The organism is Salinibacterium sp. UTAS2018 (assembly GCF_004118935.1).
In the GTDB taxonomy this organism is placed as follows: Bacteria; Actinomycetota; Actinomycetes; order Actinomycetales; family Microbacteriaceae; genus Rhodoglobus.
In genome coordinates, this window is record NZ_CP035375.1 from 570,114 (window position 1) to 1,492,859 (window position 922,746).

The 922,746-nt window shown below is 61.0% G+C and carries 863 protein-coding genes, 20 tRNA genes, 1 other RNA gene, 4 pseudogenes and 1 riboswitch (2 of these 889 running past the window's edge); of the genes and pseudogenes, 307 read left to right on the forward strand and 581 right to left on the reverse strand.

All coding sequences use genetic code 11. The features are described from left to right. A protein-coding gene (uvrC, locus tag ESZ53_RS02745; RefSeq protein ID WP_129071434.1) for an excinuclease ABC subunit UvrC crosses the window boundary here: on the reverse strand, positions 1–598 show its beginning. 1,379 nt of this gene lie to the left of the window's left edge; only the first 598 of its 1,977 coding nucleotides appear in the window; the start codon lies at positions 596–598; the stop codon falls past the left edge of the window. A gap of 17 nt (positions 599–615) precedes the next feature. Then, positions 616–3,489, reverse strand: a complete 2,874-nt coding sequence (gene uvrA / locus ESZ53_RS02750) for an excinuclease ABC subunit UvrA (RefSeq protein ID WP_129071435.1) — start codon at positions 3,487–3,489, stop codon at positions 616–618. A gap of 79 nt (positions 3,490–3,568) precedes the next feature. On the opposite strand from uvrA, the gene ESZ53_RS02755 reads away from it, so the two are divergent. Beyond that, positions 3,569–4,699, forward strand: a complete 1,131-nt coding sequence (locus ESZ53_RS02755) for a glycosyltransferase (RefSeq protein WP_129071436.1) — start codon at positions 3,569–3,571, stop codon at positions 4,697–4,699. Positions 4,700–4,724: 25 nt separating this feature from the next. On the opposite strand, the gene uvrB is transcribed toward ESZ53_RS02755, so the two are convergent. Together uvrB and coaE are read right to left on the reverse strand one after the other, a co-directional pair. Next, entirely contained in the window at positions 4,725–6,797 is a 2,073-nt protein-coding gene (gene uvrB, locus ESZ53_RS02760; RefSeq protein ID WP_129071437.1) for an excinuclease ABC subunit UvrB, read from the reverse strand. 60 nt (positions 6,798–6,857) lie between these two features. Then, positions 6,858–7,475: a dephospho-CoA kinase gene (gene coaE, locus ESZ53_RS02765; RefSeq protein WP_129071438.1), complete on the reverse strand. Its 618-nt coding sequence runs from the start codon at positions 7,473–7,475 to the stop codon at positions 6,858–6,860. 39 nt (positions 7,476–7,514) lie between these two features. On the opposite strand from coaE, the gene ESZ53_RS02770 reads away from it, so the two are divergent. Next, positions 7,515–8,105 (forward strand): DUF4126 domain-containing protein, encoded by a 591-nt coding sequence (locus tag ESZ53_RS02770; protein ID WP_129071439.1) that lies wholly within the window; start codon positions 7,515–7,517, stop codon positions 8,103–8,105. Between the two features lie 98 nt (positions 8,106–8,203). Here the strand turns inward: ESZ53_RS02770 and rpsA are convergent, their stop codons facing one another. The 4 genes from rpsA to polA all read right to left on the reverse strand — a co-directional run bounded on the left by rpsA (position 8,204) and on the right by polA (position 14,627). Further along, complete coding sequence (rpsA, locus tag ESZ53_RS02775; RefSeq protein WP_100389304.1) at positions 8,204–9,670, reverse strand: 30S ribosomal protein S1; 1,467 nt, start codon at positions 9,668–9,670, stop codon at positions 8,204–8,206. Positions 9,671–9,903: 233 nt separating this feature from the next. Next, positions 9,904–11,616, reverse strand: a complete 1,713-nt coding sequence (locus tag ESZ53_RS02780; protein ID WP_129071440.1) for a DUF885 domain-containing protein — start codon at positions 11,614–11,616, stop codon at positions 9,904–9,906. A 15-nt stretch (positions 11,617–11,631) separates the two neighbouring features. After that, the gene (locus ESZ53_RS02785) at positions 11,632–11,919 is read right to left on the reverse strand and encodes an HPr family phosphocarrier protein (protein ID WP_129071441.1); all 288 of its coding nucleotides are present in this window, start codon (positions 11,917–11,919) and stop codon (positions 11,632–11,634) included. Between the two features lie 59 nt (positions 11,920–11,978). Next, positions 11,979–14,627, reverse strand: a complete 2,649-nt coding sequence (gene polA, locus ESZ53_RS02790; RefSeq protein ID WP_246837362.1) for a DNA polymerase I — start codon at positions 14,625–14,627, stop codon at positions 11,979–11,981. 87 nt (positions 14,628–14,714) lie between these two features. On the opposite strand from polA, the gene ESZ53_RS02795 reads away from it, so the two are divergent. Next, positions 14,715–15,146: a hotdog fold thioesterase gene (locus ESZ53_RS02795; RefSeq protein WP_246837363.1), complete on the forward strand. Its 432-nt coding sequence runs from the start codon at positions 14,715–14,717 to the stop codon at positions 15,144–15,146. Positions 15,147–15,229: 83 nt separating this feature from the next. Here the strand turns inward: ESZ53_RS02795 and ESZ53_RS02800 are convergent, their stop codons facing one another. Continuing rightward, positions 15,230–15,835 (reverse strand): ANTAR domain-containing response regulator, encoded by a 606-nt coding sequence (locus tag ESZ53_RS02800; RefSeq protein ID WP_129071443.1) that lies wholly within the window; start codon positions 15,833–15,835, stop codon positions 15,230–15,232. 39 nt (positions 15,836–15,874) lie between these two features. Here ESZ53_RS02800 and ESZ53_RS02805 point away from each other — a divergent pair. After that, positions 15,875–15,957: transfer RNA gene (locus tag ESZ53_RS02805), tRNA-Leu, on the forward strand. A gap of 114 nt (positions 15,958–16,071) precedes the next feature. On the opposite strand, the gene pyk is transcribed toward ESZ53_RS02805, so the two are convergent. The 47 genes from pyk to ESZ53_RS03040 form a co-directional block, all read right to left on the reverse strand. Then, positions 16,072–17,517: a pyruvate kinase gene (pyk, locus tag ESZ53_RS02810; RefSeq protein WP_129071444.1), complete on the reverse strand. Its 1,446-nt coding sequence runs from the start codon at positions 17,515–17,517 to the stop codon at positions 16,072–16,074. Between the two features lie 48 nt (positions 17,518–17,565). Then, entirely contained in the window at positions 17,566–19,023 is a 1,458-nt protein-coding gene (locus ESZ53_RS02815; protein WP_129071445.1) for a glutamate synthase subunit beta, read from the reverse strand. Continuing rightward, a complete protein-coding gene (gene gltB, locus ESZ53_RS02820) occupies positions 19,016–23,590 on the reverse strand; it encodes a glutamate synthase large subunit (RefSeq protein WP_129071446.1) in 4,575 nt (1,524 codons plus the stop codon). Before gltB ends, ESZ53_RS02815 begins: the two co-directional genes overlap by 8 nt. Before the next feature lie 107 nt (positions 23,591–23,697). After that, positions 23,698–24,747, reverse strand: coding sequence for a prolipoprotein diacylglyceryl transferase (lgt, locus tag ESZ53_RS02825; protein WP_210403859.1), 1,050 nt, complete (start codon positions 24,745–24,747; stop codon positions 23,698–23,700). A gap of 33 nt (positions 24,748–24,780) precedes the next feature. Beyond that, positions 24,781–25,566: a tryptophan synthase subunit alpha gene (gene trpA / locus ESZ53_RS02830; RefSeq protein WP_210403860.1), complete on the reverse strand. Its 786-nt coding sequence runs from the start codon at positions 25,564–25,566 to the stop codon at positions 24,781–24,783. Further along, positions 25,566–26,783: a tryptophan synthase subunit beta gene (trpB, locus tag ESZ53_RS02835; RefSeq protein ID WP_129071448.1), complete on the reverse strand. Its 1,218-nt coding sequence runs from the start codon at positions 26,781–26,783 to the stop codon at positions 25,566–25,568. The genes trpA and trpB overlap by 1 nt, the downstream gene beginning before the upstream one ends. Continuing rightward, the gene (gene trpC / locus ESZ53_RS02840) at positions 26,783–27,553 is read right to left on the reverse strand and encodes an indole-3-glycerol phosphate synthase TrpC (protein ID WP_129071449.1); all 771 of its coding nucleotides are present in this window, start codon (positions 27,551–27,553) and stop codon (positions 26,783–26,785) included. Before trpC ends, trpB begins: the two co-directional genes overlap by 1 nt. Before the next feature lies 1 nt (position 27,554). Continuing rightward, positions 27,555–27,785, reverse strand: a complete 231-nt coding sequence (locus tag ESZ53_RS02845) for a DUF6704 family protein (protein ID WP_129071450.1) — start codon at positions 27,783–27,785, stop codon at positions 27,555–27,557. A 60-nt stretch (positions 27,786–27,845) separates the two neighbouring features. Beyond that, a complete protein-coding gene (locus tag ESZ53_RS02850) occupies positions 27,846–28,415 on the reverse strand; it encodes a Trp biosynthesis-associated membrane protein (RefSeq protein ID WP_129071451.1) in 570 nt (189 codons plus the stop codon). After that, positions 28,412–29,938, reverse strand: a complete 1,527-nt coding sequence (locus tag ESZ53_RS02855; RefSeq protein ID WP_129071452.1) for an anthranilate synthase component I — start codon at positions 29,936–29,938, stop codon at positions 28,412–28,414. The genes ESZ53_RS02850 and ESZ53_RS02855 overlap by 4 nt, the downstream gene beginning before the upstream one ends. Then, positions 29,931–30,308, reverse strand: coding sequence for a phosphoribosyl-AMP cyclohydrolase (gene hisI, locus ESZ53_RS02860; RefSeq protein WP_197132137.1), 378 nt, complete (start codon positions 30,306–30,308; stop codon positions 29,931–29,933). The genes ESZ53_RS02855 and hisI overlap by 8 nt, the downstream gene beginning before the upstream one ends. After that, positions 30,305–31,057, reverse strand: coding sequence for an imidazole glycerol phosphate synthase subunit HisF (hisF, locus tag ESZ53_RS02865; protein WP_129071453.1), 753 nt, complete (start codon positions 31,055–31,057; stop codon positions 30,305–30,307). Before hisF ends, hisI begins: the two co-directional genes overlap by 4 nt. A gap of 1 nt (position 31,058) precedes the next feature. After that, positions 31,059–31,898, reverse strand: a complete 840-nt coding sequence (gene hisG / locus ESZ53_RS02870) for an ATP phosphoribosyltransferase (protein WP_129071454.1) — start codon at positions 31,896–31,898, stop codon at positions 31,059–31,061. A 43-nt stretch (positions 31,899–31,941) separates the two neighbouring features. Then, on the reverse strand, positions 31,942–32,205 hold the full coding sequence (locus ESZ53_RS02875) for a phosphoribosyl-ATP diphosphatase (RefSeq protein WP_100388946.1): 264 nt from the start codon (positions 32,203–32,205) through the stop codon (positions 31,942–31,944). Positions 32,206–32,264: 59 nt separating this feature from the next. Next, positions 32,265–32,639, reverse strand: coding sequence for an FKBP-type peptidyl-prolyl cis-trans isomerase (locus tag ESZ53_RS02880; RefSeq protein WP_129071455.1), 375 nt, complete (start codon positions 32,637–32,639; stop codon positions 32,265–32,267). A gap of 163 nt (positions 32,640–32,802) precedes the next feature. Then, the gene (gene rpe / locus ESZ53_RS02885) at positions 32,803–33,471 is read right to left on the reverse strand and encodes a ribulose-phosphate 3-epimerase (RefSeq protein WP_129071456.1); all 669 of its coding nucleotides are present in this window, start codon (positions 33,469–33,471) and stop codon (positions 32,803–32,805) included. A 13-nt stretch (positions 33,472–33,484) separates the two neighbouring features. Continuing rightward, positions 33,485–34,849, reverse strand: a complete 1,365-nt coding sequence (locus ESZ53_RS02890; protein ID WP_129071457.1) for an RsmB/NOP family class I SAM-dependent RNA methyltransferase — start codon at positions 34,847–34,849, stop codon at positions 33,485–33,487. Then, positions 34,846–35,766: a methionyl-tRNA formyltransferase gene (gene fmt, locus ESZ53_RS02895; RefSeq protein ID WP_129073472.1), complete on the reverse strand. Its 921-nt coding sequence runs from the start codon at positions 35,764–35,766 to the stop codon at positions 34,846–34,848. Before fmt ends, ESZ53_RS02890 begins: the two co-directional genes overlap by 4 nt. A 54-nt stretch (positions 35,767–35,820) precedes the next feature. Continuing rightward, complete coding sequence (locus tag ESZ53_RS02900; RefSeq protein ID WP_129071458.1) at positions 35,821–37,797, reverse strand: primosomal protein N'; 1,977 nt, start codon at positions 37,795–37,797, stop codon at positions 35,821–35,823. 2 nt (positions 37,798–37,799) lie between these two features. Then, positions 37,800–38,996, reverse strand: a complete 1,197-nt coding sequence (gene metK / locus ESZ53_RS02905) for a methionine adenosyltransferase (RefSeq protein ID WP_129071459.1) — start codon at positions 38,994–38,996, stop codon at positions 37,800–37,802. Between the two features lie 29 nt (positions 38,997–39,025). Further along, positions 39,026–40,225, reverse strand: coding sequence for a bifunctional phosphopantothenoylcysteine decarboxylase/phosphopantothenate--cysteine ligase CoaBC (gene coaBC, locus ESZ53_RS02910; protein WP_129071460.1), 1,200 nt, complete (start codon positions 40,223–40,225; stop codon positions 39,026–39,028). An 11-nt stretch (positions 40,226–40,236) separates the two neighbouring features. Next, a complete protein-coding gene (gene rpoZ / locus ESZ53_RS02915) occupies positions 40,237–40,497 on the reverse strand; it encodes a DNA-directed RNA polymerase subunit omega (RefSeq protein ID WP_009772249.1) in 261 nt (86 codons plus the stop codon). Continuing rightward, on the reverse strand, positions 40,490–41,419 hold the full coding sequence (gene gmk / locus ESZ53_RS02920) for a guanylate kinase (protein ID WP_129071461.1): 930 nt from the start codon (positions 41,417–41,419) through the stop codon (positions 40,490–40,492). The genes rpoZ and gmk overlap by 8 nt, the downstream gene beginning before the upstream one ends. After that, positions 41,419–42,261 carry an orotidine-5'-phosphate decarboxylase gene (gene pyrF, locus ESZ53_RS02925; protein WP_129071462.1) on the reverse strand — a complete coding sequence of 281 codons (843 nt, stop codon included), beginning with the start codon at positions 42,259–42,261 and terminating at the stop codon, positions 41,419–41,421. Before pyrF ends, gmk begins: the two co-directional genes overlap by 1 nt. Beyond that, on the reverse strand, positions 42,254–45,568 hold the full coding sequence (gene carB, locus ESZ53_RS02930; protein ID WP_129071463.1) for a carbamoyl-phosphate synthase large subunit: 3,315 nt from the start codon (positions 45,566–45,568) through the stop codon (positions 42,254–42,256). Before carB ends, pyrF begins: the two co-directional genes overlap by 8 nt. Continuing rightward, positions 45,568–46,707, reverse strand: a complete 1,140-nt coding sequence (gene carA / locus ESZ53_RS02935) for a glutamine-hydrolyzing carbamoyl-phosphate synthase small subunit (RefSeq protein ID WP_129071464.1) — start codon at positions 46,705–46,707, stop codon at positions 45,568–45,570. The genes carB and carA overlap by 1 nt, the downstream gene beginning before the upstream one ends. Continuing rightward, on the reverse strand, positions 46,704–47,198 hold the full coding sequence (locus tag ESZ53_RS02940) for a hypothetical protein (RefSeq protein ID WP_129071465.1): 495 nt from the start codon (positions 47,196–47,198) through the stop codon (positions 46,704–46,706). Before ESZ53_RS02940 ends, carA begins: the two co-directional genes overlap by 4 nt. Then, complete coding sequence (locus ESZ53_RS02945; protein ID WP_129071466.1) at positions 47,191–48,516, reverse strand: dihydroorotase; 1,326 nt, start codon at positions 48,514–48,516, stop codon at positions 47,191–47,193. The genes ESZ53_RS02940 and ESZ53_RS02945 overlap by 8 nt, the downstream gene beginning before the upstream one ends. Positions 48,517–48,574: 58 nt before the next feature. Then, on the reverse strand, positions 48,575–49,522 hold the full coding sequence (locus ESZ53_RS02950) for an aspartate carbamoyltransferase catalytic subunit (protein WP_129071467.1): 948 nt from the start codon (positions 49,520–49,522) through the stop codon (positions 48,575–48,577). Next, a complete protein-coding gene (gene pyrR / locus ESZ53_RS02955) occupies positions 49,519–50,046 on the reverse strand; it encodes a bifunctional pyr operon transcriptional regulator/uracil phosphoribosyltransferase PyrR (RefSeq protein ID WP_129071468.1) in 528 nt (175 codons plus the stop codon). Before pyrR ends, ESZ53_RS02950 begins: the two co-directional genes overlap by 4 nt. A 100-nt stretch (positions 50,047–50,146) precedes the next feature. Beyond that, positions 50,147–50,992 (reverse strand): ABC transporter permease, encoded by an 846-nt coding sequence (locus ESZ53_RS02960; protein WP_371683555.1) that lies wholly within the window; start codon positions 50,990–50,992, stop codon positions 50,147–50,149. Further along, complete coding sequence (locus ESZ53_RS02965; protein ID WP_129071470.1) at positions 50,985–52,025, reverse strand: aliphatic sulfonate ABC transporter substrate-binding protein; 1,041 nt, start codon at positions 52,023–52,025, stop codon at positions 50,985–50,987. The genes ESZ53_RS02960 and ESZ53_RS02965 overlap by 8 nt, the downstream gene beginning before the upstream one ends. A gap of 48 nt (positions 52,026–52,073) precedes the next feature. Then, positions 52,074–52,895 (reverse strand): ABC transporter ATP-binding protein, encoded by an 822-nt coding sequence (locus ESZ53_RS02970; protein WP_129071471.1) that lies wholly within the window; start codon positions 52,893–52,895, stop codon positions 52,074–52,076. A gap of 91 nt (positions 52,896–52,986) precedes the next feature. Then, a complete protein-coding gene (gene nusB, locus ESZ53_RS02975; protein ID WP_129071472.1) occupies positions 52,987–53,400 on the reverse strand; it encodes a transcription antitermination factor NusB in 414 nt (137 codons plus the stop codon). Further along, positions 53,401–53,964: an elongation factor P gene (efp, locus tag ESZ53_RS02980; protein WP_129071473.1), complete on the reverse strand. Its 564-nt coding sequence runs from the start codon at positions 53,962–53,964 to the stop codon at positions 53,401–53,403. 71 nt (positions 53,965–54,035) lie between these two features. Beyond that, positions 54,036–54,491 carry a type II 3-dehydroquinate dehydratase gene (locus ESZ53_RS02985; RefSeq protein ID WP_129071474.1) on the reverse strand — a complete coding sequence of 152 codons (456 nt, stop codon included), beginning with the start codon at positions 54,489–54,491 and terminating at the stop codon, positions 54,036–54,038. A 26-nt stretch (positions 54,492–54,517) separates the two neighbouring features. Beyond that, positions 54,518–55,594, reverse strand: coding sequence for a 3-dehydroquinate synthase (gene aroB, locus ESZ53_RS02990; RefSeq protein WP_129071475.1), 1,077 nt, complete (start codon positions 55,592–55,594; stop codon positions 54,518–54,520). Then, positions 55,591–56,100 carry a shikimate kinase gene (locus ESZ53_RS02995; RefSeq protein WP_129071476.1) on the reverse strand — a complete coding sequence of 170 codons (510 nt, stop codon included), beginning with the start codon at positions 56,098–56,100 and terminating at the stop codon, positions 55,591–55,593. The genes aroB and ESZ53_RS02995 overlap by 4 nt, the downstream gene beginning before the upstream one ends. After that, on the reverse strand, positions 56,090–57,295 hold the full coding sequence (gene aroC, locus ESZ53_RS03000; RefSeq protein WP_129071477.1) for a chorismate synthase: 1,206 nt from the start codon (positions 57,293–57,295) through the stop codon (positions 56,090–56,092). Before aroC ends, ESZ53_RS02995 begins: the two co-directional genes overlap by 11 nt. A 43-nt stretch (positions 57,296–57,338) precedes the next feature. After that, positions 57,339–58,199, reverse strand: a complete 861-nt coding sequence (locus tag ESZ53_RS03005; RefSeq protein WP_246837364.1) for a shikimate dehydrogenase — start codon at positions 58,197–58,199, stop codon at positions 57,339–57,341. Positions 58,200–58,216: 17 nt separating this feature from the next. Next, positions 58,217–59,728, reverse strand: coding sequence for an endolytic transglycosylase MltG (mltG, locus tag ESZ53_RS03010; RefSeq protein WP_129071479.1), 1,512 nt, complete (start codon positions 59,726–59,728; stop codon positions 58,217–58,219). A gap of 3 nt (positions 59,729–59,731) precedes the next feature. Further along, entirely contained in the window at positions 59,732–60,193 is a 462-nt protein-coding gene (ruvX, locus tag ESZ53_RS03015) for a Holliday junction resolvase RuvX (protein WP_129071480.1), read from the reverse strand. Positions 60,194–60,196: 3 nt separating this feature from the next. After that, complete coding sequence (alaS, locus tag ESZ53_RS03020) at positions 60,197–62,851, reverse strand: alanine--tRNA ligase (RefSeq protein ID WP_129071481.1); 2,655 nt, start codon at positions 62,849–62,851, stop codon at positions 60,197–60,199. Between the two features lie 50 nt (positions 62,852–62,901). Continuing rightward, positions 62,902–63,126, reverse strand: a complete 225-nt coding sequence (locus ESZ53_RS03025) for a hypothetical protein (RefSeq protein WP_129071482.1) — start codon at positions 63,124–63,126, stop codon at positions 62,902–62,904. A 57-nt stretch (positions 63,127–63,183) separates the two neighbouring features. After that, positions 63,184–63,546 (reverse strand): DUF948 domain-containing protein, encoded by a 363-nt coding sequence (locus tag ESZ53_RS03030; protein WP_129071483.1) that lies wholly within the window; start codon positions 63,544–63,546, stop codon positions 63,184–63,186. A gap of 117 nt (positions 63,547–63,663) precedes the next feature. After that, positions 63,664–64,293 carry a 30S ribosomal protein S4 gene (gene rpsD / locus ESZ53_RS03035; RefSeq protein WP_010202678.1) on the reverse strand — a complete coding sequence of 210 codons (630 nt, stop codon included), beginning with the start codon at positions 64,291–64,293 and terminating at the stop codon, positions 63,664–63,666. 253 nt (positions 64,294–64,546) lie between these two features. Next, positions 64,547–65,878 carry a replication-associated recombination protein A gene (locus tag ESZ53_RS03040; RefSeq protein ID WP_129071484.1) on the reverse strand — a complete coding sequence of 444 codons (1,332 nt, stop codon included), beginning with the start codon at positions 65,876–65,878 and terminating at the stop codon, positions 64,547–64,549. 152 nt (positions 65,879–66,030) lie between these two features. Between ESZ53_RS03040 and ESZ53_RS03045 the strand changes: the two genes are divergently transcribed. The 3 genes from ESZ53_RS03045 (at position 66,031) to ESZ53_RS03055 (ending at position 68,784) form a co-directional block, all read left to right on the forward strand. After that, on the forward strand, positions 66,031–66,825 hold the full coding sequence (locus tag ESZ53_RS03045; protein WP_129071485.1) for a peptidylprolyl isomerase: 795 nt from the start codon (positions 66,031–66,033) through the stop codon (positions 66,823–66,825). A gap of 83 nt (positions 66,826–66,908) precedes the next feature. Then, entirely contained in the window at positions 66,909–68,138 is a 1,230-nt protein-coding gene (locus ESZ53_RS03050; RefSeq protein WP_129071486.1) for a DUF349 domain-containing protein, read from the forward strand. 82 nt (positions 68,139–68,220) lie between these two features. Next, positions 68,221–68,784 (forward strand): hypothetical protein, encoded by a 564-nt coding sequence (locus tag ESZ53_RS03055; protein ID WP_129071487.1) that lies wholly within the window; start codon positions 68,221–68,223, stop codon positions 68,782–68,784. A gap of 7 nt (positions 68,785–68,791) precedes the next feature. Here the strand turns inward: ESZ53_RS03055 and ESZ53_RS03060 are convergent, their stop codons facing one another. The 18 genes from ESZ53_RS03060 to ESZ53_RS03145 all read right to left on the reverse strand — a co-directional run bounded on the left by ESZ53_RS03060 (position 68,792) and on the right by ESZ53_RS03145 (position 85,763). Continuing rightward, entirely contained in the window at positions 68,792–71,038 is a 2,247-nt protein-coding gene (locus ESZ53_RS03060) for a bifunctional (p)ppGpp synthetase/guanosine-3',5'-bis(diphosphate) 3'-pyrophosphohydrolase (RefSeq protein ID WP_129071488.1), read from the reverse strand. Positions 71,039–71,150: 112 nt separating this feature from the next. Then, the gene (gene secF, locus ESZ53_RS03065; protein WP_129071489.1) at positions 71,151–72,167 is read right to left on the reverse strand and encodes a protein translocase subunit SecF; all 1,017 of its coding nucleotides are present in this window, start codon (positions 72,165–72,167) and stop codon (positions 71,151–71,153) included. Then, positions 72,167–73,903, reverse strand: coding sequence for a protein translocase subunit SecD (gene secD / locus ESZ53_RS03070; RefSeq protein ID WP_129071490.1), 1,737 nt, complete (start codon positions 73,901–73,903; stop codon positions 72,167–72,169). Before secD ends, secF begins: the two co-directional genes overlap by 1 nt. Positions 73,904–74,011: 108 nt before the next feature. Further along, positions 74,012–74,431, reverse strand: a complete 420-nt coding sequence (yajC, locus tag ESZ53_RS03075) for a preprotein translocase subunit YajC (RefSeq protein WP_129071491.1) — start codon at positions 74,429–74,431, stop codon at positions 74,012–74,014. 64 nt (positions 74,432–74,495) lie between these two features. Further along, entirely contained in the window at positions 74,496–75,530 is a 1,035-nt protein-coding gene (gene ruvB, locus ESZ53_RS03080; RefSeq protein WP_129071492.1) for a Holliday junction branch migration DNA helicase RuvB, read from the reverse strand. Continuing rightward, on the reverse strand, positions 75,530–76,147 hold the full coding sequence (gene ruvA, locus ESZ53_RS03085; protein ID WP_129071493.1) for a Holliday junction branch migration protein RuvA: 618 nt from the start codon (positions 76,145–76,147) through the stop codon (positions 75,530–75,532). Before ruvA ends, ruvB begins: the two co-directional genes overlap by 1 nt. Continuing rightward, positions 76,144–76,773 (reverse strand): crossover junction endodeoxyribonuclease RuvC, encoded by a 630-nt coding sequence (gene ruvC / locus ESZ53_RS03090; RefSeq protein WP_210403861.1) that lies wholly within the window; start codon positions 76,771–76,773, stop codon positions 76,144–76,146. Before ruvC ends, ruvA begins: the two co-directional genes overlap by 4 nt. Before the next feature lie 9 nt (positions 76,774–76,782). After that, positions 76,783–77,541 carry a YebC/PmpR family DNA-binding transcriptional regulator gene (locus tag ESZ53_RS03095; protein WP_129071495.1) on the reverse strand — a complete coding sequence of 253 codons (759 nt, stop codon included), beginning with the start codon at positions 77,539–77,541 and terminating at the stop codon, positions 76,783–76,785. A gap of 51 nt (positions 77,542–77,592) precedes the next feature. Beyond that, a complete protein-coding gene (locus ESZ53_RS03100; RefSeq protein WP_129071496.1) occupies positions 77,593–78,207 on the reverse strand; it encodes a hypothetical protein in 615 nt (204 codons plus the stop codon). Positions 78,208–78,225: 18 nt separating this feature from the next. After that, the gene (gene pdxT / locus ESZ53_RS03105; protein ID WP_246837365.1) at positions 78,226–78,837 is read right to left on the reverse strand and encodes a pyridoxal 5'-phosphate synthase glutaminase subunit PdxT; all 612 of its coding nucleotides are present in this window, start codon (positions 78,835–78,837) and stop codon (positions 78,226–78,228) included. Next, a complete protein-coding gene (gene pdxS, locus ESZ53_RS03110) occupies positions 78,827–79,729 on the reverse strand; it encodes a pyridoxal 5'-phosphate synthase lyase subunit PdxS (RefSeq protein ID WP_129071497.1) in 903 nt (300 codons plus the stop codon). Before pdxS ends, pdxT begins: the two co-directional genes overlap by 11 nt. 50 nt (positions 79,730–79,779) lie before the next feature. Beyond that, entirely contained in the window at positions 79,780–80,343 is a 564-nt protein-coding gene (locus tag ESZ53_RS03115) for an HIT domain-containing protein (protein WP_129071498.1), read from the reverse strand. Positions 80,344–80,346: 3 nt separating this feature from the next. Further along, entirely contained in the window at positions 80,347–82,260 is a 1,914-nt protein-coding gene (gene thrS, locus ESZ53_RS03120; protein WP_246837419.1) for a threonine--tRNA ligase, read from the reverse strand. Positions 82,261–82,355: 95 nt separating this feature from the next. Next, positions 82,356–83,510 (reverse strand): hypothetical protein, encoded by a 1,155-nt coding sequence (locus ESZ53_RS03125; RefSeq protein WP_129071500.1) that lies wholly within the window; start codon positions 83,508–83,510, stop codon positions 82,356–82,358. Then, entirely contained in the window at positions 83,503–85,362 is a 1,860-nt protein-coding gene (locus ESZ53_RS03130) for a glycosyltransferase (RefSeq protein WP_246837366.1), read from the reverse strand. Before ESZ53_RS03130 ends, ESZ53_RS03125 begins: the two co-directional genes overlap by 8 nt. A 105-nt stretch (positions 85,363–85,467) precedes the next feature. Next, positions 85,468–85,539 (reverse strand) — tRNA-Val (locus ESZ53_RS03135). Positions 85,540–85,580: 41 nt separating this feature from the next. After that, positions 85,581–85,651 (reverse strand) — tRNA-Cys (locus ESZ53_RS03140). 40 nt (positions 85,652–85,691) lie between these two features. Next, positions 85,692–85,763 (reverse strand) — tRNA-Gly (locus ESZ53_RS03145). Between the two features lie 117 nt (positions 85,764–85,880). Between ESZ53_RS03145 and ESZ53_RS03150 the strand changes: the two genes are divergently transcribed. Both ESZ53_RS03150 and ESZ53_RS03155 read left to right on the forward strand, forming a co-directional pair. Then, positions 85,881–85,953, forward strand: a tRNA-Val gene (locus tag ESZ53_RS03150). Positions 85,954–86,033: 80 nt separating this feature from the next. Beyond that, positions 86,034–86,867 carry an EI24 domain-containing protein gene (locus ESZ53_RS03155; RefSeq protein ID WP_129071501.1) on the forward strand — a complete coding sequence of 278 codons (834 nt, stop codon included), beginning with the start codon at positions 86,034–86,036 and terminating at the stop codon, positions 86,865–86,867. Here the strand turns inward: ESZ53_RS03155 and ESZ53_RS03160 are convergent. Further along, complete coding sequence (locus ESZ53_RS03160; protein WP_129071502.1) at positions 86,787–87,866, reverse strand: ammonium transporter; 1,080 nt, start codon at positions 87,864–87,866, stop codon at positions 86,787–86,789. The genes ESZ53_RS03155 and ESZ53_RS03160 overlap by 81 nt on opposite strands. Before the next feature lie 88 nt (positions 87,867–87,954). Then, positions 87,955–88,965: a cell division protein ZapE gene (gene zapE, locus ESZ53_RS03165; RefSeq protein WP_129071503.1), complete on the reverse strand. Its 1,011-nt coding sequence runs from the start codon at positions 88,963–88,965 to the stop codon at positions 87,955–87,957. 138 nt (positions 88,966–89,103) lie between these two features. Between zapE and ESZ53_RS03170 the strand changes: the two genes are divergently transcribed. Both ESZ53_RS03170 and ESZ53_RS03175 read left to right on the forward strand, forming a co-directional pair. Beyond that, complete coding sequence (locus ESZ53_RS03170; protein ID WP_129071504.1) at positions 89,104–90,003, forward strand: sulfurtransferase; 900 nt, start codon at positions 89,104–89,106, stop codon at positions 90,001–90,003. A gap of 9 nt (positions 90,004–90,012) precedes the next feature. Further along, positions 90,013–90,450: a SufE family protein gene (locus ESZ53_RS03175; RefSeq protein WP_129071505.1), complete on the forward strand. Its 438-nt coding sequence runs from the start codon at positions 90,013–90,015 to the stop codon at positions 90,448–90,450. Positions 90,451–90,490: 40 nt separating this feature from the next. Here ESZ53_RS03175 and ESZ53_RS03180 read toward each other — a convergent pair whose 3' ends face one another. Further along, the gene (locus ESZ53_RS03180; RefSeq protein ID WP_129071506.1) at positions 90,491–91,687 is read right to left on the reverse strand and encodes a S9 family peptidase; all 1,197 of its coding nucleotides are present in this window, start codon (positions 91,685–91,687) and stop codon (positions 90,491–90,493) included. A 78-nt stretch (positions 91,688–91,765) separates the two neighbouring features. Between ESZ53_RS03180 and ESZ53_RS03185 the strand changes: the two genes are divergently transcribed. The 4 genes from ESZ53_RS03185 to ESZ53_RS03200 all read left to right on the forward strand — a co-directional run bounded on the left by ESZ53_RS03185 (position 91,766) and on the right by ESZ53_RS03200 (position 97,014). Next, a complete protein-coding gene (locus ESZ53_RS03185) occupies positions 91,766–92,362 on the forward strand; it encodes a DUF3000 domain-containing protein (protein ID WP_129071507.1) in 597 nt (198 codons plus the stop codon). Continuing rightward, the gene (locus ESZ53_RS03190; protein WP_129071508.1) at positions 92,355–93,614 is read left to right on the forward strand and encodes an HRDC domain-containing protein; all 1,260 of its coding nucleotides are present in this window, start codon (positions 92,355–92,357) and stop codon (positions 93,612–93,614) included. The genes ESZ53_RS03185 and ESZ53_RS03190 overlap by 8 nt, the downstream gene beginning before the upstream one ends. A 77-nt stretch (positions 93,615–93,691) precedes the next feature. Next, entirely contained in the window at positions 93,692–94,888 is a 1,197-nt protein-coding gene (locus ESZ53_RS03195) for a thiolase family protein (RefSeq protein ID WP_129071509.1), read from the forward strand. Positions 94,889–94,890: 2 nt separating this feature from the next. Next, positions 94,891–97,014 (forward strand): 3-hydroxyacyl-CoA dehydrogenase NAD-binding domain-containing protein, encoded by a 2,124-nt coding sequence (locus tag ESZ53_RS03200; RefSeq protein ID WP_129071510.1) that lies wholly within the window; start codon positions 94,891–94,893, stop codon positions 97,012–97,014. Between the two features lie 104 nt (positions 97,015–97,118). Here the strand turns inward: ESZ53_RS03200 and dxs are convergent, their stop codons facing one another. From dxs to dut, 5 genes are all read right to left on the reverse strand, one after another. Further along, positions 97,119–99,065, reverse strand: a complete 1,947-nt coding sequence (gene dxs, locus ESZ53_RS03205) for a 1-deoxy-D-xylulose-5-phosphate synthase (RefSeq protein ID WP_129071511.1) — start codon at positions 99,063–99,065, stop codon at positions 97,119–97,121. Between the two features lie 142 nt (positions 99,066–99,207). Further along, positions 99,208–102,024, reverse strand: a complete 2,817-nt coding sequence (acnA, locus tag ESZ53_RS03210) for an aconitate hydratase AcnA (protein WP_129071512.1) — start codon at positions 102,022–102,024, stop codon at positions 99,208–99,210. 181 nt (positions 102,025–102,205) lie between these two features. After that, entirely contained in the window at positions 102,206–102,937 is a 732-nt protein-coding gene (locus tag ESZ53_RS03215; protein ID WP_129071513.1) for a DUF3159 domain-containing protein, read from the reverse strand. Next, positions 102,934–103,542, reverse strand: a complete 609-nt coding sequence (locus ESZ53_RS03220) for a DUF3710 domain-containing protein (protein WP_129071514.1) — start codon at positions 103,540–103,542, stop codon at positions 102,934–102,936. Before ESZ53_RS03220 ends, ESZ53_RS03215 begins: the two co-directional genes overlap by 4 nt. After that, the gene (dut, locus tag ESZ53_RS03225) at positions 103,539–104,003 is read right to left on the reverse strand and encodes a dUTP diphosphatase (protein WP_129071515.1); all 465 of its coding nucleotides are present in this window, start codon (positions 104,001–104,003) and stop codon (positions 103,539–103,541) included. Before dut ends, ESZ53_RS03220 begins: the two co-directional genes overlap by 4 nt. A 69-nt stretch (positions 104,004–104,072) precedes the next feature. On the opposite strand from dut, the gene ESZ53_RS03230 reads away from it, so the two are divergent. Next, complete coding sequence (locus tag ESZ53_RS03230) at positions 104,073–104,528, forward strand: DUF3093 domain-containing protein (RefSeq protein ID WP_129071516.1); 456 nt, start codon at positions 104,073–104,075, stop codon at positions 104,526–104,528. Here ESZ53_RS03230 and ESZ53_RS03235 read toward each other — a convergent pair. Then, positions 104,503–104,796 carry a DUF4193 domain-containing protein gene (locus tag ESZ53_RS03235; RefSeq protein ID WP_100389298.1) on the reverse strand — a complete coding sequence of 98 codons (294 nt, stop codon included), beginning with the start codon at positions 104,794–104,796 and terminating at the stop codon, positions 104,503–104,505. The two genes, ESZ53_RS03230 and ESZ53_RS03235, sit on opposite strands and share 26 nt — an antisense overlap. A 200-nt stretch (positions 104,797–104,996) precedes the next feature. Here ESZ53_RS03235 and sepH point away from each other — a divergent pair, with 200 nt between their 5' ends. After that, positions 104,997–106,004, forward strand: a complete 1,008-nt coding sequence (sepH, locus tag ESZ53_RS03240; protein ID WP_129071517.1) for a septation protein SepH — start codon at positions 104,997–104,999, stop codon at positions 106,002–106,004. Between the two features lie 63 nt (positions 106,005–106,067). Here the strand turns inward: sepH and ESZ53_RS03245 are convergent, their stop codons facing one another. Then, on the reverse strand, positions 106,068–107,120 hold the full coding sequence (locus tag ESZ53_RS03245) for an alkaline phosphatase family protein (RefSeq protein ID WP_246837367.1): 1,053 nt from the start codon (positions 107,118–107,120) through the stop codon (positions 106,068–106,070). Positions 107,121–107,219: 99 nt separating this feature from the next. Here ESZ53_RS03245 and ESZ53_RS03250 point away from each other — a divergent pair, with 99 nt between their 5' ends. Next, entirely contained in the window at positions 107,220–109,679 is a 2,460-nt protein-coding gene (locus tag ESZ53_RS03250; RefSeq protein ID WP_129071519.1) for a DNA topoisomerase (ATP-hydrolyzing) subunit A, read from the forward strand. Between the two features lie 138 nt (positions 109,680–109,817). Here the strand turns inward: ESZ53_RS03250 and ESZ53_RS03255 are convergent, their stop codons facing one another. Beyond that, a complete protein-coding gene (locus ESZ53_RS03255) occupies positions 109,818–111,896 on the reverse strand; it encodes a type IIA DNA topoisomerase subunit B (RefSeq protein WP_129071520.1) in 2,079 nt (692 codons plus the stop codon). A 218-nt stretch (positions 111,897–112,114) separates the two neighbouring features. Between ESZ53_RS03255 and ESZ53_RS03260 the strand changes: the two genes are divergently transcribed. Further along, complete coding sequence (locus ESZ53_RS03260) at positions 112,115–112,333, forward strand: hypothetical protein (protein ID WP_129071521.1); 219 nt, start codon at positions 112,115–112,117, stop codon at positions 112,331–112,333. A gap of 72 nt (positions 112,334–112,405) precedes the next feature. Continuing rightward, positions 112,406–113,407: a sugar-transfer associated ATP-grasp domain-containing protein gene (locus ESZ53_RS03265; protein WP_129071522.1), complete on the forward strand. Its 1,002-nt coding sequence runs from the start codon at positions 112,406–112,408 to the stop codon at positions 113,405–113,407. 31 nt (positions 113,408–113,438) lie between these two features. Here ESZ53_RS03265 and ESZ53_RS03270 read toward each other — a convergent pair whose 3' ends face one another. From ESZ53_RS03270 to ESZ53_RS03280, 3 genes are all read right to left on the reverse strand, one after another. Continuing rightward, positions 113,439–114,137, reverse strand: coding sequence for a coenzyme F420-0:L-glutamate ligase (locus ESZ53_RS03270; RefSeq protein WP_129071523.1), 699 nt, complete (start codon positions 114,135–114,137; stop codon positions 113,439–113,441). 7 nt (positions 114,138–114,144) lie between these two features. Continuing rightward, positions 114,145–115,473: an RNA polymerase sigma factor gene (locus ESZ53_RS03275; protein ID WP_129071524.1), complete on the reverse strand. Its 1,329-nt coding sequence runs from the start codon at positions 115,471–115,473 to the stop codon at positions 114,145–114,147. Between the two features lie 226 nt (positions 115,474–115,699). Next, positions 115,700–116,635 (reverse strand): proteasome assembly chaperone family protein, encoded by a 936-nt coding sequence (locus ESZ53_RS03280; RefSeq protein WP_129071525.1) that lies wholly within the window; start codon positions 116,633–116,635, stop codon positions 115,700–115,702. Positions 116,636–116,736: 101 nt separating this feature from the next. Between ESZ53_RS03280 and ESZ53_RS03285 the strand changes: the two genes are divergently transcribed. The 3 genes from ESZ53_RS03285 (at position 116,737) to ESZ53_RS03295 (ending at position 121,335) form a co-directional block, all read left to right on the forward strand. Next, entirely contained in the window at positions 116,737–118,224 is a 1,488-nt protein-coding gene (locus tag ESZ53_RS03285) for a leucyl aminopeptidase (protein ID WP_246837368.1), read from the forward strand. A 99-nt stretch (positions 118,225–118,323) separates the two neighbouring features. Next, positions 118,324–119,697 (forward strand): dihydrolipoyl dehydrogenase, encoded by a 1,374-nt coding sequence (gene lpdA, locus ESZ53_RS03290; protein WP_129071526.1) that lies wholly within the window; start codon positions 118,324–118,326, stop codon positions 119,695–119,697. A gap of 60 nt (positions 119,698–119,757) precedes the next feature. Next, entirely contained in the window at positions 119,758–121,335 is a 1,578-nt protein-coding gene (locus tag ESZ53_RS03295) for a 2-oxo acid dehydrogenase subunit E2 (RefSeq protein WP_129071527.1), read from the forward strand. An 11-nt stretch (positions 121,336–121,346) separates the two neighbouring features. Here ESZ53_RS03295 and ESZ53_RS03300 read toward each other — a convergent pair whose 3' ends face one another. Continuing rightward, positions 121,347–122,849 (reverse strand): hypothetical protein, encoded by a 1,503-nt coding sequence (locus ESZ53_RS03300; protein ID WP_129071528.1) that lies wholly within the window; start codon positions 122,847–122,849, stop codon positions 121,347–121,349. 177 nt (positions 122,850–123,026) lie between these two features. Here ESZ53_RS03300 and ESZ53_RS03305 point away from each other — a divergent pair, with 177 nt between their 5' ends. Then, complete coding sequence (locus ESZ53_RS03305; protein WP_129071529.1) at positions 123,027–123,743, forward strand: DUF4191 domain-containing protein; 717 nt, start codon at positions 123,027–123,029, stop codon at positions 123,741–123,743. 155 nt (positions 123,744–123,898) lie between these two features. On the opposite strand, the gene ESZ53_RS03310 is transcribed toward ESZ53_RS03305, so the two are convergent. Then, positions 123,899–124,303: an RDD family protein gene (locus ESZ53_RS03310; RefSeq protein ID WP_129071530.1), complete on the reverse strand. Its 405-nt coding sequence runs from the start codon at positions 124,301–124,303 to the stop codon at positions 123,899–123,901. A gap of 137 nt (positions 124,304–124,440) precedes the next feature. Between ESZ53_RS03310 and glnA the strand changes: the two genes are divergently transcribed. Then, a complete protein-coding gene (glnA, locus tag ESZ53_RS03315; protein ID WP_129071531.1) occupies positions 124,441–125,877 on the forward strand; it encodes a type I glutamate--ammonia ligase in 1,437 nt (478 codons plus the stop codon). A 146-nt stretch (positions 125,878–126,023) separates the two neighbouring features. Here the strand turns inward: glnA and ESZ53_RS03320 are convergent, their stop codons facing one another. Further along, the gene (locus ESZ53_RS03320; protein WP_129071532.1) at positions 126,024–128,957 is read right to left on the reverse strand and encodes a bifunctional [glutamine synthetase] adenylyltransferase/[glutamine synthetase]-adenylyl-L-tyrosine phosphorylase; all 2,934 of its coding nucleotides are present in this window, start codon (positions 128,955–128,957) and stop codon (positions 126,024–126,026) included. A 16-nt stretch (positions 128,958–128,973) separates the two neighbouring features. Beyond that, positions 128,974–130,311, reverse strand: coding sequence for a glutamine synthetase family protein (locus ESZ53_RS03325; protein WP_129073476.1), 1,338 nt, complete (start codon positions 130,309–130,311; stop codon positions 128,974–128,976). Positions 130,312–130,462: 151 nt separating this feature from the next. On the opposite strand from ESZ53_RS03325, the gene panB reads away from it, so the two are divergent. Further along, positions 130,463–131,293 carry a 3-methyl-2-oxobutanoate hydroxymethyltransferase gene (panB, locus tag ESZ53_RS03330; RefSeq protein WP_129071533.1) on the forward strand — a complete coding sequence of 277 codons (831 nt, stop codon included), beginning with the start codon at positions 130,463–130,465 and terminating at the stop codon, positions 131,291–131,293. Positions 131,294–131,338: 45 nt separating this feature from the next. Further along, positions 131,339–132,688, forward strand: a complete 1,350-nt coding sequence (gdhA, locus tag ESZ53_RS03335) for an NADP-specific glutamate dehydrogenase (protein WP_129071534.1) — start codon at positions 131,339–131,341, stop codon at positions 132,686–132,688. Positions 132,689–132,780: 92 nt separating this feature from the next. Here the strand turns inward: gdhA and ESZ53_RS03340 are convergent, their stop codons facing one another. Then, entirely contained in the window at positions 132,781–132,948 is a 168-nt protein-coding gene (locus tag ESZ53_RS03340; protein ID WP_129071535.1) for a methionine aminopeptidase, read from the reverse strand. Between the two features lie 49 nt (positions 132,949–132,997). Between ESZ53_RS03340 and map (ESZ53_RS03345) the strand changes: the two genes are divergently transcribed. The 3 genes from map (ESZ53_RS03345) to ESZ53_RS03355 are packed head-to-tail and all read left to right on the forward strand — an operon-like array spanning position 132,998 to position 135,378. Further along, positions 132,998–133,864: a type I methionyl aminopeptidase gene (map, locus tag ESZ53_RS03345; protein ID WP_129071536.1), complete on the forward strand. Its 867-nt coding sequence runs from the start codon at positions 132,998–133,000 to the stop codon at positions 133,862–133,864. Between the two features lie 54 nt (positions 133,865–133,918). Next, entirely contained in the window at positions 133,919–134,665 is a 747-nt protein-coding gene (ppgK, locus tag ESZ53_RS03350) for a polyphosphate--glucose phosphotransferase (RefSeq protein ID WP_129071537.1), read from the forward strand. Between the two features lie 2 nt (positions 134,666–134,667). Beyond that, positions 134,668–135,378, forward strand: coding sequence for a VIT family protein (locus tag ESZ53_RS03355; RefSeq protein WP_129071538.1), 711 nt, complete (start codon positions 134,668–134,670; stop codon positions 135,376–135,378). Positions 135,379–135,450: 72 nt separating this feature from the next. Here the strand turns inward: ESZ53_RS03355 and rnpB are convergent. The 6 genes from rnpB to ESZ53_RS03385 all read right to left on the reverse strand — a co-directional run bounded on the left by rnpB (position 135,451) and on the right by ESZ53_RS03385 (position 144,827). After that, positions 135,451–135,821, reverse strand: an RNA gene (gene rnpB, locus ESZ53_RS03360) — RNase P RNA component class A. A 32-nt stretch (positions 135,822–135,853) separates the two neighbouring features. Then, positions 135,854–136,594 (reverse strand): zinc ribbon domain-containing protein, encoded by a 741-nt coding sequence (locus ESZ53_RS03365; RefSeq protein ID WP_129071539.1) that lies wholly within the window; start codon positions 136,592–136,594, stop codon positions 135,854–135,856. A 30-nt stretch (positions 136,595–136,624) separates the two neighbouring features. Beyond that, on the reverse strand, positions 136,625–137,443 hold the full coding sequence (locus ESZ53_RS03370) for a Nif3-like dinuclear metal center hexameric protein (RefSeq protein ID WP_129071540.1): 819 nt from the start codon (positions 137,441–137,443) through the stop codon (positions 136,625–136,627). A gap of 9 nt (positions 137,444–137,452) precedes the next feature. Continuing rightward, positions 137,453–144,010 carry a cytosine permease gene (locus ESZ53_RS03375; protein ID WP_129071541.1) on the reverse strand — a complete coding sequence of 2,186 codons (6,558 nt, stop codon included), beginning with the start codon at positions 144,008–144,010 and terminating at the stop codon, positions 137,453–137,455. Positions 144,011–144,202: 192 nt separating this feature from the next. Continuing rightward, positions 144,203–144,275: transfer RNA gene (locus ESZ53_RS03380), tRNA-Val, on the reverse strand. Between the two features lie 78 nt (positions 144,276–144,353). Next, positions 144,354–144,827 carry a redoxin domain-containing protein gene (locus tag ESZ53_RS03385; RefSeq protein ID WP_129071542.1) on the reverse strand — a complete coding sequence of 158 codons (474 nt, stop codon included), beginning with the start codon at positions 144,825–144,827 and terminating at the stop codon, positions 144,354–144,356. A gap of 177 nt (positions 144,828–145,004) precedes the next feature. Here ESZ53_RS03385 and aceE point away from each other — a divergent pair, with 177 nt between their 5' ends. From aceE to ESZ53_RS03415, 6 genes are all read left to right on the forward strand, one after another. Continuing rightward, a complete protein-coding gene (gene aceE / locus ESZ53_RS03390; RefSeq protein WP_129071543.1) occupies positions 145,005–147,731 on the forward strand; it encodes a pyruvate dehydrogenase (acetyl-transferring), homodimeric type in 2,727 nt (908 codons plus the stop codon). A 51-nt stretch (positions 147,732–147,782) separates the two neighbouring features. Continuing rightward, the gene (locus tag ESZ53_RS03395) at positions 147,783–148,931 is read left to right on the forward strand and encodes a CdaR family transcriptional regulator (RefSeq protein ID WP_231595171.1); all 1,149 of its coding nucleotides are present in this window, start codon (positions 147,783–147,785) and stop codon (positions 148,929–148,931) included. 93 nt (positions 148,932–149,024) lie between these two features. Continuing rightward, on the forward strand, positions 149,025–149,945 hold the full coding sequence (locus ESZ53_RS03400) for an ACP S-malonyltransferase (protein ID WP_129071545.1): 921 nt from the start codon (positions 149,025–149,027) through the stop codon (positions 149,943–149,945). Further along, positions 149,942–150,946, forward strand: a complete 1,005-nt coding sequence (locus ESZ53_RS03405; protein WP_129071546.1) for a beta-ketoacyl-ACP synthase III — start codon at positions 149,942–149,944, stop codon at positions 150,944–150,946. The genes ESZ53_RS03400 and ESZ53_RS03405 overlap by 4 nt, the downstream gene beginning before the upstream one ends. A 69-nt stretch (positions 150,947–151,015) precedes the next feature. Next, positions 151,016–151,264 carry an acyl carrier protein gene (locus ESZ53_RS03410; protein WP_129071547.1) on the forward strand — a complete coding sequence of 83 codons (249 nt, stop codon included), beginning with the start codon at positions 151,016–151,018 and terminating at the stop codon, positions 151,262–151,264. A gap of 113 nt (positions 151,265–151,377) precedes the next feature. Further along, a complete protein-coding gene (locus ESZ53_RS03415; protein ID WP_129071548.1) occupies positions 151,378–152,613 on the forward strand; it encodes a beta-ketoacyl synthase in 1,236 nt (411 codons plus the stop codon). Between the two features lie 139 nt (positions 152,614–152,752). Here ESZ53_RS03415 and ESZ53_RS03420 read toward each other — a convergent pair whose 3' ends face one another. The 8 genes from ESZ53_RS03420 to ESZ53_RS03450 all read right to left on the reverse strand — a co-directional run bounded on the left by ESZ53_RS03420 (position 152,753) and on the right by ESZ53_RS03450 (position 159,738). After that, on the reverse strand, positions 152,753–153,490 hold the full coding sequence (locus ESZ53_RS03420; RefSeq protein ID WP_129071549.1) for an SDR family oxidoreductase: 738 nt from the start codon (positions 153,488–153,490) through the stop codon (positions 152,753–152,755). A gap of 236 nt (positions 153,491–153,726) precedes the next feature. Next, the gene (locus ESZ53_RS14280; RefSeq protein ID WP_168187177.1) at positions 153,727–153,882 is read right to left on the reverse strand and encodes a hypothetical protein; all 156 of its coding nucleotides are present in this window, start codon (positions 153,880–153,882) and stop codon (positions 153,727–153,729) included. A gap of 2 nt (positions 153,883–153,884) precedes the next feature. Continuing rightward, entirely contained in the window at positions 153,885–154,388 is a 504-nt protein-coding gene (locus tag ESZ53_RS03425) for a DUF3145 domain-containing protein (protein ID WP_129071550.1), read from the reverse strand. A 155-nt stretch (positions 154,389–154,543) separates the two neighbouring features. Next, entirely contained in the window at positions 154,544–155,386 is an 843-nt protein-coding gene (locus ESZ53_RS03430) for an ABC transporter ATP-binding protein (RefSeq protein ID WP_129071551.1), read from the reverse strand. Continuing rightward, positions 155,383–156,252 (reverse strand): ABC transporter ATP-binding protein, encoded by an 870-nt coding sequence (locus ESZ53_RS03435; protein WP_129071552.1) that lies wholly within the window; start codon positions 156,250–156,252, stop codon positions 155,383–155,385. The genes ESZ53_RS03430 and ESZ53_RS03435 overlap by 4 nt, the downstream gene beginning before the upstream one ends. Beyond that, entirely contained in the window at positions 156,249–157,103 is an 855-nt protein-coding gene (locus tag ESZ53_RS03440) for an ABC transporter permease (RefSeq protein WP_129071553.1), read from the reverse strand. The genes ESZ53_RS03435 and ESZ53_RS03440 overlap by 4 nt, the downstream gene beginning before the upstream one ends. Continuing rightward, positions 157,100–158,161 carry an ABC transporter permease gene (locus tag ESZ53_RS03445; protein ID WP_129071554.1) on the reverse strand — a complete coding sequence of 354 codons (1,062 nt, stop codon included), beginning with the start codon at positions 158,159–158,161 and terminating at the stop codon, positions 157,100–157,102. The genes ESZ53_RS03440 and ESZ53_RS03445 overlap by 4 nt, the downstream gene beginning before the upstream one ends. Positions 158,162–158,175: 14 nt before the next feature. Continuing rightward, the gene (locus tag ESZ53_RS03450) at positions 158,176–159,738 is read right to left on the reverse strand and encodes an ABC transporter substrate-binding protein (protein WP_129071555.1); all 1,563 of its coding nucleotides are present in this window, start codon (positions 159,736–159,738) and stop codon (positions 158,176–158,178) included. 245 nt (positions 159,739–159,983) lie between these two features. Between ESZ53_RS03450 and ESZ53_RS03455 the strand changes: the two genes are divergently transcribed. After that, a complete protein-coding gene (locus ESZ53_RS03455) occupies positions 159,984–160,460 on the forward strand; it encodes an Lrp/AsnC family transcriptional regulator (RefSeq protein WP_231595170.1) in 477 nt (158 codons plus the stop codon). A 21-nt stretch (positions 160,461–160,481) separates the two neighbouring features. On the opposite strand, the gene ESZ53_RS03460 is transcribed toward ESZ53_RS03455, so the two are convergent. Beyond that, complete coding sequence (locus ESZ53_RS03460) at positions 160,482–161,231, reverse strand: hypothetical protein (RefSeq protein WP_246837369.1); 750 nt, start codon at positions 161,229–161,231, stop codon at positions 160,482–160,484. Positions 161,232–161,440: 209 nt separating this feature from the next. Between ESZ53_RS03460 and ESZ53_RS03465 the strand changes: the two genes are divergently transcribed. After that, complete coding sequence (locus tag ESZ53_RS03465) at positions 161,441–162,136, forward strand: PadR family transcriptional regulator (protein ID WP_231595169.1); 696 nt, start codon at positions 161,441–161,443, stop codon at positions 162,134–162,136. A 47-nt stretch (positions 162,137–162,183) separates the two neighbouring features. Here ESZ53_RS03465 and ESZ53_RS03470 read toward each other — a convergent pair whose 3' ends face one another. The 3 genes from ESZ53_RS03470 to aceA form a co-directional block, all read right to left on the reverse strand. After that, the gene (locus ESZ53_RS03470; protein ID WP_129071558.1) at positions 162,184–163,866 is read right to left on the reverse strand and encodes a bifunctional 3'-5' exonuclease/DNA polymerase; all 1,683 of its coding nucleotides are present in this window, start codon (positions 163,864–163,866) and stop codon (positions 162,184–162,186) included. A 126-nt stretch (positions 163,867–163,992) separates the two neighbouring features. After that, entirely contained in the window at positions 163,993–165,612 is a 1,620-nt protein-coding gene (gene aceB, locus ESZ53_RS03475; RefSeq protein WP_246837370.1) for a malate synthase A, read from the reverse strand. 81 nt (positions 165,613–165,693) lie between these two features. After that, on the reverse strand, positions 165,694–166,995 hold the full coding sequence (gene aceA, locus ESZ53_RS03480; protein ID WP_129071559.1) for an isocitrate lyase: 1,302 nt from the start codon (positions 166,993–166,995) through the stop codon (positions 165,694–165,696). Positions 166,996–167,137: 142 nt separating this feature from the next. On the opposite strand from aceA, the gene ESZ53_RS03485 reads away from it, so the two are divergent. Next, on the forward strand, positions 167,138–168,607 hold the full coding sequence (locus ESZ53_RS03485; protein WP_129071560.1) for an XRE family transcriptional regulator: 1,470 nt from the start codon (positions 167,138–167,140) through the stop codon (positions 168,605–168,607). Here the strand turns inward: ESZ53_RS03485 and ESZ53_RS03490 are convergent. Together ESZ53_RS03490 and ESZ53_RS03495 are read right to left on the reverse strand one after the other, a co-directional pair. After that, positions 168,604–169,431 (reverse strand): DUF1684 domain-containing protein, encoded by an 828-nt coding sequence (locus tag ESZ53_RS03490; RefSeq protein WP_129071561.1) that lies wholly within the window; start codon positions 169,429–169,431, stop codon positions 168,604–168,606. The genes ESZ53_RS03485 and ESZ53_RS03490 overlap by 4 nt on opposite strands. A gap of 98 nt (positions 169,432–169,529) precedes the next feature. Beyond that, on the reverse strand, positions 169,530–170,888 hold the full coding sequence (locus tag ESZ53_RS03495) for a CoA transferase (RefSeq protein ID WP_129071562.1): 1,359 nt from the start codon (positions 170,886–170,888) through the stop codon (positions 169,530–169,532). A 34-nt stretch (positions 170,889–170,922) separates the two neighbouring features. Here ESZ53_RS03495 and ESZ53_RS03500 point away from each other — a divergent pair, with 34 nt between their 5' ends. Beyond that, a complete protein-coding gene (locus ESZ53_RS03500; RefSeq protein ID WP_129071563.1) occupies positions 170,923–171,111 on the forward strand; it encodes a PLDc N-terminal domain-containing protein in 189 nt (62 codons plus the stop codon). A 155-nt stretch (positions 171,112–171,266) separates the two neighbouring features. On the opposite strand, the gene ESZ53_RS03505 is transcribed toward ESZ53_RS03500, so the two are convergent. After that, complete coding sequence (locus ESZ53_RS03505; protein ID WP_129071564.1) at positions 171,267–171,623, reverse strand: hypothetical protein; 357 nt, start codon at positions 171,621–171,623, stop codon at positions 171,267–171,269. 20 nt (positions 171,624–171,643) lie between these two features. Here ESZ53_RS03505 and ESZ53_RS03510 point away from each other — a divergent pair, with 20 nt between their 5' ends. Further along, the gene (locus ESZ53_RS03510; protein WP_129071565.1) at positions 171,644–172,321 is read left to right on the forward strand and encodes an HAD family hydrolase; all 678 of its coding nucleotides are present in this window, start codon (positions 171,644–171,646) and stop codon (positions 172,319–172,321) included. Positions 172,322–172,604: 283 nt separating this feature from the next. Continuing rightward, positions 172,605–175,085, forward strand: a complete 2,481-nt coding sequence (locus ESZ53_RS03515) for an OmpL47-type beta-barrel domain-containing protein (protein ID WP_129071566.1) — start codon at positions 172,605–172,607, stop codon at positions 175,083–175,085. A gap of 214 nt (positions 175,086–175,299) precedes the next feature. On the opposite strand, the gene ESZ53_RS03520 is transcribed toward ESZ53_RS03515, so the two are convergent. Next, positions 175,300–175,373: transfer RNA gene (locus tag ESZ53_RS03520), tRNA-Ile, on the reverse strand. 130 nt (positions 175,374–175,503) lie between these two features. Here ESZ53_RS03520 and ESZ53_RS03525 point away from each other — a divergent pair. Then, positions 175,504–176,046 carry a Dps family protein gene (locus tag ESZ53_RS03525; RefSeq protein WP_129071567.1) on the forward strand — a complete coding sequence of 181 codons (543 nt, stop codon included), beginning with the start codon at positions 175,504–175,506 and terminating at the stop codon, positions 176,044–176,046. A 56-nt stretch (positions 176,047–176,102) separates the two neighbouring features. Here the strand turns inward: ESZ53_RS03525 and ESZ53_RS03530 are convergent, their stop codons facing one another. Continuing rightward, positions 176,103–177,347 (reverse strand): glycosyltransferase, encoded by a 1,245-nt coding sequence (locus ESZ53_RS03530; RefSeq protein ID WP_129071568.1) that lies wholly within the window; start codon positions 177,345–177,347, stop codon positions 176,103–176,105. A gap of 129 nt (positions 177,348–177,476) precedes the next feature. Further along, the gene (locus ESZ53_RS03535; protein ID WP_129071569.1) at positions 177,477–178,418 is read right to left on the reverse strand and encodes a DMT family transporter; all 942 of its coding nucleotides are present in this window, start codon (positions 178,416–178,418) and stop codon (positions 177,477–177,479) included. Positions 178,419–178,458: 40 nt separating this feature from the next. On the opposite strand from ESZ53_RS03535, the gene def reads away from it, so the two are divergent. Next, positions 178,459–179,022 (forward strand): peptide deformylase, encoded by a 564-nt coding sequence (gene def / locus ESZ53_RS03540; RefSeq protein ID WP_129071570.1) that lies wholly within the window; start codon positions 178,459–178,461, stop codon positions 179,020–179,022. Here the strand turns inward: def and ESZ53_RS03545 are convergent. The 14 genes from ESZ53_RS03545 to dusB all read right to left on the reverse strand — a co-directional run bounded on the left by ESZ53_RS03545 (position 179,019) and on the right by dusB (position 194,287). Next, a complete protein-coding gene (locus ESZ53_RS03545; protein ID WP_129071571.1) occupies positions 179,019–179,324 on the reverse strand; it encodes an AzlD domain-containing protein in 306 nt (101 codons plus the stop codon). The two genes, def and ESZ53_RS03545, sit on opposite strands and share 4 nt — an antisense overlap. After that, positions 179,321–180,082, reverse strand: coding sequence for an AzlC family ABC transporter permease (locus ESZ53_RS03550; RefSeq protein WP_371683545.1), 762 nt, complete (start codon positions 180,080–180,082; stop codon positions 179,321–179,323). Before ESZ53_RS03550 ends, ESZ53_RS03545 begins: the two co-directional genes overlap by 4 nt. Beyond that, entirely contained in the window at positions 180,079–180,744 is a 666-nt protein-coding gene (locus tag ESZ53_RS03555) for a response regulator transcription factor (RefSeq protein ID WP_129071572.1), read from the reverse strand. The genes ESZ53_RS03550 and ESZ53_RS03555 overlap by 4 nt, the downstream gene beginning before the upstream one ends. Next, the gene (locus tag ESZ53_RS03560; RefSeq protein ID WP_129071573.1) at positions 180,741–182,045 is read right to left on the reverse strand and encodes a sensor histidine kinase; all 1,305 of its coding nucleotides are present in this window, start codon (positions 182,043–182,045) and stop codon (positions 180,741–180,743) included. Before ESZ53_RS03560 ends, ESZ53_RS03555 begins: the two co-directional genes overlap by 4 nt. Positions 182,046–182,259: 214 nt before the next feature. Continuing rightward, a tRNA-Asn gene (locus ESZ53_RS03565) sits at positions 182,260–182,332 on the reverse strand. 51 nt (positions 182,333–182,383) lie between these two features. Beyond that, the gene (locus tag ESZ53_RS03570) at positions 182,384–183,406 is read right to left on the reverse strand and encodes a beta-propeller fold lactonase family protein (RefSeq protein WP_246837371.1); all 1,023 of its coding nucleotides are present in this window, start codon (positions 183,404–183,406) and stop codon (positions 182,384–182,386) included. Beyond that, positions 183,393–184,214 (reverse strand): ABC transporter ATP-binding protein, encoded by an 822-nt coding sequence (locus tag ESZ53_RS03575; RefSeq protein WP_246837372.1) that lies wholly within the window; start codon positions 184,212–184,214, stop codon positions 183,393–183,395. The genes ESZ53_RS03570 and ESZ53_RS03575 overlap by 14 nt, the downstream gene beginning before the upstream one ends. Before the next feature lie 4 nt (positions 184,215–184,218). After that, positions 184,219–185,895 (reverse strand): ABC transporter ATP-binding protein, encoded by a 1,677-nt coding sequence (locus ESZ53_RS03580; RefSeq protein WP_129071574.1) that lies wholly within the window; start codon positions 185,893–185,895, stop codon positions 184,219–184,221. Beyond that, positions 185,892–186,920, reverse strand: coding sequence for an ABC transporter permease (locus ESZ53_RS03585; RefSeq protein ID WP_129071575.1), 1,029 nt, complete (start codon positions 186,918–186,920; stop codon positions 185,892–185,894). Before ESZ53_RS03585 ends, ESZ53_RS03580 begins: the two co-directional genes overlap by 4 nt. A 2-nt stretch (positions 186,921–186,922) precedes the next feature. Beyond that, on the reverse strand, positions 186,923–188,017 hold the full coding sequence (locus ESZ53_RS03590; protein WP_129071576.1) for an ABC transporter permease: 1,095 nt from the start codon (positions 188,015–188,017) through the stop codon (positions 186,923–186,925). Between the two features lie 107 nt (positions 188,018–188,124). Then, positions 188,125–189,747 (reverse strand): ABC transporter substrate-binding protein, encoded by a 1,623-nt coding sequence (locus tag ESZ53_RS03595; protein ID WP_129071577.1) that lies wholly within the window; start codon positions 189,745–189,747, stop codon positions 188,125–188,127. 160 nt (positions 189,748–189,907) lie between these two features. Beyond that, positions 189,908–191,815 carry a DNA primase gene (gene dnaG, locus ESZ53_RS03600; protein ID WP_129071578.1) on the reverse strand — a complete coding sequence of 636 codons (1,908 nt, stop codon included), beginning with the start codon at positions 191,813–191,815 and terminating at the stop codon, positions 189,908–189,910. A gap of 32 nt (positions 191,816–191,847) precedes the next feature. Then, positions 191,848–193,092 carry a deoxyguanosinetriphosphate triphosphohydrolase gene (locus ESZ53_RS03605; protein WP_129071579.1) on the reverse strand — a complete coding sequence of 415 codons (1,245 nt, stop codon included), beginning with the start codon at positions 193,090–193,092 and terminating at the stop codon, positions 191,848–191,850. Beyond that, positions 193,082–194,287, reverse strand: coding sequence for a tRNA dihydrouridine synthase DusB (dusB, locus tag ESZ53_RS03610; protein WP_371683546.1), 1,206 nt, complete (start codon positions 194,285–194,287; stop codon positions 193,082–193,084). The genes ESZ53_RS03605 and dusB overlap by 11 nt, the downstream gene beginning before the upstream one ends. Positions 194,288–194,304: 17 nt before the next feature. On the opposite strand from dusB, the gene ESZ53_RS03615 reads away from it, so the two are divergent. Together ESZ53_RS03615 and ESZ53_RS03620 are read left to right on the forward strand one after the other, a co-directional pair. Next, the gene (locus tag ESZ53_RS03615; RefSeq protein WP_129071581.1) at positions 194,305–194,784 is read left to right on the forward strand and encodes an aminoacyl-tRNA deacylase; all 480 of its coding nucleotides are present in this window, start codon (positions 194,305–194,307) and stop codon (positions 194,782–194,784) included. Continuing rightward, on the forward strand, positions 194,784–195,224 hold the full coding sequence (locus ESZ53_RS03620; RefSeq protein ID WP_129071582.1) for a hypothetical protein: 441 nt from the start codon (positions 194,784–194,786) through the stop codon (positions 195,222–195,224). The genes ESZ53_RS03615 and ESZ53_RS03620 overlap by 1 nt, the downstream gene beginning before the upstream one ends. Here the strand turns inward: ESZ53_RS03620 and ESZ53_RS14285 are convergent. The 6 genes from ESZ53_RS14285 to ESZ53_RS03645 form a co-directional block, all read right to left on the reverse strand. Beyond that, a complete protein-coding gene (locus ESZ53_RS14285) occupies positions 195,221–195,388 on the reverse strand; it encodes a hypothetical protein (RefSeq protein WP_168187178.1) in 168 nt (55 codons plus the stop codon). The genes ESZ53_RS03620 and ESZ53_RS14285 overlap by 4 nt on opposite strands. Continuing rightward, complete coding sequence (locus ESZ53_RS03625; RefSeq protein WP_129071583.1) at positions 195,381–196,046, reverse strand: DsbA family protein; 666 nt, start codon at positions 196,044–196,046, stop codon at positions 195,381–195,383. Before ESZ53_RS03625 ends, ESZ53_RS14285 begins: the two co-directional genes overlap by 8 nt. A 119-nt stretch (positions 196,047–196,165) precedes the next feature. Further along, on the reverse strand, positions 196,166–197,095 hold the full coding sequence (locus ESZ53_RS03630; protein WP_210403830.1) for a hypothetical protein: 930 nt from the start codon (positions 197,093–197,095) through the stop codon (positions 196,166–196,168). Between the two features lie 165 nt (positions 197,096–197,260). Continuing rightward, entirely contained in the window at positions 197,261–197,563 is a 303-nt protein-coding gene (locus ESZ53_RS14290) for a hypothetical protein (RefSeq protein ID WP_168187179.1), read from the reverse strand. 93 nt (positions 197,564–197,656) lie between these two features. Further along, the gene (locus tag ESZ53_RS03640; RefSeq protein WP_129071585.1) at positions 197,657–199,042 is read right to left on the reverse strand and encodes a glycine--tRNA ligase; all 1,386 of its coding nucleotides are present in this window, start codon (positions 199,040–199,042) and stop codon (positions 197,657–197,659) included. 56 nt (positions 199,043–199,098) lie between these two features. Continuing rightward, on the reverse strand, positions 199,099–200,145 hold the full coding sequence (locus tag ESZ53_RS03645) for an aminotransferase class V-fold PLP-dependent enzyme (protein WP_129071586.1): 1,047 nt from the start codon (positions 200,143–200,145) through the stop codon (positions 199,099–199,101). Between the two features lie 82 nt (positions 200,146–200,227). Between ESZ53_RS03645 and ESZ53_RS03650 the strand changes: the two genes are divergently transcribed. Beyond that, positions 200,228–201,178, forward strand: coding sequence for a LysR family transcriptional regulator (locus ESZ53_RS03650; protein ID WP_129071587.1), 951 nt, complete (start codon positions 200,228–200,230; stop codon positions 201,176–201,178). Positions 201,179–201,264: 86 nt separating this feature from the next. Here ESZ53_RS03650 and ESZ53_RS03655 read toward each other — a convergent pair whose 3' ends face one another. The 7 genes from ESZ53_RS03655 to recO form a co-directional block, all read right to left on the reverse strand. After that, on the reverse strand, positions 201,265–202,503 hold the full coding sequence (locus ESZ53_RS03655) for a cysteine desulfurase family protein (RefSeq protein ID WP_129071588.1): 1,239 nt from the start codon (positions 202,501–202,503) through the stop codon (positions 201,265–201,267). Continuing rightward, complete coding sequence (gene nadC / locus ESZ53_RS03660) at positions 202,500–203,360, reverse strand: carboxylating nicotinate-nucleotide diphosphorylase (RefSeq protein ID WP_129071589.1); 861 nt, start codon at positions 203,358–203,360, stop codon at positions 202,500–202,502. Before nadC ends, ESZ53_RS03655 begins: the two co-directional genes overlap by 4 nt. Continuing rightward, positions 203,357–204,940: an L-aspartate oxidase gene (gene nadB, locus ESZ53_RS03665; RefSeq protein WP_129071590.1), complete on the reverse strand. Its 1,584-nt coding sequence runs from the start codon at positions 204,938–204,940 to the stop codon at positions 203,357–203,359. The genes nadC and nadB overlap by 4 nt, the downstream gene beginning before the upstream one ends. A gap of 2 nt (positions 204,941–204,942) precedes the next feature. Beyond that, positions 204,943–206,232, reverse strand: a complete 1,290-nt coding sequence (gene nadA, locus ESZ53_RS03670) for a quinolinate synthase NadA (protein WP_129071591.1) — start codon at positions 206,230–206,232, stop codon at positions 204,943–204,945. After that, complete coding sequence (locus ESZ53_RS03675) at positions 206,219–206,935, reverse strand: NUDIX domain-containing protein (RefSeq protein ID WP_129071592.1); 717 nt, start codon at positions 206,933–206,935, stop codon at positions 206,219–206,221. Before ESZ53_RS03675 ends, nadA begins: the two co-directional genes overlap by 14 nt. Before the next feature lie 124 nt (positions 206,936–207,059). After that, the gene (locus ESZ53_RS03680; RefSeq protein ID WP_129071593.1) at positions 207,060–207,872 is read right to left on the reverse strand and encodes an isoprenyl transferase; all 813 of its coding nucleotides are present in this window, start codon (positions 207,870–207,872) and stop codon (positions 207,060–207,062) included. Continuing rightward, entirely contained in the window at positions 207,869–208,597 is a 729-nt protein-coding gene (gene recO / locus ESZ53_RS03685; protein WP_129071594.1) for a DNA repair protein RecO, read from the reverse strand. The genes ESZ53_RS03680 and recO overlap by 4 nt, the downstream gene beginning before the upstream one ends. 680 nt (positions 208,598–209,277) lie before the next feature. Here recO and ESZ53_RS03690 point away from each other — a divergent pair. After that, complete coding sequence (locus ESZ53_RS03690) at positions 209,278–209,934, forward strand: trimeric intracellular cation channel family protein (RefSeq protein ID WP_129071595.1); 657 nt, start codon at positions 209,278–209,280, stop codon at positions 209,932–209,934. Between the two features lie 129 nt (positions 209,935–210,063). On the opposite strand, the gene leuA is transcribed toward ESZ53_RS03690, so the two are convergent. The 9 genes from leuA to hrcA form a co-directional block, all read right to left on the reverse strand. Then, on the reverse strand, positions 210,064–211,842 hold the full coding sequence (leuA, locus tag ESZ53_RS03695) for a 2-isopropylmalate synthase (protein ID WP_129071596.1): 1,779 nt from the start codon (positions 211,840–211,842) through the stop codon (positions 210,064–210,066). A gap of 219 nt (positions 211,843–212,061) precedes the next feature. After that, a complete protein-coding gene (era, locus tag ESZ53_RS03700; RefSeq protein ID WP_129071597.1) occupies positions 212,062–212,961 on the reverse strand; it encodes a GTPase Era in 900 nt (299 codons plus the stop codon). Beyond that, positions 212,958–214,268, reverse strand: coding sequence for a hemolysin family protein (locus ESZ53_RS03705; protein WP_129071598.1), 1,311 nt, complete (start codon positions 214,266–214,268; stop codon positions 212,958–212,960). The genes era and ESZ53_RS03705 overlap by 4 nt, the downstream gene beginning before the upstream one ends. Positions 214,269–214,277: 9 nt before the next feature. Beyond that, the gene (gene ybeY, locus ESZ53_RS03710; RefSeq protein ID WP_129071599.1) at positions 214,278–214,736 is read right to left on the reverse strand and encodes an rRNA maturation RNase YbeY; all 459 of its coding nucleotides are present in this window, start codon (positions 214,734–214,736) and stop codon (positions 214,278–214,280) included. 1 nt (position 214,737) lies between these two features. Continuing rightward, positions 214,738–215,787, reverse strand: a complete 1,050-nt coding sequence (locus ESZ53_RS03715; protein ID WP_129071600.1) for a PhoH family protein — start codon at positions 215,785–215,787, stop codon at positions 214,738–214,740. Then, positions 215,777–216,127 carry a histidine triad nucleotide-binding protein gene (locus tag ESZ53_RS03720; RefSeq protein ID WP_129071601.1) on the reverse strand — a complete coding sequence of 117 codons (351 nt, stop codon included), beginning with the start codon at positions 216,125–216,127 and terminating at the stop codon, positions 215,777–215,779. The genes ESZ53_RS03715 and ESZ53_RS03720 overlap by 11 nt, the downstream gene beginning before the upstream one ends. Before the next feature lie 17 nt (positions 216,128–216,144). Beyond that, positions 216,145–216,876, reverse strand: a complete 732-nt coding sequence (locus ESZ53_RS03725; protein WP_129071602.1) for a 16S rRNA (uracil(1498)-N(3))-methyltransferase — start codon at positions 216,874–216,876, stop codon at positions 216,145–216,147. A gap of 6 nt (positions 216,877–216,882) precedes the next feature. Next, positions 216,883–217,983, reverse strand: a complete 1,101-nt coding sequence (gene dnaJ / locus ESZ53_RS03730; protein ID WP_129071603.1) for a molecular chaperone DnaJ — start codon at positions 217,981–217,983, stop codon at positions 216,883–216,885. Between the two features lie 23 nt (positions 217,984–218,006). Then, positions 218,007–219,029: a heat-inducible transcriptional repressor HrcA gene (gene hrcA, locus ESZ53_RS03735; protein WP_129071604.1), complete on the reverse strand. Its 1,023-nt coding sequence runs from the start codon at positions 219,027–219,029 to the stop codon at positions 218,007–218,009. 211 nt (positions 219,030–219,240) lie between these two features. Between hrcA and ESZ53_RS03740 the strand changes: the two genes are divergently transcribed. Both ESZ53_RS03740 and ESZ53_RS03745 read left to right on the forward strand, forming a co-directional pair. After that, complete coding sequence (locus tag ESZ53_RS03740; RefSeq protein ID WP_129071605.1) at positions 219,241–219,609, forward strand: DUF4870 domain-containing protein; 369 nt, start codon at positions 219,241–219,243, stop codon at positions 219,607–219,609. A gap of 92 nt (positions 219,610–219,701) precedes the next feature. After that, positions 219,702–220,076, forward strand: coding sequence for a DUF4870 domain-containing protein (locus tag ESZ53_RS03745; protein ID WP_246837373.1), 375 nt, complete (start codon positions 219,702–219,704; stop codon positions 220,074–220,076). Positions 220,077–220,090: 14 nt separating this feature from the next. Here the strand turns inward: ESZ53_RS03745 and hemW are convergent, their stop codons facing one another. After that, positions 220,091–221,341 (reverse strand): radical SAM family heme chaperone HemW, encoded by a 1,251-nt coding sequence (gene hemW, locus ESZ53_RS03750; protein ID WP_129071606.1) that lies wholly within the window; start codon positions 221,339–221,341, stop codon positions 220,091–220,093. 103 nt (positions 221,342–221,444) lie between these two features. Between hemW and ESZ53_RS03755 the strand changes: the two genes are divergently transcribed. Next, on the forward strand, positions 221,445–222,116 hold the full coding sequence (locus tag ESZ53_RS03755) for an HAD family hydrolase (protein WP_231595425.1): 672 nt from the start codon (positions 221,445–221,447) through the stop codon (positions 222,114–222,116). Positions 222,117–222,215: 99 nt separating this feature from the next. On the opposite strand, the gene ESZ53_RS03760 is transcribed toward ESZ53_RS03755, so the two are convergent. The 3 genes from ESZ53_RS03760 to ESZ53_RS03770 all read right to left on the reverse strand — a co-directional run bounded on the left by ESZ53_RS03760 (position 222,216) and on the right by ESZ53_RS03770 (position 225,171). Beyond that, positions 222,216–222,812 (reverse strand): DUF1990 family protein, encoded by a 597-nt coding sequence (locus ESZ53_RS03760; protein ID WP_129071608.1) that lies wholly within the window; start codon positions 222,810–222,812, stop codon positions 222,216–222,218. Between the two features lie 4 nt (positions 222,813–222,816). Then, positions 222,817–224,685: a translation elongation factor 4 gene (gene lepA / locus ESZ53_RS03765; RefSeq protein WP_129071609.1), complete on the reverse strand. Its 1,869-nt coding sequence runs from the start codon at positions 224,683–224,685 to the stop codon at positions 222,817–222,819. 111 nt (positions 224,686–224,796) lie between these two features. Then, positions 224,797–225,171: a DUF4190 domain-containing protein gene (locus ESZ53_RS03770; protein WP_129071610.1), complete on the reverse strand. Its 375-nt coding sequence runs from the start codon at positions 225,169–225,171 to the stop codon at positions 224,797–224,799. A gap of 478 nt (positions 225,172–225,649) precedes the next feature. On the opposite strand from ESZ53_RS03770, the gene rpsT reads away from it, so the two are divergent. After that, positions 225,650–225,910, forward strand: a complete 261-nt coding sequence (gene rpsT / locus ESZ53_RS03775) for a 30S ribosomal protein S20 (protein WP_129071611.1) — start codon at positions 225,650–225,652, stop codon at positions 225,908–225,910. Positions 225,911–225,996: 86 nt separating this feature from the next. On the opposite strand, the gene holA is transcribed toward rpsT, so the two are convergent. The 5 genes from holA to ESZ53_RS03800 form a co-directional block, all read right to left on the reverse strand. Beyond that, positions 225,997–227,025 (reverse strand): DNA polymerase III subunit delta, encoded by a 1,029-nt coding sequence (gene holA, locus ESZ53_RS03780; RefSeq protein WP_129071612.1) that lies wholly within the window; start codon positions 227,023–227,025, stop codon positions 225,997–225,999. Positions 227,026–227,056: 31 nt separating this feature from the next. Next, positions 227,057–229,432: a ComEC/Rec2 family competence protein gene (locus ESZ53_RS03785; protein ID WP_129071613.1), complete on the reverse strand. Its 2,376-nt coding sequence runs from the start codon at positions 229,430–229,432 to the stop codon at positions 227,057–227,059. Then, positions 229,429–230,019 (reverse strand): ComEA family DNA-binding protein, encoded by a 591-nt coding sequence (locus ESZ53_RS03790; protein ID WP_129071614.1) that lies wholly within the window; start codon positions 230,017–230,019, stop codon positions 229,429–229,431. The genes ESZ53_RS03785 and ESZ53_RS03790 overlap by 4 nt, the downstream gene beginning before the upstream one ends. Before the next feature lie 62 nt (positions 230,020–230,081). After that, positions 230,082–232,688 (reverse strand): leucine--tRNA ligase, encoded by a 2,607-nt coding sequence (gene leuS, locus ESZ53_RS03795; RefSeq protein WP_129071615.1) that lies wholly within the window; start codon positions 232,686–232,688, stop codon positions 230,082–230,084. A 176-nt stretch (positions 232,689–232,864) separates the two neighbouring features. Continuing rightward, entirely contained in the window at positions 232,865–234,253 is a 1,389-nt protein-coding gene (locus ESZ53_RS03800) for an anthranilate synthase component I family protein (RefSeq protein ID WP_129071616.1), read from the reverse strand. Between the two features lie 11 nt (positions 234,254–234,264). Between ESZ53_RS03800 and ESZ53_RS03805 the strand changes: the two genes are divergently transcribed. Both ESZ53_RS03805 and ESZ53_RS03810 read left to right on the forward strand, forming a co-directional pair. After that, on the forward strand, positions 234,265–235,029 hold the full coding sequence (locus ESZ53_RS03805; RefSeq protein WP_129071617.1) for an aminotransferase class IV: 765 nt from the start codon (positions 234,265–234,267) through the stop codon (positions 235,027–235,029). A 73-nt stretch (positions 235,030–235,102) separates the two neighbouring features. Then, the gene (locus tag ESZ53_RS03810) at positions 235,103–235,783 is read left to right on the forward strand and encodes a DedA family protein (RefSeq protein ID WP_246837420.1); all 681 of its coding nucleotides are present in this window, start codon (positions 235,103–235,105) and stop codon (positions 235,781–235,783) included. Between the two features lie 83 nt (positions 235,784–235,866). On the opposite strand, the gene ESZ53_RS03815 is transcribed toward ESZ53_RS03810, so the two are convergent. The 5 genes from ESZ53_RS03815 to ESZ53_RS03835 form a co-directional block, all read right to left on the reverse strand. Continuing rightward, on the reverse strand, positions 235,867–236,778 hold the full coding sequence (locus ESZ53_RS03815; RefSeq protein ID WP_129071619.1) for an ABC transporter substrate-binding protein: 912 nt from the start codon (positions 236,776–236,778) through the stop codon (positions 235,867–235,869). 2 nt (positions 236,779–236,780) lie between these two features. After that, positions 236,781–237,533, reverse strand: coding sequence for an ABC transporter permease (locus tag ESZ53_RS03820; RefSeq protein ID WP_129071620.1), 753 nt, complete (start codon positions 237,531–237,533; stop codon positions 236,781–236,783). Further along, a complete protein-coding gene (locus tag ESZ53_RS03825; protein WP_129071621.1) occupies positions 237,530–238,207 on the reverse strand; it encodes an ABC transporter permease in 678 nt (225 codons plus the stop codon). Before ESZ53_RS03825 ends, ESZ53_RS03820 begins: the two co-directional genes overlap by 4 nt. Then, the gene (locus ESZ53_RS03830) at positions 238,204–239,031 is read right to left on the reverse strand and encodes an ABC transporter ATP-binding protein (protein ID WP_129071622.1); all 828 of its coding nucleotides are present in this window, start codon (positions 239,029–239,031) and stop codon (positions 238,204–238,206) included. The genes ESZ53_RS03825 and ESZ53_RS03830 overlap by 4 nt, the downstream gene beginning before the upstream one ends. Positions 239,032–239,160: 129 nt before the next feature. After that, positions 239,161–239,811: a TetR/AcrR family transcriptional regulator gene (locus ESZ53_RS03835; RefSeq protein ID WP_129071623.1), complete on the reverse strand. Its 651-nt coding sequence runs from the start codon at positions 239,809–239,811 to the stop codon at positions 239,161–239,163. Positions 239,812–239,914: 103 nt separating this feature from the next. Here ESZ53_RS03835 and ESZ53_RS03840 point away from each other — a divergent pair, with 103 nt between their 5' ends. The 4 genes from ESZ53_RS03840 (at position 239,915) to ESZ53_RS03855 (ending at position 244,692) form a co-directional block, all read left to right on the forward strand. Further along, a complete protein-coding gene (locus ESZ53_RS03840; RefSeq protein WP_129071624.1) occupies positions 239,915–240,598 on the forward strand; it encodes an SOS response-associated peptidase in 684 nt (227 codons plus the stop codon). 59 nt (positions 240,599–240,657) lie between these two features. After that, entirely contained in the window at positions 240,658–241,710 is a 1,053-nt protein-coding gene (locus tag ESZ53_RS03845) for an App1 family protein (protein ID WP_129071625.1), read from the forward strand. Positions 241,711–241,855: 145 nt separating this feature from the next. Beyond that, positions 241,856–243,652, forward strand: a complete 1,797-nt coding sequence (locus tag ESZ53_RS03850) for a glycoside hydrolase family 15 protein (protein WP_129071626.1) — start codon at positions 241,856–241,858, stop codon at positions 243,650–243,652. Beyond that, a complete protein-coding gene (locus tag ESZ53_RS03855; RefSeq protein ID WP_129071627.1) occupies positions 243,649–244,692 on the forward strand; it encodes an aromatic acid exporter family protein in 1,044 nt (347 codons plus the stop codon). The genes ESZ53_RS03850 and ESZ53_RS03855 overlap by 4 nt, the downstream gene beginning before the upstream one ends. On the opposite strand, the gene ESZ53_RS03860 is transcribed toward ESZ53_RS03855, so the two are convergent. Continuing rightward, a complete protein-coding gene (locus tag ESZ53_RS03860; RefSeq protein ID WP_129071628.1) occupies positions 244,693–245,883 on the reverse strand; it encodes a glycoside hydrolase family 3 N-terminal domain-containing protein in 1,191 nt (396 codons plus the stop codon). Between the two features lie 33 nt (positions 245,884–245,916). Next, positions 245,917–246,387 (reverse strand): hypothetical protein, encoded by a 471-nt coding sequence (locus tag ESZ53_RS03865; RefSeq protein ID WP_246837374.1) that lies wholly within the window; start codon positions 246,385–246,387, stop codon positions 245,917–245,919. A 68-nt stretch (positions 246,388–246,455) separates the two neighbouring features. Here ESZ53_RS03865 and ESZ53_RS03870 point away from each other — a divergent pair, with 68 nt between their 5' ends. After that, positions 246,456–247,277 (forward strand): UbiA family prenyltransferase, encoded by an 822-nt coding sequence (locus ESZ53_RS03870; protein WP_129071630.1) that lies wholly within the window; start codon positions 246,456–246,458, stop codon positions 247,275–247,277. Between the two features lie 81 nt (positions 247,278–247,358). Here ESZ53_RS03870 and ESZ53_RS03875 read toward each other — a convergent pair whose 3' ends face one another. The 3 genes from ESZ53_RS03875 to ESZ53_RS03885 form a co-directional block, all read right to left on the reverse strand. After that, positions 247,359–248,744, reverse strand: a complete 1,386-nt coding sequence (locus tag ESZ53_RS03875; RefSeq protein ID WP_129071631.1) for a DHA2 family efflux MFS transporter permease subunit — start codon at positions 248,742–248,744, stop codon at positions 247,359–247,361. A 114-nt stretch (positions 248,745–248,858) separates the two neighbouring features. After that, positions 248,859–251,408: an RNA helicase gene (locus ESZ53_RS03880; RefSeq protein WP_129071632.1), complete on the reverse strand. Its 2,550-nt coding sequence runs from the start codon at positions 251,406–251,408 to the stop codon at positions 248,859–248,861. Between the two features lie 61 nt (positions 251,409–251,469). After that, a complete protein-coding gene (locus tag ESZ53_RS03885) occupies positions 251,470–252,363 on the reverse strand; it encodes an EamA family transporter (RefSeq protein WP_129071633.1) in 894 nt (297 codons plus the stop codon). Between the two features lie 69 nt (positions 252,364–252,432). Here ESZ53_RS03885 and ESZ53_RS03890 point away from each other — a divergent pair, with 69 nt between their 5' ends. From ESZ53_RS03890 to ESZ53_RS03905, 4 genes are all read left to right on the forward strand, one after another. After that, positions 252,433–253,911 carry an SDR family oxidoreductase gene (locus tag ESZ53_RS03890; RefSeq protein WP_129071634.1) on the forward strand — a complete coding sequence of 493 codons (1,479 nt, stop codon included), beginning with the start codon at positions 252,433–252,435 and terminating at the stop codon, positions 253,909–253,911. Positions 253,912–253,916: 5 nt separating this feature from the next. After that, on the forward strand, positions 253,917–254,168 hold the full coding sequence (locus ESZ53_RS03895; RefSeq protein ID WP_129071635.1) for a hypothetical protein: 252 nt from the start codon (positions 253,917–253,919) through the stop codon (positions 254,166–254,168). A gap of 73 nt (positions 254,169–254,241) precedes the next feature. Beyond that, on the forward strand, positions 254,242–254,736 hold the full coding sequence (locus ESZ53_RS03900) for a cation:proton antiporter regulatory subunit (RefSeq protein WP_129071636.1): 495 nt from the start codon (positions 254,242–254,244) through the stop codon (positions 254,734–254,736). A 9-nt stretch (positions 254,737–254,745) separates the two neighbouring features. Beyond that, positions 254,746–255,945, forward strand: a complete 1,200-nt coding sequence (locus ESZ53_RS03905) for a cation:proton antiporter (RefSeq protein WP_129071637.1) — start codon at positions 254,746–254,748, stop codon at positions 255,943–255,945. A 70-nt stretch (positions 255,946–256,015) separates the two neighbouring features. Here ESZ53_RS03905 and ESZ53_RS03910 read toward each other — a convergent pair whose 3' ends face one another. The 23 genes from ESZ53_RS03910 to rplU form a co-directional block, all read right to left on the reverse strand. After that, positions 256,016–256,408, reverse strand: a complete 393-nt coding sequence (locus ESZ53_RS03910; RefSeq protein ID WP_210403832.1) for a DUF2510 domain-containing protein — start codon at positions 256,406–256,408, stop codon at positions 256,016–256,018. Positions 256,409–256,494: 86 nt separating this feature from the next. Further along, positions 256,495–257,892: a DUF2130 domain-containing protein gene (locus ESZ53_RS03920; RefSeq protein WP_129071638.1), complete on the reverse strand. Its 1,398-nt coding sequence runs from the start codon at positions 257,890–257,892 to the stop codon at positions 256,495–256,497. A 257-nt stretch (positions 257,893–258,149) separates the two neighbouring features. Continuing rightward, complete coding sequence (locus tag ESZ53_RS03925) at positions 258,150–259,181, reverse strand: NAD(P)-dependent alcohol dehydrogenase (protein WP_129071639.1); 1,032 nt, start codon at positions 259,179–259,181, stop codon at positions 258,150–258,152. A 41-nt stretch (positions 259,182–259,222) separates the two neighbouring features. Then, entirely contained in the window at positions 259,223–261,316 is a 2,094-nt protein-coding gene (locus ESZ53_RS03930) for a GMC family oxidoreductase N-terminal domain-containing protein (protein WP_129071640.1), read from the reverse strand. Between the two features lie 47 nt (positions 261,317–261,363). Beyond that, positions 261,364–262,317: an aldo/keto reductase gene (locus tag ESZ53_RS03935; RefSeq protein ID WP_197131746.1), complete on the reverse strand. Its 954-nt coding sequence runs from the start codon at positions 262,315–262,317 to the stop codon at positions 261,364–261,366. After that, on the reverse strand, positions 262,317–263,129 hold the full coding sequence (locus tag ESZ53_RS03940) for a carbohydrate ABC transporter permease (RefSeq protein ID WP_129073485.1): 813 nt from the start codon (positions 263,127–263,129) through the stop codon (positions 262,317–262,319). Before ESZ53_RS03940 ends, ESZ53_RS03935 begins: the two co-directional genes overlap by 1 nt. A gap of 65 nt (positions 263,130–263,194) precedes the next feature. Beyond that, positions 263,195–264,139, reverse strand: coding sequence for a carbohydrate ABC transporter permease (locus ESZ53_RS03945; RefSeq protein WP_129071641.1), 945 nt, complete (start codon positions 264,137–264,139; stop codon positions 263,195–263,197). 77 nt (positions 264,140–264,216) lie between these two features. Further along, positions 264,217–265,554: an ABC transporter substrate-binding protein gene (locus ESZ53_RS03950; protein ID WP_129071642.1), complete on the reverse strand. Its 1,338-nt coding sequence runs from the start codon at positions 265,552–265,554 to the stop codon at positions 264,217–264,219. A 41-nt stretch (positions 265,555–265,595) separates the two neighbouring features. Further along, a complete protein-coding gene (locus ESZ53_RS03955; protein ID WP_246837375.1) occupies positions 265,596–267,728 on the reverse strand; it encodes a beta-galactosidase in 2,133 nt (710 codons plus the stop codon). A 188-nt stretch (positions 267,729–267,916) separates the two neighbouring features. Then, positions 267,917–268,966, reverse strand: coding sequence for a LacI family DNA-binding transcriptional regulator (locus ESZ53_RS03960; RefSeq protein WP_168187180.1), 1,050 nt, complete (start codon positions 268,964–268,966; stop codon positions 267,917–267,919). Positions 268,967–269,419: 453 nt separating this feature from the next. Beyond that, positions 269,420–269,496: transfer RNA gene (locus ESZ53_RS03965), tRNA-Ala, on the reverse strand. A gap of 207 nt (positions 269,497–269,703) precedes the next feature. Then, positions 269,704–270,531, reverse strand: a complete 828-nt coding sequence (locus ESZ53_RS03970; protein WP_129071644.1) for a MetQ/NlpA family ABC transporter substrate-binding protein — start codon at positions 270,529–270,531, stop codon at positions 269,704–269,706. 72 nt (positions 270,532–270,603) lie between these two features. Next, on the reverse strand, positions 270,604–271,305 hold the full coding sequence (locus tag ESZ53_RS03975) for a methionine ABC transporter permease (RefSeq protein ID WP_129071645.1): 702 nt from the start codon (positions 271,303–271,305) through the stop codon (positions 270,604–270,606). Next, positions 271,302–272,291 (reverse strand): methionine ABC transporter ATP-binding protein, encoded by a 990-nt coding sequence (locus tag ESZ53_RS03980; RefSeq protein WP_129071646.1) that lies wholly within the window; start codon positions 272,289–272,291, stop codon positions 271,302–271,304. Before ESZ53_RS03980 ends, ESZ53_RS03975 begins: the two co-directional genes overlap by 4 nt. 120 nt (positions 272,292–272,411) lie before the next feature. Next, the gene (gene rsfS, locus ESZ53_RS03985) at positions 272,412–272,807 is read right to left on the reverse strand and encodes a ribosome silencing factor (protein WP_129071647.1); all 396 of its coding nucleotides are present in this window, start codon (positions 272,805–272,807) and stop codon (positions 272,412–272,414) included. A 42-nt stretch (positions 272,808–272,849) separates the two neighbouring features. Beyond that, positions 272,850–274,730, reverse strand: a complete 1,881-nt coding sequence (locus tag ESZ53_RS14295; protein WP_168187181.1) for a hypothetical protein — start codon at positions 274,728–274,730, stop codon at positions 272,850–272,852. Continuing rightward, a complete protein-coding gene (gene nadD / locus ESZ53_RS04000) occupies positions 274,730–275,332 on the reverse strand; it encodes a nicotinate-nucleotide adenylyltransferase (RefSeq protein WP_129071650.1) in 603 nt (200 codons plus the stop codon). The genes ESZ53_RS14295 and nadD overlap by 1 nt, the downstream gene beginning before the upstream one ends. An 8-nt stretch (positions 275,333–275,340) precedes the next feature. Continuing rightward, the gene (locus ESZ53_RS04005) at positions 275,341–275,535 is read right to left on the reverse strand and encodes a hypothetical protein (protein ID WP_129071651.1); all 195 of its coding nucleotides are present in this window, start codon (positions 275,533–275,535) and stop codon (positions 275,341–275,343) included. 30 nt (positions 275,536–275,565) lie between these two features. Beyond that, on the reverse strand, positions 275,566–276,834 hold the full coding sequence (locus ESZ53_RS04010) for a glutamate-5-semialdehyde dehydrogenase (RefSeq protein WP_129071652.1): 1,269 nt from the start codon (positions 276,832–276,834) through the stop codon (positions 275,566–275,568). A gap of 39 nt (positions 276,835–276,873) precedes the next feature. Further along, positions 276,874–277,671 carry a glutamate 5-kinase gene (gene proB / locus ESZ53_RS04015; RefSeq protein WP_246837376.1) on the reverse strand — a complete coding sequence of 266 codons (798 nt, stop codon included), beginning with the start codon at positions 277,669–277,671 and terminating at the stop codon, positions 276,874–276,876. Beyond that, positions 277,664–279,208 (reverse strand): GTPase ObgE, encoded by a 1,545-nt coding sequence (obgE, locus tag ESZ53_RS04020; RefSeq protein ID WP_129071654.1) that lies wholly within the window; start codon positions 279,206–279,208, stop codon positions 277,664–277,666. Before obgE ends, proB begins: the two co-directional genes overlap by 8 nt. 156 nt (positions 279,209–279,364) lie before the next feature. Beyond that, a complete protein-coding gene (rpmA, locus tag ESZ53_RS04025; RefSeq protein WP_100388745.1) occupies positions 279,365–279,616 on the reverse strand; it encodes a 50S ribosomal protein L27 in 252 nt (83 codons plus the stop codon). 31 nt (positions 279,617–279,647) lie between these two features. Further along, complete coding sequence (gene rplU, locus ESZ53_RS04030; RefSeq protein WP_010202995.1) at positions 279,648–279,956, reverse strand: 50S ribosomal protein L21; 309 nt, start codon at positions 279,954–279,956, stop codon at positions 279,648–279,650. 314 nt (positions 279,957–280,270) lie between these two features. Between rplU and ESZ53_RS04035 the strand changes: the two genes are divergently transcribed. Beyond that, positions 280,271–280,543, forward strand: a complete 273-nt coding sequence (locus ESZ53_RS04035; protein WP_129071655.1) for a DUF4031 domain-containing protein — start codon at positions 280,271–280,273, stop codon at positions 280,541–280,543. On the opposite strand, the gene ESZ53_RS04040 is transcribed toward ESZ53_RS04035, so the two are convergent. The 4 genes from ESZ53_RS04040 to ESZ53_RS04055 are packed head-to-tail and all read right to left on the reverse strand — an operon-like array spanning position 280,540 to position 286,656. After that, entirely contained in the window at positions 280,540–281,943 is a 1,404-nt protein-coding gene (locus ESZ53_RS04040; protein WP_246837377.1) for a hypothetical protein, read from the reverse strand. The genes ESZ53_RS04035 and ESZ53_RS04040 overlap by 4 nt on opposite strands. Beyond that, positions 281,924–282,673 (reverse strand): TIGR03943 family protein, encoded by a 750-nt coding sequence (locus ESZ53_RS04045; protein WP_129071656.1) that lies wholly within the window; start codon positions 282,671–282,673, stop codon positions 281,924–281,926. The genes ESZ53_RS04040 and ESZ53_RS04045 overlap by 20 nt, the downstream gene beginning before the upstream one ends. Next, on the reverse strand, positions 282,663–283,709 hold the full coding sequence (locus tag ESZ53_RS04050; protein ID WP_129071657.1) for a permease: 1,047 nt from the start codon (positions 283,707–283,709) through the stop codon (positions 282,663–282,665). Before ESZ53_RS04050 ends, ESZ53_RS04045 begins: the two co-directional genes overlap by 11 nt. A gap of 49 nt (positions 283,710–283,758) precedes the next feature. Beyond that, positions 283,759–286,656, reverse strand: a complete 2,898-nt coding sequence (locus tag ESZ53_RS04055) for an Rne/Rng family ribonuclease (RefSeq protein ID WP_129071658.1) — start codon at positions 286,654–286,656, stop codon at positions 283,759–283,761. A gap of 329 nt (positions 286,657–286,985) precedes the next feature. On the opposite strand from ESZ53_RS04055, the gene ESZ53_RS04060 reads away from it, so the two are divergent. Then, positions 286,986–287,585: a vitamin K epoxide reductase family protein gene (locus ESZ53_RS04060; protein WP_129071659.1), complete on the forward strand. Its 600-nt coding sequence runs from the start codon at positions 286,986–286,988 to the stop codon at positions 287,583–287,585. 115 nt (positions 287,586–287,700) lie between these two features. Here the strand turns inward: ESZ53_RS04060 and ndk are convergent, their stop codons facing one another. The 7 genes from ndk to ESZ53_RS04095 all read right to left on the reverse strand — a co-directional run bounded on the left by ndk (position 287,701) and on the right by ESZ53_RS04095 (position 296,245). After that, complete coding sequence (gene ndk / locus ESZ53_RS04065; protein WP_009772535.1) at positions 287,701–288,117, reverse strand: nucleoside-diphosphate kinase; 417 nt, start codon at positions 288,115–288,117, stop codon at positions 287,701–287,703. After that, on the reverse strand, positions 288,114–288,515 hold the full coding sequence (locus tag ESZ53_RS04070; protein ID WP_129071660.1) for a DUF4233 domain-containing protein: 402 nt from the start codon (positions 288,513–288,515) through the stop codon (positions 288,114–288,116). The genes ndk and ESZ53_RS04070 overlap by 4 nt, the downstream gene beginning before the upstream one ends. After that, positions 288,512–290,044 (reverse strand): folylpolyglutamate synthase/dihydrofolate synthase family protein, encoded by a 1,533-nt coding sequence (locus ESZ53_RS04075; RefSeq protein WP_210403833.1) that lies wholly within the window; start codon positions 290,042–290,044, stop codon positions 288,512–288,514. The genes ESZ53_RS04070 and ESZ53_RS04075 overlap by 4 nt, the downstream gene beginning before the upstream one ends. Beyond that, positions 290,037–293,327 carry an isoleucine--tRNA ligase gene (gene ileS, locus ESZ53_RS04080; protein WP_129071661.1) on the reverse strand — a complete coding sequence of 1,097 codons (3,291 nt, stop codon included), beginning with the start codon at positions 293,325–293,327 and terminating at the stop codon, positions 290,037–290,039. Before ileS ends, ESZ53_RS04075 begins: the two co-directional genes overlap by 8 nt. A gap of 248 nt (positions 293,328–293,575) precedes the next feature. Continuing rightward, positions 293,576–294,580 (reverse strand): DUF1648 domain-containing protein, encoded by a 1,005-nt coding sequence (locus ESZ53_RS04085; RefSeq protein WP_129071662.1) that lies wholly within the window; start codon positions 294,578–294,580, stop codon positions 293,576–293,578. Then, positions 294,577–294,927 carry a GntR family transcriptional regulator gene (locus ESZ53_RS04090; protein WP_129071663.1) on the reverse strand — a complete coding sequence of 117 codons (351 nt, stop codon included), beginning with the start codon at positions 294,925–294,927 and terminating at the stop codon, positions 294,577–294,579. Before ESZ53_RS04090 ends, ESZ53_RS04085 begins: the two co-directional genes overlap by 4 nt. 64 nt (positions 294,928–294,991) lie before the next feature. Beyond that, positions 294,992–296,245 (reverse strand): sodium:proton antiporter, encoded by a 1,254-nt coding sequence (locus ESZ53_RS04095; RefSeq protein WP_129071664.1) that lies wholly within the window; start codon positions 296,243–296,245, stop codon positions 294,992–294,994. Positions 296,246–296,403: 158 nt separating this feature from the next. On the opposite strand from ESZ53_RS04095, the gene ESZ53_RS04100 reads away from it, so the two are divergent. The 13 genes from ESZ53_RS04100 to ESZ53_RS04160 all read left to right on the forward strand — a co-directional run bounded on the left by ESZ53_RS04100 (position 296,404) and on the right by ESZ53_RS04160 (position 310,340). After that, complete coding sequence (locus ESZ53_RS04100; protein WP_129071665.1) at positions 296,404–297,591, forward strand: TDT family transporter; 1,188 nt, start codon at positions 296,404–296,406, stop codon at positions 297,589–297,591. A 152-nt stretch (positions 297,592–297,743) separates the two neighbouring features. Further along, positions 297,744–298,343, forward strand: coding sequence for a biotin transporter BioY (locus ESZ53_RS04105; RefSeq protein WP_129071666.1), 600 nt, complete (start codon positions 297,744–297,746; stop codon positions 298,341–298,343). Positions 298,344–298,533: 190 nt separating this feature from the next. Further along, positions 298,534–300,168 (forward strand): ABC transporter substrate-binding protein, encoded by a 1,635-nt coding sequence (locus tag ESZ53_RS04110; protein WP_129071667.1) that lies wholly within the window; start codon positions 298,534–298,536, stop codon positions 300,166–300,168. Between the two features lie 13 nt (positions 300,169–300,181). Beyond that, the gene (locus ESZ53_RS04115; protein ID WP_129071668.1) at positions 300,182–301,180 is read left to right on the forward strand and encodes an ABC transporter permease; all 999 of its coding nucleotides are present in this window, start codon (positions 300,182–300,184) and stop codon (positions 301,178–301,180) included. Continuing rightward, positions 301,177–302,058: an ABC transporter permease gene (locus tag ESZ53_RS04120; RefSeq protein ID WP_129071669.1), complete on the forward strand. Its 882-nt coding sequence runs from the start codon at positions 301,177–301,179 to the stop codon at positions 302,056–302,058. Before ESZ53_RS04115 ends, ESZ53_RS04120 begins: the two co-directional genes overlap by 4 nt. Beyond that, a complete protein-coding gene (locus ESZ53_RS04125; RefSeq protein WP_129071670.1) occupies positions 302,055–303,794 on the forward strand; it encodes an ABC transporter ATP-binding protein in 1,740 nt (579 codons plus the stop codon). The genes ESZ53_RS04120 and ESZ53_RS04125 overlap by 4 nt, the downstream gene beginning before the upstream one ends. A 7-nt stretch (positions 303,795–303,801) precedes the next feature. Beyond that, positions 303,802–304,392: a TetR/AcrR family transcriptional regulator gene (locus ESZ53_RS04130; RefSeq protein ID WP_129071671.1), complete on the forward strand. Its 591-nt coding sequence runs from the start codon at positions 303,802–303,804 to the stop codon at positions 304,390–304,392. A 150-nt stretch (positions 304,393–304,542) separates the two neighbouring features. Next, positions 304,543–305,265: a hypothetical protein gene (locus ESZ53_RS04135; RefSeq protein ID WP_129071672.1), complete on the forward strand. Its 723-nt coding sequence runs from the start codon at positions 304,543–304,545 to the stop codon at positions 305,263–305,265. Positions 305,266–305,412: 147 nt separating this feature from the next. Then, complete coding sequence (gene valS / locus ESZ53_RS04140) at positions 305,413–308,010, forward strand: valine--tRNA ligase (protein WP_129071673.1); 2,598 nt, start codon at positions 305,413–305,415, stop codon at positions 308,008–308,010. Between the two features lie 63 nt (positions 308,011–308,073). Beyond that, positions 308,074–308,553 (forward strand): GNAT family N-acetyltransferase, encoded by a 480-nt coding sequence (locus tag ESZ53_RS04145; protein WP_129071674.1) that lies wholly within the window; start codon positions 308,074–308,076, stop codon positions 308,551–308,553. Further along, a complete protein-coding gene (locus ESZ53_RS04150; RefSeq protein WP_129071675.1) occupies positions 308,553–308,783 on the forward strand; it encodes a hypothetical protein in 231 nt (76 codons plus the stop codon). Before ESZ53_RS04145 ends, ESZ53_RS04150 begins: the two co-directional genes overlap by 1 nt. A gap of 151 nt (positions 308,784–308,934) precedes the next feature. Next, the gene (locus ESZ53_RS04155) at positions 308,935–309,483 is read left to right on the forward strand and encodes a hypothetical protein (protein ID WP_129071676.1); all 549 of its coding nucleotides are present in this window, start codon (positions 308,935–308,937) and stop codon (positions 309,481–309,483) included. Positions 309,484–309,491: 8 nt separating this feature from the next. Next, positions 309,492–310,340 carry a PKD domain-containing protein gene (locus ESZ53_RS04160; protein WP_246837378.1) on the forward strand — a complete coding sequence of 283 codons (849 nt, stop codon included), beginning with the start codon at positions 309,492–309,494 and terminating at the stop codon, positions 310,338–310,340. 45 nt (positions 310,341–310,385) lie between these two features. Here the strand turns inward: ESZ53_RS04160 and ESZ53_RS04165 are convergent, their stop codons facing one another. Beyond that, positions 310,386–311,177, reverse strand: coding sequence for a class I SAM-dependent methyltransferase (locus ESZ53_RS04165; protein WP_129071677.1), 792 nt, complete (start codon positions 311,175–311,177; stop codon positions 310,386–310,388). A gap of 22 nt (positions 311,178–311,199) precedes the next feature. Between ESZ53_RS04165 and ESZ53_RS04170 the strand changes: the two genes are divergently transcribed. Further along, positions 311,200–313,224: a M3 family metallopeptidase gene (locus ESZ53_RS04170; RefSeq protein WP_129071678.1), complete on the forward strand. Its 2,025-nt coding sequence runs from the start codon at positions 311,200–311,202 to the stop codon at positions 313,222–313,224. 542 nt (positions 313,225–313,766) lie between these two features. On the opposite strand, the gene clpX is transcribed toward ESZ53_RS04170, so the two are convergent. After that, on the reverse strand, positions 313,767–315,044 hold the full coding sequence (clpX, locus tag ESZ53_RS04175; protein WP_129071679.1) for an ATP-dependent Clp protease ATP-binding subunit ClpX: 1,278 nt from the start codon (positions 315,042–315,044) through the stop codon (positions 313,767–313,769). A gap of 189 nt (positions 315,045–315,233) precedes the next feature. On the opposite strand from clpX, the gene ESZ53_RS04180 reads away from it, so the two are divergent. The 3 genes from ESZ53_RS04180 to ESZ53_RS04190 all read left to right on the forward strand — a co-directional run bounded on the left by ESZ53_RS04180 (position 315,234) and on the right by ESZ53_RS04190 (position 317,242). Next, a complete protein-coding gene (locus tag ESZ53_RS04180) occupies positions 315,234–315,812 on the forward strand; it encodes a hypothetical protein (protein WP_129071680.1) in 579 nt (192 codons plus the stop codon). A 63-nt stretch (positions 315,813–315,875) separates the two neighbouring features. Further along, positions 315,876–316,595 carry a YcnI family protein gene (locus ESZ53_RS04185; protein ID WP_129071681.1) on the forward strand — a complete coding sequence of 240 codons (720 nt, stop codon included), beginning with the start codon at positions 315,876–315,878 and terminating at the stop codon, positions 316,593–316,595. Positions 316,596–316,603: 8 nt separating this feature from the next. After that, on the forward strand, positions 316,604–317,242 hold the full coding sequence (locus tag ESZ53_RS04190) for a copper resistance protein CopC (RefSeq protein WP_129071682.1): 639 nt from the start codon (positions 316,604–316,606) through the stop codon (positions 317,240–317,242). Between the two features lie 108 nt (positions 317,243–317,350). Here ESZ53_RS04190 and ESZ53_RS04195 read toward each other — a convergent pair whose 3' ends face one another. Both ESZ53_RS04195 and ESZ53_RS04200 read right to left on the reverse strand, forming a co-directional pair. Continuing rightward, the gene (locus tag ESZ53_RS04195; protein ID WP_129071683.1) at positions 317,351–318,025 is read right to left on the reverse strand and encodes an ATP-dependent Clp protease proteolytic subunit; all 675 of its coding nucleotides are present in this window, start codon (positions 318,023–318,025) and stop codon (positions 317,351–317,353) included. Between the two features lie 2 nt (positions 318,026–318,027). Continuing rightward, positions 318,028–318,648 (reverse strand): ATP-dependent Clp protease proteolytic subunit, encoded by a 621-nt coding sequence (locus ESZ53_RS04200; protein WP_129071684.1) that lies wholly within the window; start codon positions 318,646–318,648, stop codon positions 318,028–318,030. A 119-nt stretch (positions 318,649–318,767) separates the two neighbouring features. On the opposite strand from ESZ53_RS04200, the gene ESZ53_RS04205 reads away from it, so the two are divergent. Both ESZ53_RS04205 and ESZ53_RS04210 read left to right on the forward strand, forming a co-directional pair. After that, positions 318,768–319,256, forward strand: coding sequence for a tetratricopeptide repeat protein (locus ESZ53_RS04205; protein WP_129071685.1), 489 nt, complete (start codon positions 318,768–318,770; stop codon positions 319,254–319,256). A gap of 61 nt (positions 319,257–319,317) precedes the next feature. Next, positions 319,318–320,274, forward strand: a complete 957-nt coding sequence (locus ESZ53_RS04210; protein ID WP_129071686.1) for a nucleoside hydrolase — start codon at positions 319,318–319,320, stop codon at positions 320,272–320,274. Between the two features lie 70 nt (positions 320,275–320,344). Here ESZ53_RS04210 and tig read toward each other — a convergent pair whose 3' ends face one another. Together tig and ESZ53_RS04220 are read right to left on the reverse strand one after the other, a co-directional pair. Further along, a complete protein-coding gene (gene tig, locus ESZ53_RS04215; RefSeq protein ID WP_168187182.1) occupies positions 320,345–321,676 on the reverse strand; it encodes a trigger factor in 1,332 nt (443 codons plus the stop codon). A 35-nt stretch (positions 321,677–321,711) separates the two neighbouring features. After that, positions 321,712–321,785 (reverse strand) — tRNA-Pro (locus ESZ53_RS04220). Positions 321,786–322,041: 256 nt separating this feature from the next. Between ESZ53_RS04220 and ESZ53_RS04225 the strand changes: the two genes are divergently transcribed. Further along, positions 322,042–322,115, forward strand: a tRNA-Gly gene (locus ESZ53_RS04225). A gap of 93 nt (positions 322,116–322,208) precedes the next feature. Here the strand turns inward: ESZ53_RS04225 and ESZ53_RS04230 are convergent. Continuing rightward, a complete protein-coding gene (locus ESZ53_RS04230) occupies positions 322,209–323,060 on the reverse strand; it encodes an alpha/beta hydrolase fold domain-containing protein (RefSeq protein ID WP_246837379.1) in 852 nt (283 codons plus the stop codon). Positions 323,061–323,126: 66 nt separating this feature from the next. Next, complete coding sequence (locus ESZ53_RS14300) at positions 323,127–323,300, reverse strand: hypothetical protein (protein ID WP_168187183.1); 174 nt, start codon at positions 323,298–323,300, stop codon at positions 323,127–323,129. Between the two features lie 188 nt (positions 323,301–323,488). Here ESZ53_RS14300 and ESZ53_RS04235 point away from each other — a divergent pair, with 188 nt between their 5' ends. Further along, the gene (locus tag ESZ53_RS04235) at positions 323,489–323,674 is read left to right on the forward strand and encodes a DUF2510 domain-containing protein (RefSeq protein ID WP_129071688.1); all 186 of its coding nucleotides are present in this window, start codon (positions 323,489–323,491) and stop codon (positions 323,672–323,674) included. Between the two features lie 51 nt (positions 323,675–323,725). Continuing rightward, entirely contained in the window at positions 323,726–329,203 is a 5,478-nt protein-coding gene (locus ESZ53_RS04240) for an SCO7613 C-terminal domain-containing membrane protein (protein WP_129071689.1), read from the forward strand. Between the two features lie 2 nt (positions 329,204–329,205). Here ESZ53_RS04240 and ESZ53_RS04245 read toward each other — a convergent pair whose 3' ends face one another. After that, a complete protein-coding gene (locus ESZ53_RS04245) occupies positions 329,206–329,853 on the reverse strand; it encodes a response regulator transcription factor (RefSeq protein ID WP_129071690.1) in 648 nt (215 codons plus the stop codon). Between the two features lie 10 nt (positions 329,854–329,863). Continuing rightward, positions 329,864–331,234: a sensor histidine kinase gene (locus ESZ53_RS04250; RefSeq protein WP_129071691.1), complete on the reverse strand. Its 1,371-nt coding sequence runs from the start codon at positions 331,232–331,234 to the stop codon at positions 329,864–329,866. A gap of 217 nt (positions 331,235–331,451) precedes the next feature. Here ESZ53_RS04250 and ESZ53_RS04255 point away from each other — a divergent pair, with 217 nt between their 5' ends. Further along, complete coding sequence (locus ESZ53_RS04255) at positions 331,452–331,940, forward strand: Dps family protein (RefSeq protein ID WP_129071692.1); 489 nt, start codon at positions 331,452–331,454, stop codon at positions 331,938–331,940. A 50-nt stretch (positions 331,941–331,990) separates the two neighbouring features. Here the strand turns inward: ESZ53_RS04255 and ESZ53_RS04260 are convergent, their stop codons facing one another. The 3 genes from ESZ53_RS04260 to ESZ53_RS04270 all read right to left on the reverse strand — a co-directional run bounded on the left by ESZ53_RS04260 (position 331,991) and on the right by ESZ53_RS04270 (position 335,063). Further along, positions 331,991–333,451 carry an amidohydrolase gene (locus ESZ53_RS04260; protein WP_129071693.1) on the reverse strand — a complete coding sequence of 487 codons (1,461 nt, stop codon included), beginning with the start codon at positions 333,449–333,451 and terminating at the stop codon, positions 331,991–331,993. A 71-nt stretch (positions 333,452–333,522) separates the two neighbouring features. Continuing rightward, the gene (locus ESZ53_RS04265) at positions 333,523–334,575 is read right to left on the reverse strand and encodes an Fpg/Nei family DNA glycosylase (RefSeq protein WP_129071694.1); all 1,053 of its coding nucleotides are present in this window, start codon (positions 334,573–334,575) and stop codon (positions 333,523–333,525) included. Then, entirely contained in the window at positions 334,575–335,063 is a 489-nt protein-coding gene (locus tag ESZ53_RS04270) for a ribose-5-phosphate isomerase (protein ID WP_129071695.1), read from the reverse strand. The genes ESZ53_RS04265 and ESZ53_RS04270 overlap by 1 nt, the downstream gene beginning before the upstream one ends. Positions 335,064–335,169: 106 nt before the next feature. Here ESZ53_RS04270 and pepN point away from each other — a divergent pair, with 106 nt between their 5' ends. The 7 genes from pepN to ESZ53_RS04305 all read left to right on the forward strand — a co-directional run bounded on the left by pepN (position 335,170) and on the right by ESZ53_RS04305 (position 344,745). Continuing rightward, positions 335,170–337,710, forward strand: a complete 2,541-nt coding sequence (gene pepN, locus ESZ53_RS04275) for an aminopeptidase N (protein ID WP_129071696.1) — start codon at positions 335,170–335,172, stop codon at positions 337,708–337,710. Between the two features lie 77 nt (positions 337,711–337,787). Continuing rightward, the gene (locus ESZ53_RS04280; RefSeq protein WP_129071697.1) at positions 337,788–338,777 is read left to right on the forward strand and encodes a mechanosensitive ion channel family protein; all 990 of its coding nucleotides are present in this window, start codon (positions 337,788–337,790) and stop codon (positions 338,775–338,777) included. A 146-nt stretch (positions 338,778–338,923) separates the two neighbouring features. After that, positions 338,924–339,295 carry a globin gene (locus ESZ53_RS04285; protein WP_129073490.1) on the forward strand — a complete coding sequence of 124 codons (372 nt, stop codon included), beginning with the start codon at positions 338,924–338,926 and terminating at the stop codon, positions 339,293–339,295. A 570-nt stretch (positions 339,296–339,865) separates the two neighbouring features. Next, the gene (locus ESZ53_RS04290) at positions 339,866–342,748 is read left to right on the forward strand and encodes an AfsR/SARP family transcriptional regulator (RefSeq protein ID WP_129071698.1); all 2,883 of its coding nucleotides are present in this window, start codon (positions 339,866–339,868) and stop codon (positions 342,746–342,748) included. A gap of 402 nt (positions 342,749–343,150) precedes the next feature. After that, positions 343,151–343,573: a hypothetical protein gene (locus ESZ53_RS04295; protein ID WP_129071699.1), complete on the forward strand. Its 423-nt coding sequence runs from the start codon at positions 343,151–343,153 to the stop codon at positions 343,571–343,573. Between the two features lie 29 nt (positions 343,574–343,602). Then, positions 343,603–344,070, forward strand: coding sequence for a hypothetical protein (locus tag ESZ53_RS04300; RefSeq protein WP_129071700.1), 468 nt, complete (start codon positions 343,603–343,605; stop codon positions 344,068–344,070). A 174-nt stretch (positions 344,071–344,244) separates the two neighbouring features. After that, entirely contained in the window at positions 344,245–344,745 is a 501-nt protein-coding gene (locus tag ESZ53_RS04305) for a hypothetical protein (RefSeq protein WP_129071701.1), read from the forward strand. Here the strand turns inward: ESZ53_RS04305 and ESZ53_RS14585 are convergent. Both ESZ53_RS14585 and ESZ53_RS14305 read right to left on the reverse strand, forming a co-directional pair. Beyond that, positions 344,711–345,049, reverse strand: a complete 339-nt coding sequence (locus tag ESZ53_RS14585) for a Fic family protein (protein WP_210403868.1) — start codon at positions 345,047–345,049, stop codon at positions 344,711–344,713. The two genes, ESZ53_RS04305 and ESZ53_RS14585, sit on opposite strands and share 35 nt — an antisense overlap. A 128-nt stretch (positions 345,050–345,177) precedes the next feature. Continuing rightward, positions 345,178–345,351, reverse strand: coding sequence for an antitoxin VbhA family protein (locus ESZ53_RS14305; RefSeq protein ID WP_168187184.1), 174 nt, complete (start codon positions 345,349–345,351; stop codon positions 345,178–345,180). Positions 345,352–345,521: 170 nt separating this feature from the next. On the opposite strand from ESZ53_RS14305, the gene ESZ53_RS04315 reads away from it, so the two are divergent. Then, positions 345,522–346,001, forward strand: a complete 480-nt coding sequence (locus ESZ53_RS04315) for a hypothetical protein (protein WP_129071702.1) — start codon at positions 345,522–345,524, stop codon at positions 345,999–346,001. Here the strand turns inward: ESZ53_RS04315 and ESZ53_RS14310 are convergent. Then, on the reverse strand, positions 345,989–346,156 hold the full coding sequence (locus tag ESZ53_RS14310; RefSeq protein ID WP_168187185.1) for a hypothetical protein: 168 nt from the start codon (positions 346,154–346,156) through the stop codon (positions 345,989–345,991). The genes ESZ53_RS04315 and ESZ53_RS14310 overlap by 13 nt on opposite strands. A gap of 35 nt (positions 346,157–346,191) precedes the next feature. Beyond that, positions 346,192–346,596, reverse strand: coding sequence for a heavy metal-responsive transcriptional regulator (locus ESZ53_RS04320; RefSeq protein ID WP_129071703.1), 405 nt, complete (start codon positions 346,594–346,596; stop codon positions 346,192–346,194). A gap of 54 nt (positions 346,597–346,650) precedes the next feature. Between ESZ53_RS04320 and ESZ53_RS04325 the strand changes: the two genes are divergently transcribed. From ESZ53_RS04325 to ESZ53_RS04340, 3 genes are all read left to right on the forward strand, one after another. Then, the gene (locus ESZ53_RS04325; protein ID WP_129071704.1) at positions 346,651–346,950 is read left to right on the forward strand and encodes a thioredoxin family protein; all 300 of its coding nucleotides are present in this window, start codon (positions 346,651–346,653) and stop codon (positions 346,948–346,950) included. 402 nt (positions 346,951–347,352) lie between these two features. Continuing rightward, entirely contained in the window at positions 347,353–349,233 is a 1,881-nt protein-coding gene (locus tag ESZ53_RS04335; protein WP_210403834.1) for a molybdopterin-dependent oxidoreductase, read from the forward strand. Between the two features lie 5 nt (positions 349,234–349,238). Further along, complete coding sequence (locus ESZ53_RS04340; protein ID WP_246837421.1) at positions 349,239–350,291, forward strand: tellurite resistance/C4-dicarboxylate transporter family protein; 1,053 nt, start codon at positions 349,239–349,241, stop codon at positions 350,289–350,291. Here ESZ53_RS04340 and ESZ53_RS04345 read toward each other — a convergent pair. Further along, positions 350,288–350,635 carry a cupin domain-containing protein gene (locus ESZ53_RS04345; protein ID WP_129071706.1) on the reverse strand — a complete coding sequence of 116 codons (348 nt, stop codon included), beginning with the start codon at positions 350,633–350,635 and terminating at the stop codon, positions 350,288–350,290. The genes ESZ53_RS04340 and ESZ53_RS04345 overlap by 4 nt on opposite strands. 295 nt (positions 350,636–350,930) lie before the next feature. On the opposite strand from ESZ53_RS04345, the gene ESZ53_RS04350 reads away from it, so the two are divergent. Beyond that, positions 350,931–352,286, forward strand: a complete 1,356-nt coding sequence (locus ESZ53_RS04350; protein WP_129071707.1) for an NAD(P)/FAD-dependent oxidoreductase — start codon at positions 350,931–350,933, stop codon at positions 352,284–352,286. 11 nt (positions 352,287–352,297) lie between these two features. Further along, positions 352,298–352,387, forward strand: a pseudogene (locus ESZ53_RS14440) (globin); the annotation flags it as partial. Positions 352,388–352,543: 156 nt separating this feature from the next. Here ESZ53_RS14440 and ESZ53_RS04360 read toward each other — a convergent pair. Beyond that, positions 352,544–353,848 (reverse strand): Fic family protein, encoded by a 1,305-nt coding sequence (locus ESZ53_RS04360; protein ID WP_129071708.1) that lies wholly within the window; start codon positions 353,846–353,848, stop codon positions 352,544–352,546. A gap of 160 nt (positions 353,849–354,008) precedes the next feature. On the opposite strand from ESZ53_RS04360, the gene ESZ53_RS04365 reads away from it, so the two are divergent. The 3 genes from ESZ53_RS04365 to ESZ53_RS04375 all read left to right on the forward strand — a co-directional run bounded on the left by ESZ53_RS04365 (position 354,009) and on the right by ESZ53_RS04375 (position 357,176). Then, positions 354,009–354,308, forward strand: coding sequence for a thioredoxin family protein (locus tag ESZ53_RS04365; protein ID WP_129071709.1), 300 nt, complete (start codon positions 354,009–354,011; stop codon positions 354,306–354,308). Positions 354,309–354,480: 172 nt separating this feature from the next. Beyond that, entirely contained in the window at positions 354,481–355,941 is a 1,461-nt protein-coding gene (locus ESZ53_RS14390; protein WP_210403835.1) for an HNH endonuclease, read from the forward strand. 380 nt (positions 355,942–356,321) lie between these two features. After that, on the forward strand, positions 356,322–357,176 hold the full coding sequence (locus ESZ53_RS04375; RefSeq protein WP_129071710.1) for a DUF4062 domain-containing protein: 855 nt from the start codon (positions 356,322–356,324) through the stop codon (positions 357,174–357,176). Positions 357,177–357,351: 175 nt separating this feature from the next. Here ESZ53_RS04375 and ESZ53_RS04380 read toward each other — a convergent pair whose 3' ends face one another. Further along, the gene (locus ESZ53_RS04380; protein WP_246837380.1) at positions 357,352–358,239 is read right to left on the reverse strand and encodes a TIGR02391 family protein; all 888 of its coding nucleotides are present in this window, start codon (positions 358,237–358,239) and stop codon (positions 357,352–357,354) included. A 717-nt stretch (positions 358,240–358,956) separates the two neighbouring features. On the opposite strand from ESZ53_RS04380, the gene ESZ53_RS04385 reads away from it, so the two are divergent. Then, positions 358,957–359,418 carry a hypothetical protein gene (locus ESZ53_RS04385; RefSeq protein ID WP_129071711.1) on the forward strand — a complete coding sequence of 154 codons (462 nt, stop codon included), beginning with the start codon at positions 358,957–358,959 and terminating at the stop codon, positions 359,416–359,418. Positions 359,419–359,864: 446 nt separating this feature from the next. Here the strand turns inward: ESZ53_RS04385 and ESZ53_RS04390 are convergent. Together ESZ53_RS04390 and ESZ53_RS04395 are read right to left on the reverse strand one after the other, a co-directional pair. Then, positions 359,865–360,233 (reverse strand): annotated as a pseudogene (locus ESZ53_RS04390) (aldolase/citrate lyase family protein); the annotation flags it as partial. A gap of 355 nt (positions 360,234–360,588) precedes the next feature. Continuing rightward, positions 360,589–361,668 (reverse strand): hypothetical protein, encoded by a 1,080-nt coding sequence (locus ESZ53_RS04395; RefSeq protein ID WP_129071712.1) that lies wholly within the window; start codon positions 361,666–361,668, stop codon positions 360,589–360,591. Positions 361,669–361,951: 283 nt separating this feature from the next. Here ESZ53_RS04395 and ESZ53_RS04400 point away from each other — a divergent pair, with 283 nt between their 5' ends. Both ESZ53_RS04400 and ESZ53_RS04405 read left to right on the forward strand, forming a co-directional pair. Beyond that, positions 361,952–363,076, forward strand: a complete 1,125-nt coding sequence (locus tag ESZ53_RS04400; protein ID WP_129071713.1) for a sensor histidine kinase — start codon at positions 361,952–361,954, stop codon at positions 363,074–363,076. After that, positions 363,069–363,719, forward strand: a complete 651-nt coding sequence (locus ESZ53_RS04405) for a response regulator transcription factor (RefSeq protein ID WP_129071714.1) — start codon at positions 363,069–363,071, stop codon at positions 363,717–363,719. Before ESZ53_RS04400 ends, ESZ53_RS04405 begins: the two co-directional genes overlap by 8 nt. A 137-nt stretch (positions 363,720–363,856) precedes the next feature. On the opposite strand, the gene ESZ53_RS04410 is transcribed toward ESZ53_RS04405, so the two are convergent. The 5 genes from ESZ53_RS04410 to ESZ53_RS04430 are packed head-to-tail and all read right to left on the reverse strand — an operon-like array spanning position 363,857 to position 369,933. Further along, the gene (locus ESZ53_RS04410) at positions 363,857–364,696 is read right to left on the reverse strand and encodes a CoA ester lyase (protein WP_129071715.1); all 840 of its coding nucleotides are present in this window, start codon (positions 364,694–364,696) and stop codon (positions 363,857–363,859) included. After that, positions 364,693–365,172: a MaoC family dehydratase gene (locus ESZ53_RS04415; RefSeq protein ID WP_100388689.1), complete on the reverse strand. Its 480-nt coding sequence runs from the start codon at positions 365,170–365,172 to the stop codon at positions 364,693–364,695. Before ESZ53_RS04415 ends, ESZ53_RS04410 begins: the two co-directional genes overlap by 4 nt. After that, positions 365,169–366,356, reverse strand: a complete 1,188-nt coding sequence (locus ESZ53_RS04420; RefSeq protein WP_010203098.1) for an acyl-CoA dehydrogenase family protein — start codon at positions 366,354–366,356, stop codon at positions 365,169–365,171. The genes ESZ53_RS04415 and ESZ53_RS04420 overlap by 4 nt, the downstream gene beginning before the upstream one ends. After that, positions 366,353–368,332, reverse strand: coding sequence for a biotin carboxylase N-terminal domain-containing protein (locus ESZ53_RS04425; RefSeq protein ID WP_129071716.1), 1,980 nt, complete (start codon positions 368,330–368,332; stop codon positions 366,353–366,355). The genes ESZ53_RS04420 and ESZ53_RS04425 overlap by 4 nt, the downstream gene beginning before the upstream one ends. Then, positions 368,332–369,933 (reverse strand): carboxyl transferase domain-containing protein, encoded by a 1,602-nt coding sequence (locus ESZ53_RS04430; protein ID WP_129071717.1) that lies wholly within the window; start codon positions 369,931–369,933, stop codon positions 368,332–368,334. Before ESZ53_RS04430 ends, ESZ53_RS04425 begins: the two co-directional genes overlap by 1 nt. Before the next feature lie 99 nt (positions 369,934–370,032). On the opposite strand from ESZ53_RS04430, the gene ESZ53_RS04435 reads away from it, so the two are divergent. The 4 genes from ESZ53_RS04435 to ESZ53_RS04450 all read left to right on the forward strand — a co-directional run bounded on the left by ESZ53_RS04435 (position 370,033) and on the right by ESZ53_RS04450 (position 373,198). Next, positions 370,033–370,608 carry a TetR/AcrR family transcriptional regulator gene (locus ESZ53_RS04435; protein ID WP_129071718.1) on the forward strand — a complete coding sequence of 192 codons (576 nt, stop codon included), beginning with the start codon at positions 370,033–370,035 and terminating at the stop codon, positions 370,606–370,608. 207 nt (positions 370,609–370,815) lie between these two features. After that, on the forward strand, positions 370,816–371,364 hold the full coding sequence (locus tag ESZ53_RS04440; RefSeq protein ID WP_129071719.1) for a hypothetical protein: 549 nt from the start codon (positions 370,816–370,818) through the stop codon (positions 371,362–371,364). A gap of 480 nt (positions 371,365–371,844) precedes the next feature. Continuing rightward, positions 371,845–372,195 (forward strand): YrhK family protein, encoded by a 351-nt coding sequence (locus ESZ53_RS04445; RefSeq protein WP_129071720.1) that lies wholly within the window; start codon positions 371,845–371,847, stop codon positions 372,193–372,195. Between the two features lie 58 nt (positions 372,196–372,253). Next, positions 372,254–373,198 carry a cation diffusion facilitator family transporter gene (locus tag ESZ53_RS04450; RefSeq protein ID WP_129071721.1) on the forward strand — a complete coding sequence of 315 codons (945 nt, stop codon included), beginning with the start codon at positions 372,254–372,256 and terminating at the stop codon, positions 373,196–373,198. On the opposite strand, the gene ESZ53_RS04455 is transcribed toward ESZ53_RS04450, so the two are convergent. From ESZ53_RS04455 to pdhA, 5 genes are read right to left on the reverse strand one after another with little or no spacing between them, the layout of a single operon-like run. Continuing rightward, positions 373,195–373,965, reverse strand: coding sequence for a hypothetical protein (locus ESZ53_RS04455; protein ID WP_129071722.1), 771 nt, complete (start codon positions 373,963–373,965; stop codon positions 373,195–373,197). The two genes, ESZ53_RS04450 and ESZ53_RS04455, sit on opposite strands and share 4 nt — an antisense overlap. Beyond that, a complete protein-coding gene (gene lspA, locus ESZ53_RS04460) occupies positions 373,962–374,558 on the reverse strand; it encodes a signal peptidase II (protein WP_129071723.1) in 597 nt (198 codons plus the stop codon). The genes ESZ53_RS04455 and lspA overlap by 4 nt, the downstream gene beginning before the upstream one ends. 35 nt (positions 374,559–374,593) lie before the next feature. Then, the gene (locus ESZ53_RS04465) at positions 374,594–376,039 is read right to left on the reverse strand and encodes a dihydrolipoamide acetyltransferase family protein (RefSeq protein WP_129071724.1); all 1,446 of its coding nucleotides are present in this window, start codon (positions 376,037–376,039) and stop codon (positions 374,594–374,596) included. Beyond that, positions 376,039–377,040 (reverse strand): alpha-ketoacid dehydrogenase subunit beta, encoded by a 1,002-nt coding sequence (locus ESZ53_RS04470; RefSeq protein WP_129071725.1) that lies wholly within the window; start codon positions 377,038–377,040, stop codon positions 376,039–376,041. The genes ESZ53_RS04465 and ESZ53_RS04470 overlap by 1 nt, the downstream gene beginning before the upstream one ends. After that, positions 377,037–378,155 (reverse strand): pyruvate dehydrogenase (acetyl-transferring) E1 component subunit alpha, encoded by a 1,119-nt coding sequence (gene pdhA, locus ESZ53_RS04475; protein WP_129071726.1) that lies wholly within the window; start codon positions 378,153–378,155, stop codon positions 377,037–377,039. The genes ESZ53_RS04470 and pdhA overlap by 4 nt, the downstream gene beginning before the upstream one ends. Before the next feature lie 261 nt (positions 378,156–378,416). On the opposite strand from pdhA, the gene ESZ53_RS04480 reads away from it, so the two are divergent. After that, positions 378,417–380,072, forward strand: a complete 1,656-nt coding sequence (locus tag ESZ53_RS04480) for an FAD-binding dehydrogenase (RefSeq protein WP_129071727.1) — start codon at positions 378,417–378,419, stop codon at positions 380,070–380,072. Positions 380,073–380,110: 38 nt separating this feature from the next. Next, positions 380,111–380,875, forward strand: a complete 765-nt coding sequence (locus ESZ53_RS04485) for a DUF2510 domain-containing protein (RefSeq protein ID WP_129071728.1) — start codon at positions 380,111–380,113, stop codon at positions 380,873–380,875. Here ESZ53_RS04485 and ESZ53_RS04490 read toward each other — a convergent pair. Next, entirely contained in the window at positions 380,872–381,552 is a 681-nt protein-coding gene (locus ESZ53_RS04490; RefSeq protein WP_129071729.1) for a hypothetical protein, read from the reverse strand. The two genes, ESZ53_RS04485 and ESZ53_RS04490, sit on opposite strands and share 4 nt — an antisense overlap. A gap of 31 nt (positions 381,553–381,583) precedes the next feature. Between ESZ53_RS04490 and ESZ53_RS04495 the strand changes: the two genes are divergently transcribed. The 5 genes from ESZ53_RS04495 to ESZ53_RS04515 all read left to right on the forward strand — a co-directional run bounded on the left by ESZ53_RS04495 (position 381,584) and on the right by ESZ53_RS04515 (position 387,490). Further along, a complete protein-coding gene (locus tag ESZ53_RS04495) occupies positions 381,584–382,438 on the forward strand; it encodes an acyl-CoA thioesterase II (protein WP_129073494.1) in 855 nt (284 codons plus the stop codon). A gap of 424 nt (positions 382,439–382,862) precedes the next feature. Continuing rightward, on the forward strand, positions 382,863–384,194 hold the full coding sequence (locus ESZ53_RS04500; RefSeq protein WP_168187186.1) for a glycine betaine/L-proline ABC transporter ATP-binding protein: 1,332 nt from the start codon (positions 382,863–382,865) through the stop codon (positions 384,192–384,194). Beyond that, a complete protein-coding gene (locus tag ESZ53_RS04505; protein ID WP_129071731.1) occupies positions 384,191–385,150 on the forward strand; it encodes a proline/glycine betaine ABC transporter permease in 960 nt (319 codons plus the stop codon). The genes ESZ53_RS04500 and ESZ53_RS04505 overlap by 4 nt, the downstream gene beginning before the upstream one ends. 103 nt (positions 385,151–385,253) lie before the next feature. Continuing rightward, on the forward strand, positions 385,254–386,147 hold the full coding sequence (locus ESZ53_RS04510) for a glycine betaine ABC transporter substrate-binding protein (protein ID WP_129071732.1): 894 nt from the start codon (positions 385,254–385,256) through the stop codon (positions 386,145–386,147). Between the two features lie 113 nt (positions 386,148–386,260). Next, a complete protein-coding gene (locus ESZ53_RS04515; RefSeq protein WP_129071733.1) occupies positions 386,261–387,490 on the forward strand; it encodes a glycerate kinase in 1,230 nt (409 codons plus the stop codon). 27 nt (positions 387,491–387,517) lie between these two features. On the opposite strand, the gene ESZ53_RS04520 is transcribed toward ESZ53_RS04515, so the two are convergent. The 6 genes from ESZ53_RS04520 to msrA form a co-directional block, all read right to left on the reverse strand. Continuing rightward, positions 387,518–387,985 (reverse strand): thioesterase family protein, encoded by a 468-nt coding sequence (locus ESZ53_RS04520; RefSeq protein WP_129071734.1) that lies wholly within the window; start codon positions 387,983–387,985, stop codon positions 387,518–387,520. Between the two features lie 2 nt (positions 387,986–387,987). Beyond that, complete coding sequence (gene ettA, locus ESZ53_RS04525; protein ID WP_129071735.1) at positions 387,988–389,670, reverse strand: energy-dependent translational throttle protein EttA; 1,683 nt, start codon at positions 389,668–389,670, stop codon at positions 387,988–387,990. 48 nt (positions 389,671–389,718) lie between these two features. Next, positions 389,719–390,204 carry a hypothetical protein gene (locus tag ESZ53_RS04530; protein WP_129071736.1) on the reverse strand — a complete coding sequence of 162 codons (486 nt, stop codon included), beginning with the start codon at positions 390,202–390,204 and terminating at the stop codon, positions 389,719–389,721. 70 nt (positions 390,205–390,274) lie between these two features. Then, positions 390,275–390,763, reverse strand: coding sequence for a single-stranded DNA-binding protein (locus tag ESZ53_RS04535; RefSeq protein WP_129071737.1), 489 nt, complete (start codon positions 390,761–390,763; stop codon positions 390,275–390,277). A gap of 247 nt (positions 390,764–391,010) precedes the next feature. Further along, on the reverse strand, positions 391,011–391,223 hold the full coding sequence (locus ESZ53_RS04540) for a methyltransferase (protein WP_129071738.1): 213 nt from the start codon (positions 391,221–391,223) through the stop codon (positions 391,011–391,013). A 123-nt stretch (positions 391,224–391,346) separates the two neighbouring features. Beyond that, the gene (msrA, locus tag ESZ53_RS04545) at positions 391,347–391,868 is read right to left on the reverse strand and encodes a peptide-methionine (S)-S-oxide reductase MsrA (RefSeq protein WP_129071739.1); all 522 of its coding nucleotides are present in this window, start codon (positions 391,866–391,868) and stop codon (positions 391,347–391,349) included. Positions 391,869–391,958: 90 nt separating this feature from the next. Here msrA and ESZ53_RS04550 point away from each other — a divergent pair, with 90 nt between their 5' ends. The 3 genes from ESZ53_RS04550 (at position 391,959) to ESZ53_RS04560 (ending at position 394,096) form a co-directional block, all read left to right on the forward strand. Beyond that, a complete protein-coding gene (locus tag ESZ53_RS04550; RefSeq protein WP_129071740.1) occupies positions 391,959–392,966 on the forward strand; it encodes an aldo/keto reductase in 1,008 nt (335 codons plus the stop codon). 157 nt (positions 392,967–393,123) lie between these two features. Next, a complete protein-coding gene (locus ESZ53_RS04555) occupies positions 393,124–393,369 on the forward strand; it encodes a hypothetical protein (RefSeq protein WP_129071741.1) in 246 nt (81 codons plus the stop codon). A gap of 55 nt (positions 393,370–393,424) precedes the next feature. Continuing rightward, a complete protein-coding gene (locus ESZ53_RS04560) occupies positions 393,425–394,096 on the forward strand; it encodes a hypothetical protein (protein ID WP_129071742.1) in 672 nt (223 codons plus the stop codon). 60 nt (positions 394,097–394,156) lie between these two features. On the opposite strand, the gene ESZ53_RS04565 is transcribed toward ESZ53_RS04560, so the two are convergent. The 5 genes from ESZ53_RS04565 to ESZ53_RS04585 all read right to left on the reverse strand — a co-directional run bounded on the left by ESZ53_RS04565 (position 394,157) and on the right by ESZ53_RS04585 (position 395,733). Next, complete coding sequence (locus ESZ53_RS04565; protein ID WP_246837382.1) at positions 394,157–394,432, reverse strand: hypothetical protein; 276 nt, start codon at positions 394,430–394,432, stop codon at positions 394,157–394,159. A gap of 171 nt (positions 394,433–394,603) precedes the next feature. Then, positions 394,604–395,098, reverse strand: coding sequence for a DUF1801 domain-containing protein (locus tag ESZ53_RS04570; RefSeq protein WP_129071744.1), 495 nt, complete (start codon positions 395,096–395,098; stop codon positions 394,604–394,606). Then, positions 395,068–395,140 (reverse strand) — tRNA-Arg (locus ESZ53_RS04575). Before ESZ53_RS04575 ends, ESZ53_RS04570 begins: the two co-directional genes overlap by 31 nt. A 34-nt stretch (positions 395,141–395,174) precedes the next feature. Next, positions 395,175–395,477 carry a co-chaperone YbbN gene (locus tag ESZ53_RS04580; protein ID WP_210403836.1) on the reverse strand — a complete coding sequence of 101 codons (303 nt, stop codon included), beginning with the start codon at positions 395,475–395,477 and terminating at the stop codon, positions 395,175–395,177. Continuing rightward, positions 395,455–395,733: an oligoribonuclease gene (locus ESZ53_RS04585; protein ID WP_129071746.1), complete on the reverse strand. Its 279-nt coding sequence runs from the start codon at positions 395,731–395,733 to the stop codon at positions 395,455–395,457. The genes ESZ53_RS04580 and ESZ53_RS04585 overlap by 23 nt, the downstream gene beginning before the upstream one ends. Before the next feature lie 66 nt (positions 395,734–395,799). Between ESZ53_RS04585 and orn the strand changes: the two genes are divergently transcribed. Together orn and ESZ53_RS04595 are read left to right on the forward strand one after the other, a co-directional pair. Further along, positions 395,800–396,420: an oligoribonuclease gene (gene orn, locus ESZ53_RS04590; RefSeq protein WP_129071747.1), complete on the forward strand. Its 621-nt coding sequence runs from the start codon at positions 395,800–395,802 to the stop codon at positions 396,418–396,420. A gap of 46 nt (positions 396,421–396,466) precedes the next feature. Beyond that, positions 396,467–396,542: transfer RNA gene (locus ESZ53_RS04595), tRNA-His, on the forward strand. 116 nt (positions 396,543–396,658) lie between these two features. Here ESZ53_RS04595 and ESZ53_RS04600 read toward each other — a convergent pair. Beyond that, positions 396,659–398,137, reverse strand: coding sequence for a CotH kinase family protein (locus tag ESZ53_RS04600; RefSeq protein WP_129071748.1), 1,479 nt, complete (start codon positions 398,135–398,137; stop codon positions 396,659–396,661). A gap of 108 nt (positions 398,138–398,245) precedes the next feature. Here ESZ53_RS04600 and ESZ53_RS04605 point away from each other — a divergent pair, with 108 nt between their 5' ends. Both ESZ53_RS04605 and ESZ53_RS04610 read left to right on the forward strand, forming a co-directional pair. Then, positions 398,246–398,596: a metallopeptidase family protein gene (locus ESZ53_RS04605; RefSeq protein ID WP_129071749.1), complete on the forward strand. Its 351-nt coding sequence runs from the start codon at positions 398,246–398,248 to the stop codon at positions 398,594–398,596. Positions 398,597–398,642: 46 nt separating this feature from the next. Further along, entirely contained in the window at positions 398,643–399,257 is a 615-nt protein-coding gene (locus ESZ53_RS04610) for a hypothetical protein (RefSeq protein WP_246837383.1), read from the forward strand. On the opposite strand, the gene ESZ53_RS04615 is transcribed toward ESZ53_RS04610, so the two are convergent. Genes ESZ53_RS04615 through ESZ53_RS04630 form a run of 4 tightly spaced genes read right to left on the reverse strand, consistent with a single transcriptional unit; the run spans position 399,254 to position 402,588 of the window. Then, positions 399,254–399,778: an ATP-binding protein gene (locus ESZ53_RS04615; RefSeq protein ID WP_129071750.1), complete on the reverse strand. Its 525-nt coding sequence runs from the start codon at positions 399,776–399,778 to the stop codon at positions 399,254–399,256. The genes ESZ53_RS04610 and ESZ53_RS04615 overlap by 4 nt on opposite strands. Further along, positions 399,768–400,523 carry an energy-coupling factor transporter transmembrane protein EcfT gene (locus ESZ53_RS04620; RefSeq protein ID WP_129071751.1) on the reverse strand — a complete coding sequence of 252 codons (756 nt, stop codon included), beginning with the start codon at positions 400,521–400,523 and terminating at the stop codon, positions 399,768–399,770. The genes ESZ53_RS04615 and ESZ53_RS04620 overlap by 11 nt, the downstream gene beginning before the upstream one ends. Then, positions 400,520–401,947: an ABC transporter ATP-binding protein gene (locus ESZ53_RS04625; protein WP_371683548.1), complete on the reverse strand. Its 1,428-nt coding sequence runs from the start codon at positions 401,945–401,947 to the stop codon at positions 400,520–400,522. The genes ESZ53_RS04620 and ESZ53_RS04625 overlap by 4 nt, the downstream gene beginning before the upstream one ends. Before the next feature lie 8 nt (positions 401,948–401,955). Continuing rightward, positions 401,956–402,588, reverse strand: coding sequence for an ECF transporter S component (locus tag ESZ53_RS04630; protein ID WP_129071752.1), 633 nt, complete (start codon positions 402,586–402,588; stop codon positions 401,956–401,958). Between the two features lie 33 nt (positions 402,589–402,621). Beyond that, positions 402,622–402,730: riboswitch (TPP riboswitch) on the reverse strand. Between the two features lie 26 nt (positions 402,731–402,756). Here ESZ53_RS04630 and ESZ53_RS04635 point away from each other — a divergent pair. After that, positions 402,757–403,683 (forward strand): LLM class F420-dependent oxidoreductase, encoded by a 927-nt coding sequence (locus ESZ53_RS04635; RefSeq protein WP_129071753.1) that lies wholly within the window; start codon positions 402,757–402,759, stop codon positions 403,681–403,683. 47 nt (positions 403,684–403,730) lie between these two features. Here ESZ53_RS04635 and ESZ53_RS04640 read toward each other — a convergent pair whose 3' ends face one another. From ESZ53_RS04640 to ESZ53_RS04660, 5 genes are all read right to left on the reverse strand, one after another. After that, the gene (locus ESZ53_RS04640; protein ID WP_129071754.1) at positions 403,731–404,582 is read right to left on the reverse strand and encodes a DUF3097 domain-containing protein; all 852 of its coding nucleotides are present in this window, start codon (positions 404,580–404,582) and stop codon (positions 403,731–403,733) included. Then, complete coding sequence (locus ESZ53_RS04645; protein ID WP_129071755.1) at positions 404,579–405,022, reverse strand: VanZ family protein; 444 nt, start codon at positions 405,020–405,022, stop codon at positions 404,579–404,581. The genes ESZ53_RS04640 and ESZ53_RS04645 overlap by 4 nt, the downstream gene beginning before the upstream one ends. Positions 405,023–405,123: 101 nt before the next feature. Further along, positions 405,124–405,672 carry an SRPBCC family protein gene (locus tag ESZ53_RS04650; protein WP_246837384.1) on the reverse strand — a complete coding sequence of 183 codons (549 nt, stop codon included), beginning with the start codon at positions 405,670–405,672 and terminating at the stop codon, positions 405,124–405,126. Continuing rightward, positions 405,669–407,033, reverse strand: a complete 1,365-nt coding sequence (locus tag ESZ53_RS04655) for a glucose-6-phosphate dehydrogenase (protein WP_129073498.1) — start codon at positions 407,031–407,033, stop codon at positions 405,669–405,671. The genes ESZ53_RS04650 and ESZ53_RS04655 overlap by 4 nt, the downstream gene beginning before the upstream one ends. Positions 407,034–407,068: 35 nt before the next feature. Then, complete coding sequence (locus ESZ53_RS04660; protein ID WP_129071756.1) at positions 407,069–407,695, reverse strand: hypothetical protein; 627 nt, start codon at positions 407,693–407,695, stop codon at positions 407,069–407,071. Positions 407,696–407,839: 144 nt separating this feature from the next. Between ESZ53_RS04660 and ESZ53_RS04665 the strand changes: the two genes are divergently transcribed. From ESZ53_RS04665 to ESZ53_RS04680, 4 genes are read left to right on the forward strand one after another with little or no spacing between them, the layout of a single operon-like run. Further along, a complete protein-coding gene (locus tag ESZ53_RS04665) occupies positions 407,840–408,280 on the forward strand; it encodes a hypothetical protein (protein ID WP_129071757.1) in 441 nt (146 codons plus the stop codon). Between the two features lie 58 nt (positions 408,281–408,338). Further along, positions 408,339–408,863 carry a thioredoxin family protein gene (locus ESZ53_RS04670; RefSeq protein ID WP_129071758.1) on the forward strand — a complete coding sequence of 175 codons (525 nt, stop codon included), beginning with the start codon at positions 408,339–408,341 and terminating at the stop codon, positions 408,861–408,863. Between the two features lie 6 nt (positions 408,864–408,869). Next, complete coding sequence (locus tag ESZ53_RS04675) at positions 408,870–409,619, forward strand: cytochrome c biogenesis CcdA family protein (RefSeq protein WP_129071759.1); 750 nt, start codon at positions 408,870–408,872, stop codon at positions 409,617–409,619. 48 nt (positions 409,620–409,667) lie between these two features. Further along, positions 409,668–410,087, forward strand: a complete 420-nt coding sequence (locus tag ESZ53_RS04680) for a DUF1761 domain-containing protein (protein WP_129071760.1) — start codon at positions 409,668–409,670, stop codon at positions 410,085–410,087. 60 nt (positions 410,088–410,147) lie between these two features. Here ESZ53_RS04680 and ESZ53_RS04685 read toward each other — a convergent pair whose 3' ends face one another. The 6 genes from ESZ53_RS04685 to ESZ53_RS04710 all read right to left on the reverse strand — a co-directional run bounded on the left by ESZ53_RS04685 (position 410,148) and on the right by ESZ53_RS04710 (position 415,688). Further along, complete coding sequence (locus ESZ53_RS04685; protein ID WP_129071761.1) at positions 410,148–410,444, reverse strand: DUF1905 domain-containing protein; 297 nt, start codon at positions 410,442–410,444, stop codon at positions 410,148–410,150. A 98-nt stretch (positions 410,445–410,542) separates the two neighbouring features. Beyond that, complete coding sequence (locus ESZ53_RS04690) at positions 410,543–411,094, reverse strand: OsmC family protein (RefSeq protein ID WP_129071762.1); 552 nt, start codon at positions 411,092–411,094, stop codon at positions 410,543–410,545. Between the two features lie 85 nt (positions 411,095–411,179). After that, positions 411,180–412,568 carry an MFS transporter gene (locus tag ESZ53_RS04695; protein ID WP_129071763.1) on the reverse strand — a complete coding sequence of 463 codons (1,389 nt, stop codon included), beginning with the start codon at positions 412,566–412,568 and terminating at the stop codon, positions 411,180–411,182. 168 nt (positions 412,569–412,736) lie between these two features. After that, on the reverse strand, positions 412,737–413,069 hold the full coding sequence (locus ESZ53_RS04700; RefSeq protein ID WP_129071764.1) for a glutamyl-tRNA amidotransferase: 333 nt from the start codon (positions 413,067–413,069) through the stop codon (positions 412,737–412,739). 65 nt (positions 413,070–413,134) lie between these two features. Then, complete coding sequence (gene gatB, locus ESZ53_RS04705; protein WP_129071765.1) at positions 413,135–414,652, reverse strand: Asp-tRNA(Asn)/Glu-tRNA(Gln) amidotransferase subunit GatB; 1,518 nt, start codon at positions 414,650–414,652, stop codon at positions 413,135–413,137. After that, positions 414,645–415,688 (reverse strand): DMT family transporter, encoded by a 1,044-nt coding sequence (locus ESZ53_RS04710; RefSeq protein ID WP_129071766.1) that lies wholly within the window; start codon positions 415,686–415,688, stop codon positions 414,645–414,647. Before ESZ53_RS04710 ends, gatB begins: the two co-directional genes overlap by 8 nt. Positions 415,689–415,759: 71 nt before the next feature. Here ESZ53_RS04710 and ESZ53_RS04715 point away from each other — a divergent pair, with 71 nt between their 5' ends. After that, positions 415,760–416,317 carry a CGNR zinc finger domain-containing protein gene (locus ESZ53_RS04715; RefSeq protein WP_129071767.1) on the forward strand — a complete coding sequence of 186 codons (558 nt, stop codon included), beginning with the start codon at positions 415,760–415,762 and terminating at the stop codon, positions 416,315–416,317. Positions 416,318–416,512: 195 nt separating this feature from the next. Here the strand turns inward: ESZ53_RS04715 and gatA are convergent, their stop codons facing one another. The 8 genes from gatA to ESZ53_RS04755 form a co-directional block, all read right to left on the reverse strand. After that, positions 416,513–418,027 (reverse strand): Asp-tRNA(Asn)/Glu-tRNA(Gln) amidotransferase subunit GatA, encoded by a 1,515-nt coding sequence (gene gatA / locus ESZ53_RS04720; protein ID WP_371683549.1) that lies wholly within the window; start codon positions 418,025–418,027, stop codon positions 416,513–416,515. After that, positions 418,027–418,341: an Asp-tRNA(Asn)/Glu-tRNA(Gln) amidotransferase subunit GatC gene (gene gatC / locus ESZ53_RS04725; protein WP_129071768.1), complete on the reverse strand. Its 315-nt coding sequence runs from the start codon at positions 418,339–418,341 to the stop codon at positions 418,027–418,029. The genes gatA and gatC overlap by 1 nt, the downstream gene beginning before the upstream one ends. A gap of 54 nt (positions 418,342–418,395) precedes the next feature. Next, complete coding sequence (locus tag ESZ53_RS04730; RefSeq protein ID WP_129071769.1) at positions 418,396–419,748, reverse strand: alpha/beta hydrolase; 1,353 nt, start codon at positions 419,746–419,748, stop codon at positions 418,396–418,398. A 129-nt stretch (positions 419,749–419,877) separates the two neighbouring features. Further along, positions 419,878–422,184: an NAD-dependent DNA ligase LigA gene (gene ligA / locus ESZ53_RS04735; protein WP_371683556.1), complete on the reverse strand. Its 2,307-nt coding sequence runs from the start codon at positions 422,182–422,184 to the stop codon at positions 419,878–419,880. 94 nt (positions 422,185–422,278) lie between these two features. Next, a complete protein-coding gene (gene mnmA / locus ESZ53_RS04740) occupies positions 422,279–423,442 on the reverse strand; it encodes a tRNA 2-thiouridine(34) synthase MnmA (RefSeq protein WP_129071771.1) in 1,164 nt (387 codons plus the stop codon). A gap of 96 nt (positions 423,443–423,538) precedes the next feature. Continuing rightward, positions 423,539–423,793, reverse strand: coding sequence for a hypothetical protein (locus ESZ53_RS04745; protein WP_129071772.1), 255 nt, complete (start codon positions 423,791–423,793; stop codon positions 423,539–423,541). Between the two features lie 55 nt (positions 423,794–423,848). Further along, entirely contained in the window at positions 423,849–424,196 is a 348-nt protein-coding gene (locus tag ESZ53_RS04750; protein ID WP_129071773.1) for a winged helix-turn-helix domain-containing protein, read from the reverse strand. A 149-nt stretch (positions 424,197–424,345) separates the two neighbouring features. Continuing rightward, positions 424,346–425,527: a cysteine desulfurase family protein gene (locus ESZ53_RS04755; protein WP_129071774.1), complete on the reverse strand. Its 1,182-nt coding sequence runs from the start codon at positions 425,525–425,527 to the stop codon at positions 424,346–424,348. A 116-nt stretch (positions 425,528–425,643) separates the two neighbouring features. Here ESZ53_RS04755 and ybaK point away from each other — a divergent pair, with 116 nt between their 5' ends. Beyond that, positions 425,644–426,120 carry a Cys-tRNA(Pro) deacylase gene (gene ybaK / locus ESZ53_RS04760; protein WP_129071775.1) on the forward strand — a complete coding sequence of 159 codons (477 nt, stop codon included), beginning with the start codon at positions 425,644–425,646 and terminating at the stop codon, positions 426,118–426,120. Here the strand turns inward: ybaK and ESZ53_RS04765 are convergent. Both ESZ53_RS04765 and ESZ53_RS04770 read right to left on the reverse strand, forming a co-directional pair. Then, complete coding sequence (locus ESZ53_RS04765) at positions 426,117–427,073, reverse strand: tetratricopeptide repeat protein (protein WP_129071776.1); 957 nt, start codon at positions 427,071–427,073, stop codon at positions 426,117–426,119. The two genes, ybaK and ESZ53_RS04765, sit on opposite strands and share 4 nt — an antisense overlap. Further along, positions 427,070–428,818, reverse strand: a complete 1,749-nt coding sequence (locus tag ESZ53_RS04770; RefSeq protein ID WP_246837385.1) for a hypothetical protein — start codon at positions 428,816–428,818, stop codon at positions 427,070–427,072. The genes ESZ53_RS04765 and ESZ53_RS04770 overlap by 4 nt, the downstream gene beginning before the upstream one ends. Positions 428,819–429,100: 282 nt before the next feature. On the opposite strand from ESZ53_RS04770, the gene ESZ53_RS04775 reads away from it, so the two are divergent. Then, entirely contained in the window at positions 429,101–431,440 is a 2,340-nt protein-coding gene (locus ESZ53_RS04775; RefSeq protein WP_129071778.1) for a hypothetical protein, read from the forward strand. A gap of 71 nt (positions 431,441–431,511) precedes the next feature. Next, positions 431,512–432,573 carry an AI-2E family transporter gene (locus ESZ53_RS04780; RefSeq protein WP_129071779.1) on the forward strand — a complete coding sequence of 354 codons (1,062 nt, stop codon included), beginning with the start codon at positions 431,512–431,514 and terminating at the stop codon, positions 432,571–432,573. Here the strand turns inward: ESZ53_RS04780 and ESZ53_RS04785 are convergent. The 8 genes from ESZ53_RS04785 to rpsB all read right to left on the reverse strand — a co-directional run bounded on the left by ESZ53_RS04785 (position 432,570) and on the right by rpsB (position 439,142). Then, positions 432,570–433,361, reverse strand: coding sequence for an alpha/beta hydrolase (locus tag ESZ53_RS04785; RefSeq protein WP_129071780.1), 792 nt, complete (start codon positions 433,359–433,361; stop codon positions 432,570–432,572). The two genes, ESZ53_RS04780 and ESZ53_RS04785, sit on opposite strands and share 4 nt — an antisense overlap. Positions 433,362–433,702: 341 nt before the next feature. After that, positions 433,703–434,359: a lytic transglycosylase domain-containing protein gene (locus ESZ53_RS04795; RefSeq protein ID WP_246837386.1), complete on the reverse strand. Its 657-nt coding sequence runs from the start codon at positions 434,357–434,359 to the stop codon at positions 433,703–433,705. Between the two features lie 44 nt (positions 434,360–434,403). After that, entirely contained in the window at positions 434,404–434,955 is a 552-nt protein-coding gene (locus ESZ53_RS04800; RefSeq protein ID WP_129071782.1) for a DivIVA domain-containing protein, read from the reverse strand. A 14-nt stretch (positions 434,956–434,969) separates the two neighbouring features. Beyond that, positions 434,970–435,848, reverse strand: coding sequence for a phosphatidate cytidylyltransferase (locus ESZ53_RS04805; protein ID WP_129071783.1), 879 nt, complete (start codon positions 435,846–435,848; stop codon positions 434,970–434,972). Beyond that, positions 435,848–436,399, reverse strand: a complete 552-nt coding sequence (frr, locus tag ESZ53_RS04810; protein ID WP_129071784.1) for a ribosome recycling factor — start codon at positions 436,397–436,399, stop codon at positions 435,848–435,850. Before frr ends, ESZ53_RS04805 begins: the two co-directional genes overlap by 1 nt. A 107-nt stretch (positions 436,400–436,506) precedes the next feature. Further along, positions 436,507–437,220, reverse strand: coding sequence for a UMP kinase (pyrH, locus tag ESZ53_RS04815; RefSeq protein WP_129071785.1), 714 nt, complete (start codon positions 437,218–437,220; stop codon positions 436,507–436,509). A gap of 164 nt (positions 437,221–437,384) precedes the next feature. Continuing rightward, the gene (tsf, locus tag ESZ53_RS04820; RefSeq protein ID WP_129071786.1) at positions 437,385–438,212 is read right to left on the reverse strand and encodes a translation elongation factor Ts; all 828 of its coding nucleotides are present in this window, start codon (positions 438,210–438,212) and stop codon (positions 437,385–437,387) included. Between the two features lie 12 nt (positions 438,213–438,224). Next, positions 438,225–439,142: a 30S ribosomal protein S2 gene (rpsB, locus tag ESZ53_RS04825; protein WP_129071787.1), complete on the reverse strand. Its 918-nt coding sequence runs from the start codon at positions 439,140–439,142 to the stop codon at positions 438,225–438,227. A gap of 320 nt (positions 439,143–439,462) precedes the next feature. On the opposite strand from rpsB, the gene ESZ53_RS04830 reads away from it, so the two are divergent. Continuing rightward, positions 439,463–439,954 (forward strand): M23 family metallopeptidase, encoded by a 492-nt coding sequence (locus ESZ53_RS04830; protein WP_129071788.1) that lies wholly within the window; start codon positions 439,463–439,465, stop codon positions 439,952–439,954. Positions 439,955–440,018: 64 nt separating this feature from the next. On the opposite strand, the gene ESZ53_RS04835 is transcribed toward ESZ53_RS04830, so the two are convergent. Further along, entirely contained in the window at positions 440,019–442,187 is a 2,169-nt protein-coding gene (locus tag ESZ53_RS04835) for an MMPL family transporter (RefSeq protein ID WP_246837387.1), read from the reverse strand. 77 nt (positions 442,188–442,264) lie between these two features. On the opposite strand from ESZ53_RS04835, the gene ESZ53_RS04840 reads away from it, so the two are divergent. Further along, positions 442,265–442,843, forward strand: a complete 579-nt coding sequence (locus tag ESZ53_RS04840; protein ID WP_129071789.1) for a MarR family winged helix-turn-helix transcriptional regulator — start codon at positions 442,265–442,267, stop codon at positions 442,841–442,843. 108 nt (positions 442,844–442,951) lie between these two features. Here the strand turns inward: ESZ53_RS04840 and ESZ53_RS04845 are convergent, their stop codons facing one another. Continuing rightward, positions 442,952–443,854 carry a tyrosine recombinase XerC gene (locus ESZ53_RS04845; RefSeq protein ID WP_246837388.1) on the reverse strand — a complete coding sequence of 301 codons (903 nt, stop codon included), beginning with the start codon at positions 443,852–443,854 and terminating at the stop codon, positions 442,952–442,954. Positions 443,855–443,916: 62 nt separating this feature from the next. On the opposite strand from ESZ53_RS04845, the gene ESZ53_RS04850 reads away from it, so the two are divergent. Then, positions 443,917–444,726 (forward strand): SDR family oxidoreductase, encoded by an 810-nt coding sequence (locus ESZ53_RS04850; protein WP_129071791.1) that lies wholly within the window; start codon positions 443,917–443,919, stop codon positions 444,724–444,726. 51 nt (positions 444,727–444,777) lie between these two features. Here ESZ53_RS04850 and ESZ53_RS04855 read toward each other — a convergent pair whose 3' ends face one another. The 8 genes from ESZ53_RS04855 to ESZ53_RS04890 form a co-directional block, all read right to left on the reverse strand. Further along, positions 444,778–445,554 (reverse strand): NADPH-dependent oxidoreductase, encoded by a 777-nt coding sequence (locus ESZ53_RS04855; RefSeq protein ID WP_246837389.1) that lies wholly within the window; start codon positions 445,552–445,554, stop codon positions 444,778–444,780. Between the two features lie 204 nt (positions 445,555–445,758). Further along, positions 445,759–446,688 (reverse strand): phosphodiesterase, encoded by a 930-nt coding sequence (locus tag ESZ53_RS04860; protein WP_129071793.1) that lies wholly within the window; start codon positions 446,686–446,688, stop codon positions 445,759–445,761. A gap of 171 nt (positions 446,689–446,859) precedes the next feature. Beyond that, positions 446,860–448,380 (reverse strand): sodium/proline symporter PutP, encoded by a 1,521-nt coding sequence (gene putP, locus ESZ53_RS04865; RefSeq protein ID WP_129071794.1) that lies wholly within the window; start codon positions 448,378–448,380, stop codon positions 446,860–446,862. Positions 448,381–448,726: 346 nt separating this feature from the next. Next, a complete protein-coding gene (dprA, locus tag ESZ53_RS04870; protein ID WP_246837422.1) occupies positions 448,727–449,995 on the reverse strand; it encodes a DNA-processing protein DprA in 1,269 nt (422 codons plus the stop codon). Between the two features lie 2 nt (positions 449,996–449,997). Beyond that, a complete protein-coding gene (locus ESZ53_RS04875) occupies positions 449,998–451,530 on the reverse strand; it encodes a YifB family Mg chelatase-like AAA ATPase (RefSeq protein ID WP_129071796.1) in 1,533 nt (510 codons plus the stop codon). Continuing rightward, entirely contained in the window at positions 451,527–451,883 is a 357-nt protein-coding gene (locus tag ESZ53_RS04880; protein ID WP_129071797.1) for a YraN family protein, read from the reverse strand. Before ESZ53_RS04880 ends, ESZ53_RS04875 begins: the two co-directional genes overlap by 4 nt. Positions 451,884–452,011: 128 nt before the next feature. Then, on the reverse strand, positions 452,012–452,518 hold the full coding sequence (locus ESZ53_RS04885) for a hypothetical protein (protein ID WP_129071798.1): 507 nt from the start codon (positions 452,516–452,518) through the stop codon (positions 452,012–452,014). Positions 452,519–452,617: 99 nt separating this feature from the next. Further along, a complete protein-coding gene (locus ESZ53_RS04890) occupies positions 452,618–453,238 on the reverse strand; it encodes a LysE/ArgO family amino acid transporter (protein WP_129071799.1) in 621 nt (206 codons plus the stop codon). A gap of 28 nt (positions 453,239–453,266) precedes the next feature. Here ESZ53_RS04890 and ESZ53_RS04895 point away from each other — a divergent pair, with 28 nt between their 5' ends. After that, positions 453,267–456,236, forward strand: coding sequence for an FAD-binding and (Fe-S)-binding domain-containing protein (locus ESZ53_RS04895; protein WP_129071800.1), 2,970 nt, complete (start codon positions 453,267–453,269; stop codon positions 456,234–456,236). A gap of 79 nt (positions 456,237–456,315) precedes the next feature. Here ESZ53_RS04895 and ESZ53_RS04900 read toward each other — a convergent pair whose 3' ends face one another. The 5 genes from ESZ53_RS04900 to ESZ53_RS04920 all read right to left on the reverse strand — a co-directional run bounded on the left by ESZ53_RS04900 (position 456,316) and on the right by ESZ53_RS04920 (position 459,085). Continuing rightward, the gene (locus ESZ53_RS04900) at positions 456,316–456,639 is read right to left on the reverse strand and encodes a DUF2469 domain-containing protein (protein WP_009772690.1); all 324 of its coding nucleotides are present in this window, start codon (positions 456,637–456,639) and stop codon (positions 456,316–456,318) included. 22 nt (positions 456,640–456,661) lie between these two features. Next, positions 456,662–457,297 carry a ribonuclease HII gene (locus ESZ53_RS04905; protein WP_129071801.1) on the reverse strand — a complete coding sequence of 212 codons (636 nt, stop codon included), beginning with the start codon at positions 457,295–457,297 and terminating at the stop codon, positions 456,662–456,664. Positions 457,298–457,300: 3 nt separating this feature from the next. Continuing rightward, positions 457,301–458,056 (reverse strand): signal peptidase I, encoded by a 756-nt coding sequence (gene lepB / locus ESZ53_RS04910; RefSeq protein ID WP_129071802.1) that lies wholly within the window; start codon positions 458,054–458,056, stop codon positions 457,301–457,303. 65 nt (positions 458,057–458,121) lie between these two features. Next, complete coding sequence (rplS, locus tag ESZ53_RS04915) at positions 458,122–458,469, reverse strand: 50S ribosomal protein L19 (protein WP_129071803.1); 348 nt, start codon at positions 458,467–458,469, stop codon at positions 458,122–458,124. A 130-nt stretch (positions 458,470–458,599) separates the two neighbouring features. After that, positions 458,600–459,085 carry an MFS transporter gene (locus ESZ53_RS04920; RefSeq protein ID WP_210403837.1) on the reverse strand — a complete coding sequence of 162 codons (486 nt, stop codon included), beginning with the start codon at positions 459,083–459,085 and terminating at the stop codon, positions 458,600–458,602. A gap of 69 nt (positions 459,086–459,154) precedes the next feature. Here ESZ53_RS04920 and ESZ53_RS04925 point away from each other — a divergent pair, with 69 nt between their 5' ends. Both ESZ53_RS04925 and map (ESZ53_RS04930) read left to right on the forward strand, forming a co-directional pair. After that, a complete protein-coding gene (locus ESZ53_RS04925) occupies positions 459,155–459,781 on the forward strand; it encodes a TetR/AcrR family transcriptional regulator (RefSeq protein WP_129071804.1) in 627 nt (208 codons plus the stop codon). Next, positions 459,778–460,545: a type I methionyl aminopeptidase gene (map, locus tag ESZ53_RS04930; RefSeq protein ID WP_129071805.1), complete on the forward strand. Its 768-nt coding sequence runs from the start codon at positions 459,778–459,780 to the stop codon at positions 460,543–460,545. The genes ESZ53_RS04925 and map (ESZ53_RS04930) overlap by 4 nt, the downstream gene beginning before the upstream one ends. 26 nt (positions 460,546–460,571) lie before the next feature. Here the strand turns inward: map (ESZ53_RS04930) and ESZ53_RS04935 are convergent, their stop codons facing one another. From ESZ53_RS04935 to ffh, 7 genes are all read right to left on the reverse strand, one after another. Then, positions 460,572–461,180 (reverse strand): hypothetical protein, encoded by a 609-nt coding sequence (locus tag ESZ53_RS04935; protein WP_129071806.1) that lies wholly within the window; start codon positions 461,178–461,180, stop codon positions 460,572–460,574. Between the two features lie 43 nt (positions 461,181–461,223). Next, entirely contained in the window at positions 461,224–461,910 is a 687-nt protein-coding gene (gene trmD / locus ESZ53_RS04940) for a tRNA (guanosine(37)-N1)-methyltransferase TrmD (protein WP_129071807.1), read from the reverse strand. 16 nt (positions 461,911–461,926) lie between these two features. Further along, positions 461,927–462,571, reverse strand: a complete 645-nt coding sequence (gene rimM / locus ESZ53_RS04945) for a ribosome maturation factor RimM (protein ID WP_246837390.1) — start codon at positions 462,569–462,571, stop codon at positions 461,927–461,929. Positions 462,572–462,574: 3 nt separating this feature from the next. Further along, positions 462,575–462,811: an RNA-binding protein gene (locus tag ESZ53_RS04950; RefSeq protein WP_100388591.1), complete on the reverse strand. Its 237-nt coding sequence runs from the start codon at positions 462,809–462,811 to the stop codon at positions 462,575–462,577. A gap of 3 nt (positions 462,812–462,814) precedes the next feature. Next, the gene (gene rpsP / locus ESZ53_RS04955; protein ID WP_129071808.1) at positions 462,815–463,264 is read right to left on the reverse strand and encodes a 30S ribosomal protein S16; all 450 of its coding nucleotides are present in this window, start codon (positions 463,262–463,264) and stop codon (positions 462,815–462,817) included. Between the two features lie 195 nt (positions 463,265–463,459). Further along, positions 463,460–464,242, reverse strand: a complete 783-nt coding sequence (locus ESZ53_RS04960) for an LLM class F420-dependent oxidoreductase (RefSeq protein ID WP_129071809.1) — start codon at positions 464,240–464,242, stop codon at positions 463,460–463,462. A gap of 88 nt (positions 464,243–464,330) precedes the next feature. Then, positions 464,331–465,893: a signal recognition particle protein gene (ffh, locus tag ESZ53_RS04965; protein ID WP_129071810.1), complete on the reverse strand. Its 1,563-nt coding sequence runs from the start codon at positions 465,891–465,893 to the stop codon at positions 464,331–464,333. A gap of 285 nt (positions 465,894–466,178) precedes the next feature. Here ffh and ESZ53_RS04970 point away from each other — a divergent pair, with 285 nt between their 5' ends. The 3 genes from ESZ53_RS04970 (at position 466,179) to ESZ53_RS04980 (ending at position 468,580) form a co-directional block, all read left to right on the forward strand. Then, a complete protein-coding gene (locus tag ESZ53_RS04970) occupies positions 466,179–466,982 on the forward strand; it encodes a DUF4352 domain-containing protein (protein WP_129071811.1) in 804 nt (267 codons plus the stop codon). Between the two features lie 138 nt (positions 466,983–467,120). Then, positions 467,121–468,002, forward strand: a complete 882-nt coding sequence (locus tag ESZ53_RS04975; RefSeq protein ID WP_129071812.1) for an LLM class flavin-dependent oxidoreductase — start codon at positions 467,121–467,123, stop codon at positions 468,000–468,002. 56 nt (positions 468,003–468,058) lie between these two features. Beyond that, positions 468,059–468,580, forward strand: coding sequence for a gamma carbonic anhydrase family protein (locus ESZ53_RS04980; protein WP_129071813.1), 522 nt, complete (start codon positions 468,059–468,061; stop codon positions 468,578–468,580). Positions 468,581–468,626: 46 nt separating this feature from the next. Here ESZ53_RS04980 and ftsY read toward each other — a convergent pair whose 3' ends face one another. After that, positions 468,627–469,496, reverse strand: a complete 870-nt coding sequence (gene ftsY / locus ESZ53_RS04985; protein ID WP_129071814.1) for a signal recognition particle-docking protein FtsY — start codon at positions 469,494–469,496, stop codon at positions 468,627–468,629. A gap of 55 nt (positions 469,497–469,551) precedes the next feature. Here ftsY and ESZ53_RS04990 point away from each other — a divergent pair, with 55 nt between their 5' ends. Beyond that, entirely contained in the window at positions 469,552–470,115 is a 564-nt protein-coding gene (locus ESZ53_RS04990) for a histidine phosphatase family protein (RefSeq protein ID WP_129071815.1), read from the forward strand. On the opposite strand, the gene smc is transcribed toward ESZ53_RS04990, so the two are convergent. Beyond that, positions 470,112–473,738: a chromosome segregation protein SMC gene (smc, locus tag ESZ53_RS04995; RefSeq protein ID WP_129071816.1), complete on the reverse strand. Its 3,627-nt coding sequence runs from the start codon at positions 473,736–473,738 to the stop codon at positions 470,112–470,114. The two genes, ESZ53_RS04990 and smc, sit on opposite strands and share 4 nt — an antisense overlap. A 207-nt stretch (positions 473,739–473,945) precedes the next feature. Here smc and ESZ53_RS05000 point away from each other — a divergent pair, with 207 nt between their 5' ends. Further along, the gene (locus tag ESZ53_RS05000) at positions 473,946–475,016 is read left to right on the forward strand and encodes a GNAT family N-acetyltransferase (RefSeq protein ID WP_129071817.1); all 1,071 of its coding nucleotides are present in this window, start codon (positions 473,946–473,948) and stop codon (positions 475,014–475,016) included. 3 nt (positions 475,017–475,019) lie between these two features. Here the strand turns inward: ESZ53_RS05000 and ESZ53_RS05005 are convergent, their stop codons facing one another. Genes ESZ53_RS05005 through ESZ53_RS05025 form a run of 5 tightly spaced genes read right to left on the reverse strand, consistent with a single transcriptional unit; the run spans position 475,020 to position 477,769 of the window. Continuing rightward, positions 475,020–475,316: a chorismate mutase gene (locus ESZ53_RS05005; RefSeq protein WP_210403838.1), complete on the reverse strand. Its 297-nt coding sequence runs from the start codon at positions 475,314–475,316 to the stop codon at positions 475,020–475,022. Positions 475,317–475,346: 30 nt separating this feature from the next. Further along, positions 475,347–476,243 carry a bifunctional DNA-formamidopyrimidine glycosylase/DNA-(apurinic or apyrimidinic site) lyase gene (mutM, locus tag ESZ53_RS05010; protein ID WP_129071818.1) on the reverse strand — a complete coding sequence of 299 codons (897 nt, stop codon included), beginning with the start codon at positions 476,241–476,243 and terminating at the stop codon, positions 475,347–475,349. Between the two features lie 5 nt (positions 476,244–476,248). Next, positions 476,249–476,950, reverse strand: a complete 702-nt coding sequence (gene rnc / locus ESZ53_RS05015; protein ID WP_129071819.1) for a ribonuclease III — start codon at positions 476,948–476,950, stop codon at positions 476,249–476,251. A gap of 25 nt (positions 476,951–476,975) precedes the next feature. After that, complete coding sequence (rpmF, locus tag ESZ53_RS05020; protein WP_129071820.1) at positions 476,976–477,179, reverse strand: 50S ribosomal protein L32; 204 nt, start codon at positions 477,177–477,179, stop codon at positions 476,976–476,978. A 2-nt stretch (positions 477,180–477,181) separates the two neighbouring features. Next, positions 477,182–477,769, reverse strand: a complete 588-nt coding sequence (locus ESZ53_RS05025) for a DUF177 domain-containing protein (RefSeq protein WP_246837391.1) — start codon at positions 477,767–477,769, stop codon at positions 477,182–477,184. A 264-nt stretch (positions 477,770–478,033) separates the two neighbouring features. On the opposite strand from ESZ53_RS05025, the gene ESZ53_RS05030 reads away from it, so the two are divergent. The 3 genes from ESZ53_RS05030 to ESZ53_RS05040 are packed head-to-tail and all read left to right on the forward strand — an operon-like array spanning position 478,034 to position 480,898. Continuing rightward, complete coding sequence (locus ESZ53_RS05030) at positions 478,034–479,065, forward strand: putative F420-0 ABC transporter substrate-binding protein (RefSeq protein WP_129071822.1); 1,032 nt, start codon at positions 478,034–478,036, stop codon at positions 479,063–479,065. Beyond that, positions 479,058–480,068 carry a putative F420-0 ABC transporter permease subunit gene (locus ESZ53_RS05035; RefSeq protein ID WP_129071823.1) on the forward strand — a complete coding sequence of 337 codons (1,011 nt, stop codon included), beginning with the start codon at positions 479,058–479,060 and terminating at the stop codon, positions 480,066–480,068. The genes ESZ53_RS05030 and ESZ53_RS05035 overlap by 8 nt, the downstream gene beginning before the upstream one ends. Continuing rightward, positions 480,065–480,898 (forward strand): ABC transporter ATP-binding protein, encoded by an 834-nt coding sequence (locus tag ESZ53_RS05040; RefSeq protein ID WP_129071824.1) that lies wholly within the window; start codon positions 480,065–480,067, stop codon positions 480,896–480,898. The genes ESZ53_RS05035 and ESZ53_RS05040 overlap by 4 nt, the downstream gene beginning before the upstream one ends. Positions 480,899–480,908: 10 nt before the next feature. Here the strand turns inward: ESZ53_RS05040 and ESZ53_RS05045 are convergent, their stop codons facing one another. From ESZ53_RS05045 to ESZ53_RS05065, 5 genes are all read right to left on the reverse strand, one after another. Beyond that, positions 480,909–483,218 carry a DUF3488 and transglutaminase-like domain-containing protein gene (locus tag ESZ53_RS05045; protein WP_129071825.1) on the reverse strand — a complete coding sequence of 770 codons (2,310 nt, stop codon included), beginning with the start codon at positions 483,216–483,218 and terminating at the stop codon, positions 480,909–480,911. Further along, the gene (locus tag ESZ53_RS05050; RefSeq protein ID WP_129071826.1) at positions 483,205–484,575 is read right to left on the reverse strand and encodes a DUF58 domain-containing protein; all 1,371 of its coding nucleotides are present in this window, start codon (positions 484,573–484,575) and stop codon (positions 483,205–483,207) included. Before ESZ53_RS05050 ends, ESZ53_RS05045 begins: the two co-directional genes overlap by 14 nt. A 15-nt stretch (positions 484,576–484,590) precedes the next feature. Then, entirely contained in the window at positions 484,591–485,562 is a 972-nt protein-coding gene (locus ESZ53_RS05055; RefSeq protein ID WP_129073504.1) for a MoxR family ATPase, read from the reverse strand. A gap of 181 nt (positions 485,563–485,743) precedes the next feature. Continuing rightward, entirely contained in the window at positions 485,744–486,532 is a 789-nt protein-coding gene (gene cofE / locus ESZ53_RS05060; protein ID WP_129071827.1) for a coenzyme F420-0:L-glutamate ligase, read from the reverse strand. A 39-nt stretch (positions 486,533–486,571) separates the two neighbouring features. Continuing rightward, positions 486,572–487,585, reverse strand: a complete 1,014-nt coding sequence (locus ESZ53_RS05065) for a TIGR03557 family F420-dependent LLM class oxidoreductase (RefSeq protein WP_129071828.1) — start codon at positions 487,583–487,585, stop codon at positions 486,572–486,574. 215 nt (positions 487,586–487,800) lie between these two features. Here ESZ53_RS05065 and ESZ53_RS05070 point away from each other — a divergent pair, with 215 nt between their 5' ends. The 3 genes from ESZ53_RS05070 to ESZ53_RS05080 all read left to right on the forward strand — a co-directional run bounded on the left by ESZ53_RS05070 (position 487,801) and on the right by ESZ53_RS05080 (position 489,870). Further along, positions 487,801–488,577, forward strand: coding sequence for an alpha/beta fold hydrolase (locus ESZ53_RS05070; RefSeq protein WP_371683550.1), 777 nt, complete (start codon positions 487,801–487,803; stop codon positions 488,575–488,577). Between the two features lie 406 nt (positions 488,578–488,983). Then, entirely contained in the window at positions 488,984–489,277 is a 294-nt protein-coding gene (locus tag ESZ53_RS05075; RefSeq protein WP_129071829.1) for a hypothetical protein, read from the forward strand. Between the two features lie 152 nt (positions 489,278–489,429). Continuing rightward, positions 489,430–489,870, forward strand: coding sequence for an Hsp20/alpha crystallin family protein (locus ESZ53_RS05080; protein ID WP_129071830.1), 441 nt, complete (start codon positions 489,430–489,432; stop codon positions 489,868–489,870). Between the two features lie 108 nt (positions 489,871–489,978). On the opposite strand, the gene fgd is transcribed toward ESZ53_RS05080, so the two are convergent. The 3 genes from fgd to ESZ53_RS05095 all read right to left on the reverse strand — a co-directional run bounded on the left by fgd (position 489,979) and on the right by ESZ53_RS05095 (position 493,772). After that, on the reverse strand, positions 489,979–490,995 hold the full coding sequence (fgd, locus tag ESZ53_RS05085) for a glucose-6-phosphate dehydrogenase (coenzyme-F420) (protein WP_129071831.1): 1,017 nt from the start codon (positions 490,993–490,995) through the stop codon (positions 489,979–489,981). 18 nt (positions 490,996–491,013) lie between these two features. After that, positions 491,014–491,502 carry a pantetheine-phosphate adenylyltransferase gene (coaD, locus tag ESZ53_RS05090; RefSeq protein ID WP_129071832.1) on the reverse strand — a complete coding sequence of 163 codons (489 nt, stop codon included), beginning with the start codon at positions 491,500–491,502 and terminating at the stop codon, positions 491,014–491,016. A 155-nt stretch (positions 491,503–491,657) separates the two neighbouring features. After that, positions 491,658–493,772 carry an ATP-dependent DNA helicase RecG gene (locus tag ESZ53_RS05095; RefSeq protein WP_246837423.1) on the reverse strand — a complete coding sequence of 705 codons (2,115 nt, stop codon included), beginning with the start codon at positions 493,770–493,772 and terminating at the stop codon, positions 491,658–491,660. A 131-nt stretch (positions 493,773–493,903) separates the two neighbouring features. Here ESZ53_RS05095 and rsmD point away from each other — a divergent pair, with 131 nt between their 5' ends. Then, complete coding sequence (gene rsmD, locus ESZ53_RS05100) at positions 493,904–494,476, forward strand: 16S rRNA (guanine(966)-N(2))-methyltransferase RsmD (protein ID WP_129071834.1); 573 nt, start codon at positions 493,904–493,906, stop codon at positions 494,474–494,476. Positions 494,477–494,534: 58 nt separating this feature from the next. Here the strand turns inward: rsmD and thiL are convergent, their stop codons facing one another. Beyond that, positions 494,535–495,527 carry a thiamine-phosphate kinase gene (gene thiL / locus ESZ53_RS05105; protein ID WP_129071835.1) on the reverse strand — a complete coding sequence of 331 codons (993 nt, stop codon included), beginning with the start codon at positions 495,525–495,527 and terminating at the stop codon, positions 494,535–494,537. Positions 495,528–495,550: 23 nt separating this feature from the next. Here thiL and ESZ53_RS05110 point away from each other — a divergent pair, with 23 nt between their 5' ends. After that, positions 495,551–496,087: a DUF3515 family protein gene (locus ESZ53_RS05110; protein ID WP_129071836.1), complete on the forward strand. Its 537-nt coding sequence runs from the start codon at positions 495,551–495,553 to the stop codon at positions 496,085–496,087. Between the two features lie 67 nt (positions 496,088–496,154). Here ESZ53_RS05110 and ESZ53_RS05115 read toward each other — a convergent pair whose 3' ends face one another. From ESZ53_RS05115 to ESZ53_RS05260, 29 genes are all read right to left on the reverse strand, one after another. Next, positions 496,155–497,273: a D-alanine--D-alanine ligase family protein gene (locus tag ESZ53_RS05115; protein ID WP_129071837.1), complete on the reverse strand. Its 1,119-nt coding sequence runs from the start codon at positions 497,271–497,273 to the stop codon at positions 496,155–496,157. Between the two features lie 3 nt (positions 497,274–497,276). After that, complete coding sequence (locus ESZ53_RS05120; RefSeq protein WP_246837392.1) at positions 497,277–498,308, reverse strand: NAD(P)H-dependent glycerol-3-phosphate dehydrogenase; 1,032 nt, start codon at positions 498,306–498,308, stop codon at positions 497,277–497,279. A 1-nt stretch (position 498,309) separates the two neighbouring features. After that, positions 498,310–499,080 carry a 1-acyl-sn-glycerol-3-phosphate acyltransferase gene (locus ESZ53_RS05125; protein ID WP_129071838.1) on the reverse strand — a complete coding sequence of 257 codons (771 nt, stop codon included), beginning with the start codon at positions 499,078–499,080 and terminating at the stop codon, positions 498,310–498,312. A gap of 6 nt (positions 499,081–499,086) precedes the next feature. Further along, positions 499,087–500,454 carry a UDP-N-acetylglucosamine 1-carboxyvinyltransferase gene (murA, locus tag ESZ53_RS05130; protein ID WP_129071839.1) on the reverse strand — a complete coding sequence of 456 codons (1,368 nt, stop codon included), beginning with the start codon at positions 500,452–500,454 and terminating at the stop codon, positions 499,087–499,089. 8 nt (positions 500,455–500,462) lie between these two features. After that, entirely contained in the window at positions 500,463–501,059 is a 597-nt protein-coding gene (gene leuD, locus ESZ53_RS05135; RefSeq protein ID WP_129071840.1) for a 3-isopropylmalate dehydratase small subunit, read from the reverse strand. Next, positions 501,059–502,519: a 3-isopropylmalate dehydratase large subunit gene (gene leuC, locus ESZ53_RS05140; protein ID WP_129071841.1), complete on the reverse strand. Its 1,461-nt coding sequence runs from the start codon at positions 502,517–502,519 to the stop codon at positions 501,059–501,061. Before leuC ends, leuD begins: the two co-directional genes overlap by 1 nt. A 145-nt stretch (positions 502,520–502,664) precedes the next feature. Continuing rightward, positions 502,665–503,438, reverse strand: a complete 774-nt coding sequence (locus ESZ53_RS05145; RefSeq protein WP_129071842.1) for an FHA domain-containing protein — start codon at positions 503,436–503,438, stop codon at positions 502,665–502,667. Between the two features lie 85 nt (positions 503,439–503,523). Continuing rightward, complete coding sequence (locus tag ESZ53_RS05150; protein ID WP_129071843.1) at positions 503,524–504,156, reverse strand: hypothetical protein; 633 nt, start codon at positions 504,154–504,156, stop codon at positions 503,524–503,526. After that, positions 504,149–504,634: a hypothetical protein gene (locus tag ESZ53_RS05155; protein WP_129071844.1), complete on the reverse strand. Its 486-nt coding sequence runs from the start codon at positions 504,632–504,634 to the stop codon at positions 504,149–504,151. The genes ESZ53_RS05150 and ESZ53_RS05155 overlap by 8 nt, the downstream gene beginning before the upstream one ends. 38 nt (positions 504,635–504,672) lie before the next feature. Beyond that, entirely contained in the window at positions 504,673–506,301 is a 1,629-nt protein-coding gene (locus ESZ53_RS05160) for a hypothetical protein (protein WP_129071845.1), read from the reverse strand. After that, positions 506,301–506,687, reverse strand: coding sequence for a hypothetical protein (locus ESZ53_RS05165; protein WP_129071846.1), 387 nt, complete (start codon positions 506,685–506,687; stop codon positions 506,301–506,303). Before ESZ53_RS05165 ends, ESZ53_RS05160 begins: the two co-directional genes overlap by 1 nt. Positions 506,688–506,841: 154 nt before the next feature. Beyond that, positions 506,842–507,138, reverse strand: coding sequence for a WXG100 family type VII secretion target (locus tag ESZ53_RS05170; protein WP_129071847.1), 297 nt, complete (start codon positions 507,136–507,138; stop codon positions 506,842–506,844). 105 nt (positions 507,139–507,243) lie between these two features. Further along, positions 507,244–507,816 carry a hypothetical protein gene (locus tag ESZ53_RS05175; RefSeq protein ID WP_129071848.1) on the reverse strand — a complete coding sequence of 191 codons (573 nt, stop codon included), beginning with the start codon at positions 507,814–507,816 and terminating at the stop codon, positions 507,244–507,246. Continuing rightward, entirely contained in the window at positions 507,813–508,484 is a 672-nt protein-coding gene (locus ESZ53_RS05180; RefSeq protein WP_129071849.1) for a hypothetical protein, read from the reverse strand. Before ESZ53_RS05180 ends, ESZ53_RS05175 begins: the two co-directional genes overlap by 4 nt. A gap of 934 nt (positions 508,485–509,418) precedes the next feature. Next, on the reverse strand, positions 509,419–510,186 hold the full coding sequence (locus ESZ53_RS05185; RefSeq protein WP_129071850.1) for a hypothetical protein: 768 nt from the start codon (positions 510,184–510,186) through the stop codon (positions 509,419–509,421). Between the two features lie 369 nt (positions 510,187–510,555). Continuing rightward, a complete protein-coding gene (locus ESZ53_RS05190; protein WP_129071851.1) occupies positions 510,556–511,218 on the reverse strand; it encodes a hypothetical protein in 663 nt (220 codons plus the stop codon). A gap of 274 nt (positions 511,219–511,492) precedes the next feature. Continuing rightward, a complete protein-coding gene (locus tag ESZ53_RS05195) occupies positions 511,493–512,308 on the reverse strand; it encodes a hypothetical protein (RefSeq protein WP_129071852.1) in 816 nt (271 codons plus the stop codon). A gap of 62 nt (positions 512,309–512,370) precedes the next feature. Next, positions 512,371–513,630 (reverse strand): hypothetical protein, encoded by a 1,260-nt coding sequence (locus tag ESZ53_RS05200; RefSeq protein WP_129071853.1) that lies wholly within the window; start codon positions 513,628–513,630, stop codon positions 512,371–512,373. After that, positions 513,630–513,971: a hypothetical protein gene (locus ESZ53_RS05205; protein ID WP_129071854.1), complete on the reverse strand. Its 342-nt coding sequence runs from the start codon at positions 513,969–513,971 to the stop codon at positions 513,630–513,632. The genes ESZ53_RS05200 and ESZ53_RS05205 overlap by 1 nt, the downstream gene beginning before the upstream one ends. 83 nt (positions 513,972–514,054) lie before the next feature. Further along, positions 514,055–518,539 carry an FtsK/SpoIIIE domain-containing protein gene (locus ESZ53_RS05210; protein WP_129071855.1) on the reverse strand — a complete coding sequence of 1,495 codons (4,485 nt, stop codon included), beginning with the start codon at positions 518,537–518,539 and terminating at the stop codon, positions 514,055–514,057. Beyond that, entirely contained in the window at positions 518,536–520,818 is a 2,283-nt protein-coding gene (locus tag ESZ53_RS05215) for a transglutaminase family protein (RefSeq protein ID WP_129071856.1), read from the reverse strand. The genes ESZ53_RS05210 and ESZ53_RS05215 overlap by 4 nt, the downstream gene beginning before the upstream one ends. Positions 520,819–520,874: 56 nt before the next feature. Next, positions 520,875–522,245, reverse strand: coding sequence for a DUF58 domain-containing protein (locus tag ESZ53_RS05220; protein ID WP_129071857.1), 1,371 nt, complete (start codon positions 522,243–522,245; stop codon positions 520,875–520,877). Between the two features lie 14 nt (positions 522,246–522,259). Beyond that, positions 522,260–523,228, reverse strand: a complete 969-nt coding sequence (locus ESZ53_RS05225) for a MoxR family ATPase (protein WP_129071858.1) — start codon at positions 523,226–523,228, stop codon at positions 522,260–522,262. Positions 523,229–523,271: 43 nt separating this feature from the next. Continuing rightward, positions 523,272–528,857, reverse strand: a complete 5,586-nt coding sequence (locus ESZ53_RS05230) for an Ig-like domain-containing protein (RefSeq protein WP_129071859.1) — start codon at positions 528,855–528,857, stop codon at positions 523,272–523,274. 143 nt (positions 528,858–529,000) lie between these two features. Next, positions 529,001–529,708, reverse strand: coding sequence for a hypothetical protein (locus tag ESZ53_RS05235; protein ID WP_129071860.1), 708 nt, complete (start codon positions 529,706–529,708; stop codon positions 529,001–529,003). Beyond that, on the reverse strand, positions 529,705–531,393 hold the full coding sequence (locus ESZ53_RS05240) for a serine/threonine-protein kinase (protein ID WP_129071861.1): 1,689 nt from the start codon (positions 531,391–531,393) through the stop codon (positions 529,705–529,707). The genes ESZ53_RS05235 and ESZ53_RS05240 overlap by 4 nt, the downstream gene beginning before the upstream one ends. Further along, a complete protein-coding gene (locus ESZ53_RS14320; RefSeq protein ID WP_168187187.1) occupies positions 531,393–532,655 on the reverse strand; it encodes an FHA domain-containing protein in 1,263 nt (420 codons plus the stop codon). Before ESZ53_RS14320 ends, ESZ53_RS05240 begins: the two co-directional genes overlap by 1 nt. A 5-nt stretch (positions 532,656–532,660) precedes the next feature. Next, a complete protein-coding gene (locus ESZ53_RS05255; protein ID WP_129071864.1) occupies positions 532,661–533,515 on the reverse strand; it encodes a PP2C family serine/threonine-protein phosphatase in 855 nt (284 codons plus the stop codon). Between the two features lie 113 nt (positions 533,516–533,628). Next, complete coding sequence (locus ESZ53_RS05260) at positions 533,629–534,036, reverse strand: hypothetical protein (RefSeq protein WP_129071865.1); 408 nt, start codon at positions 534,034–534,036, stop codon at positions 533,629–533,631. Between the two features lie 211 nt (positions 534,037–534,247). Here ESZ53_RS05260 and ESZ53_RS05265 point away from each other — a divergent pair, with 211 nt between their 5' ends. Beyond that, positions 534,248–535,336, forward strand: coding sequence for a Glu/Leu/Phe/Val dehydrogenase family protein (locus ESZ53_RS05265; RefSeq protein WP_129071866.1), 1,089 nt, complete (start codon positions 534,248–534,250; stop codon positions 535,334–535,336). Between the two features lie 120 nt (positions 535,337–535,456). On the opposite strand, the gene ESZ53_RS05270 is transcribed toward ESZ53_RS05265, so the two are convergent. Further along, positions 535,457–536,458, reverse strand: a complete 1,002-nt coding sequence (locus ESZ53_RS05270) for a TerC family protein (protein WP_371683551.1) — start codon at positions 536,456–536,458, stop codon at positions 535,457–535,459. Positions 536,459–536,695: 237 nt separating this feature from the next. Here ESZ53_RS05270 and ESZ53_RS05275 point away from each other — a divergent pair, with 237 nt between their 5' ends. The 3 genes from ESZ53_RS05275 to ESZ53_RS05285 are packed head-to-tail and all read left to right on the forward strand — an operon-like array spanning position 536,696 to position 539,774. Next, complete coding sequence (locus tag ESZ53_RS05275) at positions 536,696–537,067, forward strand: helix-turn-helix transcriptional regulator (protein ID WP_129071867.1); 372 nt, start codon at positions 536,696–536,698, stop codon at positions 537,065–537,067. Then, on the forward strand, positions 537,064–539,106 hold the full coding sequence (locus ESZ53_RS05280; RefSeq protein WP_371683552.1) for a heavy metal translocating P-type ATPase: 2,043 nt from the start codon (positions 537,064–537,066) through the stop codon (positions 539,104–539,106). Before ESZ53_RS05275 ends, ESZ53_RS05280 begins: the two co-directional genes overlap by 4 nt. Next, positions 539,103–539,774 carry a thioredoxin domain-containing protein gene (locus ESZ53_RS05285; RefSeq protein WP_129071868.1) on the forward strand — a complete coding sequence of 224 codons (672 nt, stop codon included), beginning with the start codon at positions 539,103–539,105 and terminating at the stop codon, positions 539,772–539,774. Before ESZ53_RS05280 ends, ESZ53_RS05285 begins: the two co-directional genes overlap by 4 nt. A 30-nt stretch (positions 539,775–539,804) precedes the next feature. Here ESZ53_RS05285 and ESZ53_RS05290 read toward each other — a convergent pair whose 3' ends face one another. The 3 genes from ESZ53_RS05290 to ESZ53_RS05300 form a co-directional block, all read right to left on the reverse strand. Continuing rightward, positions 539,805–541,049 (reverse strand): acyl-CoA dehydrogenase family protein, encoded by a 1,245-nt coding sequence (locus ESZ53_RS05290; RefSeq protein WP_129071869.1) that lies wholly within the window; start codon positions 541,047–541,049, stop codon positions 539,805–539,807. Positions 541,050–541,224: 175 nt separating this feature from the next. Then, positions 541,225–541,297, reverse strand: a tRNA-Glu gene (locus tag ESZ53_RS05295). Positions 541,298–541,445: 148 nt separating this feature from the next. Beyond that, positions 541,446–542,378 (reverse strand): diacylglycerol kinase family protein, encoded by a 933-nt coding sequence (locus ESZ53_RS05300; protein WP_129071870.1) that lies wholly within the window; start codon positions 542,376–542,378, stop codon positions 541,446–541,448. A 125-nt stretch (positions 542,379–542,503) separates the two neighbouring features. Between ESZ53_RS05300 and ESZ53_RS05305 the strand changes: the two genes are divergently transcribed. From ESZ53_RS05305 to ESZ53_RS05335, 8 genes are all read left to right on the forward strand, one after another. Beyond that, entirely contained in the window at positions 542,504–543,130 is a 627-nt protein-coding gene (locus tag ESZ53_RS05305) for a TetR/AcrR family transcriptional regulator (RefSeq protein ID WP_129071871.1), read from the forward strand. Further along, a complete protein-coding gene (locus ESZ53_RS05310) occupies positions 543,127–544,815 on the forward strand; it encodes an MDR family MFS transporter (RefSeq protein WP_129071872.1) in 1,689 nt (562 codons plus the stop codon). Before ESZ53_RS05305 ends, ESZ53_RS05310 begins: the two co-directional genes overlap by 4 nt. Before the next feature lie 164 nt (positions 544,816–544,979). Then, complete coding sequence (locus ESZ53_RS05315) at positions 544,980–545,438, forward strand: hypothetical protein (protein WP_129071873.1); 459 nt, start codon at positions 544,980–544,982, stop codon at positions 545,436–545,438. Beyond that, entirely contained in the window at positions 545,435–547,072 is a 1,638-nt protein-coding gene (locus tag ESZ53_RS05320; RefSeq protein ID WP_129071874.1) for a DUF5671 domain-containing protein, read from the forward strand. Before ESZ53_RS05315 ends, ESZ53_RS05320 begins: the two co-directional genes overlap by 4 nt. A gap of 65 nt (positions 547,073–547,137) precedes the next feature. Then, positions 547,138–547,503: a cation:proton antiporter gene (locus ESZ53_RS14515; RefSeq protein WP_256386352.1), complete on the forward strand. Its 366-nt coding sequence runs from the start codon at positions 547,138–547,140 to the stop codon at positions 547,501–547,503. 23 nt (positions 547,504–547,526) lie between these two features. After that, on the forward strand, positions 547,527–548,849 hold the full coding sequence (locus ESZ53_RS14520; protein WP_256386354.1) for a sodium:proton antiporter: 1,323 nt from the start codon (positions 547,527–547,529) through the stop codon (positions 548,847–548,849). Positions 548,850–548,962: 113 nt separating this feature from the next. Then, on the forward strand, positions 548,963–550,357 hold the full coding sequence (locus ESZ53_RS05330; protein WP_129071875.1) for an excalibur calcium-binding domain-containing protein: 1,395 nt from the start codon (positions 548,963–548,965) through the stop codon (positions 550,355–550,357). Between the two features lie 39 nt (positions 550,358–550,396). Next, complete coding sequence (locus tag ESZ53_RS05335; protein WP_129071876.1) at positions 550,397–550,852, forward strand: SRPBCC family protein; 456 nt, start codon at positions 550,397–550,399, stop codon at positions 550,850–550,852. Positions 550,853–551,322: 470 nt separating this feature from the next. Here the strand turns inward: ESZ53_RS05335 and drt3b are convergent, their stop codons facing one another. The 3 genes from drt3b to ESZ53_RS05350 all read right to left on the reverse strand — a co-directional run bounded on the left by drt3b (position 551,323) and on the right by ESZ53_RS05350 (position 555,052). Continuing rightward, complete coding sequence (drt3b, locus tag ESZ53_RS05340) at positions 551,323–553,353, reverse strand: antiviral reverse transcriptase Drt3b (protein ID WP_305794137.1); 2,031 nt, start codon at positions 553,351–553,353, stop codon at positions 551,323–551,325. A gap of 5 nt (positions 553,354–553,358) precedes the next feature. Continuing rightward, complete coding sequence (gene drt3a / locus ESZ53_RS05345) at positions 553,359–554,771, reverse strand: antiviral reverse transcriptase Drt3a (protein ID WP_129071878.1); 1,413 nt, start codon at positions 554,769–554,771, stop codon at positions 553,359–553,361. A gap of 209 nt (positions 554,772–554,980) precedes the next feature. Then, positions 554,981–555,052: transfer RNA gene (locus ESZ53_RS05350), tRNA-Gln, on the reverse strand. A 102-nt stretch (positions 555,053–555,154) separates the two neighbouring features. On the opposite strand from ESZ53_RS05350, the gene ESZ53_RS05355 reads away from it, so the two are divergent. Further along, the gene (locus ESZ53_RS05355; RefSeq protein WP_129071879.1) at positions 555,155–555,706 is read left to right on the forward strand and encodes a PadR family transcriptional regulator; all 552 of its coding nucleotides are present in this window, start codon (positions 555,155–555,157) and stop codon (positions 555,704–555,706) included. Further along, the gene (locus ESZ53_RS05360) at positions 555,703–556,269 is read left to right on the forward strand and encodes a hypothetical protein (protein ID WP_210403839.1); all 567 of its coding nucleotides are present in this window, start codon (positions 555,703–555,705) and stop codon (positions 556,267–556,269) included. The genes ESZ53_RS05355 and ESZ53_RS05360 overlap by 4 nt, the downstream gene beginning before the upstream one ends. Here the strand turns inward: ESZ53_RS05360 and ESZ53_RS05365 are convergent. The 7 genes from ESZ53_RS05365 to ESZ53_RS05395 all read right to left on the reverse strand — a co-directional run bounded on the left by ESZ53_RS05365 (position 556,215) and on the right by ESZ53_RS05395 (position 563,249). Next, positions 556,215–556,682: a hypothetical protein gene (locus ESZ53_RS05365; RefSeq protein ID WP_129071880.1), complete on the reverse strand. Its 468-nt coding sequence runs from the start codon at positions 556,680–556,682 to the stop codon at positions 556,215–556,217. The two genes, ESZ53_RS05360 and ESZ53_RS05365, sit on opposite strands and share 55 nt — an antisense overlap. Positions 556,683–556,813: 131 nt before the next feature. After that, positions 556,814–557,449 carry a hypothetical protein gene (locus tag ESZ53_RS05370; RefSeq protein ID WP_129071881.1) on the reverse strand — a complete coding sequence of 212 codons (636 nt, stop codon included), beginning with the start codon at positions 557,447–557,449 and terminating at the stop codon, positions 556,814–556,816. Between the two features lie 330 nt (positions 557,450–557,779). After that, complete coding sequence (locus tag ESZ53_RS05375) at positions 557,780–558,748, reverse strand: NAD(P)/FAD-dependent oxidoreductase (RefSeq protein WP_129071882.1); 969 nt, start codon at positions 558,746–558,748, stop codon at positions 557,780–557,782. Next, positions 558,745–560,235: a glutamate--tRNA ligase gene (gene gltX / locus ESZ53_RS05380; protein WP_129071883.1), complete on the reverse strand. Its 1,491-nt coding sequence runs from the start codon at positions 560,233–560,235 to the stop codon at positions 558,745–558,747. Before gltX ends, ESZ53_RS05375 begins: the two co-directional genes overlap by 4 nt. Before the next feature lie 54 nt (positions 560,236–560,289). Further along, positions 560,290–561,060 carry a fumarylacetoacetate hydrolase family protein gene (locus ESZ53_RS05385; protein ID WP_129071884.1) on the reverse strand — a complete coding sequence of 257 codons (771 nt, stop codon included), beginning with the start codon at positions 561,058–561,060 and terminating at the stop codon, positions 560,290–560,292. Next, the gene (locus tag ESZ53_RS05390; RefSeq protein ID WP_129071885.1) at positions 561,057–562,163 is read right to left on the reverse strand and encodes a branched-chain amino acid aminotransferase; all 1,107 of its coding nucleotides are present in this window, start codon (positions 562,161–562,163) and stop codon (positions 561,057–561,059) included. Before ESZ53_RS05390 ends, ESZ53_RS05385 begins: the two co-directional genes overlap by 4 nt. 39 nt (positions 562,164–562,202) lie before the next feature. Then, positions 562,203–563,249 (reverse strand): 3-isopropylmalate dehydrogenase, encoded by a 1,047-nt coding sequence (locus ESZ53_RS05395; RefSeq protein WP_129071886.1) that lies wholly within the window; start codon positions 563,247–563,249, stop codon positions 562,203–562,205. A gap of 145 nt (positions 563,250–563,394) precedes the next feature. Between ESZ53_RS05395 and ESZ53_RS05400 the strand changes: the two genes are divergently transcribed. Continuing rightward, on the forward strand, positions 563,395–563,652 hold the full coding sequence (locus ESZ53_RS05400) for a DUF6458 family protein (protein WP_129071887.1): 258 nt from the start codon (positions 563,395–563,397) through the stop codon (positions 563,650–563,652). A gap of 92 nt (positions 563,653–563,744) precedes the next feature. On the opposite strand, the gene serA is transcribed toward ESZ53_RS05400, so the two are convergent. Then, positions 563,745–565,337 (reverse strand): phosphoglycerate dehydrogenase, encoded by a 1,593-nt coding sequence (serA, locus tag ESZ53_RS05405; protein ID WP_129071888.1) that lies wholly within the window; start codon positions 565,335–565,337, stop codon positions 563,745–563,747. 132 nt (positions 565,338–565,469) lie between these two features. Here serA and ESZ53_RS05410 point away from each other — a divergent pair, with 132 nt between their 5' ends. Together ESZ53_RS05410 and ESZ53_RS05415 are read left to right on the forward strand one after the other, a co-directional pair. After that, positions 565,470–565,862 carry a DoxX family membrane protein gene (locus tag ESZ53_RS05410; RefSeq protein WP_129071889.1) on the forward strand — a complete coding sequence of 131 codons (393 nt, stop codon included), beginning with the start codon at positions 565,470–565,472 and terminating at the stop codon, positions 565,860–565,862. Positions 565,863–565,947: 85 nt separating this feature from the next. Then, positions 565,948–566,463, forward strand: a complete 516-nt coding sequence (locus tag ESZ53_RS05415) for an META domain-containing protein (protein ID WP_210403840.1) — start codon at positions 565,948–565,950, stop codon at positions 566,461–566,463. Here ESZ53_RS05415 and ESZ53_RS05420 read toward each other — a convergent pair. Then, positions 566,426–567,073 (reverse strand): TetR family transcriptional regulator, encoded by a 648-nt coding sequence (locus tag ESZ53_RS05420; RefSeq protein WP_129071890.1) that lies wholly within the window; start codon positions 567,071–567,073, stop codon positions 566,426–566,428. The two genes, ESZ53_RS05415 and ESZ53_RS05420, sit on opposite strands and share 38 nt — an antisense overlap. 101 nt (positions 567,074–567,174) lie before the next feature. Here ESZ53_RS05420 and ESZ53_RS05425 point away from each other — a divergent pair, with 101 nt between their 5' ends. Together ESZ53_RS05425 and ESZ53_RS05430 are read left to right on the forward strand one after the other, a co-directional pair. Then, positions 567,175–568,746 (forward strand): MFS transporter, encoded by a 1,572-nt coding sequence (locus tag ESZ53_RS05425; RefSeq protein ID WP_129071891.1) that lies wholly within the window; start codon positions 567,175–567,177, stop codon positions 568,744–568,746. Positions 568,747–568,855: 109 nt separating this feature from the next. Then, complete coding sequence (locus tag ESZ53_RS05430; protein WP_129071892.1) at positions 568,856–569,644, forward strand: HesA/MoeB/ThiF family protein; 789 nt, start codon at positions 568,856–568,858, stop codon at positions 569,642–569,644. Positions 569,645–569,654: 10 nt separating this feature from the next. Here ESZ53_RS05430 and ESZ53_RS05435 read toward each other — a convergent pair whose 3' ends face one another. Beyond that, positions 569,655–570,377, reverse strand: coding sequence for a Pr6Pr family membrane protein (locus ESZ53_RS05435; protein ID WP_168187188.1), 723 nt, complete (start codon positions 570,375–570,377; stop codon positions 569,655–569,657). A gap of 46 nt (positions 570,378–570,423) precedes the next feature. On the opposite strand from ESZ53_RS05435, the gene ESZ53_RS05440 reads away from it, so the two are divergent. Then, entirely contained in the window at positions 570,424–571,188 is a 765-nt protein-coding gene (locus tag ESZ53_RS05440; RefSeq protein ID WP_129071893.1) for a DUF1353 domain-containing protein, read from the forward strand. A gap of 123 nt (positions 571,189–571,311) precedes the next feature. Here ESZ53_RS05440 and ilvC read toward each other — a convergent pair whose 3' ends face one another. From ilvC to otsA, 6 genes are read right to left on the reverse strand one after another with little or no spacing between them, the layout of a single operon-like run. Continuing rightward, on the reverse strand, positions 571,312–572,337 hold the full coding sequence (ilvC, locus tag ESZ53_RS05445) for a ketol-acid reductoisomerase (RefSeq protein ID WP_129071894.1): 1,026 nt from the start codon (positions 572,335–572,337) through the stop codon (positions 571,312–571,314). A 29-nt stretch (positions 572,338–572,366) separates the two neighbouring features. Next, positions 572,367–572,873, reverse strand: coding sequence for an acetolactate synthase small subunit (gene ilvN / locus ESZ53_RS05450; protein WP_129071895.1), 507 nt, complete (start codon positions 572,871–572,873; stop codon positions 572,367–572,369). Positions 572,874–572,877: 4 nt separating this feature from the next. Further along, positions 572,878–574,662: an acetolactate synthase large subunit gene (locus tag ESZ53_RS05455; protein ID WP_129071896.1), complete on the reverse strand. Its 1,785-nt coding sequence runs from the start codon at positions 574,660–574,662 to the stop codon at positions 572,878–572,880. A 34-nt stretch (positions 574,663–574,696) separates the two neighbouring features. Beyond that, entirely contained in the window at positions 574,697–576,400 is a 1,704-nt protein-coding gene (gene ilvD, locus ESZ53_RS05460) for a dihydroxy-acid dehydratase (protein WP_129071897.1), read from the reverse strand. A 27-nt stretch (positions 576,401–576,427) separates the two neighbouring features. Further along, entirely contained in the window at positions 576,428–577,258 is an 831-nt protein-coding gene (gene otsB, locus ESZ53_RS05465; protein WP_129071898.1) for a trehalose-phosphatase, read from the reverse strand. Next, positions 577,222–578,736 carry an alpha,alpha-trehalose-phosphate synthase (UDP-forming) gene (otsA, locus tag ESZ53_RS05470; protein WP_129071899.1) on the reverse strand — a complete coding sequence of 505 codons (1,515 nt, stop codon included), beginning with the start codon at positions 578,734–578,736 and terminating at the stop codon, positions 577,222–577,224. The genes otsB and otsA overlap by 37 nt, the downstream gene beginning before the upstream one ends. Before the next feature lie 114 nt (positions 578,737–578,850). On the opposite strand from otsA, the gene ESZ53_RS05475 reads away from it, so the two are divergent. Beyond that, positions 578,851–579,174, forward strand: a complete 324-nt coding sequence (locus ESZ53_RS05475) for a hypothetical protein (protein ID WP_129071900.1) — start codon at positions 578,851–578,853, stop codon at positions 579,172–579,174. Positions 579,175–579,203: 29 nt separating this feature from the next. Here ESZ53_RS05475 and ESZ53_RS05480 read toward each other — a convergent pair whose 3' ends face one another. The 3 genes from ESZ53_RS05480 to ESZ53_RS05490 form a co-directional block, all read right to left on the reverse strand. Continuing rightward, a complete protein-coding gene (locus ESZ53_RS05480; RefSeq protein WP_129071901.1) occupies positions 579,204–580,943 on the reverse strand; it encodes a YhgE/Pip family protein in 1,740 nt (579 codons plus the stop codon). Further along, positions 580,940–583,843, reverse strand: coding sequence for an MMPL family transporter (locus ESZ53_RS05485; RefSeq protein ID WP_129071902.1), 2,904 nt, complete (start codon positions 583,841–583,843; stop codon positions 580,940–580,942). The genes ESZ53_RS05480 and ESZ53_RS05485 overlap by 4 nt, the downstream gene beginning before the upstream one ends. A gap of 114 nt (positions 583,844–583,957) precedes the next feature. Beyond that, the gene (locus ESZ53_RS05490) at positions 583,958–584,512 is read right to left on the reverse strand and encodes a TetR/AcrR family transcriptional regulator (RefSeq protein WP_129071903.1); all 555 of its coding nucleotides are present in this window, start codon (positions 584,510–584,512) and stop codon (positions 583,958–583,960) included. Between the two features lie 149 nt (positions 584,513–584,661). On the opposite strand from ESZ53_RS05490, the gene ESZ53_RS05495 reads away from it, so the two are divergent. After that, positions 584,662–584,853, forward strand: coding sequence for a hypothetical protein (locus tag ESZ53_RS05495; RefSeq protein WP_129071904.1), 192 nt, complete (start codon positions 584,662–584,664; stop codon positions 584,851–584,853). 76 nt (positions 584,854–584,929) lie between these two features. Here ESZ53_RS05495 and ESZ53_RS05500 read toward each other — a convergent pair whose 3' ends face one another. Continuing rightward, complete coding sequence (locus tag ESZ53_RS05500) at positions 584,930–585,691, reverse strand: gamma-glutamyl-gamma-aminobutyrate hydrolase family protein (protein WP_129071905.1); 762 nt, start codon at positions 585,689–585,691, stop codon at positions 584,930–584,932. A gap of 279 nt (positions 585,692–585,970) precedes the next feature. Here ESZ53_RS05500 and ESZ53_RS05505 point away from each other — a divergent pair, with 279 nt between their 5' ends. Beyond that, complete coding sequence (locus tag ESZ53_RS05505; RefSeq protein ID WP_246837393.1) at positions 585,971–586,627, forward strand: M23 family metallopeptidase; 657 nt, start codon at positions 585,971–585,973, stop codon at positions 586,625–586,627. A gap of 117 nt (positions 586,628–586,744) precedes the next feature. On the opposite strand, the gene ESZ53_RS05510 is transcribed toward ESZ53_RS05505, so the two are convergent. Next, positions 586,745–588,625 carry a hypothetical protein gene (locus ESZ53_RS05510; RefSeq protein ID WP_129071906.1) on the reverse strand — a complete coding sequence of 627 codons (1,881 nt, stop codon included), beginning with the start codon at positions 588,623–588,625 and terminating at the stop codon, positions 586,745–586,747. 296 nt (positions 588,626–588,921) lie between these two features. On the opposite strand from ESZ53_RS05510, the gene ESZ53_RS05515 reads away from it, so the two are divergent. Beyond that, positions 588,922–589,260 carry a hypothetical protein gene (locus ESZ53_RS05515; RefSeq protein ID WP_129071907.1) on the forward strand — a complete coding sequence of 113 codons (339 nt, stop codon included), beginning with the start codon at positions 588,922–588,924 and terminating at the stop codon, positions 589,258–589,260. Between the two features lie 82 nt (positions 589,261–589,342). Here ESZ53_RS05515 and ESZ53_RS05520 read toward each other — a convergent pair. Continuing rightward, positions 589,343–589,415, reverse strand: a tRNA-Lys gene (locus tag ESZ53_RS05520). 71 nt (positions 589,416–589,486) lie between these two features. Between ESZ53_RS05520 and bcp the strand changes: the two genes are divergently transcribed. Then, positions 589,487–589,966: a thioredoxin-dependent thiol peroxidase gene (bcp, locus tag ESZ53_RS05525; RefSeq protein ID WP_129071908.1), complete on the forward strand. Its 480-nt coding sequence runs from the start codon at positions 589,487–589,489 to the stop codon at positions 589,964–589,966. Here bcp and ESZ53_RS05530 read toward each other — a convergent pair. Further along, positions 589,963–590,382: a hypothetical protein gene (locus ESZ53_RS05530; RefSeq protein WP_129071909.1), complete on the reverse strand. Its 420-nt coding sequence runs from the start codon at positions 590,380–590,382 to the stop codon at positions 589,963–589,965. The genes bcp and ESZ53_RS05530 overlap by 4 nt on opposite strands. A gap of 182 nt (positions 590,383–590,564) precedes the next feature. Between ESZ53_RS05530 and ESZ53_RS05535 the strand changes: the two genes are divergently transcribed. After that, on the forward strand, positions 590,565–590,813 hold the full coding sequence (locus tag ESZ53_RS05535) for a WhiB family transcriptional regulator (protein ID WP_009772809.1): 249 nt from the start codon (positions 590,565–590,567) through the stop codon (positions 590,811–590,813). A gap of 194 nt (positions 590,814–591,007) precedes the next feature. Here the strand turns inward: ESZ53_RS05535 and ESZ53_RS05540 are convergent, their stop codons facing one another. The 3 genes from ESZ53_RS05540 to ESZ53_RS05550 are packed head-to-tail and all read right to left on the reverse strand — an operon-like array spanning position 591,008 to position 594,398. After that, on the reverse strand, positions 591,008–592,507 hold the full coding sequence (locus tag ESZ53_RS05540; protein WP_129071910.1) for a sensor histidine kinase: 1,500 nt from the start codon (positions 592,505–592,507) through the stop codon (positions 591,008–591,010). A 9-nt stretch (positions 592,508–592,516) separates the two neighbouring features. Beyond that, complete coding sequence (locus ESZ53_RS05545; protein WP_129071911.1) at positions 592,517–593,749, reverse strand: tyrosine-protein kinase family protein; 1,233 nt, start codon at positions 593,747–593,749, stop codon at positions 592,517–592,519. A gap of 1 nt (position 593,750) precedes the next feature. Then, positions 593,751–594,398 (reverse strand): hypothetical protein, encoded by a 648-nt coding sequence (locus ESZ53_RS05550; RefSeq protein ID WP_129071912.1) that lies wholly within the window; start codon positions 594,396–594,398, stop codon positions 593,751–593,753. Positions 594,399–594,517: 119 nt separating this feature from the next. Here ESZ53_RS05550 and ESZ53_RS05555 point away from each other — a divergent pair, with 119 nt between their 5' ends. Next, positions 594,518–594,799, forward strand: coding sequence for a helix-turn-helix domain-containing protein (locus ESZ53_RS05555; RefSeq protein WP_129071913.1), 282 nt, complete (start codon positions 594,518–594,520; stop codon positions 594,797–594,799). 48 nt (positions 594,800–594,847) lie between these two features. Here the strand turns inward: ESZ53_RS05555 and ESZ53_RS05560 are convergent, their stop codons facing one another. Beyond that, complete coding sequence (locus ESZ53_RS05560) at positions 594,848–595,447, reverse strand: hypothetical protein (protein ID WP_129071914.1); 600 nt, start codon at positions 595,445–595,447, stop codon at positions 594,848–594,850. Positions 595,448–595,597: 150 nt separating this feature from the next. On the opposite strand from ESZ53_RS05560, the gene ESZ53_RS05565 reads away from it, so the two are divergent. Then, positions 595,598–596,086 carry an Rv3235 family protein gene (locus ESZ53_RS05565; RefSeq protein ID WP_129071915.1) on the forward strand — a complete coding sequence of 163 codons (489 nt, stop codon included), beginning with the start codon at positions 595,598–595,600 and terminating at the stop codon, positions 596,084–596,086. A gap of 101 nt (positions 596,087–596,187) precedes the next feature. On the opposite strand, the gene secA is transcribed toward ESZ53_RS05565, so the two are convergent. The 6 genes from secA to mtrA form a co-directional block, all read right to left on the reverse strand. Next, the gene (secA, locus tag ESZ53_RS05570) at positions 596,188–599,007 is read right to left on the reverse strand and encodes a preprotein translocase subunit SecA (RefSeq protein WP_129071916.1); all 2,820 of its coding nucleotides are present in this window, start codon (positions 599,005–599,007) and stop codon (positions 596,188–596,190) included. A gap of 161 nt (positions 599,008–599,168) precedes the next feature. Then, positions 599,169–599,867, reverse strand: a complete 699-nt coding sequence (gene hpf / locus ESZ53_RS05575; RefSeq protein ID WP_129071917.1) for a ribosome hibernation-promoting factor, HPF/YfiA family — start codon at positions 599,865–599,867, stop codon at positions 599,169–599,171. Positions 599,868–599,912: 45 nt separating this feature from the next. After that, complete coding sequence (locus ESZ53_RS05580; RefSeq protein WP_129071918.1) at positions 599,913–600,671, reverse strand: ComF family protein; 759 nt, start codon at positions 600,669–600,671, stop codon at positions 599,913–599,915. A 62-nt stretch (positions 600,672–600,733) separates the two neighbouring features. Next, entirely contained in the window at positions 600,734–602,413 is a 1,680-nt protein-coding gene (locus ESZ53_RS05585; RefSeq protein WP_129071919.1) for a GerMN domain-containing protein, read from the reverse strand. Next, the gene (gene mtrB / locus ESZ53_RS05590; RefSeq protein ID WP_129071920.1) at positions 602,406–604,019 is read right to left on the reverse strand and encodes an MtrAB system histidine kinase MtrB; all 1,614 of its coding nucleotides are present in this window, start codon (positions 604,017–604,019) and stop codon (positions 602,406–602,408) included. Before mtrB ends, ESZ53_RS05585 begins: the two co-directional genes overlap by 8 nt. Before the next feature lie 5 nt (positions 604,020–604,024). Next, complete coding sequence (gene mtrA / locus ESZ53_RS05595) at positions 604,025–604,705, reverse strand: MtrAB system response regulator MtrA (protein ID WP_129071921.1); 681 nt, start codon at positions 604,703–604,705, stop codon at positions 604,025–604,027. A 121-nt stretch (positions 604,706–604,826) separates the two neighbouring features. Between mtrA and ESZ53_RS05600 the strand changes: the two genes are divergently transcribed. The 5 genes from ESZ53_RS05600 to ESZ53_RS05620 are packed head-to-tail and all read left to right on the forward strand — an operon-like array spanning position 604,827 to position 610,229. Continuing rightward, positions 604,827–606,053, forward strand: a complete 1,227-nt coding sequence (locus tag ESZ53_RS05600; protein ID WP_246837394.1) for a glycerophosphoryl diester phosphodiesterase membrane domain-containing protein — start codon at positions 604,827–604,829, stop codon at positions 606,051–606,053. Next, a complete protein-coding gene (locus ESZ53_RS05605; RefSeq protein WP_129071922.1) occupies positions 606,050–606,748 on the forward strand; it encodes a DUF4129 domain-containing protein in 699 nt (232 codons plus the stop codon). Before ESZ53_RS05600 ends, ESZ53_RS05605 begins: the two co-directional genes overlap by 4 nt. Beyond that, the gene (locus tag ESZ53_RS05610; RefSeq protein WP_129071923.1) at positions 606,745–607,935 is read left to right on the forward strand and encodes a DUF4350 domain-containing protein; all 1,191 of its coding nucleotides are present in this window, start codon (positions 606,745–606,747) and stop codon (positions 607,933–607,935) included. The genes ESZ53_RS05605 and ESZ53_RS05610 overlap by 4 nt, the downstream gene beginning before the upstream one ends. Before the next feature lie 42 nt (positions 607,936–607,977). Beyond that, entirely contained in the window at positions 607,978–608,934 is a 957-nt protein-coding gene (locus ESZ53_RS05615; protein WP_129071924.1) for a MoxR family ATPase, read from the forward strand. A gap of 2 nt (positions 608,935–608,936) precedes the next feature. Continuing rightward, positions 608,937–610,229 carry a DUF58 domain-containing protein gene (locus tag ESZ53_RS05620; protein WP_129071925.1) on the forward strand — a complete coding sequence of 431 codons (1,293 nt, stop codon included), beginning with the start codon at positions 608,937–608,939 and terminating at the stop codon, positions 610,227–610,229. A gap of 7 nt (positions 610,230–610,236) precedes the next feature. On the opposite strand, the gene ESZ53_RS05625 is transcribed toward ESZ53_RS05620, so the two are convergent. Beyond that, complete coding sequence (locus tag ESZ53_RS05625) at positions 610,237–611,232, reverse strand: stage II sporulation protein M (RefSeq protein WP_129073512.1); 996 nt, start codon at positions 611,230–611,232, stop codon at positions 610,237–610,239. Positions 611,233–611,248: 16 nt separating this feature from the next. On the opposite strand from ESZ53_RS05625, the gene ESZ53_RS05630 reads away from it, so the two are divergent. Continuing rightward, positions 611,249–612,109: an RDD family protein gene (locus ESZ53_RS05630; protein ID WP_129071926.1), complete on the forward strand. Its 861-nt coding sequence runs from the start codon at positions 611,249–611,251 to the stop codon at positions 612,107–612,109. A 96-nt stretch (positions 612,110–612,205) separates the two neighbouring features. On the opposite strand, the gene ESZ53_RS05635 is transcribed toward ESZ53_RS05630, so the two are convergent. Together ESZ53_RS05635 and ESZ53_RS05640 are read right to left on the reverse strand one after the other, a co-directional pair. After that, positions 612,206–613,630, reverse strand: coding sequence for a phosphomannomutase/phosphoglucomutase (locus ESZ53_RS05635; protein ID WP_129071927.1), 1,425 nt, complete (start codon positions 613,628–613,630; stop codon positions 612,206–612,208). Next, positions 613,617–613,832: a DUF3499 family protein gene (locus ESZ53_RS05640; protein ID WP_129071928.1), complete on the reverse strand. Its 216-nt coding sequence runs from the start codon at positions 613,830–613,832 to the stop codon at positions 613,617–613,619. Before ESZ53_RS05640 ends, ESZ53_RS05635 begins: the two co-directional genes overlap by 14 nt. A 63-nt stretch (positions 613,833–613,895) precedes the next feature. Here ESZ53_RS05640 and ESZ53_RS05645 point away from each other — a divergent pair, with 63 nt between their 5' ends. Next, positions 613,896–614,339 carry a metallopeptidase family protein gene (locus ESZ53_RS05645; protein WP_129071929.1) on the forward strand — a complete coding sequence of 148 codons (444 nt, stop codon included), beginning with the start codon at positions 613,896–613,898 and terminating at the stop codon, positions 614,337–614,339. 46 nt (positions 614,340–614,385) lie between these two features. Here ESZ53_RS05645 and ESZ53_RS05650 read toward each other — a convergent pair whose 3' ends face one another. The 6 genes from ESZ53_RS05650 to manA all read right to left on the reverse strand — a co-directional run bounded on the left by ESZ53_RS05650 (position 614,386) and on the right by manA (position 622,622). Beyond that, positions 614,386–615,969: a DUF5719 family protein gene (locus tag ESZ53_RS05650; RefSeq protein WP_129071930.1), complete on the reverse strand. Its 1,584-nt coding sequence runs from the start codon at positions 615,967–615,969 to the stop codon at positions 614,386–614,388. Beyond that, on the reverse strand, positions 615,966–618,776 hold the full coding sequence (locus ESZ53_RS05655; protein WP_129071931.1) for a glycosyltransferase family 2 protein: 2,811 nt from the start codon (positions 618,774–618,776) through the stop codon (positions 615,966–615,968). The genes ESZ53_RS05650 and ESZ53_RS05655 overlap by 4 nt, the downstream gene beginning before the upstream one ends. Before the next feature lie 137 nt (positions 618,777–618,913). After that, the gene (locus tag ESZ53_RS05660) at positions 618,914–619,240 is read right to left on the reverse strand and encodes a WhiB family transcriptional regulator (RefSeq protein WP_129071932.1); all 327 of its coding nucleotides are present in this window, start codon (positions 619,238–619,240) and stop codon (positions 618,914–618,916) included. A gap of 140 nt (positions 619,241–619,380) precedes the next feature. Then, a complete protein-coding gene (locus tag ESZ53_RS05665) occupies positions 619,381–620,328 on the reverse strand; it encodes a GDP-mannose 4,6-dehydratase (protein WP_129071933.1) in 948 nt (315 codons plus the stop codon). Further along, the gene (locus ESZ53_RS05670; RefSeq protein WP_129071934.1) at positions 620,325–621,314 is read right to left on the reverse strand and encodes a GDP-mannose 4,6-dehydratase; all 990 of its coding nucleotides are present in this window, start codon (positions 621,312–621,314) and stop codon (positions 620,325–620,327) included. Before ESZ53_RS05670 ends, ESZ53_RS05665 begins: the two co-directional genes overlap by 4 nt. A 123-nt stretch (positions 621,315–621,437) precedes the next feature. Then, the gene (gene manA / locus ESZ53_RS05675; RefSeq protein ID WP_129071935.1) at positions 621,438–622,622 is read right to left on the reverse strand and encodes a mannose-6-phosphate isomerase, class I; all 1,185 of its coding nucleotides are present in this window, start codon (positions 622,620–622,622) and stop codon (positions 621,438–621,440) included. Between the two features lie 108 nt (positions 622,623–622,730). Here manA and ESZ53_RS05680 point away from each other — a divergent pair, with 108 nt between their 5' ends. From ESZ53_RS05680 to ESZ53_RS05690, 3 genes are read left to right on the forward strand one after another with little or no spacing between them, the layout of a single operon-like run. Next, positions 622,731–623,915, forward strand: coding sequence for an acyl-CoA dehydrogenase family protein (locus ESZ53_RS05680; RefSeq protein WP_129071936.1), 1,185 nt, complete (start codon positions 622,731–622,733; stop codon positions 623,913–623,915). A gap of 9 nt (positions 623,916–623,924) precedes the next feature. Beyond that, entirely contained in the window at positions 623,925–625,253 is a 1,329-nt protein-coding gene (locus tag ESZ53_RS05685) for an O-antigen ligase (protein ID WP_129071937.1), read from the forward strand. Next, positions 625,250–626,548, forward strand: coding sequence for an O-antigen ligase (locus ESZ53_RS05690; RefSeq protein WP_246837395.1), 1,299 nt, complete (start codon positions 625,250–625,252; stop codon positions 626,546–626,548). Before ESZ53_RS05685 ends, ESZ53_RS05690 begins: the two co-directional genes overlap by 4 nt. A gap of 3 nt (positions 626,549–626,551) precedes the next feature. Here the strand turns inward: ESZ53_RS05690 and galE are convergent, their stop codons facing one another. From galE to ESZ53_RS05705, 3 genes are all read right to left on the reverse strand, one after another. Further along, the gene (gene galE / locus ESZ53_RS05695) at positions 626,552–627,520 is read right to left on the reverse strand and encodes a UDP-glucose 4-epimerase GalE (RefSeq protein ID WP_129071938.1); all 969 of its coding nucleotides are present in this window, start codon (positions 627,518–627,520) and stop codon (positions 626,552–626,554) included. A 9-nt stretch (positions 627,521–627,529) separates the two neighbouring features. Next, positions 627,530–629,263 (reverse strand): cell wall-binding repeat-containing protein, encoded by a 1,734-nt coding sequence (locus ESZ53_RS05700; protein WP_129071939.1) that lies wholly within the window; start codon positions 629,261–629,263, stop codon positions 627,530–627,532. Between the two features lie 114 nt (positions 629,264–629,377). Beyond that, positions 629,378–630,439 carry a glycosyltransferase gene (locus ESZ53_RS05705; protein ID WP_129071940.1) on the reverse strand — a complete coding sequence of 354 codons (1,062 nt, stop codon included), beginning with the start codon at positions 630,437–630,439 and terminating at the stop codon, positions 629,378–629,380. Positions 630,440–630,668: 229 nt separating this feature from the next. On the opposite strand from ESZ53_RS05705, the gene ESZ53_RS05710 reads away from it, so the two are divergent. The 3 genes from ESZ53_RS05710 to ESZ53_RS05720 are packed head-to-tail and all read left to right on the forward strand — an operon-like array spanning position 630,669 to position 633,339. Then, positions 630,669–631,280, forward strand: a complete 612-nt coding sequence (locus ESZ53_RS05710) for an acyltransferase (protein ID WP_129071941.1) — start codon at positions 630,669–630,671, stop codon at positions 631,278–631,280. Then, a complete protein-coding gene (locus tag ESZ53_RS05715; protein ID WP_129071942.1) occupies positions 631,277–632,353 on the forward strand; it encodes a DegT/DnrJ/EryC1/StrS aminotransferase family protein in 1,077 nt (358 codons plus the stop codon). Before ESZ53_RS05710 ends, ESZ53_RS05715 begins: the two co-directional genes overlap by 4 nt. Beyond that, positions 632,353–633,339, forward strand: coding sequence for a Gfo/Idh/MocA family protein (locus ESZ53_RS05720; protein ID WP_129071943.1), 987 nt, complete (start codon positions 632,353–632,355; stop codon positions 633,337–633,339). The genes ESZ53_RS05715 and ESZ53_RS05720 overlap by 1 nt, the downstream gene beginning before the upstream one ends. Positions 633,340–633,352: 13 nt before the next feature. Here the strand turns inward: ESZ53_RS05720 and ESZ53_RS05725 are convergent, their stop codons facing one another. Further along, positions 633,353–633,703, reverse strand: coding sequence for a DUF2304 domain-containing protein (locus ESZ53_RS05725; RefSeq protein ID WP_129071944.1), 351 nt, complete (start codon positions 633,701–633,703; stop codon positions 633,353–633,355). Positions 633,704–633,709: 6 nt separating this feature from the next. Beyond that, complete coding sequence (locus ESZ53_RS05730; protein WP_197131160.1) at positions 633,710–634,375, reverse strand: glycosyltransferase family 2 protein; 666 nt, start codon at positions 634,373–634,375, stop codon at positions 633,710–633,712. A 150-nt stretch (positions 634,376–634,525) separates the two neighbouring features. On the opposite strand from ESZ53_RS05730, the gene ESZ53_RS05735 reads away from it, so the two are divergent. Next, on the forward strand, positions 634,526–635,629 hold the full coding sequence (locus ESZ53_RS05735) for a glycosyltransferase (RefSeq protein WP_168187189.1): 1,104 nt from the start codon (positions 634,526–634,528) through the stop codon (positions 635,627–635,629). 44 nt (positions 635,630–635,673) lie between these two features. Here ESZ53_RS05735 and ESZ53_RS05740 read toward each other — a convergent pair whose 3' ends face one another. Further along, positions 635,674–636,780 carry a glycosyltransferase family 4 protein gene (locus ESZ53_RS05740; RefSeq protein ID WP_129071946.1) on the reverse strand — a complete coding sequence of 369 codons (1,107 nt, stop codon included), beginning with the start codon at positions 636,778–636,780 and terminating at the stop codon, positions 635,674–635,676. Between the two features lie 96 nt (positions 636,781–636,876). Between ESZ53_RS05740 and wecB the strand changes: the two genes are divergently transcribed. Beyond that, positions 636,877–637,956, forward strand: coding sequence for a non-hydrolyzing UDP-N-acetylglucosamine 2-epimerase (wecB, locus tag ESZ53_RS05745; protein WP_129071947.1), 1,080 nt, complete (start codon positions 636,877–636,879; stop codon positions 637,954–637,956). A 30-nt stretch (positions 637,957–637,986) separates the two neighbouring features. Here wecB and ESZ53_RS05750 read toward each other — a convergent pair whose 3' ends face one another. The 3 genes from ESZ53_RS05750 to ESZ53_RS05760 form a co-directional block, all read right to left on the reverse strand. Further along, positions 637,987–639,081, reverse strand: a complete 1,095-nt coding sequence (locus ESZ53_RS05750) for a glycosyltransferase (protein WP_129071948.1) — start codon at positions 639,079–639,081, stop codon at positions 637,987–637,989. Next, the gene (locus ESZ53_RS05755) at positions 639,078–640,871 is read right to left on the reverse strand and encodes an ABC transporter ATP-binding protein (RefSeq protein ID WP_129071949.1); all 1,794 of its coding nucleotides are present in this window, start codon (positions 640,869–640,871) and stop codon (positions 639,078–639,080) included. The genes ESZ53_RS05750 and ESZ53_RS05755 overlap by 4 nt, the downstream gene beginning before the upstream one ends. A gap of 88 nt (positions 640,872–640,959) precedes the next feature. Beyond that, positions 640,960–642,141, reverse strand: coding sequence for a glycosyltransferase family 4 protein (locus ESZ53_RS05760; RefSeq protein WP_129071950.1), 1,182 nt, complete (start codon positions 642,139–642,141; stop codon positions 640,960–640,962). Between the two features lie 277 nt (positions 642,142–642,418). On the opposite strand from ESZ53_RS05760, the gene ESZ53_RS05765 reads away from it, so the two are divergent. Further along, the gene (locus ESZ53_RS05765; protein WP_129071951.1) at positions 642,419–643,708 is read left to right on the forward strand and encodes a nucleotide sugar dehydrogenase; all 1,290 of its coding nucleotides are present in this window, start codon (positions 642,419–642,421) and stop codon (positions 643,706–643,708) included. A gap of 87 nt (positions 643,709–643,795) precedes the next feature. Here the strand turns inward: ESZ53_RS05765 and ESZ53_RS05770 are convergent, their stop codons facing one another. The 4 genes from ESZ53_RS05770 to ESZ53_RS05785 all read right to left on the reverse strand — a co-directional run bounded on the left by ESZ53_RS05770 (position 643,796) and on the right by ESZ53_RS05785 (position 650,702). Further along, on the reverse strand, positions 643,796–644,551 hold the full coding sequence (locus ESZ53_RS05770; protein WP_129071952.1) for an ABC transporter ATP-binding protein: 756 nt from the start codon (positions 644,549–644,551) through the stop codon (positions 643,796–643,798). After that, positions 644,551–645,474: an ABC transporter permease gene (locus ESZ53_RS05775; protein WP_129071953.1), complete on the reverse strand. Its 924-nt coding sequence runs from the start codon at positions 645,472–645,474 to the stop codon at positions 644,551–644,553. The genes ESZ53_RS05770 and ESZ53_RS05775 overlap by 1 nt, the downstream gene beginning before the upstream one ends. Positions 645,475–645,513: 39 nt before the next feature. Then, entirely contained in the window at positions 645,514–647,376 is a 1,863-nt protein-coding gene (locus ESZ53_RS05780) for a glycosyltransferase (RefSeq protein WP_246837396.1), read from the reverse strand. Positions 647,377–647,498: 122 nt separating this feature from the next. Next, a complete protein-coding gene (locus ESZ53_RS05785; protein WP_129071954.1) occupies positions 647,499–650,702 on the reverse strand; it encodes a CDP-glycerol glycerophosphotransferase family protein in 3,204 nt (1,067 codons plus the stop codon). Between the two features lie 278 nt (positions 650,703–650,980). On the opposite strand from ESZ53_RS05785, the gene ESZ53_RS05790 reads away from it, so the two are divergent. Next, positions 650,981–652,459: a polysaccharide pyruvyl transferase family protein gene (locus tag ESZ53_RS05790; RefSeq protein ID WP_129071955.1), complete on the forward strand. Its 1,479-nt coding sequence runs from the start codon at positions 650,981–650,983 to the stop codon at positions 652,457–652,459. Between the two features lie 86 nt (positions 652,460–652,545). Here the strand turns inward: ESZ53_RS05790 and ESZ53_RS05795 are convergent, their stop codons facing one another. The 4 genes from ESZ53_RS05795 to ESZ53_RS05810 form a co-directional block, all read right to left on the reverse strand. Continuing rightward, a complete protein-coding gene (locus ESZ53_RS05795; protein WP_246837397.1) occupies positions 652,546–653,943 on the reverse strand; it encodes a bifunctional cytidylyltransferase/SDR family oxidoreductase in 1,398 nt (465 codons plus the stop codon). 69 nt (positions 653,944–654,012) lie between these two features. Further along, the gene (locus tag ESZ53_RS05800) at positions 654,013–654,720 is read right to left on the reverse strand and encodes an SDR family oxidoreductase (RefSeq protein WP_129071956.1); all 708 of its coding nucleotides are present in this window, start codon (positions 654,718–654,720) and stop codon (positions 654,013–654,015) included. Then, positions 654,713–655,399 (reverse strand): 2-C-methyl-D-erythritol 4-phosphate cytidylyltransferase, encoded by a 687-nt coding sequence (locus ESZ53_RS05805; protein ID WP_129071957.1) that lies wholly within the window; start codon positions 655,397–655,399, stop codon positions 654,713–654,715. Before ESZ53_RS05805 ends, ESZ53_RS05800 begins: the two co-directional genes overlap by 8 nt. Before the next feature lie 112 nt (positions 655,400–655,511). Further along, the gene (locus ESZ53_RS05810) at positions 655,512–657,218 is read right to left on the reverse strand and encodes a CDP-glycerol glycerophosphotransferase family protein (protein ID WP_129071958.1); all 1,707 of its coding nucleotides are present in this window, start codon (positions 657,216–657,218) and stop codon (positions 655,512–655,514) included. A gap of 239 nt (positions 657,219–657,457) precedes the next feature. Here ESZ53_RS05810 and ESZ53_RS05815 point away from each other — a divergent pair, with 239 nt between their 5' ends. Then, on the forward strand, positions 657,458–659,053 hold the full coding sequence (locus ESZ53_RS05815; RefSeq protein ID WP_168187190.1) for a LicD family protein: 1,596 nt from the start codon (positions 657,458–657,460) through the stop codon (positions 659,051–659,053). Beyond that, positions 659,041–659,268, forward strand: a complete 228-nt coding sequence (locus tag ESZ53_RS05820) for a DUF6752 domain-containing protein (protein ID WP_129071960.1) — start codon at positions 659,041–659,043, stop codon at positions 659,266–659,268. Before ESZ53_RS05815 ends, ESZ53_RS05820 begins: the two co-directional genes overlap by 13 nt. Before the next feature lie 62 nt (positions 659,269–659,330). On the opposite strand, the gene glf is transcribed toward ESZ53_RS05820, so the two are convergent. Genes glf through ESZ53_RS05835 form a run of 3 tightly spaced genes read right to left on the reverse strand, consistent with a single transcriptional unit; the run spans position 659,331 to position 662,291 of the window. Next, positions 659,331–660,488, reverse strand: coding sequence for a UDP-galactopyranose mutase (glf, locus tag ESZ53_RS05825; protein WP_129071961.1), 1,158 nt, complete (start codon positions 660,486–660,488; stop codon positions 659,331–659,333). 10 nt (positions 660,489–660,498) lie between these two features. Further along, positions 660,499–661,338 (reverse strand): glycosyltransferase, encoded by an 840-nt coding sequence (locus ESZ53_RS05830; RefSeq protein WP_129071962.1) that lies wholly within the window; start codon positions 661,336–661,338, stop codon positions 660,499–660,501. Between the two features lie 2 nt (positions 661,339–661,340). Further along, complete coding sequence (locus tag ESZ53_RS05835) at positions 661,341–662,291, reverse strand: glycosyltransferase (RefSeq protein WP_129071963.1); 951 nt, start codon at positions 662,289–662,291, stop codon at positions 661,341–661,343. A gap of 149 nt (positions 662,292–662,440) precedes the next feature. On the opposite strand from ESZ53_RS05835, the gene ESZ53_RS05840 reads away from it, so the two are divergent. Together ESZ53_RS05840 and ESZ53_RS05845 are read left to right on the forward strand one after the other, a co-directional pair. Beyond that, positions 662,441–664,411, forward strand: coding sequence for a DUF6541 family protein (locus tag ESZ53_RS05840; RefSeq protein WP_129071964.1), 1,971 nt, complete (start codon positions 662,441–662,443; stop codon positions 664,409–664,411). 22 nt (positions 664,412–664,433) lie between these two features. Then, the gene (locus ESZ53_RS05845; protein WP_129071965.1) at positions 664,434–665,585 is read left to right on the forward strand and encodes a glycosyltransferase family 1 protein; all 1,152 of its coding nucleotides are present in this window, start codon (positions 664,434–664,436) and stop codon (positions 665,583–665,585) included. Positions 665,586–665,644: 59 nt separating this feature from the next. Here ESZ53_RS05845 and ESZ53_RS05850 read toward each other — a convergent pair whose 3' ends face one another. From ESZ53_RS05850 to ESZ53_RS05860, 3 genes are all read right to left on the reverse strand, one after another. Further along, the gene (locus tag ESZ53_RS05850; protein WP_246837398.1) at positions 665,645–666,991 is read right to left on the reverse strand and encodes an LCP family protein; all 1,347 of its coding nucleotides are present in this window, start codon (positions 666,989–666,991) and stop codon (positions 665,645–665,647) included. Continuing rightward, the gene (gene purE, locus ESZ53_RS05855; protein ID WP_129071966.1) at positions 666,988–667,482 is read right to left on the reverse strand and encodes a 5-(carboxyamino)imidazole ribonucleotide mutase; all 495 of its coding nucleotides are present in this window, start codon (positions 667,480–667,482) and stop codon (positions 666,988–666,990) included. The genes ESZ53_RS05850 and purE overlap by 4 nt, the downstream gene beginning before the upstream one ends. A 69-nt stretch (positions 667,483–667,551) precedes the next feature. Then, the gene (locus ESZ53_RS05860; RefSeq protein ID WP_129071967.1) at positions 667,552–668,664 is read right to left on the reverse strand and encodes a 5-(carboxyamino)imidazole ribonucleotide synthase; all 1,113 of its coding nucleotides are present in this window, start codon (positions 668,662–668,664) and stop codon (positions 667,552–667,554) included. On the opposite strand from ESZ53_RS05860, the gene ESZ53_RS05865 reads away from it, so the two are divergent. Continuing rightward, on the forward strand, positions 668,663–669,343 hold the full coding sequence (locus ESZ53_RS05865) for a GtrA family protein (protein ID WP_129071968.1): 681 nt from the start codon (positions 668,663–668,665) through the stop codon (positions 669,341–669,343). The genes ESZ53_RS05860 and ESZ53_RS05865 overlap by 2 nt on opposite strands. Here the strand turns inward: ESZ53_RS05865 and ESZ53_RS05870 are convergent. The 3 genes from ESZ53_RS05870 to ESZ53_RS05880 form a co-directional block, all read right to left on the reverse strand. Continuing rightward, entirely contained in the window at positions 669,242–670,543 is a 1,302-nt protein-coding gene (locus tag ESZ53_RS05870) for a UDP-glucose/GDP-mannose dehydrogenase family protein (RefSeq protein ID WP_129071969.1), read from the reverse strand. The two genes, ESZ53_RS05865 and ESZ53_RS05870, sit on opposite strands and share 102 nt — an antisense overlap. Positions 670,544–670,627: 84 nt before the next feature. Then, positions 670,628–671,155 (reverse strand): PH domain-containing protein, encoded by a 528-nt coding sequence (locus ESZ53_RS05875; RefSeq protein WP_246837399.1) that lies wholly within the window; start codon positions 671,153–671,155, stop codon positions 670,628–670,630. Positions 671,156–671,170: 15 nt separating this feature from the next. Then, entirely contained in the window at positions 671,171–671,947 is a 777-nt protein-coding gene (locus ESZ53_RS05880) for a biotin--[acetyl-CoA-carboxylase] ligase (RefSeq protein ID WP_129071971.1), read from the reverse strand. 153 nt (positions 671,948–672,100) lie between these two features. On the opposite strand from ESZ53_RS05880, the gene ESZ53_RS05885 reads away from it, so the two are divergent. Next, positions 672,101–673,672: an acyl-CoA carboxylase subunit beta gene (locus tag ESZ53_RS05885; protein ID WP_129073518.1), complete on the forward strand. Its 1,572-nt coding sequence runs from the start codon at positions 672,101–672,103 to the stop codon at positions 673,670–673,672. Continuing rightward, positions 673,669–673,905: an acyl-CoA carboxylase subunit epsilon gene (locus ESZ53_RS05890; RefSeq protein WP_129071972.1), complete on the forward strand. Its 237-nt coding sequence runs from the start codon at positions 673,669–673,671 to the stop codon at positions 673,903–673,905. Before ESZ53_RS05885 ends, ESZ53_RS05890 begins: the two co-directional genes overlap by 4 nt. A 553-nt stretch (positions 673,906–674,458) precedes the next feature. On the opposite strand, the gene ESZ53_RS05895 is transcribed toward ESZ53_RS05890, so the two are convergent. From ESZ53_RS05895 to ESZ53_RS05910, 4 genes are all read right to left on the reverse strand, one after another. Further along, positions 674,459–675,508 (reverse strand): hypothetical protein, encoded by a 1,050-nt coding sequence (locus ESZ53_RS05895; protein ID WP_129071973.1) that lies wholly within the window; start codon positions 675,506–675,508, stop codon positions 674,459–674,461. Beyond that, a complete protein-coding gene (locus ESZ53_RS05900; protein ID WP_210403842.1) occupies positions 675,505–676,830 on the reverse strand; it encodes a sensor histidine kinase in 1,326 nt (441 codons plus the stop codon). Before ESZ53_RS05900 ends, ESZ53_RS05895 begins: the two co-directional genes overlap by 4 nt. After that, positions 676,820–677,530 (reverse strand): response regulator, encoded by a 711-nt coding sequence (locus tag ESZ53_RS05905; RefSeq protein WP_129071974.1) that lies wholly within the window; start codon positions 677,528–677,530, stop codon positions 676,820–676,822. Before ESZ53_RS05905 ends, ESZ53_RS05900 begins: the two co-directional genes overlap by 11 nt. A gap of 83 nt (positions 677,531–677,613) precedes the next feature. Then, positions 677,614–678,846 (reverse strand): class I SAM-dependent RNA methyltransferase, encoded by a 1,233-nt coding sequence (locus tag ESZ53_RS05910; RefSeq protein WP_129071975.1) that lies wholly within the window; start codon positions 678,844–678,846, stop codon positions 677,614–677,616. Between the two features lie 21 nt (positions 678,847–678,867). On the opposite strand from ESZ53_RS05910, the gene ESZ53_RS05915 reads away from it, so the two are divergent. Both ESZ53_RS05915 and ESZ53_RS05920 read left to right on the forward strand, forming a co-directional pair. After that, positions 678,868–679,512 (forward strand): nucleoside triphosphate pyrophosphatase, encoded by a 645-nt coding sequence (locus ESZ53_RS05915; RefSeq protein ID WP_129071976.1) that lies wholly within the window; start codon positions 678,868–678,870, stop codon positions 679,510–679,512. 78 nt (positions 679,513–679,590) lie between these two features. Continuing rightward, positions 679,591–681,354, forward strand: coding sequence for a biotin carboxylase N-terminal domain-containing protein (locus ESZ53_RS05920; RefSeq protein WP_129071977.1), 1,764 nt, complete (start codon positions 679,591–679,593; stop codon positions 681,352–681,354). Between the two features lie 106 nt (positions 681,355–681,460). On the opposite strand, the gene ESZ53_RS05925 is transcribed toward ESZ53_RS05920, so the two are convergent. Both ESZ53_RS05925 and ESZ53_RS05930 read right to left on the reverse strand, forming a co-directional pair. Continuing rightward, positions 681,461–681,533: transfer RNA gene (locus ESZ53_RS05925), tRNA-Ala, on the reverse strand. Positions 681,534–681,612: 79 nt separating this feature from the next. After that, on the reverse strand, positions 681,613–682,470 hold the full coding sequence (locus ESZ53_RS05930) for a LuxR C-terminal-related transcriptional regulator (RefSeq protein ID WP_129071978.1): 858 nt from the start codon (positions 682,468–682,470) through the stop codon (positions 681,613–681,615). Positions 682,471–682,589: 119 nt separating this feature from the next. Here ESZ53_RS05930 and ESZ53_RS05935 point away from each other — a divergent pair, with 119 nt between their 5' ends. From ESZ53_RS05935 to ESZ53_RS05945, 3 genes are all read left to right on the forward strand, one after another. Further along, the gene (locus tag ESZ53_RS05935) at positions 682,590–684,596 is read left to right on the forward strand and encodes an AMP-binding protein (protein WP_129071979.1); all 2,007 of its coding nucleotides are present in this window, start codon (positions 682,590–682,592) and stop codon (positions 684,594–684,596) included. 72 nt (positions 684,597–684,668) lie between these two features. Then, entirely contained in the window at positions 684,669–685,061 is a 393-nt protein-coding gene (locus ESZ53_RS05940; protein ID WP_129071980.1) for a DUF485 domain-containing protein, read from the forward strand. Further along, positions 685,058–686,689 carry a cation acetate symporter gene (locus ESZ53_RS05945; protein WP_129071981.1) on the forward strand — a complete coding sequence of 544 codons (1,632 nt, stop codon included), beginning with the start codon at positions 685,058–685,060 and terminating at the stop codon, positions 686,687–686,689. The genes ESZ53_RS05940 and ESZ53_RS05945 overlap by 4 nt, the downstream gene beginning before the upstream one ends. Positions 686,690–686,779: 90 nt before the next feature. Here ESZ53_RS05945 and ESZ53_RS05950 read toward each other — a convergent pair whose 3' ends face one another. From ESZ53_RS05950 to galU, 3 genes are all read right to left on the reverse strand, one after another. Continuing rightward, a complete protein-coding gene (locus ESZ53_RS05950; RefSeq protein WP_129071982.1) occupies positions 686,780–687,715 on the reverse strand; it encodes a hypothetical protein in 936 nt (311 codons plus the stop codon). A gap of 80 nt (positions 687,716–687,795) precedes the next feature. Next, positions 687,796–688,455, reverse strand: coding sequence for a GNAT family N-acetyltransferase (locus ESZ53_RS05955; RefSeq protein ID WP_129071983.1), 660 nt, complete (start codon positions 688,453–688,455; stop codon positions 687,796–687,798). A 3-nt stretch (positions 688,456–688,458) separates the two neighbouring features. Continuing rightward, positions 688,459–689,349, reverse strand: coding sequence for a UTP--glucose-1-phosphate uridylyltransferase GalU (galU, locus tag ESZ53_RS05960; protein WP_129071984.1), 891 nt, complete (start codon positions 689,347–689,349; stop codon positions 688,459–688,461). Between the two features lie 39 nt (positions 689,350–689,388). Between galU and ESZ53_RS05965 the strand changes: the two genes are divergently transcribed. Both ESZ53_RS05965 and ESZ53_RS14590 read left to right on the forward strand, forming a co-directional pair. After that, positions 689,389–689,979 carry a 5-formyltetrahydrofolate cyclo-ligase gene (locus ESZ53_RS05965; RefSeq protein WP_129071985.1) on the forward strand — a complete coding sequence of 197 codons (591 nt, stop codon included), beginning with the start codon at positions 689,389–689,391 and terminating at the stop codon, positions 689,977–689,979. Further along, positions 689,930–690,127 (forward strand): annotated as a pseudogene (locus ESZ53_RS14590) (FmdB family zinc ribbon protein); the annotation flags it as partial. The gene ESZ53_RS05965 and the pseudogene ESZ53_RS14590, both read left to right, overlap by 50 nt. 14 nt (positions 690,128–690,141) lie before the next feature. Here ESZ53_RS14590 and ESZ53_RS14595 read toward each other — a convergent pair. Continuing rightward, entirely contained in the window at positions 690,142–690,405 is a 264-nt protein-coding gene (locus ESZ53_RS14595) for a hypothetical protein (protein ID WP_307842080.1), read from the reverse strand. On the opposite strand from ESZ53_RS14595, the gene mscL reads away from it, so the two are divergent. Continuing rightward, a complete protein-coding gene (mscL, locus tag ESZ53_RS05975) occupies positions 690,389–690,790 on the forward strand; it encodes a large conductance mechanosensitive channel protein MscL (protein WP_129071987.1) in 402 nt (133 codons plus the stop codon). The two genes, ESZ53_RS14595 and mscL, sit on opposite strands and share 17 nt — an antisense overlap. A 252-nt stretch (positions 690,791–691,042) precedes the next feature. Here mscL and ESZ53_RS05980 read toward each other — a convergent pair whose 3' ends face one another. Continuing rightward, positions 691,043–694,840, reverse strand: coding sequence for an ATP-binding protein (locus ESZ53_RS05980; protein ID WP_129071988.1), 3,798 nt, complete (start codon positions 694,838–694,840; stop codon positions 691,043–691,045). A 115-nt stretch (positions 694,841–694,955) separates the two neighbouring features. Here ESZ53_RS05980 and ESZ53_RS05985 point away from each other — a divergent pair, with 115 nt between their 5' ends. Beyond that, on the forward strand, positions 694,956–696,254 hold the full coding sequence (locus ESZ53_RS05985) for a hypothetical protein (RefSeq protein ID WP_129071989.1): 1,299 nt from the start codon (positions 694,956–694,958) through the stop codon (positions 696,252–696,254). A gap of 51 nt (positions 696,255–696,305) precedes the next feature. Here the strand turns inward: ESZ53_RS05985 and ESZ53_RS05990 are convergent, their stop codons facing one another. Next, positions 696,306–696,587 carry an iron-sulfur cluster assembly accessory protein gene (locus ESZ53_RS05990; protein WP_129071990.1) on the reverse strand — a complete coding sequence of 94 codons (282 nt, stop codon included), beginning with the start codon at positions 696,585–696,587 and terminating at the stop codon, positions 696,306–696,308. A 255-nt stretch (positions 696,588–696,842) separates the two neighbouring features. Between ESZ53_RS05990 and nhaA the strand changes: the two genes are divergently transcribed. Then, on the forward strand, positions 696,843–698,105 hold the full coding sequence (gene nhaA / locus ESZ53_RS05995) for a Na+/H+ antiporter NhaA (protein WP_246837401.1): 1,263 nt from the start codon (positions 696,843–696,845) through the stop codon (positions 698,103–698,105). Between the two features lie 51 nt (positions 698,106–698,156). Then, a complete protein-coding gene (gene pdxH, locus ESZ53_RS06000) occupies positions 698,157–698,798 on the forward strand; it encodes a pyridoxamine 5'-phosphate oxidase (protein ID WP_129071992.1) in 642 nt (213 codons plus the stop codon). A gap of 170 nt (positions 698,799–698,968) precedes the next feature. Here the strand turns inward: pdxH and ESZ53_RS06005 are convergent, their stop codons facing one another. Then, positions 698,969–700,186 (reverse strand): ammonium transporter, encoded by a 1,218-nt coding sequence (locus ESZ53_RS06005; protein ID WP_129071993.1) that lies wholly within the window; start codon positions 700,184–700,186, stop codon positions 698,969–698,971. 327 nt (positions 700,187–700,513) lie between these two features. Between ESZ53_RS06005 and ESZ53_RS06010 the strand changes: the two genes are divergently transcribed. Beyond that, a complete protein-coding gene (locus ESZ53_RS06010) occupies positions 700,514–700,813 on the forward strand; it encodes a hypothetical protein (RefSeq protein ID WP_129071994.1) in 300 nt (99 codons plus the stop codon). A gap of 108 nt (positions 700,814–700,921) precedes the next feature. Here the strand turns inward: ESZ53_RS06010 and ESZ53_RS06015 are convergent, their stop codons facing one another. From ESZ53_RS06015 to ESZ53_RS06025, 3 genes are all read right to left on the reverse strand, one after another. Further along, positions 700,922–702,148, reverse strand: coding sequence for a hypothetical protein (locus ESZ53_RS06015; protein WP_129071995.1), 1,227 nt, complete (start codon positions 702,146–702,148; stop codon positions 700,922–700,924). 392 nt (positions 702,149–702,540) lie between these two features. Then, positions 702,541–702,876: a hypothetical protein gene (locus tag ESZ53_RS06020; RefSeq protein ID WP_129071996.1), complete on the reverse strand. Its 336-nt coding sequence runs from the start codon at positions 702,874–702,876 to the stop codon at positions 702,541–702,543. Positions 702,877–703,340: 464 nt separating this feature from the next. Continuing rightward, entirely contained in the window at positions 703,341–703,769 is a 429-nt protein-coding gene (locus ESZ53_RS06025) for a helix-turn-helix domain-containing protein (protein WP_256386363.1), read from the reverse strand. Between the two features lie 487 nt (positions 703,770–704,256). Here ESZ53_RS06025 and ESZ53_RS06030 point away from each other — a divergent pair, with 487 nt between their 5' ends. The 9 genes from ESZ53_RS06030 (at position 704,257) to ESZ53_RS06070 (ending at position 714,528) form a co-directional block, all read left to right on the forward strand. Beyond that, on the forward strand, positions 704,257–705,039 hold the full coding sequence (locus tag ESZ53_RS06030) for a hypothetical protein (protein ID WP_129071998.1): 783 nt from the start codon (positions 704,257–704,259) through the stop codon (positions 705,037–705,039). Continuing rightward, positions 705,039–705,644 (forward strand): M23 family metallopeptidase, encoded by a 606-nt coding sequence (locus tag ESZ53_RS06035; protein WP_129071999.1) that lies wholly within the window; start codon positions 705,039–705,041, stop codon positions 705,642–705,644. The genes ESZ53_RS06030 and ESZ53_RS06035 overlap by 1 nt, the downstream gene beginning before the upstream one ends. 28 nt (positions 705,645–705,672) lie before the next feature. Next, positions 705,673–705,987: a hypothetical protein gene (locus ESZ53_RS06040; RefSeq protein ID WP_129072000.1), complete on the forward strand. Its 315-nt coding sequence runs from the start codon at positions 705,673–705,675 to the stop codon at positions 705,985–705,987. A gap of 264 nt (positions 705,988–706,251) precedes the next feature. Next, positions 706,252–707,418, forward strand: a complete 1,167-nt coding sequence (locus ESZ53_RS06045; RefSeq protein ID WP_129072001.1) for a hypothetical protein — start codon at positions 706,252–706,254, stop codon at positions 707,416–707,418. After that, positions 707,418–708,914, forward strand: coding sequence for an SCO6880 family protein (locus tag ESZ53_RS06050; RefSeq protein WP_129072002.1), 1,497 nt, complete (start codon positions 707,418–707,420; stop codon positions 708,912–708,914). The genes ESZ53_RS06045 and ESZ53_RS06050 overlap by 1 nt, the downstream gene beginning before the upstream one ends. Continuing rightward, complete coding sequence (locus ESZ53_RS06055; protein ID WP_129072003.1) at positions 708,914–710,542, forward strand: hypothetical protein; 1,629 nt, start codon at positions 708,914–708,916, stop codon at positions 710,540–710,542. The genes ESZ53_RS06050 and ESZ53_RS06055 overlap by 1 nt, the downstream gene beginning before the upstream one ends. Further along, entirely contained in the window at positions 710,539–711,855 is a 1,317-nt protein-coding gene (locus tag ESZ53_RS06060) for an AAA family ATPase (RefSeq protein ID WP_129072004.1), read from the forward strand. The genes ESZ53_RS06055 and ESZ53_RS06060 overlap by 4 nt, the downstream gene beginning before the upstream one ends. Next, positions 711,852–713,687 (forward strand): type IV secretory system conjugative DNA transfer family protein, encoded by a 1,836-nt coding sequence (locus ESZ53_RS06065; RefSeq protein WP_129072005.1) that lies wholly within the window; start codon positions 711,852–711,854, stop codon positions 713,685–713,687. The genes ESZ53_RS06060 and ESZ53_RS06065 overlap by 4 nt, the downstream gene beginning before the upstream one ends. Positions 713,688–714,078: 391 nt before the next feature. Continuing rightward, positions 714,079–714,528, forward strand: a complete 450-nt coding sequence (locus ESZ53_RS06070) for a hypothetical protein (RefSeq protein ID WP_129072006.1) — start codon at positions 714,079–714,081, stop codon at positions 714,526–714,528. A gap of 20 nt (positions 714,529–714,548) precedes the next feature. Here ESZ53_RS06070 and ESZ53_RS06075 read toward each other — a convergent pair whose 3' ends face one another. The 3 genes from ESZ53_RS06075 to ESZ53_RS06085 form a co-directional block, all read right to left on the reverse strand. Continuing rightward, positions 714,549–715,037, reverse strand: a complete 489-nt coding sequence (locus ESZ53_RS06075) for a hypothetical protein (protein ID WP_129072007.1) — start codon at positions 715,035–715,037, stop codon at positions 714,549–714,551. 84 nt (positions 715,038–715,121) lie between these two features. Continuing rightward, complete coding sequence (locus ESZ53_RS06080) at positions 715,122–718,079, reverse strand: AAA family ATPase (protein WP_246837403.1); 2,958 nt, start codon at positions 718,077–718,079, stop codon at positions 715,122–715,124. Between the two features lie 513 nt (positions 718,080–718,592). Continuing rightward, on the reverse strand, positions 718,593–718,832 hold the full coding sequence (locus ESZ53_RS06085) for a hypothetical protein (protein WP_129072009.1): 240 nt from the start codon (positions 718,830–718,832) through the stop codon (positions 718,593–718,595). 1,090 nt (positions 718,833–719,922) lie between these two features. Here ESZ53_RS06085 and ESZ53_RS06090 point away from each other — a divergent pair. The 3 genes from ESZ53_RS06090 (at position 719,923) to ESZ53_RS06100 (ending at position 721,820) form a co-directional block, all read left to right on the forward strand. Continuing rightward, positions 719,923–720,582, forward strand: coding sequence for a CPBP family intramembrane glutamic endopeptidase (locus ESZ53_RS06090; RefSeq protein WP_168187191.1), 660 nt, complete (start codon positions 719,923–719,925; stop codon positions 720,580–720,582). Next, positions 720,566–720,997 carry a hypothetical protein gene (locus ESZ53_RS06095; protein WP_129072011.1) on the forward strand — a complete coding sequence of 144 codons (432 nt, stop codon included), beginning with the start codon at positions 720,566–720,568 and terminating at the stop codon, positions 720,995–720,997. The genes ESZ53_RS06090 and ESZ53_RS06095 overlap by 17 nt, the downstream gene beginning before the upstream one ends. 253 nt (positions 720,998–721,250) lie before the next feature. Then, entirely contained in the window at positions 721,251–721,820 is a 570-nt protein-coding gene (locus ESZ53_RS06100) for a recombinase family protein (RefSeq protein ID WP_129072012.1), read from the forward strand. 106 nt (positions 721,821–721,926) lie between these two features. Here the strand turns inward: ESZ53_RS06100 and ESZ53_RS06105 are convergent, their stop codons facing one another. Further along, positions 721,927–722,337, reverse strand: coding sequence for a hypothetical protein (locus ESZ53_RS06105; RefSeq protein WP_129072013.1), 411 nt, complete (start codon positions 722,335–722,337; stop codon positions 721,927–721,929). Positions 722,338–722,443: 106 nt separating this feature from the next. On the opposite strand from ESZ53_RS06105, the gene ESZ53_RS06110 reads away from it, so the two are divergent. Continuing rightward, the gene (locus ESZ53_RS06110; protein ID WP_129072014.1) at positions 722,444–722,761 is read left to right on the forward strand and encodes a helix-turn-helix transcriptional regulator; all 318 of its coding nucleotides are present in this window, start codon (positions 722,444–722,446) and stop codon (positions 722,759–722,761) included. A 744-nt stretch (positions 722,762–723,505) separates the two neighbouring features. Here the strand turns inward: ESZ53_RS06110 and ESZ53_RS06115 are convergent. Beyond that, positions 723,506–724,522, reverse strand: a complete 1,017-nt coding sequence (locus ESZ53_RS06115; protein WP_129072015.1) for a hypothetical protein — start codon at positions 724,520–724,522, stop codon at positions 723,506–723,508. 516 nt (positions 724,523–725,038) lie between these two features. Next, positions 725,039–725,257, reverse strand: coding sequence for a hypothetical protein (locus tag ESZ53_RS06120; protein ID WP_129072016.1), 219 nt, complete (start codon positions 725,255–725,257; stop codon positions 725,039–725,041). Positions 725,258–725,496: 239 nt separating this feature from the next. On the opposite strand from ESZ53_RS06120, the gene ESZ53_RS06125 reads away from it, so the two are divergent. Then, positions 725,497–726,180 carry an SOS response-associated peptidase gene (locus ESZ53_RS06125; RefSeq protein WP_129072017.1) on the forward strand — a complete coding sequence of 228 codons (684 nt, stop codon included), beginning with the start codon at positions 725,497–725,499 and terminating at the stop codon, positions 726,178–726,180. Positions 726,181–726,359: 179 nt separating this feature from the next. Here ESZ53_RS06125 and ESZ53_RS06130 read toward each other — a convergent pair whose 3' ends face one another. Further along, positions 726,360–726,641, reverse strand: a complete 282-nt coding sequence (locus tag ESZ53_RS06130) for a hypothetical protein (RefSeq protein ID WP_129072018.1) — start codon at positions 726,639–726,641, stop codon at positions 726,360–726,362. A 144-nt stretch (positions 726,642–726,785) separates the two neighbouring features. Here ESZ53_RS06130 and ESZ53_RS06135 point away from each other — a divergent pair, with 144 nt between their 5' ends. Then, positions 726,786–727,094 carry a hypothetical protein gene (locus tag ESZ53_RS06135; protein WP_129072019.1) on the forward strand — a complete coding sequence of 103 codons (309 nt, stop codon included), beginning with the start codon at positions 726,786–726,788 and terminating at the stop codon, positions 727,092–727,094. 1,127 nt (positions 727,095–728,221) lie between these two features. Further along, the gene (locus ESZ53_RS06145; protein ID WP_256386364.1) at positions 728,222–728,848 is read left to right on the forward strand and encodes a DNA-processing protein DprA; all 627 of its coding nucleotides are present in this window, start codon (positions 728,222–728,224) and stop codon (positions 728,846–728,848) included. Positions 728,849–729,531: 683 nt separating this feature from the next. On the opposite strand, the gene ESZ53_RS06150 is transcribed toward ESZ53_RS06145, so the two are convergent. Then, entirely contained in the window at positions 729,532–730,182 is a 651-nt protein-coding gene (locus ESZ53_RS06150) for a ParA family protein (RefSeq protein ID WP_129072021.1), read from the reverse strand. Positions 730,183–731,226: 1,044 nt separating this feature from the next. On the opposite strand from ESZ53_RS06150, the gene ESZ53_RS06160 reads away from it, so the two are divergent. Both ESZ53_RS06160 and ESZ53_RS06165 read left to right on the forward strand, forming a co-directional pair. After that, positions 731,227–731,805: a helix-turn-helix domain-containing protein gene (locus ESZ53_RS06160; protein ID WP_168187192.1), complete on the forward strand. Its 579-nt coding sequence runs from the start codon at positions 731,227–731,229 to the stop codon at positions 731,803–731,805. Continuing rightward, entirely contained in the window at positions 731,744–733,030 is a 1,287-nt protein-coding gene (locus ESZ53_RS06165) for a tyrosine-type recombinase/integrase (RefSeq protein WP_256386356.1), read from the forward strand. The genes ESZ53_RS06160 and ESZ53_RS06165 overlap by 62 nt, the downstream gene beginning before the upstream one ends. Before the next feature lie 386 nt (positions 733,031–733,416). On the opposite strand, the gene ESZ53_RS06170 is transcribed toward ESZ53_RS06165, so the two are convergent. Next, a tRNA-Arg gene (locus ESZ53_RS06170) sits at positions 733,417–733,488 on the reverse strand. An 81-nt stretch (positions 733,489–733,569) separates the two neighbouring features. Between ESZ53_RS06170 and ESZ53_RS06175 the strand changes: the two genes are divergently transcribed. After that, positions 733,570–734,274, forward strand: a complete 705-nt coding sequence (locus ESZ53_RS06175) for an SDR family oxidoreductase (RefSeq protein WP_129072025.1) — start codon at positions 733,570–733,572, stop codon at positions 734,272–734,274. Positions 734,275–734,336: 62 nt separating this feature from the next. On the opposite strand, the gene ESZ53_RS06180 is transcribed toward ESZ53_RS06175, so the two are convergent. The 4 genes from ESZ53_RS06180 to ESZ53_RS06195 all read right to left on the reverse strand — a co-directional run bounded on the left by ESZ53_RS06180 (position 734,337) and on the right by ESZ53_RS06195 (position 737,456). Beyond that, the gene (locus ESZ53_RS06180) at positions 734,337–734,711 is read right to left on the reverse strand and encodes a hypothetical protein (RefSeq protein WP_129072026.1); all 375 of its coding nucleotides are present in this window, start codon (positions 734,709–734,711) and stop codon (positions 734,337–734,339) included. A 67-nt stretch (positions 734,712–734,778) separates the two neighbouring features. Further along, positions 734,779–735,831, reverse strand: a complete 1,053-nt coding sequence (locus tag ESZ53_RS06185) for a CHAP domain-containing protein (protein WP_129072027.1) — start codon at positions 735,829–735,831, stop codon at positions 734,779–734,781. Positions 735,832–735,920: 89 nt separating this feature from the next. Continuing rightward, on the reverse strand, positions 735,921–736,418 hold the full coding sequence (locus ESZ53_RS06190; protein WP_129072028.1) for an HNH endonuclease: 498 nt from the start codon (positions 736,416–736,418) through the stop codon (positions 735,921–735,923). A gap of 336 nt (positions 736,419–736,754) precedes the next feature. After that, entirely contained in the window at positions 736,755–737,456 is a 702-nt protein-coding gene (locus ESZ53_RS06195) for a metal-dependent transcriptional regulator (RefSeq protein ID WP_129072029.1), read from the reverse strand. A 40-nt stretch (positions 737,457–737,496) separates the two neighbouring features. Here ESZ53_RS06195 and serC point away from each other — a divergent pair, with 40 nt between their 5' ends. Both serC and ESZ53_RS06205 read left to right on the forward strand, forming a co-directional pair. Then, positions 737,497–738,609 (forward strand): phosphoserine transaminase, encoded by a 1,113-nt coding sequence (gene serC / locus ESZ53_RS06200; protein WP_129072030.1) that lies wholly within the window; start codon positions 737,497–737,499, stop codon positions 738,607–738,609. A 9-nt stretch (positions 738,610–738,618) separates the two neighbouring features. Then, the gene (locus ESZ53_RS06205; RefSeq protein WP_129072031.1) at positions 738,619–738,864 is read left to right on the forward strand and encodes a DUF2530 domain-containing protein; all 246 of its coding nucleotides are present in this window, start codon (positions 738,619–738,621) and stop codon (positions 738,862–738,864) included. Here the strand turns inward: ESZ53_RS06205 and ESZ53_RS06210 are convergent. Together ESZ53_RS06210 and ESZ53_RS06215 are read right to left on the reverse strand one after the other, a co-directional pair. Further along, entirely contained in the window at positions 738,861–739,499 is a 639-nt protein-coding gene (locus ESZ53_RS06210; RefSeq protein WP_129072032.1) for a DUF3027 domain-containing protein, read from the reverse strand. The two genes, ESZ53_RS06205 and ESZ53_RS06210, sit on opposite strands and share 4 nt — an antisense overlap. Continuing rightward, the gene (locus ESZ53_RS06215; protein ID WP_100388389.1) at positions 739,492–739,875 is read right to left on the reverse strand and encodes a cold-shock protein; all 384 of its coding nucleotides are present in this window, start codon (positions 739,873–739,875) and stop codon (positions 739,492–739,494) included. The genes ESZ53_RS06210 and ESZ53_RS06215 overlap by 8 nt, the downstream gene beginning before the upstream one ends. A gap of 64 nt (positions 739,876–739,939) precedes the next feature. Here ESZ53_RS06215 and ESZ53_RS06220 point away from each other — a divergent pair, with 64 nt between their 5' ends. The 6 genes from ESZ53_RS06220 (at position 739,940) to ESZ53_RS06245 (ending at position 746,618) form a co-directional block, all read left to right on the forward strand. Then, the gene (locus ESZ53_RS06220) at positions 739,940–740,206 is read left to right on the forward strand and encodes a hypothetical protein (protein ID WP_246837405.1); all 267 of its coding nucleotides are present in this window, start codon (positions 739,940–739,942) and stop codon (positions 740,204–740,206) included. Continuing rightward, a complete protein-coding gene (locus ESZ53_RS06225) occupies positions 740,193–742,049 on the forward strand; it encodes a helicase-associated domain-containing protein (protein ID WP_129072034.1) in 1,857 nt (618 codons plus the stop codon). Before ESZ53_RS06220 ends, ESZ53_RS06225 begins: the two co-directional genes overlap by 14 nt. Before the next feature lie 24 nt (positions 742,050–742,073). Beyond that, complete coding sequence (locus tag ESZ53_RS06230; protein ID WP_129072035.1) at positions 742,074–743,723, forward strand: DNA repair helicase XPB; 1,650 nt, start codon at positions 742,074–742,076, stop codon at positions 743,721–743,723. Between the two features lie 59 nt (positions 743,724–743,782). After that, the gene (locus tag ESZ53_RS06235) at positions 743,783–744,475 is read left to right on the forward strand and encodes a response regulator transcription factor (RefSeq protein ID WP_100388384.1); all 693 of its coding nucleotides are present in this window, start codon (positions 743,783–743,785) and stop codon (positions 744,473–744,475) included. Positions 744,476–744,566: 91 nt separating this feature from the next. Next, on the forward strand, positions 744,567–746,288 hold the full coding sequence (locus ESZ53_RS06240; protein ID WP_129072036.1) for a HAMP domain-containing sensor histidine kinase: 1,722 nt from the start codon (positions 744,567–744,569) through the stop codon (positions 746,286–746,288). Between the two features lie 39 nt (positions 746,289–746,327). Continuing rightward, complete coding sequence (locus ESZ53_RS06245; protein WP_129072037.1) at positions 746,328–746,618, forward strand: WXG100 family type VII secretion target; 291 nt, start codon at positions 746,328–746,330, stop codon at positions 746,616–746,618. A 233-nt stretch (positions 746,619–746,851) separates the two neighbouring features. Here the strand turns inward: ESZ53_RS06245 and groL are convergent, their stop codons facing one another. The 3 genes from groL to ESZ53_RS06260 form a co-directional block, all read right to left on the reverse strand. Beyond that, positions 746,852–748,480, reverse strand: a complete 1,629-nt coding sequence (gene groL / locus ESZ53_RS06250; protein WP_129072038.1) for a chaperonin GroEL — start codon at positions 748,478–748,480, stop codon at positions 746,852–746,854. 265 nt (positions 748,481–748,745) lie between these two features. Continuing rightward, on the reverse strand, positions 748,746–749,342 hold the full coding sequence (locus tag ESZ53_RS06255; protein WP_129072039.1) for a LytR C-terminal domain-containing protein: 597 nt from the start codon (positions 749,340–749,342) through the stop codon (positions 748,746–748,748). A 12-nt stretch (positions 749,343–749,354) separates the two neighbouring features. Beyond that, positions 749,355–749,645, reverse strand: coding sequence for a DUF3263 domain-containing protein (locus ESZ53_RS06260; protein WP_129072040.1), 291 nt, complete (start codon positions 749,643–749,645; stop codon positions 749,355–749,357). A gap of 132 nt (positions 749,646–749,777) precedes the next feature. On the opposite strand from ESZ53_RS06260, the gene ESZ53_RS06265 reads away from it, so the two are divergent. Next, the gene (locus ESZ53_RS06265) at positions 749,778–750,884 is read left to right on the forward strand and encodes a hemin ABC transporter substrate-binding protein (RefSeq protein WP_129072041.1); all 1,107 of its coding nucleotides are present in this window, start codon (positions 749,778–749,780) and stop codon (positions 750,882–750,884) included. A gap of 7 nt (positions 750,885–750,891) precedes the next feature. Here ESZ53_RS06265 and ESZ53_RS06270 read toward each other — a convergent pair whose 3' ends face one another. Then, the gene (locus tag ESZ53_RS06270; RefSeq protein WP_129072042.1) at positions 750,892–751,728 is read right to left on the reverse strand and encodes an HtaA domain-containing protein; all 837 of its coding nucleotides are present in this window, start codon (positions 751,726–751,728) and stop codon (positions 750,892–750,894) included. Further along, entirely contained in the window at positions 751,728–752,186 is a 459-nt protein-coding gene (locus ESZ53_RS06275) for a GNAT family N-acetyltransferase (protein ID WP_246837406.1), read from the reverse strand. The genes ESZ53_RS06270 and ESZ53_RS06275 overlap by 1 nt, the downstream gene beginning before the upstream one ends. Positions 752,187–752,239: 53 nt before the next feature. Between ESZ53_RS06275 and msrB the strand changes: the two genes are divergently transcribed. Beyond that, on the forward strand, positions 752,240–752,638 hold the full coding sequence (msrB, locus tag ESZ53_RS06280; RefSeq protein ID WP_129072043.1) for a peptide-methionine (R)-S-oxide reductase MsrB: 399 nt from the start codon (positions 752,240–752,242) through the stop codon (positions 752,636–752,638). On the opposite strand, the gene ESZ53_RS06285 is transcribed toward msrB, so the two are convergent. Continuing rightward, on the reverse strand, positions 752,635–753,606 hold the full coding sequence (locus tag ESZ53_RS06285) for a DMT family transporter (RefSeq protein ID WP_129072044.1): 972 nt from the start codon (positions 753,604–753,606) through the stop codon (positions 752,635–752,637). The two genes, msrB and ESZ53_RS06285, sit on opposite strands and share 4 nt — an antisense overlap. A 36-nt stretch (positions 753,607–753,642) precedes the next feature. On the opposite strand from ESZ53_RS06285, the gene ESZ53_RS06290 reads away from it, so the two are divergent. Then, positions 753,643–753,716, forward strand: a tRNA-Thr gene (locus tag ESZ53_RS06290). Between the two features lie 498 nt (positions 753,717–754,214). Beyond that, entirely contained in the window at positions 754,215–755,315 is a 1,101-nt protein-coding gene (dapC, locus tag ESZ53_RS06295) for a succinyldiaminopimelate transaminase (RefSeq protein ID WP_129072045.1), read from the forward strand. Between the two features lie 18 nt (positions 755,316–755,333). Here dapC and ESZ53_RS06300 read toward each other — a convergent pair whose 3' ends face one another. Further along, complete coding sequence (locus tag ESZ53_RS06300; protein WP_129072046.1) at positions 755,334–756,374, reverse strand: zinc-binding dehydrogenase; 1,041 nt, start codon at positions 756,372–756,374, stop codon at positions 755,334–755,336. Between the two features lie 219 nt (positions 756,375–756,593). Beyond that, positions 756,594–757,634, reverse strand: a complete 1,041-nt coding sequence (locus ESZ53_RS06305; RefSeq protein WP_129072047.1) for an alcohol dehydrogenase catalytic domain-containing protein — start codon at positions 757,632–757,634, stop codon at positions 756,594–756,596. A gap of 141 nt (positions 757,635–757,775) precedes the next feature. On the opposite strand from ESZ53_RS06305, the gene ESZ53_RS06310 reads away from it, so the two are divergent. From ESZ53_RS06310 to ESZ53_RS06320, 3 genes are all read left to right on the forward strand, one after another. Then, complete coding sequence (locus tag ESZ53_RS06310) at positions 757,776–758,342, forward strand: helix-turn-helix domain-containing protein (RefSeq protein ID WP_129072048.1); 567 nt, start codon at positions 757,776–757,778, stop codon at positions 758,340–758,342. 91 nt (positions 758,343–758,433) lie between these two features. Then, the gene (locus ESZ53_RS06315; RefSeq protein ID WP_129072049.1) at positions 758,434–758,652 is read left to right on the forward strand and encodes a hypothetical protein; all 219 of its coding nucleotides are present in this window, start codon (positions 758,434–758,436) and stop codon (positions 758,650–758,652) included. Between the two features lie 55 nt (positions 758,653–758,707). Further along, positions 758,708–759,298: a YdeI family protein gene (locus ESZ53_RS06320; RefSeq protein ID WP_129072050.1), complete on the forward strand. Its 591-nt coding sequence runs from the start codon at positions 758,708–758,710 to the stop codon at positions 759,296–759,298. Between the two features lie 62 nt (positions 759,299–759,360). Here the strand turns inward: ESZ53_RS06320 and ESZ53_RS06325 are convergent, their stop codons facing one another. The 10 genes from ESZ53_RS06325 to ESZ53_RS06370 form a co-directional block, all read right to left on the reverse strand. Then, complete coding sequence (locus tag ESZ53_RS06325; protein ID WP_246837407.1) at positions 759,361–760,572, reverse strand: RNA polymerase sigma factor; 1,212 nt, start codon at positions 760,570–760,572, stop codon at positions 759,361–759,363. A gap of 55 nt (positions 760,573–760,627) precedes the next feature. Then, the gene (locus ESZ53_RS06330; protein WP_129072052.1) at positions 760,628–760,975 is read right to left on the reverse strand and encodes a YciI family protein; all 348 of its coding nucleotides are present in this window, start codon (positions 760,973–760,975) and stop codon (positions 760,628–760,630) included. A gap of 9 nt (positions 760,976–760,984) precedes the next feature. Then, complete coding sequence (locus ESZ53_RS06335) at positions 760,985–761,410, reverse strand: DUF1761 domain-containing protein (RefSeq protein ID WP_129072053.1); 426 nt, start codon at positions 761,408–761,410, stop codon at positions 760,985–760,987. Between the two features lie 95 nt (positions 761,411–761,505). After that, positions 761,506–762,936: a sulfatase gene (locus tag ESZ53_RS06340; RefSeq protein WP_129072054.1), complete on the reverse strand. Its 1,431-nt coding sequence runs from the start codon at positions 762,934–762,936 to the stop codon at positions 761,506–761,508. Positions 762,937–762,966: 30 nt separating this feature from the next. After that, positions 762,967–764,031 carry a Gfo/Idh/MocA family protein gene (locus tag ESZ53_RS06345; RefSeq protein ID WP_129072055.1) on the reverse strand — a complete coding sequence of 355 codons (1,065 nt, stop codon included), beginning with the start codon at positions 764,029–764,031 and terminating at the stop codon, positions 762,967–762,969. Continuing rightward, positions 764,028–765,050, reverse strand: a complete 1,023-nt coding sequence (locus ESZ53_RS06350; RefSeq protein WP_129072056.1) for an ABC transporter substrate-binding protein — start codon at positions 765,048–765,050, stop codon at positions 764,028–764,030. The genes ESZ53_RS06345 and ESZ53_RS06350 overlap by 4 nt, the downstream gene beginning before the upstream one ends. Before the next feature lie 52 nt (positions 765,051–765,102). Beyond that, on the reverse strand, positions 765,103–765,861 hold the full coding sequence (locus tag ESZ53_RS06355; protein WP_129072057.1) for an ABC transporter ATP-binding protein: 759 nt from the start codon (positions 765,859–765,861) through the stop codon (positions 765,103–765,105). Beyond that, positions 765,861–766,685 carry an ABC transporter permease gene (locus ESZ53_RS06360; RefSeq protein WP_246837408.1) on the reverse strand — a complete coding sequence of 275 codons (825 nt, stop codon included), beginning with the start codon at positions 766,683–766,685 and terminating at the stop codon, positions 765,861–765,863. The genes ESZ53_RS06355 and ESZ53_RS06360 overlap by 1 nt, the downstream gene beginning before the upstream one ends. Positions 766,686–766,744: 59 nt before the next feature. After that, positions 766,745–767,914 carry an ROK family transcriptional regulator gene (locus ESZ53_RS06365; protein ID WP_129072058.1) on the reverse strand — a complete coding sequence of 390 codons (1,170 nt, stop codon included), beginning with the start codon at positions 767,912–767,914 and terminating at the stop codon, positions 766,745–766,747. Positions 767,915–768,101: 187 nt separating this feature from the next. Next, complete coding sequence (locus tag ESZ53_RS06370; protein WP_129072059.1) at positions 768,102–768,749, reverse strand: fasciclin domain-containing protein; 648 nt, start codon at positions 768,747–768,749, stop codon at positions 768,102–768,104. Between the two features lie 469 nt (positions 768,750–769,218). Between ESZ53_RS06370 and ESZ53_RS06375 the strand changes: the two genes are divergently transcribed. Then, positions 769,219–771,036 carry a cytochrome c biogenesis protein DipZ gene (locus ESZ53_RS06375; protein ID WP_129072060.1) on the forward strand — a complete coding sequence of 606 codons (1,818 nt, stop codon included), beginning with the start codon at positions 769,219–769,221 and terminating at the stop codon, positions 771,034–771,036. A gap of 79 nt (positions 771,037–771,115) precedes the next feature. Here ESZ53_RS06375 and ESZ53_RS06380 read toward each other — a convergent pair whose 3' ends face one another. Beyond that, positions 771,116–772,093 carry a thioredoxin domain-containing protein gene (locus tag ESZ53_RS06380; RefSeq protein ID WP_246837409.1) on the reverse strand — a complete coding sequence of 326 codons (978 nt, stop codon included), beginning with the start codon at positions 772,091–772,093 and terminating at the stop codon, positions 771,116–771,118. 188 nt (positions 772,094–772,281) lie between these two features. Here ESZ53_RS06380 and ESZ53_RS06385 point away from each other — a divergent pair, with 188 nt between their 5' ends. Together ESZ53_RS06385 and ESZ53_RS06390 are read left to right on the forward strand one after the other, a co-directional pair. After that, positions 772,282–773,382, forward strand: coding sequence for an ABC transporter ATP-binding protein (locus ESZ53_RS06385; protein ID WP_129072061.1), 1,101 nt, complete (start codon positions 772,282–772,284; stop codon positions 773,380–773,382). A gap of 81 nt (positions 773,383–773,463) precedes the next feature. After that, positions 773,464–774,774 (forward strand): DUF4032 domain-containing protein, encoded by a 1,311-nt coding sequence (locus ESZ53_RS06390; RefSeq protein ID WP_129072062.1) that lies wholly within the window; start codon positions 773,464–773,466, stop codon positions 774,772–774,774. A gap of 18 nt (positions 774,775–774,792) precedes the next feature. Here the strand turns inward: ESZ53_RS06390 and ESZ53_RS06395 are convergent, their stop codons facing one another. Beyond that, positions 774,793–775,275 (reverse strand): Lrp/AsnC family transcriptional regulator, encoded by a 483-nt coding sequence (locus ESZ53_RS06395; protein ID WP_129072063.1) that lies wholly within the window; start codon positions 775,273–775,275, stop codon positions 774,793–774,795. A gap of 100 nt (positions 775,276–775,375) precedes the next feature. On the opposite strand from ESZ53_RS06395, the gene ESZ53_RS06400 reads away from it, so the two are divergent. Further along, positions 775,376–776,560 carry a PLP-dependent aspartate aminotransferase family protein gene (locus ESZ53_RS06400; protein WP_129072064.1) on the forward strand — a complete coding sequence of 395 codons (1,185 nt, stop codon included), beginning with the start codon at positions 775,376–775,378 and terminating at the stop codon, positions 776,558–776,560. An 86-nt stretch (positions 776,561–776,646) separates the two neighbouring features. Here ESZ53_RS06400 and rlmB read toward each other — a convergent pair whose 3' ends face one another. From rlmB to ESZ53_RS06430, 6 genes are all read right to left on the reverse strand, one after another. After that, on the reverse strand, positions 776,647–777,684 hold the full coding sequence (gene rlmB / locus ESZ53_RS06405) for a 23S rRNA (guanosine(2251)-2'-O)-methyltransferase RlmB (protein ID WP_129072065.1): 1,038 nt from the start codon (positions 777,682–777,684) through the stop codon (positions 776,647–776,649). Between the two features lie 31 nt (positions 777,685–777,715). Beyond that, on the reverse strand, positions 777,716–779,146 hold the full coding sequence (gene cysS / locus ESZ53_RS06410) for a cysteine--tRNA ligase (protein WP_129072066.1): 1,431 nt from the start codon (positions 779,144–779,146) through the stop codon (positions 777,716–777,718). A 79-nt stretch (positions 779,147–779,225) separates the two neighbouring features. Next, positions 779,226–780,086, reverse strand: coding sequence for a 3-hydroxyacyl-CoA dehydrogenase (locus tag ESZ53_RS06415; protein WP_129072067.1), 861 nt, complete (start codon positions 780,084–780,086; stop codon positions 779,226–779,228). Between the two features lie 146 nt (positions 780,087–780,232). After that, complete coding sequence (locus ESZ53_RS06420) at positions 780,233–780,490, reverse strand: HPr family phosphocarrier protein (protein ID WP_129072068.1); 258 nt, start codon at positions 780,488–780,490, stop codon at positions 780,233–780,235. 196 nt (positions 780,491–780,686) lie between these two features. Next, positions 780,687–781,862 carry a 2-C-methyl-D-erythritol 4-phosphate cytidylyltransferase gene (gene ispD, locus ESZ53_RS06425; RefSeq protein WP_129072069.1) on the reverse strand — a complete coding sequence of 392 codons (1,176 nt, stop codon included), beginning with the start codon at positions 781,860–781,862 and terminating at the stop codon, positions 780,687–780,689. A 24-nt stretch (positions 781,863–781,886) separates the two neighbouring features. Then, positions 781,887–782,369 carry a CarD family transcriptional regulator gene (locus ESZ53_RS06430; RefSeq protein WP_129072070.1) on the reverse strand — a complete coding sequence of 161 codons (483 nt, stop codon included), beginning with the start codon at positions 782,367–782,369 and terminating at the stop codon, positions 781,887–781,889. Between the two features lie 102 nt (positions 782,370–782,471). Here ESZ53_RS06430 and ESZ53_RS06435 point away from each other — a divergent pair, with 102 nt between their 5' ends. After that, a complete protein-coding gene (locus ESZ53_RS06435) occupies positions 782,472–782,978 on the forward strand; it encodes a hypothetical protein (protein ID WP_129072071.1) in 507 nt (168 codons plus the stop codon). Between the two features lie 153 nt (positions 782,979–783,131). Here the strand turns inward: ESZ53_RS06435 and ESZ53_RS06440 are convergent, their stop codons facing one another. Both ESZ53_RS06440 and ESZ53_RS06445 read right to left on the reverse strand, forming a co-directional pair. Continuing rightward, entirely contained in the window at positions 783,132–783,812 is a 681-nt protein-coding gene (locus ESZ53_RS06440) for a response regulator transcription factor (RefSeq protein ID WP_129072072.1), read from the reverse strand. Next, complete coding sequence (locus ESZ53_RS06445; protein WP_129072073.1) at positions 783,809–784,963, reverse strand: cell wall metabolism sensor histidine kinase WalK; 1,155 nt, start codon at positions 784,961–784,963, stop codon at positions 783,809–783,811. The genes ESZ53_RS06440 and ESZ53_RS06445 overlap by 4 nt, the downstream gene beginning before the upstream one ends. 167 nt (positions 784,964–785,130) lie before the next feature. On the opposite strand from ESZ53_RS06445, the gene phoU reads away from it, so the two are divergent. Then, a complete protein-coding gene (gene phoU, locus ESZ53_RS06450) occupies positions 785,131–785,784 on the forward strand; it encodes a phosphate signaling complex protein PhoU (protein ID WP_129072074.1) in 654 nt (217 codons plus the stop codon). An 80-nt stretch (positions 785,785–785,864) separates the two neighbouring features. Here phoU and ESZ53_RS06455 read toward each other — a convergent pair whose 3' ends face one another. From ESZ53_RS06455 to ESZ53_RS06470, 4 genes are all read right to left on the reverse strand, one after another. Then, positions 785,865–786,608 carry a phosphoglyceromutase gene (locus ESZ53_RS06455; RefSeq protein ID WP_129072075.1) on the reverse strand — a complete coding sequence of 248 codons (744 nt, stop codon included), beginning with the start codon at positions 786,606–786,608 and terminating at the stop codon, positions 785,865–785,867. A 35-nt stretch (positions 786,609–786,643) separates the two neighbouring features. After that, complete coding sequence (locus tag ESZ53_RS06460) at positions 786,644–787,717, reverse strand: folate-binding protein YgfZ (protein ID WP_168187193.1); 1,074 nt, start codon at positions 787,715–787,717, stop codon at positions 786,644–786,646. After that, a complete protein-coding gene (locus tag ESZ53_RS06465) occupies positions 787,707–788,306 on the reverse strand; it encodes an FABP family protein (RefSeq protein ID WP_129072076.1) in 600 nt (199 codons plus the stop codon). The genes ESZ53_RS06460 and ESZ53_RS06465 overlap by 11 nt, the downstream gene beginning before the upstream one ends. A gap of 153 nt (positions 788,307–788,459) precedes the next feature. Then, positions 788,460–788,714, reverse strand: a complete 255-nt coding sequence (locus ESZ53_RS06470; RefSeq protein WP_129072077.1) for a hypothetical protein — start codon at positions 788,712–788,714, stop codon at positions 788,460–788,462. A gap of 93 nt (positions 788,715–788,807) precedes the next feature. Here ESZ53_RS06470 and ESZ53_RS06475 point away from each other — a divergent pair, with 93 nt between their 5' ends. The 8 genes from ESZ53_RS06475 to pstB all read left to right on the forward strand — a co-directional run bounded on the left by ESZ53_RS06475 (position 788,808) and on the right by pstB (position 798,163). After that, the gene (locus ESZ53_RS06475) at positions 788,808–789,548 is read left to right on the forward strand and encodes a response regulator transcription factor (protein WP_129072078.1); all 741 of its coding nucleotides are present in this window, start codon (positions 788,808–788,810) and stop codon (positions 789,546–789,548) included. 77 nt (positions 789,549–789,625) lie between these two features. After that, complete coding sequence (locus ESZ53_RS06480; protein WP_129072079.1) at positions 789,626–791,806, forward strand: RNA degradosome polyphosphate kinase; 2,181 nt, start codon at positions 789,626–789,628, stop codon at positions 791,804–791,806. Continuing rightward, a complete protein-coding gene (locus ESZ53_RS06485) occupies positions 791,803–792,741 on the forward strand; it encodes an NUDIX domain-containing protein (RefSeq protein WP_129072080.1) in 939 nt (312 codons plus the stop codon). Before ESZ53_RS06480 ends, ESZ53_RS06485 begins: the two co-directional genes overlap by 4 nt. A 103-nt stretch (positions 792,742–792,844) precedes the next feature. Beyond that, entirely contained in the window at positions 792,845–793,924 is a 1,080-nt protein-coding gene (locus ESZ53_RS06490; RefSeq protein WP_129072081.1) for a phosphate ABC transporter substrate-binding protein PstS, read from the forward strand. Between the two features lie 159 nt (positions 793,925–794,083). After that, positions 794,084–795,181 (forward strand): phosphate ABC transporter substrate-binding protein PstS, encoded by a 1,098-nt coding sequence (locus tag ESZ53_RS06495; RefSeq protein ID WP_129072082.1) that lies wholly within the window; start codon positions 794,084–794,086, stop codon positions 795,179–795,181. 157 nt (positions 795,182–795,338) lie between these two features. Then, complete coding sequence (gene pstC, locus ESZ53_RS06500; RefSeq protein WP_129072083.1) at positions 795,339–796,283, forward strand: phosphate ABC transporter permease subunit PstC; 945 nt, start codon at positions 795,339–795,341, stop codon at positions 796,281–796,283. Beyond that, positions 796,283–797,365: a phosphate ABC transporter permease PstA gene (pstA, locus tag ESZ53_RS06505; protein ID WP_129072084.1), complete on the forward strand. Its 1,083-nt coding sequence runs from the start codon at positions 796,283–796,285 to the stop codon at positions 797,363–797,365. The genes pstC and pstA overlap by 1 nt, the downstream gene beginning before the upstream one ends. A gap of 18 nt (positions 797,366–797,383) precedes the next feature. Then, positions 797,384–798,163 carry a phosphate ABC transporter ATP-binding protein PstB gene (gene pstB / locus ESZ53_RS06510; protein WP_129072085.1) on the forward strand — a complete coding sequence of 260 codons (780 nt, stop codon included), beginning with the start codon at positions 797,384–797,386 and terminating at the stop codon, positions 798,161–798,163. Positions 798,164–798,259: 96 nt separating this feature from the next. Here the strand turns inward: pstB and ESZ53_RS06515 are convergent, their stop codons facing one another. From ESZ53_RS06515 to ESZ53_RS06540, 6 genes are all read right to left on the reverse strand, one after another. Further along, positions 798,260–799,534: a Dyp-type peroxidase gene (locus tag ESZ53_RS06515; protein WP_129072086.1), complete on the reverse strand. Its 1,275-nt coding sequence runs from the start codon at positions 799,532–799,534 to the stop codon at positions 798,260–798,262. Continuing rightward, positions 799,535–800,122 (reverse strand): copper chaperone PCu(A)C, encoded by a 588-nt coding sequence (locus ESZ53_RS06520; RefSeq protein WP_129072087.1) that lies wholly within the window; start codon positions 800,120–800,122, stop codon positions 799,535–799,537. A gap of 7 nt (positions 800,123–800,129) precedes the next feature. Beyond that, the gene (locus tag ESZ53_RS06525) at positions 800,130–800,702 is read right to left on the reverse strand and encodes a copper resistance CopC family protein (protein ID WP_129072088.1); all 573 of its coding nucleotides are present in this window, start codon (positions 800,700–800,702) and stop codon (positions 800,130–800,132) included. Positions 800,703–800,810: 108 nt separating this feature from the next. Beyond that, positions 800,811–801,413, reverse strand: a complete 603-nt coding sequence (locus tag ESZ53_RS06530) for a hypothetical protein (protein WP_129072089.1) — start codon at positions 801,411–801,413, stop codon at positions 800,811–800,813. Positions 801,414–801,461: 48 nt separating this feature from the next. Continuing rightward, positions 801,462–802,364, reverse strand: a complete 903-nt coding sequence (locus tag ESZ53_RS06535) for an anti-sigma factor domain-containing protein (RefSeq protein WP_129072090.1) — start codon at positions 802,362–802,364, stop codon at positions 801,462–801,464. Then, on the reverse strand, positions 802,361–802,957 hold the full coding sequence (locus ESZ53_RS06540; protein WP_210403875.1) for a sigma-70 family RNA polymerase sigma factor: 597 nt from the start codon (positions 802,955–802,957) through the stop codon (positions 802,361–802,363). Before ESZ53_RS06540 ends, ESZ53_RS06535 begins: the two co-directional genes overlap by 4 nt. Before the next feature lie 513 nt (positions 802,958–803,470). On the opposite strand from ESZ53_RS06540, the gene ESZ53_RS06545 reads away from it, so the two are divergent. Continuing rightward, positions 803,471–804,682, forward strand: a complete 1,212-nt coding sequence (locus ESZ53_RS06545) for a PotD/PotF family extracellular solute-binding protein (RefSeq protein ID WP_129072091.1) — start codon at positions 803,471–803,473, stop codon at positions 804,680–804,682. A 74-nt stretch (positions 804,683–804,756) separates the two neighbouring features. On the opposite strand, the gene ESZ53_RS06550 is transcribed toward ESZ53_RS06545, so the two are convergent. Then, entirely contained in the window at positions 804,757–805,386 is a 630-nt protein-coding gene (locus tag ESZ53_RS06550; RefSeq protein WP_129072092.1) for a DNA-directed RNA polymerase subunit beta, read from the reverse strand. Positions 805,387–805,411: 25 nt separating this feature from the next. Here ESZ53_RS06550 and ESZ53_RS06555 point away from each other — a divergent pair. The 3 genes from ESZ53_RS06555 to ESZ53_RS06565 all read left to right on the forward strand — a co-directional run bounded on the left by ESZ53_RS06555 (position 805,412) and on the right by ESZ53_RS06565 (position 806,942). Then, positions 805,412–805,484 (forward strand) — tRNA-Lys (locus ESZ53_RS06555). Between the two features lie 77 nt (positions 805,485–805,561). After that, positions 805,562–806,038, forward strand: a complete 477-nt coding sequence (locus ESZ53_RS06560; RefSeq protein WP_129072093.1) for a hypothetical protein — start codon at positions 805,562–805,564, stop codon at positions 806,036–806,038. 49 nt (positions 806,039–806,087) lie between these two features. Beyond that, positions 806,088–806,942 carry an NAD(P)-dependent oxidoreductase gene (locus ESZ53_RS06565; protein ID WP_129072094.1) on the forward strand — a complete coding sequence of 285 codons (855 nt, stop codon included), beginning with the start codon at positions 806,088–806,090 and terminating at the stop codon, positions 806,940–806,942. A gap of 21 nt (positions 806,943–806,963) precedes the next feature. On the opposite strand, the gene ESZ53_RS06570 is transcribed toward ESZ53_RS06565, so the two are convergent. Further along, a complete protein-coding gene (locus tag ESZ53_RS06570; protein WP_129072095.1) occupies positions 806,964–807,818 on the reverse strand; it encodes a nuclease-related domain-containing protein in 855 nt (284 codons plus the stop codon). 190 nt (positions 807,819–808,008) lie between these two features. Here ESZ53_RS06570 and ESZ53_RS06575 point away from each other — a divergent pair, with 190 nt between their 5' ends. Further along, positions 808,009–808,926, forward strand: a complete 918-nt coding sequence (locus ESZ53_RS06575) for a phosphodiesterase (protein WP_129072096.1) — start codon at positions 808,009–808,011, stop codon at positions 808,924–808,926. Positions 808,927–808,941: 15 nt separating this feature from the next. On the opposite strand, the gene ESZ53_RS06580 is transcribed toward ESZ53_RS06575, so the two are convergent. The 8 genes from ESZ53_RS06580 to ESZ53_RS06615 form a co-directional block, all read right to left on the reverse strand. Next, positions 808,942–810,504 (reverse strand): stealth family protein, encoded by a 1,563-nt coding sequence (locus ESZ53_RS06580; protein WP_129072097.1) that lies wholly within the window; start codon positions 810,502–810,504, stop codon positions 808,942–808,944. 162 nt (positions 810,505–810,666) lie between these two features. Next, positions 810,667–811,245, reverse strand: coding sequence for a cysteine hydrolase family protein (locus ESZ53_RS06585; protein WP_129072098.1), 579 nt, complete (start codon positions 811,243–811,245; stop codon positions 810,667–810,669). A 123-nt stretch (positions 811,246–811,368) separates the two neighbouring features. Continuing rightward, a complete protein-coding gene (locus ESZ53_RS06590) occupies positions 811,369–812,025 on the reverse strand; it encodes a hypothetical protein (protein ID WP_129072099.1) in 657 nt (218 codons plus the stop codon). Positions 812,026–812,074: 49 nt separating this feature from the next. After that, positions 812,075–812,731, reverse strand: coding sequence for a hypothetical protein (locus ESZ53_RS06595; protein WP_129072100.1), 657 nt, complete (start codon positions 812,729–812,731; stop codon positions 812,075–812,077). After that, positions 812,731–814,941, reverse strand: coding sequence for a hypothetical protein (locus ESZ53_RS06600; RefSeq protein ID WP_129072101.1), 2,211 nt, complete (start codon positions 814,939–814,941; stop codon positions 812,731–812,733). Before ESZ53_RS06600 ends, ESZ53_RS06595 begins: the two co-directional genes overlap by 1 nt. 116 nt (positions 814,942–815,057) lie before the next feature. Then, on the reverse strand, positions 815,058–815,333 hold the full coding sequence (locus ESZ53_RS06605; protein WP_129072102.1) for a hypothetical protein: 276 nt from the start codon (positions 815,331–815,333) through the stop codon (positions 815,058–815,060). A gap of 141 nt (positions 815,334–815,474) precedes the next feature. Beyond that, positions 815,475–816,533, reverse strand: a complete 1,059-nt coding sequence (locus ESZ53_RS06610; protein ID WP_129072103.1) for a VIT1/CCC1 family protein — start codon at positions 816,531–816,533, stop codon at positions 815,475–815,477. Positions 816,534–816,543: 10 nt separating this feature from the next. Next, a complete protein-coding gene (locus tag ESZ53_RS06615; protein ID WP_210403843.1) occupies positions 816,544–817,464 on the reverse strand; it encodes an aldose 1-epimerase family protein in 921 nt (306 codons plus the stop codon). A 44-nt stretch (positions 817,465–817,508) separates the two neighbouring features. Between ESZ53_RS06615 and ESZ53_RS06620 the strand changes: the two genes are divergently transcribed. Further along, positions 817,509–818,525 carry a galactokinase family protein gene (locus ESZ53_RS06620; RefSeq protein ID WP_129072104.1) on the forward strand — a complete coding sequence of 339 codons (1,017 nt, stop codon included), beginning with the start codon at positions 817,509–817,511 and terminating at the stop codon, positions 818,523–818,525. A 9-nt stretch (positions 818,526–818,534) separates the two neighbouring features. Here the strand turns inward: ESZ53_RS06620 and ESZ53_RS14325 are convergent, their stop codons facing one another. The 3 genes from ESZ53_RS14325 to glyA all read right to left on the reverse strand — a co-directional run bounded on the left by ESZ53_RS14325 (position 818,535) and on the right by glyA (position 820,995). After that, positions 818,535–818,690, reverse strand: coding sequence for a hypothetical protein (locus tag ESZ53_RS14325; protein ID WP_168187195.1), 156 nt, complete (start codon positions 818,688–818,690; stop codon positions 818,535–818,537). A gap of 2 nt (positions 818,691–818,692) precedes the next feature. Next, positions 818,693–819,568: a bifunctional methylenetetrahydrofolate dehydrogenase/methenyltetrahydrofolate cyclohydrolase gene (locus ESZ53_RS06625; protein ID WP_129072105.1), complete on the reverse strand. Its 876-nt coding sequence runs from the start codon at positions 819,566–819,568 to the stop codon at positions 818,693–818,695. A gap of 143 nt (positions 819,569–819,711) precedes the next feature. Next, a complete protein-coding gene (gene glyA, locus ESZ53_RS06630) occupies positions 819,712–820,995 on the reverse strand; it encodes a serine hydroxymethyltransferase (RefSeq protein ID WP_129072106.1) in 1,284 nt (427 codons plus the stop codon). 223 nt (positions 820,996–821,218) lie between these two features. Between glyA and nagA the strand changes: the two genes are divergently transcribed. Further along, on the forward strand, positions 821,219–822,391 hold the full coding sequence (nagA, locus tag ESZ53_RS06635) for an N-acetylglucosamine-6-phosphate deacetylase (protein ID WP_129072107.1): 1,173 nt from the start codon (positions 821,219–821,221) through the stop codon (positions 822,389–822,391). Here the strand turns inward: nagA and ESZ53_RS06640 are convergent. Continuing rightward, positions 822,327–823,583: an MFS transporter gene (locus ESZ53_RS06640; protein WP_129072108.1), complete on the reverse strand. Its 1,257-nt coding sequence runs from the start codon at positions 823,581–823,583 to the stop codon at positions 822,327–822,329. The two genes, nagA and ESZ53_RS06640, sit on opposite strands and share 65 nt — an antisense overlap. A gap of 40 nt (positions 823,584–823,623) precedes the next feature. Between ESZ53_RS06640 and purU the strand changes: the two genes are divergently transcribed. Beyond that, the gene (gene purU, locus ESZ53_RS06645) at positions 823,624–824,478 is read left to right on the forward strand and encodes a formyltetrahydrofolate deformylase (RefSeq protein ID WP_129072109.1); all 855 of its coding nucleotides are present in this window, start codon (positions 823,624–823,626) and stop codon (positions 824,476–824,478) included. A gap of 37 nt (positions 824,479–824,515) precedes the next feature. Here purU and ESZ53_RS06650 read toward each other — a convergent pair whose 3' ends face one another. Then, positions 824,516–825,289: a glucosamine-6-phosphate deaminase gene (locus tag ESZ53_RS06650; RefSeq protein ID WP_129073526.1), complete on the reverse strand. Its 774-nt coding sequence runs from the start codon at positions 825,287–825,289 to the stop codon at positions 824,516–824,518. A gap of 273 nt (positions 825,290–825,562) precedes the next feature. On the opposite strand from ESZ53_RS06650, the gene ESZ53_RS06655 reads away from it, so the two are divergent. The 9 genes from ESZ53_RS06655 to ESZ53_RS06695 all read left to right on the forward strand — a co-directional run bounded on the left by ESZ53_RS06655 (position 825,563) and on the right by ESZ53_RS06695 (position 834,767). After that, positions 825,563–828,475, forward strand: coding sequence for a Na+/H+ antiporter subunit A (locus tag ESZ53_RS06655; protein WP_129072110.1), 2,913 nt, complete (start codon positions 825,563–825,565; stop codon positions 828,473–828,475). Then, positions 828,472–828,996 (forward strand): Na(+)/H(+) antiporter subunit C, encoded by a 525-nt coding sequence (locus ESZ53_RS06660; RefSeq protein WP_129072111.1) that lies wholly within the window; start codon positions 828,472–828,474, stop codon positions 828,994–828,996. Before ESZ53_RS06655 ends, ESZ53_RS06660 begins: the two co-directional genes overlap by 4 nt. Next, the gene (locus ESZ53_RS06665; RefSeq protein WP_129072112.1) at positions 828,993–830,549 is read left to right on the forward strand and encodes a Na+/H+ antiporter subunit D; all 1,557 of its coding nucleotides are present in this window, start codon (positions 828,993–828,995) and stop codon (positions 830,547–830,549) included. Before ESZ53_RS06660 ends, ESZ53_RS06665 begins: the two co-directional genes overlap by 4 nt. After that, positions 830,546–831,169: a Na+/H+ antiporter subunit E gene (locus tag ESZ53_RS06670; protein WP_129072113.1), complete on the forward strand. Its 624-nt coding sequence runs from the start codon at positions 830,546–830,548 to the stop codon at positions 831,167–831,169. Before ESZ53_RS06665 ends, ESZ53_RS06670 begins: the two co-directional genes overlap by 4 nt. Beyond that, positions 831,166–831,432, forward strand: coding sequence for a monovalent cation/H+ antiporter complex subunit F (locus tag ESZ53_RS06675; RefSeq protein ID WP_129072114.1), 267 nt, complete (start codon positions 831,166–831,168; stop codon positions 831,430–831,432). The genes ESZ53_RS06670 and ESZ53_RS06675 overlap by 4 nt, the downstream gene beginning before the upstream one ends. Then, positions 831,429–831,866 carry a monovalent cation/H(+) antiporter subunit G gene (mnhG, locus tag ESZ53_RS06680; RefSeq protein WP_129072115.1) on the forward strand — a complete coding sequence of 146 codons (438 nt, stop codon included), beginning with the start codon at positions 831,429–831,431 and terminating at the stop codon, positions 831,864–831,866. The genes ESZ53_RS06675 and mnhG overlap by 4 nt, the downstream gene beginning before the upstream one ends. A gap of 99 nt (positions 831,867–831,965) precedes the next feature. After that, complete coding sequence (locus ESZ53_RS06685; RefSeq protein ID WP_129072116.1) at positions 831,966–832,418, forward strand: FMN-binding protein; 453 nt, start codon at positions 831,966–831,968, stop codon at positions 832,416–832,418. Then, complete coding sequence (locus ESZ53_RS06690; RefSeq protein WP_129072117.1) at positions 832,402–833,262, forward strand: FAD:protein FMN transferase; 861 nt, start codon at positions 832,402–832,404, stop codon at positions 833,260–833,262. Before ESZ53_RS06685 ends, ESZ53_RS06690 begins: the two co-directional genes overlap by 17 nt. Beyond that, positions 833,259–834,767: an FAD-dependent oxidoreductase gene (locus tag ESZ53_RS06695; RefSeq protein ID WP_129072118.1), complete on the forward strand. Its 1,509-nt coding sequence runs from the start codon at positions 833,259–833,261 to the stop codon at positions 834,765–834,767. The genes ESZ53_RS06690 and ESZ53_RS06695 overlap by 4 nt, the downstream gene beginning before the upstream one ends. On the opposite strand, the gene ESZ53_RS06700 is transcribed toward ESZ53_RS06695, so the two are convergent. Continuing rightward, positions 834,764–836,659 carry a heavy metal translocating P-type ATPase gene (locus ESZ53_RS06700; RefSeq protein ID WP_129072119.1) on the reverse strand — a complete coding sequence of 632 codons (1,896 nt, stop codon included), beginning with the start codon at positions 836,657–836,659 and terminating at the stop codon, positions 834,764–834,766. The genes ESZ53_RS06695 and ESZ53_RS06700 overlap by 4 nt on opposite strands. 100 nt (positions 836,660–836,759) lie before the next feature. Here ESZ53_RS06700 and ESZ53_RS06705 point away from each other — a divergent pair, with 100 nt between their 5' ends. Together ESZ53_RS06705 and ESZ53_RS06710 are read left to right on the forward strand one after the other, a co-directional pair. Beyond that, the gene (locus tag ESZ53_RS06705) at positions 836,760–837,542 is read left to right on the forward strand and encodes a potassium channel family protein (RefSeq protein WP_129072120.1); all 783 of its coding nucleotides are present in this window, start codon (positions 836,760–836,762) and stop codon (positions 837,540–837,542) included. A 21-nt stretch (positions 837,543–837,563) separates the two neighbouring features. Next, the gene (locus ESZ53_RS06710; RefSeq protein ID WP_129072121.1) at positions 837,564–838,076 is read left to right on the forward strand and encodes a DUF805 domain-containing protein; all 513 of its coding nucleotides are present in this window, start codon (positions 837,564–837,566) and stop codon (positions 838,074–838,076) included. Here the strand turns inward: ESZ53_RS06710 and ESZ53_RS06715 are convergent. The 4 genes from ESZ53_RS06715 to ESZ53_RS06730 form a co-directional block, all read right to left on the reverse strand. Next, complete coding sequence (locus tag ESZ53_RS06715; protein ID WP_129072122.1) at positions 838,073–838,951, reverse strand: Rieske 2Fe-2S domain-containing protein; 879 nt, start codon at positions 838,949–838,951, stop codon at positions 838,073–838,075. The two genes, ESZ53_RS06710 and ESZ53_RS06715, sit on opposite strands and share 4 nt — an antisense overlap. Before the next feature lie 39 nt (positions 838,952–838,990). After that, positions 838,991–839,485, reverse strand: a complete 495-nt coding sequence (locus ESZ53_RS06720; RefSeq protein ID WP_129072123.1) for a pyridoxamine 5'-phosphate oxidase family protein — start codon at positions 839,483–839,485, stop codon at positions 838,991–838,993. Positions 839,486–839,610: 125 nt separating this feature from the next. Beyond that, entirely contained in the window at positions 839,611–840,462 is an 852-nt protein-coding gene (locus tag ESZ53_RS06725) for an NAD-dependent epimerase/dehydratase family protein (RefSeq protein WP_129072124.1), read from the reverse strand. A gap of 211 nt (positions 840,463–840,673) precedes the next feature. Then, a complete protein-coding gene (locus ESZ53_RS06730; RefSeq protein WP_129072125.1) occupies positions 840,674–841,888 on the reverse strand; it encodes an NADP-dependent isocitrate dehydrogenase in 1,215 nt (404 codons plus the stop codon). Positions 841,889–841,993: 105 nt separating this feature from the next. Between ESZ53_RS06730 and ESZ53_RS06735 the strand changes: the two genes are divergently transcribed. Together ESZ53_RS06735 and ESZ53_RS06740 are read left to right on the forward strand one after the other, a co-directional pair. Continuing rightward, a complete protein-coding gene (locus tag ESZ53_RS06735; RefSeq protein WP_129072126.1) occupies positions 841,994–842,446 on the forward strand; it encodes a GNAT family N-acetyltransferase in 453 nt (150 codons plus the stop codon). 58 nt (positions 842,447–842,504) lie between these two features. Beyond that, a complete protein-coding gene (locus ESZ53_RS06740) occupies positions 842,505–842,816 on the forward strand; it encodes an MGMT family protein (RefSeq protein WP_129072127.1) in 312 nt (103 codons plus the stop codon). Here the strand turns inward: ESZ53_RS06740 and ESZ53_RS06745 are convergent. The 10 genes from ESZ53_RS06745 to ESZ53_RS06790 form a co-directional block, all read right to left on the reverse strand. After that, positions 842,813–844,618 carry an ABC transporter ATP-binding protein gene (locus ESZ53_RS06745; protein ID WP_129072128.1) on the reverse strand — a complete coding sequence of 602 codons (1,806 nt, stop codon included), beginning with the start codon at positions 844,616–844,618 and terminating at the stop codon, positions 842,813–842,815. The genes ESZ53_RS06740 and ESZ53_RS06745 overlap by 4 nt on opposite strands. Further along, entirely contained in the window at positions 844,615–846,321 is a 1,707-nt protein-coding gene (locus ESZ53_RS06750; RefSeq protein ID WP_231595141.1) for an ABC transporter ATP-binding protein, read from the reverse strand. Before ESZ53_RS06750 ends, ESZ53_RS06745 begins: the two co-directional genes overlap by 4 nt. A 271-nt stretch (positions 846,322–846,592) precedes the next feature. Continuing rightward, positions 846,593–847,792: a dimethylargininase gene (gene ddaH, locus ESZ53_RS14545; RefSeq protein ID WP_129072130.1), complete on the reverse strand. Its 1,200-nt coding sequence runs from the start codon at positions 847,790–847,792 to the stop codon at positions 846,593–846,595. 100 nt (positions 847,793–847,892) lie between these two features. Further along, positions 847,893–849,497, reverse strand: coding sequence for a bifunctional phosphoribosylaminoimidazolecarboxamide formyltransferase/IMP cyclohydrolase (purH, locus tag ESZ53_RS06760; protein WP_129072131.1), 1,605 nt, complete (start codon positions 849,495–849,497; stop codon positions 847,893–847,895). A gap of 5 nt (positions 849,498–849,502) precedes the next feature. Further along, positions 849,503–850,087, reverse strand: a complete 585-nt coding sequence (gene purN / locus ESZ53_RS06765) for a phosphoribosylglycinamide formyltransferase (protein WP_129072132.1) — start codon at positions 850,085–850,087, stop codon at positions 849,503–849,505. A gap of 9 nt (positions 850,088–850,096) precedes the next feature. Next, positions 850,097–851,311 carry a DUF6350 family protein gene (locus ESZ53_RS06770; RefSeq protein ID WP_129072133.1) on the reverse strand — a complete coding sequence of 405 codons (1,215 nt, stop codon included), beginning with the start codon at positions 851,309–851,311 and terminating at the stop codon, positions 850,097–850,099. A 95-nt stretch (positions 851,312–851,406) separates the two neighbouring features. Further along, positions 851,407–852,210 (reverse strand): dihydroxyacetone kinase phosphoryl donor subunit DhaM, encoded by an 804-nt coding sequence (dhaM, locus tag ESZ53_RS06775; RefSeq protein WP_129072134.1) that lies wholly within the window; start codon positions 852,208–852,210, stop codon positions 851,407–851,409. 2 nt (positions 852,211–852,212) lie between these two features. Continuing rightward, positions 852,213–852,854 carry a dihydroxyacetone kinase subunit DhaL gene (gene dhaL / locus ESZ53_RS06780; RefSeq protein WP_129072135.1) on the reverse strand — a complete coding sequence of 214 codons (642 nt, stop codon included), beginning with the start codon at positions 852,852–852,854 and terminating at the stop codon, positions 852,213–852,215. Between the two features lie 5 nt (positions 852,855–852,859). Then, entirely contained in the window at positions 852,860–853,858 is a 999-nt protein-coding gene (gene dhaK, locus ESZ53_RS06785; RefSeq protein ID WP_129072136.1) for a dihydroxyacetone kinase subunit DhaK, read from the reverse strand. Continuing rightward, positions 853,858–854,616: an MIP/aquaporin family protein gene (locus ESZ53_RS06790; protein WP_129072137.1), complete on the reverse strand. Its 759-nt coding sequence runs from the start codon at positions 854,614–854,616 to the stop codon at positions 853,858–853,860. Before ESZ53_RS06790 ends, dhaK begins: the two co-directional genes overlap by 1 nt. A gap of 182 nt (positions 854,617–854,798) precedes the next feature. On the opposite strand from ESZ53_RS06790, the gene ESZ53_RS06795 reads away from it, so the two are divergent. Beyond that, complete coding sequence (locus ESZ53_RS06795) at positions 854,799–855,572, forward strand: IclR family transcriptional regulator (RefSeq protein ID WP_129072138.1); 774 nt, start codon at positions 854,799–854,801, stop codon at positions 855,570–855,572. Between the two features lie 99 nt (positions 855,573–855,671). Here ESZ53_RS06795 and ESZ53_RS06800 read toward each other — a convergent pair whose 3' ends face one another. Then, complete coding sequence (locus ESZ53_RS06800; RefSeq protein WP_246837411.1) at positions 855,672–859,271, reverse strand: S8 family serine peptidase; 3,600 nt, start codon at positions 859,269–859,271, stop codon at positions 855,672–855,674. Positions 859,272–859,496: 225 nt separating this feature from the next. Between ESZ53_RS06800 and ESZ53_RS06805 the strand changes: the two genes are divergently transcribed. From ESZ53_RS06805 to ESZ53_RS14525, 5 genes are all read left to right on the forward strand, one after another. Continuing rightward, positions 859,497–860,090: an SRPBCC family protein gene (locus tag ESZ53_RS06805; protein WP_129072139.1), complete on the forward strand. Its 594-nt coding sequence runs from the start codon at positions 859,497–859,499 to the stop codon at positions 860,088–860,090. Further along, a complete protein-coding gene (locus ESZ53_RS06810; RefSeq protein WP_129072140.1) occupies positions 860,087–860,761 on the forward strand; it encodes a DUF4166 domain-containing protein in 675 nt (224 codons plus the stop codon). The genes ESZ53_RS06805 and ESZ53_RS06810 overlap by 4 nt, the downstream gene beginning before the upstream one ends. A gap of 96 nt (positions 860,762–860,857) precedes the next feature. After that, positions 860,858–861,436 carry an RNA polymerase sigma factor gene (locus ESZ53_RS06815; protein ID WP_129072141.1) on the forward strand — a complete coding sequence of 193 codons (579 nt, stop codon included), beginning with the start codon at positions 860,858–860,860 and terminating at the stop codon, positions 861,434–861,436. Beyond that, a complete protein-coding gene (locus tag ESZ53_RS06820) occupies positions 861,402–862,553 on the forward strand; it encodes a hypothetical protein (RefSeq protein ID WP_129072142.1) in 1,152 nt (383 codons plus the stop codon). Before ESZ53_RS06815 ends, ESZ53_RS06820 begins: the two co-directional genes overlap by 35 nt. A 37-nt stretch (positions 862,554–862,590) precedes the next feature. Continuing rightward, a complete protein-coding gene (locus ESZ53_RS14525; RefSeq protein WP_256386358.1) occupies positions 862,591–862,722 on the forward strand; it encodes a hypothetical protein in 132 nt (43 codons plus the stop codon). Between the two features lie 79 nt (positions 862,723–862,801). Here the strand turns inward: ESZ53_RS14525 and sucD are convergent, their stop codons facing one another. Beyond that, positions 862,802–863,689, reverse strand: a complete 888-nt coding sequence (gene sucD, locus ESZ53_RS06825) for a succinate--CoA ligase subunit alpha (protein WP_129072143.1) — start codon at positions 863,687–863,689, stop codon at positions 862,802–862,804. 10 nt (positions 863,690–863,699) lie between these two features. Continuing rightward, the gene (gene sucC / locus ESZ53_RS06830; RefSeq protein ID WP_129073528.1) at positions 863,700–864,869 is read right to left on the reverse strand and encodes an ADP-forming succinate--CoA ligase subunit beta; all 1,170 of its coding nucleotides are present in this window, start codon (positions 864,867–864,869) and stop codon (positions 863,700–863,702) included. Positions 864,870–865,058: 189 nt separating this feature from the next. Between sucC and ESZ53_RS06835 the strand changes: the two genes are divergently transcribed. After that, entirely contained in the window at positions 865,059–865,823 is a 765-nt protein-coding gene (locus tag ESZ53_RS06835; RefSeq protein WP_129072144.1) for an oxygenase MpaB family protein, read from the forward strand. Positions 865,824–865,884: 61 nt separating this feature from the next. On the opposite strand, the gene ESZ53_RS06840 is transcribed toward ESZ53_RS06835, so the two are convergent. Beyond that, complete coding sequence (locus tag ESZ53_RS06840) at positions 865,885–866,073, reverse strand: hypothetical protein (RefSeq protein ID WP_129072145.1); 189 nt, start codon at positions 866,071–866,073, stop codon at positions 865,885–865,887. Positions 866,074–866,283: 210 nt separating this feature from the next. Here ESZ53_RS06840 and ESZ53_RS06845 point away from each other — a divergent pair, with 210 nt between their 5' ends. Together ESZ53_RS06845 and ESZ53_RS06850 are read left to right on the forward strand one after the other, a co-directional pair. Further along, positions 866,284–867,147: an AraC family transcriptional regulator gene (locus ESZ53_RS06845; protein WP_129072146.1), complete on the forward strand. Its 864-nt coding sequence runs from the start codon at positions 866,284–866,286 to the stop codon at positions 867,145–867,147. Between the two features lie 209 nt (positions 867,148–867,356). Then, positions 867,357–868,004, forward strand: a complete 648-nt coding sequence (locus ESZ53_RS06850; protein ID WP_210403844.1) for a nuclear transport factor 2 family protein — start codon at positions 867,357–867,359, stop codon at positions 868,002–868,004. A 24-nt stretch (positions 868,005–868,028) separates the two neighbouring features. Here ESZ53_RS06850 and ESZ53_RS06855 read toward each other — a convergent pair whose 3' ends face one another. From ESZ53_RS06855 to ESZ53_RS06865, 3 genes are read right to left on the reverse strand one after another with little or no spacing between them, the layout of a single operon-like run. Beyond that, positions 868,029–869,507 (reverse strand): RNB domain-containing ribonuclease, encoded by a 1,479-nt coding sequence (locus ESZ53_RS06855; protein ID WP_129072147.1) that lies wholly within the window; start codon positions 869,505–869,507, stop codon positions 868,029–868,031. Then, on the reverse strand, positions 869,494–871,899 hold the full coding sequence (locus tag ESZ53_RS06860) for an ATP-dependent helicase (RefSeq protein ID WP_129072148.1): 2,406 nt from the start codon (positions 871,897–871,899) through the stop codon (positions 869,494–869,496). The genes ESZ53_RS06855 and ESZ53_RS06860 overlap by 14 nt, the downstream gene beginning before the upstream one ends. A 12-nt stretch (positions 871,900–871,911) precedes the next feature. Next, complete coding sequence (locus ESZ53_RS06865) at positions 871,912–872,913, reverse strand: glycerophosphodiester phosphodiesterase family protein (RefSeq protein WP_129072149.1); 1,002 nt, start codon at positions 872,911–872,913, stop codon at positions 871,912–871,914. Between the two features lie 45 nt (positions 872,914–872,958). Between ESZ53_RS06865 and ESZ53_RS06870 the strand changes: the two genes are divergently transcribed. The 3 genes from ESZ53_RS06870 (at position 872,959) to ESZ53_RS06880 (ending at position 874,662) form a co-directional block, all read left to right on the forward strand. Continuing rightward, entirely contained in the window at positions 872,959–873,279 is a 321-nt protein-coding gene (locus ESZ53_RS06870) for a DUF4190 domain-containing protein (RefSeq protein ID WP_129072150.1), read from the forward strand. Beyond that, positions 873,269–873,778 (forward strand): hypothetical protein, encoded by a 510-nt coding sequence (locus ESZ53_RS06875; RefSeq protein WP_129072151.1) that lies wholly within the window; start codon positions 873,269–873,271, stop codon positions 873,776–873,778. Before ESZ53_RS06870 ends, ESZ53_RS06875 begins: the two co-directional genes overlap by 11 nt. Positions 873,779–873,858: 80 nt before the next feature. Further along, positions 873,859–874,662, forward strand: coding sequence for a Bax inhibitor-1/YccA family protein (locus tag ESZ53_RS06880; RefSeq protein WP_129072152.1), 804 nt, complete (start codon positions 873,859–873,861; stop codon positions 874,660–874,662). A 74-nt stretch (positions 874,663–874,736) separates the two neighbouring features. On the opposite strand, the gene guaA is transcribed toward ESZ53_RS06880, so the two are convergent. Genes guaA through ESZ53_RS06900 form a run of 4 tightly spaced genes read right to left on the reverse strand, consistent with a single transcriptional unit; the run spans position 874,737 to position 878,790 of the window. After that, positions 874,737–876,332, reverse strand: coding sequence for a glutamine-hydrolyzing GMP synthase (gene guaA, locus ESZ53_RS06885; protein WP_129072153.1), 1,596 nt, complete (start codon positions 876,330–876,332; stop codon positions 874,737–874,739). Beyond that, complete coding sequence (locus tag ESZ53_RS06890; protein WP_129072154.1) at positions 876,329–876,787, reverse strand: DUF3817 domain-containing protein; 459 nt, start codon at positions 876,785–876,787, stop codon at positions 876,329–876,331. The genes guaA and ESZ53_RS06890 overlap by 4 nt, the downstream gene beginning before the upstream one ends. A 4-nt stretch (positions 876,788–876,791) precedes the next feature. Continuing rightward, on the reverse strand, positions 876,792–877,616 hold the full coding sequence (locus ESZ53_RS06895; protein ID WP_246837412.1) for an SURF1 family cytochrome oxidase biogenesis protein: 825 nt from the start codon (positions 877,614–877,616) through the stop codon (positions 876,792–876,794). Between the two features lie 52 nt (positions 877,617–877,668). Continuing rightward, positions 877,669–878,790: a GuaB3 family IMP dehydrogenase-related protein gene (locus ESZ53_RS06900; protein WP_129072155.1), complete on the reverse strand. Its 1,122-nt coding sequence runs from the start codon at positions 878,788–878,790 to the stop codon at positions 877,669–877,671. 138 nt (positions 878,791–878,928) lie between these two features. On the opposite strand from ESZ53_RS06900, the gene ESZ53_RS06905 reads away from it, so the two are divergent. Both ESZ53_RS06905 and ESZ53_RS06910 read left to right on the forward strand, forming a co-directional pair. Then, on the forward strand, positions 878,929–879,843 hold the full coding sequence (locus ESZ53_RS06905) for an ABC transporter ATP-binding protein (RefSeq protein WP_129072156.1): 915 nt from the start codon (positions 878,929–878,931) through the stop codon (positions 879,841–879,843). Then, positions 879,840–880,655, forward strand: a complete 816-nt coding sequence (locus ESZ53_RS06910; protein WP_129072157.1) for an ABC transporter permease subunit — start codon at positions 879,840–879,842, stop codon at positions 880,653–880,655. The genes ESZ53_RS06905 and ESZ53_RS06910 overlap by 4 nt, the downstream gene beginning before the upstream one ends. Before the next feature lie 135 nt (positions 880,656–880,790). Here the strand turns inward: ESZ53_RS06910 and guaB are convergent, their stop codons facing one another. Next, a complete protein-coding gene (guaB, locus tag ESZ53_RS06915; RefSeq protein ID WP_129072158.1) occupies positions 880,791–882,293 on the reverse strand; it encodes an IMP dehydrogenase in 1,503 nt (500 codons plus the stop codon). A 279-nt stretch (positions 882,294–882,572) separates the two neighbouring features. On the opposite strand from guaB, the gene ESZ53_RS06920 reads away from it, so the two are divergent. From ESZ53_RS06920 to ESZ53_RS06935, 4 genes are read left to right on the forward strand one after another with little or no spacing between them, the layout of a single operon-like run. After that, positions 882,573–883,853 carry a branched-chain amino acid ABC transporter permease gene (locus ESZ53_RS06920; protein WP_129072159.1) on the forward strand — a complete coding sequence of 427 codons (1,281 nt, stop codon included), beginning with the start codon at positions 882,573–882,575 and terminating at the stop codon, positions 883,851–883,853. A 9-nt stretch (positions 883,854–883,862) separates the two neighbouring features. Beyond that, positions 883,863–884,843: a branched-chain amino acid ABC transporter permease gene (locus ESZ53_RS06925; RefSeq protein ID WP_129072160.1), complete on the forward strand. Its 981-nt coding sequence runs from the start codon at positions 883,863–883,865 to the stop codon at positions 884,841–884,843. Positions 884,844–884,862: 19 nt separating this feature from the next. Beyond that, positions 884,863–885,807, forward strand: coding sequence for an ABC transporter ATP-binding protein (locus tag ESZ53_RS06930; RefSeq protein WP_371683557.1), 945 nt, complete (start codon positions 884,863–884,865; stop codon positions 885,805–885,807). After that, positions 885,804–886,541: an ABC transporter ATP-binding protein gene (locus ESZ53_RS06935; RefSeq protein WP_129072162.1), complete on the forward strand. Its 738-nt coding sequence runs from the start codon at positions 885,804–885,806 to the stop codon at positions 886,539–886,541. Before ESZ53_RS06930 ends, ESZ53_RS06935 begins: the two co-directional genes overlap by 4 nt. Positions 886,542–886,988: 447 nt before the next feature. On the opposite strand, the gene ESZ53_RS06940 is transcribed toward ESZ53_RS06935, so the two are convergent. The 5 genes from ESZ53_RS06940 to groES form a co-directional block, all read right to left on the reverse strand. Then, positions 886,989–888,260: an ABC transporter substrate-binding protein gene (locus ESZ53_RS06940; protein WP_129072163.1), complete on the reverse strand. Its 1,272-nt coding sequence runs from the start codon at positions 888,258–888,260 to the stop codon at positions 886,989–886,991. A 170-nt stretch (positions 888,261–888,430) separates the two neighbouring features. Next, the gene (locus ESZ53_RS06945) at positions 888,431–889,687 is read right to left on the reverse strand and encodes an ABC transporter substrate-binding protein (RefSeq protein WP_129073530.1); all 1,257 of its coding nucleotides are present in this window, start codon (positions 889,685–889,687) and stop codon (positions 888,431–888,433) included. Positions 889,688–889,817: 130 nt separating this feature from the next. After that, positions 889,818–891,110 carry an ABC transporter substrate-binding protein gene (locus tag ESZ53_RS06950; RefSeq protein ID WP_129072164.1) on the reverse strand — a complete coding sequence of 431 codons (1,293 nt, stop codon included), beginning with the start codon at positions 891,108–891,110 and terminating at the stop codon, positions 889,818–889,820. A gap of 56 nt (positions 891,111–891,166) precedes the next feature. Continuing rightward, positions 891,167–892,111, reverse strand: a complete 945-nt coding sequence (gene rarD / locus ESZ53_RS06955; RefSeq protein WP_129072165.1) for an EamA family transporter RarD — start codon at positions 892,109–892,111, stop codon at positions 891,167–891,169. Positions 892,112–892,267: 156 nt separating this feature from the next. Beyond that, on the reverse strand, positions 892,268–892,564 hold the full coding sequence (gene groES, locus ESZ53_RS06960; protein WP_100388242.1) for a co-chaperone GroES: 297 nt from the start codon (positions 892,562–892,564) through the stop codon (positions 892,268–892,270). Positions 892,565–892,688: 124 nt separating this feature from the next. On the opposite strand from groES, the gene ESZ53_RS06965 reads away from it, so the two are divergent. Then, entirely contained in the window at positions 892,689–893,894 is a 1,206-nt protein-coding gene (locus tag ESZ53_RS06965) for a class I SAM-dependent methyltransferase (protein WP_129072166.1), read from the forward strand. On the opposite strand, the gene ESZ53_RS06970 is transcribed toward ESZ53_RS06965, so the two are convergent. The 9 genes from ESZ53_RS06970 to glmS all read right to left on the reverse strand — a co-directional run bounded on the left by ESZ53_RS06970 (position 893,891) and on the right by glmS (position 901,352). Beyond that, positions 893,891–894,736: a DUF4190 domain-containing protein gene (locus tag ESZ53_RS06970; protein ID WP_129072167.1), complete on the reverse strand. Its 846-nt coding sequence runs from the start codon at positions 894,734–894,736 to the stop codon at positions 893,891–893,893. The two genes, ESZ53_RS06965 and ESZ53_RS06970, sit on opposite strands and share 4 nt — an antisense overlap. A 79-nt stretch (positions 894,737–894,815) precedes the next feature. Continuing rightward, complete coding sequence (locus ESZ53_RS06975) at positions 894,816–895,097, reverse strand: DUF4190 domain-containing protein (RefSeq protein ID WP_129072168.1); 282 nt, start codon at positions 895,095–895,097, stop codon at positions 894,816–894,818. A 103-nt stretch (positions 895,098–895,200) separates the two neighbouring features. Beyond that, positions 895,201–896,232 (reverse strand): tRNA (adenosine(37)-N6)-threonylcarbamoyltransferase complex transferase subunit TsaD, encoded by a 1,032-nt coding sequence (gene tsaD / locus ESZ53_RS06980; RefSeq protein ID WP_210403878.1) that lies wholly within the window; start codon positions 896,230–896,232, stop codon positions 895,201–895,203. A gap of 92 nt (positions 896,233–896,324) precedes the next feature. Continuing rightward, positions 896,325–896,816, reverse strand: a complete 492-nt coding sequence (gene rimI, locus ESZ53_RS06985; protein WP_129072169.1) for a ribosomal protein S18-alanine N-acetyltransferase — start codon at positions 896,814–896,816, stop codon at positions 896,325–896,327. Continuing rightward, positions 896,813–897,433: a tRNA (adenosine(37)-N6)-threonylcarbamoyltransferase complex dimerization subunit type 1 TsaB gene (gene tsaB, locus ESZ53_RS06990; protein WP_129072170.1), complete on the reverse strand. Its 621-nt coding sequence runs from the start codon at positions 897,431–897,433 to the stop codon at positions 896,813–896,815. Before tsaB ends, rimI begins: the two co-directional genes overlap by 4 nt. Further along, a complete protein-coding gene (tsaE, locus tag ESZ53_RS06995) occupies positions 897,417–898,028 on the reverse strand; it encodes a tRNA (adenosine(37)-N6)-threonylcarbamoyltransferase complex ATPase subunit type 1 TsaE (RefSeq protein WP_246837413.1) in 612 nt (203 codons plus the stop codon). The genes tsaB and tsaE overlap by 17 nt, the downstream gene beginning before the upstream one ends. Beyond that, positions 898,025–899,125, reverse strand: a complete 1,101-nt coding sequence (gene alr / locus ESZ53_RS07000; RefSeq protein WP_129072171.1) for an alanine racemase — start codon at positions 899,123–899,125, stop codon at positions 898,025–898,027. Before alr ends, tsaE begins: the two co-directional genes overlap by 4 nt. Next, positions 899,122–899,493 (reverse strand): holo-ACP synthase, encoded by a 372-nt coding sequence (locus ESZ53_RS07005; protein ID WP_129072172.1) that lies wholly within the window; start codon positions 899,491–899,493, stop codon positions 899,122–899,124. The genes alr and ESZ53_RS07005 overlap by 4 nt, the downstream gene beginning before the upstream one ends. An 8-nt stretch (positions 899,494–899,501) precedes the next feature. Continuing rightward, complete coding sequence (glmS, locus tag ESZ53_RS07010) at positions 899,502–901,352, reverse strand: glutamine--fructose-6-phosphate transaminase (isomerizing) (RefSeq protein ID WP_129072173.1); 1,851 nt, start codon at positions 901,350–901,352, stop codon at positions 899,502–899,504. A 55-nt stretch (positions 901,353–901,407) separates the two neighbouring features. On the opposite strand from glmS, the gene coaA reads away from it, so the two are divergent. Beyond that, on the forward strand, positions 901,408–902,355 hold the full coding sequence (gene coaA / locus ESZ53_RS07015) for a type I pantothenate kinase (protein ID WP_129072174.1): 948 nt from the start codon (positions 901,408–901,410) through the stop codon (positions 902,353–902,355). Here the strand turns inward: coaA and glmM are convergent. The 15 genes from glmM to ESZ53_RS07090 form a co-directional block, all read right to left on the reverse strand. Next, positions 902,352–903,713 carry a phosphoglucosamine mutase gene (glmM, locus tag ESZ53_RS07020; protein WP_129072175.1) on the reverse strand — a complete coding sequence of 454 codons (1,362 nt, stop codon included), beginning with the start codon at positions 903,711–903,713 and terminating at the stop codon, positions 902,352–902,354. The two genes, coaA and glmM, sit on opposite strands and share 4 nt — an antisense overlap. A 26-nt stretch (positions 903,714–903,739) precedes the next feature. Then, positions 903,740–904,228, reverse strand: a complete 489-nt coding sequence (gene rpsI / locus ESZ53_RS07025) for a 30S ribosomal protein S9 (RefSeq protein WP_129072176.1) — start codon at positions 904,226–904,228, stop codon at positions 903,740–903,742. A gap of 42 nt (positions 904,229–904,270) precedes the next feature. Further along, positions 904,271–904,717: a 50S ribosomal protein L13 gene (rplM, locus tag ESZ53_RS07030; protein WP_129072177.1), complete on the reverse strand. Its 447-nt coding sequence runs from the start codon at positions 904,715–904,717 to the stop codon at positions 904,271–904,273. 212 nt (positions 904,718–904,929) lie between these two features. Continuing rightward, a complete protein-coding gene (locus tag ESZ53_RS07035) occupies positions 904,930–905,853 on the reverse strand; it encodes a tRNA pseudouridine(38-40) synthase TruA (RefSeq protein WP_129072178.1) in 924 nt (307 codons plus the stop codon). Between the two features lie 73 nt (positions 905,854–905,926). Next, positions 905,927–906,427 carry a 50S ribosomal protein L17 gene (gene rplQ / locus ESZ53_RS07040; protein WP_129072179.1) on the reverse strand — a complete coding sequence of 167 codons (501 nt, stop codon included), beginning with the start codon at positions 906,425–906,427 and terminating at the stop codon, positions 905,927–905,929. Positions 906,428–906,465: 38 nt separating this feature from the next. After that, positions 906,466–907,461 carry a DNA-directed RNA polymerase subunit alpha gene (locus ESZ53_RS07045; RefSeq protein WP_129072180.1) on the reverse strand — a complete coding sequence of 332 codons (996 nt, stop codon included), beginning with the start codon at positions 907,459–907,461 and terminating at the stop codon, positions 906,466–906,468. A 166-nt stretch (positions 907,462–907,627) separates the two neighbouring features. Then, positions 907,628–908,026 (reverse strand): 30S ribosomal protein S11, encoded by a 399-nt coding sequence (gene rpsK, locus ESZ53_RS07050; RefSeq protein ID WP_009773100.1) that lies wholly within the window; start codon positions 908,024–908,026, stop codon positions 907,628–907,630. 51 nt (positions 908,027–908,077) lie between these two features. After that, positions 908,078–908,452, reverse strand: coding sequence for a 30S ribosomal protein S13 (rpsM, locus tag ESZ53_RS07055; protein WP_129072181.1), 375 nt, complete (start codon positions 908,450–908,452; stop codon positions 908,078–908,080). Positions 908,453–908,645: 193 nt separating this feature from the next. Further along, positions 908,646–908,762 (reverse strand): 50S ribosomal protein L36, encoded by a 117-nt coding sequence (rpmJ, locus tag ESZ53_RS07060; RefSeq protein ID WP_129072182.1) that lies wholly within the window; start codon positions 908,760–908,762, stop codon positions 908,646–908,648. Between the two features lie 76 nt (positions 908,763–908,838). Next, on the reverse strand, positions 908,839–909,060 hold the full coding sequence (gene infA / locus ESZ53_RS07065) for a translation initiation factor IF-1 (RefSeq protein WP_010203795.1): 222 nt from the start codon (positions 909,058–909,060) through the stop codon (positions 908,839–908,841). A gap of 144 nt (positions 909,061–909,204) precedes the next feature. After that, positions 909,205–910,338, reverse strand: coding sequence for a mannitol-1-phosphate 5-dehydrogenase (locus ESZ53_RS07070; RefSeq protein ID WP_129072183.1), 1,134 nt, complete (start codon positions 910,336–910,338; stop codon positions 909,205–909,207). Further along, on the reverse strand, positions 910,335–910,772 hold the full coding sequence (locus ESZ53_RS07075; RefSeq protein ID WP_129072184.1) for a PTS sugar transporter subunit IIA: 438 nt from the start codon (positions 910,770–910,772) through the stop codon (positions 910,335–910,337). The genes ESZ53_RS07070 and ESZ53_RS07075 overlap by 4 nt, the downstream gene beginning before the upstream one ends. Before the next feature lie 11 nt (positions 910,773–910,783). Beyond that, positions 910,784–912,322, reverse strand: a complete 1,539-nt coding sequence (locus ESZ53_RS07080) for a PTS mannitol transporter subunit IICB (RefSeq protein WP_129072185.1) — start codon at positions 912,320–912,322, stop codon at positions 910,784–910,786. Positions 912,323–912,379: 57 nt separating this feature from the next. Further along, positions 912,380–912,646, reverse strand: coding sequence for an HPr family phosphocarrier protein (locus tag ESZ53_RS07085; RefSeq protein WP_129072186.1), 267 nt, complete (start codon positions 912,644–912,646; stop codon positions 912,380–912,382). Next, the gene (locus tag ESZ53_RS07090; RefSeq protein WP_129072187.1) at positions 912,639–912,971 is read right to left on the reverse strand and encodes a PTS sugar transporter subunit IIB; all 333 of its coding nucleotides are present in this window, start codon (positions 912,969–912,971) and stop codon (positions 912,639–912,641) included. Before ESZ53_RS07090 ends, ESZ53_RS07085 begins: the two co-directional genes overlap by 8 nt. Positions 912,972–913,099: 128 nt before the next feature. Between ESZ53_RS07090 and ESZ53_RS07095 the strand changes: the two genes are divergently transcribed. Then, positions 913,100–915,019 (forward strand): transcription antiterminator, encoded by a 1,920-nt coding sequence (locus ESZ53_RS07095; protein ID WP_168187196.1) that lies wholly within the window; start codon positions 913,100–913,102, stop codon positions 915,017–915,019. 84 nt (positions 915,020–915,103) lie between these two features. Here ESZ53_RS07095 and ESZ53_RS07100 read toward each other — a convergent pair whose 3' ends face one another. The 15 genes and pseudogenes from ESZ53_RS07100 to rpsC form a co-directional block, all read right to left on the reverse strand. Beyond that, the gene (locus tag ESZ53_RS07100; protein WP_129072189.1) at positions 915,104–915,703 is read right to left on the reverse strand and encodes an adenylate kinase; all 600 of its coding nucleotides are present in this window, start codon (positions 915,701–915,703) and stop codon (positions 915,104–915,106) included. Beyond that, entirely contained in the window at positions 915,700–917,022 is a 1,323-nt protein-coding gene (secY, locus tag ESZ53_RS07105) for a preprotein translocase subunit SecY (RefSeq protein WP_129072190.1), read from the reverse strand. Before secY ends, ESZ53_RS07100 begins: the two co-directional genes overlap by 4 nt. A 124-nt stretch (positions 917,023–917,146) precedes the next feature. Further along, positions 917,147–917,794, reverse strand: a complete 648-nt coding sequence (rplO, locus tag ESZ53_RS07110; RefSeq protein ID WP_129072191.1) for a 50S ribosomal protein L15 — start codon at positions 917,792–917,794, stop codon at positions 917,147–917,149. After that, a complete protein-coding gene (rpmD, locus tag ESZ53_RS07115; RefSeq protein ID WP_129072192.1) occupies positions 917,794–917,979 on the reverse strand; it encodes a 50S ribosomal protein L30 in 186 nt (61 codons plus the stop codon). The genes rplO and rpmD overlap by 1 nt, the downstream gene beginning before the upstream one ends. Then, positions 917,979–918,704, reverse strand: coding sequence for a 30S ribosomal protein S5 (gene rpsE, locus ESZ53_RS07120; RefSeq protein WP_129072193.1), 726 nt, complete (start codon positions 918,702–918,704; stop codon positions 917,979–917,981). Before rpsE ends, rpmD begins: the two co-directional genes overlap by 1 nt. Beyond that, positions 918,701–919,072 (reverse strand): 50S ribosomal protein L18, encoded by a 372-nt coding sequence (rplR, locus tag ESZ53_RS07125; RefSeq protein WP_100388203.1) that lies wholly within the window; start codon positions 919,070–919,072, stop codon positions 918,701–918,703. The genes rpsE and rplR overlap by 4 nt, the downstream gene beginning before the upstream one ends. A 2-nt stretch (positions 919,073–919,074) precedes the next feature. Continuing rightward, positions 919,075–919,611 (reverse strand): 50S ribosomal protein L6, encoded by a 537-nt coding sequence (gene rplF, locus ESZ53_RS07130; RefSeq protein WP_129072194.1) that lies wholly within the window; start codon positions 919,609–919,611, stop codon positions 919,075–919,077. Between the two features lie 6 nt (positions 919,612–919,617). Then, positions 919,618–920,016 carry a 30S ribosomal protein S8 gene (gene rpsH, locus ESZ53_RS07135; RefSeq protein WP_129072195.1) on the reverse strand — a complete coding sequence of 133 codons (399 nt, stop codon included), beginning with the start codon at positions 920,014–920,016 and terminating at the stop codon, positions 919,618–919,620. 73 nt (positions 920,017–920,089) lie between these two features. Then, positions 920,090–920,680, reverse strand: coding sequence for a 50S ribosomal protein L5 (rplE, locus tag ESZ53_RS07140; RefSeq protein ID WP_129072196.1), 591 nt, complete (start codon positions 920,678–920,680; stop codon positions 920,090–920,092). Positions 920,681–920,775: 95 nt separating this feature from the next. Next, positions 920,776–921,111, reverse strand: a pseudogene (gene rplX, locus ESZ53_RS07145) (50S ribosomal protein L24); the annotation flags it as partial. Between the two features lie 2 nt (positions 921,112–921,113). Then, positions 921,114–921,485, reverse strand: a complete 372-nt coding sequence (rplN, locus tag ESZ53_RS07150; protein WP_100388198.1) for a 50S ribosomal protein L14 — start codon at positions 921,483–921,485, stop codon at positions 921,114–921,116. Then, positions 921,485–921,781, reverse strand: coding sequence for a 30S ribosomal protein S17 (gene rpsQ, locus ESZ53_RS07155; protein WP_129072198.1), 297 nt, complete (start codon positions 921,779–921,781; stop codon positions 921,485–921,487). The genes rplN and rpsQ overlap by 1 nt, the downstream gene beginning before the upstream one ends. A gap of 2 nt (positions 921,782–921,783) precedes the next feature. Beyond that, positions 921,784–922,116 (reverse strand): 50S ribosomal protein L29, encoded by a 333-nt coding sequence (rpmC, locus tag ESZ53_RS14550; RefSeq protein ID WP_129072199.1) that lies wholly within the window; start codon positions 922,114–922,116, stop codon positions 921,784–921,786. Beyond that, positions 922,116–922,535 (reverse strand): 50S ribosomal protein L16, encoded by a 420-nt coding sequence (gene rplP / locus ESZ53_RS07165; RefSeq protein WP_009773124.1) that lies wholly within the window; start codon positions 922,533–922,535, stop codon positions 922,116–922,118. The genes rpmC and rplP overlap by 1 nt, the downstream gene beginning before the upstream one ends. 2 nt (positions 922,536–922,537) lie before the next feature. Continuing rightward, a protein-coding gene (rpsC, locus tag ESZ53_RS07170) for a 30S ribosomal protein S3 (protein ID WP_129072200.1) crosses the window boundary here: on the reverse strand, positions 922,538–922,746 show its 3' portion. Its footprint extends 622 nt past the window's final position; only the last 209 of its 831 coding nucleotides appear in the window; the start codon falls outside the window, past its right edge; the stop codon is at positions 922,538–922,540.

Here is a 922,746-nt window from a genome sequence, read left to right on the forward strand (position 1 = left end):
CAAAATCAAGGGCTATTGACTTGTGATCCTCCTGAGATACCCGGCCAACGCACGGTGCGGCGCACTTGCCGATGTCTCCGAGAAGACAGGGCCGCCCGGTCTGCTGTGCGCGTTTGTAGACCGAAGTGGAGCAGCTTCGCATCGGGAATGCTTTGAGCAACACGTCGACCGTGTCTCGGATGGCCCACGCCCGAGAGTACGGGCCAAAATAGCGAGCATTGGGGAGGTTGCGATTGCGAGTGACCAACACCCGAGGAACATCATCACCCATCGTGATCGCCAAATACGGGTAGGACTTATCGTCCTTGTACTGAACGTTGAACGGAGGATCGAACTCCTTGATCCACGTGTACTCGAGTTGGAGCGCTTCAAAGTCATTTCCGACAATCGTCCATTCGACATTGGACGCTGAAAGCACCATTCGCCGCGTTCGCTCATGGAGAGTGGTTAGCGGCGCGAAATAGTTGCTCAATCGCGCTCTCAGGTTCTTGGCCTTACCGACGTAGAGCACGCGCTTGTTATCGTCAATGAACCGATAGACGCCTGGCTGCGGAGGAATATCACCCGCGCGAGGGCGCCATGCGACAGTCTTAGCCACGTCGGCCCCCTTGCTCTCTAGACACGATTACGCTTCAACACCTCAGCCAAGAACTGACCTGTGTGGCTACCGGCGACCTTGGCTACCTTTTCGGGCGTACCCGTTGAGAGCAACTCACCGCCGCCGGAGCCACCTTCAGGACCGAGGTCGATAAGCCAATCTGCAGACTTGATGACGTCTAGATTGTGCTCGATAACGATCACAGTGTTGCCCTTGTCGACGAGCCCATTAAGCACGAGAAGAAGTTTGCGAACGTCTTCGAAGTGAAGGCCGGTCGTCGGCTCGTCAAGAACGTAGATGCTTCGCCCCATCGAACGCTTCTGCAGTTCAGTGGCGAGCTTCACGCGCTGGGCTTCACCACCGGAAAGGGTGGTCGCGCTCTGGCCGAGTCGTACGTAGCCGAGTCCGACATCCTCGAGCGTCTTTAAGAAACGGTGGATGCTTGAAATCGCTTCGAAGAATTCGGCGGCTTCGCTGATCGGCATGTCGAGCACTTCGGCAATGTTCTTCGCCTTGTACTTCACGGCGAGGGTGTCGCGGTTGTATCGCGCTCCGCCGCAGACTTCGCAGGCAACATAAACGTCGGGCAGGAAGTTCATTTCAATCTTGATCGTCCCGTCGCCCGAACAGTTCTCGCAGCGCCCTCCCTTGACGTTGAAACTGAAGCGACCGGGTAGATAGCCTCGCGCTTTCGCATCGGCGGTGTCGGAAAAGAGGGTGCGAATCTTGTCGAACACTCCGGTGTAGGTAGCGGGGTTCGATCGCGGAGTACGGCCGATCGGGTTCTGATCGACGTGAACGACCTTGTCGAGGTTTTCGAGACCGGTGATACGCGTGTGCTTGCCTGGAATCTGGCGCGCGCCGTTCAGTTCATTGGCGAGCACCTTATAGAGGATGTCGTTGACAAGGCTAGATTTTCCTGAGCCGCTTACGCCGGTGACCGCCGTGAAAGTTCCCAGCGGAAACTTGACGGTGAGGTTCTTCAGGTTGTTAGCCTTGGCGCCTTCGACGACGATCTGGCGACTCTTGTCCACGGGCCGACGTTTCTTCGGCGTTTCGATAGCTTTCCGTCCGGACAAATAGTCGGCAGTGATCGAGTCTGTGTTCTTGAGAAGGTCGGTGTAGGAACCGGAGTGAACAACCTCTCCACCGTGCTCCCCCGCTCCCGGACCGATGTCGACGACCCAGTCGGCGGTACGAATCGTATCTTCATCGTGCTCGACGACGATAAGTGTGTTGCCGAGGTTCTTCAGTTTCACCAGTGTCTCAATCAACCGACGATTGTCGCGCTGGTGAAGGCCAATGCTGGGTTCGTCGAGAACATAAAGAACGCCGGTGAGCCCAGAGCCGATCTGGGTCGCCAAGCGGATGCGCTGCGCTTCTCCACCACTCAGGGTTGCCGCAGCACGCGCGAGGTTGAGATAGCTGAGCCCTACCTCGACGAGGAACTCGAGGCGAAGACGGATTTCGCGCAGCACCTGAGCGGCAATTCGGGCATCGCGAGCGGAGAGCTCGAGCTCGTTCATGAATCCGTATGCGTCAATCAGGCTGAGCTCACAGATATCCGAAATGCTGTTGTCAGCAACGGTTACGGCCAAGACCTCAGGCTTGAGCCGCTTTCCGTCGCACACAGGGCACGGAATTTCGCGAAGGTAAGCGGCATAGCGTTGACGCTGCACGTCAGTCTCGGCCTCGAGGTACTTGCGTTCGATATACGGGATAACGCCTTCGAAGCCCGTCGAGTACTTCATCTCACGGCCGTAGCGGTTCTTCCACTTGACCGAAACCTTGAAGTCGTTGCCGCGAAGCACAGCCTGACGCACATCTTCAGGTAACTGGCCCCACGGGGTATCCAGAGAGAAGTCAAGATCACGCGAGAGGCCATCGAGCAGCTTCTCAAAGTAGTTGTACAGCCCCTTACCGGACTGAGCCCAAGGAAGAATTGCGCCTTCGGCGAGGCTGACAGAGTCATCGGCCACGAGCAGTTCAGCATCGATCGACATGCGAGTGCCGAGGCCCGAACATTCTGGGCAGGCGCCAAACGGAGCGTTGAACGAAAACGTGCGCGGTTCGATCTCCGTCAGCTGAATCGGGTGGTTATTCGGGCACGAAAGCTTCTCAGAGAACGAACGCCACGCAGCGTCTCCCTCCTCGTCGACGAAGTTGATGGCAACGGTGCCGTCCGTGAGCCGAAGTGCCGTTTCGAGAGAGTCAGTCAGGCGAGTGAGGATGTCATCGCTGGCAACCAAGCGGTCGACCACGACTGAAATATCGTGTTTCACCTGCTTCTTAAGCTTGGGCGGATCGCTGAGCTGCACAACATCGCCGTCAACAATGGCGCGTGAGTAGCCACCGGACGCGAGCTCCGCGAAGAGATCGACGAACTCGCCTTTTTTCTGCGAGACGACGGGGCTCACCACTTGGTAACGAGTTCCGCTCTCGAGCTTCATCAGCTGGTCGGCGATTTGTTGCACAGACTGGCGTTCGATCTTCTCGCCACACACCGCGCAGTGAGGCACGCCAATGCGCGCCCACAACAGACGCATGTAGTCGTAGATCTCCGTAATCGTGCCGACGGTAGAGCGAGGATTGCGATTAGTCGACTTCTGATCGATCGAAACCGCAGGACTCAGACCCTCGATGAAGTCGACATCGGGTCGATCGACTTGGCCCAGAAACTGACGGGCGTAGGCCGACAGAGATTCGACGTAGCGGCGCTGACCTTCCGCGAAGATCGTGTCGAAAGCGAGGCTCGACTTACCGGAACCCGACAGGCCAGTAAATACGACAAGAGAATCGCGCGGAATCTCTAGGTCAACGTTCTTGAGATTGTGAACCCGAGCGCCACGGACGCTGAGGTGAGAATTGGGGATCGACTGTGCAGTAGTCACTCTATCTATTCTACGGAGACCACTGACATTGGCTGGACGTTCGCCCTATAGAGCCAACGGCACCCGCGATAATGGCACCATGCACATTGCGCACGTCACGAGTTTTTTCGCCGCAGCCCCGGTCGGTCCGTCGAGTGCGGTCCGCTCGCGAGGACTCGCTTACCGAGCGGCAGGCCATGAGTTTTCGGTCATCGTGCCGGGCAAAGAGCCGTCAGTCACCCGGGCAGAGTTCGGCACCGTCATCACGGTTCCAGCCCGCGGTCGTGCCCTAGCTCGGGGTTTTGTGCCGATAGCGAAAGCGGTTCGCCGCGCTCTCGCCTCGCTCGTTCCTGACCAGATCGAGGTCGCCGACAGGCTCAGCGCCCGCGAGATCGGATCGTGGGCGAAGTTGCACAGAGTTCCCGCCATCTATCTCATCGACACGTCGAGCAACGATGCGGCTCATCTCCACAATATCGACGGGTACGATCGCGTAGTTAGCGTCGCACCTCTCGACCACGACCGCGACTCACGAGCCAGTCCCCTAGAACCTAGTGAGCGGTCCGCCAAAGAACCGGCGAACGCCTCCCCTCCAGGCGACGAGTTCTTGCGCGCGCCGGCCGGCGTAAATCTGGAGATTTTTTCTCCGCTTCGCCACAGCAGCAGTCTGCGGGATTCCAGCGGTGCCGATCTCGTGATTCTGTGCGCCACTCCCCTCACCCTCGCCGGACTTCCCGCGCTTGCCATAGATCTCGTAAAACGGCGATCAGCAAAGGGCGAAGACGTTCATTTAGTGATCCTGGGAGATGGGCCGTTGCGTGGCCGTCTGGAACGCAGCGCTGTCGGGCTTCCTGTGCAGTTTCTCGGCGCGCATGACCTCACGCTTACTGAGCGTGCCGAAGTCTTTGCCACCGCGGATATCGCAGTCGTGACGTTAGGGAACCATGAGGGCCACGCGGTTGCTTTGGAGTCCCTCGCAGCGGGAACCCCCGTCGTTACAACCACCGCTTGCAGCCCGTCCCTCACTTTCGCCGACGGTGGTGGGCTCTGCGTGGAACCTGACCTGAACCAGATTGAGGGCGCGATCCGAGCGCTCGAGGAGCAACCTGTGGAGAACCGCAGGAACGCCGCTCGTTCAAGCTCACTCGTTCATGACTGCTCGGCTTCAGAACGCGACCTTCTCGCACTACACGAGTCGCTGCATCTGTCACTACCCCGGGATGCTGATTAGTTTCACATCAAGCGGGTGAGGCGAGCTATTTCAGGTGGCCGGCTTGCTCCATCTGTCGCAATTCCTTCTTCAACTCTTGAACTTCATCACGCAATCGAGCCGCGAGCTCGAACTTTAGTTCAGATGCTGCCTGCAGCATCTGCTCGTTGAGATCCGAAATGATTTGCTCAAGATCGTTGCCGCCTGCCGCCGCGATTCCCTCGCGCTTGAGATGAGGCGTAGGAGCACGCTTTTTGCCATCTCGGCTTCGGGTTGCGAGCAGCTCTGCAGTGTCTGCTCCTTCGCGTAGGAGCGCATCAGTGATGTCTGCGATCTTTTTGCGCAGTGGCTGAGGCTCGATTCCGTGCTCGGTGTTGTACGCAACCTGCTTCTCACGACGACGATCGGTTTCCTCGATCGCGAAAGCCATGGATCGGGTAACGACGTCGGCATACATGTGCACTTCGCCTGAAACGTTACGTGCCGCGCGTCCGATGGTTTGGATGAGCGACGTCGACGAACGCAAGAAGCCTTCTTTGTCGGCATCGAGGATCGCTACCAGCGAGACCTCGGGCAAGTCGAGACCTTCTCGAAGAAGGTTGATGCCGACGAGAACGTCGTAGACCCCTTGACGGAGTTCGGTGAGCAGCTCAACGCGCCGCAGCGTATCGACATCCGAATGCAGATAGCGCACACGTACGCCGTTCTCCGAAAGGAATTCGGTGAGCTCTTCAGCCATCTTCTTGGTGAGCGTCGTCACAAGGACACGTTCGTGCTTTTCAACCCGGTCAGTGATCTGCTCGAGAAGGTCGTCGATCTGCCCCTTGGAGGGCTTCACGACGATCTGCGGATCGATGAGGCCGGTGGGGCGAATGACTTGCTCAACGATGGAGTCGGTGATGCCGAGTTCGTACTTACCCGGCGTTGCCGAAAGATATACCTTCTGACCGACCCTGTCGAGGAACTCCTCCCACTTGAGCGGTCGATTGTCGAGAGCGCTCGGGAGGCGGAAGCCATGCTCAACAAGCGTTCGCTTGCGAGATGCGTCTCCCTCGTACATTGCGCCGATCTGCGGCACCGTGACGTGCGATTCATCGAGCACAACCAGGAAGTCATCGGGGAAATAGTCGAGCAAACAGCTTGGCGGCTCCCCCGGTTGGCGGCCGTCCATGTGTAGCGAGTAGTTCTCGATGCCGTTACAGAAGCCGATCTGCTCCATCATTTCGATGTCAAAGGTAGTGCGCATACGAAGCCGCTGCGCTTCAAGAAGCTTTCCCTGGCGTTCGAGAACAGCGAGGCGCTCGGCTAACTCCTCTTGAATCGACACGATTGCCGTTTTGATTGTCTCTGGGCTAGCCGAATAGTGAGTGCCGGGGAAAACAGACACCGAGTCCATTTTCTTCACGATCTCGCCCGTCAACGGGTGAAGTGAGTACAGCGCTTCAATCTCATCGCCGAACATTTCAATGCGGATCGCGAGCTCTTCGTACACTGGAATAATCTCGATCGTGTCACCGCGCACGCGGAAATTACCTCGCGAGAAGTCATAATCGTTGCGCTGATACTGCATTCCTACGAACTTACGAATCAAGGTCTCACGATCGATCCGCATACCTACTTGAAGCGCGATCATCGCTTCCAAGTAGGACTCCGCGGCGCCCAATCCATAGATGCTCGATACCGTGGAAACGACGACGGTGTCGCGACGGCTCAGTAGCGAGTTTGTGGTGGAGTGACGAAGACGCTCAACCTCAGCATTGACCGAGGAGTCTTTCTCGATGAACGTATCTGTCTGAGGAATGTAAGCCTCAGGCTGGTAGTAGTCGTAATAGGACACGAAGTACTCGACAGCGTTGTTGGGCATCAAATCACGGAACTCGTTAGCGAGCTGAGCCGCGAGCGTCTTGTTGTGCGACATGATGAGCGTCGGACGCTGCACCTGCTCGATCAACCATGCAGTCGTCGCAGACTTACCGGTACCCGTGGCACCCAGCAGAACGATATCGGTCTCACCAGCGTTGATTCGCTGCGCCAGCTCTTTGATTGCTTGCGGCTGATCACCCGACGGCGAGTACTCGCTGATTACCTCAAAAGGACGCACAGATCGAGTTGGTTGCATCCCCCAAGTGTAAACAAGAGCACTGACAACGAGCCTGAAGATCGGGCGTTACGCGAACGCTTAGCGCGAACGCTGCAGCGTGTGGCTCAGCTGACGCCAGACTTCATCCGCACGGGAAACCGTGTCCTCTAATTCATCCCCGGAGTCGATGACGAAGTCAGCCACTGCCCGGCGCTGCTCGCCGGTAGCTTGCGATGCGACACGACGTTCCGCCTCGTCACGACGCATTCCGCGGTGTTCCATGAGCCGCTGCACTCGATGTTCATCATCGGCCTCGACAGTCACGACTGCTGCAAATCGTGAAAGAGACTGACCGGATTCCACTAGGAGAGGAATGTCGTACACAACGAGAACATTTGGGTCGTGGGCCTCGGCATCGTCGAATCGCTGTTGCGCGAGCGCCCCAATTGCAGGATGAGTGATGGCATTCAGGGCTTCACGCGCCGCGGCATCGCTAAAAATTTGTTCGCCCAAAATTTTCCGGTCAAGAGAGCCGTCGTCCTGCAGCACTTTCTGGCCGAAGCGCTGTGCAATGGCATCGAGTGCTGGCGAGCCTGGCTCCACGACTTGCCGAGCCAAGAGATCCGCATCCACGATGACAGCACCGTGCTTGTGCCAACATGCCGCTACCGTCGATTTTCCCGAGGCGATGCCTCCCGTAAGCGCGATCAAATGCATGCCCTAATGCTAACCTCAGCGAGTCGAAAGGATCTGCGGATGCTCGAAGTTCTCACCGGCAGCGGACTCGCTGTAGCGGCTGGCCTCAACGCCTACATCCCCCTGCTCGTGCTCGGAATTGCGGGTCAGACCCTCGACTTCGTGGCGTTGCCCGCAGCGTGGGCGTGGCTCGAGAATCCATGGGTCATCGCAATCCTTATCGTGCTGCTAATCATCGAAGTGGTTGCCGACAAAGTGCCCATGGTCGATTCCATCAATGACTGGATCCAGACCCTAGTTCGACCCGCAGCCGGCGGCATCGCATTCGGCACGGGCGCCGCCTCCGAAACGGCAGTGGTCACCGACCCCGCGTCATTCTTCTCATCGAACGCCTGGGTGCCGGTCGCTATCGGAATCGTTCTCGCACTCGGCACCCATGCCACGAAGATGGCCGCACGGCCGGTCCTCAATGCTGCAACGGCGGGGGTGGCGGCGCCGGTTGTCAGCACGCTGGAAGACGTGAGCAGCGTTGTGCTGAGTCTGCTCGCGCTTATCGTTCCTGTGCTCGGCACGATCGCACTAGTGGCGCTCGTAGCTTTGCTCTTCGTGCGAGTGCGACGCGCACGTCGTGCGCAACATCTTCGCCAGTAGCGGCACGATCGCTGACCTCTCGCTGACGAACGCTGACCTTTAACTGACTGTGGCCAGCCTCCCGAAGGAGACTGGCCACAACGTTCAGCTAGGTGCTACTAGTTGTTGCTCGAGAGCTTCTCGCGAAGAGCGGCGAGAGTCTCGTCGTCTGCGAGCGTTCCCGCGCCTGCACTCGATGCAGCGTCGTCGTTCGAGAACGACGATGCTCCGGCGGGTGCACTGCTGATCGATTCTTCCTGAATCGCTGCGGCGGCAACCTGCTTCTTGTGCTGTTCCCAGCGACCCTGGGCAGCAGCGTAATCCTGCTCCCACTTCTCGCGCTGCGACTCGAAGCCGTCTTTCCACTCGTTGGTCTCGGGGTCGAAGCCATCCGGGTACTTGTAGTTACCCTGGTCGTCGTACTCCGTGAGCATTCCGTAGAGAGCGGGGTCGAACTCGGTACCCTCGGGGTCAACGCCTTCGTTGGCCTGCTTGAGGCTCAACGAGATGCGGCGACGCTCGAGGTCGATGTCGATGACCTTGACGAATACTTCGTCGCCAACCGACACAACCTGCTCGGCGAGTTCAACGTGCTTACCCGAAAGCTCGGAGATGTGCACGAGGCCCTCGATGCCGTCTGCGACGCGAACGAACGCACCGAACGGAACGAGCTTGGTGACCTTACCGGGAGCAACCTGTCCGATTGCGTGGGTACGGGCGAATACCTGCCACGGGTCTTCCTGCGTTGCCTTGAGCGACAGCGACACGCGCTCGCGCTCGAGGTCAACCTCGAGGATTTCAACCGTAACTTCTTGGCCAACTTCAACAACTTCTGAAGCGTGCTCGATGTGCTTCCACGAGAGCTCAGAAACGTGGACGAGTCCGTCTACGCCGCCGAGGTCAACGAATGCACCGAAGTTGACGATCGACGAAACGACACCCTTGCGAACCTGGCCCTTGGCGAGGTTGTTGAGGAACGAAGTGCGGCTAGCCGACTGCGTCTCTTCGAGGAGTGCGCGGCGCGACAGAACAACGTTGTTGCGGTTCTTGTCGAGCTCGAGGATCTTGGCTTCGATCTCTTGGCCGAGGTACGGCGTGAGGTCACGAACACGGCGCAGCTCGATGAGCGATGCCGGGAGGAATCCACGAAGTCCGATGTCAACGATGAGTCCACCCTTGACAACCTCGATGACCGAACCGGTGACAACGCCATCCGATTCCTTGATCTTCTCGACGTCGCCCCAAGCACGCTCGTACTGTGCGCGCTTCTTGGAGAGGATGAGGCGGCCTTCTTTGTCTTCCTTCTGAAGAACGAGGGCCTCAACGGTGTCACCAACGTTGACGACCTCAGTGGGGTCAACGTCGTGCTTGATGGAAAGTTCACGTGAGGGAATGACACCCTCAGTCTTGTAACCGACGTCGAGGAGAACCTCGTCACGGTCGATCTTGACGACGGTACCTTCGATAAGGTCACCATCGTTGAAGAACTTCAGCGTCTTTTCGACCGCGGCGAGGAAATCTTCAGCAGATCCAATGTCATTGATGGCGACCTGCTTGGGTGCCTTGTCGGTCGTTGCGTTTGTCATGTAGTAGTTGCTCCGGTATGGGTCACGCTTCGAGAAGCGCATAATTGGGCCGCCGACGAAATGAATCAAATGGATCGCCGAAGGCAGGCGAATAAGAAGTCGCAATTGCGACACTCCAGCCTAGCGCTTAGCCGCGCACAAAACCAACCGTTGAGCGGCGGTATTTCGGGGATTTCACGTGAACTTCGCTCGCAGCGGGCATAAGTGGCCCGCCGCGAGTCACGCGCGCTGACCTAGGACGCGGAGTATGGCGCCAAAAGGGCGGTGCGGAGGGTGTCGAGACCGACTCCGCCGACGTTGAGAGCGCGACGGTGGAATTCTTTGAGATCGAAGCCGGCGCCCTCGTGTTCCCGACACTCGTCGCGCAATTGTTCCCAAATTCGCTGACCAACTTTGTATGACGGCGCCTGTCCAGGCCATCCGAAGTAACGGTTCACTTCAAAGCGCACGCTCGCTTGGTCCATGGTCACATTGTTGGTCATGAAATCTAGGGCATATTCCCAATCCCAGACGCCAGAACCCGTGAGCTTGGGCTTGCCGAGGTGCACACCGATGTCGAGAACGACCCGAGCTGCCCGCATGCGCTGGCCATCCAGCATGCCAAGACGGTTCGCAGGGTCATCGAGGAACCCTAGATCACTCATGAGTCGCTCGGCGTAGAGCGCCCAGCCCTCAGCGTGTCCAGAAGACCCGGCCAGCTGTCGTCGATAGGTGTTGAGCTGATCGCGGTTGTAGACAGCCTGCGCGATCTGCAGATGATGACCGGGTACGCCCTCGTGGTAGACGGTCGTTGCCTCCCGCCACGTGGTGAACTCGGTCACTGATTCGGGAACGGACCACCACATGCGGCCGGGGCGTGAAAAGTCATCGCTCGGACCCGTGTAGTAGATGATTCCGTCGTGCGTCGGGGCAATCATGCATTCCAGAGCGCGCATCGGCTCGGCGATGTCGAAGTGAGTGCCGGCCAGCGCTTCGATCGCCTCATCGCTGAGCTTCTGCATCCACTGCTGGAGCGCTTCCGTTCCATGAAGTGTTCGGGAGGGATCAGCATCGAGGATCTCAATCGCTTCAGCAATCGAAGCGCCTGGCTTGATCTCGTGAGCGATCTCTTGCTGCTCGGCAGTCATGCGCGCAAGCTCTTCGATGCCCCACTCGTAGGTCTCGTCGAGGTCGATCTTTGCACCGAGGAACGATTGCGACTGCAACGCGTACAAGTCGCGACCGAAAGCATCCTGCGTCGTGGCGTTCGGGGCCAGTTCCTCCACCAAAAAGTGCTCAAGCTTCTGGTAGCTCGAGGCTGCAGCCGCCGCACCAGCCGACAATGCGGAGCCGAGACTACGACCGCCTCCAACCAGCTCAGACTGGGCGATGAAGGAATCGAAGAATCCGCCAGGAGTGGAGATCTGGCGAGCTTGGGCAATCACTTCAGCGACCTGACGCTGCGCGGGAACGACTGAGCCTTCGATGCCGTGACGAAGGGTGGCGATGTAGCCATCGATCGCTTCAGGGATGTTGTGGAGGCGATCGGCGATGACAGACCAGTCCGCTTCAGTCGCGGTAGGCATCAGGTCAAGCACGCCGCGAATGTCTTGAGCGGGGCTAGCGAGGTTGTTGAGGTCGCGTTTCCACAGCTCAGCGGTGTCGGACTCAAGATCGAGTGTGAGAGTCGACACCATTTCCGCTCTGGTCACCACGTCGACGTCATCGACGATCGGTGCGGCTTCGAGTTGCGCCAGAACTTCGCGAGTGGCAGCAACAACCCTCGCGTGCCCCCCGGGCGAGTAGTCGGCGTACCCCGAGTGCTGTCCGGGTGAACCGATATAGGTCCCGATCGCGGGGTTCAACTCCACCAGCTTCTCCACCCATTTCTCGGCAATCGCGTCGATAGGGGTGGACTCGCGAGGCGAGGGCTCTGCAACTGCGGGTGATGCGTTCGTGTCTGACATCGTTGTCGGGCTCCTTCAAAGTGCCGCTGTGGGCTTTTCGTCGTCTAGTTCGCTTGCGAGAAGTTGAGCAAGAGATGCCAGCGCTTGAGGGGCGTTCTCGTCGTCGGAGCTGAGGGTAACGCGATCTCCGTACCCAATCCCCATCGAAAGTACGCTGAGGATGCTGGCAGCGTTTACCGTCTTGCCTTCAGCATCCGTCAGCATGACCGCAACGCCACACTCAGCGACGGCCTGCGCGAAAACTGACGCGGGACGAGCGTGCAGCCCCACTTTCGAACCGATAGTTACTGTCTTGCTGGTCACATGTACTCCTTTGTGGGGCGCTCGCGCATTACTTCTCTGTGGTGAACGCTGAGTGGTACCTAATGCGCAGCAGCGTCCCAGTTGTGTCCGGTGCCGATCTGCACATCGAGCGGGACCGACAGAGACGCCGCCCCTGACATTCGCTCATGAACGAGTGTAGTCATGCGCTCGAGCTCTCCCCCAGCAATTTCAAACACCAGTTCATCGTGGACTTGCAGGAGCATGCGCGACTTGAGGCCTTCTTCGCGAATATCGGCGTCGATCTGCAGCATTGCCCGTTTAAGGATGTCGGCGGCCGAGCCTTGGATCGGTGAGTTCAACGCTTGACGCTCGGCATTATCGCGCAGGACACGGTTCTTTGAGTTGAGATCTCCGAACGGGCGCCGACGACCGAAAATTGTCGTGGTGTACCCGTCGACTCGAGCCTGCTCGACAACATTGCGCAGATAGTCGCGCACGGCACCGAAGCGTGCAAAGTAGTCCGTCATCAGCGCCTTTGCTTCGCTCGTCTCGATGCGAAGCTGCTTGCTGAGCCCGAAAGCGCTCAAGCCGTACGCAAGGCCGTAAGACATCGCCTTGACCTTGGTGCGCATTTCCGCGGTGACGTCGGCCGGCTCCACGCCGAAAATGCGCGAGCCGACGAAACGGTGAAGGTCTTCACCGTCATTGAAGGCTTCGATCAGTCCTTCGTCGCCCGAAAGGTGCGCCATGATGCGCATCTCAATTTGCGAGTAGTCCGCGGTGAGGAGGGTGTCGAACCCTTCGCCTGCCTCAAACGCGGCACGAATCTGACGGCCGGTCGCCGTTTTCACCGGAACGTTCTGAAGGTTTGGATCGTTCGAGGCAATGCGCCCCGTACTCGATCCGGCCTGCTCGTACGTCGTGTGGACACGACCGGAATCATCAATCGCCTTCTCAATGCCAGTGATGATCTGCACGAGCTTCGTGGCGTCGCGATGCTGGAGTAAAAGGTCGAGGAAAGGGTGGGGTGCTTGCTCTTGGAGGTCGGCGAGGCTCGCGGCATCCGTCGAGAAGCCTGTTTTATTAGCACGGGTCTTCGGCATTTCAAGCTGTGTGAATAGCACTTCTTGAAGTTGCTTCGGGCTGCCTAGATTGATCTCCCGGCCGATAACCTCGAATGCATTGCGCGCTACGTCAGCCGCAGTCGTGCTGAGCGATGAACTGAGGTCTGAGAGCAGCTGGCGGTTGACGGCGATGCCTGTGCGTTCCATCTGAGCGAAGACGGGCACCAAAGGCATTTCGATGTCGGTAAGGACCGCAAGTGATCCCTCATCGAGCCGCCCGGCGAGGTACTCCGCGAGTCGCACGACGTACCAGGACTTTGTCGCTGGGCTCAGCTCTTCAGTCTCCGGGACCAGTTGGTTCGGATCGCCCTGCTCAATGGTTTCGCCGAGGTAGCTGTAGACCTGCGCTTCGAGCTCTTCCGGCTTACCGCTTGGCTTGAGAACCCACGCCGCCAGCATCGTGTCAAAGGCGACACCCGCGATTTCGAGACCGGAGTTCGCCGCAATTTTAATCTGAGCCTTGGCCGAGTGCATGACCTTGGGGGCGTCGCTCGCGAGCCAGCTGGTGAGCGCGTCGTAATCGGGGCGATCGGCAGCCCAAGGAACGAAGGCGGTTTCAACGGCTGTCGCGAGGCCAAGCCCGGTGACAACTCCGTCGACGCTCGTGACGGTGAGCCCGAGTGGCGCGGTGTTGTCTTTACTATTCGTGGCAATCCACTTAGCCAACTCTTCGTCAACCATCGTGCGCACGGCGGGAATAGCCGCCGCATTGTCAGCGGCCTCGGATGCAGTGGCCACAGTCGAGTCGTCGCCGCGTTCGGCACCAGAAATCTTCATGACCCGCTGCAACAGGGTCTTGAACTGCAAACGATCGAACACTTCGCGCACGGCAGCCTCATCGATGGGGCGGCGATCAAGGTCATCAACCTTCACCGGCAGTTCGACCGTGGTGAGCAAGTGATTGAGCTTGCGATTACGTACCGCGCGATCCATTTGGTCGCGCAGGTTCTGACCCACTACGCCCTTGATCTGCTCGGCGTTGGCCAACACCTCATCGAGAGATCCGTACAGATTGATCCACTTGACGGCAGTCTTTTCGCCGACCTTGTCGATACCGATGAGATTGTCACTGGTCTCACCGACGAGAGCCGCGACATCCGGATACTGGGCAGGTTCGACGCCGTACCGTTCGAAGACAGCATCGCGGTCGTAGCGCTTGAGCTCAGAAACGCCTCGCGCGTTGGGATACAGAAGCGTGACATTGTCGTTCACCATCTGAATGGCATCGCGATCGCCCGAGACGACGAGTACGCGATAGCCGTTCTCGGAGCCTTCGTTCGCCAGCGTGGCAAGAATGTCATCGGCTTCGAAGTCTTCTTTACTCAGGGTCTGGATGCCCATAGCCTTGAGCGCTTCTTCGAGAAGCGGAATTTGACCGACAAACTCAACGGGCGTCTCGCCACGAGTGCCCTTGTACTCCGGATACTCCCGAGTACGAAAGGAGTACCGCGAGATATCGAATGCGACCGCTAAATGCGTGGGTTTCTCGTTCTGAAGAAGAGAAATCAGCATCGACAAGAAACCGTGAATGGCATTGGTGTGCTGCCCATCGCGATTCTGAAAACTGTCGACAGGGAGCGCATAAAAGGCTCGGAAGGCCAACGAGTGGCCGTCAATGATCATAAGAGTAGGCTTTTGGGAATCCGACACGCAGCCAGCCTAGCCGGGGCTGCCGACAGCGGAAACGACCCAACACGAAGGACACCCTCTGTGAAGTACCCCGAGAACCTAGATCCCGAACTCATCGCTCGCCTCGTCGAGTCTGGCGGCGGATCACTCACCCGCAAAATGGGCATCGAATTTCTCGAACTAGGAGCAGAGCGTTCCGTAGCGACGATGCCCGTCGACGGGAACACGCAAGTCATTGGAATCCTCCATGGCGGAGCCCACGTCGTACTTGGAGAGTCCCTGGGCTCCATTTCCTCGGCGATTCATGCTGGCCCCGGTCGTATCGCGATGGGCATCGAGATCAACGCGACCCACAGCCGCTCAGTGCGCTCCGGGATCGTGACGGCGACCTGCACCGCTCTCGCTCTCGGCCGCACTCTGGCCACTCACGAGATCGTGGTGCGTGACGAGCAGGAGCGTCGGCTCTCGACGATCCGGATTACAAACATCCTGAAAGATCGCCCCACGACGTAGTGGCGGGCGTGTCGCACCCCGTTAAACACGACAACCCGGTTCACCTCGTAGAGACGAGGCGGACCGGGTTTGTGGTGGTGTATCTACTTCTTCGCGCTCAGTTGGTCGATGATCGCCTGCGAGACGTCATGCATCGTCAGGCGACGATCCATTGAGGCCTTTTGAATCCAACGGAAAGCGTCGGGTTCGCTGAGCCCCATCTTCTCGTTGAGAAGTCCCTTTGCGCGGTCGACGAGCTTGCGCGTCTCGAAGCGCTCCACGAGGTCGCTGACCTCGGCCTCCAGCGTAATGATCTGGGCATAACGGCTGAGGGCAATCTCGATCGCCGGCAGCAAGTCGTTCGGCGTGAAGGGCTTGACGACATAGGCCAGGGCCCCGGCCTCAGACGCTCGCTCTACAAGCTCCTTCTGGCTGAATGCAGTGAGAAGCACTACGGGGGCGATGTGGTTGGCGCTCAGGCGCTCAGCAGCGGAGATTCCATCCAACTGAGGCATCTTGACATCCATGATGACCAGATCGGGGCGCAGCTCTGTGGCGAGAGCAACAGCGGTTTCGCCATCACCCGCTTCTCCGACCACCTCGTAGCCGGCATCCCGCAGGATTTCGACAATATCCATACGGATGAGCGACTCATCTTCGGCTACGACAACGCGGCGAGGAGCAGTTTGATTGGTGTTTTGGTCAGTCACACATCCCAGCCTACGGTATTCTATTCAGCGTTGTAGTCAGCCGAATTGGCGGAATGGTAGACGCGGAGCACTCAAAATGCTTTGTTCGAAAGGACGTGTGGGTTCGAGTCCCACATTCGGCACAACGACAGACGGGAAACCGGGAGCGGATCTGCTCCCGGTTTTTTCGTTAACGACTACAGCGGCACGAACTCGAAAGTTCGTGCCGCTGTTTGGCCGTTAGTAGCCTGCTGGCGCTACTTTGTGGCCCAAGCTGGTGCCTTTGCGTTGACGGCGTCGCCGATAACGTGAACGCGCAAGTCGTTGGTGGAGCCTGAGATTCCGGGAGGGGATCCTGAAATCACTACGACCTTGTCGCCTACTTCGGCGAGCTTCTCGCCGAGAAGCATTTCGTCGACCTGGCGATACATTTCATCAGTGTGAGTGACTCGGTCAACGATGAAGGACTCGATACCCCAAATCAGCGACATGCGACGTTGAATCTCTGGGCTAGGCGTGAACGCTTTCATTGGAATGCGGAAGCGCAAACGGGACATGCGACGAGCAGAGTCACCTGTCTCGGTGAAGACACACACAAACTTCGCTTCAACGAACGCAGCGACCTCTGCAGCGGCGAGAGTAATCGCCCCGCCCTGTGTCTTCGGCTTAGTGCCGAGTTCAGCAATGCGGTCGAGTCCGTGCTCTTCGGTCGACTCCACGATCTTCGCCATGGTCTGCACGGTGATGACGGGGTACTCCCCTACGCTGGTCTCTCCGCTGAGCATGACAGCGTCAGCACCATCGAGAATGGCGTTGGCGACGTCAGAGGTCTCGGCGCGGGTCGGCACGGGGCTTGAAATCATGGACTCAAGCATCTGAGTCGCGACGATCACTGGCTTCGCCATGCGACGAGCGAGCTCGACAGTGCGCTTCTGCACGATCGGCACAGCCTCAAGGGGAAGTTCCACGCCGAGGTCACCACGAGCAACCATGATCGCGTCGAACGCATCGATGATCGCTTCGAGGTGATCGACAGCCTGGGGCTTCTCGATCTTCGCGATAACAGGAACGCGACGACCCTCTTCATCCATAATTTCGTGGACGCGAACGATGTCCTCGGCGTTACGAACGAACGAGAGGGCGATCAGATCGGCGCCAAGTTTCAGGCCCCAACGGAGATCGTCTTCATCCTTTTCAGAAAGAGCGGGAACGTTGACGGCGACCCCGGGAAGGTTGATTCCCTTGTTATTCGACACGGCGCCAGCGACCACAACTTCGGTCGTGACGACGGTGTCAGTCGCGGAAACGACCTTGACTTTAACCTTGCCATCATCGATGAGCAAGAAGTCGCCGGCAGCAACGTCTTGCGGCAATCCCTTGAAGGTGGTGCCGCAAATCTCGCGGTTCCCTACGATGTCTTCGATCGTGATTTTGAAGATGTCGCCAACCGCGAGGTCATACGGACCATCTTCGAACTTACCGAGGCGAATCTTGGGACCTTGCAGGTCGACCATCACCGCTACCGGCTTGCCGGCATCCTGAGCGGCGCGACGCACGTTCGCGTACACCTCTTCGTGGACGGCGTAGCTTCCATGGCTGAGGTTCATACGAGCAACATCGACACCTGCATCGATGATTGCCCTGATGTTCTCGTAGCTCGACGTAGCCGGGCCGAGCGTCGCGACGATTTTAGCGCGTCTCATATCTTCCTTTGACGGGTTGTGGTGGTGGTAGTGGTGGTGGTGGAAATATTAAAGCGTCATGCCGCGATCGTCCGGGCGAACGGGGAACGGCAATTGCGTCTCCCCCTCAAGGTAGCGATCAACCGCGGATGCCGCAGCCCTACCTTCTGCGATTGCCCAGACAATGAGCGACTGGCCACGACCGGCGTCTCCGACGACGTACACGCCGGGGGTGCCGCTTTCGTAGTTTTCGTCGCGCGTGAGGTTGCCGCGAGCATCTGCCTCGAGCGGAAGCTGCTTATCGAGGGTGTCCGTTTCTGGACCAGTGAACCCAAGTGCGAGAAGAACGAGATCGGCGGGGATCTCGCGCTCGGAACCTGCCTTGGGAACACGACGACCATCAACAAACTCAGTCTCCGCGACGCGGATAGCCCGCACTTCGCCGACCGAGTTGGTCAGGAACTCGACAGTTGAGGCTAGGTACTGACGCTCGCCGCCCTCTTCGTGAGCGCTGGAGACCTCGAACAGCGTGGGAGTGAGTGGCCAGGGCTGGTGCTCAGGCCGTTCGCTCGGCGGCTGAACGCCGATGGCGAGGTTGGTAACCGACAGTGCGCCCTGACGGTGAGCGGTACCGATGCAGTCAGCACCGGTATCTCCACCACCGAGAACAACGACATGCTTGCCCTCAGCCGTGACCTGCTCGCTGACAGAGTCGCCTGCGACAGCGCGGTTGGATTGCACAAGGTACTCCATGGCGAAGTGAACGCCGAGCGCATCGCGACCGGGAATCGGCAAGTCGCGGGGTGCGGTAGCTCCCGTGGCGACGACGACAGCGTCATAGCGTGACCGAAGGTCATTCCATGAGATATCGACACCGATAGTGACGCCGGCGCGGAAACGTGTGCCCTCAGCCTGCATTTGGGCGAGGCGCGACTCGATGTGGCGCTTTTCCATTTTGAAGTCTGGGATGCCGTAGCGCAGCAGTCCGCCGATGCGGTCTTCACGTTCGAAGACAGCAACCGTGTGGCCGGCGCGAGTGAGCTGTTGAGCGGCAGCGAGGCCCGCGGGACCGGAACCGACCACGGCGACAGTCTTACCGGTCAATCGTCCGGGAGGATGGGGCGTGACGTTGCCATCGGCAAAGGCCTGATCAATGATCGACACTTCAATTTGCTTGATCGTGACCGCCGGCTGGTTGATTCCCAGTACGCAGGAGCTTTCACAGGGCGCCGGGCATAAACGCCCCGTGAACTCCGGAAAGTTGTTAGTCGCGTGGAGGCGCTCGATCGCTTCGGCGCTTTCGCCGCGGCGCATCAAGTCGTTCCACTCCGGGATTAGGTTGCCGAGGGGGCATCCCTGATGACAGAACGGAACTCCACAGTCCATACAGCGGCCAGCTTGCCGAGCCAACTGGCCCGACTCTTGCTGCTCATAAACCTCTTTATAATCCATCAGTCGAAGACTGACGGGGCGCCGCTTCGGAAGCTCGCGCTCTTGGACCTTCAGGAAACCTTTGGGATCAGCCACCGGTAACCTCCCTAATTCGTGCCCAGGTAACGTCCCCGTCGGGGTCGAGTCCCTCAGCTAATGCAGTCTCTCGAGTCTGGATGACGGCCGCGTAATCACGAGGCGTAACCTTCGTGAACTGGGCTGCCGTGGCATCCATATCGGCCAGCATGCCTTCGGCAACTACTGACCCGGTCTCTTCGAGATGACGTTCGAGGAGATCCTTGACGATTTCGATATCCGCGCCACCAAGGCCGCTCAATATCAACTCCCCCGAACTCAGGGAGTCACCATTGACGCGCTCTTCGCGGAGCTGGTGAATGTAGGCGGTTCCGCCCGACATTCCAGCTCCGAGGTTGCGCCCGGTGGCGCCCAGAATCAGGACCAGGCCACCTGTCATGTATTCGAGCGCGTGGTCACCCACTCCTTCAGCTACTGCGGTAGCACCCGAGTTTCGCACCATGAAACGCTCACCGACCTTGCCGCGGATGAAGATGCTTCCGCTGGTCGCGCCGTAGCCGATCACGTTTCCGGCGATCACGTTCTTCTCCGCAGCGAAGACGCTGGTGAGGTCAGGACGCACGACAACCGATCCGCCCGACAGTCCCTTACCGACATAGTCATTGCTGTCGCCGTAGAGCTTGATCGATATCCCCGCGGGAACGAACGCGGCCAACGACTGTCCTGCCGAACCGTGCAGCGTGATTGAGATCGTGTCTGTGGGCAACCCGTGTTCGCCATGACGGCGCGTTACTTCGTGACCAAGCATTGTTCCGACGGCACGGTCAGTGTTACGAACGTGCAGATCGATTTCAACAGACTCTTTATTTTCTAAGGCCGCTTGACTCAATTGAATGAGCTGCTGGTCGAAGTGCTCGGCGAGTTCGTGATCCTGCTCAACCGCATGGGTGCGGGGTTCCGAGTCGCTGAACTCAGGACCGTCGAACACCGGCGACAAATCGAGGCCGTCTGTCTTCCAATGCGAAACCGCACGGTTGACATCGAGAAGCTCGCTTCGCCCGATTGCTTCTTCTAGCGTGCGGAAACCCAGCTCAGCAAGGTACTCGCGAACTTCCTGAGCCAAGAACTCGAAGAAGTTGACCACGAATTCGGGCTTACCGGTGAAGCGTTCCCGCAACTCAGGATTCTGAGTAGCGACACCAACGGGGCACGTGTCGAGGTGACAGACGCGCATCAGAATGCACCCCGAGACGACAAGAGGAGCCGTAGCGAAGCCATACTCTTCAGCGCCAAGCAGGGCGCCGATGATGACATCGCGACCAGTCTTCATCTGACCGTCTACCTGAACCACGACGCGGTCGCGCATGCCGTTGAGCATGAGTGTCTGCTGGGTCTCAGCCAAGCCGATTTCCCACGGGGTGCCCGCATGCTTGAGCGAGTTCAACGGACTCGCACCGGTACCGCCATCGTGGCCGGAGACGAGCACGACGTCCGCCTTGGCCTTCGTGACACCGGCAGCGACCGCGCCAATGCCCTTCTGGCTCACGAGCTTCACGTGAACACGCGCCGAGGGATTCGAGCGCTTGAGGTCGAAGATCAGCTGTTTGAGGTCTTCAATCGAGTAAATGTCGTGGTGGGGTGGCGGCGAAATTAGACCGACGCCGGGAGTGCCATGGCGCGTTCGAGCGATCCAGGGGTAAACCTTGCCTGCGGGCAGCTGCCCGCCTTCGCCCGGCTTTGCGCCCTGAGCCATCTTGATTTGGATGTCGTCAGCGTGCGTCAAATACATGCTCGTGACGCCGAAACGGCCTGAGGCCACCTGCTTGATGGCACTGCGACGTGTCGGGTCGAGAAGGCGGTCGACATCTTCACCGCCCTCACCCGTGTTGGACCGCGCGCCGAGCTGGTTCATCGCAATAGCCAGCGTCTCGTGAGCTTCCTTGCTGATCGAGCCGTAACTCATCGCACCGGTGCTGAAACGCTTGACGATGCTGGACACTGGCTCAACCTCGTCAATCGCGATGGGCGTTCGCTCATCCTTCTTGAACTTAAAGAGGCCGCGCAGAGTCATCAGGTTCTCCGCCTGCTCATCTACCTTCGAGGTGTACTCCCGGAAGATGTCATAGCGGCGGTTACGCGTAGCGTGCTGCAGCTTGAATACAGTCTCAGGGTTGAAGAGATGCGGTGGTCCTTCACGACGCCACTGGTACTCGCCGCCCGTGTTGAGGCGCTCGTGGACCGTCGGCGCACGATCCTCGGGGTACGCAGCAATGTGACGCTCAGCATTTTCGCGAGCAATGACATCGAGCCCGATACCACCGAGGATGCTCTTAGTGCCAGTGAAGTACTGGTCGACGAAGGCCTGCGAAAGACCGACAGCTTCAAAAGCCTGGGCGCCAGCATAGGAGCTCACTACGGAGATGCCCATCTTGGACATGATCTTCAACACGCCCTTACCGAGCGCCGTGATGAGGTTGCGAACGGCCTTTTCAGGCGTGAGTCCCGTAATGGTGCCGTTGCGGACGAGTTCTTCCGCAGACTCCATTGCGAGGTACGGGTTTATCGCGGAAGCGCCGTAGCCGACGAGAAGCGCGACGTGGTGAACCTCACGCACGTCACCAGCCTCGACGATCATTCCGACCTTCATACGCTCCTGCTGGCGGATGAGGTGGTGGTGCACGGTCGCGAGCATGAGCAATGACGGAATCGGAGCGAGGTCCTTGTTCGAGTCACGGTCCGAGAGAACAATGAACTCGGCACCAGCGGCGATCGCAGCGTCCGCTTCGGCGCACATCTCAGCCAGACGGGATTCCATCGCCGACGGGCCAGCATCAACGCGGTACAGCCCCTTGATCGTCGTCGAAAGGCGACTTCCCGGGTGCGGTTCGATGTGTTGAATCTTGGCGAGTTCGTCGTTGTCGATTACGGGGAATGGCAGCGCGACTTGCTTGGCGTGCTCCGGCGTGGCGTTCAGCAGGTTGCGCTGCGGACCAATGCCCAGCGCCATCGATGTAACGACGGCTTCTCGAATCGAGTCGAGCGGCGGATTCGTCACTTGCGCGAACTGCTGCGTGAAGTAGTCGAAGAGCAGCCGCGGCCGCTGTGAGAGCACAGCAATCGGAGTATCCGATCCCATGGCGCCCAACGGCTCGGCGCCCAGTCGCGACATGGGCTCGATGAGGATGCGCACTTCTTCCTCGGTGTAACCGAACGTGCGCTGACGACGAGTGACCGACGCGGGGGTGTGCACGATGTGCTCACGCTCAGGAAGCTCTTCCAAAGCGATTCGACCGCTCTCGAGCCACTCGGCCCACGGCTGCGACGCAGCGAGTTCTGCCTTGATCTCGTCGTCTTCGATCAGACGACCAGCGGCGGTGTCGACAAGGAACATTTTGCCGGGGCGCAAACGGCCCTTACGAACAACCTTCGTCGGCTCGACGTCGAAGACGCCGATCTCGCTCGCGAGAACAACGAGACCATCATCCGTCACCAAGTAGCGACCTGGGCGAAGTCCGTTGCGGTCCAAGGTGGCACCAACAAGAGAACCATCCGTGAAGACGAGGGCCGCCGGGCCATCCCAAGGCTCCATGAGCATCGAGTGATACTCATAGAATGCGCGACGACGCGGGTCGGTGTCGGTCTGGTTCTCGTAGGCCTCAGGAACCATCATCATCATGGTGTGCGGCAACGAACGGCCAGCCAAGCTGAGAAGCTCGACAACCTCATCGAACGAAGCCGAGTCGCTGGCACCCGGAGTGTTGACCGGAAGAATGTCCTTGATGTCACCGAAGACTGCGGACTCGAGCTGAGACTGGCGGGCGCGCATCCAGTTGCGGTTGCCCTGCACGGTGTTGATTTCACCGTTGTGAGCCACCATGCGGAAAGGCTGCGCAAGCGGCCAGGACGGGAAGGTATTTGTGGAGTACCGCGAGTGCACAAGCGCAAGCTTGGACGCAAAACGCTCGTCAGAAAGGTCAGGGTAGAACGGCTCAAGCTGAAGCGTCGTGACCATTCCCTTATAGGTAATCGTGCGGCACGACAACGAGGGGAAGTACACGTGAAGTTCGCGCTCGGCGCGCTTGCGCAGACGATAAGTCTGGCGATCGAGGTGAATGCCACGAAGCGTGCCCTTGAGGTCGACGCGCTTCGACTGGAGGAAAAGCTGCTCGAATGCCGGCATGGCGCCGCGAGCCAGCGAGCCAAGCTCTCCCGGCTGGATCGGAACGTCGCGCCAGCCAAGTACGGTGAGATCTTCTTCTTCAGCGAGCTTCTCGATGCCCTCTTTGACCTCGGCGCGAGCCGCGCTGTCGAGGGGCAAGAATGCAATACCCGCGGCGTAACGGCCCTCAGTGGGCAGCTCGAACTCGACGACGGCGCGAAAGAACGCATCCGGAATCTGAAGCATGATGCCCGCACCGTCACCGGTACCAGCGTCAGAGCCTACGGCTCCACGGTGCTCGAGATTACGCAGCGCCTCGAGGGCGGTGGCGATAATATCGTGCCCGGGAGTGCCGCGAAGCGTCGCCACCATGGCGAGCCCACAGGCATCTTTCTCGTTGGTTGGGTCATACATCCCCTGTGCTGCGGGGATAGAACCAAAGCGTTCAAAGGGTGGGGTAACAGCCATGCCGTACCGTCCTCACGTATTACTGGTGCGGAGAGGGACTTCTATGGCCCAGAGATAATTTTCAGCGCCTGATTCAGGCCTGAGGGGGTGCGACCGCTTGTGGCGGACTATTTCGAAGCAATGACGGGAGCGGACTCCTCGACAGCGTTGACGACAATGTCATGCTCGGAATAACGATCTTCGGAGTTTACAACACCATCGGCAGACCACGTGTGACCATCGACGTAGGCCGTCTTCTCGACACCCACATGACGACGCGACTGGATGATGAAGAGAACGATACCGAGAGCAACCGTCAGCAGTGCGCCCCAAACGTTCACGCGCAACCCAAGAATCACTTCACTGGGGTCAATGCGAATCGACTCGAACCAGACGCGGCCTATGCCGTACCAGATCATGTAGAGGGCCCAGACCTTGCCCCACTGCAAGCGGACCGGACCAGTCGGCGCAAAGACTGGGACCGTAAGACCAAGAACGTGCTTCTTGACGAAGCCGTACTGGCGCTCCATAGTGAGCAAGAATACGATGCCCACGACGTTCCAGATCATTTCGTAGAGGAACGTCGGGTGGAACAGCGTGTCGACCGGAAGGCCGACGGGGATGGCTGAATTGCCGGCATCGATCTGTAGACCCCACGGCAGCGCTGTCGGCTGGCCAAAGAGCTCTTGGTTGAAGTAGTTGCCGAGGCGACCGATGGCCTGTGCCAGAAGCATGGCGGGAGCCAGAGCATCCGCAAAACTCCAGAATCGGATGCCCGTCATGCGAGCACCAATGTACGCGCCGACCGCACCGCCAATGAGCGAACCGAAGATGGCGTTGCCGCCGTTCCAGATACGAATGACTTCCCAAGGGTCTGCACCCTCGTAGAAGTAGTCACCGGGGTGAGTAACTACGTGGTAAAGACGTGCGCCCACGAGACCGAGCGGCACCGCCCAAATGATGATGTCGATGACAATCCCCGGCTCGGCACCGTGACGCGCCAACCGGCGTTCCGTGAGCATCGTCGCGGCGATGATGCCAAGCAGAATGCAGATGGCGTACGTGTGGATCTGGACTGCTTGACCGAAGTCGAGCCCGATAGCACTGAACCACTGATCAAACGGGATCGTAACAAGTGTCGACCACGAGTCAGGTGGGCTCGGGATACTGAGGGGCACTAATGACAAGGAGGTCACCTTTCTGGACTGCGACTAAGCAAGAGTACCGGTCGCAAGTGATGCTGCAGTCTTTGCGACAGCTTCCACCCCACCGGTCGACAACGCACTAACAAACACTGACCCGACGATCGCGCCGTCGGCATACGTCAAGACCTCGCGCACCTGTTCGGCGGTCGAGATGCCCAGGCCGACACAGGCGCTGGTGGAACCGGCGTCGCGCAAACGTGCCACCAAGGTCTTCGCCGCAGCATCCACGTCGGAGCGTGCGCCCGTAATGCCCATCGTCGATACGGCGTACACAAATCCGCTGCTCATTTCGACCGCGCGAGCGAGTCGAGCATCGCTTGACGATGGGGCCGCGAGGAACACACGGTCGAGACCAGTGCGCTCGGATGCAGCGATCCAATCAGCGGCTTCGTCGCTGACGAGGTCGGGCGTGATAATTCCGGCACCGCCGGCGGCCTTGAGCTCATCGGCAAAGCGATCAACTCCGTACTGCATGATCGGGTTCCAGTAGCTCATGAGAACAACCGGTGCCGCCACGCGCGACGTAATTTCGCGAACCGCGTCAAAGCCGTCCTGAAGACGGAAGCCATTCGATAGCGCGGTCTGCGTTGCCTTCTGGATGGCAGGTCCATCCATAACGGGATCTGAGTACGGCAGGCCGAGTTCAATAACGTCGACACCATTCTCAGCCATTGCTACGGCTGCTTCGATGCTCTCAGCTACCGTAGGAAAACCGACAGGCAGGTACCCGATGAGCGCGCCGCCGCGTTCCGCGTTGGCGCGGGCAATGGCCGCTTCTACTGCGCTCACAATTACTCCCCCGCCTGTGCGGCTTCGGACGAGTCGAGCAGCTCGAAATATTCCGCTGCCGTTTCCATGTCCTTATCGCCGCGGCCGCTGAGGTTCACGAGGATGACCGACTCCGGGCCGAGTTCCTTGCCGAGTTTAATTGCTCCCGCCAATGCGTGCGCAGACTCGATGGCGGGAATGATTCCCTCGGTGCGGCTCAACAGACGCAGCGCATCCATCGCTTCAGCATCCGTGATCGGTTCATAGTTGGCACGCCCGATGTCTTTGAGCCACGAGTGTTCGGGGCCGACGCCGGGATAATCTAAGCCAGCCGAGATCGAATGCGATTCAACCGTCTGGCCTTCATCGTCCTGCAACATGTAGCTGCGTGCACCGTGCAAAACGCCGGGGCGACCGCGCGTGAGCGTAGCGGCGTGGCGCTCAGTCAAATGCCCCTCGCCAGCGGCCTCATACCCATAAAGCGCAACATCAGCATCGTCGAGGAACGCATGGAAAATACCCATGGCGTTGCTGCCGCCGCCCACACAGGCAACGACGGCCGTGGGCAGTGAACCAGTGAGCGCGAGAACTTGCTTACGTGCCTCATCGCCAATGACGCGGTGAAAATCGCGAACCATGACCGGGAACGGGTGGGGACCGGCAACGGTGCCCATGAGGTAGTGAGTGTCGTCAACGTTGGCGACCCAATCGCGCAGGCCCTCGTTGATCGCATCTTTCAGCGTGCGAGAGCCGGCGGTGACGGGAACAACTTCGGCCCCCAGAAGGCGCATACGCGCAACGTTCAGGGCCTGACGCTCAGTGTCGACCTCGCCCATGTATACGACACACGACATCCCGAAGAGTGCCGCAGCCGTCGCCGTGGCGACACCGTGCTGACCGGCACCGGTCTCAGCGATCAGGCGCGTCTTGCCCAAACGACGGGCAAGGAGCGCTTGCCCCAATACGTTGTTGATCTTGTGCGATCCCGTGTGGTTGAGGTCTTCGCGCTTGAGAATTATGCGGGCACCGCCGGCGTGCTCCGCAAAGCGCGGTACCTCAGTAATGATCGAAGGACGCCCGGTGTAGCTCGCGTGGAGTTCAGCAAGCTCCGCTGCAAACTCAGGGTCGTTCTTGGCTTCGTTATAGGCGGCATCCAATTCATCGAGTGCAGCGATGAGCGATTCTGGAACGAATCGCCCGCCGAACTCGCCGAAGTAGGGGCCCAGTTCATCTTTCAGCATTAGCAGTCCAAAAAGTCTTGCAAAGTCGCGATCGGGTCGCCAGTGACGAGCGCTTCTCCCACGAGGACAACATCAGCGCCCGCGTTACGATAATGCGCAACATCTGCGGCAGTTTTCACCGCCGACTCTGCGATGCGGATCACTCCGCTGGGAATCTGGTCGGCAAGCTCGCCGAACAGATTTTGGTCAAGTTCGAAGGTGCTCAGGTTGCGAGCATTGACGCCGACAAGGCCGGCTCCTACATCGAGAGCTCGCGAAACTTCTTCGGCTGAGTGTGTTTCAACCAGCGGCGTCATGCCGAGTTGCACGATGAGGTTGTACAGCGTAGCCAACGTCTGCTGGTCGAGAGCCGCGACGATCAGGAGGACCAAGTCGGCTCCTGCCGCCCGAGCCTCGAACACTTGATATGGCTCTGCAATGAAGTCCTTGCGCAATACGGGCAACCGTACGACCGACTTCACCGTAACCAGATCCTCAAGCGAACCGCCAAAGCGACGCTGTTCAGTGAGAACGCTGATCGCGCTCGCTCCCCCGGTTTGATACGAAATGGCGAGCGACGCAGGATCGCTGATCTCGGCGAGAGCCCCGCGTGAGGGACTCGAGCGCTTGATCTCAGCGATGATGTGGACGCGCTCACGAGGAGACAGCGCCTCAAGAGCATCAAGAGCGGGAGCAGCATCAGCTGCGGCGCGCTCTACGACGGCGAGACTGACAGACTCACGACGGACGGCGGCGTCTTCACGAGCGCCGTCAACTAAATCGGAGAGCACTCTAGCTGTGGGTCGTGGGGGTGAGCTTGTCGCCACCCACGCCATAGCCGAGACGCTTGAGCACCTGGCCGACGATCAACCCCACGACTACGAGACCGGCCGACGCGAAGACAAGCCACGCGACGTTGAACCAGAATGCGAGTGTTCCGATGGAGAAGGCGACCAACATGATCACTACAGCGGTCCATGCCGCCGGGGAGTTTCCGTGGCCGGGGTCATTATCAGTACTCATCAGGCTCCATCCTTTGCTGATCTTAAATTGTAGCGGGAGTAAGCCGCCTGGCGTTGCCAATCAGCGCTCTGTCGGGTCGATTCCACGACTTTGCGCATCCCACTGCGACGCGGGGTCATCCGCGACAACGGCGGTTGCTCGTTCGTACTTCTTCGTGGCCGTGGGCCACCGGTGAGCTGAGATCGTTGCAAGCAACCCCACGACGATGATCAGTGCCCCCGCGATGAGAGCGGTGTATGACCACATGCTGCCTTCGACCATGACAATCAGTGCGCGAACAGAATCGATACCGCTGATGCCCGTGGACTGGGTTACCAATTCGGATGAGGAGAGGGCCGGGTCGGCGAGGGTGGACTGACTCACGACCACAATGGCCACACCAACGGCTGCCGCCACGGCACCAAGAATCCGGCGCACAAGCACGGAAGCGATACTGAGGGCTGCAACGAGAGCAAAGACGGAGAGCGCGAGGGCAGCAAGCGCACCGGCCGCGTCGCTGCCGAGCACCTCGACCGCGACGTCATCCGGGAGCGTAATGGTGAACCACCGCTGGGTCCAGGTGAGCATCACGAGAGCCGCGAGAACCACAAGCCCGGCGAGGACTACTGAGCGAGACCGCTTGCCGCTCATGAACTCAACTGAGTCATTGCGTTGGCAACCGCGACAGCGCGCAACGGCGCTGCAGCCTTGTTCTGCGCTTCTTGGTGCTCTGCGGCCGGATCTGAATCCGCGACAAGACCGGCGCCAGCCTGCACACGAGCCACACCGTCGACAATCGTGACCGTACGGATAGCGATCGCGAGGTCGGCGTCGCCAGCGAAGTCGAAGTACCCCACAACTCCGCCATAAACACCGCGTTGGGCCGGTTCGAGCTCATCGATAATTTCAAGCGCGCGGGGCTTAGGTGCGCCCGATAGCGTGCCAGCAGGGAATGTCGCGCGGAAGACATCTACCGCGGTTGCGTCCGCGCGCAGGTCGCCCTCGACAGACGACACAAGGTGCATGATGTGGCTAAAGCGTTCGACCTGCATGAACTCAGTGACGGCGACAGTGCCCGGCGTGCAGACCTTCAGGAGGTCGTTACGGGCGAGGTCGACAAGCATCAGGTGCTCGGCGCGCTCTTTCGTGTCGGCGAGCAGTTCTTCGGCGAGTTCAAGGTCATGCTCGGTGTCGCTGCCGCGGGGACGCGAACCAGCGATGGGGTGCATGTGCACGCGCTTCTGGCTTACTTTGACGAGCGCCTCGGGGCTCGCTCCCACGATCGAGTACGGTCGCCCATCGAGGTCGACGAGCGACAACAGATACATGTATGGCGAGGGGTTCAAGGTGCGCAATACGCGATACACGTCAAGCGGTGACGCCGAAACTTCGTGGTCAAAGCGCTGAGATATGACTACCTGGAATACATCGCCGTCGCGAATGAACTCTTTCGATTTCTCGATGGCGGTCTCGTATTCCGCGGGAGTAGTGCGAGGTGACGGCTGCGGTTCGATTTCGATGTCTACATCGGCAAGGAAGGCTTCCGTCGGCTGAGCGAGACCGGTTTGGAGGGAGTCGAGTCGCGATTGCGTCTCGTGCCACATCTCATCCGGGGTTTGGTGTCCGTCGTTGAGCGCCGTCGAGATGAGTAGGACGGTGCCGAAACGATGATCGAGCACCACGAGGTCGGAGACGAAGCTGAGCGCTTGGCTCGGAACCTCAAAATCAGCGGGTGGGGCATCGGGAAGGTTCTCCAGTTCGCGGACCGCTTCCCAACCGATGAAACCGACGAGGCCGCCGGTGAGCGGAGGGTGGCCCTCAACGCGAGGCGTCTTCCAACGCTCGTTGAGATGAGCGAGCGCATCGAGGGGAGCAGTCGGACAGTCGTCGCCCAGAATCCGCTCGCGCGGCATCCCGTAGTCAATCCACTCGACACCGTGGTCGTGTTGCGTGAGCACGCCGAAGCTTGCAACACCGACGAAGGAGAAGCGAGCCCAAATGCCGCCCTGACCGGCCGACTCGAGCAAAAAGGTGCCCGGATTTGCTTTCGCTAGCTTGCGGTAAACGCCAACCGGAGTCTCACCATCAGCGAAGAGCTGACGGATGACCGGCACGACGCGGTGTCCGGCAGCAACGAGCTGATCGAACTCTTCGCGAGTAGTGGTGCTATTCATCAGAGAATCCTTGGCGGGGAACGAGCGGATCAACTTCGAAACAGGAATGAGCGCCGGTGTGGCATGCGGGGCCCACCTGCTCAACGCCCACGAGCAGCGCATCGCGGTCGCAGTCCAGTGCCGCCGTGCGCACGTACTGGCGGTGCCCGCTGGTGTCGCCCTTGCGCCAGAGTTCTTGGCGGCTGCGGCTGTAGAAGGTGACTCGCCCCTCGGTAAGGGTGCGCGTGAGCGCTTCCGCGTTCATGTAACCCAACATGAGCACCTCTTTGGTGTCCCACTGCTGGATAATCGCCGGCAGCAAGCCATCGGGCGCGAACTGAGCGCGTTCCAGCACATCGTTCACGGTCTCGAGAGTGATTTCATCGCTCATCGTGTCACCAATCCATGACTTTTCAGTGAAGCTTTGACATCGCCAACCGTCAGCTGACGGCTGTGGAAAACGGATGCGGCAAGGACCGCATCCGCACCCGCATCAATTGCCGGAGCGAAGTGTTCGACCTTTCCGGCACCACCGCTGGCGATTACCGGGACTGTGGCGAATTCACTAATCGCGGAGACGAGTTCGAGGTCGAACCCTTCCTTCGTGCCGTCAGCATCGATCGAGTTGACGAGCAGCTCCCCTGCGCCACGCTCCATGGCTTCACGGGCCCATTCGAGAGCGTCGCGGTCAGTCTCGGTGCGGCCGCCGTGGGTGGTGACGATCCAACCGTCTCCGCGCCGCTTGATGTCGAGGCTGAGCACGAGAACCTGAGCGCCGAAGCGGTGCGCAATATCGTCGATGAGCTCCGGGCGCGCAAGGGCAGCGCTGTTGACGCCCACTTTGTCGGCGCCGTGAGCAAGAAGCTTTGAGACGTCGTCGGGCTGGCGAACTCCACCACCAACCGTCAGGGGAATGAAGATTTGCTCGGCGGCCGAACGCACCACCTCGTACATGGTGGCGCGTCCCTCAACCGTTGCCGTTACATCGAGAAAGGTAACCTCGTCGGCACCCTGCTCGTAGTACAGACGCGCTAGGGATACCGGGTCTCCAGCATCACGCAGATCTTTGAAGTTCACGCCCTTGACGACGCGACCGTCGGCGACATCGAGACACGGAATAACCCGCACAGCGACCGTCACGTTAGATCCTCGCTGCGTGAATCGCGCTGACCAGAATGGCCCGTGCGCCGACGGCATGCAGTTCGTCCATCACCTGGTTGGTATCAACCCGGCGCACCATGGAACGCACAGCGACCCAGGCGGGGTCTTGGAGAGGCGAAACTGTGGGGCTTTCGATACCCGGCGTGACCTTCGTGGCCGCCTCGAGCAACGTCACCGGAACGTCGTAATCGATCAGCACGTACTGGCGGGCAACGAGAACTCCCTGCAGGCGACGTTGAAGCGTCGCGCCGCCCTCTACATCTTTGCCCGAACTGATCAGAACGGCGGTCGAATCGAGGATGACGGGACCGAAGATTTCGAGGCCCTGCGCCCGGAGCGTGGAACCGGTCGACACCACGTCGGCCACGGCATCCGCTACTCCGAGACGGATCGCTGATTCCACCGCACCATCGAGGCTGACGAGCTCGGCCGTGACACCGTTGCGCTCAAGGAATGCTCCAACCAGACCGGCATAACTGGTAGCGACGCGCACGCCGTTAAGGTCGGAAAGTTCGCTGAACCGCCCAGGTTCCCCCGCGAAGCGGAACGTAGAGTCGCCAAAATTAAGGCTGGCGATTTCGGTCGCCGGCGATCCCGAATCCAACAGCAGGTCTCGGCCTGTGATACCAACGTCGAGGGCTCCGGAGCCCACGTAGGTGGCAATGTCGCGGGGGCGAAGGTAGAAGAACTCCACGCCGTTGCGGTCATCACGAACGTTCAAGGCGCGCGGATCGCGTCGCCCCGTGTAGCCCGCTTCGTAGAGCATTTCGGAAGCGATCTCACTCAGTGAACCCTTGTTGGGCACTGCAACTCTTAACATGTCAGCTCTCAGTCAGTTGGTGCGAAAAGTGGTCGTTGGCGCATCAAAGATGTCGCCATACGTCCTCAGGGCTGAGCCCTTTCGCAACCATCAGAACCTGAAGATGGTAAATAAGTTGGGAGATTTCGTCTGCGGTTTCTTCGTCCGATTGGTACTCGGCTGCCATCCACACTTCGGCAGCCTCTTCCACAATCTTCTTGCCGATCGAATGCACTCCGGCATCCCACAGGGCAACCGAACCAGAGTCGGCCGGACGTTCTACCGCTTTGCGGCTTAGCTCAGCAAAAAGTGCGTCGAAGTCTTTCACACGTCAAGGGTACCGCCCCGGAGGGCGGTCCCTTGCCGCATGACTCGAACGAGGTGTGACTAGTTCGTGCCGAGCAGGTCGATCACGAAGGTCAAGGTACGCCCCGAGAGCTGGTGACCAGCACCGGCGGGACCGTACGCGAGGTGAGGCGGGCAGATGAGCTGGCGGCGGCCACCAACCTTCATACCGGGAATTCCCTCTTGCCAACCGCTGATGAGCGCCATCAGCGGGAAGTTTATGGATTCGCCGCGGCTCCACGAGGAGTCGAACTCTTCGAGGGTCTCAAAGTCGACGCCCAAGTAGTGCACGTCAACCGTGGAACCAGCAGTTGCCTCCGCGCCGGTTCCCTCTTCAATGTCAATGATGACGAGCTCAGTGGGCGCGGGGCCCTCGTAGAACTCGACCTCTGGCTTAGTTTTTGCTGAATCAGTCATTCGACTAGTCAACCAGATGGCTCCGGATGCGCGCCCCAGCCGCCCTCAGAATCTGGCTGTGTTCGCTGTGGGCAACACGCAGGGTGCGCGGCAGTCGGCGCTGGCATCCGCCTGACATCCCCCCGGAGAAGACTCAGTGTTCAGCAGAACCCTCGTCTGAGGGCTAGTGAGCGTGTCGGTGCGCGCGAGCCTTCTCGCGCAGTTCGTCGACTCGTAACGAAGGGTCGTCGCCGCGGTAGACCGCAGAACCGGCAACGAACGTGTCTGCTCCAGCCGCAGCTGCGATCTCGATCGTGTGCTCATCGACTCCGCCGTCGACCTGAAGCCAGACATCGAGCCCACGCTTATCGACGAGTTGCCGAAGTTGAGTGAGCTTCGGCATCGTCGCCTCCATGAAGCTCTGGCCGCCAAAACCCGGCTCGACGGTCATCACGAGAACCTGGTCGAATTCCTCGAGTAGTTCGAGATACGGCTCGATCGGCGTACCGGGCTTAACCGCGATTCCAGCTCGCGCACCTTTCGCCCGCAACGTGCGCGCAAGGCCCACGGCATCCGCCGCCGCTTCAGCATGAAAAGTAACGCCGTACGCACCCAGGTCTGCGTAGTCGGGAGCCCAACGATCCGGATCGGTGATCATCAAGTGCACATCAAGCGGGACCGTGGACACCTGCTGGATGCGCTCCGTCATCTGAAGACCGAACGTCAAGTTGGGGACGAAGTGGTTGTCCATGATGTCGACGTGAACAAGGTCAGCATTCGAGATCTTTGCGATATCGCGCTCAAGATTCACGAAATCCGCGGCCAGAATGCTGGGGTTGATTCGAACGGACATAAGCGAAACCTCTCTAGGCGTCAGCTTTGACGAGCAGCTGAATGAACATGGCGTCAGTTCCGTGACGGTGTGGCCACAGCTGAACGTGGGTTGCTTCCGGCAGATCGAGCTGTGCTTTCGAAAAGCTCTGCACGACTGCGGGAGTGTCCATCTTGGTTACTCCCTCGACCTTGCGCAACACTGAGCCGACGATCGCCTTGGTTTCCGCGGCGTGCGGTGAGCACGTGACGTATGCCAGCACCCCACCCGGCTTCAACGCTTTCAATGCCGATGTCAATAGGGCAGTTTGGAGCGCTCCAAGCTGGGCCACATCGCCTGGTTGCTTGCGCCACCGCGCCTCCGGCCGACGACGAAGCGCGCCAAGCCCCGTGCACGGCGCATCGAGCAGGATGCGATCAAATTGGGCAGGGTATTCCTCGCCAAGTTCTACGCCATCTTTTTCCCACACCTCGGGTGGTGCTTCGAAGACGGCCAGAGCGTTGCGGACGAGCTTCGCACGAGCGGGTACAAGTTCGTTCGCGGTAAGCGTCGCGCCACCCTGCAGTGCTTCAGCGGCGAGCAGCGCCGCTTTACCGCCGGGGCCTGCACACATGTCGAGCCACGACTCCCCCGCCGCGATGGGACGAACACGGCTGAGCGCCAGTGCTGCGATCTGCGAACCCTCATCTTGCACGCGGGCGCGGCCGGAAGCGATGGCCGTGTTCTTGGCCGGATCACCTTCGCGAAGAGCACCGCCAATCGGCGAGTACTCGGAGGGTGTCACATCGATGTCCTCAGCCTCAGAGAACCCCGGCAGCGCCACGACCGAGACGCGGGCAGGCACATTGTCAGCCGCCAAGAGTCCCTCAAGTTCAGCCTCACGGCCCTCGGCGACAAGCACCTGCCGGAACGCGCGAGTGACCCACAACGGATGCGAGTACGCCAGCGCCAGGGCTTCTTCGCCGGTGCCTGCTGCGGCGATCACGCGCTCGCGCCAGGTCTCGGCATCATGCTTGGTGATGGCACGCAACACTGCATTGACGAACCCAACGGCTGAACGAGAGCCAATGGTCTTCGCCAAGCGCACCGACTCATCGACGGCTGCATGCGAAGGGACACGCATCGACAGCAGCTGGTGAGTCGCGAGCCGCAATACATCGAGCACTGGTGGATCGATCTTCGAGACCGCTCGGCCAGCGGCCTGGGCGATAACGGCGTCGTAGTACCCCTGCATGCGCAGCGTGCCGTAGGTCAGCTCGGTGGCAAGTCCGGCATCTGCGCCCGAGAGTTTGGCGCGTTCGAGATGCACGGGAAGGAGTAGGTTGGCGTAGGCATCGGACTCGCGCACCGCCATGATGACATCGAGCGCGACTCGACGGGCTGACTGTGCGTAGCTCACGAAGCCACCACCTCTGATTCTGAATTCAGGCCGCGCCACCAGGCTGCGGCATCCATTGCTTTGCGTCCCTCGGGATGGACCCGGAGAAGTTCTAGGGGATCGGTCGCTGTGCCGACCAAGACTTTTTTACCGGCAAATTCGAAGTGGCCCGGAGCGAGCGAGGGGGTGTCGCGCGCAATGGCGGCCTCAAGCACCTTGAGGCGGCTGCCCTCAATTGAGGTCGATGCACCGGGCTCGGGCGTGACGCCGCGGATGAGGTTATGGACTGTCTGCGCTGATTCAGCCCAGTCGATACGACCGTCGTCGAGCGCGAGCTTCGGCGCCAAGGTCACTTCACCGACCTGCGGTTCGGCATGAGCTGTTCCGGCAGCAAGCGAGTCGACGACCTGTGACAGCAGCGTGGCGCCGGACAGCGACAATTGCTGAAGTAAGGAGCCCGCGGTCTGCTGAGCGCCAATTGGCTCGGTCATCGTGGCAAAAATGTCGCCCGCGTCGAGCTGCTCGACGAGTTGGAAGACTGTCGCGCCTGCCACAGTATCCCCGGCCATAATCGCGCGTTGCACGGGGGCAGCTCCACGCCACTGCGGTAACAAAGAAAAATGAAGGTTGATCCAGCCGAGGCGAGGAATCGTGAGGACGTTCGCAGGCACCAGACCGCCGTAGGCCACGATCACACCGAGATCAACCTGAAGATCATCAATGGCGGATGCCGCAGCCGCGTCGAGCCGGTTGGCTCGAATAACGCTCACCCCAGCTTCTTGAGCCCGCGCCGCCACCGGCGTTGGCGTCATCACGCGGCGTCGTCCCTGGGGTGAATCGGTGCGCGTGAGTACTCCAGCAACGTCGTGCTCGGAGTTCAGCAAGGCCTCGAGACTGGGGACAGCTACCTCGGGGCTACCGGCAAAAAGGAGTCGCAAGGAAGTCATCCGACAATTGTCTCGCGAATTTGGGCAAATGCGCGCACTCGAAGATTAGAGGTCGACAAAGGGCTCCAAATCGTCGAGGTGAACACGCAAGCCCGGTGGCGGTTGTTGCGCTCGAGGTGTGCCGGGTTTGCGACTACTGCGCGCCACGGTCGTTGCCGTGACCACGAGCGCCTTGAGTTGTTCGGCGACAGCGGCGCCGTCTTTGTAGTCAAATCGAACAATGGTGCGCACCAGACCACCGGGCAGATCAACCGGACCGAGAACATCGAGCGGCGCTACGGGCAGCTGCCTGATCGCATCGTCGATGAGTGCGACCTTGCCGGTGAGGGTCGCCACCCGCACTGCGGGCGGAAAGCGAAGTTCGCGACGGTCCGCGAGTTCGGTCAGGGCGAAATCTTCTTGGCGCCACGTCACGAGCGCGGTGGCGAGCGCGCCACCGACTCCCACGATCACTGTGGGGGCGCCATCTGCTGCCAAGGCGATCGCGTTTGACCACCACCGGAGACAGTCTTCAGCCACGCGAAGGCTCTCGCGTGCCAGCATTCCGGCGCCATCAAGCAGCAGCACCGCCCGGTAGCCGCCTTCGGCCACGGGCTCAGCGCCCCGGGTGGCAATCACGAGCGAGGGCTCGTTGGCGACCGTCAGCACTTGATGATCGCCGTCGGCGACGATGACGCGATAGCCCGGGAATGCCCGACCCAACTCGTCAGCGGTACGGGCGCTTCCCGATCCGACCATCCGTAGTTTCACACCATCGCACTCGCGGCACCGCCATTTCACGGCGAGGGCGCCGCACCAGACACAACTAGGGGTTGCGGATGCAGAACGCTGCGCCAGCGGCCCGGCGCAAGTCGTGCAGCGAGCCGTTTGGGCGCAATCCGCGCACGCGAGACGCGGTGCGTAGCCGGGACGCGCCACCTGCACGAGAACCGGCCCCTCGTCGAGACCAGCCCGCGCGGCCTTCCACGCCGCCGAGGGAATGCGTGCAATCGCCGCCAGACGATCCTGGCTGACCTGGTTTGCGGAGGGAATTACTTTCGGCGGACGAAGCCCTCCAGGGTTGAGAGCAACCAACCAGCCGACTTCGACGAGCCGCTGCACTTCGGTGCTGCGGGAATGGCTAAGAAAGACCAGCGCGCACCGCTGTTGCTCTTGGCGCAGCAACGCGGCATCACGCGTGTGAATATACGGCGAGAGATTTTCGCTGTAGAGCGAATCACCGTCATCCCACACCACGATGAGCCCGAGGTTGGCTGCTGGCGCATACACCGCCGAGCGATTGCCGATGATCACATAGGCCGTGTTGTCGTGAGTACGGAGAAAGTTCCCGTAGCGTTTTTGAACGCTCTGACGAGCATCCAGTCTCAACACTCGGTCAGCAGGCAGCAGAGCCGCCGCGGCCGCTTCAAGCTGCTCTTGATCGCGGAAGTCCGGCGTCGCGAGGATCGTCGTGGTTCCTTGGAAAAGCGCGTGGGCCGCCAGCTCTACCATCGTGACCGCCCAACGACCGACCCACACTCCCGGGGCCACCTCAGTGACGCCGGTGGGTGCGGAGAGCGCCGCACGCTTGCGCTGCGTGACGAGAGTATCGATGGCACCCTCGTCGAAGAACGCCACTGGGCCCGGCTTCACCAGTGACGCGAACGTGGTGGTGGCGGGATCAGGCAGGGTTTTCTCGGCGCGCGCGTGGCGTTTCGGGATGCCCAGCCTTAAGACGTCTGCCGCGTTGCCGGCGGCGCGATCGGCAGCCGTGCGCGCAAGCGTCCAAACTTCGGGCGAGAGCACCGGGAACGGTGAAATGACGGAGTCGAGTTCACTCAGTTTTCCGGCGTAATCCACGGTGTCGGTGAGCTCGACAATCCAGCCCTCAACGAGGCGCCCGAGCGTTCTGAGCGGCGCTTTGACGCGCACGCCCGCCTTAGCCTCGGCACGAAGCTTCTCGGGGATCGCGTAGTCAAAGAGCCTGTCTAACTGGGGCAGAGGCGAATCAATGAGCACCCGAGCGATGGATGCGTCAGTCATCGCTACAGGCCGGCCGCCTGGCGAAGTGCGTCGACGCGGTCGAGGCGCTCCCAGGTGAACTCGGGAAGCTCGCGACCGAAGTGGCCATAGGTGGCCGTCTTAGCGTAGATGGGACGCAACAGGTCGAGATCACGAATGATCGCCCCGGGGCGCAGGTCAAATACTTCGTGAATCGCGCCAAGGAGTACCTCATCGGAGACATGCCCCGTACCGAAGGTTTCCACGTAAAGGCTGACAGGAGCCGCGCGACCGATTGCATACGCAATCTGCACTTCGACGCGGTCGGCAAGGCCTGCCGCCACCGCATTTTTGGCGACCCAGCGCATCGCGTAGGTTGCTGAGCGATCGACTTTAGAGGGGTCTTTTCCGCTGAACGCTCCCCCGCCGTGCCGAGAAGCGCCACCGTAAGTGTCGACGATAACCTTGCGGCCGGTGACACCGGCATCGCCCTGAGGGCCACCGATTTCGAAGCGGCCGCTGGGGTTCACAATCGCCTGCAGGTTCGAGAGATCGAGGCCCGAACTTTCGGCGATGGGGCGAACCACCAACTCTTCAATCTCCTGACGCAGCTGCGCGGTTGAGACAGAGGGTGAATGCTGCGTGGACAGCACCACAGTCTCAATACTGCGGGGCACGGAACCCTCGTAGCCGACGGTCACCTGAGTTTTGCCATCGGGGCGCAGATAGTCGACAAGGCCTTCTTTGCGCACTTCGGCCAGCCGCTCTGCCATGCGGTGCGCAAACCAGATCGGGGCGGGCATCAGCTGCGGGGTCTCGTTAGTGGCGTAACCGAACATGACACCCTGGTCACCGGCCCCCAGCACATCCAGAGCGTCTTGTGAATGCTCTTCACGAGCTTCGAGAGCTCGGTCAACGCCCTGCGCAATATCCGGAGACTGAGCACCGATCGAGATCGAGACGCCACATGAACGACCATCGAAGCCGACGGCCGAGGAGTTGTACCCGATCTCTGAAATGCGATCGCGCACGATAGCGGGAATGTCGGCATAGCCGGTGGTGGTGACCTCGCCGGCAACGTGAACGAGACCGGTTGTCACGAGCGTCTCGACGGCGACGCGCGCGTTCGGGTCTTCTCGAAGCAGCGCATCCAGAATGCCGTCGCTGATCTGGTCACAAATCTTATCGGGGTGACCCTCGGTAACGGACTCCGAGGTGAAGGTGCGCAGGGGCGAAGTCATAAGCCGTCTCCGGTAGTGATGAATGGATGTCAGCGGGCTGCGAACACAAGATCCAGAATGCGGTGAGCCACCGACAACTTGCTTCCGCTTGCCTCGCCCACTCTATCGCCGCCGCCGTTGATGACGATGACAGTGTTACTGTCTGTGGCGAATCCCTCGGTCCAACCGACTCGGTTGATCACGAGGTAGTCGCAGCCCTTGCGGGATACTTTGCTCCGGCCCAATTCGAGCAGCGCAGCGTCGTCTGGTTCGGTCTCCGCGGCGAAGCCCACGATCGTCTGCTCGCGCGGCCGGGCGTTCGAGAGACCCCGGAGGATGTCGGGGTTCTCTTCCAAGCGCAGTTCAAGCGTGCTGGTGTCGCTGCGCTTCTTGATCTTGGATTGCGCTGTCTCGGCCGGGCGGTAGTCAGCAACCGCCGCGGCCATAATCACGAGATCGGCAGATGTTGCCTCAGCCGTCACCGCAGTCTGCAGTTCAAGCGTTGTTCCCACCTGCACACAACGCACTCCCGACGGCAGCGGAACTTCGAGGTTCGCGGCAATCAGCGTGACGTCGGCGCCGCGAGACGCCGCAGCCATCGCCAGAGCAACGCCCTGTTTACCGCTCGAACGATTACCAATGAAGCGCACCGGATCGAGGGGCTCGCGCGTGCCCCCTGCCGTGACGAGCACGGAGCGGCCCGCGAGATCGCGAGTGGCGGCCGCAGCGTCGAGCACAGCGGCGACAATGTCGCTCGGCTCAGACATCCGGCCAGGTCCATTGTCAGAACCGGTGAGTTGCCCGGATTCGGGGCCGATGATGTGGATGCCACGAGAGCGAAGTGTCTCGACGTTGGCTACCGTGGCAGCGTTCTGCCACATCTCCGTGTGCATCGCCGGAGCGACGAGCACGGGAGCAGTGCTGGCAAGGATGGTGTTGCCGAGAAAATCGTTGGCTTGGCCGGTGGCGATCTTCGCGATCGTGTTGGCCGTCGCGGGTGCAACAACAATGACGTCTGCCGCTTGACCGACAGCGACGTGCCGAACCTCGTCCACGCCCTCGTAGAGGTCGGTGTGGACCGGGTTGCGACTGATCGCCTCAAGAGTGGGTAGCCCCACAAACTTGAGGGCGTTGCTTGTGGCCACGACATGAACGTCGTGGCCAGCAAGCACAAGCTCGCGCACAACAGAGACTGCTTTATAAGCAGCTATTCCGCCAGAAATTCCGACGACAACGTTGAGCGCGGTCACCGAGGAACGTTCTATTCGCCGCTGAGTCGCTTGAGTTCGAGCTTGTTTTCGTTGATCTCGTGGAGAGCAACCGAAAGGGGCTTGTCTTCGATCGTGGAGTCTACGAGAGGCCCTACGTTGTCGAAGAGGCTGCCTTCGTGAAGGTCTGCGTAGTAGTCGTTGATCTGACGAGCGCGCTTGGAAGCGAAGATAACGAGCTGGTACTTGGAGTCAACCTTCGACAGAAGTTCGTCGATGGGGGGATCAATGATGCCCGAGTTCTTGTCAACCATAGGGGTGCTCCTTGGAGTCGGAAGTGGTCGCGCCAGCGGGCGCATCCATCAATTCTACGACTTCTTGAGCCGCTTGGCTTACTTCTGTGTTCACAACCTTGACATCGAACTCATCCTGAGCCGCCAATTCGACCTTTGCAGTCTCCAAACGGCGAGACTGTTCGGCGGGTTCTTCGGTGCCGCGGCCGATGAGGCGGCGCACTAATTCTTCCCACGTGGGCGGCAGCAAGAAGACCAACAACGCTTCCGGCATAACGGTGCGCACCGAGCGTGCACCCTGAAGGTCGATCTCGAGCAGAACCCGCTTACCCTCGGCCAGTGCAGCATCGATGGGAGGCCGCGGCGTGCCGTAGCGGTAGGAGTTGTGCACGACTGCCCACTCCAAGAGTTCGCTATTGCCAATCATCGAATCGAACTCGTCATCAGTCACGAAGTAGTAGTGAACGCCATCGATTTCGCCCGGGCGGGGCTTGCGAGTAGTGGCAGAAACGCTGAGTAGAACATCCGGATGATTCTCCCGAATGAAACTCGACACGGTGCCCTTGCCGACGGCAGTCGGGCCCGCAAGCACGACGAGTCGTGTTGGCTCGGGGCCTTGGCGGCTCGACAAGTAGTCGGTTAATCGCTGGCGCTGTTTCGGACCCAACCCGCCCACTCGCTTTCGGTCGGCAATCGCGAGGTCGGCCATGATCGACTCGACACGGGTCGGGCCAAGCGAAGGAACGCTCATCAGCAGCTCTCGAACTAAGAGTCGAGCTTCAGCGCTTTCTGGCTGAGCCCACGCGGTGCGTGCGACGCTGAGCGCGGTTCGTGCGCGTTCGGCGACTTCTCGCTTCACCGCAGCCCGGGCGCGTCGCGCTGCAATCGCGGCGCGTGAGGCCGCTGCGCGGTCCACAGCGGGAGGAATCGGACGTGGGCCCATCAGCGAACCTGCTCACGGAGTTGAGAACGCAACGATCGAAGCTCAGCCGGAATCTGGCTTGCACCCTCCTGCAAAACACTGCGGGATACCGTCACGATTGTGTTCGCTACAGCATCGCCATACAGCTCACGAGCTTGCTCGACCTGGGCACCCTGGGCACCAAAACCGGGAGCCAGAATAGGCAGATCAACAAGCTCACCGTTCTTGATGCCGTAGTCGGCGACCTCGACGGTCGCACCGATCACCACGCCAAACGATCCCAGACCACTTTCGGTATTGAGCGCGGTCACATCACGAACAACACTTGCCGCCACGGTCGCACCCTCGTGCTCCCCCTCAGCGATTCGAGCCGTTTGGATGCTTCGCGCTGTTGCATTCGAAGTCGCCGCGAGAACGAAAATACCTTTGCCCGCCGACCGCGCCAACTCGAAAGGTCCTGAAAGCTCAGAAACGCCCTGATACGCCACCGCCGTCATCGCGTCAGCCTCAAGCGGAGAGCCAGGCGTGAGCCAGGCCTGCCCGTAGGCATCAACGGATGACGACAGGTCGCCACGCTTCACATCGGCGATCACAATCAGCCCGGCGGAGCGCGCCAAGGCGAATGACTCCTCGAGAATCGCGTACCCCGCAGACCCGAAGCGCTCAAAGAACGCCACCTGGGGTTTGATCATTCCTACATTGCCGGCTGCGGCATCCACCGCACGAAGCGCGAACTCGCGAACGCCGTGAGCGTCGTTGGAGAGACCCCACGTCTCGAGCAGGAACGGATGCGGGTCGATCCCTAGACACACTCCCCCGAACTCATCGAAGGTCTGCGCCAGTCGCGAAGCGAAACTAGGCATTGTTGGCTACCTTCTCGAGCTCGGCAGCGCGGTCGAGCGCGTAGTCCTGCAGCGAGCGAACGTCGAAGCCGTCGCGGATCGCCTCGAACGACGCCACTGCGGCTGCGAGTTGCGCGATGGTCGTGAAGATCGGCTTGTCTGCGGCAACCGTTGCGGTGCGAATCTCATAGCCATCGGCGCGAGCACTGCGACCGCTCGGCGTGTTGATGACAACGTCGACCTTGCCATCATTGATGAGTTCGACGATCGACGGCTCAGCCGCATCCAATTCTTGGCCCATGAAGTACTTGCGCACGACCTGAGCCTCGATGCCGTTGCGCGCGAGAATCTCGGCGGTGCCCTCGGTGGCCAGAATGGTGAAGCCGAGCTGACTCAACCGCAAAACCGGCAGGATGACAGCGCGCTTGTCGCGGTCAGCGACAGAGACAAAGACCGATCCTCCATCGGGAAGGCCGCCGTACGCAGCCTCTTGGCTCTTGGCGAACGCCTTCGGGAAGTTGGAATCGATACCCATGACTTCACCGGTGGAGCGCATCTCCGGGCCGAGAACCGAGTCGACGACGTTGCCCTCGACGGTACGGAACCGCTTGAACGGCAGCACTGCTTCCTTGACCGACACAGGCGAAGTCGACGGAACTTGCGAGCCATCGAGCACCGGCAGGAGTCCACTTTCGACGAGAGAACGGATGCTGGAACCGGCCATCACCAGGGCGGCAGCCTTAGCGAGCGGGATGCCGAGCGCCTTGGAGACAAAGGGAACGGTGCGGCTCGCCCGAGGGTTGGCCTCAAGCACGTAGAGAATGCCCTGACCGATCGCGAACTGCACATTGATCAGTCCGCGGACGCCGATTCCTTCGGCGATGGCGAGGGTCGCTTCCCGAACCCGGTTGAGCACGTCGCGACCGAGCGTGACGGAGGGCAGGGTGCAGGCCGAGTCACCGGAGTGAATACCGGCCTCTTCGATATGCTCCATGATTCCGCCGACGTACAGTTCGTTACCGTCGTAGATGGCGTCGATGTCAATCTCGATGGCGTCGTCCAAGAAACGGTCGACGAGTAGCGGCGATTTCTCCGAGATGATGACGAGGTCGCGAACGCGATCGAAGTAGTCGGCGAGAGCTTCGGAGTCGTAGACGATCTCCATCCCGCGGCCGCCGAGCACGTGCGAGGGGCGCACGAGAACCGGGTAGCCAATGTCCTCGGCAATTACGATCGCTTCGGACTGGTTGGTCGCCGTGCCATTCTTGGGCGCGAGCAAGCCTGCGTTGTCGAGAATAGCGGAGAAGAGTCCCCGTTCCTCGGCGAGGTCAATCGCTTCCGGAGTCGTGCCGAGAATAGGGATACCGGCATCCTTGAGGCCCTGGGCAAGCCCGAGCGCCGTCTGGCCGCCGAGCTGCACGATGACGCCCATGAGTTCACCACTGCCGCTCTCGGCGTGAATGATCTCCAGTACATCCTCGAGGGTGAGCGGCTCAAAGTAGAGGCGGTCGCTCGTGTCGTAGTCGGTAGATACCGTCTCGGGGTTGCAGTTGATCATGATGGTCTCGTAGCCGGCATCCGACAGCGCGAACGAAGCATGAACACACGAGTAGTCGAACTCGATGCCCTGACCGATACGGTTCGGGCCTGACCCGAGGATGACGACCTTCTTCTTGTCGCTGGGCACGACCTCAGTTTCGGAGTCGTAGCTCGAGTAGTGGTACGGCGTCAGAGCCGGGAACTCGCCAGCACACGTGTCAACAGTCTTGAAGACCGGGCGCACGTCGAGGTTCCAGCGCACGTCGCGCACCTCAGCCTCGGTCAGCCCGCGCAAGTCAGCGATCTGTACGTCGCTAAAACCGTGGTTCTTGGCGTGGGTGAGCAACGCCGCAGTCAACTCCGGCGCCGCTGCGACATCCGCGGCAACCTCGTTGATGAGGGCGATCTGGTCGATGAACCAGGGGTCGATCTTGGTCGCGTCGAACACTTCTTCTGACGTGGCGCCGGCGCGCATGGCCTGCTGCACCGTGATGATGCGACCGTCGGTAGCGACCGACGATAACGTGAGCAGTTCATCCTTGTTGCCGACTTCCCCATTCCAGTGGAAGCTCGAATCGCGCTTCTCGAGCGAACGAAGTGCCTTCTGCAGGGCGGTCGAGTAGTTACGGCCGATCGCCATTGCTTCACCGACCGACTTCATCGTCGTCGTGAGACGCGTGTCGGCGGCGGGGAACTTCTCGAAGGCGAAGCGAGGAACCTTGACGACGACATAGTCGAGCGTGGGCTCGAAGCTGGCCGGCGTCACCTTGGTGATGTCGTTGGGGATCTCATCGAGGCGGTAGCCGATGGCGAGCTTGGCCGCGATCTTCGCGATCGGGAAGCCCGTTGCCTTCGACGCCAGCGCGCTCGAACGAGATACTCGCGGGTTCATCTCAATGACGATGACGCGACCGTCGGCCGGATCGATCGCAAATTGGATGTTGCAGCCACCAGTGTCGACGCCGACGGCGCGGATGATGTCGATACCAATGTTGCGCAAGTTTTGGTACTCGCGGTCAGTCAGGGTGAGTGCCGGAGCGACCGTGATCGAGTCCCCCGTGTGCACTCCAACCGGGTCGACATTCTCAATCGAACAGACGACGACCGTGTTGTCCGAGGTGTCGCGCATGAGCTCGAGTTCGTACTCTTTCCAGCCGAGGATGCTCTCTTCAAGCAGCACTTCGGTGGTCGGGCTCTGGTGCAGTCCATCGGTAACCATGCGCACGAGCTCTTCGCGCGAGTACGCAAAGCCGGAGCCCAGACCACCCATTGTGAACGAGGGGCGGATAACGAGCGGGTAGCCCAGGTCCTCGGCGAACTCGACCGCTTCAGCAACTGTGTGAGCGATGTGCGACTTGGCGACATCCGCTCCACAGTCGAGAACGAGCTGCTTGAAGATCTGGCGGTCTTCACCCTTGTTGATGGCTTCGAGGTTGGCGCCGATCAGTTCGACGTTGTACTTCTCGAGGATGCCGTGAGCGTCGAGCTCGATGGCCGCGTTGAGAGCAGTCTGGCCGCCGAGAGTCGGAAGCAGTGCATCCGGACGTTCCTTGGCGATGATCGACTCGATGACTTCCCACGTGATGGGCTCGATGTACGTCGCATCAGCGAAGTCTGGATCGGTCATGATCGTGGCGGGGTTCGAGTTCACGAGGATGACACGAATGCCCTCCTCACGCAGTACGCGGCAGGCCTGAGTGCCGGAGTAATCGAATTCAGCGGCCTGACCGATAACGATCGGGCCGGAGCCGATAACGAGTACCGATGAAATGTCGTCTCTCTTGGGCATTACTTGGCGTCCTTTGCGGTCTCGAGAACAAGGTCGCGGAACCTGTCGAAGAGGTAGTTGGCATCGTGCGGGCCGGAGGCCGCTTCGGGGTGGTACTGAACGGAGAACGCGGGAATGTCGAGGGCCCGGAGGCCTTCAACCACGTTGTCGTTGAGGTTGACGTGGCTCACTTCGACGCGACCGAAGCCTGCCGGCGACTGGCTGATCTCACCAATCGGAGCGTCGACTGCGAATCCGTGGTTGTGCGCGGTGATCTCGGTGCGCAAGGTCTGCACATCGATGACCGGCTGGTTGATGCCGCGGTGACCGAACGGCAACTTGTAGGTGCCGTAGCCGAGCGCGCGGCCCAGGAGCTGGTTGCCGAAGCAGATTCCGAAGAACGGGAGGCCCTTCTTGAGGACCTCGGTCAACAGTGCAACGTGACCATCGGATGCCGAGGGGTCGCCCGGGCCGTTCGAGTAGAACACGGCGACGGGCTCGATCGCGAGCATCTCGTCGAAGGTGACGGTCTGCGGAAGCACGTGCACCTCAAATCCGCGCTCGGCGAGGTAGTTGAGCGTGGAGGTCTTCACGCCGAGGTCCAGAACGGCCAACCGACCAATGCTCTCCCCCTTCGCTTCGACAACGTAGGCCTCAGAGGTGGACACTTCAGATGACAGACTCTGACCCGCCATCTCGGCCGCTGCTGTAATCGCCCCGAGCTGCTCTTCGAAGCTGAGGTCGGCAGCCTCGCCGGAGAAGATGCCGCCGCGCATCGAGCCAGCATCGCGCAAGCGACGTGTTATCGCACGGGTGTCTACACCGCTAATACCGATGATGCCCTGCTCAGTGAGTTGAGCATCCAGCGACTCTTCAGCGCGAAAGTTCGAGACGACACGACTCGCGTCCCGCACGACGAAGCCCGACACCCAAATGCGAGAGGACTCGGGGTCTTCGGAGTTCACACCGGTGTTACCGATGTGGGGTGCCGTCATGACGACAATCTGTCCCGCGTAGCTGGGATCGGTGATGGTCTCTTGGTAGCCGGTCATCCCGGTCGCAAAGACGACCTCGCCAATCTTCTGGCCGCGGGCACCATAGGCCTGACCGAGATAGCGCGAGCCATCTTCGAGGACGAGCACTGCGGGTTCAAAGGTCACTGGGACTGCCTTTCGTTGCCGACGACACTATCGAGAGCGCGTTCACACGCCTCCGGGTCATCCATTCGGAAATAACTATCGACTGCAGTGCCATCGAGATTCCACTCGATCACCTGCAGTCCGTTGCTTTCGACCACACGGTCGATGGTCCAGGTTGCGCGCGTAATGCCGCGCACATTCGAGCGAGACACCCACAGATCAGGGGAACCTACGCGAGAAATGACGATGCCCTCGGGATGCACTTCGAGGAGGCAGTTCGCCCGGAAGCCCAAACCATGGACGTTGATGCGGTTGAGCTGATCACCAGCGACGGTTGTCGAAACGTACTTTCCGCTGAAGCGGAGTTCAGTCGGATCAAGGTCGGCAGGGGGTGTCACCGGGGCGCCGATGTGGGCTTGTCGTCGCTTGCGCGAGTACCAGCCGAACACCATCAGCGCCAGCAGTATCAGCGCGAGGCTGACCAGAATGAGCAGCGGAATATCTTTAGCCACGAGCTGCCTCGCTCCCAGCGGCGCGCGCCTGCTGAGCGACCTCAACAGCATCCACGACTTCGCCATCCCGCACTGTTTCGTAGCCGTTATGGATGGTGGTCATCACCCGACCGGGAAGCTCTCGCCCTAAGTACGGCGAGTTCGCGCTCTTGCCGCGCAGTGATTCTTTCGAGAATGTCGAACGAGCGCTCGGGTCTACCAGCACGATGTTGGCGGGGGCTCCGAGAGCGAACGGCGTTGCGTAACCGTCAAGACGACCGATTTCTGCCGGCTTCTGCGAGAGCACTCGCGCAACATCCGCCCAGTCGAGCTGGCCGGTGTCAACGACGGCTTGCTGCACCACGTTGAGGGCGGATTCGAGCCCCACCATTCCGAACGCGGCTTCGGCCCACGAGCATTCTTTTGCCTCGGGAGGGTGCGGCGCGTGGTCGGTGGCGACGATATCGATCGTGCCGTCGGCGAGAGCCGCACGCAAGGCGTGAACATCTTCGTCGCGACGCAGCGGCGGGTTTACTTTGAAGCGAGCGTCGTAGCCCCGCACGAGTTCCTCTGTGAGAAGCAAGTGGTGAGGCGTTACCTCTGCAGTGACGGCGATCCCGCGAGCCTTCGCCCAGCGAATGACATCGACCGAACCGGCGGTGGATAAGTGGCAGATGTGAAGACGAGCGCCCACGTGTTCGGCGAGCAAAACGTCTCGGGCGATAATCGATTCCTCCGCGACAGCGGGCCAGCCGGCGAGCCCGAGCTCGCTAGAGACAGCGCCCTCGTTCATTTGAGCATCCACTGTCAACGTCGGTTCTTGAGCGTGCTGAGCGACGATTCCATCAAAGGTCTTGACGTATTCGAGCGCGCGCCGCATCAGCAACGCGTTATGCACGCACTTTCCATCGTCGGAGAAAACCCGCACGTTGGCGCGTGAGTTGGCCATCGCGCCGATTTCGGAGAGTTTCACACCATTGAGTCCCTCAGTGACTGCGCCGATCGGGCGAACGGTGGCGTACCCGTGGTCGAGCCCAAGCGACTGCACTTGCTCGACTACTCCGGCCGTGTCTTGAACAGGCATGGTGTTGGCCATCGCGAATACGGCGGTGAAACCGCCCATCGCGGCAGCGCGCGTACCCGACAGCACTGTTTCACTCTGTTCGAACCCCGGTTCGCGCAAGTGAGTGTGGAGGTCGACGAGGCCGGGGAGAGCCTGCAGACCGGCTGCATCGATCGTGCGGTCTGCAGCGGTGGCATCCGTGAAGACGCCGCGCTCGATCGTGAAATCTCCGCGCTCACCATTCGGCAGCGTGGCGTTGACGATTCTGATACTCACGAGAGTCCTCTTCTCTGGATTAGTTCACGTTGAGGGGCGGCGGGCAGGATTCCCGCACTCACCGCTCCACAGCTCCGGACAGCAAGTGATACAGCACCGACATACGCACGGAGACGCCATTCGCCACTTGCTCAAGCACTGTTGACTGTGGCGAATCTGCGGCGGCAGCCGAGATTTCAAGGCCGCGGTTCATCGGCCCAGGGTGCATAACCATGCTACTGGCTGGCAGGGCAGACATTCGCTCGTCGTTGAGTCCCCACTGTCGCGAATATTCGCGAGCATTGGGGAAGAATGCTGCGGCCATCCGCTCGGCCTGCACGCGTAGCATCATGATGACGTCGGGCCCCTGCGTGATGGCGTGGTCAAGGTCATACGAGACCTCGACGGGCCAGCCGCTGAGGTTGACGGGAAGCAAGGTGGCCGGCGCCACGAGAGTCACGTGAGCGCCCAGTGTCGTGAGAAGCCACACGTTCGATCGCGCGACTCGCGAGTGCACAATGTCACCGACGATGGTGACGCTGACTCCGTCGAGCCCTTTGCCGCGAGCAGCTGTTCCGTGGAGGCGGCGACGAATCGTGAAAGCGTCAAGAAGCGCCTGGGTCGGATGCTCGTGCGTGCCGTCACCGGCGTTCACAATTCCGGCGTCTATCCAGCCGCTATCCGCGAGAGTCTTTGGCGCTCCCGATGCCCAATGGCGCACGACGACCGCGTCGGCGCCCATCGCGGCCAGAGTTTGTGCAGTGTCCTTGAGATTTTCGCCCTTGGAGACGCTCGATCCTTTGGCGGCGAAGTTGATGACGTCGGCGCTCAGTCGCTTAGCGGCCGCTTCAAAGGAAATGCGGGTGCGCGTGGAATCTTCGAAAAAGAGGTTGATGACGGTCTTGCCGCGAAGCGTGGGCAGCTTCTTGACTTCACGCTCCGAGACACTTGCCATGTCTTCAGCAACGTCGAGAATTGCGATCGCCTCGTCGCGAGACAGCCCCTGGGTGGTGAGGAGGTTTCTCATCCGATGGTCACCTCATCCATTCCGTCGATTTCTTCGAGGCGCACGTTGATCCGTTCATCAGCAGAGCTGGGAAGGTTCTTGCCCACAAAATCGGCACGAATCGGAAATTCACGGTGGCCGCGGTCGACAAGCACAGCGAGGCGCACGGCGCGGGGGCGCCCGAGATCGCCGAGCGCATCCAGGGCAGCACGAATAGTACGGCCCGAATACAACACGTCATCGACGAGAACGACAGTCTTGCCGTCGATACCGCCGCTCGGGATTTCGGTCGGTCGGGTTGCCCGCGTGGGATTTTGCGCGAGATCGTCGCGGTACATCGTGACGTCAAGAGCCCCGGCAGGGATCACCGAGGAATCGACCGAGCGGATGATGGCCGCGATGCGTGTCGCCAGCGTGACGCCACGCGTAGGAATACCCAAAATGACGAGGTCGTCTGAACCGCGATTGGACTCAAGAATCTCGTGGGAAATACGAGTCAACGCTCGGGTGATATCAGCATGCTGTAGCACTGTGCGTACAGGCATTCTGACCTCCTTCCCCGCCTCTCTGGACGGAATTTAAAGGAAATCTGTTTCGATGACTCTAGCGCACCTTGATGAACTGTTCACGCTCCCCGCCCGAGAGTTACGAGCCCCACCGCTTGAGGAGGAAACGTTCGAGCACTCCGACCGCCGCATCGGTCAGCTTTCCCAGAACCCCCAGAAGAATGATCGTGAGGAACAGCCGGTCAATGCGTCCGTTCTGCTGCGAATCGACGAGCAAGAAGCCTAGGCCGAGTGAAGCACCAAGCAACTCCCCCGCCACCAGGAACAGCCAGGCCTGGGCCAGCGCCAAGCGCAGCGACGAGATTACTGCTGGCACGACAGCAGGCAACTGCACGAGGCCGAGCAAGGCGGGCCCGGAGTATCCGTAGCTTCGGCCTAGTTCGACCAGATGGGAATCCACATGACGCAGTGCAGATGCCACTGTCGTGTACACCGGAAAAAACGCACCGATAGCGATAAGAGCGACCTTGGAGTCTTCGTTGTACCCGAGGTAGAGCCCGAGAAGAGGGACCCACGCGAGAGAAGGCACCGCGCGCAGAGCTCCCAACGTGGGAGCGAAAAACTCTGACACTCGAGCGGAGAGCCCAACGACAGAAGCCAACGCAAGGCCGACGATCGAACCGATCACGAACCCCAGGAGAACGCGCTGGGTGGAGATCGCCACGTGTTGGTAGAGCACCCCACGCTCGTAGAGGTCAACACCGGCCGCCACCACACTGAGCGGTGTCGGCAGCCGGTAGCTGGCAACCAGACCCGACGTGGCGATGATTTGCCAAAGGCCAATCAACGCGAGCGGGAGTACAGCGCCCAGTAGAACCGGGCGAACCCAGCGACGGCGGGGCGAAAGACCCGGCTCGACAGGGGCCGGAGTAGCCGCGACCTCGGTGACGGTGGGCCGCTCCAGCAACGCGGACGGGCTATTCAGCGACACGGCTGGGATCCGCACTGTCGACGTAGGTTGTTTCGAAGAGCGAGGCGAGAGCATCATCAATCTGCGACTGCTCAGCCACGGCGCCCGAGTCCACGAAAATGGGCCCGATGACGTTCAGCACGTCTAGTTGCTTCTGCCCGGGAGCCGGGTCGATCGCGAGGTTCGTACGCTCCAGCAGCACTGAGTTCGCGATGGGGAGATCAATGCCGGCGACATCCGCGAAAATCGCGGCGGCGTCATCCGGGTTCTCCGCGGCCCACTGACGCGCCTTCTCATACGCGTCGATCACCACTTGGGCTAGATCAGGCGACTTCTCGAGAAAGGTCTCCGTGGCGTTGAGAAAGCCATAGCTATTGAAGTCAGGGTTGTCGTACACAATGCGCGAACCGGCATTCACGACGGATGCACTCATGAGCGGATCAAGGCCAGCCCAAGCATCCACGGCGCCTGATTCCAATGCCGTCTTACCGTCAGCGTGCTGCAACTGAGTGATCGTGACTTCATCAAGCCCGATGTCGAACTCGGCAAGCGTCTGGAGCAGGAAGAAGTAAGGGTCAGTACCGGCATTCGCACCGATATTCTTGCCGCGCAGATCCTCGGCTGACTGAATGGGAGAGTCGGCGGCAACGACGATCGCGGACCAGTTCGGCTGCGAGTACACATCTACCGTCTTGATCGGCGAACCGTTAGCGCGAGCCAACAATGCCGCCGAGCCGGCAGTGGAACCGACATCCAAGGCACCGGCTCGTAAGGCATCGTTGGCGGCGGCGGAACCGGATGACTGCAGCCAAGTGACCTCAACATCATCGCCGAGAGTTGACTCGAGCCAGCCCTCTTCCTTGATGATCAGGCTGAGCGGGTTGTAGGTCGCGAAGTCGACCGCGAGAGTGTCACTGCTCCACCCACCCTCATCGCCGGCTGCTTCGGGAGCGAGAGCTGAGCCTTCGCCCGCCACGCAACCGGAGAGCCCTAGAGTGAGCGCTACCGCGCCTGCGGTCAGAAGTGATGAGAGTGAACGGCGAGACATGATTTCCTTCAGGGGGTGTGGGGAGAACGGGCAGAACGAATGGCTGGGCTAGCGGCGGTCAGCCATGGTGAGATGGTGGGTGGCGACGCCGAGGCCTTCGAGTAGTTCAGCTCGCAGCTCAGCAAGGTCTGCGCTACCCCGGTCTCGCGGCCGATACCCCGGGACCGTGACGGTAGATCGCACACTAGAGACGACATCGCGGGCATCTCCTGCACCAGCCCCCAAGAGGATGATGCGGTCGGCCAGATACAACGCCTCGTCAACATCGTGCGTGACGATCACAATGGTCGCGGGTTCTGCCGCGTGGAGCTCCAGAAGGAGATCTTGCATCGCTAGCCGTGTCAGAGCGTCCAGTGCGCCAAACGGTTCATCGAGCAGGAGCACGCCGGGATGGCGTGCGAGAGCCCGCGCCAAGGAGACTCGCTGAGCCATGCCGCCCGAGATCTGCCGAGGCCGCAAATGCGCGGAGCCGGAGAGTTTGACCAGCTCGAGAAGGTGCGCGACGCGCTCGCGGTCACTCACGGTACGACGCGTGCGGGGTAGTCCCACCTCAACGTTGCGCGTGAGCGATCGCCACGGAAGCAACCGCGGCTCTTGGAACGCGATCGCTGACCGCGCATCTAAACCCACGACTGGAGCGTCACCAATGCTGACCGAACCTACAGTCGGGGTGTCTAATCCCCCGATGTGCCGCAACAGGGTGGATTTTCCACAACCCGACGGGCCGATGAGCGCGACAATCTCTCCCTGAGCGATCTCAAGCGAGACGTCGTTGAGCACCCGGCGCTCGCCAAAACTGCGTGCGAGGCCACGGACACTGACCGAAAGGGCGTCCGAGGCGATGCTGGCGCGAAGGGAAGAAGAACTCATCCCTGAACGCTAAGACCCGGATCACACGGTGGCTACCGAGGTCGTAACGTAGCGTCACGCAATCGCGTAACGCTACGTCACATAAGCCTGGCTATTCGAGGCTGGCCGCGATGCGACCGAGCAACCCATTGATAAACCCGGCTGAGTCTTCAGTCGAATGGATTTTCGCCGACTCGACAGCTTCAGAAATCGCGACGCCCGCGGGGACCTCAGCGTTGAACATTATCTCCCAGAGACCAATGCGCAGCAGCGCACGGTCAACGGCGGGCATTCGGTTGAGAGGCCACCCCTGCGAATACGTCTCGATGAGTTCATCGATTTCTTCGCCGTGCTCAGTGATACCCACGATGATGTCTTGAGCGTAAGCCCACGCCGTCGCCCGAGCAGGTTCGCTCATCGCGCGCAGCGACTCGGCCGCGAGAGCAGCATTGATGCTCTCGCCGCGAACATCTGCGCCGTACATAACGTCAAGCGCGCGCTTACGCGCCTTGGTGCGAGCTCCCATTTAGTCGTTCACGCGACCGAGGTAGCCGCCATCGCGGGTATCGACCTTGACCTTGGTGCCCTGTTCAACGAACAGCGGTACCTGAATCTGGTAGCCAGTTTCAACCGTTGCCGGCTTGCTGCCACCGGTGGAACGGTCGCCTTGCAGACCAGGCTCGGTGTAAGTGATTTCCAGAACGACGGATGCCGGCAGCTCTACATAGAGCGGCTCCATGTTGTGCAGGGCGATCGTGACGTTCTGGTTCTCAAGCATAAAGTTGGCGGCGTCGCCCACGGCGGCTTCGCTCAATGTGATCTGGTCGTAATCACTCGTGTTCATGAACACGAAGTTTTCGCCATCTTTGTAGAGGTACTGAAAGTCGGAGCGGTCAACGACCTCAGTCTCAATCTTTGCGCCAGCGTTGAACGTGCGGTCGACGATCTTGCCCGTACGCACGTTCTTGACTTTGGTGCGCACAAAGGCGCCACCCTTGCCCGGCTTGACGTGCTGGAACTCGATAACGGACCACAGTCCACCGTCCATGTTGAGAACGACGCCGTTCTTGATGTCAGCGGTAGAGGCCATTCGTAAATCCGTTTCTGTTAACGAGCAAAGGCGCGATTGAAACACCGAAGTGAAAAAACCAACGTTCGAGTCTAACTGAGTCGCCGTGCAACCGCGTCGAGGCCCAGAATATAGGACTCAAAGCCGAAGCCGGCTATAACGCCGGTCGCGACACCCGAGATCACACTCGTGTGACGGAACTCTTCCCTAGTGTGGGGGTTCGTAATGTGCACTTCGATCAACGGAAGCCCGGAACCCGAGACTTGAGCTGCCGCATCCCGAAGCGCATAGGAATAGTGCGTGAAGGCGGCCGGGTTCATGATGACAGGCGCGCCAGCATCCACTGCTTCATGCAGCCACGAAATCAGTTCGGTTTCGCTGTCTGTTTGGCGAAAATCGAGAGTGATGGATGCCGCGTTGGGCAGCGTTTGTGCGTGGGCTTCAAGCTGTGCCTGGAGATCGACGAGCGTTCCGCCCCCGTACACGTCGGGTTCTCTGCTGCCGAGCCGACCGAGGTTGGGCCCGTTGAGCACGAATACTGTAGTCACCGCTCCACTCTAGCGAGACAGGCCCGCTAGACCCCGACTTCCTGGTACGCGGAGTACAACATGGCTTCGTCAGGACCGTTCAGCATCGACGTGCGCCCGACAGCGTCGAGGACGACGAAACGGATCATGCCGGCGCGGGCCTTCTTATCGCGTTGCATGGTTGCGAGGAGGGTGTTCCATCGACCGAGCGGGTAGTCGATGGGAAGACTCAACGACTGCAGGATGCTGCGGTGTCGATCAACGACATCCGAGCTCAGCGATCCAGCGAGGTGCGCAAGTTCGGCGGCAAAGACCATTCCCACTGATACCGCGGCACCGTGACGCCAGCGGTAACGTTCGGCATGCTCGATCGCGTGCCCCAGCGTGTGCCCGTAATTCAAAGTCTCGCGAAGTCCGGTTTCAGTGAAGTCTTCACCGACAACCCGAGCCTTGAGACCGATCGAGAGCTCCACGACCCGCCGGAACGACTCTGAGTGAGGGTCGGTAACGGCATCCACGTCGGCCTCGATAAGGTCGAGGATCTCAGGCTCACCGATGAAACCGCACTTCACGATCTCGGCGAAACCAGCCAGAATCTCGTTGCGTGGGAGATCATCGAGAACATCGAAGTCGGCAACGACGGCGCTCGGCGCATAAAATGCGCCCACGAGATTCTTGCCCTCAGCGGTGTTGATACCAGTTTTGCCGCCCACGGCAGCGTCGACCATTCCGGCGACACTCGTGGGACATTGGATGAGCTTCACGCCACGCAACCAGGTTGCGGCAACGAAACCTGCGAGGTCTGTCGCAGCTCCGCCGCCAAAACCGATCACCGCATCCGTGCGAGTGAAGTCGGTTTGCCCCATGATCTGCCAGCAGAACGCGGCGACTTCGATGCGTTTCGCATCTTCGGCATCCGGGATCTCGGCGAGAAGAACTTCGTACTTCTCGGAGAGCGACTCCCGAAGCGCATTAGCGCGGGCGCCCAGCGTCGGTGCGTGGATGATGAGCACTTTGGCCACACGCGGACCAAGCTGCTCCGAGAGCTGCGGCAACAGGCCCCGCCCTATAAGGACGTCGTAAGGATTCGCGCCGGCGACCGGGATGATCGTGGTTTCAGTCATTGCTGTTGGGTTCCCAACCAGTCGGCGATCTCACGCGCGACTTTTTCCATTGGCTTTAGTGAGGTGTCGATCGTGAGCGACGAAAGTTCGTCGTAAATCGGGCGTCGTGCTTCCACGAGTTTTTCCCACTCGTCCGCGTTCTTAGCGAGGGGACGCTTCGTGCCGGCGATGCGGAGGCGAGCAGCTGCTTTAGACATCGTGAGTTGAACAACGCGATGGGAGGCAAGGTCGGCACGGGTCTCGAGATTGAGTACCGCTCCCCCGCCGAGGGTGACGACCGCGGGTTCAAGCAAGGCATTCGCAACGGCTTCGCGTTCCCGTTCGCGAAAATATTCTTCGCCGAATTCAGCGAAGAGCTCCGGGATGGGACCGTGCGAGGCTACGACGACCTTGTCAGTGTCGATAAGCGGCGCATCCAGAATCTTGGCAAGCTTCTTACCCGCCTTCGTCTTACCCGAGCCGGGCGCGCCAATGATCACCACGAGGGCGCCACTGTCATTCAGCACGAGACGCCGGAGTGGTGCTGAGCGAGTCAGGAATGGCTGCGACGTACGCGTCGAGGTTGCGTTTGGTCTCACCGAGCGAGTCGCCACCGAACTTCTCGAGAACCGAGTTGGCGAGCGTCAGCGCCACCATGGCTTCAGCCACAACACCGGATGCCGGCACCGCGCATACGTCAGAACGCTGGTGGTGAGCAACAGCAGCCTCGCCCGTAGCAACATCGACCGTGCGCAGAGCACGCGGAACCGTAGAAATCGGCTTCATCGCAGCACGAACCCGCAGAACGGTACCGGTGGTCATGCCACCTTCGATTCCACCAGCACGGTCACTCAGACGGGAGATGCCGTGTTCGCCCTGAACAAGCTCGTCGTGCGCTACTGAACCACGGCGGCCAGCGGTCTCAAAGCCGTCTCCGACTTCGACGCCCTTGATCGCTTGAATGCCCATGAGTGCGGCCGAAAGCTGAGCATCGAGACGACGATCCCAGTGGGTGTACGAACCCAATCCGGGAGGAAGGCCATAAGCCAGAACTTCGACGACGCCGCCGAGGGTGTCACCATCTTCATGCGCAAGGTCTACCTCGGCGACCATGCGCTTGGAGGTTTCGGGGTCAAAGCACCGCAGCGGATCAGCGTCCAGCGTCACGACATCGTCGGGAGCCGGCAACGCGCTACCTTCGGGCGAGCGCACGGTACCGATCGAGAGGGTGTGGCTGACCAAGCGGATACCGAGGCCCTCGAGAAAGGCTCGGGCTACGGCGCCAAGGGCAACGCGTGCAGCGGTCTCTCGCGCACTAGCGCGCTCAAGAACGTTGCGAGATTCGGCAAAGTCGTACTTCTGCATGCCGACCAGGTCGGCATGCCCGGGACGTGGGCGCGTCAACGCAGCACCGCGGCCCTTCGGCAGCGTCTCCGGATCGACCGGCACAGGACTCATTACGTCGACCCAGCGCGGCCACTCGGTGTTGCCGATGCGCAGCGCAACGGGGCTGCCCATCGTGAGACCAAAGCGAATACCACCGCTGAGAGTGAGTTCATCCTGCTCGAATTTCATACGGGCACCACGGCCGTAGCCCAGAGTGCGACGCACCAAGTCAGCCTGAATTTGTTCGGGAGAGATGGGGACGCCCGCAGGCATCCCCTCAAGAATTGCAACCAATTCGGGGCCGTGCGATTCCCCGGCCGTTAACCATCGAAGCATTCCACAATCCTCCCACATCAGCGGAGTCGGCTCGTGCGCGCGATTACGAGTGGCCCTGCTCCGAAACGGGTTCGATTGCGGCGCGCATCGCATCGATGGCGTCGGCTTCGCGCGCCAACGGAACATCGGGGGAACCCGCAGCAAAAATTCGCACCTGAGCGATTGCCTGATTGATAAGAAGGTCATGGCCAGAAATCACCCTGCCACCAACGTCGAACCAACTCTGAGCCACCACGCTCGGCCAGGGGTCGTACGCGACATCGAACAGAGCCGCAGACGTTCGAATGCTCTCCGAAAAACTGAGGTTCATCGCTCCCCCGGGAACAGTCGTCATGATGATCGTCGGCGCTTGGGTTTCAGCCTCGGCTTCAACCCAGGGCCGAATGCTCACGGAAGCGCCCAAAGATGTTCCCAGTTGCTGCAGCGACTCTGCCTTCTGCGGTGTGCGCGCGAAGATCGTGACCGTCGTCGCTCCCATTCGGATAGCCGCGACGAGCAGTGACGCCGCCGTCGCGCCGGCGCCGAGGATCCAGACGCTGTCGAGGGGGGCGAGACCGGCATCGAGAAAGCTGCGCATCGCGCCTTCAACGTCCGTGTTGTACCCCCGAAGCCCGGCATCGGTCACGACAACCGTGTTGGCTCCACCAACGAGCTCGACGAGCGGGTCTGCCCAATCGAGCAAGGGCACGACATCCCTCTTGAGCGGCATGGTGAGGGAGAGTCCGCGCCACCGGCCGTCGAGAGCGGCCATGAAAGCGGGCAAGGACTCCCCCGACAACTCGACAGCGTCATATTCCCAGTCGAAACCGAGGGTCGCATACGCAGCACGGTGAATCGCCGGGCTCAACGAATGAGTAATCGGCGACCCCAATACTGCTAGCCGCGACCGCTCGGACGGGGCCACACCGTGATCAGAACTGTCTAGCAATAGCTTCCATTTTCGTCGCTCTCGGCACACCAGTCGCGCAGCTGCTGAGCGGCAGCTTCGTGGTCATCGACGTTGGTCGTAAAGACTGTCTCTCCGGTGGCGAGGTTAATCGGCACAAAGAACAGCCAGTCCCCATCTGCGGGGTTAATCGCTGAGTCAATGGCGAGTTCGCCCGGCAAGCCAATCGGCCCCACCGGCAAACCGGGGTTCGCATAGGTGTTGTACGGGTTGCTTGCATCCGCGCGCTCGGCATCCGTGGTCCACACAGTGTGCAAATTACCGGTGCCGTAGGCGACAGTGGCATCGGACTGTAGCAGCATGTCTTGGTCGAGACGATTGTAAAAAACGCGAGAGATTTTATAGAAGTCGTCTGTATTCGGCCCGGCTTCGCGCTGCACGAGCGCCGCCATGGTGAGGATCCGGTAGCGGTCGTCGGCGGCGACGCCAGCAGCGTCTAATTTCTCGATCATCGTATCGACCATCAGATCGAGCACAACGTAGGGGTCTTGTCCACCGTCAAGATCGTAGGTCGCTGGGAAGAGGTAGCCTTCCAGGCTCACGGCCTCCGAGGGGAGCCCGAAGTGTTCGAGGTCTTCCGAAGCAGCTTGCACCTCAGCCAAGGGGATTCCCGTCGTCTCGGAGATGATCTCGAGTGCATCCGGCAGCGTCGTGCCTTCAGTAATCAACAAACGGTCGGTGACTTTGTTCTCAGGATCGAGCAAAGCATCGAGCGCCGACTGCGCGCTCATCTCCTTCTGGAGCGAATAGTTGCCGGGGAAGAATGCGGGGTCGGTTTCTTGGGCGAGAAGCAGGTCATAAAACGCGTCAAAGGACATCGTGACGCCCGCGACGTTGAGGCTGCGGGCAATATCGAGACCGATGTCTCCAGAGTTCACAGCGACTACTACTTCTTCGCCGTTGCCGGATCCCTCGAAGTCGTTCTCGAGTTCCCACCCCAGAACTTCTCTGATGTTTTCTTCATAGTTAATCCAGGCATACGCTGCGACTCCTGCACTCAGTAGAGCGATGATGAGCAGTGGCAAGCCGATAATCAGGCCTAATCGACGCTTCCGGCGCGGAGGATCCTCCCGACCGCCGTCTCCCCCGCTGGTGGATGAGCCGGTGCCGGCATCGTCGCCGCCCGAGTCCAAAGCCGTTCCCGCGGTCAACTCTTCAAATGTTACGAGCGCGTCTGCTTCACGCGCGGCTTGAGTGACTGCCGGAAGCTGCGCAGCCGCGGTACGTTGAGCGTCACTGGCCTCTTGAGCGGCTCGAGCTTCGCGGCGAGTCATTGGCCGGTCACCCGAACTGGCGGATGCCTCTGCCGGAGGTAATGATGCCGCTTCGACGCTGAGGCCGCTCGACTCTGCGGTGTCGGAAGACGGAGTGACTTCTGACTCGAGCGGCAGATCCGTGCCATGAGCCGCAGCGTCACGTGCCGATTTGGGCGCGCCCGCAGCAGCATGGTCGCTGAAGATCTCATCCCAGCTCGGCTCATCGGCCATGATTCACGATCCTTGCGTCGGTCCTACGAGCTCTCCCGGCGGTCGATCCGCCGAACGCTCGAAGTCGAGGGCATGTTGCAAAATTATAACGGCGGCAACCTGATCGACGACCGACCGCGAGTTTTTCGTCGTACGACCGGATGCGCGAAGAGCTGTCTGTGCCGACATCGTCGTCATCCGTTCGTCGACCAATCGCACTGGCAGTTCCGTGCGGTCCGCCAGCTGTTGCGCGAAATCCCGAGCGTCACCGGTAGAGGCGGTATCTCGCCCAGAGAGCGCGATCGGAAGGCCCACAACGATTTCGACTGCTTCGTACTCATTGGCGAACTTGAGCACGCGCTTAATGCTCGCTTTGGCCCGCTGCACCGTTTCTACCGGGGTGGCCAGCATTCCATGCGGATCACTTCGCGCGACCCCCACACGCACCTTTCCGACGTCAACGCCGATTCGGGTACCCGAACGCATCAATTACGCCGAAAGTGTCGACAAGATAAGAGCGAGAGCGTCCGGGATGGACGCAGGGTTCGCGCCGCCGCCCTGGGCAATGTCAGGCTTACCGCCTCCGCCACCGCCCAGCACGCCCGCCGCCGCCTTCGCCAGCGCACCCGCGGCAAAGCCGTGGGCACGTGACGCATCGTTGGTCGCAACGATCACGGCAGGTTTGCCGCCGATAGTCGCCGCCAGCGCAACGACCGCGGCCTCTGAACCCAGACGTTCGCGTACCGACTGAACGAGACCGCGCAGGTCATCAGTAGAGGCTAGATCGCCCACGTTCTCAACGACGGCCTTGACCGCCCCTGCGACCTGAGCCGTTTCGACAAGCGCAGGAACGCGCTGCGAGAGCTGGCCCGCCTCGAGTTGCGCAATTTTTCGTTCGGCGGCCTTGAGGTTGGCAAGCAGCTCCGAGATGCGGTCGGGTAGTTGCTCGCGGGGCGTCTTCAAATTGGTGGTGAGTTCATTCACGATGGCGCGCTCGGTGGCGAAGTTACGGAACGCATTCATGCCCACAAGGGACTCGATACGCCGGTTGGCCGAACCAACCGATGACTCCCCGACAAGCGAGATAAGCCCGATCTCGGAGGAACGCGCAACGTGTGTTCCCGCGCACAATTCGAGTGACCAGGGGCCACCAATTTCGACAACACGCACAGAGTCGCCATACTTCTCGCCGAACAGGGCCATTGCGCCGAGGTCTTTCGCGTCGTCGAGCGCCATGATGCGCGTCGAGACTTCGAGGTTGTCGCGCACCGCCGTGTTGGCAACCTCTTCGATTTCAGTCTTAGTTTCTGCAGACAACGCTTGCGACCACGAGAAGTCGAGGCGCATGTAGCCAGCTTTATTGTACGAACCCGACTGGTGCGCATCCTTTCCCAGAATCTGACGCAGTGCCGCGTGGATGACGTGGGTCGCAGAGTGCGCCTGCGTTGCCCCGCGACGCCAATCCGTGTCCACGAGCGCGCTCGCTGGATCCCCGACTCCAACTTCGCCAGCCGTCACAGTGACCTTGTGGCTGATAAGCCCCTTCACTGGACGCTGAACGTCGAGAACCTCAAGATGGAAGCTCGCTCCAACGATGGCTCCCGCATCCGCCTCTTGACCACCGGACTCTGCATAGAGGGAGGTTTCAGCCAAAATCACTTCGGCGGTTTGCCCCGTTGTCGCGCGATTGACAGAGACCCCATCAACGATGATGCCGATCACGCTGGACTCAGTCTCGAGCGCCTCGTACCCCGTGAACGTCGTCTCGCCCAGAGCACGGAACGCACCATAAACGGAAAGGTCAGCCAAGTGCTGCTTTTTCGAACTCGCGTCAGCTTTGGCGCGGTCGCGCTGTTGCTTCATGAGCGAGTCGAAGGCGTCACGGTCAACGCTCAGCCCCGCCTCACCGGCCATCTCCAAGGTCAGATCGATCGGGAATCCGAAAGTATCGTGCAGGAGAAAGGCGGTGTCGCTGGGAAGCTCAGCGAGTCCCGATTGCTTTGTGTGTTCTACCGCGGTGTCGAGAATCGTCGTTCCGCTGGCGAGAGTGCGCAGGAAGACATCTTCTTCAGCGAGCACGATGCGCGAAATGCGGTCGTAGTCTTTTTCAACCTCGGGGTAGGCCGCCTTCATCGCATCGCGCGACTGCGGAAAAAGTTCTGCGAAGGTGGCGCCTTCAACGCCGAGCAAGCGCATGGCACGAATAGCGCGACGCAATAGACGGCGCAGCACATAGCCGCGACCTTCGTTACTCGGCGTGACGCCATCCGAAATCAGCATGAGACTTGAGCGGACGTGGTCGGCGACAACGCGCAGGCGAACGTCTGCTTCATGGTCGGCGCCATACGTGCGACCGGCAAGCTCAGCGGCTTTGTCGAGGACCGGGCGAACCTGGTCGATCTCGTACATGTTCTCGACACCCTGCTTCAAGAACGCGACGCGCTCAAGACCCATACCGGTATCGATATTTTGCTTGGGCAGCTCCCCCAGGATCGAGAAGTCCTTACCCTTGCCTTCGCCACGAAGGTACTGCATGAAAACGAGGTTCCAAATTTCGACGTATCGGTCGTCGTCCGTGGCCGGGCCTCCGTCAGCGCCATAGGCCGGTCCGCGGTCAAAGAAGATCTCCGAGCAAGGGCCCGCCGGCCCGGGTTGCCCGGTAGACCAATAATTGGAGTCCATTCCCAGACGCTGGATGCGTTCATCCGGCAATCCAGCTGTCTCTTTCCAGTACGCAACCGCGTCGTCGTCGTCTTCATAGACCGTGACCCAGAGGTCCTCTGGCCGGAAACCGAGGCCACCCTTATCTTCGGCGATCGTGAGGAACTCCCAAGCGAACTGAATCGCCTCTTTCTTGAAGTAATCTCCGAACGAGAAATTGCCGTTCATCTGAAAAAAAGTGCCGTGACGTGGCGTCTTACCGACCTCTTCGATGTCCAGGGTACGGATGCACTTTTGAACGCTGGTGGCGCGATCGTACGGCGCGGGAACAAGGCCCGTCAGGTACGGAACAAAAGGAACCATGCCTGCCACGGTAAACAGCAACGTCGGATCGTCGCTGACGAGCGATGCCGACGGCACGATGGTGTGGCCGCGCTCACCAAAATAGGTCAGCCAACGATTCTGAATTTCTGCGGTTTGCATGGGATCCCCGGGGAACTAAGTACTACGGCCCAAGGGCCCTGATGGTGGTGCTAGGAACGCTTCGAGAACTCAGACACAGCTTCTTCGACATCCGCTACGGCGTCACGAAGCTCAGCTTCACGTTCACGATAACCATCGACGACGGCACCCGTGAACTCGCGAGCCTTGGAGTCGACATCGGAGAAGAACTGCTTGCCCTCAGGGGTCTTGGCTACTTGATGTGCTGCCACGAACCCCACGGCAATTCCTACGACGAAAAGGACTGCGCCTTTCATAATTCTCCTTCGGATTGGCGATACTCGAACCGTATTAGTTTAGGTGCTTGAGCGTGCTCAGCGTCGGGGCTTCGGGCGAAGTCCCAGAACCGCCGCACGAACGCCGGCGCTGAAGCCAGCGATCTTGATGAGGGGGCCGCCAACGGTCGCGGCACCGAGCGCTACGAGCGCTGAAATATTGCCTGTCGTCTCCTCGACATTGCGAGTGATGGCATCGACGCGTGCGATCTGACGGTTCGTTTCCGAAATAGTCGTCGTCGCTTCGGTCAGCATCGGATCGAGGCTGTCGCTCACTCCACGAATGGCTGTGCTCGTTTCGTCGAACACTTTGCCCAGCTTCAGCAGTGGAACCGCTAACAAACCGACCAGAATTGCGAACACTCCGGCCGCGATGAGCCCTGCGATATCTCCGCCAGTCATGGCTACTCCGATCATCCTCAGAAATGGTACAAGTACACGTTATTCGACATTCATGACGAACTGCGCCCAGAAACAAGAAAGGGCCGGAGCAAAAGCCCCGGCCCTTTCTTTCGCTAGTTAGCGTGCTGCGTAGTACTCAACAACGAGCTGAACTTCACAGGTCACGGGGACCTCGGCACGCTTCGGGCGACGTACGAGACGTGCCTGCAGCTTGTCGATTTCTACCTCGAGGTAGCCGGGAGTCTTGGGAAGAACATCAACGTGTCCGCCTGCTGCTGCGACCTGGAAAATTTCCATGCCTTCGCTGCGAGCCTTGACGTGCATGAGCTGCCCGGGCTTGACGCGGAACGACGGACGGTCGACGAGCTGGCCATCAACCAAGATGTGGCGGTGAACAATCATCTGACGAGCCTGAGCGGTCGTACGAGCGATTGCCGAACGAACGAGCAGAGCGTCGAGACGCATTTCGAGCTGCTCAACCAGGTTCTCACCGGTCAGGCCAGCAGTCTTGCGCGCTTCCTCGAACTGAATCTTCAGCTGAGCTTCGCGGATGCCGTACTGGGCACGCAGACGCTGCTTCTCGCGAAGACGAACGGCGTAGTCGCTGTCTTGCTTGCGCTTGGTGCGGCCGTGCTCACCGGGAGCATAGGGGCGCTTTTCGAGGTACTTTGCGGCCTTCGGCGTGAGGGCGATGCCCAGAGCACGCGAAAGGCGAGTCTTGCTACGGGTACGTGACTTAGTAGACACAGGATCCTTTTCGATTGATTCAAGTAAGAACAATCTGGTGATCACTCGCACGCGAACGCGCGTGCGCAACACACCAGACGAAAGAAGAGGGATGACCCTAGGGAACCTGGTCGGCTACAGACCTGTGTTCCGCGATATTCGATTTCATTGCAGCCGCGCGCCGAAACCGTATCGTTGGGACGCATAACTCTAACACGCCGAGTCCAGTCAAGCGACGAATCGCCACGCCTCAGCGGTGCCGCCTTGCACGGGCTTACTCGCCTCGAATAATCTCGCGCAATTTGGCTAGTCGCGCCGAGACTTCGCGCTCGTTGCCGTTATTGGTTGGCGTGTAGTACTCGGTGCCTTTCAGTACATCGGGAAGGTACTGCTGCTTCACAACCCCAAACTCCGAATCGTGAGAGTAGCGATAGCCCTTTCCATGCCCGAGGCGCTTAGCGCCCGGATAGTGGGCATCGCGAAGGGGCTTGGGGACTCGCCCAATCTTGCCTGCCCGCACATCGGCGATGGCCGCATCCAGAGCAGAGTAGGCAGCATTCGACTTGGGCGCGGTCGCGAGATAAACGACGGCCTCGGCTAGCGGAATTCGCCCCTCGGGCATACCAATAAGCTGAACTGCATCGGCGGCGGCGACAGCGATGACGAGTGCCTGCGGGTCAGCGACACCGACATCTTCTGCAGCGCTAATGATGACCCGTCGAGCGATAAAGCGCGGGTCCTCCCCCGCTTCGATCATGCGGGCTAAGTAGTGCAGTGCCGCGTCGACGTCTGAACCACGCACTGACTTAATGAACGCGCTAATCACGTCGTAGTGTTCATCACCCTGCCTGTCGTACCGCAAGAGCGCGCGATCGACGGCGTTCGCGACGTGTTCGGCGGTGACCACCGCGGGCGACGCCGCATCATCGTCATTTGCTGCGGAAACGGCCGAGGCCTCAAGTGCGGTCAGTACACGACGCGCATCTCCTGACGACAAACGAATGAGGAGGGCACGGGCCTCGGGTTCTAAGACAACAGCATCCTTAAGGCCCCGTGGATCGCTGACAGCGCGGTCGACGAGTTCGCCCAAGTCGTCGTCGTCGAGTTGATTGAGCGTCAAGAGTAAGGAGCGCGATAACAGAGGTGAAATTACCGAAAACGACGGGTTCTCGGTTGTCGCCGCGATCAGGATGACCCAACCGTTCTCCACGCCCGGGAGCAGCGCGTCCTGTTGGGCCTTCGTAAACCGGTGAATCTCGTCAAGGAACAACACCGTCGAGACTCCGTAGAGGTCACGCGCCGTCAGCGCCTCTTCCATCGTCTGGCGGACATCTTTCACACCGGCAGTTACTGCCGAGAGTTCCACAAACTTGCGCTGTGAGCCGCGGGCGATCGCTTTCGCAATGGTGGTCTTGCCGGTGCCAGGCGGTCCCCAGAGAATAATGGATGCCGAACCGTGACTGCCTTCGACGTCCGACGCCAAACTCATCAGCGGTGACCCGCGCTGCAGCAAATGCTTCTGTCCGACTATCTCGTCGATGACGAGGGGTCGCATGCGCACCGCGAGGGGTGTTGCTCCGCTGTGCAGAGTGGCGGAACCGTTCATAAGCCAATCGTAATCGGCTGTACCGACCATTGACACAGCGTTCGCTGTTCACTGCTCCCCGTCGTGGCGTTTGGCCGAGCTTCGCACCAGACCGTAAGGTTCATTGTGGCGTTCCTACGACAGCGGCGAAATCCGCAATTCTTCAAGGAGTAATGGTGGCATCCAGCAAGAAGCATTCACGCGAGCAACGAGAAGCGCGGGAACGGCTGCGCCAGTACACAGCTCGAGCCTCGGTGCACGAAAGCACCATTGCACGCCGTAAGCGCGATAACGTGCTGGCGATTGGCGTTGGACTCGCCATCATCGCACTCGTTGCTACCGCGCAGGTTTTCTACTTCTCTTCCGGCCCCGGCACTCCGGAGCCAGCCCCCTCTTTCACTCCTGAAGCCGAAGCCACCGAACCGGGAAACGTCGGCGACGTTCCCGACCTCGCGCTGGCCGAGGCTCGCACCTGGACCGGTGAACTGACTCTGAACGACGTCGTTCTCGGGATCGAACTCGATGGGGCTGCCGCACCTCAGGCCGTATCTTCCCTCGTTGACTCCGCGTCATCGGGATACTACGAAGGCACCACGTGCCACCGACTGGTCGACACCGAGACTGCCGGCCTCATCCAGTGCGGTTCACTCGACGGCACCGGAGCCAGCGATCCCAACTACGCCTACGGACCCGTCGAGAACGCCGGCGTAGGCGGCTTCTACCCCGCCGGCACCATTGCCATGGCCCGTACAGGCGACGATGCGTTCTCCAACGGGCGACAATTTTTCATCGTTTACGACGATGCAATCATTCCTGACGACAATGCCGGCGGCTACAGCATTGTTGGCCAGGTCGTTTCAGGACTCGACGCTCTCCAATCAGAGATCGTCGCTGGCGGCATTGTGGATGATGCCCAAGACGGAGCACCGGTGACTGCCACAAGCATCACTGGCTTCACGATCCAATAACAGCGTCAGCGACCGATAGCGTGGTTGTTCTAAGCTTGGGTAACCCGGCAGCGACTTCCGGCACAAGCAGCAAGGTGAAGTAATTGGCTACACAAGAGCAGAACGAGTGGGGACACGTCGACGAGACGGGTACCGTTTTCGTCCGAGAGGCCAACGGCGAACGCGCCGTAGGCCAATACCCTGACGGAACTCCCGAAGAGGCCCTGGCCTACTTCACCCGCAAGTACCACGAGCTGGCTGGTCAGGTGACCTTGCTCGAACAACGGGTCAAGAACGGTGCTCCGGCGTCCGACGTCGCCAAAGCCATCAAGGCACTCAAAGAGTCGATCACGACGGCTAACGCCGTCGGCGACCTCGCCGCGCTCCACACTCGCGTCGAAGCACTGAGCGGTTCCGTCTCTAAGCTGACCGAGAAGCAAAGCGAAGAGGCAAAAGCCGCGCTGGCGGAAGCGATCACAGTGCGGACCGCACTCGTCGTGGAGGCCGAGACTCTCGCCGCTGCCGACCCCGCCAAAGCTCAGTGGAAACAGGTCACTGCGCAGATGGATGGCATCTTCGCGCGCTGGAAGGCGCACCAGACGGATGGTCCTCGACTTCCCAAGAACGAGGCCAACGAGCTCTGGAAGCGATTCCGTGCTGCCCGCAGCACCATTGACACCCACCGTCGAGCATTCTTTGCCGAGCTCGACTCTGCCCACAAGAAGGCTCGCGCCGACAAGCAAGCGCTCGTCGACCAAGCAGAAGCGCTCGTTGCTCAAGGCGTGGACGGCATCCCTACCTACCGTCGTTTGCTTGACCAGTGGAAGGCCGCCGGCCGCGCGGGCAAGAAGTTCGACGATGCTCTCTGGGCTAAGTTCAAGCAGGCAGGTGACGTTCTCTACTCTGCGAAGTCAGAGATTGACGCTCAGGATAATGTCGAGTTCACTGCCAACTGGGAACTCAAGAAGGCGCTTCTTGAGGAAGCCGAGCCGCTCCTGACCGCCACGGACCGAACACAGGCCAAGAAAGCTCTGTTCTCGATCCAGAAGCGCTGGGATGAAATCGGCAAGGTTCCTCGCGACAAGGTCAAGGTAGCTGAAGACCGCCTGCGTAAGGTTGAAACGGCCGTTCGCACGCTTGACGAAGATCACTGGAACAAGAACAACCCTGAGCGGCAAGAGCGTTCCGAAGGCTTCCTGGGCCAGCTCAACGAAGCAATCCAGAAGCTGGAAGCGGAACTTGCCGAAGCTCAGGCAACAAAGGACGCAAAGAAGATCGCAGCCGCACAAGACGCTCTCGATGCCCGCAAGGCATGGTTGGGCGCCCTTCGGTAATCATCTGTCCACAGGGTTCTGGTTCTCCACTGAACCAGACTCTGTGCGCATGATCTGTCGTCAGTGGTCGCACCATTGACGTATGACACCACGATTGCCTTCAGTACTCAGCGCCTACGACTTACCTCTAGTTGAATTGCAGTGTGCTGCGCTCGACGGCGAGCTCTACGCATTAGATAGTTGCTTCTGCCCGATTGATGAGTTTGACACTATTCACCTGCGTGCTCGCGCTCTGGCGGTCGTTCTCGATCCGCGAATCATTGCCGAACGGATGACGGCCGCGTGGGTCTGGGCGGCTACGCTCAATCCCCCAGTGAACCACGAACTGTGTGTGGCGATCGGTGCCCGCACCCGCCCGCCCAGCAGCCTTCGCGCGGTGTTGCGAGAAGTGGTGATCGACGCGGACGACATCGATACGATCTCCGGGGTGAGTGTCACATCGCGGCTGCGAACGGTAATAGACCTCGCTCGCTTCAGCGAATCCTTCGGACCGCGCGAGAGCGCAGCAGTTTCCACGCTGATGGCAGACGGCGCTTTCGGTTACGAGGAGTGCGCCGCGGTCCTCAACGCACGGCGAAACTTGCCGCAGAAGCGACTCGCCCTCACCCGACTAGAAAGTCTCGGTGAGCGCTCCGCTACCGTCTAAGAGCGTCTTACCCGCTGTTCACGCGATAGACGTCGTACACCGCATCCACGCGGCGAACCGCATTTAGTACACGGTCAAGATGAGTCGTATCCCCCATCTCAAACACGAACTTGCTGATGGCTAACCGGGCCGTTGATGTGTTCACGGTCGCCGACAAGATATTGACGTGCGTTTCGCTCAACACCTTGGTGATGTCGGAGAGCAATCCGGCGCGGTCAAGAGCCTCGACCTGAATCTGAACCAAGAAGAGACTCTTCGATGTGGGCGCCCACTCGACGTCGATCATCCGTTCCGGTTCGTCCAGCAACGACTGAACGTTCTTACAATCGTCACGGTGAACAGAGACGCCCGCACCGCGCGTGACGAAGCCGACAACGCCGTCACCGGGGACCGGTGTGCAGCAGCGCGCGAGCTTGACCAAAATATCGGGTGCACCACGAACCAGGATCCCCGAGTCGGAATGCTTATACGGACGAAGCTTGCCTGCCGCGGGGAAGGAAAGCTCCCCCTCATCCTCTTCGGTCCCGGTACTGAGAGACCCTACTAGCTTTTCGATTACCGACTGCGTCGAAATGTGACCTTCCCCGACAGCGGCATACAGCGCCGACACGTCTTCGTAGCGCATCGCGGCGGCGAGCTCGGCGAACGACTCTTGACTCATGAGTTTCTGGAGCGGCATGTTTTGCTTGCGCATTGCACGGGCAATCGCATCCTTGCCCTGCTCAATTGCTTCGTCGCGCCGTTCCTTGGTAAACCACGCACGAATCTTGTTGCGGGCCCGAGTACTCTTCACGAAACCGAGCCAGTCCTGACTCGGAGCAGCGTCGGGGCTCTTAGAAGTGAACATCTCCACAGAGTCGCCGCTAGTCAACACCGTCTCCAGCGGCACGAGACGGCCATTGACCTTCGCGCCCATCGTGCGATGTCCGATTTCAGTGTGCACTGCATAAGCAAAGTCGACGGGCGTTGCACCCGCCGGCAAACCGATCACCCTGCCCTGCGGTGTGAAAACGTAGACCTCTTTGGCTCCGATCTCGAAGCGTAGAGACTCCAGGAACTCGCTCGGGTCAGAGGTTTCCGCTTGCCAGTCCGTGATGTGTGCGAGCCACGCCATGTCGTTGTCAGCGGGGCCGGACTCGACTGCTTTGCCTGCCGCACGGTCTTTGTACTTCCAATGCGCCGCCACACCGAACTCGGCGCGGTGGTGCATTTCATTCGTACGAATCTGGATCTCCACGGCCCGGCCCTGAGGACCAATAACGGTGGTGTGAAGCGACTGGTACAGATTGAACTTCGGCGTAGCGATGTAATCCTTGAAGCGACCAGGGATCGGATTCCAGCGCGCGTGGATCGACCCAAGAACGGCATAACAGTCGCGCACAGAATTGACGAGAACCCGGATGCCCACGAGGTCGTAGATCTCGTCGAACTCACGCCCGCGCACGATCATCTTCTGATAGATCGAGTAGTACTGCTTCGGGCGACCCGCAACCGATCCCTTGATGCGCGACGTACGCAGGTCATCCTTTACGGAGGCGATGACTTGCTTGACGAACTCGTCACGCTGAGGAGTCCGCTTCGTAACCAGGCTCTCGATTTCGACGTAGATTTTGGGATGCAGCACGGCGAAAGAGAGGTCTTCGAGTTCAAGCTTAATTGCCTGAATACCGAGGCGGTGAGCAAGCGGTGCGTAGATCTCTAAGGTCTCTTGTGCCTTGCGTGACGCCGACTCTCGCGGAACGAACCCCCAGGTGCGGGCGTTGTGCAGGCGGTCGGCGAGTTTGATGACCAGAACGCGGATATCTTTCGACATGGCGACGATCATCTTGCGCACGGTCTCGGCTTGAGCGCTATCGCCGTACTTGACCTTGTCGAGTTTGGTTACGCCGTCGACCAGCATCGCGATCTCGTCGCCGAACTCAAGTCGGAGCTCGTCGAGCGAATACGCCGTGTCTTCTACCGTGTCATGAAGCAGCGCGGCGGCGATCGTCTTTTCGCCAATCCCCAGTTCCGCAAGAATCTGCGCCACGGCGATTGGATGAGTGATGTATGGCTCGCCACTCTTGCGCTTCTGGCCATCGTGAGCTCGGAATGCTGCGGCGTAGGCGCGTTCGATCAGCGCGAGGTTTGCCTTGGGGTGGGTCGTCTTTACGGTGCGCAGTAGCTTTTCGACCGAGCCCGCTGGCTGAGCTCGCGAGAAAAGCCGCGGAAGTAGCGCGCGGAAAGAAGCCGATGACTGTTGCGCTTCGCTCATCCCTTTACCCCCTAGTTTGATTCTAGGTTGTGTTCGGGATGAGCGAAGACACAGTCGCTCAGGGCGGACTCAGCCGCCTGCGAACGCACACACTGCCGTTCGCCCATTGTGGTTACTTGTTGCCCTTGTCCGCGGCGCGAGCAGCAGTCAATCGCTTGGTGCGACTAAGGATGGCTGGCTCGTTTTGGCGGAACTGCGCGTAGAGCGGAGCGGCGATGAAGATGGTCGAGTACGTGCCGACGACGATACCGATGAACAGAGCCAGAGCGATATCACGCAGCGTACCGGCACCGAGAACGTAGGCACCGATGAAGAGGATCGCTGCGACGGGAAGCGCGGCGACCACTCCAGTGTTGATCGAACGCACCAAGGTCTGATTGACCGCTAGGTTCACAGACTCAGCGAAAGTACGACGAGATTCCGATCCATCTTCCGACGTATTCTCTCGAATCTTGTCGAACACTACGACGGTGTCGTACAGCGAGAATCCCAAGATCGTGAGGAATCCGATCACGGCAGAGGGCGTGATCTCGAAACCGAAGATTCCGTAGACGCCGGCAGTAATCACGATGTCGTGAAGCAGCGCAATCATTGCGGCGATCGACATCTTCCACGTGCGGAAGTAGATCGCCATCATCACGGCGGCTAGCGCGATAAACACGAGAAGCGCACGAAGCGCGGAACTCGTGATGTCGGCGCCCCACGACGGTCCGACGAATGACGCGGCGACGAGCTCTCGGTCGACATTGAACGCACCGGCGAGAGCATCGCGCACAGCATTCGATTCCTCTGTCTCGAGCTGTTCGGTCTGCACGCGGAGCGAGCTAGTTCCGATGACCGTCACCTTGGGCTCAGCATCGCCAACAATGCCGACAACCGTGTCAGACGCGAGATTCTGAGCCTCCGCACTGGAATCTGAATCCGAGAGCGCTTGGACCGAATCAATCTGGAACTGTGATCCACCAGTGAACTCGATGCCGAAAACGTAACCGCCGCGAAGTGCCGGCACAACGATCGAGATTGCAATCAGTACCGCAGCAAGGGTGTACCACACCTTACGGCGACCGATGAAGTTGATCGAGACATCGCCGGTGTAGAGATCGTTGCCAAACTTAGAGAAGCTAGCCATCAGGAGTCCTTTCCATCTGAGCCGGAATCTTTAGCAGTGCCAGCCAGCTCAGCAGCTTTTCGTTCGGCGATTGTTTGGCGGCGAGCAGCTTCGCGACTCGCTCCGGTGTTGTTCTTCGTAGCAACCGGGGTGCGGAACTGCGCACGACCACGGTAGACGGCACCGAGAGCGTTGGGGTCAAGCCCACTCAGCGGGTGACCGCTGGAGAAGAATCGCGTAGTCGCAAGCAGCTGAAGGACCGGGTGAGTGAACAACACCACGACCAGCACGTCGATGACTGTCGTCAACCCGAGGGTTAGAGCGAATCCACGGACGTTACCGACAGCGAGAACGAAGAGCACGACCGCCGACAGAAGGTTGACCGCCTTTGCGGCGAAGATCGTGCGCAGAGCACGTTTCCAGCCGGCCTCGACCGCGCCAGTCAGCGAGCGGCCATCACGAAGCTCATCGCGGATTCGCTCGAAATACACGATGAACGAGTCGGCGGTGAAACCGATAGCGACAATCAATCCGGCGACACCAGCTAGCGAGAGTCGGTAGCCATGACGCCAGGAAAGATACGCGATCACGAGGTACGTCAACACGCCGGCAACGATGAGCGATGCCACGGTAACCAGACCCAGAAGGCGGTATTGGAAGAGGGAGTAGATGACCACCAGCAGCAGTCCGATGAGGCCGGCGATGATGCCCGAATTTAACTGCGCGGTGCCGAGCGTTGCGGAGATGTCCTCTTTGCTCTGAACCTCAAAGCCGATGGGAAGAGCACCGAACTTCAGCTGGTCCGCCAGAATGGTTGCAGATTCTTGAGTGAAGCTCCCCGAGATCTGCGGGTTACCGCCAGTGATGATGCCCTGAGTCGTCGGCGCCGAAATGACCTGACCGTCAAGAACAATCGCGAAACGGTTGCGCGGGTCGGTGTTGTCGAACCCGAACAGGCGGGTCGTCATCTCGCGGACTGCAGCAGTGCCCTCGGCGTCGAACGTCGGGAAGACGCCCCACTGGCCGGTGCTGACGCCCTGTGAGCTCGAGACGAGGCCGGATGATGCGTCGGTGATGGTACTTCCTTCGACCTCGACCGGGCCAAGAATGTACTTGAACGAACCATCGGCTTCACACGTGATGAGCGCTTCGTCTGCAGGCGCGACGCTGAAGTTGTCGAGCGACGAGCAATCAAAGTTGCTGTACTCATCGAACAGAGCTTCGGTGATCCAGTTCAAGTCGCTGGCATCTGTCGGCGCTGCAGTAGGCGTCGTCGCGAGGGTGGGCTCGGGAGTCGCCGTCTCTTCATCAGGAGCATCCGTCGACGCCGGGTCCGGAGTTTCCTCAGCGGTAGCGGTGCTCGCGACCTCGGTGTAAAGAACCGGCCGGAACTCGAGCTTGGCCGACGCCTGAATACGCGCGAGTGTTTCGTCGTCCGGGGTTCCGGGGATGGAGACCACGACGTTGCTTGCGCCCTGCGTGGTGATCTCCGCTTCCGATACGCCACTGGCGTCAACACGGTCGCGAATGATCGACACCGCTTGAGCGAGTTGCTCGCCCGACACGGTTTGTCCACTCTCTAGCTGCGGGGCGAGAACAATTTGCGTTCCGCCCTGAAGGTCAAGAGCAAGCTTCGGAGCCCACGATGCCGTACCGAAGATGGAGCCAGCGCCAACTAAGACGGTGAATCCCACCGTGATTGCTGTGAGCCAGACTATGGCCCGCCAGGCGTTCTTCACAGGGGTTGTTCTTGCCACCTATTTGACTCAGCTTTCTTGACAGAGCAGTGCGGAATCGCACGCCGTTGGACAGTCACCCTCGGGTAGGACGACTCTCAACACTAGTGGGTTACGGGCGACGTTCCTCTACTTTGAGGACTTGTCGTCCTTCGAGTCGGAGAGCTCGCCGAATTCCGGTGTTTCAGAATCAGCGGAAGCGTCCGTGGCAGCTTCGCGCTCCGCAGCTTCGCGGTTAGCGATCTCCATGGCTTCTTCGACCGAACGAGGAGCGCCGTCTTCTACGGCTTCTTCAACGACTACCTTGGCGAGGGTCTGGCTGTGAACCTTGACGACAACGCCGTTGCTGATTTCGATCTCAGCTTCGTTCTTCGCCGTGTCCATCGTGATGAGCGTTCCGAAGAGACCGAAGTTGGTCATCACTTCTACGCCGGGCACCATCTGCTCGCGCAGTTCTTCCTGCTGAGCCTTGCGCTTACGGCTGTTGCGGAACATGAAGAAGATGAGCACGCCGAGAATAGCGAGCATTGCAATAGAAAGAGGATCCATGAGGTACCTTTCGGTGGTCTGTGGGCCTGGCGCTCAAGCTGAGGCGCGTGTTTAGCCAGTAAAACTATAGTTCATCGGTAGCGGCGGCCGAATCCCGGTCGGTCATCCCGAAGTGATCCCACGCCGCTCGTGTCGCAACTCGTCCTCGGGGCGTTCGCGTGAGCAATCCGACGCGCACCAAGAACGGCTCGACCACAGACTCTACGGTCTCAGCCTCTTCACCGACCGACACTGCCAAAGTGCTGAGACCCACCGGTCCCCCGTCGAAACGCTCGAGGACCGTCATCATTACGGCGCGGTCAAGACGATCGAGACCCCGCTCGTCGACGTCATAGAGCTCCAACGCGGCCCGCACTGCATCCTTGCTCGCGGCCGTATCGTTCACGAGCGCGTAGTCGCGGACTCTGCGCAGCAATCGGTTCGCGATTCGCGGAGTACCCCGGCATCGTCCGGCAATCTCAGCAACGGCTTCATGGTCGATCTCGAGATCAAGCATGCGTGCCGTGCGCGCGATAACGCGCTCCAGCTCAGCCTCGTCGTAGAACTCAAGATGAGCCGTGAAGCCGAAGCGGTCGCGAAGCGGGTTGGGGAGAAGCCCTGAGCGGGTCGTCGCACCTACCAAGGTAAAGGGTGCGATATCGAGCGGGATGGAAGTCGCCCCGGCTCCCTTTCCGACCATGATGTCGATTCTGAAATCTTCCATCGCGAGGTACAGCATCTCTTCTGCCGAGCGCGCCATGCGGTGAATCTCGTCAATAAAGAGCACTTCGCCCGGGAGAAGTGAAGACAGTACTGCGGCAAGATCGCCCGCATGTTGGATAGCCGGCCCGCTCGAGAGACGCAGAGGTCGGTCACTCTCGTGAGCCACGATCATCGCCAGCGTCGTCTTGCCTAGACCAGGCGGACCTGCTAGGAGGATGTGATCAGCCGTTCGATTCTGCATCGCAGCAGCACGCAACAGAAGCTGCAGCTGACCCCGAACTTTCGTCTGGCCAACGAACTCTGCGAGCGAAGCTGGTCGCAACGCTCCCTCAAACGCGAGTTCGGCATCCGACTCGACGGTGGGGTTAACTACTTCTTCGTCGCTGTTGTTGAACATTAGGAGCCGGCCTTGCCGCCGCGCGAGCCGACAAGCAAGATGGCCCGGCGAAGAATCGCTTGAACGTCGTTAAGCTCTGCTTCGCTTGCGTCGCGCAGAGCGCTCTCTGCCGCGGGCTGCGCGAGCTTGTCGGGCCAGCCCAAACCCTGCAGCGCCATCGATACTTGTTCAGAGACCGAGTTGGCACGTACCGAGGTAACCCCGGGCTGTCGCGTCGACACCACAAGCTTGCCCGCGAGATTAAGCACAATGAGTTTGGCCGTTTTGGGGCCGATACCCGAGACCTTGCGGAATGCGGAGTCATTTTCTTCGGTGACAGCGCGGGCAACGTCATCGGGCGTGAGCGCGGCGAGAACACCCATCGCACTCTTAGGGCCGACTCCGGTGACGCCTCGCAGGAGGTTAAATACTTCAAGCTCCTCAGCTGACCGGAAGCCATACAGGGCGAGATCGTCTTCACGCACGATGAGAGCAGTATTGACTTGGGTTTCAGAACCTACTCGTACCGAGAGCGCGTGCTCGGGAGTAACGCTCACGCTGAGCCCCACTCCCCCGACCTCGATGACGAGTGAGGTTCCGACCGCGGCGAGAACCGTGCCGCGAAGGGATGAAATCATAGGTTCAGCCTACGAGCACCCGCTGACTTCTCTGCCGACCGCCACGCCTCCTGCGCCGGGGTGAGACCGGAACTGACCGGTGATGTTCGCCTCGCTCCAGCGGCGCCCGCCCCCACATCAGCCACAGTCGCGCGGGGTGAGGCCGCAAATCCCGGCCCACTCTTCCACGCACCACAGATCGCTAGGGCGCACGCATCCGCGGCATCCGCCGGTGTGGGCGCTTCGGCAAGACCGAGAACGCGGGCAACCATGGTTCCTACTTGCTTCTTATCAGCTCCACCGAAACCAGTGATCGCAAGCTTCACTTCGGTGGGAGTATGCAGCGAGACAGAAAGCTCCCGGCGCGCGGCGACATACATAGCGACGCCGCTGGCTTGCGCGGTACCCATGACGGTACTGAGGTTGTTCTGGGCAAAAACCCGCTCAAGGGAGAGCTGAGTCGGCGCATACTCGCCAATCACCGCGTCGATGCCCTCACCGATCAGCCGCAATCGTTCCTCAAGCGCCATCTCTGGCGGCGTACGGACCACTCCGACGTAGACAAGCGTTGCTCGTCGATTCGGAGCGACGTCGACGACTCCGACACCACAGCGCGTGAGACCGGGGTCAATCCCGATCACCCGCAGGGTCATCGACTAGTCCTCGTCGAGTTCGGCTTGCACCTCGGCGCTGATGTCAAAGTTCGAGTAGATGTTCTGAACGTCGTCAGACTCTTCGAGGGCATCAATTAATTTGAAAACCTTGCGCGCAGTGTCGGCGTCGACCTCAACCTTGAGGTTCGGGACGAACTCTGCCTCGGACGAGTCGTAATCGATACCGGCAGTCTGCAGCGCATTACGAGATTCGACCAGGTGCGCTGTGTCAGTGATGACCTCGAAACCCTCACCGTGGTTCTTGACCTCCTCGGCGCCAGCATCGAGCACCGCCATGAGGATGTCATCTTCTGAGACACCCTCGGTCTTCGTGATCGAGATAACGCCCTTGCGTTCGAAGTTGTAAGCAACGCTGCCGGGATCTGCCAGCGAGCCACCGTTGCGGCTCATAATCGTTCGAACGTCAGCTGCTGCGCGATTCTTGTTGTCGGTGAGACACTCGACCATGAGTGCGACCCCGTTGGGGCCGTAGCCCTCGTACATGATGTTGAGGTACTCAATGGCGTCACCGAGTTGGCCTGAGCCACGCTTAACCGCACGATCGATGTTGTCGTTGGGAACAGACGTCTTCTTCGCCTTCTGAATGGCGTCGACAAGAGTCGGGTTTCCCGAAAGATCAGCGCCACCGATCTTGGCGGCGACCTCAATATTCTTGATGAGTTTCGCGAACGCCTTCGCGCGACGCGAATCCGTAATCGCTTTTTTGTGCTTGGTAGTTGCCCATTTAGAGTGCCCTGACATAAAGGACATTCTAATGCGTTCGAGACTCGCTCGACTGCGCGAATCCCCGCACTAGCGTTCTTCGACCGAGCTGCGGAGGCCTAACTCCGCTAATTGCAACTGCGCGAGTCTCGCGACAATCGCACCGTTGCCCGCTCGCCATTCAGCGGCGGGATCGTCCGAGACCCGCGCTAGGACAGTAAGGCTGAGCGTCGACAATGCACGGAGCGCAAGCAGATTTGCCCCACCCGGCGTCGCCAAGACCCTCTTGGCTTCGCTCGCCCGCACCGCAAAACGGAGGCGCGGCAACAGCCACACGAGAAGAATAAGGGCCACAGGTACGATGCCGATGAACAGTCCCACCGCAGTGGCGGCGGCTTCGACCGAAGTCTGTTGGCTTTGCCCGGCAGACTCGAGCGCCGCCCCAGCCTCACTCGCACCGCCGAACGGCGCCCGGATGCCCGACCCGATCAATGGTACGGAGCCAAGGGTGTTGCCGAGTTCGACCATCGTCGATTCGAACCCGGCGCCTGCGGCCTGCATCTGGACGCCAAGTTCTTGGAAGGCGGCGATGAGTTGGTACACCCAGACACCGAGAGCAATCCAGATCACGATGAACCCGACGGAGATCAGGTCAGCAGCAATCTGAAGCGTTCGACGCGCGGGCTGGTCGGCATACAGTTGCATTCCCCCATGATGCAGGATTTACTGCGCGGCGCGGACCCGACTCACGAAGTACTCATGGAACCGGCTGTCGCCGGTAATTTCGGGATGGAAAGACGTGCCGAGCAGGTTACCTTGCTCTACCGCAACAATGCGGCCGTCATCCAGCGTCGAAAGTGCGCGTGCCAGTGCGCCGACGCTCTCTACGACAGGAGCTCGGATGAAGACAGCGTGCACGGGCTTCTCCCCAAGCTCCGGGATACTCAAATCGGTTTCAAACGAATCGGTCTGAGAGCCGAACGCGTTTCGACGAACAACCACATCGAGACCACCGAAGGATTGCTGACCCTCGATGGAATCCTGCACGGTGTCCGCCAGCATGATGAGCCCCGCGCAGGTTCCGTAGACAGGAAGTCCCGAGCGGATAGCCGTCCGGATCGGCTCGAAGAGCCCGTACAGACGAGAGAGCTTGTCAATCACGCTCGACTCACCGCCAGGAATGATGAGACCGGCAATGTGCTCCAGCTGCTGAGGAGTTTTGACCGCTACCGCGGCTTCTCCGAGCTGCTGGAGCACCTGCAGGTGCTCACGAAAGTCACCCTGAAGGGCAAGGACCCCGATGGGAAGCTGATCGACGGAGGCGTTACCAGCCACGCTCAGAGAGGCGGTGCGGTGCTGCCAGATCAGACACGTTGATTCCCACCATTGCTTCGCCCAAACCACGCGAGGTCTCGGCGATGACGTTGGGGTCATCATAGAAAGTCGTCGCCTTGACGATGGCCGCGGCGCGCTGAGCCGGGTTACCCGACTTGAAGATTCCCGAACCGACGAAGACACCATCGGCGCCGAGCTGCATCATGAGCGCGGCATCGGCCGGCGTAGCTACTCCACCAGCGGTGAAGAGAACGACGGGAAGCTTGCCGCTCTGGGCAACCTCGCGAACGAGTTCGTACGGCGCCTGCAGTTCTTTCGCCGCGACGTACAGTTCGTCGACCGACTTCGAGCGGAGCTCGTTGATCTGCCCCTTGATGGTGCGGATGTGCTTGGTCGCCTCAGAGACGTCGCCGGTGCCCGCTTCACCCTTCGAGCGAATCATTGCTGCACCCTCGGTGATGCGACGCAGCGCCTCGCCCAGGTTGGTCGCGCCGCAGACGAAGGGAACGTCAAAGTTCCACTTGTCGATGTGGTTCACGTAGTCAGCGGGGCTCAACACCTCGGACTCGTCGATGTAGTCGACCTTGAGCGCCTGAAGAACTTGAGCTTCGACGAAGTGGCCGATGCGAGCCTTAGCCATTACAGGGATCGACACCGCCGCGATAATGCCGTCGATGAGATCGGGATCACTCATGCGAGCAACACCACCCTGCGAACGGATGTCGGCAGGAACGCGCTCGAGGGCCATGACGGCAACGGCGCCGGCATCCTCTGCAATCTTTGCCTGCTCAGCATTGACGACATCCATGATGACGCCGCCCTTGAGCATTTCTGCCAGTCCGCGCTTGACGCGGTTCGTACCCGATTCGTTGGATGAAGTGTTCTCGCTCATAGCTTCAACGCTAAGACCGGAGCCGCGAAAAGAATGCAGCCAATTTGAACTCAGTGGTTCGTGGGCCAGGCTTTCGCTAACTCATCCCGAACCTCGCCGAGCAACCGCGGAATAGCCTTCGTGCCGGCCACGATCGGAAAGAAGTTCGAGTCCGTAGCCCACCGCGGAACGACATGCTGATGCAGGTGGTTCGCGATACCAGCCCCTGCTAATGCGCCCTGGTTCATCCCGATATTGAAGCCATGAGCCTTCGACGTCTCACGCAGCACTCGCATGGCGGTCTGAGTGAGAGACGCAATCTCAGCGGTCTCTTCGTCAGTCGCCTCGTCGTAGAGCGGCACGTGACGATACGGGCACACCAGCAGGTGGCCACTGTTATAAGGAAACAAGTTCAGCAACACGTAGGCGTGCGTTCCGCGCGCAACGATGAGAGCTTTCTCATCATCGAGCGTGGGCGCAACACAAAATGGGCAGTCGTCTTTATCCGGCTGCGTTTGGTCGGTGATGTACGCGATGCGATGCGGCGTCCACAAGCGCTGGAAGGCATCGGGGACCGCGGCGAAGTCAGCGCTTGACTCCCCCGCGGGCAACTCAGAACCGTCGTAGTCGTGCACGAACTAAACCTGCGCTCGCGTCGCGATCGCGTCAGTGATGCGGGCGACAGCATCTGCAATCGGGATGCCGTTCTCCTGAGTTCCGTCGCGGAAACGGAAGCTGACCGAACCCGCAGCCTGGTCCTGTTCGCCAGCAATGAGCTGGAACGGGATCTTCGACTTGGTGTGGGTACGGATCTTCTTCTGCATACGCTCACTCGAGGCATCCAATTCGGCACGAACACCGAGCGCCTTGAGCTGGTCGATAACACCAGCGAGGTACTCCTCGTACGCCTCGGCGACGGGGATACCAACGACCTGGACCGGCGACAGCCAGACCGGGAAGGCACCGGCGTAGTGCTCCGTGAGTACGCCGAAGAAGCGCTCGATCGAGCCGAAGAGCGCACGGTGGATCATGACGGGGCGCTGGCGTGAGCCATCCGCCGCCGTGTACTCGAGCTCGAAGCGCTCCGGCAGGTTGAAGTCGAGCTGAACGGTCGACATTTGCCAGGTACGGCCGATGGCATCGCGTGCCTGTACCGAGATCTTAGGGCCGTAGAACGCCGCTCCGCCCGGGTCGGGCACGAGCTCAAGACCTGTCTCTGCCGCAACTTCAGCGAGAGTTTGGGTCGCTTCATCCCACACATCGTCTTCGCCGACATACTTCTCTGGATTCTTAGTCGAGAGCTCAAGGTAGAAGTCTGTGAGACCATAATCACGCAACAGGGAGAGCACGAAGTTGAGAGTGTTCGTCAGCTCCTGCTTCATGCCCTCTTTCGTGGTGAAAAGGTGGGCATCATCTTGTGTGAGTCCACGCACGCGTGTGAGGCCGTGAATAACGCCGGACTTCTCATTGCGGTACACGGTGCCGAACTCAAAGAGGCGCATCGGCAAGTCACGGTACGACCGACCGCTCGACTTGTAAATCAGGATGTGCATCGGGCAGTTCATGGGCTTGAGGTAGTAGTCAGCGCCCTGGCGAGTGATCTCGCCTTCTTCATTGCGGCCCTCATCGAGGTGCATCGGTGGGAACATGCCGTCCTTGTACCAACCCAAGTGACCGGAGGTCTCGAACAGCGCAGCCTTGGTGATGTGCGGAGTGTTGACGAACGAGTAGCCCTCTTGCAAGTGACGCGTGCGTGAATAGTTCTCCATCTCGTGACGGATGATGCCGCCATTGGGATGGAACACGGCGAGCCCAGAGCCGATTTCGTCAGGGAAGGAGAAAAGATCTAGCTCTGCACCAAGCTTGCGGTGGTCGCGCTTCAGCGCTTCTTCTTGACGTGCTTGGTACTCCCGGAGTTCGTCCTTGGTCGGCCAGGCCGTACCGTACACGCGCTGAAGTTGTTTGTTCTTCTCCGAGCCACGCCAGTAAGCAGCTGCGGTGCGCGTGAGCGACCATCCGTTGCCGATCATGCGGGTGTTGGGAAGGTGAGGCCCGCGGCACAGGTCTTTCCAATAGACCTCACCAGTCTTGCCATCGACGTTGTCGTAGATCGTCAGTTCGGCACCACCGACCTCAACGGACTCGTTATCGCCATCAACTTCGCTGTCAACGACAGAGCCCTTGAGGCCGATCAGCTCAAGCTTGTAGGGCTCATCAGCGAGCTCCGCGCGAGCCTCTGCCTCGGTCACTACACGACGCTGAAAGCGCTGCCCCTGACGGATGATGCGGTCCATTGCCTTCGTGATGGCCTTGAGGTCTCCGGGAGTGAACGGCTCCTCGACATCGAAGTCGTAGTAAAAACCATCGGTGACGGGCGGACCGATCCCGAGCTTCGCCTGTGGGTTGATCGTCTGAACAGCCTGAGCCGCAACGTGGGCGGCCGAGTGACGGAGAATGTTCAGCCCATCGGGCGAGTCGATCGTGACAGCCTCGACCTCATCCGTGTCAGTTACTGTCGCGGCGAGATCTTTCAGCTCACCGTTGACGCGCATGGCGACGACGTTGCGGTCGGTAAATAGCTCAAATCCAGTGTTACTCACAGAACAACTTTAGCGGCGTTCAGAGAAACTGGCTGTCACGCGGCTCGCTAGCCGACAAACATTTGACTTGCCCACAGAGCGAACGCCGTACTGGTCAGCGCGGTGGCCCACCCGATGAGCAGCTGGAACACCCCCACCGACGAGATCATCACCGTGCCGTTGCGTGTTCTCGCCGTGGGAATCAAGGCAATAGCCAGCAGCGTCAGGCTCATGAAGATGTTTCCGGTCGAGCCGCTCGGCAGTAGCCCGAGCGCGAATCCGACGATGAAAGCCCCAAACACCAGGGTGGAGATAATGATCGCTCCTGGCCGACGAACGATCAGCGCGATCAGCCAAGCGCTGATCAGCGGCGCGATCACAATCACGCCTTCCACGGTCGAGAAGAACTCCCCCACGATGACAAGCCGATCGCCAAAGCCAGTGAACGCAGACTGGGTCGCTCCCGCGAACGGGCGCCCCAGGAAGAGCGAATTGAGAACCGCCAGCGACACGAGCGCTGACGCCGCGGGGTAGAGGATCACGAGCGCGTTCGCACGCCGAGCGCCTTTCGCCCCTTCACGACGATGACGCAAGAACGGGGCCGAGAGCGCTGCCGCAGTGACATAGACGAGCGCAGTAACGTCCGTCAGAACAGCGACCATGAAGTAGAGCCCCACTCGAAAGCCTGATTCAGTGTTGCCCCACGTCACGAACCGGACGATGTGCGACAGGCCCAGACCAAAGAGCAGCAGCCCCAGAAACGCGGAATAGTTCTGAGTCGCGTTGTAGAAGAAGAGCGGGTTGAGTGCGAGGGCCATCATCAAGATCACGATGGTTGAACGCGCGAAGCGTCGCTGCACCATAATTTCGATGAGTTTCTGCAAGAACACACCCGCGCTTAACGCACCGATGATCGAAAGCGAGAGCGCCCCACCTGGCACAAAGCCCGCCAACAGGGTACTGATGGGCGGAAAGATATCGCCGAGCCATTGCGCATCTGCTCGGTCCCAATCGATGCGGGTTGCCCGCGCTACCAGGGTCGCGTTGGGCGACTCCGTCGCACCTAACGCCGACACGACCAGCGCAAAGATCACGTATGGCAGGGCGAAGATGCCGCGCATCATCCAACGACGAGGAGTTCGGCGCGGCCACACATCCAGACGGGTTCGTGGCGGGCGCTTGGCGATCTGAAGCGCGCGAGTGTTCGTCAACGGTTCACTCATGATTGCTTTGGGTCGTCAGCCCATGCTCCGTTTTCTCCCAGTAGTGCGGTTTAGTGATGAGCTGCCAGAGCGCCTTGTACGACGCGATCGAGTGCAGGATCCAATACAACGGATTCAGCAGCGCCCAAGGAACGAGAGCAAACGTCCCTCTCTTATAGGGACCCATCATCGAGAGGTACACCATGATCGAACTGCCGATAATGAAGTTGAGGAAACAGACCCACAGAAGCCAGACCGGGAAGAATTGGCCGATCCGCTCGGTGGGCAACACGAGAGAAAGCACCGTCAGGATATAGAACGGCAGTACGCCCAGAAAGGTCGCCGGGGTTCCTGCGATGAGCAATACGAAACTGCAGAATCGCCAGAACCCGATCTCGCGCATCAACGCCACTGGTCGGCGGGCGTGCACCAGGGTGGTCTGCATGTAGCCCTTGATCCAGCGGCTGCGTTGGCGGATGAAGTTCGGAATCGACTTGTTTGCCTCTTCCATCGTGGCGGAGTTCACTACGCCAACCCGGTATCCGAGCGCGCTCGCGCGGATGCCCAAGTCGGCGTCTTCAGTGACGTTGTAGGGGTCCCAGCCTCCGAGACTCTTCAGCGCCTCAGTGCGGAAATGATTGGACGTTCCGCCGAGTGGGATCGGAAGGTCAAGCGAATCAAGGCCAGACAGCATGTAGTCAAACCAATAGCCGTACTCGAGAGAGAACATCCGGGTGAGCACGTTCTCCCGGGCGTTGAAGTAGTTCAGTGCGGCTTGCACACACACGGTCTTCTCGCCACCGCGTTGAAACGAGATGTACGCCTTCTTGAGCTGGTCCGGCTCCGGAGTGTCCTCAGCATCAAAGATCACCAGGTAATCGCCGGTCGCGAAGAAAAGCCCGACATTGCAGGCTCGAGGTTTCGTCTGCGGATGCCCGGCCGGGATCGTGATGATCTGAAAGTGATCGGGCGGCGAGCTTGCCTCGAACGCCGCGCGTGTTTCGTCGTCGGACTCCTCGATCAGTACAAAGACTTCGAGGCGGTTGGTGGGCCAATCGATACCGCCCAGGTTCTTGACCAGTTGAGCGACGATGTTCGCTTCCTTGAAAACAGGCACGAGCACGGTGTAACGAGGGAGCTCATCATCGTTCAGCTCTTCGACTTCGCTGTCAGAGACCCGCTCGACGAGGTCGAATCGCGCTCCCCGTAAGGAGATGAAAAACTTGAACGCCGTTCCGGCCAGGAACACCAGGCTCGTAATGGCGATGAGAGTAATCACCGTCGCTGCCGGCCACAACACCAGGGCGATGATCATGACGATCAGAAGGATAACGAGGCCGATTTTCTGGCCGCGTGACGCAACGGTGCGCGCTGAAAGAACGGGATTACGGTTCCAAAGCTGGTTCGCCGCCTGATCGGCGATCGCTGGCCCGAAGACGTCCAGAATCGAATGCCAGATTTGGGCGGATGTCGCGGCGACGAAGACAACGTCACGTCCCAAAGCAGTGGAGATACGCTCGCTGCGCTCGTCATCCGGAACTCGAGCCGTGGCCACCAGAACGCGACCATCATCGAGTTCGCGCAGCGGCATCCAGTTCTCAGCGATGTAGAGCTGCCCACTCCATTGGCGGGCAAAATCCCCATCGACTTCAGACATCTGCGCTCGTTCGATGTTCCACACGCGAGAAATAACGTCGACCAACGTGGCGTCGTCAAGATGCCCGCGGCTGGCAAGGGTCTGATCGATGTGAACGCCTGATCGCGCTTTGACGCGACGAGCTTCCTCGATCTGGCTTGGCGTAGCGAGGCCTTCGTCGAGTAACAACTGCACGAATGCTTCGCTCTGCTTGGACGGCACCCCGGTTTTCCCCATAGGGCCATCGTGGCTCATTCTCAAGCTGCAAGCACGCGCCACGCGGGTTTGTGCCGGGCGGCATCCGTTAAAAGCAGAAGCCCCGGCGAACCGGGGCTTCATCTGTGAGCGATACTGGGATCGAACCAGCGACCTCTTCCGTGTCAGGGAAGCGCGCTACCGCTGCGCCAATCGCTCATGCTATTTATTTATAGAAATTGTTCTAAACACTCGTTACGAGGTGGAGACGGGATTTGAACCCGCGTATACGGCTTTGCAGGCCGCTGCCTCGCCTCTCGGCCACTCCACCGCACATGAGAAGTGCCGACGAGGCTGACACTTCTCATTCGAGCGGATGACGAGATTCGAACTCGCGACCCTAACCTTGGCAAGGTTATGCGCTACCACTGCGCCACATCCGCATTTACAAGCTATTCGGTTACCCGTTTTCGCGTGCTAGATGACTGTATACGAAGAGTGCGCGAACTTCCAATTCGGCTGCTCGCGTGTCGTCGAGATATGGCAATATTGAGGTTCCAGGGCGATTGGCGCAGTTGGTAGCGCGCTTCCTTCACACGGAAGAGGTCATCGGTTCGAGTCCGGTATCGCCCACCGGTATTCCGTTTCCTCAATGGTAAAGATCCCCGGTTTTCCGGCGCTGTGCGGAGTTACTAGCCCGATAACCTTGGTCCATGACAGTTCCAACTCCACGCCGCGCTAGCGCTGTGCGCGAATTCTTTTCGGGTGTCGGATTTCTTTTTCGCGGGTTTCGAATTTGGGTCACAGCACCGCGCTTGATGTTGCTGGGAATGATCCCGGCGGCCATCGTGGGCCTCGCTGCAATTGCCGTCCTCGTTGCGTTGATCGTCAATATCGAAGTCATCGCCACGTCAATCACTCCTTTTGCCCGCGAGTGGAGCGAGCTGGCGCAAGCCGCCGCCCACTTAGCGGCGGGCGTCGCGCTGATCGTTGCGAGCATTCTCGTCATCGTGAATACGTACACCACTGTCACACTGATGGTGGGCGACTCGTTCTATCGCCTAATCGCCGCTCATGTGGACGCCGTACACGGCGCTCCCCCGGAACAACAGTCACAGGGCTTCTGGCGCGACCTCCGGCGCGGAATCGCCGAAGGACTGCGGGTGTTACTCCCGACCGTGGGACTCGCAGTCCTCGTGTTCGCTCTGGGATTCATCCCCGTTGCCGGAGGAGTCATCGCAGCAAGTGCTGGCGCGCTCTTGGGAGGCTGGCTGCTCGTCGTTGAACTCAGTAACATCCCGTTCGAGTCCCGTGGCCTCCACCTCACCGCTCGCCGGCGCACCCTGCGCGGGTCACGCGCGCGGGCTCTTGGCCTGGGGGCGGCAACCTATGTCGTCTTCTTGATTCCTTTGGGGGCTGTGGTCGCTATGCCCGCGGCCGTCGCCGGCGCGACGCTGTTGACCCGCTCAGTTCTTGGCGAGGACGCGCGGCTCAGCACTCTCGCTACGACGACCGATAAGGCCAAGGAGCCACCACACGAGCGATGAGACGACAAACGCGAAAGCCGCGGAGGCGAGCACGCTGAGAAACTGCTGTTCAAAAATGAACGTTTGACCGGTGAAGAGGAACCCTGAACCTGTTGCCAACACGCCAAGCGATACAACGCCGATGCTCCCACCAATGAGGTGAGTGTTAACGAGAAACCGAAGCTGGTTTCCCAAGGGCGATCCTTTGCGCACGGTAAACGCACACGCGACGGCGCCCGCGATGAAGCCTGCGACGGCAGCGGACACCGGAGTGAACAACGGTGCGCCTGCGGTCACCGCAATGAGGCCACTGATGAGGCCACCGGCAAGCGACTTGAGCTTGATTGCGCCGTGATTGATCAACTGAACGATGAACCACCCCAACGCACCAAAGATCGCGCTCACAACGCCGTTGGCAAGAATCAGAGCCACGACGTCGTCGAAAGCGAATTCGGCGCCCACGAGCCACACGAGCCACGCCAACACAGCGAGAACGAGAGCAGTGATGCCGACAGGCACGGGAACGACTTTACGGGCGCCTCGGATGAGAGAACGCCGCTCCACGACGAGCACCGCCAGCATGCTGGCGCCGACAGCGACGCTCATCACCAACGCACCGCCATGATCGATCGGACTGAGGCCTAGCGGCGCCCCCGCCCCAAATGGCTCGAACGTGCGCACTGCAATGGGCACATACACGACAACACCCCACACAGCGCTGTAGGAGACACTGCGCCACAGCGGCGCGCCAGAACTCCTCGACACCAGCGTGACGAGAAAACAGCAGACCGCCCCCAGAGCGGCGAGTGAAGGCATCATCACCGAGCGTAAATCGACCGACAGGGCCGGAGCCAGGAGCAACCAAGCGAGGGGGCCGGGAGCAGCGCACGTGAGTGAAACGAGAACAAGCGTGCGCCACGTCGCGACGGGCAATGTGCTCGCGTAGAGCACGATGAGCGCCAACAACAACAGCACCAACGCGGCCGCTCCTAGCGCCGCCGCCGCGAAATCTCCTGTCACCGTTGCCTTCCCCGCTCCAGTTTCATGCCCTTTTAGTCAGTGCACAACACTCAATCCGAAACGCTGCGAGTGGTTCTGAATAGTTAGCTCAGGCTTTATTCGAGGTGAGAGCGATAAGCCGCGACACCGCTCGAAGATACTTCTTGCTGTATCCACCAGCAAGCATGTCGTCGGGGAACACTGCATCCAGCGCGGTGCCATCTGCGTAGACGGCGATTTGAGCGTCGTAGAGCCGGTCGACGAAGGCTACGAACCGCAAGGCATCGGTTTGGTTCGCGAACTCGTGAACACCAGTAAGTCCGACGGCGTCGATTCCTTCGATCAATTTCACATAGCGTGAGGGATGAACACCCGCGAGGTGCTTGAGTACTTCATCAAAGGAGTCAAGGGTTGCCACTCCAGGCACAGCTGCAATCGCCGCCGCGACATCATCAACAGTGACCGCATGTGCTCCCGTGTCGCGACGACGATAGTCGAGGCCATCGATGCGAATCGTTTCGAACTTCGCCGACAACGAGTCGATTTCGCGCAGAAAATCTTGAGCGGCGAAGCGCCCCTCCCCGAGAGCGTTAGGCGGAGTGTTGGATGTCGCGGCAATCTTGGTGCCTGAGGCGACCAGCTCCGAGAGAAGTCGGGAAATCAAGCGGGTGTCACCCGGATCGTCGAGTTCGAACTCGTCGATACACACCAGAGTCGCGCCTTTGAGCAGCTGCACAGCAGGCGCATACCCGACAGCGCCCACGAGCGCCGTGTATTCGATAAAGGTTCCGAAATACTTGCGGCCGCCGGTCTGATGCCACAGCGCCGCCAGCAAGTGAGTCTTACCAACCCCAAACCCGCCATCGAGGTATACCCCCGGCTTCGCCACCGGTGCTTTCTTGCGCGAGAAGAGCTTCGGTTTTTGAGCACTAGTAAGAAAGTGACGCATGGCGGCGACAGCGGAGCCCTGCGACGGATAGTCCCGGTCGGGTCGATACGAGTCCAGAGTCGCACCGGTGAACTGCCGCGGAGGCACAAGTTCGGCGAGCATCTGCGCTCCGGTCAACGACGGGATACGATCGACTAGACGCTCAGGAGTCGTAGGCGCAGTAGCGCTCATTCTCAGCCTCGGTTATTTTTCGCAGTGTTACGGCAACGCGGTGTAATCAGCGGCGGATGCGTAATTTCTTGGGCAAGGGACCCATCAAGCTTAGTTTGAAGCCCGCGCCAGTTTTTCCACCCACAATCGGAGGTAGTTATGACTATCGAACGCGACCCAGCCCCCCAATTTGCTGAGTTCTCTCACCCTGAACGCTTGGTGTCTGCTCAGTGGGTTGAAGAACACCTCGGCGAACCTGGACTCGTTGTCGTTGAATCCGATGAAGACGTTCTTCTGTACGAAACCGGCCACATCCGCGGCGCCGTCAAGATCGACTGGCACACAGACCTGAATGACCCGGTCACTCGCGACTACATCGACGGCGAAGGCTTCGCCAAGCTCATGTCTCGTAGCGGTATCTCGCGGGACAGCACCGTCGTGATCTACGGCGACAAGACCAACTGGTGGGCTGCGTACGCCCTGTGGGTCTTCACTCTCTTCGGCCACGAAGACGTGCGGCTCATGGACGGCGGGCGAGCGAAGTGGGAAGCGGATGGCCGCGAGTACACGCTCGAGGTTCCGTCCCCCACTCCAGCGGAGTACCCGATCGTCGAACGAACCGACGCCGTGATTCGTGCCTTCCGAGATGACGTACTCGCGCACCTCGGTAACCCCTTGGTCGACGTCCGTTCGCCCGAGGAATACAGCGGAGCGCGCACAACGGTTCCGGGCTACCCGGAAGAAGGTGCTCTTCGCGCCGGCCACATTCCGAGCGCGCAAAGCGTGCCGTGGTCAAAGGCCGTTGCCGATGACGGCACTTTCCGGCCCCTCAGCGAACTGAACACGATCTACCGAGAGGGTGCGGGGCTGAAAGACGGTGACGACATCGTCGCTTATTGCCGCATCGGTGAGCGTTCCAGTCACACCTGGTTCGTTCTGAACTACCTCATGGGCTTCCCGAACGTGCGTAACTACGACGGTTCGTGGACCGAGTGGGGCTCCTTGGTCAAGGTGCCCATCGCGCTGGGTACTGAGCCGGGTGACGTTCCTTCGCGATAGACTAAAGCGGTGAGTGAGCAGCAGATCCCCAGTCAATTGGCCGAAATCCGAGACGACTTTCTTGGCTTTGAACTGAGGGATCGGCTGCAGCTCTTGCTTGAGTTCTCTAACGAACTCCCCGATCTTCCGGCGCGCTACGCCGACCACCCCGATCTCTTCGAGCGAGTAGAAGAGTGCCAGTCCCCCGTTTTCATCTTCATCGAAGTTGAAAATGACATTGTTCAAATGTTCGCGACGGCGCCGCCCGAGGCTCCGACTACGCGAGGGTTCGCATCCATCTTGGTGCAGGGCCTGTCAGGTCTCAGCAGCGCTGAAGTCCTCGAGCTCTCGGATGACTATCCGCAGTCCTTGGGGCTGTCGCAGGCGGTAAGTCCGCTGAGACTGCGAGGGATGACAGGGATGCTAGCCCGCGCAAAGCGTCAGATTCGCCTCAAGACCGCGGTCTGATTTTCTGCCGCAATCGCCTCGGTACCCGGCTCCCTGTCCCCTACTCAGCGGATGCGAGATTCTCCGCGAGAAGTGCAGCCAGCCAGGTGCGGATAGCGAGAAGCCAGCGTTCGCTGTCATAGTTCCACAAGCGAGTGTGCCCAGCGGTGTCAAACTCTTCGTAGGTCACGAGGTCAGGGCGTGCCGCGGCAAGAGCCCGCGACGGTTCTACAGGTACGTAGCCGTCATCTTCACTGTGCATCAGCAAGATCGGTCGATCGAGTTCGGAGGCGCGGTCGACGAAGTTCAGCTCTGCGATGTCGAGCGGTTTCTCCATGCCGACCAAGAAACGGGCCTGTTCGCTATTCAAGACGATCTGGGCTGCGCGCTGAACCGGGCTGGGGATACGGTTGAGGTCACCGTGCAGCTCCATGGTCGGCCCCCACGCGATCACGGGTGAATCCAGCACTAGCCCGATAATTTTCTCGTGATTGGCCGACCGAACCAGCGTATGAAGTGCGGTCGCGCCCCCCATCGACCAGCCCATGAGAATAATCCGTTGTGCGCCTGCTGCAAGAGCGTACGTGATCGCCGAATCGACGTCTCGATATTCAGTCGAGCCGAGTCCATAGCGGCCGTCAGTCGAGTCAGGCGCCTCCGTGTCGTTGCGATACGACACAGCGAGCGACGTGACGCCGGCGTCATAGAACTCGCTAAGTGCGCGAACAGTCTCGGGGCGCTGTACTCCTCGACCATGGATGTGAATCGCCCAGATCGTTGACGGGTGCGCCGCTGGAATTAACCACGCTGGTGCCGGCCCGAGTTCTGTCGGCACCATGACTTGGGAATACTCGAGTCCCAGCCCCGCCGGAGTCAGATAAAACCAGCCGCTAGACCGAGCGTTGTCGCCGGGTCGTGGCACGCCCTTTTCAATCTCGATCAACTCCCGGGCAACCCACTGAGCCCCCTGCGACACCACGGGCCCGATGCGAGCGAGCCCGGTCTCGTCAGCGAACCAGAGGCTGAAGCGGCCTGGCGCACGGCTTTCGATGGCGGATGAGAGAACGATCGTCGATTCGCCAATAGCAAGGATGCGCAAAGTGCTGTCCGCGCGTCCCGGCGGCGTCACGATTCTGCGCGCGAAATAAACCGACAGGGCCGCTGCGCTGACTAACGCAATGCCAGCAACCGCCGCTGAAGCAACGGCGACGCCACCGATAACGCCTACGGCAACTCGCACTCGATCCGACACCGGCATCTAAAACCTCCATCGTGCAGCCGTCAGAGCGCGGCGTGCCTCACTAGCGATCGTTCAGCTAAAGCCTAATCTTCTGACGTGCCTGAATCGCCAGTTGGACCAACGCCACCCGCGGTATTTGCATCTGCGGTTGAGTCACTTCGTGCCGCCACTTTGCGCCCCGAGCTCGCTATCACTGAGATTTCAGCACCAACGCAGATCGCTCCGTGGTCGTTCGCCCTTGCTGCGGATGTCACGCCGAATCGTCACGGCGAAGATTCTGACCTCGGCACCGGCCGCTTCGTACTGCTCTATGACCCCGAATCTCCTGACGCCTGGGAGGGCGAGTTCCGGATCATCTGCTTCGCCCAAGCGCCACTGGAACCAGACATCGGAGTCGACGAGTTCCTGAGCTCGGTCACGTGGTCCTGGCTAGTGGATGCGCTCGATACCCGTGGCGCGAAGTACGATCAAGTTTCCGGAACAGCAACACGCATCCTCTCGACAGGGTTTGGGGAGCTTGAGTCGCAGCCTGATGGCGCACAAATCGAACTTCGGGCCTCTTGGAGCCCCCAGGACCTTGATATTGCCGCTCATGTGGAAGGCTGGAGCGAGTTAGTCTGCATGCTTGCCGGACTTCCGCCCACTATTGAAGGAGTCACTATGTTGTCGGCCCGTAGAGCTGGGCGTGAGTAACGCCTCCGAGAGTGCAGCCCCCGAGGGCGAGTCGCACGCCGCCACCCAAGCCCCTCACGTTCCCGTCGACGTCATCGACGACCGGGAAGAATATCTCGCTGCAGTCGAGGCCATCGCCGCCGGTCACGGCCCGATCGGCATCGACGCTGAACGCGCCAGCGGCTACCGCTACTCGCAACGTGCGTACCTCATCCAGATATTCCGTCGTGGAGCCGGCACCTTCCTCTTTGACCCGCCCGCTATTGGCGATTTCACAGAGCTGAACGATGTCATCGCTGAAGAAGAGTGGATCCTTCACGCGGCTACTCAAGACCTCACCTGCTTGCGTGAGGTTGGCCTGCACCCCACCCGCCTTTTCGACACTGAGTTGGGAGCCCGCCTCTCGGGCCTTCCCCGCGTTGGTCTCGGCACGGTAGTGGAGCATCTCTTGGGCATTCACCTCGCCAAGGAACACTCGTCGGCGGACTGGTCGACACGTCCACTCCCGCAGTCATGGCTGGTCTACGCCGCGTTAGACGTCGAACTTCTCGTTGATCTTCGCGAAGCGCTCGGCGCACTGCTCGACAACGATGGCAAAAGCGAGATAGTCCGCCAAGAATTCGAATCCGTACTCGCGCGCGACCTCAGCAATGTGCGGGCTGAACCTTGGCGCCGCTTGAGCGGAGTTCATTCGATTCGCGCCGGCAAGAATCTAGCTGTGGCGCGGGAACTTTGGCTGGCACGCGACGCGTACGCTCAAGAAGTCGATACTGCCCCCGGTCGCCTCGTGCCCGACTCCGCCTTATTGGCAGCGGCGAAGACACTTCCGGAATCGAAGCGTCAGCTTTCAAGCCTGAAAGAGTTCCGGGGCCGTGCAAGCCGTTCACAGATCGATCGATGGTGGGATGCTATCCAGGCCGGGCTTTCTTCTACCGACATCCCTGCCACCCGAGTGTCGAGCGATACATTGCCTCCCCCTCGAGTCTGGTCGGATAAGAACCCTGAAGCAGATCGCCGTTTGAAAGCCGCTCGCGCTCTCATGACGGAGTTCTCCGAGGAGATGTCTATTCCCATCGAGAACTTGTTGACGCCCGACTATCTTCGTCGCGTCTCCTGGAACCCGCCAGCGGAGGTTTCGCCCGAGAGTATCTCCGAGGCCCTGACTGCGCTCGGAGCGCGCCCCTGGCAACTTGACGTATCTGCACAGTCAATCGCTCAAGCCTTTGTCGAAGCCAACCAAACCCCCGACGACTCCGACGACGCAGAGTCGTAGGAACAATCAAAGGATTCCTAACCTTAAACTCGGCCACTTATGATCAGTGCTACATCCAAGGATTTAGTGGAGGCATTGTGGCCAAGGAAACCGAGATTGTATTCGTAGATGGAGTCCGTACTCCATTTGGACGTGCTGGCGAGAAGGGCATGTTCTGGAATACCAGAGCCGATGACCTTGTCGTCAAGGCGATGATCGGAGTTCTGGAGCGAAATCCCCAGATCCCCAAAGATCGTTTTGATGAAGTAGCCATCGCTGCAACTACTCAGACCGGAGATCAGGGCCTCACAATCGGCCGCAGCGCTGCGCTGCTCGCAGGCTTGCCCACCTCCGTCCCCGGCTATGCCATCGACCGGATGTGCGCTGGTGCCATGACCGCCGTTACCAATGTGGCTGGCGGAATCGCCTTCGGTGCCTACGACCTGGCTATCGCCGGCGGCGTTGAGCACATGGGACACCACCCGATGGGCTCGGGCGTTGACCCTAACCCTCGCTTTATGTCGGAAAAGATCGTCGATCCCGAAGCTCTTAACATGGGCAACACGGCGGAGAAGCTGCACGACCGTTTCCCCCAGCTCACCAAGGCTCGCTCAGATGCATTCGCACTTCGCAGCCAGCAACGCGCGACGGCCGCCTATGAAGCCAACAAGATTCAGCCCGACCTTATCCCGGTCGCGACTAAGAGTGAAGCCGGCTGGGGACTCGCTACCCGTGACGAGGGCCTTCGCCCTGAAACCACGCTCGAGGGCCTCGCTGGCCTCAAGACTCCGTTCCGCTCTCACGGCCGCATCACCGCTGGAAACGCTTCCGGCCTCAACGATGGGGCAACCGCCAGCATCATCGCGAGCGGGGACGCCGCCCGCGAGTTCGGCCTGAAGCCCAAGATGCGCATGGTGAGCTTTGCCTACGCCGGGGTGGAACCAGAGATCATGGGCATTGGCCCGATCCCCTCGACCGAGAAGGCTCTCCGCAAGGCTGGCCTGACGATCAACGATATTGGCCTGTTTGAGCTCAACGAAGCTTTCGCAGTTCAGGTCCTCTCACTGCTCGATCACTTCGGTATCGATGATGAAGATCCTCGCGTCAATCAGTGGGGCGGCGCCATTGCCATGGGCCACCCGCTCGCGTCGTCGGGCGTTCGACTCATGATCCAACTCGCCGCGCAGTTCGAACAGCACCCTGAGGTGCAATTCGGTCTCACCGCGATGTGCGTTGGTCTCGGTCAGGGCGGTTCAGTCATTTGGGAAAACCCGAACTACAAGGGAGCAAAGTAACCATGACCGAGCAGTTCGCACGTCTTTCAGACCTCGCTAAAGACGAGGTAATTACCCACTCCTTTGTTCGCGATGTGCCTCTCACGGCTGGCCGCACGCTCGCCCTGATTACTCTCGACAATGGCAAGGACCATACTCGTCCGAACACTCTTGGCCCAGCGACCTTGCTTGAGTTCGCAAAGGTGCTCGACGAGCAAAAGGAACGGGCATCCGCTGGAGAAATTCACGGAGTCGCCGTAACCGGCAAGCCGTTCATTTTCGCCGCTGGCGCCGACCTGTCGAAGGTAAGCGAGATTCCTGACCGCGAGACGGGCAAGCAGATGGCCCAATTGGGTCACTGGGCACTCGGCAAGCTCAGCGAGCTCGGCGTTCCGTCCTTCGTCTTCATCAACGGATTAGCTCTGGGCGGCGGTGTAGAGATCCCTCTCAACGCTGATTACCGCACTATTGACAGCTCGGTTCCGGCGTTCGCCCTCCCCGAGGTCTTCCTCGGTCTTATCCCCGGTTGGGGTGGTGCGTGGTTGCTCCCGAACCTGATCGGCATCGAGAATGCCCTGAAGGTCGTCATTGAGAACCCGCTCAAAAACAACCGGATGCTCAAGGGCCCTGAGGCTTTCGAACTCGGCATCGCCGACGCCATGTTTGGTCCGGCGAACTTCCTCGAAGACTCAATTCGTTGGGCTGACGGGGTCATTGCTGGCACCACGAAGGTAAAGCGCAAGAATGAGCCGGGCAAGATCGAACGCACCGTGAAGTGGGATGTTGCAATCGGCATCGCAGAGAAGATGTTGGCTAGCCGCATCGGTCGCGTCGCTAAGTCGCCCTATGCCGCTCTGGCTCTGCTTAAGGCTGCCAAGAACACCGACAAGAAGACGGGCTTTGAAGCCGAAGACAACGCTCTTGCCGACATGATCTCGGGTGACCAGTTCCAGGCGAGCATTTACGCCTTCAACCTCGTTCAAAAGCGCGCGAAACGCCCGGCAGGGGCGCCTGACAAGGAGCTCGCTCGCAAGGTGACCAAGGTTGGCGTTATTGGTGCCGGGCTCATGGCTCGCCAGTTCGCATTGCTCTTTGTGCGCCGCTTGCAGGTCCCCGTCGTCATCACTGACCTCGACCAGGCCGCAACGGATGCTGGCGTAGCTGCTATCCACGCCGAGATCGACAAGCTGAACGAGAAGGGTCGCCTCTCCTCTGACGACACCAACCGTCTCAAGGCTCTCGTGACTGGCACCACCGACAAGGCAGATTTTGCTGACTGCGACTGGGTCATCGAGGCCATCTATGAGGAATTGGGCGCCAAGCAGGCTGTCTTCGCTGAGGTTGAGCAGTACATCTCTGACGAAACGATCCTCGCGACCAACACCTCGTCATTGTCTGTGGAGCAAATCGGCGCCAAGCTCAAGCACCCGGAGCGGGTTGTCGGCTTCCACTTCTTCAACCCTGTGGCGGTCATGCCACTGATCGAGGTTGTGAAGACGCCGCACACCAACGACGAGTCGCTCGCTACGGCGATGGTCACGGCCAAGAACCTGCGCAAGAACGCCGTCATCACTACGGATACCCCCGGTTTCGTTGTGAACCGCATTCTCGCTAAGGTGCTCGGTGAAGCGATGCACGCCGTAGACACGGGAACGCCGTTCGAGGTAGTGGAAGAATCGACGCGTCCGTTCGGTCTACCGATGACGCCGTTCGAGCTACTCGAACTTGTCGGACTCAAGGTCGGCGCGCACGTGCTCGATACTCACCACGCTGCGTTCCCTGAGCGCTTCTTCGAGAGCGAAAACCTGCACAAGCTTGCCGAGCTCGGATTCATTTTCGACCGCGACAACAAGGGCAAGTCGAAGGGCGTTTCGAAGAAGGCTGTCGAGATCGTCAAGGGCGGAAGCTCGCCGATGACGGCGGAACAGCTTCAGATCCGGATCGAGGATGGTCTCGCCGACGAAATTCACCGGATGCTAGAAGACGGAGTAGTCGCAGCCGCTGAGGACATCGACCTCTGTCTCATTCTCGGTGCGGGCTACCCCTTCCAGATGGGTGGAGTAACTCCGTACCTCGACCGCGCTGGAGCGTCGGAGAGAGCGTTCGGCAGCACCTTCCACACTCCGCTCATTCGCGGCGTTCAGTAGACGCACAGCCCCACCAGCACTGCGACCGAGGCCCTGTTCAGAGAAGATCTGAACAGGGCCTCGAGACGTTAACGCGCGTTACGCGGTGGGGTGTACCGTTGCCGCTAGCTGCGCTCAGCGGGAAGACGATATTCGTCGGAGTCGCTATCAGTCAGTGGGCGTGCAATCGGAATCTTGCTGCCAAGAACCTGAGCCACGACGTCGCGAGCGATATGTTGCGGGGTCAGCCCGACCTGATCGAGGATGTAGTCACGGCTGCCGTGATCCAGGAATTTGTCCGGCAGGCCAAGTTCGGTGACTGCCGTGTCGACACCGGCGGCACGCATGTCTTGACGAATCCGTGTTCCAATTCCGCCAACTCGCACACCGTCTTCGATCGTGATCACGAGACGATAATCAGCGGCAAAATCGATCACACTCTTGGGAACGGGAACAACCCAGCGAGGGTCGATAACGGTCGCACCGATTCCTTGGGCTGCGAGAAGCTCTGCGACCTGCAAACCTGTCTTGGCCATCGAACCCACTGTGACGATGAGAACGTCACGCTGGCCGTCCTCCCGGAGCACATCGACCCCGTCCGAAGTGCGACGAAGCGCGTCGTACTCGGTTCCTACAGTGCCCTTGGCGAAACGGATCACTGTCGGTGCATCGTCGACCACCACGGCCTCGCCCAGCTCTTCACGCAGGCGAGGAGCGTCTCGTGGAGCAGCGATACGAATGTTCGGCACGACCTGCAAGAGCGCAAGGTCCCACATACCGTGGTGACTCGCGCCGTCGGGGCCAGTTACACCAGCTCGATCAAGCACGAAAGTGACGCCAGCACGGTGCAGCGCAACATCCATAAGGACTTGGTCGAACGCACGGTTGATAAAGGTGGCATAGAGGGCCACCACCGGATGAAGTCCGCCGAAAGCGAGACCCGCCGCTGATGTCACCGCATGCTGTTCAGCGATACCGACGTCGTGAACGCGAGTTGGATACTTCTCAGCAAAGCGGTGGAGACCTGTCGGACGAAGCATTGCCGCTGTGATACCTACGAGACGCGGGTTCTCATCCGCAAGCGTGACGATCTCTTCAGAGAAGACTGAGGTCCACGATGCAGCGCCGCCACTCGTGGTCGGCTCCCCCGTAGCAGGGTCGATTTGGCCAACCGCATGGAACTGATCAGCGACATCAGCAAGGGCTGGCTCATAGCCACGCCCCTTCTCTGTGATCGCATGAACAATGACCGGAGCTCCGTAAGACTTGGCCTGTTCAAGAGCCTCCGTGAGCGCCCCAATGTCGTGCCCGTGTACCGGCCCCAAATACTTAATATCTAGGTTTGAGTACAGCGCTTCGTTGTTGCTGAAGCGGGAGAGAAAACCGTGAGCTCCACCGCGAATGCCGCGGTACAGAGCACGACCCGGCCCACCGAAAGCTCCGAAGAACTTCTCGCTGGACCCGTGCAGGGACCGGTAGGAACGCCGCGTGCGCACGCTGTTAAGGAAGTGGGCCATTCCGCCGATGGTTGGCGCGTACGAGCGACCGTTGTCATTGACAACGATCACCAGATTACGACTGTTATCGTCGCTGATGTTGTTGAGGGCTTCCCACGTCATGCCGCCCGTGAGTGCGCCATCACCGACGACAGCAACAACGTGGCGATCACTCTGGCCCGTCATCTCGAATGCTCGAGAGATACCGTCAGCCCACGACAGGGAGCTCGAAGCATGGGAGCTCTCCACAATGTCGTGCTCAGACTCCGAGCGCTGTGGATATCCCGCAAGCCCTCCCTCGGAACGCAACTTCGTGAAGTTTTTACGTCCGGTCAAGATTTTGTGCACGTAGCTCTGGTGGCCCGTATCGAAGACCACAGCGTCTCGTGGCGAGTCGAAAACCCGATGAATCGCCGTTGTCAGCTCGACCACGCCAAGATTAGGGCCCAAATGCCCACCGGTGCGAGAAACATTCTCGATCAAGAATTCGCGAATCTCTTGCGCTAGCTGGGTAAGTTGCTGAGTGGAGAGACCGTCTAGATCTCGGGGACCATTGATTCCCTCGAGTATGTTCATTGCTCCAGTCTAGGCTTCTTCAATTGGCTTGTGAACAAGAAAACACGAGGCTGTGACCCTCCACCCAGCCTTCTGCAACAACGCAAAAAGCGCGCGGCGCGAGCCATAGCTCCCGACCGCGCGCTTCGTGCGCACGCGCTAGTTAGACCAGCGAACGCAGAACGTACTGGAGGATTCCACCGTTGCGGTAGTAGTCAGCTTCACCAGGAGTATCGATGCGAAGCTTCGCATCGAACTCGACCGTTGACTTGCCCTCAGGCGAGTGCGCAGTCGGCACAGCTACTACGTGCAGCGTGCTCGGGATGCGGTCGTCATTGAGCTCTTCAACACCCGAGATGCTGATGCTCTCGGTGCCGTCGAGTCCCAGCGACTCCCAGCTCTGGCCCTCAGGGAACTGCAGCGGCAGAACGCCCATTCCGATGAGGTTGGAGCGGTGAATACGCTCGAAGCTCTCGCAGATGACGGCCTTCACTCCGAGCAAGCTCGTTCCCTTGGCCGCCCAGTCACGCGACGAACCGGAACCGTACTCTTTGCCACCAAGAACGACGAGCGGAGTCTCCTGCGCTGCGTAGTTCTGAGCCGCGTCGTAGATGAACGACTGCGCGGCATCCGGCGTGGTGAAGTCGCGAGTGTAGCCACCCTCAACTCCATCAAGAAGCTGGTTACGAAGGCGGATGTTCGCGAAGGTTCCACGAATCATCACTTCGTGGTTTCCGCGACGCGAACCGTAGGAGTTGAAGTCCTTGCGGTCGATGCCGTGCTCAGCGAGGTAAATTCCGGCGGGGCTGTCACCCTTGATCGAACCGGCAGGGCTGATGTGGTCGGTCGTAACCGAGTCACCCAACTTCGCAAGAACACGGGCACCCGTGATCGAGCTGACCGGGGTGATCTCCATGGTCATTCCCTCGAAGTACGGGGGCTTTCGCACGTACGTCGACTCGTCATCCCATTCGAATGTCGAACCAGTCGGTGTCGGCAGGTTCTGCCAACGCTCGTCACCGTCAAAGACACCCGCATATTCGTGGGTGAACATCTCACGGTCGATCGACGAGTCGATCGTTGCCTGAACTTCAGCCGCGTCGGGCCAAATGTCCTTCAAGAAGACATCCTTGCCCTCCTGGTCTTGGCCGAGTGCGTCGTTGTCGAAGTCGAAGTTCATCGTTCCGGCAAGGGCGTACGCGATAACCAGCGGCGGGCTCGCGAGGTAGTTCATCTTCACGTCGGGGTTGATGCGACCCTCAAAGTTACGGTTACCAGAAAGAACCGCGGTGACCGCAAGATCGTTCTCGTTGATCGCGGTGGAGATTTCGTCTTCCAACGGACCGGAGTTACCGATACAGGTGGTGCAGCCATAACCGACGGTGTAGAAGCCGAGAGCTTCAAGCGACTCATCGAGTCCCGACTTGGCGTAGTAGTCAGTGACGACCTTGGAACCGGGAGCCAGGGTGGTCTTGACCCACGGCTTCGACTTCAGTCCCTTTGCAGCCGCGTTGCGAGCCAAAAGGCCTGCCGCGAGCATGACGGATGGGTTCGAGGTGTTGGTGCACGACGTGATCGCGGCGATTGCAACTGAACCGTGGTCGATCGTGAACGACTCTCCACCTTCAACGTTTACTGCGGTCGGCTGCGATACGGCCACCGGTGGGTGGCTGGCGTGGACGGTCGAGGGCACGTGAGCCCAGTCCTCGTCCTGCGGTGTGGTTCCACTGGGATCAGAGGCCGGGAAAGAACCTTCAACGGCAGCGTCAACCTTGGTGTGGTCCGTCGCCGCGTAGTTGCAGAGATCAATCTCGAACTGGCTCTTGGCTTTGGTGAGCTCGATGCGGTCCTGGGGACGCTTCGGTCCAGCGATCGAGGGAACTACAGTACCGAGATCCATCTCGATGTACTCGCTGTAGTTGGGCTCGACGCTCGGGTCGTGCCAGAGTTTCTGAAGCTTGGCATATGCCTCGACGAGTTCGACCTGCTCTTCGCTGCGGCCGGTGAGGCGCAGGTAGTCAAGGGTCACGTCGTCGATGGGGAACATCGCAGCGGTGGAGCCGAACTCGGGGCTCATGTTTCCGATGGTTGCGCGGTTTGCGAGCGGCACTGCGCCGACTCCCTCTCCGTAGAACTCGACAAACTTGCCGACGACGCCGTGCTGGCGCAGCATCTGCGTGATTGTGAGAACAACGTCGGTCGCGGTGACTCCGGCAGGGATCGTGCCGTTGAGCTTGAAACCGACGACCTTCGGGATGAGCATCGAAACGGGCTGGCCAAGCATTGCTGCCTCGGCTTCGATTCCGCCAACGCCCCATCCGAGCACGCCAAGGCCATTGACCATTGTGGTGTGCGAGTCGGTGCCGACGAGGGTGTCGGGGAATGCCCGAGTCTTGCCGTCAACCTCACGGGTGTAGGTGACACGAGCGAGGTGCTCAATGTTGACCTGGTGAACGATTCCGGTTCCGGGAGGAACAACCTTGAAATCGTCGAACGCGCTCTGGCCCCAGCGAAGAAACTGGTAACGCTCTCCGTTGCGCTCGTACTCAAGCTCAACGTTGCGCTCAAGCGCATTGTCCGAACCAAAGAGGTCGGCAATGACCGAATGGTCGATCACGAGCTCTGCGGGGGCGAGCGGGTTGATCTTGGTGGGGTCTCCCCCAAGTTCGGCAACGGCCTCACGCATGGTGGCGAGGTCAACGATGCACGGAACGCCAGTGAAGTCCTGCATTACAACGCGTGCAGGAGTGAACTGAATTTCGGTATCGGGGTCTGCACTGGGCACCCAGGATCCGAGGGACTCGATCTGCGACTTCGTGACGTTCTTTCCGTCTTCAGTACGCAGGAGGTTCTCGAGCAGAACCTTGAGGCTAAACGGTAGCTTGTCGTATCCCGCTACCTTGTCGATGCGGAACACTTCATAGTCGGACGAACCGACTGTGAGGGTGTCTTTCGACCCAAAACTATTGACTGTCGACACTGTCATCTCCCTTGCTACGGTTCTTCAATCCTTGCGCGGAGCGTGTGCTGCATCCAGCAAGGCAAGCCTAAGACTGAATCACAAAAACTGCGCTGTGACTTCTGCCAAAAGTATCTTGACGTCGAGATAAATATACACCATGGTCGTGGCGCCTTCGCGTTGCCACGGCGAGGAGTGCGAACTAGGCGGACTCGCTTCGCCCGTAGGCCGTACGCATCAGCAGCCACGTCACCCAGAGCACGCCGGCGTAGAGCGGAACTCCCAAAAGAAGCTTCGCCGTAGCGAGTGCCTGCGTAGCTTCTGCGAAGTAGAGCGGCAATTCGACGGCAAGACGAAGCGCGAAAAGTGCCGCCCAGAGAACGGTCGCGATCAGTGCAACCCGAAATTTAGCCTTGTCTTCTCGCCAGTCGGCCGCACTCGGAACCAGGAACGTTGCGATGAGCCCCACGAGAGGACGTCGCGCGATCACGCTCACGACGATCGCGATGAGAAAAAGGAAATTGATAACGAAACCGAGAAGGAAATTATCCTCGGCTCGCCCCGTAATGAGTGCAAGACCAGCGGAGAGCGCGACGCCCAAGACCCCCACCAGCGCCGACGACACAGGAGTGCGCGAAACAACTCGAGCGACCACGAAACCCAGAGCGACGACAACCGGAGCCACGACAGACGCCACGAGCTCTTGCGTGATCGTAAAGATGACCAAAAACGCGAGCCCGGGAAGAATGGACTCCACAAGGCCGCGGATTCCGCCCATCGCCGCCAACAGAGCGCTTGAAGTGGGGGCTTCCCCGGGGGCGACATGCCCGACAGCGGAACGACGTGCGGCCGCAGCTAAGGCCTCACGAACACTAGGGTCGACGTCCGGCTGATTCAGGTCGGACTCCCCCGCGTGTTCGTCGGCCGAACTCACGCGGTGGCTTCCTTGTCACCCGTGGCAGGCATGTGCAGCGGAATCAAGTCGCGTGGCGGCATGGGCGTGCTTCCTCGCACCACCACAATGGAACGGAACAGATCTTCGATCTTCGTAGCAGCATCCGCGCTCGTGAGCGCCTCACCGGCGATGACACCGCGAAGGAACCATCGCGGGCCGTCGACACCGACGAAACGAGCAATGCGCTTCTCACCCGGCTTTCCGGCAACGGGTATCTCAGCAAAGACTTCGGGACCGAAAGGCCCTTCGGAGACCGTAGTCGTTCCCCCCTGCGTATTTACTTGGCCGATGATCTGCTGACGAATTTCATGCCACAGTCCACTCGAACGGGGTGCAGCAAAGGGCTGAATCTGGAGTGTTGATCCCGCGTAGTCGAGACCAACCGCGACCACCCGCTTGCTCGCTTCTTCTACCTCAAGGCGAAGGTGCAGTTCTTGGCGGGGAAGAATCTTGACGCCACCCAGGTCGACGTAGGGGCGAACAGCGTTCGCTTCGCTCTCGTCAAGCGGCCCATCGGTGGCGCGATTCTCTGGTGCTGACTTGGGGTGATCCTGCGGCTGCTCGGTTTCAGTAGTGTCGCTCACGACGTGGCTCCTTGTTGTGTTGACTCTGCGCGGAATCCGGTCGAGCCGAAGCCCGCCTCACCGCGATGGCTGCCAGGAAGAGTCGAGACGGGAATGAATCGAGCTCGGGAGACTGGCATAACGATCAATTGCGCGATTCTATCGCCCGGCTCGATATCGAAAGTGGACGAAGCATCAGTATTGAGCAACGTAACCCGAATTTCACCACGGTAGCCCGCATCTACCGTGCCGGGGCTGTTCACGACGGTGATCCCGTGCCGCGCCGCCAGCCCGCTGCGGGGAACAACGAAAGCCACATACCCAGCCGGAAGGGCGATCGACACTCCCGTCGCTACCGTTTCTCGCGCCCCGGGCGCTAGCGAATAACTCTGGGCCGAATAAAGATCGGCGCCCGCGTCCCCCGGGTGCGCGTAGGTCGGGGTTTGGCCGGAGGAGATAAGCACCTCAACGTTGTCAATCACGAGTCGAGGCTAGTGCAGAAGAGACAACTCGCCGAAACGCCGGCGCTGAAATCAGTGTGTAATGGACGGGTGACTTACTACCGTGAACGCTTGTGGCCCACCGCGTGGCTCTACATCAGCACCGCACTCATCATCCCGGCGAGCATCTTGGTGTTCTTGCCGATTAACATCGCAGTCGGCTACATCACTGCCGCCGTGCTTTATCTGGCGATTGTTGGCTTCCTGCTGTGGTCGGCGCCGCTCATCACTATTGACGAGAAAGAATTGCGCGCTGGTAGTGCCAGGCTCCCGCTAGAAATCATCGGGGACGTAGCTACGTTCGACGGCGCGGAGGCCACGCTTGAGCGCGGACAACGACTGGATGCGCGGGCTTGGCTCATGATTCGAGGCTGGGTGTCGCCCGTTGTGCGCCTTGAGTTGATCGATGAGAGCGACCCGACACCGTATTGGTTGTTGTCGAGTCGCACTCCCGAATTGATTGCTGAAGCAATCGCAGAGGTTAAGCTGCGCACTCCAGGCAAATAGCGCCCAGCTTGGTTGTGTGGTCGACCTGCGAGCGGTGCTTCACAAGGAAGCAGCTCACGCAAGTGAATTCGTCCGCCTGAGGAGGCAGAACAACCACATCGAGGTCCAGGTCAGAAAGGTCTGCGCCGGCGAGCTCAAAGTTCGCCGGGTTGTCTGAATCGTCGACGTCAACCGAGCCCGACATTTTGTCAGGAACACGCTCTTTAAGAGCCTCGATCGACTCGGAGTCGTCGTCGGTCTTACGAGGTGCGTCGTAGTCGGTGGCCATGCCCATCCACTTCTTTTTTACGTTGAATCACCGGAATCGGCGGGCACAGTCTCCATGAAAGCGAGCCGAATTGCAAACCGTCGATTCTGCATCACTGTGCAGCGCCTGTGACAACTGTTCACGGAGGCGTGTTATTCCCGGGAAAAGCACTCTAGGCGTGCGAACCTAATGATGAATCTTGAGGGCTGGAGAAGTTCACTATGGAAGACCTTCGGGTAATCGAAGTACAAGACGGTGCGCTGATCGTGTCGAGCAATGACGGCACGAGATATCGCCTCGCCGTCGACAGCGTGTTGCAATCTCGGCTGCGCCAGAGCCGTGCCCTTTCGGGGACCGGCCCCAAGCTTGCTCCCCGCGAGATCCAGGCCCACATTCGGGCTGGCATGTCCGCACAGGACGTCGCCAACCTCACCGGTGCCGACTTGGAGTACATCGAGCGCTTCGAGGGACCCGTCGTCGCCGAGCGCGAATTCGTAGTCAAGTCAGCTCTCGCTGTTCCAGTGCACGTCGCTGGCGAAACTGACACCCTCACTTCAACCCGAACTTTCGGTTCCGCTATCCGCGAACGACTTGTCGACATGCATGCGGCCAATGAGCGCTGGGCCAGCTGGAAAGACCCAGAGTCAGGGTGGATTGTCAAGCTTTCGTTCAGCGCGAACACTATCGACCACGACGCGCGGTGGCAGTACGACCCCAAACGCCAAGCTCTTGCTCCCCTCAACAACGAGGCGAAAACCCTGTCGCAGCAGGGCGAGGTAACCGGGGCGCTCATTCCCCGCCTCCGCGCCGTAGCGCCGACAGAGGGAGCTCCGGATGCCGCGCGCTTCGATAGCGGAGCATTCGACATCGACGACCTCTCGGCCGAACCCGCTCCCATCCGCCCGGCAGAGTTGCCCGTCATGCGCGATCGAAGCGCAGAAGCCGGTGTCGGTAATCAGACCGCTGATCTACTTGATGCGTTGCGTCGTCGCCGCGGCGAACGCGAACCCGCGAATTTTGAACCTGAAGAAGAGCCTGCTCCCACGATCAACCCCGAACCCTCGATGCGACTGCTTGATCCTCCCGCTGCGGACGAACGTCGGGACGCCCCTGCGCCGCCCCATGCAACAGCACCTCAACCAACCGCAAAGGCACGACGACGACGGGTCGCCATGCCCAGCTGGGACGACATCGTTTTCGGAACCAAGCCCGACGACGACCCGGCCTAGCCTTCGCTCACCGCACGACATACCCCGCGCCCACTGCGCGACTCGGCCCCGAGGAACCCGGGGTCAGAGGGCAAATGCTCCGTAACGCAGCAGCGGTACCCGCAGTTCTTCGTCTGACCATGATCCATGCTGGCCGATCATGTTGCGTCCCTTGTCGTTGGCCGCCCGAGAATCGTAATAGGCGATTGCCTTGCGAGCGGCGACGATGATGTCACCAATACGAGCGACCACATCTGGGGCAACCTCGCCAAACCATCCTGCATCAATCGCTTCATCGCGACTAGCGACCCACGCTCGGCTGCCTTCGGATTCCCGCCAGCGCTCGAGAACGGCGCTACGGAGATCTGCATCGACACCTGTGTGGAAATGAAGCTGAAGGCAACGTGGCTCACCGGCGATGTGCGCGATGCCCTCAAGTAGCTCGGGAGCGGAATCGAACAGGACATGCGACTCGCGAGGAATGTCGATCATTCCATGGTCAGCGGTCACGAGGAGTCCTTGGTCAGGGGCCATGAGCGGGACCGAAGCGGCAAGCGCAGCGTCAAGCGCTTCGAGCGCGTGAGTCCATTGCGGTGATTGCCATCCATTGGCGTGACCGGCCATGTCGAGTTCCGGGGCGTAGACGTAAGTGAGCGATGGTTGATCGCTCGTGTGCCCAACTTCTACCGCAGCTCGCACCCGTTCAGCAAGCGAGCCCGCAACGATGTAACGCGCACCGCGCAAAACTGCCTTCGTGAAGCCCGAGTCACGATAACGCGCCGCTCCCACCGTGACCGCTGTAAAGCCACGCTTCGAAGCGAGCTCGAAAATCGTCGGCACTCGCTGCCAGGTTGCGGGGTCGGTGCGGGAATCCCAGCCCGAAAGTTGCTGAAAAACACGATCGTTGACGGGGTCGAACGCGCTGTACCCCACCAAACCATGCTGCCCCGCGCGTTGCCCGGTCGTCAGACCCGCGATTGCCGCGGCCGTCGTCGTCGGAAATCCCGATTGAATCACCGCAGCTTTGGAAAATGCACCGGCAAGCGTGCGCGCATGCCCCAACCTGGCTTTGAGGTTGTGAGCCCCCATGCCGTCGACGAGAAGTACAACCGCGTGACGCACGGGAGGCAGGCTCAAGCGGTTCGCCTCGCCCGATATTGCCTGAAATGAACTTGACAACACATCGGTAAGGTTCGCTGAGTCTGGGTTGAGCGCCGGTAACATTAGGGCAATCCTATGGCTACTCCCACAAAACCCACCCCAGACTCCCCCGCCGGCGAACGCATCGAGGACATCGATGTCACGACCGAGATGCAGGGCTCGTTCTTGGAGTACGCGTACTCCGTGATCTATTCGCGTGCGCTTCCCGACGCACGCGACGGCCTCAAGCCGGTTCAGCGTCGAATTCTGTACCAAATGAGTGAGATGGGCCTGCGACCCGAAAAGGGCCACGTCAAGTCGTCGCGCGTTGTCGGCGACGTCATGGGAAAGCTCCACCCCCACGGAGACGCTTCCATCTACGACGCCATGGTGCGCCTGACACAAAGCTTCATCCTGCGGGTGCCGCTGATCGATGGTCACGGCAACTTCGGTTCTTTGGATGACGGCCCCGCTGCTCCGCGGTATACCGAGGCTCGCTTGCAAGCATCAGCGATCGCGATGACGGATGACCTGGACGAAGACGTCGTCGACTTCGTCCCCAACTACGACAACTCCACTACGCAGCCCGAGGTCTTGCCTGCGGCTTTCCCGAACCTGCTGGTCAACGGTGCGAGCGGTATCGCCGTGGGTATGGCCACCAACATGGCGCCCCACAACCTCGTTGAGGTCGTCGGCGCCGCGCAGTACTTACTGACGAACCCCGACGCGTCGCTTGAAGAACTCATGCAGTTTGTTCCGGGACCCGACCTTCCCACCGGCGGAAAGATCATGGGGCTTGCCGGAGTGAAGGATGCCTACGCGAACGGTCGCGGCGCGTTCAAGACCCGCGCCACGGTCGCCGTCGAGTCAATCACCGCCCGCAAGATGGGCCTCGTCGTCACCGAACTTCCCTATCTGGTTGGCCCCGAGCGCGTCATCGAGAAGATCAAAGACGGTGTCAATAACAAGAAGATCGTCGGCATCTCGGATGTCACCGACCTCACCGACCGCAACCACGGCCTGCGCCTCGTCATCGGCATCAAGACCGGCTTCAGCCCGGATGCCGTGCTCGAGCAGCTGTACCGCCTCACCCCGCTGGAAGATAACTTCAGCATCAACGCGGTGACTCTCGTTGACGGTCGGCCACAGACTCTCGGACTGAAACCTTTGCTCGAGGTCTTTCTCAAGCACCGACTGCAGGTGGTTACGCGTCGCAGCAAATACCGTCTGGCGCGGCATCTCGAACGACTGCACCTCGTAGAGGGCCTACTGATCGCCATCGTCGATATCGATGAGGTCATTCAGGTCATTCGCAAGAGCGATGACAGCGATCAAGCGCGAACACGCCTACGGGAAGTGTTCGACCTCAGCGAGCTGCAAGCCGAATATATCCTTGAGCTTCGCCTGCGGCGTCTCACTAAGTTCAGCCGCATCGAGCTCGAGGCCGAGGCCGAGAAGCTGCGCGCGGAGATCGCACGCCTTGAAGCGCTGCTTTCAGACGACAACCTCATTCGCGCTCTAGTTTCAGACGAACTCGACGCGGTTGCTGAAAAATTTGGAACCCCGCGACGCACGCTGCTCACTGAGGCACCTGCTTCGATCGCCACCACGTCGCGAGCGGCGGCACGCAAGAATCAGGCTGTCCTCGAGATCGCTGATGAGCCGTGCATCGTCTTGCTCTCCACGACTGGTCGAATCATTCGCGTCGGCATTAGCGATGGCGACACTGTGCTCGCGGCATCTCGGCGCTCGAAGCACGATGCGATCCGTTCGCGTGTCACTACTACAACGCGTACAGAGATCGGTGCGATCACGAACCGCGGCCGCCTCATAAGATTCACCGCCGTAGATTTGCCGAGTGTTCCGACAAGTTCGGTTCAGTTGGGGGCCGGCGCGAGGGTCAGTGAGTACCTCGCTCTCGACAAGAAAGAACATGTTCTCGCCATCGTGTCGCTCAACAGCGAGGAACCGATTGCTCTCGGAACCCGCCAGGGCATCGTCAAGCGCATCACACCGGGCGTGTGGCCGTCGAAGCCAGACTTCGAGATCATCTCCCTCAAAGCGGGAGACGAGCTCGTAGGAGCGGCACACGGCGCAGACGATGACGAGCTCACCTTCGTCACTTCGGACACCCAACTGCTGCACTTCGCTGCCGCGGCAGTGCGTCCGCAAGGGATCAGCGCCGGCGGCATGGCCGGCGTCCGAGTCGCCCCAGGAGCAGAAGTTATCTTCTTCGATGCGGTGGATGCCGACTCTGAAAACGTAGCGGTTACGGTTTCGGGGTCGAGCGTCACGATCCCCGGCACCGATCCGGGGCGTGTGAAGCTCAGCGAGTTCTCCCAGTTCCCGGCCAAGGGTCGCGGCACCGGCGGTGTGCGCGCTCACTCCCTGCTCAAGGGCGAGGATGTACTCACGCTCGCGTGGGTCGGGCGAGTTCCCGCAACAGCTGTCGGACCAGATGGCGCTGTTCGGCAGCTTCCAACCGAACGAACCAAGCGTGACGGTTCAGGCGTGCCGCTCGACAGCGTGATCGGATCGATTGGGTTCACTCCGTAGCAAGAATCGATCGCGCGCGACCGCAATACAACGACTGAGGGCCGTTACCTGAACAATTCAGGTAACGGCCCTCAGTCGTTGAAGACCAATTGCACGTGACGTCGCTCACCGGCGATGAACGCCCACAACGATCCCGAGCTAGACGTCAATCCGGTCGCGATCGAGACCCTGGCCCTGGATGATGAACTCTTTGCGCGGAGCCACCTCATTGCCCATCAGGAGTTCGAAGACCGTGCCAGCATTCTCGGCATCCGCGATGTTGACACGTCGTAGAACTCGATTGTTGCGGTCCATAGTGGTGCTCGCGAGCTGGTCGGCATCCATTTCACCGAGGCCCTTGTAACGCTGGATCGGGTCTTGGTAGCGCTTACCGGACTTCTTCAAGCCGGCAAGAACCCCGTTGAGTTCCTTTTCCGAGTAGGTGTAGATCGTCTCGTTGGGCTTGGAACCCGGATTGATCACCACCACTCGGTGAAGCGGAGGGACCGCAGCGTAGACGCGCCCATCTCGAATCATGTCGGGCATGTAGCGGAAGAAGAGCGTCAGCAACAGCGTGCGGATGTGGGCACCGTCGACATCAGCATCAGCCATGATGATGACCTTGCCGTAACGGGCGGTTGAAAGATCGAAACTGCGCCCCGAACCCGCTCCAATGACCTGAATTATGGATGCGCACTCAGCGTTGGACAACATGTCGCTGATCGACGCCTTTTGAACGTTCAGGATCTTGCCGCGGATCGGAAGCAATGCTTGGTACTCGCTATCGCGCCCCAACTTTGCTGTTCCGAGTGCAGAGTCACCCTCTACGATGAAGAGCTCACTGTTCGCGACGTCGTTCGATCGACAATCGACGAGCTTGGCCGGGAGGCTGGAGCTCTCGAGGGCGTTCTTGCGGCGCTGGGTTTCTTTGTGAGCTCGAGCAGAGATACGCGACTTCATCTCGGCAACAACCTTGTCGAGCACGAGTGCCGCCTGCGACTTGTCATCGCGTTTCGTCGACGTGAAGCGTTCAGAAAGCGCCGCCGCAATTACCTTGGCGACAATCGCTCGAACGGCGGGCGTGCCGAGAATCTCCTTAGTCTGTCCCTCGAATTGAGGTTCAGGCAGCCGAACGGTCAGCACCACGGTGAGCCCAGCGAGCACATCATCTTTATCCAGCTTGTCGTTGCCAAGCTTCAGACGGCGGGAGTTCTTCTCAGTCTCCGCCCGCAGGAATTTGAGCAAACTCTGCTCGAATCCAGCGAGGTGTGTTCCGCCCTTTGGCGTCGCGATGATGTTCACGAAGCTCTTTATCACCGTGTCGTAACCGGTGCCCCAACGCAGCGCGACATCCACAACGCAGTCACGGGACACTTCAGTCGAGACCATATGACCGTTCTCTTGCAAAACGGGAACACTTTCGGTGAAGCCACCAGATCCGGTCAATCGCCACACATCCGTGATCGGCGGGTCTACGGCGAGGTGCTCAACAAACTCTGAAATTCCGCCCTCGAAGGCGAACGATTCGTGACGAGGCTCCTCGCCCCGCTCATCCGTTACGTTCAGAGTCAGATTGGGCACGAGAAAGGCCGTTTGGCGAAGGCGATCGATCAGCCCGTCAGACTGGAACGTCGCGCCCTTCGTGAAAATCTGACGATCAGCCCAGTAGCGCACACGAGTACCCGTGCGCCCCTTCGGCACTTTGCCGATAACAGCGAGTTCGCTACCTGAAACGAACGGCGTGAAGGGCGCATCCGGAGTCGGCTCCCCCGAATCAGCGAACGTACCGGGCTCACCGCGGTGGAACGACATCGCGTACGTTTTGCCATTGCGGTCGACTTCGACGTCAAGACGTTCGGATAGCGCGTTAACGACCGAAGCACCAACGCCGTGAAGTCCACCCGACGCCGCGTACGAGCCAGAACCAAACTTTCCACCAGCGTGAAGCTTCGTGAAAACAACTTCAACTCCCGTGAGTCCGGTCTTAGGTTCGACGTCCACGGGAATACCGCGGGCCTTGTCCCTTACTTCAACGCTTTCATCCGCGTGCAAGATCACACTGATCTCAGAGCCGTGGCCATCAAGCGCCTCGTCGACCGAGTTGTCGATGATCTCCCAGAGGCAGTGCATGAGTCCACGAGAGTCGGTGGACCCGATGTACATTCCGGGTCGTTTGCGAACGGCTTCAAGCCCCTCGAGCACGGATAGGTGACGGGCTGAATAGTCAGAGCTCGCCATAGTTATCTCCTAGGGGTTGAGAACGGAAGGCCACATCCAAGACTACGGTCTCGTCCCGACATTGCCTCTCACCGACACCCATCAGCACCGTGAGGGGATAGCTGCGCGGCCGGGCTACGCGCTGAGCGAAATGCCCTCAATGTAGGAAGAATTTGCAGGCGGTCATGCTTGTATAGGCGTACGGAATAACAACCGCAAGCATCAAGAAGGAGTAGGCCATGTCGAACATTGCAACAGAAGACACCCCAGTCGATGAGATGGACTACACCCTCACGGCGATCGATCGCTGTGACAGTTGTGGCGCGCAGGCTTACATCCGCGCGACCCTCGCCAGTGGCGACCTCCTCTTCTGCGCCCACCACGGCGCTAAGTTCAAAGACAAGCTTTTCCCCACCGCGATCGCGTGGCACGACGAGTCGAGCCGACTCACTGCGTAGAGCTTCGGCTATCATGAACAGTCGTTAGTTCGTTGCCGGCGCTGGTGTCGGTGTGACCTTCGTAGGAGTACTGTGAAGCGCATCCGACACTATGTGTCGCGTCTTGTATCGCTCGACGTCAAAAATATGATCGGCGTTGCACGCGCAATCAGTGCACGCAGTTCGACACCGACAATCGTCATCGTTCTTGACATGGTCTGGTGTTCGCTCGTTTATCAATCGGGGTACCTCGATTACGAAGAATTCGAGTTCAACACGCTGTCCTCCTCTCAACGGAGCACTTGGATCACCAGCGGCAACGCCAATTCGATCGTGGTCAAATACAACCAGCGTGCTTTTCGCGAACGGTTTTATGACAAGCCGACCTTCAATAGGACCTTCGATCAATGGCTCGGCCGTGCCTGGCTGGATCTGAGAACCGCCGGTGAAGCTGACTTCGTTGAGTTCGTGCGCAACCACGACCCAATCATGGTCAAAGTCGTGGACAGCATGAGTGGCGCTGGCATCGAAAAATACAGTGGTCACGAGCTGACTGACGCCAGAGCGCTGTATCGAAAGCTCCTCTCGCACCGGCAGTTTCTCGTGGAGGCATTCATCGAGCAGCACGCGGAGATGTCAGCTCTCTGCCCGACCAGCGTCAATTCCCTGCGGATGATTACGTTCTTCGATGGCACGAACGTTCATGTTATGGAAGCCGTCCTGAGAATGGGCAACGGTGCTGACGTCGACAATTACGGTCGCGGCGGCATGTATACGGTTCTCGACGAGAAAACCGGCATCGCCCCCTATGGCGCCTTCGACAAATATGCGAACACGTTTACCGTGCATCCGCAATCGGGAACGCCGATTGTAGGCTTTCAGGTCCCCCTCTATGACGAAGTTCTGCGCACGCTAGATACCGTCGGCCGAATGATCCCGGAGATCCCCTACGTGGGCTGGGACGTCGCGATCTCCACCACCGGACCGGCCATCATCGAGGGCAATTACAACACCGGCGTCTTCCAGATGAAGCCGAGTCTTACCGGTATCAAGACGGGGCTACTCCCCAAGTTCCGCCGGGTAATCGACTTCTAACAGTGTCCGACACAAGCGCGATCGTGTGGCGTTAGGCCCGACGGATAACGCCAAGAGGAGTGCTCTGGTGATCCTGCCCTAGAGGGTTATCTTTCAGGACCTTCAATACCAGATCACTCGTTGCCCGATCAGCTGTCGAGCCGAGGATGTTTCCGCCGAAGTCGTTGATATCCACAACGAGCACCTGAACATCGCGGTCCAGCGCAGCCGCAATGTCAGCGGCAACACCGTCTGGTCGGGCTGGGCCGAGTACGACGTGGGAGTCGTACGGCGGAATTGTGTTTTTCGTGGGCCCATCGATCGCTCGAGCCTTGGGCCCTGCAATCCGGTAGAAGTCACCGCGTCGCCCCACGAGCTTCGTGACGGCGGCCACAGCAGCTGCGAACAGAATGCGAGGAGTGCCGCACTCACGCAACGCCATCTCCATCGTCTCGGGCATGCCTAGGCCGATGCCGTGAGATGTCTTAGTCACATACTTCGAAAGGAAGGTCGCAAGCTTGCGTGGCTCTACCTCAGAGATCGGGTAAGCCCGCCCCTGCGTGATTCCGACAATCTTTTCCGTGACAAAGAGCAAGTCTCCATCGCGCACGACATCTGCCGCGTACTCCGAGACGACCTGAACGATGTCATCCTCACGAACCACCAGTCGAGTCTTGATGGGAAGCCGTTCGTAAACGGCGCCATCGACCTCGACGGTGAGACTCTTACCAGCGTTCGCTTCAGCACCCATTGTTGGCCTATTCGAGGTAGTCGCGCAGTGACTGCGAGCGTGACGGGTGGCGCAGCTTGGCCATCGTCTTCGATTCAATCTGACGAATACGTTCACGCGTTACGCCGAACGTGTCGCCGATTTGGTCAAGAGTTTTCGGCATACCATCGCCGAGGCCGAAGCGCATACGAATAACGCCTGCTTCACGCTCGGAGAGCGAGTCAAGAAGACTCTCGAGCTGCTTTTGCAGCATGGTGAAGCCAACGGCGTCGGCAGGAACAACAGCCTCGGTATCCTCGATCAGGTCACCGAACTCGCTGTCGCCGTCTTCACCGAGCGGAGTGTGGAGCGAAATTGGTTCACGGCCGTACTTCTGAACTTCAACGACCTTCTCGGGCGTCATGTCCAGTTCGCGCGACAGTTCTTCTGGGGTGGGCTCGCGACCCAGATCCTGAAGCATCTGGCGCTGAACACGCGCGAGTTTGTTAATGACTTCAACCATGTGAACCGGGATACGAATCGTACGAGCCTGGTCGGCCATTGCCCGGGTGATCGCTTGACGAATCCACCACGTGGCGTAAGTCGAGAATTTGAAGCCCTTGGTGTAGTCGAACTTCTCGACGGCACGAATGAGGCCGAGGTTTCCCTCTTGGATCAAGTCCAGGAACTGCATTCCACGACCGGTGTAGCGCTTAGCGAGAGACACAACCAGGCGCAGGTTGGCGCCGAGCAAGTGGCTCTTAGCTCGTTGGCCGTCCTTGGCTACCCACTGAAGTTCCCGACCGAGCGTTGAGCGAACTTCGCCGGGCGCCATTTCGGAAAGCTTGTCTTCCGCAAACAGACCGGCTTCGATGCGCATTGCGAGCTCAACTTCTTGAGCGGCGTTGAGCAGAGCGACCTTGCCGATTTGCTTCAGGTAATCCTTGACAGGGTCTGCCGTGGCTCCGGTGATCGCGGCGGAATACACGGGGACGTCGTCGTCATCGTCAACCAGAGAAAGAACGAGAGCGCCGGTGGGCAGCGCCTCATCCTTACTCTTCGACTTTTCGTCTTGATCGTCCTCGGGCTTCGCTTCTTCGCCGTCAGCCTCGACAATATCGTCAGCTTCGGCGGCAGCTTTCTTGCCTCGCGTCGCGGGCTTCTTTGCGGCAGGCTTCTTGGCAGCTGCAGGCGACTTCGTCGTCGCTGCTTTCTTTGCGGGGGCCTTCTTGGGCGCGCTCGCTGCACCTTCGGCGGCGGTAGCTAGCTCTTCAACTGCGTCGGCAGCTTTAGCACGCGTTCCGGCCTTAGTGGCCGCTTTCGCGGGGGCTTTCTTGGGTGCGGATGCAGTCTCCGCAGTCTGAGTTCGGGTCGCCATGTGAACACCTTTCCGAGGTTTTCGGGCAGTACTAAGACCCATGTCAAGTCTCCGTCTGAATCACCGCACGGCAATACAGAACCAGAAACAAGACCGGGTCTTAAACCCATTATGCCACGCTTTTTCGATGCTTTGCACCATCACACGATCGCTCTTGCCGAGTCGGCAGCAACTATGCAACGAGTGTGCATCATGCTGTCAGTTCAGTGCGGTGCGGTTTCTCGGGCTACAGAGGATGATTCGATGCGCCATCGTCGTCACCGGCGCGACGGATCGCTAGGAATTTCTGCAACTCTGCGGCTATCTCGTCTGCTGTCGGGAGTTCGCCATCTTCATCCGTCAGAGGCGAACGCATCGGATTCTCCTCCATGTAGTTGTCGTGGCGCTCTTCAAGAGTGCCTACAAGCTTGGCAAGCTCTTGGTTGCTTTCGACTTGACCATCGATCTTGGCGACGAACTCTCGGCCCTCTTCACGAAGCCGATCGGTGGGAAAGATAAGACCCGTTGCGGCGCTGACACTCTCGAGCGCCGTAACGGCCGCCGTTGGCCATTCAGTGTCCGCCAGATAGTGCGGGATCAAAAGTACGAATCCGGCGGTGGGGTGCTCGATCTCTTGCAGTCGATATTCGATCAGATGCATCGCGTTCGCCGGCACCTGCGTGTGCGGCTTCCAGACGGAGAAGGCGTCGATGAGCTCCGAGCGATTTCCGCTCACTGTGACGCCAATGCTTCGTGTGTGAGGGACCGGCATAGGAATCGCATGAACCCACGTGGTGGATTTCACGTCAAGCTTCGAGATCAACCGCAGAACAGCAGCGGAGAAGCGTTCCCACTGAAAGTCAGGCTCATAACCCGTGAGAAGGAGGAACGGCTGCCCCAGCTCGTCCTTAGCCAGGTAGAGCTCGAGTTTTGCAGGTCGGTAATCGCTCAGGTGATCTTGGTCAAAGTAGATTGTCGGGCGACGTGCGCGGTAGTCGAGTAGAGCGTCGTTGTCGAACGAAGCCACGACCGTGCGTTCGAGAGTATCGAGCAGATATTGACTGAACTGGCTGACAGCACCACCAGCATCCGCGAAGCCAGTGAGACCGGCGACAAGGGGCAGGCCGCGCGGCACACCCGCGACATCGGTGTCGATGTCATATAGGCCGGCTGGATCTCGCATGCTTCCACTCTAATCGCGGGCGCGACAGCAACCTCTTGAAACACCTCCACGGCGTCATGCTCCTAGCGAACATGCAGGCCGATGCTGGCTATCATGAGGATATGACCGTTGCTACGTTGCACTTGTCCACCTCGCCCGCCTCCGAACTCACGTCCGATGTTCTCGTGATTGGGGTGGTGAAGACAGAATCTGGCCCGAAGCTCGTTGACGCGTCACCAGCACTCGCCTCATTTGAGCAATCGCTGAGCGTCATCGGTGCCACCGGCGCAGCGGACGAGCTACACCGCATTCCCGCCACCGGCATCGCTGCCCCCGCCGTCGCGTTCATCGGGCTCGGCGATGCCGCGCGCTCAACGGAAAACTTGCGCTACGCGGCTGGTTCCGCCGCACGTCAGCTGCGCGGTGCTTCTCACATCGCGCTAGCGCTCGGAGCCGAATCGCCGGCAGACACTCTCGCCATTCTCGAAGGCGCGGCCATTGGCGCATACTCCTACGACGCCTATCGCTCGACTCCCCCCGAGACCGCAAAGCAACACGCAAGTACCATTACCGTCCTGAGTCCTGTTGCCGATGTTTCGCTGATTGAGCGGGCAGAGATCATCGCCCACGCGACGCACGTCACTCGTGATCTCGTCAACGAAGCACCCCGCGAGCTTTACCCTGAAACCTTCGCAGATCGCGCGAGCGAATTAGCGGCACTCGACAACGTTGAAGTTGAAGTCTTCGCTGAAAAGGAACTGGAAGCGGGCGGCTTTGGGGGCATCCTCGGGGTAGGCCAAGGATCGACTCGCGGCCCGCGCCTGGTCAAGATCAGCTATACCCCGGATGACGCGACGAAGCACCTCGCGCTCGTCGGTAAGGGAATCACGTTCGACTCGGGCGGGCTTTCGCTCAAGCCTGGACTTTCCATGATCGGCATGAAGTTCGACATGAGCGGCGCCGCGACAGTGATGGCGGTTCTCGAAGCGTGCGCCAAACTTCGAACGAACGTACGTCTCACAGCGTGGCTCTGCTTGGCAGAGAACATGCCGTCGGGAAGTGCCATTCGCCCGAACGACGTCCTGACAATCCGTGGCGGAAAAACTGTCGAAGTACTGAACACTGACGCCGAAGGCCGGCTAGTTATGGCTGACGGCCTAGTTGCCGCCAGCGAGGAAAACCCAGACGCCATAGTCGACATCGCCACGCTCACCGGGGCGGCAGTCGTGGCTCTCGGCAACCGCTACGCCGGAGCTATGGGCGACAAGGCTCTAGTTGCTCACGTTGTTTCCGTAGCTGATCGAGTGGGCGAACCCTTCTGGCCCATGCCCATCAGCCCTGAACTGCGCCCGTTGCTCGCCTCCGACATCGCAGACATCGCGAATATCAAACCAGGCAACACCGCCGGCGGAATGCTCATCGCGGCTGCTTTCCTTAAAGACTTCGTGGGGAAGCGCGCTGACAGCACTGAAACGATCCCCTGGGCGCACATCGATATCGCAGGCCCCTCGGACAACCGTGGCGGGGGCTGGGGATACGTCGGCAAGGGAGCGACGGGAATTGGTGTGCGGACACTCATTGAACTGGCCGAGGAATTTTCTCGTCCGTAGTAAGGTTTTTTAAACGCGGATTCTTTCCGCACCATCCGGTCGCACGGATTACACACCATGCGTTCCGGCGAACAAATTCCTTACAGAGGAGCTGCTGTATTGGCTGAGCACAATTTTGACCTTGTCGTTCTTGGTGGAGGAAGTGGTGGATACGCAGCAGCGTTGCGCGCCGCCGAACTGGGTATGACCGTTGGCTTGATCGAGAAGAACAAACTTGGAGGCACGTGCCTTCACGTTGGTTGCATCCCGACCAAGGCTCTCCTGCACTCGGCCGAGGTTGCTGACGTCACGCGCGAGGCGGCCAAGTACGGCGTCGCCGCCACGCTTGATGGAATCGACATCGCTGGTGTCACCAAGTACCGCCAGGATATCGTCGCAAGCAAGTACAAGGGCCTTCAAGGACTTGTGAAGATGCGTGGCATCAACGTAATCGAGGGCGAAGGCAAGCTCGTCGCCCCGAACACCGTTCAGGTCGGCGAAGACACTGTCATCGGTAAGAACGTGATCCTCGCGACTGGTTCGTATTCACGCAGTCTGCCCGGCCTCGAAATCGGTGGCCGTGTAATTACGTCCGAACAGGCTCTCGAGCTTGACTTCGTGCCCAAGAAGGTTGCCGTTCTTGGTGGCGGTGTTATCGGTGTTGAGTTCTCTAGCGTCTGGAAGAGCTGGGGTACCGACGTTACGATCATCGAAGGACTCCCCCACCTCGTTCCGAACGAAGACGAGTCTGTTAGCAAGCAGTTCGAGCGTGCCTTCCGTCGCCGCGGCATCAACTTCCACACCGGCGTTCGGTTCAAGAGCGTTGAGCAGAACGACGACGGAGTTGTCGTGACGCTCGAAAACGGCGAAACGGTTGAAGCCGAGCTTCTGCTCGTTGCCGTCGGCCGCGGCCCCTCCACTGCAGGCCTCGGATTTGAAGAAGTCGGCATCGAGATGGACCGCGGTTTCGTCCTGACCAACGAGCGCCTCGCGACCAACGTTCCCGGCGTCTACGCCGTGGGCGACATCGTTCCAGGCCTTCAGCTTGCTCACCGAGGTTTCCAACACGGAATCTTCGTTGTCGAAGAGATCGCTGGCCTCAAGCCAATCGTGATCGACGATCTCAACATTCCGAAGGTTACCTACAGCGACCCCGAAGTAGCGTCGGTCGGCCTCAGCGAAGCCAAGGCGATCGAGGCTCACGGCGCAGAAAACGTCAAGGCGTACGACTACAACCTGGGCGGCAACGGCAAGAGCGCTATTCTCGGCACGGCCGGCTCGATCAAGGTTGTCCGCGTCGTCGATGGCCCTGTCGTCGGCGTTCACATGATCGGTGCCCGCGTTGGGGAACTGATCGGCGAAGCACAATTGATCGTCAACTGGGAAGCACACCCCGAAGACATCACCCCGCTGCTTCACGCACACCCCACCCAAAATGAAGCCCTTGGCGAGGCATTCCTCGCCCTGGCAGGCAAGCCGCTTCACGCGGTCTAGGCTCCGCCTCAACCACGGAACTAAGCTATTGATGACAAGCATCACAAAGGAGCAGTACTGATGAGCGAATCCGTTAACCTTCCGGCACTCGGCGAGAGTGTCACCGAGGGCACGGTGACCCGCTGGCTGAAGCAAGTCGGCGAGCGTGTAGAGGTTGACGAGCCCCTGCTCGAGGTCTCGACTGACAAGGTCGACACGGAGATTCCCTCTCCCGTCGCCGGAATCATCGAAGAGATCTTGGTTGCCGAAGACGAAACAGTTGAAGTGGGCACCGCGCTCGTAAAGATCGGCGATGGATCAGGTGGCGGAGACGCTCCTGCCGAAGAGACGCCCGCCGAGGCAGCACCAGCTGAAACAGAGGCACCCGCTGCTGAAGCTGCGGCACCAGCCGCCGAAGCACCGGCTCAGCCCGCTGCGCCGGCGCCAGCTGCCGAAGCACCGGCTGCCGAAGCACCGACTCAGCATGCTGCGCCCGCTGCCGAAGCACCCGTTGCCGAACTAGCTCCTGCTGCCGAAGCACCCGTTGCCGAAGCGGCACCTGCTGCTGAAGAAGTCGCTGCTGCTGAAGAAGTCGCTGCGCCTAGCGCAACCGAACAGGCTCCCGCTGTAGCCCCCGAGGCGCCCGCAGAGACGGCCCCGGTTGCCGCAGAAGCTCCCGCCGAGGAAACCGCTCCCGCGGCGCCCGCTGAGGAAGCTGCCGCTGCAGCATCCGACGAGGACGATAGCGACGACTCACAGGCCGGCTACCTCACTCCTCTCGTGCGCAAGCTCGCGAACGAGCGTGGCGTTGACGTGAGCACGATCACGGGCACTGGCGTCGGCGGTCGCATCCGCAAGCAGGATGTTCTTGCTGCAAGTGAGCAGGCAACGACCCCCGAGCCGGAAGCAACCGCTACCGCGCCAGCTCCTCTGGAAGTTTCGCCATTGCGCGGAACGACAGTTCCGATGTCACGCCTGCGCAAGGTCATTGCTGAGCGCGCCGTGCTTTCGATGCAGTCTTCTGCCCAGTTGACGTCGGTTGTCGAAGTTGATGTCACCGCTGTGGCGAATTTCCGCAACTCGGTGAAGGATGACTTCCTCGCTAAGACCGGCACGAAGCTCTCCTTCTTGCCCTTCTTCGCACTGGCCGCAGCGGAAGCGTTGACAGCGCACCCGATCATCAACGCGACCATCGAAGACAACGCGATCGTGTATCCGGCCCAGGAGAACATCAGCATCGCAGTGGACACCGAACGTGGATTGCTCACGCCGGTTATCCGCGATGCTGCGTCACTTGACATTGCTGGGCTCGCAGGCGAGATCGCAGACCTTGCTGCTCGCACTCGCGACAACAAGCTCACTCCGGACGAGCTCTCGGGAGGAACGTTCACGCTGACCAACACTGGATCGCGTGGCGCACTCTTCGACACTCCGGTCGTGTTCTTGCCCCAGTCGGCGATCCTTGGAACAGGAATCGTCACCAAGCGCCCTGTCGTGGTGAGCGATGCCAACGGTGATGCAATTGCGATCCGATCAATGGTGTACCTCGCGCTGAGCTACGACCACCGGATTGTCGATGGAGCAGATGCCGCAGGCTTCCTCGTTGACATGAAGAAGCGCCTCGAAGCCGGCGATTTCGCCGACAAGCTGGGAATCTAAGTCACTCCGCATCAGTGAGGGAGCACATAACTCCTGACTCGCCAACCGGCCTCGCCCTTCACCAGAAGGAGCGAGGCCGGTTCGCTTTTGTCACCAGGTGTTTCGAATTGAAACAGAACGCTGTCCCCTAAGCGTTGGGTAACCGTCGCCGTCGCGGCATCGAACGCCGAATCCGTCGACAACTCCGCGCCTGCAAGCACTGCTTCGATCGCTGCGCTGTCCGCAGCGAACGCCGGTGAATCGCTGCGAGAAACAGCCGCGAGACACTCGATCGAGAGATCTCGGAGGCAGTCGTCTCGTGCTGCTAAGAGCGCCGCTAGCGCTATCACCGGGTCTTCATCCAGACCGCTCGGTGACGCACCGGAGTCGTCCGTCTCGAGCTCGGCCGCAGAACCGTCGCCCAGTTGGGCCTCGCCAGTTACTCCGGCTGAGCCAGACGACATCGCCTCGTCATCTAACGTTTCGCCCGCAACGCCAACGGTCGGCTCCGAACTCGCGTTCTGTTCGGAGACTAGGATGATTGCTGCCGCGATCGCCAGAGCTGCAATACCGAGCGCTGCGACAAACCACGTTCGCTTACGAACTGGAGCGCACCATGCCCTCGCCGCGCTTACAAAGGTGCGCAGCCTATTGCGGCCTTGGCGGAGAAAACCCTCCAACGCACGCTGCACGCCGACCGGAAGTGCAAGAACAGCGCCCCATTCAGCAGACGCGTCTTTGCCAAGCGGGGCCTCGGTCGGCGATCCATCGAGACGAGCGGGAACCGATTGTGCGGCACGGTCGTCCGGCTCGGCGGTGAGCAGTACGGGCTCTGGGGCACCGAGCGCGAAGAGCCGACATTCGCATTGAAGCTCCCAGTCGCAGCTACCGATCTGCTCCGTGTCACTGAGCCACTCCACAAGGTCAGCAATCTGCCCCTCTTTTTCCCGCTCCGCGGTTATCGCCGAAAGTACTCCGCACGCGACCAGCGCGAACTGCAGACGATCATCACGAAATGCGCTCTCGGTATGAAGGGCGGTTGAAGTAGGGCGTATCTCGCTCACGCTGGCGTGCCCCCACTCAGCAAAGAAAGGACTTCCTTCAGAGTTAAAGTGGACAGTATCCACGGAGACCGCCCCCAGAGCGATGCCCTCACTATGCAACTGATTCAACGCAGCAATCAGCGGGGCCAGAATCGTGATCGCCTCTCCGATACGCAACGAAGTACGATCCCGCATGAGCCTGCGCAAGGTGCCCGCGCTCTGCCAATCGAAGACAACGACGGGCCTGCCGTCTGGCGCAGCGGCAAGATCGTCGATCGATTGAACGTGGTCTCCCGGAGCCCGAGTGGCACACTCAATCTCGCTCAAAATGCGCCCTGCAGGAACTTCGGGATTGAAGCATTTGATAAGTCGCAATCCCGCGGCACCATCATCCGCGCCTCGGCCTTCCGCCCGGACCAGAATAGTTTGAGATCGCGGGCCCTCGCCCATTGGCCGAATAGTGCGATAGCCCGCAATAGTGTTCTCGTTCACCCTGCAACTCTCGCTTGCTCGGCTTTGTCGTGGCCATATTCGCGGGTCATTGGGGAAAGACGCGACTACTAGAACGGAAGGAGGAGTTGCACGACTACTCGAAGTCAACCGACAAGTCCACCTTGATCTCTCTGCTGGAGGAACTCACAGCTGCCCAGAAGGCCGTATCCTAGAGTCATGGCTCGCAGCGAAAAGACACCCAAGGCTCCCAAAGAACCCGGTCGCATCAAGCAGATGTATCAGGTCTTCCAGATGACGCGACGGTACGACAACCTCGCAGTCTGGTTCTTCTTGTTGGCCTTCCTCGTGCCGATTCTCATCGGGCTCGCGCTGGCCTTCCTGTTGTCGGCGGACAACGTTCTTGGCTTCGTGCTCTACATCGTGGCGGGCGTGATGGCGGGACTTCTCGCTTTCTTGATCGTTCTAGGCCGTCGCGCTGAACGTGCCGCATACTCCCAGATTGCTGGTCAGCCCGGCGCTGTTGGGGCTGTGTTGAAGAGCTCACTTCGTCGCGGCTGGACCGCGAGCGAAATGCCCGTAGCGATCAGCCCCAAGACGCAGGATGCTGTCTACCGCGCTGTGGGCAAGGGTGGCATCGCGCTCATCGGAGAAGGCCCGCGCAGTCGAACGCAGAAGATGCTCGAAGACGAACGTCGCAAGATGAATCGCTTCTTGCCTAACGTTCCGGTTCATTTTATCTACGTCGGCCCTGACGCTGAATCAGTGGCGCTCCACAAGCTCGCCCCCACACTTGGTCGACTCAAGAATGTCTTGCGCAAGCCCGAGATTCTCGCAATCTCTAACCGCCTGAACTCTCTCGACAAAAATAGTCTGCCGATCCCCAAGGGAATCGACCCTATGAAGGCTCGCGCTCAGCGTTCACAACGCGCTTAGATCGTTAAAACGCGCCTAGATCTAACCCCGCTAGATTTTCGCAGCCAACGCCGATGAGCCTCCACGCTCGTCGGCGTTGCTTGTAATAGGCCAGGCTCCCGCAAAGCTTCGATCGAAACAGTCATTCGAGCCGCACCCTTAGGAAAGCTCGGGCTTTACCGGCGCACCAGCAAGGTGCCCGCGACTCGATCGTGCATTCCGCGCTGGTCAGCGTCCCAGATAACGGCAGGGATGACGAGTGCCATAAGCACGGTGCGGACGATCGGTCGCCAGATGCCCAGGAGGCCACCCGCTACCGGGACCACTCGCATTCCAGTAATGAGGTGGCCGAAGCTTCCATTTGCGGTGATCAGTAAGACGACCTGAGCAGCAACGAAGATGCCAAGAGTAGCGAATGCGTCGTACTCGAAAAACGCAATCGATACGACAACCGCGAAACCCCAGTCGATAGCAAGGGCCACTAGCCGCCGCCCTAACCGACCAATTGATCTCGGGCCTTCCGCGGGAAGCCCGATTCTTTTGCCTGGCCAATCGTCGGAAGGTGCTGCTTGCTGATTCACTTCACCAGCCTAACGAATGACGGTCGCGTAACATGCCGGAAACATTTCTGACGTGACGGCGAAACTCGAGTTCTGTACCCTAAGAGATGGTTGTAACGACAGCCGATCATCAAATGAACCCCTTGGAGTTCCACTCAATGTCTCATCCGAAGTTTTCCAATTCGTCTGAGGTTCTTGATTTTATCAAGGACACTGACGTCAAGTTCGTCGACATCCGGTTTACCGATCTGCCCGGTATCCAGCAGCACTTCAACATTCCCGCCGCCGCAGTTGATGAAGACTTCTTCGCTGTCGGCCAGCTCTTCGATGGTTCATCAATCCGTGGTTTCCAGTCGATCCACGAGTCGGATCTCCAGCTGATCCCCGACGTCACCACTGCCTACGTCGACCCTTTCCGCGTCGAACGCACGCTGATCATCATCTTCGACATCTACAACCCCCGCAACGGCGAGATCTACCCTCGCGACCCGCGCCAGGTTGCTAAGAAGGCCGAAAAGTACTTGGCCTCGACCGGAATTGCTGACACCGCATTCTTCGCCTCCGAAGCAGAGTTCTACATCTTCGACGACGTTCGCTACGAAGTAAGCGCGAACAAGAGCTTCTACGAGGTTGACTCCAGCGAAGGCGCATGGAACAGCGGGCGCACCGAAGCAGGCGGAAACCTCGCTAACAAGACGCCATTCAAGGGCGGCTACTTTCCCGTCTCCCCCGTTGACCAGCACGCTGACATCCGTGACGACATCGTCATGAAGCTCATCGATGTTGGACTCGAAGTCGAGCGCAGCCACCACGAAGTGGGAACCGCTGGCCAGGGCGAGATCAACTACAAGTTCGACACCCTCGTTCACGCCGGTGACGACATCCTCAAGTTCAAGTACATCGTCAAGAACACGGCGAACGAGTGGGGCAAGACCGCAACGTTCATGCCGAAGCCGCTCTTCGGCGACAACGGCTCGGGAATGCACACCCACCAGTCGCTGTGGAACGACGGAACCCCGTTGTTCTACGACGAGAAGGGCTACGGCGGGCTCAGCGACACCGCTCGCTGGTACATCGGCGGACTCCTCAAGCACGCTCCTGCTGTGCTCGCGTTCACGAACCCTACGGTCAACTCGTACCGTCGTCTGATCCCCGGATTCGAAGCTCCCGTAAACCTCGTGTACTCGGCCGGAAACCGTTCGGCTTCCATCCGTATCCCGATCACGGGAACGAACCCCAAGGCAAAGCGCATCGAGTTCCGCGCGCCTGACGCCTCGGGTAACCCTTACCTCGCATTCGCTGCTCAGCTCATGGCTGGCCTCGACGGCATCAAGAACAAGATTGAGCCGCACGAGCCCGTCGACAAGGACCTCTACGAATTGCCTCCCGAGGAAGCCCGCCTGATTCCTCAGGTTCCCGCTTCGCTCGAAGAAGCACTCGTCGCCCTTGAAGCCGACCACGAGTTCCTCATGGAAGGCAACGTCTTCACCAAGGACCTCATCGAGACGTGGATCGACTACAAGCGTACGAACGAGCTTCTCCCGTTCGCACAGCGCCCGCACCCGTACGAGTACGAATTGTACTTCGGCGTCTAAGCGCTAAACACAGCTGAATAAGCGGGCCGCATCCTTCGGGATGCGGCCCGTTTCGCTTTCCGTGGCTCTGAGCAAGCACGGGGTCTCCGCGAGAACTCACGCTCTGCTAGAGGGACACTCAGCGGGAGCGTGGGTGCCTAAGAACTTCAGGAACGCGGAACATTCGTCACGCCATAGAAACGCCGCTCAAAGACGCGGCGCGCGCGACGAGTGGCACGCAGGTAGTCTTCCTCTAGTTCGCTCGCGGAGCCCGGCGGGTACTCGAGCATGCGAGAGATCCCTTCGAGCTGAAGGCGATCATTGGGAAGGACATCTGAGGTTCTCGACGTCCACAACGTGATCGCCGAGCGAGCACGAGAGGCCAGAATCCAGGCTTCACGCAGGCGAGCCGCATCCGAAGCGGTCACCAACTTTTCAGCGACCGCCGCATCTAACGCATCTAGTGTCGACGTGGTGCGCAGCCCCTCAACTTTGGCTCCGTGTTGCAGCTGCAAGAGCTGCACGAACCATTCGACGTCGCTCAGCGAACCGCGACCGAGCTTAAGGTGACGTGAAGGATCGGCTGCTTGCGGAAGCCTCTCCGACTCCACCCGTGCTTTGATTCGTTTGACCTCGCGAACGTCCTGCGGCGAAATAGCCTTGGGATAACGCACCCTGTTGGCGAGTTCTGTGAAGTCCGCGAGCAATCCCTCATCGCCTGCGACACCGCGAGCACGCAACAGAGCCTGCGCCTCCCACGTGAGCGACCAACGCTCGTAGTACGCCTCGTACGATTCCAGGGATCGCACGATCGCGCCGTTTTTGCCTTCAGGGCGAAGATCGAGGTCGAGGTCGAGGGGAAGCTTGACGTCCTCAGTGATACGCGTAAGCCCCTTCGCTATGGCCGTGGCGCGCTTGGAAGCGTCTTCGGCCGACGCATCGGTCGCCCGGTACACGTACATCACGTCAGTGTCAGAACCGAACCCGGACTCAGCCCCTCCATATCGTCCCATCGCGATAATGCCAAACTCGATACCGTCGGGTTCGGGCCGCAAAACGGCGAGCGAACCCTCCAGCATTGTTGTGGTGACATCGCTCAAGCCGCGACCAAGTTCTTGAATGGAAATCACGCCAACGATGGAACCGATGGCCAGGCGAAGCGTCTCGCGACGGCGAGCGGTCCGCAAGGCGACCGCTGCCGCGTCTTCGTGGCCCTTGTGGCGAGAGACAATAGCGCGAGCTTCATCGCGAAGAACCGCGAGCGGGCGCGCGTGAAGCTCTTTATCGTGCTCCAGCCAGGCGGCAGCTTCTGGAATGCGCTCAAACAAGCCACCAACATATTTGGATGCCGAGAGCACGCGAGTGAGCCGCTCTGCAGCTCCCGACGAATCCCGCAGCATCCGCAAAAACCAGTAGGCCTCGCCGAGCGCGTCGCTCAGCCGACGGAACGCGAGTAACCCGTAATCAGGGTCGGCGCCTTCGGAGAACCATTGAAGCATGACGGGCAGGAGGGTGCGCTGAATCGTGGCGCGTCGCGAAACTCCACCGGTAAGCGCCGCAATATGCGCGAGAGCACCTTTGGGATCCAGGAAGCCGATCGCGGCAAGGCGCGCCGCAGCCTGCTCACTCGAGAGCGCCAAGCCGTCTTCGGGAAGTGCCGCAACGGCTGAGAGAAGCGGACGATAGAAGAGTCGCTCGTGCAGCCGGCGCACCGCAATCTTCGTGCGCTGCCACTGCTCGGTGAGGTCAGCGGCATTCTTAGCGATGCCGGTGGCGCGTGCGAGTACCCGCAAGTCGTCAGGGTCGCGAGGCATGAGGTGGGTTCGACGAAGCTTGGACAACTGAATGCGGTGCTCAAGAAGACGAAGGAAGCGATAGTCTCGCGCGAACTCGCCCGCCTCAATGCGCCCGATGTAGCCGTGCTCCGCCAGAGCGATGAGGGCTCGAAGGCTTGAGGTTTGGCGAACCTCTTCGTCATTCTGCCCGTGCACCAGTTGCAGCAGTTGCACCGTGAACTCGATATCGCGCAGACCGCCGGGGCCGAGCTTGAGCTGAACATCACGCTCGTGGGGTGGAATGTTCTCGGTGACCCGTTCGCGCATGCGCTGCACCGACGCCACGAAGTTTTCACGAGAGGCACTAGACCAGACGAGCGGCGAAACACCGTCGATGTAGCGGCCGCCAAGCTCGCGGTCACCCGCGAGTGGACGCGCTTTGAGGAGTGCCTGAAACTCCCAACTCTCGGCCCAGCGGTCGTAATAAGCCAGGTGAGAGTCGAGGGTGCGCACGAGCGCGCCGTCTTTACCCTCGGGGCGGAGGTTAGTGTCGACCTCCCACAGTGCCGGCTCAATAGTGAGGTCTTGGATGCCACGAATTGTCTGCACTGCGAGCGGCGTTGCGATGGTGACCGCACGGTCGGCGCTGATGCCGTCGGGTTCCGTTACGAAGATGACGTCGACATCCGACACATAGTTCAGTTCGCGCGCCCCCGCCTTACCCATGCCGATGATGGCGATACGGGTTGCGGCGACATCTGCGTCAGGAAAGTTGACTGAACGACGGGCCACCGAAAGAGAGGCTTCAAGCGCGGCTCCAGCAAGGTCGGCGAGAGCCATGGCCACGCGGTCGACGGCAGCGAGCGGATCGTCCTGAGAGAGGTCCCAGGCCGTGATCTTCGTCAGCTCACGACGGTAGCGAACGCGCAGAGCGACCCATGCTTCTTCTTCTGCGAGTTCGCGCGTGACGGCGGTGAGAGATTCGACATATTCTTCGGGCGATGCTGGCGCCGTAATCGGCACGCACATCGCGTCAAGTTCAGAGGGATGGCGAGCCAAAAAGTCGCCGAGACCGGATGACGCGCCCAAGACCTGCACCAGTCGAATCGCAGCATCGTGGTTCTGCAAGAGCGGCGCCAACTGTTGTGGAGCCGACTCTGATAGCTCAAGGACAAAGCGCAGCGCTTGATCGGGATCAGCCGCTCGGGAGAACAACGCGGCCGGCACTTCTGGCCGATCGAGGGCAACAAGACGTTCTCGTGCCTCGCTGAGCTCGAGAAAGCCCAGCTTGGCAAGTTCGGTCAGAGTGTAGGTAGTCGTCGACATAACGTGACCGCGGAGTCTAGAGAATCTCTAGGCTGCTCTCGAGCTCGTACGGAGTTACCTGAGCGCGGTATTCTTTCCACTCGCGGCGCTTGTTGAGCAGCACGAAATTGAAGACCTGCTCCCCCAGCGTTTCGGCAACGAGTTCGGAGTTCTCCATGATGCTCAGTGCGTGGTTGAGGTTCGACGGCAGTTGCTCGTAACCGAGCGCGCGGCGCTCGTGATCGGAGAGATCGCCAACGGCATCCTCGGCTTCGAGGGGAAGCTCGTAGCCTTCTTCGATGCCCTTGAGCCCTGCGGCCAGCAGCAATGAGTAAGCAAGGTACGGGTTAGCCGCAGAGTCAAGAGCGCGGTACTCGATACGAGCGCTCTGCCCCTTGCCAGGCTTGTACAGCGGCACGCGAACAAGAGCGGAACGGTTGTTGTGCCCCCACGTGACGAAGCTCGGAGCTTCGTCGCCGCCCCAGAGGCGCTTATACGAGTTCACAAACTGGTTCGTAACGGCCGTGATTTCGGGAGCGTGCTTGAGAACGCCGGCCATGAACTGACGACCGACCTTCGACAACTGGTAGTGACCGCTGGCGTCGTAAAACGCATTCTGGTCGCCCTCAAAGAGTGACATGTGGGTGTGCATTCCCGAACCGGGCTGGCCCGACATCGGCTTGGGCATAAATGTCGCGTAGACACCCTGCTCGATCGCGACCTCTTTGATCACGGTGCGGAAGGTCATGATGTTGTCGGCCGTCGTCAGCGCGTCTGCGTAGCGCAGGTCGATCTCGTTCTGGCCCGGGCCAGACTCGTGGTGGCTGAACTCCACCGAGATACCGAGGTCTTCGAGCATCCGCACCGAACGACGACGGAAGTCATGGGCTGTTCCACCGGGAACGTTGTCGAAGAAGCCTGCCGAGTCAACAGGCTCAGGGCGGCCCTTCTTAAGCTTGCTCGACTTGAGGAGGTAGAACTCGATCTCGGGGTGCGTGTAGAACGTAAAGCCACGCTCGGCTGCCTTCTCCAACGTGCGCTTGAGCACGTTACGAGGGTCGGATGCTGCGGGCTGGCCGTCGGGCGTCGTAATGTCGCAGAACATACGGGCAGTGGGATCGATCTCACCACGCCACGGGAGAATCTGGAAAGTAGTCGGATCGGGGTGCGCGAGCATATCTGCTTCATAAGCACGCGTGAAGCCTTCGATGGCGGAACCATCAAAGCCGAGGCCCTCGGCGAAGGCCCCTTCGATCTCTGCCGGAGCAACAGCGACGCTCTTGAGCGTGCCCACGACATCCGTAAACCAGAGGCGGACGAATTTGATGCCACGCTCTTCAATCGTACGAAGAACGAAATCGCGCTGCTTATCCATTGACATTGAGTTCCTCGATCCGTGCCCTGCCGCGAAATTGCGACATCGATTCTGCCGCTCTAAGGCTACTTGCTCCGGGGCTTCTCTGCAGCGCACTCGCCGCCGCGATAGCCCAATTGAACCGAGCGCCAGTGTCGTTAGACTTGCGGCTATGACTGACCCCGCCGCCGCTGAGGCCCAAGCCAAGCTCAAACGAGTTCGCACTCGCCATTTTCAGACGGCGAAAGAGAACGGGATCAAGATCGTCGGGCTCACGAGTTACGACCAGCTGACTGCCGGCATCTTCGACGAATCCGGAATCGACTTCCTTCTCGTCGGCGACTCTGCCGGCAACAACGTCTACGGCTACGACACCACGCTGCCGGTGAGCATCGATGACCTCATCCCTCTCACTCGCGCTGTTGCTGGAGCGGTCACGCGCGCCTTTGTCGTCGCGGATATGCCGTTCGGCTCCTACGAAACTGGCCCCGACGAGGCGCTGCACACAGCGTTCCGCTTCATGAAAGAGACCGGAGCCCACGCCGTCAAGCTTGAAGGCGGAGTGCGCAGCGCCGAGCAAATCCGACGCATCGTGGATGCCGGCATCCCCCTGATGGCTCACATCGGCTTCACACCGCAGAGCGAACACGGCCTTGGAGGACACGTCATCCAAGGCCGGGGCGACGGCTTCGAGCAATTGCTCGCGGATGCACTCGCCGTCGAAGAGGCGGGCGCCTTCGCGGTCGTGCTCGAGATGGTTCCCGCGGATGCCGCAGCCAAGATCACCGAAGCGCTCACGATTCCGACGATCGGTGTCGGCGCCGGTCCGCACGTGGATGGACAGCTCCTGGTCTGGACGGACTGGGCGGGCCTCACCAAAGGACGCATCCCCAAATTTGTCAAAAAATACGCCGACCTGCGTACGACGCTGGCGGGTGCGGTAGACGAATACCGCGCCGACGTGGCCTCCGGCTCTTATCCGACCGAGGACCACTCTTACTAGGGCACAACCCTTTTTCTAGATTCACCACTATCGAGAAAGCCCTGAATGACCTCGTCACTTTCCCCTGCCCTGAGACTGATCTATAACGACGCGATTGCGCGCAACGCTCACGAGCCGGTCTTTCACCAAGCACTTCATGAGGTGCTTGAGTCCATCGCTCCCGTGCTCGAGAACCATCCTGAATTCGTCGACGCCGGAATTGTCGAGCGACTGGTGGAACCTGAGCGCCAGATCATGTTCCGCGTACCGTGGCATGACGACACGGGCACCGTGCGCGTCAATCGCGGGTTTCGAGTGCAGTTTAATTCGGCTCTGGGGCCCTATAAGGGCGGATTGCGTTTCCACCCCAGCGTGAACCTCGGAATCGTTAAATTCCTCGGGTTCGAACAGATCTTCAAGAATGCGCTGACCGGTCAGGGAATCGGCGGCGCTAAGGGAGGCTCAGATTTCGATCCCCACGGCAAGTCTGATGCCGAAGTTATGCGTTTCTGCCAGAGCTTCATGAGTGAGCTGTACCGTCACCTCGGCGAGCACACCGATGTACCCGCGGGCGATATGGGAGTGGGCGCCCGAGAGATCGGCTTTCTTTTCGGCCAATACCGTCGACTCACCAACCGCCACGAATCTGGAATGTTCACCGGCAAGGGCATCCAGTGGGGCGGCGCCGAGGTTCGCACTGAAGCGACAGGCTACGGCACCGTCTTCTTCGCCCAAGAAATGCTGGGTGTCAGAAAAGACAGCGTGGAAGGAAAACGAGCGATTGTTTCTGGCTCGGGGAACGTCGCGATCTACGCCATCGAGAAGCTTCAGCAGCTCGGGGCGAAGCCCATCACCGCGTCTGATTCCGGCGGCTACATCATCGATGAGGGCGGCATCGACTTGGAACTGCTCAAACAGCTGAAAGAGGTTGAGCGCGCACGCATCTCTGAGTACGCGCTGCGGCGCCCGTCAGCGCGATACGTCATGGGAGGTTCCGTGTGGGATGTGCCGGGCGAGCTGGCTTTTCCCTGCGCCACACAAAATGAACTCACCCTCACCGATGCCCGTACTCTGCTGAACAACGGTCTGCAACTGGTCGCAGAAGGCGCCAACATGCCGTGCACTCCGGATGCAGTTGAGACCTTCCAAGCTGCAGATGTGTTGTTCGCGCCCGGTAAGGCCGCCAATGCTGGCGGCGTAGCTACGTCAGCGCTCGAGATGAGCCAGAATGCAGCCCGCCAACGCTGGGACTTTAGCTCCAGCGAAGACAAACTGCACGAGATCATGCGTGGCGTCCACGCCTCCGCGTGGGAGGCTGCGGAATTCTACGGCCGCCCCGGTGACTATGTCGTCGGCGCCAACGCTGCCGGTTTCAAGCGAGTCGCCGACGCAATGCTTGCACAAGGAGTCATCTAGATCTTTCTTGCGGCGCCTGATCTTCTTGGGGCGCTTGATCTCCCTGCGGCGTCGGACTAGCAGTTCGACGCCGCAGCCCGCTGAAGCAAGCTCTAGGCGTCAGACTCCTCGTCAGCCCACTTGCGCGCGCGCTCAGCAATAATCTGCGGAGCGCGTTCAGCTTCAGCGCGCGTGTCGAACGGCCCGTCGCGATCGACCGCCAATGATTGCGGGCCCTCTTCGACTTCACCAGTCTTGTGGTTGTACCACCATTGCTCCATGTGGTTCGTCCTTTCGTTCGCGGTAAGACTACGCCGGTAGACTAGAGCAATGCCTCGGGATAATTCTGGTCACCTCGTTCCGGGAGTAATCCCACCTCAACTCGCTGTGCCGAAGTCGATAAGTCGACCGGAGTACGTCGGCAAGACGGCGCCACGCCCGTTCACTGGGTCGGACATCTATAGCGCTGAAGAGGTTGACCGTATCCGAGCCTCCGGAAAGATCGCTGCCGGCGCTGTCGAAGCGGTGGGCGCCGCCATCCGTCCCGGCATCACGACGGCAGAACTCGATGTAATCGCCCACCAGTACATGGTCGAGCGCGACGCCTACCCCTCCACTCTCGGTTACCGCGGGTTCCCGAAGTCGTGCTGCTCCAGCATCAATGAAGTGATCTGTCACGGAATCCCCGATGACACGGTGCTCGAGGATGGCGACATCATCAACATCGACATCACTGCCTACAAAGACGGCATGCACGGTGACCTCAATAAGACGTTCCTCGTCGGAAACGTGTCGGAGGACGCCCGCAACCTCGTCGAGCGCACTCAGGAAGCCCTCAACCGCGGCATCAAGGCCGTGGCACCAGGCCGTCAAGTCAACGTAATCGGCCGTGCGATCGAGTCGTATGCGAAGCGTTTCGGCTATGGCGTCGTTCGAGATTTCACCGGGCACGGAGTTGGCGCTGCGTTCCACTCGGGCCTCATCGTCCCCCACTATGACTCCGCTCCGCAGTTTGATGATGTGATCGAAGTGGGCATGGTCTTCACGATTGAACCCATGCTGACGCTGGGAACTCACGAATGGGATCTCTGGGCGGACGACTGGACGGTCACCACCCGTGACAAGAGCTTGACCGCTCAGTTCGAACACACCATGGTTGTCACTGAGCGCGGCACCGAGATTCTGACACTCCCCTAACGAGCTAGCTCGCATAAAATCTGACTCAACTCTCCGCACGCGAAAGTAGACACTATGACTCAGGCACTGGGAATCGACATCGGCGGCACCGGAATCAAAGGGGCCATAGTCGATACCGATACCGGAAAACTCGTGAGCGAGCGGGTGAAAATCGCGACTCCGAAGTCGGGTAAACCCGCTGCCATCGTCGATGTCGTCGTCGAACTGATTGAAAAGCTCGGTGGCATTCCCGAAGATATGCCGGTTGGCGTGTGCTTTCCTGCCATCGTTCGCAACGGCAAGACGATGTCTGCCGCCAACATTTCCAAAGATTGGATCGGGCTCGACGCGGAGAAGCTGTTCGAGAAAGCGCTTGGTCGCGACATCCACTTCGTCAACGATGCGGATGCCGCTGGAGTTGCTGAGGTCCGCTACGGCGCCGCCAAAGGCGTGTCGGGGCTCGTCTTGCTCACCACACTGGGCACCGGAATCGGCAGTGCGCTAATTTACAACGGAACGCTCGTTCCGAACTCCGAACTCGGCCATCTGCTGATCGGCGGTCGCGATGCAGAAAAAGGCGCATCGTTCGCCGCAAAGGAACGTCGCCGTCTGAGCTGGAGGGCCTGGGCGAAACGGCTGCAGCGCTACTACTCGCACCTTGAACTGCTCTTCTCCCCCGACCTCATTCTTGTCGGCGGTGGCGTTTCCAAAAGCCACGATAAGTTCTTGCCCCTGCTAAAGCTTCACACTCCGATTGTTCCCGCGAAGCTGCGGAACAACGCCGGGATCATGGGCGCCGCCGCCCTCGCCGTTAAGGAATAGGGATGAGCTTCCACACCAACGAGCCCCACTCCGGCGATTTCGCGGGACGCTTGAACTGGTTGCGCGCGGGTGTTCTCGGCGCGAATGATGGCATCGTCTCGGTCGCGGCCATCGTCGTGGGTGTCGCTGGTGCGACATCCGCCATCGCGCCGCTCATCACTGCCGGCGTCGCTGGGCTCGTCGGCGGGGCAATCTCGATGGCTCTGGGCGAGTACGTGAGCGTGAGCAGCCAGAGCGATAGCCAGCGTGCTCTGATTGAGAAAGAGCGCCGTGAGCTCGCGGAAATGCCCGAGGAAGAGTTGGCCGAATTGGCCGCAATCTATGAAGCCAAAGGCATTAGCGCTGCTACTGCTCAGCAGGTCGCCGAAGAACTCACGAAGCACGACGCACTGGCGGCGCACCTCGAAGCAGAACTCGGCATCACCGAGCATGACGTCGTGAGTGCCTGGCAAGCAGCCGGGGCATCCGCTCTCGCGTTCACGGTGGGCGGTGTGCTGCCGTTGGCCGCGATTCTGATCGCTCCCGAACCGATTCGAGTTCTTGCTACGTTCGTAGCGGTACTGACGGCACTCGTCATCACGGGTGCGCTCTCGGCACGGGTCGGCGGCAATAACTGGGTGCGGCCTACGCTGCGCATCGTGATCGGCGGAGCACTCGCGCTCATCACCACATTCGTGATCGGCACGCTGCTCGGAACAAGCGGCCTCGTCTAGCCGCCAACCCTGGCGATGCGTGTGCCGTACGGATGCGTTGCGCTGGTACACACGTCATGGGGCTGAAATGAAGGAATGGGCCGGCTAGTACGCCGGGTTCTGTTCACGCGGGACCGAAATCCCGTGCTGGACGGTCATCTATCTACGATGTACGTTGCCGCACACCTCTAGCGATCTACCCGAAGACTCGGCGAGCAGCCTTAGCGTCTTCTGTCTGATCTTGCTCCGGACGAGGTTTACCTAGCCGACCGAGTCACCCCGGCCGCTGGTGGTCTCTTACACCACCGTTTCACCCTTACCCCAGATCGAAATCTGTGGCGGTCTACTTTCTGTTGCACTGTTCTCGCGGGTTACCCCGGGTGGGTGTTACCCACCATCCTGCTCTACGGAGCCCGGACGTTCCTCGGTATCCTTGCGGATAACGCGACCGTCTTGCCGACCCATTCAACGGTCTAGCTTAGCGTTCAGGAAGCGCTTAGAGTCCCGACTCGTTCGTACGTACGAGAATGCCCTCGCTGCTGGCGCACATAATCACGGCGTCGGGAGCGGCCGCACGAATCTCTTGCATTTCGTTCTCCAGCAATTTCACGCCGGATGCTAGCGACACTCCACCGCGCAGCATCGAGGCGCCGACACCATAACGCTCACGCTGACGTTCGTACAGCGCGAGTAGGTCTGCCGGGATCGTGGCCTGAAGTGCCGTGCGCCCCGTGCGTGTCGTGCCGAGTTCAGCTTCCACCACAGCGAGAGCCTCGTCACGGCTAGCTTCGAGCTCGGCCGCCTGAGTTGTAAGGTTTCCGCCCTGCTCCAGGAGGTTGTCTACGACCTTCTGCTGCACTTCGAGCTTCTCCATAACCGCGAGCTCGATGTCTTCGAGGTTGCTGAGTCGCGTGCGCAAAGCAGTCAGCTCCTGCTCTAGGGCAGCAACATCTTTCGGTGAGGAACTCGCATCGAGGCGTGCGCTATCACGGGCGATGCGCGCCTCAACAACCTTGACGTCCGACTCGATGCGACTCATCTCAAGTTCGATATCTTCTTTGATTCCACGCTCTTCAAGAATCGACAATTGAAGCTTGTCACGGTGCTTCTTGAGCTCCGACAGCTGTTCGTGCTCGGGAAGCTTCTTAGCGCGGTGCTCCAACTGGGCAATCTTCGTGTCGAAGGCCTGCAGATCGAGGAGTAAAGCTTGGTCAGCGGGGCTAGCGGTCAACGCCATAGTCATGCTTCTTTCTGTCTAACGGTGCGCTTACTGCACAACCGCAAAATCCCAAGGGTCAGTGCGCAGTTCGCTCACCGTAATTGTTACGTCGGGCAGTAGAGCGCGCAGTTCGTCAGCCGCGGCGTCAAGCCACAACCATTCACTCGCCCAATGCGACACATCGATCAGTGCCGGGCCGTTCTGCAACCGAGCATTCTCGCGAGCCTCAGAGGCCGGATGATGGCGCAGGTCACTAGTGATGTACACATCCGACGCCAACACGGCCGGATCGTTCAAGTATGCGTCACCCGCTCCCCCGCACAATGCCACGGAGTGAACCAGTTGGTCGAAATCACCGGCAACACGGATGCCTGTTGCGGTCGGGGGCAAGATCTCGCCAATGAGGCGAGCGAGACGACCAAGCGTCATTGCCTGCGGCAGTTGACCCGTGCGGCCGATGCCACGATCCGGAGTTTCGCCAGCGACGATGGGTGCGATGGAAGACAAACCCAGCTTGGTGGCGAAGCGACCTGATGTTCCGGTTTCTACGACATCCGCATTGGTGTGGGCAGCGAGCAGAGCGCACTCGGCCCTTATGAGCTTGGTGAGCACCGCACCTTTGTAGCGGTCGCTGGCGACCGAAGTAACGCCCCTCAGTAAGAGTGGGTGGTGCGTGATGAGCATGTCGGCGCCGGCGTGAATCGCCTCGTCGACGGTATCGAGAACCGCGTCAACAGCGAGTGAAATCGTTGACACCGGAGCGTCGAGGTCGCCGGAGACGAGGCCCACGGCATCCCAGGCTTCGGCACCAGAAACGGGCCAGAGCTGTTCAGCCGCGGCAATTACATGAGCGACAGTAGTAGACACGCTGTCAGTCTAGGCGGGACGCGGAGCGCGCTCAGCCTGCTCAGCCTCTTGGCGACGAATGGCGGGGATTCCCGCTGCGAGCGGTGTCAGGAGTCCGAGCCCGAGAGCAACAAGCACGCCCAGGTCAGTTCCGGCGAGTTCAGAGGTGAGGTCTACACCGAGAGCGGTGAAGCCGTAACCCTGCCACGAGAGCCAGCTGATCGTCGCGCTGGTGAGAGCGAAGCCAATCACAGAGATCACGACGAAAGCGCTGAGGTTGACCCAGCGCACATCGCCGTAAACACCACCGCGGGAAAGCAATGCTGCACTGTCCAGCTTGCGAGTGCGGATCATAGTCTCCGACGCAAAGATGCCGGCCCACGCTGCGGTAGGCACCGCGAGAGTCGTCGCAACATCCCGGAACAGTTCGTTGATTCCTCCATTGACGCCGAACGCGAAGAGGATGGCGAGAGCACCGAGAAGTACGGCAACGATTACGATCGACCATTGACGGGGAACACGCACACCGATCGCTTGCAAGGCGAACCCGCCCGAGTAGAGGCTCAGGGTGATGCCAGAAAGCAGGCTCAACGCCGCCGCGAGAAGCAGCGGAATCGGGTACCAACTCGGCAGCAGAAGCATCAGCGTGTCAAGCGGCGATGCCAGGAATCCACGCGCAATTGCCGGGTCGGATGCGGCGAGAAGCGCGCCGTACGCGATCAGTGCGAACGCGGGCAGCGCGGCTCCGAACGTAGCGGAGAGCATCGAAGCTCCACCGCTTGAGGACGGACGCTGGTAGCGAGCGATGTCAGCACCGCTGTACGCCCAGACGAGGCCGAGGAAGCTGAATACGAGCACGGCGCCGGTGATGGTGAGCAACCACGAGCCGTCGGGGGTCGTGAGCGCCTGAGAGATATCAATGTACTGCGCCGTGAAGCCGATGAGGCCGACAACGAGAACACCCGAAATGATGCTCAGGATGAGCTGGATGCGCGCGAAGAGTGGATACCCGGCGAATGCGATGACGAGTGCAACCAAGAACGACAGAGCAAGGGCGATGAGCAGAAGTTGGCGGTCGCCCAACCCACCGTTCAGGCCGGACCCGACAAGAACAATGGCGACGGATGAAGCTAGAACCCAGAGCAGGACTGCGCCCCAGAAGAGGCGAGCGATGAGAGCGACTACTGACGGCGCGATATTACCTAGTACGCCGAAAGATGCTCGAGAAACCACCATGGTCGGCTGACCACTGCGCTTCCCCGCGAGGGTTGTGAGTCCCAGAGGAATGAACGACAGCGCCACTCCGGCCAAGATAGCCACGATCGACTGGCGCAGGCTCATGCCTACCGCGAAGACGGCGGCTCCCAACCCCAAACTTACGATCGAGGAATTGGCAGCGAACCACAGCCAGAATAGACGAGCTGCGTGACCAATTCGGCGGTCAACGGGAGTCGGTTCGAGACCACTCTCTTCGAGGCTGAAAACCTTCTGAGCTGTGGGCGCGACTTCATCGAGTCCGAGCGGCTGCTGAGAGACAACGGCGGTTGAGAGCGCTACAGGCTGCGGAACTGAAGGCGCCGGAGCAGCTTCTGCAGTAGCTGGAGCGTCGGCGGGCACGAGGAACGGCGCTGCCTCGGTCGCAGGTGCTGGCTGCGACGTCAACGCGGCGGCAGCAACGGTTCCCGCCGCGGCTGCGCCTAGGGCACCAGTCGCGAATGGGATCTCGTCGTCATCGAGGACTGAATTCGCGGCGGGAGCGTCGCTGACGTCCGCGGAGAGATCCGTCGAATAGGTCAGGCGATCGCTGTCATCGACCGCGTCATCAGACTCTGCCTCGAAGGTGACCTGATTGACCGCGATCGAACCGGTCTGAAGCTCGGAAAGAGGATCACCCTGCATCGGCGGGGCGGCGTTAGCCAGCAATGCAAGCAGAGGATCAGTCTCAGGCTCATCGGCGTCAACGTCGGCATCGTCGGCATCGTCAAGGTCGTCCGCCTTGAGCAGGTCGTCGAAGTTGATCGGCGAGGAGGCGACATAGTGAGGGTTCTCTGTCGACGCAAAGCTGAACACCGGAGCAGCCTCAGCCGCGATGTCGGGGGTCGGTTCGACCGCAGGATCGATTGCCTCAGCGAGCTCATCGTCGTTGGCGGGGGCCGGGATTTCATCGGCCTCAGTCTCTTGAGCGACCGAACCAGCGCCATCGATTACCGACTCTGACGCGTCGGGCAGATGAGTGTCGGCGCTGAGGTCGAAGGCGAAAGGAGCGGCGATCGGTTCCTCGTCAGCGGACGCCGCATGAACGTCTACGGGCGAAACATCAGCGGGGGGCGGGGCGAATCCAAAGTCGCCGAAGGAGACTTGCTCGTCGAGATTAGCCCGGGGCACGCGTGGCGCCACATCGGGCTGCACGAGAGCCGGCGGTGCAAACGGCAGTTCGTCGTAGTCGCCGTCTTCATCGGCAGGAAACTCCGGAGCCGCCTGTCCCGCGAAGCTGACGGGCTCGGCGGGAGCCGAAGGCGCCGGCGCTGCCGCTGCCGCGAAGGGGTCCTCGAATGCTAACGGCGCAGGAGTCGGCTCGTCAGCTACGGCGGGCGCTTCACCGTTTGATTCGGCCGACGCAGGGCTTTCTTCTGGACTGATGTCTGTAGCCGGAGCTTCAGTTTCTAGCACCTCGGTTGATTCCGGCAGTTCTGACGCTGCTGATACCTGGAGCGACTCTGGTGTTTCCCGTGTTTCTGGTGCCACGGCAACCTCTGGGGCTGCGCTACTGAAGCTCAACAACCCGGATGCAGGATCAAATAACGGTGCGGGCGCGGTGTGCTCTTCGCTGACCTGCAACTCGGGCGCGGGCTCGGGCTCGGGCGAGGACTCCTCCGCGGCGGGAACGACGGCTGCCACCTCGACCTCGGGAGTTGGTTCTACCTCGACGTCTGCCTCGACGACAGGATCGGTGCCAGTTTCAGCGTCAGCGTCAGCGTCGGCGTCAGCGTCAACGACAGGCTCGGTGTCGGTGTCGGTGAGGTCCGCGGCCATTGAAGATGAAGTGGCCGATGCAAAGTCCGCAGTTTCTGCGGTCGCGGCCTCGACATCCGCAGTCTCATCAATGACGGGCAGCGTGATCGCGCCAGTCGGGTCCGAGTGTGCAGCGAACGGAATCTCGTCTTCGAAATCGGCCGGAGGCGACCACGACTCGCTGGGCGGCGGAACATCCCACGCGGGCAATTGAGCTGCCTTGGCAACCTCAGGCACGTCAGCAACCCCAGGCACGTCAGCAACCTCGGGTTCGTCAGCAACCTCTGGAGTCTCTGCAACCGCAGGAACCTGGAGAAGGTCAGCAACCTCAGGTTCGTCGGCGATCTCTGAAGCCTCGGCGGCCTCCAGATCATCAGCGATCTCAGGCGCCTCTGCGATCTCAGGCGCCTCCGCGACAGCAGGGATTTCTTCGACCCCGGGAACCTCTGCAACAGCACGAGTCTCAGCCACTTCAGTGGCCTCAGCGTTCACAGGCGCCGCTGCACTTTCGAGAGGCGCTTCACCGGCGCTGGCTGGGGCGTGGGCAGCACTAGCGAACTCTTCCGGCGCGTCCTTGGCAGCAGGAACATCAGCGGTAAGCCCGGTCGCCGCAGCAGGTACGCTGCCGTCGACGACGTCGGCAAACTCCGAACGCACTTGATCGATGACCTGATCAGCAACGGGACCGCCACGCGAACGGAAGGTGGTCTCCCACTCCCGATATTCGCGCGCTTCTTCTTCGCGCAGACGCAACTGCGCTTCGAGAACTTCGATAACGCTGAGGGTTCCCGTCGACTGGTTCGCGGGATTATCCGCCCAGGTCAACAATTCTTCGTCGGCCATAGAGCGGCGAGTGGGCGGAGTGGGCGCGTCATCTCCGTCGCTGGCAGCAGCGCTCGCGTCGGATTCGATCGAGATCTCAGCCGCGGGTTCGCTGGCAGTCGGCGCCTCGTCTTCTGCGGATCGCGTACTGGCCGCGACGGGTACGTCAACGTCCGACGAAGCATCATCGATGGTCGACTCGTCGTCAACCATCGACGCCTCATCAACACCCGACGTGAACTCGGAGGACGGAACCTCGATCGCTTCATCTGCTGCTGGAGAAGCCGGCGCTGCGGGCATCCGCGGAGCGAAGCTGGAAACAAACGGAGCGGCGGGGAGCGACTCTTCGGCTGGTGAAGCATCCTCAGCGGCGGGGAACAAGTCCTCGATGCGAGGAGCTGGCGCGTCAGGCGACGGAGCAAAGAAGGACTGACGCGGGGCAAACGGCGACTCGAAAACGACGGGAGGGGCTGTATCCTCTGCCGTTGTGTCTGCGGCGTCAGCGGCATCAGCAGCCACGACATCGGCCGGTTCTTCGCTGACCGCTGGCGCGGTGAACGAGGGCAGCGGGAAGTCTAAATCAGCAGCCGGAACCGTTGAGTCACTTGCTTCATCGGGCTGGCTAGCCGCAGCATCCGGAGCGACACTCTCGGACTCAGCGGGATGCACAGTGTCGGCGTCCGTCGTTGCTGCGGCGGCACTTTCGGGAGGAAGCGAAAGGAAGGCGCTGACCTCATCGTCGCTAACAGGATTAGCCGCGACCGGTTCCACGGTCTCAGAGTCAGACAGATCGTATTCTACCGACTCTTCATCCACACTCAGGGCGGACGCGATGTCGTCATCCGCATCGATTGCATTCTCTGCACTCAATGACCATGGGGCGAGGGGCGGTGTGGTCGCGGTTACGTCTGGAGATTCCTCGAGAGCACGATCGGACTCCAGCGCATCCTCACCGGCGGCTTCATTCTCCGAGGCGAGAGGTGGTGTGGATTGCGAGAGCGCGTCGAGGTCGTCGTGGGCCTCATCGCCGGGCGCAGGAGTCACCGGTGCAGGGGCATGTGCCGCGAAGAAATTCACGACGGAATCGAACGGGGCGTCATCGGCGGGCTCGTCGACGCTGAACGAACTTGACATATCGCTAGCAGTAGAGCTCGGTTCATCGACGCTCTCGGCGGGGTCATCGACGCTCTCGGCGGGTTCATCGACGGTCTCGGCGGTTGCCCCTTCTCGGGAGTCGTCAGCGAAGGCAGCGACAAAGTCAAAACTGGCGTCGCCGCTCTCGACCGCTGCAGCAGAGTCAAATACCGGGGCCTCGGAACTCACACCATCTGCGGTGGAGTCGACAGCGTCCTCGACGGCATCAGCATCACTGGATTCGAGCGAGGTCGCAGGATTATTCGCTTCTCGGAACGCGGCGTCGAGGTCGAAGGCCGAAACACTTTCGACTAGCGGCGACTCCGCTGCGGCCTCTTCGACCTCGGCGGAAGCATCCGCTGGGGCGCCGTCGTGGTTGTCGGCGTCGTCGGCTACGGGAGCGATATCTGCACCATCGTGCTCAACGGCGTCTACAGGCTCTTCGGCGTTGACAGCGTCTCCGTCCGCCTCGGCTTCTTCGGCCGCAACGGCCGGCTCCTCGTCGTCGAGTGACAAAAGCCCATCGAGGCCAAGGTGGGGTACTTCGTCGGCCGTGGGCGTTTCCTTGCTATCGAGGTTCCACATCGGCGCACCCTCAACAACCGCTTCAACAGGAAGCGCAGCGGCGTCATCGACCGAGAGCTCGCTGGGCGTCGTCGGATCGGCCGGTGCCGGTGCAGCCGCTGCGGTTGCGGTAGGCGTTCCGACCTCAGGCTCGAGCGGTCCGAGCTTCCAGATGTGATTCGCGGGGGCGTCAGATGCTGCCTCGTCTGAGTCGGGCGCATCGCCAGCAACGTCAGAAGAAGGAGTCGCCCACATGGTCTCATCGAAGTCATCAGGCGATGCTGGAGGCGTGGGCACTGTGGCTTGAGGCTCATCAGGCGCGAAAAGTGACTCAAAACTGAACACCTCGTCGTCTGTCGAGGCCGCACTCAGGTCAAAAGCACCAGCGGACGGCACTCGTTCGTCAGTCGCGTCGTCCGCCGCATTCGCTTCTTCTTCAAGCGCCGCGAGTTCCGCTGCCGCCGCGGCCGCGTTCTCCGTCTCCGCCTCAGCGGGAGTTCGCCGACGGGAAATGCGCGAAGCAAAGAAATCGGGCGTGGTGTAGTCGGCCGGAATTCGGTAAGGGTCGTCGTCGTCGTCTGGCGAAGCAGTGGCTGAGGCATCAGCAGCTGGCTCCTCAGCGTTCACGGGCGCATCCGAAATCTCTGGTGACTCGGGAGCATCAAGTTGCGGGACCGCTTGAGCGGGATCTGGTGCTGGCGCCATCGCCCAGGGAGGCATTCCTTGGCTGAGCGCATCTGCAATGTCAGAGCGCTGAAATTCTTCGTTCAAATCGAAGGGCGCACGAGGTGTTGCGCTGGCGGTTGGTGCCGCTGAGCCGTCACTTGTCGAGACGGGATCGATTAGCTCTTCGTTGAGGGCAGCATCGAGATCGATAATGCCGTCGGCTGAGGCCTCGCTGAGGTCGACTCGACCGTCATCGCTCAGGTTGTCAGCCGGATCTGCATCGGAATTTTTCGTGGATGCAGCCTGCGGGAAAAGTAGATCGAACTCATGATTTGAAGACGTTTCGTCGTTCGCACCGTTCGCGTCGTCAACGTCGTCGTGGAATGCCATAGACAAACTCTAAGGTGAGACCAATGCTTTGCGGGTATGACTAGCCGTTATTAGCACAGTTACCCCAACAAATTGGTTCGCGATCCGAGCGGAACTCTTAACGCCGTGCGGGTTCGAGGCGACCTTGCTGCACGACGGATCAAGGCCGGGACGCAGAAAACCCCCGTCAGTGACGGGGGTTTTCTGTTGCGGTGGGCCCTACCGGGATCGAACCGATGACATCCACGGTGTAAACGTGGCGCTCTACCAGCTGAGCTAAAGGCCCGCAGCGACGCAATGCGAAGCAGCGCTCGATAATGCTACACGGGATTTGAGCGGCGGTTGCACACCCACCCTCAAACGGTCAGCGACGCTCAGATGAAAGCCGCTCGATTGCCCGCTGGTAGTCAGCAAACTGGCGCGGCTCGCCCAATTGAGACGAGATGACGTCGCGGACAATTCCGTTGATATCAATCAAAAAGCTCGACCGGCGGGCAAAGCCCTTCTCGTCGAGAAAAACTCCGAATGATTGCGCGACTGCGCCGTGGGGCCAGAAATCTGAGAGCAGCGAGAGACTGATGCTCTCGGCATCGGACCAGGCTCGCAGTGTGGCGGCAGAATCCACCGAAATCACGACGACTTCGACCCCGGCACTGGCCGCCACATCATGCCAGTCATCGAGTTGGACAAGCTCTTGAGAGCACACAGGAGAGAAAGCCAACGGCAGAAACACGACGAGAACGGCGCGACGCGTCAAAAGTTCCCGCGAATCGATCGATTGGCCGTGCTGATTGCGCAACACAAAGCTTGGCGCACGCGTCCCCGGCGTAATCGACATACACAACCTTTCGTGAAAACTGAGCGAATGCCCTGTGTTTACGGGAGAAAAAGCCCCGGTTCGAATCTTGCCGCATTCGACAACTAGAATCGGTGGGCGTAGTCGATCCCATCACATCCGCAACCCGGTAGTGCCTCGACTCGCACGACTCTGTTCTCTACACGAAAGAGGTCAACGGTGACGGTAAACGACCAGGACCCATACTCGGTAACCAACACCGACAAGGACCCGGAGGAGACCGCCGAGTGGAACGAATCACTCGACTCCCTCGTTGCAGCACAAGGACACGAGCGCGGTCGCGAGATCATGCTCAGTCTTCTCAAGCGTTCCAAAGATTTGCATCTTGGTGTCCCGATGGTCCCGACTACGGACTACATCAACACCATCGCTAAGGATGATGAACCCGAGTTCCCCGGCGACGAAAAGCTTGAACGTCGCTACCGCGCGTGGATCCGGTGGAACGCCGCAATCACGGTGCACCGCGCGCAACGCCCCGGCGTCGGCGTTGGCGGTCACATCTCGACGTACGCGTCGTCTGCCGCGCTTTACGAAGTAGGCCACAACCACTTCTTCCGTGGCGCAGACCACGAGAGCGGTGGAGACCAGATCTTCTATCAGGGTCACGCCTCCCCCGGCATGTACGCCCGCGCCTTCCTCGAAGGTCGCCTGAGCGAGGACCAGCTTCTGGGCTTCCGCCAAGAGAAGTCGCAGGCTCCGAACGGTATTTCGAGCTACCCGCACCCGCGGCTCATGCCCGAGTTCTGGCAGTTCCCGACGGTTTCGATGGGCCTCGGCCCGATCAACGCGATCTACCAGGCTCAGAACAACAAGTACATCAGCAACCGCGGCATCAAGGATGTCTCCGATAAGCAAGTCTGGGCATTCCTCGGCGACGGCGAGATGGATGAGGTTGAAAGCCGCGGAGCCCTGCAATGGGCCGCCAACGAAAAGCTCGACAACCTGAACTTCGTCATCAACTGCAACCTGCAGCGCCTCGACGGCCCTGTTCGCGGTAACGGCAAGATCGTTCAAGAGCTCGAGAGCTTCTTCCGCGGTGCTGGCTGGAACGTCATCAAGGTCATTTGGGGCCGCGAGTGGGACGACCTGCTCGCCAACGACCATGAGGGTGCCCTGCGCGACCTCATGAACCGCACGCCCGATGGCGACTACCAGACCTACAAGGCTGAGTCTGGAGCCTACGTTCGCGAAAACTTCTTCGGCCGCGACCCCCGCACGCTGAAGATGGTCGAGCACCTGAGCGACGACCAGGTCTGGAACCTCAAGCGCGGTGGCCACGACTACCGCAAGGTTTACGCCGCTTTCAAGGCAGCGAGTGAGCACAAGGGCCAGCCGACGGTCATCTTGGCGAAGACGGTCAAGGGCTACGGCCTCGGTCCCAGCTTCGAGGGGCGCAACGCGACCCACCAGATGAAGAAGATGACGCTTGCTAACCTCAAGCAGTTCCGCGACGAGATGCACATCCCCATTACGGATGCGGCGCTTGAAGCTGATCCCTACCAGCCGCCGTTCTACCACCCCGGTAACGACGACGAGGGCATCCAGTACCTGCAGGAGCGTCGCCGCGAACTCGGTGGCTACGTTCCCGAGCGTCGCAGCAAGTACACGCAGATCGAGCTTCCTGAAGCGAAGACCTACGACATCGTCAAAAGGGGTTCCGGAAAGCAAGAGATCGCCACCACCATGGCGTTCGCTCGTCTGCTGAAAGACCTCCTGCGCGATAAGTCGATCGGTAACCGCATCGTGCCGATCATTCCGGATGAGGCACGCACGTTCGGCATGGACGCGTACTTCCCGACCGCCAAGATTTACAACCCGGCCGGGCAGCACTACACCTCGGTAGACCGCGAGCAATTGCTGGCCTACAAGGAGAGCCCGCAGGGTCAGATCGTGCACGTCGGCATCAACGAGGCGGGCGCCTTCGCTGCGTTCACCGCGGTTGGCACCTCGTACGCGACTCACGGCGAACCGTTGATTCCGGTATATGTCTTCTACTCGATGTTTGGGTTCCAGCGCACGGGCGATGCCATGTGGGCTGCTGGCGACCAAATGGCGCGCGGCTTCATCATGGGAGCGACGGCCGGTCGTACGACACTGACAGGTGAAGGTCTGCAGCACGCTGACGGACACTCGATTCTGTTGGCATCCACCAATCCTGCGGTCATCAGCTATGACGCTGCTTACGGCTACGAACTGGGCCACATTGTGCGCGCCGGTATCGAACGCATGTACGGCGGCAAGCACGAAGACCCCAACGTTATGTACTACCTCACCTTGTACAACGAGCCTCTCGTTCAGCCCGCTGAGCCCGAGAACTTTGACGTTGAGGGCGCGCTTAAGGGCATCTATCACCTGTCATCGCCGACTATCACTGGCCCGCGGGCACAGTTGATGGCGTCAGGCGTGGCCGTTCCCTGGGCTCTCGAAGCTCAGCAGATTTTGGCTACGGACTGGGGCGTTGCCGCTGACGTGTGGTCAGTCACATCCTGGACTGAGCTGCGCCGCGAGGGGCTTGCTGCAGAAGAACATAACTTCCTCCACCCCAACGACGAAGCTCGTGTTCCTTATCTGACGACGAAGCTCGCGGATGCTAAGGGACCATTTGTCGCCGTAACTGACTTCATGCACGCGGTCCCCGACCAGATTCGTGCTTTTGTTCCCGGTGACTTTGCGACCTTGGGTGCCGACGACTTCGGTTTCTCGGACACCCGCGCAGCTGCCCGTCGCTTCTTCAAGATCGATAGCCACTCGCTGGTTGTTCGCACCTTGCAGTCGCTCGTAAAGCGCGGCGAGATGGACCCGGCTGTGCTTTCTCAAGCAATTGAGCAGTACGACCTCCACGACGTCAACGCTGGTACCACCGGTTCTGCCGGCGGCGAAAGCTAGGCAAAAACAATTCCCCCGGTACAGAAGACCAAGGCGCAAACGCTCGCTTGGTTGCGTGTCATCTCGGGCGAACTATCGACGGCGACGCTCAAGCGTCTTGAGGACACGCTGCCCTGGTACGGAGAAATCCCACCAGGGCGGCGTTCCGCCGTTGGGCTCGTCGCTCAGGCCGGAATTACCAGCTTCATTAGCTGGTTTGAAGACCCCACTTCTACCCCGTGGATCGCGGCCGACGTTTTCGGCGCGGCCCCCCGCGAGCTTTTGCGGTCGGTGTCGTTGCTCCAAACTTTGCAGCTCATCCGCATTGCGGTCGAAGTTGTTGAAGCGCGAGTCAAGGCTGACGACGACGTACTTCGCGAAGCGATTCTGCTGTACTCGCGCGAGGTCGCATTCGCTGCCGCCGATGTATACGCTCGCGCTGCTGAAGCGCGCGGACTGTGGGATGCACGTCTCGAGGCTCTCGTCGTCGACTCGATTCTCAGTGGCGAGTACGACAACGAACTCCCCAGCCGCATTGCGGCTCTGGGCTGGAACGGTCACGGCGAGGTCTGTGTACTCGTGGGCACCTCCCCACGCATGCTCGACGTCGACCAGTTGCGACGTACCGCGCGTCACCTCGACGCCGACGTTCTCATTGGCGTGCAAGGCTCTCGACTGGTGCTCGTCATCGGCCGTGCGGCTCCACGCTCGGAGAAGGCCGAAGACGACCAACCTCTACCCTTCATTACGATCGCGGAGCAACTCGAGCCTGGCTTTGGTAGCGGCCATCTCGTGCTCGGCCCTGAAGTGCCGAGCCTTGTCGATGCCTCCAAGAGCGCTAAAGCAGCTCTAGCCGGTTTTGCAGTGGCGCGCTCGTGGCGCAACGCTCCCCGACCGACGTTGGCAAACGATCTGTTGCCGGAACGCGCTTTTGCTGGAGATCCCCTCGCTCGCTCCACTCTCATCAACAAGATCTACAAGCCGCTTCAGGCTCACTCCACTGACCTCCTCACGACGTTATGGTGCTACCTCGACAACGGTCGGTCGCTCGAGGCCACTGCGCGGGAACTGTTTGTGCATCCCAACACCGTTCGTTACCGCTTGAAGCGAGTCAGCGAAGTCATCGGCTGGGATGCGACCGGAGCGCGCGAAGCGTTGATCTTGCAAGCGGCCCTCATCGTGGGTTCAATTTCTGATCCCGAGCCTGGACGCACCCGCTAACGTTCCGCCCTTTGGTGAGTTCACACAACGATCCCGTCGAGCTTTGGTGGGGTCATCCAAGCGATTCCGACGAAAGATTGGCAGACTAGCTAAGTGATTGTTGTAGTAGCGCCCGGACAGGGCTCCCAGACCCCCGGTTTTCTCGAGCCCTGGCTCGAAGACCCCGCCCTGCGCGAGCAGCTCGGCGCGATCTCCGAAGCGGCAGGCATTGATCTGATCACCCACGGCACCACGTCTGATGCCGACACCATCCGGGATACCGCAGTAGCTCAGCCGCTAATCGTGGCGGCGGGACTTCTCACGCTCAGCGCGCTGACTGCCGGGGACCGCCGCAAGCACATTGGTGCTGTTGCGGGTCACTCCGTGGGCGAGATCACGGCGGCAGCGGCTGCCGGCATCCTTTCCGAAGACGATGCGATGCGCTTTGTCGTGCAGCGCGGATCAGCCATGGCGGCCGCCGCAGCCTTAGAGACCACCGGAATGTCCGCGGTGATCGGCGGAGACGAAGCCGCCCTCCTAGAGCGTCTCGCCGAGTTGGGCCTTCAACCAGCGAACTTCAACGGTGGCGGCCAGATCGTCGTCGCGGGAGCGCTTGACGCGCTAGCCGCGCTCTCCGCAGAACCGCTCAAGGGAACCCGCGTTGTGCCGCTTCAGGTCGCAGGCGCGTTCCATACCCGTTATATGCAACCCGCGGTCGCTCACCTTGAGACAGTCGCGGCTGGCCTCACGGCGCACGATCCATCACTGCCGATCTACACGAACCGTGATGGTTCGCTCGTCGAAAGCGGATCTCATTTCGTGGATCTCCTCGTCGGTCAGGTCTCCTCGCCGGTTCGCTGGGATCTCACCATGAACTCCTTGGCGGATGCGGGAGTCACCGGCATCATCGAACTTGCGCCCGCAGGCGCGCTAACCGGCCTCGCCAAGCGTGGCCTCCGCGGAATTCCTGCCGTGGCTGTCAAGACCCCAGACGATCTATCCGCAGCATTTGACCTGATGGAGGCCAACGCATGACCGCACCCACCCTCGCCCAATCCACCGGGTCACAGTTCACCAAGATTTACAGCTACGGCGCCGCCCGCGGCGACCTCGTCGTTGACAACAACCAGCTCGTTGAAGCGATCGACTCGAGCGACGAGTGGATTCAGCAGCGCACCGGCATGATCACTCGTCGTCGTGCATCAGCGGGCATTCTTGCTGTCGATCTCGCTACCGATGCCGCTCGCGAAGCGATTGAGAAGTCCGGTATTGACCCCGCCGAGATTGACCTCGTCATCATCGCGACGATCAGCAACGTTCTGCAGACGCCATCAATGTCTGCAGTTGTCGCCGACCGTGTGGGTGCTAACCCTGCAGCGGCATACGACATCAACGCTGCCTGCGCCGGCTTCAGCTACGCCGTCACTCAGGCAGATGCCCTCATTCGTGCGGGTGCGGCGAAGTACGCTCTCGTGATCGGCGCCGAGAAACTTTCTGACATCGTTGACCCCACCGACCGCAGCATCTCGTTCCTTCTTGCCGACGGTGCGGGCGCAGTTGTCATTGGCCCGAGCGACACCCCCGGCATCTCCGCACCCGTGTGGGGCTCCGATGGCTCGAAAGCTGACGCCATCAAGATGAACGCGACACTCGTCGACTTCCGCGAAGGTGATGCTGCTTGGCCAACGCTGCGCCAAGAAGGCCAGACAGTCTTCCGCTGGGCCGTGTGGGACATGGCCAAGGTTGCGAAGGAAGCATTGGATGTTGCGGGAATCACCGCAGACGACCTCGCTGCCTTCATCCCCCACCAGGCCAACATGCGCATCATCGACGAGTTCGCGAAGCAGCTCAAGCTGCCCGAGTCTGTTGTAATCGCCCGCGACGTCGCCGAGATGGGCAACTCCTCAGCTGCATCCATCCCGCTCGCGACTCACCGTCTGCTTGAAGAGAACCCCGAACTGAGCGGCGGCCTCGCCCTTCAAATCGGTTTTGGTGCAGGCCTCGTCTTCGGCGCGCAAGTAATCGTTCTGCCGTAGTACCCCTCAGAATCACTGCTGCTGGCCTACACTGGCTAACGGTTATTTCACATCCCAAGGAGAAAAAATATGGCACTGTCCACTGAAGAAGTTATGGCCGGATTGGCTGAGCTCATCAACGACGAGACCGGCATTGCGACCGACACTGTTGAAATGGGCAAGTCGTTCACCGATGACCTCGACATCGACTCGATCTCGATGATGACGATCGTTGTCAACGCTGAAGAGAAGTTCGACGTCAAGATCCCCGACGAAGAGGTCAAGAACCTCAAGACCGTCGGTGACGCAGTGAGCTTCATCACCGCCGCTCAGGCGTAACACCCGCTCGACGTGGACGGCCAACCGCACTCGTTGCGGTTGGCCTCCGCGCAGCACTCCAGAAGCCTGCCGTTCGCGGGCTTTCTGAGCCATGCACTCAAAAGGAACGTGAAATGACCAAAAAGATCGTTGTCACCGGTATCGGTGCCACTACGCCCATCGGCGGAACCGCGACCGAGTCGTGGAACGCCCTTCTCGCTGGCGAATCGGGAGCCCGCTCGCTCGAGCAGGAATGGGTAGAAACCTATTCGCTCCCCGTTACTTTTGCTGCACAGGCCAAAGTGCGCCCTGAAGAAGTTCTCGAACGCGTTGAATACAAGCGTCTCGACCCCTCAAGCCAGTTCGCTCTGATCTCTGCCCGTGAAGCTTGGGCCGACGCCGGTTCACCCGATGTCGACCCCGAGCGAATCGGTGTTGATTACTCCACCGGTATCGGTGGACTGTGGACTCTCCTCGATGCGTGGGACACCCTGCGCGAAAAAGGACCGCGTCGCGTTCTGCCCATGACGATTCCGATGCTCATGCCCAACGCCGCTGCAGCCGCGATCAGCATGGCCATTCCGTCGCGTGCCTACGCTCGCACCGACGTCTCGGCCTGCGCTTCCAGCACCGAAGCGCTCGCTAATGCCTACGCTCACCTGCAAGCGGGTCTTGCGGATGTCGTTATCGCTGGTGGAACGGAAGCAGTGGTTCACCCACTTCCCATCGCCGCCTTCGCCTCAATGCAGGCGCTCTCGAAGCGTAATGACGATCCGGCGACGGCATCACGCCCGTATGACGTTTCTCGCGACGGCTTCGTGCTGGGTGAGGGGGCGGCAACGCTCGTTCTCGAGACTGAAGAACACGCCCTCGCCCGCGGCGCTCGCATCTACGCCGAACTCGCTGGCGGCGCTGTGACGAGTGACTCGTTCCACATCACGGCTCCCGACCCCGAGGGAACCGCCGCCGCACGCGCTGTGCGCGACGCTCTCGACGCTGCCGGAGCAACGCCAGAAGACGTGACCCACATCAACGCTCACGCGACGAGCACACCAGTCGGTGACATCGCCGAGTACAAGGCGCTTCTGCGCATCTTCGGCGACCACCTGCCGAACATCCCCGTCTCAGCCACTAAGGGCGCCACCGGGCACCTCTTGGGCGGCACAGGAGCACTCGAGGCTATCTTCACGGTCCTGGCTCTCCACCACCGCACGGCTCCCCCGACGATCAACCTCACCAACCAGGATCCCGCGATTCCGCTGGACGTCGTAACGACGCCCCGTGACCTCGGCTCAGGTCCCCAGCTGGCGATCAGCAACTCGTTCGGCTTTGGTGGCCACAACGCGGTCGCGGCTTTCCGTTCGGTCTAAACTCTCGTGCGCTCAGCGGCTTTGCCGCTCAGTACTTAACGACACATCGCCCGCTCGATCATCTGATCGAGCGGGCGATGTGTTTGTCAGCGTATGAGGGAATTAAACTTTGAAATCCCCGCAGCCGCTCCAGGTGGCGCTAGTTGACCGCACCTTCACCGGCGAGAGTTCCGCCGTCGATGATGAATTCAGATCCGGTCGAGAAGCTGGAATCGTCGCTGGCCAAGAACAGGACCATCTTGGTGACTTCCTCGGGTTCGCCCAAACGGTTGATCGGCGTTCCCGGGTTCCCGTTGTCGAGACCGTCCGTCATCGGCGTACGAATCCCACCCGGGTGAACCGAATTGACCCGAACTCCCTGCGAACCGAGTTCCATCGCTACCGACTTGGTCAGGCCCCGAAGTCCAAACTTTGACGCGGTGTAGCCGTGCAACGCCGCGTAGCCCTGCATACCGGCGGTCGAAGAGATATTGACGATCGCCGACGACTCGTTCTTCACGAGTTCGGGCGTCGCGGCTTTGATGCCGAGGAACGCTCCGGTGAGGTTGATGCCGATGATCAGCGACCAGTCTTTCGCCGTGTAGGTATCGAGCGTTCCAAAGTTGACGATGCCGGCGTTGTTGATGAGCACGTTGAGGCCCCCAAAGGTGTCGGCCGCAAGCTTTACAGCCGCGTTCCACTCTTCTTCGTTGGTGACATCGAGGTGGGCGTAAACCGCGTTGGAGCCCAGCTCATCCGCCAGCGCCTGGCCTTCGGCGTCGAGGACGTCAGTGATAACAACCTTGCCGCCCTCAGCGACTACAGCACGACTGTGCGATTCGCCCATTCCGCGGGCGCCGCCGCTAATGAGAACTACTTTTCCGTCAAAGCGAGACATGATGTTCCTTCCAAATACTGAATTGGTTTCAGCCGGAAGGAGATAGTCCGAGGACCCGAGGACGGTCCGTTGTGGCAACCGTGCCCGAATACTTCCGGCCACGTTTCAACGCTACTCCGGGAGTTCACTGAATGCGACCTGAACGCCACGCTCGCAGCGAACAAACAGCAACACAAATGTGTAGATAGCTGTTTTAGTGCGGACACGAAAGTGCTGCGTTCAGAAGAGAGAGCGCTTCAGAGGATGGAGCGGCATCCGTCATGGAGGGTGCACTCGCCGTCAAACGGCGAATCGCGACCGTCACGAACGACGTCTGTGCAGTCTTGCCACTCAATCAGTGGAATCCGCGTGTCAACCGCTACTTCAGGAGTGTGGGTGCGTTCGGAAATCATGATCAACCTACCTTGTGAAGCCACACAACTGCAGAGTCTTGACTGGCGTGACGGAACGACTCAAGCTCGTCGTCCCAGGCCTGGCCGAGAGCCAAGCGGAGTTCGCGATGCAGTTCGAACGCATCGGAACCGGCAGCTTCCATCGCGTAGCGCAGACGATCTTCGGGGATCACCATGTTGCCGACACTGTCGGTCTGCGCAAAAAAGATCCCGAGGTCGGGCGTGTGCATCCAGCGCCCACCGTCGGAACCGGGGCTGGGGTCTTCGGTCACCTCGAAACGGAGGTGCTCCCAACCGCGAAGGGCCGCAGCGAGTACCGCACCGGAGCCTTGCGGGCCTTCCCAGTAAAACTCGGCACGCTGAGATCCCCTGAGCACCGGTTGGTTATCCCAATCGAAGTTCACGGCACGTTCAAGAGCGCGACCAGCAGCCCACTCGATATGTGGGCAGAGCGCGCGAGGAGCAGAGTGCACGTAGAGCACTCCGCGAGCGTTATGTGCAGTCACGATATCTCCGTTCCGTTTGGGTGCGACTTCCCCATCGACCCACGAACGGTACCTGTGACAGCACGTCAAGCTATTAAATTGTGCGGCGAACCGCTTGGGGACATTATCCCTGACAAATCCGGGAAAATACAAGCGTGTAACTACATTTGTGCCGATTAGAGCCGGTTTAGAGCCTCAGGCATCGTCATCCGCCACTCTTCGGGGGCCTCCGCCGCGGGAGCTGCGGGCAGGATGCCCTTGCCATCTGGCTCGGGAATCGCCGAGATAAGCGCTCGAGTGTAAGGATGCACGGGGTCGTTCCAGATGCGGTCAGAGACGCCAGACTCCACAATCTTGCCGCGGTACATCACCACGGTTCGGTCAGCGATGAGCCGCACGATCGCGAGATCGTGTGAGATAAAGAGCAGCCCGGCGCCGGCATCGAGCGCAAGCTTGCGCATCATGTCAGCGACAGAGGCCTGACTCGAGGCATCCAGAGCAGAAATCGGTTCGTCAGCCACCAACAGGTCGGGGCGCGCAGCCAGAGCTCGTGCGATTGCGACCCGCTGGCGCTGGCCTCCGGATAGCTCGTGGGCGTAGCGCGACACCATGTCGGTGGGGAGACCAACACGCTCAAGCCACTCTTCGGGCTGAGAACCTTCTGCGCCACGCTCCAGTGCGGCACGAATGCCCTCGGAAATTTGCTGGCCAATGCGAATGCGCGGGTTCAGCGAGGAATTCGGGTCTTGAAAGACCATCTGAATCGACGTGAACTCAGATTTGCGCCGACGAACGCCCAGAAGCGGCACCTCGGCATCGCGGTACGTTACGGCGCCCGACCGCGGCTTCTCCATACCGAGCACGGCTCGCGCCAAGCTCGACTTGCCACAGCCGCTCTCGCCCACCAGAGCAAGGACTTCCCCGGGAGCGATCGTGAGGGAGACTTCGTCGACCGCTCGCACGACGCTGGCCCCGTGGTATTCGATCACGAGGTCGGATACTTCGAGCAGCTCGCTCATTCGCTTTCCTCCTGGAAACCCGCGGCACCCGGTAGCGACGCGAGCAACTCACGCGTGTACGGGTGCTGTGGCGCGGTGAAGATACTCTGCCGATCGTTCGACTCGACGATCTCGCCGTGGCGCATCACCGCAATGTCGTCGGCGATCGAACTCATCACTCCGAGATCATGAGTCACAAGAAGAACGGCAAGTTGACGTTCATCCGCCAGATCGCGCAGCAAGTGCAGGATGCCGGCCTGAACGGTGACGTCAAGAGCGGTCGTCGGCTCATCTGCCAACAGCACCACGGGGTCGCACGCAAGAGCAATGGCGATAGCAATCCGCTGACGCTGACCACCCGAAAACTGGTGAGGGTATCGCCCAAGCGCCTCGGCAGGGTTGGGAACCCGCACACGGTCGAGCAGCGCGATAGCGTGCTCGCGCGCCTGCTTCGTGGAGAACTTGAGGTGACGGGTGACGTGATCGGTGAGCTGAACTCCCACAGTGAGCTGCGGGTGCAGGCTCGACGACGGGTCTTGGAAGATCATCGCGATTCGACGGCCGCGGATCTCGTTCAGCTGTCGATGCGACATGCCGACGAGCTCGGTTTCCCCGCGATCAGGATGAGCCAGACGGATCGAGCCTCCCACGATGGCGTTACTGGGCAGCAAGCCCAGCATCGCGAGCGAGGTGACCGTCTTACCCGAGCCGGACTCCCCCGCGAGACCCTGGATGCGTCCGGGGGTGAGCGCGATACTGATGCCCTTGACGATGGATTTGACGTTATTGCGCGAGCCGATGCCGATCGTGAGACCGTCAACGGTCAGCACCGGCGCGGATGCAGCGGGTGCGGCATCCGCAGGCTGTGGTGTCGTTGCGTCGGTCATGACCGTGCCCCCGCTCGCGATACCTGTGACGTCGGATCGAAGATGTCGCGCAGCGAGTCACCCACGAAGTTGAAGGCCATCACCACGGTGAGGATGGCGAGACCGGGGAACAACCCGATCCACCAGCTGTCGAAGTTTTGAATAGCGGCGGAAATCATCGAACCCCACTCGGGCGTCGGCGGTTGGGCTCCGAGCCCCAAGAAGGAGAGGCCCGAGAGGAGCAGGATAGCGGTTCCCACATCGAGGCTTGCCAACACGAGGATGGGGCCGACGACGTTCGGAGCGATGTCAACGCGGAGGGTCTTGAAGGGCGAGAAGCCCATAATGCGCCCCGCCATCACATAGTTCTGAGTGCGAAGCCCGAGCACGATACTGCGGGTCATACGAGCGTACTGCGGCCACGACACCACGAAGGCAGCGATCACCGCGTTGAAAAGCGAGGGTCCGAGCGCCGCAGCGACAACCATGGCGAGGATGACCGTCGGGAACGCCATCACGAGGTCGGTCAAGCGCATCAACAGTTCGTCAACCCACTTGCCGAAGTAGCCGGCAATAGCACCGATCAGTGTTCCGACGAGCAGCGACATCACCACAAGCATGAGCGCCAGCGGAATAGTGACTCCGGCGCCGGTCATGAGCCGCGAGAAAATGTCGCGGCCGAGAGCATCCGTACCCATGAGCGTGTCGATGCCGGGAGCCTGCAATCGAGGCAAGTCTTGGGCCAGGGGGTCAAAGGGAACCCACAGTCGAGCGGTAAAGGCAATGCCCACCCACGCGACAGCGATAACAGCACCAATGACACCGAGCGGGGTTATCCACGCGGCAGGAATTTTTAGCCAACGCTTTCTCATGCGAGCCTCACCCTCGGGTCGAGTACACCGTAAAGAAGGTCGACGGCGAAGTTAATAGTCAGATAGACAACGCCCACGACGAGACCGACGCCCATGACGCCGGGTAGATCGAGGCTGGTTGCCGAGTTGTAGGCGTAGCTGCCGAGCCCCGGCCACGCGAAGACGGCCTCGACGAGCACCGTGCCCGAGAGCAGGGTTCCGAACGCGAGCCCCACGATCGTGAGGATGGGCAGCGATGCTCCGCGCAGAACGTAGCCGAACAGCAGCCGCGGGCCGCTGAGCCCCTTGGCGCGGCCGGCACGAACGTAGTCGGCATCCAGCACCTCGAGCACCGAGGTGCGAACGAATCGCGTGAGCAGACCGATCGTGAAGAGCGAAAGAACGAACACGGGCAGCATGAGGTGCGCCAGAGCATCCGTGAACGTAACCCACTGGCCCGCCAGCAGGGCGTCTGCCGTGTAGAAACCCGTCACGGTGGGTGGCGGTGCCAGCGCGGGCGAGAGCCGACCGGAACCGGGCGCAATACGCAATTGTAGGAAGAAGAAGTTGAAGCTGACCAGTGCCATCCAGAAGGTCGGGATGCTGAGGCCGATGAGCGAGAACACGCGCACCAGCTGGTCGCTGAGCTTGCCGCGGCGATAGGCCGCGAGGGAGCCGAGAGCCACGCCGACGCCCAGGCTGACGACGATAGCCAACAGGGCAATTTCTACCGTGGCCGGCACGGCCTTTGAGAGGTCGGATGCCACGGGCTGCGCTGTGCGCAGCGAGACGCCCATGTCTCCCTGGAACAGTCCGCCGATGTAGTTGACGTACTGCACGGGAAGCGGCTGATCGAGCCCTCGCTCCTGGATGTAGGCCTCGACGGTGGCGGGGTTGCTCGCCGCCCCTTCACCGAGCGCTGCCGCAATGGGGTCACCCGGCACAAGGTTCGCGAGAGCGAACGTGACGATAGTGACTCCGAAGAGGAGCAGGACTGAGGTTCCGAGGCGACGAAGCAGGTACCCGACCAGAGGTGATCTGGCCGAGTACCTGCGAGTCGCGCGGGGTGTGTTTCCCACGCTAGAGATTCCTTTTACTTAGCTTGCAGTTCAGCGATGTCCATCGTCCAGGTGGAGTTGTAGGCAACTCCATCAATGTACGAGGCGGTCGCAATGTTCGAGCCGGGAACGATCAACGGAACGAACGGGCCACGCTGCTGCAGGGCTTCAGCGAAGTTGCTGAAGGCAGTCTCACGCTCGTCGAAGTTCGTGGCGTTCTCTGCCGCTGCGGCGAGGTTCACTACATCGGCGTCCTGCTCGGCGGTCCAACCGGCGCGCAGTCCAACCTTCTGTCCAGCCGAGAACGGCAAGAAGTTGGCGGAGTCGGCGTAGTCGGGGCCCCAGAACCAGATGCTGAAGGCTTCGGTTCCGTTGACGTAGCTGTCAATCTGCGTGGTGAACGGGGCCGGAGCGAGCTCGATGGTGATTCCGGCATCCGCAAGCTGCGACTGGATACGCTCGGCTAGCGGGGTGAAGCTCACGCCACCAACCGGGTAGTCGTTCGGGTATTCGAGCGTGATGCTCTCCCCGTCGTAACCGGATGCTTCAAGCGAGGCAGCCGCAACGTCGAGGTCCTGCTCAACACCGTTCTCCAACGCGCCGAGGAACGACGGCGGGATAACGCCGGTGGCCTGCTCGGAACCTGCACCAGCAAGCTCGAGGAGCGCCGGGTAGTCGAGAGCGTAACGAACGGCGTTAGCGAAGTCGGGGTTGGCGGTCATGCCACCCACTTCTTCGCTCTGGTTGATGAGCAGGAAGATGGTCTGTGCCGACGGAGTCGAGAACACGTTGATGCCATCGCTCAAGCTAGCGACCTGGTCACCGCTGAGGTCAACGGCTACCTGGGAGTCGTTGCCCTCAAGGTTGATCTTCTGCGTTGCAGCCTCAGAGACGTTGCGGATGACAACACGAGTGAAGTCGATGTCTTCGTCACCGTTGTAGTTTTCGTTCTCGGTGAGAACAACCTGCGACTCGAAGTTCACTGTGTCGAGGATGTACGGACCGGAACCAGCCGACGTCTCGTTCAAGAATGCTTCAGCAGCATCCGAGTCATCCGTTGTTCCGCCATTTTCGATGACGAGAGCGGAGTTCAGGATGGCGAGCGACGGGTTCGTCATGAGGGCGGGGAGCTTGAGCGACGGGGTTTCCGTGCTGAGCTCAACGGTCATGTCGTCGACCTTGGTGACGGTAATGCCGTTCATCAAGAAGTTGGCTTTGCTCTCGGTCATTCCGGCGACGCGGTTGAGCGAGAAGACAACGTCGTCAGCGGTGATTGCTGAACCGTCGGAGAAGACGCGACCGTCTTTGAGCGTGAAGGTGAATACCGTTGCATCGTCGTTCGACTCGTAGGTCGCGAGACCGTCGACCGGGGTTGACTCATCGGAACCGGCGAAGTCGAGGAGAGTTTCGTAGAGCGCCTTCGACACCATGTACCCGGTGGGAACGTAGTTACGACCCGGGTCACTCGTCTCCAGCGTAAAAGCGGTGTCGATGACGATGCTGTCGCTTACTTCGGGTGCTGCTGCAGCGCAACCGGCGAGAGCCAGTGATGCAGTCAATCCGAACGCGGCCGCTACGTAGCGGAACTTAGTGCGCAAAGGGAACTCCTTGGTGGTTGTAGATCAGCCTCTGGACGGCTGTGCTTGAGATTCCCACAAATCCCGCTAGTCTGTCCAATCAAAGGCGCGATCGTTCAGACCATGAGATAAACATGAGGGAGATTTCACACAATATGTCCAGCAAAGCCACCAACGGTTCTTCCAGTACTGGACAATCACCCTCTGAATTGGACGAGATCAACCTGAAGATATTGAGCGAGCTCCGCTATAACGGACGAATATCAATGTCAGCTCTTGCCGAGAAGGTAAATGTCTCGCGAGCGAACGTGTATACGCGGGTAGAACAGCTGATGTCTGACGGCGTGATCACAGGCTTCAGCGCTCAGATCGACCCCGCCAAAGCCGGGCTCGGTATCTGCGCGCTCGTATTTCTCTCCGTGCATCCGCAAACGTGGACGAGCTTTCGCGACCGCATCACGAACATGACCGAGATCGAATCCTGCCGCATCACCACCGGTGAACATGACGCGATGCTGTTGATCCGCGGTCACGAGGTGGGCGCCATTCACGACTTCATTGTCGGAGTGCTCTCGGTGCTGCCCGAAGTGAAATCGCTCGAGACCGTTCTCGTGCTCGACGAAGTCTTTCAACGCCCCTACCTGCTGCCCTCAGATTTGCCCGAGCGCCCGCAAGAACCAGCGCAACTGGGCCTGACCCGGTTCACCCGGGCAGACCCCGGACGGGCAGGGCTGAACAGCTAGTCAGCTAGTCGCCCAGGCGCGCTAGACGACTTGAACGCAGACACTTTTTCCCGGAACACCATCGAGCACGAACTCCTCGATGAGCTCAAGGCGGCCATCGGGGCGCGAACCGAGCGTGGTGCTGCTATCGCCCAAGAGGGTGGCGTCACTCGCGATGACGTGGTGCACGAAGAACTCATCGAGCACGCCGTCGCGGTAGCGACCGACGCAGCGGCCTGCCGTAACCGTGTCGCCAAAGTAGAAGCCCCACACGATGCCCGAGTTCTCGTCGAACTCGAACTGCGTGGGCTGAGCGCTGACCGTGCTCGCCGTTGATTCCTCGAGGATGAATGTGGTGCCGTCAAGCCGGGGTGTGCTGCGCTGCGCTGGATCGAGCTCGGGCCACGCGCCACGCCGATCAGTCTCGACGCACACGCTCACGTGCGCTTCGCCGTTCTTCTCGAACTCTTCGTAGAGTTCGAGCTTGCCATCGTCGTTCCAACGGATAGTGCTCGAAGCCGAGCCGAGAATAATGTCTTCACTCGCGGCAATGCGGTGCGCAAAGCGAATTGACACCACATCATCATCACGGCGCCCGACGAAACGACCGAGAGCGACCGTGTCTCCGTAGTACTCGCCCCAAATCATTTGGCCCTCTTGGTGATACCGGAAGCGCGTGGGGGCGCTTGCCGAGACAGCGCTGCCCGATGACGATTTCAAGATGAATTCAAAATCGTGGATTGACTCGGGGACAGGCTGGGCCGCTGCGGCTCCTACAGGTGCATCACTCACGCAGATGAGTATGAGGCTCTCCGGTTGGCTGCACGAAATCGACCGCCAAGAGTCCAGTTCATCCAGCGGTCATCGACGAGTGAAAGACATTTAGTTGCGGAGGCCCCACGTTCGAGCCTATTCATCCATCCTGAAAATACGCGCTACACGGGCACGGTTGCAGTTGCACGACCTAGAGAATTCGACACTCCGAGCGGTAGCGGGCGAGCATGCACTCCCTCGCTAAGGTCGATTACTACATACTCGGTATTGATTTACTCGGAAGGTCTGGCATGTCGGTCCGCCACAGTTTGCTCTCAATCTTGGTTCAGGGGCCGTGCTATGGCTATCAGCTGCGCACAGAATTTGACCAGCGCACCGGCTCAACGTGGCCGCTCAACGTCGGTCAGATTTACAACACGCTCGATCGCCTTGTGCGCGATGATCTTGTGGTGAAAACCGGCGCACCGACCGCGCTGGCTGCTGACTCTTCACAGCAGACCTACTACACAATTACGGATGCCGGCAGGCATGAAGCACAACAGTGGCTTGCGACCCCCATCGACAGCTATGCGACCAGTCGCGATGAGTTAGCGGTCAAGCTCGCGATCGCGGTCACGCTTCCCGGAGTCGACGCTCACGCCGTGATCGCGCATCAGCGCCGAGCGACTCGTGGCGCAATCGACGAACTCTCGCTCACAGCGGAGGTGCGCGACGAAGCCCGGAACGCGCGCCAGTTCGCGGAACAACTCGTCACCGACTCGCTGCGCGCGCACGCCGAAGCGGAGCTGCTCTGGCTCGATCACTTAGACGCGGCGCTCACCACCGCTCAATCACACGGCTTCGCCGACCCTTTTCCCTTGAATCCCAGCCAACCGAAACGCGGGCGGCCCTCCGGGAACACCGAAACGTCCGTGGATAAATAAACGGTGTGCTTGGCCCGGCGGCTCGGGAGTATCTGTCGAATACCGGTCTATTTAGCGTGATCGTAGCGGTCGACGATCGCAGTGGTGAGCGGGAACGTGACTGGGATGTCGCCGAACACGAGCCGCCCGGCATCCGCTGCTGCCGCCGTCACATGTTCTGCAACGCGGTCGGCGAGCTCTGCCGGCACGTGCACCACGACCTCGTCATGCAAGAAGAACACGAGGTGGGGCGCGTCGGTGAGCCAGGCGCCCTCCGAGAGTTGGCCTAGTCGATTGCGGATGCTCGCCATCCAGCACAGGGCCCATTCGGCCGCCGTGCCTTGAACAATGAAGTTGCGCGTGAAGCGGCCCCACGAGCGCCCGCGTTCTTGCGACACCGCGCGCTGCGCGGGAGATTGCGAATCGTCATAGGTCGCGGCGTGGGTACCCGGGGGCGAACTGCGCCCGAGTTGGGTGCTCACCACTTCCCCGCGTTCACCGGCTCGCGCCGCCTGTTCCACGAGCGCAATCGCTTGCGGGTAGGCCCGGGCGAGCCGGGGCATCAGTCGGCCGCTCTCCCCCGACGTTGCACCATACATTGCGCCGAGCATGGCGAGCTTCGCGTGAGCGCGCGTGTCGACGGCGCCGCTCGCCACGATGCCTTCGTAGAGATCCCCGGATGCTCCGGCCGCGACCATTCCGCGGTCACCAGCCATCGCTGCGAGGATGCGCGGCTCTAGTTGCGAGGCATCCGCGACAACAAACTTCCAGCCCGGATCAGCCCGGACCGCACCGCGAATCAGGTGCGGAAGCTGCAGCGCGCCACCGCCGCTCGTTGCCCAGCGCCCGGTTACCACCCCGCCGGGGACGTAATCGGGACGAAAACGACCGTCGACAACCCAAGCATCGAGCCACGACCATCCATTCGCCGTCATGAGGCGTTGAAGCTTTTTGAATTCGAGCAATGGGGCGATAACCGGATGCTTGAGCTGCTTGAGTTCCCACGACCGAGTTGTGGTCGCTTGAATGCCTGCGACGCTCAACGCCCGCAAGAGTTCGGCGGGCGACTCGGGCGCCAATCGCGGAGAGTCGAGCTGCAGCCGGATCTCATCGACGAGTGTTTGCAGCTTTGCCGGCCTTTCGCCCTCGACGCTCGGGCGTGGCCCCAGCATCTCGGTGAGGATCTCGTCATGGGCCTGCGCGCTCCAGGGCAAGCCGGCGAAGCGCATCTCGGCAGCGATAAGCGCGCCAGCGGACTCGGCGGAGAGCAGTCGCTGCAACCGCCCAGCCTCCGGCGACGTTGCCACCGCCTCCAGCTGGCGAAGAAATTCAGTTAGCACGTCGAGGTCGCCGTCGGCCACGGCGTCAGCATCGTCGTCGAAATCAAACAGCGTTGAGTGCTGCGGCCTGAGAGGGTCTAGCGGTGCCGCGTGACCCGCCTGAGCGAGGGCGTCCCAGCCGCTCGCGCGCGCCTGAGCTAACGCCGACTCTCGGGTGAAGACCGAATTGCGCAGAATCGTGTGGCACAAGCGCAGATCGAAGCAGCGGTTGACCCGCACGCGCGCCTCGAGCAACTCCGGATACCACGCTGCGGTGTCGTGCCAGACCCAACGAATCGTGGGCTCCTCAGCCTGCGTCTGCGCGACAAAGGCAACCAGATTATCGACAGCGAGTTCGCCGAGAACCGCGCCCGCAGCATCCACTCGTGTGGCGGTGAGGGTGCGGCCGCTAGTCGCGAGCACGAGGTACACAGCACTAGTCTGCCGTGCTGCGCCGACAGCGGCCGCCTAGCTGCCCGCGCGAGTCACGGGCTAGCCGCGCTCTTCGTGATCATCATTGAGCACGTTAGAGCGAGTATCGGCTAGCCCGTGGAGCTGTCAGGCAGCGTTCTCGCGGGGCTGTTCGACGAGGTAGCTGCTGTACGCGCTGAGGGTGAGGAAGGTGGGGAACTCTTCCTCCAGCGTCACTTCGCGGAAGACCGCAGCGGCCTCATCGAAGCGATCGCCGGGCGTGCGCTCAATCGTGGAGAACACGTGGGCGAGCTCCTCCTCGATGCTGCGGTGCGTGATGGGCGTACCTTCCGCCGTGACAACATGCTGGTGCATCCACTGCCACAGTTGGCTGCGGCTAATCTCTGCGGTCGCGGCGTCCTCCATGAGGTTGTCGATCGCCGCCGCGCCAACTCCGCGCAACCAGCTCTCGATGTAGCGCAGCGCAATGGAGACGTTGGAACGCACTCCGGCATCCGTTACCGCACCGTCAATGCGCAGGTCGAGCAGGTGCTCCGCCGTCACGTGAACATCGTCGCGAAGGCGGTCAACCTGGTTAGGGCGATCCCCCAGTACCGCGTCGAATTCGGCCCGAGCGGTCGGGATGAGATCCGGATGCGCGACCCACGTGCCGTCGAAGCCGTCGGTGGCTTCGCGACGCTTGTCGCGCGTCACCGCATCGAGGGCACGAGCGGTCACTTCGGGGTCGCGACGGTTCGGGATGAACGCGCTCATGCCGCCGATGGCATGTGCACCCCGCTTGTGGCAGGTTGCAACGAGCAGCTCGGTGTAGGCCCGCATGAACGGCACCGTCATCGTGATTGCGGCGCGGTCAGGAAGCACGAAGCTGGCGCCGCGGCCACGGAAGTTCTTGATGATCGAGAAGATGTAATCCCAGCGGCCCGCGTTGAGGCCCGCGCAGTGTTCGCGCAGCTCATACAGAATCTCGTCCATCTCGAAAGCGGCCGGAATCGTCTCGATCAGCACGGTCGCACGAATCGTTCCGTGGGGAATGTTCAGAGCGTTCTCGGCGAACGTGAACACGTCATCCCACAACCGCGCTTCGAGATGGTTCTCGATCTTGGCAATGTAAAAGTACGGGCCGCTGCCGCGCTCAATCAGTTCGTGCGCGTTATGGAATATGTACAGCCCGAAGTCAACGAGCGAGCCGGATGCCGGAGTGCGCTGCCCCGCCCGGTCGGTGTACCGCAGGTGCTTCTCTACCAGGTGCCACCCGCGCGGTCGCATCACGATCGTGGGTGTCTCCTCGCCGAGAGCGTAGGTCTTCCCCTCCTCGGTGGTGAAATCGATCTGGCGGCGGATCGCGTCGCGCAGGTTCACCTGACCACCAATCACGTTGTGCCACGTCGGGCTCGTCGCGTCCTCTTGGTCAGCGAGCCACACCTTGGCACCCGAGTTCATGGCGTTGATCGTCATCTTGCGATCGGTGGGGCCAGTGATCTCGACGCGGCGGTCATGGAGGCCGGGGCCGGCACCCGCAACGCGCCAGCTATCGTCTTCGCGAATCGCGGCTGTTTCCGGCAAGAATCGCAGGTTACGGCCGTTGGTGATGTGCTTGCGCGACTCCATCCGAGCCGCGAGGCGGTCGTGACGACGACCCGCGAACTGGTCGTGGAGTCGAGTCAGAAAGTGGAGTGCTTCAGGGGTGAGAATCTCGCTTGATCGGTCATGCGAATCAGCGAGCGGTTCCATTCTGTGCGTGGTCATGAGATGTCCTTTAACGTGGATGAAGTGGTCTGAGTTGTCGAGGGGTTGGCGCCCTCGCGTGGGACGAGGGCGCCAGAGGGTTTAGTGAAACTGCGCTGTTTCGGTGCTTCCGACCAGGGCGAGGGTTTCACTGGTGGGGTTGAGAGCGGTCGCGATGCGATCGAAATACCCCGTGCCGACCTCACGCTGGTGGCGTGTGGCCGTGTAGCCGTCTGCTTCAGACGCGAACTCTGCTTCTTGCAGTTCCACATAGGCGCTCATGTGCCGCTCGCTGTAGCCCCGAGCCAGGGTGTACATCGAGTGGTTGAGGGCGTGGAACCCTGCAAGGGTGATGAATTGGAAGGCGTAGCCCATGGCTGCCAACTCGCGCTGGAAGCTCGCAATCTGAGCGTCGTCGAGGTGACGCTTCCAGTTAAACGACGGCGAGCAGTTGTAGGCGAGCTTCTTGCCGGGGAATTCTTTGTGGATGCTCTCCGCAAAGGTTCGCGCCAACTCGAGATCGGGCTTCGCGCTCTCCACCCAGAGCAGATCAGCGTACGGCGCATAAGCGTGGCCGCGACTGAGCACCGTTTCGATGCCCGGAGTGGTGCGGTAAAAGCCGTCACTCGTGCGCTCACCCGTCAAGAACGGCTTGTCGCGATCATCCACATCGTTCGTGATGAGGTCGGCGGCGAGCGAGTCGGTGCGCGCGATGATGATGCTCGAGACGCCCGCAACGTCGGCAGCGAGTCGAGCCGCGTTGAGGGTGCGGATGTGCTGCGAGGTCGGGATGAGAACCTTGCCGCCCATGTGACCGCACTTCTTCTCCGACGCCAATTGGTCTTCCCAGTGAACGCCGGCAGCGCCGGCTTCGATCATGGATGACATGAGCTCGTAGGAGTTCAGAGGCCCACCAAAGCCGGCTTCCGCATCGGCCACAATCGGCGCCATCCAGTCGGTGCGGGGAGCACCGTCTTCGGCGGTCTCAATCTGGTCTGCCCGAAGGAGCGCGTTGTTGATGCGGCGAACCACGGCCGGAACGCTGTTGGCCGGATAAAGGCTCTGGTCGGGGTAGGTCTGACCCGAGAGGTTCGCGTCGGCGGCGACTTGCCAGCCGCTGAGGTAAATCGCTTCGAGGCCGGCACGCACTTGCTGCACGGCCTGGTTGCCGGTGAGTGCTCCGAGCGCGGCGACCCACTCGGTGTTGTCGCGCTGCAGAAGCTTCCAGAGATTCTCGGCTCCGCGACGGGCAAGGGTGCGATCCTCCCGAACACTTCCGCGAAGGGCAATGACGTCTTCGGCGCTGAAATCGCGTTCGATTCCGTTCCAGCGGGCAGCTGTTTTCCACTCGGTCTCAAGCTCGGCTGCGGTTTGGATCTGGTCACCGGGGCGGTTGTGCGACATTGCTGGCTCCTTCGTCAGGTAGTGGTCGGTGGTGCGTTTCTTCGACTCTGCGGCCTCAGCACTGGTTCTTAACCGAGTTTTGCGGCAGAATTCTTTGCATTCTTCTGTTTTTCCGCAGAAGACCGTCAAGGAGGACGCTGAGATGACCCCACGCACGCTCGCGCAGGCAGACGATGAGGACATGATCGATTCCCTCACCATTGGCCGGCGCATCCGCCAGCTCCGCACCGATCGCGGTCTCACCCTCGATGACCTCGGCGCTGCCTTGAATCGAGCGGCCTCTCAGGTCTCCGTCATCGAGAATGGCAAGCGCGAACTCAAGCTCAGCGAGCTGCAGAAACTCGCCCGCATCTTTGACGTGACGGTGGATGACTTACTCAATGCCGAGCCGCCGTCGCGGCGCGCGGCTCTGGAAATCGCCCTCGAGCGTGCTCAGCGCGGCCCGCTCTACGCCTCACTGACGCTTCCCGAATTGCCCATCCGCAAGACACTCAGCGACGAAGCTATTGAGACCGTGCTCGGCCTCCACGACGAACTGCAACGACTACATCGCGAACGCGCAGCGACCCCCGAAGAAGCCCGCCGCGCCAACACCGAACTACGGCGAGTGATGCGCAAGCGCAACAACTACTTCGGCGAGCTCGAATCGAAAGCCACCGAGCTTCTGGATGCCGTTGGCCACACAGGTGGCCCGCTCTCGCAGCGTGTCGCCTCCGACCTGGCCTCGCACCTCGGGTTCTCGCTGCACTACGTGCCCGATCTTCCGGCATCCACTCGCAGCGTGACGGACCTACGCCACGGCCGCATCTATTTGCCGGTAACGCAGGCCGAGAGTACCGACCCGAGGTCGACTCTGCTGCAGGCTCTCGCGGGACATGTGCTGGGCATCCGCGAACCCGCCGACTATTCCGAGTTTCTGTACCAGCGCGTAGAGACCAACTATCTCGCGGCCGCGCTCCTGATCCCCGAGAAAACGGCCGTGGAGTTCTTGACCGCCGCCAAGGCGAAACGGGAGTTATCGGTCGAAGATCTGCGCGATGCTTTCGCCGTTCCTTACGAGACAGCCGCCCATCGCTTCACTAACCTCGCGACCGAGCACTTGGGCGTGCCCGTGCATTTCTTGAAGGTGCACGAGGGCGGCACGATTTCCAAGGCCTACGAGAACGACAACGCGGCGTTCCCGACCGATGCCCTCGGAGCGATTGAGGGGCAGATCGTATGCCGTCAGTGGAGTGCGCGCCAGGTCTTCGACGTCGACGATCGCTTCAGCCCGTACCACCAGTACACCGACAAGCCGGGCGGCACGTATTGGTGCACCTCGCGCATTCAATCGGGGCGACGCGGGGAATTCTCGATCAGCTTGGGAACACCCTTTGCCTCTGCAAAATGGTTCCGCGGTCGCGACACGACGAATCGTGCCGTGTCGACGTGTCCAGATGACCGATGCTGCCGCAGCGCGCCTGACAACCTCACGGAGCGCTGGGCTCAACATTCACTCCCGAGCGCGCGGCTCAACAGTTCCCTGCTCGCCGCGATGCCCACCGGAATGTATCCCGGCGTCGACTCCACCGAAGTGTTCGAGTTCTTGGAGTCGCACTCGCCGAGCGCTTAGTCGTGCAGCAGCGAGCCATCCTTCTTCAGCACGTTCTTTTCGCCGGCTTCAATAGCGACGGCGAAACGGTTCTGCTTCGGGGGCATGGGGCAGTTGAAGTTGTAGCTAAAAGCGCACGGGGGCAGGATCGCGAGGTTGAAGTCGAGAACGATGGTTCCGTCAGGGTTGGGGGCGACGAACAGGAAGCGGCCGACGCTGTAGGTGTCGACGCCGCTGGTGGCATCCGCGAATACGAGCTGAAGGGCACGGCCCGACTTGAACGCAGCGAGGTTGTAGTCAACGCCATCCTTCGTGAAGGAAATGTCGCCGGGAATCGGCTGCTCGCGCTCTTGGCCATTGTCTTTGAGGTGCTCGAACCCGAGCGTGGTGCCTTCCGGGTTGGGGGTAAACGCCGCAGTAATGACCCAGTCGGGGTTGTACGAGTACGCGTCAATGGTGCCGAATTCTTGGATGGCAGGCGAGTTGGTGTCCCAGACACGAAGTGCGTGGTTGCCCTCGGGAGCCTTGATGACGAAGCCCGTCACGGTCTCGCCAAAGACGATCGCGCTCGGGTTTTCGTGGCTCTTGCTGCGAACTACGGCGCTGCCATCCACGAGAGTTCCGTCGACCACGATGTTGTCGTCGGCGGTAGCGGTGACCGTGAGCCCATCCTCGTGGGGAGCCCAAGTGCCAGGCACACCCCAAATGGTCTGCTCCGCATCCACCCACTGCGTGTTGGTGAGCGCCAAATTGCCGTTCTGCTGCACGACCGCCTGGTCGCGGCGTTCGCGGAAAGTAGCGAGCTTGGCTTCGGGCGTGAGTGTGGGTGCAGCAGTGTCAGTCATAAGTCCATCCTTGTTGAAGTCCATCACGCCAACCACCGCCGACACGGGATTATTTCGGGAAAGCACAATCGGGTCGCAAATCTAGCCAGCGAAGTTCCCTAAGAACGCCACGCCGCGTCACTCGAACCCCACGCCACGGCGGGAGCGCTGAAACGCCCGGGACTGCCGGCATACGCAGGTGCCGGCACTGCGCTCGTGACACCGTCGTTCGTCGCCACCGTGGGCGTGAATCCGGCGGCTGCCCGAGGCGCATGGCGCGGACGGCGCTGCTGCAACAACTCGGTCGCGACACGCGCGAGCGATACCTCCACCAGCCACGAGTGCCCAGCATCGATGCGGCGACGCACGGCGGCGGTAACGGCAGCGGCCAACAGGTAACCCGCCGCATGATCCAAAGCCTGAGCAGGGAGCGCTCCCGGCGATCCCTTACCTTCTCCCTCGGTGAGCGCGATTCCTGTTGCCGCCTGAACGATGCTGTCGAAACCACGGCGTTCTGCCCACGGTCCGACTGTTCCCCACGCCGAGAGCCGGCCGACGATGATTCCCGGGCGGCGCTCGGCGAGAGCCGCGGGTGAAAGTCCGAATTTATCTAACGTTCCGGGGCGGTAGGCGGTGAGCACGACATCCGCGGTCTCGAGCAGTTTCTCGAACGTGGCGCGATCGGCGTCGTCGTCCAGATCGAGCAGAGCCGAGCGCTTTCCGGCTCCCGTGTCGCGGTGCTGCCAGTCGATTTCGGGATGCCGCGGGCTGTCGATGCGCAGAACGTCGGCACCCCACAATCCCAAAGTTCGAGCCGCGACGGGGCCCGCAATCACGCGAGTGAGGTCAAGCACGCGTAGCCCGGCCAGCGGCGCATCGATGGTCGTTTCGCCAAGATCAGACGGCGCGGTGTCGCCCAGTGACGTGAACTCAATCACCGGCAATTCGGCCACCGCGCGGCCTTGCGGATGCTCTGCCCACTCCTCTGGCGCGCGCACCACAGTCGCAACTCCCCCTGCTGCGGTGACCACCTCTTCGACGGCGGCGGCATCCATAGTGTGGAGGGCGAGCATGAATCCATCGGCGCCGGTGTCAGCGGGCAACCCCAACCCGGTGAGCAGCGCTGCGCGATGGTGCGGGTAGTTCGCGTGCGTGCGCACCCAACCATCGCTACACGGCCAGAAACCGGAGAGCTCAGACCACGCCGTAACGGGCTCGCCATCGTGGCGGAAATGCTGATCGCTCGTGACGGCAGTTGCAACTTTGAGTGCGCTTAGTTCAACCGCGGGCACCGCGCAGCCAACACGGCGGGCCGCCAACAAAGACGCAGAGAACGAGGCCGCGGCGATCGCGTCATGCACGAAACGGCCCGTGGGGAGAACCCCAGCAAGAGGCACCGCAGTACCGTTTTCGCGCACCAAAGCGAGGGCGGCAGCATCTTCGCCCAGTGACTGCCACGCAGCATCCAGCAAACTCATAACTTGATAGTGCCACGCCCGGTAGATTTAGACCATGGAACCCATTAGCTTCAGCTTCGGCATCGTCGGCCTCGTTATCTTTATTATCACCGTGGTCTCGATCGCCAAGAGCAACAACCACGGAGTGCTCGGCAAGCTCATCTGGATCTTGGTCGCCTTCTTCTTGTCCATTCTTGGCTCGATCCTGTGGCTGATCTTCGGTCGCGGCAAGGTGCGCAAGTAGGCACGCTCCCGGCGGCGACGCCTACGACTTGATAGTGTGCGTGGCGGCGCAGGCGCACTGAAGGGACACGGGATTTCCGTGCCTGCGACTGCGCGCCGCCACGCTGAACTCATCGCATCTGAGTGTGGAATCTGATGAGTTCGATTGTTGGGCCGTTACTGGCCCTTACGCGGCTTGATGAAGCCGGTGTCTTCGAGCTTGGCCCGCTTGTGTGCCCGCTTGTCTTTAATAGACAGCTTGGCCTCTTTTTTGGTGCTTCCTCTAGGCGATTTTCCAGCCATGATTACTCCGCTTCCCCTTGTCTCAGTTGGCGTGCTAACCCTGACCATAGCCCATTCCTCAGAGGAAAGCACTTTACCTCTGACCGGCTTTTTTACCGCGTCAGGAAAGAGCCTAAGCGCGGGCGCTAAAGCGCCACATCCAGTTCGAATCGCAGCGACGCGCTCGATACTGCGCGTACCGTAGAAGCCATCGTTCGAGCCCGCTCCTTCCAGATCGGCAGCAGCGGTCACAATCAGAAAGCTGGTTCGAGATGACAAGCAATCCCGCCACGATCTTCTTCGACGTCAACGAAACGCTCTCAGACCTCACGCCGGTTGGCGATGCGTTTGACGCCGTCGGCGCGAACCGCGAAATCGCGTCGTCGTGGTTCGCCAGCATCCTGCGCGATGGCTTTGCTCTGACGGCCACCAGCAGCGAGGCACGCTTTCTCGCTATCGCCACAGCGAATGCTCGCGACGCTCTCGGCAGCATCACGCTGCGCCTTCCGCTCGATGATGCCGTGGATGCCGTGATCTCCGCGTTCTCGAACGTGAGCCTGCACAGCGACGTCGCCCCCGGCATCCGCGCGTTACAACAAGAAGATCATCGACTTTTTACGCTGTCGAACGGACCGGCGAACAACGCTGAGCGCATGCTCGCCGACGCCGGAATTGCGGATGCCATGGCTGGCTTCCTCTCGGTGGAGGGACATTCCCCGTGGAAGCCCGCGCGCGCCTCCTACGAGAGTGCTCTGACGCGCACCGGCACGCAGGTCAGCTCGGCTTCCGCTTACCTGGTGGCGGTTCATCCGTGGGATATTCATGGCGCCATCGCAGCGGGACTTCTCGCTATCTGGGTTAACCGAGGCAACAAAACGTACCCCGAACATTTTCTCAAACCCACGACCTCAGTAACTAGTTTCCATGAACTGGCTTCAGCTTTTCAATAGAACTCGCTGCCCGCTCACCTCATAAGCAAACGTGCAAGCGGCACGAGTCCGCGTGAAAATATAATCTGACGATGCGTCGACATCCTGATATACGCTGACTGCAAATAGCTGTACACGGTTTTCTGGTTTGTTCTGGGAACGCTCCCAGAGCTTGCCAGCCGAGCACCCCCGTGCTCGCCGTTCTGAGTGGACCAGAACTGCGCGTCGGTGTGTGCACGCTCCCAGAGCGTCGGTTTACGAGAATCGAAAACACAGCACCCACACAACGACGAAGTTGGAGCGCATGGAAATCACGCAGCCCGCCCGACCGCGGAGGCACTCAGCCGTCGCGATAATCGGCATTGCAACACTGACGCTGTCCACCATGGTGGCGGCCTCCCCGGCCATTGCCGCTGACGTTCGACCGGCAGCAGTTTCGGCGCCGAGTTCAGTGGAACTCGACCTTTCGGGAGACTGGCAGTTCTCTACCGGAGATGACCCCACGTGGTCGAGCCCCGGTTTCGACGACAGCGGTTGGACAACCCTGCAAGTACCTGAGGTTGACGGCGCCCCGCAGTTCGCCGACTATGACGGATTCGGATGGTATCGACTCACGTTCACCCTCCCCGCCGATGCGCAAGGCGCCAACCTTGTTGCCTCGCTCGGCTTCATCGATGACGTCGATGAAGCGTTCCTTAACGGGGAAAAAATTGGTGGCTCGGGAACGATGCCGCCCAATGCATCAAGCCAATGGTTTGAGCAGCGCCTGTACCCCATCCCGGCAACTGCACCACGCTTCGGAGCTGAAAATACTCTCGCCGTGCGCGTCTACGACATGTCGGGCGGAGGCGGCTGGTACCAGGGCCCCGTCGGCATCTATTCGAAAGACCAAGTACGCGAAAACGTTCACGGAATATCGGGCGCTTTAGCCTCAGCAAGCATCACCGACAGCGTTCTCGCCACCCTCGCTCAACAGCGCACCGCACTCGCTGCCGGTGACGCCGACGCCTATCTCGCGACCTTGACAGATTCCTACGAGCACAACGGTCGCGACCTCGATCGCCGTGCAAGCGAGATCCGCGACTGGCTGAACGATTCGGGCACCCTCACACTCACTGACAGCGAGGTGGAGGTGATCGAGTCGTCCGATGGTCGCCTGATCGTTGACACCAACCGCACGATCACGGGCACCAAAGACGGCGTGGCGTTCGAATTCGAACCGACCACGCAGGAGTTCTTGGCTTTCGACCGCGAAAACTTCACTGAAGCTGGCAACGAATCCCGATTCTTCCGCGACTTTGTCGACTCTGACCTTGAAGATGCCCGACGGGAGTACGTAACGTACCTCCCGCCGTCGTACTTCACTGAACCGAACCGAGAATTTCCGGTCGTCTATCTTCTCCATGGAGTCAACGGCGGAAGCCGTGAGTGGGAACCGCGCGATTTCGGCGCCAAGCTCGACGAGCTGTACACCACCGGTGGACTTGCTGAGTCGATCGTGATCATGCCCGACGGCGAATCCCTCTGGTACACCGATCACGTCGATGGCACGCCCTGGCGCAGCATGTTCATCAACGAGCTGATTCCACAAGTCGACGCCGAATACCGCACTCTGGCCAGCCGAGAATTCCGCGGCCTTTCTGGCGTCTCGATGGGCGGCTTTGGTGCTTACTCCATCGGCCTCGCGTACCCGGAGATGTTCTCTTCGCTCGCCTCACACATCGGAGCGATTGGGCTCTCCCCCAGTCAGGTCGGCGTCACTGCTCCCGGCGGACCCGATGCGCAACCCCGTTCACCGATCAATGACGTCAAGGCGATGTCGACCGAAGTTCTCTCCACCTACGACTTCTACTTTGACGTCTGCGAGTTCGACGACTACGGCTTCGCTACTCCGGCACGAAGCATGGATGCCGCGCTGACAGAGAAGGGAATCGCTCACACGTGGGAGGTTTACCCCGAAGGTCGCCACAACGATGCCTGCTGGATGCCACACATCGCGGACTCGTTCGGCATGCATTCCGATCACCAGCGTGCAGCCGGCCTTCAAGAAGACTGGGTAGCCCCGAAGTTGTCGGTCTCGACCGGAGCAGTTGAACCGAACGCTGCCGGGTGGTTCACCGACGCGGTGACCGTCACGGCAGACGCCACCGACGCCGCCGACTCCACACCCATCGTCGAGTTCAGGCTTGATGGTGCGGCCTGGAGCCGCTACGACGGCCCCATCGAGATTACGGGCGACGGGCGCCACCCACTCGAGATGCGGGCAACGGATGCCGCCGGCAATGTCTCCGAGGTGGTGTCCCGCACGATCGCAATCGACGCCACCGCGCCAACCGCTACGGCGAAGTTTGATGCGGAATCCCGCACTCTGACGCTCGCTGGAACTGATGGTGGGGCAGGTATCGAACGGCTCGAGTTCGTGATGTCCGAGGCAAGCGCATCCGCCCGCGTTGCGTTCACGGAGTACGAGGGTCCGCTGACGGTCGGGGCCGAGGCCGCCGTCGTCAGCTACCGCGCGATTGATGCGGCAGGCAACATTGGAGAGCTTGAACGAATCTCCATCGCTGCGGCATCCGAGGTCACGCAACCCGGCAACGGAAGCGGAACCGGCACGACTGATGCCGAGGCCGCCGACGGAACCGACGCCGCTGCCTTGGCATTCACCGGGGCAAGCATCAGCGGCTACCTTACGCTGGCAGCGCTTCTCCTCACGCTGGGCGCAGCCTTCGTTCTGCGCCGGCGCCGAACACTCCCTGACGCGCCTCAGCGCGCCATCGAGAGCTAGTCGCTCGCTTCGGGCGGGGCCTGTCGCGCAGTAATGAGCGGCAAGCCCGTCCATCGCCCGGGTGAGCGTCTATGCCCGCTGAGGCCCGACCTGTTGCACGCCGTCGCAGAATGACGGATGCCGCGGTCGGGCCTCAGTGGCGTTTCCTGGCTGGCGTTTCCTCGGCGACATGTCCTCAGTGGCGCTCGACGAGGGCTACGGGAGATGAGAGATGTAGGGCGGATGGGACTTGAACCCATGACCGACGGATTATGAGTCCGCTGCTCTAACCAGCTGAGCTACCGCCCCGTGCCCACACTGCTGCGGGCGCGTATCTACGTTACCGGCAAAACCGAGTGATCGGCGCTACGACCGCCCGTTCAGCTTTCTCCCAAGCAACGTTGAGCCAGCGTTAATGTTGCGCTTCTACGATGAAGTTATGACTGATTCACAGAAAGCGCAGACCACAAGTCCGGCAAAGTCGGGGGCTCGCAAGACTCGACAGCAAAATGCTGAGTCGGGCTTCACCGCCTCGAAGGGGCTTGCCGACAAAATGCAACAGGTGTTAGTCGACCTGATCGAACTCTCACTTCAAGGCAAGCAAGCGCACTGGAACGTCGTCGGCAAGAACTTCCGCGATACGCACCTCGTGCTCGACGAGATCATTGATGCCACGCGCGGGTTCAGCGACACTATTGCCGAGCGGATGCGCGCGCTCCATGCCACACCGGACGGACGCAGCGACACGGTCGCCGAGACGACGACACTCCCCGCCTTCCCCGCCGGTGAGATCAGCACGACAGACACTATCGATCTGCTGACCGAACGGCTTGAGGGCACCATCGCCACTATCCGGGAACTGCACGACCCCATTGACGAAGAAGACCCGACGAGCGCCGATCTTCTTCACGGTGTGCTCGAAACACTTGAACAATACGCCTGGATGGTGTCGGCCGAAAACCGCACCCCCGCAAAGAAGTAGGCTCCACGCCTGCAGTTACGAGCCGATTGCTGTGGCTCCCGCGAGAGCGTCTCCTGTTAGGAGGCGCTCTCGTTCTTTTTGCCTAAAGCAACGGGATCCGTAACCATTTCGCCGCGATACATGCTCTCGAAGGTGTCAAGAGTGCGCTGGATATCGTGCGCAGCAACGATCTCTAAGCTCTCTTTCTTGAACTTGAGAACTTCATCCGGCGCCATCGTGAGCACTCGGGTGAGCTTCGCCGCTAAGTCTTCAACATTGCCCGGCTCGAAGAGGAACCCATTCTCGCCGTCATGCACAAGGTGCGGCAGCGCCATCGCATTAGCTGCGACCACGGGCAGCCCCGATGCCATCGCCTCCATCGTGGAGATACTCTGCAGCTCGGCAATCGACGGCATTGCAAAGACCGATCCGCGCTGAAGAGCGTCGCGGAGTTGATCCTGTTCGACGAAACCAGTGAGCGTGACCCGGTCCTGCAGACCCAGTGACTGAGCGAGAGCACGGAGTTTGCCCTCCAGCTCTCCCCCGCCAACGATCTCCAGTTTGGCGTTCAGCGCCGGGTCCATAATCGCGAGGGCGCGAATCAGCTTGTCGATCTGTTTCTCGTCAGAGAGCCTGCCCAAAAACACGATGAGGTTCTCGGGTTTGGGCTCAAGATTGCCGTTGTAGCCGTCGGCGTTGATGCCGCACGAAACCGCGACGACGTTTCGCACCTTCGTATTGCCCTCAAGGTACTCGGCAGCACGGCGTGTGGGGGTCGTGACGCTTTCAGCCCGCGCGAATGACCGCCCAGCGGCCTCCCACCCCATACGGATCGCCTTGCGGCGCAGGAACTTGGGGATGATGTAAGCGTGATCGAGAAGATTCTCGGGCATGAAATGGTTCGTGCCCACGAGACGGATCCCCCGCTTGCCACCTTCGATCGTCATGCCGCGGCCAATAATGATGTGCGACTGAAAATGGATGACGTCGGGCTTCACCTGGTCGAGGATGCGGGCCGAGTTCTGTTTTACACGCCACGGCATCATGAAACGCAGCCAGGGGTGACCGAGCCAACGCCACGAATAGAGGCGGTGGAGCGTCATCGACTGACCTTCATGCTCCTCGATCATCGTGCCCAACTTCTTGTTGGAGTACGACGGCGCCACGATGTGCACGTCGTGACCTCGTTCAGAGAGGCCGGCAGCGAGTCGTGCGATGAAAGTGGCGGCACCATTGATTTGCGGCCAGAAGGTGTCTGCGCCAATGAGGATGCGAAGTCGCGGTTTGCCCTCGTGGGGCGAGCGTTTCACAGCGGAAGTCACAGTCGAAGATTTCCTTAACAGTTATGCACGATGAGCCAGCCGTTTTCGACCCGGTCAGGTCATCGGCAACTAATAAGGTACCCCACGGCGCCTGTATCGACGGGGCGCTGAGCCGCAGACTGCGAAATGCTATGCCTTGATCTGCGGATGATGCTTCGACAGCGAAAACACCCCAAAGATGGCGATGGCGCCAGTAATCACAAACGCGATGACCGCCCAGAGTGGCGCATCCGCCGCTTCGCCCAACACCAGGATGCCGACGGTCACGGCAACGAGAGGATCGACGACGGTGAGTCCGGCAACAACGAGATCGGGTGGGCCCGAGGCATATGCAGTCTGAACAAAGTACGAGCCGAGCAACGAGGCGGCGATAAGCCCGACGATACAGAGGATCGTCAAGAAGTCAGTACTCTCGAAACCCGAACCGGAGATAACGATCGTCTTCACACGGTCGATCACGACCTTCGCCAGCGTAGCCACGAAACCGAACAGCATTCCGGCACCCAAAATGTAGAAAATGGGTGAGGCGTTCTTGCGGAAAACGAGAAACAGAACGATCCAGGCAGTTAATACGACAGCCAAAATGATGAGCACCAGCGAGAGCTCGCGCTGTGTCACCACCGTAGATTTCGCGAACATTGCTGCGATACCGACGAAAATGCCGACGCCGGCAACGCACATGACGATCGCGCGGATAGAGATCGCATCGAGCCGCACCTTGGCGATGCGCGAGTTCATGATGGCCGTCATCACGAGGGCAACAGCGCCGAGCGGCTGCACCACCATGATGGGAGCGATAGCGAGGCTCGAGAGCTGAAACACGATCGCTAAGCCGAGAAACGCTGTGCCGATTACCCACGAGGGGCGAGCGAGCAGCGCCTTGATTTGAGAGAAGTTAAGACCCGTGTTCGCGTCGCTGCCGTGCTTCTCTTCCATGCGAGCAACGCCGCGGTGCTGAAATTGTGCGCCGAGCGACAGCAGAATCGCCCCGATCAGAGCAAGAGGAATTCCAGCGACCTGAAGCGGGGTCAGACTGATCTGATCGGTGAGGTCAAGAATGTCTGGCGGCACCCGTCAAATGTACTGCGTTAACTCGGGATATTCTGGGCACATGGCCGTTCTTCCCATCATCATCACCGGCGAACCGGTGCTCCATTCTCCCGCGAATCCGGTAACGGCCTTCGACAGCGAACTCGCGACCCTGGTGGCCGACATGTTCGAGACCATGGAAGAGGCACCTGGCGTTGGGCTTGCGGCCCCTCAGGTAGGCGTAGGGCTGCGCGTCTTTGTCTACGACTGGGCCGACGAGAACGACACACTCTGGCGCGGCGTCGCCATCAATCCTGAGTTGTGGCAAAGCCCTCTCCCCCTGCTCGACATCGATGAAGCGGATGAAGAGGGTTGCCTTTCCATCCCGGGCGAACGATTCCCGCTGATCCGTTCCGAACGCGTCATTCTGCGCGCCTTAGATCTCGACCAGAAGCCGTTTGAGATCGAGGCGTCTGGCTGGCTCGCCCGCATCTTCCAGCATGAATACGACCACCTCGACGGCGTGCTCTACGCCGACCGCTTACAAGCCCCGGATGCCAAGGCCGCCGCGAAGGCGATCCGCAAGCAAGGGTGGGGCCAGCCCGGTCACTCGTGGTTGCCCACCGAGGAACAGCTCGACGCCTAGATTAGGGCGCGGATTCCAGCCGCCACCAGCGCGGCCGCGATGATCACGACGATGAACGGAACCCGCAGCGCGAAGAGCACGGCGGCAACCGCGACAGCAGGCAGCCGAGCATCCACGTCGAAACCACGAGCTGAACCGAACGACTGCACAACGATGAGCGCTGCCAGCAGCGAGACTGTGAGCAGGTTCGCAAGCCTCGCGACCGTGGGCTTCTCTGCCCACACCGCGGGAATAGTGAACCCCGCAAGTTTTAGCGCGAGGACCGCGATCGACGCGATCAGAATGATGTGCCAGACAGTCATCGCTCCCCCATCGGATCGGGTTCAGCCTCGGCAAGGTCACTCTCGCGGGTTCCCAGCCAGTTCGTGAGGCCCACAGCCACGGCAACGAGCGTCGCCGCGAGCACGGGCAGCCCCGCCGGCAGAACAGGCATGAGCACAGCAGCAACGGCTGCTGCGCCGACCGCCACCACGATGGGTTGCAGCTGCTTGAGCCGCGGCCAGAGGAGGCCGAGGAACGCAGCGGCGGCTGCGGCGTCCAATCCGTACTGGCTCACATCCCCGAGCTGGTCTCCGATGAGCGCCCCGAGGAGTGTTGTCAGATTCCATCCGACGTAAATGATGGCGCCTGTCCACCAAAATCCGGCGCGCTGGCTCGCCAGAGTGGGTTGCGCCGTGGAGACGGCCGTGCTTTCATCGATGGTCCAGTGCCCTGCCAATAGTCGTTTGGCAACACCGGGGCCGATCATCGGAGCCACTCGCAGGGCGTATAACGAGTTGCGCGCCCCCAACAGCACCGCACTGGCGATAGCGGCACCGCCCGCCGCCGCGCCCCCCGTAGCGAGCACGCCGACGAGGGCAAATTGAGAACCGCCGGAGAACATCAGCAGGCTGAGCACGCACGCTTGCCAGACATCCAGACCCGCCGCTACCGCCAACGCGCCAAATGAGATCCCATACGCAGCGACAGCGAGACCCACCGCAAAACTGGAACGAATAGCCGCGGATACTTCGGCAGAGCGAACCGGTCGGTCGGCGCGACGCAAAATGCTGCCCGTCACCCCGCTCGCCCCAGAGACACGAGCCCGGTCTCATAAGCGATCACCACGAGCTGCACGCGGTCTCGGGCGGCCAACTTCGACATGATGCGAGAGACGTGAGTCTTGGCCGTAAGAGGGCTTAAAAAGAGGGTGGTGCCGATCTCTGAATTGGTGAGACCCTGGCCAACGAGAGCCAAAACTTCACGTTCTCGATCAGTGATGGCCGAGAGGATGGAGTCGTCGACCGCAACGTGAGAGCCACGAGCAAAGCGTTCGAGCAGTCGTTTTGTGACGCCCGGGCTCAAGAGGGCATCGCCCGACGCGACGATACGAACCGCCCGGATGAGTTCTACCGGCTCGGTATCTTTCACGAGAAAACCGCTGGCTCCGGCGCGGATTGCGCGGGCGACGTACTCGTCCACTTCAAAAGTGGTCACAATCACGATGCGCGTATCAGCAAGTTCAGGAAATGTTGCGATCTGTTCGGTCGCCCACAGTCCATCGCCCTCCGGCATCCGGATGTCCATCAGCACAACGTCGGGACGCTCCCGATGCACCACTTCAATGACCTCGGTGCCGGTTGCCGCCTCGCCGACCACCTCGATGCCGTCTTCGGCGTTGAGAAGACTGCTGAAGCCGGCACGAATCAGCTGTTGATCATCCGCAATTACGACGCGGATCATACGGATGCCGACCGGCGCGGGATTCGAGCCGTTACGACTGTGCCGCGCGGCGCGCTCTCGCGCACCGTTAACGTTCCACCAAGGAGTTCAGCTCGCTCCCGCATGCCCACCAGCCCTCGACCCTCCGTGTGACCGTCAGCGTCGATACCAACACCGTCATCGGCAATAGTAACGAGATAGTCATCGCCCTCGACGGCTAACGACACGACGGCAGTCGTCGCCGAGGCATGCCGCACGACGTTCGTGAGGGATTCCTGAACGATTCGATAGAGCGCCAATTGCACTGCCGCAGCGGTCTGCTCCGAGATTTCTGAACTGAAATGCACCGCGAGTCCTTGGGCCCGCACCGAATCGACGAGACTAACGAGGCGCGAAAGATCAGGTTCCGGAACAAGTGGAGCATCATCCGATCTCGCGTCGCCTAAATCGGTGCCGTCGTTACGCAACATCCCCAGCAGCGACCGCACTTCGTCAAGAGCCTCTTTGCTCGAGCGTTTGATGCTCGCGAGTGCTTCTTCGGCCTGCTCGGGCTGCTTGTGCATGAGGTGAAGGCCGACGCCGGCCTGCACGTTGATCTGGCTGAGCGAATGCGCCAACACGTCGTGCAATTCGCGGGCGATCCGGGTGCGCTCGGCCCGCAGTTCTTCTTCTCTGCGACTCTGGAAAGCAATGTGGAAATGCTCGAGTTGCTCGCGCCGCCGCCGGTTCACCTCGGCAAACGCCAGCACCAGCAGCAGGCCAATGGTCGTCGCGACAACGCGATGAGAGTCGAGGTCGATGCCCACAACGAGCCCGGCCAAGAGCGTCGCCTCCCACACCACAATCATGGAGACCCACGTCCAAGTGCGGGCGCCGTGCGAGATTGCGATAACGATCGCGAAGGCGAGCGCCATGTAAGGCGCAGACAGCGCCGAGTAACCGATCAGAAAGTCTGCCGCCGCCAAAGCAGAAATGACCGCGATGAGCGGCCCGGGATACTGGCGGATCCACAGCAGCAACAGCGGCCCGATAACCGAGAGTGCTAGGGCAGCGATCGCGCCCGGGCCGATGCTGCTCAGCTCCAGAACAGTGCTGAACGGCAACACGGATGCCGCATCGCCGTACTCTGCGTAGGCGCCCGTCCAGATCACGCCCGCAATCGTGATCGGCACTTGCACCAGCAGCGAGACAACTACGGGCATCCACCGTCGCAAGCGACGCGTCCGTGGAGACTGCGACGCCGTGACGCCCGCGCCGTTCAGAAGCCCGTCGAGCATCCGACTCGAAGCGCGCGGTGTCGAGCGACGGGATGACGAAGGCATTCTCCGATGGTAGTTGGCGCACTGCGCGCCCGCGTCGGCTTTGAGGCGCAGTAGGCGCTACTCCCGGCGGAGTACGAGGCCAGCCGCCTACAAGGCCAGCAGACTGCGAGGTCGGGAAACGTCGCGAGGGAAACCTCGCCAGGGAAACGTCGCCAGGGAAACGTTGCTAGGGAAAAGCAAAGTCCCGGCCACCTGAGTGACCGGGACTGACTTGCTCCTCGACTTGGACTTGAACCAAGAACCTACGCATTAACAGTGCGTTGCTCTGCCAATTGAGCTATCGAGGATCGCTGTGCGACTCAATTACTTTAGCAAATGATTTCGCAGTTCAAAAACCATCAGGCGATTCGCGCGAGGTATGTCGGCGACAGAACCCGCGTAGGGGCAGCAATTAACTGAGGAATTCCGTTGTCATCGATTCTGAAACTCGCGATTTCGTTCGAAAATTGATTGCACACATGCAGGATCCCATCGCTCAGAATGATGTGGCGAGGCCAATTTCCTTCGCACGAGATCGCTGTGAGCGGGGCGACGCTTCGCCCGTCGTCAGCGATCGCAAGAATCGCGATCACATTGCTGTGACGCACGCCGACGTAGGCATGGCGGCCGTCATCCGAAATTGCGATCGCGGACGCTTGGTCGCCTTCAACCGCACCGGGAAGCGCGATAGAGCACAGTTTGTGAAGCCGGCGGTCTCTCCACTCGAACACCATGAAGCCGCATCCGAGTTCCCCCAGCACGTAGAACAGGTTGTCGGGACGCGCGACAATATCGCGCGGGCCAAAGCCGGGAGGCATGACGACCTCATCAACCTGTTCGAGCACGAAGTCATTGAAGCTAAAGATACGGATGCGATCGGCGCCCAGATCGAGCGACAAGAGCGTGTTGTCATCCACAAACACGGAGGAGTGCGCGTGCGGGCCTTCCTGCTGCGGCCGCGGCCCCAAGCCGGCAGTTTCTAAGACCTGCCGGGTCTCGAGCGCTGCGGAACTGCCCCGGGCTTCCAAGACTCCCAGCGTGCCCGTGCCGTAATTGGCCGCTATCACGGTGCTATCACTGACGGTGATGTGGCAGGGGTACTGCCCGCCGCTTGCAGCGATCGTGACGTTGCTGAGCGTTTCGCCGTCGCGGTCGAAAACCGCAACCTGCCCGGATCCCTCCAGAGTGGAGTAGACCTTGTCACCATCGACCACCAGAAAGGATGCTGAGGGCATGGCCGCCGCCAAGTGCGACATCTCAAGAGAGCCATCCGCCCGGCTGCGCATGACCGAGATACCTTCAGACTCGCAGTCCATGTCGGGGCCAAAGCCACCGACCAGCCACGTTGAAGAAGCGGTAACAGGTACGTCAGGTGTTGTCACGGTGTAGCTCCAGAAGTGAGTCGGCGAGCCCCTTCACATAGGGGTGCCAGGGGTCGTCGAGAACAGCATCCAAATCTCCGATGCCCACGAGGATGCCACGGTGCATGACCGCGACCTTGGTGGATACCCGGCGAACGGCGGCAAGGTCCGCAGTCACCAACATCGCGGAAAATGACCGTTGCGCTTGGAGGTCAACGATCAGATCGAGGATGGCGGCGCGCACGTTGACGTCGATGCCCGCCGTGGGGTCATCGGCGACGAGCAGCTGCGGCTCGAGGATCATTGCACGTGCGATCGCTATTCGTTGACGCTGACCTTTACTGAGCTCGAACGGATACCGATTCATCACCGAGAGTGGGAGCCGAACAGTATCGATCAACGTCGCTACCGCCTCGGCGGCCTCACGCTGATTGAAGCGTCGATCACGAACGAAAATAGGTTCGGCGATGTTTTCACCGACCGTCAACCGACCATTGAGGCGATTGCCCGCATCCTGCGGCAAATAACCAACCCGCAGGCTGAGACGGTCGCGCTTGCGGCGACTGACGTTGCGAAGCTCAGTACCCAACACCGTCAGCTCACCGCCGCTGAACAGGGGCGAACCGTTCTCGCCGGTCTCAGCGTGTAGCGCAACTGCCTTGGCGAGAGTGCTCTTACCCGAGCCGCTCTCGCCAACTACAGTCAGCACTTCTCCCGCGCCGATCTCAAAACTGAGTCCATTCACAGCGACTGAGCGTGTTTCGGGGTTGCGAGACGGGTAGCGCAGCGAAAGATCGCGGGCGCTCACCGTGGGAGAAGTGGAAGTCACCTCATCAATCTACGTCAGTCAGCGCCCGCAGCGCTTCCCTACGCTCCGTCTGCTCTCGCGGGTCGGGCACGGGCAGCGACGCCAACAAACGTTGGGTGTACGGATGCTGGGGGTTACCCAGCACCTCAGAACCCAGACCCTCTTCGACCAACTGCCCTTTGTAGAGCACCGCGATGCGATCGGAGAGCATGTCGACGACGGCGAGATCGTGGCTGATGAAGAGAGCGGCAAAGCCCAAATCTCGCTGCAGTTCTGCGAACAGCTCAAGAACCTTCGCCTGCACCGACACGTCGAGCGCGCTGGTCGGCTCATCCGCAATCAACAGTCGTGGCCGCAACGCGAGGGAGCGAGCGAGACTGGCGCGTTGACGCTGCCCTCCGCTGAGTTCGTGCGGGTAACGATCCCCGAACGCGCGCGGCAATTGCACTGCCTCGAGAAGCTCGTTGACTCGCGCACGAGCGTCGTTCGCGTCCTCGGCCTTACCGTGCACAATCAGCGGCTCAGCCACACACTGTGCGATCGTGAGCAGCGGATTGAAGCTCGATGCTGGGTCTTGAAAAACAAAACCGATGTCGCTGCGCACCGGCCGGAACTTGCGCTCCTTGAAGCCCAACATTTCGTGACCAAGAACCGACAGCGAACCGCCGGTGATCTTGTTGAGGCCTCCGATGGCGCGACCGATCGTCGTCTTGCCCGATCCGCTCTCCCCCACCAGCCCGAGCACTTCGCCGGGCGAAATACTAAAGCTCACGCGGTCGACAGCGCGGAACGGAGCGCGCCCGAAACGCCCGGGGAACTCGATTTCGAGATTGTCAGCAATCACGACAGGCTCGGCATCTTTCTCTCCGCCCGAAGCCGCGCGGTCAGCAACCCGGGCAGCAGCCCGAGAAGCTCCCGAACCAATCCGCGGTACCGCGGCCAAAAGCTTCTGCGTGTACGGATGCTGGGCCGCGTCGAACAATTGCTGCGCTGGCGCTTCTTCGACCAATTTGCCCTGATACATGACAGCAACACGGTCGGAGAGATCGGCCACGATGCCCATGTTGTGGGTGATCAGGATGATGGCCGCGCCGAACTCATCACGGCACCTGCGCAGAAGATCAAGAATTTCAGCCTGCACCGTCACGTCGAGCGCGGTCGTGGGCTCATCGGCCACAATCAGCTCGGGTTCAAGCACCAGAGCCATGGCGATCACGACCCGCTGCTTCTGCCCGCCCGAGAACTGATGCGGATAATAATCCACGCGCGACTCAGGCTCGGGAATACCGACCTTGCGCAGAATCTCGATCGCTTTCTTGCGCGCTTCGCGCTTGCTCACATTGCCGTGAGCGCGAAGACCCTCGGCGATTTGCCAGCCCACGGTGAAAACCGGGTTGAGCGCGGTCGACGGCTCTTGGAACACCATCGCGACGTCAACGCCGCGGAGCTCGCGCAGTCGCTTGCCCGACATCCCAATAACCTCTTTGCCATTGAGCACGATTGCGCCCCGTGACACTGCCGTCTCGGGCAGAAGCCCAAGGACGGACTTGGCCGTAACGCTCTTGCCGCTGCCGCTCTCGCCAACAATCGCGAGGACCTCCCCCGGCGCCAGGCTCAGCGACACATCGTCGACGGCCTTGACGTCGCCGCCATCAGTCGCGAACGTGACCTCAAGATTTTTGATCTCAACAATATTGCTCATGAGCGAGCCTCCAGCGGGTCGATCGGATTCGCATCATCGTCAAGGTCAACCGTTGAGAGAGCGGCGGTTTCAAGAACCGGCGCCGACTGGTCGGCTCTACGACGGGTGCGCAGTCGTGGATCAGCGAGGTCATTGAGCGACTCCCCCACCAGCGTGATTCCGAGCACGACCAGAACGATCGCAAGCCCCGGGAACAGCGACGTCCACCAGATGCCGCTCGTAACATCCGAAATCGACTTGTTGAGGTCGTAGCCCCATTCGGCCGCAGCGGATGGCTCGATACCGAACCCGAGGAAGCCCAAGCCCGCGAGCGTCAGAATCGCCTCGGAACTGTTGAGCGTGAAGATCAACGGCAGGGTACGCGTCGCATTGCGGAACACGTGACGGAACATGATGCGCGGAGTGCTCGAGCCGATGACCTTCGCCGATTCGACGTACGCCTCCGACTTGATGCGCACTGTTTCGGCCCGGATGACACGGAAATACTGCGGGATGTACACGACCGTAATCGACACTGCCGCTGCGAAGACGCCGCCCCAGAAACTCGACTGACCGCCGCTAATCGCGATGGCGGCCACGATAGCCAGCAAGAGCGTCGGAAACGCGTACACGGCGTCAGAGATGACCACGAGAACGCGGTCGATCCAGCTGCCGAGGTAGCCAGAGACGAGGCCAAGAAGCACGCCGGCAAAGATCGACAGTGCCACCGCAACGACGATCACAAGAACCGCTGTGCGCGATCCCCAGATCACTCGGGAGAGCACGTCGTAACCACCGACCGTGGTGCCTAGAATGTGAGCGCCTCCCGGGGGAACCTGCGCACCGAAAGCACCATCGTCATCGCGCAATTGCGAGAACCCATAAGGCGCCAACAACGGAGCGAAGAGCGCCGTAAGAAGGAAAATGCCCGTCAGAATCAAACCAGCAACGAGCATGCCGCGCTGGAGCCCTACCGACTGACGAACCTGCCGAACAATCGGCAACTTGCGCCACACAGCCACAAAACGTGAGGGTGTCGTAGTCATGATTAGTACCTCACCCTCGGGTCGATGATCGCCGCAATGATGTCGACGATGAAGTTGGTGAGCGCCACGATCACGGCGAGCAGGACCACGATGCCTTGCACCGCCACAAAGTCACGAGCACCCAGGTACTCAACGAGCTTGAAGCCCAGGCCCTTCCATTCGAAGGTGGTTTCTGTCAGCACTGCGCCGCCGAGCAAGAGCGCGATCTGAAGACCAATGACCGTGATGATCGGAATCAACGCGGGCTTGTAGGCGTGCTTGCGCACAAGGCGGTATTCGCTCACGCCACGTGAGCGAGCAGCATCCACATAGTCCATGGAGAGGCTGCCGATGACGTTCGTGCGCACGAGGCGCAGGAAGATACCCGCCGTCAGCAATCCCAACGCCAGGCCGGGAAGCACGGCGTGCGAAAGCACGTCGCCGATCGCTGCAGGACTACCCAAGCGGAAGGCGTCGATGAGATAAATGCCCGACTTGTCGTCGAGAGTGCTCAACTGCAATTCCGTGCGAGTGGAGGCACGGCCGGCGACAGGAAGTACCTTCAGCCACACAGCGAACACGAGCTTGAGCAACAGCCCCGCAAAGAACACCGGGGTCGCGTACGCAAGAATCGCCGCGACGCGGAGCACCGCATCCGGCCATTTGTCACGGAAGTAGGCCGCGACCATGCCGAGAGGGATACCGACCACTAGCGCGACGAGAACTGCGTAGAACGCAAGCTCAAGAGTGGCGCTGCCGTAGGTGACGAGCAACTCCGAAACCGGGCGGCCGTCAGTTATCGCTGTGCCGAAGTTGCCGGTGAAAATCTGCCCGAGGTACTCGAAATACTGCACCAGAATCGGACGATCGTAACCGGCGGCACTAATACGCTCAGCGAGCTGAGCCGCCGTGAGACGGTCCCCCAGTGCCGCTGTAATGGGATCGCCGATCGAGCGCATCAAGAGGAACACCATCGTTACGAGGATGAACACGGTCGGGAAGATCAGGAGGAAGCGAATGATAAGAAAACGAGCAAGGGGATTTGTGATCCCCCGAAAACGCCGGATGGGCGGTTCTGACGGTGCCGGATTGATCACGGCGGAAGCGGACTGCGACATACCTACCTATCGTGCAGAGAACGAAGACGAGGAGGTGACCCACATTGTGTGTGGGCCACCCCCTGCGTCAGAACGCTAGGCCGAGGCCTAACTCGAGCGAATTGCTCTTATTTGACCAAGCTGCCGTAGCGGAACTTGAACGAACCGTCGAGCGTAGCTCCGGTGACGTCCTTGCCCGTGATAGCAATTTGCGCTCCCTGAAGGAACGGAACGGTCGACAGCTGCGCTGCGACCTTTGCCTGAATGTCCTCGATCATTCCCTCACGCGTGGCGGGGTCGAGTTCAGTTGCCTGAGCGACGATCAGATCGTTGACTTCAGCATCCGCGTAGTGGTTGGCAAGGAAGTTACCGTCACCGAAGAACGGGGTCAGGTAGTTATCGGCATCGGAATAGTCCGGGAACCAGCCGAGCTGGTAGGCCGGGTAGGCGTCAGCCGTGCGCTCGCTCGCGTAGGTAACCCACTCGGTCGACTGCAGGTTGACTTCAAACACTCCGTCAGCCTCGAGCTGGCTCTTGACCAGCGCGTACTCGTCGCCCGATGACTCACCGTAGTGATCAGGGTTGTACTGAAGGTTGAGCTTCACCGGAGTCTCGACTCCCGCATCCGCCAGACGCTTCTGCGCTGCTTCAACGCTCGGCCCGCCTTCGCCGTCGCCGTAGAGGTCCTTGAGAACCTCAGTAGCACCGGTCAATCCATCGGGCACGAAGGAATACAGCGGCAAGTAGGTGCCCTTGTAGACCTGGTCAGAGATTTCCTGGCGATCGATCAAGTCAGCAACAGCGCCACGAACAGCGAGCGACTTGGCGTCATCCGCCTCAGGAGTCTTCGCACCGAACGGCTGAGTGTCGAAGTTGAAGACAATGTAGCGGATCTCTCCACCGGGTCCCACGATCACGTTGACGTTGTCGTTGCCCTCAAGGTCAGCAACGTCGGTGGCAGACAAGCTGCGGTGCGCGACGTCAATGTTGCCCTCTTGAACATCGAGCTTCAGGTTCGACGCATCGGTGTAGTACTTCAGCGTGATGCTGTCCGTCGCCGCAGCGCCGAGAACGCCCTGGTAGTCAGGGTTGGCCTTGAACGACACAATGTTGTTGAAGTCGTAGCTGTCGATGACGTACTGGCCAGCAAATGCCATGCCGTCAACGATCTCGTCGTCGGGGGTGACCGCATCAGCCGAGAAGACTTCTTCGTCGACGATCGGTGCGGCCGGGCTCGACAGAATCTGCGCGAACGTCTGGTCGTTACCGTTCTTCAAGTTGAAGACGATCGTGGTGTCATCGACAGCGTCGACGCTCTCAATGTTGCCGAGAAGAACCGAAGGGCCGTTCTCGTCGTTGATCGTGACCTGACGGTCGAAGCTGAACTTCACGTCAGACGAGGTGAGGTCGTTGCCGTTGGCGAACTTAAGGCCCGCCTTGAGTACGACCGTGTATTCGTCTTCACTCGTGTACTCGGCGGACTCGGCGATGTCAGGTTCAACATCGGAGGTGCCGAGCGGCGAGTTGAGCAAGAACGGGTACACCTGGTTCATCAGTGCAAACGAACCGTTGTCGTACGAACCGGCCGGGTCGAGGAACGTGACTTTGTCAGTCGTGCCCACGATAAGCGACTCGGAACTGCCAGCGTCGGAGTCTCCCCCAGCTTGGCAACCAGTCAAAGCGAGCGCGAACGCTGCTGAGCCGGCAACTACAGCAAGGACTCGCTTGCTGCTCTTGGATGCGGATGTCATATCCGTCTACCTCTTCCTGTTGCGTGCAGAAAATGCGACGGCGCGTTTGTAGGCGCCGCGCATCGTAGTTCCTCAATAGTAACACACGAGGAACCTTCGAGACTAGATCGTTTACCCGCGAATGGGGGATATTTACACGAACGCAACCAAAGAGCGGAGACTAGCCTTCTTCGCGGAGCGCTCGACGCTCCGCTTCGATCCTCATGAGGTCTCGTTGGGTCTGCACATAGCGCTCCGGATCACTCTCGCGATCCATACGCTGCAAAACTCCGAGAAGTTCGCGCTTTTGGCGCAGCAAGTCGCGCTCGATGAGATCGGTTGTCACTTGCACGCAGTACACCGGGATGCGTTCTTCACGCTCCGGAATCGGCGCAACGCTCAGTTGCTTCACGAAGGTGGAGAACGATGACGGCACTTCGTCAGCGACGGCGGAGGCCCAGCCGGGTTCGAGCGCGCGATCCACGAGAGAGGCGATGGCATCGCGCACGACCGCGAGCGAAGGCTCAGCGATCGAAATCTGAGTGAGCTTGCCCATGAGCTCGGCACCCACGACATCCGGATGCTGCAACACCGCCATGAGGGTGTCTCGCTCAAGGCGCGTAATCGCATCGACTTTCAAGCTCATGATCGACGGGCCAGGCTGCGCTGGCGCCTCCCCGAAGCCCTCTGGCGGGCGCTGGGAGGATGACTCGGACTGCGACTGCTGCTGCGCCTTAGGCGGCCCCGACGGGGCTGCGGTGCGCTTCGCTGCGGTCACGGCGTTCTGCACCTCGGTCGGCTCCATACCGAGCCATCCCGCAACGCTGCGGACATAGCCAATACCCAGTGCCGAATCGCGGATGCCCGCGACCACGGGGGCCGCAGCACGCAACGCCGCTACACGGCCTTCTACCGTTTCGAGGTCGTGCACGGCCAGTTCGCGGCGAATCTTGAACTCGAACATGGGCTTGCGCGTGGTGACGAGGCGACGAACCGCACCGTCGCCCTTCTTCAGCCGCAGGTCACATGGGTCGAGGCCATCGGGCGCCACAGCAACGAAGGTTTGCGCGGCGAAGCGGTGCTCCTCGGCAAAGGCGCGGTTCGCGGCCTTCTGGCCCGCTTCATCCGGGTCGAAAGTAAAGATGACCTCGCCCGTGGCCGTCGTGTCTGCGTTGTCGTAATCGCCAATCATGCGGCGCACGATCTTGATGTGGTCCACGCCGAACGCCGTGCCACACGTGGCGACCGCGGTCGTGACGCCAGCAAGATGGCAGGCCATGACATCCGTGTAGCCCTCGACCACGACAATCTGCTTGCCGCGCGAAATGTCTTTCTTGGCAAGATCGAGCCCGTAGAGCACTTGGCTCTTGTGATAAACCGGCGTCTCGGGAGTGTTGAGGTATTTAGGGCCCTTGTCATCGTCGAGCAGACGCCGAGCGCCAAAGCCAAGAGTCTGGCCCGTGACATCGCGGATCGGCCACACCAGGCGGCCGCGGAAACGGTCGTAATAGTCGCCCCGCTCCCCCTTGCCGATGAGGCCGGCAACAACGAGTTCTTCCGAGGAATAGCCGAGCTTGTTGAGGTGCTTCATGAGCACGCCACCGCGAGGCGCGAAGCCAATGCCGAAACGCTCGGCAGCGGACTGGTCAAAACCACGCTCGCCCAAAAAGCTGCGCCCGGGGGCTGCCTCGGGGCTCGCTAGCTGGGCGACGAAAAATTCGGATGCCGCCTGATTGGCAGCCAAGATACGCGCGCGATTGCCGTGATCGGTCGCCGCGCCGCCATCCTCATAGTGAAGTTCGTAGCTAATACGGCCGGCAAGGCGCTCGACGGCCTCGGAGAACGAGACGTGGTCCATACGCTGCAGGAATGTGTAGACGTCGCCGCCTTCACCGCATCCGAAGCAGTGATAGAAGCCGACTTGAGGCCGAACGTGGAAGCTGGGGCTACGCTCCTCATGAAAGGGACAGAGGCCCTTCATGGAGCCGGAACCGGCGCTCTTGAGGGTGACGTAGTCGCCAACAATATCGGCGAGGTTGGTGCGCGAACGCACCTCGTCGATATCGCTTCGTTTGATCAGGCCAGCCACAATCGCAATTCTAGGCCGACCGGCCGACGACTCTAGCCAACCAGTCGTGTGTGCCAGGCAATCGCGGACTGATCCGTGAGGCTAGCCACCTGATCTACTACTGCCCGCTTGCGCTGGTGATCGTTCTCAGCGGAATTCCAATCCGCCGTGAAACCAGAATCGAGGTTCACGGGAGCCGTCCAGAGCAAGACATCGGCGAGCTCGGTGAGCACGTCGCGCTGCTGCTGATAGATCGGGCGACGCGCGTTCGTCGACATGACGAAGGCCGCGACGATGCCCTTGAGCACCGCAATCTCCGCCTGAATCTCTTTCGGGATCACGAGACTGCCGCCGAAGCGAGCAAGCGCGTCCGTGGGATGCGCTTCGCGCGTGGCCTGCACTGCGGCGCCGGCAAAGCGGCCGATCAGCTGGCTCGTGAGGTTCTTGAGGCGACCGTGAGCGGCACGACTGCCGTCCCACTGATCAAGCCACGGGTCGAGGAGATCGAGACGGTCGAAGGCCGCGATAAGTTCGTCGTGCGTGAACTCGCCGCCGATCCACTCGAACATCGACTTCACGAGGTCATCGTGATTGACGCGGGCGCCGAGCGCTGTGACATCGATGAAGTCGCCGACGATGGCGTCTTCGAAGTCATGCACGGAGTAGGCGATGTCGTCGGAGAGGTCCATTACTTGCGCTTCGATGCAGCGCTGCCGATCGGGCGCGCCGGCCCGCAGCCACTCGAAGGCCGCCGTGTCGTCGTCGAAGAAACCGTACTTGCTACGACCGCTCGGGTCGGGGATACCCTGAGCGCTAGGCCAGGGGTACTTCGTGCTCGCGTCCAAGCTGGCCCGCGTGAGGTTGAGACCGTAACTCTTGCCGTCGGGCCCGAACACCTTGGGCTCGATGCGTGTCAAGAGCCGCAGGGTCTGAGCGTTGCCCTCGAAACCACCGATGTCGGCCGCCCACTCGTTGAGTGCGCGCTCACCGTTGTGGCCGAAGGGCGGATGCCCGAGATCGTGAGAAAGGCAAGCGGTGTCGACGACATCCGGGTCGAGCCCCAGACTGTCGGCAAGCTCGCGGCCAACTTGAGCGACCTCGAGCGAATGAGTGAGACGGTTGCGGGCAAAGTCGGTGCCCATCGTGGGGCTGAGAACTTGAGTTTTGGCCGCAAGGCGACGCAGCGCGCTCGAGTGCAACACCCGTGCCCGGTCGCGCGCAAAATCACTGCGGCGACTCGAATGCTGCTCAGGAAACCAACGCTCGGCGTCTGCTTCCGTATAGCCCTTAACCGCCACTGGTACTCAATTCTGCTTGGTTCAGCTCGGAACGGTGCGACTCCTGCAGTTCGCGGCTGTCGAGCCACCCCTGCGGAAGCGTCGGCTTCTTCGGGCGACCCGCACGACCGCGCTGGCCCTCAGCATCGATGCCGGGGTACTCCTGCGACCAGTCGAGGTTACCGAGCAGTTCGTCCATGTGATCGAGCGATTGAACTGCTGCCATGCCGGCCCGCAGCTCGCCACCGACCGAATACCCCTTGAAGTACCAGGCAACATGCTTGCGGATGTCGCGGCAGGCACGATCTTCCTCGCCAAAGAATTCGACCAAAAGTTCGGCATGACGCTTGAATGCAGCGGCTACTTGGCCGAGGGTGGGCTCCGCCTTGAGTGTCTCTCCGCGGAAGGCAGCAGCGAGATCGCCGAACAACCACGGACGGCCGAGGCAACCGCGACCGACAACGACCCCGTCGCATCCAGTCTCATCGACCATGCGGAGAGCATCGGCTGCGCTCCAGATGTCGCCGTTGCCGAGAATGGGCGTATCGGTGATCGTGTTCTTAAGCTTCTCGATCGCCGACCAGTCAGCGTGCCCCGAGTAGAAGTCGGCGGCCGTGCGAGCATGCAGTGCGATGCTCGCCACCCCGGCGCCGGCGCCCACGCGGGCAGCTTCGAGATACGTCAGGTGATCAGCGTCGATGCCCTTGCGCATCTTGATCGTCAACGGAATATCGCCGGCAGCCTTCACAGCGCCCTCGACAATGTCGCGGAACAAATCGATCTTCCACGGCAGCGCCGCTCCCCCACCCTTGCGAGTGACCTTGGGAACCGGGCATCCGAAATTCAAGTCAATGTGGTCGGCACGATCTTCAGCGACCAACATCGTGACTGCTTCGCGAACCGTCTTCGGGTCAACGCCATAGAGCTGGATGCTGCGAGTCGTCTCCGACTCGTGGTGCGTAATGAGCCGCATGCTCTCGGGCGTGCGCTCGACCAGCGCGCGGCTGGTGATCATTTCGCTGACGTACAGGCCAGCACCATACTCGCGGCACAGGCGGCGGAAAGCGGTGTTGGTGATGCCAGCCATGGGCGCCAAAACGACGGGAACATCGAGGTCGAGGTTCCCAATAGAGAGCTGTGGCGCGACACGCGGGTCGGCAGGGGCAAGAATAGTCACGTACCAATTGTCCCACGGCAAGCCTGAACCTTGCCGCATCTACCGGGAGGCCCCGAATGACGGCAGGAACTGACCGCGTTCGCGACGATGCCGAACGCCGCGGCATCCCCATCGAGATCGTCGAACGCGCGCCAGCGACGTCGCTCGAACACGCCGCTGAGCTGTTGGGAATCACCCCCGCCGAGATCGTGAAGTCGCTCGTCGTCAAGCGCAGTGACGGCAGCTTTCTCTTCGCACTCGTGCCCGGCGATCGCCAGATATCGTGGCCGAAACTTCGAGCGCTCGTGGGCGTCAACAAACTCCGGATGCCCGACGCCGAGGTAGCCCTCGACGCCACTGGGTACGCCCGCGGCACCATCACTCCGCTCGGCAGCACCACCGTCTGGCCCGTCTACGCTGACGAACGTATGGTCGGAAAGCGCGTGTCCATGGGTGCCGGCGATCACGGGCACACCGCGTGGGTGCAGGCAGACAAGCTGATCAGCGGCCTCGACGCGATCGTTGCCGACATCACGACCGACGCAGGAAGCAACTAATGGCCCTTGACGAGCATCCGAATGTCTTCCGGTTCGAAGCACGCTTGTGGGTCAGCCCCGCACCACGCGAAGAAGCGCTCGAGCAACTGCGAGCCCAACGGGCGTGGGACAAAGAGAATGCCCGGTTGCAACGGTGGTGGGTATCGCTCGCGATCGGAGCGGCGGTCGGCACTGCCGGAGTGCTCGCCGTCGGTTCGAGTGCGAACCTCGACCCCACGCTCTACCTGCTGCTATTGCCCGTCGGTTTCGGCGGCGGAGCCATCATCGGCGCGCTGATCAATAAACGCTTCAACGCACCGGATGCCCAGCATGCGTCCTTGCCCGCGCGCCCAACCACTGCGCCGCTCACGCTCATACCTTCGCGAGTCGCCAAAGCAGCGCCCGAACATGCGAGCGCTGCTGAACTCATCGAATGGTCGAACCGCGGATTTGTGGGCTAGACGAGACCTTCGTCGATCTGACGGTTCACGAGAGCTTGCGAACGGTGATCATCCGCGACGATGCCACAGGCGTCGCCTTCGCACGCGATCGCGTTAGGGTCGCCGAGCTGTTGAAGGGCGAAGGTCGGAAGTGGCTTCGTTGCGGCATCCATTGCGTTACGCATCTCTTTCGGTAAGTACTTGTGAGAGTACGTTAGCGAAGGTTTCACTTTCCTGCGCACCTGAAACCCCGTACTTGCCCTCGATAACGAAGAAAGGCACGCCTTGGATGCCATACTGCATCGCGGTTTCCATGTCGGCCTTCACCGCAGGAAGATACTCGTTCGACTCGAGAACGCGCACAACTTCGTCGCGATCGAAGCCGATGGAGGCCGCGATATCGGCTAGGTCGTCGACACGACCGACGTGCTCTGTCTTGACGAAGTACGCCTCAAGTAGGCGTTCCTTCATCTCAAGCTGACGGCCCTGAGCCTTCGCAAAGTGCAGAAGCTCGTGCGCCTTGATCGTGTTCGTCTGGTGAATGTGGTCGTAGTCGTAGTCGAGACCGAGGCTCGTGGCGATGTCAGTGACGCGCGTCAGCATCTCCTCGACCTGAGGCAGCGCCAAGCCCTTGCTCTCACTCAAAAACTGAGTGGGCGTGCCTTCGTACTCCACCGGGGTATCTGGCGCGAGTTCGAACGAGTGGTACTCGATGTCGACGGCGATGCCAGAGCTCTCCACAGCCGCTTCGAGCCTGCGCTTTCCGATGTAGCACCACGGGCACTGAACATCAGACCAGATATCGATTTTGACAGGGGCAATCGGGTTTGCTGAATCATTCACCTCAGCTTTAACGCCGGGGAGCGTGAAGTATTCCCTGGTCGCGTTCGTGAACGGCGCTGACCGTCCCTGAGCGTCGCTGAGCGACGCTGAGCTTCGCAAACTCAGGAGATCTCCGATACTCAGCCCGAAGGCACCAGCATTCGCGGGCCCGATTTTCGCGGATGCACGGTATCTCCTGAGTATTCAAGGCTGGCAGACCTGGAGCGGCCGAGTGCACCCTCCAGAGCGCGCAGAAAAAGCTCCCATTGCCCGAAAACCATTGAGGCGCTCACACTCAGTGCGTGAAAGCCAGCGATCGTCATTTCGATCGCCTTCAGCCGGTCCTGCTCGAACGTGTGGGCATGGAAACGTCGGCCGTCGACTTCGACTCCAATCACCCCATCCACCACCAAGTCGATCCTCTTGGCACCGACCGGAACCTGCAGCTCGACTCGATGCCCCCGCATGGTGAGCCGAGTGCGCGCAAGACTCTCGGGCAAACTCTCGCTTCGGGAATCCACCCAAGCGCGAATCGAACGTTTATGCCGAGGCAACGTGAGAATTACCTGTTCAAAATCGAACTCGTCGATGCGCCCGGAGTGCAACGCCCAGTCAACAGCTGCAACGGCCGTCTCAAGACTCTCATCGACGATGACTCGTCTGAGTGCCTCAGCGACGCTCACATGCCACCGAGTTCCCCGATCACTGACTGCCGGTGAATCCCAGTGCAGCTTCACCCCGCGCGCTCCGCCCAACCGGCGCCGTCGGTTCCATGGGCTGCGCAATCGAGACGCGTTGCCGGGTACCGATACTTGGAGTGGATGCTCATCAAGAACCCAGCCACCCCAGTCGGCAATCGCCGAAATGCCGGTAAGGCGACCGCCGACTCGCACCGCTCTCACTCGCGGTTCCGACTCGTCCAAGGTGGTGTACCACCCCTGACGAGCCCGAAGAATCGTGCCCTGCCTGACTGCGCGAGTGAGATCGATATCTCGGACTCCTCGCGCAACCAGCTCGCGTTTCTGGGCAAGCCCACCAAGCTCATCTACCAATTCGCTGACATCTACCATCAGAACAGCATCTTCGAGTGCGGGAGCTGAGCCCGCTGCTGCCCCACATCTGTTGACGAGTCGGCCGGACGGACGCTGTTGACGAGTTGTAAACCTCGGAAATTCAGGAGATGCGTTCCGGCGAGTTCGTGGAAGGTCCGGAATCTCGTGGAGAGACTGCGAGGGTTACAACTCTCGAGCGCGGATCTCCTGAGTTTCCGACGGTTGGCGCAGTTGGCGGCAGCCGAGAAAGAGCCTTGGCGGAAGAGAGCTGAGTTGCAGCGGAAGAGCGCTGAGTTGCAGCGGGAGAGAGACCGTGATCGTGGCGAGCGCCGCGACAGGGAGGCAGGCACGTGGCAGCTGGCAGCTGCCCGCGGGCAGCGGGCAGCGGGCAGCGGGCAGCGGGCAGCAGGCAGCAGGCACGAGCACGGGCACGGGCACGGGCAGGGGCACGGGCACGGGCACGGGCACGGGCACGGGCACGGGCACGAAAGAGCGGACCCGGAACGTGTTCCGGGTCCGCTCTACGCAGTACCCACTTTCAGCAAGCGACGTTGTCGGCCCTGCTGAAATTACAGCTCGCTAGCAGCCGATGAGCTCCTGCGCGAGGTAGCCACGCAGCTCTTCGATTGGCATGCGCTTCTGTTCCATCGTGTCGCGCTCACGGATCGTGACCGCGTTGTCGTCGAGCGAGTCGAAGTCGATCGTGACGCAGAACGGCGTGCCGATTTCGTCTTGACGACGGTAGCGACGACCGATAGCTCCGGCGTCGTCGAAGTCGACGTTCCAGTACTTGCGAAGATCAGCCGCAACGCCCCGCGCCATCGGCGAGAGACGCTCGTTGCGCGACAGCGGCAAGACGGCAACCTTCACCGGCGAGAGACGACGGTCGAGGCGCAGAACGGTGCGCTTGTCGACGCCACCCTTCGCGTTGGGCGCTTCGTCTTCGGCGTAGGCGTCGATGAGGAACGCCATGAGCGCACGGGTGAGTCCGAACGCGGGTTCGATGACGAACGGAGTCCAACGCTCGTCCTTGGCCTGATCGAAGTACGACAGGTCAGATCCGGATGCCTCGGAGTGCGTTCGTAGGTCGAAGTCGGTGCGGTTGGCGATACCCATGAGTTCGCCCCACTCGCTGCCGGCGAAGCGGAAACGGTACTCAACATCCACAGTGCGCTTGGAGTAGTGAGACAGCTTTTCTTGAGCGTGCTCGTAGAAGCGCAGGTTCTCTGGGTTGATGCCGAGGTCGGTGTACCACTTCATGGATTCGTCGATCCAGGTCTGGTGCCACTCTTCGTCGGTGCCGGGCTCGACGAAGAATTCCATCTCCATCTGCTCGAATTCACGAGTACGGAAAATGAAGTTTCCGGGCGTGATCTCGTTACGGAACGACTTTCCGACCTGACCGATTCCGAAGGGCGGCTTCATGCGCGCCGCACCCATGACGTTGGCGAAGTTCGTGAAGATACCCTGAGCGGTTTCGGGGCGCAGGTAGTGCATGCCCTCTTCGTTGTCGACGGGGCCAAGGTAAGTCTTGAGCAAGCCGGAGAAGTTCTGCGGTTCGGTCCACGATCCGGGCTGACCGGTGTCAGGGTCGCGGATGTCGGCAAGCCCGTTCACGGGAGGGTGACCGTGCTTCTCTTCGTAGGCTTCGAGAAGGTGGTCGGCGCGGTAGCGCTTGTGGGTGTGCAGCGATTCCACGAGCGGGTCGGAGAAGACCTCGACGTGGCCAGATGCTTCCCACACCTTGCGAGGCAGGATGACGGCCGAGTCGAGCCCGACGACGTCTTCGCGACCTTGAACGAAGGTCTGCCACCACTGCTTTTTGATGTTCTCTTTGAGGGCGGTTCCCAGCGGGCCATAGTCCCAAGCTGAGCGTGAACCGCCGTAGATCTCTCCCGATTGGAAGACGAAACCTCGGCGCTTGGCGAGATTGATTACGGCGTCGAGGGGGTTAGGCGTAGCCACTTAAAACTCCAATAGTCAGCCGAGCTGGATGCACGGTCGGCGGACGACCAGTTTAGCTAGCCGCGCAGCGCGGCGATAACCGCCGCGACGTCTTCTTCGGTATTCCAGAGGTGGAATGCGGCGCGAAGGCGACCGGCGCGACCGGAGGCCGTGATTCCTGCGGCCGCGAGCTTGGCAAGGTCGGCACCCGATTCATCCGGCCACGTGACGATGGCTTGATTCTGGCGCTCGATTCCGAGTTCATCGCAAAGCTGGTTGGCAAGCCCGGTGCAGTGCGCCCAGACTTCGGAAATGTCGAGGTCGGCGAACATGGCGATCGGATGCTCGGCTCCCACCCAGGCCTGCCAGGCGGGTGACACGTCGAACTGGCGAGCGTCTTTCGCGAGGTTCATCTCGGTGCCGTAGACGCTGCCCCAGACATCCTCTCCCGCATACCAGCCAGCTTGGACGGGCGTGATGTGCTCGGCGAAATCTTCGGAGATCGTGAGGAACGCGACGCCGCGCGGCGAGCACAGCCACTTGTAGGCGTGGCATACGGTCGCGTCGAATTGGCTGGCATCCACGGGGTGTACGCCCGCAGCTTGGGTCACGTCGCACAGCGTGCGAGTGCCATGAGTCGCGGCTGCCGCGAGAACAGCCGGGACATCGGCGACCTTGCCGTTGCAGGATTGGATGAGCGAGAACGCGACGAGCGCAGTGCTGTCGGTAATGGCATCAGCGAGTTCGGCCAAGGGCACGGCGCGAACGATGAGGTCGCGGTGTTGCAAGAACGGGAACACGATCGAGGTGAAGTCGGATTCGACGACGAGCACTTCGGAGCCGGCCGGCAGCGAGCAGGCGATGAGCGAGGCCATGACCGAGGTTTGCGATCCGATGGCGACGCGGCTGGCATCAACACCGACGAGACGGGCGTAGTGGCCGCGCGTGCGCTCGACGATGTCGCCGTAGTTCATGGGGTTGCACGTGGCAGTAGCCCACAGCTGGAGCTTCGTCGTCATCTCAGCGACTGCGGCGCAGGTCGGGAGCCCCATGGTGGCGGCAGAGAGGTAGCCGTGAGTGTTCGCAAAACTGTCGATTGCGTGTGCCAGCGCCGGGGAGGTCATGTCTTCATACTCCCGCGCGCTCGATATATGCGACAAGGGCATGATTGAGATATAAACAATCACGTTTAGTTATACTCGCACGATGGACACCACTCCAGACCTTCTCTCGCTGCGCATCGTCCGCGCGATATCCGAGCACGGCACCATCAGCGAAGCCGCCCGCGTGCTCGGCTACAGCCAACCCGCCCTCAGCCAACACCTCACTCGCGCTCAGTCACGGCTGGGGCTCGCGCTCGTCGTGCGCTCGGGCCGCGGAGTGCGCCTGACCGAAGCGGGTCGTGCCCTTGCCAGTCATGCCGTCACGGTGCTCAATGCGGTGGATGCGGCGAGCGCCGAACTCGCAGAGCTAGCCGGCCTCTCGAGCGGCACGGTGCGCATCGCGGCTTTCCCGACGGCGTCGTCGACGCTCGTACCGCGGTTGATTCGTCAGTTGCGGCAGCAGCATCCGAATTTGACGGTGAACTATGTGGAGGCTGAGCCGCCTCAGGCGCTGCAGCTGCTGAGAGATGGCGCAGCGGATCTGGCAATTACGTTTTCGTACCCGGAGGACCGCGCCGACCCGCATTTGTCGCGCGATGGCGGCCACACCACCGTTCCCCTGTTTACCGAGCCTGTGGTGCTGGTGCTGCCCGACGCTCACCCCCTAGCCAAGGCGGACAGCGTGAGCCTGGCCGACCTTGCCAACGACGCGTGGATTGCGGGCTGCGCCCTCTGTCGCGGGCACTTACTCGCCCTGTGCAATATCGAGGGTTTTGCGCCCGAGATCGGGTTGGAGACGGATAATGCTCTCGCCGTACTGAGCTTTGTCTCCCGCGGACTGGGCGTTGCGCTCCTCCCCCAGTTGGCGTTGACCTCGCTGACGCTGCCGGAGGGTGTGAGCATCCATGCCCCGCAGCCGTCGAGTGAGCGCACGATTCAGTATGTGATTCAACCGGGGGCGACGCGCATTCCTAGCGTGGCGACGACCATTGCGACGCTGACGGCGCTGGGTGGGGCCGCCTGGGGTCTGAAGGACTACCCCGCTCGGAGCTAGCAGCGGCTGGACCACGGATGCGCGGCGGGAGCGGGCAGCGGGTGCCCGGCCGGGCTGCCCGCGGCGGACTGCGGCGCGAGGCCGCGTTACTGCGAGAGTGAGCGCACCGCGCGGTAGGCGGTCTCGATCTCGGCAGCCACAGTGGCGAGCTGTTCGGCAGTCGTGTCACCGCTGAGGCTGAAGCGCACGGCGGTTTGAGCGATCGCTTCGTCGATCCCGAGCGCTGTGAGCACATGGGATACGTCGTCGCTGCCCACGGCACAGGCAGACCCTGCTGAGCAGATGATGCCGGCGCGGCCGAGTTCGAGCAGGAGCGATTCTCCACTCGTGCCGGGGAAGCAGAACGAGGCGTTGTTGGGGAGGCGGGTGGGTGCGGGGATCAGCGTGGGGGTTGCAGCATCGCCGTCGGTGGCAGCCTGCGCATCAGTCTGGGCGCCCGCGTGATCGTGATCGTGAGCGCCAGCCACGGCAGGCCCCGTAAAGATCGCGGCGGGAACACGCGCGAGCACGTCGGCAACGAAGTCGTCGCGTAACTCGGCAACCGCGAGCGCCCGTGCGGCCCGATCGGTCTCGGCGAGCGCGAGAGCATGGGCGAATCCGACAGCGCCGGCAACGTTCTCCGTACCGGAGCGTTTTCCGCGCTCTTGGCCTCCGCCGTGCAACACGGGCTCGAGGCTGCGTCGCCCCTTGACCATCAGCACGCCAATACCTTTGGGCGCGCCGAGCTTGTGTCCCGACAGGCTCAGGGCATCGACGCCCAGCCCGGCAACGTCGAGAGCCAGCCAGCCGGCAGCTTGAACGGCATCCGTGTGCAGCGGCACCCCCACGGCGCGGCACAGTTCGGCGAGCGCCGCGATCGGCTGCACCGCACCGATCTCGTTATTGGCGTACATGACGGTGCAGAGCGTGGTGTCGGGGCGCAGGGCCTCCCGCGCGTCATCGAGCGAGATCAGTCCCTCGGCGTTCACCGGCAACACGGTGATTTCGAAACCATGAATACGCGCGAGATAGTCAACGGATTCCAGCACCGCCTCGTGCTCGATCGCACTCGTGACGATGTGGCGCCCTCGCGGTTCGGCGAGCGCGAGGCCCTTGATGGCGAGGTTGTCTGACTCCGTGCCACCCGACGTGAATACGACATCGGATGCCCGGCACCCCAGCGACGCGGCGACACTCTTGCGGGCGGCATCCAGGGCACGCTTCGCGGACTCCCCCAACTCATGGTGGCTGGACGGGTTACCGAAGTCTCCCGTGAGCAGCGGCCACATCGCTTCGAGCACCTCACGGCGCACGGGTGTCGTGGCGGCGGAGTCGAGAAAGATCATGAGCTGACGGCACTCACCGCAATGTCGAGACCGAGGTCGAGCGAGCGGACACTGTGCGTGAGGGCACCTACCGAGATGACATCGACACCGGTGGCAGCAATCGCCGCAATGGTGTCGAGGTTCACGCCTCCGCTGGCCTCGACGATCGCGCGGCCGGCCACGAGCTCGACGCCGGCCCGCAGATCATCGAGCGAGAAGTTGTCGAGCATGATCGTGTCGACCCCCGCCGCGACAACAGTCTCAACCTGGTCGAGACGGTCGACTTCGACCTCGAGGTGCGTGGTGTGACCGATACGGGCACGAGCGAGACGAATGGCTTCTCCCAGATCGATACCGGCGGCTGCGAGCACCGCGAGGTGATTGTCTTTAGCCATTACGGCATCCGAGAGACTGAAGCGGTGGTTGTGGCCCCCGCCCGAGCGCACAGCGTGACGTTCGAGAGCCCGGAGCCCGGGCGTTGTCTTACGGGTATCGACTACCCGCGCGTGCGTGCCGGCCACTTGCGCGACGTAGGCCGCAGTCTGCGTGGCGATGCCCGACATCCGCTGGCTGAGGTTGAGTGCGATGCGCTCCGCCCGCAGAACGGCACGCGCGTTACCGGAGACCGAAGCGAGTTGCTGGCCGGCGGCGAACGAGTCACCATCACTGGCCTGCAGCGTGACCTCGGCCTGGGCATCCACCAGCTGGAAGGTGCGAGCGAAGACGTCGAGGCCACTAGCGACCCCGGCTTCACGGGCATTGAGCACAGCGGTGGCGGTGGCGTCTTCCGGCACAAAGGCATCGCTCGTTACGTCACCCCAGGGCGCATCTTCGGCGAGGGCCATCAGGATGACATTGTCGACGAGCTGCTGATTCATCGGGTTGCCGTTTCTGCTCGATCGTGTGAGGTCATACCATCTTCTGCGGGGATGAAGTCGCCCGCAACGTTGACTGCCGCCCAGCGCGTGGAAAACGCGAGCTCTTCGCGGGTCTCCGGGTAGTCAGTGCGCTCGTGGGCTCCGCGAGATTCCTGACGGCGGAGCGCTGCGACAACCACGAGGCGAGCAAGGTCGAGCAGGTTCGCGTTTTCCGCGCCCTCGACGGTGTTCGACTCAGAGTGCCAACTGGCGAGGATCGCAGATGCTTCTTCCAGACGCGTCGCATCACGCTCAAGTCCGACGTGGCTCCACATGAGTTCGCGCAGCTGATCGCGAGTGAATGCTTCTTTGCCGGTGATCTCGAACTGCGGCTCGAGCGCGTCAACCTCGATGGCTCGCTGGGGTTCGTTGAGAGCATCCGCAGCACGCCAGGCGAAGACGAGCGATTCGAGCAATGAGTTGGAGGCCAAGCGGTTAGCGCCATGCACACCGGTGCAGGATGCTTCCCCAACGGCATAGAGACCACGCACGCTTGTGCGGCCATCAATGTCGGTGCGGATGCCGCCCATCCAATAGTGCGCTGCCGGCGTCACCGGAATAGGTTCAGTGCCCCAGTCGAAGCCGTGCTCTTCGCAGACCTCGGTGATGCCGGGGAAACGCTTCGCGAGAAACTCGGCACCGAGGCCCGTGGCATCGAGCATGATGGGCCGGCCACCCTGCTTTTCCATGGCGCGAGCAATACCGCGGGCGACGACATCGCGCGGGGCGAGTTCGCCATCGGGGTGCACGTCGAACATGAAGCGCTTACCGTGCTCATCGAGCAGTGTTGCGCCCTCGCCGCGAACCGCTTCCGAGACGAGAGGGTTGCCGGGCACCGCAAGCGACGTCGGGTGAAACTGGAAGAATTCGACATCGGCCAGAGCGGCACCGGCGCGGTAGGCAGCGGCCACCCCGTCGCCCGTCGTGACAAACGGGTTCGTCGTGTGCTTGTAGAGCTGGCCGGCTCCGCCACTGGCTAGAACGACGATGTCGCCGTCGATCACGCGCGAGTTGCCGTCAGGAGCAATGACGTCGATGCCGGTGACGCGCGGCGTGCCGTCGGCATCCGTCTCGGTCACCAGATCGCGCATGAAGGTGTAGGCGTAGGTCTCTACCGCTAGAGCCTTGACCGCGCGCAAGAGTGCAACCTCGATCGCAAGCCCCGTGGCATCTCCGCCGGCGTGGATGACGCGCCGCGACGAGTGCGCCGCTTCGTGTCCCCGAGCAAGCTCACCGTTGGCGATGCGGTCGAATTCCACCCCGAGTGAGATGAGTTCTTGCACACGCAGCGGGCCTTCGCTGCACAACACTTCAACGGCATCCCGCTCGCACAGTCCCGCGCCCGCGATCATCGTGTCGGAGACGTGACTGGCGACGGTGTCATCAGGGAAGAGCACCGCGGCGATGCCGCCCTGGGCGTACTTGGTGTTGCTCTCAGCAAGCTCCGACTTGGTCACGAGAACCACTTCGTGGTGAGCACTGGCGCGGTAGGCGGTAATGAGCCCAGCGATACCGGTACCAACAACAATGACCCGTGCCATACTTACGCCTCTTTCGTCGTTACCGGTGGCTTCGCGGCGAGCATCCGCTCCAAGGCCACGCGTGCCGGTGCTGCCACATCATCGGCGACAGTGATTTGGTTGAGAACTTCGCCGCGCACAAGGCCCTCAAGAACCCACGCGAGATAGCCAGGGTGAATGCGGTACATCGTCGAGCAGGGGCACACCACAGGGTCGAGGCAGAAGATGGTGTGCTGCGGATACTCGGCCGCGAGACGGTTGACCATGTTGATCTCGGTGCCGATCGCGAACGTTGTCGGTTCGGTTGCCGCCGCTACAGCCTTCTGGATGTAGTCGGTCGACCCTGCCTCGTCAGCGGCATCCACGACGGGCATCGGGCACTCGGGGTGCACGATTACGCGAACACCGGGGTGCTCGGCGCGGGCCTGCTCGATCTGGCCAACATTGAAGCGCTTGTGAACGCTGCAGAAGCCGTGCCAGAGCACAACCTTTGCCTCGTTGAGCGTCTCGGCGTCATTGCCGCCGAGAGGCTTGTTGGGATTCCACATCGGCATGAGATCGGTGGAGATCCCCATCTTCTTTGCTGTGTTGCGCCCGAGGTGCTGGTCGGGGAAGAACAGCACGCGCTGACCGCGCTCGTACGCCCACTCGAGAACAGTCGTTGCGTTCGAGCTCGTGCAGACGATGCCGCCGTTACGACCGCAGAAGCCCTTGAGCGCTGCCGAAGAGTTCATGTAGGTCACGGGGATGATCGGCACGCGGCCATCAGCATCCGGTTCGGTTCCGTAGATCTCGGTGAGCTGTTCCCAGCACTCTTCTACCGAGTCGATGTCGGCCATGTCGGCCATCGAACAACCGGCGGCGAGGTTCGGCAGGATCACAGCTTGGTCCTCGCGAGCCAGGATGTCAGCCGTCTCAGCCATAAAGTGAACGCCACAGAACACGATCGCTTCGGCGTTCGGCACGGTCTGCGCCGCGTTGGCGAGCTGGAAGGAATCGCCGAGGAAATCAGCGTGCTGCACAACCTCATCCCGCTGGTAGAAGTGCCCAAGCACAACCGCGCGGTCACCTAACGTGGCCTTGGCCGCGACGATACGAGCGTGCAGATCTTCGTTCGAGGCCTTCTGGTATTCCAGTGGCAACTGTCCCTGGCGGGGTGCGCCCGTGGGAATCACATCGCCCATGGATGCTCCGGGGCCGTAGCTCGGAACCCCCAGGTCGAACGTCCAGGGCCCGTCGGCCAGCTCAGGCGCACAGGTTTCCCCGTCGCCCGTCGCAGTGATGCGCTGAATGGTCGAATCAATGGATGACACGAGTGCTCCCTGTCTTGAGGTGGCCGAGAGGGCCGTTGTCGACGAGCTCTACGCCCTCGTCATAGCGGTACAGCCTCGGAGGCCGGTGGCGCCCTCCCGAGACAACGTGGTCAGTGGGAACCAGTGAACCTGAATTCTCGATCTGACGACGGAAGTTGGCGGGGTCGAGTTGCTTCTGCAACACAGCCTCGTGCACGATGCGCAGTTCACTGAGGGTAAAAGTCTCGCCCAGGAATGCCCGAGCGATGCGCGAGTACTCCATCTTGGTGCGCAGACGCCAGAGCGCATAGTCGACAATCACGTTGTGGTCGAAGGCCAGTTCAGGAAGGTTATCCGCGGGGAACCAGCGCACGTTCTCTCCCTCAGTGGCACGATCAGCCTCTTCTTGACGCACGAGTGCCCAATAGACGACCGATACTGCGCGGCCACCGATGGAACGCTCCACATCGCCGAACGCGTAGAGCTGTTCGAGGTACGCGGGCTCAAGCGCCGTGGTCTCCAGCAGATTGCGGGCCGCGGCATCCGCGAGACTTTCGTCGTTGCCGACCCAGCCTCCGGGCAACGCCCACTGGCTGGCATACGGCTCGCGGGTGCGGCGCACGAGCGGGATCCACAGGGCACTCTCACCCGATTCGGGAATGGGACGCAGCGCGAAAATCACGGTTGATACCGCGAGCGAGATTGTTTGTTCGCTCTGCTCCATCGCCACTCCCTTCAACTATTCAGTAAGAGTCATGCTGACCTGAACACAGAATACACCTTAAAGTCAGGCTGACCAAAAGGACGCCGACGACATGATGCGGGCGGGGCAAACCCGCAAGAATGAGCTACTCAGCTGTAGCCGTTGGCGCGTCTACGGCGCCTCCGAACCGACGTGACCGACTCGCGTAAATGCGAATCGCTTGCCACAGGTCTTCACGCGTGAAATCAGGCCAGAGCGTGTCGAGGAAAACCATCTCGGCATACGCGCTCTGCCAGGGCATGAAGTTGCTCATCCGCTGCTCCCCCGACGACCGCACAAACAGGTCAACATCGGGCAGCTGCGGTTGATACAGGCGCTTCTGGATGAGCTTCTCTGAGACCGCAGACGGCTTCAGCTTGCCTGCCGCAACTTCATCGGCAATCGAGCGCACGGCATCCGCAATTTCAGTGCGGCCACCGTAATTCACGCACATAGTGAGAGTAATGGTGCTGTTGTTCTCAGTCAGCTTCTCGGCGAATTGCAGCTCTTTGATCACCGAGGTCCACAAGCGCGGGCGTCGCCCCGCCCAGCGCACACGCACTCCCCACTCGTTGAGCTGATCACGCCGACGGTGCAGTACGTCGCGGTTGAAGCCCATGAGAAAGCGAACCTCCTCGGGCGATCGACTCCAATTTTCGGTTGAAAACGCATAAACACTGATGTGTTTGACACCGATTTGGATAGCACCGGCCACGACATCGAGCAGGCTCGCCTCGCCTGCCTTGTGACCCTCCACGCGCGTCAGGCCGCGCGCGTTGGCCCAGCGTCCATTGCCGTCCATGACGAGAGCAATGTGTTCGGGAACAGACCCCTTAGGCATCGCTGGCGGGTGGATGCCTGTCCAATCAAGAGGACGAAATTCCACAGCATCTTTGTGAGTTTTCCCTACGCGGCTCATGCGCTCCGATCCACATGCTGAATGGAGCGAAGACTGCGCTCCAAATGAAACTGGGTGTACGCGGCAACAACACCGCTAGCTTGGGAGCGTGATCGCTCATCAGATGCCTCAGCGACATCCCACTGACCGGCAAGTAACGCGCCGAGCAGTTCGAGGGTCGCCGGACTCAGTCGCGGTGAACCGGGCGGGGCAACCTCATCGGCGACCACGCCACCCATCTGCGCGACGAAGACGGAATGCGGCCCCGGAGCACCGGTCACCGCACAATCAACAAAGCTCGGGGCCCAACCGGCGATCGAGAGGCTCCGCAAGAGGTAGGAGTCGAGCGTCAGGCTCGGATTGTGCTCGCGCCGCGAAAGAGAACGCAATGCACCCACCAGCAAGAGATATTGCTGAAGCGAGCCGTCGTCATCCGTAACTTTGTCCGCCGTTTCGACCATCACACTTGCGGCGGTGTAGCTCGCGTAATCGGCCGTGATGTCCGAGCCATAGGAACCAAGGGACTCCGCCTGCTGGATGATATCGAGGCTGCGACCGATATAGCACTGGATGTCGGCGACCATGAAGGGTTCCAACCGTGACCCAAACTTCGAGGCTGTGCGACGCACGCCCTTAGCCACCGCCCGGATTTTTCCGTGCTCACGCGAGAGCATCGTCACGATGCGGTCAGCTTCACCCAACTTGTGGGTGCGCAGCACGACAGCTTCATCACGATAGGTAGGCACCTCCCAAGTATCCTCCGGTTGTCGCGAGTTTGCTGTGCGACGGCCCGCGCCAACTCCGTTTCGCTGAGCGCCCTGCCCGCCGGCTGAGCACCCTGCCCGCGCGCTGAGCAGCTCGCACGCCCGTTTGCTCCCCTTCGGAAACTCAGGAGAATCGCGTGCGTCGAAGGAAAGATGACCCATTCACCCGCCCCGGCGGCGGCTGCAGGTCTGTTTCTCCTGAGTTTCCAGAAGGGAGCACGGGCGCTCTCCCTGCGGAACCCCACTCAGCGCACGATGACGCCGAGCACGTCGCCGCACAACATGTCCCACAGTGCGTGCGCAGCGCGCATCGCCCCTCGACCTGCCCTGCAGGGCGCGCGCACCGCACCGGACCGGAGCCTCACGGAAATTCAGGAAATCGCCGCGCTGCGCACAACGCCGAGGCCGGATCCGGTGCACCCCAGACATCCGCTGCCCCCGATCTCCTGAGTTTTCGACGTCTGCCTCGACGACGACGCCGGCACGTTCACGTTCACGTTCAGAACGTCAGGAACAGCGGCAGGGCAAGCAACTGATCTAGGGACAGGAACAGGGCTAGGGGCAGGGCGCGGACGCGGAGCAAACGCGCGAGTTGCTCGGAGATCGCAGGCTTGCCCGGAGCGCAACTGCGCTGCGCGCATCACGCGTGGTACGAATGGTTCGTGAACGAGACTTTCGAGATTCCGCTCTGGGCGGGGCTGCTAGCGGTCGGCGTCGGCGCCATGCAGGGTGCGATGTTCGCGGCCCAGTTTCGGGACCGCCGCCTTGACCTTCTCGGCGTCGCGATCATCGGACTAGCGTCAGGGTTCGGCGGCGGCATCGTGCGCGACGTCGTGCTCTCTGAAGTCCCCGCAGTGCTCACCACCAACTGGTATCTCATCGTCGCCACCGGGGCCGCACTGTTCGGGATGCTGCTCGAGCGACTGATCGCACGGATGGGTCCGGTCATCACGGTTCTTGACGCTCTCACCATTGGGCTCTTCGGCGCGATCGGTACGACGAAGGCACTTGCCATGGGACTCCCCGAGGTGCCGGCCATTTTCGTCGGCGCTATCTCGGGCGTCGGCGGTTCGATCCTGCGGGACATGCTTCTTTCAATGCCCATCGCCCTCATGCACGTGGGGTCGCTGTATGCGGTGGCGGCGGTATCGGGCGCGACGAGTCTCGTCATCATGCGCAACTTCGACGTTCCGGTATTCGTGGCGGCCTCAATCTGTGTGGGCATCACCGTCGGCGTTCGGGTTCTTTCGGTGCTCTTCAACTGGACTCTGCCGGAGCAACGCACGATCAATCGTCTGCCCAGGTTCCGCCGCCCCTAGCTCGCCGCTGGGCCCTCGCCGCTGAGTCTTCTCCCCTACGTCCTCGCCGCTCACTCCTCGCCGCAGCTGCCGTTAACGAACAAACGCCCCACAGCTCAGCGAGCTGCAGGGCATTTGCGAAAGCTGAAACTACCCAGCGATCAGTTCAGATTCAGGAGCGTTCTGCGAGGCACGCACCCAGCGGTTGACCGCCGACACGATCGCCTCGAGTGAGGCCCGCGAGATGTCACCATCGATACCGACGCCCCAGAGACGCTGACCGTTGATATCAAGTTCGACATAGGCCGCGGCCTGAGCATTGCTGCCGACCCCCATGGTGTGCTCAACGTAGTCGTAGAGCTTGACTTCAATTCCTTGGCCCTGAGCGGAGAGCATGCCCAAGAACGCGTCGATGGGGCCGTTACCCGTGTGGCTGGCGTCGGTCTCGCCGTCATCAACACGCAGTCGAGCGTCGAGGCTGACTTCGCCATCGTTAGCGCTGGTGGTGCGGGTCGCCAGCAGTTCGTAGCGCCCCCACTTTTCTTCGACGTGATCGGCGGATGCCGGCAAATATTCGTCCTGGAAAGCCGTCCAGATTTGCTCGCTCGAGACTTCGCCACCCTCGGAATCTGTCTTCGACTGAACAACGCCGCTGAACTCGATTTGCAGCTTGCGCGGCAGGTCGAGGTTGTGGTCGGTCTTGAGCAGGTAGGCCACGCCACCCTTGCCCGATTGCGAATTCACGCGCACGACGGCTTCGTAGCCGCGGCCAACATCCTTGGGGTCGATCGGCAGGTACGGCACGGCCCAGACCAGATCGTTGACGTGCTTACCCTCGCGTTCGGCCTGAGCCGCCATCGACTCGAAACCCTTCTTGATCGCATCCTGATGCGATCCGCTGAAAGCGGTGTAGACGAGGTCGCCAGCCCACGGGCTGCGCTCGTGCACCTTCAGTTGGTTGCAGTGCTCCGCTGTGCGACGGATCTGATCCAGATCGCTGAAGTCGATCTGCGGGTCGATTCCCTGTGTAAACAGGTTGAGCCCCAGAGCGACGAGGTCAACGTTTCCGGTGCGCTCACCGTTTCCGAACAGGCACCCCTCAATGCGATCGGCGCCAGCCATGTAACCGAGCTCCGCCGCAGCGATTCCGGTTCCGCGGTCGTTGTGTGGGTGCAGCGAGATGATGACGCTCTCACGGTGGTTCACGTGGCGCGACATCCACTCAATCGAGTCGGCATACACGTTGGGGGTAGCCATTTCGACGGTGGCGGGCAGGTTCAGAATGACCTTGCGCTCCGGCGTGGGCTTGAAGACTTCGAGCACCTGGTTGCAAATATCAACCGCGAACTCGAGCTCGGTGCCGGTATAGCTTTCGGGCGAGTACTCGTAGTACACGTCGGTCTCGGGGACCATAGCCTCGGATGCCTTACAGATTCGAGCACCGTTGAGGGCGATGTCGATGATGCCCTGCTTGTCTTTGCGGAACACGACATCACGCTGCAGCACGCTCGTGGAGTTGTACAGGTGAACGATCGCTTGCTTGGCACCCTTGATCGACTCGTAGGTGCGCACGATGAGTTCTTCACGAGCCTGCGTCAGCACCTGAATAGTGACGTCATCCGGAATCGCGTTTGTCTCGATGAGCGAGCGAACGAAATCAAAGTCAGTCTGGCTCGCCGAGGGGAAACCGACCTCGATTTCCTTGTAGCCCATCTTCACCAGCAGGTCGAACATGATCCGCTTACGTTCGGGGCTCATCGGGTCGATGAGGGCCTGGTTACCATCACGCAGATCGACGGCACACCAGCGGGGAGCCTCGGTGATGCGCTTCGATGGCCACGTGCGGTCCGGTAGATCAACAGAAATGATCTCGTGAAACGGACGGTACTTGTGGACTGGCATCGATGATGCGGACTGATTATTTTTCATGTCAAGCTCCTGCTGTTCTCAAGGCCTTCTGGGCCACTCGCAACGAATCTGGTCAGCCAATGACAAACCCCGCGACGAGTGAGGCCTGGATTAGGACTCGTCGCGGCAGCTAAGGAGGAGCAGACCGAAGAACATAATTTCACCCTAGCACTGCGAGAGCGGCACCGCAGGACTGGTTCTTCGACTGTTACCGCGCTGCCGCGATGCTGTGGCGATGCCCTAGAAGCCCAGGCGTCCGAGCTGCTTAGAGTCGCGCTGCCACTCTTTGGCAACTTTCACACGAAGCGAGAGGAAGATCTGCTTGCCGACGAGCTTCTCGATCTCGGCGCGAGCACGGGCGCCCACATCTTGCAGTCGCTCACCGCCCTTACCAATGATGATGCCCTTTTGGCTGTCGCGCTCGACAAAGATGTTCGCAAATACCTCAAGAAGGTTCTTGTCGTCACGCTCGATCATGTCGTCGATCGTGACGGCGATGGAGTGCGGCAGTTCGTCCATGACGCCCTCAAGCGCGGCCTCACGAATCAGCTCCGCAACGCGCGACTCAGTTGACTCGTCGGTGACAGCGTCATTCGGGTACAGCGCAGCCGACACCGGCATGAGCTTCACGAGCTCGGTCGCAAGAATATCGAGCTGGATGTCGTCGAACGACGAAATCGGAATGATCTCATCCCAGTCGCGCAGTTCTGCCACGGCTTTGAGCTGCTCCGCTACGCCGGGGCGCGAGGAGGCATCGATCTTCGTGACGATGGCGACCTTCTTAGCGCGCGGGAAAGAGTCCAGCTGCTCGTTGATATACCGGTCACCGGGACCGATTTTCTCGTTCGCAGGAATGCAGAGGCCGATAACGTCGACTTCGCCGAGGGTATCTTTCACGATGGAGTTGAGGCGCTCGCCCAACAGGGTACGCGGGCGGTGCATACCGGGGGTGTCCACGATGATGAGTTGACCATCTTCGCGGTGCACGAGGCCCCGGATGGCGCGGCGCGTGGTCTGCGGCTTCGACGAGGTGATCGCGACCTTCTCGCCCACGAGCGCGTTAGTCAGCGTGGACTTACCCACGTTAGGTCGACCCACAAAGGTCACGAATCCTGCTCTGAATTCACTGGTGTCGGTCACTGTGATTCACCGTTCTCTCGTTCATTCGAGCCTGAGTCATTCTGGTCATTGAGCCATGGATCGCGCGACACCAGCACGGTGCTGATGCGTTTGCGACGGCCTTCGGTACGTTCTGCCGTCAGAACGAGTCCTGAATAGTGTGCCACTGCTCCGCTCTCGGGGAGTCGTCCAAGAGTTTTCATGATGAGCCCGCCGACGGAGTCGACTTCGTCATCATCCAGCTCGAGTCCGAAAAGATCGCCCAGTTCATCAATTGGCAGGCGAGCGCTGACACGGTATGAGCCGTCTTTCAGCTCTTCAAACTCGGCGACTTCGCGGTCGTACTCGTCAGAGATATCTCCGACGAGTTCTTCGATGAGGTCTTCTAGCGAGACTAGCCCTGCGATACCGCCGTACTCATCGACGACCATGGCGAGGTGATTCGATTCGAGCTGCATTTGGCGCAACAGGCTATCGGCACGCTGCGATTCCGGCACGAAAAGCGCGGGGCGAGCCAGCGCCTGAGTCGTGAGCTTGTCGGCTTCGGCCGGCTGTTCATACACCACGCGCGCGATGTCGCGCAGGTACAGCACCCCCATCACCTGATCGATGTCGTCACCGATCACCGGTACTCGCGACACTCCGCGGCTCAGGAAGAGGCCCATAGCGGCACTGGCCGTGACATCCGCTTCAACCGTCACCATGTCAGTGCGCGGGATCATGACCTCACGGATCACCGTGCTGTTGAAATCGAAGATGGAGTGGATGAGGTCGCGGTCATCTTGGTCAAGAACTTCGTGCTCGGTGGCTTCATCCACCATGCTCAGCAGTTGCTCTTCACTAGAGAACGTCGCCGTTCGGGGTCGACCCGGAGTCACTCGGTTGCCGATCGCGACAAGAGCGTCAGCGATCGGGCCCAGAATCACGCGGATGCCGCGAATAAACCGTGCCGAGAGTTGCAACACCTTGCGAGAGTGAGCACGCCCGACGCTGCGGGGGCTGGAGCCCACCAGCACGAACGATGCTCCGGTCATGATGAGCGCGCTGAACAACAGCACGAGCCACCACTGCTCGAAGGCCGAGGCAAACACGAGCGTGACGAGCACTGCCGCAGTGGTCTCCACGACGATTCGCATGAAGTTGAGCGCATTAATGTGCGCGCCCGTGTCTTTCGAGATTGCGAGAATCGACTTCTGCGCACGGCTGCGTCCGGCCAGCTCGACGAGGTCGCTACGGCTCAGTACCGTGAGCGCCGAGTCGGCAGCGGCAAGCAAACCACCGAGCGACACTAAAAGAATAGCGACGGTGATGAAAATTCCGATCAGCACAACCGGCTACTAACTTCGTTCTGCCAGGGCGAACCCCAACAGAATTTCGCGCTGAAGGCCAAACATTTCTTTTTCTTCTTCTGGCTCAGCGTGATCGAAACCAAGCAGGTGCAGCAGTCCGTGAGTGGTCAGCAACAGCATCTCTTCGAGAGGGCTGTGACCCGCGGCCTCGGCTTGCACGATCGCCACTTGGGGGCATACGACGATGTCGCCGAGCAAGCCGGCGGGCGTCTGGCGGTCTTCGGTCCCGGGGCGCAGCTCGTCCATGGGAAAGCTCAAGACGTCGGTGGGACCGGGCTCGTCCATCCACTGCACGTGAAGCTGTTCCATGGCGGCCTCGTCGACAAAGACAATGCCGAGTTCCGCATCCGGATGCACGTGAAGCTGGTCGAGGGCGAAGGTGCAGAGTCGCTGAAAAGCGTGCTCGTCTACCTCGATGGCCGATTCGTTGTTGATCTCAATCGACACGTTAGGGCCTCTCGTGATTGCGGCTGCGCTTGGACGGCCGGTTTTTGCGGTTGTATTCGTCGCGCTGCTTTTCGGCATCGTAGGTGGTGTAAGCATCCACGATTTGTCCCACCAGGCTGTGACGAACGACATCTGCACTCGATAGTTCGGCGAAGTGGATGTCGTCGATGTCTCGCAGCACGTTCGAGACAAGTTTGAGGCCACTCGCCCCTTCGGGCAGGTCGACCTGGGTGATATCACCGGTGATGACCATCTGAGAATCAAAGCCAAGACGCGTCAGAAACATCTTCATTTGCTCAGGCGTGGTGTTCTGGGCTTCGTCAAGAACGACGAACGAGTTGTTGAGTGTACGACCGCGCATGTAGGCGAGCGGTGCGACCTCCACCGTGCCGGCAGCGAGCAGCTTGGGCACGAGTTCGGGGTCCATCATGTCGTTCAACGCGTCGTAGAGAGGTCGCAGATATGGGTCGATTTTGTCGGTGAGGGAACCGGGCAAGAACCCAAGCCGCTCCCCCGCTTCGATTGCCGGACGGCTCAGGATGATGCGGTCTACTTCTTTGCGTTGCAGGGCCTGCACAGCCTTCGCCATCGCTAAGTAGGTCTTTCCCGTTCCCGCGGGACCGATGCCAAACACAATGGTGTTGTTATCCATGGCATCGACGTATTGAGCTTGTCCAAGCGTCTTCGGACGGATCGCTTTGCCGCGCGTCGTCAGAATGGTTTGACCGAGCAACTGCTGTGGACTGCCTTGGTTACCACGCAAAATTTTCGCCGAAGCATCGACCTCGATCTCGCCGAGATCATGTCCGCCACGCACCATCGTGACCAGTTCGTCGACGAGCTCTTTCGCGGATTCGACTGAAGCCGAGTCGCCACTCAGAGTAATTTCGTTACCCCGAACGTGCATTTCGACGCTCGGAAATTTGCTTTCTACGACTTTGAGCAGTCGATCCTGCGGGCCGAGTAGACGCACCATGGCGACGCCGTCTACTTCAATTGAAACGCTCTCGCGCTCTGTCGAACCTGCGGACTCGGAGTCACTAGTGACCAAGGGTGCCTTCCTCGAGGTTTCCACCGAGCACATGAGCGTGCACGTGGAATACGGTTTGACCGGCGTTTTCACCGGTGTTAAAAATCAGTCTGTACTGTCCGCCTGCGTGTTCGTCGGCAAGCTTCTGGGCGACCGACACGAGTTCAGCCAGCAGTGCGGGATTTCCGGCGGCAAGCTCGGTGACGTTGGCGAACTCCTCCGTTTTAGGCACAACCAGCAGGTGCACGGGGGCTTGCGGCGCGATATCGCGAAACGCAATGACCGCGTCTGACTCGAAAACGATATCCGCGGGAATCTCGCGGGCGATGATCTTCGTGAAGATCGAAGGGGAATCGGACATAGCTCTAGCCTAAACCTCTAGCTCCAGCGGCCAAGCTTGACGTTCAATGCCGCTATAGCTGCGGGCCCCGCTGTCGACGTGCGCAACACTTCACTGCCCAATCGAATTGTGGATGCTCCGGCCGCTGTCAATAGTTCGAGCTCGTGATCTGCGACACCGCCTTCCGGCCCCACGACGAGCACGATGTCACGATCGTCTACTTCAAGTTCAGCGAGAGTTTGCGTCGCCGTGGGCTCCAGCACCAGCATCCGCGTCGTGGAGGCAAACGCCGCCAACTGTTTCGTCGTCACGAGGTCGAGAACATCAGGGATCCAGCTTCGTAGCGATTGCTTGCTCGCTTCGCGAACGATGGCCGCCCAGCGATCGCGGCCCTTAGTGACCTTCGAGCCTTGCCAGCGAGAGATGCTGCGCGCCGCCGACCACGGGATGACGCCGTCAACGCCTAGTTCGGTGGCAACTTGAACCGCGAGTTCGTCACGATCGGCCTTGGCAAGGGCCTGGGCCAGGAACACCGCGGGGGTTCGCCGCAGCGATTGCTGCACATCGACGACCTGAATGGTGAGCTCAGTGTGCTCGGCCGTAGTGATGGGGCCCGAAACGATCAGCCCCGCGCCGTTGCCGATCGCAATTGTTTCGCCGACTTTGAGGCGCGACACCGTGACCGCATGCCGCGCTTCGGCATTGCCCAGCGAAACGGAAGCGCCAACCGCCACGTCGTCAAGCTCCTCGTCGATATACAGATGTGCCATAGCGAGCTACAGGAACCGATCCCGAAGTTTGGAGAACAAGCCCTGTTGAAATTCTGCGAAGTGGGGCTTCTTGCTCTTGCGCACGGCGGCGAGTTGCTTGATCAGAGTCTGTTCGGCACCGCTGAGCTTCGTCGGCGTGACAACTTGGATGCCGAGCCGCAGGTCGCCGCGATTAGTGCCGCGCAAACTGGTGATTCCACGATCACGAACCGTGAGCACTTCGCCGCTCTGTGTGCCCGGCTTGATGTTCACTTCGACATCACCATCGAGACCATCGAGTTTCACGGTAGTACCGAGAATCGCGTCAATCATTTCGACCTCGACCGTGGCAAGCAGGTCGTCGTCGGCCCGGCTGAAGACATCATGGTGCCGCACCTTGATCTCGAGGAACAGGTCACCGTTGGGGCCGCCAGCAGGACCCACTTCGCCCTGGCCGGGCATCTGCAAACGCAGTCCCGTCTCAACGCCGGCGGGGATGTCAACGGACAGAGTGCGCTGGGCCCGCACCCGACCCTGGCCAGCACACGTGGCGCAGGGGTTGACAATGATGGTTCCGTAACCACGGCAGGTACCGCACGGGCTCGACGTCATTACGTTGCCGAGAAGGCTTCGAACTTGACGTTGAATCTGACCACTGCCCTGACAAATGTCGCAACGAACCGGTGAGCTGCCGGGAGCAGAGCAGCTGCCCTCACACGTCTCACACAGCTCGGCGGTGTTGACCTCGAGATCGCGGGTCACACCGAACATCGTGTCTTTCAGGCTGACCTCGATACGCAGCAGCGCATCTTGACCGCGCTCGCGACGTGAACGCGGGCCGGCAGTCTGGCTTGACCCGCCGAAGAAAGTCTCGAAGATGTCGCCGAAACCGCCGAATCCTCCTCCGCCGCCGCCGAAACCGCCGTTGCCGCCCATATCGTATTGCTGACGCTGTTGCGGATCGCTCAGTACGTCATACGCGTGAGTCACCGACTTGAAACGCTCCGATGCATCCGCACTGGGGTTGACGTCGGGGTGCAACTCGCGAGCGAGCTTGCGGTACGCCTTCTTGATTTCCTCCGGGGTCGCTTCGCGGGCAACGCCGAGGGCTTCATAGTGATCTGCCAAAGTTCCGATTGCTCCTTACGAGCTCAGTTGTCTTCTAAAAGTCGAGACAGGTACCGCGCTACCGCACGGACCGCCGCCATATTGTTTGAGTAATCCATTCGCGTCGGGCCAAGCACGCCCACGCGGGAGACCCCGCCGCCCGAGGAGGAATATCCTCCGGTGACAACGGATGTCTCTTCTAGTCCAAATTCTGCGTTCTCGCGCCCAATGCGAGTGGATACCGATCCATTTGCTACTTCCATCTCCCCAAAGAGGCGCAACAACGTTACTTGCTCTTCTATTGCCTCGAGCACAGGAAAAATGCTGCCGGTGAAGTCTTGTTCGGTTCGCGCCAGATTTGCGGTACCCGCGAGTACGAGCTTGTCGGCACGGTTCGCCAACACTTGCTCGACCAAGCTCGAGGCAATCTTGCCCACAAAAGCTTGACGTTCCACGGGAAAAATCTGAGCGAAGCTGGCTAGTCGATCCGCGGCCTCCGGGAGCGATTGCCCCGTCAGCGCCGAATTCAGCTTGGCGCGAACTTCGCCCAAGAAGACTTCGTCAAGCGGCTCAACGACATCGATCAGACGCTGCTCTACCCGGCCGGAGTCGGTGATGAACACCGTCATGATGCGGGTCGCGTAAAGCGGAACCAGTTCCACGTGCCGCACGCGGGCCGTAGCCAGCGAAGGATATTGAACCAGGGCCACACTGTTGGTCAGCTGAGACAGCAGGCGCACTGAACGCGCAAGTACGTCATCCAAGTCGTCGGCCTGACCCAGAAAAGACTCAATCGCTTGGCGCTGTGCGCTCGTGAGGGGGCGCAAGTCAGCCAACTGGTCTACAAACATGCGGTAGCCCTTATCGGTCGGGACGCGACCGGATGAGGTGTGGGGCGCCGTGATGAGCTCTTCGTCTTCGAGTAAGACCATGTCGTTGCGAATCGTTGCAGCGGATACTCCGAAGGAATGTCGCTCAACGATTGACTTGGATCCGACAGGCTCGCGCGTAGCAACGTAGTCCTGCACGATGACACGAAGCACGTCAAGACCGCGGGCGGAAACCATTCCACCACCCACCTCTCTTGATTGGCACTCAATCCGTTCGACTGCCAATCTTACTCGACACACCACGACACAGCCGTTGCACCGCGCGAGTCATACCAGTAGCGTGTCTTTGTACTTGAGCGCTACCCTTTTGAGGAAATGCTCAGGTGTGACACCGAGCACTTTGATGAAACCCGGGAACTTCCCTCGTTCACCTGAAAGGCACGAACACATGACTGACGCAAATCCGCAGCCCGCAGCCCCCCAGCCGGCAGCTCAACTGACCACGGCTGAGGACAACCAGTGGGCGTCATTCGCTCATCTGGGTGGAATCTTGGGATTCCTTCCCGCGCTGATTATCTGGTTGGTCTTCAAAGACCGCGGCGCATTCACCAACACCGAAGCAAAAGAAGCACTGAACTTCCAGATCACCGTTGCCATCGCCTACGTGATCTCGAACATTCTGATTGCCGTCGTCATCGGCGGAATCTTGCTTCCGATCGTCTTCATTGTGTCGGTGATTTTCTCGATCATCGGCTTCACCAAGGCTAAGGACGGCACGAACTACCGCTACCCCTTCGCACTGCGCCTCATCAAGTAATTCTGCTTATCGGCAAAGTCGATAGCGAGTGAGCCCCGGGAGCTTCTGCTCTCGGGGCTACTTTTTTGTCCAAGTAAGGCTTTAATAGAGCCATGTCAGATTCCACACCGCCCCCCGCCTCGCCGTACGCACCGATCCAACCGATGAGTCCGAGCGACGAAAAGCTCTGGGCGACACTCATTCACGTCGGGGGAATCTTCTTTTCCTTCGTTCCCGCACTAGTGGGTTACCTCGTCTTCAAAGACCGCGGGCCGTTCATCAACGCCCACGCACGAACCGCACTCAACTTTCAAATAACCATGGCGATCGCCTACGCAGTTTCGGTGGTCCTGATGCTTGTAGTCATCGGCTACCTGACCATGTTTGCCGTGGCGATCATCATCCTGATCTTCAGCATCATTGCAGCGGTTGCTGCCAACAATGGACAGGCGTACAAGTACCCGCTGACCATCGAGTTCATCAAGTAACTCGAACTTTCGCTCTAAATGGGGGCGTCTGCTAGCAATCGCCGCACTACGGCATCCGCGAGCAGGCGCCCTTTGAGCGTGAGGTTTATCGTGCCTCTGAAAGCGGCCGGAGCTTCTACCAGCTCATCGGCGATCAGCCCTGCTACGGCGGTGCGACCCTCAGCATCGAGCGTCGCTGTCTTTAGGCCATCGCGAACTCGCGCGCGAAGGAGAACATGCTCGAGATATTTGCTGGAATCAGCAAGCGTCTCGCGCCCGGCTCCCGGTGAGTGCCCGGCAGCAATCCGGTCGGCATACGCCGCCGGGTGCTTGACGTTCCACCAGCGAACGCCACCGACGTGACTGTGAGCCCCCGGGCCAACACCCCACCAGTCATTACCTAGCCAGTAGCCAAGATTATGACGGCTCGCGTGGCTAACAGCGGGATTGTCATCACGTTTGGCCCAGTTGCTGACCTCGTACCAGTCGTAGCCTGCGGCGGCCAGCTTCTTATCGGCCAACTCATACATGTCGGCCTGCAGGTCGTCGTCGACCGGAGCAACGTCGCCACGTTTGATCTGCGCCGCCAGCTTGGTGCCGGTCTCGATAATGAGCGCGTAGGCCGAAATATGGTCTGGATTTTGCGCGATGGCGTGATCGAGCGAGCGCTCCCAATCGGCCAACGACTCGCCCGGAGTTCCATAAATGAGGTCGACGCTCACGTCGAGCTCAACTTCACGAGCCCATTTCACGACGTGAGGAACCTTCTCGGGGTCGTGAGTACGTTCCAGCGTGGCGAGCACGTGCGGCACCGCGGACTGCATCCCGAAAGACACTCGAGTGAAGCCAGCCTCTTTGAGCGCGAGAAGGTATTCCCTGTCGACAGAGTCGGGGTTGGCTTCGGTGGTGACTTCGACGTCATCCGCAAAACCCCACGTATCGCGCGCCGCGGCAAGCATTCGAGTGAGGTCGGTTACCGGCAACAGAGTGGGGGTGCCGCCGCCAAAAAAGACCGTTGAGGCTTTGCGCGGCGCTACGCCCGCATTCTCCAGCACGGTGGCTGCTTGCCTGATTTCAGCTATTGCTTCGTCGGCGTAGTCCGCCCGCTTAGCTCCGCGCAGTTCTTCACCCGTGTAGGTATTGAAGTCGCAGTAGCCGCAGCGCACCCGACAGAATGGAACGTGGATGTACACACTCCAGTCACGGTCGCCAGAACCGGCAGCAACGCTGGCCGGCAAGGCTCCATCGAGAGGGGCAGGATCAGCTATCGGCAACGCACCTGGCACGAACTAATCCCCTAACAACTGATGAAGAAAGTGCGCCGCTCATGACAGCGAGCAGCACCCGTCAATTGTCGCACCTCTCGCGTGGGAGCATGGATGGGTGACTATGCACATTCTCTGGGACATCGACGGAACGCTCATCCACAACTCCACGGACGGTGCCACCGTCTACCTCGAGGCGTTCACCCACGTCACGGGTGAAGCTCCCCGCCAGTTCATCACGAACCCGCACGGGCAGACCGAAGGCCAGATTCTCGCTGCGCTTCTCGAGATCAACGGGCACCCCGCCGCCATGCTCGACGATGTGCTCACCGAGCTAGACGTGCGCACCGCCAAGCTGCTCGAGACTGGCTATGTGCGAACGGCAGTACCCGGCGGCCCGGCAGCGCTCCTCCACGCGGCCGGTCACGGATGGACCAATGCGCTGCTCACGGGCAACGGCCCGCAGCACTCGCGCGTGAAACTCACCGCCGCCGGCTATTCAGAAGAAGACTTCGACTGGACTCACTCGTTTTTCGGCGACCGTTCGCCTGACCGCCACCACCTCACATCGCTCGTCGCCACCATGCTCGGTGACCGCCCCAGCGTCATCATTGGCGACACCCCGAACGACGGAATAGCTGCCGATTCAGCTCAAATTCCGTTCATCGCCGTTGCAACCGGGGCTTACAGCGTGGCCGATCTCCGCGACACCAGTGCCCTCGTCGTCGTCGACGATCTGGTCGGTGGTCTCGAGGATGTATTGGGCACTATCGACGAACTCGCACGCCGAGGCTGATCGCAACGCCGCGCAGGATGCAGCAGTGAAGTTCGGCAGGACTAACGTCGAGTAGCTAGGTGCACGCTCGGCTCCGCTTGAGCCACGGTCTCCGGGTCGTTATTTCGACGAACGAATTGCTCCGGAAAGAGCACGCAGGTAGCGGGTCACGACGATGTATTGGAAGATTCGAAGAGCCGGAGCCACCAACATCCATTTGAAGGATGCCGGTCGAGAAAATGATCGCACCGTCATCCACACTGAGTTGTCGTCGCGCAGCTCTACCATGAATGACTCTTCGCCCCGCAGCGGATGCCCTTCGAGCGTTCCGTAAGCAAAGCCGGCAACTTTCGGGTCGTCGACCACGTAGACCACCCGCACAGGCTCATGGGCCGTAAACCGACCGCTGCCTATCGAGAGCACGATGGTGTCTCCGGCTCGCACATGCGGGTGCTCGCTGTTATCGACCGACAGATCCCGGTTCTCACCGTGCGGGTCGCGAGGCAGAAGCGTCACGCCAAAACCGCTGCGACGTTTCACACCCCAGGTCAACACTTGTTCGCGTGCGAACGCCCAGCGATCTTCTCCATGCCCGATTCGAGCGCTGCGTTGAACCCGGCGGAATCCGGCGGGGGGAAGCACCGTAAAGGTCTGGCCACGCGTGGCACCGACCGCCCCATACGTAACAGGGGCATTGGGGTAGGTGCGCGCATCCATCGGTTTACTTCTTGTCTTTTCCGGCTTCGACTTCGCCCGAAAGCGCAGCGATGAAGGCAGACTGCGGAACCTCGACGCGACCAACCATCTTCATGCGCTTTTTGCCCTCCTTCTGCTTCTCGAGGAGTTTGCGCTTGCGGCTGATGTCACCGCCGTAGCACTTAGCGAGAACGTCTTTACGCATCGCACGGATCGACTCCCGCGCAATGATGCGAGCGCCGATGGCGGCCTGAATCGGCACCTCGAACTGCTGGCGTGGGATGAGGTTCTTCAAACGCTCTGTCATGAGAACGCCATAGGCATAAGCCTTATCGCGGTGCACGATGGCGCTGAACGCGTCGACGGCCTCGCCCTGCAGCAGGATGTCAACCTTCACGAGGTCAGCCTCTTGGTCGCCACTGGGTTCGTAGTCGAGGCTCGCATAGCCCTGGGTGCGGCTCTTGAGGTGGTCGAAGAAGTCGAACACGATCTCACCGAGGGGCATCGTGTAATGAAGCTCTACGCGGTCGGTACCGACGTATTCCATGCCCTGCATGGTGCCGCGGCGCGACTGGCACAGCTCCATGACCGTACCCACGAAGTCTTTGGGGGTCAGGATGGAAGCCTTCACCATCGGCTCAGAAACGCTCGCGATCTTTCCGCCAGGGAATTCGCTCGGGTTCGTCACAGTCGTGAATTTCTTGTCGTCGCCCATCACTTCGTAAATAACCGAAGGAGCCGTAGCGATCATGTCGAGGTTGAACTCGCGTTCGAGACGCTCGCGCACAATCTCCAAGTGCAGGAGGCCCAAGAAACCACAGCGGAAACCGAAGCCGAGAGCTACGGATGTTTCGGGCTCATAAACCAGGGCGGCATCCGACAGCTTCAACTTGTCGAGAGCTTCGCGCAGTACCGGGTAGTCGGAACCATCGATCGGGTACAGCCCCGAGAACACCATGGGCTTCGGCTCTGAGTAGCCCTTGAGCGCGACCTCGGCCGGCTTGGCATGGTTCGTGACGGTGTCGCCAACCTTGCTCAGGCGCACATCTTTCACACCGGTGATGAGGTAACCCACTTCACCAACGCCTAGGCCCTTCGTGGGAGTCGGCTCGGGAGAGCTCACACCGATCTCAAGCAGTTCGTGTGCCGACTTAGTCGACATCATCATGACCTTCTCGCGCGGCGAGAGCTGGCCATCGACCATACGTACGTAGGTAATAACGCCACGGTAGGCGTCGTACACCGAGTCAAAAATCATGGCGCGAGCCGGAGCATCCGGGTTACCGACCGGAGCCGGGATGAGTCGCGTAGCCTCGTCGAGAAGCTCAGAAACACCCACTCCGGTCTTGCCCGAGACGCGCAGCACCGTCGACGGGTCGCAACCGATGAGACCAGCGATTTCTTCGGCGTACTTGTCGGGATCTGCTGCCGGCAGGTCGATCTTGTTCAGCACCGGAATGATCGTGAGGTCGTTCTCCATCGCCAAATAGAGATTGGCGAGAGTCTGAGCCTCGATACCCTGAGCGGCATCAACGAGAAGAATGGCTCCTTCGCAGGCGGCCAGCGAGCGGGACACCTCGTAGGTGAAGTCCACGTGACCAGGAGTGTCAATCATGTTCAGCGCGTAGGACTGTTCCTTACCGTTTTCGTCGGTAAGCGCCCACGGCATTCGAACGGCTTGGCTCTTGATCGTGATGCCGCGCTCACGCTCGATATCCATACGGTCGAGGTACTGCGCCCGCATATCGCGGTCGCTAACAACCCCAGTGACCGACAGCATGCGGTCAGCGAGGGTGGACTTGCCATGATCGATATGCGCAATGATGCAAAAGTTGCGGATAAACGCAGGATCGGTCGAAGCAGGCTCAAGTGTGTAAGAGGCGCGAGGAGACATCCGCCCAATTCTCCCATGAAGCGGACGTTCCTGCGCGCACCCGCCCAATACGACAGGCCGGAGCCATTACGGGGGCGGATGCTCGGGCTGTCACTGCGCCAGAAAGTGCCGCTAGAACGCTGCTGCCAGCAAGAGGAATGGCAGAGTCGCCAGTGCCCCAGCGATAACGACCAACACCCAGCCGAAGGTGGCAACGCAGGCGAGGACGATCCCCCAAATAGAGAAACCCCGTCCCGTTGGTTCATCGCGCAAGCCGAACACACCCAAGATCACCGCAGCCAGCGGCACGACAACGCTCTGCGCAAAGAAGAGCGAAGCGATACCTAAGCTGAGCGCGAGCACGCTCATTGTGCGGGAGGCTGCGGCGCGAGGGGCAGACGCGGTGGTGTACTCGTTAGTAGCGGTGGGCACGTCAGTAGAGGTGGGCACGTCAGTAGCGGTGCGCTCGTCAGTTGCGGATGAAACTGAAAGGGTTGAAGAGGTCATGTATCTAAGGTAAAAAAGCCGACGACCGTCGGGTATCGGGGTAACCCCCGAAAGTGCAGGGGGACGGCCCGCCTGCCGACGTGCCGGCGAACTCTGATGGGGACTTTAACCCGAGAGCCAGGCGTGGCAACAACGGCACACAGACACGTTCACTATTCTGGAGATTGCTTACAGGACAAGTCAGCGGCGCTGAAGGCTTAGTAAACCGCGCAAACAAGTTTGCACGGCGCTGGGGTCGCGCAATTGCTCCGCAATTGCCATAGCTCCACCGGAACCGCGCAAACAAGTTTGCACGGCGCTGGGGTCGCGCAATTGCTCCGCAATTGCCATAGCTCCACCGCGCTGGTAACGTTGCCTGTTGGCTTATGCATACGGTTCTTCGTCGAACGGTATGCGCATCGCGGCCGGGAATCAGAACACCGATTCTCTTCCACGGCCGCCCACCATCTCTGATCCACAAACAAGAAAGCACATAAACGTGGCAAATATTAAGTCGCAGATCAAGCGCATTGGTACCAACAAGAAGGCACAAGACCGCAACCGCCAGGTCAAGAGCCAGGTCAAGACGGCTATCCGCGCCACGCGCGCAGCGATCAAGGCTGGCGACAAAGACGCCGCCCTCGCAAGCTTGAAGCTCGCATCCAAGTCGCTCGACAAGGCTGCTGGCAAGGGCGTTCTGCACAAGAACCAGGCAGCGAACCGCAAGTCGGCCATCGCCAAGCAGGTTGCATCTCTCTAAAGCTCTCTGATCGGCATTACGCCGAACACACAAAAGCCCCTGCCGCTCGCGGTCAGGGGCTTTTGTCGTTAAGCGGTGCTTTCGAGCTAGCGGATGCCGCGGGCGGCGACCACAGAAATCATGCGCTCCAGCGCGAACACAGGGTCGCGCCCCAACCCTTTCACCTGAGCATCTGTATCGGCGATGGCCTCAATGGCGGAGCCAAGCCCCGCGTCGCTCCAGCCGCGCAAATCTTTCATCGCCCGATCAGCCTGCCACGGCGCCATCCCAAAGGTCTTTGCGGCTTGCCCCGACGACATTGACCCGCCCGAGAGTTTCGCCATCGTGCGCAACTTCGACGCAAATGCAGCAACGATCGGCACCGGGTCGGCGCCCGAAGCAAGAGCGTGACGCAAAAGCACAAGAGCTTCACCGGAACGCCCGGCAATCGCGGAATCTGCGACTTTGAAGGCGCTGGTTTCGACGCGGCCCGAGTAATAGCGGGCAACAGTGGCTTCGTTGATTTCGTCGGCATCGTCGGCGAGAAGCTGCTGGCAGGCTGCGGCGAGTTCTGCAAGATCTGCAGAGAACGCTGAAACGAGGGTGCGTAAGGCGCCTGGGGTAACGCGGCGGCGCTTGGCGGCGAACTCGGCGGAGGCGAAATCGTATTTCTCGGCGTCTTTCTTGAGTTCGAGGCACGCGATTTCTATCCCGCCGCCCTTGCCCGCACGAATGGCGTCGAGGAGTTTCTTACCGCGCACTCCCCCAGCATGACGAAGTACGAGATACGTGTCCTCGGCCGGAGCTTCGAGGTATGACAGCGTTTCGGTGATGAAAGCGTCAGTACACTTCTCTACGTTTGTGACTCGAATCAGCCGGGGTTCACTGAAAAGCGAGGGGCTGGCGAGGCTAATGAGCTCGCCCGGGCCGTAGTGATCGGCTTCGAGGTCGTTGACCTCGAGACTGGGGTCTTCAACTTTGAGGGTGTCGCGCAGCATACGGATGGCTCGATCGGCGAGGAAACCTTCCGTGCCGCTGACAAGAATGATCGGTGCGGGGCGCACCTTGTTCCATGCCAACTGCGGAATAGCGACTTTGGACTTCGCCGGCGGTCGGGCGGGGGTTCTGGCGGCCACAAGTCTCCTCAATTTGAACTGCGAACCCAGCCTAATGCCGGGCGCCCACATCCTTCTCCGACCACACTGAGACGGCACCGGACCTGCTCGCGGGCGACACCAGCACGAGTCCGTTCAGATCGCTTCGAGCTACCGCGGTGCCTGCGTCTTCGAGCATGGCAAGAGCGGAATCGGTCGGATGCCCGTACCCGTTGTCCGCGCCGACGCCGATGAGTCCGAGAGTGGCTCTCAGCGCGGAATAGAGGGCCGGATACTGGTCACCAGAACCGTGATGGCTGACTTTGACGACATCCACTTGCCGGAACGTATGGCCTGCCACGAGGCGCGACTGAGCACTCTCGCCGAGGTCCCCCAAGAAAACCGAGCTGAGGCAATGTCTCAGGCAATCGGAGCGCGGCTGGAACTCGATAACAACGCTCGCATCGTTTCCTGGATCGATGCCGGCAACCTGAGCAGGTGGCCAGAGCACGCGCCACTGGAGTTCGCCGAGTTGCCCGCGATTTCCCGCGTTCACCGCGACGACCTGTGCGCCACCGGCCGCGAGGTTGTCGAGCAGTGCTTCGTCGGTGGGCGAGCCGGTGGGCCCGACAAGTACAACGTCTGCTCGGCCGACGACAGCCTCCGTTCCTCCCACATGGTCGTGGTCAAAATGTGTCAACACGAGCAGATCTATGCGGTCAATTGCGAGACGATCAAGGCAGGCTTCGAGTAAATCCGGTTCTGCGCCGGTATCGATCAGAGTAACTTCTTCGCCACTGCGCATGACCACCGCATCGCCCTGGCCCACATCACATTGCGCGAACTGCCACTCCTTCGGCCACGTCATCGCCGCACTCACCGCCGATCCCACCACAACAGCAAGGGCGAGCGTCGACGCGATCGCGAGCGAGGTGAGGGCGTGGGTCTGCCAGATCCCCTTGGTCACCAGAGCAGCGAGGAGAAGAATCGTGAGCACGCTGAGCGTCAGCACTCCCACCCAGCCCTCCCACCACGGGATGCGTGCCCACGGAGCGTCGGCAAAGAAGTCCGCCACCGCGGCGACCCACGCAGCGGGCAGCCAGGCGATCCACATCAGCCCCAACCCGAGGACCGGGAGCACAGAGAGCGCCACGCAAGCCGCGAGACCGACGACGGTCGCAATGGGTGCCGCTGGAGCGGCCAGGACGTTCGCGAGCACCCCGTAGGTCGGCAGTGAGGGCTGCAGCAGTAGCAGCACGGGCTGGCAGGCCAGCTGAGCGGCTAACGGCACAGCAATCACCAGTGACAGCCATCGCGGTATCCAGCGCCCCAGAAGCTGCGCGAGCGGCTCGGCAAAGAGAAGCAGACCTGCCGTGGCGAACACCGAAAGCACAAACGCGAAGTTGCGCGATAACCAGGGGTCGAAGGCGAGGAGCGCGATCGTCGCGAGTGAGAGCACCGCCATACCTCGGATAGGCCTGCCGCTGCCCAGCGCGATCAACACGAACGTCGCCATGAGTGCTGCCCGAAGCACGCTGGGGTCGGGCGTGACAACGACGACGAACGCGATCAACACGAGGATCGAGAGGCCGATCCGTAAAGCCCTAGTAGCACCGACCCGGCCACCGAGAGCCATGATGAGGCCGACGACGATCGCGCAGTTGGCGCCCGAAACTGCGGTGAGGTGACTCAGCGAGCTGGTCTTCATCGCGTCATCCAAGTCGTCACTAACCGCGCTCGTATCGCCGATGGCAAGCCCGCCTAGGAGCTCGCCGCCACCACCAGGCAACTGCGATGTTGCTGCCGAGAATGTGCGTCTCAGCTCATTCGCCCAGTCGAATTGCCAGCCAGGATCGGCCTGCCACTCTGGTTCGTCGGTAGCGAAGAGCAACACCGCCCGCCCATCTCCCGGGGCGGTGCTCGCCAAGGTGCCCGTGACCGCAAACGTGACGCCGATCCCCCACGGCTCGTCTTCACCGCCTGCTGCGAGGTCACTGTCCTGTTCTTCAGTAGGGTCAGCCGCGACCGCGCCAAATCCGCCCCGTTCTGTGAAGATCAGAGCGGGCGATTCGAGCTCGAACGTTTCGCCGTCGACCTTGAGCAGGGTGATGGTCGCCTGAAAAAAGTCGGCGTCGCGTTGGAGGGCGGAGGTGGTTGTAGCCGTAGCGGTGACCGTCGTGTGTTTCGCCGCCAGCGTCGCCAGTGCCGCGGGCTGACGGCTTTCAGCGTGGACGGTGACCGATGTCGAGCAGAGGGCGGCGAGAACGCACCCCAGGGCGAGGCTCGCGAGCAGGCGCCGCTGACTCATCAGTGCGCCCGCGATGAGCAGCGCGGAAGCAAGCCACAAAGCGATAGCCACGGTAAGGGCCCACGCCGGCACTCCGATTACCAACACGGTGACGAGCCACGCACCCGCTACGGGCAGACTCAGCCGCAGGTCGAGGCTCATACCGTGACCAATTCGCGAAGTCCGTCAAACGTAGCGTCGCCGATTCCAGCGACATTGCGCAGATCATCGATGCTCGTAAAACGTCCATTCGCTTCGCGCCACGCGAGGATGCGAGCGGCCATCGCTGGCCCGATACGAGGCAACGTATCGAGAGCCGCGGCATCCGCAGTATTCAGATTGACTCGACCATCGGATGCCGTAGCCGCGTCAGCCTCGTCGCCCGCAGCGGGCACTGCGAACTGCTCTCCATCGGTCAGCACGCGCGCGAGGTTGAGTTGATCACGGTTAGCCTCCTCGGTGAAACCCCCGGCGGCAGCGATCGCGTCAATGACGCGTGATCCTTCGGCCAGCTCGAAGAGCCCCGGGCGTACCACCGCCCCCGTAACGTGCACGAACAGAGCGGGCGATTCCACCACGAACGCGTCGTCGTCTGAGCCCACTTCGCCGCGCGCAATCTCTACAGCAGTAGGGCTGCCGGTGAGAGCGGTCGCGAGGATGGCACAGCCGAGCGCGACAAGCACCACCACGATGACGGCGCCAACACGCACCCGCAGCCGTGTCTTACGGGCCTGCTCGAACTCTTCCACCTGCACAAACTAAGCGCGCCCCGATTGCTCGGAGCGCGCTTAGTTACAAGGTGTGAAGTGTTTTAGCCTTCGGTGAGCTGTGGACGAGTCGCGATGCTCACAATCTTGGGTGCGCGCACGATTACTTTGACAATCTCGCGGTCACCAACGGTGCGCTTGATCGCTTCTGATGCCATGGCCAGAGCTTCGAGGTCCGCGCTGTCGATCTTGGGCGAGACTTCGAGGCGGTCACGAACCTTGCCATCCACCTGAACGACAGCCGTCACCGACTCTTCAACGAGGAGCGCCGGGTCGGCCTTGCGCCAGCCAGCAAGAGCGACCGTGGGCTCGTAACCGAGCTTCTCCCACATCTCCTCGGCCGTGTGCGGAGCGAACAGGCTCAGGGCGATTGTGATGACTTCAGCTGCTTCGCGAACAGCAGCATCGCCGCCGCCAGCACCGGTGTCGATGGCCTTACGGGTCACGTTCACGAGATCCATGATGCGAGCAACGAGCACGTTGAACTTCAACGACTCGGCAAGGCCAGGGCCATCAGCGAGGAAACGGTGGGTGGCGCGGCGCAGCGTGGTGTCGCCCGTCTTCCACTCGATCTCGGGAGCACTCGTGACATCCCGCACGACACGGAAGGCGCGAGCCAGGAACTTGTGTGACGCCGCAGGCGACACGTCTTCCCAGTTGATGTTCTCCTCAGGCGGGCCAGCGAAGGCCAGCGTCAGACGCAGAGCGTCGGCACCGTGCTCGGCAATTTCGCCCGAGAAGGTCACGGCCTTGCGGCTGCGCTTCGACATCTTCTTGCCCTCAGAGAGAACCATGCCCTGGTTGAGCAGCGCACTGAAGGGCTCCGTGAAGCTCACGTAGCCGAGGTCGAAGAGCACCTTGGTGATGAAGCGCGAGTACAGCAAGTGCAGAATCGCGTGCTCGACGCCACCAACGTACTGGTCGACGGGAGCCCACTTCTCGGCCTCCGCCGGGTCGAAGGCCTGGTCGGGATCGTTCGGTGACAGGAAGCGCAAGAAGTACCAGGAGCTGTCAACGAAGGTGTCCATCGTGTCGGCATCGCGCAGGGCAGGGCTGCCGTCGCGCGGGTCTTCGACGTTGATCCAGTCTTCGGCGGCCGCGAGCGGCGACTTGCCCTTGGGCTTGAGGTCGAGCCCCTCAGTCGACGGCAACTCAACGGGCAGCTGCTCGAAGGGAACCGGGATGAGTTCGCCATCCGAACCGTGAATGATCGGGATGGGGGTTCCCCAGAAGCGCTGACGGCTGATCAGCCAGTCGCGCAGACGATACGTCTTCGCGGCGCGGCCGGTGCCAGCTGCTTCGAGCTGTTCCACGATCTTTTTGATCGCGTTGGACTTGCTGAGTCCATCGAGCGGACCCGAGTTGATCATGCGGCCATCGCCCTGCAACGACTGACCGGTGTCGCGGGGATTCAGCGGCGGCAGGTCATCCGGCAGAATCGCCATGCCATTTTCGTCGAGCTCAAGAATAGGAATCGCGCCGGTAATGGCGGCGTTCGTGTCGAGCACGACGCGCACGGGCAGGTTGAACTTGATCGCAAATTCGAGGTCGCGCTGGTCGTGCGCGGGCACAGCCATCACGGCACCGTGGCCGTAGTCAGCCAGCACGTAGTCGGCCGTCCAGATCGGGATGCGCTCCCCGGTGACCGGGTTGATCGCAAAACGGTTCAGCGGGATGCCGGTCTTGGTACGCGTGGCATCCTTGCGCTCGATTTCGGTCTGCTTCTGCGTCGCTTCGAGGTAGCTCGCAAACGAGGCCTTGGTCTCGTCGTCGGTGCCCTCCACCAGCTCGGCGGCAAGGTCACCATCCGGGGCAACGACCATAAAGGTCACGCCGTAGAGAGTGTCGGGGCGCGTCGTGAAGACCGTGACCTTCTCGTCACGACCTTCGATCTCGAAGTCGACATCCGCACCGACCGACCGGCCGATCCAGTTGCGCTGCATCGTGAGAACCTTCGACGGCCAGGCGCCCTCAAGCTGGTTCAAGTCATCGAGCAGGCGGTCGGCGTAGTCGGTGATCTTCAAGTACCACTGCGTGAGCTTCTTCTTGACGACGATGGCGCCCGAACGCTCGGACGTGCCATCGGCCAGAACTTGCTCGTTCGCGAGAACGGTCTGATCTACCGGGTCCCAGTTAACCCAGGAGTCCTTGCGGTACGCGAGGCCCTTTTCGTACATCTTGAGGAACAACCACTGATTCCACTTGTAGTACTCGGGGTCGCTCGTGTGCAGAACGCGGTCCCAGTCAAAGGAGACACCGTAGAGCTTCATGCTCTTCTTCTGCTGGTCGATGTTGTCGTACGTCCAGCCGCGAGGGTCAATACCGCGCTCAATAGCGGCGTTCTCGGCGGGCAGGCCGAAGGAGTCCCATCCGATGGGGTGAAGAACGTTGAAGCCACGCTGACGCCAGTACCGCGCCGCGATGTCACCGAAGGCATAGGCCTCGGCATGCCCCATGTGCAGGTCGCCAGAGGGGTACGGGAACATATCGAGAATGTACTTGCGCGGGCGCTTGTCTTCGGGGTCGCTCGTCGCGAACGGCTTGAGCTCTTCCCACTTGGCTTGCCACTTAGCGTGAATGGCGGCTACATCGTAGTCCGAGCCACTCTCGCGGTCGTCGTGTGCACCAGCAAAGTTGGGCTGCTCAGTCACGTAAACACTCTCAATTCGTTACAGGGAAGATCTAAGATTACCCAACTCACGGCCGCGCTCGAGGGGGCCAAAAAAGTGTCGGATTATTCCATTGTCTATGAGTTGACGTCTCTCACAGTACACAGCCCCACAGTAGACCGAACGTTCACTACGCGTGCGGGCGGATGCGCGGCCACTTAGTCGGCGGAAGCACCGAGCACTCGCAACAGCGCCGCCGCCTTCAACTTAACCTCGGCCAGCTCCTCTTCGGGCACCGAGAGGGCCGTAATACCTCCGCCGGCTCCGATGGTTGAGCCTCGACCATCCATGACGATCGATCGGATGACCATCGCGAGGTCTACAGCACCGTCGACTCCGAGGTAGCCGAAGACGCCGGAGTAGATGCCGCGCGGGGCACGTTCCAGCGAATCGAGGATGAGCGTCGCCGAGTGTTTGGGTGCCCCTGTCATGGAACCCGCGGGGAACGACGCTTTGATGGCATCCACGGCAGTGACCTCGCCGCGCAATTGACCCCGGATGGTGCTGACCAGTTGGTACACGGTGGCGTAGCTTTCCACCGCAAATAGGTTCGGCACCGTGACGGAGCCGACCTCGCACACCCGCCCGAGGTCGTTGCGCATGAGATCGACAATCATGAGGTTTTCAGCGCGCTCTTTGTCGCTCGCGAGAAGTTCAGCCGCCAATGCTCGATCTTCGGTGACGTCGGCGCTGCGGCCTCTTGTGCCCTTGATCGGCTTCGTCTCGACCAACCCCGCTGGGTCGATCTCCAAAAACTGCTCCGGAGTTGAACTGAGAAGCGAGATCTCACCAACCTGCACGAAGCCGCCGTGATGGCTGGGGTTTGCCTGCCGCAGAGCGAGATACGTAGCGACTGGATCGGCTGGCCGCTCACTATGGTCGACGTGCACGCTCGTCGTGAGGCACAACTGGTAGGCATCGCCCTCAACGATCGCGCGTTGGCAGGCGGCGATCATCTCGAGATAGTCAGAATCGGAGTCCCGCCAGACGGCTGTAGAGGCGCGGGGCCTGGGCGGCACGGAGTGTGCGGGCTGCGAGGGAACAACGGCGGCCGTGGCCGCAGCTTCGACGAGCGCCGCGATGCGGTCGCGCCACTGCGCGAGCTCGCCCGTCCAGCTCTCACCGAGCGCGAGCACGCTGAGCGAGCGAGACCCGTGATCAAAGACAATCATTCGATCTACCCACAGCCACGCGGCATCCGGAGTCGCCGCCGGGGTGGTCACGGCGACGCCGAGAGACTCAGCACGCAGTTCGTACCCGAGCCAGCCGACCCAGCCGAGTCGAAATCCGGGAGGTGCCGCCGAGTGGTCACCATCAATCGGCGCGCACTCTCGATGCATCCAGTCGAACACCGGTTCGTTGAGCTCGGTACTCAACACGGCCTTCGCTGAGATAGCCAGATAACTGCGCCCTGAATCAGCGGCGACACCACTGTCGAGCCACACGGCACCCGCGGCATCTGAGGCGTACTGCGCCATGAGTTCGCTGAACACGGCCGCGGGGTCGACCCAGCGCGGCAGGTCAGAAGTCAAGACGCGAGAGCGCATACCCTAAGCCTATGAGTGCGGACGCAATTTACCGGTGGCAGAACGACAAACTCCTCGAGATCTCCCCCGACGAGGTGCCGACCATACCCATGACCGTCGCCGATTCGTGGCTTGTGAACTCGGGCTCAGTGCTCGCGCTCAATCTGCACCGCCAGCGGTTTCTGGATGCCGTTCCCGCCGACCAGCAAGAAACCGCCGACCAGTTCTTTACAGCTGCAATCGCGGCTCTCCCCCGCGCCGGCTCTTGGTTTCCGCGCGTCGAGCTTCGCGGAGCCGAGTTTTTTCTGCGCTTGCGTGCGAACCCCGAATTGAAGCGCTCCGCTACTGCGGTGAGCTTTCACGGCGACGACCCGCGCACCGTTCCCACGGTGAAAGGCCCCGATATCGACGCGATGAGCGCGCTGCAGGCGGGAGCGCGAGCTCACGGCGCCGACGAGGCGATCCTGCTCACCGATGAGGGCTTCGTCATCGAGGGTGCATATAGCGCTGTGCTGTGGTGGCGCGGCGAGATTCTCTGCGGTCCGCCGGCCGAGCTCGAACGAGTGGATAGCGTTACCGCCCGCAGCGTGCTGACATTAGCCCGCGCGCTTGGGCTCGATACGCATGAAGAAGCGGTCACCCCGGCGGAGCTCGCGGGCACCGAAGTGTGGGTCGTGAATGCGCTGCACGGCATCCGTATTGTCTCGAAGTGGGTTGAGGGCCCCGACCTTGCCGAGAAGCCCGGGCGCCTCGAACAATGGCGCACCCGACTCGGCGCTTTAGCTCGCCCGCTTTAGCCAGTTTCTTTTCGGCTTCACTCGCTAGGCTCGTGGCGTGGATCTTGTTGACCTCGCTCTCAGCTCGGAGCCGATCGCTGCCGGAGGCGGCCTTAGTCAGTGGGTCACCGATGCATTGAGCTACATTCTCGACACTGTTCAGTCCGTCGACCCCGTTCTGCGTACCGTTCTAGCTGGCGTCGTTATCATGCTGGAAACCTCCATTTTGGTGGGGCTTCTCGTACCGGGTGACACGGTCGTCTTGGTCGCCAGCAGCGCTGTGGGGAGCGTCTTCGAGGCCAGCATCCTCGTCGCCGCCGTCATCGTTGGAGCCCTCATTGGCGAAAGTGTCGGTTTCGCTCTCGGTCGATTCTTCGGCCCCAAAATTCGGCATTCCCGGCTGGGTAAACGTATCGGTGAACGGCACTGGGTACAGGCCGAGCGCTATTTGGGCCGCCGCGGAGGCATCGCGGTCTTCATCTCTCGCTTCTTGCCCATTTTGCACTCCCTCATCCCCGTCACCGTGGGCATGAGCACCATGCGTTATCGCACCTTTATGGCCTGGACCGTTCCTGCCACGAGCATTTGGTCGATTGCCTACGTTTCTGTCGGAGCGCTCACGGCTGGAAGCTTCCGGGAGCTGCTCGACCAGCTTCACTACGCGGGCTACATCTTTGTGGGGCTTGTCGCGGTGATCGCAGTCATCACGCTGATCGCCAAGAAGCTACTGCAGCGTTCGCAACAGCGTCACATGGAACACCACGACAGCGAATAGCCCTTAACGACCGAGGGGCGGATGCGTGCGCATCCGCCCCTCGGCGCTGGCCTAGCCAGCAGTGTGTTGTGTGTCAGCCAGCGTTAGCTGAGGCCGTTGTCGCTCAACCATGCGGTGGCGATGTCGTCAGAGGACATCTTGTCAACGGTGCTTTCCACGTTGAGAGCAACAAGGCCCTCCGGGGTGAGCTTGGCGCTGACCGCGTTGATAACGTCGGCGATCGAGTCAGCAATATCGGCGTTTACCAGCGGAACGACGTTCGACGCCAAGAACAGGCCTTCGGGGTCGGTCAACGACACGAGGTTCTCGGTCTGGATGCGCGGGTCAGCGCTGTACACGTTGGCGATGTTGATGGTGCCAGCGACGAGAGCGTCAACGGTGGTGTCACCCGTGGCGGTGAAGCCAACGGTCGCGCCGTAGACGTCCTCGAGCCCTGCGGGACCGTAGGGGCGTTCTTCGAGCTCTGCGTTTCCGCCGAGCTGAAGGTCAGCAACGCCGGCGAGGTCGGCGAGGCTCGTCAACGAGTTGGCTGCAGCGAAGTCAGCAGTCACGTTGTAGGAGTCTTGGTCGGTAGCCGTTGCCTGGTCGAGAACGGTGAGGCCCTCGGGCAGTGCTCCAGCAAGCTCAGCGTAGACATCCTCGGATGCCGTCGCGGTTGTGTCTTCGCTGTAGAACTGGAGAAGGTTTCCCGTGTATTCGGGAATGATGTCTACTTCGCCGCTTTCGAGGGCTGGGAGGTAGGCGTCGCGCTGGCCGATCTGGAACTGACGCTCAACGTCGAAGCCTGCGTTTTCCAATGCCTGCGAGTAGATCTCGGCAATGATTTCGTTCGAGTAGTAAGCCTGCGAGCCGACAACGATGGTCTCGCTATTGGCGTTCTCGTCACTCGATCCGGAGTCCAAAGGATCACCAGTTGCACACCCTGACAGGGCAATTGCAACCCCGACCGCGGCGGCGCCAAGCGCGAGCCGGCCTTTGTTCTTAGCTGTGAACATTTCTATCCTCTTCTTTCTTGGGCAGGTTTTACTGCCACCGCGCGTCGTCGAGTTGACGACGTGCGGACATCTTTAGCACGCCCAGCCGAAACTCCGCGGGGAACCGCGAATTGTTGAATGAGCGCAAATATTCCATCGAGAAGCAAGGCGAGCGCAGCGATAAGAAGCGCACTACCCAGCATCTCGTCGTAGCGCTGCAACGGCAGCCCCCGGAAAATATAGATTCCGAGGCCGCCGAGACCGACATAGGCCGCCAGCGTTGCGGTGGCAACAACCTGCAGTGTCGCAGCGCGCAGGCCTCCAATCAGTAACGGGAGGCCCAGCGGAACTTCGACTTTCCACAGGATTTGCCACTCCGTCATGCCGACGGCGCGTGCGGAATCTATAACCCGACGGTCTACTGCCTCTATTCCCGCATACGCGCCCGCCAGAATCGACGGGATGGCAAGCAAGACAAACGCGGTGATAGCTGCCAGCTGCAGCTGTACCTGGGTCACGCCGATCAACAGCACGAGGAGCAGGATCAAACCGAACGACGGCAGAGCCCGGGCAGCGCCGGACAGCCCCACCGCAAAATCGCGTCCTTTGCCGGTGTGCCCAATGTAGAACCCCAGCGGCACAGCGATGAGCGCTGCGACTATCACCGACAAAAACGTGTAAAAAAGGTGCTCTTCTAGACGCAACGCAATCGGGTTGCTGCCCACGAGGCGATCGGCGGAGAAGAGCCACTGCACCGCTTCGGCGAGGAGATTCATGCGGTCGCTCCTTCCAACGCGGGAGCCGGAGTCTTTTTCTTAGCGACGGTCGCCCACGGCATCAACATACGGCCGAGGAGGACGAGCGCACGGTCGATCAGGAGCGCCACGATGACAGTCATGACGACGCCCGCAAAGATCTCTTCCAAAATGCGACGCTGAAATCCGTTGGTGAACAGGTAGCCGAGGCTTTCCACGCCGATAAGAATTCCGACGGTCACAAGACTCACCGTCGATACGGCGGCGACGCGGAGACCCGCGAGCACTACCGGGCCGGCAAGCGGAAAGTCGACGGTCCAGAAACGGCGCCAACCGCCGAATCCCACCGCGGTAGCCGATTGACGGATAGCGGGATCAACGGAAGCCAGAGCATCCGCCACCGAACGAGCCATGATGGCCACGGCATAGAGCGTCAGCGCGATCGTGATGTTCAGTTCGCTGAGGAAGCTGATTCCCAACAGCGGCGGCAGGATCACGAACAGCGCAAGCGACGGGATTGTGTACAGCAGACCGGCAAGGGTTAACAGAATTCCGCGAGTGAGCTTGAAGCGGTATGCCAGCCAACCGAGCGGTATGGAGATGAGGAAACCCAGAACGATCGGCAGGATACTCAGTCGAACGTGTTCGAGAGTGAGGCCCCAGATCAAATCAAGATTATTGATGATCCAGGTCACGCCTGCTCCGACCCTCCGACAAGAACGCCGGCGCCACGGCCTTCACTATCCACGAGAATGGTTCCGTTCGCGGTCTTCTTGAGGGTGAGCGCCCGCTTGCCGCGATCTGTGCCGATGAAGTTGGCCACAAAGTCGCTGGCCGGCGCCGCCATGATTTCATTCGGGCTGCCGACCTGAGCGATCTTGGCACCCTTCTCAAGAATGACGACCTGGTCACCGAGCAGGAATGCTTCATCAATGTCGTGGGTGACGAAAACGATCGTCTTGTCGAGCTCGTGCTGCAAACGGATGGTCTCCTGCTGCAGCTCCGCACGCACAATGGGATCGACCGCGCCGAATGGTTCATCCATCAAGAGGATGTTGGGGTTGGCCGCCAATCCCCGTGCCACGCCGACGCGTTGCTGTTGCCCGCCCGAGAGTTGGCTCGGATAGCGATCCGCTAATTCGCGGCTCAAGCCCACGGTGTCGAGCAGCTCGAGAGCTTGCTGACGCGCCTGTTTCTTAGGTACGCCATTGAGCATGGGAACTGTCGTGACGTTGTCGATCACCTTGAAGTGCGGAAGAAGCCCGGAGTTCTGCATGACGTAGCCAATGCTGCGCCGCAGAGCGACCGGCTCTTTGCCCATGATGCTGTCGCCATCGATCTCGATGTCGCCATCAGTCGGGTCGACCATCCGGTTGATCATCCTGAGCAGCGTGGTTTTACCGCTGCCCGATGACCCGACGAAGACCGTAATCTTTCGTGACGGAATCACGAGATTAAAGTCTTCGACGGCCACGGTCCCATCCGGGAAACGCTTGGTTACTGCACGAAATTCAATCATAATTTCGGCTCATTCCTCGCGCCTCTACGCGGATCGACACTTGCCAGCACTAATAGCTAAACAGTATTCGACGCCGCTGTCATTCCCGATTGGGTATAACTCAGGCAAATTCGCAGAGAGCGAACTTCACTACCAGCCGATGTTCTCCGCGATGAAGCCACGCACGTACGAAGTGCTCACTGCGATGAACTCGTCGTCGCCCTGCGGGTTGCTCAAGAAGGCGCGAGCGACAAGTGCATCGCTCATCTCAAGACCTGCCTCGAGGGTGAAGCGTGACGCTGCAGAATTCTCCACGCCAAAGCGTGCAGCGAGGGCCTCAACGATTCGCTCGGCGACCAACGACTTGTGCGTGCGGCCGTTGGGCAGCGGGCGCAAATCGAGCTGGTCTCCGACACGAAGTCCGCGGAAGCCGGGCTCGGTGCGGTACGTGTCGATGACCGAAGAAAACGCGACAGCTAATGCCGAGCGCCAGTCTGCATGCGCCGGGTCATTGATTGCCTCGGTGATACGAGCCATTACGCGCTCGAAGTTGCGTGATCCCAAAGCCTGCAGCAAAACGATGCGGTCGGGGAAGTAGCGATATACGGTGCCGATCGACGCTCCCGCGCGCTCGGCGACCATAGCGGTGGTGAGTCGCTCAATGCCGACCTCGTCGACGATGGATGCTGCTGCATCAAGTAGTGCGGTTAGACGAGCTGTGCTGCGTGCTTGCACGGGCTCGTTGCGAAGCGAGACTGCTGGTTCAGTCGCGATTTCAATGGTTGTTGTTTGTGCGGACACAATGGCCCCCTTCTCGATGTCTGACCAATCCTAACCTTTAGAACGCTTGTTCTACGCTGGGTAGAAGCTCACTTTTTCTGGATGTAACCCGTAAAGTTGCTATATGTGCGGTCGATTTGCGATGGACGACACGGTGAATCAGATGATCACCGAGTTTGTGACGGCTACCGGCCGCCCGCCAGAGGAGTGGCAAGCAGACTGGCTCGCGACGCCAGTGGTTCGCCCCACTGATCCCGTCCCCATCCTTCTCACCACGTTGGCCGACCGCGACGATCCGAGCTCAGAGCTGGTGCCACGCGCAGCTTTGGCACAGTGGTGGCTCACTCCCCCGTTCTCGCCCGTCTTGCGCGGCAAGTACCCCACGTTCAACGCACGCAGTGAAACCGTTACTGAGAAGCCAACGTTTCGATCCGCGATCGTCAATCAGCGCGCCGTGCTGCCTGCCATTGGATACTTCGAGACTCAGAAATCTGGGCCCACTCCCGTGCCGTACTACATCACCCCGCCGAGCGGGCTCTTGTTCTTTGCCGGCCTCTACTCGTGGTGGAAAGATCCCGCCGCTGACGCCGACGATCCAGCGCGATGGCACCTCACCACCACGATGCTGACCCAGCAGGCTACCGGCGCGCTTGCTGACATCCATGACCGGATGCCGGTCATTCTTGATCGCGATTCGATCGATACCTGGATCGATCCCCGCACACGCGGCGACCGCTTGCTCGTCGAGGCTACGGTGGCCGCCTCGGCAACATTAAGTGAACAGTTGCACGCCGAACCGCAGCGCTAAGCGGGAGGCCGGAGACCCCGTGAATACGCGCGGGGCCCGCGGGAGCCTAGGCTGGAGTAATGGCTCGAACCGGCAAGTCCACCTCCCCCGGCCAAGCAGCGGGTGAGATTCTTCATCGAGCCGCCCGCATCGAGGATGCGTTTCACCGGTGGCGTGAACGTCGCGGTCGTAAGCGTGGGCTGACCACCACGATCATCCCGTACAGCAGCTACGCCGCCGAGGGATGGGCTCGCATACTCTGCCGCGTAGTGCTCACTCGAGGAACAGAAGCCTCAAAAAAGCGCGCAGAAAGCGTGCGCGGCTGGCGCAGCTTCTTCAGCATTCCCGTCAACTCTGAAATCGTCACAGTGACGATCGGAAATACTGAGGTCCAATTAACGCCCGGGCGCGGCGGAGTGATCGATGAACAGATCAATGTGGAGATGACTCCCGGTTGGCAAACCGCCACTCTGGACTCCGCGGGTGCCGATGCCACAACCGCCTACATCTTTGTCGTCGACCCCACCGCAGACTTCGGTGTCATCTCCGATGTCGATGACACGGTCATGGTGACAGCGCTTCCCCGCCCGCTTCTTGCCGCCTGGAACACTTTCGTGCTCGATGAGCACGCACGTCGCCCGGTGGCTGGCATGGCGGTGCTGTACGACCGCCTCACGCGGGCTAACCCCAACGCTCCCGTGGTCTATCTTTCGACCGGCGCCTGGAACGTTGCACCAACGCTCACTCGGTTCCTCCGTCGCAATCTGTATCCGCGCGGCGCCATGCTGCTCACCGACTGGGGCCCGACGCACGATCGCTGGTTCCGCAGCGGCGCCGAGCACAAACGGGCCAATCTCAGACGCCTTGCCGCCGAATTCCCGCACGTGAAGTGGCTACTCATCGGCGATGACGGGCAACACGACGAAGAGATCTACGGCGAGTTCGTCGCGAGCCATCCCGAGAACGTCGCCGCGGTCGCCATTCGACAACTCTCAAACGGAGAAGCGGTGCTCGCCGGTGGCCGCAGCAAGATTGCCGAACGCGAGAGCGAGTCATCCGTTCCTTGGCGGTATGCCCCCGACGGTGCCCGTCTAGCGATCGAATTGCGCGAGCTGGGCCTCATCAACGAATAAGCCGTTCAGGTCGGCACTCACCTACGGGTAGATAGCGCCTCAGCTGGTCTGGTCAGGGCCGGGTGCAAAAAATGGTTTGTTAAATTTGACGCACGAAAGCGGCGAAGTGCAGGAAGTCCACGCGCGACGCTGCAATGATTGGCCAATGGCGTTACCTATCGAAGACTATGCCCTCATCGGCGATTGTCAGACTGCTGCCCTTATCGGAAAAGACGGGAGCATCGACTGGCTCTGCTTCCCGCGTTTCGACTCCGCCTCGATGTTCGGAGCGCTGCTCGGTAACGAAGACCATGGCCGCTGGCTTGTGGCGCCGCGAGCGAGTGTGGATGCCCCGAGCACGGTCACAGTCACGCGCAAGTACCAGCCCAACACTTTCATCCTCGTCACCAACTGGGTGACCGAAACTGGCGAAGTCGAAGTTACCGACTTCATGCCCCACGGCAACCGTCGGGCCGATGTTATTCGTCGAGTCCGCGGCATCAGTGGCACGGTAGAGATGTACGCCGAAATGCTGATCCGGTTTGGCTATGCGACGGCTTTGCCGTGGCTGCATCAGGCGCCCGAATCCGGTGGCCACGCCATTATCGGCGTCGCCGGCCCCGATGCGATCGTCGCTCGCGGCGTTGAGATGCATGCCTCCGAGCACACTCACCGCGGCGAGTTTTCTGTCAGCGCGGGCGAAGTGCGCGACTTGACTATGACGTGGTATCCCGCGCACCGCAATCCCCCGGCCGAGGTCGACGTGGATGCTGTGCTCGAGACCACGCGCCAGTGGTGGCTTAACTGGTCGGCACACTGCGAACCAACCGAGCAGTATCGTGAAATTGTTAAGCGCTCGCTCCTCGTACTTCGCGTGCTCACTCATGAAGACACTGGCGGAATTGTTGCCGCCGCAACGACAAGCCTGCCCGAATGGTTTGGCGGCACCCGCAACTGGGATTACCGCTATGTATGGTTGCGCGACGCAGCACTAACCCTCCACGTTCTGATTGACCACGGCTATGTTGCCGAGGCCGAAGCATGGCGCCGCTGGCTTTTGCGCGCTATTGCCGGAGACCCGGCTGATGTTCAAATCATGTACGGCCTTTCGGGCGAGCGTTGGCTCGAAGAGCGTGAACTCACCTCGTTGCCCGGCTACGAAGGGGCATCGCCCGTTCGTGTGGGCAACGGTGCCTTCGACCAGTTTCAGGGCGATGTATTCGGCGAGGTCATGATCGCGCTTCAGGCAGCACGTCGTTCCGGCGTTCACGAAAACGACTTCTCGTGGCCGCTTCAGCGCGCTCTGATGTCTCACGTCGAAGCCAACTGGAATCGTCCCGACAACGGCATCTGGGAGATCCGGGGGCCCGAGCGCCACTTCACGCACTCCCGCGTGATGCTGTGGGCTGCAATGGACTGCGCAATCACGGCCGTAGAAGAGTTCGGTCTCGACGGTCCCGTCGACACCTGGATCAGCATCCGTGAAGAGATCCGTCAAGAGATCGAACGTGACGGCTGGGATGCCGAACGCGGAACCTACACGCAGTATTACGGCGGCACCGGCGTCGACGCGTCACTGCTGCAGCTGCCTCAGGTCGGCTATCTCAAGGCCGACGATCCTCGGATGCTCGGCACCGTCGCCGCAATCGAAGATGAGCTGCTGCACGACGGCCTCGTGCTGCGCTATCGCACCGAAAGCGGCGTGGATGGCTTGCCCGATGGCGAGAACCCATTCTTGACGTGCTCGTTCTGGTTGGTAGAGCAATACGCCTCCTCGGGGCGCGTTGACGACGCAACGGTTCTCATGGATCGCCTCGTGGGCTTTGCCAACGATGTCGGACTCCTCAGCGAGGAATACGACACCGCCAATGATCGCCAGGCCGGCAATACCCCTCAAGCGCTCAGCCATCTGGCCCTCGTGCGCGCGGCCGACGCAATCTCGGAAGCAAAGACTCCCCAGTGAAATTCGTAACGACGCTGGTGATTGCGCGTCGTTCACCGTTGCTTCAGGTGCTCAAAACATCGGTCGCAGCGGTCATTGCGTGGCTCGTCGCCGGCTTCGTAGTGCAGCAACCGCTGCCAATTTTCGCCGCGATCGCAGCCCTGCTTGTTGTGCAACCAAGCGTTACGCAGTCAATCGAGAAAGGCCTCGAGCGCAGCATCGGTGTCGTCGCGGGTGTGGTGATAGCGCTCGGCGCCGGGCAAATTTTCGGCACCGCAACGTGGGTCATCTTGATGGTGATCGTTCTGGCAGTTCTGGTGGCGTGGCTGCTGAAGCTCAGCGCGGGATCCGCCAACCAGATCCCCATCAGCGCGATGCTCGTGATTGCGCTCGGTGGACAGAATGCCGAATACGCCGTTGATCGAATCATCGAGACGATCATCGGAGCCATGATCGGCCTTATCGTGAATCTTGCGATCGTTGCCCCGGTCATCGTGAGCCCCGCGCACACCGCAGTGTCGTTGCTGACCAAACACACGGCTGCTGCCCTTGAGTCACTCGCTTCCGCACTGCGTGTGCCCAAAACGGATGCCGAGCTCAAAGTACTGCTCGCCGACTCGCGCCATCTCAAAGAACTCCGCGATGCCGCCGCCGCCGCCCTGCGCAAGGGCACAGACAGCCTGACGCTCAACCCGCGGCGTAGCAAACACCATCGCCAACTGCACCGCGACCGCGAACTTTTCGCGATGCTCACGGTGCTCGTCACCCGCACGCTCGGCATGGCACGGGCCATCCATGATCGCTACGACGACGACCTTGCGGCCGACCCCGTCGCGCTGTCTATCGCGGGCGAACTCGAGCGCGCCGCGCATGATCTGCGGCTGCGTGGCCGTTCCCCAAGCGAGCGAGAAGCCGCACCACCGACGCGCGAACTCTTGACCCTGACCGCGCCCTTGACGGTGCTGACGCCGCATCCGCAGCACTGGATCTTGATCGGTTCGCTGCTGGAAGATGTGCGCCGAGTTCACGAAGAAATCGTGGGCGACGGTGGAAAACCGTAGTTAGTTGGCCAGCGCCGAGCATTCCGCGAGGCAGCGAACAAATCGACCGGTCTGCCCTGAAAGCTCACGTCGCAGTTCGAGCAGCCGCAACGCAGCATCGTCGATAACAGCTTCATCGAGCTCACCGTCGGCTACAGCGCGAGCGACCGCGGCGACGATTCCTTCGGTATCAACGGCACCAACGTAGAGCAGCATCGTGTTGCCGGCTTCGATCGCCCGCACCGCGTTGGCAACCTGGTCGGAGTATTCAGCGACGCCTGACCGCTCAAGCATGCCCATGTCATCCGTGATGGCAATGCCATCGAACCCCAAATCATCACGCAAGATCTCGTGCCAACGGGTCGAGAAGGTGGCAGGCTCGGCATCAACCGCCGTGAAAGCTAAGTGCCCGAACATCACCAGTGGCGCCCCCGCGGCAATGCCATTGTCGAAGGGAACCGCGTGAGTTCTTTCCCACTCGTCGAACGCCAACGATGTTGTCGGGATGCTCGAGTGCGAATCCCCGGGCGCTGCTCCGTGACCCGGAAAATGCTTGAGAGTGGAGAGCACCATCGACTCGCCCAGCACCGCTTCAGCAACGCGAGCCCCGGCATCCGCTCCGGTTGCCCCAAAGGATCTCTCGTAGATGAAGCTGGACGTGTCGCTCGCGATATCGGCAACAATCCCGAAGTTCACCGAGACCCCAACAGACTGCAAGAGGGCACCGCGCTCCGCGAATGCGTCGAAGGTTGCCTCAGGAGCTTCAGACCGCAGCTCGGATGCCGAAGCCGCGTCATCCGTGGGCACGCGGCGAACGATGCCGCCCTCTTGATCGGTTGCGACGAGCACGGGCAAGTCGGCTTCTGAGCTCAGCGCCGCGGTGTCAGCCTTGAGTTCACCCAGGCTGTTCGGGATGTTATCCCCCATCAGAATGTACCCGCCGACCTCGAGGAGGTCGCCATCGATCCGATCGCTGGGAGACTCGCCCGGGACGTGCACCATCAGAAGGCTTAACACCTTCTGGCGCAGCGACATCGTCGAAAGACGATCTCTCGCGTACTGTGCAACCGGATCGACCTGCACTGCTGCGACGCGTGGGGCGAACGTGGGGCTGGGCACAATGCCAGAAGGCGATGCTGCTGTGCAACCACCAAGCACCGCTGGCAGAGCGAGCATCACGACGAGCTGATGAATTCGTTGCAGCGTCGTCATGCAGCGATGGTACCCGGGATCAGCGCAGCAGGCTTAGGACAGCCACGTGAGGGTGGCGAAGTCTTCCGCGGTCAAGCCGTACTGATCCGTCGCATGGGCGACAGTTGAGCGCACAGCCGGGTTTCCCCGGTCTTTACGCGTGAGGATGTCGATACCCGCAGGAGTTAAGCGTGAACGGGAGAACCGCAGCACGATCGTATTGAAAGCCTCGTCTGCGCCCACAACCTGCCAGCGGCTCGTCAGAATTCGCTTCCAGCCGAGACCTCGCCACACGAACTCATCGCCCTGAAGCTGGTCGATACCGAGAATGGTGTGCGTCTCCCCATCCCGCGTCGTAAAGCTAACGGTGTCGTCGAGAGTGAGCCCCTCGCCCGCTACCAGCTCGTAAGTGAACTCCGGGTTTTGCCGAGTTCCATCGATCCACATCGGAAAATTGGTCGCCACGACACTCCACGTGCCTGGCAGCTTGGCGGCTAGCGCCGAAGCATCAAAAACTTCACTCACGAGTTCAACATAGAACACGACGGCTGAGAGTCCGCATCGCGACGCGAGCCTCGGGCTACTCTTGGCCCATGATGCGTGCGCTTGCCCGGTCGTCTCACCCCGGCCCCACCGCTGCGGTGACGACCATTGTGCTCGCTTTGGCTTGGGGCTATGGCCTCGAAGGCTGGAGAATCGCCGTCGTGACCGTGATGATTCTCTCCAACCAGCTGTCGGTCGGTCTCTCTAACGATTGGCTTGACGCTGAACGCGACCGTTCCTCGGGTCGCACCGATAAGCCCGTAGTAGCCGGTGAAGTGTCGACCGGACAGGTGGCGAGTGTCGCGATCGGATTGGCCGCGACATCCGTCGTTCTATCAGTACTGCTCGGCCCCTTGGCCGCCGTTGCCCACGCAATTTTTCTCGCCAGCGGCTGGCTTTATAACGTGGGCCTCAAGTCGACGGTGTTTTCCGTGGCGCCGTACATCGCGGGTTTCGGGGCACTACCCGCCATCGTCACGCTCGCAGGCCCGACGCCCCAGCTCGCTGCACCATGGGCAATCACTGCCGGAGCGCTCTTGGGCATTGCCGCCCATTTCACCAATGTGCTGCCCGATTTAGAAGACGACTCAAGCACTGGAGTTCGGGGGCTACCGCACGTTCTGGGAGCGCGGCTTTCTGCCGCCGTGATTGCCGCGGGACTCATCGGTGCCGGGGTTGCCGTGGTCTTCGGTCCGGGCGTTCCTCCGAATGCGCTCGCACTGATCGGCTTCGGCGCCACGGTCGCGATCGCGGCAGTGTGCGTTGTGCTGATCGCTCGCGGAACGCTTCAGCGCCTGCTCTTTCGCTTAACAATCGCCGCCGCCGCCATCACGGCAGCGCTGCTCGTGCTCTCTGCACCACAACTGAGCTGACGCTGCCTGAGCTGACGCTGCCTGGGCCGACCGCGGCCACGGTGACACGTGCCAGCACACCGTTCGCAAGGCCGCGGCTCTCTAGGCCAGCGGCGGCGCCACCTCGCTTGGATCATCATCGAGAGCAGCAGAATTGCGGATGCCCAAGAACGAGGTGAGAGCTCCGGCGAACAACAACGCCGCCGTCACGATCACGACGCGGTGAAAGTTCGCGGGCGACAGCGAGCCGACCGCGATCACGCCGATGAGCGCCACCGTCACGAGGCCGGCAATGCGCGACACCGCATTGTTGACCGCTGAGCCGATCCCCGCTTGCTCGGCCGAAATCGCGCCCAAGATCGCCGAAGTGAGCGGAGCGACCGTCATCGACATCCCCACCGAGAACAGGAGCACTCCGGGCAGAACTTGAGTGACGTAGTTAACTGACTCCCCCATGCTCAAGAACGTGACGTAACCGACGCCAGCTAAGAATGGGCCGAGCGTCATAAACAAGCGCGGCCCGTAGGTACCGCTCAATCGCCCGAAGAATGAAGAGAGCAGAATGATGGCGAGGGATGAGGGCAGGAACGCGAATCCGGCGAAGGTCGCCGAATAGCCGGCCACTTCTTGCAAGTAGACGACCATGATGAAGCCGCCAAGGGCCAGCGCTCCGTAGATGAAGAACGTCGCGATGTTTCCGAGGCTGAAGTTGCGGTGACGAAACAGTTCAAGGGGCAGCATTGGTTGGGCCGCGCGACGTTGCCACACGATGAAGGCAATGAAACTCAGGATGCCGACCACGAGCGGTATGACCACGGCTGGGCTGTTCCAACCCAAATTTCCTTGCTCGATGAGAGCGAATACCGGACCGCCGAGCCCGACGATGCCGAGCGCTGCCCCCAGAAAGTCGATGCGCGTGTTCGCTTTACGCTCATCGCGATGCCCGAGCTTCACGAGCAGCCAGAGCGTGATCGCGATCGGGATGACATTGATGGCGAAAACGAGTCGCCAGCTGAGCAGGTCGACGAACGCTCCACCGAGTACGGGGCCCACGATGAAGGCGGCACTCGTCCACGCTGTCCACTGCCCGATGGCATGAGCCTGCGCGGTTCCCCGAAAGGTCGACATGATCAGCGCGAGCGAACTCGGCACGAGAAGCGCACCGGCGATGCCCTGAACGCCGCGCAAGAGGATGAGCATTTCGGCGCTCGGCGCGATGGCGATAAATACCGAGGCGAGACCAAAGCCGATGAGGCCGATTCGCAGGATTACCAGACGGCCAAAAACATCGGAGAGCGACCCCGCCAACAGAATGAGCGATCCCAGCGTGATGAGATATGCGTCGACAACCCACTGCTGGGTACTCAGCCCACCACCGAGCTCTGAGCTAATGGCGGGCAGCGCAACGTTGATCACTGACCCGTCGAGAAACGCAACGAACGACGCGAGAATCGCGATCGTCAGCACAAATCGTTGATCGCGGGTCATAGTGCTATTCAACACCCGTGCGCGGCGCGTTATGCCCGTTCGCCGCAGCGAACGCTCTCCACTGAGCTCGAAGGTCACCGAATGGGGCAACCGCCGGGCCCATCGCAGCAGACGCTAGTCGAGGCGGCTGAAGCCTGTCACGCGCACGACAGCGATGCCTTCGGCGGCAGACTCGGCGAGATCGACGGTCGCGTTAATCGACCAGTCGTGGTTGCCCTCCGGGTCTTCAATGATTTGCCGCACGTGCCACTGGCCGGGCTCCTCGGTGATCGTGATCATTGCGGGACCGCGCGCGTCACCCGCCGTGGAGAGGGTGTCGTGCTCCTCGAAGTAGCGGTCGAGCGCCTCGCCCCATGCTTCTTCGTCGTAGCCGGCTGCGGCATCCAACTCACCGAGAGCGACCGCGTCGTCGCGGGCCGCCAACTGAACGCGACGGAACATTTCGTTGCGCACGAGAACACGGAAAGCACGGGCGTTCGTGACGACGGATGCTGGAGCGGGCGGCAACACCGGCTCGCCACTGGTAGCGGAGTCGACCCCGTTCGTCATAGCCTCCCACTCGTCGATGAGGCTCGAGTCGACCTGGCGGACCAGTTCGCCGAGCCACTCGATGAGGTCGAGCAGTTCGTCGGTCTTGGCGTCATCCGGAATCGTTTGGCGCGTGGCACGGTAGGCATCGGAGAGGTAGCGCAGCACGAGGCCCTCACTGCGGGCAAGACCGTAGAATCCCACGAAGTCGGCAAAGGTCATGGCGCGTTCGTAGAGGTCGCGCACGACGCTCTTGGGGCTCAGGGCGTAGTCGCCGATCCACGGCTGGCTCGCACGGTACATGTCGAAGGCGGCATCCAGCAGCTCTTCGAGGGGTTTGGGCCACGTCACGTCGTCGAGCAGTTCCATGCGCTGGTCGTACTCGATGCCCTCGGCCTTCATCGCCGCGACAGCCTCGCCGCGGGCCATGAACTGTTGCTGCGAGAGGATCGGGCGCGGGTCATCCAGTGTCGCTTCGAGCACGGAGATCATGTCGAGGGCGTAGGTCGGCGACTCTCGATCGAGCAGGTCGAATGACGCCACTGCGAATGGTGAGAGCGGTTGGTTGAGCGCAAAGTTCGCTTGCAGATCGACCGTGAGGCGAATCTCAATGCGTTCGTCGAAGCTCTCCACCTCTTCGCCATCCACGATCATGGTGTCGGCAACGCGGTGTTCTTCGACGATTTCGGCGGTGCGCAACGTGCGGTAGATCGCGAGCGCCTGCTTCGCTAGTTCGCGCTGCTTGTGACGGGGTTCGTGGTTGTCTTCGACGAGAGTGCGCACGTTCGAGAACACGTCGCCGCCGCGAGCGATCACGTTCAGGATCATGGCGTGGTTCATGCGCATGTTGCTCGTGAGCTGTTCCGGCTCGGCCGCAATCATCCGCTCAAAGCTGTTTTCGGTCCAGGTAACGAAACCCTCGGGTGGCTTCTTGCGCACGATCTTGCGCAGCTTTTTGGTGTCGTCGCCGGCTTTGGCAACGAGCTTGGCGTTTTCGGATTCGTGCTCGGGCGCTTGAGCGATGACAGTGCCCGCCGTGTCGAAACCAGCGCGGCCGGCCCGCCCGGCGATCTGGTGAAACTCACGGGCGGTCAGTTGACGCATCCGGGTGCCGTCGTACTTTGTGAGCTGAGTCAGCAGAACGGTACGGATGGGCACGTTGATGCCGACGCCGAGAGTATCGGTTCCGCAGATCACGCGCAGCAACCCGCGCTGAGCGAGTTGCTCAACCAGACGACGGTATTTGGGCAGCATGCCCGCGTGGTGCACGCCAATACCCGAACGAATGAGGCGCGAGAGCGTCTTTCCAAATACGGTCGTGAAACGGAAGTCACCGATCGCGTCGGCGATCTGGTCGCGCTGTTCGCGAGATACGACTTTGATGCTGGTCATCGCTTGAGCACGCTCGAGAGCAGCGGCCTGCGAGAAGTGCACGATGTAAATCGGTGCTTGCCCGGTGGAGAGTAGATCTTCCACGGTCTCGTGGATCGGCGTGATGGCCCACGAGTAGTGCAGGGGCACGGGACGTTCGACGCCGGTGATGAGGCTTGTCTCGCGGCCGGTGCGACGGCTCAGGTCATCCGCCAACGGCTGCATGTCTCCGAGCGTTGCCGACATGAGTACGAACTGAACCTTCGGGAGGATCAGCAGCGGCACCTGCCAGGCCCAGCCACGATCGGGATCGGCGTAAAAGTGGAACTCGTCCATCACGACTTGGTCAACGCGCGCATCGGCTCCCTCGCGCAGTGCCAGATTCGCCAGAATTTCAGCGGTGCAGCAGATGATGGGCGCATCGGCGTTCACGGAGGAATCTCCCGTGACCATCCCCACGTTCTCTGCACCGAACACCTCGACGAGAGCGAAGAACTTCTCGCTCACGAGCGCTTTGATGGGCGCGGTATAGAAGGTGCGCTGGCCCTGCGCGAGCGCAATGGCGTGCGCGGCAATCGCGACGAGCGACTTTCCCGTGCCCGTAGGCGTCGAGAGGATGACGTTGGCTCCCGAGACAAGCTCGATGACCGCTTCGTCCTGAGCGGGGTAAAGCTCGAGGCCGCGGCCGGATGCCCACCCGACGAAAGCGTCATAGGTTGCGTCTGCGTCAAAGGGCGTCGGAAGCGCATCCAGAAGTGAGGGCATTGTTCCACCGTAGCCGGGTCACCGGACATCGAAGCGCGACGGGCGCGCTACTAGCGGGCGACTAGCTCAGCGCGAGCATCACCGAGGCAGTGAGCGCGAGTGCCATTCCGAGCAATTGCACCCGGCTGACCTTCTCGTGCAGTGTGAAGCGCGCCAACACGATCGTTGCTAGCGGATACAGGCTCACGAGTACCGAAACGACGGCCAAGCTCCCGGCTTGCAGTGCGAACAAGATGAAGGCGTTGGATGCTGCCACGAGAACACCACCTGCGGCCGCGAGCATCCGAGACTGGCTCACACTCACGACGGGGCCGCCCTCGGGCTGGTGATCGAACTGGGCGAAGAAGCGGCGAATGGGACCGCTGAGGCGAGTGAGCGCGAGTAAGAGCAGCATCGCGACGAGGCCGACCACGATCTCGACGACGGCGGTGGCAAGGCCCGCAGATGCCGGGGCTTGGTCGAGCGCAATGAGAGCAGTACCAAGGCCGACACCCGAGACAACGCCGACCACGACGGTTCTCGGGCGAACGCGCGCAGCGGCATCCGAACGGGTGAGCGAGACGAGAAGAGCGCTCATAATGGCCAGCACAATGGCGACCCACGCGAGCACGGGCAAGCGCTCGCCTGAGACCGCAGCGAATCCGACCGGCACGACGGCCCCCACCACGGCGATGAGCGGGGCGACGAGACTCATCGGCCCGTCGGCGAGCGCCGCGTAGAAGGTAAGCAACCCGACGATGGCTGCTACTCCCGCAATGCCTCCCCACAGGATGGCGCCGGGCTCGAAACTGACGGTGACGAACAGCATCGCGATGAGCAGCGAAACAGCGGCGAAGACATGGATGATCGTGGTCGCCGGCACCACCTGCAAGCGTCGTGTACTCAAGCCGCCAAAGAAGTCGGAGACGCCGTAAAACACGGCGCCGGCGAGGGCGAGCACAACGCTGAGGATCATCTCGTCAGCATAGAGCCAGCGATGACCGCGAAGAGCACGTGAGTGCCGGTGGCGCGGGTAGAATTGGGTGTGCCTAATTCTTCACCCACCCCCGCCCACGGCCCGAGCGAACTCGACCCCGCCGAGCTTGAGGTTGCCCTCAAAGTGCTGAACCAGATGGTGGGCATGGATGAAGAGCACCCTGACTTTGTCACCGTGCGTCGGGCGACCGCCGCCATGTTCAAGGCTGTCAAGAAAGAGCGCCGCCTCGAGAAGCGCGCCGCCATCGCTGACGCCGACCGCGAAGTGATTGCTGCAACCGCTACCGGCGCCGCTGACCGCATCGATGACGAGACTCGCGGCATCCCCATTTCGACGACCACGACCACGCCAACCGCCGGCGAGCTGATCAAGGCTCGCCCCTGTTATGTCTGCAAGCAGCCGTACACGACCGTTGATTCGTTCTACCATCAGCTCTGCCCGAGCTGTGCGGCGTTCAATCACGCCAAGCGTGATGCCCGCACTGACCTCACCGGCAAGCGAGCGCTCCTCACCGGTGGCCGCGCGAAGATCGGCATGTATATCGCGCTGCGTCTGCTGCGGGATGGCGCGCACACCACCATCACGACGCGCTTTCCGCGGGATGCCGTTCGCCGCTTCTCGAGCCTGCCCGACTCCGCAGACTGGCTGCACCGCCTTCGCGTGGTCGGAATCGACCTCCGCGACCCCGCTCAGGTCATTGGGCTCGCCGACTCTGTCGCAGCTCAGGGCCCGCTCGACATCCTCATCAATAATGCGACGCAGACCGTGCGTCGCTCCCCTGGTGCTTACCAGCCTCTCGTCGATGGTGAGCTTGCTCCCCTGCCCGACGGCCCGCTGCCCGAGCTCGTGACCTTCGGGCACACAAACGACCCGCACCCGCAGGCCCTCGCGCAGTCGGTGTCGGCGCATCCAATCTTGGCCGCCGCTGCGACGCGTGCCGAAGAACTGACCGAGCAAGCGATGACGGCAGGCTCGAGTTCACTCGAGCGCCTCGCTGCCGGCACCGCGATTGACGCCGGTGGCCTCGTACCCGACCTCGACTCCATCAACTCGTGGACCCAGCACGTCGACCAGGTCGACCCACTGGAGATGCTCGAAGTTCAGCTCGCGAACACGACGGCGCCTTTCGTGCTGATCTCCAAACTGCGTCCTTCAATGGCGGCGTCAGAGTCGCGCCGCAAGTACATCGTCAATGTGTCGGCGATGGAGGGCGTGTTCGGTCGCGGCTACAAGGGCCCCGGGCATCCGCACACCAACATGGCCAAAGCCGCCGTGAACATGCTCACCCGCACGAGTGCCCGCGAGATGTTTGAGAGCGACGGCATTCTGATGACGAGTGTCGACACCGGCTGGATCACGGATGAGCGCCCACACCCCACCAAGGTGCGGCTGGCAGAAGAGGGTTTTCATGCGCCGCTCGACCTCGTCGATGGTGCGGCCCGCGTCTATGACCCCATCGTGCGCGGCGAGGACGGCGAAGATCTGTTCGGCATCTTCCTCAAGGACTACGACAAGAGCTCGTGGTGACCGCGATGGCTACCCCCGCAGAGTTTTTGAAAGCCACCACGAGCGGCACCCGTGTTGTAGTGCGTCACCTCATCGAAGATGGGCGCGCCACCGACTCCCTCGGCTACTTTCACCTCGCTGACGAGACGCACTGTGTTGTCGCCACCCAGCGTGGTCTCGAGACGATCGAACTCGCGAAGGTGATTGCCGCCAAAGAGATACCGCCGCCGCCAGCGCCACGGCCCCGAGCCGGGTCAGCGCCAGGGTCACCCGAATAGTAGGGGATGCGCCCGAACAGGCGTAGGCTGCTCGCTGGACTATTGGCCACTAGTGAATTGGTAAGTTGGAACCGTGGGCGTAAGAATCGAACGAATTGACCTTCCCGGGTTTGGCGTACGCAACGACGTCATCACGAACTCAGGATGCCGCGTCAGCGTGGTCTCGCTGCGGTCAGGAGAACGCGATCTCGCTTTCTTCAATGCGGATGACCCCGACTCCAACGCTGCGTCAATTTCGCTGACCGATGACGAAGCATCCGCCATCGCCGAAGTTCTCGGTTCGTCGCTCACGCTCAGTCGCCTCTCTGCTCTCGGCGAGAAGGCCGAAGGCCTCTTCAACGAAGAGATTTCGCTGCCCAATGGCTCCGGCTTTGTCGGCCACCCCATGGGCTCAATGAAAGCGCGCACCCTCACGAGTGCCTCCATCGTGGCCATCGTGCGCGGTAATGACGTTGTCGCATCCCCCGGCCCCGAAGTTGTTTTTGAGTCCGGCGACGTCATCGTTGCTGTCGGCACCCGCCAGGGCCTCGACGCCCTCGGCAAGCTCATCAATAACGGTCCCAGCTAAGAGCCGCGTATGCATGAGACGACGCAGCTACTCATCGAGGTTGGCGCTCTCCTGCTTGTTCTGAGTGTGCTCGGCAGGGTTGCCGCACGCTTCGGGTTCTCCGCGATCCCGCTCTACCTTCTCGCCGGTCTTGCCGTGGGCGAAGGCGGACTGCTGCCGCTTCAGGCCAGTGAAGAGTTCTTCGAGGTCGGCTCGCAGATCGGCGTGATCTTGTTGCTCGCGATGCTGGGGCTCGAGTACTCCGCTGACGAGCTCATGGCGAACCTCAAGACATCGCGGATGTCCGGGATTCTGGATGGCGTGTTCAATGCGCTTCCCGGCGCGCTGTTTGCCATTCTGCTCGGCTGGGAACCCGCCGCGGTCGTCGCTCTTGCCGGAGTGACCTGGGTCTCATCATCCGGAGTCATCGCCAAGGTTATTCGAGACCTCGGGCGACTCGGTAACCGTGAGACGCCAGTGATTCTTTCGATCCTGGTGATGGAAGACCTCGCCATGGCGTTCTATCTGCCGGTTCTGTCGGCGCTCGTGATCGGTGCCGGACTGCTGCAAGGGTCGATCACTGTTGCTATCGCCGTTGCTGTCGTCGTCACCATTCTTTACGTGGCACTGCGCCATGGTCGTGTCCTGTCGCGCTTGCTCCCCCAAAAGAACGCTGAAGCCTTGCTGCTCGGAGTAGTCGGGCTCACGATGCTCGTCGCGGGCCTCGCTGAGGCTGTGAACGTCTCGGCGGCCGTTGGCGCATTCCTCGTCGGCATCGCCATCTCGGGGCCTGTAGCGCACCAGTCAGCACAGCTCATCACTCCCCTGCGCGACCTCTTCGCCGCCGTCTTCTTTGTCTTCTTCGGGATCTCGACCTCGCCCGCCGACATCATTCCGGTGCTGCTGCCCGCGTTCGCCCTCGCTGTGCTCACGATCGGCACCAAAACGTACTCCGGGTACCGCGCTGCCAAACGTGCCGGCATTGCGGCGCCAGGTCGTTGGCGCACCGGGTTGGCTCTGACCCCGCGTGGAGAGTTCTCCATCGTCATCGCAGGCCTCGCCGTCGGCGCCGGCATCGAGCCCATGCTCGCGCCGCTCGCCACCGCCTACGTGCTCATGACGATCATCGCCGGCCCGCTGCTGGCTCGTGTGCCCGACACTGCCTGGTTCAAGGCGCGCGTGCGCAAGCCCGTCGCAGCACCGCCGACGACGCCCGTCGCTACCCGTTAGCCGTTAGCCGCTAGCAGCACGTCCGCGGTGGCGATGCGCAGTGGCGTTCGCGTCTCGCCACGAACCCTGCCTAGCGAACGAGAGTCTTTGCGTTGTAGGCGCGAACGTAGCTGGGGATCAGGAAAAGATCGACGATCAGCCAGACGTACGCGGCCACGATAAGCGGGATACCAATGAAAATGGCTGCCGTGGCGATGCCTATCCACCACAATGCAAGGAATCCGATCGCGCTGCCGATCCGCCCCAGGTAGAAGTAGTGGGCTGCGAAGCCGGTCAAAAAGATCGCCAGCAGATAGGTGATCGCGACGTCTTTGCGGGAAACCACCGCGACAACCTGAATGGGCGCCACGGCAGCAGGGGCATAGTGTTCGGTCCATGATGAGCCGCTCCACCATCTACTCAGGGTCGGGTCGTGCGGGTCGGCGTACCAGCCAGCAGGTGGGGCCACAGCGTCATCGGTCACAGAATCTCCTTCGTAGAACTGAGCCTATCTCTCCACCTACTCTGGGGTGTGCCTGCTTCAACAGGGAGCGAGCGCGCTGCCGAACGCTACTCGTCGCCCTTGTTCAGGTCGGAAAATTTCTCGGCCATGGTCGGGTTGCCGCGCGTGAGTTTCTTGATTGTCACGTCTTGGGCCTTGTCGTTGGCGAGGCGCAGGTTGCGGTTGGTGCCGAGCAGAGCATCCTTGGTCTTCTGCAGGTGATCGATCGACTTGTCGATCTCGTCAATCGCCGTTTGGAATTTGCGGGATGCCAGATCGAAGTTGCGCGCGAAGCCTGATTTGAACGAGTCGAGTTCCTCTTCAAAGTTTGTCACGTCAATGCTCTGCGCCTTCACGAGCGCGAGCTCGTTCTTATAGGTGAGCGAGTTGAGCGCCGCATTGCGGAGCACCGTGATGATGGGGATGAAGAACTGGGGGCGCACGACGTACATCTTCGGATACCGGTGAGAGACATCCACGATTCCGGAGTTGTAGAGCTCGCTATCGGGCTCGAGCAACGACACGAGCACCGCGTATTCGCAGCCTTTCTCGCTGCGGTCTTTGTCGAGTTCTTTCAAGAAGTCTTCGTTGCGCTTCTTGGTGGCTGTGGTGTCGGCTTCGTTCTTCATTTCGAACATGATCGAGACGATCTCGGTGCCGGACTCATCCGCCTCTTTGAAGATGTAGTCGCCCTTGCTACCGCTTCGAGCGTCATTGTCTTTCTCGAAATACGCCTTCGGAAACGCGGTAGCCCGAATTTGGTTGAACGTCGTTTCGCAGTGAATCTCGAGCGTCTCACCGATCATCTTGGTGGAGAGCCGTGCCTTCATGTCGCGCAGTCGCTCGATCGCGTCGTCGCGGTCCTTGAGCTGAGTCTCGTACTTGTCCTTCATCGAGGTTTCAGCGAGTTTCTTCTCCAGCTCGACCCGCTCAAGAGTGCCCTTGAGGCCATCGCGCTCTTTCTCGACGGCGCCGACCGCTGCTGAGAGCGCCAACTGCTGTTCTGAGCCTGCAGCCTGAAGCTTCGACTTCAGCGCCTGGATCTCGGCTTCTTTCTCTGCGGTGGCGGCTTGGAGCTCGCTCACACGCTTCGCTTCAGCCAGCTCGGCGGCAGACTCCCTCTCCCGCTTGGCTTTCTCGAGTTCGTTCGCCAGGGCATCACGCTCGGTTTGCACAGCGCTCAGAGCCTCGGACACTGCCAGCTTCTGAGCAACAGCGCCGGAGTCCAGCTGCGCCTTCAGCTCCTGTATGGCGGCATCCTTCTTCGATGCTTCGGCCTGCAGCTCCCGCGCGACCGTCGCTTCGGCAAGCGCGATCTCCGCCTTCTTGGTGGCCTCGGCCGACTCGAGGCGCTCGTGAAGCTCACTCTCGAACTCGCGGTCACGAATCTGCTTCACGATATCGGCATACCCCGCCTCATCGATCGTGAACGCTTTGCCACAGTGAGGGCAGGTAACTTCGTGCATCGGCGCGTCTTCCATTCAGCTCTGCGGGAGATGGATGCACGCCCGCTGCAGTTACTTCGCGCGGCGCACCCCAGTTCGTTCTCGCTCAGGCTAGTGGCTGCGGCGCTCGTGAGGCAGTTGCCGCACGGTTACTCGCGCCGGATGAGTACTTACGCCGTCTACCGTCGACTGATCGCAATCGCCGACATCGAAGGCTCGGATGCGCCTCTCGTATCGGGTTCCGCGCCGAGGCCGTCGATCCCCGCGGTATTTGGCAACTAGGGCGTGATGAGTGCTTTGAGGGTGTTTGGATCACGCGTCGCTTCGAACGCCTCTTCGACGCGATCGAGTGAGAAGGTACTAGTTACGAGTGACTCTAGGTCGACAGCTCCCGAAGCCACGAGCTCAATGGCTAACGGCCAGGTATTCGCGTAACGGAAGACGCCAGTAACAAGCAACTCGCGACCTTGAATTCGTGAAACGGGCAATGAAACATCGTCTGCGCCCATGCCGACGAGCACGGCGATTCCCGCGGGGGCGAGAGCCAAGATACCCGCGCGAATGGCGGAGGGAGCACCCGACGCATCGATGAACGCGTCGACCTCCGGGACCTCGTCAGCAGATACCACGGTCGGGTCGATCACTGATGTAGCGCCGAATTCAAGCGCTCGATCACGTCTGGCTGCGGCCAGATCAGAGACAATAACCTCGGTAGCGCCATACGCCCGCGCGACCTGAGCTAGCAGGATCCCTACCGGCCCTGCACCCGCGATCAACACCCGCGATCCTGGCTGAGTCAACGCTTTTTTATGCGCCCAAATCGCCACCGATAGCGGTTCGAATAACGAGGCCGCTTCCAACGATACGGAGTCTGGAATAGCGAAAGCGTAGTCAGCCTGAATCACAGCGAATTCGGCGAACGCCCCGTGAATCGGTGGGGTCGCGTAGAACTCGATGGACGGGCACAGGTTGTAGCGCCCGCGCTTACACTGTGTGCAGATGCGGCAAGCCCGCTGCGGCTCGATCGAGACGCGCTCGCCAATTCGGTCCGCCGAGACTTCTGTTCCTACGGCGACGATCGTGCCGGATGCTTCGTGGCCGAGAATAAGTGGAGCGTCGACAACGAAGTCGCCGATTCGACCTTCATGGAAATAGTGAACATCGGAACCACAGACACCGACGGCGGCAATTCGCACCAATACCTGGTCCGAAGCCAGAACAGGGGTATCAACCTCGCGAACAACGAGGTGGTGTGCACTCTCAAGCACGCTTGCACGCATGCGGGAAGGGACTTCTTGCAAGGAGCTCATTCTTCTGACCCTATTTCTCTAAAGTTCGGCAGGCGGGTTGGTTAGTGCAAAGCGTCGGCGATATGTCCTGCGACGCGAAGGGCGTTCGCGAAGATGGTTAGTGTGGGGTTCACGCTCCCGTTAGTGGGATGCAGCGAACTATCACACGCGTAGACCCGCCGTGTTCCCCACACACGACCGGTGGGAGCAGTGGCTGAAACTGCCGAGGAGCTGCCCATGCGCATGGTGCCACAGGAATGTTCCCCCGCAGCGGCGACGATCGCCGGTCCGGCCAGACGTTTCACGTCGTTCGCCCCGGCTTCGCGCAGCCACGCCGCAGCTGCGGTTGACATGAAGTCCTGAACTTCGCGGGTGCTCGAGTGCACTTCCTTGCGCAGTCGAGCGACAGGCTGCCCCCATCGGTCTGCGGCCAGAGACGAAACCTCAACCCGGGACGAGGCCATCGGAATCTCCTGACCGATCCCAAATGCACCAAACATGTGCTGTCTGCCCTCCCGCATCCACTCTTTGTGTTCGGAGCCCCATGCCGGATGCCCGAGGGCACCAGCCATACCAGCCGAGGTCACGGGCAGCATCTGGTTGAGGTCAAAAATTACCCCGCCTCCCCACGGTGACTGAGAGCTGTGCACGTGGTCGAGAGTCGCGATCGAGTGTCCCGGTCCCCGGAAGCTCTTCACCCCCGGGGAGATGTTGCCGAGGACCATCACGAAACTGTGATCATGGAGGTGGCGACCCACCTGGTCATTGCCAAGGCCGCTCGCCGCGATAAGACGCGGGGTCTCCACAGCGCCAGCCGCAACGACGACTACCGACGCCGTTACGTCAACCGTTTGAGGAGTCGTGCTCGCGTCAGCGACAATCTGCACTCGCGCGCCGCTGACGCCGTCTTCGATGTGAATCGCTTGGGCATCAACCATGAAGTCGCAACTCCCGGTGTTGATGGCGCGCGGGAGCAACGTGTTGTGCGCGCCACTCTTCGCATTCACCGGGCAAGCGTGGCCGACGCACTGCGCACATTTCACGCACGCGGGACGTCCATCGTGCGGAATTGAATTCAGCGCGAGGGGCACCGGGCCCCACCTCCAGCCGAGACGATCGGCTGCCGCGCCGAGCACCTCGCGCGCTGGCTCGCTTTCCATGGCAGGCAGAGGGTAGGGTCGCGAGCGCGGGGTGCGCGAGGTGAGACCGCCTTCCTCACCGGCGACGCCCAACTCGTCTTCCGCACGACCGTAATAAGGTTCCATTTCGGCGTAATCGACTGGCCAGTCCGCGAGACTGGTCCCCTCCGGCACGCCATACGTGGTGGCCATCGCAAAGTCCTCTGGCATGAACCGCCACGCCATACCCTGCCAAAGACGGGTCCCACCGCCGACAGTCATAGCGTTGAGGCCATAGGGGCCAGCGCTACCGTCGCCCTGAACCACAACCTCGTCGCCATCGGCGTTTTCAATAACACGCGGATGCCCTGCGCCAGGGCCAACAACTGAGTTGTAGAGGCCTGTGCGCTTGCCGTGTAGATGATCATCGCGGAGGGCGGCCTGGCTGAGCTGTAGAGCCCGCTCCACGATCAACACATTCTTTCCGCGCTCGGTGAGCACGCGGGCCGCTGATGCGCCGCCCGGCCCACTACCGATAATGACAGCGTCGTAACTACCACGGAGCTGATCGACGGTAATCGTCGGCAATAGCTCTGGTTCGACAGGCTCGACACCCTCCGGTAGTGACCTAAAACCGACCATTCCTGGCCCGGCAGGGTCTCGTCCCTCCGAAGGTGCGTAGAAGCCTTCCCAACTAATGCGCAGCAAAGTCGCGAGTTCGTCGGCGGCCTCAGCGAGTTGTCCAAGCTCGCTGAGAACCCGATCTTGTTCAGCTGCTGGAGCTCGCGAGAAGCTGGCTAGCCCGCCGCCCACGGCATCGTCTAGTCGATCCCCGAGAGAGCATAGGGCAGCGAGCGCCCAGTCCAGCTCAGGATTGATTGCAGCGTCAGCCAGTCCGCTGTCCGCGCCAGGAACGAGGTGATCTGCTACCCCTCCCTCCCAGCCGGCGGGGAAGTTGTCGGCGGGAATGATGCGATTGACGGCGGCGCGCAGCGTAGCGAGGCTGACGAGCTGACGCACAGTGCCATGAACGGTCATGAGAAGTGAGGTCCTTAGATCTGGCGGGTTTAGTGGTGATTTCAGACTTAGTCGTTCAGCCACTCATCCCGGCTTGGTGTGAGCGAACGCAGCTCTGCGAATACATCAGCCGGAATCGGTGTGTCGGCGAGCGCAAGTGTCGAAGCAGCCCGTCCCGGTGTAGACATGCCGACAACTGTGCAGTGGATGCGAAGGTCATCGAGAGAAAGCTGCAGCGCAGCCGCTGCTAGCGAAATCCCGTGTGCTGCGGCTACCTCACGCATCTTTTGCGAGGCTGCGATTGTCGCCGAGGACGCGTCTCTGTAGCTGTAGCGGGTGGTTCCGCGGGGCGCATCGGAGAGCATGCCGCCGCCGTAGGGCGCCGCATTGATGATTCCCATGCCGCGCGATGCAGCTGCATCAAGCAGCTCATCTGCAGTGCGGTCCAGGAGAGTGAAACGATTGTGTGTCTGGAGTACTTCGAACTCCCCTGTCTCCACATAGCGCTTCATCAAGGAGGCAGGACCTCCCGCCACTCCTATGTGTTGAGCAATGCCCTGATCGCGGAGAGAACGCAATGCCGCGACCGGTCCCCCGGGCGCCATGGCATCGTCGAAGTCCATCGTCTCAGGGTCGTGGAGGTGCAGTAAAGGAACGCTATCGACGCCGAGACGTTCCAAGCTCTCCTCCGCCGAACGCAACACTTGGTCACCGCCGAAGTAACCGGTGGTCATGTCACGATCGACTTTGGTGGCGATCACCAACCCCGCCGGTGAGACCCGAGCTATCGAGGCGGCAAGGCGTTGCTCACTCCGACCAGCGCCGTAATTAGCGCCAGTGTCGACAAAGTTGAAGGAACCAGACAGGGCGTCGTCGAGCGCTGCCGCGGCGCGTTCCTCGTCAACGGAGTAGCCGTGTGCACCGGGCATATCGCCGATAGCCGAGGTGCCAATGCCGACTGCGGTCACCATTATTCCTGTGGCGCCCAGTTCGCGCCCGCGCCAGGGAGTTACAGCGGCCATTAGCCCTTCACCCCTCCGGCCGAGAGACCACTTTGCCAGAAGCGCTGCAAGTACAGGAACGCAATCACCAACGGGATAATTGAGACGAACGAGCCGGTGATAACGATGGAGAAGAGCGCTAGAGCGCCACCGCCCGAAGCGCCCGCCTCTTGCCACTGTGCCAGCCCTACTGTGAGCGGGTAGAGCTTTGCGTCAGTAAGCATGATGAGCGGAAGGAAGTAGTTATTCCATGTCGCCACCAGTGCAAAAAGAAAGACGGTCACGATTCCCGGTGCCATTAGCTTCAACGAGACCTGCCAGAAAATTCGAAATTCGCTTGCTCCATCAATTCTGGCCGCCTCAATCAGACTGTCAGGAATCGCATCAGCCGCATAAACGCGCATCAGAAAAACACCGAACGGACTCACGATAGAGGGCAAGATCACCGCGAGCGGAGTATTAGTTAAGCCAACCGAAGCAAAGAGCAGATAGCTGGGGATTGCCAGTGCAGTAGCAGGAATCATGACTGCCCCGAGAACACTGCTGAAGATGACCTTCTGCCCCGGGAACCGGTACTTAGCAAAACCATAGCCAGCGGCGGTCGCGAGCAACGCTGCGCCGACGGCGCTCACTCCCGCATAGAGAGCTGTGTTGTATCCCCAGAGCAGGAATATCCCACCGTCGTAGGTAAAGACGTTTCCTATGTTCTTGAACAGCTCAATTGAGTTTCCAAACCACAGCCCGAAAGTGGAGAACAAGTCGCCGTTGCTCTTTGTGGAAGCAATAACCAACCAGAACAGCGGGAAGAGAAAGTAAGCCACACACGCCCACATGGCAACGGTAAGGATCGTGCTCCGACGCTGAGACGGGTCGAGAGATTTCTTCTTAGTTTTAGTGCTCACGATGATGCCCCTTCACGGCGCTGGGCCGACAACTGAACGACGTACGACACGATCATGATCACGATTCCTAAGAGGAATGCGAGCGCCGCCGCGTAGTTCACGTTCTGGTTGATGAATGCGACGTTGTACGCGTACAAGTTCGGAGAGAAGGCCGTACCGATAGCGTTGGGAGCGATCTTGTACAGCAGGTTGGGCTCATTAAAGAGTTGGAAGCTGCCGATTACCGAGAAGATCACCGTGAGCATGATTGCGGGCCGGATAGCAGGAATCTTGATACTCCAGGCGATGCGCAGCTGTCCGGCTCCGTCCACCTGGGCGGCTTCGTAGAGCTCTGCCGGCACGCTGCGCAGCGCAGCGAACATAATGATCATGTTGTACCCGACAAACTGCCAAATCACGATGTTCATTATCGAAGGGATTACGGTCTCCGAGGAGAGAAAGTCAAGAGTTCCGAGGCCCAAGCCACGAGAAACCTGGCTGATCGGCCCGAAGTCTTTACCGTACAAATAACCCCACATGAGCGCGGCCACTACGCCGGGCACTGCGTACGGCACGAACACGGCGAGACGTACGAAACGACTTCCGCGCACGCGTCCGCTGTCGAGAGCAAGCGCAATAATGAGCGAGAGCAACAGCATGATCGGCACTTGGATGAGCAGGAAAAGCCCCATACGTCCGATGCTTGCGAGGAAAGCGGGGTCCGCGACTGCCTGCACGTAGTTGTCGAACGCGACGAAGACCGTGCCGCCGATGAGTTGGGTCTTGAAGAGGCTCAAGTAGCCGGAATAGACAAGAGGGACAACAAACAAGCTGAGGAATGCCAGAACAAAAGGTCCGACAAAGAAGTACGCTGCAATATTTTTGGAGCGCTGGCTGGGACTGACCCGTTTACGGGATGTCGATTTCTGCCCCGTAGCGCTGGTGCGCCGGGTGGTGGTCATGCTCACGGCTTCTCCTTTGGATCCAGTGAGGTGCCGTGGCGGCCCGGCCTGAACCGAGCCGCCACAGCAATGGGGCGTTACTTAACAGTGAAGCCCTGATCGGTGCCGAACGTGACGACCGCGTCCTGCCAGGCGTCGAGTCCTGCAGTGAGGTCTCCGCGATCGGCGATGGCCGATCCCAGCGTCTCGTTAAAGCTGGAGTACACGAAGTCCATATACGGCAGCCACTGGAAGTCCGGGTCAACGGTCGGTGCGATTTCCGCAAAGAGCTTATTGACCTGCTGGCCGCTATAGAATTCAGGCGCCTGGTCGGAGAAATCAGCCGACTCGAGAGTTGAAATCAACGGCGGGAACAATGACTGCTCTAACGCGAGCAGGCGTGACGATTCCTCGTCGTGGTTGATGAACTCAGCCAGCTTGTACGCTGCAATCGGGTTCTTGCTCTCGGCCATGACAGCGTCAGATGCTCCACCCCAGAATCCAGATGCGGGATTCTCTGTGTCGTACTGCGGCAGCTCGGATACGCCCCAGTTACCTGAGGTATTGGCGATTGCGCCCTCGAGGAACGTCGGACCCCATGCTGCACCCAGCCAGCTCGCGTACTTGCCCTTGGCGAGACTCTGGAACCAGTTGTCGGTGAAGTCGGGCTCGACGGAGACTAGGTCCTCGTCGATGAGCTCCTGCCAGTAGGCCATGACCTCTTTCGCTTCAGCACTGTTCAAGTCGACGCCGACTGTCTCGTCGCCGTCATAGCTAAACGGCTTAGCGCCTGCCTGCCACAAAAGCCCTACCAATTGACCCGGGTTGTTACCGGGGAAGTTGGTGATGTAGGAGCCCGTCTTGTCCTTGATAGTGCGCGCAGCGACCGCATACTCATCCCACGTCGCGGGTGGTGTTACGCCTGCCTCGGCATAGATGTCCGTGCGATAGAGGTTTCCCATGGGACCGAAATCCTGTGGGATGCCGTAGACCGCGCCCTCGGAGGAAACTTGGCCCCACACTGACGAAACATAGTCGTCTGCGATGGCATCTGCTCCATAGGGTGCCAGATCCAGCAAGTCATTCTGGAACGAAGAAATGTACTGATATTCCATCTGTACGACGTCGGGTACCTCACCGGACTTTACGGCGGTACGGAGCTTTGTGTAATGGGAGAGACCCTGGCCGACGTTCGAAAGCTCCACCTTGATGTTGGGGTATGCCTCTTCAAACAAGTCGATCTCGGCCTGAATTTCGGGAACCCAAGACCACATAGTGAGTGTGGTCGGTGTGTTCATCGCTTCGTCAATTTGAGCCTGCGTGATCGGCTCGGTCAGGGCATCAGGTGCTGACCCCTCGGCCGAGCAGCCAGTGAGCAGCAGAGCTGCTGCCGCGGCACCCGCCACCAGTTTCGTCGCTGCGTTGAGACGGAACATTCTCATTTTTTCCTTTCCTTGGGCAACCGGGATCGGTTGCGCTAAGCTCCCGCATTCCCGACCAGTATCCGTACGGACCATGGCTCGAGAATGAGGACAGATGATTCGGCGATCGAGTCTCCACCGATAAGGTCGCGCAGAGGCCCGTCAGCCGGTGTGGTGGCATTCGCGACCTCCGGCGTCCAGTTGTGCACGAACCACACTCGCTCCCCGGCGTCATTGATACCCGAGGAGACATTCACGCCAACACCTAAGTCACTCCAGACTGAGGAAATCGGCGTTGGTGAAAACCAACGGCCGAGGTCTTTGCCGAGAACCGCGTTGGGCACCGTGCCTACGACGGTTACACGACCGGCACCGCTTTGTGCGCTCGTCATCGCGGCGAAACGGCCGAAACTGTGGTGCACATAGCCGAGCATTACGTCTGCTCCGTTCGGAGTGAGACCTTCGATCCATCGAGTGGCTTCGGCGCCCGGCGACAGCAAAAAACTAGGCGCGGTGACGTCGACAGTTTTTACTGCGATACTCGCATCGATATTGGAGAATTCATCGTAGGACGCGCCCGCTACGTCAGCGAGCATCGGCGGGGCTACGGCCATTCGTGCACGTGCCTCTTCATCGCCGTACGCCGTTCGAGGCCCAATGACAAGGTGCCCTCCACTCTCGGTGTAAGCGAGCAGTCGCTCGAGAGCATCGTCGCTGGCAGCGTACAAACCAGGAACAACGAGCACCGGGAAACGCTTGACGAACGTGTCGATGTCGCAGTCTAAGAATTGCGACACATTGACAATTCGTGCTTGCGCACCCGATTCGATAACGCCGCGATAGAACGCATTAAAGATTGTTGGGTACGATCCGCGATCGGGCTTATGATCTTCCGTCGCTAGCGGCGGGAAGAATTCGAGGGCCCACTTACTCTCAGTCGAGTACAGAAAAGCGACATCCGCGTCAGGCGTGTAACCGCTCATCGCCGGCCCGATCGCACGGAGTTTAGCGCCAAGCTCGGCGATCTCGTTGTACACGCGACCTGGCTTTTGGCTGTGAGGCAAAATGCCAACCCAGTAAGTTTCGGTCCCAAAGTGCAAAGTGTGCCAGTGCCAGTATTCGATCATGCTGGCCCCACGCGCAACTAGAGCGAGAGCGGCCTGGGCGAGCTGACCCGGGTAGGGTGGATAATTTTGTTCGGATCCGCCGATGGCACCTGCGTTAGTCTCGGTGACGAGAAAGCGCTCTTGGCGCGATGCGAACATACGGTCGGCTTGATTAGTAAGACCCCATACGCTGTTGCTCGCCCACGATTGGCGCGGTTCAATGATGCTCGTGGCATCAAGGCCATCCTGCATTTCGTAATAAGGGTTGCCCGCCGTAATGTCGAGCACCTTGGTGAGCTCTTCATCGTTCACCGCGGGGCGAGGGTACGCGATGCAGGTGGTGACGAACTGAGCGTCGTCGGCATACTCGCGCACAATGTCAGCTTGCCAACCGATGAAGTTTGTCGTGAGCTCCGCTTGGTAGGTTCGCCATGCAAGATCGTATTGCGGCAACGTATTACCGTCGGGAACCCAGAGCTGATTCCACTCGCTGATGCGGTGTGACCAGTAGACGAGGCCCCACTCGTGGTTGAGGGTGTCGGTGTCGCCGTAGCGTGCTTTTAGCCACTGCACGAAGCCCGCGAAGGTACCGGGGTTGTGAAAGAGCTCGAGGCCGGGCTCGTTGTCGACCTGATAGCCGATCACGGCAGGGTGGCTCGAGTAACGACCAACAACCGCACGAATGATGCGTTCTGCGTATGTTCGGAACAGCGGGCTCGAGTAGTCAACTTCCTGACGACCGCCCCAGCTCAGAGGGGTTCCCGTTGCGGAATGAGCCAGGAGCTCTGGATGCTTCGTCTGAAGCCACGGAGGCAGCGCGTAAGTCGGGGTGCCGAGGATGACGTGAATTCCACGCGCGTGCGCACCGTCAAGAATTGGCTCAAGCCACTCAAGGTTGAAGGTGTTGTCTTCGGGTTCCCACGTGGACCACACTGACTCTCCAACACGGATGACGCTGAAGTTCGCCTGCTGCATGAGATCAAGATCGAGGTCAAGCCGCTCGATCGTTTGGTACTCGTTGTAGTACGCAGCGCCGAAAAGAATGAGGTCTTTGTCGACATTGCGGGCGTCATTGCGTGTCACTGAGAATACTCCATTGTTGTTCGCGATCCCCGGTTTGTTACCGGAAACATTGGCACAACGACGAAGCTACAGCAAAATGTTACCGGAAACAAGCATGGTTTCAGAGTCGGGAAAAAGTCACGCCTAAACACATGCCGCGACGCCCCTCTGACACCGGAACCGGGCGCGTCGTTAGCTGTAAAGCGAAGCTAGGCGACGGGGGCGCGAGCTGTTGACGAGCGCAGAACAAGGTCGGCCGACACGTAATCTTCGCGAACGGGCGCCTCAGAATTATGAATCATCGAGAGCAGCATGTCGATGCTGTACTTGCCTTGCATATCGAAATGCGTCTGAACCGTCGTGAGGGGGGGTAGAAAAAATTCTGACTCCGGAATGTCGTCAAAACCGACGACGCTCATGTCATCCGGCACCGCGACACCTCGCTCAATGAGCGCACGCACAACCCCAAGGGCGACCTGATCATTGGTCGCTACAATCGCGGTGACCCCTCGGTCAAGAGGCATCTGTCGCGCAAGCTTGTAGCCAGAGGCGGCCGACCAATCCGTGTGAAGTGAGTCGAGCGGTTCGAGACCTCGGTGCAGCATCGCTCGGCGATAAGCATTCACACGATTAAGCGACGCGATCCAACTTGGCGGCCCGGCAATATTCAGGATCGTCGTGTGGCCCTGATCCACAAGATGGTCTACTAACTTTCGCGTGCCAACCGCGTTCAAACTCTCGTGCTCGGCACCAAGTTCATCTTCACGCTCAGTCTCAATGTAGAGAGGCACACCGAAATCCGCAGCTTCCAGCGCCTCACGCACGCGGTCGGTCGGAGCGCTTGCGATCACCCCCGCCAAGTTCTGTTGATACATCTCGTTGATTGCGTTCTGGGTCGCCTCGTCATCAGAGGGGAAAAGCGTGACAAGATCCAGCATGTAGCCGGCGTCACGTGCACGGCGGCTCGCTCCCTGCATGATCTGGCTTGGCCCGACCTCTAGCATTTCGTAAGCGAAAGCGCCGATACGGAGGGAGCGGTTGGTCGCAAGAGTTCGCGCAGCTTGGTTGGGGCGGTAGTTCAGCTCCGCGAGAGCCAGTTCAACGCGCTCGCGAGTTTCGGGTCGAATTCCCGGATACTTGCGAAGGTACCGCGACACCGTCTGGTGGGAGACCTTTGCTCGCGCAGCGACGTCATAAATAGTGGCTGCGCGCGACAGCTTTGAGGTACCGTCCTCGTCCGTTGCAACTCGCGTAGACATACTGCTCCTCACTTCGGGATCTGCAGAACCCGCTAGGGGCGCAGTTACACCAACCATAGAACTTTCCGGGGAAATATTTGCCGTAACTGCTCAAATCCTCGTGCCACCGCCGTCTCCGACACAGCGCCCAGCGCATCACATAAGCGCATTTCACAGTAGGACTCGCCACGAAACGCGTGCACCTCATCGGCATCGCGTGGTGGTGCCCTCTCGCCACAGCAGAACTATCGCTTGCCTATCCACCACATTTTTCGGAGTCGAACACCGACGCCGTTCCTCAGATCGAGAGATCGCCGGACAGCCGCGACACGCTCGGGCATGATGAAGTTAAGAGCCTACGATCTCTCTGGATCCTTCGTCGCCGTGCGTTGTATGCACCCCGACGAACGGCACTCTAGAAAGCACGTAGACACAACGAAAAAGCCCCGCAATCTTTACGATTGCGGGGCTAAATGGTGGATCCAAGGGGATTCGAACCCCTGACCCCCTGCATGCCATGCAGGTGCGCTACCGGGCTGCGCCATGGACCCATTGTTTTGTTTCCGTGTAGAAAACGCAACTTGACAAGATTACTACACGCTCGGCGTATCCAAAACCATCTGAGCGAATACCGACCGAAAGTGCGCGAAATATTGGGGAAAAGCCGAAGGGCGGCCAGCATCCGTGAGGATGGTGACCGCCCTTCGTTCGCCTGAGCGAACGGTGGTGTTGCCCGCGTCGCTTAGCCGCGTCGTCGCTTAGGAAACGGGGATGACGAGTCCGTTGTAGAAGTCGTTGATGTACGCCTTCGTCTCGTCAGAGGTCAACAGCTCATAAAGCTCGGTGACGCGCGGGTCGCTCTTGAGCTCGTCGCGCGTGGCGAGGATGTTGTAGTACTCGCTGGAGGTGCCCTCGGTGACCAACTGCAGGTCACCCGAGAGGCCAGCAGCGCCGGCGTAGTTGAAGTTCACGATCGCCGCATCCTGGTCATCAAGAGCGGACGGCAGGCTTGCTGCGTCGATCTCGATGAAGTTGTAATCGTTGGGGTTGGCGGTGATGTCCGACACGGTTGACGGGGCATCCGTGGTTTCGATGAGTCCGGCATCCGCGAGCAGCAGCAGCGCGCGGCCCTCGTTGCTGGCATCGTTCGGCAGAGCGATCTTGGCGCCATCCGGCAGGTCAGCGAGCTCGTCAACGGTCTTCGAGTACAGCGCCAGCGGCGGGAGGTACACCTGACCGACAACGGCGAGAGTGTCACCGGTGTTCTCGTTGTAGAGATCGAGGAACGGCGCGTGCTGGAATAGGTTGACGTCGATGCTGCCCTCGCTCAGCGCGGGGTTCGGCGTCGTGTAGTCGGTGAACTCCACGATGTCGAGTTCGAGGCCTGCAGCCTCAGCCTGGCCACTGTCGACGACGAACTGAACGATCTCGCCGGCGGGCGTTGCCGTAGCGCCGACGGTCAGCGAACCGAGCGTGCCATCAGTCGGTGCAGCTTCCTCAGCGGGAGCCGAGCATCCGGCCAAGGTCAGAGCGAGCACACCAGCGGCGGCAACAGTAGAGAGCGAGAAGAACTTAGAGCGTGACATAACGAATCCTTTGGTGAAGGGTGAAACAACTGAGATGAGTGAGAACTACGTGGGGGTCAGCCGCCGACTGCGTCAGCGGTGAGACATTCGGTTGGCCAGGCGCGCGCCGACCACTTGAACGATCTGCACAATCGCCACCAACACGATGATTACCGCGACAATGTGGATGACGCTGTAGCGCTGGTGCCCGTAGCGAATAGCAACATCGCCCAGACCTCCACCACCAATCGCGCCCACAATGGCGGAGTAGTTCACAATCGACACCACTGTCGTTGTAAAGCCACGGATGAGGCCCGGTACTGCCTCAGGAATAATTACTTTCGACACTAACTGCCACCGCGTCGCGCCGAGCGAGTGACCCGCTTCAACGAGCCCCTCGTTCACTTCGCGCAATGAGATCTCGACGATGCGAGCGTAAAACGGGATGGCCGCAACGGTGAGCGGCACGATGGCGGCGGTGACTCCGAACGCCGAGCCCAGAAGCAGCCGTGTGAACGGGATCAGCGCAATCATCAGGATGATGAACGGGATGGAACGCCCGAGGTTGACGACGGTCTGCGTAACCGCGTTGATGATGCGGCCGGCGACCAGACTGCCGAAGGGTCGTTCCAGGATTCCGCCGCGGTCAGTAACGACCAACAGCGTGCCTAGAGCGAGCCCCAGCACGAGCGTGATGAGCATCGTGACGCCTACTTGGTACAGGGTCTCCCCCGTTGCCTTCAGGAGCGTCTCGAAGAGCTGTGGCCAGAACTCCGGAGCAGTGGAATCAATCATCGTCCGCTCCTTACGATCTCTACGACGAGCCCTTGGGCCCGCAAGTCATTGATCGCTGCCGCGTTGGCGTCAGCGGTCCCCGGCAATTCAAGTCGTGTGCGACCAGATTGGGCGCCGCCAATCGTCTCGATGGCCGCTCCGACGAGTCCGACATCGATCTGGTGAGTACGCGCCAGTTGCGACACCACCGGGCGGCCCGACGACAGCCCAACAAAAGTGACATCGATGACGGTGGAGTTACCCTCGGGCAACTCCCCCAGCGGGAACAACCCACGAGCAAGCTGCGAGCCCGGCTGCGTAAGCAGATCGGTCAGACGCCCCTGCTCGAGAATGCGGCCACCACTCATGAGCGCTGCGGAATCGCAGATGCTCTTCACAACATCCATCTCATGGGTGATCAGCAAGATCGTGAGACCAAGTTCTCTGTTGATGCTGCGGAGCAATTGCAGTATCGAGTCGGTCGTCTCGGGGTCGAGCGCACTGGTCGCTTCATCGCTCAACAGAACACGCGGGCGTGATGCAAGAGCGCGAGCGATGCCCACGCGCTGCTTCTGCCCGCCCGAGAGCTGAGCAGGGTACTGCTGAGCTTTGTGCTCGAGCCCGACCAGTTCGAGAATCTCGTTAGTGCGTGCAGTCCGCTCGCGGCGGGCGACACCGACAACTTCGAGGGCAAGTTCAACGTTTCCGCGAACCGTTCGGCTATCGAGCAGATTGAACTGCTGAAAGACCATGCCGATTTCGCGACGCGCCTGAAGCAGCTCGCGATCATTCAGCGCGGTGAGCTCCCGGTCGCCGACCGTAACCGTGCCGGCATCCGGTCGTTCAAGCAGGTTGACAGTGCGGATGAGCGTGCTCTTGCCCGCTCCGCTCTGGCCGATGACGCCAAAGATCTCTCCGCTGGCGACCGACAGACTCACGTTGTCGAGGGCACGAACCGGGTTCGCGGCATCACCAAACGTCTTGGTGACGGAATTGAGCGTAATCATGAAACCCCAGTGTGAGAAGGTAACTCGATGCGAGTAACCCCGGGGTCTAACTGCCCGGATACCTCAAGCACACCAGTACAACGGCACCCGACAAAATTGAGTTACGTTGTGTGAAGTTTGTTACGAGGCGTCGCTATCGGCGTCGTCGCGTACCGGCTGCTCGATCGTGATCGGGATCACGGGGCAGTCGCTCCACAGGCGCTCAAGCGAGTAGTAGAGACGGTCTTCTTCGTGGAAGATGTGCGCGACAACGTGACCGAAGTCAAGAAGAATCCAGCGACCTTCAGCTCGCCCTTCGCGGCGCAGCGGCTTGGCGCCAGCAGCGATCATCTTTTCTTCGATCTCGGACGCGATCGACTGAACGTTACGTTCGTTGCGACCGGTAGCGAGGAAGAAGATATCGGCGTAAGGCATGGGCCCGGTGACGTCCAGAGCAACCATGTCGGTCGCCTGCTTGGCGTCAGCGGCGTGCGCGACGATGGAAAGTAGCTCGTTGGCACGAGGAGAAGCAGTCACAGGATCCTTAATCGGAAATTAGCTGATGGCAAAGAGTTAAAGCTACAACATGTTGAAGGCAAACGCTGCCACGAGAAGACCCGCGACCACGACCGCCATCGACGCTGCCGAAATAAGCAAGACCGTGAGAGCACGGGTACCCTTCGGCTTTTGCGTCTGCGTAACTGATTGGTTGGAGAAGGTGCTGACCGCTTTGACCGCACGCACGGGTGCAGAATCCGTTGACACCATGTCGCTGTCGTTGAGATCCAGGAGCGAATCGATGTCGCCCTTGTCGAAGCGGTCAGATACACCGCTCACCGAGAGTGTGCTCGGCAAATCGATCGATCCGGTGAGCATTGCCTCACCGCTGGAGGTGAGCGGCCCACGGATGTCTGTTGCGAACGGAATCGCTGGCAACACTAAGGCGTTGGTCGCGCTGCTGCCGCTGCCGATAGTGCGCGCAACGACGGCGTCGCCTGAATCGTCAGTTTCGGTAGCTTGCTTGGACCAGTGCCCCGCCGAGAGTCCCGATGCTGATGTGCCCGCGGGCGATTGCGCCGGGGCTGCTGTGGGAGCAGAAGCCTGAGCAGAAGCCGCCGGGGCGACCTGTGTTGTCGATGCAGCCGGCGAAGAAGCAGTGACATCTCCATCGAGACGCTTGCGAGCGAGTTCATCAAACTCGGCGCGCGCGTTACTCAGCGTTGTTTGGGTGGGACCTGCAGGAGCGGGAGCTGTCGAAGCAACCGATGCCACGGGTGGCTGAGCAGGCGCAGCCGCGGCCTTCGAGACATCGGCCGCCGGTGCGAGGCCCAACAGGCCTTCGATAGCAGGGCGCTCAGAACGAGTAGGGGCCGAGGTCGCCGATGGAGCAGGCAGGTTGGCGGCGTAAGACGGCGCTGTCGAACTCGGCGCTGGCAAATCTGCGAGGGGGGAACGCGGTGTGGACGACGCGGGAGGCGAAGTAGTGGAGCCATCAGGGGTCGCCAGTAGCGATTCAAAGGCGCTCAGCGCATCGCTCGGAGGGGTCGCGGATGCAGCTTCTGGCGCCACCGCGAGCGGGTCGACGAGCGCAGGCGGCTCAACGAAGAGTTGAGCGTCGGGCGCGAACGAGAGTTCGTCAACCGACTTTGCAGGCTTCGAAGGGGCCGTCACTGATGCTGAAGCTGCCGCCGCTAAATCGGCGAGGCTTGGTCGCGCCGCTGGTGCTGGCGACTGTGGGGGAACGATAGGAGCGGATGCTGCTGGCAACCCGGCGGACGACGCAGGACCCGATGCGGACGGAGTCGAGGCCGTGCGCGCCACGGGAACGACCGGAGGAGCGTGGACAGGTGCCGCCTGAGTCGGAGCTGCTGGCGCCGCGGCAGGCTGAGCTGGCGCGATCTGGCTTGGCGCGGCCTGGCGTGGGGCCGATTGGCTCGGCACCACCGGCGCGGTCGGTGCCTGCGCGGTCGGTGCTTGCGCGGTCGGTGCTTGCGCGGTCGGTGCTTGCGCGGTCGGTGCTTGCGCAGTCGAGGGGGAAGGAGGCGCAGCCTGAGTGGGCGCAGCCGAGGCGCCCGGCGCCGGTTGGTTCGCCGCTTCTTCGCGAGCCCGTAGTTCACGGAGTTCGCGACGCGTCAACGTCTTTTCATGGGGCACCGCTCCAGCGGCGCTCGGCGCGGGGGCTGCAGGTGCGGCTGCCGCTGCCGAAGCAGGGGGAACCTGCTGCGAAACGGGTTCGGCTGGGGCCGCGAAAGATGGGGCTGGCGGAGTCGCTTGCTCTGCTGCGGGCGCGGTGAAAGCGGAAGGCTGCGGATTATGGGCGGCCGAAGGCTGGTCGTTGTGCTCCTGCCCGGGGAAGGTGGTGAATCCTTCAGCCGCGGGCTGCTCGTCTGTCGTGTGCTCGCGCTCACTCTGACGCGCCGCACGGCGCGACTGCGGCAGCGGATCGTGAAAAGTGGTCATTAAGAACTCCGATACAAATGGTGCTTGGCGATGTACTGCACGACACCATCCGGAACCAGATACCAGACGGGATAACCCCGACTGACCCTGTTTCGGCAATCGGTGGATGAGATCGCAAGCGCCGGCACTTCAAGCGAGCTTACGCCTTGCTCTGGCAATCCGCTAATAGTTAAGGCGTGTCCTGGCCGTGAAACTGCTATGAAATGGGCGAGAGTCCAGACCTCTGCGACGTCCTTCCATTCCATGATCTGCGCAACGGCATCCGCGCCGGTGATGAAGAACAGGTCGGCATTTGGATAAGCCCGACGCATATCACGCAGGGTGTCAATCGTGTAGGTCGCACCCTCGCGTTCGAGGTCGACACGACTCACGTTGAAGCCGGGGTTCGCGGCGGTTGCGATTACCGTCATGAGGTAGCGGTGCTCCCCCGGCGTGACGGTGTCTTTCATCCATGGCTTGCCCGTAGGGACAAAGACAACCTCATCGAGGTTGAACTGGATCTGAGCTTCGCTGGCCGCAACAAGGTGGCCGTTATGGATGGGGTCGAACGTGCCACCCATTATGCCGATGCGTGCGCGCCGCGGCGCCGTGTCGGCGGTCATGACAAGCCTTAGTGGCCTGTGCCGTGGGCGTCGCCAGCTTTCGAGGGCACACGCTCTTGACGGTTAGCGACGTCGCGGAAGCTCCACGTCACGAAAGCCAGCGTCGTGAAGACAACAGCCGCGATAAGCGGGAAAACGGGCGCAGGCAGCACGAGAGGTGCAAGCTCTTCGCTCGACGCAAGAACGTTCAGAAAAATCGACATTAGATCTCCATTCGCAAAACCGATAACAGTCTACCCGCGCACCTGACCGCTGCCGCGCACAACCCACTTGGTACTCGTAAGTTCCGGCAGGCCCATGGGGCCGCGAGCATGGAGCTTCTGAGTGGAGATGCCAACTTCGGCGCCGAATCCAAACTCTGCTCCATCGGTAAAGCGCGTGGATGCATTGACCATGACCACCGCCGAATCGACTTCAGAGAGGAACCGGTCCGCATTCGCGAGGTCGTTGGTGATGATCGACTCGGTGTGTTTGGTGGAGTAGGTATCGATGTGTTCGATGGCGGCATCGAGGTCAGCAACCACCCGTACCGCAACATCCAGGCTCAAATTCTCGGTGGACCACGACTCGTCGGTGGCTACTTCAGCGGCGGGGAAAAGCTCTCGCGTGCGCTCATCGGCATGGATCGTGACACCGGAGGCGGCGAGGCGAGACAGCACAGCAGGGAGGAGACGCTCGGCAGCGCTCTCGTGAACGAGCAGAGTTTCTAGGGCGTTGCACACACTCGGCCGTTGCACCTTGGCGTTGTGAACGATTTCGACTGCGGTCGTTTCGTCAGCAGATGCGTCCAAGAAAATGTGAACGATACCCGCGCCGGTTTCGATCACCGGAACCGTCGACTCGTTCACGACCGCCTGGATGAGCTGCGCGCTGCCCCGGGGAATGAGCACATCAACGAAACCGCGCGCCTGCATGAGCGCCTTCGCTCCATCGCGGCCGAACTCATCGACAGTCTGCACGGAAGCGGGGTCGATGCCCACACTGCCCAGTGCCGTCTGGATGACATCAACGAGAACCCGATTGGAGTCTTCCGCTGCTGAGCCACCGCGCAGCATCACCGCGTTACCGCTCTTGAGCGCCAATGCCGCGATATCGATCGTGACGTTCGGACGTGCTTCGTAGATAGCCCCGATCACGCCGAAAGGAACACGGGTTTGCGCTACCGACAACCCATTGGGCAGCACCGAGCCGCGCACGACTGTGCCCACGGGATCAGCGAGCTCAACGATCTCGAGCACAGCGGCAGAGAGTTGGTCGATTCGTTCGCCAGTGAGACGTAAACGGTCTTGGAGTCCGACCGTCATGCCGTTCTCACGGCCACGCTGCAGATCGAGCGCATTTGCCTCAACGATGCGATCGGCGTTGGCCACCACACCGGCAGCGATTGCTTCAAGCGCCGCATTCTTCTGCACGGTAGTGGCGGTAGCTAAGCTGCGCGAGGCGGCGCGAGCAGCACGAAGTTTGTCGTCAATAGAGAGCGCAGTAACTGCCTGATCAACCATAGTCAGAGTGTAGCGGCGCAAAGGCGAAGCCGAAGCACCTTAGAGGGCGAGAGTATCCGCCTCGAACCAGGTGCCGATTTCTTCGCCAGCGAGAGCCGCAGCGACACTTCCCGTTTCGGCCAGCAACACAGGAATACCAGCGGCGGCGGCGTGCTTGGCTGCGGCCACTTTGGTGCCCGCTCCCCCGGTGCCTACTCCAGCAGCCCCGACGTCGCCGAAGGTAACGTCGCTGAGGTCATTGCTGAATGCAACGAAACTGATTCGTTCCGCTTCTGGGTCGGATGGAGGTTTCGTGTAAAGCGCGTCAATGTCGGAAAGCAACACGAGAACATCCGCTCGCACTAAAACAGACACCAACGCCGCGAGGCGGTCGTTGTCTCCGAATCGGATTTCGTGGGTTGCCACCGTGTCGTTCTCGTTCACGATCGGCAAGATTTTGAGCCCTAACAGCCGTTCGAGCGCACGCTGAGCGTTGCTGTGGTGGGTGGGGTTTTCCATGTCGCCCGCCGTGAGCAGAATCTGCGCGGCAACGACCCCGTAGCGATCGAAGCTCTCTTGATAGCGGTAGATGAGCACGTTTTGGCCCACTGCTGCTGCTGCCTGCTGGGTCGCAAGATCCGTCGGACGGCCATCGAGCTTGAGAAACGGAATACCGGTTGCGATAGCGCCGGATGAAACGAGAATGACTTCAGACCCGGCTGCGTGAGCTGACACGAGAGCATCAACTAGAGCACCGATCTGCCCCACGTTGGCACCGCTCACCGACGACGAGCCGACTTTGACGACGATGCGGCGCGCACGAGGGATCTCGGCGCGCACCGTGGGCTTGTTAGTCACGATCCTCTGTCTCATCGTCGTGCTGAATAGCGAATCCTTCATCATCGCGCCAGATGCCTGCTTCGCGCTCTGCTTCGAGCTCGGCACGCGCTTCAGCTTTAGCGTCCATGCGATCGAGGTAGTTGCGGCGGCGGCTGCGGTTGGTTTCACGGGGGTTGTCGTCAAGTCGCGGGTCAGTACCACGCGGCGCAACAATCAACTCGGCAGCGGATGACAGCGTGGGCTCCCAGTCGAAGACAACACCGCCGCCGGCACCGATGATGACGGTAGAGCCGGGAACAGCACCCGACTTGAAGAGCTGGTCTTCGACACCAAGGCGCGCAAGACGGTCAGCTAGGTAGCCAACGGCTTCTTCGTTGACGAAGTCAGTTTGGGCTACCCAACGCTCGGGCTTCTCGCCCACAACGCGGTACACGTTGCCGTACGTTCCGCCCTCGACCTTGACCACAAAATCCTTGGCGTTGACAGCACGCGGGCGAAGAACAATGCGTTCCTTGACCGGCTCAGAGTTGCGAGCTTCGCGCTCAGCGACAACGAGGGCGGCAAGGGCGAAGGAAAGTTCACGAAGACCGTGGCGCGAGACCGCGGAGACTTCGAAGACGCGGTAACCGCGCTCTTCGAGCTCGGCCTTTACGAGGTTGGCGAGGTCGTTTCCGTCGGGAACGTCGACCTTGTTGAGAGCAATGATTTGCTCGCGCTCGAGAAGCGGCTTCTGGCCCTCAGGCACAGGATACGCCGCGAGCTCGGCGAGAATAATGTCGAGGTCGCTAATCGGATCGCGACCAGGCTCGAGGGTCGCACAGTCGAGAACGTGCAGCAGAGCGGTGCAGCGCTCGACGTGACGCAAGAATTCGAGGCCGAGCCCCTTGCCTTCGCTCGCGCCCTCAATGAGGCCAGGAACGTCAGCAATCGTGTAGCGGATCTCGCCGGACTCAACCACACCGAGATTGGGGTGCAGGGTCGTGAACGGGTAGTCAGCAATTTTCGGCTTGGCCGCGCTCATCGCAGCAATGAGGCTGGACTTGCCCGCAGACGGGTAACCGACCAACGCGACATCAGCAACTGTCTTGAGTTCGAGGTGAATATCGCCTTCGAAACCCGGGGTACCGAGCAGCGCAAAACCGGGGGCCTTGCGTTTCGTGGATGACAGAGCAGCGTTACCGAGGCCACCTTGACCGCCGGGAGCGACAACGAGCCGCATTCCCGGAGAATCCATATCGATGAGCACTTCGCCGTCGCCGTCACGCACAACGGTGCCAACAGGAACAGGAAGAATCATCTCAGCGCCAGCAGTACCCGCTTTATGGTCGCCCTGACCGGGCTGCCCGTGCGGAGACTTGCGGTGTGGCGAGCGGTGGTAATTAAGAAGTGTCGTTACCTGCGGGTCACTGACGAGAACGATGTCACCACCGTCACCGCCCTTGCCGCCGTCGGGACCGGCGAGAGGCTTGAACTTCTCGCGTTTAACGGACACACAACCGCTACCACCGTGGCCTGCCACGAGGTGAAGAGTTACCTGATCGACGAACGATGCCACGATGGTTCCTCCTGTTCTCGTGAGCTACTGAAAATATGCTGCTGTCATTTTAGACGGCCGAATCCTGCCGTCTTAAATGGCGAGAGCGAGCCGAAGCTCGCTCTTCGCTTTTACGCCACCTGCATGCAGACGACGCGGAGTTTATGCCGCGGAAAGTTACGCGGAAACGATGTTGACGACCTTGCGGCCGCCCTTTGCACCGAACTGAACCGCGCCCGCTGCGAGAGCGAACAGGGTGTCGTCGCCGCCACGGCCGACGTTGACGCCGGGGTGGAAGTGGGTGCCACGCTGGCGAACGATGATTTCGCCGGCGAGAACCTCTTGGCCGCCGAAGCGCTTTACGCCGAGGCGCTGCGCGTTGGAGTCACGACCGTTACGGGTGGAGCTTGCGCCCTTTTTATGTGCCATCTGTCTAGAAGTCCTTTACGTCCGTCAGCAGTTACTTGATGCTGGTGATCTTGATGCGGGTGAGTTCTTGACGGTGACCCTGGCGAACTTTGTAGCCGGTCTTGTTCTTGAACTTCTGGATAACGATCTTGGGACCGCGCTCGTCGTTCAATACCTCGGCAACGACCTTGATCTTCTCGAGCGCCGAAGCGTCGTGAGTGATCTTGTCGCCGTCAACGAACAGAACTGGAGCGAGCTCAACATTGCCGTTCTTGTCGGCTGCGATGCGGTCGAGAACGACAATCGTGCCGACCTCTACCTTCTCCTGCCGCCCACCGGCGCGCACAACTGCGTAAACCACTTTTGACCCTTACTTAACGATTGAATAGCTAGAACTACTGAAGCTTGTGGCGATCTCTGCGGGCTTTGCCCAGCACACGCCAAGGATCAACGATACTCGACGTGGGCACTCCCGGTCAAACGACACGCTGCGGTAGCTTTCGACTGAATCAATCAAACCTTGACTCGACGAAAACGAGAACGTGTACACCAACATTGGTCACGATCTCGGAGATCGGAACCACAACTCGGGTGCAGCGGGTTCAATAGTACGCCGCGAACGGCCACTGGGTCAAAACCTCCGCCTGCGGGTTGGCCGTCAATTAGGCTCAAGCCATGACCGTGTTGATTGACCAGCCCATTTGGCCAGCCCACGATACGGTCTGGGCACACATCGTGAGTGACACTTCTCTCGCCGAACTGCACGCGTTCGCGGAACGCGCCGGCATCCCCCGCCGAGGGTTCGATCTCGACCACTACGACGTGCCTGCCCGCCTGTGGAGCGACCTCGTGGCGCTCGGCGCCGAACCCGTAGGGGTGCGAGAGTTCGTGCTCAGGCTGCAGGCCAGCGGCCTACGTGTAGCGCAGAAAGATCGTCCTCAGTCCTAGCGCCAGATAGCGCTAAACCCCTCTACACTGCGCGTCACTGCCCCAGTAGCGATGTCGACAACATAGGTCGTCACGCTCCGTGGGCTGGGGCTCATCACATAGCCATCGGTGTCAAGCGTGGAGACGTTCGGCTGAACCTCCACCGCCACAAACTGATTGTTGGGCGACACGCGAAAATCAAGGATGGCACCTTTGTCGTCAACCGTCTTATACAGAATGCGGGACTCGTCGCCATCGTCGAACGCGAGCACGCTGCTGAACGAAGCACCCGACTCCCCCACCAGGACCATCTTTGCCACGAGGTCTCCCGCCGCATTGGCGTCGGTCTGCCCGATGAATGGTTGCTCGTCACCAATGGGTGACGGCTGCAGACGCACGTCCGTGCCGTCGGAGAGGGTCACGGCAGCGCTGCCCGTGGTGTCGCTGACAATCGCAGTAGATCCGTCTGCGGACACACGATCGAAGTTGAAGTAGCCGCCAAGGGGAACAATGAGGCCGGTGACGGTGTCAACCCTGACAAGAGTGCTTTCCGTCGTGACAGCCACGATCGCGGTTGTTCCAGGAACGAACTGCCACCCCGTGACCCGCATGGGCTCACCGTCCAAGTCGAGAACGGGCACAACATCGCGGCCTCGATCGAGGTCGACCGTATACAGCGTGTGCGAGATCGTAGGGATGGGCCCGGGGTCTGTACTTGAGATAGTGAACCCCAAGAGCGAGCCTGAGCGTGTGGAGTCTAAATCAGCCACCTCACCGATTTCAGGCAACAACACTTGCTCAGTAATCCCCGTATCGGGGTTCGCCAGCGTGAGAGTGCCCGTGCGATCGGCCGCCGCGGTTGTAAACGCAACGACATCGCCCACCGGAACAAATTCTTGGATACCCGCGCCAGCGAACACCACAGTGCGATCTTGAGACGTGAGGCCCGTGCGAATAATCTCGTCGTTCGGCTCGCCCCGATCGAGATAATAAAGGTCGGGCTCCCCGGTGGTGAAGGAGTAGTTGAAGGTGGATTCCGGGCCGCCCGATGCCGTGGTGACCCCTTCGACGCTCACGGTGTATTCGGTGTTGTAGTCGAGCGCCTGAGCGAACTGCACCGAAATGAGGTCACCCTCGCTCGATGCCGTGGCGTCGACGGCAGGCGCAACAGTGACAGCATCCGGATCGATTTCAGCGATTGCCTGATTCGCGAACAGACGCAAGGTTTGATCTGACGACTCGACGACGGCATCCCCGTCGACCTGGGCACTGGACAATTTGGGCCCCTGAAGGTAACCCAAAGCCAGAAAGATCGCGGAGAGCACTACGAGGGCGGCTACCGTCCACGCGAACGTGCGACGGAACGAACGCATGCTGTTCGCTGCCTCCGGTGGCGGCGCGCTAATAGAGATATGGCTCACTGGGCCGCTCCACTGCACTCATTTTCTCGGGAACTAAAACAAGCGGGAGATCGCTTCGCGAACTCGGGTTGATCTCGAACGAACCCACGACCTCTATCCACGCATCGACTTCGAAATCATTCTGCCAATCGGGGGCGTACACCGCCACACCAGCCGGCTGCGCATCTACGGCACAACACGTCACGGTGAACCGGGAGACGTAGAAAATATTGGACGGGTCATCTTCGCTTGGCGTGATGAAACCGACAACATCGGCCTTCTTGTTGGCGTAAAAGCTGGGGTCACTCGTTTGACGAAGCAACGAAGCCCAATCGACAACAGTAAAACTCGCGATCAGTTCGTCGTCGGCGTTCTCGACCTCATCCGCATTCTGGCTGTCGCTTCCCACCGTGGAGCCCACGATGTCGCGCTGGCTGGCCGTAGCACTCGACAGGGTCGTCGGAGGAAGGAGAACGAGAGTGAGCGCCATGGCGCCGGAAAGCACGAGCGCCAGCGCGCCAACAACACGGGACCACCCTCGACGCGGCGCCGTGCCCTCGGTGTCCGCCGGGCGTACCGCCACGCTGAGAACACCAATGACAAGCGCAATGACCGCCATGATCACTGTGAAAACCACATAGCGGGGGTGGATGTAGAGAACGAGCTGTTGAGTTGCAGCGAGCCAGACTGTGGCACAGACCGCCACCAGAATCAGGATGACGCCCCACCAGCGCCGAAGACTAGGCAACATAGTTGATCACCAATCCAATCAACGCACTCATGAGCGCGACCACGAGGGATAGTTGCAGAAGCACCTTCGCGGTGAATGTTGTACGCATGATCGCCAGCATCTTAATATCGATGATCGGACCAAATACGAGGAACGTGACGATAGAGCCGGGCATGAAAGTACTCGCAAACGGCAAGATAAAGAATGCATCCACGCTGGAACACACGGAGATCACGAACGCTAACAGCATCATCGCCAGGATCGACCACAGCGGATTGCTACCGAGCGAGACTAAGACGTCCCGAGGAACCGCAACTTGAATGGCGCCAGCGATGAGCGAACCGATGAAGACTGCCGGCATCAAGACGCTCGACTCGCGCATGAAGATGTCGAGACTCTTCTCGTACCGCGACTGGCTGTGGCCGTGAGAGCCTGCAGCACACTGAGCCGCAAAGCGCCCCTCTAGTAAGGAGTTGGGTTGCGGGTGAAGGCTGAAGAGCCAGCCGACGATATTGGCAATCGCCAACCCGCCCAAGATGCGGCCGACAAGAATGCCGTCATCGAATCCGAAGGCCTGATGGGTGGTGAGGATAGTGATCGGGTTGATGATCGGGGCTGCCAACAAAAACGTCATTGACTCGGGGACAGAGAACCCCTTCATCACGAGTCCTCTGGCGAGCGGAACGTTGCCGCACTCGCACACCGGCAACGCAATGCCGAACAGCGAGATCACCGCACGACGGAGCACCGGAGTGTTCGGCAAATACCGCATGAGCAAGTCATCCGGAAGCCAGGCTTGCACCACGATCGACAAAACAACGCCGAGCACGACAAAGGGCAATGACTCAATAATGACGCTCGTGGCGAGCGTGACGAGGTCAGCAGTTAGCCCCGGAACCCCAATGGAATCCTGCCCACCGGTGAAAGCCCGAAGCCCGAGAATTGCGGCGACGCCCAACGTGCCGATTGCGAGCCACAACCAGCGTTTTCGAGAGCGGCGAGGTCGATGATCGTGATGGTGATGATCATCGACACTCGCTGGCAAAGTTGTTGTCACGAAATAACCTTACAAACTCGAAGCTCCACAGGTGCCGAGCCGTTGAGAACTACTTATCGTCGCTGGGAGTTGCGTTGACGGTTTTGCCTTGGCTGCTGGCACGACGCGACCCGCGAGCACGACCGTGGCCGGGTTGCTTGGGCTCGGGAAGAGCCTCAAGAACGGAGCCCAGAATCTGCTCCGCATCCTGCGTGCTGATCGTGGGAGCTGCCTTCTCAGACTTCGTGATCGGGATGTCAAGAATTGCTACCGCAGGCTCGTCAGCGGCGGGTGCAGCGACTGCTGGCTCCGCTACTTCCTGTGACGGCGACGATGACTTATTCGACTGCCGCCCGCCTTTGCTGCGACGAGACTTCTTGGGCTCAGGAGCCGCTGTAGACGTGGCGTCTGCGGCGGCAGTTGCGGTGTTCGCAGCAGTGTCGACAGCCGGAGCATCCGAGCCGTTCTCCACTACGGGAACAACGGTGCTGGCTGCGACGCGAGCGAGGGCGTTACGAACGTCTTCGGTGATCGCGTGCGTACCGTTGCTGGCACCCGCTGCCGGAGCTGTCGCTGCCTTAGCGGAACCGTTGGACTGTTGAGCGTTCGATCCACCGTTGCCGTTGCCGTTGCCGTTGCCGTTACCGTTACCGCCACCGTTGGAGCCGGAGTTGCCGGAGCCGTTGCTGTTGGATCCACCGGAGTTGTTGTTTCCGCCGCGGTTGCGACCGCGACGACCGCCACCGGACTGCTCGTTCTGCGTCGGCTGCGAACGGTGCTTCGATACGGGGTCGTGATGAACGACGACACCGCGACCGGCACACACTTCACAGTTCTCGCTGAACGTTTCGAGCAGGCCGAGGCCGAGCTTCTTACGCGTCATTTGCACGAGGCCGAGCGAGGTAACTTCTGCAACCTGGTGCTTCGTGCGGTCTCGACTCAAGCATTCGACGAGGCGACGCAACACGAGGTCACGGTTCGACTCCAACACCATGTCGATGAAGTCGACGACGATGATTCCACCAATATCGCGCAAACGCAGCTGGCGAACGATCTCTTCAGCCGCTTCGACGTTGTTCTTCGTGACGGTCTCTTCAAGGTTTCCGCCCGAGCCGACAAACTTGCCGGTGTTCACGTCGACCACGGTCATAGCTTCGGTGCGGTCGATCACGAGCGAACCGCCCGAGGGCAGCCAGACCTTGCGGTCAAGAGCCTTCTCGATCTGTTCTGAAACTCGGTACTCCTCGAAGGAGTCAACTGTGCTCTCGTGAGACTGAAGACGGTCGAGCAGGTCAGGTGCTACCGAACGCACATAGCCCTCGATGGTCTTACGAGCATCGTCGCCCTCGATAACGAGCTTGTGGAAGTCTTCGTTGAAAACGTCACGGATGATCTTGATCAAAAGATCGGGCTCGGAGTGCAGTAGCGCCGGGCCCTGGTTCTGAGTGTTGTCGACCTGTGCGCTGATGTCAGCCCACTGGTTGGTCAAACGGTTCACATCGAGCGTGAGCTGTTCTTCAGTCGCGCCCTCAGCGGCGGTGCGCACGATTACGCCGACGTTATCTGGCAGAACACCCTTGAGGATCTTCTTGAGACGCGAACGCTCGGTGTCGGGCAGCTTGCGACTGATGCCGCTCATCGAGCCATTGGGAACGTAAACGAGGTAGCGCCCTGGCAAGGAAACCTGGCTCGTGAGTCGAGCTCCCTTGTGACCGACCGGGTCTTTCGTGACCTGAACGAGCACGCGGTCGCCGGGCTTGAGCGCGAGCTCGATACGACGGGCCTGCGGCTTGCCGTCGGCAGAGTTCTCGGCAGCAGCATCCCAGTCAACTTCTCCGGAGTACAGCACAGCGTTGCGGCCACGCCCGATGTCGACGAAGGCAGCTTCCATGCTGGGAAGAACGTTCTGAACGCGACCGAGGTAGACGTTGCCGATGAGGCTCGCATCTTGGGCCTTCGCCACGTAGTGCTCGACCAAGACGCCGTCTTCGAGAACACCGATCTGGATGCGGTCAAACTTCGAGCGGACCACCATGACGCGGTCAACGCTTTCACGGCGCGCGAGGAACTCGCTTTCGGTGACGACGGGACGACGACGACCAGCATCGCGGCCATCACGGCGGCGCTGCTTCTTGGCCTCGAGGCGCGTTGACCCCTTGACGCGTGTCGGCTCGTTGCTCGGCTCAGCCTGCTTGCGCGGCTGGCGCACACGAACGACCGTGTTCGGGGACTCGTCACCGGGGCGAGCGTCTTCGCCAGAACGACGACGTGAGCGACGACGAACGTTACCTGCTTCGTCGCCGTTGCCGTTGTCGTTGTCGCGGTCGTCACGGCCATCACGGCTGTCCCGGTTGTCGCGGTTGTCCCGGTTGTCGCGGTTGTCCCGGTTGTCGCGGTTGTCGCGGTTGTCGCGGTTGCGATCGTCGCCATTGTCGTTGCGCGAACGAGGTGCGCGCTCCGGAAGATCGGGAAGGTCGGGAGCTTGAAAGAGCAGCGACGTTGTCGATGTGGGAGTCAACGCAGCGGTAGGCGCCTTGACGGCCTGGGAAGCGTCCGCTGTTTTCTTGGGCGTCGTGCTTTTGCGCGTACGCGAACGAGCAGGCGCTTGAGAGTCAGACTTATTGTCGTCCGTGGCTGCGGGGCCGGCTGACGAGTCGGCTGCCGCAGCATCCGCCTTCATGCCGGTAACGGCATCCGGAACTTCGAGACCCAAGTGCTGGCTAGCAGTCTTCGCGGCGGGACGCTGCGTTGACTTGGCTACACGAGGCTCGCGCGTTACGGCAGGAGCTTCAGGCTCGACCTTCGGCGGCGTCGCGGCGGCAGGTGCCTCCGCGGCGGGGGCAGGCGCTTCAACCTGAGGCGTCTGCGCCACAGGCTTTGATGCCGCTGCCTTCGATGAAGGAAGAATACGGCCGAACAGGCCCTTCTTCTTCGGAACTTCTTTGGACTTATCGCTTTCATTCACCATTGCTGGTGTACTCCTAGCCCTGCGTAGGCGACCGCGCCACCTACCGGGTACTCTCTCGTGCGCTATTCCCCCGCCAAACCTATGGCTCAGAAACCGCTACTAATTCTTCAGGTCCTGCAACGGGCCCGTGGCTCGCGTTGCAGTTGTGCTCTCTCACAGCACTTCGAAACTGGCTATTCGACTCACGTAACTAGCGTTACGCAACTGGTCCGGTTGCTATGCCCGGGAAGACTTCTTGGTGTTACTTCGAGCGCGGCTCGGAATAACTACGTTTCATTATCGCACGCATTCTCAGAAAGTGAGCCGGGCGCGCGTGCGATAATCGCCCCATGACTGCTTCCGGGGTTCGCAACAGACCCATCGCCCTCGCCATTTTCATGATTTTTGCTGGCGTGATTGGTCTCTGGGCATCGTTCGAACTGATGATCGAGAAGATCCAAGCCATAGAGAATCCTGGAGTCGATCTCAGCTGCGATTTCAGCATCGTCGTGCAGTGCGCGGCCAATCTGGGGTCGGAACAGGGCGCCGTGCTCGGTTTCCCTAACCCCATTATCGGGCTCATCGCGTTCATGGCACCCGTCGTCGTCGGGGCCGCGATTCTGGCCGGGGCGCGCTTCAACCGCTGGTTCTGGATCGCTTTCAATGTAGGGATCGCCGGTGCCTTCGGGTTTATTCTCTGGCTGGCATATCAAAGTATTTTCAACCTCGGCACGCTCTGCATCTGGTGCATGACCGTCTGGTCAGTCGTGATTCCGCTGTTCTGGGCAGTAACCCTGCGCAACCTCAAAGACGGAGCGATCCCTGCCCCCAAGGGCCTGCGCAAAGCGGCGAAGGCCTCCTACAGCTGGGTACCAGTGATCGCGATCGTTGGGTACATCATCATTGCGGCCGTCGCTCAGGTACGACTCGACGTACTGGCGTATCTGTAAGGCACTCCCTTACGGGCGGCGCTCGTTAACGCGACAACGGCGAGAGCCTGACCTGGGTCAGACTCTCGCCGTTGTGATGCGCGGAGCGGTCTATTCGCTCTCGCGCATGATCGCTTTAGGCGAACCAGAGAGCAAGTTCGCGCGCTGCCGACTCGGGCGAGTCGCTACCGTGAACGAGGTTCTGCTGGACAGCGAGGCCCCAGTCGCGGCCGAGGTCGCCACGGATGGTTCCGGGCGCTGCCGTGGTGGGATCGGTGGTACCGGCGAGCGAACGGAATCCCTCGATCGCACGGTTGCCCGCGATGCGCAGCGCGACCGTCGGGCCCGACTGCATAAAGTCGAGCAGCGGCTCGTAGAACGGCTTGCCTTCGTGCTCGGCGTAATGCTGCGACAGCAGGTCGACATCCGCCTGCACGAGACGCACGTCAACGAGCTGATAGCCCTTCGCCTCGATGCGGCGAAGGATTTCGCCGGTCAGGTTGCGAGCAACGCCGTCAGGCTTGATCAGTACAAGGGTCTCTTCGATGTTCATTGTGTCTCCTCAGAAGGGGTGGTCATGGACTGGGTACTAAGAATTTCGGCTTTTGCGCGATCGATTTGCTGCCCCTTGACGAAGCAGAAAACCCAGATCGCTGCGAAGCCGGCTCCCACAACAAACATGGGAGTGAGGATGAAGCCAAGCGCGACGAGTCCCGCCTGCAGCACCCAGCCGACCGCCATCGCGCCGGGGCGGTGCAGCATGCGGCCGAGAGCCACGAATATGACAATCGCGATCGCTCCGCCGATAAACGCCGGGGCCGGCCCTAGCGCCTTCAGCCCGAATGCGGTGAGAGCGACAAAGAAAATTAACGTCGCGTCGAGCACCAGCACGATGCTCAGGAGCAGTTCGGTTACTGAGCGCTTGCGGCGAACTTTGGGCTGCGCGCTCACGGCTTCCAGCCTTCCGCCTTCGCCATCGCCAGTGCTTCGCCAACGAGGGTGATCGAGCCCGTCACCACGACCGCACGACGTTCGTTCTCTGCGGCCCAGCTGCGGGCAAGCTCCATAGCTTCGGCGAAAGTGTCGAAGTCGGTAGTCTCGTCGGTGAACGTTCGCACGACCTCGACGAGTTCCTCAGGGTTGATGGCTCGCTCGGACTCTGACGTTGTGACGTAGAAGCGGTTGGCGATCGGCGCAAGGGCTCCGACGATTCCGGCGGCATCCTTATCGTCGAGCACGGCGATCACGAAGGCGATGTCTTCGAAAGTGAAGTACTCCTTGAGCGCAGCGGCCAGCGCGGCAGCACCGTGAGGGTTGTGCGCGGCATCCACGATGACCGTCGGCTCGGCGCCAATCACCTGAAGACGACCGGGGGACGTTACCGTCGCGAGGCCTTCCGCAAGAACGTCGTGCACGAGCGCTTGCGAGCCCGCGCCCAAGAACGACTCGACGGCGGCAATGGCGAGAGCCGCGTTGTGACCCTGGAACTCGCCAAACAGCGGCATGAAGAGATCGGAGTACGTGCCTGCGATGCCGCGAACGGTAATCAACTGGCCGCCGACAGCAACGTCACTGCTCACGAGCTCGAAGGCATCGCCTTCTACGCTCATCGTGGACTCGGTGAGATCGGCAGCACGCTCAAGTTCGATTTGAGCATCCGCAGTCTGAATCGCCGAGACGATCGCGGCAGCAGGCTTGATGATTCCCGCCTTCGTGCGAGCGATCTCAGAAATTGTGGAACCCAAACGGTGAGTGTGGTCGAGCGCGATCGGGCTGAACACCGCAACCTGGCCGTCGGCGACATTCGTGGAATCCCACTCGCCGCCCATCCCAACCTCAAGAATGGCGACATCAACAGGGGCCTCGGCGAAGCTCGCGAAAGCGAGCACCGTGAGCGCCTCGAAGTAGGTCAGAGCCTCTTCACCTTTGGCAAGCAACTCGGCATCGACCATCAGCAGGAACGGGCGGATGTCGGCCCAGTTCTCGGCCAACGCGCGGTTAGAAATGGGGCGGCCGTCGATCACAATGCGCTCGTTGACGCGCACCAGGTGCGGACTCGTCATGAGCCCGGTGCGCAGCCCGTAAGCGCGCAAAATGCTCTCGGTAATGCGGCTCGTGCTCGTCTTGCCGTTCGTACCCGTGATGTGAATCACGGGGTAGGTGCGCTGCGGGTCTCCGATGAGCTCCACGGCACGACGAGTGGCTTCGAGCCGCGGCTGAGGCGCCTGCTCCCCCACACGGGCAAGCAATTCTTCGAAGACGTTCTCGGCATCCGTCTGGTATTCGGAGTCTTCGAGCTCGAAATCGGAGTCGTCGTCGATGTTGGTGCCTTCGAACCCGTCGGCGAAGGGGCTCAGGTCGGCGAGAGGATGCTCCGGGCCAAGCTCAGCGCGCTCTTCGTCGGTCAGCTCCACCTCAATGGGGTCGCCATTTTCATCGAATTGGCCGTCGTTGCCGAGTTCGTCATCGCGGTCAGACATTGGTCGTTCCCATCTTGGTGATATCGATCACCAGCGCGCCGATGTTGGCGTATTTTCCTGCCGCCAGTTGCGTGCGGTGCACCTCTAGTGTGCCCTCTTCGAGTTCGTTCGCGAAGGCCTGAACAACGGATTCCGCTGCAAGCGTTTCTGCCGCGATCATCGCGCTGTGGAACCCAATCGCTTCGTGATCTGCGGCGTCGAGCGCACCAATCGTGAGGGCGATGCGGTCGCTGACATCGAAGCCGGCGGCCTTGCGGGCATCCTGAATGGCGCGGATGACGTCGCGAGCGAGTCCTTCGGCCGACAGCTCCGGAGTGAGCTGGGTATCGATGATGACGAAGCCACCATCGGAGAGGAACGCGATGGCGCTGGATTCGTCGGCGGCTTCCATCTGAAGTTCGTACTCGCCGACTTCGAGCGGCATGCCATTAACGGAGACGCCCTCGGCGGTGGTTTCCCAGTTGCCGGCCTTGGCCTCCTTGATGACTTGCTGCACTTGCTTGCCGACGCGCGGGCCGAGGGCACGAGCGTTGACCGTGAGCTTTTTGGTGATGCCGAAGCTGTCGAGTGATCCTTCTTCGAGGAGTTCGAACTTGACGGCCTTAACGTTGAGTTCGTCGCGCAGGATGTCGCTGAACGGAGCGAGAGCCGACGGCACGGCGCTAACGACGGTGAGCGAGGCCAGCGGCAGGCGCACGCGCAGGCTGCGAGCCTTGCGCAGAGCAAGCCCGCTGGACGCGATTTCGCGAACGCGGTCCATCGACGCGACCAAGTCGTGGTCGGCGGGGAAGGCTGCGGCGTCGGGCCAGTCAGTGAGGTGCACGCTGCGGCCGTTGGTGAGCCCGCGCCACATCTCTTCGGCGACGAGTGGGAGCAGCGGGGCAGCAACGCGGGCGACCGTCTCGAGCACCGTGAAGAGCGTGTCGAAGGCATCCGTGTCATCGCCGCTCCAGAAGCGGTCGCGGCTGCGACGCACATACCAGTTGGTCAGCACGTCGGCGAAGTCGCGGAGCTTGGCCGCGGCCATCGGGCTATCGAGAGCCTCGAGCTCAGCCGTGACATCCTCAATCAGCTCGCGCGTTTTGGCGAGCAAGTACCGGTCAAGAACGTTCTTGGAGTCGGTGCGCCACTTCGCTTCGTAGTTATCGGCCGCATTGGCATACAGGGTGAAGAAGTAATACGTGCTCCACAGCGGGAGCAGCATCTGCCGAACACCATCGCGGATGCCCTCTTCGGTGACCATGAGGTTGCCGCCGCGGATGACCGAGCTCGACATGAGGAACCAGCGCATCGCGTCGGCACCATCGCGCTCGAAGACCTCGGAGACATCCGGGTAGTTGCGCAGGCTCTTCGACATCTTTTGGCCATCGTTACCGAGCACAATGCCGTGACTGATGACGTTCGAGAACGCCGGGCGGTCAAACAGCGCCGTCGAGAGCGTGTGGAGGGTGTAGAACCAACCGCGAGTCTGACCGATGTACTCCACGATGAAGTCAGCCGGGCTGTGGCTATCGAACCACTCCTGGTTCTCGAACGGGTAGTGAACCTGCGCGAACGGCATCGAGCCCGAATCGAACCAGACGTCAAGAACATCTTCGATGCGGCGCATCGTGGACTGACCACTCGGGTCGTCGGGGTTCGGGCGCGTCAGCTCATCGATGAACGGGCGGTGCAGGTCGGGCTCGCCATCGTGATTGAGGGGCAAACGGCCAAAGTCAGCTTGGATCTCGGCCAGCGAGCCGTAGACATCCACACGCGGGAAATCGGGGTTGTCGCTCTTCCAGATCGGGATGGGCGAACCCCAGTAGCGGTTGCGGCTGATCGACCAGTCGCGGGCATTGCCCACCCACTTGCCGAACTGGCCTTCCTTGACGTTTTCGGGAACCCAGTTGATTTCCTGGTTGAGCTCGCTCATGCGGTCGCGGAACTCGGGAACCTTCACGAACCAGCTTGAGACAGCCTTGTAGATCAGCGGATTGCGGCAGCGCCAGCAGTGCGGGTAGGAGTGCTCGTAGCTGGCGACCTTGAGCAGGCGGCCTTCTTCGCGCAGCAGCTTCGTGAGCGGCTTGTTGGCATCGAACACCTGCATGCCTTCAACGGGCGGCACCGAGGGCAAGAACTTGCCGCCGTCGTCGACCGAGATCACGACAGGGATGCCCGCAGCGGCACAGACGTTCTGGTCATCTTCACCGTAGGCGGGCGCCTGGTGCACGATGCCGGTACCTTCGCCGGTAGCGACGTAGTCGGCAACCAAGAACTGCCACGCGTTTTCGGTGCCGTACGTTTCGGCATCCGCATAAAAGTCCCAGAGGCGGTCGTAACGAACACCGTCGAGTTCGGCGCCCTTGATGGTGCGCGTCACCGCAGCGAGCGCTTCTTCTGCGGTCTCGTACCCGAGTTCCTTCGCATAGGCGGCAACAGTGTCGCCAGCGAGCATGAACTGCGCCGCGCCCTCTTCAGAGCCATCGCCGGCACCGAGCGGGCCCGACGGCAGCACCGCGTAATCGATGTCGGGACCGACAGCGAGCGCGAGGTTGGTGGGAAGCGTCCATGGAGTGGTCGTCCAGGCGAGAGCCTTTACGCCGGTGAGGCCGAGGCTCTCGGCCTTCACGCCGTCAAGCGGGAAGGTCACCGTAACGGTCTGGTCTTGACGCATCTTGTAGACGTCGTCATCCATGCGAAGTTCGTGATTAGAGAGCGGAGTCTCATCGTTCCAGCAGTAGGGCAGAACGCGGAAACCTTCGTACGCGAGGTTCTTCTCGTGCAGTTGCTTGAACGCCCAGATGACGCTCTCCATGAAGTTGACGTCAAGTGTCTTGTAGTCGTTCTCGAAGTCAACCCAGCGCGCCATACGCGTGACGTACTCCTGCCACTCACCGGTGTACTTGAGGACCGATTCGCGAGCGGCAGCATTGAACTTGTCGATGCCCATCTCTTCGATCTGGCTCTTCTCGGTGATGCCGAGCTGGCGCATCGCCTCAAGCTCAGCGGGCAAGCCGTGAGTGTCCCAGCCGAAGCGGCGGTGCACTTGCTTGCCGCGCATGGTTTGGAAGCGCGGGAAGAGATCTTTCGCGTACCCGGTCAGCAGGTGACCGTAGTGCGGGAGGCCGTTGGCAAAGGGAGGGCCGTCGTAGAAGACCCACTCGTCGGCGCCTTCACGCTGGTCGATGGATGCCTGAAAAGTGTCGTCGGACTTCCAGTACGAGAGCACTTGCTCTTCGATCGCCGGAAACTTCGGTGACGGCGCGACGGAATCGTCTGAGCTGTGGCGGGGATACGACATGAGGCTCCAGTGGTACGTAGGTGCGAATAATCTGCACGAGGACGACCTCTCAGCCGCGGTACCACCCCGCTTATGCGCCCGGAAGCACACCACTCAAATCGCTGTAACGGGCTTACCCGTTCGGTTCTACCGCCGCCCGCTCCCCTGCCAAGGCAAGGATTGAGACGATTTCTTCCGAACGCTCCCCGGTGATAGCCGGTTCATAGCGTGTAGCAGCAATGATACGCGAGTTAGCTGACCGCTGAGCGCTATTTTTTGGCGACGGTAGCGAGCGCTTCCGCGGCACGTTGAGCATCGTGCATGGTGACGATGAACTGCTTGCCGTTCGTTCGTGTCACCTCGAGGGCTTCGCCCGCGGCGAGCACGATTCCGCTGCGACCGCCCGGAGCCCACCGCCACCCGTAGCCGCCGAACTCCCCAATCGGATTCACCTCGACAACGCCGACGGAGGCGATCTGGTCAGGAGCGATAGATGCGCGGGGAAAGCCGAAGGCGGAACGAACCCGAAGCCCGCGGTGATCAATGGTGACGCGCCACGAGAGTGTGCTGACGGCGAGCGCCATCACGACGAGGCCGATGACTGCTGGCAGCAGCAGTTCAGCGGGATTGCTGACCGCTTGCACTCCGAGGGCGACTCCGAGGGCCACAAGCGCGACTGTGACGATCACGACGACTCCAGCCCCGACCCGCGTGCCGCTGGAGAAGTGAACGCGCTGCGTAGTAGCGCCTTCGAGCGGCTTGGCGGTGACCGACGTCGACGTGATCTGCTCCGACGGCGGCAGCATGAGCCAGGCCAAGCCCGCGACAACCAAGGCGATCGGGAAGGCGGCGAGCGCGATCCCGCCAATGTCCGGAGCGTTCTCGGCATTGTCGAGCCCGCGCTGAACGGCGAGAGAACCTGCCGCGATGATGCTGAGCGAAAGGGACATGAATACAGAGGTCGCCACCATGATCTTGTGCACCCAGAGCATGCCGCCCTGAGGCCCGCCCTTCCAACTCGCGAAGGCGGCGAGCGCAGCGAAGACGAGTGTCAACAGCAGCGGAAGCGCGATAACGCTCCCGACGGTGGAGTAGCCATCGGGCCCGGAAGTTCCCCAGTGCGAGGCGACGGGGTTCGGCAGCTCGGGGACCCACAGCGCCATCACAAAAGCCGCGGCCATCGTGATCAATAGCGGGAAGACGACTCCGATCACGATGATGAGGCGGCGGTTGCGCGTGAGTTGGGGCGCAACGTTCTCGGCAGGAAGGGTCATTTGTATTCCACTCGGATGAGGGCGGTCAGTGCAGCTACGGAAATGTTCTGGGTGCGGGCTTCGGCCACGATCGCGGCGATGCCGACGGCCAGGGAGTCGTAACTGTGAGCGGTGGCCGCGACGATCGCGCCGCGACCTCGACGGAGTTCGATGAAGCCTTCGTCGCGCAGCTCTTGGTACGCCCGCAGCACGGTGTGCATGTTGACGCCGAGCGAGCCGGCTAGTTCACGAGCACTGGGGAGCCTCTCCCCCGCCGTGACCGACTTTTCGATGACTGATTGGCGGATGCTCGCCGCGAGTTGCTCGAAGAGCGGCGTCTCTGACGCGGGATCGACTCGAACTAACATGATCCCACCATAGTTGTTCTAGTTGGACTAGCACAAGTGGGCTTTAGCGTGTCTTCGCACCGCATCAGAAGCGGCGACGGGCGGGCATTTCTTGCACGTGCTTCAGTTCGGGGGCGGATGCTGGAGCCGAACTGAGACGGCGTGCCAATCGAGCAGTCCACGGGCTTGCCGTGGCCCCATGAGCGAAGACGCTGACGAGGATCGTCCACACCGCAACAGAGAACACGGTGTCAGCGACAGAACCACTCAGTTCATCGAACACCAAGAGAGCGAACAGAATAGAGGCAAGCCCGCGCGGCCCGAACCAGCCGATGAAAAGCCGGGTCTCGAAGCGGGTTCCCGACCACGCCATCGCCAGAAGAACCGGCACCATGCGCACCACCGTCAACGAGAGCACCACGTAGAGGGCGATCTGCCACGTGAGCGAGGTGAGGATGGGCGCTGCGAGCACTGCGCCGAACACGAGGAACGTGATCGAGCTCAGCAGCTCGCCCTCGTCTTCCGTGAAGTCCTGAACATCCTCGCAGTGGTCGCGAGCAACCTCGCTGAAGGCAAGACCCGCCACAAAGGCCGCGATGAAACCATTGCCGCCGAGCGCCCCCGCACTCGCATAGGCTGCGACCGCGATAGCGATGGTGGCCAACTGGCGGTAAATACCGTCCACGAATCCCGCGCTCGACGCGCGACTCAGCAGCCACCCGCCCAGTAGGCCGACGAGCGCGCCGAAGATTATTCCGAAGCCAATTTGCTGTGCAGCGAAGAGCCCCCAGCTCTGCCCCGCTGCCGCTCCCGTTTCGGTCGCCGCAATTGCTAGAAAAACCGTAACGACCGGAACCATGATTCCGTCGTTGAGTCCGCTCTCTACGTTGAGGGCCTGCCGAATGCGCACCGGCAACCGTTTGTCGCTGACGACCGCTTGACCGAGGGCCGCATCCGTCGGAGCCAGAATCGCGGCAATGAGGGCAGCCTCGATAAAAGTCAGCTCACCGAACAGGGCCCAGGCGGCGACTGCTCCGAGCGCGATGGTGAGCGGAAGCCCGATACCTAACAAGCGCAGGGGAAGAAAGATCTGCTTGCGCAACGCTCGAAGGTCGATGCGCACAGCATCCGTAAAGAGCACCAACACAAGGGTGGCCTCCACGAGGATCGAGACGACCTCGCTTTTGAGGTCGAGCTGAAACCACTGAGCCCCGACGACGCCCAACAGGATGCCCGCTGTCGTAAAGACCATCGGCGCGGTCACGGGAGACAGCGCCAATTTGCGCGACACCATCGCGAAGGCGAACACCACGAGGGCAACGATCACGAGTTCGGTCATGGTTCCTCCACTGCAGAACGAGGCGCGGCATGCCCCGTAGCCGTGCACTACTGCCGCGCAGCACCGGGGTGGCTCAAGGTTACGGGAATGCGGCACGAATACCCGCGGTTGCACCGGTGGGCCGAACCCGTCGCGCCTCCGACTTTTAGAAACGACTCATGAGCAGCCAGACCCCTCGCCGCCGCCTCCTTGTGCGCGACCTCAGCAGCCCCCGCCTCGTCATCTCAAACATCAGCCCGAACTGGTTCGCCTCTGTGATGGGCACGGGCATCGTCGCGAATGCGGCGGCGGCCCTTCCGCTCATCGCTCCGCAACTGCACGTGTTTGCGACTACCGTGTGGGTGATCGCGACCGTATTGCTCTTCGGGTTGATCGCCGCGAGCGCAGCGCACTGGATCGCCCACCGTGAGGTCGCACTTTCGTACCACCGGCATCCGGCAATGGTGCATTTCTACGGTGCTCCACCGCTGGCGATTCTCACTATCGGGGCGGGTGCGTTGCTGTTCGGCCCTGACATCATGGGGGCGGATGCTGCGCTCACCGTCGCGCTTGTGCTGTGGTCGATCGGCACTGTGCTGGGTCTCGCCACCGCCGTGATTGTTCCGTTCTTGACCTTCACGTCGTCGTCGGTCACCGACCAGTCGGCATTCGGAGGCTGGATCATGCCCGTCGTTCCCCCGCTGGTTTCGGCAGCCGCCGGTGCACCGTTGATCCCGTTCTTACCCGCGGGCGAGGCGCGCTTAACGATGCTGCTCGCCTGTTACGCAATGTTCGGGCTCAGCATGATGGCCACCGCGGTGATTCTGCCATTGATTTGGGGACGACTGGCTCGCCACAACATCGGCAACGCCGCAGCGGTACCGACCCTGTGGATTGTGCTCGGCCCGCTCGGGCAGTCAATCACCGCAGTCATCGTGCTGGGAGCAGTTGCTCCGTTCGCCGTGGCGGCAGAACTCGCCGAAGCGCTCCGCATATTCGGGTTCATCTACGGCGTTCCGATGCTCGGATTCGCGTTGCTCTGGACAGCTCTTGCGCTCACTATGACCATTCATACTGCCCGCCGCGGTTTACCGTTCAGCCTCACGTGGTGGTCATTCACCTTCCCGGTGGGCAACATGGTGGTCGCGTTGAGTGCGCTCGCCGCGGCGACCGGGTCCGTTGTGCTGACAGCGATGGCTCTTGTCAGCTTCGTGGCGTTGGTCGGGGCGTGGATGCTCGTTGCATTGCGCACCTTTGCCGGAAGCGTCATCCGCGGCACCCTGTTCTTGGCGCCGCCCGCAGTGAGCGATGGGAACGCCGTGGTCGAGCCAGCCGTGCCCGCAACACCAGTCGCTCCCGGCGTGTGAGAACTGCGATTGTTGCGCATCCCACAAATCTGAGCGCGTTTATTAGCACGAGGCGCACACAGCTCGCCGCGAACTATGACTAGGGTTATTCAGGCACCCGCCTATTCAGGCAGGGCTCTTCACAGTTCGCAGACAAAGGAAAGGAGCGTCGCGTGTCGACTCTCACTTTGACCCTCGGCCGGCCCACGCTCGCCGACACCGTCTTTTCTCGTAGCCTCGCCACTGACATCACGCTCGTTGCCGCCGGCGCCGCTTTGACTGCTGTGATGGCCCAAGTTGTTGTGCCGCTGTACCCCGTACCGATCACGGGCCAGACGCTTGCTGTGCTCCTTGTCGGTGCTTCGCTCGGTGCCACGCGTGGTGCGATCTCGATGGCGCTGTACGCACTGCTCGGCCTGGTGGGGCTCCCCGTCTTCAGCGAAGCATCCTCTGGGCTTAACGTTCTCGCGGGCACCACCGGTGGCTACATCGTCGGTTTCATCTTCGCCGCTGCCTTCACCGGCTGGCTCGCTCAGCGCGACTGGGACAAGAAGTTCCTCGGCGCTGCGCTCTCGTTCGTCGGCGGCACCGTCGTCACCTTCGCATTCGGCCTCACGTGGCTCGCCCTCGTGACCGGCGGAACCCTCGAGCAGGTTCTGGCCTGGGGCCTCTACCCCTTCATCATCGGTGGACTCATCAAGGCCGGCATCGCCGCAGCCGTGATCCCCACCACGTGGAAGATCGCCACCAAGTTCTCACGCAAGCAGGACTAGGGCGCGCTCTCAGCGTCTTGTAGCTTCACTCACCGGGTCGGTTGTGCTTAGGCACACCGGCCCGGTTTTTTGTCATGTTAGAGTTTATGTACTGAGTTCAACAAAGAAGCAATTGCCTCCTCCGAGCATCCCCCTCGCCGCGCTCAGCTCCCCTTCCGGCCACAAGCCATCCCCACACAAAGGACACTCGTTGAGCGTGCGTCGCCTTCTCCTGCTTCCCCTCGTTGTTACCGCAAGCGCCGCCCTGCTTGCCGGCTGCACGGCAACCGCCGAACCGGCTGCCGATCCCGTCAACGGCGGCACTCTCGTGTATGCCACCGGTGACGCGGAGCCCGACTGCCTCGATCCGCACGTTGGGGGAAACTACCCGCAGGGACTCATCAGCACTCAGTATCTTGAATCGCTCGTCTCGAAGAATAGCGACGGCGAGATCATCCCGTGGCTCGCCACCGACTGGACCGAAAGCGCCGACGGTCTCACGTGGGACTTCACCCTGCGCGATGACGTGAGCTTCACCGACGGCACTCCGTTTGATGCTGACGCCGTGAAGGCAAACATCGAACACTTAAAGGATCCCGACACCGCTTCCTCAACCGGCTACCTCGCTGTGGGCAAGATCGACGGCATCGAAGCCGTCGCCGCCGACCAGGTACGTTTCACCCTGTCGACCCCCGACAGCGCTCTGCTCGAGTCGTTTTCGCAACCATGGGTGAGCATCCAATCCCCCACCGCCCTCGAGCGCGACCAAGCAGCCAACTGCGAGAGCCCCGTGGGCACCGGCCCGTTCGTCGTCACCGAGTGGGTCAAGCAGCAATCGATCTCTCTTGAGCGCAACGACGCCTACAACTCGGCACCGGCTGACGCCGAGCACAGCGGTGCGGCCCGTCTCGACGCCATCGAGTGGCGCTTCATTCCGGATGCCGCCACTCGCTACGCGGCTCTCCAGTCGGGCGATGTCGACGTGATCGACAACGCGCAGCCCAACAACATCTCGTCCGCCGCCGACGTGGCCACCATCGAAGAACTCGATGCACCGCGGCCCGGCGCCGCCAACCGCATCGAGCTGAACTCGGGCAAGGAGCCGTTTGACGATGTCCGCGTTCGTGAAGCCTTCATCCGGTCGGTGGATGTGAACCCCGGTATCGACAGCCTCTTCTTCGGTACAGCCGAACGTTCGTACTCTGTGCTCTCGAGCGTCGAGCCTGCGGGCATCTCGACCCCCGACGTGTTCTCCACTGACCCGGAGGCGGCCAAGACGCTGCTCGACGACGCCGGCTGGAACACGATCGACGCCGACGGCTACCGCACGAAAGACGGCGAGCGCCTGAGCCTCACCTTCCCCATCAGCACGAACCAGTCAATCCCGGCCGAGCAGTCACTCTTTGAGCAGATTCAGGCTTCCGCGAAAGACGCGGGCTTCGAGGTCATCCTGCAGCCGACAGATTTGTCGTCCTGGTATGGCGCTCTGTTTACGAACGAGTACAACCTCGTGAGCGCTCCGTATACGAAGGTCGGCGCTGACGTGCTGCGTATCCTGTACCACTCTGACTCGATCATTCCGGCGCCGAGCGGATACTACGCGAACCTCGCCCAGCTGAGCGATCCTGTTCTCGATGAGATTTTGACTACCGCCAGCGAGACCTCGGATGCCGCTGAACGCCAAGAACTGTATGCCGAGGCCCAGTCAATCATTGTCGATGGTTTCTATGTTCTGCCTCTGTACGACCAGCAGAACCACTACCTGTACAGCACGAGCGTCGAGGGCTTCCGGGCTCTGCCGCCGGTCGCCGCGCCGACGTTCTACGATGCGTGGTTGAGTAACTAAAGAAACGCCCTCTGTGACGGTTTCGACTGACGCTGCTGCACCAGCGAGTGTCTCTACCCCAGCGACGCGATTGCGATCGCTGGGGTGGATCGCGCGCCGGGTGGGCGGTGGAGTTTTTGTTCTATGGGCTGTCGCAACGGTCATTTTCTTTGCGCTGCGGTTGATACCGGGCGATCCGGTCGATGCAATTCTGGGCGGCCCGGGTTCGCAAGCCTCCGCCGAAGCGGTGGCCCAGATTCGCGCCGACTATGGCCTCGATCAGCCGCTGATCGTTCAGTATTTTCTAGCGATGGGCAAGCTAGCCGTCGCTGACTTCGGCAACTCCTATGCGCTCAAGGTGGCGGTGGCTCCCTACGTGCTGACGCAACTCTGGTCGACGCTCGTGCTCACGATTGCTGCTCTTGTCGTGGCCTGGCTGGGCGCTCTTGCCCTCACCCTGGCCACGAGTGGTCGCGGTCGCGTTGCACGCGCGTTGGGCTCCGGGCTCGAACTGCTGGCGGCGGCCGTTCCGCATTTTTGGTTGGCATCGCTACTCATCATTCTGCTGAGCAACACGCTGCACTGGCTGCCGCCGATTAGCGTGCCCGGCCCGCTCGGCCTCGTCTTGCCCGTGCTCACTCTGGCGCTCCCTCTCACCGGCTTCCTCGGTCAGGTGATGCGCGAGTCGCTAGCGAATGCCTACGAGCAGCCCTTTGTGCTGTCTGCGCGGGCTCGCGGCGAGAGCGAATGGGGCGTGCGACTGCGTCACGTGCTGCGTCACGCTGCCCTGCCCGGCATTTCACTGTCCGGCTGGGCTTTTGGCTCGCTCCTGAGCGGTGCCGTGGTCGTCGAAACGATCTTTGCGCGACCCGGCCTCGGCCGAACGCTCCTCAATGCTGTCACCATTCGCGACATCCCCGTCGTGACCGCGGTCGCGCTTCTTTCTGCACTGACCTTCATTCTCGTGACGATCGCGACGGACGCCGTCGATCGCATCGTCGATCCGCGCGTGACGGAGGTGGCGGCACGATGACCGAAATCTTGGCTGGCCGGCTCTCGCAGCCTACGGGGCGCGCTGGCGGCATCCGGGGTCGCCGCGGATGGCTGCGCCACACGGGCGTCGTAATTGCTCTTGCGGTTCTTGCTTTGATTCTGACGGCCGCTCTGGCGCCGCAGCTCATCACGACCGCTGACCCGGATGCCGTGGCCCCTGCCGATGCCTTCCAATCACCATCGGCTGCCCACTTCTTCGGCACCGACGAGTCCGGTCGCGATGTCTACACCCGTGTCGTTTTCGGAGCCGGAAACTCCCTGCTCATCGGAATCGCCGCGACCGCGGTCGGGCTCGCCCTCGCGCTCATTCTGGGCCTGCTCGGTGGCCTCGGCAGCAGACTCGGCGACTTCGTGAGCACGCGCATCGTCGAGGTCATGTTCGCACTCCCCGGCCTGCTGCTGGCGCTCGTGTTCATCGCGATTGCCGGCCCCGGCGTGGTCACTTCAACAGTCGCAGTGGGCCTGTCGACCGCGCCCGGCTATGCCCGTATCATCCGCAGCCAATTGCGCAGCGTGCGCAGCGCCAGCTACGTGGAAGCCGCGACCGTGCTCGGGCATTCGCGGGCGCGCATCGTGTGGCAGCACATTCTGCCCGGCGCGCTCTCCCCCATCTTCGTGCTCGGCACCCTCGGCGTCGGCCAAGCGATTGTCTGGGCCTCCTCGCTCGGGTTCCTCGGGCTCGGCGTCGCCCCGCCCGCCGCCGAATGGGGCGCAATGCTCTCCAGCGGCCGCACCTACATCGACGTCGCGTGGTGGCTCACGGTTTTCCCGGGCCTTGCCATCGTTGCCACCGCAGCATCATTCACGGTGCTCGGTCGCGCCCTCAACGCTCGCACCCGTCAGGAGGCCCGCGGATGACCGCCACCCCGCTGCTGCGCGCGAGCAACCTCAGCGTGCACTTCGACCGCGCCGCCCGCCCCGCCGTCGATAGCGTGAGCTTCGACGTCGCTGCCGGCGAGTGCCTCGCGATCGTCGGCGAGTCGGGATCGGGCAAGAGCGTCACGGCGCGTTCCCTGCTCGGGCTTGCGCCCGCCGGAGCCCACGTGAGCTTCAGCGAGTTGAGTCTGGCGGGAGAAAGCCTTCCGGCACCCGGTGCTCGACGGTGGCGCAGCATTCGCGGAGCATCCATCGGGCTGGTGTTGCAGGATGCGCTCGTGTCGCTCGACCCGCTGCGCCCGGTCGGCCGCGAGATCGATGATGTGCTGCGATTGCACACCACGCTGAGCCAGCGTGAGCGTCAAGCCCGCGTGCTTGAGCTGTTGGATGCCGTGGGCATCCCGGACCCGGCGCTGCGAGCCCGCCAACGCTCGGGCGAGCTCTCGGGCGGACTGCGCCAACGCGCGCTCATCGCCGCCGGGATCGCCGCCGGCCCCGCCCTGATCATCGCCGACGAACCCACGACCGCTCTCGATGTCACGGTGCAGGCGCGCGTGCTCGAGCTGCTGTCATCGCTGCGCAATGACGGGACCGCCCTGATCCTCATCACTCACGATTTGGCTGTTGTCTCGAGGGTGGCCGATCGCGTGGCGGTCATGAGCGAAGGCCGCATTGTGGAGACGGGCGAGACAAACGCCGTTCTGCGCGCACCCTCGGAATTGCCAACCCAGCAGTTGCTTGCTGCTATCCCGGTGGATGTTCCGCGCGGCGTTCCGTTGACGTTGCCTGCCGATACGGATGCGGATGCCGTGCCCCAAGCCGACCGCGATGCCAAGCCTCTTACCGACAATTCGTCCGGGCAGACTGCGGTCACGGCACCAGTCGATCGCGCGGTAGCCAGCACAACTCCAGCGAACCTCGCGGACGCCGCCGCGAGCGCCGCCCCCGCAAGCCCCCCGGCTCTCGAACTCCGCTCCGTCTCTCGTCGCTATCCGACGCCACACGGCAGCGCTATCCAAGCCCTTGACAACGTTTCCCTCACTCTCGCCGCCGGCACAACACTCGGCCTGGTCGGACAGTCGGGCTCGGGCAAGACCACGATCGCGCGCATCGCCCTCGGGCTTGAGACCGCCGATAGCGGCGAGGTGCTGCTGAATGGCTCCGAGTGGGGTTCGTTGAGTGCCCGCGAGCGCCGCCCACTTCGTCCGACTTTGGGCGCGATTTACCAGGATGCCTTGAGCTCGTTCGATCCCCGGTTGAGCGTCGAGCGCATCCTCACCGATGCGCTCAGCGTGCGGGCATCCGCTACTGGCCGTTCGCTAACGACACCCGCTGAGTTGCTCGAGGCCGTGGGCTTGCCTCAGTCGCTCAAGAACCGTCGTCCGCTGCACTTGTCGGGCGGTCAGCGCCAACGGGTGGCCATTGCGCGCGCTCTGGCCCCGGGGCCTCGGACGATTCTGTGTGACGAGCCGGTGTCGTCATTGGATGTCTCGACTCAAGCTCGGGTGCTCAATCTGCTCGACGAGCTGCAGCGCCATCTTCACCTGAGTTATCTCTTCATCTCTCACGACCTCGGGGTGATTCGCCACATGAGTGATCAGGTGGCGGTCATCAACGAGGGGCGCATTGTCGAGACGGGCGAGACAGACGAAATCTTTACGAACCCTCGGGATCCCTACACTCAGTCGCTACTCTCGGCGCTTCCCCGAGTGAGATGATGATGCCGTGACACCTCCCCGCTCTGCCACCCGTGGCCGCCCGCCCGCCGCCTCTCGCGAACTTCTCCAAGAGTCTGCCTTCGAGTTGTTCATCGAGAATGGCTACACCGGCACCACGGTCGATCAGATCGCCACCCGCGCGGGCGTCAGCCGCAATACGTTCTTCAACTATTTCGATGCCAAGGGCGAAGTTTTCTGGGTTGAGCTGGATGCCGCCACCGAGCGGCTGAAAGCGGCGCTGGCCGACCACCCGGCACAGCCTGCCGACGCGGCGCACGCCATTCGCGCTGCAATGCTCGCTGCGGTGGCCCCGCTGGACTCGCAGCACGTGCCGTTTATCCTGACCCAGTACGACCTGATCGGCAGCGCGGCCGAACTGCAGGCATCTGCGATGAGTCGTTTTGCTACGCAGGCGCGGCTGTTGGCAGGTTTCGGTGAGCGTCATGGCGTGCAACCGGCGTTGGCCAGAGCCCAGGCGTACGCGCTCATTGCCTGCGTGGTGGCTGCGGCGCAGGAGTGGGCACAGGCAGGCCCCCAGCGCGGCCGCCTTGAGCCGTACGTTGAGCGTGCGCTCGATTCGGTGCTCGCCGCTCGCTAACGGCACGGTTGCTCAGTCGCGCCTCGCGCGCTCCCTCCCTCGCAGTCTGCTCAACGTTTATTGAGCAGCTCTCGACACGGTCTCGCTGCGGGTTTAAGCTTCAGCCACGCTGAATTCCTTGCATGTTCCCCCTCACTTTGGAGCGACGCCATGAGTAACGATCAACCAACCGAACGTTTCGATGCTCAGAACGGCGACGCGCCCACCAAGCGCTTCGATGCCCAGGGCAGTGATGCGCCCACGGTGCGCTTCGAGCCTGCAGGCGGCATACCCACCGGAGCTGCGGGAGGCGGACCGGTGCCGCCTGGTTCGGGTGAGCCGCCGACTCCGTTCTCTGAGCCGGAAGGAAAGTCGCGAACGCTACTGATCATTCTGGCGATCGTGGGCGGGCTGCTTCTCATTGCTCTCGTCATCGCGCTGACGCTGATGGCAACGCGCGGGTCAGGCGATTCTGTTCCGGTAGCGACCTCGCCAACCCCCTCAACAACCGCGAGCGAGAGCCCATCCCCCGAGCCGAGCGAAACTGAGCCTGAACCCGAGGAATCGGCCCCGGAGCCCGAGCCAACGACAGCCCCACCGCCCCCGGTAGCGAGCCCCTCCTTCGCCACGTTCAGTGCGCCTGAAAGCGCAATGTGCACGTCGGCGAACCCCACGAGTCAGCTCACCTTTTCGTGGAGCAGCACGGATGCCGTGGCCGCGTGGATCGGAGTGGCAACGACGAACGCGAAGGCTGCCCCCTACGAAGAAGTACCTACGACGGCGACCTACACAATTGACTACCAGTGCAGCAATGAATCTGAGGTCTACACCGTGACGTTGGAGGACTCGGTAGGCAATTTGGCCCACGAGACGGTGACCGTAACGAAGAACTAGCCCCGGTCGCACACCACCGGCGCTCCACCTTCGCGCTCCGCGCAGGGTTCTCGTTCACCGTGCCCTCTTCGGATACGATTGAGTCACCCATCACACTCAGGCACCTCTTCTTTGACTCGGTGCCGCACATATCGAACCGGAGTAATTATGTCGTCGAGCGTTCCCGAAAAGCCCGCCCTAGAAGGCCTCGAAGGCAAGTGGGCTCCCGTCTGGGAAGACGAAGGCACCTACCGGTTTGATCGCCAGAAGGCGCTTGCTGACGGTTCTGACTGCGTCTTCTCGGTCGACACTCCTCCGCCGACGGCATCCGGCAGCCTGCACATTGGCCACGTCTTCAGCTACACCCACATGGACTTGGTCACACGCTTTCAGCGCATGCGCGGCAAAGAGATCTTCTACCCGATGGGGTGGGATGACAATGGTCTACCCACCGAGCGTCGGGTTCAGAACTATTACGGCGTGCGCTGCGACCCCACGCTCCCCTATGACGAGAGCTTCGAGCCTCCGCAGCAGGGTGGCGAAGGCAAGTCGACGAAGGCTGCCGCCCAGCTGCCGATCTCTCGTCGCAACTTCGTTGAGTTGTGCGAGACGCTGACCGCCGAAGACGAAAAGCAGTTCGAAGACCTGTGGCGCCAGCTGGGCTTAAGCGTGGACTGGAACCTCACCTACCGCACCATTGGTGACGACGCTCAGCGCGCCGCCCAGCGTGCGTTCCTGCGCAACCTTGACCGTGGCGAGGCCTACCAGGCCTTCGCGCCGACGCTGTGGGATGTCACATTCCGCACCGCTGTTGCGCAGGCTGAACTCGAAGACAAAGAGCAGCCTGCCGCTTACCACCGTCTCGCCTTCCACCAGGCGGATGGCGACGACATCCACATCGAGACGACTCGCCCCGAACTTCTGCCGGCCTGTGTTGCTCTCGTGGCTCACCCCGACGACGAGCGTTACAAGCACCTCTTCGGCACAATGGTGACGACGCCGATCTTTGGTGTTGAGGTTCCGATTCTGGCGCACCACCTTGCTCAGCAAGACAAGGGTTCGGGAATTGCGATGATTTGTACGTTCGGTGACGTCACCGACGTTGTCTGGTGGCGCGAACTCGATCTGCCGAACCGCACGATCATCGGCGCCGACGGCCGCATTATTGCCGACGCTCCCGATGTCATCGTGGGCGACGCCGCTCAGGCCGCGTACGCCGAGCTTGCGGGCAAGACGGTCTTCAGCGCGAAGGCCGCCATGGTGGCGCTTCTCAAGGAGTCCGGTGAAATGATCGGCGACGCTAAGCCGATTCAGCACCAGGTGAAATTCTTCGAGAAGGGCGACAAGCCTCTCGAGATCATTTCGACGCGTCAGTGGTACATCAGCAACGGTGCCCGCGACGAGAAGCTGCGCAGCCGTTTGCTCGAGGCTGGCAAGCAGATTAACTTCACCCCCGACCACATGCGGGTTCGTTACGACAACTGGGTCGGTGGCCTTACGGGCGACTGGCTTATTTCGCGCCAGCGCTTCTTCGGCGTACCGATCCCCGTCTGGTACGAGCTCAACGCCGACGGTGAAAAGGGTGCCCCGATCGTTCCCAGCGAAGCATCGCTGCCGATTGACCCATCGTCGGATACCGCCCCCGGCTACACGGAAGACCAGCGTGGCGTTCCCGGTGGCTTCGAGGGCGAACTCGACATCATGGACACTTGGGCTACGTCATCCTTGACGCCTCAGATTGCCGGAGGTTGGGAGACCGACCCCGAGCTCTTCAACGTAGTCTTCCCCTACTCGCTGCGCAGCCAGGGCCAAGACATCATTCGTACGTGGTTGTTCTCGACCGCTCTGCGTTCGGAGCTCGAGCACGGAACGGTGCCGTGGAAGAACGCCGGCATCTCCGGCTTCATCGTTGACCCCGACCGCAAGAAGATGTCCAAGTCCAAGGGCAACGTGGTTACGCCCAAGGGCATGCTCGATGACCACGGCTCGGATGCGGTGCGCTACTGGGCAGCATCCAGTCGCCTCGGAACTGACGCGGCCTTCGACCCGCAGAACCCGAAGCAGATCAAGATCGGTCGTCGACTCGCTATCAAGGTCTTGAACGCGTCGAAGTTCGTGTACTCGTTCCCGGCGCCTGCTGCGTCGGCGACGGCATCGGATGTCGTCGTTACCGAGGCGCTGGACCTCGAGATGCTCGCCGAGCTCGCCTCGGTCGTCTCGCAGGCCACCACGGCGCTCGAGAACTTCGACCACGCTAAGGCACTCGAGGTAACCGAGAAGTTCTTCTGGGCTTTCTGTGATGACTACCTTGAGCTCGTGAAGGAACGCGCTTATGGTGCCGGAACTCCCGAAGCTCAGGCCAGTGCCAACCGCGCCCTGCACACCGCCATCGACGTGTTCTTGCGGCTCTTCGCGCCGTACTTGCCGTTTGCTACGGAAGAGGTCTGGCGCTGGACGCACGACACTTCGGTTCACGCGGCATCGTGGCCGACCGCCGACGAGCTCGGCGTAACCGCTGAGCCGAGCGGTCTGTTCCATGCCGTCGGCCAGGCGCTCATCACCATTCGTCGCGCCAAGACTGACGCCAAGGCATCGCAGAAGACCGAGGTGAGCTCGGCCACACTTGCAGGCCCAGCTTTGATCGCTGCTGCTATCGACGATCTGAAGGCTGTCGGCCGCATCCATGATCTGACGATCGTGGAAGCCGACGAGATTGAGGTTCGCGACATCGTTCTGGTTGAGGCTGCACCTGAGGCTTCTGTCTAGAGGTCTACTGAGGGTTCGGCGCCACCTCGGCGCCGAACCCTGAAACCGCGTATTGTTGAGTGAATGACGAGTTCAGAGAAGCCTTCATACACGATCCGCGACATCCAGAAAGACGATTTCGAGGAGTGGAAAGATCACTTCGTGAAATATGGAGTGTTCTACGAAACCGAATTCACCGACGCCATTGTTCAGGGCGTGTGGGAGTGGTTGATGGATGACTCAGCGCAGCTGAACGCAGTTGTTGCTGTAGCTCCAGAGGGTGCGCCCGACCCCGGCCATGTTGCCGCCTTCGGTCTGTACCGCCGCCTGCCTGATACCTTCACCGCCTCGTGGGGTTGGTTTATGGATGACCTCTACGTTGACCCCGAGCACCGCGGTGCTGGAGTTGCCGGAACGATCATCGACGACATCGCTGCCCGCGCGGCAGAAGATGGCGGCGGAAAGCTCCGCTGGATCACCAACAAGGAAAACGACAGCGCGAAGCGCCTCTACGACAAGGTCGCAGACCGCACGTCGTGGATTCTTTACGAAAAGAACGTGTAATGCAGCTCGGCACACGATGGCCGGTCGGCGGCGACGTTCCTGAGCGTCTCGATGCAGCAATGCGCGAGGCAATCGCCGGCGTCGAAGCGGATGTCGCCCACCTCGACACCAGCGCGTGGCGTTGGACGCTCACGTGGCTCGAATCACGACCCGTCGCAGAACTCGACGACGGCACCATCGTGCGCCAAGCCGCTGACGGCAGCGTCAGCGTGAAAGACCCCACCTCCTAGCCCACAGCTCACTGTTGCCCGCTCCGCGCCTGCGCCTTTGCCTTTGCCTTTGCCTTTGCATTCATGCGCGCTATCGCGCGGAGCCGGCAACCCTCACTGCGTACTGTGGATAGTTCGAGCCCGTCTCCCCTGACCCGTTTAGCGTCAATATATGCGGCTACCGAATCTCACACGACTCACGATCGGTGCGCTCCTCGTAGCGTCTCTCAGCGGCTGTGTTCCCGCCGACCCGGCACCGCCTCAGCCGAGTGCGACCTTCGTCGCGCCCTATGCGAGCGATGAAGAGGCGCTGGCGGCGGCGGAGGCTGCCTATGGTGAGTATCTGAACGCAGTCAATACGGCGCTACGAACAGGGGTAGTGGAAGAGAGCGTCTTCGAATCTGTGACAACCGGCTCCGAGTTGTCTGACGCTATCGCGGTGTATTCGCGCATTGCGTCTGAAGGAAAGCGATCGACTGCCGACATCACATTCGATCAAGTCACGCTTCAGCGCTATTCGACTGATGAGTCGGCGCATGAAGTCATCACTATCTACTTATGCGAAGACCTGTCGAAGGCATTCTTAGTCGACGAAAGCGGTGAGCGTGTCAAAACTGAAGATGTCCCCCCGCGCACAATGCAAGTAACGTTCGATTACTCCACGGACCATGACGGCTTGTTGCTTACCGATCGCCAAATCTGGGATGACGCCCCGTGCTAGCGCTGGCTATGGCTGCATCGCTGATACTTTCTGTGAACTTCTCGCCGATCGACAGCGCATCGCTGGCTTTATCGCGGACTTGTCAGGCCGGGGCGGAACTAGACGACAGCCCGGACTGTTATGTCGATGCAGCGGTAGGGGTCGGAGGTATTGATCTTGAGGGAACACAAGATTCCGCCGGGTCTGGAGGCGGCGGAGGGAGCGACGGCGGCTACTACGACGAACCCACGCACACCGACGGCGTCGCCTACACTCCGGCCGTCGATGAGGGCCTCGACAACGTCGAGGAAGCATGGTGCGACATCCAGCGCATCGAGTGCGTGCCGTGGACTCGCCCGGCTGAAGACGACGATGCCGCGACCGCAGCGACCGCCGCAATCACAATTTCTGACATCGGGTCATTCCGCCCGCAAGCACCTGCTGCGGCGATGCAACCGAACCAGTGGATGATCGTCGGCCTCGACACCAACTTCTATTCCGCCGCATCCGCCCACGTCGTTGACGGCACCCTTTTCGGCGGCACTGCCCAAGTTCGATTTACACCAGTGAGCTACAGCTGGGACTACGGCGACGGCACCACAGAAAGCACCGACAATCCCGGGCGCACCTGGGCCAAATACCGGATCGCCGAATTCGACCCGACGCCGACCAGCCATGTTTTTGAAGAACCCGGCGACTACACGATCACTCTTGCCGTTACCTATGCCGCCGAATACCGTGTCGCGGGTAGCGGCTGGCGGAGCGTGGTCGGCACCCTCACCATTGTGGCGCCGCCACTCACCGCGACCGCCGGTCACGCGACCACCGTTCTCGTTGATCAAGACTGCAACGAGAACCCCACCGGAATCGGCTGCTAGGCCAAAAAGCACACAACGCGCACGGCGTCGACTACGGCTTCACGTTCACACCCGCGCGAGAATCTCCCCGTGCGGCATCGCCATCCATCCTTGAGGCGAATCGGCCCACTCCCGCCAGGCAGTACTGATCTGCTGCAATACCTCCTGCGTAGCCAAGGACTTGCTGAGCGCATCCTCAGCGAAGGCAGACTCCAGCACCCGCGCCTCCCACATGCTTCCCCACCACTCACGATCGGTTTCATCAGAGAAGTTCCAAATTGATGCCGACGTGGTGACTTCGGTCAAACCGGCCTGCATCGCCCACGACTTGAGACGACGCCCCGCATTCGGCTCTCCCCCATTGCTGCGGTGAACCGCGTCGTAGACGTCAGCCCAGACCTTCAGCCCCGGCAGCTCTGGAAAACAAATCGTGCCCGCATAGTCCACATCCCGCACCGCGATCAAGCCACCCGGCTTCGCGACCCGCTTCATCTCCGCGAGAGCCGCGACCGGATCGCCCAAATGCTGCAGAGTCTGATGCGAATGCACGAGATCGAAACTGTCATCGTCGAACGGCAACGCATACGCGTCCCCCACAATGAAACTCAGGTTGTCGGCAGTGAAAGCGGATGCCTTTTCGATTACCGCGGCAGCGGCATCCAACCCCACAACACGACCAGGGGCCAGGCGCTCCGCAAATTCGGCCGTGATGGTGCCCGGCCCACAACCGATATCGAGGAGCGACAGCCCACCCTCAAGATGCGGTTCGAAATACGCCGCCGAATTCGCGATCGTGCGCCACGTGTGTGACTTCAAAACACTTTCATGATGGCCATGGGTATATCGCTCGTTGGTCATGATCTGAGAATAGGGTAGAACAATGACCAATCCTTTCTTTGCGCCCAGCACGTTGCCCTTCGGAATGCCCCCATTCGCCGACATTCACGACGAGCACTACGCGCCCGCCTTTGCGAAAGGGATGACCGAACAGCTCGCCGAGATTGAGGCAATTACGTCTCAGCCAGAAGCGGCGACCTTCGAGAACACCATGATCCCCCTCGAGACCAGCGGCCAGCTGCTCAGCCGGGTGGCGATCGTGTTCTTCAATAAGACCTCCGCCGACGGCGATGCGGCCTCCGATGCCCTCGAAGAGATCATCGCTCCCCAGCTGGCCGCCCACAACGACGCCATCAGCCTCAACAGCGCCCTCTACGAGCGCATCCGCAGCATTCGGGAAGGTCTCGACGACACTGAGTTGGATGCCGAAGCCCGCTACCTGGTCGAGCGCTATTTCACCGAGTTCACCCTTGCCGGCGCCGGCCTCAGCGACGACGCGAAAGCGACCCTGCGCGACTACAACTCGCGTCTCTCGAGCCTCACCACGAAGTTCGAGAAGAACTTGCTTGCCGACACGAACGACCTTGCCGTCGTCGTCGATAGCATCGACGAGCTCGATGGCTTGGAACCGTCCGAGATTTCGGCAGCCGCCAGCGCCGCCAACGACCGCGGCCTCCCAGGTAAGTACCTCATCACCCTCATCCTGCCGACGAACCAGCCGCACCTCTCGGTGTTGAAGAATGCGGATGTTCGGGGCCGAGTCATGGCAGCATCGCGCACTCGCGGCATCCGTGGGGGCAAGTTCGACAATCGCGAACTTGTGCTCGAAATCGCGAAGGTGCGATCGCAACGTGCGGCCCTCCTAGGCTTCGACAGCCACGCGGCCTGGGTGACCGCCGATGAGACCGCGCAGAACCCACAGCGGGTCGCTGACATGCTCGGCAAGCTCGCCCCCGCTGCTGCCCGCAATGCTCGCGACGAGCATGCAGCACTCGAGAAGCTCGCGGGCACCGAAGTGACGGCCGCTGACTGGGCGTTCTACGCCGAGAAAGTGCGCGCCGAGCAGTACAACGTCGACACCACCCAGATGCGACCATATTTCGAAGCAGAGCGAGTGCTTCGAGACGGTGTGTTCTTCGCTGCGACCAAGCTCTACGGCGTCACTTTCACCGAGCGCCGCGATCTCGCGGCCTACCACCCCGACGTGCGCGTCTTCGAAGTCACCGACGAAGACGGCAGCGAGGTCGGGCTCTACACTCTCGACCTGTACACGCGCGACTCCAAGCGCGGCGGTGCCTGGATGAACTCGCTCATCTCACAGTCTGACCTGCTCGGGCATCCGGTCATCGTCACCAACAACCTCAACGTGCCGAAGCCTGCCTCCGGCGAAACCACGCTACTGACCTATGACGAGGTCAACACCCTGTTCCACGAGTTTGGCCACGCCCTGCACGGCCTCTTTGCCCGCGTCACCTACCCCAAGTTCTCGGGCACGAACACCTACCGCGACTTCGTCGAGTTCCCCAGCCAGGTCAACGAAATGTGGATGCTCTGGCCCGAGGTACTCGACAACTACGCCAAGCACTACGAGACCGGCGAGCCCATGCCGCGCGAGATCGTGGAGCGCATTCAGGCGAGCGCCGCGTTCAACGAGGGTTTCCTCACGAGCGAATATCTCGCCGCCGCTCTCATCGATCAGGCGTGGCACCGCATCGGCGCCGACGACGACGTGACGGATGTCGCAGCTTTCGAGGCGCAAGCACTGGCCGAAGTCGGTCTCGATAACCCTGCCGTTCCCCCACGTTACTCCAGCACCTACTTTCAGCACATCTTCGCCAACTCGGCCTATGACGCTGGCTACTACTCCTACATCTGGAGTGAGGTCTTGGATGCCGACACGGTCGAATGGTTCACCGAGAGCGGCGGGCTCTCCCGCGAGAACGGCGACCGCTTCCGCTCGCGCCTGCTGGGGGTTGGAGGGTCAAAGAATCCGCTCGAGGCATTCCGCGACTTCCGTGGGCGTGACGCCGAGCTGCAGCCTTTGCTGACTCGTCGGGGCCTCAACTAGCGCGCAGCGCACTGAACGGGGCTTCGACGCGCAGGAATCGGCGACCACACCGTAGTTGGCAGCACCCTAGAAGTGAACGCTTTGTTCGAAGCTCCTAGGAAAAGCACAGCGGATGGTGGATTGTTGTGCCGGAGCCACAAACATTGGTGAAAACCTTTCGTTAACGGTCTCCAGTCGGGCACAATAGTGCGGGTCGCGTTAGTCGCGCCCCTTCACACTTAGACGTCACCTAGCACGATGTCCTGAGGGCGATCCCATCTCAGCCTCACCCGAATTTGGCTGCAATGAGTTTGCCCGGCGCGATCGCCCTCAGGAACATCACTTCACGGACCGCCATCGGCGCAGCCTTAGCCGACGCTCACTCGAACCCGCACTCGTACTCGTCCTAAAGAACTAACGCGGAGCCCGCCGTCGGCAAACGCCACAAAGCGCAGCTACCCGAGGGCACCTGCGCGTCCGAGACCGGCGCTTGTGAGACCAGCACATCTAAGACCAGCACTTCTGTCGAGAAGTGCGGCTCCGTTGACGAGCAAGAGCGGCAGCTAAGCGGACTTCTCCGCGCGCACTGGCTTGCGGGGAACAATCGTGGGGGCCGCGTTCTCTAGAACAGCAGCTCTGGTGACGATAACGCGACCAACGGTCTCGTCCGACGGCACGTCGAACATGATCGGTCCGAGCACTTCTTCCAGGATGGCACGCAATCCGCGAGCACCGGTCTGACGCAACACCGCAAGATCGGCAATCGACTCCAGTGCATCGCGCTCGAATTCGAGTTCAACACCATCGATCTCGAACATGCGCTGGTACTGACGCACGAGAGCGTTCTTGGGCGTCGTCAAGATATCCATGAGTGCCACTTGGTCGAGCTGCGTCACCGTAGTGACGACAGGCAGACGACCGATGAACTCGGGAATGAGACCGAACTTGTGAAGGTCTTCTGGCAGAACTTCGCCGAAGAGGTTTACGTCGTCGCCCTTGCTGTGCAGCGGGGCTCCAAAACCAATGCCCTTCTTACCTGCACGGTTCGAGATGATTTCTTCGAGGCCCGAGAAGGCTCCCGCAACGATGAAGAGCACGTTCGTGGTGTCCACCTGAATGAACTCTTGATGCGGATGCTTGCGGCCGCCCTGAGGCGGAACGGAGGCGACGGTGCCCTCAAGAATCTTGAGCAGAGCCTGCTGAACGCCCTCACCAGAGACATCGCGCGTGATGGAGGGGTTCTCAGCCTTGCGAGCGATCTTGTCGATCTCATCGATGTAGATGATGCCGGTCTCTGCGCGCTTGACGTCGTAATCAGCGGCCTGAAGGAGCTTGAGGAGAATGTTCTCGACATCCTCACCGACGTAGCCGGCTTCGGTCAGCGCTGTGGCATCCGCGACAGCAAACGGAACGTTAAGGCGCTTGGCGAGGGTCTGAGCGAGATAGGTCTTACCGCAACCGGTCGGGCCGATCAGCAGGATGTTCGACTTGGCGATCTCAACGTCATCGATGACCGCATCGGCCGAAGTGATCGTTCCACGAGCGCGCACGCGCTTGTAGTGGTTGTAGACGGCGACTGAGAGCGAGCGCTTAGCTGCCTCTTGGCCGATGACGTATTCCTCAAGGAAGTCATAGATTTCCCGCGGCTTCGGCAGATCGAATTCGCTCGATGCCTCCTCGCCAGCTTCAGCAAGACGCTCTTCAATGATCTCGTTGCACAGATCTACGCACTCGTCGCAAATATAGACACCGGGACCGGCAATCAATTGCTGTACCTGCTTTTGGCTTTTGCCGCAGAAGGAACACTTGAGCAGGTCCGCGCTTTCCCCAATTCGGGCCATGCCGGTTCCTCTCCTTGAGTAAATACCTTGATTACGAGCCTAACCCGATATTCGGTCAGTCTCGGTCACCACTACTGGCGGCGTTTCGGCGCGTCGGTTGCACCACGAAATGCAGCAATTCGCAGCGCAAGCGGCGCCCCGAAGACGAACTAGGCTTGACGGGTTAGCGACGACCACAGAAGGAGCCCCATGCATACCCGTGCCATGCGCGTGCTTCGTGGCAGTATCGCCGCTTTCTTCGCCACTTTTACTGCGGCGTTTTCCCATCAATTCGCGGGTGGAGTCACGCCGTCGCTTTTCGGTATGGGCGTCTCCCTCGTGATCTCGATCAGTATTTGCACCCTCCTCGCAGGGCGCACAATCTCCCTCGCTCGTTTGAGCATCGCGATTGCGGCGAGCCAAGCGATGTACCACGCGCTCTTCAGCTCGATGCTGGTCCCGGCGGGAATCGCCCAGCACAACATGGCCGCGATGACGTTCGACTTCAGTTCGGCAGCGCAATCCGCTGATTCGGCTATGTCGCTCTCTCACGTCGTCGCCGCCGCAGTGACCGTCATAGCCTTCCGCTACGCCGAAGTCGCTTTTTGGGGCCTCTTCGATACTGCGCGGATGTTTATCTCGCGCCTCTTCATCTCGGTTTCTCTCGTCGCGACTCCCGTGCTGGAATTCCGTCTTGAGCCACGCAGCGCACCAGTGGTGCAGCTCGTCGCTCGCTTTCTCGCCATTACGCGCTATCGGGGCCCGCCGGCCGCCCTCGCCGCGGTCTAGCGCTGCCGCCCAGCACCCCCGATATTTGTCGCTCCTTAGCGACCCTTTGTGAGAAAGAAAACGATGAAAAACTTTACTAAAGCTGCCCTCGCCCTCTCGGCAGGAGCAGCACTCGCGGTAGCGGCTCCGCTCGCGGCCATGGCTCACGTGACGATCGACCCGGGCCAGTCCGACGCCGGCAGCTACGCACTCATCACGGTCAAGGTTCCCAACGAGTCCGACACCGAGAAAACTAACAAGGTGCAGCTCAACCTGCCCACGGACACCCCGTTCGCGAGCGTGCGCTTTGTACCAGTTCCCGGTTGGGATGCTGAGCTTGTGCGCAGCGAACTGCCGGAGCCCGTCATGGTCGGGGAAAGCGAGATCACCGAAGCAGTGACTTCAATTGTGTGGACAGCGCAGGCTGGCTCCGAGCTCGGTGATGGCGCGCTACTCTTGCTCCCTATCTCGCTTGGGCCGGTGCCGGATGTCGGAAGCGTCGTCCTGACGGCCGACCAGACGTACACCGACGGTTCCGTGGTGAGCTGGAGTGGCACCGAAGAAGGAGCCGAAAAGCCCGCTCCCATCCTCTACGTCAACGATGCACCGGTAGATGACCACGGTCACGCTGAAACGGAAGAAGACGCTCACGGCGACGACCATGCCAGCGAAGACGAGCACACCGACGCTGCGGCGGCATCCAGCGGAGACCCCGTTGCTCGCGGTCTCGGAATCGCTGGCCTCGTTGCCGGTCTCGGCGCGCTCGTAGCGGCGTTCGCTTTCCGTCGCCCCGCCACTAAGTAGTTCGAATCATGCGTCGAGTTTTTCGCATCGGCGCCGCGTTCAGCGCGGCCACGATCGCAGCTCTGCTGCTGCTCGTGGCCGCGCCCGCGTCTGCCCACAACTACATCGTCGACAGCACTCCCCTCGAGGGCACAACTCTCACCGTGCTACCCGACGAGTTTTCTGTCACCACCAACGACGTATTGCTTGACCTGGGCGGAGACGGCGGTGGTTTCGCGATTCAGATTCTGGATGCCGACGGCGGCTACTACGGTGACGGCTGCGTCAGCATCCGCGACGAGTCTCTCTCCACGCTGGCTGCTCTCGGTGAGCCGGGCGAGTACCGGATGCTCTGGCAGCTGGTTTCAGCCGATGGCCACACCATCTCTGACGAGATCAACTTCACGTGGCAGCCCGATGCCGATCAGGTGCTCTCTGAGGCGCTCGATGCCCCGCCAGCCTGTGGCGGAGGGTCGCTCGAGGAGAACACTCCCCCTGCAGCGGCCGAGGGCACAGACGATAGCAGCGTGTCTGACGGTAACGGCGCTGGCGCGAGTGTTGACGCTGAAACCGCAGTGTTGATCGGCGGCGCGGTCGCGCTTGTACTCGTTGCTGGAGTGGCGATCTTCTTGATCTCCGTCAAGCGCAAGAAAGACGCGTCTCTCTAAGAAGGTGAGTCAGCGAATCCGCTGCCTAATCTCCTCCGCACGGCGCGCGTTAACGAGTTGAGGCGGTCACCCCGTGGGGTGACCGCCTCAATTGCGTGAAAGCGAGTATTAGCTGGTGATCGCCGGCAGCGTCTTGCGGCTCGTGAGCACTTGGTCGATGAGACCGTACTCCATAGCCTCTGCGGCGCTCAGGATCTTGTCGCGCTCGATGTCCTTGTTGATCTGCTCCGGAGTGCGGTTCGAGTGGTGCGACAGCGTCTCTTCGAGCCAACCACGCATACGAAGAATCTCGCGTGCCTGAATCTCGATGTCCGACGCCTGGCTCGACCCTTCCGACCCACCGCTGGGCTGGTGGATGAGGATGCGGGCGTTGGGGAGAGCCAAACGCTTTCCCTTGGTTCCACCGGCGGTGATCACGGCAGCAGCCGAAGCAGCCTGCCCGAGAACAACGGTCTGAATCTGCGGACGGATGTACTGCATCGTGTCGTAAATCGCTGTCATCGCGGTGAACGATCCACCGGGTGAGTTGATGTACATCACGATGTCGCGGTCAGGGTCTTGGCTCTCGAGAACGAGAAGCTGAGCCATAACGTCGTCAGCGGAAGCGTCGTCGATCTGCACACCCAAGAAGATGATGCGGTCTTCGAACAGCTTGGCGTACGGGTCTTGACGCTTGTAACCGTAGGCCGTGCGCTCTTCGAACGTGGGGAGGATGTAGCGGGCATCAGCATCCGGGCGGCCGATGCCGGCGGGTGCCTGTGCTCCGAGGTTGAAGTTCTCCATGATTAGTCCTTCTTGCCGGTTGCGTTGTCGTCGGAGGCGTTGTCTTCGGTTCCGCCACCGCCTACAACGTCGGATGCGAATTCGCGCAGGTGGTCAACGAAGCCGTATTCGAGCGCTTGCTTTGCCGTGAACCAGTTGTCACGGTCGTTGTCAATCAGAACCTGCTCGACGCTCTTGCCGGTCTGCTCTGCGGTGAGCTCAGCCATGCGCTTCTTCATGTCGAGGATGACGCCAGCCTGAGTCTGGATGTCAGCAGACGTTCCACCGAATCCACCCGACGGCTGGTGCAAGAGCACGCGCGCGTTGGGGGTGATGTAGCGCTTGCCCTTGGTGCCCGAGGAGAGCAGGAACTGCCCCATCGAGGCGGCAAGGCCAATACCAACGGTGACGATGTCGTTGGGCACGAAGTTCATCGTGTCGTAGATCGCCATTCCCGCGGTGATCGATCCACCGGGTGAGTTGATGTAAAGGTAGATGTCGCGCTTGGGATCCTCTGCTGCGAGCAGCAAGATCTTTGCGCAGATCTCGTTCGCGTTTGCATCGCGCACCTCTGAGCCGAGCCAGATGATGCGGTCCTTGAGGAGTTGGTCGAAGATGCTCGAGACCAATGCCGGTTGGGCCATTGTTGCGCTCCATTTCAGTTATCGCGTGTTACGAATCTATCCGAGTACGCGCCGCGATTCTGGCGTGTTCGCCCTAGGCAAAGTACCGCGTCGCGAGAGGCTGCTTGTAGGCTCACCAAATGCAGCAGAACTGGCGCGATCGAATCGCAGATATTTGGGCCCACGCCGGCACAATGGCCGAGCACGACGTCGTCTCAGCGATCGATGAGCTTGTCGCCGAGCGTGACCCCGACGATGCCGAAGCACTCTTCGAAGCAGCGGGCGCGCGCGACTATGCCGGGTTAGAGGACGCGGCCGAGCCGCTGTACCGCCTGGCGATCAAGAATGGGTTGGATGCCGCCCTCATGCCCCGGGCGACGATCCAGCTGGCCAGCACGCTGCGCAACCTCAATCGCGTCGATGAGTCGATCGCTCTACTCGAGCAGCAGTTACACACGCATCCCGACGATGAGTGGACGGGGCCTACCGCCGCATTTCTCGCTCTTGCCCTCACCAGCCGCGGTGATCCCACTCAGGCCGCAGCAGTGGCACTGATGGCACTCGCCGACTACCTCCCGATCTATCAGCGCTCCGTGCGCGGGTACGCTGCAGAGCTACTCGCCGACTAGTTCTCACCGCAGGTGCCGACATCCGTCAGGGTGAGTGCTCCAGCGGTAATAGCATGGCCGCATGCAGCAGATGATTCTTGACGTTGACACTGGTATCGACGATGCGCTTGCGCTGATGCTGGCGGTGCGACACCCCGGCGTCAATCTGCGGGCAGTCACGTGCGTTGCGGGCAACGCGAGCCTTGACCAAGTTGTGCGCAACACTCTCAATGTTCTGGATGCTGCCGGAGCCGGTGACGTTCCGGTAGCCGCGGGCGCCAGCCGCCCGTTACTCGCGGCCGCGCATCCGGCCGCTCACGTTCATGGCACGGATGGGCTCGCCGATCTCGGTCTGCCCACCTCTACTCGCCAGGTCGTCCCTCTTCATGCGATTGAACTGTTACGACGCGAAATTCTGGCGAGCCCCACTCCGGTCACTCTTGTTCCTCTTGCACCGATGACGAACATCGCTCTTTTAGTGCGAACCTATCCAGAGGTGCTCGCCAATGTCGAGCGCATTGTGTTCATGGGCGGCTCCGCGTCCGTTGGCAATGCGACTGCCGTTGCTGAGTTCAACACTTGGCACGATCCCGAGGCCGCGGAGATCGTGCTCACCGCCGGGGTTCCGATCACGATGTACGGCTTGGATGTCTTCTATGCCGTTACCATTGCCCCTTCTGAAATCGCCACCCTCGCTGCCTCTGCAGAGCCCGGAACACAGCTCGCCGGCCGCCTGCTCCAGTACCTCGTAACGGTGAAGGGCGGCGAGGTTCGCGTTGCCGGCGATGGGCATGGAGATATTGGTGATGCGGGAGCGGTATGCGCCGCCATCGCCCCTGACGGCCTCACAACATCGCACTTGCCGGTGCGCGTCAGCTTGGCCGACCCGCTCACTCGCGGACAAACCGTGGTCGACCACCGCACCGCTGGGCACGAACAAGACCGCGCCGGCGATGACAACTTTCGCCGCATCGATGTCGCCCTCGGTGTCGACAGCGCCCGCTACGCCCGGCTCTTTGTCGACACAATCACACGCTAACGTTTTAGGCCTTAACGACCTCACGGCCGACTAGATAACTAGTCGGCCGTGAGGGATAAAACGGTGTGGCTTAGGCTTCGTCGCTAGCGACGTCGTCTGCGACGACCTCTTCAGCGGCTTCCGGGTTAGCGATCGCAGTGAATGCCGAGACATCTACCGACTTGCCTGCAGTGTCAACAACCTTGGCCTTGCTGAGCACGACTGCGAGAGCCTTGCTGCGAGCGACCTCGGCGACCATAGCGGGAATCTGGCCGTTCTTGTCCAGAATCTGGATGAACTCGCCGGGCTCCATGCCGTACTGCTGCGCGCCCTGCACGAGGTACGAGGTGAGCTCTTCCTGGCTGACCTTGATCTCTTCTGACTCAACGATCGAGTCAAGCAGAATCTGTGAACGGAATGTCTTCTCGCTAGCGATAACGACCTCGGCGCGGTGCTCGTCGTCTTCGAGGCGGTTCTCGTTCTCGAGGTGACGGTGAACTTCGTCTTCTACGAGCTTCTCGGGAACGGGGATTTCAACGTTCTTGAGCAGTTCGTCAACGATCTGGTCGCGAGCTTCAGCACCCTGGCCGAATGCCTTGGAGCGCTTGATCTGGTCCTTGAGGTCTGCCTTGAGTTCCTTGATGGTGTCGAACTCGCTAGCCATCTGAGCGAAGTCGTCATCTGCCTCAGGAAGCTCGCGCTCCTTCACGGTGAGCAGTGACACGCTGATGACAGCGGTCTCGCCCTCGTGGTCTCCACCGAGCAGTACGGATTCGAAGGTCGTCGATTCTCCGCCGCTGAGCGAGTCGAGCGCTTCGTCGATGCCCTCGATCAGTTCGCCTGAGCCGAGCTCGTACGAAATGCTTGTCGCGGAGTCAACCTCGGTCTCACCGATCTTGGCAACGAGGTCGAGCTGAGCGAAGTCGCCCTTCTTAGCGGGGCGGTCAACGGTGACGAGAGTGCCGAAGCGGGCACGCAAGGTGTCGAGCTCGTCCTTCACGTCATCGGCAGATACCTTGACTTCGTCAACCGTGAGGGTGAGTTCGTCGTAAGCGGGCATGTCGAATTCGGGGCGAACGTCAACCTCGATAGCGAGAACCAGATCTCCGCTGAAGTCCTTGACCTCGGGCCACGTGACAATGTCTGCCTCGGGGCGACCAAGAACACGAATCTCTTCCTCGGTAACGGCTTGGCGGTAGAAACCATCGAGTCCATCGCTCACGGCGTGGTTCAAGATCTCTTCGCGGCCAACGCGCTGGTCAACCAGCTGCGGCGGCACCTTTCCCTTACGGAAGCCGGGGATGTTGATCTGCGAGGCGATGTGGCCATACGCGTGATCGATGCTCGGCTTGAGTTCTTCGGGGGTGACCGAGATGTTGAGCTTGACGCGGGTCGGGCTCAGCTTCTCAACGGTTGTCTTCACGTCGTGGATCTCCTGTAATTCGATGGTGTATTTCGTCGGGGCGACAGGATTCGAACCTGCGACCTCTCGGTCCCAAACCGAGCGCTCTACCAAGCTGAGCTACGCCCCGGGGCGCCATGTTTCTTATGGCCACGGCATCAGACTGCGATACCGGTACAAAATTGGCCTCGGCAAGTCTAGCCTGAGCGCGCGGTGAATGTTGACGAGATCCCAAGATCAGTGTCTTTTGCACCGTGTTCACGATGTTTATCAGGCATTCGCCCAGCAAATCATTGGGAAGTTGCGCCGTGAGCGATCTCGAGTTCGCACTTTGCCAGGTTTCGGGTACAGTATTCCTCGGTACACAGCACGAACGGGTGCCAAGTGGGGATGTAGCTTAATGGTAAAGCCTCAGTCTTCCAAACTGATGACCGGAGTTCGATTCTCCGTATCCCCTCCACTACAGAACGAAGGCCGCCTCACTGAGGCGGCCTTCGTTCGTTAACACTCGCAGCGCAGATTACTGCGCGCGCTGAGCAGTGTGCGCCCCGCTCTAATTCGTCGATGGACTCCGGGTAATGGCACGCTCAATCACGGAGCGAGCATCCGCAGCTTCGGGAAGCGGCAGCAGCGGGTAGTCGTGGATCATGCCCTCGCCCACGTGAAAGTCGAGAGCGATGCCCTCGTTCTCGGCGCGATCGCGCAGGCGCAGAGCATCCGCATGCACGAGGTCGCGGCTTCCCGTAAAGACCGTGATTGGCGCGAGGCCTGCGAGATCGCCATGGATGGGGCTCACACGCCAGTCGTCTTCTTCGAGCTCGGCGCGGTACAACGCTCCGGCCGCATGCGTGCCAGGCACAGCAAGCCACGGATCCCGTGGCGCGATCTCCGCCAGCATCGGGTCCGTTCCGCTGATGTCTAGCCACGGCGCGATCAGCACGATCGAGCGCAGCGGCGGGAGTCTGCGGTCTCGCAGCTCCATTGACACTGCCATCGTCATCCCGCCACCAGAAGAGTCGCCCATCACACTGACGTTCTCGGCACCGACGTCGGCGACGAGAGACTGAACGAGCGTTGCTGCTCGATCGACAACGACAGAGGCACGACCGTCGGGCGCCAGCGGCATGATCGGAACGGTAAATGTTGTTCCCGTGGCGCGCACCAATCGCGCGATGAGCTTCCAGTGGAAGGGGTCAATCTGAAAGACGTAGCTGCCGCCATGAAAGTAGACGACGTGGCCAGCAGCTGAAGGGGTCTTGGGCCGGATGGTGAACACGGGCCAACCGCCCACGTCGCGAGACGACACGTCAACGTGACGCGAAAGCGACCGAGGTGGGGTGAATGACGCTGGTTTTCTGCGAAGCTCAGCGATCCGCGAAAGGGTGCGCTCAGGATCGCTAAACATGCGTTTGGACCCTCGCAGGGTCAACGCAAGAGGGGCGAGCCGGCCGAGAAGGCTCACCATGTCTATCTAGCTGTCTACGCGCTTCATCACGTGGATCGGGATGAAGACTCCCGCAGTGGTGACGAGAAGGCCGCCAATGAACACGACTGACTCAAGACCCTCTACGTAGAAGGCTTCGCCCATCATGTAAATGCCGCCCACGAAGAGCACGAAGGAGATTACAAAACCAAGAATGTTCACGACTCCATCTTACTCACGCCCACTGGCCCAGCGACGTCATCCTCGCCGACGACAGGAACCCCTTGTCATCACGGAATCGTGTCCCCTATACTGGGGACTAGCCGCTCCCCCGAACTGATCCTCCGGCGGCTGGATCGAACGCCACACCCGTATCGCCCCCGGTGGCAGGGCACCTTTGGACTCCCCCGATGTCTAACACTGCGACTCAACTTCCTCCCTTCGGCTGGTACCCGGACCCCGCTGGCAGCCACTTGCTGCGCTGGTGGGACGGCAAGGTCTGGACTAATCGCCTTGAAAAGCCGCGCCCCGAGCTTCAGTCTGCAAAGGGCCACACCCAGCAACAGTCCACACTTTCGCGCCTCATCGCGTCTTAGTCTTTCCGCACCGCTACTCTGAGACTTCCTCCCGAAAGGAAGTCATACGAGATGGTCGGTTCAGCGCGTTCCTTCATTGAGCATGTTGGCCACGTGCTGTTTCCTCGCGGACCGTTAGATCTCACTGATCCCACGCGATGCCCGGCATGCTTTGTAGCCCTACCGCCCTCGTCGGTGTGTGTGCAGTGCGGGCTCGATCTGAACCACCCGGATGCATCCCTTCTGCGGGAAGACTCCCTCGATGCTGCCGCCCTGCTCGAATCTCGGCTCGAAATCATCGGCAAGATTCGCTTCGAGACTGCCGCCGAACGGGTACGAATCGCGAGCGAACGGCAGCAGGCAGTGCAATCTGCGGCCGCCGAAGCTCGGGCTCAGCAAGCTGAGCGCGCCTTAGCCGCACTGAACATTGCGCCGAGCGACCGCGATGACACCGAGCGTCATGGTCACGAGGCTGCTGCTGCCACGGACACCACCACTGATCCCGCCGCGTGGACTCCCCCGGCCCCTGTTGTCGCCGCCACAACTGCAGCTGCGGCCGCAAGCCCCTCCACGGTGGCCGATGCCGTGACCCCGATGCCTGCTGCGCTGACTGCTCCGGAAGCTGCACTGACAGCTCCGGCTCCTGCACCCGCAGCTGCGTCGGCGATTCCAGCGCCTGCGCCTGCCGAACGAACGCACGCCGGCATCCAAGTGATCTTGCTGATCGTGGGAGTATCGCTGCTTTCTGTGGGCGCGATCTTCTTCCTTATCTACGCCTTCATCAGCTTTGGCTTGATCTGGCGTTCAGCGATCATCGCGACCGTCACGATTGCGAGTATCGTCGGCGCTTCTCTCGTAAAAAAGCGTGGGCTTTCAGCGACGGCAGAAGCGCTGTCGGCTCTCGCCGCCGTGCTTATCACCCTCGACATTTACGCGGTACGAGAGAACGAGCTTCTCGTCATCGGCGATGCCGCAGGACGTGCCTACTGGGGCGGTGCCATCATCATTGCCTCGCTGGCTTTCATGGTCTGGCACCGACGAAGCTCGCTCCGCGTCGTCAGCTTGCTTGCGCACCTCGCCTTCGCGCCCGGGGTAGCACTGCTCGCGGCCGGCCTTGCCGACGGAAATGTTTCCGGCGCGGCCGTCTTACTCCCCATGACCGCTCTCGCTGCCGGCTCGCTGATCTACCTCACGGCGCGCCACGAGAACTACCGCGGAGCGATCGAGCGCATCACCGGTATCGTCTACGCATTCTCCGCCCTCACCGTCGGCTCCATCACGGCTGTCGTGACCGCCGTCATTCCCTCCAGCGGCCAGACCGCCCCCGAGTTCGGAGTGTGGAGTGCTCTCTGGCTCCTCGTTCTCGGCGCCACCGGCGTCGCCCACGCTGTTGCGGCTCACCGCGCACAAATCGATCCGATTGTGCGCAACGCCTTTGCTGCGGCATCCGGAATCCTGGTTGCGACCGGTATCTGGCAAGTACTCAGCGAGACGGTCGACGCTAACAGCGCAGCGGCATCCGCAAGCCCCCGAGTACTGGTCGTGGTCGCGACCTTGACGGTGCTCGCGGTCCTGAGTGAAAGCAGCGGCGCGCTCTGGGGAGCAGCAGCCCGAGCCTCTACAGCGTGGGCAGCATTCGGAGTCTGGGCTGTTACCGCTATTGCGCTCGTCGCACCTCTATTCGTCTCCCTGACGGATGCCCTGCAGCACGTCGATGGCTGGACCCAACGTGCAACTACTCCCGGCTCCATCCCCTTCCTGTTGAGCGACGCTGGTTGGTCACAGCTCGCTCTCCTGAGCGTTCCAGCCGTCCTGGCAATTGGTTGGTTGGCGACCAAGCAACTCCGCCGCCGTCGCTCCTTCGTTCTCGCTGCGGCAGGCCTCGCCCTCACGGTGAGCGCGCCCCTGGCCGGTACCCTCTTCGCCGCCGTGATCACGTGGCTAGTGCTCGCGACGGCCGCCGCTGGCTTCATTGCGTTCGGCCAACGGCGAGAGGTCGGAGTGCGCGCGAGCGTGCTCGTTATCGCCGCCGGTGGATTCTTGTCCCTCGCTTTCGCCTATCTGTCGGGCTGGTCGAGCTACGACACGTGGCTCATCGCGAGCGTGGGCTCTGCGATCGTTCTCGCCGGTGCGCGCTACCTCGTTACTCACCGAGCCACCAGAGCCACCATGCTGGGAGCAGCAGCATTCTCCCTCCTCTCGGCTGCGGCCGGTTTCGGCGAGCAGCTGCAGCTCAGTCTCGGAGTTTCGCGTCCCGCTGCCCTCGAATCTTGGCTCGCCGTAGCCATCCTCGCGTCCGCAATTCTGGCGCGAGCTCTGTGGCCGCGTACGCGCGAAGTCAACGCCCTAGAACTCCGGATGCTGTGGTGGATCGGCTTCGTCACGACCGCCGTCGCTGGCTCCGTGCTCTGGCTCGCGACCCTCTCAGGCGCTCCTACCTCGGATGCCCCGCTCGCGCTCGATCTCACCATCGTCAGCTTTATTGTCGCTACCGTTTTTGTCGCAGCACTCGCCGCCACAATGCTGCGCCTCGGCATAGCGACGGGAACGGCCGAAAGGTTCGTCGCCGCCGGCATCCTCGCGCCCTCCCTCGTCTGGGCGCTTGATAGCGCGAGCCGTGCTGTCGGCCTCGGCTCGATAGCTCTCGAACTTGCACCGGCAACCGCATCCGTTCTCGTGGGTGCGCTCAGCATGACTCTGCGAGTACGCCAGCAGCACCCTCGTGTTCGACTGGTCAGCGAATTGAGCGCGCTCCTTGTCGCGGCGATCACCACCCTGGGTGCGATCGTGCAGCCGCTCAGCACTCACTGGTTGATTGCCCTCCTCGTCTCGATAACCCTGCTGCTGACGTCGATCTCCGCCGACGGCATCTTCGGATCCCGCTCGCTCCGTCGCTTCGCAATCTGGGCCGCTGTTGCCTTTGGCACGTGGTCGCTCTGGCTGCGCCTCGACCAAGCCAGCGTTGATGCGCTCGAGGCGTACCTGCTCCCGCTCGCTGCCGCGGTGCTCGGCATTGCATTCTTCACGGCTCGCGCAGAGTTGCGCGAGAGCCTCGTGCGGTCGAGCCCCTACATTGCCCTTGTGGGGCTTCTGATTGCGGTCATTCCGCTGGCTCTCAACGCTGCGGGCGGACCGGTCATCGATACGATCATCATCGCGGCGCTCAGCGCTGCCTTACTGATCGCCGCCGCGTACACGACGCCGCGCGCCGGTCTCCTCGGGTTCTGGGGCATTGCCATTATCGCGGCCACCGCCGGCATTGTCACCGCTACTGCCTCGCGAACGCTCTATTCCGTCGACGCTGGCGCCGCGACGCTCGCCACCGGCGAACCCCTCGTTCTTATGGCATTCGGCATCATCGCTATCGCAAGTTGGGGCGTCGCTCGGCGCGGGTTCTCGTCGGGAGCCCTCGGCACCCGGTGGGCAAAAACCGGCCCGCTGCTACTCAGCACTGGCCTCGTTCTGCTCTTCATCACTGAGATCATTGTTGTTGTCACCGTCGTGGGAGCATCCGCTGCTGCCAATGACATTCGAGTGATCGCACTCGTCACGTTCGGCGCGGCCCTGAGCGTCGTCAATGCTCGATTCGACTCGGCACCGCTTACGCGGGCTGTGAGCTACGTGGCGCTCACCCTCGCGGCTGCGCTCGCCCTCGCGGCGTATGCGCTCGGCGTGAACAGCCCCCTCGAGCTGGCAGTGACCGCCTCGATCATCGGAATCGGCGTGATTGCACGATCCCTCCTCCTACTCTCCGGCGAGCTGCCCCCACGCGAAACTCCCACCCTTTGGTGGACGGGGTTCAGCCTGCTCGTCATCGCCGCGGCTACTCTCTGGCCCGCGGCGGTGAGCGCTCCGTCAGCCTCTGTGAACGCGTTCTCGCTCGACGTGACCGTGATCAACGCCATCGTGTCGCTCGCAGTCGTTGCCGCGCTGGGATTCACGATGTTCGCTCGCGGTGCTGCCGATCGCCGTGTCGTCGCTACCGCCGCTGCGGCAGTGCTGGCGCCAGCCGTAGCGTGGCTACTCGACAGCGTCGTGCGACTGAGCGCGGCTCCTGCTGTCGTGCTCGAACTCTCCCCCGCGACGGCGGCGGTTCTCGTCGGAGCGCTCAGCATGGTGCTGCGATTGCGAGGCCATCAGGCCTCAGTTCGTCGCGCGAGCGAGATCAGCGCTCTCGCCGTCGGTGCGATCACGATCACAGCTACCGTTATGGCGGTCTCCCCCACCCAGTGGCTGATCCCCCTGCTGCTCTCCATCGCCCTGCTTTTCAGTTCGATCACTCGCGACGGTGTTTTCGGTTCACGTTCGCAGCGACGACACATCATCTGGGCGGCTGTTGCTTTCGCAACGTGGGCGCTGTGGCAACGACTCGATCAATCTCGCGTCGAGGCGCTGGAGGCCTACGTCTTACCGCTGGCAGCTCTCGTCGTGGTGCTCGGCATCTTCATCGCCCGCGCCGAACTGCGCGAGACACGGCTCAGTTCCGCTCCCGCCATCACGCTCGCGGGACTGCTCATCGCGATCCTGCCGCTGTCTCTCAACGCTGCGAGCGGCGAGGGGCTGCGCACCCTCGTGATCGCGGGACTCTGCGGGGCACTTCTCCTTGCGGCAGCGTTCGTGGAGCCACCACGACCCCTGGTCGATTTCTGGGGTGTCGCCGCCATCGCCGCCGCAATCGGCCTCGTGACCGCCACCGCCTCGCGCGCCATAGTGCTGATCGTTGAGAGCCGCAGCGCACTCCCCGAACTCGACTCATGGCTCCTCGGAGCCGTTGCCATTCTGGCTCTCGCCAGCTTCGGGGCCGCAGCCTCAGTGCTGTCGCGCAGCGACGACCGGCCACGATGGTCCGTGCTGAGCGAAGTGCTGCTCGGCAGCGCGATCGTGCTGCTGTACGGAATCGAAACTCTCGCCCTACTCGACGCTGGTTACCGCGATGCGCCGCTCGATACCATCCGCGTGATCGCTCTCGTAGCCCTTGGCGGAACACTGCTTGTGCTCACCGCTCGAGCGTCGACCCGCCCCCTCACCCACCGAATGAGTTACCTCGCATTCGGTCTCGCCAGCATGGTCGGCGCACTCGCATTCTTCGCCAACGTCGTGCAGCCGATTGAATGGGTCACCACGATTCTCGGTGTTGCGCTGTTGGCTTACGGCGGCATCCGGATGTCTCGTGATGCCCAGGCGCGCAGCATGCGCTGGCTGAGCCCCGGGCTGATCATCACGCTGGTGCCGAGCCTGATAGCGACGTTCGTTGACAGCGCGGATGCCGACACTGCCTGGCGTATCGTCGTCCTCGGTATTGTCTCCGTGGTGATGATTGTGGTCGGCACGTGGCTCAAGCTGAAAGCGCCGCTACTCATCGCAACAATCGTCGTTCTGATCCACGCGATCCACACCTTCGCTCCCGCGATCGTCAGCCTCTACCAGCTCACATCATGGTGGCTCTGGGCCGTTATCGGAGGCGCAATCGTGCTGTTCCTCGGCATCACGCTGGAGCGACGCATCCGAGACTTCAAGACTCTCAACACGAAGTTCAGCGAGTTGCGCTAGCGCTAGCGCTGCAACCAGGTGAGCACGGCAAGAACGCGGCGGTGGTCGCTGCCGGAGTCTTCGAGGTTGAGCTTCTGGAAGATCGCGGTCACGTTCTTCTCCACCGCGCCCACGCCGATCACGAGTTGCTTGGCAATAGCAGCGTTGGTGCGGCCTTCTGCGACGAGGGTCATGACCTCGTGCTCTCGCGGAGTGAGCGACATCAGCGGGTCTTGACGACGGCCCACCAGTTGCGCGACAACCTCGGGGTCAAGCACAGTGCTGCCGGCGGAGATTCGTTCAACGGCATCCTGAAGCTCCGAAAGCGATGCGACGCGATCTTTCAGCAGATAGCCAACGCCGCCGCGACCCGACGACAGAAGCTCTTGCGCGTACACAACTTCGACGTACTGCGAGAGCAGGAGGATGCCGATCTGGGGACGGAGTTCGCGCAAGCGAATCGCGGCGCGCACTCCCTCATCCCGAAACGTGGGCGGCATGCGCACATCGAGCACGACCAGCTCGGGCGCGCAGTCGTCGAGGTTCGCGAGCAGTTCATCCGCGTCTCCGAACGAACCGACAACATCGAAACCGGCTTCAATGAGCACACGCACGAGCCCTTCGCGCAGCAGTACCGAATCATCGGCAACAGCAACTCGCAAAGGGCTCATGCGCTTAAGACTAGAGGGCAACGGGCGCCCGCTCTGCACTGGCCTTCGGCAAGGGCAACCGCGCCGTTATCGCGGTCGGACCGCCAGCGGGGCTGTCGATCTCCAGACGCCCGCCGACTCCGCGGACGCGTTCTTCGATACCCGCGAGACCGTGGTCGGCGAGCACTGCAGCGCCACCCTGACCGTCATCCGATACCTGCACGAGCAGCCATGAACGATCGTCGGCGTGCTCGACAGAAAGCTGAACTTCGGCGTGCTGCGCACCCGCATGCTTCGCGACGTTGGTGAGCAGTTCGGCGACGACGAAGTACGACGCGCGCTCGACCTCGCCGGGCAGCACGAACGCTTCGGGCAACTCAGAGGTGAGGGTCGTCGGCACCGCCGCGCGGGTCGCCACGGAATCGAGCGCTGCGACCAGACCGCGATCCAACAGTAGCGGCGGGGCGAATCCACGAGAGAGCGCACGCAGTTCTTCCAAAGCCTCAGCGGATTGCGCTCGCGCTTCGGACAACAGTTGGCGCGCCTTCTCGGGGTCGACATCGAGTTGGCGCTCGGCCGCGGCGAGATCCATCTGCAGTCGCACGAGGCGCTGCTGCGGGCCGTCGTGGATGTCACGCTCAAGGCGTCGAAGCGAGTGACCTTCTGCCGAGAGAGCAGCGCCGCGCGATTCTTCGAGGGACTGCACTTCGCGGCGCAGACCATCTGACTTGAACGAGGAGAGAAGGGCACGGGCAAGCCACCAGTGGGTCATGACCAGACCGCGAGTCACGAATGGAAGCGTCGCGATGAAGATGAGACCGATGATAAACGCCACGATGTTGTCGGCGATTTCGAGGTTCCAACTGGCGGTGTTGACCCCGAACAGGCCGAAGAACCAGGCACCGAGCGACCAGTCGGGATCACCCGTCTGAACTTCGCCATCGAGGAACCAGGCGGAGATTCCCGTCAGCCCGACGCTGAGCCACCCGATCGAGAGTGTCCACGTGATGAGCGTGAGCACGAAGCTCAGGATGAGCGTGTGCAGAAGGTAGAGCCAGTAGTGGGCGTTACCGAGGGTTGCCGAGATCCAGCCACCGAATCCAGTGGCAGCACGATCATCCTGCCAGTCGGGCCGCTGGATCTTGGCGCGGCCAGCCCATTCCAAGAGGTTGACGTGAGCGAGACCGAAGCCGCGGCCCACGTACAAGGCAAGAATCATCACGAAGAAACCGATGAGGAAGATGGCGAGCGTGCCGATGCCGGTGGCCACGAGCGAGATGGCGACGCCGAAACCGGTCATGGCCAGCGGGAAGCCCAACATCAGGTAGAGCACCTCTTTGGGCGTGGTGCGCCAGAGCTGCCAATACGGGTTTCGGGGTTTTGTCACGGTGTCTGTAGTCATGGTTCTCTCGCTTCAGTCTCGCGCATTGGCGGGGCGGATGTGTGGTGTATCCAGAATCGCGAAGAGCAGACCAACGACCCAGCATGGATGCACACCAAGTGGCAGTGGGGATATCCCCCGTGCGCGTGTTCCGGGCGGGTTAGCGTTGCCTCAGCTTGCTTGTGAAATTTTTGGGGCTGCGTAGCGTTGTACCTGTTGAACAATGAAGGAGCACACAATGACCGAAATTAAAGCAGTTCCGCAGACCTCAGCTGACCCTGATGTCACCTCGGGTGTTGCCCAGTTCCTCGGCCCGGTCGTCACCGACCTCACGGCCCTGTCGATTGACGGCAAGCAGGCACACTGGCACGTTCGCGGCGCGAACTTCCAAGCCATCCACGAACTTCTCGACGTGATCGTCGACCACGCCCGTGACTGGGCTGACACGGCCGCAGAGCGCGTTGTTGCTCTCGGACTTCCGATCGACGCACGCACGCAGACCGTCGGCGCTAAGGCAACGACCCCGAGCATGACCGCTGGCTTTCAGCAGGCCGATGACGTTATCGCAGAAGTAATCGCTGCGATTGACGCCACGCTCGTGACCGTTCGCACCGCCGTTGACGAGCTCGGCGAGCTCGACAAAGTCAGCGAAGATGTAGCGATCGAGATCGCTCGTGGGCTTGAGAAGGACCGCTGGTTCCTCTTCGCTCACCTCGCCACGAAGTAACTTTCGCGCGTAACTTTTCGGGTGGTCGCTTCGCGTGCGCTGAGCTGTAGCTACAGCTTGTTGTGAGTGAAGCGACCCGCCAGAATCGTGGCGTCAACCCGCATCGATCGCAGCTCTTCACCGCTGCAGTCGAGCGGGTTTTTGCGTGTCACGACGATGTCGGCGACTTCCCCGACCGCAATGCTCGATTGCACGGATGCCTGCAGCGCTTCGGCAACGGTGATGCACTGTTCGGGATGCCACGGCTCGCGCCCATCGCGGCTGCGGCTCACGGCTGACGCGATTGCCGCCCACGGGTCGAGCGGAGCCACGGGAGCATCCGAACCCATGAGTAGCTCAACGCCAGAATCGAGCATTGCGCGCAGCGCAATGCTGCGGTCGTTACGTCCGGGCCAGAGCGCGTCCGCTACGTCACGGTCGTCCATGGCGTGTTCGGGCTGCACGCTCGCAGCAATGCCGAGAGCGGCGAAACGAGGCAGGTCGGTTGCGGAAAGCAACTGGGCGTGCTCGATGCGGCCACGGCATCCGACCGCTTCGAAGGCGTCGAGAGCAAGCGTGTTGGCGTCGTCGCCGATGGCGTGAACGGCCGGCGAGAGGCCGGCGTTGCTGGCGGTGCGAATCCACTCGATCAGTTCGTCGGTGGGGATGTTGAGCACTCCCCTGTTGTGCGGCTCGCCCGGGTAGGACTCAGCGCAATACGCGGTGCGGGTGTTGAGCGAGCCGTCGGTGATGATCTTGAACGGGCCGACTTCGAGCAGCGGCGCGAGCCGTTGCCCGGTCGCGAGTCCTTCGAAAATCGCGCGTTCTAAGAAGCGCGGGTAGACGCCCACGCGCACGCGGAACAGATCGAAGCCGTGCAGCATGCGACGCTGCCAGTTCTCGAACTCCCACGTCATTTCGAGGTCGACGATGCCGACAACGCCACGGGATGCTGCCTCGCGCGCGCTGGCGTGGATCCACTCGTCGAGAATCTCGGGTTCAACCCGGCTCAGGGCGCTGCCGACCGCGAACGCTTCCTCTTCGCGCAAGAACCCGGTGGGGTGATCGTAGAAACCGAAACGCTCGAGCGCGAGGCTGTTGAGCCAGCAGGAGTGCAGGTCGCCACTGACAAGAACGACGGCGATGTCAGAGACGGCCGAGTCGAGCAGGGCGCGGGTGGGCTGGTCGGGCCACAGGGCATCGCGGAAACCTTGGCCGACGATGATGCCCTCCGACTGCGGCAAAACCGAAGTAGCGAGAGTGACGGCGACTTCAGTGGCCGAGGTCGTATGGCTGAGGTCGATGCGCTGCGATTGCTGCGCCCACATGCTGGAGTGCACGTGCTGATCCCAGAGGCCGGGCATGATCCAGCGGCCGTCGAGGTCGATGACGTCGTGGTCGGCAGCAGCGACGCCAGCGGCATCTGCTGACCGCTGGTGGGGCTCGATTGCGGAGATGCGCCCCTCAGTGAGGGTGACATCGACCAGGGCGGAGGCATCGTCGCCGACGATGCGCGCGTTAGTCAGTTTCACTCGGTAGAGCCCTTGTCATTTCTGCGGCCAGTTCTGAGCTAGCGTACGCGCTCCGCGAGCAGGCACGCACCTTAACTACCGAGCGGTGCTTGGCAGCTCGGGCACCAGTACAGCTTGCGGGCCGAGGCAAGTTCCATTGCGATGTTCGTGCCGCAGATCCGGCAGGGCAGGCCTTCGCGGTGATACACCCAGTGGCGGTCATCCCGGCTCGCGAGCGCCGCCGTGTAGTCGTCGCCGGTGAGACCTTCCATGGTCATCATCTGGCCGGTACGCACACCGATTTCGAGCAGGTGGGCCCAGTCTCGCCACAACTCGCGCACGAGTTCTTCGGGAATGAGTTTGCCGGGCGTGTGCGGGTCGAGGCGCGCGCGGAACAAAATCTCTGCCCGGTACACGTTGCCGATGCCGCTGACGACCGACTGATCCATGAGCAGCAGCCCAATCGCGGTCTGCTTCTTGCGCACGGTAGCGACGAAACGCTCTTCGGCCTCGCCGTTGTCGTCGACGAGCGGGTCGGGGCCAAGCTTGTTGAGCGCGACCTGCACCTCATCGGGATTCAGCACTTCGCACGCAGTCGGCCCGCGCAGGTCAGCACACGTGTCTGTTGTGAGGAGGCGAACGCGCACGGCACCAATGGGCTCGGGCGGAAAGTCTGAGACGTCGTCGGAGGCCTTCTCTTGTTCCGACATGCGCAAGCGGGTGCGGCGTGGGGCACCGATGCTCGCGAGCGAATCTTCGTGCTCGCCGACGACCGAGTTACCCGCGCCAGCGGCGGCACTGCTCAGCTCGCCCGAGCCGTCAGCATCCGCACCATCCACAAACGTGCCGTGCTGGTTGGTCTGCCCCATGCGACCGGCAGCCGATGCCGTAGTCGCGTCGGCGGTGAAATTACCGGCGAAATCCCAGGCTCCGTAGAGCCCGAGGTGCACGCGCAGCCAGCGGTCGTGCTCGAATTCGAGGAACATCTGCTTGCCCACGGCTTTGGCGCTGAGCATCCGCAGTCCATCGATACGTTCGGCTCCCGCGGCGAAGCGGCCTTGCGGAGACGACACTGCGACGGTTTTGCCGACGAAGTGCAGCGCGAACTGGCGCGCAATGCGATGTACGGAATGCCCCTCAGGCATTAGAGAGCGAAGGGGTGCGCTGCGATAGCGCCGGTGGTCTCGTATTCGGCGAGCTGCGCGATGCGGCGAGAGTGACGCTCGTCACCCGAGAAGGGTTCCGCGATGAAGAGGTCGATGAAGCGCGTGGCTTCGTCAACGGTGTGCTGGCGGGCACCAATAGAGATGACGTTGGCGTCGTTGTGCTGGCGGGCCAGAACGGCGGTCGAGTCGTTCCAGACGAGGGCGGCGCGGATGCCCACGACCTTGTTCGCGGCAATCTGCTCACCGTTACCGGAGCCTCCGAAGACAACACCGAGCGACTCGATACCGGCCGTCTGATCTGCCGCGACCGCGCGGGCTGCGGCAATGCAGAAACCGGGGTAATCGTCCAGAGCGTCGTAGGCAACGGGGCCATGGTCGATGACCTGGTGGCCCGCCGCGGTGAGGTGCTCCTGCAGGGTGGCACTGAACTCAAGGCCGGCGTGATCGGTGGCGATATGGATGCGCATTCCTCCAGTCTACGGTTGCCTGTGAACGCCAGTGGTTACATTGCCGGGGTGCGGCATAAGGTAGGTAGGTGCGGTCACAAACCGCCCCAACACGAAGGAGTTGTACGTGCCCGGAGAGAACCTCACCCGAGTTGAAGCGCAAGAACGTAAAGCGATTGTCAACGTTGACAGCTATGAGATTGCGCTTGACCTCACTACGGGTCCTGAGACGTTTAAGAGCAGCACGACTGTTCGCTTTACTGCCACTGCTGGCGCATCCACTTTCATTGATTCGATCACCCGCACGGTTGATTCGGTCACGCTCAACGGCACCGCTCTTGATGTTGCTGCTGTGAACGATGGTGTGCGCATCCAGCTCGACAACCTTGCTAAGAACAACGTTCTTGAGGTTGTAGCGGATGCCGAATACACCAACACCGGTGAGGGCCTGCACCGCTTCGTTGACCCCGTTGACGACGAGGTGTACCTCTACTCGCAATTCGAGGTGCCCGATTCGCGTCGCGTCTTCGCGGTGTTCGAGCAGCCTGACCTCAAGGCCACGTTCCAATTCACGGTGACGGCACCGGCACGCTGGGCCCTGATCAGCAACTCCCCCACGCCCACACCGGTAGTGGATGGCGAGAATGCCACATGGGAGTTCCCGCCCACTCAGATCATGTCGAGCTACATCACCGCGATCGTGGCGGGCCCGTATGCCGAGGTTCGCGACGAGCTCACCTCGAGCGACGGCCGCGTCATCCCCCTCGGAATCTTCACGCGTGCGTCGCTGAGCGAGTACCTCGATGCTGACTACATTTTCGAAAAGACCAAGCAGGGCTTCGAGTACTTCGAAAAGCACTTTCAGTACCCGTACCCCTTCGAGAAGTACGACCAGATGTTCGTACCCGAGTTCAACGCGGGTGCCATGGAGAACGCCGGCGCTGTCACGTTCACCGAGACCTACGTGTTCCGCTCAAAGGTGACCGACGCCATCAAGGAACGTCGCGTTGTCACGATCCTGCACGAACTGGCTCACATGTGGTTCGGCGACCTCGTCACCATGAAGTGGTGGAACGACCTCTGGCTCAACGAGTCATTCGCCGAGTGGGCATCGACCATCGCCACCGCGGAAGCTACCGAGTGGACCGAAGCGTGGACCACGTTCGCCGCCATGGAGAAGAGCTGGGCCTACAAGCAGGACCAGCTTCCCTCGACCCACCCCGTCTACGCCTCGATCAACGACCTCGATGATGTTCTCGTCAACTTCGACGGCATCACCTACGCCAAGGGTGGCTCGATTCTCAAGCAGCTCGTTGCCTGGGTTGGCCTCGAAGCGTTCATGGCCGGTGTCGCCGCGTACTTCAAGAAGCACGAGTACGGCAACACTGAGCTGAAGGATTTGTTGGTGGAGCTGGAGAAGACCAGTGGCCGCGAGCTCATGGAGTGGAGCAAGCTCTGGCTTGAGACCGCTGGTGTGAACACGTTGCGTCCGGATGTCGTGACCGCCGAAGACGGAACCGTCGAAAGCTTCGCGATCGTTCAGACCGCCACCGAGGACTACCCCACGATTCGCCCGCACCGTCTCGCTATCGGTTACTACTCGCAGCAGGACGGCAAGCTTGTTCGCCACCACCGCATCGAAATCGATGTTGAGGGTGAGCGCACGGAGGTTCCCGAGCTCGTCGGCACGAAGCGCCCCGACCTCATCCTGATCAACGATGACGACCTCGCCTACGCGAAGATCCGCCTCGATGACGCGTCACTGGCTGTGGCCATGAAGCACCTCTCCGACATCACTAACCCGCTGGCTCGCGCCATCGTGTGGGGTGCCGCGTGGGATGCTGCTCGTGATTCTGAGACTCCGGCCAGCGATTATGTTGCCCTGGTTCTCGGCAACATTGCGTCGGAGACCGAGTCGACCACGATTCGCACCACTCTTGCGCAGCTGGTTCTGGTTGCTAAGCAGTACGTTGCTCCGGAGCGTCGTGCGGCCACGATCGAGAAGATCGGCAACACGTTGTGGGCTTTGTCTCAGAGCGCTGAAGCGGGTTCGGATGCTCAGTTCCAGTTCGTGAAGTACTTCGCGAGCGTTGCTTCGACCGAAGAACACGTTACGGTGCTTCGGGCGCTGCGCAGTGGTTCCACGGCTCTCGATGGTCTCGAAATCGACACCGACCTGGCGTGGGAACTCCTCGAAGGCCTCGTTATCAACGGTGCTGCCGGAGATACCGAAGTGGATGAGGCACTCGCTAACGACAAGACGGCCAGCGGCCAGCAGGCTGCGGCCCGCGTTCGCGCTGCTATCGCCACGGAGGCGGGCAAGCGTGCCGCTTTCGCGTCACTCGTTGATAGCGACAAGTCGCCGAACGCGATCGTGCGCAACGTGACCATGGGCTACACCCACGTGAACGACCCCGCAGTGCTGGAAGCTTTTGTGGCTCCGTACTTTGAGGCGATCAACGATGTGTGGAAGAACCGCAGCTACGCGATTGCCGAGACGGTCATCCGTGGCCTCTACCCGGCACCGTTGGCCAACCAGGGACTCGTGGATGCCACGAACGCCTGGCTCGAGGCAAACCCCGATGTTCCAGCCCTGCGCCGCATCATCGTGGAAAACCTTGCAGGGGTTGAGCGTGCGCTGGTAGTTCAGGCTCGCGACAACTCCTAACCCCTTTCAGCCACCTTCGGGTGGTCGTGCGGGAGCCTAGCGGCGACTATTCAGCAGTCGCTCGCTAGGCTCCCAGCATGGAAGATTTCACTCTGGGCGGCTTGTGGGCTGCGGTGCGCGCGTTCTACGAGAACTCACCACTGCTCAAAGGCATCGTCATCATCGCTGGCGCATGGGTGTTGCGCTTCATTTTGTTGTTCGTGATCAAGCGCGTCGTCGACCGCGTGGTGAACGGCGTGAAGCACAAAGAGAACATCCACGACACTCAAGTTCTTCTGACCTCTCCCCTGGCGGCTGTGCGCGTTGTTCAACGCACCCGCACCCTCGGCGGAGTTCTCTCCAGCCTCATCACGGTTGCCATCGTGATCGTTGTACTGCTGTTGCTCTTCGATCTCTTCGCGCCGAACGCAACGGGCGCCTTCGCTCTCATCACGGCCGCGACCGGTGCCGGTCTCGGTTTCGGTGCCCAAAACGTGGTCAAAGACGTGCTGAACGGGCTGTTCATGGTGGCCGAGGATCAGTTGGGCGTTGGCGACATTGTTGACCTCGGGCCGGCTGTGGGTGTTGTCGAGTCGGTCGACATCCGCACCACTCAGGTTCGCGATGTGAACGGCACCCTCTGGTTTGTGCGCAACGGCGAAATTACCCGTGTCGGCAATATGTCGCAGGGTTGGGCGCGCGTGATCATCGATCTTGCTGTGCCGTATGAGTCGGATGTGGATGCCGTGCAGGAGCGCATTCTGAAGACCGCGGTTGACCTCTATAAGACTCCCAAATGGACGACTCGCATCTTGGAGCAGCCCGAGATTTGGGGGATCGAATCTATTTCCTCGGAGGCGGTGGTTGTTCGTCTGGTGGTGAAGACGGCATCCGCGACGAAGGATGATGTTGCTCGCGAGCTGCGGGCTCGTTTGAAGAAGGATTTGGATGAGGCGGGTGTCAAACTTCCCGCATTGAACTCGATCGTGTTGAGTGGGTTCGATGGTGCTGCGAGTGTGCGCGGTGCACGACCGCCCCGCACGCGCCCGGTGCCCGTGAACTTTGGCGAGGAGAAGCCCAAGAAATGACCGACGCTGAGAATGTAGCCGAGCCTGAGGGCGTGGCCGGTGCCGCGAACGTGGCCGAGACTGCGAACGCGGCTGAGCCCGCGAAGCGCCCGAAGATTCGTATTATTGCGAAGCCGGCGGTGACTCCGGATGCTCCGGCCGATTCGATGTGGGAACTCATCGGTGGCCGCGCCACCTTCGAGAAGCTCGTGCGCGAGTTCTATGTCGGCGTCGCGACCGATGAGGTGCTGCTGCCGATGTACCCGGAGCAGCCCGACCTTGAGGGCGCGATCCAGCGGCTGACAGGTTTTCTGGAACAGTATTGGGGCGGCCCGAACACGTACAGCCAAGAACGTGGACACCCCCGCCTGCGCCAGCGCCACATGCCCTTCAAGGTGAACCCGGATGCCCGCGACCGCTGGTTGCACCACATGCGGGTAGCTCTCGACACCCTCGAATTGCCGCCGCTCTACGACGCCGAAATCTGGGCGTACCTCGACCGTGCCGCGCACGCCATGGTCAACACGTTTGAGGAATAGCCGCTGCTAAGGAGTGGGCCAATCGAGGTCGAGGCCGCCTGTGTGATCCTCAGCCGGAAACGGCGGAAGAAAAACGGCGCACCACGGGGCTTTCGACACATCTGGCCGGCGATCCTACGATGCCGGTCAAAAGACAAGCATTGTCGACGGCGCGAGCCCCGTTCCACCAGCTAAATCAGTACAACTTATTCCCATCAGCACGGTCGCCACCACCTTTCCGCCTAAGGGCAGTTGAACTTTGCTAGCCTGATCTCACGCGCGACGGTTGGGGGTGTGCTGATGCTGGATATCCTCGTTCTCGGGCCGGTAGAAGTTCATCGGGATGGGCACAGTTTCCGTCTCGGTGGAGCCAAGCAGCAAGCACTTCTCGCTCAGCTGGTCGTTGCTCGAGGCCGCCCTCTTTCTCCATCCCGATTGTGCGGCGATTTGTGGGATGAGACTGCTCCTCGTGATCCTGCTCATGCGTTACAAGCGCGCGTGTCTCGGTTAAGGTCAGCTCTTCCTTCGCTCGATATTGGGTTCGTTAACGGGGGTTACAGTCTTGCTCCGACAGGTTTTCACACTGACACAATGCGTTTCGAGAATCTGACGGAAGAAGGCGGCTGGCTTCTCGCCGACGGTGGTCTCGTCCAGGCATCTGAACGTTTTCACGAGGCGCTCGAGCTATGGCGCGGGGCCGCTTTCGCTGATTTACCAGAATCTTCGGCGCTTCAGGCAGAATCAGCACGACTTGAGAAATTGCGGGCTTCGGCGCTGGCAGATCGCATCGATATCGATCTTTCACTTGGCCGCGAATCCACTGCTATTCCTGAACTCGCCGCGCTGGTCGAGGAGAGTCCCCTGCTTGAGCGGCACTGGGGTCAGTTGATGACTGCACTGTATCGACGTGGTCGCGCGCAAGAGGCTCTCGACGTGTTTGCGCGCGCCCGCGCGATGTCCACCGATCGGCTCGGTGTGGAGCCTAGTGGCGAACTTGGGCAGCTGCATGTGCGTATTTTACAAGAACAGCCGTCAGAATCGCTCTTGCGCCTCCCGGTAGCAACGCCGGTCTTCTCACCTATCAACAGGGAACTCGGGCGACCTCCCTCCATAGGCGTGACTTTGAGCTCGAATGACACGGATACGCTCGCGACTTTAGTGAAGCAGCACCGAGCATTGATTGTCACCGGACCTGCAGGAATCGGGAAGACCCATCTGCTCCGGGCAGTTCGGGCACGATTCGAGGCTCAGCACTGTCTGGCACCATTTTTGTCCGCAAGCACGCTCAGCCGTTCGATACCGCTCGGAGTTTTTGCCGGTACTGCGGGTTCCTTCTCAGAGGGATGGAGAACGCCTGCCGCCTTGATCGATTCTTTCACTCGTCACCGATCAACTACGGTTCTGCTCGTCGACAATGTGAATCTGTTAGATGAGTCGTCCCTCTTCGTCGTTACGCAACTCATCAGCACCTCTCGTGTCCCGACGATCTTGGTCACGCGGAGCCTGACCGATGCTCCGGCCGAGATACGAACTCTGTACGACAGCGGCGAACTCACTGAGGTCTCAGTCCAGAAGCTGAGCGACGTGGAGGCCTACGAACTGGCCGTCGGTATCACCGGAGGACCTCTGACGCCTGACTCCCGGCTGAGCATCCTCGACGCCGCCGCGGGTAACCCTTTTCATGTGCGTGAGATCATCGCCGGTTCGCTGACGGACGGGCTATTAGTACAGACCGAACACTGCTGGGAACTGCGGGGAAATCCCGTCCCGTCGCCTCGACTAGCACAACTGGTCGGCGCGCGGTTCAACGGGCTCGAGGATGCAAGTGTGGAAGCCGCGGCGCTAGTGGCTATCGCCGGCGAATATCCCGGTGAGGCTCTGGGGGCTACGCAGCGACGTATTCTGGCGCGCGCAGATGTGCTGGTGTTGTCCGATGGTGGGCGGTGGCGCCTCAAGAATCCACTGGAGTCTGAGGTTCTTCGCGCCCGATTCTCGAAAGCTTTGTGGAATGACTTCACCCGCGAAGTTGTGCAAGTTCTGAAGAGCGATTTAGCCTCAGACATGCCACGGGCGCAACTCCGTGCTCATATTCTGGCGCTCGATCTTGGCGACCCTATAGATATCCCTGCGACAATGGCGCTTGCCGAAATGGCCCTTGGAGCGTTCGATGAACGTCTCGCCCTCCGAGCCCTCGAAGCCGTGATCACACAGGATCCCAAGAATGTTCACGCGTACAGGCTCGCCGGACTCGCGGTTTCGGCACTAAGAATGTTGGATGCTGCTGACGCTCATTTTGGCAACGCACACCGTTACGCTGCTTCCGAGGCTGACATCACGGCCGTCGCGTTGGCTCATGCGCAGCACAGCGGTCTTCGACTCCAGGACCCAAGGAGCGCACTAGAAATCATCGAACGAGCGCTCGGCGTGGTCGAAGCGCCGGGCGAACTAGCTCAACTTCACCGCGGCCGGATGCGCTGGTCTGCGGTGGCAGGGATGGGCGGCGAGGTTACGCCGCCTCCCGCGATAACCTCCGATGTCGCGGATGCTTCGGGGCTGATGATCGTCGGCGTTTCGGGAGTGATCACAGGCCCGCTTGATGAAACTCATCGGGCACTCACGCAACTTCACCAGATTCCCGAAGAAACCATCGATTTGGTTCCCGGTGGCGCTGCCCTCATCGCCCTTACCGAGATTATGGCTTTGTCCAACTCGGGTGACGTTGTTGCGGCTCAGCATCGACTTCGGCAGAAGATCGTTGAGGCGAGCACCCGTGCCCTTGAGTCGCTGGGGCAGTGGGAGTACGCGCTCGGTTTCAGCGAGTTGCTTTCCGGGGATGCGTCGCAGGCGCACGCACTTGCTTTGTCTGCCGTCGGGCACCTCGAATGGCGTGATACGACCGGTCTCCTCCCCGCTGCACAAGCACTCACTGCGGCAAGCGCTCTGGCCGCAGGGCACCCTGGCGCGGAGTCGCGAGTAATGTTCGATCGCATCCCCACGGCGGCGTCCAGCGACCCCAAAGTTGTAATGCTCCGCGCTTGGGCTGAGGCCCGAATCGCCTGCGCCGAAGGGCATCGCGAAGAGGCGGCACGCGCTCTAGTGGAGACGGCACAGTGGTTGCTCTGGGCACAGCACACCTACTTTGCTGGAATGCTTGCGCATTGCGCGATCCGTATAGGCTGCAAAATGGACGACGCTGTGGTGGTTCTAGGCGAGGCACATGCTATTGCTGGCGGCGGTCTACTCACCCTGCTCTTGCGTCACGGTGAAGCAACTGTCGCTGGGGACGCGATCGAACTCAACAAGATTGCTCGCGAGGCACATGAACTGGGGCTCGTAGCAACCGCGGCGGATACTTGGGTGTCCTTGATCGCGAGTTCCGGCGCTGAGGATCTGCCTGACCGGCTGAAACATCAGCGTTCCGCCGTCGCGCAGTTGCTCACCGAAAAGCCTGCTCTGGTCTCGTGGGTTACTTGATCCAGCGATGTTAATCGTCCAGTTGAGTGCTTCCTTGCTCTCGATTGCGACACGATGGCCGCGTTCTTTAAGATGCTGCTGCGGTGGGATTCTGTGAAGCGCTGTCCGCTGATGAGCGACACCATCTGACACTCCACCAGCCGACGCTCACATTCGGCTCACGCCGGTCGGTGCTGCCTAGGGGCAATAAAGTGTGAGCCGAATGTGAGTGGCATCGGGTTGCCTTGAGGATCAGCATTTGTTCGCGGACGAATAGTGAAGGGCATCATGCGTCGATCTTCAGCCGGAGCCTTGTGGCGGGGCCTCGTCCTCGGGACCGTAGTCATACTCAGCAGCGCGGCATGTGCATCGGGCGACCGCGCGTCGTCTGATGCGTCAAGCCCGTCAGGATCGGCCACGTCGGTGAGTCCTGACGCTTCGAGCGATGATGCTGAGGTTCTGGCTGACCCCGAGCTGAAGTCGCAAGACCTCGGCGGCACCGTGGCCTGCGGTGACACCGAGTTCACCGATGAGGTGCCGATCCCCCAGAACCTTTCCACTCTCGATGTTCCGTTCTATCCGTGTGCGCTCGAGGTGGCCGCCGTCACGGGAACCGATCAGTTTTTCGTGGGTGAGTACGTCACCGGTCACGCACTGACCATCGTCAATATGGTCGTCAGAGATCAGTTCGAGGACTCAGATTGGGAACTTATCGAGAGATCGGTGGAAGGCTCCAACACCATCAGTAGGGCCCAGAAGCCTGGATACTCCCTCGTTGTCGTTGTCGGCCCCGAGCGCTCGACCGATGCCGACACCAGCATTCACTACACCCTGCGCACGCAGTGAGCACCAAATCAGTTCCTAGAAAGGCAACGATGAAGAACAAACAGTATTCACTCGCCCCCTGGTCCTTAGCGCTCGTGCTCGGTTTAGGCATCGCCCTCAGCGGATGCGCAACGGGAACTGTCTCGAATGGTGACAGCGAACGCACCGCTAGTCAGTCCGCTCCTGAGTCCGAAGCTGCGGAGGAAGAATCAGAAATTGACAAAGACTGTCTTTCGGCATTTAGCACGGTCGGTCTTGTTGAAGCGGGGTTGCGCTTGCAGGCTGAACAAGCCCCTCTGACCGAAGAAGTTGTCGCGGATATCTTCAGTGACACCACCCCATACGCAGACCGGCTGCCTGACCCTGTACGGGCGGATTACCAGACCTATCATGATGCGGCGCTCAGCGCAGTCGGTCTCGAAGCCGGAGAGGTCGATGCGATTCTCGACACCGACGACGTACAGTCCGCCATCAAGAGCGTCAGCAACAAGCTTGTGACTTCGTCCGCTTGCCTGTGAGCGACCACCTGCAGCTTTCATAGCCGGATCAGCCTTGTGTGAGCGAGTTGTGAGCGCCAGATGGTGTGCTGGAAGCTACTGGCGCTGCCGTTGGTTCGGAAATTGAAGGCGGCGCCGCGCACTACAGGATCAGCAATCAACAATGAGAAAAGAGGGTCCGGCCCGCCGGCAGCTATGACAACACACACCACCTTCACCAAGTCCACAATCGTCGCGGTAGCTCTGGCGACAACTCTGTCGCTCAGCGGGTGCTTTGCCAACCCCATTGACCAGCTAACTGACAAGATCGGCAGTGGCATCGCTGAAGAGGGCGCAGAAAAGCTTATTGAAGGAGCCACGGGGAGCGATATTGACATCGAAGCCGACGGGACGATGCCCCAGGACTTTCCGGACGAGGTCCCGATTATCGAGGGAAAGATTGAATCGGCAGTTGGCCTCACGATCGATGGCCAACAAACATGGACGGTAACTTTCATCGTCGATGACGCAAAATCGTCGGTCAAAGCCGCGCGGAAGATGATTGTTGAGGCGGGGTTCGAAGAGACCCTGTGGAGTGACTCCTACCTGATCATGGGCATGTTCTCCAACGACGCCTACCAGATCACTGTTAGCGCGTATGCCGACGAAGATGACCAGCGCGTCACCTATCAGGTCTTCGAAGATACTGCGGACTAGTAGCAGGGATGAACCGTTTGATCAAGGGCAACAGACCGTCGTCGTCAGAGCCAGCGGGTGCTGCGGGATGGTTCTCTTCGCCATGCACGGGGCACCAATCTAGTTGCCAGCCGGCTTCGAGAGCGACCCGATTCCAGAACACTCTTTGCGTTCGTCCGTTGCCTTCTCGAAACGGATTCACGTAGTTGATCTTCTCGTAGTGAAAAGCCAGCCGCTCGACGAATGCCTCACGTTCAAGTCCCCTGAGGTGCTCGTCATCAGCAAGGTCTTGGAAGCAATGTGCTGCCGCTAATTCGAACTGGATCGTTCAGTAGCTGCGTTGCACGAGCGAACGCGAGGTCAGCTTCCTCGGCAGCCAGTTCAGCGCTCGTTGCTGCGCCGACAAGATTGCGGAGAACCGTGGTCCTTGAAATCAGGTAGGGGTCTACAAAATCAGTTGAGCCCATACCGGGCACGGACGCGGTCAACTAGCTCGTCAGCATCGATGGTGCCGGCGACGTAGGAATCAGCGTCAGCGCGAGTGGCTTCTGACACGGTCAGACCCTCGATCTCGCCGCTGTGACTTGCGGCCTCAACGTACGGCGCACGCACTTCTGTGATGGTCATTTTTTGCCGCTACTCCTAGTGAAAATTGTACCCGACGTACTCGAATAACGGTTGGGTGTAGTGCCGAATTGCACTGAGTTTTCCCGGCCCATTCCTTGCACTCTCGGGCCTTTTCGTCCAGACCATCCGGCAGATTGCGAACCCGAGGAAGACATAAGCTTCTACCTACGATGACAGATAGCGATGAGCAGGGCAGTTACGCGCCAATCGGGAGCGGAGCGGCGCACAGTGAGCGCGCGGAACGTCTACTGTTCGACATTTGCACACTGTCGGTGACCGGTCTCGTCATCATCTGCGAACTTGGTGATCCGGTTCCGGAAAATACGCGGCCGCACATGAACATGAAGATGACGCAGCATCTGCGGCTTTCGGACGATTCTATGATCCGTCTCGATATGGATCGCGGCGTAGTCACCTCCCGACACGGGGGTGGCGACGTCGTTTCGTGGAAGCAGCCCGCAGCCGACGTGATCACTGAGGTTCTCGATCTCGTGCGCAACGATGACGCCGCGAATCCTGATTCGTTTCCGTGGGAAGCGTACGCCGAGGCCGCTCAACTCAGGGGCATCTCGGTTGACGCCGACGATCTGCGCGATCTTCCTCACACAGTGCTGCTGTCGGATGAGCTCACCGAGATTTACGAGTTCTGATCAACCGAGCCCGTCGCGTTCGGCTGCCCTAGGTACTTCTGCAACGCCTTGATCGACAGCACCAGAGCCCAGATAGCCAGCACAACGAGCACAAGTACTGCGGCAAAGAAAACTACGTTGAAGACGATTCCTATGATTCCGATTTGACCAATCATCCGCCCACCCTACGGAAAAAGTAAGAGAAACTCCACTAGCGCTGTGCGCCCGGGATGATGGTGCAGATCTCCGCCTCGGTGCAGTTGGCCGGGTCACGATCTTGAGCCTCGTGGATGAGTTGCTTCAGCTCCGCTTCGAGCGCCGCCAGGTCTTTCAGGCGCTCCTGCACGCCGTCTAGTTTGTGTTCGAGCAAGCTTGAGACGTGGGTGCAGGGTGCTTCGCCGGCATCCCGCAGCGACAGGACGCTCATGATCTCCGACAGCGTGAGCCCCGCCGCTTGGCTGTTGCGAATGAACGTGACTCGGTCGACAACGGCGGGATCGTAGTCGCGATACCCGTTGCCTTGCCGCTGAGGCTCGGGCAGAAGCCCTTGCTTTTCGTAAAAACGGATCGTGTGGCGCGGCACATCCAGACGGTCGGCGACTTCTCCAATAAGCATCGGGCAAGACTAACGCTTGACCTTCAAGTGCACTTCAAGGTTTACGGTGAAGGTATGGAAATCACGCTGCAATACTTCGAGGGCTGCCCCAACTGGAAGGTTGCCGATCAGCACATCACCGAACTCGTACAAGAGTTCCCGCAAATCACGGTGTCGCGACACCTAGTCGACAGCGTCGACGAAGCTGAGCGTGTGGGGTTCCGCGGGTCACCGAGCATCCTCTTCGATGGTGTGGATCCCTTTGCCCAGACGGATGCCCCGGTCGGGCTCGCGTGCCGCCGCTACATCACCCCGGCTGGCTTTGCCGGCGCACCCACTGTTGACCAGCTGAGAGAGAAGTTGCGCAGCCTGTAGCCCGCAGGTCGGCCTCCCGACGCACCACGTCACATCCTGCCGACTCTCCCTAATCGAACGCTCTCCCCGCACCAAAGGGATTCTCTCTGTGCGGAATGCCCTCGAACTACCGCCGCTCTACGACGCCGAAATCTGGGCGCACCTCGACCGTGCCGCGCACGCCATAGTCAACACGTTCGAGGAGTAGCCGCTGATCGTGGTGCGCACCGCCGCCTCTTAGCCTCTGCACTAGAGTGAGGTTACTGGCGCCTAGACCTCGCGCAAGTGATTTTCGGTTTGACGCTCAACGTCTTCGCCACCGTCAGGTCTCTCGTGCCCACGATTTTCGTCGTCGTTTCCGCGTCGGGCTGTCGAACACATCGTTTCTTTTCAAAGATGTGTCCAGAACCCCAAGCTCGACTTGTGACGCGGTCGGTTTCAGCCTTCAGGCATCACGCATCAGGCATTACGCATCAGCAAGTATCAGCACGCGTCAACACGCATCCGGTGGTGTTTGACCGAGCGGACACGGAGTCCACCATGACCGAGACACCACACGACCCAGCAGATACTGGCGGCCACTTTCCCAGTTTTCGCTCGGAACTTGATTCCGAGCACCATCACACTGTCGGCGACGATTGGGCGGGCGGCGTTCAGCCGCAGTTCGGGGTCGCTCCCCGCATCCGGATCGGTCGAACAAAGTGGTTCAACTTGCTCTGGCTGATCCCGATCGGGGTGGCTTTGCTGATCATCGCGATCGCTATCGCGAAGGGTCTGCGGGAGACGGCCGGTGTGCAGGCATTCATCCTGGAGTATCCGGGCCTGTCAGAGTTGCCGGAGGGGGCTCCAGTCGGCTTTCCAGCATGGCTGCAGTGGCAGCATTTCTTGAATCTGTTTCTCATGCTGTTCATCATCCGGTCGGGGCTCACGATTCTCTCTGACCATCCGCGCCTCTACTGGACTCGACATTCCACGCCAGGTGAGGACTGGTTTCGAATCCAGAAGCCCGTGCCACCGGCCCCGCTGTACACCGCAAAGGAGGACTCCATCACACTCCCCGATGGTGTCGGGCTTCCTGGCCGCCGGCATTCGATCGGCTTGGCGCGGTGGTGGCATCTTGGCGTCGACACGCTGTGGCTGGTCAACGGGATCGTGTTCTACATCCTCATTTTCACCACCGGGCAGTGGCTGCGCTTGGTGCCGTTGCACTGGGATGTAATCCCGAACGCGATCTCCGTCGGCATCCAGTACCTCTCCTTAGATTGGCCTGTGGAGTCGGGCTGGACGAACTACAACGGGCTGCAACTCATCGCCTATTTCATCACTGTGTTTATCGCGGCACCCTTGGCACTGGTGACAGGTCTGGGAATGTCGCCGGCTCTTTCTACCCGGTTTACTCGGATCAGTTCTGTCTTCAGTATTCAGTTTGCTCGGTCGGTGCATTTCGTGGTTCTTGCATGGTTCGTGCTGTTCATCGTCGTGCACGTCACCCTCGTCTTGACCACCGGCGCGTTGCGGAACCTGAACCACATGTTCGCCGGCCGCGACGACGAGTCATGGTGGGGATTCGCAATCTTCTCAGCATCGCTCGTTGTGTTGATCGTTGCGTGGGTGGCAGCGACCCCGTTCACGTATCGGCATCCGCGTGTGGTGCAACGGGTCGGTTATGCCCTGATTGGGCCCGCTCAGCGCCTCTTCGAACACATCGATGCCAAACCGGGCCAGTACACCGAAAAAGACATATCGCCGTATTTCTGGCACAACGGAAAGTATCCGGACGGTGCCGAATACCTTGCCCTCCAGGCCAACGATTTCCAGGACTACACCCTCCGCGTCAACGGGCTGGTGAAAAACCCTGTCGATTTGAACCTCACCCAGTTGCGGTCGTTGGCGCATCATGAACAGATCACTCAACATTTCTGTATTCAGGGCTGGTCTGGGGTCGCGAAATGGGGCGGTGTGTCCATGCAAACCCTGATGGATGTCGTGCAGCCGGCCCCCGAGGCGAAATGGGTGATCTTCTATTCCCACGCTCTCGGCCCCGACGGCGGCCTGTACTACGACGCGCAGCCCATCGAGCAGATGAGTCACCACTTGACGATGCTCGCCTACGACATGAACGACGAGACGCTTGATTTCGGCCACGGCGCTCCCCTGCGGCTCCGCAACGAGATTGAACTCGGCTTCAAAATGGTGAAATGGCTGAAAGGGATCGAGTTCGTCGAGCACTTCTCTGACGTCGGTGGAGGGCTTGGCGGCTACAACAACGACCACGAGTTCTTCGGATACAGCCAATCCATTTGACTACAGTGCTGCGAGACGCAGCGGGTCGGATGCCGCCCGCTGCGTTCTCCTTCGTGATGGCTACGGGCATAATTTCTACTGCACTGAACCTCATCGGCTGGAGAGCGCTGTCCGTCGCCTTCTTGGTCATCGCCATCACCGGACTTATCGTGCTGACCGTGTTCAGCTTCGCTCGGATCGTGTTCCGCCCGCGTGACGTTCTGGCAGATTTGCGGAACCCGGGGCGGGCGTTCGGATTTTTCACCGTCGTCGCCGGACTCGGGGTCGTTGCGGTGCGGTTGGCCGCTGGTGGATATCTGTGGGCGGCTGCCGTGCTGGGGGCACTGAGTGTTCCGGTCTGGTTGGCCCTGACTTACGGCATCCACACTGGGTTCTTTTTTCGATCACGCCACGCACCTGAATCAGTGCGCGTCGATGGTTCGTGGTTGCTGTGGGTTGTCGGCACCCAATCCTTCGCGATTGTCGCTAGCCTTGCCGCCGCCGTGTTTGCGAGCAACTTTCTGGCCAGTGTCGCGGTTGCCCTCTGGGGCGTCGGGGTGTCGTTATATGTGATCCTCACAACGCTGATCGTGCACCAGTTGCTCACGGTCCGAAGCGACCCGGCGACGTTCTCACCGACCTATTGGATCTTGATGGGCGCTACCGCGATCACGGTTCTCGCCGCCGCACATATCCTTGAGCTCCCCGGGACCCTTCCAATCTTGGCGGCCACAGCAGGGACTGTATCGGGTTTCGGGTATCTCTTCTGGGCGGTCGGGACTTGGTGGATACCATTCCTGATCATCTTCGGCTTCTGGCGCCACATCACCCACCACGTGCCCCTCCGCTACACCACCGCCTTGTGGAGCATCGTGTTCCCGCTTGGCATGTACGCCACCGCCAGCATCACTTTCGGCACCGCGACCGGGCTGACCTTCATGATCGACGTCGGCCGAGTCGGGGTCGTCATCGCCGTGCTCGCCTGGTTTGCCGTCCTCGTGCTCGCTGCATACACGGCCTCACAATCGCTCCGACGCGACGAAGGCCATGACCGACCGCCGGGTGCTGCCCGTGTTTAGGCGGTCGTGCGAGTCTGCGGTGTGCTCACCGTCAGCACGATGACGCTGTCTTCGACCGCATCGAGGGCATGCCGGGCATCCGGGATCGTCAGAAGATCGCCCGGTGAACCGTTCCACTGCGCGGACCCCACACGCAACAACACTCGCCCTACAAGGACATGCACAGTCGCTTCGCTAGGGTTCTCGTGTTCGGACAATGATTCCCCGGCGCGCAGCGCAATGAGGGTCTGCCGCAGGTGATGTTCATGCCCGCCAAACACGGTCTCCGAGCTGCGACCACTGGATGCCCGCTTGGCTTGGTCTAGGTGATGCCGAGCCAACGCGATCAATGACACTTTCTGCACGAGAAGACCTCCTGATTATCAATCGTTGTTGCTTCGGAGTCCGGCAGGAGAGGGCGATCTGCGACCCCACCCACAAGTATCCGGCAAGACTAGCCCTTGACCTTCAACCGGACTTCAGGGTTTACCGTGAAGGTATGGAGATCACACTGCCCTACTGCGACGGCTTCGCCGAGTGTTGAACAGCTGCGAGACAAGCTGAACAGCTTCTAGCCCTCGGCAGCCCCTCGGAGGCACCGACTCGGTTGCTGCCCGCACTCGCAAATCAAACGTTTTCTCCCCAACCAAAGGATTCCCCATGACTGACAACAACTATGACCTGCTCGTCATCGGCGCCGGAATGGCCGGCATTGCGGCCGCGAAGAAGACGGCGTCGCGCGGGTGCCGCGTCGGAATCGTGGATGCACTCCCCTACGGCGGCACGTGTGCGCTTCGTGGATGCGACCCCAAGAAGATCCTTCGGCGCGCTGCAGAGATCGTCGACTCTGCCCGCCTCTTCGCCGACAAAGGAATCAACGCGGATGACCTCAGCGTCAATTGGGCTGACCTCATGCAGCACAAGCACGGCTTCACCGATCCGGTGCCCGAGAGCATGGAGAAGGGCCTCAAGGCGGCCGGCGTTGACACCCTGCACGGGATCGCGACGTTCATCGACAACAACCACATCGAGATCGACGGCACGAAGTTTCAGGCGAATAAGTTCTTGATCGCTACCGGTGCGGTGCCCCGCGAGCTGGACTTTCCCGGCCACGAGCACCTCACCGACAGCACCGGCTTTCTCAACCTCCCCGAGCTTCCGCGCCGGATAGCGTTCATCGGCGGTGGCTTCGTGTCGTTCGAGTTTGCGCACATCGCTGCCCGCGCGGGAAGCACCCCGGTCGTTATCGACCGCGGCCGCATTCCGCTGAAGGGTTTCGACCCCGACCTCGTCGAACTCTTGCTCAAGCGAGGCGAAAGCGCTGGCGTTGCGGTGCAGCGCGAAACGACCATTGCGAGCGTCGAGAAACTCGCCCAAGGATTCCGGGTCACGACCCAACAGGGCGGCACAGAATCCACGCTGGATGTCGATCTTGTCGTGCATGGTGCCGGGCGCACCGCAGACCTCAGTCGATTGAATCTCGAAGCAGCCAATGTCGCGTTCGGCCCTCGCGGCATCCAAGTTTCGGAGCACCTTCAGAGCACCACGAACCCTGACGTGTATGCGGCTGGCGATGCTGCAGATACCCCAGGGATGCCGCTGACACCGGTAGCGGTGTTCGAGGCGAAGATCGCGGCATCCAACATGTTGAAGCCGAATTCGGCGACACCGGATTACAGCGCCATTCCCACTGCGGTGTTCACCATTCCGGAGCTCGTCAGGGTCGGCATGCTCGAGCACGTGGCCAAGGAGAGCGGACTCGACGTTGACGTGCGATTTACCGACACGAGCGGATGGTTCTCCAACTACCGCATTGGTGAAACGACCGGTGCGACAAAGATTCTGGTCGACAAGAGCACCGACCGCATCATCGGCGCCCACCTCCTCGGCCACGACTATGCCGAACTCGCGAACACCATCGCTCTCGCCATGAAGAACGGTCTCACCACGCGCCAAATCAAGTCGACAACTGCCGCGTACCCGTCGACCGGGTCAGATCTGGGGTCGATGGTCTGAGGCGGTGAAGCGGCCCGAACACGGGCAGCCAGGAACGCGGGCACCCCCGCCTGCGCATGCGCCAAATTCCCTTCACGGTTAACCCGGATGCGTGGATCGCGGCATATCCGTTGGGATACAGGGGGGTCGAGATGTCGTCTCGCGGAAACAGCCCGCCGACGTGATTGAAGAGGTTCTCGATCTGCGCGGTCTTCCGGACACAGTGCTGCTCTCGGACGAGCTCACCGAGATTTAGGAGTTCTGATCGATGGGCGCCTTCATTCGGGAGTCGCGTCATCCTTCACGTTCCCTCGTAGCAACCCGGTCTGTCTGGGGTCTGGCGCGTCCGGGCCGCGGCGCGGGCGTTGGTGTTCAGTGTCTCCCCCGCCGACTTGGTTGCTGCGTTCGGTGAGCGCGACGAGCGCTAGGTGCCGGTCGGCGGTCCAGCAAATCAGCTTGCCTTTGTGGTCCTTGTTGCGGCCGAGGATGCCAGCTTCTGCGAGTTGCACGAGTGCTCGGTGCGCCGCGGCGGGAGAAACTTGGTGCCGCGCTGCGACCGTTTCGATCGTGAGAACTGGCTCCGTAGCTAGCGCGTCGAGAATGCGCAGAACGACGGCATCGCGGCGGGGCGTTGCCGGCGAGACACCTTCGGCTTGTCGATATCGCACCAGCGCGTTCCGGATTTCATCATCGACCGCCGCGATGTCGTCGGAGAGCCGCACTGCATTTGCTGCGGCGAGCTCGGCGGCGTTAGCGAATGCGATGATCCAGTCATCCAGGCGTGGTGGATCTTCTCGGAACGCGGTGAGCCCGGCTACATAGTCGTTGACGTCGCCGGCGAAGACAGTGCTGATGGGGATGAGGGTGTTTCTGAGAGCATCCGTGCGGCGAAGAACGGTGTGGATGAGGGCACGCCCGGTTCGGCCATTGCCGTCAATAAAGGGGTGGATGGTTTCGAATTGCGCATGGGCGATCGCCGCGCGCACCACAGGGTTTCCGTGGGTTGCGGTCACGAAACGACTGAGATCGTCGACGAGCCGTCGCACTTCGGATTCCGGCGGGGGCACGAAGTCGGCGCGGAGCGGACTCCAGCCGGATCCGCCCACCCAGTTTTGTTCGGTACGCAATCCCGCATCCAGCCCGGGTTCGATCACGTGCTGCAGCTGTTCAAGGTCAGCCGTCGTGACGGGGCGTTCTCGGTCGGCGAGGGAGGCGATTGCTTCTTCCGTGGCGCGAACGTTGGCCACAACATCCAAGGCAACACGAGTGCCGTGCTGAAGTAACTCTGCGATCGCAAGCTTCTTGGGGGTGATCCGGTTGCCTTCGATCCAGGATGAGGAGATGCTCTCGGAGCGGATCAGCAGGTGGTTGAGGTACCCGCCACGAGCACCGATTCTCTCGTCGGCGCGGGCGAGCACCGCGAGCGCATCCTCTGCCGCTTGCTGCGCTTCTTGGCCGAGTTGAGGAAGCTGCTCCCCCAGTTCGCCGGGCACGTACGCGCGGTAGCGGCCGGGCGCTCGGTCTTTGCGACTGAGGTGTGCGGCATCCTGAGGGTTCCAGCGCAGGTCGACGGAGAAGGCCATGAGAACTGCTCCTAATGTGGGTGGCTGGTGCGCTAAATCAACTTTAGCCGCTTTAAAGGTGATATTAGATGTTCGCCGTCACGTTCGTGATTTCTGCGTTCGGCCGCGGCGTTCGTCAGCGTTTCAGCTTCACGCACACTTCAAGGGTTACCGTGAAGGCATGGAGATCACGCTGCAATACTTCGAGGGCTGCCCCAACTGGAAGGTTGCCGACCAGCACATCACCGAACTCGTACAAGAGTTCCCGGAGATCACGGTGTCGCGACACCTGGTCGACACGGTTGAAGAAGCTGAGCGCGTGGGGTTCCGCGGGTCGCCGAGCATCCTCTTCGATGGCGTGGATCCCTTTGCCCAGCCGGATGCCCCGGTCGGGCTCGCCTGCCGCCGTTACATCACCCCGGATGGCTTTGCCGGCGCGCCCACTGTCGACCAGTTGCGAGAGAAGCTGCGGAGTTCGTAGCCGCTACGTTGGCATGCGATTCCCAAACATATGCGACTGGTTTTCCGACTAACGCTTTGGTGAAATGATCGGAGCAGCAAGGGTTCTGGTCGACAAGAGCACCGACCGCACCGTAGGCGACTACCTTCTCAGCCACGAATATGCCGAACTCGCGAACACGATCGCACTCCATATGAAGAACGGCCTCACCACACGCCATACTGGGCCCATGTATTCACGATCTGATGGCACTGAAGTTGCCGCTGCCGAGACGCTAGCGCTGTGGGCACCTGTGGCTTACGAGACACTCAAAGAAGTTGCCCAGCAATACAACGGCACGATTACCTACAAGAAACTCGCGCTGCTCTTGCAAAGCAGAACGGGCATCAAAACTGATCAGCTAATCAAATATTGGATTGGCGATGTTCTTGAGATCGCAGCGCAACGTGCAGCTGAAGCTGAAGAGCCGCCGCTGACATCGCTCTGCATCCGTGCCGACGGGTCCATGGGGCCAGGGTACGAGGGGGCGCCTCGGTTCAGAGCAGAAAGCACAGCTTCGGATGTTGACGATTTGGCTGCCGAGCACAGGCTGCTCTGCTACAAGCGTTACGCCAAAGATCTGCCGGAAGATGGCGGACAGCCGACGCTCACCCCGCAGGTTACAGTCCGGCGCCGCAATAGCCTCCTACCCAGTGCCGACGCTGTCTGGCTCGAAGATCTAATCAAGTACGGCCGTCTATCGGTGAACGACCTCGTTCCGTTTAGCACCCACGTACAAGTTGCGAAGCTCTTCGGCCATAATTTCAAAGGCCACCAAAGAGCGACGATACGGCTCGATGACACCACAGAAGTCTGGTTCCCGAAGATGTACGAGAACAAGGACTGGGCCAACACAATCTCCCCCAGCGGCGACACGATCACCATGGTTCCTGTTCTCGGGGGCGAGTACGCAGATGTGATGGAGTCGAAGCAACTTCGGGAATATGTATTCACCTTCGGCCACATGAAGTCCCGACCAGGCCCCAACTATTACGCGTTCCTTGGAGTTTTCAAGGGTGAGTCAGAATTTTCAGATAACACTAAATGGGTACATCGACGCGTAGCGGACACCATTCACTTCGACGGTAACGGCTGGTTCAGCTTTGAGCCCACAATTGTTCGCGGTGTCCTAAACGACCAGCTCGCCGAGGCTGCAGCCGCTGACCCGAAGCTGACTGCTGCGATTCAAAGAGACTTCGATAATGGGGTGTATCGCGTTGAGGATCAGACTGGAACGACCAAGGTACGCGGGAGTGCCCAGCGTGTCTTCTCAAAGGCCGTGAAGTCTAACTACGGCGGAGAATGCGCCGTCACGGGCATCAGGACGCCCGCGTTCTTGGTGGCGTCCCATATCGTTCCATGGAGCGATGATAAGAAGATTCGCACCGACCCCACCAACGGCATCTGCCTATCGACCTTTGTCGATCGCGCCTTTGACTCGGGCTTCCTCGAAATTACTCCCAACGGGCGCACTTTGGTCCGCTGGGGCAAAGTCAAGAACGACCCGATCCTCAAAGCCGAGCTGAGAAAGATCGATGACGTGGAAATAGCTAAACCTGCAGTGAGTGAACCTGACCCTGCGAAGCTAGCGCGACGAATTGAGCTTGGGTACTGAACGAATAGCAAGTCCGAAACCTGTTCAGTTGCTTGGGGCAATCCTCCGACTACGCCTCCTTGTCTACTCAAATTGCTCCCAGGGGCGCACTAATTTCCAGTGTGGAGACCTCTTGCTTCAACCTCGTTTTGAAGTGTCAACGAGACGCCCCGCTTCTCAACGTGGTGCAGGTCTTAAAGACCGCGCTCGATAGCCATCGACTTAGTGATTCTCGGCGCGAAGCCCTTTGCCACACACACACACACACACACACACACACACACACACCAGCCTGGACTCGTCCGACTGAGCCATCCAGCGTCTTCTGGTATTGGGTGCCGTTCGCGTTAGTGTCGTCAGTTGTGATCGAGGATGACTCCCGTATCCGGTAGCGTCGGGGTATGCCCTTCGCCGCCACTGTAGTCCGCGTGATGATTGCCTCCCCGTCCGATGTACCTGAGGCTCGCAATGCCGTTGAGAAAGCCGTCCACGGCTGGAACGATGCGAATGCTGCCAAGAAGGGAGTGATACTTCACCCGTGGCGTTGGGAAACGTCAGCCGTCCCTGTGCTTGGAGGCCATCCCCAGGCGCTCATCAATGCGCAAGGACTCGATAGCGCGGACGTAGTGATTGCCCTGTTCGGGAGTCGCCTAGGATCACCTACGGCCGACGCCGTATCCGGCACGGTCGAGGAGATCGGCAAGGCTTCGGACGGCGGCAAACCCGTTCACGTTTATTTCTCGACCGAACCGCTCCCGTATGACGTCGATACGAAACAGCTTGAAGGCCTGCGTGTCTTCAAAGAGCAGATTCAGACAGCCGGGTTATATGGCGAGTTCAGCAATCCCAGCCAGTTGGAACACGAGGTTTGGAAGGCGATAGAGCACGACCTCGCATCGATGGCACTCGACGGTCCGGTCGCAGCGGCGACAGCCAAGCCCTCAGTAGAGTTCGAGGTTCAGCCCGGGTCAGAGGCGTACGTCAAGTACAACTCGAAGGGGGTGCCGAAGAATGCCACACGTCGATGGATCGATGTCACAAACGTCGGGACTACCGACGCCGAAGGCGTGACGTTCCAAACCGCTGGCGAACACGGCGGGTTCTGGATCGGTGCCGACGACGAGCCCACGATCGTTCACAAGGGTCAGACGCGCCGCATTGGGATCGAACTAATGCTGGTCGCAGGAGCTCAACGAATCGTGCGCGTCACCTGGGTTGAAGACGGTGAAGAGAAGTCGAAAGACTTCCACATCTAGCTCAAAACCCCACGAACGAACGGTGGCCCTTCGGGAGCAGTCTCGGCTTCCGGTTCCCAAGAGCAGAGCAGAAACACCAAAGCCCGCCATGTCTGACACGTGAGTTGCAGAAAAAAACGGCAGCGTCTATATGGCACCGTGTCACCCTCCAGCAGATCCTTCAGCGGGCATGTTCCTACTCTGCACGCTCGATGGTGCACTGATCCAGCAAATGCGCCAGAAAGCTGTAGGCTGCAAGACGCTCCATCGCTTGCTGCTCGGTGAATTCGTCGCGAGTGTGAGTGGTCACGTTTCGCACTGTGAGGTTTAGTCCGGTGGCCAAGCCGTTCGATGCCTCCGCAAGTGGTTCGAGGCCTCCGCGCATGCTCTTGACGGTCTTGTCATCAGCGCTGCCCGGCCAGGTCAGCTTCGGTTTGCCACAGGTGGGCGCGCCCGGCGACAAGCTCTGCTGCCAGAACACGGTGTCATCTACATCATTGCGCTTCAGCTTCGTTTTCCAGTGGACCGTCAGACCTTCCGCCGATTCCCTTACTGCTACCCGGTACTGATGGGCCGTCCAATGCGCTGCCGCACCTGACCAAACGACAGGATGAAGCTGAGCGGGAGCGAAGCTTGGCAGGCTTGAATCCGCTGAGGCGCGCGCATCGATGAGCATTGCTTCCAATCGACCTTTTATATTCGCGGCTGCCATCCGAATATCGCGAGGCGCGAGCGGAGCCTTTGGTGAGGACATCAACGACCAGTTAGAAATTGGGTCGATGAGGCCGAATCCAGCAACTGCAATGTATGCACCGGTCACCGCAACTGCCCGAGCAGCCAATCCTGCGGCTTCTGCGACGTCCAGTTCGAGGCTGCGCACGAGGCCGGGATCTTGGTTGTCTTTTGTCCAAACGGTTGGGAGAAGACCTCGTGAAGACATGTGGTTAGATTCCTGTTGAGTTTTCATCCACGTGTCAAAGGCGGTTTCAAAACACTGGACGGCTTCGCGTGGCCGCCGTAGGTAATCCTCGCCGTACTCGCTCAACGTCGCCCCCTCCCCATAAGTGATCGCGCGGCTGGACACGCGATCCTTGATCGACTCAGCCTATGGCGGAAGTGACCGTTAGGTATCCATCGGAAGCCGATTATCTAACGCACCCAGGCCATTCCGAGCGATTACGCAAACACCGTCACCTTTGCGGGCAGGGGGGGTAAATTACCGAGTCGCTGAAAACAAGTGGTCTTACACCCAGACTAAAAAAGGACAGGAAGCGGCGAGGGCAAAAACCGAGGTGCGGCGCTGCTCAGCAATTGAGACGGCGGGCTCTTGCTCATCCCGAGTCATGCCCTGGCGTGTGAGGTCCTGTCCGAAATGGCGCACATTGGGACTTGGCACGAGAACCTCTTGGTTGGCTTCTAGAGCCGTTTTAGCTCCAGCACACATGCCACTAAAGTCCCGAATCGGATGGGATTTGGGGTGCTGGAGATTCAAGACACTCTCAGAGATGAGTCGGGTCGCAGGAGGTCGACTGCACGCTGAAGCTCTTAGAGTTTTCGTATGGCCCGCACTGGCTAGGTTGAAAGCCGATATGGTCGACTGAGTGCCAGCGGACCTCCAACGAAATTTGGCACCAAAGTATTCGACGACGACCTATCGGAAGAGACCATTGTGGATGGCTTCGAACTCATAGCATCACTGGTCAAGAGCCTCGCCTGGCCCGCAACAGTGATGGCCATTGCCCTCCTCTTCAGGCGACCCATCGTTAAGGTCATTGACCGGATGGCTAAGCGAGTCTGAAAAATGACCGAAGTGCGCGCGTGGAAGGTCCGTGCGAAGTTCGCCCAGAAGACCTCTCAAATCAATCAGGAAATCGCGGACGAAGCATCGACCATCGATCCTCCCATTCCGTCTAGCGACGTCCCCGTCTATTCGGGCGAAACACCACGAGAAATCGTCATGCTCGCGTGGCTGAAATTCGAAGAAGGCCTTGCTAAGGCGGCAGAGTTCGCAGGTATGACGTCTGGCGGTGGCCCTGTCTTCTCGCGTGCTAAGCGATTCCTTCCCCCCGACGTCCAGAAGCGTGTACGCGACTTGCAGAAGCTCAGAAACGAAGCGGTTCATATGAGAGATTTTTCTGTGTCCACTGAGAGTGCACTCGACTACGCAAGAGCGGCAAGCAAGCTTGGAGCGATAATCCGCCATCCAGCAATCCTCATGGGCATGAAAAACCGGTACCAAGAGAGTGAGGCCTCGAAGAGCTGAGATCGCAGTCGGAAGTTCAACTGCGAATCGATGAGTGCGTGGGCCGGACGTGGACCCCGGATTGCGTTGGAGGCGATCCGATGACTGGATCGATCGGCACTTCTGTCGACGGGGTTGCCCTAACTGCACAACCCTGAAGAGATTTGCGATCAGGTGTGTTCCCACAACAAGCTCTTCCGCTCGACAGTCTCGCATCCCTACAGATTCGAGACGTCTTGTAGGTGCCTCACCGCCGTCCCCACTCACTCCTGATTCTCCGCGGCGCATAATTCAGAATGAGTTCTCATATCTATGTGTCCCGACCATCTGATCAAATCAGTAGACATATCAATAGTTATGAGGCACCTCTGCCCAAAGCACGAAACTGATCGGCTTTGCCCAAGTTTCAATACGAACGCAGCTGACCGAGCGTCACGACCGTAGTTCTCCCAAGCACTAGATTCGCTTCACCCCTCGCGCAACCCCGCCCGCGCAACCACGCACTCCGCGTGCCGCAGGATGGGTCCGTCGACCATGCGGCCCTCGAAGCTGAACACTCCGGGCTGCGATTCCGCGGCGGCGAGAAGTGCTCGGGCTGACGCAATTTGTTCGACCGTGGGCGCATAACTTTCGCGCACAATGGCGACCTGAGAGGGATGGATGCAGGCCGTTGCCGTGAACCCGAGTGCTGCGGCATCCCGAGCCTCAGCAGCCAGACCATCAGCGTCGGCAACGTCGAGATGCACTGCGTCGATCATAGCCTTTGAGTAGGCACCCGCCGCGAGCAACACCGACGAACGAGCATGCAGCGCGACACCACGGTAGACCCCCACCCGCAAGCCCCCCCCCCCCCCAAATCATCGTGGCTCGGGCCACCACCCCAGGTCGAACGACATCGTCGGATCCCTGCCTTCTTTCGATGTACATTGCCAATGCGCATAAGGCAGCGGGACCCACCTAGTCGAATAAGTTCCACCCCCCGCCAATGTTTGCGAGCACGCACGGTCAGCTGCCTCGGCGCGTAGAACCGGAACGAAGGCGTAGAAACTCCAGAGCACAAGCAGTATTATCACGGAGGTCAGCCATCGTCGCACAAGCGAAGTTGTGGGTTTACGAGACATCGTGTGGCCTTTCGGTTGACTGGCGGTCTTCGCCCTCGGTTTCTGCAAGCTTCACAACCGAATGAGCGATCTATGGACTCCAAACACCCGGCAGCGTGATACTCCACGCGTACTGGATCACGGACTCATCCGCGAAAATGCACCAGGCTGGACCAGATGGGCAGCCCCACGTATAGTGGCCCCGTTGCCAGACGATTTTTGCAGTATCCGACGAATAATTGCCGTTGGACATCCGGAAGTACACGTTGTAGTTCGTGCTCGCAGCGACCGTTGCGGTATTCGACGATCCCACTGTATAGACTCGCTCGTCACTTCCGTCGAATGCGTTCGTATCCCAGTAACCATTAGGCATAGTGGTCGACCATGCAAGCATCGTTTGCGAGAAGTAGTTCCGGGCGTCGTAGTTATACGTAACGAAATCGGGCTCGAACGTGGAACTGCCGGTGCATCTCAGCGCTGACAAGCCGCTACCAGTCCACTGGAAGTTGAGGCTGTTGTAGCGGCCTCCAGCGGCACTATTAGCACTCGATGAACTGCTGTAAAAGGGGTGCCATCTGCCACAGGCTGCTGCTGCAATGTCCCCCTCCTCCTTCATTGAATGTGTATCGACCGGATCCGCTACAAGCCCTGGAATCTTCAAATCTGCAGGAGTCCCGGACACAACGACCTTGTCGAAGACAGCACCTCGCGTCGCCAGCTCTGCTCGGGCGGCTGCGATCAATTCTGGCATCGGGTCAACTACCGCTGGATCGGATATCGAGTTTTCTCGTGACAGCGCTGCGGCATCCTCAAGATCCTGAAGCGTTGCCGCGATCTCGGCAATCGGATCTGCAGGCACGCCTCCATCTTGGCTCGGCAACCCGATCGTTAGAGTCTGTCCAGCTGCCGTATAGAGAGATCGGGTTTCAACCAAGTAAAGGTCGTTACTTCGGACCTGTGCCGCTAGGTCGCTCGCCGTAGCCCCGTTGACCCCCATATCGAAGGTAACAACGTCGTTTCCGTTATCCCCAACCGACGCAGGCTCGTCGGGAGCCGCTGAGATGGGGGAACTCGACGCATAGGCACTTACGCCGCCAGCAGAGGAGAGCAACAGCGCACCCACCGAGGCAATAAGCAACCTGGATACGCTTCCTTGTTTGGGTTTCGTCACGATAGTCCTTTCTGTGCCCGAGCTCGATATCAGCTCTGGCCCGATATCAAGCGTCCGCGGTTAATCCCGCGCTAAAATTGAGTGCGGAGTCATAACGATACGGAGAGGCATATCCTCCGGACAATGCTTCTTTAGTCACATTGTTTGAGACCAAACTGAAGCGCGCAACGGGCCGGCCCGAAACGAGTTCCGGATGTAAGCTGATGGACCGACGCCCCTTCTGTGCCGCAGTTTGGGCAAGGTCCGGTGCAGCGAGTACACGAATTCGGAAGTAGGTGGATACTTGCCTTCAAGAAAATCGGATGTCCCAGAGCCGCTTGCTGAGGTGCGGCCCGCAGAAAGCGTGGGCATTCACGCTGAACTTCCGTTCGCGCCTATCCTTGAAGCAGTACGTGAGGACCTCACCACAAGAGGCAGCAAGCTCGTTCACGAAGGCGAACTAGATCTAGTCTTTGTAGAACACGCTCATGCGATTTTAGTAGAATCGATGTCGGCAGTGCTCGACGAATCGTATGCCTTCCCGTCGCCGTCCGTGGACTACGACGAGAAGCAAAATCTCCAGCTAACAGGCGAAATTCGAGCTCAGCAAGGCCTCCACCCCGCAGAAAGCCTTATGGCCGCTGAGATTCTGTTTGATCACGCATTGCCCGCGCTCGTTTCCTACTCCGAAGCTCGAAATGGTGCGGACGCTATTACTGTTTCAGTAGCACGCGCTTTGCATCATGCAATCTGGAGGCGGTTTCCCCCCGGTGCCATCGCCTATGCCGAGACACTCCGGCAGCGACTCTTCGCCGCTGACTTTGAAGTACGGAGGAGAGTCTCTCGAGAGCTTCATGATCGAGTGGCTCATGCTATATCCGCGGGCATGAACAGGATCGACGTGAGTCGCTTTGGTAATGCCCTCGAGGCTCAAACTCATCTCGATGTGGCTCGGCAAGTCCTTTCGGAAGCTCTTCGTGATGTACAAGACATCGCGGTGGAATTGCGTCAACTCGTCGGCGATCGCCCGCTTACCGACGTCATACGTGACTATAGTTCGGACATTTCAGACCTCTCCCCAGCAATCGAGTTGAAGAGTTCTGGCGTGGCGGTGGACTTACCTTCCTCGGTGAGCGAGGAGGTGTTTACTGTCGTACGTGAAGCGCTCCGAAATGCTCGGACTCATGCGCACCACTCGGGCAAGATCCGTCTCTCCCTAGCTTGGGAAGCGGAATGCGTGACCATAGTTATCGAAGACAGTGGACCCGGTTTCAATTTCGATGAGATCTCAACGGAATCCATCGGACTGCGAGATATGCACGAGCGAGCCGCGGCGATAGGTGGGCAACTCCAAGTTGATTCCGATCCGATGAAAGGTACTAGGGTGCGACTAACCGCTCCCACCTTCGGTAGTACGGCCTATGGTTGAGGAATTCGTGCGGGTGGTGATTGTAGATGACCATGACCTCTTTCGTGAAGGGCTCGTAGTGCTCCTTCGCCGATCTTCCCAGATCCAAGTCGTTGCCGAAGCCCGCACGAGCGAAGAAGCGCTAAGGCTATCTGTTCTACATCGCCCAGATGTCCTGCTTCTAGACGTTGAGTTACATGATGATCCCGCACGTACGACAATAAGGAGAGTGCGTCGTTCCGCTCCAAATACCTCGATCATCATACTCACAATGTGCCGCGACTCGGTCCTTCAGAGAGACCTCCTCAGCGCTGGAGCGAGTTCTTTCCTAACTAAAAGCATTCAGAGCGCGGAGCTTATTCGGGAAATCTGTGACCATGCCGCGCATGACAAGCTTCAGACGGCTCCGAAAGATTATTGTTCCGATCGTTGCGACGATTACGGAATTCTGACCGAGCGTGAGTCTGAAGTCCTACGGCTCATTGCTCAAGCCCATTCGAACAGATCGATCGCCGAGCGACTCTCCATCACGGAAGGGACGGTTAAGCGACACGCTGGGAGCATTTACCGCAAACTTGGTGCACGCTCTCGCATGGAAGCAGTTTCCAAAGCCAACCGTCTTGGTTTACTTCAGACCGAGATTGTGGCACCGCTCAACGCCTGATTATGCTTCGCAGAATCGAATCGATGTACGAGATGCACTCGGGTTATCGCGACGTATCGCGCAAACATGCTGTTCGATTCCTACAAGGTACTACACAGATTTCAGTCACCGGTGCCTCGCCCATTGGGCCCGCTGAGTTATTGAGTCGATGAGTGATCGGGACAACCCTCCCGCAACCCCGCCCGAGCAACCACGCACTCCGCATGCCGCAGGATGGGCCCGTCGACCATGCGACCTTCGAAGCTGAAGACTCCGGGCTGCGATTCCGCGGCGGCGAGAAGTGCTCGGGCTGAGGCGATTTGCTCGACCGTGGGCGCATAACTTTCGCGCACAATGGCGACTTGAGAGGGATGAATGCAGGCCGTTGCCGTGAACCCGAGCGCAGCGGCATCCCGAGCCTCAGCAGCCAGACCATCGGTGTCAGCAATGTCGAGATGCACCGCGTCGATCACGGCCTTTGAGTAAGCACCGGCCGCGAGCAGCACCGACGAGCGCGCATGCAGCGCGACACCACGGTAGGGGCCGGAATCTTCGCGCGACGAGGAGCCGCCGAGCGAGGCCACCAGATCTTCAGCACCCCACATGAGGGCAACCACGCAGTCCAACGCCGCCAAGCTTGTGGCCGCCAGCACACCCCGTGCCGTCTCGCACAGGGCGATCACGTCGAGGTCAGTGAGCGTATCGAAGTCAGCAACCGACTCCGACTTGGAGAGCATCACCGTGCGGTACTCCGTCTGCTCCAACGCCTCGAGGTCACTGTCGTGATCCTCCGTGCCGGCCGGATTCAGTCGCACAATCGTGCGGGCCGGATCCATCGGGTTCGCGATCAGGGCAGCGCGGGCCGCAGCCTTGTCGACACTGGCCACGGCATCCTCAAGGTCGATGATGATGGCATCCGCGCGTTCCAGCGCTTTGGCATAGCGGTCGGGGCGATCGCCCGGAACGAACAGAATCGACGGCCCTAAAGTGAAGCTCACGGTGCGCCCTCCTCAGTCCAGACCATCACCGAGCGGGTCGCCACAGCCACCACGACACCGTCCTGGTTCTTGGCCGTGTGTCGCAACGAAATGATTCCCTGGCCGGGGCGAGACTTCGAGAGCCGCTTCTCCAGCACCTCGCTCTCGGAATACATCGTGTCGCCGTGATACAGCGGATGCGGAAAGTTGACCTCTGTGAACCCCAAGTTGGCCACAATCGTGCCCTGCGTCAGCTGAGCCACGGATGCCCCCACCATCGTCGAGAGCGTGAACATCGAGTTCACCAAACGCTGCCCAAAAGGCTGCTGCTCTGACCACGCAGCATCCAAGTGCAGCGACTGGGTGTTCATCGTCATCGTCGTGAAGAGAACGTTGTCGGCCTCGGTGACGGTGCGGCCGGGCGCGTGCAGATAGACCGCACCCTCCTCGAACTCGTCGAACCAGAGACCGCGCTGCTGAATACGTTTGCCGGTCATAGGGTCGCGAACCCCAGCTCACGAGCAATGACCATCATCTGCACCTCAGTGGTGCCCTCACCGAGCTCCAACACCTTCGAGTCGCGGTAGTGGCGGGCGACAGGGTTCTCGTTCATGAAGCCATAGCCCCCAAAGATTTGGGTGGCATCCCGAGCGTTATCCATGGCCGCCTCGCTGCTGATCATTTTCGCCAAGCTCGCCTCCATCTTGAAAGGAACTCCGGCAACCAGTTTGCGGGCTGCGTCGTAGGTTGCCAAGCGTGCCGAGTGAACTCGGGCCTGCATCCGCGCAATCTTGAACGCAATGTGCTGGTTCGAGCCGATCGAACGGCCGAAGACGTGACGCTCGTTGGCGTACCGGATCGACTCCTCCAGGCACCCCTGGGCCGCACCCGTGCAGAGTGCCGAGAACGCGACGCGGCCCTCATCCAGAGCCTCAATGAAGTTCGCGAAACCACGGCCGCGCTCCCCCATCAGGTTCGCTTCGGGAACCCGCACGTTGTCGAACGACAGCGGATGCGTGTCGGAGGTGTGCCAGCCGACCTTGTCGTAGGGCGGGTGCACCGTGAAGCCCGGCGTACCGTTCGGAACGAGGATGGCGCTCAGCTCAGGCCGGCCATTCTCGCGACGACCCGTGACCGCCGTGACCGTCACAACCTTCGTGATCTCGCTGCCCGAGTTAGTGATGAACTGCTTCGTGCCATTGATGACCCATTCGCCATCGACGAGTTCGGCAGTGGTCTTGGTTCCCGCAGCATCGGAGCCAGCGTCCGCCTCAGTCAGACCGAAACCCGCGAGAGCTTCACCGCGCGCGAGCATCGGAACCCACTGCTGCTTCTGCTCTTCGCTACCGTGCTTGAAGATCGGCATTGCGCCAAGGCCGATGCCAGCCTCGAGGGTCACCGCGATCGACTGGTCGACCCGAGCGAGCTGCTCAATCGCGATGCACAGCGAAACATAGTCCTTGCCCTGCCCGCCGAACTCCTTGGGGAACGGCAAACCGAAGAGCCCCATCTCGCCCATCTGAGCGATGATGCCGTAGGGCAGTTCACGCTTCGTGTCGTACTCATACGCTGCCGGAGCAACAACCTTGTCCGCGAAATCGCGCACGTCAGCGCTCAACTTCAGCTGCTCATCGGTGAGGCCGAGGTGGGTGATTTCGCCGCGGGTAGCGTCGTGACTCATGAGATTTCTCCTTCAGTGCTCGCTTGTGGCGATTCGATTCGGGCAACGATCTGATCGCGGGTGACCAGATCGCCAGGCTTCAAGCTGATGTCGACAACCCCATCGAGGGTCGCGACAACGGGGTGTTCCATCTTCATGGCTTCAATCGTGAGCACCGTCTGACCGGCGGTCACCGAGTCTCCGTGCGCGACGGCGACCGCGACGACGGTGCCGGGCATGGGTGAACGAAGTTCGGGATCGATGACGCCGGCCACTCTCGCTAGCGTGGCACGGTGGGCCGCCAGCGACTCGGCGCGGGACTGCGAAGTGAGAGCCCAGGAAGTGCCCTCCTGCGCGATCCACACCGTGGCGTTCACCGTTTCGATCGTGAGGCGGATGCTCTGCGCGCCCCACTCGATGCCGGTGCTCGTCAGGCGAGCCGGGGTGGTGGTGCCGTCAATCGTGATTTCCGCTGCGTCGGGCGGGCCGGCAACCAGAACCTCGTGCACCTGCCCCGCACTCGCAAGACGGTAGCGGGCCGGGCGATGGTTTCCCACGCGCCAACCGGAGGGGCGTTGCCAGGGTGAGCCAGGCATCCAACGCTCGGAATGGATGCTCAGAGCTGCCGCTGCGAGCACCGCCGGAGTCGGGGCGGCAAACTCGATCTCGGCCAGAGCTCGCTCGATGAGGCCCGTGTCGAGGTCGCCCGCGCGCACGTCAGCGCGGTTGAGGAGGGCTCGCAAGAATTCGATGTTGGTCGTGACGCCCAGAATGACGGTGTCGGCGAGAGCACGGTCGAGTTTCGTGAGGGCTTCATCGCGCGTTGCCGCGTGCGAAATGACCTTCGCGAGCATGGGGTCGTAGTTGGCGGAGACGGTGCCGCCCTCGACTAGGGAACTGTCGACGCGCACATCGTTCGCTTCGTGAAGCGCGACGATTTGGCCGGCGGAGGGCAAGAAGTCGTTGGCGGGATCTTCGGAATAGATGCGCGCCTCGACCGAGTGACCGGTGAGCGTCGGCGACTCCACCGTGAGCCTCTCGCCGGCAGCGATGCGTACTTGCCACTCCACGAGGTCGATGCCGGTGACCATTTCGGTGACGGGATGCTCCACTTGCAGCCGAGTGTTCATCTCCATGAAGAAGAACTCGTCGGGGGCGTTGTCGGAGACGAGGAACTCGACGGTTCCCGCGCCGACGTAGTTCACGCTGCGCGCGACCTCGCAGGCCGCTTCACCGATGCGCTGGCGCGTAGCCTCATCGAGCAGGGGCGATGGCGCTTCTTCGATAATCTTCTGGTGGCGACGCTGCAGCGAACACTCACGCTCGCCCAAGTGAATCGTGGTGCCGTGGCTATCGGCCAGCACCTGCACCTCAATGTGGCGAGGCTTCTCGACGAGGCGCTCAAGGAAGAGAGTGTCATCGCCGAATGCGGCACTGGCCACGCGACGAGCAGAGTCGAGTGCACCCGCAACGGCATCGGGGTCGCGCACGATCGTCATGCCCTTGCCACCGCCACCGGCAGACGGCTTGATCAGCAGCGGGAACCCGACCTCAGCGGCAGCAGCGACCAGATCATCGTTCGTCATGCCCGGCTCAGCGATGCCGGGGATCACGGCGACACCGCGCTCGGTCACGTGCTTCTTTGACGCGATCTTGTCGCCCATGATCTCGAGCGCTTCGACGCCGGGGCCGATGAAGGTGATTCCGGCGACGGCACAGGCCTCGGCCAGAGACGCATTTTCTGAGAGGAAGCCATAGCCAGGGTGGATCGCATCGGCGCTCATGCCCGAAACGGCATGGGCGGCAGCAACGATCGATTCGACCGAGAGATAACTGTCGATCAGCACCGCGGCATCCGCAACCCGAACGTGCTTCGCGTCGCGATCGTGCTCGGTGTACACCGCGATCGAACGGATGCCCATCGAGTGCAGGGTGCGCGTGATGCGGCAGGAAATTTCGCCACGATTGGCGACCAGAACAGCAGAGAACATCGCCATCACATCCGGAAGAGGCCGAAGCCCGGGTCGGGCAGCGGGGTGGCCGCGGCGATATCGAGGGCCATGCCGAGCACGTCTCTCGTGTCTTTGGGGTCAATGATTCCGTCATCCCAGAGGCGGGCTGTCGAATAGTAGGGGCTGCCCTGGCGTTCGTATTGTTCGCGGATGGGCTTCTCGAACTCGACCTTGTCATCGTCGGTGAAGGCGTCTTCGCCGAGCTGATCGCTGCGCACCGTGGAGAGCACGGCAGCAGCCTGCGGGCCGCCCATGACCGAGATGCGGGCGTTGGGCCACATCCACAAGAAACGCGGCGAATAGGAGCGACCACACATCGAGTAGTTGCCTGCCCCGAACGAGCCACCGATCACGACCGTGAACTTGGGAACGCGCGTCGTGGCGACCGCCGTCACCATCTTGGCGCCGTTCTTGGCGATGCCGCCGGCCTCATATTCCTTGCCGACCATGAAGCCAGAAATGTTCTGCAGGAACAGCAGCGGGATGCCGCGCTGGTCGCACAGTTCGATGAAGTGAGCGCCCTTGAGCGCCGATTCGCTGAACAGCACCCCGGCGTTGGCGACGATGCCGACAGGATGCCCGTGCAGCGTCGCGAAGCCGGTGATGAGGGTCGTGCCGTATTCCTTCTTGAACTCGTGAAACTCGCTGCCGTCAACGAGCCGCGCAATAACTTCGCGCACTTCGTAGGGGCTCTGCACGTCGGTCGGCACAACGCCGTAGAGCTCGTCGGGGTTCACGGCGGGCGGGCGCGAGGCGACAACATCCCACGCGGGAGCGGCAGGCTTGGGGATCGTCTTGATGATGTCCCGCACGATTTCGAGCGCGTGGCGGTCGTCATCGGCGAGGTGGTCGGTGACGCCCGACGTGCGCGCGTGCACGTCTCCCCCACCGAGTTCTTCGGCCGTGACGATCTCGCCAATGGCCGCCTTGACGAGCGGCGGGCCGCCCAAAAAGATCGTGCCCTGATTGCGCACGATGATCGTCTCGTCGCTCATCGCGGGAACGTACGCGCCACCCGCGGTGCACGAGCCCATGACCGAGGCGATCTGCGGGATTCCCGCCGCCGACAGCCGAGCCTGGTTGTAGAAGATGCGCCCGAAGTGGTCGCGGTCGGGAAAGACCTCGTCTTGCATCGGGAGAAAAGCACCGCCCGAGTCCACGAGGTAAACGCACGGCAGCTTGTTCTCGAACGCAATCTCTTGCGCCCGCAGATGCTTCTTGACGGTGAGGGGAAAGTAGGTGCCGCCCTTGACGGTCGCGTCGTTCGAGATCACGAGCACGGGGCGAGAGTGGATGAGGCCGATACCGGCAATAACGCCAGCGCCGGGAGCTTGGTCGTCGTAGATTCCATTCGCGGCGAGCGGGGCGATCTCAATGAAAGGGCTGCCCTCGTCGAGCAGTTCATCGACGCGATCACGAGGCAGCAGCTTGCCGCGGGAGACGTGGCGTTCGCGAGATTTCTCGGAGCCACCGAGGGCTGTCGTGGCGAGTCGTTCGCGCAATTGCTCGACAAGGCCGCGCATTGACTCTTCATTGGCCACAAACGTCGGGTGGGACGGTTGAGCGGCCGAGGAAATCTTCTCCATCGAACACCTTCGTTCAGTGCAGCTTGTGGCCACTTGGGTTAGTCACTACTAACTGAATTTAGGTTAGCGAGCATTAACCGAACTGTCTAGACTCAGAACATGAACGAGACGCCAACTCCGCGAAGCCAAGCGAAGGCCGACCGCCGCGAGGCGCTCCTCGACGCCGCCGCCAGCCTCTTCGCCGAGCGCGGCTTCACCCGCGTCTCGCTCGAAGAACTCGGTGCCGCCGCCGGCGTGAGCGGCCCCGCCGTCTACCGCCACTTCGACGGCAAACAAGACGTGCTCGCCGCGATATTGGTGGATGCCAGCTCCAGCCTGTGCGCCGGAGCCCAGACCGTGATCGAGCACGCCCCCACGGCACGCGCCGCGCTCGAAAACCTTGTTCAGTTTCATGTTGAATTTGCGCTTCGCAATGCCAACGTCATCCGCGTGCAGGATCGCGACCTCGACAGCCTCACCGACGACGACCGCCACGAGGTGCGCGCCCTGCAGCGCAGCTACGTCGAGCAGTGGGTTGCCACGCTCGCCCGCCTGCATCCGGATGCCGCGACCACCGAGTTGCGCACGCGCGCCCACGCCACCTTCGGGCTCATCAACTCCACTCCTCACAGCGGGCGCGCGGGCGCGACGCGTGACGTGCTCGAGCGGATGGCGTTGGCCGCCCTCGACGCCTAGCCGCGAGCACTTCGCATCCCGGCCTTCGCTGCGTCTTCCCCTGCACCGCCGCATTCTCGGTCTCTGGGTAAGCGCATAGGAGGCTCACCGGGTTACGGCAGAACTTGCCCATGACCTGCGCAGGGGCACCACAGCGTCCCGATAGAACCGACACGCAGGGTTGATTTCGTACACCGGAGATTCCGGATCGAACGAAATGGATCAACCATGAACAAGAAACTGATTACAGGAGCAGCGAGCGTAGTTCTCGCCTCGTGCGTTGGACTGGGCATTGCGTTGCCCGCGCAGGCTGACACCATCACCACCACGACTGCCGCCGCCTCAGAGAGCACAGCCGACAGCACGACGAATGACAGCGGATCGAACAGTGAGCGCGCCGGTCGCGGCCACGGCCGAGGCCTCGACGCTGCCGGCCTCGCCACCAAGCTTGATCTTGCCGAAGCGGATGTTTCTGCCGCGCTCACCACGCTGCGCAATAGTTCCGAGCGCCCCGAGCGCCTGGACTCCGACGCCACTGATGACGAACGAGCTGCTGCGAAGGACTCTCGTCGTGCCGCTCTCGTGACTACGCTCGCCACCGAACTCAACGTAGACGAAGAAACTCTCACCACCGCCCTCACTGAGCTTCGTACCGAGCATGAGGCCGAACGCGAAGCCAACCCCGGTGCCGGTAACGAAGACCGCGGCGATCGTGGCGCCCACGGTGACCGCGCGGACGGCAGCGGTGGTGATCACAGCGACAACAACGACGAGTAACCCCTAGCAACCCGACTACGGGCCCGCGACGACCTCGTCGCGGGCCCGTACCTCTGCGTGGGGCAAGGTCTGCAGCGCCAGCGCAGGGCTGAGCCGCACCTTCCGAGAGTCGAGAGTGCTAGCGCATTCTTGGTTTCTTCATTGCAAGCTCACAGGCTTTGCATGCGGGATCGATAGAAACCACGCGTACTCATGGAGAATGCGCAAAAAAAGGCTCGCTCGGCGACGGAAAATTACTACCACTACGACCACGGTGCTTGTCGCGCTCGGCGGCCTCACCCTTCTGGGTCTGCTCCGACTCTGCGTCAACTCCTCGCGCTCGTTGACTTAGGCACCGCGTGGGCGTGGGCCCGAACGGCTAGATCGCAGGGCCGAGCACGAAGGGCGCAGCACGCCGCCGACCCGCCGCCGTATGGCACCTCGTCGCCGATGCTGCAAAACTATCGGCCACACGCACTAACCGAGCAAAGGACGAAGCGCATGGGCGATACCCCTCCCGCCGCCAGCAACGCAAGCAGCGCCAGAAGTGCCAGAAGTGCCAGAAGCGACGGTTCGCGACCCCTCGTTGTGCGGATCGGGCGTGAAGAATTAGTGATTCGCCAACGCTACGAAGTCATCAGCATCGTTAACGACATCCTGATCGGCCTTCTCTTTCTTGTGGGCAGCATCTTCTTCTTTACGCCCGAACTCACCCACGCTGGAACCTGGCTCTTCGTTCTCGGCAGCGTCGAGATGCTGATTCGCCCTGCTATTCGCTTTTCGCGGCGCGTACACCTCGGTCGCTACTCATCACAGTCGGCGATGGAACCCGCCAGCAGCCGCGATTTCTAGCGGCAGCGCTCCCAGTCTGCGGTGACAGACGTACGCGCTGCGGGAGTATCGTAAAAATATGAGCGATGCACCCGCGGCGAAATCCCAGCTAAAAACAGTTCTCGTCGCGTTTGCCGCCAATCTCCTCGTCGCGATCGCGAAGTCCGTCGCGGCCTTCGTCACGGGTTCAGCATCAATGCTCGCTGAAGCTGCGCACTCGTGGGCGGATGCCGGTAACGAGATTTTTCTCCTCATTGCTGAACGCCGCTCGGTCAAGCCAGCTAACGCCACTCATCCGCTCGGGTTCGGTCGCGAGGCTTACGTGTGGTCGCTGTTCGCCGCGGTTGGCCTTTTCACGGCGGGCGCTGTCGTCTCGGTGCAGCACGGAATTAGCGAACTCATTGACCCCGAGCCTGCGAGTGACTTCAGCGTCGCTTACATCGTGCTGGCGGTCGCCTTCGTGCTCGAGGGCATCTCGTTTGCGCAGTCGCTCGTGCAGGCACGAAAAGGGGCTGCACGCTTCAATCGCCGCCCCCTCGACTACGCGCTTAATAGCTCGAACACGACTTTGCGCGCAGTGCTGGCCGAAGATGCAGCGGCTCTGATCGGCCTGGTCGTCGCTTTTCTCGGCATCCTGCTGCACCAGCTCACCGGCAACGCCGTCTGGGATGCGCTGGGTTCCATCGCGATCGGCCTCCTTCTCGGCGTTGTCGCGGTGGTGCTCATCAATCGCAACCGACGCTTCATCGTCGGTCAGACTCCGGGCGACTCCGCCCGCCGAATTGCCGGTCGGGTGCTCACGAATCATCCAGAAATCGCTCGCGTGACCTACTTGCATCTCGAATTCGTCGGGCCCGAGCAACTCTTCGCAGTGGCCGCCGTCGACCTCGTCGGAAATCACCGCGAAGAAGAAGTCGCCCGCCAACTACGAGAAATCGAACGCTCCATCGAAGGCAACAGCCTCATCAGAAAAGCAGTACTGACGCTCTCGGTCAGCGATGAACCATCGATCGATTTCGACTAGCCCTCGTCGAGGCTACCGAGTCGGCGCAGCACGGCGTTGAGAAGCGTGCCCTCGGCATCCGGAATCACATGGTGGTTCAGGTAAATGCCCTCGAGCCACGGCAGCACCTCGTCGGCCGCCATACCAATCGTGTTCCAGTCGACGCCGGGCACAGCTTTGGAGCGCGGCTCTCCCGTGCGCGGGTCTGTCCACGCTTCGGCGATCGGCTGATCTGGTTCTGACTCCCCCGCGCCCCACAGCAAGGCGATCGGATGATTCTCGCCGTCGATGTGGTCATGGCTCACGGTGCCCGCACCGAGCCACGGCAACGTCAGAAGCTCGCCCTCGACCTCGATCTCCAACAGATCGAGTTGAACGGGGTCTGCTACTTCGCAGATGTAGAGATCGAAGCCCGCGTCGTGCCAGGCCGCAGCCTGCGTGATGTCGTCGAGAATATTCGGCAGCAGTGCGTGAAAGTCGCTCGCGAGTCGGGTTGCCCACTGCACCAGCGTGCGCGTGTCATTGGCCGACCACGGACTCGTTTCGCGCGGTTCACCCTGCGCGCTGTGAAAGTGGTGGTTGACGCCCTCGCTCGTGGTCTCGCAGTGCAACTGGCCGTTCGCGTACTCAACGTGCAGGTCGCTCAGGTTGGCTTCGTCATCCCAGCCGGCAAAGAGTTCTGGCGCAGCGAGCGTCGGCGGCAAATCGATCGGCGGGGTGCGCCGCGTGCCGAGGTTGAGTACTGCCCGCAGCCGCGTGTTGGGCATGCGGAGGCTGAGATCGGTCATTCGTTCGTCGCGGAATGCGCCGCGGCATCCGCCTCAGCTTCGGGCGTCGCCGTTACGCGTTCGGGCTTGGCGGCGATACCCATCATCGAGATGACCACGATCATGATGGCGCCACCCACGAGAGCGATGTCGGCGATGTTGCCGATGAAGTAGCCGTTGTAGTTGATGAAGTCGACCACGTGGCCGCGGGCGAACCCGGGGTCGCGGAACAGACGGTCACCGAGGTGGGTGATGGCTCCGCCGAGGAGCATGCCGAGGGCGACGGCCCACGCGCGTGACTGCACGGTCAGCGAGTACCACGTGATCCCGACGACGGCGAGCGCCGCAATGATCGTGAGCACCCAGGTGTATTCCTCGGCGAGCGAGAACGCGGCACCGGGGTTGTAGACGAGCTGGAACGAGAGCAGATCGCCGATGATCGGGATGTTCTTACCGTCGCCGAGGTTGGCTTCGGCCCACCACTTGCTGAGCTGGTCGGCCGCAATCACGAAGGCGGCGAGCGCGAACAGGCCCACGAGCAAACGGCGCGGTGCGCGCGTGGCGGTGGGCGCCGAAGCAGTGGTGGCCGCAGCAGGGTCGAGATTCTCGGTCATAAGACCATTCTTACCTGTTGCGGCCACCCCCGCTGTCACACCATCGTCAAGACGGTGCCGGGATCGTTCAGAATCGAGCCAACATCGGTCAAGAAGCGGGCCCCCTGTTCGCCATCAACAAGACGGTGATCGAACGAGAGACTCAGCGTCATGACGTCGCGCAGGGCGACTTCTCCGTGGTGTTCCCACGGCATCTTGCGCACGGCACCCATCGCCAGAATGGCGGCTTCACCCGGGTTCAGGATGGGCGTACCCGCGTCGATACCGAAGACACCGACGTTGGTGATCGAGATCGTTCCGCCGTTCAGCGACGCCGGCGTTGCCTTGCTCGCTCGCGCATTGTGGGCCAGGTCACCAATTGCCTCGGTGAGTTCGGCCATAGTCATGGCGTCGGCATCCTTGAGGTTCGGCACCATGAGTCCCCGCGGAGTCGCGACCGCAATACCAAGGTTGATGTACCCGAACTCCACGATTTCGTTCGCGTTGGCATCCCACCGCGAGTTGAGCGATGGATTACGAGCCACACCGATGCACAGCGCTTTGGCGACAACGGCGAGCACCGAGGCTGCGGTTCCCTTGGCCTTGAGCTTCGCAACCAGTTCTACCGTGCGCGTGACATCAATCGTCAAGAACTCGGTGACGTGCGGTGCCGTGAACGCACTCGCGACCATGGCGGCCGCGGTTGCCTTGCGCACCGATTTGATGGGCGTGCGCGTTTCGCGCGGTCGCGAGCTCGCGAGCACTCCCGTTCGCGTTCCCGAACCAGCGGGGGCAGATGCTCCCGCCGCGGTCTCATCGTCAGCCTGCGTTCCCGCCGCTGAGGTCTCGGCCGCGCTCAGCACGTCATCCCGAGTGATGACGCCTTCGGGCCCCGTGCCGGTTACCTGCGTGAGGTCGACACCACGGTCGGCGGCGAGCTTGCGCACCGGCGGCGTTGTCTTGGTGCGGGCATCGGCCTGCGAGACTGCCACTGGCTCCGTCGCCGTCTCTGCCGCCGGCTCTGCCGCCGCGAGCTCCGTCTCCGCTGGCGCACCGCTGCCCTTGCGAGGCTTACGCGTTGGGCGCTTGCCACTCTCCACCGCAGGACCGTAACCCACGAGCACAGCGTTTCGTTCGGGGGCTGCTTCAGCGGCCGGTGCCGCCTCGGATCCCGCACCCTTCGCCGCGTCATCCGCAGCGCCGCTCACATCGCCGACACTGGCGGCACCGTTCGAGTCGCTGCCGCCCGCGGGCGCATCTCCCTCAAGCTCAAAGGTCACGATGCGCGTGCCTACCTGCACGGTTGACCCGGGCTCGGCATGCAGGGCGAAGATCGTGCCGGCCACCGGAGACGGCAACGAGACGATCGCCTTCGCCGTCTCGACCTCGGCAATAGGTTGGTTGAGCGTCACGAGATCGCCGACAGCAACATGCCATTCGACAATCTCAGACTCGGTCAAGCCCTCGCCCAAATCGGGCAGAGCAAACTCTTTGACGGCCATTACGCGCTCCAACCGGTAAGTGAATTCACGCGACCCAGCGCACGGTCAACGCCGTCCAAGATGCGATCAAGGTCGGGCAAGAAGTGGTCCTCCAACTTCGCAGCCGGGTACGGCACATCGAAGCCCGTGATGCGAACGGGAGCTGCCTCTAAGTAGTAGAAGCAGCGATCGGCGAGCGTCGCGGCGATCTCGGCACCGAGACCGCCAGATTCCGACGCCTCGTGGGTAATCACGAGCCGCCCGGTCTTGCGCACACTCGCCTCAACAGTGTCGAAGTCGACCGGAGAGAGCGAGCGAAGATCGACCACCTCGATAGAAATGCCGTCATCGGCGGCGGCGACTGCGGCATCCAGAGCCGTCGCGACGAGGGGGCCGTAGGTCACGAGCGTGACGTCGGTTCCCTCGGTGACGACCCGCGCTTTGCCCATGGGCAGACCGGTGGCATCTTCGTCGACCTCGCCCTTGGTCCAGTAGCGACGCTTGGGCTCGAAGAACAGCACCGGGTCATCGCTCGCGATCGCCTCGCGCAGCATGCTGTGGGCATCCTGCGGCGTCGAGCAGGTGACAACACGCAGTCCCGCAGTGTGGGCGAAGTACGCCTCGGGCGACTCCGAGTGGTGCTCCACCGCGCCGATACCTCCACCGTAGGGAACCCGAATCGTCAGCGGCATCCGCACGTTTCCGCCGGTGCGATAGTGCAGCTTGGCGACCTGAGCGACAATCTGGTCGAAGCCCGGGTAGATGAAGCCGTCGAACTGAATTTCGCAGACGGGGCGATAGCCACGAAACGCGAGTCCCACGGCCATGCCGATGATTCCGGCCTCGGCGAGTGGGGTGTCGATCACGCGGTCCTTGCCGAAGTCGCGCTGCAGCCCGTCGGTGACGCGGAATACGCCGCCGAGAGTTCCAATGTCTTCACCGAGCAAGACGACTTTGTCGTCATCGCTGAGCGCGCGCCGCAGGCCAGAGCCGAGAGCTTTCGCCAGAGTGAGTTCTGTCATTTTTCGAATCCCTCGAGGTAGGCCTTGTACTGGCTCTTTTGACGCGCGAGCCCCGAGTGCTCGGTCGCATAGACGTTGTCGAACACGCTGAGCGGTTCGGGGTTCTTGAGCGCCAAACATCCGGCGCGGAACTCTGCCGCCACTTCGTCTGCTCGGGCCTGAATGGATGCCGCCAGTTCGTCGGTCAACACCCCTTCGCTGCGCAGAAACGCTTCCACGCGCGCGATGGGGTCTTTGGCTTCCCACTCTTTCGCGACCACCGGGTCGACATAGCGGCTCGGGTCATCAGAGGTGGTGTGGGGCCCGCGACGGTACGTCACGGCCTCGATGAAGGTCGGGCCGCCGCCGTTGCGCGCGCGGTCGAGGGCGCTGCGCGTTGCCGCCATGACGGCCAGCACGTCGTTGCCATCAACTCGGATGCTCGGAATTCCGAACCCCGGAGCGCGATCGGCAATCGGCCGCTGAGCCTGCAGCCCCACGGGCTCAGAGATCGCCCACTGATTGTTTTGGCAGAAGAAAATTACGGGAGCGTTGAAGGAAGCCGCGAATACCATCGCTTCGTTGACATCCCCCTCGCTCGTGGCACCGTCACCGAAGTAGGCCACCGAGACGCTGTCGACGCCGTCGAACTTGCAACCGACGGCATAGCCGGTGGCGTGCAAGGTTTGAGCACCGATGATCACCGCAGGCGTTGCCATACCGACCTCGAAGGGATCCCAGCCCGAGGCTGCCGTTCCGCGCCAGACCCGCACGAGGTCAGGCAGCTTCACACCTCGGCAATAGGCCACAGCGTTCTCGCGGTAGCTGGAGAACACAAAGTCGTCGGGGCGTAGCGTGCGAGCTGAGCCGACCTGCGCCGCTTCTTGCCCCAAGAGTGGTGGCCAGAGGCCGAGTTCGCCCTGGCGTTGCAGAGCTGTTGCTTCCGTATCGATACGACGCACGATGATGAGGTCTTCATAGAGACTCGCGAGCTGATCACCAGTGACGTCGGAGACCCAGGGGTCGTAGAGTTCGTCACTCAACCGTTTTCCGTCGGGATCAAGAAGTTGCACAAACTCAGGAGTTTGCTTCTTTGCCCCCGGAATCTGGGCTGTTACGGGCACGGTGGTACTCATCGTTTCTCCGATCCGCTCTCGCACCGGCAGGTAAGCCGCGCTCCAGCGATCCTCACAACCGCGATGGGTAAACCGCAGGTTGACCCGAGCCTCGTCGCTCGGAGTTAATCTGACGGTACCTACACACCGAGCCGTTCACAAGACGCCGCACGAAAGTCGCTGCAGATTGGTCGGCAGACACGGCATACTGTCAGCGCAGGAGTCCGCCAGCGTCGGCGCACTCAGTGTCGAAGGAGTCACGAATGCCGCAGTCCCCCCTCGCTGGATGCCATCGTCGTCGGCGGGGGCCTCGCCGGGCTCGTCGCGGCCGCCGAATTGCTCGCCGCTGGCAAACGCATTGCGCTCGTCGAACAAGAGCCCGAAGCGAGCCTGGGCGGGCAAGCGTGGTGGTCGTTCGGCGGCATGTTCCTCATCGATTCGCCTGAACAGCGCCGGCTCGGCATCACGGACTCGCTCGAACTCGCCACCCAAGACTGGTTCGGTACAGCAGGTTTTGACCGCGATGAAGACGAATGGCCTCGCCGCTGGGCAGAGGCTTACCTGCAGTTCGCGGCGGGCGAGAAACGCGAGTGGCTCCGCGAGCGCGGAGTGAAGTTTTTCCCGGTCGTCGGGTGGGCAGAGCGTGGCGGCTATACCGCTCTGGGCCCCGGCAATTCGGTACCGCGCTTCCACATCACGTGGGGCACCGGCCCCGCGGTGATTGAACCTTTCGTCGCGGCCCTCCGCCGCGGCATCGATCAGGGGCTCGCGACGTTGCACGTGCGCCACCGCGTCGATGAGTTGATCACGGAGAACGGCACGGTTGTCGGCGTGCGCGGGGTAACGCTAGCCCCGGATGCCGCAGCACGCGGTACGGCCAGCAACCGTACCGTCGTGGGCGAGTTTGAACTCCGCGCCCCTGCCACCATCGTGACCTCAGGTGGAATCGGGGGCAATCACGATCTCGTGCGCGCCCAGTGGCCGGCCAGAATGGGCACGGCGCCCCAGAACCTGCTCAGCGGGGTTCCCGCTCACGTTGACGGCCGGATGCTCGGCATAGCCGAAAGCGCCGGGGCTCACCTCATCAATGGCGATCGCATGTGGCACTACGTCGAAGGAATTCAGAATTGGGATCCGGTGTGGCCGCAGCACGGCATCCGCATCTTGCCTGGCCCCTCAAGTGTGTGGCTCGATGCCACCGGTCACCGCCTGCCCACTCCCTTATTCCACGGCTTCGACACTCTCGGAACACTCGAGCACATCGTCTCCACCGGCTATGACCACTCCTGGTTTGTGCTCACACAGTCGATCATCGAAAAAGAGTTTGCTCTCTCGGGTAGCGAGCAGAACCCCGACCTCACGGGTAAAAGCGTGCGCGAACTGCTCAAGCAACGGCTCAGCAAGGGCGCGACTGATCCCGTCGAAGCCTTCAAGAAACACGGTGCCGACTTTGTAGTGGCCGACACTTTCGACGATCTGCTCGCGGGCATGCAAAACCTCACGCCCGACGTTGCGATCGACGCCGCCCACGTTCGCCGCGAGATCGAAGCTCGGGATCGCGAACTCACCAATAAATTCACCAAGGATTCCCAAATCACGGCGCTGCGCCAGGCGCGCAACTACCTCGGAGACAAGTTGATTCGAGTGGCCAAGCCCCACCGCATCCTTGACCCGAAGGAGGGACCGCTGATTGCGGTCAAACTGAACATCCTGACGCGCAAGAGCTTGGGCGGCATCCAGACGGATCTCGAGGGGCGCGCGCTCGGCTCGAATGGCGCTGTCGTACCCGGGCTCTGGGCTGCCGGCGAGGCGAGCGGGTTCGGCGGCGGCGGCATGCACGGCTACCGCGCCCTCGAAGGCACCTTTTTAGGCGGATGCTTGTTCAGCGCACGAGCCGCCGGCCGAAGTGTGGCAGCAGCACATCACAACTCCGAGTAACTTTCAGTTGCGCTCGCGATGCCGGTTAGGATCGATGCGTGACTGACTCCTCGACTCCCCTCCCCCCTGCTGGCTGGTACCGCGACCCCGCGGGAGGCGCTGCTCCCCGCTGGTGGAACGGAACCGCGTGGGCCGCCGCGAACACGGTGCCCGCTGACGCGACACCGCTCCCGACCCCGGCGGCGGCTGCTACACCTGCGCCGGCCGCGACAGCTGGCTCCGTACCACCGGTAACTCCTGCCGCACCAGCGGCTCCTGCCGCACCGGCTGCTCCTGCGACCACACCCGGGACCTACGCGGCAGTCCCTCCCACCCCGAGCTACGCTGCCGCGGCGCCGACCGCTGCGTCGGGCACCGGAACAAACACCGGAACAAACACGTGGCAAATTTGGGTGATCGTTCTGATGCCGCTGCTGGCCATCCCGGCTCTCTTCATGATCGATTCGGCAGCTTTTCTGCCTCAGCCCGGAGACGACGCGCTGTCGTCTCAGCTTCGGCTCTATTCCGACCCGGGCTATTTGTTCACAATGGTCTGGGGTTGGGTGACGTTCATCGCCAATATCTTCCTCGGCATTTACGACCGTCGCGCCCTCATGAACCGCGGTGTCGACCGCCCGTTTCACTGGGCATTCATTTTCCTCGGTGGCTTCATTTACACGATCGGTCGCTCGGTGATCGTGCGCAGCCGAACAGGTCAGGGCCTCGCGCCACTGTGGGTATCGCTCGCCGTTCAGGTGTTCGGCTTGGTAGCAGCGTTCGTGTTCTTGGCTAACGTCGTGACTTCTGTCATGACGACTTTCTAACGGGCGACCGACCACCCACGACGTTTCACGAGCACGTGACCACGCCTGGTCGACAGGCGGGTCCACGCTCCTGATTCAAAGACGGATGCCGCCTCGTCGTCCCCGAGAAAGCCCAAGCTGACGGCGGCAAAGCCTGCCCCAGCGGGCACGTAGTCGGGGTCGTCGAGCGGACGGCCCCACACTTCAGTGCGCACTTTGTGCACGAGTGCTTCCCCGGTGCCGGTCGGAATCGCTTCAGCAACTTCGGCGATTCCCGCCCGTGCGGCCTCTTCAAGCACAGCACTCGGCACGGCATTCAGAGCAACCCAGCCACCCCGCGGTGGGGTGATCGCCGCCCACGTGACGGTGTTGACGCTCATGGGCAGGCTGACGGCGACGGGTTCACCGAGAGTGTCGGCAGAAGATTCGACCGCACTTTCGATTCGTGCCAGCAGCGAACGCACGGGAACGACCGCATCAAAGTCTTCTTGTGACGCCAGCGCAAAGGTGCGCAGCCCCAGCACTGTGGGGCTCTGATCGAGCAGTCCAGCGGGGTGCAGCACGGAGACGTAGACGGCAAGAACGCCGCCTCCGCCAATCAATCGCACTGAGCCTTCGTCGACCCGAGCCGCTCGGCTCAAGAAAACTTGCAGATCGCCCAGCGCGAGGGAATCGATCACAGTAAACGTTGCAGTCATAGGCCTCTAAACTACAGGCATGAGCGACCCTATGTCTGGGCTTCTGACTGCCCTCGATCTGACCGACACCGGCGCACGAACGAGCGAAGACATTTTCACTGGTCCCAGCCAGTGGATGCCCCAGGGCCGGGTCTTCGGAGGTCAGGTGTTAGCTCAGGCTCTCGTCGCCGCGCAGCGCACCATTGCCGATGACCGCTCGGTGCACTCGATGCACGGCTACTTCCTCCGCCCGGGCGATATCAATCTCCCCATCACCTTCTCCGTCGACCGCATTCACGACGGCCGCTCGTTCTCCACTCGTCGCACGCAGGCGTATCAAGACGGCGTGCCGATTCTGTCGGCCATCGCCTCATTCCAAGATGACGACGAGGGTCTCGATCACCAGATCGATATGCCTGCTGGGCTGCCCGATCCCGAGTCCTTGCCGACCACCGCAGAAGTGTTAGCGGAGTTCGATCATCCGGTCGCCCGTTATTGGGCCTCAGAGCGTCCCTTCGACATGCGCTACGTGACGTCGCCGATCTTTCTCGGCGTTGATGGGGGCACGGTCGGACATCAGGCTGTCTGGCTCAAGTCGGTGGGCCCCATGCCTGACGACATGAACCTTCACCGCGCCGCCCTGGCTTATGCCAGCGACTACTCCATCTTGGAATCGATCATGCGTCGCCACGGCTTGGCGTGGGTCACGCCCGGCATCAAGGTTGCCAGCCTCGATCACGCCATGTGGTGGCACCGCGACGCCCGAGTGGATGAGTGGCTTCTCTATGTACAGGAGTCACCAAACGCGATTGGTGGCCGCGGCCTCTCGCAAGGGCGCATCTACGACCGCGCGGGGCGCTTGATCGCCAGTGTGGCGCAAGAAGGAATGGTTCGCCCTCCGCGCTAGCCGACGCTCATTTCGTCAAATTGGACGGTCAATTCGAGACCGTTGGGTAACAAAAGAATAACGAACGCGACCCCGTTCGATCCCTACTGTGCCGCGGATGTGTCGCCGAACCCGTACTGAGATGTCCCCGCTTTGGCGGACTCCAGCCTGCAAAAACCCTCAAAAAACGTTACCGTTGATATCGGCCTTGCCCCCGGTGTGCCCGTTTCTGGGTCCTGTCGGCAAGGTGCTACGAATCAGGCCGCGCGCGCCACCCCAGTAGTGGGATGACGTTCGTACGGTTGTTTCGCAGTGGAGTTGCTCCGAAAGCGCTCCCCTATCGTTTCCCATAAGAACCACCTAGGGATTCGACAGAGCCCTGCGATCAACCCGGACCGTAATCGAGAGAAGCGAAGCCCTCAAGGTGCCGAGTAATCAGGAGAACGTGACCGAGAAATTTGCTGTCAGCGCCAAAAATATCTACAAGGTTTTTGGACGTCGTCCCAATGAAGCAGTAGAGAGGCTCCAGCACGGCGCCTCCCGTGATGAGATCACCGACCTGGGAACCGCAGCCGTTATCGACGCGAGCTTCGACGTTTTGCCCGGCGAAATCTTCGTCGTCATGGGTCTTTCCGGTTCAGGAAAGTCGACCCTCATCCGCATGCTTAACGGACTCTGGGACACGACATCCGGAACCGTCACCGTCGGTGACGACCTCATCACCGGAATCTCAGCCGCCAAGCTGCGCGACGTACGCCGTCGCCGCATCTCCATGGTGTTCCAGCACTTCGCCCTCTTCCCGCACCGCAGCGTTCTCGAAAACGCCGCCTACGCGCTTGAAGTTCAGGGCATCCCCCGCGAAGAGCGTCTCGCTCGCGCCCAGAAGACCATTGACCTCGTCGGCCTCAAGGGCTGGGGCCACAAGATGCCCTCCGAGCTTTCCGGTGGAATGCAGCAACGCGTCGGCCTCGCCCGCGCCCTTGCCGCCGACACCGACGTTCTCCTTATGGACGAGGCCTTCAGCGCGCTCGACCCACTGATCCGCCGCGAAATGCAAGAGCAGCTGCTCGAACTGCAGCACGAGCTCGGCAAGACCATCATCTTCATCACTCACGACCTCAACGAAGCCATGTTCTTGGGTGACCGCATTGCGGTTATGCGAGACGGCCGCATCGTTCAGATCGGTACGCCCGAAGACATCCTGACCGACCCTGCCAACGACTACGTTGAGCAGTTTGTTCAAGACGTTGACCGCGCTCGTGTGCTTACGGCAGCCAGCGTGATGGAACCCGCGCGTTCCACCGTTCTTGCGACCGCCGGCCCCCGTGCCGCACTCAAGACCATGCGCGACCTTCAAACGTCGACCGCGTTCGTGCTCGGCCGAGACCGCAAGCTGCAGGGAATCGTGCGTGACGCCGATGCCATGAAACTCGTTCGCAAGGGCGTCAGCGACCTGTCATCGATCCTGAGCGACGAGTACAACGCCGTTCAAGAAGACACGTATCTTTCCGAGCTGTTCGTGCCCTCCGTCGAGAGCCCGCTGCCGCTCGCTGTTGTGGATGCCAACGGTCGCCTCATGGGCGTCGTTCCCCGCGTCACTCTGCTTGCTGCTCTCGGCAACGTGTCAACGGACACGGGCGAACTCCAAGTTATTGAACCCCCGCTGACCGTATCGACCGCCGTCATCACCGACGCCCTCGATGCCAGCGCTGACGCCAGCGCTGCAGCCATTGCTACCGGCGATACAAGCTCCGACGCGAAGGAGGACGCACGATGAACGACTTCCTCAGAATTCCCCTCGGCCAGTGGGTCGAAAACGGCATTGATTTCATCACCGACACCTTCGGTTTCGTCTTTGACTTCATCAAGCTGATCATTTCCTCGGTCGCCGACGGCATGAACTTCGTGTTCACGTCGCCGCCGTTCTGGGTCATGCTCATCATCTTCGCCGTACTTGCCTTCGTGGCTCGTGGATGGCTGTTCTCACTGGGAACCACACTCGGCTTTCTCTTGATCCTTAGCTTGGATCAGTGGGAAAACGCGATGGACACCATGGCGCTCGTTCTGGTTGCCGCGGCTATCGCCGTGTTTATCAGCGTTCCGCTCGGAATCCTCGCCGCGAAGTACCGCACGGTTTCCACAATCGTGAAGCCCATTCTCGACTTCTTGCAGACAATGCCAGCCTTCGTCTACTTGATCCCGGCCCTCATCCTGTTCCGCATCGGTGACGTTCCTGGAATCGTTGCAACCGTGCTCTTTGCGCTTGCTCCCGGTGTTCGACTCACCGAACTCGGCATCCGCGGTGTTGACAGCGAAGTTGTTGAAGCCGGTCAGGCCTTCGGCTCATCGCCGGGCCGCATCCTGCGTCAAATTCAGCTTCCCCTGGCACTGCCGTCCATCATGGCCGGTATCAACCAGGTGATCATGCTGTCACTCTCCATGGTCGTTATCGCGTCCATGGTTGGTGCTGGCGGCCTCGGTCAGCCCGTTATCCAGAGCCTGAGCCGTGCGGATGTCGCACTCGGCTTCGAAGCTGGACTTTCGGTAGTGATCTTGGCCATCTTCCTTGACCGTCTCACCGCATCCTTCGGTTCGGGCAAGGGTTACTTCCGATTCATCATCGAATCATTCAATGTTCGTGGTCGTCGCGCAGAATCTGCAGCAGTGGATGCTGCCGCAAACAGCGACGCCGCAACAACCGAACCTGCGGAACTCACTCCTCCCGTTCGCTAATTTTCGGGCGCCCACCCGCGCTCGTTTCCCCGCATGCAGAGAACCCTGTGTGCATCGACGTCAACATCGTCGCGCTTTAGCGTTGACAGAAAAGGACGACACCATGAAGAAGCAGACACGCGCTGCAATTGCAATCGGAGCCGCTGCGCTCCTCGGTCTCTCAGCTTGCGCTGCAGGCGGAGACGACATGGCTAGCGGAGACGCTGCTGAGAGCAAGGATCTCAGCATTGCCGTATTCAACGGATGGCCTGAGGGCGAAGCAGTTTCGTACCTCTGGAAGGCAATCCTTGAAGAAAAGGGCTACAACGTAGAGCTCGAATACGCTGACGTAACCCCGATCTTCTCGGGTCTCAGCACCGGTGACTACGACATCGCGCTTGACGGATGGCTCCCCATCACTCACGCCAGCCTGATGGAAGAATACGGCGACTCGATCGAGGACCTCGGCGCATGGAACAGCGAAGCGGGACTGACCGTTGCTGTAAACGCAGATGCACCGATCGACTCGCTCGAAGAGCTTGCAGCTAACGCTGACAAGTTCGGCGACCGTATCGTCGGCATCGAGCCTGGTGCAGGCCTCACCGAAGCCGTCATGAACAACACCATGCCGACCTACGGCCTTGACGACATGGAACTGTTGACCTCGTCGACTCCCGCCATGCTCGCTGAACTGCAGGCTGCACTCGACAACGGCGAGAACATTGCCGTGACTCTCTGGCGTCCGCACTGGGCCTACGATGCATTCGACATCAAGGACCTTGCTGACCCCGAGGGAACGCTCGGCGACGTTGAAGAAATCCACTCCTTCGCTCGCGACACCTTGAGCGACGACATGCCTGAGGTTACCCAGTGGATCTCGAGCTTCAAGATGGACTCCGAGCTGCTTTACTCGCTCGAGAACGTCATGTACAACGAGTACGAGGGAACCGACTTCGAGCCCATCGTTGCAGACTGGATCGCAGCGAACCAGGACTACGTAGACGGCCTCACCAGCTAATACTGGTGTAGCTCTCAGCGCCTCGGTGCTGTAACTCACGAAAAGGGGTCGCCTTCGGGCGGCCCCTTTTTGCGTGCGCACGGCACCCCTCCATCTCGCGCTAGGGTCGAAGGGTGTCAGCTACCGAGAACCCCGTCGTCATCATCGCTCCCGACTCGTTCAAAGGCAGCCTGAGCGCTGCGGATGCCGCCGCCGCTCTTGAGCGTGGCGCCCGCGAGATGCTCCCCGACACCGCCACCGTGCTGACGTTTCCCATGGCCGACGGCGGAGAAGGCTCTCTCGACGCCGTTCTCGCCGCCTGGCTTCAGCCGCCGCTGACCATGATGACCGTCGACGCCATCGGTCGCGAGCGCGAAGCCAGCTACGGGCTCGACCTCGACGGCAAACGCGCCGTCATTGAGGCCGCTCAGGCCAGCGGGCTCCCCCACGTGCTCGACGTGGAACCTCAACCGCTGCGTGCCGACAGCTACGGTGTTGGTCTCATCGCCGCCCACGTCATTGAACGCGGCGCGCGCGACATAACCCTGTTTCTCGGCGGCTCTGCTAGCACCGACGGCGGCTCAGGGCTGCTGCGCGCCCTCGGTGCGCGATTCCTCGACGACACCGGCACAGAGTTGGCACCCGGCGGTGGCGCGCTCACCTCCCTCACAACGATCGACCTCAGCGGGCTCTTGCCCGGCGTGCTGGAGACGACATGGCGCATCGCCGTCGACGTGACCAACCCACTGACCGGGAGTCGGGGCGCAGCTCAGGTCTTCGGGCCTCAGAAAGGGGCAACGGCATCTGATGTTGCGGTGTTGGATGCCGGACTCACGCGCTTGACAGAGGTGCTGGCTTCGACACCGCTCGCTGCCGAGCGCGGTTTCTCCGCGGCCGGGATTGCAGCACTCCCGGGAATCGGTGCCGCCGGCGGTACAGCCGCACCACTCGTCGCACTCTTCGGGGCGGAGCTCGAACGTGGTGCTCAGCTCGTCGCCGATACCATCGGCCTCAGTGACGTCATAGGCACCGCCGATGTGATCATCAGCGGCGAAGGACGGCTGGATGCGCAGTCGCTCGACGGCAAAGTCGTCGACTACCTGCGCGGTTCGAAATCGTCGACCGGGTTCCTGGTCGTCGTCGCCGCCATTGTCGATCTCACCATCGATCAGTGGTCAGCGGCCGGTATAGATGCCGCTTTGCCGTTGGGTTCCGGAGTCGAGAACCGCAAGGAACTGTTCCAGTTCGCCGCGCCGCTACTCGAAGCGCGCGGAGCCCACGCGATTGCCGAGTGGCTTGACCCGACGGATCTCGACGAAGAGTTCCGCGACGATGACGACGAACCGTCGAGCGACTTCGCCTAACGTCTTCTAGCGTCTTTTCGGCGTCGCCTAGCGTCGTTTGGCGAACTGCAGAGGTTCTTCGGCGTACTGCGCAAAGACTTCGCGTTGTGCTGCGCTGATCCGCTGCGGCCGCGAATGAGCAGCATCGACGAGCACGAGTGTCGTGGATGCCCGCACGTATAACTGGCGCGGCGATACGTTCACCGGGGTGTAGATCTCGTAGCAAACCTCAAGGCTTGCGCCCCCAACGCGACCGATCCACATCTCAATGTCGATGGGTTCGCGCAGGTACGGGATCGGCAGCAGGTACTCGATTTCTTGACGCGCGATGAGCGTCATCGTCGGGCCGCCGGGGCGACCATCGAGAACTGCAGTGAGGGGCGCATCCTCCCCCGCTGCGGGCCAGAATGCATGGATTCGCGCCTCTTCGAGGAGGCGAAACACTTCGGCATTGTTGACGTGTTGGTACGCGTCAACGTCTGACCAGCGCAGCGGGAGCGGGATGTGCAATCGCATGACTAGTCGCGCGTGAGCTTGCGGTACGCGCTGCGGTGGGGCTTGGCCGCGTCGGGGCCAAGACGCTCGATCTTGTTCTCTTCGTAAGCGTCGAAGTTTCCCTCGAACCAGTGCCAGTAACCGGGCGTCGCTTCGCTGCCTTCGTACGCCAGGATGTGCGTCGCGATGCGGTCGAGGAACCACCTATCGTGAGTGATCACCACAGCACAACCGGGGAATTCGAGCAATGCGTTCTCGAGGCTTCCGAGAGTTTCAACGTCAAGGTCGTTAGTCGGTTCGTCAAGCAGCAAGAGGTTTCCGCCCTGCTTGAGCGTGAGCGCGAGGTTCAAACGGTTGCGCTCACCACCGGAGAGCACGCCAGCCTTCTTCTGCTGGTCTGGTCCCTTGAAGCCGAACTGCGAAACGTAGCCGCGCGAGGGGATCTCAGTCTTACCGACCTGGATGTAGTCCTGACCGTCGGAGACAACTTCCCACAGCGTTTTGTTGGGGTCGATTCCGCCGCGGCTCTGGTCGACGTAGGAGATGTCGACGGTTTCGCCGACCTTGAGATCTCCTGAGTCGAGGGGCTCAAGACCAACGATGGTCTTGAAGAGAGTGGTCTTTCCGACACCGTTGGGGCCGATGACGCCGACGATTCCGTTTCGCGGAAGAGTGAAGCTCAGTCCGTCGATGAGAATGCGCTCGTCGAAGCCCTTCTTGAGGTTCTTGGCATCGATAACCTGCGAGCCGAGACGCGGTCCCATAGGGATGACAATCTCTTCGAAGTCCAACTTTCTGGTCTTCTCCGCCTCGTTCGCCATTTCTTCGTAACGTGCGAGGCGGGCCTTCGACTTGGTCTGGCGGCCCTTGGAGTTTGAGCGCACCCATTCGAGTTCGCTCGAGAGACGCTTAGCGAGCTTGGCGTCTTTCTTGCCCTGCACCTGAAGACGCTCTTGCTTCTTCTCGAGGTAGGTCGAGTAGTTGCCCTCGTAGGGGTAGAGGTGACCGCGGTCGACTTCGGCGATCCATTCGGCGACGTGGTCGAGGAAGTACCTATCGTGGGTTACGGCCAGTACGGCCCCCGGGTATTTGGAGAGGTGCTGCTCGAGCCAGAGAACGCTCTCGGCGTCGAGGTGGTTAGTGGGCTCATCGAGAAGCAGCAGGTCGGGCTTCTGAAGGAGCAGCTTGGTGAGCGCAACGCGGCGCTTTTCTCCACCGGAAAGTTTGTTGACGGGCCAGTCTCCGGGAGGAGTGCGAAGAGCATCCATTGCCTGTTCGAGCTGGGAGTCGAGGTCCCACGCGTCGGCGGCGTCGATCTCCTCTTGTAGCGTGCCCATTTCGGCCAGAAGGGCGTCAAAGTCTGCGTCAGGTTCTGCCATTTCGAGGCCGATGGCCGCGTGGCGGTCGACTTTGGCCTTGATCGGTCCAACGCCTTCTTGCACGTTCTCGAGAACGGTTTTGCTCTCATCGAGCTCGGGCTCCTGCATGAGGATGCCGACGCTGTAACCGGGGCTCAGTCGAGCTTCACCGTTGCTGGGGGTGTCGAGCCCAGCCATGATTTTGAGGATGGTGGACTTACCGGCACCGTTGGGGCCAACCACACCGATCTTTGCGCCGGGGTAGAACGACATTGTGACGTCGTCAAGAATGAGTTTGTCGCCGACCGCTTTTCGCGCGCGCACCATGGAATAAATGAATTCGGCCATGCGACCATTCTACGGAGCGTTCGGGCTCAGTCGAACCCGTTTGGGTAGTTACCAGTCGATCGGTCGGGTCTTGCCCACAAGACAACCACCGGTGCCGAGCAGGGGCTCGATCGATGACACGTAATCGTCTTCGGTGAACTGCCCAATCAGGCATTCCCCTTTGATCCGTACCGAGACCACAATCGAATCAGCGGCAAGGCCGATGGCGGTTGCGTCGGGGGTCACTTCCATGTCGGACTGGGTGAAGCCGTTTTCGACTAGCTTGTCGACAATGCTGCGGCCGTCGCCCCGCCCGTTGGCGTCAAAAGACTCCTCGTTGAGCATGTCGAAGAACTGGCGGTTGCCCGCTGCAGCTTCGCCGGGACGAAGCACGGGCCCTTCAGACGTGGCCCCGGGTTCGGAAGTGTTGCTTACCGTCGCGGTCGGCGTTGCGGTCGGTTCGGGCTCTTGCGCAACACAACCGCTGAGGGCAACTACAGCCGCGATGGTAAGTGCGAGAGCAGCACCGAGTCGGCCGGTAGGTCGTACGCGCATTGCATTCCCTTCGTCGGCCACGATTCTTCCGGGCCGGCTCAAGTCTAGATTGCTTGCGCGCACGATCCACTCAGAAGGGCTTCTCAGCTCCGCTTGAGGCAGCGACGAGCTCGCCCTCCTCGGAAGAGTCATCGCTATCGGCGTTGTCTGACGCGGGGAACTCATCATCGTCAGCGCTGTCGCTGGTCGTGTGGTTCACGCTGGAGATCGTGCGCGAGAACTGCGCCGTTCCCCACATGAGGTCGTGACCGAGAGCATCGGCTTCGATCTCGATGTTCGTTCCGCTGCGGTCGGCGTTCTCCCATTCGCGAATCTTTAGTCGGCCCGTCAGCACAACACGGTCGCCTTTGCCGATTGAAGTGGCGCTGTTGATTGCGAGCTGGCGGAACGAGGTGATCGTGTACCAGTTGGTCTCGCCGTCGATCCAGCGCTGGTTACTGCGATCGAAGCGTCGCTGCGTTGAGGCAAGACGGAACGACGTGATGGGCAATCCCTCCCCGGTGACGATGTGCCGCGGTACAGTCGCAACGAGCCCGGAAACGGTGATGGTGTCTGACATAACTACTCCTAGTTTTGGGTCGCGCAAAGGAGAGCGGGACCGAATGGCAGACAGATGCGGGCCGACACTCGTGCCGGGAAGCCGACCCGGCATCCGTCTGACACCAGTGTTCGCCGGGCGAGCAGCGCAGAGGAGCCGATGCCGCCTTCTGTGGACGACCTCGACTATCTGCGCGCAGAGTAGGACTAGTTAGTTCTCGCGCAGCAACGCCGAAATATCAATTACGGGCGAGACACCCGCCTGCGACCTAGTGCTCGCGGAACTCAGGCCACGCCGTGCCGGGCAACAGGTTTGCGTGCAGGGCAGACTTCGCGGCATCCAGAGTCGGATAGACCCCTCGATAGTCTTCGTCTTTCAATAATTTGAAGGTGAACCCGTCTGTTACCCGGTGCACCGAGCCAACTGCTCCCGCCTGGGTGAATGCCACCCAGGTTTGTCCGGTCAGAGTGTGGTTTGTCATTTCCGAACCTCCTTCGAATTAGTGAACGACGCCAATGTCGTTCGTTAACGACCGTACGCCGCCTCGCGACGAAGATAAAGACCTTCGTGCCAGACGGCGCACAGTGAGCGTCGTTACCGGGAATTACTTGATGTAGCTCGAGAACGACGAGCGGATTTTGTTGACCTTTGGCAACGCAACTGCCATGCAGTAGCCCTGACCGGGGTTCTTTGCGAAGAAGTCCTGGTGGTAGTCCTCAGCGTTGTAGTACGTGTCGAGCGGCTCGATGGCCGTCACGACGCCGCCATCCCAATATTCGGATGCGCGATCACGAGCTGCTTCGAAGAGAGCCTTCTGCTCGTCACCGTCGTAGAACATAGCCGAGCGGTATGACGAACCGACGTCGTTGCCCTGGCGGTTCAACTGGCGCGGGTCGTGGAGAGTGAAGTACACGTCGAGGATGACCTCGTCGGGAATGACCTCGGGGTCAAAGGTGACCGCGACCGCTTCAGCGTGGCCCGTCGTCTCGGTGCAGACCAGCTCGTAGCTGGGGTTGGGCACCGTTCCGCCGGTGTAGCCAGAAACGACGTCAGTAACGCCATTAAGGGTGCGGTAGACCGCATCGAGGCACCAGAAACAGCCGCCTGCGAGATGAAATGTGTGCATAAGTTGAGCCTACTTTCTTGGGCTGGATGTCTCATACAACGCACACTGCACGTACTGTGTTCCCTCAATCACTGGGCATATGCTGAACGAATGCCTTATGACGCTTCTGACATCCGTTACGACTCCACCGAATATCACCGCGTAGGCCGCAGTGGCCTCAAGCTCCCTGCAATTTCATTGGGACTGTGGAATAACTTCGGTGATGACCGCCCTCGCGCAACACAGCGCGCCATTCTTCGCCGCGCTTTCGATCTCGGCATCACTCACTTCGATCTGGCCAATAACTACGGCCCCGAAATCGGCGCCGCCGAGCGCAACTTTGGCGAGATTTTCGCCGACGATTTCGTCCCCTACCGCGACGAAATGATCGTCTCGACGAAGGCCGGCTTCGACATGGGCCCGGGCCCGTACCAAGACTTCGGTTCGCGCAAGTACTTGATCTCCTCGCTCGACGCCAGCCTCGACCGCATGGGTCTCGACTACGTCGACATTTACTACCACCACCGCCCCGACCCCGAGACCCCCATCGAAGAAACCATGGGCGCCCTCGCGACTGCCGTGAACTCGGGCAAAGCGCTCTACGTCGGCGTCTCTAGCTACAACCCCGAGCAGACCCTTGCTGCTCACGACGCTCTCGCCGAGTACGGCATCCCGCTCACGATTCACCAGCCGCGCTACAACATGTTCGATCGCCACATCGAAGACGGGCTCTTCCCGGTACTCGACCAGATCGGCGCGGGCAGCATTGTGTTTTCGCCGCTCGCGCAGGGACTGCTGACTGATCGCTATATGGATGGCACCATCCCCGATGGCTCGCGTGCCTCTGAGGGCCGCTGGCTTCAGCCCGGTCCGCTCAGCGACACGTATCTGCAGCGCGTGCGCGCCCTCAACGAGATCGCGCAGAGCCGCGGTCAAAGCCTTGCGCAGCTCGCGCTCACGTGGGTGCTGCGGCATCCACAGGTGACCTCTGCTTTGGTAGGCGCGAGCAGTGTCGCCCAACTCGAGAACAACTTCGCCGCTCTCGAAGGGCCGGCGCTGACGGATGACGAACTCGCCGCGATCGACCCGCTTGCGGTCGACGGTACGGCTCTTCGCTAGCCACACGAGCACCTCGACGGGGCCGGATTTCGCGCAGTAGCGCGGGGGCCGGCCTTTGTCGTTGCAGCAGTCTCCTAGCGCGCGCATCAGAATGTCAGTGTTCGAACATATATTCGAATCATTAGAAATTCGTGCTCACCAGCTGAAGGAGCTTGCCATGACCACCCTCGACTTTGCCGGCACTGCACAATCGATTCGCTCAGGAATCGTGACGGTGCAGTTGAATGACGATTTGTGGCGCATTACGCGGCCCGATGGAGAAGTGTTGGGCTACGTACACCGCTGGGTTTCCGCTGCTGGCGCTCGCTATCAAGCCAAGCGCATGCTTCAGCGGCAACGCCGTTTTTTGCCTCTCGGAGATTTCTGGACCATCGACGATGCTTTGGATATCTTCCGGTTTTGATGTGTCGCGCCTGTCGCTCTGCTCCGGCGGCCCTTAGCGGGGTTACAGTTCCAACATGATTCTTGAGTGGTGGAACGATCTCGTCGACTGGTTCAGCTCCGATCAGGGGTGGACCTTCATCACAAGCGCCCTCGTGCCCTTCCTCGCGATCGTCGTCGGGGGAATCATCGTGGGCATGATCGCGCGATCGTCGTTGCGCCGCTTGATCGGCCAGCAGGACCGTCAAGCTAAAGTTGCTGCTGTAGCCGCGCTCATAGCATCCGGGCGTCGCGCCGCAGCATGGAGCACCCTCTCTGCCGGTGAAAAGGAACACGTCGACCACCAGTCGAGCGAAGCAGAAGTGCGCGTGCGCCTTCTCCCCCTCAAAGGCGCCGATATTGCCGCCGATTGGGCTGCGCACAAGCTGGCCGCGATGAAAAAGAACTCGGTCAACTACAGCTTCCAAGCCGAACAAGACCTAGCCGAGCTGCAAGACGGGCTCATCGAGTGGCAGTCACGCCCGGGCCGCGCGAAGAAACTGTTCGCTCAAGACCTCGCCAGCTGGAAGTACGAGACGAGCGAAGCGGAAGACGAACTCGTCGTCAAGCAACAAGAGTGGGCTTCTCGCCAGGCAGCAGAAAGTACAACCGCACCAGCGGCCTCGACTTCAGGAACAGCCGGTTCTGGCACGACGAGCGCTACCTCCGAAGCCACTCCAACGGTGGTCATTTCTCCGGACCGCAACTAGCAACCGCAGCGAGCAGCGACAGCACTCACTCGCGGAGCTGCACGATTCGAGCGTCAGAGTTCAGGCGTCGGGGCCTTCGATAGCCACTATGCGCGCCGACCACGGACAAAAGCGTTCAGTGGTGATCCGCCCGTCTTCAACATCCTGCGGCGTACCGTCACACTCCGCAGTGGAGACGTTGGAGAATTCGAGCGTGGACGGGTCGATATGCCACGACCACGGAGCGTTCACGCGTGCGTCGCCCGGAACGATGTCGCCGCTCGGCACGGCTTCGAGGTTGTCGCCGGCCAGTAACCCTTGCGCGTGAGCCACGAGCTCTGGAGTTGCTAGTTCCACGGTGAATCGTTGGACCCCGCCGACCTCGAAAATGGCGACCGTCGGTTTCGGCCAGAACATACAGCCTGTGAGACTCAGCGTCAGCGCCACGACTGCACCGCCCACGGCCAGCCGCGTTCCTCGCCGAGCAGGCGCTTGTGCAGACGTCTCTGCCGCGCGAAAAACCACGGCTCAGCTGCTCTCGGCTTGAGCGTCGTAATCGATGCGGGCTACCTCATAGCTGCGCGTCAGCAACTCTTCGAGGACCGCCAGATCGACATCCGCCAGTTTCTTGATATAGAGACAGCCCACGGCGAGTTCATGTGCACCCAGGTCTTCTAAGAGCTTGGGAAACTCCCGAAAATTGCCAGCCGTGTAGAACGAAATCTTCGCTTTGCGGGGAGAGAACCCGATCGTCGCGGTGTCGCCCTCGCGTCCGCTTGCGTAGCGATAGTGGCTGGAGCCGAACCCGATGATCGACGGCCCCCACATGACAGCGGACTGGCCCGATGCCCGGGAAAATACTTCTACCAGGGTCTGGGCCTCGGTGCGGCGACGTTCAGTCGGCACATCAGCGATGAACTGCTCGACGCTCACTGATGAATCAGCAGTCGTCTTCGGCGTGGGTGTCACGTGACCGACCTCTTCGTTGCGGGTGCCCTCGGCAGGATTCGAACCTGCGGCCAAGAGATTAGAAGGCTCCTGCTCTATCCCCTGAGCTACGAGGGCGGGGTATACACGTTAAACGATAGCGTGTCAGCAGCTAAACGGCTTTCGCAAGTGCCACGAGCATCTGATTGAGCGTCGGGGCGCCTTGCGCACGAAAAACTTCTTCTCCCGCCGGCGACACGATCACGATCGTGGGCGTGGATGTTATTCCGGCCTGCTCGGCGCGATCAGCCTCGCGGGCGACATCCAGTTCGGCATAGGTAACCGCGGGCACGAGGCGCGCCACCTCATCGAGAGTGCGGCGCGCCGCGGCACACGGGTCACAAAAAGCAGACGAAAAGAACAGCACTGTCGGCTGTTCAGAAGGTGTGCTGTTAGAGGTCGTTTCGTTCGTCAAGGTCTTCCAGAGGGTCGCTATCGGCCTGATCCCACGTGTAGGTCACATGAACTTTGTCGCCGACCTGCTTCGCTACTGGGGATTCGTAACGCAATTGCGTCTCCGAACCGACAGCGTCTGCAGCGATCAGGGTCACATAATCATCCCATCCTGCTTCGGTGGCAATGCGCGTGTCGTTCTGGCCGTTGTACGGGCCGCCGACAAAAAACACGATGTACTCGTCGCCGTGCGCGAGTGTGGGGGTTGTTTCGCTCATACCTCAGGTTTAGCAGATCAGAGTGGGCGAACGCTGGTGACTTTTCAGCGGCGGTAGAATCAATTCATGGCATCACACGCTGATTATCTGGTTTGGATCGACTGCGAGATGACGGGGTTGGATGTCGATATCGACGAACTCGTCGAAGTTGCGGTGGTGATCACCGACTACGACCTCGTTCCCGTTGACGACGGCATGACCATTGTCATCAAGCCCAGCGAGGCTGCACTCGCCAATATGGGTGAGTTTGTGACCGCCATGCACACGTCAAGCGGCCTCATCGACGAAATGCCGCTCGGCGTTTCTCTTGCCGAAGCCGAGGCCGCGGTACGCGACTACATTCAGCAGTACGTGCCGAACCCGCGCACCGCTCCGATGGCTGGCAACACTATCGGCACCGACCGCACGTTCCTGGCTAAATACATGCCGAGCGTTGATACTCACCTGCATTACCGCAGCGTCGATGTGTCGTCGATCAAAGAACTGTCGAAGCGCTGGTTTCCTCGCGTGTACTTCAACGCCCCCGACAAGAACGGTGGGCACCGCGCGTTGGCCGACATTCTGGAATCGATCCGCGAGCTCGATTACTACCGAAAAGCCGTGTTCGTAGGCGAGCCAGGACCCACGACAGAGCAGGTTCAGGCAATTTCTGCTGACGTAGTGAACGGATTCGCCTCGCGGCTGTAATACACTTATAGAGTTGCTTGTCGCCGCAGGGCGAAAAACAACCTTGGTGGGCGTAGCTCAGTTGGTAGAGCGCTGGCTTGTGGAGCCGGATGTCGCGGGTTCGAGCCCCGTCGTTCACCCCAAGATAATGAGGCCCAAACCCTCGAAACGAGCATTACGTCTCGCGAGGGTTTGGGCCTCATTCTTGTTTCCCGCTAATCCCTTGCTGAAAACAGAGGCGTCGTCTGCCGGGACCTGATCAGCGCCCGCCCGGCCGTGTGCCGCCTTGAGCGCCGCGCCCGTCTGTTGTGCTCGCTTTCACTTCTCCGGAGGCGTACTCGAGAAGGGCCGCACTCTCAGACTCAATGACCGCGCTATCGACAAGATCTGCCGCGTCATCCGCGAGGGTGTCGGAAAGCGATTCGACAATGCTCTCGAACTGCCCGCTCCCGAAGAGTTCCTCTTGCAGCTCACTTAGGGCGTTCTCGTACAGTGCGGCAAACTCTGAGGACTCTAAGAAGCGCGTGGTGAGGATGTTATTGCCCTGCTGAGCGTTTCCACCCGCTTGCGCGCCATCATTGCCGTCAGCAGGAAGGCCACCAGCCGGAGGACCGCCGGGCAGCTCACCCTCGGGTAGCTCTCCTTCCGGAAGCGCGCCCTCGGGTAGCGCACCTTCACCAGCGTCGCCGCCCGGTGCTGCACCACCCGGTGCTTGGCCGCGAGCGGCCTCGCCACCGGGGGCCCCTCCGCCGGCTTCGTTCACCACACCGAACGCGAGATTGTGGTCCCACGCGACGACAGTCATCAGCCCGGAATTGGGGTCGTAGTACAGGTAGGAGTTGTTGCCTGGCCCATCGATGTCGTCAAAGTTGTTGATGAGATCTTCGATCGCGAGATACCGCGCGAAGGCTTCCACGTCGAGCACAGCGGGAAGCTGGCTAACGAATTCTTCGTCAGTGGTGTTGTTCACGACATCAAGAAAGTCGACCAGCGGCTCGTAGTTGTCTTCGCCGACTTCGCGATCAAACACCTCGGTGTAGAGGTCAGGGTCGTCGCCCAGCCAGGAATAGTCACCCTCGCTCTCGGCCTTCCAGAGGATGCCGTCATCCGAGGGCAGCAAACCGGCGTCGTAGTTTCGCTCGAGCCACGATTCGTTGGGAACCGCGACGATCAGACGCAGAGCGTCTTCACTGCCGTTCACCGAGAACGCGGATTCAACTGACTCTTCGGTCGCTATCCCTGCCGCGCTCAGCAACTCGAGCGCCACAGCCTCATTGAGCGAAGTTTCGGTGTTGTTAGTCCGCACCACAAGATCAGTAACCCCGTCGATGCTTTGCGTCTCGACGTACTTATCGAGACGGATTCTCCAGGGCAGTTCTTCAATGGGAGTGTCCGCCGTGACACCACTCAGGCTCGAGTTTCCCTTGAGCTTGATGCCGACCTGCTCGTATGTCGTGCCGTCGATGACCACCGTGGCTTCCACCCACTCTTTGTCGCCAGAATCAAGGTAGGTCTGCAGCATTGCGTCGACCGCGGCGCTATCCACATCAATTTCGATGGAGTGCACAACCGCGGCGTCGAAGAATGAGCCCGAATCGCTCGTGAGACTCACGTTCACAAAATCGGTGGTGCCAGTGCCGCCGCTGACGGCCTCGCTGGCGCCCACGGAGCAGCTCGCGAGTGTCAGGGTGAGGACGACGGTAGCGCTGACTGCGCCCCAGAACTTTTTTCTTTGCATGACGGCGACGCTAAAGGCACTTTCTATTGGTTTGCTAAGACGCAAGCGGGAGTTTGATCGGAGAAGTGTGGGAGCACGAGGATGCGTGCCGCCTGACAGGATGGACTCATGGAGAATCTCGACGAGCAACAGTTCGAAGCGCTCGTGGTTGAGGGGCTCGACGCGCTGTCCGACGACATCGTCGATGGCCTCGACAATGTTGTCTTCGTGACTGAAGATCGGCCTGAAGACGGCTCGCTCTCAGTGCTTGGCCTCTACGACGGCGTCGCTCTGACCGAACGGGGACAGTACGGCTTTGGTGAGCTGCCCGATCGCATCATTCTCTTTCGTGAACCGCTTCTGGCTGTCAGCGAGTCCCTCGACGAGCTGAAAGAACAGATTCACATCACTCTCGTTCATGAAATCGCGCACTATTACGGCATCGACGATGAGCAATTGCATGAACTCGGGTGGGCGTAGCTGTCGTTGGGCGGTCTAACGGTCACAACCGCGTAGGATTTCGTGAGTGTCACGAACCTCAGGAGGATTGATGATGTCGAGCAAGCGCGCGAGTGCGCTAGTGATAGCCCCTGCGATCATGCTGGTGCTATCCGGCTGCGCCCTGATCGAGCCTGCGGATACCAGCGAGCCGCCGACGGCGATGGAGGTGTGCGCGATGGGTCATACGTGGACTCTCGACACGGCCGACGCGTCAGAAAAGCTCCTCGCTGAACTCGACTCCGAAGATGTGCCGGCTAGCGCTGTCGAGCCGACTGGCGGTCAAACGCTGACCTGGACGAGCAACGGCGGAATCACGATCGACTCTGATCTCGTGTTCACGATCACCGCTGAGCCTAAAAAAGACCAAGTCATGACCATTACGCAGTCGTATACCGGCACGGTAACGGGCCAAGCCCTCATCAATGTTGATGTCGCCATCCCCCACAACTGGGATGTCTCCGAGTACACCGTAGAAACTGCCGCGACGCTCGACGACGAACCGGTAGAGGAACTGGAGTACACCATTCCTCGTAGCGATTTTGACGACGTCGTCGGGCTCATCCTCACGTGCGAGGCCGACGCGATGACGATCAACCCCCGCGGAACCGATCTCACGCAGTTGTGGACGAAGGCGAGCTAGCCACGCTCAAACCAGCGTGAGATATCGACGCCGTCGACAATCTCAGCCGCAAGTTCTCGCGGTTGCTCGCGCGCCATAAAGCTCTGCTCGTGCCGAGCCCAGCGCTCCCAGTGCGGGGCGTAGGTGTCGCCATCGCGATCGAGGGCGCGCTTCTTTCGCGCTACATCATCGAGATCGACCCAGATGCTGTGATCGACGAGTGGCTTCGAGGCCCGGCTCAGCGAGCCGATGCCTTCAATAACGATGGGGCGATCACCGTCGAGTTCGTGCCACGCGCCCGCCGAATCGGTGGCCCAGTTCCATTCTTGCCACCGCAATTGCGTGAGAATGCACGGAATAATGCTGCTCGTGGCATCCAGCCCATCCCAGCCCGGGTACAAGTCATCGAGCTTGACGAGTTGAACCTCGGGCCACGCGGCCGCCATCGCTCGGCCCAGCTCGGTTTTACCCGAACCAGACCGACCATCGATGAGACAGCGCCAGCGTGGCGATGGCAGCGGTCGCGTGACGTCAGCCGACAATGAGGTTCCAACTTCCCGTAAGCACGGCCACCACGGTAGCGGTAACGCCCACGAGAAGCCCGACGAGCAGAGTGAGCCACTCTGCTGCGCCCCAGCGTGATTCTCGCGCCCAGGTGCGCTGCTGAGAGCCGCCAAAGCCTCGCGCTTCCATCGCGATGGATAACTTGCTTCCGCGCCGAATCGACAGCACCAGCAGCGCGAAGGCCTGACCCGCGAGTCGACGGAGCCTTCCGCGATCAGCGACGCCGCGAGCGCGTCGAGCCAGCTCTAGCGAGCGCCAGTCCTCGAGAAAGAGGCCGACCATCCGCACCGCAGCAAGCGCGCCGAGTACGAAACGATCGGGAAAATGTAGCCGCTGGGCAAGCCCGTCGGCGAAGTCCGTGGGATCAATCGAGATGAAGAGCACCACCGCGGGCAAACCGATCGCGAGCACCCGCAGAAACGTGGCGAGAGCCAGCTCGATCGAGCCGTCGCTGATGCTGATCAGCAAGAATTCGAAGTACACCTCGCCGTCGTAGCGCCCATAGAGCAAGATCGTGAGCGCGGTAAGCGGCGCCGCGATCCAGACCGGCAGGGTGCGCAGCCAGAAACGCTTCGGCTCGATGCCCAAGAACGCGATAATCGCAAGCTCGAGCACGAGAGCCGTCGCCGCGGAAACCCAGTCGATCGTGAGGATGAGGAAGAGGCTCACAATGATCCCCGCTCCAAGCTTGGCCACGGGGTTCACGGGCGCGATGGGGATCATTCGAGCACCACCGTAGAGTCTGCGAGCGCGGCGACAAACTCGAGATCGTGACTGACCGCGATCACGCTGCTGCCGTCATCCACGAGCCGAGCCAGCAGTGCGAGCAGTTCGCTCCATGTACGCGAATCTTGGCCAAACGTGGGTTCGTCGAGTACCAGAACATGCGGGCGCGTAGCCAGGGCGGTAGCGACACTGAGGCGACGTTTCTCGCCCCCCGAGAGCGTGAACGGGTTGGCTTCGGCAAGCTGCTCGAGACGGAGCCGCGTGAGTAGCTCATCGACCCGAGCATTCATTTCAGCCGCCGAAAGCTTCAGCGCCCGCGGTCCCACTTCGAGCTCTGCGCGCACCGTGCTCGTCAAAAACTGGTGCTCCGGGTCTTGAAACACGGTACCGATTCGAGTGAGCAGTTGACGCGACTTCCATCTGATCGGATGCGGGCCCGCCCCGTTTGCGAGTGCGAGGCTCGCGACCACGGCACCGTCTACCGGTGCGAGTAGTCCGCCAAGGGTCAACGCGAGCGTGGACTTACCGGCGCCGTTGGCACCGGTAATGGCGAGCGCGTGGCTGCTCAGGATCTCGCGGTCGAAGGGTATTCCGAGTGCTTTCTTCGCGCGCCCAAATGCGAGGCTTTCCGCGGTAAGGACGGTGTGCTGCTCACCGCGGGCTGCGCGCTGGGGGCGCGGCGGTGGGAACTCCGGGATCCAGACCCCGCGAGCAGCAAGCTCCTGTCCTTGGCGCGAGAGAACCTCCGAAGGTAGCCCGTCGGCGATGACTCCCCCGCCGGCTGCGAGCACAACGACACGATCGACAACTTCGCTCCACACCGACACGCGATGCTCGACCACGACGATCGTGGCGCCGGTCGCTTCGGCGACCCGGATGACGGCATCCCGAACCTCGGTAACCCCAACGGGATCGAGATTGGCGGTTGGCTCGTCGAGAACGATGAGCCCCGGCTGCATCGCGAGTACTCCGGCGAGCGCTAGACGCTGCTTTTGCCCGCCCGAGAGCGCGCTCGTCGAGCGATCGAGAGCGACGTCGAGGCCGACCTGAGCGAGACTATGGCGCACCCGCTGCCAAATCTCGTCGCGCGGCACACCAAGGTTTTCGCAACCGAAAGCAACGTCGTCACCGACGCGTTCCAGAATCACTTGACTATCAGGGTCTTGAATCACGAGCCCCGTGCGGCCACGAATGGATGCCGGATGCTCGCCATCGACAAGAAGTGAGCCTTCTGACTCACCTTCGTCGTCACCGACTACCCCGGCAAGGGCATGGAGAAAGGTCGATTTTCCTGCCCCGGATTCGCCGAGGAGAAGTACACGTTCGCCCGGTTCAATGCGCAGGTCGAGCCCGCGCACCGCCCACGCGAGCCTGCTGGAGTGGCGCCACCCCCATCCTTCGACGGTGACGCCAGCAGGCACTGTGGGGGTCAGACCCGCTTCGCAATCTCGCGACCGGCACCGAAACGGTTGAGCGCGCCGGTGGCAGCAAGACCACGCGTGGCAAGCCACGAGAGTAATCCGGCGATGAGCATTCCGCCGACGACGCCAGCGATCGCGTAAATGACAATGAAGGGCAGTGCTGAGCCCGGGTACCAGAGCAGCAAGTCGGTGATGACCATGGCGAGTCCTGCTCCGGCGCCGGCCAGAATGGCGCCGCTGACCCGCCAGTTTGCGTAGAGGAACGCAGCGAACACGATCTCGGCGCCCACTCCTTGGGTAATACCGCTGACGAGGGTGAGGATGCCCCACTGATTGCCGATGAGGGCCGAGACCGAGGCTGCGACGACTTCACCATAGATTGCGGCGCCCGGCTTACGAATAACGAGCGCGGTGAGAACACCGGCGAACAGCCAGAAGCCTCCGCCGATCGCTTGGAGTCCCGGGAGCAGCGCCGAAAACGGTGCCAGTGCCGGCGTTGACGCCACGTTCCAGACGACGAAAATCAAGCCGCTCGCGACGCCGATGACGCTGGCCACGACGATGTCGATGACGCGCCACTGAAAGCGCGATCCCAGGGTCGAGGTGGTGGACGAGGGTGAAGATGGTGCTGTTGTGGTCACTTTCGTGCCTTTCACTAGTGAATGGCACGGGTTTCAAGAGTGTCTGCTCCCTGCGCTGGCATGATCCAGATCAGGTTCGACGGTCGAAGCTTGGAGAAGCTCCCTCTCAGCCCGGCTCACCGGACTCCCGTGTTCGCCACCCAGTCTAATCATCAATAGGCTCGGGGTATGGACTTCCGCATCTTCACAGAGCCTCAGAACGGCGCCAGCTACACCGACCAGCTTCTGCTCGCGCAAGCGGCAGAGCAGCTCGGCTTCACGGGCTACTTTCGCTCTGACCACTATCTGACGATGGATGACCGCAACGGTGGCATGCCTGGTCCGACAGATTCCTGGACCACGCTCGCCGGTCTCGCGCGGGAGACCTCAACTATTCGCCTCGGCACGCTCGTCTCGTCGGCGACCTTCCGGCATCCGGGAATTCTGGCGATTCAGGTCGCTCAGGTCGACGACATGTCGGGCGGGCGCATCGAACTCGGTTTGGGCACGGGGTGGTTCGAGCGCGAACACGCCGCCTACGGTATCCCCTTCCCGGCAAAGCGGTTCGGGATGCTCGAAGAACAGCTCGACGTGATCACGGGCATCTGGGGCACCGACCCCGGAAAGACTTTCTCGTATGAGGGCAAGCACTACCAGTTGAGCAACTCCCCCGCGCTGCCGAAGCCCACGCAAGACCCGCTACCGATCATTATCGGCGGCAGCGGCCCGAGCCGTACGCCAGCGCTCACGGCTAAGTTCGCCGCCGAATACAACGCTGGCTTCGCCACTATCGCACCGCTCAAGGAACGCATCGACCGCGTGCATGCCGCGTGCGAGCACTGCGACCGCGACCCATCGACCCTCGTGCTCTCGATAGCCGGAACGACCGCAGTCGGGGCCACTGACGCTCAAATCGACGCTCGCGCAACCGCAGCCAACAGCACCCCCGACGCGTTGCGCCTCGGGGGCTTCGCGGGGACCGCAAGCGAAGTGGTCGACAAGATCTCCGAGCTAAAAGCCCTCGGTTTTACCCGGGTCTACTTTCAGATCATGGACTTTCACGACCTCGACCAGCTCGACTTTCTCGCGCGCGAAGTACTCCCCCAGCTCGACTGAGCGACGGCACATCTGCGAAGCGTTGCGCTCGCTAGCTAGCTAGCTAGCTACGATTCTTGGTCGACCGTAACGAAGTCGATCAAGTGCTCGACGCGGCCCAACAGTTCAGGTTCGAGATCGCCAAAGTTCTTCACTTTCGACAGGATGAACTGCCAGGCGCGCGCGATATCCGCTTGATCGTCATGAGGCCAGCCGAACGCCTCGCAGATGCCGTGCTTCCACTCAATCGTGCGGGGAACGGTGGGCCACGCGGCGATTCCGAGACTCTGAGGTTTGACCGCCTGCCAGACATCCACGAACGGGTGCCCGACTATCAGCGCATACTTGCCGTACTTGCCGCGGCCCACAGCCTCGGCAATTCGACTCTCTTTTGAGCCCGGCACAAGGTGATCAACCAAGATGCCCAGCTTGCGTTCGGAGTTGGGCGCAAAGTCCGCGACAATCTTCTCGAGATCGTCGATACCCCCCAGGAACTCAACGACGACTCCCTCGGCTCGCAGGTCATCGCCCCACACCTTTTCGACGAGTTCGGCATCGTGGCGACCCTCCACATAAATGCGGCTCGCAAGCGCGGTGCGGGCGCGCTGCTCTGGCGCGGCGAAAGAGCCCGACGCGGTCTTGCGAGTAGCCGTCTCACCGGCTTTGGGCACGGGCTTTATTAGCTCGACCGGCACGCCATCGATCAGATAGCCACTTCCCAGCGGGAAGGCACGGGAGCGCCCGCTGCGGTCTTCCAATTCCATGAGGCCGTCGGTGAAGCGCACGAGTGCACCGACGTAGCCGTCGGCAATGACTTCGACGACCATGTCTCGCTCGATCGCAACCTTCGGAAGAACCTTCGGGCCGCGCTGAATACTGAAGTCGGCAAGAACATCGTGGGAATAGCGGTCGTCGGTCACCGCTCGAGGTTAAGCGGTGCCGCCGAGTTGCTGGCGGAGGCGCGACGAGAGGTCGCGAGGTTGGTGGTGGCTTGCGTAGTGCGCGTCGCTGGCCGTTCCGAGTGTTCGCGCCAGAGGGCTACACCCACGGCAGCTGACACTCCGATGCCGGCACCGATACTGGCCAGCAGAATGTCTACGACAGCGGCATAGCCCGCGGGCATCCACACTGTCTGCGCAGCTTCGAGCCACGACGCCGCGACGATGCTAAAGGCGAGTGCTGCCCACCACCGTCGGCGACCGAACATGCCGACGAGAAAGACACCGACCGGAATGAACGCTACGGTCGTCCACAGCCAAAAGCGGCCATCGCTGCCCGGGGCAATCACGAAAGCGAGACTCGCCAGAGCGGCGAAGTACAGCGCTGCTGCGGCAGCCACTGCAAATCTCGATCGGAACATAGAAACATTGTCACAAGCGCATCTCCGCGCAAGTTGTGAGAATGGTGCGTGGAGGGTGTGAACGACGCCGTTTCTTGCAACGATTAGATAACTGGAGCTGACTAACGTGCAGCGAGACGCTCAATCTCCCGAGCGATCGGAGGCAAGACTCGGCGCATGTACCGCCCCCACCACAGTCGTACGATGAGCCACACCGCCCACCGTCGGCCACGCTTGGCGACGAAGGTGTAGCTCCATGAGATGCGCGCACCGTTGATCGTGCTGTCGAAATGCCATTCGGCGCGGGCGCCCGAGACGAGCATCCCGAACAGTCGCTGAAAATCGCTGAGCTCGTAGGCAAACAGCCCGGGAACTTCGGTGTCAGTGATCGTCTCAATGACATAACCACTATCGGAGAGAATCAAGCGGCGAGTGCGGCCGATGGTGTCCCAGTCGCCCGACTGATCCAATACCGCGACAACGGCGGGCAACGGCCCAAACCGCGGATAAAAATCGGTGGGGTCGAGAGGTCCCGAGAGCACGTACGCCTGCTCTGCACTCGCGCGGGTGCGTGCGGTTGCGCGCGCCGTCACACCTCGACCGCCCGTCACACCTCGACCGCCCGTCACGCCCCGACCGCCCGTCACGCCCCGAGCGCCGGTGCCTGTCACGGCCGGCTCCACGATTCGGGGCCGTGCGACCCTGCTGGATACTCCTCGAGGGGAACCCGGTCGTTGCGAAAAGCGTCAAGCACCGGAGCCACAATTCGCCAACACTGTTCGGCAACATCGCCCCGCACCGAGAGCACCGGATCGCCGTCGATGAGTGACGCAATGACCTCGCCATACGCGCTCATCGCCGCATCGCCCAGCGTGGTTGTCAGTTGAGTGCGATCAAGAGTGAACGGGTCGCCCTCGCCGTTCACGATGAGATCGAGCGAGAGCGTTGCAGGCTTGATCGAGATGGTGAGTTTCGCCGGCTCGGCGCTACCCGTGAGGCCGTTCGGCAAATGCGGAACTGGCGCAAAGGTAATCACGATGTCTTGGCGGGAATCGCCCAGAGCTTTGCCCGAGCGCAGCACGAACGGAACTCCCGCCCATCGCCAGTTGTCGATCTCGAAGGTGACTTCAGCGAGAGTTTCAGTGCCAAGCTCCGGGTCGACGCCATTCTCATCGACGTACGCCGGAAGGCGGCGATCGCCAATCGTTCCCGCGGTGTAGCGGGCACGCCGCGCACACGTGCCATCGACCGTTTGCACGCGAGTCGCACGGAGTACCTGCGCCATAGAACCGCGAAGGTCTTCGGAACTCACGCTCGCGGGCGGCTCCATCGCGGTGAGCGCCAGAACCAGCAACAGATGGCTTTGGATCATGTCGACGACGGCTCCAGCACGGTCGTAGTATCCAGCGCGACCTTCCAGAGCGAGAGCCTCATCGAAAATCAGCTCGACCTTCGCCACGTTGGGCGCAGCCAGCAGCGGTTCGAAAACGCGGTTAGCGAAGCGCAACCCCAACAGGTTCAGCACCGTCGATTTACCGAGAAAATGGTCCACTCGAAACACTTGCTCTTCAGGCACGATCGTCTGCAGGATGCGATTGAGAGCGCGAGCGCTCGCTTCGTCACTGCCGAAAGGCTTTTCTAGCGCGAGCACAATGCCTTCGGGCAGTTCGAGCGTCGCGAGCACGGCCACTGCCTTCTGGGCAATAGCAGGAGGCAAGGCGAAATACAGCGCCACGCGGCCGGAACCCGCGGCAATCAAGTCACGCAGTTGATCAGCATCAGTGACGTCGGTTTGCACGTAATGCGCTGCGTTCGCCACAGCGGTGGCCGCGGGCGAAACTGAGGCGTCGAAGGACTGTGTCACTCGGGAGCGCCAGGCTGCGTCATCCATTTCTTGGCGATCAGCGCCGATCAGCGTTAGCGACTGTGCCTGGTCGCTCGCCAGAAACGACGCCAGCCCGGGCAAAAGGAGTCGGGAAGTCAGGTCGCCGCCCGCTCCCAAGATGATCAGTGTGTCAATGCGTGCCATCATCATGCACTCTCTGCTCGGTGCCGCTGCACGGCGTATTACTTCGAAGGGGTGGTGCCAGTATCTCCAGCGGCGCTCGACTTTTGCTGGGGAGCAACGGCGGTTGCAGATGCTGTGGCGGTAACCCCGGCAAATCGTGAGGCGGACCCGCGGCGTGACCACGCCATCCACCACCACACAAGAGCACCGACGACAGCGGAGCCGACAACGCCTACGACGGGACCAAGGAACACAGCACCGCCCACCGCAGAGTCAGTCGCTTGCGCGGCAATCGTCAAGTACGCCACAAAGAGCGGAACATCGAGCAGAGCAACGATCCCGAGCGATTGAAAGGTGATCTGCCACGGTTTACGCACGGCACCGCGCGTGAGCAGAAAGATGCTTGCGAAGGCCGCGAGAGCGACCAAGAGCAACGCCACGATTGCGATCACGATGATCACCGTGCCGATCACGCTGCTGGTGTTGCGGATGAAGTCGGCCACGACAGGGACGTCACCGAAAAGCCCGCTCACACCGTTCGCTGTTCCACCGAGCAGCAACGTGAGGCCCCCGCCGAGCGCGACGAACCCGAGCATGAGCCAGCCCACGGAGAAGAGGGCGTGAGCCACCGCACCGGCGACAAGAGAATAGCTTCGCTGGGCACTGGTGAGCTGGGCCTTTTGCATGCTTCGACGTTAGCGCAGGGCGGTGTCAGACCGCGAGAAACCGAGCGATCCGACTCGACACGAAAAAAGAGTCGTGACACCAAAACGCGGGTGATTTGGGCGCTTCGTGGGACAAAGAGGCGTTCGACTCGCTACGGTTTGGATATGAAATCGTGGAGAGACGCGCTCAACGCCGAGCAGCAGGCTGACGTTGATCGAATTCTCGACTCGTCGCTCACTGTGGCGCGCAAGCATTTGAGCCATGCCAGCGAGTTCATGACGTTCGCTCTCGTAACCGACGCCTCAGGCCGTGTACTGGAGATGTCTGCCGACGAAGCGCTCAAAAAGAAGCACTTGGATGCCCACGCTATGATCGCGCAGACCGTGACGCAGTTGCGTCAAATGGCTGCTATCGCACGCTGCAGCGCGATCATTTCGAACACGCGAATTGCCTCTCTCAAGTCGGACGCCATCGAAGTGCGCATCGAGCACAAAGCGGGCGCCGCGCTGATGGTTTTGCTCCCGTATACGCGAGCCAGATTCACAGGTGCGCTAACTTTCGGCGATCTCAAGCTGTATTCGCACACTCCTGAAATCTGGGGATAGTCCCAGAAATTTCTCGGGAGGCGGAACATTATCCGTTCCGCGTGCGTTACTGGATGGCATGAACAAGCGAATCCTCGCGGTCATCGTTGCTCTTGCCGTCATTGTCATTGCAGCCGTTTCGATCGTCGCAGTCCAAAACTCGAACGACTCCGCTGACAGCACGGCATCCGTTGGCGGTTCCGCAGCCTCCGAAAGCTCGAGCGAACCTGACGCTCCTGAAGGCTCGGAGACCGAGGCCAGCACTGACGACAGCGCTGCGATTGCTAACGATGGCGGTGGCGATTACGTCGACTACAGCCCGAGCGTCATTGCGGATGCCGATGGCCGCGTCATCCTGTTCTTCCACGCCACCTGGTGCCCGCAGTGCGTTTCTGCTGACGGCGACATCACGGCGTCGGGTGTTCCTTCAGGGATCACGATTGTGAAGGTCGACTACGACACCAATCAAGATCTGCGTGCCGAGTACGGCGTAACGCAACAGACGACCTTCGTCGAGGTCGATTCCAGCGGCACTAAGGTTCAGGACAACTTCGTTGCCTATGCCGACCCATCGTTGAACGCTGTTCTCACCGCGCTCAACTAGGTCGCGATGCTCAGCCTGATTCTGCTCTCCTTTGTTGCGGGAGTTCTTACCGTCGCGGCCCCGTGCGTGCTGCCCCTGCTACCCGTCATCGTCGGCGGTTCGATCGCCCGCACGAGTAGCGACTCGACCGTGGCTGAGCGTCAGTGGTTCCGCCCGGTCGTTATCGCCGTGAGCCTCGCTGGCTCCGTCATTCTCTTCACTCTGTTGCTCAAGGCAACGACGGCACTGCTCGGGATTCCACAGTTGGTCTGGCAGATCATCGCTGGCGGCATCCTGATCATCTTCGGTCTCACGCTGGTATTCCCGGCGCTCTGGGAACGTTTCATGATGGCCACGGGCATCCAAAACCGCACTAACGCCGTGATGAATCGCTCGTACTCGCGCGGCGGTCTCGGTGGCGACGTGATGCTCGGCGCTGCTCTCGGCCCGACGTTCAGCAGTTGCTCCCCCACCTACGCGTTGATTCTGGCGACGGTGCTTCCTGTCTCGTTCGGCGAAGGCCTGCTGTACATCGTGGTCTACGCGCTCGGTCTCGCGATCGCTCTTTTGATGATCGCGTTTTTGGGCCAAGCCTTCGCGCGCAAGTTGGGCTGGCTTGCCAACCCGAACGGTGTCTTCAAGCGCGTAGTCGGCATCATCCTGCTCGTCGTCGGCCTTGCGGTGATTCTGGGCCTCGACAAGCAATTTCAGAGCTACGTTCTCGAGCAGGGCTGGTACGACCCGATCCAACGATTCGAAGAAAACATCACCGGCTAGTCGCCGCGAGAGTAGGCTTCGGGCACTCGTTCGCAACCGGAGGTTGTCATGGTTCCCGAAATTAACTACATCGCGGTCATCCTCGCGACTCTCTCCAGCATGATCGTCGGCACCATCTGGTATTCGCCGCGCGTTTTTGGCAACTACTGGATGAAAGCCGCGGGTATCACACCGAGCGGAAACGCGGCAGATGCGCTCCGTCCCATCGTCGTCACCGTCATCGTGAGCTTCATCACCGCCTGGGTACTCGCGGGCGCAGCATTCATCGCCTTCGACTTTTACGGTGGCGGCTTCTTCGTGAACACACTGCTGACGAGCATCGTGCTGTGGGGCGGATTCACGGCCGCTCGTTTCATCACGCATGATCAGTTCGATGGCCGCCCGAACGGCCTTACGGTGCTCAACGTGAGCCACGAGTTCGTCACCATTGTTGTGATGGCGTTAATTATCGGAGTCTGGCCCGCGTAACCTCCGGGCCACCCGCCCGACGGCGCGGTGTTGCCATCGCTCTGCGGCCTGCGCAGGAGGCTAGATCAGCTGAATCGTAACCTCGGCCGTATCGCCGGCTTCTAAGCCTTCAGCGTGCCGCACAGCGATCTTCACGGGCAAAAAGTAGCTGTCTTCGAGGCTGCTATCGGGAAAGATTGAAGTGGTCCACGTGGTCGCGCCAACCGTGACCTCGACCGCGATGGCACCGAAGCCCCGCGGGGGTGACGGAATCTCCTTGATGTCGACTCCGACATCCGGCGGCACCTGAAGAAAGTGCACACTCGGCTTCGACGCCCACGGTGTGAGCTCAGAGGTGAATTCGAATGCCGGTTTCATATCCCGAGGCTACTCGTCAATGCTGCGGTTAACAGAAAATCGACCGGCAGCCTGAGCTACCGGTCGATCATGTCCGAGGGCATCATCATGGGGTGCCGTTAGCCCTTGACCACCTGCGTGGTGATGGAGGTGGGGTTAGCAAAGAGGTCGAGTACCGGGCAGTGAGCGTCAACGGCATCGCGCAGCTCGTCGTAGCGTTCCTGCGATTCCGGACCAGTAATGGTGGCGTACAGGCGAATCGCTCCGAATCCGTTGCGGACGTTCTTGTCGATGCCAAAGAGGCCACGAACATCGAGGTCGCCCTCGGCCTTGACGGAGATGTCATCCACTTGGATGTCGAGCGCCTGAGCGTAGAGGCGAAAGACCACTACCTGACACGCGATCAGTGCGCCGAGCGCAATCTCTACCGGGCTGGCGGCAACATCATCACCCGCGAGCCCCTCGGGCTCGTCGATGTGGAAGATGTGCTTGCCGGCTTTGAGGACAGTGCCGACGGAACCAACCCCCTTGCCAGTGACGGCGTAGGTGAGTTCTGCAGCGGCTGGCTTGGCGGCGATTCGCGAGTTCCACGCGGAGCCCGCGGCAGTCAGGCGTGCGGCTCGGTCGGCAGCGAGGTCAGTGGTCGTGGTGTCGTTAGTGAGAAGTGTCATGCGGCGACGGTAATCGCGATCGTTCACGCCCGCGAGAACGTGACGTAACGCTCCGACACACTGCTTAACACAGCGAAATAATGCGTTAGCGCGTGCGTACCCGCAAGGCCACAGGAATGGATGCCACGGCCAACACGGCCGCAAGGCCGAGAGCTGCCACGAAACCCATACCGTTCGTGAGCCCGCCGACGGCAGCGAAGACGAGACCGCCGAAAGCAATCGCTACGGCGCCACCAGCGGCATCCGAAATCGACAGCGCAGCGCTGTTGAAGCCCTGGTCACGCGAGCTTGAGTGGCTGAGAACGAGAGTGGAGAGCCGCGGGAAAGTGATTCCCATGCCGGCGCCGGCGACAAGCCAGCCCGCCGCGGCAATCCAGAGCGAAAGCATGAAGTACGCCGTCACGAACTGGGTCGCAAGCCCCACACTCAGCAACAGCGATCCGACCACCACCACCTGACTGTGTGAGACCGACTCGGGCAGGCGCCCCTGCAGCGCTGAACCGACCGCCCACGACACCGCGCCCACAGTGAGGATGAGTCCCGCGGCCCACGCCGGCAAACCGTAGCGTTCGTTGAGGAGGTACGGCAGATACACCTCGGTTGAGAAGAACGCTGCAGCGAAGACACCACGGAGGACAATCGTGGTGGGCAAGCCACGGCGCAGAGTGAGCGAACCCTCGGGCAGCAACGGGCGCAGTGCGATGATCGCTATCACGAGCGCTGCGATCGCCAACGGCCACGCGAAGGCTCCGTCGGTCTCACCGCCGAGGCTGATGGCCACGATCGCCACGGCAGCGACGACTGCCCACACGACGGCTCGCTTGCCCGAAGACTTCTCCCCCACCGTGATCGGCTGGTCGAGCAGAACGCGCACGGCGGGCAGGATCGCAGCACCCGCGGCCATGACGAGAAAGACAACACCGAAGAAAACCCAGTGCCAGCTGATCTGCTCGGCGACAACGCCGGCGAGCGGCGGGCCGATCAGCGAGGGCAGCACCCAGGCTGATGCAAACAGCCCAAAGATCTTCGGATGCAACACTGCCGGGTACAGCCGGGCCACCACCACGTAGAGCGCCACAATGAGCGCACCAGAACCCAGCCCCTGCAAGAAGCGCCCCACGATGAAAATGCCCATCGTTCCGGCGAAGCCAGCCACGAGAAGACCGACGGTGAACACCGCCATGGCGGCGATCAGGGGTTTGGCGGGACCCGTGCGGTCAGACCATTGCCCGGCCAGCACCATGCCGATCACGCTCGCGGCAAGGCTGCTCGAGAAGGCAACGGAGTAGAGCGACTGACCATCGAGGTCACGGCTAATCGTGGGCATGACCGTCGTGACCGCGAGGGTCTCGAACGCTCCCAAGAAGATCAGCGAAAAAGCGCCGATTGTGGTCCACATCACCTGTGGCGAAAAGATGCTGGAAGGAATCGGAATGGGGCTGGTGGGCGTGCCCACCGGGGTGCTGCTTGTCATGGTGTTGTGCTCTTCAGTAGTACGAAGCTACTGCAGACGGGGCGGATCGTCCCTCGTCAGGGCGGTGACTCAATCACGCGCGTGTACTGGCGGCTGCGGTGCTCTCTCAGTGTACGCCGCAGCCGACGCAAAACAACCAAATTTGACTAAGTTTGAGCGGTATTCTCGCTAAGAGATTTCGACGACCGTGCCCTGGCCGAGTTCGTCAGCGTCGGCATCCGTTTGCACGGCAAAAACGCCCGTCGGAATACCCGGCAGGTTCGCTACGCGGTTGGCAACACCCATGAGCGTTGACTCGTCAGCACCCGTGATCACGATGACGTAGGCCTCGTTAAAGACGTCGCCTTCTTCAACGACAAAGATCTCCCCACCCTCATCGAGTTCAGCCGTGAACTCCACGAGTGACTCGATCCAGGGGAAGCGGCTCTCACCCTCGGCTACCTCGGTGTCGGGGGTAAGGGGAACGTGGATTTCGACGACAAGCTCGGCAGTTTCAGACATGACCTCAACGGTACTGCCTACAACTGACGTTCGAGCCGTGCCAAGCCCACGCCGCGTCAAGCGCCTTATTCGGCGGCAGCGCGCTCCAAGACCAATTCGCGAACGCGCGCAGCGTCAGCTTGACCCCGCATCGCCTTCATGACCGCACCGATCACGGCACCAGCAGCCTGCACCTTGCCCTCGCGAATCTTCGCAAGAACATCGGGCTGGGCAGCAAGAGCCTCATCGATAGCCGCAATCAGCGGGCCGTCGTCAGACACGAGCTTGAGCCCTCGGCTCTCGACAACCTCGGCGGGAGTTCCCTCGCCAGCGATAACACCCTCGAGAACCTGGCGGGCCAGGCTGTCATTGAGAACACCGTCGTTCATGAGCGCAACGAGAGCCGCGACATCCTCAGGGCTAATGAGCGAGCTCGGGTCAGCCCCCTGGATGTTGGCGAGGCGAGCGATTTCGCCCGTCCACCACTTGCGCGCTTGAGCTGGTGTCGTTCCGGCCTCAACTGTTGCTTCGATCTCGCTGAAGAGTCCGGCGTTGTTGACATCGCGGAATTCAAGGTCAGTGAAGCCCCACGCAGCCTGCAGGCGCTTGCGACGCTGGGCCGGTGGCTCGGGAAGAGCCGCACGCAGCTCAGCAATGAGCTCAGCCGAGGGCTCAACCGGAAGAAGGTCGGGCTCGGGGAAGTAACGGTAGTCATCAGCGTCGCTCTTGGGGCGACCCGCACTCGTGACACCGGTGTCTTCGTGCCAGTGGCGGGTCTCCTGAGTGATCGTGCCACCCTTCTGAAGAATGGCCGCCTGGCGCTGGATCTCATAGCGAACTGCACGCTCGACGCTGCGCATCGAGTTCACGTTCTTCGTTTCGGTGCGCGTGCCGAGCTTTCCGGAACCGCGGGGACTCAACGAAATATTCGCGTCACAGCGCAAGTTGCCACGCTCCATGCGCGCTTCAGAAATGCCCAGCGAGCGAACGATGTCGCGAATAGCCGAGACATAGGCCTTGCCGACCTCAGGAGCATCCGCTTCAGCACCCGTGATCATGTGCGTGACGATTTCGACGAGAGGAACGCCCGCGCGGTTGTAGTCAACCAGCGAATACTCGGCACCTTGGATGCGACCAGTCGAGCCACCCACGTGGGTGAGCTTGCCGGCGTCTTCTTCCATGTGCGCGCGCTCGATCGGAATCGTAATCGTGCGACCGCTCTCGAGCTCGATCTCAACCGAGCCCTCAAAGGCAATCGGCTCATCGAACTGGCTGATCTGATAGTTCTTCGCCAGATCGGGGTAGAAGTAGTTCTTGCGGGCGAAGCGCGAACTCGGCGCGATCTCGCAGCCGAGCGCGAGCCCTAGGGAGATCGAATACTTGATCGCCTCTTCGTTGACGACAGGCAGGCTGCCGGGCAAACCGAGATCAACCGGAGTGATCATGGTGTTCGGTTCAGCATCGCCCGCACCCGCCGCAGCAGGGTTCGGAGCATCCGAGAACATCTTGGTCTGGGTATTCAACTCGACGTGCACCTCGAAACCGAGCGTCGGCTCAAATAGTTCGAGTGCTTTGTCGTAGTCCATCAATTCAGCTTTAGCCACCCAACGATTGTACGTGGCGCAGCGGCACCGTATCGGTACCCGGTTCGAGCGGCGCGGATGCCGGGGCCAAAATTGGTTCATCCTCGTCGCTCGGAAAGGCCTCGGCCTCGATCGTGAAGTCACCAATATGCTCGGATTTCTCGGAGCGCACGAACGCGATTCCCGCCAAAATCAGGGCCCCACCCACGAACTGCATGATCGACAAGTTCTCGCCAATCAGAAGCCAGGCGTAGATCGCTGCCGTGACAACCTCGAGCAGTCCGACGAACGACGCGAGGCGAGAACCGAGCATTTCGCTTGCCATGATGCTCGTCGAATAGGCGATGCCGGTCGCGACGATACCCACGATGAGGAGCGGTGCCCACCACGGAGCTACAAAGCCCAACACCGTGACATCCACCAGCGGCATATCGAAGGGCACAATACCGAGCAGCCCCACGAGCCCCAAGATCACACCGCCAAGCAGCAGACCGGCCGATGCCAGAGCGACAGCGGGAAGCCCCTCACTCGTGCGCGCAGCAATCACGTAGTACACCGCCGCGCCGATCGCAGCGAGGGCCCCAAACATGATGCCCACCGGGTCGAGCGCTCCCGACCCTTCCGGTGACACCACGAGAATCAGCCCGCCCAGCGCGACGACCGAGCCAATCAACACCACTGCTTTCGGCGTGCGTCGTGACGTGGCCCACGCGAAGGCCACGAGCAGCAAAGGGGCCATGTACTCAAGCAGAATCGCGATCCCCACGGGGATACGTTCAATCGCCGCAAAGTAAACCAGCTGGGTACCTGAAACCCCGATCGTTGCCATGAGGAGGATGCGGCTGCGCGCGTACCAGAGCGCGATCCAGCGCCCCTTGAGCGCCATGAATGCGAAGGGCGCAAGCACCGCACCCCCGATGAGCACGCGCACTGTGACCGCCGCAGCGGGACTCCACCCTGCTTCCAACACCGGCTTGATGAGTGCCCCCGACAGGCCAAAACTGGCGGCGGCGATCAGTGCGATTAACAAACCGAGGGACGTGGAGGGCTGTTTCATGGGCTACTGCTTCGAACGAGATTGACGAGTATTTCTGCTGACGCTAGTCTCGAAACAAATAAGGAGTCAAATTGCATTTTGCCCCTGACACGGTAGAGAGTCTCGAGTTCGCGGTGTTACTCGGAAACTCGCACGAACTCGCGAGCAGATCGGGCGTCGACGAACTGATGTCGGTTAGCCAAGTGCACGACCTCGTCATGCAGTTTCGGTTTAGCGGGCGCATCGACCGCGACGACGCCGAAGTGGCCGACGTTCGGGCCGTGCGTGACCGCATCCGCGGCATCTGGAAGCTCACGCGCGACGACGCCGCGATCGAAATCAACGCGATGCTTGCTGAAGCTAAAGCCCTGCCGTTCTTAGCGCGCCACGGGGACTCCGACTGGCACCTGCACGCCAACGACCCCGAAGCGCCGCTCGCGGAACGTATTCAGGCCGAGGTCGGACTCGCGCTCGTCGACGTTGTGCGCTCCGACGCCATGTGGCGGTTGCGGCGCTGCGAAGCCCCCGATTGCGAAGGCCTCATGGCCGATCTCTCGCGCAACGGGTCACGACGGTTCTGCAGCATCCGTTGCGGAAACCGGATGAACCAAATTGCGTATCGCGAACGGCAGGCCGCCGACGACGCCTAGCCACACGCCCGCACGCTTGCACGCTTGCACGCCTGCACGCCTGCACGCCTGCACGCCTGCACGCCTGCACGCCTGCACGCTTGCACGCTTGGATGCCCGGATACCCGGATACCCGGATACCCGCGCCACGATCGCGTTAACGCACTCGACCCGCGCTCACGATGAGCGCGGGTCGAGTGACAGAGCTGGAGTTGTTTAGCCGAGTGCCGGGATCTGGCTCGGCAGGGTGTGGCCCCACTGCGCTTCGAGCAAACGCTCGAGCGTGGCACCGATCTCGTAGAGGCGAGCATCGCCGCGAGCCGGCGCCATGATCTGGAAACCGGTCGGCAGTCCATCTTCGGGAGCGAGCCCCATGGGGAGACCCATACCGGGGATACCCGCGAGGTTGGCCGGAATCGTGGTGACGTCGTTGAGGTACATCGCCATCGGGTCTTCGAGCTTCTCACCGAGCTTGAACGCGGTGGTCGGCGCCGAAGGCGAGACGAGAACGTCCGCCTTCTCGAACGCTGCAGCGAAGTCGCGCTGAATGAGCGTGCGCACCTTCTGCGCGCTGCCGTAGTACGCGTCGTAGTAGCCGGCGCTCAAGGCGTAGGTACCGAGGATGATGCGGCGCTTGACCTCGTCACCGAAACCAGCTTCACGGGTCGCTGCCATGACGTCTTCAACGGTGCCGCCGCCCTGAGGCGTGACGCGGAGACCAAAGCGCACCGAGTCGAACTTGGCGAGGTTGCTCGACGCCTCGGCGGGCAGGATGAGGTAGTACGCCTCAACGGCGTACTCAAAGTGCGGAGCATCCACTTCAACAATCTCGGCACCGAAATCGGTGAGCAACTGAAGAGCTTCGTGGAAGCGCTGCGAGACACCGGCCTGGAAGCCGGGGCTGTCGAGTTGCTTAATAACGCCCACGCGAACGCCCTTGAGGCTTTCGGCAGCGGCACCGGCACGAGCTGCGGCAGCAAACGACGGCCACTGCTCGTTGAGCGAGGTGGAGTCGCGGGGGTCATGCCCGCCGATCACATCGTGCAGCAGTGCGGAGTCGAGGACGGTACGCGAGACAGGGCCGACCTGGTCGAGCGACGACGCCAGAGCGATCGCGCCGTAGCGCGAGACGCCACCGTACGTGGGCTTCACACCGACAGAACCAGTAACGGATGCCGGCTGGCGGATCGACCCACCGGTGTCAGACCCGAGAGCAAGCGGGGCTTCGAACGCGGAGACCGCCGCAGCAGAGCCACCACCGGAACCACCGGGGATGCGGTCGAGATCCCACGGGTTTCGCGTCGGACCATACGCCGAGTGCTCGGTGGACGAGCCCATGGCGAATTCGTCCATGTTGGTCTTGCCGAGCGGGATGAGGCCAGCTGCACGCAACTTCGCCACGGGCGTTGCGTCGTAGGGCGGAACCCAGCCTTCAAGAATCTTGGAGCCCGCGGTAGTGGGCATGTCGATCGTGCAGAGCACGTCTTTGACAGCGACGGGCACACCGGCGAGCTCACCGAGCGACTCCCCTGCTGCACGACGCTCGTCGATGCGCTGAGCGTTGGCCAGCGCATCCGCCGACACGTGCAAGAACGCGTGAACCCGGTCGTCGACGGCAGCGATACGGTCGAGGTGCGCCTGGGTTGCTTCGACAGACGAGACTTCGCCCGAGCTCAGCTTGCCGGCCAAATCTGCTGCCGACATCGTCGTGAGGTCGTTCAAAGCTGCCATTACTGTTCTTCTCCCAGAATCGCGCTCACGGCAAAGCGTGAACCGTCGTGCTCAGGGGCGCCGGCGAGCGCCTGTTCGGTGGTGAGGGTGACGCCGGGAACATCCGCACGGAAGACGTTGCTCAAAGGAATCGGGTGGCTCGTTGCCGGAACCTCATCGGTTGCGACCTCGCTGACCTTGGCCACGGAATCAACAATCGCGCCAAGCTCTCCAGTGAGCTTCTCGATTTCGTCGTGGGTGAGGGCGATGCGGGCAAGCGATGCGAGGTGTGTGACGACCTCAGCAGTGATCGCACCCGGATTGGTGTCAGTCATGGAGCTCCGAAGATGGGAAACAGACAGGGAACCCCTCCAGTGTATAGAGAACTGCTAGCTCGAAGGGCCAGCGAGAGACCCGAAGGCACGTTCGACAGCGGGCGCGTGTTCGGGGATCACGAGGTCGCTGCGCCCGATGCAGAGCAGTGCGAAGTTGCGCATCGATTCGCTGCCCGGGGTGAAGTACTCGTTATGCCCGACGGAGCCAGCGAGCGATCGCTTCATGACCACGTCGAAAGCGCCGCCGACGCCGAGCGACTGAGCACCGAACGACTCTGTTCCAGGGTCGGCGCCGAAGTAGGAACTGTTCGGGATGGGGTCCCACGCGGCTTCACCGACGAACACATTGCCGTTGCGCACATGCAGATCGTCCACGGACTTCGCCGGGCTGCCGGGTGACCCGACCATGGCGAGGGCATCGATTTCAAAGTCATATTCCGACAGGGCCATCATCGCCGCTGTCGTTCCATAGGAGTGTGCCACCACTGCGATGTACGGCTGGTCAGAACCGCGCAGCGCCTGCAGACCAATAATTGCTTGAGCAAGAGTGTCACGGCCCTGGTTCGCGTTATCGATCGCGCCCACGTTGGTGAGGTTTGGGGTGTCGTAGCCGATCCAGGCGACGGTCGCGACGGTCTCATTGCGCGTGAATACCGACTGGGTTTCGAAGTGGTCAAGCCACTCCTGTTGCTCGCAGTAGAGCGCGTCAGCGGCCTCAGCCCAATAGGCCATCTGGCCTTCGATAGTGAAGAACATGCCCGGCACCAAGAAGCTCACATAGTCGGCTTCATTCAAGTCGCCGAGCACGATGGCGGCCTTACCCTGCCCTGTGACGTCGAGGGTGATGAGGGTTCGCTCGGGGGCCGCCCTGTCGAACGCAAGAGACTCGGAGATCGACGACAGCATGTTGAGCTGCTGGCGTGCGCTTTGCTGTACGGCACGGCCGGCATCCGAGTCGACGACCGCGGTCAGTTCGACGATGGTCTCGTCGAGAACAGTGCGGTTGCTGACGTCGCGGATCGTATAGGGCACGCCCTCGAGGTTGCCGAGCAGTTGGGGGCTCGCGCTCTCGAGTGCAACCTGGCTATCGCTGGCCAAATCGCCCCACCAGAGCGCCACTTCTTGCGCCGGCGGCGGCGAAGCGAGAATCTGTTCGATGGTGCCGGGGCGGGAAGAGAAGAACTGAGGGATGCTGTCCGCTGGAATGCTGGCGAGCGAGGTCAGGGTGCGGGCGCTGAACGTTGCGGTTCCGAGAGACCCGGTGGTGTCGACAACCGGACCCACGAAAGGTGACGGCGAGTCACTCGTGACGATGGAGTGGAATTTGATTGCGGGCGCGCCAGAGACCTCGGCGGCGGGTAAGCCTATGACCGAGGTAGCTAAAGCGAGTGCAATTTCAATCAGCAACGTCGGGTGATCCCCTCAAGGAACGTGAACTGTGCGACGTCCCCGCGCACGACCACGTTCAGCTAATCCTAAGGGAGTCTGCCCCTATTCGGGCGTGAACCGAAGGCAATACTCACGTTTTACTAGGTTTTAGAGCGAGTCGGGGCCCGCTGTGAGCAGTCGCGCGAACTGAGCTGCGTCGATAACGGGGATGCCCAGCTGCTCCGCTTTAGTGAGCTTCGATCCGGCGCCGGGGCCCGCCGCGACGAAGTCAGTCTTCTTGCTTACGCTCGACGCCGCTTTTGCTCCAGCCGCAATGATCGCTTCTTGGGCGCCCTCGCGAGTAAACCCTTCCAGGCTGCCGGTCGCGACGATCGTGAGCCCGGCGAGAATGCCGTCGTTGGATTGTGCTGCTCCGGGGCCAGGGTGACCGGGCGTTGCCCACCGCACTCCCGCATCCGCCCAGCGTTGAACGATTTCTTGATGCCAATCAACGTCAAACCAGTCGGCCACTGAATCCGCAATGATCTGACCGACACCGTCGACCGCGGCAAGCTCCTCGCGGGTTGCTTCTCGTATCGCCGCGAGCGATCCGAAGTATTCGGCGAGGGCACGCGCAGCAACCGGACCAACGTGGCGGATGCTCAAGCTCACGAGCAATCGCCAGAGTGGCTTCGACTTAGCTTCGTTCAGATTGGCGATGAGCTTGACCGCGTTACTCGACGGCACCCAGTCGGGAGTGCCGGCAAATTCCACGGCATTGGCGTCATATTCGGGATCAGCATCTTTGCCCGTGGATTTGCGGGCGCGGCGGAACGGCATGACGAGACGCTCTGTACCATCGTCGTTGGTGAGAACTTCGCCCGTCTCGGAGTCACGAACAGCGACCACGATCGGAAAGATATCTTCAACCGTGAGATCGAACAGGCCCGCTTCGTTGATGAGCGGAGGCACCGCTGGCTCGCGCGGTTGCGCAAGAGCGCGCGCAATAACTTCACCGAGCACCTCGATATCGAGACCACCCCGGCTACCGGCGTGTTCAATGCGGCCGCGAACCTGTGCCGGGCAACTGCGCGCGTTGGGGCACCGCAAATCGATATCGCCCTCTTTCATCGCGCGCAGTGGTGTTCCACATTCCGGACAGTTCGTCGGCATCACGAAGGCATACTCTGTGCCGTCGCGTAGTTCTTCGACTGGCCCCAGGACTTCAGGGATGACGTCGCCCGCTTTGCGGAGCACAACGGTGTCTCCGATCAACACGCCCTTGCGTTTGACGACATCTTGGTTGTGCAGGGTAGCTTGGCGTACGACCGAGCCCGCAACGAGGGCGGGCTCCATCACGGCATACGGTGTTGCGCGCCCGGTGCGACCAACGCCGACCACGATGTCGAGCAACTTGGTGTTGACCTGCTCCGGTGGGTACTTATAGGCGATCGCCCAGCGCGGCGCGCGCGATGTAGCCCCCAACTCTTCGTGCAGCGCCAGTTCGTCGACCTTGATGACGATGCCATCGATCTCGTGCACAACGCTGTCGCGGTGCTCACCGTAGTACCGAATAAACTCTTCGACCTCTGTCGCCGTGGGCACGACCTTGAAGTAGGGGCTCGTGGGCAAACCCCACTCTGCAAGAAGGCCGTACACCTCGCTCTGGGTGCGGATCGGCTCGCTGCCGGCGCGCTCGCCATTCCATGCTCCGATGCCGTGCACGAGCATGCGCAGCGACGACAAACGACGACGCATTGCTGCCAGCTTCTCGTCGTTCTTGCCTTCAGACTTTTGACGCAGTGATCCGGCCGCAGCGTTGCGCGGATTCGCGAAAACTTTCTCTCCGATGCGAGCCTGCTCCGCGTTCAACTCGCGAAAGAGTTGCAGCGGAATGAAGACTTCACCGCGTACTTCGACAATGGGCGGATGCCCCGAGCCCGCTAACCTCTGCGGGATGCCTTCAACTCGCAGAATGTTCTCGGTCACGTCTTCGCCGACGCGACCATCGCCGCGGGTTGCCGCGCTCACGAGCGCGCCGTCGATGTAGCGCAGATTGATAGCGAGCCCATCGATCTTGAGCTCACACAAGAAATCGATATGGCGAGCCGAGTCACGTTGAACTTTGGCGGCCCACTCACCGAACTCTTCGAGCGAGAACACGTTGTCGAGGCTCAGCATGCGCTCGGCGTGCTCCACAGGGTCGAACAGGGTCGCTACCCGGCCACCAACCCGCTGGGTCGGGCTGTCTTGCCCCTGCAGTTCGGGATGCGCCTTCTCTAGCGCTTCGAGCCGCTGGATGAGACCGTCGTATTCGGCATCGTCGACAAGCGTCTCGTCCCGAACGTAGTAGGCATCGCGAAGTTCGAGAATGCGCGAAGTGAGCGCTTGCGCCTCATCCCGGGCTTCGGAGAGTTCGGGATCGGCTATCTCGGGAACGTGCTCGTCTGAGGAGTGAGAAGAACCCGGGTTCACAGTGCTATTGGCCACGGTTCAAGTCTAAACAGCAGCACTGACTTCTCCGTGTGAACCGAGGGATTCCCTCCTGCCACGTGATGGAAAAAGAGAACTAAACTCCGGCCGGAACCGCAGAAACCGTGCGGGCAATCGTGCACTGCCCCAGAACACGAGTTCCAACGTAAATCACCGCGGTCTGACCTGGTGAAACCCCAATGAGCGGTTCGTGTGGCGTCACGATCAGTTCGGGGCCCGTGGCATCTCCCACGTTGTCCGCGCCCTCGGTCGCCGAAGCGATGCGAGCTACAGCCGGCATAGGGTCGGAGTGAGCGCGAACCTGCACGTGGCACTCGAAGCTCTCCCCCGGCTCGGAGATGAAACCGGATGCTTGAGGGTCGAGCCCAGCCCACGAAAACTTGGTTCCCGCAACCTGCGAGAGCGCGAGAGCTTCGCGCGGCCCGACAACGACCTCGTTGGTCTTGGGACGAATCTCGAGCACGAAACGCGGCTTGCCGTCATCCGTCGGGTAGCCCACATTGAGGCCCTTGCGCTGACCAATCGTGAAGGCCAAAGCACCCTCATGCTTGCCGAGCACATCTCCGTTGCGGTCAAGAATCTCGCCCTGCTCGGCGCCGACTTTGTCCGCGAGCCAGCCGCGAGTGTTGCCGTCGGGAATAAAGCAAATGTCGTGGGAATCGGGCTTGTTGGCTACCGAGAATCCGCGCTCAGCAGCTTCGGCGCGAATCTCTGCCTTCGAGGGGGTAGCCCCGAGCGGGAACATGCTGTGCGCCAGCTGCTCCGTCGTCAGCACGCCAAGAACGTAGGACTGGTCCTTGGCCCAGGCAGCGGCACGGTGCAGTTCGCGGTTACCATTCTCATCTTCGATGATGTTGGCGTAGTGACCGGTGGCGACAGCATCGAACCCGAGCGCCACCGCCTTCTCCAGAAGGGCGGCGAACTTGATGCGCTCGTTGCAGCGCATGCAGGGGTTCGGAGTGCGACCGGCCGAGTACTCGGCGATAAAGTCATCCACCACGTCAAGTTTGAAACGCTCAGAGAAATCCCACACGTAGTACGGGATCCCAATAATGTTGGCGGCCCGCTGGGCATCCATCGAGTCTTCAATCGTGCAGCAACCGCGAGCGCCGGTGCGCAGGGTTCCGGGTTGCCGGCTCAGCGCCAAATGCACCCCAACAACCTCGTGCCCAGCCTCAACAGCGCGCGCGGCCGCCACGGCGGAGTCCACTCCGCCACTCATCGCCGCTAAAATCTTCATCCGTCCAGTGTACGAGACGAGTTGCTGGGCAAGTTCCGGGCGGAACGTTCGCGGGCGAGCGCGCCGTGCCGCACTCTACTCATACTGCTCCGCACGCTACTGCGGGATGTCAGTGAGAGTTTTCTCGATGCTCGCGAGGCGCTGTTCCACGACATCCAATCGCTGAAGCAGCGCACGGTTGGTTTCGAGGCTCTGGTCAGCAAGCGCACGATAGTCGCCGCCGGCCTGAGCATCCGCGACGTACTTCGCTGTTTCTGCCTTCTTGTTGGTGGAGTTATGGATGACGCCCGCAATGATGCCCACGATGGCGACAATGCCGATCCAGAACCAGAGGCTATAAAAGACTTCCATTATTTTCCTTTGTGAGAGTTGCAACTAGATAATGTTTGGGATGCCGTGGCCGGCTTCACGATGCGCCGGCCGCGTCGGCCGCGTCGCCTTCATTCTCGACCTCGCCGTCCCTCACCGACTGCGCTACCGCGCGGGCAAGCAACGCCGGAGTGACGGTGACGCGAAACGGAACGACCTCGAAGAGCTTGAGTGCTTTGCCGTCGTCGCTGAGCTCGTGATGCCCGGCGACGAATCCCGCTTCTTCGAGCTTGGCGAGGTGCATATAGAGCAGGGCGCGGGACATTCCGACGCGGCGGGCCAACTCGCTCACGTGTTGTTGGCCGCTCGATAACTCGGCCAGAATGCGCATGCGCTGCGGGTTCGCCACGGCGGCTAACCACGCTCCAAGCTCTTCTGAATTCACCAGATTCCTTTCACCTGCAATAAAAAACTTACAGGTGCGAAGGTGCTGAGTCAATGGTGTGGCGCGTGAGGACATGCACCGTCGGGCCACCACGCCGCCGGCGCCGGCAACGGGGACAGCAACAGCGTCGCTGGAGCCTGGAGCGCCGCCTAGCCGCGCCCCAGCACGGTCATCCGGTCAGAGTATCCAGCGCTACGGGCTTGCTCCACGGCTTTCGGGAGAGCGGCAACGAACTGCTCCACCTCGTCAGTCGTGCTTGACTCCCCCAACGAGATGCGCAGGGCTCCGCGCGCTGCGGGTTCGTCAAGGCCCATCGCCAGCAAGACGTGGCTCGCTTCGGGCACTCCCGCCTGGCAGGCGGAGCCAGTCGAGACGCTGAAGCCCGCGACATCCAGCAAGAACAGCAGAGAGTCGCCCTCGCAACCGGGGAAAGTGAAATGAGCGTTGCCTGGTAAACGATCGCTCGGGTCACCGCGCAACACGGCCTCGGGAACGGCTGTCTGCACTCCGGCGATGAGCGAATCACGCAGCGTCGTAAGCCTGGTCGCCTGCTCAGCCAAGTCGGCGGTGGCCTCACGTGCCGCCGCGGCAAAGGCGACCGCGCCGGGCGCGTCCATAGTTCCCGAGCGTGCGCGCTGCTGGCTACCACCGTGAATAAGAGGAGTGACGGATGCCGAGCGCGCAATCACGAGCGCTCCGACGCCAACCGGACCACCGATCTTGTGAGCCGAGACACTGAGCGCCGCGACACCGGCCGCGTGAAAGTCAATAGGAACGTAGCCGAACGCCGACACGGCATCCACATGCACCGGAACGCCGTGGGCCGCCGCAAGCGCGGCAATCTCGGCGACCGGCTGCAGGCTACCCACCTCGTTATTTGCCCACAACATCGAGACCAGCGCGACATCGTCGGCGAGCGCACTCCGCACATAGTCGACATCGATGCGACCGAGAGTATCGACCGGAATCCAGTCGAGTTCTGCACCTTCGTGGGCCCGCATCCATTCGACCGCATCGATCGTTGCGTGATGTTCTGCCTGCGCGACGAGCACTCGGCGGCGCTCAACGGCACCCGAGTTTCGCGTCCAGTACAACCCTTTAAGGGCAAGATTGATGGCTTCGGTACCGCCCGAAGTAAAAGTGACCTCTACCGAATCTGCGCCAACGCTCGCCGCGACAGTTTCTCGCGCCTCTTCAAGCATTCGCTTCGCCGCTTGGCCCTGAGAGTGAATCGACGAGGGGTTACCCACCACAGGCAGTGCCGCCGCGAAAGCCTGCACTACCGAAGGGCGCATAGGCGTTGTGGCCGCGTGGTCGAGATAAATGGTCACCGTAACTCCGTTACTCCGCCACAGCATCCGCATAAATGGCTGTGTGTCATTACTCTAGATCGCATGCACTGCTGCTTCGACCCGGCTCCCCCTCGCTCGCGGGCAAACGATCGCTGATGGCGCTCGGAACCCCAGCCACCGTTGCGCTCGATGCGCTCGGCATCACCTTCACTGCACACCCCTACGCGCACGACGCCAGCAACCAGGACTATGGCATCGAAGCCGCCACCGTCCTCGGAGTTTCTCCCGAGCAGGTCTTCAAGACCCTCATGACCGTGGTGGATGACGAGATGATCGTTGCCGTCGTTCCCGTTTCGGGAAAACTCGACCTCAAAGCGCTCGCCTCGACTCTGGGCGGCAAGAAGGCGACGATGGCCGAGCCCGCGGTTGCACAGCGACGTACCGGTTATGTGCTGGGCGGCATCAGCCCGATTGGGCAAAGGCTCCCCCACCGAACCGTGATCGATGAGACCGTCGAACTCTTTGAGACCGTGTTCGTGAGCGGCGGCACACGCGGATTCGACATTGAGCTTTCGCCCGCCGACCTTCTTCGCGCTACCGACGCTCACGTCGGCGCGATTGCTCGCGACTAGTAGAGCAGCAATGTGAGTCGGCGACGAGCATCTGCTACGCGAGGATCTTCGGCGCCAGCGATTTCGAAATAGTCGAGCAAGCGGGTGCGAATAGCGCCTTTGCCATTGGCGTCTGCTGAGGGAAAGAGCTCGAGCAGTCGGTCGAAGGCGTCGCCCAGATGACCACCAGAGATATCGAGGTCAGCCACGGCGAGCTGAGCCTCGACATCGGCAGGAGCTTGAGCTGCGGCACTGCGCACCGAGTCAGCGGTATGCCCTTCAAGCCGAGCCAACAGCGAAACCTGAGCGAGCCCGGCGATGGCCTGTTGGTCGCGCGGGTTCTGCGTGATAGCCGTCTTGTAGGCCTCGATCGCCGTAGCGAAGTCGCCAGCAGAAATCGCGTCGAAAGCTTCTTGGTGCAAGGGAGGTAGCGGCTCTTCGACCGGTTCTACGGCCTCGTCCTCCGCCGTTTCATCGGCCGCAGGCAATGTGCCCGTCACCTTGTTTTCGGCAGCGAGCTGCAAAACCTGTTCAAGCACCTCTTTGAGGTCGTTCTCCGGCATGATGCCGCTAAACAACTGCACGGGGCGCCCGCCGATGACGGCTGCGACAGTCGGCACCTCTTGCACTTGGAACGCTTGCACCAACTGGGGGTTTGCCGTGGCATCCACGGTGACCAAGGCGAACCGGCCCTTGTACTGGGCGATCGTCGGTTCGAGCGATGCTTCGATTCCTTGGCCAAAGAACTCAACGATGACGGGCACCGTATTGGAGAGTTCAAGAACTTGGGCAAAGGAGGCATCGTTCGCACTCGTGGCGTAGCCGCTCGGCGCCCGAGACTCGGCAGCAGCATCTGCGGGAGCATCTCCCGCCGGAGCACCCGCCGCCGAGGCGGGAGTGTTGTGCTGGCGAACGAGCGACGAAAGGTCGACAGCTCCGCGAAGACTAGCGGCGTTCAGGGGGGCGTTTGTCATTTCAACTCCGATGCTTCAACGAGTCCTTGGGTGTAGCCGAGCAGAACGATTTTCTCGTCGTTGCCCGCGGCAGGAACATAGAAGAGTAATTGATCACCGTAGGTCGACTTGATGCCTTCTTCGGTGATCGAGATTCCCGAGAGAGCCTTGGTCTGACCGCTGAAGGTAACGGCAGAGCCTTCTTCCTTCGGAGCAGCGACCTTGGTCTCGTAGAGATGGACCGCGACGATGGCACCGGCGTCAACCGTGGCCATGGCGATGGGATCCGCAGCGCCTAGTTCGTGGCCATAAGTAAGAGTGGCGGTGCTCGATAGAGCGGCCTTCTCTTTCTTTTTCACCGCGAGCCCGACGCTCTCGCGCAAGCTGTCACCCTCGACTTGGAAGTCGAGGTAGGAGTCGCTGTCGAGATCCTGCTCGAGAATTTCGGCATAGTCGAGCGCAACCTCGGTCGGCGATGAGCGCAGCAGGCCGCTGTCGGCCGGCAGACGTGAGGTTCCGACGCTAGCCGCGGCAACGTCGGGGAACACAACTGACGGTTCGAGATTGATGGCGTAGCTGACCTTGTAATTGTCGCGCGGCGCTTTTTGCTCGAGGAAGAGTGCGATCGGCGCAACCGTGGAATCGGTCTCGTCAAGGATGATCGTGAACACAGTGCGCGGCCACGTGTCGGTTTGCTGAGGGAGAGTGAGCTGCACGGGACCATCCGGGATGGCGACGGGCAGAGCAATATCGTCATCGGCTTCACGCATCTTGTAATTCGCGAGCCGATACTCAAGCGCAGCGTCTGAGAAGCGGGTCTCAATAAGGTCGGCGTCACGTTCGTCATCGGCCTCTTGAGAGACGGCACTGATCTGGGCGACGATCTTCTCGATCTGGCGAACAGCAACCGCGGGCGCCGTAACAGCGGGCGCCTCGTCTGTGGCAGCAGGGCTTGGCGACGGAACTGTCTGGTCGGCGGCTGAATTAGGCGCGGTCGACGCGGTGCATCCGCTGAGGATTATTGCGCTCACGAGAACCGCGGGGATAGCGATCCGCGCGCTTGTGCGGAGCGACGACGCGTCGCTGGCCTGTGAACCACGCTTCGACTGCTTGTAGCGAGCCTTCTTAGGAACCTTCGGCATCTTCTGCGGCTTGCGGCGCGGGCCGCCAGCGCGGCGCATGTTGTGCACCGCCCACATCAGGAAGATGAGGCCGATGAGTAATACACCGGCACCGCCCATGATGAGCGTGCCAGCCCAGGGCGTGCTGTTGTCGAGGGGCCACGAAAGCGATACGGCGTTGGGGGCGGGCTCTGTTCCATCTGACGCCAGAATGAACGACACGTCAGTCGGAATTTTCACGGTGAGCGCCAGCTCGTTCTCGGCCTCGTAGTTCTCTAGCCAGAGGTCTGAGTTGTACGGGTCGGGAACCTCTTGCTCGGTTCCCGCGATCGTTTCGGTCGTCAGATCGCCCGTCTCGGGGTCGATGGACACCATGTTGTAGCTTGCGTCGCCCACCCAGGCGAGCACGTCGGTGGAGCGACCGTACGCAGCCACAATCCGGCGGGGGCCTTCAATCCGGATGGTCTGGTTGCCCGAGAACGTGTTGAACGCCTCGCCGCTGATCACGGTGAGTGGCGCTGTGCCGTCCATCTCCGCGGAGACTGACACCTCATCCGGGGTCGCAAGAATGGTTTGCTGAGCAATGCCGTAGCCGATCATGACGGCTGCGAGCATGAAGCTCACTATGGCGAGAACGAATCTCACTATCTCTCCTTTCGTGTTGCCCACGATGACTCACGGAAAGAAAACCCATGCCACGTTGGCAGAACCTCAGCTGGTCTGGAGGTAGGGGCCCCATCCACTCGGGAAGGCAACATCAAAGACGTTCAAGAATAGCCGATCGTTTCCAGCCCACCTAGTTACTCTTCTGGGAAGTATCTGGGAGAAGAGTGAACGCCACGATGCGGGTTCGAAACGAGGATGACAGGAGGCCTCCGCGCCCCACTAAACTCAGAGGGTTCATTCCGCAGACATCGAGGAGAAATCTTGGCCGCGAACGATACCGATTTCGGCACAGAGATGCGCGGTTACAAGAAAGACGACGTCGACAAACTTATCGGCGAACTTCGTCGCGAACTTGTTGCCGCTAAAGCAGATCGCACGGCCTCGACAAAAGAGGTCAAAAGACTCCTCGCCGTAAACGAAGATCTTCAGGCTGAGCTCGACGAATCGGGCAGCCCCACCTACAGCGGACTCGGCTCAAAGCTCGAGAGCATGCTTCGTGTTGCCGAAGAGCACTCGACTCAACTCATCAGCCAGGCCGACATTGACGCTGAGAAGATGCGCAAAGCGGTGCAGGCTGAAACCTCGACTCTTCGCGCAGACACCGCGAGCGAAGCCGAACGCACCTTGGCCGAAGCCCAGCATGAGGCAGCAGCGCTCGCAAAATCGTCCCGCGCCGAAGCGGACACTCTTGTCGCACGGGCGAGAGACGAAGCGTCTCAGCTCGTGGGTGATGCTTCTCGGGAAGCAGCAACCATTCGTGGCGCCGTAGCGACCGAAGCAGCGGATGCCCGTACCTCAGCGAAGCGAGAAGCTGCAGCTCTGCGTGCCGAAACAGAACGAGCGATGGCAGAGCTGCGTGCCAGCACCGCGGCTGAAGTCGCCGAAGCGCGCGAGGCTGCAGAATCTCTCGCCCGGGACGCTGAGCTTGGACGCGCGACGTTCGAGGCTGAGAACACCAAGCAGCGCGAAGACCTAGAGCGGGACATCGAGCAAGCACGCACCGATCTAGCTCGCGAGATCGACACCGCGCGGGCTGAGCTCGACGCTGAGACCACCACGGCTCGAGACAAGCTCGCGAACGAGACCAAGGCTGCCCACACGAAACTGGCGAACGAGACCGCTGCCGGTCACGCGAAGCTGGTCAACGAGACAAACGCCGCCCAAGCGAAACTCAAGGCAGAGCTGGACGCGGGACACGCAGCGCTCGAGGCAGAAGCGGACGCCACTCGCAACGCCGCCGCTACCGAGGCCGCGACTACGCTGGCCGAGCTCGAAAAAACCGTCACGACCGCACGGGCCGCCCTCGACGCTGAGTTGTCTGAAGCCCGAGACCTGTGGGAGACCGAGGAACGCGACGCACGCCAGCTGCTCGAACACGACGTCACGAGCACGCGCGCCGCGCTCGACGACGAAGTCACCTCAACAAAGGCTGCTCTCGAACACGAAGTCACAAGCACCCAAGCCGCTCTTGAGCAAGAAGTATCGACCACCAAGACGGCCCTCGAGCAAGAGGTTAAGGTCACCCAGGCCTCCCTCGAGCAAGAGGTCACGACCACTCGGGCCGAACTCAACAACCACGTTGCTACGACGAAGGCCGCACTCGATGACGAGGTCACGTCTACCCACGCCGAGCTCGAGGCGCACGTCAAGGCCACGCGAAGTGAACTCGCCGCCGACGTTGCTGCCAAGCAAAAGGCGATTGACCGCGAGGTAAATTCCACCAAGAAGGCGCTGGCGAAAGAGGTCTCCAGTACGCGTGGCGCTCTCGAAAATGACGTCGAGACAACTCGCGCAGGGCTCGAAGATGAAATCGCGACAGCCCGTGCCGCATTCGAACACGAGAGCACAACAGCTCGCGCCCAATTCGAAGCGGAGATGAGCACTCGTCGCAACGAGCTCGAGGCAGAAATCGCCTCAGCGACAGCCGCACTCGAAGAAGAAATGGCTCGCCGCCATGCCGAGTTGGATGCCGCGATCGACAGCAAGCGCACCGAACTTGACAGCGACGTCAGCGAGACCCGTGCGGCACTCGCCCACGATGTGGAGAAACAAACTGCTGACCTTGAGCGGGACATCGCTCGTCAGCGCGCTGAGCTAGCGAACGAGGTGGAATCGACTCGAGCAACGATCAAGCATCAGCTCGAGGAGACTCGCACGACGATTGAACGCGAAGCAGAAGAAGCGCGTATTTCGCTCGCAAAAGAGCTTGCGGTGCGCCGCGACGATGCCGAGAAGGAATTCTTGGCCCAGCACAACGAGGCAACCGCACAGACGCACAACTACCTCGAAGAGGCGCAGGCACAGCTGGCCGAAGCTGTGCGCGAGGCGAATGCCAAGCGTCACGAAGCCGAAGAGCTGACCAAGTCATCGCAGGCGGAGGCGAAGAAGGTTCTCGCTGAGGCCTCGGCGCACGCCGCCGAGGAGTTGTCCGACGCTGAGCAGCGCGCGAAGGCCATGACCGATGACGCTGAGAAGCGCTCCCGAGAACTCGTCAGCGATGCCGAGGAGCGCCTCACCAAGATCAAGGCCGAGCGCGAGACCGTGGCGGGATACTTCGAAAACCTTCGTGGAGTTCTCAACCAAGCCGAGGAAGTTAACTAGGAACTGCCCACCCGGCACCTAGAATTACGCTCAGCCTGACACGTGGGTGTCAGGCTGAATGGAGCCACGTAATGAAGATCCTCAATCCGTTCCGCCTTGGGTTACTCGGCGGCCTGGGGGTTCTTGTTGCGGTCGGAATCGGCCAAACCGTTATTTCGCTCGCGACAATCCTTACCTACGTGGGCGCAGCGCTATTTCTCGCTCTGGGCCTCGATCCTGTTGTCACCTGGCTCGAGACCAAGAAATTCCCTCGCTGGACTGCCATTCTCACCGTGTTGGTGGGAGTCCTGGGGGTCTTCACTGGCCTCATCTTCGCGATTGTGCCCGTTATCGCCGAGCAGGTTCGCAACGCGGTGCAAGCCACTCCTCGACTCGTAACTGCTTTCTTTGATGGCACCGTTCGCGAAAGTGTCGAAACGGCACTCCCGTGGCTGCAGGTGCAAGATCTGGTTGACGGCTTTAACGCGTGGATAGCCGACCTCGATCTCACGACGATCGGCGGTGGCGTCTTCGCTGTCGGCATTGGAATCGCCACGGGCATCACCGGCGCGATTATCGTGCTGATCCTCACCATCTACTTCGTGTCGTCGCTGAAGAGCATCAAATCAGGCCTGTACCAGTTGGTTCCTGCCACGAAACGCGCGAAGTTCATCGACCTCTCTGAACAAGTAAGCGCTGCCGTAGGCCGCTACGTTATTGGCCAAGGCTCGTTGGCACTCGTCAACGGTGTGCTCTCGTTCATCGTGCTGACGCTGATTTTCCCGGCCTTCGGCTTGCCCGTGAAATATTCGGCGCTATTGGCGTTCATCGCCTTTATGGGGTCGCTCATTCCTCTCGTAGGAACGCTGAGCGGCTCGATCGTCATCACGCTGCTCGTGCTTCTTTTCAACGGCCCCCCGAGCGTCATCGGCGTCGGCATTTACTACCTCATCTACATGCAGGTCGAGGCGTACGTACTCAATCCGCGCATCATGAACAAGGCCGTGAAAATTCCTGGCGCGCTCGTTGTGATCGCTGCGCTCGCCGGCGGAACGTTGCTGGGTATTTTGGGTGCGCTCATCGCCATCCCCGTTGCCGCGGCGATCCTGATCGTCGTGCAACAGGTGATCGTGCCGCGTCAAGCAGATCTTTAGAGAGTGCTCTCCGCAACGGCGGATGCCTCCGGCGGCCAAGTACGCGGCAGCGGCAGCACAACCGGGTTGAGGCGCGCCACAATCTCCGTCAGCACTCGATAGGTCTGAGACTCCCCCACCCACAGGTGCTTGCCTCCTTCGACCGCAACGAAGTCGATTTCGGGCACCGATGCGAACCGCTGCGCCGCTTCGTGCGGTCGCAGGTAGTCATCGAGTTCAGGAATGACAGCGACGAGCCGTCGTTCGTCGCCTGCCCACGCAGAGACGTCCTCCGCCGTGGCGCGGTGAAGCGGCGGGGACAGCAGAATAGCTCCGGTGATGGGGTGCTGTCGGCCGTACTTGAGAGTGACCTCGGTGCCGAACGACCACCCCAGCAGCCACACGTTGGGCAATCCCCGCTCGCGAACAAAATCCATAGCCGCGGCAAGATCGAACTCTTCGAGGGTGCCCTCACCAAACGAGCCTTCAGAGGTGCCTCGCGGTGACGTAACTCCGCGGAAGTTGAAACGAAGCACGGCAATATCTGCCAGCGCGGGCAACCGCGCCGCGGCTTTGCGGATGATGTGAGAGTCCATAAACCCACCGGCGGTCGGCAAGGGGTGCAGCGTCACCAGGGAGGCCGCGACATGACCGGACTCGGGCAGCGACAGTTCTCCCACCAGAGTGAAGCCATCGCTCGTGTGAAGCTCAATGTTCTCGCGCTGCGCCGGCAACTCAGTGGCACCGCGAATGGGCTCTGGAGCTGGCTGGGCGGATGCGGCCGAACTGGTTGCCGAATTGTCGCTCACTGGATGGCGCTCACAATCTTATTTTCCAACAATGCTGATGCCAATGGCGTCGCGCTGAGAGGTCGTTTGCCTCTCCCATAATGCCGTCAGCACGCCACGTGACTGTGTGGGCGGTCCCTTGAGAGATCGACTGCGAGCATCCGGGACAGGTATAGGTCTTGGCCGCTTTCGAAGGCGACACGGGCTGAACGTTCCACTCGCCATCTCGTTTGAATTCGGTGCGGCGAGAGCCGAAGATCACCCGACTGAGGTCTGCGCTCTCGTCATCATCGGGGCGACGTCGTCCACGGGGACGATTAGAGCGGGGCATGGATCAAGCTTATGCGGTGAGGCAGGGCCGTCTAGTACCAGCCATTGGACTCAGAGTGAGACCATGCGCCGCAGGGAGTGCCATAACGTCCCTCGATGTAGCTAAGCCCCCAGCTGATCTGCGTAGCGGGGTTGGTGGCCCAGTCGGCGCCAGCGGACGCCATCTTGTCGCCGGGAAGCGATTGCGGGATACCGTAGGCACCGCTCGAGGAGTTGTGAGCGTAGACGTTCCACCCAGATTCGCGATTCCACAGGCTGACCAAGCAGTTGTACTCGCCGGAGCCAAGGCCACGCGCCGTCAGCATCGACAACGCAATCGACTGCGCCGTGCCCGGGTCAGGTGTGCCAGCGGCAGGGACCGAGGGCGCTGCGGGAGCAGCGGGGACGACCGGCTCAACAATAAGTTCTTTCACTGCAAGCTTGTCTCGCGACACTTCGTTCACGAAGCCTTCTGCGACGGTCAGCGATTGCACCTCTGCCCGTTCGATGGAGCTCACCGGGGCCTGTGCAGCCGACACCGTACTCGCTGGTGTCGGGGCTGCCACCATAAGCGTGGCGATGAAGCCCAAACTGGCGACGGAGGCGAACACGGGGAGGGTCCACGAGACCCGTGTGTGCCGCCCAGAAAGATCCGCACCCTGGCTACGGGCCTGAGCGCGGATGATTGCGGTTCGCGAATTAATAAACAAAGTACTAGTGATGCTAGTCGACGGACCTGAAAAAACGGAGGGAACTACCGAACGGCGAGCATGACGTCGATCACCGAGTCGAGCAGGTAGTCGACTTGCGCTTCGCGATAACCGCCCTTTGCTGTGCGGAACGCTACTGTGCGCACCCGATCAATCGTCAGTGGTGCGCCGTGCTGGAAATAGTTGGCCAGTTCTTGAGCGAACGCATCGACGTCCTTGACCGCGTATCCCATCGTGAATCCGTTCACCTTGGAGAACTTCTTGCCGTCGAGGCGAGCGAGGCGGTTCAAAATCTCTTGCGCCTCAGCGCGAGCGTTGGCGTACCACGCAGTCTCACCCAGTTCAGCGATCGCACGATCCCGCTCGCGCGCTGCAAAGGCATCTTCAAGCCGCTCCAACGCCGAATCGACGTGAACGGTCGAATAACCGCCCTTGTGCATCGCGAACGCCAACCTGCGGATGCTGCGCGACGATACTACGGAAGAGTCGCTCCGATCGGCGGTGTAGGCACGACGCGCCTCTTCGAGGAAGTCCTCGACCTGGTCGACGTTGTACCCCAACTGTGACTTACGGCTGCGGGGAAATGTGGTGCTCACGGTTCTATTCTGCCTTACGCAAAGATGAGAAACAGCGCGTAGCCGGCTGCAGCCGACAAAAGTGACGAATCTACGCGGTCCAAGAAGCCGCCGTGACCGGGCAACCACGTGCTGATGTCTTTGATCCCGAGGTCTCGCTTGATGAGTGATTCTGCAAGGTCACCCATCGTTGCCGTGCCGAGAATGACGAGTCCAAAGATCAGCCCCACCCACCACGGTTGATCGATCATGAAGAGAGCGAGAAGCACACCAGCGGTGACCGCGGCAGCCGCGGCACCGGCAAAGCCTTCCCACGTCTTGTTTGGACTGATCGTGGGAGCCATCGGATGCTTGCCGAACGATAGCCCGCTGGCATACGCCCCGATATCGCTGACGACCACAACAATCAACATGGCGAGGGTCCACCACTGGCCGCCGTCTTCTGACGTGAGGATGACCGTAAAGCTAGCGAGGAACGCGACGTACAACATCACGAAGACCCCAGCACCGAGGTCGCGCATGATCGAACGCACCGAACCACGATGGCTCGGCATGACGACCACTTCAACCAATCGCCACACCCACATGAAGGCGATTCCCGCCAGCGTGATGTACCACTGACCTTCTGCGTGCCAGTAGAACGACGCGGGTACCACTGCGACGGCGGCGATGACCGCCCCAACGCGGGGAATCTTCAGCCCCGAAAAGCGAAGTGCACTTGCGAGCTCGAACGCGGTGAACGCGACGAGCACCCCGGCAAAGAGCATGAATAGCTCTTTGACGAAAATCAGGCTGAACAACAACGAAAGACCCAACGCCAGACCCACGACAATTGCCATCGCCAAAGGTCGCCCGGTGCGGGCGTTGATCTTGTCGTTTGTTGCTCGAACCTGAGCTTCGAATTCAGAAACCATTAGACCTCGAGCAGCTCAGTTTCTTTACGCTTGAGAGCATCGTCAATCGCGTCGACATGAGCTTTCGTACTCGCTTCGAGTTCTTTCTCTGCACGAGCGATCTCGTCTTCGCCAACCTCGGTCAGCGCGTCAAGGTCGTCCTTAGCCTTACGGCGAATGTTGCGCAGCGCGACGCGGGCCTGCTCAGCCTTTTCGCGAACTACCTTGACGAAGTCTTTACGACGTTCTTCAGTAAGTTCAGGAAGAGTGGCACGGATGACACTGCCGTCGTTGCCGACGCTGGCACCGATGTGGTGCGCCCCCGCAATGGCCTTTTCAATGTCTTTGAGAGCTGACTTGTCGAACGGTGTGATGAGCAGAGTACGAGCCTCCTGGTTCACCATCGAAGCCAGTTGTTGCAACGGGGTCGGTGTTCCGTAGTAGTCCACTAGGACCTTCTGGAACAGGGCCGGGTTCGCGCGGCCGGTACGGACCGTGCTGAAGTCTTCTTTGGCAGCATCCACTGCCTTGTTCATCTTTTCGCTAGCCTCGGCTAGAACATCACTGATCACAGGGCACTCCTCTTGGTCTCACCCGAGTTTAGCCTGAGGTCGTTGGAACAACCGTGGCGCGGCACTCGGAAATCATCTGGCTTAGGGGGTTTTCGAATAGCAGAACGCTATCCGTGCACGCGGGTGCCGATCTGCTCGCCCACGATGGCGCGAGTTAGGTTTCCGGCGGGCTCCATGCCGAACACGAGCATGGGCATCGAATTGTCCATGCACAGGCTGAAGGCGGTGGAGTCAACAACCTTGAGGCCCTGAACGAGAGCGTCTTGGAAGCTAATGGAATCGAGCTTGCGGGCATCCGGGTTGCTGCGAGGGTCAGCGTCGTAAACGCCATCCACACCATTTTTAGCAACGAGCACTTCTTCAGCGCCGATTTCGAGGGCACGCTGAGCGGCCACGGTGTCGGTTGAGAAGTACGGCAGGCCAGCGCCCGCACCGAAAATCACGACGCGACCCTTCTCAAGGTGACGCTCTGCACGCAATGGAATGTAGGGCTCTGCAACCTGAGTCATGGCAATAGCTGACTGCACCCGCGTTGCCACACCGGCCTGTTCCAAGAAATCCTGAAGGGCGAGGGCATTCATCACAGTGCCCAGCATTCCCATGTAGTCAGCGCGACCACGGTCCATGCCGCGTTGGCTCAGTTCCGCTCCGCGGAAGAAGTTGCCACCACCGACGACAATTGCGATTTCCACGTCAGTGGATGCCGCCGCAATTTCTTTGGCGAGAGCCGAGACAACATCCGGGTTCACACCCAGCTGACCACCACCGAACGCTTCTCCCGATAGTTTCAGCAGCACTCGGCGTTTGCGTTGAGTTGTCATCGTCTTCTTTCCGTGTTGATGTTCATATACAGGTTATTGCGTTGTGGCGCCTTCAGCATGGGCGCACAGCAGATTCGCCGCAAGCCGCATTCTGTCGCCACCGGTGGTGCGCGCACAATAAAGGCCCGAGGCAATAGAGCCTCGGGCCTTCATCACACTGAGTGTTAGGCGCCTACCTTGAAGCGAGCAAAACCGGTAATGGTAATGCCTGCATCAGCGGCGACCTTAGCGATCGATACCTTGTTGTCGCGAGCGTAGTCCTGGTCAAGCAGCGATACCTGCTTGAAGAATGCGCCGAGACGACCTTCAACGATCTTGGGAAGAGCAGCATCAGGCTTGCCCTCTCCGCGACTGATTTCCTCTACGATACGACGCTCGTTCTCGACATCATCTGCCGGAACGTCTTCGCGCGAGAGGTAGGAGGGAGCAGCGAACGAAATGTGCTGAGCGATTCCGCGAGCGGTCTCTGCATCGTCACCCGTGTACGCGAGTACAACGCCAACCTGCGGAGGCAGGTCCTTGTTGGTGCGGTGCATGTAAACCTCGAACGAGTCGCCCTCGAGCTTCGTCAAGCGACGTAGCTCGAACTTCTCACCGAGGATCGCTGCTTCGTCGTTGATGAGGTCTGCGACCGTAGCCGATCCCGCAGGTGCTGCGAGGCCCTCTTCTACGGTCGAAGCACCAGCGGCCGAAACTGCTTCTGCAACGGCTTCGCCGAGAGCAACGAACTTGTCACCCTTCGCAACGAAGTCGGTCTCGCAGGCGAGCTCGATGATGGTCGTTGCTGAACCAGTGGTCTTCGCGGCGATGAGGCCTTCGCTGGTGGAGCGGTCTGAACGCTTGGCGTTGCTCTTGGCACCGCGCAGACGAAGAAGCTCGGTGGCCTTATCGAGGTCACCGCCTGCCTCAACGAGAGCGTTCTTAGTTTCAACCATGCCGGTGCCGAGGCGCTCGCGCAGGGTCTTGAGGTCTTCGAGGCTAAAGTCTGCCATTGATTCGAATCCTTACTTCTTGTCGTCAGCTGCGTCTGCAGCCTTCGCGGGGGTCTTCTCTGCGGCGGGCTTCGCAGCAGCGTCGTCAGCCTTAGCTTCCTCTGCCTTGGGCTCTTCAGCCTTAGCTTCCTCAGCCTTGGGCTCTTCAGTCTTCGCTGCAGCAGCATCTGCGTCAGCCTGGCCGAGAAGCTCAGCTTCCCACGCAGCCATGGGCTCTACTTCTTTGCCCTCTTCTGGCTTCTGGTGACGCTGGATAAGGCCCTCAGCGGCAGCGTCAGCAACGATGCGCGTAAGGAGACCAACCGAGCGGATGGCGTCGTCGTTACCCGGGATCGGGTACGCAACGTCGTCGGGGTCGCAGTTGGTGTCGAGGATAGCGATAACCGGGATACCAAGCTTGTGAGCCTCGTCAATGGCGAGGTGCTCCTTCTTGGTGTCGACGATCCAGATGGCCGAAGGGGTCTTCGTGAGGTTACGGATACCACCGAGGCTCTTCTGCAGCTTCACAAGCTCGCGCTTCTGAATGAGCAGTTCCTTCTTGGTGAAACCACGAGTGGTGTCATCGAAGTCAACTTCTTCGAGTTCCTTCATGCGTGCAAGACGCTTGGAAACCGTCTGGAAGTTGGTGAGGAGTCCACCGAGCCAGCGCTGGTTGACGTAGGGCTGGCCTACGCGCAGTGCCTGCTCAGCGATGGAACCCTGTGCCTGCTTCTTGGTACCCACGAAGAGGATGGTTCCGCCATGAGCGACGGTCTCTTTGACGTAGTCGTAAACTGCGTCGATGTGACCCAGCGACTGCTGAAGGTCAATGATGTGGCTGCCCGAGCGCTCGGTCAGAATGAAGCGCTTCATTTTCGGGTTCCAACGACGAGTCTGGTGTCCGAAGTGTACGCCGCTGTCAAGCAGCTCGCGGATGGTTACGACGGCCATGGCCGTTCTCCTTTTCTGGCTCACTGGCGCGCATGGCGGCAATGGCCTTCTCAGTTAATACTCGCTACCGGTTGGCGCGAATCCTGGTGCCCGGGCATACCTCCGCCCCGATCGCAGTGCTGCACGAAAGGGGACTGAGTGGAGATAGCGGCCGTATGTTGCGGTAGTTGTACTGCAACGGGGCACGCGTAGTCACCGCGAATACACGCGGTGCTGCCAAAATCATACCATCGCTCCCCCACAACAACGTCACGGGACGCCGTTTTCCCCGGAAGCGTTTTTCAACGCAGGCTCGCTAACCAACTGTCGAGACTGGGTGGATGATTCGAGCCCCGTTCAGCGTCATTCTCGCGTTCCTCATCGCCGCGTCGACGGGCAGTAGCCCAGTCGTTAGCGCGGAGTCGGTCTGGAGTTGGCCCGTCGAGGCACCGCATCCGATCATCCGCCCCTATATTGCACCTGAAACGCCCTATTCAGCGGGACACCGTGGAATCGATATCGGCGCGGGAGCGTCAATCGAGGTGCGTGCGCCGGCTGCGGGCGTGGTGCACTTCGCCGGCACGGTTGTTGATCGCCCGGTGCTGTCGATTAAGCATCCGGGCGGGCTCATCACGAGCTACGAGCCTGTCACTAGCGCGCTGGCCCGAGGTGACCCCGTGACGCAGGGTCAGGTCGTCGGAGAGCTGCAGCCCGGACACTGCTCGGTCGCATGCCTGCACTTCGGCGTACGACTCGATGGCGAGTACGTGTCACCACTTAACTATCTCGGAGCCATTCCGCGCGCAATTCTATTGCCGACGAGAAAGCCCTAGCCGGGTTCGAGCGCGAGGCGCCGGAACCCGACTAGGGCGAGTTTTCCGTGATGAGAAGGGAGCCTTAGCGGTCGACCTTGTGCGTCGGAGCAGCATCGCCCTCGGCGTGCTTCGGAGCATGCTCCGTGGTGTGCGCCGGAGCATGGGCGCGAACGTGCTCACCCGATCCCTTCGGAGTACGCACTTCAGCACCCACCGAAATGACGCGGCTCGGCCACCAGAACTTCTCCCCCAACATGAACGCGAGCGAAGGAACGATCACGGTACGCACGAGGAGGGTGTCGAGCAGCACACCGATGCAGACAATAATTCCGATCTGCGTGAGCGTGATGAGTGGCAGCACTCCGAGCACTGCGAAGACCGCGGCAAGCAAAATACCGGCGCTTGTGATGACGCCACCCGTCGAAGAGAGTGCCCGAATCATGCCCTGGCGGGTGCCGTGGGTGACCGCCTCTTCTCGAGCTCGAGTGACCAGGAAGATGTTGTAATCAACGCCGAGGGCCACCAAGAACAGGAAGCTGAAGAGCACCACATTCGTATCAATCGCCGGGAAGTCGAAGACCGATTGGAAAAGCAACCAGCTGGCACCGAGGCTCGCGAAGAACGACGCCACAACCGTGAGCAGCAGCAGGATAGGGGCAACCAGCGAGCGCAGCAGGAGGACCAGCACGATGAACACCAAGCCAAGGATGAGCGGGATCACGAGGTCTTGATCCGACTGCTGAGCGCGCTCAACGTCGAGAGCCTGCGCATCCAAGCCACCGACGAGCGCATCGGCACCGTCGATGGTCGAGAGTTCGGCACGGAGAGCCTCGATAGCGGCGAACGAGCCTTCTGTTTCGGCAGCGTCATCCAACACCACGCTGATCTGCGTGATGGTGGAGGTGCTTTCGCCGATGCGAACAGCGTCAACGCCGTCGACACTTTCGGCGGCTTGAGCTGCTTCTTCGGTGTAATCGGAATTCACGATGACCGAAGCAGGCGAACCGCTGCCGGCCGGGAACGCATCCGCAATCAGTTCCTGACCCTGGACTGCCTCAGGAACTTGCGTGAAGCTCTCGGTCTGCGAGAGCCCAATCTTGATCTGCGGCACACCTAGCGAGAGCGCTCCGAGCACGATCGCGCCGAGAATTGCGACAACGACAGGCTTCTTGGAAACGAGAACGCCGAGCTTGTGCCAGACACCACGCTCTGCACTGCCTTCGGTGCCGAATTTGGGGATGTAAGGCCAGAAAAGACCACGGCCGAAGAGTACGAGAGCGGCAGGCAACACAACGAGTGCGAAGATCATCGCGATCACAACACCCGTGGCACACGCGATACCGAGGGCACGGTTGCCCTGCAGCTCGGCGAACACAAGCGTGAGGAGTGCCAGCACGACGGTGCTACCGCTGGCGATGATGGCGGGGCCCGCACCGCGCAAGGCACGAGACATGGCTTCACGGCGATCCTCGACGAGCCGCAATTCGTCGCGGTAACGCGCAATCAACAGGAGCGCGTAGTTAGTACCGGCACCGAAAACGAGCACGGAGAGGATTCCGGTGACGGAAGCATCCAACTGGATGCCGGCAAGAGTGGCAACGCGAGCGGCAACGATGCCTGCGAGACCGTCAGCAGTACCCACGACAATGAGCGGCACGAGCCACAACCACGGGCTGCGGTAAGTAACGAGCAACAGCACGGCGACCACAATGACCGTCGTGAGGAGGAGAGTGAAATCGGCGCCTTCGAAGACTGCCGCGATGTCGACAGCGAATCCTTCAGGGCCACTCAACAGCGCCGAAAGGCCGTCGGGGAGGTCAGCGTTGGCTTCGGTGCGAATCTCGTCAGCACGTTCCGCTTGCTCGCCCGCTTCAGAGAGCTTGTCGAGCGGAACCGTGACGAGGGCCGTTGTTCCGTCGTCGGAGAACGAGGCCGGCGGCACAAATCCCTCGGCGGAGAGGTCACTCAGCGACGCCGTGGCGTCGGTGATCGCCGCCACGTCGTCGTCGGTGAGGTCCCCGTCGTCGCGGGTGTAGACAAGTAGAGCGACGGTGGAATCAGCGCCGGGCAGATCCTCGGCGGCAGCAGCCGCTTGAGCAGATTCGGCAGAATCGGGCAGGCCGATGCCGGGCAGCGCGCCCTCCTCATTGCCGGAGCCGGCAGCAAAGATCGCACCAGCGGCGAGGAATGCAGCGACCAACACAATCCACGAAGTCTTTCGGGCGGTGATGAACGTCCTGAGGCGAGACATCGCTCTCCTTCTGAAGCAAAGTACTTCGATCAACTAGATATTAGACAAGTTAGAAACATACCGGTAAAGTTTTCTCCATGCAACACAACGAATTCGCTCTGGAGCGCCCCCAAGCACGCCGCCCCACCCAGCTGCTGCGGGACATTCTCGACATCAGCGAAGAGTTCGAGGAACACGTCGGGCGAACGCTCTCCGTCAACGCGACGGACCTTGAGGCGATGGAACACTTGATCATGAGCGGCCCGTTGCCTCCTACCGAGCTTTCGCGCCGCCTGAACATTTCAACGCCCGCCGTCACTGCCTCGATCGACCGTCTGATCACCGTCGGTCATGTCACTCGCGAACAGCATCCGACTGATCGGCGCAGCGTGGTCGTCGTGCCTAATCCTCAATCTGTAGCCACCGCCATGGCCACCCTGATGCCCATGATCATGGGCATTGATCGCGTACTCGACAACTTCGACGCGTCTGAAAAAGAGGTAATCGAGCGCTATCTCGACCAAGTTGTGACGATTTATCGCGAGCAACTGCCCGAGCCCGCGGATATTCCCGCACCAAAGCCAGCCGTTGCCCCGCCGAAGATTGACCCGCCAGGACCGCGCCGTTCATCGTGGAAGCCTGAGACTCAGGTCGGGCCGACGATCTTTAGCAGTTAGAGCTTCCTCAACAGCGAGCACGCCGGGTACAACGGGTTCGCCGGGTTCGCCGGGTTCGCCGAAGGCGTTGTCTTCGCACACTCCCGTGCGCTCGACGCGCTGAGGGCATCATGCTCGCGGATGGGCCATCCGATAACTATCGCGTAGCCGCTCAGTGGAGACGTGCGTGTACAGCTGAGTTGTGCCGAGACTCGCATGCCCGAGAAGCTCTTGCACCGCGCGCAAGTCGGCTCCCCCATCAAGCAGATGAGTGGCCGCGGTGTGTCGTAACGTGTGCGGCCCTGAACCTCCCGAACCCGGAACATCGGCCAGTAAGTGCGCAATAACCTCATAGACGGCACGCGCACTCACGCGTTTGCCCCGAGCGCCCACGAAGAGGGGCGCTGCTCCCCCGGTCTCCGTCGTCAGCTGCCCCCGGCCGCGGGTGAGGTAATCGCTGAGCGCCCGCTGGGCGGGGATGCCGAACGGAACGACACGCTCCTTCGCTCCCTTACCCATCACCCGCACCGTCAGTCGCGAATCATCGACATCGTTGGCGCTCAAGCCCACGAGTTCGCTCACCCGCAGAGCAGAGGCATACAAGAGTTCGACGATAGCCCGATCCCGCAACGCAACCGGATCGGACGAGGAAGCTTTCGCCTCAACACTCTGCAACATCTCGGCCATTTGGTCGCGATTGAGAACGCGCGGCAAGTGACGCTCAGCTTTGGGCGCTTTGAGCCGAGCCGCGGCATCCACTTCGGTGTGGTGGTTAGCGGTCAGCCAAGCGCTGAAAGCTCGGGCTGCTGCCGCTCGGCGAGCAAGCGTCGCCTTAGCGAGCCCGTCTTGCGACGATTGCCAGAGCCACTCACGCAGTAGTTCTAGATCGAGGTCGACTGGTTCGGTAGCCGAGCGCTCGGCAGCGAAGCCGACAAGAGTGGTGAGATCGGAACGATAGGACCGGATGGTGTGCACGCTAAAACCGCGGTCTGCCGAAAGGTACTCGACAAACACCTCCACTAGCCGGTTCATGTTCACGTGTCTATCGTGCGGCATGCTGCGGACATTCGCGCACGACGCGATAGCGTTTCGGGATGACCACTCCAGCTTCACCGCAGCACGTCGGCACCGCTCTCGTGACGGGAGCGACCTCGGGACTCGGCGCAGAATTTGCCCGCCAACTCGCCTCGGCCGGCCACGACCTCGTCCTGGTAGCACGCGATCGCGCCCGTCTGGAGAGCGTGGCAGAGTCGCTGCGAGCCGCCTTCGGCATCGACGTCGAGGTGCTCGGCGCCGACCTCACCAACCCGGAGCAGCGAACGACCGTCGAGGAACGACTTGCCACGATCGAGCATCCGGTCAGCTACCTCGTGAACAACGCGGGTTATGGCCTTGCGCAGGAATTCGAGAGCAACTCCGTCGATGACGAGGAACGGATGCTCGAGATCTTGGCCACCGTACCCCTGCGCCTCAGCCATGCCGCGCTCGGCGGCATGCTCGTGCGCGGCTCAGGCACCATTCTTACCGTCGCGAGTATTGCGGGAGGCGCCCCGCTCGGTCTGTACGCAGCCGCTAAGACTTGGCCGTTGAGCTTCAGCCGCTGGGCCAATGCGCAGTACCGCCACCGCGGCGTCACCTTTAGCGCGGTGGCTCCCGGTTTTGTGCGCACCGAATTTCACGCCCGCCTCGGTATCGAGCGCTCCGCCATGGCACCGAAGTGGATGTGGCTCAACGCGGATTTCGTAGTTCGCACTTCGTTGCGCGACGCCGCGCGCGGTCGCGGGCTCTCGGTTCCGAGCATCCGCTACAAGTTGGTGTGGGCGCTCATGAAGGTGGCACAGCCGGTCATTCTGCTGGCTGTAGCGCGATCGAGCCGCGCAACCTCTGCGAAGACGGGGCGCTAGGCACTGCGCCCGCACGCTGACTGCCCGGTGGCGGTCGGCCAGAGCTGAAATCTAGCGGATCGGGAACCCGCGCGCCTCGACCTCGTCCTTGAGCTGATCACGCAGCGCAGCCGACGGACCGGTCACTCCATCCGGCTTGCTCGTGCGACGCGCGGTGTGCTCCGCCCACCCATATTCGGCATCCGGAATTTGAGAAGCTCCATTGGTAACCTGACGGCCGGCGTAGAGGCCGTTGGCGATCATCACCTCGTCATATTCCCGCACGTGCTCTTCGACATCTGCACCGGAGTACTGCTCGCGGTGCACGACGGCCTCGCTCGCCAAGCGTGGTTTGACGCCCCGCCGGACGCCCTCTTCGGGGTAGCCAATCGTGAGCCCTGCCACCGCAAAAACACCCTGTGGCAGCCCCAGCTCAGCAGCGATCGCGCTCGGGCTATTTCGCACCGAACCGATTGGCACAGCGCCGAGCCCCAAGGACTCGGCAGCGACGAGCGCGTTTTGGAGCGCCAGCGTTGCATCGATCGACGCCGTCAAGAACATCTCCAGGTTGCCCGCCCCGAAAGTGCGCCCCTGGCGCTCGGCCAAATAGTGGAACCGCGACACGTCTGCGCAAAAGAGGAGCATGACGGGTGCCTCGGCGACGTAGCGCTGGTCACCGACAAGGTGAGCCAAGCGTGCACGACGCTCGGCATCCTCAACGACGACGATGCTGAACGCTTGAAGGTTCGAGGATGTCGGGGCGCTGCGAGCGGAGACAAGTATGGCTTCGAGCACTCCAGCTGGAAGCGGAGTCTTTTCGAAACTGCGAATCGATTCGTGGCTCGTCAAAACTCGAATAGTATCCGTGACAAACTCAGGCGCAATTTCGCGCTGCTCTTGTTCGATTCGAGTGGTCGGTGAAGTGTGTGTCGAGCCCAAAGTCATGGATTCATGATTTCACGCTCGACTGGGCGCGTGATGCACACAGCATCGCTGCGGCATTGAGCGCCGCTGTCTGAACGCCCCGACAACTTCGGCGGGCACAACAGCGCGCTAGTCGGACGCAGCAACCTCGGCGGCATTGAAGGTCGAGTTCTTGGCAGAGAACGTTTCGAGGCGTTGTTGCGGTGTCATTGCTTCGATCTGAGCCCACGCATCAGCGGAGTGCCCGGTGATCTCGGCCGTATCGCCGACCGGGATGATCGAGTGCACAGTCTGCTTCTCGTAGACGTGCACCACGTTCACGGCCTGGCCGTAGTCGACGCCCGAGAGCAGTCGGTCTTCGGCGCTCAAGTCGAGCGTGTAGCAGGTTGCCGATGCGACAGAGACGGGGATGCCCGCAAACGTCGAGTGGGTCGAATAGTGCAGGTGGCCCGCAAGAATCGCCCGCACATCGCTGCCCTCGAGAACTTCAGCCAGCCGTTCCTGTCGCTGCAACTCGAGCATGCCCATCGCTTCAAGCATGGGGGTAGGGATCGGCGGATGATGCACGGCGAGCAGTGTGCCGTGCGGTGCGGGGGTAGCTAGTTCGTTGCGCAGCCACTCCAACTGTGCGTCGCTAATGTCACCGTGGTGATAACCGGGCACCGTGGTGTCGAACGAGATGATGCGCAACCCGTCGATCAGGTACACCCGGTCTTGCGGAGCATCCGACTCGTCATCGAAAAGAAGTTTGGAGTACTGGTTGCGCTCATCGTGGTTACCCATGACCCAAATGATTTCGGCGTTCATACGCTTAGCCGCGGGCTCGACGATTTCGCGAAGGCGCACGTAAGCGTCGGGCTCCCCCAGGTCGGCGAGATCACCGGTGAAGACGATGGCTTGCGGGTGAGCCGTTGATCGTTCGAGTTGGGCCAGCGCCTGTTCGAGATGTTCGATCGTATTGACCGCCCCGTAGAGCGATCGCCCGCCCGCCAGCAAGTGGGTATCGCTGACATGGGCGATGACGTGGCTGGGAGCAGGGTACTGGCCGAGTTGAATCACACGCCCAGCCTAGGCCTGCCGAGTGTCATTCAATAGAGCGCTCGCGAGGCACAGCGAAAGGCTGCGTGCTAGAACTGCGCTCATTAACGCAGGATGCCCGCCGCCACGACAGTGGTCAACGGGCATCCTGAGGCTGCTGTCACGAGCTCGTCGCTCGCGACAGGACGCGGATTAGTCCTTCTTGTCGAAGACGGGCAGCGTTACCGTTCCGGTGCGAACGCCTTCAACAGCCGAGTCGAACTCGGTCACGATGTTGTCGCTGTGTTTGAAGGTGAACAAGCTCACGACGATCGCAATCACAAGGTTCAGAATGAAGCCAGGCACGATTTCGTACATGACGCCGGAGAGCGCATCGCTGTTGCCCCAGATGACGACGGTGACAGCACCGGCGATCATTCCGGCAATCGCACCCGGCGCGGTCAGCTTGCGCCAGAACAGCGACAGCAGAACGATCGGACCGAACGCTGCACCGAAGCCGGCCCACGCGTAGCCGACGAGGTCGAGAACGGATGCTTGCGGGTCGAGCGCAATGATGATTGCGACCACCGAGACGACGAGTACACCGAGACGGCCCAAGATGACCTGCGCCTTGGGGGTAGCTTCCTTCTTCGCAATGATCTTGAAGAGGTCTTCGACGAGAGCCGACGACGACACGATCAGCTGCGAGGAGATCGTGCTCATGACAGCGGCAAGCACTGCCGCGAGAACGAAACCAGCGATCAGCGGGTGGAAGAAGATCTGCGACAGCTCAAGGAAGACCTTCTCGGGGTCATCCAAGGTGAGGTTCGGGTTCTGCTGGAAGTACGCGATACCGATGAGGGCGGAGGCCAGCGCACCGAGAACCGAGATGATCATCCAACTGATGCCGATGCGGCGACCGGCTACAGCATCCCCGGGGGAACGCAGCGCCATGAAACGAACCAGGATGTGCGGCTGACCGAAGTAACCGAGGCCCCAGGCTGCTGCGGAAATAGCCGCGATGGCTGAACCGCCGAAGAGGTTGAGCATGTCGACTTCTTCGGTGCTGACGGCCCGGATCGATTCCATGGCGCCGTCGATGCCACCGACCTGCGAGATGCCGATGATCGGCACGAAGATCAACGCGAGGAAGATCATGATGCCCTGAACGACGTCGGTATACGTTGCCCCGATGAAGCCGCCGAAGAGGGTGTAGAGCACGGTGACGCCACCGACGAGCAGCATTCCGAGGAGGTACTCGGAGTCAAAGGCACTCTCGAAGAACTTGCCACCGGCGACCATGCCGGACGATACGTGGAACGTGAAGAAGACGAGGATGATGATGCCGGCGGTGATGCGCAGAATGTGCGTCTTGTCGCGGAGGCGGTTCTCAAAGAAGCTGGGAACGGTGATCGAGTTCTTGGAAACCTCGGTGTAGGCGCGAAGACGCGGTGCTACAAACTTCCAGTTAAGCCAAGCACCGATCGTCAGACCGATGGCGATCCACGCTTCGACGAGACCGCCGACGTAAAAGGCACCGGGTAGCCCGAGGAGCAGCCAACCGGACATGTCGGAGGCACCGGCGCTGAGCGCTGCCACCCCGGGGCTGAGCTTGCGACCAGCAAGCATGTAGTCGTCGAGGTCGGTAGTGCGTTTGTAGGCCCACCAGCCGATCCCGAGCATTGCGGCCATGTAAATGACCATCGCAATAATTTGGAAGGTTAGATCGTTCAAGGTGTCGCCTTTCTCATGCATGTGCGTGGGTTAAGCCTGTCTACCCTTGCAGAGATAAGGATTAGTAACAATCTCAATCGGCGTGCATAAAAGGTAAGAGTTTCTAATGGTTGCGCGTAGATAGACACGAATCACGCACTTTGGCGAAGTTTGCACAGGAGTTTTGCGTCTGGCCGTGATTGGCCACAACTTTCAACAGCGCGCTCCCGTGCTCTCTTGAGCAACAGATTCGTTGCGCCTCACCAAATCGGCTCGTCTACTCAGTCCACTCGGACACGGACACGAATCTGAGGCAGGCGGAAACTTTCAACAATCGGGAATCGGCCTCACGCATCAACGGAGTGGATCAACTAGCGGCACGCTTCCAACCGCGCTCGGTTTCGGTGACGCGACCGTCGAGTTCGAGGAGGCCTAGCTGAGCTCGAACCGTAGAGATCGCGAGGCCACTGCGTGCGGCGAGGTCGTCGGTGGTGCGGGCGCTGCGAGCGCTGAGGGCGTCGAGAAGGCGAATGGTTTCAGTATTGCGCTGGCTGCCAACATCCGGCGCCTCGCTCGTTGCCGTGACGACCTTTGTGACATCCACGACCTCGTCGACGGTGAGCAGTGCTTGCTCGATCGGCGCTAGCTCGGCCATCTGGTCGGGGTTGGTGACACACACGGCGTCATAGTCATGGATAAGTCGGTGACAGCCCGCGGAGGCTGCGCTCGTGACCGGCCCAGGCACTGCACCGAGCGGACGACCTAGCGTTGCTGCGTGGCCAGCCGTATTGAGGGAGCCGGATCGCCAGCCCGCTTCAAGCACTACCGTCGCCATGCTCGCTGCGGCTATGAGCCTGTTGCGCTGCAGAAACCTCCATTTGGTAGGTGGCGACCCGCACGGGAGCTCGGAGATTACGACGCCGTGTTCCACGATGCGACCGAGGAGAGCGTCATGGCCGCTCGGGTAGAAGCGATCTACTCCCCCGGCGAGAAACGCGACGGTGAGGCCCTGACTGGCGAGAGCCGCGCGGTGAGCCATGCCGTCGATGCCGTAGGCGGCGCCCGACACGATCGTGTACCCACGATCGACAAGGCCAGCGGATGCTTCCATGGTGATGTGTTCGCCGTAGCCGGTTGCTGCGCGGGCTCCGACGAGGGCGATGCCGCGTTCGATTCCGGCGAGGGCTTCGTCGGTTCCGCGAACCCAGAGCGCAGAGGGTGCGTGCCAGTCGAGATCATTGAGCCGGGATGGCCACAGGGTGTCGGCGGGCGTGAGCAGGCGCGCGCCGAACCGGGCAGCCTGACGCAGAGCGATGAGAGCTGTGTTCGATTTGAGCCGTGGCATCCACCGGTCAAGCGCTTGGGCCATATCGTTGTCGGCCACGACCTCACCGTCGCCAGCAAGCGCGGCGGCAAACCGCTCTGGATCCCAATGCTCAACAACAGCGGTAAGAGCGCGAACGGCCCCTAGCTGCTGGATGGCGCGACCGGCAAGACGATCACCAGGCTCGGCGAGGCCGCTCCACGTTGCGCGAGCGAATCGCTCCTCGATCGCATCACGATTGAGGTCATTGCCGCCCCCGACACTGACGGCCTTTACGAGGGTGGCGACTTCTGATTCTTTGAGTCCGAACATGGTCACTGGGACATGGCCTTTCTGAGGTAGAGCGCTTGCCCGACGTGGGTATCGTCGGGACGGGAATCGTCGGCTAAGTCGGCGAGAGACCACGCGACGCGGAGCACGCGGTCGTAGCCGCGCATCGTGATGCCGCCGCGCTCGAGTGCACGGTCGAGTCCGGCAGTGACCTTCGGCGCGAGGCGCAGTTCGGTGCCGCGCAAGTACGAGCCCGGCACGTGCGAGTTGAGTCGCCACGGCGTGGTCTCTAGTCGAGCCGCCGAGCGCTGCCGAGCCGCTGTGACGCGGGCTCGGGCATCCGCTGTCGAGAGAGACGGTTGCTCCCCCGCTAGCCGCAGTTGGGCGCTCGTGATGCGCTCAACCCGGAACTGGATATCGATGCGATCGAGGAGCGGCCCGGAGAGACGGGCAAGATACCGCCGCCGACTGTTCGGCGGGCACGTGCATTCGCTGTCGCGCGCACCCCACTGCCCGCACGGGCACGGGTTCGCCGCCATCACTAGCTGAAACCGTCCCGGAAAGTGAGCAATCGCATTGGCCCGATGGATGCTGATGACTCCAGATTCGAGAGGTTGCCGAAGTGCATCCAGAGCTGCCGGTGCAAACTCGGGTGCTTCGTCGAGAAAGAGCACTCCGTCGGAGGCCCGGGCGGCAGCACCCGGACGTATCTGGGAGCTGCCACCTCCCACGAGCGCCGCGGCCGTCGCCGTATGGTGAGGCGCTTCGAGGGGTGGACGTGTCGTGAGACTGCTGCCGACCGGGAGTCCGGCGAGCGAACGAATGGAGGACACCTCGAGGGCCGCCTGCGGATCGAGATCGGGTAAAAGCCCGGGCAGCCTCGCGGCGAGCATCGTTTTGCCGGCTCCGGGCGGGCCCAGCAGGAAGACATGATGGCCGCCCGCTGCTGCGACCAGCATCGCGTCAATCGCGTCGCTGCCGCCGATCATGTCGGAGAGGTCGCCGACGTTATCGAGCGTGACCTCGGGAGCAGCCCTCGTTATTACTTCGACGGGTTCAGGCTCGAATTCTCCGCCATGCCAGATCGCGGCATCCCGCAGCGAAGGAACGGCGATCACTCGCATGTCGGGTACGAGGGATGCCTCATCGGCATTGCCGCTCGGCACCATCACAGTCGTGAACCCTGCCCGCGACGCGGCGAGCACCGCAGGCAGCACCCCGTTTACCGGACGAAGCCGCCCATCGAGACCAAGCTCACCGATGTGAAGCACACGGTCGATAGACTCCGCCGAAATCGTGCCGGCGGCAGCGAGGGCCGCGACCGCGATACCGAGGTCAAAACCTGAGCCGTGCTTCGGCAGAGCGGCAGGCGATAGGTTGACGGTGATCTTACGGTTCGGCAGCCCGCATCCGGAGTTCGTTGCCGCCGCCCGCACCCGATCTTTCGCCTCACCAAGCGCGGTGTCGGGCAAGCCGATGAGCACGAATCCCGGGAGGTTGTTGGAGAGGTCTGCCTCAATCTCCACAATCGCGCCTTCGAGGCCCAGAAGGGAGACAGCGTAGGTTCTGCCGATCACGAGATGCGCTTCAAGTGCTCGATCTCGATTTCGCCACGTGAGGGCACGATCACGGCAATCGCATCAATGCGAACAGTCGCTCCCGAACCCGGATGGTCGTCACACCACGCCGCGGCGAGTCGCCGAAGTCGTGCAAGTTTCGTGGCCGTGATCGACTCGAACGGATGCCCAAACAACACACTCGAGCGAGTCTTGACCTCGACGAAGACGAGCTCGTCACGCTCACGCGCCACAATGTCGAGCTCCCCTTGCGAACACCGCCAATTGCGGTCGAGGATCTCAAGCCCTGCACTAGTCAGGTGGTCGGTCGCGAGCTGTTCGCCACGTGCGCCAAGTTCATCTTTTGCTGCCATGGCTCAAGCGTCGCGTCTCGGGGCAACCGGCGACGAGACTGGGCACGTTGTGGGCGAAGACTCCCCGACGCGCCCCGGTGGGGAGGACTAGTTATTCAGCCAGAAAACTACTCGGAAAGACGAGCTGCTTAGTCACCCGAACTCGCCGCTTCGAACGCTGAGACGCTGAACCGAGCACCGTCGTCGACGGTCACCCTCAGCGTCAAGCTCGAGAGGTCGCCCTTAAGCGACGAAGTGAGATAGGTCGATGCCGGCGTTCCTCGTTCACTCGCGCAGTTACTAGCCCAGGTTCTATCCAGAACGGTGTCGCCCGATACTATCGCCACCTCATACGGGGTATTCCTATCGCACCCAATCGCGAGAAAGAGCTGGTCGACCGCGTCGCCTAGCGGAGGCAACAAGTATTCCTGTGCGCCCGCATCCACGTGCTCGAAGAGAATCGAATAGGCAGAATCGGAGTTCAGAAGGCTGGAGTCAGTGCTGAGGAGCGGCATCTCCCAGCTGTTCCCCTCCGTCGCGACGTCAGATTCCCCCGACGACCACGAAGAATCAGATGCTTGTGGCCCGGCCGGCACACAACCGGCAAGCCCGAGCACAACCGCGACACCGACTAGAGAGAATCCACCACTACGCATAGTTGATTTCTAACACTCAGCCGAGCAGCCACCTAGTAAATCTAATGAATCGTCATGAAACCGTTTTCAGGTGCTCCGGCCACAAGGCACAGGGCACGACTACTCGAACAACCCGGCGATCAAACTCGCCGCCAGCACCACCATGATGATCGCAATCACAATGTCGAGCACCCGCCACGCCATCGGCTTAGCGAAGAGTGGTCGCAGATAGCGGCTGCCATAGCCGATCGCCGTGAACCAGATCACGCTGCCGAGGCACGCTCCGAGCGCGAACCACCAGCGGTCATCGCCGTAGGTTCCACCGATGGAACCGAGCAGCAGCACGGTATCGATATACACGTGCGGGTTGAGCCAAGTGAGCGCAAACGCCGTCGAGAAGGCGGCCGCGAGCGTCATCCCCTTGCCGCCGGTCGACGCCGTGAGGGCTTGCGGACGCATGGCGCGGCGCAGCGATAGGAAGGCGTACACGAGCAAGAAGAGGGCGCCACCGACCCGCGCGATCACGAGCAGCCACCCTGCTTGCTCGATGAGCGCGCCGAGGCCAGCAACACCGGCGGTGATCAGCACGATGTCAGAGAGCATGCAGACGAGCACTACCGCAGTGACATGTTCCCGCCGCAGTCCTTGACGCAGCACGAACGCGTTTTGCGCGCCGATCGCAATTATCAGCGAAAGCCCAAAGCCGAGCCCGGCGATGACGACGGCGATGATCGGGGGCATGAGATGACTCTAGGGGCAGAATGGGTGCATGCCGTCCACGCCACCGTCGGAACACCGTGACCTCGTTCACGCGCTGAGTTCTGCGGTGCGCGGCGAGGTCGATGACTCCACGCGCCGCCGTGCCGAATACTCCAGCGATGCCTCGAACTATCGGGTCGTGCCGCAGGTTGTGGTTTTCCCGCGCGACACCGACGACGTGCTCGCGGCGCTGGCCATCAGCCGCGATTCCGGCACTCCCCTCACGTCTCGCGGCGGCGGCACATCCGTTGCCGGCAACGCCATCGGCTCCGGCATCGTGCTCGACTTTTCTCGCCATCTCAACCGCGTCATCGACATTGACCCGGATGCCCGCACCGCCCGCGTGCAGCCCGGCACCGTCTTGGGCACCCTCCAAGCCGCCGCGCAACCACACGGTCTGCGCTTCGGCCCCGACCCCTCCACGTGGTCGCGCTGCACCGTCGGAGGCATGATCGGCAACAACGCGTGCGGCGCCCACTCACTACAGTTCGGGCGCACCGCCGACAACGTGAAGAGCCTCGATGTTGTCGATGGCCGCGGTCGACGCTTCACGGCGGCGAACGACCCGAGCGTCATCAACGGCCTCCCCGCCCTCGTCAGCAGCAACCTCGCGACGATCCGCACCGAGCTCGGGCGCTTCGGCCGTCAGGTGTCGGGCTACAGTCTCGAACATCTGCTGCCCGAGCACGGACACAACCTAGCCCGCAGTCTCGTGGGCACCGAAGGCAGCCTCGTGACGGTGCTCGAAGCGACCGTCGACCTCGTTGCCGAAGCCCAGCATCCACTGCTCGTCGCCCTGGGCTATCCAGACATGGCCACCGCGGCCGACGCTGTGCCCGCCCTGCTCGCCCACCGCCCTAGCGCGATCGAGGGCCTCGATGCCCGCATCGTGGATGCCGTGAGCCGCACCCGCGGAGCCCGCGCCGTTGCCGCCCTGCCCGCAGGCGCGGGCTGGCTGCTCGTCGAGATCACGGGTGACGACCCCGCCGAGACTCTCCAGCGCGCGAACCGTCTTGCCGCCGATGCTGCGGCCATCGAGTCGCGCGTCATCATCGATGCGGCGGCCGCGAAGCAACTGTGGCGCATCCGTGAAGATGGCGCCGGACTGGCCGGGCGCACGGCATCCGGAAAGCAGGCGTGGCCCGGTTTCGAAGACGCCGCTGTGCCACCCGAACGCCTGGGCGCCTACCTGCGCGACTTCGATGCTCTGCTGGCCGACTACAACATTGAGGGGATGCCGTACGGCCATTTCGGCGACGGTTGCGTTCATGTGCGGCTCGATATTCCGCTCGCGACGGATGGTGCATTTTTGCGAGCCTTCGTGGATGACGCCGCCACCCTCGTCGCGTGCCATGGCGGCTCGCTGTCGGGCGAACACGGCGATGGTCGGGCGCGCAGTGAGTTGCTGCCGCGCATGTATTCGCCCGCGGCCATCGAGCTCTTCGGGCAGTTCAAACGCCTCTTCGACCCAAACAATCTGCTGAACCCGGGCATCGTCGTTGACCCGGCCCCGGTCGACGCTGCTCTGCGCCGGCCGGCCGCGCTCCCGCTGATCAAGGTCAACGGTTTTGCGTTCAGTGACGACGATGGCGATCTCACCACGGCCAGCCACCGCTGCGTCGGAGTCGGCAAGTGTCGCGCCGACAACGCGGCCAGCCACGGGGTCATGTGCCCGTCATACTTGGCGACCGGCGACGAAAAAGATTCCACTCGCGGTCGCGCGCGCGTGCTGCAAGAAATGGCCAACGGCACCCTCGTCACCGGCGGCGTGAATTCCCCCGAAGTCCACGACGCGCTCGACCTCTGCCTCTCCTGCAAAGCGTGCGCGAGCGACTGTCCCGCCGGCGTCGACATGGCTACCCTCAAGGCCGAAGTGCTGCACCGCCGCTACGAGGGCAAGCTCCGCCCGCGCAGCCATTACCTCCTCGGCCAGCTTCCGCGGTGGGCACGACTCGTGTCGCCAATCGCCCCGCTCGCCAACGCCCTGCTACGCGTACCGCTCGTGCGACGCCTCACTCTGTGGGCCGGAGGAATGGATGCTCGGCGCACGTTCCCCGCCTTCGCTCGTCACCCCTTCCGTTCGAGCTCCGAGGCTCGAGCCCTGCGCGCTGCGCCGCCAGTCGCGGCAACCAGCGCTGGACGGGCAACCTCCGCCGCCGCCACCCCAATAGCATCCGCCGACCGCGCAGACAACACTCCCGTCGGCCAGTACCGCGACAACCGCAGCGACGCTGACCGCAACGCCACACCACGCCCCCAAGTCCTCCTCTGGGCCGACTCGTTCACCGACAACTTCTCGCCGGACATTGCTCGCGCCACGATCCGCGTGCTGGATGCGGCCGGCTACGAGATCCTGCTTCCGGAACGCGATGTGTGTTGCGGCCTCACCTGGATCACCACCGGGCAGTTGGCGGGCGCGCGCCAGAAGCTCACCGACCTAGTCAGCGAGTTCTCCGGCTATGTCGACCGCGGCATCCCGGTCATCGGCATCGAGCCTTCGTGCACGGCCGTGCTGCGCTCCGATCTGACCGAGCTTCTGCCCGACGACCTCGCGGCGGCAGCAGTCGCCCGGTCAACTTTCACGCTCTCGGAGCTGCTCACCGCGCCGGCACCGCTGGGGCCAGCCAACTGGCAACCGCCTGCCCTCAGCAACCAGACCTTTGTTGTGCAGCCGCACTGCCACCAGCACGCGGTGATGGGCTTCGACGCCGACCGCGCGCTGCTCGCTGCCACGGGAGCCACCGTTACCGAGATCAGCGGATGCTGCGGGCTGGCCGGAAACTTCGGCATGGAGAAGGGCCACTACGACGTTTCTGTCGCAGTCGCCGAAAACGGCATCCTGCCTGCCCTGCGTGAAGCGACATCCGACAGCACTCTGATCGCCGACGGCTTCTCGTGCCGCACCCAGGCATCACAACTCGCGAATACCGAGGGCAAGCACCTCGCGGAAGTTCTCGCCGCCGCGCTTCCCGAGCGCTAAGCGGCCCGTCCGCACTCAGCCTGTACAGCGCCATACCGCGCCGCGACAAAGCGGCAGAACGACAGAGCGGCAGAACCGGCTACTCGTCGAGCGCGAGTTCCTTCGGCAGTTCGAGGTCTTTGGCGCTGAGCTCTTCGATGTTGACGTCTTTGAACGTGAGCACGCGCACACTCTTCACGAAGCGGTCGGAACGGTACACGTCCCACACCCACACGTCGGTCATCGAGAGCTCGAAATAGAAGTCGTGCTCGGTATCGCGGCGCACCAAATCGACCTCGTTGGCGAGGTAAAATCGTCGTTCCGTTTCGATCACAAAGCGGAATTGGCTCACTACATCGCGGTATTCGCGGTACAGCGCAAGCTCGACCTCGCGGTCATAGTCTTCAAACTCGTCTTCATCCATGCTGCCCTCATTGTAGGCCGCACTACCGCAACCATGTGTGCCGATGAAGTTCAGTGGCGCCGAGACTGCGCACAGCCTCAAAATGCGCCGCCGAACCGTACCCCTTGTTGCTCGGCCAGCCGTAGCCGGGGTATTCGTTATCGGCCTCGATCATGAGGTTGTCGCGGTGCACTTTTGCCACCACGGATGCCGCAGCGACCGAGACGCAGTCGCGGTCTGCTTTTACCCGGGTGTGCACTCGCGGCGCGACCGTGAGGGCGCTGCTGAGCCAGTCGGTGCTGCCGTCCAACAGCACCACGCTCGACATCACGTCGAGACCCGCTTCGTGGAGTTGGATGAGCGCGCGCTTGCCGGCCAGCCCCAAGGCGGCCGTAATGCCGATCGCATCAATCTCGGTGGCATCCGCGTAGCCAACTGCCGACAGAGGCGCCCATTCGAGAGTGAGCGGTTCAAGAAGCTCGCGCCGCTTTTGGCTCAGCATTTTTGAATCGCGCAACCCTGCAGGCCAAGCGCCATGCGCGCGAGTGATCGCCGTCATACCGACACCGACCGGGCCCGCGATTGCCCCGCGACCAACTTCGTCACAGCCGATGACGGCACGCGCACCGGCGCGAAAGAGTTCGACCTCGACATCGCTGTTCGGGTCTGACACAGCCACGATCTACTCGGTGCTCTGCGTTACCCGCTGAAACGTCGTCGGGTAGTTGTCGATCATGCTCCATCGATCCGTCGGCCAGCTGATGAGGAAGGCACGCCCCACGACAGAGTCGATCTTCACGAAACCACCGGTGGGGTCGTCTTTGTGGAACGCGGAGTCGGCAGAGTTGTAACGGTTGTCGCCCATAACCCAGATGGAGTCGTCGGGCACCGTGACAGAGAAGTCTTCTTGAGTTGCTTTGGTGACGGCATCCGGAAGCTTGATGTACGGCTCTTCAAGAGGGATGCCATTGACAATGAGCTGACCGAATTCGTTGCAGCATTCCACGGTGTCGCCAGGGAGCCCAATGACGCGCTTGATGAGGTGATTGCTGCTGTCGGGGGCACTCAGCCCGACGAACGCGAGCACGCCGTCAACAGCGCCCACGAACCAGTTCTCGGGTTCACTCGAAATTGCAGGCAACCAGCCACCGGGATCTGTGAACACCACGACATCGCCGTGCTCGATCGGGAAGAGCGAGGGCTCGAGCTGGTTCACCAGGATGCGGTCATCGACCTGCAGGGTGTTTTCCATCGACGACGACGGAATGTAGAACGACCGCACGAGGTACGTCTTGATCACGAAGGAGATCAGAATTGCAGCCACAAAGATGATCAGGAGATCACGGAGGAACAGCTTCCAGCCGCCCGCTTTCTTGGCGGAACGATGGCTATTGCTGCGGCTGCCATCCAGCGCATCGTCAACAGTATTGTGTGTCATTAAACCCCAAAGCTCCCAGCAAGCATAAGCCGCTGGGAGCCATTGGTTTGTGAATTACGCGAGTGTTAGTTGTCGCGCTTCTCTTTGATCTTCGCCTTCTTACCGCGCAGGTCGCGCAGGTAGTACAGCTTGGCGCGGCGAACGAGTCCACGCGAAACAACCTCAATGTGGTCGATTACCGGCGAGTGAACCGGGAAGGTACGCTCTACGCCGACCTGGAAGCTGACCTTACGAACAGTGAAGGTCTCGCGAACGCCGTGGCCCGAACGACCGATTACAACGCCCTGGAACACCTGAATACGCGAGCGCGTACCTTCGATGATGTTGACGTGAACCTTGACGTTATCGCCGGCACGGAAATCAGGAATGTTGTCTTTGAGAGACGCCTTGTCGACGCCATCGAGGATATGCATTAGTAATCGCTCTCTGCGCCCGCCATGAGTCGAACGCACTTAGTTAGATAAGAAAAGTTGTGCTTCAAGCGGTTACGACGCCCTCATGGCAGAGTCGTGCGCGAGCACAATCGACAATTCTGCCACACATTCAGTCGAAAGTGCGATTCTCTTCTGCTTCGAGGATGATGACCCGACCGTTGTCAAGGTTCTCCCCGGGCCGCGATGGGCGTTGGGCGTCGCGCTCGAAGCCCTCCACGAGGCTCGTGAAGCGATTGCGGGTCTCGGTCACTAGCTGCCAGAGTGCGATCCAGAACGCAGCAATAGCGACGATCACGATGAGCGCGGCCGGGAATGGGGCATCCACAAAGCCGTAAATGATGATGGCTGCATGCCACACCGCGAGCACCCCGGCATCGATCCACGAAACTCGTTTCGAATCACGCACACTCTTGCGGGCGACCGTGAGCCCCGCGATGGCGAGAAGGGCGAAAGCCAAGATCGGGCACAGGATGAGGAACAGCACAAAATCCCAGCCGACGCTCGAACCATAGATGCCGCGGGCAATCAATACCCACAGCGGCAACAGGATTACCGCGATGAACTGCCAGTAGTAGAACGCGCGCCTAATCATCATGGTTCTCAGGGTATCTTCGTTGTGATCAGGAATGCTGAGAAGCATCAGACCGAAAGACCAGGTATCCCCGTGCCCAACCCCGCGAACGTTCGCACCGAACCAGTGCAGCAGCGGAGTGCAGAACGAATCAGCGTGCTTCTCGACGCCGCTGCCGTGCTACTCGACGAAGTCGGTATCGACGCGCTCACAACCAGCGATGTATCGAAGCGGGCGCAGTCGTCTGTCGGCGTCATCTACCGCTACTTCCCCAACATCCAGTCCCTGCTTCGCGGTCTTGCCGAGCGCAACTTCGACAAGTACCGCGCTGGGCTCTCGGCCACGCTCAATAAGCGCGCCACCAGCGCGCTTGACGCCCTCAATATTGCGATCGACGTTTATATTGAGCTCTGCCGCACCGAACCCGGTTTTCGGGTGCTGTCATTCGGCAACATCATCGACCGCCGTTTCAACGTCGACCGCAAGAGCAACAACACCGCGCTGGCCGAGATCTTGACCGACCTTCTGGTGACCACCTACGAGGTCCCCGCGACGGATGCTCTCGCTTTCGATATCGAAGTGACGGTGGAAATCGCCGATTCACTCCTCGAGCGTGCATTCTTGTATGACCCGCGCGGTGAAGAACCCTTCATCATTAAACTTCGAGAGTTCATTGCGCAACTTTTGGCACCGCATACGAAAGAGGCAGTTACCCCATGATCGAGTTGAGAAGCCCCGCCGAAATCAATGAGATGAAGGCCGCGGGCGAGTTCGTGGCCAGCGTACTGACCGCCACCCAAGCGGCCACCAAGGTGGGTACTAACCTGCTCGAGATCGATGCCTTGGCCCACAGCATGATCCGCGAACGTGGCGCCGAGAGCTGCTACATCGACTACCACCCCTCGTTCGGCGCTTCGCCGTTCGGCAAGGTCATCTGCACTTCGGTTAACGACGCCGCCCTGCACGGGCTCCCCCACGACTACACGCTGAAGGATGGCGACCTCGTGAGCCTCGACTTCGCGGTAGCGGTTGACGGTTGGGTCGCTGACTCGGCCATCACTTTCGCCGTGGGCACTCCCCGTGACGAAGACCTCAAGCTCATGGATGCCACCTCGCGCGCGCTCGACGCCGGCATCGCCGCCGCCATTGTTGGCAACCGCATCGGTGCCATCTCGGCCGCGATCGGAGACGTCGCCTATGGCGCTGGCTACGAAGTGAATCTCGACTTCGGTGGTCACGGTGTTGGCCGCGAAATGCACGGCGACCCGCACATCCCGAACGACGGCAAGGCACGCCGCGGCATGCCGCTGAAACCCGGTCTCGTGTTCGCGATCGAGCCTTGGCTCATGATCGGCACCGACGACATCTACACGGATGACGACGGCTGGACTCTGCGCAGTGTTGACGGCTCTCGTGCCGCCCACTTTGAGCACACCGTCGCGGTTACCGCCGACGGCCCGCTCATCCTCACCGCGCGCAAGTAGGCATCCTCAGACGCGCGTCGGCCCCGCTAGTTCTGAGCGCCGGCGCGAACTTCGAGCTGGATCGGCGGCACTGTTGCCGTGTAATCCCAGCTGCCTTCGCTGTTGGTCCCCGCCTGCGGGATCGCAAACAACACGTCATAGGTAGTGGTGTCGGTGCAGCCAGTGGAGTCGGGGTGCGTTTCATGACCCACGCGAAGACTGCCGGGCTGCGGGAGCACCCAAACGGCGATGAGTTCGCACGACTGCACCTCAGTCGTGACGACCATATCGGCACCGCCGAGAGTGGCCGCTAAGTCTCCACGTGCCTGAGCTACGTCGTCGTCGCTAGCATCGGTGAGCACCTCCACGGAGGGCCAGGCATCTACCGAGACCGCTGACTGTGTGTAACCGCTCGGCAGCGGGTACGCGGCCAGATCGGCGAAGGTAACGTCGTCAACGGTCATCCGTCGCGTCGTCAGGGTTGAATCGCTTGACTCCCCCGCACCGCCCTCAGAACTCGAGGTGGATGCGGGCCCCGGCGTCGGAGAGTCAGCCGACGAGTCGACTTCTTCGGTCGCTGTCGCGGTGCACCCGGCGAGCAGGGCAACGGCAGCAATCGCGGCGAAGAAGGAACCGCGCGTCGATCGGAAAGTCATGGCTCCATGCTTTCACACGCACCCCAACGGGGTGAAAGTTGTACTACTCGCCGTCGGGCAGAAGATCGGGGCGCACCCGACGAGTGCGCTCAAGTTGCTGCTCGTGGCGCCAATCGGCAATGGCCTTGTGGTTACCGCTCAGCAGCACGGCCGGCACGGAACGCTCACGCCACGTCGACGGCTTCGTGTAGCTCGGGTATTCGAGGAGGCCATTTTCGTGGCTCTCTTCGGTGAGACTTTCGGGATTTCCGACAACACCGGGCACAAGGCGACCGATTGCTTCGATCATGGCCATCGTGGCGACTTCGCCACCGTTGAGCACGTAGTCGCCCAGACTAATCTCGCGAACACGAACCGTGGCTGCGGCGTAGTCAATGACGCGCTGATCGATACCTTCGTAGCGGCCGCACGTAAAGACGAGATGCTTCTCCTGCGCCAACTCGCGGGCTGCTGCCTGCGTGAAAGGAACCCCGGCAGGCGTGGGAACGATGACAACCGTTTCGGGCGTGAGGGTGGCATCCAGCGCTTCTCCCCACGGCTCGGGGCGCATGACCATGCCCGCGCCTCCGCCGTACGGAGTGTCGTCGACCGTGCGGTGACGATCGTGCGTGTAGTCGCGCAGATCGTGCACGCCGAGCTCGATGATTCCACGCTCACGCGCTTTACCGAGGAGGGAGATATCAAGCACCCCGAAGAAATCCGGGAAGATCGTCAGAATGTCGATGCGCACTCGTCGACCCTTACTGTTAGTCGGATTCGGTGGAGTCAGTTACGTCAGCGTCGGCGGGCTCACTGGGAGCCGAACCAGCGGCCGGGGTCTCGTCAACCGAAGCGTCATCGGCGATCTCCTCAAAGAGGCCGGGCGGAGGTGTAACAACCATCTCGCCTGCGTCGATATCGACGCTAGCCACAATCGACTTCACGAACGGCACCAAGACATCGCCGTTCTCGGTCGTAACCGTCAGCAAATCTTGCGCGGGGAAATGATCAACCTGCGCGAGCGTACCGACTTGCTTGCCGTCACGGATGACTTTGAGCCCGATGAGCTGGTGGTTGAACCACGCATCATCTTCTGGTGCCTCGTTGGGATCGTGATCGATCCAGAGAATAGCCTTCACAAGCTTTTCTGCAGCGCTGCGGTCGGGAATTCCTTTGAAGAACGCCACCGGCTGCGCGTTAAACCACTTGAGCTCGATGAGCTCAAGTGTCTTTCCATGCCACGGAGAACTCGTGGGCACTTGGAGAGAAAACACGGCGCCCGGAACGAAACGACGTTCCGGGGCATCCGTGTACATCTCAACCTTGATCGCTCCCTTAAGCCCGTGAGCTTTCGTCAAGCGCCCCACTCGCAGCTGTGTGCGACCTTCGCGGGGAATCTTTGTTTCGCTCACTGGCTAGAAGTCAGTGTCGACGACGTCGACGCGCACCTTGCGACCATCGGCCAATGCCGTGATCAGCGTGCGCAGAGCTTTCGCGGTGCGACCAGAGCGACCGATAACACGGCCGAGATCCTCTGGGTGCACGCGAACCTCGAGGAGGTCACCGCGCTGCGTGTTCTTCGCAACGACCTGGACCTCGTCGGGGTGGTCAACGATTCCCTTGACGAGATGTTCTAAAGCGGGAGCGAGCAATTGCTAGGCCTTGTCTGCGTCGGCGGCAGGTGCTTCAGCAGCAGCCTCGTCAGCGACAGGCGCTTCAGCGGCAGGTGCTTCTTCAGCCTTAGGCTCAGCCTTCTCAACCTTCGGCTTGAGAACAGGCTTCTTCTTTTCGTCAGCCTGGAACTCAGCCTTGGCTTCCTTCACCTTGACGGTGCTTACAGCGCTCTTGTCACCCTTGAACTGGCCCCAGTCGCCGGTCAGCTTGAGGATTGCCTCAACCTGCGGGCTAGGCTGCGCGCCAACGCTCAACCAGTACTGTGCACGCTCGGACTCGACCTCGATGAACGAGGGCTCCTCGGTGGGGTGGTACTTTCCGATTTCTTCGATGACACGACCATCGCGCTTCTTGCGCGAGTCGGCAACGACGATGCGGTAGTAGGGTGCACGGATCTTGCCCATGCGCTTCAAACGAATCTTTACAGCCACAATTCTCCTGATTTAAATGTTTATTGGTGGCGAACCGCTAGCCGTGAGCGTGGGGGCACACTCGGCAGAAAAGCTCTAGTGGATTCCATCCGGGCCTGATTAGAGGGTCGGGCTACGGAGGACTCAACCGCCTATTCTGCCAGAGTTTTGCCCGCTTGGGGAACCGATCGCCAATAAAGCCCCGAAGAGGTGCCGTTATCCGTTCTGCGCGTCTCGCCAGGCGAGCCACTGCTTCGTCGCCGTGAGGTCGTATTCGGGGCCAGAAACGCCCAAAGTGAAGAGCGTGATGCCCTGCTCACGCATGCTGTCAGCATCTTCAACGCTCTTGTTGCGCAGTTCGTTAGAGATCTCGATCTCATTGATGTTGCGGCCGACCGCGTCACAGTGGCCGGCGAGAACATCGAGCTTATGAACGAGTTCATCACCGGTCGCGAAGCTGTGCCAAATATCGGCGTGCTTGGCTACGAGCTTGAGGGTTTTCTTCTCTCCGCCACCACCGATCAATACCGGAATCTTGCGCGTCGGTGCAGGGTTGAGCTTGGCCCAGCGCGACTCAATGCGAGGCAAAGCTTCGGCGAGAGCATCCAACCGTGACCCAGCGGTGCCGAACTCGTAGCCGTACTCCTGGTAGTCGCGCTCAAACCAACCCGAGCCAGTACCGAAGATGAAACGGCCGTCACTGATGTGATCGAGGGTGCGGGCCATATCAGCCTGCAGGTCGGGATTGCGGTAGCTGTTGCAGTTCACGAGGGTGCCGAATTCGACACGGCTCGTCATCTCGGCCCAGGACGCAAGTTCTGTCCATGCTTCAAAGTGGAGCCCGTCTGGCTCGCCAGACAGCGGAAAGAAGTGATCCCAGTTGAACAGAATGTCAACGCCCAGCTGCTCGAGCTCTTTTACGCGATCGCGAATAAGCGAATATTCAGCGTGCTGGGGTTGAAGTTGAACGGCAATACGAACGGGGCGGCTCTGTGTCATAGCTCCACAATATCCCTAGCGGGAGGCACAGCGAAGAGCGCGCTCGTGCGCACAGACTCCGGTGTGATCGTTCGGCAACTCGCCCGCACTAGCGGCCGAGGAACTTCTGCAAACTCTCGAGCTCTTCTGGCGACGGGCCACCAGCGGCAGGCTTCGAGCCGCCGAGACCGAAGCCTGAACCAGACGGAGCTGAAGGAGCGACCACGCCCTCGGCACGGGCGGCATCCTCCGCCGCACGCTTGGCCGGGTTGCCCGACTTTGAGCCCTTCTTCTTCTGATTCTTCTTCGCGGACTTTCCACCGTGACCACCGGGAATCGGCCCCATACCCGGAATCTGCGGCATACCGCCCTTGGCGACAGTTTTCATCATCTTGGACGCCTGCTCGAACCGGTTCACGAGAGCATTAACCTCGGTGACCGTCGTTCCCGAACCGCGGGCGATACGCACACGACGAGATCCGTTGAGGAGCTTCGGCATCGTACGTTCTTGCTTGGTCATCGACTGAATGATGGCCTCGGTGCGCGTGATCTCTGACTCATCGAAGTTGTCGAGCTGCTCGCGCATGCCCTTGGCACCGGGGAGCATACCCAGCATGCCCTTGATCGACCCCATGTTCTTGAGTTGCTGCATCTGCTGCAAGAAGTCATCGAGCGTGAAGCTGTCGGTGGCGAACTTTTCCGCGACCTTGCGGGTCTCTTCTTCGTCGAACGTTTTTTGGGCCTGCTCGATGAGGGTGAGGATGTCACCCAGGTCGAGGATGCGGCTGGCCATGCGGTCGGGGTGGAATGGCTCGAAGTCATCGAGACCCTCACCCGTGGAAGCGAACATGATCGGGCGCCCGGTGATGGACGCGACAGACAGTGCTGCACCACCGCGAGCATCGCCATCGAGCTTCGAGAGCACGACACCGGTGAAGTCGACGCCCTCTTGGAAGGCACGAGCGGTCGTAACAGCGTCTTGACCGATCATGGCGTCAATAACGAAAAGAACTTCGTCAGGATCAACAGCCTTGCGGATGTTGGCGGCCTGCTTCATGAGCTCGGCATCCACACCGAGACGACCAGCGGTGTCAATGATGACCACATCGTGCTGCTTGTCTTTGGCGTACTTCATGGCCTGCTTGGAGACCTTGACCGGGTCTCCCTTGCCATTGCCGGGCTCAGGAGCGAAGACCGCAGCACCAGCCTGCTCAGCGACAACCTGAAGCTGAGTGACTGCGTTGGGGCGCTGAAGGTCGGCAGCTACCAGCAGCGGCGTGTGGCCATCAGCGGCGAGCCACTTGGCAAGCTTTCCCGCGAGCGTCGTCTTACCGGCACCCTGAAGTCCCGCGAGCATGATGACCGTCGGCGGGTTTTTCGCGAACTGGATGCGGCGAGCTTCGCCACCCAGAATCGTGACGAGTTCGTCGTTGACGATCTGCACGACCTGCTGAGCGGGGTTCAGCGCACCCGAAACCTCGTGACCGAGAGCGCGTTCGCGCACGCGCCCGGTGAACGCTTTAACAACCTCGAGCGCAACGTCAGCATCGAGCAAAGCGCGGCGAATCTCACGAACGGTGCCATCGACATCCGCTTCGCTGAGCTTGCCCTTGCCGCGCAGGTTCTTAAAGGTATCCGCGAGGCGGTCGGTGAGATTTCCAAAAGTGGCCATGATGCCACCAGTTTATCCGGCGAGGAGCGATCCATGAACCCCGGCGGTAAAGGTGGAACCTGGTCGCCTGTCGGCGTTTTCAGCCGTTACCTAGTTTATTTGCGGCAAGGTCACAGCGCGCAGGGGTTGACATCGGCCCGAAGTGGGGGGTGCTCTGTGCTTGCATGGCATCCATTTTTGGAGCCATACTCACAATGTCGTTGCCAATGGGTACTGATACCCCGCACGATTTTTCCCACAATTGTGGACAACCAACTCACAGCAAATCCTCGGAGGCTGCACCGCATGACTACGCCCGAAACAAATCCCGAAACGACACCAGAGACACCTGCCGCGCCTACTGCGCCTGCCGCACCCGCCGCCAAGAAGGCGCGCAACACTTTGGGATTGGTTGCACTCGGTCTTGCCGTTTTCGGCGCGCTTCTCGCCGTAATCCCGGCGACCAACGGTTTTTCGTGGGTCATCCTTCTCGGTGCGTTTATCGTGTCGATCGTCGCGCTGACCCGCAAGGGCCAGGGCAAGGGAATGGCTCTCGTCGCACTGATCGTTAGCTTCCTCTTCTGGATCATCTCGATCTTCGTCGGAATCGCCGTTGTTGCCACCGCAGTCAGCGAAAGCATCGATGATGCTCCCTCAATCTCCGCACCGAGCACGTCGGACGAAGACACCGATGAAGCTCCCGCTGAAACGGATGCGATTGCTGGCGTGGGTGACACGGTGACGACTGACGACGGTGCAGAAATCACGCTTCTGAGCGTCACACTCGACGCAACTCCTCCCGATGACTACCTCATTTCGGAAGTTCGCGGAACGCTCGTGGCCGTCAGCATGTCGATGACCAACGGCACCAACGAAGCAATCTCTATCTCGGAAAGCTCCGTAGCCGGCTTCATTGGAGATGCCGAATATGAAGCGGCTGTTGTTTACGGTACCGAAAGCAACGAGTGGTACGTCTACGAAGAGATCAACCCTGGACTTGAAGCCAACTTCACCGCATACATCGATGTTCCCGCCGACACAGAACTCGATCTGGTCTCTTTCAAGACAGACCTCTTCTTCGGCGACGCGGTCACGTTCGTCGCAAAGTAGAAACTAACGACGGAACACCTGGCGTGGGGCTGTGCAGTCAATGCACGGGCCCACGCCATTTCGCTGTGGGGGTCACGCGCAGCCCTCACCGCGAAGCGACTCCACAACGCCGACAGGGGCTCGGAGTAGGCTGAGAACGTGAGACACGGAATCGTCATACTGCCCCAACAGCCGTGGGCTGAAGCCCAACATCGCTGGATTCAAGCCGAAGAAATGGGCTTCGATCACGCGTGGATTTACGACCACCTGTCGTGGCGTTCCCTCGCCGATGAGCAGTGGTACGCCACCCTCCCCACTCTCACGGCAGCCGCGAGCGTCACGAACCGCATCGGGCTCGGCACCTTTGTGGCCTCGCCCAACTACCGGCATCCGGTTCCCTTTGCCAAAGAACTCGCGACGCTCGACGACGTGAGCGCTGGCCGTTTTCTGCTCGGCGTCGGTTCGGGCGGCACCGGTTTTGACGCTACCGTGCTCGGCCAGAACGAGCTCACGCCTCGCGAGCGCCATGCTCGCTTTGAGGAGTTCGTGCGCGGGCTCGACGAGCTGCTGCGCTTCGAAGACCCCGGTAGTGGCGGCATCAGCTTTAGCGGTGACTGGTTCACGGCCGTCAATGCTCGGATGGTCGGTGCCCCCGCCCAGCGACCGCGCATGCCGTTCGTGGTCGCCGCCGAAGGCCCTCGCGGTCTACGCCTCACCGCCGAACTGGCCGACGGCTGGCTCACTCTCGGCCGTACCGCCGACACACTCGACGAGTGGTGGCAGGTTGTCGCCGACACCTCCGCGCGGATGGATGAGGCCCTCGAAAAGGCGGGCCGAGCATCCGACAGCCTCGATCGTTATCTCAATCTGGATGGCGCACCCCAGTTCAGTGTAGAAAGCGTCGACACGTGGGAAGACGCCGTCGGTCGCGCCGACGCGCTCGGCTTCACCGACGTGATCGGGCACTGGCCCCGCGCCGACGGCATCTACGCCGGCAACGAAAGCGTCATGGTCGAGATCGCCTCGCGCTTCTCGCACTAACGGCTCCTCTCGACAGTTGCGTCTCGCTGCGGCAGCTCTCGCGCTAACTTAGAGGCATGACTGCTCTTATCGTGACTCTCGCCGGACACACGCCCCAGATTGCCGCCAGCGCTTTCGTGGCGCCCAACGCCACTCTCATCGGTCGAGTCACGCTCGCCGAAGGCGTCGGCATCTTCTATGGCGCAGTGCTGCGCGGTGACACCGACGCGATCACCATCGGTGAGGGGTCGAATCTGCAAGACAACGTCTCGGTGCACTGCGATGAGGGCATCCCCACAACCGTTGGTTCAGGAGTGAGTGTCGGACACGGCGCTGTGCTGCACGGCTGCACCGTCGAAGACGACTGCCTCATCGGCATGAGCGCGACCGTGCTCAATGGTGCTGTGATCGGAACCGGATCCCTCGTTGCTGCGGGCGCCGTCGTGCTCGAAGGCACCATCATTCCGCCCGGCTCGCTCGTGGCCGGAGTGCCCGCCAAGGTTCGTCGCGAACTCAGCGATGAAGAAAGAGCCGGCGTTCGCGAGAACGCGGCGCACTACCTCGAGCTGTCTGCCGCGCACAAGGCCGCCAACAACTAGTCCGCTGGCTTCTGGCCCGTCAGCGACCAGCGCGGCATTGCTGTTGTTAGCCGACCAGACCCTGCACGTACACGTGCGGGGTGAAACCGGTGAGATCGTTGATGCCCTCGCCCTGGCCGACGAGCTTGATCGGGATGCCCGTGCGCTCCTGAACCGCGAGCACAAAACCGCCCTTCGCTGAGCCATCGAGCTTGGTGATGACAAGCCCGGTTACCCCAGCGTGCTTGATGAACGCTTCTGCCTGAGCGACACCGTTCTGGCCGGTAGTGGCATCGAGAACGAGCAGCACCTCGGCAATCTCGGTCTGCTTTTCGACAACGCGACGGATCTTTCCTAGTTCATCCATCAGGCCGCTTTTGGTCTGCAAGCGACCTGCAGTATCGATGATGGCGATGTCGATGCCTTCGCGCTGAGCGCGCTCCACGGTCTGGAATGCGACGGATGCCGGATCCTGGCCCTGCTGCTGAGGACGCACGATCGATGCTCCCCCGCGCTCAGCCCACGTCGCCAGCTGCTCAACAGCAGCGGCGCGGAACGTGTCTGCTGCACCCACGACTACCGAGCGGCCGTGGCCGACGAGAAACTTCGTGAACTTGCCGATCGTGGTGGTCTTTCCGACGCCATTGACACCGACGACCAGCACGACCGCGGGGCGGGCGCTGAGAGTGAGCGTCGGGTCGAGGCGGGCGAGACGTTCCTCGAGAGTTTCGCGCAGCATCCGTTTCAAGTCGGCGGGGTCGTCGGTGCGATACTTCGCCACGCTGGCGCGCAACTCATCGATGACGGACTCGGTGATGTCGGGGCCAAAGTCGGCCGAGATCATTGCGTCTTCGAGATCGTTCCACGTTTCGGCGTCGATCGTGTCGCGCGCGAACATAGATTTGAGTGCGCCCGAAAGCGACCAGGATGCTGCCATGACTACAGGTTAAGGCAGGTGCATGCTGCTTCCCTAACCGCGCTAGGGTTTTTGAATGCTCTCACTGATTCGTCACGGCCAAACTAACTGGAACGCTGAAGGCCGCATGCAAGGCTCTAGCGACATCCCCCTCAACGACATTGGTCGCCAGCAGGCGCGGGAAGCGGTGGAAGTACTGCGCGGCACTGACTGGGACGTCATCGTCAGTTCGCCTCTGCAGCGCGCCCGTGAAACAGCCCAGATCATCGCGGATGGCCTCGGTCTGGAGCTCGGCCGCAGTTACGACCTCCTCATCGAACGCAACTATGGCGAAGGCGAAGGCCTCACCAAGGTGGAGATCGACGCACGCTGGCCCAACAATCCGGTGTATCCCGGACTCGAATCCCTCCATAATGTCGTGGAGCGCGGAATCGAAGCTCTCAACAAGGTCACGCACGACTACCCCAACAAAAAGGTCATCATCGTGTGCCACGGCACGATCATTCGCTACACACTCTCGGAACTGGCAGGCCGAGACTTCGACCAGATCATCAACGGCTCGGTCTCGACCGTGGAAAAGCTGCACAGCGGCTGGTGCGTACACACCGTCAACGGCGAACCGCTCAAGCGCATCGACTAACTCGCGTCGGCCGCGGCGGACTCTTTGGCGACGCGCTGGCCCACCACGGCGCTGATGCCGTCGGCGCGCATGCTGACGCCGTAGAGAGCATCCGCAATTTCCATGGTGCGCTTTTGGTGTGTGATGACGATGAGTTGACTCGTTTGGCGCAGGTCTTCGAAGATCGCGAGCAGGCGACCGAGGTTGGCATCGTCGAGCGCGGCCTCGACCTCATCCATGATGTAGAACGGGCTCGGGCGTGCCTTGAAGATGGCGATCAGCAGCGCGACGGCGGCGAGTGATCGCTCACCACCGCTCAGCAGTGACAGCCGTTCGATCTTCTTGCCGGCGGGCTTCACCGTGACGTCGATGCCGGTCGTGAGCAGGTCATCCGGGTTAGTCAAGAAGATGCTGCCGGTGCCGCCCGGGAACAGCACGGGGAAAACCTCGTTGAACGCGTTCTTGGTGTCCTCGAAGGCACTAGCAAAGATCGTCTGCATCTTGCCATCGAGTTCTTCGATAATCGTCAGCAGGTCCTTGCGGGTGTTCGTGAGGTCGGTGAGTTGCTCGGTCAAGAACTTGTGACGTTGCTCGAGCGCATCGAACTCTTCGAGGGCGAGCGGGTTCACGCGTCCGAGACGCGCGAGTTTACGCTCGGCCTTCTGCAGGCGAACCTGTTGCTCGGCGCGGACGAAGGGGCGACCGGATGCCGCGGGTTCGGCATTCCTGTCGGCGCCTGAGTCGGAGGCGCTTTCGTCGGCGTCGCGGCTCGGTTCGGCCGAAGGTTCCGCGTGGTTTCCGTTCTCGTCGTGGTCGCTCACGCGGTCGTCAGGAACGAGCACCTCGGGGCCATATTCCGCCACGAGTACATCTTCGACGAGGCCAAGTTCTTCGCCCGAACGCTCGAGGAGGCTTGAGAGGTGCAGCTTCTTTTCGTAGATCTGCATCTCGAGGCCGTGAACGCTGTCGCTGACGGCCGAAAGCCGTTCACGCAGCGCTGATTCTTCGCGGCGCAGCGCGGAAAGTTCTTGGTTCTGGGCCGAGCGTTCGGCTTCCTTCGAGGCGAGCGAGACGCGCGCTTCGGACAGCGATCGATCAACGGAGTCGAGCACCGCCGGCAGCATCTCAACGACCTTTGTGGCGGATGCCATCTGTCGTTGACGAATCACGGCCAGTCGAGCTTGCTCTTGCGCTGCTTCGCGCTCGCGCACAAGCTGGGCGGCGAGTTGTTCGGCGCGTGCACGCTCGGCGCGCACCCGCTCGCGGATGGTCTCCATCTGGATGCGCAGTTCGACTTCGTGAGCCCGGGCGGCATCCACTTCGGCCAGCATCGGCTCGCGTTCGGAGACATCGAGCATCGGCCGCGGTGCTGCTTGGTACTTGTCGGCGGCAGTCTGGGCGCGCGCGACTTCGGTGGTGGTCTCGGCGACGGCTTCTTCGGCAACGTCGACGGCACGGGCCAGACGGTCGCACTCGGCTTGGGCTGCTTCGGCCTGGATGCGGTGGCGGCCGAGTAACTCCGATTGCGCGGCAAGTTGGGCGTCATATTCGCGCAGAGCCACGAGGGCGGCTTCGGCATCGGCCTTGGCTGAGGTTAGTTCGCGACGCTTCTCGTCGAGCTCGAAACTCGTGCGTTCGATCTGAGTGGTGACGACTCCGAGTTTGTCGGCGGCGGCATCCCGCTCGGCAACGAGTTCGAGGCGCGAACGCTTGGCGCCCGAACCACCGCGCAGCACGAACTGGGTGAGCACGTCGCCGTCGCGCGTCACGAACGTGAGGTCAGCGGCGTTGGCGAGCGAACCGTAAGCGGCGCGAGCAGCCTCGAGATCGTCGGCGATGAGCACATGGGTGAGCAGGCCGTGAACACCGTCGGGGGCAGTGACCACGTCGGTGGCGGGCACGGTGCCGGCCGCCGTTCCGAGCGCAACGGTCTGCTTCGCGGCGTTGGCCACAACCACTTCGACGCGACCGAAATCGCGCGCAGCAGACTCGGCCAGCGCATCGATGGCTGAATCGCGGTCATCGGCGAGCACAGCATCCGCGAGCGAGCCGAGAGCGGCAGCGATCGCCGCTTCGTAGCCGGGAGTGATCTTGACGTGCTCCGCTACGAGACCGCGGATGCCCGAGAGCTTGGCGGCGACGAGGGCGCTCGAGCCGTCTTTCTGATCGACAGCGAGTGATAGCGCCGAGTTGCGGGCGGCGAGAGCATCGCGCTCACGTTCGGAGACGTGGACGGCGTCGCGCAGGGTCTCTATCTCCGCTTGAACGCTAGCAACTTTGGCTTCGGCGGCTTCGTAGGCGGTATCGAGCGAACCATCGCTTTCAATTGTCGAGTTGCTCGCCTCGGCTTCGAGCGCTTCAAACTCGGCCTGCGCTGCTTCGCGACGCGCGTGAGCTTCGGCGAGCGCCTGCTGCTGACGAACGAGCTCACCCTGCGCTGCTGTGAGAGTGGAGGTGGCAACTTCGACGCGAGCGGTGAGCCCGGCGCTCTCCAGCTCGTGACGGGAAACAAGCGCACTCTGCGCGGCGATTTCCTCATCGAGCGAGTCGAGCGCGGCCTTCGCCGTGGCCGTTGCCGCAGCGGCTGCAGCGACTGCCTTTTCGGCATCCGCAACACCGGTCGCGAGTTCGTCGGCACCGGCCTTCACTTCATCGACGAGAGTCTGGCTGACGCTGTTGTTCGAGACGGGCGCATCGCTCTGCTGACCGAGCAACGAAAGGCGTTGGTTAGCCAAGTTGTAGAGGCTGCGCAGGCGTTCTTGCACCGATTGGAGGCCAAATACGATGCTGCGGGCTTCGTCGACATCGTCGCCGACCTGCGCCTGCTCAAGACGGGCTTCGCGCAATTTGTTCTGGTCGAGTTGCTCCTGCAGCACGATGCGCTGCGTCTTGCGTTCGCTTTCGCTACGGCTGAAATCGTTGATACTCGAGCGCAGTTCGACGACCTCGTCGGCGAGGAGGCGGGCGCGGGCATCCCGAACGATCGAGGCAATTGAGGCCGCCTCTTTGGCAATCTCGGCCTGCTGGCCAAGCGGCTTGAGCTGCCGACGAATCTCCCCCGCCAGGTCAGAGAGGCGGGTGAGGTTTGCCTGCATCGCGTCGAGCTTGCGCAGCGTCTTCTCTTTGCGACGACGGTGCTTGAGGATGCCGGCCGCTTCTTCGATGAAGCCGCGACGGTCTTCGGGGCTGGCGTGCAACACCGCATCGAGTTGACCCTGGCCAACGATGACGTGCATTTCGCGGCCGAGGCCGGAGTCGCTGAGGAGCTCTTGAACGTCCAGCAGGCGGCACGAGGTGCCGTTGATCGCGTATTCGCTGCCGCCGTTGCGGAACAGGGTGCGGCTGATGGTGACTTCGCTGTATTCGATCGGCAGCGCGCCATCCGCGTTATCGATCGTGAGAATGACCTCGGCGCGACCCAGCGGACCCTTCGTAGCGGTTCCGGCAAAGATGACGTCTTCCATCTTGCCGCCGCGCAACGTTTTGGCACCCTGCTCGCCCATGACCCAGGCCAGAGCATCCACCACATTCGACTTGCCCGAACCATTGGGGCCGACGACACACGTCACACCCTGTTCGAACGCAAAAGTGGTGGGCTGCGCGAACGACTTGAACCCTTTGAGGGTCAAACTCTTGAGGTACACGTCACCGCCCGGTCGTTGCTGGTCTCAGCCTTGGTCATTTCTCCGACCACGTTGCTGGCCAGAACCTTGCTATACGGTACCGGATGCGCGGGGTTCCGCGGTTCTGCCGCGCAGAACGAGTCCCCTGAGCCTCTAGCGTGCTGTGAGCTCGCGGCGTAGTCTGGTCGGCTACCTCCGTAGCGCTTACCCCCGCAGATTGGTGCGCTCATGTCAGAGATTGAGATCACGACCCTCGAGATTCCTCTCGCGCTCTCTGCCGAGGGGTCGGATGACTTCACCGCGGCGACCGTGCTGCGGAATGAGACCGACGAAGTGCTGCTGCACTACCCCGAACTGGCCTTCGACCCGGCTGTCTCGCTGGTGAGCCAGCAACCGAGCGCATTCGAGGAGCGGCGGATGCTCGTCGCCCGCGATCAGGAACGCATCGTGGGCCGCGGCGACTACAGCACCACCGTCGGCGAAGATGCCGATACCGCGTGGATCGAAGCGTACGTGCATCCGGATTATCGGCGTCGCTGCATTGGGGCCCGGCTTCTCGCTGAGCTCGAGACCGTTGCTCGGGATGCCGGCAAACGCAAAGTCCACGTGTATGTCTCGAGCCTGCCCAGCGAGGGCGCGCGCCTCGACTCCCCCACGGGCTTTGGCGCGGTGCCCCGCGACGGCGCCGGAACGCAGTTTCTCCTCGCGCAGCAGTACAGCTTCGAGCAGGTCGAACGGGTGAGCCGGCTCCCCCTCCCTATCGCCGGCCTGCACTCCCTTGTCGACGACGCCATCAAGCGCTGCAGTCGCGACTATGCCGTGCACGAGTGGGTGGGGCTGTGCCCGAAGCAGTGGCGAGACGACCTCGCGCTTCTCTACACGCGGATGAGTACGGACGAACCCAGCGCGGGGCTTGAGCCTCCCGAAGACGTGTGGACTGCAGCACGAGTAGTCGATCACGACGAACGGGAATTGGCGAGCGGGGTGACGACCGTCTACGCGGCGATCGAGCACGTCGCGTCGGGAGACTTGGTGGCGTACACCGCGCTCACCGTGCCTGTGCAAGCCGAGCGTGCGGTGCTCCAAGACAACACGATCGTTCTCAGCGAACATCGCGGCCACCGCCTTGGCAACCTGCTCAAGGTGTTGAACCTCGCGCACCTCGAACGAGTCGCGCCCGGGCATCCGTCGGTCATCACCTACAACGCTGAGGAAAACCGTCACATGCTCTCGGTCAACGAGGCCGTGGGCTTCGTGCCTATCGGATACGAGGGCGCCTGGAAGAAAGAGTTGCGCTAGCCGTCAGCCTCGATGGTGCTCAAGCTCCAGCGCAATAAACGAAGCGATGAGTGCGCGATAGGTCTTCTCGACGACATCGGGCGACGCCCCCGCTTCATCGGCTAAGGCGCGCACCTTCGTGATGACCTGCTCGACGCGCTGTGGAGCACGGACCGCCTGTTCATCTGATTTCAACGAGCCGGCAGCGATCACACGCTTCTGGCGTTCCGCAATTAATGACACGATCTGACGATCAAGCGTGTCAATCTGAGCCCTGATCTCAGCGAGCGTAGTTGTCGAGTTCACGGCACCGGATTCCATAGTTCAACTGTAGAGCTCCGCGAACTACCCTCACCGAACGCGCTGGCAGAACTTGCAGAGGTGCGAGCCGCGGTTCATGAAGCTCTCGCGCACGACTTCGCGACCGCAGCGCGGGCACGCCCGCCCCTGCTGGCCGTAGACATTGAGCGAGTGGGCGAAGTAGCCTGACTCACCGTTCACGTTGAGGTACTGGGTGTCGAAGCTCGTGCCGCCCTCGGCAAGGGCCTTGGTGAACACCGCCCGCACTTCGGCAAGCAACTGAACGGCTTTAGCTCGACTGAGCGTTTCGGTGGGCTGGTTGTAGTGCACGCGCGCCGCCCAGAGCGCTTCGTCGACATAGATATTGCCGATTCCGCTGATCAGGGTCTGGTCGAGCAGCGCCCGCTTCACCGTCGTGCGCTTCGCCTTCAACGACCGCAAGAACTTCGCGTCGTCAAAGAACGGGTCGAGGGGGTCACGCGCGATGTGCGCCACTTGGCTTGGCACCGCGAACGCGGGCTGATCGCCGGTGGGCAGCATGCTGTCGATCGCCATCGAGCCGAAAATGCGCTGGTCGACAAAGTTGAGTCGCAAAGCGCCGTGGTCAGGATGATCGAGTTCGATCCGGATGCGCGTGAGCCGGTCATCCGTGCTCCGATCGCGCAGAAGCACCTGCCCACTCATGCCGAGATGCGTGACGAGCGCCTCACCGTGCGCCGCAGCACTGTCAGCCGCGTCGCTGTCGGCGAGAGGAAGCCACATGAACTTGCCCCGACGCTGAGGCGTCAAGAAGGTGCGGCCAGTCAGTCGGTCGATAAAGTCTTCGCTCGGCCCCTCATGGCGACGCAGCGAGCGCTCGTCGAAGATGGTGACGGATGCCGCCGTCGCGCCGGTGACGGCCGGTTCAAGCCCCGCGCGCACCACTTCGACTTCGGGAAGTTCGGGCACGCCGGTTACTTCACTGCGGCTTGGAGGATGGTCCAGGCTTCGAGCGCGGCACCCATCTCGGCGTGCTTTTTACTGGAGCCGATGCCCGACGCGATTACTTCGTCCTCGAGGCACACTTCCGCATGAAAGCGCTTTGAATGATCGGGGCCGCTGTCTTGAATGCGGTATTCCGGAGCCCCACGCCCGAGCTGGGCGGCGAGCTCTTGAAGGCTCGTCTTAGGATCCATCGCTGCACCGAACCGCTCGGGGTCGGCGAGCAGCGGTGCGACGAGGCGGAGGACGAGCGCTGTGGCTTGGTCCCCGCCGAGGTCGATATAGGCAGCACCGATGATCGCCTCAACGGTGTCAGCCAAAATGGACGGCTTTTCACGGCCGCCCGTTTGCTCTTCTCCCTTGCCCAAGCGAATGAACGCGCCAAGACCGATCAGGCGCGCAATTTCAGCAAGAGCTACGGAGGAAACGAGACTAGCCCGACGCTTGGCAAGGTCTCCCTCGTCAAGCTCCGGGTTATCGCGATACAGCTTGACCGTTACTGCCTGGCCAAGAATTGAGTCACCAAGAAATTCGAGCCGCTCGTTATGCGCGATTCCGCCGTTTTCGTACGCGAAAGAACGGTGTGTCAACGCAAGCGTGAGCAACTCGGGATCAATACTGACCCCGAGCACAGCGGAGAGCTCAGCAGGTGAGCTGGAGCCCGTTATCGCCATTTCGACTCGAGTATGTGGGGACTAGTTAAACGTCAGCGACCTTGCGGCCCTTGTACTCCATGTACAGGGGGGTGCCGGCGGAGTCTTCGACTACCTTGGCGCGGTGCGGGAGGCTGTAAACGGTCTTGCCGTTTTCGATGGTCTTAACGAGAGCGGTAGGGGTTGCCTTCCACTGGGCGCGGCGCATGCGGGTGCTGGCCCGCGACATTTTGCGCTTCGGTACTGCCATGACTAACTCTTTTCTTCTTGGGTCTCAGGGAAATCGTTCGTGTCGTTCAAGTCGTGGTCGTGCGAGTCTTGCGTGAAATCTTGGAGGCCGGCCAACGCTGCCCAGCGGGCATCGATGGGCGCTTCGTGTTCGTGTCCTGGATTATCGAGCAACCGAACCCCACACTCAGGGCACAGGCCAAGACAATCTTTTTGACAGACCGGTTGGAACGGAAGTGACAACACTACCGAATCCCGCACTACAGGTTCTAGATCGACATACTCGTCGATCACCGTGTAGTCGAAAGCTTCGTCCTCAGAATACGCGAAAAGTTCTTGAAACTCGACTCGAACAGGCAGCGTCACGTCAATCAGGCAACGAACGCACTCTGCTTGAGCTTTTCCCGAGACAACGGCATCCACGAGAACGCCATCATGAAGTGATTCATAACGGCCCTTAATGGACAGTTTCGCGCCCTTGGGAACCTCAACAACGGTGGTACCGAAGGTTTCGGGTACGACGATCTGGAGCGAGTGCTCTCTCATCTCACCGGGACGGTGCATGAGATCGCGCACCAACACGGCATACGGACTCTCGTTGATTCTAGACACGATCGTCAATTCTACCCCCGCAACGGCCTCGCTGTCGCCCCCGGTCAGTGATCGTTCAGGCTTACGACCCACGGATGAGCGGCGACGGCGGTGCGGGTCGGTGTAGGCACGAGCATCCGCCCCTCTCTAGACTGGTACAACAGACCCGTGCGCTTGGTATGGCGTGGTTGGTTTGCCCAGGATTGGGCTTCCGGTCTTCTTGAAACACTTTTCCGTTTTCGTGGCGCATCTCCGCGCCCACTTCGCCGTTTCTCGAAAGGCCTCATGTCTGTTCTTACCCGCTCTCTTTTTGCTGCCCGCCCCAGCGCTCACCGCACGAGCCGCCGTCACACCGTCGTTCGTGGTGCCGCTCTTCTCGCGGTGTCGGCTCTCGCCCTCAGCGGCTGTGCCACCGCGACGCCGGAGACCACCGCCTCCCCCGACGCCGCCGCGCAGAGCGTTGACCTCAGCAATTGCGGTTTCGACGTGAGCTTTGACTCCGCCCCCGAGCGCGTCATCACGATCAAGTCATCGACCACCGAAATGCTGCTGGCACTCGGTTTGGGCGACCGCATCATCGGAACCGCTTTTCAGGACGGCCCCGTTCCCGAGCAGTGGGCATCCGAGGCCGCTGATCTGACCTCGATCGCTGAGAAAGTGCCCAGCGAAGAAGCAGTGCTTGACCTTGAGCCTGACCTTGTCTTCGCGGGGTGGGAGTCGACATTCAGCGCAGACGGAGCCGGCGAGCGCGCTGACCTCACCGCTCTAGGCATTAACACCTTCGTCGCCCCCTCGGCCTGCCAGAGTGCAGAACAGCCCGCTCAGCTCAGCTTCGATGATGTCTTCGGAGACATCGAAACTGTGGCGTCGATCTTCCGGGTGGATGCCTCTGAAATCGTCGCAGAGCAGCGTGCGCAGTTGGACGCCATCGAGGCCAACGGCGACTCCCGCACCGCGCTGTGGTTCTCCTCAGGTTCTGACACACCGTATGTCGGCGCTGGCATCGGAGCTCCGCAACTACTACTCGACACCGTGGGCCTCACCAACATCGCCGGCGACATCGACTCGACGTGGGCGCCCTTCAACTGGGAAGCCGTCGTTGACGCCGACCCCGACTTCATCGTGCTCGTGGATGCCGCGTGGAACTCCGCCGACAAGAAGATTGAAGTTCTCGAGGCCAACCCCGCAACCGCTAACCTCAGTGCTGTGAAAGCTGGCCGTTACCTCGTAGTGCCGTTCGCGGCGAGCGAGGCTGGCGTGCGCAGCGTCGAAGCCGCCGAGAGCTTGTCGGCCCAGATTGCGGAGCTTGATGGCTAAGGTTTCCCCGCTAACTTTCGGCGCCGCCCTCGTGATCGCACTACTGGTGTCGATCACGGTGGCGGTGACGATCGGGCCTGCCGACATCCGCTTCGATGAAGTGTGGCGGTCGATTGGTAGTCACCTCGGTATTGGGGTGAGCCCGCTGAGCGAGCTTCGCGACGGCATTGTGTGGCAGCTGCGCTTGCCACGCGTGCTGACCGCCGCGGCGGTGGGCGCGGGGCTCGCGTTGAGCGGAGCCGTGATGCAGGCGATTACGCGCAACCCGCTCGCTGACCCCTATCTGTTGGGGTTGTCGTCAGGAGCCGCGCTCGGCGCCGTGTCAGTGTTGCTCTTAGGCGCTGCTGTGTTGCTTCCTCTCGCCGCCTTCGTCGGAGCGTTGCTCGCTCTCACCCTGACGTTGCTGCTCGCGGGGTCGCTGGGAGCGATCACGCCCTCGCGCACCGTCTTGGCAGGTATCGCCGTCTCGGCACTCGCCTCGGCCATCACGAGCTTTGTCATCTTCTGGAGCGTCACCGGCGACTCTTACCGCGAAGTGCTCTCGTGGCTGCTGGGCTCGCTCAGCGGAGCACGCTGGCCCGCCGTCGGCATCACCATGGTTGCCATCATCGTGATCGGGATCCCCGTGATGCTCACGGGACGACTTCTCGACTCCTTTGCCTTTGGCGACGTGCAGGCAGCGTCGCTTGGCGTGAACGTCAGCGCCACCCGCTGGGGACTGCTGGCGGCATCCGCTCTCGTCACGGGGGCCATGGTGTCGGTGAGCGGCTCGATTGGCTTTGTGGGGCTGATATTGCCGCATGCCGTGCGGCTGCTCGTGGGACCAGGCCATCGCGCCCTGCTCCCCCTCAGCGCCCTCCTCGGTGCTGTCTTTCTCGTGTGGGCTGACACTCTTGCCCGCACCCTCTTTGATCCTCGCGAGATTCCCGTGGGCATCGTCACCGCGATGATCGGAGCGCCCATCTTTGCGTTCCTGCTCACCCGGCGAAAGAGTTCCACATGAACGAGACGAGCGGTAGCGAGCACGGCACCACGGGTGGCGCCACGAGCGGCACCGAGAGCGGCCTCGTCGCGGAACGCATCAGCGTCACCACCGACGGCACCCTGCTCATCGATAACGTCGACTGCACGGTCGCGCGCGGCTCGCTCAGCGCGCTCGTGGGCCCCAACGGTGCGGGAAAGTCGACGTTACTGCGCGCTCTCACCGGGGTGCACGCTCCAGCATCGGGCAGCGTCACCTTCGGCGGCCATGATCTGCTCGGGATGCCGCGCCGCCACCGCGCCCGCCTCGCCGCGTTCGTGGAGCAAGACGCCACCACCGACACGTCCCTCACTGTGGGAATGGTTGTGGCGCTCGGTCGCCTTCCGCACCAATCACTGTGGGAGGCCGACTCCCCCGAATCCGCCGCCATCATTGCGGCGAGCCTCGAGACTGTAGAAATGACCGCGTTCCGCGAGCGCGAGTTTCAGAGCCTCTCCGGTGGCGAAAAGCAGCGCGTGATGCTGGCCCGGGCACTCGCCCAGCAGCCGCAGCTGCTCACCCTCGACGAACCCACCAACCACCTCGACATCGCCGCTCAGCTCGCGGTGCTCGAACTACTCTCGAGCCTGCGCAACACTGGCGTAACCGTTCTGGCGGCCCTGCACGATCTCTCCCTCGCGGCGAGCTATTGCGACCACGTGATCGTGATCTCCCACGGTCGCGTCGTGGCGGCGGGCGCGACCGAAACCGTACTGACCGAACAGCTGATTGCTGACGTCTACGGCGTGACGGCATCCATCTTGCGCAATCCGATCACGGGTAAGCCCGTGATCGGCTTCAGCCCGGCGTAACCGCGTCGGGCTACTTCTCGACCGCGGCTGGGTTGCGGTCGAATGCCGTGCGCGGGGCGAGTACCGCGACGATCCGGGCCTTCGACCCCACGGATGACCGTAGCGCGACGATCACACTCGACACTGCTTCTCGTCGCACCGCTCGCTGGCGCGGGCTGAACGCCGAGGCTTCCACGGCAGCAAGCACCTCCGCGAGCGCCGACGACGCTGGTCGCGGCGATTCAACCGAGGGCGCTGTCGATGGGGCCGAGCTTGTGGAGGATCCAGACACCGCCCCAGCTCTCGCAGCGACAGTCGCCATGCCGAGCTGCGTCGCTATCTGGTCGTGTTGTTGGCGCGGAGTCGCCGTCGTGGTGACGACGATTCCGAGATCGGCGGCGCTATCGCAAATTTCACGCCAAGCCTGCGCAACGTCGCCGCGAGCGACAGCCCGCAGCCGCAGCGCTCGGCGACTGACGCGGACGAGCGCAGGAACGGCTAGCAGCAGCGGGATGACGAGCAGCAACCACCACCAGGGCGAGAGCTGGCTCTGCCCCGAAACCGGCACGTCGGCGATCTCGTCACGCGGCACATCGGGGCGCGCTCCCGGGGTGGCGCTCGACGTCGGCGTCGCGGTGGGTTCGGGCTTCGACTCATCGATATCGGGAGTACTGGGGTCATCGTTCACGCTCTGCGCAAACCGAGGCGTGCTCCCTACCGAAACAGTGGGTTCGAAACGAATCCATCCGACAGTCGGAAAGTAGAGCTCGGGCCACGAATGCAGGTTGTCGGTGGTGACCGAAAAGCTGACTTCATCGGTTTCGGAGTCCACTTGTCGCTGCCCCGGAGTGAAGCCGACAACGACGCGAGCGGGAATGTCGAGGCTGCGGGCCATCGCCGCCATCGCCGAAGCAAAGTGCACGCAATAGCCACTCTGAGCAGCCAAGAATTCGCCGAGCACTTCTGCCCCCGAACCGTCGTAGTTCTCGGCGACGGGGGCCTCCTCCGAGTACACGAAGTCCCCGTTGCGAAAGAACGACTGCAGCGCCAGGGCCTGATCGAACCGTGTTGCTTCGCTTCCGGCCACCTGCTGAGCGGTTTCACTCACCACGGCCGGCAAACTTTCGGGCAGCGCCAAGTACTTCTCAAAACCGCTCTGCAGTTCGACCGGTGCGGCCTCAAGCTGTTCGATCGTGGGAGCGGGAGTGATGAACGACACCTCGTAGCTTTGATTTTTCGAGTTCGCGGATGACGATGCGACAGTAAGAGCCTCCGCGTCCCACGTCCACCCGCGCCCCGCATCCGCAATGCTCGTCGCGGCATACGGCACCGGCAGCAGCTTTCCGCGAAGCTGTTGAATCTGAATCTGCACGGCTTTGGGGATGCGAGGGATCTCGGCCGAGAGACCCGGCGCAGCCCCGAACTCGTCGACGGTGTTGGCGTCGTCAATCTCGTTCTCGGAAGGACTCCAGGTCTCGTCACTGAACTCATCGAGCGCGGCCACCCGCAGGTATTCCTCTCCCGTGTCAGACCAGTAGGTCAGTGCTGGGAGCGGTGAATCGCGGCGTAAGTCGTCGCTGAGGCTCAGGATGGGGTTCACCCCCGTGCCGATGATTCCCGGTGCGCTCGTCGCGGGCTCTGCCGGTGTGACGCTCGGGAGCAGCACAGGTACAACAAGCGCCACCGCGAGAGCCACCGCCACCGCCGGCCACGCGGAGCGAACCGTCGTATGTTCGCCCGCGACGAGAAGGATGCCGACATAGGCCAGCGCCGTAACCGCGAAACCAAGCGCATCGTGCAATTCGCTTCGCACAAACGCTGGAACCGCCAGCAGGACGAGGAGCGGGATCGCCGTGAAAGCGGGCTTACGCAGCACGAATGCGATGACATCCATCGCGACGGAAAGAGCGACGGCACCGACGCAGATCAGGAACACAATGCCGGCGTCGGCATCCGCGGGGAATCGCTGACCCTCCATTGAGTCTTGGCCCTCGGTCACCAGTCGCGCGAAACGTTCCGCTGTTCCGACGAGGGGTACGATTCCCCAGAACGCGGTGTTGGCGGCGAAGAGAACAGTGAGCGCCAACCCACCCGCGACGGCACCGATGAGGGAGCCGATCCAGGCTCGGGAGATGAGCGTGTGCGCGACCGCGGCGGCAGAGAGAACGACGAGAACTACCGCGAGGTACGGAAACCACCAGGCGCCTTCAGTAAGCACTTCGCCGAGGCTGCTCGCCCCGACGCCCAGGGCGAGAGCAAGGGTGCCGCTGAGCGACCACACCCGCACTCGTTGCTCGTGAGCGCGCACGCTGCGCGCTCGACTCGCGTCAGTTGTCGTCACGGTGTGCCTGCGACTCGGCTACGAATAGCTCCCACGCGTCACTGATGCCATCGAACGAGTGCACCGAGATCACCTTCCAGCCGGCGTCGCGCAGCTCGTCGCTGGCAGACTGCCGCGCCGGGCCCCTCGCGTGAGCGAAGTAGCCAAAACTTGACGACGATTCCACGACGAACACCACAGCCAGCACCCCGGGGAGAGCCTGCTGCGCCAAGTACGCGATGGTCTCGGGCTCGGGATGAGCGACGAGCGCCACCACTGGCCCACCCGCGCTCGTGCTCGCTACGGGTGCGCCCCACCATCCCGGCGCAGTGTCAACCGGCCCGAACGTCGCAAGGCGGGTCAAGAACTCTTGTTCTTCCGACGCGCGACGGTGCACAATCGATGCCTCCGCTAGTTGTGTCGGGCCTGTCTCGAGGATCTCAACCAAGAAGCCTTCGCGCTTCAACTGCACGGCAGCAGACGCGAGCATGCTGACTACCCACTCGAAGCGGGGGCTGCGCGTGGCCGCCGCGACGGATCCGGCTGGCTGGCGGCCGGACTCGGCGTGGCTCGCATCCGGATAACCGTTCGACCTTGTATCCACGATGATGCGTGCCTCGGGATAACTGTGCTGTTCCTCTTGGCGCACCATCAGACTGCCATGGCGGGCGGATGCTCGCCAGTGCACCCGGCGCATCGCATCTCCGCGGCGATATTCGCGTGTCATCGCGTCGTCGTCGTCGCCTGCCGAGCGACGTTGGAGCACTCGGGCCTCGCCGTCGCCCGACTGAGCGAGCAACGCCGAATGAGACAGCGCGACCACTCGCGGCGTAACAGTGAGCTCCGTAACGCTGCCCACACTCCAGCTACCGAGCGCAAGCGCGAGCGGGTCGGCGCTCTGCAACAGAAGCGGGCCAATTTCGAATACGCCTCGGGCCGCCGGGGTGAGAGAGTACGTCAGTTGGGCCGCGCTGCGGCGGTTGAGCCCACCCATCCGAGCCGACAGCGGAGGCAGCCAACCGCTCGCCGTCGCCCACGGACGCCACGGTAGACCATCGGCCCAGTGCATTCCTCGAAGACTGGTGCGCGCGAGGTTATCGACGCGCAGCGTGACGACGCTGGTGGTCCCTGCCTCCACGATTGGAGAAGCGAAACGCCGACTCACGGCCAGCGATGAGCCGCGCGAACGCACGAGAACCACCGCCATCAACGGCAGCGCGAGCGCAAAACATCCCGCATATAACAAAATCGGCATACCCGCCACATAGCCGCCCACGATCGCGAGATTACCGAGCACCACGAACGTACTTCCACGCGCGGTAAGTCGCACCACCTTCAGCGCAAGCGAGAGGGCTCGAAACGGTCGCAGGCGAGGCATCGGCGTCGACGTCGACTAGGACGCCGCGGAGGCCAGAGGAACCGGCGTCTCCGCGACGATACGTTCGATGACATCAGCGATCGAATGTCCCGTCAGCACAGTGGATGCCTGCGAGGAATGCCGCGCAGGAATCATTCGGTGAGCCAGCACCGTCACGGCAAGCGCATCGATGTCATCGGGCAAGACGAAGTCACGGCCGTCGATCGCCGCCCGAGCCTTTGCCGCCCGGACGAGATGCAGCGTCGCCCGCGGGCTCGCCCCCAACCGCACCTCGGGATCACGACGGGTCGCCTGGGCAATCGCCACGGCATATTCCTCGACCGCTGTGCTCACGTAGACGCGTCGCACCGTCGCGATGAGTTCGCGTAACTGCTCGACGGAGACCACTGCCTCAAGCGCGTCGAGCGGGCTCGTGAGCTCGCGCGAGCGCAGCATCTCCAGCTCGGCAGCGGCATCCGGATACCCCATGGAGATGCGAGCCATGAAACGGTCGCGCTGAGCTTCGGGCAGCGGGTAAGTGCCCTCCATCTCGATCGGGTTCTGAGTCGCGACCACAATGAACGGTGCCTCGAGATCGTACGTGGTGCCGTCGACGGTCACGCTAGATTCGGCCATGCACTCGAGCAGGGCCGACTGCGTCTTGGGGCTCGCGCGATTGATCTCGTCACCGATCAGAATGTTCGCGAAAACGGGCCCCTTCTTGAAGTCGAATTCGCGCGTGTTCTGGTTGTACACAGAAACGCCGGTGATATCGGCCGGCAGCAGATCGGGGGTGAATTGCACGCGGGACACAGTGCTGTCGACCGTGCGAGCCAGCGCGCGCGCCAACATGGTTTTGCCGACGCCAGGAACGTCTTCGATGAGCAGGTGTCCCTCGGCAAGCAGTACCGTCAGCGCCAGTCGCACCGCCTCATCCTTGCCATCGATCACAGTCGAGACGCTGCGAATAATGGCATGACAGTGATCGTGAAACACGTCGGCGGGCATCACGCTGGAGCTAGGGTCATCCATGGATTGAGTCTTACACCCGTCTACCACTAGGGCAATTGTTTGCGGTCGCGGAGGCGTTCTTCGAGAGCGTGGATCGCGGATTGGCGTTCGAAATACGCGCACGAAATGAAGAGCCCCATCCGATTATCGTAGAGGCAAAATCACCGACAGTCGAGCATTATTCCTCTTTGAGGGCGCTCTCGTCATGCGCTTCATCGAAGCCCGCCATCCAGGCCTCTTTCGTGCCGAGGCTGAACATGTCTTCGGGGCCGCTGCGCACGAGCGAACGGGCGCCAGGAGCATCGAGATCAGCAACGTGACTGCCGAGTCCGCGCAGCACAGCAACGGGCAATCCCCCGGCCTTGCCCTTGACGAGATCGGTGGCGGCAGCAACTTCATCCGCGAGCGCCGTGACGCTCACCGCGAGCGGGCGGCCCGAAGCATCCGCGGTGCCTCGCAGGTCATCAAGCACGTGGATGCCGGCGGCACCAATAGCGATGTCAGCCTGCCCCTTGCGCCAGGGCCTGCCCACGGTGTCGGTAATCACGAGGCCGACGGTCACGCCGAATCGCTGCCGCAGGCCAGCACACAGTGTGCGCGCGGTCGCGTCGGGATCGAGCGGCAAGAGCAGAACAATGCCGTCGGGAGTGTTGCTGGAGTCGACACCGGCGGCGGCCATCACGAGACCGAGTCGGTTCTCGACAATGCGCGTCACACCATTCGGGTGCTCGCGCGAAGCAACGATGCGCACGGTTTCGTCGGTAATCGCCTGCTCCCGGTCGGCTGCTTCAACCGAACGTCCTTCGGCCTTGCTCACGATCTTGGAGGTCACAGTGAGGATGTCGCCGTCGAGCAGGCCGCCCGCGTTCACATCGCCGGACTCTGTAACGAGGGCACCCGCGATCACCTCGACAAGGTCGTCACCGGACACGATTTCGGGGATGCCGGGTACGGCCCAGGCGCTCATTCTCACGCTTCTAGTGTGGGGCATTATTCGCGCGCGCTACTACTTGCGCAGTGCGGGAAGCACGTCGCGGCCGAAGACATCCAGAAATTCTCGCTGATTGCGACCCACGTTGTGCAGGTAAATGCGATCAAACCCGGCATCGAGGTAGCTCTGGATGTAGGCACGGTGCACGTCGGGATCGGCGCTGACGGGCATCCGCCCCTCGAAGTCTTCTGGTCGCACCATGCGGGCAAGCTGTTCGAGTTCGAAGGGCGAGCGGATGTCGTTCTTAGCGAAACGCAAACCACCGTTCGGCCATTCGGTGAGCGCGTTGCGCATGGCCTGCTCATCTGTTTCGGCCCAGCTCAAGTGCAGCCGCAGCACGCGGCTCTGGCTTTCTCGACTGCGCCCTGCCTCGCGGGCGCCTTCGGCGAATCGCTTGAGCAGCATGTCGATCTTCTCGAGGGGTGCGGCTTCGGTGATGAGGCCGTCGACGGTCTTGCCGGCTCGCTTCGCGGCGACCGGGCCAGCCGTCGCCACCAAGATTTCGGGGGCGACGTCGGGCATGGTCCAGAGGCGTGTGGATTCGAGGCGATAGAACTGCCCTTCGTGGCGAACGTCTTTATTCGCGAGCCCCGAGGCGAAGAGTTTCTTGATGATCTCGACGGCTTCGAACATCCGATTGATGCGCTCGTGAGCTTCGGGCCAGTACTGCCCAATGATGTGTTCGTTGATCGCTTCGCCGCTGCCGAGGCCCAACCAGTGACGGCCCGGGTTCATCGCAGCGAGGGTCGCGGAGGCTTGCGCCACCATGGCTGGATGCCAACGAAAAGTCGGCGCCGTGACGCCCGTGCCGAGATCGCCTGTCGTCGTCTCACCGAGACCGCTGAGCACGTTCCACACGAACGACGCTTGCCCCTGCTGCGGCACCCACGGCTGGTAGTGATCGGCCGCCATGACGCCGCGGAAACCCCGACTCTCCGCGTGCTGGGCAAAGCCCATCACCTCGCGCGGATGAAAACGTTCGAGCATGGCGGCATAGCCGATATGGGGTGCAGAAACAGTCACGGGCATCCGTCTATTGTGGCGCTTACGGCGACCCAAGTGGGCCCACCATTCGCACAACCGTTGAGTTGGCGGGGCTGCGGGCGGATAATGGCGATCTACTCAATGAGGAGTCAGCATGAATCTCGGCGCGTTTTCTGTCCGTCCCACCACGAAAGACCGCGCTGCGTCTTGTGCGTTTCACCAGAGACGAAGCCTCGAGCGATCACGAAGCCCGATCGTGATTGATCAGCACCGCTAGCCCGCTGATGCACGTCATTCTCATCCCCGGATTTTGGCTTGACGGAGACTCCTGGGCTCCGATAACCCGCGCGCTACGAGATGCCGGTCACACCGCGCATCCGCTCACCCTTCCTGGCTTGCGTCGCCGCGACACTCACCGTGCTGAAGTCACTCTGGCCGACCACGTTGCGGCCGTGGTCGCGGTCGTTGACGCCCTCACGCACGTCGAAGCCGACGGCAGCGAAAACGGCGACGAAAAGGAAGAACCAACGCCACGCATCGCTCTTGTCGCGCACAGCGGTGGTGGCCCGATCGCGCATGCGGTAGCGGATGCCCGCCCCACCTGTCTCGCCAGAATCGTGCACGTCGACACTGTGCCCCTGCCGAACGGCATGCCCATTAACACCGAGCTACCTACCGTCAACGGCGAAATTCCCCTGCCCGACTGGAGCGTGTTCGACGACGAAGACCTCGTCGACCTCACCGACGAACTGCGGGAATGGTTTCGCGAAATCGCTATTCCCCAGCCCGCGCTCATCGCGAGCACCCCGCAATCCCTCTCTACCCCAGCGCGCTTCAGCGTGCCCGCTACCGTGATCTGTTGCGAGTTCGAGGCTGATCAAGTGCGGGAATGGATGAGCAAGGGTGCGCCGTTCGCCACCGAACTCGCGCAGCTCACCGACCTCGAACTCGTGGACCTGCCCACCGGACACTGGCCACAGTTCACGAAACCGGCTGAGCTCGCAGACGCCATCATCACGGCTTTGCATCGCGCCTAAAGCGGGTCTTGTCGTTAGCAACGACTCGCCCTACACTGAGCAAACGCCAACTATTGAAAGGAGCCTCGCGTGTTTATTTTCACTATTACGAAGAACCCCACTACCGCCGGCTCCGTCGGCACCCCCACCGCCTAACCGGTTAGCGTTTTCCGCTCACCGGTTCTGACGGTGGCGGCGCTCACGGAGCACACGACCCAACTCGATCATCGCTAACGGCGATTGGCTGACGAGTCTGCACCCTCATTCGCGGGTGCGTTCGCCTCTCGATGATCTTTCCTCTTTCAGCGACTCGCGATCACTGGGGATGCCGTTGGGTCACCACCTGAAACAGCGCACTTGTGCGCGCCTTCCGCATCCATTTTTCTCACGAATACAGCTCACGAATACAGCTCACGAAAGACATCTCATGAACGCAACACTGGCGGCTCCGAAAGACCGTCATGACCATCCGCCCGAACCCAGCGCCGCCCAGAACCCGCACGACGCAGCACCGCGCCAAGCGATGCCGCGTCGCGTGGGAGTCGTCGACCGTCTTGCCCTGCATCTCGGCGTCGCTCTCATCACCTGGAGTCGCCGGCCGCACCGCTCTCGACTGCTCGCCTCGCCTCAGCAGCGGGCCGAACACCAGCTCCGTCGCGAACGACTGGCTCAGGCCAGGGCTCGCGCCGAGCACCACTATCCGCGGTTCATCATCCGCTGATAACACCACAAAAGACCGCCGCCGGATCTCTCCGGCGGCGGTCTTTTCGTTGTCAGCGAACTGTGAGCGAATTGACTTGGCACTCTCGGGGTGAGAGTGCTAATTTTTTCTTGTTGAGTCACGGTGACTCAACTTTGAGAAAGGGGTTTCCCATGACACTGTCATTTGATCCTTTTGCCGAACTCGACAGGCTCTCCGCAGCTGCCCAGTCCCGCGTCGGCACCCAGCCCATGCCCGTGGATCTCTATCGCCAGGCTGACGAGTACGTCCTCACCGCCGATCTCCCGGGTGTCGACCCCGGATCCGTTGACGTTGACGTTGATGGTCAGTTGCTCACGATCCGCGCCGAGCGTACGGCCGGCGAGCGCGACGGCGCAAAATGGCTCTCGCAGGAGCGTCGTTACGGCTCCTACCTGCGCCAGTTCAGCATCGGTGCCGGGATCGACCGCGAAAACATCAGCGCTAGCTACGACAACGGCGTACTGAGTGTGATTATCCCGGTGTCGGAGAAGGCAAAGCCTCGCAAAATTGAGGTCAGCACCAACGCCGACAACCAGTCTCGATCGACCGACAAGGTCGCGGTCACGAGCTAGCCGGCTGTCAGTAGTCGGCGATTCTTGCCGACGCAACAACGATGGGCGGATGCTTCACGCATCCGCCCATCGTGTGTTAACCCGTGTGCGCGTCTCGCGCGCTAGGCCCTACAGCGCCCGCAAGCGCGGAGCGATGTCACGCTCGAAGAGCTCGAGGAAGCGACGCTGGTCGCCACCGGGCGCATGGAACACGAGGTGGTTGAGGCCAGCATCCACGTACGGACGAATCTCTTCAACGATCTTGTCGGGATCGTTGCCCACGATCCAGCGCGACGCGATCTGTTCGATAGGCAGAGCGTCGGCAGCGCGCTCCATCTCGATCGGGTCGGTGATGTCGTGCTTCTGCTCCTTGGAGAGAGCGAGCGGCGCCCAGAAACGGGTGTTCTCGAGGGCGACGTCAGCATCGGTGTCGTACGACAGCTTGATCTCGATCATCCGGTCGATGTCTTCGAACTTGCGGTCCATCTTGGCCGCGCCCTCCTTGACGCCGGGGATTAGCGCGTCGTTGTAGAGGGCCATGCCCTTGCCCGACGTGCAGATGAAGCCGTCGCCCGCACGGCCGGCGTACCGTGCCACCATGGGGCCGCCGGCGGCGATGTAGATCGGGATGGGCTGGTCAGGGCGGTCATAAATGCTCGCACCGTGAGTGGAGTAGTACTCCCCCTCGAACGACACCCGGTCGGAGGTCCAGAGTTCGCGCATGAGACGGACCGATTCGCGCAAGCGAGCGAAGCGCTCTTTGAACTCGGGCCAGTCCTGCTCTCCGGCACCGCGGAATCCGGTCGCTACTTCGTTGAGGGCCTCGCCCGTTCCGACACCAAGCATGATGCGCCCCGGGTAGAGGCAGCCCATCGTGGCGAAGGCCTGAGCGAGCACAGCGGGGTTGTAGCGGAACGTCGGAGTCATCACGCTCGTACCGATACGAATCGTGCTCGTGCGCTCCCCCACCGCCGCCATCCAGCTCAGCGAGAACGGCGCGTGACCGCCCTCGTGACGCCACGGCTGAAAGTGGTCGCTGACCGCAACACTCTCCATGCCGTGAGCTTCGGCGGCCACCGCAATCTCTACGAGTTCGCGCGGGGCGAATTGTTCAGCTGACGCTTTGTATCCGAGAGTGAGAGTCATAAACCTATTGTGCCGGTGTTAGTCGCGCGGCGCTTGCAAAAATTCAGAAACCACCCGCGGTACATACGGCGCAACGTCTCCGCCGAGCGCCGCCACTTGGCGTACGAGCGAGCTGGAAACGTGCGCGTGGGCGGGGTTCGGCAGCATAAAGATGGTTTCAACGGCCGCAAGATCGCGGTTCACGATCGCCATAGGAGTTTCGTACGCGACATCCACTTGAGAACGGATGCCCTTCACGATGACGCTCGCACCGACCTCAGTGCAGTAGTCAACGAGCAAGCCCATGCTCCAGCTGGTGACGCGGATGTTGCCCGCAAACCGAGCATCCGCTATCGCTTGCTCGAGCAGCGAGACGCGCTGGGCAATCGGCAAAAGAGCCGTCTTACCGGGGTTGTGCACGACGAGAACGTGCACTTCGTCAAAGGTTTTTGCCGCCCGCTCAATCACGTCCAGGTGGCCCAGGGTGACAGGGTCAAAGGACCCAGGAACGACAGCGATCCGACTCATGCTTCAACGATAGTGGCTGGGGCCTGCCGCCGCGTGGGAGTTCGCTGTGCGGGCAAACAACATTGGCCGCCAAGAGGCCTCGTGCCGGGCCCGATTAGCGCCGGGCCCAGCTCGTGCCAGCGCCAGCTCGTGCGCCGGCCCAGTTCGTGCGTGGTCTAGTTCTTGCCGAGGAAGGCTTCGGCGCTTTCGTCGAGGCGGCGTTGCAGTGCTTCGGCGAGCGCCGGATGCTCCGCAAGGGTCGGATCGGCGGCCTGCACCGTTTGTGCCGCCTCCCGAGCCTCTGTGATCAGCTGCCCGTCGTTGGCCACGCGCAGCAGCTTGAGGCTCGAACGCCCACCCGATTGCACTCCGCCGAGCACGTCACCTTCGCGACGCAGCTCGAGGTCTTTGTTGGCCAGTTCGAAACCATCGAGAGTGGATGCCACGGCCTCGACGCGTTCGCGAGCCAAAGACTCCCCCTCGGCTGCTGTCACAAACAGGCACAGGCCGGGGACGCCACCACGGCCCACGCGGCCGCGCAACTGATGCAGTTGCGAGACTCCGAAGCGGTCGGCATCGAGCACGACCATGACGGAAGCGTTGGGCACGTCGACGCCCACCTCGATCACGGTCGTTGCGACAAGCACATCGATGTCGCCGGCGGCGAAAGCGCGCATGAGCTCGTCTTTCTCGTCGCTCGAGAGCTTGCCGTGCAGCGCCTCGATCCGCTTGCCCGCGAGAACCTCGTTGCTGCGGAGCGACGCCAGCACCTCGGTGACGTTGGCAATGGGGCGCGGCGGGCCGGCATCCGGATCGTCGGTTGATTTCGAGGCGGGCTCGGTGCCAGGCTCTTCGGTCTTGGCATCAATCGCGGGGCACACGACGAACCCCTGCCGGCCGATGGCCAGTTCTTCGGCCAGTCGCTGCCAGACGCGCGAGACCCAGCCGGGCTTCTCGGCCAGCGGGACCACGTGGCTGCTGATCGGCTGGCGGCCAGCAGGAAGCTCAGCGATGGACGAAATGTCGAGGTCACCGAAGACCGTCATCGCGACCGTTCGCGGGATCGGGGTGGCGGTGAGAACGAGAACGTGCGGCGGCTTCGCACCCTTAAGGCGCAGAGCCTCGCGCTGATCAACGCCGAAGCGATGCTGTTCGTCGACGACGACGAGTCCGAGGTCGACGAAGCTCACGGCATCGCCCAAGAGAGCGTGCGTGCCGATGACGATGCGGGAGGCGCCCGAGACGGTCGCCAGAAGGGCCTTCTTGCGCTCGGCCGTGGGCAACTGACCAGTGATCAGCGTCGGGCGCAGTTCGGCCGCGAGATCGGGCCCAAGCGTGCGCACGATCGAGCGGAAGTGCTGATGAGCAAGCACCTCGGTGGGCGCCAGCAACGCTGACTGGCCACCGGATTGCGCAACAGCCAACATTGCCCGCAGCGCGACGAGCGTCTTACCGGAACCCACTTCACCCTGCACCAGGCGATTCATCGGCACAGGCTCGGCGAGGTCATGGAAAATCTGCTCGCCGACGGACTGCTGGTCGCCCGTGAGCGTAAACGGCAACGCAGCATCGAAACCTTCGAGCAGGGAGCCAGCCGTGCGCGCAATCGCCTCAGACTCGCGCTGCTTCTGGCGCTGCTGCAAGAGAGCGGACTGCAGCACGAAAGCTTCTTGAAAGCGCAGGGCATCGCGAGCACTGCGCCAATCGGAGTCGACCTTGGGGCGGTGCACGAACTCAAGCGCCTGCGAATACCGCAGCAGTTCGCGTTCGCGGCGCACGGCATCCGGCACCGGGTCCTCCAGCGGGCCGAGGGTATCGAGTACGACCTCGACCGCTTTCTGAATCTGCCAGCTCGCGACCGTGGCGGTAGCGGGATAAATCGGGATTGGCTGCTCAGCCCAGCCCTTGGCCTGCTCAGGCTTTTTTAGCTCGAGCTCATCGCGATCGAAGAGTTCGTAGTCGGGGTGCGCCAGTTGGCGCGTGCCGCGGTACTGCCCGACTTTGCCGGCGAAGATTCCGCGCACGCCGGGCATGAGCTCGTTCGCGCGCCAGGCTTGATTAAAAAACGTAAGGGTCAGGATGCCCGTGCCATCGCTGATCGACACCTCAAGAATGGAGCCGCGCTTGTTGCGCATGGGGCGGTTACGAACCTCGCGCACTTCGGCCACGATCGTGACTGCTTCATCCAGCGGCAACTCGGCAAGAGCCGTGAGTTCACCGCGCCGCGCATACCGCCGCGGATAGTGCGTCATGAGGTCGCCGACCGTAAGCAAACCGAGGCCGCGCTGCATGGAGGTAGCAGTGCGCCCGCCGAGCACAGCACTGAGCTTCTGGTCGAGGGGCGAGGTCACTCTAGAAGAGTACCGGTGACCACTGGCGTTGAGCCCGCTGAGGCCCTCACCCGGGCTAGGCTCGACACGCTATGACTCGCATTATTGCCGGATACGCCGGCTCCCTCACGATTGCCGTTCCCAGCGCCGGAACTCGCCCCACGAGCGACCGCCTGCGCGAAGCGATTTTCTCCGCGCTCGAAGCCCGCGACGCCATCGAGGGTGCGCGCGTGCTCGACCTTTACGCGGGCACCGGCGCACTCGGCCTCGAATCCGCGTCTCGCGGTGCGCCCCACGTCACCCTCGTCGAAAACAACGCTCGCGCCGCTGCCACCTGCCGCAAGAACGCGACGCTCATCGCGGCAAAGGCTCCGCGCGGCTCAAAACCGATCATTCTCACCGCTGCGCGCGCCGTTCACACCTTCTTGGAGACATCCGGCGATCAGTGGGATCTCGTCTTTATCGACCCGCCGTACGAGCTGGGCAATGCCGAGCTCGACGTCGCGCTCGCACTGCTGGCGCCGCAGCTCAGCCCGGACGCGCTCGTGATCGTGGAACGCAGTTCACGCGACCCCGAACCCGAATGGCCCGCCGGGCTCGAACTCGACCGCCGCAAAGACTACGGCGACACCACGCTGTATTGGGTTCAGCCCAGCGAACGCTAGTTCACCCGTTGGAGCACTCTTCGCTGAACCGTTCGGCGGAGCATAGCTTCAGCACGCTCTAGCCCGCCGCGCCATCCCACCCGGCGTAGGGATCCCAGCCGCCACGCTCGGTGTAGGCGACTCCATCGACGAGCAGCCCTTCACCCTCGACCACGCGACCGATGGCCCGGAACCCTGCCGGCAGCACTGTTGCCTCGGGGAACGTCGCGAGCAAGGAATGGTCTTCGCCCCCATCGAGCTGCATTCGCCCGCCCACTGCTTCGGATGAAAGATCGAGCCCCACTCCGCTGGCCGTCGCGATACGGCGGGCGTCGAGCGCGAGCCCATCGCTCAGGTCGAGCATGGCGGTGGCTCCGCCAAGCGCGGCGGCTTTGCCGTCCGCGATCGGAGGGGCCGGCCTGAGTTGGGCGGCTATGGCCTCGGGATGCTGGGCTGTCAGCGCGGCGGCGGCTGCGGCATCCGGTTCCCCGTCAACGACCCCCTCGGTGAACAGCAAACGGAGCCCCTCAGCGGCGAGACCAAGCGTGCCGGAAACGGCGATCACGTCGCCCACGCGAGCGCCTGACCGCAGCACGGGAGCGCGGCCTTCGAGGTCGCCAAAAGCAGTGATCACAATCGTGAGCACGGTCGAGACCGAAAGGTCGCCGCCGATCACTCCGCAGCCGGGCGCGAGAGCTTCGCAGCCTTCGCGCAGCCCATCAGAGATCGCTTCCAGCGAAGAAATAGGGGTGTCGTTCGGGGCTGCAATCGCGACCACCAGGCCCGTGGGCACCGCGCCCATCGCGGCGACATCCGAGAGGTTCGTAGCCGCAGCCTTCCACCCGAGGTCGTACGGGCTCGACCAGGCCAGCCGAAAATCGGGGCCGTGGATCATCATGTCTGTCGTGATCACGACGCGCTTGTCGGGTGTAGCGAGCACGGCCGAATCATCGCCGGGGCCGATCAATTCGGCAGATGCAGAGGGCAGCCGCGGGAAAATACGCTTCAGCGCGGCAAGTTCGCCCACGCCTCCGAGAGTGTCTGGGGTCTCGCGCTCGCGGTCAATCGTCATGAACTCACGGTAGCCTGAAGGCGATGAGAACGACGACCCGCACTCCCCTGATCGCCCTGCTTGCGATGGTTCCTTTGCTGGCGACGCTGGGCGGCTGCGCGGCGACTGTGCCGCTAGAACCCGGAGATGACGCCGGCAACCCCTCGTGCGCTGATGTCATTGTGCGGTTGCCCGACACTGTCGCAGGGCTCGACAAGCGCGAGACCAATGCTCAAGGCACTGGAGCCTGGGGCGAACCCGCCACTATCTTGCTGCGCTGCGGTGTTGCCGTGCCCGACCCCACGGCAGAATTCGCGTGCGTCACGGCGCCCGAAGACGGCATCGACTGGCTACGCGACGACAGCGATGCCCCCAACTATGTCTTCACGTCGTACGGCCGCGACCCTGCGGTTCAGGTCATTGTTGACAGCGATGGCGACCCCGATATTGAGGGCGACGAGGTCTCCGGTTTTGAAGCCCTAAGCGATGTCGCGGGCGCCGTCAGCCAAGTGCCGGCCGATCGCTTCTGTGTTGCCCTCTCGGATACACCGGCACCAAGCGAGACAGAGTCGTCCGAGTAGCACGAGGCGGTACAGCCGACGCTGATGCCCCGCTCACCGCGGTAGCAAACAGCCCGGCTATCGCCGCCTAACGAACGGTTTCGAGACCGAGTTCGATAAGCTCGTCGATCAACTCGGGGTAGCTCATTCCGCTAGCGGCCCAGCATTTGGGGAACATCGAGATCGGCGTGAACCCCGGCAACGTGTTGATTTCGTTCACTACAAATTCGATGCCGTCGTAGAAAAAGTCGACGCGCGCGAGCCCGGCTCCCCCGATCGATTCGAAAGCACGGGCTGCGGTGCGCTGCATCTGCCAGAGTTCACCGTCGCGCAACGGCGCAGGGCAAATGAGTTCGGCTGCGGCCACATCGAGGTACTTGGCCTCAAAGTCATAAAAGTCGCGACCGGTGACGACGATCTCGCCTGCGACACTCACGCGCGTCTCGCCGCCATCGCGACCCGAGAGCACGCCGCACTCAATCTCGCGACCCGTCATCGCCTGCTCGACCAGAGCGGTGGAGTCTTCGGCAAAAGCGGTGGCGAAAGCAGCATCGAGTTCATCGCGGCTCGAGACCTTCGTCACGCCCACGGAGGAGCCAGCGCGGGCAGGCTTCACAAAGACGGGGAAACCGAGGCTGGATGCGCGCGTGCGCCAGACATCCGGAGTGCGTTGCCACTCGAGCGCCGACACAGTCACCCACGGTGCAACCGCGACGCCGGCGGCCTCAAGAGCGAGCTTCGTGAAGTGCTTGTTCATGCCCATGGCCGAGGCGAGCACGCCATTGCCCACGTAGGGCAAGCCGGAGAGCTCGACGAGGCCCTGAATGGTGCCGTCTTCGCCGAAAGGTCCGTGCAAGATGGGGAACACAATGTCGACCTCGCCGAGGATGCGGACGCTGCCGTCGGCATCCACCACGGTCATTTCGCGAGAGGTAGCCGAGTCGGGCCAGCGCACGCGCGTGCCGTTGTCAACGACCTCGGGCATCGCCTCGGAGTTGAGCGTGAAGGTCTCAGCGTTGTCAGGCTGCAGCGTGAAGGCGCCGTCACGAGTAATGCCGACGGGGATGACGGTGTACTTGTCGCGGTCAATTGCCGAGAGCACTCCCCCGGCAGTGGCGCAACTGATGCTGTGTTCTGACGAACGGCCGCCAAAGAGCAGCACCACTGTCACAGGACCGCTCACGGTTGGCGTGGGCTGGATCGTCATTATTTACTCCCCTTGAGGAAGATCGTCAGTGGTGAGATGCGGCGCAATATCGCGCGGGGCGAGCGTGCCTGCCAGAACTTCGGCGACCTGGCTCGCAATCGGCATATCCACGCCCTTCGAGAGCGCAAGTTCAAGAATCGGCGCCACGGACGATAGGCCCTCAGCGGTCTGGTTCATCTGCTTGATGACTTCAGAGAAGCTGTAGCCCTGGCCCAGAAGGCGACCGGCGGTGTTATTGCGCGAGAGCGATGACTCGCAGGTTGCGATGAGGTCACCGAGACCGGCGAGACCGGCGAGTGTTTCTGCGCGGGCACCGAAAGCGACCGAGAAGTCGGTCATTTCGGCAAGGCCACGCGTGATGATTGACGCCTTGGTGTTCTCGCCGTACCCCACACCATCCACAATTCCAATTGCGACAGCGATGAGGTTCTTGAGCACTCCGCCGAACTCGGTACCGATGACGTCGGTGTTCACGAACGAGCGGAAGTAACGGTTGCGCGCGGTTACCGCGACGGCGGTGGCTGTTTCGAGGCTGGCACTGCTCATGACGGCAGCGGTCGGCTGCTCTTTGGCGATTTCGAGCGCCAAGTTGGGGCCGGATGCCACGGCCACCCTGCTGGGGTCGATGCCCAGCTCTTGCAGAATCACTTCACTCATGCGCGCTCCGGTGCCCTTTTCAACACCCTTCATGAGCGAAACGATGATCGCGTTCTCGGGGATCAGTTCGCGCACGATGCGAAGGTTCTCGCGGAGGGACTGCGCGGGCACGGAAAGGTACACCTGCTCCGCGCCATCCAGAACTTCAGGCAGCTTGTCGCTCGCCCAGAGCGAGCGTGGCAGGTTGATGCCGGGGAGGTAGTCACTGTTGCGCTTGGACTGGGAGATCTCGCGAGCAAGCTCCGGGCGCCGCGCCCAGAGCGCTACGTCGTTGCCGCCGTCAGCCAGAATCTTAGAGAATGTCGTTCCCCAGGATCCGGCGCCAAGAACGGCGACGCGGCGAGGGGTTTCGGGCGTTTCAGCGTTGTCGTTAATCACGTTATTTGCCCTCGAATCGGCCGGTCTCGCTTTGACCATGCTCGGCGGGGTTGTAGCGCACCGCGGGGGCGCTCTCTTGGCGCAATTCTTCCAGCAGCGTCGTGATGGCAGTCATGAGTTTCTCCGTTGCTTCGGCGAGCACACGCGAATCCACATGCTTGCCCTCGTATTCCGAGAGATCGATGGGTTCACCAAATCGAATGTGAATTGTCTTACGGGGAAAAACACTAATACGTTTTGAGTATCGCGGCAGGATTTCGTGCGCGCCCCAACTGGCAGTCGGGATGAGCGGTATACCCGCTTCGAGCGCCGTTCGCACTGCGCCGTACTTGCCACGCATCGGCCACATGTTGGGTTCGCGCGTCAACGAACCTTCCGGATAAATGACCACGGCAAGGCCCTGGTCAGCGATCTGCCGGGCCGCTTTCATCGGGTCGGCACTCTGGCGCCCTCGAGACACGCGTTCGACAGGAACCTGCCCAGATTGCCTCAGCAGCCATCCCACGACGGGCACCTTAAACAACGAGGCCTTGGCCATGTAGCGCGGCATGCGCCCCAGTTTCCACATCCCCACACCGATCACGACGGGGTCGATATTGCTGTAGTGGTTCGGCGACATCACGAAGGCACCCTCGGCAGGAACGTGGTGTGAGTCGTGCAGAGTGAACTTCGCCAACACCGTCATGGTGGGCAGCAACAGAAAAGCGAGCACGCGAAAAGCGGCCGTTTTCTCGGACTTTCGTCGCTTCGGTTGCGGTGAGCTCGAGGTCACCGGCGGCTATCCCTCGTAGACGAAGTCAGCGCCCAGCGATTCGAGCTTGTCGATGAAGTGTTCGTACCCACGCGCAATGATGCCGATGTTGCTCACGGTCGATTGCCCGTCAGCAGTCAGCGCCGCAATGAGGTGGCTGAAGCCACCACGCAGGTCAGGAATCTCGACGTCTGCTCCGTGCAGCGGCGTCGGCCCAATAATGACGGCGGCCTGCTCCAGCGGACGACGAGGCACGCGACGGCTGACCGACTCGATTCCCTCTTCGAAGACCTCGATGTTGGCGCCCATCTCGATTAGCGCCGATGTGAAGCCCAAACGGTTTTCGTACACGGTCTCGTGAACGACTGAACGGCCTTCAGCCTGGGTGAGCGCCACGATAAGCGGCTGCTGCCAGTCGGTCATGAAGCCGGGGTGAACGTCAGTCTCGATAACAACCGGCTTGAGCGGCCCGCCCGGGTGCCAGAAACGGATGCCGTCTTCAGCGATGTCGAAAGCGCCACCAACCTTGCGGAAGATGTTCAAAAAGGTCATGAGCTCTTGCTGCAAAGCACCCTCGACGAAGATGTCTCCGCCCGTTGCCAGTGCGGCGGATGCCCAGCTGGCGGCCTCGTTGCGGTCGAACAGCGCGCGGTGGTTGTAGCCGCTGAGCTTCTCTACACCCTCAATGAAGATGACGCGGTTGGGCTCAACATTGATAATGGCGCCCATCTTTTGCAAGATGGCGATGAGATCCATGATCTCGGGCTCGATTGCTGCGCCCTTGAGCTCAGTGACGCCCTTGGCCAGCACAGCGGTGAGCAAGACCTGTTCGGTTGCTCCCACGCTCGGGTAGGGCAGATCGATGTTCGCGCCGTGGAGGCCGTCGGGAGCCGTGAGGCGAATGCCCTCATAGCTCTTGTCAACGACAGCGCCGAAGGCACGCAGAGCATCCAAATGGAAGTCAATGGGGCGGTCGCCGATGCGGCAACCACCGAGGTCAGGGATGAGAGCTTCGCCGAGGCGGTGAAGAAGCGGACCGCAGAAGAGGATCGGGATACGGCTAGAACCGGCAAGGGCATCAATCTTGGCGAAGTGTGCCTTGAGTACGTTCTTGGGGTCGAGGGTGAGTTCGCCGTCACTGGTCTCGGTGACCGTAACGCCGTAGGCCTCAAGCATCCCGGTAACGACGCCGACGTCGCTAATGGCCGGAACGTCCCTGAGAACGCTGGGGGTGTCAGCGAGAAGCGCCGCTACCATTGCTTTAGTAGCGAGGTTCTTGGCACCACGAACGTTGATACGTCCGCGAAGCGGCTTGCCGCCGTTGATGACGATCTGGTTGGAATGCAGTCCTGAGCGCTTGGCTGCCGCGGTCGCGTCTTGTGCCAATGGATTCATCGTTACCTCTACTTCGCTGGCAAAGTCTTAGGTCGCCATGATTCGCGGCGGCTTTCGAACTCCGTGATGTCTGTTTCGTTTCTCAGGGTGAGGCCGATGTCATCGAGGCCTTCGAGCAAACGCCATCTAGTGTAATCGTCAATCTCGAAAGAGAACTGTGCAGATCCTGCACTCACGGTGCGTGATTCAAGGTCGACGCTCACTTCGAGTTCAGAGTCGGCCTCGACGAGGGCCCACAAAGTCTCGATGTCCGCCTCAGTCAATTGCGCTGCCAAAAGACCCTGCTTGCCCGAGTTACCGCGGAAAATGTCTCCGAATCGCGAACTGAGCACGGCTTGGAAGCCGAAGTCGCGAAGAGCCCAGACGGCGTGCTCACGGCTGGAGCCAGTACCGAAGTCTGAACCTGCGATGAGAATTTTGCCGTGGCTGTAAGGCTCACGGTTAAGGATGAAGTCAGGGTCTTGGCGCCAGCCGAAGAAGAGGGCGTCTTCGAAGCCAGTCTTCGTCACTCGCTTGAGAAACTCAGCTGGGATGATCTGGTCGGTGTCAACGTTGCTGCGCTTGAGCGGAACGGCGACTCCGCTGATGGTCGTGATCTTGTCCATTAGCGGGACTCCTCAGCGGTCGTAGCGGCGAGCGCCAGTTGTTCGGGCAGCGGGCTGTTCTCGAGATCCCACGGGCTTGAGAGCGTTCCGCGGATCGCGGTGGCCGCGGCAACGAGCGGCGACACCAGATGGGTGCGCCCACCCTTACCTTGGCGACCTTCGAAGTTGCGGTTACTGGTGGAGGCGCAACGCTCCCCCGGAGCCAGCTGGTCAGGGTTCATACCCAGGCACATCGAGCAACCAGCGAAACGCCATTCGGCGCCGAACTCTTCGACAATCTTGTCGAGGCCTTCCGCTTCTGCTTCGAGACGAACACGGGCAGAGCCGGGCACAACCATGACGCGCACGTGGTCGGCCTTCTTGCGGCCCTGAATGATCGAGGTGAAAGCCCGGAGGTCTTCGATGCGGCTGTTGGTGCACGATCCCATGAAGACGGCATCCACGCGGATGTCCTTCATGGGCATACCGGCATCGAGCGCCATGTATTCGAGCGCGCGCTCGGCCGAGGCCCGCTCGTTGGGGTCGGCGATGTCGCCGGGAACCGGAACGTTGTCGCTGAGCGACACTCCCTGGCCGGGGTTGGTCCCCCAAGTCACGAAGGGCTCCAAGGTATTGGCGTCGAGGAAGACTTCGGCGTCGAAGACGGCGTCATCGTCGGTCGCTAGGGTGTCCCAATATTCGACGGCGGCATCCCAGTCGGCACCTTCTGGTGCGTGCGGGCGGCCCTTGAGGTAGTCGTACGTGATCTGGTCGGGCGCGATCATGCCGGCGCGAGCGCCCGCTTCGATCGACATGTTGCAGATCGTCATGCGGCCCTCCATAGAGAGGGAGCGGATGGCGCTGCCGCGGAATTCGAGAACGTAACCTTGCCCACCGCCGGTTCCGATCTGCGCAATGACGGCGAGGATGATGTCCTTGGCAGTGACCCCGGGGCGCAGCTCACCCTCAACGGTGATTGCCATCGTCTTGAAGGCTTTCAGCGGAAGAGTTTGAGTGGCGAGAACGTGCTCGACTTCACTCGTGCCGATGCCGAACGCCATGGCGCCGAAGGCTCCGTGCGTGCTGGTGTGCGAGTCGCCGCAGACAACAGTGATGCCGGGCATGGTCAGGCCGAGCTGCGGTCCGACAACGTGAACGATGCCCTGCTCGATGTCGCCGAGCGAGTGCAGCCGCACTCCGAACTCTTTAGCGTTGTTGCGCAGAGTCTGAATCTGCGTGCGGCTCGTGAGGTCAGCGATCGGCTTGTGGATCGCGAGAGTCGGCGTGTTGTGGTCTTCGGTGGCGATCGTGAGGTCGGGGCGGCGAACCGGGCGGCCGGCCATCCGAAGTCCGTCGAATGCTTGAGGGCTCGTGACTTCGTGCACAAGGTGAAGGTCGATGTAGATAAGGTCGGGCGTGCCGTCGGCACCCTTGACGACCAGATGGTCATCCCACACTTTCTCTGCCAGGGTCTTGCCCATAGAGCACCTCTTTCGAATCAACGATCGCACCGCAAAAAACGCGGCTCAATCTCTCTAGTCTATGCCGCGCAGCCCTGTCGGTTTTGATCGCTAAAGTGCGCGCTGCGGAGAGCGGTGATGGCGTGCGTGTTCGCCGTTCGCGCGCTTAGCTGCGCTCGACAACGATCACGAATTGGCCTAGCCGGATCTGCCCACTTTTCGTCAGAGGGTGCACCGTACCGGGATGCACTTCTCGCTCAATTTCGCCTGGCGCAGTCACGTGCACGCCATTCGTGGAATGTAAATCGTGCACGCGCAGGTCGCCCGCAGCAGTCAGCTGGAGCGCCGCGTGTGTCTTGGAAACAGACTTGCTGGGGTCAGCGACTGGCAGCAGTCGGGCATCCGGCCACTGGGGGTTGGCCGCTGGGCCCCGCCCTAGAAGTGTGGTGCGATCAAGCACGACCGTCGAGCCGTCGGCGAACGTCAGTTGCCACCTCGGGGATGCGGGCACCCTGCTGTCCGCGCGGGCGAAGTGAGTTTCTTCGTCGATCGCATCGTCGGCTTCGATCGTCGGCGTAGGCGGCGCTGGTGCTGGTGCTGGTGCTGGTGCGATAGCGTCTTCGAGGCGAGGCGGCGCGTAGTGCTGTTCAACCGGTGGAGCGGGAGCAGCAGACAGTGCGCTGGATTTTTCGTCGACCGGCATCCCCGGTGCTGTGACGGGGAAAAAAACGGGGATCTCTGCCGCGTGCGCGGGGGCTGGGGCGGCAGCCGTCTCCCTGCGTTGCGGAATGCGGAAGGTTCCAGAGTCCACGAGGCCCGGAGGAAGATCTATGACGTCGTTTTCCTCGGCAGCCGCTGGGGACGGCGGAACTTGTTCGACTCGCTTCGGGGCCATGCCGGGAGGCGGAACGATGAACTCATTCTCGTCTGCAGCAGTCATCCGCGCGCACCCATCTCTACAAGCCCAGAAAAGCCAACCTTAACTCATGTGGGTTATGGATGTCAGCTACCGGCTGATCTTCAGATCACTCCCAATGGGAGGCCCGCACAATGGAGTCGAAGAAGTTGAGCATGATCTGTTCAAGGTCGACGAATACGGTAGAGAAGACGACGAGAATAACGCGCTTCGTCTCAGGAATCGTCAGCCAATACTGGGCCACGAGCGTCGGAAGAGCGTCGCCAGCGTCTTCTTCGACTGCGGCGGCGACCTGTCGAAGGTGGTGCGTACGGAGCACCTCTGAGTCTGTCGTTGCGAAACGCGCCACCGTCTCGGGGTGCAGGTCGGGCATTGCCGCGAGCCCTGATTGCAGCACGCGCATCACTTCGGCCGGTGCAGTTCCGACGGCGGGTGTCATGCCGAGCGGCGGAAGGTACACCGTGAACGATGCCGAGAACGGCACGCCTTCGATCACATCGAGTGCAACCGTCATCGACTGGCCGTCGCCCTCAATCGCGGCCGCGAGACCATCGAAGAGCTGACGCCGCATGCTGTCTCTCAACTGCGCGTGTTCGTCTGCTCTCCCTACTCGCGCGTCGATGAGCCGTCGGATGGATGCCCGTGCCGACACTTCATCGTGCAGCGGCACTTGCCGCCACTCCCCCGGCAGGGCGAACTTCAACTCGGGTAAAGGCGTGTGGGGCAGCTGACGATCAACCATCGTTGGGTCCCGTCCATTCGCCGTAGCGGGCTTCCAGCGTGGACGCCGGAGCGATCAGGCTCCTGAATGTGTCTTTGGCGCCGAGCAGGCCGAGTTCGTCGATCGCGGGACCCAAGTCGAAGCCGTCCTCCGTTAGCGTTGATGCGTCCGGCGGCATCGGGCCCTCCACAACGGACAGCGAGATATGGGCTGGGCTGAAGGACAACGATTGCCACACTGCCTTGAGCGCTTCATCCACCACTAGAGGTAACTCGTCTTCGGGCAACTCTGAAACATAAATTTTGACCGAGTACGCCTGCCGAGGACCGTCGTAGTAGGCCCCGCCGTGCACTCCCGTTATTGTCGGCACCGCCTCCATCAGCGCAGTGCGCACGTCATCGTCTTGCTCTTCGTCCGACGGTCCTGTGTAAATCAACCCACAGGCCGTAAGCAGCACTACCGTCAGAATGGTGACGAGAGCGGCAGCGCTCAGGCGCATCCGCCTCGCGATACCACTTGTCCGCTGATGAACCGTCATCACTCCGACCCCTCGTAGATAAAAACGCGCTCGTATTCGGAGAAGAACATTGCCTGTTCTTGTTTCTGAGCCAACACCCGCGGGTCGCTACTGCTGTCGACCATCGCATCGGCCGACCCCGTATAAGCCGAGGAGCTATGCGCAAACACCGGGTTTCCGGTGGCGGGGTCGATGGGAGCATCCGTGCTTACGGTCACCCAATGCGGTCGCTGGGTGCCTCCCGACCAAGGCGAGTCCAGCTTGGGAACAGGATCGCCCTTGTGCTGCACCGATATAACGGAGACGCTCTCGGGAATATCCATCAGGTCGATCGGAGAGCCTGACGTGAAGACGGCTTGAATGCTGAACGGGCTCAACGGGTCTGCTGCCATTTTGCCCGCCAGAATGCCGCCCTGGCTCCACCCGCTGAGCATTACCGGATCGCCCGGAAGCACACCCGCGTCCATCATCGCCTGAGTTACCGCACGCTCGTAGGCCGCTTGCTGGCTCGGAGCGAGCATCAATGAAAGATTCGAATCGAGATCATTCATCGCACCCTGATCACCTTGAGGCTTCCATGCCCCCTCAAAAACGCCATTCGCTTCCTGCCAGTCCTGAGTGCTCGGCAGCAGAACGCGCCACCCGAGACGGTTTCCGTGCTCGTCGAGGACTTCGACAATTTCAACCACGGTTGAGTCAGCTTGGCCTTCGCCATCCAGCTTCGCGTTGCGCGTCATGAGATCTTCATAGTCGCGCGCTGGCTGCTGATCCTGCGGCGGTAGCCGCACCATCGCGGGCGTAGGACGACGCTCCTCGTTGGAGAGGCGGATCGCTAACAATGCAGAGAGTCCGGCTGCGTGAGCCAGTACAACTCCCGGCAGCAGCGCCTGCAACAGCGTCTTTTCGGGTGGAAGGTTGGACATAATCTCCCAGAACAGAGAGACGACGGTATTCACCCAGATCGTGAGCTCGACCACTGCTATGACGAGCGTCTGGAGTGGTTCGAGCACCCCTGATAGAACGTCGGTCAGCCACTGACCGAGAAGGCTCTCGCCTCCTGGGAGCGATTCGACCCACGAGTTCACCTGATCGCGCAGCGTGTCATTCATCGCTTCGAGCGCGGGCTCGATCGCCGCGATCGCTAACCGAGCAGCTTCGTCACGATAGTTAACCGCACGATCGTAGGCTGCGCGAGCATCCGCCACGCCCGCGTCCAGCTCGTCCACGTGGCTCTGAGCCTGACGTAACTGCGCCGAGACCTGCTCGAACTCCGTGCCCGTTTGAGGTCCGTAGAGTCGATTCGAAAGATCTGAGCGAAGATTTTCGTAATACGGGAGTTCAGCCGCGGCAGCGTCGGCCCGCTCAATGGCACTGCTAGCGGCATCGTGCGCATCGCGAAGGCTTACCGCGTAAACCGAGATCGCCTGCGCGGTCGCACCGTAACGCGGCTGAGCTCTGGCAAGCCGCGCTGCTGCGCTCGACGAACGTTCGGACAGTGCCGTCACGGCCTCGCCGGCGCCAGCAACATCCGAAGCGAAGGTGTTGAGCCGCAGGGTGGTGTCTGTGATCGCGTCGGCGATGGTCAAGTACCGCTTGCCATACGAGGCGAGAGCGGTCGGGTCGCCCGGGAGGGCGAGAAGATCAGACATCAGACCCCTCCATCGCGTGAGGCATTCAGGAGTGGAGGTGCTGGGGTCGGAATCGGCGTGGGCAGCGGCTCTGAACGATAGGCACGCAGCGCCGCCGGCGACCGATACGACTCGACGGTTTCGGACAGCGACTGGTCAAGCTCTTTCATCGTGTCGTGCACGCTGCGAACGGCGTCTGCGATCTGGCTGAGTTCCGTGATGAGTTCTGCGCGGCGCAGGTTCCATTGCGAACCAAAATCTTTTACTGTGCCGGCCAAACCATCATGGCCGCACAGGTCCGCGACCGCTTCGCTGAACGCCTCCGCCAGACCAAACTCTGTCTGTACCGTGGCCATCGTCGACTGCAGTTCGGTCAACTTGGCAAAGTCGATCTCGAGATCCGCCATGGCATTCCATTCCTTTGCAGTCCTTAAGCCAGGTGTTGCTCACACACTCATGCATGCATGCATGCATGCAATCGAACGTCTCAGCAGGAGGCGATAAGAGGGCCGCAACGGAACAACCGTTGCGGCCTCACATCTCAGAGCGCCTCGTGAAGCACTATCCGCGGATTGCGTTTCCCAGCTCGGTGTCGACCTGCGAAAGCTGGTCAGCGGCGGTGGTAAGGAACGTGCTCATGCCGTCTAGACCAGTGACAGCCTGAGTGGTGCCCTGCGTAAAGGTTTCGTACGAGACTTGAAATGCTCCTGAAGCGGAGTCAGTGACGAAGCCACTCTCTACGAGACCGTTGACGAGAGTCTGAAGCTCAGTGAGTTTCGTGATCAGCTCGTCTTTGCCGGAGATCAAACGACCCGCAGCATCCGTCATTTCTGAATAAGTTACGTTCATGTTCGCCATAGCTACTCCTCAGTTCACGTGCGTGGTGGGCCGGTTGACCTCAACCCCATTTAGACAGTACTGACTGCCTCCGAAATTGCACATGGGTAGAACTCCCCACCGTGACTATTCTTCAGAAACAGTAGCAGCGAGCTCGGAGAAATTCTCGCGAAAACGTTCGAATCCGACCAAGTCTGTCGTCGCATTTCGCAGCACAAAGAACCCGCCATCGACTTCGAACGCGTACGTAGCCCGCAATGTGATGATGTGAGAGGCTTCCTCGTCGAACGGCGCGTGACGCACGCCGAGCACACCCCGCAGTCCCGAGGTCGTCACAATCTCGGTGAGCGTGGGTTCGCGAATGGCATCGGGGTCGCGGCTTCCCGCTATCTCCTCAACAGGAGCGTCGCCTACTGCGGACCGTGGGATCATCTCCCCCTCGACGTAGTGCACGGGGCCGTTGAAGGACTCCAAGAAGATGTAGCTGGCTTGCACTCCTCGCTTAGCAGTATCGGTTGCAATCAGAGAAAGCGCGCCGACCAAGGCTTCCGATTCGTCTCGTGAGAGTTTTACTCGCGCGATCTCTACGACCTCATCGACCAAAGCCTGTGCCCACACCTGAGGCGTGCTGTATTCCTCAAGCGGCCCGAAGGGAGGCACGCCGATCCAATCGTCGGGGTATCGGACGAAAACGCTCATTCGGTGGGCTCCTTCGGTGAGAACGAGACACTCGACATCAGAGCGTCACAGAGAAACTCGAGGGCTTCGACGATCTCAGCGGAGTCGGAAGTTCCCGGGACAAAGAGACTCGCAGTGAAGGTTATCCACGGCTGCCCAGGCGCAGTGGGGCTAACAATGTAATTGACTAACCGGGTTGCGGGAGCAGTGAGCTCGCCCGACTCGTCGTATTGCGCGAGGCGATCGGCTACCACGCGTACCGCCAAGACCCCACCTACCGTGACAGCACGGGATCCCGCGGAAGCCGCCGACAGCGACAGCAGCGTGTCGTGCATCGTCGCGCCGGCAGCCGGCTGTTTCGGCAGCGGAGCAACCGCCACAGACGCAGGGATATGGATGCCCGCAGTCTCGCTAATCGGTAACCACACTTCCCACACGCCCGAATCTTGAGACTTTGCCACAAGATTCTGCAGCATCGCCCTCAGTCGCGCACGTGCGAGGTCCCGTTTATCGGGTACGACAGTCTTCATGACGTGAGTCACGATGCTCTTCACCTCGTCAGAGGCGCGCGCATCCATGTGCAGCACGACCCACCCCGGAGGCAGAAGCACTGCGATCCCCGGTGCAACCGATCGAGGCGGAGCGTTCGGGGCGCCTCGATCGTCAGCTGATGGCGTGAGTTCTGTCATCGCGTTACGTTCCATTCCGGAGTGCCACCTAATTTGTGAATTCGAATGCTTATTGTCGCGATCGCCGCAACGGTTCCTGCCGCCAGCGCCACCCACAGGTACTCGAGCACATAAACATCGTTCTTCCGCGAGACCACGCCGAGCGAGCAGCTTACAGAAGTCACGCCTACTACCATCGCGTGCGTGCGAATCCAGAATGGTGAGGTGAAACCTCGGATGAGCGACACGCGACCGCGACCCGGAACAGGCACCCACCACCGTGCTGGCTTCCAACAAATCACCATCGCTATAGCCACGATCAGCGCCCAGGCGACCGCGAACCAGACCGGCAAAGCATTCTCCGAGAGAGTAGAGAGCACGCATGCGCGATCTACTTCGCACCGATCGATCTCTGCGTCGGACCATGTAGCGAGCGGAACTCCGGTGAGCAACACGAAAAACCGCCGCTCGAAGCGACAAGGATCCATCCCACGACAAAAGCGATTCGTTGATCCGCCGAAGTGCGTAATGATTCGTTGCGCTGTGCTGGAATTACGGCATCCGCAGGTGGCCGCGTAACGAGCCCTCCAACGATGATCACGGAGATGAGAAGAAACCACAGCGCCCCTGTCCACACCGGCACGCCGTCACGCGCGATTGTTTCCGCTACACAGCCGAAATCTCCCGCACATTCCGCGATGCGTTTAGCCGGCCACACTTGTGAGGCGTACAAGGCTCGCGCCACGCCCCCGATGCCCACTATTGCGGCCAGAATCGACACGAAAACCAAATACTTCTTGAGAAAACGTAATTCCTTCGGAATTCGTCGTTGAGAAACCCCTCGTGCCCGAGCGTTCACCTTCTGTACCTCCGACCGCGACGAGGCAATGCACCCCGGAACGGCATGTGGAGGCCCGATGCTGCGCCAGTACCATCGCTCACGCTCCCAGTTTTTTCAGCCATCATTGGTCCCGTCTTTCTTTCGAGGATGCAATTCGCGTTGTTTGGCGCGCCATTCGGGGCTAAAAGCTGCTGCAGGGGAACTTGCGGTGAGAAAGAAGGACTCTTTTATATTCAAAGGAACCGTGCCGACCAATTTGCGATGCCGATAGTTTGCGACAACAGCTACCGTCGCCGCGGCAAGGGTCGCCCACAAATACTCTGGCGCATACACATCGTTTCCGCGCTGATGAACTCCCAAGGACAGCGCGGCACAGATGAAAGCAGCTACGACAGCATGCCCGCCGATCCACAGCGGACTCGTGTCAACACGGACCGTAAGCCCACGTCGCGGCTGCGCGTCCGGCATCCACCACCGAGACGGGTGCCAACACACCGCCAACGCCGCCGCAATGACAACGATCCAGGCAAACGCAATCCACACCGGAAGCACGTTTTCAGGGATGGCCGAGACGACGCAGAGCCGGTCGTCTGAGCACTGCGAGATTCGGTTCTTCGACCAGGTCGCAAGGGCAACACCTCCAGCACCCAAGGGGACGAGCACAAGAGTCAACATAAAAACAAGCGACGAGATGAACAATGCCCAGCCCGCAACATGACCGATGCGCTGTCCCTGCGCGGTGCGCTGACCCACCAGACTCTTCTGAATACGAGCCACGGATCCTTGGGGCCCCGGCATTCGTGCGCTCGCCACCACAACCAGTACGAGGAACAGAACCCAGAATCCTCCGAGCCACAACGGCCAGGCCTGGGACAGACTCACTCCCAAGACGCACGCTACTTCGCCTGCGCATTCGGCAAAACCCTCAGTGGGCCAGACCGAGGAGCTGCGGACCACCCCAGCCAGCAAAGCAAGCACTCCTATTGCGGTTGCGGTCCCCGCAACCGCAAGAAATATATTGAGCCCGCGAAGGGCGCCGAGACCACGAGCCTTTTGACCGTTCGCCGGCGGAGCTGGCGTTTTACTACCGGCCATCGTGGCCATGCTTAATCCCGGGGTGCAGCCCGCGCTGCTTCGCGCTCTGAACAAGAGACGACTCCGTCACGCTCGACCACTGAGTTCGGGAGGCTGGCGTGCCCAAGGACTGCACGCCGCTGATGCCCGCTAACGCAAACCGTGTCGTCGAAGCCATCACCATTCCCCCGGCCCCTTCACACCATGGATGCGAAGGTTAACCATCGTCATAGCCACGATCGTGGCGGCTGCTAACACCACCCACACATACTCCAGCGAGTAGACATCGTCGAGGTCCGTGTCTAGCCCGGTGATGGAGAGCAGGGCAACGAGTCCCATGATTATCGCGTAAGTTCGAATCCAGAACGGCGACGTGTACGGCCGCACTTTGGCACGTCGAGCTTCGCTAGTGGGAGGTGACCACCATCGCGCAGGTTTCCAGCAAATCACCATCGCCGCAACAACAATCACAACCCACAAGAAGGCCACCCAGACAGGGAGCGCGTTTTTATCCAAGATCGAGATCACGCAGAGCGGGTCTTCATCGCAGTTGTCGATACGCGCCTGCGGCCACGAGAACAACGCCACAAGAGCCATGATTGGCGGCACGAAGAACAGGGCGAATATGAAAGTGAAGGTTGACACGACAAGCGTCCAACCGACCACGAAAGCAATCTTCTGATCGCGGCTACCTTTCGACGCAACCTTTCGTTTGTGCACCACTTTTAGCCCATCTGCGGGCATCGGCAAACGCCTGCTCACGAGCCCGATCACGATGATGGCGATGAGCCACAACGTACTACCCCAGACCAAGACACCGTCAGTTGCAACTGCCGACACCGCGCAGCCCAAGTCACTTCCGCAGCCTTGAAGCTGCTCGGATGGCCATAGGGAGGCGAGCGCGATTCCCCGCAAGATCGACCACACGGTCGCACTGCTTCCAGCGACAATAATAACCGCCGCGACAGCGTAGAACGTCCTGCGGCTGTTGCGAATACTTCGATCCAAACCTGATCGCCGCGTAGTCAAGAGGGGCCTACCTGCAGGGAACCAATGGGATTTTTCACGCTGCGCATTGCGGGACTCATCGTGGTCCTTCCGCGGACTGGGCGCGTCATGGGGTTTTCCTAGACGGCCACTCCGCAGGCCCCTGAAGCCCACGCAAACCAATGTTGAGCGTGCTGAACGCAATCATCGTCGCGCCCAATACAACGACCCACAAATACTCGAGAGCGGTCACGCTGTTATCGCGCCACACAATTCCGAGACTGCACCGTGCAGCTACGAGAACCAATGCGATGGCGTGGTACCGGATCCAGAACGGTGATGTGTAAGGGAACACCCGAGGTCGCTTTTTACCTCGACCCGGCGCAACCCACCACCGCGCCGGCTTCCAGCAAATTAAGAGCGACGCCAAGATCACCGTCGCCCATGCAAACGCTACCCACACGGGCAATGCGTTGGAGGGCAGCAGGGAGATCGCGCACAACTCATCGGCATTACAGCGACTGATGTCTGCTTGCGACCACGTTGCTGCCGCCACCAGCCCGGCGACAGCAGGGACCAGGAGAAGAAGGGTGGAGAATCCGATGGTGGAAACCATGAGCGTTCGTCCTACAGCAAGCGCTATGCGTTGATCCTCGGGTGTCTTCACGGGTGCGTTGAGCTGCGCCACAGTTTTCTTGGCGCCAGAAGATGCTCCTTTTTTCATCCCCACGACAAGCAAGGCGACGACGCCGAGCAGCCATAAGGCTGCGGTCCAGATCGGTATCGCCTTGGTGCCCACCGTCGCCGCGATGCAGATGAGGCTTTTGTCACAAGCATCAATTAGCGCTGCAGGCCATATCCCTAGACGTACGAATTCGTTGGCAATCCCCCAGACGAAGAGGCTGCCAATGAATACGCCACAGAACGCCAGAAACATCTTCACACGCACGCTAAATCTGCGTTGCTGCGCTAAATGCGAGGGGAGCTTCTTCTTCTTCTTCTTCCCTACCAATTGTCGCCCCACCGCCAGCCCGAGGGCTCGAAAGCTGACTCCACTTGCGGAATCAGGTTTGCGAGCGGCAAGAAAAGATTGTTCACAGCTTCCGTTGCCACAACAACATGTTTGAAATTAGTCGTAGCGATGTGGCTACCCGTGGCGAGTGCTGCGGAAATCATCGGGACGTTCGCCATTGCCTCGAGTTGCACAGCATGCTTGCCTACCATTGCTGTGCGCAAATGTTGAGCGAGAGTTCTTGTCCCGGAGATTGCCTTAGAGCCTTCTGCGAGAACTCGAGCCTCGATAACACCGAGGTCAACTCCTATCCCTTTCGACACGTGGCTCATCTTCAGCGCGAGGCCAACAGTCGACTTCGTGGCAGCGATCGCGGACCTCGCGGCCAGCCCCACGCCAGCAAACGTAACAACTGCCAATACGAGGCTGGCAACGACTTCGACCAGCGACTTCGTTCCGGCCGCGCCTTGAAGCGCAGCATTCGCCACCTCGACGAGGGTCGCAACGGCAACTATCGAAAACAAGACCGCTAGAGCAATCAAGTTAAGTCCGGGGATGAACAACACCACGAGCATCGCTATCGAACCGACTAGTCCTATGACGAGCACCACGTTGTCGATTACCGTCTCGTTCTCCCGGATGAACTGAACGGTGTTATCCCAAAATGTGTCGTTCAGGCCGCTGCTCTCCTCGACGTCATGGATGGAGGATGACGCGGTAGAGGCAGCAGAATCTCGGTGCTCGATCGCGTGTTGAAGTCTCGCAATCGCATCCTCAAGTGCACCATCGTGCAATTGGAGTTCCGCATATACTTCGGTCCGGCGCCGTTCGTAGTACGACTCGAGCTCCGGTGACAAATCGGGCTCACGAAGCCGAGCTTCATAAAACTCAGCGTCTTCCACGGATGCGTTAGTCGCCGATCGCGCAACTACGGCAGCATCCAGAGCATCAACCGACCAGGTTTGGGCCTCGCTCAGCGGTACCGCATAAATACTCAGCGCCGCCGCTACTCCCTCGTACCGCGTCTGAGCTTTATCGAGCCTCGCCGCAACTTCCTCGGCCTGCTCCATGATGGCAGCGACCGCCTCGCTAACGCACTCGTCCGCGCCTGCGATGCCGCGAAGGTTGGTTGCCGCATTCTCGAGGGTGGTAGCGATCGTCGAATAATCCGTCGCGGCCGAACTCACCACTGTTGGATCGCCCGGAACCGGGTCGTGATCGAAGCCGACAGGTGCCCAATCAGACGGCCGCATCACACCATCCCCCGGTTGACCCGAGCCGCACCGCTGCTCGCGGAACTAGGCTGCGGATCGGTAAGAGCATTGCCCAGTTCACAGTCGGCCGATTCAAAGCCATCTGCTACCTCGATCATGTTGTCCCGAATGGTGGCGAGCTGCTCGACCAGCTCACTACGGCGGAAGTCCCAGTTGTTCACAAAACCACGCACCTTATTGGCGAGACCGGCGTGCCCGACGGCCGCGGCGACGTCATCGATGTCTCGTGCCGCACCCTCAAAAGTGTCTCGCACGCGCTCGACCTGAGAGGCGGTCGTCCGAAGCAGATCAGTGTCGACGATGAGCTGGTCGGCTGCCATAATGAGGTCCTTTCGTAAGCGTTACTGTGACAATACTTGAGTCAATCCCACTAAAGCGATGGGTAGCGCTCCCCATCGTGCGGTCACAGCAGGGGCAGCTGCACCCGAGAGACTTTGCCGCGAGCAATGAACATTCCCCGGCCAGCAGGAAACTCGCTGCGGCTACCGCGCGGAAGCGGAGTCTTGAGCAGAATGTCGCCCTCGATTGAGTCGGGCTGCAACAGCAGACCCCGTCTCGCGTTCTTGATTTCGGCGAACAACGGCCACGATGCATTCCACGACGTTGTCTCTGCCTCGGCGACGAGCAGGTGCTCGCTGCGCTTCACCGCCTTAACTAACTCGACGATCGCAGCATCAGCGGGAGTCTGCAAGAAGTCAGAAATGTTCTCGATGAAGACAGAAATTTTGCCCTCTGTTTCTGGATCACTCACTGCAGCAGAAAGGTCCTTCGCGAGAGCCGCGACCTGTTCCACCGTCGTCGCCGCGCTCGTCCACTCGAGCGCTCCGGCCAGCCCCGAGCGAGCGTTACCGAGATAATAGCGCCGCGCAGAAGTATCGTAGCGAGCGACCGAGCGGGCAAGCCACTGAAGCGCATTGCTTCGACCGCTTGCGGGCGGACCAGATATCAGAAGCGTTCCCGCCGGTTCCAAACCGACGGCTTCTAGGGCTTCATCGCTCACACCGAGGGTGATCTTGGTGTCGACACGATCCGGCAACGCCGATTCGGAGTATTCCTTGGGCAACGCTCGAATCGGATCTACTGGGGTCACTCCCGCGCGCAGCATTGACTGCGCCAGCTTCTCGGCGGCGGCTGACTGTGCGGTCATCGAAACGGACCCGCCGAGAACGGCGACTTGCGTCTCTCGTCCATCGACAATCGCGCGCCCCGGAGGCGACGAAGGGCTCAAGATGTCGCTCGGCGCATCAAGCATGCTGTAGCCGGTGTCATCGGCCAATCGCAGAATGACGCGACGTTGGATGCTCGCCCCCACCGACGAAGGAACGGCACCGGGGCGATCAGCAGTGAACGCCACGTGGATGCCCAACTGGCGTCCATCGCTAAGAATGTCCTTGAACACGTCGTACCAGGCCGACCGCCCACTAGCCACTTCCCAGTCTTCACGGAACGACGGGAAGCCGTCGATCAGCAATAGCACTCGCCGTTCTGCTGGTGAGTTGGCCAAAGTGCGGTAGTCGGTGATGCTCGAGGCATTTGCCGCGGCGAACCGGGGCGCTCGTGACTCTAGTTGAGCTTTTAGATAGCGGAACAGGCGAATGACGCGCTCAGGATCATCCCCGCTGATGATTGAGCCAACGTGCGGCAGCGATTCCAGCATCCGCAAACTGCCCGTGCCGAAATCGAGCCCGTAGACCTCCATAGGGCCACCGCGTGGAGTGATCGCGGCAGCGTTCGCCAGTGTGCGCAGCGCCGTACTCTTTCCGGAACCACCAGTACCGTAGATGGCGATGTGACCATCGACATCCGGTAAGAAGTAGACCGGTAATTGCTCTTGTTGCGTAGGGAGATCGGAAACGCCGATCAGTAACTCACGGTCAGTTCGTTGGCGAAGCAATGACAAGTCGTAGACAGAAGAAATTTCATCGAGCCACGGCCGTCGTGGTGCCGGAATTCCCGCTGATGACGCCGCGGCGACAATCGATGACACCAGCCGTTGTTGGTCAGTGGGGCCAAGGTCCCGCGATTCCTCAACGGCATCGACTCGTGGTTCCTCCCAGGGAACGTCCCCACCGAAACGCAACTCGGCAACCTCCACGCTCGGTCGTTCGGGATCCCGTGATGTCCATCCGCCCGCATACCCGGACTGAAACTGCTGCAAACGCCCCGGGCCCGTCTTCGCGATACCGCGACCAGGAATAGAGGGGTCAAAGTGCGCGGCCGATTTCGTACCGATGACATCGCTGCTGTCAGACTCATCCGCCATGCGTAACGCCACTCGAAGATTGGTGTTCGCGCGCAGGTTGTCTTTAATCACACCGGCAGGGCGCTGTGTTGCCATGATGAGATGGATGCCCAACGAACGCCCGCGCTGAGCGATGTCGACGACGCCATCCACAAATTCCGGCACCTCCCCCACGAGCGCCGCGAATTCGTCGATGACCAAAACCAGAGCGGGTGGGCTCTCGGGGTCACCGCGCTTCTCCAGTTCAAGAAGGTCTTTCGCTTTTTTGCGAACCAGCAGGTGTTCCCGGAAGTGGAGCTCAGCCCGCAAGCTTGTGAGGGCACGACGAACGAGATGCGGGCTCAGGTCGGTAACCAAACCAACACAGTGCGGCAGGCTGACACAATCGGCGAACGCCGCGCCACCTTTGTAGTCGATAAAGAGGAACGACACCCGATCAGGACTGTACTCGGCAGCCATGCCCAGCACCCATGCCTGCAAAAACTCACTCTTGCCGGAACCCGTGGTTCCGCCCACCAGAGCGTGCGGACCCTGCGTACGCAAATCAAGGTGCATAGCATCGATGCCAGCGCTGCCTACCGTTGCCCGCAGCTTTCCCGAGCGACGTTTGCTCGGGCTTGCGCCGGGAGTCCGGTCGTGGATGGACTCATTCTGGCGCCAGCGGTCAACAACAGCGTCGCTTGCCTCGACAAGCTCGTGGCCGAGTACCGTCACGAGCGAGATCGACCGCGGTAGGTCGCTGTCATCCACCACGACGGCTCCAGCATCAATCACGGGCGATAGGCGACGAGCGAACTCCAATGCCTGGTCCGCGCCAACGTGCTCGACCTCAACGTCGGTTATTGCCTCTCCCAATCGCACTAAGCCCGCGGTCGCTAAGGGCGCGTCAGCGGTCACACTCATGTAGGTTCGGCAGACCGCAGGCAACTCGTCGAGCGTCGGTGCGAACCACAGGGGGAAGACGCCCGCGTCAGCACCGCGTTCCGCGAGTTGAACAAGACGCGCTCGATCCACGGCCGCATCGCTAGAGATCAGAACGACGATCGCAGGGATCGGAGACTTCGTGCCTTCCTCTGCTGAGTTCTCCCCGATCTCGGCGCCGCGTTCGAGAGCTGCTCGACGCTGAGCCATCGCCCCGCGACGGCTCGCCTTCGCATCCTTCAGACGTTGATCGACCACTGCCTCTAAGGCAGCGAGCAGCACCGCAGAACTCGACGAACTATCGGTGAGGTGGCTACCCTCCAGTGGGCTTTGCGGAGACGACGTGTGAGGCATCCACTTCAGCCACCCCAACTCACGCGACCACTGCGGTGTCACTAAGGAAGCAACGACCAGCTCGGCTGGCGAGTGCAATGCGGTGAGTTGGACCACGAGTCCGTTGACGACGCTCGCCGTGACAGCAGGGTCGCCAGCGATACCAAGCGCGCCCGAATCGAAGAGGTTGTCGACGATTGGCACCCCAGAAACTCGCTCGTTATCGGAGATCACAACGTCGAGCCGTTCTTGAAACTCAGGCAGGAGGTCGCCGCGAGAGGAAGATTCGACGACGTTCCGTGACTTCATTGTGCCGACACCCAAGCGGATGTTGAGGAAGGACCAGTGCTCGGCTCGCCGCGTCCACATGAGCGGACCGCGCCGCAGCGCTTGATCGAGAGTCTCCGACGTCGCCGGAGACTCTGCAAGCCGCGCCGTTCGCTCAACTACGCGCTCGGCCGCCAGTTGTTCGGAGAGAGTTGCCAAGTGGATGTCGAACTTCGCGATTGCCTTTTTCAAGCTCCGTTTGTTCTTCGACTTGTTCATGAAGTAGTTACCGATCAGCATCATCGGCGACATGAGAACGAAAAGGAGCGCTGCCGGACGGTCGAAAATCAGCCACATGCTCACACCGAGCAACACCGGCGCCACCATGGCTAACCACGGGAAGGTGCTGTCTTCTTTCTCGGCAGGTACTTCGGGAGCAGTGAAAGTGCGGCCCGGGTACCGCGTCTCGACTCGCGGTGAACGGTTGAACATGACCGGCCCCGGTCGTTGCACAAGCCCTCGCGACGCAACAGATTCCGCCACGTCAATGCGCAGTTCGGAATCTCCTACCAGAATGCTCTCCGACTGCGTGACGAGCAACCGTGGCACCAGCCCACCATCAACGACCACGCCGTTGGCTGATCCAAGGTCAACCACCTCAACGACGTCAGATATTTCTAGCCTCACATGGCGCTTGGAAACCAGCGGGTCGCTGAGAACCACGTCGCACGAAGAATCTCGGCCGAGGGTCACGGACCCTGCACGCAGCGGAAACTCTCTGCCGGCGTCTGGCCCGCTCATCACCCGAATGGTTGCCACCTGAGGGGAATTCCCCGACCCCTTTGCCGCGAAGTAAACACCGGCATCAGAGAGCTCGACTTTCGCCCCGGAACCCACCCAGGCTTCACCGATTGCGGCGTCAGGATGCAGCACGAGCCACTCATCTTGGCCGGGTAGGGCTGCACGAAGAGTAAGCGGGCGGTTGTCAGCTGCCACACCGGCCCGCAGCGGATCGACGCGCGCGATCGTTGTGGCGATATCCGCAACGGTGGCGGCGGCGTCGGTCGTCACGACGATGTCGTCGTCGAGGTGCGATGCCCTCGTGAGAGTGAGTTTCAGCTTCATGAGTCTTCTCTCTTCGATGAGATTTTCGCAGCCCAATCTCTGGCTGACCGGATGCGATAGCGACTGGCAATTCTTTGACGCACCGTAAGTCGAGACTTGCCGTCATCGATCGCAGCTCGCGCGGCCGACCATGCTTCGTCACTGCGTTCCACTGAGATCTCTCGGCCGGAGAACACTGCGTCGTCAGTGGAGACGGCGATGGGGCGCAGAGTGGCCGGGCGCGCTTCTTCTGAGACGATTTGAGCGTCGATTCGCTCGGCGACCATCACTCTTGTGGCCTTTGGCGGGACGCTGTATCCCAGCTCTGAGTACTGGTCGACGAGCTCTTCCCACGCGCCCGCGACTTGGTCATGGGCAGCAGCAGCCTCGCGACGACGACGCGCCCGGCGTGCCTTGTAAATCCCGATAATCAACAATGGAACGAGCAGGATGACGGCGGGAATCAGCAGGCTGAGCCCGACCACATACACCCAACCGGGAATCGCAAACGCCCGGCCTTCGTCTTCTTCGTCGCTCTCCTCGAGTTCGACCGGCGTGAGTAGGTCTTCTGGCTCTGCCTCGGCTCGGGGAGGTTGGCGCACCTGCGGTTGAGGCTCGCTCTGTGGCTTGGGCGTCTGGTCTTGAGGGATGTCGGTCTCATCCGGGGTCGGATTGAACGCGACCCACCCCACGTCGTCGAAGGCAACCTCGACCCAGGCGGTGACGTCGTCTCCCGTGACTTCGACAGTTTGGCCGTCAGCGATCTCCGGGGCGAAACCCATTACGACTCGAGCGGGATAGCCGAAGCTGCGTGCCATGAGGGCAAATGCTGACGCGTACTGCTCTTGATCTCCCACCATCTGATTGCGTTCGAGAAGGTCGACAATGCGGTCAGCGCCGTGCCCGGCCCGAGAAGGTACGGTGTCGGAGGCGCGACCGTGACTCAGAAACCCTGTCGAGGTGAGCGCCAGCTGGATAGCCTGCAATTGTGCAGCGGGCGTGGTCGCGTTTGCTGCGTACTCTTGAGCCTTCGCGGTGACGATGTCGGGGCTTGCCGTGACCGGAGGCAGCTCGACTGCCGCCACCGCTACATCCGCGAGATCTTCCGCAGAAATGACTTGCTGCAGTATCGCGTCGATGGTGTACGTGTCGCCGTCATGAAGGCCCGCGGTGAGTACCGCTGTTCCCGTCGAATCGTTGTAGCGAAGCGTGTCACGAGCATCCAGCGCATCGCCCGCAGTGAAAACGAGATCTGTCGGATAGCCGATGCTGGGCATCCAGACATCGGCGTAGGTCTCCATGGTGAAGGTGACCCCGGTGCGACGCTCCGGCGTGATGAAGGCTTGTTCCGGCAACGCGCGGCCCACAAGACTAAATGTGCCAGATCCTTCCGCACTCGATTCGGCCCCGGTGACGTTCCACAGCTTGCCGGTGAAGGTATCGAGCGTTGCTAGGCGTACGGTATCGCCCGGTTTCAAACCAGACACCGAGAACAACACATCGTCGGTCACCTGCTTGGTGTAATGCCGAAAACCCGACAGCGGGCTCGGGTACTGGAGCGGATCAAAGGGCGGCTCAATTTCATCCCGCAACACAAAACGCTGGTCTTGTGCTGGAGCAATCCACCAGCCCGCCCCCCCGCCGAGAAGCACCGCGGCGGCGAGTACGACGGCGGTGCCGGCGATTTTGCGCGAGCGCATCCGCTGTGCTCCAGCCTGCGCGACGTTGTCGCCTGCCCGACGCCACCCCAACCAGATCAGAGCGAGAACGGCGAAACCAACGCCGCGAACCCCTGCTTGGTAGGGATCGTCGGTGCCAATCAGGATGCTCGCGAGATAGATAGCCAGCGGTCCGAGAAGCACAACGCCATACCGCCACGCTGCTCGAGTGCTGCCGGGCAACCAACGGGTAGCAAGCGATGTCGACACCAGCGCGACTAGCCACGTGGCGAGGTAGGGCACCACCGTGATGTGCTGCGGTGCCTCAATCGGTGTGTTGAGCGTGACGATATCTGCCCAGCCGTAGACCGTTCCTACCGCTATTGTCGATAGCGCTTGAAGGCTGGGGAGCACGAAGAAAAGCGCCTGCTGCGGAACGGCGATGGCCGCGCCAAACACAAAGTAAGCGACCACGGCGATCGTGATTGTCATGACGATGTTGAGTCGCCAGAGGCTCGCAACGATTGCTGTCACCGCGCCAAGGATTAGTCCGCCCAATGCGGGAACAAGGAAGCTGTAACCCCCGAACGAAGGCTCGAATCCGAGGAGCCCGATAGCGACGAGAGCTAGCACGATGCTCACATCGGCCCACGTACGCGGGCCCAACTTTCTCCGCCCTGCGGGCTGCACTGGTGCGCTCAACCGCCCAACCCCCGCACGAGTCGCGAGAGATCGCTGAGATCACCAATGGTAATGACCGTCAATCCAGCGACCGCCGAAATCTTGGGTTCAGCACCGGCGACCACGTGGAAGGCGACCTGGCTCGTGTCTTGACCGAATAGCGACTGCACGCTGCGAAAATCGGCGGTGCTCATCTGTGACCCCGCCACGATCATGACCACGCTGGGGGCAGGCAAGCGACGAGTCTGTTCGCGCGCGAAACTGCGGACAGTTTCGGAGCGGTCAGCAACGGGGTCAATACGGCACGACGCATCCAACATCGACGTCACCGTTTGTGTTTTCCAGAGGCCAGTTTCGCTCACCACGTTCATTTGCGTACCGTCGCGAATTACCTGCGCGGCGATCGACGCCGTTACCGAAATCGCCAGTTCGAACTCCGCCTCCGACGCATACAAATCGCTGCGCGACGAATGGATAATGGTCAGCTGCGAACGCCGAGTCTCCTGAAATTGCCGCACCATCAGTTGACCGATGCGAGCCGACGTGCGCCAGTGAACATAACGGCGATCGTCGCCCGGAACATAGGGACGCAGAGCGTGGAACGCGATGTCGTTGTTGGTGATCTTGTTCGATACCTGACCTTCGAGGTCTCGCACTAAGCCGGCGGCAGACGGGATCAAACGAACGGTGATCGGGTGAACGAACAGGTCCACCGCATCCGCCCACTTCAGAGCGCGGCGTAACAAGCCGATCTGATCTCCCCGCACTGACTCCGCGGGGCCAGCGACGATCACGGCGCGTTTGGCGGTGGGCACAGCAAACAGCTCTTCGTGCTGCTCTTTGGGCTTCATAGCGGGCAGTTGAAACTCCGCGACGCCCTTTCCGACGGGCAGTTCCATGCGCGTCGGGGGTAGCGCTCTCGGCCCCACGTTAGTGACGAGCATTCGCCCGAGCGCCCGATCGCCGACAACAACACGGCGCGGATTGAGCTCGACCACCACACCGTACGAGGCGCGCCCGAAGAGGAAGGCGCTGCTCACCACCACTGCGGCGAACAACACGGTGGCGAGAAAAGTGAACTCTTGCCAGCCGAAGACGATGCTGAGAGTGAGGGCGACGGCGGCGAGCAACAACACCAACCAACCCAACGGAGTGATGACGCCGACGATCGGGCCGAAGGTTCGCTTCAGCGCCCGAAATACCGGAGTGAGCAACCCCGCCAAGCCGCGAAATACTCGACGAAGTGATTCTGATGTTCGTGCCACCGGGCCCGGACCGGAACCCTTAGTTGAGGGCCCTGGTGGGCGTGACTCCGCAGCCGGGCTCGGCACGGGTGCCGGCTCGGCTTCGGAGCGCTGTTCGGGAAGCACAGAAGAATCAGTAGTCATGAAAAACGCAGTTGTTACGACGCGCGGTACGCGGGCGGCTCGATGTCGACCAAGATGCGGTTGATGACGTCTTCGGCGAGCACCCCAGCGAACTCAGATTCGGGGTCGAGGATGACGCGGTGTGCGAGCACGGGAACGGCGAGATCCCGCACATCATCCGGCGTCGCATAGGTGCGCCCTTGAGTAATCGCCCAGGTCTTAATCGCCCGGGCAAGCGCCATGGCGCCACGCATGCTCACACCGAGCACCACGTCTCGGTCTTTACGGGTGCCCTCAACGATGCTGTTGAGGTACTGCATGACCGATTCGTCGACAAACACTTCTGCCGCAAGCGCCGCCATCGCCACGATCGATTCTGGCTTGATGATCGGCGACACGAGAGAGGCGCGTGCCCGCGTTCCCGAATCCATCAAGAGTGAAACCGCGGTGGCACTGTCGGGGTACCCCAGCGTGGTTTTGATGAGGAAGCGGTCGAGCTGGGCTTCCGGCAGCTTGTAAGTTCCGGCCTGCTCTACTGGGTTCTGGGTTGCAATAACCAAGAACGGCGCTCCGACCGGATGCCCTTCACCGTCGATCGTGACGACACCCTCTTCCATCACCTCGAGCAGCGCACTCTGAGTCTTGGGGCTAGCGCGGTTGATCTCGTCGGCAAGAACGATCGAGGCGAAGATCGGTCCGTGGTGAAACTCGAACTTGCCCTTCGACTGGTCGAAAATCTGCACGCCCGTAACATCCGAAGGAAGAAGGTCAGGGGTGAACTGAATGCGCGACGTGGTGCCATCGAGGGTGTTCGCTAGCGCCTTCGCCAAGACCGTCTTGCCTGTTCCCGGAAAGTCCTCGAGGAGTACGTGACCGTCAGAAATCAGCGCCGTCAGAACTAAACGGATCACGTGATCTTTGCCCACGATTGCCTTGTCGACGTTGGCAATGAGCTTCTGGAAAGCACCAGCGAACCACGTCGCTTGTTCTTGAGTTACGGGCATTCGAAACTGTCCTCTTTCGTTGCTTGATCGTGTCGGGTGGTGTCTAGCATGCCGGGATGTCTTGCACGGCAACATTGGCACCGCGAACGCCATCGAAAATTGGCCAGACAACGAATCTTCCGTCAGCGTTACCCGGGGTTCTATTCCAGACTTTCCACGCCGACGTGCGCTGATGACCATCAGCCCATCGGCCGGAATAGGAACTGCTGAAGGAGCCGTTTTGGTCGCCAATTTGAAGGGTGTGGTTTCCGTTGCTCTGGCCGCTCCAGTTGAAACCGAAGTTGTGAACGCCCGGTGATTCCCCATTGAAGTAGAAGCAGAACGAGACCGTCGCCGGCGTAACGATCGCCCCGGAGGTGCCGGTACCAGCTGCCCCGGCTCCAGCATTGTTTCGCGCAACGACAGTCAGCGTGTAGCTACCCGCCGCAGGGAGGCCCGTATTAGTAACGCTCGTGCCCGTCGTCGTGCCGGTAGCACCGTTGCTCAGGGTCCAGGTGTAGATGAGGTTGTCCGTAACGGCGGCACCACCCGGCGCCGCAGCCCAGGTCCATTTAATGCTGCCGGGAGTGGTGGCTTTGGTTACCGCTCCGGTTATTCCTGTCACGCGCCCCGGCACGGTTTGGTTCTGAACTTGCGCCGAATTCGAGGTACCTTCGGAGCCTCGTTTGCCACCGGAGTTCTCGGCGTAAACCGTAAAGGTGTAATTTCCCGCGGCCAGGTTCGCCGTGGTCGTCGCGCTAGTACCGGTGGTCTCCCCCGAGTCGCCGTTGCTCGACGCCCAGTGATAGGTGGTCGTGCCACCGGTGCCGCCCACCGCGGGCCACGACGCCGACACTCGGCCGTTAGGCGCCCACTGGCTTTGCACTGAGGCGGTCACTACCGGTGCGGCGGGTGTGCCGTAAGGGGTGATCTGGTCGCTCGTTGGCGACCACTCTCCGGGTCCATGTTCGTTGATAGCGCGAACACCGAACGTGTAGGGCGTGCCGTTCTGAAGCCCCGTCACAGTGCACGCAGCGCCCGCTTCACAGTTTGTCGGGAGGGTGGCGACAGCCGGGGTCGTGCGTACTTCGTAGCTCACGATCGGCTTGCCGTTGGTGGCGGGCGCAACGAAGCGCCAGGTCGCCGATTTATCGCCGCCAACGGCCGAGCCCTCATCCCGAGTCGGCTTCTGGGCACCGTCGGGAACATCGCTCACGATCAGCGTTACCGTGCCATTGACGTGACGATCCGCATCCTCTGTGGCGTCGGCGATTGTGTACACAACCTCGATTTGACCGCTCTTGAGCGCCGCATCCGGCAGTATCGAAATCGAGTCGGCCGTGAACGTGACGTCAGCGGGCTCGCCCGTGTTTTGCACCTGCGCGTCGATAACGGTGAGGGCTTCGCCCGTAGTCAGATACGGATTTGAGTCGTTGGTCAATGGATTGACGGTGATGGTTCCGTCGCCGCGTTGCGACTCGACCACGTCGGACACTGCCACGGCAAGGGGCCGGGTGGAACCCACCACCGTTACGTTGATCGTGCCGGGGACCTCGAACTTGTCCCAACGCAGCATGACACCCAGCGTGATTTTCGTGCCTTTCGGAGTGGTGCGCGGAATGTTCAGACTGAGTTCTGAACCGCTGAGTGAGGCATCGAGACCGTCCGTGGCTCCCGTTAGATCGGAGTACTTGACCTCGTTGAGAATTGAATTGTTCGGGTGTGCCGTGGAGTCGCGCAGATCGATCGTGGTTGTTTCGCCCACTTCAACTTGCGGGCTCGGGCTCGTAAATTCAGGTGGGGTGTCTTTGAAATCTGGATCGCCCACGACGATGTTGAGACGAAGGCCGGCCTCGATGCCCGCCGGGTCGTTCTTTGACGCGCCGTCGGTCACGGTGAAGTTCACGGAGGCGGGGCCGCGGTAATCCTTGGCGGGAGTGAACGTGATGGTGTCTTTGTCGACATAGTTCGGCTCGCCGTTGCCCTGCACCGCACTGACGGTGCCCTCGTTCGGGATCCATACGTCACGGCCAGAAGGAGCGAGGACGATGTCAGAGAGCTTCCATTGTCTGGTCTCATTCATCGCCACGTATTGCACGGGCAAGTTGGGATCGATGACGGGAGGCTCGTCAAAGTTCTCGTCTACAGCCGCCGGAACAAGAATGAATGCTCGCGCGCTCAGATCGTCCAACTCGTTGGTGACGCTATACGTGATCGCTTTGCGCGTGGCACCGGGCGTCACCACGATTTGCCCGTTGATTTCGGCGAGCACACCCGCATCGGCATTGGCGCCCTCGAGGGCGACCACGAGATCATCGGTTTTACCGGCCGGGTTGAACGCGTAACCGTCAAAGAGGTCGATCGTAATCGATTGTTTTCCGGCGATATCTTTCTTCACGATGCTGACGTCATCCGCGCTCGGAGGAAGAATCGGAGCGTCCTTGGTCACCTTCACCAGGACATAGCTGACCGCAGAACCGCCTCGGTCATTCGTCAGGGTGTAGCGAATCGAGAACGACTGTTCTTCGTCGGGCGCCGTGAGCAGCAGAAACTTGTGCCCGATGACTTCAGCGGAAACCCCATCCGGTACATCAATCAGTTCGGCCTCGACGGAGATAGGCGCACCCTGAGGATCCGAGTCGTTTTCGGAGAGATCGATCTGCGCTGTACGCCCCGGACGGATAGCGACGCTGTCGGGCACCGCGATGGGGTCACGGAGCTCGTCAGGCTCGGGGATCACCGCAATTTTCACTTCAGCGACACCCGTCGCACCGAACGCATCTACCACTTCGTAGCTGAACGTGTCTGTGCCCGCTGCAGCGGGTGATGACTCGTAAATGAAGTAATCGGTGCCGAATTCCTTCACAGAACCGAGCGTCGGATTGGTCGGGAAACCCAGCAGTGTGGTCGAGTCGCCATCGGGGTCGACCGTACTCAGGGGAATTTCAATACGCAGTTCGCCGCCGGCGAGGACGCGGGCAACGAGCGTTGTCGGTGTCGGGTCTTGATTGGAATCAGCGTCGACGGGAGTCACGGTAAAGCTTGCGGTTGCTGCCGCCGTCTCGCCGAAGGGATCCACGACGCGGTAATCGACCGTGTAGAGGCCGGGGGTGGTCGGCGCTTGAAAGCGGAGAGCATCCCTGCTGACGAAAGCGACACCGTCAGACGGGTCGCTGACAAGTTCGGGATCAAGAGACATTGAACTGTCATCGGGGTGAAAATCGTTGTCGAGTACATCGAGAGTGATGACATCGCCCGCACGAACCTTCGCGGCGTCGTCGAGCGCGACCGGTGGTTGGTGCTTGGTGAGAGCGGGCACGGGCACCACGGTGACGCCCGCTGTAGCCGTGCCAACACCATCCGAGATCGTGTACGTAAAGTTGACCTGCTTGGTGAGGGCCGCGGGCGACGTCACTCGAATCAGAGTGCTTTCAAGAAGCTCAACGACGAGTCCCTTATCGGTGAGAGCGGGATCGACATCGATCGATTGAATGGCGAGAACGTTTCCGCTTGGGCTGACATCGTTCGACAGCACCGAGACCGTCGTCGGTTCGTCTCCCCGCAAGTAGGCCGTATCTTTCACCGCGACGGGCGGAAGATCCGAGGAGTCGGGGGTCGGCTGCACATCGATACGCACTAGCCCGACGCTCGTATTTGCCCCCGCGCTCAGCGTGTACGTGAGGTAAAAGATTCCAGCGGATGCCGAACTAAAGGTGATCTCGCCGCGGTCGCTATCGAACGACGCGACCGCACCGTTCTCTGCCTCATCGAGCGCGATGAGTGAGAGTGCTTTACCCGACGGCGACAGGTCATTGAGCAATGGCTCGATCACGACCGTTTCGGTGGCGAACGCCGTTGCGAAGTCAGGGGTACCAACAGGATTGAGCGTTCCGGGGGGCTCAACGGTCACAATGAGCTCTCCAGGAACAGGAGTATTACTGCCGTCTGACACCAGGAAGGTGATCTCTTTTTCGCCCAGCTCCGAAGTCTGATGAGTGAAGGTGATGAATCCGTCGGGAGTAAAGCGAACAAGGTCGCCCGACTTCGGAGACGCTGCCACGAGAGAGAGGTCGTCTCCGTCTGGATCTTTCCAGTCGGCTAATACGTTGTAGCTGACGGTCTGGTTGGCCTCAACGCTGACACCTGCTTCGCGAACGCTGAAGGGCAGTTCATTGCGCCCCTCCGGCACAACTGTCGCCGTCACGCGCGCCTGAGCGACACCTTCTCGTCCGTCGTCGATCGTGTAGCTGAACGCGATGGATCCGACAAACTCAGGAACGGGCGTGAATTGCAGCGCACGGCCGCCATCGATGAGATCGAGTCGCCCGGTCGATTCCGCTACCCGATCGTAACCGGAGATTACTAAGACGTCTCCGTCGGCATCCGTATCATTCTCGAGCACGGTGAACACGGTGGTGCGGCCTGGCCGAACTCCGTATTCGTCGTCGACAGCGACCGGCGCCCGGTTAGTTTCGGTACGTTCAGCAAGAGTGTCTTCGAAAGACTGAATCGACGACTTCTCGTCGCCTTCCTCTTCTGATTCAACGTCTTCCGGCGGGGTGACATCGTCCCAGTTCTCGACGAGTCGCATGTTGTCGTCGAGCAACCACACGTTTCCGTTCGACAAATTGTTGAGCGCTATTACCGAACCATTAACGCGGAACTCGAGCTCGCTGCCTTGAGTGGGCTCGGAGATCGCATGAGTCTGAACGTCGCCATCGGGGCATGCCAGCACGTAGCGTTGCGCCGACGCCCAAGCACCATGGGCGCAACCGTCGAGCGCGATCGGCGCCGAGACGCCGGAAAGGTCCGCCGCTGGAGTGGACATATCGGCGTCGATATCGGTGGTCTCGCCGTTGCCGAGATCAATCCACTGAAGCGAATCTGCAGTCGCCACGACGGCGAACTCGGATTCCGTGCTGGACTGCTGCAAGCGAAGGCCCTGCTTCGCCAGAGGGTAAATTGACCCGCTCTCGGTGACCAGCTCGTTGGTGGACTGGTCAAAGACGACCGCAGACTCGCCAGCGGCCGCGATCTGAAATTCGCCGACGGCCGGGAAGTCGGAGCGTACTGGTTCGTCCGCGATCGTGGCGACGCGGTAAACCGATTTCTTCTCGGAGGACACCGCGATGACAACACCATTAGCGGTAACAGCAGCACGCCCGCCAACCCCCAATTCGAGAACAGGCGGCGTAGAAATGTAGTTGAACTGCAGGTCGCCTACTGAGGGAACAATCCACAAGTCACCCTGTGGTGAAACGATCGCCAAGTTGGTTCCGCCGAAGGAGACGTCTGCCTCGGGCGGCAGGTCGATCGCGGAGGTCACTTCAGTCGTCGCAGGATCAACGGACTCGACGCGATGGGCAACGGGGTCGACCATAAAGAGGGCGTCACCATCTTGAAGAACATCGAACCGAGCGCTCGAGGCAATCACTGAACCGTTGAGCTCGTCAATTTGACGGTTGAGTCGGCCACCAAGGAGCTGCTCGCCGTTGGTGACCCACACGTCGCTCGCGACAAGGTCGACGTCAGACACCGGGTAACCAGGGTGCAGCGCGGCCACCGTGAGCGGCACGCCGACAACGAGCGAGAGGGTAACTACCGAAGCAATAGTTTTGCGATTGGGCATACGGCTAACGGACAGCTTCACGTTGCACTTCTCCCGAACTCCGCACTACGAGCGTGCCTCTGTTTACGATGAAATTCTGCCCAGCAAATTACTGAATTATCCTAGCATTCGTGCGCACTGGGCAGGGCGGTGGGGCATGGGTAGTTCTGCCCTCCCCGCCCCAGTTATGGGGCCTCGTCTGAAGAATCGATGCGGTCAAGGAGATATAAATCGTCTTTATCCACTAGCCGAGTTGCCACGGCGTATTCCACAAGGCGCAATCGACGGTTGGTTGCCAAGTTGTCTTTTCCGCCCCGCAGGCCGGCCACTCCACGCTTCGCGAGTTTCTCGCAGACGTTGTCGAGTTTGCGGTTGAACGTGGTAATCGACCATCCCAATCGCGCGGCGACATCGGATGATGCGGGAATATCGCCGCGCCCCGGTGATGCCTGGCGTAACACTCCCTCGGCCAACCCGACGATGAGAAGTCGCTGCGACGACGTGAGCGGAATGGGGCCGATTGTCGTGGACCCGCTGGGGCCGGTCACCGAGGTAGCAGACGTGTAAAACTCGTCGCCCGTGTGAATCGTGAATTCGTACGTCGTGGAGCCCGCGCTAAACAGAACACTCATCTGCGGGAACACGATCGGTAACCGCGCCCCGGGTGCCAGCCAGGCCTGCACTTGCCCCGTGACATCCGTCACAGTTGCGGTGAGCAAGTTACCCACGTTGCCCAGCCACCACAAACCGAAATCTTCGTAGATGCGCAAAAACCGTCGGTGGAGGTAGGGGTTGTCGTCGATGACGAGGTCCGACTCGCGACCGATATGAAAGTCATCAGGGCTGACGACCTCGTACCACTCGCCACAAAATTCAATCTTGAGAGGCTTCACTGGGGAAAACACGCCTCCAAGGGGTTTGCTGACTCGATTCCGGCCCGCACAATTCTCACGTCGGCGCAGAGCGTGGCTCCCGCAACGTAACCGTCGACGGCGATCACTCCCTCGTCTGACTGCGTCACTGGCTCGCTGTCGCGCCCGACCCGCTGCCAAATGACGCGATCGCCCTCCTCGAGCGGAGCCATGTCAATGGTGAACGTCACCGTTCCGTCAGACTCGGATGCCGAGATCAGCGTCGGGGTCGGCACGCTCTCCACGATCGCCGAAGTCGGCGCCGCCGAAGGCGCGGCCACCGTCGGCTCTTCTGAGGCGGGAGGATTCGTCACCGCGAGCGCGAGGACTACAGCGAGTGCCACGGCAGCCGCAGCGCCACCGACCACCCAGGCGAGCACTCGTCGACGTCGCGAAACTGGCGGCGGCGGCGCAGAGCCAGAGCCCGCGTTTGGCTGCTCGACAGTGCTCGGCGACGAGGGCGTTGAACTCGCCGCCGGTTTACGCCGAACCACGGTCTCGCCGAAGACTGGTTCTGGTTCTTGAGGCTGCGCTACCTGCTGCGGCGCTCCGCGCAGTTGAGTTTCATCTGCGCCGAGGGCTGGTGCGGCCGAGATGTCACCCGACGCGGGCTGACCGATCGGCGCCATTGAAGCCGTTGGTGCCGTCGGTGCCGCCGGCTGGGCCTCGATCGTCGCGACTCCGCGCGCCCGCGTTGCATCTTCATCGCCGCTGTCGTTCGCCGTACGGGCCACGTCATCCACTGCCAGATTGGGCACGTCAACCGTCGTGGGGGCATACCCCAGCTCTAGCTCGACCCGCTGCAACGCTCGAGCAAGATCGAGGGCGCTCGCGAAGCGATCTTCGCGCCGCGAAGCCATGCCCTTGCGAAGAACCGCAAGAAGGCTCGCCGGAACATCGGTACGAGTCAGCGGGGTAATCAGCCCTCGCTCGATACGCCCCATGAGATCGAGCGCGCCGTTCGAGCGCCCGCGCACCTCGAACGGGGTATGCCCGGCGAGGAGCGTATACAGAGTCGCCGCGAGCGAGAATACGTCGGCGCGAACATCCGGATTCGGATCGTCTTCAAACATTTCGGGCGGCGACCACGGAACAGACATGCCGATCGAGGCTCCGGTAGTGGAACCGCTTTCTTCGATCTGCGGCGACCGAGAACTGGTGTGAAGTGGAATCTCGTCATCGAGCGCCGATGAGATGCCAAAGTCGGTGAGAGCCGGCCAGCCGTAGTCGTTTGTCAGGATGTTGGCGGGCTTGATATCACGGTGCAAGATTCCCGCTCCGTGCGCCGTCGCGACCGCGCCGCTGACCCGAATGCCCACGCGAAGCACATCGGTGACGGCGAGCGCCGCGCTTTTATACCGCTCGGCAAGGCTCGGCCCCGAGCAATATTCCATGACGAAATATGGCCTGTCATCACTGGCTACATCGGCGTGAAAAATGGACACGATGTATGGATGCGCGGACAACTGCGCCATCAGGTTAGCTTCTGCCACAAACGACGCCCGAGTCGCTGGCGCGAGGTCTTCAGTGAGCAACACCTTCACCGCGACCCGACGTTTGGGCAGGTGCTGGTCGTACAAAAATACGTCGCTGAAGCCACCGGACCCCAGCAGTTTCACGAAGGTGTAGCCGGGTAGTTCGGGAGGAGTGGATGGCGCGCGGCGCATTACTCTGCCTCTCCGACGACGAGCGTGACATCGCCGCCAAGATCGATCACTGTTCCAACGATGACGGCGGTCGGCTCCCCTGCGCGCAGACGTTGCGGTTGCCTTCCGGGCAAGACAACGAGCGTGCCATTGCGAGAGTGCAGGTCGGTGACGACCACGGTGCCGCCTTCGACCGCCACCTGCACGTGGTTTCGGGAAATGTCTTTGTCGCCCGGAATAGTGACGAGTCGCGGTAACGCACCACTAGATACCTTGCTCACCGACGGCGAACGGCCCACCAAAATTGGCTGCGTGAGCAGTTCACGTGATCCGGTGGACACATCAAGATAGAGAACTGGTTGAGACTCGACTAGTGGCGCTGCTGCACCAACGACGCGTGCTCCGGACGACGCGGCACGATGGCTCAGGAGATCGCTGGTCATAATGGTGAGCCCATCGTGGTCACCTTCGCTGTCGTCGAGCGGGATCGGTTCCGGAGATGCGATCGGGGCATCAGCACCGTCGTCGTCGAGCACGCCTGCGGCAGCAGAAACATCGCGCATGACCGTTTCACCGAAGAGGTAGTCGTAGGCACTGCTGGAATCACTCGGGCTGTTGTCGCCAACAGCTGGCGGCGGAGAGAAGTCGTCGACGGCGGGCTTATCGGCGATCGTCGCTTCGGATACACCGGCGGGCTGGACAACCGCCTCTGCGGGCAAAGCGGGCGGAGCAGCGGCAGCAAGAACCGGAGCAACAGCTGCCGGCGCGGGAGCAGTTGGCGCGGGAGCAGGAGCAGCAGCCGGCGCAGACTGGACTGTGCGAGCTGGGGCGGAACCGTCGCGGATGCAGGTGATGATCCCAGCGCGCACAACGCCATCCAGAATCGGAAGGGGATCTGAGCTGCGAACCTCGTGAACGGTGAGCTCACACTCGAGAACATCGTCGAAGTGGCGTTCCGCCCAGGTGCTTACACGCGCGCCGTTCACCGTCTCGGTTCCCCCGTGCGCTGTGATGGTCACGCTCACGGGGCCGCGAACAATGACACTCGCGCTGGCGTTATCCGCCTCATCCGCCGTCCAGCCGACGAGAGCGAACGATGGAGTAGCCGCGAGCCCCTTCGCGCTCAACAGCTCAACGGCAGCCTGAACGCCGTGAGAGCGTGCGGACCACAAGTCGTGCAGCAAGTGGTTATCCGTCGAATCTACGAATACGATCTGGTGCTCGCCGACCACTGCCGACCAGGGTGCGTCGGTGCTGGGTTCGTACAGGTACTTCACGCTCACTGCAGCTACTTTCTCGGTCGGGTTTGTTCTAGGTGGTGGGAGAAGTCACGTTCGGCAGTGTCTTCGTCCGCAGTGTGAGCAAGCCCGATGCGAGATGCTTCGACGACCACTACCGTCACGTTGTCAGATCCGCCGGCGGCGATCGCTCCGGCGACTAGTCGGTTCGCCAGCGTCTCCCCCTCGCTCACAGCCGCGCGATCCGCAAGAATTCCGGCGATGAGATCGTCGTCAAGCTCTTTAGTGAGCCCGTCGGAACACGCGACGAAGGTGTGCTGGGAGCCCACGGGCAGCAGCCAGAAATCAGGGTTTACGGCCGAATTAATACCGAGCGCTCGAGTAATGATGTTGCGATCCGGATGCGATGTCGCTTCGAGCGCCGTAATGTGACCGAGCTCGATGAGTTCTTGAACAGCGGAGTGATCAACGGTGATCTGTTCCAGCTGACGACCGTTCCAGCCGTAAACGCGAGAGTCTCCGACGTTGAAGGCCATCCACCGCGGCTCGGGGTCTGCGCCGACTGTCACCAGAGCGATGCCCGACAGGGTCGTTCCCGAGACGGATTCGCTGGGAGCGTTCAACGCCATTACAGCATTGTTCGCTTCAGCAATCGCCTGCACAATGTGCTCGGGGGTACGAGTCTGGAGGTGCCCCACCGATCGCGCAATGCTCTGGACTACGCACTGACTGGCCCGGTCTCCGAAGGAATGGCCACCCATCCCATCCGCCACCACAAACAGGCCGGGCAGCACGAGAAAGCTGTCTTCGTTAATCGTTCGGTGAGGTCCACAGTCGGATGCCGCCGAGACGGTCATTCTCATAATCCCCTGCGGGAGGGCAATGTCGTAATGCTCCGAAACCATGCCGCGCCCCCAAGTTTTTGTCAGGTGTTAACGTAGCAATGATTAGCAGCGGGCAGCAGGAAACCCTCGAGATTCTCGTCACCGCGGCACGTGCTTCGCCTGCTTAACGGTGCCTACCGGTAGTCGGCGTCAAGCACGACCGCTGCCGCCGGGTCGTTGTCGAGGTAATGCACCTCAGCCACGGCGTTCGCAGCGAGCGCCGCATCCTTATCGAAAGAGTCTTCGTCATAGGCCTGGTCGCCGAGCGCGGTATACGTTTCACCATCGACGTCGAAACTGAATTCGAGGTGCACGACCTGCACGGTGTGACGGCCATCTCGTATGGATTCCGAGCTGGTGTTGCCTGTCGGTACGGCCTCAGCGACGACTCCCTTGTCGAGAATCGCGGCCCGATCGTCGTGCTGCCCGAGCGTTGCGAAACCAATGCCTGCGATCACGATCAACGGGATGACCAGAAACTTCACGAGGTTCCACACGGGGGTGCGGCGAGGCGGCTGGGGTACCTCTGAAGTGTCACTCATAAACTGCGCTCTCTGTCATCGACCGACGGCGCGCACGCGGTCAGCGACAACCGTTCCTGACGGTCTAAGCAATGGTCAGATCATAAGCCACTACAGAGGGGGCGACAGCGCGGAACCCCGGCGGTATGCTGACCAGAGCGCACCACCCTCGTGCTACCACCACTTGCCATTTAGTTGTTTTGCCCACAAGGCCCACACGCAGGAGAAGTACATGATTTCGCAACCATCAATGACGTTGGAAGCCCCCATATCCGCAATCGAAAATGCGGAGTTTGCCCACGAGAATGTTCTCGTTTCTACGGGCCGACGTTCCGGGCTTGTCATCAGCGTCGCCGTCCACTCCACTGTTCTCGGGCAAGCCCTTGGCGGTGCTCGAATGTGGAATTACCCGCACTGGACGGATGCTGTTGCCGACTCTCTGCGTCTTTCCGCGGCGATGACGCTGAAGAACTCGGCCGCCGGCCTCAATCGCGGTGGCGGAAAGTCGGTCATCCACGTTCCTGTGGGAGTCGTCTTGACCGCCGAGCAGAAGCGCGACGCGATGCTCGACCTCGGCGACGCCATCGAAAGCCTTAACGGTGCATACATGACGGCAGAAGATGTCGGCACGAGCGCCGAGCTCATGGCCGTCGTCGCCGAGCGCACTGAACACGTCTGTGGTCTTCCGGCTGATCAGGGCGGAGCAGGTGAACCCGCGGATGCGACTGCCGCCGGCGTTCACGCCAGCATCCTCTCCACCTGCGAAGTACTCTTCGGCACTCGCGATCTCGCGGGCCGCCACCTCATCATCTCGGGCCTCGGCCAGGTCGGTGGCCGCCTTGCGCGCTCTCTCACTGCCGCCGGGGCCGTGCTCACTGTTACCGACGTCAACCTCGACCGCAAGCTACTGGCCGCCGAACTCGACGCCAACTGGGTCGACGTCGACGAGGCGCACAGCGTCGTCGCGGATATCTTCGTTCCCTGCGGCCTCGGCGGAGTTCTCAGCCCGCGCGTCATCCGCGAACTCAACGTCAGCGGTGTCGTTGGCGCCGCGAACAACCAACTCGCGCAGCACGACGGCGCTGAAGCACTCGCCGAGCGCGGCATCCTCTGGGCTCCCGACTTCGTCGTCAACGGTGGCGGCGTGATCTACCTCGACATGGCCTCAGAATCGGATGCGGATGCTGACGCGATCGCGAAGCGCGTGGAAGCCATCGGTGACACGGTCACCACCATCTTCCGCGATGCCGCAGCGCAGGGCATCACGACGTTAGACGCGGCCGAGCGGCTCGCACAGTCACGGCTCGTTACTACGATCTAGGAGCTCCAGCGCCCCCTCACGACAACAGAAACGCGCGGCGTCTGCATCTCCGAGCATGTGCTCGGGATGCGGACACCGCGCGTTCGTCGTTAGTGCAGCGCTCCCCGCTGCAGCGACCTGCTATTCGCTGTCGACCGAGATAGCTTCGCGCTTCTTGTCGTGGTTCATCTTGATCAGGCTCGCGATGACGGCGACAGCCATGGCCACCAGAATGACGATGAGTGAGGTCCAGGTGCCGATCTCGGGCGCCCACAGGATCGGTTCTCCCCCGTTGATAAAGGGCAGTTCGTTGACGTGCATGGCGTGGAAGAACAGTTTCACGCCGATGAAGCCGAGCACGAACGCGATGCCGAAGTGCAAGTACACGAGTTTGTCGATGAGGTCGCCGAGCAAGAAGTAGAGCTGACGCAGCCCCATCAGGGCGAAAATGTTCGCGGTGAACACGATGAACGGGTCTGTCGTGATTCCGAAGATGGCCGGGATCGAGTCGATCGCGAACACGAGGTCGGTGATGCCTAGAGCCACGAACACGACAAGGATCGGGGTGAAGACCTTCTTGCCGTCGATGACCGTGCGCACCTTGCCGCCGTCAAAGGTGGGCGAAATGTTGATGTGTTTGCGCAAGAAGCGGATGATTCCGCTCTCGGTCTCTTCCATGTCGTCGTGGTCTTCGAACACCTGGCGAATGGCCGTGTAGAGCAGGAACGCACCGAAGATGTAGAAAATGAAGCTGAAGTTTTCGATGAGCTGAGCACCGAGCAGAATAAAGATTCCGCGCAGCACAAGGGCGATCAGGATGCCCACCATCAGTACCTCTTGCTGGTACTTTCGCGGCACCGAGAAGCGCCCCATGATGATGACGAACACGAAGAGGTTGTCAATCGAGAGGCTGTATTCCGTGACCCAACCGGCGATGAACTGGCCAGCTTGCTCGACATCGCCCAGCAGGAACATGAGCAGCGCGAAAATCAATGCGAGCGAGACGTAAAAACCGACCCACAAGGCTGACTCTTTGGTGCTGGGAATGTGCGGACGCTTGTACGCCATGATCAGGTCGGCGGTGAGGATGATCAGCAGCACCGTCAGAGAGGTGACTTCGAACAAGATAGGCAGAGTGGTCAAGAGAATCCGTTCGAGGGTTTCGAGGCGTAGCAAGTCTCGAAAGTCTCTCCCGCATCCACAGAATGGTGGCTGCCGCTGCCCCGGAACCACTACTGAGTGGTTCGTATTGACGAGTACAGCGAGGTGGGATACTCCCCTTCGCGTGCACAATGATAGCCGACGCTGTGCTGAACGCCGGCGAGAAATTCACAGCTTCACGAGCACGCTTTAGGTCAGCATCCGCTGTATAGTCAGCCCATGCTGACTATTGCTTCTCGCGTCGATGTCATGAACCGTTTGGGTCGCGCTATGACTGACCCCACTCGTGCTCGCATTCTTCTTTCACTGCTCGAGAAGCCGGGGTACCCCGTGCAACTGGCACACGATCTGGAGCTCACGCGCAGCAATGTTTCCAACCACCTCACCTGTCTGCGCGGCTGCGGCCTCGTCGTCGCAACACCCGAAGGTCGCTCGACCCGCTATGACATTTCTGACCCCCACCTTGCCCACGCGCTTAACGACCTTCTGAACGTCGTGCTCGCGGTCGACGATGGCACGCCGTGCGCCGGTGACAGTTGCAATGATCCGTTCTGCTGCACCCCGAACACAGTTGCCGAGGTGAGCGCGTGAGCGAAGAGTGCTGTGGAGTGGATGCTCCGCCGAAGTCCCGCACTCGTGACTCCCCCACTCCGCCCGCGACCGACACCGCCGGCGCCGCGACGGCAGTGACGGGTGGCACCGGCGCTGCGCACGACGACCTCTCTCCGTGGTGGAAAGACCGCGGGCTGCGTCTCCCCGCAACTTCAGGCATTCTGCTGGCGGCATCCCTCATCGCGGGCTGGATGGGCGGCGCAGATTGGTTCGTGACCGTTCTCCAGAGCCTGAGCCTGATCGCCGGCGCGACAACGTTTGTGCCTGGCACAGTACGCCGGTTGCTGCGCGGCTCTCTCGGTGTCGGCCTACTCATGAGCATTGCCGCGATTGGGGCCGTGCTCCTGGGCCATGTCGGCGAAGCAGCCGCCCTCGCGTTCCTGTTTTCTATCGCCGAGGCGCTCGAAGATCGCGCGATGGATCGTGCACGCTATGGCTTGCGTGCCCTGCTCTCCCTCATCCCCAATGCCGCTCTGATCGAGCGCGACGGAAAACCACTCACCCTGCCGGCGGGCGACATCGTGGTCGGCGACATTCTTGTCGTGCGAGCGGGCGAGCGCGTGGCCACGGATGGCGTGGTCGCGAGTGGCCGCGGCAGTGTCGACACCTCCGCGATCACGGGCGAATCGATGCCAGCGACGGTGGAGACCGGCGACGCGGTGTTGGCCGGATCGATCAACGGCGAAGGCGCCCTGCGCATCCGCGCGACGGCAAACGGCACTGACAATTCGCTCACCACCATCGTGAGGCTTGTCGAACAAGCCAACGCGCAGAAGGGTAATCGAGCTCGACTGGCGGACCGCATCGCACGCCCGCTCGTGCCGATCGTCCTCGGCGTGGCTGCGGCCATTGTGGGCTTTGGGTTCTTGGTCGGCGACCCCGAGCTGTGGACCGAACGCGCGCTCGTCGTGCTCGTCGCCGCGTCTCCGTGTGCTCTCGCGATCGCGGTGCCCGTGACAGTCATCTCGGCGATCGGTTCTGCGAGCAAATTGGGCATCATCGTGAAATCGGGCGCCGCCTTTGAACGGATGGGTAGCATCCGCACCGTCGCTTTCGACAAGACCGGCACGCTCACCCAAAATCGCCCCACCGTCGTCACCGTTGAGACCGTGGCGAACGTGACCCGCGATGAGGTTCTCGAAATCGCTGCCGCGCTCGAAACGCACAGCACTCACCCACTTGCTCAGGCCGTGCTCGCCGAACGCCCTGCGCGCTCCGTTCACTCCGAAGCGCAGGAAGTTCGCGAAGATGCCGGCCGCGGCATATCCGGCACGCTTAACGGCGCTGCTGTGCGCGCGGGCAGTACCCGCTGGATGGATGCTGGCGAGCTTGAGCCTGCCGCGGTGCGCCTAGCCGACGAGGGTATGACCGTGATGGCGGTCGAACGCGCTGGCATCGTGATCGGCCTGCTCGGCATCCGTGACGAACTGCGCCCCGAGGCAACAGAGGCTGTCGCGCAGTTGGCGAGCGCGGGCATCCAAACCCTCATGCTCACAGGCGACAACGCGCGCACGGCGGCCACGATCGCGCACGAAGCGGGCATCAGTGATGTTCGCGCCGAGCTCTTGCCCGCCGACAAAGCCAGCGCGATCTCGGCGTTGAGCGCCGACTCCCCCACAGCGATGATCGGCGATGGCATCAACGACGCTCCCGCGCTCGCGACGGCCGATGTGGGCATCGCGATGGGCGCCACCGGCTCTGCCGCGGCAGTCGAGTCGGCGGATGTCGCCTTCACTGGCAGCGACCTGCGCCTTATCCCGGTGGCGTTGCTTCATGCGCGGCGCGGGCGTCGCATCATGACGGGAAACATCGTGCTGTCGCTCCTGATTATCGTGGGTCTCTTTCCGCTCGCGCTCACCGGCGTTCTCGGATTGGCTGGAGTCGTGCTCGTACACGAACTTGCGGAGCTGGTAGTTATCCTCAATGGCCTGCGGGCAGCGCGGCTTTCGCCTAGCCTTGATTCGCGCGCGCTACTGAGCGATCGCCACCAACCCCAGCCTGTTCGGAGTCTCGTGTGAAGAAAGCCCTCCTGCCCACTTTTGCCGCGTTGGGAATTCTCGCGCTCGTCGCCGCTTTCGTCTTCGTGTATGTCACGGCCAAGAACGCTGACTCCGACACCGCCAGCAGCACCAACAGCTCGGGCTCTCAGGAGCTCGCCTCCACCGTGGCCAGTGACTCGAACTACGTCGACAACGTCGGCCCGGACGCCGTAACTATCGTCGAGTTCCTCGACTTCGAATGTGGCGCGTGCGGCCAGTTCTACCCGTACGTCGAAGCAATGCGCGAAGTGTACGACGGGGACATCAACTACGTCGTTCGCTACTTCCCCTTGCCCAGCCACCTCAACTCAATGGATGCCGCGGTCGCCGCCGAGGCTGCAGCCCAGCAGGGCGAGTTCGAGGCCATGTACCAGCGACTTTTCGAGACTCAGGCCGACTGGGCGGGCGGCACTCCCCCGCAAACCGATGCCTTCCGCGCGCTGGCTGAAGACATCGGTCTCGACATGGCGGCCTACGATGATGCCGTTGCCGACCCCGCCACTCAAGAACGCGTCGAGGCCGACTTCGATGCCGGCGTTGAGCTGGGCGTCACCAGCACTCCCACATTCTTTGTGAACGACGAGTACATCGAGACAAGTCGTCTTGAGAATCTGCCGGAGGCTGTTGACGCCGCAGTCAAGGGCTAGGCGAGCACGCACGCACGCACGCACGATCGGCTAGGTGTACCAGCTGGGCTCGGGCACTTCATTGAGAAGCACGTACTGACCAACTTCGCGCTTCTTGTAAGGCGCGGGGTCGTGCAGGCTGTGGGTTCGAAGATTGCGCCAATAGATATCCAGACCGACCGAATTGGCGGATGCTCGTGCGCCGGTCAGCTCGAACACCTTCGTCGCGACTTCCAAGCCGTCGTCGCTGATCCGCAGCTTTCCGGCTGCAATGCGCACGGCAATCTCGCCTCGACGGCGTTCGGTGAGTTCGGTGCGCGGCGCGTGAAGCACGGCACTGATTTCGCTGCCGACCGCGTCGAGCAGGGCCTCATCCGCCCACAACTTTGATTGCAACTCGCCATACCCTTCGAGGATGTACCACTCGTCGCTCGCGTGCGCCTTGTTCTCGCCGCCATAAGGCCACGCGCGACTCTTGGTGCGCGTGTACGACGATGCGGCCTCGATCGCTCCCTGCGCGATGCCGAGATAGAAGTTGGCGAAGACCAGCTGGATCGCGGGCACGTTGAGCGTGCCGTAGGTGAGCGGCTGGAACTCTTTGTTGACGAAGCCGAGCGCTGATGACCATCCGGTGCGCACTCCATTGATCTGCACGGAGCCAGATTCGGTGAGTCGTTGACCAAGGTTGTCCCAGTCGCCGTTGAACACGATCGCCGGCTGAGCCGTGGGCACGATCGCAAAGACGTGGGTATCGGTGCCGTCGAGAATGCCCTCAAGCACCGTGAGGTCAGATACGACACCGCCGGTCGAGAATGACTTATTGCCCGTGAACACAATCTCGTCGCCCTCATCAGTAACGACAAGATCAGAGTCGCGGGGGTTGACTGCCCCGCCGAACAGGTAGTTGTTCTCCGTGTAATGCTTCTCTACGGCGACGATCTGCTCCTCCGTGGCGACAAGGCGTGCAGCCCATGCCCAGAGGTAGTGGTACCCGAGCAACTGCCCGATGGAACCATCGCCGCGAGCAATGGCGCGGATCACCTTATAGGTGGTATCCCACGACTGGCCGCCACCGCCGTGCTCGCTAGGGCCCAGCAGCGTGACGAGCCCCGAGTCTTTGAGAAGCGCGACTTCGGCGTGAGGCGGCTGGTTCGCGACATCCCGTTCGACAGCATCAGCGGCAAGGATGTCGGCGACTTCGCGAGCACGTTCAAGCCATCCTTCCGGCGCAGTGGGGCGGGCAATTTCAGCCCACCGGTTCGCGATCGCAGGACGGGTAATGGTGGTGTCAGACATGGCAATACTCCTTGAGTTGTAGACCCCGATTTCTGAATGGGTGGTCTACATCCTGTGCCCGATTCGGCACAATATGGAGTTTGTGTCGCTTTTTTTCGCCGCGCTACACCGTGTTACGAGTTAAACGAAAAATCCCGGTCAGGTTCTTACGAACGTGACCGGGATTGTGCTCCTGTGACCCCAGCGGGATTCGAACCCGCGTTACCGCCGTGAGAGGGCGGCGTACTAGGCCTCTGTACGATGGGGCCTCACAACAACTAGAAAAGTATGCCACACCTTGAGGGCTACTTTTTCCACTTCTGGCACTTTCGGTCGTCTCAACTGTCTGCAGCTGGCTTTTCGCGCGCCATCGACCCCGCTAGACCGGGAGTTATGGCCTCAACGATAGGCCAGCGGCTACGGTCGTTGATCGAGAATGTTCAGCACTCCCGCCACCATTTTGATATCGATGGGCAACGCAGCAAAGCGCTCGCCATCTGCATAGGCGGTGATACCCGCGGACTCGATCCGGATCTTCTTCGCCCGGTACACGGTGACGCGCGGATCGCTCAGATGGGTTCCGCTGAAGACGCGTGGGAAGACGCGCAGGAAAGCCAAGCGCGAGAGAGCTTCGACGACGAGCACATCGGCGAGGCCGTCATCCAAGAGCGCGTCAGGTGTCACTTTCATACCGCCACCCAGCGACACGTTGTTGCCGACGCTGACGAGGGCGCCGGTCGTCTCGATCACGGTGCCGTCGAGAGTGAGCGTGTACTTAATGGGGCGCAACCGCAACAACTCGATGACGAGAGCGACGGTGTAACGGCTGGCGCCTCGAGGCCACGACATGAGATTGGCCCGTTCGTTGACAATCGCATCGAAACCGGCCGACAATACGCACGCGAACCAGCGTGTAGCGGATGCGCCGGTCGCTTCATCGACGTAGGTCACGCTACCGGCATCGATCGCCCGCGGCGGCCGAGCCAGGCCGCGCACAATGCTCGCGAGTGCGGCATCGGTGTCGGAGTACGGGATACCAAGGCCGCGAGCCATGTCATTGCCGGTGCCCGACGGAATGATTCCCAGTGGCACCTTTGTTTTTGCGACCAGGTTGGTACCCAAGTTGACCATGCCATCGCCGCCCACGACGAGCAGAGCATCCGGTTTCTTGGCAACAGCCTTGCGGCCACGCTTGAGTAACAGCGCAAAGTTCGGTTGCTCAAGGGCTGTAACCTCGTGGCCCAGGGCGCGCAACGCTTCAACAGCACGAGGTCCGACGTTCTTGCCACGGCCAAACGATGCTGTGGGATTGATCGCGACAACAAGACGCAGGGGTTTGATCGACTCCACACTTCAGTATGTCGTACAGCCCCGCATCCGCTGCACCACAGGCTTAGGGTCACGCTCTGACTCTCAAAGCATCCTCACAGCTTTTTGCAGTTGTGCATTTTTGCAGTCCCTGCAATTATTGCTGAGTGCCTGAAACTCCTGCCCTCGGTCTTCGCGATCGCAAACGAATAGAAACGCGACTGCGTATCGAAACCGCTGCGGTCGACATTGTGAGCGCGGAGGGGCTCGACGGCGCCACGGTCGACATGATCAGCGACCGCGCCGGCATCTCCCCGCGCACCTTCTTCAACTATTTCGACAGCAAAGAAGACGCGATCCTCGGCATCCAAGACATGGGCGAAGTAGAGCGCGCGATTGATGCCGGAGTCGTGAATGCAGCAACCGATGATCTGGTCGATGCCATCGTCTCCACCATGTTCCAGATTTTTGGGCCTGTGGCCGCCCGTACTCAGCTCAAGTCGCAGCGGATGGCGCTCGTTCAAGAACACCCGCGGCTGTTGAGCCGACAGATTCACCAATTCACCCAACTGAACAGCACGATGGCTGCCGCTGTCGTCCTATTCCTCACCAAGCGAGAAACAACGCTCCCCCGCGACCCCGAACACATCGCCGAGATCGCTGTAGCTACTTGCGTCGCCTCCGTTCGAATCGCCGTCAAGGAATGGATCGCTGCCGGTGCAACCACCGACATCGACTCCATGTACCTGCGCGCGATCGGCCTCACACGAGAAACCCTGAACACACTTCAATGACAACCACGAATGAACCACCTGTCGCTGTGACCGGCGGCACCACCACCTCCAGCGACCCGGCGACGAAGCGCAGCATTCTGCTGTTGTTTGCGGGCCTCATGGTCACGATGCTGCTCTCGGCGCTCGATCAGACCATCTTCAGCACCGCCCTGCCCACCATCGTGGGTGAACTCGACGGCGTGAACCACATGCTGTGGGTCACGACCGCCTACATCCTGGCCGCGACCATCATGATGCCTGTGTACGGCAAGCTCGGCGACCTCATCGGCCGCAAGGGTCTCTTCATCGGCGCCATCTCCATCTTCATGGCGGGCTCAATTGTCGGCGGCCTCGCCCCCGACATGACGTGGCTCATCGTTGGCCGCGCCGTTCAGGGCCTCGGTGGCGGTGGCCTCATGATCCTGTCGCAAGCGATCATTGCCGACGTCGTTCCCGCTCGGGAACGCGGTCGCTACATGGGTGCCATTGGTGGCGTCTTCGCTCTCGCGAGCGTGGCCGGTCCGCTGCTCGGTGGCTGGTTCACAGAGTCCATCGGATGGCGCTGGGCGTTCTGGATGAACCTTCCGTTGGGTGCGCTCGCCATCTTCGCTGCCGTGATGCTGCTCAAGCTGCCGAAGAACACTCGCGGTAAGCCCACCATCGATGTCGCAGGCATGATTCTGCTCGCCATCGCATCGACCGCGATCGTGCTGGTCACGACCTGGGGCGGAACCCAGTACGACTGGGATTCGCTCATCATCATCGGCCTCATCGCTCTGGCCGTCGTCTCCGCCTTCTCGTTCGTGATGGTCGAGCGTGCTGCCGCCGAGCCGATCATGCCGCTGCACATGTTCAAGGAGCGCAACTTCGTGCTCACCACGGCATCCGGTCTCATCACGGGTATCGCGATGTTCGGTGCTCTCGCCTACATGCCGACCTACCTGCAGATGGTCACGGGTGTTAACGCCACTCAGGCCGGGTTCTTGATGATCCCGATGATGGGCGCGATGCTCGTTACCTCAATCGTTGCGGGCCAACTCGTGAGTCGCACGGGGCGCTACAAGTGGCTTCCTCTGACCGGCTCGTTCGTGATCGCAACTGGCTTGGCGCTGCTCTCGACGATGACCCCCGATCTGCCGATTTGGATTCTCTGCAGCTACCTCGCGGTGATGGGTCTCGGACTCGGTATGAGCATGCAGATGCTCGTGCTGATCGTTCAGAACACCTTCCCGAACGCTCAAGTGGGAACAGCGACGTCGTCGAATAACTACTTCCGCCAGATCGGTGCCTCGATTGGTACCGCGGTGGTCGGTAGCCTCTTTGTCGCCCGCCTCACCGAGTTGCTCGACACTCGCCTTCCGGCCGCCGCTGCGGGCGCAACCGGAGACACTAACTCGTTGACGCCTGCCGCGGTTCGCAATCTCCCCGATGCTGTTCGTGAGGTTATCGTCGGCGCCTACAACGACTCGTTGGCTCCCGTGTTTCTCTACATGGTGCCGCTCGTACTCGTCTCGGCGGTGCTCTTGATGTTCATCAAGGAAGTTCCGCTAGCTACGACCATCGACCGCGCCGAACCAACCGAAACGCTCAATGTGCTCGGAGACGAAGACGCTGTCGACGCTCTGCCGTCGGATGCCGAATCCCACGAACTCACGAACGTGACGGACCGCTCCGGCCCGATCTCGATTATTCGCAGCCAGCCTTAGCCGCTGGTGTGCCGGTCGTCTCGATCGTCACGCCGACTCAGTAAGCCCGCAGCACTCTCCTCGCACCACGGACGAAAGAGTTGCGGGCTTCGCTGCATTAAGTGCCCCGAAATTGGTGGGTGGGATGAATAGATTTGTCGACAGTTGTGAGAGATGCTTAGCCCATGACTCAGCGCGCTGCTCGACCCGATCGAACCTTGGTGGCGATCCTCTCCGTGGTTGCCGCCATCGTCGTGATTGCCATCGTCGTGGTGTTCACCCGCGGCGGCCCCACCGATATCGATCCCGCCACCCCCGAGGGCGTCGTGCAGTCGTATTCCCTCGCGATGGTCGCCAACGACTTAGACACCGCGCGCGGCTTCATTTCCGCGGACGTCCTTGACGAGTGCGAGTTCGCCGAGCCCAGCGCCCTCCAAGGTCTGCGGATGACGGTGATCGAGACAACAATCAACGGCGCTTCAGCCGTGGTTAGAGTCTCCCTCGACGAGGGCAGTGGCGGCTTTGGGGGGTCTAGCTATAGCTACGACGACGCCTTCACCCTCGTCAAAGACGGTGGCGATTGGAAGATAGAAACCACCCCCTGGCAACTCACGTTCTGCTACAACCAAGGATTCCGCGGATGACCTCGACAGCGTCCTCCCTGCCGGCAACACCTGCCCTCGGCGGCGTGCACACCGTGCGCCGGTTCATCACCTACGCCCTCCTGGCTGCGACGGTGATCATCGCCGCGAGCGGTCTCAGCGGGCTGCTCGATCGCCTCTTCACGCTCAACCGGGTCGAGGTGAGCTTCGACAACTACGGGCTTGCGACCTCGCTCGCCTCCGCCCTCGTCGCTGGCCCTCTTGCGGCGTTACTGTGGTGGCTGATCTGGCGTGACGGCACAATGGCGCGAGACCGCGCATCCGTTCTCTGGCCTGTTTATCTCGTGATCATGTCGACGGTGGCTCTTCTCGTTTTCTCCATCGCGCTGCTCTCGTGGATCGCCGACACAATCCGTTACGGCTGGAACCCGATGGGGCTCGCGGTCGGCATCGTCTGGGCGTTCGTGTGGGGCTGGCATTACTGGATGTGGCGGCACCCCGCCAAGGGCCCGACACGACTGCAGGGCGCAGCACCCGCCCTCGCCTCCCTCATCGGGCTGACCTACGGTGCCGGAGGCCTCGCCTCTGCGCTGGCCCAGCTCATTGACGCTGCCGCCGATGCAGGCTCGCGGTCGGTCGTCGTCAGCGACCCCCTGTGGCAACTCGTCGCGCAATCTCTCGTGTGGGCTCTCGGCGGCGTTATCTTGTGGCGTTGGCACTGGCTGCGCGTGGGCGTTCGAGACCAGACTTTCGGCTTCAGCACCGTGCTTCTCGTGTTCATCACGGGAATCGCGTCGCTCGCGGTCTTCACGTTCGGCCTCATCATCCTGCTGTCCATCCTCCTTGAACTCGCGACGGGGCTACAGCAGCCGCTCACCACTCTTCTCGACCCGCTGGGCGCTTCTATTGCCGGGGTCGCGATGGGCGCGCTCGTATTCGTTTATCACTCGCGCATCGTCGCCGAGCGCTCCGCCGGCGTGCGGGCCGCTACGGCTCTGTCGACAGCGGGTGTCTCGCTGGCCTTCGCTGCATCCGGCTTCGGGGTGACCGTCAACGCCCTGCTCGCCACCGCGAGCGAACCGCTGTTGGGCGGCAACATCCGCAGCCTGCTGCTCGCCGGCCTCAGCGCCCTGGTGGTAGGCGGAGTTCTCTGGTGGCTGACGTGGCGCCCGCGAGAGGCGTCGCAACCCGAGCGGGTAGCGACTCCGGGTCGCCGCGTTTTTCTTGTCATCATCTTCGGCTTGAGCGCCCTTGTAGCGCTCATCACTCTGCTCGTGATCGGCTTCCAGCTGTTCTCGTTCCTCCTCGACGGCGGAAGCGGTGAGAGCTTCATCGAGCGATCGAGGCAGGCGCTCGGGCTCCTCACGGCAACCGGGCTCGTGGCGGCATATCACTTCATGGTCTGGCGCAAGGATCGGGCATCCGATGTCGACAGTGAACCGGTGCACCGCATTGGCCGGGTAACTCTCGTGTCGTCGGGCACCAACGTCGAGCTCGTCGAGGCCGTGCGGGCGGCCACCGGTGCGCGCGTGACAGTACTGCAGCGGGCCGAGCCCGTGACGAGAGAGCCGGATGTTGCGGCTGTAATCGCTGCGCTCGACGGTGTTGCCGCGCCTCATGTCCTCGTCGTGGCGGGCGCTAAGGGCAAGGTCGCGGTTATCCCGCTGGTTTCTTAGCCGGCGTCGCTAGGTCAGCGTCGCGTTGTCAGCGTCGCGATAGCTTTTCCTGAGAAGCTTGGCGCATGACCGAACTGCTGATCGTGATGGTGGCCACGCTTGTGGTGATCGCAACTGCCACCCTCCTCGGTCCGCGTTTGGGGGTGGCCTCGCCGCTCGTGCTCGTGGCCATTGGAGTCGTGGCGAGCCTGGTGGTGCCGGCGTTCAGCGACATCCAGATTGACCCGGAGTTGATTCTGCAGGGCATCCTTCCTCCGTTGCTCTACTCGGCGGCGGTCTCGCTGCCCACGATGAACTTTCGCCGCGAGTTTGGCGCAATCAGCGGGCTCTCGGTCATTCTCGTCATCGGCACCGCCGTCATTCTGGGCTTCTTCTTCATGCTCGTGCTTCCGGGGCTCGGCTTTGCGTGGGGTCTCGCCCTCGCGCTGTGATCAGCCCGACGGATGCCGTAGCCGTGTCGATCATCAAGCAGACTCCGGTGTCGAAACGCGTGGTCGCGATGCTCGATGGCGAGAGCCTGCTCAACGATGCGACCGCCCTCACCCTGCTCCGCGGAGCGATTGTCGCGACGGCCGCCACCTTCACTCTCGGCAACTTTGCTGTCTCGTTCTCCTATTCGGTCGTGATCGCGCTGCTGATCGGTGGTGTGATCGGCTGGCTCAATCTGGTGATTCGCAAGCGCGTTACCGATCCGACGGTGAACACCGTCATGTCGTTCACGGTGCCGTTCGTGGCAGCGATTCCGGCTGAGCTCGTGGGCGCCTCGGGTCTAGTCGCTGCCGTGGTCGCCGGCCTCGTGACCGGCATCCGGGCGGCCCGCGTGTTGTCGCCTCAGAATCGGCTGTCGGATGCTCAAAACTGGCGCATGATCGAGCTCGTGCTTGAGGGCGCCATCTTCTTGCTCATGGGATTGCAAATTTCGAGCATCCTCACCGATGTCGAAAACGACGATGCCGGTATCCGAACGGCCGTGCTGATCGCTGTCGGAGCACTCGTGATTACGATTCTGGTGCGCACACTCTTCGTCGCTGTGTTGCTGTGGTTTCTCGCTCGACGCTCTCGCCGGCACGCCCGAATACGACCGCGCATGGAAACTATTCAGGAGCGGCTGGGATCACCGAACGACATCTTGCAGGCTCCGGAGCATCCGAGTGGCCTGAGCCCCACGAAGTCACCCCGCTACGTTCGCCGGGTCACCTCTCTCGTCACCCGGTCACTCGCCGACCTTGACTACTTTGCACGGGAGCCCCTCGGCTGGCGCGAAGGAACGACGGTGGTGTGGGCGGGAATGCGCGGCGCGATTACGGTCGCGGCCGCCCAGTCGCTCCCCTCCGATACTCCGTTGCGCTCCACCCTCGTGCTCATCGCGTTTGCGGTTGCTGCACTCTCGCTCACGGTGCAGGGCGGCACGATCGGTGCTCTCGTGCGCCGCATCTCCCCCGCCACCGATCAGGCAGCAGAGCGCGAGCGTTCGGTCGCGGAGCGCACACGGCTGTTCGCGCTGCTGAAGGAAAGCGCGGATGCCGTGCCGCAGCCCGCGAGCGATGAGCTACTGAACGGCGATGACACCGCTGAGGAGACGGACGATGTCGAGTCGCGGGGCGAGCGCTTCGAGGCAGACAAGGCCCACCGCATTGCTGTCCTGGTTGCTCAGCGCACCGCGCTTCTCGATGCGCGTGACGATGGCATCTTCGACGCCGACCTGCTGGAGAACGCCCTCGACAATCTCGACGCCACGCAAATGGCGCTGGAGTTGCGGGGCCGCCCGAGCTCGTGAGCGGGCCGGCCAAGGTTATCGAGGCAAGCGAGAGCCTGCCCCCGCGAGCCCCGTTATGGGGCTGATGAACATCTATCGCTTCTGAGAAAGTTAGGACGACACCGGAGGATCACATGTCGTGGCTACGCCTACTCATCAATCAACCACCCAAGGCTCCTCAGGCACCAGCGGGCTGGTACGACGACGGTTCGGGTAAGAATCGCTGGTGGGATGGCACCCAGTGGAGCAACAAATTCGCCGCAAAGGATGCACCGGTCCCACACCGCGCGCCGGAGTGGTTCAAGCCGACGATGAGCACTTGGATCGTCGGCGCCTTTCTGGTTCTGTTCGCCTACCTAACCCTCATCTCCGCTGGTATCGCGGCCGTATTGGTTCTCGCGGCATTCTTCGGACTATTCACGGGCCTTTACGTGCTGATTAGTGGCCGTCGCTCCTGGGCGTCAGTGCCTTCGCGAAAAGCGGGTGCAATTGTCATCGCGGCGAGCCTCTTCGCCACCGTCATTGGCGGCACGGTTGGCGCCGGCAACGCTCCGGTCGACGTGGTCGCGAATGCGGAACAAGTCGCCGAAACCGCCGCTCCATCGCCGTCGCCGACCCCGTCCGCGACGCGAGCTGCAAGCCCAAGCGCTACTTTCAGCGTGGATGCTCCCGCCGATCCCGACAAAGCAACTGCGCCCGCATCCGATGCCGCCGTAAGCATCCTCGACACCTCGTTCACCGATACGACGGCGCTAGCGCTGTTGGCGACCCTGCCGATCAAGGGCAAAGCACCGAAGACCGGGTATGCCCGAACGGCTAAGTTCGGTGCGGCGTGGTTAGACGTTGATCGCAACGGCTGCGACACTCGAAACGACATCTTGGCAAGGGACTTGAGCGCTCTTACGAAGAGCGGATCGTGCAAGGTACTCACTGGCACGCTCGTCTCGCCCTTCACCAATACGTCGATCGATTTTCTCCGAGGAAATACGACGTCAGCGTTAGTTCAGATCGATCACGTGGTGTCGCTCTCCAACGCTTGGCAAACTGGCGCACAGCAATTGACGCAAGAGCAACGAATCACGCTGGCGAATGATCCCATCAACCTGCTGGCAGTTGACGGCAAGTCGAACGCTCAGAAGGGTGCTGGCGATGCGGCAACCTGGTTGCCGTCAAACAAGAGCTTTCGCTGCAACTATGTCGCCGCCCAAGTTTCGGTCAAGGCTACCTACGGGCTGTGGGTGACGACAGCTGAGCACGATGCGATCGAGCGGGTACTCGACTCGTGCCCCGACCAGCGCGCGCTGACCTCGTCGTTTACGCCGGCTCCGGAGCCCAAACCGGTCGTGGCCGCCCCCGACCCCGCCCCCGCGCCCGCGCCCGCTCCAGCACCGGCACCGGCACCGGTCGCTGCGTATTATGCCAACTGCACGGCCGTGCGTGCCGCTGGGGCAGCTCCGCTCTATGCTGGCCAGCCTGGATACGAAACACCGCGACTCGACCGCGATGGTGACGGGATCGCCTGCGAATAGCGCACCTCGACTCAGGCGGGCAGAAAGTAGGCTCAACCTATGACGCAACTGATTGTGCTCGACACGATGTTCGATGCCCCCATCGCTGAGGTGTGCGCGTTGTCACTGAGCGTCAATCTGCATCTCGACTCAATGACGCACCACCGTGAAAAGGTCGTCGCGGGCCGCACCACGGGCCACTTCGTCGAGGGCGACGTCGTCACCTGGCAGGCCCGCCACTTCGGCCTACCGCTGCGCCTGACCGTGCGTATTTTTGACGTGGATGCCCCGCACAGCTTTGCGGATGAACAAGTGCGCGGCCCTTTCGCCGCCTACCACCACGAGCACCTCTTCACCGAGGTCGACGGCCGCACCCACATGCAGGATCGCCTCACCTTCGCGGCCCCCTTCGGGCCGCTCGGGCGCTTCGTCGAGAAGCTGTTCCTGCGGCGCTACATGCAGACGCTGCTCGAGGAGCGAAACCGAGTATTAGCGGCAGCAGCCGACACGAACTGATTGTTCGCACGCGAGGCACAACCGAGTGCAGCACGTATCGTGCCGGCCCGTTGCTTGCTCGCGCTCGATCTAGCGACGAAGTGGCGGAGTTGCCCGCGCCTCTCCTCAATGGAGAAAGCATTTCGCCGCGTTCGTGACCATATAGACAATTGTCGGATGCCCGCATACTAGCGCACGCAAGCAGAGGTAAGAGCGACCGCCCAAAAAAGAAAAGGCCTACTTGTCTTTGCCACAAGGATCTTTCCCTGCGCTCTTAGGCAGTTGAAATCGACGATAGATAGCATGATCAGGCAAATGGGAAGGCCGGAAACAGCCAAGGCGGCAAGGCGGATTGAACATCTCCGTTAAACACCAAAGTCTCCCTTACTGCGGAGACTTTGGGTGGAGGAGTAGATCGCGATACCTCCAGCGCCAGTGTGTGGGCAAAAGGTGGCAAGCCACTTTTAACCTTCGTTGCGACCTGCGCGCAGTTAATATACCATTCGGGAAGATTTGAGCAACAATCTCTCAAAATAATGGTCGTTGACGCCCCAATCGAATATCAACGTGCCAGTCGAGCCTCGCAATTCCAAAACCTGAGAGGGCAAAAGCCCCAGCGAATCACCTGCTTCGCTCGGCGTCAACGTCAAGTTTTCCGAAAGCGCTAAACGCAGGAGAGCTCTCTGCGTGGCATAGTCCGGATCGTTGGCACCCAAATCAATAATTTTTCGTACGCGCGCGAGCAGCTGGTCGCGCACACTTTTAGTCTCAGCCCGTGCACCTACTGCTCTAAAGAGGCTGAGTATCGGAAAAACTTCGAGATCCTCAGTGGTCACATGCCGCGATTCGAGTAGCGCGCGCAACTGATCGGCCGAAAGCTCCCCTCCAAGGAAGACAAAGCAGTCGACCAAATTGAGCGTGTGCATGCCCAGCGATTTCTCGTTTTGGACGGCGAGAACTTGCGCCAACAACTCGCGGCGAACTTTATCTTTGAACGCGGTCATCGCCAGAAGCGGCAACCCAGCGTCGGCAAGTTGACGGACGCTGCCAACGATGATCTGACAAAGCTTAAAGCTATGAGACGCAGACGGTGCACCCGCGTACGCGAAGAAAGCAACTTCTAGTACCGAATTGAGATAAGTAGCGAAGGAACTAGTGAAACGTCGACGCTCATGCTCTGTAGCAGCCGATGGCGAAAGATCAACTAAGAATCTCGCATATTTTTCGCAGGTGACATCCATACGGCGCCCCAGTGAATACAGGTAGTAGTTAGCGAGCTCACCGTGTGATAGCTCGGCATCAATCAAGACTGATTTGTATTCAGCGATTACCTTGTTCGCGGAGAAATACACCGATGCTGACGCGTTTTTGGAGTCCAGCTCACACTTCGTTAGTTTCTTGAGATCCTTCCTAATCTTGTGTTTTGCTACCGACATATTCGACCGCAACGGGGTCGAGAGGATTTCCTTCTTGCGTTCGTTAAGGTGGAGTTTGAAGTGAGTGAGGTGCTTTGATATGACTTCTTCTAGGAGGACTGTGTCACTCGATCTGCTCAGAAATACGAAGTAATCATCTACGTAACGCATGATTTCGTAGTCTCGGCCCGTGACGAGACCAAGACCTTCGAGTTCGCGCTCAATCCGGACGTCTATTTCCTGAAGTATCACTTCCGCGAAGATTCGAGAAAACTCTGGCCCAATGACGATTCCACTCGTTTCTCCGTAGTTCACGGCCTGGAGCAGACCATCGAACTTCCCACCGAAAGTATCCGACGTCTTCATGCGCGTCTTGGAGGCTTTACTGACATGACGGCCGTTGGTGACCCAAGAAAGCGTGTGGGTGTACACGCTCGGAAAGCAATTCGATACGTCAGCGCGCATGAGCGTCGGATACTTGCGCTCGCACGCGCGGAACTCGGACGATGTGTAAAACCGATTTATGTTGCTATACCTTCTATAAGAAAAATACGAGGTTGCATGGTCGTACTCCAGATTGTGCTGTTCAATATCAAACGAGTCTCGGTCGCGACTTCGGTCGAATACGCCGTCTCGTTTGACCTCGACCTTCGCGACGCGAGCCGGATGTCTAATCGAAAAGCTACTTCGGTTCGTGAAGAAGAGAATCAAGTCCCGGTAGTCGTGAACAAACCGAGATATCTCGAGCATCGATTGTGGATGTAGAACTGAGAGCTCTCTAATCTTGCCGTTGTTGCCACGCAAACTGAAGCGATACGGATGAACCACCCGGGCCTTATCGCCACGAGTTACGCAATAAACAGCCCAATCCCCATCATCTGCTTCTCTCACGAGATCGGTGCCATCGAAAATCAGACGAAGCCGCAGATCTTGCGCTGTACGAAGTCGCGCGCTCAAGACTCGGAATCTCTTAGTATCGCCAATCCACTCGAACCCGACCTGCCGAAGAAAGCGGTACAAGCCCACCGTCCCGAATGGCAATGGAACCTCATAGGGCAAGACTTCCGACACAAGAGCTCGAATCGGGTCTCGCTTTACCCTGCGCATTTTCGTCACAACGTGCTCCTCCAACAGGCAACAATTCGATCGATTCGAGGTTGTTTCGCGCGGAAGAACGTTTTTTCGCGAAAACCTTCTTCGAACGAAATTTGTTCGATTCGTTTGCGTAGCTCGCTTGTCATTCGCACTCGGGTAGCGGTGACTAAACGCGCGAGAATCGCATCCAATTCGGATAGCTGCGAAGACCCGACGTCCAGGGCGCTATTGGAGAAGTAAATCCCCACCACTACGTTGCTTTTGGAGTGACGTAGCCGCAGATTCCCCGCGAGGTACCTAAGCCTGTCAACGAGTAGAGCATCGAGACCATGGTTTGGGCGGCGCGGGTCGGGGCCATGCTTGCTCCAGGATTGGAACGCGAGCTCTATTCTCTTCTTTCTGGCCGCCATTCTGCGGTCACTAATCATCGTGCTCAACTTCTTCGTCTCATTGCTGAAGCGGTAGCCGAGATACTCAAGTTGATCGCCGTTCGAGAAGCGGCCACCAGCGTAAGACCCGTCCTCTGCAGTGTCGAATTCTTGGCGCTTCCTAGCGTTCTCGACCAGTTGGAGGCTCGCGAGCTCAAAGCCAATCTTGGTATCGACAAGTGCCCGGTTTTCGGGCGAGTCGATGACAATCACTATGTCGTCCACATAGCGGGAATAGAAGGTCACTCCTTCGAAGGAGCGGATAGTACGATCAAAATCAGAGAGGTAGAACTCCGCGAGTTGCGAACTGAGACCAACCCCCTGCGGGACGCCGCTGGAGACCCCCGCAATCCGACGAAAGTTTTCAAGGAGCTTTGAAACTAACGTCAGGGAAATCGAATCGATCGCTCCGTTTGACCCCAATTTTGTCAAAAGTTTTTCATGAGGAATGCTGCCAAAGAAATCTTGAATGTCCAGCTTCAGTATCGAATGCCCGTAATAGCGACGCAGACTCTGCTGTAGTGCTCGCACGACACTATTTCGGCTTTGAGGAGTCAACTTTGCTGCTTTTCTCACTACCGCGGAAACCTGGAGATGAGGTAGGGAATGCCCCAATTCGCTCGGAATCTGAAACGTCTGTCTGCTAGCTCCGGGCCCGGGCTTGGCCAACTCCGGACCCGCCTTCAAACCCCACGAAAACGCGCCGCCGGAGAGAGACTTCTCAAAATCGGTGACTCCGTTTTCGATAGCGGACTGAATCGCAACGTCGCGTTTCTTCCGAAGTTTCTTACGACGCTTCTCGTACTTTTTTTTAAGATTTTCGAGGGCTGCATCGTCTCCGGCGTGCAGCTTCCGATTCGACCTATAAAGCTCACGTGACTTTGAGAGCGTTTCGAAGCACAAATCCACCCCTGGGTCGATCCTCGTTGGGTCGTGCCCTTTGCGTGATTTCCGCGCAGATAGGCGGGTGAGAGCGTCTACCGAGTACGGGAGAGAGCTCATGGAAAAACTCGTTTCAAGTCGGGGAGTGTGTTGACCAAACCATATACGAGTGCATCTCGCTTCCGCACCACGCAAACTCGTCTCAGAGCAGCGCGCCCGGTCTCTCAGCTGGTGTCGATTCGACTTTACAAGACGTTTTGGACAGCATTACCGACGCAAAAAGCCCGGCGTGAGCCGGGCTGAGCGGGAGTTGCTCCCTAGTTGTTTTGCTGGGGTACCTGGACTCGAACCAAGAACAAAAGAATCAGAATCTTCCGTGTTGCCAATTACACCATACCCCACAGGATTCAGTCGGAACCGAACCGATTTACTACTTTAGCGCATCCTGAGCGGGCTGTGGTTCACTCCTTGACGCCATATAGGACTTGTCCTATATTCGAGTCATGTCCCTCCTCCATGCCGTGCTCGGTTTCGTCGCGATTCAGCCGATGACGGGCTACGAACTCGGCAAGGCGTTCTCGACCACCGCGGCACACTTTTGGCCCGCCGATCAATCGCAGCTCTATCGCACCCTCCACCGCGCCGAAGCTGACGGACTCGTTGAAAGCACCACCGTCGAGCAGGCGTCTCGCCCCGACCGTCGCCTCTACTCGATTCTCGAATCGGGGCGAGCGGCATTGGAGACGTGGCTGGCCTCGCCGCTGGAACCCGACACCTCCCGCGAACCTTTTCTCCTGCGGCTATTCTTCGCCGGCTCGCTCGGCTCAGCGGGAGTGATCGCACTGCTGGACCAACGTCGCTCCGCTGCCGTCGAGCTCCTCACCACCCTCGACGCTCTCGCAGCGAGCGCACCCCCGAAACTTTCGAAAGCAGCGCTCGCCACTCAGCTGCAATACGCAACGCTCGAATCGGGACGAGCCCACGCGCACGCCGAGATCACGTGGCTCGATGAGCTTCGCGCTCAACTCGCCGACCACAAGGAGACAGCCCCATGAGTAAAGACACCGCAGTATCTCAGTCGCACGCCGTCGGATCGCGCGGCGAGCGTGGCCAAAACAGCGGTGGCCTCAATGACCGCAGCGACTCGCATCCGAGCAGCCGCGCGGCCCACGTCGGAGCAGGAGCCGCCTCCGCGATCTTCGCCCTCATCGCCGCGTTCCACCTCGCTGTCGCCGCGGGAGCCCCTCTCGGCGAATACACTCAGGGCGGCGCCAATCAGGGCGTCCTCCCCCAGCAGGGACGCATCATCGCGGGCGTATCCGCCACCATCGTTCTCGTTCTGGCAGCAGCAATTCTGGCGCGGGGCGAGCAGGGGGCGCTGCGGAAGGCGCCTCACCGACTCAGCGCCGTGTTCAGCTGGATCGCCACCACGTATGCCGGTGTCGGCATCGTGCTGAACCTCATCACCCCAAGCGCGACCGAGCGCGCCATCTGGGCACCCGTGACGATGGTGCTCTTCGCGGCCTGCCTTGTCACCATGCTTGCGACTCGCCGCACCAGTCGCTACTCGCGCGCGAGCCTGACAGTCGTAGTGGTCCCGAGCGCAGACGCCTCGTAACTGATCTCATCGTTATCGAAGGTGAACGTCTTGGAAGGGTCACCGGACGCGAGCATTGCGGAATCTGTCTGGGAGGTATCGTTTTCCGAGTCCCAAGAAAATGCTCCCGGTTCAGTCGGTGCCTCGTAAGTGCCCGCCCAATACAACGACTTGGAATCTCCGCCGTTGCTGACCCAATAGATGGTGATTTCATCTGCGGTGATTGTCGCTGCCTGGTAGGCGTCGTCAGATTGGCTGTTCGTCTGCTTCCACTCTCCCATCAGGTCTGCTGCAGCTTCAGGTGCCGCAACGTCACCGGAATCCGAAGATCCCGTCGAGCCCGCAGACTCGCCCGCGGAACATCCCGTCAGACCGAATCCAGCCAGCGCAATGGCCGCTATCGCGATGATGGTCTTGGAACTTGACTTCTGCATGGTTCTCCTACTATCTATTTGGCACGAAATTAAAACTGGCATGTACTTGGTGAACTATTAGCAACGGCCTAACCGCCGGATGTAGTTAATAAAACCGTTGGCCGCGTGAAACCGCGCGGCTGGTGCCTGACTTAGGAGAAGTAACCGCTGACGCCCACCACAAAGGACGGGCACACGCCGCTTTTGTGGCGTGTGGAAAACGTAACCGTGCCGCCCTCAGCGATGTCGCCCTTTTCTTTTGCGAAGTCGGTGAACTGCGAAACGAGATTGTCACCGTCGAAGCAGTAGACGGTGATCCTATAGGGGCTGGTGGTCTCCGCCCCTGTCCCGTTCGTGGCAGTGCCGACTATGGCATCACCCACCAGACTCACTTCCGTCACCGCGAGCGGCGCTGTGTTATCCGGGGCGGTATCCACAGGGCTGCCGCTAACGGAGAACTCATAATCAGCGTCGTCAGGGACTTCCGAATTACCCTCAAAGTAAATAAATGCAAGACCAACCTCACCGGGCTGAATCTGGGCCGGGGCCACGCCTTGGCTACCGCCTGTCGCGACCAAGGAACCACCGCTCGGTGCGGTTGCGGTCCAGTCGACATGCGAAATCCCGTCGCTGGTGTTGTTCCTGAACGCGAACAACAAAGTGCCGCTGTCTGCGTCGAGTGGCCCGATTTGAACTACCGAGACCTCGCCCGCCTCGCCGTCTGGGAAACTAGGCCGCGCAGTGCCGCCCAGCAAATTGCTCGCGTTAAAAGGCAACGATTCGACCACGGCTGCTTCCTCAGTCGGGGCTGCAACTGGGGTCGACCCGGTGGCCGTCTCGCCGCCGGAAGGGCTGCACGAGGTGAGCAAAAGCACAGCAGTAACGGCGATTGCGACTCGCAAGAGAGTATTGTTCATCTCTGCCAGCTTATACCCGATTTGCCCGCAGATTCGAACTGCGCTCGGCCTCAACGGCTAGATGGTCGACGTTCGATTCGCTGCGCCCAATGAACGCACAGCACTATTGAGTCTCTTGCTGAATCCTTGCCGAATCAGCGCTCTCCGCTGGGAGCTATTTCGCCGTTGAACTCCCACGAAATCCGGCCAAATATCTATCCCCTAGAGCAGGTCGCGGTTGATGACCGCGGCAACCTCAGCGCCGTCGCCCGCGGCCACGATAAGTTGCTGCGGGCCGGGCGGGGTGGCATCACCGATCGCATAGGCTCCCGGTGCGCTGGTGCGGCCGGCAGCGTCCACGACGATGAGACCCTCCGGGTCAAGCGCGAGCTGCAAGCCTGCCGCATAGTCGAGCGCAGTCTCATAGTCGGGGCGCACAAACGCGGCTTCGCGCGCAATAGTTTTGCCGTCGGCAAGAACAACGCCGGTGAGGCCATCACGGTCGCCCGCAACATCCGCCACTTCACGACGATCCACTCGGATGCCACGCTCCGCCAGCATCGCCTCGTCAGCCTCGCTCACGTGGCCGACGCCCTGCGTGAAGACAATCAGGTCGCGGCTCCACTGCGAGAGCAGCAGCGCCCGCTCCGCCAGGTCATCCGTATGCCCGATGAGCGCAATCGGCTTATCCGCATACTCGTAGCCGTCACACTCCATGCACGAGTGGATGCTCGTACCGTAGAACGCGCGCAGCAGCGGCAACTTCGGCAGCACTTCGCGCAGGCCCGTCGCGATGAGCACCGTGCGGGTCGTGACCGCTCCCCCGCGATGCGTGACGGTGAAGCCCGCGCCAACGGTCGCCGAGGCGCCGTCGACAGCTCCATCGTCGGCAGCGCCAGCGGCATCCGGCCCGCCAACAGCACCGAGCGGCTCAATGCTCTCCACAATCGTGCGCTCGAACGAGACGTTCGGATACTGCTCCAGCTCCTGCCGGCCCATCTTGCGAAGCTCGAGAGGAGAAATACCATCGCGGCTCAAAAAGCCGTGAGAGTGGAACGTCGCCGAGTTGCGGGGGCGATTGCTGTCGAGCACGAGAGTGCGTCGACGTGCCCGCGCCAAGTTCAGGGCAGCGCTGAGTCCGGCCGGTCCGCCGCCGACAATGACAACATCCCAGTCGAACTGCTCACTCATAGCAGGGCGCGCAACGCCTTCAGGCGAACCAGCGTGGACTCTTTGCCCAGCAGCTCCATCGATTCGAACAGCGGCGGGCTGATGCGGCGACCAGCGATCGCACTGCGCAACGGACCGAACGCAAGACGCGGCTTCATTTCCTTCACGTCAATAAGTTCGGCGCGCAGGGCCGTTTCGATTGCATCGTGCGTCCACGCGTCAAGATCCGTGAGCACCGCAATGGACGCATCCAAAACTTCGGGGCCTTCGGCCTTCGGCATGGCATCGGCGTCAACCGTGAGCTCAGCATCCGGAGTGAACAAGAACTGCAGCAGAGCCGGCGCATCGCCCAGCAGCTGCATGCGCTCCTGCACGAGCGGTGCGGCAGCTGTCAGCGTCGCGAGCTCAGCCTCCGTCGGCTCCGCCGAAATCACGTCAGCAGCCACGAGGTACGGCACCAGACGGCCCGCAAACTCTTCTGCCGAGAGCAGACGGATGTGGTCGCCATTCAGTGACTCCGCCTTCTTCACGTCGAAACGGGCCGGGCTCGGCGTGACATTCTCCACGTCGAACGCCGCAATCATCTCTTCCGCCGAGAACACGTCGCGGTCGGGCGCAAGCGACCAGCCAAGAAGCGACAGGTAGTTGAGGAGACCCTCGGGGATGAACCCGCGGTCACGGTGGTGGAAGAGGCTCGCCTCCGGGTCGCGCTTGGAGAGCTTCTTGTTGCCCTCGCCCATCACGTAAGGGAGGTGGCCGAAGCGCGGGATGGCATCCGTGAGGCCGATCTCGATGAGGGCCGTGTAAAGGGCGATCTGGCGCGGAGTGCTCGAGAGCAGGTCTTCACCGCGCAGCACGTGCGTGATGCCCATGAGCGCGTCATCCACCGGGTTCACGAACGTGTACAACGGAGCACCGTTCGGGCGCACCACCACGAAGTCCGAGAACGAACCAGCGGGGAACGTGATGTCACCACGAACCAGGTCGTCGAAGCTCAAGTCGGAGTCCGGAACGCGCAAACGCAGCGCCGGCAGGCGACCCTCTTCTTTATACGCCGCGATCTGCTCAGCAGTGAGGTCGCGCTCGAAGTTGTCGTAGCCCTGCTTGGGGTCGCGACCGTTAGCCACGTTGCGGGCCTCGATCTCTTCACCCGTCGCAAAAGACTCGTAGAGGTGACCAGAAGCCTTCAGCTTCTCGATGACCTCAAGGTAAATGTCGGTGCGCTGCGACTGACGGTACGGCGCGTGCGGGCCACCCGTCTCCACGCCTTCGTCCCAGTCAAGACCCAACCAGCTCATCGCGTCGAGAAGCTGCAGGTAGCTCTCTTCGCTATCGCGAGCAGCATCCGTATCTTCAATACGGAACACCATCTTGCCGCCCATGTGGCGCGCATACGCCCAGTTAAACAGGGCAGTACGGATCAGCCCGACGTGGGGCGTACCGGTAGGTGACGGACAGAACCGAACGCGAACGTCGGAAGCGGTTGCAGTAGAAAATGGCGCAGACATTGCCACTATTCTAAGCCGCAGAACCGCCCATTGCGGGCGATTCTGCGGCGACGCCTACTTGGCGATAGAACGAACCGGGTTGCTCAGTGTGCCGATGCCCTCGATCGTGATGTCGACGGTGTCGCCGTTCACGATCGGACCAACACCAGCAGGCGTACCCGTGAGGATGATGTCGCCGGGCAACAGAGTGAACGCCGCCGACGCGTACGCCACTTGCGCTGCCACCGAATGGATCATCTGGTCAACAGTGCCGTCTTGCTTGAGGTCACCATTCACCGTGGTGCGGATGCTCTGCGAACCCACCTCGAACTCGGTTTCGATTACGGGGCCGAGCGGGCAGAACGTGTCGAAGCCCTTGGCGCGTGACCACTGGCCATCCTTCTTTTGAAGGTCGCGAGCGGTGACGTCGTTGGCGATCGTGTAGCCAAAGATGACACTCGCGAAGTCGGCCTCGGCCACGTTCTTAGCGATGCTGCCGATGATCACGGCAAGCTCCCCCTCAAACGCGACTTCTTCGGACTGCGGCGGCAGCATGATCGCATCACCGGGGCCGACGACAGACGTGTTCGGCTTGATGAACATCATGGGAGCATCCGGAACCTCGTTGCCGAGCTCCTTGGCATGCTCGGCATAGTTACGACCGAACGCCACGACCTTTGAGCGCGGGATGACCGGCGCCAACAGCTTGATGTCCGCGAGCGGCAAACGCTCGTCGGTGGTCTCAAAGCCGTTGAACATCGGGTCACCGGTCAGAACGACAATCTCGTCGCCGTCAATGATTCCGTAGCGGGCTCCGGTGCCAGCGCTGAAACGAGCTACCTTCATGCGTCGAGCCTCATCATCCAGCCGTGCGTGTCTTCGCGACGGCCATATTGGATGTCGGTGAGCTCTTCACGCAGCGACATCGTCAGTTCGCCGGCGGGAGCATCCGCCGACCCAATTTCAAAACCTTCGCCCTTGAGCAGAGCAATAGGCGTGATCACGGCGGCAGTGCCACACGCGAACACTTCGGTGATGTCGCCCGAGGCCACACCCTCACGCCACTCTTCGAGAGTGACGCGACGACGTTCAACCTTGTGACCGCGATCTTCAGCAAGCTGAAGCACCGAGTCGCGCGTGATGCCTTCCAAAATCGACTCCGACTGCGGGGTGACGAGGGTTCCGTCTTTCTTGACGAGAACCACGTTCATGCCACCGAGCTCTTCGATGTACTTGCCCTCTTCGGCATCCAAGAACAGCACCTGAGCACAGCCCTGCTCTGCTGCCTCTTGCTGCGCGATGAGCGACGAAGCGTAGTTGCCGCCCGTCTTGGCAGCCCCTGTTCCGCCCTTGCCGGCACGCGTGTAGTTCGTGGAGACCCAGATCGACACTGGCGCAACGCCACCCGAGAAGTACGGGCCGGCGGGGCTGGCAATCACGTAGTAGTTGACCTTCTTGGCTGCGCGCACGCCGAGGAAGGCCTCTTTCGCAAACATGAAGGGGCGCAGGTACAGGCTCGTCTCGGGAGCACTCGGCACCCAGTCGCCGTCGACGGCAACGAGCTGCTTGAGCGAGTTCACAAACTCGTTCACGGGCAGCTCGGGAAGCGCCATGCGGCGAGCCGAACGCTGCAGGCGAGCACCGTTGGCTTCGGGGCGGAAGCACCAGATCGAGCCGTCTTCGTGACGGAATGCCTTGAGGCCTTCAAAGATTTCTTGGCCGTAGTGCAGCACGGCAGCAGCCGGGTCGAGCGCGATCGGGCCATACGGCTGCACGCGGGGGCGGTGCCAGCCGCCCTGCTCCGACCAGCAGATGTCGACCATGTGGTCGGTGAATTTCACACCAAAACCGGGGTTCTCCAGAATCGCGTCGCGCTCCTCCACGGAGCAGGGTTCCTGGTTCTTCTTCACGAGGAACGACAGGGGGCGATCAGCCAAAAGATTCTTCATCAAATGTCCTTAGTGACGTACAGCCGTGGCGGCTGTGGGTTAATTCTGCGCTACAGCGTCGGCAATTGCACTGCCGATTTCAGACGTGGACCGTGCGGTGTCGCCACGGGCGCCGAGATCGGCCTGCACGGCCGCCGTGACCTTGGCCGCGGCATCCGTGTGACCGGACTGTGAGAGCAGCAATGCAATCGACAGGATTGCCGCCGTGGGATCAGCGAGTTGTTTGCCCGCAATGTCGGGCGCTGAGCCATGAACCGGCTCGAACATGGAGGGGAATTCCCCGCTCGGGTTCAAGTTGCCGGAGGCGGCCAAACCAATGCCGCCGCTGATGGCTGCTGCGAGGTCTGTGAGGATGTCACCGAAAAGGTTGTCGGTGACGATAACGTCAAATCTACTCGGATTTGTGACGAGGTAAATAGTCGCCGCATCGACATGCATGTAATCGACTTCAACCTCGGGGAACTCTGCCGCCACCCGGTCGACCGTCGTCTGCCACAAACCGCCCGCGTGAACGAGCACGTTGGTCTTGTGCACGAGCGTGACCTTCTTGCGGTCGCGCTCCATCGCGTGAGCGAATGCGAAGCGCACAACGCGCTCGACACCGAACGCTGTGTTGATCGAGACCTCGGTGGCGATCTCGTGCGGTGTACCGGTGCGGATGCGCCCGCCGTTACCCACGTAGGGGCCTTCGGTGCCCTCGCGCACAACCACAAAGTCGACGGCGCCGGGGTTAGCCAGCGGCGACGTGACACCGGGGAAAATTGTGGTGGGGCGCAGGTTCACGTGATGATCGAGCGCAAAACGCAGCTTCAGCAGCAGACCTCGCTCGATGATGCCGCCCGTGAGGCGAGGGTCGCGCGGGTCTCCCCCGACTGCTCCCAGCAGGATCGCGTCGTACTTCGCGAGTTCTGCGATGTCGGAGTCTTCAAGGATGGTGCCCGACTCCAGGTAGTGAGCGGCGCCAAAGGGGAACTCAGTGGGGGCGACATCCACCCCCGTTGCTTTCAGAACCTTGAGGGCCTCGGCCACAACTTCGGGCCCAATTCCATCACCGGGAATGACTGCAAGCTTGATCTGAGAAGGCATGTAAATACAGTACCGCTGCGGGGCTGGTTGCGGCGTCGAACTGCACCGTAGTCGCATCCACTTCGAGTTCCGGGCGCTATGCCGCCCGGACTTTTCTGAACGTTACCTGATTGCACGCTGGATTAGAGGCGCTAAAATTGGGCTTATGAGTATTGGAACCGGAATTGTCCTTGTCGTTATCGGCGCGATTCTTACTTTCGCGCTCGATTTCCAAGTCGAAGGAGTCAACCTTGACCTCATCGGCTACATCCTGATGGGCGCCGGAGTCGTCACGTTCATCATCGGTCTCGTGCTGACGCTGCGCAATCGCACGTCAGTCACGACCGTGCACAACGGTACCGACGGAGCGAATGGCTCCGTGAGCGAGCGTCGCACCTCGACGCGATCAGACGAAACTTTCTAACAGCCGCAACGTTCAACGCACGAAAGGCGCGTCCCGATTGCTCGGGGCGCGCCTTTCGCGTTGCTCACACCAAGATGGTGCGAACGAAGTGACTACGCGTCGACGATGTCGATCGCGTGCACGTAGCGAGCGTCAATGCGCTCCCCGACGGTCGCGAGCACATCCGCGGATGCCTGCGAGTCGACCGTGAGCACGGAGAGGGCGTTGCCGCCTTCGCTTTCACGCGCGATCTGCATGCCGGCGATGTTGATGTTGGCGTCGCCGAATTCTTTACCGAAGACGGCAACGATTCCGGTGCGGTCTTCGTACATCATGACGATGAGGTGGTCCGCGAGCGGAACCTCGATGTCGTAGCCGTTGATCTCAACGATCTTCTCGAGCTGTTTGTTACCGACCAGGGTTCCTGAGACGGAAACCTGCGAGCCGTCAGCAAGCGAACCACGGATGGTCAGCAGATTGCGGTATTCGGAGCTCACGGCATCCGTAATCAAACGAACCGTGAGACCACGCTGGTCAGCGAGCAACGGGGCGTTGACGTAGCTGACTGTCTCGGACACCACGTTAGTGAAGATGCCCTTGAGCGCGGCAAGCTTGAGCACGTTGACATCGTGTTCGACGATCTCGCCGCGAACCTCGATGTCGACGTTGGTGACGGGGCTGTCGGAAAGACCCGAGAAGACCTGGCCGAGTTTTTCCATGAGCGGGATGCCGGGGCGCACGGTCTGGTGAATGACTCCACCAGCAACGTTCACGGCGTCGGGCACGAGCTCTCCACCGAGGGCAAGACGAACAGACTTGGCTACCGAAACGCCAGCCTTCTCTTGCGCTTCAGCGGTCGAAGCACCGAGGTGAGGCGTGACGATGGTGTTCTCGAGATCGAGAAGCGGCGACCCCGTGGGCGGCTCGCTCACGAACACGTCGAGGCCAGCGCCGGCAATGCGACGCGACTTGAGGGCCGTGTAGAGAGCGTCTTCGTCGACGAGGCCACCACGGGCAACGTTGACGATGTACGCGCTCGACTTCATACGAGCAAACTGCTCGGTCGAAATCATGCCCGTAGTTTCGGGCGTCTTCGGCATGTGGATCGTGATGAAGTCCGAACGCTCGAGCAGCTCATCGAGCGACACGAGCGTAACGCCCATCTGCTGCGCGCGAGCGGCCGTGACGTAGGGGTCGTAGGCAATGATGCTCGTGCCGAAGGCCTGCATCCGCTCGGTGATGAGACCACCGATACGGCCGAGACCGATGATGCCGATCGTCTTCTCGAAGAGTTCGGTACCGGAGTACTGCGAGCGCTTCCACTGCCCCTGCGCGAGAGCGCTGGAGGCGGCCGGAATGTGACGCGCGAGGCTCAAAATGTGCCCGACGGTCAGCTCGGCAGCCGAGATGATGTTGGAGGTAGGAGCATTCACGACCATGACACCGGCAGCGGTAGCCGCCTTGATGTCCACGTTGTCGAGGCCAACACCGGCGCGAGCAATGACCTTCAGGCCAGGCGCGGCCGCGAGAGCATCGGCATCCATTTGGGTCGCAGAGCGGATGAGAACGGCCTGCGCGTCCGAGAGCGCAGACTTCAGTGCGTCACGGTCAGTGCCGTCCACATTTCGAATCTCAAAGTCGGGCCCGAGAGCGTCGACTGTTGCGGGGGAAAGTTCTTCGGCGATCACGACGATCGGCTTAGCCACAGATCTGATCCTTCAATTCGCGGGGACTTCGCGCTAACACAACGAAGGCTGCTGGAGTAGACAACTACTGCAACTTTAGCGGCGACGGGACGCCCCCGTTGCCATGTGACAGCGCAGTGCGACGATAGACCCATGACGGATGCCGTACAGATCGCCCAGTGGGCATTGCGAATCACTCTCGCGCTCGCGTTTATCGCGGCGGGCGTGAGCCACTTTGTGGCCGCTCCTGCCCGCACGATGCGGGCCATGATCCCGCCCGTTTTGCGACACCCCCGCCTGCCCTCCCCGGCGGCTCTCGTGACGATTACCGGACTCTGTGAAATCGCTGGCGGTCTGGGGCTGCTGTGGGAACCGGTGCGGTTCATTACCGCGATCGCACTTATCGTGTTTCTAATCGCCGTGTTCCCCGCCAATGCCTACGCGGCCGATCATCCGGATCGCTTCGGAAAGGCCGCCCTGCCGTTCTGGCCACGATACTTCGGGCAACTCGTGCTGATCGTGCTCGTTCTGCTCGCTGCGCTCTGATCATCCCGCTCGCCGCGCTCTAAAAGTAGCCGACGCCGCCCAACGAAATGGTCCACCTCTTCGTCTACCTAGGTAGGAGGAAACAATGATCAAGAAATCAATGTTCGCGAGACTTACGCCGCTACTCGCCGTCAGCTTGCTCGCTCTGGCCGCTTGTGCCGGTCCGGCAACTTCGGGTGGCTCTGATGAGCCGCCGCTCGACAGCGGTCCGGGGCTCGGCGAAGAACAGACCCCCGGCGACTCCATGCCCGTTGACGGCATCGGCGGCACCTGGATCTATGCCGAAGGCACCGATAGCACTGGCGATCTCACCACGACCGCCGAGGTCACCATCATGATCACCGACGAGGACATGATGGGCGCTGGGGCCTGCAACAGCTACAGCGCACCCCTCACGGGCGAACCGCAGAATTTCACCGTGAACGACCTCGTCTCTACTGAGCGAGCGTGCGCTGAGACCGCGCTGATGGACTTCGACGAACGCTACTTTGCCGCCTTGGCCGTGACGACAACCGCCATACCGACCGGCGGCAGTCTTGTACTGCAGGGCGACGGCGTGAATCTCACCTTCCTGCCGTCGAATTCCCTGCCCTTGGGGTAATCGCCGAGCCGAGAACGGCGTCAAGCGAGGCAGCAAGCAGCTCGGTGATCTCCTCATCACTGGCCCGCGCCAGCGCCGGCACCTTCACCACGTAGCGCGCCATCATCAGACCAACGACCTGACTGCCCACCAGCGCCGCTCTCAGATCGGGCTGGTCAATCTCAAGTTCGCGCGCGATCGGAACCAATAGCCGGTTCGTCAGCAGGGCCCGAATTCGTTCCGCAGCAAGCGGTTGGCTTGTTGCTGCCCGGATGACGCCCAACATCGTCATTCGCGAGAGCGCGTTGCTCTGCATCCCGATCACAATTCGTGCCAAACGGTGCCCCAAGGTTTCCTCGCTCGGCACCCGCAGTTCTGCAACGACCTCTCCCGGCGTCAGCGGAAGCTCCACGACGGCAGCAAAGAGAGCTTCCTTCCCACCGAAATAGTGGTGGATGAGTTTAGGGTCGACCCCCGCCTTCCGCGCCACTCCGCGCACGCTGACCCGTTCGTAGCCAAGGTCAGCAAACTGCTGTCGCGCCACTGCTTCGATTTCTTCGCGTGCACCGCTGCCGGCCGCGCTCGCGGCGGGCCGGCGTCCTGCTCGTTTGGGGGAATCTGACGCCGCCATGGGGAACACCTTGTCGTCTCGTCGTTCACAGTTTTGCGGAATTGTCGCCGCATCCGTATTATTTCATCACATGGGGAATTAATTCACCAGAGGGAAATACTATGACCAACACCCCTGCACCATCTGCCACCCACCCGACGCACGGTGCTCACGCAGAACTCAGTCCACTCCGTCGACGGCTGATCCTCATCACTATGGCGCTCTCGCTCATGACGGTCATGTCGGCTGTCAGCGGGCTCAACGTGGCCCTGCCGAGCCTCGCCCGCGAGATTGGCGCCACTCAGACCGAGTTGACCTGGATCGTTGACTCCTACACGGTCGTTTTTGCTGGCCTGCTGTTGGCGGCCGGGGCCATCGGGGACCGGTTCGGCCGCAAGGCGATCCTCATCGTAGGACTCAGTATTTTCGGTGCCGCAGCCGCCGCTGCCACCTTCACAACCGACGCGAACTCACTCATCATCTTGCGTGCCGTCATGGGCATCGGTGCCGCGGGAATCATGCCGACAACTCTTTCTGTCATCACCACCAGCTTTCCCGACGCCGAGCGCCCCAAAGCGGTCGGCGTGTGGGTGGGAGTCGCTGGCAGCGGAGCAGTACTCGGCCTCTTCGGCACTGGCTTGCTCCTTGAAGTATTCGAATGGCACTCGTTCTTCTGGCTCAACGTCGTGCTTGCCATCCTGGGAATTGTCGGGGCCGTGCTCGTGGTGCCGCCGAGCAAAGATGCCATCGCATCCCGCTTCGATACGGTCGGCGCCGTGCTGTCCCTGATCGCGGTCAGCACTCTCGTCTACGGAGTCATCGAGATCGCCGATACCGCGGGCGAAGAAGCACTGCCCTTCGTTGTGCTCGGTAGCGGCCTGCTGGCTCTCGTGGCGTTCGTGGTGTGGGAGCGCCGCCACCCCGATCCCCTCCTCGACCCGCGACTCTTCACCATTCGCGGTTTTTCGGCCGGCAGCCTCACCATCTTCATCCAGTTCTTTGCCGCCTTCGGGTTCTTCTTCACGATGTTGCAATACTTGCAATTCGTCGTCGGCCTCAGCCCGCTGCAGGCCGCCGCGTGCATGCTGCCGATGCCGCTCTCGATGGTTCCGCTCGCGCGACTGGCACCGTCGATCGCCGAACGCATCGGCTACCGCAAGGTCGTTCCCGCAGGTCTCGTACTCATGGCAGTGGGATTCGGCATCATGTCGCTGCTGACGGTCGATTTCAACTTCTTCCATTTCGCCGCTGGCCTCGTCGTGTTTGCCGCCGGAATGGGCTTGGCCGGTACCCCGTCCACGACCGCCATCACCCAATCCCTCCCCCGCGAAAAGCAGGGTGTCGCCTCTGCCGTCAACGACGTTGCGCGAGAGTTCGGAAGCGCCCTCGGGATCGCGGTGCTCGGCGGCGTCCTCGCCTCGGTCTATCGCACCACCGTCAGCGACGCCACGACCCAACTGCCCGCGGATATCGCCGACAAAGTTCAAGAGTCGATCGCCTTTACGCAGTCGCCCATGATCTCCTCGTTGGGGCCCGCAGCGGATGCCGTGACCGTCGCAGCCCGCGCCGCTTTCGTCGACGCCACGGCCACATCTCTGCTCGTTGCGGCCGCCGCGCTCGTGGTGACGGCGGTTGCGACCGCAGTCATTGGGCCTCGACATGTGAGAGCGTCAGCGGTCTCCACGCCCGAATGAGGGAAACCGGGCTCAGTGCACGCTCCCAGAACCCCCAGTTCACGGGCAGAGCGGTGTGCCAGACCGTTTTTCGGGGCCACTCTCAGGACCGCAGTGTAACAATCAGATCATGGATCAGCGGTTTAGCCGCCAACTCGCGCTAACCCACTTTGGCGAGACGGCGCAAAATAATTTGGCGCGCACTCGCGTGCTCGTGATTGGCGCGGGTGGCGTCGGCAGCACGGTCATTCCGTCGCTCGCTGCCGCCGGCGTTGGCACTGTCGGTGTCATTGACGATGACCGCGTTGAGCTGAGCAATTTGCACCGCCAGCACATCCACCGTCTCTTGGATGTCGGCCACAAGAAAGTCGTGTCTGCCGTTGAACGCGTCGCTGATCTCAGCCCCGCCACCACGGTCATTGCGATCGATGCCAAGCTCACTCCGCACAACGCTCTGGAGCTGTTCGCCGACTACGACCTCGTGGTCGATGGCAGCGACAACTTCGCCACTCACTATTTAGCGGCCGATGCCGCGGAGATCACGGGGATTCCGCTCGTGTGGGGCGTCGCCTGCGAATTCGGCGCTCAAGCGGGAGTGTCTTGGCCTGCCCGTGGCGCAGGATTCCGCGATCTATACCCGCTGCCGCCCGCGACAGCGACCGTTGATACGAACGTGACGCACGGAATCTTCCCCGGCGCCGTGAGCGTCGTGGCCTCTATCGTGACGAGCGAGGCGATCAAGATCGCAGCACAGATCGGCACGACCCTGCTCAACCGAACCACAAACTACGACGCTCTCGCTGGCGAATTCTCTGAGGAACGGTTCGAACGCGCAGCCGATGCCCCTGCGATTACCGAGCTCGCAGACTATCGCCACTTATTCGCCTACTCACCAGCCGACGAGTGGCCCACGAGCTAGATTCTCAGCACTACTGGTTCGACCAGGTGACGCGATCTTGGATAGTCCAGCGCGCCCATTTCGCACGACTGATCGCGATGAGGCCGACCGCAATCGCGATGATGAACGCCGCGATGCCGAGCACGTAGACGAGCACGCCGCCCCAGCCGTCGGGCCCATTCGGCTCCAAGAAGGGGTACGGAAACCAACCGCCGAGCAGCCCGCGCACGATCGTGAAGGCCAGCCACGCAACCGGGTAGATGACCACAATGCGCACGTCGCGCATCCGCAACACCGGTCGTGACGGCGAGAACAGCCAGTCGAGCAGCAAGAACAGCGGCACCCACACGTGAATGACCTCGTTGGGCCACTGGATGCCCACGTAGCCCTCGTCGGGCAGCCCGCGCAGCAGCACGTTGTAGACGACGGCGGTCACGACCGCATACGAGACGACGGATGCTCGCAGCACGCCCAGCAGGGACGACTCGCGCTTCAGGCGCACGGCCACCAGCCCGCTCAGCGCAAGAATCACGATGTTGATCAGGCTCGACTGGATCGTGAAGTAGCTGTAGTACTCCACGGCCACGAAGTCGTTGTGAATCGACTCGTCGATGACCTGGGTCGCAATGCTCGCCAGCACGAGCGTCGAGGCAATGAGCCGCAACGCCCCGACGTAGCGAAGAGATTTCGACGGCCCGCCCACAAAGGCGAAGTCTCGGGAGCGGGGGGATTTGCGCTGCGCGTTCGTCGTCACTCCGACAGACTAGTCTGCAGACGCACGATCAACCGAGGAGTTCAGCATGCCGTTCACGGATCACGACGGGAACGAGCTGCGCAGCCTGCCACTGGTCTACCGTCTGGACCGCGACTTTCAGGTCGCCGAGGCGTTCTGCTGGCGCGACCCACGCCCGGGCGGCCTGGTCATCGAAGTTCCGGCGCATGATCCTGCACTGCCTCCCACCGAGGGCAACAGCACAGACTTCGCCTCGGTTCCCCCGTTTCTATGGGGGCTCATCGCCAGCTACGGCAAGCAAACTCTCGCCGCGATTCTGCATGACCACCTCACTCACCAGACCCGGCTTGCGCCCGCTGATGAGCGACTGGCGCTACGCCGCGTCGCTGACGAAACGTTCCGAGTCGCCCTCGCCGATAGCGGTGTTCACCAGTTGCGCGCCCGCGTCATGTGGGCAGCCGTCGGCATCGAACGCTACGCCCACCACGGAGGCGTGCTCGGCTGGCTCATCATCGCGCAACTAACGCTTGGCATTGTGGCGCTAATCGCCGCAGTGGCGCTGGGAGTTGCCGCGCATCCACTCTGGTTCTTGCTCGCCGCCGCGCCCGCCGTACTCGCGATTGTCTGGGGCAGGAACGCTAATCTCGTGCTCGCCTCGACCTATCTTGGTGCGCTCTACGCTCCCCTAGTCGCCGCCGCCTTCATCGGCTCACGCCTCGAACAGTTCTTGGCGTTCATCATCTGGGTTGCCTCTGGAACCCCCGGCCCCGCCCCCAAGGCCGAGCCGACCCTGCGCTGGCCCGACCACGGCACGACGCTGCCGCCGCTGTAGTTCACGGGGCACGCGGCTCGCCAGCACGACTGTGCCCGCGCCCACGCCCCGACTGCCGCCACTCCCTAACGACCAACGGCCACCCCGCAGATGCGGAACGGCCGTTGGCGTGACGAGCGAAAGTTAGCGTGCTGCTGAACCGTCGGTGTAGTCGGAGTCTTGCTGCTTCCAAGCGAAGAGAGCGCGAAGCTCCTTGCCGGTAGCTTCGATGGGGTGGTTCTGGCCCTTTTCACGCAGGGCGAGGAACTCGGTTCCGCCATTGTCCATGTCGTTGATGAAGCGGTCTGCGAAGGCACCCGACTGGATGTCTGCGAGAACGGCCTTCATGTTTTCCTTGACCGACTCGTCGATGACTCGGGGGCCCGAAACGTAGTCGCCGTACTCAGCGGTGTCAGAAACGCTCCAACGCTGCTTAGCGATGCCGCCCTCCCACATGAGGTCAACGATGAGCTTGAGCTCGTGGAGCACCTCGAAGTAAGCGATCTGGGGCTGGTAGCCAGCCTCGATGAGGGTTTCGAAACCGTACTGAACGAGCTGCGAGGTTCCACCACAGAGAACAGCCTGCTCGCCGAACAGGTCGGTCTCGGTCTCTTCGGTGAAGGTGGTCTTGATGCCACCGGCGCGAAGTCCACCGATTGCCTTCGAGTACGACCACGCCATGTCCCACGCGGAACCGGTGGCGTCGTTCTCAACAGCAACGATGACGGGAACGCCACGGCCAGCTTCGTACTCGCGACGAACGGTGTGACCCGGTCCCTTGGGAGCGACGAGGATGACGTCTACGTCGGAGGGAGCGTCGATGTAACCGAAGCGGATGTTGAAGCCGTGTCCGAAGACGAGGGTGTCGCCCGCAACAAGGTTGTCCTTGATGTCGGCGGCGTAGAGACCACGCTGGTGCTGGTCGGGAGCAAGGATCACAACAACGTCGGCCCACTTGGCTGCTTCGGCGCTCGTGAGCACCTCGAAGCCGGCGTCGGTTGCTTTGGCGATGCTCTTCGAGCCCTCCTTGAGGCCAATCTTGACCTCAACACCGGAGTCGCGCAGGTTCAGCGCGTGAGCGTGGCCCTGTGAGCCATAGCCGATAACGGCAACCTTCTTGCCCTGGATGAGCGCGAGGTCAGCGTCTTTGTCGTAAAAGATCTCAGTCACAGTTGTGATTCTCCTTAGTTATTGTTCTGTTAGTTCTTGAAAACTCGGTCAGTGATGCTCTTCGAACCGCGGCCCATGGCCAGCAATCCGCTCTGAGCAATCTCTTTGATCCCGTAAGGTTCGAGCACTCGCAGGAATGCTTGAATCTTGCCCGAATCACCGGTGGTTTCGATGATGAGCGCATCGGATGCGACATCAACCACACGGGCACGGAACAGGTTTACCGCTTCGAGAATTTGTGAGCGCGTCGTATTGTCGACGCGCACTTTGATCAGCAAGTGCTCGCGGGTAACCGACTGTTCTGGGTCGAGTTCCACGATCTTAATCACGTTGATGAGCTTGTTGAGCTGTTTCGTGACCTGTTCAAGGGGAAGTTCTTCGACATCCACCACGACGGTGATGCGCGAAAGGCCTTCGATTTCGCTCGAGCCAACAGCCAGCGACTGGATGTTGAAGCCGCGGCGTGCAAACAGGCCAGCGACTCGCGTGAGCAGACCTGGCTTGTCTTCAACCAGCAGGGAAAGTACGTGTCCCATGGCTCTACTCCTCTTCCCACTCGGGGGCATGGTCGCGGGCATACTGCACGCTTGAATTTCCGACGCCCTGCGGCACCATCGGCCACACCATCGAGTCACGGCTCACCACGAAGTCAATGACGACGGGGCGATCGTTGGTCTCGAGCGCAAGCTTGATGGCCGGGTCGATTTCCTCTTTTTTCGTGACGCGGATGGCGAGGCATCCGTAGGCGTCAGCCAGCTTCACGAAGTCGGGGATCATGACGGTGTCGTGGCCGGTGTTGAGGTCGGTGAACGAGTGACGTCCGTCGTAGAACAGCGTCTGCCACTGACGAACCATGCCGAGGCTTGAGTTGTTGATGATCGCGACCTTGATCGGGATCTTGTTGATCGTGCAGGTAGCAAGCTCCTGGTTGGTCATCTGGAAGCAGCCGTCACCGTCAATCGCCCACACCGGACGATCAGGGTTGGCAACCTTGGCGCCCATGGCGGCGGGTACGCCGTAACCCATCGTTCCGGCACCACCCGAGTTGAGCCAAGAGTTGGGGCGTTCGTGCTTGATGAACTGAGCGGACCACATCTGGTGCTGGCCAACGCCGGCGGCAAAGATACCCTCCGGCCCGGTGACCTCACCGATGCGCTGAATCACGTACTGCGGCGACAGTAGTCCGTCATCCGGCTCGGTGAAGCCGAGGGGGAACTGGTTGCGCAGCGAGTTGAGGCGCTCCCACCACTCGGTGTAGTCAGGCTTCGTCGTGGTGATCGTGTCGGTGAATGCCGCGGTCAGGTCGATGATGACGTCTTTCGCGTCACCCACGATCGGCACTTCAGCCGCACGGATCTTTCCGATCTCAGCGGGGTCGATGTCAACGTGAACGACCTTCGCGAGAGGCGCGAACTCACTCGGCTTGCCCGTGACGCGGTCGTCGAAACGTGCACCGAGCGAGATGAGGAGGTCGGACTCTTGGATCGCGAGAACGGCGGGCACGGACCCGTGCATTCCCGGCATGCCGAGATTCAATTCGTTGGAGTCGGGGAACGCACCGCGCGCCATCAGCGTGGTCACGATGGGTGCACCCACGAGGGTCGCGAGTTCGAGCAGTTCAGCGGACGCGCCGGAGCGAACAACGCCGCCACCAACGTAAAACACGGGACGCTCGGCCTCGGCCAGCATTTGTGCCGCGGCCTGAACCTGCTTGCCGTGCGCCTTCATGACGGGGCGGTAGCCGGGCAGGTCAACCTTGGGCGGCCAAATGAACGGGGCGGATGCCTGCTGACAGTCTTTCGTCACGTCAACGAGCACCGGACCAGGACGGCCCGTTGTGGCGATGTGGTACGCCGCCGCCAGAGTGGCCGGAATGTCTTCCGGCTTCGTCACGAGGAACGAGTGCTTGGTGATCGGCATCGTGATGCCCGAGATATCGACCTCTTGAAAAGCGTCGGTTCCCATCGAGGTCGAGAAGACCTGTCCGGTGATCGCCAGCAGCGGCACGGAGTCCATGTGGGCATCCGCGATTGCCGTGACAAGGTTTGTGGCGCCGGGACCCGAGGTCGCGATACAGACACCGAGTTTTCCGGATGACGAGGCGTAGCCTTCAGCAGCGTGGCCGGCACCCTGCTCGTGGCGAACCAGAATGTGACGAATAGCAGTGGATGCCATCAGTTCGTCGTAGAAGGGCATGATGGCGCCGCCGGGCAAGCCGAAGACGTCTTTCACACCCAACTTTTCCAGACTGCGCAGAATGGCACCTGAGCCGGTCAAGATGTCCGGCGTAGTGCTCTTCGGCCGCGGTGCGGTTTCAGAGGACATGTGTAGATCCTTTAAGTCGAATGGTGAGCGAGCGCTAACTGGTGACCGCGCCGCGAGCGGCGGACTGCACAAGCTTCGAATACTTGGCAAGAACGCCTCGCGTGTAACGCGGAGGAAGGGGGGCCCAGCCGTTTCGGCGAGCTTCGAGCTCAGCGGAGTCGACAAGTAAGTCGAGCGAGCGAGCTGCGATATTGACCCGTATCAGATCACCATCGCGCACGAAGGCAATAGGACCTGCGTCTACTGCTTCGGGAGCTATGTGGCCGATGCACAGTCCGGTTGTGCCGCCTGAGAATCGTCCGTCCGTCAAGAGTAGTACATCTTTGCCGAGTCCAGCGCCCTTAATGGCCGCCGTGATCGCGAGCATCTCGCGCATACCGGGGCCACCCTTGGGGCCTTCATACCGGATGACAACAACAGAGCCGGCCTTGATGGTGCCCGCGGTGAGAGCATCCAGAGCTTCACGCTCGCGTTCGAAGACGCGCGCGGGGCCTTCGAACTCCGAGAGGTCGAAGCCGGCGGTCTTCACCACAGCACCCTCGGGAGCCAATGAACCCTTGAGGATCGTGAGGCCACCGGTGGGGTGGATGGGGTTGTCGAAGGTGCGCAGAACTTCACCGTCGAGAGGATCGATATCCATCTCGGCGAGGTTCTCGGCAACGGTCTTGCCGGTCACAGTGAGCGCGTCACCGTGGATAAGGCCCTCTTCCATGAGTGCCTTCATCAGCACGGGAAGTCCGCCGTGACGGTCGACGTCGTTCATGACGTACTTACCGAAAGGCTTGAGGTCAGCAAGGTGCGGAACCTTGTCACCGATGCGGTTGAAGTCATCGAGGGTGAGCTCAACTTCAGCTTCGCTGGCGATAGCAAGAATGTGCAGCACAACGTTCGTCGAACCGCCGAGGGCCATGGCGACCGTGATGGCGTTCTCGAATGCCTTCTTCGTCATGATGTCGCGCGAGGTGATACCGAGGCGCAAGAGGTTGACGACGGCTTCGCCCGAACGGTGCGCGAAGTAATCGCGACGACGGTCGGCGGATGCGGGGCTCGCCGAGCCGGGAAGGCTCATGCCCAGGGCTTCCGCCACGCTTGCCATGGTGTTGGCCGTGTACATACCGCCACAGGCGCCCTCGCCCGGAGCGAAGGCACACTCGATGCGCTTGGCATCCGCTTCCGTCATCCGGCCAGCCTTGACTGCGCCCACAGCCTCGAACGAGTCAATGATCGTGATGTCTTTTTCGGTGCCATCGCTGAGCTTGACCCAGCCCGGAGCGATCGAACCGGCGTAAAGGAAGACGGAGGAAAGGTTGAGGCGGGCTGCCGCCATCAACATGCCCGGGAGCGACTTGTCGCAACCGGCGAGCGTGACGGAACCGTCGAGGCGCTCGGCCTCCATGACGACCTCAACCGAGTCAGCGATGACCTCGCGGCTGACGAGCGAGAAGTGCATTCCCTCGTGGCCCATCGAGATACCGTCGGAAACGCTGATGGTGCCGAACTGCAGTGGGTATCCCCCGCCAGAGTGAACACCCTCTTTCGCGGCCTGCGCCAGGCGGTCAAGCGAAAGGTTGCACGGCGTAATCTCGTTCCACGAGCTCGCAATACCGATCTGCGGCTTTTCCCAGTCCGCGTCTCCCATGCCCACCGCGCGGAGCATTCCGCGCGACGTTGTCGCTTCAATTCCGTCAGTGACAGTGCGTGAACGTGGCTTGATATCGATCGAATTGCTCTCAGACATGCTTCGAGTTTAGGGCTTCGCGAAACCTCAGTTTGTCCGCGCTGATACCACGGCTTGCCGTCGATCAGCCAAAATCGCCAAAATTTGTGCAATTTCCGTCGTTCCCGCGACTCTCAGCTGCGCGGCCGAAGGAGCATCTCCCACTCGAACTCCGAGGTCGTTCGGCCCGAGAACAACAATCGCATCTTCGTCAGTGGTGTCATCGCCCGCGAAGAAAACGGCATCCGCGCCCGTGTACTCACGCAGGCGTGTGATCGCATCGCCTTTGTCGGCGTCATGTATCGCGAACTCCACAATGTTCTTACCGAAGCGCGTCGTGAGACCAGGAATCTCGGTCTCGACTCTCGTGACCGCAGCGTTCGTCAGCCGCTCGGCATCCTCGGCACTCGTCATACGCACGTGCAGAGCGCGGCCAGCAGGCTTGAGCTCTACCCACGCGCCCTCGGCGCTATCAGCGAGTTCGTGCATGAGCGCGTCGAGACGTTCGAGCGCAGCGGTATTCTCGGCGCTCATCGGCAAGGGAGAATCACCCTCGTCGAGCCGGTACTCGAGCCCGTGTGATCCGCCGAAAAGCACGCGGTCACCGAGGTGAGCTACGTGTTCGAGGCTGTCGATTGCGCGGCCTGACACCAGTGCCACTCGCGTGTCGGCGAGCTCGATCATCCGCAACAATTGTTCTTGCGCGGCAGGAATGGCGCGTGCCTCTAGCGGGTCATCGACCTCGGGCGCCAGCGTGCCGTCGAAGTCGAGAGCGATAAGCAAAGTGCGGGCCGCGACGAGCTGCTCAATGGCCGCCTCAATCTCGGACGCAGTCGAATAGGTCACGGCTTCTTGACTCGCTTTCGTTCGATAGTCCACTCGACCTCTTCGGCCATTTCTAGCGGAGCAATACGGCGGTGGCGATCGGAGCGCGTCGCCGCCAAGTTCTTGAGGAACGCGTTCGACCAGCGCTCTACGTCGTGTTCAAGCACACGCTTGCGCATGGAACGCATCCGCAGTGCCCGATCAGCCTTGGGCATGTTGATGGCCTTCATCATCGCGTCTTTCAAACCGTCGATGTCATGCGGATTAACAAGTAGTGCCTTGCGAAGCTCTTCTGAGGCCCCCGCGAATTCGCTCAGGATGAGCACACCATCGTTATCGAATCTGGCCGCCACATACTCCTTGGCTACCAAGTTCATGCCGTCACGAAGCGCCGTCACGAGCAGCACGTCTGCGGCGAGGTACAGCGCAACCATCTCTTCGCGAGGGAACCCCTGATGCAAATAGTTGATGGGCGAATGACTCAGCGTGCTGAATTCACCGTTGATGCGACCAACCGTCAGCTCAATCTCGTCGCGCAGGTGCATGTAGGCCTCAACGCGTTCGCGGCTCGGGCTCGCGACTTGAATGAGCGCAACATCGCCGACCTCGATCGAGCCATCTCGCAACAGTTCGCCATAGGCCTTCAGGCGATGACGGATGCCCTTGGTGTAATCAAGGCGGTCAACACCGAACATGACCGTCTTCGGGTTACCGAGCCCCTTGCGGATGTCGCGAGCACGTTGCTGAATCGCGGGGTCGCGCGCCATTTTCTCAAAGCTGCGCGAATCGATGGAAATGGGGAACGCTTTCGCAACGACACGACGAGTCGGTTGACCCTCAATCGTGACCTCAATCGCGGGATTTTTGGTCGGGTGATTAGTGAGACGGCGAACGGCCGATGAAAAGTTTGAGGCGTCAGCCGAACGCTGGAAGCCGACGACATCCGCCCCCAACATGCCCTCAATGATCTGCGTGCGCCATGGAAGCTGCGCGAAAATGCCGTAGGGCGGAAACGGTATGTGGTTGAAGAAACCGATGGTGAGATCGGGTCGCTGTTCGCGCAGCATGCGCGGCACGAGCTGAAGTTGGTAGTCCTGAACCCACACGACAGCGCCCTCGGCGCTAATCGCGGCCGCGGCATCCGCGAACCGCTGGTTGACCGCAACATAGTCGTCCCACCATTCACGGTGGTAGGCCGGCGGCGCAATAACGTCGTGATAGAGCGGCCACAGAGTGTCATTGCTGAAACCCTCGTAGTACTCCTCGATATCTTGCGAGCTGAGAGGCACTGGCACGATCTGGATGCCATCTTGGTGAAACGGCTCAATGTCAAGATCGGGGCGGCCCGCCCAGCCAACCCACGCACCATCGGCCTTCTGCATGACCGGCTCGAGGGCGGTAACGAGACCACCTGGTGAGCGCTTCCACGTGAGGGATCCGTCGTCTTCGACCGTGCAATCCACGGGAAGCCGGTTCGAAACCACCACGAAGTCATATTCAGCGGGAGAAGAATTCTTCTGTGATTCCGTCATGTAGCTAAGTTAGCAGCGAGGTCTGCAATACGGCTGAAGATCGCGTTACTAGACCATTTCTTTCCTGTGACAGAACCGAGACATCGGCTTGCCTGAGCCAGAGTCGACTGCCCGGTGTACTCCGAATTTGACGGCTGCCCGTTCGATGACTCCTACCTATTTGCGTACTACAGCGAATTCTGGCCTGACTTCAGCCTCGACGACTTAGAAGCTGAAACCGAGGAGGATAAGGAAGAGCGCTACACCCCCGAAGAGTTCGTGACCGACTACGCCGCTACGATTCCCAGCGAAGACGCCGCTGAAGTTTTCGCTGAGTGGGTTCTTGCCGACGAACTTCCCAACGGAGACACGATCGTCGATGAGAAGCTGCGCTTCTTCGAGGACTACCCCGAGCTCGTCGAACTGCGCGACACCATTCGCGAAGGACTCTTCAGCTAGTCACTCTTTCGCATCACCCGTCGCTCTCGCTAGAGAGCACGAGAATCGGCCGCCGACAGGATCGCTCCCGTGGCGGCCGATTTTCGTATCCGCTTCACAGCAAAGACCGAGAGCGCGACGCTCACAAGACCGAGAGCGAGCAGAGCGACAGCAGCGGTGATCGCAGACGCCGGGCTTCCGCCCGAAAGAATGGTGTACATCCCTTCAACGGCATAGGTCAGTGGCAAGAATGGGCTCACGGCCTGGAACGGTGCCGCCAGGGCCTCGATCGGATAAACACCGCCGGTGGAGGTCAGCTGGATCGCAAGCAAGAAGAGCGAAATCACGAGCCCACCACGCCCGAGTGCTGCGATCAAGAAGTAGTGGAACGCGGCGAAAGCTAGCGCCATGAGAAGAGCGAACCCGGCCGTCGCCGGAGCAAGGGCCCAGTCGACGCCGACAACAACGTGCAGCAAGAGCACGAGCAGCACCGCCTGCACGACGGTGACGATGGATGCCCGCACCAGTGTCGCCGCCACAATCCGTCCATTTCTGGCTGTGGATGCCAGCGAACGATATGACGGCAGCGTCAGCACTAGGAACACGGCAAGCGCCCCCAGCCAGAGCCCGAGTGGGATGAAGAAGGTCGCGATTGCCTGTGCCGGCTCCGACACCTCGTTGTCTGTCGTGACAGAAAGCGTGATTGGCTCGGCGGCAATGTCGGCGCTCGTCGTGGTGTCGGTGGAGTCATCCGCGGTCGGCACGAGAGCAGCGCCCTCGCTCAATCCCGTGGCGAGCTCTTTCGCGCCCGAGGTGAGCGCGGTGGCTCCGGTCGTGAGCTCCCCTGATCCGTCAGCGAGCTGAGAGGCCCCCGCCGCGCTCTGCGAGATTCCGTATTGAATGCCGCCGACGGCATCCGCTGTTTGGGTGTTCAGCGTCCCGCCACCCGCAGAGGCCTGATTGAGGCCATCGACGACAGCCTGAAGCGTGCCCTTGAGTTGCGGGTCAGTGATTTGCGCCTGGATGGCGGGGTTGATCGCTGCGAGCGTCGAGGCAAGCTGCGAGACACCGGCGGTGTACTCGTCGACTCCGGCGGTGAGCCCGTCAAGATTGCCCGCACCATAGTTGAGATCCGCGAGTCCAGAGGAGAGTGAACCGACACCCTCCGAGTAGCTCTCGAGCCCCGTAGAGAAATCGCTCGCCCCATCCGCTAGCTCTGTCGCCCCGTCAGCCGCGTCAGAGAGTGCTCCGCCCAGCTCGCCCACGCTCGCGTAAATACCGTCGATGTACTGCGAAGTAATCGCGCGACCAAAGGTATCGGTCATCGACTGGCCCACCACCTGCGCCACCGAACCGGTGAGATAGCTGTGCGAGTCATCCGTGCGAATCGAGATTTGAGCTTGCGAAGGCGCATCTGTCGACAGCGAGAGGATCGATTCGGAGAACTCGGTCGGCACGGTGAGAATCGCGTAAACATCACCGCGAGCGAGTGCGTCTTCGGCGTCGTTCGAATTCGTGATGGTCCATTCGAAGCCATCGGCGCCCGTCAGCTCCGTCACCAGCTGACGGCCCGCAAAGACGATCTGTTCCTCGCCCTCGGCCGTAGTCGTCGTTTGAAGCTCATCGTTGTTCACGAGCGCTACCGGAATGTTGTCGATCGCGCTTTCGCCATCACCCGCTGCGGCGACGAAAAGCCCGGTGAACGCGAGCGGGAGGAGCGCAACAGCGACGAACCCGCTAATGGTCAACCAGCGTCGACGTGGAATGGCTGTGGGGTATGAGGTGCTCATCGAAGGAGTCCTTCCGGGGCAAGCAGATAAAGATCGACGACGATCACGGCTCGTTCGCCGTGATCAATTTCGCTGGCAGCAGTGACGTGCCTGCCGGTACCGAACAGGATGGTCACACCGGGGTCAGCCAGTCGCGTGACGGCGGTGAGGAACACTGCCTCATCCTCCGCTTCGGCAAACTGATCGAAACGATCGAAGAAAACGATCTCCGTCCCCTCGGCCAAGCCGATAGCGGCGAGCGCCACCGACCGTTCCAATTGGGGCAGCGCGTTCACGTTGGTGTCGGCTGCGATCGGGATGGTGCGGCGAGTAGTCACTTCAGAGAGCACGCCGTTGACGCGCGCAATCCAGGCAGCAACGGCAGTCGAGGTGTGCGGAGTTCGCTTCCAAGGCTGCGTCATCTCGATGCGCTCACGCAGCATGGCATCCATCGACGCAGCATCTTCGCTGTACGGCGTTCCCCCGATTTCTGACAGAGCAACTCTCTTGTTCACCTCATCAGAGTGAGACGGCAACGGGTACCCGAGCACCTGCACCATTCCCGAGACGGGAGGCAGGATGCCCGAGAGTGTGGCTCCCATGATGCGTCGGTCGTGGCGGTCCCCCGATGCGATCACGACGGCACCACGGGGCACGGCGAGAGAGATCGGGCCGAGCCCATGCTGGGCAGTACCCGCTACAAGGTATTCAGAGCTCATCGAGAGCGCGGACTGAGTGGAGGCCCATTCCAGTTCGCGACGATGCTCTCGTAATAGCTCTCCCTCGATGTCCACGTTGGGAAGCAACCGGTTGAGCCAGGCGGGCAGCCACCAGGCGGCGTTGCCGAAGAGCGCCATGAGGGCGGGAACGAGCGTCATCCGCACCAGAAATGCGTCGAACGCGATACCGACGGCGAGTCCGAGAGCGATGGGTTTGATCGTTCCGCTGCCTTCTGGCACAAAGGCGAAGAAGACGAAAAACATGATGAGCGCGGCGGCCGTGACGACGCGGGCACTGCTCGCGAAACCATGGCGTACCGAGGCGAGAGCATTGCCGGTCTTTACGAACTCTTCGCGCATCCCTGAAACGAGGAACACCTCGTAGTCCATCGCGAGGCCAAAGAGCACCGCCATCAACAGGATGGGCATAAAGCTCAGGATGGGGCCGGGGTTATCGACGCCGATCAGGTCACCGAGCCATCCCCATTGGAAGACCGCAACGACGACACCGAACGACGCAACGACAGAGAGCAAGAAGCCGACTGCCGCTTTGATAGGCACCAGCACCGAACGGAACACCATCATGAGCAGCAGAATCGACAGCCCCACAACGATCAGCCCGAAGGGCACCAGCGCGTTGCTGAGTCGGTTCGAGATGTCGATAGCGATCGCGGTGGTGCCTGTCACAAAGATCGGGATGTCGTACGTGCGCTCTAGCTCTGGAGCGAGATCACGGATCTTTTGCACGAGCGCTTTCGTCTGTTCCGAATCAGGAGAACTCGACGGCGTCACTTGGATGATCGCGGTGTCGAGCCCCTCATCGGGGAAGCCCTGCGACACAAAGTCAACGTCATCCAACTTCTCGAGGTCAGCCGCGATCGCCTCCAGATCATCCTGAATGTCGATTGTTTGCGTGATGTCGAGCGCGACAACGAGTGGACCGTTATAGCCGGGGCCGAAGCCCTCTGTGACGAGGTCGAACGCTTCGCGTTGCGTGGACCCTTCGGGCTCTGAACCACCATCGGGCAGGCTCAGCGTGAGACTAGCGGCCGGAATCGCGACCGTACCGAGAATTGCCACGACCGCGATCGTCGCCAACCACGGGTGCCTGGTCACTCCACGCACCCAGCGCGCTCCCATGCTGCGGCTTTCATCCGCGGATGCCATGAAACGTCGCTGCGCCCGTGAGCCGGTCTTGGGGATCAGCCGCGCTCCCGCCAGCCCCAACAGGGCAGGCAACAGCGTCGTAGCAACCCCCATCGCGATGAAGACTGCGACGGCGGCGCCGATACCCATCACGCTCAGGAACGGGATGCCAACGACGAGCAATCCGAGCAGCGCGATGATGACGGTAACTCCGGCGAAGATCACGGCGCTACCGGCGGTGCCGACTGCCATCGCAGCCGACTCTTCAGGCTCTTCGCCGTGCGCGAGCTGCGCTCGATGCCTCGACACAATGAACAGGGCGTAGTCGATTCCGACCGCCAACCCAATCATGAGTGCGAGCAGCGGTGCCGAACTCGACACCGTAGTGAAGGCGGAGAGGGTCGTGATGAGGCCCATCACGATTCCCACTCCGATGAGGGCGCTGAGCAGTGGCATGCCGGCAGCGAGCAGCGACCCGAAGGTGATCACCAACACGAGTCCGGCGAAGACGACGCCGATCACTTCGGTGACAGTGAGACCGAAGGAGGTGTCTTGAAAGACTTGGCCGCCAAACTCGACGCGCAGATCGGCATCTTCGCCGATCGTGGCGGTCTCGATGAGTTCCTCGAGGGTCGCCTCCGTCACGTCGGTTGCCACACCCTCGAATTGCACCCGGATGATGGCCATGCTGTGGTCATCCGAAATCGCCTTGCCGGCGTACTCATCGAAGGGGCTCACCGCCGAGTCGATACCGTCGATGCGGTCAATGGCGGCCGTAATCGCTTCGATCACCGTTTCGGAGTTCTCAATGCGCGATCCATCCTCATCAACGATCACTGCCGTGGCGGATGCTCCTGCCACAGAGGGGAAGACCGCTTCGAGCCGGTCGAGGGCCGCTTGTGACTCGGTGCCGGGAATCTCGAATGATTCCTGAGTTTGCCCGCCCAGCGCGATGCCGCCGCCGAGGGTTCCGCCCACGAGCAGCAGCCACACCACGAGAACGCGCCACGGATGACGGTACGAGAATCGACCGAGTCGGTAGAGAAGAGTTGCCACGGGTGCTCCGGTTCTGGGTGCTGTGCAGTGGTGAAATGCAGTCGTGCTGGTGCAGGTGCAGGTGCTGGTGTTTCGGCTAGTGAAGTTTCGTTTTGCTGACGCCGGGCGTCGCGTCTAGTCAGCGCGAACGGGCGCGAGAAGCTCGCTCATTATCTCCACGAGCGCCCGACGAGTTTCTTCGTCAGACTCGATCGGCATTGCGAGGTTGTCTGCCGTGCAGAGCATGTATGCCGAACCGCCGAGGGCAATGCCAAAGCGCATCTTGTCGCGTGGATTTGATGTCAGGGCCGCGAAACATTCGACCAGACGTCGAACGGTGTCGTTGGCGCGGTCAATGACCGCAAGGCCCACGAGCGAGGGTCCCTGATTGATAAAGAGATGCACCTCTTGTCGACAGTCGAAGATGAAGTCCACGAAGCTCTCGATGAAAGCTGCTCTATATTCGGCGTTGATTCCGTTCGTCTCGAGTCGACTTACGAGCTCATCGAGGCGTCCCACTGCGGGGCCTGCCGCGGCTTCTAGCAGGGCCTCTTTCGACGCGAAATGGTAGAGAACGCTGGATTTCGAGAGGCCGGCCAGTTCGGCAATTCTTTGAATAGAGGTGCCGGTGTAGCCGGCGATGGCGAACTCGGCGAGCGCGATGCGCTGCAGCTCTTGTTGACTAGACACCACTTGAGACTAACTGACCGATCGGTCAGTTAGGGAATTGCGACCAATTTCCCAGCGCAGTTGCAGGGATCGAGCCACTTTCGGGCGCCAGTCGCTGGTCGCACCCAGCATCTCACGCTACCGTTAAGGCACCCAACCCCGGAGGAAAAATGCGCAAATACTTGTTCAACGGCAGTCTCCTCAGTGCGGTCGCTGGCGGCTGGAGCATCTACCAGACCACGAAGCAGGGCCCGCGCGACTGGCGCCTGATTCTGATGTGGATCAGTTGGGGCATCACTGTCGCTATCGCGGTCGGCACTATCGCCAAAGAAGCGCAAGACTCCTACGAACTCGAGGACTAACCGCGAGCAGATCTCCGCAGCGCCGTTGCCGCGGCGGTCGTCGCCGCGCTAGTCGCTGGTCGTCGGTCGGAGCGGCCTAGGCCTTCGGAGCGTGTTGGGCGTTCTGGGCGCGATACCGGGCGGCCGCGTCTACGATTCCGCGGAACAGACGCGCGTCTTGTTTGGCATCCTCTTCGGGGTGCCACTGCACCGCCACGCCAAAATCGACGCTCGGAAGCTCGACCGCTTGAATTACGCCGTCATCGCCGCGGCCCGAGACCACGAGGCCCTCGGCAAGGTCACCAATCGCCTGGTGGTGGTACGACTTCACCGCAATGGTGCTGTCGCCCCCCAACAATGATGCGAGTGTGCTGCCCGGCTCGACCGCGACATCGTTCACAAGGAACGTGCCGCCGCCCGCTCCGTAGCGCTGGGAACCGATTACATCGGGAAGGTGCTGAATGATTGTTCCGCCCAGCGAGACGTTGAGCACTTGAGCTCCCCGGCAGATTCCCAGAAACGGCACGTTGGCGTCAATTGCCGCGCGCAACAGCGCATCTTCGAAAGCGTCGCGATCTTTACGCGGTACGTCGGTGGTGGGATGCGCTTCGTGACCGTAACGCGCCGGGTCAACGTCCTTGCCACCGGTGAGAATGAGGCCATCGAGGCCCTGGATGAGCGAGCTTGCGATCTCGGCATCTACTGGCTGCGGCGGCAGAAGTACGGCGATTCCGCCGGCATCCGTCACTGCTTCGAAGTAGATCTTGGGCAAGAACGATGCCGGGAGATCCCACACGCCAGTCTGGGCCTGCTCGAGGTAAGACGTGAGGCCGATAATTGGACGTGAACTGGTGCCCATGCGGACCCCTCCCCATCGAAAGAACAGAACGTTTGCCCCCAAAGGATATAGGGCGAGGGCAGCAAATTGTTGGTTCCTGAGTACCGTTCTCAGGTTTGTTCGTTATTTTTTAGGTCTCACTAGCCTGTCTAACCGCATCGAAGCGGTTTCGGCCCGTGCGTTGCAATCCGCCCCATTCGGCTTTTACGTCGCTCACACCCCCTGAGCGTAAAGCCACAACCAGATGGTGCCTTCCCCCGGATTCAGCTACAACTTTCTGACCACAACCAAGGAACGCTGTTGAAACGACCAATTACCATGCTCGCCATAGGGGCGATCCTTATCGGCGGCACGGTACCGGCAGCCGTGTTCCCCATAGTGAATGACGACGCGTACACCGCGGATGCCACGCTGCTCGCCCAAGCGCCCGCCGTCGGCACTGGCCCCGGTGACACCCCCTCCGACGATATTCAAACCTTTGCGTCCCCCGGCACCAGCGCTCCCGCTCCCGTCGTTCGCGATAGCTTCGACGTCGAGCAGGTTCAGCAGCAAGTCGTCGTGACGGCAGCAGGGCTCACCGGCACCCTCGAGCTCTTTCCCGCCGATGGTCCCATCAACGACGGCTTCGGCTACCGAGACGGTGGAGAGTTCCACGGCGGCATCGACATCATGGCCCCGGAAGGCTCCGACATTATCGCCGCTTCCCCGGGAACAGTGGAGAGCGTGACCGACGGTGGTGGCTGGGGCCGCCACGTCATCATCGATCACGGCAATGGAATCAAAACGCTGTACGGGCACATGATCGAAGGCTCACAAGCAGTAGTTGCCGGGCAATGGGTAGCGGCGGGTACCGTTCTCGGTTCTGTCGGAAACACCGGATACTCGACCTTCCCCCACCTCCACTTCGAGGTCTACGTCTTCGACACTCGAGTTGACCCCGAACCGTGGCTGCCCTAACGCTCGACCGCACCCGCTGACCTGAGCTCGGGCAGCCGCCGGCGTCGAGCCGGTTCGCCTGCGCCGCTGTGGCCCCGACACACACTCGTGTCGGGGCCACAGCGCTTCCACTCTCGGTTACAGAGCGTCCGCATCCATTCGGCGTCGAACGATGACCGCCGCACCACCGAGCACGATCATGCTCAGCGGCACAAGCCACCACCCGGCCGAGCTTCCGCCACCGCCGGTGTATGCCAAAGTCGGCAGCGTCGGAAGTTGCGCGGTGACCGCACTGGGAAGAACGCAATCTTCAGTGGTTATTGCGACGAACTCGAATGCCGCGGGATCGCTCCAGTCAGCTTCAAGCTCATTCGGCTCCACGGGATCAGCGGTGACCGCCACTGATCCAGATTCCTTGACGGTATAGGTGCCAGACAGGATGCCCGGCTCTCCATTGACCGTGAAGGTAACGAGGGTGTGGTCGTAGCCGTCCGCTGCGCCGAGCGTGTAGCTTGCGTCGACATCACACGTAGCTTGCGTAAATGACACGACAGGGAGGACCAGCCGTGGCATGACTACTTCGCACTCCGGGTCACCGGCGTCGAGCTGCGGGTTGAGCACTCCGCTAAACGTTAGCGTCGTGATCGGCTCCGCAATCAGGGCCCCGTCAACCATTTCGGGGAAATGTGCGCCATTGATCGCCGTCGCGGTCACGCTGTAGTTGTCGGCCCCTTCAGGGTCAGTAACCGCACCCCACACCGCGTTCACGAGCGAACCAAGAACCAACTCCTGCGGAGCAGCGCAGGTCGCGTCAACAAAGCTCACTGCGGCCGTCGCGATCACGTCGCCGCCGACCTCGGGGCAGTCAGCGCGTTCGTCCTCTGTGAGTTCCCGCACCTTCTCCACGGTGCGCTCCTTTACTTTGATCGACCCATAGAAGAACGAGCGCACAATGGTCGTCGTCGCAAAGCCTTCGTCATCCCCCGCAGGGCACGCAATCGCCGTTGAACGCTCCACAGTCTTCGAGGCACATAAAGCGCTGTCGTCGCTCGCGACGATGAACGACGGAGTCTCGGGGTCGAAGTCGCCGGTCGCGTTGACCACGCCCTCAAGGGCGTCATCCCACATCAAAACAGGTTGAGTGCCTGGCGCAAGTACCCAGCCGCTGGGATGACTCTTACTGGGAACGAACTGGCAAACATAGACCTCGACGGGTGGCGGCTCGCACTCGACCAATTCCTTCTCCGTCAAGTGACGCGTACTTGTCGTTTGAGAGGACTTTACTACTTTCGTCCCATAAAACAGGGTCGTTGAAGTCGTGATGTTCACGACGCCAGCGCCGTCATCGCTGGGGCACACAACCTCCTCGTCGACGGTTACCACGGTGCGAGAACACAGGCTTGAATCATCTTCAGCCACGACGAACGATGGTTGTCGATCATTGAAGTCACCGGTGGTATTGACGTCGTTGCCGAGCGCGTTCTTGCTGACGTGAATCGGCTGCTTGCCCAGCTTGAGTCGGTAGCCCGAGGGTGAGTTCTCGCTGGCCACGAACTTGCACACCCACACCTTTTTATTGTCCTGAGGGCGGGATTGCGATTCGGGTTGCACTGACCGCGCAGCAAACTCAGGCGCTGCCTCGGGTTCAGCATCCGCCGGCTCGCTCGCCAGCTCTTCAGGATCAGCGGCAGAACTTTCCGGGGCAGCCTCTGTCACCGCAGCGTTCACAGGCGCCGGCTTGACCGAAGGCGCGGGTTGAGCGGGGGCGAGTTCGGCAAGCACCTCGGATGCGGCAGGCACCTGCTCTTCGGGATCAGGCTTCGGTTGGGGCGACGCGGGCTCGACGCTCGGAGCGGGTTCGCCGCCCTGCGTGGCGGGAACATCAGCGATGGTTTGAGTCGCTACGGGATTTGAAACGAGGGAGCTATCGTCGGCGAAGGCCGGGGCCGAAACACCCAAAAAAGCACCGGTCGTGAGGGTGAGACTGGCAACGCCTGCCAGTAGTTTTTTTACGGACATGATGGGCAGCTTTCTGCAGGAGGAATGCATTTCGACGCATCCGCACGCAACTGCAGAATCGGGGCCGCCATCGGCTCAGGAAAGGGAGTGCGAGCTCATTTACGGGGGTAAATTGCGTCGCTGGAAGTGATTCGGGCACCACCTACTTTCTCGCCTTCGGGTTGTGCAGCCATCGCCGCACTAGTAGTGCTCAGAAGATATCATGTCCCCCAAAAGGAGGACACTAGACGACGGTGTCTCGTTCATCGCGGTGGTATAGCCCAACTAAGGCGTATTACCACTCCAAGCTTGCGCAGGTGATGACAGCCGTCACGCTCGCGGAACGCGTGCCGCCCCACGTCAATGTCAGCTGCATTCGCGTCCCTGCGGTGCGGCTCGATGCCGGTCGGCTTGCCTCGCAACCGGGGGTTCTCCGCGCTCTCTACGCCCCCAAAAATGCCGCAGCAGTACTGCCCGGCTCTCTAGCGTCAACGTACGGGCGCGCCGCGACCCGGGAAACACCATTGAGCGCCGTCTACATCGACGAAAGCGACGCCGCAGTGCCGATTCCACGCTCGGCCCGAGGTGGCGACGCACGCGACCGTCTGTGGGCACTGACCTCGACAGCGACGGGCGATATCGACTGGGCCTGGTAGAGATCCGCGCGCAGCCCGAAGCGTTCGGGCACTAAAACCAAAAACCCCCGCGATCACAATGATCACGGGGGTTTTCTTGCTGTGCACCCCCCCGGACTTGAACCGGGAACCCACTGATTAAGAGTCAGTTGCTCTGCCAATTGAGCTAGAGGTGCGTGGCTTGGTTTTCCCTCTCAGGGCAACCGAGGAACAACGTTACCATGAGTTAAAGCGACTAAGGAGCACAATGACCACTGAATCTTCTCGACTTGCCAACGGCACCCCTGCACCGGGCTTCACACTGCCTGATCAGGACGGTAATTTGGTGTCCCTGAGCGACTTTTCCGGCAAGAAAGTGATTCTTTATTTTTATCCTGCAGCCATGACTCCCGGATGCACGAAGCAGGCGTGTGACTTCCGCGACCAGCTTGGTTCGCTGCAGTCAGAGGGCTATGTCGTGCTCGGTGTTTCTCGCGATACTCCCGAGAAGCTCACCAAGTTTCGCGAGCAGGAAGCACTGACCTTTCCGCTGCTCAGCGACCCCGATCACGAGGTGCATGAAGCGTATGGAGCCTGGGGTGAAAAGAACCTCTATGGCAAGCAGGTTGTTGGCGTCATCCGCTCCACTTTTGTGATCGATGAACAGGGAACCATCTCGCTCCCCCTCTACGCCGTGAAGGCCACCGGGCACGTTGCTTCGCTGCGCAAGAAGCTCGGACTCGACTAACCGTCGCGACGGGTGGTTGCTTCCAGAACCGGTTTGGTAAACAGCAGCACCAACACCACGATGGCCGGCGTCAACAGCAACCACCCCACGTCTGGGCGGGCGAACACGCCTTGAAAGCTGCCGATAGCGACTGAAATTTGCAGCACCTGCCAGACCACGGCCGCGCCCCGGATCCACGCTTGATTTCTGAGCGTGCTTATACCGATCACGGCGACCCACACTGCCGCAATCGCTGTCAGTACAGTGAGCGCGATTGCGCTGGGATAGGACTGCGGCGTCTCAGCCCCCAACTCGAAAATCAGATACGCGAGCGCAGCAAAAAGCACGGCACTCTCGAGGAAGATCACTCCAGCGAGAGCAATCAGATACGGATGATGACGTCCCGTTTTTTCTTCTGGGACAAGTTCGTCTACCATTCGCTCCCCGTTAAATCGCTGAAAAACCATTGCTTTGGCTTTACCGATATGCGATTCTAGTTGAGGTTGATTTCTGGCTCCCAGTGTTGCGAGCGAGACCCACACAATTTCTCAAGCTTGACGCCGATCAGGGCAATTTTTTTGCGCGCTCAAGCACCGCAACACACTGTAAGGAGCAACACATGGACTGGCGCGATAACGCTGCATGCCTCACCGCTGACCCGGAGCTTTTCTTCCCGGTAGGAAACACCGGTCCGGCCGTTGACCAGATCGAAAAAGCGAAAGCTGTCTGCGGTCGCTGCTCGGTCACCGAAATGTGCCTCCAGTACGCCCTCGAAACCAACCAAGACTCCGGAGTCTGGGGCGGTCTCAGCGAAGACGAGCGTCGCGCTCTCAAGCGTCGCGCTGCTCGCGCACGCCGCGCTTCCTAAGAAGCCACACTCTCTCCGAGCCCTATTTTTGTAGCTCACGCAGCAGGCCGGTCGGCCACGACACTTCGCATCATCCCGAGAACATGGGGTGACGATCTTCGTTCCGATCGGCCTTTGCTTTGTCTCCGGCAGGTGCTGCCGCAAGCGCGCTTACCGGATCCGCAGCACCGTGCGCAGCCTACCGGGTGCACAGCTCACTTAGCGCGCGTGAGCCACGTGAGGGGAATGTCGATCGTCACTTCGGTTCCGCTACCCATAAGGGTGTGCCAGTCGATAGTTCCGCCGAGCTCGCCCTGAATAAGAGTGCGCACAATTTGCGTGCCGAGTCCCTCGCCCACTCTGCCTTCTCCGAGGCCAACGCCGTTGTCGCGCACCTGAACCGTCAACTTATCGGCGGTTCGTCGTGCATCGATCTCGACCGTGCCATCCGCCTTGCCCGCGAGCCCGTGCTCGACGGCATTTGTTACAAGCTCCGTGAGCGCCAGCGCCAGGGGCGTTGCGTACTCACTGGGTAAAGCCCCGAAGCTACCCACCGACGTGGGGTGAACCGTGGTGTTGTGGCTCGACGCGACCTCTGCGATCAGCTTCAACACTCGGTGGAAAACCACATCGAAGTCGACGTTTTGGTTCAAGCCTTCAGACAGGGTGTCGTGCACGACAGCGATCGCTGCGACCCGACGCATAGCCTGGCCGAGGGCCTCTCGCGCCACTTCGCTGTGCGTACGACGAGCCTGAATACGCAACAGCGACGCTACAGTCTGCAGATTGTTCTTCACACGATGGTGAATCTCGCGAATCGTGGCATCTTTCGTGATCAGTTCGCGCTCCTGATGCCGCACCTCGGTGACATCGCGGCACAGCACGATGGCTCCCACTCGCTCGCCGCGGTCCCGGATGGGGATGGCACGCAGCGACACCGTCACGCCGCGCGCTTCGATGTCAGTGCGCCACGGTGCGCGACCGGTGACCACCAGCGGAAGGGATTCATCCACTTCAGGCTGGCCGGCAATCAGAGTGGTGGTGACATCGGCGAGAGATTCTGCTTCGAGTTCGCCGGAGAAGCCGATGCGGTTGAACGCTGACAGAGCGTTCGGACTAGCGAAGGTGACGAGGCCGTCGACATCCAGACGGATGAGGCCGTCGGAGGCACGGGGTGCACCCCGGCGCGGCGCGGCGGGGGCTCCCATGTCGGGAAAGTCTCCCGCTGCAATCATCGCGAACAGGTCGTTTGCACAGCCGTTGAAGGTGAGCTCTTGACGGGACGGCGTGCGAGCATCGCCCAGGTTAGTGTGTCGCGTGATAACGGCGATGGGCGTTTCTGTCGTGGCATTACCTGTGGCGTTGAGCCGACGCAGCACGGGAACCGCCCGCACGCGGGTGGGCGTCTCTTCGTACCACGCGGGTGCAGCGGTATCGACGATGCGCGAGGTTTCGTACGCTTCGGTGACTTGAGCGAGCCACTCGGGTTTGATCTGTTGCCCGACGAAGTCACGGTAAAAGAGGGTGGCCGAGCTGCTGGGACGAGCATGCGCTACGGCAACAAACTGGTTATCGTCGCTCGGCACCCACAGCACGATGTCCGCAAACGCGAGGTCGGCGAGAAGTTGCCAGTCGCCGACAAGCATGTGCAGCCATTCGATGTCCGCCTCACTGGAGCGGCCTTGTTCTTGGACTAGATCACTGAGTGTCGACACCCTTACAGATTACCCGCGCGCCAACATCCTGCTGAACAATGACTTGCGAGGCGCCAGCTCTTGCTGCTCCGGCACAAGCCTCGAGACCACTAAGTCACGAATCGCTGCCCGTGCGCTCGAACGGGGCACCGCGTCTACGAGAGTTTTTCCGCTGAGCACTGCACCGTCAAAGCCCTGCAAATCGTGGGGCACGAGAATCGGATGCTCGATGCCACCAAACCGCGAGAGTGTCTGAGTGATTTGCCCGTGCGGGTTCATTCCGCTGGCGCTGACTCGAATCTTGTTCATGACGACGCTCACGCTGCGCGTCGACACAGTCTCGAGTAAATCAACGTGTGCCCGCAGAAATCGTGCCAGCCCCACCGGGTCAGCGGCGCCGACCGCGATTACGTGGTCGGCGGCGCGCACCGCTGTGACCGCAGCCGCATTTCTTCGCGGGGCAAAGAGATCGCTCGTGATCTCTTCATCATTTTCCAGACTCGAGCTGGTGTCGAGCACCGTGTAGTCGACCCACTGCCTGCACTGAGCGATCGTGGTGCCGACCCGTTCAGAGGAAAGCTCCGGCCAGCGGCTCGGACGACCGATTCCGGTCAGCACCCAGAACGACCCCACCGGCGATTCATACCGCTGACCGATTCGTTCGAGCTCCTCGGAGGTGAGAGTTTCAGTGCCCGCTAGCCGGCACGCAGCCGCGAAGCCAGGCGCTTCATCGAGCATGCCGAGAGCGGGGGCAACAGACGCCCCGTGCGTATCTACGTCGGCGAGCGCCACCCGATAGCCCAGAGCAGCAAGCTCCGCCGCAACTGAGATGGCAATGGATGTTCGCCCCGGCGCCCCGCCAGGACCCCACACCGCGATCACTTGGCCCAGCGCGGAACGCTCATCCGCCGACGTTTGTGCGCCCCACGGAGCTTGGGAGAGCACGGCCTCCAGCCCACCCCAACCCGCTGCGGCATCCACTATGTCAAAGAGACCGAGGTCGCTGGCGTAGCGCTGCTCACGGTCACTGCTTGCGATGGCAATCAGGCGTACTCCGGCCTGATCGCACGACGCGATTAGCCGGTCGGTCAAGTAGCGAGCCTCGGCCGCAACGAGAGCGACATCGGCATCGGCCCCGGCAATACGAGACGCCAACTCGGGCGCGCTCACTGCGCGCAACACGATCTCGTGGCCGTGTTGAGCGGCGTCGAAGGCGAACTGGTCTTCCAGAGTCACGGGCATGGCGAGAGCGAACGCGGTCATGCTAGCCCTCCGCCGGGAGGTTGGCGGGGATTACGGAGAGCACATCACCGTTAGCCATCGCTTCCAGTAAACGGGCAACTCGCGAACGAGGAACCAGCAGCTCGATGGCGCTGCCCTGAGCAGACGAGACCAAAGAATCATCGTCGAGCAGCCGCACGACGACCGCCCCAGAAATGATCACACCAGGCGCAGCGTACTGACCGTTGTCGTCTTCAGGACTCGCCCACACATCTACCGAAGCGCCGGGAGCGACAGAGCCGGAGAGGCCACTCTGGGGCGCCACCACCACAGAAGTGAGCGAAAGGCCGTCATGACTGCCCAAAGACGACGTCGGCACCAACTCCCCCACTTCAATGGAGCGGGTCGCGACGAATCCTTGTTCTGGAAGCTCGCCCCGGACGATGTAGTGGTCGGCCGCCTCATTGAGCTTGACGCTGCGCACCACGAGATCCGAACTCAGCACGCGGTCACCGGGAGTGAAAGTAGCCCCCGCGGCATAAACCTCGATTGAATCATCAGTCGCGGCCACCAGCGAGACAACACCCACAACGGATGCCGCCACAAGCACGACGCCAATGGCAAGTCGCGGGTCGAGAACAAACGCTCGCGCACGAGCTTGGGACTGAGTACGGCCGGAACGGCGGCTCATCGAGCGCGCTCCACAAGTCGGGTCTTGATCATGGCACCATCGTTCGCCACGCCTCGGGTGTGGCGCCATAGTTATCCACACAAGCCCCATTCCCAGCTTCGTGCGCGCATAATCGATGCATGAACGCGATCACCCCTGCAGAAGGCCTCGGGAGATTTCTCACCTTGGCCGATACTGCCGAAGTGCTCAGCGTCTCTCCGCACGAGGTTCTGGAGCTCGTGCGTTCGGGCGAACTGCCCGCCATCAAGGTCGGCAGCAAGGGCCAGTGGCGTATCGAGAACTCAATTCTCGAGTCCTATATTGAAGCTCTCTATGAAGAGACTCGGCGCATGAGCCTCTGGAACCAATCGGATATCGCCACGGTTACAGAAGTGAACTTCGGAGAACCGCGCAAGCGCTAACGTTCGCGCTCTAGCGTTTCGGCCGCACCGAGTTACGGCAGCACGAAGTTACGGCCGCACTAGGACAAGGCTCGCGAACGGCACTAGGCGATACTCCGAAACCGCCGTCTCCCGTCGCACCGCTCCGCGTTCGTGCACAGCGATGTCCAGATGATCGCGGCCTACCCGATCGATCGTGCCGTGCACTTCTCCCGTCGCCAGCAGCAAAGTGACCGCTCGGCGTCGCCGGCACAGGTCACGTAAGACATAACTCAAGCTCAATCGCTGCGAAAGACTCGGGTGCCCCGTAGACGCAGTAGTAGCGAGGCTCGGCGTGATGTGACGCGCGCCCAGCGAAATACCCGCAAGCGCGGCAAACGGGATGATGCACTGCGCCGGGCGCCCGGTTTCGTCGACGATATCGGCGGACATCCAGTCACGACCGATAATTACGGGGCGTACCGCCACCCGAGCGCCAGTCGTGAGCATCACGGCGATCGTCAGTGGCGACTCCGTCGTGCTGCGCTCGTGAAGAGCCACGATGCGATCCCGGATGCTCAGCCGCCCCAAGCGCAAACGCTCTTCTTCGGCATCGACCTCGAGATCCTCCGCCGTTATTTCGCGCTCAAGCTGACTCTCGAGGTCGTCAAACAGATTGTCCCAGCGCATGGACTGACGGTACTAATGCCACCCGCTGACTCCGGATTGTTATCCACAATTGAACTTTAGTCATAGACATTTGGTCCGGATGCTGATTAAGTGTGGTCTACCCCCTTAAGGGGGTGAACGTCGCCGTCTTGACCTTTTACCCGGGAGATCATGAGTACCGAGCCCCTTCGCACCTCCTTACCGAGTGTGGACTTACCCCCACAGCTGCGCCCGCGCACTGGCACACTGCCTTCTAAAGTCATTCGGCCACGTTTCGTTCCCGACGAATTCTTCGGCCACCAGCCGACTTCCAGCGCAGAGCTACCCGACCCCGCGCCCCTCGTCGAGAACCTCACTCGCTGCGTAATCGAGGTGCTCGCTGGCGCTCGAGACTTGGATCAGATGGCGCGTTGGGTCACCGACGATGTCTATCGGCACCTGCTCAAGCGCGTAGTCCTTTCGGCTCGCGCCCGCCGGGCGAAAGGCCAGCCTGTGACGCGCCCCAGTTTTACTATGGGCTCAATCAGAATTTGCGAACCACGCGATGGCGCTATCGAAGCCGTTGTCATTGTTCGCGGTCGCGCCCGCACGCGCGCTGTCGCCGTGCGCCTCGAAGGCCTCGACAAGCGCTGGCGCGCCACCGCGATCAACGTTCTGTAGCCTCACACCCCTACAGCGCACAAATAACGGATGCCCCGCTCACTGAGTGAGCGGGGCATCCGTTATTAACGATTAACCTCTAGAGCGAGGCTACTTCGGAGTTACTTCTTACGTTTTTCTTGCGCACGACGCTGCGAACGGTTGAGGGGAGCCTCAGGTTCCGCTCCCTCCGCACGCTGTCCGAACGCACCGCGCTCGTTCGACTGCGGCTGAGCTGCGGGTTGAGCCTGTTGCGGTGCACCCTGGCTCGCTTGACGCTGCTGCGCTTGAGCTGTCGCTGCGCGCTCGACCTGGCCGCGGTCGTTACGCACTTCGACCTCACCCGACGCATCAGCGCTTGGCGCGGAGTAGCTGAGCTGAGCCGCGGGGGCGTTCGCTCCGTCTAGGCCACGGGCCTGAACCGTTGTAGCTTCCCCGCCGCCATTCACTTCGACATCGAGGTTGAAGAGGAACCCGACGGTTTCTTCACGAATCTGCCCCATCATCGTCTGGAACAACGCGAAGCCTTCGCGCTGGTATTCGATGAGCGGATCGCGCTGAGCCATCGCTCGCAGTCCGATTCCGTCTTTCAGGTAGTCCATCTCGTAGAGGTGATCGCGCCAACGGCGGTCGATCACACTCAGCACAACACGTCGTTCGAGTTCGCGCGTTGCCGCTTCGCCCAGTTGCTGTTCTCGGCGCTCGTAGGCAATCACTGCATCCGAGTGAATTTCCTTTGCGAGGAACGCACTCGTCATCTTGCCGCGCGAGCCAGCCTCCGTCAGAACCTCATCGACGCTGATCCCCACGGGATACATCGTCTTCAGTTCGGCCCAGAGCCCTTCGAAATCCCATTCTTCTGAATGACCTTCGGCAGTGTGAACATCAACCACCTCGGTGACGACGTCCTTCAGGAAGCGCTGAACGCGATCCTTAAGGTCATCTCCCTCGAGAATGTGGCGACGGTCACCATAAATAGCCTCACGCTGACGATTCAGAACATCGTCATACTTGAGCACGTTCTTGCGAATCTCAGCGTTCCGTGATTCCACCTGTGACTGAGCGCTGCGGATGGCGCGGCTGACGACCTTCGATTCGATAGCGAGGTCATCGGGTACCGACGATCGCCCCATCAACGCTTCAGCAGCACCGCTGTTGAAGAGTCGCATGAGGTCATCCTGAAGAGACAGGTAGAAGCGGCTCTCGCCCGGGTCACCCTGTCGACCGGAACGACCACGCAGCTGGTTGTCGATGCGGCGAGATTCGTGGCGCTCGGTGCCGAGCACATAGAGCCCACCAACGTCGATGACTTTCTTGGCTTCTTTCTCTACGCCGGTTTTGACCTCGGCGAACACGTCATCCCACGCGGCTTCGTATTCCTCGGGAGTTTCCGAGGGGTTGAGGCCCCGTGCATTCATCTCGGCCACAGCCAAGAACTCCGCGTTTCCGCCGAGCATGACGTCAGTTCCACGACCAGCCATGTTCGTGGCGACCGTGACAGAACCCAATCGGCCTGCCTGCGCGACGATCGCTGCTTCGCGAGCGTGGTTCTTGGCGTTGAGCACTTCGTGCTTGACGCCCTTCTTAGCCAACATGCGCGAAAGCAGTTCGCTCTTCTCAACGCTGGTTGTTCCGACAAGCACTGGCTGGCCTAGTTCGTGGCGCTTAGCGATATCGGCGACTACCTGCTCGAACTTAGACTGCTCGTTCTTATAGATGAGGTCGGACTGGTCGATGCGCTGCATCGGACGGTTGGTCGGGATAGCAACGACGCCGAGCTTGTAGGTCGACATAAATTCGGCCGCTTCAGTCTCAGCGGTACCGGTCATGCCCGAAAGCTTGTTGTACAGGCGGAAGTAGTTCTGCAGGGTGACGGTAGCCAGCGTCTGGTTCTCAGCCTTGACCGCTACGCCCTCTTTCGCTTCGATCGCCTGGTGAATACCTTCGTTGTAGCGACGGCCAGCCAGGATACGACCGGTGTGCTCATCGACGATGAGCACTTCGCCGTTCATCACGACGTAGTCCTTATCTTTCTTGAAAAGCGCGCGAGCCTTGATCGAGTTGTTCAAGAACGAGATCAGCGGGGTGTTAGCCGATTCGTAGAGGTTGTCGATGCCGAGGTAATCCTCGACTTTTTCGATACCGGGCTCGAGAACGCCGACAGTGCGCTTTTTCTCGTCGACCTCAAAGTCAGTTTCTGGGTCGAGCTTCTTCGCGAGGTTCGCGAACTCGGTGAACCAGCGGTTGGCCTCGCCTGACGAAGGGCCAGAAATAATCAACGGGGTACGGGCCTCGTCGATAAGGATCGAGTCGACCTCGTCAACGACAGCGAAGTAATGACCGCGCTGCACCATGTCGCTTGCCTGCCACGCCATGTTGTCGCGCAGGTAGTCGAAACCAAACTCATTGTTGGTTCCGTACGTAATGTCTGCCGCGTATTGTTCGCGGCGTTCGAGCGGCGTCTGACCGGAGATAATGCAGCCGGTAGTCATGCCGAGGGCACGGAATACACGCCCCATAAGTTCTGATTGGTAGCTCGCCAGATAGTCGTTCACCGTAATAACGTGAACGCCCTGGGCCGCAATAGCGTTGAGGTAGGCCGCGAGCGTCGCGACGAGAGTCTTACCCTCACCGGTCTTCATCTCGGAAATGTTGCCCAAGTGAAGCGCAGCACCACCCATGAGCTGAACGTCGAAGTGACGCATACCGAGGGTGCGGCTTGCCGCTTCGCGCACGGCAGCGAACGCTTCGGGCAGCAGGTCGTCGAGCGACTCCCCCGCGGCGTAGCGCTCACGCAGCTCTACTGTCTCGTTCTTTAGCTCGTCATCAGTGAGGGTCTTGAAGTCATCCTCGAGATGGTTGACCGCCTGCGCGTAGGCTTTCAAGCGTCGAAGAAGTCGACCCTCACCTACGCGAAGAGCGCGTTCTAAAACATTCGCCACCGAATACTCCCATTCTTGTCGGACGGGTCCGACGCTGGCACTGCTCGACGAAGCGCAGTCTTTTAGACGCTTACGTCACGGTAACGCGGTGCGTGCAATCAGCGCACAGCCGCGTTACCGGTTCGTAATCGTATCAACTCCAAGCCAAAAACTTGGTGTACTTAGCCGTTGGCCGCCTTGCGCTTGCGCGAGCGACCACCCTGAACCGCGTCGTCGGCCTCTTCTTCGAGACCAATTACGCCGTAATCCCAGCCCTTGCGGCGATACACGACGCTCGGACGGTCGGTTTGGCTATCGACAAAGAGGAAGAAGTCGTGGCCCACCAGCTCCATGTGATCAAGAGCCTCCTCTACTGTCATGTGACTCGAGGGGAATACCTTGCGTCGGATAACGACGGGCGAGTAGTCCTCGTCGCCGGGCTCCGGCGCCTCATCCTGAATCGGCACCGCTCCGGTCGCAACCTTTTCGATCACTTCGGGACTAGCGGGCGTGATGTCGACAACAGCGAATCCACCGGCGCTCGCCTCACGGAGTGACGTGGGGCGGTGGTTTCCGCGGTGAACCTTCTTGCGATCTTTCGACTGGCGAATGCGCTCAATGAGCTTCGCCATAGCCAGATCAAAAGCAACATACTTATCTGAACCAGCAGATTCCGCTCGAACAAGCGGCCCTGGTCCGATCAACGTCAACTCGACACGGTCGTCTCCACTGGAACCTTTGGTTTCGTGGTGTCGCGTCACTTTGATCTCGAAGGCGATCGCCTTCTCGGCCAAGTGAGAGACCTTTTCAGACTTTTCGATCGCGTACTCACGGAAACGATCCGTGACTCCTACATTTCGTCCGTTGACGGTGATTTCCACGGCGACCTCCTAGCAATAATGCGCGGCTGCCCCGTGAGGCAGCTACTATTTCGCGCCCTTTTCCATACCGTAGCCCTCGCCGCTGGCAATGTCACGAACCGTCAGCCTTCTTGGAGTGAACCCGATGGTTGCAGCACCCACAACTGTTGCGCCCGCAGCGGAAATTGCTCTCGCCGCTTCATCGATCGTGGCACCCGTCGTGAGCACGTCATCCACAATGATTACGCGGATGCCAGCGAGAGAATGCGTCGCGATGAACGCGCCGTGAACGTTGCTGGCGCGCTGTTGCGCGCTCAGCAATTTTTGGCTGCGAGTTTCTTGGGCAACTCTTAACACCCGGGCGTGGCGCACTCCCGCCGCGCGGAGTATGAGTGCCATCGGGTGATACCCCCGCGTGCGGAAGGCTCCGCGGCTGCTCGGCACGGCAACGATCTGAACAGGGTGCGTTGCCGGGTCTGACGATGACGCCGCATCGATCGCTTGCAGTAACGCCGGCAGGAACGATGCCGACAGGGCTCGCGCGAGATCGGTGCGGTGATGATTCTTGAAGGCCAGCAGCACCCGGCGTGCCCGCCCTTCGTATCGCAGGGCGTAGTGCACGGCGAGGTGCTGCGGAGTCGAGTGGATGCTCGGCTGCGCCACTAAGCGGCGCGCACACTCATCACACAGAGCACGGTCGACCCGCTCGCAGCCGGCGCACTCCACGGGCATCAGGAGCGCCCAGGCGTCGCGGAGAGCGTCGATGAGGGCTCCGTGCCACCACGCTCGCTTGTCGTCGTCGTGAGGCTGCTGTGAGGGCGTCATCCCCCGATCGTGTCGTTGACAGCCCCCAACGCCGCACTCAGCGACGGATCCGTGGACAACGGCTACTGCTGCACTGCCATGAAGGAGGCGTCGAGCCCGGTACGCACCCAGGCTTGGCTTCCTTGGGGTCGCCAGACTTCACCTTCCGAAAGCACCCGGAGCCCATCCGTGTTGGATCCCGTCGTTACGATCTGGGATGCTCCGTCAACAGTGCCCAGATCTTGCGAAGGGCCGCCAAGGTTGTAGGCGGTCACTTCGACCGAGTCATCAACCGCGGTCAAGGTGGCAACGCTGCTCGTTCCCACCCACGCGGCATCGATCGCAACCCCGGTGGGTACCGGCAAGGCGACGGGCTCCACGAGCTGAACGGGAACATTGCCCTGTTGGCGCACGATGCCGTAGACGAGCAATTGCGGACCAGAGGGCGTCGAGAGATACACGAGCAAGCGCGCACCATCGCGCGAGACATCGAGCGACACGATTTGAGAGTCTGCGGGTAGTGCCGACTGCACCGGATGCTCAGTGCCGTCAACCGCGAAGGTCGTCAGTGACGCCGCATTCGCTCCCTGCGCAGACCACACAAACCGGAACGGATCGAGCGACGGCGCCACGAGCTCGTCTCGCGAATCGATGACACGAGGTGCGACGCCGACCGATGCAAAGTAGACCGCGTTATCCCCCGCGCGATAGGCCGCTGAAAGACGATCGGCTGAGAGGGCGACGGCCGTAGCACCCGCCGCCGTCACGACGTCACTGAGTTCGGTGATCGCGCTGAGTCCATCACTCGTACTAAACCCGAACTCATCACCCGTTCCCACGACGAGAGGCCCCGCCGAACCGGGTTCAATTACTGCGGCATTCTGACCCGACGTTGTATCCGGAAGCTCTCGACCGTCGACCGTGATGAGCACAATGGGGGTGTGCAGCGTTGCCGCCAACTGCTGACGCATACGGTCGCGCGCCACGTTATTGGCAGCGAGCGCCTCAGAACTCAGGTCAACGACCGCACGGCCAGAAGTAAGGCTACTTGTTGTCCCGAGCGTCGTGGATGGCGGGAATGCGGTGAGCACGACGCCCTGTTGCACCCACGCCGAATCGGCGACCAATAATGCTTGAATCGCCCGCGTCTGCGACGACTCCCGCACAGCAAACCAGCGGGTATCGGGGATGAGGTAGGCGAAGCTGGGATCAAAGTAGTACAACACTTGCTCTTCGAAACTCACTTCGAAACCACTAAGAGTAAGCACTACCCCCGGTGGCGCTGTCGAAATGCGCCATTCGCCGCCGACGCGCTCAAACTCGAACGCGAGAGTTTGCGACACGGGAGAACGAAGCTCGGAGTAGATCCCTCTCTCGTCGACCACTGCCTGAGCAGAAAACGAATAGGTCAACGAATCTTCGTCGATCGCCGGTGCAATAGTCGGCAGCTTGTCGCGCTCACGAACGGTCGCGCTGGCAGCAGGATTCCACGCCTCGCTCATCGCTCCCGTAAGAAATTCGCGGGCCACGGAGTAGTCCCGCGACGGCGAACGTACGGCGTTCATGAAGTCGGTCAGGATCTGCTCCTGAGTTGAGCCCGCGACCGGCCCAGACGCGACGATCTCGTACTGGGCGCCATCCTGTTCGTCGATACGCGGGCCGGTTTGAACCTCACTCGCCATCGGCACACCAACACAGCCGGTCAGCACGACGGCCACGACGGCAATCAGCGCGAGGTATGCGCCCTTGGAGAACTTAGGCATGCGGAGCCTCCAAGCGGGGAATCTCGTCATTCGGTGGCAGTTCGAGCGGTGAGGACCGCAGGTCAGCTCCGCGTTCGCGCGGAATCGTAAGCCGGAAGCAGGAGCCGTGGTCTCCATCCGACCACGCTTCGAGCCAGCCGCCGTGAAGCGCAGCGTCTTCGAGAGCAATAGCTAACCCCAGACCGGTGCCACCAGTGGTGCGCTGCCGCGACGGGTCGGCGCGCCAGAAGCGGTCGAAGACGCGCTCGAGAGCTGCCTGGCTCATTCCCACGCCATAATCGCGAACAGCGATGGCGATGGCGTCTTGATCGCTGTCTACCCACACAACGATCGGCAGCCCGTCACCATGATCGATCGCGTTGCTCACTAGGTTTTGAAGAATGCGACGGATGCGCCGCGGGTCGACATCCGCCTCGAAATGGCCGCCGGGGGCCACAAGCCGCAATTCTGAGCCTTTGCTCTCGGCGAGTGACGTCAGGCTCTCGATAGCGTCTTCGACGAGGCGCACGAGGTTGGTCGGCTCGGTTTCCATATCGACCGCTCCCGCGTCGTATCGACTCATTTCGAGCAGGTCGGCGAGCAAGAGTTCGAACCGTTCGACCTGAGTGTGCAACAGCTCAGCAGTGCGCGCCGTGGCCGGTGGAAAATTTTCGCGTTGATCGTAGAGAACGTCACCCGCAAGTCGAATTGTGGTGAGCGGAGTACGAAGCTCGTGGGAGACATCCGACACAAAGCGTTGCTGAACCTGCGAGAGCGCCGCGAGTCGCGTGATCTGCTGTTGCATGCTCGTAGCCATGCCGTTGAACGATCGCGCCAAAGTCGCAATTACGTCGTTGCCCTGCACCGGAATGCGGACCTCGAGCTCACCGGCCGCCAAGCGTTGACTCGTTTCGGCGGCTAAGCGAACAGGGCCAACAACGAGGCGCACCACCACGAACGTGACAACGCCAATGAGTGCGAGAAGCGCGAAACCGCCGAGCCCGAGGGTCTGCTGAACCAGCACGAGGGTGTCTTGAGTGTCTTGAATGTCGTAGACCAAATACAGCTCATATTGGCTACCCCGAATGTCGAGCGTCGATCCGACCACGAGCCCGGGATGCACCGCACCATCGGCCTCTTGCTCCAGCGCAACCGACTGCCAGTAGGTGCGCTGCTCGGTCGACTGCGAGACGATATCGCGCAGTTCTTCAGAGATGAGAGCGGCGGAGCCTAGCCCCAGCGTTTGAACATCAGAAGGAACGCGGGGCCCCTCCTGAGCCGGGGTGCGCAAGATTGCGTAACTCGTGCCGCCCGTGCTGGAGGCCACACTCTCGATGACCTTCGCGGCCTCCCCCATCATGACGTCGAGGTCCTCAAGGCCGAGGCCCTCATCTGCGGCGTCGAACACCTGTTGGCCTGCCAGGGTGGCATTGGCCGATGTGCGCGTGAGCTGGTCGCGGCTCGCATCGAAGAGGTTGGCCCCGACACTCAGCGACATGTAGCCGGCGATCACCGCGACCACTACCGATGACAACAGCACCGTGATCGCGACAGTGCGCAATTGAAGCGACGAGCGCCAGAGCGCAGCAGCTCGCTGCACCCAGCCGCGCCAGTCAAAATCGCGCATAGAAGCTAAGCGCTGGCGCCAGCGCGGTAACCAACACCGCGAACAGTCATGACAATCTTCGGGTTGTCGGGATCTTCCTCGACCTTTGCGCGCAGGCGCTGCACGTGAACATTCACCAAGCGGGTATCAGCCTTGTAGTGGTAACCCCAGACCTGCTCCAAGAGCATTTCGCGGGTGAAAACTTGCTCCGGCTTCATGGCAAGCGCCAACAGGAGCTCAAATTCGAGCGGGGTCAAATTGATTCTGGCGTCACCTCGACGCACTTCGTGGCCCGTGACATCCAATTCAAGGTCGCCAACGGTCAAGGTGCCGGTGGCAGCATCGCTGGCGGGGCGCAGGCGAGTGCGCACGCGCGCCACAAGCTCTTTGGGATTGAAGGGCTTGACCACGTAGTCGTCAGCGCCGCTCTCGAGACCCTTGACGACGTCTGCTGTGTCGCTCTTGGCGGTGAGCATGATGATCGGCACGCCCGACTCTTCGCGGATGCGCGAGCAGATCTCAATGCCGTCCATGCCGGGCAGCATGAGGTCGAGCAACACCAAATCGGGCGCGGCCGACTTGAAAGCGTCGTACGCTAACGCGCCGTCTTGGCAGAAAAATGGTTCGTAACCTTCAGTGCGGAGAACGATTCCGATCATTTCTGCCAGGGCAGTGTCGTCATCTACTACAAGAATTCGCGGGTTCACTGTTCCTCGTTACTTTCTAGCTCTCGGGCGAACTGAGTGAGAAGCTTTCGCATAAGAGTAGTCGAGTGTGAAAACATGAGGGAGATTGAAATATTTGCAGTCACCCAATCGAGGATGAGACGTGAGCGACAACAGCCCCTGGCAGTCACCCGATAGCAGCAGCGCCGCTGGCGCCGGGTCGCTTGCACCTCCCACCGCGGCGTCGGCGTATAGCCCCGCTGAAACTGCACCGGTAGCGCCGGGGACGCCGGGTGCAACTCCGCCATTCGTGGCTCCGACTGCCGGCTGGACTCCGCCGCCTAAACCGGGCCTCATCCCGCTGCACCCGCTCGGTCTCGGCGCAATTCTCTCGGCGTCCCTCATGGTGCTGCGCCGCAATCCTCGCCCGACCTTTGGGCTCGCGCTACTCATCATGAGTCTCGTTATGGTCGGCTCTCTCGTTCTTGTCGGCGTTGTGACCTTCAGCGGAATCGAACGTTCGCTGAGCGCCAGCGATGGGGATGCCGCAGCTATCGAAGCCGGCGCTACCGCCGGCGTGATCCTCTCCGCCCTGTTCGCTGTGGCCCTCTCTCTCGTCGGTGGCGCGATTCTGCAGGGGGTCATCTCGCTCGAAGTTGCTCGCGGAACCGTGGGCGAGCGTCTTCGCCTGCGCGGTCTGTGGAACGCCGCCAAAGGCCGCATCGGCGCTCTCATCGGCTGGTCAGCGCTCGTCATGCTCGCGGTCATCGTGGGGATTGCGATTGTGGCTGGCGTATCGGTGTTGTTATTCGCTATCGGGGACACCGCCGGAATCGTGTTTGGAGTTCTGACGATGCTTGGCGGGCTCCTCGTTGCTCTCTTTCTGGCGGCGTGGCTCGGTACCTTCTTCGCGTTTGTACCCAGCGCCCTCATGATCGAGCGTTTGCCGCTGATGCTTGCTATTCGCCGTTCGTGGTCTCTCGTCAAGGGAAACTTCTGGCGTACCTTCGGCATTTTGCTGCTCATCTTGGTCATCGTGAACACGGTGTCGAGCGTCGTCACGGCTCCAGTCAGCTTCTTTGGCGGTCTCGGCATCGGCCTGCTTAATCCGACGGGCAACGAGGAAACAGCTGTCGTGGCATTCGCCGTGATCTACATCGTGTCCATCATTCTTTCGGTCATCATCAGCGCCGTCACCATCGTCATTCAGTCTGCTGCTCCAGCGCTGCTCTATATCGACATGCGCATGCGCAAGGAGGGCTTCGATCTTGATCTGACGCGATTCGTTGAAGCTCGCAATGTCGGCGACCACTCGGTTCCTGATCCCTATCTCACGGCGCAGAGCACGCCGAGCCGAGCCACGCCTGCGTCACCGAACGCTGCTTCATGACAGTGATCGACTCCGCGGTTTCGGCCTGGGTAGGGCTCGCGGGGTTCTCTGCGCGGTCGCTCGCGGGTGACGTACCCGTGGACCCTGACTCCGGCGATGCAACCGGATGGCTCATCGACGAACTCTCGAAAGCTCCCTATCAGGCCGCAAAGCCGACGCTCTTCGACCGGGCATCCAAAGCATTCAGCGACTGGCTAGCGAGCCTTACGATCGGTGACGGTAACGGGATTCCGACTTTCGTTTCCATTGTGCTTCTCTCGCTCGTGGCCATCGCGATCATCGCAGCGATTGTCGTCTACGGGGTGCCGCGGCTCAACCGTAAGAGTCGCCATCAGGACATCTTGTTTGGTGAAACCGACTATCGATCTGCCGCGCAATTGAGAGCGGCAGCCGAGCAATCGGCGGCGCGTGACGACTTCGTAGCCGCTATCGCAGACATGTTCCGTTCCATCGCCCGCGGATTATCAGAGCGCACGCTCGTCACGATGACTCCGGGAACGACCGGGCACGGTTTCGCTGCTCGGGCTTCACGTGTCTTCCCCGAACTCGCTGCGGAATTCGCCAGCAGTGCCGACACCTTCGACCTCATTCGCTACATGCGCAAAACCGCTACTCGCGAGCAATATGAACAACTCCGCGCGCTTGAAGCTCGCGTGCGCGCGACCAAACCCGACTTGGCCGAGGCGACGCTGTGAGCGAATCCGGCACCGATTCGACGGTGCTTACCCCACGCTTGCGCACCACCACTCGCCGCTCGCTGTTCTGGATCGCCGCTGCCATCCTGCTCGTGGTCGTTGCCGTCATCACCCTCAATCTTGCGGGCAATGCCGTTGAGGGCCCGCCGCTAGACCCCACAAGTCCCTACGAAGCCGGAACCCAAGCGGTGGCAGAAGTTCTCCGCGATCAGGGCGTCGACGTCGTGGTGACGACTACCTTGGACGATGCCCGGGCCGCAGCGGATCTCGCGGGAGAAAGCACGCTCATTTTCTCCAACTACGAGGGCTACCTGACCGAAGAACAAGTAAAGGACGCTGCCGGGCTGACCAGCACCGTGATCGTCGCCGAACCTGTGCTCAACGAGCTCCTCGCGATCGCACCCGAGGTAGCGCAGGCGGGCACAAGTTCCGAGACCGTTGCCGCCGGATGCACGGCATCCACCGTCGCTCATGCTCCTCAGATCACTGCCGGCCCCAGCGGCTATCGAGTTATCGAGCCGAGCCCCGACATCACCTCCTGCTACGGAAACGATGACGACGGCTACGGGCTCATCATTCTCGATCGGGGCGACACTGAACTGAAGATTCTTGGTGCCACCGACGCCCTAACCAATGGCGGTATTACCGCCGCGGATAACGCGGCGTTCGCACTGCGTCTGCTCGGTGAGAACGACACGCTCATCTGGTACACGCCGAGCTTCCTTGACATTGCCGACGGCGGCGGCACCGCCACCCTCGACGAGCTCGCCCCCGGCTGGGTGCTGCCGGGAACCTGGTTGTTCCTTCTCACCCTGCTGGCCGGCGCACTGTGGCGAGGACGCCGCTTTGGGCCGCTCGTCATCGAAAAGCTTCCCGTGACGGTGCGCTCGAGCGAAACGATGCAGGGTCGTGCACGGCTGTATGCGAAGTCCACCGCCCGGCTTCACACGCTCGACTCACTGCGCATCGGAACCATCCGCCGCCTCGCAATGCTGTGCGGAATGCCATCCACAGCATCCGTCGATGATGTGATCAACCGGGTCTCACCGCTCGTTGGCCAGCCTCTCGCGCAACTCCAGCACCTGTTGCTCGACGCCGACCCCTCCACGGACAACGAGCTCATTAGCCTGTCCGACGAATTGCTCGCACTCGAAGATCGCGTGCGCACCATCATCCGCCCCGCCTAATCGCTTAGCCCCACCGAGCCAGAGATAGAGAAGAATCGAGATATGACTGACGAGCAACTGCGGCACGCATTCACTCAACTACGCACAGAAGTAGGCAAGGCTGTTGTTGGCCAAGATGCGGCTGTCACCGGGCTCACCATCGCGCTGCTCACCGGGGGTCACGTGCTGCTGGAGGGCGTTCCGGGCGTCGCGAAGACGCTGTTGGTGCGCACCCTCAGCCGAGCGCTTCAGCTCGACACCAAGCGTGTGCAGTTCACCCCCGACCTGATGCCTGGCGACGTCACCGGATCACTCGTTTATGACTCCAAATCTGGAGAGTTCGAGTTTCGCGAAGGCCCCGTCTTCACGAACATTTTGCTGGCGGATGAGATCAACCGCACGCCACCCAAGACCCAGTCATCGCTGCTGGAAGCCATGGAAGAGCGTCAAGTCTCTGTCGATGGCCAGTCGTTGAAACTGCCCGTGCCCTTCATGGTGGCTGCGACGATGAACCCGATCGAATACGAAGGCACCTACACGCTTCCCGAAGCTCAGCTCGACCGCTTCTTACTGAAGCTCGTTCTCGACCTCCCCGAGCGAGACACCGAGATTGAAGTTCTTACCCGTCACGCCGCAGGCTTCAATCCTCGCGATCTCGCCGCGGCCGGCGTTACTCCCGTGCTCGATGCGGCAATGCTCGCTGCGGCCCAGGCCGCCGTCACGAAGGTCGGCGCAAGCCCCGACGTCATCGCGTATGCCGTTGACCTTGCTCGCGCCACCCGCCAGAGCCCCTCAGTGAAGCTCGGGGTAAGCCCCCGCGGTGCGATCGCGCTGATCGCGGCCGCCAAGGCGTGGGCTTGGCTCACGGGCGCCGATGCAATCACGCCCGACCACATCCAGAGCATGGTGCTGCCGGTGCTTCGCCATCGGATTCAGTTGCGTCCCGAAGCCGAGCTCGAAGGGGTGTCGGCCGACGTCATTTTGCGATCGATCGTGCAGCAAGTGCAGGTTCCGATCTAACAATGGCAATTTCTGGATGGTTCGTTGCTCTCGTGGCGCTCGGCATAGTGCCGATCGTCGTCACCGGCGAACCCATCGTGCTCGTGTACTGGTTACTCTTCGTAGCGGTTCTCAGCACGCTGGACCTGATTCTGGCCGTATCGGTGCGCGGGCTACGATTCGAGCGCACCTCGCCCGACCGAGTGCGACTCGGCGAGACCACAGGCTCTGCGCTGCGAATCACGAACCCCACCCCTCGACGCCTGCGCGCGATCGTGCGCGACGGTTGGCAGCCGTCAGCGGGAGCCCAGAGCAATCGCGCAACGCTGACCATCCCCTCGGGCGAACGAAGGGAACTCACTACGGTTCTCACTCCCCTTCGCCGGGGAACTCGAGAAGCTGCTCACGTGACGGTGCGGTCGTACGGGCCCTTGCGACTCATCGCCCGGCAAACCACCGTGAGCGTTCCGGGAAGCTTCACGGTGCTGCCGCCGTTCAACTCGCGCAAGCATCTCCCCTCTCGCCTCGCTCGCCTGCGCGAACTCGATGGCGCCACAAGCGTAATGATCCGCGGCCAAGGCACTGAGTTCGACAGCCTGCGTGATTACGTTCGCGGCGACGATGTTCGATCGATCGACTGGCGTGCCACTGCGCGCCGCTCTGAACTCGTGGTGCGCACGTGGCGACCTGAGCGCGACCGACGTGTGGTGATTGTCGTCGATAGCGGCCGCACATCCGCTGCGCGAATAGACGATGAACCGCGCATCGATACCGCTTTCGAATCTGCACTTTTGTTGGCGGCACTCGCCTCCAGTGCCGGTGACCATGTCGACTTCATGATTTACGATCGCCGAGTGCGTGCTCGTGTTCAGGGTGCGACTGGCCCCGATTTGCTCTCGAAAATGGTCAACAGCATGGCGCCAGTTCAGCCCGAACTCATCGAGATGGACTGGAACGCCGTGCCGAACCTTGTGCGGCAAGCAACAACGCAGCGCGCGCTTGTGGTGATTGCCACCACCGCCGAGTCCCCCGGAGCCTCGCACGGCCTGCTCGCGATGCTGCCCCAGCTCACCGCCAAGCACACCGTTGTAGTGGCATCCGTTACCGATCCATCGATCGTGGATGCCACGCTCGATCGATCCTCGCGCGACACTGTGTACCTCGCCGGCGCCGCCGAACGCGCACTGCTAGATCAGTCACGAGTGGCCGGTGCGATCAACCAGCTCGGGGCATCCGTAGTCTCACGACGCCCCAGCGAATTGCCGCTCGCGCTTGCCGATCACTACATCGCGTTGAAAGCCGCCGGAAAGCTCTAACCCGCAGTCAGTTCGCGACGATGTGCGTTGCTCCAGCATCAAACTCACTGAGGTCACCCGTGTTGCCAGCGCGAGCGCTGCGCCCCCCAAGGATCCATTGGTACGCCAAGAAACCTGCAAGAGCGACCGTGCCGATGCCGATCTTGATCGGCCATGGCCAATCTTGACGGGTGACATAGCCTTCGATAACGCCCGAAACCAGGAGGGCAAGCATGATGCCGATGACGATGGTGAACAGCGCGCGGCCGTTATGCGCGAGGGCCTGCGCTCGTGTGCGAGCACCAGGCGCGACCCAGGACCAGAAGATCATCATTCCGGCCGCACCGGCGACGAAAATCGCGTAAAGCTCAAGCTGGCCGTGCGGCGCGATGTAGAGAAAGAAGACGTCGAGGCGATCGAACTCGTTCATGATTGCGGCGGTGAAGCCCAACTGCTGAGCGGTATTGAAAAGAAGGTACGGCACGTAGACACCGACAATGCCGAACGCGATTTCTTGAGCGGCGATCCACGCGTTGTTTGTCCACACGAAGCCGGTGAACGATCCGCCGGAGTATTCGGAGTAATAGCCGACAAAATCGTCTTGCGCGAGAGCTTCGCGCTCGGCGGGAGTACCGAAGTTGGCCAAAAGCTGGGGGTTGGAGATGGCCCACCACGCAAAAAGGAACCCGATGAAGAAGGTTGCTGCGGCGAGAATGAGCGACATCCATCGCACCCGATACAACGCGGCCGGAAGCTGGGCGATGAAGAACTCAGGCAATTGGCTCAACAGATTGGCGGCGGCACCCGTGAACGAGAGCCGGGCGCGACTCAGTGTCAGAGACAGACGATCAGCCTGAACTGACTGGCCGGTGCTCGTCTTCATCGCCGACAGGTGCGTGGCACTCGCCTGGTAAAGATCGATCAACTCATCGGCTTCAGCGCCAGAATATCGACGTTGAGCGGCCAAATGGGCAAGGCGGTCCCAGTCTTCGCGGTGCGCGGCTGAGTAAGAGTCGAGATCCATCTGCTTAAATGATGTCATGCCGAGCCCACAAACGACCACCACCTTCGCATATGGGGACGAACCCGACGAGCTCATCACCGGAGAGGCTGTTGCTTTAGAGCTGCACTCGGCCAGTTTCGTGTTGCGGGCAGCCGGCGCCATCATCGATTTTCTGGTCTACGGTGCCGCGCTCATTGGGCTGCTGATCGGCGCCTTCGCTTTCGCGAGCGCCGCCGGGCTCGACCAAGCTATCGGCACCGCTCTCACTGTTGCATCCACTGTGCTGTGCCTCGTCGTGATCCCCGCAACGGTCGAGACACTGAGCCGGGGCAAGTCACTCGGTAAGCTCGCGATCGGAGCTCGAATCGTGCGCAACGACGGTGGCGCGATCGGCTTTCGCCATGCGTTCATCCGCGCTCTCTTGGGGGTGTTGGAGGTCTTCATGACCGCGGGAGGTCTAGCCGCCGTTGTCGCACTGCTCAACACGCGAGCACAACGTCTTGGTGACCTCGTCGCGGGTACGTACAGCCAGTACGAGCGGGTGTCTAAGTTCGCTAACCCGGTGGTTCAGCTGCCCGGCCAATTGGCGGAATGGGCGCTTACGGCCGATGTAGCCAAGATGCCGGATGCTCTAGCTCGGCGCATCTCACATTTTCTGGTCGCCGCCCCCGGCTACACCCCGCTCACCCGTCGGCAACACGCCACGTCTTTGGCGCACGAAGCGGCGGCCTATGTGTCGCCCCTGCCCCACGTTGAGCCCGAAGTTTTGTTATCGGCGGTGAGTGCCGTGCGTCGGGAACGCGAGAGTGCTGCGTTAGCGGGCGAGCAACGACGCCTAGACGCGCTCGAACCCGCTCTCACGAGTGTTCCGCGCGGGTTCCCGAGCGACCGCGGCTAAGCCGCAACTGCGACAGCGACAACGTCAGCAACAACATCGGCGACGTGACGGAGACGGCTGCGAAAACGGCAGGCTTCCGCCGTACCGACTCACGCCCTAGGCGCGAATGATCGCGAGTGCTCGATCGCGTATGGCCTCGAGCGTCGGCTGAGAGTCAGCTTCAGCATTGAGACGCAACAGCGGCTCGGTGTTCGAGGGCCTGACGTTAAACCACCAGAACGAGTCGCCCTCGGTCGCAGTGCCGGTAACGGTGAGGCCATCGAGCTCATCGAACTCTGCCTCTGCCGCGAAGGCCGCGCGGATGCGGGCAGTAGCGGCAGGAACATCGTCCACCACCGAGTTGATTTCGCCGCTGGCCGCATAGGGCGAATAGCGAGCGGAGAGCACCGAGAGGGGTTCGGGCTGCGAACCAAACTCCGCCAGCAAGTGCATGGCAGCGAGCATCCCGTTATCGGCGCCCCAGAAGTCGCGGAAATAGTAGTGCGCCGAGTGCTCGCCGCCGAAAATCGCTCCCGTTGCCGCCATCTGATCTTTGATGAGCGAGTGACCGACGTTGGTGCGCACGGGGATCGCCCCCGCGGCTTCGATCGTTTCGGCCACGATACGTGAGGTGATGAGGTTGTGGATGACACGGATGTCGCCCTCGGGTTGCGAAGCCCGCACGCGCTGAATTTCCCGCAGCGCCACGACCGCAGCTACCGCGCTCGGACTCATCGGGTTGCCCTGCTCATCGACGACAAAGCAGCGATCAGCATCGCCGTCAAAAGCAAGCCCGAGGTCGGCACCCTGCTCGAGCACCGCCTTTTGGAGATCAACGATGTTGGCGGGGTCGAGCGGATTCGCTTCGTGGTTGGGGAATGTTCCGTCGAGCTCGAAATACATCGGGATGATGTCGATGGGCAATGGCGAAAGTCCTGCGGCAGTCGAGAGCACGGCGGGCACCGTCATACCACCCATGCCGTTTCCAGCATCTACGACGACACGGATCGGGCGGATACCGGTCAGATCAACGAGGGTGCGCAAATAGCTGGCGTAGTCGCCGAGCACGTCAACCTCTCGCTGGGAGCCCGGGGCCGCAACGGCGGGGATTCCCTCGGCCAAATAAGCCTGAGCACGGTCTCGAATTGACTTGAGGCCTGTCGCAAAGCTGATGCCTTGGGCTCCGGCGCGGCTGAACTTGATGCCGTTGTAGGTCGCCGGGTTGTGGCTTGCCGTAAACATGGCGGCAGGGGCATCCATGGAGCCGGATGCGAAATAGGTCTCGTCGGTCGAGCAGAGTCCGATGAGAACGACATTGCCCCCGCGAGCACGAGCACCGGCCGAGAACACGGCGGCGAAACGGGGTGAGGAGTCGCGCATGTCGTGACCGACGACGACCTCGTGGCCCGCGGCATCCACTTCATCAATGAACGCGGCCCCGAGCGCTTCGACTACCTCGTCAGTGAGCTGGGTGCCCACAAGGCCACGAACGTCATAGGCCTTGATGAAGGGGGCGAGATCGATGGGGTTAGCGTTGCTCATGCCCCAAAACTACATGGCGAACGACCTGCCACCCCTGAGGCGCGGAGAGTCGTTCGGCATGGCGAGCACAGAGGTCGTAGGTGTGCGGTTCAGCGCTGTAGCTCAGCGGCCCCAAAACAGCCATTGAGTCGGCATAGACATAGGTCAAGGTGGCGACTGCTTCGGAGTTGCAGGCGACCTTGCTGCACGGGCGCTGATTCATTGTGAGCCCTAGCCTACGACTGTGCGCCCACAGATGGTCAACTAGCCGCCGTAGAATGGGCCCGTGGCTAGATCATCGAAGCGGGAGTCGACGCGCTCTGTGCGCGGAAACTGGCGCGACCGACACGGGCGCGGCATCCGTGCTGCCGTCACCGGCCCGCACTTGCCGTTGCTCAGCAGCCGCAACGGAAACTTCGAGATGACCGTTGCCTCCGCCGCCCAGTTTCTGAAAGAAATGTGGCCAGAAGAACTGGCGGATGCCCGCTTCGAGATCGGCCTGATGCCGGGCAGCGATCCTGAAGGTTCCGCCGTCGAGCGATGGCATGTCAATCGATCCGAGAACCGCATTGTGCTCTATCGCTTGCCCATCGAGCGGATGGCCCGGCTGCACCGAGACGACGAACTACACAAGCGCATGCTCATCGAGAGTTGTGTCTTTCGCGCGGTCGCCGAATACGTCGGCAAGGATCCTTGGGAACTCGCGCCCAATCGATTCCGACACTTCTAGAGTGTGCACGCTCTGAGAGCTGTCAGAACGATCGGCCTCTGCGTTATTACGGGAAGACCGTGAGCGGTGACGAGCCTGGAGTCTGAGGGTCAATCGCGTAGGAGGAAAGAAAACCGTTCTCGGCCTGAGTAACACTGGCAAATAGCCGATCACTGTGGTTGGCCGTCAGGGTGTCGCCGTTGTCGACGGGAAGACGCAGCGTCTGTCCCGCGTCGATAACGTACTCCTCGGATTCTTCGCCCATAACCGCGAGCTCGAGCGTCACGCCTGCCTCAGAGGGGTTCGCGATGTTCAGCACCGCGTCCAGGCCGGTCGCAATCGTGAGCTGGGTATCGCCGGTCAAAGGCGGGCTAGCGGTGAACCACGCAAAGTCAGTGGCCGTGACTTCTCCGGAAGAGTTGAGTTTGCCCGAGGTTGTGCGGGCTGCGGCGACAATCGGGTCTTCAGATTCAATAGCCACCGTGTACTCGCCCGTCGCGAGCTCTTCGATCGGGATATCTGTGACAACTCCCGCGCTGAGGTCGAGCGTGAAAGTGATGGGGTCACGGTCGGTGTCTGCCGGAGTGAGAGTTGCCGTCATCGTGGTCGGCTCATCTCCCGGAACAAAGACTCGGATGGCGGCAATAACGTCATCCGTTTGCTCCGCAGAACCCCGCAATGCTTGAACAGCTTCGAGGTTCGTGACGACCATGCTGGGAATCACGAGAGTGCGAGACGGCGCTTGCGTTTGCCCCACGATCTCGACACCACCAGCGTCGAGCCCGCGAACGATCGTCTGCTGCAGCTCAGCGGTGATCTGGCCACCCGTGCTCGTCACGTGCACGACCGGAGAGGACGCTCCCGGCACAAAACCGGCGAGGGAAAGCACGCGCTGCCCGTTAGGCGGGACAACAATTCCTGCGGTGCCGGCAGCCGAAACCGTGCCACGCTCGTCGTAAATATCGAGGGTGACGGTAGAGGCAACTTCAGTGGGGTTAATCAACGAAATCAACGTCGATCGCCCGGTCGTGGTTGCGCCACCGACCAGCCAGCTATCGCCGCCGACAGCGCGGCAGCCCGCCGAGGCAAAACCATCGTAGTCTCCGACCGAAACCGACTGCGATTGCGCACCACTCAGCCGCATCTCTGACTCGGGAGACTGGGCATCCGGAGCAGCGCTGAGAACAAGAGGTTCTGCGACTGATTCCCCTTGTTGAGCATCGGATGCGGTGATGCGTGCCTGCTCGACGGTGCCGGCGCTCGACGCGAATCGTGTGACGGCTTGCCCCAGAGTGAACACGCTGGATGCCTCAGCGCCCGAGTCGTCGGAGAGCCTCAAGAGCGGTCCGGGGCACGTCAACTGCTGGGCCGTCGGCACCGGCACGACGAGTTCGCTCGGCGCTGACGCGCTAAAAGACGGAATTTCGAGAAAGCTCGACCCCAGAATTGTCGCCGCGGCCACGCCGATGCCGACAGCCCCCAGGGCGACTCGAGCGCCGACAGCGGCGATCGCTTTCGCTGAGACTGGGCGCCGCGTACTCGACTCAGGTTCCGGCGCACCGGTCAATTCTTGATCGTCGTCGAATTCGGCGCCGGTCGGCTCGTTCGGCAAAGCCGAAGCTTCATCCGGGGTGATCTCGTTGTCGATCATTCGTTCGCCTCAATCACGGTGACGGCGCTTTCGGCTTTCGCCGCTTTCACTCGCCGACGGCGTGTAGTCGGAATAGCCAGCAACAGAGTGAGCCCAAAGACGAGTCCTTGGCCAGCCAGCACGATCTGCCCCCAGCGAGATTCAGTGTTACTTGCGCCCACGGGGATCTCTTTTTCTTGCAGATCGGGGTAGTGCCAGAGGTGTCCCTGTGCCGTATCGCCAATGGGGTTGAGAAGGCTATTGCCGTCGAGCGCTTCGATGATGCGCTGACGTGTTTCTGCGATGTCCGCGTTGCTGCCCGGCGTCAAGACAACGAACGCTACTTGGAGGTCGTTGAGCTCGCGGGCGATTTCATAGCCGCTACGTGATGCGATGTTGCCGGCGAGGATCGCGTTGCGCACTTCAGCCTCAGAGAGTTCGGTGCTGGTAGCGGCCAGAGTGGATTGTTCGTCGAGTCCCGATCCTCGACCACGGTGCAGGTCGACCGTCATGGTCGAATCCGACGTCACCGTGAGTTGCAGCGTGCCGAGACCATCGCGCTGGGTGGATTCCGCCGAAACGAACGCGGGCAAGAGCCGCCCGTTGCTCGTGATGACCGGGCTCATCCCCGAAGCGAGCAACCAGAGTGGTGCCGCAGCGAGCCCCAGAATGCCGACTAAGGCCACGAGCGCCGGAAGGGTGGCATGGCGATCGAGATTGTCTATCGCGACCGTCAGTGCGCCGCAGAGCCCAAGCCAGTACAGGCTGAGGCCCGGAGCTGCCCACAGTCCAACTTCAGACTGACCCGACGCGCTCACCGACACGTGCGTTGCCGCGACAGCCGTCACGAATCCTAAGAGCGCCAAGGCGAGCGAAGGCACCGCGCGGCGTGTACCGGGCACGAAAAGACTCATCAGCGCGAGGGCTGCAAACGGTGCGAGCATGAGCGCGACGAGCAATGGCCCGTAGCGGTCGTTGAGACCGAGAGCGGCCAGCAAGGAACTCCACCCGTTGGAGCCGGGAACAACGCTACTAATCGCGAGCTGCCAGCCCGTGGAGGCTTCGCGCGCAACGGGCACACCCGGATCAGCGAAGATTGCCCAGAAGTTGCCGCGGCCCCACTGCTGAATCACGAGCGGAGCAAAAAGCGCTGCGGCAGGAATCACAATCCACAGCAGACGGTGAGTGGCCTTGGGACGAATAATGATCCACGCGACGAGAGCGATCAGCAGCGCGGGAAGCAAGCTGGGAGCAGAGGCAGTGACCGCCGCAAATAGCAGTGCGGCCAGCGCAGACATCGCCCAGTTGTGAGCGGCGCGGAGCACCGCGAGCACGAGCCACGGCAACAGAATGTGGGCAAGAACCGCGCCGAGCTGGCCTTCTCCGAGCGAGATCAAGAAGCTCGGCATCACAGTCCACGCGGCGGCGGCGATCGTGGGCGCCCAGGTACGTTCCGAAATGGCGGCCGCGCACAACCACGCAGCGAGCGCTGCCAAAGGAAGCGCTAGGAGGTAAAGCAGCACGATACTGAACGAAGGGTTCCAGAAGGTGAGAGAGCCGAGTACTGCTAGCACCACCGCAAACGGATCAGCGGCGACCACCTGTTGAGCTAGGTCGTTCCAGCCGTAACCGACGTGCGCCCAAAGTTCAGAGACAGTGGTCGACAGCGGCAGCAGGCCGCCACCAGTCAGCGCCTGCGCATCTACAAATCGTGAGAAGACCAGCATGCCGAGGATGCCGGCCAAAAGCACAGTCCAGGCTCCGCCGTTGCTGAAGAACTTCGGCCTCGCAATGTCGAACGCAGCGTCGGGAGCGTTGCCGTGACGCTCGTGGGCACGCCGCTCGCGAAGCTCAGCCCACGACATCCGCAGCGGATTAACTGCCGCGAAACCGACGCGTTTATTGCGGCGAAGATTGCGACGAGCAGCAACCACTCCCCCGTCGAAAATGGCAGCGAAAGCAGCCGCAAATTCTCCGGCGACAGCCGAAGGCTGCTTCGCCACAAGGTGGCCAAGGGAACGAAGAATTGCGAGTGGCAACAGCGTGAGCCAGTGCAACGGAACAGCAAGACTGGGCGCGTACACCAGGCGACGATGCAACTGAGCGAACCGCTGGAGCCGGTTGTGCGCGGCAGCCGAAACGGAACGCTTGCCGAACAGCTCGGGGCCGCCAGCGCTGGCCACACGAGCATCTGCGACGGCGATCACGCGATGGCCTGCTAACCGAGCGCGCACGCAGAAATCGAGAGCGGCGTCCACCGACGTGAGCTTGGGATCAAATCCGCCCAGTGCATTCCACACCTGACGACGAACGAGCATGCCCGCGCCGGCCACGCCGAGGGTGTCGGTCTGCACGTCGTGCTGAGCTTGGTCGAGTTCGTCAGTGACAAGGCCAACGGCCCGGCCGAGCGGCGTCAGAGTTTCGCCGAAGTTTGAGATCACGGATGGGTTATCCCAGCGCACGAGTTTGGGGCCGGCAACCGCCACAGACGGGGCGATCTCCACGGCACCGAGTAAGGCAGCTAAAGCGTGAGGATCCGGTGCGCTGTCATGAGTTAGCAGCCACAGCCACTCGTTTTCAGCCGATTGCGGCACCGCGCTGTGCAATGCGGAAGCAACTGCGCTGCCGAATGTTCGTTGATCATGAGCATCCGCGATCTGGGCCGAAGCTGAATTCGCCATGATCGAGAGGGAGTCGTCGCTCGAATCGGCGTCGACGGCGATCACCGAATCGGGTCGCCGAGTTTGAGCCGCGATCGCGGCAAGGGTGCGTGGCAAATACTTCGCACCGTTGCGGGCGACTAGTACTGCGGTGACTCTCGGCTGCATTTGTTTGAGACTAGGCGTCGTGAGTCTTCTTCTGCATCCGACTCGCTGCAGACCGGCGAGTCTGAGAGCATCCCCAATACGGGGTCATCGAAGCACAGCGCTCACGAACAGAGCGCACGCGTGAAGAGGAAATCGAATTAGCCAGCGCGCTTGCGCAGCTTGCGGCGTTCGCGCTCTGAGAGCCCGCCCCAGATTCCGAACCGTTCGTCATTTTCGAGAGCGTATTCGAGGCACTGGCTGCGCACTTCACACGACGAGCAAATCTTCTTAGCGTCACGAGTGGAGCCGCCCTTTTCGGGGAAGAAAGCTTCGGGATCGGTCTGAGCACACAGTGAGTCTGTCTGCCACGAGAGGGCATTGCCGTCTTCGTCAGCGAGAGGCTGACGAACTCCGGGAACTCCTAGCCGAACCGGGTCGACAAACCAGTCGTCGGGAACTCCCGCGCGGTAACCGCTGTCGCCCATGTGATCTATCTCCCCTCCGCTTTCAATGCTTCGCATCAAATCGCGTTACATAATTACATCGGTGTAGTTCCCAAGAGTCAAGTCGCAGATCATAATTGCCTCGACCGTGACTTAAGGGTTATGGCGCGCCGTGAGTTAAGTTAAGTCGACAAATCGAGATCATGATCGACCATCGCCGCCACGATCTCGTCGAACTGAACCGTCGGTGTCCAACCTAGGATTCGTTGGGCCTTGCTCGCATCCCCCCGTTGTAGGGCAGCATCACCTGTCCGCAGCAGCGAATCCGCCACCGTCACTCGATCAGCCCAATCATCGACACCCGCGCGCTCGAACGCCGCCGCCACAAACTCGCGAACAGAATGCGAGATTCCCGTCGCAATCACAAAATCGTCGGCATCCGGATGCTGCGCTGCTCGAACGAGCGCGTCAGCGTAATCCGGAGCCCAGCCCCAATCGCGGCGAGCATCCAGATTTCCGAGCTCGAGCGTGTCTTGACGCCCTTGAGAGATTCGCACTGCCGCCGCTGTGATCTTTCGCGTGACGAATGTTTCGGGCCGACGCGGCGACTCATGGTTATACAAAATGAGCGATGAGGCTGCAACGCCCGCTGAGCGGTATGCGCCGACGAGACCGTGAGCGTAGGCCTTCGCGGCCCCGTAGGGGCTTGTAGGGCGCACTGGGGTGCTCTCGTCCTGCGGTGAGACAGCAGGAGTGCCAAAGATTTCCGCGCTCGAGGCTTGAACGAAGCGGATGTCGACATCACCCTGATCATGAATGGCCTTGACCGCCGCCAACATTTCAGCCACCACCGCGCCGTTGAGCCTCGCTGTCAGCCCAGGATTCTGCCACGACTGGTACACCGAACTCAGCGCTGCCAAGTTGTAAATCTCCCGAGGCTGCAGGTCGGTGATGAGGTCACCAATCGCGCTGTCGGTGCTCAAATCGAGTTCGTGGGCAAGCACTCCCGGCGTCACGACTTCAGCGGCGTCGCGAGTCACCCCGTGCACTTCATAGCCCTGCGCGAGCAAAAGTTCTGCGAGGTATGAACCGTCTTGACCGGTGACTCCGGTGATCAGTGCGCGAGTCATTCCAGCCCTGCGAGCGCTTTCTGCTCGCTCAGGTCTGCATCGACCATCATCGACACGAGCTCGGGAAACTTGACGCGAGGCTCCCAGCCGAGCTTTTCTTTGGCCTTCGAGGCATCGCCCACGAGCAAATCCACCTCGGCAGGGCGCATGAACTGTTCGTCGAAGTCGACGTAGGGGGTCCAGTCGTCAATTCCCACGGCCGCAAATGCGTAATCAAGGAGCACGCGGATGCTCTGGGTCTCGCCCGTGGAGATGACGTAGTCATCGGGCTCGTCCTGTTGCAGCATGAGCCACATCGCTTCCACATAGTCTCCGGCGAAACCCCAGTCACGTTGAGCGTCGATGTTACCCAAGGTCAGTTTCTCTTGCAGCCCCAGCGAGATGCGGGCGACGGCACGCGTGACTTTACGCGTCACGAACTCTGGGCCTCGACGAGGTGATTCGTGGTTGAAGAGCACTCCCGACGAGGCGTGCATGCCGTACGACTCGCGGTAGTTGATCGTCATGTAGTGGCCGTACACCTTCGCCACGCCGTAGGGCGAGCGTGGCCACAGCAGTGTGTCTTCGTTCTGCGGAACAGTCTGAACTTTGCCGAACATTTCGGAGCTGGACGCTTGGTAGAACCGCACTTGCTGACCGGTGGCCGCGGTGTGTAAGCGCACAGCTTCGAGCGCGTTGAGTACGCCCATACCCGTGACCTCGCTCGTGAGGTGAGCGTTCTCCCACGAGTAGGCGACGAACGAGATCGCGCCGAGGTTGTAGAACTCGTCGGGCTTGGCGACGCTCATGGCGCGCATGAGGCTCGAGAGATCGGTCAGATCGCCGGTCAAGATTTCGACATCCGGGATCACGCGCTCAAGCAACTCACGCTTGGGATTGTTTTGACCACGCATGAGGCCGAATACTTTGTAGCCTTTCGAGAGCAAGAGCTCGGCGAGGTAAAGACCGTCTTGACCGGTGATTCCTGTAATGAATGCGCGCTTCATAGTTCTCTCTCTTGCTTGCGGCTAGGTGCGTCTGGGTGCGTCTTGGTTCCGAACCTACACGTCGGCCGAAGCAACGCTACTGGAACTTTCGCACCCCGCTGAGCCCACCACGGGCGCCGCACGCTACTGCGTTGACGCCACAAACAACTGACCGGTACCGCGGATGCTCACTGCACCCTCATCGGCTGTGATGAAGATCGACTCGCCCCGCGTCAACGTCACCGCGTGCTCGCCGCTGTCGACCATGAACTCTCCCACCGCGCACAGCACGATCGCAGCGCTGGGAAGCTGGACCTTCGCCGCCTCGTTCACCTCGATGAGCTGGAAGTCGCGCACCGGCGGCCGGAATGCCTGTGCCCCCTCGCCGAGTGGCTCCGCGCGGAGATAGGGAACGGGGCTCGCCGAGAAGTCGAGCACACTCACCAGCTCGGGCACATCGACGTGCTTCGGGGTGAGCCCCCCACGCATCACGTTGTCGGAGGATGCCATGAGCTCGATGCCGAGCCCGCGCAGGTAGGCATGAATGTTGCCCGCCGGCAGAAACAGCGCCTCTCCCTTTGCGAGCGTGACGTGGTTCAACATGAGAGAGATCAGCACCCCGGGATCACCGGGGTAGAAGCCCGCGAGCTTACGCACGAGCGCAAACTCCTCGCTTGCGCTGTCTGCTTCGGCGAGCGCCGTGACTCGCTCCACCAGCTTCGGCACCGGCGGCGCGGCGGAAATGAGCCACTCGAACATCGCTCGCAGATCGGAGTCAGCGCGAGCGAATGCCAGCCACTCGGCCAACAGGGCCGGCGTGGGGGCGCCGCTCGCGGCATCCAGTTCGACTAGTCGTTCAATGGATGCCCGGGTCTCGGCCATCGCCCGAAAACCGCACAGCGCCTCAAAGGTGTCACTGACCGCGAGAATGAGTTCTGGCTTCGCGGAACCATCTTTGTAGTTGCGGTTACTGGCCGTGAGCGGGATTCCCGCAGCATTCTCGCGGGCAAACCCAGCGGCAGCCTGCTCGGGAGTGGGATGGGCTTGCAGCGAAAGCGGTGCTCCGGCGGCTAACACCTTGAGGAGGAAGGGAAGTCGTTCGACTCCCGCGCCAAGAACCTGCTCGCCGTCGCGCTGGATCCACTCATGCAGATCGCCAGCGTCGCCCGTCGTTGCCGGGTCGAGAATGACACTCGGGCTGCCAGGATGGGCCCCCAACCACAGCTCAGCTTCGGGCTTGCCGGTGGGCGACGTGCCCAGCAACGCTGAGATCTCGCCAGCGGAGCCCCACGCGTAATCCCGCGGGGTATTAGTGATGCCTACAAACATTCAGTCAACTCTTCTCTCAGCGTTAGACCAAAGTACCAACCGTCTAGAAGCGACGCGTACTCACGCTTTAGGCTCGCACTGATTTCGATTAGCAATGGAGCGAAAACTATGTCATTTGAGACCCTCAGCAGCGACTTCTACGGCTACGAGAACGCCCTCACCGATCAGGAAAAAGAAACGATCGTGAAGTTGCGTGCGTTCCTCGACAAAGAGGTTCGCCCGATCGCCAACGACCTGTGGGCCAAGGCAGAATTCTTCAACCGCGACGTCGTAGTAAAGGGTCTGGCAGACCTCGGACTGTTCGGACTCCCCTGGGCCGAGACCCAGCACTTCTCGAACTCGGCCGTGTTCCGCGGTTGGGTTGCTCTCGAACTCGCCCGCGTGGATGCCAGTGCCGCCACGCTCGTCGGCATGCAAAACGGACTCGTCATGGGGTCCATCGGTGTCGCCGGCTCTCAAGAGCAGCGTGACGAGTGGCTGCCCAAGTTTGCCTCCGGCGAGCTGCTGGGTGCTTTCGGTCTCACCGAACCTCTCTCCGGCTCCGACACCGCTCAAGGCCTCCAGACTGTCGCCAAGCGCGATGGCGACAACTGGATCATCAACGGCGCGAAGCGTTGGATCGGTAACGGTTCCATCAGCGACGTGACCATCATTTGGGCGCGCGATGAGGAGGACAACCAAGTCAAGGGCTTCATCGTGCCGACCAGCACGCCCGGGTACTCCGCCACTCGCATCGAAAACAAGATGGCGCTGCGCATCGTGCAGAACGCCGACATCGTTCTCGAAAACGTTGTTGTTCCCGAAACCAACCGCCTGCAGAAGTCGCAGTCGTTCCGCGAGACCGCTGCTGTGCTGCGCCTCACCCGCGCCGAAGTCGCGTGGGCCGCGGTGGGAAACTCCATCGGCGCCTACGAAGCTGCGGTGCAGTACGCCAACGACCGCATCCAGTTCGGCAAGCCGATCGGTAGCCACCAACTCGTTCAAGAGCACCTCGCGAAGAGCCTCGGAAACATCACCGCCTCCATCGGAATGGTGACCCGCGTCTCTGAGATGCTCGACGAAGGTGTTCAGAAGGATGAGCACGCTGCTCTCGCCAAGGAATACACGACGAGCCGCATGCGCGAGACCGTCGCGTGGTGCCGTGAACTCATGGGTGGCAACGGCATCGTTCTTGACTACGGCGTCATGCGTCACTTCGCGGATGCCGAAGCGATCTACTCCTACGAGGGCACTCGCGAAATGAACACCCTCATCGTTGGACGCGCGATCACAGGTAAGGCTGCATTCGTCTAATCTTGCGACATGCGACTTTTAGCGAGCCCCCGGGCGCGGGCGTGGTTTCTCAGCACGTCGCTACTAGTCATACTCGGCGGCGACGCCTGGCGTTACTCGATTGGGTGGGTAGCTTTCGCCGTGCTTGCGGTGGCGCTCGCAGCGGTTTCGGTTTACGTTCTCATCGCGAATCGAGATCGCTGGAGCATCGGCGGCCTGCCCTACCCGCTCATCGTTTTCATGGTGCTGGCGACGCTCTCATTGGCGTGGTCGTTCTATCCGACCGCTACCGCCCTAGGGCTACTCAATACCTGGCTTACGGTGCTCGGCGCGCTCGCCGTCGCCACCAGCTTCTCGTGGCAAGAGATTCTCGACGCCACGGCACGCGCGCTTCGCATTCTGTTGGTGGTCTCCATTGCTTTCGAGCTGTTCGTCGCCACGGTCATCCGCCAACCTGTCGTTCCGCTTGCACCCCAACCTGAACTTGCTCTAGTGCCGGGCGGACCGGTTCCGCTGATGCTCCAGTGGTCCCGTAACGTTCTGTTTGACGCTCTCGACGGTGGGCGCATTCAGGGGATCGTCGGTAACGCAAACCACTTGGGCTTTCTCGCGTTACTCGCCCTCATAGTGTTCGCGATTCAGTGGGCTCGTGGCACCCTCACGCGGGGATCGTCACTTGTGTGGCTCGCGCTGGCTGCGCTCACTCTGTTCTTGGCACGCTCCGCTACCGTCACCGTGGCACTGGTAGCCGTGATCGTGACCGCGGTGGCGATCTTGTTCATCCGTTCTCGACACTCGGATCGCGCACGCGCCACGAGCCAGATCGTATTCTTCGCGGCGATCGTGACTGCGACCACGGTTCTCTTCACTTTTCGTGATGTGTTCTTCGGGCTACTCAGCAAGAGTGAAGACCTCACCGGTCGTGCTGAAATTTGGCAGAGCGTCACCGCGCTCGCCCAGCAGCGCCCGGTCTTCGGCTGGGGTTGGGTCAGCGTCTGGATGCCGTGGGCTGAGCCGTTCAGCGGACTGGCGCAGCGCAACGGCGTCGTTCAGGTGCAGGCCCACGACGCCTGGCTCGATGTCTGGCTACAGCTCGGAGTCGTGGGCGTTGCCGCTTTCGCAGCGATCGCGATCACTACCGTTGTGCGCACTTGGTCACTCGCTGTCGACCGCCCCCAACGACTTCCCGGACAACCGCTCGCGTTCACCGCCGGATCCCTAGCGCCGATGCTCGTGATGGTTGCTCTCTTGGTGCAGTCGATCCCCGAAAGCAGGCTCTTAGGCGAGTACGGGCTCTACATTCTCGTCATCATCGCCGTTAAGGCGAAACGCCCCGATTGGTCAGGAACACTTCAGTGATCTCGCGCACTTCACTCAGCAGAGCGGTCGAGATCAGCGCGGCGTTGCTCTCGTCACCCCGTTCGTCTGCCGCTCTCACCACCGCGACCATCGGTACCGCAGTGTTCGCGTTTTTCCTCAGAACCGTGCTCGGTGTTCCCGGACTGCTGGCCGTTCTCGTGACGCTTCTCGTTCTCGTTTCGCTCTCGGCTTGGGCACAGTGGAAGAACATTGGCTGGCGAGCTCTCGTCCCGCTTTCCCTCATCGTCTTTACCGTGTGGGTTTGGCTTTCTATCGCATGGTCTCAATACCGCCTCGAGACCGCCGCGAGCGCCCTGTACCTCCTGTTGCTCACGCTGTTGGGCATGTATATCGCGTTGGTGAGAGACACCATTCAGATCGTGCGTGCCTTCGGCGACGTCTTCCGCGCCGCACTCGTGGTCTCGCTGGTCTTTGAACTGCTCACCGGGCTTATCTTCGATACGTCGCTCGACGCCCTTTCGATCCAAGGAAACTTGGGCACCGGAGAACCCATTCAAGGCGTCTTCGGAACCCGTAACCATCTGGGCATGATCGCGCTGATCGCCCTCATCACCTTTGCCATTGAGTACGCGACGAGATCTGTTGAACGCAACCTTGCCGTTGGCTCAATCGTCGCGGCCGTTCTCGTTCTGCTGCTCTCCCAATCGCCGCTCGCCTTGGGCGCCGGACTGGTCATCGCTGCCGCTACCGCCGCGCTCGTCGCACTGCGTCGGGTGCCGTCGGGGCGACGACGCTACTGGCAGATCTTTCTCATGAGCGTGACAACGGCCATCCTGATCATTAGTTGGGTCTCTCGGACTGCCATCGTCGCCTGGTTCGATGCAAGCGACGAACTCGCGTACCGCCTCGGGGTGTGGCGCCAACTCTGGACTCTTGGCGACACTCATCGCCTCGAAGGGTGGGGCTGGATCGGCCCGTGGGATGCCGGGGTCGTTCCCTATCTCGGATTCGGAGACTTCAGTGTTCGCGTTCCCGACTCTGCCCACAACGCCTATTTAGATGTGTGGTTTCAACTCGGCGTCGTCGGATTCCTGATCTTTGTCGGCCTGCTCGGCCTCGCGTTCACGCGCTCGTGGCTATTAGCTTCTCGACGCCGCAGCATCGTATTCGCTTGGCCCGCCCTAGTGCTACTCGCCCTCGCTCTTGGGGCGCTTGCGGAGAGTTCGATCCTGACGGACTTCGGCTGGCTCGCGTTCGTGGTGTGCTGCGTGAAAGCGTCCCGAGAACTCAGCTGGCGACGGGCGCTCGACTCCAGCCCATCATCCGGAATCTAGAAGTTAACTCTGAGCCTCAGCGGGCTGCCGGGCCTGCCAAGCAGAGTTCACGATGTCGTCGACGCTGAAACGCGCCGACCAGCCCGCAAACTCTTTGATCGCAGTGACGTCGCCCACGATGGCAGCGGGGTCACCCGCACGGCGAAGCTGCACGTCGGCCGCTAGCGCCGAGCCCGAAACGGCAAGCAACGCGTCGACCATTTGGCGGACGCTCGTGCCCACACCGGTGCCCACATTGAGGATGACGTTGCCCGGCTCTTCCGGCAAGGCGTCGAGGACTGCTAAATGAGCTTCCGCGACGTCGACGACGTGAACATAGTCCCGAACGCACGTTCCATCAGGGGTGTCGTAGTCATCGCCGAAAATCACCGGGGCGGTGTCGGCCGCGATGTGATCGAGACAAATAGGAATCAGGTTGAGCGCCACTGAGTCGGCAAGCTTCGCGTCTCCCGCTCCACCCACATTGAAATAGCGAAGGCTCGCAGCTCTAAGCGCCCAGGCTTGCGCCGCTGCGCTGAGAATCTGTTCGCCAATAAGTTTGGTTGCCCCGTAAGGGCTGATGGGCTCTGCGGGGGCCGCTTCCGTGATTGCACCGGAGGCGTTACCGTAGACCGCTGCCGACGACGAGAACACGAGCTTGTGAACGCCAGCATTCTCCATTGCCATGACGAGCTTGGCGATCGAGCCCACGTTGTCGGCGTAGTACATCGCTGGCTTTGCCACGGATTCGCCCACTTGCTTGTGCGCTGCGAAGTGGATTACCGCATCGATGGCGTGCTCGCGCAGCGCCGCTTCGACTTCTTCAACCGTGGCTGTCGAAAGATTAAGGTTCACCAACGGCGTGGAGCCAATGCGCTCGATCTTTCCCGAGCCCAGATTATCGAGCACGACCACCTCGTCGCCTCGCGCTGCCAACAGTTGAACAGTGTGGGCACCGATATAGCCGGCGCCGCCGGTGACAAGAACTCGCATACGCCTAGTCTAAGAGGCGCAGTTCGTGAGCTTCTCTACCTTGCTGGAAAGCGCACTCGTGCCGCCCAACAGCACCACGTCGCGGGCACCGAGATCCTTGATCTGCTGCAGCACTGCCTTAGGAACGCACGTGGTCTGCACGATGTATAGCGGCACCGATTGGGCACCCGCCACCGCCGCACCCGAGAGTGCATCAGGGAAGTTGAAGCCGGATGCGATGTAGACCGTCTCTGCGCTATCGAATGCCGCGTCGTTGATTGCCGCCGACACGATGAAACGGTCTTGACCGCCGATTCGCGTCACGTTCGATGAGCCCAACAACGACTTGAGGTTCGATTCGATACCGCTACTGACGGCACCGGACCCGCCCGCGATCGTGACCGATGTGATCCCGAGTCGCTTGAGAAGAGCTTTGGTTTCGGCGTCGAGCTTCGACGACTTGCCCGAAACTAAAATCACGGGGCTGCCGGCGGCGGCCGCGGCGGAGCTCGCCGACAGGGCGTCTGCGAAGGTCGTACCGGTTGCGATGTAGGCCGAGGTTGTCGTTCCCGCGGGGAATGCCGACTCAGCGATCAATCGAGACGATTCATAACGGTCGCCGCCCGAGATCCGTGAGATCTTCGACGCGTAATTCGAGAGGCTGTTGTAGACAGTCTTCGAGATCGCGCCGGTTCCGCCGACGACAACGATTTCTTTGGGCTTCAGGCGCTTGAGCTCGGTGGCAGTGCTCGACGGGATTGCCGACGATGTGACGAGCAGAAGCGGGCCATCGTAGGCAGCGGCAGCAGCCGCGGCGCTGAGAGCGTCGGGAAAGTCCATTCCGGTTGCGACATAAACGCGGTCGATTCCTGCGGTGGAGTATGCCTTCTTCGAGAGTGCCGACGACACGATGAAGCGGTCTTGACCGCTGACGCGCGACACCGACACGGAAGGGGTGATGTTGGTGGGGTTGCCGAACCAGGAGTAGTAGTAGTCCCAGAAGTTGCGGTTGCCGTACGAAGAGCAGCCATCGCCGGTAGACCCGAGATTGGCCAGCGCCGCCGAGTTCGGAAGGTACGGGGTGTAGTTGTAGAGCGCCGCGGTGGCGTAGTTCGAGATCTTTACTGACTTAGTACCGCACTTGCTGTTGTACGGGTGGTAGGCGATCGCGTGGGTGCCTGGCTGCTTCGCGAAGTTCGCTGCCTTATACGCTTTGAACTGCCGGGTGCCGGTGAAGACCTGATAGCCGAATCCCTCGTAGTCGGCGGAGCATCCACCGTCATCGGGGCATCCGTAGCCGAGTGCGTTGTTAATGTTCCAGGAGCTCGGCTTCGAGTCCGTAATCAGACCCTGTTCCTTCTGAAGGGTGACCAGAATCACTTTTGCGCTGATGCCACAGGCAACCTGAGCGCGATAGATGATCGTGGAGGCCAGCAGATTTTTGCCGCCCTTGATCTCGTTGCAAATCAGGTTTTTGGTTGTCGACGACACTTCTTTGGGCCGGGTGTCGACATCTTGCCGAAGAGTCTTCAAAACTCCGGTCTTGCCGTTCAGGAACGCCTGAATTTGGCTCTCCGTCATCGCGGAACCGTTGTAAAATTCGTCATCACTGATGATGTTGCCGGGATCGAATTCGCTGCCGCTGTAGGCAGAGGCAGCGTCGGCAGGCCCCGGCACGACGATGCTGGCAGCCAGAACGGCTACCGCCCCGATCACCGCTGCGGCCCTGAAAACTCCGCTTCGAACAGATGAAAAAGTGTGCATTCTGCAATCCCCCAAGCAAACACGCGTTGTTACAGGATATGTCTAATGTGAAGAATGTGAAGACCCTGTTTGAGTGTCATAGAGCGAGTCGCGCGGCGATTGGCCAAAATTGGACTAGTGCAGAAAGGCTTCGAGCAGGGCCGCCGATCGACGACCGTCGTGTACTTCGCGAACGAAATCAGGCCCCACCGCGGCGTGTTCAACAAACCGAACCGGGTCGGAGCACACCTCACGCAGCGTGGCTTCCAGCGTCTCAACCGTAGCTTCAATGACGGGCAATTCACGACTGACCGCATTCTCGACGTGGGCGCGCACATCATCGAACAGATGCGCCACCACAATTCGCCCTGCCGCGAGCGCTTCGACAGCGGTGACGGAGTAGGTACCGATACGGAACTGCTCCAGAACGATGTCTGCTCCGTGATAAACCGCGGGCATCTCATCCGCCGGAATATCGACCAGTTGCTGGTACTCGATGATCCCCTCTTCGTGGAGACGGAGCAGCATCGGTTCGATGAGCTCTGAGCCTTTGATCCACGGATTTGTCGGCGCGTGCACCACGCGAGGTCGCGCCGCCTGCAGCACGGGCTTATCGGTGTGCCAGAGCTCGGGGTCAATCACGACCGGAATCCACTCTGCGGCGGGCCAATCCATGAGCAGATCGGGCGTCGTCACGAATACGGGAGCGGCCGCTCTGGCCAAAACCGAACGGTTGCGCGTCGTCACCGCGCGCAAACGAGCGATCTCGGGATGCCCTTGGTCGTTGAAGGGAGACGCCGGATCTCGTGAGGCGTGCAGGTCAGGGCCGCGCAGGTCTGTTCCGTGGGAGAGCAGGGCAACCGAGACACCGCGGGCACGAAGCGCCGCAATCTCAGCGACGACGTCGCCGCCGAAGAACCCACCAAAGAGGGGAAGCTCGGCTTCGAGGATGACGTGAGTGAAGTTGCGCGAGATGTGCTCGAAGTGCTTGCGCTGCCAGCGCAGCGAGTGCTTGTACACGCGTTGCGGAACCTGCAGGTCAGCAGGAAAGTTGTACCCGCGCTGGAGAATTCGCTGCATGTTGACCGCGCCAACACCGTCGATGCGCTCCGCCGCTCGCGCTAGGCGAAACCCTTGGGCCGCGAAATTGGCGGGCCCGACGAATAGCCGGATCGGGGTTTCTGGCACAGAACACATTGAGGGAACATCGCGTGAACTGTAGCGAAATTGCGGCGCGTGAAGTCGCGAACTCACCCACTCGGGCAAGTACGATCGCACACTGGTGAGAAGGGGCCGCACCCCTCAATATTGGCACGAGCACCCTCCTCATCTAAACGCCCGAGAGCAAAGACGCAGTACGTGCTGCGAACGGAGACCGAGCGAATAGGATTGGCATGTCCCCAGCGCCTCATTCTTTGGAGTGTGAATGCACGACGTAAACCCCTTGCAGCACAGCACCGCTGACGTTGCAGCGACCGCTTCGATAGCCGCAACCGCACGCATCTGGCACTACGCTCAGGTCCGCGAGAACGCCGTCATCGGAGAGAACTGTGTCATCGGTCGCGGCGCCTACGTCGGCACCGGGGTCGACGTTGGCGACAACTGCAAAATTCAGAACTACGCACTGGTCTACGAACCCGCCACGTTGGGCCGCGGAGTCTTCATCGGGCCCGCCGTCGTTCTCACCAATGACCACTTTCCTCGCGCCATCAATGCTGATGGCTCGGTCAAGTCTGCTGACGACTGGATGCCCGTGGGCGTCGACATCCGCGAGGGTGCGTCGATCGGCGCCAACAGCACCTGCATCGCACCGCTCGTGATTGGCCGCTGGGCTCTTGTCGGCGCCGGCTCTGTTGTCGTAAAAGATGTCCCAGACTTCGCGCTTGTTGTCGGCAGCCCCGCTCGCCGTATCGGCTGGGTAGGCACCGCCGGGCATCCGCTCACTCAAACATCGCCAGGCCACTGGGAATGCCCGGTCACTGGCGCCCGCTATCAAGAAACCGCTACCGACCTTTTGATTGAGGTGCAAGATTCGTGATTCCCGCAGCTAGGCCCCAAATCGGCCAAGACGAACGTGACGCAGTCGATCGCGTGATGCGTTCAGGCATGCTCGCTCAAGGCCCCGAGGTCGCCGCATTCGAAGCAGAGTTCTCTCAGATCGTCGGCGGAGCACAGAGCATCGCCGTCAACTCGGGCACCTCGGCCCTGCACATGGCGTTCGTTGCCGCCGGAGTGGGCGCTGGCGACGAAGTGATCGTTCCCTCGTTTAGCTTTGCTGCCACCGCCAACGCGGTCGCCCTCGCGGGTGCAACTCCCGTGTTCGTCGACATCGAGCGCGACTACTTCTCTATTGACCCTTCAGCGGTCGAAGCGGCAATCACGCCGCGTACCAAAGCGATCATGCCGGTGCACCTCTACGGCCACCCCGCACTCATGGTCGAACTCAGCGCCATCGCCGCCAAGCATGACCTTCTGGTGTTCGAAGATGCCGCTCAGGCACATGCGGCATCGATAGCGGGCGTACCCGTCGGCAACTGGGGAATCGCAGGCTCGTTCTCCTTCTACCCGACCAAAAACATGACTTCGGGCGAAGGCGGGATGATCACGACGTCCTCCGACGAGCTCGCACGCGTTGCTCGCCTACTGCGCAACCAAGGAATGGAACGCCGCTACGAGAACGAGGTCGTGGGCTTCAATACCCGCATGACCGACATCCATGCCGCTATCGGTCGAGTGCAGCTCGGCAAGCTCGCCGGCTGGACAGCGCAGCGTCAAGCCAATGCGGCCTTCTTCGATGAGCACCTCAGCGGAGTTGTGACTCCCCCGGTTGCCCCCGATGCCGTACACGTTTATCACCAGTACACGATTCGAGTAGTCGATCAGGATCGCGACGCTTTCGCTGCGGCTCTTGCCGAACGCGGCGTAGGCACCGGGGTGTACTACCCCACCCCCATTCACCGCCTGCCCTCGTTTGAACTTGACCTCGATTTGCCGGTGACGGCTGAGGTTGCCACTCAGGCGCTGTCACTCCCGGTCTACCCTTCCCTTACCGACGCGGAGCGCGAGACCATCGTGAATGCCGTCAATGACGTAGCAAAGGCAGGCAGCTAATGACGCTTCGCGCAGGTGTACTCGGACTCGGCGTCATGGGGCGCCACCACAGCCGTGTTCTCAATGAGCTTGAGGGCGTCGAATTCAAGGGCGTCTATGACCCCTCGGATGCCGTGCCGTCGCACATCGAAGGCAAGCCCGTGGTTCGCGATCTCGACACTTTTCTCGACATGGGCTTCGACTACTGCGTCGTTGCCGCCCCCACCATCTACCACCTCGAGATCGGCACGATGCTCGCCAGTCGCGGCATCCACGCGTTGATCGAAAAGCCCGTCGCCTCGACCTCTGAAGCCGCTAATGAGCTGCGAGATCTCTTTACCGCGGCCGGGCTGGTCGGCGGCGTCGGCCACATTGAGCGGTACAACCCTGCCCTTCAATCGGCACGCCAACGCATCCAGGATGGCCTGCTCGGTGACATCTATCAGGTCACCACGCGTCGCCAAGGTCCGTTCCCCGGGCGCATCGCCGACGTCGGTGTCATCAAGGATCTCGCGACCCACGACATCGACCTGACCGCCTGGGTCACGCAGCAGGAGTACGTCTCGATCAATGCCCGCACCACGTTCCGCAGCGGACGCGAGCACGAAGACATGGTCCTAGCAATCGGCACACTCAGCAAGGGCACCATCGTCAGCCACACGGTGAACTGGCTCACTCCTTTCAAGGAGCGCACCACGATCATCACCGGCGAGCACGGTTCTCTCGTCGCCGATACCCTGACCGCCGATCTGACCTACTTCGAGAATGGCGTTCGCCATCACCAATGGGATGACATTTCTCAGTTCCGTGGTGTCAGCGAAGGAGACGTCACTCGTTTCGCACTCGACAAGAAAGAGCCGCTTCGGGCTGAACACGAAGCGTTCCGCGATGCGGTGCTGTCGGGCGACACGAGCGCAATTGTGACGCTGGCCCAAGGTGCCGCGGTTGTCGCAACAGCGGAGAAGTTCGTTGCTGACGGTCTCGAGCACCGTCTCACAACGCCGTAGGGGCTGTTTGTTCCTAACCCTCTGACGAGTCCTGCTCGTTGTCGGCGCGCGCTAACGCGACCTGTCGCGCCATCGCGGTGAGGTCGTTTTCGAGACGGCGAAAACGGCGATACGTCGTCGCTGCGACGCCCAAGAACGCCAGAACGGTGATGTAGAGCAGCAGGTCAGTGCCTCGTCCGACGCCGAGCAGACGCGCGGCGAAGGTCCACACTTGCGGGACGAAGATCGATGATCCTGCCGCCACTATGAAGAGCAGCATGAAGATGCGTTGAATCGCTTGATTGCGCGCTCCGCCGCCCCGCAACATCACGATCGCGACGACGATAACGGCGATGATCGCCAGGATCTGGAAAATGATGGTCACGATGCCCTACTTGAAGATAATTTCGACGAGGATGTTGATGGCGTTGAGCACCGACTGCCCCTTGCTTTTGGAGTATTCTGTGTAAACGATGTGCGTGGGATGCTCAGCCCAGGTCGCCTTGTGCAGGCTGATCTGATCAACAAGCTCCGACGCATGGGCCATGCGGTTTTGCCGCAATTGCAGCTTGAACAGCATGTCGCGAGAGATGACTCTGAGGCCGTTGTGCGCGTCGGTGAGCGCCATCCCCGTTGTCAGTCGGGTGTAGCCCGTGGCTAAGCGAAGAACGAATCTTTTGAGGCCACTCATGGCGGTGCGATCGTCGAGAAACCGAGACCCGATGACAATGTCGAGTTTCTCGTCGCGCAAGCGCTGAACCATGTCGAGCGCATCCTGAACTTGATGCTGGCCATCGGCGTCGAAGGTGACGACTTCTGTCATCTCGGGAATCGCGCGCACGTACTCAAAACCCGTTTGCAGGCTTGCCCCCTGACCAAGATTGATCGGATGCTGCACCACTATAGCGCCAGCCGATCGAGCTTGTGCTGCGGAGTCGTCAGTGGAGCAGTCGTCAACACAGACCACATGAGGAAGGGATTTGCGGAGTTCCTCGATCACGGACGCAATGACGCTTGCTTCGTTATACATCGGAACAACAACCCACGTTTGCGCCATGAAGCTAGTTTCGCACAGTCTGTGTCGCGCCAACTCGACGCGCGGCCGCATAACCACCGGTAGGATTGGGGCACTATGGCGCACAGTACTCAGCGGGCTCTTGTGATCGTAATGTCGCCTATCACGCGAGACCCTAGGGTTCTCCGCCAGGTGGACTGGTTGCGAGGCGAACACTGGGAAGTCGACACCGTTGGCCCCGCCGGCCATCACGTGCCCGGCGTTGACACGCACTACGGCCTGTCAGACCCACCGCGATGGACGCGAACCACAATTGGCTCGATGTTCATCTACACGTTGCTTCCCCACGCGCTCAAGTTTTCGGTGCTGCTGGAGCGGCTCATTCCGCAGGAGGTTTCCGAGCGGATTGCGGCCGGTGAGTACGATCTCATTCTCTTCAATGATCACCACTTTTTGCCGTGGGTGCGCAACCGAAAAGTCTTCACTCCGGCGGTAGTCGAGCAAGGAATCCATCTCGACATTCACGAATATGTACGCCCTCGCGTTCCTCGGGACAGCCTGTGGCGCGTCTTCGCCGCACCGTATTACGACTGGATTCGCACCCACATTGGCGACCGGCGCTTCAGCACCCGCTCGACGGTTGCTTCGGGGATCTCCGATTTGTACGTTGACGAATTCGGCATCGAGCCACTCACCATCGTCCGCAACGCACCGCCCTACGTCGAACTCACCGCAAGCCCGGTAAATCCGCAGCGCATTGAACTGCTCTATCACGGTGCAGCGAGCCAGGTTCGAGGCATCCCCGAGCTGCTCGAGGCAATGAAAGTGCTGCCCGAGCGCTTTCACCTCACGCTGATTCTGGTCGGCGAGCAAGCGAACATCGACTCTTACGTTCGTACTGTCGAGCAGCATCAATTGCGAGTGCAGTTCGTCGATCCCGCCCCCGTCGCCGAGATTGCTCAGCACATCAACCCCTATGACATCGAAGTGATGTTTTATCGGCCGCTGAATCGCAATCTCGAATTTGCGTTACCGAACAAGCTCTTCGAAGCGTTTCAAGCCCGACTGGCCATTCTTATCGGTCCGAGCGCCATGATGACGGGTGTCATTGCCGAGTACGGCAACGGCGCCGTCGCCGCCGGGTGGGAGGTCGCTGACCTCGTCGCGGCGATCGAACAGCTCGATGCTGAGTCGCTCGCGCAGATGAAGCAGAACTCCGATCGTGCCGCTCGCGAAATTTCTGCAGAAACAGAGCGCGAAGCCTTCTTCCGCTCCTTCGGCGGCACTACGTCGTAGTGACGCTTGAAAGCGCTCAGACGCAGCGCTGGAGTACGTGGCGTTTATCGACGCGTATCGAGTGTCTTGTCGTACACAGCGCGATACGCCTCGGCGCGAGCATCCTCAGCGAACAGCGATTCGGCGGCGGCGCGAATCTGCGCCGCTGACCATCGTTCTGGGTCATCCCGCAGCTCAAGCACTGCGTCGGCAATTGCTCGCCCGTCGCGAGGCACGAGTCGCGATGCCCGAGCGGGCAGAAACTGCAAATGCCCACCCGTGCCGCTGGTGATGACCGGAAGCCCCTGACTGAGTGCTTCAGCGATAGCCACCCCGAAGGTCTCCCCGGCAGTGGGCAACACAAAGATATGCCCATTCGCTAATACGTCACCCAGCGCGCTCGGCGCGACGTGACCGAGGAGCGTCACCCTGTCGGCGATCCGTAGCTCGACTGCACGTGCACGGATGTCAGCTTCACGACTCCCCGAACCGGCCCACTGCAGCGTGGTTGGTATTCCTCGGCGCGTAAGCTCGGCCACGGCGTCAAGAGCTTCGAGCGGTCCCTTGTGGGCAACCAGGCCGCCGACGCCCACGAGCCGAATCGGTTCTGCCCCGTGCAGAGGAATCGCGCTCGGAAGACGGCCGCCGTTGGAGAGCAATACCCGATTACCAATAACGGTCGTCGGCCGCTCGCGGTGGCGATCCATCTCGTCGGCAAGACCTCGACCCACGGCTACGACTTCGTCGGGGAGTGCGAGATCTTTGCGCAAATATCTCATCGCGAGACCCGCGTGCCAGCTTGGCGGAGCCGTGACGAGCCCCGACCAGTGTTCCGTGTGCACCCAGGGCACGTCGAGGTGGGCTCGCGCCGCGGGAAAAAGTGCCGGGAATGCCATCGTGTGCACAATATCCGCAGACTTCGCAGCATCGCGAAGCTGGCGCACCGCGCCACGATAGCTGTCGGGGCGTGAAAAGTGAAAGTGGGCGCGTTCGACCGGAAAGCCGACAGAGTCACCCGGCACTGGGCCCGTCAACGCTGCGCCAGGGGAAACGAGATGCAGTACAGAGACGTCGTGTTCGCGGCCCAGAAGTTCAACATCCCGCAAGTTGAACACTCCCGCGCCCGGCGACGCCTCGCTGGGATACCAGGGGGTCACAACCAGCACGCGCATGCAGCCAATCGTACTGTGCGATTTCGACGGACAGTACGTACCTGCCAGGGCGCTGGGCGTGGGCGAAATCGGGCCGCGGACCGTAGAATGATTCGCGTGAAGATCATGAGCGTAGTGGGCGCACGCCCGCAATTCGTCAAACTTGCCCCCATCGCTCACGCGATCACCGCAGCCGGCCACGAGCACGTCATCGTGCACACGGGCCAGCACTACGATCCGATGCTCTCCGACGTGTTCTTTCGCGATCTGAGAATTCCTACTCCGGATGCGCATCTTGGAGTCGGCTCGGGATCGCACGGAGTACAAACCGGTGCGATTCTCGCGCAAATGGACGAAGTTCTTGAACGCTTCCAGCCCGATTGCGTTCTCGTCTACGGAGACACCAACTCGACGTTGGCTGCCGCCGTGAGCGCGGTGAAACTTCATTTTCCCGTGGCTCACCTCGAAGCCGGTCTGCGCTCGTTCAACCGGTCGATGCCCGAAGAACACAACCGTGTGCTCACCGACCATGCCGCAGATCTCTGCCTCGCCCCGACCGAAGTTGCGATGAAGCACCTCGCGACCGAGGGTCTCACGAGCACCGCTGTGCTCGTCGGAGATGTCATGACCGATGTGCTTTTTCAAGTGCGCGACAGCGTGCTTGCCGGCGGCACGCAGAACCCGCTGGCCGATATTGACGCGCCGAACGGCTACTACGTCGCGACGATCCATCGCGCTGAGAATACGAACGACCCTGAGCGTCTTCGCGAGGTAGTGGCAGCACTCGGCGCGGCAGACAAGCCCGTCGTGCTGCTCGCGCACCCGCGCGTTCGAGCGAAGGCCGAAGAGCACGGCATTTCGCTGGATGAAGGCGCGCTTATCTCTCGCGACCCACTTTCTTACCCCGAACTTATCGCCGCGGTGCTCGACAGCGCCGGAGTTGTAACCGACTCAGGCGGGCTTCAAAAAGAAGCGTTCCTCCTTCGCGTACCGTGCACCACGGTTCGTCACGAAACCGAATGGGTCGAAACGATCGAGCTCGGCTGGAACGTGCTCGCCAATTCCACTGATGAGATCACCGCGGCACTTACGCGGCCTGCTCCCGACGCTACGGAAGCCGCCCCTTATGGCGACGGCGACGCCGCGACGCGCGCCGTCCAAGCCATCATCGACGGAATCGCACCGCGGGCGTCTTAGTTCGGTGCGCTGGATGTCGCCGAGCGGCAACTACCTCTCGGTGAGGTCCGTTGCTACTTGACGCGCCCGCGCTTCCCACGTGTGCTGCTGGCGCACTTCACGCGCGCGCTGCTGAGCTGCCGCCAGCTCTTCGGGGTGCGCCTGAAGCCGCGACAACAGCTCTGCTAGAGGTTCGGCTCCGTAGGAGATGGCCCATCCGATACCGTTTTCTTCGACGAAGTCACCGGCGAGGCTGCCCTGAGTCGCAACGATCGGTTTGCCGTGGCCGAGGTACTCGTAGAGCTTCATGGGCGCGGCGAATTCGCGGTACTCCAGCGGTTCCATCAGGAGAACGCCAATGTGAGCATCCGCATAGAGTCCTTCGAGCTCTGAACCCGATTTGTATACGACTGTCGTCGAATCATTGAGAACGTCAGCGTAGAGCGGCGCGGATTCGGCCCATTCCCCCTCTCGGGTGCAAATGGTGAGCCGAGCACCGGGGCTCATGCCGACGCCGCGAACGGTCTCTTGCATTCGGTAGTAGCCACCGGTTCCGCCTACGTAGAAGAGGGAGATCCCGGTGCTCGGCGACGGAGAGTCGAAGCGTTCGGCGCCCGGAGGGAGAGCCAGTGCCTGTGGTTGATTCTCAATCGGCAGATATGCGGCCATGCGCATCGAAGGGAGGTAAATCTTGTCGACACCCTGGCGGTAGCCACGCAGATCAGCGCGATAGCGCCATCGCAGTATCGCCGTGTACGGCTGCCCCACGCGTTCGGCGTACTCCTCGAACTGCCAGTAAATATCGCGATAGAACAAGCCAACGGGCACACCGGCTTTTCTGCAGAACCGCAAGAACGCGACGTCTCTCGTGAGGCTCGTCGCCGGGGTGATCTTTTCGCCGAGGCCCGTCGGAGTCGTCGAGGCCTCCGAATAGACGAACTCAACCTTCAGCCCCGAAGAGATCCGCTTACGAAGTGCGCGCATCTGCTCACGCCGCTCGGGATGACGCCCCGAGACCTCGAAAACCTCATAACCATTCGCTTCGAAGGCCCGTCGCATTCTGACGGGGCGAATACCACTCGCACTCGTCGCCGCCGGATTCAGCGGGAACGGCACGTGATAGATCATCACTGGTCGCTGGCTCATCGCAGCGGCTCACCATCGTGCAACCCCGCGAGCTGGGCTTGATGCGCGAAGTCGGGCACGGCGGCCGCAAGTTCGTCAAAGCTCCCCTGGCCTAACACCCGGCCGCGGTCGAGGTAACACAGGCTGTCGTAGTTGCGCACCGTCGATAAGCGGTGCGCAATCGTCACGAACGTGACGCTGCCCGATAGCTCGTTCATCGCCTTCGTAATGAGGCTTTCGGTGCGATTGTCCAGGGCGCTCGTCGCTTCGTCGAACACCAACACCAGCGGGTCGGAGTACAGGGCTCGTGCGATGCCGAGGCGTTGCTGCTGGCCTCCTGAAATCGAAGCGCCGCGCTCTCCAATCGGTTCGAAGATTCCACGCTCTTCGACAAGTTCACTGAGCTGGGCACGTCTCAGCGCCTCGATGACTCGTTCCTCGTCAAAATCGCCGGTCCACGTGAGCGCGACGTTTTGCGCGATCGAACCGTTGAAGAGAGACACCCGTTGGGGCACATAACCGACGCGGCTGCGCCACTGTTTCACTACTTCGTCGACAGGGGTTTCGCCGACGGAGATTGATCCGGAGGTCGGAGTGCTCAGCCCGAGGATCAGGTCGATGAGGGTCGATTTGCCGGCTCCCGAAGGACCGACAACTCCCAGGCTCTTACCGAACGGAACGGTGACCGAAATTCCCTTGAGCACGTCTTCTTCGGATCCCGGGTAGCGGTACACCACATCCCGCAGCTCAAGCGCTGTCGCCGACTCGGGGAACGGCTTCTCGATCCGCTCCGACACTGCGATGTGAGTGTCGTTCTGGGCTCGAGTGAGCTCGCGGATGACATCTCGGGCGTACACGATGTTTGCCGAAGCATTCGTGAAGCTGGCCTGCACATTGTTCAACGCGGGAATCATGCGGAACCCGGTAGCAGCGAAGAGCGATACCGAGACTGTGGCCGCACCGATTCCTCCGATGAGGTACCCGGCACCACCGATCAGCAGGAAGCCACCGATGAGAGCGGCCTCAAGCGAGTACCGGGGAACTATGCCGAGGAACGACATATTTGCTCGAGCCTTGGTCGCCACCTTGCGGTAACTCGACACGACCTCTCCCGCCTCATCGAGCTTGTTGCGTAGCGTCACCTCTTTGATCGCGTCAACCATCTCCGTCATCACGCTGGCTGCTTTATATGCATACTGACGGTTCACGCGACCGGCCTGCCGCGCCTTGGTCGTCACCACGAGAATCATTACGAGCGCGACAAGGCCGAGATAGAGCAGCGCGATGAGAGCGGTCAGTGGCTGTACGACGACCAGAACCACCAGCATCGAAACGAAGGTGAAGGCGTTATTGGGCAGTTGGGACAGAGGCAGGATGAAACCAAGGTTTGTGTTGGCCATCGAGCTGTCGACGATGCGCGTGATTTCGGCGGTCGACAACGTCGACCGTGCTTCCCAACTTGACTGTGTGTAGGACTTGAAGAGTCGGTTGCCGACTTCGAGTTCGTACGTGGCGAATCGGCGAGTAGCGCGCCAATGGAGCAGCAGAGCGAGACCGCTCTTAGTAATGAAGAGCGCACACACAACAACGATGAGCCAGAGAACCTGTTCGTCGCCGATCGTCCCGATAACGGGCAATTGTGCCGGGGTGCCGGTTGCCAGCGGAGTGATGATCGCGGTGATCAATCCGAGCGCGAGAACGTCGAGTATCGACAGCAAACTCGTGATTACCGAGTAACGAATATAAAAACGCTTCGCCCCACCCGGCAGCACGGTAAAGAGCCGGCCCAGCGTTGTCCAAATGTCTTTCACGAGTTGCTCCCTAGCCGCGCTTCACGAAGTTCGCCGCTCTGTTCTTGAGAGTGCCAGCGTTGCACAGGTTCTGCCTTCTGTTGAGCATTCACGATCCATGCTCCCCTCGTCGATTCGTCTTTGTCAGCGCCTGCACTGCACGCTCCGCCACAGCGGCGAGGCTCACATTCTGCGCAGCCCACTCGGCAGTGAGCTGACGAGCTTCGGCGCTCGGCTCCACCCCAAAAGCGTCACGCAGTGCGGATTCGATGGGCTCTACCGCATAGTCGCATCCGACACCGAGTGCTGCTTCACCCGCTCGCCGGGTGATGAATTGCCGCACGGGCCCGGGGCCGGCGAAAATGACGGGAGTTCCGGTAGCCCACGAAGCGAAAACCTTGGTGGGAAAGGCAAAGCTATAGCCGGCATCCGGTCTGATCGATGCGAGGCTCACGACGGCGCCGCGGAGCCAGGCTGCCGCCTCGGCCGGCGGTACTGTGGCAACAAAGGTGACGACGCCATCCGGTAGCAGTGCGGCTCGGGCACGCAAGGTATCCCAGTCACTGCCTTGGCCGAGGAAGACCAGCTTGGCCTCGGGATGGTCAGGCAGTACGCGTGCGAGCGCATCGATGAACACCGCAGCCCCCTGCCACTCCGACGCTGTGCCGGGATAGATGGCGTACTTTCCGCCGTCGTGTACGGGCCCGTCCGCCGAGAAGATTGACGTGTTAATGCCGTTGCCCACGGTATGGATGACGGCGCGAGGAGCAATTTCACGAATACGCGCGCTCACTCCCTCGTTGACGGAGAGCACCCCGCACGCCCCGTGCATGGCCGAACGTTCCATGGCACGCACGACCCTCACGACAAGGCCAGGGGCACCAGTCGACTCACTCGCGTCTGACCAGATATCAGCGGCGTAATACGCGTACGGAGTGCGCCGCAGAGCAGCAGCGATTCGCACGAAGAACCCGGTCGTCGGCGGTGGTTCGACGACGATGAGGTCTCTCTTGGCACCGAACAAGATTCGAAAGAAGAGCGGGATATCGAAACTCATGTACTGCAGATAACCACGCACGTATCCCGTCGCATCGCGAAGTACGCGGTTGCGCTTGACGCGGTACGGCCGAGAGTGATCGTTCTCGGTGCCGCGCAGTGCGGGCGGCGGCACGACGGTGAGCACCGTCACCTCGTGTTCGGCATCCGCAAAAGCCTCGGCAAGAACGGAGAGGCGAAACGACGCCGCGCTGGGCTCCGGCTCGAAGATTCGGCTCGCAATCGCTATGCGCATAACGCCCTTACGCACCCTCGACGACAGAGGTTTCCTGCTGCTGCACGAGCATCATGGGAGACCTTTCATGGAGGGTGCGCGCCGAATTGCGCTCCCCCGAGAATACCGTCTCATCGCTGCTGAACTGCCGCGCCGACGGGCACAGGGTAAGACACTGCGTGAACGCTGAGTGAACGCGAATATGGACGGCGGGATAACCACCAGCATCTAGCACCATTGCGCTTTAGACTTGACCGCGCGTAAGCGTTGCGTCACACAACTCTAAGGACTCGGTTTCGTGAAAATTGCGGTAGTTGCCCTCGGTAAAATTGGCCTCCCTTTGGCCGTTCAATTCGCCTCGAAGGGCCACGAAGTCGTTGGCGTCGATATCAATGCCAGCTTCGTTGATCTCATCAATAAGGGCATCGAGCCGTTTCCGGGGGAAGCTCACCTGCAGGAACACCTGAGCGAACTTGTGCCGGCCGGCAAGCTGCGCGCAACCACCGACTACGCCGACGCTATCCCCGGCGCCGATGCCGTGGTACTCGTTGTGCCCCTCTTCGTTGATAACGATGCCAACCCCGACTTCGGGTGGATGGATGTCGCGACCCGCTCGCTCGGCGAACACCTCACCCCCGGCACGCTGGTCTCCTACGAGACCACCCTGCCGGTGGGCACCACCCGTACACGCTGGAAGCCGCTGCTTGAAGAGGTCTCTGGCCTGACCGAGGGCAAAGACTTCCATCTGGTGTTCTCGCCCGAACGCGTGCTGACGGGTCGAGTTTTTGAGGACCTTCGCAAGTACCCGAAGCTCATCGGTGGGCTCTCCGCCGAAGGCGCCGCTCGCGCCACCGACTTCTACAACGCTGTTCTCGACTTTGACGACCGCCCCGACCTCGTGCGCCCCAACGGCGTCTGGGATCTCGGATCGGCTGAAGCCTCCGAGCTCGCCAAACTGGCCGAGACCACCTACCGCGACGTCAACATCGGTCTCGCTAACCAGTTCGCTCGCTTTGCAGACAAAACCGGCATCGACATTTACCAGGTAATCGAGGCGACGAACTCGCAGCCGTTCAGCCATATCCACCAGCCGGGTATCGCGGTGGGTGGGCACTGCATTCCCGTCTACCCGCGCCTGTACCTGTGGAACGACCCCGACGCTACCGTCGTCCGTGCCGCTCGCGAGGCGAACGCAGGCATGCCCGAATATGCGGTCGGGATGCTCGAGGGCGCCCATGGAGACCTCACTGGCCAGAGCGTCGCGGTACTGGGTGCCGCCTACCGCGGCGGTGTGAAAGAGACGGCGTTCTCGGGCGTATTCCCGACTGTCGCCGCTCTCGAAGCCCGTGGAGCCGTCGTAAGCGTGCAAGACCCGCTCTACACCGACGACGAACTTGGTGCACTCGGCTTTGCGCCGTTCCATTGGGGCGAGTCTGTCGATGCCGTCGTAGTGCAGGCCGACCACGCCGAGTACCGCACTCTGACCGAGGAACAGCTGCCCGGCATCCGCACCTTTATCGATGGTCGCCGCGTGAGTTCTGCCGCGCAGTGGCCGAATGCCACGTATCGGGTCATCGGTACGGCCTAAGACGACACCAGCGCCGCCTGCTTTCGCGGGCGGCGCTGTGTACATGCTGCAACGAACAGCAGCGTGCTGCCGCGCTCAGCAGAAAATCTAGCGAGTGGATGCCTTGAGCACGTCGACCGCTTCATTAACAGGGCCGTCGAAAATCTTCTTGCCCTTCTTCACTACGATGCCGCGGTCACAGAGCTCGCGAACCGTCTTGGTGTCGTGGCTAACGACGACCATTGTCTTGCCTTCGTCAACGAGTTCGCGAATCTTCTTGCGGCACTTTTCGCGGAACGGAGCGTCACCGACGCCCAGAATCTCGTCGACAAGCAATACGTCGAGTTGCACGTGAATCGCAACCGAGAACGCAAGCCGCAAGAACATTCCTGAGGAGTAGTGCTTCACTTCGCTATCGATGAACTCTTCGATCTCAGAGAACGCAACGATGTTGTCGAACTGAGCGTCGATCTCTTTCTTGCTCATACCGAGAATGGCAGCGTTGAGGTACACGTTTTCTCGACCCGAAAGATCGGGATGGAATCCCGCCCCAACTTCGATAAGCCCGGCGACTCGACCCAGCGTGCGTACGCGGCCAGCGTCAGGCTCCAGCACTCCAGAGATGAGTTTAAGAAGCGTGGACTTTCCCGAGCCGTTGTAGCCGAGAATAGCGACGGACTCGCCAGGCTGCACGGTGAAGCTGATGTCTTTGAGCGCATCGAACGACGATGAGATCTTCTTTTTTTGCGTCCACGCGATGAACGCTTCTTTGAACGAGTGCGTGTGACGAAGCAGGAAAGTCTTCTTGACGCCGTCAACGATGATGCTGGGGCGATTGTCGGTCGTGGTGAGTGGCTGTGTCATTAGAGATCCTGCGCAAATCGTCGTTCGAACTTGCGGAACACCATCTGACCGATCACGGTTACGATCACTGCCAGAAGCAGAGCGAGGAGTGAGTTGCGCACAAGGTCAGGCGGCGTCGGGAGCGCTCCACCGGTGGAGGAGAACCAGAATCCGTAGTGGAACAGTTCTACCGCAGACGTCAGCGGGTTGAGCATATAGATTTCGTAAAGCCAGCCCGGCAGTACAGCAGCGATGCTGTCGTAACCGTAAAGAACGGGCGACGCCCAGGTAGCAAAGATTCGGATGATCTCGACGAGGTTTTGAGCGTCACGGTACGACACGTTGACCGCGCCAAAAATGAGGCCAAGACCGGTGGAGAACGTGATGACGATCAGAGCGCCCAGTAGCACTGCCGCGATCTCAAGGATGCCGGGTTGCCAACCCGTGAGAATGGTCGCGATCAAAAGAACGACGACCTGCGGCAAGAAGTGGATGAACGCGACGATCACGGCCGCGACGGGAAAGAGCTCCCGCGGCAAATAGATCTTCTTGACGAGCGCTTTATTGTCGACCACTGACGTCGTGGCATTAGTGAACGCCTCGTTGAAGAGGTTGATAACGATGATCCCGGCGAGCAAATACACCGCGAAGTTATCGATGCCACGAGAGCGACCAAGCACAATGCCCATGACAAAGAAATAGATCATGTACTGGCTCAGCGGCTTAACGTACGACCAGCCCCAGCCGAACGCTGAGTTGCGGTACCGCGTCGAAACGCCCTTACGCACCAACAGGCGCAGCAGGTAGCTGCGCCGGAACACGTCGAGGAGCCCTCTGCCACGACCTGGAGTGGTGTACCCCGTCAGGTCGATATCTCCGGTAGCGGACAAGCTGTTGCTCTCTTTCGCGGGTTTCCCTGGCACACGAGCGGGGGCTCGCGCCATTACAACGTCACAATCCTAGTGCGGCTTACGCTGCGGCACTCAACGCTTCACTGTTTCCGTCCACGCCTCTACTGATGTGAGGGCTGCGGCGTGATCGCGGTACTGCTTTTGCAGAGTCTTCCACTCCCGCCCTAGTTGCCGATTGAGCGAGATGCTCTCTTTGAACAAACGGCGGAAGGTGGAGCGGTCGCGCCGGTACCACGAGGCTGCTTTGCCATCGGCGGTATCGATCAGCACGCTGTCGAGCAGCGGAACCCTCCACCAGGTTGCCTCACGCTTGGCGAGTTCAGCCTGCGGTTGGCGCCGAAGGTCGGCGGGAACGTCGGTAAACCAGTGGCGCAGTAGCGCTCGCGCAGTGAAGAGCCCTAATGCAGCAGCGCCCAAGGGCGGCGGCGCATCTTCGCCATAAGTCTGTCGACCGTCGCGGCTAGAAGGAATCGTTGCCGCGGGGTAATGCTGCATCTCGGCGAAATCGCTCGCCTGTGCTCGAAGCTGCTGCAACTTTGTCGGCATGAGCTCGTGCAGCGCTTCTGGCCCGTTGAGCACGTCGCGGAACGCTTGATTTCTCAGAGTTGCGGGGTAGTACTGGAAGGAGATCAGGTGCTTGATGTCGATCTTTCTGAACTCGCCCAGCAACCGCGAAGGCGATTGCGCCGTGGAGTGCAGCAACGCAACAACGAGTCGGTTTCGCGCATGAAAATAGGATTGCCAGTCGACGGTGTCATCTTTGTCGCCCCAGGAAATGTGCCAGAGCGCCGCACCGGGTAGTGACACGGTGGGAAAACCGGCTTCTTGCGCCCGCAATCCATACTCCGCGTCGTCCCACTTGATGAACACCGGCAGTGACAGCCCAATCTCGCGAACAACCGAGGTGGGGATGAGGCACATCCACCATCCGTTGTAGTCGCCATCCTGTCTGCTGTGCAGCCAGGGAGTTGCTCGCAGCGACTGGGCAGCGAAGTCGTGGCGTTCGTGGGCGCGATCAGCCGGCCCCCACATGAAGGTGTCTCGGTCGACGACTTCGGCGAAGGCGTGCAGCACCGACCGTTTGCCGAGATCGAGCATGTGGCCGCCCACGATAGTGGGGCTCACGCAGAATCGAGCGAACCACGCTGCGCGGAAGATGCTCTCAGGCTCGAGTTCGACGTCGTCATCGAGCAACATCACGAAAGAGGAATCGGGACTGTCGAGGGTTTCCATCATGCCGCGCGAGAATCCGCCCGATCCGCCCAAGTTCGGTTGGCGGATGATCTGCAGCTGGTCTGCCAAGGCCGCCGCCACTTCGGTGTATCCCTCTTGCCTCGCGACGTTCTTATTGCCCTGATCGATGACAAAGATCTTGTCGATTTCCGGAAGAATCTCCGGGCTACCCGCGAGCACTTCGAGAGTCGCGACGCAGTAGTCGGGCTTGTTGAATGTCGTGATGCCGAGCGACACCTTGCCCGTCGTGACAGGCGCTTCATCGACCGTCCAGTTCAGGCTCAGCAGCTGCAGTTCGCTGTCTGCTGCGAGGTCGATCCAATACCAGCCGCCCTCGACGAACGACGCCAGCGGCAGCCGAAAGTCAAGAGTCTCGCTGCCATCGACCGCGCTCTGATCGACCGTGTGGATTGCCCCGGTGTGATCCGAACGCATGACGGAGACGGTGCCCCGTCCACTTAGGGCCAGTCTGGCCGTGACATGCTGCACGGTTGTCCAGCGCTGCCAGTAGCTGGCAGGGAACGCATTGAAGTAGGTAGCGAGCGAGACGGCACTGCCGGCGCTGACCGTTACAGAGTGCCGACCGGTGATCGACACCGTGTCGCGATCTGCGGCATCCACATAGAGCGCGACTAATTCGTCAACGTGCTTCTCGGGAAAGACCGCATGTTGAATTGTTGTAGGCAGAGAACTCGAAGTCATTGTGCTTCTAGTGTGCCCTGCCCCGCCCTCATCAGCCCCATTTTCACGTCAGAAGAACACGAACTTTACGTGAACTCTCGGCGCGAGACTCCCCCGTATCGCCAATGAACACTACAGATGGACTACGTGATCGAACCAGACCCCGCGACTCGTGGATCTCGGTCAAGACCTGCAACAGCGGGTGAGTCCTTCGCAAAATCCATGGGAACAAGCCTTTTTGAAGTTTTAGCGATAGCTGCGAAGAACTTGACCAATGATCGCGCCACTCTTATCAAGAGGTGTCTAAGGCTCTTTGGAACAAACTTGCGCGCGCCGTCACGAGCGGTTTTTAGGACGGGAGAAGTGCGGGCCAACGAGAGTTCTTTTGATCTCGTCATATCCTCGATCGCTTTCCCCTTGAGAATAGGGACGACAGATTTTAAGGTGAAAGCGGGCGCAAATTCTATTTCCTCGCTGCCCAAACCTACAGCGTCTTTCAACGGCGCCAGATATTTTACGAACATCGGGTCTGTAGGACGCGTGCGGTAGTAGAAGAAACCGAATCGGAACAGATCTTGGTTTGCTAAGGGACGATCGAAGAAATCCTGACTGCCATATTTGCGTGCAAACTCGACGAGTTGCACATCAAGCGCGTCGTGCAAACGAACATCATTGTCCCGCGCTTTTGCGATTGGCACGATTCGATCCCCATCCTCGGCGTAGCCTTCAACGGTGCCAAAGGGAAGGTTGGCAAAAATCGCCTCGATCGCTAGAAAATTGAAATTGGCGGCCGTGAAGTTGTATCGAGTAGACAGCCCTGCGCTGGGGTTGATGCTTCTCGCGTAGTACATTTTCGTCTCGATTTCTCGACCAAATGTGGCTGTGAGCAAGCGCGCAAGGCAGTCTTGCGTATAGCCTCGCCCCCAGTACTCGACGAAAGCGAAATTCTCGGTGGGGTCAATCTCTTGAGCAAGATAGCGAGTTGCCAACTCGCGATCCTCCGCACCGCGTGCAAGAAGATGGCGTCGAAAACTCTCGGAAAGTTCCAGCGTGTTGCGGATCTCTGCCATGACTTCGGCGGTCAGCATCGACTCTTCGAGCATCTCGCTGAACTCAGGAAAGAAACTCAAGAACGTTTCGCGATCCATGCGCGCAACATCGAACAATGCCTGCGGCGTAGTGACCCCGCTGAAGCTACCATGCACCCGGAATGTGTCATCATCCAACTCGTCAATTTGCGAAGCAAGACGCCAAGCAGTGCGTGAACCGTAGATATACCGAGTCTTTAGGCTCAGCCCTCGCGTTTCAATTAGGACGTCACAAATACGCTTCAGGTGATGCCCGTCGCGCGAGATGAAGTAAAGGCACTCGATCCCCCTCTCTAAGGCGTCCGAAACTAGCCAGTCGACGTAAGGCACCAGATAGGGAGCAACATAGGAATACGCGAACCGCTCCACATCAGCGATGTTGGGGTCGGTCGCGACCTCGTGCATCATAGACGCGACCAAGTACATGTCGTAACTCTCGCCGAATCGAGCGGCGGCGGCTTCGTACCCTGAAAGGCGCGGCGTTTCGCGAGCCCGCGTAGTGATACCGAGACGCTCGGCTACCTTGATATCGGCGTGCGGGTTGTCTCCGGTGTGAATCCACTCTTTGTAGTCATACTTCAGATCTTCGTACACTCGCAAGTAGAGGTTGCCAGTCGACTTCTGCACCTTCTGGTCGCTCGACAAATACAACGGGAGGCTTGCCAGCATCGGGTCTGCCTTCGCCAGCATTTCTGTTATTACGCCCTTGGGGAGATACATATCGCTAATCAAGACGACCTCCTGCCCATCGGCTAACAGCTGCCGTATCTCTTCGACCGTGGCTACGTCGGGAATACAGCTCTCGATTTCTGCTTCAACTTCCCAACCGCTCAGCACTTCTACGAGGTCAGGGCTCAGCCCATACAACCCTGCGATTCGCTCGTAAACGTCGGAAAGCTGAATTTCGAGTTCACCGGTTACGTGTCTCGCTTCCTGACGGCGATAGTGGATTCGGGCTGACGTTTCAGCCTCCATACGAATCACAGGAAATCTGTTGGTGAGAGCTTGCGGGAATGGCAAGTCCGAGCTGCGCATTTTCTGGCGCAGGAGATGGAAAACGCTATTCGGCTGAACTCCACGACGGTGAATTACGGTGTCGAAGATATCGAACGAATAGAGGGTCGGAAGCTCAACGTTCCGCGGCACAAAGCTTAGTGCAGCATCCACTATCCGCTCCAGAGAATCCGGGGTCGAATAGTCCCAGAACAGGCTGATGAGCTTTTGACGCTCATCCGCATCGACCACAGGGTCTGTCTGAAGCGCTGCCAACAGATCTTCGAACGATGTAGCTTTCACCCCACACGACAGCTCGTCATAGGAGAAATCCGGTCGGATACTTTCTTCGAATCGCTCTGCATCGAAAACGTAGCGGATGACCCGCGTGACGCCAGCGGCGAGCATGTCGTAGAGGATCGATGAGTAGTCAACGATGGCTAAATCGATGTCCCCAAACATCTCATAGATGTCGTCTGCGTTATCCCAAAACAGCAAATTTTTGCACGAAGCGTAGTGAGATTTCATCCGAACGAAGTCAGGGTCCTCGGACAAGCGGGGGTGCATTTTAACGATGAGAAGAGTGTTCTCTTTTTCCAGAACCTCGATCAATGCTCCCACGTCGGGAAAAGCTTCCCGCAGGAAGCCGACGCTCTGCCCTGGCCGCCAAGTGGGGCTGTAAACCGCGATTCGAGCGTCCGGCGTTAAACCTTTGCGGTAGCGGACATTGTGGTCGTAGCTCGAAAAAGCCCCATGAGCGGTCCTGTAGACATTCTGAGGGTAGCCAGCGCGGATAACGTCGCTCTCTGGGAGACTTACGTGCTCCCGAAAATGCTCTTCCATAAGCGGCGAAGAGACGAGAAAGAGCTGCTGGTTACGAAAGTGCTGGTTGTTGCGAATGTACTTCATGGCGATGCGCCAGTTCGCGTACCCGACACCTTTCGCGCGCTCGATGGCCTTCACGCCTACACCGTGCCAAAGGTTCAGAAGCAACGCGTCCTCGAGGAGGGCTGGAATCCGCTCCTTCACCTGATCGACGACGAAGACCGATGCCCGGTGTTGAGCGCGCTGGCCCGCGGCTGACTCGAAAGTCGACGCGCTGAACCCTAACTTACGTATTTTTCGGACTGTAGCCATCGAGTCACAAAGCCAATGCGCATCGATGTCTTGCCGGAACTTCGCGACATGAAGGAATAACCACTTCGGGTTCCCAGCGAACGTGTTCGCGGAGTTAAATACCCAAAGTGGGCGCGAATTTTCAGACAAAAGATCTCGCTCGCAATCGGCTCGATCTGGGCGGTTACGGCCAGATCGAGCGGTTGATTAGGTGACTGGTTTTCTGCTTATTGCAGTGCGACGCTCCCCGATTGGGCCGACCACTCTTGCAACTAAAACTCAGTTCCCTCATGATAACACCGACAACCCCGCCTCCAAATGAAAGGAGCCCGGCGGGTCGTGAGCGGTCGATGCACCTCCCCTATTGACTTACAAATCTCCGGTATTGTCGTGAGGATTCATACGTCGCGAAAGTTCGGGGAAATCTAGTGCGCAAAATTCTTATTCGAAGCGGAAAAAGCCCGAACGTCGCTTTGGGCCCGGAAGCGTCACTCGCCTCATCGCGCTTTGCGGTTTTCGGCACAAACGTCGGAAATCTGGTTTTTAGTAACGCAGTTACGCGTGCGATCTCGGTACCCGGCGTGGAAGCCGTCTCAGACTCGCTTCTGTCAGAGCGGACGAATCCCACGGACGAGTACGTCGACCGAATCAATAATGAGTTCGAATCGTTTGTCGTTCCCCTCGCGAATGCCTTCCGCCCTGAGTTCGTTGGACCGTTGCGGCGACTCACCCGCCTCATCGAGCGGTTGGATATTCCCGTGACCGTAGTTGGCGCAGGGTCGCAACTCGATGTGACAGGCAACCCTTTCGGGGAGATCGAAACTGTCAACGACGCGAGTCGTGATTTCGTCAAGGCCGTGCTCGACAAGTCCGCGTCGATTGGCGTGCGCGGTGACATGACGAAAAAATACCTTACCGGGATCGGCCTGCCTGCCGATTCCATCGACGTCATTGGCTGCCCGTCTCTCTATGACGCTGGGCCAAACTTGCATATAAGCAAGAAGGTAGAGCGGATCTCTGCCGAATCGCTGCTCGCATTCAACACCCCGATGGCAATTGCGGGAGCTGACGAATTCGTTCGCCGGCATGCGGAACTGTACCCGAACCTTGTATTCGTTCCTCAGAGCAACAAAGAACTTGAACAAATGGTTTGGGGTGCTGCTGACAACGTTCGCGGCGCGATCCCGACCCATCCCGATCACCCTCTTTACCGAGAAGACAGAGTTCGGTTCTTTTTAGACCCGTCTACTTGGGCGGCCTACCTCGGCGAAAGAGATTTCACCTTCGGATCTCGTATCCACGGAAACGTGGTCTCACTTTTGGGCGGCACTCCAGCTGTAGTCTTCGCCTGGGACTCGAGGACACTCGAACTCGCGCAGCATCACAAAATTCCACACCTCACGATGCCGGAATTACCTCAAGATCTTGACATCCGGCGCGTATACGACGATGTTGATTTTGCAGATTTCAATGCCGCCGTACCTGAGAATTTTCGAAATTACGTGGATTTTTTGAACCGAAACGGGATCGAAAACATTCACCAAGACGGTAAGAGCAATCCCGAGTACGATGCAAAAATCTCGAAGGTGAGTTTTCCGGCGCCGGTAGGAACTGCCTACGGCGAGGATGGCGTCACTGATCTTCTCTCCCGCCTGCGGTGGTTGCGCCAAGGGCCCGGTAGCGAGGCGGGCCGGCGTTTTGGAGGTTATGTGCCTCCGATTGACCCCACGAAAATGCTTCCGGCGAAGGAACCTACCGACCTTCCTGCACAAGTCAAGGGTGTGCAACTTGCGATAGCACGCGTGGAGGACCGGATGGCTTATCTTGCTGAGCCGTTCGAGCGCCGCCTGTTAGCGGGAATTAAGACACGTTTCCGCTCTCTCCTACGTCGAGTCCGTCGGCGCTAGATATCGATAGTTCCTAGCGTCCAACACCATGTGTGACGCTAGGAACTATCGAGAGCAACGCGAAATGGCGACAAGCCGTTAATCCGCTATACGCTCCCGTGACGCCGCACGTTGATTACTTGGCCAGTGAGGTCGCCCAGAAGCACATCGATTGAAGCGTTTGCGACCTGCATGGGCTCGAGCAGCGAACCCTCTGGTTCTTCGCCGAACGCATCAAGGCGCATTTGTGTTTTCGTTCGTTCCGGGTTGATGCAGTTGACCCGTACTCCGTAGTCGGTCCACTCCTCTGACAGCGACTGAGTCAAGTTGACTGTCGCTGCCTTTGTCGCGGAATACATGCCGTAATTGGCACGACCTCGGGTGTAAGAGCTCGAAGTGAAGAACAGGAGCTGTCCGCTGGTCTCACGTAGGTATTTCAGGGACTCCTGCGCGATGATCACCGGGCCAAGCAGGTTGACGTCAAGGATATTGCGAACCTGTTCCGGAGAGAATTGCTCGAGGCTGCCCAACTCGAGAACACCAGCGGTGTTCACCACGTAGTCGATGCGGCCGGATTCAGCCTGCGCTGCCGCGAGAGCTGCGGCTACCGATTCGCGATCTTCTACTGCCGTGCCGGTCGTGGAGCGACTCAAGGACACAACATTGACGCCGAAGCTCTCCGCCGCCTCGACGATTCCACGCCCAATACCGGCGCTACCGCCAAACACGACCATGGTCTTGCCTGACAACTGCTCTTCGCGCTCAGCAGCATCCAAAGAACTGTGATCAGCGGAACGCAGCTGAAACAACTTATCGGCAATGAAGATATCGATGCCGGCCGTGACCTTCATGTTCTCTTCTTCACCGAGCACGACCGCGATGGGCACCTTTGGCGAATACTTCAACACCACAGAGCAGTCATCGCTGGCAGCAAACTCCGGATCGAGAACCGCACGGTCATAGGCCTCGCGGATCGTCGACAGCAGAAAGCCCTGAGGAGTCTGGCCTCGGCGAAGGCGGTCGCGCGGCGGAATCTTACGAATCTTACGACCGCTCCCGGCAACCTTAATGATCGTGTCTGCAGACGGAATAGCTACGTCGACTGCTTTATAGGTGTCAAGCGCCTCCACACAATCCTTCAAGATGCGGTGACTCACGAACGGGCGCACCGCATCGTGGAAGAGCACCTTCACCTCGTCGTCGCCGAGGGCCTCGATCGCTTTCCGCGACGTGTCGTTGCGAGTAGCGCCGCCGGCCAGAACACGAGTCAGCTTAGGAAACTGGCCCGACTCACGGATAGTTTCGACCGCTTCGAGGTGATCGGGTTCCATCATGATGATGATCTCGTCGATCTCGGGCGAGCTGTGCACGGCCTCGAGAGTGTGTTGAAGGATTGTCTTTCCCGCGATGCGAGCCAGTTGTTTAGGCATTCCCAAACCTGCCCGCACACCGATGCCACCGGCCAAAATAACCATGACCGTACGCAATTCTGATTCAGTCTTCACAACACACCCTCCACCCGTGCACGCCACAAACCCTGACGGCAGTCAGGGTTTGTACAACATCTCAAACCTTTACTGGCGGACTACCAAGTTCGCGCTGTCGAGGTATTGCCCGACACCCGAAACCATCGTTCGAACAATCGAAGCCACGTGTTCGGGCTGCATGATCGTCGATGGATCTTCATCCGGAGCGAGCGTCTTGCGCAAATCTGTGGCACAACGACCAGGAGACAACGACACAACGCGGGTTCCATAGATGGCAAGCTCCTCGCGCAGCACGTCACTCATGTTGATGACCGCCGCCTTGGACGCCGAATAGGTTAGCCACCCGGCACGGCCAGTGATGCCCGCCGTCGACGCGATGTTTACAATCGCATCGAACTTGTTGCCGTGATGAAGGAGTTCTTGAATAACCGTGAATGGTGCGTAGACGTTCACCATGATCGTCTTCTCGAAGTCTTCGAACTCGACCTGCTGGAACGCAACCGGGTTGGTATAGCCCGCGTTATTGACGAGAATGTCGACCTTCGGGTGCGCCGCGTTGATCTCTGCCATCGCTGCGATAATCTGCTGGCGATCCCCCAAGTCCACGTTGTACGTGTGGATTCTTACGCCACGGTCGTTTAACGTCTCGAGCCACTTTACGTTTTCAACAAAGTGATCGCTCTCGCGAGCCAACATAATGATGTCTGAGACCGTGGGCTCGTTCGTCAAGAACTCGCGCGCCGTTGCAAGGCCAATGCCCTTAGACGCTCCCGTGATCAGAACCGTCTTATTCATCAGCATCCTGCCTACTCCGCAACAACACATTCGCAATCTGGACATCGACGGGCCCTGTGACCTTGAGATTGCTCTCATCGCCATCGATGAAGTAAACGTCATGACCGGCCGCCGCAACGAGCGTTGCGTCTTCCGTGTATTCAGCCGCACGCTCTACAGCGAAGTCGTGGCTGGCCTTCAAGTCTGCGCGCAAGAACTTTTGCGGCAACTGCACGTTGCGCAGGCCGTCGCGCTCGAGGTAACCCGTGACTCGCTTGGTCACCGGGTCAACCGGCGCCACCGTGAATGAGATCGGCGACATAAAGCTGCAGTTGTCGTACGGCGCTGCGATGAGCTCGGCGAAATCAGCGACTGTCACCATGGGGCGAGCGGACTCGTGAACGAGAACACGATCGTTGGTGCAGGCATCAACCATGCGGGCGACCGAGTTATGGCGAGAGGAACCAGCTTCTACATAGGTCACCGTCGTGGTGATCGCGTAGTCGCGCACGATGGCTTTGACCTCGTCGAGCCAGCCACTGGGGTAGTTGAGAACGACCTGGTCGATCTCTGGCACCTCGTTGGCCGCAACCAACGAATAGACCAAGACAGGCATACCGTGAACCTTAAGGAACTGCTTGGGCGAATCGGCCCCAAGCCGCGCTCCAACACCTCCATTAAGGAGAATGAGACTGTACATACGGAATAACTCCTCTAACCCCACGACAGCACCCGCGACGGCGAGCCTGCGGATGAGTCTAACGTGAACGGACGGTGAACAGACGGAAAAAGCGAAGCAAACGCGAGCATCTTTACACGTATTTGCCGGCCTCGTTAAGGAACACGTCGACGTAGCCCTCGGGCGCAAAATCGCCTAAGTAGTACTTCTTCCAATTGCGACGTTCGTCGAGCAACGAGTCATTTACAAGCAACTCATCGAGCACTTGTTCGATGTTGGAGCCATCGCGCGCAAGCAAGTAGGAAGCCTTAGCTAAAGGGAACTCCTCGACGAAGTCCTCTGAGGCAGCGATGGCCGCGATAGCGAATGGCTTCTCGGAGTAAAGGAAGTCAGGCACGATACTCGAGACATCTGAGATCAGAGCGTCGGAGATATTGAAACATTCCGTCGTCGATAGGTCTTTTTCGGCAGCGGGGCCCCATAAATGTTCGCGTCCTGACGCGGCTCGATCGGCAGCAAGCAGTTCCACGATGCGTTCTGCTTCCGCCGCGTGCGACGCGTTGACCGCTGTGTACGGGTGGGAGCGGAACACCACGCGAGCTCCGCGTTGAAGAAGAGCTTGAACTACCGCGACACCGATCGGCAACGACGAATAGTTCGAGTCGGCAAAATAGCCAGCCCAAGTGGGGGCGTACATCACGGTCTTGTGCCCGCTGCGATCGGTGGCCTCACCCGCAACGGCGATGTTCTCAACCTGCGGCCGCCCCACGATCGAGAACCACCCCGGAGCCGTCTCGATACCGGCACGGGCAAAGCGATCGATAGCCGCTTGGCCCGCCACAAAGTTCTTATCGAACATGCGGAGGACCGGGTTGAAGCTTGGAGCTTTATCGCTCTCACCGTGAAGGAGCTGAATGTGAGTGAGGTGGGTGTAGCGCGCCATGTGCACGTTACGTGCATTTGAATTGACATAGAACACAGCTTTGAGAGTGGATGCGATCACGCCATCCATATCCGCGACGACGCTTCGTAGCAGCACTGGCGCCGTCGTGAGCTTGGAAGCCGCGATGAACGACGCTCGATTGCGGACCACGACGATGAATGGCTTATTCAACCGCTCAAGGTAGGGCAGCCACATCGCGAGTTGGTAGTCGGTCTTCGCCGGCGCGTCCCAGTGCACCGCGAACGTCGGGGCGACTGCTGCGAGAGCAGAAGGCAATTGGCGTTCCGCGATTCGGCGGCTTCGCACGCGAAGAATGCCATCCAAGAGAGAAATGCTCGTCGGCACGGCAGCGACGAGGGTGACCGCAATTCCGATCCACGGGTTCACTCCGGACCATGCCAATGCCGCGAGAATGAACATCGCGATGACGTTCACCAGAAAGATGAAGTTCACTCTAAAGAGCGGGTAGTTGCGTACAGAGACGCCAGGAAGATTTACACCATAGGGGATGGCGCCGGCGGCTACTTTGGCGCAATTGACCTCGGTACCGATCAAGAAACTCAAGATGCCTACGGATACCCACACGAGTAATTCATCACTCGTGCGCACATAGGCGTAGCCGATAGCAATCAGGATCAACACACGAGACAGCACGAAGCGCCCTACGTATTGGCGCCATCCTTTGCCTTTGCGCAGCGCGGGCAATCCGAAACCTACGATAACTGCAAAGGCGATGCCGGCGGCCGCGAGCGCCAACCACAGCTCGATACCCAGCAGCAGCGACACAACGCTGAAGGAAGCGAGCGCATTCGCGACGAGTTCGAGACCATTCGCCTGCTCAAATCGCTTCGCAAATGATCCTCGATCATTCGAAGACGAGCGGGAGAATAGTTTCATTTCTTAGATTTTCTTAGTGATGTGGTGTGAACCAGAGAGACTGCTGCACAAAGAATGCAGGCGAATAGCACCTTAACATGTTGCGCTCTGAGTGGCCCTGAATGGCTCACATCCGCTCCCCGCCCGCTATTGCTGCTGAGTGGTGGGCATCCGATACGCTAAAGGTACCGAACGTTCACTCAACGTTCCCCTTTTAAGCCTCGCGGCGAGCGCGCTCGCCACCAATGATTCGGAAGTCTGTGACCACTCCACTCACCGCATCGCGCAGAAAGTTGCGGTTCGAGGCTCAGGGCAGCGGGCAGGCCGTAGACATTCGTTTTGATGGTCACCGCGTCTGGTCGACCGAGCTTGTCGCAACCGCCGACATCCATAAGATTGCCCTGGATTGGCCCCCCGCATTGCGGCCCTACCTCAGCGGTACCACCAAGCTCGAGGTGGCGGACTCTGGCAGCGGCGAGATTCTCGCGAGCGGTGCCGTGCGGTTCGGTCTCAGTTCGAAACCCGTCTCCGTGCGCGACGCCGAAGGCCGTCTGCTCAGCATTAACAAGTGGGGACGTCTGGGCGTCAGCGTCGCTGGCGTCGATACCTCGTTTCGTGAACGCCTCATCGCGCACACCCACGAAATTCTCGACCACCTCGCAGAGCTTGGCTACACGGCCTACATCACCGGCGGCACGCTTTTGGGCGCAGTGCGTGACGGCGACATCCTTCCCCACGACGACGACACCGACCTCGGCGTACTGCTCGATCACAGCGACCCTGCCGACATCTCGCTCGCCAGCTATCGGATGCAACGAGAGCTAGAAGAGCTGGGCTACGACGTCGTGCGCCACTCAACCGCGCACCTTCAACTCACCTACTTCACCGAGAACGGCAGCATCGACCACTACGTCGATATCTTCACCGCGTTCTATCGCAGCGCCGACGAGTTCTGCCAGCCGATCCATGTGCGCGGAAATCTGCCCATTGAGTCACTTCTTCCTCTGGTGCCGATCGAGTTCGCGGGCATCAGCATGCCGGGGCCCGCCAACCCCGAAGCCTGGCTTGAGATTTGTTACGGACCAGCGTGGAGCATCCCGAACCCCTCATTCGCGTTTGTCACGCCCATGAACACTCGCCGACGGTTCGAGAACTGGTTCGGCTCGCAGAACACCAATCGCGTGTTTTGGGAATCGCGCCATACCGCTGGTTCCACTTCAGCTGCCGCGGATGCTCGCTCCCACCGCCGCGAACTCGACACCGTGTTGGCCACCCTTCCTCCCGGCTCTGCCGTGGTCGACGTGGGCACAGGCGATGGTGCAGACGCCATCACGATCTCCAACGCTGGGCACCACGTCATCGGCTTTGACTACAGCTATAAAGCGTTGTCGCGCGCGCACGCACGTGCCGAAACAGAGACGAAGGATTCCCACGCGGTCGACTTCCGCTATCTCAATATTTACGACCGCCGAGACCTACTGACGTTCGGCGCCGAGCTTGTGACCCAAGGTACGAGCTGGCATTTCAACGCCACCAATGTGCTCGCCGGGCTTACCAAGGAGGGACGAGCGAACTACTTCTTGTTCCTCAAACTTGTGATGAACCCCGACAGCCTCGCGATCGCCACCTTCGACACCAACTACTCGGTAACCCACTTTCGTGGAGACAATCCGCTCACGTGGCACTACCCGCTCGACTGGTTGCACTCTGAAATCGCGCCGCACGGGCTCACCGCAGAACTTCTTCACACCGCAACACGGCGCACCGCTCACGGTCGCCGGCGAACTGCAACTGTCGTCATCCGACGATCGCATCCCAGCCACACTGAACCGGAGGCAGCATCATGGAACGCCTAATTGGACGCATCCTCAACAAGCTCGCGCCGCGCACCGCGAACACCATCAAGGTGCTCGTGCACTCCAGTGAAGACGCGGGCCTCGCCAGCCGGATCGTCAACTACGAAAAGGAAATCGCCGAGCTTCGTCAAGAAATCGACGAGCTTCGCAGCGACAGTGTGCGGGTAGCCGAGCTCTACGACCTCGTATTTGAACGCCTGCGCGAAAAGATCTAACGGCCAGCGGCCGGCACTCCCCCGCCGCCGCCCAGCCCAGCAGCGCAGTCGCCACCCTGCCGCTAAGCCTGTGGCAACACCGGGCGCAGCTTGTTCTCGAACATGCTCAGCGCCGACGCAATCGCCATGTGCATATCGAGGTACTGGTAGGTACCCAGACGGCCGCCGAAGAACACTCCGGCCTCGGCATCCGCGTGCTTGCGGTACTCCAAGAGGCGATCGCGATCCTCTGCCGTGTTCACCGGGTAGTACGGCTCATCTTCGCGCTCGGCAAACCGCGAGAACTCCCGCATAATGACGGTCTTCTCTGACTGGTAGTTGCGCTCGGGGTGAAAATGACGGAACTCGTGGATGCGCGTGAACGGCACATCGGCATCCGCATAGTTCATGACGGGCGTGCCCTGGAAGTCTCCGACCTCGAGCACCTCCTGCTCGAAGTCGAGCGTGCGCCACGACAGTTCGCCCTCGGCAAAGTCGAAATAGCGATCGATCGGTCCCGTGTAAACAATCGGCACCTGGCCGACCATCGAACTCTTGTTGATGGGCTGAGTCTCGTCGAAGAAATCCGTGTCGAGACGAACCTCGATGTTGGGGTGATCGGCCATACGTTCGATCCACGCGGTGTAGCCGTCAACAGGCAAACCCTCGTAGGTGTCGTTGAAGTAGTGGTTGTCGTAGCTGTAACGAACAGGAAGTCGGCTAATCACTTCGGCCGGCAAGTCGGTCGGCGCCGTCTGCCATTGCTTGGCGGTGTAGTCGCGAATGAACGCCTCGTACAGCGGACGGCCAATCAGCGAGATGGCCTTTTCTTCCAAGTTCTGCGGCTCGGCATCGCCCAGCTCAGACGCTTGCTCTGCCACCAGCGCGCGCGCAGCATCCGGCCCGAATGCTGCCCGGAAGAACTGGTTGATCGTGCCCAAGTTGATGGGGAGAGGAAAGACCTCACCACCGTGGTTGGTGTACACCCGGTGCTGGTAGTCGGTGAACTGCGTGAACTTAGTCACGTAATCCCACACGTGCTTGTTCGAGGTGTGGAAGAGGTGCGCCCCGTAGCGGTGCACCTCGATGCCGGTCTCCGGCTCGACCTCGCTGTACGCGTTACCGCCAATGTGCGAGCGGCGATCGATGACAAGAACCTTGAGGCCCAACTCATTCGCGGCACGTTCGGCGATCGTGAGGCCGAAGAAGCCAGAACCAACTACGAGCAGATCAGGAGTCACAGTACAACCTTTATGAGTGGAAACCGCGGGCTATAAACCGACGGTAAGCGATACGACGAATCGCGACAGGAACCAGACGGTAACCTCCGCGCACAATCACATTACGAACATTCTGCAACGGGGTGGTGAACCCCAGCTTTCTAAACTCTCTCTGCAAGCGCAACTCTGCCTTCAACTGGCCGAGCCCGCCCCGGCGTGTATACGCCCCCGCACTGACTCGATACATCAGCAAGGCTTCTTGCAAATTCTCCACGCGCGCGCCCGCATCAATCATGCGGGCGAACAACCAGTAATCCTCCATGAGGCCGACGTCAATGTAACCACCGGCAGCGGCCACGGCGGAACGGCGATACATGACCGTCGGATGATTGAACGGATCGTGAAAGCGCGAGTACCGGGCGATTTCTTCTTGACCCTGGGGCGGAATGCGCTTACCGATTACCGAGCCGTCGTCATCGGCGAACTCGAACATCGCGGTACCGACCAGGTCGAAGCCGCCGGCGATCGCCGCTCGCTGTTTCTCAAATCGAGTCGGCAGCGATACATCATCAGCATCCATGCGGGCCACCACATCGAAGGAGCACTCTGCGAGACCGGCATCGAGTGCTCGGGCCAAGCCGCGGTTCTTCTCCAGAACCAGCAACTTCGTTGGCACCGGAGACGATGCGATCAGCTGCATCATCGTCGCGCTCAACTCCGCAGAAATGGGACCATCTTGCACGACTACAACCTCAGCGGGCTGCAGCGTCTGATCATCGAGACAACTGCGAAAAGCGCGCTCTAAAAAGGCAGACTGATCGCCCGAATAGATCGGCAACAGCAACGAGAAGTCGCGTTCGTGATCGACCACGCCTACTCCCGTGCTGCTTCAACGCGGGCAACGGCATTAGCCACTGCGGGCAGGTCGGCGAAGTAGTCAGTGTTCGACACCGGGCGCGTGCGCCCACCCTCAGCGAGGCCGCGACGCAACCCTGCCCAGAGCACCGGGCGTTGCTGCGAGCGCCGAATCGTGCGGATCCAGCGACGGATGCTCGAAGCACCGTACATCGCTTTCTCCCATGCCTTGAGGCCTCGCGAATAACGCATCAGCCACACCTTGTTGCGCACTTCAAAGAAGAATCGCTCACCGGGGTCGAGGTCGGTGGAGCCGAGGAGCTTTGTCTTGTGCACGACAACACTGGCGGGCACGAAAATGCCGCGGCTGCTGCGCAAGAGTCGAGTAGAAAACTCGAAGTCGTCGTTCCAGATGAAATAGTCGGCTACCGGAAGCCCCCATTGGCGCACCGCTGCAGCAGAAACAAACATCGACACGAACGATGAGCTACGCACGGCGAGCGTTGAGGCCGCCTGCGCTGCCGACTTTTCGGCCGCGCTCACGAATGGCTTCTCGCGCGGAGTGTTCATGGGGTGATCTTGGCCATCAGTCCAGATCACGCGAGAGCCAGCAATCGTGACTTCAGGCTGAGCCTCGACAGCGGCAACCAATTCGGCCGCGGCAGACGGGGTCGGAATCGTGTCGTCATCCATGAGCCAGAGCCACGTGGGGTCATGTGCTTCAAGAGCGTGCGCCATTCCGGCGGCGAAACCGCCCGCTCCCCCGGTATTGCGTTCGAGAGTGACCAGATCAACGGCAGGGAAGGATGCTCTGACAGCATCACCAGATCCGTCATCTGACGCGTTGTCGACGACAACAATGGCATCCAAGGTGCGTGATTGTGCGGCTAGGGCGGCCAACGCCTCCATGAGCAGTTCGCGCCGGTTGTACGCCACCACCACCGCGACTACACGGGAAACTTGCGGCATTTTCGGTATCTCGATCTCACTGTCGCGAAGGGAAGGGCAACACTCACCCTAGACGAGCGAAGCGCTCTGCACACGTTACAGGTCGGCGCTACCTCCTATAGATAGGATTACCGGGTGCAGCGCTTCAATTCATCTCCCGGAGGGCGTCAGTGACCTGGTGGGAGACCATCCCGGCTTTCGCGGTCGTACTGACGGTTGGCATAGCGCCGGGGCTGTTGCTTTCGGCAATGCTCGGTCTGCGCGGAATAGCGCTGCTCGGCTCTGCCCCAGCGTTCTCCGTCACTACCGTGACTCTGGCGTCGATTGCCGCACCATTTTTCGGCGCCGCCTGGGGGCTCGCTCCCATCGCCGGCACCACAGTGGTGCTGCTCATCGTGATCGCGGTCTTCCGATTGCTCTGGCACCGGCTGCGCCCGCAACCCGCGTTCGCTCATCCCCCCGTTCGGCTTCTGACCTGGGCGGCTCTCGGCATCGGAGTGGCTGCCATCGCGATCACCGTGCGCTTCATCGTTGCGTTCGGCGAGCCCGAGAACATCTCGCAGACCTACGACAACATCTTTCACCTCAATGCCCTGAGGTACGTACTCGATAGCGGAAACGCGTCGTCGCTCACTCTCGGCGGATTCAACATCGAGAACCCAGCTGCGGGCACGTTCTATCCGGCAGGCTGGCATGCACTCACCGCGGCGAGCGCGAGCATCACCGGCGTCAGCATCCCCGTGGCGATCAACCTCACCTCCATTCTCATCGGTGCCGTGTACTGGCCTCTCGGCTGTGTCTTTCTCGTGCGCACGATTCTCGGACCGCGCGCGATCGCCATCGTCGGGGCGGGCGTTCTCTCGGCAGCATTCGGTGCATTCCCCTACGGCCTCGTTGACTTCGGCGTGCTGTATCCCTATTTACTCGGCGTCAGCCTGCTGCCCGCAGCGCTCGCCTACGCGGTGATCGCAACTCGCTTGAGCGACCAGCCAGAAATGCGCACATCGCGCGCCTGGTTCGCTCTGTTCGGTGTAGTTCCCGGAATCACACTCGCGCACCCCAGCGCCACCATGGCTTTTGTCGCCCTCAGCAGCATCCTTGTTGTCGTGGGAGCTCACCGCATGTACAAGCGACTCGTCGCTGCGCACGCGTCAACGCGTAAGATCCGCCTGCTGCTGGTTGGCACTGCCCTCGTGCTCGCCGCCTATCTCGGCGCCTGGCTCGTCGTTCGCGTCAGCGTCGTGTGGGAACCGATCAGAACGGTCGCTCAAGCCCTCGGTGAAGTTCTCACCAATGCAACCAACGGATTGCCGATAGCGATCGTGGCGACGGCGCTCGTGATCGTTGGCATTCTTCAGCTTCGGCAGCAGCCATTGCTGCGCTGGTTGATTCTCAACTTCAGCATCGTGGGCATTTTGTACATCGCTGCAGCAGCGATGCCGCACTCCCTGCTGCAGTCGCTGCTTGTCGGCACCTGGTACGGGGATAGCCACCGCTTGGGTTCGCTTTTACCCATCGTGGCTCTTCCGCTCGCCACGCTCGGCCTCGTGCGCGTATACGACGCGATTCGCACGCGCGAACCCACGAAGGTCAGTGCGAAGGTCGATGCACGTTCCCGGCAGCGCTCACTCGCTATCACGGCCGTAGCGCTGCTGCTGGCGACTCAGGGTTATTCGCTGCACGTGGCAACTCTCGAAGCTCGCAGCAACTACGTCATCACCGACGACCCCGACGACGAGGATTACGAGGCGCCGCTGCTGACCGCCGACGAACTAGACGTTCTCGAGCACGTGGCTGACTACGTTCCGAAGGATGCCGTCGTGGCCGGCAGCCCGTGGACCGGCGCCGGGCTCGTCTACGCCATCGCCGACCGCGAGGCCATGCTTCCCCACGTCGGTGGCTTCGACAGCGCCGAGTCTCGGCTCATTGGCGAGCGACTTCGCGACGCGGCTAGTTACACTAGCGTTTGCGATGCTCTCGCGACCCTCGAAGTGGGGTACGCATTAGATTTTGGCACTCGCGAGGTGCACGGCGAAGAACACAACTTCGACGGGCTCACCCGGCTGGCAACTTCACAGGCAGTAGAACCCCTGTATACGAGCGGCGACGTCGGACTGTATAAAATCACCGCGTGCGACTAACGGACAAAGGAAACCTATGGCGATGACCACCCTGCGAGTCGTCCTCGACGACATTGCTGCGCCCGCATCGCGCAATCTACGCCGCTATTCCGAAGAACTGGTCAAGCAGCTCATCGTTGGTGCACCACCCCACTGCGAAGTCACAGGAATTGTTTCCCACAACAGCAGCAGCGCGGAATACATTGAGCAGACATTCCCCGGTCTGGCAGAACTCAGCACCCTGCGCCTCGGCCACGACGCTCTCGTTCGCGCGTGGCAACACGGCGTCACCAGCATCCCCGCAACGCGGATGTCGGGAAAAGGACTCGTACACTCCCCCAGCTTGTTTGCCCCACTCGCCCGCCATGACCGGGTTAACGACGTCGGCACCCAGACCGTCGTGACGATCCATGACCTGCTCGCGTGGACCAGCCCCGAGTCGCTCAGTAGTCGCCAGGTCGCGTGGAACAAAGCGATGGCCAAACGCGCTTATAAATATGCGGATGCCGTAGTCGTGACGTGCCACTCGGTGGCGAGCGAACTGAACGAGATCATGAATTTCGGCGATCGAGTGCGCGTCATTTCCGGCGCCGCCACCGGCCATCTCTCTCAGCCCTTCAACGCTGAAGCCCGCGCTCTCGCCCTCGAACTGCCCGAACGCTACATTCTGGCCACCGGCACTCTCGCACCTCACACCGGCCTTGAGGCGCTGATTCAGGCGATGGCTCACCCCGATGCTCCCGACATCCCCCTCCTGATCTCCGGGCCTCCGGCCTGGGGCGAGCGCGATATTGCCCGCACCATCGCCGAAGCCGGGCTCAGCCCTGAGCGCGTGCGGCACCTGGGAGTGCTCGGCGATGAAGATCTTGCCGTTGCCCTCAACAACGCCACGATCTTCGCGTACCCCAGCATCGCGGAGGGCTTCAGCTTGCCCGTTCTCGAAGCGTTTTCACTCGGCACCCCGGTTGTGCACTCCGACACCCCCGCCGTTGTCGAACTGAGCGGAGATGCCGCCATTGCGGTCCCCCGCAACTCACCCGAGACCTACCCCGAACGGCTCGCGCAGACTCTCGCCGACGTTGCCGACGATGCCGAACTTGAACGTCAACTCAGCGTCAGGGGCCTCGACCGCTCCCGCATTTTCACCTGGCAGGCCGCGGCCGACAAAGTGTGGCAGCTACACGCTGACCTGTAGATTTTGCGGCTGACCGCAACCTCAGCGTAAGGCGCAGGGCGCAGGGAGCAGGGCGCAGACTATTCCTCGGCGGGAGTTGAACTCACGAGCGCTTCGGTCACCAGTTGCCTGATGTAGTCGTAGTCGGGGTTTCCCACATCAATCGTGGGAGGCGATAGCTCGAGCGTTGCGATCGGGAAGTCCCGCGCGCTACTGGCGAGGCCGGTAAAGAGGCCGAGCATCACCGACGGAATGTCGGTCGTCACGACTTGCTTGCCGGCATCCGCCACGCTGCGGAACTTCGTCAGAATGTTGGTGGGTTCGAATTGGCGCAAGATAGCTTCTTGCACCTCTCGCTGCCGAAGCATGCGGTCGTAGTCGTTCGATCCGTGACGGGCCCGCGCGTACCAGAGCGCTTCCCAGCCGCCGAGACGCTGTTCGCCTACCTCGACCCAGCCATCCACGTTTATCGGCTGCCCGAACTCGTCTTCGTCGCCGCCGATCGGCTGCCGCTCAGTGACGTTGATGACTACTCCGCCGAGGGCATCGATCAGATCGTCGAAGCCCTTCATGTCGATGAGGACGTAGTACTGAAGGTCAAGCCCCGTGACCCCGGCAACAGCATCGCGCATCGCTTCGACGCCGGCGGAACTCGCGTTGGCCTCAGCATCGGGATAGAGGTCGGGGTTCTCCTCGCCGTACGTGTAGAGGTAGCTGATCAAGCACTCATCGCCACAGTCGTATCCCGTGGGGAAGTCATTGTAGAGAGGCGAGCCCTCAACGAAGGGAATCGATTCAAGGTTGCGCGGGATGCCGATGAGCGTTGTCTCACCGGTTTCAGCATCCACGCTCGCAACGGAAATACTGTCGGGTCGCAAGCCGACCCGGTCAGGTCCGGCGTCTCCACCCAGCAACAAGATGTTGTAGCGACCGTCGCTCGGTTCTTCGTAATCCGCGCTGCTGAATACCTCTGAAATGGTCGAGCGCGCAGAGTCCACGATGTTGACGGCCGCAACCGCAACGCCGGAATATGCCACTAAAGCGATCAGAGCAAATGCGACGACAAACGGTCGAGAGCCAGCGCTCGCGCGCTTGACGTGGGCCAACCGCAGCGAGTCGATCGCGAGCACAATCCACAGCAGGACATACGCAACCAGCACGACTTCGACGACAGCGAGCACCACAGCGTTGGTGAAGGCCGACAGGAAAAGTTCACGAGCCCCGAAAAATAAGCCAATGGCGATCGCGACCAGCAGCCAGAAGAGAGCCGTCACCACCACGGCGAAACGGCCAAGTCGGCGGCTGCCCGCCAAAATTTGGGCGGACCCCGGTACAAAGATGTTGAGCACGACCAACCACCACGCCCGGCGGGTCATGACGGGCGTCGACGAGACGTCGGGAGCCCGCAACGAGCTGGAAGTACTCACAGCAGTCGCTGCAACGCGGTATTTTTCTCAGCAACCATTGCTTCGAGCCCGCTGGCGTAGGCCTGCAGTTTGTCGGCAACGGCGGAATCCGTCGAGCCAATGATGCGAAGCGCCAGTAGCCCTGCGTTCGTGGCTCCGCCGATGGAGACCGTGGCAACCGGAATACCGGCAGGCATTTGAACGATCGACAAGAGCGAGTCAAGACCGTCAAGCTTCGCGAGAGGGACCGGAACGCCCACAACGGGAAGAGTGGTGACGGATGCGACCATGCCCGGAAGGTGCGCGGCACCACCGGCTCCCGCAATGATCACGTTGACGCCGCGGGATGCTGCTTGCCGGCCGAACTCGATCATGCGATCGGGCGTGCGATGAGCCGAAACGACCTCGACCTCACAGGCCACATCGAACTCAGCGAGGATCGCCGCTGCGCCCTTCATTACGGACCAATCGGAATCAGATCCCATGACAATCGAGACGAGCGGTGAAGACATAAGAGGATCCTATCTGCCGGTTTTGGATGCACTGTTCTCAACACACGGCGGGCAACCGCCGCCGTGCGACTAGTCGAACTGCGCTGCGGCCGCGCGGGCGTTGGCGCGAACGTCGTCGAGAGTGGATCCAGACGCCGTCACGTGCCCCACTTTGCGGCCGGGCCGTGATTGCTTCGAATAGTCGTGAATCTTGGTTCCCGGCGACGCGAGCGTAGCGGCACCGATACGCTCGTGGAGTTCTTGGCCGACTGGTCCGCCCAAAATATTCACCATGACCGACCACGGCTCGCGCGAATCAGTCGCGCCGAGGGGTAAGTCAAGAACCGCACGAAGGTGCTGCTCGAACTGGCTGGTTTGGCATCCGTCGATACTCCAGTGACCGGTGTTGTGCGGACGCATCGCCAGCTCGTTGATCACGATTCGGCCGTCCGTTGTCTCAAAAAGCTCGACCGCGAGCACGCCCGTAACGTCGAGCCCTTCGGCGATCGTGCGAGCGATCGCGGCTGCCTCGTCAGCGAGTTCAGAGCTCACGCCGGGAGCCGGCGCCGTTACTTCAGCACAGACACTATCGCGCTGAATGCTCTCCACCACCGGCCACAACGCAACGTCTCCTGAAGGATTGCGCGCAACGGACTGTGCTAATTCTCGGCTGAAATCGACCAGCTCTTCGATCAAGAGTTCACCAGCCGCAAGCCAGTCTGCGGCGTCCGCTGCGGCACGAACGATCTTGACGCCTTTACCGTCGTAACCCCCGCGCGGCGTCTTGAGAACGCCAACCCCATCGTGGGCGTCAAGGAAGCTCGCGACGTCGGCGACAGTCGTGACCTTGGCCCACGCCGGCATCGGCAACCCGAGCTGCTCGAGTCGTTGGCGCATCTGCAGCTTGTCTTGCGCAAAAAGCAGCGCGTGCGGGCCGGGATGCACCGCGATTCCCTCCGCGACCATCGCCTTCAAGACCTCTTGCGGTACGTGCTCGTGATCGAAAGTAACGACGTCTACCTCGCGAGCAAATGCCAGCACTTCATCGACTGAGTGATAGTCGCCAACCGCCGTTGCGGCGAGAGCGGCCGGAGAGCCCTCGGCCTCTGCCAGCACGCGGATGTCGATCCCCAAGTTGATAGCGGGCGGGATCATCATGCGGGCGAGCTGGCCACCACCGATTACTCCGACTTTTACTGACATGAACTCTCCAGAGGTAGCCCTGACTGATTATCAGGATCGTGCAAGACTTCGCAGCTACAATTTCACCGCTCCCTCTATCTTTGCTTATCTATCGGGCGGATTCGTGCGTTCACTCATCACTCAGCTCAGCCGCTTCGGACTCGTCGGTGCCGTGGGAGTAGTCATTGACGTCACGATCTTCAACATCTTGCGCACGACCGTGCTCGCTCCCGAGCTGCTGCATGAAGGGCCAATCCTCGCGAAGATCGCCTCCACGGCGGTCGCGATCGTGGCCAACTGGCTCGGCAACCGCTACTGGACATTTCGTCGAACGACCCTTCAGCATCCGGTTCAGGAAGGGTTCAAGTTCGCCCTCGTGAGCCTTGGGGGCATCGCCATCGGGCTCAGCTGCCTCGTGGTCTCCCACTACGTTTTGGGCTACACCTCATTGCTGGCAGACAACATCTCCAGCAACGTCATCGGCCTTGCGCTCGGCACAATTTTTCGCTTTTGGGGCTATCGCACGTGGGTGTTCGCCGAACGCTCCGAGACTCCTCAGAACGTCGAAAACGAAGACTCTTTCGAGAGCGCGGATGCGTTAGGGGCGCCCCAACGCCCGGTAGCCCCAGCCGGCTTCGCGCCACTTCACCGGGTCCAGGCAGTTTCGACCGTCGAGGATCGCGCGCACCGCGACGACTGACGCAAGCGCCGCGGGGTCGATCTGGCGATACTCACGCCACTCTGTGAGCACCAAGACGACATCCGCGTCCTGAGCAGCCTCGAGCGCGGTTTCAACATAATCAAGACCGGGCCGGATGCGGCGCGATGTTTCAATCGCTTGAGGATCCGTTGCCCGCACTCGGCCACCGAGCTCGGCCAGCCGTGCCGCAACGTCGAGGGCCGGCGAGTCACGAACGTCGTCAGAATCAGGTTTGAACGCTAGGCCAAGAACGGCGATGCGCGCCCCCTCGATCGTGCCGCCCAGTACTTCGCGACACAGATCGACCATGCGCTCGCGACGGCGAAGGTTGATCGCGTCTACCTCTCCCAAGAAGTTGAGCGCGTCACCGGCACCCAGTTCGGAGGCGCGTGCCATGAATCCGCGGATGTCTTTCGGGAGGCATCCGCCACCGAAACCGAGACCGGCATTCAAGAAACGGCGACCGATGCGTTGGTCGTAACCGATGGCATCCGCCAGCTGGGTGACGTCGGCACCGGTGACTTCAGCAACCTCGGCCATCGCATTGATGAACGAAATCTTGGTCGCCAAGAACGCGTTAGCCGCAACCTTGACGAGTTCTGCGGTCGCGAAGTCGGTGACGAGACGCGGGATGTCTTGGGCCAGCACCGAGGCATAAACCTCGTCGAGCATGGCCACCGCGTGGTCATCGCCCGCGCGTACGCCGTACACGAGACGATCAGGGCTGATGGTGTCTTTTACGGCGTAACCTTCCCGCAAAAATTCGGGATTCCAGGCCAGATGGGCTCCCACGGCTTCGATCTGAGCGGCTAAGCGCTCAGCCGTGCCGACGGGAACAGTTGACTTTCCGACCACGACGTCGCCGGGGGCCAGATGGGGAATTATCGCGTCGAAGGCAGCATCGACGAAACGCAGATCGGCCGCGTTCGAGCCCTCTTGTTGCGGTGTGCCGACAGCGATGAAATGCACGGTGGCGTCGTGGGCGCTGGTGAGATCAGTAGTGAACTCGAGCGTTCCGGCAGCCAAGGTTTCCTCGAGCAGTTCTGGCAATCCCGGCTCGTAGAACGGAGCGTGAGCTGAGGCTAATAAGTCGACTTTCGCCTGATCGACGTCGATGCCCACCACGTCATGCCCAAGCTTCGCCAGTGACGATGCGTGGACGGCACCCAAGTATCCGCAACCAATAACTGAAATCTTCACGCTGCGCACCATACCTGATGGGGGTTGCCAACAGGCATCTATCCCCAAGCGCGGCGATCCCGCCTTAGAAAGCGGCGTGCGCCTTTAGCGCGTTCCCCAGACCGTGGTCTCGTCTGACGGATGCTCTTCTTCGCGTTGACGACGCATCGACACCACGTTCTGGTTGTTCTCCATGAGGTCATGCAGAGCAGCCTGCGTAAGTGCAACAGAAGGTATATCGCGCAGCACGACCGGGTACTCGTGACCGGCGTTGATCAACAGGTCACCGCTGCCGAACATCCGCTGAATCCATGTTTGGCGAACCGTGACGTCGTAACCTCGGCTGTGAAGAAGCTCTTGACGCACCCGCACGAAGACGCCGCTGGAGAGCACAACGCGGCGGGTAGTGATCGTGTAGTTTCTTGCCAGCCAGCTGAAGAATGGCAAAAACCAGGCGACGACGATCAGCAGCAGCCCCACCGCGAGTAGGGCTAGATTCTGCCAGTTTTCGGGAAAGCTGCCGAAGAAGTAACCAAGCGCAGCCGCAGTCACGATGAGAACAATGCCGGGAAGGATTAGCACCCGGGCATGGGAGCGCACGCGAGCAACGATGGCTTCGCGTTGAACGCTCATCTCATGGGGCATAGATCATTCATACCGTAGGTGAGTGACGTCGCCCGCCGCGACGTGCTGCAACGAGCCGTTCGCATCATCCCGGACGACGAGCTGGCCCTGGTCGTCGACGGTTTCGGCCGTGCCGAAAATACGCTTACCTCCCGGCAATTCGACCCGAACGCGCCGACCAATGGTGCCGCACTCGGCCCGCACAGCATCCGCGATACCGCTGCGCACAGCATCGAGACCGCCAGCGACAAATTGGTCTACGAGAGCGACGAGTTCGGTCAGATAACGGCTGAGCGCATCGTCGAACTCGGGCTGCACTCCCTCGAGCAGCAGCGATGTTGACACGGATGTCGGCAGTTCGTCACGTTCAATTGTGAGGTTCAATCCCGCCCCGACGATCACTCCGGTGCCGCCCGCCACAAGTTCCGAGAGCAGCCCCGACACCTTGAGGCCCTCGATCTGAACGTCGTTGGGCCATTTGAGAGTGACCGCGCGATCGCTCACCAGAGCGCGCACGGCACGGGCCATCGCTAGACCGCCGATCAGCGGCATCCACGACAGTGCCTCGACGGACGCGTGGGGCGGAGCTACCAGCACAGACACCGCAAAGGTTTTACCCGCGGGCGCTACCCATTCCCGCCCGAGACGGCCGCGCCCCGCCGTTTGATTGGCGGTGACGAGCGCAGCCAAGTGGCGAGTCTCGCCCCGGGCCGCACGCGCAAGCAGCTCCTGGTTCGTCGAGCCAACTTCATCGATCTGCTCGAGAAGGGGAACAACGGCGGTACTGAGTGGCAGGTCCATCGCTTCAGCGTAGAGCTCTTCGACCCCGCGCCCACGATGCTTTTAGTGTTTCCTCAATGAATCGGCCCGCAAACTTGTGGGTTCCGCCAACCACACAAGCACCGGATGGGTGGGTAAAGTGACACAGTGACCGAAGACAACTCGACTCCAGACATGTTCACGACCGCCGGCAGGATCGCCGATCTCAAGAACCGCTATCACGAAGCCGTGACCGCCAGCGGTGACGCGGCCATCGAAAAGCAGCACGCTAAGGGCAAGATGACGGCCCGCGAGCGCATCGAGCAGTTGCTCGACCACGGCTCGTTTGTAGAGCTCGACGAGTTCGTTCGTCACCGCACGCACGCGTTCGGGATGGAAAAGAAGCGCCCGTATGGCGACGCTGTGGTCACCGGTGTTGGCACCATCCACGGTCGCCAGGTCGCCGTGTATGCCCAAGACTTCACCATCTTCGGTGGCTCGCTCGGTGAGGTTGCCGGCGAAAAGATCATCAAGGTCATGGACCACGCCATGAAGACCGGCGTTCCCATCATCGGAATGCTCGACTCCGGCGGCGCTCGCATTCAGGAGGGCGTTGTAGCTCTCGGCAAGTACGGCGAGATTTTCCGTCGCAACACTCAGGCATCGGGTGTCATCCCGCAAATCTCCATCATCATGGGCCCGGCTGCCGGTGGCGCCGTCTACTCCCCCGCGCTCACCGATTTCGTGATCATGGTCGACAAGACCAGCCAAATGTTCGTGACCGGCCCCGATGTCATCAAAACCGTCACCGGTGAAGACGTCGGCATGGAAGAGCTCGGCGGCGCGCTCACCCACAACAAGGTGTCGGGTGTTGCCCACTACCTCGCTAGTGATGAAGCGGATGCTCTCGACTACGCCCGCACCCTCGTGGGCTTCCTGCCCGACAACAATATGTCGGATGCTCCCATCTACGAGAGCGAAGTTGAGTTGGAGATCACGGATGAGGATCGCAAGCTCAACGCGATCATCCCCGACAGCCCCAACCAGCCCTATGACGTGAAGACGATCATCGAGCACATTGTCGATAACGGCGACTTCCTTGAGACGCAGCCGCTGTTTGCTCCCAACATCGTGGTCGGTTTCGGTCGCGTTGAGGGCCGCTCGGTCGGCATCGTCGCCAACCAACCACAGGCCATGGCCGGAACCCTCAACATCGAGGCCGGGGAAAAGGCTTCACGTTTCGTTCGTTTCTGTGATGCCTTCAGCATTCCGATCCTGACCCTGGTGGATGTTCCCGGTTACCTTCCCGGCACCGACCAGGAGTGGACCGGCGTTATTCGCCGTGGCGCCAAGCTGCTCTACGCGTACGCCGAGGCAACTGTGCCTCTTGTCACTGTTATTACTCGTAAGGCCTACGGCGGGGCGTACATCGTTATGGGCTCCAAGCAATTGGGCGCAGACCTCAACTACGCGTGGCCGACCGCTGAGATCGCCGTCATGGGTGGCCAGGGTGCGGTCAACATCCTGTACCGCGGTGAAATCAAAGCCGCAGAGGCCGCTGGTGAGGATGTCGCTGCCGTGCGCACGCGCCTCGCGAACGAGTACACCTACAACGTTGCCAGCCCGTTCCTCGCTGCTGAGCGTGGCGAGCTCGATGGCGTTATCGAGCCTGCCGCCACTCGCGTGCAGGTCGTCAAGGCACTGCGTGCGCTTCGCACGAAGCGCGCAAGCGTGCCGCCCAAGAAGCACGGAAACATTCCACTGTGACCGGCAAAAATGCTCAGGATGAGCCGGCCGACATCCGCATCGTCTCTCGCAATGTCACGCCCGAAGAAGCAGCAGCGGTTACCGCTGTTGTTCGTGCTGCCCTTCTGGAGTCAGCAGAGCTTGCCGGAGCGGATGATGTGGCTCCCGTGTCGGCGTGGGCGCGCAGTCAGCGCCCCATTCGTGAGCCGCTTCATCCGGGCCCCGGGGCATGGAACGCGAGCGCTCGGCGCTAGCACAAGGGTGCTCGAGGCTCGATGACGGTGGTTTTCCTAGGTGTTTCGTCTAAAACCTGTGGTTTCGAAGTCGTACCCCATTCGCGGGGTTCGGATTTAGTTGCAAAGCGGGCAATTCGGGTCAATTCACACCTTGAATGCGTAAATTGTCCCCCGAGAGTCCCCCTAAAAACCGACTTTGTTAGTTGTTTGAGTGGTGCAGAATATTAACTGCTAGGTGAATCTCCATAGGAGTTACACCGCCAAAGATTGGCCGACTAGGGTAAGCGGGCCAATTCTTTGGGGGCGGATCAGGACGATATTCGGGTTATCGTCCTGATCCGGGTTCTAGCGAAGGGTCGGAGAAGTGCTTCTTATAGCCACTCCGGCCCTTCCGCCGTTAACGGCGGAGTTCGCGCTAGGCAGCCCCGGCGGGTTGCGCAGCAATTGCGGCCGGCGGGCCGCGTAACGCCGCGAGGGCTGCTTTCAGGCCCCGCTGGTGCGCCACAGCGGGATTGGCGGGCGCATAAAAGCCGAGAGGCCCTTACAAGCATGCCTGGGGCTTGAGAGACGCCTAGGCGCTGACGGTATCGACGCGCGGAATCTCCAGCCAGATGTCAACGACGTCTTCTTCGAGAGAGTCTTGGCCCAGCGCGCTTGATTCACCATCGCCGGCGCTGTGCAGTCCCACGACGGTGATCGCGACATCCGAGCCCTCGGGTACTGTGCGTGCAATCACCTTGTCGGCACTCGTCGATTGAATCGCCTGAGCGAGTCGATTGAGCACTCGATCGAGATCGTCGTCAGAGAGATCGTCGATACCACCCTCGTCAAGCAACGTAACGGTCGCACCACGACGTCGCGCGATCATGACTTGGTCTCGCACAGCATTATTGAGCAGCTTACGACCGCGGATCTCATCGCGAATCGCACCCTCAAGGTTCAGACACTCGCGTCGCTCTGCATCCGAGAGATCGCCGTCCGTCTCGCGAATTCGTTCCAGCATCTCGAGAGCCATAGTTCCGGTTTGCTCCAACCTGAACTGACGCTCGTGCACGTGAGCATCCTGCGCCGCTTGCCAGTCCGTCGCTTCCTGCTCCGCCAAGATGAACCGCTGCGCGTCTTTGGATGCCTTAGCCAAGCCGCTGCTGAGCACGTGCGACACCGCTACCCAGGATGCGCTGCCGACGATTCCGAGGCTAAACAATCCTGCCGGGCCCACTGGCCCCAAGCTGAACGTATGCGCGACGAGGAACCCGATCCCCAGCCATGCAAAAGTATGACGACCCCGGGTCGAGGTGATGGTGAGGAGCGTTCCGCTGGCCGCGACGTACCACGTCGCGTAGCCCGTGCCACCCTCGCGAGTGAAGTCGAGTTCGTTTGCGACCAACAGCGAGATGGCCACCACGGTGGCGAAGTTGAACGTCGCCATCCACACGGGCATGCGCAGGGGGCCCCAAGGGAGCAAGCTCACGATGGTGGCGACGCCATAGAGAACCATGGCGATATAGATCGGTCCAGGGCGATTCGGGATATCGATCGTGTAGTTGGCCAACACGATGTGGTACGCCGAGAAGAGCGCGGCCAAGCCGACGATCAGATAGCGGGGAACTCCGATGTTCACAGCGTTCCCTCCCGCTCAGCCGAGGCGGCTGTCGGTGCGGACTCAGCTGCCGCAGTTGCGGCAGCTTCAGGCCTAGCTCGCATCGAGACCTCGTCGCTGAGATTGCCATGAGGCCACTGGATACAGATCTGCGTTCCCGCTCCTGGGATGGAGGCGATAGCGGTGCGCCCACCGGCGTTTGCCACGCGCTCCACTATCGACACGCGCACGCCGAGTCGCTCGTGAGGTACTCGATCGAGGTCGAAGCCGGCACCGGTGTCTGTAATGACCACTTCTATGCCGTTTCCCTCAAGACCTCGTACTTCGCAGCTGCGCATTACATCGGAGCCGCCCGCATGCTGGAGGCTGTTCATCATCGCCTGGACGGCAGCAGAATGAACTGCTTCAGCGGCGGCAGCCGGCAAGGATCGCGCACCGACGCTCCGAACGGCACACGTGAAGTTTGAGGCAAGCAACTCAGCCGAGGTGACTACACGGTGAGCGAGGTCGGTGGCCTGAACAGTAGAGATGTCATCGGGCGAGGTCGCCGCCGCTTCACGCAAGTGACCAATTGCGTTTCCTGCCATGACCGCGGAAAGTCGTTGGGCATCCGGCGAATAGGCGCGGGCGGCCGAAATAAAGGTGGTCAGCACGCTGTCGTGCACGATCGAGTCGACCTGAACTCGCTCTACCTCGGTGGCATGTTGGCGCACAGCATTGCCGTAACGCCGCAGTGCCGTTGCTTGAGCGTTGTCGACGTTGGTCGCTGCCTGTCGAAGCATCGTGACGATGATCATGATGGCGCTGCCCAAAATGAGCGCGTAGACGGCCTCGAGCATGGCGAGCTGCCACGGCGCGCTGCCACCAACCGGCAAGGTGCGCACGATCAGGTACACCAGAGGCGCGGCAAAGAGATAAACGGTCGCCACGATGCGGCCAAAGGCGATCGCTGCCATCGCTGTTGCAACGGTGAGGAGGTAGTTCAGCCAATGAATGCCGCTGAATACTTCGGCGCCGGGGATCACCGTAAACGGCCAGCTGATCAGCGCCAAGAAGTAGACCACGGCGAACGTTCCGTGCATCGCTCGCACGGCGCGGTTGGTGAACGACGCGACGACGACAACGATGAGAAGCCCAAAGAGGGCAGGGACAACGCTCAGCAACCACCATGGCTGAGCCTCGGCCGTTTGACCCAGCAGCCACGGCACGGTTTGCGCGCCGAAAACGACGCCGATCACCGCGACCGAACGCGAGATTACCCGTTCAACCTGCTTTCGGCTGATCGGATTTCGCGGCTGCTTCGCCGTGGGCGCCGGCCGCGCCGTCGCGAGGCTAGCGGCCATCGCCGCCTTCAGAGTCCAAGCCGGGCAAGATACCGTCTTCGACGGCACGACGAAGCAGGTCCACCTTGGTCGGCGCCGGACGCCCAACCTCGACATACTTCACGCGAATGCGGTCGAGGTACTCGCGAGCCGTGGAATACCCAATACCCAACTGCTGCGCCGCGAGCTTGAGCGGCAGGCCCGAAGCGTAGAGGTGAAGAATTTCGCGTTCGCGGCGCCCGAGCTGTGCTTTGGAGAAGTCGCGGTCGGCGTCAATCGCGGTCGCCCACTCAAGGTTATTGAGGACCTCGCCGCGCGCCACAGTTGCCGCAGCAGCCAGAACGGTCTTCGTGGCAGATGACTTCGGAATAACCCCGGCGGCTCCGGCTGCGAGCGCTTCACGCACGCTAGCGACGCGGTCAGCAATGCTGTGCACGAGAACCGCGGACCCCGTGGCTTGTACGTTCTTCACGTTGTCGGTGACGGTCGAGCCGTCGCCGAGCGACAGGTCAAGCACAACAACGTCGACTTCGCGTCCGTTGAGACCTTCAACCAGCTCTTTCACGGTCGCCGCGGCGAGAACGAAGTCGTAGCCAGAGTCAATGAACGCCGCTTTGAGCCCCAAGCGCACTGACTCGTGGTCATCTACTACCGCAACGGCAATATTCTGATTGGCGCTCTGATCGGGCGTCTCTGTCCCGGCGGGTTCTGTCTGGGCCATGGGGCGTCCTCCTGAGTTTCTGTGCCCTATCGTAGCGGCGATAGAGCGCGATCATGGTGCTTTAGTTCACTCAACACGGCTACTTAGCGGCGTGTGAACGTTCCCACAGCTTCAACGTGGTGGGTGTGGGGGAAGAGATCGAAAGCGCGAACGCTCGAGAGCTCGTAGCCGCGCTCCGCAAAGAAGGCAACATCCCGAGCGAACGCCACCGGGTCACAGGCAACGTAAACGACCTGGGCAGGCTGAGCGCGAGCCACCAGATTCACCACTTCACGACCAGCACCCGAACGCGGGGGGTCGAGAATGATGGTGGCCTTCTCAAGGCGAGTGCGTTCAGCGGCCGTCGCTTCCTTCAAGTGCTGGCGAAGCCAGTGGTCGACGCGACCGGTTTCGGCGTGAGCACCCAACCATTCCGACAGGTTGTGCGCGGCGTGGTCAGTGGCAGCGGACTCGGCTTCAACCGAGGTGATCTTGGTTGCGGGGCCGAACTTGTCACCCACGGCCGCGGCGAACAGGCCAACGCCACCATAGAGATCCAAGTTGGATGCCGCGGGGTCGAAGAGTTCGGGATCAATAGCGTCTTGCACCGCCGAGGTCAGCACTTGGGCGGCGCCATGGTGAACCTGCCAGAACCCGGAATCGAGCAGCGTGAATTCGCGCTCTCCGACGGTTTCAGTGATGACCTGAGGCTTCTGCTTTCCCATGATGAGGCGCACTCCGCCGCTGCTGGGGTTGAGCACGTCAACGCGATCGAAACCCGAAAAGTTCTGATCGAGCGGTGCACCATTCGAAAGCTCGGCAGTGGCGAGCGGCAGATCGGCGACCGAGATAACGCGGTGTGACCGAGCCGCGAACGGACCAACGTTTCCGTGTTCGTCAACATGCAGGCTGACGCGAGTGCGCCATCCGAGTCCCTGGCGTTCGTCGTCGCCGGGAACCGCTTCAACGACCGGCGCGAGCGTGACCTTGGCCATACGCTCAAGCGACTCGCTGAGGATCTGAGCCTTGAGCTCGCGTTGGTGGCTGAGCTCAATGTGGCCGAACTCGGCTCCGCCAGCACGGTTGTCGGGATCGCGATCAACGCTCGCCGCCGACCAGACGTGCTCTTGGCGGTGCTCACTCGGCGTGACAACCTTTACGGTCTCCGCACGCCAGAACGACTTCTTTTTGTCGTCGGTAATGCGCGCGAGCACCCGCTCTCCCGGGATCGCGTCGGAGACGAACACGACACGGCCGTCGTACCGCGCCACACTGACACCCCCGTGCGCAATGTTGGTAACGTCTACTTCGATCATTTTGCCCAGCAATTCACCCATCCCTTGAGCATAGGAGCCTTTGTGCGCCTTTATCTTGCTTCCACCTCTCCCGCGCGGCTCGCAACACTGCGCGCGGCGGGCGTCGACCCCGTACTTTTGGCCTCGGGCGTTGACGAAGACGCTGTGGCTGCTGCAGCTCCCGGCCCCCTCGACGTCCCCGCGCTTGTTGAGTTGTTGGCCCGCGCCAAAGCCGAAGCAGTTGTTGGCGCGCTGGTGAACGGCGCCCCCATCGATGGCTTCATTCTGGGGGGAGATTCCGCTTTCGAATTGGATGGCGAATTATTCGGAAAGCCGCATGAACCAGAAATTGCGCGGCAACGGTGGCACGCGCAGCGCGGCCGCACCGGCGTCTTGCACTCGGGTCACTGGCTGATCGATCACCGTGGTGGCCAAATTCGTGGCGCGACCGGTGCCGTTTCGAGCGCCAGCGTGAGCTTTGCCGCCAACATGTCGGATGCTGAAATCGACGCTTACGTCGCTACCGGAGAGCCGCTGAAGGTTGCGGGCTCGTTCACGATCGACAGCCTCGGCACCGCTTTCATCGAACGCATTGAAGGCGATCCGCATGCTGTGGTGGGGCTCTCGGTCTCGTTGGTACGCCAACTCATGCGCGAGTTCGATGCCGAGTGGACCGATCTCTGGAACATCGATCGCCCGACTCTGTAGGCATCCACAGTGCTTGTCTCAGATTTTTGTGCGCTTCTGCCCAAGGCTTCGGCCCTCCTCCCCATAAGCTAGGTCACTATGGCTCGTATTACGAAGGTACTCATCGCCAACCGCGGAGAGATCGCCGTTCGCGTTATCCGCGCGGCTAAAGACAGTGGCATCGGTTCAGTGGCGGTCTACGCCGACCAGGATCGGGATGCTCGGCACGTGAAGCTCGCTGACGAGGCGTACGCGCTCGAGGGCTCCACGAGCGCTGAGACTTATCTCGTGATCGACAAGATTCTGTCGATCGCGCGCCGTTCCGGTGCCGACGCCATTCACCCGGGCTATGGCTTCCTCGCCGAGAACGCTGAGTTCGCTCGCGCCGTGATCGAGGCAGGCATCATCTGGATCGGCCCGTCTCCCGAAGCCATCGAGAAGCTGGGCGACAAGGTTTCGGCCCGCCACATCGCTGAGAAGGTGGGCGCACCACTCGCCCCCGGAACTCTCAACCCAGTGTCGGGAGCAGACGAGGTTCTCGACTTCGTTGACATCCACGGTCTTCCCGTTGCCATCAAGGCTGCATTCGGCGGCGGCGGTCGCGGCCTCAAGGTTGCTCGCACCCGCGAAGAAATCCCGGAGCTGTTCGACTCCGCTACCCGCGAGGCTGTTGCCGCGTTCGGTCGCGGCGAGTGCTTCGTAGAGAAGTACCTCGACCAGCCCCGCCACGTCGAGACCCAGTGCCTGGCGGATGCCCACGGCAACGTCGTCGTGATCTCCACCCGCGACTGCTCGCTGCAGCGTCGCCACCAGAAACTTGTCGAAGAAGCACCGGCTCCGTTCCTCTCTGATGAGCAGAACAAGGCCCTGTACGAGTCTTCCAAGGCCATCCTGCGCGAAGTGGGCTACCTCGGAGCCGGCACGTGTGAGTTCCTCGTTGCCAAGGACGGCACGATTTCTTTCCTCGAAGTGAACACGCGCCTCCAGGTCGAGCATCCCGTGTCTGAAGAAGTCACCGGCATTGACCTCGTGCGCGAACAGTTCCGCATCGCTGAGGGTGGAGTTCTCGATTACGACGACCCCATCCCGCGTGGTCACTCGTTCGAGTTCCGCATCAACGGTGAAGACGCGGGCCTGAACTTCATGCCCTCCCCCGGTCCGGTTCACGTTCTGCGCGTGCCCGGCGGCCCCGGCATCCGCGTCGACAGCGGTGTCACGACCGGCGACGAGATCAGTGGAGCCTTCGACTCCCTGCTCGCCAAGCTCATCGTTACCGGCTCCAGCCGCGAGGATGCTCTCGAGCGTTCGCGCCGCGCCCTCGACGAGTTCGAGGTTGCTGGCCTCCCCACGGTGCTGCCGTTCCACCGCAAGATCGTTCGCGACCCTGCCTTCACGAGCGAACCGTTCAGCATTTACACGCGCTGGATCGAGACCGACTTCGAGAACGACATTGAGCCTTGGACCGGATCCCTTGCCGACGAGACTCCGGTCGTGGCACGCCACAACGTGGTCGTCGAGGTCAACGGCAAGCGCGTCGAAGTGAATCTTCCCTCCAAGCTCGTACCGAGCACCTCCACCGGCGCAACGCTCTCGGCCGCTCCCAAGCGTCGCGCAGCATCCAGCGTCAACACGATCACTGGCGCCTCGGTCAAGGCGCCGATGCAGGCCACGATCGTGAAGGTTGCGGTTGCCGAGGGCGACAAGGTCGTCAAGGGCGACCTGATCCTCGTGCTTGAGGCCATGAAGATGGAACAGCCGCTCGTCGCTCACAAGGACGGCATCGTCTCGACTCTGAATGCCAGCGTCGGCCAGACTGTATCCTCTGGTCACCTGCTCATGAACATCGCTGACGAGGACGCGTAACTTCCCCGCCCTCGCAGCACAAGAAAGGCCGCCCATTCCGTCTCACGACGGGCGGGCGGCCTTCTCATTTGGTGCAGTTGTACAGTTCGTGCAGTTGTACAGGCTGTGGACCCTAGGAGATTTGAACTCCTGACCTCCTCGATGCGAACGAGGCGCGCTACCAACTGCGCCAAGGGCCCGTACTGCTGAAGCAACAATATCACTCAGCACATGCCCGCGAAGACGGATGCTGGGCATCCGTGAATGAGAGTTGCCGCACTACGGCAGAAGTCCAAGCTTGCGCGCCGTCGAGACCGCCGTGAATCTCGATGAGGCATCGAGCTTTTTCATCGCGCTGCCCAGGTATCCCTTGACCGTTTGTTCAGTGAGCGACAGCAGTGCAGCAGTGCGCGAGTTACTGTACCCGAGCGCGACGCACGACAGCACATCCGTCTCCCGGGGCGAAAGCTTCAGGCTACGTTCGCGCGACAACACTTCGGCGTCGCCAACGCTGAGCGCGTCTGTGAGCCCGCGGCCGATGTCGTGCAGCTTCTTTCTGACGTCGCGATCCTTCACCGTCGCCGCCACCTGTCGAAGCTGCGCAAACTGTTCTCGAAGATGCTCCTCTGTAACGGGAGACAACCCCCTGCTCTGATGTGACCTCTGCGCCACCAGCCGGCGCGTCACTTCGTCACGAATAGCCAGCTCATTGCCCAGTGCAGCAGCGATCGCTACGGCTGGTCGAGCTGCCGCAGTGTCCGGCTCGACGAGAGAGTGCGATCCGGCGTAAATCAGCCCGCGGAGCCTTCCCCCCGCAATGATCGGAATCGCCAAGAGGGAGACAACGCCTTCGCCTAAGACAGCCCCATCGTAATCATGAGTGATGTCGGGCGAATGCTCGTAGTCACGCGTAAAACGTGGACTGCGCTGAGCCATGGCGAGTCCGCCAAGGCCGCGTTCTTTTCTCACTTTGAGGCCATCTAATTTGCCGGTTCGAGCACCGCTGAACGCATTCACGGTGAGTTCGATTCCGGAGGTGAGACCGCCGAACGACAGGCTGAAGCCCGTGCTCGAGGCAATCTCTCGAGTGGCCTGCTGGATCAAATCAAAGTCACTTGGTTCAGATATCTGCGTCATTGCTGATTCCCAACTTTCGGGGGTATTACGTGCTGTACGCCCCTCCGTAATCTGAGGCTAGCACGGGATTCCCCAGCCCCCGCAGGGAATCCACAGCACACATTTCAAAGGAGAAATTGATGCCAGATGCCCCTTCGCTAGAGCGAGTTTCGGCTCACAGAGTGGCCGCCCGCCTGCGACACCAATCCGATTCGTACGCCGAAATCTACGAGCACTCCACTCGTGCTCCCGATGACTTCTGGCTCCAACAAGCTGACTGCGTTGACTGGATTACACCACCAACTCTGTCTTCCCCCAGCCACGCCCAGGAGCCGGGAACCGATCACGGCAGTTGGTTTGCCGACGGCACCATGAACATCAGCGTCAACGCGCTCGACCGCCACGTTGCTGCGGGCCGCGGCCATCATCCGGCGCTGATCACCGACTCCGCAATGATCGGCGAGAAGAGTGTGCTCACCTACGCGGAGCTTCTTGAGCGCGTCAGAAAGTTCGCCGGTGCTCTCCACGAACTTGGTGTTGGCGCGGGCGATCGCGTGCTTATCTACCTGCCGATGATCTCCGAAGCCGTCGTTGCCATGCTGGCCTGCGCTCGGATCGGCGCCATTCACTCGGTCGTATTCGGGGGCTTTGCCGCCAACGAGCTTGCTGTTCGCATCAACGATGCCACTCCCTCCGTCATCGTCACCGCGACGGGAGGCCTTGAGCCTTCCCGCCAGGTGGAATACCTGCCTATCGTGCATCAGGCGATCGGGCTCAGCACCGGCAGCGTGCGCTACGTCGTTGTTAAAGATCGACCCCAGATCGATGGGGACATCACTGAATACGCCTCGGGCGCGGCCAGCGGCGGCTCTCCCGACGTCTCGTGGCTGGACTGGGATGAACTCGAGTCGAGCGCGTTACCCGCCGACGCCGTAGAAATGCGCGCGCAGGACCCGCTCTACATTCTTTACACCTCCGGAACCACCGGAAGCCCGAAGGGTGTTGTGCGCGACACCGGCGGGTACGCTGTGGCGCTGCAGTGGGCGATGACCAATATCTACGCGGTGGGGCCCGACAGCACCATCTTTACTGCATCGGATGTCGGCTGGGTCGTCGGTCATTCCTTTATCGTTTACGGCCCTCTCCTGGCGGGCGCGGCGACGGTGCTCTACGAGGGAAAGCCGATTGGCACCCCCGATGCGGGAACGTTCTGGCGCATCATCCAGGATTACGCAGTGGATGTGCTCTACACGGCCCCCACAGCGCTCCGCGCAATCCGCCGCGAAGACCCCACGCTCGATGAGCTAGAGAAATACGACACCTCCAGCTTGCAAGCGATCTACCTGGCCGGCGAGCGTCTCGATACGGAGACGTGGCACTGGGCCAACGACGGCATCCACGTTCCGATCGTCGACCACTGGTGGCAGACCGAAACCGGGTGGCCGATCTGCGCCAACCCGCGCGGCGTTCAGCAGCTGGAATCGAAGGCGGGCTCGACGGGCGTGCCGATGCCGGGATTCGTTCCCCGCATCCTCGACCGCGAAGGCAATGACGTCACGAAACCGGGCACCGAGGGAAACATCGCGATCCAGTTACCGCTTCCTCCCGGCGCTCTCATCGGGCTGTGGGGAAGCACAGAACGGTTCGAAAACTCCTACCTCGCCGAATTCCCGGGCTACTACGCCACTGGTGACGCGGGTTACTTCGACGATGACGGCTATCTCTTCGTAATGGGGCGCACCGATGACGTCATTAACGTCGCCGGCCATCGCCTCTCGACGGGGTCGTTCGAGGAAGTGATCTCCCAACATCCGGATGTCGCTGAATGCGCCGTTCTCGGACTCCACGACGAGCTGAAGGGCCAGCGGGCCGCGGCCTTCATCACGATGAAGCACGGCAGGAATCGTGATGAGGGCGCCCTCGCTATTGAGCTTGTGGCGCTGGTGCGCGAGGTCATTGGGCCGGTCGCTGCCTTCCGGGACGTCATGGTTGTCGAGCGTCTCCCCAAGACCCGCTCGGGAAAGATCCTGCGCAAAACCATTCGTCAGATCTTCGACGGCGAGGAAGTTCGCATACCGCCGACGATCGAGGATGTCACCGTGCTTGATGCGATCTACACCGCCGCTGGCCGAACCCGCATTCAGTAGCTCCCATCTCGTCCACCACTCACGCTCTACCCCTATCCCCCGTATCAATTGTTTGTGGCAAGGAGGCCCCAAATGTCTGATGAAAGTTCCCCCACTAAGAAAGTAAGTTCCCCGCCCGGCGAGACCGCTACTGCGCCCGGTGCTCGCACCGGACTCGACTATCAAGCCGAGGAAAAGAACCCAGCATTCATCGAACTCAAACGGCGACACCGCTCGTTCGTGTTCCCACTGACGATCTTTTTTCTGGTCTGGTACTTCGCCTACGTCATTCTCGCGGCGTACGCTCACGACTTCATGGCGACGCCGGTCTTTGGCGTGATCAATGTCGGGCTGCTACTCGGCTTTGGCCAATTCATCACAACGTTTGTCATCACCATGACCTACGTTTCTTTCGCGAACCGCCGGCTTGATCCTCTTGCCGCCGAGCTTCGAGCCGACCTCGCAGCAAAGGAGTCTGCAGCATGATTCTCTCCACGGTAAGCATGCTCGCGACGGCCGTTGATGCCGAGTCCCAGAGCGATCCAGTACTCAATATCTCGATCTTCATCGCATTTGTGGGCATCACACTCTTCATCGTGATCCGGGCCAGTCGCAACAATGCTTCGGCCGCGGATTACTACGCCGGCGGGCGGTCCTTCACGGGCCCCCAAAATGGTTTCGCCATCACGGGTGACTATCTCTCGGCGGCATCCTTCTTGGGCATCGTGGGAGCCATCGCGATCAACGGCTACGACGGTTTCCTGTATTCGATCGGCTTCTTGGTGGCCTGGCTCGTCGCCCTGCTCTTAGTCGCTGAGCTCATGCGCAACACCGGCAAGTTCACGATGGCGGATGTTCTTTCCTTCCGCCTGAAGCAACGTCCCGTCAGAATGGCGGCAGCGGCAACCACGCTCGCGGTCTGCTTCTTCTACCTCCTGGCGCAGATGGCCGGAGCCGGTGGCCTCGTCTCCCTGCTCCTCGGCATCGACGACAAGGTTGGTCAATCAGTTGTCGTCGCCATCGTGGGCGGTCTGATGATTCTGTATGTACTCATCGGTGGCATGAAGGGCACCACGTGGGTGCAGATAGTGAAGGCGTTCCTGTTGGTTGGCGCTGCAATCGCGATGGCCATTTGGGTACTCATCCTCAACGGTTTCGATCTGTCTCGCGTGCTGCAGAGCGCCGTGGACAACTCGGTCGCCGTTCCCGCGGAAGCGATCTTGGCTCCGGGGCTGAAGTACGGCACGAACCCGCTCGACTTCATCTCGTTGTCGCTCGCTCTCGTGCTGGGTACGGCAGGCCTCCCTCACGTGCTCATGCGTTTCTACACGGTGCCTACGGCGAAAGAGGCACGACGTTCGGTCGTGTGGGCGATTTGGCTCATCGGCGGCTTCTACATCCTCACCCTGGTCTTGGGGTACGGCGCGGCGGCCCTGGTCGGTTCGGCGACGATTCTGGATGCACCGGGCGGAGTGAACTCGGCGGCGCCGCTACTGGCGCTCGAGCTTGGCGGGCCACTGCTGCTCGGCTTCGTTTCTGCGATCGCGTTCGCGACCATCCTCGCGGTGGTGGCGGGGCTCACGATCACGGCGGCGGCATCCTTCGCTCACGACATCTATTCCAACGTGATTAAGAAGGGCAAGGGCGACCCGGATGCCGAGGTCAAGATTGCGCGACGTACTGTCGTCGTCATCGGAGTTCTGGCGGTCGCGGGAGGCATCGGAGTTCAGGGCCAGAACATCGCGTTCCTCGTGGCTCTCGCCTTCGCGGTAGCGGCGAGTGCGAACCTGCCCACGATTCTGTACTCCCTCTACTGGAAGCGGTTCAATACCCGCGGTGCGGTGTGGAGCATGGTCGGTGGGCTCTCCGCAGCAATTCTGCTGATCGTTTTCTCCCCCGTGATGAGTGGCACTCCCACCTCGATGCTGGGCGAGGGCGTGAACTTCGCGGTCTTCCCGCTCCAGAATCCCGGAATCGTCTCGATCCCTCTCGGGTTCGCACTCGGCTGGTTGGGCACCGTGACCTCATCGCGCACGGAAGACCCCGATCTCGCCGCCGAGATGGACGTGCGCTCCCTCACCGGCCACGGTGCTGAAGCCGCGACCGAACACTAGAAGACACGCTGGGGCGTATCGCTCGGTCTAACCACCGAGCGGTACGCCCCAGTGTTATGTCCGGCGTACACGACGCGCTGGAGAGGGTGCTTAGCTGGCGCGACGACGAGCGAGTGCAGCGTCAAGGTCAGGGGTGCGACCATCGATTTCGATAATGCCCATACCCGCAAAGCGACTCGGTGGAGTTGCCGCCGGTGCTTGCGCCGGTGGGGCCGGCGTCTTTTTCGCTTCGCGCGCAAGCTCCGCTTCGCGCGTTGCCGCTGCCATGGCAGCGGTGTTCGCGCGCAAGGCTTGCTCGGCAGATTCCGCGGCAGCCCGCAGCTCGCTATCGATCTTTCCGGCGTGACGAGCAGCAGCGACCGCTGCCTCTGGCGCGTTGCTGCGGGTCAGGTACATCGGCTTGGGAACCGGTACTGGAGTCCAGCTGACTTTCGACGTCACGTCTTCGACGGGGGCATCGGAGGAAAGAACGACGCGACGGCGGGGTGCAGCGGTGCGAGTCGTGGGCGCGGCCTCGTTTCGGCGAGCACGCGAACGTGCGGCGAGCCGCGACAGCATTGATGTAGCGCTGATACCGGCCATAGTCGCGGCGGCAAGAACCAGCCAGGTGCCTGAAGCGAGAGCCGCCCCGGCCGTGAAAATCATGACGACGTTAACTGCTACCACGGCCACGCTCGCGAGCAGAACCAGCGCGGTGAAAGCGCGCGTTCGGCGTAAGCGACGCGCAGACAGGGCGACAACTTCTTCCCGAGTGGGCGGGGTCACCGGGCGACCCACCGCCACCGGTCCCTGGCTCACCTGCGCCTTGGCGAGCTCGGCAGCCTGACGCGCGACAGCTTCGGCCCGAACTTCATCCGGCACTTCGGAGGTCTGAGCCAACACACGAATAGTCTGCTGCAGTCGAACGGCATTGCGCTCGGTGGCTAGGTATTCGCGATTCTTGAACCAGTTGGGGATCAGGTACACCAACCACAGTGCCGCAGCGAGCGCGATCATGACGCCGCCGCCGATGCTGGTGAGTTCCATGGCTATACGCTACGAGCAACCGAGCGCGACAGGCCGTCGGCACGCGGCACGGATCTCAAAACTTGCTGAGAGTCCGCCCGCTAACGGCGCGGAAGAATCATCGGTCGAGACGCTGTTAGGCGGTCCTCGGCAGGGATGTGAGCATCCTGCTCGGGGGCTTGGCCCAGCTGCCAACGGCGGTAAACCCCCTGCGGAAGCTCCTCGACCGTGAGCGCGAAGCAGAAGTGATCGCGCCAGTCTCCGTCGATATGAATGTAGCGGCGCCGCAATTGCTCGTAACGGAACCCGAGCTTCTCTACGACGCGCAGACTTGGCTCGTTTTCGGGTCGAATGCAGATCTCCATGCGGTGAAGGCCGAGTTGGAAGAAGCAGTAGTCAGTGGCCAGCGCAACAGCGGTGGGAGTGAGCCCCTTGCCCGCAAAACGCTCAGATACCCAATAGCCGATGGATGCCGACGCCAACGATCCATAGGTGATCGATGACACGTTGAGCTGACCCGCCACTTCACCGTTGTATTCGATGACGAACGGCAGTCCGGTGCCGACTCGAGACTGCTGGAGCAGACCCCGGATGCTCGACTTCACGTCGAACGAGGCGGGGCCGACCGGGCTCGTGGCTTCCCACTGGCGAAGCCACCTCCGGTTATCGCGGAGCTCGTTCTCTAGCGCCCTCGCGTCGCGCACCCGAATGGCGCGAATGGTGATGTTTCCTTCGCCGAGCGTCGGAATGCCGTACGCCACTCGCTACTCCAGAGTTGCGCTGAACTGCTGCAGCCATGGGCGCAGCTCGGGACCCAGGTCGTCGCGCTCGACCGCGAGCTGAACGATGGCTTTGATGTAGTCAAGACGGTCACCCGTGTCGTAACGACGACCACGAAAGACAACGCCAAATACTCCACCGGCAATGTCGTTTTCTGCCATCTCTTGCAGAGCATCCGTGAGCTGAATCTCGCCGCCCTTACCGGGATCGGTGCGCTCCAAGATGTCGAAAATTTCGGGACGCAGCACGTAGCGACCGATGATCGCGAGGTTAGACGGCGCGGTGCCCTGAGCTGGCTTCTCAACGAGGCCGGTGATGCGAACGACGTCAGGGTCATCCGTGGGTTCCACGGTCGCAATGCCATACATGTGGCTCATCGCGGGGTCGACCTCCATGAGCGCGATGATGGTGGCGTTACGCCCCTCTTGCTCGTCGAGCATTCGCGAGAGCAGAACATCGCGAGCGTCAATGAGGTCGTCGCCGAGCAGCACGGCGAAAGGCTGATTGCCCACGTGCATCTTGGCGCGGAGAACAGCGTGACCGAGACCACGCGGGTCTCCCTGGCGCACATAGTGCATGTCGGCCAAGTCATTGGAGAACTCGACCTTGGAAAGACGATCAGTGTCGCCCTTTTGCTCGAGAGTGGCCTCAAGTTCGGTCATTCGGTCGAAGTGATTTTCGAGAGCGTTCTTGTTGCGCCCGGTGATCATCAGCACATCGGTGAGGCCGGCAGCGACTGCTTCCTCAACAACATATTGGATGGCCGGTTTATCGACCACCGGCAACATTTCTTTCGGCATTGCCTTTGTTGCCGGCAAAAATCGAGTGCCCAGACCTGCAGCAGGGATAACCGCTTTAGTAATCTTCGTAGCCATGGGGTACATGCTAGTGCGCCAGTCTCGTAGAATGCGTATATGACCGACGACGTCAGTCACGACAAACGTGCACTTAGGGCCGAATTACGCGAACGCCGACGCATCTGTACCGCGAAAGAGCGGGAAGAATTTAACACAGGTGTAACAGAGAACCTCATTGACCTAGCTCAGCGTCTCGGTTCCCGTTCCATAGCGGCCTACCTATCGACCACCGACGAACCCGAAACCCGTGGTTTTTTGCGGTGGGCGTGCGAACACGACATCACCGTGTTGCTCCCCATCTCTCGTGCCGACGGCCTGCTCGACTGGGCTCCCTACGACGGCGAAGACGAAGACAAAGACCTCATCGGCATGCCCGCTCCTACGAGCGAGGTGCTCGGACCGATCGCGATCAACGATGTCGACCTTATTATCGTGCCGGCGGCATCCGTTGATCATTCCGGAATGCGCATGGGCTGGGGTCGCGGCTACTTCGACAAAACGCTCGGCTCTATGGAGACCAAGCCTCCCGTGTACGCGGTGATCTTTGATAACGAATATGTGGCAGAAGTTCCCACCGAAATTCATGACCAACCAGTGGATGGCATTGTTACCCCGTCGGGGATTGTCACCATCACCGAGCACAACTAAGGATCTCGTGCCTACCTACTCTTACCGTTGCACTGAGTGTGACAACGCTTTTGATATTCAGCAGTCGTTCACCGATGACTCCCTCACCGTATGCCCCGCCTGCCAGGGCAAGCTGCGCAAGATTTTCTCCGCCGTCGGCGTCACGTTCAACGGTTCGGGCTTCTACCGCAACGACTCGCGTTCCACGACGACTTCGAGCGATTCGAGCTCGGGTTCATCGAGTTCGAAAGCATCAACGTCTAAGACATCAGGCTCGAGTTCAAGCGACTCCGGATCGTCAAATTCGTCATCAACGAGCTCGTCTGCCTCGTCAGGAGCATCAAGTTCTTCCGGTTCTTCTTCGTCATCCGCTTCACCATCGGCGGCTAAAGCGTCATAGTTGACGTATCCCCCACGATTAGGAGCACTTATGCTTTCCGGTTTCAAAGAATTTATTTTGCGCGGCAACGTTGTCGACTTGGCTGTAGCGGTTGTTATTGGTGCTGCTTTCACAGCAGTCGTCAACACCATCGTTGAAGCGGTGTTCAACCCGCTGATTGGCGCCATCTTCAGCGCCGAGTCTCTCGCGACAGCGCTTCCCGTGGAGCTTGGCTCTAGCGGCGCAATCATTTACTTCGGCGCAGTCATCGCGGCGATTATCCAGTTCGTGCTCGTCGCCGCCGTGGTGTACTTCGCCATCGTTGCTCCGATGAACTACGCCAACAAGCTCGCTGCCGCGCGCAAGCCCGTCGTGGTCGAGCCCGAAGCTGGCCCCACCGAGGCCGAGCTGCTTCTTCAGATTCGCGACCTGCTCGCTAAGCAAAACAACTAACATGCATTAGCTCTCACTCGAGCTGCCCCCGAAGCTCGAGCCCCACGGCGAGCGGCCAAGGAACTTACCCCCAATGCGGAGGTTTGTCGCCTTTGAGTCGCTCGTCGTTTTCGTTGTTCTGGTGCCGTTCCGGCTCGCCCGTCGGATGCGGATCTGATCCTGCCGGCGGGGCCGTGGTCACCCGACGACTCTTCGAACGCTTGACCCGCGGCGCTGTGACCTCGGAGCCAGCCTCGTCACTGCGTTGCTCCATTACTGCTGGGGGCGTTGAGCAGGCACGATCGTGATGGGCTCGGTCGTGGGAGCAGGCTCTGCTCCGAGCATCCGGGCCACCTTATCGGCCACCTGATCGGGATCACTAAACAGTTCGAACGCATGGACGCGCAGGTAATGCCAGCCGAGCCGGCGCAGCAGTTCCGGGCGCAACCGAAGCGATTCGCGCAGACTTGACTCGTGAACCATCGCATCGGTCTCGATCGTGCCGCAGCGTCCGCCGCGCGAAGCGACGAGGCCGAGTTTGGCGCGATGACCGAGTGCTACGCGCAGTCCGCGCGCCTCAAGGCGACGGGCGAGGTCAACGAGCATGGGGTCGCTGTCATCGGGCACGGGAACCTCGGCGTAGCGGGCATCCACTTCGTCGAGCACTTCAGCCAGCGCAACAGCACCGTGCTTCATGCGACCGTCGTCGAGGTCTTCCGAGCGGAACGATGTCACGATTTCGAGCGAGCGACGAGCACGCGTCATAGCGACAGCGAGTAGACGCTCTCCCCCGGGCTCGCCGAGCGAACCAAAGTCGGAGAGCACGCGACCGTGCGGGGTGCGACCATATCCGATGGAGAAGATCACCCGGTCGCGACTCTGGGCCACGGCTTGATCGATCGTCGTCACAGTAAACGGTTCAGCACGATCGCCGATGATGACGTCGAGCAGTTCGGGGCGGCGACGGCTAACCGCATCCAGAACCGCCTGCATGACCCGCACCGAATGCACGGGGCTCGCTGTAATCACCATGAGCGATTCTTGCGGGCGCTTCGTGGCGTGGTCGAGAACGAGTTCAACGACGCGCGACACCTCGGCGTCGGGGCTTTCGACGGCTCCTGAGTCAGGATCGGGCATGCCGACGCCATCAGCGACGTAGCTGACCGCAAGGCTGCCGTGGCCGAGGAAGCTGCCAGCCCACGGCAAGGATTCGATCTGACCGTCATAGAAACGACGGTTGACGAGTTCGGCGAGTTCTTCGCCACCCGGGCGATAGCTGCGCGTCAGGGTCAGCGTCGGAAGCAGCCCGCTGAGTTTCGCGAAAGCAGAGTCAGCGACCAGCGCCTCACGAATCTCGTCGCTCACGGGCTGCGGCAGGTCGCCGGTAGCGTCGCGCACTGCGGTGTCGAACGGGGTAGGAGACTGAATGACAGGGTCACCAATAACGATGACTTGCTTCGAGCGGCGGATGGCGCCCGCTGCTTCGGCGACCGTTACGGCGCCAGCATCAACGAGCAAAAGCGTGTCAAACGGCATCGTGTCAACAACGGAATCGATCTCGTACGGTGAGGCCAGCCAGACCGGCGCGATCGTGCGCGAGAGGTGCGGAGCAGAGGTCTGCACGTCGAAGGACGTGAGGCGATCCTTGGCGAGCGCTCGCTTGAGGGCGCTGGCCTCGTCGGGCCAGTCAACGAGACCGATCTTCCAGTTCTCGGCGATCTGCCACGACAATTGCTTGGCATTGGCAGAGGCATGAGCTTCATCGACAAGTCGGAAATCTGCTTCAAGTCGATCGACAACAGTCGTATTGGCGTTGAGGAGGGCGCGATCAACTTCGAGCATGGAGTCGAGTGCAGACTTCCACCACGACAATTCGAGCTCAGCAGCGACCTGGTCTTGAGGAACATGACGCTCGGCCAAGTCTTCGATGAGCGGATCCAGCTTCAAGTCCCGCAAGCTCCCCATCAGAGCGGTGCGCTCTTGAAGGTTATTGAGCACGTCAGACTCCGCAGCGAGCGACGCAACCTTTTCGATCAGGAACGGGATGGGCAGAGCCGACAAGTTGACGTGCGAATCAGCAATGCCCAATGGGATGTCGAGCAGAGCAAGGTCTTCGGAGACCTGTTGGTACGACCGTTGTACTTCACCAATTCCGACGGGTACTGCGGGGCTCGCACCCTCGGCAACGAAGCGGTGCCACAGCACCCGCTGCTTCTGAATCCGCTTGAGGGCGCCGTGCATATCGGGCACGCGAACACCGGGGCGCACATACTCCAGCGCAAGCTTCTTGAGCCGGCGACGATTCGCGCCGGTCATTTCGGGGAAGTCACGACGCGGAGCAGTCGCCGCGATAAGTTCCGTAATGGCGCGGTCGAACACCGTCGGCACGAAACGGTCGAGCGTTTCGCGCAAGTCGACGAGAAGACGCAGGTACACCCCGAGCTCATCGATGCTCTGGAAGGGTCGCATACGCGTGTTCGAGACCAGACGATTGGCGACACCCAGCAACTCTGACAACTGTGAGTTAACGCGCTGGGCAACCTGATGAGCCTTGAGCGCTTCGCCACCGTTGGCAAACTGAGCGCCATACCAGGGCGAATCTCCGGGGCCGTACTTGAATTCGCCGAGCTTGGCCGCAGCGATGATCACACCAGTAGCGGTGCTGCGATCTTTGGCAAGCTTCTCCACTGCCTCGCGCGACAACCGTGCGGTCGTCGACGGCGGTGTGGGGAGCAACGCGAGACGGCTGAGTTCCGAGACGCAATCGAGAACCGAGACGCCAAGTACACCGTCGGTGACGGACATGGACTCGCGGTAGTCGAGCATGATCTTGCGCAGACGAAGTAGCGCGTCATCCACGTCTTCGATCTGGGGCTTGCTGGCTTTCTCACTGCGAGAAATCGAGCGGATGATGTCGCGGCGCAGCGTGCGTGGGGCAACCGAAAGACCGGGAAGCCCGATGTCGGCGAAGCGATCCGCAATCGATTGGAGCGATGCCCGACGCGGGCTCACGACAAGAACACGCTTGTTCTGGGCGACGAGAGCGCCGACGGCGTTCACGATCGTCTGGGTTCCGCCGGTGCCCGGAAGCGTACGAACGACGAGCGAGTTGCCCGCCTCAATCTGCGCAATAACATTCTCTTGCTCTGCGTCTGCGTCGAGAAGAAGGTTGTCCGTCTGCGGCGAGCGCTCGTCGGCCGAGAGCGCGGGAACGGGAGCGTAACCCTCCTTGATGGTCCACGCGGCAGCAGTGTTGCCGGCGAGCGCGTCGAGGATCGGATGCTGCAAATCTTCCGCATCAGCGGCAAGACCATGAGCGACATCCGCAAATGACGACACAACGAGTCGCGGGCTGACAGCGAACGCATCGAGATGAGAGGTGAGACCGCGAAGGCGATCGATCACCGGGTTGGGCTTGAAGGTTCCATCAGCATCGGCCAAAGCAACGAACGACTCAGCATCGAGGCGAAGGCGGAACTGCTCGTCGAGAGCACGAGCCAGCGCAGGGTTCAAGTACGCGCTGCCGCGAAGCTTCAGTTCGAAGTCACGACCGTGACGACGGATGGCAAGCGGGCGCAGCAAAACGGGGGCACAGAACTCGACGTCATCATGGCTCCAACGCGCGATGCCGACACCCAAATGAACGGAGTCGATGCCGCGAGCTGTTGCGAGTTCGAGACCCTTGGCTGCCACAGCGCCTGCAGCGGTCTTAGCCGAGCGCAGCGCGACGTCGTCACGAATGAGGCTCGACAGCAGAGTGCGTTTGCCGGTGATGAACTGGGCAAGGCCGCCCGGGTGGGTTGTTGAGAGGTCGACCCGCGTACGAGGCGAATCAACGAAGTGGATGAGAGGCGAACGCCCACCCAGCTCAGATATTTGCGTACGCCATTGCGTCCATGTGGGCTCTGCGACGTTTCCAGCCATAATGTGTGGCTCACCAAAACTCAGCGTATGAGGCGCTGTTACTTGAACGTGGGGGTGCGCGTGCTCACTTTCAGCGTCGTCAACGTCGGGGCTGCCCGTTTCTGGGTCCCCCGTGAAATCATCCGAAACTTTATCTGCACGCCACACAACGCCACCTTAAGCTCCTTCTCGCAATAAATCCTGTAACTGCCGCGGGTTTCGCAAGACTCACGGGTGAGCAACACCCCCAGTTCATGCGGCACGCGACCGTAGAATACGGTGCATGTTCTTTCTTGAACTACCCCTCGTCGCCGCGACCGACACCGCTGAGATCGTTCGCGGCACCACAATCGCGGTTGTCACCATTGTGGTGCTCGTGGTGGCCGTCGGAGTCGTGGCGTTCGTGACGCTGTTTCGTCGCGGCGGTGACCGCGGCATCCGCGGTACAGCCTCGCAATCGGCGCTCGAGTCGCGCGCCGCTGGACTTTTAGTCGCGCTGGATGACCGGGTTCGCGAAGCCGACCTCGAACTCGGTTTTGCGGTAGCCCAATTTGGCGCGGACGCCGCCCACGATTTTACGAGCTCCCTCGCCGAGGCGCGCGGCCAGTTAACGGAGGCATTTCGGCTTGGGCAGCAGCGCGATGACGCGGCGAGCACTACCGATCAGCGCCGTCGTGGCCTCACACTGCAGATGACTGCCCTCTGCGAAAAGGCGTTGGCGACTCTTGATCGCTTTGACGCATCGTTCGCCGCCCGCCGCCAGGACGAAGTCGAAGCTTCGGCGACCGCGCAGCAACTACGAGCGCAGGCGGTGAGGCTGCTGGATCGATTAGCGGCGGGGGCGCGCCAACTAGCAGCCGCTGAAGAGCTCTATGACGATGACGTTCTCACCGTGCCACGACGGGAACTCGCCGCTGGACGATCAGAGATCGCCGCGGCCGAAACTGCTCTGGATGCCGCTGCCGCGAACATCAGCCCTACCGGCGTCAACGCGGTCACCGACACCTTGCGCGGCGCAGCCACCGCGTTGCATCGTGCCGAGCGCGCAGCGGCAGCGACCGACCAGGCTTTCGCCGAGATCGCGGAAGCAGCTGCTGCCGTGCTGCAGCTGCGCGAGGCCACTCACAGCGATCTACTCGAAGCGCGACTCGCGGCGGAATCGGCTCCCGACCCCCAGAGCGGTGCGCGCATCCTGACGGCGATCGCCGCCAGCGAGCGGGCGCTGGAACGCACGGTAGCGGCATCCAGCAATCGTCACAGCCCGCTCGAACAGCTAGCTCTGCTGAATGATGCCCGCACAGAACTCGACAGTGCCCTCTCGACGGCCCGGAACCAGCAACAGCGGTTCGAACACGCCCGTGCCGCCTACCAAGGAACCTTGGTGGCGGCACGGAGTCAGATCTCAGTTGTTCGAGAGCTTGTGGGGCGGGGCGGAGCCAGTGCTCGCGCCCGCACCCGTCTAGCAGAGGCGGAGCGTCAGCTGATGATCGCTGAAGCCGAGACAGATCCGGTGGAGGCGCTTGACGCCATCCGCCGGTCAGTCACCCACGCTCGCGATGCTGACGCTCTTGCCCGCTACTAGCAGGAGAACGGTGACGAACTCGTCGCCACCGTTCCTGAAGCGTGTGGCTCGTTAGGCCTGATCGATCACGGCGAAGTTGACCGCGCCGTTCTCGCCGACGTTGGCGTCGAGCGTCTTGTCGCTGAGAGCGACAGAAGCGTTCTCTTCGAGGAAAACACGCGCACCATCTGCTTCGACGACAGAGTCGCCGGCTTCTGGAGCCGCGACAACGGCGACGGTGAGGTTGGGAGCACCAGGCTCTCCGTTGATGCGCAGGCCTGAGGCTTGCGCATCGGGGTCTTGCTCGACGATCGTCTTGACGACCGTGGTGGCTGTTTCGGTGAGGGTGAGCATATGTTCGTCCTTCCAGGTTCAGCGAAATGAAACCCCCACGCTGCCTTAGTGAGCGGCGGTCAGCAACCTACAGCACTGATTGTGAGGCAACTCCCATAGTCAGTGGAGCGTGCGGTCAGGATGCACCGCGCTGTACCCGCGGCATGGTGCAGGCGCTCAGGTGCTCACGCGGTAGAATTGGGGCTTGAGTGCCGGGAAGTCTGGTCGGCGATTGCGTCGGCGACCCCGCTGACGAACCTCAACGTCTGGAATTTTGTGACCACATCCACTAAGAAGCTGAGCCCCCGCAAGCGAGTACGCCGGTGGGTGACCATGGAAACCACCAGCGGCATCCTGCTGATGGTGGCCGCCGCGATCGCGCTCATCTGGGCTAACTCCCCGTGGCGCGAAGGCTATGCAGCCCTTGCCGAAACCACCATCGGTCCCGAGTCACTTCATTTGAACCTCACTCTCGCCACGTGGGCTGCAGACGGCCTGCTCGCGATCTTCTTCTTCGTCGTAGGCGTCGAGCTCAAGCAAGAGCTCATCGCGGGCAGCCTGCGTAAACCACGCGAAGCCGCTGTTCCTGTCTTCGCCGCCATCGGTGGCATGCTCTTTCCCGCCCTGCTCTTCACGCTGATCATTCTGATCTCCGGTGACTCGACGGCACTCGGCGGCTGGGCCATCCCCACGGCCACCGACATCGCGTTTGCCCTGGCGGTACTCGCTATCTTCGGCCGTGGCCTTCCGCGAGCGCTCCGCACCTTCTTGCTTACAATGGCCGTGGTGGATGACCTGCTCGCGATCATCATCATCGCTCTGTTCTACACCGAGAGCATTGACCTGCTTTCGCTGCTGTTCTCGCTCGTCGCTATCGTGCTCTTCGGTCTTGTCGTCCGCTCACGCAAGCCGCGCTGGTGGCTCTTGGTCCCCCTCGCTCTCGTCGCCTGGGCGTTCATGCACGACTCGGGCGTTCACGCGACCATCGCCGGTGTGGTTCTGGGCTTCACCGTTCCGGCCAAGCTCGTGCACGGCGAAAAAGACACCCGCACCCACGCGTTCGACGATGCTGTAAGGCCCACGTCATCCGGAATCGCACTCCCCGTCTTCGCGTTCTTTGCGGCTGGAGTTTCACTCGGCGGAGATGAGAGCGTCAGCGATGTGCTCGTGCAGCCCGTTGTCGCCGCCATCATTGTCGGCCTCGTCGTCGGAAAGATCATTGGTGTGCTCGGCACGACGGCGTTGATCACCAAGGTCACCAAATTCCGCCTTGCGGACTCCATCGGACTTCGAGACCTGCTGCCCATCGGGTTCCTCACAGGTATCGGCTTCACCGTGTCGCTGCTCATCTCGGAACTCTCGTTCCCCGATAGCGAGCACACCACCGGCGCCAAGCTCGCCATTCTTATTGGCACCGCTCTCGCTGCTGTTCTCGCCGCGATCAGCCTGCGCTGGGACTCCCGTCTCGCTCGCAAGCGCGACATGAACGAGGATGGCATCCCCGACAAGAACAAAACCCTCATCGAAGACGAGGACTAAAACCCCCAGCGGACTGCGGCGGGATGCAGCCCGCCGTCGAAAGGATCCACCGTGTCCGACCCATTGAGCCAACACACCGACTACGGCCAACTGCCGCTCAATGATTCGGATGTGCTCACTGATCCGATCGACCAGTTTCGATTGTGGTTAGATAACGCCAGCGAGGCGGCCGTCTATGAGCCGAACGCGATGGTGCTCTCGACGGTGGATGCGGACGGCTCCCCCAGTGCGCGAACAGTTCTCCTACGCGCGATCGATGAAGCTGGCTTTGAGTTCTTTACCAACTACAGCTCGATCAAGGGACAAGCACTTCTCGCGAACCCTGCCGCGGCACTGGTCTTCCCGTGGTATTCGATTCACCGGCAGGTACTCGTGCAAGGAACCGCTCGGCCCGTCGCCGCAGCTCTTTCAGACGACTACTTCGCCACGCGACCGCGAGGCAGCCAGATCGCGGCGCACGCCAGCGAACAATCGCAACCCATCGCATCCCGAGCCCTCTTGGAGCAGCGAGTGACAGAACTCGAAGCAGAGTTCGAGGGGCGCGATGTGCCGCGTGCCGCTGACTGGGGCGGCTTCGTTGTCGAACCCCACTCGATCGAGTTCTGGCAGGGCCGCAGTTCGCGCCTGCACGATCGGGTGCGTTTCGGGCGCACGGAGTCGGGCGGCTGGGAACGGCTGCGCCTTCAGCCGTAGAGCTTCGACCGCACGTTCCCTGAGACACAACTCACTCTCGACACAACACAGTCTCGGACACAACGAAACCCCGCTACCGTGGCGTAATGCCCGGTGCGGGGTTCTTCGGTTAACACCAAAAGAGGGACACAACCGCGATAACAGTTGTGCCCCTCCCGAGGTTGTGGGCTTTACTCAGCCGGCACGGATCCCCGTGCAGACATTGCGTAGCCCGACTCGCCGTGGACAGCGAGGTCGATACCGGCGATCTCTTCTTCAGAAGTGACGCGGAATCCGATGGTCTTCTGAATCGCGGTGCCGATCAGCCACGAAGCGGAGAAGGAGAAGATAGCGACGGCGAGAACGCTGATGGTCTGAACTACCAGCTGGCCAGCGTCTCCACCGACGAAGAGTCCGGTGTCGGTGGCGAAGAAGCCGAGGTAGATCGTTCCGAGGATACCCGCGACGAGGTGGAGGCCAACGACGTCAAGCGAGTCATCGAAGCCGAGGTTGAACTTGAGCTCGATGGCAAGAGCGCAAATTGCACCGGCGATCAGACCGAGGATGAGCGCCCAACCGGGCGTCAGGTTTGCACAGGCCGGCGTGATCGCAACGAGTCCAGCAACAACACCCGAGACGGCACCGACGGCGGTGGCCTTACCGGTGCGAAGCTTCTCGACGAAGATCCAGCCGAGAATACCGGCGGCGGGAGCGGCGAGCGTATTGAACACGATCAGACCGGCTTCGTCAGGGTCGCTCGCGGCACCGGCGTTGAATCCGAACCATCCGAACCAGAGCAGAGCGGCACCGATCAGTACGAGAGGAACGTTGTGGGGCTGCGTGATGTCCTTGCTGAAGCCAACGCGCTTTCCGAGAACCAGAGCGAGACCAAGAGCAGCGGCACCAGCATTGATGTGAACCGCGGTACCACCGGCGTAGTCGATCACGGCGGGAAGGCCGCCGAGGATGTCACCGAGGTTCTGAATCCAGCCGCCGCCCCAGACCCAGGCTGCGACGGGGAAGTAAACGAGAGTTGCCCAGACGCCGGTGTAGATCATCCACGGACCGAAGCGAGCACGGTCAGCGATGGCACCAGAGATAAGGGCGGTGGTAATGATCGCGAAGGTTCCACCGAAAGCGACGACGAGGAGGTCGGAACCGGCAACGCCTTCTTGACCGAAGTTGCTGAACGGGTTTCCGGAGAACGACCAGACCGAACCGTCGATCGAGCTCATGTTTGCACCGATGAGGATCCAGAGAACGGCGACGAGACCGAGAGATCCGAAGCTCATCATCATCATGCTGACTACGGACTTCTCTTTGACGAGTCCACCGTAAAAGAATGCCAAACCGGGGGTCATAAGCAGCACTAGTGCAGTGCTAATGAGTACCCAAACCACTGTATCCATCTCAACCTCTTTCGCTTTGTGTGCCTGGTGCACACTTATCGCTGTGGCGGATTTCGGTGAGTGTCGGGTTATTCCACTCCCACCGACCCGCACGACAAAGCATCGCGGCTCGGCATTTCGGCAGGCCCTCAGTTATGTTTCGCGGACGTTAAACGTGTCGCGTGGGTGTTACGGGTGAGTTTCCAGACGCCGAGGAACGCCTCATATTTCGGCTCTGAATGTTTCCGCGCGTGCAATTACAGATGCAGTGTGAGATCGTTCGCGATCAAACCGTCGGTCGCGGTGTCATTTGTTCGCCGGAGCAGCCGGAGAACATAGAGTTGCCCCATGGACGACATCTCCCCCGCATCATCACCCGAAGACGCGGCCCCGGCAAAGACGTCGCTACTGCGCACGCGCATCCGTCAGCTCACAACGCCGTGGTGGCGCCTAGCGTGGCTCATTGGCGGATTGGCCTGGGCCGTTGTGTTCAACGTCGTGTATGTCACCACCGGTGGAACTCAGGAGTGGTGGGGCATCGTCTCGGTTGTTCCCATTGCGCTGCTGCTGCTCGATCTCCTGCGTCTCGAACGTCTCGAACGGGCTGCCGAACAAAAACGCCAGGCCGAACTCAAAAAACGAGGCTAGCGCGCACCCGGCGCGAGCAAGCCACTCTTGGCCACCTTAAACACCCTGATAGTCCTGGCCATCGCGTTCCGGGCCTGAACACGTGCCCGCCGTCTCGGGACGTTGACGTCAATGCCCCGCGTCACGCGATTCGGGGCCGGCGGGCTGTCGTGCTGTCGTGCGCCGCGCGTGCGTCAGGCTCAGAACTAACGCGCCGCCGACGAGCAAAAGAATACCCGCGACAAGCGTCGCGACTTTGGGCTCAGCACCCGTTGCGGCCAGCTGCGCCGACGGAGGGGTAACCGCAGACTCGGGAGCAACGCCCGGTTCGGTAAGCTGCGAGACAGTCGGATTAGCCGAAGGAGTCGCCGTCGGCTCCGTCGGCGTAGGTGTTGGTGTTGGTGTTGGTGTTGGTGCCGTCGGCGTAGGTGTTGGCGTAGGTGTTGGTGACGGTTCGGGTTCGACGGTCAATTCGAATTCGAACACCTGAGTGTTGGGCACGGAGCCTGCGAAACTCAGCGTGTACGTGCCCGCGGCGGCTGTTGCATCCGGATGTTGGTAGGTGAACGAGATCTGGCCGGCGGCATCGGCATCCACCGTACCCACAACCGATGGTGTCCCCTCAGAAGTGAGCGTCACCACGATGCCGGTCTCATTGGGCCGAAACCCGCTTGAGGTGATCGTGATGCCCGAGCTGATGAAATCGCTGCGCGTGATCGTTGTTGGGGCGACGAATACCGGCACCGGTGTAAAAATGAATTGCACGCCGTTGGCAGTGAAACTGCTGAGCTGTTCGGCGCCCGGTGCCGCGTTGAAGGCACTGACCGCGTCGACGAACCCACCCACGAAAGTGGGATCTGCCGCCAGTTGGGCGTCGAAGTCTGCGAGAGAGCGCTGCGGATCACCCAGCACCCACGGGGTGATGTTGCCGATGGCGCTCGTTGCAATCCACTTCACTGACGGGTCGCTGAAGTCTTGGCTTGGCGACTGCGAGTAGAGGATGATCTGCGTGCCCGTACCATTCTGGATGAAGATGCTCGCGTAAAACTGTGTGGGTGCAGTTGTCGTGAACGACGTTGTCGCGGCCAGCTCGACCAAGGAACTGCCCGTGTTCACGGGCAGCGTCGGCGCAAAACCGTAGCTTGGCTGACCTCCCGAGGGTATTTCGAGCCCCGCGGTTGTGCTCACCAGCGCCCCCGCCGAAAAGTTTTGATTGCTCCACCCGTCGGTGCCGAAGGGGGCACCTTCCGCAATACCGGAATCGACCACGTAGGTGGCTCCGGGAGTCGCTGCCGTCGCCGACGACGCAATCGCCAACAAGACCACGAACGCGATGCCAAGAGCAACGACTGCCACTGAACCGCGCCGTACACTCGCCACAAAGGCCACCATGAGCCTTCCTTCCAATTCGGGTCACGCTGAACGCTCGCTACATTTTATGTCATCCGAGTTCCATCCGACCCTATGGAAATATCGGGGCACGATGCCTGACCAGATCGAGCGCCACACGTGGGCATCCCACAGCGCCAAAGTGACGCTGAGCTCGGGAATCTAGAAAATTGTGAAAGTGCCCCTGGAGGGATTCGAACCCCCGTCGCCGCCCCCGGAAGGCCGGATGAGTGCCCCAAAACCCCGCAAATTCGGAGTTATTGAGTGACCACAGCCATGAATGATCTGCATTGTTTGCCCACAGTTGTGGGCAAAATGTGGGCAGAACGAGCAACCTTGAATTAGGGCGTGGGCTGTCGCTACTCGCTGTCGCGCCCCTCGAAATGCGAGCAAAATTCCGAATTCTCACTACACTCGTCGCATCGCGGGATCGAGGCGGTGCGACCCAGCCAAACCATTAACCCATCGTCGCTCTCCGACGCTCCGACGGTGATGCTCTCGCCTTCGCTCTCAACCGTCAATTCGTCAGGGGCGTGCAAGCGGGTGTCGTCATAGAAAAAACTCCAGCCCCAGGCTTCTTCCTCAGCGGCATAAACCTTGGGGTAGTCGAGTTTCTTGATGCGTTCTGCATAGAAGGTAAGCAGGAGCCCTGCCCTGTCTTTGCTAATCCGTGAACTGCTGTTGTCGACTGCCATAAAGTTCAGCTTAGGGGCGCGCCCTCAGCAATCGCGCTGTTCGCAGCCTCGTATAGGAACAGAGTCCGGATACCAATCACTTAGGGGCAGCTCGGGCTGTTGAAACGCAGTCAGACTCCCCTATTCACCAAACTGAGCGATTCGAAGCTCATTGAGTCAGAAGTGCTCGTAGAGGCCTCTCAGATTGCCCTTTACTTGAAAGTCTTCTATCACCCGTCCTGAGGAGGCGGGCAGATTCAGCGCCATATAAGTGACGGCCGGAAGAAGCACGAAACTCACCCAATACGTTTCGGTACCATCGGGCGACCCCATCCACGAATGATCAGCATCGCTTGCCCATGATTGTCGGCAGATCGTGGGCGAAGCGCGAAAGTCCCGCATTTCGGATCATCAGTGCATTCATACTTCACGCTCTGACGACTCAGCTGAAACGGAACTCCGCATCCCCAGCTTTGGCCATACGCCTAGTCGCCGATAAACTCTCGATGCTGGTTACTGCTGTTCTCAAGCAAGATAGTGAAGTTGCTTTTGTGGAGCAACCATTTCCTCCCGATCCGCCATCCCGTCGGAGCAAGGCTCCCAGCTGCAAGCCACCTGTATACAGTTTGTTGAGTCTTACCGAGCAACGTCGTCAAGTCCGCGATCGTGAGCTCTTCCGAATATGCCTCAAGGAACTTCGTAGGCAAATTCACTTTCGTTGACTCGCCGCCGTTGTCAGCCCACGCCTGAAGCTCCTCACGGTAGACAATCCAAGCATCCGCGATGCGGTGCGCTGGGATCTTCCCGCTATTCAACATTCGCCATACCGTGACGTCAGAAACCCGAGTGATCTCTGCGACCTCAGCAACACTGAGGACTTGGGGGAACCGCGTCCAATAACTCCTGTCAGGCATCACGTAAACCAGCAATACGTGGGCGACGAGAAGCCACAAGGTCGACGTAAGAAATTACGTCTCTTTTGGAGCAAAAGGAAATTGGAACCAACACTGCCAACCGTTTCTTCACGCAAATAGAGCTTCTTGTCCTTGCATTATGTCGCGGAGTAGAGAGTTCGCCGGGGAAAAGCGCTGTCGATGCCGAGTATCTGGGGTCACCGCCCATGCTGCAGCGAGCTACTTAGTAAGGATCGGCCGTTGCGCTACCGTCGCGGCGAGCACTAAGGAGTGAAAGATTTAGTTGTTTAAACGTGTGATTCATTTTCTAATGAAGTAATATCACTATGAAAAGCGACAATCGCCGCCGGGTTGCCGGAATTTTTGGCGACGTGGACAACAAAAGTGGAACCAAACGTCTACCCCCCAGAATAGGGTGATACGAGCGTTACGCGAAGAAAACTCGGGCAAAAGGCTCGGCGTTTATCGCTTAAAGGAGAAGTTTCGAATGACGAATGAGCGAACAGAGGCACAGCAGAAGACTCGACGACTGATCGCCATAATTTTGGTCGTTCTTCTTGGTCTAGCTGCCGTAGTTGCCATCGTCCTGTCACTTGTTTCGGCCTCCTCAAACAGCGGATCAACGGAACCCACGGATTCTGCCTCTGGGACAGAGACTTCACCAGCGGAAGCGACAGCGGATCCCGGAGACCCACGCGGGGAAGTGGTCGACTCCACAGTCACCGAACAGGGACTCGTGGCACAGCCGATCACCGATGACATGCGCGAGTACGCGATCGAGGCAGCAAAAGCGCTCGTCACAGTCGACTCGACAAAAGTCGACCGTACTCAATTCAAGGAGTACATCGCAGGCTGGGTTGGATACGACCAGCGATATGGAACTGAGCTCTCAGAACTCGAAAGTGTCAGATCAGATCGTCTCAACGAAATATATAACCGGCTGATTGGCGATACGTCGCGATGGGACCTTCTTGCTCGAGATAACTCGGTCATTGTCGGAGCCTTCGCCGATGACCTCAAAGTGGACTACGACCACGCAACGTTTGACGATGGCTCTTTAGACGATCTGATAGCAGTCGACCTCCACACCATCACTGTCGGCTTAGAAATCACGACCACGGCAGACCAGAGCGGCAACTCGCTCGAGATCACAGACCCGCTGAGCGTATCTATGCAGATCCAGTGCAAGGGTTCTTACCCTGTGCCCCCCACTACACAGGCCCCTGGAGACTGCACCGTTATTCGCTACTTTCCGGAATTTTTCAACTAATGGCCGCTCCTCTCGTAGCGAAGTTCGCACTTTCTCAAGGGCTGAAGCCAGCGCTGCGGATTCTCGTGTTTGGCGTAGCAGGAATTGCAGGAGCCCTGCTGCTCTCGCTCCCGCTCGCTTTAGGAGTCGTCAGCGCCAGTACCGTGCCGACGCCGCCCGCGAACGCGGCCGGCGGGCCGCTCATCGTCGGGGACTGGGGTGCCCCTCAGAGCGGCTACTACGAAACTGCGCACTTCGGGTACCCAGACCGATCCGACTGCTTCGTATGCTCCACGTTCCACAAGGGGATCGATCTCACTGCCGGCTGCGGAAGCCCGGTTTATGCGGCTGGCTCAGGAACAGTAGTGGCAGCCGGTTGGAACTCAGGAGGCTACGGCAATTGGGTCAATATCGACCACGGCGGCGGGTACGTCACCGTTTACGGACACATGCCGAACGGCGGGGTCCTAGTCCAGGAAGGCCAGACCGTGGTTGCCGGCGATCAGATCGGCCTGGAAGGTTCGACTGGTTTCTCCACTGGATGCCACCTGCACTTCGAGCTCGACATCGACGGCGTGCCCGTTGATCCGAGACCTTTCATGCTGCAACACGGCATTTCGCTCTAGCAATCAATCGCTCACAAAAGGAATAGAAATGATTCACTTCGCAATCGAATTACTCGGCAGCCTTCCGGCTGATGTCGAGGTCCCTCAGATCGATCCGGATTTTTCCGCACCTTTCATGGTCGGAGTCCAAACAGTTGTTTCCTACATTCTGGGCGCCGCTCTTGTGATCATGTTCGGCATCTTGATTGTCGCCGTGGCCTCTTTGGGCTTCAAGTCAATCGTCCCGGAACGGATGCAAAGCTGGGCTGGAGAGAACGTAGCAACAGTCGCAATTGCGACAATCATTCTCGGCAGCATCTCGGGCATTTTTGCGTGGCTCGTCAACTTCAACTTCGGATTCTAAAACAGCATGAGGATCTCAAAACTGGCGATGCTGGGGATATCGGGGGCTGTCGCCGTCGGCATCGGTCTGCTCGCCGCAGCACCGGCAGCTGCGGGTCCAATCGAAAACCACAAGACAGCCGTGGTTTCGGTTGCTCAGGGAGAAGTAACGGGTCAAGAGTGGAGTGCTCCTGCAGCTGACGTCGAGTGCATCAGGACTGGCATCAGGATCACGTGCGCCCCCAAAGAGCTCGCGAGTTCTGTGGAAGAACGATGCTTCAACAAAGTGCTCATCGACGGCAAATCGAACACTGTATGCACCTCCGCGGAAGACAATATTGACGACATCAAGGCCGCTGGAGGGGAAGAGCTCAAAATCGATTTCAAATGCGCTTTGCTCGATCCGTCATGCACCCTTGGGCAAACAGTGGCTAGCGCATTAGCAGGGTCAATCGGGATGCAGCTCAGCTGGGCAATTGGCCAAACTAGCTTTAATTCGGATTCCCGCATCTGGGATGCATCGGTAACTGAATGGGCATGGTGGCAAGGCGCCATCGTCTTGGTCATTCTTGGCGCCGGGGTTGTCGCCATCGTTACAGCTGTAGCGACCGGCGATCGCAGCGATCTCGTCACGGCAGTAGGGCGTTTTGCGCTAGCTCTACCGCTGTCGGCCGCCTCTCTTTGGATGGTAGGCACGCTGTTAGACATCGTCGATCTCATGACTGAACCACTCATCAACCGCACCAATGGCGACGGCGGCCTTGAGAAGTTTATGGAGAACTTGATTTTTGGCGGCGGTGGCGGCAACTTCTTTGCTGCGACCGCCACTCTTGGCGTCATGATGATTGCCTGTGGCGTCCTTGTCGCCGTTTTCTCTTTCCGAAACTTCGCTTTGGCTGCTCTGATCTCTATGGGGCCGGTGGCGTGGATGCTTTTCCCTACGTCCTTTGGGAAGCAGTGGGTAGTGCGTTACTTTTCCGCGGTGATCGCGCTGATTTTGACCACGCCGCTCACGCTCGGCCTACTCGGGCTGGTCATTACAGGCATTGGAGAAGTTGACACTCTCTGGAGCGTTCAGGCGCTGCCCTTTGCCATCGGACTATGCATGATCGCGTTTGTGCCAATCGCTGCATTCAGCATGTTTAGTTTCATCGGCGGCACCGCCGCTGACGCTGTCGGCTCACGCTTGGGTTCCGGCGCAACTCGGCAAGTTAGCCGTGGCGTTTCGATGGCGCGAGGCGCTGCTAGCAGGTCTAGCGCTGCCCGTCGGAAAGCCAGTCAACCGCGCTCGTCCGCGCCGCGCACAACATCTCCTTCGGTTTCCAACCAGAAGCCTCAAAGCCATCGAAGCGCAGGGGCTAGTTCTTCACAGCCCAAAGTCTCCTCAGGGGCCAATCCAGTGGCACCTACTTCACCCCGATCAAGCGTCGCCCCACGAAATGGAGCTAGCTAATGTCCAGTAATACTGACATCTACAACCGTCCGGTTCGTCTCAGCCGGCGATCGTCTCAAGGGGTCTTCCTTGGACTCGACGGCTGGGCGTTCACTTCTATCGCTGCCGCTTTAGCGATCGCAGTCATCTCTGCAACTCGATATGGGTTTATAGGATTCTTTGCAAGTGCTGTCATTTGGGCGCCGCTAGCAATAGCGTCGTTCATTCCACTCCAAGGAATGCCCGCATCGAAGCTCGCTGCGCTCTGGATCTCAAAGCAGGTTAGGCACACGACAGGTGGAACAAAGACTCGATTCCGCCCTGAACGCCCGCGCATTGCCGCGACTCTGAACCTTCCCGGCAAACTGGGCAACATCCAACTGTGGGACTCGAACGATTTCACCTCGGCCTATAACCCCAGCGATCGAACCGTCTCAATCACGGCCGAACTAGACGTCGACGGCTTTCTGATGATGGACAATGCCGACCGGTATGACCTGTCGCAGCAGCTTGCGTCCGTGCTCACCTCCTTCACACAGCGCCCCGGCATCAAACGGGTTTCGTTGCAAGAGCGCACGATGCCGACGACGATTCGGCCGGCACGGCAACACTTCGAAGACACGCTCGCGCGCCGAGGAACAGACGGTTCAACCGCCGTCGCACAGAACTACCTCGATGTCATGGACAACGCAGAACGCTTCGCGGTCTCACACCGCAACTACCTCACGTTGACCATCGACCTCGTGGCGCTCCAGGCGCAGCTGAAGAGTCTTGGCGGTGGAAAGCAAGCAATCCAGACGCTCGCAAAGCTAGAAGCCGGCAACGTGTCAGCCGCCCTCGCAGCAGCAAATATCAACGTCCGCCGTTGGCTCGATTCGCGTCAATGGGCAGCCCTAGCGCGCACCGCGCTCGACATTGACTCTGTACCGATGATCCAAGACCGCTCTGATGAACAGTCGGGAGTTTCGGTGGACGCGATCGGGCCGATGGCTTTCGATGAGCCACGTGGAAACAACGGTGTGGTTCGAGCTGACGGAGCTTGGCACTCCACTATGTGGATTCACGAGTGGCCACGGAGCATGGCGCAGGTGGGATTCATCGAACCCATCGTCTTCGCCCGTGACCCATCTACCGATGACGCGATCAGCCACATTTTCACCCTCGTCCTGACTCCGGTTTCCGTGAAGGCGGCCCTCAAGCGCATCCGCACAGAGAAGAAGGTCTGGCGAGGAAACCAACGCTTGAAAGCGAAACGCAACGACAGCGATTCGGCCGAGGACCGCGCCGACTGGCAAGCGCTGGATGACCAAGAAGAGTCCATCGTCCAGGGACACGGCGAATACCGTTACGGCGGCTACCTCACGGTGAGCGCCCCCACTGAGGAACGTCTCGCGTCCGGAATTGCCGGCATTCGTAACGCCATGTCTCGGGTCGGCATGGAAGGCCAGATTCTTTACTGCCAGCAAGCAGAGGCATTGCTGATCAACGCGATGCCACTCGGAACGGGATTGAAATAATGGCACGGAAAGTATTCAGCGTCACGCCCTCGTCGTTGACGCGCCGCGAACGCCGCCAGCGAGCGAAAGAGATCGCCGCCTTGGCCTCACAGGTAGATGAGCCCAGCCAGAGCCAGAGCACACTGAACTTGCCTCCCGCGGCCGTCCCCGGAATGTTCGGGCCGGGGGTTCGAACTGGCGAGTACTGGAACCTGATGCGGTTGCAGCAGCCCCACCATCAAGCCACAAGCCATAACGTCGCCGGCATCTACCCGTTCATCGCCGACCGCGGACTTGGCCATCGCGGCCCCATCCTCGGTGTTGACCTCAACGCTGACTCGTTGTGGCATTTCTCACCGTGGGACCTCTACACCGACACCACGTCTCGAGCGGCACTATCAACGAACATTCTCGTGCTCGGAGCCTACCGATCCGGCAAGTCCGGAGTGTTGAAGATGCTGACAACCCGAAGCATCCCTTTCGGGCACCAGGTCGTCGTTCCCTCTGATTCCAAGGGCGAGTGGGTTGCCGTGTGCGAAGCAACACCAGGCGGAAAAGTTATCCGCGTCGGTGGACCACACACGGACGCCCGAATCAATCCGCTAGACGGTGGCCCTCGACGCTCGAATGCCAGCGACGACGAGCACATACAAATGGTCCACGACCGCCGGCACGGAACGTTGCGGAGCATCATTGAGCTCACGCTCAGCGGGCAACCGCCACTGACCCCGATGGAGCACGCTTCCATCAGCTGGGCGCTCGACACCGCGATCGAAGTCACCGGCGACCGCCCAACCTTGACGGCGGTGTCCGAGCAGCTAGAGAACCTCGATCCAACGTCCTCTCTCCGAGCCGAGAAGCTGTTCAACGAAGGTGAACGCGCACGCTACGTTCTCAAACGCTTCATTGACGGCGATCTTCGTGGTCTCTTCGAAAACGAATCGACCGTGAAGTTTGACGATGAAGCGCCCATGGTTGTCGTCGACACTTCCGAGCTCTTCCAACGGGGAAACCTCGTTGCGCAGCTAACCCAACTCTGCACAAGCGCATGGATCCAAGCAGTCATCTCAGACAGGGCTGCCAAGCGCACCCGCTACTTGATTCGTGAAGAGGGATGGCGCGACATGTCCTCAGTGGCAGCGCTGCAGACGCTTCAACAGTGGTTGAAGCTGTCACGCCACTACGGCATCAGCAACGTCCTGATCCTGCACAAGTTCTCCGACCTCGACGCCGTCGGCAAAGAAGGCTCAGAAGAGCGTGCACTGGCGTACTCAATCGCCGCTGACATCGAGAACAAGTTCATCTTCCGTGTGAACCAGCAAGAAGAAGACAACCTCGTCAAACGACTGAAACTACCACCGCAGCATGTGCTGATCGCCCGCCGTTTACGGTCGGGAACCTTCATCGCTTACGTCGGCCTGTACTCGTACTTGGTCGACGCATTCGTCACCTCCACCGAGTGGGAGTACGAACTCTTCAAGACTGACGACGCCATCGAAGGCGCCGCGGACATTGTCGACAACCCCATCGCTGAGCTGGATTTCAGGACGCAGTACCTTGACGATCTCTGGCCACTCGATGAACCCAACCTGGACCAAATCTGGCCCTCGACCGTGCCCGTTGAGGGCCACAAGGAGAAGTCCGCATGAGCACCCTCGAAATGACCGCTGACGTTGCACCCAACGGCACCGAAGCTACCGTCAGCGTTGCCGGCCAGCCGACAGAAACAGTTCAGTATGCGCGCGAGGATCAGCTGCGCACCGGGATCATTCAAAGAGCGTCGGAGATCGCACGCGAGAACGGGACCGACGTTCGGCTGACTTCGAAACAGTCCAACGGAGTATTCCGTCTGTTGGTGTCTGGCGACGGTCGCGTTAGCCCCGACAACAGAGTGGAACTGCAGGAGCACACCGCACCCGTAGAACCACTACGTAGGACTCGACCGATGGTCGTCGAGCGCGAGATCCAAACACCTGCGGCCCCTGAAGCAGAACCGACACAGGAGGCAGTCGAGGAGGCTCCCGAAGAGGGACGCCGCTCATTCCTCGCCGATGACAGCGCAGCTCTACCGCCAGCCACAGGATGGCGCGGGCTCGTCACGCGCACAACCGGAATCAAGATCGCACCTTCGCTTGCGGAGCAAGAACGTCTCATGAATGTTCGAGCCGTCAGCCAGCACTGGGCAGGCGGCCGCTCTATTTCCGTTGTCAACGGCAAAGGTGGCGTCGGAAAAACGCTGACCACAGCAATGCTGTCCGCCGTATTTGCACGTCACGGCGGCTCGGGAGTGATCGCCTGGGATAACAACGACACCCGCGGAACACTCGGCTGGAGGACTGAACGCTCCAGCCACAACGCCACCATCCAAGACCTTGGCGGTGTGACCGAACAGCTCATGCAGCCCACAGCGACCATCGGAGATTTGGCTCTCTACGTCCATCATCAGAGCGCTGATATGTATGACGTGCTTCGCTCAAACCCCAAGCTTCTGGCCTCCGATCAACGCCTCACTGCCGCCGAATTTGATGCGCTCAATGAAGTCATCAAGAAGTACTCGCGAATGGTCATCTTCGACACAGGCAACGATGAATCCTCCGAGCGGTGGCTCCGGATGATCGACCACAGCGACCAACTCGTGGTTCCCACCAGCCCCTCGGGGGAAGCCGCAGAGTCAGCAGCATTGTTGCTCGAAGAGCTGAGTCAACGAGATGAGCGTTCCGCAAAGCTAGTAAAGAATGCTGTCGTCGTCGTCACAGTCGCGGAGCGCTCCACGCCGGCCGCTGAAGTAGCCCGCATCGTTTCCGGGTTTGAGAAGGTTGCACCACGTACTGTCGTGATTCCTTTTGATCCCAGTTTGAAGTCCGGCGCTCTACGCTTCGACAGCTTGAAGCCAGCAACCAAGAACGCATGGATCGCAGCCGGCGCCGCCGTCGCCGCCAGCTTGAACGAGCAGAACGCATGAACACTGCGAAGAACTGGTGGGTAACCCCAGTTCTTGGACTCGTGGCCGTGATCCTCGTGATCAACTTCGCCTGCCAGGCGGTGACGACCCTCGTCACAAAGATCATCTGTGACAGCAGTGCAGCCCCGCAATCCATGTTCGCAGGTCTCGGGTTCGTCTTTCTGGGTGACACCTCCAGCTATGTCGTCGACGCAAGCTGTTCCTTCCCCGCAACGGCAGCACGTATCGCCGGCATCGCCGTCATGATTATTTGCGTCCTTGCGGTAATCGCCGCGACCATCATGTGGTTCCGATACCGCCAGTCGGATGGCTATTTCATCCAGCAACTACGCGGGCGTGAAGGATTCGCCAAGGGCAGCGAGATCACCAAGCACCTTTCCGCAAAAGCCGTGCTGAAGCAGGCAAAGACACTCCGCCCCAACCTGCACAAGCCTGCCGCCACAGACGTGGGATGGAGAGTCGGACGTTCGTCCGGCGTTGACGTCTACGTCTCGATCGAAGACTCGGTAGCAGTCGAAGGTGCCCCCCGATCCGGCAAGGGCTACCGCATCCTCATCTCGGCGATCCTCGACTGGGCAGGCCCACTGGTCACGACGTCGACCACCAACGACAACTTGGCCGCAACGATGCGACCGCGCGCTGAGCGAGGCCGCGTGACGGTCTTCGACCCGCAACAACTTTCAGGTGTCGGTTCAGCGCTACGCATTTCACCGATCACCGGATGCGACGATCCTCTGGTCGCTGACCAACGAGCCCAAGCGATCATTGCCGGAACAGCTCTCGGTTCCAGCCAGTCAAACCAAGAATGGGCAGGTGCAGCCTCCAGCGTTCTGGCACAACTCCTTCACGCAGCCGCAGTCTCCGGAGGCGGAGTCGAGCAGCTGTACCACTGGGGTTCAAACCCCGGCCTTGCCCGTGGGGCGGTCGATATTCTGCGCACTGACGGCGCACCAGGATGGGCCGAAAGCCTCAACGGTGTTCTCGGCGGCGACCCCAAGCTTCTGTCGTCGTCGTGGTTCGGAGTCGCAGCAGCCGTTCGACCGTTGGGCATTCCGAGCCTCAGAGAAGCTCTCTCGCCAAAGCGTGGCGAAAACTTCGACGCCGACGAATTCCTCTCTGGCGAAAACACTCTCTACCTGATCGGCTCCAGCGGCGGCTCGGGTGCGATGGGCGGCTTCCTCGGCGCCCTCCTGGACGACGTGGTTGAAACCGCACGCCGCAAAGCACTAGCAACACCCGGCTCACGGCTCGACCTGCCACTAGGACTGATTCTCGACGAGATCGCGAATATGTTCGCGTGGCCAGCGCTGCCACGAGTCATGGCTGACGGTGGCGGCCGAGGAATCTGCACAATGGTCGTCCTTCAGGCACTCTCACAAGCCGAGACTGCCTGGTCAAAGGCAGAAGCAGACACCATCTGGTCGGCAGCAACGGCAAAGATTCTGCTCGGCGGAGCTTCAGATATGGGGCACCTGCGCGATATTGAAGCCATGCTCGGAACGCGACAGCTAAAGCGATCTTCCTACAGCTACAACCAGCAGGGAGCCTCGACCAGCAACCAGCTCGAGCGAGTTCCGCTAATGACCGTCGACGAGATCCGTCGTATGCCGCAATCGATGGGATTGCTGGCCTACCGAAACCGTCGTGGAGCACTTCTCGATCTGCGCGGATGGACTGATCGTGCTGACAGCAAGAGCATCTCGACGGGCAAGCGCACAACCGAAGCAGAGCAGCAGGAACAGTTCCGCACGCAGTTCGCCAAGGCCGAACCGCTCGCGCTTTCTGAGCCCGAGGAAACCCTCGAGCTGGACTACGAGGAAACCCAGAACTGATGTCGAACTCTCGCCGGCTGGCACGAGGCAATAAATACCGCACCGGTTATCTGCGCTCACGCGCATGGTTCGCCCGCCGAGCCCGATGGTTCGCCGAGGAGACCGCAGCCGGCAACGAGTTGCGCTGCGCCGCCTGCAACCGAACTGCGAAAGTCCGTGAGCTCGAGCTCCACCACATCGACTACTCAGGAGTTGCTGAAACTCCCACTGGTTGGAGAGCAGAGGAAAGCCACGCTGACCTCGTGAGTCTGCACCCTGCACATCACGAGCTACTGCATCGCCTTCTCGAACGCGACCAAGTACTGCGCACTATGCGCAGCCGCCGAGTCGCAAGCGCATTCGCCCTCCGCGTTCTACGACGCAAACTGACCACAACCACCACGGAGCAACCATGAGCTACGACGATTTTGACATCGACGACGTCCTCGCCGAAGAAGAAAGCGACCGCGATCCAGACTCTGAAGAGATCGCAGCAATCGCAGTGAACTGGCGAACACTGCCGGACGAAGAAGCCGCCAAGAAGTGGGAGGAATTGCGCGCGTGGGTCGAATGGATCAGCGCACGCTACGCAATTGACGAAAGCATCATCCCTGACTGCTGGTGGAAGCACGGCGCCCTCGTAGAAGAGCTCTCCGCGTTGCAGACAGCATGGACGGTTTCTTACGACATCACCGACGCAGGCTACGGACCCATCGGCTTCATTGAACGCTGGCACAACGCACAATCTCGCCTTCGGCAGATATCGGGAGGGTCCTGCACACAAGGCCATCGCCCCGACCGCATTCGCGTCTTTTCGACTGACAGCGAGTGGTCACGCTGGAGCACTACCCGTCACGCTTGAAATGACAGCAGCAATAGCTGCTACGAGTTGTACCAAAATGTAAAAGCGTGAAACGCTCCCACACCAAGAACAATTGCTCCGGCAAGCTCAAGGCCTATTACAAACGCATCCCAGCGAGCCGCGAATTTCACAGCCTTGATCAAAACCTTAGAGTCATTTTTCTTCGCTGGGCACGAAGTCGCGGTCGCGGAAAATTCACCGTAACCGCGGCGATGCAGCCGGTACGAATCATGCTCGAAGTATTCGGGTTGCAGTTGCTTGAACAATGTCGAAACCGCAATGAGAAACGCCCCAATTGCAGTAAACAATAGGGGCGCCCCTAGCGAGACATCACTAGGGCTCCCGTCGGTCAAAAGGGAAACGAAGAGCCCAACCAGCCCAACGGCCGAGACGAAAAGCGTGATGAGGAACGTCGGTATGCTTCGGTGGCTAAAACTGAGCCAGCCGTCTTCCTCTTTATCTACGGCCGGTTTACGGACCACGTCGCCTTCTTTTTTCCCTACGACCATTCGCTGCTCTCCAATAAACGTGTAGTTGAGAATAGATTACTGCTGGGGAGCAGGGACACTGCCTCTCGTGACATTTTGGGGCCTTTAGATCGAGAGACCCGGTTCGTCTGCATTCGCTGTGGCCTGTGGCAGGTTCAGTGATGTTGATGTCTTGCGCGCCGTCTGCTTCACATCCGCGTTCTCTAGATCGTTGCTCAGCTTGCGGTAGCGCGCAGCGAACTGGCTTCGCTGAGTTGTGTCGCGCTCGATTCTCTCGATAACCTTCAGCTTGGCCGCTTCCAATATGTCTATGGACTCCGGCTTTCCATCACTGATCTGCGCGCTGTGGTTGCGCGCTGCGCGCGTGGCTAGGCGCGCGTCCAGCTCGCGAACTGTCTGGCGATCGCGCGTGAGTCGGCTCGACACCTTCTCCAGCTGCTCATGCACCTCTGCACGCGCAACGAGGACCGCAGGACGTCGCGGATCGTCCGCAGGAATACCCACAACTAGCTCGGGCTCGTTACCTTCATGGGTGCGCGCAGCGCGGGCCAGCTCTGATGCTGCAGCGGCGCGAGAGTCATCAATAGTGATCTCCACACGGCCACGGCGCATCGACTCCGCAATCGTGTCAACGGCCTGACTACGGTTGCCCGCGACCACAACACTCTCGTTGTGGCGCCGTCCACGAGTCATCCCAACATATAAACCAGCAGCGTCGACACCCGGGCCAACGATGGCAACGTCAGTTGTTTCCCCCTGGATGCCGTGCACCGTGGATGCGTAGGCAAGGTGCAGGTGTTTTGTGCCGTACTCGCGAGTAACGATCCGGGTGTCGCCGGCTTGCGCAGCGTTCTCCAGCACGATCTCTTCCGAGCGGATCTTCTTCACGACCCACAAAGCACGGTTCTCAACGCCAGTATTCGAATCATTGCGGCGGGTCTGTACGACATCGCCTTCCAAGAGGCGTTGTCCTTCTTGGCCTTCGGCCAGACGATTGATTGTCAGTTGGCCACGAGCAACGCGTTCGCTCTGGATGCTCTCATTTACGAGTTGTGCGTCAGAATTTGTGCCGGTGACTAGGGCGATGCTCTGGCCTGCTCCAGCGGCTTGGAAGTATCCCGAGACCATGTGGGCGCGTGCGTCGATGTCGTTAGTGACGCACGCAACGTGTCCGCCGTCGTAAAGTTCGCGGGCAACATCCGTGGCAGCTTCTTCGCTGCCGGGGTCGCGCAGTCGCATTGACAGGCGCCCATATTCGGCATCCTTGAAACGGTGAATTGCGGTCAGCTCGACCACAGCGGTGGAGCGCTGTTTGGTCAACGCCATTGCGCCGGAGTGTCCGACTGGGGCGGCCTGCAGGTGGTCGCCGACCATCGCAATCCCTGCTCCCGTTTGCTCGGCCAAGATCGCCAGTGCGCGTGCCGCGTTCAGGTCGATCATTCCTGCTTCGTCGACGACGATGCGATCGCCGGGGTGAAGTACGTGCTTGCGAGGGCCTTCATAAATGGCACCGGTGTCGGCGCTCACTGAGCCGACCTCCAGCTGCGACCAACGTTGGACACCGGCAGCGTCCGGTCCAAAACGCCACCCGTTGTCGTACAGCAGACCGTGCAGCGACGATGCCGTCGCGCCCGTCTCACGACCAGCGACGCTAGCCGCTTTCTTAGTCGGGGCAACGACGACGAGCTGGCGACCCTGCTCCGTCAGCGATGCCGCTGTGACCTTCAGCATGGTCGTCTTACCAGTACCGGCAGGTCCAGTGACTGTCACCAAACGGTCGGTGCCGGCGATCGCTGCAGCGGCGTTCGTTTGCCCTTCATCCAGTCGGCGGCCGTCGTCCAGAACACGACTAGCGATGGTGTCGATCGCGCCAACGGCAACGGGCTCGCCTGCCTCAATGAGCAGGTCGAGCTGGTCTGCAAGCTGCGTTTTAAGCACCGCAGTATCGGCAGCCATGAAGTGCTTGACGTGACCCGGAAGAGCATCCACATCTTCAGAAAGTTCGACAGTCTCAGCCGAAACTGCTCGAGCAACGACGTCCTCGAGAAGCTCGGAAACAAGTGCCCGGTCAAGAACAATTCCGCTAGCGGCGACGGCACGACCTGCACCGGCACGGATGTCGTAGTGACTAAATCGACCACCGGTACCAGCCGAACGGCGATCAGCATCGGCGATCGCTTGGGCGGCCAAAAGGTCACGGTCAAGCTCTCCGATATGAACTGCAGCTACCCCAGTAGCGACTCGCGCCCCCAACACTTTGGGGTCGAGTTCCAACAGTTCGTCACGCACAATCTCAGTCCAGCGAGCCTCGTCAACCTTGCCGGGCTTGTTCGGGCGCCCTGCCGCCCAGGCCCAACGGTCGATCGCAGTCAGCACGTTGTGGTCAGGTTCCTGACCCGGATTGGCGGCTTTCCAGTCAGCAAGTTTCAGCGCCCGGTTCGCCTCAATTTGGTTCGAGCGACGCGACAGCGGACGCACCAAATGAGCCAGCTGCTCGATCTCTCCAGAGGCATCCAAAGTGAACCCTTTCGCCGCCAACGCAGCGATCCATTCTGGGTCAGTACGGGCGGCCAAATCGCCCTCAGAATTGACCACAGTTTGGAAGCGTAAAGCCACCCGTGAATCGACGTTTGACCATCGTCCGTCGACGCCACGAACCTTCATGTTCAGCCACAGATGACGGTGCTTATGAGGGTCCAAAGAACGCGACCGTTCGTGCTTGAGTTCCACCACTTCAATGCGGGAAAGCTCTTGCCGGATTGCCCCGCCAGCGCCGCGCCGAGCGTTGAGTTCGGACTGCCAGGTAAGCAGCACACGGTCGCGCAGGCGGTCTTGGAGATACTCGAACTCGGCCGCCAACTCGGCATCGAGAAGAGCCGCTAGCGAAAAGGACTTCGGAGAATTGACCGTTGCATCCAGCAAGAGGTCGGCTTCTGGAGACGGAAGTTCGCGCCCGCGGTGCTCGCCGGTTTCGGGATCAGAACCACCGATCCACGCCTTCAATTGGTCACGGCTGAGCGAGTCAGAGAACGTTACACCGTCCTCGACCACAAAGCGTTCCATCACACCATTGGTGTAGCCGGCTGCCGCTTCGGCCCCTGCCGATGCAGTTATGTGCGAGTCGCAGGTGCCACCAAACGCGTAGTCAAGAGCTTGCCGGACACCCTGAGAAGCGACCCCTCGCTTCCATCTGGCTATCCCTCCGCGCATGCGTCAAGAGTACCTCACACTCAATAGTGCCTGCGTGCATCACACTATCTTTCTCTCTTAATCGTTACTCGTCTCCTTTACTCGTCATCTCGTAGAGGGCATGTGTCATCGTGCATTCTGCACGTCCTTTTCTCTTCTGCTCCGACGTCGCTTCTTCGTCGGGGCAGAAGAGGCTTTAGTCAGCTCGGCGCTATCGCGCCCGCTGACAGCGACCACCAACCCACGCAGCGGACATCCACGAGCAAGCTCACCGAATAACAGCAGAGCAGCAATGAAGGGAAGTCGGGCACACCGGCCCGCGCTAATGAAAGTGGCCTTGCCGACGCAATGTCGGCAAGGCCACGAACGAAGTGCACAGGGCGGCGGTTACCAGCCGACCTCGTGCGTCGATACCGCGGTGGGCTGTTGAGTCCGGTTACCCGGAACCTCGGGACCCGGCCCGGAACGCCGAACGCCCGGCGCAGGCTCGGCGTGCTTCTCCGTATCCTTCTCCGCCTGCTGAGCGGAGAGCACATCGTTCACCGAACGCTGCCGTTGGCGAGCCGAGGCGAGAGTCAGCTTCGAGAATCTCGGACTTGAGCGCGGCGTCTTCTTGCTGGATTTCACCGATGATTCTGGGCACTGCCAAGGCTCGATTTCCGAGCTGACGGAAAAGCCCTAAACCACCTCCCAGGAGCTCGCTACAAGACACCTTCAAACTCGACCGAGGCACACCATCAAGACGCACCGCGAGGTACGGCTCTTGCCCCATTCCAGGATCGCTCTGACCTTCACTTCGAAACCTCCATCCGACCCAAGCGTTCCGAAATTGGTTCTCGCCGTTCGGGGTGAAGAATTCGGATCTAGGCTCTCGCGGACGAGCTTCGATGCTCTACCTCGATAGTTCAACATTTAAAGCGTCCCCTCAAATTCCACCCGATAGAAATTATTGCTGCTTCGTACGAAGAAAAAAATATTGACAATACCTCGGGGTGGTGTTTCTATCTCAATACGCAGAGTTTTATTCACCATCCGTTTGTTCAGTCGGACACACGGAGAGCTGATAGGGGAGTTTCAAATGCTCAGTAGGCGCCGGAAAGTACTCACAAGTCTCGTTGCTCTTGCCTTATTTACTGCGCCTCTGAGCGCCTGCACGGCACCATTGCCTGGAGGCGCTGGAAACTGCCAGTTGAGCGCTGACTACCCTCACAAGTCCAGCACAAAACCCGGGTTTATAGATGGAAAAGGCAAAGTCACTTGCAAATTCACTACGGGAAGTCTCACAAGTCTAAAAATCGAGACACGTATTCAGAAGTGGAACGGTTCGGCGTGGACTACCGTCGCAAATACAACGAATTCGACGACCAAATCCACCGTTAAATCTAAAGTGACATATACAGGAGTTAGCCTCTTCATTGTTTGCCAGACCGGCACTTTCCGAACTCAGTCGAGAGCTGGCGGCTATCTCGATGGCGTGTATTCAGGTCTATCAACCTGGGAAACCACGGCTTACAACACAGGCATGAAGAATCCTTGTTCTGCTAAGCCGACCGTAGTGACTGTTCCGTAGCGACACCGTGTGCTTGAGAGCAGTGACCTAAACCCAACCATGCCACGAGTAAGCGCACTCCATTTTCTAAGTCGTCTTGGGCCTGTACTCGCCGTTGTATCCATAATGGGGATCTACTTAGATCCGCCACTTTCCATCACAGGCTCAGTGGTCGCGCTTCTCGTACTGGGAGCCTTGGCGGGCACCTACTACGCGAGAAGGGAGTTCGAGCGCGCTGCCATTCTCGGGATGCTGTTCATCATTTTCTTGCCAGGTCTCGCGAATTGGGACCTTGCAACTCCAGCTATCGGCGCCGCTCTCCTTCTAACCGCCAGCGTCATTTATCGACCCTGGCGGAGTGCATTCGCTTTAAACTCGTCTGTAGCGGTGGTGGTCAGTGCGTTCGCTGTTGTCCTTGGCGTCGTGGGTTTCCAAATCGTAAATAGCCTGAGAAGCTCTTCCAGCACGTCTATAGGCTGGACTGAGTTACCAGGTCAGGGCAATATCACTGCGACAGTTTTCTTCGTGCTGATCGCTTCGGCGATTAACGCAACCTTCGAAGAGCTCCTGTGGCGTTTTGCAATCCCGCTTCTATTCCGAAGCTCGAAAGGGATGATCATCCAGTGGATTCTGGTGTCGATCTGTTTCGGAGTGGCCCATCTCCATGGCACGCCCGGCGGTATGCTGGGCGTGCTGTTCGCATCGATTTTCGGCTTTATGATGTGCGTGCTGAGGCACCTATCCCATGGGTCGATTACGTGGGTCATCGGTGTTCACTTTTTCGCGGATGTTATTTTGATTGGAGCGCTATATGGGATTTTCTTTTAGTGACCAATTCGCAGAAATCGTTCGTCGGGCGAGGAACCCGGCTAAGGCTTATCTCTGTGATGGCGACCCCACTTCTGCTGTCGTCTGGGATATCGACAACGAAATTACGATAAGACTTTCGCTAAAGGACGATGAGGTCTGGCTGATCGCGGGCTCTGGAACCATGGTCCGGTTCGTGGCAGACAGCAACGGCGACTTCGATCACGACGGCATCGACTTCGTGATTAGCTCGATTCTCCTCTCTGAAGTGGTCGAACACTTTGGGGCCGCAGGAAAAATCGAATACGACTTTGTCGTCACTGGGCACCGCATCGGACCGATGAATGAATACTCGGGTGGGTTAGCTGCTGAGGAATCGAAATTTCAGGCACGGATTGCGGGACCAATCGCTGCCGCCCAGATCGTGACCGAATAACAGGACGACGCCAAGGAGAAGCAGGCGGTGCGTCAACGCGCAACTCACTGCATCCCGAACCGCTTGATACGGATGAAATGTTGAGCTGACGGCTGGATACGGAAAACTTGCAAGCGTCAATTTCGAGTACACCCTAAACAGACGTCAAGGTAGGCCACCACTCCCCCAGCAACTACGTGTCAAGCTGAAGCCGCAATCGGCATTCTTGACACTAGCTGCAATCAGCTCTTAGAGTTCCCTTGACACTATCGAGATGGGAACAGTGGTGCAAACATTCGGCTACATCAGAGTCAGCACGTTGGACCAAAACTCCACCCGGCAACTAGACGGAGAGATCCTCGACCGGGTCTTCATGGATAAAGCATCCGGCAAAGATCAGAACCGCCCGGAGCTGGCGAAGCTCATCGATTTTGCTCGAGACGGTGACACCGTGTTGGTCCACTCGATGGATCGGCTGGCTCGCAACCTCGACGACCTCCGAGCGATAGTTCGGCAGCTGACGGATAAGAAGGTGCAGGTTCGATTCGTGAAAGAGAATCTGACCTTCACCGGAGACGACACCGCGATGGCCACGTTCCTACTCTCCGTGATGGGGGCGTTCGCCGAGTTCGAGAGAGCGCTCATTCGTGAACGACAACGAGAAGGCATCGCCCTGGCCAAAAAGGCCGGCGTTTACAAAGGGCGGGGCCGTTCACTCAATGAAGATCAAGCGTCTGAAGTCGCGAAGCGTGCCGCGGCAGGAGAATCGAAAGCAGGACTCTCCCGTGAGTTCGGCGTTAGCCGCCAAACAATTTACCAGTATCTTCGACCAACGTCGCGGTAGATGAAGGTTATGGCGGAAGTTGAAGCGCGGATATCATCAACGGCTAACAAGAAAGTCTCCGAGCCCGTAACGCTAATGGTCAATATTCGCTTCGCTAGCGCGCTGGTCAGCCACGGTCGGGGAAGCCGCCCTCATAGTCATTCCACATTCCCGCCAACATCTGCATCGCGTGCAACTGTTCCTGCACTGAAGCATCTTTACCAGCGAAGTCCATAACGATGTAGTTGATGACGAAGCCATCTTCAACGGACGAACCGAATGCCTCCGCATCATCACGAGAATCAAAACGATAGTAGTTAGCTTCTGCCGTGCTGTACGCCTCGACACAGTCAATAAGCGTTGCACACGCAGTGTCCGTGATGTCCTCGGCCTGGGTGGTCACATCGACGCCCTCTTCCACGTTCACTAAATCGTGCAGGGTGAGCTGGCCCTGTGGATCCAACAACGAACATCCAGCGAGAACCAACACGACGAACGCTAGACCCCCCATGCGGAAAGCAGTATGGCGTGAGTTCATCTCATGATCCTTTCAGAAAGCCGCAAAGAGTGCGACTTGGGGGCACACTCTTTCGACGCGCGCATTGCAGTTGACAATCTCTAGTCTATATAGGTAGCTTTGCAGAATGAAAGCTCTAGGTCGTTCCACTTCCGCTACAGCAGACGTCCTTGAGGTGTTTTTGTCTTCTGCAGAGCCAATCTGGGGTTTGAAGATCGTCAAGTTAACACAGCGACCCGCCGGAAGCGTCTATCCGATCTTGGAGAGGTTGGAAAACCTGGGTTGGACATCTTCGCAATGGGATAGCGACGCTGATCGCGCCGGACCGCGCCGGAGGCTTTATTCCCTTTCGACTGCGGCTCGAGCGGAAGCTCACGCCGCAGTCGCGGAGGTCAGAAGGCGAGAACTCAGAACTGCGGCCTCGAGGGTGGCGACGACAGCATGAACCTCCCGGAGAAACTGATCAGAGCAACCTCTCGAACACTGCCGCCGATCGCCAAATCTAGATATCGCGAAGAATGGTTAGCTGACTTGGCTGGTGCCGCTGAACTTGGGCTATCTCGCTGGACAGTTGTCGGCGGAGCTGCAATGGCGGCTTTCTCCATCGATCGCAAAAGTCCACGGACGGTACGGACTGAAAAGAATAGGAATTCTGTCAACCGATTCCAATGGGCTTCAGCCGCAGTCGGAAGTCTAGCCACGTTAGGTGTGGCGCTGTTTCTTTGGGGAGGCTACGAATCTTTCGAGATAGCTTCGATAATTTTCGGCGTTCAAGTATTGGTGATTTTTCTTGGGACGTTTGCACTCATCCCCTTATTAGGAGCGCTAATTCCAGCCTCCCGTTCTCCTCGCAAACGGGGGCTGCCCACGCTGACCTTCCTCATAGGTGTGGCCGCAGCACTTATTCTTTGCGCGGCGGGAACGTTATCGTTTCCCGCGCTCCTCACGGCTCCGATTGTTGTTATGGCCGCTCTCACGTCCGCAGTTGCGGCAACCATTATCGCAATAAGCAACAAAAGCAACCAACGAAGAATTTAGACAGCCGCGTACTGCGATCTGCAGCTTGTCAAAACGATTTCTTAAAAAGGTTGAGCAGCTGCGAAAGCTACTGCTCAACCTTTTTTGAGATACATCCCACGCCGAACCGCTGGCGAGGCTCTCCTGCTTCGGCGGCTCGGCTATGGCCTCATCAATACCGGTAAGAAGTAGTCCAGTTGCAATGATGAATAGCGACACCATAGCTCCATAGAGCCGTACGGTTGGGCCGGAATTTCTCTAGGTTCCAATCGCCAGCGAAGGCAGAGCCAAATGCATGACAGTCAAACTGCTGACGCATCGACGCTTTGCTCGTCAATACACTCTTCATCAGTGCACTACGGCCCAAGGCTTCCGGCCAACCGTAGTCGATTAGGATCCATGGAAGTTGGTGACTTGCGCCCCAGGCGGAAAGACGTAGGTTAACGCGTTGGTCACCATTGTAGAAGTCAATGCTGCTGGAACCCCAAAGGTTTTGATTAGCATATGGGTCGGCAGAAATCGGGTACACAAAATCGCCGGATTGATGCTCCACTACCTGCGTGAGAGTTGATCCAAGGACTTCAAAGTGAGTAGGAACGGCAGTCCCTTCTGAGTCAAACGCCCACGGGCTAGCGACGCCACCGAGCCAACCACCAGCCTCATCGAGAACAATAACCATGCCGTTTTCCTGAAGGTTCAGCGTCACATCCGAAGTGCTGGAAAAATCGTAATCGAATCGCTCCGGCGACTCGGAGCTGTCCAAAATGGTGACGAGTTGAACGGCTCCATCGTCTTGCGGCAACGGCACCACTGAGTAGTCCGCGTTGGATTCGAATACTGCAGAACCCTTGTCTGCGATAGAAACGGAGCCCGGAAGTGCTGCGTCTATCCTTAGAGGTTCGTAAAAATCGGAGCTGAGCTCAATAGCTGGTGCATCGCCCGACTCAATGATGAGCCGCGCATTGTCCGTCTCACTCACGAGACTTCCATCCGACTTCTGTAGGAATGTCCCAGCGTCAGCAATCGGGCCTGTCTCAGGAGTAAAGACCAGTGAATTAACTGTGTCCTCTGCCAAGTCCACCCCATCGAGCTGCGGTGCCGCAAACGCTGGTGACGTAGTCATGACCATACTGGCGGCGGCAAGAAAGGCGATCGGAACACCCGCAGCCTTTCGTGATCGATTTTTCATTTGTGTCCTCCACATCGCTCGAGAATTCTCCGAATGAGATCCCGATTGCCTAAAGGCTCACATATGGCGAACTAAAAGTACAGATAAATTCTCAGGTTGTTCTGGCAGCGGGATTACCAAAGCGAAAAACTTCCGACCTCGGCGGGGAAATCAGGATAAGCGTGATTGCGCATCTAGAGGGCTTGAATATGCGCCCCACCGCCGATACCGTGGCAGCTGAAGGCACCTTCCCGGATCTTGCCTTCGGGATGAACGGTGCGCACAACCCTTGGAGCCTTCCCAAGAGAGCTACCAGTAAAGCTTCATCGTCCATCGAGAGCGCAGGGCGACCAGAGCGGCAAATCGCCGACAATACGAAGCGGCATTAAAGATCAGAAAAGTCCTCTCTCGTGCCGCCCATGCGCCGGCTCCGCTTCTCGACATCACGCACGTCCGCTAGATTGTGCGTTAGAAAATATAGAGCGCTTGAAAACACAACTCGAGAGGGCTGTCTCCGCCGCCCCCTCGAGTTTCTTGCTATTGACTCTTGCGATGCTGGAGCGTGTCCAGGATCGTGATTGACCCGTCTCCCTCGACCTTCAAGGTCGACAGAAGCTGGTACCCAAGGTTTCCGTACATCGCCAGATCTACTGCTCGCCCAGCCAGCTGCTCGCTCTTTCGGAACGTGCTCACTCGGGTACCAATGGTGGTGGAGACGGTCACGATATCGAAGGTCTCGTCCTGTGAGTTAGCCATTGTTTCTCTCTCTATTGGGTTATCAGATTCGCGGTGCCGATTTGGCACGTAGAGCAATAGAGAGTGGAGGAGGCGGAGTGCCCGTAGAGAGCGGTTGCTAAGCGGGGGAACGCAGTGGAGGAGTCTGCAAATAGCGAACGGAGGGTCGCAGCCGAGAGAGCGAACTATGGTCGTAGAGACAAATTGGCGTCGCGAATCTACCCACCAACAGACGCAGCAATGGGGGTACCCTCATGTGCATGTGTGGACGGTTTGCTCTAGACGACAAGGTCAATGCTCTGATCGAGGAATACGTCGCCGCCGGCGGCGACTACCGTCAATGGGCAGGGTCCTGGAACATCAAACCCATCACCCAAATTCCGATCCTCTTCGAGGATGAAGAACATGGGCACCGCTCCGAGCTTGCTCGGTGGTCCTTGGTCGCTCCGTGGGCGAAGGATCTCTCCCAGAAGTTCCCCACGTTCAATGCCCGCTCGGAGAACATCACCGAGAAAGCCACGTGGAAGAACCCGGTAAATACGAAGCGGGCCATCGTGCCGGCGACCGGATACTTCGAGTGGGTCACCGAAGGCAAAACGAAAACACCCAACTTCATCTACGACCCCGCCGGCGAGATGCTCGGTTTCGCGGGACTGTACTCCTGGTGGAAAGACCCCACCAAAGAAGAGGACGATGCGTGGTTGCTCTCAACCACGATCCTCACAATGGCGACAGTTCCAGAGCTGGCGCATCTGCATGATCGAAACCCGGTGACACTCCCCCGCGATTTCTGGGACGAATGGACCTCGCCCACGACAGTGGGCGATCAAACTTTGGTCGATGCCGCTGTCGCGGCAGCAATCCCTGTCGCAAGCGCACTCACTTCCCACCAGGTCGCACCGCTGACGGGAAATGACCCCAGCCTCATCCAGCGAGTGACCTGACAAACAGCATCTGCTGCCTAGGTATCTGGTCATCAACAGCCAACCGCCGACGGCTGTTATCCCCAACAACACTCATTCGATCTACGCACCTCGAGCACTACTTAGGCTGCATAGATGGGAAGGTCATCGGACTAAACGGCAAGGCTATTGATCCATTGATGCTGTCTATCCGAACAGCGCTACTGGCCGAAGGTGCCGCTTCGCAGCTCCTGAAAGGGATACCCGTTTCTGCCGATGATTGGCGGAGGAAAGCGCGCGTCGTGGCGCGAGAGCTTGGACGTCCCGTCCGGACATTCGTTTCCGTCGAAGCAGTCCACGCCGTGCTGCGTGACTGGCCGGCAGACGATCGCGAATCGCAGATTCATGACCGCGCGCTCGAAGAGGCGGTCGAACTCAGCAAACTGGCAACTGAAATGACGACCCCCATCGAGAAATGCCCCTCGTGCGGTGAAGAGCGCCATTGGCGATCAAGTGACCGCTTAGACAAAGCCAGCACCATCGTTTGCGGTCACTGCGGAATCGTGGAGCTTCAACCTCTCCCCCAGCGCGCCAGAGATCTCCCGCCGGGCCGATAGTTAGTCGGCGGCCCCACCTATGGTGTTCCCGTGGGCAGCAACAAGCGCTATGCGCGTCAAGTAGACGCACGGATGGATACGAGCATCGTTGAGCGCATCATGGCCTCCAGCGCCCCGGAATCACTCAGCGACGAAGAACTGGAACTGAGTCGCTTCGACCTCACCCAAACACGAAACCCACGCCCCGTCTGGGCATGGGTTCGATATACAGACGGCGCCCTCCAAGTCGAAGCAGACGCCGTTGCTTGGACAGAACGTGCAGTAGCGATCAAGTGGCAGACCATCAGCGGACAACCACACCGCGCTTGGGTGTGGGGCTCTGCCGTCGAATCACGCTGACGAAGTCAGCGCGAAATGCCGGCCAGTGGCCGACACCAGCTGCCTACTGGCAGCTATCGCACTGCAGGTCTTCCATCGGGTCGATAGGGACCATGTACTCGTCGACGTCAGCTTCTGGCTTCTTGTTCACAATGCGCTCCTTGGGTTGATGGGCTGTTGGTTAGAGACGCCCAACAGCTCTGGTCCGCTCGCAGTGCAACCCACCGTGGCAAAAGTTTGCGCAGCCAAGTTTTCCGCGAAAGGGGTTGCGGTGCGGGCGGCGGAGCTAAGTCTCTTCGCTACCAACGGCCACTACCCAAGATCAGACACAAGAAGGTCTGACGACGCTCGTTGATAACGAGCAATTGGTGAGCCGGAGGCTCCTGTGTTCTAGCAACTTCGTTGTCTTTTTTCGCTGGAGGAGTGTAAGCACGATTCCTCTCTTCGCAAGTGCTTTCGCGGCATATCCTCGCGGAGCTCCGGTATTCCACGGTCACTGGCGAATTCACCCCATCGCGCCATTTCGCACTTTGTGTCGAAAAAGACATGGGAAGGGATAAAGAAAATGCAAAGAGACACAGAGAACGTAGGCGAGTACCAGGTGCCCGTCGATCCGATGGACGACTTGAACTGTGAGGCGTGTGAATAATGGCTACCGAGACACGGGAAAAGCGGGACGAGCACTATTTCCTCACGCCCGTCGAAGCCGCCGAGAACCTCGAACTATCAGTTGAAGACCTCCGGACGATGCGGGCTGCGGGAACTGGCCCTAGGTTCATTTCCCTCACCACTCGAACTGTGCTCTACTTCGCCTCATCCTGCCTCCCCAGTTACCCTCTTTTCGAAGACGATGGGAATGATCAGTCTGAGGAGGGTCACTCACTGTGAACGCCAACTCATTATCACCTTCCATCGCGACTACGACGGGTGTGCTGGATGACGACACCAAAGCTCGGATTGCTCTTTCCTGTGCAGGGGTCAGCGGGGATCCAACTGTCGCTGTCGGAATCGACATGCTCGGGGGTCCCGTTGCTTTCGTCGCGGCGGTCCACGATGGACGGGATCGGCTCGCTACCTTGTCACCTCTCGTGCGTCAGCGGATTCGTGCGCTTGCGTCAGCAGTTCGTGTGGCGGATGCGCTGCGCTCCATGACCTGCGGTGGTGGGCGCGTGTTGACTCCAAGAGATATGCATTGGCCGAGCCAGGTAAGTGCGCTCGGCCGAGGCGCCCCCCTTGTACTTTTCGCTCAAGGTGATGTAACGACTCTGAGACTTCCCTCGGTCGCGATCACAGGAACAACCGCTCCCAATACCCACGAAACCCACATGACGATCGAGTTAGCGACTGGTCTTGCTGATCGGCGATGGGTTATTGCTTCCGGAATGGCCCAAGGCATCGATCAGTTGTCCTTATCTGCCGCAACTGCAATGCGCGGAAGAACGATCATTGTCGGGGCAGAGATGCTGCGCGACACTGAGGTTGTTCATGATTCGGTTCGGGTCAGCGAGTTGCCGCTTACGAAGGCCGTCACGGCGCGAGAGCAGCACCGATCCAGACTTCTGCTTGCCGCAATCGCGACGAAAACTATCGTTGTAGAGACCGGCGAATCCTCCAACGCGTTTCTCGCTGCGGAGGCCGCTATCGCGATTCACCGCCCCGTTGGAATCCTGGCGCAAGCAAGCATGAAGAAACCCGGAGCAGAGAGGATCGACCCACACTCGCGTCGCAGCATGGTGCGAATCGCGTCTGTCACGGACGCCGATAGGCTCCGATGATCAAACCCTCGCACTGCACACCCTGAGCAGGTTTTGACAATCGCAAGCCTACGAGAGCTCACTATTACAGGGCTGATGCACAAAGGTCACAAGCGGTGGATCAGCGCCTCTTCAATACTGAAAAGCGACGGGTGGTCTTGTCGAGGGAGGTTCGAGTCGAGCGTTGAGCCGCGCGTACTGGCACGGCGGGCAGCAGTCAGAAGGCTGCCCGCCGGCCACCAGATACGAGGACGTTGTCGCGGAGGTATTCGCAAATCATGACGTCAACGACTTGCGGATCGAGTCCTCGTCGTCGCCTGCCGCTGCGTCAATCTGTGTAAGAAGCAAGTCGATCGCGATCCTTATGAGGGAGTTTTCAGTGATCCGAGCCCCCTGGCTTACTTTCGCCCTGTTGAGGCGTCTAGCTTCGACTGTAAGTTGGTTCTGCTGGTCTTCCCGGATCCTCGTTTCTTTCCTCACGAAACGTAGATAGGTTGGCACAGCGTCATCAGACGCTGGCCGCATGGGCACATTGTTTACCTTTGGCACCCTCTTCTTTCGGCCCGAAGATCGAACCGGCTCAACCACGATCTGATCGGCCCCAGGAGCGCCGATTTCGATCCGAGCTTTATTTGGCCGGGGCAATGTGGAGGGTCCTGCATCACCGACATTGCCAAGCAAATGGCCGAGATTTGCGCGAACCATTAGCCACTCGCAGTGGCGGCGTTGGCCCAAATAGACATCAGCTCGAGTGCTACAGCACGGTAGTCGTCGATAGACTTCGCGGTCTGCTTGAATTCGGGGTACTGGGTGACTACTTTGCCTTCGATCGGGGCGTCCGCGTGGATCTTGTAGCGGCGAATCGCTCGTCCGAACCGAGGCAGCCCGAGTTCGTCCACAAGCCGCTCGGCGTCTTCAAGCTGCCCTGGCACCCTCATGTCGATCTTGCTCAGCAAGACGCGAAACGGGGTCGAGGTCGGCTCAATGAAGGTCCTCACGGTTCGTATCATTGGCGGAATACACAAGGCTTCCGGCTCTGTTGGGACGATCGCAAAATCTGCGACAGTCAGAACTGAAGACAGGATGTCACTGTCAGTTAGATTGCCCGGGGTATCGACGAAAACCATGTCATATGGCAGGTCCCTCATCCGGGCCAACGTTGCCGGGTCGGTGTCGTCGGCGAAGTCGAACGGCAGCCCGTCTCCTGCGGTCGAGGCCCACCACGTCGTCGATTGTTGGGGGTCAACGTCCACGACTAGAACGCGCGAGTTTTCCGCGGCGATTGCCGCGAGATTCATTGTCGTGGTGGTCTTACCCGCTCCTCCCTTCTGGTTGGTTACAGCCACAATCCTCATGAGCGAACCATCCTCAGTAGTCCCAAAGTCGCGAACTTCGGAACTTCGGAAGTTCGTGTGTTTGTAAGTCCCGAAGATCGGATGTTCGGATCATAAGCGCGGGTCAGCGTGGCGGCACCGCGACTGTCGGACTGCGTAAGTTCGACAGTGTCGAACTTCGTAAGTGTGGAACTCCGAAAGTCACAACCTTCATCGCCTGCGCGTACTGGTTCTGTTTTGTTCATTTCTGCTCTCTTCCTGTTAAGGGATCCCATTTGTAGCCCCCTATCTGACAACTTTTCGGTCCCCTTAGGGGACTAGAAAGTTGCCCTCTGCGGGTACCATTCCTTGGCCCCCTGGCCGCCGATGAACGGCAAGACATTCGGATCGTTTGTCTGGCGCCGTGTGGTCTGCGGTCGTGCACTATCCAGCATCAGTTCGTACTCTGAAGTCAGCCCCCTGCCGCCAGCACGCAGTCGGGTGATTGCGCCACTCTCGACAAGTTCGCGGACTGCACGCTTGACGGCCCTGTGCGCCGCTGCGCTACCGTTCTCTGGCGCTAGAAACCCGAGGGCAATAGCCGACATCTCTCGGCCACCGAAGTATCTTCGCGGCTCTTGAGCGTCTCGCTTCTCGTCCCAGCATTCCAACGCCATGTGAAGAAGCAAGCGGGCAGCGGTGTTGCCAAGCCTCAACCTCGCAGCCACGAGGATCGCGCTCTTCGCCGCGTATAGACCCATCACTCGAGCACCCGTCGACTCATACGAAGGCTGCCGAACCCGTGCGAGTCTGAGCGCTGGCCTCGACCCATGCAATGACTTCGGAACGTTTGTAAAGGACCGTCCTCGGTGTTGGTTTGTAGAAGCATGGTCCACGACCTTGATAGCGAAGCTGAGCAAGTGCGGTAACCGTCAGCCCGGTGATCTCCGCCACCGTCGAGGGTTGGATAAATTCCTCTGACATCATTCTCCTGTCGATTTCACAACTAGATTGAGTTATGGTTGTTGTTATGACGCTAGATCACAACTGTCGATTTCACAACCTAAATGGCTGTACCCTATGGAAATGGCTGATTTTCGTTCTGAGTCGAGCTTGGGCGCTCGTATTCGAACCGCCCGACGCGCCCGCGGATTACGGACAGCACGGGACCTCGCCGACGCGATCGTGGGCGGCACACTGTCAGAGGCGATCATCGAGAACATCGAGACAGGGCGAAAAGTCTCCCTTGACGTCAGCCAGCTCTTGAATATCGCCATGGCTCTTCGGGTTCCCCTGAGCTATCTTCTCGCGCCTCTTGGCGAACCGGAGCGCCCCCTCGATCTACCGAACTTGAGTCAAGCGTTTGAGGGAATGACTGCGATTGAATTCGACTCGTGGCTAACGGCGTCGAAGGACGGCAGCTATCGACCCGAATCAATAGAAGAACGTAACGCCACCTCAGAATTGCAAGCACTTCGCGAGTGGTCCGCGCTGACGCGCGAAGTTGCGCGGTTGCAGACGATGTTCGAGTTAGAGACGGCGACCATGTCATCAGCGGACGCAGGTGACGCGCTGCTTCGCACCACGGAAGCCCGTCTAGTCGATGCGCGACGTGAGTCTGCCCGGCTCGCCAGCTACTTGGAATCAGCCGGCTGGAAGCTCTAGCCGCGGCAAATCGCATCGATTTGTTGCGTCGATAGCGTCCTTACGAATTTCAATATCCTGGCCGGCCCAAGAGCTTAACCGATTCGATCTGTTAACCCAACTGCCGTTTGGAGTGACCGTGGGTTCGATAACCGCATACGAGACAGCGGCGGGAAAGCGGTACCGCGTACGATATCGCAAGCCCAACCGCGCGCAGACTGACAAACGCGGGTTCAAGACTAAGCGCGATGCCGAGCTGTTTCTTGCAGCTACAGAGGTGCGCAAGGCCACTGGCGAATTTATCGACGCTACAGCGAGCCGCATCGCGATAAGTGAACTCGGAGTCGCCTGGCTACAGGCTCAAGCACATCTCAAACCCAGCTCGTTCGCAGTGGTCGAGGTAGCGTGGCGCGTCCACGTCGCGCCGCAGTGGGGCTCACGAATGCTTGGCGAGATCCGCCATAGTGAGGTGCAAGCATGGGTCAGCGAACTTGCGTCAAGGAAGAGCGCTACCGTGGTGATTCGTGCGTACGGGGTACTCGCGGGAATTATCGACGTTGCGGTTAAGGATCGCAGGCTACCTTCGAATCCAGCTCGTGGAGCCAACCTGCCTAGAAAAACGGGCAAAGAGCGTCACTATCTCACGCACCAACAGGTGCAACTTCTCGCGACCGAGTCTCGACACAACGGGACTCTAGTCCTGTTCCTGGCGTATACGGGCTTGCGATGGGGTGAAGCCGTCGGACTCAGGGTTCGAAGCGTCGACATGACTCGACGCCGCGTGCTCGTCCAGGCAAACGCAGTGAACGTGAGAGGCACGATCATTGCGGGTACACCTAAGAACCACGAAGCCCGAAGCGTCCCATTTCCGGAGTTCCTTGCCAGACCGCTCGCGCGACTATGTCTAGAAAAGACGAGAGAGCAGCTTGTGTTCGGGGACGGTGACGCATATTTATCCACGCCAACTCCCAATGACGGCTGGTTCTACGGTGCTCGAAAGCGAGCGTGCCTATTAGATGCAAATTTCCCGCCCAACCTCACTCTTCACGATCTAAGGCACACCGCAGCTTCACTGGCGATCTCTGCAAGCGCCAATGTCAAGTCGGTGCAGAGAATGCTCGGACATGCGTCCGCCGCGATGACTCTCGACACCTACGCCGACCTTTTCGACGATGACCTAGACGCTGTCGCCACCGCCTTAGATCGCGCGAGAGCCGAAGGACTGTCGGTTCTTCCGACGCACTAGTTCTCTTCAAAATTGGGTGAGGATGGATTCCGGCGGAAATTGCTGTCGCACTCGGTCTCGGTGAGCGACGAAGTGAAGCCACTCTTGGCCGGAAGCCGTGACTATTCCGATGATGCAAATACCTCTGACAGCCGTAGGTTCCCCCACGGCTTTCCACGCCCACCAGTCCGCACGTGCTAGAAAATACGGAGCTGAACGCGGTACCTGCGACGAGGTTCTAACCATCACCGTCACGTCTAAGAACTAGGCGTTGGATCGTTTCCAGTATTGCAAGATCACCGAAACGCTCGTGGAATGTGGGCAAAATGTGGGCAAATCCAGAATATCCACTTAATAAAGGCCCTTGGATCCCAGTGTTTATAGGGGATTGTCGCGCGAGCAGAAAGTGCCCCTGGAGGGATTCGAACCCCCAACCTGCTCCTTAGGACGGAGTTGCTCTTCCGTTGAGCTACAGAGGCTGGCGATTCGAGTGTAGCGGAGAGCTCTGGCCGCAAACGGCACACCAGCCACCTCTCAAGGAAAGTCAGTATCGTCAGCTCATGATGTCACTGAGCGGATTATCAATTCTCGTTGTTGGGTCATCGGGAGGCCTAGGTTCAGCGATCTCGCGATGCTTAGCCGACGAAGGCGCCCGCCTCACTCTTCACGCGCGGTCAGAAGCATCGAGCACCGCGACCGCCGCGCTCGGTACTTCTGTGTATGCAGACCTGCGTGATCCGGCTGCTGCCGGCGCACTGGTGGCTGCGGCGCTAGACGCTTACGGGCAGCTCGACGGCGTCGTTAACGCCGCAGGGCTGGTTGCCTTCGGACCGGCGGCGCTCGCCTCCGTCGACACCGTCGATGACCTCTTTGCCGTCAATACCGCGGCGCCGATGAGCCTGCTCCGCGCTGCGCACTCCGCGCTCCTCGAGTCTGCTGCCGCTCAGAGAGAACCCTTCTTCGTTACGCTCAGCGGCATCGTGAGCGAAAGTCCCACCGCAAACATGGCCGCTTACTCGGCGTCGAAGGCTGCACTAGCCGCGTTCGGTCAGGCCGCTGGCCGCGAATTACGCCGCGAGGGAGTACGACTCTTGGATGCCCGCCCCGGTCACACCGAGACGGGGCTGGCCACACGACCTATCCACGGCGAGGCTCCGCGGATGCCTCAGGGCATGGAACCCGACTACGTAGCTCGTCGCATCGTTGATGCGATCATTCAAGGCGAGAAGGACCTACCGAGCGGAGCCTTCCACACCGCCCCGTAGGCGAGGCCAGCGCGTAGCGAGTTCCACAATCCGATTGCGGCCCCGCGGCAAGGCCCTGTGCACTACAGAAAAAGTTGCCAGAGAATGGCGGCGTAGATCAACGTGAAAATCGCCGGCGTGACGTACTTGACGACGAGCGTCCACCACGCCGTGCTAACGATCTGCTTGACCACGCGCGACGGGTCGCTGAGGCTGCGCATTTCGAGAGCGATCGCCTGCGCCTCGCTCGCCGACGTGTACTGAGCCACCGCACCGAGAATTCCGGATGCCAACAAGATGCCTGCCGCTGCAACCTTGGTGGGCAGAGAACCAAACTCATCCCCACCGAGAGATAGCACGGCAATGACCACGGTCAGCAGAAAAGTTGGGGCGAACTGAGCCACAATAATGTGCAACCGCGCGCCGGACCACAATCCAAGCAAGTCTTTTTCATTCACTCTTGCGACTATACCTAAGCGATCGCGAGTGAACTAGAAGCCATCGCCCTGACGAGGATGTCAGACGTTACTGCCCGGGAGGGTAAAGGAAAGCTTCTACTTCGCTCGGCTGCAGCGTGCGCTGACCGTACGAGCGGTATACGTAGTTGTACTCCTCGAGGAGCACTGAACCGTCGGAGTTGACCTGTTTGACATAGGCAACGTGGTTGTCCCAGCCAAACCAAGCAACCGCTCCAGCGACCGGCGCGTCGCTGACTGTCCAGCCGTGCGCTTCCCAGGCAGATTTCCACTGGTAGGCGTCTCCGCCGTTCGGCGTCAAGTCTGACCATGCCCAGCGGAAGGGGGCTGCGAAAGAACCAACATCACGGTTGAGTCGCCAGGCCACGAAGTCGGTGCACTGACGGTAGTAGTAGTTGAGCGGAGACAGCGTGTCGTCGGCGGTCGGCCACGGGTAGTCATCGCCCAAGGCCTGCGCGCCAGATGCGACGTAGAGGGAATTAGCTTCGGCAATCGCCGCTTGCTGACGAATTTGTTCGAGATCCTCGGGCGAAGTCGCGGAGAACTGATCGCGCTCGAGCACCGGCAAGTCAAGTTCGGCGCTGACGGTGACCGATTGAACGCTAGCCGGTTTAACATCGGCGAAGCCCAAAGCGGAAGTCGAGGTCGAAGCCGAGGCAGCGGTTAGCACTCCTTCGTCTGACATGAACCCGGACGCGCTATACGCCGGCAAGCCCGCGACGGCGAAGAGACCGCCGATGACGGCCATCGAGGCAACCGCTCGTAGAGGGTTGGTGCGAGCCCGCTTGGTTTTCGGCTTGGGTGCCGCGGGAATGCGAGAAGGAGCACTGCTCGCGAATGCCGTGGGTACGTAAGGTGCAGGGGTCACGCTGTGAGCGACGGCCGCTGGTGCGCTCGGGATAGCGGGGACAGCAATCTCAGACGTCACAACGACTTCAGCCGATACCGCAACCGCGGGCACGACGCTCATGGCTGTGGCCGGAGCGCCCTTCTCCGCGGCTTCGCGAGCTGCCCGCGCTTCACGACGCGAAAGATAGACGGGCGTCTCACCCGCGGGGTTCACCGAAGGCAAGCCGAAATCATCCGTACTACTCGGTGACATACGCGACAATCGGGAACCTTAGGATGGCACGTTCGAGAAGAAACTAGGGCAACTCTCGAACAACGGGAATAATCACAACAGCATAACAGTTATGCCGCCGGAGCCAAGTATTCTTCCCAATCTGGGAGTGCCCTTTCAATTCCCCTTACAAGCCACGCGCTCGTGTGCGGCGGCCGGGGCTTAATGAGCAGGCGCCACTTCATCTCGGCAGGCGTGCGATTGCTCTTCACGTTATTACAACGCAGGCAGCACGCGACTAAGTTCTCCCACGAGTCTTCGCCGCCGCGCGACCGCGGCATGACGTGGTCAATCGTGTTCGCCGAACCGCCGCAATACCCGCAGCGGTGGCCATCTCGCCGCAGTACTCCACGGCGCGAGACGGGCAGCCTTCGGGTTGAGGGAATGCGCACATAATTGCGCAAAATAATGACCGACGGTCTCTCCCACGCTCCGGTGGAGCCCCAGACTGGATGCTCCGAATCGGCCGCGACAATCGTCGCCTTCTGATTCAGTACGAGCACGATCGCTCGCTTAAAAGACACGACCGCGAGCGGCTCATAGCCGGCGTTCAGGACCAAAGTGCGCATTCTCATCCTCTCGAAAGAGCCTGCACGGCTTGCAGGCAATCGACTTCCCTGAAATTCAGCGAAAAGGAGGCAGAAACACAAAAAGGCACCGTCGCGAGACGATGCCTAGTGATTCAGCGCGCGAAAACTACCGCGCACAGTACTGCTGTGTCGTATGTCGAAGTGGGCACGCGCATCCACGGTTTGGATGCTGCACCTACCTAACATGCGATTCTCCGGTTCATTCGTGAACTCCAAGGGCTACAGGCTAACCCAATTTTGGGAGGCGACTGCGCGCGGGCACGCCGAATGGAATGACGAGACGGTGACGCCCCGGTAAACAGAGAATGCAGAGAACTACGCCGTGGGCTTCTCGACGAAAATGTGCACGGCTACCTCATTGGGCAGTTCGAGACCTTCACCGAAACCTTCAACGGTAACCGCTACGTACGAGTCAGCGGCAGCAAACGTAGCCGTCTTACCGGGCATTACACCAGCGCTGAAGAGTTGCTGCAACAGTTCAGGTTCAAACTGTACGGGCTCGCCCAGTCGACGGATGAGGCCGGGAACGGGAGCCGAAGTATTGGCGACGAGCTCCACAATGTTCACCATGCCCGCGCTGAACGAGGGAGCAGCGGTGCCACCCAATTCTTCGAGCCCGGGGATCGGATTGCCGTAGGGCGACTCCGTGGGGTGATCGAGCATTTCGATGAGCTTGCGCTCTACCTGCTCGCTCATGACGTGCTCCCACCGGCACGCTTCGTCGTGCACGAGCGCCCAATCGAGGCCGATGACATCGGCGAGAAGTCGCTCAGCGAGGCGATGCTTGCGCATGACTTGCGTGGCACGGCGGCGACCCTCCTCGGTGAATTCGAGGTGGCGGTCGCCTTCGACGACGACAAGGCCGTCACGTTCCATGCGGCCGATAGTTTGCGAAACGGTCGGCCCAGAGTGGCCGAGACGTTCGGAGATGCGGGCCCGCAAAGGCACGATGTTCTCTTCTTCAAGGTCAAGAATCGTGCGCAGGTACATCTCGGTGGTGTCAACGAGATCGGTCATGAAACAAGACTAGCCCGTACTGGCCAATAGAATCGGACGTATGGCTAGCCTGACGATTCCCAGCGACCTCCTTCCCGCCGACGGACGATTCGGATGCGGACCTTCCAAAGTGCGCCCCGAACAGGTCGAACACTTGGTGTCCGCCTCGCGCACCATCCTCGGCACGTCTCACCGCCAGGCACCCGTTCGCGACCTCGTGGGCCGTGTACGTACAGGCCTCGGCGAACTTTTCCAGATTCCCGAAGGCTACGAAGTTGTCATGGGCAATGGTGGCTCGACGGCTTTCTGGGATGCCGCAGCCTTCGCCCTGATCGAGCGCCGCAGCGCCCACCTTGCCTTCGGAGAGTTCGGTTCCAAGTTCGCGAAAGCGGCCGCAGCACCCCACCTCGAATCGCCTCACGTTGTTTCCGCCCCGGGCGGGTCGTTCGCTGAACTCGACGACATCAACGGTGCCGACGTCTTTGCGTACCCACACAACGAGACCTCCACCGGCGTGATGGCTCCGGTTCGCCGTTTCGACGACTCGAACGTTCTGACGGTTGTTGACGCGACGAGCGCAGCCGGCGGCATCCAGTTCGATGCCAACCAGGCCGACGTCTACTACTTCGCCCCGCAAAAGAACTTCGCGTCAGACGGTGGCCTCTGGTTCGCCCTCTTCTCCCCCGCCGCTATCGAGCGCGTCGAACGCATTGCGGCCTCGGGTCGTTACATCCCCGAGTTCCTGTCGCTCAAGAACGCGATCGACAACTCACGCCTGAACCAGACCCTCAACACTCCCGCGCTCAGCACGTTGCTGCTGCTCGAAAACCAGATCGACTGGATCAACGACAACGGCGGGTTGGCCTGGGCGGATGCCCGCACGCGCGAATCATCGTCGGTTCTCTACGACTGGGCTGCCGCCAGCGACGTCGCGACACCGTTCGTCACCAACCCGGAACACCGCTCACAGGTTGTTGTCACGGTTGACTTCGACGACTCCATCGATGCCACGGCTATCGACAAGACGTTGCGGGCAAATGGCATCGTCGACACCAACCCGTACCGCAAGCTCGGTCGCAACCAGCTGCGCGTGGCCACCTTCGTTGCCATCGAACCAAATGACGTACGCCAGTTGGTCTCATCGATCGACTACGTGATCGCGAACAGCCACTAATCTGAAACCGTGCGTATCTGGTTGAAAGACTCAGAGCGCCGGCCCGACCCTGAGCCGGTGCAGACCGACGACCGCAAGGCGATGCTTGTGGGCATGGGCTTGTGGGTGCTCGGCCTCGCTGTGTTGCTGCTCTTTATCGAGCCGCTCAACGAGGCCGGCAACCTCTGGTGGTTGTGGAGCGCCGTCGCCGGGCTCGTACTCGGCCTTATCGGACTGATCTACACGCACCTCAGGCGCGGAAAGAAGTCGCGCTAGTCTTCTTCGTCTGACTCGTCGAGGTCATCGATGCTAACGCCTTCGTGGTCGCCACCGCGAAAAGCGCCGGTGTCATAGTCGTCGTCCGACTCGTCGTCATCATCGTCGTCGTCGTCCGACTCATCGTCGTCGTCGTCATCATCCGACTCATCGTCATCATCGTCGTCGTCGTCCGACTCGTCATCGTCTTCGTCGTCATCCGATGCGTCGATGTCGACTCCGTCAAGGTCGCCGCCGTGCAATACGGAGGACCCGAATTCGTCATCGTCATCGTCATCATCGTCGTCGTCGTCGACTTCTTCTGCAGCAGCCTTTTCGGCATCCGCAGCTTCTGTAGCGGCCTGCGCTGCTTTGTAGTCAGCAAGACGTTCTGACCACGGCACCCAATCGGGCGAAAGCAGTGCACCTTGGGCAGGCATGAGCTCAGCCTCAAGAATGGTCGGCTCTTCGCCCTCGACGTGGGCAACGCTCACGGTCCAGTTCCAGCCCGGGTAGCCCAGCAGGGCCGATGCGAACAGCACCGAAACGGTGCCGTCGCTCTCGACCTGCTCACCCACGAGCGCGCCAATCGATGCGTCGGTGGTGATCTCGAGGAGTGCTCCCCGAGCAAGCTTCTCGTACTGGCTATTAGGCATCGAGTTCGTCCGCTACCTTTCGCAGCATTGAGGCAATCTTGGCGCCGTGCGCCTTATCGGGGTAACGACCTCGCTTGAGGCCGGAACCGATGCCGTCCATGAGCTTGACCAGATCTTCAATGATCACGGCCATGTCATCGGCGGGCTTTCGGTTGATCTTTGTCATGCTCGCAGGAGCATCCATGACTCGAACTGAGAGCGCCTGAGCACCCTTTTTACCGTCAGCAATACCGAACTCTAGGCGAGTACCTGCTTTAACCCCAGTCGTGCCCGCGGGCAACGCTGAGGCGTGCAAAAAGACCTCTTGGCCTTCATCACTCATGATGAAGCCAAAACCCTTCTCGTCGTCGTAAAACTTAACCTTGCCGGTAGGCATGGGCATGCTCCTTTGTAATCGTGACTCAAGCTTAGAACGTAAACGGGCGCGTATCCTTGTCTACGTGACAAATCACTCAACTGAACGCGACCTTCGTATCGAGCGTGTGCTCGCCTACCTCGTCGCCTTCTCGATCGCACTCGCTGTGCTTAGCTTTGTTGCCGTAGTCGTCGCTACTGCACTGGGCCAAACCGAATTCGATAACGGTATATGGCCCGCTGTGATAACTATGCCTCAATTTGCCTTGCCTTTGGGCGTGGTGTTCATCATCACCCTCGTGGTGCTGAACGGGCGCCGCCGCCAACGTGAGTACCGGAATGGCCACAATTAGCGATGCCGCTCTGCTGCTCGCCGCACAATTGCGCGCATTAGACGACAACCACCTTCTTGAGTTGTTGCGCTCGCGTGTCGTGCGTGCCAACTCCGTGAGCGATTTCTTTGATCTAGCGGATGCCCTGCAGCAGCCCACCTCGGTCGAACGCGTTCTCAGCACACTCGACCGCCCCACGCTCGCGACTCTCGCTGTGATCGCTGATACCGCGTCGCTCTCCGCCGCCGAGGTCGCCGCTGCGCTCGGGCACTTCGGTGCTGATGAGCTCGCCGTTCAGCGACGCTTAGACCGACTCATGAGCCTCGCCCTGCTCATCCACCGCGCTGGCCGCTACAGCGCCCCTGACGGCGTCACTGACCAGCTCGCGGGCTGGCCGTTCGACGACCTTCCCACCACGGGCGAGCTCTTGGAGACCCCACCGCCGTCGACCCTCACCTCGGTTGAACCGTCGCAGCGCGACAGCACCGACAGCATCGCGGCAGAGAACGCCTTCTCCACCACCAACGAAGTCACCGAGCTCATCAATCAATTGCGGTCGAGTCCGGTGCGCGATCTGGCTCGCGGCGGCGTCTCGCTTCCCGACTCGAAGCGACTGGCAGCGTCCATGTCCGTTCCGCTCGACAAGGTTGCCGGGCTCGTCGACATTGCGGAACGTGCCGGGCTCATCGCAACGACCAACGCCCAGTGGATGCCCACCGCCGCCGCTGCCGAGTGGATGGCCCGCGGGGCGGCTGATCGCTGGGTGCACCTCGCCGAGGCATGGCAGCAAGGCGTGCCCGACAACATCCGCACGATCCTCGCTGACCGCGTGCAGAGCTTCTGGGGCAGTGGCGTTGAAGACTACGTGCGGTGGTTGTTCCCGGCCGGCGTCGATGCCATGCTCCAACGCCTGCGTCGCTACGCCCGTGACGCCCGCCTCCTGGGTGTCACCGCCGAACAGCTACCGAGCAGTGCTGGAATTGCTCTGCTGACTCGCTCACCGGCCGAGGCCGCGGCGGTGATGGCAGAGAGCTTTCCCAACGAAGTTCACCAGGTCTACGTTCAGCCCGATCTCACCGTGATCTCGCCCGGTCCGTTGGCCCCGCAACTGGATGCCCGGCTGCGCGTGATCGCCGATGTCGAGACGCGTGCTCTGGCATCCACGTATCGCATCTCCCGTTCGAGCTTGCATCATGCAATGACGTTGGGCGAAACCCTCGAGGGCATGCGCAGCTTCTTGGCCGAGATCTCACTGACGGGTGTCCCTCAGCCGGTTGACTATCTGCTCAACGAGGCGGCAGCACGCCACGGTCTCGTTCGCGTTGGCGTGAACAGCGCCGGTGGCAGCTACGTGTCGTCTCCCGATTCGGTGATGCTGCAATCGATTGCCGTTGACCCCAACTTTGGTCCATTTGGGCTGCGCCACGAAGGTGCGCATCTCGTTTCTCGCTTTGGAGTCGAGCAACTGTTCTGGTCGCTCAGCGACGCGCGCTACCCCGTTGCTGCCGAAGACGCTGAAGGTCAGATTCTGTCGCTGCGACGCGATCAAGTGAGCACCGCGACTCCCGACGAGGCACACGACTCCGCCCCTGAACAGCTGCTCGTCAAGCTACGCAACGGTCAGGGTGGAGCAAACGGCGACGAAGACCAGGCGTGGCTGTCACGGCAAATTGAGGTCGCCATCCGCAACAAGCTATTGCTTCGAGTGACCGTCAAAATGCCGGATGACCGCGAGGTCGAGTACACGCTCGAACCCTCGAGCGTCGCTGCCGGCCGAATGCGGGGGCTAGACCGTGCGGCGGATATCGAGCGAACTCTGCCGTTGAAGAGCATCGTAGCGGTGGAAGCGACCACCGAACGCTAAGCATCCGGGCGTAAGGTTGGTCGGATGAACGCAGCCCCCGACGGACCCCTGATCGTGCAGTCTGACCGCACGGTTCTCTTAGAGGTCGCCCATCCTTTGGCGGAGGACGCTCGCCATGATTTGGCGGTATTCGCTGAGCTTGAGCGCGCCCCCGAGCACATTCACACCTACCGCATTACGCGACTGGGACTGTGGAATGCGCGGGCCGCGGGCCACGATGCACCCGCGATGTTGGAGACGCTCGAGAAGTACTCGAAGTTCCCGATTCCGCAGAGCGTCAGCGTTGACATCACCGAGACGGTTGGCCGCTATGGTCGACTCGTCATCGACCGGGACGACGATGGTGCGCTCACTCTGACCGCTACCGATCCTGCTGTGCTGCGCGAGATCACGCGCGCCAAGAAGGTCGCGAGCCTGCTGTTCGAACGCCGCGGCGATCACACGTACGTTGTTCAGGCCTGGGCTCGCGGCCAGCTCAAGCAAGAATTGTTGAAGCTGGGTTGGCCAGCTGAAGACAACGCCGGCTACACTCCCGGCACACCCCATGAGATTGCTCTGGATGCCGCGGGCTGGGGCCTGCGCGAGTACCAGCAGCACGCCATCGACAACTTCTTCGAGCACGGGTCGGGCGTCGTCGTTCTCCCCTGTGGTGCTGGAAAAACGCTCGTCGGCTTAGGCGCCATGGCCCAGAGCAAGACCACCACCCTGATTTTGGTGACCAACACGGTCTCTGCTCGTCAGTGGCGGGCAGAAATTCTGAAGCGCACCACCCTCACCGAAGACGAGGTTGGGGAGTACTCGGGGCAGACCAAAGAGATCTTGCCGGTCACGATTGCGACCTACCAAATTCTGACAGCCAAGCGAAAGGGCGAATACGCGCACCTTGCTCTGCTGGATGCTCTCGACTGGGGCCTTGTCGTGTACGACGAGGTTCACTTGTTGCCCGCCCCTGTCTTCAAGCTCACCGCCGATCTACAAGCGCGTCGCCGGCTTGGACTGACCGCAACTCTCGTGCGCGAAGATGGTCGCGAGGGCGACGTGTTCTCCCTCATCGGCCCCAAGCGCTTCGATGCGCCGTGGAAAGAGATCGAGGCCCAAGGCTTTATCTCCCCCGCCAGCTGCTACGAAGTTCGCGTCGATCTGCCTGAGAGCGACCGTCTCGAGTACGCAGCCTCGGCTGACGACGAACGGTTCCGTCTTGCTGCCGCGGCACCCGCCAAGATCAATGTGGTTCGTGCGCTCGTCGAAAAGCACGAGGGCGAACGCATTCTTGTCATTGGGCAATACCTCGACCAGATCGATACGCTCGCGACCCAGCTCAATGCCCCACAGCTCACCGGGGCCACGCCGGTTGCCGAGCGCGAACGTCTGTACCAAGAATTTCGCGAAGGCATCACCAAGGTATTGGTGGTCTCCAAGGTCGCCAACTTCTCCGTCGACCTGCCCGAGGCAACCGTCGCTATCCAAGTCAGCGGCTCGTTCGGCTCGCGTCAAGAAGAAGCTCAACGCCTCGGTCGCCTGCTGCGCCCCAAGGAGAGCGGCTTGCCCGCCAACTTCTACACGCTCGTTGCTCGCGACACCGTCGACCAAGACTTCGCGCAGAACCGCCAGCGCTTCTTGGCCGAACAGGGTTACAGCTACACAATTCTGGATGCCGCAGACCTGACGGCCTAGCGGGCCCATAGTCGTCACACCATCAGTCAACGTTCAGGAAACATGCAGATACTTGTTTCATGGCTGACGGACCCAAGATTCTGATTGTTGACGACGAACCCAACATTCGCGACCTTCTCACCACGAGCCTGCGCTTCGCAGGTTTCGCAGTGCGTGCGGTAGGAAGCGGGGCACAGACCATCTCGGCAGTTCTTGAAGAAGAACCCGACCTGATCATCCTCGACGTGATGTTGCCCGACATGAACGGCTTCGGGGTGACCAAACGCCTTCGCGCTTCGGGCTACACCTCCCCCATCCTGTTCTTGACGGCTAAGGACGACACCGAAGACAAGATCATGGGTCTCACCGTCGGCGGCGACGACTACGTCACCAAGCCGTTCAGCCTGGATGAGATCGTCGCTCGAATCAAAGCAATCCTTCGTCGCACGATGCAGGATGACGAAGAGACGATCATCCGCGCCGGTGACCTCACCATGGACCAGGACACTCACGAAGTGTCGATCGGCAGCGAACAGATCGAGCTCAGCCCCACCGAGTTCAAGCTGCTGCGCTACCTCATGCTCAACCCCAACCGAGTGCTCTCAAAGGCTCAGATCCTCGACCACGTCTGGGAATACGACTTCAACGGCGACGCCGGCATCGTAGAGAGCTACATCTCCTATCTGCGCCGCAAGCTGGATCAGCACACCGAAGAGCCGATCATTCAGACCAAGCGTGGCTTCGGCTACATGCTGAAGGCCGCTAAGCCGTAACCATCTCTGATGGCCAGCTCGACACCAACTGTGGCGTCGAGCTGGCCATATTTGTTCCCCATTCCCAGCCACGCAAGGTACCGTTCAGATCATGCAGGAGAACATCCCCGACGCGTGGAGCCGCATCTCGCTTCGCACGAAGGTCACCGGAGTCACGGTGCTTCTGCTGACCATGGGGCTCCTCGTCGCAGGCGTCGGCACCGCTGCCGTGCTGCGGGACTACCTGCTGCAGCAAACTGACGAAAAGATCAGCGCGGCGGCCGACGATCTCGGCGGCACCATCCAGTACACCGGCACGACGCTCGACCCGCAGTGCAGCGTTTCACGACTTCCCAACGATCTGTATTTCGCTGTGCTCAATCATGACGGCAGCATGCGCTGCAATAGCCGCGACGAGGATGCCGCCCGCCCCGTTCTTGACGGGCTTACGATCGCTGTCGCTGGCTCGCAGACGAGCGAGTTCACACTGCCGAGCTCCACCATCGGGGGCCAGTGGAGGGTTATCGCCTATCCCGCGATGAGCACGATCGGAACTGACTTCGTCACGATCGTGATCGCGAGAGACTTGGGTGACTCGAACGCGATCGTTGCTCGATATGCCGCAATTTTTCTCTTCTTCGGACTAACAGTTGTCATTGTCGGCGGGGCTCTTACTCGACTGCTGGTGACTTCCACCTTCGCGCCCCTTCGAGAAGTCGAAGCGACAGCGGCGCGATTCGCCGATGGCGACTTCGATCAACGATTGTCTGTGGCCACCCCCAACACCGAAGTCGGGCGCCTCAATCGCTCCCTTAACTCGATGCTGGGTCGGATTGATCGCGCCTTCGCCGACCGCGCGCGCACTATTGACCAAATGCGCCGCTTCGTCGGCGATGCAAGCCACGAACTTCGAACGCCACTCGTCACAGTTCGCGGATACGCCGAGCTCTACCGCATGGGCGCCATCACCAAACCTGACGATGTCGCTCAAGCTATGGAGCGAATCGAGAAGGAAGCCATCCGCATGGGCGGCTTGGTCGAAGACCTTCTCGAGTTGGCGCGCATCGACGGAACTAAGCCGCCCCAGCTCACCGAAGTAGACCTTCTCCCCCTCGCTAACGATGCTGCGATGGATGCTCGCGCCTCCACCGGCCGAGTCGTCACCGTGATCAATACGAATCCTCGCATCGACTCCGATGCCGTCGTGAAACCACTCCTCGACGAAGATGAGGACACCGACACAACGGCGATCACCATTCCCGAGAGCTCGGACCCTCATCCCGCCACCCCTGCGCGCGGCGTCGCCGCTCTTGCTACCGGGTCAATCGCCGCTGCTGGTGCGCGCCTCTCGCGTCTTGCTTCACGCAAGAAGTCTGCCGCAGTGGCAAAAGCTGCTGCACGGATTACGCAGGCAGTTGCGCCGGTGCCGAACGATCTCAATGCCGTGGTCATGGCAGAAGAGAACAAGATCCGTCAGGTGCTCACGAACCTGGTTACGAACGCGCTGCGCTTCACCAGCGACACCCCCGTAGAGATTGGCGTCGGTGTCGATCACGAACGCCGCGTCGCTGTGCTGTCGGTCATTGACCATGGTGAGGGCATCCCGGAGCAGATTCGCAATAAGGTTTTTGAGCGCTTCTGGCGCGCCGACAGCTCACGTAACCGCGACACTGGCGGCAGTGGACTGGGGCTCGCTATCGTGTCGGCCATTGTCAGCGCCCATAAGGGGACCGTTCAAGCGCTCGAGACCCCGGGCGGCGGTGCAACCTTCCGCGTGGAACTTCCCCTCCTCCCCAGCAAGGTTGTCGCGAAAGAAGTGACGGAAGCCGAATAGCTGCGGCGCGAAGTTTTCGCCAGAATCTATCGTCGAGTTATGACTCGATACCAAGTAGATAGCGAAGCCGTTCTCAGCGCCACCGGAGCGGTACAGAATTCCATTGGCCGCATCCAAGCCGAGGTAGCAGGGCTCCATGCACAACTCACGAACCTGCAAGGGTCGTGGACGGGCCAGGCAGCCACGGCGTTCTCGACGGTCGTGACCGACTGGAAAGCCACCCAGCAGCGGGTCGAGGAGAATCTCGCTGCCATCAATACGGCGCTGAGCCAAGCCGGCCAGCAGTACGCGGAGATTGAAGCGGCTAACGCACGTCTCTTCTCCCGCTAGCCCGCAACACAGCCCTCGCTGGCGGATCACACAGCGCGGTGCGCAACCCTGCATGCTGAGCGTGCATGTGCACATGTACGCGCACTGCAGCGAGATGCTCCGGGAGGCTGCAATCAGTTGCCTGAGCTGTTGTCTCGCGGCAACGCCTTAACGCCAGAATGGGCGCCTCCCGAAGGAGACGCCCATTCTGTGTTGTTCAGTGAAGCGGTGTGAAGCGGTGTGAAGCGGTGGACTTAGAAGTCCATGCCGCCCGACGGGTCACCCATGGGTGCCGGGTTCTTCTCGGGCTTGTCAGCGACAACGGCCTCGGTGGTCAAGAACAGACCAGCGATCGACGATGCGTTGAGCAGAGCTGAGCGCGTTACCTTTACCGGGTCATTGATTCCAGCAGCAAGCATGTCGACGTATTCGCCGGTAGCCGCGTTGAGACCGTGACCTACAGCGAGGTTGCGAACCTTGTCAGCGACAACACCCGGCTCCATGCCAGCGTTGAGTGCGATCTGCTTGAGCGGAGCGTCGATAGCAACGCGAACGATGTTCGCTCCGGTTGCTTCGTCGCCGACCAAGTCAGCCATTGCCTGGCTGTCGAATGCGATCTTGCCAGCCTGAATCAGAGCCACGCCACCACCGGCGACGATTCCCTCTTCAACAGCTGCCTTTGCGTTACGAACTGCGTCCTCAATGCGGTGCTTGCGCTCCTTGAGTTCAACCTCAGTTGCGGCACCAGCCTTGATGACTGCAACACCACCGGCGAGCTTGGCGAGACGCTCTTGGAGCTTCTCACGGTCGTAGTCGCTGTCGGTGTTGTCGATCTCGGCGCGGATCTGCTTGACGCGACCTGCGATCGCCTCTTCTTCACCAGCGCCTTCGATGATCGTGGTCTCGTCCTTGGTGATAACGACCTTGCGGGCGCGACCGAGGAGTTCGAGAGTGGCGTTCTCGAGCTTGAGTCCAACTTCTTCGGAGATGACCTGTCCACCGGTGAGGATGGCGATGTCAGCGAGCTGAGCCTTGCGACGGTCACCGAAGCCGGGAGCCTTGACGGCAACCGACTTGAAGATGCCACGGATCTTGTTCACAACGAGAGTTGCAAGCGCTTCGCCGTCAACGTCTTCAGCAATGATGAGCAGCTGCTTGCCGCTCTGGATTACCTTGTCGACGATGGGGAGCAGATCCTTGATGTTCGAGATCTTGCCGTTGACGATAAGAACGTAAGGGTCTTCGAAGACCGCTTCTTGACGCTCCTGGTCGGTGACGAAGTATGCCGACAGGAATCCCTTGTCGAAGCGCATACCTTCGGTGAGCTCAAGCTCGGTGCCGAACGTGTTCGACTCCTCAACGGTGACAACACCTTCCTTGCCGACCTTGTCGATCGCTTCAGCGATAAGGGCACCGATTTCGGGGTCACCAGCAGAAATGGATGCGGTAGCCGCGATCTCTTCCTTGGTTTCGATCTCCTTGGCGCTCGCAATGAGTGCCTCAATGACCGAGTTGGTTGCCTTTTCGATACCGCGCTTGAGGCTGATGGGGTCTGCACCCGCAGCAACGTTGCGGAGGCCTTCGCGAACGAGAGCCTGAGCGAGAACAACAGAAGTTGTCGTTCCGTCTCCGGCAACGTCATCCGTCTTCTTTGCTACCTCTTTGACGAGCTCTGCACCGATCTTTTCGAACGGGTCGTCGAGCTCGATTTCTTTGGCGATGGATACGCCGTCGTTCGTGATGGTGGGAGCGCCCCACTTCTTCTCGAGAACTACGTTGCGACCTCGTGGGCCGAGCGTGACCTTTACGGCGTCAGCGAGAATGTTCAGGCCGCGCTCGAGGCCGCGACGGGCCTCTTCGTTGAAAGCAATGATCTTTGCCATGTGTGTTTCTCGTCCCTCCCGGACGTCGTACAAGCGAATAAGTTGGCACTCAGCCTATGCGAGTGCCAAGGTCAAAATTAGCACTCGACAGGGGCGAGTGCAAGACGGCACAGCGCGCTCGATAGGGGCGAGTGCAAGACGGCACAGCGCACTCGACAGGGGCGAGTGCAAGACAGCACAGCGCACCCGCTGCGGCTGCGCCCGCGTCAGCGTGGAGCGCCCGGTTGTGTGCGTGAGTGAGGTGCTTACTTCGCCTGGTCGTGCGCTATTCGGTGGGTTCTTCGGTTGCGGCTGTGGCCGGTGCGAGGTAGTCGGCGCCGATGACGATGGTGATTTCAGCCGCGGGGAATACGTCGGCTTCTACGAGGCGAATTTCTCCACGGTCGAGGGTTGCTGCGAGCCCGGCGGCGACGTCTTCGTCGGCTTCGTTGCTGTAGTAGATGTAGGTGACTTCAATGGCACGGTCGGAGGCTGGTGCGGCACTGCCGGTGGGCCAGCCTGCGGCGGTTAGTTCGTCGAGTACGGTGCTGTCCAGTTCGCTTTCAGCGGTGCCGTTGAGCACGTCGATGGTGATTTTACGTGCTGGGTCAATGGTGGTGGGGTCGGTGACCGGGGCAACGGTTGCGGTGGGTTCTGGGGTGGCGATGGTCTCTTCGGGGCTGGCGAAGAAGGGCAGCCCGAGGTCGTCATCGAGGTATTGGCTGAGGGCGAAGAGGCCGCCAAAGACGAGTACACCGGTGGCGAGTAGAGCCCAGGCGAAGCTGATCCAGCCGCGCCCGCGTCGCTTGGGGCCACGGTGCGCACCAATGCGTTCGACGTCGTCGGGCAGTTCGTCGAATCGGTCTTTGGGATAACTCGCCATTGCTTAGTCTGTCTATTCTTCGTTGTGGTGACTGGTGGTGCGCACGGTGCGCGTGCGTTTGTCTCGAGTGCGGCGCAGTCGCGAGACCAGCATGGGATCGTATCGTACGGCTGCGGGAGTGTCGATTACCGAGTTGAGCATTTGATAATAGCGCGCACTGGAGACGTGAAACTGGGAGCTGATTGCTTCTTCTTTTGCGCCGACGTGGCGGGTCCATTCGCGCTCAAAGTCGAGGATGGCGGTGTCGCGCTCAGACAGGCCGGTGGCGGGGCGTGATGCGTTTTCGTTTTCGTTTTCTGACACGGCCTACCTCCATTGTGTAGGTAAGCCTAGGGCGTGGGCCGTGTGGCTTTGTCGAGCGACTCGGCTTGGGAGCCCATTCGGCGCCGCTCGAGGTTAGGATTGCCTTAGTACCCCTTTCTTCGATTGGTTTCTATGCGCACCCGACTCCTCACTGCTGCTGTGGTGTTGTCTGGCGTTCTGCTGGCTACGAGCGGATGCTCGGCTTCACCGATTGCGCAGACTGCTGCAGTGACCGTGACCGCTGACCTCTCCTCTCCGCTGTCGTCGTTGACGGTGTTGAACGAGGCGAAGGACTACAGCGGGCTCGTGCAGGCGGCGCTTCCGACTTCCGGTATTTCCGTTCCGGATGAAGTGCCCGCGCAGTCGTTGCCGGTAACCGTCATGTCCCATGATTTGTCGGGCGATGTTCCCGTGACGGTGCTGTCGACGGATCGCGTGGTGGCCATGGATATTTCAGGGTCGATCGCGGCGACGATCGCCGGGTTGGGCTTGATCGATTCTCTCGTGGCGCGAGATATCTCGACGACGTTTGATGAGGCATCCGAATTGCCTGTAATTACGTCGAACGCTCATACCGTCAATAGCGAGGCGATTCTGGCGTTGCGCCCCGATCTTGTGCTGACAGATGGGTCGATTGGCCCGATCGACGTTGTGGTGCAGCTACGGGATGCCGGCATTCCCGTGGTGTTTGTCGACACCGAGGCGTCCGTGGATGGCGTTGCCGAGCTGGCGCGGCAAACGAGCGCTGCATTCGGCGCTCCGGCCGCTGGTGAAGCTCTGGGTTCACAATTGACTGCCGAGATCGACGCAAAGATTGCCGAAATCGCCGAAATCGTGCCCTCCGGTGAGCGTTTACGCATGATGTTCCTCTACTTGAGGGGCACCTCGGGGGTGTATTACTTGTTCGGCCAAGAGTCGGGCTCCGATGTTCTCATCGACGCTCTGGGCGGGGTGGATGTTGCGGCCGAGATTGGCCTCGAAGGTATGCGTCCGATGACAGACGAGGCGATGGTCGCGGCAAACCCCGATCTCATTTTGGTGATGACCGGCGGTCTCGAAAGCGTGGGTGGCGTGAGCGGATTGCTCGAAGCACGGCCCGCAGTGGCTCTCACCGAGGCGGGCATGAACCAACGATTCGTTGAGATGGATGACGGCGAGATCCTGAGCTTCGGCCCCCGCACCGTCACCGTGCTGGATGCGCTGGCTCGCGCAATTTACGCGCCGACTTCCGGCTCCTAAATCGCGCTCAGCTGTCGCTGCTGTCCTTCGTGGGTTCGAGCGTGCGAGCAGTCCCGCGACGACGGCTGACGAAGAAGACCACGCTGACGCCACCGACAATTACGATAACGGACGCCAACACCATGAGGTTGCGGGCCACAACCGGGTAGGTCGCGCGCGGTTCAGGCATGCACTCGGGCGTTGCGCTGAAGCTCACAGTAATCGGGTCAAATTCTTCGCCCGCTGGGTAGGTTCCGAAAGCAGCGGAGCCGGCATCGGTGAGCGTCACTGGAGCACTGTCGAGCACCGCTGTGCCGTCGTCGACCGAGATCGCTGAGACGTCAATCGTGGCGAACTTCACGTCGACCGCATCCACGGGGAGACCATCTTGAGTGGTCCCCGAAACATCGAAGATAAGGACTGCTGTCGGGGTGCTGTCAAAGACAATTTCTAGCCCACTGAGCGTGGTGTCAAGGATGCCGTCGTGCCCCGTGAAGCGAAGCGTTCCGTCGAACGCGATCGTACCTTCGCCCGCGTCGAGCTCGCCCGAGCCTGCAGCCCAACCGAAATTGGGGGTTTCGTAAGTGGCGCCGTCGCCGACAGCCCACTCGCCGTGAGCAATCGTGCCGCTGATGTACGACCGAAGCGACTCTTTGACGCCCCAGGTGATCGCGGCATCCGACACATCACACACGGCGGAGTCGGCGGCAAGGGTGGCATCGGCGGGTGCAATATTCGCGTGTGCAAGGCTCGCGCCCGCGGCATCCGGAACCGCAGCGTTGCTTGTCATCGGCGTCAGTGCGATGGCGACGGCGGTGACCACGAGCGCGGCGGGGCCGAGCAAGCAGACGTTGAGGCGGCGCATTACTGGGCGGGACGGTACATCGACTGATGCATGATGGTGGCCTCTTCGTATAGCTCGCCAAAGGATTCGAATCCGAATTTGGCGTAGAGCGGCACGATGTAGTCCTGGGCGTGCAGCATCATGGCCTGGCCGTTGTAGTCGTCGACGATGCGCTTCATGATGACCTGCGCGAGACCTTGGCCACGGCGATCATCTCTCACCACAACGCGACCGATGACGCAGTGGCCATCGAGGTATTCCGCGGTTTCGTTGTGGAGGACGCGGATGTAGGCGGCGACTCCGAGGTCGTCAGCGATCCAATAGTGACGGGTGGCATCCTCTTGATCACGGTCATCAAGTTCGGTCTCGTCGACTTTTTGCTCAACAAAAAATACGTCAGTGCGCAGTTTCATGATCGAGTAGAGCTCGGATGTTGTTAATTCGCCCCAAGACTTGGCGATCACGGAATCAATAGTCACATCCCCGAGTTTAATGTACTGAGCAGCGAAAGCTCACGAATAGAGGAGACCACATGACGTACAAGGTGACAAAGACCGAAGAGCAATGGCGCGATGAGCTCGGAATCAAGTACTCAGTGCTGCGCGAAGCCGGAACCGACCGTCCGTGGTCTGGCGCCCTTCTCGACGAGAAGCGTGCGGGCACCTACCGCTGTGGCGCCTGCAGCGCTGAGCTTTTCAAGAGCGACACCAAGTTCGATTCCGGTTCGGGATGGCCCAGCTTCTATGAAGCCATCAATCCGGATGCCGTCGAGCTTCGCGAAGACCGTTCTCTCGGAATGGTGCGCACCGAAGTTGTGTGTGCCACGTGTGGTTCACACCTCGGACATTTGTTCGACGACGCCCACCAGACTCCGACCGGTGACCGTTTCTGCTTGAACTCGAGTTCGTTGGAGTTCGACGAACAGGACTAATTCGACAGCAGAGTTTTAGGCGGTCGTTGACTCGAGAGTGACGCGATCGCCACAGCGATGAGGGTGAGCACCACACCGATTACGGTGGTCGGTGCCACCCCATCGCTGTCTGTAGGCAAAAGAATTTCGAGCGCGAGCGCCCCGATGAGTTGGCCGGCGATCGATCCGAGGGCAAAGAACAGCACACCCGTTATCGGCACCAGCACCGCTGCAACCACGATGAAGATCACACCAATCGCGCCGCCGATGTACAGCGTGGGGTCGGTCGGGAAGGTGTGCTGCCAGCCACTCGCAAAGCCGTAGGAGATCGCTGCGATCGCCAACACCGAGGTGCCGACGATGAAGTTGACGTACGTGGCCGTGAGTGGCGATCGCGTCACATGACGCACGTGACCGTTGATGGCCTGCTGCCAGCCAATCCCGAATCCGGCTGACAACGGCAAAAACACGAGCAGGAACGGCCCGTCGAGTCGCAAGTCGGCCAGGCCCGAGAAAATTACTGCCCCCACTGCGAGGGCGGATGCCGCCACCCGCAAGACCGTGACCGGTCGCTTCTGAAGGCTGCCGATTCCGACGCGGTCGATTACGGCGGAGCTGATCGTTTGACTTGCGACGACCGCCACGGTGAAGAGTGCGACGCCCAGCGCGGTGGCTGCGAGACCCTGAGTCAAGACAAAGAAAGCGCCGAACGCTCCCCCGGTGAGGTACCACCAGGGCAGTCGTCTGCTGGTTACTTCGGTGCGGAGTGTACGGAAACCAGCCCGAGCGGTGGGCACGAATGGCACGATGAGCGTGAGAATAAGTAGGCCTGAGCCGAAGGAAATTAGCGCGGCGAGAGTGGAGTCGTGAAGCTCTACAGCGAGCTCGCCGTTAATGCGACTTTGGGCTGCGACGAGGCCGCCGGCGACAATTGCGGCGAAGATTCCCGCGAGCGCACGACGCCGACTTCGGGGTGTGGTTGGGAGCATGGGTGCATTCATGTCTAAAATAGGGCGTTGGCCCAAGCCTCCTTAGCTCAGCTGGCTAGAGCACCGCTCTTGTAAAGCGGGGGTCGTCGGTTCGAATCCGACAGGAGGCCCAACAGAATGTCGAGGGCCGTCGGGGTTGCTTTAACCCTAACGGCCTTCGACATTGTTGTTTAACCAGTCGTCGATGTCGAGCCGCCATGTCGGGTCGACCACCACGGTGAGGGCGGCACCCTCATCGATCGTGGCGTAGCCGGCGGGTCTGTTCGAGCTTCACTGACTGGTCGAAGCCGAACCCTTCTCTGCAGCCCAAGCTCCTTCCGACGCTCCTTGATCTTCGAAATCGGCAGCGTTCGCATGATCCAAGCCTCACCCGTTGATCCAGAATCGCAGCCTCGACAGCTCGCAGCGTCGGCTGAAAACCGTGCGGTCACGAGCTCGGTGATTCGTCTTGGACGCCTGTTGGCGCCCATGAGATTGATAGAAAGCGCTGGTTTAGTGAACGACATGAACGCTTTCTTCAACTACATCGGAGCCCGATCGACCGATCCCCCGGCAGTATTGGTGCTCCCACTCGATCGCTCCGGAGTTGCAGCGTGATCGCCTGCCTATTGCCTCCGACTTCCCTGATTCCTTCATCGAAGGATGTTCAGGCGGAGCTTCGTCGGCGCGCCGTCGCCCATCCGGGCGGGTTCGCAGACCTCGCGACCGCCTCTCCCGTTGACCCGACGCCGCAGGTCTTCATCGATGCGCTGGCAGCCGCGGGTGGCGCGCCGGGTTATCCGCTCACCATTGGAGTAGTCGAACTGCGCGACGCGATGGTGGATTGGTTCGGTCGCGTCCGCGGAGTCGCCCTTACTCGGGGCGAGGTGCTTCCCACGATCGGGTCTAAAGAGCTGTTAGGTTTGCTGCCATTCCTGCTCGGGCTGGGTGCAGGCGATGTCGTAGTACGCCCCGAGCTCGCCTATCCCGCCTACGACGCAGGGGCACTAGCTGTGGGGGCCGACGTCGTCGCTGAAGACGATCCCGCCCTGTGGCCCGAGACGACCAAGCTCATCTGGCTGAACTCCCCTCGCAATCCCGACGGCCAGACCCTGACCGTTGAGGAGCTGCGACGCGCTGTCGCGCGAGCTCGTGAACTCGGTGCGGTGATCGTCGGCGACGAATGCTACGCGGTGTTGAACGAGGTCGACGGGCAGCGGATACCGTCCATCCTCGACTCGAGGGTTGTTGGTGACGACAAGAGCAACGTCCTCGCCTCCTATTCGGTTAGCAAGCAGTCGAACATGGCTGGGTACCGTGCTGGCATGGTCGCCGGGGACGAGCAACTGATCACTCAAATCGCAGCACGACGCCGCGACCTGGGACTCATTGTGCCGGCGCCCGTGCAGCGAGTGCTCAGCGCAGTCCTCTCTGACGACGAGCATGTTGCCGCACAACGCGCTCTTTACACCGCCCGACTCGAGCGTCTTCGCTCTGCCGTGGAGGCTGCCAGATTCCGCATTCAGGGATCGGAAAGCGGCCTGTATTTGTGGGCCACGCTGGGCAAAAGCGGCGTGGATACAGCCATGGAGCTCGCCGAAATCGGCGTCCTCGTCTCCCCCGGCAAGTTCTACGGAGCGAGCGGCGAGCAATTCGTGAGGTTCGCGATAACGGTACGGGATGAGTACCTCGACCAGGCGATCAGCTCGCTACGGTCGTGGTCCCGCTAGCGAGAGACTTCCCGCGCCTTAGAAGGCGATCATCACCTTCAACGCTTCGCGGGCATCCATGGCGCTGTAAGCCTGCGGCACCTCGTCGATACTCACCACGCGATCGAAGACGCGGCCCGGAGTGATCGCGCCATCGAGCACATCCTTGATCGCCGGTTCGAGATAGGCGCGCACGGGGGCAGGTCCCCCTGTGAGCGTAATGTTGCGGCTGAAGAGCGAACCCCATCCGATTGGCGCTTCGGAGTACTGCGGAACGCCTACCCGGGAGATCGTGCCGCCCACGCGGACGGACCCCAGGGCCTGCTGGTAAGCCGGGAAGTGGCCAACCGCCTCGATGACGACGTGGCTCCCCTCGCCGCGGGTGAGTTCGCGCACCCGGGCTACCCCTTCTTCTCCGCGCTCGGCCACGATCTCGTCGGCCCCAAACTCGACACCGATATCAGTGCGCGACTCATGGCGCCCCATGAGGATGACCCGATCGGCTCCGAGCTTCTTGGACGCCAAGACGGCAGACAGCCCGACGGTGCCGTCACCGATCACCGTCACCGTCTTACCTGCTCCGACTCGCCCCATATGCGCGGCGTGGTACCCCGTGAGGTAGACATCGGACAGGGCGAGGAGCGACGGGAGCAGTTCACTCTTCTCGTCGACGCCCGGCACAGCCACGAGACTGCCGTCTGCCTGTGGCACCCGTGCGTATTCCGCTTGGAAGCCGCCGACCTCAGGTTTGTTGTAGAAACCGCCGTGGAGGCAGGAGGTGTGGAAACCTTCTTGGCAAAAGACGCAGGTATTGTCCTGGTAGGTAAACGTGGCGACGACGAAGTCCCCTGGTTTCACCGTGGAGACCTCGGAGCCAATTTCCTCCACTATCCCGACCATTTCGTGACCCATCGGAGCAGCGGTCGGGCCAGCCTTACGGGTGTGGAAGGGGTGCAAATCTGACCCACAGACGCAGGCACGGACCACCCGCACGATGGCGTCCGTTTTCTGTTGGATAACGGGATCCGCAACCGTTTCGACTCGGACATCGCCCGCGCTGTAGAGAAATGCTGCCTTCATAGAGTTACCTCACACAATGAACCTGCGGCTGAGGTCGCTCTCCTCGGGAATCCGTGAGCGCGCGACCGGCTGACGACACCAGAGTACACGGGGCATTCTTTGAACTTGGGCAGGGAATTTCACGTCTTCCGTAGGCGCATCACGTCTTCAGTAGGCGCATCACGTCTTCAGCATTCGCAAATCTGACCCTGAGCTCGCCGGCGGCATCCCGCGCGGCCGCTACGTCGGGTCAACCATCACCTTCAGAGCGGTGCGCTCATCCATCGCGGTGTAGCCGTCAGGGGTCTGCTCGAGCTTCACGGTCTGGTCGAAGACGAGGCCGGGGTTCACGGTTCCGTCGAGCACTCCGGGCAGCAGTTGTTCGATGTAGGCGCGAGCAGGGGCCACCCCGCCGACAAGGCCAACGTTCTTGCCGAAGAGGCTACGACGTCCGACCGGGGCATCCTCGTACTGGGGAACGCCGACACGGCTGATGACACCGCCCGCGCGTACGACGCCGAGGGCCTGCTCGTAGGCGGGCATGAAGCCGACCGCTTCGAGAACGGCGTGGCTTCCCGTGCCGCCGGTAAGTTCGCGCACTTTTTCGATACCTTCTTCGCCTCGCTCGGCTACAACATCCGTCGCACCAAAGGTGAGACCCAGATCGGTACGTGCCTTGTGGCGCCCCATGAGGATGATGCGCTCGGCGCCCATCTGCTTGGCCGAGAGCACGGCGAGCAGGCCGACTGCGCCATCGCCGATCACGGTAACGGTCTGGCCGGGTGCCACGCGAGCCTTGTAGGCGGCGTGCCAGCCGGTGGCGTACACGTCAGAGAGCGAGAGGAGACCCGCATACTGCGACTCGTCAACGGTGCCGGGAACCTTCACGAGGGTTCCGTCGGCGTAGGGCACGCGCACGGCTTCGGCCTGGCCGCCAGTGATGTCGCCGCTGCCCCACCAGCCACCGTGGATGCACGACGTCTGGAGCCCTTCGAGGCAGAACTCGCACGTTCCGTCGGAGTACGCGAATGGGGCAATGACGAAGTCGCCGACTTTGAGAGTGGCAACGTCCTTACCCAGTTCTTCGACCACGCCGATGAACTCGTGACCGATGGGGCGAGCATCCGCATCCGCCGGCATCGAATGGAAAGGGTGCAGATCGCTGCCACACACGCACGCGCGGGTGATGCGAACGACCGCGTCAGTGCTCTCGATGAGCTTCGGGTCGGGGGCCGTGATGACGCGGACATCGCCGGCGCCGTAAATGTAAGTTGCTCGCATGGGTCTATTCAACGCCTGTGTGACCCCGCGCGACGAATCAGTCTTCGTTCAGCGAGCAGGAGTAGTGCCGCGGTCGCCACGCTGTAGAGACATCCGGTAGACAGATATATCTAATTCGATATAATCGTGCTGGAGGTTCTAATGACCGCATCGTCCCTGCTCCGCTTGTCCCGCCGTGCAAGCGGTGTCACGCAGGGCGCGCTCGCTGCACGCTCACACATCAGCCAACCCAACGTTTCCTCAATCGAGAGCGGCAAGAGGAACCCCACCGTCGAAACCTTGGAACGCTTGCTCCGCCAGACCGGACACCGCCTCATTGCCGTCTCTGCCTCTGGCGTTGACGCAACAGAAACGGCCGAACGCATCGCCACAGCGACATCCCGCAACTCAGCACTTCGCGCATTCCTTGACTTCTCTGACAGTCTCGCGCGCGCAACCGACATCGACCGCATTCTTCTCAGCGCAAGCGAGCCCGCCACCACCACAAACCACTTCTGGGATGCCGCACTAGCCGCACTAGTCGATCACCGACTAAGCGTGGCCTCATCCCCCAAACCGGCATGGATCAATTCGCCAATACGCACCCTCGCATCCCCGCTGTCATCGCACTTGGGCGACTACGATCTCGCGCCGGATATCGCAAACGTTCCCGAAGAATTTCTGCGGAGAAATGTGTTGCTCGAGCGCGCGACGCTGGAGAGTGTCTAAGGATGCAGCTAGAACGCGATGATCTAATCGAAGGTCTGCGCGACCTCGTTCGTGCGGTTCAGGAGCGGCAGCTATCGCACGTTTGCATTCAATGAAGCTCGCAGCGGCGCGGCCCGGCCGAGATCCAGACGATATCGCAAAGCTGCTCTCCCTCAACGGCATCGCAACCGTTGCGGCCGCTGAGGAACTATACGAAAACTTTTACCCCGGTGATGCGCTCCCCGACCGCACAATTGCGCTGCTCGACCGGATTTTCAGTGTCGGTCTGCCGACCGCTCCTCCACGTCCGGAGAAACCCCGCCTCAACTGAGCCAAAGATCACGACCGGGTCACCGGTGGTCACCCCTCCGAAAGGCAGCAACAACATGGCCAGCTTTGCCGACAAGCCCATTCTTGAGCCCACAATTGCCGAATGGACTGCGTTTCTCGAAGACGCTCCGTCGCCCGAGGGAGTGCGCCTCAAGCTTCGAAAGAAGCTGTCGAAAGCGCCCGGGATCACCTGGAGCGAAGCCCTCGACGTTGCACTGTGCTTCGGATGGATCGATGGCCAATCACTGCGCCTCGACAACGACTACACACTGCAAGCGTTCACTCCGCGCCGCAAGAACAGCCCGTGGTCTCAAGTAAATCGCGACCATGTTGCGCGCCTCATCGCGGATGGCACGATGCGCGCCGGCGGCCTCGCCGAAGTGGAACGCGCCGAAGCGGACGGTCGCTGGGATGCCGCCTACAGCCAGAAGAATATGACGACTCCCCCAGACCTGCAGGCCGCGCTCGACGCGAACCCAGCGTCCGCCGAGTTTCACGCCAGCCTCACCCGAAGCGTGCGCTTTCAGATCTGCGCGCGGCTCACCGGCATCAAGACGCCGGCGGTGCGGGCAGCCCGCATCCGCGACGTGGTCGAGCGAGGCGCCGTGGGCGAGCACCACTACGCGCAGCCAAAGCCGCGGCCGTAGCCCACTAGTTGGCGGCTCGGACGAGCGGGTGGCTAAGCAGATCAGTTCAACCCGCCAGCCAGCTAGAACTGTCCGCGCAGCTGCGCGATACGCCGATCGAGATGCTGCTGCTCGGCGGCATTCGTCACCAATTCGCGCGCCCGGGCGAAGGCGTCGGCCGCGGCATCCGCATCGCCAGCACGCAGCGACAGCTCGGCGCGAGTGGCCCAATATAGGTGATAGTTCTCGAGGCCGGTGATGCCGCTGAGCAATCGCAATCCAGCATCGGGGCCGTCGGCCATTGAGACCGCGACGGCACGATTGAGAGCAACCACGGGAGAGCCACCCGTCATTGCCAGCAGCACCGCATAGGCGGAGGCGATGGCCGGCCAGTCGGTGTCGGCGGCCGTGCGCGCGGTGGCGTGGTGACGCGCAATAACCGCTTGGATCTGGAAAGGCCCGGGCCGCAGCCGTGCCAGCGCACTATCCAGGAGTCCGTTGGCTTGCTCGATGAGCTCGCCATCCCAGCGGGTGCGATCTTGATGTTCGAGAAGAACCAGTTCGTCCCCGCGAAAGCGAGTGTCGTGGCGGGCGCGAGCGTAGAGCTCCAGCGCCAGCAATCCTTCAACTTCGGGGTTGCCCGGGAGCAGTTCGCGCGCGGTGATCGTGAGCCGAATCGCTTCTTCCACGAGGTCGATCCGCGCGCCAGCGGTGCTGCCCCGCGAGAGGTAACCCTCGTTGAAAATCAGGTAGAGAACCGTGAGCAGCGCATCCACTCGCAGCGTGAGGTCTTCGGGAATGCTCAGCGGGATGCCGGCGTCGCGAATCTTGCGCTTGGCCCGCACGATTCTTTGGGCGAGAGTCTGTTCGGGCAGCAAGAACGCCGCGGCGATGTCGGTGGTTGTGAGGCCGCCGACGAGCCGAAGCGTCCACGCCACTTGGGTGTCTCGACCCAGCGCCGAGTGACAACAGAGCAAGAACAAGCGAAGGCGTTCGTCGCCCGAGTAGTGAGCATCGTCAATCATGTCGGGCACCCCCTCGTCGTTGCCGCCGGGGTCGCGATCGCCATTGTTGTGCTCAGCGGCCGCCATCAGATCGGGGGCTGATCGCGCCAACCGTCGGGCGGCGGCAGCGTCGCGCCTCACCCGATCCACAGCGCGATTGCGCGCGACCGTGTACAACCACGCGGCGGGGTTGTCAGGAACCTCGGCCCAGTTCAGCGCCTCGACGAGCGCATCCTGCACCGCATCGTCCGCAACGTCGAGCCCAAAGCGGTGCGTGAGAAGAGCGAGCACGTGCGCACTCTCCTCACGCGCCAGGCGGGTGACCGCCTCTGAGTTATCCGGCACGCTACGAGGGCATCACCGGGCGAACCTCGAGCGAACCTGCCGGAAGCGGCACCTCGGCGGCAAGCGCGAGCGCCTCATCCAAATCCTTGGCTTCCACGATGTAGAAGCCACCGAAGTGCTCTTTGGTCTCAGCGAACGGGCCATCGACGATGGTGTCGCCCGCACCATACGCTCGCCGAATCGTCGTTGCCGTTTCGACACCGAGCAACTGGTCAGCGGCCACGTAGTGACCGCCATCGATCAGCTTCTGGTTGTAGGCCATCCACGGCGCCATCATCTCGTCGAAGCCCGGTTCTCCCGGGTTCGGTCCGTCCATGGGTTCTGAGTGAATCAGGATCATGTACTGCATGGTTTTTCCCTAACCGATCTGTGACGTGTGGCCGAAGAGGCCGATGACAACGGACATGACGATGAGAACTGCGAGTTGATGACCCATATCGATCGCAAACAGCGCCGGGGACTTCTTCTCAAAAAGATACTCGACAGCATTACGCGATGCGGTAAACCCGAGCCAGCCAATGGATGCCACCGCCAGCGTGACCGCCAGAAACGAGCCGCCAAACTGGTCGTGGGCGATCGCCGCCGCAAGCGCCAGCACCGTTGCCGTTATGGCCGTGGCCACGAGCGCCAACAGATACGCCCACCCGGGAGTCTTCGCACTCAGCTCTATTCCGGCTCGCGCCGCCCACGGCTTACCGAGAAGGGCTGGTGAGAACCAGGCCCATCCCACGAGCATTCCTGCCACCGTCGCTACCGCGATTGCCAGAAAGTTCAGCGTCATCATGTCCTTTCGGGGCCGGGAATTTCCCTGCCCTCACTGACATGACGCAGCGCCCGTGCCGAATCGACACGGGCGCTGCACAAAACTTTAGAAAAGTTTTAGACGCCAACCGGCTTCGGTTGACTGGGGTGCGGTTCGTCCTTGAACGAGGCTTGCGCCTTCCACATTTTGACCTTCATGTCGGCTTCGACTTCAGCGTATTCCGGTGTTCCGTAGACGTTGTTGAGTTCGTCGGGGTCGGTTTCGAGGTCGTAGAGTTCCCACTCGGAGGGGTACGAGAATGGCCCGGTTCCGGGCACACCCAATCCGTCGTTGTAGAAGAAGATCAGCTTGTAGCGGTCGGTGCGGTAGCCGTAGTGAGCGGGCGCGCGATGGAAGACATCGTCGTTCTCCCAATAGCGGTAGTACATGCCCTCGGCAGGTTTGACATCCGGGGTTTCGATGAGGTCGGGCCAGAGGCTACGCCCCTGCATGCGTGGGTGGTGCTCGACGCCGGCCGCATCGAGGATAGTCTGCGCGAGGTCAACGTTGGTCACGATGCCCTCGTACGACTTGCCGGCCGCAAGCTGTGCGGGGTAGCTGAGCACGAACGGCATCCGTAACGATTCTTCGTACATAAAGCGCTTGTCGAACCAACCGTGGTCGCCCAAGAAGAAACCCTGATCCGAGCTGTACATGAGAAGGGTGTCGTCGAACTCGCCGCGCTCTTTGAGCCAGTCGGTGACACGGCCAACGTTGTCGTCGACCGAGGCGACGCAGGCAAGGTAGTCCTCCATAAAGCGCTGGTACTTCCACAGGGCGAGCTCATCATAGGTGAGCCCTTCGGGTGGCGTCTGCTTGAGGTCGTCTTCGTTGAGGTTTTCGGCAATGCGCATCGCGGCCCGGCGAGCGGACGACGTGCGCGTCTCGTAGTCATCGGTGAATGTCGCGGGCACCGGGATGGGGTCGGAGTACATGCCGGCGTGCTTCTCGTCGGGCTCCCACGGGCGGTGCGGTGCCTTGTGATAAATCAGCACACACCAGGGGTCGTCCCCCTCAAGCTCATCAACCCACTTGAGCGATAGATCAGTGATGATGTCGGTGGCATAGCCGGAAACCGTGCGCAGCCCATCCGGGTTCAAGAATTTCGGGTCGTGGTACTCGCCCTGCTCAATGAGCACATCCCAGTAGTCGAAGTTTTGCGGGTCAGCTTCGCCGCCATCACCCATATGCCATTTTCCGACTATGGCCGTGCGGTAGCCCGCTTCTTTCAGCTGCGACACGAACGTTGGCTGACTGGCATCGATCGGCGTTACTAGGGTGCTGACACCATTGATGTGACTATATGTCCCCGTGAGAATGGATGCTCGACTCGGCGAACACAGCGAGTTGGTCGCGAAGCAGTTGTCGAGTTTCCACCCCAGCTGCGCGATCTCGTCGATGCGCGGAGTCTGGTTCACTACCGACCCATACGCGCCAATGGCGTGCGAAGCGTGATCATCAGTGAGGATCATCACAATATTGGGGCGGCGCTTAGCGTTCTCAGTCATAGTTGTTCTTTCGTCGTTCAGCGTGCTGCTCTAGACCGCTGACATGTCGATCGGAACCCAGGTTCCGGACTCCATGGAGCGGTAGGCGGCATCAATGATTGCGTTGTCGATGTAGCCATCAACAAAGGTTTGGCGTGGTTCGACACCCGCGCGATAGCACTCCACAAAGTGGGTGAGTTCTCCGTGGTAGCCATACACCCAGGGCTCGTCGGGCACGGGAGTGATCCAGCCTGTGGCGGCTCCGGCCTTTTCGACGACATAGTCGGCGGGGTTTCCAGCGAAGGCACGGATGCCCGTCTCCCCGGTCTCGTCGGTGCCGATCCAGCCCGCGGTGCCGTGAATCTCGTTGCGCACATCCAACCCTGCGATGTGCCCCCAACTCACTTCGACCTGGGCCATGCGGTCATCCTCAAAACGGATGAGCGCAACAGCAGTATCTTCGGTCTCGACGTCGTCACGCGAGAGTCGTGCACCCCACGCGAAGACCTCCTTGGGAACGGTGTCGTAGCCGATGAACCAGCGGCCGATGGCTACGCAGTGGCAGCCGAGGGCACGCAGCGGTCCGCCGCCCGAACGCGAGACGTCGCGCGCATGTTTGTGCGGATGCCCGTGGGATTCCCGCGCCCGAACCGAGGTCACTCGGCCAACGGCGCCGGCATCCACGAGTTCTTTCGCTTTCACGAGGCCCGGAGCGAACACTTCGGTTTCGGCGTAGGCGTGCCAGACGCCGGCTTCGCGAACGAGGCGTAGGCATTCGGCAGCTTCGGCTGAGTTGCGGCCGAGCGGCTTGGTGCAAATGATGCCCTTGCCGGCGGCTGCCGCTGCGGCAACAACCGCAACGTGTTGGTCTTGAGGGAGCGCGACGATGACGATGTCGACGTCGTCGCGCTCCACGAGTTCAGCGACAGTGGAGACAACGACCGGAATGCCGAAGCGTTCCGCGAATGCTGCCCCCGACTCCGCCGAGCGTGCCGCAACAACCGTTACGTCATGCCCGCGGATGCTGCCGAGTGCTCGAAGGTAGAAGTCGGCTACGAACCCGGCGCCCACGATCCCTAAGCGGACCGGAGCACCGGTCCCTAGCCGACTGCTCACTTGAGGTTGTCCTTGGCTGCGGCGAAGAGATCGATGTTGATGAAGTCTTCCGGAGCGGCAGCTTCGTCGGTGGTCAGGCGACCGACCTCAACGAAGAGCTGCGTGAAAGCACCGAAGCGCTCAAACGTGGAACCATCGGCGTTGTCGGCCAGAATCTGGTCAGACGTCCACCACTCGAGGCCATCGGCCTGGCTCTGCAGCTGGTCAGCGGGAGCACCCGAGAGTGCCGCGGAGAGAGCAACCGTGTCTTCGGTGTCCGAGATGCGGTAGTCGTTGGCTTGAATCCAAACCTCAAGGAAGCGCGTGAGGGCTTCGCTCTTGTCTGCTGCCGCATCGTTAGAAGCAACCCAGGCTCCGAGGAACTCGGTTTCGGGGAAGTCGCGGTTGTTGGCGATGATCTCTGCGTCCGGAACCGACTCGAAGATCTGGTCGCTCAGCGGCGAGAAGATGGCGGCAACGTCGATCTGGCCAGCAACGAATGCCGATACAACGCTCGGCGGGTCCAGCGGGATGCGCTCGATGTCAGCCTCGGTGAGGCCAGCTTCTTCGAGAGCGAGGGCGAGAATCATTTCGCCCGATCCGCCATCCGGAACACCGATTTTGAGTCCCTTGAGGTCGGCCATGTCGGTAGCGCCCGACTCGGGAGAGGCGATGAGGAAGTCACCAAAGGTGCTCTCATTGGGGGTGATGACGGTGCCTTGGCCGGAAGCGGGCATCCACATGGCGCCACCACCGATGTAGCCGACGTCCAGTGATCCACTGGCCATGGCCTGAATCTGCGTGGGCCCGTTGGTGAACGGAACGAGGTTAACGTCGAGGCCAGCCTTGTTCCAAAGGTCTTGGTCGTTCGCGACGGCGATGATGCCAACGCCGTTGATGCTGGTATCGATGTAACCAACGTTGATGGCGATGGGCTCATCGCCGCTGCTGTCAGTGCTGCCGGAGTCTGTCGTGCAACCGGTCAACGCGAGAGCAAATGTTGCGGCGACTGCTGCCGCGCCGAGCATTTTCTTCTTCATGGGGCGTCCTTGCCTGTGATTGTTGATGCGTAATGGGTAATGAGTGGTTGGGTCATTCGTGGTGGTGCACTCCGCGCCAGACTCTGGCGCGGATCTCGGCAAACTCCGGAGAGAGCCGAATCTCCTCCCCGCGGGGATACGCGAGGGGAACGTCGATAATTTCGCTAATGCGACCGGGGCGTGGGCTCATCACGACAACGCGGCTCGCGAGGTACACGGCCTCGTCCACGTCGTGGGTGATGAAGACAACGGTGCGCTTTTCTTTCTCCCAGGTCTCGAGCAGGTCATCCTGCATCTGCACTCGGGTGAGGGCGTCGAGGGCACCGAACGGCTCGTCCATGAGCAATACCGACGGATGCACGGCATAGGCCCGCGCGATGGCCGCGCGCTGCTTCATTCCGCCCGAGAGCTCCTTGGGAAGCGCGTTGGCGAAATCCTGCAGACCAACGAGGCTCAAGTAGTGCATGGCCCGTTCGGCCCGCTCCTTCTTGGGAACCTTCTGCAGGCGAAGCCCGAACTCCACATTTTCTTGAGCGGTCAGCCACGGGAACAGCGCGTACTGCTGAAAAATCACGCCACGGTCGGGGCCGGGGCCCTTGACGGGTTCGTCGTTGACGAGCACCTGACCCGAGGTCGGCATGAGCAAACCACCGACGAGGTTGAGCATTGTGGACTTGCCACAACCGCTGGGGCCGACGAGGGTGATGAACTCACCCTGTTCAACGTCAAGGCTGACGTTGTCGAGGCTGACCGTGCGGCCACGCTCCGTGTTGTAGATCTTGGTGACGTCTTTGATCGAGATGAGAGGCATCAGCGAGTCTCCTGCCAGCGGGTAAGTCGCCGTTCGGCGAGAAGAAGCAAACGGTCCATGATGAAGCCGAGGGCGCCAATCATGATGATGCCGACGACGATGCGGTCGGTTTGAAGGAACTGCGCAGCCTGTTGCATCATCCGGCCAAGGCCCGTGGGCGCCGCGATCAACTCCGAGGCCACGAGCGTGGCCCACGATGCTCCGAGAGCGACGCGCATACCGACAAAGATGAACGGGGTGGATGCGGGAATCACGACGCGAGTGAAGATCGTGAGGTCTCCAGCGCCCAGCACTCGCGCAGCATTGATGAGCGTGACATCCACGTTTCTCACGCCCTGGAAGGTAGCGAGCACGCAGGAGAGGAAGGCGGCGAGGAAGATCACAAAGATCTTCGCCGTTTCACCGATTCCGAGGATCACGATGACGAGCGGGATGAGTGCCAGCGGCGGGATGGTGCGGAAGAACTGAATCCATGGCTCAAGCAAACCTCGAGCGAGCCAGTACCAGCCCATGAGGAAGCCGGCCGGGATGGCAAGGGCTACTCCGAGGAGGAAGCCAGTCGTGACCCGCGTGAGACTCGTGACGGTGTGGCCCCAGAGGGTGCCGTTGCCGATGAGCTCTGCAAAGCTCGCGATGACGTCGATCGGGGTCGGAATCAGTGCGTTACGCGACAGCACCGCGCTCAGCGTCCAGATCCCGATCCCCAGGAAGAACGTGACCACATACAGCCCCTTGAGAGAACGCTCGCCCTTTTCGGTGTCCTCTGCGACGGCTGTCGGTGTTGCCATGGTTAAGGCCTCTGGTTCGACCTGTCGTTCACTCATGTCGCGTTCCTGTTCGACGTCATTGTCTGATCCTCTTCGTGGGGTAGGTAAGTGATGGCTTAGATGTAGAAGTAGCGTTCGAGGGCTGCGGTTCCGCCACCCAGCACTCCCGCGTACATGCCGAGCGACGATGGCTCGATACGAACGAGGGGGCGGATGAGCGGAAAGACTTGTTGGCGGGTCTGCTCCGTCAGGCGCTCGAAGAAAGCCTCGGGCACCTCGGCGAGCGCGCCGCCCAGCAGAATCACGTCGGGGTTCAGCAGGTTTACGATCGCCGACATGGCGGTCGCGAGCTGGGTGATGATGGCGTCGATGGATGCTCGGGCGACGTCGTTCGTGTCGGCCGCCGCGTACAGCGCGGTGAGCGCTCCCCCGCCGTTCGCCGAAACCCCGGCTTCGGCGAGCTGGCGCTGCAGGGCGCCTTCGCTCACGAGAGTTTCGAGGCATCCGTTACCGCCACAGACACAGGCGATGCCGTTGTCGATGACGTGAAGGTGGCCAAGCTCGATGGCTCCACGAACACCGCCGGCGAAGGGCTGGCCTTCGACAACCAGCCCGGCGCCGAGTCCGGTGCGCAGGTAGATAAAAGCAACACTGCCGAGGTCTTTCGCTACTCCGAAGCGCGCTTCGGCCAGAGCCATCGAGCGAACGTTGTGCTCTACCGTGACGGGTAACCCTGTCAGCGGCTCAAGGATGTCGGCGACGGGCACGTCTCGCCAGTCGAGGTTGATGGGGAGGAGGATGCTGCGGCCGGCGACATCCACGGGGCCGGGTACCGCGACGCCGACGCCGATGACCATGGACTGGTCATATTCCGATGCCGCGATAAGTTCGTTGATCGCGCCAGCCGCTTCGACCATAACGTCGGCGGCGGGAATAGCGATGTCGTAGCTGAGCGAGCTGGAGGCCACTGTGCCGCCGAGGAGATCGATGAGGCCGAGTTGCACAAAGCCGACGCCCACCTGAACGCCCACGACAACGAAGGCGTCGCGCACGATGGAGATCTCGGTGGCGGGGCGGCCGAGCTTGGTCGGCGAGATGGAGTTGCCCTCCACGATTACGCCTTCGTCCGCCAGCTGGGCTACGGCACGAGTGATCGTGGTCGGGCTGAGGTGCGCCCGCCGAGCGAGTTCGATGCGGGGTAGCGGACCGTGGTCTCGCAGCATCGTCAGCACCTGTGCACGCACGGAGGTGGCTTCATCGAATCGGCTTAGGGCTTCATTGCTCACTTAGAGAAAATAACTCTGTTGACAGACGAAAGTCAAGCCGCGCCGTAACAAAAGCGCATCGCTCCCTGCGCCCTAGAGTCACCTGTCTACCGCGTATTTTCGCGCCGAAAACCCCGGAATTCCGGGGCCGAAAACGCAAAAACGGGGACCCGCGCTAGGCGCGGATCCCCGTGAGTTTTGCTACAAATTACGCACCGGGGGTGAGTACTGCATCGATGAGGTAAACGGTCGCGTTGGCCGTGTGAACGCCACCACAGATAACGTTGGCGCCATTGACGGTGATGTTGTCGCCGCTACCTTCAACGGTGACCATTTCGCCGTTGACGGTCTCGAGCTCACCAGCGATGTCAGCGGGCAGGATCTGGCCGGGGACAACGTGGTAGGTGAGGATGCTCGTGAGCATTTCGGCGTTCTCCGGCTGCATGAGTGCCTCTACGGTCTCAGCAGGAAGTGCTGCGAAAGCGTCATCGACCGGAGCGAAGACGGTGAATTCTGAACCGTTGAGCGTGTCAACAAGGTTGACGTCGGCGTTCAGGCCACCGGATACTGCGGCGGTCAGGGTGGTGAGAAGCGGGTTGTTCGACGCGGCTACTGCTACCGGGTCCTGGGCCATTCCGACGATCGAGCCACTTCCATCCGGAACGGTCTCGGCGTAAGCGGCACAGCCGGCGCCGACGAGGTCGGTCGTGTAGTCCATCTCCATTGACGGCGAGCTCTCTGCGGGAGCAGGTGCTGCGGTGTCGTCTGCTGCTCCAGTGGAACAACCGGCGAGGCCGACCATTGCTACTGCAGCGAACGTGAGGGCGGCGATGGTGTTGCGCTTAATGGATCGCATGTGAATCTCCTTGGTGAAAGTGTGTGGCCCCCGAATGGACCCGGCTTACCGACTCGCTGCCGGCTTACACAGGACTATTCGGGGCACCCCCGAAAAGGGTTTGGAACTTTTTCAAACTTTCTTTAAATCGCTTTCGCCTATAAGAGAGGTAACGATTGGTTGCGCGTAGGCTCACAACGGCCCCATCGCTCTGCTGACTGCACCTACCGACTGCTCAGACACGTTCCCCTACTCCCCCGCGTCGGAGTGGCGGTACTTAGGCGTCGCCGTGCTCGCGCTGGGCGTCGCCCTCGGCGGAAGCGTTCTCGCCTAGCGCTTCGGGCGGCGCTTCCGACGGCATCCGAAGCCCACCGCAGACCACCACTAGTAAAGATGTAGCAATCTCAGACCAACCCTTACGGGCCACGGTTCCGAACTGAGTGCAACCGTCCGGGCTTCCGGGCGTCACACAGTTCTGCGGAGGAACCTCATGCTCAGTCTCGCCCTCATCGGCTTCCTAGGAGGCATCATCACGGGTATATCCCCGTGTATCTTGCCGGTTCTGCCGGTGATCTTCTTGTCTGGCGGTGCCATGAGCGCCCGCGGTGAAGGGGAAACCAAGAAGCGTCGCTTCGCTCGCCGCACGATGCCCACCGCATCCGACGCCGCCGCCATCAGCGAGACAGCCACTGCAACTGCAACCGCTGAAAAGGATGCCGCCCCGAAGGTTTCGCCGTGGCGCCCTTACTTCGTTATCGCTGGCCTCGTGGTCGCGTTCAGCGTCTTCACGCTCATCGGTTCGCTCATCCTGGCACTGCTCAACCTCCCGCAGGACTTCCTGCGCTGGGCCGGCATCGTCGTTCTCGTTCTGATCGGCCTTGGCCTGATCATCCCCGCTTTCCAGCACATTCTGGAAAAGCCCTTCTCGTGGATTCCGCAGAAGAACGTCGGAACAGACAAGGGCGGCTTTGTGCTCGGTCTGGCTCTCGGTGCCGTCTACGTGCCCTGTGCTGGACCAGTCCTCGCCGCGATCACGGTTGCTGGCTCGACCGGACGCATCGGGCCCGAGACCATCGTGCTCACCATCACCTTCGCTGTCGGTGCAGCTCTCCCGCTGCTCATCTTCGCTCTCGCCGGCCGTCGTGTCGCCGAGCGCGTCAAGACGTTCCGCAAGCACCAGCAGAAGATTCGCGTCACGGGTGGCGTTCTCATGATCGCTCTGGCCATTGGCCTCGTCTTCAACCTGCCGCAGGCACTCCAGCGTCTCGTTCCTGACTACACGAGCGCTTTGCAAGACCAGTTCAGCAACTCAGAACAGATCGCAGAACAGCTCAACCTCGGTGGCCTCGTCAACGAGCAGAACAAGGATCTCGACCAGTGCACGAACGGTGGCACCGAGCTCGAGAGCTGCGGTATCGCTCCTGATATTCAGGGCATCCAAGAATGGTTCAACACCGAGAACAACGAAGAAATCACTCTGGATGAGCTACGCGGCGAAGTCGTTTTGATCGACTTCTGGGCGTATTCCTGCATCAACTGCCAGCGTGCGGTTCCGCACATCAACAGCTGGTACGACGCCTACAAGGACCTCGGTTTGAACGTCATCGGCGTCCACTCCCCCGAGTACGCGTTTGAGAAGGTTCCCGCGAACGTCAAGGCTGGTGCCGAGAACTACGCGATCGAATACCCGGTTGCTCTCGACAACAACCTGAGCACCTGGACCAACTACCGCAACCGCTTCTGGCCGGCACATTACCTCGTCGATGCTGAGGGCGTTGTTCGTCACATCAAGTTCGGTGAAGGTAGCTACCAGACCACCGAGAAGCTCATCCGTGAACTGCTCGTGGATGCCAACCCTGACGTTCAGTTGCCGCCAGCAACCGAGGTCAGCGATGACACTCCCGAAGCCGGAACCACGACTCCGGAGACCTACCTCAGCCTCGGCAAGGTAGTGAACTACGGCGGCGACGAGAAGTATTCATCGGGAACCAACACCTACAGCTTCCCGTCGAAGCTTGCGGACAACAGCTTCGCCCTCAAGGGCGACTGGGAGCTTTCGTTCCAGAACGCGACTCCCCGCAATGGCGAGGGCTCGATCAAGCTGAACTACACCGCGAGTGAAGTTCGCATGGTTCTCGGTGGAGAAGGCACGATCACCGTGAAGCGCGATGGTAAGACGGAGACCATTAAGGTTTCCGGTACGCCGAACTCCTACTCGATCATCCCCAAGGGAGACACGATTGAGACCGGCACACTGGAGGTGACCGTGAGCGAGGGCGTTGAAGCGTACTCGTACACCTTCGGCTAACCAGCACTCCTCTGCATAACGACACAGGCCCCCGATCCTCATGGATCGGGGGCCTGTGTCGTGGAAAACTTAGCGCTGGTTACGGCTCCGGAGTGGGAGTCGGGGTCGGCGTCGAGTTCTCGTTGAAGTTGTCGCCGGCGACCTGAATGAGGAAGGCCTGGAAGCTAGCGAGATCGTTGACCGCACCTTCGTACTTCACACCGTTCACAAGAACCGTAGGGGTTCCGGTCACTACTCCGACATCCGAGTTCGGGATCGGGTCTGACAGGGCACGAGCTGTCGAGTTCTTGACCCAGGTCTTGAAAGTCTCATCGGTGATGCACTCCGCGATTGCATCGGTGTTTTCCACACCGACGACATCGAGAAGGTCGATGAGATCATCATTGCTGAGCCCAGCAGTGTTTTCTGCCGGCTGCACTGCTTCGGAAAGCAGGGTGTTGTGGTAGCTGTAGAAATCGTTGGGCGAGCTGTCAGCGACACACGCCACTGCATTCACTGCCCGCGACGAATAACGCTGGCCCTGCGAAAGGCGATCGAGAATCGTGATGGGATGAATTTCGAGAGTCGCGGCGTCATTCTCGACGAGGCTTTCGATGTATTCCGCGTTGGTCTGCTCGAATGAACCGCAGATCGGGCAGAGGTAGTCGACATAGATTTGAATGTCGAGAACGCCGGATTCTTCATCCCGATCGTTCGCGATGGGGTCGGCATCTGAGGCACGCGCATCGGTCGGTGTCGCGATGAACCCCTGATTGAGCTGAATACCGTCGCTGGCAAAGTTCTGCGGGCCGGGGCCTGCGGGCTGGTTGGAGTTCACCAAAACTAGGGCGATGACTGCGACGATGGCAACGAGTGCGAGGCCGACGCTGCCCTGAAGGACCCACTTGGTACGGCGGTCCTTCTTCTTTTGTTCATCACGCTGAACGCGAGCTTTTTCCCGTGCCGCTTCGCGACGCTCATTCTTCGTGAGTCGGCCATCGCCGGAGTTGCCGTTGCTCAATCGAACCTCATTCGCCATGTGTGTCGCTGTGTCGGGCGCCCAGAAATTACGGCGCACCCACCGATTTTAGAAGGAATCTCTGGGAATTACCCAACTGATCTCTAAGTTCGGCACCGTTCTGGGGTGGACCACTCGGTCGAGTGACCCCCAAAAGAGTGCAATAATGACGCAACGCGGTTTCGACCGCTGTCCATCACAACGGATCGTCCGGCACGTACCTGCCGGTGAAGGAGAAAACTAGAACAATGGCGTCTGTAACTTTTGACAATGCAACCCGCCTCTACCCGGGATCAACGATTCCGGCTGTAGACAAGCTGAATCTTCACGTAGAAGACGGCGAATTTCTCGTACTTGTCGGGCCCTCGGGTTGCGGTAAGTCCACCAGCCTCCGCATGCTCGCTGGCCTTGAAGAGGTCAACGATGGCAGCATCCTCATCGGCGACCGCGATGTCACCGACGTTCCGCCGAAAGACCGCGACATCGCCATGGTCTTCCAGAACTACGCTCTGTACCCGCACATGACGGTTGCCGAGAACATGGGCTTCGCGCTCAAGATCGCCGGCGTCAACAAAGAAGAGCGTGCTGCACGCGTACTCGAGGCGGCAAAGCTGCTTGACCTCGAGCCTTACCTTGGCCGCAAGCCCAAGGCCCTCTCGGGTGGTCAGCGTCAGCGCGTTGCCATGGGCCGCGCTATCGTTCGCCAGCCCCAGGTCTTCCTCATGGATGAGCCGCTCTCCAACTTGGATGCCAAGCTGCGCGTTCAGACTCGTACGCAGATTGCTAGCCTGCAGCGTCGACTCGGGGTCACCACGGTTTACGTGACTCACGACCAGACTGAGGCGCTCACCATGGGTGACCGCATTGCGGTCCTCAAGGATGGTCTCCTCCAGCAGGTCGGAACCCCTCGCGACCTGTATGAAGCACCTCAGAACGTATTCGTAGCGGGATTCATCGGCAGCCCTGCCATGAACCTGTTCAGCGTTGACATCGTCGACGGTGGCCTCCAGTTCGGTGATGCCGTTGTCGCGGTTGACGCCGAGACGCTGGGTGGCACTGACGCCAAGACCGTCACGATCGGCGTCCGCCCCGAAGACGTGCTCGTCTCGACGACCGGTAGCGGTCTTCCGGTAGACGTCGACCTCGTTGAAGAACTGGGTGCTGACGGTTACCTCTACGGTCACGCAGACATCAAGGGTGAGCGTGTTGACATCGTTGCTCGCGTCGATGGCCGCTCGCACCCGAACGCCGGCGACAAGGTCTTCCTGACCCCTGAGCCTCACCACGTGCACGTCTTCGACACCGAGACGGGCCTGCGCCTCACCAAGAAGCCTGTAGTCGCAAGCTAACTTTCGCTTTACGATCGAGCCCGTCGACGTCGAACCCAGTTCGGATGTTCGGCGGGCTCGTTCTTGTTTAAGGACATTTGAATGACTGGTTCCGTCAACATCACCGCTGCGACCGCTGATCCAGCTTTGCTCGACCTCCCCTGGTCGTTACCGCTTGAGCTATGGCCCGACGACGCCATCGCGACTCTCCCCAAGGGCATCTCGCGCCACCTTGTGCGCTTTGCCAACCTCAGCGGGTTTATTGTCGCAATCAAGGAGACGTCAAGCGAACTCGCGAAGCGAGAGTACGAGATGCTGCGTACGCTGCAGAAACTCGACGTGCCCTGTGTCGATCCTCTCGCTATCGTCACGAACCGTACGGCTGCCGATGGTGAAGAACTCAAGTCTGTTCTCGTTACCCGCCATCTCAAATTCTCGCTGCCCTATCGCGCCGTGTACTCGCAGAGCTTGCGCCCCGAGACTGCGCGGCGCCTCGTGGATGCGCTCGCGGTGCTGCTCGTGCGCCTGCACATCGTCGGCTTTTTCTGGGGCGACGTGTCGCTCTCCAATACCCTCTTTCGCCGCGACGCTGGTGCCTTTGCCGCGTATTTAGTAGACGCCGAGACCGGTCAGCTCTATGACCGCCTCTCCAACGGCCAGCGAGAGAATGACCTCGAGATCGGTCGCGTCAACATCGCCGGCGAACTACTCGATCTGCAGGCGGGCGGTCGTCTCGAAGAAGACATCGATCCCGTCGAGATAAGCAACGGAATCGTCGCTCAGTACCGCACCCTCTGGCAAGAGCTCACGGGTTCTGAGCGATTCGACCACTCCGAGCGTTGGCGCATCAACCAGCGCGTCGAACGCCTCAACGCGCTCGGCTTCGACATCGAAGAACTCGCCATCAAGACTGAAGATTCCGGCACGCGCGTGCGCATTCAGCCCAAGGTGGTGGACGCCGGGCACCACTCGCGGCGTTTGCTGCGACTCACCGGGCTCGATGCCCAAGAAAATCAGGCCCGCCGCCTGCTCAACGACATGGATTCCTATCGAGCCGCGTTCGACAAGCAAGATATGGACGAGGAGATGCTGGCCCATGAGTGGGCTGCGCGCGTCTTCGAGCCGGTGATCCGGGCTATCCCCAAAGAGTTGCGCGGAAAGCTCGAGCCCGCTGAGGCCTTCCACCAATTGCTCGACCACCGCCGCCAACTGGCTCAAGATTCCGGCCACGATATCCCGCTCGCCGAGGCAGTGAGTAGCTACGTAGAGAACGTGCTGCAGTTCCGGCGCGACGAAGCCACAATGATCAATCCGCCCACGGGCGCGTTCACGATGCCGATCAGCCTGCCGCTCGACGCTGAGGGCGCTCCGGACGCCGACGATGATGGCGAAGACTGGCGCCTCAAGGTTTAGCTCGCAGCGCAGCGGATGCTACGACAGCAGCTGCTCTAAACCGCGACCGGTCACGTGTTCGAAGACGAGATTGGTTTCCGTGTGAGCGACGGCTGGATGGCTGGCCAAGTAGGTCAGCATGAAGTCTCTGAGCTCTGCCGCACTGCGAGCTGCGACGTGGAGTAAATAGTCATCCCCACCACCGGTGTGAAAAAAGGCGAGCACGCCGGGCCAGCGAGGAGCTGCGCTACGGAAGGCATCCACGTCTTCTCGCACGTGCTTGACGAGCTTGATCGAGATGAGGGCTTGTACGCTCATCCCGAGTTTGGCGACGTCAATATCGGCGTGGAAACCGCGCAAGTAGCCTTCGTCGTGAAGTCGGCGCAATCGTTGCGAGACGGTGGACTCCGACACTCCAGCGTCCGCGGCGAGCGAGGAACCCGAGCGGCGGGCGTTCGCGGCCAAACTGGCTAAAATCGCACGGTCGACCGAGTCGATGGGCAAGCTGTTGGGTTCTTTCACGGAAGCCTCCTTCGTCGCAGCATATTCGAAAAATGACTCATTTCGTGAAGAAGCTGCATCCGGAGTTGATTAGGGGCGCACTTTCTGCTGTTATCTAGTCATGCTGCCTCACGACATCCATCTCGAAACCCTTGCTGTTCACGCAGGAATGGAGGGCGTGCAGGAATCTGGTGCACACGTTCCCTCCATCGACCTCTCTACGACGAACCCGCTGCCCAGCGTTGAAGTCGGCGGTGATTCCTACGAAAACCTCGCTACGGGAAACCCCCTCATCGACGGCCACTCCGCGGTGTACCAGCGACTCTGGCAGCCGGGCGTTGCCCGCTTCGAAGACGGCCTCGCTGCCCTCGAAGGCGCCGAAGCCGCTGTCGCGTATGCCAGCGGAATGGCGGCTCTCTCCGCCGTGCTGATCTCGATTGCCTCGGCCGGTCGCCCGCACGTTGTTGGCGTTCGTCCGCTCTACGGTGGAACCGACCATGTGCTCGACAACGGGCTTCTCGGCACGACTGTCACGTGGGCTGACGCCGACTCGATAGCCAGCGCCATTCAACCCAACACCGGTCTCATCATCATCGAGTCCCCCGCCAATCCCACTCTCGAACTCGTCGACATCAAGAAGGTCGTTGCCGCCGCTGGCGCCGTGCCCGTCCTTGTCGACAACACCTTCGCGACCCCCGTACTGCAGCGGCCGATTGAACTCGGCGCCGCAATGGTGCTGCACAGCGCCACCAAGTACCTGGGCGGACACGGGGACGTCATGGGTGGTGTCATCGCCACGACCGAAGAGCACGCGAAGGCCCTGCGTAACGTTCGTGCCCTCACCGGTGGAGTTCTTCATCCGTTTGCGGCGTACCTGTTGCACCGCGGCCTCCGCACCCTGCCCCTGCGCGTTCGTGCGCAGCAGGAGACGGCCGGTGAACTCGCCAGCCGTCTCGACGGACACCCTGCACTCGCTCGCGTTCTCTACCCCGGCCTGCCTGGGCAAGACCCGGCGGGTCTTATCGGCACGCAATCCGCTGGCGCCGGCTCGCTTATCGCCCTCGACCTTGCAGGCGGTTACGACGCCGCAGCGAAGTTCACCGAATCGGTGAAGCTGATCACGCACGCGGTATCGCTCGGCGGCATCGACACTCTCGTGCAGCATCCGGCATCGCTCACCCACCGCCCCGTCGCCTCTGAGGCGAAGCCGGGCGCAGGAATAGTTCGAATCTCGGTCGGGCTTGAGCACGTTGATGACCTCATGAACGACATCGCGGCAGCACTCGACGCCGTCACGAGCAGCTAACCTCACTCGCACCAACGCAGAGAGCCGCTGTCCCCGTGGGGGCAGCGGCTCTCTGTCATTTCACTCCGGCAAAGCCGGAGGCAGCACTACTTCTTCTTGCGAGCAGCGGCCCGCAGCTTCGAGATTTCGTAGAGCGTGACGCTGGCCGCGATACCGGCGTTCAGCGACTCTGTGGAGGCGCTAATCGGGATCGAGACGATCGCGTCGCAGTTCTCGGTAACGAGTCGAGAAAGACCCTTACCCTCGCTACCCACGACGATCAACACGGGCTCTTTCGCCAGCGGAAGCGAAGGAAGCGATACGTCGCCGTCGCCGTCGAGGCCGAGCACGAAGACACCGCGCTTCTTGTACTCCTTGATCATCTGCGTGAGGTTATTCGCCATCGCAACGGGGGTACGAGCTGCGGCGCCGGCGGAGGTCTTCCAGGCGGATGCCGTCATACCGACAGAGCGACGTTGCGGAACGATGACTCCCTGGCCACCAAACGCGGCAACCGAGCGAACGATAGCGCCGAGGTTGCGCGGGTCGGTAATACCGTCGAGAGCTACGAGCAGCGGAACCTGACCCCGCGCCTCAACCTTGTCGAGGAGCTCCATCGGATGCGCGTACTCGTACGGCGGCACTTTGAGGGCAAAGCCCTGGTGCACGGAGTCGAATCCCGCGAGACGGTCCAGTTCTGGACGCATCACTTCGAGCACGGCAAGATTGCGGGCAGTGGCAAGCTTCAAGATCTCTTTTACACGGTCGTCGTATTCGATGCGAGCAGCCATATACAGAGTGTTAGCGGGGATCTTGGCGCGAAGAGCCTCGAGAACCGAGTTACGGCCGGTGACCATCTCTGATTCGTCAGCCGACTTCGCTACTCGCGACCGACTGGGTTGACTCGGACGCTGGGGACCACCCTCAGAGCCCTTGCCGCCGCTGCGACGAGTTCCACCGGCCGCTTCATAGCGCTCAGCAGCAGCCTTGCGCTTGCCGGCGGGATGATACGGACGATCTTCTGCTTTAGGGGTGGGCTTGCGACCTTCGAGAGCTTGACGCCCCTGGCCTCCCGAGCCGACTTGGGGGCCCTTGCGGCCCTTGCGTACCGCTCCTGCGCGGGGTGTGTTACCTGGGTTTTTCACGAGTGTTGCTCCTGTCGGAAGCGCCGATCAGTCACGGCAAGCTCCAATGCGATCCGGTCGAGTCATCTTCTAGAGTGATGCCCGCCGCTGATAGTTCATCACGGATTCGGTCTGCTACAGCGAAATCCTTCGCTGTGCGGGCCGTATTGCGATCCTCAATGAGCTTGTCAACCAGTGCTGATAATGCAGCAACAGCCGGTTCTGAACGATCAGAACCCCATCGTGGATCAAGTGGGTTGATACCCAAAACCTGTGCCATAGCGATCACTTGCGAACGCGCCGTAGCGACCGTTGCAAGATCCCCATCGTCGAGGGCGGCATTGCCCGAACGAATCGTTTCGTGCACTACCGCGAGCGCTTGCGGCACCGCAAGGTCGTCATCCATCGCTTCGCCAAATGCCTCGGGCACCTCGTTGGTGTTCGCAGTATCGAAGCGAGTGTCACGCAGTCGGCGCGACGCCCGCTCGATGAACACCTCAAGGCGCTCGAAGGCGGCCTCAGCTTCTGCAAGCGACGTGTCAGTGTAGTCGATTGTGGAGCGATAATGTGCGGCACCGAGCAAATAGCGCACCACAATGGGGCGGGCAGCATCGAGAAGGCCGCGGGCAAAGACCGAGTTGCCGAGCGATTTCGACATCTTCTGGCCATTCACATTGACCATGCCGTTGTGCACCCAGTGGCGGGCGAATTCATCGCCGAGCGCCGTTGACTGCGCAAGTTCGTTCTCGTGGTGCGGGAACCGTAGGTCGAGCCCACCGCCGTGGATGTCGAACGCTCCACCCAAATAGCGGCGAGACATGGCCGAGCATTCGATGTGCCAGCCGGGGCGGCCGTCACCCCACGGCGATGACCAGGATGCCGAAGCAGGTTCGCTGGGCTTGCTGCCCTTCCACAGAGCAAAGTCGCGGGCATCGCGCTTGGCCCGCGGATCGGCGTCGGCGGCAGCGACCATGTCGTCGAGCTTCTGACGAGTGAGCTCGCCATACGACGGCCAGGATTTAGTATCGAAGTAGACGTCGCCCGAGCCATCGGTGGCGGCGTACGCGTGACCGCGCTCGATAAGCAGCGCAATCAGGTCGCGCATCTCGGAGATGTTAGCTGTTGCCCGCGGCTCATAGCTCGGCGGCAGGATGCCCAACTCGTTGTAGCCGGCCGTGAATTCGAGTTCGATGCGGTACGCCAGAGCCCACCACTGTTCCGTGGAGCCCTCGGCTGCGGCATCCGCTGCCTTGCTCAGAATCTTGTCGTCGATGTCGGTGACGTTGCGCACGAGCGTGACATCGAGGCCACGGTAGGTGAGCCAGCGGCGCCAAATGTCGTAGACGAGGGCCGAACGCAAGTGACCGATGTGAGGTGCTGACTGCACCGTGGGGCCGCACACGTACATTCCCACCTTGCCCGGTTCGCGGGGGTCAAGGTCGACGAGGCTGGCGCTACGGGTGTCATACAGGCGAATAGTCACTAAGCAAGTTTAGCGACCGCCGCTGGGTATTACACGGTTGAGGGCAGCGCGGGGCCAGAGAGCCCCGCGCCGCAGACAATTACTTCGTGTAAGTGTAAAAACCTCGACCGGTCGCGATACCGAGGTAGCCCTTGTCGATGTACTCCGTCTTGAGCCACTCAGCGAACCTCTTCGTGTTCTCGTCGCCGTGGGACATGATATTGTACGGGGTCGTGAGACCGATCACGTCAAAGATCTGGAACGGCCCCAAAGGAGCACCGGTCGCGATCCGCCAGGTGTTATCTACGTCAGCGGGTTCGGCGTAGCCATCAGCACCGAGCTCAGCTGCCGCGTTGAGGAACGGCACGAGCAGCGAGTTGAGAACGTAGCCGGCCTTTTCCTTGTGAATCGGAATCGGCACCATACCGATGGCCTTCGAAAACTCGACAACGGCATCAAAGATGGCGGGATCGGTGTCGCTCGTGCCCATGATCTCGGCGGTGTTGAACTTCCAGATCTGGTTTGCAAAGTGAAGGGCCAAGAACTTGTCGACGCGACCCGTGGACTCCTTCATGTCGCTCGGCAACAGAGTGGAGGAGTTCGTGGCGAAGATCGTGTGTGCGGGGGCGAGCTTTCCCAGCTCGGCATAGGTGGACTTCTTGAGGTCGAGGATCTCGGGGATCGCTTCGATCACGAGGTCTGCTTCGGAGACAGCATCGCCGAGGTCAGCCGAGAAGCGCACGCGAGTGAGTGCGTCCTTCGCTTTGCCATCGGCTGCGCCGTCTACTCCGTCGGCAATGTAGGTGTCTACGAGTCCGGTGAAACGCTCGCGAGCCTTCTCGAGAGCGTCGTCGTTAATGTCATAGGCGACCACGTTGAAACCGCTGTACGCCGTCTGGAAAGCAATCTGTGACCCGAGCACGCCCGTACCCAAAACTGTCACACGCTGAATGTTTGTCATTGCGCCTTCTTTCTCTTGTCGCGGTGATCGACCGCTACCTTGAACATACGCCTGCGAACTGTGTCCAAACTGGGTATTTCAGCAGTGCCACCGCGTTAAAGCACGAAGGCCCACACCGTGTCGGTGTGGGCCTCGCAGCGCGATCGCTATTCGACAGTGGAGAGCAGTTCTACAAGTTCATCGAGCACTGAATCTGCGCCTTCGTCTTCCGAAGACAGCGTTACGGTCTCGCCCTGAGAAACCCCGAGCGAGATCACAGCGAGGATGCTCGCGGCGTTGACAACTTTGTCGCCCTTGCCCACCGTGATGCGCAAACCGCTCTTGCTCACCGCCTGAGTGAAGAGCGCTGCAGGGCGAGCGTGGAGGCCGGAGGGAGAGACGATTGTTGCTGTGCGTTCTGACATTTTGTACCTGTTTCTCAGCGCGATGAGCCGCGCCTGCGTGAGTGCAATGGACGGTGAGGCCACATTCGGTTATCAGCAGCGCGCGGGGCGAGCCCAGAACCACCGCCCGGAGCTAGCGGCGTGCCGCACTACCGAGAATACGCCGATTCCACTCGTCGTCGCGTCGCGACAATAAGTCGCTCAGCTGGAGCGGAAACTAGCGAGCGCGAATCAACGCGGTCGCGATCGCAGCCACACCCTCGCCACGGCCAGTGAAACCGAGAGCATCGGTTGTGGTTCCCGCGACGCTGACAGGGGCACCCAAGATCTCGCTCAAGAGCGCCTCGGCCTCAACCCGACGCCGCGAGATGATCGGACGATTACCAATGACTTGAACAGAAACGTTGCCGACATCGAAGCCCGCCTGGTTCACCAAACGCAGCGCCTCGGCCAAGAACACGTCGCCGTGAGCAGCAGCGAATCGAGGGTCGCTGGTACCAAAAATACTTCCCAGGTCGCCCAACTGAGCCGCTGACAAGAGAGCGTCACAAATGGCGTGCGACACCACGTCGCCGTCGCTGTGGCCGTGGAGACCCGCCTCATCCGGCCAATGGAGTCCTGCGAGCCACAGGGGTTTCGCCGCATCGAAAGCGTGCACATCAGTGCCCGTGCCCACGCGAAGGTCGAATTCAGAAGGACTCATTAGTAGCTGCTCCGCACGGTCTAGTTCCCAAGGCGTCGTGATCTTGAAGGCCAAGTGGTCGCCGGTGATTACCGACACGGGATGCCCGAGCGCCCCGACAAGCGCGGCATCATCGGTGAATTCGTGGGTAGCGGCAGCGTGCGCCGCTACGAGTTGGCTACGCGGAAACCCTTGGGGAGTTTGAACCGCTGCGAGGGCTGAACGATCAACCGTCTCAAGGATGCGACCCTCGGCATCCGTGCGCTTGATGGTGTCAGTCACGGGCAGGCCAGGAATGACGCCGGCGCCAGACCTCAGCACTTCGGCGACGACAGCGTCGAAAAGACTCCGTGGCGCCAGCAAACGAGCGGCGTCATGCACGAGAACCACTTCGACGGCGGGATGCACTAGCGCGAGCGCCGTGGCGACCGACTCTTGACGAGTAGAGCCACCAACGACGACGGTGAATCCCCGGTCATTCGCTCCCGGGACCTCGCTGATGAGCTGCTTAGCCGTCGCCTCATACGTCGCGGGAACCGTAACGATGACTTGCGCGCGTTCAGTCATGGCAAAAACAGGCTCGAGGGCGCGGCTGAGAGTCGCACGACCGGCCACGGGCACGAACGCCTTGGGCTCACTTTTGCCCAGCCGAGTGCCACTACCAGCGCCGACGACGATGACCGCGACGAGCGGCTCGACAGTAGTGCTCATGTGCAAAGCAGCGTGCCTAATGGATTAGGACGCGAGAACCTCGTCGAGAACCAACGATGCCTTGTCTTCGTCAGTCTTCTCAGCGAGCGCAAGCTCAGAGATAAGAATTTGACGTGCCTTCGCAAGCATGCGCTTTTCGCCGGCTGAAAGCCCGCGATCTTGGTCACGACGCCAGAGGTCACGAACGACCTCGGAGACCTTGATGACGTCACCCGAAGCAAGCTTCTCAAGGTTGGCCTTGTACCGGCGTGACCAGTTGGTGGGCTCTTCAGTGAACGGCGCGCGAAGCACCTCGAACACGGCGTCGAGCCCCTCGCGACCAATAACGTCGCGAACGCCCACGAGATCAACATTCTCTGCGGGAACTTCGATGGTGAGATCACCCTGAGTTACGTTGAGCTTGAGATAAACTTTCTCTTCACCCTTGATGGTGCGCTTCTTCACCTCGGTGATGGTTGCAGCACCGTGATGGGGATAAACGACAGTCTCGCCGACCTCAAACAACATGAATAGTGGTCCTCTCGAAGAAAACCCAGTTTATCACAGTAAACGCATGGTAAGGGTTGCCTAAGTAAAGCGCTCGGCGCGGCTATCTATTAGTATGAATCTGTGACAGTTCTCACTCGCGCGACACGCGCCGCAGCCTCCGCCCTTATCGCCGGATCCCTTCTCGTGGGCACCGCCGGTTGTTCGTTCATTACGCCTACGGCGACGTTGAACCAGTACGACCCCAGCGACGGTATCGGCGCCGAGGTCGGCGACGTCAAGGTGCGCAACGTTCTTGCTATCAGCAACGATGACGAATCGGCCGTTAGCCTCATGGTGACAATCATCAACACGAGCTCGTCGAGTGGCAGCCTTCGCCTCCAGTACGAATCGGCAGACGGAGAGCGCATCGACATCTCCAAGCCTGTTTCTTCGGGCGACGTCAAGAGCTACGGCACCGAGGTCGATGGCGACATGATCGTGATCAACGATGCCGACGTTCGCGCCGGTCAGCTATTCCCCATCTACTTCCAGTTCGGCAACGAGAGCGGCAGCGAACTGCTGGTTCCCGTCATCTCGAGCGACGACCCGATTTACGCCGATCTGGCGCCCGCTAGCGCCCTCGGCTAACAAGCGCGTTGCCTTGCGCCATGCTCGCGAGACCAGCTGACGCTCGCGAGACCAACTGACGCTCGCGAGACCAGCAGTGCCCCAGGCCAACAGGCGCACTGGACGAACAGGCGCACTGCAGTCTTAGCCGCGTGCGCGTGCGCCTGTCTCGTTCTAATCTTCGAAGCGGTAGCCGAGCCCACGCACGGTCACGAGAAGTTTCGGCTGCGACGGCAGCTTCTCGATCTTTGAACGAATGCGCTTGATGTGCACGTCGAGAGTTTTGGTGTCACCGAAGTAATCGGCACCCCACACTCGATCGATGAGCTGGCCACGCGTGAGCACGCGTCCACCGTTGCGCAACAAGAGTTCGAGCAATTCGAATTCCTTCAACGGCATAGTGACGTCGGCGCCGTCAACGGATACCGTGTGCCGCTCCACGTCCATGCGCACTCCCCCCGCTTCAAGCACCGAGTCGGTCTCGTCGATGTCTTCTGCGCGGCGGCGCATAACGGCACGGATGCGGGCCAAGAGCTCACGAGTGGAGTAAGGCTTAGTCATGTAGTCGTCTGCACCCAGCTCAAGGCCGACCACGATATCCACTTCGCTGTCCTTGGCAGTGAGCATGATGATGGGCACGTTCGAGCGAGTACGGATCTCGCGGCACACCTCGGTGCCCGCAAGACCGGGAAGCATGAGGTCGAGCAGAATAAGATCGGCGCCGTTACGGTCGAACTCGGCAAGTCCCGCGAGGCCGTCTTCAGCGATCGTCGTCTCGTAGCCTTCGCGCTCGAGCAAGAATGCGAGAGGTTCGCTCAACGACGGCTCGTCTTCGACGATCAGAATGCGGGTCATTGTTTGTCTCCTGTTGCGTTGGTTACGTCGGGATCGATTTCGGGAAGGCGAATCGTGAAAGTGGAGCCTTGGCCGAGATGCGACCAGACGCGGATGTCACCGCCGTGGTTTTGCACGACGTGCTTGGCGATGCTGAGGCCGAGCCCGCTACCACCGGTGTGACGGCTGCGAGCGGGATCGCTGCGGTAAAAGCGTTCGAATACACGGTCGAGCTCATCGTCGGGAATTCCGACACCCTGGTCAGTGACCGAGATCTCGATAGCTCCATCGCGGTGACGAACGCCGATTCCTACGCGCGTATTCTCCGGTGAATACTGCACGGCGTTAGAAATAAGATTGTCGAGCGCAAGCACCAGCAGGGTTTCGTCCCCGAAAACCTCGAAACCGGTGAGCTTTCCACTCGCCAGGTCAACCTTGTTGAACTCAGCGACGGCGCGGTTTTGGTCGATCGCAATGGACACGACATTGTCAATATCTACCAGTGCGGCTTCGGCTAGCCCATCGGCGGATTGCAATCGCGAGAGTTCGATGATCTCTTGCGTAATGCGAGCGAGACGGTGTGATTCTTTCGTGAGGCGCTTCGCGAACCGCTTGACCTGATCCGGCTCGTCTGAGGCGCTGACGAGCGCTTCGGCGAGCAACCCGACCGCACCGATGGGGGTTTTGAGCTCGTGGCTGATGTTGGCCACGAAGTCACGACGCACCTCATCGAGGCGGTATGACTCGGTGCGGTCTTCGGCCAACAGCAAAACGTAGCGCGTTCCGAGGCGAGCAACACGAACAAAAAGATAAATGTTGGCGTCACCGAAAGGGCCGCGCGATAAGTGCACTTCTTGGGCAATCGGCTCGCCGGTGCGACGCACTTGATCGACAAATTCAACGAGTTCCGGATGCACGAGCGCATGGTTCCAAACAAGACCGTAGGTCAGCGCCCCTGTCGACGCTTTCATGATGTTGTTGGAGGGATCGAGCACGATACCCGCGGATTCAAGCGCATCGATGACCTGATCAACGCCATCTGGCACGGCGGAAGAGACCACGTGGGCGGCTCTTTGGCCCCGCTTGGCGGCTGCGTAAATGATAAAGGACATGCCACCGCCGAGAAATACGCCAAAAGCGAGGGCGGCAGGCACGAGCCACGCAGAGTCCATACCGACTAGATTAGTTACATCTGGAGCATCCGCTTGCCGCAAGTTCGCGACGAGTGCTCACTTCAGATAAAGTTCAGGCCGCCAACACCTGTTGTTAACCTAACGCGGGCAGGGTGGCCTAAGCCGTGCGGGCTTCGTCATGCCCGTATCGAAGGGACGTAGATAGCGTGCGCGAAGTATTTCAACAAGAACTGCGCGAGGTGCAAGATCGCCTCGTGGAAATTGCCAGCCTGGTGGCTGTCTCAATAGACAACGCCACAAAAGCATTCAATGAATCAGACGTGTCACTGGCAGAAACAGTGATTGCGGATGATGACCAAATTGATATTGCGGCAGCCGAACTCGATGAGCTTGCGATTAACATCCTCGCTCGTCAACAACCTGTCGCCCGCGACTTGCGAATTGTAGTGAGTGCCTTGCGCATCAGCGCATCGCTTGAGCGCATGGGTGACATGGCTGAGCACATCGCTCAGCTTGCCCGTTACCGCTTCCCCGACAAGGTTGTGCCCAAGTCTCTGCGAGCAACTTTCGCAGAGCTCGGAGCACTCGACGTCGCGGTCGCGAACAAGCTGGTTGAGCTGCTCAAGCATGAAGACGTGCGCGTTGCTGAAGAGATTCGCAACGACGACGACAAAATTGATGCGCTGCACCTCAGTGTGTTCGACAAGGTGCTCGGCGAGACCTGGAAGGGCGCTGCAGTCGATACTGTGGATGCCACTCTGGCGTCGCGCTACCACGAGCGCTTCGCCGACCACGCGGTCTCCATCGCCAAGAAGGTTCAATACCTTGCTACCGGCGACTGGGTTCAGGACGACGACTAAGCACGTCGCTTCACGACAAAGCCCCGACGAGATTCGATCTCGTCGGGGCTTTGCGCGTTAACGCGTGGGTGAGGCCGGGGCTACTTCTTGCCCTGTGATGCGACTGCGGCAGCGCCGGCAGCAGCAGCCTCGGGGTCGAGGTAGTAAGCGGGCTTGATCGGCATGAAGTTGTCGTCGAGCTCGTACACCAGCGGGATACCCGTGGGGATGTTGAGGCTCGCGATGTCGTCGTCTGAAATGCCATCAAGGTGCTTCACGAGCGCGCGCAGCGAGTTGCCGTGGGCGGTGACGAGCACGGTCTTGCCGGCCGCGAGATCCTTGGTGATGTCGGATTCCCAGTAGGGCAGCATGCGGTCGATGACGAGCTTCAGGCTCTCGGTGCGAGGAATCTCACCATCGATGCCGACGTAGCGACGGTCGTGGACTTGGCTGTATTCAGCCTCGTCGTCGAGCGGGGGCGGCGGCACATCGAAGCTGCGGCGCCAGGTCATGAACTTCTCGTCGCCGAACTCTTCCAGCGTTTGAGCTTTGTCTTTGCCCTGCAGCGCGCCGTAGTGACGCTCGTTGAGACGCCACGAGCGCTTCACGGGCAGCCAGTCGAGGTCGGCAACCTGCAAGGCGATGTTGGCGGTGTGGATCGCACGCTTGAGAAGCGATGTGTACTGAACATCAGGCTGCTTGTCGAACGCGGCGATGAGCTCGCCTGCGCGGTTCGCCTCGGTGCGGCCTTGGTCGGTTAGCCCGACATCGACCCATCCGGTGAAGAGGTTCTTTTGGTTCCATTCGGAGTTGCCATGGCGCAACAAAATCAGGGTGTGAGTCATGACTCAAGAGTACCGAGAATGAGCGGATGCTGCTGCTAGCCGCGAGTAACGCCCCCAAGGCGTGGCAGTCGGGGCACGTTTGCTTCGGCACCGGCATCGGTGGGAACGATGACTTCTTGCGCAGCCGCAATCTCGCCGACGTCGGACGCAACAGCCAGTGTTTCGGCGGCATTCACGGATCGTTTGATCACGGCGAGCGCGATGGGCCCGAGTTCGAAGTGGCGCGCAGAAGCCGTCACAGATCCCACAGTTTTCTCACCGAGACGAACTTCGGCGCCGACCTCGGGCAGGGCGCCCTCAGAGCCGTCGAGGTGAAGCATTACGAGGCGACGCGGCGGATGCCCGAGATTGTGTACTTTGGCCACGGTCTCTTGCCCGCGGTAGCACCCCTTGTTGAGGTGCACGGCGGAGCGCATCCAGTCCAATTCGTGCGGAATGGTGCGGTCATCAACTTCGGAGCTAAAGCGAGGGCGCCAGGCGGCAATGCGAAGGGCATCGACGGCGAGCGAACCCGCAGCGTCGAAAGCAGAAAGATCGGCATCGATAGCGACCAGTGTTTCGCGGTAGCTCCACGTAGCACCCGGGTGTGTTTCTGAAGTGGCGTACTGGTGGCCACCACGCACGACGGAGGACCACGGATCGACCCACACGAGCGCCACCTCGCGCGAAGCGGCAGCGGGTACCTGGAGGGCATCGCCAAAGCTGCCGATCGTCACAAAGTCGTCGCTACGGTCAGCGATCTCTACGCGAAGCGTGAAGCGCATGCGGTTGAGCCAGGCCTGAAGCGGTTCACGCTGTGAGCCATCGATGAGCAGCCACAGGGTTTCGCCGTCATCGACAAGCCGCATGGCGTGCTCGACGCGGCCATTGGGGTTGAGGAGGAGCGTTTCAGCGCTCTCGCCGGGAGTGAGATTCTTGAGCGACTGCGTGGTGAGAGAGTCGAGCCAGGTAAGACGATCGGGGCCAGTGATGGTGAGCACGGCGCGGTCGGCAAGTTCGACGACGGAACGGCCTTCTACCAGCGCACGCTGCTCGCCAAACGGGTTGCCATAGTGCTCGGGCGGGTTTCCGATGGCTCCGGGGCGCGACGAGAACGAACTATTCGACACGAGCGAGCCGCCCGGACGCGTGCGTGCGCAAGTCTTGGCCTAGCGCCGCGATATCCCACGCCCACAGCAAATGGCCCTCGACGAGTCCATACATGCGGGTCGCCGCGGTGTACTCCTTGGCACCCTGCGTGCGCATGACTGCGTCGGTTGCGAGATCGATACGGGGACCGGTTACTTCGCCGATGTAAAACTCGTTGATGCCACCCGGATGCACGATGGACGCCTCAATCTCGAAGCCGCCGTTCGGTGTGCGCAGTTTTTCGACCTCGTCGGCCGAGCCGAACGGGCGCTCCCCCAGAGCAGGCAGCAAGCCGGGGCCAGGGTCGCCAGCGGTCGCGGCGCGACGAAGGCGCCAATACCCGGTCTCCGTTACGTGGGGAGTTTTCTCATCGTCGAGCAACCAGGTGTAGGAGTTGTAATTGAGGTGCGGAAGGCCATCGTGGGTAAAGCTAACGCGCTGACCAAACTCGATCGTGCGCGTTTCGTCGCCGACCTTGTAGTCGACGATACCCGTGCCTTCCCAGAGGCCAACGAGCCACGAAAGTGGCGCTAGTTCAGCCGGGCCGGAGGCGTCGAGCTCAATTACCATGGCGCGCTGTTAGCGCTGGCCGCGAAAGAGGTTGTAGACGACAACGACCGATACGTAGCCGATAGACAGCGTCGCGAGACCAAGAAGGCCGACGAAGAAGAGCTCAAGTGCGAGAAGCATGTACTAATCCTATCCCTGTGCAGCCCAGCAGCACTAAATGAAAGCGAAAATCGCTGTGCCCGCAGCCACAACTACGAGAGCGCCAACCATGCTGGCGGTTGCTCGTGCAACGAAACCCTCTTTGCGGTGAATGAGCAGTTGAACAACGAACGTGAAGATGACACAGGCCGCGAGAACGATCGCCAGCCAAGTGACGCGCGACTCGGGCGCGGCAACCGCACCGATAATGACCGTGCCCACGAGGCTCAACGCCCACACCGGCACGACGCTCCACTTTTGCCAAGTCATTGACCCATCGTACCGAGAAGCGGGCGATGCGGGGGCCGTCACGAGCGCGCGGCGGCGCACGGTAGAATCACTTTCACGCAGTGGGGAGGCCATATGGCACACATCTTGATGCTTAGCTCTGCGCCCGACGCTGATCCATTACCCGCCCTGGGTTTGCTCAGTCACACGGTGGAGGTTGTCGTTGCTGCGCCCGCGACCCTGGTTGCCGCGCCCACCACTGATCTCATCATTGTCGACGCGACCACCAATCTTGCTGCTGCCAAAGGGCTATGCGGCGTGCTCCACTCGGGTGGAATCGCGGTTCCGCTCTTCGCTGTCGTCACCGACGGCGGCCTCGCTGCAGTCAATCACCAATGGCACCTCGACGATCTTCTTGTCGTTGGCGCCGGCCCGGCCGAAATCGATGCCCGCATCCGTTTGGCACTGGCGCGCCGCGAAGGGGAGAGTTCGGCATCGAAGATTCGCGCATCCGGAATTGTGATCGACGAAGCGAGCTACTCGGCGAAGGCTCGAGACCGCTCGCTCGACCTCACGTTCAAAGAGTTCGAGTTGCTGCGCTTCTTGGCCTCGCACCCCGGCCACGTGTTCACACGCGAGCAGCTACTGAGCGAAGTGTGGGGCTACGACTATTTCGGAGGCACCCGCACCGTCGACGTTCACGTTCGACGACTGCGTTCCAAGCTCGGTGACCTCGAATCGCTTATTGGCACGGTTCGCAACGTGGGCTACTGCTTTAACATCGCCGAAGAAGCCGAGAAGGCGCCTAAGCCCGAGGCTATTGCCGAACCAGCGGATGCTCCCGTGGACGTCATGCCCGACAGCATCGCGGTCTAGGGCACACTTCCACCGATTTTCTCCCCATCGCGCGTCAAGTTAATCCGTTGTTCATCACTCAGTGGCAGGATGATCAGATGGACAACGACAGCGCGATAGCCGATCCCAGCGCCGCTACAGATTCTCTCGATGAATATGACATCGAAGAGTCGTCGAGCGTCGACGACGGCACGTTGATTTACGACCGCTACCTCGATCGCGAACTGAGCTGGCTCGCATTCAACCAGCGAGTGCTCGAACTCGCCGAGGACGAGTCGCTGCCGCTGCTGGAACGCGCCAACTTCTTGGCCATTTTTGCGAGCAATCTCGACGAGTTCTTTATGGTGCGCGTCGCTGGCCTCAAGCGCCGCATCGACACCGGACTTGCCGTGCCGACCAATACCGGTCGTGCTCCCGCCGACGTTCTCGACGAGCTGAGCGCCGCCGCTCACGCGCTGCAAGAGCGTCACGCGGCCGAGTTCCGCAACAGTGTCAAGCCCGCGCTCGATGACGAAGGCATCCACATCGAGTCGTGGTCTGACCTCGGCCCCGAAGACCGTGAGCGCGTCGACGAAATCTTCTCGAGCCAGATCTTTCCCGTGCTCATGCCCCTGGCCGTTGACCCCGCGCATCCATTCCCGTACATCTCCGGGCTCTCGTTGAACCTGTCGATTCGCGTGCGCAACCCCAAGACGCAAAAAGAAGAATTTGCGCGTCTCAAGGTGCCGAGCGTATTGCCGCGGTTCATTCAATTGCCGGATGACGGCAGTGACCAGCTGCGCTACATCCCCCTCGAAGATCTGATCTCCAACCACCTTGACGCCCTGTTTCCGGGGATGGAGATTCTGGCGCACCACGAATTCCGCGTCACTCGCAACGAAGATGTCAACGTCGATGAAGATGAGTCAGAGAACCTGATCAAGTCGCTCGAGAAGCAGATTCTTAATCGCCGCTTCGGGCCGCCGATCCGTCTTGAAATCACCGACGACATGGATGACGTGACGCTCGGCCTGCTCGTGCGCGAGCTCAAGATCACCGAGCACGAGGTGTATCGCTTGCCCGCCCCGCTGAACCTCAGCGGGCTGTTCCAGCTCACGCGCATCGACCGCCCGGCGCTCAAGTACCTGCGGCACGTGCCGATTACGAGCCCCGACCTCATGCCCACCGAGGGCAATGAGCGGGCCGACATCTTCCGGGCCATCGCTCGCAAAGACATCCTGCTGCACCACCCGTACGAATCGTTTTCCACGAGCGTGCAGGCGTTCTTGGAGCAAGCCGCCGCTGACCCGGATGTGCTCGCCATCAAGCAGACCCTGTACCGCACGAGCGGTGACAGCCCCATAGTCGAGGCTCTGATCGACGCAGCTGAGGCCGGCAAGGCCGTACTCGCCCTCGTAGAGATCAAAGCGCGTTTCGACGAGACCGCCAATATCTCGTGGGCTCGCAAGCTCGAGAAAGCAGGCGTGCACGTTGTCTACGGCCTCGTCGGGCTCAAGACGCACTGCAAACTCGCGCTCGTCGTTCGTCAAGAAGAGGGCAAGCTGCGCCACTACGCCCACATCGGCACCGGAAATTACAACCCCAAAACCAGTCGTTTGTACGAAGACCTCGGGCTGCTGACCGCCGACGACCAGGTCGGAAAAGACCTCACTCGACTCTTCAACGAACTTTCTGGCTACGCCATCGAAAAAAAGTTCAAGCGACTTCTCGTGGCTCCGCGCCATCTGCGCAAGGGCCTCGTGAAGCAGATCGCGAACGAGGCTAAGAACGCCCGCGCTGGCCTGCCCTCCGGCATCCGCATCAAGCTGAATTCCATGGTGGATGAGGCGATCATCGATGCTCTCTACCGCGCCAACAATGCGGGAGTTCCGATCGATATCGTCGTGCGCGGCATTTGCTCGCTGCGCGCCGGAGTTCCGGGCCTCAGCGAGAACATTCGGGTGCGTTCCGTGCTCGGTCGCTACCTTGAACATTCACGCGTTTTTTCGTTCCACAACGACGGAGACCCGCAGGTTTTCATCGGCAGCTCTGACATGATGCACCGCAACCTCGACCGCCGCGTCGAGGCCCTCGTGCGCATCGTAGAGCCGGAGCACGTCGAAGAGCTCGACTACATGTTCGACCTCGCCGTCGCCGATACCACCGCCTCGTGGTGGCTCGATTCTGAGGGCGATTGGGTGCGCCATAGTCGTTCCGAAGATGGCGAACCGCTCAATGACCTACAGAATGTCCTTATGAAGAGAATCACGCAGCGCAAACGAGGCGGAGTTCGCCGATGACCGCAGCGGCAACACCGGTGCTCGCCGCAGGCATCGTCTGCTGGCGAGTTGTCGACGACAAACCCCGGGTGCTGCTGGTGCATCGCACTGTTCACAAAGACGTCTCGCTGCCGAAGGGCAAGCTCGATCCGGGGGAACTGCTGCCCGAGACTGCCGTGCGCGAGATTCACGAAGAGACCGGTTTGAGCGTTGAGCTCGGCGTTCCGCTCGGCAAAGTGCACTACACGCTCGGCAACGGCCGCGACAAGTACGTGCACTATTGGGCCGCCGAAGTGAACGACCACATTTTGGAGCTGGCGAAGTTCACTCCCAACGACGAAATATCGTCGCTTGAGTGGCTGCCGCTCGCGAAGGCGCGCAAGAAGGTCAGCTACGAGCACGACATCGACGTTCTCGATCGTTTTGCTGCCGTCTACGAGGCCGGCAACGCACGCACTTTCGCGATGATTGCCGTGCGTCACGGTAAAGCCGTTCCCGGCGAGACCTGGGACGGGCCAGATGCCACGCGCCCGCTCATGCACCGCGGAACAGACCAAGCAGCCACCATCGCTGGCAGCATCGCCGCGTTCGCCCCCGATCGCATCCTGAGCAGCACCGCTGCTCGCTGCCTCGCGACGATTACGCCGTTAGCCCAGCGCACGGAACTAGAGATCAAGGCCACCGACGACCTCAGCCAAGACGCGTACCGCAGCAACGGTGCCGCCGTGACTGCTCTTGTCGCTAAGCGACTCAAGAAGCAGAAATCGACGGTGCTGTGCAGTCACGGCCCGGTACTCCCCCAAATTGTGGGCGCTCTCGCTGAGGCTTCGCACACGACACCGGATGCCGACCTGCGAGCCGCCGCGCTGTTGAGTACCGGAGATTTTTCGGTACTGCACTTCGCGCGCGATACGAAGAAATTGCGCCTTGTAGCGGTAGAAACGCACCATTCCTGAGGCCGGATCGTGCTCCCCGTAAGCAACTGAGGTTGCCGCGCGGTGAAATCCTGACGAATTCGCGAGAGAATGACGTGCACGTCAGTTTCTCGAAGGGATCCCTGTGAAGTTCACCCGCCTCGGCACCGTCAGCGCACTCGCGATGGTGAGTGCACTCGCTCTCACCGGCTGCGTTCAGACTCCCGTCGGTGACGTCTCGGGCCCTTCCGGCACCATCATCGGTGCCGGCGCTTCCTCACAGCAAGCCGCCCAAGAGGCGTGGGTTCGCGGTTTCCAGCTCGCCAATGTGGCGGCAACGGTCGAGTACGACCCCATCGGTTCTGGCGGCGGACGCGACACCTTCATTGGTGGTGGCGCTGTGTTCGCGGCATCCGACCGTGCGTACAAGGTCGAGGAAATCGCCGACGCCGATTTTCTCTCGTGTGTTGCCGATACCGGCATTCTGGAGATTCCGGCCTACATTTCGCCCATCGCTATCATCTTCAACCTCGACGGCGTCGACTCGTTGAACCTCGACGCTGACACGATCGCCGGTATCTTCACCGGCGAGATCGACCAGTGGGATGACGCAGCCATCGTTGCCCAGAACCCCTCCGTCGATCTGCCCAGCGGCAACATCACGGCGGTGCACCGGGCGGATGACTCCGGAACTACCGCGAACTTCACCGACTATCTCGCCGCGGCAGCGCCCTCAGTGTGGACCGTCGGCTCGATTGAGAAGTGGCCTCTGGAATTCGGTGGCGAAGCTGCGCCCCAGACCTCCGGTGTTGTCGACGCCGTGACCAATGGAACCGGCACAATCGGTTACGCCGATGCCTCCCGCGCTGGCGACCTCGGCACCATCGCCGTCAAGGTCGGAGACGAATACGTTTCGTACTCGCCAGAAGCAGCGGCCGCCATCGTTGACGTCTCGCCCTTCGGCGAAGGCCGCGGCGCGACCGACTTCGCCGTCGAGATCGACCGTGCCTCCACCGCCAGCGGCGTGTACCCGGTCGTTCTCATCAGCTACCTGATCGCCTGCAACGAGTACGTGTCCAGCGATCGCGTGGATGTTATTCGTGGCTACCTTGACTACGTCATCAGCCCCGAAGGCCAACAGGCCGCCGCCGCGGCTGCCGGCTCAGCACCGATTTCTGACGCGCTCTACGAGAAAGCTCTCGCCGCCGTCGCCGCGATCAAATAGCTCACATCCCCGGGATTCCGGGACCGCACTTCGTGGTGTTGATGGGTCGTTTACCTCCCGTTTACCTAACCGGGCGAGAGTGGCTACCTGCCGTGCCTAAGTTTTCTATTTGGGTCGCACCGACCTGAAACCTGAAATCAACATCCCGAAGGGAAAACTGTGAACTTCAAGCGTCTTGGCACCATCGGTGCCATTGCTATCGCAGGCACCATCCTCCTCTCATCGTGCGCAGCAGCAACTGCCGACAACGGCAGCGGTGACGAGAACATGTCCGACCTCACCGGCACGCTCGTTGGCGCTGGCGCATCGTCGCAGCAGTCAGCTCAAGAGGCCTGGGTTGCTGGATTCCAGACCGCAAACGAGAACGTCACGGTTGAATACGACCCCATCGGCTCCGGCGGCGGACGCGACACGTTCATCGGCGGCGGAAGCCTCTTCGCTGGTTCTGACCGCGCGTTCAAGAGCGAAGAAATTGACGAAGACAACTTCGCTTCGTGTGTTCCCGGCACCGGCATCCTCGAGATCCCTGCCTACATCTCCCCCATCGCGATCATCTTCAACCTCGAGGGTGTTGACTCGCTCAACCTCGACGCTGACACGATCGCCGGAATCTTCAACGGCTCAGTCACCAAGTGGAACGACGCAGCCATCGTTGCTCAGAACGACGGCGTGACGCTGCCCGACCTGAACATCACCGCAGTCCACCGCGCCGATGACTCGGGAACGACCGCAAACTTCACCGACTACCTGTCGGCTGCTGCTCCCTCGGTCTGGACCGTCGGATCGATCGAGACCTGGCCCACTGAGTTCGGTGGCGAGGGTGCTCCTCAGACCTCGGGTCTCGTTGACGCCGTCACCAACGGAACCGGAACCATCGGTTACGCCGACGCATCGCGCGCCGGTGACCTCGGAACCGTTTCCGTCAAGGTTGGCGACGAGTACGTTCCTTACTCCCCCGAAGCTGCAGCGGCAATCGTTGACGCCTCGCCCTTCGCAGAAGGCCGCGGCGAAACTGACTTCGCTCTTGAGCTTGACCGCGCATCCGACGCCTCGGGTGTGTACCCGGTCGTTCTGATCAGCTACCTCATCGGGTGCAACGAGTACGCCTCGAGCGACAATGTTGACCTGGTGAAGGCCTACATGTCCTACATCATCAGCCCTGAGGGCCAGGATGTTGCAGCAGCTTCTGCTGGTTCCGCCCCGATCTCCTCGACGCTGTTCGAGAAGGCACAGGCTGCGGTAGACGCTATCAAGTAACACTCTGAGTCTGCTTCGACCCCGTTGCTACTGGCAGCGGGGTCGGGCAGACTTTGCTCTGGGCGGCGTGAATTCGTTCGTCCAGAAACCCGCATGACCACAGCACGACCTCAGCACGACACACCAAGCCACGCCAGGGATAAGGGATACTCGACACATGACCTCGACTGCGGCCCCCCGTATACGCGCGAAGCAGCGCCCCGGAGACCGCCTCTTCTCAGGTACAGCCCTCACCGCCGGCGCGTTGATCCTCGCGATCCTCGCCGCTGTCGCGGCTTTTCTTGTGTTGCAGGGTGTTCCCGGAATCACCGCAGACCCCGAGAAGACCACTCTTCTTGAGGGAACAAACTTCTGGGCCTATGTTGGCCCCCTCGTGTTCGGCACCCTGTGGTCTGCCGGCCTCGCGCTTCTCATGGCCGTACCCATCGCCATCGGAATCGCCCTCTTCATCTCGCACTACGCACCGCGGCCATTGGCTGCAACCCTCGGCTACATCATCGACTTGCTTGCCGCCGTGCCCTCCGTAGTCTTCGGCCTCTGGGGCGGAAACGTTCTCGCCGTGGGCGTTCAACCCTTCTACTCGTGGCTCGTCGACAACTTCGGCTGGGTGCCGTTCTTCGCCGGCCCCGCCTCGGGAACAGGCCGCACCATCCTCACCGCCTCGATCGTGCTCGCGGTGATGATCCTGCCGATCATCACCGCCATCTGCCGCGAAGTCTTCCTTCAGACTCCCGTGCTTCACGAGGAAGCCGCCCTCGCTCTCGGCGCCACTCGCTGGGAAATGATCAAAGTAGCGGTGCTCCCCTTCGGCCGCGCCGGCATCGTCTCGGGTGCCATGCTCGGTCTCGGCCGAGCGCTCGGCGAGACCATGGCGGTTGCGATGGTGCTCTCGGCCTCGAGCGTGATCACGTTCAACCTGGTGAGCTCGACAAACCCGTCGACCATCGCCGCGAACATCGCGCTGAGCTTTCCTGAGGCCTACGGCCTCAACGTGAACGTGCTCATCGCGACCGGCCTCATCCTCTTCGCCATCACACTGGTCGTGAACACGATCGCGCGCTACATCGTCAACCGCCGCAAGGAATTCTCGGGAGCGAACTGATGACTACCACTACACCAGCGCGCCCCATCCAGAACGCGTACGCCGCCGGGCAACTGCCCCGCTGGGCTCCCCTGCTCATGTTGGTCAGCAGTCTTGCCACCTTCGTGGTGATCTTCCTGTTCATTCAAGCTGGCCAGCCCGCAAGCGAATTCAATATTGTCGGAGCGGTTCTCTTCGGCGTCGTACTCTATGCGGTCGTACTCACCACCGTGTCACGGCTGGTTGAAGGCCACCGTCGCGCCGTCGACCGCCTCGTAACCACCTTGGTGACCCTCGCCTTCGTTATCGCGCTCCTGCCGCTGATCTCGCTGCTGTACACCGTCGCCATCAACGGTTCAGCCCGTTTCGACCTCGACTTCTTCACTCTCTCGCTGCGCAACGTCGTCGGCGAAGGTGGCGGTGCTGCTCACGCCATCATCGGAACGCTGCAGATGACTCTGGCCGCCACCGTGATCTCGGTGCCGATTGGCCTCATGACCTCGATCTACCTGGTCGAATACGGTCGCGGCCGCCTCGCCCAGGCCATCACCTTCTTCGTGGATGTCATGACCGGCATCCCCTCGATCGTCGCCGGCCTGTTCGCCTACTCCCTCATCGTGCTGTTCTTCGGCCCCGGCGTGCGCGTCGGAATCGCCGGAGCCGTCGCCTTGTCGGTGCTCATGATCCCGGTCGTCGTGCGATCCAGCGAAGAAATGCTGCGACTTGTACCGAACGAGCTGCGCGAGGCCGCGTTTGCTCTCGGTGTGCCCAAGTGGCTGACCATTCTGAAAGTTGTGCTGCCCACATCCATCGCGGGAATCACGACCGGAGTCATGCTCTCGATCGCCCGCGTTATCGGCGAGACCGCACCGCTGCTCGTCGCGGCCGGCTTCACCAATAACTTCAACTACTCGCTGTTCAGCGACCGCATGCAAAGCCTGCCGGTGTTCGTCTACAGCTCGTACATTTCTCAGGGCACCGACGCTCAGGCCTACATCGATCGGGCGTGGGCCGGAGCGCTCACCCTCATCCTGATCGTGATGATCCTCAACCTGCTCGCCCGCGTCATCGCCAAAATCTTCGCCCCCAAAACCGGTCGATAACCGAAGGAACCCTAACTCGTGTCAAAGCGTATTGAAGTCAATGATCTCAACGTCTACTACAGCAAGTTTCGCGCTGTAGAGGGCGTCTCGCTCACGATTGAGCCCCGCACGGTTACCGCCTTCATCGGTCCATCCGGTTGTGGCAAGTCGACCTTCCTGCGCACGCTCAACCGCATGCATGAGGTCATCCCGGGCGCTTACGTCGAGGGTGAAGTTCTCATCGACGGCAACAACCTCTACGGCCCCGGCGTCGACCCCGTGAACGTGCGTCGCCAGGTGGGCATGGTGTTCCAGCGCCCCAACCCGTTCCCCACGATGTCGATTCGCGACAATGTGCTCGCCGGCGTCAAGCTCAACAACAGCCGCATCAGCAAGAGTGACGCTGACGACCTCGTTGAATCATCGCTTGTGGGCGCCAACCTCTGGAAGGAGGTCAAGGACCGCCTCGAGAAGCCAGGCTCGGGCCTCTCCGGTGGCCAGCAGCAACGTCTCTGCATTGCTCGCGCTATCGCCGTCAAGCCTGACGTCGTACTGATGGATGAGCCGTGCTCGGCCCTCGACCCCATCTCAACGCTCGCCATTGAAGACCTCATCGAGGAACTCAAGCAGGAGTACACGATCGTAATCGTGACCCACAACATGCAGCAGGCCTCGCGCGTCTCTGACCGCACCGCCTTCTTCAACATTGCGGGCACCGGCGCTCCCGGCAAGCTCATCGAATACGACGACACCACCACGATCTTCTCGAACCCCAGTGTTCAGGCCACCGAAGACTACGTCTCCGGCAAGTTCGGATAACGAGCTTTCGGAGATCGCGGTTGCCCGCTAGCAACACGAAAAAGCCCCCGCGCCTTATCTGGCCGGGGGCTTTTCTGTTGTCTCGAGATGCGCGCTTTAGAAGAGGGTGTCTCCGATGTAGCCGCCGGGCTCGCAGCCGGGTGGAATCGCGAAGACTGCTGAACCGACGGGCGTGGTCCAGGTGTTGAGCAGGTCGAGCGTGTCGAGGGCTTTCTGCACGGGCACGAACTGTTTGTCGACATCCGCTTGGAAGGCAGCGAACAGAAGGCCCGAGTTGGAGACGCTCTCGGCGCCCGCCAGCACGATGTCGTCGTAGTTATAGCCCCGACGGAACATCTTGTTCGCAGCCTCGTGCTCCTTGGCCCGACGAACGTGCGCGAACGCGGGGATAACGGGGAACCCGAGCCGGTCCTTCGCCTCCAGGTCGGGCTCATCGCCCTCCACGGTGCCGGTGAGGGGCGCTCCGGTGTCGAGAGTACGGCCGATGGTTTCTTCCCGGCCGAGGCGGTCGATCTTGTCCCAGCCATCGAGGTCCATGAAGATGCGACGCAGCACGAAGCTCGTGCCGCCCTCGAGCCACGACGGAACGTCGGTACTCCAGACGGCCTCGTTGAATTCTGTGGTGCCCGGCGTGGGATTGCCGGTTCCATCCAGCTGGCCGAAGAGGTTGCGCATGGTGGCCGCCGGATTCTCGGCTCCCGCAGCGCGTCGAAAACCGCTCTGCGACCACCGCGGCAGAGCAAAGCTGCGTGCGTCCTTCAGCAGCATGCGCGCGGTGTGGGTCACCGTCAGCGGATCGTTGGCAGCGATTTGAAGAAGCAGGTCGCCGTCACAATACGCCGGGTCGAGCTGGTCGATACCGAAGGCGGGTAGCGGGCGCAGCCAGTCGGGCGCCGACTTTCCGGCGAGCGCCACCACGCGCGGCCCGAAGCCAAAGGTGACCGTGAGCTGTGCCGGGATGACCGCGAGCTCGGGCTCAGAGTCAGCCAGCGCGGGCTGGCCTGCCGTGAGGCGAGCCGCGTCATCCGTCAGCACGCCCATCAGCCGCCGCAGACCAGCGGCATCGACATCGTCACGCAGATCGAGCGCAATGAACACGGCGTTGGATTGCGCTGGCGTTTCGATTCCGGCCTGGTGCGCGCCGTAGAAAGGCACAGCTCCCTCGAAGGCCTCTTGTGGAGTGAACTCCCCGGTGCCGCCGGGCTGGGAACCCTCACCGACGCTCGTCGGCGCGACCGATCCCGAAGTGTTGCCAACGATGCTCACTCCGGCTGCTGTTGCCGCGCCGACGCCCGCCGCGGCGGCACCGCCCCAGAGGAGGTGCCGCCGCGAGAGCCGACGCGAAGTGTCGGGCTCTATTGGTTCAGACAATTATTCGTTCATCTCCATGTCATCGTGGTCCATGTCGCCGTCGTCCATGTCCATGTCCATGTCATCGTCGCCCTCGTAATTCTCGTTGGCACCCGAGTAGTCCTTGGCCGGAGCCGTGAACTCGACGGCGCTGCCGTCGTCGAGCGTGAGTGTGACAGTCACGTCGTCGCCCGCCAGAATTGGGTCGGCGACGCCCATGATCATGATGTGGTTTCCACCGGGCTCCAGCATGAGCATTCCACCTGCCGGTACGGTGAAACCGCCTTCGATCGGCTGCATAACCATGTCGCCCGACTCATTCTCGAGCGTCTCGTGAAGCTCGGTCATGTCAGACGCACTGGTAGTCGCCGACACGATCGTGATGTCGGCATCGGTGGGGTTCTCGACCATGCCGAACGCGGCCGTCATACCGCTGTCGATCGCCTTGACCCAGGTGTCAGAAGTCGTGAGCGTGGTCGCCATCGACTCCATGTCGTCGGACTCGCTGTCAGTGGATGCCGTGGTCGAGCATCCAGCGAGAGCGAGCGCTCCTGCTGCGAGAACTGCGATCAGGCTGAAGGCGTTCTTGGTGCGTGTAGTACGAATCATTTCGGTATTACTTCTTTCGTCGAATCCAGAACCATCGCGCTGCGATGACTCCGGCAAAAAAGGCGATGCCAATTCCGGCACCGATAAAACTGGTGACAACGAGCGGGCTTAAGCTCGGTGTCGAATTTTCTGCAGTGGTTGTCGCCGCGTCATTCTCAGCCAAGGCTTCCTCGTCGAGCCCAAAAGTGGCCCCCGGAGTCTCCTGACCGACCGCAAATTCGAAGCTGCCCGAAATCGGGTGGCCATCGCTCGACACCACACGCCACCGCACCTGATAGCTGCCATCGGGCAGGTCGGGAAGCAGTGGTTGCACGGCGGTGCGTCTCGTCACCTGCATGGGTCCGCTGACCCAGTCGGTGCCGTCGGCATCCACCACCATGGCGAGTTGAGTGATGTCCATCAGTTCACCCGTGAATTCGAGAGTGATCTCGGTGGGCGCGACCTCAAGCACCTCGCTCTCATTCGGAGTCTGCTCGATGATCTGATCATGAGCGGACGCCACCTGAGGCAACGCGAACACGAGCAGAGCAGCAAGAAACGCTCCCCCGAGTACGCGCGTACAAGTACGCAGATACGTCATCTGAGTTGTCAGCTTTCCGTTGTCATTGCGGAAGCGCGCGCCGTGCCATCACGACAGGCGCGTGCGACCGCGCAGGGGCAGCACAAGACCACCGCACTGCAGAGAAGGTTAGGAGAAGACAGCGCTGACGGTCGGTGGCCCTCTCAGGCTGACAACGGAACGCAACGACTGGAGCGTTGCAGTGATGTCGTCACGGCAGACCGCGCTTGCCTCCACCGTGCGTCGGATGACGACGGGAATGCCCTGCGGCGAAAAAAGTCGGCGAAGTTGGCGGCCAGCGCTCGCGGCGATCGAACCAAGAGCAGTAACGCCTTGGCGCAGGGCCACGATCGTGATGATGCCCGCGATGATGTGGCCGGCGGTCATGGCACCGGCGCCGTGCGCTCCGTGGTTGATCGCCCCGGTGGCCGCCGAGAAGGCGACGTCATGATGCCCGACCGACTGGGCAACGACGTTAGCGGGATTGCCGATGACCGCGAAAACGGTATGGAAGAAGGTTTGAGCAATCGTGACCGCCACCGCGACGCGGGTCAGCGACATCCGCTTACCGACGAGCGGGATGCTGATGAGCGCGGCGAAAGTGAGGGCAAGAACGAGAGCTACCCAGCTGGGGGCGCTGCCGCCGCCAAAAATGTGGGCAGTAGCGGCGATGAACACCGAGAAGGCAGCGACGATCAGCGCGCGGAGAACTTGGGTTCCCCTGCCGATCATGATTACTCCCTAGGTAGTCGAGCCTCGCCTCCGAGGCTCGACACCAGTTTACGCGCTTTCGAAGACCACAATCGGGTCGGTGGTTGGCGCATCAGAGCCGCCCTTGGGTTCGATCGTGACACCCACAACATCACCGATAGCCATATCGCCATCGAGCACACGCCAGGTGGGGCCATCGTCAGCAGCATTCATGAGGCCGGCCGGGCGAGCGCCCGCCTCGTCGATGTACCAGAGCTCATAGACCTGGTCGGCGGGCAAAGCCTCAAGACCATCCACGATGACAGCGGATGACGCGAGCTCCCCCGACCACACGAAGGTCGCCGTGGCGCCCCCCGCAACGGTAGATACGAGACGCTGTGAATCGCTGGCGGCGTTGATCGCCGCGAGTTGGTCTGCCTGAGCAACCGCAAAACTTGACTGCTCAACTGACGTGCGGCCGATTGATTCGGCAACAACTCCACCGGTAACGATAAGTGCCACTGCCGCGGCGACAGCCGCCAACGCAGTCGCCGGACGCGTGAACCAGCGAGCCTGGGCCTTGCGCTCCGCGGGTGTTGCCGGGGCAGCAGCCGAGGTGCTCGACTGCTCAGCCGAATCGTCAGCCGCGAGCGAAACCGAAGCCGCCAGAGGCGTGACGTTGGAGAGAGGCGCGGATGCGTCATCCACGCTGCTCGACGTATCGTCAGTCGCTACAGCGACGTCTGCCTCGCGCGGCAATTGCGGAGTCTGCGCAATCATCGCCATGAGGTTTGCCTTGAGGGCAGGGGGCGGCGTGACCGGGTCAATAGCCATTCCGAGCGCCACCGCCGTGTCAGACAACTCGGTGGTTTCGGTGCGGGTTTCGTGGGAAGCAGCGAGGTGCTTCTCGAATGCTTCGCGCTCTTCTGGGCTCAACGCGTTGAGAGCGTAAGCGCCAGACTGGGCGGCGATGTCGTCGTTGCGGTCGTTCATGATGCCACCCCCATTTCGTCGCGTAAGCGGATCATTCCATCACGTAGTCGGGTTTTTACAGTGCCAACGGGAACCTTGAGCATGGTCGCCACCTCACTGTGGCTATAGCCGCCGTAATACGCAAGGGAGACAGCTTGGCGCTGGAGTTCTGTCAGTCGGGACATGGCCTTCTCTACCCTTTCGTGTTCGAGTCGGACTTCAATGGTTTCTGAGACGTGATCGTAGTCCGGGTTGTGATCACGGATGCCGATACGAACGTCGCGGTCGCGAGACGACTGCGATGCACGTACACGGTCAACAGTTCGGCGGTGAGCCATCGTGAGAATCCAACTCACCGCTGCACCCTTATTCGCATCGAATCGGGTTGCGGTTTGCCAAATCTCTAAGAAGATTTCTTGCATTACTTCTTCGGACTGCGAATGGTCGCGCAGGAGCCTCTTGACGAGTCCAAAAACTCGAGGGGCCATCTGGTCGTACAGTTCGCTAAATGCGGCCTGATCTCCAGTGGCGACACGCTCTAATAGGTCTTGCGGGCTCGTGGCAGGCACGCCCGAATCTTCGGGCGTTACGCCGACATCAGCTTCACGAGACATAAGGTCAAGCATGACAGGTTCCTGTGCTCCTTCATCGCAGTTCGTAGGGTTCAGCAGCGAATCTTCAGTCAGTGGATGCGGGGCCGACGCTGGTTGTCATCGGTTGCTTTCACTGGTGGGTAATTCGGTGCCCTTGCGCAAAGGGTTTGGTCGTGTGCCGAAGTAGCCGTCGAGAACATTCAGCGGCGAGAAACAGGGCACGGAGGGGCACGGATGGGCTCGGAGAGGCGCGCTGAGGGCGCTAAAAAGCCGGGCCACAGAGAACGCCTCACGACGCAGGGCCGCTCTAAGCGGCTAATTTTGGAGCCCGGGGTTACTGTGGCCCGGCGATGAAAAGTGTAGCAAAAGCGCACCTGAGTGTGCGCTGAGGCAGCTCACACACCTCGAATCGCGCGCATCCCCGAGCGATTTGATCTTTTTTAGCGATTCGGGCGTGTGCGTGTGCAAATATCGATAAAGCCGATACTTGCTCGGCAACATCCGCGTGACCGCGAAGATCGCTTGGAGAATGCGATGAAACAAAAGCCGTTACCCGCCGACCCCATGATCCGCGAGCTCGTGCGCCAAGCCCGACAATCGACCATGAGCCGACGCACTCTGCTCTCGGGGGCCGCAGCCGGCGCGACGGGACTGGCACTCGCCGCCTGTGCCCCCAGCTCCCGCAACGGCCTGACCGCTGCCGAAGACACGAGCGAAACCAACAGCACCGTGCGGTGGGACAACTGGGCACTCTACGTCGACGTCAACGATGACGGCACCTACCCGACGATCGACGCCTTCACCGCCCAGACCGGAATCAACGTCGTGTACAACGAGGTCGTAGACGACAACAACACTTATTACGCGGACGTCAACGGCCGGCTCTCGCTCGGTCAGGACATCGGAACTGACGTCGTGTGTCTCACCGACTGGATTGTGGCCCGCCTCATTCGATTCGGCTACATCCAAAAGCTCGATCACGCCAACATCCCCAATATTGCCAACTTGCTCCCGGCGCTCAAAGATGTTGATTTCGACCCCGGGCGGGAGATGAGCGTTCCCTACCAAGGTGGATTTGCGGGGATCGCCTGGAACAAGGAACAGTTGCCCGCTGGACTGCGTTCAGTTCAGGATCTATGGAACCCTGAGCTCAAAGGTCGCGTAGGCGCGCTCTCGGAAATGCGCGACACCATGGGACTCATCATGCTGGATCAGGGCGTGGATATCTCGGGCGACTGGGGCGTCGACGAATACGACACCGCTTTAGAGGAACTCAGTAAGCAGGTCTCCGCCGGCCAAATTCTGAACTTCTCCGGAAACTCCTACATGGACGACCTCATTAGCGGCGCCACGGTCGCCGCAATCGTGTGGTCAGGCGACATCGTCCAGCTCAATGCTGAGCACGGCGACAAGTGGGGTTTCGCCGTTCCCGAGGCGGGCGGAGCAATCTGGAACGACAACTTCATGGTGCCGATTGGCAGCCCCGCAAAGTCGAACGTAGAAGAACTCATTAATTACTACTACGACCCGGCTGTTGCCGCTGAGGTCGCCGCCTACGTGAACTACATCACGCCAGTAGCGGGCGCCAAAGAAGCGGCGGCAGCGATCGACCCCGCGCTCGCCAACAACACCCTCATTTTTCCGGATGACGACATGCTCGCTCGTTCCTACGTCTTTCGCGGACTCGACAGTTCAGAAGAACAGACCTTCAACACGGCGTTCCAGCGGGTGCTGCTCGGTTCTTAATATCCAAGGCCTGACTTGCGAGCCGCGGCTAGGCTTCACCACTGCGGCTGGGCTTGCCCGCTGCGGCACGGGTCTCAGTCGAGCGAGCCGGCGCGAAATAGTTTTGCGCACGCCGTGAACTCGGTCGCCATCCGGGCGTATCGATCGGCTCGGGTAGTGAGTTCGCTCGCGCGTTCCGGGTTGAGCAGTTCCTGATCGTCAGCGACGCTTCCCGCGCCCGAAGCAAGGATGCGGCTGAAGGATGCTGCGCGATCGAGGGCAACACCGAAGTCGCCATCAAAAAGGCCGCGCAGAATCTGATCCGCCAGATCTTTGATCTCGTTCGGGCCCGTGGGATTCACTGCTCCCGTGACGGCAGCGTCAATTGTGGCGAGAGTGTCAATGCCGCGTTGAAAGAGCAGGCTTGTACCGACCGCATCCTGCTGGATGACGGCACGCAGCAAATAGATACGCCAGAGCGCGCCCGGTAGGCTGCCGGCGCTCGATCGCGACCACAACTCGGCGAGAGCATCGATACCGTTTTGGTCGGTATAGGCGATGATTCGCTCGAGTACGGCAGGGTCATCCGAGTTTCGTGCACCTTCAAGCAGCGCGTGGGCTGTATCGTGGGCAGCGCGCATTATTTGGGCCGGATCTTGTCCGCCTTCGTATGTGTCAAACTTATCTGTCGAGTACTGCGTGGGCTTATGGAAATTTTCGGCCATAAGATCACGGTACGCTTAACATGTAGGGCCTGTAGCTCAGTTGGTAGAGCATCGGACTTTTAATCCGCGGGTCCCGGGTTCGAGTCCCGGCGGGCCCACATTTTTCTTCGCTCACACGAGCACGTGATGCGATTCTTTGCGGCTGTCACAGCCGCCCGCGATTAGGCTCCTGACTATGGAGTTACGGGACGCTGCGGGATCGGACTATCTCAGTCTCGAGCCCATGTCCTACCAATTCGAGGATGTGCACACCGATCCCTACGAAGCCAACTGGCTGCTGATCGACGGGCGTGCGCGATGCGGCTCCGAGGAGTGGAATTTTCTCGAGCCTTGTTTACTGGTGGAGGAGGCCCGCAGCCTCGGCACCTGGTTGATGCGCGCTGCTCGTGGGCTTATCGAGCCACTGGCTGCGGACGGCATGGATTCGCTGCAGCCCACTCAGACCCACCTCGAACCGAACCTCGGATTCGGCGTTGTGAGCTTCGATCCGGCTGCCGTCGTTCTCCGTGTGTTTCTCTGGCTCGAGTCGCAACCGCCGAGCGTGACGAGTGAGCGGGAGTTTTACATGGATCTTACGATCGGCCCGCGTGACCTGCGGCACGCCGTCGCCGAGTGGGAGGCGGAGCTCGCCGAGTTTCCTGCCCGCGCCTAACGTCGTGGCCACTGTTTACTTCATCCGCACCCTCGCTAAGGAGCTAGCCATGTCATCCTCTCCCCTTCGCATCGCCGTCACGGGCGGAAATGGCAAGCTCGGGCGCGCGACCGTTGCCGGCTTGCGTGCCGCCGGCCACACGGTGATCGTGCTCGACATGGCTGGCCCTGATCGCACTCAGTTCACGCACGTCGAGCTCACTGACTACGGCCAAGTGGTGGATGCTCTCGCTGGTGTCAATGACCGGCATGAGGGTCTGGATGCCGTTGCTCACCTCGGCGCGATCCCCGCACCAGGCCTGTGGTCGGATGCGGCCACCTTCCACAACAATATGAACGCGACCTTCAACGTCTTTCAGGCGTGCAAGCGACTCGGCATTAAGACGATCGCCTACGCCTCAAGCGAGACCGTGCTTGGGCTGCCGTTCGAGACTCCCCCGCCGTACATCCCGCTCGACGAGGAGTACGAGACACGCCCCGAGTCGACCTACTCGATGGTGAAGCACCTCGAAGAAGAGATGGCGCAGAAGTTTGTGCGCTGGGACCCCACCCTCAGCATCACCGCACTCCGGTTCTCTAACGTGATGGACCCCGCCGATTACGCCGAGTTTCCGAGCTTCGATGCGGATGCCCGGCAGCGGTCGTGGAACCTCTGGGGTTACATCGATGCTCGCGACGGCGCCAACGCCATCCGTCGGGCTCTGGAAACCTCCCGCCCCGGCTACGACGTCTTCAACATCTTTGCCGCCGACACCGTTATGACCCGCCCCAATGCGGAGTTGCTCGCCGAAGTGTTCCCCGGCGTGGAAGTTCGCGGCGAGCTCGGAGTCAACACGTCGCTCACGTCGATCGCCAAAGCCGAGCGGTTGCTCGGCTGGGTGCCGCAGCACAGCTGGCGGGACTAGCTCAGCCTGACAGCCCTGTCGCTACAGGGCACCCACGCCCGCGATCATCGCCGCCGAGATCGTCGGCAAAACGTAGTTGTAGGCCACGAGGGCGACCGCTATGGCGGCGGCGCTTGCCCACACCACTCGCACGATCCGCGCGCGAGTGTCTTCGCCCTTGAGGTCAGCGAAGCGATCGATAGCGGTTGCATCGATCGAAAGTTCCGCAGTCGGGTGCCAGGTTCGAGCCTCAGTCGCAGCGTCGACAATTCGCGAGAGTTCGACCGGGGCCAGCACGGCCCTGCGCCGCTTCAGCCACCGAGGGAGAGCGCGCGCATCCATGATGCTGACGTCCGCGGGTCTCTGCTTGAAAGCGAAGGATGCCGGTTCGACGATTGCCACAATCGGATGCACGTCCACGGCGACGCCAGCGGCCTTCGCCAACAGCGCGGCCGCGCGCTTTGCTTCGTGGCGGGAGTTCCGGAGGTGGTCCGTTTTCTGGCCCGCCACCATGAGTATGCGTTCGCCGACCCAGATCTTTTTGCCGGGATGGCGCTTGGTGTTGATGGTGAACACACCGGGCGGCCCGATCACCACGTGATCGATATCGCTGTCGCCTGATCCCACGGGGACGGCGTGTAGAACAGTCCACTCGGGCCCCAGCTGCGCGAGCAGTCTCCCCACGGCACGCTCTCCGATCGCCCCTGAAAACCAGCTTTGGGCATCCGGATGAACCGGCCTGAAGCCGAAAATGCGACGAAACAGCGAACGCTGCGCCATCGTTTCCTGAACCCGAAACAGCTCCGCTATGACCGAGTAAGCCGCGGGCCGATTGGTGAGATCAGTTGGCGCTGCCGGCCGAGAAACGGGTCGGGCAGCGCGTAGTTCGTCAGTCATTCTTCCCCCACGAGCACTCCCCTGAGCACCTTCAAAACGAGGCTATCTCGCTTGTGACTCTCGACCGCGCTGATAACGCCCCCAAACCGGGTCACACCATCCGACCCCGATCCGCAGAAACCGGGGGACGGTGCGCAACTTGCCGCACGATGTTCACCGCGCATCCATGTTCGGGTGCTGGACTACGCCCATGACCGGCTACGTGTCGCAGTACCCTCGACCCGACCACTACGTGTTACATCTCAGCGACGTGCACCTTCTGGCTGGTGGTCGGCGCCTGTATGACAGTCTCGACAGTGAAACCAAATTGCGGCAATTGTTTGCCGAGCTCGAAGCATCCGGGTCACGCCCCGAAGCAATCGTGATCACAGGCGACCTCGCTGACAAGGGAGAAGCTGCCGCCTACCGTGCGCTCCGTGAGATCGTTGAGCCTGTCGCCCACCGCCTCGGCGCCCAAGTGGTGTGGGTCATGGGCAACCACGACGACCGCAGCACCTTTACGACCACCCTTCTTGACGAGCCCGCCACCACAGCGCCCATCGACCGCGTGGTGAACGTGAATGGATTGCGCATCATTGCGCTCGACTCGACCGTTCCGGGCGCCCACCATGGCGATATTTCGGATGCCCAGCTGCTGTGGTTGCAGAACGAACTCGCCACCCCGGCACCCCACGGCACCATTCTCGCCATGCACCACCCTCCGGTACCCACCGTGCTCGATCTTGCCGTCACGGTCGAACTGCGCTCCCAAAAAGAACTCGCCGCAGTGATTCGCGGCAGCGACATCCGCAGCATCATTGCCGGCCACCTGCACTACTCGACAACCGCCACGTTTGCCGGCATCCCCGTCTCAGTAGCATCAGCGACTTGCTACACGCAAGACCTCAACGTGCCCGTCGGCGGTACGCGCGGTCGGGATGGTGCCCAGTCGTTCAACCTCGTGCACGTCTATGACGAAACAGTGCTGCACTCGGTCGTGCCACTGGGCGACTATGGCAGCCTGTCGTACGTCACGCCGGAGGAAACCGCCGGAATTTTGGAGCGCGAAGGAATCACCATCGCGCCGCCCATCAACCCGCACGTCGTGCCCGCCACCGTCGCGGTATAGATCACGCGCGTAGCGCTATTCTGCTTCGGGCAGCTCCCACGGGGCAGCAACCGGGTAGTACTCGTCCAGGAACGAGCGCACGGCCGACGCGCGATCTTCGGCCGAGATCTCGGGGAAACTGCCATCGTTGAGGCAAAAGAAGTCACTCGAGCGCTTGCGCAACAGCGAGCGCATCTTGCGCAAACCTTCGAGCGAAGTCGTGTCGACGTACTTGACCTTGGCATCCGCCTGAATCATCGCCTTGCCGCTGAGTAGCGCGTAGTAGTGATACAGCGAGTTCGTTACCGACACGTCGGTTGCTTGCCGGAATGCGCTCGCGCTCGTGCGGGCAAAGTCTTCTGGGAAGGTGTGCTCGAGCTCTTTCATGACCGAGATGCGCAACGGGGTTGCCGCGTGCTCTAGGTGACGAGTGATCGTGGCACCGAATTTTTCTTGCAAAAGCCGGCGGTTCACACGGGCCGCATTCTCGAAGCCCGACCGCTCAATGCTGCTCGCTCCCAGACCAATACGAGTGCGGGCTTCAATGAACTTTGAGATTCCTCCCGGAGTGAAGAAGGCGGAGGGGCTTACCGAACGGCCGAAGAACATGTCGTCGTTGGAATACAAGAAATGTTCACTGAGACCGGGGATGTTGTGCAGCTGACTTTCGACCGCGTGAGAGTTATGGGTCGGCAGATCGTCGTGGTTCGCGAAGAAGTCTTCACTGCGCATCAACGTGACCCGAGGATGCTCGGCCAACCATGCCGGACGAGGTGAATCAGTGGCAATGTAAATGTTGCGAATCCAGGGGGCGAACAGGTGGATTGAACGCAGCGCGTACTTCAGTTCATCCAACTGCCTAAAACGGGCCTCTGAGTCATCGCCCTCGCCCACAACGAAGTTCGCCATGCGGGCAGCCCGCGCCTTTTGCCATTCCACCTCAGCGCCATCGACCCACGAGAACACGATGTCGATGTCGAACCGGATGTCGCTGGCCAACGGGTCGAACATACCTTTGAGCGTCGGCCACGACTGGCCATAAAACTCGACGGTGTCACTCATTGCTTCACTGCGCGGTAGCCAGCGACGCATGAGAGCGTTTGGGTTGGGCGCAACGACTTCATCGCGCACGTGTTCCCACAGTTCGAGACGCACACCGAAGGGCGCGTCGAAGCGGAGCCTTCCGGCGGGCTCAACGCGAGGGCGGAACAGCATCATCGCTTTCGCCTTGATCGCCGAGACCAGCACGCCATCGGCCACGAGAACGGGGCTATCACGAGCATCCGAGGCGACAGGCTTGCCACTCTCTTTGATGCGCGCTGGCTTCACATAAAACGGCTCATTCTGACACGCAGCGACCAAAGCAATCTTCAGCGCCTTGCGGTCTTTCCAATCGACCGCCAGAACCGGAGTTTCACCGTCTCCACGCACGAGCAGGAAAGAAATCTCCGCATTGTCAAGGACTCCGCGCAGAAACAAGAGGTCATCACGCACCGCTTCGCGCGGCGTCAGGGTGTCATTGCTCAGTGCGAGCAGTCCATCGTGCAGAACAACGTCGTCACGGTTCACAACCGCGGGAGAAGAAACATGATCAATCATGGGGGCCCCGTCGTTAAAGCTTGGCTGAGGTGCCCAGCGACCGAAAATCGGTGTGCCGTTAGCTTCTTTGAGAATAGCCGGTACTAAGGACAACCGTGGTGTTGCCGCCGACCCACAGTGACACTCCCCCGCGCTAGCCGATCATGGCCCCGCTTCAGAGCCCTAAATCACCACTCCGCCGTAGCCAGCGCTCGACCCAGGGCCGACTATGTCGTGGGTCAACGCAACGGTGCCGAACTCATCGTGTACGTTCACTCCGGTGATGCGGGAGAGCTCGTCGGCCTCCACTTCTTCGCCGAAGGGGCCATCCCGGTCAAATGTGTGGGTGGCATCGATCACGAACGTCACGTCGTAGCCGAGGTTGCCACCCACGCGTGCGGTGGTCTCGCAGCAGTGATTGGTGGTGATGCCGCAGATCACAATCGACTCGATAGCGGATGCTTTCAGCCACTCGTCGAGGTCGGGGGTGCCATGAAAACTCGAGTTCACACTCTTGGTGACAAGCAGATCAGGAGTGCCGGCCAGCATCTCTTTGAACGCGTTGCCCGCAGCGCTCGGATGCAGCGGCGAGGTCTCGTCCTGAGAGTCGTGGCGCACATAGACAATGGGCCAGCCTTTGCGACGCCAGTGGCCGATGAGCACCCCGATGTTGGATTCGCAGTCAGGATTATTGCGAGGCCCCCAGTAGGCAGCATCATCAAAACCTTGCTGTACATCGACAACGATGAGTGCTGCAGCCATTGCGACCTCCGGGTTTAGCCGAGACTTACCCCGAATAGTAGCCCGAGAAGGTACGTTGCGCACTACCTGGCAAGCGACCCCAGTAGACGAAACGGCTAAGCGAGCATGACGAAGGCGATTCCGCTAATTCGGGAGTTTTGGGGTGTACCAGAGATCCTCATACGGCGGCGGCGCATCGGCAGCTTCCATAGGCTCCAACGGCGGGAACTGCGGATCGTAAACTCCCACACCCGCCCCAGTCGCATCGCAACGGATCGCCGAGGGGACCGTAAGGACCTCAAGGATCCGCGAATCTACTTGCACCAGCCGAACCTCAAACTCCCGTCCATCCGCAATATCGTCAGGAGAATAGATTTCGCTCTCTGTCGTTGCGTCACAGAATCGCACGGTTGCCGTGTTCTCGCCCGTCATCTCTACAGATAACGGCAACAGCACCCGAGGTCCCTTGTAGTGCGGCGGAGCCAGACCGTCATCAGTGCTCGTGTACTCGCTTCGCCACCACAAGTACTGACTTTCTGCCCTTTCCCTTTCGCGCGTCGCGGTGAATTGTTCGATACTGAAATCACCGAGGCTTACCGCTAGGTCAACACCAAGGGCCGAAGCTTGAGCAGCCTGCACCCATCCATTGTCATCAAAATCCGATACCGGCTCGACCGAATACACGATGCCCGGAGTGTCGAACACCGTCGGCCACACTCGCTCTACCTCCGGCTCCGCGACGCAGCTGGAGAGCGTTGCGGCAAGCGCCAACACAACGACCACGGGGGCACAAATCTTCACTAGAAAATTCCTTCGTTTGCATCAGTTGGCCCAACGCTCTGCAACGGCACTACCGCTGAGGGCCGGGGGTGTACCAAAGATCCTCATACGGCGGCGGCGCATCGGCAGCGTCCATCGGCTCCAACGGCTCGAACTGCGGATCGTAAACCCCCACACCCGCCCCAGTCGCATCGCACCGTATCGCCGAGGGGACCGTAAGGACCTCAAGTATCCGCGAATCTACTCGCACCAAGCGAACGGAAATCTCCCGGCCATCCGCGAGAATCTCAGGGGTGTAAATTTCGTCTTCAGTCGTAGCGTTACAGAATCGCACCGTTGCCGTGTTCTCGCCCGTCATCTCGACAGACAGCGGCAACAGAACTCGCGGACCCTTGTAGTGCGGCGGAGCCAGTCCGTCATCAGTGCTCGTGTACTTGCTCCGCCACCCCAAGTACTGATCTTCGGCAGTTTCAGGTTCACGGGTAGCGGTGAACTGTTCGATACTGAAATCGCCGAGATTCAAAGCTAGGTGATATCCCAACGCCGAGGCTTGAGCAGCTTGCACCCACTCGTTATCGTCCAGCTCCGACACCGGCTCGACCGAATACACGATGTCCGGAGTCTCGAAAACTGTCGGCCACACCCGCTCTACCTCAGGCTCGGCAACGCAACTGGAAAGTGTTGCGGAAAGCGCCAACACAACGACCACGGGGGCACAGATCTTCACTAGTAAATTCCTTCGTTTGCATCACCCTGAGCTGCCGCATACGCCTGCTCGTATCGAACAAGCCAGCCGTCAGTTCTGAACTCCTCTGCCACACCGCCCGATTGGTAAAATCCGGCGAGCCAGCCTTGCTCTTCTCCTGCCAGGCCACTGAAGCGCGGATAGCCACCCACCCTGTCCGAGCCGAGAATGTCGTGGAGTGCGACTGCGTTCGCAAATTCGGCGTGGCTCAGCGCTTCGCCGCGGAGCAGATCGGCGTTTTTATCTAAAGCTGCAGCTGTGGAGTGATCTGAAAACACGCGATCAAGGGCTTCTCCCACGATCGCGTCGGTGATCGCACCGGCTCCGGCTTCGACCAAACTACCGCCGGGGATCGGGAGAAGGCCGAGCACCAGACCAGCGGCATCCCCTGCGCTGGAGATCTCGGCCTGAAGCTCTAGGTCACTGCGCTCAGCCGCTCCCATGAGCGCCCCAGCTCCGCCGCCGTCGATCAGACCGCTCACGACGTTCGATCGAACCATCGCGCTCTGAATGTCTTCCATCGAGCTGTCTGGGCCCAACGCTTCGAAATAGCCTTCTGACAGTTGCAGAGCCGCACTGCGAAGCACGACAGCGCCGCTGGGATTACCCGCCACTTGCCCTAAGACCTCGGCCATTTGGCTCAGGTCGACGTTCGGCCCGTAGCGATACTCTCCACTGAAACCTTGCCATTGACTGAACGTGCTATCCGGATTATCGGCCCCCGTAGCACCTTCCGCTTGCAGCGCGGCGATCGCGTCGAGGTGCAGCGAAAGAGCCCCCGCGAGATCTACTGCTGCTTCGTCTGTGAGTTTCTCAACCCCAAAGACAGGGTTAGCCGCTAACTCTCTGATGATCTGGGCGGTCATCGAAGCTTCCTGTTGCCCTATGCCGCCCTCTGCGCCGTCGTAGTCGAAGTTCGCATTCGGGCCGCCTTCTACCTGGGCCGCCCCAAACCACAATGCGGCGACCCCGTCGAAGCCTGTCGGGGATGCCCAATCTCGCTCGCCAAACCAGTACCCGATGCGGGAGCCGCCCTGACCGGGGTCGGCAAGAAAATCGAAAGCCTGCTCCGGATACAACCCCAGCGTCTCAAAGACGCGATCCGCAGCGTCAAGCATGGAGGTGGAAAGAGCTTCATCCGCGCTTAGATCGTTGAAACCTTCGGAGCGCAAGTCCTCAGCGATCATCATCTGCAAAACCCCTGCTTGAAGGGGGGATTCTGAATCGCTGAGGAAGAACCCATTTTCGCGTTCCATGACATCGATTTCGTTTGCGACAGCCAGCGAAAGCTGAGAGCCCATCGGTGCCTCTGCCGAATCAGAAAACAAGAAAGCGATCGCGCCATTGACATTCGTCCAGGCTGGACCGCCGTCTGCACTCGTGACATTTTCTTGCAAAATAGTGCTCGCAAATTCAGTGGCAGTCTCTGCTGACCACGATTCGGAACCCAGCGATAGCCCGTTGCGGAGTGCCTGCGCTAACAGAATCGACGGCAGACTTTGCGGTGGTGTTTCGGGGTTCGCCTTCGTCTCCATCCAAAAATCTTGACCGAGTCGATCGATGAGATTTACCGTTTGAGCGCCGCCGAGCTTCTGAAAGAACGATGACATGACCTGCTCATTAGAGCCGTACGCTGCCATCAGCTCGGCAAAAGCCTCGCGTTGATCGTCCGACGAACCTGATGAGAGATACTCTTCGGCCAGGCCTCGCATGGCCTCAGCGATCTCGTCTGGTTCAAGATCGTCGACCCCAGTAATTCCCACTCGCGTAAATTGCGCGCGGATCAGCGGCCACGACGTCGGGATCGCACTCGCTAGTGCAGAAATCAGGGCGTCTTCAGCGTCCTGTCGTTGCCGAGCAAGAACCATGATGTTGTAGGCCGCTTCAGCACTGGCTTCAACCGCGCGCGCTCGCTCCCACGCCTCTTCGACTCGGCCGGGGATGTTCAGGAAGGATTCTTCCGGCAGCGACCACACCACGTTCTGGGCGTGAACAAGCACTTCTTGTGCATCTCGAGTCTGCGCTTTAATTCGTTCAAAGTCATCAACGTAAGTGCTCATGGCCGCCGCGATGTCGCCCGTGACCCGCTCGACCTCCAGCGAAGAATTGGCGGAGATACGAGCGGTGCTTCGCCACGCTTCGCCTGAATCGCCGCTCCACACTGACTCACTGATCGAAGAGACGAATCCCATCGTTGCCTGACGAATTTCTACGAATTTTGCTTCGGAAAGACGAAGGGCGGATACCCCAGCGGCTAACCCGCTAGCGCTGCCCTGTTCCGGGTTTAACCACTCCCACTGCGGCACGGCTACCCCTTCGCCGCCGACGCAAGGTCAGCATCCGCCTGCTCGAAAGCGGCAGCCGCCATACTGGCGCTCACCCCGGCAGCACGAATCCTGCCCTCAAAACCGTGCGCAGCCACGCGGGCCCACATGTTGACATCTTCAATCGCAGCAACGATCGCGGCGCTACAGGAGTCACTCGCGTCGATAGAGAGGTTGTCGGGCACCGCGTCGGCGGCATGGCTAAGCCGTACAGCAATATCGGAGACCGCGGCGGTGTCTATGTGCAAATCATCGGCCATCGTGGCGCTCACTTACCTTTCAGGTCGACCAGCTCTTGAGGACCCAGCCGCAGAGACCACGACGGTGCCAGAGCCAAACGCGCGGATCCGGCAGGTGGCACCCAGCTCAACGGTGCTTGAGAGCGGAGAGATAATCAAATATTAGCTCAAGTTCACACCGAAGAGGAGCCCAAGGAGGTACGTTGCGGTAGCGGCGCCGTAGCCAATCGCAAGTTGACGCAGTGCCCGCTTGAGCGGCGAAGCACCGGAGAGTAGGCCGACGATGGAGCCGGTGACGAGCAGAGCGATTCCGACCAGCAGCGACGCGATCACCACGGCGGCAAGCCCTTCTGCACCGAACAAGTAGGGCAGCACGGGAATTACCGCGCCCGACGCGAAGAAGCAGAAGCTGGATGCCGCAGCTCCCAGAGCCGAACCGATCGGGTTGTGCTCTGGTGTTGCGGTCGCGGCTTCCGTCGTGCGCCCCGCGAGTACTTCAGCGGCGTGCAGCTCGGCTTCGTGGGAACTCATGCCGCGAGCGCGGTAGACAAGCGCCAACTCGTTCTCGTCGACGTCGAGGTGGGTGACGGAGTCGACCGCGACTGGGCCGTGGGCCGCTGCCGCCTCTAGCTCCAGCTGCGAGCGCACCGAGACGTATTCACCCGCGGCCATCGAGAGGGCTCCGGCGAGGAGACCGGCGACGCCGGCGAGCAGCACGACGGCGGTCGGAAGCCCGGCGGCGCTCATACCGAGCACCAGGGCGAGGTTGGAGACGAGCCCGTCGTTAGCTCCGAACACGGCGGCGCGGAACGTTCCCGAGAGGCGTTGACGCCCGCGGGTAGCGAGCGCGCGAACGACCTCCTCGTGCACCGCTTCGTCGGCGGCCATCGTGTCGGTCGCGTCGTCGTCATCCAGATACGGCGATCGTGACTCGGCACGCTGGGCAAGCGCGAGCACGAATACGGAACCAAAGCGACGAGCCAAGAAGCCGAGCATCCGGGTTCGCGGGTCAGTGGGCAGCGGGCGACCGGCCTGCTCCCCCAGCAGCGTCAGCCAGTGGTCTTCGTGGCGCTTTTCGGCAGCGGCAAGCGCCAGCAAAATCTCCCGTTCCTCGCCCGTGCGGCGGGATGCCAGATCCCGATACACGGCCGCCTCGGCACGTTCGGCGGCGAGATAGCGTCGCCACCGCCGCACATCGCTCGCTCGGGGTGTTGGACTCACGAAAGGCTCCCTAGGCCGAAAACTCGACGCCCCAGGTCGCGGCGAACTCTACGCCGGGCTCGAGCCACAGGAGTCCGCGACCCGTGTTGAAGGCGTTAGGGGCTGCCGTCATCGGCTCGATCGCGACAACTTGGCCAATGCCATTGAGGGTGGGAAAGATACGCGGGGTGAACAACTGCACGAAGCTGAAGTTCTCGTCAACCATCACCCGAACTTCGCGGCCATCGGGCGCGGCGAGGCGAGCGGCAACACCATCGACGACCTCGACGCCACCGAATGCCGTGTCTAAGTCGAGCTCGCCAACCGGGCGGCCAGCGCTGAGGTCGAATTCGGTGCCGGCAACGGCAACTTCTCCGGTCGGGATGAGGCGCTCGTTCGATTCGAAGCGAGTGGCGGCGGTCATCGTGAGGGTCAGCTGCGCGATGGGAGTGTCACCGATCTTGAAGAAGGGGTGGGTTCCGAGCGCATACGGGGCGGCGGCATCCGACAGGTTGGTGGCGGTGTGGCTGACGCGCAGGCCACCCTCTACGAGTTCATAGCGCACGGTGGTGTGTACGTGAAAGGGGTAGCCGTGTTGCGGGAAGATCGTCGCGCCGAGGGTGACCGAACCTTCGGTGCGCTCGATCAGCGAGTAGCCGGCATTGCGCAGCAGCCCGTGGATCGCGTTGTTGCGGTCGCGCTCGGTAATATCGAGCTCCTGCGCCTCACCATCGAGCATCCAAGTGCCATCTTCGATGCGGTTGGGCCACGGCACCAACACGATTCCATCCGCGAAGGGTGGCATCGCCGATTCGGCGTAGGATTCCACGAGTTCAACCCCACCAATGCTGAACTCACGCAATGAGGCGGCAAGTTCGGTGATGGTCGCTCGCGCTTCACCCTGCTCGGTGGCTCGAGTGATGATGTACTGGGTTCCGGTAGGCGCGTTCACCGCATCAGCCTACCGGCGCAGACGTAACAACGAAGGAAGCAGCCATGTCAGATATTCGCGATGACGTTCTTCACGACTTTGAGGCCGTGTTCGGGCACCCCGCCAGCGGCGTCTGGTCGGCTCCCGGCCGCCTCACTTTGCTCGGCGCCGCCGACAGCCCTGAGACGGATGCCGAACTCTCCCTAGCCATCAACCGTCGCACGGTGCTGGCCGCGTCCCTTCGCTCCGACCGCACCGTGCGCATCGCGAGTGCCCTCGTCGATGAGCTCGTCTCGATCGAACTCGACGAGCTTGCCGACACTGAGGTGCAGGGTTGGAGTCGTATCGCGCTCGCTATTGTGCACGAAGTATTGGCGACATCCGACACCGCAGCGTCGCTCTCCGGCGTTGACGTGTTCATCGATACCACCGTGCCGGTGGGCGCGGGTCTCGGCTCCTCGGCCGCGCTCGAGGCAGCCTTGGCCCTCGCGCTCAGCGACCTGTGGAACCTCGGCGAGCACGCGGCTCACCTGGCTGAACACGCCGATGTTGCAGCGAGTGTCTTCGCCCTCGACGATCACGCCCTCGTGCGCCTTGAGGGCGAGGAACGCCCCGAGCCGCTCCCCCTCGACTGGCAGACGGCCGGTCTCGAGCTTCTCGTCATTGATACCGACGCTCCCACCGCCGACGCGTTCGATACCGCCGCAGCGGATGACGAAGTGCGCCGCACGCTGCACTCCGTCACCGAAAACCAACGGGTGCGCGACGCGGCTCTCGCCATTCGCGATGAAACCCCTCGCTTGCTCGGCGCCCTGCTCGATGCCTCACATGCGAGCCTGCGCGACGACTACGGCATCTCCACCACAGAGGTGGACCTTGCCGTCGAAACTGCGCTGGCTGCCGGTGCCCTCGGCGCGCGGATGCTCGGCCGCCCGTTCAGCGGAGTCGCCGTCGCTCTCGTCGACACCGACACGGCATCCCGGGTGCGGGTAGCTCTCGATGGCGCCTTCGCTGAGCACGCTTGGGGCCAGCCCACCGTTACGGCCGTCTCGCCCTCGATGGGAGCACTGCGCGACCGCTAAGCGACCGTGTTACTCGCTAACGATTTTCAGCACTAGCGCGATGGCGAAGCCGAACGCCACCACGGTGCCTGCCCAGACCCAGAGTCGAGCCCACGGAAAACGACGCTTACGCGGGGCGCGTTTAACGGGACCGCCCTGCGGCTGCGCCGAACGCTTCGACGACACCGTTACAGCCGCTCAGCCGCGTCGACGACGTTCTTCACGAGCATCGCGCGGGTCATGGGGCCAACGCCACCGGGCATCGGTGACAGGAAGCCGGCGATCTCAGCAACAGCCGGATCAACGTCTCCGACGAGACGGCCCTTTCCGGTTGCTTCGTCGATCACGCGAGTGATTCCCACGTCGAGCACGGCGGCGCCCGGCTTGATCCACTCGGGGCGAATCAGCGCGGCAGAACCCACGGCGGCAACCACGATGTCCGCCTGGCGAACGTGGGTCTCCAGCTGGGTTGTGCGGGAATGCGTGAGGGTGACGGTGGCATCCAGCCCCTTGCGGGTGAGGAGCAAACCGATCGGGCGACCGACCGTGAGGCCGCGACCGACAACAACAACGTGCTTGCCCGCGATCGGGACGTCGTAGCGTTCCAACATTTCGACGATTCCGGCCGGGGTGCAGGGCAGCGGCGAATCGAGCTTCGTGCCGACGCCGAGCACAAGACGACCGAGGTTAGTGGGGTGCAGGCCATCCGCGTCCTTGGCGGGGTCCATGAGTTCGAGCATCGCGTTCTCATCGAGCCCGGCGGGCAGCGGCAACTGAATGATGTAGCCGGTGACGGCAGGGTTCTCGTTCAACGCCACAATGGCATCCCGAACTTCATCAGCGGATGCCGTGGCCGGCAGATCGACGCGAATAGATTCGATGCCCACCTCGGCACAATCGCGGTGCTTGCCGGCAACGTAGGAACGACTTCCGGGGTCGTCGCCCACGAGAAGGGTGCCTAGGCCCGGAGTGATGCCGCGAGCCTTGAGCGCGTCAACGCGAATGCGCAGTTCATTCTTCACTGCGGTTGCTGTGGCAACACCATCAAGCTTTACTGCGGTCATCGTCTTCCGTTCGAATCGGGCCCATACGCTGATCGGCCACCTACACAACTGCCATCTCCATTAAACGCTAAAGAGCCCACCTCCGTGTTCACACGGCGATGAGCTCTCGAGCGTCAGGCTGTTTCAGCCCGGTTCAGGGTTTCTTAGGCCCAGCTACCGGGGCTTTCGAGACCTTCGTAGAGCGGGAAGGCGTCGGCGAGCGCGCGAACGCGGGCGCTGAGCGCTGCGGTGTCAGCACCGGGCTTGAGAGCCTCGGCGATGATGTCGGCAACCTCGGTGAACTCGGCGTCGCCGAAACCACGAGTGGCGAGCGCCGGCGTACCGATGCGCAACCCCGAGGTGGTCATGGGCGGGCGCGGGTCAGCGGGAACCGAGTTGCGGTTCACGGTGATACCCACCGAGTGCAGCAGGTCTTCACCCTCTTGACCGTTGATCTCAGACTTGCGCAGGTCAACGAGCACGAGGTGTACGTCGGTGCCGCCCGTGAGAACGTCAACGCCGAGCGAAGTCATGTCGTCTTGCACAAGACGCTCTGCGAGAAGCTTCGCGCCACGAAGGGTGCGCTCCTGGCGGTCCTTGAAGTCGTCGGATGCCGCGAGCATGAACGCGGTCGCCTTGGCGGCGATCACGTGCATGAGCGGTCCACCCTGCTGACCGGGGAACACGTTGGAGTTGATCTTCTTCGCGATATCAACGTTGTTGGTGAGGATGAAGCCCGAGCGAGGACCACCGATGGTCTTGTGCACGGTCGACGACACGACATCCGCGAAAGGAACGGGGTTCGGGTGCAGACCGGCAGCAACGAGACCAGCAAAGTGAGCCATATCGACCCAGAGCGTTGCGCCTACTTCGTCGGCGATCGAACGGAACTCGGCGAAGTCGAGCTGACGGGAGTAAGCCGACCAGCCGGCGATGATGACGTGAGGCTTGACCTCGAGGGCCTTGGCCCGAACATCCGCCATGTCCAAAACGCCGGTCTCTTCGTTCACGCCATAAGCGTGAGCTTCGTAGAGCTTGCCGGAGAAGTTCAAACGCATACCGTGCGTGAGGTGCCCGCCGTGATCGAGCGAGAGACCGAGGATGCGGTCGCCGGGCTGCGCGATTGCCGACAGCACTGCCGCGTTGGCGGAGGCTCCCGAGTGAGGCTGAACGTTGGCGTACGCCGAACCGAAGAGGCTCTTGGCGCGCTCGATAGCGAGCTTCTCTGCGACGTCAACAAATTCGCATCCACCGTAGTAGCGACGCCCCGGGTAACCCTCGGCGTACTTGTTCGTGAGAACCGAGCCCTGCGCCTCGAGAACAGCGCGCGGAACAAAGTTCTCACTCGCGATCATCTCAAGCGTATTGCGCTGGCGGTCGAGCTCTTGAGCGAGCACCGCAGCGATCTCGGGGTCTACCTCAGAAAGAGGCGAAAGGAACGAGGACACAGATGATCTCCTTGCGACAGGTGGTGGATACTTCCAAGATACCGCCTGAAGGCTGGAGCCGCGCAGTGGATACCCCACGACTTTCCGCGGGGGCGGAACAATGTCTGCACTCCAAGTGGTCTAAAGCACCCTTGAAAAAACCTCTATTTCTGGCAGACTTTGGACTACCTCAGCGGCGCGCAACGTTCAGAGTAGAGCGCTCCCACCTCCCCGAACGGACCCCATGTTTACCCGCCTCATCCACTCCGCGACGCTCGTCAGCGACGGTGTTTCGCAGCAGGATGCGTGGGTCGGCTTCGAAGGAGCAGTGGTGGCGGGCACCGGCACCGGCGACTCGTGGCGTTCCCGGGCGGATGCTGCGACTGACGTTGCTGATGCTGGCGGCGACTATCTCACGCCGGGGTTCATCGACATCCACTCGCATGGAGCAGCAGGAGCGGCCTTCGACGACGGTCCCGCTGCGATCGCTCAGGCGCTCACCGCACACCGCAGCCACGGCACAACACGGTCGGTCATTTCGCTCATCAGCGCCTCGCCCGAAAAACTACTCGCGAACCTCGCCGCCGTCGCGGAGTTAGCCCGCCACGACCCTCTGATCCTGGGCAGCCACCTCGAGGGCCCCTTTATCGATCAGGAATTTCGGGGCGCGCACGATCCCGCTGTTTTGCGGTCTCCTACCGCAGCCGAAATCGACCAACTCCTCAATGCCGCCGACGGCACGCTGCGCCAGATCACGCTGGCACCGGAACTTGCCGGTGGCAGCAACGCAATCGCGGCCTTCGTGGCGGCCGGAGTTCGCGTGGCCGTGGGGCACACTGCCGCTACCTACGCCGAGACCCGTGCCGCGTTCGCGGCCGGCGCGAGCATCCTGACGCACGCTTTCAACGCGATGCGCGAGATTCACCACCGGGCACCAGGCCCCGTGGCCGCAGCATTCCAAGCACCGGGCGTCACGCTTGAGGTCATCAATGACGGCGTTCACGTGCATCCGAATGTCGTGAACATGCTGTTCGCCTCGGCCCCCGGCCGCATTGCGCTCGTGACCGATGCCATGGCGGCGGCCTGCGCTGGCGACGGCCAGTACGAGTTGGGTTCGCTCGACGTCATCGTGACCGACGGCGTTGCCCGTTTGAGTGACAGCGGCGTCATTGCCGGTTCAACCCTCACGATGGATGCCGCAGTGCGCCGCGCCATCACCGACGTGGGATTGAGCGTGCCCCAGGCCGTTGCCGCGGCTACCGCTGTTCCTGCTCGCGCTGTGGGCCGCGAGAACGATCTGGGTTCGCTGGCTCCCGGATTCGCCGCTGACGCCGTGTTGCTCGACCGCGACTTTAGGGTGCGGGCGGTGTGGGCTGCTGGCGTCGAATTGCCGCTGTTCGAGCATCCCGGCGCCTGAGCAGTTCGCCTCCGACAATCGCGAACACTACGGCGACGCCCAGAATGCCGGCGTCAACGTAGGGCAACGAAATCACGCCGTACTCGTCGAGGAGGATGCCGCCTACGAGCGCTCCACCACCGATACCGACGTTGAACGAGGTGGTCAGATAGGCCGAGCCAACATCGCGCATGCGCGGTGAAGCCAGCTGCAGGAGTCGCGTTTGCATCATGGCCGGTACTCCGCCGAAGGCGATGCCCCACACCACGATGACGGTGAACATGATGGCGGGCTCGGCCGGGAACATGCCGAGGAGCGCCGCGCAGATCGCAACGAGAGCGACGGTGACGGGGATGATGCTGCGCGGGAAACGATCAACGAGCATGCCCGCCAATGCGAGGCCCACGGCTCCGGCCGCTCCGAAAATCAGGAGAACGCCGGCAACGGCGCCGCTGTCGATTCCGGCTGGGCCAATGAGGTACGGAACAATGTACGTGTAAAAGAGGTTATGGCCGAGCATCGCCAAGGCGACGAGAATACACACGTAAATCACGCCGGGAACCGAGCGATCTTTGCGCAGCGGGATCGAGATTTCGCCAGTGGCGAGAGGGTGCTGGTGATTCACCGGCGGCAAGATTCGTACAACCATGATGGTGAGCGCCGCGATAATAATGGCGATCACTACGAAGGCGAGGCGCCAACCCAGGGCGTGACCGAGGGCTGTACCGACCGGCACTCCGAGCACGAAGGCGGCCGTTGCGCCCGCGCTTGTCACGGCAACGGCGCGGCCGACCTGATGCGGCGGAACGAGGTGGGCCGAGTAGGCACCGACCACAGCCCAGAACAGGCCGTGCGAGAGCCCGCCGATTATTCGCGCAATCACAAGCACCGCATAGTTGGGCGCCACGGCCGCAAGCAGGTTGCCGATCACAAAGACAATCAGCACGATGATGACGAGCTTCTTGCGCGGCTGGTTACGCGTGAGGGCAGCGAGAGGCGCCGTAGAAATGACGACGGTGGCCGCGAAGATGGTGATCAGTAGGCCGACCTGCGATTCAGAGACCGACAATTCGGCGGCTATCTCAGGGAGCAGTCCGGTCGGCAGCCACTCGCTAGTGACCGAGGTGAAGATCAATGCGGAGAGAGTAAAGAGGCCAGCCCACGGAAAAGCCTGAGTGGACGGAGAAGCTGAAGGAATGCGTGGCGTGCTCATGTTCGACTTACTCTACCGCCAGCACCGGTACGCTAAATCAGTGACCACCTCAACACACTGGATCGTAACCCTCACTTGTGACGACAAGCCCGGCATCGTTCACGCCATTAGCGGCGCCATCGTCGAGGCCGGCGGCAATATCACCGAGTCGCAGCAATTCTCCAGCGATGACACTGGCCGTTTCTTCATGCGCTTGCAGGTGCAGTCGGATGCTCCGCGCGAGGTTTTCGAGCAAGCTCTCGCCCCCGTGACCGAGCGGTACGCGATGGAATGGCAACTCGATGTGGTGGGGCGCCCGCTGCGTACCCTCGTGTTGGCATCCAAGTCCGGACACTGCGTCAATGACCTTCTCTATCGCCAGCGTGCGGGCCAGTTGCCGATCGAGCTGCCGCTGATCATGAGCAATCACCCCAATCTCGGTTCACTCGCCGAGTTCTACGAAGTGCCGTTCGAATCGCACGCGGTCACGACACCCGGCCAGAAGTTGGCGTTCGAAGAGCGCATTCTCGAAGTTGTCGAAGAACACGACATCGAACTCGTGGTGCTTGCCCGCTACATGCAGATCCTCTCCCCTGAACTGTGTGAACAGTTGAGCGGCAAGATCATCAACATCCACCACTCTTTCTTGCCCGGCTTCAAGGGCGCGAACCCGTACAAGCAGGCCCACGCGCGCGGCGTGAAGCTCATCGGCGCCACCGCTCATTTTGTGACGAGCGACCTCGACGAGGGCCCGATCATCGAGCAAAACGTGGTGCGCGTCGACCACGCCAGCACGTCGAGCGAACTCATGTCGATCGGTCAAGACGAAGAAAGCCGCACCCTCACGCAAGCCGTGAAGTGGTTCGCCGAAGATCGTGTGCTGCTCGATGGGGCGCGCACGATCATCTTCCGCTAGTTAGCCGCAATCTTGCGCTGGTTAGCGTCAGTCGCGCTTAGCGCAGCCGTTCCCAGTCGAGGCGGTTCTCCCAGGCGTAGCGGTAGTAGTCGGCGTACTTCAGGTCGGATGCCGCAGCCTCGTCCACAATGACCGTGACGGTGGAGTGCAGCTGAATTGCCGATCCCGGCAGGCTCGCCGTCACCGGACCCTCGACCGCTCCCGCGAGCGCCGCCGCTTTCGCTTCGCCAAACGCCAGCAGCACCAGATGCCCCGCACGCTGGATGGTACCGAGCCCCTGCGTGATGCAGTGCATGGGCACGTCGTCGGGCGAATCGAAAAAACGCGCGTTGTCGAGTCGCGTCTGCTGCGTGAGGGTCTTCACGCGGGTGAGTGACGCGAACGAGGATCCCGGCTCGTTGAAGCCGATGTGGCCCGTCGAACCGATTCCGAGAATTTGCAGGTCGACGCCACCCGCCGCGACGATCGCGCGCTCGTAGTCGTCGCCCGCGGTCTCGATGGGCCCGGTCTCCGCGGGTACCTGCACCAGTTCGGGCGTCAACCCGAGCAGCTCAACGACTTCACGAGTGATGACCGAGCGGTAGCTTTCGGGATGCCCGGCAGGCAATCCGACATACTCATCGAGAGCGAAGCCCCGCACAGCAGAGAGGTCGAGTGCTCGAGCCGCGAGCGCGGCCCAGGTTGTTAGGGGCGTCGACCCTGTTGCTAGGCCGAGCACGGCATCCGGAGTCTGGCGCACGAGCGCCTCGATGAGGTCGGCCGCGACCTCGCCCGCTGCCTCTGCCGACTCGACGATCACTACTTCTGCCATGTCATCGACCTTAGAACCACTGCCGCGATCAGCGTGAGAAAACAGGAAGTGGTCTTTGTGCGGCTCGTGAGCTTTAACGGAGACATCGTCACCGCTCACCCAGATATCCGTCCGGTAGAATGTCAGCGACGAAGACACTGACCATCTCGCCAATCTGCCGTAACGCCATTCACTCTGGCGGCGCGGCAACACTCGACCACCAGATCGAGCATCCTGAGGGAGAACTGCCCTGAATCCGCAAGGTTCCAGCCCCCGCTCGAAACGGCGAGCCTCGTGATCGTGCTGCTCGGCGCCTTCGCGGTCGTTTCTCTCGTGGTCCCCGCGCTCACTCGCCGCTGGGGCGTTCGCGTCTTCTTCGTCACGGCGATCATTCCGGCAGCGGCATTTATCTTCACCCTGCTGCAGACTCCTGCCGTTCTCGCGGGCACCCCTCCGACAGAAACCATCCCCTGGATCTCGCAGCTGAACCTCGATTTGAGTTTCCGCGTCGACACCCTTTCGTGGTTGCTCTCCCTCGTTGTCACCGGCGTGGGCACGCTCGTGATGCTCTACTGCATCAAATACTTCGCCGCCGACGAAACGGGGCTCGGTCGGTTTGCGGCTGTCTTCCTCGCTTTCACGGGCACAATGTATGGCCTCGTGATCGCCGACAACGTCTATCTGCTCTTCATCCTGTGGGAAGCCACGACGGTGTTCTCGTTCCTGCTCATCGGTCACTACACCGGTCGCCTCGCGAGCCGCATTGCGGCGATGCAAGCTCTGATCGTCACCACCGCCGGTGGCCTCGTGATGCTGGTCGGGCTCGTGATGCTCGCCGAACGCACCGGCACCGCCAGTTTGGCTCGCCTCATTGATCTTGCGCCCGAGGGAACCGTCGTGACAATCGCAATCATGCTGATTCTCGTCGGCGCGATCAGTAAGTCGGCGATCGTTCCTTTCCAGTTCTGGCTGCCCTCGGCCATGGCCGCCCCGACTCCGGTCAGCGCCTATCTGCACGCGGCGGCGATGGTGCAGGCTGGCATCTACCTCATCGCGCGGCTGGCTCCCGGTTTTGCTCAGACCCCCGGCTGGCAACCGCTGCTGCTCGGGCTCGGTATCTTCACCATGCTGGTCGGCGGATGGCGCGCACTCACCCAGGTCGACCTCAAACTTCTTCTTGCCTATGGCACCGTGAGCCAGCTCGGGTTCTTGCTCACGGTCGTGAGTTTCGGCACGCGTACCGCGGCTCTTGCCGGAGTCGCGTTGCTTCTGGCACATGCCCTCTTCAAATCGGCACTGTTCTTAACCGTCGGCCTTATCGACCACCGAGTCGGCACCCGTGACCTCACCAAGCTCAGCGGGCTTGGCCGCGAAGCACCCTTCCTCACCATCATTGCCATCATCGCCACCGCATCGATGGCCGGTGTCCCTTTCACCGCAGGGTTCGTGGCAAAAGAGTCCGTGCTGGCTGGCTTCCTTGAGAGCGCAAGCGAGGGCTCAGCGTTGGGGTGGATCGCCATTATCGGCGTCGCCGTTGGCTCCACCCTCACCGTCGCCTACAGCGCCCGCTTTCTGTGGGGCGCGTTCGCCAGCAAAGACGGTGTCGAAACCGTACGGCCGCTGCACGAGAACGTGTGGTTCTTGTCATCCCCGGCCATTCTCGCGGCCAGTGGCCTTGTTCTCGCACCTCTCTTTGGTGCTGTGGGCACCGTGCTCGAGGGCTATTCGCAGCAATTCCCCTCGGAGGGCTACGAGTACTCTCTCAAGCTTTGGCACGGCTTCGATGCCGCCTTCTTTATCTCTGCCGCCACGCTCCTCGGCGGCCTCGCACTGTTTTGGGCACGCACGCAGGTTTTCGCGCTGCAGTCACGGGTACCCGCCCTCGTCGACTCGAACAAGCTGTACCGTTCCACGCTGCGCACTCTCGACCGCGTTTCGCTGCGAGTGACGGCGACCACCCAGCGCGGTTCGCTGCCGTTCTACCTCACCGTCATCCTGCTCGTGATGGTGGGTTCGGTAGGCAGCGCGTTGGCGTTGAATCGTACGTGGCCCGACTCCATCCGTCTCTTTGATAGTCCAGCCCAGCTCGCCGTCGGTACCCTCATGATCGTTGCAGCGATTGCACTCGTCGCGGCCAAGAAGCGATTCCAAGCGGCGGTTCTCGTTGGAGTGGTCGGCTACGGAATGGCGGCGTTGTTCGCGTTCCACGGCGCCCCCGACATCGCGCTTACTCAGGTTCTGGTTGAGACCGTCACGCTCATCGCCTTCGTGTTGGTGCTTCGCCGCTTACCTGCCCGCCTCGGCAAAGCTCACGGCAGCTCGCGCCGGGTTCTCCGCGCGGCCGTCGGCATCTCGGTCGGGCTCCTGATGGGCGTCGTCGCGGTCGTGGCACTTGGCGCCCGAAGCGCAGCCCCGATCTCCGAGGCACTCCCCCAGTTGGCGTACGACATCGGTCACGGCAGCAACGTCGTCAACGTCGTGCTCGTCGATATCCGCGGTTGGGACACTCTCGGCGAGCTCTCGGTAATCGTGGCCGCAGCAACCGGTGTCGCGAGCCTCGTGTTCTTGCGCAGCCGCACCGATAACCTGCCTCGTGTCTCTGAGGCTCGCGCCCGCGGAACGATCCGCGTGCGCCTCAAGCCGTCGCGGGAAATTGTCTCTTCCGGCTATGTTCCGGGCGTACAAGACCCTTCCACGCGCAACGCCTGGCTGCTCGCTGGCCGCAAGCTGGCCCCCGAGAACCGGTCGATCCTTCTCGAAGTAGTCATTCGCTTGCTCTTCCACCCTCTAGTCGTGCTGTCGCTCTACCTCTTGTTCGCCGGCCACAACCTGCCCGGCGGCGGGTTCGCTGCTGGGCTCGTGGCCGGGCTTGCCTTGGCCGGTCGCTACCTCGCCGGTGGGCGCTATGAACTCGGTGCGGCAGCTCCCTTCGATGCCGGCCGAGTCTTGGGCGTTGGCCTCGTGCTCGCTGCGGGCACCGCGACTGTACCGCTCCTGCTGGGGGCGGATGCTCTCACCTCCACGTTCTTCGAGGCCACCATCCCCGTGCTTGGTCACGTGGAGTTCTCCACCTCCACCATCTTCGACATCGGGGTGTATCTCGTTGTCATCGGAATGGTGCTGGACGTTCTCCGCAGTCTGGGCGCCGAAATCGACCGTCAGCGCGAAGAGTCCTCTGAAAGCCTCGAGAGCGGAAGCACCATATGAACGCCTCGCTCACCCTCGTCGTCATCATGGTCGTGCTCTACTCGGTCGGCGTCTACCTCCTGCTCGAACGCAGCATGACGCGCGTTCTACTGGGATTCTTGCTCGTGGGCAATGCCACCAATCTGCTGATCCTCATCGTGTCCGGCCCTTCCGGCGCTGCGGCGTTCTTTGGTGAAGACGCGGCAACGGCAGATCCACTGCCGCAAGCTTTCATCCTCACTGCGATCGTGATCACCTTCGGTGTCTCCGCGTTCTTGCTCGCTCTGATTTATCGCTCCTGGCGCTTGGCCAATGCGGATGTGGTTTACGACGACACTGAAGACCTCGCAATGGGCCGCCGCCGCAGCTCGGTCACTAACGATCGCGACGTCGCTGCTGACGACACCGAGTTCGGAACCAAGGCCGCGGCCGCCATTTCCACCGCGCTCGACCTGAACGAACAAGAGCAACGCGAAGAGCAAGAGAGCCTTGCCGCCGAACGCCGCCAACACGAAATCGACAAGAAGGAGGCAGACGCATGAGCGCACTAACCACTCTGGTCGTTCTGCTGCCCTTACTCGGCGCTGCAGCAGCCCTGACCCAAGCGAAACGTCCCCGCGTTCAGACATTCATCACGGTGAGCGTGCTCAGCGCCGTTCTCGTGATCGGTGCCGCACTGCTCGTGGCCGTCAACACCAATGGCGCTATCGCCGTCGAAGTCGGTGGCTGGCCCGCGCCCTATGGGATCGTGCTCGTCGTCGACCGACTTTCGGCGCTAATGATCGTGGTCTCCGCCGCGGTGCTCTTGGCCGTTTTGGTGTTCTCTGTGGGGCAGGGTCTCGCCGACGGTGACCGCGAAACCCCGGTCTCTATCTACTACCCGACCTACCTCATCCTCGCCACCGGCGTCTTCAACGCTTTCGTCGCCGGGGACCTGTTCAACCTTTACGTGAGCTTCGAAATTCTGCTGGTAGCGAGCTACGTGCTCATTACGCTCGGCGGCACCGAGCCACGCATCCGCGCCGGCACGGTGTACATCGTCGTCAGCTTGGTCTCCTCCGCCATTTTCTTGGCGGCTATCGCGATGATTTACGGCGCGACCGGCACCGTGAACATCGCTCAGCTGACGGTTCGCCTTGCCGAGCTGCCCGCCGACGTTCAACTGGTTCTGCACGTCATGCTCCTGATCGGGTTTGGCATCAAAGGCGCCGTCTTCCCGCTGTCGTTCTGGCTGCCTGACTCATACCCGATGGCGCCAGCGCCGGTTACCGCGGTGTTCGCCGGGTTGCTCACCAAAGTCGGCGTGTACGCGATCATCCGCACCGAAATGATCATCTTCCCGGATGGCGAGCTCAACACCGTGTTGCTGATCGTGGCGGCGCTCACGATGGTGATCGGAATTTTGGGAGCGGTCGCGCAATCCGACATCAAACGACTGCTGTCGTTCACGCTCATCAGCCATATCGGCTTCATGTTGTTCGGCATCGGCATCGATACCGCTGCGGGCCTTGCCGCAGCGACGTATTACATCGTTCACCACATCATCGTTCAGACCACCCTCTTCTTGGCGACGGGGCTCGTCGAACGCCAGGGTGGCACCACCGGTATCAATAGGCTGGGCGGGATGCTCAAGGCCAGTCCCCTCATAGCCGTGCTGTTCTTCATCCCTCTGCTCAACCTCGGCGGCATCCCGCCGTTCTCCGGATTCCTCGGCAAACTGGCACTGTTCGAAGCCGGAGCCAACAATGGTTCCACGCTTGCGTGGGTGCTTATCGGCTGCGGTGCAGCCGTCTCGCTGCTCACTCTCTACGCCCTCGCCCGCGCCTGGAGCATGGTCTTCTGGCGTGACGCGGAAGAGGTCGCCGACTACGAAAACCCGCCGGCAATGGCGACCGAGAACGAGAGCACCACCGCCGTTGCCACGACGCGCACGACGCCCCGCATCATGGTCGGCGCGACAGTGGCGATGGTCGCGGTCAGCGTCGCCCTCACGATATTCGCGACCCCGCTCTTTGACCTGAGCGCCAACGCCGGAGAAAACATCGATGGCCCCGCCTACTACGTGAACACTGTCTTCCCGGGAGGTCTTGAATGAGCGCCGCCGAGAATACGCCTACGCCCACCAGCCCAGCCAGCGGGGCCCGCGCATCCGAACCCACCGTCTCTCGCTCCGAAGTTCGCGGCCGCGTCTGGCAGCAATTGCCGTTGCTGCTCGGGCTCGTCGTACTCTGGGCCGTTCTCTGGGGACAGTTCTCTTGGCTGAACGTTCTCACCGGTTTTCTCGTCGCGATTCTCGTCACGCGGGTGCTGTATCTGCCTCCGGCTGACATCTCGGGGCGTCTAAATCTCTGGTACTCGTTTGTCTTTCTGGCCTACTTCATCGCCGACGTCACGCTGGCATCGTTCACGGTCGCGTTCCAAGCCCTCAACCCGCGACCGATCCCCACATCCTCGGTCATTGCCGTCCAACTGCGCACTCGCTCCGACTTCGTGATGACACTTGACGCGATCGCCATGTCGCTGGTGCCCGGATCGATCGTCATTGAAGTAGATCGCGAGCGCGCCATCCTGTACTTCCACACCTTCGGTACGACCACGGCTGCCGACGTTGAGAAGATGCGTGCCCACGTGCTCGTGGTGGAAGCTCGCATCGTTCGCGCCATCGGATCCTCCGACGACCTTGCCCGCATTAACGAGACGGAGGCCACCCGATGAACGAATGGGTGTTTATCGCCGTCGGTCTGATGCTGCTCTTCGCGGCCCTACTGGCGCTCTATCGCATCATCCGCGGCCCCTCGATTCTCGACCGCATGATCGCCTCCGACATGCTTCTCACGACAATCATCTGTGGGCTCGGAGCGGAGATGGTGTACAACGGCCACACTCGCAGCCTGCCCGCCATGCTCGTACTGGCGACCACGGCGTTCCTCGGCTCAGTTGTCGTGGCGCGGTACGTGTCGAGGAGAACAAACTCATGACTCTCGACACTGTGCTCGACATCCTCACCGGTATCTCCCTGCTGCTCGGCGGATTCCTCTCCGCCGCCGCCGGGGTTGGCCTGCTGCGTTTTCCGGATGCGATCGCACGCCTCCATGCGACGACCAAACCCCAAATTCTGGGCTTGGCCTTCATCCTCTTGGCCATCGCCCTGCAGGAACGCCAACTCTCGACGATTCTGCTGCTGATCTTTCTGCTCATTTTTCAGATGATCACCGCCCCCGTCTCGGCCCACATGATCGCTCGCGCTGGCTATCGGGGTGGAATTATCGCCCCCGATTCGCTGCTCGTCGACGAGCTCGAACAGGCCATTGACGCCGCGCCCGAACTTGAGGATGCCGACGACGGGACTGACGGCGCCGACGGTGGCGACGGCGACGATGCCGAGGCAGACGCCAGCCCTCGCAATGGCTAGCGACTAACGACTGGCAATCCTCGCTAAGTCTCCAATGACTCCAGCTTCTCGTCAGGGTTGCTCGGGCATACTGAACATTCGCCAACCTCTGGGAGCCCCATGCGCAGCCTCACCGACAACAAGACCGCCGTAGCCCTCTTTGCCGGTGTCACCCTCGTGGGTGCACTTTCCGCCTGTTCATCGCCGGCGACCAGCAGTACCGACTCCGGTTCAACGGATGCCACCGCCCCCGATGCGGCCGCCACCGGCACTGAATACGCCGACGGCACCTACACGGAGTCGGGCGACTATACCTCCCCCAACGGCCCAGAAAAAGTGGATGTTACCCTCACGCTCGCCAGCGATACCATCACCGACGTCACCGTCGTGGGTTACGGCGAGAACCCCAACTCCATCCAATTCCAAGGCGAATTCATCGATGGCATCGCAAACGAAGTTGTGGGCAAGAACATCGATGAGCTGTCCGTCGACAAGGTAGCCGGTTCCTCGCTCACGAGCGGCGGCTTCAACAACGCCGTCGACGCGATCAAGGCGGATGCCCTCGCCCAGTAAACAGTTTGACGCCATCGGTGCGCCCTGGCAGATCGACACCACAGAGCCGCTTGGCTCTGTCGTTGAGACTGCCATCGCGCAACGAATCGAGCTGTTCGACCGCACCTATTCGCGCTTTCGCGATGACTCCCTTGTGCGAACGATCGCCCACACGCCCGGCACCTACAGTTTTCCCGCGGATGCTCCCCCGCTGTTCGAGCTTTACCGTCGTCTCTATGACGCCACCGCCGGCGCTATGAGCCCGCTCGTGGGCCGTGCTCTAGAAGAGCTCGGCTACGACCGCACCTACTCGCTGCAGCCCGCCGCCATCCGCACGCGGGTGCCCGAATGGCACGAAGCCATCAGTTGGAACGGCAGCGCCCTCACCACGCTCACTCCCGCAGTGCTCGATGTGGGTGCCGCAGGCAAGGGCTACCTCGTCGATCTCGTGGCCGGGGTGCTCGCCGAGCACGGCGTCACGACCAGCACGGTGGATGCGAGCGGAGATATTCTGCATCGCGGCGCTGGCGAACTGCGGGTCGCGCTCGAGCATCCGCTCGACTCCAGCAAGGCCATCGGCGTCGTGACGGTGAGCAACGAAGCGATCTGCGCCTCGGCCCCCAACCGCCGAGCCTGGGCCGGGCTGCACCACATTCTGGATGCCCGCACCGGGCAGCCGACCGACCGCATCATCGCGACCTGGGCGATTGCCCCTACAGCCCTCGAAGCCGACGGCCTCGCCACCGCACTCTTCCTTGCTGAGCCCGCTGAGCTCAAAGCCGAGTTCGATTTTCACTGGGTGCGGATGCACTCAACCGGCCGAGTCGAACACTCGGCAGACCTCCCCGGAGAAGTATTTCTATGACACGTTGGCTCGATCGAACTCTCGGCGCCGTCGCCATGTACAAGCTGGTGCTCGGCAGTCTCGCCGTGCTGGCTGTCGTATCGATCGCGCTCGCCTTTGGCGGCCTGATCTCGCCCGATCCTTTCGCACTGCTCGCGAGCCTGCCGGTCGCCGTCGCGTTTAGCTACGGCGCCAGCTGGCTCGGCGCTCGCATCGTGCGCCAGCGGGCGCACCTCGAGTCGTCGCTCATCACGGGCCTGCTGGTGTTTTTCATCATGGCGCCGAGCCTGCAGCTCAGTGGGTTGCTCGCCATTGCCCTCGCCTCAACGATCGCGGCGACATCCAAGTTTCTGATCGCATTCCGTGGGCGCCATATCTTCAACCCCGCTGCTCTGGGCGCGTATGTTTTCATCTTCGTTCCGCTCGGTTTTCCGACCTGGTGGATCGGAACCCCCTGGTTGCAACCCGTCATTCTGGTCGCCGCGTTCCTCATCCTGTACCGCACGCAACGCCTCGATCTCGGGATCACCTTCGTGGTGGTGGCGGCCAGCATCCGTATTGCGCTCACGCTGGCGAATGGCGGCGACCTGACCGAGGCGCTGAGCTTCACGTTCCTGTCATCGCAGATGATCTTCTTCGCCGGCTTCATGCTGAGCGAACCCCTCACCCTGCCGCCGCGACGCTGGCAACGTCTGAGCCTGGCTGTACTCGTCGGGCTCTTGTTCGCGATCCCTTTCTCAATCGGCAGCCTCTACAGCGACCCTCTCTTGGCGCTCCTCATCGGCAACCTCGTCGCCTTCGCGTTCACTCAACGACGCACCATCCGGATGACGCTCACGGAGACAGAAGAAATCGCCCCAGGAACGTGGGAACTCACCTTTGCCCCGCACCGCCCCCTCTCGTTTCGCGCGGGTCAATACATTGAGCTCTCCTTGCCGCATCCCTCGCCCGACCAGCGGGGAGCGCGTCGCTACTTCACCATCTCCTCGGCCCCGGATGCCGGTGCCACTGTCTCCGTCACGTTCACCGTTTCTGACAGGACCAGCAGCTTCAAGACCGCTCTGCTCGCGCTGCCGCGGGGTGCCGATGTGAACGGCACCGGAATCTGGGGCGACTTCGTACTCCCCCGAAAGACCACCGAACCGCTCTTGCTCGTCGCCGGCGGCATCGGTGTCACCCCCTTCGCGAGCCAGGTCGCGCACTCCCACCTCCACGACGAAGACCGCGACATCGTGCTGATCTATGCGACGTCGAGCACCGAAACTTTGCCGTTCAGCGGGCTCTTCGTCGAGGCGGGAGTACGCGTGATCGTCTTCGGGCCGCAATCAGCCGCCGCGTTGCCTGCGGGCTGGGTGCTCGGCAGCGAAGGCCGTCTGAACGGCGACGCTCTCTCCGCGCTCGTGCCCGATCTGGCCGACCGCCGTGCTTACCTCTCGGGCCCGCCCGCGCTCGTCAACGACCTCAAGTCGACCCTGCGAGCAAACGGTGCCCGCCGCATCCACACCGACTACTTCTCGGGCTACTAGCTCGATACCCGTGAGCGGTCCGGGGTGTTACTCGGCGTGCCCCCTAACCGACGCTTCAGATTCAGCGCACGCAACGCATTGAGAATCGTCACGAGATCAACGACCTCTTGCAGCGCGGCGCCCAGAACAGCGGGGAGTGCGCCGGTCATGGCGAAAAGCATGAGCCCAATGCTGATCGCGATACCGATCCAGATGCTCTGCAGAGCAATCTGCACGGTGCGCTGGCTGACCTGCACTGCCGACACCACCCGGTGAATGTCATCGACGAGGATCACTACGTCGGCCGATTCACTTGCCGCCGTCGAGCCCTTTGCCCCCATCGCAATCCCGACATCGGCAGCACCCAACACGGGCGCATCGTTCACACCATCGCCAACCATCACGACGGGTCGCGGCGTTGTCGCGTGCACGAGTCGAACCTTGTCTTCGGGCAGGCACTCGGCGTGAACTTCACTAATGCCGAGCTCATCGGCCACTTTGCGTGCTGTCGCTTCCACGTCACCGGTCAGCATCAAAGTGTTCTGGATGCCCAACCCGCGCAGTTCAGTCAACGTTTGTGCCGCTTCGGGTCGCACGGCATCGCGCATCACGATCGCGCCGGCGTACTGGTCATCGACGCCCACGTACACGGCTGCTTCGCCGCTCGCCAGGTCGATCCGGGTCAGCCCAGGTGCCTGCTCGGCGACGAACGCGGGCTTACCGACGGTCACAAGTTGGCTGCCGACGCGGGCTTGCACACCGTGGGTGGCAACTTCGCGAGCATCCGACACCTCGGGCAGGTCAAGAGAGCGCTGCTTCGCCGCCTCGACCAAGGATGCTGCAAGCACGTGCGAGGAGTACTGCTCCGCCGCCGCCACGAGAGCCAGCAATTCGTCGGCCGTGAGCGCGCCTTCGGGCCGAACGTCGACAACAACCGGCCGACCGCTCGTGAGCGTTCCGGTCTTGTCGAAAACCACGGTCTTCGCTCGGGCCAAAACCTCGAGGGTTCCGGCGTTCTTCACAACGACCCCGTAGGTCGAGGCGCTCGACATCCCGGCCATGAAGGCGACCGGGGCCGCGATCAGCAGCGGACAGGGCGTCGCGACCACGAGCACCTCGGCGAAGCGCACGGGGTCGCCCGAGATCCACCACGCGATTGCCGCTAAGCCAATCGACACGAAGGTGAAGGGCACGGCATAGCGATCGGCCAACCGTACGATGGGCGCTTTGCTCGCCGCTGCCTCGGTGACGAGCTGCACAATGCGTTGGTACTGGCTGTCGGATGCTCGAGCACTCGCCTGCACCGTGACAGCTTCTGGTCCGTTCACCGACCCGCTCAAGAGCACGTCTCCGGTTACTTTCTCCACGGGCATGCTTTCGCCAGTGAGGGATGATTCGTCGACGGATGTCGCGGCGGAGACCAGCACGGCATCCACGGGCACAATTTCGGAGGGGCGCACTACGAGGCGATCCCCCACAGCGACCTCGGTGGCGGGCACGTCGATGATGTCGCCGGCAGTCGTCACCTGATGCGCCGTTTGCGGAACGCGACCCAGCAGCGCATTCAACTCACGCTTGGCCCGACCGGCCGCAAAATCTTCCAGCGCTTCACCACCGGTGAGCATCAACACAATCACGATGCTCGCCCAGTACTCGCCAACTACTACCGTCGCTACGATCGCGGTGACCGCCAACACATCGAGCCCGAACTGGCGCTGCAACAGCTTGCGCACCATCGACACCGCTTCGCGCGCCGCCACGGCGAGCGCGTACAGCGACAGCAACCAGGGCACGACAGCGGATGCCGGGGTCCAGTTCAGCGCTAGCCCCACGACTCCCACCACGACGGTGAGCGCAACGAGCGGATAGCGGCGCACTGCTGAGCGCAGAGTCACGGAGCGAGAAGTAGCCATACCTTCGTTTTACTCTCGTTCGCGGCATCCGGCCAGCCAGCACAGGCTCTCCTAAGCAGCAGCGCACTGCCGGCTTGCTATGCCTCGCTAGGCTCGTTGTATGACTCAACGGCGCTGGCAACAGATCATGGACATCCCTCTCACTGTCGCCGCTGTGATTTTCTTGATCGCCTACGCGTGGGAAGTCATCGCGAACCTCGACGGTGTTCCGATGCTGATTGCCGAAGTCATTATCGCGGTCACCTGGGTTGTTTTTGTGGTTGACTACGCCGTGAATCTCGTTCTCGCGGAACACCGTTGGTTCTGGTTCCGCAAGCACATCTTCGATCTCTTTGTCGTCGTACTGCCCATGCTGCGCCCGCTGCGCCTGCTGCGTTTAGTCACACTCCTGAACGTTCTGCAGCGTCGCGCCGGAACCGCTGTGCGCGGCGGCGTTCTCACCTATGCCGTCGGCTCGTCGCTGCTGCTCGTCTTCGTGGCCGGGCTCGCGATTCTGGATACCGAGCGCAGCATCGCAGGCAGCCAGATCACCAATCTGGGCGACGGCATCTGGTGGGCCTTCGTTACGATCACCACGGTCGGCTATGGAGATATCTACCCCGCCACCACGCTCGGCCGCGTTATCGCCGGTGGAGTAATGGTGGCCGGCATTGCCCTGCTCGGTGTCGTGACGGCGACGCTCGCCTCGTGGATCGTGGAACGGGTCGCCGCCCAAGACGAACTCTCGCACGTTGCCACCCGTCGCGAAGTGAAAGATCTCACGGAGCAGGTGTCCGAGCTCAAGCAAGTACTCCTCGAGCACGCGACTCAGATGGCCGCGTCGTCGGGTACCCCAGCTCCCTCGGTGCGCGGCGAAGACTCCGCCACCCTTCCAAAGCGATAACACCTCACCTAAGCTGTCATCATGAGCTACGCCCCGATGGCAGCACCCACGATCGACCCGGAGAGCGCCCCGCTCCCCGGCGCGTCAGTGCGGAACGCAATGCGGCGGTTCTTCGATCGTTCGTTCCGGATGCGCGGTCGTGCCAGTCGCAGCGAATACTGGTGGTGGATACTCGTAAACCTCGCCGTGATCAGCACATTCCAGGTTGTCGTACCTCTCATCATCGCGGGTCGCCCGCTCGCCAATGAACTTACTTTTGGTCCGTTCGGGTCGCTCGTCTATCCGACTCTGAGCATTGCTAGCTGGGGCGACGCTACGGTCGCCAATTCGCCGGTGCTCGTGGTTCTCACCTTTATCGCGGGAGGGTGGGCGTGGCTCACCGCAATCCCCGGAATCGCTATCGTGGTGCGGCGCCTCCACGACTCAAACCTCTCGGGCGGTTGGGCCTTTCTCGCGTTCTTCCCGTTCGGAGCGATCATCGTGCTGGGACTCGCCCTGCGCAGTTCAGACCCTCAGGGCATTCGGTTCGACTAGCGCGGCAACCGAATCTCGACCGTGCCGTCGACGACGCGGCTCTCAAAGCGCGGCTGCGGACTCGTCGCCGGACCGTGGATGACCTCGCCTGTATCGAGCGAGAACGCGCTCTGGTGCCACGGGCATTCCACACACGCGCCACCCGGAGCGGAATCGTCCTCGACGACGTAGCCGTCGTGAAGCTCGGCCCCGAGATGGCTGCACGTGTTCGAGAGCACCGAGACCCGCTCACCCCGACGGAAGACCACTACTTCGGTGTCGGCAACGACACGCTTCTCGAGAGCGCCCTCGGGCAAGTCAGTGAGCGGCGCCAGCTGCTGCCAGCCGCTCGGGAAGGTGGCTTCGACATCCGGCGCGTGACTGACGCCCGCGGCCTGCCGATAGGTGAGGTGCCCACCGAGGTAGCCACCGCCAGAAGCAATCGCGAGCCCGGCGTAGCTCAGCACTTTGCCGCTCGTGTGCTTTCCGCGGGAGCGTTGCACGAAGGATGCCGCGAAGAAACCCGTTGCAACGATGTTAACCGCGGCATGCACCAGGCCAACGCGCTGTTGCTTCTCGTCGAGCTTCGACCAGTCCGCGAAGCCCGCGACTGCCGTTCCACTCGCTCCCAGCACTCCCACGCCGACGAGAGCACGCGATGCCTGTTCGGTGCCAGGCACAGCGTCGAGCACGCCGGCCGAAATCCATGCCCCGAGTGGGACATGAACGCCCAACGGATGAACGGGGTGCCCGAGCGGCACTCCGTTCAGCACATCTCGCAACCACCGAGGGCGAAGAACTGTCTCCACGATTCCCCGGGTCTTCTCAACCGCAGGGTCGAGCGAGGTGGCCTCTTCGAGGCGGTCAACGTTTCGCAATACGGGAAGTCGTTTCATCAGTTCCTCGTCCCTCTGTGTGGGTGCTTATCGAAAAAGTTAGACGGTCACGGATTCGGAGGACCCAGTCTTGGGCTCATCCCCCGTCACCTTCGCGGCGACTACGCCGACAAGAGTTGCAACCTTGCCCGGGCTCTCCCAGTACTGCGCCGAGTCGGCCTTCACGTGAATCAGAACGATGGAGGGGTCAGTCTCGCCGCCCTCAAACCACACGTCGGTGAAGGAACCCCACAGCTCCGACTTCTTCGCCTGATCGCGCACGACCTCGGCGGTGCCGGCAAGCGACAGCCACTGCGAGGAGCCCGAGTAGGAGACGTTCACGTGGGGGTGGGCCTGAAGCTGCTGCACGGCATCCGCGGTGTCAGAAGCAAGGAACCAGCAGTCGCCGTCGAAGTCAGCTTCTTGCACTGTCATCGGGTGGCTGTGAAGAGCACCACTCGCTTCGATGGTGGTGAGCATCGCGATACGAGTGCTTTTCATGATGGAGCGGATGGTGTCGAGCTGATCTGCGGTGGCGTGGGTCTGAGATGACATTGAGTCTCCAATTCGTCGACGGGTGCAGTTGTGCTGCCCTTCGACGCTAAGCAGCCATCCTCAACGTCAGCCGAGTGCTTGCCGAACGTTAGATGAGAACAATGAGGCGCGCCCCGCGCATGAGGCTAGCGGTGACGCACGCCCTTCCCCGCCAGCACAGCCGCGTACCCTTCCCGGTAGCTCGGATACGTGAACGAGAAGCCTGTGCTGGTCAAGAGAGTATTGCGACAGCGTTTGCCAGCGCCCTTGCCAGCACCAACCTCATCCGTTCTGGTTGGCGGCACGGGCCGGTCGAGGCTGCGGGCGAGAAATTCGATGACCGCGCGCTGATCGGTCGGCTCGTTGTCGACTCCGATATAGATATCGGCGGGCTCTGCGCCCATTGTCGCAAGGTGAACAATAGCCTCGGCCGCGTCATCCCGATGGATCAGATTGGTGAAGTAAGGGGTGTGTGCCACCGCTTCGTCGCCGGCACGGATGCGGTCGATCTGTCGGGTGCGGCCCGGCCCGTAGATACCCGCCAAGCGAAGAACCGTCGAATTAGCGACGCTCTCGAGCAACAACTCTTCGGCTTCCCGCAACACCGTTGCTGTCTCCGTCGTTGGCGTCGCCGGTGTCGATTCATCGACCCACGAGCCGTCGCCGACGCCATAAACGGCGGTCGACGACACATAGACAACTCTCGGTGCAGCAGCGCAGTCTCGCTCGATCGCCGCGGCGATGTTGCGCACGCTGTCGACGTAGGTCGCGAGATAGCCTTCGCGCGTGCGCTCATCGGGGCTGACGGCGATCACAACAACGCTGGTATCCGCAGGCAGTGTGGGCACGCGCGAAGATAAGTCGACTGATTGCCCCGCGATCTCGGGCGGCAACTTTTCGATCGAACGACGCAGGCCCAGCACAGAATGCCCCAGCGCTGAAAAGCGGAGCCCGACTTCGATCCCTAGGTCACCGCATCCGGCTATGACGACGGTCACTGTTGTCTCCTCACGATTCACGCATGCCAGGCTGTCGCGTTCTCGCGGCCTGCACGAGCGAGCGCCGAGAAGCGCCCACGGCCTCAGCGTACTGAGAGAGTTGGCGACTTTCCTGCGTGGGCACACACGCAAAAGGGCCCGAAAGCCGAAGCCTTCGGGCCCTTCCGATAGTGACCGGCGCGAGCCAGTCACTTACCGCGCGAGACGCAGATTATGCGAGGCGCGTGGCGAGGTTCTTGTCGAGCGTGTCGAGGAACTCTTCGGTGGTTTCCCACTTCTGGTCCGGTCCGACGAGCAGTGCGAGGTCCTTGGTCATGTGACCGGCCTCAACGCTCTTGATGACGACATCTTCCAGAGTCGAAGCGAATTCGATGAGTTCCTGGTTGTTGTCGAGCACGCCGCGGTGAGCGAGTCCACGGGTCCACGCGTAGATCGATGCGATCGGGTTCGTGGAGGTGGGCTTGCCCTGCTGGTGCTGGCGGTAGTGACGCGTCACGGTACCGTGAGCGGCCTCTGCCTCAACAACCTTTCCGTCTGGCGTGGCCAGAACGGAGGTCATGAGGCCGAGCGAGCCGAAGCCCTGAGCTACAGTGTCGGACTGCACGTCGCCGTCGTAGTTCTTGCAGGCCCAGACGTAGCCGCCCTCCCACTTCATGGCCGAAGCGACCATGTCATCGATGAGGCGGTGCTCGTAGGTGAGGCCCGCTGCTTCGAACTTCTCCTTGAACTCGGTCTGGAAGATCTCTTCGAAGATGTCCTTGAAGCGACCGTCGTAGGCCTTGAGGATCGTGTTCTTCGTCGAGAGGTACACGGGGTAGTTGCGCGTGAGGCCGTAGTTGAGGCTGGCACGAGCGAAGTCGACGATCGAGTCGTCGAGGTTGTACTGCACCTGAGCGATTCCATCACCCGGAGAGTCGTAGACCTCAAACTTCATGGGCTCGGAGCCGTCTTCGGGAGCGAACTCCACGGTCAGCTTTCCCTTGCCCTTGAAGCGGAAGTCGGTGGCGCGGTACTGGTCACCGAAGGCGTGACGGCCGATGATGATCGGCTTGTTCCAGCCCGGAACCAGACGCGGGATGTTCGAGATGATGATCGGCTCGCGGAAGATAACGCCACCAAGGATGTTGCGGATGGTGCCGTTAGGGCTGCGCCACATCTTCTTGAGGCCGAATTCTTCAACGCGGGCTTCGTCGGGGGTAATGGTTGCGCACTTAACGCCAACACCATGCTTCTGGATGGCGTGAGCCGCATCGATGGTGATCTGGTCGTCTGTTGCGTCGCGGCTTTCGATGCCGAGGTCGTAGTACTCGAGGTTAACGTCGATGTACGGGTGGATCAGGGTGTCCTTGATCCGCTGCCAAATGATTCGCGTCATTTCGTCGCCGTCGAGTTCGACGACGGTGCCTTCTACCTTGATCTTGGACAAGCTTTGCTCCTTAGTTAGTGGCCTCTACCAGCTTACTCTTTTTCCTAACTATCTCGACATCGAGATACCTTGGCGCATCTGTCTACTGCGGGTTAGCCTGTATCCATGGGTGAGCTAAGACTTGAAGAATTATCGGCAAGCACCATCGTGGCTGCCAACAACCTCTCGCTTCGACGCGGGCAGGAGCAGTTCGTCACTCCGCCCTCCTACGCGATTGCGGACGCCTACATCGATCCACTCACGTCGTGGCCCCGTGTTGTGCTCGACGGCGACACCGTCGTGGGCTTTATCCGCGGCAACTTCGATGCCGAAGCGTCGCAAGAAGAATTCCGCAGCTGCATTTGGCGCGTCAACGTCGCCGGTGACGCCCAGGGTGGTGGAATCGGCCGCTTCGCCGTCAAAGCTCTTGCCGAAGAAGCCCGCAGTCGAGGCTTCGACCGCATCACCGCCATTTGGGAAGAGGGCGACGACGGCCCCGAACAGTTCTTCCTCAAAGTCGGTTTCACGGTTGTCGGCGAAACCCAGTACGGCGAGAAGCTCGGCGAGTACACGCTCTAAACCGTGACTTCTCCGCTGCACCTTCTGCGCGCGCCCGCACGCTAGCTCGACGCTTACGATGTCCACCCCCAGCGACGATTTCGTGAGCCGCGTGCTCGAGGTTGTCGAGTCGATTCCGCCCGGGTGCGTGATGACGTACGGCGAGGTTGCTGCCACGCTCGGCTCAAGAGCCGCGCGCGCCGTCGGCACTGTGATGGCTCGCTACGGTTCTGAGGTGGCGTGGTGGCGCGTCATCCGTTCGGGCGGGCACCCACCCATTGCCCACGAAGACCAGGCGCTCCAACACTACGAGGCCGAATCAACGCCGCTGAAATGGATGCCCGACGGCGGGTATCGCGTCAACCTGAGGCTGGCGCGACACCGGCCCTAAACGAGCGAGTTACGCCAAGCAGCGTGCAATTGCGCGAACTTGCCGGAGCCTGAAATGAGTTCCTGCGGCGTACCGTCTTCAATGACGCGGCCGTGTTCCATCACAAGCACGCGGTCAGCGATCGCGACCGTCGAAAGACGGTGCGCGATGATGACAGCGGTGCGATCGGCGAGCAGCGTTTGCAGGCCAGCCTGCACGAGACGCTCACTCGGAATGTCGAGCGACGCGGTTGCCTCATCCAGAATCAGCACGACAGGGTCGGCGATGAACGCGCGAGCGAACGACAGCAGCTGTCGTTGTCCGGCACTCACGCGGCCACCACGCTTGTTCACGTCGGTGTCGTAGCCGTTGGGAAGCGCCTCAATGAACTCGTGCGCGCCCACCGCTTTGGCTGCCTTGATGATCTCTTCGCGAGTGGCATCGGGCTTGCCGAGCGCGATGTTGTCGGCCACGTTTCCCGAGAACAGGTACGCCTCTTGCGTGACCATCACGATCGCGCGCCGCAGATCTTTCGGATGCAGCTTGCGGAGGTCTACGCCGTCGAGTAGTACCGTTCCCTGGCTGGGATCGTAGAACCGCGAGATCAGCTTGGCGAGCGTTGACTTGCCGGCCCCGGTCGTTCCCACCATCGCGACGGTCTGACCGGCCGGCAGCTCAAGATCGAACTTCGGCAGAATCACCTTCTCCGAGTTGTAAGCAAACTCCACACCATCGAACGTCACGGTTCCCTTGGCCTTACGCAGGTCAATGGGCGTCGTGGGGTCGGCCACCGTCGGGCGCTCTTCGAGCACTCCCGAGATCTTTTCGAGGGCCGCCGCAGCGGACTGGTACGAGTTGTAGAACATTGCCATCTCTTGCGCCGGAGCGAAGAACTGGCGGGCATACAGCAGCGCACCCAGCAGGGCGCCGATCGCAAGATCACCGGTGGAGACTCGCAGACCGCCCACGAGGAGAATCATCGCAAGGGCAACGTTACCGATGAGAACGAGACCCGGGTCGAAGATTCCGAACAGTTGGATGACGCGGGCGTTGGCATCCCGGTAGTTCTCCACGAGCCCGCCGAACTCTTCGCGGTTGCGCTCCTCTTTGCGGAATGCCTTCACGGCGCGAATGCCGGTCATGGTTTCGACAAACTGCACGATCAGCTTCGCGGAGGCAGTGCGCGTCGCACGGAAGTGCAATTGTGACCGCACTTGGAACCAGCGGGTCAAGAAAGCCAGCGGCACAAGGGCACAGAACAGAATGACTCCGCTGACCCAGTCGAGCGAGAACATGGCGATCGCGATGAACCCCATATAGAGCGCACCTTGAACGAGCTGGTTGATACCCGAGTCGAGCAGTTCACGAATCGCATCGAGGTCACTCGTTTGGCGCGCGATGATGCGGCCCGAGGTATAGCTCTCGTGGAATTCGAGGCTCAACCGCTGAGTGTGCAAGAAGACTCGCTTGCGCAGATCGAACAGAATCGCTTGACTCACGCGGGCACTGAGCACGGTGTACCAGGCGATCATGGAGGCGCCGACGATGCCCGTGAGGAGATAGGCCCCCACTGTCAGCCCAAGCGGTAGCGCGTTGCCTTCAATGAGCGCGGGCAGAGCGTTGTCGATACCAAACGCGATCAGCGCGGGGCCTGCAACCTGAGCTGCAGTGCTCACGACGACAACGATCATCGTGAGAATAACGCGGGCGCGCAGGGGTGCGATCAGCGAGCCGAGCAGTCGCAGCGATCGCTGACGAATCTGGCGGCTTTCGTCCTTGGTGTAGTCGTTACGCTCTTCGCCGGAGGTTCCCATCACGCTCATGAGCTGACCTCCTGTTCTTCCTCTTCGAGACTGGATATGACATACCGGTAGTGGTCGCTGGTTGCCAGCAGATCAGAGTGTTTTCCGACGGCGGTGACCTTGCCGTCTTGAAGAAGAGCAACGCGGTCGGCGAGCATCACCGTCGAGGGTCGATGTGCGACGATGAGCGCCGTGGTGGAGCTCAGCACCTTGCCCAGTGCAGATTGGACGAGGGTTTCGGTATCGACATCGAGTGCAGACAGCGGATCGTCGAGAACGAGCACCGCGGGCCTCGCTGCTACGGCGCGAGCGAGCGCGAGACGTTGGCGCTGACCACCGGAGAGGCTCAGGCCTTCTTCCCCGACGAGGGTGTCCAGCCCGTTGGGCAGTTCGTAGACGAAGTCGGCTTGAGCGATGCTGAGCGCTTCGCGCAGTTGTTCTTCGGTTGAATCCGGGCGACCCATCAGCACGTTTTCACGCACACTCGACGAGAACAGGGTGGCATCTTCGAACGCCATGGCGAGGTGCCGCCGCAACTCAAGCAGCGTGAGGTTGCGGATGTCGACACCGTCGATGCTGATCGAACCGCCGGTCACGTCGTACAGCCGTGTGGTGAGGGCGGTGATCGTCGATTTACCCGATCCGGTCAGACCGACAAGAGCCATCGTCTCCCCGGGCTCGATGCTGAGGTCGACACCGTTCACGAGGTCAGGAACGTTCGCGGGCGAATCCGGGTAACGGAAGTGCACATTGGTGAACTTCAGGTGCCCCTTGCTCTCCGTAATCGTTTCGGGGTTGTCAGGATCCGTAATCGGGTTTTCGGAGTCCATCACTTCAAAGAAACGGTCGGCAGCGGTACGCGCATCGAACGTCATCGACAGCAGGAAGCCAATCGACTCAACGGGGAAGCGCAGTACGGTCGCCGTCGCAAAGAACGCGACCAGGTCACCAGCAGAAATATTTCCCTCGACAACAAGCCAGACACCGCCCAGCAGACCGAGCGCGAACATGACATCAGGAACGAGCAATAGCCACAGCCAGATGCCTGCAATGGCACGAGCCTTCTCGATCTCGGTGCCGCGCAAGCTCTCAGCCTGAGCCGAGAATCCGACGAGCGCATGTTTGCCGCGACCAAAAGCCTTCAGCACACGGATGCCGTGAACTGACTCCTCGACAGCCGTTGCCAAGTCACCGGTCTGGTCTTGACTGCGGCGAGCCACAATCGAGTACTTCTTTTCAAAGACGTAGCCGTACACCCAGAGCGGAATCGAGGTGACGATGAAGATCACGCCGAGGACCCACGAGATATTCACGAGGAAGAGCAGCCCCACGATGATCGTGAGCACGTTGACCACGAGCAGCACCAGACCGAACGACAGCCAGCGACGGATGAGGTTCAAGTCGCTGACGGCACGCGACAATAGCTGGCCACTCGGCCAACGGTCGTGGAAGCTCACCGGCAAGTGCTGCAGAGTCATGTAGAGGGTGTTGCGCATGCGCGCCTCTACGTGGGTGCCCGGCGTGAGCACGAAATACCGCCGCAGTGCGATCATGATCGCTTCGACGATACCGAGCCCGAGAACGATGAAGAAGGCGGGCCAGATCTCGCTAGAGTCCCCCGATTGCAGGGGGCCATCCACGAGCGAACGCAGCACCTGCGGGATCAGCAGTGCCACGATGCCAGCCGCTAGCGCCGCTGCCATTCCGAGGTAGATATGGGGCATCGCCGGTTTGGCGTAGGGGTATAAACGGCGGATAGCCGCAAAGGTGCCCACGGCTTTAACGCGCGGGGGCTGGACAGACTCGTGAGACAACGTGGTTCCTTGACGAAAAGGGATCACCGCAAGCGATGATCGTGACTACTGCGGGTCGCTACGGCGCGACCGTGAACCGCTGCAGTTCGTCAGCCAGACTCACAGCAGACAGCCTTTTAGAATATGCCTGCTCCGGCCTAACCACAATCGTTATTGCTAAATTTTTTGACAGAGTCTCAACTCAGCGAATTCGAACGGAAAGGCACGTGACGCAGCCCTCCATCTTCTCAAACTCTGACACGTCAACAGTCACGACGCGGTACCCAAGGTTTTCGATGAGCGCCGCAGTCTTGGGCGCCGACGATGACATGAGAACAGCGTCATCCGACAGCACGACAACCGCCGCGCCTTCTGCCTCGGGCACAGCCAAGAAACGGTCGTAGACGTCCACGTTGTCGACGAGATCGGGGTACCCGATGATCGTGCCGTCGGGAAGGGCTGTCACACCGCTCTTGAGGTGCAACACCTTCTCGATGGGAACAGCGATCACGGTGTAACCGAGCGGAGTAACGATCGAACGGAGTTGGCGGATGCCTTCGGCGTTCGTGCGACCACCACGGCCGACGTACACCGTGGAGCCCACCTTGAGCACGTCGCCACCATCGAGCGTTCCCGGCTGCGTGATCTCATGCAACTCGAGCGTCAAATCTTCGAGGCTGGCCCGAACGGCATCGGTCTCAGCCTGGCGGCTTTCAGCGCCGGGACTCGTGAGCACGGCGACGTCTCCGAACATGACGACGATGTCTTCGATAAAGACAGAGTCGGCCAGTTCATCAGCGGCGGGCACTTCGATCGTCTCGAAACCGTTTGCTTGGAGAGCCGCAACGTAGCCCTCCCACTGGGCGTCCGCGAGTTCGGCATCGACGGGCACGCGATCGAGGTGCGTGAGTTCGCCCTCAGCCATGCGCGACGACGGCGCCCGAACCAAAGCGGTGAGCGTGGTCGGCTGAAGCGCCGGAACGGCGAGGGCAGCCCACACTCGGCGCCCGACGGTGATTGCAGCGATGATCGTGGCGACGACAAAAATAAGGTTGGTACCGAGCAGCGTGGCCAGAATGAAGGCAACGGCCTCCGGATTCCATTCAGCGCCGGTGGCGATAATGCCGAGCGCAGTGCCGAAGAACGCGGCAGCGACACCCAGCACGAGGCCGGTGACCGCAGCCGTGTACCAGTAGCGGTTGATTTCCAGGGTTGCCGCCAAGGAATACAGCACAAACAGCACAAGGGCCATCGGCAAGAAGTATTCGCCGATCGCCAGCAGGTTCTCTGCCGCCGCCCCGTTGGCGGTGAAGAACACCAAACCGGTCGCGATGTAGACAGTGCCGGCAACGGCAAGTCCTGAAATAAAAGCTGCGGCGAAGCGCCGTCCCACACTGATCATGCGCACAAACCTATCTGTATCAATCTATGTTTTTGCCTAGAGCGCACACGATTGCTTCACGGCCGCACGTCAGCGATCGTGAAACTGCGAAGTGCCGCGCTTAGTGAAAGAAGTGGCGCTCTCCGGTGAAGTACATCGTCACGCCAGCTTCGATCGCTGCAGCAATGACCTCTTCATCGCGAATGGAGCCACCAGGTTGAACGACCGCACGCACTCCGGCATCGAGCAGAAGCTGCAGCCCATCAGCGAAGGGGAAGAAGGCGTCGCTGGCCGCAACCGAACCCTTGGCCCGATCCCCCGCCCGCGAAATCGCCAGTTGGCACGAGTCAACGCGGTTGACCTGCCCCATACCGACACCCACGGATGCTCCGCCGTCAGCCAGCAAAATAGCGTTCGACTTCACAGCGCGAACGGCACGCCACGCGAACTCAAGGTCGGCGAGTGTCGCAGCATCGGCCGCGTCTCCGGCCGCGAGCGTCCACGATGATGCCGGCGAGAAGTGCGCGTCGAGTTCTTGCACGAGCATGCCGCCTGAGATCTGGCGCAGTTCACGGTTGCCGCGGGCGTAGCCCTCAGGCAGTTGCAGCAAGCGCAGGTTCTTCTTGGCCTTCAATATCTCGAGTGCTTCAGGCTCAAAGCCGGGAGCAACAACAACCTCGGTGAAGATCGGGGCGATCGACTCAGCAGCAGCCTTCGTGACGATTCCGTTGGCCGCGATCACTCCGCCGTAGGCCGAGATCGGGTCGCAGGCGTGCGCCAAAACGTGAGCGTCCGCGATGCTGGCCGCGGTGGCAATTCCGCACGGGTTAGCGTGCTTGATGACGGCGACCGCAGGAGTCTCATGGTCGAAGGCGGCGCGCAGGGCGGCGTCGGCATCCACGTAGTTGTTGTACGACATCTCTTTGCCACCGAGCTGCGTGGCCTGGGCGATTCCGGGCTGGGCAGCGACACCGTACAGGGCGGCTTCTTGGTGGGCGTTCTCGCCATAGCGCAGTACGGCGAGCTGGTCGGCCGCAACCGTGAGGTGCTCGGGAAGAGTGGGGGCGGATGCCGCGGCATCCGCATTCTCGCCCAGCAGCGCACCGGTCAGGAACCACTGCGACACGGCGGTGTCATAGGCCGCGGTGTGGACGAACGCCGCCGAGGCAAGCGCATAACGCTGGGCAAAAGTCGTGCCCTCCCCCGCTGCAGCCGCCATGATCTCGTCGTAGCTGTCAGGGCTCGTGACGATCGCGACGTTGGCGTGGTTCTTGGCGGAGGCACGCACCATGGCGGGGCCACCGATGTCGATCTGCTCCACGATGTCGGTCGGAGCGGCACCCGAGGCCACGGTCGCGACAAACGGGTAAAGGTTGACGACGACAAGGTCGAACGCCTTGATGCCAAGATCAGCGAGCTGAGCTTCGTGTGATTCGAGGCGGAGATCGGCCAGAATGCCGGCGTGCACAGCAGGGTGCAGCGTTTTGACGCGGCCGTCGAGCGACTCGGGGAAGCCCGTGACGCTCGATACCTCGGTGACGTCGTAGCCCGCCTCAGCAATCGTCTTCGCTGTCGACCCGGTCGACACCAGTTCAACTCCCGCATCGGCGAGGGCGCCAGCGAGGTCGAGCAGGCGCGACTTGTCACTCACCGAAATGAGCGCGCGGCGGATCGGAACAACGTTGCGTTCGCGGAAATCGGCAGGATTGTGGCTAGGGCCGCTCATGGGATTCAGAGTTCCTTTAGGTTGATGCGATTAGTGGCAATGTCTTCGATCGTCTGCACAAGCAAGCGCCGTTCTACCGGCTTGATGCGGGCGTGCAGATGTTCTTCGGTATCTCCGGGCTCGATAGCCACGCGCTCTTGCACGATGATCGGACCGCTATCGACACCATTGTCGACCTTGATAACACTGGCACCGGTCTGGGTCGCCCCAGCGGCTAGAGCATCGCGAACCGCGTGGGCTCCCGGGAACTCGGGAAGGTACGCCGGATGCGTGTTGATGATGTTGGGCGAGAGCGCTTCAACCACTCGCGGCGGCAGCAACTTCATGAAGCCGCTCAGCACCACGAGGTCGGCGTTCCAGAACTGAATCTGCTCGAGCAGTTCGTCGCCCCACGTATCGCGGTTTTCGAAGTTGGACATCGCCACTGAGAAGGTGGGGATGCCGTAATGCTCGGCATGGTCGAGCCCGTCAGCAACGCGGTCAGCGCCGACGGCGATGACACGAGCGGGAAAGTCGGCACTCTCGGCCGCTTCGAGCAGGGCAGCGAGGTTAGACCCGCCCCCGGAAATCAAGACAACGAGTGTGAGCACGCACCCAGCCTAGCGCTCAGCGAACCCGTCGTTATCGCGTTCGGGGCGAGCGGACGCCAAGAGGCCAAGCCCCGCCGCGACCGAGAACTCGAGAGCGGCCCACGCTGCGACTAGCCAGGGTTCAGGACCGACATCCATCAAACGCCCCGGACCCGCAGACCCCGCGGATGCCCACGCCAGAAGTCCGATAATGGCCGCAGCAACGACGCCGATTCCGATCGCAACGATCGCCAGCTCGCGACGACGAAGCTCGCCGGCGATACGCGGGCCCAGCATGGCGGCCACCAAAAACCCCACCACGATCGGAGCCAACAGGCCCACAAAACCGAAAGCGAGTTCGCCCCCGGGCAATGAGCCCAAGAGGGGAATAGCGGGAACAGGCCCGAGAGTCGTCGCAAGCGGCGACACAGCAGAACCGGTACCGATCGCGAACCCCGGCCCCACAAGCCACGAGGCTGCCCACACGACAATGTTCGGCAGAAGAGCAAGCTGGCCGATCGTGACCGCAACTCCGCCGAGAACCTCGGTGTGAAGTCCTTCATACAGGGTGATGATGTCGGCGAACGACGTGAGGATCGCCGCTGTCGTGACCAGAGACGCGACAGCGAGCAAAGCGGCAGCCGCGATCGCACCGCCGCGCAACGAGGTTGCGACAATCGTGCGAACGTGAGCCGGCCATCCACTAATCCAGCGGCGAATGACTCCCGAAACAGGATTGCTAGCCGACACGATCTGACTGCCGATGAGCAGTCCAAGCGCGAAGACGAGGGTGGGAAGCACGATTCCCTGCCACAGCGACGGACTCGCCACCGGGTGCAGCGCCGACAGGGTCAGCACGAGCGAGGCTAGACCGAACGTTGCAAGGGATGAGAGCGTGCCCAGGAGCAGATGCGGGGTCTCCGCGACCCGACGACCAGCACGCACCCCCAACAAGAGCGTAAGGAGCGCGAAGCCTAAGAGGGCCATCGTGATCGTGACGGGAGTGCTCGCGGCAGGAAGGCCAACCGTGCTTGCTACGGCCGGATCGAGCACCACGGTGATGTCGGCGCCGTGACCGACCAGCCAAATATCGACTGCCGCACGCCAGAACACTGTCCAGTCGATCGCCAAACCGTAGTGGATGCCCCACAACAGCGTGAGCGGAACCAGCGGAATAGCGATCCCGATAGCGACAACAAGCAGCGCCTCGAAGGCGGCGAAGAGGAGGGTGAGCTGGCGATTCATGTCGTTGCTGAGAGTACCCCGCAGCACCCCCAAGAGTGCTGGGGCTTACCGCAGAGCGCAGAACATGTCTCCCCGAAATGGGGAGCCTTGAGTTCTTAGCTCGCGAGTTCCCCAAAACCATCGGCCGTCATGGTTACGAGAGTGTCGATTGCCTGCTGCGCAGCATCACCCGTGGCTGTAAACCGCAGAACGTGATCCTTAGCTGCCCCGAGCGACATAATTCCGATCAGACTCTTCGCCGAGACCGGCCCCTTGCCCGCGGTAACGTCGGTGATCGTGAGCGTCGCGTCCATTCCCGCGAGCGCCTGCACGATGAGAGATGCCGGTCGTGCATGCAAGCCATCAGGGTTGACGAGCGTAGCGTCCGTTGTAATTTCGGCGGGGCCGGCCGTCGTCGCCTCCGGAGCAGCGGGAGCAGCAGGAGCAACGGCAGCAACAACGGCAGCAGCAACTCCGGCAGCGTTCGGATTCGATTCCGCCGCTGGCGCAGCACCGCCCTGATCGGCAAGCTGGCTCTGCTTCGGGCCCATGGCAGCTCGAGCTTCGCGGTCAACCTCGTCGAGCGATGCGCCGGCGTTAGCGAGCACAATCGCGGCGATGAGACCTTCCACGAAGGGAGCATCCGTCAGTCGAACTTCGTCGGTCGTCGTCATGAACTCGGTGGCCATGGTGCCGCTCAGCACCGCAGACCCGAGATCCATGAAGACGAGAACGCCGTCGCCGCTGGCAACCTCGTCGATTGCCTCGGCGACCTTTACGGCGTCCGTACCGATAATGCCGTCGCCGGCGCCGGCTGCAATAGCGATCGGCGGCGGGGTCTCCCCCACCATTTCTAGGGCGAGATCCACCGCGGCCCGCGCGAGCGCCGGGCTGTGGCTCACCACCACAATGCCGATCACGGTCAGCTCGCTACAGTCTCGGCGAGCGCCTGAAGCAACAGCGTGCTCGAGGTGGCACCGGGGTCGAGGTGGCCAGCACTACGTTCTCCGAGGTAGCTCGCGCGACCCTTGCGAGCAACGAGAGGCTCGGTCGCATCGCGACCCTTTTCAGCAGCAGCGAACGCTGCGGATGCCGCAGCGGCGATATCTGCACCGTCAGCGACAGCAGCATCCCACGCATCCAATGCCGGGGCGAGCGCGTCGAACATAGTCTTGTCTCCCGCTTCGGCCTTACCGCGAGCGACAACACCCTCGAGACCGGCTCGCAGTGACGCCCCGAGGGCGGCCGCGTCGAGTTCGGTGACGGGGCCAGCGTTGACGCCCATGCGCAAGAACAGCGTGCCGTAGAGCGGGCCGCTCGCGCCGCCGACGGACGTTACCAAAGTCATTCCGACGGACTTCAGCAGTGCGTCCGCGGCGGTCGCGGGCTCTGCACCAACCTTCTCGACTACCGCATTCATTCCGCGAACCATGTTGGAGCCGTGGTCAGCGTCGCCGATGGCCGAATCAAGTTCGGTCAAATAGCTCTGTTTCTCGGTAACGAGATCGCGAAACCGCGAAAGCCAGGCGATCAGTTGGTCGAGAGAGATGGTGCTTGTAGACATTGTTCTTAGACTCCCCAGCGGAGCCCGGCGGTGTTCACCGGGGCATCCCATAGTTTCAACATTTCTTCGTCAGCCTTGAGGATGGTGACCGAGCAGCCAGCCATGTCGAGGCTCGTGATGTAGTCGCCGACGAGGGTGCGCGCAACCTCAACTCCGGCGGCTTTCAGCAGCTTCGCGACCTCGTTGTACATGATGTACAGCTCGATCTGCGGGGTGCCACCCATTCCGTTCATCATCACAATGGTCGGTGCACCTGTGAAGTCCATGTCGGCCAGGATCGGGTCGACCAGTTGCTTGGCGATCGAGGCGGCATCCGCCAGCTTCTCACGGTGGCGACCGGGTTCGCCGTGGATGCCGACGCCGATTTCCATCATGTCGTCGGGCAGGTCGAAGGTCGGTTTGCCGGCGGCGGGAACGGTGCAGCTCGTGAGCGCCATGCCCATGGAACGACCGGAGTCGTTCACCCGGTGAGCCAGTGCGGTGACCGCGGCGAGGTCCTGACCCTCTTCAGCTGCTGCGCCGACGATCTTCTCGAGCAGAACAGTGAGGCCAACCCCACGGCGTCCCGCAGTGAAGAGTGAGTCCTGCACCGCGACGTCGTCATTGACGACGACCGAGGCCACCTTCACGCCGGTTTCCGCTTCGGCCATTTCGGCGGCCATCTCGAAGTTCATGACGTCGCCGGTGTAGTTCTTGACGATGTGCAGCACGCCAGCACCAGAGTCAGCGACCTTGGTGGCTTCCTGCATTTGGTCGGGGGTGGGCGAAGTGAATACTTCGCCGGCACACGCCGCGTCGAGCATCCCGAAGCCTACGAAGCCGCCGTGGAGCGGTTCGTGGCCCGAGCCGCCACCGGAGATCAGGGCGACCTTGCCAGCACGGGTGGGTTCTGCGCGGTAGATCACGCGGTTGACATGATCGACCTTCAGCTCGGGATGCGCGGCGTCGATTCCGGCGAGCGCGTCAGCCAGGACTGATTCGGGGGTGTTGATCAGTTTCTTCATTACTTAGCCTTCTCTTCCGTGAGTGCTTCAGTGAGGGTGGTGTTGTCAGCGGCGGTCTTCGAGATGAAGCCGAACGCGAGAGCGGCGAGGACGCCGGCGAGCAGTTCTGCGGCGAGATAGACCCACAGCTGCTCCCACGCAACTTGGCCGCCCATGATCTGCTGAACGAGCATCGGGCCGGTGGTGCGGGCCGGGTTGATGGAGGCGCCGGTGATCGGGCCAACAGGAATGATGGCGGCGAAGACGACGAAACCGATGGCGAGTCCGGCAAAGCCGGGGGCTGCCTTGCGGTGGATCACACCGAAGACGGTGAACACGAGAATGAACGTTCCGATGAATTCGGCGAAGAAGGCCTGGCCAACCGGGATCGTGTCGGGGTTGAAGGAGGCGACTCCCAACCCGGCGTCAACTGCAGCCTGGCCGAGAACGCCGACGATCGCGAAAGCACCGGCGGTAGCACCGAGCAACTGAGCGATGAGGTAGCCGGGAACTTCACGCCACGCGAACTTGCCGGCGACGGCGAGGCCGATAGTGACCGCGGGGTTGATGTGGTTACCGGAGATGTAGCCGAACACGTAGACCGTGACAACAACGATGAGTCCGAAGGCGAACGAAATGATTCCGAGACTCGCCATCGTGAAGGGCTCGTCACCGTTCAGGATGAAGGTCGCGGGCACGGAGCCAACACCGACGAAGACTAGAAAAGCGGTTCCAAGAAACTCTGCAGCCAACTTTTGCCACTGCTTGTTCTCATCCATTAGTTCTCCTTTGAACTTGAAATGCACGTGCGACCGGGTGTCGCCGCGTTCCAAAATATCGGAACGTTATTCGATAATGTCGAATATGCTACGTTCAGTTACATCTTGTCAAGCCCGCACGGTTCGAAAGTAGACCGCAGGCGCAGACATAATGAATACCGGCTAAATGACGGGGAACAACGGTGATCCAATCCATTGATCGAGCAGCACAAGTGCTCTCATCGCTTCAGGGTGCGCGCCACCTCGGTATCACCGAACTCGCCGGCCGCCTCGGCCTTCCGCCCTCGACCGTTCACGGCATTGTCAAGTCGCTTCAGGCCCACGGTTTGGTCGCAAAAGAGCCCAACGGCAACCGATACATGCTCGGCCCGGCACTGCTCAAACTTTCCAATGTGTACCTCGACACCCTCGATGTGCGGGCACGAGCCATGCGCTGGACCCAAGAACTCTCGCGGCGCACCGGGCTCGCCGTTCGCCTCGGTGCCGAACTGTTTGACGAAGTCATCGTCATCCACCACAACAACCGTCCAGACGGCAGCGAGCAAATGCCCGAAACCGGACTCTCCATCCCGGTGCACGCCTCGGCCATGGGCAAGATCTTGCTGACCTACAACGCGGATGCCGCAGACCAGCTTTTCGAGAAACCGTTGCGTAGCCTCACCGGCGACACCATCACCGACCCCTCGAAACTCATTCTGCAGTTTGCGCAGATTGCCGAGCGCGGCATTGCCACGGAGGAAGACGAGGCCGTTCTCGGCGAATCGTCAATCGCAGCCCCGATCGCCGACCGCAACGGAAGCGTCATCGCTGCGGTCGCGGTCGTCATGCCGTCGAGCGAATGGCCGCCAGAAGACAACGTGCTGAATGTGCTTCGCGAAACTGCGCGCAACATCTCTCGCGAGCTCGGCTACACCTCGTGGCCGCCGCCCGTCGTGCGTCGCCCGCAGGACGACTAGCGGTTCTCACCGGAGCGCGCTTAACGCAACAACGACCGGCCACCCGTGGGGAGGTGACCAGCCGTTGTTGTTGAGGGTTAGCTTCTGGGCAAATTGCGCCTAGAAGACGATCCAGACCCAGTCGTTACTGCTCTTCGAGCCCGTCACGTTATCGCCAGCGGGCGTAAACTGCGCGCGCACCTGGTGCAGACCGCGATCGAGTTTCGGCAGAATTACCGTCACCTTCCCGTTGTCTGACTCGTCGAGCGTGATGGTGTCAATCTTCTTGCCATCCACCGTCACCTTGACGGTGCCGGTTGCCGCAGCGTCCTCACCCGTTGCGACACGGATGGTGGCACTCACGGTGTTCCACGAGAACGCGACGTGCTTGCTCACCGACAGTTTCACGCTCGAGCTGTAGTTGATCATCACAGCCTCGGAGGTTGCGCTCGCGCTCGGCAGGTCCTTCTTGCTGGCGGTGACAACGACGGTGATCGCCTTGCCTTCGTCAGCCTTCGTGACCGTGTACTTGCTCTTATCGGCGCCGGCAATGTTCTCGCCGTTCGCTTGCCACTGGTAGCTGAACTTCAGCCCGTCGACATCCCACTCGCCGGCACTAGCCGTGAGCTTTTTGCCGACCAGCGGCTTGCCCGAGATCGTCGGCAGAACGGTGTTCACGGGGGTTCCCGGCTGAACGTCGTCTTGCGTCACAACCTCAATTGCGGTTGTTGCTCCCGTGTCGCCATAGCTGACGATTCCGAGGTAGTTCGTGAACGGGGCTAGGCCCTCCCACGATGCGGTGTAGCTCACGGCTTCACCTTGAACGCCCGCAAGAACCTCGGGGTCGAGACCCAGCGGCTCTCCTGCACCAGGAACAACGGCGAAGGTTCGCACGTCGAACGCGGTGGCGGGGTTGGCCGCATAAACCGACGCCGTGACCTGATACGTGCCCGGAGCCGGATCGACGAGGTTCACGCGTTCGTCTGCCGAACCGGTAGCCGACTGCCAACCCGTAACGGGCGTGCCTGCGTCATCGAGCAGGTACACGACCAAGTCGAGGTCAGCAGTGTCATCGATCGAGTCGAGGTCGAAGCGCGCGTACGTGGTGCCCTCGGGCACGGTTGCCGTGTACTCGAACTCGTCCCCGGCAGCACCGGAACCCGAGTGCTCGGTTTCGGTACCCGTGGGATCTTCGTAGAAGACTCCCGCGGTGAGACCGGTGGAGGTCAACGGAATGTCGCCAGACCCACCGGGCGTGACGGTCACGTCAACGGCACCGAACGTTCCGGTTCCGCTGGCTGTTTCCGGCGCGAGGATGGTGACGGGGCGTACAGCGATGGGGCTGTGTACGACGGTGTCACCGCTGGTCCACGTGAGGGCACCGGTGGTGAACTGGTCGAGCGGAGCATCCGTTCGACTGATCGTCACTTCGTAGCTCTGCGTTTCGCCTGCCGCACCGAAGGTCAGCGTGGATGGCGACACCGTGGCGTCGATTCCGGGAACCGAGACGGATGCCTCGAACGTGCCCGCCTGAGTGGAGGTCACGGTGCGAGTGATCGTTTCTGGTGCCGTCAACGAGCCGATACCGATGGATGCCAGGTTGAGATTGCTGGGATCGATTGCTTCGACCGCAGGGTCGAGCACGTCGTAGCCAGCGCCCTCAATGTAGGACAGCCAATCGCCGATACCGTTCAGGTAGAGCAGTCCAGGTTCAAAGAACTTGGTCGGGTCAACGTGGCCCGAGCCCTGCGTGAAGGGATCAGTGACGGGGTTTCCGTCGGCATCCACAGTGTCGTAGGCGGTTGTCATGAAGGCTGACTTGATCTCGGCAGGAGTCGCGTTGGGGCGCTCACCGAGGTACAGAGCAGCAAGGCCCGCAATGTGCGGTGACGACATCGAGGTACCCGAAAGAAGCGCAAACGTCGGCTCGGCTCCTTCAGCATTGGCACTGGCGGCGAGGATTCCGACGCCGGGTGCTGAAATGTCGGGCTTAATGATGTCGCTACCGTCGGCTTCGACAGGGCCACGTGACGAGAAGCCAGCAACCTGAGGTGTCGGCGGCTGGTACGCAGTCTCGTTTCCGGGAGTGAACGTTGCCGTCGCACCCTCGGTCGCGGCATAAGCCAGAACGGCGTCACGGTACGGAGCATCCAAGTGGATGGTCGGAATCACGTGAGTGTCGAGGTCAATGGAACTCGGCGTGACGTTGACGAGAACCGAGCCGATACCACCGGCACGAGCAACCTCGGCCGACTTGTCGACGCGAGCGATTGCACCGCGGTCGCAGACCACGATCTTGCCGTCAACGAGAGCCGGGTCGAGAGTGTCAGCCAGGCACAGGGCCGGTTCGACCGCGCCCTCGAGCGCGACATCCGCGGCGTACACGAGTTCACCCGTGAGCGGTTCCGCGGCGGGGTCGAGGTCAACCGTGATCGACGCACCGGCGAACTCTTGGCCGTCACCGAGGGTGACCGTGGCTTCGTAGTTCGGGATGGTGCTGGCAGCGACCGTGGTGATCCACGGTGCCGCATTGTCGAGCGTCGTTGCGCCGGGGCCGTCGTTTCCGGCGGACGCTGCGACGAAGACGCCAGCAGCAGCAGCACCGAGGAAGGCCTGGTCGGTGGGCGAAACGGTGCTTGTGGCAGCGCCTCCACCGATCGAGTAGTTGATCACGTCAACACCGTCAGCGACAGCCTGGTCGATAGCAGCGAGAAGGTCAGTGGATGCACAACCGTCGTCTGTCGTTTCGACAGGGTCGGGTCCGCTCCAGCACACCTTGTAGGCAGCGATCTTGGCAGCGGGCGCAATCCCGGAGAAGTATCCGAGTGCGTTACCGCCAACGTTGGCGTCAACTTCGAGGTTTCCGGCTGCCGTGCTCGCGGTGTGCGAGCCGTGGCCGTCACCGTCACGCGGCGACAGGTATTCGCCAACGCCCGCGTCACCGATGTTGCCGGCACCGAAGCCGTCAACAAAGTAGCGAGCGCTGATGACCTTGGTCGTGCAGTCATCGGCGGCGAACTGGTCTCCTTCGGTGCAGACGCCGGTGAAGGTTTGGCCATCTGACTTCTCGAAGACAGTGGAGTCGCCATCACGGTACGGGTCGGCGCCTGGCGTGCTGCCGAGAGCGTCACCGGCAAAGGCCGGGTTCTCGGGAGCGAAACCGGTGTCGAGCACTCCTACGACGATGCCTTCGCCGGCAGTTTCCGCTCCGCCCGTGGCGGCCCAGAGCCCCTCGGCGCCTTCGAGGCCGAGGAATTCAGTTGACCGCTGCGCTGCGGTGATCTTCTTCAGCTCATCCGGAACGATCGAGGCAACAAGCTTGTTGGCTGAAAGCTCAACTGCTTGGGCCGCGGTCAAGTCGGCTGCGAAGCCGTTGGTTGCAAGCGTGTACGAATAATCGATGTCAGCTCCGACGGACGCCGCGGCATCCTCCTGCTGCTCTTCCAAATACTCGGTGTAGTCCTGCACTACTTGGCGGCGAGTGTCGAGTTGCTCGCCTTCGGGTGGAGTTGTTGCGTCAAAGCCGCGCACGCCACCGTCGTAGGTAGCTGCCGCCTGATCCACCATCGTGACGATGTAACGCCCCGGGGTGAATTCAGTTTGGCCGCCGCCACCAATGGATGTTGGTGCAGCTGTGGCGCCGAGGGCGGCGCCGGTAACCAAGGAAGTGGCGACAAGAGTTGTCGTTGCCACCACCGAAATGATTCTTCGAATGCTCACGAATATTCCTATTCTTCTCTGAATGGGACTTGCTTATGTGACGTACACACGCTGATCAGGGCGTGCTTGCAAAGCGGCTGTTCGGGTACTCACCAAGAGCCACTATATGCGCGTTCTACCCCTTAACAGGGGGTGGTCTTGGGGTCATCGTTACCCGAACGTGACACATTGTCCGCTCTTTGGGGGACGCGCGCCCGCGGTCCTTTCTCGCCCATACTGGAGACCATGGGACCAGCGCCGATCTACGTTGAAATCGACATCGCGGCCGATATCGACACAGTGTGGCGACTCACGCAGGTCGCCGAAAATCACACCCGGTGGGATCTCCGCTTCAGCCGCATCAGTCCGACTGAAACGTTAGACAGCGAGGGCTATCGCTTTCGCTACGAACGACGGATTCCTTTTCACACCATCACCGGAACGGGCACGAGCCGCGGCGAGATCAAGCGCCCCGATGGCACCCGGACGTCAGCACTCAAGTTCACCACCAAAGACCGCCTCTCTCCGCTGGGAGATGGCCGCGGGTACTGGCGCTACGTTCCGATCCCGGGCGGAACGCGCTTCATCACCGGCTATGACTACGAGCCGGCCTGGGGCGCTGTTCTTGATCGCATTCTCATCCGCCCGTTTGTGGGCTGGATGACTGCGTGGAGCTTCGACAGCCTGCGGCTGTGGGCTGAAAGCGACATCGAGCCGCACTCACCGTTAGCCTTCTGGAAGCCGGGCAGGCCCCGTGCACGCAACTGCCTTCGCCTCCCGCGCCGCGGCCGCCCCATGGATGATGCACCAGCCACTCTTTCCGCCCTGGAGACACCATGACCTCGATGTTTGAGACCGTTCTCGGTGATGACTTCTCGCGCCTGCACCCCATGCTGCAGAAACGCTTTGGTGTGAGCCTGGAGAGCGGCTACGCAGCGGTCGGCACCGGCATGATGTCGAGCATCCGCCGCGGCCCGTGGTGGACGGTTCCATTTTTGTGGATCGGGTGGTTTCGTAATATCTTGACGCCGGATGTTGGCGAGAACGTGCCCTTTCGCATCGAAAACTATCCGTACCGCGACCCCTTCGGCCGGGAGACTGGGACCTTCGTGCGCGAGTACACGGTGCGGGCAAAGCCGACGCGGTTTGACGCGACGATGATCCTGAACGCGGCCGGCGACCGCATCATCGACTACCTCGGCACCCACCAACACCTCGCGGTCGATCTCGACCTGTCGGTGGACGATGACGGTTCCCTGCGCTTGAGGTCGGATGCCCAACGCTTCTATGAGGGCCCGCTCGCGTTCCGCTTTCCGATGCTCTTCAGCGGCCGCGCCGATCTCACGGAATCGTTCGACGACGAGACGAACGAGTTCGTGATCGCCCTCGAAATCCACAACCGCACCTTCGGCTTTCTTTTCGGCTACACGGGCCGCTTCACCTGCGAGTTCCCCGCGGCGACCGACGCGCCCGAGCGGCTCAAGCCCGTGCGACACGAGCTGCGCGAGTAGCGGCACACTCGCGCCTCGCAGAACCGGGTCGCCACGAACGGCCGTCGATTCGAGACCAATCGTGAGCCCAAACACGTCGAGCGAAGAACACTAAGTATGAACAACGACAGCGGCGTGATCGAGCGGTCCCTGCGCGAGCCTGCCGCCTTCGGAGAACTCTTCCATCGTTACGCGGCATCGCTCCATCGCTATGTCGCGCGACGGGCAGGAGAGCCACTGGCGGATGACGTGACCAGCGAAACATTTTTGATCGCGTTCGAGCGTCGAGCGACCTTCGATCTCGGTCGGGATGACGCGCGGCCCTGGCTTTTCGGGATCGCAACGAACCTCATCCATCGCCATCGCATCGCCGAAGCGCGCACCCTCAAGAGTCTTGAGCGTGCTGCAGCGGAACCGGAATACGACAACAGCCCCAACGTCGACGAGATTGTCGACGCACAGCGGGAAGTGAAGAAAATGGCGCGGCGACTGCGACGGATGTCGAGCGGCGACCGCGATTGTCTTCTTCTTTTCGCGTGGGGCGACTTCACCTATGAACAAATCGCTCAGAGCCTCGAAATCCCCGTAGGCACTGTGCGCTCACGAATGAACCGAGCTCGCCGCATCTTGCGCACCGAGCCATTATCGGAGGAGGTACATCATGAACAAACTCGCTTTGCTCCAGACTCTGCGTGATGACATCACAGAACCCAGCTCTGAACAACTCGCGCCATCACTCGCCAAGCTCGAGCGCGCCTTTGAGACCGCCACCCCGCAAGGGCCCGCGCAGGCAGCTACTCAGCCGAGCGCTCAGGACTCGGCTACGAGAAGATCCATTGCACGGCGGCGATTTGCCTTCGCAGGGTTCAGCACCGCAGGAGCATTCGCGCTCGTCGGAGTTCTCGTCGCATCGAACCTGCTCGGGCTAGGTGGCTGGCGTGGAGGAGCAGACCCCGCTGCCGCGGCCATACTCGAACGCGCCGCAACTGCAGCCCTGACATTTACTGATGCCCATCTCAGCCCGGGGCAATACCTCCGTATTTCTAGCCAAAACGTTCACATCACCGATGGGCAAGAAAACGACGGGCCCATCATCACCTACCGGATAAACGAGTCAGATCAGCTCTATGTTCCTGCCGACCGCAGCGACGATTGGGTGTGGGTGCGCAATCCGACCCAGCTCGTCGATGTGCTCACCCCCGGTGGAGAAGCCCTCGCTGAACGGCACTTTCCCACAACAGCCGAGAACCCTCTGTCTGAGCTGCTGCGTGCTCCCGGCGGTGCATTTTATGGAAGCTCGAAGGACAGCACGTGGGGGAACTTCGATGAGATGCCGCGAGACCCGTACCTCCTGCTGAACTTTATCTACCTACGAACCCTCGGAGCTGGCCCATCGCCCGACGGTGAAGCCCTCGTATTCATCGCCGATACTCTTCGCCAAGGAACAGCACCACCCGATCTCCGCGCCGCGTTGCTGCGCGCCGCCACGATGATCCCTGGCGTCACCATCACCGACGACGAAGCCACACTTGACGGCTCGACCGGCACAGCAATCGGCCGTGTTGAGGTCAACAATGCAGTGCGCGTCGAAATCATCATTGACCCCACCTCGGGCCGGTTGATTGGCGAAAGGGAAGTCGCGGTAGTCGACATTCCAGAATCGGATGTTGTCGCAGGCGATGTCTTGAGCTGGTCGAGCGTCGAGACGGCAGTCGTCGACGCTGCCCCTGCCGGCGGCTCTCAGGATGGTGTGACCTGCGTGTTTGACCCGCGACCGGACACTTTCGGTTGCCCGACGACCGGAAGCAACTAGTGGCTCGGAACAGCAATCCGGGTAAGGCCCAGCGCTCATGACGGTCGATCCCGCCGCGATTCAACTACCACCGTGCCAGAGCATCATGATCACCCATCCTGAGCCGACAGCCTCCACGAATCCTCAACAACGCGAGCCCTCGTCGAACGCCGCTCAGGTGCTGGCCTAACCATCTCGCCCACGCCCGCAAACAAAAGAAGCGCCGCCGTCCAGTGGACGGCGGCGCTTCGGCGTAGCGAAAGTGCGAGCTACAGAGTTTCGAGAATTTCGCGCATGAGCTTGGCGGCTTCAGACGGCGTCTTGCCGACCTTCACACCGGCAGCTTCGAGAGCTTCCTTCTTGGCCTGAGCGGTTCCGGCCGAGCCAGAAACGATCGCACCGGCGTGACCCATGGTCTTACCCTCGGGAGCCGTGAAGCCCGCAACGTAACCCACAACGGGCTTCGTGACGTGTGCCTTGATGTAGTCAGCGGCACGCTCTTCAGCGTCTCCACCGATCTCACCAATCATGACGATTGCCTTGGTCTCGGGGTCGGCCTCGAACGCTGCGAGAGCGTCGATGTGGGTGGTGCCGATGATGGGGTCGCCACCGATACCGATAGCGGTCGAGAAACCGAGATCGCGGAGTTCGTACATCATTTGGTAGGTGAGCGTTCCCGACTTGGAGACGAGACCGATCGGGCCCTTGCCGGTGATGTTCGCGGGCGTAATGCCGACGAGTGCTTCACCGGGCGTGATGATGCCGGGGCAGTTCGGACCAATGATGCGGGTCTTGTTGCCCTTCTCCTGCGCGTAAGCCCAGAACTCGGCAGAGTCGCCGACGGGAACACCCTCGGTGATGATGACGAGCAGCGGCATCTCAGCGTCGATAGCTTCGATAACGGCATCCTTAGTGAAGGCCGGAGGAACGAAAGCGATCGAAACATCCGCTCCCGTCTTTTCCATGGCTTCAGCAACAGTGCCGAACACGGGCAGCTCAACGTCGCCGTGGGTGACTGTGGTGCCAGCCTTGCGGGCGTTGACACCGCCAACGACCTGGGTTCCAGCAGCGAGCATGAGAGCGGTGTGCTTGGTGCCCTCACCGCCGGTGATGCCCTGAACGATGACCTTGGAGTCCTTGTTGAGGAAAATTGACATGCTCGGTTCCTTACTTCGCGGCGTTGGCGAGTTCGGCAGCCTTGTCGGCGCCCTCGTCCATAGAGGCGGCTAGCGTCACGAGGGGGTGGTTCGCTTCAGCAAGAATCGCGCGACCCTCCTCGACCTTGTTGCCGTCGAGACGAACAACGAGAGGCTTGTTGGCGGAGTCACCGAGCTCGGCGAGCGCGCCCACAATTCCGTGAGCAACAGCGTCACACGCGGTGATTCCGCCGAAGACGTTGACGAACACGCTCTTGACCTGAGGGTCGTTGAGAATGACGTCGAGGCCCGCGGCCATGACAGCAGCGGATGCTCCGCCACCGATGTCGAGGAAGTTGGCGGGCTTCACGTTACCGTGGTTTTCGCCAGCGTAAGCAACGACATCCAGCGTCGACATGACGAGGCCGGCACCGTTACCGATGACACCCACTTCACCGTCGAGCTTGACGTAGTTGAGGCCGTTGGCCTTAGCCTTCGCCTCGAGGGGGTCGGCAGCGTCAGCGTCTTCGAGTTCAGCGTGCGAGGGGTGACGGAAGTCGGCGTTCTCGTCGATCGAGACCTTGCCGTCGAGGGCAACGATGTCGCCGTCTTCGGTGATCACGAGAGGGTTGACCTCAACGAGAGTGGCGTCTTCGCCCTTGTACACGTCGTAGAGCTTCACGAAGACAGGGGCAACCTTTTCGACGAGCTCTGCGGAGAATCCAGCAGCGGTCGCGATTTCGGTGGCCTTGGCGAGGTCGATACCCGTGAGCGGGTTGACCTCGATCTTGGCGAGAGCCTCGGGGCGCTCAACAGCAAGCACCTCGATTTCCACTCCACCTTCAACGCTGCACAGCGAAAGGTAGGAGCGGTTTGCTCGGTCGAGCAGCACGGAGAAGTAGAACTCCTGCGCGATGCGAGCACCGGCAGCAATCATTACTCGCTTGACCGTGTGACCGTTGATGTCGAGACCAAGGATCTGCTCGGCTGCGGCGTAGGCGTCGTCGGCGTTGTGAACAACCTTGACTCCACCTGCCTTGCCGCGACCGCCGGTCTTGACCTGAGCCTTGACTACAACGGTTCCACCGATTTTCTCGGCTGCTGCTTTGGCTTCTTCTGGGGTGTCGGCAATCAGGCCGGCAAGTACTGGTACGCCATAAGACTCAAATACATCTCTGGCCTGGTACTCATATAGATCCACGCTGCTCATTCCAATCCGCGCGTAATGGTGAGTGGGGAAGGCGGCGAATCGGTGCCAAATTGGTCGGCTCCATGAGTCGCGCGCCAATAGAAAACCTTACCGTGCCTAACGTTGTGGGTTTTCCGATAGCGGGCTGTACAGGGCGAAAGATCAGCAAATCTTGTGTTTGAGCACTCCTAAACTGGCTTCATGCCCGCGTCCGCCCCTCTCAGAATCGCGGATATCTCTGCCGACGTCGCTCTGTTGGCTGGCGGCGGGGCGGCCATTCTGTTGCAAATCGCGCACCCCGCTGTGGGGCAGGCGGTCGCCGAGCACAGTGACTTTGCGCGGCGCCCCTTGGATCGCCTCAACGGCACCCTTACCTACCTCTACGTCACTGTGTATGGCACTCCGGCCGAAGCTGCCGAGGTCGCCCGGCGGGTGGGCGCGGCTCACCGCCCGGTGCGAGCCGACAGCTACGACGCCCGTGATCCGCAACTGCAGTTGTGGGTGGCGGCCACGCTCTACGACACCGCGATGCGCGTGCGTGAGCTGGTCTTCGGGCCGCTGCGCGACGTGGACGCCGAAACCCTGCTCGCCGACTACGCCGTGATCGCGACGGCGTTGGGCGTCCCGCGCACGCTGTGGCCTGCCGACCGCGCGGCCTTCGCCGCCTACTGGAACGAGAGCGTGGCCTCGTTGCGCGTCACCGACGCGAGCCGCGGAGTTGCCCAGCAGCTGCTGCATCCGACCGGCGGACCGTGGTGGCTACGCGCCTCGATGCCGCTCGCGCGAGTGCTGACCGCCGGGTTGCTGAGTGCTGAACTGCGCGAGGCTTATGCGCTCCCCCACCACCCGAGACGCTTCACCCGGATCATGCGGGTCACGCGGGTCGTGTACCCGCGCCTGCCGCGCTGGGTACGCTTCGCGGCGCAACGGTGGTATCTGGCGTCGTTCCGGCGATCGCTGAACTAGCGCTGAGCTGCGCCCGTGTTCACTCTTGGCTATTCATTCCTGGCTATTCACTACCGGGTCTTCATCGCTTGGTGTTCACCGCGGCAATAGTCAGGCACACTCCGGATGACACCAGCAGGCTGATGATGATCCACCAATTGTCCGATCCGTCGGGGAGCAGCAGGACCCCATTTACGACGGCGAGCACCGCAAGGACGCCGCCTATTACCCACAGAGCGATGCGTAGTTCGCGCGGTATCGACTGATTCATCAATGTGCCCTTCTCCGGCATGCGCCGCTTACGTCAATAGAGACCGCAGCGAGCCGCCCGCGGCTCAACCTACGAGTCAGGATGTCGCCCTGAACCCGAGAGTTCTAATTCGACAATTAGTCATAGATACAAATTAGGGGTCAGCCCTGACTGCCACCTGAACGATCCTGCACTGCACGGCCTTCCGAACCCGCGCGCTACCATCAGCGTGTGGCCACTATTGACGATGAGCGCGACGAGACCGTACTGCCGGTCAACTTCGCGAGCGAGCTAGGTCACGCTCTCCCCGTCGAGGCACTCGACTACGCGACGCTCGTGGAGCGAATGGGGCCAGCGTATTTCGAACGCGCGCAGCGGCCCTCTTTCGAACTCATGATCGTCATCCGTAGCGGTAGCGGTTCCCACACCGTCGACTTTCAGACGGTCGCCCTGCATCCCGGACGCGTGCTGTTCGTGCGCGCCGGCCAGGTGCAGCAGTGGCACGTTGAGAACGATCTCAGCGCCAGTGTGGTCGTAGCATTACCCGCTGCCTCACAAACCGCGGAGTGGCTCCCCGGCGACCCCACTCACGCCGACCTCGGCGAGCACTCGCTCACCACCGCGCTCGACCTTGTCGCCGCAATCGACCGAGAACAACAGCGATTCACGCCCGACGAGCACTCCGTCGCCCTGCTCACCGCACTGTTCTCTGCACTCGTCGCTCTCTATCAACGCGCGAGCAGCGAGCCTGGCCGGGGCGCCCTCCCCCACGCCTACCTCGCCTTTCGCGCCGCCCTCGAACGTGACCTCACCCTCAGCCGCAATGTTCGCGACTACGTCACTGGCCTCGGCTATTCCGAGCGCACTGTCAGCCGCGCCTGCCAAACCGTCACGGGCCTCACCGCCAAAGCGCTTCTGGATGAGCGGCTCATGCTCGAGGCGAAGCGACTGCTGGCACACACCGACGGCACGGTGGCATCCATCTCGACGGCGCTCGGATTCAGCGAGCCCACCAACTTCACGAAGTTCTTCGAGCGCGTGATCGGCACCTCGCCCGCGGAGTTCCGGCGCCACCTTGTCCACTTTGCACCATAAGCAGTCGCGGTCGTACCTGTGCTCGGGTCTCGCTGTGCGGGAGGCTTGGAGCACGCAATCGCGCCCCCTCACCTCGCCGCTAGGAGCACACCATGGGACAACGACTCAACAACGTCACGGGCCTCTATCTTGAAGGTATCCGCGACGGCAACTACGTCGACGCAATCAACAGCTACGCGGGCCAGCGCTACACGTAGCACTCCACGCCCGTGCGCGACGGCCGCGAAGGATTCATCGAATTCTTCGAAAACTTCACCACCCGCAACCCCATCCGCGACATCGAGATCGTTCGTGGCTTCGAAGATGGACACTTCGTCTTCATCCAGGCCCGCCAGAAGCTCAACAACGGCGAATTCACCTATGTGACCGCCGACATTTTCGACACCGACGACGATGCCAAGCTCATCGAGCACTGGGACATGATCGCCGAAGTCGAGCCCACGAGCGTGAGCGGGCGCACACCGTTTGATGGCCCGACCGAGGTTACCGATCTCGACAAGACCGAAGTCAACAAACGGCTCGTCTTCGAATACGTGACGAAGGTTCTCATCGAGGGCGACCGCACGCTCGCCGCGTCGTTTGTGCACCCCGATCTCGCCCAGCACGACCCGCTGATTGCCGACGGCCGCGATGCTTACTTTGCGTTTGCCGATGCACACGCAGTGCGTTACGACCAGATTCACAATCTCATCGGGTCGGGAAACTTCGTTGCCGTTCTCGCTGCGGCCGACAAGGAGGGAATCGCGCAAGCCCTGATCGACCTCTACCGCGTCGAGAACGGTCTCATCGTCGAGCACTGGGTCGTGTCCGAAGAGATCACTGACCCGAGCACCTGGGTGAACTCCGGCAAGTTCTAACGGGACTGACGCGAGTTAGGCGAGTTAGACGAGTTCGAACTCAATCGTTCCGGTCGCAATTTCGGCAGAAACGAGTCGCACGCGCACCGTGGCTCCGGCCGAAACCATGCCGGAGATGCGGGCTGTGATCACCGGATCAGCAATCTGGATGACGCCACCATCGCCGCGCTCGGAGACCACCGTGGCCTCGAACTCGTCGCCCACTCGCGGCCGCAACAGTGCCGCTTCGATCACATCAACCGATGAGCGGTCGAACTGTGACGCGAGCTGACTCGTGCGGCCCATGATTTTGGGCAGTTGCGGGAGCGCTTCACGAACCCACTTCGGAACATCCCGGCCAGCCACAATCGCTTCACACGCCACGAGCACGAAGCGGTCGACGAGGCGACGCAGTGGCGCGGTCGCATGAGCGTAGGGCGCTGCAACAGCAGCCTGGATGGTGTCTTCGGGCAGCTCGCCGTCGAACGGCGTGTAGCCCGCTCCACGGAACAGCGACGTGGCGGCGTGAGTCGCTGCGAGGGCGCGAGGGTCGGAGTGGTCGAGAGTGCGCAGGTACTCGCCATAGTTCTGGTTCTCAGGCCACGGGCATCCGAGGCTCGCTACCTGACGGCGGAACTGTTCAAGCGTTTCGTCGTCGGGCGCGGGCATCGTGCGCAGGATGCCCACCTTGCCCTCGAGCATGATGCGCGCAGCTTCCATGCCGGTCATGAGCGAGACGTGGGCGTTGTAGTCCTCGATCGGCAGTGACGCACGGCGCTCGATCACGTACTGGCCATCGACTACGGCGACTTCTTCGTCGGGCCGATTGAGGCTCGCTCCCCCGCGCTGACGTTCGAGTTCGGTGCGCAAGCGACCGAACTCGGGCAGCAGCGAGAGCGATTCATCCGCGCGATCGTTGTCGAGCAGCTCTTGCACTTCCACATAGTTGTACTGGCGACGATTACGCACCTGCGCGCGCACGAGAGTTGTCGCGATCACGGAGCCCGCGGCATCCAGATCGAAGGTCCACACGAAAGCGGGTCGCGTAGCCCCGGCAAGCAGTGACGCCGCATCTTCACTGATGATCGTCGGATGCAGCGGCACCCGGTCGTCGGGACCGTAAAGGGTCTGGCCACGCTTGCGGGCTTCGGCGTCGACCAACGAACCGGGCAACACAAACGCGGGAACTTCAGCGATCGCGTACATCACGCGCAGCGTCTCGCCCGCGCGTTCCAGGTAGAGCGCCTGATCGAGGTCGGTCGCACCCTCGGGGTCGATGGTGACGAACGGAATGCTGGTGAGATCGAGCTCGGGCGGCTCGAACGCCGCGACGGCGGCATCCGCTGCCTCTTCGACCTCCGCGCTGAACTCGGTCGGCAACTTGAGTTCAACCCGCACTGCCGCGAGCGCCTGCGCTAGCTCATCGTTGGTGTCGAGCGGTCGAACGCGCGGAACAACGAGTCGTGGCTCCGCATGGCGCGGCGTGCCCGACTGCGGTGTTCCTTCGGAATCAAAGTTTCTCAATGGGAGCAATCTTGATCAGCAGGCGCTTGCGCCCTGCGGTGTCGAATTGAACGTCAGCGATGCTCTTAGGGCCAGCGCCCGTGACCTGGTTCACGGTTCCGTCACCAAAGTCAGTGTGGCGGATGCGGTCGCCCGCCGCCAGAGTGAGGTCACCGTTGTCGCGCACGGTTGCCGTCACCGCATTGGCCCACTCGGTCTTGGCGCGCGGAGGGGCCGGAGGCAATCCGCCCGCTGCCGCAGCCCGGAGCGAACCGGACCACGAGCCGCCGCCGCTGTTGCCGTCGCGGCGGGCGTTGAGCGCCCGCGACTGGGTTCCCCCGCGCGAGTTCGCCATTCCTGGCGACTGCTTCCACTCTATGAGTTCGGTCGGGATCTCTTGCAGGTAGCGGCTCGGCATCGCCACGTTGACTTCACCGAACTGGGCGCGGGTCATGGCAAGCGAGAGGAAGAGCCGTTTGCGGGCCCGCGTGATGCCCACGTAGAACAGTCGACGCTCTTCGGCGGGGCCGCCGGGCTCGTTGGCCGACATGCGGTGTGGCAGCAGGTCTTCTTCAACACCGGTAAGGAACACGGAGTCGTACTCGAGGCCCTTCGCGGTGTGGAGCGTCATGAGCGACACGGTTCCGCTCGAGTCGTCGAGGTCATCTGCGGCCGCCACGAGCGAGACCTCGGTGAGAAAGTCGAGGAGGGTGCCATCGGGATTGTTCTTACCGAACTCCTTGGTCACGGCCACGAGCTCGTCCACGTTCTCGGCGCGAGCTTCATCCTGTGGGTCTTGCGAGGCGCGCAGCGCTGCGAGGTAGCCCGAACGTTCGAGTAGTTCAGTCAAAATGTCTGCGGGCTTGGATGTCGCGACCTTCGCCATCACTTCGTCGAGCACCTCAGCTAAACCGAGGATCGCTTTCGTGACTTTAGGGCCAAGGCCGAGCTCAGAGGCGTTGCGCATCGCATCGCGCAGAGTCATTTCGCGGGCATCCGCCCACGCCTGAAGGGCCGCCTCAGTCGCCGGACCAATGCCCCGCTTGGGAGTGTTCATGATGCGGCGCAAAGCCAACGGATCCGCCGGGTTAGCAACCGCAATCAGGTAGCCGAACGCATCCTTGATTTCCGCGCGCTCGTAGAACTTGGTGCCACCGAGAACTCGGTACGGCAGGGCTGCGCGGATGAAGATCTCCTCCAGCGCACGCGTCTGCGAGTTGGTGCGATAGAAAACGGCCACGTCTTTGTAAGCGACGCCTTCATCGTGAAGCTTCTGAATCTCATCCGCCACAAACTGCGCTTCGTCGTGCCCGGAGTAACCGGTGAAGCCCACAATCTTGTCGCCAGCGCCGACCGTCGTGAAAAGCTTCTTGTCTTTGCGGTCAAAGTTGTGGGAAATCACCGCGTTGGCAGCATCCAGAATCGTCTGAGTCGATCGGTAGTTCTGCTCGAGCAGAATCACGGTCGACCGCGGAAAGTCGCGCTCGAACTCGACGATGTTGCGGATGTCGGCCCCGCGGAACGCATAAATCGACTGGTCACTGTCGCCCACCACGGTGAGCGAGGCGGCCTCAAGCTCGTTGGTGTGACCTTGCACGAGCACGCCGGGCGAGGTCTCGAACTGCTCTGGAGCCGGCGGCCGCGTCAACTCTCGAATAAGGGAGTACTGCGCGTGGTTGGTGTCCTGATATTCGTCAACGAGGATGTGCTTGAAGCGGCGCTGGTAGGTGGCCGCAATGTGAGGGAACGCCCGGAACAGGTATACCGTCTGACCGATGAGGTCGTCGAAGTCGAAAGCGTTCGCGTCACTCAGACCGCGAGTGTAGCGACGGAAGACCTCAAGGAACTTCTTTTCTGTCGGATCGCTGAGGTTGGCATCCCGCGCGAAGCTGTCGACGTCGGTGAGTTCGTTCTTGAGCTGCGAAATGCGGTTCGCGGCTTTGCTGACGGTGAGGCCAAACATGTCGGCGTCGAGCTCTTTAAGAATCCGCTTGAGCAAGGCCTTGCTGTCGGCCGAGTCGTAGATGGTGAAGTTCTTGGAGAAGCCAAAGGCTTCCGCTTCGCGCCGCAGGATGCGCACACACGCGGAGTGGAAGGTGGAGATCCACATACCCTCAGCCGAATCACCGACGATCGCACCAACACGCTCGCGCATTTCGGCCGCGGCCTTGTTGGTGAAGGTGATGGCCAGAATCTGGCTCGGCCATGCCTCGCGCGAGCGCAACAGTCCGGCAATACGACGCGTCAGCACGCTCGTCTTACCCGAACCGGCACCCGCCACAATCAGTAGCGAGGGGCCGCGGTATTCGACGGCTTCGCGCTGGCGCGGATTCAGCCCGTCGAGCAGAGGGTCGCCAACGGGAGTGCCGTCGTCTGAGCGGCCAGGGTCATGAGAGTCAAGAGCTGTCGTCATCGCCCCTCGACTCTACCCGCGCGCGGTGACGGCGAGGTCGGGTTGATCGGCAAAGACACCATCGAGCCCGGAATCCATCAGGGTGCGAAACTCCGACATCCAATCGCCATGCTGTTCGGGCTGCTTACTTGAGCGCAGGTTCTTCGGTAAGAACCGGTTCTCAGCGCGCAGCGTCCAGCAGAAGATGAGCAGCCCAGCGGCGTGGGCGCGCTCGACGAGGTCATTGGTGCCCGTGAGGTTACCCCCGAGATCTTTCACCATGAGCATCTTCTTGTCGACGCTAATGCCGTCAACTTCGGCGGCGAGCGCGGCGAGACCGGCGTCGCTGAGATGCTCGGCATAGCTGCGCGCTTTCGAGCCGTATCGGGCGACGAGATCAGAGGGCGCCCCGCTCGACTCGAGCAAGAACAGGAGCTTCCCGGGGATTCCACGTTCGCGGATGCGATGCAGCACACTCTGCTCGAACGATTCGATGATCAGGTTGTCGGCCGTGGCCCACTCCCGCATGTCGCGCGCGAACAACTCATCCAGCGGCAGCCCAATCGATGCAAAGTAGCTCGCGTGCTTGATCTCCGCCACGATCTTCAAGGTGCGGCGCTGTCCCTCCGGATGCTGGTCAACGATCTCGAGCAGTTCGCTCAGACGCAGAATCGGCGACCCATCGTTGTGGCTCGTGTTCGCTTGCCGCACCTCGGGCAGTCGCTCTCGCGCCCGCAATGTCGAGAGCTCAGCCCACGTGAAATCCTCGGTGAACCAGCCTGTGATCGCCTTGCCGTCGATCGTCTTCGAGGTGCGCCGAGCCGCAAATTCCGGATGTTCAGCCACATTGGTTGTGCCCGAAATCTCGTTCTCGTGACGCAACACCAGCACGCCATCGCGGGTTGCCACGATGTCAGGTTCCACCGCATCCGCCCCCAGCGTGAACGCAAGTTCGTAGGCGGCTCTGGTGTGCTCTGGGCGATAGCCGCTTGCCCCGCGGTGCCCGATCACAAGCGGGCGAATGGTGGTGATCATTGCTCCAAGAATATGCGCTTCATCGCCTGCCACTAATATTGAGGCATGCCCGAATGTTCGTCATGCGCTGCCGCAGTGCAACCCGAGTGGAAATTCTGCATCTATTGCGGAGAACCAACCTCGGCCGATGCAACGCGCCCGGCCCCTCTGGCAGCTCCGCGAACTAACCCGGTTGCGATTCTCGCTCTCATTCTCGCGGCCTTCGCCGGTGCCCCGGCTCTGATCTTTGGGCACATCGCGATGCGCCAAATCAAGGAGAACGGCGAGCGCGGTATGGTCATGGCCCGCGTCGCCACCGTTCTGGGATACGTGTGGTTAGTCGTGTGGGGCATTCTGCTGTACTCGCTTCTGACCAATGTCAGCTGAGCAGTTTTCGCTCGTTCGCGACTGGGAACCGACCCGTCGCCTGCCGCTTAGGTGGGGGCGCTACGAAGATCGATACTTCGCGGGCCTAGTACTCATCCTCGCCGGCGCCATGCATCTGCAGGGTGCCAACAACTACACCCTCATCATCCTGCTCATCGGCACGACGTCCACGGTAGTGGGTTGGTCGATCATGCCTGCGAAGGGCTGGCGCCGGATGATCGTTGCTCTGCCCGCCGTCACCCAAATCTGGATCATGCTCACCGGCCCGATGTCGATGTGGACTCTGGCGATTCCCCTGCTGTGTTGGCTCATCGTGAGACATCGCCCGCTCATCTCGTACCTCGCTCTGACCCTGCCTATTGCCAACGGCATCGTCCTCGCTCAGTTCTTTCAGGAGTACTCGGCGATGCCGCAAGCACTTGCCATTTCGGTGGTCGTGCTCGTCGGCGCGGCGTGGACGGCACAATTGATCGCTCAGAGCGCAGCCAAGCGAGCCTGAAAGTCCGGTATTTCTCAGCGAACTCCGGTAGTTTTGGGGGTGCGTCACTAAAGGGTGACACCACACCAACCAGAGGAATCATGGCACTCAATAACCCCGCTTTCTCCCGCGATGCTGCGTTCAGCTCGCGCGGCGGAATCGCCGTAGCGAACCAGGTCTCCAACCAGCAGCTCAACGACATGTACAACCGTGAGGCAGTTCCTGCTTCTGGCGATGTTATGACCGTTGAAGACACCATTGCCAAGACCGTTGGCGCGTTCGCGATTCTCGTCGTCGGCGCCGCGTTGAGCTGGATGCTCGTACCCGCCCTCCCCTTGCTGTGGCTCGGCGCCGGGCTCATTGGCTTCGTCCTTGCGCTCGTCAATATCTTCAAGAAGAAGCCATCTGGCGCTCTTGTTCTCACCTACGCCGCGTTCGAAGGCGTTTTTGTAGGCGGCATTTCGCGTGTCTTCGAAAATGCGTCAGGCGGAGTGGTGACTCAAGCCGTCATCGCCACCATTGCCGTCGTCGGTGTCACTCTCGCCCTCTTCGCGAGCGGCAAGATTCGCGCCTCGAAGAAGGCCACCAAGATCTTCATGATCGCCCTCATCGGCTATGTGGTGTTCACGCTTCTCAACGTTGTTCTGATGGCTACGGGAGTGGTTCAGTCCGCTCAGGGCCTGCGCGATGTCACGTTTATGGGAATCCCACTCGGCGCCATCATCGGTGTGCTCGTCGTGATCATGGCCGCATATTCGCTGGTTCTCGACTTTGACAACATCCAGAAGGGTGTCGCCAACCGCGCTCCCCGCGCGTACGGCTGGAAGGGTGCCTTCGGCATCATGGTCACCGTCATCTGGCTGTACCTCGAGCTGCTGCGCTTCTTCTCGATCATTCGAAACTAACTTCACGCTCGCTTAACGACAAAGCCCCCGTCACCTCGGCATTAGCCGGGTGACGGGGGCTTTTCGTTAACGACTTATTCCCACTCGATGGTTCCCGGTGGCTTCGACGTCACGTCGAGAACCACACGGTTCACCCCATCCACCTCATTGGTGATGCGGTTAGAAATCTTGGCTAGCACGTCGTATGGCAGGCGCGTCCAGTCGGCAGTCATCGCGTCTTCGGAGGACACCGGGCGCAGCACGATCGGGTGACCGTAGGTGCGGCCATCGCCCTGCACGCCCACCGAACGAACGTCGGCGAGAAGAACTACCGGGCACTGCCAGATGGTGTCGTCGAGGCCGGCAGCGGTGAGCTCGGCGCGAGCAATCGCGTCAGCCTTGCGCAGCAGTTCCAGACGATCGTGCGTAACTTCGCCGATGATGCGGATGCCGAGACCGGGGCCGGGGAACGGCTGGCGGCCAACAATGACCTCCGGCAATCCCAGCTCGCGACCGATCGCGCGCACTTCGTCCTTGAACAGTGTGCGTAGTGGCTCAACGAGAGCGAACTGCAAGTCGTCGGGGAGCCCGCCGACATTGTGGTGGCTCTTGATGTTGGCCGTGCCGGTTCCTCCGCCGCTTTCCACGACATCCGGATACAGCGTGCCCTGCACCAAGAACTTCACGGGCTCTTCACCGCCCTGGGCTTCGAGCACGAGAGCTTCAGCAGCGTTTTCGAAGCTGCGGATGAACTCGCGACCGATAATCTTGCGCTTCGTCTCGGGGTCAGTGACTCCGGCGAGAGCATCCATGAACTGATCAACGGCGTCGACCGTCACGAGGCGAACACCGGTCGAGGCGACATAGTCCTCTTCAACCTGACGACGCTCATCCTGACGCAGCAGACCGTGATCAACGAAGATGCAGACGAGCTGATCGCCGACGGCCTTGTGCACGATCGCGGCGGCAACAGCGGAGTCAACTCCACCAGAAAGACCACAGATCACGCGAGCCGAGCCAACCTGCTCGCGGATGCGGGCAACCTGCTCGGTAATGACGTTGCCGCTGTTCCAGTCGGCAGGGATGCCCGCCGCATCGTGCAAGAAGTTTTCGAGAACGGTCTGGCCGAACTCGGAGTGCTTGACCTCGGGGTGCCACTGCACGCCGTAAAGACCGCGTTCCTTGCTCGCAAACGCAGCAACCGGAGTCGCTTCACTGCTCGCCAACACATCGAAACCCTCGGGGGCTTCGGTCACGGCATCGCCGTGACTCATCCACACCGTCTGCTCTTTCGGCTGGTCGCCGAGCAACGAACCGCCGCCGCCCTGAACCGTCATGTCGGTCGCGCCGTATTCGCGCAGGCCCGTCTTCGCAACGGTGCCGCCAAGCTGGCGCGCCATCACTTGAAAGCCGTAGCAAATACCGAAAACCGGAACACCAAGCTTGAGGATGCCGGGGTCGAGGTCGGGCGAGCCAGGCTCGTAGACGCTCGACGGGCCACCGCTCAGCACGATGCCGGCCGGGTTCTTGGCCGCAATCTCTTCCGCGGTGATGGTGTGAGGAACAATCTCGCTGTACACGTTGGCTTCGCGCACGCGGCGTGCGATCAATTGCGCGTACTGAGCGCCAAAGTCGACAACGAGAACGGGGCGAGCATTCGTGTCTGCGGAGGTGGCCGTGGAATCGGTCATGCAGTTGCCTTTGCGGAGTCAGCGCCGGCCGCTTTCGCAGCTGCAGCGGATTCGAGTTTCGCGATCTTCGTCTCAACGAGGCGCGGTACCTGACGTTCAAGGAAGAACGAGAGGAAGGGGATGACACCGCCAAGGGCGATGTAGAGGAAGCGCAAGAAAGAATACCGCGTCAGGCGCCAGAGGATGAAGTCGGCGGCCACGTAGAACACGTAGAGCCAGCCGTGAACGATCAGGATGATCGTCGAGACGTTAATGCCTTGCACGAGCTCTTTCGGCGTAAGTGTCAAGAAAGCGGAGGGGCCGTTGAGCTCGATATCGCCACCCAAGCCGTAGCGGAACACCATCATGAGACAGAGCACGAGCAGGAAGGTACCGGTGATGATCGACGACACCTTGTAAAACTTGAGGGTGCGACGAATGTTGGGGATATCTGAAAGCCGGGGACCGAGAGCCATGGTTCTAGTCTACGGCCGGGTCAGGGGTAGAAACTTCGCGCTCTTCTTCCCAGACATCCCGCACCAGGCGGTACCAGAGGAACACCGCAAAGCCTGCAAACACAACCCACTCCACGGCGTAAAACACGTTGAGCAGGTTGAGCGAAACTTCGGTCGATGGCGGCGGAGAATCGATCGCTTCGAGGCCAGCGGGGGCATCGAAACTGACCACGTAACCACCGTAGGTTCCGGCGGGCACCTCAGCCCACAGGTTCACGAGTTCAGAGACGGCAAGAGCCGTGCGCTGCCCCTGCTCAAAGTCGGACTGTTGCGGTGACTCAGTCGGCAACAGCCGGCCCGTGATGGTCGACGCGGGTGGCGAAGCCTCAAGCTGCGAGATAGCGGATGCCGCGGCATCCGACGTCGCAGCCCAGCCGAGTGCTACCGCCACACTGGCACCGCTCGGCTCAACGGCGTGGCCCACGACCCAGTAGCCGCGCCCCCCGACATCGTTGTTACGTTCGGAGAGCACAATGTAGTCACCCGCGATCAACTCGGCTTCGAACGTGACCGTTTGACCGGTCGTCAGGTACGAAAGCGGAGCTTGGGCCGTGGCGACAGTGTCGAGCACCTCGACCGTTTCGGACTGCTGCTCGGTGATCTCGCCACCTTCAAGGCTGCGGCTCAACTGCCACTGCCCCAGAGCCGCGAAACTTGCCGCGATCGCGAGCGCCAAAATGAGTGCGCCGATCCAACGCGGCCGACGGGCAATCTCCCACATCGTCGCCGGTGCCGTCTCCGCTGCGGGTTCGGCAGGCGCCGCCGAAGCAGTCGATCGGGGTGTGACCATTGTTGATCTTCCAGCATCTGGCGTTGAGCATTCGCTCAGCGCGCGGTTTCAGCTACAGCGTGTTGTACGGAGCCACAACCACATCGACCCGTTGGAACTCTTTGAGATCCGAGTACCCGGTCGTGGCCATCGAGCGGCGAAGCGCACCGACGAGGTTCGACTGGCCGTTGGGGTGAGCCGACGGACCGTTAAGAATTTCGGCGAGAGGAGCAAGCTGACCGACCTCAACACGGTTGCCGCGAGGCAATTCGGAGTGGTGCGCTTCTTGACCCCAGTGGTAACCGCCGCCGGGAGCTTCCGTCGCGCGAGCGAGGGCACTGCCCAGCATGACGGCGTCTGCGCCGACCGCGATCGCCTTGACGATGTCGCCGCTCGTGCCGAGGCCTCCATCGGCGATGACGTGAACGTAACGGCCGCCCGACTCATCCATGTAATCGCGGCGAGCACCGGCAACATCCGCTACGGCGGTGGCCATGGGAGCGTGGATGCCGAGAGCAGTCCGCGTTGTGCTGGAGGCTCCGCCGCCGAACCCGACGAGTACGCCAGCAGCACCGGTCCGCATGAGGTGCAGCGCCGCCGTGTAGGTAGCAGCTCCTCCCACGATCACGGGAACGTCGAGTTCGTAGATGAACTCCTTGAGGTTGAGGGGTTCGCTCGTCTTGGAGACGTGCTCGGCGCTGACGGTTGTGCCGCGGATGACGAACAGGTCGACTCCGGCATCCACCACGGTCTGGTGAAGTTCTTTCGTACGCTGCGGGCTGAGCGCGCCGGCGACGGGCACTCCGGCTTCGCGAATTTCGGCGAGACGCTGCGTCACGAGTGCCGGCTTGATCGGCTCGGAGTACAGCGCCTGCATGCGCGCGGTCGCCTGGTCGGCGGGAAGATTGCGGATCTCTTCGAGCACGGGCTCGGGGTTCTCGTAACGAGTCCAGAGACCTTCGAGGTCGAGCACACCAAGGCCGCCGAGCTTTCCCATTGCGATAGCCGTCGCGGGCGACACCACGGAGTCCATGGGAGCCGCGATGACGGGGATGTCGAAGGTGTAGGCGTCAATCGTCCAGTTCACCGAGACATCGCGCGGGTCCCGCGTACGGCGCGAGGGCACGATAGCGATGTCATCAAAGGAATAGACGCGGCGAGCGCGCTTGGCGCGGCCAATCTCGAAATCATTCACTACTCCAGCCTACCGCGCATGGGGTGGGCTGATACCTGCCCATCAGCGACAATGAGTACCACGTCGTCAGCGCACGCAATGCTCACGGCTATTTTCCCTGAGTCACCTCACGAAAGGACGAGGCTGCGGCCTCCCCCCATGACTCTCGCCATTGAAACCCGGGCGCTCACGAAGCGCTACGGCCGCCACACTGCCCTCGACGGCATGGATCTCGCCGTCGAAACCGGCAGCGTGTTCGGCATGATCGGCCCCAACGGCGCCGGCAAAACCACTGCAATGCGGTTGCTTCTCGACATCATCCGCCCCACCTCCGGCCAGGCCACCGTGCTCGGCCGCTCCCCGCTCAGCGGTGGCGCTGCACTGCGCCGCGAGATCGGTTTTCTTCCGGGAGAATTGCTTCTTCAAGGCCGCGTCACCGGCCGCTCGCTGCTCAAGCATTACGCAGAGATCAGTGGGCGCGTTGCCCCCGGTCGCGTTGACGAGCTCGCCGAACGACTCGGGCTCGATCTCACCCGTCACGTTCGCACGCTCTCCAAAGGCAACAAACAGAAACTCGGTCTCGTTCAGGCCTTCATGCACGACCCCAAGCTGCTCGTGCTCGACGAACCCACCAGCGGCCTCGACCCCCTTATTCAACAAGAGTTCTTGAGCATGGTGCGTGAAGCCCAGCACAACGGTCAAACCGTGTTCCTCAGCTCGCACGTGCTGAGCGAAATCCAGAACGCCGCCGACAAAGTAGCCGTCCTCCGCAACGGCGTGATCGTCAAGGTCGGCGATGTCGCGAGCCTGCGTGCCAGCGCCGTGCGCCGCGTTTTCGTCGACTTCGCGGATGCCTCGGCAGCGAGCATCCAATCAGCGCTCGCTGCGCTGCCGAACCTTGATCACCTCACTGTCACCGAGGGCGAGGTGGTTCAGGTGACGGGCACCGTCGAGGGACACATCGATGCCCTCGTCAAGGCGATTGCTCCCTTCCACGTCGTCGACCTCCGGGTCGAAGAGCAAGATCTTGAGTCCTCGGTCATTGAGCTCTACTCGAAAGAGGCAAGCGAATGAGTACACCGCAGCGCACCATCCTTCCGCTCACTCGACGCAACCTCGCCGACTCTTGGCGCGGGCTGCTGGGCTGGACCGCCGGAGTTGCCGGCGCGATCTTCCTCTACGTGCCGCTGTACTCCTCGTTCTCGGGCGATAACGCCGGCTTCGACGAGATCATCAAGTCACTCCCCGAGGGGCTGGCAAGCACGCTCGGGTTCGAAGACCTCGCCAGCGGTGCCGGTTATGTGCAGGCCACGTACCTCGGGCTGATCGGTTTCGTACTCTTCACGATCGCCGCCACGCTCTGGAGCTCGGCGGCAATCGCGGGCGACGAAGAGTCGGGCTCTCTCGAACTCACCCTCGCCCACGGCGTCTCTCGGGTACAGATCATGGTCGAACGCAGCCTCGGCGTGATCTTGCGCCTGGTGTGGCTCGCCGTGGTCTCGGCGCTGCTGATTCTTGCGCTCAACGATTCATCGGGAATCGAGCTCGAACCGATCAACGTGATTGGCGGATGCCTCACGCTCTTGGCTCTCGGAGTGCTCGCCGCCAGCGTCGGACTCGCCGTCGGCGCGATCACGGGTCGCCGCGCCTACGCCTCCGCAGCAGCAGCAGCAATCTCCCTGCTCGGCTATGTGCTGAACTCGCTCGGCAACCAGAGTGCTGACGTCGAGTGGCTTCATGCCCTTTCCCCTTACCACTGGGCTTTCGGAGATTCGCCGCTCAGCAACGGCGCCGACGGGGGTGCGCTCGCACTCCTCTTCGGCATCTCAGCCCTCGCCCTGGCGATTGGCGGGTTCGTGTTCAACCGCCGCGACGTGTCCGCCTAGTGCGCACGCGCCGCTGACGTGACAGCAGAGACCCCCGCAACAGCGAAGGCCTGCGGAAAACAATTGCTTTCCGCAGGCCTTCTGCGCATTTAGCCCACTCGCTCTCTGGCGTGAGCGCCAGCTAGCGTGCCGTTGTTAGCGACGGTAGTTCGGTGCCTCAACAACCATCTGAATGTCGTGAGGGTGCGATTCTTTCAAGCCAGCGGCAGTAATGCGCACGAACTTGCCCTTCTGCTGCAGCTCCTGAATCGTGCGAGCCCCGGTGTAGAACATCGACTGGCGCAAGCCACCGAGCAGTTGGTACATCACCGTGGAGACCGGTCCGCGATACGGAACCTGACCTTCGATACCTTCAGGGATCAACTGGTCGTCCGAGGGAACATCCGCCTGGAAGTAGCGGTCCCGCGAGTACGAGGTCTTCTTGCCTCGCGTCTGCATCGCACCAAGCGAACCCATGCCGCGGTAGCTCTTGAACTGCTTGCCGTTGAGGAAGATGAGGTCGCCGGGGCTCTCATCGGTTCCCGCGAGCAACGAACCGAGCATGACGGTTTCAGCACCGGCCACAAGTGCCTTGGCGATGTCACCGGAGTATTGGAGTCCACCGTCAGCGATGACCGGGATGCCAGCCGCGCGCGCCGCGAGCGATGCTTCGTACACGGCGGTCACCTGCGGCACGCCAACACCGGCGACGACGCGGGTGGTGCAGATCGAGCCGGGGCCAACACCCACCTTTACGGCATCCACCCCGGCATCGATCAGAGCCTGAGCTCCAGCACGAGTAGCGACATTCCCGCCGATGATGTCGATCGCGTCGAAAGACGAGTCGGCCTTGAGACGGCGGACGATGTCGATCACGCCGGCGGATTCACCGTTGGCGGTGTCGACAACAATGAGGTCAACGCCCGCATCGCGCAACCGCTCCGCACGCTCCCACGCGTCACCGAAGAATCCGATTGCCGCTCCCACGCGCAGTCGGCCCTCATCATCCTTTGTGGCGTTGGGGTACTGATCAGTCTTTTCGAAGTCCTTGACGGTGATGAGGCCGCTGAGCTTGCCGGCCTCGTCAACGAGAGGGAGTTTTTCGATCTTGTGCTTGCTAAGGAGAGCGATCGCGCCCTCGCGATCGATTCCGACGGGAGCAGTGATGAGAGGCGTCGTCGTCATGACGTCACGCACAAGAACCGAGTCCATGTCTTCTGGTTCGATGAAGCGCATGTCGCGGTTCGTGATGATTCCCACGAGCGTTCCGTCTTCTTCGATAACCGGAAGACCAGAGACGCGGAACTGCCCGCAGAGGGCATCCACTTCGGCAACGGTCGCTTGTTGCGTAGTTGTTACCGGATTGGTAATCATGCCGGATTCGCTCCGCTTGACCTTGTCGACGTAGGCCGCCTGATCATCGATGGAGAGGTTGCGGTGAAGCACCCCGAGACCACCGTTGCGGGCCATCGCGATAGCCATTCGAGCCTCAGTGACGGTGTCCATCGCCGACGAGATTAGGGGCGAAGATACGCGGATTCTGCGGGTAAGACGTGAACTGGTGTCAGCATCGCTTGGAATTACGTCGGTGTGCCCGGGCAAAAGCATTACGTCGTCATAAGTGAGGCCGACGAAGCCGAAGGGGTCTGGCTGTTCCATGTTAAATGTTCCTTACGGCGGGAGTGCGAAACCGGCGATCTTGTGTTAAATCTCCGGCCAATCAATATTAACGGGTTTCGTGCCAGAACATTCCCCCGCATAATGGCTTCACCGCTTTGTACCCGACAAGCATTTGTATGTCGGACCGCAATCGGCCGGTGTCGTCATTGCCGTCGACACGTCAGAACCCGCGGGATTCTTGATTCCGTCGGGTACCCCTCTGGAGGTCCTGTGAACACAGCGGAATATCGCCGCACGCGGCGGAAAAACCGATGGGGAGTGCTCCTAGCGCTACTTATTGCGCTTTCTGCCGCTTTCTCTCTGATGTCCCTGCCAGCTATGGCCGACGAAATCAACGTCGACGAATACGACAACAGCATCATCGGTAACGTCAAGCTCAATAGCGAGGCTCTCGAGGGTGTACTACTCACCGTCTCCGGAGGCGGCTATGAGGTTGAGGTAGCCACGGATGCTGAAGGTCGCTGGAAAGTAGGCGTGCCCGAAGGCGACGAGTTCGTCGTCACCCTCGACGAAACCACTCTGCCTGACGGCATTGCAGTGATCGACGAGACCGGCGAAGACGACACTCCCAACGAGAAGGAAGCGATGATCGGCCCGAGTGGCTCGACCGTCATGAACTTCTTCATCGGTCGCGGTGAACGAAACGTCACGAGCTTCTTCGATCAGTTCGTTGAGCGAATCGTCAACGGCGTCAACTTCGGTTTGATGCTCGGCCTCGCTGCTATCGGCATCTCCCTTGTGTACGGAACCACCGGGCTCTCCAACTTTGCGCACGCAGAAATGGTGACCTTCGGTGCGGTGATGGCACTCATAGTGTCGGTCGACCTCGGTTGGCCCGTCTGGATTGCGATCCCCCTTGCCGTACTCCTCAGCGCCGGCTTCGGGTGGTCACTCGATGCCGGGCTCTGGAAACCGCTGCGAAAGAAGGGTGTCGGCGTCGTTCAGCTCATGATCGTGTCAATCGGTCTGTCGCTGGCGCTTCGCTACACCTTCCAGTACTTCCGTGGTGGCGGAACCGAACAACTGCCCGGCTCGGACTCTCCCGATATTCCGCTCTTCGGATCGGTATCGCTCAGCCAAACCAACATGATCAGCATGGTCATCAGCATCGTCGTGATCCTGATCTTCGCGTGGTGGCTCGTCAAGACAAAGATCGGTAAGGCAACTCGTGCCGTCTCCGACAACCCGTCGTTGGCTGCCGCATCCGGAATCGACGTCGACCAGGTCGTGCGTGTGGTCTGGATCTTGGCCGCAGCGATGGCCGGCCTCGCCGGCGTGCTGTGGGCTTACTTCCGCCCCGGCATCCGCTGGGATATGGGTGCGCAGATCCTGCTGCTCGTGTTTGCTGCCGTCACCCTCGGTGGACTGGGAACAGCATTCGGCGCCCTGGTTGGCTCGATCATCGTCGGAATCCTCGTCGAGACCTCTAGCCTCTTCATCCCCTCCGATCTGAAGTACGTCGGCGCGCTCGGCGTGCTCATCATCGTCCTGTTGTTCAGACCTCAAGGCATCTTGGGTCGCAAAGAGAGAATAGGTTAGGGGCCGCTCATGGATATTCTGCAAATTCTCTCCAACACCGGGTCATCGCTGATTGCACCCGCAACGATCGGATACGCCCTCGCGGCGCTCGGTCTTGCTATGCACTTCGGCTTCACCGGTCTGCTCAACATGGGTATGGCTGCCTTCATGGCAATCGGCGCCTATGGCTACGCGATCTCAATCCTCACCTTCGGTTTCCCGTGGTGGGGCGGCATGCTCGTCGGTATCGGCGGCTCGCTCGTGTTCGCACTCATCCTTGGTATTCCCACCCTGCGTTTGCGCGGTGACTACCTCGCGATCGTGACGATTGCTGCGGCCGAGGTTGTGCGTCTGTTGTTCCTGACCACGACCTTCGACAAGTACACCGGCTCCGCCGATGGACTGAGCGGCTACCACGCGAGCTTCCGCTCGTTCAACCCCATTCCGGATGGCACCTACGGCTTCGGCCCCTGGGAGTACAACGCCAACGGTTGGTGGGTTCGCATCTTCGGAATCGCCGTGCTCGCGCTTGCCGCGTTCATCCTCTGGGCCGTTATGCGCAGCCCGTGGGGTCGCGTCATCAAGGGAATCCGTGAGGACGAAGACGCCGTGCGCGCCCTCGGTAAGAACGTGTTCTCCTACAAGCTGCAGTCGCTGATGCTCGGTGGTGTCTTCGGAGCGATGGGTGGAATCATTTACGCCCTGCCCGCCTCAGTCAACCCCGGTGTGTACGTGACGTCGCTGACGTTCTTCGTTTACACCGCACTACTGCTCGGCGGAGCCGCCACGATTTTCGGACCGATTATCGGTTCGGTGATCTTCTGGGGCGTGCAAACCCTCCTGAGCAACCTGCTTCCCGCCATGGTCAACATCGGACTCTTGCCGTTCATGACCACGACGCAGTCGCAGACAGTGCGTTTCATCCTTGTGGGTGTGGCGCTGATGTTGCTCGTGATCTACCGACCACAGGGCATCCTCGGCAACAAGAAGGAGCTGACCTTTGTCAAGTAAAGATGCACCGGCCGCGCCGGTGGAACGCGCAAAAACAACAGGGCTCCACAAGGGCGACATCGTTGCTGGTGTTGCCAAGGTCGATCCGATCATCATCGCTGATGGCATCCGTCGCACCTTCGGTGGTCTGACTGCCGTGAATGTCGATCATGTCGAGATTCCCCGCAATGCGATCACCGCGTTGATTGGCCCGAACGGTGCCGGCAAGACGACGCTGTTCAACCTCTTGACCGGCTTCGACAAGCCCGACGCGGGAAAGTGGACGTTCGACGGTCACTCGCTCGCCGGAATGGGGGCGCACAAGGTTGCACAACTTGGCCAAGTGCGCACGTTCCAGCTCACGAAGGCTCTCGGACTCCTCACTGTGCTCGAGAACATGAAACTCGGCGCGAAGGATCAGATCGGGGAGAACATCTTCCGCGGCATGATTCCCGCTCTCTGGCGCAAGCAAGAAGCCGAGATCGAAGAGCGCGCGATCGTTCTGCTCAAGAAGTTCAAGCTCGATGCCAAATCGTCGGACTTCGCCGCCAGCCTCTCCGGTGGTCAGCGCAAGCTTCTTGAAATGGCTCGCGCCCTCATGAGCCAGCCGACTCTGGTGATGTTGGATGAGCCGATGGCCGGCGTCAACCCCGCGTTGACCCAGTCGCTGCTCGACCACATCTTGGATCTCAAAGACGAGGGCATGACCGTGCTCTTCGTGGAGCACGACATGCACATGGTGCGTCACATCGCCGACTGGGTGATCGTGATGGCTGAGGGCCAGGTCGTTGCTGAAGGCCCGCCAGATGAGGTCATGAAGAACCAAGCCGTCATCGATGCGTACCTCGGTTCGCATCAGGATGTCGACCTCGGTGTGGTCACTGGCCGCATCGAAGGCGAGCTCAACACGGCCGCGATCGATCTCGTCGAAGAGGTAAAAGAACTCGACGAGAATATCGCTAAGCGCAAGGAGACTGGCAAGTGAACGCTATCCCCACCGAGAACGCGGTAGTCCACGTCAAGGACCTCACCGCGGGCTACCTCCCGGGCGTGAACATCTTGAACGACTGCAACCTGGTCGCAAACCCGGGTGAGCTGATCGGAATCATCGGACCGAACGGTGCCGGAAAGTCGACGCTACTGAAGGCCATCTTTGGCCAAGTTCAGGTTCGTGGTGGAACCATCAGTTTGAACGGTGACGATATCACTGGACTCAAGGCAAACAAGCTTGTGTCTCGCGGTGTTGGTTTTGTTCCCCAGAACAACAACGTGTTCCCGAGCCTGACCATTGAAGAAAACCTTCAGATGGGGCTGTATCAAAACCCGAAGATCTACGACGAGCGCCTCGAGTTCGTCACCGGCATCTTCGCTGAGTTGAAGTCGCGCTTGAAGCAGCGCGCGGGTTCGCTCTCCGGTGGTGAGCGCCAAATGGTCGCGATGTCGCGAGCGCTCATGATGGACCCCCACGTTCTCCTTCTCGACGAGCCGTCCGCTGGACTCTCGCCGGTGAAGCAGGATGAGGCGTTCATCCGCGTATCGGAGATCAATAAGGCTGGAGTGACCACGATTATGGTGGAGCAGAACGCTCGTCGTTGCCTGCAGATCTGCGACCGCGGCTACGTTCTCGACCAGGGTCACGACGCTTACGAAGGCACCGGGCGCGAGCTATTGAATGACCCCAAGGTCATCGGGCTCTACCTGGGAACCCTCGGCACCTAGCCACACGCTGCATATAAGGCCCCATCCGGATTCGTTCGGGTGGGGCTTTTTTGGTGCGCTGGGAGCGGCCGTGCGGCTCAGGCAGGGCCACACAGCAGCATCCTGCTCCCGCACCACAGCGCCCGCAGCGCTCAGAGACGTTCTGAGCGGTCGTTTCGTACCGAACCATCTACGAATACGTCGGGACGGAGTAAGGCGCTTACAGCGCGACCTGATGCAGTTTCACGTTTGACTCGAGCGTGGTGATGGCAGTGAAACGCTTTCAGCGTCACTTAATGACGCCTCCACGGGGCAACGCTGCACCCGACTTCGTGAACACGCCTCAGAGGGCACACCCGGCCCACAGGGAAGACCCAGCACTCGCCACGACAGTCCCGCACGCGAAAAAGGCCCCAACCCGTGAGGGGTTGGGGCCTTCTCTTAGCGAAAGCTAAGTCTCAGTGAGACTTAGAAAGCGCTGTAGGTGTTGTCTTCACCGTACTGGTAGATACCAACCTTGGCCTCAGTGGGGTCACCGAGGTCGTCGAAGGTGATCGGACCAGAGATGCCGTCGTAGTCAGCTACGCCGCCACCGTTGATGATTTCAGCACAGTCAGCGAAGGTGGTGCACTTCTCGCCGTTGCCAGAGCCGCCCGATACTTCCTGAAGCTTCTCGGCAATTGCTGCGGAGTCGGTCGAGCCGGCTGCGAGCGATGCGAGAGCAAGAAGGATTACCGAGTCGTAGGACTCTGCTGCGTAGCTGAACTCTTCGAGCTCAGGCTGGCCGGACTCCACGTAGTACTCGTTGAGCGACGTTGTGAAGTCGGCAATCGTGTCTACGCTGAGGCCCGGAAGGGTTCCCTTGGCGCCGGTGAGGGTGCCCGCAGCGAATTCGTCACCGAAGTTCGCGAGGTTACCGTCTACAAAGTAGAGGTTCTCAGCGGGGAAGCTGCTGACGATGCTCGGGAGCATGGTCGACACTTCTTCGAAGGTGATTAGTGCGATGGCGTCAGGGTCAGAAGCAAGAACTTCGGAGATCTGAGCATCGAACGTGGTGTCACCGGTGTTGTAGGTGGGCTGCGAAACAACTTCACCGCCGGCTGCTTCGAATGCTTCCTGCGTGTAGCCAGCAAGGCCAGTTCCGTAGGAGTCATTAAGAACGATCATGCCGAGGGTCTCGTGACCATCGCCAGCGATCAAGTTACCGAGAACCTCACCCTGGAGCACGTCGGAAGGAGCGGTACGGAAGTACAGTCCCTTATCGTCGTAGTCAGTGAATGCGGCCGAGGTGTTTGCCGGCGAGAACTGGATTACTCCAGCGCCAACAACCTGGTCAATGAACTGAAGCGAAACACCCGAGGATGCTGCACCAAGAATTGCGGAAACGTCTTCACCGAGCAGGCGAGGGATTTCAGTCTCGTATGCCTTGTTGTCGGTGTCGCCCGAGTCGCCCTGAACCAGTTCGATCTGGATGCCGGCGTCTGCTTCATTGATCTGCGACTTTGCGTACTCGGTTCCTGCGATCTCGGGCGGGCCGAGGAATGCGAGGTTGCCGGTTACGGGCAGTGCCGTTCCGAGCTTCAGCGACAGTTCGCCACCCTCGGAACCTGTGGAAGTTTCTCCGTCAGTGCTTGCACAGCCGGCCAATACCAGTGCACTTGCACCGACAATTGCGAGACCGCTCAACAGGGTCCGCTTGGACCGTGAAGGGGAGGCCGTAGCCTTCGCGAATACGCTCATGTTGCTCCTTGCGTTTCGAATGTGTTCAGGAATCAAACGTGGCACCACTGTGTCACCACACTGTCAAGCTATGCCCACCCGAGACGTCTGCACAATACATCTGTACTACAGCCTTGTAACGCTCTTCGAATCGTTACCATTCGTAGACTTTTGGAAAACGCAGGTTTTACTTAGCCGATTCGGGTGTACACGTTGTCGCTACCGTACTGGTAAATCCCGATGATGGCGCCCTGTGGGTCGCCATTGTCACTGAGGGTTATCGGGCCTGAAACACCGTCGTAATCTACCGTGCGGCCATCGAGCACAATCTTCGCGGCATCCGCAAAGTTGAGGGCTATCTCTCCATCACCACTTCCGCCGGACACCTCTTGAAGAGCGCTCGCGATGCCTGTGCCCGAGGTGTCTTGTGACGCCAACGCAGCGAGGCTCGCAAGAATTACGGCGTCGTAACTTTCGGCGGCATAGCTGAAGTCCTTCAAGCTCGGGTTGATTTCGAGTAGACGGTCTGTGAAGTCCGAGATTGTGTCGATGTCGAGCCCTGGCTGGGTAACTATCGAGTCAGTGAGGGCTCCCTTGGCGAAGTCCGAGTCGCGATCGCCAAGCGAGAGACCGGTGAAGAACAGCTGATCTCCTGAGTATCCGGCCTTGATGAACGCCTTAGCGATCTTCTCAGCTTGCTTAGAGCCGACAATTGCTACCGCATCCGGCTTCGCTTCAACCGCGGCATCAATCGTGTCGGTGAGGCCGGTGGCCTTGTCATCAATAGTCTCCTGGTAGATGACTTCGCCGCCACCCCGCAAGAAAGTTTCGCTGACCGCGCGAGGAAGAAGCGGGCCGCACAACGCATCCTCCGAGAGAATCGCGATAGAGCCGTCAACGCGCTCTGCCATAGCGGCCCCGAGCGCGGAACCTTCGAGCGCGCAGGACGGGGATGTGCGCCAGTACAGCTGGCTGTCGTCATAGTTCGAGAAATCCGGAGAGTCATTCGCCGGTGAGATCTCCACGACTCCGGCAGCAGTGATCATGTCGACCACTTTTTTCGAGATGCCGTTCGAGAGACCACCGATGATCACCGTCGCGCCGGCATCGAGCAGCTCCGTTGCTGCCTCTTCGGGAGTCGAGTCGCTGGAGTCGCCGGAGTCGCTCGTCTCTACGTCCACGACGAGTTTGGCATTGGCGTCATTGACGTCTTGTGCCGCGAGAGCGATCGCCGCCGACACTGCGGGGCCAAACTTGTCGAGCGCCCCAGATTCAGGCACAAGTGCACCGATCGTCAGTGTGAGGTCTTTGGGCGCGGGGCGCTCCTCAACAGGCTCCTCTGCTGAGCATCCACTCAACACGAGCACAGCGGCGAGTACGCCAGCAACTGTCGCGAACCCACGGCGGGTTCGGCGCGACTTGGGTGATCCCACGAAAATTGATGTCATCACAGTCGCTCCTCTCTACCGCCCAATACAGACAGCGGCATAGTTACGGTAGTGGTCAATCCTGAAAAAGCGAACTCTGGAGGGCCAATCTGTACCCCGAAAAGCCACCCCGGTGCGGGAGGCACCCGAACTAGCCAAACACGCCACCGCTCTTGTACTCGAACTTGTTCTCGCCGTCATACGTGTAATAACCCCAGAAAGCGGGCTCAACGTTTCCGTCCGGTGTGAAGTTCACCGCGCCAGAAACCCCGTCGTAATCGATGTCGTTTGTCGTTGCGAGAACATCAAGGCACTCAGCAAAACTCAAACACTTCACGCCATTTTTTGAGACGTCATAGAGCGAACCGGCAATCGCAGCGCCCGCGTCATCCTGAGCGACAATCGCCGCCAGCACTGCGAGAATCGTCGCGTCATAGGCTTCAGCGGCATACCGGTAGCTGGAGAGAGCGGAGTCTGTTGCTTTGAGCGTGGAGATGAACGACTTGGCAGGCTGGTAGCCCTCAATCACTCCACGAACTCCTTTAAGGGTTCCATTCTTGAACGCCTGTGAATAGTCCCCCGTATTGAGCGACGTGAGCCAGAGCTCAGATCCGGTGAAGCCAGCGCCGATGAGTTTTTCGATGACAGCTTTGGTGGCTTTCTCCGAATCGTAGGTGGATCCAACCACGACCACATCGGGGGCAGCGCCCTTCAGGCTCGCCACGATCTCATCGAACTTTGTTGTCGAACTTTCGAACACTTCATCCGCCACAAGCTCGCTGTCATACTCGGCGAGCGCAGTCACCACCGTGTCGTGAAGTGCCGCACCTTGCTCGTCTGCCACATACACGAGTGCGACTTTCTTCGGAGTCTCCCCGCCAGCGAGCGCAGCTGCGAGTGCGTACGCCTGCTGGTCATACGCGGGGATAGTGCGGAAAAAATAGCCGCCGTCAAAAACGTCGTCGAGACTCGAGAACGTCGCGGCCGGAGATATGACCGGAATTTGTGCGTCGAGGGCCAGCGGAATTACCCGCTGCGCCAGGGCCGATGATGACGGCCCAATCACTACGTCGACATCCTTCGACACGAGGGTCGCGAAGTGCGACTCCAGCTTCGTGTTCTTGGCCTCGCCAGAGTCGACCGCCACAATTTCTACGGGCTCGCCGTTCACTCCCCCGGCAGCGTTCACCTCTTTCACCGCAGCCGCTACTCCCGCTTTCTGAGCGGGAGCTAAAAAGGAAAAGGTGCCGCTCGTGGGGAAAATCGTGCCGATGCGCAGCACGCCATCGCCCGTGCGAACGATTTGCGGGGCGGGTGTTGCCGTGGCCGACGCGACTGCGGGAAGCGATGGCATCGGAGACGGTGCGGGAGCGCTGCAGGCGGCAAGGGCGCACGCGACCACCGCTGCGACGACCACAGCTCGAGTCGAACGAGATCTCGTCATTTCCCTGCCTTCCTCGGCATGCGCTCCTCGGGTGAGGGCGGGCCTTCAGACGAATACTACGGTGCCCCGGGAGCCTCGGCGGCAGAACCCAGCCGCGTGCGGGACGAGTGGCGGAACAGATCAAAAGTGAGAATGGCTAGTGCCAGCCACACGATTGCGAAACCCAACCAGCGTTCTGGCGGCATTGTCTCGTGAAAAATGAAAACGCCGACGATGAGCTGCAGGATAGGGGCAAGATACTGCGCCAAACCCATGTAGGTGAGCGGGAGCCGACGCGCCGCGGCAGCGAACAGAATCAGTGGCGTCGCAGTGACGACGCCCAAGAAGAGCGTCAACGTCAGGTGTCCGGCACCGGCAGTGCCCACAGTGAGCTGCCCGTCGACGGAGAGCACGATCAAGGCGACGACCGCAATCGGAGCAAGGAATGCAGTCTCAACGGCCGGACCGCCGATGGCATCCGCTTTCGGTCCAACATTCTTTTTGACAAGGCCATAGAAACCGAAACTGAACGCAAGGCCGAGAGCGATCCAGGGAAAACTGCCGTAGCTGATCGAGAGCACCAGCACGGCAAACGCACTAATCGCGAGAGCTATCCATTGGAGCGGACGCAGTCTTTCGCGCAAAATGACAACACCGAGCAGCACCGTGACGATCGGATTAGTGAAATAGCCGAGCGAAGCTTCCACGACGTGGCCGTTGAGACTCGCGTAGACATAGATGAGCCAGTTGACGACAACGAACGCCCCGCCGAGGCCGAGAGTCCAAAAAGTTCTGCGATCGCGAATGATCGCGAGCACGCGCCGATACCCGCGGGTGAATACCAACAAAATTGCGCAAAATACCAGCGAGAGCACAATCCGCCACGCGACAATCTCGATCGCGCCTGATTCCTTGAGCAGGAAGAATACGATCGGCAGCCCGCCCCACAGCGCATAGGCGGAGACAGCAAAGCCGAGACCGCTCGAAGAAACGCGGTCGGTTGCGGGCGCAGGAGAAGTCACCTGTAAATCCTAGGGCTGGCGACGAACCGTCCGCGCCATCCTCAGCTCTGAGTCATCGCCCCGCTCATTTCTGCGGGGACGACGAAAGCCCAGAGCCGAGGCTCTGGGCTTTCGAATTGTCGCGCCGCGAACGGCGGACAAGAAATGAGTATCGCGTTAGCGAACGACTACTGCGAGAACGTCGCGAGCCGAAAGTACGAGAAGGTCTTCTCCGCCGTACTTCACCTCGGTTCCGCCGTACTTGGAGTAGATGACCTTGTCGCCTACAGCGATGTCAAGCGGCACGCGGTTTCCGTTGTCGTCAATGCGACCGGGACCTACGGCGACTACTTCGCCCTCCTGGGGCTTCTCTTTCGCAGTGTCAGGAATGACGAGCCCAGACGCGGTGGTCTGTTCTGCATCGACCTGCTTGATAACAATGCGATCCTCGAGCGGCTTAATGGACACCGACACGTTTGACCTCTTTCTAAAAGTGCTTGGGCTGGCACACTCCGTGCAGGAGTGCCAGATCAACTATACGGCTTGGTTGGCACTCGATCAACGTGAGTGCCAATTCGGATACGGATACGGTTAGAGAATGAATCAGAGCGAATTGCGCGAGCTACTTTCAGCCGAAGGCCTTCGCCTCTTGGACTCGTTGCCGACCTGGCAATCGAGTGACGAAATTGTGCGCACCGTCGCCGAGCTGCGCAAAGCTGGCCATAGTCCCGGCCTCGTTGCCGCAGTTCTGAGTCAATCGAAACTTCGCGCAAAAGCTGCCAACAAGTTTGGTCCCTTCGCCGAGCGGATGCTCTTCACCGAAGCCGGGCTCGAACAAGCAACGCGCCTCTCTGTTGCCGCTCAGCATGCCGGCCGCTTCGCGAAGGCGGGAGTGAAATGGGTCGCTGATCTCGGCTGCGGCATCGGCGCGGATGCGCTCGCCATTGCCGCCCTCGAACTCAACGTCACCGCCGTCGAACGCGATGAGACCACCGCCGCCATTGCCGCCTTCAACCTCGCTCCCTGGAGCAACGCCGACGTCGTTCACGGGGATGCCGAGTCGGCTGACCTCGCGGGCGTCGACGGCATTTACCTTGACCCCGCCCGACGCGACGCCCGCGTGCGCCTCACCAACCCCGCCGACTGGACCCCGTCGCTCGACTTCGCCTTCGGCCTTGCCGAGCGCTACCCCACCGGCATCAAGCTCGGCCCGGGCATCGACCGCGACCTCATCCCCCACGACGCCGAAGCCCAGTGGGTATCGGTCGGGCGCGACGTCGTCGAACTAGGACTCTGGTTCGGGGCTGTGGCCCGCCCCGGCATCCGTCGCGCTGCGCTCGTCATCGGCGATCACGGCACCGCCGAGCTCACGGCCGCCGCCGACAGCGAAGACGAAGCTGCGGGAGAGCTGGGACAGTACCTTTACGAGCCGGACGGCTCCGTCATCCGCGCCCGCCTCATCGGTGATCTTGCTCGGCAGCTGAACGGTCGCATGCTCGATACCTCCATCGCCTACTTCAGCGCGGATGCCGCAGTCCCGACGCCGTTCGCTAGTTGCTTCGAGATTGTGGCCGATTTTGCTCTCGATAAACGCACGCTCAAGAAGGAGCTGGCCAACCGTAAAATCGGGACTCTGGAAATCAAAAAGCGCGGGGTCGATATCGACCCCGCGACTTTCAGAACTTCTCTCTCGCTCAAGGGCGAGAACAGTGCAACGCTGATTCTTACGCGTGTAGGAGGTAAACGTCGCGCCCTGCTCGCACAGCGAACGACGTTTGCCGAAACCTCAGCAACGACGGCTTAGTAACCGTCGTAGTAGGAACCACCAAAGCTATTGCTCGATACGAAAACGAAGAAAACGATCCACCCGATCACGGTGAGAAGACCCAGAGCGACTGCGACGTAACCCGTAATGAGGCCGGTGAGCCAGAAGGCGCGCGCGTGGGGCTGCTTCTTCTGTGCCATGTGGCCCAGGATGACCGCTGCGACTCCGGGCAGGAAACCGAGCGCCATGAATGTAAGTACGATGCTGGCGATTCCCGTGGCCATCGACGCAATCGATAGTCCCTGTGGTGGACCAGCCGGAACCGGCGTGTAGGCGGCCTGACCCGGAGTCGCGTGAGGTGAGTAGCCGGGAACCGGAGTGCCGCTCGCTGCGGCGTACGGGTCGGAAGGCGAAGTAACGGGAGCCGCCTGAGGAGCTGGAAGCGCCGCCTCAACCGGAGCAGCCGCAGCAGGAGCGGCTGCAGCAGGAGCAGCCGGAGCTACAGGCGGCACACTCGCGGCCGCATCAGCATCAACGCTCGGTGCCGGAACAGTCGTTGCAGCCGGAGGCGTCTCGTTGGATGCAGCGGTCTTTGCGGCAGCGGTGGTGGCGGCCGTCGTTTTGGCTGCCGCCGCCTTTGTAGCGGCGGCCTTGGTCGTGGCCGCGGCTTTGGTTGTGGCGGCCTTGGTCGGAGCAGCTTTAGAGGTCGTCGTCTTCTTGGCGGCAGGCTTCGCGGCAGTCGCCGACGAGGCGGTGGTGGCTTTCTTCGCCGCGGGCTTCTTGGCGGAGGGTGTGGCCTTCGCGAGCGGGGCATCCGACGTTGAGGATGCGGAGGGCGAGACGATCGGCGGGATAGCGCCGTCTGAGTTATTGGTAGCCATGCGCACACTTTAGCAAGTGCGCCTTACAACGAAAGGGCCCGCGCGTCTGCACAGGCCCTTTCGTATACAACTGCGGAGCTTAGTAAGAGCTGACGCCATCCAGCGACAAAGCGATAACAAAGACAATCCCGAGAATGAGCGCGACGACGAAGCCGAGGTAACCAAGGATCAGACCGATGATGGCGAGCACCTTGCCCTGCTCACCCGTCTTCTTGATCTGGCTCATGCCAATGTGGCCCGTGATAATACCGACGAGGCTCAATCCGATAACCGAGGTGACGAGCGAGACGATGGACAGGACGTTCCACTTGGCAACCGGTGCGCCAACAGGTGCTGCGGCGTAGGGGGTGGGTTCTGACATGGCGAAGTGCTCCTTATGAAATGGCGGGGCCGATTGCGGCCCCACTATATTCTCAGCCTGATAGAAGCCTGTCAACGCAGGATGAACAGGCTCCAGAAGGGCGCTAGGCCTGAATCTGGGTTACCGGCAGGGTCGAATCGGCGCTAAACCCCAACGTAGAGGGGCTCCTGCCTGCCATCACCAATTGGGCGCCCAATGCGGCGATCATTGCCCCGTTATCCGTGCAGAGCGACAAAGGCGGGATGCGCAGCTCGATACCAGCGGCCGCGCAGCGCTCTGCCGCGAGCTCCCGCACGCGCGCATTCGCGACGACACCGCCGCCGAGAAGCAACCGCGGCACATCGCGATCGAGACAGGCCGCGACAGCCTTGGTGAGAAGAATATCCACGACAGCCTCACGAAAGCTCGCGGCAACATCCGCTTGCGAGAAATCAGTTCCGGCATCTTGCTCACGCTCAACCCAGCGGGCAACCGCAGTCTTGAGACCCGAGAATGAGAAGTCGTAGCGGTGACGCTCGAGATCTTTCGATCGGCTCAGACCGCGCGGAAAACGGATGGCCGTGGGGTCACCGGTCGCGGCAACGCGATCGATCTCGGGCCCGCCGGGATACGGAAGACCGAGCAGCCGCGCCACCTTGTCGAACGCTTCCCCCGCGGCGTCGTCAATCGTCTCGCCGAGCAATTCGACATCCGCTACAAGGTCTCGCACGTGAAGCAACGAGGTATGACCACCCGACACAAGCAGTGCGATGGTGGGCAGATCGATCTCAGTGCCATCGTCGCGAAGAACGTCAGCCCCGACGTGCCCGACGAGGTGATTGACAGCGTAAAGCGGCTTACCCGTGGCCACAGAGAGCGCTTTCGCCGCCGCAACCCCGACCATGAGGGCTCCGGCAAGCCCCGGCCCGCTCGTTACCGCGATCGCATCGAGTTCGCTGAGTTCAACGCCCGCTTCAGCAAGCGCCTGCTCAAGTGCCGGCTGAATCGCCTCGAGGTGAGCGCGCGCTGCAACCTCTGGTACCACTCCCCCATACCGAGCATGCTCGTCCATCGATGACGAAATAACATTCGCCAGCAGTTGGTTGCCACGAACGATACCGATACCCGTCTCGTCGCAGCTTGTCTCGATACCCAGTACGAGCGGGTTGGTGGTGTTAGCCGGAGTCACCCCCGAGAGCACGGACTGAACCTCTTCGCTAGAAACGGTGGCCGCTGCGGCTCCCGCGCTCACTGGCCGACCGCCGGAGCTAGTTTCGGTTCAGGAATCGTCAGTTGCATCACGATGGCATCCACTCCATCCGGCTGGTAATAGTGAGGGCGTACAGCGATGCGCTCGAAGCCGAGCGAGTCATACAGGCGTTGCGCCGAGGGGTTGTCGTCGCGCACTTCGAGAAATAGCTCGGCGGCGCCACGATCGCGCGCCTCCACCATAAGCGCGTGCATCAGAGCACGACCAATTCCATGGCGGCGAGCATCCGGAGCAACCGCAATGGTTTGGATGTCGGCCTGGCCCGAGCGGTACGGGGCGCGTAAGCCCGCGTAAGCCTTCACCACGGCGGGCTCCGTGAGCGTTGTCGCGACAAGGTAATAACCGTGGTTATCACCGAGCTCGCCCCGCATCATGTCGCTCGACCATGCATCGTTGGCGAACTCGCTCGCCTCAATCGCCATAATGGCGTCGAGGTCGTCGATCGTAGCGCGGCGCAGTTGCCAACTCATGCGGTGACTCGTTTCGGTCCTGCGGAAAGGGTGACGTCGGGAGAGCGCAAATAGAGCGCCTCTTCACCGGCGAACGGACGATCGTTATCACGAAGCAAGTGAGCGAGGCGTGCGAGCCGCGAGGCGTGCACCGGCTCGGTGTCCCGCAGCGCGAAGTGCTCGAAACCGGGCACGCTCGTGGCGAGTTCGGCGGCGGGCGCCAAGGCAGGGCCCTCGACGAGTACCGGCAAGCCTGCGGCATCCGACCCCTCGTAGGTTGACCAGTACAGTTCTTTGCGGCGCGCGTCAGTCGCGATAACGACGGGCTCGGTTTCGCCGAGTGCGAGAGCGTCATGGGTGACCACTGGAAACAGCGGCAGACCGGCACCGAAGGCGAAAGTTCGAGCCGCCACGATGCCCACGCGCAGGCCGGTAAAGGGACCAGGGCCCATTCCCGCCACGACACCGGTCAGGTCGGTTACAGCAATTCCCGCGTCAGCGAGGGTGCTGTGGATGAAATCGCCGACTACCTCGGCATGCTTACGAGTGTCGAGAGAATCGCGTTCCGCGCGCACCACACCGTCGGTGCCCACGACCGCCACGGTCGTGCCCGCCGAGGTATCAATCGCTAACAGCATTGAGCCACTCCATGTCTGTCCACCGCGGGCCAGTGCCCGTCACGGTCACCGTGCGCGGTTCTATGGCCTCGTCGTCGAAGTCGTCGAGGGCGTCCTCGGCCCCAGTGTCGGTGTCGGTACCGACATCGTCGCCGCTGCCCGTTCCCGTTCCCGCTTCAGGGAGATCGTGGGCGTTCGCGCCGCCGCCGATCGGGCGGGCGATGTCGACGGTGAGCCAGCTGTCGCTCACACCGTCGAGCAATCCGGCGCCCCATTCCACGATCACGATGGATGCTTCGAAGTCGATGTCGAGGTCGTCGAGTTCAACCGCGCTACCAAGACGGTACGCATCGACATGAACGAGTGGCGGAGCGTGGTGGGGCGACAGTTCAACACCGGCGTCATCCAGCCGCGGATGCGTGCGCGCCAGCACAAACGTCGGACTCGTGACCGTGCCTCGGATGCCGAGAGTCTCGCCAATCGCGCGCGTCAGGGTTGTCTTGCCAGCCCCGAGCTCGCCATTAAGCAACACGAGATCGCCGGCTCCCAATTGGGCAGCAATCGCTGCTCCGAGTTCAGCCATACGATCGGGGGTGGCTACAGTAAATGTGGTCACGATTCGTACCTGCGCGTCACCCGAGGCCCGATTCGGGTCACGATTTCGTAGTTGATCGTGTCGGCCGCTTCGGCCCAGTCATCGGCACTCGGCACTGACGCGGCAGGATCGCCGAAGAGGATCGCTTCGTCGCCGATCGCGACGGTTGCGTCTGCCATGTCGACCACGATCTGATCCATCGCTACGCGGCCTGCCACGCGACCGACGGCCCCGTTAATTGAAACTGGTCCCCGGTTCGAGGCCTGACGCGGAATGCCGTCGCCATAACCGAGCGGAACAAGGGCAAGCGTCGTATCGCGCTCGCAACGGTACGCGTAACCATAGGAGACGCCTGAGCCTGCCTTAACGCGCTTGACTGAAATGACGGGAGCACTGAGCGTCATTGCGGGAACGAGTCCGAGCGCGGCGACATCCACATCGGTGGCGGGCGAGAGCCCATAGCTCGAGATTCCCACCCGAACGAGGTCAAAGCGAGCCGCCGGGTGCTTGATCGCGCCCTCCGAAGCAGCAAGATGCCGCAACTCGGGGCGTAGGCCGACCGATTCAGCCATCGCAATCGCTGCAGAGAACTGCTCGATCTGTTCGAGATCATGTTCGGCACCGGCATTGGCGAGGTGACTCCACAGCCCGCGCACGCGGATACGACCCGCAAGCTCGTGGGCGACGGCAGCCTCGAAAAACTGGTGCCACTCATCCAGAAACGCACCGTTGCGGTGCAGGCCGGTGTCTACCTTGAGGTGCACATAGGCGGTGTCGGATGTCGCGGCAACCTCAGTCAGCTGAGCAAGGCTGCTCACCCCGAGGTCGATATCCGCGCGCACCGCTTCACCGAATGCTGCCCCCGGCTGATGCAACCACGCTAAGAGTGGAGCGTCGATACCTGCCACGCGCAGAGCGAACGCTTCGTTGAGGTCAGCGACTCCGAGCCAGTCGGCACCGCCGGCAAGAGCCGCTCGCGCACTGGCAAACGACCCATGGCCGTAGCCGTCAGCTTTGACAACGGCCATGACTTTAACGGGCGCGACAAGAGCACGCAGCACTTCGATGTTGTGGCTGATAGCCGCAGTATTGATCGTCGCGAGTCGAAGATCGCTCATGGGGTGGCCTCCGCAACGACATAGGCGATCGCGATTCCCGCGTCGTGGCTCATCGAAAGATGAACCGAGGTAATTCCCCGACGATCGGCAATATCTTTCGTCGAGTTGTGGAGCTCGAGCGAGGGGTTTCCCAGTGCGTCCGACACGACTCGCATGTCGTGCCAGGTGACTCCGCTCGAATCTCCCAGCGCCTTAATGAGCGCTTCTTTCGCTGCGAATCTTCCAGCGAGCGATCGAAGCGGGCGGGGTTTGCCCTCTTTGAGCTGTTCGCTCTCAGAGAACAGGCGCGATGTGAGGGTCGGTGTGCGCTGCAACGCACGCTCGAAGCGGGCGATGTCGACGACATCCACACCGATCCCCACGATCACGATGAAACCTATTCGACGGTGACAGACTTCGCGAGATTGCGAGGCTGGTCGACGTCGAGTCCCTTCGCAGCAGAAAGCTCCATACCGAAGATGTGCAGCGGGATGACAGCAAGCAGAGGCTCGAAGAACGAACCAGCGAGAGGAATCGGGATGACTTCGTCGGCGAATGGAAGCACCGCCGCGTCGCCCTTCTCAGCGATAGCAATGACGCGAGCGCCCCGAGCACGGATCTCCTGAATGTTGGAGACAACCTTCTTGTGAAGCGAATTCGGGTCGCGCGGGCTTGGAACGATCACAAAGACAACCTGGCCGGGCTCGATGAGCGCGATAGGACCGTGCTTAAGCTCGCCAGCGGCGAAACCTTCAGCGTGAATGTAAGCGAGTTCTTTGAGCTTGAGAGCACCTTCGAGCGCGACCGGGTAGCCGACGTGGCGACCGAGGAAGAGCACCGACTGAGTGTCCGTCATCCAGTGCGCTAGCTGCTTGATCGACTGCGAGGTAATGAGAACTTCAGAGATTTTCTCGGGCACGGCTTGAAGCTCCGCCACGTTTTCGCGAATCGCTTCGTCGCTGAGCGTGCCGCGCACGCCGGCGATGTGGAGACCGATGAGGTACAGCGCAGTAACCTGAGCTACGAAAGCCTTCGTGGATGCCACAGCGACCTCGGGGCCCGCATGCGTGTAGACCACAGCGTGTGACTCGCGCGGAATCGTGGCGCCGTGCGTGTTGCACACCGAAACGACCTTCGCGCCGGACTCCATCGCGAACTTGACCGCCATGAGCGTGTCCATCGTTTCGCCGGACTGGCTGATCGAGATGACGAGCGTGCGCTCGGTCAGAATCGGGTTGCGGTAACGGAACTCGTGAGCGAGCTCGACATCAACGGGAACACGGGCCCACGCCTCAATGGCGTACTTGCCGAGCATCCCCGCGTAGGCCGCGGTTCCACACGCAATGACGACGATGCGATCGATGTTCGCGATGACATCATCACCGAGGGGTTCGAATTCAGTGAGCTTGACCAACCCATCCTGAACGCGACCAAGAATGGTGTTGGCTACGGCATCCGGCTCTTCGCTGATTTCCTTAGCCATGAAGCTCGACCAGCCACCCTTTTCGGATGCCGAAGCATCCCACGCGATGTCGAACTCTTCAAAGTCGACAGCGTTGCCGTCAAAGTCGGTTACCAGCACGGTATCGGGGCGGATCGTTACGATCTGATCCTGGCCGACAGCAACCGCGCGGCGGGTGAACTCCACAAAGGCGGCGACGTCTGAACCCATAAAGTTTTCGCCATCGCCCAAGCCGATGACCAACGGTGAATTGCGGCGGGCCCCAACAACAACACCGGGCTGATCTTTGTGTATGGCGAGAAGGGTAAACGCACCTTCTAATCGCGCCACGACTGCCTGCATCGCAGCAGTGATGTCACCGGTCTTGTCATACTCACGGCCGACGAGGACAGCGGCGACCTCGGTGTCCGTCTCGCTCTCGAACGTCTCGCCGTCGAGAAGCAATTCATTCTTCAGTTCAGAAAAGTTTTCGATAATTCCGTTGTGAATGAGCGCGAGCTTGTGGTCGGCGCTCAAGTGCGGGTGAGCGTTGACGTCGGTCGGGCCACCGTGAGTTGCCCACCGCGTGTGGCCGATACCGGTCGTTCCGTTGTTGAGCGGAGTAGCGTCAAGATCATCGAGGAGCACTTGGAGCTTGCCGGCACGCTTGCGCGTTCCGAGCTCACCGTCCTCATCAATAATCGCAACACCGGCGGAGTCATAACCCCGGTATTCGAGACGCTTAAGACCGCCGAGGAGAACCTCAAGGCTTTTGTTGTTACCGACGTAACCGACAATTCCACACATGGAAACGAGTTTAGTTCCCCAAACTGGGTATCTGCGCGCAGATAGGATGTTCCGGATGCATGAACATGGCTCCGGACACAGTCACATTTCTCCCTTTTTTGACATCGATCGGAGCGATTGGGCTGAACTTGCCCCCAAGATGAAAGTTCCCCTTACCCAGGCGGAGCTCATTGAGTTGCGCGGTTTAGGCGATGAACTCGATCTCACGGAGGTCGCCGAGGTGTATTTGCCCCTCAGCCGCCTGCTCAATTTGTACGCCGAGAACGCTCAGCGACTTCACACCGCCACTACCCAATTCTTGGGAGCCACCACCTCCAGCACGCCCTTCGTCATTGGCGTTGCGGGTTCTGTCGCTGTCGGCAAATCGACGATCGCGCGCCTTCTCCGCGAACTGCTCTCCCGCTGGGAGGGAACACCTCGGGTCGAGCTCATCACGACCGACGGGTTTCTACACCCCAACGCCGAACTCGAACGCCGCGGCATCCTCGAACGCAAAGGCTTTCCCGAGAGCTACGACCGTCGGGCTCTACTGCGCTTCGTCAGCAAGATCAAAGCGGGCGAGCCAGAAGTGCGCGCACCGTTCTACTCCCACTTGGCGTACGACATCGTCCCGGATGCGACGGTGACCGTACGTAAGCCTGACGTTCTCATCGTCGAGGGTCTCAATGTGCTCCAACCGCCTATCGCGGGCAAGAACCTCGCCGTCAGCGACCTCTTCGACTTCACTATCTATGTGGATGCTCGAACCAGCGATATTGCGCGCTGGTACGAGGAGCGCTTCCTGCGTCTTCAGCGCGGCGCCTTCAGCAACCCGCGCTCGTACTTTCACCGCTTCGCCGACCTCGACGAAGACGCCGCCCGTGCCCGTGCCCGTGAGGTGTGGAAGCGCACCAACGAGCCCAACCTCACGCAGAATGTTCGCCCGACTCGGCCTCGGGCCTCACTCATCCTGCGCAAAGACGCCGATCACGCCGTCTCGAAAGTTCTGCTGCGCAAGACCTAGTAGCTGAGCTGAGCGCGAACGACCGCGGCAAGACGGTCAGCCATGTGCTGAGCGACTTCTTGATGTTCCGCTTCGACCATGACGCGCACCATAGGCTCCGTTCCGGATGCCCGCAAAAGCACGCGCCCGGTGTCGCCCAATTCGGATTCAACGACGGCAACCGCGTCGGCGATGGCGGAGTCTGAACCGAGCGAGTGGTGATCTACTCCGCGCACGTTCACGAGAACCTGCGGGTAGACGGTCATGACCGCCGCGAGCTGAGCAAGCGTCTTGCCTGTACGAGCCATTTCAGCCACCAGGTGCAACCCCGTGAGAATGCCGTCGCCGGTGGTCGCAAACTTAGTCATGATGACGTGACCGGATTGTTCGCCACCGAGGGAGAGCCCGCGGGCCCCCAGGGCTTCGAGAACGTAACGGTCGCCGACCTTGGTCTCGAGCATCTTGATGTTGTGCTCTGCCATCGCGCGGCGGAGTCCCAAGTTGCTCATGACGGTCGCGACGAGCGTGCGGTCGTGAAGTACACCGCGTTCGGCCATCGATACCGCCAGGATCGCCATGATCTGGTCGCCATCAACGATGTTGCCCTCTTTGTCGACCGCGAGGCACCGGTCGGCGTCACCGTCGTGAGCGATTCCGACGTCGGCGCCGTGCGAGAGAACAGCAGAAGCGAGGTTGTCGAGATGCGTAGATCCGACTCCATCATTGATGTTGATGCCATCAGGATCGGCACCGATTACGGTGACCTTGGCCCCGGCATCCGTGAATACCTGGGGCGAGACTCCTGCTGCTGCGCCATGAGCACAGTCGAGCACGACGTGGATGCCGGCAAGCTGATTCGGCAAGGTCGACAACAGGTGAACGACGTAGCGATCTTCAGCATCGGAGAAGCGGCGGATGCGACCGACCTCAACGCCGGTCGGAGCAAGGCTCGGAGCAGCAAGGGCGGCTTCGATGCGGTCTTCGACCTCATCGGGAAGTTTGGTGCCGCCCTGACCAAAGAATTTGATTCCGTTGTCAGGAGCGGGGTTATGCGACGCGGAGATCATTACTCCGAGGTCGGCTTTGAAGTCGGCAACGAGAAACGCTGCTGCCGGGGTGGGGATTACTCCGGCGTCGAATACATCGACGCCCGAGCTCGCGAGCCCCGCGGATACTGCGGCGGAAATAAATTCGCCGGATACGCGGGGGTCGCGTGCGACAACAGCTACCGGGCGGCGGCCTGAAGCGCGCCGACCGTCAGCGACTCGGCCTTGGCCCAGGACGACTGCTGCCGCCTGAGCCAAGCCGAGCGCAAGCTCGACAGTAAGATCACTGTTCGCGAGTCCGCGAACGCCATCTGTACCAAAAAGACGTGCCATACGTTGCCGCTAGCAGGCGAAGCGGGTTAGCGCTTCGAGAACTGCGGAGCCTTACGCGCCTTCTTGAGTCCGGCCTTCTTACGCTCCTTGACGCGAGCGTCACGAGTGAGGAAGCCAGCCTTCTTGAGGGCGGCGCGGTTGTTCTCTTCGTCAATCTGGTTCAGCGAACGAGCGATGCCGAGACGCAATGCGCCGGCCTGACCCGAGGGGCCACCACCGGTGATGCGTGCGATGACGTCGTAGCCACCGAGCAGGTCAAGGATCTTGAACGGATCGTTGATGAGCTGCTGGTGAAGCTTGTTGGGGAAGTACTCGGCGAGCTCACGGCCGTTAACCGTGATGGTGCCCGAACCGGGAATGAGACGCACGCGGGCGATAGCCTGCTTGCGACGCCCTACGGCTGCGCCGGGAACGGTGAGAACGGGGCGAGGTGCGCTGGGCGCCTCAACTGCTGCCGACTCGGTCGTGTACGACTCGGGTGCACCCTCGGTGATTGAATCTTCGATCTTAGCCACTGTAATAAGTCCTTTAATTCTTTGCTTCGTGAAGCGCGGGCGCTACTGAGCGACCTGGTCGAGGGTGTACGGCGTGGGCTGCTGGGCAGCGTGGGGGTGCTCAGTACCCGCGTATACCTTCAGCTTCGAGAGCTGAGCGCGACCGAGCGAGTTCTTGGGGAGCATTCCACGGATGGCCTTTTCAACGGCGCGCGTGGGGTGCTTTTCCAGCATCTCGGAGTACGTGGTGGCTGTGAGCCCACCCGGGTAACCGGAGTGACGGTAAGCCTTCTTCTGCTTGAGCTTGGAACCGGTGAGGGCGACCTTCTCAGCGTTGATGATGATGACGAAGTCACCCATGTCCATGTGCGGAGCAAAGGTGGCCTTGTGCTTTCCGCGGAGCAGGATAGCTGCGTGGCTGGCGAGACGACCGAGGACGATGTCGGCTGCGTCGATGATGACCCATTCCCGCTTGATGTCGTCGGGCTTGGGCGAATATGTACGCGTCACAATAGTGCTGCTTTCATTGATCGAGTGAGGTGTTCGTGAATCCCGCTCCGATGGTTGTTTCAGAGGAAACAATTCCGGTTGGAGGGCTCATGATCGGATGCCGCACCCTATAGTGCAGACACCAAGGGTCAACACTAGCGGAACTCCGCGCCTACGGCAAACGTCAGAGAAAGCAGGAACAGCACAGTATCTTCCCCGCGGGGTCGCCGGTCTTAGTCGAAGAGTTCGCGGCGCGAACGGGTCAGTTCTGCACGTGCACCCAGTTCGTTGTCTGGCGGGTACCCCACCTCGACGAGCGACAGGCCCTTCGCCGGCATGACCTTGAACTCGCTTCGCTTGGAGCGCTCGTCGCGAATGTCAGCGGGGCGGGTGGCGTCAATTTTTCCTTGCCCGACGTGCACCCCAGCCCCCACGAGCGAACGCACCATGCTGTGACAGAACGCATCGGCGCGCACCTCGGCGAGGATGATCCCCTCATCGGTTCGGCGAAAGCTGAAATGTTCCAAAGTGCGCACCGTCGTGGCACCTTCGCGTGGTTTGCAGTACGCGGCCCAGTCGTGAAGCCCGAGCAGTTCTTTCGCAGCCACGTTCATGGCGTCGACATCAAGCGTTGCCGGGTACCAGAGAGTGTGGTTGCGCTGGCGAGGGTCCCGCGGCGACAGGTTGTCGGCGATCCGATACTCATAGCGGCGCCACAGCGGTGAGAAGCGCGCGTCGAAGCCCTCGGGTGCGATTGCCGATTGGGTCAGAAAAATATCGGACTCGAGGCCCGTAATCCCGTTTATTCTGCGAGCCAAGGATGCAGGGCCGTCGTACCGTCGACCGCCCATGTTGCCGCGGCGGGGACGATCGAGACTGCGCAGTTGTCGGTCGGTGAGGTCCAGGTGTGCCACTTGGCCAGTGGCGTGTACGCCCGCATCAGTTCGCCCAGCAACAACGAGCTGAGGGGTGACTCCGAAGCGACGAAACACAATCGCTAGGGCAGCCTCGATGGTCCCCTGAACCGTTCGCAGCGGCGGTGGCTGAATTCCCCACCCGAAGAAGTTCGTACCGTCATAGGCAATGTCGAGCCGCAAGCGCGTGTAATGGATGGCATCCGACTCAGGCGCCGGGATAGCGGGTGCCTCTTCATTCATACTTCAACCCTATTTCAACAAGAAAACCCCGGCCCGCATGAAGCGGAGCCGGGGTCTTCTCAAGCGAAGAAAGTTACTTCTCTTCTGCAGTCTCTTCGGTCGCAACCTCGTCGGTGACAACTTCTTCAGCAGGAGCTTCCTCAACGGCGGGCTCTTCTGCAGCAGCCTTGGGCTCAGCCTTAGCGGCAGCCTTCGGGGCCTTCTTCTTAGGTGTAACGGGCTCAAGAACGAGCTCCATCTGAACCATCGAAGCGTTGTCTCCCTTGCGGAAACCAAGCTTCGTGATGCGAGTGTAACCACCATCGCGGTTCTCAACCTGCGGCGCGATGACCGTGAAGAGTTCGTGGATGACGGTCTTGTCGCTGATGATTCCGAGCGCGCGGCGACGGTTGTGCAAGTCACCCTTCTTCGCGAACGTGATCAGGCGCTCAGCAACGGGACGCAGGCGCTTGGCACGCATTTCCGTTGTCTTGATGCTCTTGTGAGTGAACAGGGCTGCGGCCAGGTTGGCGAGCATGTGGCGCTCGTGCGCCGGTCCACCGCCGAGACGCGGGCCCTTAGTAGGTGTAGGCATTTTCTAGTTCTCCAGTGTCAAAGGTTCGAGCCAGTGGCTCAAGCGTTGGTCTCGTCGTCGGCGTATCCGCCGTAGAAGTGTGCTCCGTCGAATCCGGGAACGCTGTCCTTCAGCGACAGTCCCATCTCAACCAGCTTGTCGCGCACTTCATCAACCGACTTCTGACCGAAGTTACGGATGTTCATGAGCTGGGTCTCAGAAAGAGCAACCAGTTCACTTACGGTGTTGATGCCTTCGCGCTTGAGGCAGTTGTAGCTGCGCACCGAAAGATCAAGGTCTTCGATCGGCATGCTGAGCTCGGTCGAAAGCACGGCGTCAACCGGTGCAGGACCAATCTCGATACCCTCTGCTGCTGTGTTGAGCTCGCGAGCGAGACCAAACAGTTCGGTCAGCGTGCGACCGGCCGAAGCCACTGCATCGCGAGGAGTGATTGCGGACTTGGTTTCGACATCCACAACGAGACGGTCAAAGTCAGTGCGCTCACCGGCACGAGTTGCCTCGACACGGTAGGTGACCTTGAGTACGGGCGAGTAGATCGAGTCGACCGGAATTTGGCCGGCTTCGCTGAACTCGCTGCGGTTCTGCGTTGCGGTGACGTAGCCACGGCCACGCTCGATCGTCAGCTCAAGTTCAAACTTGGCCTTGTCGTTGAGCGTTGCAATGACGAGTTCCGGGTTGTGAATCTCTACACCGGCAGGTGCAGAAATGTCAGCCGCGGTAACTTCGCCCGCACCCTGCTTGCGCAGGTAAGCGGTGATGGGCTCGTCGTGCTCGCTGGAGACTACGAGGTTCTTGATGTTCAGGATGACCTCGGTCACGTCTTCTTTGACACCGGCGACGGTGCTGAATTCGTGAAGAACTCCGTCGATACGGATGCTGGTTACAGCGGCTCCGGGGATCGACGAAAGAAGGGTGCGACGAAGTGAGTTTCCGAGGGTGTAACCGAAACCGGGTTCGAGCGGCTCGATAACGAACCGTGAACGGAATTCGGAGATGTTCTCCTCAGCAAGGGTGGGACGCTGTGCAATGAGCACTGGTGATTCCTTTCGGCAAAGTGTCCGCTATATGACACTTGTGGGCGACGGGTGGCTGGCCCGACGTTGTATTGAGTTGTGCGCTGGAACTGTGTGCGAGGGCCACCAGGGGCCCTCGCTACACGACACCAGCACTAGCGAGTTGCCTCGTTAGTACGGCGTGAAACTAAACGCGACGACGCTTGGGCGGACGGCAACCGTTGTGCGTCTGCGGTGTTACGTCGTTGATCGAACCCACTTCGAGACCAGCAGCCTGAAGCGAGCGGATCGCAGTTTCGCGACCTGAACCCGGTCCCTTGACGAAAACGTCTACCTTCTTGACACCGTGCTCCTGAGCCTGGCGCGCAGCCGACTCAGCAGACATCTGTGCGGCGTAAGGGGTCGACTTACGCGAACCCTTGAAGCCGACAACACCTGACGACGACCAGGCAAGAACTGCGCCGGTCGGGTCGGTGATGGTCACGATGGTGTTGTTGAACGTTGACTTGATGTGAGCCTGGCCCACTGCAACATTCTTCTTTTCTTTACGACGCGGCTTACGAGCGGCCGATTTTGGTGCTGCCATTGTTTTCTCCTAAAACGTTGATGGCGACGACGCTGGGGTTGAACCCAGGGTCTATCGGGCCTTCTTCTTGCCGGCTACGGTGCGCTTCGGGCCCTTGCGGGTACGAGCGTTGGTCTTCGTGCGCTGTCCGTGAACGGGCAGTCCCTTGCGGTGACGGATACCCTGGTAGCTGCCGATTTCAACCTTGCGGCGGATGTCTGCTGCAACCTCACGACGGAGGTCACCTTCTACCTGGAAGTTTCCTTCGATGTAGTCACGCAGCGCGATGAGTTGATCATCGGTGAGATCCTGTACGCGGATCTCTCCGCTGATCTGGGTGTCGGCGAGTGCTTTGAGTGCACTCGTGCGGCCAACACCGTAAATGTAAGTCAGTGCGACCTCTACACGCTTGTCGCGTGGGATGTCGACGCCGGCTAGACGTGCCATAGTGGCTTCTCCTGTTGATGAGTGGAGGTCTGTAGCAGCACCTGTGCACCGGCCTCCAACCGATGGTGTCCCCCGTGCCCGCTTTCGCGGACGCAGGATCTGGTGTTGCTAGTTCTGTGTATTGAATTGTGTGCTGCGGTGTGTGGCGATCGCTCGCCCCACCCGCGCAGCCGTGCGATCTGCTCGCGGAACCTTAGCCCTGACGTTGCTTGTGGCGCGGGTTCGACTTGCAGATGACCATGACGCGTCCGTTGCGGCGAATAACGCGGCAGTGGTCGCAGATGGGCTTAACGCTGGGGTTAACCTTCATTATTTTTCCTTGTGAATCGCTGTCTTCGTTCCACTAGCCCTGCAAAGGAAAAGTGGACGTTACTTTCCAGCGCCCTTTACTTGTAGCGGTAAGTGATCCGGCCGCGAGTCAGGTCATACGGGCTCAGCTCTACAACTACACGGTCCTCCGGAAGGATTCGAATGTAGTTCTGTCGCATTTTGCCGGAGATGTGCGCGAGCACAACGTGGCCGTTCGTCAACTCAACACGAAACATCGCGTTGGGCAGAGCCTCGACTACTGCTCCTTCGATCTCAATGACACCGTCTTTTTTGGCCATAGCCTCTTCGTCGCTATAAGTGTGGTTCGCTGGTCTGCGTAGATTGTGGTGAGTGACTTTTAACAAAGCCAAGGCGCGAAAAAAACGGCCTGAAACACCAAAGAGAGAGCCTACGCTAATCCCGGGCGTTTCGCCAAGTTGGGTCTAGGATTGCGCGCTTACAGTTTCGACGGCCGCGTCATAGAGAGCGTCACCCTCATGGAGTCCCATCACTGCTGTGACGAAGTCTGTGGCTGACAGCGATGACCGCAGCTCCGCCATTCGCACGCTTTCGGGATCTTCCGGCACGCTAAATTGCATGGCTGCACTCACCGCACGCAGGATCGCGTTCGGAGTCGTCCCGGATGCCGCGAGTTCGCTGCCCGGGCTGATGAAGCGTTCGTTGCGCGACAGTTTGCGCAGCGGACTGCGGCCCACCCGCTCAGGAGTGTCGGGCAAGTGCGGATTACTGAACCGGCGCGTGCAGGTCGCGACGTAGGAGGCGTGCTCCGAGGCGTCGAAACCGTGCTTCGCTATCAGCATCGCGCTGGTCTCCGCCAACACGGCGTCGACCTCAGCGGCAACCTCAGGGATTGCCATAGCCGCGGAGAGCGTTTCTGCTCCCCGAAGAAAGCCGTGATAGGCCACAGTGGCGTGGCCGGTGTTGACGGTAAAGAGCTTGCGCTCGATATACGGCTCGAGGTTCTCGACGAAATGAACGTCAGCGATCTCCGGAACGTTGTCACCAAATGGCGCGCTCTCGATGGCCCACTCGAAGAAGTCTTCCACCGTGACATCGAGACCGGCAGCTGGATCTTGGGCCGGCACGATACGGTCAACGGCAGTATTCGCAAAAATTGCTTTCGCGGCGAGCGTTTCAGCGTCGACAGAAACCGCTACTTCGGCGCGCAGATTGTTGGTGGCGTACAGCGCATTCTCGCAGGCAAGCACTTGCAACGGCGGCAGATCCGCCGAACGAGCCTTAATGGCCTGAGCGATCAGGGGTGCAACGAACTTGAGGATGTTGGGGCCCACTGCGGTGGTCACCATGTCAGCGGTGGCGATCTCTTCGATCACGCCAGCTTCGTTACTCGCACTATTAAGAGCCCGGAAGTTATCAACGGTCTCGGTGCGGGGCTCGGCGCCCACTTCGTGCACCTGGTAGCTGTCTGCGGCGGCGAGGCTATCAATGAGTTCTGCTGCGACATCCGCGAACACAATCTCGTAGCCGGCCTTGTGCAAAATCAGACCAACGAAGCCACGGCCAATATTTCCGGCTCCGAAGTGTACGGCCTTCATGCGTTGTTCAATTCAGAAAGCAGAGCGAGCAGTTCATCTTCGCCCGAAGCATCGATAAGCTTCTGCACTTCATCGTTGTCACTAAAAATCGTGGCAACAGCGGCGAGAGTGTCCATGTGGCCGCCGTCTTTGCCGGCGATGCCGACAACGAAGCGAACCTCGTTCCCATCCCAATCGATGGGATCCGCGTACCGCACGAACGAGAGCGCAGACGACAAGATTGTGTCCTTGCCCTCGTTCGTGCCGTGCGGGATGGCTAGGAAGTTACCCATGAATGTTGATGTCATCTCTTCACGGGCCTTCATGAAGCCAAGGTACTCGGGCGTTACCGCGCCAGCAGCAATCAGAATCTCCGCCGCCTCAGCGATGGCCTCTTCTTTGGTGCGAGCGGTGCCAGCCGCTTTGATCTGGTCTAGCTCGAGTACCTTGCTCATGATTTCTCCTGTTATTCGCTAACCATGTTTACGACTTCGTCGTATTTCGGACTGTTCATGAAGTTATCAACTGAAACATGAATTGCGCCGGGAACTTTCTCGGTGGCACGATCCGTCAGTTGATTCTGCGTGATGATGAGGTCTTCCGACCCATCGAGGTTGGCGATCGCCTTGTTCGTGACGTTGACACCTTCGATGCCAGCCTTCGCGAACTTGTTCCGAAGAACGGTGGCGCCCATCGCACTCGATCCCATGCCTGCGTCACACGCAAACACAACGTTCTGGATCTTCGTTGCAGTGGCAGCACCAGTGGCAGCACCAGCGGTCGCACCAGCAGCGGCACCGGTTCCGAGCAGGTCGCCTACCGAGCTGCCCTTACCCTTGTTGGCCTCGTTCTTAGCGACAGCCATTGCGAGAGCATCGTCGCCATTTGCCATAGCTTCAAGGTCGCGCTTACGGCCGGCACGGATGATGATCGAGGCGACGAGGAACGAAACAGCGGCCGAAAAGACAACCGACAGCAGAACGCCGACGATGCTTCCGGGAGGTGTCTGTGCGATAACCGCAATGATCGATCCCGGTGATGCCGGTGCACGCAGACCCGATTGGAAGATGACGTTCGTAAGAACACCTGTTGCTCCACCAGCGATTGCAGCTACAACGAGTAGCGGCTTAGCCAATACGTAGGGGAAGTAGATCTCGTGAATACCGCCGACGAAGTGAATCAGGATGGCGCCGGGAGCGCTTGCGCGCAGCAGGCCAACACCGAATACCAAGAAGGCGAGCAGGATGCCGAGGCCAGGGCCAGGGTTTGCTTCGATGAGGAACAAGATCGACTGACCCTTTTCGAGCGACTCCGCAGTTCCCAGCGGGGTAAATACACCGTGGTTAATGGCGTTGTTGAGGAAGAGGATCTTGCCAGGCTCAACGAAAATGCTCGCCAGAGGAAGCAGGCTGTTCTCGACGAGGAAAGCGATGACCGCTTCGAGACCGTTGCTGATCGCGGTAACAATCGGCGCAATCAAGAAGAACGAAGCGATTGCAAGAACCATGGCTACGATTCCGGCGGAGAAGTTGTCAACGAGCATCTCGAAGCCGGGGCGAATCTTGCCGGCCCAGAGAGCATCGATCTTCTTCATGACCCACGCAGAGCTGGGACCAACGAGCATGGCGCCGAGGAACATCGGAATACCCGCACCGATGATGACACCCACGGTCGCGATCGTGGCGACAACGCCACCACGCGTTCCGTAGACCATGCGTCCTGCGGTGTTCGCAATCAGCAAGGGAAGCAAGTACGTGATCATCGGCCCAACGAGACCCGTGTTGGTGACCTCAGGATCGAGGCTCCAACCACCGAGCTGCTGAACCCATACCGCGTCGACACCGAGCAGCGGCAGCCAACCGGTTTGGATGAACAGTGCAGTAATAAAGCCCCAAGCGATGAATGCCGCGATGTTGGGCATCACCATTCCGCTAACGAAGGTTCCAAATTTCTGGACCCCTACGCGCGCACCGCCACTCTTGGCGGTCGTAGACGACGTTGTCATTGTTTTACTCCGATATCTGTGATGTGAGGATACTGCGAGGGAAGCGACCGATCACGACTAGCTCTCGTCGTGATCGGTACTGAGAATTTCAGTCAGGGTAGCGATGACAGCGTCGGCGCCATCGCCTTCAGCCGTAATGGTGACTTCGTCGCCATGCGTTACACCCAGCGAAATAACGCTCAGGATGCTGGAGGCATTCACTGACTTATCGCCTTTGGCGATAGTGACGTTGAGACCAGACGCAGCCGCCGCCTGAGTGAAGAGCGAAGCGGGGCGAGCGTGAAGCCCGTGCGCTGAGGCCACCCGAATAGTTTGTTCAGCCATTGTTGCTGCTTTCTGTCGTTACCTGAGGGAGGGCGTTGAGAAGGTCGAGGGCGAGGTCCGCTCCAGCGGCATTGAAATTGATCGCCGGGAGCTGTACAGCTTTAGCGCCGATCGCCGCAGCTGCAGTTTCGGCCTGATCGAAGAAGTCGGAGACGTGGGAGCTGACCAGCACAACGTCCACCGAGGTGAGAGGCATACTCAATGCGGCGACGCTTGCCGGGGTGAAGGTGTGGGCGAGCCCACGAATAGTTGCCTGACGGCGCAGCGCATGAGCCAAAAAGGTGCTCGAGGCACCTGCACCGCAGAGAACCAGCACTGTAGACACCTGATCGCCTCCTCGCGAAAATAAAACGAACTTCTTTGAATGTCTATCGTCGCTGTGATGCACCTGCGAATTCCACTAAAGAAGATTCCGCCCCCGCGGAAAGGTTCATGCGCAAGAATGGTTATCTCATGCTCGATAAACATGCGCGACTCATAGAACACCTCGCCCAGTCTGAGGCGTGGGTGACCGCAGCTGAGCTCGCAGACAAGCTCGGGGTTACCACTCGCAGCGTGCGCAGCTACGTCACCGCCGTGAAGTCGTCAGCGCTCCCTCTCGAAGTTATCGAGTCCTCGACGTCGGGCTACCGTCTTAACCGCGAGAACTACGCCGAGTTCCTTAAAGGAGCGTCTAATCGCGAGTCTGAGCGCCCGCGCGATCGCCAGTATCATCTGATCCGACGACTCGGAGATGCCCCCGAGGGCTCCGACATCCACGCTCTTGCGGCCAGTTTCTTCGTGAGCGAGTCGACAATCGAGGCCGACCTCCGCAAGGTGAAAGCTGTCGTGGAGGAATCGGGCCTCACTCTTTCTCGCCGCGGACCACTAGTAATCCTGGCCGGAACGGAGCCGGGTCTTCGCCGATTGCTCAGCACCATGTTTAGGCACGAAGAGTCGCAAGGGTTCCTCGAGCTTGAGAGCATTCAACGTGAATTCGAGTCGTCAGATCTCCGCTCCTTCAAAACTGAACTACTCGCTCTGCTCGATTCTCACGGCTATTTCGTCAATGAGTATGGAATCAATCACGTGCTCTTGCACGTCGCTATCGCTGCAGACCGCTCGGGACCATCAGAAACCGCGCTCGCGATACCGCTGGCCGCCGAGCCAGAAAACGAAACGACAGAGCCAGCCGCGTTCTCGAGCGATCTTGCGACCCTCATCACGAGCCATTTCGGCGCTAATCTGCCTCAGGAAGACGTTGTGGAGATCGAGCTACTGCTTACGACCCGAGTCATCACGCGTACGACTAGCCCCAGCTCCCCCGCCGATGTAGATCTCGAGGAACTAATCGCACGCATTCGTCGCACAGTGCAGCATGTGGGCGAGGAATACCTCATCGACCTCGACGATGACGATTTCATCATGCGGTTGTCCCTTCACGTGCGCAACCTCATCGCGCGGGCGCACGACCTGTCGTATTCGCGCAACCCCATGACGCGCTCGATTAAGACCACGCACCCGATGATTTATGAGCTGGCCGTCTTCATCGCGGCCGAAGTTCAACGTGACGAAGGCATCCTCATCCACGACGATGAGATTTCCTACATTGCGCTCCACGTGGGCTCGCATCTCGAACGGCAGGCAAAGCGGGAAGTCCGGCTTACGGCCGCTCTAGTCTGCCCCAATTACCACGACCTCCACGTGATTCTGCGACAGCGAATCGAAGCTGTGCTTGGTGACGAGCTACAGCTGCGCATCGTGATCACCAGGAACGATGTGGATCTGGCCGAACTCTCCACCGACCTCGTGCTCACGACGATCGACTTGCGGTCATTCGCTGACAACGTCGTGCTGATTCAACCGTTCCTCACCGAGACAGATGTGGATGCGATCCGGCGCGTCATCGGCCGCGTGCGTCGCCTGCGCCGCCGACGTCAGCTCACGGATGAGCTCCTCCGTTTCTTCGACCCCGCACTCTTCCTCCGCAACTTCACTGCTCCGAACGAAGAAGCGATGATCGCCGCGCTAGGCACGCGCATGGTCACCGCCGGCGTGATCGATGCCGGCTACATCACGGGCGCGATTGAGCGCGAGCGCATGTCGTCAACGGCATTCACCGACACTCTCGCAGTTCCTCACGCCATGACGATGAACGCCCATCGCACCGCAATCAGCATTGTAATCAACGAGACGCCGATGCCTTGGGGTGAGAATCGCGTCAACGTCATCGCGCTCATCGCATTCAGCGCAGCGGGACGAAGCTCTTTTCAAACCGTGTTCGACCAGTTCGTCACGGTGTTTTCCGACCGCGACTATGTCCAACAATTGGTCAAGCGGGCCGTGGACTTCCCCACCTTTATCGAGGAATTAGTTCGCGGCATCGAAGACTAACAAAAATCGATCTCTACTCGAGCTCATTCTTAACGAAGAAATCCCCGCCACCAGTAGGTGACGGGGATTTCTTCAGTTAGAAAACTAGCGCGAACCAGCGTCTGTCGCTGAGATCCCACGATCAAAAAGAGCTTCAGTGATACGCGCCGTGACTGCGTCGACTTCGCCAAGGGCGTCGATAGTCACCAAGACGTTGCGCTCCGCGTAAGTAGTGATCAGCGGTGCGGTCTGCTCGCTGTAAACCTCAAGGCGGTGACGTACCACTTCTTCGGTATCGTCGCTGCGACCTTGTTCCAGAGCGCGCTTACGCAGGCGCCCCACGACGACTTCAGTATCAGCTTCAAGTTCGACCACGACGTCTAGCGCTGAGCCCTGGCTCTCGAGAAACGCGTCGAGTTCGCGCACCTGATCCGTAGTGCGGGGGTAGCCATCGAGAAGGAAACCATTCTTGGCGTCATCTTCTTCGAGGCGATCGCGAATGAGCGCGTTAGTCAGAGAGTCGGGCACGTTGTCCCCGGCATCGATAAAAGCCTTTGCTTCGTTCCCCAATTCGGTGCCGTTCTTCACATTGCTGCGAAAAATGTCACCCGTTGAGATTGCCGGAACGCCGTAAATCTGGGCTAGACGAGCGGCCTGTGTGCCTTTTCCAGCACCAGGAGGACCAATTAAGAGAAGTCGTGTCAACGCAACAAACCTTCGTAATGGCGCTGCTGCAGCTGCGAATCGATTTGCTTGACAGTCTCAAGACCGACACCAACGATAATCAGGATGCTAGCTCCGCCGAATGGGAAATTCTGGTTGGCCCCGATGACCACAAAAGCGATCAAGGGGATCATTGCCACAAGCCCGAGATACAGCGAGCCGGGCAACGTCACACGAGTCAGTACGTAATCCAAGTATTCGGCGGTCGGTCGACCAGCGCGGATACCGGGAATGAAGCCACCGTACTTCTTCATGTTGTCGGCGACTTCTTCAGGGTTGAACGTGATTGCCACGTAGAAGTAAGTAAAGCCAACGATGAGCAGGAAGTAACCGATCATGTAGATCGGGCTATCGCCGGAGACCAGGTTGTTCTGGACCCAAACGACCCATGCTGCGGAAGTTTCGCCAGCTTGTGGCTGGTTGAACTGCGCGATCAGAGCAGGGAGATAGAGCAACGATGAGGCGAAGATCACGGGGATAACGCCGGCCATGTTGACCTTGATGGGGATGTACGTGTTGTTGCCGCCGTATGTGCGACGACCGACCATACGCTTGGCGTACTGAACCGGGATGCGTCGCTGGGACTGCTCGACGAAGACTACGGCGCCCATGATGAGGATGCCCATGAGGAGTACAAGAACGAAGGTCTCGATGCCGCTGGCAACGTAGATGCCCCAGAGAGCACTCGGGAAAGTTGCAGCGATCGAAGTGAAGATCAGCAAGGACATGCCGTTACCGATGCCACGCTCCGTGACGAGCTCGCCCATCCACATGATGAGGCCGGTACCGGCGGTCATCGTGATCACCATCAGCAGAATGGCGTACCACGCATCGTTGGTGATGAGTTGGCTACATTCAGCCACGCCAGCCGACTGGAACAGTGCGCCGCTTCGGGCGACCGTGATCAGTGTCGTGGACTGGAGAATCGCCAGAGCGATGGTGAGGTAACGCGTGTACTGCGTCAGCGTTGCTTGGCCGGACTGGCCCTCTTTGTGAAGAGTCTCGAAGTGCGGAATGACCACGCGGAGTAGTTGCACGATGATCGATGCCGTGATGTACGGCATGATTCCGAGTGCAAATACGGAAAGTTGGAGAAGAGCCCCACCACTAAAGAGGTTGATGAGGTCGTACAACCCGCCACTCGAAGCATTAGCTGCGAGACAGGCCTGAACGTTACCGAAGTCAACGAACGGCGCGGGGATGAAGGAGCCAAGCCTAAACAGCGCAATGATGCCTAGCGTGAACCCGATCTTCCTGCGAAGGTCAGGCGTGCGGACAATCCGCGCGACAGCTTTAAACACAAGGCCTCCGATTTATCTATGTACTACGGGCAAGTGGGGAACCCCTTGCGGGATTCCCCACTCAACCTGCTTGCGCGTGCCACCGGTGTGACGCACACAACACTAACGTTTGTCGTAGTGACAGTTACTGAACCGAACCGCCGGCTGCAACGATCTTCTGCTCGGCAGAGCCGGAGACCTTGTCAACTACAACGTTCAGCTTAACCGTAATATCGCCTTGACCAAGAACCTTGACCTTTTCGTTCTTGCGAACGGCGCCCTTCGACACGAGGTCAGCGATAGTTACGTCGCCACCCTTGGGGTACAGTTCCGCGAGCTTCTCAAGGTTTACAACCTGGTACTCAACACGGAACGGGTTCTTGAATCCGCGCAACTTAGGTGCACGCATGACGAAGTTGATGTTTCCACCTTCGAAACCGACACGCATGTTGTAACGCGCCTTGGTTCCCTTGGTACCGCGACCCGCGGTCTTACCCTTGGATCCCTCACCACGACCAACACGCATGCGGTCCTTCTTGGCACCGGCAGCGGGGCGGAGGTGATGCATCTTCAGAACCTGCGGGCGGCTCACAACATCGTCGCTAGACGACTTCTTTGCAGTTGACGCCTTAGCAGCGGTCGACTTCGCAGGAGCCTTCGTGGTGGATGCCTTCGCAGCGGGCGCCTTGTCAGCAGCAACCTTTGCAGGTGCAGCCTTCTTGGCAGCAGGTGCCTTAGCGGCAGCAGCCTTAGGGGCTGCCGCCTTCTTTGGAGTTTCTTTCTCGTCAGCCATTAGTCAATCTCCTCGACCTTGACAAGGTGAGCAACCGTGTTGACGTAACCACGGTTCTGCGAGTTGTCCTCGCGAATAACCACGCCGCCGATGCGCTTGAGCCCAAGGCTGCGCAACGTGTCGCGTTGATTCTGCTTCTCACTGATTTTGGACTTGATCTGGGTTACCTTCAGGCGACCAGCCATCAGACACCTGCCTTAGCTTCAGCCTCGGCGCGCAGCAAGCGTGCCGGGATAACGTGTTCTGCCTCGAGGCCACGACGAGCAGCAACCGCGCGAGGCTCTTCGAGCTCCTTGAGCGCTGCGACCGTAGCGTGAACGATGTTGATCGTGTTCGAAGAACCGAGCGACTTGCTGAGAACGTCGTGGATACCGGCGCACTCGAGTACGGCGCGAACGGGTCCACCAGCGATAACACCGGTACCAGCGGATGCGGGACGCAGCAGAACTACGCCTGCAGCTGCCTCGCCCTGAACCGAGTGAGGAATCGTAGCGCCGACGCGAGGAACGCGGAAGAAGTTCTTCTTCGCCTCTTCGACACCCTTGGAGATCGCGAGAGGAACTTCGCGAGCCTTGCCGTATCCGACTCCAACCATGCCGTTACCGTCACCGACGACGACGAGAGCGGTGAAGCTGAAGCGACGACCACCCTTGACTACCTTCGATACACGGTTGATGGTGACGACGCGCTCCAGGAACTGGTTCTTGTCGTTGTCGCGGCTGTTGTTTCCGCCACGGCCACCACGGTCTGGTCCACGCTCACGGCCGCCACGACGAGCCTCGCGGGGCTCGCTCGTTACGTCGGTTGCTGGGGCGTCTACGACGACCTCAGGAACGGAGATGGCGCTAGTCGCCTCAGCGGCCACGGCCTGCTCCTTGTTTGTTGTCTTGTTGTCCACGTTGTCGCTCACAGGTTCAATCCACCCTCTCGCGCTCCGTCGGCGATAGCTGCAACGCGACCTGCGTAACGGCTTCCACCACGATCAAATACGACGGCTTCGACACCGGCCTGCTTCGCACGCTCGGCGACCATTTCGCCGATCTTGCGTGCCTTGGCGGTCTTGTCTCCGTCGAACGTACGCATGTCCGACTCCATGGTCGATGCAGAAGCGACGGTTACGCCCTTCGAGTCATCGACAACCTGGACGAACACGTGACGCGCTGAGCGCGTAACCACGAGACGGGGGCGCACCTCAGTGCCCACAACCTTCTTGCGGAGACGTGCGTGACGACGGCCCTTAGCGGCCGACTTGCTCTTACCTCTGGTTCCGAGAGCCATGTCTACTTACCACTCTTTCCGGCCTTGCGACGAACAACTTCGCCGGCGTAGCGCACACCCTTGCCCTTGTAGGGCTCTGGCTTACGCAATTTACGAATGTTGGCTGCTACTTCGCCAACCGCCTGCTTGTCGATGCCGCTGACAACTAGTTTGTTGTTTCCCTCGACCGCGAAGCTAATGCCTGCGGGCGGGTCAACGGTGATCGAGTGCGAGTACCCGAGAGCAAACTCAACTGAGCTGCCCTTTGCGGTGACACGGTAACCAGTACCAACGACCTCAAGGCCCTTGGTGTAACCCTCGGTAACACCGACGATTTGGTTAGCGATGAGCGTACGGGTCAAGCCGTGAAGCGAACGCGATTCGCGCTCGTCGTCGGGACGAGTTACAAGAACCTGACCCTCTTCGAGTGCTACAGCGATGGGAGCCTTGACGGAGAGCGCGAGCTCACCCTTCGGGCCCTTTACAGCGACGTCTTGGCCGTTGATGGTGATGGTGACACCAGCGGGGACATCAATAGGAAGTCTTCCGATACGTGACATTTTTGGTTACCACACGTAGGCGAGGACTTCCCCACCTACGCCCTTCGTAGTCGCCTCTTTGTCGGTCAAAAGACCGGAGGAGGTGGACAAAATCGCCACGCCGAGTCCGCCAAGAACCTTGGGGATTTCGGTCGAGCGAGCGTATACACGAAGACCAGGCTTCGAAACACGCTTGATTCCCTTGATGGAACGCTCGCGGGCGGGTCCGTACTTGAGTTCGATCGAGAGGGTCTGGCCCACGCGAGCGTCTTCGTTCGTCCAGCTGAGGATGTATCCCTCTGCCTTCAGCATTTCTGCCAGGCGCGTCTTCAGCTTGCTCGAGGGCATTGAAACGCTGTCGTGGTGCGCCGAGTTGGCATTGCGCAGTCTGGTCAGCATGTCAGCGACCGGATCTGTCATTGTCATAATGTGTTTCCTGTCTCAACTGGTTTCGGCATCCGTTACACGAAGGCCGACCTGATTGATCGGTGTTACTTGGTTAGTTAGATGCGTTCTCAGCGGAACGGAAGGGGAAGCCCAATGCCTTAAGCAGTGCGCGACCTTCTTCGTTGTTCTTGCCGGTGGTGACGATAGTGATATCGAAACCGCGAACGCGGTCAATCTTGTCCTGGTCGATCTCGTGGAACATGGACTGTTCCGTGAGGCCGAAGGTGTAGTTACCGTTGCCATCGAACTGCTTGTCCGACAGGCCGCGGAAGTCACGGATACGAGGAAGTGCCAACGTGATCAAGCGGTCGAGGAACTCCCAAGCGCGGTCACCACGGAGGGTGACGTGTGCGCCAATGGGCTGTCCTTCACGGAGCTTAAACTGAGCGATCGACTTGCGAGCGCTCGTTACGTAGGGCTTCTGACCGGTGATCGCGATGAGGTCCTTGACGGCTCCATCGATGATCTTTCCGTCGCGAGCAGCTTCACCAACACCAGTGTTCACGACGATCTTGACGATGCCGGGAATCTGGTTGACGTTGGTAAGACCGAGGTCCTTCTTGAGCTGTTCCGCGAGTTCAGTGCGGTACTTCTGCTTGAGGCGCGGCTGGATTTTGCCAGCAGCAGGTGCAGTCGTCGTCATTAGTCTGCGTCCTTCTCGGTTGCCTTCTCGGCATCCTTCTTGGAAGCCTTCGGCTCAGCCTTGGCGGCCGCCGACTTCTTGGTCTCTACGCGGCGCGACTTCTTGAAGAAGCGCTCACGCGTGGTCTTGCCACGGTCATCGGTGCTGACGGTGAAGCCAACACGAGCCGGGAGCTTGGTCTCGGGATCAACGAGAGCGAGGTTGGACACGTGAATCGGTGCCTCCATCGTCTCGATGCCACCGGTCTTGGTTCCACGCTGAGTTTGGCCAACCTTGACGTGCTTGGTGACGAAATTGACACCCTCCACGACAACGCGGTCTTTTCCAGCGATAACACTGATGACACGACCCTGCTTGCCGCGGCTTCCGCCACGCTCTTGGGTCGGGCCGCTGATGACCTGTACGAGGTCACCCTTGCGAATCTTTGCCATAACTACAGCACCTCCGGTGCGAGCGAGATGATCTTCATGAACTTCTTGTCACGAAGCTCACGGCCGACCGGCCCGAAGATACGGGTACCACGGGGGTCTCCGCCATCGGACTTGAGGATTACAGCCGCGTTCTCATCGAACTTGATGTATGAGCCGTCTGGACGACGAGTCTGCTTGATGACGCGAACGATGACGGCCTTGACGACCTCACCCTTCTTGACGTTTCCGCCAGGAATAGCGTCTTTGACGGTTGCCACGATGACATCGCCGAGACCTGCGTAACGACGGCCGGAGCCACCGAGAACGCGAATCGTGAGGAGCTCCTTGGCGCCGGTGTTGTCGGCAACCTTTACTCGGGATTCCTGCTGAAGCATTACTTAGCCTTTTCGAGGATCTCGACCAGACGCCAGCGCTTCGTAGCGCTGAGCGGACGGGTCTCGCTGATAAGTACGGAGTCACCGACGCCGGCCGTGTTGGCCTCGTCGTGAACCTTCACCTTGGAGTTACGGCGAATAACCTTGCCGTACAACGGGTGCTTTACGCGGTCTTCAACGATAACGACGATGGTCTTATCCATCTTGTCGCTCGTTACCAGACCACGGCGGGTCTTACGGTACCCACGAGCGACCTCGGCGGTCTCCGCGGTCTTGTTGTCTTCAACCTTGGCCATGACTACGCCTCCTTCGTCTCGTCAGTGGCGTCTGCAGCGGTCTCAGCCGCGGCATCTGCCTTCTTGGTGCTGCGCTTCTTGGTCTCCTTGGCGGGAGCCTCAACAGCAGCAGGAGTTGCACGGATGCCCAGCTCGCGCTCACGGATAACCGTGTAGATGCGGGAGATGTCGCGCTTGACAGCGCGGATACGTCCGTGGCTTTCCAGTTGACCGGTTGCGGCCTGGAAACGAAGGTTGAAAAGTTCTTCCTTCGCCTTCTTCAGCTCGTCAACAAGTCGTTCGTCTTCAAAAGTGTCTAGCTCGACAGGGGCTAGCTCCTTGGATCCGATCGCCATTATGCGTCGCCCTCCTCGCGCTTGATGATGCGTGCCTTGAGGGGCAGCTTGTGAATTGCACGAGTGAGTGCTTCGCGCGCAGTCGTCTCGTCCACGCCGCTGAGCTCGAAGAGCACGCGACCTGGCTTGACGTTGGCGACCCACCACTCGGGCGAGCCCTTACCGGAACCCATGCGGGTTTCAGCGGGCTTTTTGGTGAGCGGGCGGTCGGGGTAGATGTTGATCCACACCTTTCCACCACGCTTGATGTGACGCGTCATAGCGATACGAGCTGCCTCAATCTGGCGGTTCGTTACGTATGCCGGCGTCAGAGCTTGAATTCCGTACTCGCCAAACGACACCGTGGTTCCACCGGTAGCGTGACCGCTACGGGAGGGGTGGTGCTGCTTGCGGTACTTGACCTTACGCGGAATCAACATTGTTATGCCTCAACTCCTGCTGCAGCCTTAGCATCTGCCTTGGGTGCTTCTGCCTTAGGGGCTTCAGCCTTGGGGGCTTCTGCCTTAGGTGCGGATGACGGGCCACCGGTGCGACGACCACCACGGTCGCCACCATCGCGACGCTCAGGGCGCGACGACTTCTGGTTAGCCTGCTCGCGAGCGAGCTCCTTGTTGGTGATATCGCCCTTGT

Excerpts from the sequence above, each read along its gene's own strand:
- ESZ53_RS02755 (WP_129071436.1), top strand. The coding sequence starts at position 3,569 with ATGCACATTGCGCACGTCACGAGTTTTTTCGCCGCAGCCCCGGTCGGT.
- uvrB (WP_129071437.1), bottom strand. The coding sequence starts at position 6,797 with ATGCAACCAACTCGATCTGTGCGTCCTTTTGAGGTAATCAGCGAGTAC.
- coaE (WP_129071438.1), bottom strand. The coding sequence starts at position 7,475 with ATGCATTTGATCGCGCTTACGGGAGGCATCGCCTCGGGAAAATCGACG.
- ESZ53_RS02770 (WP_129071439.1), top strand. The coding sequence starts at position 7,515 with ATGCTCGAAGTTCTCACCGGCAGCGGACTCGCTGTAGCGGCTGGCCTC.
- rpsA (WP_100389304.1), bottom strand. The coding sequence starts at position 9,670 with ATGACAAACGCAACGACCGACAAGGCACCCAAGCAGGTCGCCATCAAT.
- ESZ53_RS02780 (WP_129071440.1), bottom strand. The coding sequence starts at position 11,616 with ATGTCAGACACGAACGCATCACCCGCAGTTGCAGAGCCCTCGCCTCGC.
- polA (WP_246837362.1), bottom strand. The coding sequence starts at position 14,627 with ATGATCATTGACGGCCACTCGTTGGCCTTCCGAGCCTTTTATGCGCTC.
- pyk (WP_129071444.1), bottom strand. The coding sequence starts at position 17,517 with ATGAGACGCGCTAAAATCGTCGCGACGCTCGGCCCGGCTACGTCGAGC.
- gltB (WP_129071446.1), bottom strand. The coding sequence starts at position 23,590 with ATGGCTGTTACCCCACCCTTTGAACGCTTTGGTTCTATCCCCGCAGCA.
- trpB (WP_129071448.1), bottom strand. The coding sequence starts at position 26,783 with ATGCTGAAAGATGAACTGGGCCCCTACTTCGGCGAGTTCGGCGGGCGA.
- ESZ53_RS02845 (WP_129071450.1), bottom strand. The coding sequence starts at position 27,785 with ATGAGTACTGATAATGACCCCGGCCACGGAAACTCCCCGGCGGCATGG.
- ESZ53_RS02850 (WP_129071451.1), bottom strand. The coding sequence starts at position 28,415 with ATGAGCGGCAAGCGGTCTCGCTCAGTAGTCCTCGCCGGGCTTGTGGTT.
- ESZ53_RS02855 (WP_129071452.1), bottom strand. The coding sequence starts at position 29,938 with ATGAATAGCACCACTACTCGCGAAGAGTTCGATCAGCTCGTTGCTGCC.
- hisI (WP_197132137.1), bottom strand. The coding sequence starts at position 30,308 with ATGAGCGATGAAATCACTCTCGAGACCGTGAACGATGTGCTGGAACGC.
- hisG (WP_129071454.1), bottom strand. The coding sequence starts at position 31,898 with ATGTTAAGAGTTGCAGTGCCCAACAAGGGTTCACTGAGTGAGATCGCT.
- ESZ53_RS02880 (WP_129071455.1), bottom strand. The coding sequence starts at position 32,639 with ATGACTGATTCAGCAAAAACTAAGCCAGAGGTCGAGTTCTACGAGGGC.
- rpe (WP_129071456.1), bottom strand. The coding sequence starts at position 33,471 with ATGTCCGTTCGAATCAACCCCAGCATTCTGGCCGCGGATTTCGTGAAT.
- ESZ53_RS02900 (WP_129071458.1), bottom strand. The coding sequence starts at position 37,797 with ATGACTGACGCATCCATCGCTCGGGTGCTCATTGATTCGCCTCTGCCC.
- metK (WP_129071459.1), bottom strand. The coding sequence starts at position 38,996 with ATGACTTCGCCCCTGCGCACCTTCACCTCGGAGTCCGTTACCGAGGGT.
- rpoZ (WP_009772249.1), bottom strand. The coding sequence starts at position 40,497 with ATGGTTGACAAGAACTCGGGCATCATTGATCCCCCCATCGACGAACTT.
- gmk (WP_129071461.1), bottom strand. The coding sequence starts at position 41,419 with ATGGGCCCACGTCCGATTCCTCCCGCTGTGGACCGCGCAGCGGCCTCA.
- pyrF (WP_129071462.1), bottom strand. The coding sequence starts at position 42,261 with ATGCCTAGTTTCGCTTCGCGACTGGCGCAGACCTTCGATGAGTTCGGG.
- carB (WP_129071463.1), bottom strand. The coding sequence starts at position 45,568 with ATGCCCAAGAGAGACGACATTTCATCGGTACTCGTTATCGGCTCCGGC.
- ESZ53_RS02950 (WP_129071467.1), bottom strand. The coding sequence starts at position 49,522 with ATGAGAAACCTCCTCACCACCCAGGGGCTGTCTCGCGACGAGGCGATC.
- pyrR (WP_129071468.1), bottom strand. The coding sequence starts at position 50,046 with ATGCCTGTACGCACAGTGCTACAGCATGCTGATATCACCCGAGCGTTG.
- ESZ53_RS02965 (WP_129071470.1), bottom strand. The coding sequence starts at position 52,025 with ATGTCTCGCCGTTCACTCTCATCACTTCTGACCGCAGGCGCGGTAGCG.
- ESZ53_RS02970 (WP_129071471.1), bottom strand. The coding sequence starts at position 52,895 with ATGAGTTCTTCTTCCCTTCGCGCCAGCATCGCCTCGGACGCCCTTTCG.
- nusB (WP_129071472.1), bottom strand. The coding sequence starts at position 53,400 with ATGGGAGCTCGCACCAAGGCGCGTAAGCGCGCGCTTGACGTTATGTAC.
- efp (WP_129071473.1), bottom strand. The coding sequence starts at position 53,964 with ATGGCCTCTACCGCTGACATCAAGAACGGCGTCGTTCTCAACATGGAC.
- aroB (WP_129071475.1), bottom strand. The coding sequence starts at position 55,594 with ATGACTGAAACCACGATCATCCCGGTCGCCGGCGCGAATCCTTACGAC.
- aroC (WP_129071477.1), bottom strand. The coding sequence starts at position 57,295 with ATGCTTCGATGGTTAACGGCCGGGGAATCGCACGGCCCCGAATTGGTT.
- mltG (WP_129071479.1), bottom strand. The coding sequence starts at position 59,728 with ATGGCCGATGAGCCGAGCTGGGATGAGATCTTCAGCGACCATGCTGCT.
- ruvX (WP_129071480.1), bottom strand. The coding sequence starts at position 60,193 with ATGCGTTCGGGTACCCGAATCGGCGTTGACGTCGGAAAGGTGCGTGTG.
- alaS (WP_129071481.1), bottom strand. The coding sequence starts at position 62,851 with ATGCAAACCGCAGAAATTCAGAATCGTTGGCTGACCTATTTTGGTGAG.
- ESZ53_RS03025 (WP_129071482.1), bottom strand. The coding sequence starts at position 63,126 with ATGAAAGGCGCAGTCCTTTTCGTCGTAGGAATTGCCGTGGGGTTCGTG.
- ESZ53_RS03030 (WP_129071483.1), bottom strand. The coding sequence starts at position 63,546 with ATGACTGGCGGAGATATCGCAGGGCTCATCGCGGCCGGAGTGTTCGCA.
- ESZ53_RS03040 (WP_129071484.1), bottom strand. The coding sequence starts at position 65,878 with ATGAACGGTTCCGCCACTCTGCACAGCGGAGCAACACCCCTCGCGGTG.
- ESZ53_RS03045 (WP_129071485.1), top strand. The coding sequence starts at position 66,031 with ATGGTGGCATCCAGCAAGAAGCATTCACGCGAGCAACGAGAAGCGCGG.
- ESZ53_RS03055 (WP_129071487.1), top strand. The coding sequence starts at position 68,221 with ATGACACCACGATTGCCTTCAGTACTCAGCGCCTACGACTTACCTCTA.
- ESZ53_RS03060 (WP_129071488.1), bottom strand. The coding sequence starts at position 71,038 with ATGAGCGAAGCGCAACAGTCATCGGCTTCTTTCCGCGCGCTACTTCCG.
- secF (WP_129071489.1), bottom strand. The coding sequence starts at position 72,167 with ATGGCTAGCTTCTCTAAGTTTGGCAACGATCTCTACACCGGCGATGTC.
- yajC (WP_129071491.1), bottom strand. The coding sequence starts at position 74,431 with ATGGATCCTCTTTCTATTGCAATGCTCGCTATTCTCGGCGTGCTCATC.
- ruvB (WP_129071492.1), bottom strand. The coding sequence starts at position 75,530 with ATGTTCAACAACAGCGACGAAGAAGTAGTTAACCCCACCGTCGAGTCG.
- ruvA (WP_129071493.1), bottom strand. The coding sequence starts at position 76,147 with ATGATTTCATCCCTTCGCGGCACGGTTCTCGCCGCGGTCGGAACCTCA.
- ESZ53_RS03095 (WP_129071495.1), bottom strand. The coding sequence starts at position 77,541 with ATGTCAGGGCACTCTAAATGGGCAACTACCAAGCACAAAAAAGCGATT.
- ESZ53_RS03100 (WP_129071496.1), bottom strand. The coding sequence starts at position 78,207 with ATGCAACTGTATGCCGACCAGCCCGCGCGTCGAACGCTTCAGATTGCT.
- pdxS (WP_129071497.1), bottom strand. The coding sequence starts at position 79,729 with ATGAGCGAGAACACTTCATCCAACGAATCGGGTACGAACCGCGTCAAG.
- thrS (WP_246837419.1), bottom strand. The coding sequence starts at position 82,260 with ATGCGCGTCAACGGTGAGCTGAAAGATCTCGCCGCGACAGTAACTGAC.
- ESZ53_RS03125 (WP_129071500.1), bottom strand. The coding sequence starts at position 83,510 with ATGAGTGAACCGTTGACGAACACTCGCGCGCTTCAGATCGCCAAGCGC.
- ESZ53_RS03130 (WP_246837366.1), bottom strand. The coding sequence starts at position 85,362 with ATGGGGAAAACCGGGGTGCCGTCCAAGCAGAGCGAAGCATTCGTGCAG.
- ESZ53_RS03155 (WP_129071501.1), top strand. The coding sequence starts at position 86,034 with ATGACAGTTCCAACTCCACGCCGCGCTAGCGCTGTGCGCGAATTCTTT.
- zapE (WP_129071503.1), bottom strand. The coding sequence starts at position 88,965 with ATGAGCGCTACTGCGCCTACGACTCCTGAGCGTCTAGTCGATCGTATC.
- ESZ53_RS03170 (WP_129071504.1), top strand. The coding sequence starts at position 89,104 with ATGACTATCGAACGCGACCCAGCCCCCCAATTTGCTGAGTTCTCTCAC.
- ESZ53_RS03180 (WP_129071506.1), bottom strand. The coding sequence starts at position 91,687 with ATGCCGGTGTCGGATCGAGTGCGAGTTGCCGTAGGCGTTATCGGTGGC.
- ESZ53_RS03200 (WP_129071510.1), top strand. The coding sequence starts at position 94,891 with ATGACCGAGCAGTTCGCACGTCTTTCAGACCTCGCTAAAGACGAGGTA.
- dxs (WP_129071511.1), bottom strand. The coding sequence starts at position 99,065 with ATGAACATACTCGAGGGAATCAATGGTCCCCGAGATCTAGACGGTCTC.
- ESZ53_RS03235 (WP_100389298.1), bottom strand. The coding sequence starts at position 104,796 with ATGGCCACCGACTACGACGCACCTCGTAAGACCGACGACGACTCCGAG.
- sepH (WP_129071517.1), top strand. The coding sequence starts at position 104,997 with ATGGAAGACCTTCGGGTAATCGAAGTACAAGACGGTGCGCTGATCGTG.
- ESZ53_RS03250 (WP_129071519.1), top strand. The coding sequence starts at position 107,220 with ATGGCTACTCCCACAAAACCCACCCCAGACTCCCCCGCCGGCGAACGC.
- ESZ53_RS03255 (WP_129071520.1), bottom strand. The coding sequence starts at position 111,896 with ATGGCGAGCTCTGACTATTCAGCCCGTCACCTATCCGTGCTCGAGGGG.
- ESZ53_RS03260 (WP_129071521.1), top strand. The coding sequence starts at position 112,115 with ATGTCGAACATTGCAACAGAAGACACCCCAGTCGATGAGATGGACTAC.
- ESZ53_RS03270 (WP_129071523.1), bottom strand. The coding sequence starts at position 114,137 with ATGGGTGCTGAAGCGAACGCTGGTAAGAGTCTCACCGTCGAGGTCGAT.
- ESZ53_RS03275 (WP_129071524.1), bottom strand. The coding sequence starts at position 115,473 with ATGGCGACCCGAACTCAGACTGCGGAGACTGCATCCGCACCCAAGAAA.
- ESZ53_RS03280 (WP_129071525.1), bottom strand. The coding sequence starts at position 116,635 with ATGCGAGATCCAGCCGGCCTATATGACATCGACACCGATGTCGCGGGT.
- ESZ53_RS03285 (WP_246837368.1), top strand. The coding sequence starts at position 116,737 with ATGACCGTTGCTACGTTGCACTTGTCCACCTCGCCCGCCTCCGAACTC.
- ESZ53_RS03295 (WP_129071527.1), top strand. The coding sequence starts at position 119,758 with ATGAGCGAATCCGTTAACCTTCCGGCACTCGGCGAGAGTGTCACCGAG.
- ESZ53_RS03305 (WP_129071529.1), top strand. The coding sequence starts at position 123,027 with ATGGCTCGCAGCGAAAAGACACCCAAGGCTCCCAAAGAACCCGGTCGC.
- glnA (WP_129071531.1), top strand. The coding sequence starts at position 124,441 with ATGTCTCATCCGAAGTTTTCCAATTCGTCTGAGGTTCTTGATTTTATC.
- ESZ53_RS03320 (WP_129071532.1), bottom strand. The coding sequence starts at position 128,957 with ATGTCGACGACTACCTACACTCTGACCGAACTTGCCAAGCTGGGCTTT.
- ESZ53_RS03325 (WP_129073476.1), bottom strand. The coding sequence starts at position 130,311 with ATGGATAAGCAGCGCGATTTCGTTCTTCGTACGATTGAAGAGCGTGGC.
- panB (WP_129071533.1), top strand. The coding sequence starts at position 130,463 with ATGACTGACCCCGCCGCCGCTGAGGCCCAAGCCAAGCTCAAACGAGTT.
- gdhA (WP_129071534.1), top strand. The coding sequence starts at position 131,339 with ATGACCTCGTCACTTTCCCCTGCCCTGAGACTGATCTATAACGACGCG.
- ESZ53_RS03340 (WP_129071535.1), bottom strand. The coding sequence starts at position 132,948 with ATGGAGCAATGGTGGTACAACCACAAGACTGGTGAAGTCGAAGAGGGC.
- map (WP_129071536.1), top strand. The coding sequence starts at position 132,998 with ATGCCTCGGGATAATTCTGGTCACCTCGTTCCGGGAGTAATCCCACCT.
- ppgK (WP_129071537.1), top strand. The coding sequence starts at position 133,919 with ATGACTCAGGCACTGGGAATCGACATCGGCGGCACCGGAATCAAAGGG.
- ESZ53_RS03355 (WP_129071538.1), top strand. The coding sequence starts at position 134,668 with ATGAGCTTCCACACCAACGAGCCCCACTCCGGCGATTTCGCGGGACGC.
- ESZ53_RS03365 (WP_129071539.1), bottom strand. The coding sequence starts at position 136,594 with ATGGCGTTGACCGCTAGCCCCGCTGACCAAGCTTTACTCCTCGATCTG.
- ESZ53_RS03375 (WP_129071541.1), bottom strand. The coding sequence starts at position 144,010 with ATGGCATTCCACGACGACGTTGACGACGCGAACGGTGCGAACGACGAA.
- ESZ53_RS03385 (WP_129071542.1), bottom strand. The coding sequence starts at position 144,827 with ATGTCGATTACGCCGGGGACGCGTGCGCCAAGCTTTGTGTTGCGCAAT.
- ESZ53_RS03405 (WP_129071546.1), top strand. The coding sequence starts at position 149,942 with ATGACCGCACCCACCCTCGCCCAATCCACCGGGTCACAGTTCACCAAG.
- ESZ53_RS03410 (WP_129071547.1), top strand. The coding sequence starts at position 151,016 with ATGGCACTGTCCACTGAAGAAGTTATGGCCGGATTGGCTGAGCTCATC.
- ESZ53_RS03415 (WP_129071548.1), top strand. The coding sequence starts at position 151,378 with ATGACCAAAAAGATCGTTGTCACCGGTATCGGTGCCACTACGCCCATC.
- ESZ53_RS03420 (WP_129071549.1), bottom strand. The coding sequence starts at position 153,490 with ATGTCTCGCTTTGACGGAAAAGTAGTTCTCATTAGCGGCGGCGCCCGC.
- ESZ53_RS14280 (WP_168187177.1), bottom strand. The coding sequence starts at position 153,882 with ATGATTTCCGAACGCACCCACACTCCTGAAGTAGCGGTTGACACGCGG.
- ESZ53_RS03430 (WP_129071551.1), bottom strand. The coding sequence starts at position 155,386 with ATGAGCGAGCTGCTCGAAGTATCCGACCTCGTGATCGAATACCACGGG.
- ESZ53_RS03435 (WP_129071552.1), bottom strand. The coding sequence starts at position 156,252 with ATGACCGACGCAACGACACCACAGCCTGCGGATGCCGCACCCGCTGCA.
- ESZ53_RS03440 (WP_129071553.1), bottom strand. The coding sequence starts at position 157,103 with ATGAGAAAGCGTTGGCTAAAAATTCCTGCCGCGTGGATAACCCCGCTC.
- ESZ53_RS03455 (WP_231595170.1), top strand. The coding sequence starts at position 159,984 with ATGTCAGCTCTTGCCGAGAAGGTAAATGTCTCGCGAGCGAACGTGTAT.
- ESZ53_RS03465 (WP_231595169.1), top strand. The coding sequence starts at position 161,441 with ATGCACTCCCTCGCTAAGGTCGATTACTACATACTCGGTATTGATTTA.
- aceB (WP_246837370.1), bottom strand. The coding sequence starts at position 165,612 with ATGACCACGCACAGAATGGAACCGCTCGCTGATTCGCATGACCGATCA.
- aceA (WP_129071559.1), bottom strand. The coding sequence starts at position 166,995 with ATGTCGCACAACCGCCCCGGTGACCAGATCCAAACCGCAGCCGAGCTT.
- ESZ53_RS03485 (WP_129071560.1), top strand. The coding sequence starts at position 167,138 with ATGACCCCACGCACGCTCGCGCAGGCAGACGATGAGGACATGATCGAT.
- ESZ53_RS03490 (WP_129071561.1), bottom strand. The coding sequence starts at position 169,431 with ATGACTGACACTGCTGCACCCACACTCACGCCCGAAGCCAAGCTCGCT.
- ESZ53_RS03495 (WP_129071562.1), bottom strand. The coding sequence starts at position 170,888 with ATGAGTTTGCTGGATGCTGCGTGGCAGTCACTGGGCGAAGATGCTGCC.
- ESZ53_RS03500 (WP_129071563.1), top strand. The coding sequence starts at position 170,923 with ATGGAACCCATTAGCTTCAGCTTCGGCATCGTCGGCCTCGTTATCTTT.
- ESZ53_RS03510 (WP_129071565.1), top strand. The coding sequence starts at position 171,644 with ATGACAAGCAATCCCGCCACGATCTTCTTCGACGTCAACGAAACGCTC.
- ESZ53_RS03515 (WP_129071566.1), top strand. The coding sequence starts at position 172,605 with ATGGAAATCACGCAGCCCGCCCGACCGCGGAGGCACTCAGCCGTCGCG.
- ESZ53_RS03525 (WP_129071567.1), top strand. The coding sequence starts at position 175,504 with ATGACTGATTCACAGAAAGCGCAGACCACAAGTCCGGCAAAGTCGGGG.
- def (WP_129071570.1), top strand. The coding sequence starts at position 178,459 with ATGGCCGTTCTTCCCATCATCATCACCGGCGAACCGGTGCTCCATTCT.
- ESZ53_RS03545 (WP_129071571.1), bottom strand. The coding sequence starts at position 179,324 with ATGACTGTCTGGCACATCATTCTGATCGCGTCGATCGCGGTCCTCGCG.
- ESZ53_RS03555 (WP_129071572.1), bottom strand. The coding sequence starts at position 180,744 with ATGATCCGCGTCGTAATTGCGGATGATCAACAGCTGATTCGTGCCGGC.
- ESZ53_RS03560 (WP_129071573.1), bottom strand. The coding sequence starts at position 182,045 with ATGCCTTCGTCATCCCGTCGCTCGACACCGCGCGCTTCGAGTCGGATG.
- ESZ53_RS03580 (WP_129071574.1), bottom strand. The coding sequence starts at position 185,895 with ATGAGCAATATTGTTGAGATCAAAAATCTTGAGGTCACGTTCGCGACT.
- ESZ53_RS03585 (WP_129071575.1), bottom strand. The coding sequence starts at position 186,920 with ATGACTACGACACCCTCACGTTTTGTGGCTGTGTGGCGCAAGTTGCCG.
- ESZ53_RS03590 (WP_129071576.1), bottom strand. The coding sequence starts at position 188,017 with ATGTCGCAGTCCGCTTCCGCCGTGATCAATCCGGCACCGTCAGAACCG.
- ESZ53_RS03595 (WP_129071577.1), bottom strand. The coding sequence starts at position 189,747 with ATGACATCCGCATCCAAGAGCAGCAAGCGAGTCCTTGCTGTAGTTGCC.
- dusB (WP_371683546.1), bottom strand. The coding sequence starts at position 194,287 with ATGCGGCAAGGTTCAGGCTTGCCGTGGGACAATTGGTACGTGACTATT.
- ESZ53_RS03615 (WP_129071581.1), top strand. The coding sequence starts at position 194,305 with ATGACGGCAGGAACTGACCGCGTTCGCGACGATGCCGAACGCCGCGGC.
- ESZ53_RS03620 (WP_129071582.1), top strand. The coding sequence starts at position 194,784 with ATGGCCCTTGACGAGCATCCGAATGTCTTCCGGTTCGAAGCACGCTTG.
- ESZ53_RS14285 (WP_168187178.1), bottom strand. The coding sequence starts at position 195,388 with ATGCGTAACGCAATGGATGCCGCAACGAAGCCACTTCCGACCTTCGCC.
- ESZ53_RS03630 (WP_210403830.1), bottom strand. The coding sequence starts at position 197,095 with ATGGTAGATGTCAGCGAATTGGTAGATGAGCTTGGTGGGCTTGCCCAG.
- ESZ53_RS03645 (WP_129071586.1), bottom strand. The coding sequence starts at position 200,145 with ATGACCTCCCCGGCGCTGGCACACGCAATCGACAGTTTTGCGAACACT.
- ESZ53_RS03650 (WP_129071587.1), top strand. The coding sequence starts at position 200,228 with ATGGACACCACTCCAGACCTTCTCTCGCTGCGCATCGTCCGCGCGATA.
- ESZ53_RS03655 (WP_129071588.1), bottom strand. The coding sequence starts at position 202,503 with ATGATCTTTCTCGACTCCGCCGCCACGACACCCGTGCGCCGTGAGGTG.
- nadC (WP_129071589.1), bottom strand. The coding sequence starts at position 203,360 with ATGAATCAGCAGCTCGTCGACAATGTCATCCTGATGGCCCTCGCCGAA.
- nadB (WP_129071590.1), bottom strand. The coding sequence starts at position 204,940 with ATGGCACGGGTCATTGTTGTTGGTACCGGTATCGCTGGGCTCATTACC.
- ESZ53_RS03675 (WP_129071592.1), bottom strand. The coding sequence starts at position 206,935 with ATGGAGCAGAGCGAACAAACAATCTCGCTCGCGGTATCAACCGTGATT.
- ESZ53_RS03680 (WP_129071593.1), bottom strand. The coding sequence starts at position 207,872 with ATGAGCCGCGTAGGGAAAACTCACAAAGATGCTGTGGAATTTCGTCCT.
- leuA (WP_129071596.1), bottom strand. The coding sequence starts at position 211,842 with ATGAAAAATAATCAGTCCGCATCATCGATGCCAGTCCACAAGTACCGT.
- ESZ53_RS03720 (WP_129071601.1), bottom strand. The coding sequence starts at position 216,127 with ATGTCCGATTCCCCTTCGATCTTCACGAAGATCATCGCCCGCGAGATT.
- ESZ53_RS03725 (WP_129071602.1), bottom strand. The coding sequence starts at position 216,876 with ATGGCACATCTGTATATCGACGAGGAGCTTGACGACGTGGCGGTTGGC.
- hrcA (WP_129071604.1), bottom strand. The coding sequence starts at position 219,029 with ATGGTTTCCGCCCGCGGTCTTGACGTGCTTCGTGTCATCGTGCAGGAC.
- ESZ53_RS03740 (WP_129071605.1), top strand. The coding sequence starts at position 219,241 with ATGACTGACGCAAATCCGCAGCCCGCAGCCCCCCAGCCGGCAGCTCAA.
- ESZ53_RS03745 (WP_246837373.1), top strand. The coding sequence starts at position 219,702 with ATGTCAGATTCCACACCGCCCCCCGCCTCGCCGTACGCACCGATCCAA.
- ESZ53_RS03755 (WP_231595425.1), top strand. The coding sequence starts at position 221,445 with ATGCACATTCTCTGGGACATCGACGGAACGCTCATCCACAACTCCACG.
- ESZ53_RS03760 (WP_129071608.1), bottom strand. The coding sequence starts at position 222,812 with ATGGATGCGCGCACCTACCCCAATGCCCCTGTTACGTATGGGGCGGTC.
- lepA (WP_129071609.1), bottom strand. The coding sequence starts at position 224,685 with ATGTCTCCTCGCGCCTCTTACACACTTGAGCCTGCTTCGACCGATCCT.
- ESZ53_RS03770 (WP_129071610.1), bottom strand. The coding sequence starts at position 225,171 with ATGACCTCTTCAACCCTTTCAGTTTCATCCGCAACTGACGAGCGCACC.
- ESZ53_RS03785 (WP_129071613.1), bottom strand. The coding sequence starts at position 229,432 with ATGAGCCTCGACCTGCGGCTGAGTCTGCCCGTAGCGGGTGCGTGGCTC.
- ESZ53_RS03800 (WP_129071616.1), bottom strand. The coding sequence starts at position 234,253 with ATGCGCTCTCGCGTCTTGACTTCTGACCTGCCGCGCTGGGTCGACCCC.
- ESZ53_RS03805 (WP_129071617.1), top strand. The coding sequence starts at position 234,265 with ATGAGTGCGGACGCAATTTACCGGTGGCAGAACGACAAACTCCTCGAG.
- ESZ53_RS03815 (WP_129071619.1), bottom strand. The coding sequence starts at position 236,778 with ATGTTCACAGCTAAGAACAAAGGCCGGCTCGCGCTTGGCGCCGCCGCG.
- ESZ53_RS03820 (WP_129071620.1), bottom strand. The coding sequence starts at position 237,533 with ATGAATCTCCTCGCCGAAGCGGTGCAGTGGCTCTTCTCCGCCGATCGC.
- ESZ53_RS03830 (WP_129071622.1), bottom strand. The coding sequence starts at position 239,031 with ATGATTGAATTTCGTGCAGTAACCAAGCGTTTCCCGGATGGGACCGTG.
- ESZ53_RS03840 (WP_129071624.1), top strand. The coding sequence starts at position 239,915 with ATGTGCGGTCGATTTGCGATGGACGACACGGTGAATCAGATGATCACC.
- ESZ53_RS03845 (WP_129071625.1), top strand. The coding sequence starts at position 240,658 with ATGGCTCGAACCGGCAAGTCCACCTCCCCCGGCCAAGCAGCGGGTGAG.
- ESZ53_RS03850 (WP_129071626.1), top strand. The coding sequence starts at position 241,856 with ATGGCGTTACCTATCGAAGACTATGCCCTCATCGGCGATTGTCAGACT.
- ESZ53_RS03860 (WP_129071628.1), bottom strand. The coding sequence starts at position 245,883 with ATGACGACGCTGCAACGAATTCATCAGCTCGTCGTGATGCTCGCTCTG.
- ESZ53_RS03870 (WP_129071630.1), top strand. The coding sequence starts at position 246,456 with ATGATGCGTGCGCTTGCCCGGTCGTCTCACCCCGGCCCCACCGCTGCG.
- ESZ53_RS03875 (WP_129071631.1), bottom strand. The coding sequence starts at position 248,744 with ATGACCCGCGATCAACGATTTGTGCTGACGATCGCGATTCTCGCGTCG.
- ESZ53_RS03880 (WP_129071632.1), bottom strand. The coding sequence starts at position 251,408 with ATGCCCTCACTTCTGGATGCGCTTCCGACGCCCTTTGACGCAGACGCA.
- ESZ53_RS03885 (WP_129071633.1), bottom strand. The coding sequence starts at position 252,363 with ATGATCCTCAGCGTTGTGCTCGCCCTCGCCGGCGCCGTGTTTTACGGC.
- ESZ53_RS03895 (WP_129071635.1), top strand. The coding sequence starts at position 253,917 with ATGGCTACCCCCGCAGAGTTTTTGAAAGCCACCACGAGCGGCACCCGT.
- ESZ53_RS03905 (WP_129071637.1), top strand. The coding sequence starts at position 254,746 with ATGCATGAGACGACGCAGCTACTCATCGAGGTTGGCGCTCTCCTGCTT.
- ESZ53_RS03920 (WP_129071638.1), bottom strand. The coding sequence starts at position 257,892 with ATGCACGAAGTTACCTGCCCTCACTGTGGCAAAGCGTTCACGATCGAT.
- ESZ53_RS03925 (WP_129071639.1), bottom strand. The coding sequence starts at position 259,181 with ATGAGCTCCTTGCAAGAAGTCCCTTCCCGCATGCGTGCAAGCGTGCTT.
- ESZ53_RS03930 (WP_129071640.1), bottom strand. The coding sequence starts at position 261,316 with ATGACCGTTCATGGCACTGTGCGTCAGCTCGTCAGCCTCGCTACGCTG.
- ESZ53_RS03935 (WP_197131746.1), bottom strand. The coding sequence starts at position 262,317 with ATGGCCGCTGTAACTCCCTGGCGCGGGCGCGAACTGGGCGCCACAGGA.
- ESZ53_RS03940 (WP_129073485.1), bottom strand. The coding sequence starts at position 263,129 with ATGTGGGCGTGTGTGGCTTACTTTCTCTTCCCGCTGTTCTGGTTGGTT.
- ESZ53_RS03945 (WP_129071641.1), bottom strand. The coding sequence starts at position 264,139 with ATGACCACCACCCGGCGCACCAGCGCTACGGGGCAGAAATCGACATCC.
- ESZ53_RS03950 (WP_129071642.1), bottom strand. The coding sequence starts at position 265,554 with ATGTTCCGTCTCAACGCAGCGACGAAACTGGTGGCGGGTGCCGCGGCA.
- ESZ53_RS03960 (WP_168187180.1), bottom strand. The coding sequence starts at position 268,966 with ATGTCTACGCGAGTTGCAACGGACGAGGACGGTACCTCAAAGCTGTCG.
- ESZ53_RS03970 (WP_129071644.1), bottom strand. The coding sequence starts at position 270,531 with ATGTCACGCTCTAAGTTCTTCTCGCTCTCTACTGTTGCCGCCGCTGGT.
- ESZ53_RS03975 (WP_129071645.1), bottom strand. The coding sequence starts at position 271,305 with ATGATTGATTCCACTGCTCCGGAGTTCTGGCCACAGCTCTTCGAGACG.
- ESZ53_RS03980 (WP_129071646.1), bottom strand. The coding sequence starts at position 272,291 with ATGATTACGCTCAATTCCGTCACCAAGACGTTTGGTGATGCCGCGAAC.
- ESZ53_RS14295 (WP_168187181.1), bottom strand. The coding sequence starts at position 274,730 with ATGACCACTTTTCACGATCCGCTGCCGCAGTCGCGCCGTGCGGCGCGT.
- nadD (WP_129071650.1), bottom strand. The coding sequence starts at position 275,332 with ATGACCGCCGACACGGCGCCGCGGCGCGCACGCATCGGCATAATGGGT.
- ESZ53_RS04005 (WP_129071651.1), bottom strand. The coding sequence starts at position 275,535 with ATGTCGATTTTTCTGAACGTTCTTGCGTCGAGCGAAGAGCTTGCACCT.
- ESZ53_RS04010 (WP_129071652.1), bottom strand. The coding sequence starts at position 276,834 with ATGGTTGATCAGGCAGTTACTGCGCTCTCTATTGACGACAAACTTCGT.
- rpmA (WP_100388745.1), bottom strand. The coding sequence starts at position 279,616 with ATGGCACATAAAAAGGGCGCAAGCTCCACCCGTAACGGTCGTGACTCC.
- ESZ53_RS04035 (WP_129071655.1), top strand. The coding sequence starts at position 280,271 with ATGACCGTGTTGATTGACCAGCCCATTTGGCCAGCCCACGATACGGTC.
- ESZ53_RS04045 (WP_129071656.1), bottom strand. The coding sequence starts at position 282,673 with ATGTTGCCTAGTCTTCGGCGCTGGTGGGGCGTCATCCTGATTCTGGTG.
- ESZ53_RS04055 (WP_129071658.1), bottom strand. The coding sequence starts at position 286,656 with ATGGTGAATGAAAGCGATAAGTCCAAAGAAGTTCCGAAGAAGAAGGGC.
- ESZ53_RS04060 (WP_129071659.1), top strand. The coding sequence starts at position 286,986 with ATGACTGCTTCCGGGGTTCGCAACAGACCCATCGCCCTCGCCATTTTC.
- ndk (WP_009772535.1), bottom strand. The coding sequence starts at position 288,117 with ATGAACATCGAAGAGACCCTTGTACTGATCAAGCCTGACGGCGTTGCT.
- ESZ53_RS04075 (WP_210403833.1), bottom strand. The coding sequence starts at position 290,044 with ATGTCTGACCGCGATGACGAACTCGGCAACGACGGCCAATTCGATGAA.
- ileS (WP_129071661.1), bottom strand. The coding sequence starts at position 293,327 with ATGTCGTATCCCCGCCACAGCTCAGACGATTCCGTCGCGCCGTCACCG.
- ESZ53_RS04085 (WP_129071662.1), bottom strand. The coding sequence starts at position 294,580 with ATGACCCTTCCTGCCGAGAACGTTGCGCCCCAACTCACGCGCAACCGC.
- ESZ53_RS04090 (WP_129071663.1), bottom strand. The coding sequence starts at position 294,927 with ATGTTAGTTCGAGTCGATCCCGCGTCAGAGACGCCGCTCTTCGAGCAA.
- ESZ53_RS04095 (WP_129071664.1), bottom strand. The coding sequence starts at position 296,245 with ATGACCGAACTCGTGATCGTTGCCCTCGTGGTGTTCGCCTTCGCGATG.
- ESZ53_RS04100 (WP_129071665.1), top strand. The coding sequence starts at position 296,404 with ATGAGCAGCCAGACCCCTCGCCGCCGCCTCCTTGTGCGCGACCTCAGC.
- ESZ53_RS04120 (WP_129071669.1), top strand. The coding sequence starts at position 301,177 with ATGACCGAAATCTTGGCTGGCCGGCTCTCGCAGCCTACGGGGCGCGCT.
- ESZ53_RS04125 (WP_129071670.1), top strand. The coding sequence starts at position 302,055 with ATGACCGCCACCCCGCTGCTGCGCGCGAGCAACCTCAGCGTGCACTTC.
- ESZ53_RS04135 (WP_129071672.1), top strand. The coding sequence starts at position 304,543 with ATGAGTAACGATCAACCAACCGAACGTTTCGATGCTCAGAACGGCGAC.
- valS (WP_129071673.1), top strand. The coding sequence starts at position 305,413 with ATGTCGTCGAGCGTTCCCGAAAAGCCCGCCCTAGAAGGCCTCGAAGGC.
- ESZ53_RS04145 (WP_129071674.1), top strand. The coding sequence starts at position 308,074 with ATGACGAGTTCAGAGAAGCCTTCATACACGATCCGCGACATCCAGAAA.
- ESZ53_RS04150 (WP_129071675.1), top strand. The coding sequence starts at position 308,553 with ATGCAGCTCGGCACACGATGGCCGGTCGGCGGCGACGTTCCTGAGCGT.
- ESZ53_RS04155 (WP_129071676.1), top strand. The coding sequence starts at position 308,935 with ATGCGGCTACCGAATCTCACACGACTCACGATCGGTGCGCTCCTCGTA.
- ESZ53_RS04160 (WP_246837378.1), top strand. The coding sequence starts at position 309,492 with ATGGCTGCATCGCTGATACTTTCTGTGAACTTCTCGCCGATCGACAGC.
- ESZ53_RS04165 (WP_129071677.1), bottom strand. The coding sequence starts at position 311,177 with ATGACCAACGAGCGATATACCCATGGCCATCATGAAAGTGTTTTGAAG.
- ESZ53_RS04170 (WP_129071678.1), top strand. The coding sequence starts at position 311,200 with ATGACCAATCCTTTCTTTGCGCCCAGCACGTTGCCCTTCGGAATGCCC.
- clpX (WP_129071679.1), bottom strand. The coding sequence starts at position 315,044 with ATGGCCCGAATTGGGGAAAGCGCGGACCTGCTCAAGTGTTCCTTCTGC.
- ESZ53_RS04180 (WP_129071680.1), top strand. The coding sequence starts at position 315,234 with ATGCATACCCGTGCCATGCGCGTGCTTCGTGGCAGTATCGCCGCTTTC.
- ESZ53_RS04185 (WP_129071681.1), top strand. The coding sequence starts at position 315,876 with ATGAAAAACTTTACTAAAGCTGCCCTCGCCCTCTCGGCAGGAGCAGCA.
- ESZ53_RS04190 (WP_129071682.1), top strand. The coding sequence starts at position 316,604 with ATGCGTCGAGTTTTTCGCATCGGCGCCGCGTTCAGCGCGGCCACGATC.
- ESZ53_RS04195 (WP_129071683.1), bottom strand. The coding sequence starts at position 318,025 with ATGGAGAACTTCAACCTCGGAGCACAGGCACCCGCCGGCATCGGCCGC.
- ESZ53_RS04200 (WP_129071684.1), bottom strand. The coding sequence starts at position 318,648 with ATGGCCCAACCGGCATTGGTCTCGAGCATCTTCGACCAACTCCTCAAG.
- ESZ53_RS04205 (WP_129071685.1), top strand. The coding sequence starts at position 318,768 with ATGCAGCAGAACTGGCGCGATCGAATCGCAGATATTTGGGCCCACGCC.
- ESZ53_RS04210 (WP_129071686.1), top strand. The coding sequence starts at position 319,318 with ATGCAGCAGATGATTCTTGACGTTGACACTGGTATCGACGATGCGCTT.
- ESZ53_RS04230 (WP_246837379.1), bottom strand. The coding sequence starts at position 323,060 with ATGTTTAGCGATCCTGAGCGCACCCTTTCGCGGATCGCTGAGCTTCGC.
- ESZ53_RS04235 (WP_129071688.1), top strand. The coding sequence starts at position 323,489 with ATGTCTAACACTGCGACTCAACTTCCTCCCTTCGGCTGGTACCCGGAC.
- ESZ53_RS04240 (WP_129071689.1), top strand. The coding sequence starts at position 323,726 with ATGGTCGGTTCAGCGCGTTCCTTCATTGAGCATGTTGGCCACGTGCTG.
- ESZ53_RS04245 (WP_129071690.1), bottom strand. The coding sequence starts at position 329,853 with ATGAGCCCTTTGCGAGTTGCTGTTGCCGATGATTCGGTACTGCTGCGC.
- ESZ53_RS04250 (WP_129071691.1), bottom strand. The coding sequence starts at position 331,234 with ATGACTACAGACACCGTGACAAAACCCCGAAACCCGTATTGGCAGCTC.
- ESZ53_RS04255 (WP_129071692.1), top strand. The coding sequence starts at position 331,452 with ATGACCGAAATTAAAGCAGTTCCGCAGACCTCAGCTGACCCTGATGTC.
- ESZ53_RS04265 (WP_129071694.1), bottom strand. The coding sequence starts at position 334,575 with ATGCCTGAGGGGCATTCCGTACATCGCATTGCGCGCCAGTTCGCGCTG.
- ESZ53_RS04270 (WP_129071695.1), bottom strand. The coding sequence starts at position 335,063 with ATGCGCATCCATATCGCCACCGATCACGCCGGCCTTGAGTTCAGTGCC.
- ESZ53_RS04280 (WP_129071697.1), top strand. The coding sequence starts at position 337,788 with ATGGAAGATTTCACTCTGGGCGGCTTGTGGGCTGCGGTGCGCGCGTTC.
- ESZ53_RS04285 (WP_129073490.1), top strand. The coding sequence starts at position 338,924 with ATGTGGGAACTCATCGGTGGCCGCGCCACCTTCGAGAAGCTCGTGCGC.
- ESZ53_RS04290 (WP_129071698.1), top strand. The coding sequence starts at position 339,866 with ATGCGTTTCGAGAATCTGACGGAAGAAGGCGGCTGGCTTCTCGCCGAC.
- ESZ53_RS04300 (WP_129071700.1), top strand. The coding sequence starts at position 343,603 with ATGAAGAACAAACAGTATTCACTCGCCCCCTGGTCCTTAGCGCTCGTG.
- ESZ53_RS04305 (WP_129071701.1), top strand. The coding sequence starts at position 344,245 with ATGACAACACACACCACCTTCACCAAGTCCACAATCGTCGCGGTAGCT.
- ESZ53_RS14305 (WP_168187184.1), bottom strand. The coding sequence starts at position 345,351 with ATGACCATCACAGAAGTGCGTGCGCCGTACGTTGAGGCCGCAAGTCAC.
- ESZ53_RS04315 (WP_129071702.1), top strand. The coding sequence starts at position 345,522 with ATGACAGATAGCGATGAGCAGGGCAGTTACGCGCCAATCGGGAGCGGA.
- ESZ53_RS14310 (WP_168187185.1), bottom strand. The coding sequence starts at position 346,156 with ATGATTGGTCAAATCGGAATCATAGGAATCGTCTTCAACGTAGTTTTC.
- ESZ53_RS04320 (WP_129071703.1), bottom strand. The coding sequence starts at position 346,596 with ATGCTTATTGGAGAAGTCGCCGACCGTCTGGATGTGCCGCGCCACACG.
- ESZ53_RS04325 (WP_129071704.1), top strand. The coding sequence starts at position 346,651 with ATGGAAATCACGCTGCAATACTTCGAGGGCTGCCCCAACTGGAAGGTT.
- ESZ53_RS04350 (WP_129071707.1), top strand. The coding sequence starts at position 350,931 with ATGACTGACAACAACTATGACCTGCTCGTCATCGGCGCCGGAATGGCC.
- ESZ53_RS04360 (WP_129071708.1), bottom strand. The coding sequence starts at position 353,848 with ATGGCCTTCTCCGTCGACCTGCGCTGGAACCCTCAGGATGCCGCACAC.
- ESZ53_RS04365 (WP_129071709.1), top strand. The coding sequence starts at position 354,009 with ATGGAGATCACGCTGCAATACTTCGAGGGCTGCCCCAACTGGAAGGTT.
- ESZ53_RS14390 (WP_210403835.1), top strand. The coding sequence starts at position 354,481 with ATGAAGAACGGCCTCACCACACGCCATACTGGGCCCATGTATTCACGA.
- ESZ53_RS04375 (WP_129071710.1), top strand. The coding sequence starts at position 356,322 with ATGCCCTTCGCCGCCACTGTAGTCCGCGTGATGATTGCCTCCCCGTCC.
- ESZ53_RS04385 (WP_129071711.1), top strand. The coding sequence starts at position 358,957 with ATGACCGAAGTGCGCGCGTGGAAGGTCCGTGCGAAGTTCGCCCAGAAG.
- ESZ53_RS04405 (WP_129071714.1), top strand. The coding sequence starts at position 363,069 with ATGGTTGAGGAATTCGTGCGGGTGGTGATTGTAGATGACCATGACCTC.
- ESZ53_RS04415 (WP_100388689.1), bottom strand. The coding sequence starts at position 365,172 with ATGACCGGCAAACGTATTCAGCAGCGCGGTCTCTGGTTCGACGAGTTC.
- ESZ53_RS04420 (WP_010203098.1), bottom strand. The coding sequence starts at position 366,356 with ATGAGTCACGACGCTACCCGCGGCGAAATCACCCACCTCGGCCTCACC.
- ESZ53_RS04425 (WP_129071716.1), bottom strand. The coding sequence starts at position 368,332 with ATGGCGATGTTCTCTGCTGTTCTGGTCGCCAATCGTGGCGAAATTTCC.
- ESZ53_RS04430 (WP_129071717.1), bottom strand. The coding sequence starts at position 369,933 with ATGGAGAAGATTTCCTCGGCCGCTCAACCGTCCCACCCGACGTTTGTG.
- ESZ53_RS04435 (WP_129071718.1), top strand. The coding sequence starts at position 370,033 with ATGAACGAGACGCCAACTCCGCGAAGCCAAGCGAAGGCCGACCGCCGC.
- ESZ53_RS04440 (WP_129071719.1), top strand. The coding sequence starts at position 370,816 with ATGAACAAGAAACTGATTACAGGAGCAGCGAGCGTAGTTCTCGCCTCG.
- ESZ53_RS04445 (WP_129071720.1), top strand. The coding sequence starts at position 371,845 with ATGGGCGATACCCCTCCCGCCGCCAGCAACGCAAGCAGCGCCAGAAGT.
- ESZ53_RS04450 (WP_129071721.1), top strand. The coding sequence starts at position 372,254 with ATGAGCGATGCACCCGCGGCGAAATCCCAGCTAAAAACAGTTCTCGTC.
- ESZ53_RS04455 (WP_129071722.1), bottom strand. The coding sequence starts at position 373,965 with ATGACCGATCTCAGCCTCCGCATGCCCAACACGCGGCTGCGGGCAGTA.
- lspA (WP_129071723.1), bottom strand. The coding sequence starts at position 374,558 with ATGACCGAGAATCTCGACCCTGCTGCGGCCACCACTGCTTCGGCGCCC.
- ESZ53_RS04465 (WP_129071724.1), bottom strand. The coding sequence starts at position 376,039 with ATGGCCGTCAAAGAGTTTGCTCTGCCCGATTTGGGCGAGGGCTTGACC.
- ESZ53_RS04470 (WP_129071725.1), bottom strand. The coding sequence starts at position 377,040 with ATGACAGAACTCACTCTGGCGAAAGCTCTCGGCTCTGGCCTGCGGCGC.
- pdhA (WP_129071726.1), bottom strand. The coding sequence starts at position 378,155 with ATGAGTACCACCGTGCCCGTAACAGCCCAGATTCCGGGGGCAAAGAAG.
- ESZ53_RS04490 (WP_129071729.1), bottom strand. The coding sequence starts at position 381,552 with ATGACTGCAACGTTTACTGTGATCGATTCCCTCGCGCTGGGCGATCTG.
- ESZ53_RS04495 (WP_129073494.1), top strand. The coding sequence starts at position 381,584 with ATGTCTGGGCTTCTGACTGCCCTCGATCTGACCGACACCGGCGCACGA.
- ESZ53_RS04505 (WP_129071731.1), top strand. The coding sequence starts at position 384,191 with ATGAACGACTTCCTCAGAATTCCCCTCGGCCAGTGGGTCGAAAACGGC.
- ESZ53_RS04510 (WP_129071732.1), top strand. The coding sequence starts at position 385,254 with ATGAAGAAGCAGACACGCGCTGCAATTGCAATCGGAGCCGCTGCGCTC.
- ESZ53_RS04520 (WP_129071734.1), bottom strand. The coding sequence starts at position 387,985 with ATGCGATTGCACATCCCGCTCCCGCTGCGCTGGTCAGACGTTGACGCG.
- ettA (WP_129071735.1), bottom strand. The coding sequence starts at position 389,670 with ATGGCCGAATTCATTTATTCCATGGTGCGCGCGCGAAAAGCGGTCGGC.
- ESZ53_RS04530 (WP_129071736.1), bottom strand. The coding sequence starts at position 390,204 with ATGCGCGTACGACCTACCGGCCGACTCGGTGCTGCTCTCGCACTTACC.
- ESZ53_RS04535 (WP_129071737.1), bottom strand. The coding sequence starts at position 390,763 with ATGTCAGACACCATCACCGTTTCCGGGCTCGTTGCGACTGTACCGCGG.
- ESZ53_RS04540 (WP_129071738.1), bottom strand. The coding sequence starts at position 391,223 with ATGACAAACCACACTCTGACCGGACAAACCTGGGTGGCATTCACCCAG.
- msrA (WP_129071739.1), bottom strand. The coding sequence starts at position 391,868 with ATGCACACATTTCATCTCGCAGGCGGCTGTTTCTGGTGCCTCGATGCG.
- ESZ53_RS04550 (WP_129071740.1), top strand. The coding sequence starts at position 391,959 with ATGCCTTATGACGCTTCTGACATCCGTTACGACTCCACCGAATATCAC.
- ESZ53_RS04555 (WP_129071741.1), top strand. The coding sequence starts at position 393,124 with ATGACCACCCTCGACTTTGCCGGCACTGCACAATCGATTCGCTCAGGA.
- ESZ53_RS04560 (WP_129071742.1), top strand. The coding sequence starts at position 393,425 with ATGATTCTTGAGTGGTGGAACGATCTCGTCGACTGGTTCAGCTCCGAT.
- ESZ53_RS04585 (WP_129071746.1), bottom strand. The coding sequence starts at position 395,733 with ATGAGCGAAACAACCCCCACACTCGCGCACGGCGACGAGTACATCGTG.
- orn (WP_129071747.1), top strand. The coding sequence starts at position 395,800 with ATGGCATCACACGCTGATTATCTGGTTTGGATCGACTGCGAGATGACG.
- ESZ53_RS04600 (WP_129071748.1), bottom strand. The coding sequence starts at position 398,137 with ATGCAAAGAAAAAAGTTCTGGGGCGCAGTCAGCGCTACCGTCGTCCTC.
- ESZ53_RS04605 (WP_129071749.1), top strand. The coding sequence starts at position 398,246 with ATGGAGAATCTCGACGAGCAACAGTTCGAAGCGCTCGTGGTTGAGGGG.
- ESZ53_RS04620 (WP_129071751.1), bottom strand. The coding sequence starts at position 400,523 with ATGATCCCCATCGCGCCCGTGAACCCCGTGGCCAAGCTTGGAGCGGGG.
- ESZ53_RS04635 (WP_129071753.1), top strand. The coding sequence starts at position 402,757 with ATGGACTTCCGCATCTTCACAGAGCCTCAGAACGGCGCCAGCTACACC.
- ESZ53_RS04645 (WP_129071755.1), bottom strand. The coding sequence starts at position 405,022 with ATGTTCCGATCGAGATTTGCAGTGGCTGCCGCAGCAGCGCTGTACTTC.
- ESZ53_RS04655 (WP_129073498.1), bottom strand. The coding sequence starts at position 407,033 with ATGATGGCACGCATTGACACACTGATCATCTTGGGAGCGGGCGGCGAC.
- ESZ53_RS04660 (WP_129071756.1), bottom strand. The coding sequence starts at position 407,695 with ATGCAAAAGGCCCAGCTCACCAGTGCCCAGCGAAGCTATTCTCTTGTC.
- ESZ53_RS04665 (WP_129071757.1), top strand. The coding sequence starts at position 407,840 with ATGAAATCGTGGAGAGACGCGCTCAACGCCGAGCAGCAGGCTGACGTT.
- ESZ53_RS04670 (WP_129071758.1), top strand. The coding sequence starts at position 408,339 with ATGAACAAGCGAATCCTCGCGGTCATCGTTGCTCTTGCCGTCATTGTC.
- ESZ53_RS04675 (WP_129071759.1), top strand. The coding sequence starts at position 408,870 with ATGCTCAGCCTGATTCTGCTCTCCTTTGTTGCGGGAGTTCTTACCGTC.
- ESZ53_RS04680 (WP_129071760.1), top strand. The coding sequence starts at position 409,668 with ATGGTTCCCGAAATTAACTACATCGCGGTCATCCTCGCGACTCTCTCC.
- ESZ53_RS04685 (WP_129071761.1), bottom strand. The coding sequence starts at position 410,444 with ATGAAACCGGCATTCGAATTCACCTCTGAGCTCACACCGTGGGCGTCG.
- ESZ53_RS04690 (WP_129071762.1), bottom strand. The coding sequence starts at position 411,094 with ATGACACTTCTCACTAACGACACCACGACCACTGACCTCGCTGCCGAC.
- ESZ53_RS04695 (WP_129071763.1), bottom strand. The coding sequence starts at position 412,568 with ATGACAAGCAGCACCCCGGTGGGCACGCCCACCAGCCCCATTCCGATT.
- ESZ53_RS04700 (WP_129071764.1), bottom strand. The coding sequence starts at position 413,069 with ATGTCTGAAACTGCCGAGCTTGTCGTCGAAATCCACGTTCCCCTTACC.
- ESZ53_RS04710 (WP_129071766.1), bottom strand. The coding sequence starts at position 415,688 with ATGAAACAGCCCTCCACGTCCCTCGGTTTGTTAATCGCACTGATCGCC.
- gatA (WP_371683549.1), bottom strand. The coding sequence starts at position 418,027 with ATGGCAGCTTTGAACGACCTCACGACGATGTCGGCAGCAGATTTGGCC.
- gatC (WP_129071768.1), bottom strand. The coding sequence starts at position 418,341 with ATGACTGACACCAATCCGGGTGCGATCACTGCTGAGGTCGTCACACAC.
- mnmA (WP_129071771.1), bottom strand. The coding sequence starts at position 423,442 with ATGAAGATTTTAGCGGCGATGAGTGGCGGAGTGGACTCCGCCGTGGCG.
- ESZ53_RS04745 (WP_129071772.1), bottom strand. The coding sequence starts at position 423,793 with ATGGAAGTCTTTTATAGCCTCTGGTTCTGGATCGGCATTGTCGCCATC.
- ybaK (WP_129071775.1), top strand. The coding sequence starts at position 425,644 with ATGGCGCTCGGAACCCCAGCCACCGTTGCGCTCGATGCGCTCGGCATC.
- ESZ53_RS04765 (WP_129071776.1), bottom strand. The coding sequence starts at position 427,073 with ATGACAAACGCCCCCCTGAACGCCGCTAGTCTTCGCGGAGCTGTCGAC.
- ESZ53_RS04780 (WP_129071779.1), top strand. The coding sequence starts at position 431,512 with ATGAAGATCCTCAATCCGTTCCGCCTTGGGTTACTCGGCGGCCTGGGG.
- ESZ53_RS04805 (WP_129071783.1), bottom strand. The coding sequence starts at position 435,848 with ATGGTTTCTGAATTCGAAGCTCAGGTTCGAGCAACAAACGACAAGATC.
- pyrH (WP_129071785.1), bottom strand. The coding sequence starts at position 437,220 with ATGACAACTCAACGCAAACGCCGAGTGCTGCTGAAACTATCGGGAGAA.
- tsf (WP_129071786.1), bottom strand. The coding sequence starts at position 438,212 with ATGGCAGACTTTAGCCTCGAAGACCTCAAGACCCTGCGCGAGCGCCTC.
- rpsB (WP_129071787.1), bottom strand. The coding sequence starts at position 439,142 with ATGGCCGTCGTAACCATCCGCGAGCTGCTTGACAGCGGCGTACACTTC.
- ESZ53_RS04830 (WP_129071788.1), top strand. The coding sequence starts at position 439,463 with ATGATTCGAGCCCCGTTCAGCGTCATTCTCGCGTTCCTCATCGCCGCG.
- ESZ53_RS04835 (WP_246837387.1), bottom strand. The coding sequence starts at position 442,187 with ATGTCTCGCCTCAGGACGTTCATCACCGCCCGAAAGACTTCGTGGATT.
- ESZ53_RS04840 (WP_129071789.1), top strand. The coding sequence starts at position 442,265 with ATGCAACACAACGAATTCGCTCTGGAGCGCCCCCAAGCACGCCGCCCC.
- ESZ53_RS04845 (WP_246837388.1), bottom strand. The coding sequence starts at position 443,854 with ATGAACCGGCTAGTGGAGGTGTTTGTCGAGTACCTTTCGGCAGACCGC.
- ESZ53_RS04850 (WP_129071791.1), top strand. The coding sequence starts at position 443,917 with ATGACCACTCCAGCTTCACCGCAGCACGTCGGCACCGCTCTCGTGACG.
- dprA (WP_246837422.1), bottom strand. The coding sequence starts at position 449,995 with ATGTTCGGACTCAAAGAATCAGAAGTCGCCACCCTCGTAAAGGCCGTC.
- ESZ53_RS04880 (WP_129071797.1), bottom strand. The coding sequence starts at position 451,883 with ATGGCAGCAAAAGATGAACTTGGCGCACGTGGCGAACAGCTCGCGACC.
- ESZ53_RS04885 (WP_129071798.1), bottom strand. The coding sequence starts at position 452,518 with ATGCGTAGTGGTGGATTCTCTCTAGTCGGTGTCGCGGTTGTGCTCGGG.
- ESZ53_RS04890 (WP_129071799.1), bottom strand. The coding sequence starts at position 453,238 with ATGCCCCCGATCATCGCCGTCGTCATCGCCGGGCTCGGCTTTGGGCTT.
- ESZ53_RS04895 (WP_129071800.1), top strand. The coding sequence starts at position 453,267 with ATGCCGTCCACGCCACCGTCGGAACACCGTGACCTCGTTCACGCGCTG.
- ESZ53_RS04900 (WP_009772690.1), bottom strand. The coding sequence starts at position 456,639 with ATGGATGAAGACGAGTTTGAAGACTATGACCGCGAGGTCGAGCTTGCG.
- lepB (WP_129071802.1), bottom strand. The coding sequence starts at position 458,056 with ATGACACACAATACTGTTGACGATGCGCTGGATGGCAGCCGCAGCAAT.
- rplS (WP_129071803.1), bottom strand. The coding sequence starts at position 458,469 with ATGCATATCCTCGATGGCGTCGACAAGGCGTCTCTCAAAGACAACATT.
- ESZ53_RS04920 (WP_210403837.1), bottom strand. The coding sequence starts at position 459,085 with ATGATGATTAGGCGCGCGTTCTACTACTGGCAGTTCATCGCGGTAATC.
- map (WP_129071805.1), top strand. The coding sequence starts at position 459,778 with ATGATCGAGTTGAGAAGCCCCGCCGAAATCAATGAGATGAAGGCCGCG.
- ESZ53_RS04935 (WP_129071806.1), bottom strand. The coding sequence starts at position 461,180 with ATGACTTTCCGATCGACGCGCGGTTCCTTCTTCGCCGCGATTGCTGCC.
- ESZ53_RS04960 (WP_129071809.1), bottom strand. The coding sequence starts at position 464,242 with ATGACACAGAGCCGCCCCGTTCGTATTGCCGTTCAACTTCAACCCCAG.
- ffh (WP_129071810.1), bottom strand. The coding sequence starts at position 465,893 with ATGGCCACTTTTGGAAATCTCACCGACCGCCTCGCGGATACCTTTAAG.
- ESZ53_RS04970 (WP_129071811.1), top strand. The coding sequence starts at position 466,179 with ATGACTACGCCCGAAACAAATCCCGAAACGACACCAGAGACACCTGCC.
- ESZ53_RS04980 (WP_129071813.1), top strand. The coding sequence starts at position 468,059 with ATGACTGCTCTTATCGTGACTCTCGCCGGACACACGCCCCAGATTGCC.
- ftsY (WP_129071814.1), bottom strand. The coding sequence starts at position 469,496 with ATGGCAGCATCCTGGTCGCTTTCGGGCGCACTCAAATCTATGTTCGCG.
- ESZ53_RS04990 (WP_129071815.1), top strand. The coding sequence starts at position 469,552 with ATGCTCTCACTGATTCGTCACGGCCAAACTAACTGGAACGCTGAAGGC.
- ESZ53_RS05000 (WP_129071817.1), top strand. The coding sequence starts at position 473,946 with ATGTCAGAGATTGAGATCACGACCCTCGAGATTCCTCTCGCGCTCTCT.
- ESZ53_RS05005 (WP_210403838.1), bottom strand. The coding sequence starts at position 475,316 with ATGGAATCCGGTGCCGTGAACTCGACAACTACGCTCGCTGAGATCAGG.
- rnc (WP_129071819.1), bottom strand. The coding sequence starts at position 476,950 with ATGGCGATAACGGGCTCCAGCTCACCTGCTGAGCTCTCCGCTGTGCTC.
- rpmF (WP_129071820.1), bottom strand. The coding sequence starts at position 477,179 with ATGGCAGTACCGAAGCGCAAAATGTCGCGGGCCAGCACCCGCATGCGC.
- ESZ53_RS05030 (WP_129071822.1), top strand. The coding sequence starts at position 478,034 with ATGTCTGTTCTTACCCGCTCTCTTTTTGCTGCCCGCCCCAGCGCTCAC.
- ESZ53_RS05035 (WP_129071823.1), top strand. The coding sequence starts at position 479,058 with ATGGCTAAGGTTTCCCCGCTAACTTTCGGCGCCGCCCTCGTGATCGCA.
- ESZ53_RS05040 (WP_129071824.1), top strand. The coding sequence starts at position 480,065 with ATGAACGAGACGAGCGGTAGCGAGCACGGCACCACGGGTGGCGCCACG.
- ESZ53_RS05050 (WP_129071826.1), bottom strand. The coding sequence starts at position 484,575 with ATGCCTCGCCTGCGACCGTTTCGAGCCCTCTCGCTTGCGCTGAAGGTG.
- ESZ53_RS05055 (WP_129073504.1), bottom strand. The coding sequence starts at position 485,562 with ATGCCCGCCGACGTGTTTCACGATCACTGTCATGCCATTATTCGCAGC.
- cofE (WP_129071827.1), bottom strand. The coding sequence starts at position 486,532 with ATGAGCGCCTGGGCCGTACCCGGCATCCCCGAAATCGTGTCCGGTGAC.
- ESZ53_RS05065 (WP_129071828.1), bottom strand. The coding sequence starts at position 487,585 with ATGCCCGTGACTGTTTCTGCACCCCATATCGGCTATGCCGCCATGCTC.
- ESZ53_RS05075 (WP_129071829.1), top strand. The coding sequence starts at position 488,984 with ATGAACGCAACACTGGCGGCTCCGAAAGACCGTCATGACCATCCGCCC.
- ESZ53_RS05080 (WP_129071830.1), top strand. The coding sequence starts at position 489,430 with ATGACACTGTCATTTGATCCTTTTGCCGAACTCGACAGGCTCTCCGCA.
- fgd (WP_129071831.1), bottom strand. The coding sequence starts at position 490,995 with ATGACTCTCACTCTCGGATACAAAGCGTCAGCTGAACAATTCGCCCCG.
- coaD (WP_129071832.1), bottom strand. The coding sequence starts at position 491,502 with ATGAGTCGGATCGCTGTCGTTCCTGGGTCCTTTGACCCTGTCACCCTG.
- ESZ53_RS05095 (WP_246837423.1), bottom strand. The coding sequence starts at position 493,772 with ATGCAGCGCGGCCTCGGTTTGCTTACGGTCGGCGACCTCATGACGCAC.
- rsmD (WP_129071834.1), top strand. The coding sequence starts at position 493,904 with ATGACTCGCATTATTGCCGGATACGCCGGCTCCCTCACGATTGCCGTT.
- thiL (WP_129071835.1), bottom strand. The coding sequence starts at position 495,527 with ATGACGATTGACCGCGAGCGCGAGACCCCAGACACTCTCGGAGGCGTG.
- ESZ53_RS05110 (WP_129071836.1), top strand. The coding sequence starts at position 495,551 with ATGAGAACGACGACCCGCACTCCCCTGATCGCCCTGCTTGCGATGGTT.
- ESZ53_RS05115 (WP_129071837.1), bottom strand. The coding sequence starts at position 497,273 with ATGACGATCCAGCCCACGCCAACCGTGAGCGGTCCTGTGACAGTGGTG.
- murA (WP_129071839.1), bottom strand. The coding sequence starts at position 500,454 with ATGAATCCATTGGCACAAGACGCGACCGCGGCAGCCAAGCGCTCAGGA.
- leuD (WP_129071840.1), bottom strand. The coding sequence starts at position 501,059 with ATGGACAAGATCACGACCATCAGCGGAGTCGCCGTTCCGCTCAAGCGC.
- leuC (WP_129071841.1), bottom strand. The coding sequence starts at position 502,519 with ATGGGCAAGACCCTGGCAGAGAAAGTGTGGGATGACCATCTGGTCGTC.
- ESZ53_RS05145 (WP_129071842.1), bottom strand. The coding sequence starts at position 503,438 with ATGACTGCTGCAGACGAGAATGAGTTCATCGTTCCGCCTCCCGGCATG.
- ESZ53_RS05150 (WP_129071843.1), bottom strand. The coding sequence starts at position 504,156 with ATGGTTGATCGTCAGCTGCCCCACACGCCTTTACCCGAGTTGAAGTTC.
- ESZ53_RS05155 (WP_129071844.1), bottom strand. The coding sequence starts at position 504,634 with ATGCGCCTGAGCGCTGCCGCTCTCGTCACCATTCTGACGGTAGTGCTG.
- ESZ53_RS05160 (WP_129071845.1), bottom strand. The coding sequence starts at position 506,301 with ATGTCTGATCTTCTCGCCCTCCCGGGCGACCCGACCGCTCTCGCCTCG.
- ESZ53_RS05165 (WP_129071846.1), bottom strand. The coding sequence starts at position 506,687 with ATGGCGGATCTCGAGATCGACTTTGCCAAGTTGACCGAACTGCAGTCG.
- ESZ53_RS05170 (WP_129071847.1), bottom strand. The coding sequence starts at position 507,138 with ATGGCGAACATGAACGTAACTTATTCAGAAATGACGGATGCTGCGGGT.
- ESZ53_RS05175 (WP_129071848.1), bottom strand. The coding sequence starts at position 507,816 with ATGAGCGTTTTCGTCCGATACCCCGACGATTGGATCGGCGTGCCTCCC.
- ESZ53_RS05180 (WP_129071849.1), bottom strand. The coding sequence starts at position 508,484 with ATGACAGAACTCACGCCATCAGCTGACGATCGAGGCGCCCCGAACGCT.
- ESZ53_RS05200 (WP_129071853.1), bottom strand. The coding sequence starts at position 513,630 with ATGCGGCCGTCTGATTGGGCACCTGTCGGCTTCGATCACGACCCGGTT.
- ESZ53_RS05205 (WP_129071854.1), bottom strand. The coding sequence starts at position 513,971 with ATGGCAGCCGACCAGCTCATCGTCGACACTGATCTGCTTCGGACGACC.
- ESZ53_RS05210 (WP_129071855.1), bottom strand. The coding sequence starts at position 518,539 with ATGAAGCTGAAACTCACTCTCACGAGGGCATCGCACCTCGACGACGAC.
- ESZ53_RS05220 (WP_129071857.1), bottom strand. The coding sequence starts at position 522,245 with ATGACTACTGATTCTTCTGTGCTTCCCGAACAGCGCTCCGAAGCCGAG.
- ESZ53_RS05225 (WP_129071858.1), bottom strand. The coding sequence starts at position 523,228 with ATGCCCGTAACTCAAGAACAAGCGACGTGGTTCGCTGGTGCTTTCCAG.
- ESZ53_RS05240 (WP_129071861.1), bottom strand. The coding sequence starts at position 531,393 with ATGCGCCGCGCGCCATCCACTCCTCCCGAACTACCCGGCTACACCTTC.
- ESZ53_RS05255 (WP_129071864.1), bottom strand. The coding sequence starts at position 533,515 with ATGGTTTCGGAGCATTACGACATTGCCCTCCCGCAGGGGATTATGAGA.
- ESZ53_RS05260 (WP_129071865.1), bottom strand. The coding sequence starts at position 534,036 with ATGAGTGACACTTCAGAGGTACCCCAGCCGCCTCGCCGCACCCCCGTG.
- ESZ53_RS05265 (WP_129071866.1), top strand. The coding sequence starts at position 534,248 with ATGATTTCGCAACCATCAATGACGTTGGAAGCCCCCATATCCGCAATC.
- ESZ53_RS05275 (WP_129071867.1), top strand. The coding sequence starts at position 536,696 with ATGCTGACTATTGCTTCTCGCGTCGATGTCATGAACCGTTTGGGTCGC.
- ESZ53_RS05290 (WP_129071869.1), bottom strand. The coding sequence starts at position 541,049 with ATGTCTGACACCACCATTACCCGTCCTGCGATCGCGAACCGGTGGGCT.
- ESZ53_RS05310 (WP_129071872.1), top strand. The coding sequence starts at position 543,127 with ATGACAACCACGAATGAACCACCTGTCGCTGTGACCGGCGGCACCACC.
- ESZ53_RS05315 (WP_129071873.1), top strand. The coding sequence starts at position 544,980 with ATGACTCAGCGCGCTGCTCGACCCGATCGAACCTTGGTGGCGATCCTC.
- ESZ53_RS05320 (WP_129071874.1), top strand. The coding sequence starts at position 545,435 with ATGACCTCGACAGCGTCCTCCCTGCCGGCAACACCTGCCCTCGGCGGC.
- ESZ53_RS14515 (WP_256386352.1), top strand. The coding sequence starts at position 547,138 with ATGACCGAACTGCTGATCGTGATGGTGGCCACGCTTGTGGTGATCGCA.
- ESZ53_RS05330 (WP_129071875.1), top strand. The coding sequence starts at position 548,963 with ATGTCGTGGCTACGCCTACTCATCAATCAACCACCCAAGGCTCCTCAG.
- ESZ53_RS05335 (WP_129071876.1), top strand. The coding sequence starts at position 550,397 with ATGACGCAACTGATTGTGCTCGACACGATGTTCGATGCCCCCATCGCT.
- drt3b (WP_305794137.1), bottom strand. The coding sequence starts at position 553,353 with ATGCGCAGGGTAAAGCGAGACCCGATTCGAGCTCTTGTGTCGGAAGTC.
- drt3a (WP_129071878.1), bottom strand. The coding sequence starts at position 554,771 with ATGAGCTCTCTCCCGTACTCGGTAGACGCTCTCACCCGCCTATCTGCG.
- ESZ53_RS05355 (WP_129071879.1), top strand. The coding sequence starts at position 555,155 with ATGTCCCTCCTCCATGCCGTGCTCGGTTTCGTCGCGATTCAGCCGATG.
- ESZ53_RS05360 (WP_210403839.1), top strand. The coding sequence starts at position 555,703 with ATGAGTAAAGACACCGCAGTATCTCAGTCGCACGCCGTCGGATCGCGC.
- ESZ53_RS05365 (WP_129071880.1), bottom strand. The coding sequence starts at position 556,682 with ATGCAGAAGTCAAGTTCCAAGACCATCATCGCGATAGCGGCCATTGCG.
- ESZ53_RS05375 (WP_129071882.1), bottom strand. The coding sequence starts at position 558,748 with ATGAGTGAGCAGTTCGACTGGGATGTTGTCATTGTCGGCGGCGGACCG.
- gltX (WP_129071883.1), bottom strand. The coding sequence starts at position 560,235 with ATGTCTGCGCCATTTTCTACTGCAACCGCTTCCGACGTTCGCGTTCGG.
- ESZ53_RS05385 (WP_129071884.1), bottom strand. The coding sequence starts at position 561,060 with ATGAAGGTAGCTCGTTTCAGCGCTGGCACCGGAGCCCGCTACGGAATC.
- ESZ53_RS05390 (WP_129071885.1), bottom strand. The coding sequence starts at position 562,163 with ATGAAGAATCTTTTGGCTGATCGCCCCCTGTCGTTCCTCGTGAAGAAG.
- ESZ53_RS05395 (WP_129071886.1), bottom strand. The coding sequence starts at position 563,249 with ATGCCTTCTCAGATCAAGCTTGCAGTCATTCCCGGTGATGGAATTGGG.
- ESZ53_RS05400 (WP_129071887.1), top strand. The coding sequence starts at position 563,395 with ATGAGTATTGGAACCGGAATTGTCCTTGTCGTTATCGGCGCGATTCTT.
- ESZ53_RS05410 (WP_129071889.1), top strand. The coding sequence starts at position 565,470 with ATGACGGATGCCGTACAGATCGCCCAGTGGGCATTGCGAATCACTCTC.
- ESZ53_RS05415 (WP_210403840.1), top strand. The coding sequence starts at position 565,948 with ATGATCAAGAAATCAATGTTCGCGAGACTTACGCCGCTACTCGCCGTC.
- ESZ53_RS05420 (WP_129071890.1), bottom strand. The coding sequence starts at position 567,073 with ATGGCGGCGTCAGATTCCCCCAAACGAGCAGGACGCCGGCCCGCCGCG.
- ESZ53_RS05425 (WP_129071891.1), top strand. The coding sequence starts at position 567,175 with ATGACCAACACCCCTGCACCATCTGCCACCCACCCGACGCACGGTGCT.
- ESZ53_RS05430 (WP_129071892.1), top strand. The coding sequence starts at position 568,856 with ATGGATCAGCGGTTTAGCCGCCAACTCGCGCTAACCCACTTTGGCGAG.
- ESZ53_RS05440 (WP_129071893.1), top strand. The coding sequence starts at position 570,424 with ATGCCGTTCACGGATCACGACGGGAACGAGCTGCGCAGCCTGCCACTG.
- ilvN (WP_129071895.1), bottom strand. The coding sequence starts at position 572,873 with ATGGGACACGTACTTTCCCTGCTGGTTGAAGACAAGCCAGGTCTGCTC.
- ESZ53_RS05455 (WP_129071896.1), bottom strand. The coding sequence starts at position 574,662 with ATGTCCTCTGAAACCGCACCGCGGCCGAAGAGCACTACGCCGGACATC.
- ilvD (WP_129071897.1), bottom strand. The coding sequence starts at position 576,400 with ATGTCTGAGAGCAATTCGATCGATATCAAGCCACGTTCACGCACTGTC.
- otsA (WP_129071899.1), bottom strand. The coding sequence starts at position 578,736 with ATGACGGAATCACAGAAGAATTCTTCTCCCGCTGAATATGACTTCGTG.
- ESZ53_RS05480 (WP_129071901.1), bottom strand. The coding sequence starts at position 580,943 with ATGAGCACCTCATACCCCACAGCCATTCCACGTCGACGCTGGTTGACC.
- ESZ53_RS05495 (WP_129071904.1), top strand. The coding sequence starts at position 584,662 with ATGCGCAAATACTTGTTCAACGGCAGTCTCCTCAGTGCGGTCGCTGGC.
- ESZ53_RS05500 (WP_129071905.1), bottom strand. The coding sequence starts at position 585,691 with ATGGGCACCAGTTCACGTCCAATTATCGGCCTCACGTCTTACCTCGAG.
- ESZ53_RS05510 (WP_129071906.1), bottom strand. The coding sequence starts at position 588,625 with ATGTCCGTAAAAAAACTACTGGCAGGCGTTGCCAGTCTCACCCTCACG.
- bcp (WP_129071908.1), top strand. The coding sequence starts at position 589,487 with ATGACCACTGAATCTTCTCGACTTGCCAACGGCACCCCTGCACCGGGC.
- ESZ53_RS05530 (WP_129071909.1), bottom strand. The coding sequence starts at position 590,382 with ATGGTAGACGAACTTGTCCCAGAAGAAAAAACGGGACGTCATCATCCG.
- ESZ53_RS05535 (WP_009772809.1), top strand. The coding sequence starts at position 590,565 with ATGGACTGGCGCGATAACGCTGCATGCCTCACCGCTGACCCGGAGCTT.
- ESZ53_RS05545 (WP_129071911.1), bottom strand. The coding sequence starts at position 593,749 with ATGACCGCGTTCGCTCTCGCCATGCCCGTGACTCTGGAAGACCAGTTC.
- ESZ53_RS05550 (WP_129071912.1), bottom strand. The coding sequence starts at position 594,398 with ATGAGCCGCCGTTCCGGCCGTACTCAGTCCCAAGCTCGTGCGCGAGCG.
- ESZ53_RS05555 (WP_129071913.1), top strand. The coding sequence starts at position 594,518 with ATGAACGCGATCACCCCTGCAGAAGGCCTCGGGAGATTTCTCACCTTG.
- ESZ53_RS05560 (WP_129071914.1), bottom strand. The coding sequence starts at position 595,447 with ATGCGCTGGGACAATCTGTTTGACGACCTCGAGAGTCAGCTTGAGCGC.
- ESZ53_RS05565 (WP_129071915.1), top strand. The coding sequence starts at position 595,598 with ATGAGTACCGAGCCCCTTCGCACCTCCTTACCGAGTGTGGACTTACCC.
- ESZ53_RS05580 (WP_129071918.1), bottom strand. The coding sequence starts at position 600,671 with ATGACGCCCTCACAGCAGCCTCACGACGACGACAAGCGAGCGTGGTGG.
- ESZ53_RS05585 (WP_129071919.1), bottom strand. The coding sequence starts at position 602,413 with ATGCCTAAGTTCTCCAAGGGCGCATACCTCGCGCTGATTGCCGTCGTG.
- mtrB (WP_129071920.1), bottom strand. The coding sequence starts at position 604,019 with ATGCGCGATTTTGACTGGCGCGGCTGGGTGCAGCGAGCTGCTGCGCTC.
- ESZ53_RS05605 (WP_129071922.1), top strand. The coding sequence starts at position 606,050 with ATGACAGTGATCGACTCCGCGGTTTCGGCCTGGGTAGGGCTCGCGGGG.
- ESZ53_RS05615 (WP_129071924.1), top strand. The coding sequence starts at position 607,978 with ATGACTGACGAGCAACTGCGGCACGCATTCACTCAACTACGCACAGAA.
- ESZ53_RS05620 (WP_129071925.1), top strand. The coding sequence starts at position 608,937 with ATGGCAATTTCTGGATGGTTCGTTGCTCTCGTGGCGCTCGGCATAGTG.
- ESZ53_RS05625 (WP_129073512.1), bottom strand. The coding sequence starts at position 611,232 with ATGGATCTCGACTCTTACTCAGCCGCGCACCGCGAAGACTGGGACCGC.
- ESZ53_RS05630 (WP_129071926.1), top strand. The coding sequence starts at position 611,249 with ATGCCGAGCCCACAAACGACCACCACCTTCGCATATGGGGACGAACCC.
- ESZ53_RS05635 (WP_129071927.1), bottom strand. The coding sequence starts at position 613,630 with ATGAGCAACGCTAACCCCATCGATCTCGCCCCCTTCATCAAGGCCTAT.
- ESZ53_RS05640 (WP_129071928.1), bottom strand. The coding sequence starts at position 613,832 with ATGAATCAGCGCCCGTGCAGCAAGGTCGCCTGCAACTCCGAAGCAGTC.
- ESZ53_RS05650 (WP_129071930.1), bottom strand. The coding sequence starts at position 615,969 with ATGATCGACAACGAGATCACCCCGGATGAAGCTTCGGCTTTGCCGAAC.
- ESZ53_RS05655 (WP_129071931.1), bottom strand. The coding sequence starts at position 618,776 with ATGCAGCCGAGAGTCACCGCAGTACTAGTCGCCCGCAACGGTGCGAAG.
- ESZ53_RS05660 (WP_129071932.1), bottom strand. The coding sequence starts at position 619,240 with ATGGGCGACAGCGGTTACCGCGCGGGAGTTCCCGACGACTGGTTTGTC.
- ESZ53_RS05665 (WP_129071933.1), bottom strand. The coding sequence starts at position 620,328 with ATGACTCGCGCACTGATCACCGGAGTCACCGGTCAAGACGGTTCATAC.
- ESZ53_RS05670 (WP_129071934.1), bottom strand. The coding sequence starts at position 621,314 with ATGAAGCGCGCATTCATTACAGGAATCACCGGTCAAGACGGTCTTTAC.
- manA (WP_129071935.1), bottom strand. The coding sequence starts at position 622,622 with ATGTTTGTAGGCATCACTAATACCCCGCGGGATTACGCGTGGGGCTCC.
- ESZ53_RS05680 (WP_129071936.1), top strand. The coding sequence starts at position 622,731 with ATGTCATTTGAGACCCTCAGCAGCGACTTCTACGGCTACGAGAACGCC.
- ESZ53_RS05685 (WP_129071937.1), top strand. The coding sequence starts at position 623,925 with ATGCGACTTTTAGCGAGCCCCCGGGCGCGGGCGTGGTTTCTCAGCACG.
- galE (WP_129071938.1), bottom strand. The coding sequence starts at position 627,520 with ATGCGAGTTCTTGTCACCGGCGGCGCCGGCTATATCGGTGCCCACACT.
- ESZ53_RS05700 (WP_129071939.1), bottom strand. The coding sequence starts at position 629,263 with ATGCACACTTTTTCATCTGTTCGAAGCGGAGTTTTCAGGGCCGCAGCG.
- ESZ53_RS05705 (WP_129071940.1), bottom strand. The coding sequence starts at position 630,439 with ATGTGTTCTGTGCCAGAAACCCCGATCCGGCTATTCGTCGGGCCCGCC.
- ESZ53_RS05710 (WP_129071941.1), top strand. The coding sequence starts at position 630,669 with ATGCACGACGTAAACCCCTTGCAGCACAGCACCGCTGACGTTGCAGCG.
- ESZ53_RS05720 (WP_129071943.1), top strand. The coding sequence starts at position 632,353 with ATGACGCTTCGCGCAGGTGTACTCGGACTCGGCGTCATGGGGCGCCAC.
- ESZ53_RS05730 (WP_197131160.1), bottom strand. The coding sequence starts at position 634,375 with ATGGCGCAAACGTGGGTTGTTGTTCCGATGTATAACGAAGCAAGCGTC.
- ESZ53_RS05740 (WP_129071946.1), bottom strand. The coding sequence starts at position 636,780 with ATGCGCGTGCTGGTTGTGACCCCCTGGTATCCCAGCGAGGCGTCGCCG.
- ESZ53_RS05750 (WP_129071948.1), bottom strand. The coding sequence starts at position 639,081 with ATGAGCCAGCGACCAGTGATGATCTATCACGTGCCGTTCCCGCTGAAT.
- ESZ53_RS05760 (WP_129071950.1), bottom strand. The coding sequence starts at position 642,141 with ATGCGCATAGCGATTGCGAGCCGAATCTTCGAGCCGGAGCCCAGCGCG.
- ESZ53_RS05770 (WP_129071952.1), bottom strand. The coding sequence starts at position 644,551 with ATGACACAGCCACTCACCACGACCGACAATCGCCCCAGCATCATCGTT.
- ESZ53_RS05775 (WP_129071953.1), bottom strand. The coding sequence starts at position 645,474 with ATGGCGCGAGCCCCCGCTCGTGTGCCAGGGAAACCCGCGAAAGAGAGC.
- ESZ53_RS05780 (WP_246837396.1), bottom strand. The coding sequence starts at position 647,376 with ATGACTTCGAGTTCTCTGCCTACAACAATTCAACATGCGGTCTTTCCC.
- ESZ53_RS05800 (WP_129071956.1), bottom strand. The coding sequence starts at position 654,720 with ATGAATAAGACGGTTCTGATCACGGGAGCGTCTAAGGGCATTGGCCTT.
- ESZ53_RS05805 (WP_129071957.1), bottom strand. The coding sequence starts at position 655,399 with ATGTACAGTCTCATTCTCCTTAATGGAGGTGTTGGAGCGCGGCTTGGG.
- ESZ53_RS05810 (WP_129071958.1), bottom strand. The coding sequence starts at position 657,218 with ATGAAACTATTCTCCCGCTCGTCTTCGAATGATCGAGGATCATTTGCG.
- ESZ53_RS05820 (WP_129071960.1), top strand. The coding sequence starts at position 659,041 with ATGGAACGCCTAATTGGACGCATCCTCAACAAGCTCGCGCCGCGCACC.
- ESZ53_RS05835 (WP_129071963.1), bottom strand. The coding sequence starts at position 662,291 with ATGCCGCAAGTTTCCCGTGTAGTCGCGGTGGTGGTGGCGTACAACCGG.
- ESZ53_RS05845 (WP_129071965.1), top strand. The coding sequence starts at position 664,434 with ATGACCACCCTGCGAGTCGTCCTCGACGACATTGCTGCGCCCGCATCG.
- purE (WP_129071966.1), bottom strand. The coding sequence starts at position 667,482 with ATGTCTTCACCGCTCGTCTCGATTGTCATGGGATCTGATTCCGATTGG.
- ESZ53_RS05865 (WP_129071968.1), top strand. The coding sequence starts at position 668,663 with ATGAACTCTCCAGAGGTAGCCCTGACTGATTATCAGGATCGTGCAAGA.
- ESZ53_RS05860 (WP_129071967.1), bottom strand. The coding sequence starts at position 668,664 with ATGTCAGTAAAAGTCGGAGTAATCGGTGGTGGCCAGCTCGCCCGCATG.
- ESZ53_RS05875 (WP_246837399.1), bottom strand. The coding sequence starts at position 671,155 with ATGAGCGTTCAACGCGAAGCCATCGTTGCTCGCGTGCGCTCCCATGCC.
- ESZ53_RS05880 (WP_129071971.1), bottom strand. The coding sequence starts at position 671,947 with ATGGACCTGCCACTCAGTACCGCCGTTGTTCCCCTTCTCGAGCAGATC.
- ESZ53_RS05885 (WP_129073518.1), top strand. The coding sequence starts at position 672,101 with ATGTTCACGACCGCCGGCAGGATCGCCGATCTCAAGAACCGCTATCAC.
- ESZ53_RS05900 (WP_210403842.1), bottom strand. The coding sequence starts at position 676,830 with ATGGCCGCTAGCCTCGCGACGGCGCGGCCGGCGCCCACGGCGAAGCAG.
- ESZ53_RS05905 (WP_129071974.1), bottom strand. The coding sequence starts at position 677,530 with ATGGCCCAGACAGAACCCGCCGGGACAGAGACGCCCGATCAGAGCGCC.
- ESZ53_RS05910 (WP_129071975.1), bottom strand. The coding sequence starts at position 678,846 with ATGGGTGAATTGCTGGGCAAAATGATCGAAGTAGACGTTACCAACATT.
- ESZ53_RS05920 (WP_129071977.1), top strand. The coding sequence starts at position 679,591 with ATGGCTCGTATTACGAAGGTACTCATCGCCAACCGCGGAGAGATCGCC.
- ESZ53_RS05930 (WP_129071978.1), bottom strand. The coding sequence starts at position 682,470 with ATGACGCAGATATCTGAACCAAGTGACTTTGATTTGATCCAGCAGGCC.
- ESZ53_RS05935 (WP_129071979.1), top strand. The coding sequence starts at position 682,590 with ATGCCAGATGCCCCTTCGCTAGAGCGAGTTTCGGCTCACAGAGTGGCC.
- ESZ53_RS05940 (WP_129071980.1), top strand. The coding sequence starts at position 684,669 with ATGTCTGATGAAAGTTCCCCCACTAAGAAAGTAAGTTCCCCGCCCGGC.
- ESZ53_RS05945 (WP_129071981.1), top strand. The coding sequence starts at position 685,058 with ATGATTCTCTCCACGGTAAGCATGCTCGCGACGGCCGTTGATGCCGAG.
- ESZ53_RS05950 (WP_129071982.1), bottom strand. The coding sequence starts at position 687,715 with ATGGAACTCACCAGCATCGGCGGCGGCGTCATGATCGCGCTCGCTGCG.
- galU (WP_129071984.1), bottom strand. The coding sequence starts at position 689,349 with ATGGCTACGAAGATTACTAAAGCGGTTATCCCTGCTGCAGGTCTGGGC.
- ESZ53_RS05965 (WP_129071985.1), top strand. The coding sequence starts at position 689,389 with ATGACCGACGACGTCAGTCACGACAAACGTGCACTTAGGGCCGAATTA.
- mscL (WP_129071987.1), top strand. The coding sequence starts at position 690,389 with ATGCTTTCCGGTTTCAAAGAATTTATTTTGCGCGGCAACGTTGTCGAC.
- ESZ53_RS05985 (WP_129071989.1), top strand. The coding sequence starts at position 694,956 with ATGTTCTTTCTTGAACTACCCCTCGTCGCCGCGACCGACACCGCTGAG.
- ESZ53_RS05990 (WP_129071990.1), bottom strand. The coding sequence starts at position 696,587 with ATGCTCACCCTCACCGAAACAGCCACCACGGTCGTCAAGACGATCGTC.
- ESZ53_RS06005 (WP_129071993.1), bottom strand. The coding sequence starts at position 700,186 with ATGGATACAGTGGTTTGGGTACTCATTAGCACTGCACTAGTGCTGCTT.
- ESZ53_RS06010 (WP_129071994.1), top strand. The coding sequence starts at position 700,514 with ATGGACGACATCTCCCCCGCATCATCACCCGAAGACGCGGCCCCGGCA.
- ESZ53_RS06020 (WP_129071996.1), bottom strand. The coding sequence starts at position 702,876 with ATGGCAGTCGACAACAGCAGTTCACGGATTAGCAAAGACAGGGCAGGG.
- ESZ53_RS06025 (WP_256386363.1), bottom strand. The coding sequence starts at position 703,769 with ATGCCTGACAGGAGTTATTGGACGCGGTTCCCCCAAGTCCTCAGTGTT.
- ESZ53_RS06030 (WP_129071998.1), top strand. The coding sequence starts at position 704,257 with ATGACGAATGAGCGAACAGAGGCACAGCAGAAGACTCGACGACTGATC.
- ESZ53_RS06035 (WP_129071999.1), top strand. The coding sequence starts at position 705,039 with ATGGCCGCTCCTCTCGTAGCGAAGTTCGCACTTTCTCAAGGGCTGAAG.
- ESZ53_RS06040 (WP_129072000.1), top strand. The coding sequence starts at position 705,673 with ATGATTCACTTCGCAATCGAATTACTCGGCAGCCTTCCGGCTGATGTC.
- ESZ53_RS06050 (WP_129072002.1), top strand. The coding sequence starts at position 707,418 with ATGTCCAGTAATACTGACATCTACAACCGTCCGGTTCGTCTCAGCCGG.
- ESZ53_RS06055 (WP_129072003.1), top strand. The coding sequence starts at position 708,914 with ATGGCACGGAAAGTATTCAGCGTCACGCCCTCGTCGTTGACGCGCCGC.
- ESZ53_RS06060 (WP_129072004.1), top strand. The coding sequence starts at position 710,539 with ATGAGCACCCTCGAAATGACCGCTGACGTTGCACCCAACGGCACCGAA.
- ESZ53_RS06065 (WP_129072005.1), top strand. The coding sequence starts at position 711,852 with ATGAACACTGCGAAGAACTGGTGGGTAACCCCAGTTCTTGGACTCGTG.
- ESZ53_RS06070 (WP_129072006.1), top strand. The coding sequence starts at position 714,079 with ATGAGCTACGACGATTTTGACATCGACGACGTCCTCGCCGAAGAAGAA.
- ESZ53_RS06075 (WP_129072007.1), bottom strand. The coding sequence starts at position 715,037 with ATGGTCGTAGGGAAAAAAGAAGGCGACGTGGTCCGTAAACCGGCCGTA.
- ESZ53_RS06080 (WP_246837403.1), bottom strand. The coding sequence starts at position 718,079 with ATGGAACGCTTTGTGGTCGAGGACGGTGTAACGTTCTCTGACTCGCTC.
- ESZ53_RS06095 (WP_129072011.1), top strand. The coding sequence starts at position 720,566 with ATGGGATTTTCTTTTAGTGACCAATTCGCAGAAATCGTTCGTCGGGCG.
- ESZ53_RS06100 (WP_129072012.1), top strand. The coding sequence starts at position 721,251 with ATGGGAACAGTGGTGCAAACATTCGGCTACATCAGAGTCAGCACGTTG.
- ESZ53_RS06105 (WP_129072013.1), bottom strand. The coding sequence starts at position 722,337 with ATGAACTCACGCCATACTGCTTTCCGCATGGGGGGTCTAGCGTTCGTC.
- ESZ53_RS06110 (WP_129072014.1), top strand. The coding sequence starts at position 722,444 with ATGAAAGCTCTAGGTCGTTCCACTTCCGCTACAGCAGACGTCCTTGAG.
- ESZ53_RS06115 (WP_129072015.1), bottom strand. The coding sequence starts at position 724,522 with ATGAAAAATCGATCACGAAAGGCTGCGGGTGTTCCGATCGCCTTTCTT.
- ESZ53_RS06120 (WP_129072016.1), bottom strand. The coding sequence starts at position 725,257 with ATGGCTAACTCACAGGACGAGACCTTCGATATCGTGACCGTCTCCACC.
- ESZ53_RS06125 (WP_129072017.1), top strand. The coding sequence starts at position 725,497 with ATGTGTGGACGGTTTGCTCTAGACGACAAGGTCAATGCTCTGATCGAG.
- ESZ53_RS06130 (WP_129072018.1), bottom strand. The coding sequence starts at position 726,641 with ATGGCGCTCTTCACCGCACGAGGGGCATTTCTCGATGGGGGTCGTCAT.
- ESZ53_RS06145 (WP_256386364.1), top strand. The coding sequence starts at position 728,222 with ATGACCTGCGGTGGTGGGCGCGTGTTGACTCCAAGAGATATGCATTGG.
- ESZ53_RS06150 (WP_129072021.1), bottom strand. The coding sequence starts at position 730,182 with ATGAGGATTGTGGCTGTAACCAACCAGAAGGGAGGAGCGGGTAAGACC.
- ESZ53_RS06160 (WP_168187192.1), top strand. The coding sequence starts at position 731,227 with ATGGCTGATTTTCGTTCTGAGTCGAGCTTGGGCGCTCGTATTCGAACC.
- ESZ53_RS06165 (WP_256386356.1), top strand. The coding sequence starts at position 731,744 with ATGCGCGACGTGAGTCTGCCCGGCTCGCCAGCTACTTGGAATCAGCCG.
- ESZ53_RS06175 (WP_129072025.1), top strand. The coding sequence starts at position 733,570 with ATGATGTCACTGAGCGGATTATCAATTCTCGTTGTTGGGTCATCGGGA.
- ESZ53_RS06185 (WP_129072027.1), bottom strand. The coding sequence starts at position 735,831 with ATGTCACCGAGTAGTACGGATGATTTCGGCTTGCCTTCGGTGAACCCC.
- ESZ53_RS06190 (WP_129072028.1), bottom strand. The coding sequence starts at position 736,418 with ATGCGCACTTTGGTCCTGAACGCCGGCTATGAGCCGCTCGCGGTCGTG.
- ESZ53_RS06195 (WP_129072029.1), bottom strand. The coding sequence starts at position 737,456 with ATGACCGATCTCGTTGACACCACCGAGATGTACCTGCGCACGATTCTT.
- serC (WP_129072030.1), top strand. The coding sequence starts at position 737,497 with ATGGCTAGCCTGACGATTCCCAGCGACCTCCTTCCCGCCGACGGACGA.
- ESZ53_RS06210 (WP_129072032.1), bottom strand. The coding sequence starts at position 739,499 with ATGCCTAATAGCCAGTACGAGAAGCTTGCTCGGGGAGCACTCCTCGAG.
- ESZ53_RS06215 (WP_100388389.1), bottom strand. The coding sequence starts at position 739,875 with ATGCCTACCGGCAAGGTTAAGTTTTACGACGACGAGAAGGGTTTTGGC.
- ESZ53_RS06225 (WP_129072034.1), top strand. The coding sequence starts at position 740,193 with ATGGCCACAATTAGCGATGCCGCTCTGCTGCTCGCCGCACAATTGCGC.
- ESZ53_RS06230 (WP_129072035.1), top strand. The coding sequence starts at position 742,074 with ATGAACGCAGCCCCCGACGGACCCCTGATCGTGCAGTCTGACCGCACG.
- ESZ53_RS06235 (WP_100388384.1), top strand. The coding sequence starts at position 743,783 with ATGGCTGACGGACCCAAGATTCTGATTGTTGACGACGAACCCAACATT.
- ESZ53_RS06240 (WP_129072036.1), top strand. The coding sequence starts at position 744,567 with ATGCAGGAGAACATCCCCGACGCGTGGAGCCGCATCTCGCTTCGCACG.
- ESZ53_RS06245 (WP_129072037.1), top strand. The coding sequence starts at position 746,328 with ATGACTCGATACCAAGTAGATAGCGAAGCCGTTCTCAGCGCCACCGGA.
- groL (WP_129072038.1), bottom strand. The coding sequence starts at position 748,480 with ATGGCAAAGATCATTGCTTTCAACGAAGAGGCCCGTCGCGGCCTCGAG.
- ESZ53_RS06255 (WP_129072039.1), bottom strand. The coding sequence starts at position 749,342 with ATGGCGAGTTATCCCAAAGACCGATTCGACGAACTGCCCGACGACGTC.
- ESZ53_RS06265 (WP_129072041.1), top strand. The coding sequence starts at position 749,778 with ATGCGCACCCGACTCCTCACTGCTGCTGTGGTGTTGTCTGGCGTTCTG.
- ESZ53_RS06270 (WP_129072042.1), bottom strand. The coding sequence starts at position 751,728 with ATGCGCCGCCTCAACGTCTGCTTGCTCGGCCCCGCCGCGCTCGTGGTC.
- msrB (WP_129072043.1), top strand. The coding sequence starts at position 752,240 with ATGACGTACAAGGTGACAAAGACCGAAGAGCAATGGCGCGATGAGCTC.
- ESZ53_RS06285 (WP_129072044.1), bottom strand. The coding sequence starts at position 753,606 with ATGCTCCCAACCACACCCCGAAGTCGGCGTCGTGCGCTCGCGGGAATC.
- ESZ53_RS06300 (WP_129072046.1), bottom strand. The coding sequence starts at position 756,374 with ATGAAGGCAGCATTTCTCTACAGCGCGGGCGATGTCCGAGTCGAAACG.
- ESZ53_RS06305 (WP_129072047.1), bottom strand. The coding sequence starts at position 757,634 with ATGCGAGCAACTTACATTTACGGCGCCGGCGATGTCCGCGTCATCACG.
- ESZ53_RS06310 (WP_129072048.1), top strand. The coding sequence starts at position 757,776 with ATGACCGCATCGTCCCTGCTCCGCTTGTCCCGCCGTGCAAGCGGTGTC.
- ESZ53_RS06315 (WP_129072049.1), top strand. The coding sequence starts at position 758,434 with ATGAAGCTCGCAGCGGCGCGGCCCGGCCGAGATCCAGACGATATCGCA.
- ESZ53_RS06320 (WP_129072050.1), top strand. The coding sequence starts at position 758,708 with ATGGCCAGCTTTGCCGACAAGCCCATTCTTGAGCCCACAATTGCCGAA.
- ESZ53_RS06330 (WP_129072052.1), bottom strand. The coding sequence starts at position 760,975 with ATGCAGTACATGATCCTGATTCACTCAGAACCCATGGACGGACCGAAC.
- ESZ53_RS06335 (WP_129072053.1), bottom strand. The coding sequence starts at position 761,410 with ATGATGACGCTGAACTTTCTGGCAATCGCGGTAGCGACGGTGGCAGGA.
- ESZ53_RS06340 (WP_129072054.1), bottom strand. The coding sequence starts at position 762,936 with ATGACTGAGAACGCTAAGCGCCGCCCCAATATTGTGATGATCCTCACT.
- ESZ53_RS06350 (WP_129072056.1), bottom strand. The coding sequence starts at position 765,050 with ATGAAGAAGAAAATGCTCGGCGCGGCAGCAGTCGCCGCAACATTTGCT.
- ESZ53_RS06355 (WP_129072057.1), bottom strand. The coding sequence starts at position 765,861 with ATGCCTCTCATCTCGATCAAAGACGTCACCAAGATCTACAACACGGAG.
- ESZ53_RS06360 (WP_246837408.1), bottom strand. The coding sequence starts at position 766,685 with ATGAGTGAACGACAGGTCGAACCAGAGGCCTTAACCATGGCAACACCG.
- ESZ53_RS06370 (WP_129072059.1), bottom strand. The coding sequence starts at position 768,749 with ATGCGATCCATTAAGCGCAACACCATCGCCGCCCTCACGTTCGCTGCA.
- ESZ53_RS06375 (WP_129072060.1), top strand. The coding sequence starts at position 769,219 with ATGCTCAGTCTCGCCCTCATCGGCTTCCTAGGAGGCATCATCACGGGT.
- ESZ53_RS06385 (WP_129072061.1), top strand. The coding sequence starts at position 772,282 with ATGGCGTCTGTAACTTTTGACAATGCAACCCGCCTCTACCCGGGATCA.
- ESZ53_RS06390 (WP_129072062.1), top strand. The coding sequence starts at position 773,464 with ATGACTGGTTCCGTCAACATCACCGCTGCGACCGCTGATCCAGCTTTG.
- ESZ53_RS06400 (WP_129072064.1), top strand. The coding sequence starts at position 775,376 with ATGCTGCCTCACGACATCCATCTCGAAACCCTTGCTGTTCACGCAGGA.
- ESZ53_RS06415 (WP_129072067.1), bottom strand. The coding sequence starts at position 780,086 with ATGACAAACATTCAGCGTGTGACAGTTTTGGGTACGGGCGTGCTCGGG.
- ESZ53_RS06420 (WP_129072068.1), bottom strand. The coding sequence starts at position 780,490 with ATGTCAGAACGCACAGCAACAATCGTCTCTCCCTCCGGCCTCCACGCT.
- ispD (WP_129072069.1), bottom strand. The coding sequence starts at position 781,862 with ATGAGCACTACTGTCGAGCCGCTCGTCGCGGTCATCGTCGTCGGCGCT.
- ESZ53_RS06430 (WP_129072070.1), bottom strand. The coding sequence starts at position 782,369 with ATGTTGTTTGAGGTCGGCGAGACTGTCGTTTATCCCCATCACGGTGCT.
- ESZ53_RS06440 (WP_129072072.1), bottom strand. The coding sequence starts at position 783,812 with ATGACCCGCATTCTGATCGTCGAAGACGAGCCGTCGTTGAGCGAACCT.
- ESZ53_RS06445 (WP_129072073.1), bottom strand. The coding sequence starts at position 784,963 with ATGGACTCTGCGTGGCTCGTGCCTGCCGCCCTCGCTTTTGGCGTATTT.
- ESZ53_RS06455 (WP_129072075.1), bottom strand. The coding sequence starts at position 786,608 with ATGACTCACACCCTGATTTTGTTGCGCCATGGCAACTCCGAATGGAAC.
- ESZ53_RS06465 (WP_129072076.1), bottom strand. The coding sequence starts at position 788,306 with ATGGTAATTGAGCTCGACGCCTCCGGCCCGGCTGAACTAGCGCCACTT.
- ESZ53_RS06470 (WP_129072077.1), bottom strand. The coding sequence starts at position 788,714 with ATGACTTGGCAAAAGTGGAGCGTCGTGCCGGTGTGGGCGTTGAGCCTC.
- ESZ53_RS06475 (WP_129072078.1), top strand. The coding sequence starts at position 788,808 with ATGGCACACATCTTGATGCTTAGCTCTGCGCCCGACGCTGATCCATTA.
- ESZ53_RS06480 (WP_129072079.1), top strand. The coding sequence starts at position 789,626 with ATGGACAACGACAGCGCGATAGCCGATCCCAGCGCCGCTACAGATTCT.
- ESZ53_RS06485 (WP_129072080.1), top strand. The coding sequence starts at position 791,803 with ATGACCGCAGCGGCAACACCGGTGCTCGCCGCAGGCATCGTCTGCTGG.
- pstC (WP_129072083.1), top strand. The coding sequence starts at position 795,339 with ATGACCTCGACTGCGGCCCCCCGTATACGCGCGAAGCAGCGCCCCGGA.
- pstA (WP_129072084.1), top strand. The coding sequence starts at position 796,283 with ATGACTACCACTACACCAGCGCGCCCCATCCAGAACGCGTACGCCGCC.
- ESZ53_RS06520 (WP_129072087.1), bottom strand. The coding sequence starts at position 800,122 with ATGATTCGTACTACACGCACCAAGAACGCCTTCAGCCTGATCGCAGTT.
- ESZ53_RS06525 (WP_129072088.1), bottom strand. The coding sequence starts at position 800,702 with ATGACGTATCTGCGTACTTGTACGCGCGTACTCGGGGGAGCGTTTCTT.
- ESZ53_RS06530 (WP_129072089.1), bottom strand. The coding sequence starts at position 801,413 with ATGATCGGCAGGGGAACCCAAGTTCTCCGCGCGCTGATCGTCGCTGCC.
- ESZ53_RS06535 (WP_129072090.1), bottom strand. The coding sequence starts at position 802,364 with ATGAACGACCGCAACGACGACATCGCCGCCCAGTCTGGCGCTTACGCT.
- ESZ53_RS06540 (WP_210403875.1), bottom strand. The coding sequence starts at position 802,957 with ATGTCTCGTGAAGCTGATGTCGGCGTAACGCCCGAAGATTCGGGCGTG.
- ESZ53_RS06545 (WP_129072091.1), top strand. The coding sequence starts at position 803,471 with ATGAAACAAAAGCCGTTACCCGCCGACCCCATGATCCGCGAGCTCGTG.
- ESZ53_RS06550 (WP_129072092.1), bottom strand. The coding sequence starts at position 805,386 with ATGGCCGAAAATTTCCATAAGCCCACGCAGTACTCGACAGATAAGTTT.
- ESZ53_RS06560 (WP_129072093.1), top strand. The coding sequence starts at position 805,562 with ATGGAGTTACGGGACGCTGCGGGATCGGACTATCTCAGTCTCGAGCCC.
- ESZ53_RS06565 (WP_129072094.1), top strand. The coding sequence starts at position 806,088 with ATGTCATCCTCTCCCCTTCGCATCGCCGTCACGGGCGGAAATGGCAAG.
- ESZ53_RS06570 (WP_129072095.1), bottom strand. The coding sequence starts at position 807,818 with ATGACTGACGAACTACGCGCTGCCCGACCCGTTTCTCGGCCGGCAGCG.
- ESZ53_RS06575 (WP_129072096.1), top strand. The coding sequence starts at position 808,009 with ATGACCGGCTACGTGTCGCAGTACCCTCGACCCGACCACTACGTGTTA.
- ESZ53_RS06580 (WP_129072097.1), bottom strand. The coding sequence starts at position 810,504 with ATGATTGATCATGTTTCTTCTCCCGCGGTTGTGAACCGTGACGACGTT.
- ESZ53_RS06585 (WP_129072098.1), bottom strand. The coding sequence starts at position 811,245 with ATGGCTGCAGCACTCATCGTTGTCGATGTACAGCAAGGTTTTGATGAT.
- ESZ53_RS06600 (WP_129072101.1), bottom strand. The coding sequence starts at position 814,941 with ATGGGATTCGTCTCTTCGATCAGTGAGTCAGTGTGGAGCGGCGATTCA.
- ESZ53_RS06605 (WP_129072102.1), bottom strand. The coding sequence starts at position 815,333 with ATGGCCGATGATTTGCACATAGACACCGCCGCGGTCTCCGATATTGCT.
- ESZ53_RS06620 (WP_129072104.1), top strand. The coding sequence starts at position 817,509 with ATGTCAGATATTCGCGATGACGTTCTTCACGACTTTGAGGCCGTGTTC.
- ESZ53_RS06625 (WP_129072105.1), bottom strand. The coding sequence starts at position 819,568 with ATGACCGCAGTAAAGCTTGATGGTGTTGCCACAGCAACCGCAGTGAAG.
- nagA (WP_129072107.1), top strand. The coding sequence starts at position 821,219 with ATGTTTACCCGCCTCATCCACTCCGCGACGCTCGTCAGCGACGGTGTT.
- ESZ53_RS06640 (WP_129072108.1), bottom strand. The coding sequence starts at position 823,583 with ATGAGCACGCCACGCATTCCTTCAGCTTCTCCGTCCACTCAGGCTTTT.
- ESZ53_RS06650 (WP_129073526.1), bottom strand. The coding sequence starts at position 825,289 with ATGGCAGAAGTAGTGATCGTCGAGTCGGCAGAGGCAGCGGGCGAGGTC.
- ESZ53_RS06660 (WP_129072111.1), top strand. The coding sequence starts at position 828,472 with ATGAACGCCTCGCTCACCCTCGTCGTCATCATGGTCGTGCTCTACTCG.
- ESZ53_RS06665 (WP_129072112.1), top strand. The coding sequence starts at position 828,993 with ATGAGCGCACTAACCACTCTGGTCGTTCTGCTGCCCTTACTCGGCGCT.
- ESZ53_RS06670 (WP_129072113.1), top strand. The coding sequence starts at position 830,546 with ATGAGCGCCGCCGAGAATACGCCTACGCCCACCAGCCCAGCCAGCGGG.
- ESZ53_RS06675 (WP_129072114.1), top strand. The coding sequence starts at position 831,166 with ATGAACGAATGGGTGTTTATCGCCGTCGGTCTGATGCTGCTCTTCGCG.
- mnhG (WP_129072115.1), top strand. The coding sequence starts at position 831,429 with ATGACTCTCGACACTGTGCTCGACATCCTCACCGGTATCTCCCTGCTG.
- ESZ53_RS06685 (WP_129072116.1), top strand. The coding sequence starts at position 831,966 with ATGCGCAGCCTCACCGACAACAAGACCGCCGTAGCCCTCTTTGCCGGT.
- ESZ53_RS06690 (WP_129072117.1), top strand. The coding sequence starts at position 832,402 with ATGCCCTCGCCCAGTAAACAGTTTGACGCCATCGGTGCGCCCTGGCAG.
- ESZ53_RS06695 (WP_129072118.1), top strand. The coding sequence starts at position 833,259 with ATGACACGTTGGCTCGATCGAACTCTCGGCGCCGTCGCCATGTACAAG.
- ESZ53_RS06700 (WP_129072119.1), bottom strand. The coding sequence starts at position 836,659 with ATGGCTACTTCTCGCTCCGTGACTCTGCGCTCAGCAGTGCGCCGCTAT.
- ESZ53_RS06705 (WP_129072120.1), top strand. The coding sequence starts at position 836,760 with ATGACTCAACGGCGCTGGCAACAGATCATGGACATCCCTCTCACTGTC.
- ESZ53_RS06710 (WP_129072121.1), top strand. The coding sequence starts at position 837,564 with ATGAGCTACGCCCCGATGGCAGCACCCACGATCGACCCGGAGAGCGCC.
- ESZ53_RS06715 (WP_129072122.1), bottom strand. The coding sequence starts at position 838,951 with ATGAAACGACTTCCCGTATTGCGAAACGTTGACCGCCTCGAAGAGGCC.
- ESZ53_RS06720 (WP_129072123.1), bottom strand. The coding sequence starts at position 839,485 with ATGTCATCTCAGACCCACGCCACCGCAGATCAGCTCGACACCATCCGC.
- ESZ53_RS06735 (WP_129072126.1), top strand. The coding sequence starts at position 841,994 with ATGGGTGAGCTAAGACTTGAAGAATTATCGGCAAGCACCATCGTGGCT.
- ESZ53_RS06740 (WP_129072127.1), top strand. The coding sequence starts at position 842,505 with ATGTCCACCCCCAGCGACGATTTCGTGAGCCGCGTGCTCGAGGTTGTC.
- ESZ53_RS06745 (WP_129072128.1), bottom strand. The coding sequence starts at position 844,618 with ATGAGCGTGATGGGAACCTCCGGCGAAGAGCGTAACGACTACACCAAG.
- ESZ53_RS06750 (WP_231595141.1), bottom strand. The coding sequence starts at position 846,321 with ATGCCCCATATCTACCTCGGAATGGCAGCGGCGCTAGCGGCTGGCATC.
- ddaH (WP_129072130.1), bottom strand. The coding sequence starts at position 847,792 with ATGATCAGTGTGGGACGGCGCTTCGCCGCAGCTTTTATTTCAGGACTT.
- purH (WP_129072131.1), bottom strand. The coding sequence starts at position 849,497 with ATGAGCGGCCCTAGCCACAATCCTGCCGATTTCCGCGAACGCAACGTT.
- ESZ53_RS06770 (WP_129072133.1), bottom strand. The coding sequence starts at position 851,311 with ATGAATCGCCAGCTCACCCTCCTCTTCGCCGCCTTCGAGGCGCTGCTT.
- dhaL (WP_129072135.1), bottom strand. The coding sequence starts at position 852,854 with ATGTCTACAAGCACCATCTCTCTCGACCAACTGATCGCCTGGCTTTCG.
- dhaK (WP_129072136.1), bottom strand. The coding sequence starts at position 853,858 with ATGAAGAAACTGATCAACACCCCCGAATCAGTCCTGGCTGACGCGCTC.
- ESZ53_RS06790 (WP_129072137.1), bottom strand. The coding sequence starts at position 854,616 with ATGGATGAGAACAAGCAGTGGCAAAAGTTGGCTGCAGAGTTTCTTGGA.
- ESZ53_RS06805 (WP_129072139.1), top strand. The coding sequence starts at position 859,497 with ATGGGACCAGCGCCGATCTACGTTGAAATCGACATCGCGGCCGATATC.
- ESZ53_RS06810 (WP_129072140.1), top strand. The coding sequence starts at position 860,087 with ATGACCTCGATGTTTGAGACCGTTCTCGGTGATGACTTCTCGCGCCTG.
- ESZ53_RS06815 (WP_129072141.1), top strand. The coding sequence starts at position 860,858 with ATGAACAACGACAGCGGCGTGATCGAGCGGTCCCTGCGCGAGCCTGCC.
- ESZ53_RS06820 (WP_129072142.1), top strand. The coding sequence starts at position 861,402 with ATGAACAAACTCGCTTTGCTCCAGACTCTGCGTGATGACATCACAGAA.
- ESZ53_RS14525 (WP_256386358.1), top strand. The coding sequence starts at position 862,591 with ATGACGGTCGATCCCGCCGCGATTCAACTACCACCGTGCCAGAGCATC.
- sucD (WP_129072143.1), bottom strand. The coding sequence starts at position 863,689 with ATGTCAATTTTCCTCAACAAGGACTCCAAGGTCATCGTTCAGGGCATC.
- ESZ53_RS06835 (WP_129072144.1), top strand. The coding sequence starts at position 865,059 with ATGCCCGCGTCCGCCCCTCTCAGAATCGCGGATATCTCTGCCGACGTC.
- ESZ53_RS06840 (WP_129072145.1), bottom strand. The coding sequence starts at position 866,073 with ATGAATCAGTCGATACCGCGCGAACTACGCATCGCTCTGTGGGTAATA.
- ESZ53_RS06860 (WP_129072148.1), bottom strand. The coding sequence starts at position 871,899 with ATGACGACAGCTCTTGACTCTCATGACCCTGGCCGCTCAGACGACGGC.
- ESZ53_RS06865 (WP_129072149.1), bottom strand. The coding sequence starts at position 872,913 with ATGATCACCACCATTCGCCCGCTTGTGATCGGGCACCGCGGGGCAAGC.
- ESZ53_RS06870 (WP_129072150.1), top strand. The coding sequence starts at position 872,959 with ATGCCCGAATGTTCGTCATGCGCTGCCGCAGTGCAACCCGAGTGGAAA.
- ESZ53_RS06875 (WP_129072151.1), top strand. The coding sequence starts at position 873,269 with ATGTCAGCTGAGCAGTTTTCGCTCGTTCGCGACTGGGAACCGACCCGT.
- ESZ53_RS06880 (WP_129072152.1), top strand. The coding sequence starts at position 873,859 with ATGGCACTCAATAACCCCGCTTTCTCCCGCGATGCTGCGTTCAGCTCG.
- guaA (WP_129072153.1), bottom strand. The coding sequence starts at position 876,332 with ATGACCGATTCCACGGCCACCTCCGCAGACACGAATGCTCGCCCCGTT.
- ESZ53_RS06890 (WP_129072154.1), bottom strand. The coding sequence starts at position 876,787 with ATGGCTCTCGGTCCCCGGCTTTCAGATATCCCCAACATTCGTCGCACC.
- ESZ53_RS06895 (WP_246837412.1), bottom strand. The coding sequence starts at position 877,616 with ATGGTCACACCCCGATCGACTGCTTCGGCGGCGCCTGCCGAACCCGCA.
- ESZ53_RS06905 (WP_129072156.1), top strand. The coding sequence starts at position 878,929 with ATGACTCTCGCCATTGAAACCCGGGCGCTCACGAAGCGCTACGGCCGC.
- ESZ53_RS06910 (WP_129072157.1), top strand. The coding sequence starts at position 879,840 with ATGAGTACACCGCAGCGCACCATCCTTCCGCTCACTCGACGCAACCTC.
- guaB (WP_129072158.1), bottom strand. The coding sequence starts at position 882,293 with ATGGAACAGCCAGACCCCTTCGGCTTCGTCGGCCTCACTTATGACGAC.
- ESZ53_RS06925 (WP_129072160.1), top strand. The coding sequence starts at position 883,863 with ATGGATATTCTGCAAATTCTCTCCAACACCGGGTCATCGCTGATTGCA.
- ESZ53_RS06940 (WP_129072163.1), bottom strand. The coding sequence starts at position 888,260 with ATGAGCGTATTCGCGAAGGCTACGGCCTCCCCTTCACGGTCCAAGCGG.
- ESZ53_RS06945 (WP_129073530.1), bottom strand. The coding sequence starts at position 889,687 with ATGACATCAATTTTCGTGGGATCACCCAAGTCGCGCCGAACCCGCCGT.
- ESZ53_RS06950 (WP_129072164.1), bottom strand. The coding sequence starts at position 891,110 with ATGACGAGATCTCGTTCGACTCGAGCTGTGGTCGTCGCAGCGGTGGTC.
- ESZ53_RS06965 (WP_129072166.1), top strand. The coding sequence starts at position 892,689 with ATGAATCAGAGCGAATTGCGCGAGCTACTTTCAGCCGAAGGCCTTCGC.
- ESZ53_RS06970 (WP_129072167.1), bottom strand. The coding sequence starts at position 894,736 with ATGGCTACCAATAACTCAGACGGCGCTATCCCGCCGATCGTCTCGCCC.
- ESZ53_RS06975 (WP_129072168.1), bottom strand. The coding sequence starts at position 895,097 with ATGTCAGAACCCACCCCCTACGCCGCAGCACCTGTTGGCGCACCGGTT.
- rimI (WP_129072169.1), bottom strand. The coding sequence starts at position 896,816 with ATGAGTTGGCAACTGCGCCGCGCTACGATCGACGACCTCGACGCCATT.
- tsaB (WP_129072170.1), bottom strand. The coding sequence starts at position 897,433 with ATGCTGTTAGCGATTGATACCTCGGCGGGCACGACCGTGGCGGTCGTG.
- alr (WP_129072171.1), bottom strand. The coding sequence starts at position 899,125 with ATGAGCGATCTTCGACTCGCGACGATCAATACTGCGGCTATCAGCCAC.
- glmS (WP_129072173.1), bottom strand. The coding sequence starts at position 901,352 with ATGTGTGGAATTGTCGGTTACGTCGGTAACAACAAAAGCCTTGAGGTT.
- coaA (WP_129072174.1), top strand. The coding sequence starts at position 901,408 with ATGCATGAACATGGCTCCGGACACAGTCACATTTCTCCCTTTTTTGAC.
- glmM (WP_129072175.1), bottom strand. The coding sequence starts at position 903,713 with ATGGCACGTCTTTTTGGTACAGATGGCGTTCGCGGACTCGCGAACAGT.
- ESZ53_RS07035 (WP_129072178.1), bottom strand. The coding sequence starts at position 905,853 with ATGAATGAAGAGGCACCCGCTATCCCGGCGCCTGAGTCGGATGCCATC.
- rplQ (WP_129072179.1), bottom strand. The coding sequence starts at position 906,427 with ATGCCTACACCTACTAAGGGCCCGCGTCTCGGCGGTGGACCGGCGCAC.
- rpsK (WP_009773100.1), bottom strand. The coding sequence starts at position 908,026 with ATGGCAGCACCAAAATCGGCCGCTCGTAAGCCGCGTCGTAAAGAAAAG.
- rpsM (WP_129072181.1), bottom strand. The coding sequence starts at position 908,452 with ATGGCACGTCTAGCCGGCGTCGACATCCCACGCGACAAGCGTGTAGAG.
- rpmJ (WP_129072182.1), bottom strand. The coding sequence starts at position 908,762 with ATGAAGGTTAACCCCAGCGTTAAGCCCATCTGCGACCACTGCCGCGTT.
- infA (WP_010203795.1), bottom strand. The coding sequence starts at position 909,060 with ATGGCCAAAAAAGACGGTGTCATTGAGATCGAAGGAGCAGTAGTCGAG.
- ESZ53_RS07070 (WP_129072183.1), bottom strand. The coding sequence starts at position 910,338 with ATGAAGGCCGTACACTTCGGAGCCGGAAATATTGGCCGTGGCTTCGTT.
- ESZ53_RS07075 (WP_129072184.1), bottom strand. The coding sequence starts at position 910,772 with ATGAGCAAGGTACTCGAGCTAGACCAGATCAAAGCGGCTGGCACCGCT.
- ESZ53_RS07080 (WP_129072185.1), bottom strand. The coding sequence starts at position 912,322 with ATGACAACGTCGTCTACGACCGCCAAGAGTGGCGGTGCGCGCGTAGGG.
- ESZ53_RS07085 (WP_129072186.1), bottom strand. The coding sequence starts at position 912,646 with ATGGCTGAACAAACTATTCGGGTGGCCTCAGCGCACGGGCTTCACGCT.
- ESZ53_RS07095 (WP_168187196.1), top strand. The coding sequence starts at position 913,100 with ATGCTCGATAAACATGCGCGACTCATAGAACACCTCGCCCAGTCTGAG.
- rplO (WP_129072191.1), bottom strand. The coding sequence starts at position 917,794 with ATGGCTGACGAGAAAGAAACTCCAAAGAAGGCGGCAGCCCCTAAGGCT.
- rpmD (WP_129072192.1), bottom strand. The coding sequence starts at position 917,979 with ATGGCTGGTCGCCTGAAGGTAACCCAGATCAAGTCCAAAATCAGTGAG.
- rplR (WP_100388203.1), bottom strand. The coding sequence starts at position 919,072 with ATGGCTCTCGGAACCAGAGGTAAGAGCAAGTCGGCCGCTAAGGGCCGT.
- rplF (WP_129072194.1), bottom strand. The coding sequence starts at position 919,611 with ATGTCACGTATCGGAAGACTTCCTATTGATGTCCCCGCTGGTGTCACC.
- rpsH (WP_129072195.1), bottom strand. The coding sequence starts at position 920,016 with ATGACAATGACAGATCCGGTCGCTGACATGCTGACCAGACTGCGCAAT.
- rplE (WP_129072196.1), bottom strand. The coding sequence starts at position 920,680 with ATGACGACGACTGCACCTGCTGCTGGCAAAATCCAGCCGCGCCTCAAG.
- rplN (WP_100388198.1), bottom strand. The coding sequence starts at position 921,485 with ATGCTTCAGCAGGAATCCCGAGTAAAGGTTGCCGACAACACCGGCGCC.
- rpsQ (WP_129072198.1), bottom strand. The coding sequence starts at position 921,781 with ATGGCCAAGGTTGAAGACAACAAGACCGCGGAGACCGCCGAGGTCGCT.
- rpmC (WP_129072199.1), bottom strand. The coding sequence starts at position 922,116 with ATGGCGATCGGATCCAAGGAGCTAGCCCCTGTCGAGCTAGACACTTTT.
- rplP (WP_009773124.1), bottom strand. The coding sequence starts at position 922,535 with ATGTTGATTCCGCGTAAGGTCAAGTACCGCAAGCAGCACCACCCCTCC.